The sequence below is a fragment of the Sulfitobacter sp. JL08 genome (assembly GCF_003352045.1).
Lineage (GTDB): Bacteria > Pseudomonadota > Alphaproteobacteria > Rhodobacterales > Rhodobacteraceae > JL08.
In genome coordinates this window covers 1811186-2733931 of sequence record NZ_CP025815.1, presented here as the reverse complement: position 1 = coordinate 2733931, position 922746 = coordinate 1811186, and the positions used below count along the sequence as shown (strand labels likewise).

The window sequence follows — 922746 nt, the reverse complement described above, 5'->3', positions numbered from 1 at the left end:
CGATACTCATATTGCGATTTCTCTTTGTAATCAGGGTGCGCCCGTTTTATCCGGTTGCGACAGACGCGCAAGGCCGCGCCGGTTCAAACTACATTGCGGCCTGCAACACATCGCGGCAGGAAAGCGCCGATAACAGGCAGGCAAGGGGCGAAACATGAAAACGGTCATTTTTGATCTGGACGGTACATTGGCCGACACAAGCGGCGATCTGATCGCGGCGGCGAATTGTTGTTTCGTCGATATGGGGGCAGGGGCGATGCTTGATCCTGTGGCTGATGCGGGCACGGCCCTGCGCGGTGGCCGCGCGATGCTGATGCTGGGCCTGTCCCGTCTTGGCCGCGTCCACGATACGGCCACGCTGGACCGGTATTATCCGCTGCTGTTATCTGCCTATGAGGGCGCGATTGATGTGCATACGGTGATGTACCCGGGTGCCATGGATGCGGTCGAACGGCTGAAATCCGACGGCTACGGTGTGGGCATCTGCACAAACAAGCCACAGGCGCTGGCCGAGATTCTGCTGCAAAAGCTGGGGGTGCGCGATGTGTTCCAGTCGATGATCGGGGCCGATACATTGCCGGTGCGCAAACCCGATCCCGAACCGCTGCGCGAAGCCGCGCGGCGCGCGGGCGGGCATCCGGATCATTGTGTTCTGATCGGCGACAGCGATACGGATCGCAATACGGCGCGCGCGGCGGGTGTGCCATCTGTTCTGGTCACATTCGGCCCGGCCGGCGGGGATATGGCTGCGCTGGAACCCGAAGCGTTGCTGGATGATTTTGCCGATCTGCCCGATGTGGTGCGGCGATTGATCGGCTGACACCGGTGAAAGCCGCCAGATGTTTCGCTGCCAAATCGAATGGCCGCCTTTGAGAAGTCGAAATATCCAAAGCGGCCATTGACGAAGCAGCGGACACGCAACACATTCGCGCCATGAGCGAGGTTTTCAAAGGCAGTTTCACCCAGCAGGAACCGATTTCCGAACAGGGGATCGAGGCGGCGCTGGCCGTATTGCGCCATGGGCGCCTGCATCGCTATAATGTATCGCCGGGCGAAATCAGCGAAACCGCGCAGCTTGAACAGGAATTCGCAGCGCTGACCGGTGCGAAATATGCGTTGGCGGTGGCCTCTGGTGGTTATGCCATGTCCACCGCTTTGCGGGCTTGTGGTGTCAAGGCAGGGGATCCTGTGCTGTCAAACGCGTTTACGCTGGCCCCTGTGCCGGGGGCAATCGCGTCGCTGGGCGCAGTTCCGGTCTTTGTCGGCGTGACAGAAAACCTGACGGTTGATCTGGATGATCTTGCGGCCAAGGCAGATCAGGCCGGCGTTTTGTTGTTATCCCACATGCGCGGCCACATCTGCGACATGGACCGGCTGATGGCCATTTGCAACGCGCACGATATCACCGTGATCGAAGATTGTGCCCACACAATGGGGGCGTCTTATGACGGGGTGCCTTCGGGGAGGCACGGGGTTATCGGGTGCTATTCGTGCCAGACCTATAAACATATCAATTCCGGCGAAGGCGGATTTCTGGTGACGGATGATCCGGTTCTGGCGGCCAAGGCGGTGATGTTGTCGGGGTCTTATATGCTGTATGAACGGCATCTGGCCGCCCCCGAACCCGAAGTGTTCGAAACGATAAAATACGAAACGCCCAATATTTCTGGCCGCATGGACAATCTGCGCGCCGCCATTCTGCGCCCGCAGCTTGGGGCGCTGGCGGGACAATGCCGGAAATGGAATGCGCGTTACGATCGGATCGAAGAAGGTTTGCGCGGCACGCCCGGGTTGCGGATCATCGAACGTGATCCACGGGCCCGCCCTGTCGGGTCTTCGATCCAGTTTCTGCTGCTGGACTGGGCGGCGGATGCGATTGGCGATGTGCTGCGCCGATGTGCGGCGCGCGGGGTTGAAATGAAATGGTTCGGCGCGCCGGAACCCGTTGCCTTTACATCGCGTTATGACAGTTGGCGCTATGCCCCCAGTGCCAAGATGCCCGACAGCGACAGGATTTTGGCAGGAATAATCGACATGCGCGTGCCGCTGACCTTTTCGCTGGAAGATTGCGATCTGATCGCGCGCATCATCCGCGCCGAAGTGGGTGCGGTGTTTCAGGCCGAAAACCCATAGGCGCAACGCCGGGCACATTTGTCCGTTTTCTGTGTTCCGTTCGCTCTTTCCAGTTTTTCGTTTCAACGGCGCGTGCGCGCCGACGCTTTGGCAATCACAGGATTGTCTTGACCGAATGATGCCGTCGCTCTACTATTTGAACAAGTGTTCAATAAAATCAGAGAAGGCCGGAACATGTTCAACGCGGTTTTGCAATTCGATCTGGGTGAAGACGTCAATGCGCTGCGCGATATGGTGCATCGCTGGGCGCAGGAACGGATCAAACCGATGGCGGCGCAGATTGACCGCGACAATGTCTTTCCGGCCGAACTTTGGCAGGAAATGGGTGAGTTGGGCCTGCTGGGCATCACTGTGGATGAAGAATTTGGTGGCGCGGGTCTTTCCTATCTGGCGCATGTGATCGCGGTCGAGGAAATCGCGCGGGCCAGTGCATCTGTATCGCTGTCTTACGGGGCGCATTCAAACCTGTGTGTGAACCAGATCAAACTGAACGGCACAGAGGCACAAAAACGCAAATACCTGCCGGGCCTGATTTCCGGCACCCATGTCGGGGCGCTGGCCATGTCCGAGGCTGGTGCAGGATCAGACGTGGTTTCGATGAAGCTGCGGGCGGAAAAACGCAATGATCATTACCGTTTGAGTGGCAACAAATACTGGATCACCAACGGGCCGGACGCGGATACTCTGGTTGTCTACGCCAAAACCGATCCCGATGCAGGTGCCAAGGGAATGACGGCGTTTCTGATCGAAAAGTCGATGACCGGGTTTTCCACCAGCCCGCATTTCGACAAGCTGGGCATGCGGGGATCAAACACTGCCGAACTGATCTTTGACGAGGTCGAAGTGCCGTTTGAAAACGTATTGGGCGAAGAAGGGCGCGGCGTGGCCGTTCTGATGTCCGGGCTTGATTACGAACGCGTGGTGCTGGCGGGGATCGGCACCGGCATCATGGCCGCCTGTCTGGACGAGGTGATGCCCTATATTTCCACCCGCAAGCAATTCGGCAAACCGATCGGGGATTTCCAGCTGATGCAGGGCAAGATTGCCGATATGTACACCGCGATGAATTCCGCACGCGCCTATGTGTACGAGGTGGCCAAAGCCTGCGACCGCGGCACAGTGACCCGACAGGATGCCGCCGCGTGTTGCCTTTATGCCAGCGAAGAGGCGATGAAACAGGCGCATCAGGCCGTGCAGGCGCTGGGCGGGGCCGGATTTTTGAACGATGCGCCAGTGGGCCGGATATTCCGCGATGCCAAGCTGATGGAAATCGGTGCAGGAACATCCGAAATCCGCCGCATGCTGATCGGTCGCGAACTGATGGGAGCGATGAAATGAAACGGCCTGATGCCTCTTCAGGCATCAAGCCTTATGGTCGTGTGTCCGGCTTAGAAGCTGAACACGTAGGAAATGCCCAGAACAACAGGGTCGATTTCGGCTTTGCCGATCTTGGCGCCGTTCAGATACACATCGGATTCGATGTTGATATAGCGCGCATCAAGACGGACCGCGGAATTGTCGTTGATCTGGAAATCAACACCGGCATGCAGCGCAAGCCCCCAGCTGTTTTTCAGTGTCAGGTTGCCGCCCGCAATCGCACCGGTCGTTTCTTCGTCAAAGAAGTTGGTATAGTTGACACCGGCACCGATAAACGGCGTGAATTTGCTGTTGGTCGGGAAATGGTATTGCAGCGACAGGGTGGGCGGCAGGTGATTGGTCGAACCCACAGTGCCAAGCCCCGCAATGCTGATCGTATGTTCAAACGGAGTGGCCGCCAGCAATTCGATGCCCAGATTGTCGCGGATGAAATACTCGGCCGTCAGGCTGAGTTGGGTGTCGTCGTCAATCGACAGTTCGCCGCCCGCAGCCGTGCCGTTACCGGATTTGGGGTTCACATTGGCCAAGCCAATGCCAAACGACCAATCCCCCTGAGATTGCGCAGCCACCATACTGCCCGAGCAGGCGATCAGGGCCGCCAAAGCGACTGGAACAATTGTATTTTTCATGATTCTTTCCTTCGTCTGTGTTATGCGCAAAAATATGCTGCACCTGCACAATCGCGATATGATCTGAGTCAAAAAGCGGGCTGCTCTGCGTCTGCTGCAGCAATGTTGCACGCCGTTTGTTGTAAAGAAGTCACGCTATGACGGGGCAAAACAACTGGACAGACGCAACCCGCAACAAGACCTTTCCGGCGCAGTTGAATATGGCGGCGCAATGTCTGGCCCATCCCGATGACCAGATTGCCCTGATCGACCTTACCGGTGCTGATCGGCGCGATATCAGCTATGGTGACCTTGCGCATATGGTGGATACGCTGGCAGCGGTGCTGGCCAGACAGGTCAGGGTCGGTGACAGGGTCGGTGTGTTGCGCAGCCAGGATCCGTGGACCGCTGCGGCGCATCTGGCGATCTGGAAAATCGGTGCGATTTCGGTGCCGTTGTTCAAGTTGTTTCAAGCCGATGCCTTGCGCGTCCGGATCGTGGATGCGCAGCCGGTGATGATCGTGACCGATCAGGCCGGTGCCGAAATGGTGGATGGTCTGGGGGTTAACACCCTGATCCCCGAAACACTGGCGCGGCACGAAACGGCGGTGCCTTATCATATGACAGCGGCAGAAGACCCCGCCGTTCTGATCTACACCAGCGGTACAACAGGATTGCCCAAGGGCGCCCTGCATGCACACCGTGTGCTGACCGGACATTTGCCCGGTGTGGCGGTCAGCCACGACCTGTTGGGTGAACCGGGCGATTGCCTGTGGACCCCTGCCGACTGGGCATGGATCGGGGGCCTGTTTGATGTGTTGATGCCGGGTCTTGCGCTTGGTGTTCCGGTTGTGGCGGCGCGGCTGGACAAATTCAGCGTGGCGGGGTGTCAGGACATTATCGCGCGTGGCAACGTGCGCAATGTGTTCTTTCCGCCGACCGCCTTGCGGATGCTGAAGGCTGACGGCGCCAGTGTTTCCGGCTTGCGCAGTGTGGCGTCAGGGGGTGAACCTTTGGGGGCAGAAATGCTGGCCTGGGGGCGGGCGGCCTTCGAGCTTGAGATCAACGAATTCTACGGCCAGACAGAATGCAACATGATCGTTTCAAGTTGTGGCAGCGCCTTTCCGGCGCGCCCGGGATGTATCGGCAAACCGGTCGCAGGGCACGAGGTTGCCGTGCTGGACGAAACCGGCACCCCGACGCAGGCGGAAGGTGATATTGCGGTGCGGCGCGGTTCGCCGTCGATGATGCTGGAATACTGGCGCCGTCCCGAAGACACCGCCGCGAAATTTCGTGGTGACTGGATGCTGACTGGTGACAGGGGCATGTGGGAAGGCGATTATCTGCGGTTTATCGGACGCGAGGATGATGTGATCACCTCGTCCGGGTATCGCATCGGCCCATCGGAAATCGAGGATTGCCTGTTGCGTCATCCTGCGGTCGCTACCGTGGGCGTTGTGGGCAAACCAGATCCGCTGCGCACCGAAATCGTGAAGGCCTATGTCGTCCTGAAAGATGCCAGCACGGCAAGTGATGCCTTGGCGCGCGCCTTGCAGGATCATGTCAAACAGCATCTGGCCAGCTATTCCTACCCACGGGAAATCGGGTTTCTTGATGCGCTGCCAATGACCGTAACAGGCAAGGTGATCCGCAAGGAACTCAAGGCGCGGGCGGCGCGCGAGGGATGATCGGTATGGGAACCAGACTGGCCAATTTCCGGTGTCCGAATTGCCAGACGCTTTTGCCGCTGTTTGTGATGGTCACGACATTGCGCAACCGGTTGAGCATGTCGCTGAAAACCGGAGCCAAGGGCGTGAATTGCCCGCAATGCGGGCGCGGGGTGCGGCTGGTCTACAATGTGTCCTACGGGGCGGGGGCCACACTGCACCTGTTGCTGGGGATCGTGACGCTGGGCCTTGCTCTGGCTTTGCTTTTCGCCATTGGCGCGATGGTGCTGGCCATCCTGCCCGGGGCATGGGGCATTGCGATCACCGGAGTGATCTGGGTGATACTGGGCCAAATCGGATCAATGGCCCTGAACGGATATGTAATGGCGCGGCTGTGCCATGTGGAGGACAGTGAATGAAACTGACATCAAACGCGTTGCCATCCTCGGAGGGCTTTCAGGCCAATGTGCGCCAGCACCTTGAGGCGCTGGATGTGGTGCGACAGGCGGCAGAGCATGCCGCGGCCGGCGGCGGTGGAAAATCACGCGACCGCCATGTGTCGCGCGGCAAGATGCTGCCCCGGGACCGGGTGGCCAACCTGCTGGATGCAGGCAGCCCGTTTCTGGAGATCGGCGCCACGGCGGCACATGGGCTTTATGATGGTGCGGCCCCCTGCGCCGGGGTGATCGCGGGCATCGGGCAGGTCCACGGGCAGAATGTTATGGTGGTGTGCAATGACGCCACTGTCAAAGGCGGCACCTATTACCCGATGACGGTCAAGAAGCACCTGCGCGCACAGGAGATTGCGCAGGAAAACCATCTTCCCTGTGTCTATCTGGTGGATTCGGGCGGGGCCAACCTGCCCAATCAGGACGAGGTGTTCCCCGACCGCGACCATTTCGGGCGGATTTTCTACAATCAGGCCCAGATGTCGGCCCTGGGTATCCCGCAGATTGCGGTTGTGATGGGCTCTTGTACTGCAGGCGGGGCCTATGTTCCGGCCATGTCGGATGTCACGATCATCGTCAAGGATCAGGGCACGATCTTTCTGGCCGGCCCGCCACTGGTCAAGGCGGCCACGGGCGAAGTGGTCACTGCCGAAGATCTGGGCGGCGGCGACGTGCACACCCGCCTGTCGGGCGTGGCCGATTATCTCGCCGAAGACGATGCGCACGCGCTGGCCCTGGCCCGGCGGGCTGTGGCGGGGCTGAACCGCGGCCTTCCCGACACGGTCCAGTGGCAACCCGCCGAAGACCCGGCCTATGATCCGGCGGAAATTCTGGGGGTTGTGCCATGTGATCTGCGCACGCCTTATGACATCCGCGAGGTGATTGCCCGCACGGTCGACGGGTCGCGCTTTGATGAATTCAAACCGCGCTTTGGCGAAACGCTGGTGACAGGGTTTGCCCATGTCAAAGGCTGCCCGGTGGGGATCATCGCCAATAATGGTGTGCTGTTTTCCGAAGCGGCGCAAAAGGGCGCGCATTTTGTCGAACTGTGCAGCCAGCGCAAGATTCCACTGGTATTCCTGCAAAACATCACCGGTTTCATGGTGGGGCGGAAATACGAAAACGAAGGCATCGCACGCCACGGGGCCAAGATGGTAACGGCTGTGGCCACCACCAGCGTGCCGAAAATCACCATGGTTGTGGGCGGCAGTTTCGGGGCCGGAAACTATGGCATGGCAGGACGGGCCTATCAGCCGCGGTTCATGTGGTCCTGGCCGAATTCGCGGATTTCCGTGATGGGCGGGCCGCAGGCGGCGGGGGTGTTGGCCACGGTCAAACGCGATGCCATCGAACGCGGTGGCGGCACTTGGTCCGAGGACGAGGAAGCGGCGTTCAAACAGCCGACCATCGATATGTTCGAGGAACAATCCCACCCGCTTTATGCCAGTGCGCGGCTTTGGGATGACGGCATCGTTGATCCGCGCAAATCGCGCGATGTGCTGGCACTTTCCCTGCGCGCGTCGCTGAACGCCCCGATCAGGGAGACACGTTTCGGCGTGTTCCGGATGTAGGAATGGGGTGTGACATGAGACATTTGGGACAACGCTGAAATGCTTGGGAAGAGACAAAATGTTTAACACAATCCTGATCGCCAACAGGGGCGAGATTGCATGCCGCGTGATGGAAACGGCGCAGGCGATGGGCGTGCGCTGTGTGGCGGTCTATTCCGATGCGGACGCTGCGGCCAAGCATGTGCAGATGGCGGATGTTGCCGTGCATATCGGTGGCGCGGCCCCCAAGGACAGTTATTTGCGTGGCGATGCGATCATCAAGGCGGCTCTGGACACCGGCGCTGAGGCGATCCATCCCGGTTACGGGTTCCTGTCCGAAAATCCGGATTTCGTCGAACAGGTGCAAAAGGCGGGGCTGGTCTTTATCGGGCCGGATGCGGATGCGATCCGCGCGATGGGGTTAAAGGATGCCGCCAAGGCGTTGATGGAAAAGGCCAATGTACCTGTGGTGCCCGGCTATCATGGGGCTGATCAAGGCAATCTGGCGGCGCGGGCGGACGACGTTGGATATCCGGTATTGATCAAGGCGGTCGCCGGTGGTGGTGGCAAAGGCATGCGCCTCGTCGAAGACCCGGCCGAATTCGACGCCGCCCTGGCCAGCGCACAGGGCGAAGCGCTGACCGCCTTTGGCAACGATGCGGTTCTGATCGAAAAATATGTCAGCAAACCCCGCCATATCGAAGTGCAGGTCTTTGGCGACGGCACCGATGCCGTGCATCTGTTCGAACGGGATTGTTCGTTGCAACGGCGCCATCAAAAGGTCATCGAGGAAGCGCCGGCACCGGGTATGACGCCGGAAATGCGCGCCGAAATGGGCGCGGCGGCAGTGCGCGCTGCCGAGGCGATCGGGTACAAGGGGGCAGGCACCGTTGAATTCATCGTTGATGCCAGCGAAGGGCTGCGCAGCGACCGGTTCTATTTCATGGAGATGAACACACGCCTGCAGGTGGAACATCCCGTGACCGAAGCGATCACCGGCATTGATCTGGTGGAATGGCAATTGCGGGTTGCAGCCGGTGCGGCATTGCCGTTGCAACAGGGCCAGATCACGCTGACGGGCCACGCGTTTGAATCGCGTTTGTATGCCGAGGATGTGCCAGCGGGGTTCCTGCCCGCGACCGGCACATTGCAACATCTGAAATTTCCCGAAGGTGTGCGCGCAGACAGCGGTGTGCGCACCGGTGACACGATCAGCCCGTTTTACGATCCGATGATCGCCAAAGTGGTCACTTACGGACCGACCCGTGCGGTGGCACTGGCGCGGATGCGGGCGGCACTGGCCCATACCCAGGTGGCGGGGACGGTGACAAACCTTGCCTTTCTGGGCGCATTGGCAGGGCACGCCGGTTTTGCCGCCGGCGACGTTGATACCGGGCTGATCGCGCGCGACATCGATGCACTGACCCGCGCGCCCGATGCGCAGCCGCGCCATGCGGTGCGCGCGGCGATGGCGGCACTGAACGTGGAAACGGGCGGACCAGAGGCCGGATTTGCCCTTTGGCAGCCGCTGGCCAGAACAGTGACATTGCAAACCGATGACGTGGAATTTGATGCGGTGATGCGTGCACAGGGACCGGACCGGCAAATCTGGACAGTTCAGGGGGCCGAAGTGATCGCCGAGCGGGTCGGCGGGCGCTGGATGATTGACGGGCAGATCGCGCCCGAAGTGGCGCAGGCCGGTAACCGGATCACGGTATTTGCGGATTACGGCCTGCCCTTTACCGTGATCGATCCGTTAGAGCGCGCTACAGCCGCACACGGTGACGGCAACCTGATCGAGGCGCCGATGCCGGGACTGGTCAAGGCGGTATTCGCCACCGCCGGTCAGGCCGTGGCCAAAGGCGACCGGCTGGCCATTCTGGAAGCGATGAAGATGGAACACGCGCTGCTGGCGGCGCGTGACGGGATCGTGGCCGAAGTGCTTGCCATTGCGGGTGTTCAGGTAGAAGCTGGTGCCGCACTGGTCCAGCTTGAGCCCGAGGAATAGACAATGATCCGCCTGCACCACGTTCCGTTTTCCCGATCCTTCCGGGTGTTGTGGCTGCTTCAGGAAATGGGGCTGGATTTTGATGTGGCCGAGTACCGTATCCGCGACGGATCGTTGCGATCTGCCGCGTTTACCAAGGTGTCGCCCACGGGCCGCGTGCCGGGGATCGAGATCGACGGTATTTCGATGTTCGAAAGCGGGGCCATCGTGCAATATCTGTGCGAAACGCGGCCTGAACACGGGCTTGCCCCGACACCGGGCGCGCCGGAACGCCCGCGTTTCCTTGAACTGATCGGATTTGCCGAAACCATGGCTGCCCTGGTGGAACAGCTGAACCTGAACCACGTGTTTCTGCGCGATCCGGCCCAGGCATCGCCGGTGGTGATCAAGCTGAACACCGCGCGTCTGACCGCAACGGTCAGGGTGATGGAGCAGATGCTGGGCGATCAGGACTATTTGCTGCCATCCGGTTTTTCTGCGGCAGATGCGATGATGGGGTTCAACGTGTTTTCGTTGCCCTATTACGTGCATCTGGACCCGTTCCCGCGCTTGCTGGCCTATAAACAGCGGCTTGAAGAACGCCCCGCCTATCGCGCGGCCCGCGCCCGTGACGGCGAACAGGATTTTTACGACAAACCGTTTTATCCCGTCCCCGAAGCCTAGGCAAAACAGCCAATGATCCGTCTGCATCATTGTCCCCAGACACGTTCCATGCGGACGTTGTGGCTGCTGATCGAACTGGGGGTCACTTTCGAAGTTGTCGAACACGCCTTTGGAAAGAACCTGAGATCTGCGGACTATTTGCAGATCGCGCCATCCGGCCGGGTGCCCGCGCTGGAAATCGATGGCGACCGGATGATCGAAAGCGGTGCGATCACAGAATATCTGTGCGAATTGTTTCCCAAGGCGGGTCTGGGTCGTCTGCCGGGCGAGCGTGAGCGGCGGGAATGGCTTTCGTGGATACATTTTGCCGAAACGATCACGCAACACTCTGCCGCGCTGACACAGCAGCATGTGGCGCTGTATGATCCTGCAATGCGCAGCCCCATCGTCACCAAACTTGAAGCGGCGCGGCTGGGCAAATGTTTTGGCGCATTGGAAGCGGCACTTTCGGACGGGCGTGACTATTTGCTGACAGGCGGGTTTTCGGCGGCCGATATTTCCGTAGGGCAGGCGGTTTACATGGCGCGCTATTTCGCCAGACTGGACGGGTTCGATCAACTGGCGGCCTGGTATGCCCGCATAGCGGCGCGCCCTGCCTTCAAAGAGTCTCTGCCCGAACGCGGCACGGAATTGTACAAGCAGGAATTTTACGAAGTCTGGGAGGGCTGAACCATGCACAAGCAGGTCGAGATTTTCGAGGTCGGTCCAAGGGACGGGCTTCAGAACGAAAAGCGCGATATTCCGGTGGCTGAAAAAATTGCACTGATTGATCTTCTTGGTCGGGCAGGGTTTTCCCGCATTGAGGTGGCCAGTTTTGTCAGCCCCAAATGGGTGCCGCAAATGGCAGGCAGCGCCGAGGTTCTGGCGGGCATCGAGCGCGTCAAGGGCGTGTCCTATACGGCGCTGACGCCCAACATGCGCGGTTTCGAGGATGCGGTGGACGCCAAGGCGGACGAAATCGCGATTTTCGGATCGGCGTCCGAGGGGTTTTCCAAGGCCAACATCAATGCAAGCATCGCGGAATCGATGGAGCGTTTCAAACCCGTGGTGGCTGCCGCGCGGCATATCGACATGCCGGTGCGGGCATATGTGTCATGTGTGACCGACTGCCCCTATGACGGCAAGGTTGCACCGGCACAGGTGGCCGAAGTGGCCAGCGCGCTGTTTTCGATGGGCTGTTACGAGGTGTCACTGGGGGACACGATCGGCGCGGGCACACCGGATTCCATCGCCAAGATGTTGCTGGCCGTGCGCGAGGTGGTCCCGATGCACCGTCTGGCGGGGCATTACCACAACACCGGCGGGCGGGCGCTGGCCAATATAGATGCGTCCCTGTCCCTGGGATTGCGGACTTTTGATGCGGCGGTCGGCGGTCTGGGCGGTTGTCCCTATGCGCCGGGCGCGGCGGGGAATGTCGCGACCGAAGCGGTGGTGAAACACCTGCATGCGCTGGGCTATGAAACCGGGCTTGATCTGGATGTGCTGAACCAGGCGGCGGATATGGCGCGGTCCATGCGCGGATAAGACGGAACAATGATGAACCGGTGGGTGATATGTTTGAAACGATAACAATTGAAACCGACAGCCGCGGGGTTGCAACGCTGACGCTGAACCGCCCGGACAAGCACAACGCGATGTCTGCCCAGATGCTTGCGGAATTGACCGAGGCTGCGGCCCGGTTCGCGCAAAACAGCGATGTGCGCGTTGTGGTGCTGACGGGGGCCGGAAAAAGCTTTTGCGCGGGCGGGGATCTGGGCTGGATGCAGGCACAGATGCAGATGGACGAGGCCACCCGCGCCAAGGAAGCGGCAAAGCTGGCCATCATGTTGCAGGCGTTGAACACCTTGCCGCAACCGGTAATCGGGGCGGTACAGGGCAATGCGTTTGGCGGCGGCGTCGGCATGGCAAGCGTGTGCGATGTGGCGATTGGCGCCGATCACATAAAAATGGGCCTGACCGAAACCCGGCTGGGTCTGATCCCGGCCACCATCGGCCCCTATGTGGTGGCCCGAATGGGCGAAGGGCGCGCACGGCGCGTGTTCATGTCCGCGCGTCTGTTTGATGCGCACGAAGCGGTTGATCTGGGTCTGCTGGCACGCGCTGTGCCCGCAGACGATCTGGCTGCGGCGGTCGAGGCAGAGGTGGCACCCTATCTGTCCTGTGCGCCGGGTGCGGTGGCTGCGGCCAAGGCGTTGGTACGTGATCTGGGGCCGAAGATTGATCAGGCGGTAATTGATCATACCGTCAACGCGCTGTCCGAGCGTTGGGACAGCCCAGAGGCGGGCGAGGGGATCGCCGCCTTTTTTGAGAAACGCAAGGCCAAGTGGATGCCATGACGGAAACCCTGTCGGCATTTCGCGCTTTGCACAGCCAACCCGCAGCCTTTGTCATTCCCAACCCCTGGGATACTGGCAGCGCGCGCATTCTGGCCGCGCTCGGGTTTCCCGCGCTGGCGACCACCAGCGCCGGCATGGCGTTTTCCATGGGCCTGCGTGAAGGGATGGCATCGCGCGATGCGGTTCTGGCCCATTGCCGCGAAATCGTAACCGCGACAAATCTGCCAGTCTCCGCCGATCTGGAACACGGGTTTGGCCATAGCCCTGAAAGTGCCGCAAAAACCATCGTGGCAGCCGCTGAAACCGGATTGGCGGGGGCATCGCTTGAGGATCATACCGGCGACCCTGATGCGCCAATCTACGATTTTTCTCTTGCCGTCGAACGGATCACGGCCGCAGTCGAAGCGTGCCGTGCCCTGCAGGATGATTTTGTATTCACCGCGCGATGCGAGAACCTGCTGTGGGGGCGGGACGATCTGGACGACACGATCAAGCGCCTGCAAGCGTTCGAGGCCGCAGGCGCGGATGTGCTTTATGCGCCCGGCCTGACCGATCTTGCATCGATCCGGCTGGTCTGTGACAGCCTGTCCAAACCGGTCAACGTGGTGATGGGCATGCCGGGGCGCACGTTTTCGGTAGCTGATTTAAGCGCGGCGGGCGTGAAGCGGATCAGTGTCGGGTCCGCTCTGGCGCGTCTGGCCTATGGCACTCTGGTGCGCGCCGCGCGCGACATGGCCCAGAACGGGACGTTTGATTTTGCCGATGACGCGATGGGGTTCAAGGAGCTTGAACAGCATTTTCCGGAAACCGCGACTGACGCTGATCTTCCCTGAACATCTTACCAGACTTCGCCATAGAGCGCGATAATATCGTCCGCATCCGGCACTTTGGGATTGTTCTGGGGCGATCCTGACGCCAGTGCCTGCTGCGCCATCAGGGCAAACATGTCCGTGTCGCCACTGTGCCCCAGCGCCGACGGCGTGGGCACTTTCAGATCGTCATTAAGACGGCGCAATCCATCGACCAGTTTGCCACAGGCGACCGCATCGCTGTCACCTGTCGTCGCCCAGTCCATGACGCGGGCACAGGTGGCGTAACGTTCGGGCGCGGCGGGTGTCGAATAGGCCGTGACCGCGGGCAGCAAAATCGCATTGGACAATCCGTGCGCGACGTGGAAATGCGCCCCGATCGGGCGGCTCATCCCGTGGACCAGCGCGACATACGCATTCGAAAACGCCATACCCGCCTGCGCGGCCGCCAGCATCAGCGCCGCGCGGGCAGGGCCGTTTTCCGGGTCGGCGCAGGCGGTGCGCACATTATGGGCGATCAGCGGCATTGCCGACAGGGCAAAGGCATCCGTATAGGCAAACGCCTTGCGGCTCACATAAGCCTCAATCGCGTGGGTCAGGCTGTCAACGGCGGTGTCTGCGGTGATCCGCCACGGTTTCGTGGTGGTCAGCGTCCAGTCGATCAGCGCGGCGGTCGCCACACAGGCCAGACCGGACAAGTTGTATTTTTCCGGCGCGGCGGTGTCGGTGATCACGCACCAGCGGGTCAGTTCCGATCCGGTGCCGCCGGTGGTGGGAATCAGGATAACCGGCAAACCGCAGCGGTTGATCTGGCGGGGTGCCTTGTAATCGCGCACATGCCCGTCATTCACCGCCATGAACGATACCGCCTTGGCCGTGTCCATCGGGCTGCCGCCGCCAAATCCGATGATGCAGTCGAAATCACCCGCCCTGAGTGCGGCAAGCCCCTGATCCACGCAGGTATCAGTGGGGTCTTCGACAACTTCGTCAAACACCTGATGCACCACGCCCGCCGCATCCAGCGCTTGCGTCAGCGTGGCGACATGACCCAAGGCAACCAGATTGCGATCGGTCACGATCAGCGGGCGGGACAGGCCAAGCTGGTGCAGAACGTCACCGGTTTCAGCCACAACACCGCCACCGATCCGGATGATGCGGGGCGATTGCACCCGCCCGATAGCTTCTGTTTGCATCCCTTTGCCCTTTCTGTGGGTGCGGCATTTCCAACCAAACAAACCGCGCAACCCATGTTGACCCTGTCAGAGCCCAAAGGTACACCCTTTGTCAGCCAACTTCGCAAACTGATCTGCGCCCGAGGCGCAAGAATAGGAGCAGCCACCGTGGACGAGATGTTGAGGGAATACCTTCCCATCCTGGTGTTTTTGGCCGTTGCCATAGGGCTTGGTCTGGTTTTGATCCTGGCTGCCGTGGTGATCGCCGTGCGCAATCCCGACCCTGAAAAAGTGTCGGCTTACGAATGCGGCTTTAATGCGTTCGATGATGCGCGGATGAAATTCGATGTCCGGTTCTATCTGGTGTCGATTCTGTTCATTATTTTCGATCTCGAAATTGCCTTTCTGTTTCCGTGGGCCGTGGCCTTTCAGGACATCAGCATGGCAGGCTTCTGGTCGATGATGGTGTTCCTGGCTGTGCTGACGATCGGCTTTGCCTATGAATGGAAAAAGGGAGCGCTGGAATGGCAGTAGCAACCGGAGTGAACACCGCCGGCGTCGACATGGATGCGTCGGCCAAGGCGATGAACGCAGAGCTTCAGGACAAGGGGTTCCTGCTGACCTCGACCGCGGATATCGTCAACTGGGCCCGCACCGGATCGCTGCACTGGATGACATTCGGTCTGGCCTGCTGCGCGGTGGAAATGATGCACACCTCGATGCCGCGCTATGATCTTGAACGCTTTGGCACAGCGCCCCGCGCCAGCCCGCGCCAGTCCGACCTGATGATCGTGGCCGGCACCCTGACTAACAAGATGGCTCCCGCGCTGCGCAAAGTCTATGACCAGATGCCCGAACCGCGCTACGTGATCTCGATGGGATCCTGCGCGAACGGGGGCGGGTATTACCATTATTCCTATTCGGTGGTGCGCGGCTGTGACCGGATCGTGCCTGTTGATGTCTATGTCCCGGGCTGCCCGCCGACAGCCGAGGCATTGCTGTACGGCATCCTGCAACTGCAACGTAAAATTCGCCGCACGGGCACGATTGTCCGCTAGTCGGATGTCCCGGACGCACGGAAAGGCCAAAGATGAGTGACGCGCTTAAAGAACTAGGCACCCATATCGAATTGAAACGCCCCGATTGCGTGCTGGCATGGGATGTGACCGAGGGCGAGTTGAACATGGATGTGGCGCCGTCCAACATCGCCGGGTTTGTCGAATTCCTGAAATCCGATAACACGTGCAAGTTTTCGTCGCTTGTGGACATCACAGGTGTTGATTACCCGCAACGCCCGAAACGCTTTGACGTGGTCTATCATCTGCTGTCGATGTACCAGAACCACCGTATCCGTCTGCGTGTCAGCATCCGCGAAGAAGATATGGTGCCCTCGATCATCGACGTGCACCCCAGCGCCAACTGGTTCGAACGCGAAGTGTTCGATATGTTCGGCATCCTGTTTTCCGGCCACCCCGATCTGCGCCGCATCCTGACTGATTACGGGTTTCGCGGCTATCCGCTGCGCAAGGATTTCCCGACAACTGGCTATACCGAAGTGCGCTATGACGATGTGCAGAAACGCGTGATCTACGAACCGGTTTCGCTGGTTCAGGAATACCGCCAGTTCGATTTCATGTCGCCCTGGGAAGGGGCTGAATACATCCTGCCCGGCGACGAAAAGAAAGAGGAGGCCAAGTGATGGAATTTATCGTCTGGCTGATCGTTGCGGCATTGACAGTTATCCCGATGTTCAAGCTGCTGCCGCATTTCGGCGTGAACAAGAACTGGGCCTTTGCGGGTATCATCCCGCTGGGAGCGCTGGTGCTGCTGTGGGTGATGGCGATGAAACTGCAAGAGCTGGAGCAACGCTGATGGACGGTGATATTCGCGTAAACACCTATGACGACGGATCGACCGACGCCCAGACCGGCGAACAGAAGATCCGCAACTTCAACATCAACTTTGGCCCGCAACACCCTGCGGCCCACGGTGTTCTGCGTCTGGTGCTTGAACTGGACGGCGAGATTGTAGAACGCTGCGATCCCCATATCGGCCTGCTGCACCGTGGCACTGAAAAACTGATGGAAAGCCGCACCTACCTGCAAAACCTGCCCTATTTCGACCGGCTGGATTACGTCGCGCCGATGAACCAGGAACATGCCTGGTGTCTGGCCATCGAAAAACTGACAGGGGTCGAGGTGCCGCGCCGCGCCAGCCTGATCCGGGTGCTGTATTCCGAAATCGGCCGCGTTCTGAACCATCTGCTGAACGTCACCACGCAGGCCATGGATGTGGGCGCGCTGACACCGCCGCTCTGGGGCTTTGAAGAGCGTGAAAAGCTGATGATCTTTTACGAACGGGCGTGCGGTGCGCGCCTGCACGCGGCCTATTTCCGTCCCGGCGGTGTTCATCAGGACCTGCCCGATGCGCTGCTGGATGACATCGAAACATGGGCGCACGAGTTTCCGGCCGTGATGGACGACATCGACGGATTGCTGACCGAAAACCGGATTTTCAAGCAGCGCAATGTCGATATCGGGATCATTTCCCGGCAGGACGCGCTGGACTGGGGCTTTTCCGGCGTCATGGTGCGCGGCTCTGGCATGGCATGGGATCTGCGGCGCGCCCAGCCCTATGAATGCTACGACGAGTTCGAATTTCAGGTACCGGTAGGCAAGAACGGCGATTGTTATGACCGCTATCTTGTCCGCATGGAAGAAATGCGCCAGTCGGTCAGCATCATCAAACAGGCGATCGCCAAACTGCGCGATGAACCGGGTGATATTCTGGCGCGGGGCAAGATCACACCACCATCGCGCAGCGACATGAAAACCTCGATGGAAAGCCTGATCCACCACTTCAAGCTTTATACCGAAGGCTTTCACGTCCCCGCGGGCGAAGTCTATTGCGCGGTCGAGGCACCCAAGGGCGAATTCGGCGTCTACCTTGTGGCCGATGGCACAAACAAACCCTACCGCGCCAAACTGCGCGCGCCGGGCTTTTTGCACCTGCAGGCGATGGATTACATGGCGACCGGCCACCAGCTGGCCGACGTTGCCGCCATCATCGGATCCATGGACGTGGTGTTCGGGGAGATTGACCGGTGAGAGATGCCATGACCGCCATTCATCTTTTCCAAAATACTTCCGCCGGAGGCTCCGACGCTTCCCAAGCGCACAGAAAGACGACCTGATGCTACGCCGCCTTCACCCCACCCAACCTGACAGTTTTGCCTTCACCCCAGCCAATCAGGCATGGGCCGAGGCGCAGATCACCAAATATCCCGAAGGCCGTCAGGCATCGGCGATCATTCCGCTGTTGTGGCGTGCGCAGGAACAGGAGGGCTGGCTGACCCGCCCGGCCATCGAACATGTCAGCGATATGCTGGGGCTGGCATATATTCGCGGACTCGAAGTGGCGTCGTTCTACTTTATGTTCCAGTTGCAACCTGTTGGGTCTGTTGCCCATATTCAGGTGTGCGGCACAACGTCCTGCATGATCTGCGGTGCCGAAGATCTGGTGGCGGTTTGCAAGGACAAGATTGCGCCCAAGGCGCATCAGCTCAGCGATGATGGCAAGTTCAGCTGGGAAGAGGTGGAATGCCTCGGATCCTGTTCGAATGCGCCGATGGCGCAGATCGGCAAGGATTACTACGAGGATCTGACCGCCAAGCGGATGGGCGAAATCATTGATGAACTGGCTGCGGGCAAAGTGCCGGTGCCGGGGCCGCAGAACGGACGCTATGCGGCTGAACCGCTGGGCGGACTGACCAGCCTGACCGAATATGACAGCGGCAAGACCCAGTATAACGCCAGCGCGCAGCTTGCGATGGATATCGGCGACACCGTCAAACGTATCGATGGCACCGAGGTGCCGCTGATCACGCCGTGGCAGGGCAAGCCGGCCAAGGCAGATAAATCGGCGGGCAAATCCACGCCCAAGGATAAGGCGCGTACCGTTGCCCCCGCCGATGAAACCGGGATTGCGAAACAGCAGGCCCGGGCCAAATCCAAGGCGAAACCACCCGTCAAACCCGCGGACGGCAAGAAACCCCGTGTCATGAAAGCGCCGCGCAAATCCGGCGCCGACGATCTGAAAATGATCAAGGGTGTCGGGCCGAAGCTTGAAAAACTGCTGCATTCCATGGGCTTTTACCATTACGATCAGATCGCCAAGTGGAGTGCCGAAGAAATCGCGTGGGTCGATGAGAACCTTGTGGGGTTCAAGGGCCGCGTAAGCCGCGACGGTTGGGTGGCGCAAGCTGCCAAACTGGCATCGGGTGACGAAACAGAATTCTCGAAACGTGCCAAAAAAGACGGCGTCTATGACTGACACCGATAATCAACAGGGGAACAGAGAATAATGAACCAGCTCGATCAGAAATCTGAATGTGTGCAAAAATGGTGGAAACTGTCTGCAATCGGCGGACTTGTACTGGCGTTGGTGTTGTGGCTGCTGGCCGGGTGGGGGTTCTTCGGTGCTCTTGTCGCGGGTATTCTGGTGGCTGTGATCGCCGGGTTTGTCCTGAGCAAGGTGCAATGCCCTGACCAAGAGGTGCAGCCACCTGCGTCCGCAGCCAAACCGGCAGATCCTGCGCCTGCGCCAACACCTGCGCCGACGCCGACGCCCGCAGCGGCATCTGTCGCGCCGGCTGCCGTCGCCTCAAGCGTGCCAACATCCGAACCGGCTGCGAAAAAACTCGCAGCGAAAAAGGCCCCTGCGAAAAAGGCAGCCCCCAAGGCAAGTGCGGTCAAACCGGCCACGGCCAAGGCCCCTGCGCGCAAACCGGTCGCGGCAGATGGCAAGCCCGAAATGCTGACAGCGGCGCGCGGTGGCGTTGCCGATGATCTGAAACTGCTGAAAGGTGTTGGGCCCAAGCTGGAACAGACGCTGAATGCGCTGGGTGTGTACCATTTCGATCAGATCGCGAGCTGGCGCAAAAAGGAAATCGACTGGGTCGATGACAAGCTGAAGTTCAAGGGCCGGATCGAACGCGACGACTGGATCAAACAGGCCAAGCTTCTGGCCAAAGGCGGCGAGACCGAGTTTTCCAAACGCAGCAAGAAGACCTGATAGGAGCAATACAGCGTGAGGTCCGATCAAGACATGGCCACGGATGCAGCAATCGCTCGGCGCGGGCGAATTGTTGCGTTGGTGATAGCTGCGGGTGGCATTGCCGCACTGCTCGCGCCATGGCTGGTGCAGGCATTGGGTTTGCCCATCCGCTACGAGATGCTGTTCTATTTCGGATCGCTCGCCGCCTTTGTCTGGGCGATGTTCAATATTTACCAAATGCGCCGCGCGCGCCGTGACAACCAAGGGTAGTCCACATGTTAAAAGACCAGGACCGCATCTTTACCAACCTTTACGGGATGCATGACCGCACGCTGAAAGGCGCGCAGGCACGGGGCCATTGGGATGGCACGGCGAACCTGATCAAACAGGGGCGCGAGTGGATTATCCAGACGATGAAAGACAGCGGCCTGCGCGGGCGTGGCGGTGCGGGGTTTCCCACCGGTCTGAAATGGTCGTTCATGCCTAAGGAAAGCGATGGTCGCCCCAGTTATCTGGTGGTGAATGCGGATGAATCCGAACCCGGAACCTGCAAGGACCGCGAGATCATGCGCCATGATCCGCACACCCTGATCGAAGGCTGTCTGATCGCGTCTTTCGCGATGCAGGCGCATGCGTGCTACATCTACATCCGCGGCGAATACATCCGCGAGAAAGAGGCGCTTCAGGCCGCGATTGACGAAGCCTATGATGCCGGACTGGTGGGCAAGAACGCCTGCAAATCAGGTTTTGATTTCGATATCTACCTGCATCACGGGGCAGGGGCCTATATCTGCGGCGAAGAAACCGCGCTGCTGGAAAGCCTTGAGGGCAAAAAAGGCATGCCACGGATGAAACCGCCGTTCCCGGCGGGCGCGGGGCTTTATGGCTGTCCGACCACCGTGAACAATGTGGAAAGCATTGCAGTGGTGCCCACGATCCTGCGCCGCGGTGCCGATTGGTTTTCGTCGTTCGGGCGGCCCAACAATGCGGGTACCAAGCTTTTTGCCATTTCCGGCCATGTGAAAAACCCCTGTGTCGTCGAAGAGGCGATGTCGATCGGGTTTGAAGAACTGATCGACCGCCACTGCGGCGGCATTCGTGGCGGTTGGAAAAACCTCAAGGCGGTTATTCCGGGTGGATCGTCCGTGCCGCTGCTGCCGCGTGACGTGATGAAAGACGCCATCATGGATTTCGACTGGCTGCGCGAGCAACGCTCGGGTCTGGGGACCGCGGCGGTGATCGTGATGGATCAGGATACCGATGTGATCAAGGCGATCTGGCGGCTTAGCAAGTTTTACAAGCATGAAAGCTGTGGCCAGTGCACGCCGTGCCGCGAAGGCACCGGCTGGATGATGCGGGTCATGGACCGCCTGGTGACAGGCGATGCGGAACCCGAAGAGATCGATATGCTGCTGGACGTGACCAAGCAGGTCGAAGGCCACACGATCTGTGCGCTGGGGGATGCGGCGGCGTGGCCCATTCAGGGCCTGATCCGGCATTTCCGCGACGAAATCGAAGACCGTATCAAACACAAACGCACCGGACGCGTGTCTGCGGTGGCGGCAGAGTGATCCGCACGGCGATCATATGTGTCACGCTTGGCTCGGCCGTGCAGGTGCAGGCGGCTGACCGTCCGGCCCCCGATTATTTTATCGACGCCGTCATGGCGACGACAACGGCCAAACAACTGGCGCTGGCCTGTGCCGATATCAGCATCAACCTGCCCGTGGTCAGTGCTGATTCCGGTGCGGTCATGGACCGGCTGAAAGCGGACGGGTTTGATACCGCGACCGATACGTTGGGCATGACAGACCCTTCCGCGCAGATCGCCGCGATGCAGGTGGCGTTTCTGGACAAGCACAATTTGCAGGAAGGTGCAGCGCAAAGGGATGTTTGTTCCGCTGCACGCGTTGAAATGGCCGAAGGCAGCCAGATCGGCACCTATCTTATGGAGGTAGCGCAATGACAGCGATGACCGTTCGGCTGATCGGGGCCGTGGCTTTGTGCGCGGGGCTTGCGGGATGTGATGCATCACCCAAACCGGCGCGGGCCTTTTCAGATCCGGCCGTGCAAAAACTGTATATGCTGCCGGTGCCCGATTATGTCGGGACCACACGACTGGCCCGACAGGTGGCGCAGGCCTGCCCGCGCTACAGCTATGATCAGGCGCAGGATTTTCAGGTGAACGAAAAGCGCAACGCCGAAGGGCGCGGATCTGTCGCGGCCCTGTCGCAAAGCGGTGGGCTGGAAGTAATGACCGATGTGATCCGGCGCGAGTTTCAGGCAAGACATGATGTGACGGTCGGGCAGGATAATCTGTGCGAAGCCGCAGATCAGGAAAGCGCCGCAAATACCGCGCTTGCATCGCTTCTGGTGCCGGTAAACTGATGGCGACTGAACAGACATATCATCTGGCCGAACTGAATGTGGGCCGTCTGCTGGCGCCGGTTGATGATCCGCGTGTGGCAGAATTCATGGCCAACCTTGACCGCATCAACGGCTTGGGCAAACGGATGCCCGGTTTTGTCTGGATGATGGAAGGTTCGGGCGTACCGGGTACGGGCAACACCGAACATGCCATTGGTAACGATCCGCAATATGTCAGCAATCTGACGGTTTGGGAAAGCGTTGAAAACCTTGAAACATTTGTCTGGGGTACGGTGCACAAGCAGTTCTACGAACGGCGCGCCGAATGGTTCGAGGTGCTGGGAAAGATGCATTTCGTGATGTGGTGGGTGCCCGCCGGGCACTGCCCGACGCTGGAAGAAGCCTTGGAAAAACTGGATCATTTGCGCACGCATGGCGATAGCGATGCGGCGTTCGGATGGTCCTATCTGGAACAGGCCACGGCATGGCGCACCCACGGGTGCAGCCCTGTTGCGGCGGAGTAGTCGAATGCGTGCAGGATTATTACTGGTACTGGCTGCGGCCCTGATCGCGGGATGCGAAAAACGCTCGGAACGGGTGGCGTTCGATGGACAGTTCTACAATTCCAAAGCCAAAAAGGTCGATGGCGATCTGTCACAGTTTCAGGTGTCGGTGTCGCCGGTATCGCAATCCCTGACCGGCGCGAAAGAGGCGGGACGGTACGAGGCCACCAAATATTGCATCAAGAATTACGGCACGTCCGATATCATCTGGGCCGTCGGGCCCGATGCCGAAGATGCGACACTGCCAATTGAAAAGAATTCGCTGTATCTGCGCGGGGAATGTGACGGATGATGCTGCCGCCCCGGCATAACCACGCGCAACGATCCGCCCAAAAGGCGCGGTTTGGCGCGTGTTATTGCATATCACGCGGGGCAATCCCCATTTGCGGTTGGACAGGCGGCGCAGTGCGCGCCGGCGTTCACGCAAAAGGAGAGATGTTATGCGTATGATACTGGGTGTTTTAGCGGCAGGTGTTCTGGCAACCGGCGTTGCGGCGGCCAAGCCGCCCTTGCGCGATGTTGCGGTGGTGGATGACGGTATTCTGGCCTTGGTTCTGGCCAATGAAATTCAGGAAACATGCCCTGACATCAAGCCGCGTTTGCTCAAGGCTTACAATTTTCTGATGTCGCTGAATTCGCATGCGGAATCTCTGGGCTACACCTATGAGGAAATCAGGGAATACCGAAAGTCGGATGCGGAAAAAGAACGGATGCGCGCGCGGGGTGAAGCCTATGCACGCTCCAACGGTGCCGATCCGGCCAAACCCGAAACGCTATGCCCGCTAGGCCTTGCCGAAATCGAGAAAGGCAGCCCCATCGGCGTGCTGTTGCGATCCAGGTGAGTGCTTTGGCTTTCATATCCCTGCCGGGCTTTGCCCGCCGAAACGGTGCGATCCGTTGCGCCAAAACATCTGGCCTGACGGCCGGTCCGAAATACACCGCGTGCCGGGGGGCTTGGACAGTGCCCGCCATCCGGCAGTTCACAGGAAGCTGTAAATGAACGATCTGAAGAAAATCATCATCGACGGAACCGAGGTTGAAGTAGACGGGGCGATGACCCTGATCCAGGCCTGTGAACAGGCGGGTGTCGAAATCCCGCGCTTCTGTTATCACGAGCGACTGTCGATTGCCGGCAATTGCCGGATGTGTCTGGTTGAAGTTGTCGGCGGACCGCCCAAACCTGCAGCCAGCTGTGCCATGCAGGTGCGCGATCTGCGCCCCGGCCCCGAAGGCCAGCCCCCGGTGGTGAAAACCAATTCACCGATGGTGAAAAAGGCGCGCGAAGGCGTGATGGAATTCCTGCTGATCAACCACCCGCTGGATTGTCCGATCTGCGATCAGGGCGGAGAATGTGACTTGCAGGATCAGGCAATGGCCTATGGCGTGGATTTTTCCCGCTTCCGCGAGCCCAAACGCGCCACCGAAGATCTTGATCTGGGTCCGCTGGTAGAAACCCACATGACCCGCTGCATTTCCTGCACCCGCTGCGTGCGCTTTACCACGGAAGTGGCCGGTATCACCCAGATGGGGCAGACCGGTCGCGGCGAAGATGCCGAAATCACATCCTATCTGGGCGAAACACTCGATTCCAACCTGCAGGGCAACATTATCGATCTGTGTCCGGTCGGCGCGCTGGTGTCCAAGCCTTACGCGTTCACCGCACGCCCGTGGGAACTGACCAAGACGGAAAGCATCGATGTGATGGATGCGCTCGGCTCTAACATCCGTGTGGATACCAAGGGCCGCGAAGTCATGCGTTTTCTGCCGCGCAACCATGACGGTGTGAACGAGGAATGGATTTCAGACAAATCCCGCTTTGTCTGGGACGGATTGCGCCGCCAGCGGCTGGACCGCCCCTATGTGCGCAAAAACGGCAAGCTTCAGGCGGTCACCTGGCCCGAGGCGCTTTCGGCTGCTGCGGCGGCGATGAAAGGCAAGAAACTGGCCGGTGTGGTGGGTGATCTGGCCCCGGTCGAAGCTGCCTTTGCGCTGAAACAATTGATCGAAGGGCAGGGCGGCGTTGTCGAATGCCGCACCGATGGCGCAAAACTGCCTGCGGCAAACCGCAGCGGATATGTCGGCACGGCGGCGATAGAAGACATCGACAGCGCCGAAATGATCATGCTGATTGGCACCAATCCACGGATCGAAGCCCCTGTTCTGAACGCACGAGTGCGCAAGGCATGGTCGCGCGGTGCCAATATCGGCCTGATCGGCGAAGCCGTTGATCTTACATATGAATATTCCCACATGGGCACCGATCGCGCCGCGCTGGACAAGCTGTCACAGCAACCTATCGATGCGGCCAAGGACAAGAACAGCCTTGTCATTGTGGGCATGGGCGCATTGCAGGAGGCTGACGGCGCCGCAGTGCTGGCCGCAGTGATGCAGCTTTGTGAAAACTCGCAATCCAAACTTCTGGTGCTGCACACCGCGGCGGGGCGCGTTGGCGCGCTGGACGCCGGATGCACCAATAACGGCGGAATGGACGCCGTTGCGCAGGCCGAGGTGATTTACAATCTTGGTGCGGACGAGGTTGATATCGCCGCCGGCCCCGTTGTGATCTATCAGGGCAGCCACGGGGATCGCGGGGCACATCGTGCCGATATCATTCTGCCGGGCGCGGCATATACCGAAGAACAGGGCCTGTTCGTGAACACCGAAGGACGCCCGCAACTGGCGCTGCGTGCCGGATTTGCACCGGGCGAAGCCAAGGAAAACTGGGCCATCCTGCGTGCACTCAGCGCGGAAATGGGGGCGCAGCTTCCCTATGATTCACTGGCGCAGCTGCGCAGTGCACTGGTGGGCGATGCGCCGCATCTGGCACTAATCGACGAGGTGCCGGAAAACACATGGCAGGCCGAACCCAAGGGCAAACTGGGCAAGGCGACGTTCCGCAACGCACTTGGCGATTTCTATCTGACAAACCCGATCGCCCGCGCCTCGGAACTGATGGCGGAACTGTCCGCCGGTGCCAAAGCACGCAACAGTGGAAAGATCGCGGCCGAATAATGCGGAACGGGTGGATCATATGCCCTTTGCTGATGCTGATCGCAGGCGCGGTATCCGGTTGCGAGCCGCAACGCGTGGTGGATGAAACCGCAGTGTTCGCCCCCGACTATCAGGGCGTGACGACGCAATTGTTGCAGGATGATCTGGTTAATTTTCAGGTTGCCATGACAGGGGCACGCACTGCCGAAGATGTGGCAGAATACGCGGAATGCGCTGCCGCGCAGTATACGCTGATCCGGGGATACGGATTTGCGCGTCATTTGCGCACAAATGTGCAAGAGGAGGGTGGCGTGTGGGTCGCAGATGCTGTTTACACAATCTCGCCATCACTGCCCGACGGAAGCCGGACACTCGACGCCGAAGTTGTGACGGCCCATTGTGCAGAAAACGGAATACCCACGGTGTGAGGACATATGGCTGATTTCTTTACCACGACCTATACCGGCATTGGACTGCTGATCGTTGGGCAAATCTTTCTTCTGGTGATTCCGCTGCTTCTGGCACTGGCCTTCTTGATGTATGCCGACCGCAAGATCTGGGCTGCCGTTCAAATGCGGCGCGGGCCCAACGTGGTTGGTGTGTTCGGCCTGCTGCAAAGCTTTGCCGATTTCCTGAAATACATCGTGAAAGAGGTCGTGTTCCCCGCAGGGTCCGACAAGGCCGTGTTCCTGCTGGCCCCGATGGTGTCACTGGTTATGGCGCTGATCGCGTGGGCGGTGATCCCGTTCAACGATGGCTGGGTCCTGTCGGACATCAATGTCGCCATTCTTTACGTTTTCGCGGTGTCCTCGCTTGAGGTTTACGGCGTGATCATGGGCGGGTGGGCGTCAAACTCGAAATATCCGTTCCTCGGGTCGCTTCGTTCAGCGGCGCAGATGATTTCATACGAGGTCAGCATCGGTCTGATTATCATCGGTGTGATCATTTCGACCGGCAGCATGAATTTCGGTGATATCGTGGCAGCGCAGGATGGCGGTTACGGCTTTCTCAGCTGGTATTGGCTGCCACATTTCCCGATGCTGATCCTGTTCTTCATCTCGGCGCTGGCTGAAACCAACCGCCCGCCTTTCGACCTGCCCGAGGCGGAAAGCGAACTGGTGGCCGGGTATCAGGTTGAATATTCGTCCACGCCGTTCCTGTTGTTCATGATCGGTGAACTGGTGGCCGTGGTTCTGATGTGCGCGCTGGTGTCGCTGCTGTTCCTTGGCGGTTGGCTGTCGCCGATCCCGGGACTGCAGGACGGCATTTTCTGGATGATCCTGAAAATGGGCGTCGTGTTCTTCTTCTTCTCGATGGTCAAGGCGATCACGCCACGCTACCGCTATGACCAGTTGATGCGCCTGGGCTGGAAAGTGTTCCTGCCGTTCTCGCTGTTCTGGGTTGTGTTTGTGGCGTTTGCCGCGAAATTCGAATGGTTTGGCGGCGTGTTTGCGCGTTATGCGGTCGGGGGCTAGGAATGCAGCTTGCGGACCATATCAAATCGGCGGACGCAGAAGAATTGAGTGCGCTGGCGGAATTCCTGCTGGTGCAGTTCGATGTCTTTGAGAAATCGGCTTCGCAGGATGGGTTGACGCCTGCGGCGCTGATGAATGTGCAAAAAGCCATAGGGGCATGGGCCTATATGCAAACCAATTCTGCCGACCAAGGAGATTGATGTGACACAGATCGATTATACACGTGCCGCGAAATACTTCCTGCTTCAGGATTTCTTTGTCGGGTTCAAACTGGGTTTGAAATACTTTTTCCGCCCCAAGGCGACACTGAACTATCCGCATGAAAAAGGGCCATTGTCGGCCCGTTTCCGCGGCGAACACGCGCTGCGCCGGTATCCCAACGGAGAAGAGCGCTGTATTGCGTGCAAGCTGTGCGAAGCGATCTGCCCCGCGCAGGCCATCACAATCGATGCCGAACCGCGCGAAGACGGCAGCCGGCGCACCACGCGCTATGATATCGACATGACCAAATGCATCTATTGCGGTTTTTGCCAGGAGGCCTGCCCGGTCGATGCCATTGTGGAAGGTCCGAATTTCGAGTTTGCCACCGAGACCCGTGAAGAGCTGTTCTATGACAAGGACAAGTTGCTGGAAAACGGCGACCGCTGGGAGGCAGAGATTGCCCGCAATCTGGAAATGGATGCGCCCTACCGATGACTGATGCAACAAACCCGTTCGAAGCGATGATGAAGCAGGCGCAGGAGATGGCGAAAGCGCTGAACCCTGCGCTGGAATCGTTTTCGCCCAAAGGTTTCGAAAGCCTGTGGCCGACGATGCCCAAGGAAATGATGGAAATGATGTTCGGCAACGCGGTGAACGAAGACGGGCTGGATGCGAAAACCCGCCTGCTGCTGACGCTGGCGGGCCTGACCATGCAGGGCGCACAGGCCGATGTTGCCGTGCGCCAGACTGTGCGCCACGCGCTTGAGGCGGGGGCCAAGAAACAGGAAATCGTGGAAACCATCGGCCAGATGTCGATGTTCGCGGGCTTGCCTGCGATGAACCGCGCACTGGAACTGGCGCAGGACGTGATGAAAGAGGACGACAAGAAATGACCGTGTTTGCCTTTTACCTGTTTGCGATCTGCGTGATCGCGGGCGGATTGTTCACTGTCATCAGCCGCAATCCGGTGCATTCGGTGCTGTGGCTGATCCTTGCGTTTCTGTCATCGGCCGGATTGTTCGTGCTGCTGGGGGCCGAATTTGTCGCGATGCTGCTGATCATTGTCTATGTCGGCGCGGTTGCGGTGCTGTTCCTGTTTGTCGTGATGATGCTGGATATCGATTTTGCCGAGTTGAAGGCCGAAATGGCGCGCTATATGCCGCTGGCCCTGCTGATCGGTGTGATCCTGTTGATGCAGTTCGGCATCGCTTTTGGTGTCTGGGAAACCAGCGCAGCGGCAGACAGCATGCGCGCGCAGGTGGCCCCGGTGGACCGGCACAATACCGAAGCGCTGGGGATGATCCTTTATGACCAGTATTTTCTGCTGTTCCAGCTGGCAGGGCTGATCCTGCTGGTGGCGATGATCGGGGCGATCGTGCTGACGCTGCGCCACCGTGTGGATGTGAAACGGCAGGATGTGATTGCGCAGATGATGCGTGATCCGGCCAAGGCAATGGAACTGAAAGACGTAAAGCCGGGCCAGGGACTATAAGCGTTTTCTGCACGCAGGAAACGAAACGGGGTTCATCAAGAACCTCGGCAACAAAAAAGAACGTGGGACGAAACGATGATCGGACTTGAACATTACCTGATTGTGGCGGCGACGCTGTTTGTGATCGGCATTTTCGGGCTTTTCCTGAACCGCAAGAACGTGATCATCCTGCTGATGAGCATCGAACTGATGCTGCTGGCCGTGAATATCAATCTGGTCGCATTCTCGAGCTTTCTGGGTGATCTGGTCGGGCAGGTGTTTACCCTGTTTGTCCTGACGGTCGCCGCAGCAGAAGCAGCGATCGGTCTGGCCATTCTGGTCTGTTTCTTCCGCAACCGTGGGACAATCGCGGTTGAAGATGTCAACGTGATGAAGGGCTAAGAGACCAATGGAAACCATCATCCTCTTTGCCCCGCTGGTGGGCAGCCTGATCTGCGGGTTCGGCTGGAAGTTCATCGGTGAAACGGCTGCCCTTTGGGTCTCGACCGGATTGCTGTTCCTGTCCGCGCTGCTCAGCTGGATTGTGTTCCTCGGCTTTGACGGCGTGACCGAACAGATCCAGATCCTGCGCTGGATCGAAAGTGGAACACTTAGCACCGACTGGGCGATCCGGATGGACCGGCTGACCGCGATCATGCTGATCGTGATCACCACAGTGTCCGCACTGGTGCACCTTTATTCCTTTGGCTACATGGACAATGATCCGCAATGGCGCGAAGGCGAAACCTATAAACCGCGTTTCTTTGCCTATCTGTCGTTCTTTACCTTTGCGATGCTGATGCTGGTCACAGCCGACAACCTCGTGCAGATGTTCTTTGGCTGGGAAGGTGTGGGCGTTGCTTCGTACCTGCTGATCGGGTTCTACTATCGCAAACCCAGCGCCAATGCCGCCGCGATCAAGGCGTTTGTCGTCAACCGGGTCGGCGATTTCGGTTTTGCATTGGGCATATTCGCGCTGTTTTACCTGACAGACAGCATCCGGTTCGACGATGTATTTGCCGCTGTGCCGGAACTTGCAGAAACGCAACTGGCGTTTTTGTGGGGGGAATGGAATGCAGCCAACCTGATTGCTGTTCTTCTGTTCATCGGGGCAATGGGTAAATCTGCACAGCTGTTTTTGCACACTTGGTTGCCGGACGCGATGGAAGGCCCGACACCGGTGTCGGCGCTGATCCACGCGGCAACCATGGTGACGGCGGGGGTTTTCCTTGTGTGCCGGATGTCGCCGCTGATGGAGTTTGCACCAGCCGCCATGGCGTTTGTTACCGTAATCGGTGCCACCACAGCGTTTTTCGCGGCGACAGTGGGTCTGGTCCAGACCGATATCAAGCGCGTCATCGCCTATTCGACCTGTTCGCAACTGGGCTATATGTTCGTGGCCGCCGGTGTTGGCATGTATTCGGCTGCGATGTTCCACCTGCTGACGCACGCGTTTTTCAAGGCGCTGCTGTTCCTTGGGGCCGGTTCGGTGATCCACGCGATGCACCACGAACAGGACATGACCAATTATGGCGGGTTGCGTAAGAAGATACCCTACACCTACTGGGCGATGATGATCGGCACGCTGGCGATTACCGGCGTCGGCATCCCGCTGACCTATATCGGCTTTGCCGGGTTTCTGTCCAAGGACGCGATCATCGAAAGCGCCTATGCGGGCGGGTCCGGCTATGGGTTCTGGCTGCTGGTCGTGGCTGCTGCCATGACAAGTTTTTACAGCTGGCGCCTGATGTTCCTGACGTTTTTCGGCACCCCGCGCGGCGACAAGCACACGCACGAGCATGCCCATGAATCGCCCAAGGTCATGCTGATCCCGCTGGGTGTTCTGAGTGTTGGTGCGGTGCTGGCCGGCATGGTCTGGCATTCAAGCTTTTTTGGCCACACCGACGAAGTGGCAAAGTTCTACGGCATCCCCTACGAGGAAGCGGGCGTGCATGGCGATGATGCCGCCCATGGCGAAGCTGCGAGCGATACGGACACCGACCATAGCGGGGCTGCGGCGACGGCAGAAGGTGCAGACCACGGCGACGCCAAAGAACATCACTATGCTTTTGCCGGCAATCCGGGCGATGGCGCACTTTACTTTGGCAAGGACAACACCGTGCTGGATGATGCCCATAATGTGCCAAAATGGGTCAAGGTAAGCCCGTTTGTCGCGATGCTGGGCGGTTTGATCATGGCGTTGTGGTTTTACATCTGGAACCCAAGCCTGCCCGCGCGTCTGGCCGAAAACCAGCGCCCGCTCTACCTGTTCTTCAAGAACAAATGGTATTTTGACGAACTTTATGACGTGATCTTTGTCGGTCCGGCCAAAGCCATTGGGCGGTTCCTGTGGAAACGCGGCGACGGCAATGTGATTGACGGCAGCCTGAATGGCGTGGCGATGGGAATTGTTCCGTTCTTCACCCGCCTCGCGGGCCGGTTTCAGTCGGGTTACATCTTTACCTACGCATTCGCGATGGTGATCGGAATTGTTCTTCTGGTCACTTGGATGTCTCTGGGCGGGGGAGCAAACTAATGGACAACCTGCTGACGATTGTAACGTTCATTCCGGCCATTGCGGCGCTTATCCTGCTGGTCTTTTTGCGCGGCGATGACGAGGCCGCCAACCGCAATGCCAAATGGCTTGCGCTGATTGCGACATCGGCCACCTTTATCGTGTCCCTGTTCATTCTGGCAGAGTTTGATCCGAACGACACCGGGTTCCAGTTTGTCGAACAGGGCGAATGGCTGCTGGGCCTGCAATACAAGATGGGTGTTGATGGCATTTCGGTTCTGTTTGTGATGCTGACCACATTCATGATGCCGCTGACAATCGCGGCCTCCTGGAATGTGGAAACCCGCGTCAAGGAATACATGATCGCGTTCCTGTTGCTGGAAACACTGATGCTGGGCGTTTTCATGGCGCTGGATCTGGTGCTGTTCTACTTGTTCTTCGAGGCCGGATTGATCCCGATGTTCCTGATCATCGGCATATGGGGCGGCAAGGAGCGGATTTACGCCAGCTTCAAATTCTTTCTATATACCTTCCTTGGATCGGTTCTGATGTTGGTGGCAATGGTTGGCATGTTTGCTGATGCAGGCACCACTGACATTGAAAAACTGCTGGTTCACCAGTTTGCCTTTGGCGATATCGATGTGCTGGGTGTGCATGTTGTCGGCGGAATGCAAACGCTGCTGTTCCTGGCCTTCTTTGCCAGCTTTGCGGTGAAAATGCCTATGTGGCCGGTGCATACATGGTTGCCCGATGCGCACGTTCAGGCCCCGACTGCGGGGTCTGTGGTTCTGGCCGCGATCCTGTTGAAAATGGGCGGGTACGGGTTCTTGCGCTTCAGCCTGCCGATGTTCCCTGTCGGCTCTGAAGTGCTGACGCCTCTGGTTCTGTGGATGAGCGCGATTGCGATTGTCTATACGTCGCTGGTGGCACTGGTGCAGGACGATATGAAAAAGCTGATCGCCTATTCATCCGTGGCGCATATGGGCTTTGTCACCATGGGGATTTTCGCCGCCAACCAGCAGGGCGTGGACGGTGCAATTTTCCAGATGATCAGCCACGGCTTCATTTCGGGCGCGTTGTTCCTGTGCGTCGGCGTGATCTATGACCGCATGCACACCCGCGAGATCGAGGCCTATGGCGGTCTGGTGAACCGGATGCCGGCCTATGCGCTGATCTTCATGCTGTTCACCATGGCCAATGTCGGCCTTCCGGGTACGTCCGGTTTCGTCGGTGAATTCCTGACGCTGATGGGGATATTCCAGGTCAACACGTGGGTGGCGGCTGTTGCCACATCCGGTGTGATCTTTTCGGCGGCCTATGCGCTGTGGCTTTATCGCCGTGTGGTGTTTGGAGATCTGATCAAGGAAAGCCTGAAGTCGATCACGGATATGACCCGCCGCGAAAAGGCGATATTCGCGCCGCTTGTGGTGATGACGATCCTGCTGGGGGTCTATCCCGCGCTGGTGCTTGATATCATCGGCCCCTCGGTCGAGGCGCTGGTTTCCAATTATGACACGGCCCTGGCCGCGGCGGATGCCGCCAGCCAGATCGCGTCGAACTAGAAAAAGAAAAGGCCCGGGCCATGCTTGTTGCTGATCTGAACGTTATCCTGCCGGAAATGATGCTGGCCGTGTACGCGATGCTGGCGTTGTTGGGGGCCGTTTATACCTCCAAGGACGGTGCCGCCCCGCTTCTGGTCTGGGCGACAGCGGCCCTGATGGTTGGTCTGGCCTTGTGGATCGGCATGACGGGCGAGGGCACGCAAGTGGCCTTTAACGGCATGTTCATCGAAGACAGCTTCGCGCGGTTTGCCAAGGTGACGATCCTGCTATCCGCCGCCGCCGTTCTGGTGATGAGCGAGGAATACATGCAGCGCCGCGGCCTGCTGCGGTTTGAATATCCGCTGCTGGTGGCGCTGAGTGCCGTGGGCATGATGATGATGGTCAGCGCGGGCGATCTGATGGCGCTGTACATGGGATTGGAACTGCAATCTCTGGCGCTTTACGTGGTCGCGTCTTTGCGCCGCGACTCGGTCAAATCAACCGAGGCGGGATTGAAATATTTTGTTCTGGGCGCGTTGTCTTCGGGGCTGCTGCTTTATGGTGCATCGCTGGTTTACGGTTATGCAGGCACAACCCTGTTCAGCGGTATCATCCAGACGGCAGTTCATGGCGAAGTGTCGCTGGGCCTGTTGTTCGGGCTGGTCTTCCTGATTTCCGGCATGGCGTTCAAGGTGTCGGCGGTGCCGTTTCACATGTGGACACCTGATGTCTACGAAGGATCGCCCACGCCGGTGACCGCATTTTTTGCCACCGCGCCCAAGGTGGCGGCGATGGGCCTGTTCGCGCGCGTGATGCATGATGCCTTTGGCGGCGCAGTTTCGGACTGGAGCCAGATCATCGCGCTGCTGTCCGTCCTGTCGATGTTTCTGGGCGCCTTTGCCGCGATCGGGCAGACCAACATCAAACGGCTGATGGCTTATTCTTCGATCGCGCATATGGGCTATGCCCTGATGGGTCTTGCTGCGGGTACGGCTTTTGGGGTGCAGGCGCTGCTGATCTACATGGCGATCTATGTAACGATGAATGTCGGCACATTCGCGTTTATCCTGATGATGCAGAAAGACGGCGCGCCGGTCACGGATATTTCCGCGCTCAACATGTACTCCAAACGTGAACCGGGCAAGGCGCTGGCCTTGCTGATTCTGCTGTTCAGCCTTGCGGGTGTGCCACCGATGCTGGGCTTTTTCGGCAAGCTTTATGTGTTGCGCGCCGCGGTCGAGGCGGATCTGGTCTGGCTGGCGATTGCCGGTGTGGTCGCATCGGTCATCGGTGCATTCTATTATCTGCGCATCGTCTTCTACATGTATTTCGGAGAGGACCGTGCCGACGAGCTGGACAGCGGATCCACCCCCGTTTTGTGGGGTTTCCTGATCGCGTCAGCCGCAATCATGCTGCTGGGCATCGTCAATATGTTCGGCGTCGAAGGTGCGGCGGCGGCAGCGGCGGCATCGCTTGTCAACTAAACAACCTGTCTGGCCTGTGGGTTACGGGTTACACCGGCTGGCCGAGATCGACAGCACGCTGGACGAGGCGGCCCGCATTGCACCGGGCCTGACAGGCCCTACATGGATTTTGGCCGATCGCCAGACGGCGGCGCGGGGGCGGCGGGGGCGCGCATGGGTCAACCCAAAGGGAAACCTGGCCGCGACACTGGTCATGCGCCCCAAAGGCCCTGTGGATCAGATTGCCTTGCGCTCGTTCGTGGCGGCGCTGGCGCTGTTTGATGCGGTTGCAACCTCGACCGGGCGCGCGCAGGGGCTGGCGCTGAAATGGCCCAATGATGTTCTGCTGAACGGTGGCAAGCTGGCCGGTATCCTGTTGGAAAGCGCAGGGCAGGGTGGGCAGGCCGCCTATCTGGCCATCGGTATCGGGGTCAACCTGATCGCAGCCCCTGATGGCGATGCGGTCGAACCCCACGCTGTGCGCCCCGTGTCGCTGCTTTCTGAAACCGGGGTCGCAATCGAGGCCGAAGATTTTCTGACCATTTTGGCATCGTCCTATGCAGCCTATGAAACACAGTTTGACACCTACGGGTTCGAACCGATCCGCGCCGCATGGCTGAACCGTGCCGCGCGTCTGGGCGAGGTGATCACCGCGCGCACGGCGTCCAGTGAAACCACGGGCACCTTTGAAACGGTGGACGGGCGGGGTAACCTTGTTCTGCGTACGGCAACGGGGCCGGTATCCATCCCCGCTGCCGATATCTATTTCTGAAAGGGGGGCGCTGCGATGCTTCTGGCGATTGACTGCGGCAACACCAACACGGTTTTTTCCATTTGGGACGGGCAGGCGTTTATCGGCACATGGCGCGCCTCGACCGAATGGCAGCGCACGGCGGATCAGTATTATGTCTGGCTTAGCACGTTGATGAAATTGCAAAACATTGACGTGCCGATCACCGACATGATCATTTCGTCGACGGTGCCGCGGGTTGTGTTCAACCTGCGGGTTCTGGCCGATCGCTATTTCAATACGCGCCCGCTGGTGGTGGGCAAGCCCGAATGCCTGCTGCCTGTCGATGTGCGGGTCGACGAAGGCACACAGGTCGGCCCCGACCGTCTGGTCAATACGGTAGCGGGGTTTGATCTTTATGGCGGCGATCTGATCATGGTGGATTTCGGCACCGCGACAACCTTTGATGTGGTTGATACAGATGGCGCCTATGTGGGCGGAGTTATTGCGCCGGGCGTGAACCTGAGCCTTGAGGCTTTGCATCTGGCGGCGGCCGCCTTGCCGCATGTAGACATCACAAAGCCGCAAAACGTGGTGGGCACCAATACTGTTGCCTGTATGCAATCCGGGGTTTTTTGGGGTTACGTCGGACTGGTTCGTGAGATATGTGCCCGCATTAAGGCGGAACGTGCCCGCGAAATGCGCGTGATCTCAACAGGCGGTCTGGCCCCGCTGTTTCAGCAGACAGAAGCGTTGTTCGACGACTTTCAGGATGATCTGACCATGCACGGCCTGACCGTTATACATAAGTATAACAAGGATAATTCTTAAAATATGAGCAATGAACGTTTGATTTACCTTCCCCTTGGCGGGGCGGGTGAAATTGGTATGAACGCCTATGTGTACGGCTATGGAAAACCTGGCAAGGAACGCCTGATTCTGGTCGATCTGGGTGTTACATTCCCCGATATGGATGGCACGCCGGGGGTTGATCTGATCCTGCCCGACATGACCTGGCTGAAACAGAATGCCGACCGGCTTGATGCGATATTCATCACCCATGCCCACGAGGACCATGTTGGCGCGGTGCCGCATTTCTATGCCGATCTGAAAGCGCCGATATATGCGCGCCCGTTCACGGCCAATATCGCACGCGCCAAACTGGAAGATAACGGCCATCCTGCCGAAGCTGTTAGTGTTGTTTCCCAATGGCCTCAGCAAACCGTGGCGGGGCCTTTTTCTGTCGGCTTTCTGCCAATCTCGCATTCGATCCCCGAATCTTCAGCTCTTGTGATCGACAGCCCGGACGGGCGGGTGATTCACACCGGTGATTTCAAGCTGGATAAAACACCTATTGTCGGCGAACCGTTTGATCCCGAGCTATGGGCCGAGGTGGCCAAACCGGGTGTCAAAGCGTTAGTCTGCGACAGTACAAACGTATTTTCGCGCCATGCTGGCCGGTCCGAAGTGTCGGTTGGCCCCGAGATCGAAGCGCTGGTCAGTGCGGCCAATGGCATGGTGGTCGCCACGACATTTGCATCCAACGTGGCCCGTGTCAAAACGCTGGCCGAGGCGGGCGACCGTGCCGGGCGTTCGATCGTGCTGCTGGGGCGGGCGATGAAACGTATGGTGGAAGCGGCCATTGAAACCGGTGTGCTGACAGGGTTTCCCCGTGTCGTCAGCCCCGAAGATGCCAAAGGCATTCCGCGTGAAAACCTGATGCTGCTGGTAACAGGCAGCCAGGGCGAACGGCGCGCCGCCAGCGCCCAGCTTGCGCGCGGAACCTATCAGGGGTTCGAGATGAAAGACGGTGATCTGTTCCTGTTTTCATCCAAAACCATTCCCGGCAACGAACGCGGCGTCATTCGGATTGTGAACGCGTATTCCGAAATTGGTGTGGATGTGGTGGATGAAAGCTCGGGCGGGCATTACCACGTGTCCGGTCACGCAAATCGCCCCGATCTCGAAACGATGCACGATCTGGTCAAGCCGCAGATGCTGATCCCGATGCACGGGGAACACCGCCATTTGCGCGAACATGTCAAACTGGCCGCCAGCAAGGGGCTGCAGGGGGTCGTGGCCGTGAACGGTATGATGATCGACCTGAGTGGCAATGCCCCGACGGTGGCGGAATACATCGAAACAGGACGTACCTATCTGGATGGGACGGTTCAGATCGGCGCGCTGGACGGGGTTGTGCGCAACCGGATCCGGATGGCGCTGAACGGCCATGTGATCGTGACGGTGATCATCGATGATGAAAACGAACCATTGGGCGATGCATGGTGTGAAACCATGGGGTTGGCAGAGGTTGGGCACAGCCGTGCGCCGCTGGTCGACGTGCTGGAAGAAGACCTGAGCCAGTTTCTGAATCGCGCGAATGAAAAAACGCTGTCGGATGACGCCAAACTGGAAGAGGCGTTACGTCGTATAGTGCGTCAAAGCACGCAGAACGAAATCGGCAAAAAGCCGGAAGTGACCGTGGTGGTCAGCAGGCTTAGTTAAGCGAAACAGGGTTTTCCATTGGAAAACCCTGTTATTGTCCGGTTCGGAATTTTGTCTGTTCGCGCCTGTTGATCAGGACGTTTCGCTTTCGGTGCGCTCTTCAAAGCTCATCGCGATAAAGCCGGGCATATGATCGCCCAGTCCGACGGGGCTGTTGCCGCTGTCACGATTGCCGGAACTGCGGCTGCGCCCGCCTCTGGTATTGCGGTTTTGCTTGTCCTGATCGCCTGATTGATCCTGCTTTTGCGGGGCTGTTTCAGCCTTGTCCGGTGCCGGCTTTTGATCGGGCGTTGTATCGGTCTTGGCCGGTTTGCGCGACCGGGTGCGTTTCTTGGGCCCTGTCGACTCGCCTTCGCCTTTTGGCTCGGCCGTATCCGCCTGTGGGGCAGGAGCATTGGTGCCGCGCGGATCAGCCAGACGCGGTATTTCCTTTTGCACAAGCCGTTCAATATCCGCGAGGTTCTTTTCGTCCCGCGGGATGCAGATCATCACAGCCTTGCCATCGCGACCGGCACGGCCAGTTCGGCCGATCCGGTGCACGTAATCTTCGGCATGGCTGGGCACGTCGAAATTGAAAACGTGACTGACGGCTGGCACGTCAAGGCCGCGTGCGGCCACATCGGATGCAACCAGAAACCGCAATGTACCCGCGCGAAACCCATCCAAAGTGCGGGTCCGCTGCGACTGATCCAGATCACCGTGGATCGGGGCCGCGTCATAGCCGTGTTTTGCCAGCGATTTTGATACGATATCCACATCGGTTTTGCGATTGCAGAAGATGATCGCGTTTGTGCATTTGTCGCCTTCGGCATCAATCAGCGCACGCAGGGCATCGCGCTTCTCGCTCGGCTCGCGATCCTTGCGGCTGCCTTTGAACATCAGAACCCCCTGTTTGATGTTTTCGCCGGTTGTCGCCTGACGCGCCACTTCTACGCGGGCAGGGGCCGACAGGAAGGTGTTTGTGATCCGTTCGATCTCGGGCGCCATGGTGGCGCTGAAAAACAGGGTTTGGCGGGTAAACGGCGTCAGGCTGAAAATACGTTCGATATCGGGGATGAACCCCATGTCCAGCATTCTGTCGGCTTCGTCCACAACCATGATCTGAACGCCGGTCAGCAACAGCTTGCCCCGTTCGAAATGATCCAGCAGGCGGCCCGGTGTGGCAATCAGAACGTCGACGCCCCGATCAATCAGCATATCCTGTTCCTTGAAGGACACGCCGCCGATCAGCAGCGCCTTGGTCAACTTCAAGTGTTTTGTGTAAGTGTCGAAGTTTTCGGCAACTTGTGCCGCCAACTCTCGGGTCGGGCACAGCACCAAAGATCTTGGCATACGCGCCCGTGCACGGCCCCGTGCCAGAAGGGTAATCATCGGCAGCACAAAGCTTGCCGTCTTGCCGGTGCCGGTCTGGGCGATGCCCAATACATCCCGGCCTTCCAGCGCTGCGGGAATTGCGCCCGCCTGAATCGGTGTCGGGGTTTCATACCCGGCTTCGTCAATGGCTTTTAAAACCTTGGGATTCAGGTTTAGATCAGAAAATTTTGTCATATGTATCCGCAAGTTGCGGACACAACCTGGCCCGCGCATCTGGTTCGAACCGGACCCGTATGGCCCTGTGGCTATTCACATTTCTGGTTCTTGCTGCAGCGCTTAGCAAATACCCGGGGCCGGGTCAAACAGATGCGGTGATTTCGCGTGATTATGCCGATAATCGAAACGATGGATCAGGTTCCAGGAAACAATGCGCGGCGTTTGCGGTCCAGATTCAGATCATGGCTGCGCAAGACACCCTGCGCCTGCAAACGCTGCCGCAGATCGGGTGTGTCCTGCGCCACCTCTGCAAAGAACCTGCGCAAGGCATCTGTTCCGCCCTTGCGGTCCAGTTGCAGCAAAAAGTGATGCAGGTTTACGCCGTTTTCGCCTGCCGCCGCGGCCAATTCGGCGCGATACGCGCCTTTTTCAAGGCGATATTGATAGGATTCGATCCAATGTTGCCATGTCCGGGCGTGAAAATGGCACAGATCGACCTGCGGCAATTCGGTTTGCCCCGGATTCATCACGTCGCCTTGAAACATGTTGTGGATTTTGTAGGTCACGTTGTCCAACCCGGTGCGCACAAAAAGCTTGCCCGCCACATGGCTCAGAAAACCACCCTTCAGGTAGGTGCCGTAGGTCGGATAGATTTCATCGACGATGCGGGCGCGGTGCGGGCCGCTGGGAATGAACCCTTTGAATGCAGTGCCATCTCCGTCTGCCAGCACTTCGACCGGGCGGATGCGGGCGCACAGGATGTCGGGGGGCAATGCGGCCAGTATCTGCGCAATATCGCCGGATGGGCTAAGGAACTCGTCAACATCGATATGGGTCAGCCAGTCCACCTCGGGTTTTCTTGCATAAGCATGGGTGGCGTTCCGGCTTTGGCGCACCTGATGCTTGATCGGGCGTTTGCCACCCTGTCTTGCCCAGAACGCTGCATCGCAGGTGGCGACACGAACTTTCGGATGTGATTTCAAAAGGGTAAACGCCTCTTCTGATGCTTCATCCAGATAAATGTACAGCCGGTGGGCCCCCTGATCCAGATGATAGGCGGCAAAGTTCAGAACATCCCTGACCGGTGCTTTGATGGTTGCGACAAGGCCCCAATGTGTCATGTGCTTTCCCCGGTCTGCATCGGGCGCCCGGCCCGTAGACTTCACCGCAGCCTAGCACAAGTGGCCTGATCCGAAAGCCGATGCGTGCGGGACTGACCTTGCTTGTGACGTGGTCGACTCAGGCCATCATTGTCTTTGTCGCGGTCAGTTGCACATCGGGAAAATCCCGTTCCACGCGATCAATATCCCATTGCAGCCGTGTCAGATACACAATGTCACCATCGTGATCGTGTGCGATGTGCTGCTTGTTGGATTGAACAAATTTATCAACGGCTTGCCGCGTTCCGCTGACCCAGCGGGCGCTGGTGAACTGGCTTTGATCAAAGCGCACAGGCAGGCCGTATTCCAGTTCGATCCGGCTGGCCAGAACTTCGAACTGCAATTGCCCGACGACCCCGACAATAAAGCCGGAGCCAAAGCTGGGCTTGAAAACCTTGGCGGCGCCTTCTTCGGCAAATTGCATCAGCGCCTTTTCAAGATGTTTGGCCTTCATCGGGTCGCCTGCGCGACAGGATTGAAGCAGTTCGGGTGCGAATGACGGGATGCCGCTGACCCGCAGCGCCTCGCCCTCGGTCAACGTGTCGCCGATACGCAACTGGCCGTGGTTGGGAATGCCGATGATATCACCTGCCCACGCTTCATCCGCAAGCTCCCGATCCGAGGCGAGAAACAGAACCGGGTTGGTGATCGCCATCGGTTTCTTTGTTCTGACATGGGTCAGTTTCATACCGCGTTTGAAATGCCCCGAGGCCATGCGGACAAAGGCCACGCGATCACGGTGCTTGGGATCCATGTTCGCCTGAACTTTGAAGACAAAGCCGGAAACCTTTGTTTCTTCTGGTAAAATACTGCGCGGTTCGGCCGATTGTATCTGGGGCTGCGGGCCGTATTTCCCGATCCCTTCCATCAGTTCACGCACGCCAAACGAATTGATCGCAGAGCCGAACCAGATCGGGGTCAATGTGCCTTCCTGAAAGGCCTTGGGATCCAAAGGCGGCATCAACTCGCGCACCATTTCAAGATCTTCAAGCAGCTTGGCCAGCAGCGCGGGGGGGACATGCTGGGCCAGTTTCGGATCATACAGCCCGTTTATTTCGACGGTTTCCGCCACCTTGTTGCGGTCCGCGCGGTCCATCAGTTCAAGCCGGTCACGCAGCAGGTCGTAGCATCCGATAAAATCGCGGCCCAGGCCGATAGGCCAGCTGGCCGGTGTCACGTCAATTGCCAGATTTTCCTGGATCTCGTCGATGATATCAAAGACATCGCGGCTTTCGCGGTCCATCTTGTTACAGAATGTCAGGATCGGCAGATCGCGCAGGCGGCAAACCTCGAACAGTTTCTGGGTCTGGCTTTCCACGCCCTTGGCGCCATCAATCACCATCACGGCGGCATCGACCGCCGTCAGCGTGCGATAGGTATCTTCGGAAAAGTCAGAGTGGCCGGGCGTATCAACAAGATTAAAGCGGAACTCTTTGAAATCAAAAGACATTGCAGATGCGGAAACGGAAATGCCGCGATCCTTTTCCATCTGCATGAAGTCGGATCGGGTGCGCCGTGCTTCGCCTTTGGCACGGACCTGTCCGGCCATCTGGATCGCGCCGCCAAACAGCAGAAACTTTTCAGTCAACGTGGTTTTCCCCGCGTCGGGATGCGAGATTATCGCAAAGGTCCGGCGGCGGGCAATTTCGGCAGGCAATTCAGGGCGGTTTGAAAGGGTGTCCAACATAACCGCGCATATAGGCAGACCGCGCAGCAAGCGCAAGAAAATCAGTGTTGTGATGGCATTTGACTTCGCCCGGTCCTGCGCGGGTCAGCTGGACGAGGAGCGGCGCAGGATTTCTGCGGCGTTGCGGCCTTCCAGCAAGGCGCGTGCCACGTCAAGCCCGCGATGCGGGCGGTCTGTGTGGCCGGGAATGGTTTGGCCCAGCTTTTCGCTCAGATCCTTGGGCAATGCCGGACGGGTCAGGGAATCGATCAACATGGATTCTGCGGCAATGCCTTCGGCATAGATGATCTGGTGGCGGTCGAATAACAGCTGGAAATAGTCGACGAAGCCGCCGTTCTGAACCTGGATTGTTGTTCCGTTGACCAGATGTCGCGCTTTCACCAGAACCTCGGGCCGGCCTGTTCCCAGTGCATCGGTCCGTTGATACACAAACAGGCGGTGATCAGGGCTGACGATCAAATCTCGTTCGTTATTAAGGGTTTGCGCCATGATCTTGATAGGTGCAAAAGCCCCGACCGCGCGCACCGTGTTCTGCCCGATCCAGCGAATTTTCTGCGCGCCATCATCGCGGGTCAGTACGCGATCACCCGGCCTGAGATTCTGGACCGGCACCTGTTCACCCGATGCCATGGTAATATGCGTTCCACGCGTAAAGGACACACAAGCGACCTGCGCGAATTTCGTGCGGGCCAGATTGATATCGATCCCGACAACAGCATAAAGGGTGGTCGGTTCCATCGGGGCCAGCGGCAGCAGGTACACCTCGTTCAACTTGCCCTTTTTGTTGGCTTCGACCAGAACAATTGCCTCTGTCGTTGTCCCGTCAGGCGACATCAGCGTCAGTGCGCAATCCAGATGCAGGGGATGCCCCGGTTTGCCGGCCTCTGATCCGGGGCCGACACTGTATCTGCCGTTATCGACCGACTGGATGGTCAAGCGGGTCAGTGTGGCGTCCGGTTCCAGCGCGTAGCAATCATCCAGCATGATTTCTTCGGCAATCGCCAGCCCATCGCCCAGATTGGCACCGTTCCGCACGCAAAACTGGTCACCGCGATAGACGCGCAGCGCATGTTCCGGACTGTCAAAATCCAAGGGTGGCATGTTTGGTGTTGCCTTGTCAGCATTTGGTGAAAACCGTCTGAACACAAGAATGTGTCAGCATGTGGCCGATGTATCGGTGTTTTGCTGGCAATGGGGCATGACGTGGTGTTACCCAAGGGGAAATTTCACCAAGGGAGATCACTTATGGATTTGGGTATAGCAGGCAAGCGCGCCATCATCTGCGCGTCTAGCAAGGGATTGGGTCTGGGCTGTGCCGAGGCGTTGGCCGCGGCTGGTGTGCATCTGGTGATGAATGCGCGCGGGGCGGACGCCTTGGAACTTTCAGCAGCGGCGATACGCGCCGAACACGACGTCGAAGTCACTTCCGTTGCGGCGGATATCACGACAGAGCAGGGGCGTGCCGCGGTTCTGGAGGCAGCCGGTGATGTCGACATTCTGGTGACAAATGCGGGCGGTCCACCGCCGGGCATGTGGCATGACTGGGATCGTGATGATTTCATCAAGGCGCTCGACGCCAACATGCTGGCCCCGATTGCGATGATGACCGCACTGTTGCCGCCCATGATGGATCGCGGGTGGGGCCGTGTGGTTAACATCACGTCGCAGTCGGTGAAGGCTCCGATCGGGGTTCTGGGCCTGTCCAACGCGGCGCGCACGGGTCTGACGGGCTATGTGGCGGGCACATCGCGCCAGGTGGCCGGCAAGGGCGTCAACATCAACAACCTGTTGCCGGGCATCCACGCCACAGACAGGGCGGACGCGCTGGATGGTGGTGTGGTCAAGGCGCGCGGTATCACGCTGGATCAGGCGCGCAGTGAACGGGCGGCAAGCATTCCGGCAGGTCGCTATGGCACGCGGCAGGAATTTGGCGCGGCCTGCGCGTTTCTGTGTTCGCAGCATGCGGGGTTCATTGTCGGGCAAAACATCCTGCTGGACGGCGGGGCTACGAACGCAACGATCTGATGGCACAGTTTTCGCTGAAAGATCATCTGTTTAACGCCGAGTCTTTACGCGACTTTGCGAATGAAATGTCGACCGGAATTCCCGGATTCGACGCGGATGCCTATCATCGTGACACACTGGCCGGATTTGGGGATCGTGCGTTGCTGGAGCGGCTGGACTGGATGGCCGATTGTCTGGAGCCGTACCTGCCCAAGGATTTCAACGAAATGGCATCGCAGTTGGAAGCCGCGATGCCTCCACCGCTGGATCCGCAGCGCACGGATGATGATTTCGGGCGCTTCATTCATGCGGTTCCGGGCATCCTTGCCGTGCGCCACGGGCTGGAACATCATCGCGACCGGGCGCTTGATCTGCTTCATGCCGCAACACAGCGGTTTTCGATGGAGTTCTATATTCGCCCGTTCCTGAATGTGTGGCCAGAAGAAACCCTGCGCCGTTTGGCGGTTTGGGCGCGCGATGATAATTATCATGTCCGCCGGCTGGTATCAGAGGGCACGCGGCCCAAACTTCCCTGGGCCAAGGCGGTTTCGATCGAACCTGATAAAGTTCTCCCACTGCTGGACATCCTGCATGCTGACAACACAAGATACGTGACAAGATCGGTTTCCAACCATCTGAATGATATAGCTAAAACTGATTCAGATCTGGTGATGGACAGGCTGGAAAAATGGGCCGGCGACAGGCGGCAAGACCAGACGGAACTGGCTTGGATGACGCGGCACGCCTTGCGGGTTCTGATCAAACAGGGAAATGCCCGCGCCCTGGGCGTGATGGGTTTTGACCCGCAGGCACAGGTTGATGTCGTGCTGCATCTGGAAGACGCGTGTGTCCATGTGGGTGATAATTTGACATTTGATGTGACAATTGCCGCCCGAAACGAGGCGCCGGTTCTGATAGATTACGTCATCCGGTTCCTGAAAAGTTCGGGGCAGCACGCGCCGAAAGTGTTCAAGCTGAAGCAGGCCGTTGTGCAGCCCGGACAGCCGCTGACTTTTCGCAAGAACCACAGGTTCAAAGGCGATGCGACAACGTTCCGGCTGTATCCCGGGACGCATTATATCGGCGTGCAGGTTAACGGTATCCTGACACAGGAAGCGGCGTTCACGCTGTTGCCGCCCGCGTGACGGTAAGCTGTGGCGATCAATTGCACCTTGGGGCGCAGCACAGGCTTGCGGGCCGGAAATCGGGCTGATAGGGACATATTCCAAATCCGATGGTTTTGATCGGATATCCAAGAGGCCGCTTTGACCCCCCCGCATCCCCGCCTTGAAATACGCAACATTGTCCGCCGGTTTGATGGCCGTTCGGTCGTGGATGACGTGTCTTTAAAGATCATGCCGGGGCAGGTGACCTGCCTTCTCGGGCCGTCGGGTTGCGGGAAATCCACAACCCTGCGGATCATTGCAGGCGTTGAAATGCAGGACAGCGGCGAAATTTACGTCGATGGCAACCTGATTTGTGACACGGTGTATCGCGTTCCGCCCGAACGGCGCGAAATCGGGCTGATGTTTCAGGACTTTGCGCTGTTCCCGCATCTGAGTGTGGCAGGCAATGTCGGGTTTGGCCTGTCCGGTACGAAAGAGGAAAAGCGCGCCCGTGTGGCGGAACTGCTGGATAAGGTCGATCTGCTGCGGTTCATTGACGGGTTTCCGCACCAGTTGTCGGGCGGGGAACAGCAGCGGGTTGCACTGGCGCGGGCGCTGGCGCCACGGCCGCGGGTGATGCTGATGGATGAACCGTTTTCCGGCCTGGACAACCGACTGCGGGATGGCATTCGCGATGAAACGCTAAGCCTGTTGAAAAATGAAGATACCGCCGTTCTTCTGGTCACGCACGAGCCGGAAGAGGCGATGCGCATGGCGGATGAGATTGCTTTGATGCGCGATGGCAAGGTGGTGCAACAGGGCGCGCCCTATAACGTCTATACCCGTCCGGTAGATCGCCAATCTGTTTCTTTTTTCAGCGATGCCAATGTGTTGCGCGCCACGGTTAATGGAGCGTTGGCGCAGACGGTGTTCGGACGGTTTCTGGCACCGGGCGTGCCGGACGGAACCGAGGTTGATATTGTTTTCCGCCCACAGCACCTGAGCATTGATTTTGACCGTGCGGGCAAAGGCCCGTTGCCAACCCCGACGCAAGGTGTCGCCGCACGCGCAACCGTCGAACGGGCAAGGTTTCTGGGGCATGAATCGCTGGTCGAGTTTCGTCTGGAACATGACGATACGCTTTTGCGTGCCACTGTGCCGAACGTTTTCCTGCCTGCCGAGGGAACGGTTTTGTGGCTGACCATCCGGCGCGACAAATGTTTCGTGTTTCCGGTGCGGTAGGTTGCGGGTGCGTCAGACGCGCTGGTAATCCTCCAGCCGTTTGCCCGGTTCATCAACGAACAGGGCCGGAAGAGGTGTTGATTCTGATATAAGATCAACGCGAAATTCTTTGAATTTATTATGTAATTCGCACCATGCCGTAAGCGTCCAGACGCGCCCCCAATATTCAACATGCAACGGGCGTAAAACGTGGCGAGACAAGTTGCCGTCATCGCCGAGATAGTGAATTTCCAGTTTCTGTCGCGCGGCAATTGCGGCCCGAATGACCGGAATATGCGCAAAGCTGCGCGTTGCATCGGCAAAGGGAGAGGTGACAAACTTCCATGCCTGCGCGGGGGGCACTGTTTCTGTTGGCAGACCTGCATCGACCTTGCCGGCGAGAGCATCAGCAGCGGCCCGCAGATCAGGATCGGGTGATTGGGCAACGATCACAATGCCCAGGTTAAGCGCCTCAAGCTCTTGTGTGGTCAGGTTCAGCGGAGGCAGGGTAATGCTGGCGTGGATCCGGTATCCTTCGCCCCGTTCGCCCTGAACCGGCAGGCCGGTCGCCATCAGCATTTCCATATCGCGATAGATCGTGCGCTGCGACACATTCAATGTGGCGGCGATGTCTTCGGCGCGGTGCAGTTGGCCATCGTGCAAAAGCCGGATGATTTCATAAAGGCGATCAGAGCGGGACATGTTACCGAGGGTGCTGATTGACGAGGAAACCGTGTTATGGGATCAACTGACAAAAACCTGTCAGTTGCGATAATGCAAGCCGAATCGACGGGGTTTTTGTGAATGAATCCTGCGCGTCGCACTCTATTGCGGCTTTTCCCCCGCTGCGTCAGACCGTAAGACAGGTTCGAAATCGTGCGCGCGTATCCTGACGTGCGGACATGACAAGGAGATACGACATGCTGAATAACATAGGTTTGCCCGGAATACTGCTGATTGCGGTTGTGGTGCTGGTTCTGTTCGGACGCGGCAAGATCAGCTCGCTGATGGGCGAAGTGGGCAAGGGCATCACATCGTTCAAAAAAGGCATCAGCGAAGGCAACAAGGAGCTGGAAGAAGACGCCGCCGAAGTGGCCAAGGACGTCACGCCCGAGTCTGATAAAGACAAGGTCTAACCCATATGTTCGATCTGGGCTGGACCGAGCTTTTGGTGATTGGCATCGTGGCGCTGATTGTCGTTGGCCCCAAGGATTTGCCCGTACTGTTCCGGAATGTCGGGCGGTTCGTGGGCAAAGCCAAAGGCATGGCGCGCGAATTCAGTTCGGCGATGAACCAGGCGGCGGATGAGGCCGGTGTAAAAGATGTGGCCAAGGGGCTGAAATCGGCGACAAATCCGCTGAACTCTGCGATGGACGGTGTGAAAGATGCCGCAAAATCGTTCACCTTTGATCCTGACAGCGAAACCGGAAAGCTTGCGCAAGAGCGTAAAGACAAGGCGCAAAAGCTGAAGGAAGAAGCGGATGCGCGCCGCGAGGCCGCAAAAGCTGCCAATGCGGCGGCCGAAAAAATACCCGACTTTGCCGTTGAAAAAGCGCTGGCTGCGGCCAAGCCTGCTGCCGCAAAGAAAGCGGCACCCAAGGCGAAAGCGCCCGCTGCGAAAAAGCCCGCGGCCGCCAAAGCCGCTGCCGCAAAACCGGCAGCCAAAAAGCCAGCCGCGAAGAAGCCCGCTGCCCAGAAGCCGGCAGCCAAGAAACCCGCGCCCAAGGATAAGGCATGAGCAACACCGACGAGATCGAGGATTCCAGTGCGCCGCTGATCGAGCATCTGGCAGAACTGCGCACGCGGCTGATCCATTCGGTCATCGCGTTTATCATCGGTATGGTGATCTGTTTCACAATCTGGAACCCGCTGTTCAATTTTCTGACCCATCCGCTGTGCGCCGCGATGGCCGAGCGGGGACAGATGGATTGTGGCCTGATCCTGATCAAGTTGCAGGAAGGTTTCTTTGTTGCAATCTCGATTTCGCTTTTGGGCGGGTTCGTGTTGTCCTTTCCGTATATCAGCTACCAGTTGTGGCGTTTTGTGGCGCCGGGTCTTTATAAACAGGAAAAGAACGCGTTCCTGCCATTTCTGATCTCGTCTCCGGTGATGTTCTTTCTGGGGGCGAGTTTCGCGTTTTTTGTGGTAACTCCGCTGGCCTTCAACTTTTTCCTTGGTTTCCAGCAACCCGGAACCGTGGTGGATGGCGACGGGCTGGGCGAGGGGGGCATTGCCGCCATTGCCTTTCAGGGATCGGCGCAGGAATACCTGAGCCTTACCATCAAATTCATCGTGGCCTTTGGTCTGTGTTTTCAGTTGCCGGTTTTGCTGACGCTGATGGGCAAGGCCGGTCTGGTCAGTGCCGAAGGGCTGGGCAATGTGCGCAAATACGCGGTTGTCGGTATTCTTGTTCTGGCCGCACTGGTCACACCGCCCGACGTGATTACACAGGTGATCCTGTTTGTCGTGGTTTACGGTCTGTACGAGATTTCGATTTTTCTGGTGCGCCGCGTGGAAACCAAACGCGAAGAAAAGCTGCGCGCCGAAGGATATTATGACGACGAAGAAGACGATCTGGGTGATCTGGACGCGGATGATGCAAAATGAGTGATCCGCTGGAGCGGATTGCCGCCGCATTGGAACGCATGGCGCCCGCGCCGCTGGATGCCCCGGATCTGGATGCAGCCAAGGCGTTTGTCTGGCATGTTGATCCTGACCGGCTGGTACCGGTGGCCGACGTGTCGAAAGTGGATCTGTCGCTGTTGATCGGTGTTGACCGGTCGCGCGACACATTGCGCGCCAATACCGAACAGTTTGCCCGCGGCCTTCCGGCCAACAACGCCCTTTTGTGGGGCGCGCGCGGCATGGGAAAATCAAGCCTTGTCAAAGCTGTACATGCCGCAGTTCAGGCCGGCTACACGGACCTGAAGATCGTCGAATTGCAGCGCGAGGATTTGCCGACGGTGGGGCGCCTGCTGGCGCTTTTGCGGCAATCAACCCACCGGTTCATCCTGTTCTGCGATGATCTGTCCTTTAGCCATGATGACCAGCATTACAAATCGCTTAAAGCGGTTCTGGATGGCGGGATCGAAGGGCGTCCGGACAATGTGGTGTTCTACGCGACATCGAACCGGCGGCATCTGATGCCACGTGACATGATCGAAAACGAGCGTGGATCGGCAATCAACCCGTCAGAAGCGGTGGAAGAAAAGGTATCGCTGTCGGATCGTTTCGGGCTGTGGCTTGGGTTTCATGCGTGCACGCAAGATGAGTATCTGCAAATGATCGCAGGGTATTGCACCGCTTACGGGATCAGCATCGACGCGGACACGCTTCGCGCCGAAGCGATCGAATGGCAGGCCACGCGCGGTGCGCGGTCAGGCCGTGTTGCATGGCAGTATTTTACCGATCTTGCAGGCCGCAGGGGCGTGAAAATTACCTAAGCAGCAAATGCTTTATTGCAGGTATGGGATCGGATCGACGCTGTCAAAACCCTTGCGCACTTCAAAGTGGACATAGGCATCTTTGCCGGCGCGCAGCTTTGCCATGGATTGACCGCGCGTGACGCTGTCGCCCTTCTTGACGGCAATATCGGTAATGTTGGCATAGACCGTCAGCAGATTGTCAGGGTGGCGCACCACGATGATCGGTACCTGATTTGCATCGGATGTGATCGCGGCCACAGTTCCGTTGGCCGCGGCTTTGACGGGGCCGCCGGCGGTGCCTGAAATGTCGATCCCGTCATTCTTGCCCTTGGCGTATTCGCGAATGATGCTGCCCTGAACCGGAAAGGCCATAGCCGCTTTTGCCGTGGCGCTGGTGGGTTCGCCAACATCGACTTTGGGGGCCGCTGCTGGTGCTGCTGCGGCGGCGGGCGCGGGGCTTTCGGCGGGCAGCGGTTTCGTGGAACTGGGCGGCGTCGGTGTCGGCGATCCGGCACCGGGCGGCGGAACCGCCGCAGCGGTCTGTCTGGGCGGGGCCTGACGCGCGACGGGGATCAGCAAATACTGTCCTTCCCGCACGGCAAAATCGCTGTCCAGCCCGTTCCATTCGCCGAGGCTTTGAACCGGTACATCGTAAAGGCGCGCAATCGTATAGGCGGTTTCACCGCGCTGTACCTTGTGGCGCACAGGTTCCTTGTCGGTGGTGGCCGCAGCCTGCGGCGCGGCAGTGTTTGCAGGGGCCAGCGTCTGGGTTTGCACACTGGAGGGTTGCGCATTGTCGATGGCCCCACCTGCGATCGCGGAAATATCGACAGCGCCCGTTGCGGCGGTTGGTTCCGCCACCCGCGTGGGCAGCGCGATGATTTCACCGGCGCGCAACGGCACACCCGGATCAATGCCGTTGTATTTTCCCAGCTGGGTGGCATCGACACCGATACGCGTGGCCAGCGTGGTCAGCGTATCGCCGTTCTTGGCAACCGCCACCTGATAATTGGGATAAGAGATAATGCCGCGATCATCCGGGGCGGGGCGCATTGCGGTCGCGTTCTGGGCAGCAGTTGCGGTGGTAAATCCGCCCCCGGCGCCGCGCAGATCAAAATCGAGCGGTTGGCTGCAAGCCGTCAGCAACGCCAGTGCGCTGCATCCCATGATCATCCGAAATCCGTGCGCGCGCTGTGGCGCAGCAGACCGTGCATACGGTAGCAGGTGTGTCATCTCGATATCCTCATCCGGCCTTTTGTTGGGTCAAGGCTTGGGTTTGCGAACTTATTACAAGGACACCTTATCCGTCTTTGCCGAGTCCCTCAAGCAAAGGAACAAAGCGCACCGGGCGCAATTCGTCATATTCATAGCCTGTTTCGGTCCGGCGCACCCTGATCAGGCTTTGCACGGTGTCCGATTGCCCCACCGGAACAACCATGATGCCGCCGATTTTAAGCTGGGCCAGCAACGGGCCGGGCGGGTCTTCGGCGGCAGCCGTTACAATAATCCGGTCAAACGGTGCCTGATCGGGCAGGCCATACGACCCGTCGGCGGTAAAGGCGGTGATATTGGTCAGGTTGAGTGCATCGAAAATTTCGCGCGCCTCGCGGACCAGCCGGCTGTGGCGATCGACGGTATACACCCGCCGCGCCAGTTTGCTGAGAATGGCGGCCTGATAGCCCGATCCTGTTCCCACCTCGAGTACCTTGTCGCGCGCACTGACCTGCAAAGCCTGTGACATAAGCCCGACGACAGAGGGTTGGCTGATCGTCTGACCACACGCGATGGGCAGGGGCATGTCTTCGTATGCGCGTTCCGAAAAAATACCGCGAATGAACGGGCCGCGGTCGATCTCTTCCATCGCGCCCAGAACCCGCGCATCTGTGACACCTTTGGATCGCAGCGCAAAAAGAAACTGCATCTTGCGTGTGGCTGGATCGTCTGCGTCAGTCATTGATGTCTTTCAGGGCGTCCAGCGCGTCATGTGCCGTCAGGTCTGCCCGCATCGGGGTGACAGAAATGTATCCTTCCAGGTTCACGGCGGCATCTGTTCCGGGCAGGGTCGGGATATGCTGGTTGCCGCCCTTTATCCAGAGGAACCGTTTGCCGGACGGTGAACTGTGGGGTTCGGTCGAAAAGCTTGTGCCGCGGCGGTAGCCCTGGGCGGCGATGCGTGTGCCCAAAACCTCGGCCGCCGGCACGGGCGGGAAATTGACGTTGTAAAACAGGCGATAGTCACTGCCGGTTTCAGGGCAGGCGGCCAGAATACGCCGCACGAGGCCAGCCCCGTGAACGGCGGCCGCTTCGAACGGGTTGCTTGTCGTGTTGTTGCGCGGGCCGTAATACTGCGACAGCGCGATGGCCGGAATACCTTGCAATGCTGCCTCGAGCGCGCCGCCGATCGTACCGGAGTACAATGTGTTTTCGGCAGAATTGTTGCCGCGGTTCACGCCGGACAACACAAGATCAGGGGGGGTGCCGTTCATCACGTCGTGTAAACCGGCCAGCACACAATCTGCCGGCGATCCTTCGGCGGCGAAGCGGCGCGGGCCCATTTCCGCGATCAGCATGGGATGGGTATAGGAAATACAATGCGCGACACCCGATTGTTCAAACGCGGGCGCGACAGTCCAGACCTCACCCGAAGAGCCGGCCAGATCGGTTGCAATATCGTGCAGAACCTTCAAGCCCGGCGCGTTGATGCCGTCATCGTTGGTGATCAGAATGCGCATGATACCGCCCGTTTGATAGTCGCGTGTTGTCTCAATAGGCCAGCGGCGTTGGGGCGGCAAGCAATGACGGCGTGATTGCGGTCTGCGGACGCAATGTTGGTGGATCAGGTTGCGCGAACCCCACAATTGTCAGCATTTGCCACGGCGCGTCGTCGTCCGTATTTTTGGCAAAAAGAACGTTCAGTGCAGTTTCTTGACCAAAGCGGCGGCTTCGATGTCTGCCGGACTAAGGGCACTGCGATCTTCGCCGGGGAAAAACCGCGCCCGCAAGGCCGTGGGCATGGGCGCAGGCGTTTCGATCAGAACACGTGGCCCGGTTTTGGCCGTTTCCGCCTGCCAGCTGCGCGCCAATGCGATTTGCGCGGCTTTGCTTGCCCCGTAAGCGCCAAAGAATTTTCTTCCCGCTGTTGTCGGATCATCCAGAAACAGGGCTGTGCCAGTGTCCCCCAATAGCGGTGCAATAAACGGGATCAGCGTGCCGGTTGCCGTGACATTGCTGGCCACCGATTTTGCCCAGTCCTTGGCATCCAGATGTGATGCGGGGGTCAAAGGGGCGGTGTGGACAGCCGTGTGAACCCACAGATCAAGATGGCCCCAGCGATCATAGATTCCACGACACAGCGTTGCCATTGCATCGGTGTTGGTGATGTCCATCGGGGCCAGGGTCGCCTGACCGCCTTTGACCTGAATGCGATCATCAAGTTCTTCCAGCGCGCCGGTCGTGCGCGCCACGGCGACGATATGGTAGCTGTCGCACAGCGCTTCGGCCAAAGCCGCACCAAGACCGCGCGAAGCGCCAGTGATCAGGGCCAGTCGGGTCATGGTCTCAGGCCTGAACGCGCACCGGGCGCAGGCTGCCGAAAGACACCAGTTTGCGCTGATCTTCGTCCCAAAGGTGCAGTTTGGCGCATGCCAGACTCTCGCGGATGGTCAGGCGCTGCGCTTCGACCAGTTCGGCGTGATCGCGCAACACTTCGGTCAGGCGGTAAAACGGGATGCGGCTGTAAAGATGGTGCACGTGGTGAACCCCGATATTGCCACTGAACCATTGCAGCACCTTTGGCAGCACATAATGCGAACTGCCGTGAAGGGCTGCATCGTGCAACTGCCAGTCTGTATCATGATCCCAGTGGGTTTCTTCAAACTGGTGCTGGACATAGAACAGCCAGATGCCCGCCGATGCCGCAACCAGAACGGTGGGCACAAAGATGACGGCCAGCGGCAGCAACCCGCCAAAATAGACGATCAGGCCCAGAACGGCGGCAATCGCGATGTTCGAGCCCATGGCGCTGACCCAATAGGTCCATTTGTCCATCAGGCCATAGGGTATACGGTTCTGGATAATGAACAGATAGGCGGGGCCCAGACCGAACAGCACCAAGGGGTTGCGATAGAGGCGATAGCCAAGCCGCCCGATCCAGCTGCTGGCGCGGTATTCCGCGACGGTCATTGTGTTGACATCGCCAAATCCGCGCTGCGACAGATTTCCCGCCGAGGCGTGATGCAGCGAATGGGTCCTACGCCACACGTCGTAAGGTGTCAGGGTCAGAACGCCCAGAACGCGGCCTGTCCAGTCACTAAGGTGGCGGTTGCGGAAAAAGCCGCCATGGCCACAATCATGCTGGATGATGAAGATGCGCACCAGAAACGCGCCGTTCAGCATCGCAATCACCAACGCGGCCAGAACGCTGTATTGCAGGATCCACCAGGCGAATGCCCAAAGGGCCAGAAACGGCAGCAGGCTGACGCAAAGTTCGAACACAGAGCGCGCCGGGTTCGGATCGCGGTACTGGGCCAGAATTTTCACCCATTCGCGCGCTGTTTTCGGGGCAGGGGTCCGAACGCCGTCCTGCGCAACTGTGTCTGTGGTGTTTGTCATGCCTGTGTCGGTCTTTTTATGGTTGGTGTCGTATAACACGTTTTGGGTTATTTTGCTCTGTTATTCTGCGGCGGGTTTCAATTCAAACCCCTTGTTGATCATGTCGGCGGGTTTAACAGGGTATTCACCGGAAAAACAGGCATCGCAGTATTGCGGCTGTTTGGGATCGCGCCCTGTGGCTTCGCCAACCGCGCGATAAAGCCCGTCCAGTGAAATGAACTTGAGGCTGTCGACCGCCAGATGGTCACGCATTTCATCTTCGGTCATGGTTGCGGCTAGCAGTTTTTCGCGTTGCGGTGTGTCCACGCCATAAAAACAGGGCCATGCGGTGGGGGGCGACGCAATGCGGAAATGAACCTCTTTCGCGCCTGCATCCAGAATCATTTCCTTGATCTTGCGGCTTGTCGTGCCGCGCACGACGCTGTCATCCACCAGAATAACCCGTTTGCCTTTGATCAGGGCACGGTTCACGTTCAGTTTCAGACGCACACCCATATTTCGGATCTGTTCCGTCGGTTCGATAAAGGTGCGGCCCATATACTGGTTGCGAATGATCCCCATCGCATAAGGTATTCCGCTTTCCAGACTAAATCCGATAGCGGCGGGGGTGCCGCTGTCGGGCACCGGGCATACCAGATCGGCCTCAACCGGGTTTTCCTTGGCCAGTTCACGGCCGATCGCCTCGCGGGTTTCATAGACGGAACGACCGCCCAGAATGGAATCTGGGCGGCTGAAGTAAACGTGTTCAAAGATGCAAAAGCGCGATTTCTGTCGGCGGAACGGAAAATGGCTTTCCACCGGGTTGCCTTCGGTCGCGACCACCATTTCACCCGGTTCAATCTCGCGGATGAATTCGGCGCCGATGATGTCCAGTGCGCAGGTTTCCGAACTAAGAACCCAGCCGTCCCCCAGTTTGCCCAGCACCAGCGGGCGCACACCCAGCGGATCGCGCACACCAATCAGCTTGGTGCGGGTCATCGCGACGACGGAAAACGCGCCTTCGACGCGGCGCAATGCATCTTCCATGCGTTCGGGAATGTTGCGTTGCAGACTGCGCGCCATCAGGTGAATGATGCATTCGCTGTCTGACGAGCTTTGAAAAATCGAGCCGCGTTCGATCAGTTCACGGCGCAGCAGATCGGCGTTGGTGATATTGCCGTTATGGGCAATCGCAGCCCCGCCCATCGCGAATTCCCCGAAAAAGGGCTGCACGTCGCGAATGGCTGTCTGGCCTTTCGATCCGGCGGTGGAATAGCGCACGTGGCCGATCCCGATAGGTCCGGGGAGGGTTTTCATCAGCGTTTCGGATGTGAAATTGTCGCGCACATAACCGAAGCGGCGCGCCGAATTGAAACCCTGTTCCGCGTCGTGCACGACAATGCCGCCCGCTTCCTGTCCGCGATGCTGCAATGCGTGCAGTCCAAGAGCGACGAAATTGGCGGCGTCGGTGACCCCGACAACGCCGAAAATTCCGCATTCTTCGCGCAATTTGTCATCATCAAGGGGATGGGGATCAAATGGATGAAATGGCAGTTGGGCGTCAGACAAGAGTGGCAGCTCCGAATCCATCATAGGGGCATGTCTGTCTTACTGTTTTGCGCGGGGCATGTCACGAAAGGATCACAATAAGTGCCCCAAGGTGACATTCACCTTTGCGTGCGCCTGCATGTTGGGCAAGGACGCACGCAATGGTGGCAATCGGCCGGCTTGGTCATGCCGCAAGATCGGGTGCATAGTGGTTGCCTGACATCAGTGTCAGCAATGCGCGGGCCTCGCCGTAGCTCAAAGTGCGAAAGAACCCATCGCTTTTGCCACTGGCTGCGGGACAGTGCAGCAATGTACCGCTTTGGGCAAAGATCACCTCTTCCTGTTCAAAGGCCAGTTCGACCAGATGTGTGGCGGCAAGCCCCGCGCCCGATGTGATGCCGCGAAATCCGGCCATGGCGCGCGCCTGTACCAGGACATCAGGCGTGCCAAACAGCGCGTAGCACATGCTGTGCGATATCAACAGGGATTGGGCGGAAGTGATGCGCACGGCATCGCAATTATTCAATGCGCCTTGTGGGATAAACCAAAGATCGCAGGCGTAGCGTGGCATTTGACGGCTGCGTGCGGTGAGCACGGGAACAAGACCGCCATCAAGTGTATGCACCAGATCACCGGCGCACAATTGCCCCGCGCTGCGCCATCCTTTTGCTATTTCGATGCGCGTACCGGCATCCATGGCGGCGATAGGTTCGACCCGTTCCAAAAGGGGGGGGGACAAGGGGCTTGGCACCCGTTGTGGCTGCGGTGAAATTTGCGAAGTCAGAAGTGTGATTGAGTAACATGGGAAGTGTCCTTTGGCTTTGGGTTTGCAGGTTGTCTGCCCCCAATTGGCCTGCCCAAATCTGCCGATTCTTCGACCTTATTGCGGCTTAATCACAGAGCTTTTTCGTCAGACCGATCAATCGGTAACGCCAGCGCTGATTTGGATGGATAAGAGAACGCGCAGTCATAATCTGTTAACCACGAGGCAGCTATCACACCCCTGAAGGCGCGTTTACAGGATGGCGATTCTATCGGTGTGACCTAAGCGCAGGTTCTGTGACGGGCGGGTCTTCCGGCGCTCAAAATTATTGCGATGCGCCGCAGTTGCCGACCAGCTGTTCGTATTGCTGGGTGATCCAGCCAAGCGCCTGTTCGGGATTACGCTCTTCGATCTGGCCGCTGACCGTGCTGAACACCTGCGCCGAACGGCTGTCATCGACCATGGCAAAATCCTGGCCGGTCACGACCGTGCCATAGACGAAAAACGCAATTGCAACCAGCAGGACGCCACGTGCCACACCGAACAGGAACCCAAGCCCCTGATCAACGCCGCCAAGCGCAGAGCGCTGGACTGCGGATGAAAACAGGGGCGTGAACAGGGATACAACGATCAGCGCCACGGCAAACACGGCGGCAAAGGCCGCGATGATTGAAAGTTCGCAACTGCCGGCGATGAAATCCCCCAGAACCGGTATTTCACGAACAAGCGGTTCTACTTGCGGTGCGAAGATAAACGCCAGAAAGGCCGCGCCGACCCATCCCGCAATCGCCAGAAGCTCTCGGACCAGACCACGCCCGTAGGCCAGCAGTGCCGAAAGCACGATAATCACCGCAACGGCGCCATCGATGAGCGTGAAACCTTCCATGCCTGTCCCTTTTTCGTCCCGTGACGCTATCCTGCGCCGAAAATGTCACCGACAAAGCCGGTCAGATCACTTATCTTTTGTACGTTAAGGCCCGCTGTGCCGCCAGCCTTTCCACCACTCGCCGTGATGGCTGATGTGAAACCAAGTTTTTGTGCTTCTTTCAACCTGTTTTCGGTCTGCGGGGCCGGACGCAGGGCGCCAGACAGGCTTATTTCACCAAAAACAACGGTTTCGGCAGGCAAAGCGGCGTCTTCCCGCGCGCTGAGCAAGGCGGCAGCCACCGCCAGATCGGCCGCCGGTTCGGAAATTTTCATTCCACCGGCCACGTTCAAGTACACATCAAGCCCGGTGAACGGAATGCCGCAGCGCGCTTCGAGCACCGCCAGGATCATGGCAAGTCGCCCGGAATCCCAGCCCACAACAGTGCGCCGCGCCTGTGAATGGGGCGAGGGCGCAACAAGTGCCTGCAATTCGACCAGCATCGGGCGGGTGCCTTCGATCCCCGCAAACACGACCGATCCGGGCGACGGATCGCCACGTTCCGACAGAAACAGCGCCGACGGGTTCGCGACCTCGGCCAGCCCCAGACCCGTCATTTCAAAAACACCGATTTCGTCGGCCGGGCCAAAGCGGTTTTTGACGGCGCGCAGGATACGGAACTGGTGGCCCCGTTCGCCTTCGAAATAAAGAACCGTATCAACCATGTGTTCCACAACACGCGGGCCCGCAATCTGCCCGTCCTTGGTGACGTGACCCACAAGAATGACAGACACGCCCTTGCGCTTGGCGAAATTCGTCAGTTCATGCGCGGCGGCGCGTACCTGACTGACCGACCCCGGCGCGCTTTCGACATTGTCGGCCCACATGGTCTGGATTGAATCGATGATGGCCAGTTGCGGGCGTTCGGCTTCCAGTGTGGTCAGGATATCGCGCAGGTTGGTTTCGGTGGCCAGTTTGACGGGGGCCGTTTCCAGACCCAGACGCTGTGCGCGCATGCGAACCTGTGCGCTGGCCTCTTCGCCGGACACATAAATGGTTTTCAATCCGGCCTGCGCAAATTTTGCCGCGGCCTGCAACAACAGGGTGGATTTACCGATACCCGGATCACCACCGACAAGAATGGCCGAGGATGGGACAAGCCCGCCGCCCAACACCCGGTCCAGTTCATCCATTCCGCTGGTGGTGCGCGGTGGTGGTGTTTCCTGACTGGCGAGGTCTGTCAGCTTCATCGCCGAGCCGCGGCGCGCGCCCAGCGATTTGCTGGCAGGGCCGGCGGAAAGTGGCGTGTCTTCGACGATGGTGTTCCAGTCGCCACACCCGTCACAGCGCCCCGACCATTTGTTGGATACCGCGCCACAGGCCGTGCAGGAAAAGGTTTTGGTTTTTGCCATGACGTTCTAGTGCACGAGCGCTGTCAGGACGTCAAATGCGTATTGTTGTGACGGTTGTGCAGGATGCGAAATCCGGCGACTGCACAACGCACCTTCTTTGTCCGATTTCGTTGAAAAAGTCGTTCGGTTTTGTGCGTTGTGGATGGGCACGATACATATTTCGTTGAGCAGTCTGAGACGGCACCGCCTTTTTACCCTGCGGCAGGCACCATCGGCTTGAGCTTGGCCAATTTCCGAAGGTTCTGGGCGATCGCTGCGAGAGTAAATTCATCTTGGACGCCGCATGGGCCTCGTAATCGTAGCCGTCCCAGCCCAAGGATGCGTTTGAGATGGGCGAACAGCATCTCGACCTTCTTGCGCCGCTTCTGCGCTGTCGGGTTAAACTCTGACGCCGTGCATTGATGGGCAAATTCCCTGACTTCCTCAAACTGCTCACGAGTCACAGAACGCGCGTCCACTTTGGGACAACACTTCTCCTTGGCAGGGCAAACGCTGCAGACCATCTTGCTGGCTCGGTATTTGCGGCGTCCCGTTCGAGGCTGTTTGTTGCGCGGGTCTTTATGATATTGCCGCGTGCGTTTCAGCTCTGCACCTTCAGGGCAAAGATACCTGTCATTGTCTGCATCCCAAGTGAAATCGGATCGCGAGAAGGTGCCGTCACGGCGCGCAGATTTATCAAACACAGGGATGAAGGGGAGGATCTTTCGCTTGAGCGCAAGCCAAACCAAATTGTCTGCTGATCCATATGCGGTGTCCGCAGCGATCCAATCGGGCTTCACGCCAAAGCACTCTTGTGTACGGTCGATCATCTTACGCATTGCCCCGACCTCTGCGGTTTTGTTCGAGCGACTTGCGTCCACGTCCATGATAATCCCGTGATCGGTATCAATCAGGTAACTGTCTGAGTAAGCAAAGAAAGCTGGGCCTTTCCTTGCAGCAGTCCACTGGCTTTCGGGATCAGCATGGGCCGTGAACTTGGGCTTGGCCGTCGTGGCAGCGCCAAAAGCCTCGTCATCCAGGGTGTCGAGATACTCGCGAACTGCACGCGGTGCATCATAGGGATCAATGTCTCGAGCCGCCCAATCATCGGGATTGCTGGAGTTCTGTTTCTGTACGTCAGCGCTGATCAAGCTGGCATCCACTGCAAAGCCCTGACCGCCGACAAGCCCTTCTTCCATGCAACGTGCCACGGTTGTCTCGAAGACATGGCGCAGCAGATCGCTCTCGCGAAAGCGGCCATGGCGGTTCTTGGAAAAAGTAGAGTGATCAGGGATACGGTCCGTTAGATCGAGACGGCAAAACCACCTGTACGCCAGGTTCAAATGAACCTCTTCGCACAGCCGGCGCTCCGAGCGGATGCCAAAACAATATCCCACCAACAGCATTCGGATAAGCAGCTCAGGGTCAATGGATGGGCGACCAGTATGGCTGTAGAAGTCCGCAAGGTAAGCCCGGATGCTGCCCAGATCGACGAACCGATCAATCGACCGCAGCAGATGATCTTGCGGGACATGATCTTCCAACGAGAACTCGTAGAACAGCGCTGCCTGTGCTTCCTGCTTCGGTCCCAACATCGCAAACCCTCCCACTCACTAACAGAATTGAATCAGCGATGCGCCTCGCAATCAAGGAAGAGTTTTTCAACGAAATCTCCCAAAGACTTTAGAGTCGTGCGTCGCGTTTTTATGCGAGGACTTGTCTGCCGGGGTCAGGTTGCGCGGGATCCTGTTGCGTTCAGATTGCAATAAGCCCGCAGCAATAACCAGATGGGCAAGGTTGATCCGGCACATGCCAGCGCAACAAGGCCAGGCAAATGGCCTGCCAGCATCGGCAGCATGACCCAGATTGCGGATATGATCGACAGGCCCGCCATGGCTGCGTAAAACGGACGGTTCGCACTGCGCGAGCGCAGGAACCGCCGCAATGCGGTATAAGCAACAGTTGCCGGCAGCAAAACAAACCCAACTAATATCAAAACGTGCACTGCAAGGGCCAGATCCATGACGGTCCTTTGACTGGTGAAGGTGTGGTTATAGTGTCGGTTACCCCCGCGCAGGCGTCAATCACGGACAGTGTCGCACTGCGCGCCTTCGGCGTCGAACTGCCGATGGCGTGGCGGATGCTGCACTGCCGGGGTGGAATGAACCAAAAAAGCCTAACGAACCGCTTCGATCGGACCTTCGGCGCGGCCGTTGATAAACTGGTCAAGGTAGGGATCACCTGAATTGTCCATGTCGGCAACCGGGCCGGTCCACTGGATTATCCCGTCATGCAGCATCGCCACCTTGTCGGCGATCGCCCGAACCGAGGACATGTCATGGGTGATCGTCATGGCCGTCGCCCCCATTTCAACGACGATCTCGCGGATCAGATCGTTGATTACTCCGGACATGATCGGGTCAAGCCCGGTTGTCGGTTCGTCAAAAAAGATAATCTCGGGTTCGGCTGCAATGGCGCGGGCAAGGCCGACGCGTTTTTGCATCCCGCCCGACAGTTCGGACGGGAACAGATCGGCCACATCCGGCGTCAGGCCGACGCGGCGCAGTTTTTCTATGGCAATGGCGCGCGCTTCGTCCTGCGGCCGTTTGAGCGATCCGCGCAGCAAACGAAACCCCACATTTTGCCAGACGGGCAGGGAATCAAACAACGCGCCACCCTGAAACAACATGCCGAACCGCGCCAGAAATGCATCACGGTCGCCGCTGGCGGCATCGGTGCCGTCCACCGTAATTTTACCGCCGTCCGGTTTTATGAGTCCCAGAATGCATTTCAGTGCCACAGACTTGCCGGTACCGGACCCGCCGATGATCACCATGCTTTCGCCGCGCGGCACCGACAGGTCAAAATCGCGCAATACGACCTTGCTTCCGAATGATTTTGTGACGTGTTCCATCTTGATCATACCGAAAAGAAGACCCCCGTCAGTGCAAAATTGCTGGCCAGTATCAGCACGGCCGCAGCTTCAACCGATCCTTTGGTCGCGCGGCCAACACCTTGGGCGCCGCGCCCGGAATTCATACCGTAATAGCATCCCAGCAAAGCGGCGATGAAACCAAAGACTGCCCCTTTGGTCAGCGAAGAAATGATATCCAGCGGTTCCAGAAAATCAGCTGTGTTCTTGAGGTAGGTCGCGGGATTGAACCCCAATGTGCCGGTGGATACCGCATAGCCGCCGAAGATGCCGATAATATCCCCGATGCCGACCAGCAGTGGCACCGTGATCAGCGCCGCCAGCACGCGCGGCGCGGTCAGGTATTTCATCGGGTGGGTCGAAAGCGTGACAAGCGCGTCAATCTGTTCGGTCACTTTCATCGTCGCGATTTCCGCGGCGATTGATGATGTCACCCGTGCTGCAATCATCAGGCCAACCATCACAGGCCCCAGTTCGCGCACCATCCCGATGGCCACGATCTGCGGCACCACCGCTTCGGCGTTGAAGCGTGCCCCGCCTGCATAAATCTGCAACGCCAGTGCTCCACCGGTGAACAATGCGGTCAGGCCGACCACCGGCAATGACAGCCACCCGATATGCAACATGGCATGGGCGAATTCACGGGGATAAAACGGCGGTCGCAGGATATGGCTGACCGTATCAAAGGCAAAGATCGCCACCCGCCCGATCGCCCCCAAAAGGGCCAGAACTGTCCGGCCCAGGGCCGCAAGGGGGGCTGTTACGATCATTCGGAATAATCCCTTGTATACCGCGCCCCAAGTGCCGTCAGGATTTCATAGCCGATAGTGCCCGCTGCCGTGGCCAGAGTATCAATCGACTGATGCGGGCCAAGGATTTCCAGATTTTCGGGATCAGCCTTCAAATCCGTCACGTCCACAGTGATCAGATCCATCGATATGCGGCCCACAATCGGGCAGGCGGTCTGTTCGGCGAACATGTGCGCGCCTGGCCCAAGGCTGCGCAGCAGACCGTCTGCATATCCGGCGGCGACCGTGGCAATGCGCGATGGACGGTTTGCCGTCCACGTGTTTGAGTAGCCTACGGTTTCGCCCACGTTCACGTCGCGGACCTGAATTACCGGCAGATCAAGGCGCACCACAGGCGTGGCTTCGATGAAGGGCAGTCCGCCATAAAGCCCGATACCGGGGCGCGTCATATCCATGTGATAGTCTTCGCCCAGAAGCAGGCCGCCGGTTGCCGCCAGCGACAACGGAATCTCAAGGCCCTGCGTCATCTGGCGGAACGTGGCCAGTTGTTGCCCGTTCATCGGGTGGTCGGGCGTATCGGCACAGGCCAGATGCGAGGTGACAAGCTTTGGCCCCAGGGGCAATGCCACCTCTTTCAGTGCGGCCCATTCCGCCGCTTCCAGACCCAGCCGGTTCATACCGGTATCAAGCTGGATGCCGAAAGGCGCATCAGCAAGGGATTCAACATGGCGCACCATCTGGTCAATGGAATTGATCATCGGCGTCAGCGCGTGATTGCGAAGCCGCGCTGTGTCACCCTGCATATGTCCGCTCAGAACATAGATGGTCGGTCCGCGACCGATAGCCTTGCGAACAATGGCACCTTCGTTTGCATAGGCCACAAAGTATGTCCGCGCCCCGGCGCCTGCCAAAGCGGTTGCAACTTCGGCAATGCCCAGCCCGTAGCCGTCTGCCTTGACCACTGCGGCAGTTTCACAGGTGCTTAATGCATCCAGCGCGCGCCAGTTTGCCACGATGGCTTTCAGATCAATGCTCAGGTTACCGGTTGTCATGCGCTGTTCATGACATCCGCGCGGGCAGGGTCAAGAGGCAAAGGCGACCTGTCTTCCCGGTGGCGGATAAAGCAGCGCCCTTTATCGGTTCAAAAACTGTAGGAAATGCCAAGTGCACCACTGAAAAGTTGGTCATCCTCGATAATCGGGCTGCCGGAGATATCGGAATTCAGGAAATCAACGCGCACCGTGCCCAGAAGGCTCCAGTTACCGGAAAGCGGAAGTCTGGCGCGCAGGCTGACATAGGGCACGATGACATCGCCAGGCGCATAAGCCGGACGCCCGATCGCCGTTTCGGACGGCGAGACGCCCCAGATATAACGGCTTAAATCATCGTTCTGCCAGAACGCACCCGCGCCCAGATCCAGCCCGAGGCGTCCGACCCTGGTGCGTGTGCCGACGCCGAACCGCAATTCCTGACCGTCATGTTCACCGGTGAATTCCTGACGCAGGTCGAAGCTGGCGTAATAAACGCCGATGTCATAGCGCGCCTCAAGCGCAAGATCACCGGTGACCTGCCTGTCAATGCCATCCAACAGCGCGCCATCGGTTGAAATCAGGCCGGAAAACCGCGGACGGGCCGCAACTGTCACGTCCCAGGGGCCGGTTTGGATAAATCGATATCCCAATCCGTTGGTTCCGATCGATAACGGGCCAGAACGGTATGAAATCAGCGGTATAGGCACCACATCCGCGCTTTGTCCGATATAAGGGTTGCTGTCGGTCGCAATGATCACGCCGATGTTCCAGCCATCGGGCGCACGCCCCTGGGCAGTAAGCGTAGCAGGAACGATCAGGAAAAAGATCAGGGCAACGAAAGGCTTCATCGGGTGCTCGCAGGTTAAAAACTGGTTTACGGATCAAACCCTCGGTCAGATCAGAATGAATGACCGACGTGCTGGTCTTGCGCAGGCCCTAGAATTCGGTGCTGCCCGCATTGCCCTGTTGCCAAGGTTTCACCAGATTGCCAAAGCGGGTGATCCGGCCTTCGAATGACAATTCGACCGTGCCGATGGGGCCGTGGCGCTGTTTGCCGATAATGACTTCGGCCTTGCCGTGCAGGCGTTCCATCTCGTCCTGCCACGCGGCCATCTTTTCCAGTTCGTGATCGCCGGGTTTTTCGCGCTCTTTGTAATATTCTTCGCGGAACACGAACATGACCACATCCGCATCCTGTTCGATCGATCCGGATTCGCGCAGGTCGCTCAGCTGCGGACGTTTGTCTTCGCGGCTTTCCACCTGCCGAGAGAGCTGGGACAGGGCAATCACCGGAATATCCAGCTCTTTTGCGATGGCCTTCAGCCCTTGCGTGATTTCCGACACTTCGTTCACGCGGCTGTCCTTGGCAGAGGCCGGGCGCACAAGCTGCAAATAATCCACAATCAGAACGTCCAGACCGTGCGTTCGCTTCAGGCGTCTGGCACGGGCGGCCAGCTGGCTGATTGGCAGGGCGGGCGTGTCGTCAATATAAAGCGGGCACGCCTCAAGCGATTTGGCGGCATCGACAAAGCGGCGGAATTCGGCCTCTGTCATATCGCCGCGCCGGATCTGTTCGCTGGACACTTCCGATGCCTCTGACAGAATCCGCGCGGCGAGCTGCTCGGCGCTCATTTCAAGAGAATAAAACCCGACAACGCCACCATCCACGGCCCCTTCGGTGCCATCAGGGGTCAAGCCGCGTTTATAGGCTTTGGCGATGTTGAAGGCGATGTTGGTGGCCAGTGATGTTTTGCCCATCGACGGACGACCGGCCAGAATAAGAAGATCCGAGCGGTGTAAACCGCCCAGTTTCTTGTCCATATCAATCAGACCGGTCGAAACGCCGGCCAGCCCGCCTTCGCGCTGGTAGGCGGCGTTCGCCACGTTCACGGCGTCTGTGACAGCCCGCAAGAACGATTGGAAACCGGAATCCGACTGGCCCTGTTCGGCCAGCTTGTAAAGATGCTGTTCCGCCTCGACGATCTGTTCCTTGGGTTCCGAGGCCACATCGACCCGCGCCGCCTTGGCCGAAATATCGCGCCCCAGCGAAATCAGATCACGCCGGATCGCCAGATCATAGATCATCTGAGCGTAATCGCGCACCGCAAATGCACTGATCGCCGCCCCGGCCAGACGCGCCAGATAGGGCGGGCCGCCCAGTTCGCGCAGGCCCTCGTCATCCTCCATGAATGCCTTGAGCGTGACAGGCGAGGCCAGATTGTTTTTCGCGATACGCGCGGCGGCAATTTCGTAAATACGCGCATGTACGGGGTCATAAAAATGTTGCGGACCGATGATAGATGCTATGCGGTCAAACACGTCGTTATTGGTCAGGATCGCGCCCAGAAGCTGTTGTTCCGCCTCGATCGAATGGGGCATCGTGTCAGCAGATTGCGCGCCGCTTTCGGCGGTGTTGATGCTCGAAATCTCGTTCATTTTTTTGTTCTGTCCCCTTGAAGGGTGATCTTATCCAAGTCGGGCGGCGCGGTGCAAATTGTATGTTTCTGTGGATAGTCTGTGGATACCGGCGTACCGCTTTATATAGCCCTGTTCAGGTGCCTTGCGTCAACATCTTGCGGTTTCTCTCTGCGCTTAAGCGCAATATTTCGCCGTCAGGTCTTTTGCCGTGCCTCTTGCCAGGCACGCGGAGCGGTCAGAAACGTTTCAACCTCGACCAGGGTAGAATCGTCAAACGCACCGGATGCCTTGGCTTCGGCCAGAACATCCCACCAGGTACACAGATGGTGCAACTGCACGCCGTGGCCGGCCAGGGATTCTTCGGTTCCCGGGAAAATGCCATAATAGAAAATGACAGCCGTATGCGCACAGGTTGCGCCGGTTTCGCGGATGGCATCGACAAATGACAGCTTTGATCCGCCATCCGTTGTCAGATCTTCTACCAGCAGCACACGCTGGCCCGGTGTCATTTCGCCTTCGATCCGCGCGTTGCGCCCGTAGCCTTTTGGCTTCTTGCGCACATAACTCATCGGCAGAGCCATCCGTTCAGCGACAAGCGCGCCAAACGGGATACCGGCCGTTTCGCCCCCGGCGATGTTGTCGAACGCTTCAAAGCCTGCATTGCGCATGACGGTAACGGTCAGGAAATCCATCAGGGTCGAGCGGATGCGCGGATATGAAATCAGCTTGCGACAATCAATATAGGTCGGGCTGGGCAGGCCCGAGGCCAGTGTAAACGGCTCGTCCGCATTCAAATGCACCGCCCCGATCTCAAGCAGCATGCGGGCCGTCAGACGCGCCATTTCAGAGGCATCGGGATAACTGGTCGGGATCATAACGGCTCCTTCAAAAGGTCAGGCTTCTTCTGTTGTGAAATATCCCCGCCGGAGGCATCCACAGATGCGGCAGGGACAGGATTTTTGCTGTATCGCGCCCTTGTCACGCCACGTGCCAGTGCAGGTCGAAACCGGGGTCAAACACGGTCACATCGCCGTCACCCGTGGCAATCTTCTTCAGGTAGGACACCGGATGCCCCTTGGTCAGGGTAATGCTGTCGGCATTCACAGGCAGCCGGTAAAACGCCGGGCCGTTCAGCGATGTGAACGCCTCCAGCCTGTCAAGCGCATCGGCGCGTTCAAAGACTTCGGCAAGGATCGACACTGTATTCGTCGCGGTAAAGCAGCCCGCACATCCGCAGGGCAGCAACTTGTTGGCGTCTGTATGTGGTGCGCTGTCCGTGCCAAGGAAAAAACGGCTGTCGCCGGATGTGGCAGCAGCGACGAGGGCCAGTCGATGGGTTTCGCGTTTCGCCACAGGAAGGCAGTAATAATGCGGTTTGATCCCGCCGGCCAGAATATGGTTCCGGTTGATCACCAGATGATGCGTTGTGATTGTGGCGCCAAGGTTTTCGGATGCGCTGCGCACATAATCAGCAGCGACCGAGGTGGTGATGTGTTCCATCACCACGCGCAATCCCGGCGTATTCTGGCGGATCGGGTCCAGCACCCGGTCTATAAACACGGCCTCGCGGTCAAAGATATCAATGTCCGCATCCGTGACTTCACCGTGCACGCAGAGCGGCAGCCCTATGTCGGCCATCCGTTCCAGCACGCCGCGAACCTTGTCAAAATTCGCAACACCGCTTGCCGAATTGGTTGTTGCGCCGGCCGGATACAGTTTCACCGCCTTCACAAGTCCGCTGGCATGTGCGGCGGCAACGTCATCGGCATCGGTGTCTTCCGTAAGGTATAGCGTCATCAACGGTTCGAACGCCATGCCTTCTGGTAGGGCCGCCATGATCCGGTCGCGATAGGCCGCCGCATCGGCGCCCCGAACCACCGGTGGTACCAGGTTCGGCATGATGATCGCGCGGGCGAAATGGCGGGCGGTTTCGGGCAGGACAGCCGCCAGCATTGCGCCGTCGCGCAGGTGCAGGTGCCAGTCGTCGGGGCGGCGCAATGTCAGAGTTTCGCTCATGCCCGCGTGGCTAGCACAGGGTTCTGACTGTCGCCAGTGCCGATAGGGCAAACAGGTGGAAAATTGCGGGCGGCATGCGTTCCGGGCGGCTACGTCTAGCTGTCAAAGATCGCTTCTTGTGGTTGGTTGGCGCGGTGCTTGATGCGCAGGTCTTTCAGGCGCTGGCGAAACAGCGGCGCGTTCATTCTGTTCGAGACGTTGCTGCACAGCATGATGGCAAGCTGGGTGCGGTCTTCGCGTTCCAGCACCCCGAGCAGAAATCGCAGGTATGGGCGGTATTCCCGCCGCGCGCGAAACAGCTGCGCGAATGACGGAACATCCAGCTGGCCGTTGCCCGCGTCCGTCAGCATCTGCCAGAACACTTCCATTGCGATCAGACTGCCCTGCAGCGCGGCGCCCATATGCGGCATGCGCAGATGCGTTACATTACGGCCGTTGAACAGGGCGGCGTGCATCGCATCCAGCCGCTGATAGGGATCAAAAACGATAAAGGCGTGTTGGGCCGCCTCGATCATGTCGGGGGCAAATCCGTAGCGATCGGTGAATGTCATGCGGCGGTTTTCAATGAACCTGTCATCCCACCCCGCGACGGCAGGGGTCAGGGTAGCTTGCGGTTGCACGGCCAGAACCGTGGCGCCCGGCGCACTGACCGAAAATGCAGCAGCGGCATACCCGCACGGGCCCGCGCCGTAAAAGATCACCTTGCTGTAATTGTCGAAAAAACAATCATCCACAAGAAGATCGAAAAATTCGTAAACATCCCCGTCGCGAAACCAGGTGTCGCCATCGCTGATCAGGCATAAATGCGACCAGCCGTTTTCGCGCACCATGTCCCAGCCCAGCGGCTGGCCGTTTTCGGACAGCGACTGGATGCCTTGCAGGTTTTCAAAGGTCACCAGAAGCGTGTCAGACTTTTCGATAAAGCTGGCGTAGTGGCGGGTGCCCAGAGGTTCGAAAAACCCCATTTCGTCCGATGCCGTGGCAAGTGCCTCCAGCCAGTCGCCTTTGGACAGCCCGACCATCGGTGTTTCCAGACTTTCGTGGGCCTTTTGCATACCATGCGTTCCTGACACAAACCGAGTTGAAAGATAGTATCGGTTTTTTTGTGCGGTCAATATGCCAAAATTGACGACAGAGTGTTGATCGTCGCAATTTAAACGACTTATCCACAGGCTCTGCGCGCACTGGGTGAACCGCGTCGGGTCAATGCACCCATTGGGCGAATGCCGGGCGGGCGTTCGCGCGCAGATGTACCTCGCGATTCGAAAAGCTATTCGGTCCGGCTGATCTGGTCCCAGGTATGTGGGGGTCGGTGCTTTTCTTGACGGCACCGGCGCAAGGTGTACCTATCGGGGCAACAGGAAAGGGCCGACATGGCAAAGATTGATAGTATCGAAGACGTTCAGGCGTTGCTGGCAGGACAGGGTTACATTTGCAGCCGCGCACTGGGCGTTCTGGTGTTTCTGGCGCTTCGCCTTGGGCGACCGTTGTTTCTTGAGGGCGAGGCGGGCACCGGCAAAACCGAGATTGCCAAGGCGCTGGCTGCCGGTTTGAACCGCCGTTTGATCCGGTTGCAATGTTACGAAGGTCTGGATGCGTCCAGCGCCGTCTACGAATGGAATTTCCCCGCGCAGATGGTGGCGATCCGCACGGCAGAAGCGGCAGGCGGCGCAGATCGTGCTGCCTTGCAAGAGGAACTGTTCAGTCGCGAATATCTGATTGAACGGCCACTGCTGGAAGCGATGCGCCCTGACGAAAACGGCGCACCGGTGCTGCTGATTGACGAACTGGATCGTACGGATGAACCGTTCGAGGCCTTCCTGCTTGAGGCGCTGAGCGATTTTCAGGTCACGATCCCGGAACTGGGCACGATCAAGGCTCCCAAACCGCCGATTGTGGTGCTGACATCAAACCGCACCCGAGAGGTGCATGATGCGTTGAAACGCCGGTGCCTGTATCACTGGGTGGATTATCCCGACTTTGACCGGGAAATTGAAATCCTGCATGCCCGCGCGCCCGAAGCCGCCGACGCGCTAAGCCGCGAAGTCGTTGCCTTTGTGCAGGCGCTGCGCACCGAAGACCTGTTCAAGAAACCCGGCGTGGCTGAAACCATCGACTGGGCGAAATGCCTTCTGGCGCTGGATGTGATCAACCTTAGCCCCGAAGTGATCGCAGACACGCTGGGCGCGGTTCTGAAATATCAGGACGATATTCAGAAACTGCAAGGTTCCGAGGCCAAGCGCATTCTGGATCAGGCCAAGGCGGCACTGGCGCCTGCATGACCCGCAAACGCCCGCCCCATCTCCGGATATTGCAGCCGCATGCTGGCGTGTTTGCCTATTATGACGGGCGGGTGGCGGGTTACCGGTTTCTGGACGGGCCGAACTGGGTCGATGATGGGGCGATTGCGCTGGGCATTGCGACCTATGCGATCGTGTCGGGTTCGCAGGCGCTGGTTTATGACACGCATGTATCGCTGGACCACGGTGCGGCGATCCGCGCGCATTTGCACGATCTGGGCGTGCGCGACATCACGATTGTCTACAGCCACTGGCATCTGGATCATATTGCGGGCACCGGCGCATTTTCCGATTGCCCTGTCATTGCCAACAGCCGAACCGCGCAGCATCTGACGCAGCGCCATGCCGGGATCGAGGCCGGCACGGAAAGCGGCCTGCCCGCGATTGCACCGCTGGTTCTGCCGACCCGCACCTTTGACGGGCAGATGGAATTGCAACTGGGCGCACGCAAGGTGGTGCTGATCGAGGCGAATATTCACAGTGACGATGCCACCGTGTTGTGGCTGCCGGATGCCGACATTCTGCTGGCTGGCGACACGGTCGAGGATTGCGTGACCTATGTGGCCGAGCCATCCGATTTCGCCACTCATCTGGCTGATCTGGATCGGCTTGCCGTCTTGGGTGCGCGCCATGTTCTGCCTGATCACGGATCGGAAACGATCATCGCGAGGGGCGGATATTCGAACGAAATCATTCCGGCCACGCAACGCTATATCCGCTGGCTGATGGATCTGCGCGACAGCCCCGAACGGGCAGACACCCCTGTGTTCGATATACTAAGGGACGATCTGGACAGCGGGGTGCTGCACTGGTTCGCGCCTTATCAGCGTATTCACGACCAGAACGTTGCCCGCACGTTGGAATGGTATGGCCATGCCTGAATATCCCGCGCTGGAACTGCCTGACGATCCCAAGCTGGCGCAGAACATCACCCATTTTGCGCGCGCGTTGCGCCGCGCCGGCCTGCCGATCGGAACGGGGCGTATTCTGGATGCAATCACGGCTGTACAGGCCGCAGGCTTCAGCGAAAAACGCGATTTTTACTGGACGCTGCAGGCCTGTTTCGTGTCGCGCCCCGAACACCGCACTGTGTTTGCCCAGATTTTCCGGCTGTACTGGCGTGACCCGCGCTATCTGGAACATATGATGTCGATGCTGTTGCCGGCGGTGCGCGGCGTTCAGGAAGACCGCAAGGGGCAGGCGGCAGAAAAGCGGGCGGCCGAGGCACTGCTGGACGGGCAGGAACGCGATCTGCCTGAAATGGACGAAACGCAACCGGAAGACGGCACCGAAATCGAAGTTGATGCCAGCCTGACCATTTCGCAGGAAGAACGGTTGCGCACGCTGGATTTCGAGCAGATGAGCACGGCGGAAATGGCGCAGGCCAAGCGGATGCTGGCGCAGATGACACTACCGGTTAAACCGATCGCGTCCCGCCGGAGCATGGCTGATATCAACGGTGCACGGATTGACCGGCGAGCAACTTTGCGCGCGGCAATGCGGCGCGGCGGAGAATTGCACCGGATCGCGCATGTGTCGCCGCGCCCGCGCTGGCCCAATCTGGTGGTCTTGTGCGACATTTCCGGCTCGATGAGCCAGTATTCCCGCGTGGTTCTGCATTTCTTGCATGCAGTATCCAATGCCAAGGGGGCAGGCTGGGCCAAGGTGCACGGCTTTACCTTTGGTACTCGCTTAACCAACATCACCCGCCATCTGGCGCAGCGCGATGTGGATGCGGCGCTGGCTGCCGCCGGTGCGCAGGCGCAGGATTGGGAAGGCGGCACGCGCATCGGCAGTTGTATTGCCCAGTTCAATCGCGACTGGTCACGCCGCGTGATGGGGCAGGGCGCTGTAGTGCTGCTGATCACGGACGGCCTGGATCGCGAAGATCCCGAGGTTTTGAGCGCCGCGATGGAGCGCCTGCATCTTTCGGCGCGGCGACTGATCTGGTTGAACCCGCTGCTGCGCTGGGACGAGTTTGCCCCGAAGGCCCAAGGAATTCGCGCCATGCTGCCCCATGTCGACAGTTTTCGCGCAGGCCATTCGATAGATTCCCTCGCGGCGCTGGCCCATGCGATTTCGCGCCCCGATGATGTGGGCGAAAAGGCCAGATTGATGGCCCAGATCACTTCGGACCCGATTTGATCTAAATCATTCCATTTACAGAATGTGTCATATACATTCCTTCCAATGAATGTGTTTTGGGAGAAATGAAATGCCATTGAACTGGAAAATCGGCGGGCTTCTTCTGGGCCTTGTCTTCTTTATGGCGGTGCTGCTGGTCAAACCGATCGGGGTCAGCACCCAATTCGTGATTTTGAATGGTATCATCGGTGATCTGGTGAACCCCGATCTGGTAACGCAAACCAGTGACGGCTTTGCCTCAAGCAATGCGTATCTTGACAAATCGGGCGGCAAATATGCCGAGGCCGCGGCCAACCCGATGAACTACAGCTTTGTTTTCGTGCTGGCCATGATGGCCGGCGCGTTCCTGTCCACATGGGCGCGCGGCGGCCTGGAAAAGGCAGAGCGCACGATGCCCGCCTTGTGGCGGGCCAATTACGGTGACAACGCAGCGCAGCGCTATGCCGTTGCCTTTCTGGGTGGTTTTGTCGTGTTGTACGGCGCGCGTCTGGCGGGCGGTTGTACATCGGGGCACATGATGTCGGGCATGATGCAAACCGCGCTGTCGGGTTACATCTTTGCCGCTGGCGCCTTTGCCGCCGCCATCCCCGTGTCCATTCTGATGTTCAAAAAGGAGGCCTGAGCCATGTCTTCGCTTATACTTGCAATCGTAATCGGTGCTGCATTCGGCGCCGTTCTGGACCGGATCGGGGCCACCAACCCGACCTATATCGACAAGATGCTGAACCTGATGAACCTGAACCTCATGAAAGCCATATTGCTGGCGATCGGCACCGGGTCTGTCCTGATGTTTGGTGGCCAGATGATCGGGCTGGTTGACGTGGGGCATATGTCGGTCAAAGCCGCGTATGCCGGTGTGTTCATTGGCGGGTTGATGCTGGGGGCCGGATGGGCTGCCAGCGGGTATTGTCCTGGCACAGGTGTCTGCGCGGCCGCATCGGGACGCAAGGATGCGGTGTTTTTCATTGCGGGCGGTTTGCTGGGGGCGGCGGCCTATATGATGACCTATCCGATGTGGAAAGCATCCGGCCTGCTGAACGATGTGGCTGGGGGCAAGGTGACTTTGGGCACCGTCCCGAATTCGGGCTATGACGGTCTGACATCGTTTTCCGGTGATCTGGTCGGGATCGTTCTGGGGTTGGCGTTTATTGGTGTGGCCTTTGCGCTGCCCGAACGGTTGCGTCCTCAGCCTGCAAGGACGGTTGCGGCGGAATAAGTTTGCCGCAAACTTGATCCAATCAACTTGAAATGCGTCCCTTGGGGCGCATTTCTTTCGTCCGGCAGGGTGTCAAACCCTGTGCCGGCGCGCAAATGGGGCAGACATCCCCTGCTGCCTGCGCCATAATTTGCGCCAAAGGAGTTCTGAAATGGATCGGTTTGACGATTGCCCTGAAACGGCGCTGCACTGGCACAGGAACGGGCGCGGTGCTGTGCTGGCCACGGTTGTCGAAACATGGGGCAGCGCGCCACGGCGCGTGGGCGCGCAACTGGCGATCAGCGGGGATGGCCATATGCGCGGGTCTGTTTCGGGCGGCTGTGTCGAAGGGGCCGTTATTCTTGAGGCGCAGGATGCGCTGGAAAAGGGCGAAATGCGCCTGCTGGAATATGGTGTCAGTGACGATGACGCGTTTGCGGTCGGGCTGGCCTGCGGGGGAACGATCCGCGTTTTGGTAGAACCGGTCGGCGCTGTCCTGCCCGAAAATGTGTTGGATCAGATCGTTGCGGCGCGGGCCGCGCGGCAGGCTGTGGCCTACGAGGTGAACACAGAAAGCGGCGCGCGCCGTGTTGTTTCAACCGGACATGCGGACCGCTTTCGGCTGGACCGCTCAGGCTTTGAAGAGGATGGCCATACGTTTGTGGCCATCCACAATCCGCCCCTGCGCCTGATCGTGGTCGGGGCGGTGCATATCGCGCAGGCGCTGGTGCCGATGGCGCGAATCGCGGGGTTTGATCCGGTGGTCGTGGAGCCACGCGCCGCCTTTGGGTCTGAAGCCCGGTTTCCGCGTGAAACCATTGTCGAGGACTGGCCTGACGAGGCGCTGGATAAGCTGGGCCTTGATGCGCGCACAGCGTTGGTTTTGCTGACCCATGATCCCAAACTGGATGATCCGGCGCTGCATCGCGCGCTGGTGTCAGATGCGTTTTACATTGGCGCGCTGGGGTCCAAGCGGACCCATGCAAAGCGTGTGGACAGGTTGACTGCTGACGGGTTTTCGCCGCAGCAGATCGCACGGATCAAGGCCCCGGTCGGGCTGGATATCGGGGCCAGTGGCCCTGCGGAAATTGCTGTTTCGGTTCTGGCCCAGATGATCGCGCAATTGCGGGGCGGGGCATGAAATTTGGTACGGTGCCGGTACAGGAGGCGCTGGGCGCGGTTCTGGCCCATTCTGTCGATCTGGGGCAGGGACGGTTGCGCAAGGGTGTGGTGCTGACGAAAGACCACATTGCCAGATTGGAGGCGGCCGGTGTGCACGACGTGGTTGTTGCCGCGCTCGATGCCGATGATGTACCCGAAAACGCGGCGGCGCAGCAACTGGCGCAGGCGCTTGTGCCCGATCCGGCGGCAGCCTGTCTGCGGGTGACGGATGCGTTTACCGGCCGCGTCAATCTGCTGGCCGACGGCCCCGGTGTTGCCGTTCTGGATGTGCCCGCGCTTGAGGCGTTGAACCGCGTGCATCCCATGATCACGCTGGCAACGGTGCCGCCCTTTGCGCAGATGCGCGCCAAAGGCATGGTGGGCACGATCAAGATCATATCATACGCCGTGCCGCGCGCCGCGCTGGAACAGGCCTGCGATATTGCGCGCGCTTCGGTGCGGCTTGCGCGGCCCGTCCATGCAACGGCGGGTTTGATCATCACGGAAATTCCCGGCGGCGCTGGTGAAAAAGGGCGCGCCGCGATCGAGGCGCGGGTGACGGCGCTGGGCATGGACATGGCCGAGGTTCGGGTGATCGCGCACAGACAGGATGCGCTGGCGGTGGCCATCGCCGGTATCAGGGGCGATGTGATTCTGATCCTGACCGGATCGGCCACATCGGATGACAATGATGTGGGCCCGGCGGCATTGCGTCTGGCGGGCGGACAGGTGGAACGGTTTGGCATGCCGGTCGATCCCGGTAATCTGCTGTTTCTGGGGCATATGGCGGACAAGCCTGTCATCGGCCTGCCGGGATGCGCCCGTGCGCCCGCGCTGAACGGGGCGGACTGGGTGCTGTCGCGCGTGGCGTGCGGCATTCATGTCAGTGCCGATGATATTGCCGGAATGGGAATTGGCGGCCTGCTCAAGGAAATTCCCACACGCCCGCAACCCAGAAACCCCAGTCCGCGCACAAAGAAAGTCTAGCGACGCGTCGGTTTTTGCGCCCAAAATGTCGTGATCGCAAAGTTGTTGTTTTCAAGTGGTATTTTGCGTGGTTAACTCGGGCCAAACGAAAAGACCAAAAGGGAGGATGTTATGACACAGGTCAAGATGACCGTGAACGGCAAAGCCGCGTCTGGAGATGTGGAAGGGCGGACATTGCTGTCCACGTTCCTGCGCGAGGATTTGAACCTGACGGGAACCCATATCGGCTGTGACACCAGCCAGTGCGGCGCATGCGTTGTGCATGTGAACGGCGTGGCGGTGAAGGCCTGTACAATGTTGGCGGCCGAAGCCGATGGCGCGGTGGTGGACACGATCGAAGGCCAGGCCGAAGCCGACGGAACGCTGAACGTGATCCAGCAGGCCTTTCAGGATCACCACGGGTTGCAATGTGGGTTCTGCACACCGGGTATGGTGATGTCGGCGGCTGCTTTGCTCAAGGAAAACCCCAAGCCGACAGAACACGAAGTGCGCGCCTATCTGGAAGGCAATATCTGCCGCTGCACCGGATACCACAACATCGTCAAGGCGATCCTTGCCGCGTCCGGTCAGGACGTCAGCGCAATCGCTGCGGAATAAAGCAACAAGGGACGCAGCGGCGGTCTGAAACCCGCCCGTCTGCCTGTCCCTTCCAGACGGACACGATCCGTCGAACCTTTAGGGAGGAGATCAACATGCCAAAGGATTCAGGCATCGGAGCCAGTTCTAAACGGCGCGAGGACGTGCGGTTTTTGACCGGCGCGGGAAATTACACGGATGACATCAACGTACTGCGCCAGGCGCACGCGTATTTCTTGCGATCAGATGTCGCACACGGTTACATCAACGGCATTAACGCCGACAAAGCCAAGGCAATGCCGGGTGTTTTGACGGTCATGACAGGGGCGGATTTCGCGGATGTCGGCGGCAACCCTGCAGGCTGGCACATTCCCAGCCGCGACGGCTCGGCCATGCGCGAGCCCAAGCGACCCGTTTTGGCGCACGGCAAAGTCCGCCACGTCGGCGATGCCTATGCAGTAGTTGTCGCAGAGACCCGCGCGCAGGCGCGCGATGCGGCTATGGCCATCGAGGCAGATATCACGGAGCTCCCTGCGATTGTGGATATGGCAGCAGCCGTTGCCGATCCGTCGCACAGGGTACACGACGAAATTGACGGCAACGTCTGCTTCGACTGGGGCTGGATTGAAGACAATCGTGCGGCTGTCGACGCCGCGTTCAAAGCGGCGCCACACGTAACGACCCTCCAGTTGATCAACAACCGACTGGTACCCAACGCATTGGAGCCGCGCGCATCCATTGGCTGTTATGAAGCGGGCACAGGCGATTACAAGTTATACACCACCAGCCAGAACCCTCACCTGACGCGCTTGCTGATCTGCGCGTTTGTCATGGGCATTGCCGAGAATAAACTGACGGTGATTTCGCCTGACGTGGGTGGTGGGTTTGGCTCAAAGATTTACCATTATGGCGAAGAGGCGGCTGTACTGGCAGCCGCCAAGGCAATCGGTCGCCCTGTTAAATGGGTGGCAGACCGCTCAGAGAGCTTTTTGTCGGATGCGCATGGTCGCGATCACGTTACAAAGATCGAGCTGGCTTGCGAAAAAGACGGCACCTTCATAGGCATTCGCACAGACACTATGGCCAACGTCGGCGCGTATCTGTCGAATTTTTCCACTGTAACGCCAACATTCCTGCATGGCACGTTGATGTCGGGCCCCTACAAGACGCCAAACGTCTATGTGAACTTAAAGGCCGTGTTCACCAACACTGCACCAGTGGATGCCTATCGCGGTGCCGGACGCCCTGAGGCGACCTACGGTCTGGAGCGCATCATCGACAAGATGTGCGACGAGCTGGACCTTGATCCGATTGAGGTGCGACGCAAGAACCTGCTGACACCGGATCAGTTCCCCTATGCCTCTCCGGTCGGGCTGGTCTATGACACAGGCAACTACCAGGCGACACTGGACAAGGTGATCGAGAAAGGCGACCTCGCGGGCTTTGAGGCGCGACGCGCCGAAAGTGCCAAGCGCGGCAAGTTGCGTGGACTGGGCATGTCCACCTGGATCGAGGCCTGCGGCATCGCGCCGTCCAACCTCGTGGGAATTCTTGGTGCGCGTGTCGGATTGTTTGATGCCGCCACCGTACGTGTCAATGCGACAGGTACCATCAGCGTGATGACCGGTGCGCACAGCCATGGGCAGGGACATGAGACCGTGTTTGCGCAGGTTGTTGCAGAGCGTTTGGGCATACCTGAAAGCAGCGTTGAGATCGTGCATGGCGACACGTCCAAGATACCCTTCGGGATGGGCAGCTATGGCTCGCGCAGTCTGGCTGTGGCAGGCTCGGCAATGGTTAAAGCCGTGGACAAGATTATTGACAAAGGCAAGAAGATCGCAGCCCATATGCTTGAGGCCGCGGAAGACGACATAGTGTTTGAGGATGGCAAGTTCGCTGTTGCGGGCACCGACAAGGCGAAGGGCTTTGGCGAGATCGCCTTTTCCGCCTATGTTCCGCACAACTACCCTTTGGAATCGCTTGAACCCGGGCTGGAGGAGTCGGCATTTTATGATCCGGAGAATTTTACCTATCCTGCCGGAGCCTATGCCTGCGAGGTTGAGGTCGATCCGGATACAGGCAAGGTCGATGTTGTCGGTTTCACTTGCGCCGATGATTTCGGTAACGTCATGAACCCAATGATCGTGGATGGACAGGTGCACGGCGGTGTTGCACAGGGTATCGGGCAGGCGTTGTTGGAAGGATGTTCGTATGACGAGACTGGGCAGCTTTTGTCGGGGTCGTACATGGATTACACCATGCCGCGCGCCGATGATCTGCCGTTTTATTCCGTTGATCACAGCTGCATCACGCCTTGTACGCACAATCCGCTTGGCGTGAAGGGGTGTGGCGAAGCTGGAGCAATCGGATCGCCGCCTGCCGTCGTGAATGCAGTCGTGGATGCATTGCGCGCCGCAGGCAGCACCGTGACCCATATCGATATGCCGCTGAGCCCGTCGCGGGTATGGGCGGCGATGAACGGATGACCTTTTCCGGCGAGGGCGTGTGTGCGCAACCGCCGGAATTCGAGTATTTTTGGACAAATGAAAACGGGAGCGACGAGGATGCTGTCCCCCGCTTGCAGGAGAAACAGAGATGTATGATTTCGAACTATTGAAACCGACCAGCCTTGCCGATGCGGTGGCTGCGATGTCCGGTGAGGACGCGCAGGCGCTGGGCGGCGGGCAGACCCTGATCCCAACGCTGAAACAGCGGCTGGCCAGCCCTGCGACACTGGTGTCGCTGACGGGGATCGCAGAAATGCAGGGCGTGTGTACGCTTGATGACGGGCAACTGAGTATCGGTGGGGCTACCACACATGCAACAGTGGCCGCGCAGGCGGGTGCCTATCCGGCGCTGGCAGCGCTGGCCAGCCATATCGGTGATCCGGCGGTGCGCAACCGTGGCACGATCGGCGGATCACTTGCCAACAATGATCCGTCTGCCTGCTATCCGGCGGCGGCGCTGGGCAGTGGTGCGACGATCGTGACCAACATGCGCGAGATCGCTGCGGATGATTATTTTCAGGGCATGTTCGAAACCGCACTAGAAGAGGGCGAGATTATCACCGAAGTCCGCTTTCCGGTGCCGCAGGCGGCGCATTACGAAAAGTTTCTGCAACCTGCCTCGCGCTTTGCGCTGGTGGGCGTGTTTGTTGCGAAATTTGCGGATGGTGTGCGTGTGGCGGTGACAGGCGCCTCGGAGGACGGTGTGTTCCGCTGGGCCGAGGCCGAAGCCGCGTTAGCCAAAGAGTTTCGCGCAGATGCGCTGATGGACCTGAAGATCAATCCGATGAACATGATCGGGGATCTGCACGGTACCAAGGAATATCGCGCCCATCTGGTATCGGTGATCACCAGACGCGCGGTGGCTGCTGCCGCCTGAATACGGGCCCCCGCCGCACAGAAAAACGCCCCCTGTGATAAAGAGGGCGTTTTTTTTGTGAATTCCGGTTACTTGTTCGGAAGCGGGCCGATCAGCATGATCATCTGGCGGCCTTCCATCTTGGGCATGTTTTCCACACGTCCCACATCCTTGGTGTCTTCTGCCACCCGCTCCAGCAACTCGCGCCCCAGATTCTGGTGCGCCATTTCGCGACCGCGAAAGCGCAGGGTGATCTTGACCTTGTCGCCATTGTCCAGAAACTTGAACACGTTGCGCATTTTCACATCGTAATCATTGGTGTCCGTATTGGGACGGAACTTGACCTCTTTGATTTCGATGATCTTCTGCTTTTTGCGGGCCTCTGCCTCGCGCTTTTGGGTTTCGTATTTGAATTTGCCGAAATCCATGATCTTGCACACGGGCGGGTTGGCGTTGGGCGATATTTCAACCAGATCCAGCCCGACTTCGTCGGCCATGACCATGGCGCGGGCGGGCGTGACAACGCCGACATTTTCACCATCGGCCCCGATCAGCCGGATTTCATCCGACCTGATGTTTTCGTTCACTCGGGGTCCGGTATCGCGCTGCGGGGGCGCGTTATGAGGTCTGCGGGCTATGAGTTTATTCCTTTGATCATTGCTGAATTTTGAGGCCTTAACCTAGACGCGGGCCTGCAACACTTCAAGCCGCAAAATAAGCTGAACCCTGCCGATTTGTGGGATTTTTTTCGATTGTACCTTCTGCTTTGATGCCGCATTTGGCACAGGATAGCGGACCTTCTGCAACAGGCAGACGGCGCAGTGTTTAAAGGATGCGAAGATGAGAAATTTATTGGTGCTGGCGGGCGTGGCCGTTGTGGTTGTGCTCGGCTATGTTTTGTTCACGGGCGACACCGCAGAAGAAGTGGCAACCCAGGCGGAAACAACGACAGAACAGGCGACAGAGGCTGTTTCGGACGCGGTTGAAGGAGCTTCAGAGGCGGCCAGCGATGCGGCGCAAGCGGTAACCGATGCTGTTAACGAGACTGCTGAACAGGCGGGTGAGGCTGCCGAGGCTGCGGTGGAACAGGCCAGCGAAGCAGCGCAAGCAGCAGGCGAAGCTGCCGAAAACGCGGTTGAGGCGGTTGAGCGTGTCGCAGAAGGCGCAAGCGATGCGGTAGACGCGGCAAGTGATGCCGTGAGCGATGCCAGCGACGCCGCGACCAGTGCGGCAAGCGAAGCGGCCGATGCCGCGGCCGATGTTGTAAACGAAGCGACAGAGGCGGCAGGCGAGGCGGCAAGTGAAGCCGTCGAGGCGGCGCAAGAAGCTGCTGAAAGCGTTGCGGGCGCGTTGCAGGAGGCGACGACGCTGCCTGCAATCGATCCGTCCGTGATGACGGTAGAGGGGTTCAACCTTGATGCGGCAAAGGAAATGATCGACAGCTCGAACCTGAACGATTTGCAGAAATTGACCCTGAAAAGCACGCTGGAAGCATCACAGGACAGCCCCGTCATGCTGAAAGTGGCGCTGGACGAGGCAAGGAACCTTCTGGGTCTGTAAAAAACAGACTTCTCAGAAGTACTGAAAAACTGCCGCGCATCTTTGGGTGCGCGGTTTTTTCTTGGGAAAGGGGCAATCCTCTGGCAGCGTGGGTTTCACCAGTCAGGAAAGGAACAGCCAATGTCTGATCTGAGCGTCACGAGATTGACCGGCGCGGTCGGCGCCGAAATCTCGGGCGTTGATCTGAACCGGATCAGTGACAGCCAGTTTGAAACGTTGTGCGATACCCTGTTCAGGCGCGGTGTCGTTGTCCTGCGGGATCAGGATTTTTCGCCCGAGGCGCATATCGCACTGGCCGAACGCTTTGGCGAAATTGACGTGAACCGGTTTTTTACGCCGGTTGCCGCGCACCCAATGATTGCCGAAGTGCGTACAAGAGCCGAGCAGAACACCGTGATCGGTGGTACATGGCACAGCGATCATTCCTATGATCCTGAACCGGCAATGGCATCAATACTGGTGGCGCGCGAATTGCCACCCTATGGCGGGGACACTTTGTTTGCGTCGATGACAGCCGCTTGCGCCGGTCTTTCGGAAGGGTTGCGCGATACGCTGTCGGGGCTGTCTGCGTGGCACACCGATGGCAGTTTCGCCCGGTCCGAATTTGATATGGGCAAGGATGCGGCCGCATTTCGCCCGCCCAGCCTGCATCCGGTGCTGATCCGCCATCCCGAAACGGGCGAAAGGGCAGTTTACGTGAACGGGGATTTCACCACCCGTTTTGACGGCTGGAGCGAGGAAGAATCGCGCCCGCTGCTGGAATACCTTTATCGGGCCGTGACCCAGCCGCAGTATTGTTGCCGCGTGCGCTGGACGCCGGGAAGCGTCGGGATATGGGACAACCGAACGGTGCAGCATTTTGCAACGGCTGATTATCAGGGACACGCGCGTCTGATGCACCGGATCACGGTGAAAGGGCAGGCGTTGGAGCGTTAGGTTTCAGTTGCTTTGCCCACGAAACTGTCACTCCGGTTTTGTCGGCTTTACCCAATCCATGTCGGGATGTTCGCGTAGAATTGCCCAATCAATCACGCCGATCTTTTCGGTCCAGTTGTCAAACTCCCTGATCAGCATCTGGGATTTGGGCGTGTTTCTGAAACGGAGATCGTGTAGTTCGGTACGATCATCGCGCATATTATAAAGTTCCCAGTCCTTGCCGAATTCGCGTACCAGTTTCCAGTCACCAATCCGTGCGGCGCAATTGCCTTCGTGTTCCCAGAAAATCGGTGCTTCGCGTTCTACCGTATTGTTGCAGAACAGCGGCATCAGGCTTTCGCCATCCAGATCCTGAATGCCGTGCCCGTCGAAGTCCTTGGGGTAGGTCGCCCCGGAGACATCCAGAAGCGTAGGCATGATATCAACCACATGGCGCGCCTGATGGATCACGCCTTTGGCTTCAACGCCATTGGGCCAATGGACAATGAGCGGGGTCGAAATGCCGCCCTCGTGGACCCAGCTTTTGTGCATACGGAAGGGTGCGTTGGACACGTTCGACCATGCCACATCATAGCTTTGAAACGTGGTGCCCGGACCGGGGGCAAGATCGGGGATGTTGCCCGAAACCACCTCTTCGCCGTTAAATCCGGTTGCAGGGTAGCTGTCGGTCCACCCGTCTTCGGCCAGAAATTCGGCGCAACCGCCATTGTCGGACAGAAATAGCACCAGCGTGTCCTGCTCCACACCCAACGCGCGCAGTTTGGCCATAACGCGGCCAATGCCCTGATCCATGCAATCCACCATGGCGGCATAGGTCGCCATTCGCGCGTCTTCCCAATCGGTGTTCTTTTCATCAGTCCATGCGTGGGCATCCGGATCGCGGGGCGAAATATCCCAGTTACCCTGCAACAGGCCACGGCCCAGCATTTCCTCGTGTCGCGCCGTGCGCAGATGATCCCAACCTTTACGGTATTTTCCCTGATACCTGGCGATGTCTTCCGCGTGGGCCTGTAAAGGTCAATGCGGGGCGGTATAGGCCAGATACAGAAAGAACGGTTTATCCTCGCCACTGGCCTTGCCGATCATCTCGACTGCTTTGTCCGTGACGGCATCGGTCATATAAAAAGCACTGTCAGAGACTTCGATTTCACAATCGTCTTCCCCGATGTAATGCGGGAAAAAGAAACTTCCGGCGCCGTCTAACGTACCAAAAAACCGGTCAAACCCCCGCTGTCGCGGCGTGGGCTGGCCTACTTCGCCCGGTGTCCAAGTATCCGCGTCGCGCGGATCATAGGGGCCGCCGACATGCCATTTTCCACTCATCAACGTGCGGTATCCGGCAAGGCGCAGCACTTCGGCAATCGTGACGGCATCGTTGCGCAAATATCCCTGATAGGCGGGGGTTCCGTAATTGGCCGTCATGTGCCCGATCCCGGCCTTGTGCGGGTATAAGCCGGTCAGAAGGGATGCGCGCGTGGGGCAGCAACGGGCGCAATTGTACATCGCCGTATAAGTCTGGCCGCCTTTTGCAAGACGATCAATGTTGGGGGTCCGGATTTCGGACCCCATACACCCAAGGTCTGAAAACCCCATGTCATCGGCAAGGATCAGGATGATGTTGGGCTGTTTGGCATTGCGCATGCCAGAATGGTGGCACAGGCCGCTTGGCCTGTCATCAGTGTTCTAAACGTTAACCCACGAACGCCTTTTCGACCACATAGTGTTTGGGATCCGAATTGGCACCTTCTTCCAGTCCGAAGCCTTCCAGTATCTCTTTGAGATCGGTGTTCAGGCCTAGTGATCCGCATACCATGGCGCGATCTGTTTCTGCGCTAATGCCTTTGATGCCCAGATCGCTGAACAGGGTGCCATCGTTCAGCAGCGTCGTTATACGGCCCATTTTCGGGCTCTCTTCGCGCGTGGTGGTCGGATAATAGGTCAGTTTCTTCAGGTTTTCGGTGCCGATCAACTCGTTCAGCAATTCGTCGGAACGGATGCTTTCGATCAGCTGGCGGCTGTATTCCAGTTCCGCCACATCGCGACAAGTGTGTGTGACGATGACCTGATCGTAATCCTCGTAGGTTTGCGGATCGCGCAACAGCGAGGCAAAAGGCGCAAAGCCGGTGCCGGTGGCAAAAAACCAGCAGCGTTTTCCGGGCAACAGCGCATCGTGCACCAATGTGCCCACCGGCTTGGGACGCAGGATGATCTGATCCCCGGGTTCGATATGTTGCAGGCGGCTGGTCAGCGGCCCGTCCTGCACCTTGATCGAGTAGAATTCCAGCTCGTCATCCCAGGACGGCGACGCGATCGAATAGGCGCGCAGCAGCGGGCGGCCATCTTCTTTCAGCAGGCCGATCATCACAAACTCGCCCGAGCGGAAACGCAGTGATGCAGGGCGCGTGACCCGGAACGAAAACAAACGGTCTGTCCAGTGGGTTACAGATGTCACCGTCTGGGCATCGGGCAGGGTGGGCACTTTTACTGCTGTGGCTTCGCTCAAGGGTCTGATCTCGGTCATGGTTTAAATCATGCGGGCTCAGGGCTCGCATGCCTTCTTTAAGATGTGAGAGGGGCAGGGGAAAGGGACAATCAGCCGCGCAGGCGAGCCTGATAGTCGTGGTCTTGCCAGTTGGCACGAAACACCCATTCCTTTTCGGGTTGGCGAGCGGCCAGATCATCGCTGATTTCGACCTCGTCAAATCCGGCGCGCCGCGCCATGGCGTATTGATCCGACAGCACATGGCCGCGCGCGCGCAACCGGCCGGTGTACCCGCGCAGTCGCAACTGGCGCGCGATGGTAAAGCCGCGCCCATCGGCACTTGAGGGGAAATCAACGCGGATCATCTGCAGGCCCGGCGTCAGGTGAACCTGTTGCGGATCGGTATCCGATGGAAGATCAAGGGCGCAGATGTCGTTGGCGGCCACGTCGGGCCCGCAAAAACCGTGCGTCCATGTATCGGGGGTAAACCCTGCATCCGTTACAATGACCGTCATGTCGTTTCTCCTGTTCGCATCATTTTGCCATTCACAAAGTGGATGCCGCATTCATCTTTGGTTTGATCGCGCCAGCGTCCGGCGCGCGGGTTTTCATCTGGCGCGGCTGGCGACGTGCAGGGCGCGCATCCGATCGAAGGATAGCCTTGGGCCACCAGCGGGTGACGCGGCAGGCGGTTTTCGATCATGTAGGTTTGCACATCCTGTGACGTCCAGTGGGCCAGCGGGTTCACCTTGATCCTGCCGGTGTCAGGCTCGGCCTCGAAAAACTCCAGTGTAGCGCGCCGGCCCGACTGGAACCGTTTGCGCCCCGTGATCCAGCCATCATATTCGGCAAGCACCTGATCAAGCGGCGCAGTCTTGCGCAGCGCGCAGCAGGCATCGGGATCGGTTTTGTGCAGGGTGCCATCAGGGTCTGCGGTGCCTGCATTCGCGGCACGGATGATGCGCACATTGCGCAGGCCAAGCTTTTCCGCAACTTCCTGCTGATAGACCAACGTTTGTGTGAACAGCATTTCGGTGTCGATGAACACCACCGGTGCGGTGCGGTCCTGCATCGAAACAAGATGCAGCAACGCAACCGATTCCGCGCCGAAACTGGAGACCAGCGCAATATGCCCCAGATCGCGCAACGCGGCGCGGATCACGTCTGTGGCGCTGTGATGGCGGTATGCCTTGTTCAGAGCGGCGACATGAGGGACCAAATTCGCGTGCGGTGCCGCGCCGGACGCAGGGGAGCCTCCGGCGGGGATATTTTGCAACAGAAGAAGCCGGGGGTCAGGCTGCATCGGCCCGTGCCTCGGGGTAAAGGGCCGCCTTGAACGGGGCAAGGCCCAGACGGCGGTAGGTGTTGATGAACCGTTCGCCCGCATCACTGCGCAGGTCGAGATAGGCCTCGACCAGACGTTCGATGGCGGGAATGATCTCGTCCGCGGAAAAGCCGGGTCCGGCGCGTTCGCCGACAGCGGCGGTTTCGGTGTGATCCCCGCCCAGCGTGATCTGGTAGTTTTCCACGCCGGCGCGATCCAGCCCCAGAATGCCGATATGGGCCACGTGGTGGTGCCCGCAGGCATTGATGCAACCGGAAATCTTGATTTTCAGATCCCCGATATCGTGTTCCAGTTTCAGATCGTCGAACCGGGTCGCGATTTCCTGGGCGATAGGGATGGACCGGGCCGTGGCCAGCGCGCAGTAATCCATGCCGGGGCAGGCGATGATATCCGAAATCAGGCCGATATTGGCAGTGGCAAGGCCGTGGGCGCGCAATTTTGCATGCAGGGCAGGCAGATCAGAGCGGTGCACATGGGGCAGGATCACGTTCTGTTCGTGGCTGATGCGCAATTCGTCATGTCCATAAGCGCGCGCCAGATCGGCCATAACGCGCATCTGGTCCGATGTGGCATCGCCCGGTGTGGCGCCATGCGCCTTGAGGCTGATCGAAACGATGGCATAGCCGCTTGTGCGATGTTCGGCCAGATTGGTGTCGGCCCAGCTGCGAAAGACCGAATCGTTGCTATAGGCCGTATCGAAGGCCGCGGTATCGCCGGCTTTGAAGGCGGGCGGGGCAAATTGCGCCTCGATCGCGGGCAGAAGGGTTTGATCGACGCCGGAAAATGTGGGGCGGATCTGGGCAAACCGGTGTTCAACGCGGGCGCGGATATCGTCGATACCGTTTTCATGCACGGTGATCTTGATGCGGGCCTTGTATTTGTTGTCGCGCCGTCCCAGCAGGTTATAGACACTGACGATAGATTCCAGATAGGGCAGCAGATCAGCGCGCGGCAGGAAATCGCGGATCACCTTGCCGATCATGGGGCTACGGCCCAGACCGCCGCCGACAATCACCTCGAACCCCGGTGCGCCGTTGCGGGTGATCATCCGAAGGCCGATGTCATGCGCTTTGGTCACGGCCCGGTCGTTGGGCGATCCGGTCACGGCCACCTTGAATTTGCGCGGCAGAAACTGGAATTCGGGGTGGTCGGTAGACCATTGCCGGATCAGTTCGGCCACAGGGCGCGGATCGGCGATTTCATCGGCGGCGGCACCGGCAAAATGGTCTGCCGTCACGTTCCGGATGGTGTTGCCGCTGGTCTGGATCGCATGCATGTCGACCTCGGCCAGGGCATCCAGCATATCGGGCACATCGTTCAGCTTGGGCCAGTTGAACTGCACGTTCTGGCGGGTGGTGAAATGGCCATACCCCTTGTCCCACCGGTCGGCGATATCGGCCAGTTTGTGCATCTGGCGACTGTTCAGCGTTCCATAAGGGATGGCAACACGCAGCATGTAGGCGTGCAGTTGCAGATACAGCCCGTTCATCAGGCGCAGCGGTTTGAATTCATCCTCGGTCAGCGCGCCGGAAATGCGCCGTTCGACCTGCGCGCGAAACTGCGCGTTGCGCTCTGCCAGAAACGCGGCGTCAAAATCTGTGTAGTTATACATTTGCCTGCTCCGCCTGTTTGCCGTGGGCATAATTGGATGGGCCCGTCGCCCGGAATTCTTCGCGGAAATGGGTGGGGGCGGCGCCCGATTTGGTGGGCACCACATCCGCGAGATAAGCGCCGACGATGGCGCTGCTTTGCATTTCGGCGTGCAACAGGCGCAGTTGGGCGTGGGCCTCGTCGGTGATGATTTCGGCCTGTGACAGGTCGCGGGTCCATTGGTCATCGGCGCTCAGATAGATCACGTCACCTTCGATCAGGGCATTGGCGGTTACGACTTTGGGGGTGTATGGCTTGGACATCAGGCACGTTCCTTTCGGGGCAGATCTTGTGTGGCCTGCACAGCGGCGCGCGGGGCAAGGCCGTAAAAGGTCAGGGCGGGGCCGGACATTTCGGCACGAGCCAGATCAGCGGGCAATGCCGCCAATGTGGTTTCCAGCACCCTCTGATCGGGGCGCGAGGCGTTTTCGATCACAGTGACAGGCGTGGCGCGGTCCGCGCCGTGCATGATCAGGCGGCCCTGAATGAAGCGGGCCGATTTCTTGCCCATATAGATCGCCGCAACCTCGCCCGCGCGCGCCAGTGCCGCCCAGTCGTGATAGGCAAATCCTTTCATGTCGTGCCCGGTCAGAAACCGCACAGAAGAATTGCGTGTGCGTTTTGTCAGGCTTTGCCCGATCGCGGCCACCGCCGCACTGGCCGAAGTGATGCCGGGCACGATATGCCAGCCGATCCGGGCCGCATCGACCGCATCGATTTCTTCGTCCAGTCGTCCGAACACGGTTGCATCACCCGATTTCAGCCGCGTGACCCGCGCCCCGCCTGACGCGTGAAGGACGATCAGCGCGTTGATGTCGTCCTGCGACATCGAGGGGCCAAAGCCTTCCTTGCCCGCGTCGATCAACAGAACCCTGTGCGGGACCAGCGCCAGAATGTCCGCGCTGATCAGGCGATCGTGGATCACCACATCAGCCTGTTCAAGCGCGCGCAGCGCCTTGATCGTCAGCAGATCGGGATCGCCGGGGCCGGCGCCGACAAAGGTGACGTGACCGACAGGGTCGGTTCCGGCCTTGGGAGGAGTGATTTTCTGATCCATGACGCGCGGACTTCCTTGTTTGACTTGAGATGCAATATAGGAAATATTCCCGCCAATACGCCATATGTGTCGATAGATAAGAATATATGTTTTATATAATGCTGTAATCATAGAATATAGTCCCGATATGCAAGGATAACAGGAATGGCAGCGCAGATAGATGAACTGGATCGGAAAATTCTGGCCGAGCTGCAGGAGGATGCGAGCCAGTCGCTGGATGATATTGCCGGAAAAGTCGGCAGTTCCAAGACGCCGGTGTGGAACCGGATTCGCAAATTGCGCAAGGCGGGGGTGATCGGGCGGCAAACCGTTTTGCTGGATCCCGAAGCATTGGGGTTTGAGGCGTGTTTCTTTGTACTTATCCGCACGTCAGAGCATGAGGCCGAGTGGCAGGCCGCATTCCTGAAGGCATTGAAAGAACGCCCCGAGGTGCAAGAGGCGCACCGGCTGGCGGGGGACATCGACTATATTCTGAAAGTGCGGGTGAAAAACGCCCGTGCCTATGATGCTTTCTATCAGGCGCTGATTTCGGAAGTGCGGGTGTTCAACGTCACGGCCCTGTTGTCGATGGAAGAGATCAAATCGACCACAATGCTGCCGGTCGGGCAATAGTGGCTATTTGTCTGCGATCAAGCGGGTCAGGCCGTGGAAATGGTAGGTGTCGCCGTAGACCGGCGGCACGGTCATCTGCAAGCGGGGCAGGCGTTCAAACAGGATTGGCAGAGCTGTGGCCAGTTCGAACCGGGCCAGCGGCGCACCGACGCAAAAGTGCACGCCCCCGCCAAAGGCCAGATGGCTGTGCTGCGCCCGGTCGGGCAAAAACCTGTCTGGTTGCGCCCATCTGTGCGGATCGCGCCCGGTTGCGCCCAGCACCAGCGCGATCTGGTCGCCGCGGGCAAAAGGTTGGTCAAACAGCGTGACGTGTTCGTAAACATAGCGCGTGAACATGTGCAGTGGCGGATCATACCGTAGGATTTCCTCGACGGTGTCGGCGATCTGGTCGCGCGCAAGAAATGCGCGTGGCACTGCGTTTTCCAGCACCGCCTTGATGCCATTGCCAAAGCTATGCACGGTAGCCTCGTGTCCGGCGTTCAGCAGCAGGATGCAGGTTGTAATCAGCTCGTCCGTTGACAGTTTTTCGCCATCTTCCTCTGCGGCAATCAGATGGGTGATCAGATCATCGGCAGGGCGGGTGCGGCGTTCGCTGACATAGCCGCGCATGAACGCGGCAAAATCGCGGGCGGCGCTGGCGGCATCGTCTTCGATCGCGCGGGTGCGGTTTGCCTGATACATCGCGACAATCCGGTTGGACCAGCGAAGCAGATCGGGGGCCATGCTGTCGGGCACGCCCAGAAGCCGTGCAATTACGATCACTGGCAAGGGCGTGCAAAACGCCGGCAATAGATCGGTCTCGCCCTGGGGCATCGCGTCAATCAGATCGTGGGCCAGCGCGGCAATCTCGCCCTCCATCGCTCTGATCCGGCGCGAGGTAAAGGCGCGCAAAACAAGGCCGCGCAGGCGGGTATGGCGGGGCGGTTCCAGTTCCAGCATCGAATGGGCCTCGACCGCGTAGAAGGGGGCCAGATGGTCTGGTGGGTCCACTTGATTTTCCGGTGGCATTGCGCGGCCCAACCTTTTGTCGCGCAACAATGCATGAACGGCGTCATGCGAAAACGCCGCGCACATTCCGTAATCCTGCCAGAAATGCAACGGCCCCTTTTCCAGCGCATCGGCATAGAAAAGATAGGGGTTCTGGACAAAGGCGGGATCTGTCGGGGATTGCACAAGTGTTGCCATAACGGCATCAAAGCGGTGCGATCTGGTCAATGCAAGTCCGGGTTTGCTAGGGTCTTGCAAGATGACGCGATTATGGAACCAGCGCGCCCTGATTGTTGTGGGGTTTTTGATCACCGTTGCGGCGGTGTCGGCGGCCGTATGGCGCTATGGGTATTTGCAGGCGCTGGATCAGTTGGCGCAGCGCGGGCAGGCCGATCTGGATCTGGCCAGCGACCGGTTAACCGGACAGTTGCAGGGATTTCAGGAGATTGCCGTTCTACTGGCGGATCATCCGGTGTTGCAGGCGCTTGCAATCGGGCGCGAAACAGCTGCGGCCAAGGCGATGTTGCTGGCAGCGGCAGACAAGACGGCGGCACTGGATATTCTGTTCGTATCACCCGCCGGACAGGTTGTCGCCTCAGCGCATGACGCAACATTGCAGGACGTCTCGCAGAACGCCGCATTCGCGCGCGCCATGCACGGGGCGATGGGCATTGATCACGGGGTCAAGCCCCCCTTTGACCAGCGGACATTTGTGTTCGGAGCGCCGTCTTTTGCCGTGGGCGGCGGGGTGATTGGCGTGCTGATGGTGGCGGTGGATGTGGACCGTCTAGAAGATGACTGGCGCGGCTCCAACCCGGCTGTATTCTTCACGGATCGCAGCGGCGAGGTGTTTATTTCCAACCGGTCCGAACTGCTGTTCTGGACACGTCCCAAGGGCGAAGCGGGACTGGTGCCTGCCGCTGGTCGTTCGCCGCCGTTTTCTTCCAGCTTCACCGGGCCGCACGAGGTGTGGCAATTGGGGTGGGGGCCTTATCTGCCGGCGCGGGCGCTGCATCTGGTGAAACAGTTGCCGGTGATCGGCATGACGGGTGAGGTGTTGGTTGATGTGGCCCCCGCGCGCCGTCTGGCAGGTTTGCAGGCTTCGGCGGTGGCGGCGCTGTGTCTGGCTTTTGGAGCGATGCTGTTTCTGGCAACCGAACGGCGCCGTACCCTCGCGCAGGCCAATGCGGTGCTGGAAAGCCGGGTGGCCAAACGCACGGCGGCCTTGCAGGATGCCAACGTCAGCCTGCGGCGCGAAGTCTCCGAACGGCGGCAGGCCGAAGCAGCCCTGCAACGGGCACAGGCCGATCTGGTGCAGGCGGGCAAACTGTCGGCCCTGGGGCAGATGTCGGCGGGGTTAAGCCACGAACTGAACCAGCCGCTGATGGCGATCCGGTCATTTGCCGAAAACGGCGCGCAGTTTCTGGCGCGCGGCGAAACGCAGGTCGCGGCGGCCAATATGGGCCGTATTTCCGATCTGGCGGAACGCATGGCGCGCATCATCAAGAACCTGCGCGCTTTTGCGCGGCAGGAAACCCGCGAACTGACGCGGGTGGATATCGTTGCCGTGATTGACACTGCGCTGGAATTGACTGCGGTGCGGCTGCGTGATGACGCGGTGCAGGTGCAATGGGTGCCCCCATCCGGACCTGTCTGGGTGCATGCAGGCGAAGTGCGTCTGGCGCAGGTGATGGTGAACCTGATCACCAACGCGGCAGACGCAATGGAGGCGACGCAGGATCGCGCCCTGACGATCACCCTGAACACCGGCGACCGGATCAGCGTGGATGTGGCCGATACCGGCCCCGGCATCAGCGCGCCGGAAAAGATTTTCGATCCGTTCTATTCCACAAAAGAGGTGGGCGCCGCCGAAGGCATGGGGCTGGGCCTGTCGATCTCTTATGGTTTGGTGCAAAGCTTTGACGGTAACATTCGCGGCGCCAACCGGCCAGAGGGCGGCGCGGTTTTTACCGTTGAACTGGATCGCTGGGAAGGCGAAAAAGCCGCATGAGCGCAACCCCTGTTCTGATTGTCGAAGATGACGCTGCCGTACGCGAGGCACTGGCGCAATCGCTGGCCCTGGCCGGATTGGAGCCGCGCGCTGTTGGATCGTTTATTGCGGCCAAGGATCATATATCGACGACATTTGAAGGGGTCATCCTGTCCGATATCCGGATGCCGGGACGCGACGGTTTTTATCTGTTGGATTATGCGCTGCAACAGGACCCCGATCTGCCGGTTGTTCTGCTGACCGGCGAAGGCGACATTCCGATGGCCGTCAAGGCCATGGCGCAGGGCGCGTTCGATTTTCTGGAAAAGCCGTGTGCGCCTGCCGATCTGGTGGCCGTGCTGGAACGGGCGATCAAAACCCGCCATCTTGTGCTGGAAAACCGCCGTTTGCGTGCGCAGCTGGAACGCGGGGATGCTGCTGCGCGGATGTTGTTTGGAACATCGCAAAAGGCCGAAACCTTGCGCGAAAATGTCCGCCAGGTGGCCCGCGCGCACACCGAAGTGCTGGTGCTGGGCGATCCGGGCACCGGCATTTCCAAGGTGGCCGAAGTGATCCACCTGTGTTCACCCGTGTCCAAGGGGCCGTTCGTGAAACGGGCAGGGGCCGGGCTTGAACCGCATGCGTTGATTGCCGCGCTTGAGATGGCGCAGGCCGGCAGCCTGTTCATCGATGAGATTGCGGCAATGCCCGCTGACAGCCAGTTTGCCCTGATCGAAGCACTGGAGACGGGCGCGGACGCGCGCCTGATCTGTGGCAGCACTGCCGATCTTGGTCATGCGACCGAAAAAGGTGCGCTGAACTCCGACCTTTACTATCGCCTTCAGGTCATGCCGGTGCGCATTCCGTCTTTGGCCGAACGCCCCGAGGATATTCCCGTGCTGTTTCGCCACTATGTTGCACTGGCAAGCGAGCAGGCCGGTCTGAGCGCGCCGGAAATCACCCCCAATGTTCTGGCCGGGCTGATGGCGCAGGACTGGCCGGGAAATGCCCGTGCGCTGATGTCGGTTGCGATGCGATTTGCGCTGGGGCTGGAGGCAGGCGGTGTGACGCAGCCGGATGCGTCACTGGGGCTGAACGATCAACTGGCGCAGGTCGAAAGATCATTGCTGGCGGCTGCATTGCAACGCGCCAAGGGGCAGGCCAGCGCGGCCGCAAAAGACCTGCACCTGCCGCGCAAAACCTTTTACGACAAACTGGCCCGCTACGGGATTCGGGCCGAGGATTTCAGGCTCTGATCTGTGCGAAAAACCGCACAGCTGAAACCGAACCTTGTGCGGAATTTCGCACAGATGGCGACTGGCTTAAGGAAGCGTGCTTGAGCAATATTGCTTAAGGCGCTGTTATAAATGTAATAAGTCAAGTTGTAGTTCCGGTGGTCACAAAAGCTTGAGCGAAAGGGCGACTTGCGGTTTGGTTGTGACAGCCAACCCGTTCTTTGACGGGTAAAGCTGATTATGCCGTCTGGCGCTGCCAGACACACAACCGGGGAGGAGACCCACCATGAAATTTGTAACCGCCGCCGCAACGGCGCTGGCTCTGACAGTGACTGCAAATGCGGCTTCCGCTGCCTGTGACGAAGGCGAGATCGTTATCAAGTTCAGCCACGTCACCAATACAGACAAACACCCCAAAGGCATCGCCGCCTCTTTGCTGCAACAGCGCGTCAATGACGAAATGAACGGCAAAGCCTGTATGGAAGTGTTCCCGAACTCGACACTTTACAACGATGATCAGGTGCTTGAGGCCCTGTTGCAGGGCGACGTACAGATGGCCGCCCCGTCGCTGTCCAAGTTCGAACAGTTCACCAAGGTTTTCCGCATCTTCGATCTGCCGTTCATGTTCAAGAACATCGCGGCGGTGGATGATTTCCAGAATTCCGATACCGGACAGGCGATGAAGGAAAGCATGACCCGCCGTGGTCTGCTGGGCCTTGCGTTCTGGCACAACGGCATGAAGCAGATGTCGGCCAACGTGCCGCTGAACAGCCCGACCGATGCCAATGGCCTGAAATTCCGTGTGCAGAATTCGGATGTTCTGAAGGCGCAAATGGCGGCTTTGGGTGGATCGCCCCAGCCGATGGCGTTTTCCGAAGTCTATGGCGCGCTGCAAACCGGCGTTGTCGACGGACAGGAAAACACATGGTCCAACATTTACGGCCAGAAGTTCTTTGAAGTGCAGGATGGCATCACCGAAACCAACCACGGTATCATCGACTATATGCTGGTGACATCGACCGACTGGTGGGATTCACTGGATGGCGATGTGCGCGATCAACTGGCGACAATCGTGACCGAAGTGACCGCCGCGCGTAACGCTGAATCCACGGCCGTCAACGAAGCGGCCAAGCAGGCCATCATCGATGCCGGCGGTGTGGTGCGTACGTTGGATGGTGCGGCCCGCGAAGAATGGGTTGCCGCCATGAAACCCGTCTGGGAAGAGTTCAAAGGCGATGTCGGCCAGGAAAACATCGACGCGGCCCAAAAAATCAATATGACCCACTAGGGCAGTCAAGACCAATCCCCGGCCGGAGTGTCCCGGCCGGGGAAATCATGCGCCGGGGACACGCACATGTCACATTCCTATCATGCGAAAACCGGCCTTGGCCGGATCGTGAACGAGATCGAAGAAACTGTTATCGCGGTTCTGCTCGGTCTGATGACGATACTTACCTTTATCAACGTTGTGCTGCGTTACGGGTTCAACACCGGGCTGATCTGGGGGCTGGAAGCGGTCACATTTCTGTTCGCGTGGCTGGTTCTGTTCGGCGCAAGCTATGCGGTCAAGGTGACGGCCCATCTGGGCGTTGATGCCCTGATCAATCTGTTTTCGCCGCCCGTGCGCCGCGTTCTGGCCCTGACCGCTGCGGTGGTCTGCCTGAGCTATGCGTTTCTGGTGTTCAAGGGGGCGTGGGATTACTGGGCGCCGTTCGCCGGTCTGGATGCCACATCGGGGCGCTGGTTCCCGACAGGGTTTGAAAACAGCCGCGATCAGGCATGGTACGAGGTTGTCGATATTCCGATGCCGGACTGGCTGCGCTGGATCGAACCGATCATGAACGAAGGCGAAGCCTACGAAAAAATTCCACGCTTCATTCCCTATGCAATCCTGCCCTTCGGCATGGGCCTGCTGCTGTTTCGCTTTGTACAGGCCACGTTGCGCCTGTGGCGCGGCGACGCGGGCAGCCTGATCGTCAGCCACGAGGCCGAAGACGCCGTTGAAGACGTCAAACATATGAACGCAGGGGATTGATCACATGGAAGTCGTAATACTTTTTGCCATGGTGATCGGCCTGATGCTGATCGGTGTGCCCATCGCCGTTTCGCTGGGAACATCTTCGATCATCTTCCTGCTGGTTCTCAGCGATACCTCGCTTGGATCGATTGCGCAGACGTTGTTTCAGGCGATGGCGGGGCACTACACCCTGCTGGCGATCCCGTTTTTCATTCTGGCCTCGACGTTCATGTCGACGGGCGGTGTGGCCAAAAGGATCATCCGGTTTTCCATCGCGCTGGTCGGGCACTTGCCCGGCGGGCTGGCCATCGCGGGCGTCTTTGCCTGTATGCTGTTTGCCGCGCTCAGCGGATCGTCACCGGCCACGGTTGTGGCCATCGGATCGATCGTGATCGCGGGGATGCGGCAGGTTGGCTATACCAAGGATTTTGCCGCAGGTGTCATCGCCAATGCCGGTACGCTGGGCATTCTGATCCCGCCGTCTATCGTGATGGTGGTCTATGCCTCGGCCACGGATGTGTCTGTCGGGCGGATGTTTCTGGCGGGGGTCATTCCGGGCCTGATGGCCGGTACGATGCTGATGGTCACGATCTATGCAATTGCCAAGATCCGCGATTTGCCCAAGGGCGAATGGCATGGCTGGGGCGAAGTGTTTGCCAGCGGCCGTGACGCGGGATGGGGCCTGTTCCTGATCGTGATCATTCTGGGGGGCATTTATGGCGGGATTTTCACCCCGACCGAAGCTGCCGCCGTGGCTGCCGTTTACGCGTTCTTTATCGCCAGCTTTGTCTATCGCGATATGGGGCCGTTGCATGTGGCAGGCGATGATGCGCAGAACATCCCGTTCCTGAAAAAGCCGCTGTCGCTGATCACGGTGTTTTTCCATCGCGACACACGGGACACCCTGTTCGAGGCGGGCAAACTGACCGTGACCCTGATGTTCATCATCGCCAATGCGCTGATCCTGAAACACGTGCTGACGGATGAACAGATCCCGCAACAGATCGCCGGGGCCATGCTTGAGGCCGGGTTCGGTCCGATCGTGTTTCTGATCATCGTGAACGTGATCCTGCTGATCGGCGGGCAGTTCATGGAACCGTCCGGCCTGCTGGTGATCGTGGCGCCACTCGTGTTCCCGATTGCCATCGAACTGGGCATTGATCCGATCCATCTGGGCATCATCATGGTGGTGAACATGGAGATTGGGATGATTACGCCACCTGTGGGTCTGAACCTGTTCGTGACGTCAGGTGTGGCCAACATGCCGATGATGGCGGTGGTGCGCGCGGCGCTTCCGTTTACGGCGGTGCTGTTCGTGTTCCTGATCATGGTGACCTATATCCCGATCCTGAGCACATGGTTGCCGACACTGATGATGGGGCCAGAGATCATAACGAAATAGCGCGGTGCCCAACGGGTTCCGTGCAACAGGAAAGGCGGCGTACCCATACGGGTGCGACGCCTTTTTGCCAGCATGGTTTTCAAGTATTTTTGAAAAGATGAAGGTCAGGCGGCGCTGTTTTCCAGCGCGGAGATGACAGGCGAGAAATCGGCTGCCTTCAGGCTGGCCCCGCCCACAAGGGCACCGTCCACATCGGGCAGCGTGAATATCTTGGCCGCGTTGGTGGCATTGACCGAACCGCCATAGAGCAGGCGCATGCCGTTTGCGATATCGGCTCCAAAACGGTGTTTGACCCGCGCGCGGATGAAGGCGTGTACTTCTTCGATCTGGTCCAGCGTTGGAACCAGACCGGTGCCGATGGCCCAGATCGGTTCGTAAGCGATGACAAGGTTTGAGGGTGTGCTGCCGTCTGGTACGGAGCCGGACAGTTGCGCGGCAATGATATCCAGCGTGTTGTCCGCTTTGCGCTGTGCGGCACTTTCCCCGATGCACAGGATAGCCGTGAGACCGGCGCGCCAGACAGCGCGGGTTTTGGCGCACACGATATCATCGGTTTCATGGTGATTCTGCCGGCGTTCGGAATGGCCGGTGATGACATGGGTTGCGCCCACATCTGCCAGAATGGCGGCGGATACATCGCCGGTATGGGCCCCCGCCGGTTCGGCGTGGCAATCCTGCGCCCCGATCTGCAAGGCAGACCCGTTCAGGCGCGTGATGGCCGGCGCGATAAGGGGGGCAGGGGGGCAGACCAGAATGTCGATGCCGCTGTGCGCATGCTGCTGTGCGATCTGGTCAAGTTCGTCCAGTTGCCGAAGCGACCCGTTCATCTTCCAGTTGCCTGCTGCCAGAGCGCGCCGCATATGAATTCCCCGCAGTTGATCCTGCCTTTACCTAGCAGTCGCAACCTTGCAGGACAATCCGCTTACATGTCGTTGAATTTGATCGATTCACCGCATCCGCATGCTTCGGATACATTGGGGTTGTTGAACTTGAAACCGGATTCCAAGAGGCTTGTTTCGTAGTCGATTTCGGTTCCGAACAGGAACATCTGCGCCATCGGGGCGATCATCACGCGCGCGCCGTCTGTCTCGACGACTTCGTCGTTGGGATCAATATCGGTGGCGTAATCCATGGTGTATTCCATGCCCGCACAGCCGCCTTTCTTGACGCCGATGCGCAGACCGGAATGGCCGTCCTTTTCCATCAGGCGCGCGATCTGGGCCGCGGCCTTTGGTGTGATGGTGACAGCCTGTTTGCCTGGGATACCGAACATGAAACTTGTCTCCTTTGCGCTCTAGATAGGGCGCGCATTTCTGTTGCTCAAGTAGGGGCTACATAAAGCCCAGTTCCAGACGTGCCTCGTCCGACATCATTTCCATGCCCCAGGGCGGTTCCCACACCAGTTCCACATCGACAGTTTTGACACCTGCAAGCGGTTCAATCGCTTCGGCGACCCAGCCGGGCATTTCACCGGCAACGGGGCAGCCCGGTGCGGTCAGGGACATCTTGATGCGCACTTCGTTTTCATCGTTGATATCGATCGTGTAAATCAGGCCAAGTTCATAAATATTAACTGGAATTTCAGGGTCATAGACGGTGCGACAGGCCTCAACTACGGCTTCATACAAGTCATGATCTGTTGAAGATGGCGCGATCAGTGGCGCACCTTCCAGCGGTTTCTGGGCTTGGTTCATGTCGACCTCAATCTGTTCCTGACTGATTATATAGGGATTAGCGGGCAGGGCGTCCAGTGCAAGCGCGGTGTTTGACGGTACCGCTTGTGTCGGGAAGGTTTCCACCATCCTCAGAGAACGGGGCTGCGCACCTCGGGCCTTTAGCCGTAGCGCCATGTGCCGGGCTGCAAACCTGCCAGCGTCCAGTCGCCGATGCTGTAGCGGATCAGCCGCAATGTGGGATGACCGATTGCGGCGGTCATGCGCCTGACCTGCCGGTTGCGTCCTTCGGTCAGGATGATTTCGATCCAGCAATCGGGTACGGTTTTGCGAAACCTGACAGGCGGGTTGCGTGGCCAGATGTAATCGGGGGGCGCGATCAGACGGGCCTTGGCCGGTTTGGTCGGCCCGTCTTTCAGGGCCAGACCACCGCGCAACCGATCCAGCGCCGGTTGATCTGGCACGCCTTCGACCTGAACGTGATAGGTTTTGGGCAATTTGTGCCTGGGGTCGGCAATACGCGCCTGAAGCCGGCCATCATTGGTCAGAACAACCAGACCTTCGCTGTCCTTGTCCAGCCGTCCGGCAGGGTAGTAGCCGGGGGCATCAATGAACTCGGCCAGTGTCTGGCGCTGCCCGCCGCTGTCGGTGAACTGGCACAGCACGTCAAAGGGTTTGTTGAACAGGATCAGGTCGGGCATGTCACGTGGTGCAACGGCGCGGACAGAAGGATTTATCCGTCGTTGATATCGTCCTTGAAGGTTTTCACGCTGCTGCGGCGTCCGGAAAACACCAGCCGCATCACGTACCAGCCGACAAGGGCCAGACCGGCAAACAGGGCGAATTTGGCCGGAAGGGAAATGGCCATGCCGAATGCCAGATGCAGTATCGCCATCAGAACGGCGGCAAAGGCGAAGCCGACGAAAATGAAGCCGGGCACAAGGATTTCCAGAATCCCGAGCGCCAGCGCCGCGGCCAGCCAGACCCACCAAAGCGAAAACAGCGATGACACATCCATCAGCCGCGCCCTTTCAGCATTTTGAACGCATCCGCGAATGCCTCAAGCGCGTTGGCGGGCACGACGATGGTCTGGCTGCCGGTGCCTGCGCCAAGAGTGTTCAGCGCCTCGACCTGTTTCAGTGCAATCTGGTATTGTGCGGCTTCCAGCCCGTTTTCATTGATGGCCTTTGCGACAACCTGTGTCGCGTAAGCTTCGGCATCGGCCAGAACGCGGCGCGCCTTGGCGGTTTGTTCGCTGGCGTATAACTCGGCATCAGCGGCAAGTTCGACCGATCGCTTGCTGCCTTCGGCTTCGGTAACTTGCGCTCGGCGTGCGCGCTCGGCGTTCAGCTGTTGCAGCATCGCGTCGCGGGTGGCCTGATCAAGGTTCACGTCCAGTATTTCGGCGCGGGTGACTTCGATGCCCCAGTTGTCGACAGCGTCTTCGACAGATTCCTTGATCGTGGCAATCAGCGCGGCGCGGTTTGATTGCACATCGTCCAGATCGCTTTTGCCGATTTCAGCCCGCACGATACCTGCAACGGTGGTGGCGATGGCGGCGTCAACGTCGCGGATACGGTAAACAGTCTTTTCCGGTTCGGTGATGCGATAGAATACCGATGTATCGACCTGAACCAACACGTTGTCCTTGGTAATGGCGTCCTGACTGGCGGTGGGCAACTGGCGCTCCAGTATCGAGATTTTATGCGCTACCTTGTCCAGAAACGGCACCGTCAGGTTGATCCCCGGCCCAAGCACGGAATGAAGCCGCCCGAACCGTTCCACCACATGTTTTTCGGATTGAGGAACGATTTGTACCGCCTTGTAAATAAAGACGATAAACAGGATGGCCAAAAGGAGGTATACAAGGTTCCCCTCGGCAGCATCCAGAATGAGAGTTTCAAAATCCATGTTCGGGTTCCCTGACTGGTTTTACACGCAGGACGGATCGGTCCGCCCTTGTGTCCTATTCAATTTCATTTGCGTTATACGCAACCCAACGCCCGATCGGGGCGATGTCTGGCCCGTGATTCACCTTGCCGCCCACGACAAGCCGCACACCAAGCGACAGGGTTTCAAACGTATCGCCAAAGCGATCACCACCAAATTTATAGCTGATTTGCGTCCATTCGTATCGGGCAAACCCGACGAAATTTCCGAAATCTTTTTCAAGACCCAGTTCGATATTCAGGGTGCGATTGTCGAGCTTGTTGACGTATTTTTCGCCGCCGGCGACCGAAAAGGCCGCCGTGGCAGAATAATCCAGACCGAATTCATAGACGCCGCCTATTCTTAGAAACGGCGCGTTCTGGGTACCTTCGGCGAATTCATCGGACGAATCAAAATATCCGACCTGTCCGAAAACGCTTCCAAAATCTGTCTGCCATTCTGCATCGGCGCCCATAAAAACATATGTCATGTCCTGATCGGAATCGCCGTAATCGTTTTGTTCACCTATGCCTGCAAAGGCACTGTAACGGACGGGGCCGGCGCCTTGCCAGAAGCCGCGCAAGGACGCATCCAGCGTCGATTGCGTGGCATCATCCGGGTCAAGATCTGAATCTGCCGACGACCAAGCGCCATAAGAAACGGCTGCGGCTGCCGCAAAGTTCGGCGTGAACTGACGCGCCAGGCTGAAATCAAGCTGTCCGATTGTGCGGGTGTCGGTGCCGTTCAGGCCGCCATTGTCAGTAATGCCGGCGCCGCCGTTCCGGTTTTCCCACAGACCATATGACCCTTCCAGCTCAAGGGACGTGTCTTGGGCCGCGCCCTGAGTTGCCAGAAAAATCAGGGCCAGAGTGCCAGCCGGTCGCATATTCGGGGCCATGAACGGGTCCAACATGGTTTGAGTTGCCACAATGTGTCGCAAAACCCTGCCAACCGGAAGCAAGAGACAGCGTTTGCGAGGGAAGCGGCGAAATTCCGGTTGCCGAATTGTCACAATCATGACCGGTCCGGTGGCTTGGCCTTTTGAACGGGCGCGATTATGAGGGCGGGACAAGCAAAGGGCAGGCGGATGGCGAAAAAGTTTGAATTCAACATTGCGGCGACGGACGGCAAGGCGCGCACCGGTATCATCTCGACGCCGCGCGGCGACATCCGCACACCGGCATTTATGCCGGTTGGAACGGCTGCGACCGTCAAGGCGATGATGCCCGAAAGCGTGGCCGCCACGGGTGCCGACATATTGCTGGGCAATACCTATCATCTGATGCTGCGCCCGACCGCAGAGCGGATCGACGCATTGGGGGGGCTGCACAGTTTCATGAACTGGCAAAAACCGATCCTGACGGATTCCGGCGGGTTTCAGGTGATGAGCCTTGCCGGATTACGCAAGCTGACTGAAAACGGTGTCACCTTCAAATCGCATATCGACGGCTCCAGACACGAGATAACGCCGGAACGCTCTATGGAAATCCAGAGGTTGCTGGGATCCGACATCGTGATGTGTTTTGATGAATGTACGCCGTTCCCCTGCACCGAACAGGAAAGCCTGAACAGCATGCAGCTGTCGATGCGATGGGCAAAGCGGTCGCGCGATGCCTTTGGTGACAGGCCGGGGCATGCGTTGTTCGGTATCCAGCAGGGATCGGTGTTTCGTGAACAACGTGCCGAAAGCGCCGAAAAACTAAGGGAAATCGGCTTTGACGGCTATGCGGTTGGCGGTCTTGCGGTGGGTGAAGGCCAGAAGATGATGTTTGATGTGCTGGATTTCGCGCCCGACATGCTGCCCGCAGAAAAACCACGCTATCTGATGGGAGTGGGCAAGCCGGATGATATCGTCGGCGCCGTGGCGCGCGGCATAGACATGATGGATTGCGTTCTGCCCAGCCGTTCGGGGCGCACGGGGCAGGTGTTTACACCGCGCGGCGCGGTAAACATCAAGAATGCACGCCATCAGGATGATCCGCGCCCGTTGGATGAAACCTGTTCCTGTCCTGCGTGCAGCAACTATTCGCGCGCATACCTGCATCATGTGTTCCGCAGTCAGGAGATTATTTCGTCCATGCTGCTGACATGGCACAACCTGCATTACTATCAGGATTTGATGGCGCAGATGCGGGCAGCGATCGCCGAGGGCGGTTTCGAGGCGTGGAACAAGAAGTTCCACGCCCAACGTGCTCTGGGGGACATAGAGCCGTTGTAACCGGATCAGAACGTTTTCTGACCAAAAGACCGGACGTCTTTTCTTCCTTTGGAGCGTTGGCAACGAAAGTCTCGTTTGTTGCCAACTTCGGATCGTTTGTTGCCTTATTGGAAACAGGTAGAAGGCAATTGTGACCAATTTAGGGCAAACACCGCAATGATTTCATAGATTTAGGCAAGTTCGCGCTGAAACAGAGGCCCATGCGGCAGCGAATTGCCCAAAAACCCATGATTTCATTCGGTTTTTGCCCGAAAACCTGTGCAAATCGCCCTATTCGTTGCCCTGTACGCGATTGAGATCCTTCGAATCAGCCCTAAGCAGGCCGATGACCTGTTGCGTGCTCAAAGCTGTACAAAACTCGCCGTTCAGGGATGCAATCGCCATGTCATGAACCAGTTCCGGTTCGTAGTCGGTGCCGTCCAGCCCGATCCGGTTGGTCGTGGCGCAGGCATCGTGGGCCAGGTAAACATCATATCCCATGTTTCCGGCCATGCGGGTTGTGGTTTCAACGCAGAAATTGGTGAAATAGCCCGCAATCACCAGCCGTTTGATCCCGGCGCGGCGCAGTTCGATTTCTAGATTGGTGCCGACAAAGCCGCTGTTCACATCCTTGGGAATGACGATATCGCCCTCGGCAACTTCAAGCCCCTCCAGTTGTTCGCCGGTCGGCAACGAAAACTTGAGAGGGCTGGCCGCCTCGCGGCTGTTGTGGCGGGTGAAAGCCACCTGGCGGTCTGCCGCGCGAAACGCATCGACCAGTGCGGCCAGATTATCCTGACAGTCCGGGTTGTTCATACGGCCCGTCGGGCCGCCCCAGTGGGTCAGGACGTGCACGCCCTTCTGGACGTCAATCAACAACAGGGCAGTATCGTCGGCAAACTGGTGGATCATAAGGCTTCTTTCTTGTCGGTTTTTTTCGGTTTCCGGATAGTCCCGCGTTGAAACTGAAACTGTTTACGGAAATGCGACGGGTGCATGACGTTTTTAGTCAGAATCACAAATATTAGCTGTGATCGCGTCTTGCAATCGGGGCAGCAGGCCGTCACGCTAGCGCGCATAAAAAAGATGAACATGGTTGAAATAGGTGCATTGCTGACCCACCTTATTCTTCCAAGAACAGGAGACGGGCGAGCGTTGCCGCACATCGGGACCAGACCCGTCTTGCCAAAGATAAGGATTGAGCATGCAAGAGCCCCTGAACGCCTCTTACCCCGTGTTGCCACTGCGCGACATTGTGGTGTTCCCCCATATGATCGTCCCGCTGTTTGTGGGCCGCGAGAAATCAGTGCGCGCACTGGAAGAGGTGATGTCGGACGACAAACAGATTCTGTTGTCCAGCCAGATCGACCCCGCAATTGATGACCCGGAAGACGAAGGTATCTACAAGGTCGGCGTGCTGGCCAATGTCCTGCAATTGCTGAAGCTGCCCGACGGCACCGTCAAGGTTCTGGTCGAAGGGCAGGCGCGTGTGCGCATCACCGAATATCTGGACAACGAAAACTTTTTCGAAGCGCGGGCCGAATACCTGAGCGAAATGCCGGGCGATGTTGCCATCACCGAGGCGCTTGTGCGCACCGTCGCGGACGAGTTCGAGCGTTATTCCAAGGTCAAGAAGAATGTCCCGGAAGAGGCGCTGGTGGCCGTTGGCGAAAGCTCGGAACCGGCCAAACTGGCCGATCTGGTCGCAGGCCATCTGGGCATCGAAGTGCATCAGAAACAGGAACTGCTGGAAACCCTGAGCATTTCGGAACGTCTGGAAAAGGTCTATGGCCTGATGCAGGGCGAGATGTCTGTCATGCAGGTCGAGAAGAAGATCAAGACCCGCGTGAAGTCACAGATGGAGCGCACCCAGCGCGAATATTACCTGAATGAGCAGATGAAGGCCATTCAGCAAGAGTTGGGCGATGGCGAAGACGGCAAGAACGAAGTGGCCGAGCTTGAGGCGAAAATTGCAGAAACAAAGTTCAGCAAGGAAGCCCGTGAAAAAGCCGAAGCCGAGCTGAAAAAACTGAAAAACATGTCGCCGATGTCGGCCGAAGCCACCGTGGTGCGCAACTATCTGGATTGGATGTTGTCGATCCCGTGGGGCAAGAAATCGCGTGTCAAAAAGGATCTGGGCAAGGCGCAGAAGGTGCTGGATGACGATCACTTCGGGCTTGAAAAGGTCAAGGAACGGATCGTTGAATATCTGGCCGTGCAGCAACGCAGCGCCAAGATGAAGGGCCCGATCATGTGTCTGGTCGGCCCTCCGGGTGTGGGTAAGACCAGCTTGGGCAAATCGGTTGCCAAGGCCACGGGGCGCGAATTCATCCGCATCTCGCTGGGCGGGGTGCGCGACGAGTCTGAAATTCGCGGCCACAGGCGGACCTATATCGGGTCAATGCCGGGCAAGATCATTCAGGCGCTGAAAAAGGCGAAAACCACCAATCCGCTGATCCTGCTGGACGAGATTGACAAGATGGGTCAGGATTTTCGCGGTGATCCCGCGTCTGCCATGCTTGAAGTGCTTGATCCCGAACAGAACAATACGTTCATGGATCACTATCTTGAGGTTGAATACGATCTGAGCAACGTGATGTTTCTGACTACGTCGAACAGCTACAACATGCCGGGTCCGCTACTGGACCGCATGGAGATCATTCCGCTGTCGGGTTACACCGAGGATGAAAAGCGCGAGATCGCGAAACAGCATCTGGTGCCCAAGCAGATCAAGAACCACGGCCTTAAGTCGAAAGAGTTCAGCATCGACGACAGTGCGCTGACCGAGATCATCCGCACCTACACACGCGAGGCAGGCGTGCGAAACCTTGAACGCGACATTGCCAAAATTGCCCGAAAGGCGCTGACCAGGATCGTCAAGAAAGAGGCAGAAACCGTGCATGTCACCGCTGCCAATATCGAGGACTTTCTGGGTGTCAAAAAGTTCCGCTACGGGTTGGCTGAACAGGAAGATCAGGTGGGTGTCGTCACCGGGCTGGCCTACACGTCGGTCGGTGGTGAACTGCTGTCGATCGAAGCGCTGCGCCTGCCAGGCAAGGGGCGGATGAAAACGACCGGCAAACTGGGCGATGTGATGAAGGAAAGCATCGATGCAGCCAGTTCCTATGTCCGCTCGATCAGCCCGCAGATCGGTGTGAAACCGCCGGTGTTCGACACGATCGACATCCACGTGCACGTGCCCGATGGCGCGACGCCCAAGGATGGCCCCTCTGCCGGATTGGCGATGGTCACGTCCATCGTGTCTGTGCTGAGCGGAATACCGGTCCGCAAGGACATCGCCATGACGGGCGAGGTTTCGTTGCGCGGAAATGCGATGCCGATTGGCGGTTTGAAGGAAAAACTGCTGGCGGCGCTGCGTGGCGGGATCAAGACAGTGCTGATCCCTGAAGAAAACGAAAAGGATCTGCCCGAGATCCCGGACAATGTGAAAGAAGGATTGAAGATCATCCCCGTTTCGCACGTGTCCGATGTCCTGAAACATGCTCTGGTGCGCGCACCCGAGCCTGTGGAGTGGGATCAGGCCGCCGAAGATGCAGCGGCGGCCGCAGCCCTTGCCGCGCGCAGTTCCAGCGGGGACAGCGCGACGGCGCATTAAGACACAGATCAAACGTTCAAAAGGCGCGTTCGGGTTCGGGCGCGCCTTTTTTCATACTGTTTCTGTTTTGGCCAATTTAAGACGTGCAAACGCACCCGGTCCGCGCCATACCCTGTTTATCTGATGCAATTCAGGTTAAGCTGTTTCCAATATAGAAACGAAAACAACAGGCACCCCCATGAGCAAAGCCCCGACAAAACCCGTCACGTCCAGCGAAAAAAAGGCCCGGCCATCCGCCAAGGGCGATACAAGATCGGCGAAATCATCCGCGCCCAGCAAATCGGCGTCGGTGGTGGCGTCGCCCAAAACGGACAGCCCGTTCAAGCCAACCATTGTCGAAACCGCCCAGCCTGTTCTTGCCGGGCCGATGATGCGCAAGAAAGAGCTGATCGAAGCCGTTGTGGCGCAATCGGGCGTCAAGAAACGCGATGCCAAGCCGGTGATCGAAGCGATGCTGTCGGTCTTGGGCAACGCAATTTCCAGCGGGCGAGAGCTGAACCTTGAACCGCTTGGCAAGCTCAAGATCAACCGCACCAAAACCGGACGCGGCGCCAAGGTCATGATCTGCAAACTGCGCCAAAGCACCGGCGTGCACGGCACTGGCGCAGAGGATCAGCCAGCATCCGATACGTCGCACAAAGAGCCGCTTGCAGACACGGATGACTGACGCTAAAACCGGTGCGCGCGGGTGATTAGCTCAGTGGTAGAGCGCTTCGTTCACATCGAAGATGTCAGGAGTTCAAATCTCTTATCACCCACCATTTCCATCTGGGACAGGCCGTTAGATGCGCCGGGATATGCCGAAAATCTGGTTCCTGCGTCATGGTGAAACCTTTTGGAACGCAGAGCGGCGCATACAAGGTCAGCTCAACTCCGAACTGACGCCGCAGGGTGTAAAGGATACCGTTCGTCAGGCGGATATCATGCGGCCGGTTCTGGCACAGAACGTGGCCTGACATTACATGCGCGGGTGTGTGATTTCCTGGCAGATCTGACCGGCCCCAGCGTCATCGTATCACATGGATTGCCGGGGCATGTGCTGCGTGGCGTGGTGACGGGGTTGGACCGTTCCGGGATGGGGTATTCCGGCAATCGGCAGGGCTGTGTTTATGTTCTTGAAAACGGTCAAGAGCATGTGCTTGACCATGCCGGTGCCGCGATCTGAAACTTTTGCTTGAAACACCCTTGCGCGGGCGGTCGCGAATGGGTACATCGCCCGAAGCGGGTGATTAGCTCAGTTGGTAGAGCGCTTCGTTTACACCGAAGATGTCGGGAGTTCGAGTCTCTCATCACCCACCATTCCCCATAAATCCAAAGTCATCGCTGTCAGGCGAAGTGCGTTCAAGGGCGCTAACGAACCCGCAGCTTTCAGCGCATCGGCGATTTGATCAGCTATACGGTTCGTTGTGGGCCGGAACGTGGTCTTTTGCCGGTGGACTTTCCGACCATTGATTCTACGGTTTACGTAACAAGATCGCGGCGCGGGGGATGCAGGAATGAAAGCTACAATTCTGGGGGGTGTGCTGTTTCTGATCCCGCTTGCGTTTATCGCAATCGGCCTGACCAAAGCCTTTGAAGTCTGCCGGCGCATCGCCGAACCGGTCAAGAACCTGATCCCGGTGGACCGGATCATCGGAGTGGCCGTTCTGGATATACTGGCGGTTTGCCTGATCATACTTGTGTGTTATCTCGCAGGCGTTCTGGCGCAAATAACCATGTTTTCCAAACGGTTGCACAATGTGGATGCGTTTCTGGTCAACGTGGTACCGGGCTATGCCGTCATCAAAAGCGTGGTGGGCGGCTTTGTTGGCGATCGGGGGGATGAAAAGCCGTTGCAGCCGGTTCTGGTGACTTTTGATGATTTCGATCAGTTTGCCTTTGAGGTCGAACGCCTCGACGACAAGGTGGTTGTGTTTTTGCCCAGTTCGCCATCGGCATGGTCCGGATCGACCATAATCGTTGCCCGGGATCGCGTCAGAACGCTTGATCTGCTACCGCATCAATTGGTCAGCCTTCTACGTGTCATGGGGCGGGGCACGTCCAAACTGAACATTATGAAACGCACCTAGGCTGCTGGTCTGTGCATTTTTCGAAAAAGGAAGATCATCTGACATTACTGTGTGCAAACGCGCACATTCCCGGTGTTATTACGGCAGTTTGTTCCTGTCCGGTTCGGGCCTATCTTCTGACCTGTCCGAAACAGGAGATATCGACATGAGCTGGAACCCGACGCTCGATCCCGATTGCCCGACTGGCGATGCGGTCGATGCGATAGACACGCTGATCATCCCGCGCGCCCGTGATCTGGGCGGTTTCGAAGTGCGTCGCGCCTTGCCCGCGCCAAAACGTCAGATGGTTGGCCCATTCATTTTCTTCGATCAGATGGGGCCAGCCGAATTCCTGCGCGGCAAGGGGCTGGACGTGCGCCCGCATCCCTATATCGGGCTGGCGACCATCAGTTATCTTTACCGGGGCCGGATGCATCACAGGGATTCGCTGGGCACGGATGCATGGATCGAACCGGGGGCGGTCAACTGGATGGTGGCGGGGCACGGCATTACACATTCCGAACGCACTGACGATGAAACCCAGACTGATCCGATGCCGTTTTTCGGTATCCAGACCTGGGTGGCCCTGCCAAAGGACGCCGAAGACCAGCCTGCCGCCTTTGAGCACGCCCCCAAAGAGGCGCTGCCGTTGCTGGAAGGCGAAGGCAAGGAAGTGCGGTTGATCCTTGAGGATGCCTGGGGCGAGACCGCGCCTGTCAAGACAGCGTCCGAGATGTTTTATGCCGATGCGGTTCTGGCACCGTCCGCGAAACTGCCCTTGCCCGACAACCACGAAGACCGCGGGATTTACGTTGTCGAAGGCAGTATCAACGTGGCGGGGCAATCATTCGAAGCGGGGCGTATGATGGTCTTTCGTCCCGGCGACAGGATCAGCGCCACGGCGGGTGACAGGGGCGCGCGGCTGATGCTGCTGGGGGGCGCGACGCTGGAGGGGTCGCGCCATATCTGGTGGAATTTCGTGGCGTCGGCCAAAGACCGGATCGATGCGGCGAAAGAAGCATGGCGCGCAGGCGATTGGGCGCATGGCCGGTTTCAGTTGCCGCCGGGGGACGACGCTGAATTCATCCCGTTGCCAGAGCGTTGAGAAGGTGGGGAAGCACGTCCTTTGATCCGCGGTTTTTGCCAAAATTTGCAAACCGCGCTTGACGGGGCATGGGTCGCACCATATGAGGTCCGAACGTTCCGCAAGGTTCGTGCAGCGGGCGGTTGTAGCTCAGTTGGTTAGAGTACCGGCCTGTCACGCCGGGGGTCGCGGGTTCGAGCCCCGTCAACCGCGCCACCGCTGCCTAGAAAAGGCCCCGTTACGGGGCCTTTTTTGTGCGCTTCCGGTGCGGCGGGGTGCCTAGTTCCCCCAATCGGCAAACACCTCGAACCCTTTGGCGATGGGCGCGCTTTTCAGGTGATCCTTGAATTCGTTCCACATGGCCAGCACGGCCTCTGCGTTGGCATCGGAAGTTTCCTTGCTTTCAACCAACGAAACGACGCAGCCACTGCCATCATCGTTCACAGAGTTAATGAATTTGATCATGCCCGGCATTGCCATGATCCTGGGTTTCAGCTTTTCCAGATCGGCTTTGGCCTGTTCAATGGATTCAGGTTTCAATTGGTAAGGAATCTCTGAAGAACTTCCCCATTTTGGCGTGATTTGGTATGGTTTCTGCGGATGAGAGAGGAGCCCGCCGATGCCCAAACAGCCTGCCATTCCCGGCCTTGGTGATGCGGTGAAGAAGAAGGTGACGCGCCGCGAGAAGTTCCTGTCGGAGATGGATGCGGTGGTGCCTTGGGGTCGTCTGTTGGCGCTGATCGAGCCGCACTATCCGAAGGTTGGGTCAAAGGGTGGTCGGCCACCGATGCCACTGGAGACGATGCTGCGAGTGTATTTCCTTCAGAGCTGGTACGCGCTGAGCGATCCGATGGCCGAAGAGAGCCTGTATGACAGCGAGGCCATGCGCCGGTTTGCCGGTATCGAGCTTGGCGATGACCGCATCCCCGACGAAACAACGATCCTGAACTTCCGGCACCTGCTGGAGAAGCATCAGCTGACCGAGAAGCTGTTTGCCGAGGTGAATGCCTATCTTGCCGACAAGGGCGTCACGCTGCGCTCTGGCACGTTGGTGGATGCGACGATCATCGATGCGCCGTCCTCGACCAAGAATGAAGCCAAGGCCCGCGATCCCGAGATGTCATCCACCAAGAAGGGTAATGACTGGTACTTCGGCATGAAGGCCCATGTTGGCGTCGATGCAGACAGCGGCATCGTCCACAGCCTGGAGACCACCACTGCCAAGACCCACGATAGCCAGGTCTGGGACGAACTGCTGCACGGCAACGAAACATCCGTCTGGGCGGACAAGGGCTACGTGCATTCCGAACGAGAGGCGGCCTTCACCAAGGATGCAGGCCGGTTCTGGGGCGTGATGCGCAAGGCACCCAAAGGTGGCGAACTGGATCCGCTCGACGTGCAGATCAACCGGATCATCGCAAAGGTCCGGGCCAAGGTTGAGCACCCGTTCCGGATCCTGAAGCGCCAGTTCGGCCACGTGAAGACGCGCTACCGTGGGCTGGCCAAGAACCGGGCGCATCTGTTCACGCTCTTCGCCCTCGGCAACCTGTTCATGACCCGGAGAAAGCTGGCAGCATGAGGCAGAGTCTGCCCAAAAACGCCGAAACCGCCACTCAGGCGGCCGAAACAGCGGGAAAATCGCTGGAAATGGGACGTCTGACGCCCCAAACTACCTTCAAGCCGGCACGGCGGCGAAGCCGAAGGCGTTGATCAGACTTTCCGTAATGCGTTACCCTTGCATACATAATCTGTCCTCCCGGTGATCGGGCCGTAATTGACCCGCAGTGCCATCCCTAGCATGAAAGGCCAAATCTCCCAAGACAGGCGGAATTACCGCGCAGGACCACACGCGGTCTTTCGCGTTGGTTGCGACAAATCCTATTGACGCCAAAACCCACTTCGCCTATCCCGCATCCCACGCGCGGTTGTAGCTCAGTTGGTTAGAGTACCGGCCTGTCACGCCGGGGGTCGCGGGTTCGAGCCCCGTCAACCGCGCCATTTTCCTTTATCGTGATCCGCTGCTGACTTCGGTCAGGAAGGCGCCCAATGCCCGTGCGGTTTCCTGTGGGTGCTGTTCTGCAAAAAAGTGACCGCCCGGTATCGCCGCGACCTGCATGGCAGAAAGGCGGTCTGCCCAGATCGCGGCCACATCATAGTTGCGCCCAACGACCCCATCCGCGCCAAACAAGACCAGGGCAGGGCAGGTCACGCACCGGTTCAGATCGGCAGCATCCAGCGCGAAATCAACATCAATCGCAGCGCGGTAATTGTCGCACATCGACGTAATCGTCGCGGGGGCGCGCCACGCCCTGCGATAGCTTTCGAGCGCGTCGGGGGCAAAATCGGACAGATCGGCGGCCCCCCATCCCAGCAGGCAGCTTTCGAAATAGCTGTCCGGATCATAGCCGATCAGCGTTTCGGGAAAGGGGGCCGGCTGGGACAGAAAGAACCAGTGGTAATAGGCGCGCGCGACGCGGTGATCCAGCCCGGCCAGAACGTGGTGCGTTGGCGCGATATCCATCAGGGTCAGCGATAGCACGGCATCGGGTGCATCCAGCGCCAGCCGGTGCGCTGTTCGTGCGCCCCGGTCATGGCCCACCAGATGAAACCGCTCATGGCCAAGATGGCGCATCAGGGCGATCTGGTCAGCTGTCAGCGGTCGAAAGCTGTTCTGTATCACGCCTTGCGGTTTCGAGGATTCCCCATATCCGCGCAAATCGGACGTGATCAGGGTAAACCTGTCCTGCAGATCAGGCAGCACGCGGCCCCACATGGCGCGCGTTTGCGGGAATCCGTGCAGCAAAAGAACAGGCGGCCCGGTTCCAGTGACCTCATAGGCGATGCGCTGACCGTTCACATCCGCGAACTGTGTCATGCACGCCCCCGGTTGCGCCACCCCGACAGGCGGACCATCAGGTCAGCGCATCCAGAATACGGGCCCAGCTGCGCATGCCTTTGTGAAAGCTTTCCATGTCATATTTTTCATTGGCGGAATGGATCTGGTCGTCATCCTTGCCGAACCCGATCAGCATGGCGTCCATATCCAGAATATTCTTGAAATATCCGGCAATCGGGATCGATCCACCGCATCCGATATAGGCTGCAGCGCGGGGCCATTCATCGCTCAGGGCGCCGCGCGCCTTTTCAAATGCGGGATGATCGATCGACATTTGTGAGGCCGGCGATCCTTTTTCGGTGCGGTATTCAACCGTGAATCCGTCAGGCAGCGCGTTTTCCAGATAGGTGCGGAACGCGGTGCGGATCGCTTCGGGATCCTGGGTGCCGACAAGACGGAAACTGATCTTGGCACTTGCCTGTGATGGCAACACGGTTTTGAAACCGTCGCCCGTGTATCCGCCCCAGATGCCGTTCACATCGCAGGTGGGGCGCGACCAGATCATTTCCAGCGGGGTGCGGTCGACCTCTCCTGCCGGCTCTTTCAGCCCGACATCGCCAAGATAGGCCGCATGATCAAAGTTCAGGCCCTGCCACTGGCTGCGGATATCGTCAGACAGTTCGGGCACGCCGTCATAAAAGCCGGGCAGGGTGATGCGCCCGTTTTCATCGTGCAGCCCTGCGATGATTTTTGACAGAACCCGGATCGGGTTCATCGCGATGCCGCCATACATGCCCGAATGCAGATCGCGCGACGGGCCGGTGATGGTGAAATCTTCGCCCAACAGCCCGCGCAGCATGGTGGTGATCGCGGGTACTGCGCTTTCGAACAGGCCGGTATCACAGATCAGGGCGATGTCGGCGCTCAGTTCGTCCTTGTTGTCCTGCATGAACGGCACAAGGCTGGGCGAACCGCTTTCTTCTTCGCCTTCAAAGAAAAACGTGATGCGGCAGGGCAGGGTGCCGTGCACCGCCTTCCATGCGCGGCAGGCTTCGACAAAGGTCATCAACTGGCCCTTGTCGTCAGACGATCCGCGACCCCGGATAACCTTGCCCTTCGGCGTGTCCTGCACTTCGGGATCAAACGGATCGCGATCCCACAGATCAAGCGGGTCGACGGGCTGTACATCGTAGTGCCCGTAAAACAGCAGATGGGGTGCGTCAGCCGCACCATCGACGTGACCAACAACCATCGGGTGGCCGGGTGTGGGGCGTTTGCTTGCCGTGATACCAAGGCTTTCCAGATCAGCGACCAGCCAGTCTGCGGCGGTGTCGCAATCGGCCTTGAACGCCGGATCGGTGGAAATGGACGGGATGCGCAGCAAATCAAGCAACCGCTCGGTGGCGGCCGGTAAATCCTGATCGATTTTCGCAAGAACGGCATCAATGGACATGGAAGACTCCTGAATTTGGTCGGGGTGACCGTAGCAGGCGGCCACCCCGAGTCCAGAGCCCCCTAATGAGATATCGTTACCCATTCAATCGTGACCAAGGCAGCACCGGATCACTTGCAAATCAGAAATGCCCCCCGGCCCGTTACGCCTGTTGAAATCCGCAAGGTGATTCCTTGGCATGGCACCCCCGCTTTGGACAGCTGGCCTGCATTTTCCAATAGCAGAACATCCGGTCCGGTCTTTTTCATGGTGTCACCCTCGGGTGCGAACAGGGGGTTTTGCCCTGATCGGCCCGTCGTTGCGTTCCGCGAAACAAACCACGTGGAAATGCGATAGACGTAACGTTGCGATAATCCGCAAGTCTCTGAGGAATCTCTGAAGAACTTCCCCATTTTGGCTTGATTTGGTATGGTTTCTGCGGATGAGAGAGGAGCCCGCCGATGCCCAAACAGCCTGCCATTCCCGGCCTTGGTGATGCGGTGAAGAAGAAGGTGACGCGCCGCGAGAAGTTCCTGTCGGAGATGGATGCGGTGGTGCCTTGGGGTCGTCTGTTGGCGCTGATCGAGCCGCACTATCCGAAGGTTGGGTCAAAGGGTGGTCGGCCACCGATGCCACTGGAGACGATGCTGCGAGTGTATTTCCTTCAGAGCTGGTACGCGCTGAGCGATCCGATGGCCGAAGAGAGCCTGTATGACAGCGAGGCCATGCGCCGGTTTGCCGGTATCGAGCTTGGCGATGACCGCATCCCCGACGAAACAACGATCCTGAACTTCCGGCACCTGCTGGAGAAGCATCAGCTGACCGAGAAGCTGTTTGCCGAGGTGAATGCCTATCTTGCCGACAAGGGCGTCACGCTGCGCTCTGGCACGTTGGTGGATGCGACGATCATCGATGCGCCGTCCTCGACCAAGAATGAAGCCAAGGCCCGCGATCCCGAGATGTCATCCACCAAGAAGGGTAATGACTGGTACTTCGGCATGAAGGCCCATGTTGGCGTCGATGCAGACAGCGGCATCGTCCACAGCCTGGAGACCACCACTGCCAAGACCCACGATAGCCAGGTCTGGGACGAACTGCTGCACGGCAACGAAACATCCGTCTGGGCGGACAAGGGCTACGTGCATTCCGAACGAGAGGCGGCCTTCACCAAGGATGCAGGCCGGTTCTGGGGCGTGATGCGCAAGGCACCCAAAGGTGGCGAACTGGATCCGCTCGACGTGCAGATCAACCGGATCATCGCAAAGGTCCGGGCCAAGGTTGAGCACCCGTTCCGGATCCTGAAGCGCCAGTTCGGCCACGTGAAGACGCGCTACCGTGGGCTGGCCAAGAACCGGGCGCATCTGTTCACGCTCTTCGCCCTCGGCAACCTGTTCATGACCCGGAGAAAGCTGGCAGCATGAGGCAGAGTCTGCCCAAAAACGCCGAAACCGCCACTCAGGCGGCCGAAACAGCGGGAAAATCGCTGGAAATGGGACGTCTGACGCCCCAAACTACCTTCAAGCCGGCACGGCGGCGAAGCCGAAGGCGTTGATCAGACGTTCCCTGATTATTATATTCTAAAAACAAAAAATCGTTACACTTACTATGAAAATCAGTGTGCGCCTGATTTTGAAACCCCGCCAGTCCGGAAAACCTTACCCTACGTCATCGCCGCCCTGTTTTGACTGGTCTTGATCTGGATCAAGGCTGCGACACCGCGCCCCCGCCTAACTGGTTGAACCAAGGGCGCGCGATCTATATCCATTCATAAAACCGAATGCGGTTGCGTGCCGCCGACAACTTGCCTTTGATGGCAGACCAGATGAACGGAGATGCCGGGTGGATTATACCGCAAAGCTTGATCAGGCGCTTGCCCGTCTACATGACGAAGGCCGTTACCGCACTTTTATCGATATCGAACGGCGCAACGGGGCATTCCCGCACGCGATCTGGCGCCGCCCCGACGGGACAGAACAGAACATTACTGTCTGGTGCGGCAACGATTATCTGGGCATGGGCCAGCACGAGGTCGTGCAATCGGCGATGCACGAGGCGATCAATGCCACGGGCGCAGGATCGGGCGGCACCCGCAACATTTCCGGCACCACCGTCTATCACAAACGGCTTGAGGCCGAACTGGCTGATCTGCACGGCAAGGAAAGCGCGCTGCTGTTCACCAGCGCCTATATCGCGAATGATGCAACTTTAAGCACTTTGCCGAAGCTGTTCCCGGGCCTGATTATTTATTCCGATGCGCTGAACCACGCCAGCATGATTGAAGGCGTGCGCCGCAATGGCGGGGCCAAGCGGATCTTCCGCCATAACGATCTGGATCACCTGCGCGAGCTGCTGGAAGCGGATGATCCCGACGCGCCCAAACTGATCGCGTTTGAATCGATCTATTCGATGGATGGCGATTTCGGCCCGATCGAGGCGATCTGCGATCTGGCGGACGAATTCGGCGCGCTGACATATATCGACGAGGTGCACGCCGTTGGCATGTACGGCCCGCGCGGGGCTGGTGTGGCTGAACGCGACCGGTTGATGCACCGTCTGGACATCATCAACGGTACATTGGCCAAAGCCTATGGTGTGATGGGCGGCTATATCGCGGCATCGCATAAAATGTGTGACGCCATAAGGTCTTACGCGCCGGGCTTCATCTTTACAACATCGCTGCCACCTGCTGTTGCGGCGGGTGCCGCCGCGTCGGTTGCCTATCTCAAACGCCATCCGGAATTGCGCGAACAGCACCAGACACAGGCCAAGATACTGAAGATGCGCCTGAAGGGGCTTGGTTTGCCGATCATCGATCATGGCAGCCACATCGTTCCGGTGATGGTGGGCGATCCGGTTCATACCAAGAAACTGAGCGATATGCTGTTGCAGGATCATGGTATTTACGCACAGCCGATCAACTTTCCGACGGTGCCCCGCGGCACCGAAAGACTGCGATTTACCCCGTCGCCGGTGCATGGCCCGAAAGAGATGGATGCACTGGTGCGCGCCATGGACAAACTATGGTCACATTGTGCGCTAAATCGCGCCAACATGGCTGGATAGCCTTTCCTGACAGTGCAAAGCATCTTGCTTTGTGTTAGCGTTCTGGAAACAAACACGCGTGTACGAATCGTTGGGACGATTTCGCGTGTTTTTAGGGGGCGGATAGTTAGGTATGATCGGGCGTAGGTTATCCCGTAAGGCCGCAGAGGTCGTTGTTGAACCCAAAGGGTTTGATGATTTCGATCTGCGTCTTGGCGATGTGATGCGCGGTGAGCGTGCCACGATGGGAAAATCACTTTTGGATGTGCAGCGTGAATTGCGCATCAAGGCCGCGTATATCGCGGCCATCGAAAACTGCGACCCGTCCGCCTTTGACACACCCGGTTTTATTGCAGGTTATGTGCGGTCCTATGCGCGCTATCTGGAAATGGACCCTGACAAGGCTTTCGCGTCTTTTTGCGAAGAAAGCGGGTTTTCCGTAGCACACGGTATGTCCGAAGCGGCATCTGTCGTCAAAAAACCCAGCCGGGAAGAGCGGCTTTCCGGTGCGAACCGTGATCCGTTCTCGTCTCCGTCGATGCCTTTCGTTCCCGCGGGTGATGCACTCTGGACGCGGATTGAACCCGGCGCTGTTGGATCAATGATTGTTCTGGTCGGCCTGATCAGTGCCATCGGATTTGGCGGCTGGTCGGTTCTGAAGGAAGTGCAGCGCGTGCAGTATGCGCCTGTGGATCAGACGCCGGTGGTGTTGTCTGATCTTGATCCGCTGAATACGACGATAGATCAGACCACGCCCGCAAATGTAGTGTCATCCACATCGGATGTGATCGTTCCGCCATCCCCCGAAGCATTTGACCGGCTTTACCGCCCGCAAGCATTGGATGTTCCGGTTCTGGTGGCACGCGATGCACCGATTTCCACGCTTGATCCGAATGCGTCGGGTGTTTTCACCTCACCGCAGGCGATTTCCGATCCTGTGGTGTTGACTGCGGATGCCGCCACCCCTGCTACGGCGGTGCCGCAAGTGGTTGAAACGCCGACACCGGGCCTGCGCGTCGTTGCGGTGCGTCCGTCCTGGGTGCGGGTACGGGCCGCTGACGGCACTGTGATCTTTGAATCGATCATGGAAAAAGGCGACACGTACGAGGTGGCAACCACCGAGGAACCGCCAACCCTGCGCGTGGGCGAATCCGGAGCGATCTATTTCGAAATGAACGGTGCCCATTATGGCCCGGCTGGCGAAAGCGGGTCTGTCACGGCCAATGTGTCCCTGTCGATCACGGCGCTAAGTGAAACCTATGCGATTGCCGATCTGGAACAGGACAGCGATCTGGCGCAGATGGTGGCCGAATTGCAAACGCCTGTACCAGTTCAGGACTAACCGGCGCGTTGCTGGCGCAAACCTTGCGCGCAACGGCCTGCTGCCCTACCTAATATTCAACTTACAGACGAAATCAAAAAGGGTTTGCGCCCATGTCGCTGAACCACATACGGCCCTGGAAAAACATTTACCGGCGGACATCGCGCCAGATCATGGTGGGCAATGTGCCGGTGGGCGGTGACGCGCCGATTGCCGTTCAGACCATGACCAACACGCTGACCACCGATGTGCCCGGAACCATCGCACAGGTGCAGGCCGCAGCAGATGCGGGCGCGGACATCGTGCGCGTTTCGGTGCCCGATCAGGACAGCGCCAAGGCGCTGAAAGAGATTGTGCGCGAAAGCCCCGTTCCAATCGTCGCTGACATCCATTTCCACTATAAACGTGGCATCGAAGCCGCCGAGGCGGGGGCCGCCTGTCTGCGCATCAATCCCGGAAACATCGGGGATCCGGCCCGCGTGAAAGAAGTGATCAGGGCGGCGCGCGATCACAACTGTTCCATCCGGATCGGGGTGAATGCGGGGTCGCTGGAAAAGCACCTGCTTGAAAAATATGGCGAACCCTGCCCGGATGCGATGGTGGAAAGCGGTCTGGATCACATCAAGATATTGCAAGACAACGATTTTCATGAATTCAAAATCAGCTGCAAGGCATCTGACGTGTTCATGTCTGCCGCCGCCTACCAAAAACTGGCCGATGCGACCGACGCGCCGATCCATCTGGGCATCACGGAAGCGGGTGGGTTGGTCAGCGGTACGATCAAGTCCGCCATCGGTCTGGGCAACCTGTTGTGGATGGGGATTGGCGACACGATCCGCGTGTCCCTGTCTGCCGATCCGGTGGAAGAGGTCAAAGTCGGGTTTGAAATCCTGAAGTCGCTGGGCCTGCGCCATCGCGGGGTCAACATCATTTCCTGTCCCAGTTGCGCGCGGCAGGGCTTTGACGTGATAAAGACGGTCGAAGCGTTGGAGCAGCGTCTGGAACATATCAAGACACCGATGAGCCTGAGTATCATCGGCTGCGTGGTGAACGGCCCGGGCGAGGCGCTGATGACCGATGTAGGTTTTACCGGCGGCGGGGCCGGCGCGGGCATGGTCTATCTTGCGGGCAAGCAAAGCCACAAGATGGACAATGATCGGATGATTGATCACATCGTCGAACAGGTCGAAAAACGCGCATCCGAAATCGAAACTGAAATGGCGGTCGCGGAACAGGCGGCAGAGTAACGCTGCCGCCGGTTGTTGTCGCTGTCAGCGCGCGCGCAGATCAGCCACCAGTGCCTGCATCTGGTCCAGCGGCAGATATCCCCGCAACAGTTGATCTTCCATCACAAAGGTCGGCGTGCCATTGATCTGCAACCGCTGTGCAAGCGCACGGGTGCGGGCAATTTCCTGTGTCACTGCATCAGAGTCCATCGCCGCGATAATCGCGTCTGAATCAAATCCCAACGTGTCTGACAGGCGGCGCAGGCTGGTTTCGCTGACGTCGCCGTTCATTGTCATCAGGGCATCGTTCAGGATCTTGTATTCAGCATCGCCCGCCACCTGTTTCGCGGCAATCGCAAAGCGTGAAGCCAGCAATGATTGTTCACCCAGGATTGGCAGTTCCTTGACGATCAGGCGGATATCGCCATCGCTTTCCAGCAACTGTGCCACTTCGCCATGGGCTCGGCGGCAGTACCCGCATCGGTAATCCAGAAATTCGACCAGTGTTATATCGCCATCCGGATTGCCACCCACCCAAGAATACCCGTCGTCGAAAATGTCGGCTGCATTGGCCTGCACCAGCGCGATATCGCTTTGCGCCTGCGCCTGGTTCTGCGCTTCTTCCAGCGCGGCAACGGCTTCCATGATCACTTCGGGGTTATCCAGCAGATAGGCGCGGATTTCGGCGCGAAACGCCGTGCGTTCGCTGTCTGACATGGCTTCCATGTCAAAAGCCAGGGCAGGGGCGGACAGCATCAGAAAAGCCATCAGTGCGGTCAGTGTTCGTTTCATGACGGGTCTCCGATCCGGTTTGTTCAGCTGCGTTCGGCAGCAATGATCACATCCTGCGCGCGTTGCCAAGGGCCAGACCCTGCAGGCAAAAGGCCGGATGCGCGTTTGGCGTGTATTTCGGCGTCTTTCAGGCGGCCCTGCAGGGCATAACGTTCTGCCGTGACCAGGGATGCCATCCCGTTCTGGCCCTGACGCGCATATGCAACTGACAAGTCACGCAAAAGACGCGTATCGCGGAAATCACGCGCGCGGGCGTTTTCCAGCATTTGCAGGGCAGCGCCATATTGTTCATTGGCCAACAGTGCCCGCCCATAGCTGCTTAGGATCAGGGCATCTTTTGGGGCCAGATCGACGGCTTTCTTGTACGCAGTCACAGCGGCACTGATCTGGCGGCTTTCCAGCAGAATCTGACCTTTGAGTTCATAGAAAAACGGGTCTGACGGACGCAGGGCAATGGCGGCGTCGATGGCCTTGACCGCTTGGGTTGCATTGGAATTGCGATGATGCGCGATCGCCTGCCGCATCAGGGTAATATCCTGTGTCGGGCCTTCCTTGGCGCGCCCGAATGTCCATTTGGGCGAGCGGGTGAATGCCGATATCTTGCCGCGTGCGCGGGCATACCAATAATTGCGATCCGCATCCGGCGTGCTGGTGTCGCCAAAGGCCGCGACAAAGGCTTCCATCGCGCGCACCCTGTCACGGCTCAGCGGATGCGAGCGTGCATAAGGGTCCTGCCGCCCGCCAATCAGCAGTTCCTGCCCTTCGAAAATTTGCAGGACTTTCAGCATGCCACTGGGGCTGATGCCGGCACGTTTCAGGAACCGCACGCCAGACTGGTCGGCCGATGCCTCTTCGCTGCGGGTGTGCGCCAGAAAGCTGCGCTGCGCTGAAGAACTGGTGCCCAGAGCCAGCCCTGTTGCGGCCTCGCCCTGACCACTGGCGGCTGCGACTGCTGCCAAGGCCATACCCAGCCCCGAAACCGTTCGGGCGTTGCGCAGATTTGCCATCCGGCGGGAAATATGGCCGTTGACGATATGCGCGGCTTCGTGGGCTATGACCCCTTGCAGCATCTCGGGTTCGTCCAGCTTCAGGATCAGCCCGTAATTGATGAAAATCGCATCGGAATCGATGATAAAGGCATTCAGCGCACTGTCATTCACAATCAGAATACGCACCCGGTTCGGGTTCAGGCCCGCCGCTTGCAACACCGGTTCGGCCAGTTTGCGCAGCGCGTGTTCGATATCTGGATCGCGCAAAAGCTGAACGGCATGTGCAGGCAGCGCGACCAACAGCGCCAGTGCAAAGGCGAAAAACAGGCGCAAGGCACCCTGCGCGCGCATTGACGCAGCGACAGTTTCGCGGTGAAAGGGGCGCCAGAAATCCATGATTGCATTTAGGAGTGTTCCGGTGAAAAACTCAACCCGATCTCAGGTTAATCCCTTTATTGTGATGGATGTCATGGAGGCCGCCCGCCGGGCCGAGGCCGCAGGCCGCCGGATCATCCATATGGAAGTGGGCCAGCCGGCCACCGGTGCGCCCAGCGGCGCAACGCAGGCGCTGGCCAAGGCGATGGAACACCAGTCTTTGGGCTATACGGTGTCACTGGGTCTGCCTGCTTTGCGGGCGCGGATCGCGCAGCTTTACCGGGATTGGTACAATGTCGATCTTGATCCGGAACGCGTGGTGATCACTTCCGGGTCGTCGGGGGCGTTTATCCTGTCTTTCACGGCCCTCTTCGATAGCGGGGATCGTGTCGGCATCGGCGCGCCGGGATATCCTTCGTACCGCCAGATCCTGCATGCGCTGGGGTTGCAGCCCGTCGATCTGCCCACGGCACCGGAAAACCGGCTGCAACCTGTACCATCCGATTTTGCTGGGCTGGATCTGGCCGGGCTGTTGGTGGCTTCGCCCGCCAACCCGACGGGCACCATGCTGGACCGTGCTGCAATGACAGATCTGATCACGGCCACACAGGCGCAATCAGCCGCATTCATATCCGACGAAATCTATCACGGGATCGAATATCAGGCCAAGGCGGTCAGCGCGCTGGAAATCACGGATCAATGTTATGTCATCAATTCGTTTTCCAAATATTTCAGCATGACAGGATGGCGCGTCGGCTGGATGGTGGTGCCGCCGGATCATGTGCGCACCATAGAACGGCTGGCGCAGAACCTGTTTATCTGCGCGCCCCATGCGGCCCAGATCGCGGCCCTCGCGGCACTGGACTGTGACGCGGAATTGCAAGCGAATATGGATGTTTACAAGGCGAACCGCACCCTGATGCTAAAGGGCTTGCCCAAGGCCGAATTTTCCCGCTTTGCACCGCCTGACGGCGCGTTTTACGTTTATGCCGATGTGTCGGATCTGACCAGCGACAGCCGCGCCTTTGCAGCGGAAATTCTGGAAAAAGCCGGTGTTGCCGTTACGCCGGGACTGGATTTCGATCCGGTGCGGGGGCATACGACGCTGCGGTTTTCCTATGCCGGATCCACCGAAGACATGCAGGAGGGTCTGGCGCGGCTTACCGTGTTCATGGCGCAGCGTGATGCCAGCAATTAATTAGCTTTGGACGATTCCATTCGCGGCCGTGCTCGGGTAGGATGCCGGCAAAACGCAAATGTGCGGCGGGCAGATGATCAGGCTTTTTCTTTTCCTATTGGCATTCGGCCTGTGGCCGCTCAGCGGTGTCGCGCAGAATCTGAGCGCGCTGGCGCGTGTCGATAGCGATCAAAGTGCCATCACGGACGGGTGGTGGGGCACCACCAATATCGATCTGCACCTTAGTCAGGCGGTGCCTTATCGGGTTTACAGCCTTGCTGATCCGCGCCGTCTGGTGATTGATTTTCAAGAGGTCGACTGGTCCGGAGTGTCGCAGGACGCACTGCTTGACAGCAAGCGCATCAGCGATGTGCGGTTCGGTCCGTTCCGGCCCGGATGGTCGCGCCTGATTGCCGATCTGACAGAGCCGATGGTTCTGGACAAGGCCGGGCTGGACACCGACATCACAACCGGAACCGCGCATCTGCGGATTACACTGCGAACAACTGACGCGGATACCTATGCCGCCCGGTCGGGGGCACCGTCCGATCTGCAATGGGCCTTGCCGGCGCCTGCCGATCTGCCCGCGCGCGCGCCGCGCACCGCCGATGATCCGCTGATCGTGGTGATCGATCCGGGTCACGGTGGCGTTGATCCCGGCGCCGAACGCGATGGTGATGTGGAAAAGGTTTTGATGCTTCAGTTCGCGCGCGAGTTGCGCGAGGTTCTGGTGCGTTCGGGCGGATTTGAAGTGGTGCTGACGCGGGATGCGGATGTTTTTGTGTCGCTGCAGGAACGCATCGCCATTGCCCATCGCGCGGGTGCGGATGTGTTCCTCTCGCTTCATGCGGATTCCCTATCGGAAGGGCAGGCGCACGGCGCGACGATCTACACGCTGTCGGACGAGGCATCGGACAAGGCAACGGAAGGTCTGGCTCAGCGTCACAACCGAGCGGATGTTCTGGCGGGTGTCGATCTGTCGGGGTCGGATGACGAGGTAACCGGCATTCTGCTGGAACTGGCGCGGCAGGAAACCAAGCCCAGAACCAAAGCGCTTGCGCGGGCGCTGGCGGACGCCATGGAAAAGGCGGGCGGACCGATGAACAACCGTGCCATCCGCCATGCCGGGTTTTCCGTGCTGAAAGCCGCCGATATCCCGTCTGTACTGATCGAGCTGGGATTTTTGTCAAGCAATCGCGATCTGGACAATCTGCGTGATCCGGAATGGCGCGCCCGTATGGCGCGCGGTATCCGGCAGGGATTGCAGGACTGGGCGGTGCTGGACGAGGCGGTACGAGACCTTGTGCGGCAATAACCCTGCTTTGTCCCGGATGCTACCGTCGGTTCCTTATTTTCGGCAAAAAGAAACGCGGCTTAATGACTTTGATATTATAGGTGGAGTGTGACGTGGCGGGAAATGGCCGCGCGCGCCACACTCGTGTTTTGACGCCCCGCATGTGGCACCCTATATAGAGGCAGTCCCCAAGGTAAGGCTGTGCGCGTGTTTCGATTCATCCTGTCATTTTTCGGTGCGATTTTCAGCGTTCTGACGCTAGGCATCGCCGCTGTTGCGCTGACCATCGGGGGCATCTTCTGGATGTATGGGCGCGATCTGCCCAGCCATGAATCCCTTGCACAGTATAAACCGCCCACGATCAGCCGGATTTATTCGGGCGAGGGCGAGATCATCGATGAATTTGCCCGTGAACGGCGTTTGTTCGTTCCGGCCGAGTCGATCCCAGATCTGGTGAAACAGGCGTTCATTTCTGCCGAAGACAAGAATTTCTATACCCATGCCGGTTATGACGCGCGCGGCATTGCGGCCGCCGGGTTCGAAGCGATCAAGACCCGCGGCAAGACCGTGCGCGGCGCATCGACGATCACGCAGCAGGTGATGAAGAACTTCCTTTTGTCGGGGGACCGTCAGGCAGAGCGCAAGATCAAGGAAATCATTCTGGCCGCGCGGCTGGAAGAAACCTTGGACAAAGAGCGCATTCTGGAACTTTATCTGAACGAGATTTTTCTGGGCCAGAATTCCTATGGCGTGGCGGCCGCTGCGCAGACCTATTTCAACAAGAGCCTGAGCGAGCTGGCACCGCATGAAGCGGCGTTTCTGGCCTCTTTGCCCAAGGCGCCATCGGACTATCATCCGGTGCGCGAAAAGGAGCGTTTGTTGGCGCGCCGTGATTTCGTGCTGAAAGAGATGTTCGAAAACGGCTATCTGGACAAGGAAACCTACGAGGCGGAACGCGCGGCGCCGTTGCGTTCGGTGCAGAATGGCGATTTCGAAAGCTTCCGCACTGCTTTGCCGCCGCGCGATTATTTTACCGACGAAATCCGCCGGCAGCTGAGCGAGGATTTCGGCGAGGGCGAGTTTTTCACCGGCGGGTTGACCGTGCGCGCGACCATCGATGCGCAGATGCAACCGATTGCGGCCAATGCCCTGCGGCGCGGTTTGGAAAAATATGACCGTGGAACCGGTATCTGGCGCGGCACCGGCAAGAAGATCGATCCGGCACTGTTGGCGAACGAGGAAAGCTGGCGCGCTGCATTGGCGAAGGTGAAAGTGGCGCGCGATGTTGACCTTGAGAGCCAGTGGTATCCGGCTGTGGTGCTTGAGGTGGGCAACAATGATGCGCGCATCGGCATCGAAGGTGTGGAAGACGACGCCGATGGCCATTTCATTCCGGCCAAGGATGTACAATGGGCGCGCAAGCGGCGTCCGGACGGATCGCTTTCCAGCAAGGCCAAGGTTGCAGGTGATCTGGTCGAGGTCGGCGATGTTGTTCTGGTGCGCCGGATGACGGATGACAGCGATGGCAGTTTTATCCGCTGGACCCTGCGTCAGGTGCCCGAAGTGCAGGGCGGCTTTGTCGCGATGGACGTCAATACAGGACGGGTGATTTCGATGCAGGGCGGGTTTTCCTACCAGCATTCCGTGTTCAACCGCGCCACCCAGGCACAGCGCCAGCCGGGATCTTCGTTCAAGCCGTTCGTTTATGCCGCAGCACTTGACAGCGGGTATTCCCCCGCGACGATCGTGATTGATGCCCCGATCGAGATCAACACACCCCAGGGGCTGTGGCGTCCGCGCAATGCGTCCAATCAGTATTACGGGCCAACGCCGCTGCGCACAGGTATTGAACGGTCGCGCAACCTGATGACTATCCGGCTGGCGCAAGAGGTCGGGATGGATGTTGTGGCGGCCTATGCCGAACGGTTCGGCGTGTACGACTATATGGGCCAGTTTCTGGCCAACGCGCTTGGGTCCGAAGAAACGACGCTTTACAAGATGGTGACGGCCTATGCGATGTTTGCCAATGGTGGCGAACGGCTGCAGCCCACGTTGGTTGACCGGGTACAGGACCGGTACGGCAAAACCATTTACCGCCATGACCAGCGCGTGTGTTCGGATTGTTCCGATCCCGACATTCGCAGCGGGCTGGGGCCGCGCATCGTGTCCAACCGCGACCAGATCATGAACGCGGTCACGGCCTATCAGCTGACATCGATGATGACCGGCGTTGTGGAACGCGGCACTGCCAGCGGATATGTCAAGCTGGGTGTGCCGGTTGCGGGCAAGACCGGAACCACCAACGATGCGCGCGATGTCTGGTTTATCGGGTTTACCAGCAACATCGTTGCCGGTTGCTACATCGGCTTTGACAGGCCGCGCCCGATGGGGCGCAGCGCGTTTGGCGGCGCAATGTGCGGTCCTGTGTTTCAGGAATTCATGACCGAGGCGACGGCCAAATATGGCGGCGGTCAGTTTGCCATCCCGCCTGGCGGGACATTCATCAAGATCGATCGTTTCACCGGTGCCCGCCTGCCGAATGAAGCGTCCGGCCCCAATGTTGTCGCAGAGTATTTCCGTGACGGGGAAGAACCGATATTCGGCCTGACATTTGATGGCGGATTTGCCATGGGATCGAACCTGCCGTTGTTCGAAGAAGTGATCGAAAGCGGACGACAGGTCACGACATCGTCCGGTGAAACGGCGGTGGTCGGACCCAAGGCGGATTTCGGCACGGTCAGTTCCGGTGGATTGTACTAGACCCATTTAAGCGACCGGCACCGCTTGCCCGCGCTGCGGGGCTGGTTTATCACCGCATTTCCATCACTCTAGGACAGGTTATTGCCGGATGCGCGCAGACGCCCAAAACACTGTGGATCAAATTCAGAAGTCGCTGGACCTGCTGGGGCAGCGGCTGGATGTCGAAACGGCACCGTTCCGGCTGGAAGAATTTGATGCCCGCGTTGAAGATCCGAACCTGTGGGACAACCCCGAAGCCGCGCAAAAGCTGATGCGGGACCGGCAGGCGCTTGTGGACGCGATGGAGACCTATTCCAGCATCAAGCAGGAGTTGAGTGACAATATCGAACTGATCGAACTGGGCGAGATGGAGGACGATCAGGACGTTGTTGCCGAAGCCGAGGTCGCACTGAAGGCGCTTGCGATCAAGGCCGCGCAGAAAGAGCTTGAGGCGCTGCTGGATGGCGAAGCCGATGCAAATGACACGTTTCTGGAAATCAACGCCGGTGCGGGTGGTACGGAAAGCTGTGACTGGGCCAACATTCTGGCACGCATGTATGTGCGTTGGGCCGAACGCAAGGGCTACAAGGTTGAACTTCAGTCCGAAAGTGCGGGCGAAGAGGCCGGGATCAAATCGGCGACTTACAAGATTTCCGGCCTGAACGCCTATGGCTGGCTAAAATCGGAAAGCGGCGTGCACCGGCTGGTGCGCATCAGCCCGTTTGACAGCGCCGCCAAGCGGCACACGTCATTCTGTTCGGTCTGGGTGTATCCCGTTGTCGATGACAATATCGAAATCGAGGTGAATCCGGCTGATATCCGGATCGATACCTATCGCAGTTCGGGCGCGGGCGGGCAGCATGTGAACACCACGGATTCGGCGGTGCGCATTACCCACCATCCGACCGGGATCGTAGTGACATCTTCGGAAAAATCGCAGCATCAGAACCGTGATATCGCGATGAAGGCCCTGAAGTCGCGCCTCTATCAGATGGAACTGGACAAACGCAACGCAGCCATCAACGAAGCCCATGAAAACAAGGGTGACGCAGGCTGGGGCAACCAGATCAGATCTTACGTGTTGCAGCCCTATCAGATGGTCAAGGATTTGCGCACCAACTACGAAACATCCGATACCAAGGGCGTGCTTGACGGCGATCTGGACGGGTTGATGGGGGCCACACTGGCGTTGAATGCCAGCGGCAAATCCCGTGCCGAGGCGCGCGGCGCGGACTGAACGCCACCACACAAGACCGATCAGCATTGAACATCTTTTCGGGATGTTGCGCTGCGTGGGCGCGGCTTCTATCGTTCGCTGAACTTTAGAAGGGGATGTGGTGTGGACGTGCTGAACACGACGGCGTGTGATCTTTCCGACCGGTTGGACCGCAAGGAGATCAGTGCAGAAGAACTGATGCGCGCCACGCTGGCGCAGATTGACCGGATCAATCCGGACATCAACGCCATTGTTGCTTTGCGCGACGCCGATGACCTGCTGGCCGAGGCGCGGGCAGCGGATGCAGAAATATCGACTGCGCCGCGAAAAAGCGTGCTGCACGGCCTGCCCATGGCTGTGAAAGACACGGTCGAGGTGCAAGGCATCCGGTCTACCACCGGATCGCCGTTGTTTGCCGATCATGTTCCACAGACGGACGAGGTGCTGGCAGCACGGATGCGGGCGGGGGGTGCGATATTCATTGGCAAAACCAATGTGCCGGAATTTGGCATGGGCTCTCATACGTTCAATCCGATCTATGGCGCGACGCGAAATCCCTATGCGCCGGACCGCAGCGTTGGCGGATCCTCGGGCGGGGCTGCTGCGGCGCTGGCGACGCGGATGCTGGCGCTGGCAGACGGGTCTGATGCGATGGGCAGCCTGCGCAATCCGGCGGCATGGGCCAATGTCTACGGGTTCCGCCCGACTTGGGGGCGGGTGCCCAACGAACCGGCAGGCGATATGTATCTGAACCAACTGGTGACGGATGGACCGATGGCGCGCTCGCCTGCGGATCTGACAGCACTGCTGGATGTCATCGCGGGGCCGGACCCGCGCCAGCCGCACGGGATGGCCCATACCGCGCTTGGCCCGCAACTGGAGGCACCAGTGCGCGGGCGGCGGATCGGATGGCTGGGGGATTGGGGCGGCGCCTTTCAGGTCGAACCGGGAATCCTTGATATCGGGCGTGCGGCCCTGAACGTCTTTGTCGCTCAGGGCTGTCAGGTCGAAGAGGTACCGGCACCGTTTTCCGCCAGCGCCCTGTGGGACAGCTGGTGCGCATTGCGGGGCTTTGCGCGCGCCGGGTCGATGCGGGCGCTTTATGAAGACCCGGCCAAACGGGCGCTTTTGAAAGATGAAACCCTATGGGAAATCGAAAGTGGCCAAAATCAAAGCACGGCCGATATTTATCGTGCCAGCGAAATCCGGTCAGACTGGTTTCGGGCGGCAGCGGCGCTGTTTGAAACCTATGATGCGCTGATCATGCCATCTGTGCAGGTCTGGCCGTTTCCGATCGACTGGCGGTATCCGCAGGGCATCAACGGGGTCAAGATGGATACCTATCACCGCTGGATGGAATGTGTCGTGCCGGTCAGTCTGATCGGGTTGCCCAGCCTGAATATTCCTGTTGGCTTTGGCGCGACCGGATTGCCCATGGGCATGCAGATGTTCGGGGCGTTCGGTGATGATCTGGGCGCGCTGCAACTGGGCCACGCCTATCACCGCGCCACGGATTGGCCGAATACTCAGCCGCCAAAGATGTAACGGGCATTTCAGCAGGGGCTTGATCTTGGGGCGCGAACCGTTTTTTCTGTCGGTAACTATGGCGGGTGCGCGCGAAAAGGCACTGATCGCGCGGGGAGGCGCAACATATGGCAGAGACACCTGAGCTTGGCGTTCCGCCACTGGCCCCTGTCAACGGCGCGATGCTGCGCGAAGCTTTGGCGCGTGGATGGCAGGATATCCGCCGCGCCCCGCTTTACGGGTTGGCGTTTGCGGGGTTTTATGTCCTGGCCGGCTGGGCGATTGCGTGGATCACTTATCAGACCGGGCACACGTTCTGGCTGGTTCTGGCGGTGATGGGCTTTCCGCTGATCGGCCCGTTTGCCGCTGTCGGCCTTTACGAGGTGTCGCGCCGTCTGGAGGCAGGAGAGCCGCTGGACTGGAGCGGTGTGTTCGGAGTGATCCTGCTGCAAAGCAAGCGGCAACTGCCCTCGATCTGCGCGATCATCATCGTGATTTTCATGTTCTGGTTCTTTCTGGGTCACATGATTTTTGCGCTGTTCCTTGGCCTGTCGACGATGACAAACGTGTTTTCATCCCCTGATGTTTTCTTAAGCGCGAACGGCATCATGATGCTGACATTCGGAACGATCGTGGGCGCGGTCTTTGCGCTGATCCTGTACATGATCACGGTGGTGGCCCTGCCTTTGCTGCTGGACCGCGAGGTTGATTTCGTCACGGCGATGATCACCAGTTTCAAGACCGTCGTGGCCAATCCGGTGCCGATGCTGGCATGGGCGGCGCTGATTGCCGGCATCACGTTTCTGGCGCTGATCCCGTGGTTTGTGGGCCTTCTGGTTGTCTTGCCGCTGTTGGGTCACGCCACATGGCATTTGTATCGCCAGATGGTCACAATGGCCGTCCCTGCGGAGTGACGGGCAGGGGCGGTAATCACCCCCGGTATTTCCGGCAAAAAAGGTACTTGCTGTTATTCTTCGCGGCCCTGCGCCACAAGCCGGGCATGAAGCGCGCGCGCATCTGCGTGGTTCTGTTCCAGGGCATAGACATAGGCATGGGTCAGGAAAAAACAGGCGGCATCCAGATCCGGTGCGGTATCGGCCGCCTGTGTGTAAAGCGGTACCAGCGCCAGACGGTCATCCGCGGCGTGGGCCTGTAGCAAGCGCTGGTCCAGAGCATTCATGGCGCGTTCCCTATTCTGCTGCCTGAGCCGGCGCGCTGATCGCATCGCGGTGCGCAATCACCTGTGTGGCGACCCAGTCATGAAAGTTGTGGGTTGGCCCGTCCATCGCGGGCGAGAATTTTCCGCCATCGAATCCGGAACCAAGCCGCCCGCGCTGCATGCCTTCAACAACAAAGACATCTTCCACAAACACGCCTTTCCACAGGGCGGCGTTGGACATGCGCATTTCGTCGCTTGTGTCGGGCTCTGCATAATAAAGATGCACGTGTTCGATGGTGCGGTCCTTGGCTTCGGGGACAAGGATGATCGCGAACGCATGATCGCGATGAACGCCAAGAAGTACGTTGGGATAGGCCGCGACATATTCGGCCGCTTCGTTCCATTTTGTGCCGACATCGGGGAAATCGGGGAACACGGCCCCGTTTTCGGCCTTGAGCTGTCGATAGACCAGCGTGCCCTGGCCTGAAAACTTGCCGGGTTCTTCGATGTTGTAGTGGTCTTCCAGCCGGGAGTAGCTGTTGAGGCCCGGATGGACCCACGGCAGGTGATAGCTCTCGCAGTAGTTTTCCACCGCAAGCTTCCAGTTGCAGTTCACCTCAAGCTGGAAACGGCTGTTGGGGCCGCCGTGATACATCGGCTTGTCAAAATCGGCCCAACGTTGGATCAGATCGGCAAAGGCCTCTTCAAAGGCCGGTGCGTCACCGCTGAGGTTGATCCAGACGACATCGCGCCAGACATGGCTGTGCACTTCAATCAGGCCCAGCAGGGCACGATCAATATCGGCGTGGGTGTTGTGCCCCGGTCCGCCGACATGGGGCGTGCTGACCAGCTTGCCTTCGGTGGAATAACACCAGCTGTGATAGGGGCAGCGGATCGCGCCTTCGATCTTGCGCGGTTCTTCGACCAGGATCATGCCGCGGTGGCGGCAGGTGTTCTGAAACACCTTGATTGCGCCCGATTTGGCGTGCACCAGCAGCAGCGGCATCCCCAGAAAGGTCATTGGCACCGCATCACCCGGTTCCGGCACATCGGCAGCGACGGCCAGTCCGGCCCATTGTTTGGCCAGCACAGCCTGGTTTTCTTCGGCAATCACCGCATCGTCGATGTAATGGGCGTTGGGCAGGCCACGGGCTTGCGCGATGGGGCGGCGCACCGCGCTCAGATCGGTAAAGGTGGGATTCATGAAAGGCGACTCCGAAGGCAGGCGCAGGCGCGCGTTGAACTATCGGAGGACTTTACGGAAAATGCCTGTATCGGCTTGTCCGAAGGCGACGCGGTTTTGCCACAGGCGACACGCGGAGATCTATTGAAACGGTTGATCCAGTTGCAGCAGGCGACGATGAAACGGCAACAGATCCTCGACACCGCAGAACCCTGTATCGCGCGCGCATTTCAGCGCCGCGGCCGTGCCTGTTCCGATATGTTCATAAACCATTCGGGCAATCCGGGTGCTGGTGACGGATTCGCGCACGGTACGCGTGGCGTATCCGACCCAGAAATTGTTTTCGTAGGACGGCACGCGGCTGAGATAATTGAACGAACATGTCATCGAATTGCGACGCGATACCAACGCTGCAACCCCATCTTCCTGATGCATGACAAAGCCACGGAATTCACGGTTCTTCAGATCAAAAGGCAGGCCTTGCTGGCGCATGGCTTCTTTGGGTTCGTAGCCACGGATGTAAGTGTTGCTGTCTTTTCTGAACACAAGCACCAAACCTGTCAGCATCAGTTCTTCGTTCACAAAGCTGCGGCGCGAAAAACGGTAGAATCCGTCCGGGAACATTTCTGTTGTCACATTTCGGACGCTGTCGCCCAGAAAGTCGCGCAATACCGGAGTGTTGAACAGTTCATGATTGCCGTTCAGTTGCGCCACCGGTTCCAGCAACACCCGTGCATCGACGTTGAAAAACGCGCAGATGCGGGCCAGAACATCCGGCCGGGGAAAGCTTTCGCCGGACAGGTAACGGTTGAACTGGGTTCTGTTGATGCCCAACTGGCGCGATAACTCCGAAATGGACGGGTAGGCGCTGGCAAGATGACGCAAATTAGCGCCAAACATATTGCGTAGCTCAGCGGGCGATCGTGCGGGTTTTGTCATCTTCAGTTCTTTTTAACGGGCGTAATATAGATCGGATAGTGCCGGTCGCGGGGTGTATTCCACAAAAAGCAATCAGTTCTTACAGTTTTGACGCTAATTAGCGTCGCACATGACGCCAGTTCGCGACACAACCCTAGCGGTGCGGACACAAAATGCAAGAGGGCGACACGGTATTAGTAATGTTGTTTCGGCAGGTGATCATGAAAACTGAAAGGGAATTTTAATCTGGGAATGAACATGATTGGCGTAGTACTTTGGAGCGACACGACAGATCGAAAAGCGGTCATCTGGTGCGAGGACCATGGCGACCTTGCGTTCTACACCAGATCGCAGGATTCATCCGCGCAGGATTTCCTGATGGACGCGGGTGATCTGGTTCAGTTTGATCTGACGGTGGACCGACATTTGCGTTACGCCCATAACCCAAGGCTGGTCGCGGACGGGCTGTACCCTGATCTGGCAGGAACGCTGACAGATGTTTCCGGCGCGCAGCCAGCCCGCACGGAATCCGCCGAAATCGTACCCTTCAAGCCGCGCGGGATCGAGTTTGCCGGACCTATGCTTGAACATCCGGCCGGGGACAGCGGATTGTTGCCGCCAGCCTCGGCCAATCAGTAGGTTCCGGATCTATTCGCCGCGGGGCAGGGCGGCGACACCGGTGCGCGCCACCTCGACCAGACCCAGGGGGCGCATCAGATCGGCAAAGGCGTCGATCTTTTCAGGCGCGCCGGTAATTTCAAAGATAAAACTGTTCAGCGTGCTGTCGACCACGCTGGCGCGGAAAATGTCGGCAAGGCGCAGCGCTTCGACACGCTTGTCACCCGCGCCGGCCACTTTGAACATCGCCAGTTCGCGTTCAACCGACGCACCTTCGACCGTCAGATCGTGAACTTCATGCACCGGTACGATCCGGCCCAGTTGCGCCTTGATCTGATTGATCACCTGCGGTGTGCCGGATGTGACGATGGTGATGCGCGACAGATGTCCTGTGTGATCCACTTCGGCGACGGTCAGGCTGTCGATGTTGTAACCGCGCCCTGAAAACAGGCCGATCACCCGCGCCAGAACACCTGCTTCGTTGTCCACCAGAACAGCCAGCGTGTGCTTTTCCTCGACATCCGAAAAGGTCGGGCGCAGGTTGTAGGCCGAATGGCTGGTTGCGCCTTTTTTGATTTTGAGAGCAGACATTTATGTGCCTTTCCTGAAGTTCTTTTGCCGGTCGATCCGGCTGTTCCCGTTGGGTTTCCGATCAGGAAACGCGTCTAAACCATCACCGATCCCTTGGCGTCGATGACGCCCTGGGTTTCGGCCTCACCCAGCAGCATTTCGTTATGCGCCTTGCCGGACGGGATCATCGGGAAACAGTTTTCATGCTTTTCAACCAGACAGTCGAAAATGACCGGCCCTTTATGGTCGATCATCTCCATGATCGCATCGTCCAGATCAGCCGGATCGCTGCACCGGATGCCCTTGGCCCCGAACGCTTCGGCCAGTTTGACGAAATCGGGCAATGCCTCTGACCAGCTTTCCGAATAGCGCTCGCCGTGCAGCAATTCCTGCCACTGGCGCACCATGCCCAGACGTTCATTGTTCAGAATGAACTGTTTCACGGGCAGGCGGTACTGAACGGCCGTGCCCATTTCCTGCATGTTCATCAGCCAGCTTGCTTCGCCTGCGACGTTGATCACCAAGGCATCAGGATGGCCCATCTGCACGCCGATGGAGGCGGGGAACCCATAGCCCATAGTGCCCAGACCGCCCGATGTCATCCAGCGGTTGGGATCTTCGAAATTCAGGTATTGCGCGGCCCACATCTGGTGCTGTCCCACCTCGGTACAGACATAGCGGTCGCGGTCCTTCGTCAATGCTTCCAGCCGCGCGAGGGCGTGTTGCGGACGGATCACCTTGCCTGTTTGCTTGAACGCAAGACAGTCCACCTTGCGCCATTCATCAATCTGGGCATGCCATTTGGCGATGCCTTCGGCATTGGTTTTGCGGCCGCGCGCCTTCCAGACTTTCAGAATATCTTCCAGCACATGGGCCACATCGCCCACGATTGGAATGTCGGTCTTGATCACCTTGTTGATCGAAGACGGATCGATATCGATGTGGGCCTTTTTCGACTTCGGGCTGAACGCATCCAGACGTCCGGTGATCCGGTCGTCAAACCGGGCGCCGATGTTGATCATCAGATCACAATCGTGCATCGCCAGATTGGCTTCGTACAGGCCGTGCATGCCCAGCATCCCCAGCCAGTTCTTGCCCGACGCCGGATAGGCGCCCAGACCCATCAGGGTTGAGGTGATGGGAATGCCGGTCGCATCCACCAGTTCGCGCAACAACTGGCTGGCCGCAGGGCCAGAGTTGATCACGCCGCCGCCGGTGTAGAACAGCGGTTTCTTGGCTTTTTCCAGCGCCGCCACCAGTTCGGTAATCTCTTCCATATCGCCCTTGACCTGCGGCTGGTAGCGGCTGGTCTTTTGTTTCGGGCCTGTATAGGTGCCGGTCGCAAACTGGACGTCCTTGGGGATATCCACAAGAACCGGGCCGGGGCGTCCGGCGGTGGCAACGTGAAACGCTTCGTGAATGACTTCGGACAGTTTGTCGGTCTCTTTCACCAGCCAGTTGTGTTTGGTGCAGGGGCGGGTGATGCCAACAGTATCGGCCTCCTGAAAGGCATCGGACCCGATCATGAAGGTTGGTACCTGTCCGGTCAGAACGATGATCGGGATACTGTCCATCAGGGCATCTGTCATACCGGTTACGGCATTGGTCGCGCCGGGGCCGGATGTCACCAGACACACACCCGGCTTTCCGGTGGCGCGGGCATAGCCTTCGGCGGCATGTGCCGCGCCCTGTTCGTGGCGCACCAGAATGTGGCGAATATCGTTTTGCTGAAAAATCTCGTCATAGATCGGCAGCACGGCACCGCCGGGATAGCCAAAGACTGTATCCACACCCTGATCCCTGAGGGCCTGGACAATCATTTTCGCTCCGGTCATTTGACGTGTCATCTGCGTTGCTCCGTTTAATCAGACGTGTCTTTCTTGTGCGCATAAAAAAGCCCCCGTTCGGGCGGGGGCGCATGGGAACCAATATGGTGTACCGTTACCGGCCCATGCGCTGTCTTCCTACGATGACGACTAGTTCTGTCATATTCAAAGGCTTCCTTACGTGTCGCGCGGACTTTAGGAGCGGGGTGCGGGGCCGTCAACAGGCAAATCGCACAAAAAATGTCGCAGGGACGCATTTTTCTTTCGGTTTATTGCGCAAAAATCGTCGTTTTTGGTTGATTTGGGAAAACGATGCGCGAATTTTGCGTGAATCTACACAAATCGGCAACGGCTTGGAGGTGCTTTCATTGCACACAAAAGCGCGTCTGGTCCGAAGATCCGCGTTTGCGCCTATTCCTTTTGGCAGGCGAAATGCCGGTACGGTTCCCTTCATCGGGAACGAACGGACAAGGGTGCAGGCTTGATCTGCCCCCTCGATAACGGCTATCGAAGCAAATCCGAAGACACATCAACATGTCTTGCGAAGCCAAAGGGGCAGTACGTGACCAAAACAACCGATATGCAAAAGACCGTTCTTTGGGGAAATGTGGTGCGGTGTCTTTTGATATGCAGCGTGCCTGCTGCCTTGTTTTATGTGATCACTGTCTGGATCATGTCGATGTCGGGCTTCAGCTATATCGAAATGACCAGAGATCCGGCACAGCAGACGGACACGTCCAGCTTTCTGGGGTTTCTGTCCAACATCGGCAGCTGGTTATGGGTGTCAGGCGCGGCCTTCTGTTTCTTCCGCATCGCGACTGATGATTTTCCGGTGGGCGATACGCACCGGACCTTGCTGATCCTGATTGGCGGGTTTTCGTTTTTTCTGGCTGTCGATGACTTTTTCCTGATCCATGACCGCTACATTGCGGAAGGCATCATAGTGCCGCTTTATGCGATTTTCATCGGGTACGTGCTGAAACGGTTTCGCGCCAAGATTTTCGAAATTGACGGGGCTGCGTTCCTGCTGGCGATGACGTCGCTGGCGATGTCTGTGCTTGTCGATGCTGTGCAGGAAATCCTGCCAATAGACTACGGGCTGGGGCAGGCGCTGGAAGAAGGGTTCAAGTTTGTCGGCATCGCAACGTGGACGTATTTCTGTTTTCAGGTTGCCGCCTTCAGGTCAGATGCATCTGCGGCACAAACCGGAACGTGAAAGCAACAGGTTTGGCCCGTTAACGGTTCTGCACCGCAGATTGATCCAAGGTCGTGACCGGGCGCGTGCGGATAGTGTTGCCGTTACAATCCTGCGCCGGTGCCCTGCAACACGCCGTGTTCCATCGCATAGCGGGTCAGCCCGGCGGTGCTGGAAATCCCCAGTTTGCGTTTGATGTTCTTGCGATGGGTTTCAACGGTGCGCACGGAAATATCCAGATCAAGCGCCACTTCCTTGTTGGATTTGCCCTGGGCCAGTTGCAAAAGGATGGTCTGTTCCCGCCCGGTCAGCGCCTCGCGCTCGGTGCCGGGTTTGGGTTCCAGCGATCCCTTGGCACCGGTGCACAAGTAGCGATTGCCCTGCATCACTGTATCAATCGCCTGCTTGATCTCGTCTGTCGGTACGTCTTTCAGCACATAGCCCATCGCCCCGTGCGACAGGGCGGATGCGATATATTCGGGGCTGTCATGCATCGACAGGATCAGAATGCGGGTGTCGGGGGCCTGCTCCAGCAGAATTTCCGTGGCCGACAATCCGCCAAGTTCGGGCATGTTCAGATCCATCAGGATCACATCCGGTTTCAGATGCGCCACCTGTTCCACCGCCTCGCGCCCGTTGGACAACGTGCCGACAACACGAATGTCATCATAGCTTTCCAGAATGGACTGGATGCCTTCGGCGACCATGGGATGATCATCGACGATCAGAACAGAGACAGGATCGGTCATGCGCTTGCCTTTTTCGGTGGTTCTTTGGGTGTTTCGGTGCTCGATTGCGGTGGCAAAAGATGGGTCAACGGCACCTGAGCCTCGATAATTGTGCCCTCGCCAGATTGCCCGCTGCGGGCTGAGAAGATGCGCAACGTGCCGTCAAGCTGTTCAATGCGTTCCTGCATGTTGCGCAAACCCAGCCCTGTTGCGCGGCGGTCTTCGCTGTCTGACAGGCCGCTGCCGTTGTCGGCGATGCGCAGGGTCGCGCCTTTTTTATGGCCACGGATGTCAACGCTGACGCGGGTCGCACCGGAATGGCGTTCGATATTGGTCAGCGCCTCTTGCGCGATACGATAAAGCGCGATTTTTGCGTCCGGACCCAGCCGGTTGCGAAACACCACCGTGTCAAACTCTGTCTCGATACCGGTGCGGGCGCTGAATTCGTCCACCAGCGTTTTCAGGGCGGGGCCAAGCCCAAGATCATCCAGCACGCCGGGGCGCAGATCGCGGCTGATACGGCGGACTTCGGTAATGGCCTCGGCCAGATTTTCGATGCCTTTGTCAAGCGGGGCGGCGGCCCCGGTATCCTGTGCGCCCAGCCTGCGGCGTGCAGTATCCAGCGCATAGCGCACCCCGACAAGGATCTGGCTGATGCCGTCATGCAATTCACGGGCCACGCGCCCGCGTTCTTCTTCCTGGGCATCAAAGACACGCTGGGTCAGTTTTTTCAGCTTTGCATCGGCCAGACGCCGTTCTCGGATATTGATCACCATGCCCGATACGAAAACCGCCAGCAGCGCCGCCAGTGTAATTGCCCCGATGTAAAAGAACGTGCGTTCCACGCGGGTTTCAACCTCGGCGCGGGCGGCGGCCACGGTGGCCAGCACATCGTCGATGAACACGCCGGTGCCCACAGCCCAACGCCAGCTTTGAAAGCCGGTGACATAGGCCACCATCTGCGCTTCTTCTCCGGTCGAGGGTTTGGGCCACAGGAAGGTGTGATATCCGGCACCGCTGCGGGCCAGATTGATGAATTCATCAACGATGGGGGTGCCTTCGCTGTCAGTCAGACCCGCCCAGTTCTGATTGATCCGGTCGGTCTGGCGCGGGCTGACCAGATTGGTGCCGTCGTAATCATAGACAAAGAAAAAACCCTCGGTGCCGTAAATCATCGCCGAAAGGATCTGTGCGACCTGATCCTTGGCCTGCTGGTCATCGGGCTGGGCGGACCCGTAGATGAAATAGAACCCGTTGCGCGCCTGCGTTACGTAATTGCGCAATTCGGCTTTCTTTGCCTCGATCAACTGGTTTTCAAGCGATTTGATTTCGCGTTCCGCCAGGGTACGCGACTGGACAGCCACCAAGGCCGCAATCGCAGCCACGGCCAAAATAAGTGGAACCGATGCCACCAAGGCCAGTTTTTGGGCATAGTTGGGCCGGAATCGTGCAAAAAGCGAACGCATAAGGGACCGTTACGGCGAATCGCGCGCAAATCAAAGGGCAAGCGCGGCGTCAGGCGCACATGAAGCGCGGCATGTACTCCGGTCTTGGTCAAAAAATGGCGTCGATCCAAAGAAAATTCCGAAAAAACGGCGCGCTCTACGCAGTACTAGGTATTCACAATCGTAACGGTCTACATATGGTGGCGACACTCGAAACGATCCGCCCGTGTGTCTGGCTTTGGCTGTGCGCAGGGCATCTTATATCTGGGAGGATTGCTTAATGGATCGTCGTTCCTTTTTGAAAACATCCGCATTGGGTGGCTCGGCCGCCGCGGCAACAACACTGGCGGCACCTGCATACGCGCAAGGCCAGCGGACCCTGACCATGGTCACATCATGGCCGCGCGGATTTGCGGTTCTTGACGATGCCGCCACCTATTTTGAAGAAATGGTTGGCGCCATGTCCGATGGTCAACTGACCATCGACAAGAAAGCACCGGGCGAACTGGTGGGTGCGTTCGAAGTGTTTGACGCAGTGTCGTCCGGTCAGGCCGATCTGTATCACTCGGCAGATTACTATTTCATCGGCCAGCATCCGGCATATGCCTATTTCACGGCCGTTCCGTTCGGCGGCACAGCGCAAGAACTGACCAACTGGTACCATCACGGTGGCGGTCAGGACCTGCACAACAAGCTGGGTGAAATCTTTAACCTGCGTTCGTTCCTTGCGGGCAACTCCGGTTCGCAGTCGGGCGGCTGGTTCCGTAACGAAATCACATCGGCCAACGACTTTAACGGTCTGAAGTTCCGCATGCCCGGTCTGGGCGGCAAGGTGCTGGGCAAACTGGGCGCATCGGTTCAGAACATTCCCGGCGGCGAGCTGTATCAGGCGCTGTCTTCGGGCGCTCTGGACGGTCTGGAATGGGTTGGTCCGTTTGCGGATGAACGCGCCGGTTTCCAGGAAGTGGCCAAAGTCTACTACACCGCCGGTTTCCACGAGCCGGGTTCGGGTCTGGCCGTTGGTATGAACCTTGACGTCTACAACGATCTGTCACCTGCGCATCAGGCCATCGTGGCCAACGCCGCCATGGCGACAACGCATACCCAGCTGGCCGAAACACTGGCCAACAACGGTGCCGCGCTGAAGCGTCTTCAGGCGCAGGGCGTAAAAACCATGCAGTTCCCTGACGATGTGTGGGACGCATTCGGTGCCGCATCCAAGGAAGTCATGGACGAAAACATGAGCGACGAACTGTTTGCCGAAATCCGTGCAAGCTTTGAAGCATCGCTTGCGGCCAGCTCGGACTGGATCCTGCAATCGGACGGCTACTACGTTGCTCAGCGTAACCGCGTTCTGGGAGGCTGATCTGCCATAGCGGATCAAAAGAATGGAAAGACAGCGCTGACTGGCGCTGTCTTTCGATACTTGAAGACGCCTGTTTTTTGCAGGTCAGAACATTATAGACGACCAGACACGCGCTTTTGCGCTGTTGGGAGGGGACACCGGGATGGAAGAAAACGCCGATGGCGCCAGCGTATTTGGCGCGCTTGCAGACGGAGTGATGTGGTTTTTCACCAATCTTGCCGAAGCGTTTTACAATTTCGGCTACGCGATCACCAATCCCGGCCTCTGGCTGGACTGGACCAATAAAGAAGCGGTCATGCGCTTTGTATATTATGGCGGTTCGGTCGAATTTTTCTTTGTCATTCTGGCCGCGTTCTTTGTGCTGACGGCACTGGGCATGTGGCGACACCAGATCATGTGGGGCTATGTCCGCGTTTTGGAAGGCTTTGCCAACACGGTGGGCCGCTTTTTCGCATGGGCGGGCCTGTTGATGGTACTGCAACAGATCGTCATCGTGTTCATGCAGCGTATTTTCACGCGCCCCGACATTTCCATCGGCTTTGGTATTCCGCTGCAATTCGATATCAGCTGGTTTGCCGAAGAGCTCAAGCTTTACAACGCGTTGGTGGTTTGTCTTTGTGCGGCCTACACCTTTGTGCAGGGCGGGCATGTGCGGGTCGATCTGTTCTATTCCGTCGTCAAATTCCGGACCAAAAAAATCATCGACATGTTCGGTTCTCTTTTCTTCATGATGCCGATGGCTGTCCTGACATGGATGTATGGCTGGTATTTCATGTGGCGCCACCTGATCGTGCCAAAGCCGTCCGCGTCCGACACGCTGGACCGTCTGCTGCTGAAATCGCGCGCGATGCGCTGGAACGTGGAAACCATCGGCTTCAGCCCGAACGGCTTTAACGGCTATTTCCTGTTCAAAGTGCTGTTGTGCGCCTTTGCGGCGATGATCTTTTTGCAAGCGGTTTCGATGTTCTACCGGTCCTACCTTGAATGGCGTGAAGGTCCGGAAAGCGAAAACAAATACCTCGACAGGGATACCCTGGGCGAAGGTGAAGAAGCCTATGAAGGCGCACATTAATCTACGGGACGGTTCTGATGTTTTTTGGTCTTGATGGCGTCGAAGTTGGCCTGATTATTGTATGTATCTGCCTGTTTGGCGGTATTCTGTCGGGGTTTCCGGTGGCTTTTGCCATTGCCGGCGCCGGTGTGATTTCTTTCGGCATCATCGCCGCGCTGGACAGCGCTGGTTTGCTGATACATGCCGCGATCGACACTGGCAGCCAGGCCTATCGGGATCTGGTGAATTCCGGGGTCAAGGCAGACAGTATATCGATTTTCCGATATCCGGATATGCCACGCATCGCCGAACCGGTATTCCCGCAAGGATGGGAAACCGCGCTGGATCGCAACGTGTCCTTTGTTGTCAACAGGATGAACGAACGCGTGCTGGCCGGTCAGTCCATCGAAACGCTGCTGGCGGTTCTGATGTTCGTTCTGATGGGGATCACGCTGGAACGCTCCAAGATCGCCAATGATCTGCTGACCACAATGGCGCGCGTGTTCGGCCCGTTGCCCGGTGGTCTGGCCGTGTCGATTGTGGTTGTGGGCGCGTTTCTGGCCGCCTCGACAGGGATTGTCGGCGCGACGGTTGTCACCATGGGTCTGCTCGCCCTGCCAACCATGCTGCGCAACAATTACTCCCCTGAAATCGCCACGGGTGTGATTGCCGCATCGGGCACATTGGGGCAGATCATCCCGCCTTCGATCGTGATCGTTCTGCTGGGCACATTGGCGGGCGATCTGTATTCCGCCGCGCAGGAACAACGCGCGGTTGCTGCCGGATGTACCGACGCGCTGACCTATCTGGGCGAACCGGCGGTTGTGTCGGTCGGCACGCTGTTTCAGGCCGCGCTGCTGCCGGGGATCATGCTGGCGCTGCTCTATGCGCTTTACGCCTTTGGATATGCGTTGATGAACCCCGAAAAGGCGCCTGCCGTCGAAATGGGATCCAGCAACAAGGAACCGATCACCCGCGGTGAAGGCCTGACATGGTTTCTGGCAGCACCGATTGCCCTGATCGGCGGGGCGATCCTGCTGGGCAGTGTCAACATGATCGGCAGCCAGAATCTGACTGTATCTACCTTTTCCGACATCGGCGAAGGCGCCAGCCTGCGCACGCGCGTCGGCGACGAATGCAAGGCGTCGATGATCGATCTGCACGGACAAGAGGCATGGGACATCGCCGTGGCCGAACAGCAGGCGATTGATGATGCGGGCGGCGTTGTTCAAAGCGAACGCCTGAGCGACGAAGAATACGCCGAGGCGCAGGCCGAAAAGCTGGCCGGTGTGGCGCCCATCGGAACCGGTATCGCGATCCTGCTGATCCTGATGTCGCTGGTTCTGACCACGGCGCGGGGGATTTCGCCTTCGTCCGATCCCAAGCCGTTGCTGATCGGCGGGATCGGTGTCGTGCTGGCGGTGATGGTGGACATATTGTTTGTCTCTGCCACAACCACACCCGGGATCACTCTGTTGATGCTGGCGATCCCTCTGGCAATGATCCTTTACGGGTGTCGTCAGGCAGTGGGGCGCCTGACCCAGAACGAACTGATCCGTGTCGTGTTTCCGCCGCTGGTTCTGATCGTGGCCGTGCTGGGTTCGATCCTTGGCGGGATCACCAACCCGACACCCGCGGCGGCTTTGGGCGCTGGCGGTGCGATCATGCTGGCCGCCTATCGCAAACTGAAGGATGAACAGAAAACGCCCAAGGTCATCATCTGGTCTACCTTTGCAATCATCATCTGTATTCTGGTCGGCGTGAATTTCGATCTGCGGATCAATCAGGATGTCGTGACGTTTGAAAACTGGATCGCGTTCTTTGTGGCTTACGGAACGTATCTTTATGCGATGTTCGGTTTGCTGTTCGCGTGCTGGACACTGTTCCGCAGCGGCATTCTGAGCCCGGTTGTCCGCGAAACGGCCAAGGTGACATCGATGGTGTTCACCATCCTGATCGGATCGCAATTGCTGAACCTTGTGGTGATCTCGTTCGGCGGAGAGCATTATATCCAGCAGTTCCTGAAAAGCTTTGATAACGAATTCAGGGTGTTCCTGCTGGTCATGGTGGTCTTGTTCGTTCTGGGTTTTGTGCTTGATTTTCTTGAGATCATTTACATCGTCATTCCGATTGTCGGGCCGGTGATCTACGGCGGATCGTTTGACCCGAAATGGGTCACGATCATGATTGCGGTGAACTTGCAAACCTCGTTCCTGACACCGCCCTTCGGCTTTGCCCTGTTCTACTTACGCGGGGTCGCGCCAAAAGAGGTGACGACAGGGCATATCTACCGGGGTGTCGCGCCCTTTGTGCTTATTCAGGTCGTCGGGCTGGCCATCCTGTGGTTCTTCCCCGCGATCGTGACCATCGTGCCCGCGCTGATGCCGAACTAGACAGTCGGCAAGCAGGCATTGTGACGAACGAAGGGGGCGAATGCGCCCCCTTCTTTATTGTGAATGTCTGGCAAGGGTGCGGGCGCTATTCGGTGAACCGGTCAACCACGGTAATGCCTGCGGTCTGGCCGTGGTCCATCATCTTGAGTGTCTTGCCAACGTCAGACAGGGCAATGCGGTCTGTTACAAGTTGCCCAAGGTTCAGCTTGCCCTTCAGGACCATGTCAAACAGCGTTGAAAAGCCAGCGGCACCCAGGCCGCGCATTCCAAAAATCGCCAGTTGTCTGGCATAGACCAGTTCCAGCAATGGCAATGATACGGTTTCGTGGGGGCCCACCGGCATGCCGATCTGCACATGACGACCCAGTTTGCGTAAAGAGCGCAGAGAGTTTTCAAAGGTTGCAGCAATGCCAAGCGCATCGACCGAGACATGCGCGCCCCCTTGCGTTGCGTCGCGGACAGCCTCGGCGACGTCCGCGACCTGAGCGGCGTTGATACACACCTCTGCGCCCAGGTTCCTGGCCTTTTTCAATGCGTCCTCCGACACATCCACCGCGACAATGCGGGCGGACAGTGCCGATGCCAGCATGATCGCCGACAGGCCCACACCGCCGCAGCCATGCACGGCAATCCATTCATCCGGTTGAAGATTTGCCCGTTCCCGCAACCCGCGCCACGCGGTCGTGACGCGGCACCCCATTCCGGCGGCTTCGGCATAATCCACGCTGTCAGGCAGTCTGACCAGATTGAAATCAGCGGTCTGCACCGCGACACGTTCGGCAAAGGCACCCCATTGGGTGAACCCGACCAGTCTTTGGCTTTCACAGATCGTCGGCTGGCCGCCAACGCAATCAGGACAGTGCCCGCAGCCCAGAATGAAGGGGGCCGTGACACGGTCGCCCTTTTGGAAGCTAGTACAATCTGCCCCGACCTCCTGAATGATGCCTGCGAATTCATGGCCCATGACATGGGGCAGGGACAGGTCTGCTTCTGCGCCGACCCAGGTGTGGTGATCCGAACGGCACACGCCGCAGGCCTTTACGCCCACGATCACCCCGTCCGGCGGGCATTCGGGGTCTTTCACCGTTTCCAGGGGAATATCGTCGTTGAACCGGTGGAGGACAGCAGCTTTCATCGGGAACACTTTGCATCAGGGTTTCCTGATGAATACCGGAAGGTGCCTTGCCCCGCCTGTGTCAATCTCGACAAATGCAGGCACAAACAAGACATCGAAAAGCAGTGTGATCGTGTTGAGCGTGCGCGCGCTCGTCAGCGCGTCGGATGCTTGTCCGGCAGAAAGATGTTGGCAACCTGTTCGGCAATCGGGTCCGTCGACAGCGGGTGGCGGTCGGAACTGTAGGCCGCAGGATCGCGCATTTTCTGCCATGCACCGCCAAAGTAGACTTCCAGCCCGGAAAACTTGGCCTTGTAGCCCATTTTCTGACTGCCGGGCACCCAGTAGCCCAGATAGACATAAGGCAGCCCCGCATCACGCGCGATTTCGATATGATCCAGGATCAGGTAGGTGCCCAGACTGTTGCGGGGCCGGTCGGGATCGAAAAACGAATACACCATGCTCAGCCCGTCGCTCAGAACGTCTGTCAGGCTGACACCGACAAGCTGACCAGTGCTTTGATCGGTATATTCCACCACGCGGCTTCGGATCGGGGTTTCCTCGATCATCGCGGCGAATTCGAACACATCCATATCGGCCATACCGCCGGTCGCATGGCGGCTGTCCAGATAGCTGCGAAACAGCGCATATTGATCTTCTGTGGCCCATGGCGCCGTGGCGCGGCGGGTGATACGCGCGTTGCGCCGCAATGTGCGTTTCTGGCTTTTGGATGGGCGAAACGCCGACACATCAATGCGCGCCGACAAACAGGCGGAACAATCCGCACAGGACGGACGGTACAGCACATTCTGTGACCGGCGGAATCCCTGCTGGGACAAGCTGTCATTCAGCTTTTCCGCGTTCTCGCCCTGCAACGCGGTAAATAGCTTGCGCTCCATCCGGTCGTCCAGATAGGGGCACGGTTGCGGGGCCGTCACATAGAATTGGGGCGCTATGGGAAGCGTGTGGCGCATTTCAGGTCCGACGTCAGAATGTCGGGATGATAACAATGGATTTGCGTCAGGCCAAGCGTTGATATTACAGGGTTCTTAAACCGGCCCACGCCGGTTCAGGGCAGTGGTTCCAAGCACCATGTCGGTCAGACCCTGACCGCGCTGTGATGTTGCCATAAGCACGACAGAAACCAATTGGATCAGCGGTAATCCTACAGAAAAGATGTAGCCCAGAGTGTGAAGAAACGCCGTGGCAAAGTCGAATTTCATGCCGTCATTTCGGCGGAATTCGATGTTCATAAGGCGCATGCCCCATGTCGCGGACCGGTTTGAAATCGTCAAAAGCCGATAAATGAAGCTGACTGTCAGAACCAATAGCGGAAAAACCCAGAACGCCAGCGTCACCGTCAGCAGGCCGATGATCACGCAGATCAGCAGGATCACAATGGTATCGAAACACCATGCCAGCAGACGTTTGGCTGGTACGCTGGAATAGAATTCCGACTGGTAAACGGGATCGGGCAAATGGGTCATTTCGGGCCTGTGATATGTTGAAACGGGTCGGCCCCCGCTTAAGGGGGCCGCACCGGTTATATCAGGGTCAGATGGTTTTGTCAGATGCGTCGTCTGCATTGGTGGCATCCGATTTCGCCTTGCGGGCGCGTTCGTCCATGAACTGGTCAAACTCGGATTTGTCCTTGGCTTCGCGCAGACGTTCCAGAAAGCTTTCGAAATTCATCTGCTCTTCTTCCAGGCGGCGCAATGTGTCGGCCTTGTAGGCGTCAAAGGCGCTGTTGCCGGTGGTGGACATTGCCGTTCTTGCGGTGCGCGACCATGCCTTTGCGTTTGTGCGGCGGCTACAGGAAGAATTGAACATGCGTTTGCTCCAGATCATGTAAAAGAGAAGGGCCAAACCAACGGGCCAGAAGAAGATGAACCCCAGCGCCATGGCCGCGATCCAGGCACCTTTGCCTTTGTCGTCCAGCCACGCCTCGGTTCTGGACAACCAGCCGAAACGCGGGCCGGTCATCTGGGTTGGGTGTGTAACAGTAGACATTTCGGGTTCTCCGTTGTTGGGTACGGCACTATCGCCGCAAGGAAGTCCAAGAATTGGAAGGAATGTAAATCCCCTTCACATCTAATAGATTGGAATTCCCTGTCGGCCTTGCAAGACCCTATGTGAATCTTTTTTACATTTTTTTGATTTCCGCCGTGAAATCAACAACCTGTGCATTCGTCGCGCGGATCAGATCGGCTGGTGCGACGGTAAAAACATGCCGCGGGGTGGCTGCTGCTGCCCAGATTTCGGTAAATTCGGTCAATCGCGGGTCCATGAAACAGCGGATCGGGGTCAGATGCCCCAACGGCGACACACCGCCAATGGCAAAACCGGTCTGGGCGCGCACCGCGTTGGCATCCGCCTTGCCCAGTTGTGCCCCTGCCACCTGTGCGGCGGCGTCCAGATCGACCTGATTGCCACCGGCTGTGAGGAACAGAATGGCTTGCCCATCGTCCTGACGGGCGAAAATGATCGATTTTGCAATCTGGTCCACATCGCACCCGATGGCCGCTGCGGCATCCTGCGCGGTGCGGGCATCGCTGGTTTCGCGGATCGTTTCACGCAGCTGCGCCGCGGCCAGTGCGGCGCGCACCCGGGTCAGACTTTTGCTCACAATGTCGCCTTTCGATCATGTCTTAATTGCTATTGACGGCATATAACCTGCGCCGCATTCCTTGAACCATGAGTTTTTCGAACCGTATCACGTCCATGCCCGTCGCCTACGATCCGGATCGCGGAGATGAGGCGCGCGCCGCCTTGCCTGAACTGTCGGGTGTTCTGGCCGATCTGGTGGGCGGTGCGGCAGGATGCAGCCCCTATCTATGCGGTCTGATCGAAAAGGAAGCCGCCTGGCTGCCCGAGGCACTGGACGCCCCGGAAGACGCTGTGACGGCGGAATTTGCGCGGAGTTCTGCCCTGTCGCCGGATGCGCTGAACACAGGGTTGCGACAGGCCAAGCGACGTATCGCCTTGCTGACGGCTCTGGCCGATCTGGGGGGCGTTTGGCCCCTTGAGCAGGTCACTGCCACGCTTAGCGATCTGGCAGATCTGGCCTGTGACCGGGCGTTGAAAACGGCCATTGCCGCCCAGATCAACCGCAAGAAACTTCCCGGAATGACAGAGGATGATATCGAAACCGCCGGCGGTATGGTCGTTCTGGCCATGGGCAAGATGGGCGCACGGGAACTGAACTATTCCTCGGATATTGATCTGATCTGTCTGTTTGACGAAAGCAGGTTTGACCGGGACGATTTTCACGATGCCCGCACCGCATTTATCCGCGCCACCCGACAGATGAGTGCCGCGTTGAATGACCTGACCGGTGATGGCTACGTATTCCGGACCGATCTGCGTCTGCGCCCCGATCCTGCCGTCACCCCGGTGTGCATCGCGATGGAAGCGGCGATGCGTTACTACGAAAGTCTGGGGCGCACATGGGAACGCGCCGCTTATATCAAAGCACGTCCGGCAGCGGGCGATCTGGCGGCTGGCAACAGGTTTCTGGGCGATCTCACCCCGTTCGTGTGGCGCCGTCATCTGGATTTCGCCGCGATTCAGGATGCCCACGACATGCGCCTGCGGATCCGCGAACACAAAGGTCTGGGCGGCCCGATGAGCCTGCCGGGGCATAACATGAAACTGGGGCGCGGCGGCATCCGCGAGATCGAATTCTTTACCCAGACACGCCAGATCATTGCCGGCGGGCGGGATACCGATCTGCGTGTGCGCGGCACGGTTGACGGATTGCGGGTGCTGGCTGCCAAGGGCTGGGTGCCCGAGGATGTGGCGACACGGCTGAGCGATCACTACCGCGCGCATCGTATGGTCGAACACCGGTTGCAGATGGTGCATGATGCGCAAACCCATGATCTGCCGAATTCCGAAGCCGGATTTGACAGGATCGCCGCAATGATGGGCACCAGCCGCGCGGCGCTTGAAAAGGATATTCTTGAACGTCTGACAGAAGTTCATGCGCTGACCGAAGGGTTTTTTGCGCCCGATGCCAGCGCTTCCCCGCCCCCCGAGCCCGAACCGGAATTCGAAACCGACGTTATGACGCGCTGGTACAGCTATCCGGCGTTCCGCTCTGATCGTGCCGTGCAGATTTTCAAACGCCTGCGCCCCGAAATCCTGTCAAGGTTGTCCCGCGCCGCCAAACCCGAAGAAGCCCTGAGCGCGCTTGACGGGTTTCTGGCCGGATTGCCGGCCGGCGTGCAGCTGTTTTCGCTGTTCGAGGCGAACCCCGTCCTGATCGATCTTCTGGTCGATATTGTCGGCACATCGCCGGCGCTGGCTACACATCTGGCGCGCAATGCCGGGGTGCTTGATGCCGTCATCGGTGGCGATTTCTTTGCAGACTGGCCGGGACTGGACGCGTTAAAGGCGGATCTGGACACTATTCTTGAACGTGAGCCCGATTACGAGGCGAAACTGGACACCACCCGCCGCTGGGCCAAGGAATGGCATTTCCGTATCGGTGTTCATCATCTGCGTGGACTGGTGGATGCCGTAACTGCCGGGCAGCATTATGCCGATCTGGCGCAGGCAGTTCTGGCCGGGCTGTGGCCGGTTGTGGTTGCCGAATTCTCGACCAAACACGGCACCCCGCCTGGGCGCGGTGCGTCGGTTCTGGCAATGGGCTCGCTTGGGGTAGGGCAGCTGTCCTCGTCCTCTGACCTGGATGTCATCGTGATCTATGATGCCGATGGAGTTGAAATGTCCGATGGCCGCCGCCCGTTGGCGGCGCGCCCCTATTATGCGCGTCTGACGCAGGCGTTCATCACGGCCCTGACGGCACGCATGTCTCAGGGGCGGTTGTACGAAGTTGATATGCGCCTGCGCCCGTCGGGCAATCAGGGGCCGGTGGCAACATCGTTGGCCAGTTTTCGCGACTATCAGGAAAATCAGGCATGGACATGGGAACATCTGGCGCTGACGCGTGCCCGTGTGGTGGCCGGTGATCCGGACCTTGGTGCCGAGATTGAACAGTTTCGCACCGATATCCTGTCCAGACTGCGCGACCCCGAAGACGTGCGCGCCGAAGTGGCCCGGATGCGGGCCAGAATTTCCGCTGCGAAAACGCCGAATGGCCCTTGGGATACCAAGATCGGACCGGGCCGGATGCAGGATATCGAACTTGTGGCGCAAGCAGGCGCCCTGGTACAGGGCGGACCGGCGCGTGATGTTGCATCGGGATTGGACGGGGCTGTCGCAATCGGCTGGCTGGATGACGCAGGCAAGGCAGCATTGCTGCATGCCTACCGGCTTAGCTGGACCACGCAATTGTCGATCCGCCTGCTGAGCGAGACGCTGCCGAACTCCGACCAGATCGGGCAGGGCGGCGCGGCCTTTCTGACGCGACAGACCGGCCATAGCGATCTGGATGCGCTGTCGGCCGATCTGGCGTCGGCTTGGCAGGCAGCAGCACAGGCGATAGACGCGCATTTTGCCGTGACGGAAATGGAAGACGAGTGATGAAAGGTGATGAACACGACCCCAAGGGCCTGATTTTCGAGGCCTACCGGATTGACGGGATAAGTGCCGGGGAATGCCGTTCTATCTTTCTGGACTGGGCGCTGAGTGTTCCGCTGGAAAATGATACGGCAGCGGCCCTGAGGGCATTGATCGGGCAATACGGCACCACCGCGCCCGAGCACCCGATGACGGGTGTGATGAAAGAAGGGTTGCACGCGATGCAGGCACCACGGCGCCGTGGCGGTTGGCGCTCGCGCCCGCGCAATTGACGGGCCCGCAAAAAAAACAGGTGAAAACGCGCGGTTTATCGCCTAATTGTCGCCTTTATGCTGCGAAATCATCGTAAATCGGCCAGATTTTGTAACTATGGACAACAATGCAAGTTTCCCGGAGTCCGGGCCAGAAAGGTAACTGTAAAGATGATATTTGTACGAGCAATCATAATCCTGGCTTTGGGGCTGTCGCTGTCCGCGTGCGCGTCTGCGCGCAAGAATTCAGCCGATGCCGATGCCATATCGCAAGCTGCCAATTCCGACATCGTGATCACCAATCCCGATGCGGACCTCAGTATTTCGAACGTCACCATTCGCGTGCCCGATACCTTGGTTGTGTCCGAGGAAAACAGATATTACCCGTCGGGTGACATCGTTTGGCGCGAAGACCCGCCCGGTGATCGCCGGGCGCAGGTTAAGGCGATATTCGAGGACGGTATCGGGCGCGGTGTGGCCACGCTGGACGGTCCGTCAACTTACGATCTCGACATTGAAGTATTACGCTTTCACGCCCTGACGCAAAAAGCGCGCTATTCGGTGGGCGGGGTGCATTCGATTACCTTCAAGGTGACGCTGCTTGATCCACAAACCGGGCAAGCCGTGGGCGAACCCCGTATCGTTCAGGCGGATCTTCCCGGATATGGCGGCGATGATGCGATTGCCGCGGATGCACAAGGGTTTACACAAAAATTTCGTATTACCAACCACTTGGCAAACGTAATTGTTGTGGAGTTGAGCGTTCCCGGCGGTTACAGCAATGCCCGTCTGGGGGTTCTTCAGACGATCAACAACACCTAGGGCTTTCACAAAGCGCACAGACAGACTAGGACAGCGCCATGACAGCGCTTTCCCCAGATCCCGCCCCCGAAAACCGGCCCGTCGTTCGGTTGTTGCCCAAAGCCAATGCCCGCGCGATCCGCCACGGCATGCCGTGGGTCTATGCCAACGAAGTTGTGCTGGACCGGCGCACCAAGGCGCTGGCCGCCGGTACACTTGCTGTTCTCGAGGATGGTGAGCGCCGGCCTATGGGGCTGGTTGCCGTTAATCCGTCGTCGAAAATCTTTTGCAGAATGCTGGATGCCGATACCACAGCCGTGATCGATAAAGTCTGGTTCGCGCAGCATCTGCGCCATGCGTTGTCGATGCGCACGCGGTTGTACGAACAGCCGTTTTACCGCCTGATCCATGCCGAAGCCGATGGGCTGCCCGGTGTTGTGATTGACCGTTTCGGCGATGTGGCCGTGGTGCAGCCCAACGCGGCATGGGCCGATCTGTGTCTGGGCGATCTTGCGCAGGCGCTTGTCGACGTGACGGGCGTGACGACGGTTCTGAAGAACGCTTCGGGCCGCACCCGCGCGCTGGAAGGGCTTGATGACGAAAACAAGGTCGTGATTGGGGCAGCCTCTGATGCACCGGTACCCGTGCCGATGAATGGTGCAATCTACATGGCGGATGTGACCGGCGGGCAAAAAACCGGGCTGTATTTCGATCAGCGCCCCAATCATGCGTTTGCAGCGGGACTGGCGCGCGATGGCGATGTGCTGGATGTTTTTTCGCATGTTGGTGGCTTTTCACTGGCGGCGTTGGCGGGCGGGGCCGCACGCGCTCAGGCGGTTGACGGGTCGGCGCCCGCCCTTGCACTGGCGCAGATGGGGGCCGAAAAAATGGGCATGGCCAATCGGTTCCAGACCACGCAGGGCGATGCATTCGAAGTGCTTGAAGCACTTGCACAACAGGGGACCAGCTTTGATCTGGTGGTGTGTGATCCGCCGGCATTTGCGCCGTCCAAACCGGCCTTGGCGGCGGGGCTGCGTGCCTATGAACGGGTGGCGCGGCTGGCCGCGGGGCTGGTCCGGCCCGGTGGGTATCTGGGCCTGTGTTCCTGCTCGCATGCGGCCGATCTGGCGGCGTTTCGCGGGGCATCCATTCGCGGGATAGGCCGTGCGGGGCGGCGCAGTGCGCTGATCCATACCGGATTTGCCGGTCCGGACCATCCGCAAATGCCCGCACTGGCGGAAAGCGGTTATCTGAAATCGTTGTTTTTCCGCCTGTGAAGGTTCTGATCGATACCTGCGTGTTGTATCCGACCGTGCTGCGGGAAATGGTGCTGGGCGTCGCGCGGGCGGGTCTGTTCACGCCGCTATGGTCCGCCCGCATTCTGGAAGAATGGGTGCGCGCCGCTGCCAAACTTGGCCCTGATGGCGTTGCACAGGCCCAAGGTGAAATTGCCCTGACGAAATCCGCTTGGCCCGATGCAGAGGTGGAATGGCGACCTTCGCTTGAAGCGCGGCTTTATTTGCCGGACAGCCATGATGTGCATGTTCTGGCGGCCGCAATATCAGGATCAGCAGACGCCATTATGACACTGAACAGAAAAGATTTTCCCCGTAACATATTGGCCGAGGAAGGGCTTGACCGGATCGAACCGGACGGGTTTCTTTATCAGCTGTGGTTGGAACATTCCGATGTATTGGGTCAGGTCGCGCATGATGTGCTGGCGCAGGCCAATGCGATGTCGGGACAGACCTGGACAATGCGGACGTTATTGAAAAAGGCCCGCCTGCCGCGTCTGGGCAAGGCATTGGAAACCTAGGGCCGCATCACGTGTTCGGGTGAGACGCCCATTTCTGTTCCAGCGCCTCAAGTGCGGCAATCCGTTCTTTGGTTTTCGGATGGCTTAGCAGCCACGCAGGGGTCACACCCGCCCGTGCACCCGACAGGGTTTCCAGTTTGCGAAACAGTTCTTTTTGCGGCCCGACACCGATACCGGCCTTGGTCAGCAAGGCTGCGGCATAGGCATCCGCTTCGTATTCGTCGGACCGTGACAGGCGCGCGGCGAGGGTAGAGGCCACGATATTGGCCACCCAGACGCCGACACCGGGCAGGAAGCGGCCCAGAACCATCGCCAAAGCTGTACGCAATGCGTTTTGCCCTGAAAAATCGATCATCCGGCGGCGTGAATGGCCCAAGGCAACGTGCCCCAGTTCATGCGCGATCACCGAGGCAAGCTCTTCTCCGGTCACCTCGCCCTGTTTGAATTTGCGGTAAAAGCCACGGGTGATGAAAATCCGCCCGTCCGGTGCGGCAAGGCCGTTGACCGGATCAATTTCGTAGATGAACACCTTGATCCGGTCCAGATCCAGCGCCGCCGCCATTTTATCGGTCAGCGGATTCAGGTGCGGATCGGCCAGGATAGTGGATTTGCTGTTCAGTTCGCCAGACGTCCGCCAGACCGAAAACCGGTACACGGCAAGGCCATACAAAACGGCCAGCAGAATGGGCATCACCTTGATCATGGGATAGATATGGGGCGTTGCGCGGCCTTCGGCAAGGTCATGCAGACCACGCGACCGGCACTGATACAGGGCCGCGAAAGGCCCACCCGTGATAGCGCACCGGCCCAGTCAGGTGCAGATCAGGCAGCGCGGCAAAGGCCATCGGCAGGGCCACCTGGCTGATCAGGGCGCGCGCGGCGGCAGCACCGGCGCAAAAATGCGGCCCCGCGCCAAAAGGGATCGATGCCTGGGTATCGCGGGTGATGTCGAAGAGGTGGGGGTTTTCAAAATGGCTTTCATCCCGACCGGCAGATGAAAACATAAAGAAAACAGTGCTGTCCTTGGTGAAGCTTATGTTATTGACAATGTCGTTACGGGCTACGCGGCGCGGCGACATGCCAATGGGTGACATCCAGCGTGCATATTCCAGAAACGCATCCTGATAGGTCGCCTTGCCTGTGGTGATCCGTTGTAGTTGGTCTGGATGGGCCAGAAGGGTGGCGATGGTTCCCGCAATGGCATCGCGCGGTTCGTTGTGCCCGCCGGAAATGATCAGCTTGATATTGGCGCGCAGGCTGTCCATCGGAAGGTGTGCAGCACGTTGCACCGCCAGCGCCGATCTGTCACCGGCAGGGTGGGCGCGCGCCAGAATCCTGTCAATATGCGTATCGATCAACGCGGTTGCGACATGGCAGGCCCGTTCTACATCCGGATCGCCGCCATAATTCGAACAGCCGTCGATCATGGCTTGGGATACTCCATCCATTTCGCTTGCGGTCATTTCTGTCAGACCGGTGATCGCTTTCAGCGCTTCGGCAGATACCGGCATCGCAAAGTCAGTGACCAGATCGCAATATCCCTTTGGTTTCAGAGTATTCAGGATCGAATTTGCAGCATTTTTGAACCGGGGCAGCCAATAGGTCTGCACTGTTTTCGGGCTTAGCGCGGGAAACAGGGCGCGCCGTTCCACCATGTGATCGCTGCCGTCCTTGCGCATCAGGTTGGTGCCCATCAGGCGGGTCATCAGGCCGTCGGGCTGATGGCTGGAAAACAGATCGATCCGTTTTTCCTGAACGTGGATATCATCGCGGCGTGTAAACAGGGTTGCGCGCAGTTCGGGCACGTAGGTGACGGGTGCATTGCGCCGCATTTCTGCCAGAACCGGGTAGGGATCAGCAGCAAAGGCCACGGGATCGATATGGGTTACAGGGGCATCCGTCATGGCATCACGCTAAGGCGCGCGCGCGTCTGCGACAAGCGTTTCGCGCGCCTAGCGTGTCAGGCTTTTCATGCCCGCTTCCAGACCTGACAATGTCATCGGAACCATGCGACCCGCGCCAAAGATATCCTGAATCATGCCGATGGAATGGGTGTAGCCCCAATATTTTTCCGGCACCGGATTGATCCAGAGATGCGATGCCCACTGATCGCGGGCACGCGCCAGCCAGACCTGTCCGGCCTCGGCGTTCCAGTGTTCGTTCGCCCCGCCGGGATAGGCGATTTCATAGGGCGACATGGAAGCGTCGCCGACAAAGATGCATTTGTAATCGGGGCCGTAGGTGCGCAGCACCTCGTCGGTGGAAATCTGCGCGTTCCAGCGGCGGCGGTTGTCGCGCCACACGCCTTCGTAAAGACAGTTGTGGAAATAGAAATTTTCCAGATGCTTGAATTCGGCGCGCGCGGCGGAAAACAGTTCCTGCACCACCTTGATATGAGGATCCATCGACCCGCCCACATCCAAAAACAGCAATACCTTGACCGCATTGCGCCGTTCGGGGCGTGTTTTCACATCCAGATAGCCGTGTTCGGCCGTGGCACGGATCGTGCCGTTCAGGTCAAGCTCTTCCGCCGCCCCGTCGCGCGCCCAGCGGCGCAGACGCTTCAGCGCGACCTTGATGTTGCGCGTACCCAGTTCAACTGTGTCGTCCAAGTTCTTAAATTCACGCTTGTCCCACACTTTGGTGGCGCGCTGGTGGCGCGATTCTTTCTGGCCTATCCGCACCCCTTCGGGATTGTAGCCATAGGCCCCGAAGGGCGATGTGCCCGCGGTGCCGATCCACTTGTTACCGCCCTGATGGCGGCCCTGTTGCTCTTTCAGACGCTCTTTCAGGGTTTCCATCAGCTTGTCAAAGCCGCCCAATGCCTCGATTTCGGCTTTTTCTGCGTCGCTCAGATGTTTTTCCGCCAGCTTTTCCAGCCAGTCACCGGGAATATCGACCGCCTCAAGAACCTGATCCAGCGAAATGCTTTCCAGCCCTTCGAACGCTGCGGCAAAGGCGCGGTCGAACTTGTCGATGTTGCGCTCGTCTTTGACCATTGAAATGCGGGCCAGATAATAGAACGCTTCGACATCATAGGTGGCCAACCCTGCCTTCATGCCTTCCAAAAAGCTCAGGAATTCGCGCAGGGAAACCGGAAGACCGTTTTTGCGCAAGCTTTCGAAAAACGGCAGAAACATGAGATCAAACGGCCGCGCGGTGGATGATGACTGTCGCGATCATACCGACAACGGCAAAGGCAATGGCAAAGGATGCCGCGTATTGGGCGATGTCAAGGCGCGACCCTTTACGCCGTGCGGCGGTGGTGCCGCCGATAATCGCCCCGGCCAGTGCTGCTACAATTACGATCATATCTATCCGTCATCCCTTTGAAGCGGGCTGATCTGCGCAATCTCGCGCATTTTGCCACGTACAGCCCAATCTGGGCCAAATCCGTATCGCGCCCACCCCAGACTGTCCAGCCTGACACGCTGCGCCTCGGACGCACGACCGGTCAGGTCCAGCGCTTCGGCGCGCATAAGCATCAGTGTAGCCAGCAATGCGGCGTTTTCGTATCGCGATGCCGTGCCGATAAACGGATCGACGATGCGCAGGGCAATCGCGCCTTCACCGTCGCTGATCGCATAGGCCGCAATCTGTGCGGCCACATAGGCGCGGTGCAATTCTGTGTCGGGCAGCCGGGCATAGGCGCGGTCGGCTTTGATGAACTGATCAAAGGCGGCCAGCGGGTTGGCGCTTTGGATCAGACGGCCGGATATATAATGGCTAAAGGCCAGGCGGTTGTCCTGCCAGCCCTGTGCCTGTGCGATTTTCAGGGCTTCTGCCGCGGACCGCCGTCTTGTGCCGGCGCTTGATCCGGGGCCAAGGGCGGATTGAATCGCACTGATCCACGCCCGCGATGGCGGGGCGGGCTGGCGGATTGCAGCGCGGTTGCCGGCCGGGTTGATGCGGGCCAGAACGGCAGGCAAGCGCGCGGCCACCTGTTCACGCGTCATGCCGCTGCGCAATTCGGGGGCATAGGTCGCGCGCAGGATCGTCATGTCAAACCCTGTCAGCACGGTATGGATGTTGTCATCGTTGAACACACTGTCGGACAGGCGATAAAGATCGTTCAGCGGCCCCAAAGCCTGTGCCAGTTCTTCGTGCATGCAGTCGCGGATTTCCTGCGGGCTTGCATCGTTGGGCAGGAAAATGGCCATTTTCGTGCGTGTCCGAAGCGTGGCCCAGTTGGTTTTTTGCGATCTGCGGTTCGAGCGGTACTCGGCAAGGCTGGATACGTTCGGAACCACGAAACAGGCCGCCTGCGGCAGGGCGCGGCGGATTTCGGCGCGTGTCACGGCCTCGATCGTGATGTTGGCGGTGGCTGTCTGGCTTAGCGAAATGTCGATCCCGGCCTCGTTGCGCAACCGTCGGATCAGACGCGACAGATCGGGGCCCAGACTGGCAGGAGGCGTGCCGGTGACACGGACGGTAACGGGCGTTTCAAAGCGGCTGAACACCGGCAGTTCCCGACCGCTTTCCAGTTGGAAAGACAGATCAAGGAAATCATAGGCGATGTTGCCGTTGGGGCGTGTCGAACGTACCGGGCTGGTGGCGCCGAAACTTTTCATCGGCGGCAGCGTGCTATCTGCGATCTGCGCCCGTGTCGGCGTGTCTTTGGGCGCAGTCGATCCGCACGCCGCCAGCGCCAGACAAAAGGGGATCAGCAGCAGGCGCATCACGGGCGCTGGTATTTTATGAACGGCGTGAGAACGCCGATCTTGTCATAAAGTTTGCGCGCGGTTGCGTTGAAATCCTGTGTCAGCCAGTAAACCGAAGGTGCCCCGGCCTTGTCCGCGGCGTCATAAACCGCATTGATCAATGCACCAGCCACGCCTTCGCCGCGTGCCTCTGGACGGGTGTACAGATCCTGAAGATAGCACACGTCTTCGACCTTCCAGCCGTGCCGGTGAAAGAGGAAATGCGTCAGCCCCAGCAGGCGGCCCTCTTTTTCGGCAACCAGCGCGTTAAAGTCGCGTGGATCATCCCCAAGCAGGCGGGCGAAGGTGCTGTCATATATTTCATCGGGCACTGAGGTTTCGTAATATTCAAGATATCCGGTCCACATCTCGGCCCATTCGGCGCGATCGGTTTCCTGCAAGGGGCGAATGATCAGCGAAGGCGCGTCGGCCATTGTAATACCTCTTTGTTAAAGCGGATGTGGCAATTCCTGCACGTCGCTCTGTTGGGTTTCGAATACCTCAGTTCGCGCAAGGCGACCAGATCATAGCATGGATATCGCGAAAAACCGGGCCCCTAGCGCTGTCCGCGCGCCATGAACGCCAGACGTTCGAACAGATGCACATCCTGCTCGTTCTTGAGCAGGGCACCGTGCAGTTTCGGCAGCGCATTGGCACCATCGCGCTTCAAATCTTCAGCGCTCAGGTCTTCGGCCAGAAGCAGTTTCAACCAGTCAAGCACTTCTGAGGTCGAAGGTTTCTTCTTGAGCCCTGCGGTTTCGCGTACTTCGTAGAACTGGGTCAGCGCCGTGGTCAGCAGGGCATCCTTGATTCCGGGGTGATGCACATCGACGATCTTGCGCATCGTCTGTTCGTCCGGAAAACGGATGTAATGGAAAAAACAGCGGCGCAAAAACGCATCGGGCAGTTCTTTTTCATTGTTCGATGTGATGATGACAACCGGGCGATGGCGGGCCGTAACGGTTTCGCCGGTTTCATAAACATGAAACTCCATCTGGTCGAGTTCCTGTAGCAGATCATTGGGAAACTCGATATCGGCCTTGTCGACTTCATCAATCAGCAGAACGACTTTTTCATCGGCCTCGAACGCCTGCCACAGCTTGCCTTTGCGGATGTAGTTGGACACATCGTGCACTTTTTCTTCGCCAAGCTGGCTGTCGCGCAAGCGACTGACGGCATCGTATTCATAAAGCCCCTGTTGCGCCCGCGTGGTGGATTTGATGTTCCATTCGATCATGCGCAGGCCCAGGGCAGACGCCACCTGGCGGGCCAGTTCTGTCTTGCCGGTTCCGGGTTCGCCTTTGACCAGCAATGGCCGTTCCAGTGTCACTGCCGCGTTCACCGCAATTGTCAGATCATCTGTGGCCACGTATTCGGCCGTACCTTGGAATTTCATGGGGTCTGGGTGCCTTTTTATGCCTGTTCTGCCGCATCTTAGCCTGCGCTGTTCATGGCTGCAATCGCAGGGCCAATTTGAAATGATTGTGTAGTGACAATTGCCGAACGGTGCGGTAAACGCCCCTCAAACACAGCCATCCGTCTGAGGATAGAGTATGACAGGTCTTCGCAAGACCGTGGGAGCAAAAATGAAACAGGATTTGATTCTGCCGGAAGAATATACGCCGGCCGAGGACGAGCCGTTCATGAATGAACGTCAGGTTGAATATTTCCGCCGCAAACTGCTGAACTGGCGCGCCGAATTGCTGGCGGGCAGCCGCGATACCATCGAAGGATTGCAGGACGGCACGCGCAACATTCCCGATGTGACAGATCGTGCATCCGAGGAAACAGATCGCGCGCTGGAACTGCGCACACGCGACCGTCAGCGCAAGCTGGTGTCGAAAATCGATGCCGCCCTGCGCCGGATCGAAGACGGCGAATTCGGCTATTGCTCGGTCACGGGCGAACCGATTTCGCTGAAACGTCTGGATGCACGCCCCATCGCCACGATGAGCCTTGAGGCACAGGAAAAACATGAGCGTCGCGAAAAAGTTCACCGCGACGATTGATCCGGCGTGATCGTAGATTTCCAGAACGCCGTGGCCACAGCCGCGGCGTTTTTTTATGGTCCATAGAAGTATGACAATGAATTCGATGAATGTTGCAGTGATCGGTGCCGGCATCGGCGGGGTGGCAGCCGCAATCGCCTTTGCCCAGAGGGGCGCCACTGTCACAGTATTCGAACAGGCCGCCTCCCTTAGCGAAGTCGGCGCCGGCTTGCAGATCAGCGCAAATGGCATGTGTGTGCTGCGCGCCTTGGGGGCCGTCCAAGACACGCCGGACGGGGCAGTGCAATCGTCGGGCACAGAACTGCGCGATTATCGCCGGCCCAACAGGATTTCGTTTGTGCCGCCGCCACAGGCAGGCCCGACATGGTATTTTCACCGTGCGGATCTGCTTGACCTGCTTGTTGCGCGGGCCGCAGACGCCGGTGTGACGTTTCAGTTGGGTCAGGCCATCACCGATGTCGATCTTCAGACCGGCCGCGTTGGGGAGATGGGGTGTTTTGATCTGGTTGTTGGCGCAAATGGGGGGCAAAGCAATTTGCGCGCGGCGCTGAACGGCAACGCCGCGCCACAATTTTCAAAGCAGGTTGCCTGGCGCGCCGTTGTGCCGTTTTCGCCCCAAGACGCACCGTCACACGCCGTTCTGACAATGGGGCCGGGACGGCATGTTGTGTCTTATGCGCTGCGCGGCGGCAGTTTGATGAACATCGTCGCTGTCGAAGAGCGCGCGGACTGGACAGAAGAAGGCTGGCGACTGTCCGGCGATCCTGATGATTTGCGCGCCCGGTTTGCCGATTTTACTGGCGCAACCGCCGACCTGTTGGCGGGGGTTCAGGAAACCCACCTGTGGGCGCTTTATCTGCATCCGGTGGCGCAGGTCTGGCACAAGGGCGGGCTGGCTTTGCTGGGCGATGCGGCGCATCCGACCCTGCCGTTCATGGCGCAAGGGGCCTGTCTTGCGCTGGAAGATGCGTGGGTGCTGGCAAGCTGCGTATCAGGCAGCACATCGGTTGATGCCGGTCTGGCGCGCTATCAGGCGGTGCGGCAACCCCGTGCCACACGGGTTGTTGCAGCAGCGTCCGGAAATGCGCGCACTTTTCATTACGCGCCGCCGGTCAGCTGGCTGGCGCAAACGGCTATGGCGGTGATGGGGCCGCGATTGTCTGCGCGTTTTGCCTGGATTTACGACCACGATGTGACGCGTCTTTGATTCCGCTGGGTTCAGGCGTCAAGTTCGACCCATATTGGCACGTGATCTGACGGCTTTTCCCGGCCGCGCACATCCTTGTCGATCTGGCAGTCCAGCAACAGATCGGCGCACTGGGGGGTCAGCAGGAAATGATCGATCCGGATGCCGTCATTCTTGTTCCATGCTCCGGCCTGATAGTCCCAAAAGCTGTAATGCCCGGGGCCTTGGGTGCGGGCGCGGAACGCATCGGTAAAGCCCAGATTCAGAATTCTTTGAAATGCCGCGCGGCTTTCGGGGCGAAACAGCGCATCCTCGCGCCACGCATCCGGGCGCGCGGCGTCTTCGGCCTGCGGGATCACGTTGTAATCACCGGCCATCAGGGCAGGCATTTCATCAGACAGCAATTGCGCCGCGCGATGTTGCAGCCGCGCCATCCATGCCAGTTTGTAATCGAATTTGGGGCCCGGTGCCGGATTGCCGTTGGGCAGGTACAACCCACAGACACGCACCGCGTGTTTGCCCACGACCGTGGCTTCGATCCAGCGGGCCTGTTCATCTTCGTCGTCCCCCGGCAGCCCGCGCGAAACGTCTTCCAGCGGCAGTTTTGACAGGATGGCCACGCCGTTGAACGATTTTTGGCCGTGCGTTTCGACGTTGTAACCACGGTCTTCAAACAGGTCGCGCTTGAACGCTTCGTCGACGCTTTTGATTTCCTGCAAGACGACAACATCGGGTTTGGCTTCGTCCAGCCAGTCGGGCAGGGCGGCAATGCGCGCTTTGATACCGTTGATGTTGAAGCTGGCAATTTTCATGATGACCCCGGTCTGGCAGATGCCCGCCTTGTATCGCCGATGCCGCCCGACGTCACAAGAGCAGGTTGCACGTCGCAGGTTCGGGGCTGGCGATAGAATCGGGCAGTCCGCTGTCTGCCGCCACCTGTGCACGATTCGTGGCCATCAAAGCTCTGATCAACGCAACCGCCCCGAAAAGCTGGCAAAAACAGGCTTGTGGATAAGTTTTTTTCGCGCGCGCACCAGAAAATTCTTTGATGACAAAGTCATAGGTTTGGCCAGCGATGCTGATGTGGATAACTCGACAGGTCATTACTCAGGGTTGAAAATGCTGTTTATAACTCGCTTTTTACGTGCAAGCGTGAAGAGGCTGTAAATTCACACTTGGGAGACGACCATATGCAAGCTCAACTGAAAACCTATGACACCTTTGCTGCCGCCACCATCGAAAGCGACGCTGCGCTTTTTGACGGGGCGGGAACCGAAATGTTCACGTCCGGTGCAGCCCCCTCTGCGTTCGCAACCGCCCTGATGGGCGACAGCGTGGAAATGTTCACATCCGGTGCGGCCCCGATGGGTGGTGCGACCGCACTGACCGGCGATGGCACACAGATGTTCACATCCGGCGCCGCACCTGCTGCATCCTCCGGCATTGCCACCGGCGAAGGCACCTATCTGTTCACGTCCGGTGCCGCGCCGTCTGTCTTGTCGGACATTGTCACCGGCGAAGGCACTCAGATGTTCACCTCGGGGGCTGCGCCAATCCTTTTGGCCACCGTTGTTGGCGGTGACGAGACAGGAATGTTCACATCCGGTGCCGCGCCAACAGCCACGTCCGATGCATCCACAGGCGAGGCGACACAGCTCTTCACCTCGGGGGCCGCACCGTGCGCCACAAGCGCTGCAATCACCGGCGAACGGACGGAGATGTTCACATCGGGTGCCTGATCCAGCGTGAATTGAAGACGTGAAAACTGGAAGCGGGGCGTTCAGAAGGCCCGAAACGACAAGGATGATTGAAATGTCGAACGTAATCCAACTGAACGCCCCCTCTGCGCGCCAAGGCCAGAAGGACTGTATAGCCGCCACATTGCGCTGCTTTGCACAGCACCGCCGGTTTGGGGATGATGTGTACTGGCTTAAGGAAAACGCCGAACTTCTGAACATTCTGGAATGTACCGGCATCCGCCCGGACACGTCGGCACTTGAGGCGCATGGCGGATTTTACGAGCAGGTGGAAAAACGGATGGGGTTTTTCCCGCAATATTACCGCTTTTTGTTGTCAATCTGTCTGGATCTCGAAGATCTGGGCGTGGCCGGCACCAAGGGCGAGGCGCTGGCGCATTGGGTGGCACGCCAAGGCATGGCAGAAGCCGAATTGTCTGATCTGCAACGCCTTGAAGCACGCCGCCTAATGATGCGCCGGGGTGTTGATCCTTTGCCGAATGACACAGGCCTGGAAACGCGGATGCGCCACTTTATCGCCCGCCATGCAACATTTGCCATGCCCAACAAAAAAGCCGCGTACGAGCTGACACACGCGGTATTCTACCTCAGCGAATATGGCCGGCGCGATCCTCTATTGGACACAGATGCGATAACCAGTCTCGAGTTTGCGGGATTGCTGGCCTATCTGGATCAGAATGCCGATTTGCTGGCTGAAATCTGTGTGGCGCTGCGCTATGCGGGGCAGACACCCTCGCAAATATGGGAAGGCTGGTTGGAACGGGAAACCCATCTCTTTTCGGTCGAGACCGGGCCACATGTCAGCGCGCAGGACGACTATCACGACTATTTTGTCTGCAACTGGTTGATGGCGGTCTCCGGACGCAAGAGGTTCGCAAAACCGGCCGAGCCTGCGCGTATGGCTTTTTTCCGCGCGCCCCCCTGCGCCGGGCCGTTGCGCGAAATGTCGGAATGCATGTTCCGTCTCGATGACCAGCGCAGCGCCGATTGGACAAGGATGCGCGAGGTCGTGCAGGCCGCCCTGAGCGACACCGGAACTGACATCCTGTGCGAAGCAGAGCAATCGACAGACAAGTTCGATGCGTTTTTTGAAGGCTTCGCCAGAACCGGACTGCAGGGAGTATCGGGATGAGTGCGCGCGCGCAGTCATGGCGGCCGCTTCTGGGGGCAACGGGATTGGGCACCGAGCTGGTGCTGATCTATACCGGATTGATTTCGGGGGCCGATGCGATCACGAAATTCATCGCGGGTGGCTATGCCGCGCCGCAGTTGTTTTGCCTTTCCGGTCTGGTCGTGGTGGTGCTGTCGGTTGCCCTGAACCAATTGCAAGGATCGCAGGCCGGGTTGCGCACGCGATGCCCGCGCGCAATGGCGGTGCGGGCGGGTGCAACGGTCATTGCCTGCACTGCGTTCTTTTATGCATTTCGCGCGCTGCCCTTTGCCGAAGTATTCCTGTTTATCGGGCTGATGCCGATCCTGTCAGGCATTCTGTCGGGCCTGATCTTGGGCGAACATGTGCGACCAATCGTATGGGGCGCGCTGGGCATGGGCTTTGTCGGGATGCTGTTCCTGTTTCCTGCCGGCCTGTCGGGGGTGTCGATCGGGCACGGTTTTGCGCTGCTGGCCAGTGTGGCGGGAACTGTGTCGATGATCATGGCCCGCTTTATCGGGCAGTATGAACACAATGCGCTGGCGCAGGTGTTTTATCCCAATCTTGCTGTATTCGCGATCATGGCAGTGGCCTTGCCGTTTGTCTGGGTGCCGATGCCACCCGCAGACCTGATTTGGGTTTTTGCCTATGCCACACTGCTGTTTGTGGCGCGCTGGGTTCTTGTTGTCGCGTTGCGTCTGCTGGCCGCCTATGCGGTGACACCTTTGCTGAACCTGCAATTCGTCTGGATGGTGCTGCTTGGTGCCGTTTTCTTTGGCGAAGTGCCTGCTGCGGGCACCTATCTGGGGGCCGGACTTGTCGTGCTAACCAGCCTGTTTCTGGTGTGGGAACAGCTTGCACCGGGGGCAGAGCGGATGCGCACTGCCCGCGCATAGGTAGGGGTTACATCGAAAACGATGTGCCGCAGCCGCAGGAACTGGTTGCGTTGGGATTGTTGATCACGAACCGGGCACCGATCAATTCTTCGCTGAAGTCGATAACGGCATTTTCCAGAAACGGTAGGGATACCGTATCAATCACCACCTTTTGCCCGGCACCTTCCAGTACCAGATCATCCTCGGCGGGCTGATCCAGTGCGATTTCGTACTGAAAACCAGAGCATCCGCCGCCTTCAACCGCGACGCGCAGCGCTTGACCCTGATCCGCGGCGCCGATTTCGGCGAGCCGGGCAAAAGCGCGTTCTGTTACTTTCGGAGGCAATTGCATTCTCTGGCCCTTGATACGGTTTCAACTTGGACGTGCCTGCAATATAGAAACCCAAGGGACAGGCCACAAGGACCGAGGTGATGATGAGTGCAGCTTTTGCCTCAGATCCGGCACGCAGCAGGGGACGGCGCGTACCGGAAGAGGAAAGTACCTTTCGTTCCTGCTTTCAGCGGGACCGGGACCGGATCATTCATGCATCGGCGTTCCGCCGTTTGAAACACAAGACCCAAGTGTTTGTTGAGCATGAGGGCGATTACTACCGCACACGTCTGACCCATTCGATCGAAGTGGCGCAGGTGGCGCGCACCATTGCCGGCGCGCTGGGCCTGAACGCAGAGCTGACCGAAGCGGTCGCACTGGCGCATGATCTGGGGCACACCCCGTTCGGACATACCGGCGAAGATGCGCTGCACGAAATGATGCGACCCTATGGCGGATTTGATCACAATGCGCAGGCGATCAAGATCGTCACGTCGCTGGAACGGCACTATGCGTCCTTTGACGGGCTGAACCTGACATGGGAAACGCTGGAAGGGATTGCCAAACATAACGGTCCGGTCACAGGCGCGCTGCCACATGCGCTGGCCGGCTATAACGCGGTGCATGATCTGGAGCTGGATACCCACGCCAGCGCCGAGGCGCAGGTGGCGGCGCTGTCGGATGATATCGCCTATAACAATCATGATCTGCACGACGGGCTGCGTGCCGGCTTGTTTTCCGAGGCCGAGATTGCGGAGCTGCCGATTATCGGTGCCGCCTATGCGCAGGTCGACCGGCTTTACCCCGACACAGACGCCTATCGCCGCCGGCATGAGGCATTGCGCCGGGTCTTTGGTGTGATGGTGTCGGATGTGATCGAAACATCCGGCAGGGCGCTGGCGCAATCGGGCGCGCAGGATGTGCGTGACATCCGGCATCTGGGGCGCCCGGTGATCCGGTTTTCGCCCGGTTTGTGGGCTGATTTGCAGCAGATCCGCACATTTCTGTTTGCCCGCATGTATCGGGCGCCGTCTGTCATGATCAAACGCGCCGAAGTCACCAAGGTGGTCGAAGACCTGTTCCCGATGTTTCTGGCGGATCCGGGGCTGTTGCCGAAACGCTGGCACAAGGACGTTGCGGCGGCTGCCGATGACAGGGTGGCGCTTGCCCGCATTGTGTCGGACTATATTGCCGGCATGACGGATCGTTTTGCACTTCAGGAACATGCGCGCCTGTGTGCAGACACGCCCTAAGCTGCGTTGACGCGGCCCGCAGGCCTGATAAACCCGACGCACGTCCGCAACAGGAACCTATCGACAATGAATATCTTTTCCGACCTGCGCCTTCTGGTCATCGACAGCCTTCAGTCAATGGTAGCGCAAGGTGCGCTGCCCGATGGGCTGGACATGTCCAATGTGACGGTTGAACCGCCGCGCGACAGCGCGCATGGCGACATGGCAACCAATGCCGCCATGGTTCTGGCGAAACCCGCAGGGCAGAATCCGCGTGTGATTGCGGATGCTCTGGCGGCCTTGCTGCTGGCCGACAGCCGGATCAGCACCGCCGAAGTGGCAGGCCCCGGGTTTTTGAACCTGCGCCTTGCGCCCAAGGTCTGGCAGGACGTGGTTCACGGTGTTTTCGATCTTGGCACCGGCTTTGGCCGTTCGGACATGGGGCAGGGCGCCCGGGTGAACGTGGAATATGTCAGCGCGAACCCGACAGGGCCTTTGCATGTCGGGCACACGCGCGGGGCGGTGTTTGGCGATGCGCTGGCATCGCTGCTGGATTTCGCCGGATTTGACGTGACGCGCGAATATTACATCAACGACGGCGGCGCACAGGTCGATGTCTTGGCGCGGTCGGTCTATCTGCGCTATCTTGAAGCGCACGGACAGGAAGTGGCCTTTGTCGATGGCACCTATCCCGGTGATTATCTTGTGCCGGTCGGGCAGGCGCTCAAGGACAAGGTTGGCGATGCCTGGGTGGATCAGCCCGAAGCGGTCTGGCTGCAGGACGTGCGTGATTTTGCAACTGACGCAATGATGGATCTGATCCGCGCCGATCTGGCGGCGCTGGGCGTCGAAATGGATGTTTTCTACAGCGAAAAATCGCTGTATGGCACTGGCCGGATCGAGGCGGCGATCGCCGATCTAGAGGGCAAGGGGCTGATTTACGAGGGCGTTCTGGAACCCCCGAAGGGCAAAATGCCGGAAGACTGGGAGCCACGCGAACAAACGCTGTTCCGCTCGACAGCGCATGGCGATGATGTGGACCGTCCTGTCAAGAAATCGGACGGCAGCTGGACCTATTTCGCGCCGGATATCGCCTATCATTATGATAAGGTTTCCAGGGGTTTCGATGCACTTATTGATGTGTTTGGCGCGGATCATGGCGGCTATGTCAAACGGATGAAGGCGGCGGTGTCGGCCTTGTCTGACGGGCGGGTGCCGCTGGATATCAAGCTGACCCAGCTGGTGCGGTTGTTCAAGAACGGTGAGCCGTTCAAGATGTCCAAGCGCGCGGGAACATTTGTCACCCTGCGTGATGTCGTTGATCAGGTGGGGGCGGATGTGACACGGTTTGTCATGCTGACCCGCAAAAACGATGCACCCCTGGATTTCGATTTTGACAAGGTGCTGGAACAAAGCCGGGAAAATCCGGTGTTTTATGTCCAATATGCCCATGCGCGCGTAATGAGCGTGCTGCGCAAAGCGTCCGAGGCCGGTATGGACGTCGAAGATGCGACGCTGGCCAAGGCGGATCTTGGCGGCCTGACGCACGAGGCGGAACAGGCCGTGGCCAAAAAGCTGGCGGAATGGCCCCGTCTGGTCGAAATTGCTGCGCGCACGCATGAACCGCATCGGGTGGCCTTTTACCTTTATGAACTTGCGGGTGAACTTCACGGCTTGTGGAACCGGGGCAATGACGAACCCGCGCTGCGCTTCATTCAGGAAGACGATGTGGCCACGTCACAGGCGAAAATCGCCCTTGCGCGCGCTGTTTCCGTTGTAATTGCGTCAGGTCTTGGTATTCTTGGCGTTAATCCGGCACATGAAATGCGATAGAAAAACGCACCGCGCCGGGACAGAGCAAGTAACCGGACCCGAACGGCAGAGCATCGTTTGGGCAGCGAGGCAAAAAATGGCGGCAGATTGGGCAAGCGCGCAAGGCGCTTACGATTCGGATTTACAAAACGCAGCATCCAGAAGTTTAACATCGGCGGCCAAGCCGCTGGGCCAGCTGACTAATTTTGTCGGCGCGGCGGTATCGGTGGCATTGATCGCGGGTATCGGAGTTTGGGGATACAAGCTGTTCATCAGGGACGTCAGTGGCATTCCTGTCGTGCGCGCGGTTGAAGGCGCAATGCGGATTGCTCCCAAGGATCCGGGTGGCGCGCAGGCAGATCATCAGGGGCTGGCCGTGAACTCGGTGGCGGCAGAAGGATCGGCAGAAGCGCCGGCAGATCGTCTGGTTCTGGCGCCGCGCCCGGTTGATCTTGCCGCGGAAGATACACCCGTTCTGGCATCAGGCGCGGTTGACGCCGTGCCAGACGTTGCTGAAGAACAACAGCCGGAAGCCATAGCGCGGTCCGATGCGGACGAAACGCAAGCCCCCGCGGCGCTGACCGAGCAGGAAGCGCAGGCGCGTTCCATCGAGGCACTGGTGGCAGAACTGACCAACGGGGTAGAGCCATTAAGCAACGTTCCCCCGACCGCAGGTTCGCCCGTTGTCACCTCGGTTGCCGAAGTTGCGGCCGAACCCGAAGCGGAAGCGGAAGAGATCACCTCGGCGGTTGCAGAAACGGTCGAGCCAGACGTTGACGATGCATCCGGTATACAAAATTCCCTGCGGCCCAAGCCGCGCCCGACGCAATCGCAATTGGAAAACGTTGTGCAGGTGGCAGCCGTGGCCACATCACTTGAGCCATTGGATGCGGACAGTATCGCCCCCGGCACACGCATGGTTCAGCTTGGCGCCTTCGAAAGCGAAGAGGTGGCAAAATCCGAATGGGGTCGCCTGACCGGAAATTTTTCGGACTATATGGAAGATAAACAAAGCGTTATCCAACGCGCCTCAAGTGGTGGGCGCATTTTTTACCGCCTGCGGGCTGTCGGCTTTGAAGACCTGAGCGATGCGCGCCGGTTCTGTTCCGCACTTGTGGCGGAGAAAGCGGATTGCATTCCGGTCATTGCGCGGTGACACGGTTCGGAGCGAGCATTCTGGATGCAGACGGGTTTCGGCTGAGCGCGGAAGAGATTGCCCTGTTCCGCGATGTTAACCCGTTCGGTTTTATCCTGTTTGCCCGCAATATCGATACGCCGGATCAGGTGCGCGCCCTGTGTGATGATTTTCGCGCGGCTGTGGGGCGCAATGCCCCGATCACCATCGATCAGGAAGGCGGGCGGGTGCAGCGCCTGCGCCGCCCGCACTGGCGCGACTGGATGCCGCCGCTGGATTTCGTACATCTTGCCAAAGACTACGCGCAAGAGGCGATGTATCTGCGCTATCGCCTGATCGCGCAGGAACTACACGCGCTGGGTATCGACAGCAATTGCGCCCCGATGGTGGATGTCGCCGCCGATTGCACCCACGCGTTTCTGCGCAACCGCTGTTACGGAACAGATCCCGACAGTGTTGCGTCACTGGGTAGGGCGGTTGCCCAGGGCCTGCTGGACGGGGGCGTTCTGCCGGTGTTAAAGCACATTCCGGGCCATGGCCGCGCGACGCAAGACAGCCATTTTGATCTGCCCCATGTCGATGATGATCTGCACGACCTAAAAGCGCGGGATTTTGCGCCGTTCAAGGCGCTGAACGATCTGCCCATGGGGATGACCGCGCATCTGGTTTACAGTGCCGTTGATGATGCACCCGCCACGATATCGCCCCGCATGATGAGCCTGATCCGCGAGGATATCGGATTTGACGGTCTGATCATGACCGATGATATTTCAATGAAAGCGCTTAAGGGCAATCTGGGCGATCTGTCCCGCGCGGCGATTGCGGCGGGGTGCGATGTGGTTCTGCATTGCAACGGAACGCTGGCGGAACGCGCCGAAGTTGCCCAAGCCGCCGGCGAGATGGGCGATGCCGCGCAAAGACGTGCCGAGGCGGCATTGGCCGCACGAAAGCCGCCCCAGCCGCTTGACATTGCGTCTTGTGAAGCCCAGCTTGAAGCGCTTTTGAACGGGCAGGTATATGGCTGAGGACAGTTTTCAGGAAGATACACTGTCGGTATCCGACAGGATGGCCGCAGAGGCGTTGATAGTCGACGTTGACGGGTTTGAAGGCCCGCTTGATCTGTTGCTGACACTGTCGCGCACGCAAAAAGTGGATTTGCGCAAGATTTCCGTGCTGCAACTGGCCCGTCAGTATCTTGAATTCGTGGAAAAAGCCAAAGTGCTGCGGATCGAACTGGCCGCGGATTATCTGGTGATGGCAGCGTGGCTGGCGTTTTTGAAATCGCGTCTATTGTTGCCCCCCGATCCCGCCGAAGAAGGCCCGTCAGGAGAAGAACTGGCGGCACATCTGGCGTTTCAGTTGGAACGGTTGCAGGCGATGCGGGATGCTGCTGCGCGGCTGATGGCGCGCGACCGTCTGGGGCGTGATTTTTTTGCGCGCGGCGTGCCGCAAACCGTCGAACGTACCCGCAAGGTCAGCTATAGCGCGACGCTGCTGGACCTGATGCAGGCCTATGCCCGTATCCGCACGCGCGACGAGTTCCGCCCCTATGTCATGGATCGCGATGCTGTATTCACCATGGAACAGGCGCTGGACCGGATGCGCGGCCTGATCGGCTATGGTGGCGAATGGACCGATCTGTCAAGTTACCTGCCGGATGGCTGGAGCAGTAATCCCCAACGCCGGCGCAGTGCGACCGCATCCACCTTTGCAGCGACCCTGGAACTGGTAAAAGAAGGCGCCCTGGAAATCAGGCAATCGGAATTGTTTGCTCCGATCCAGCTGCGCAAAAGGGATTAGAACAGTGTCGCAAGATTATGAAGAACAAGACAAAACCCTGTTCGAAGCTCCGCCGCTTGCGGAACAGGAACGCATGGTCGAGGCGGTTCTGTTCGCCAGTGTCGAACCGGTAAGTGTCAAGGAGCTGGAAAGCCGCATGCCCCATGGCTGCGATGCTGCCGAGGCATTGGTGCATCTGCGCAAACGCTATGAAGGGCGCGGCGTACATGTGGTCAAGATCGGCGATGCCTATGCGATGCGCACCGCCAACGATCTTGGGTTCCTGATGCAAAAGGAAACAGTCGAAACCCGCAAGCTGAGCAGGGCCGCGATCGAAACCCTTGCGATCATTTCCTATCACCAGCCCGTCACACGGGCCGAGATCGAAGAAATTCGCGGCGTCAGCGTGTCGCGCGGTACTGTGGACCAGTTGCTGGAGCTTGAATGGATCCGCTTCGGGCGGCGGAAAATGACACCGGGGCGACCGGTCACATTTGTCGTCACCCAGGAATTTCTGGACCATTTCGGATTGGAAAGCGCGCGGGATCTGCCCGGGCTCAAGGAATTGCGGGCAGCCGGCTTGCTGGAAAATCGCGCACCGCCCGGAACGGTGCCGTTAATGGGCGAAGGCGACGAAGAAGAAGAAACCAACGAAGGCCAGTCGGAACTTTTTGAAGATTGATCGGGCCGGTGCCCAGAAATCTTCATGATTACCGGCTATATAACAATAAAACGAGCTGTGGAGGCAGACATGAACATGAACCAGATCATCAACATGGTCATCCGCATTGTCATGCGGAAGGCGATCAACAAGGGTATCAACATGGGGATGGGTCAGGCGGCCAAAATAGGCCGCAAACCAAAGGCCCAGCAACCGCGTGACCTGATCGAATAGACCTGTCGCGCGCTATTTGAAGTGTTTGGACAGCTTCAGGCCCTGACCCTGATAGTTTGACGCAATGCCTGCGCCGTATAGCTGTGTGGGCACGTCCTGCATCCGTTCATAGACCAGACGCCCCACCACCTGACCATGTTCCAGAACAAAGGGCGCTTCGTGGCAGCGCACTTCCAGCACGCCGCGCGAACCGGCCCCGCCAGCGGCATCATGGCCGAAACCGGGGTCAAAAAACCCTGCATAATGCACCCGGAATTCGCCGACCATGGCCAGATAGGGGGCCATTTCGGCCGCATATTCCGGCGGAATGTGCACGGCTTCACGGCTGACAAGAATATAAAACGCGCCGGGATCCAGAATGATCTGGCCGTTTGTTGTGCGCACGTCTTCCCAGTATTCGGCCGGGTTGTAGTGGCCGATTCTGTCCAGATCGATCACGCCGGTATGGGGTTTGGCACGATAGCCGACCAGATCAGTGCCTGGCAGTTTCAGATCAACGGAAAAACCCAACCCGTCATCAATCACCGCCGTGCCGTCAACCAGTGGTGATTGTGCGTGCAAGGCGTTCAATGCAGCATCGTCCAGTACCGCATGGCCGACGCGAAACCGGATCTGGTTCAGCCGCATACCGGGCCGCACCAGTACCGAAAACGAGCGTGGACAGATTTCAGCATAAAGCGGTCCGTGATAGCCCGTAGCGATACGATCGAACTCCACGCCGCCATCAATGATGGTGCGGGTCAAAAGATCCAGCCGTCCGGTCGAACTTTTGGCGTTGGCCACCGCCTGCATCCCGTCCGGCAGGGCCAGTGATTCCATCAGGGGCACAACGTAAACACAGCCTTTTTCAAGAACCGCACCGTCTGTCAGATCAACACGGTGCATTTCAAATTCCTGCAACCGCTCAGCGACAGTTCGCCCTGCACCAGCCAGAAACGATGCCCGTACGCGGTAGGCGACACTGCCCAGACGCAAATCAAGGCTTGCCGGCTGGATTTGCGCATCCTCAATGGCGGGCTGGCCTGCAATCACGCCATCGGCGATCATTTTCGACAGGTGCTGGTTTGGAATTACGCCAGTCATTTCAATCCCTTCGCGATCAACGCACCCCGGACAGCCCGGCCACATCTGTGGCCATGGTGTCGGGGATATATCGTCGGATGAATTTGGTCGGGCTAGCAGGACTCGAACCTGCGACCTTCCGTCCCCCAGACGGACGCGCTACCAGGCTGCGCCATAGCCCGACGATGTGCCGTTCATAGTGGAAATGCGCGCAGGAGCAAGGGGGAATTGCCACTTGTGACTACTCTTTGCCCGTCCCGGTCAAACGCGCATGCAGAGATTCGAGCCGCGCATAGGATTGCCGGACGGCTGACAGGTCTGCCGCGCGCAATCTGTGCAGTTTCGCGGCCTTGGCCAGAATACCCGGAACGGCCTGGATATCCTGTTCGTCGGGGCCATCCAAAGCTTCGACAACACGCGGTTTCGGTTTCGTGGTGTCGGTCGCGGTTGGCCGCTGCATGAAAGAGGGTAACGGCTCGGGCGGTTTTGCCACCGGCGCCTGTTCCGCCACTTCGTCATCGGATCGAACGGGTTGTTCTTCCGGCTCTGGCGCAGGTACGTCGGCATCTGGCGCGTCGGGTGTTGCGCTTTGCTGATCGGTTTCCGGCTCGGGCGCTGCATCGGCCGTGACGGCATCGCTGTCTTCGGTTTGCGGCTCTGGCTTGGCTGTGTCCGCCGGGCTCTGGAAGGGCACCACCGTGCTGTTATCATCTTTGGCAGGGGCGGTTTTTTCCGGCGCGTCACGCGCTGGCGCTTCGTTATCCAATTGCGCCATTGTCAGATCATCAAGCGATGGCGATTGATCGGAAACGAACCCAACACCTTGTTCGCGAATGATTTTCTGCACACCTTTGATGGTTACGCCATCATCGTGCAGCAGTTTCTTAATGCCCCCCAGAAGCAACATGTCCGAGGGTCGGTAATACCGCCGCCCGCCCGCGCGTTTGACGGGTTTCACCTGACTGAATTTGCTTTCCCAGAACCGCAGGACATGGGCCTGAACACCCAGCCACTCTGCCACCTCTGAAATGGTGCGAAAGGCGTCGGGGGATTTGGCCATATCCGCGCGCGTTCCTTAGCGCTTGTTGCCGTCAGCGACGCGATCTTTCATCAGATGCGATGGCCGAAAGGTCAGAACCCGGCGCGGGTTGATCGGAACCTCTTGCCCGGTCTTTGGGTTGCGCCCGATGCGGGCTGACTTATCTCGTACACTGAAGGTGCCAAAAGATGAAATCTTGACCTGTTCGCCACGCACAAGCGCGTCCGACATATGCTCAAGAACACTTTCAACCAGCTGGGCGCTTTCATTGCGCGACAGGCCGACTTCGCTGAACACAGCTTCGCTCAGGTCCATCCGGGTCAACGTCTTATCCGCCATTTCCATCCCCTTTGTTTTGGCAACCATAGGGTCTTTGGAAATTCCGAGTCAATATCAATGGCTTGTGGGGACAAGATTAAGCGATGAAATGCAACCAATTACCAGCGCAGAACGACGGCACCCCAGGCCAAACCGCCGCCGATTGCCTCGGTCACGATCAGATCTCCCTGTTTGATCTGGCCGCGTGCCTTCCCGACCGACAGGGCCAGCGGAATGGATGCCGCCGACGTGTTGCCGTGGTCCTGTACGGTGACGACAACTTTTTCCATCGGCACACCCATTTTCTTGGCGGTGCCCTGAATAATGCGGATATTGGCCTGATGTGGCACGATCCAGTCAACCTCTTCGGTTTCAACGCCGGCTCGTTGCATCGCGGTTTCCGCGGTGCTGGCCAGTTTTTCAACGGCGTGGCGAAAGACCTGATTGCCCTGCATGCGCAGATAACCGGTTGAGTGGGTGCTGACCCCGCCATCAACGTATAACAGGTCGCGATAGCGGCCGTCGCTGTTCAGATCGGTCGACAGAATACCGCGATCCTGCGCGGTGCCGGTGCCGTCCTGACCTTCCAGAATCAGTGCGCCGGCGCCATCCCCAAACAAGACGCAGGTGCCGCGATCACTCCAGTCCATGATGCGGCTGAAGGTTTCCGCGCCGATCACCAGCACCCTGTTGGCCTGTTGTGATGCAATCAGGGCAGCAGCGTTTGACAGGGCAAAGACGAACCCTGCACACACGGCCTGCACATCAAAGGCAAAGCCCTTGGTCATGCCCAGTTCGGCCTGCACCATCGTGGCGGCTGACGGAAATGTCAGATCTGCCGTGGATGTGGCGAGTACGATGGCATCAATGTCGTCAGCTTCCAGCCCGGCATCCTGCAACGCAGCACGCGCCGCGTTTGTCGCCATTGCCGAAGTTGTTTCACCTTCGGCGGCGAAATGGCGGCGTTCGATCCCGGAACGGGACCTGATCCATTCATCTGAAGTATCCAGCGTTTTTTCGAATTCGCTGTTAGGAACGATCCGTTCGGGTAGATAGTGCCCGACGCCTTTGACCACGGCGCGTCTTGTCATTCTTTTTGTCCGTTCGTGTGTTCGGCTTGTTCTGCCGATGTGCCTGTATCGACATCTTGGTCAAGCAGACCGGTGGATGCAACCCGCGCCGCCAGTTTTTCCGTGAAACCCAGTTGTGCAAGCTGGAATGCCAGCTTGACCGCGGCTGACACGCCGGTCGCATCGGCGGACCCGTGGGATTTGACCACGGTGCCATTCAAGCCCAGGAACACACCGCCGTTCACGCGGCGGGGATCAATGCGTTTCTTCAGTCGGGTCAGGGATGTCAGCGCCAGCAATGACGCCAGACGCGACAGCGGAGAGTATTTGAAAGCTTCGCGCAAAAGGTCCCCGATCAGTTGCGCGGTGCCTTCGCCGGTCTTGATCGCGACATTGCCGGTAAACCCGTCGGTGACGATCACGTCGGCAATATCACCGGAAATATCGCCGCCCTCGACAAAGCCGACGAATTCATAGGCGGCAGTGTCGGCATATTGACCGATCAACTCGTGCGCCTCTTTCATTTCGGCGCGGCCTTTGTGTTCTTCGGTGCCGACATTCAGCAGGCCGATGCGCGGACGGCGCAGATCAAGACCATTGCGCGCGTAAGACGCTCCCATCATCGCATATTGCAGCAGATCGCGGGCGTCAGCGCGCACATCGGCGCCGACATCCAGCAGCACGTTGAACCGCTGCGGATTGCGCGAGGGGTAAAGAACAGCGATGGCGGGGCGGTTCACGCCGGGCAGCTTGCGCAGGCGGATCATTGCCAGTGCCATCAACGCACCGGTGTTTCCACAGGACACGGCAACAGTTGCTTCGCCCGCGCGCACCGATTCGATGGCTGACCACATGGACGTTGTCTTGCCGTTGCGCACAACGGATGACGGTTTGTCATCCATCGACACCACATCGGGCGCATCCCGGATCTCGCACCGGCCCTGCAACGGTTTGCGTTTGGCAACCAGTGCGTTCAGTTCGTCCGCATGGCCATGAAGAATGAACCCGATTTCGGGATTCAGACGCGCAGATTCGGCAATACCGGCGACAACTGTCGCCGGTCCCTGATCTCCACCCATTGCATCAACAGATAGGATAATGCGCCTGGCCTTCGCGTCTGTCTGATCGGGCTGTGCCGTCATGCGAATGCCTTTGTGCCTTTAGGTCAGGCCGCGTCTTCGTCCAGATCGACCTCGTCCACCATAGCGACAACTTCCTGGTCGTCATAGTGCCCGCAGGCCGCGCAAATATGATGCGGACGTTTCAGTTCGCCGCAGTTTGCACATTCGTTCGGGTTCGCAGCAACCAGGGCATCATGGCCGCGACGATTGTTGCGGCGTGACTTGGATACTTTGTTTTGTTGGACAGCCATGTCTCAACCTCAGATATTATGGGCCTGCCAAGATCGGCATCGGGCCGCGTTTCACGAGCGTGACGTGCGTTTAGGCCCAAGCCTGCGTCATGTCCAACTCTAAATACGATGAAGGCGCGAAAATACTGTTATTTGTTCCCGGCGCAAGCGATTTCTGGATCGCGTCACTCCAAACACACACAGGCGCTGTCAGGGATCTTTTTTCAGACTGTCACGCAAGCCTGCAAGGCCTGCAAAAGGTTTGGCTTCATCATCACTCATCGGGGTGGTTCCGGGTTCGGCAAAACGCGAATGCTCCAGATCGGCCCCTTCTTTTCTGGGGTAATCGGGCAGCGCCAGCGCCAGAGATTCGGTCATGACCAGCTCGGGATCGATAAATGTGCCCAGGGGTTCGATGGTATCGTCCTCGGGCATTTCCGCCTCTGGCGCGTCGGGTTTCACAAAATCCCTGATAAAGCGGCGCACCACCGGAACATCAATCCGCGTTGTCACTGGTTCCAATGTCACGACACAGGGTTGCACAACGGTTGCGCCCAAGGTTGCCTGCAATTCCCAATCGTGCTGGCCCAAAGCCGACACTGTGCCCTGAAACGACAATTTGCGCAGGGCCAGCAGGCCCAGATCACGTGCGATATCCTGCAGGGCCGCCGCATCGGGGCGCAGATCGAACGGCGTTGCCGCGTTGTGCGACAAATCCGCGACACGCAGCGCGCGTGTTGTGCTCTGGGGCAAACTCATCCTGATATGCACTTTCGTTTCTTGAACCGGAGGCGAACCTTCTGTAATCGGGATACCAAGGCACAAGATGCGAATGCAAGAGGGATGCCATGTCGAGGATAAGAGCCGGACTGAAATGGGCTGTGGTCGCCACCGCCCTGATGGCCCTTGGGGCCTGTGCGGCGTCATACCGGAATCATGGCTACGTCCCGACCGACGCAGAGCTTGCCGAGATCGTCGTCGGGGTCGACAACAAGGACAGCGTCCAGGAAACCATCGGTATTCCCTCGGCGGGCGGCGTTCTGAATGATGACGGATATTATTATGTCCGCAAGCAGGTGCGCACCTTTGCCTTTCGCCGGCCCGAAGTGATGGAACGACAGCTTGTCGCCATCAGCTTTAACAGCAGCGGCATCGTCACCAACATTGAACGGTACGGGTTGCAGGACGGTCGCCCGGTTGTCCTGAGCCGGCGTGTCACCAGCAGTTCGACCGAAGGCAAAACCTTTATCCGGCAACTGCTTGGAAATATCGGCCAGATCGGCACCGGCGGATTCGGCGGCTAGGGCGGGGACGTCGGGATGCCGCGTCAGCTGTGGTTGCGTGGTAAATACCTGATCCGTCAGGCCGCATGTCAGGCCGATCTGATTGCCGCCCAATCCCTGCGTGCGCAAGCGTTCCGGTCCGCAAATGATGACGGGCTGGATTGCGATATTTTTGATGAAAGATGCCTGCATTTTCTGGTGATCGAAGCGGCGACAGGAACACTTGTCTGTTGTTTCAGGCTGTTGCCGCTGCAAAACGGACGCGAGATATCAAGCAGCTATTCGGCTCAGTATTATGAACTTACGGCGCTGGAAGCCTACCCGCACCGCATGGCCGAACTGGGGCGCTTCTGTATCCGGCCGGGCTATGGTGATCCCGATATCATCCGCGTGGCGTGGGGGGCCATGACAACCTATGTCGACGAGAGCGGGATCGGACTGTTGTTTGGCTGTTCGTCCTTTGCCGGTACCGAAACCAAGGATTATCTGGATACATTTGCGATGTTGCAGGCCCGCCATCTGGCGCCGCCGCGCTGGTTGCCCCGGATCAAGGCGCCCGATGTCTTCCGGTTCGCGGCCCGTCTGCGGCGCAAACCGGATGTCAAAAAGGCAATGATGCGCATGCCGCCGCTGCTGCGCACCTATCTGCTGATGGGCGGCTGGGTCAGCGATCATGCGGTGGTCGATCGGAACATGAATACGCTGCATGTGTTCACCGGGCTTGAAATCACGGCGATCCCGCCGGCCCGCAAGAAACTGTTGCGGGCGGTGGCGGGGCAAGGTTCGGGTGCCTCCGGCGGAAGTATTTACGAAAAGATGATCGGGGGTCGTTGACGCTGTCACCAGGTGGGGTTAGCTGCGCGCTATGGCACGCGCACCGATCTTGCAACTTTCCGATATTTCGCTGACCTTTGGCGGCGATCCGGTATTTGACGGGCTGGATCTGGTGGTGCAGCAGGGCGACCGCGTGGCGCTTGTCGGGCGTAACGGGTCGGGAAAATCGACCCTGATGAAAGTGATGGCCGGACTGGTTGAGGCGGACAGCGGTACCGTTGTTGTGCCCCCCGGTATTTCCGTAGGCTATATGGAGCAGGACCCCGATATGACGGGCTTTGCCACCTTGGGTGATTTTGCCACCAGCGCGCTGGAAGAAAGCGATGTCTACCGGGTAGAGCGGGCCGGTGCCGGGTTGAAATTTGATCCGGCCAGACCGGTGGCCACCGCATCGGGCGGCGAAAGGCGGCGCGCGGCGCTGGCCAAGCTGATGGCCGAAGCACCGGATCTGATGTTGCTGGACGAGCCTACAAACCATCTGGATATCGAGGCGATCGGCTGGCTGGAGGCGGAACTGGCGCAAACCCGCGCCGCATTCGTACTGATCAGCCATGACCGCGCCTTTTTACGTGCATTGACGCGTGCAACCCTCTGGATTGACAGGGGAATGGTGCGGCGGCAGGAAAAAGGCTTTGACGCGTTCGAAGCCTGGCGTGATGCCACATGGGAAGAAGAAGACACCCAGCGCCACAAGCTGAAACGCAAGATCAAGGCCGAAGCGCGATGGGCCGTCGAAGGCATTTCGGCACGGCGCAAACGCAATCAGGGGCGGGTGCGGGCCTTGCAGGATCTGCGCGCGCAGGCTGCGTCCCAGATCCGGCGGCAAGGTGCAGCGGCAATGGTGCTGGATACGGGGCAGAAATCCGGCAAGAAAGTTATGGAAGCCGTCAATATATCAAAGTCTTATGGCGAAAAAACAATTGTCGAGGATTTTTCGCTCAAGGTGCAGCGCGGCGACCGGATCGCCTTTGTCGGACCCAACGGCGTGGGCAAAACCGCGTTGCTGAAGATGCTGACCGGTGAGGTGGCGCCTGACAGCGGCACGGTCACGCTGGGCACCAATCTGGTGCTGGCCGTGTTTGATCAGGCGCGCGCACAACTGGATCCGGACATGTCACTGTGGGACAGCCTGACCGGCGATCCTGACATGCGCGTGTCGGGCAAGGCCGATCAGATACTGGTGCGCGGGATGCCGCGCCATGTGGTCGGATACCTCAAGGATTTCCTGTTCGACGAGGCACAGGCGCGCGCGCCGGTGCGCTCGCTGTCGGGCGGGGAAAAGGCACGGTTGCTGCTGGCCAAGATCATGGCGCGCGAAAGCAATGTTCTGGTGCTGGATGAACCGACCAACGATCTGGATGTGGAAACGCTTGACCTGTTGCAGGATCTGCTGGGGGATTATGACGGCACGGTTCTGCTGGTCAGCCATGATCGGGATTTTCTGGATCGGGTGGCGGCCACCACAATTGCCATGGAAGGCAATGGCAAGGCCACTGTTTATGCCGGCGGATGGAGCGATTATCAGGCGCAGCGCGGATCTGTTGATTTCGATGAAAGTGTCGTGAAATCAAAGCGTAAAAAAGAAAAGGTAACGCAATCTCAGGCGCAAAAACCGGGTCTGAGTTTTACCGAGCAGCACCGGTTGGCGGCGCTGCCCGCCGAGATCGAGAGGCTTCAGGCCGAGATTGCCAAGCTGGAAATCCTGCTGTCGGATGCAGAGCTTTTCACGCGCGAACCGGTGAAGTTCCAGAAAGCGTCGGATGCGCTGGTCGAGCGGCACGAACGGGTGGCCGAAGCCGAAGATGAATGGTTGCGGCTTGAAGAGAAATCTGGGGCCTAGATCAGGCCGGTCGGATGATATCGCCGATGCGCAGCGTGCCGCCGCTGATAATCCGGCAATTCAGGCCCGAGCGGTGTTCCATCAGTTCACACACGGTTTTTTGGGTGATCATATCCAGATAGCGGCAGGGCGTGTTCAGCCGTCCGCCTTCCAGCAGCACATCACCCACATAAAACCGCCGCCCGACCAGATGGTTCAGCGGTACATCACGGGTTGTCAGGTTGCGCCGGTGTTCGTGCAGGGGCAGGGTGATCGCATGATCGCGCGCCAGCGCTTCGATGGTTTCGATCTCGATCAACGTAACCTCGCGGATGTCGGGGAATTCCGAATAGGTGCCGCTGTTCACATCCGTTGAATAACGGTCGTCCTTGATGCCGACGCCTGCAATCAATTGCGCTGTGGGTTGGGCCTGCATCGGCGCGCGCGCCGCAGGCGCGGTGTGGATTTCAAGCAGTTCCCCTTGCCACATGGCGGCCCCCATTGTTTGCCTAGCGCAGGCGCAGTGCGCCGTCGATGCGGATCACTTCACCGTTCAGATAGCCGGCGGTGACGATAAAGGCGGCCAGCTGCGCGTATTCTTCTGGATCGCCCAGCCGGGGCGGGCAGGTCACATCGGCGGCCAGCGATGCCATAATCTCTTCGCCCAGCCCGATCAGCATGGGGGTTCGGAAAATGCCGGGGGCGATGGTCATGACGCGGATGCCGGTGCTGGCCAGATCGCGCGCCATGGGCAGGGTCATGCCGACGATGCCGCCCTTTGATGCGGCATAGGCGGTTTGCCCCTTTTGCCCGTCAAAGGCAGCGATGGACGCGGTGTTGATGATCACACCGCGGTTGCCATCGGGGGCCGGATCATTGGTGGCCATCGCCTGTGCGGCCAGCCTTGCAACGTTGAAACTGCCCACAAGGTTGATGTCGATCGTGCGCTGGAACGCATCCAGCGGATGCGGACCATCGCGACCGATGGTCTTGATCCCAAGGGCGATGCCGGCGCAGTTGACGGCTGCGTTCAGCCCGCCCATATGGCCCACGGCGGCATCAATTGCCGCCTTGACCGATGTTTCGTCGGTGACGTCGGTCTGAACGAAATGCCCGCCGATGTCCTGTGCCACGGCCATACCCTTGTCTTCATCGCGGTCCAGCACCGTCACGGCCGCGCCCTGTTGCGCAAAGTAACGCGCCGTGGCTTCGCCAAGGCCCGAGGCGGCACCGGTGACAACGGCTTTGGTCTGATCAAGAGGCATTGCGTCTTCTTTCGTGCTGGGGTGTGAGGAGATTTGTTCACGACAGCGGCGGCAAAGTCCAGAGCGGGAAAGCGTGTTCTGCCCGATCAGGCTCTGGCGGTTTTTCGGATCGCGCGTTAAGAGCCGGACAGAACAAGGGGAGGTGGGCCATGCACAGGCTACTGACGGAATTCGGGATGGGCACATTGTTGCGGCGCGGCGATTACACCGAAGCGGCGCGCCGTGCGGTCAAGGACGCGCTATGGCACAATTCGATCAACATGGCGGAACTGTTCGGCTTTCCCAAGGACGCGATGATCCTGACGGTCGAGATCGGTGTGCAACATCCCGATGCGGTGGACATCGATGTGATCAGGGCGGTGTTCCCTTACGGGCGCCCTGATATCGTGGTGCGTCACGGCGGGCTGGACATTGCACGCCCCGATGGTGACGGGCACGCCCCGATCATTGCCAATGCCGCGCTGTCGGTCAGTTTTGATATGGAGCGGGCGGGATGAGTGATCAGCGGATGATTATCGAAATGGGCATGGGCAACGATCTTTACGGTATGGATTACACCAAGGCCGCCGCCCGCGCGATCGAAGACGCGATCCGCCATTCTTCGATCCCGATGTTCGAGGCATTGGGGATCAGCCACGATGCCATGCGGGTACAGGTTACGGTGGGGGTGCAAGACCCCGATGCGGTTGATGTCGCATCGCTGGCCCGCAATCTGCCGCGCGGGCGGGCGAAGGTGCAGGCCGTTCTGGGCGGGTTGAACGTGCACAACCCCGATACCGGCGGTACCATCGTGATCGCATCTGCCGCGGTCGAGGCATTTGTGCCTGCGCAGGACGGGTGGGTTTTGCGGGATTAAGCCGCTGCCGCGAACGCATTCATTTGCCCGATAAAGGCAACGCTAAAGGTTTATTGCCAAGGCTCAAGCTGGTTCAGCACCCATTTGTGAAATGCGTGAATGTCGAATTCCTGCGGCATCAGACGGCCCTGTTCAAAGCGCGATGATTTCAGCCCGCGCTGGTTCATTTCGCAGGCGGCGCCGTCTTCCAGCAAGACGGTTGTGGCAAAATCCGTGACATTGGCCAGATCGAAACCGGCTTGCGCCAGAGTTTCGGGCAGGAACAGCCATTCCGCCCTTAACTGCGTGATCTCGGGCGCCAGCGGAGTCATCGATACGATACGCACGTAATCTACATGCGCCACGATATAAGTGGATGGATAGATCGTGACAAAATTATGCGCGATGGCCCGTTCGCGTGGTGTCAGGTCCGGAAACTCAGGTCCGCAGGCTTGTCCGTTTACCGTCCAACTGCGTGCATCGTCCTTCAAAGCGGCGCTGTGTCCCTGATCCGCGGACCAGTCCGCATCTTCCTCGTCCGACATGATGCCCTTGCGATAGATCGGGACCATGTCGCTTAGCCCCTTGTGAATACCGGGGCAATGCAGGCATTCGTTGTAGTTTTCCCAGAACACCTTCCAATTGCAGGCCAGTTGCTTTTCCAGAATGTGACCGGTGACAAGACGGTCCATCGGCCAGTTGTCCAGCGCGGCAACGCCCATATCGGGTTCAAACGGTGGCGGCGTGTCCGCAAGGCACAGAAAGACACAGCCGTTCCATTGGTGCAGGGCCACCGGAAACAGGCCGTGTAGTGCCTTGTCAAAATCGTGGGTTGGTGTGGCATAGCCCGTGGATACCAGCGCGCCTTCGTTATCATAGGCCCATGCGTGATAGGGGCAACGGATCAAGCGCCCGTTATAGTCCTGTTGGTGCGCACTGCACAGTTCGGCCCCGCGGTGGCGGCAGGTATTGAAATAGGCCCGCAAGGCGTTGTTATCGTCACAGGCCACGATCACGTTGTCGCCGGCAATGTCGATCCTGCGGATGGTGCGGGGCCGGAACGCATCAATGCGGCCCGCATAGACCCAGTTTCGTGCCCATATTGCCATGCTTTCACGATCAAACCACGCGCCATCATAATAGGCTTTGGCAGGCAGGCTTGGCGGGCAGTGCCCCAAAAGAGGCGAGGATTCGGGGGATCGCACGTTCATTTGATCATGATCTTTCGTTTGCAGACCTGTGTCACCGGCCCCTGAACGTCTCCGCACGTACATAGCAAACAGGCTTTGCACGCCGCGCGGGGCGCGTTTAATTTGACCGATCACTCAAACTATGCGCGGAAAACCCGATGACGCAAGTGCGTTCACCGACGGATCGGCAACAGGATACACGGCAGGGACAGATACTAGCTGCCCGCCACCTGCACCAAAGCGTGCCGTTTCTTGCCCGCGCTCAGCTTGATGGGGCTGGACAGGGCGGCGGCGTTCAGCATCAGGCCCGCATCCGTCAATGGCACATCATCCAGACGGGCGCCGTTTTCCGCGATCAGGCGTTTGGCTTCCTTGCCTGATCCTGCAAGGCCCGATTTCACGATCAGTTGCACAATCGAAATGCCTTCACCCACGTCTGCCGCCGTCAGCGTCAGGGTCGGCAGATCATCGCCCACACCGCCCTTTTCGAACACTTCGCGTGCGGTCGCTTCTGCGGTTTCGGCCGCATGCGCACCGTGCAGCAGGGTTGTCACCTCGTTGGCAAGGCGCACCTTGGCTTCGTTGATTTCCGATCCCTGCAAGGCCCCCAGACGGTCGCATTCGTCAACCGGCAGTTCGGTATAAAGCTTGAGGAACCGGCCCACATCCGCGTCGGTGGTGTTGCGCCAGAATTGCCAGAATTCGTATGGGCTTAGCATTTCGGGGTTCAGCCAGATCGCGCCCGATTGCGATTTGCCCATCTTCTTGCCGTCCGACGTGGTCAGCAGCGGAGAGGTCAATCCATAGACTTCCGCGTCGATCACGCGCCGCGTCAGATCGATCCCGTTGACGATATTACCCCACTGGTCGGACCCGCCCATTTGCAGAATGCACCCGTATCGGCGGTAAAGCTCCATGAAATCATAGGCTTGCAGGATCATGTAGTTGAATTCAAGGAACGACAGCGATTGTTCTCGGTCCAGCCGCGATTTGACGCTTTCAAAACTCAGCATCCGGTTGATCGAAAAATGCCGTCCGATGTCGCGCAGGAAATCCAGATAGTTCAGATCATCCAGCCATTCGGCGTTGTTGATCATCATCGCGTCGCTCGGCCCGTCCCCATATGTCAGGTAGGCGCTGAACACGTCCTTGATGCCCGCGATATTGGCATCGATCGCTTCCGGTGTCAGCAGCGGGCGTTCATCGGCGCGAAAAGACGGATCGCCCACCTTAGTGGTGCCGCCGCCCATCAGGGTGATCGGTTTGTTGCCGGTCTTTTGCAGCCAGCGCAGCATCATGATTTGGATCAGTGATCCGACATGCAGAGATTTGGCTGTCGCATCAAACCCGATATAGCCGGGTTGGCCACCTTTCAGCAAAGCCTCGTCCAGCCCCTGATAATCGGTGCAATCCGCGAGAAATCCGCGTTGCATCATCACGGCGATGAAATCCGATTTTGGGTGATACGTCATGTCTTGCCTCTGGCTTGCGTTACGCGGCAGTGTATAGGCGGCAGTGAAGCAAAGGAAAAGGCCATGAATCGGGCCAGGACACAGGCAAATCCGGTGCGCGCCCTTGGCGCAATGTCGGGCACATCGCTGGACGGGGTCGATGCCGCCGTGGTGGACACCGATGGCCACACGGTATTCGGCTTTGGTCCGACAGCTTATCGCCCGTATTCGGATCAGGAACGCGCGGTGTTGCGCGCGGCGCTGGGGCAATGGACCGGCGATGCCGTGATTGCCGCCGCCCGCGTGGTGGATGCCGCCCATCAGGAGGTGCTGTCGGGTTTTGACGGGATCGATCTGGTGGGTTTTCATGGCCAGACACTGGCTCATGCGCCCCGCCTTCAGGGCACATTGCAGGTGGGTGACGGATCGGCGCTGGCGGAACATCTGAATGTGCCGGTGGTCTGGGATTTTCGCAGCACCGATGTTGAAATGGGCGGCGAGGGCGCGCCGCTGGCGCCGTTTTTCCATTTCGCCTGTGCCAGGTGGATTGGTGCAACCGAACCGGTGGCGTTTCTCAATCTGGGTGGCGTCGGAAACCTGACCTATGTCGATCCGTCCTTTGATACGCCACAACAGGACGGCGCCTTGCTGGCCTTTGATACCGGCCCCGCCAATGCGCCGGTCAACGATCTGATGCAGGCGCGCCAAGGCGTGCCCTATGATGCCGATGGCGCGACAGCCGCCCAGGGGCAGGTGGAGCAGGGCGCGCTGGAGCTGTTTCTTGCCGAGCCCTTTTTCGCAAGAATGCCGCCGAAGTCCCTGGACAGAAATGATTTTTCAGACATGATCGCGCTGGTGAACGAGCTGAGCGATGCCGATGCCGCCGCCACGCTGACCGCAATGTGTGCCGCCGGTGTGATGGAGGCCATGCAGCATTGCCCAAGCCCGCCCGCGCGCGTGCTGGTGACGGGCGGTGGGCGGCACAATCCGGTGCTGATGGAAATGCTGAACGTGTCGCTGGATTGCCCCGCCGTCCCGGTGGAAGAGGTCGGCCTGAACGGGGATATGCTGGAGGCGCAGGCCTTTGCCTATCTGGCGGTGCGTGTGGCGCGCGGATTGCCCACATCCTGTCCCGGCACCACGGGCGTGCGTGCGGCGGTGGGCGGTGGCACGATCAGCGCGCCAGATGGCGAAGATAATCTGCCGTAAATTCCCCGTACCCGGCGGATGTGGATTTCAGATGGGCCTGCACATCGGCATGAAATTCCGGCAGGCGATAGAACGGCACCGCCGGAAAGCTGTGGTGTTCCGCGTGATAAGGCATGTTCCATGCCAGAAACCGCACCACGCGCGTGGTGTAAGTGGTGCGTGAATTTTCCAGCATATCGGCCACCGGCGGGCAAAGCCCGTGTTCGGCCAGCAGATAGGCGCGCAGCACCGGTTGCCCGACCAGCACAGGCAGCAGCCAGATCCAGAACAGAAGTGGCGTAAGGAACAGACTGATCAGCGCGGCGGCATAGATCGCCAGAATGATCCGCGCCTCGCGCCGAAGGCGGGGCAGCAGGCGATCAGACAAATAGGGCGCATCCGGTGTGCCAAAGGCATTGACCCAAAGCATGGTCAATCCGTTTCTCCAATAGCCCCAGCCGCTAAGATAGATCAGATACCCGCGCCATCCGCTGGGGCGGCCGCCGCCTTCCAGTTCGGGATCGCGTTCGGGATCGTTAGTATATTTGTGATGTGCCAGATGGAAATAGCGGAACCAGACAAAGGGCAGGGCAACCGGCACCGCGCAAAGATGCCCCACGACTTCGTTGATCCATTTGCTTTTGAACGGAGTCTGATGTGTGCATTCATGGCTTAGGGTGAACAGAAAGCACAGCAGAACGCCCTGAACCGGAACAAGGAAACCCCAAAACGGCACCTGCATCACAATGGCCGCCGTACTGATCGCCAACGCCCCGACATACAGCGCAAGATGCGTCAGGCCGGCGCGATCGGATCGTTCCTGCAAATGCGCTTTTCGCGCGACGCTTAGCCGTTTCAGAATCTCGGTATGGGTCATGCGCGGATGGTGCGGCTGAAATGCTCCCTTTGGCAAGCGTGCACTGCGCCTTTCAGGCTGGCAGAATGTCAAATCCGGGCGCAACTGTGCAACGGATCGGCGTGTAACCTTCAGTGGTGCGGATTTTAACAGCCGGATCGGCCAATTTCAGCCGCTTGTCATCCGCGTTTCGGTACGTTGTCGCCGGATTTGCCGCGGGATTGATTTTGATCATCGGGAACCTTTTGCGGCGCGATAGGTTGTTCTGGCTGACATCGGGTGTTTTTGCATGCCTTTAAGCGCGCCCGATTTCAGATGGATCGTTTTGGGAAAGGATACCTTATGACCCGTTGGATTTCCGGATGTTTTCTGGCCAGCATTCTGGCCCTGTCGGCTTGTGAAAACATGACAGCCGAACAACGCACCGTTGCCGGTGTCGCAGGCGGCGCGGCGGGTGGCCTGATCGCCGCCGAAGCTTTTGATGCCGATGACGAATGGCGCCTGATTGCCGCCCTTGCGGGCGCCGCCGCGGGCACTGCCGTGGCGCAAAACACCCAGACTGGCAATTGCGCCTATGCGCGCGGTGACGGAACCTATTATTCGGCTCCTTGCCCCTAACCCTTTCAGGCAGACAGGCGCGGGCGGTGCGTTACCTTAAAATGGACCGCCCCGCGTAATCTGCGGTCTCTCCCAGCGCTTCCTCGATGCGGATCAACTGGTTGTATTTCGCCAGCCGGTCCGAGCGCGCCAGTGATCCGGTCTTGATCTGTCCGCAATTGGTGGCAACGGCCAGATCGGCGATTGTCGCGTCTTCGGTTTCGCCCGACCGATGCGACATCACATTGGTATAGCGCGCCCGATGCGCCATATCGACCGCTTCAAGAGTTTCCGTTAAGGTGCCGATCTGGTTGACTTTTACCAGCATCGAATTGGCGCAGCCGCGTGCGATTCCGTCTGACAGGCGCGTCGGATTGGTCACGAACAGATCATCGCCCACCAGTTGCACCTTGTCACCCAGCGCATCGGTCAGCGCCTTCCATCCGTCCCAGTCATCTTCCGACATACCGTCTTCGATCGAGATGATCGGATAATCGGCCACCAGCGCCGCCAGATAGGCAACGTTTTCATCCGAACTCAGTGTCTTGCCTTCGCCCGACAGCACATATTTTCCGTTCTTGTAATATTCCGTCGCCGCACAATCCAGCGCCAGATAGATATCCTCACCTGGTTTGTATCCGGCTTTTTCAACAGATTTCAAAATGAAATCAAGCGCATCGCGGGTCGAGCTGATGTTGGGTGCAAACCCACCCTCGTCACCGATGCCTGTGCTCAGACCTGCGGCAGACAGTTCTTTTTTCAGGGTGTGAAACACTTCCGATCCCATGCGCACCGCATCGCGGATGTTGGTGGCGCTGACCGGCATGATCATGAATTCCTGAATGTCGATCGGGTTGTCGGCATGTTCACCGCCGTTGATGATGTTCATCATCGGCACCGGCAACACCCGCGCCGATGTGCCGCCGACATAGCGGAACAACGGTTGCGAGGTGTAATCGGCGGCTGCCTTGGCCACCGCCAGACTGACCCCCAGAATGGCGTTCGCGCCAAGGCGCGATTTGTTTTCTGTGCCGTCCAGTTCGATCATCAATTCGTCAATGCCGACCTGTTCGGTGGCATCAAAACCCAGCAACTCTTCGGCAATTTCGCCGTTGACCGCCGCCACGGCATCCAGAACGCCTTTGCCCATGTACCGGCTCTTGTCACCGTCACGGCGTTCCACCGCCTCGTATGCGCCGGTGGACGCCCCGGAAGGCACCGCCGCGCGCCCCATGGTGCCGTCTTCCAGAACCACATCGACCTCGACAGTCGGATTGCCCCGGCTGTCCAGAATTTCGCGTGCGTGAATATCGATAATCGTGCTCATCAGCCGGGTTCCTTGATCATAGAAGGGTTGCGCGGGTCTTAGACCGTCCGCCAGCCAAGGAAAAGGTAGATTAAGCGGTTTTATACAGTTTGCGTTCGCGCCAGACGGTAAACAGGCCCGATCCGACGATAATGGCGGACCCGACCAACATCAGCGTATCGGGCTGTTCCCCGAACACCAGAACCCCGACACACATGGCAAAGATCAGCCGGGTATAGCGAAACGGTGTGACAAACCCCACATCGCCAACCCGCATGGCGGCAACAATTGCGTAATAGGACACCACGCCCAGCAAAACGGCACCCCCGACCAGCGCCCACAGCTTTGGATCGGGCGCGACAAGCGGCGCACCGTTGACCTGCAACAGGATGAAACCGGTTGGCACCAATGTCAGAAAAGCCAGAAAACTCAGCTGCATGGACGACGTTGTGCGTGGAACCTGCCGCGTTGCCAGATCCCTGATCGCCAGCCCGATTACCCCTTGCACCGCGAACAGAGAATTGGCGTCAAAACCGTCCAGCCCGGGCCGGATAATCAGCAAAACGCCGAAAAAACCGACGATAATGGCGCTCCAGCGCCGCCAGCCGACCTGTTCCTGCAAAAACAGCGCCGCGCCCAGCGTGACCGCCAATGGCGTTGCCTGCAGGATCGCCGATGCACTGGACAGCGGGGTCAGCACAATCGCGGTAACAAAGCCCAGCGTGCCCACCAGTTCGCCCAGATTGCGTAGCAAAATCATCCGCGTCAGAAACAGGCGGGAAAACAGCGGCGTACCCTGCCACAGGGTCAGCGCGGCAAACACTGTCGCGCCGCCGATCCCCAGCATCAGGATGATCTGGCCAACAGGCAGGGCGCCGGCCATCAGTTTGATAAACATGTCCTCGATCGCAAAGCCCAGCATTGCAAAGATCATCAGGGCGGCGCCGCGCAAATTGTCCATCTTGGGGTAAGCTTTCAAAGTGATGACTGGCCAATGGCGCGTTGCGCAGTCAAACACAAGCCCGATAGATCGCCCTGCCGGTGCCTGTTTTTCTTTTTGCCAGAAATACGGGACGGGAAACGCCCGTCAGGGCGCGCCGCAGACGCTGGTAACCGCGCCTGGGCGCATCATCGGATCACGGTTTGCGGATCGGCACACCATAAAGCTCAAGCCGGTGCCCGCGCAGTTCATAGCCCAGCTTGCGCGCGATCTTTTCCTGCAATGCCTCGATTTCCTCGTCGACGAATTCAATCACTTCGCCCGAGTTCATATCAATCAGGTGGTCGTGATGGTCGCGTTCCGCATCTTCATAGCGCGCGCGCCCGTCGCCGAATTCAAGCTTGTCCAGCAGTCCGGCCTCTTCGAACAGTTTGACCGTCCTATATACGGTTGCAATTGAAATGCCGCTGTCGATCGCGCTGGCGCGGGCATAAAGCTCTTCAACATCGGGGTGGTCATCGCTGTCCTGAAGGACGCGCGCGATCACGCGGCGCTGTTCGGTCATGCGCAGGCCCTTGGCGGCGCTGCGGTCGATTATCGTATCAGTCATGCCCAAGGTCCCAAACTTAGCCGTGATCCTTGGTGTACCGCGTCCGCCATTCGGTTTCCAGACGCTTTTCAACCCGCAGGCCGGATCGGCAAAAGGTTGACTTATGGTGCGCGATCCCCCATGTGACCCTCAGCGATGCCTTCTGCCGCGTGAGCAGTCAGAAGAATGAGCGGGAAAAGCCCGCCCCGAAACCAAAAGGTATCGCACCTGTTCCCAAAATCACGCGTGGGGCCAAAGCGCACGAACGACCCGGACAGCATTCGGCTGTCGCGGGGTTGAGCTTTTTGCGCACCCGACGCGCGGCCCTTATCGGTGCCGCAAAACAAGTGGTCCGTGCGCAACGCGCGGGCCGGAAGGATATATTTTGAACGATTTTTCAATCATGGGCTTGCCCAAATCCCTGATCACCCGCCTGACGGCAATGGGGATCACGGAACCAACGCCGATCCAGAATCAGGCCATCCCCCATGCGCTGAACGGGCGCGATGTGATGGGCCTGGCGCAGACCGGCACCGGCAAGACAGCCGCATTCGGTCTGCCGCTTGTGGCGCAGATGCTGGAACTGGGCGGACGCCCGGCGCCGAAAACCTTACGCGGTCTTGTTCTGGCGCCGACGCGCGAACTGGCGGGTCAGATTGCCGAAAACCTGCGCGCCTATGCACAAGGCACCCCGATCAAGGTTGCGATGGTTGTTGGCGGTCAGTCAATCAACAATCAGATCAAACGGTTGGAGCGCGGTGTTGATCTTCTGGTGGCGACGCCGGGGCGGTTGATCGACCTGATGGACCGCCGCGCCCTGCGGCTGGACGAAACCGTTTTTCTGGTGCTGGATGAAGCCGATCAGATGCTTGATCTGGGCTTTATCCATGCCCTGCGCAAGATCGCGGGCATGTTGCCAGCCGAACGCCAGACCATGCTGTTTTCGGCCACAATGCCCAAGCAGATGAACGAACTGGCCTCGAGCTATCTGAACAAACCGATCCGGGTCGAAGTGTCGCCCCCCGGCAAAGCCGCCGACAAGATCACACAAGAGGTGCATTTTATTGCCAAGGCGGAAAAGCCCAAGCTGCTGATTGAAATGCTGGACAAGCATCGCGACGAGCTGGCGCTGGTTTTCGGGCGCACGAAACACGGGTGTGAAAAGCTGATGAAGTCGCTGGTCAACGCCGGTTATGCGGCGGGATCGATCCATGGCAACAAAAGCCAGGGCCAGCGGGATCGCGCAATCGCGGCCTTCAAGGCAGGCGAGATCCGCGTTCTTGTGGCCACCGATGTGGCCGCGCGCGGTCTGGATATCCCTGATGTGCGCCATGTTTACAATTTCGATCTGCCCAATGTGCCGGAAAACTATGTGCACCGGATCGGGCGAACAGCACGTGCGGGTGCAGATGGCGCTGCGATTGCGTTTTGTGCGCCTGACGAGATGGGCGAATTGAAGGCAATTGAAAAGGCGATGAAAATGCCGGTGCCGGTCGCGTCCGGACGGCCCTGGGAAAGTTCGGAAATACCTGACAAGCCCAAAGGTCGCGGTGGTCGCCCCGGCGGCGGTGGCCAGAAACGCCGCTTTGGCGGCGGTGGTGGCGGCGGTGGCGCAAAATCCAGCGCCGGAAAACCCGGCGGTGGCCAGCGTCGTCGCAGAAGCGGCGGCAAGGGCGGCGGCAAACCCGGTGGCCAGCGCGCGGCCTGATCAGTAAAAAAAAGGGCACCGTCGGGTGCCCTTTTTCTTTCCGGAACAGGCAGATACAGGCTATTCGTAAAGTGAGGGCACGCCCATTTTTTCATGAATGCTGTTTACCGTGGCAGCGTTCATGCCATAGCCCTGTGCCAGCCGGTGCAGGTATTCCGCCTCGGACCGGCTGTCCAGATCAATTCCCAGAACCGACATCGCATAGGTCTGCGCTTCCATGCCACGCGGCGTCTGGCGCACCAGACCTTCGATATCGACAGGGGCCTGCAACTGGGCCTGCACAAAATCGGCCTCTTCGCGCGATACATCATCGCCCAGCCGGTCGATGATCTTGGTGCGTTCGGCATCGTCCAGCTTGCCATCCGATTTGGCCGCCTGGATCATCGCCGCCAGCATGATGCCGGCCGCGGCCTCCTGTGCGGCAGAGGGTTCGATTTCTTCCTGGGGCGTCTGGTCGAACTGTGAATTCAGAACCGATCCGAAATCCGCGTTGTTCGTTGCGGGCTTGCCCCCCAGCGCGGCCGCCAGACCTTCCAGCAGGCCGCCTGTGTTGCTGCCGCCCGCAGTTCCACCGGTGCCGCCGCCGATCATGTCCTGCAACCCGCCGGCCTGCGCGCCGCCCAGTTGATCCAGTAATCCGCCCAGACCGCCTTGCAGCCCGGCGCCGGCACCGGCTCCGGCACTGCCACCCAGCAGGCTGCCAAGCAGATCCTCGATCCCGCCACCCGCACTCGCGCTTTTGGCGCGGCCCGAGCCACCTGTTTTCGCACCGGTCAGTCCGCCCAGCAAATCTTCCAATCCGCCCGCGCCGCCCGACGCACTGCGTCCGCTTGCGCCTTTCATCATGCTGCTGGCGCCTTTGGCCACTGCCACGCCGATCGCCACCTTGGCGAGTGTTTTAACCAAACTCATTGTCCAAATCTCCCTGTTGAAAATGAAAAAAGAATGCCAGATTCGCAGATGAACTCCACGGGGAATTCCCCGCCGGCCTGATCAGCCACACAGAGCGCGGGCTAAAGCGGGCACGTAACGCACGCGGGCAATTGACATTTCCAGCCGGTCACGACCTTGTGGCGCGCATGGAACGTAAATCATCCATGGACTCTTTCGGGGCAACGGCGCTGATCCTTTTTGCGCTGTTGCTGGCGTTCAATCAGGTTGTCATCAAAGTGTCGGGCGGCGGCTTTGGCCCGGTGTTTCAGGCCGGGTTACGCTCTGCCGGGGCGGTGGTCGTGCTGCTGGTCTGGATGCGGCTCAAAGGCGTGGCGCTGGTGATGCCGCGCGGTGTCAGCCGCTGGGGGCTGTTGTCGGGCCTGGCGTTTACGTTTGAATTCATCTGCCTGTTCACCGCGCTTGATTTCACATCCGTTTCGCGGGCATCGGTGATTTTCTATTCGATGCCGGTGTGGCTGGCCATTGCCGCGCATCTGTTTCTGCCCGGAGAGCGTTTGACGCCGCTGCGGGTGGTCGGGCTGGCGCTGGCCATGGCTGGAGTGATCTGGGCGCTGTCCAACCGAGACGGCGCCGATGTCAGCTGGCAGGGCGATCTGGCGGCGCTGGGGGCGGCCCTTGGCTGGACCAGTATCGCGCTGATGGTGCGGGCGACAAAGCTGAACACGGTCAAGCCCGAGGTGCAGTTGCTGTGGCAGGTTGCCGTGTCCGCGCCGATCCTTTTGCTGCTGGCCTATGCCTCGGGCGATCTGGTGCGGGATCTGCAGATGATCCACCTGGCCGGACTGGCGTTCCAGATCGTTTGCGTGGCCAGTCTGGGGTTCCTGTTCTGGTTCTGGCTGCTGACGCTTTATCCGGCGGCGTCCGTGGCCTCGTTCAGCTTTCTGTCGCCGGTGTTTTCGGTCATTCTGGGCTGGGTCCTGTTGAACGAGGCTGTCGGTCTGGAAATCTGGGGCGCGCTGGTACTGGTGGCGGCGGGGATTTACCTGATCAACCGGCGTTGACCGTTGCGGTCGTTGCCCTTCAAGTATTTTTGAAAAGATGAAGATCAGGTGCCGCAGAACGTCGCCGGCACGATTTCCGTTTCCAGCGGCGGGCGGGCCAGATCGGCAACAGCGGGATTGTCGTCATAGGGTGTGGCCAGCGCAGACAGCAGACGGTGGAAGGGGGCCATATCGCCGGCAACGGCAGCTTCGATCATTTGCTCGATCCGGTGATTGCGCGGGATCAGCGCCGGGTTGGTGGCGCGCATCAGCGCTGGCGCATCTGGTTCCGAGGCAAGGCGCGCCTGCCAGTCGCTGTGCCATGCATCATATGAGGTTGGATCGGTGAACTGCGCGCGCGCAGTGCCATCGGCCAGTGCGCGGAACGTGTTGGTGAAATCGGCCTGTTCTTGGGCCATGCGGGTCAGCAGATCCGAAATCAGGGCCATGTCATCCTCTTGCGCCTGTGCCAGCCCGATCTTGCGGCCAAAAAGGCGCAGCCAGTGCCCGCGGATCAGCGCGGGAGTGGCATGTATGATTGCTGTTGCCTCCTCAACCGCGGCGTCGCGATCCGGCATGATCTGGATCAGCGCAGTGGCCAGTTGCGCCAGGTTCCAGACGATGATGTCGGGCTGATTGGCATAGGCATAGCGCCCCTGACGGTCGATTGAACTGAACACCGTGTCGGGGTGATAGGTATCCAGAAAGGCACAGGGGCCATAATCGATGGTTTCCCCTGATATGGCGCAATTGTCGGTGTTCATGACACCGTGGATAAACCCGACGGACATCCATTTGGCGACCAGTGCCGCCTGCGCATCGCGCACCGCAGTCAAGAGGCCCATCGGGCCGTCCGCGGCGGGGTAGTGGCGGGCAATGGCATAATCGGTCAGCTGTTGCAGGCTGCGCGTGTCGCTGCGCGCGGCGAACACCTGAAACGTGCCGACACGCAAATGGCTGGCCGCCACGCGGGTCAGCACGGCGCCGGGCAGCGCACCTTCACGATAGACCGGCTCTCCGGTGGCGACGGCGGCCAGCGCACGGGTGGTGGGGATACCAAGTGCGTGCATCGCTTCGGATACGACATATTCGCGCAGCACCGGCCCCAGCCATGCGCGCCCGTCACCCGAGCGCGAATAGGGCGTCGGGCCGGAGCCTTTGAGCTGGATATCGCGGCGCTGGCCATCGGTGCCGACGACTTCGCCCAGCAGAACCGCGCGCCCGTCGCCCAGTTGCGGGTTGTAATGGCCAAACTGGTGGCCGGAGTAAAGCTGGGCAATGGGGGCAGAGCCATCAGGCAGGTGATTACCGGAAAACACCTGCGCCAACTCGTCCTGACCGGCATCAGGCAGGCCCAGCAGCTCTGCCAGACCCTCGTTATAAGCCAGAAGCTGGGGCGCCCTGACCGGGGTCGGTTTCTGGGACGAAAAGAACACCGGCGGCAAGGCGGCATAGGTGTTATCAAAGGGAATGTGCATGCTCATGACCCGTAATCTAAGCGCAATCGCCCCGATTGCTAGAGCTTGCGCGTCATCAGGGCATACCGGTCGCGCAGCGCAAAGCCCGCGCGGGCATAGAGCCTGCGCGCCGACTGGTTTTGTGTATCGACCTCAAGATGGATGGCCTTCATGCCGACCTCGGCCAGCGATCGTGGCAGGGTCTGCAACACCTCGGCGGCAATGCCGCGGCCCCGCACGCCGGGGCGAACATAGATTTCATCAATGAAACCATCCATGCCGCCAAATTCCACAGACCAGCCGAATGTGACGATCACATAACCAATGGGTGCACGTGGCGGACCGATCAGATAAATCGCGCCGTGCGGGATACCATCCAGCAGAGGGGCGATAGCGGCGCGCCTTTTTTCGGCGTTCATCACAATGCCTTCCTCGGCATGGAAGGCGGCAACCAGCGCATCGACCTGTTCGATATGGCCCGGTTTTGCCAGATGCAGCGCCGCGCTCATAACCGGGCCAGACGGTCTGTCAGCAGATCAAAGAACCCGTCAGCATCGACATGTCCGATAAACAGCGCATTGGCGGGCCGGTCGGTGACGCCCCACCAGTCGGCCACAGTCATGCCCAGCGTCAGTTCGGACCCTGTTTCGACCTCGACATTGATGTGGCGGCCTGAAAACAGATCGGGACGGATCAGATAGGCGGTCACGCAGGGATCGTGCAGGGGCGCGCCCTCCGAACCGTATTTAGCTTTGTCGAACCGTTCGAAAAAATCGGTCATCTGCGCCACGGCGGTGCCGACGGGCGTGCCAAGGGCGCGAAACGCATCGTTGCGCGCGCGGGTGACAAGCGCCTGATGTGTCACATCCAACGGCATGACGGTTATCGGAACGCCGGATTTGAACACGATATCAGCCGCCTGCGGGTCGACGTAAATGTTGAACTCCGCCGCCGGTGTAATATTGCCGACTGCAAAGTAGGCACCGCCCATCAGGATGATCTCTTGCACGCGCGGGATGATATCGGGTGCTTTTTCAAAGGCGGTGGCAATATTGGTCAGCGGCCCAAGCGGACACAGGGTGATTGTTCCCGCCGGTTCGCGGCGCAGGGTGTCAATGATGTAATCAACGCCGTGCCTGTCCTGAAGCGGCATCGACGGATCGGGCAGGTCAGGCCCGTTCAGGCCGGTTTCGCCGTGCACATGTTCTGCGGTGACAAGGGCGCGGCCCATCGGGCGGTCGCGTCCGGCGAAGACGGGTACATCGGGGCGCGCTGCCAGTTCGCACACGATACGGGCGTTCTTGGCCGTCAGCGCCAGCGGCACGTTGCCTGCAACGGCGGTGATGCCCAACACCTCAATCTCGTCCGGGCTGGCCAGCGCCAGCAGGATCGCAACGGCGTCATCCTGTCCGGGGTCTGTGTCGATGATGATCTTGCGTGGGGGCATGTCGCGGCCTTCATTCCGGGTTTGGCGCGGACATTCGCAACTCGTCGTGCTGATGTCCATGCCCCGATTTTCAGTCGGCGGACATGCCCTTGCGCTCGTCCGCCTTGACCGCGTCCCAAAGCGCATCCATTTCGGACAGATCACTGTCTTGCGGGCGTTTGCCTTGCGCGGCCAGCCGCGCCTCGACCCCGGCAAAGCGGCGGATGAATTTGGCGTTGGCGCGGCGCAGGGCCGCTTCGGGGTCGATCTTCATGTGCCGTGCCAGATTGGCCATGACAAACAGCAGATCACCGAATTCCTCTTCGGTTTCATCCGTGCTGTGGGTTTCGTATGCCTCGGTCAGTTCACGGGCCTCTTCGATGATCTTGTCCAGCACCTGATCTGTCGATGGCCAGTCAAATCCGACGCGGGCGGCGCGTTTTTGCAGTTTATAGGCGCGCAACAACGCAGGCAGGCCCACCGCGACCCCGTCCAGCGCACCGCCCTGATCCTTGCCCGCGCGTTCTGCCGCCTTGATCTTTTCCCAGTCGGCGGTTTGCTGATCCGCGGATTTGTCGCGGGTTTCGTCGCCGAAAACATGCGGATGACGGGCCACCATCTTGTCGGCAATGGCGCGCACGACGCTGTCAAAACTGAAATGCCCCGCTTCCTGCCCCATCTGGGTGTGATAGACGGTTTGCAGCAGCAAATCGCCCAATTCGCCCTCAAGTTCGGCCCAGTCGGCCCGTTCGATCGCATCGGCCACCTCATAGGCTTCTTCGATCGTGTAGGGCGCGATGCTGGCGAAATCCTGTTCAATGTCCCAGGGGCATCCGGATTGAGGATCGCGCAGGCGGCGCATGATTTCCAGCAAACGCTCCATTCCGCCATCGGGATCGTGAATCAACGTGTCATCGGGCATTGCGGCTGTGTCCTTTTGGGTGTCAGATGGACTGTGAAATCAAACCGCCCAAGGAGTCCACCCCATGCCCGTTGTCAACCGTATCGCTGATTTCAGCGCAGATATGACCGCGTGGCGGCGTCACCTGCATACGATCCCGGAACTGGGGCTGGAATGTCACCAGACGGCGGCGTTTGTGGCCGACCGGTTGCGCGAATTCGGTGTCGACGAACTGCATGAAGGGATCGCGACAACCGGTATCGTGGCCATCATCAACGGGCAGGGTGCAGGCCCGACCATCGGCTTGCGCGCCGATATGGATGCGTTGCCGATCACCGAAGAAACCGGCGTTGACTATGCCAGCACCCATCCGGGGAAAATGCATGCCTGCGGCCACGACGGTCATACCGCGATGCTGCTGGGCGCGGCCAAATACCTGTCCGAAACCCGCAATTTCGCGGGGCGTGTCGCCTTGCTGTTTCAGCCGGCCGAAGAATTCGGCGGCGGTGGCGAAGTGATGGTGCAAGAAGGCGTGATGGACCGGTTCGACATCGGCGAGGTTTACGCCCTGCACAATGCGCCGGGCAAGGATTTCGGCAATTTCTTTACCACGCGCGGCGCGATCATGGCGGCGGCGGACACGTTTCACATCACCGTGACGGGCAGGGGCGGGCATGCCGCGCGCCCGCAAGATTGTGTTGATCCGGTGGTGGCGGCGGTGGCCATCGTGCAGGCGTTGCAAACCATCGTCAGCCGCAACCACAAGACCGCAAACGAATTGGTGATTTCGGTAACGCAGATCCACACCGGCACAACCGATAATGTGATCCCCGAAACCGCCTATATCAACGGCACGGTGCGCACCTTTGACAAAGAGGTTCAGGCGATGGTGGTCAAGCGCATGGAAGAGATCGTCGCCGGGCACGCCGCCAGTTTTGGCGTGACGGCGGAACTGGATTTCGAGTTCGGCTATCCGCCCACGATCAACGATGCGCGCAAGGCGGATTTCGCGGCCGAGATTGCCCGTGACGTGGCCGGAGACACCAATGTAGACGCCGCGTTTGAACCGGTCATGGGGGCCGAGGATTTTTCCTATATGCTCGAAGCGCGCCCCGGTGCGTATCTGATGCTGGGGCAGGGTGATGGCGCAGGCGTGCACCATCCCAAATACAACTTCAATGATGAGATTGCGCCGGTGGGCGCATCGTTTTTCGCGCGGCTTGTGGAACGCGCGCAACCAGTCAAGGGGGCATAAGACATGGCTTTGTACGAGGCAAAAGAACAGGTGGATCAGGCGTTTACCCGCGATGATCTGAAAGGCAACAGCTTTGAAAACGCGTTTGGCGGGGCCACATCGTTTCTGCGGCGCAAATATTCCAAGGATTTGCGCGGTGTTGATGTGGCGGTGACGGGCGTGCCGTTCGATCAGGCGGTGACAAACCGCACCGGCACCCGTTTCGGCCCTCGCGCCATCCGCGAGGCCAGCACGTTGCAACCGTATGATCCGCCCTATGGCTGGCCCTTTGATCCGATGCAGGACATGGCCATCGTGGATTATGGTGATCTGGCCTTTGATTATGCCCGCGTGTCCGAGTTTCCGGCCACGCTGACCGCACATATCAAAACCATTCTTCAGGCTGGCGCCGCATCGCTGACGCTGGGCGGGGACCACTATATCAGTTTCCCGATCCTCAAGGCCTATGCCGAAAAATACGGCCCGATCTCTTTGCTGCAGTTCGATGCCCATTCCGATACATGGCCCGATGACGATATGGACCGGATTGATCACGGCACGATGTTCTACAAGGCGGTCAAGATGGGTCTGGTCGATCCGGCGCGTTCGGTTCAGGTAGGCATTCGCACCACCAACCCCGACCCGTTGGGCGTGCACACGATCGATGCGCGCGAAGTGCATGAAAAAGGCCCCGTGGCCGCCGCAAAAAAGATCAGGGATATTCTGGGCGATCACCCGACCTATCTGACCTTTGATATTGACGGGCTTGATCCGGCCTTTGCGCCGGGTACGGGAACGCCGGTTTGGGGCGGGCTGTCATCAGGACAGGCCGCGATCATCCTGCGTGATATCGCCGGTATCAACATCGTTGGCGGTGATATCGTCGAAGTGTCGCCCGCCTATGACACAACAGGGGCCACCGCAGTGGCGGGCGCGCATGTGGCGACGGAAATCCTGTGCCTGCTGGGGTATAACACCCACGGCAAGGGTAAATAGGACGGCGCAAGGGGTTATGCGGATGGCAACGCTTGGATGGGTCATTCTGGCCCTAGCCGTGGCCGGACTGGCCTATATCCGGTTCGGCCCGACAGATACGGACCGCTGGCATCGCCCGATCGAGGCGCAAAGCAATCAGGATGTGCCCGGTGGGGCGGTCCGCATTGTTCAGGTCGGCCCGGATTCGCTGCCCCGCGTAGATCAGGAAATGCGTGCCTTGCCGCGCACAAAGGTGATTGCCGGATCGGTTGAAGAAGGGCGTATAACCTATGAAACACGCTCACTTATCTTCGGATTTCCAGATTATACGACGGTGGAACAGGCGGGGAACACGTTAAAAATGTATGCGCGGTTGCGGTTCGGTACGTCAGATATGGGCGTCAACCGCAACCGACTGGAGCGGGTTTTGCGGGCGCTCCAACTCTGACGACAGGCATCCCTGCTGCACTTCGCGCCACATCGGCACGTTCAGCGACATCTGGCATTGCGCCATGAACATCCGGCCATCGACCTGAAGGCAGATCGTCTGTCCCAATTCGATGCGGCTGCCGGATGTGTCGGTGCAATAACATTCCACGGTTTTGCCCCCCGGACCGGTGACATCGGCCATGGCAGGCGCCGCGATCAGGAAAATTAGGCTACACAGTCGGATCATGGCGGTATATTAGCACGCTCTGCCACTTGACCAAAGCCTTTTGATAATGGACACCGCGCCGATGGTTCCCGAAGAACGCCTTGAACAGATCACCCAGCGGTTTCAGTTTCTTGAGGCCAAGATGGCCGATGGCGCACATTCCGGTGATATTGCCGCGTTGGCCAAGGAATATTCCGATCTGCGCCCCGTCGTGGCCCAGATCGAGGCGTACCGCCGGATCCTGCGTGATATGGAGGATGCCCGCGCCATGCTGGCCGATCCCGATATGAAGGCGCTGGCCGAAGAGGAACTACCGGCGTTAAAGGCCAAACTGCCCGAGGCCGAGGCAGCCTTGCAACTGGCGCTGTTGCCCAAGGACGAGGCTGACGCACGCCCCGCCATGGTGGAAATCCGCCCCGGAACCGGCGGCGACGAAGCGGCGCTGTTTGCCGGTGATCTGCTGCGGATGTATCAGCGCTATGCCGAAGCGCGCGGCTGGAAATTCGAGATCATCGAGGAACAGCTGACCGAACTGGGCGGCGTCAAGGAAGTGGTCGCGCATGTGAAGGGTGAAAACGTCTTTGCCCGTCTGAAATACGAAAGCGGCGTGCACCGCGTGCAGCGGGTGCCTACCACCGAAAGCGGCGGGCGCATTCACACCTCAGCGGCAACGGTGGCCGTGCTGCCCGAAGCGGTGGATGTAGACATCACCGTTGATCCCAACGACCTTCGGATTGATACGATGCGCTCTTCCGGGGCGGGGGGACAGCACGTGAACACCACCGATTCCGCGGTGCGCATCACCCATCTGCCCAGCGGAATTGTCGTCACGTCTTCGGAAAAATCACAGCACCGCAACCGCGAGATCGCGATGCAGGTGCTGAAAACCCGGCTTTACGATCTGGAACGCCAGCGCGTCGACAGTGAGCGCAGCGCATCCCGCGCCGCGCAGGTGGGCAGTGGTGACCGCTCGGAACGGATCAGAACCTATAATTTTCCGCAGGGGCGGATGACAGATCACCGGATCAACCTGACGCTTTACAAGCTGGATGCGGTGATGGCCGGTGATCTGGACGAAGTGATCGATGCGCTGCAGGCCGACGATCAGGCCCGCCAGTTGGCCGAGTTGGGAACGTGACCGCCGCCGAGGCCCTGATGACTGCGACAGCGCGCCTGCGGGCCGCAGGAGTGGACGATCCGGCGCGGGATGCGCGGGTGTTGCTGGCCCATGCCGCGCGCATTGATGCGACCCGCGTAACCCTGATCGCACCAGAAGATCTGGCACCCGATATCGAAGACCGGTTTGAACATCTGGTGTCTTTGCGCGCAATCCGCGTACCAGTGTCGCATCTGGTGGGAGAGCGCGCATTTTACGGGCGCCGGTTCAAGATCAGCCGCGATGTACTGGACCCGCGCCCCGAAACCGAAACCCTGATCGAAGCGGCGCTGGCCGTGCCCTTTCGTTCCGTGCTTGATCTGGGCACCGGATCAGGCTGCATTCTGGTGACATTGCTGGCGGAACAACCCGATGCGCAGGGTGTCGGTGTCGATGTCAGTGCGGCGGCCTGTTTGCAGGCCAGCGCCAATGCGGTGCTGCATCAGAACAGCGATCGCACTGACATCCGCCAGTCGGACTGGTTTGAAAACGTAAAGGGGCGGTTTGATCTGATCGTGTCGAACCCGCCCTATCTGGCGGCGGACGAAATGCAGGACGTTGCGCCGGAACTGCGCGAACATGAACCCCGCCTTGCGCTGACGGACGAATCAGACGGGCTAAGCGCCTATCGCATCATCGCAGCGCAGGCGCAGGATCATCTGACGCCACGGGGCCGTGTTCTGGTTGAAATCGGCTGGCAGCAGGGTGCCGAGGTCAAAGCGATCTTTGAGTCCTGCGGCTGGACGGATGTCGCTGTTTTGTCCGATCTGGACGGGCGCGACCGGGTCATTTTGGCCCATTGGGCCTGATTTCGCCGGATTTGGCGCGGGATTACCGCCTATTCTGTGCTTTTTTCGCCAAATTCGATGCATTCGGGTCAGTTAGCCCTTGTCTGGACGTCCCGTACATGTTTACTCAAAGGTGTTGCTTCGGTGGATGCCTTTGGCGGTCCCGTGCAATACTAAGCCCAACATGTCGCAGGCCCGGAAATGACAAGAGCGCACGAGGCGCAAAACGGGTGCAAAGACAGCGAGAATAAGGCTCTTGCAGAGTTAATGAGATCTTCAAAATCCCGTTCGCGGTCGAAATCGAACCGTAACAGACCCCAAAATTCAGGCGGAAACGTTGTAAACCGTGTGTTCGACAGTTCCGGCCCCGAAGGTAAAGTGCGCGGTACGCCGCAGCAGATCATCGACAAATACAACCAGTTGGCACGTGATGCGCAGCTGGGCAACGATCGCGTGGCGACCGAAAATTTCCAGCAACACGCCGAACATTACCTGCGGATGCTGGGCGAAGCGATGCGTGAAATGGAACAGCGCCGCGAGGAGCAGGAACGCCAGAACCGTGAACGTCAGGCCGAACGCGACCGTGAACGCGCCGACCGTGATGCCCAGCAGGCGGCACAGCCCCAGCAGCAACAGGCGCCACGGCAGGATTCGTCTGACGAACCCGCCGCGCAGACTTCACCGACATCGCCGATGATGCCGCCAATGCCGGTTGATACGTCCGATGCAGATCGCTCCGACAATGGTGACAGCGGGCTGGTTGAAACACCGGAAAGCAAACCAGCCAAACCCCGCGCGCGGCGCAAGCCCAAGCCAAAGGCCCAGGGCGACGCACCGGAAGCGGCAGAGTAACGGCTAGGCCTGCTTTAACACGCGGGCCAGCGCACAAAACTGTTCAAGCGAGATTTGTTCCGCCCGATCCGTCGGTTTTATTCCGGCGGATACCAGTTTGCCCTCTATATCGGCCCCGTACCCTTTCAGCGCCGAGCGCAGCATTTTGCGGCGCTGGTTGAATGCTGCGGCCACAACCCGCGACAGCACGTCGGGATCGGCTGGATAGCGGGGCGCGGGCAGGGCGGTCAGGTGCACCACGGCGCTGGATACTTTTGGCGGTGGCGTAAACGCGCCGGGTGGCAGCGACATCACAATACGCGCGTCGCAGCGCCATTGCGCCAGCAACGCCAGACGCCCATAAGCCTTTGACCCGGGCGTGGCGACAATACGTTCTGCCACCTCACGCTGGAACATCAGCGTCAGGCTTTGCCAGAAGGGCGGCCAGTCATGTGGTGTCAGCCAGCGGATCAGCAATTCCGTGCCCACGTTATAGGGCAGGTTGGCAATGATCCGGATCGGCGGTGTCAGATGGTCCAGCGGATCAATATCCAGCGCGTCGCCCTGAAGAATGTGCAGTCGGCCCGGATAGGCGGCGGCGATCTGTTCCAGCGCGGGCAGGCAGCGGCTGTCTTTTTCGATGGCCAGAACGCGGCGCGCACCCGATGCCAGCAGGCCGCGGGTCAACCCACCCGGACCGGGCCCGATTTCCAGCACATCACAGCCCGACAGATCGCCCGCCTGGCGCGCGATCTTTGATGTCAGGTTCAGATCCAGCAGAAAATTCTGCCCCAGCGATTTGCGCGCCTTAAGATCATGGGCGGCAATCACGTCGCGCAGGGGGGGCAGAGCATCAATCATGCGCTGCCGGCCATCCGCGCGGCGCAGCGCAATGCCTCGATCAGGCTGGTTGGGTTGGCGATGCCCTGTCCCGCGATATCGAAGGCTGTGCCGTGATCGGGCGAAGTGCGGATAAACGGCAGGCCCAGCGTGACATTCACCCCGCGATCGAAATCCAGTGTCTTGATCGGGATCAGCGCCTGATCGTGATACATGCAGATTGCCACGTCATAGCGCGCGCGCGCCGCTGCGTGAAACAGGGTGTCGGCGGGATGCGGGCCGCTGATGGACAGGCCAGTCGCGGCCATTTCACGGATCAGAGGAGTGATCCAGTCCAGTTCCTCGCTCCCCATAGCGCCGCCTTCACCGGCGTGCGGGTTCAGCCCCGCAACGGCGATCCGCGGTGCCGGCAGGCCAAAATGCTGCGATAGTCCGGTTGCTGTGATGTCGATGGTTTCGCGCAGCAGGTCCGGCGTCAGGGATTTGGGCACGTCGGCCAGCGCGATGTGGATGGTCACGGGCACGACCCGCAGTTGATCACTGGCCAGCATCATGACCGCACGGTCTGTTCCGCCCAGTGCCGCCAGATATTCGGTATGTCCCGGATAGGCGAACTGCGCCCCATCCTGAAGCGCCTTTTTGTGGATCGGGGCGGTGCACAGGGCCGCCGCCTGTCCTGACCGCACAAGATCTACACCCCGCGCTATGACATCAATGACACTTTGGGCGTTTTCGGGCGCGGGTACGCCGGCTGGCGCAGGCGCGGCAAATCGGTGTTCAAGAACCGGCATCGTGGTCTGTTGCGACGCCATTACCTGATCTGGTGCGGATATCGCATGCCATTCTGCACCCGCGGGCAAATGCGCCGGATCACCGATCCAGAAAAACGGCACCTCATGCCCGATGGCCTGCCAGGCTTTCAGCGCGATTTCCGGGCCGATGCCGGACGGCTCCCCACAGCTGAGCGCAACAGGTGCGCGCAGGGCATGCGTCATTTTTCGATGATCCGCGCGTCAGACATCAACTGATCCAGATAGGCATCCGAAAACGCATTGATCCGCTGCGAACGTAACGACGCCGCAACATCTTCGCGGGTTTCATCTTCGCTGATTGCTGTCGTGCGCCCGCAGAGCATCAGAAAAACCAGTGTCTGGCCATTTGCGCGCGTCAGGGCGGTTGAAACTTCGCCGTCATCCAGTTTGGCCAGTTCCATAGCGATATCGCTGGGTATTTGTGCCGGTGGCAGGCTTTCACGGCTGAGGACCGTTTCGGGCTGGCCGAACGCCACACCATAAAGATCATCGCACACGTCGACTTGCGCCTTGATCTCTGCGGCCCGCGCCAGCGCGGGTTCAGTGCGCCCGCCCGGTATCAGATAGGTCGCATATTCAATCGCGGCAAAAGAGGCTGCCGGTGTCTGGGTTTCCTGAATGCCCCGCATCTGGAACAGGGCGATGGCATCGGGGATCGGAATGGGTGCTGTCACTTCGCCATTGCCCAGAGTCAGCAATTGCGGACGCAGCACCGGTGGCAGTGAATTCAAAGCCATCCAATCCAGTTTGCCGCCTTCATCGCGTGTGGCGGTCGCTGAATACAACCGCGCCGCGGCCGAAAATTCCTCGATTGAGGTGATTTTGGACAGGTTGTCGGCAAGTTCCTCAATCTCGGCCTCGCGGCCCGGGGGCACGGGCATGATCAGTTCCGAAATCAGCACGCGCACACCTGCCGTGCCGGTGGCCTCCAATGCGCGATCAATCTCGGCTTCGGACACTTCGACCTGTCCGCCATAGCGCAATCGCACCAGTTCGCGCCACGTGATGCCAACGGCCACAAAATCGCGGTAGGTTTCTTCCGAAACGCCCAGTTCCTTGAGCTGAGCAATAAATTCATCCTTGGTCAGATTGGCGCGACCGGCGAATTCTTCCATACCGGCGTCAATTCCGGCCTCTTCTGCGACCAGTCCGGCATCGCCGGTGGCCTGTGCTTTCAGGCGGTCTTCGATCAGGCCAAGCCGGGCTTGGGCCGCATTGTCGCCGGGGGCGTTCAGCGCGCGCAAAAACTGTTCTCTTTGTTCAAGTTCAAAGCGCGTAATGGTGTCTTCGTTCACCTTGATGACGGCTTCAAAGGGGTTTTGTGCGACGGCCGGTATCGTGCCTGACAGCATCAGCGATGTCCCGACAGCCAGCATTAACGTCAGCGAGTTTTTCATTTTGCCTGCTTCCCACATGATCGTGTGTAATTTTCTGTGCCCGTTGTTACATTAAACCCGCGCAAGGCGACGGTAAAACCGAAACTGGTCGAGGGCTCAACACTTCCCGAAGAGGTAAAGCGCCGCTGAACGGAAAGATCAACCTCAACACATTCATTTCGGTATGTCAGCGCCGCACCCGCCCGTGTCGGACCCGAGTCGACAACATCATAACGCCAGTTGGCGCTTGCCGTCCAATGGCGGCTGATCGGCACGCTGCCCGCCAGCGCCAGTTCCGAAACATCACGGTCGCGGTCCTCTTCGAAATCCTTGGCCAGCCAGACATAGCTGCCGATGAAATCAACCCTTTTCGTGCGCAGAAGCGATCGAATTTCCGCTTTCGAAAAATTCAGGTCGTCATCAAACAGGGTGCGGGCACTTAGCCTGAACCCGTTCTTGGCTTTCAGTTGCCCTGCCACCAGAAAATCCGAACGGGTTCCGGTCAGGCCCGAAGTGCGCGTAAAATCCAGATCGGCAGTCTCGCGGATGACCTGTCCGACACTCAGCCGCGCATCCCAGCCGTTTTCGTCGAACCGCGCCCAGTTTACCCCGTAGGCCCCCACCAGCCCGTTTTCGCGCCGGTCCTGCGCCGGAAAACGTGACAGGGCCAACAGGTTTCCTTCGTCAAAATCAACCCTTGTGCTTTCGTCATTCGGTACCGAATTCGATGAACTGCCGATCCACGCAACCTGAGCCAGCGGTTCCAGAAACTGCACCGCGCCACCGGGCATTGCACGGGTCATGGGATAGCGCAGCGCCAGTGCGCTTTGGGGCAGAACTTCGGTCTGGTATGATTTATAGGTGCTGTCCTGACGGATGTGGAACAGATCGACCGAAACCCCCAACCGCGCGTCCGCCCGTAGCCCGCTGGGCAGGTTCCACCCCTCAATCCAGGCCACATCGGTGCTGAGACGGGTAACATCGCGGCCATCGACCTCTAGATCGGCATCCGGCCCGTCAGTGGCCAGATCGGACGACCGGTAGTGCGAATGAAGGTTGCTTTCCACCCGAACCTCGCCGCCGATTGCGGTCGGAAAAAACCGGTAATCATAAAACACATCGCCCACCAGGGACGCTTGTGTTGAATTGCTTTCGTTTTCGCGCAGGGAATTGAAATGTGTCAGGTTCGCGGCAAAAAAGCGATCGCGCTTGGTGCGGCTGATTTCAATGAAAGACGTCAGGCGGTCGGTGTCCGAATAATCGTAATCCAGCAGATAGGCCTTGTCGCTGGTCGCCTCGATTTCAAAGGCCAGTTTGAAATCGTCCCGCAGATCGAACGCACCATCGGCAAACAGGTATCCGCGTGTTCCGCCCATTTCCAGATCATCGTTGCTTAGCGCGCCTTCTGCATAAAGATCGCCGTTGCGAAACGCCTGCCGGTAGCGAAACTGCAATGTACGGGTGCGCGACGAAACATAAGGCGTCAGCGTCAGATCCTTGTCATCCCCTATTGCGATGAAATAGGGCACTTTCACACCCGTCGAAAGCTGGGTGGTGCTTTTGACGGTCGGGATCAGAAAACCTGTCGTGCGGGTCAGTGTCGGGTCGGGCAGGCGCAGGCGCGGCACGTAAAGAACCGGAACATCCAGAATGCGAAACTGCGCCTCGTCAAAATAGAGCTGCCGTTCCGCACGGTCATGCACAACCTGCTTGGCACGGATTTGCCACAGCGGGGGCTGGCCATCGTCGCAGATCCGACACGACGTGACAGATGCCTTGTAAAGCTGGCTGTAGCGTCCGCCCGATTGCGCGATGCTGACTGCGGCAAGCTGCAATTGCTGGTTCAGCACCAGCCGTGCGCCGGTCACCAGACCATCCTGCAATGTATCATCCAGCGTCGCAGCATCTGCCAGAATGGTCTGGTTTTCACCCTGCTGGATGATGATCGGGCCGGTGATCTGCATCTTGCCCGTAGATTGATCATAGGTGATCTTGCGTGCCCGAAGCCGGATGTCGCCCTGCAGGGCCTCTACATTGCCTTCAGCAACCAGCGTGTTGTTGTTGCTGATGAAAACGCTGTCAGCGACCAGAATTGCCGGTGCGGGTTCCGCGGTTTCCTGTGCGTGAATACCCTGACCCAGACCAAACAGCAGAACAAGGATGGCAAGCAGTCTGTGCATCACCCGTCCTCCGCATGAAGCAACAGACCCAAAGCCAGAAGCGTGCCCGCAATAGGCGGCGCCCATGCTGCCAGCAGAACCGGCAATTCGCCGTTTTCGCCCAGAATAAGCGCGAAATTGCGAACAAAATACAATCCGAACCCGACCATCACAGCGGTCAGGACGGCGATGCCAGTGCCACCGAACCGTGTGTGCCGCATGGTAAAGGCCGAGGCGATCAGCACCATCGACACCAGAAACAACGGGCGCGCCAGTTCGGATTGATACCAGACCTGATGGCGGCGGCTAGAAAACCCGGCCCGTTCCAGTTGCGTGATGTAGCGGGGCAGATCCCATACCGAAATGCTGGCCCGTGTTCCCAAGGAATTGCGGATACGGTCCAGTGTCAGCGATGAGGACACGACCAGCGTGTCATGAAACTCGGCGTTCGCTTCGGGATTGGTGCCGGGAACCAGTTGCCAAAGCTTGGCCTTGCGCAGTTCCCAGTTGCCGGGTTTCAGCTGCGCACTGCTGGCTTCGACCCGGCGCACCGGATGGCCGGTTGCCGCGTTGAAGGTCAGAAACGTCACTTCATAAAGGATAAGAGCCTCGCCACTGGTGCGCGAGGCATGAATTACTGTCTGTTCCTGCGGGTCGCCCTGACGCAGCCACAGCCCCTCATCGCTGATCGAAAATGTGGCCGACCCGTCGCTTTTGTAAGCGTCTTCCAGCGAGCTGTAGTAATTCGTCGTCGCCGCGACGATCGGGTTCAGCAGGGTGACGGTCATGCCGCCGATGATCAGTGCCACGCCGACCGGCGCCATCAGCGCGCTTAAGGCAGACCGGCCCGCTGCGCGCGTCACCACCAGTTCGCTGCTGCGGGCCAGATTGATGAACAGCAATATCGTCGCAAGAATGACGATCAGCGGCAGGATTTCATTCATAGCCTGCGGGACGTTCAGCAATGTCAGTTGAACCAGTTCGGGCAGACCCACATCGGTTTGATCGCGGAATTTGCGGATTTGTTCAACGCTGTCGATCAGCACGATCAGGCAGAAAAAGATAAAGGCGAGTGCCAGAAAGCTTTTTGCGAAACGGCGCGCGAAATAGAAATGCAGGATCATGTGGCCCCCCGCAATCGCGATGGCCGCAACAGGGTTGGCCGTGCCGCAATGAACAGGAACAGCGCACTGATCAACAGACCCAGAAGGGCAGGAATGTAAAGCACCGGCCACAGATCGTCATTGCGTTCCAGCGGGCCGACAAGCGCACTGCGTACGGCCTCCAGACTGATCAGAATGGCAAGGGCAAAAGCCGCCTGACGCCACACGCCAAAGCGCGAAAACCCGCCCATCAGCAGGGTCGAAAACCCGACCAAAGCCGCCGCAATGCTGAACAGCGGCGCGGCAAACCGATCATGCATCTCGCGCGCGACCTGCGCCGGGCGCGCATTGGTTTCCGCGCTGATCTGGTCCCTCTTGCCAAACATTTCGAACGTGGTCACTTCGCGGAATGTCCGGCCGCGCGCGGTATCGCGTTGCGTCAGGGCGCTGATGTCATAGGAAAAATCGGAAAAGCTTGTTGTGGAAAGACGTTGCGTTGCGCTGACATATTGCTGTGCCATTCCATCGACCATGATCAGGTTGGTCGAGGTGCCGTTGCGCACAAGATAGGCCGCCGCCGATGTATAGGTGACTGTTTTCGATGGTTCCCTGCGATCGGACAGATAGACGTTGTTCAATCCTCCATCCGGATCGATCGACCCGATGTAAAAGGTGACGCCGCTGCTGGGGTGCAGAAACTCGCCCTCGCTCAGCAGTTTGGCGGTGACATTGCGGGTGATTTCGGCTTCGCGCAGGCCCAGTTGCTGCACCGATATGGGCACAAGCAGATGGGTCAGAAAGGACATCATGACCATGATGACCAGCCCGAAAGCGATCACCGGGCGCGCAAGGCGCCAGGGGCTGCTGCCGGTGGCCTGCATCACGGTCAGTTCGCTTTCATTGTTCAGGCGGTTGGTCACGTAAACGGTGGCTGCGAACGATGCGACAGGGATCATTTTCTCGATCAGGCTGGGCAGGGTCAGCGCCGAGAATTGCAGGAATACCATGGCTGATTGCCCGTCGCCGATCAGCTTGTCAAACAGCGATACCGCCTTGTTGATCCAGAATACGGCAACAAGAATTAGCGAAAAAAATCCGAACAATACCAGCAGTTGTGACAGGACATATCTGTCAAATTTCGACACTACGGCCCCTCCGGACGGGAACATGGAACTTGGCGGGACGTTAAAGCAAATTGATTCCGGGGAAAACTGCTATCTGGTCATATGGCCAGAGGCGCGTTACCTGTGTGTCAAAAGGATCAGGAGCAGAGCATGACCAAGGTTGTAAACATTGCCTTTGAAGAGACGGATATCGACCAGATTGCCACAGTAACCGGGCGTGTTGCGGTTGTTGTCGACCCCGCCAAACGGCTTGATATGGCGGCGCGGCGCGTCAACCGTCTGACCCGTGGCGCGCTGGCGCGTCTGGTTGAAGGCGATGCATTTTCCAAGGCCAAACCCGGTGATGTGCACAGTATGGCCTTTCCCGCCGGCATGGCCTGTGCGGCTGTCGACGTTCTGTACCTGCCGCGCCGCACGTCGATCGAGGATGCGCGCAAGGGCGGGGCGACACTGGCGCGTCAGAAAGGGTCGGCAGCACTGCTCGTGTTGGCCGGAACTGCATCAAAAGCGGCGGAAATCGCCTATGGTCTGGCGTTGCGGGCCTATGAGTTCAACGATCACAAGACCCCGAAAGACGATGACAAGCCCGCGGGTGATGTCCGCTTTATGGTGTCCAAACCGGATGAGGTAAGCGCTGCTGGCGCGCCGCTTCTGGCCGTGGCAGAAGGCGTGTTCATGACCCGCGATCTGGTGAACGAACCGGCCAATGTGCTGACCACCACGGAATTTGCCAAACGCCTTTCGGATATGTCCGATCTGGGGCTTGAGGTCGAAGTGCTGGACGAAGACCAGTTGGAACAGTTGGGCATGCGCACCTTGCTGAGTGTCGGGCAGGGGTCCGACAGCCCTTCCAAAGTTGTCGTGATGCAATGGAACGGCGGCAAGAAAGGCGACGCACCCCTTGCGCTGGTAGGCAAAGGCGTTGTGTTCGACACCGGCGGTATTTCGCTGAAACCGGCCGCAGGTATGGAAGACATGACCATGGATATGGGCGGGGCAGGTGTTGTGGCGGGCGTGATGCGCGCGCTGGCCCTGCGCAAGGCCAAGGCCAATGTCGTGGGGCTGGTCGGTCTGGTTGAAAACATGCCGTCCGGTTCGGCCACGCGCCCCGGAGATGTGATCAAATCGATGAAAGGCGACACGGTAGAAGTGATCAATACCGATGCCGAAGGCCGTCTGGTTCTGTGTGATGTCATGTGGTACGCTCAGGATCGTTTCAAACCGGCGGGCATGGTTGATCTGGCCACGCTGACAGGTGCGATCATCATCGGATTGGGCCATTTCAACGCCGGTGTGTTTTCCAATGACGATGCGTTCTGTAACGCGTTCCTCAAATCGGCTGGGGCGGAAAAAGAAGGCGCGTGGCGTATGCCGCTGGGGCAGGATTACGACGATCTGCTGAAATCGCGTATCGCCGATATGAAAAATCTGGGCGGTCGTGCTGCCGGGTCTGTCACGGCGGCGCAGTTTCTGGGCCGGTTCGTGAAGGACGGCACGCCGTGGATTCATCTGGATATTGCCGGTGTGGCGTCGGTGACGACCGAAACTGCCTATGCGCCCAAAGGCGCGACCGGTTGGGGGGTCATGGCGCTGAACCGTCTGGTGCAGGACCGGTTCGAGGCCAAGTAGCAAATGGGCGCGGTCTATTTCTATCATCTGACCCAGACCCCGCTGGAACGCACCTTGCCACAGTTGCTGGGCAAGGCGCGGCAGGCCGGTTGGCGCATCGCCGTGCGCGGCAGCGATCCTGCGCGCATGGCGTGGCTGGATCAACAGTTGTGGCTGGGAGCGGATGACAGTTTTCTGCCGCACGGGCTGGCCGGTGGCCCGCATGACGCCGAACAGCCGGTTTTGCTGGGCACCGATGCGGTTGGCGGCAACAACGCCGAATGCCTGATGGCCGTCGACGGTGCCGATGTCAACGCCGAAGATGTGCACAGGCTGGAACGGGTCTGTGTCCTGTTTGACGGCAATGATGCCACTGCGCTGAATCACGCCCGCGGACAGTGGAAGGCGCTGACAGATGCGGGATGTGCGGCGCAATACTGGTCCGAAGACGGCGGGCGCTGGGAAAAGAAAGCGGAAAAAGGCTGATCTTTCGGACGTTTTCGCGCCGGATATTCCCGGTTATTCGACCGGTGTATGATCAAAACCCGGCATGGCGCGAATGGCATCGCGCCCGCCCAGTTCCCTGATGCGCCGGGCCTGATCGGCAAAGGCCTGCGCGTTCACCTGATCGGGGTCGATGATCTTGTGCAAGGCGTTTGTCATGTCGGCCAGCACCGTTGCATGGCCCGGATCAGCCGCCAGATCAATCGTTTCGCCCGGATCGGTTTCCAGATCGAACAACTGGCTTTCATATCCGGGGTATAGCACCAGCTTCCACTGGTTCCGGCGCAGCATGAACATGCCGGTTTGCGCGCCGTAATCGTGGTATTCCGACAGGATCGCGCGGTCCGGGTCAGGCGCATCCAGCGCCGCCAGCAGGCTGCGCGCATATCGCGGGGCATCATCGGGGCGGGCGATACCGGCCAGATCAAGAACCGTCGGGTAAAGATCGATCAGGGAGACCGGCGCAGTGTGCACGCCCGGTTCTATACCCGGTCCGGTCATGATCAGGGGCACGGCCGTCGCCTCTTCGTACATCACCATCTTGGTCCAGAATCCGCGATCGCCCAGGCATTCGCCGTGATCGCTGGTGAAAATGACGGTTGTGCTCTGGTCAAGCCCGCCTTGTTCCAGCGCGGTCAGAATCTGGCCAACCATCTGATCAACAAACGAACACAGCCCGTAATACGACGCCACAGCGATCCTGCGGGTGTCATCCGTGAACGGCGCATCGAAATTGCAGGACTGTCGCAAGCCTTCCAGTATCGGGTGATCCGCACCGCTGCCCGCTGTGGCGGCACGGGGCATCGGTACCTGATCAGGGTCATAAAGATCATAGAATTCCTGCGGACAGGTCAGCGGGTAATGCGGGCGCAGAAACGACACGTAAAGCCCCCAAGGCGTGTCATGTGGTGTGGCGGCGCGCTGTCTGATCCAGTCAACCGTCTGTGCGCACACTGACCTGTCATATTGCGTATATGGGTCGTCACCGGGGCCGATATGGGTGGCAAAGCCCGAGGCATCGAACATATCCATGTCATCGCGCAACAAACCCTGAACCCAGCCAAGCCCGTTGCGCACATGCAGCGGGCGGATTTCCTCGCTAAAGCCGTTGTCATCATCGGGACTGCGAAAATGCAGCTTGCCGATTGATGATATCGTGCGGTCCGACTGGCGCAGCTTGTGATGCCAGCTGTCCGGTGCACCGTGATAGGGTTGGGCGTTGGACCAGCATCCGGTTTCATGCACGTATCGCCCTGTTGCAATGGACGCACGCGCGGGCACGCAGATGGGTGACGGGGTATAGGCGGCATCAAACCGCGCACCCCGCGCGGCAAGGCGATCCAGATGGGGCGTCTTGACCAGTGGATTGCCATAACATCCCAGAAAATCGCGGCGCAGTTCGTCTGTCATAATGACGATCACATTACCTATTGTCATCGGATGTCCTTTGGGATGGGCAGGCGGTGGAGGCATTGGATCAGCGTTGCATGGGGCCAGCCTGATAGGCAAGCTTTGGCTAAATCAAGATGGGCAGACCGGGATCAGTCGATCTGATCCAGCGGGTGCATGGGGCGGGGCACGTTGACATAGGGCATCTTGGCGTAATCCATCGTGCACAGCGCGCCACTGTCACACACGATGATCCGCCCGGCGATCGGGGCAAATGCGGCGCGAAAATGCTGCATCGATTTCAGCGCGACAACGCGGTAGTCCGCGGGCATGATGCCGAAGGTTTCGAACTGCCGCAGGTCCAGCATCTGGTGGGCGATGCTGACGATCAGGATATCGATGCCCTGAACATTCAGAACCGCCGTCGCGCCGAAACTGCGATGCAATCCGCCCAGAATGGGGCCGCTGCCTGTGACGTCTCCGTTGCCGCGCCATTTCAGCGTACCGGTCACATTCAGCGGGCCACCGCCAAACTCTGGTGCGGTCCTGCCGCCAATCGCCAGCGTCACGGTTGACCCGACAGTTTGTGATTGCAGGATCATGGCGGCCTGTGGATCGACCAGAGACCCGAAACATGCGTCACTGACATCTGCCTTCAGCAAGGCATTCAGCAGGGCGGTCGCGTCTCCGTATGCGCCGGCCCCCGGATTGTCCGCATAATCGGCGATGATCTACGGGCCGCTGCCGGTTTTCCAGACGCGCGCAACCTCGGCTGCTTCGGCCACGTCCAGATAGGTATTCAGTCGTTCATCGCGACGCTGCCAGATATCATCGGCAATCTCTTCTCCGATGTCTTGCGCTTGCGTCAGCCCGATTTCGGCAGTCACCAGAACGGTTGGGCCGACTTCGGCGATATCCGCATTGGGAAACGCGCCATTGATGCTGACGGCATAAACGCCCGCGCGCGCCTCGAAAGCGCGCGCCATGGCGTGGCGTTCAATCATCGGCCCGATATCGGTCCGCCCGCCATTCGCCTCTTCCAGCATGGGGCGGTGCACCCGCGGGGTTTGGGGCTGGATTTCGCCATGTATTGTCCGGTTCAGCACTTCCGCCGCCCGCCGGCCCGTGGCGCGAAAATCAACATGCGGATAGGTGGTGTAAGACACCAGAATCTGCGCCAGCGCGCACATTGCCGTGCTGACATTGGCATGCGGGTCCAGCGTGACGGCAACGGGCAAATCGGGGCCGGGGATGGCGCGCAGCCGCCGCAGGATTTCGCCATCGCCATCCTCGAAGGATGCGGTGACCATTGCGCCGTGCAGCATCAGCAGGATGCCATCCCATGCGCCTGTTTCGGCGGCTCGCATCAGGGGCGCGCAGATGTGATCGAATGCATCGTCCGTCACGCGCCCGCCGGGGCCGGCGGCGGCACTGATCACGTGCGTCACGTCCCAGCCGTAGCGGCGGCCGGTATCCAGCACTCCGGCCAGTTCTGTGTTCGCCGCGCCACGCGCCGCAACGGCAGACGCCCCGTCCAGCAGGAACCGGTTGCGAAAATCCTGAAGGTCCGTGGGCCGGATGTTGAACGTGTTCGTTTCGTGCGAAATTTCAGCCGTCAGGATGCGAAGCGTCACTGTCGCCCCCCTATGATGTGCGCAAGGCTGCAGGTGAGTTGACCAAAAGCAGGTGTCGCAATGCTTGCGCCCTTAACCCTAGCGCGTCAACACCAGTTCACCGCCGGAAATCTCGATCTTCTGAAAACGCTGCAGATAGCGCATGCCCAGCAGGGATTGCCCCATATCGCCGGAATTGACCGAGGCGCCGACATCGGTGTCCACGATTGATCCCAGCGCGACGCGATCCAGCCAGACAGGGGCAATCTCGACGATGCCGTTGGCGGTTTGTGCCTTTCCGACATAGGCAAGATTATCCAGCACCAGACCTGCGCGTTCGGCATCGTCATGGGTCAGCACCATGTCTGATGCGCCGGTATCCACGACAAAACGCACCGGCGCGCCGTTGATGTCCAGCGTCAGGTAATAATGCCCGTCGATGGCGCGTGGCACAGTGATCGTGCCATCACCTTCGAACCGTGCCATCGCCGGGTTCAGTGTGCTGCGGATATCGTTCCACAATCCGGCCACCGCAATCGCGCCGATAAAGATCAAGCCCCAGACCGCCGCATGTTGCAGTGTTTTGTTCAGGGAATTGCGGTTCTGCATGAAAAACCAGCCTGCAATGACCGCGCCAAGCAGCACCAGATAGATCAATCTGCCAAAATCATCGCCGTTCATTCCGAAACTCCGCGTTGCATACCCTGCCTATATAGGGTGGGCGTAGCCCGGGTTCACGCGGCAAAGCCGAAATCGCGCAGACCGTCCAGCACGAATTGCACAGACAGCGCGGCCAGCAACATGCCCAGCAATCGCGTGATGACGTTGATGCCAGTCTTGCCGAACAGTTTTTCCAGCGCACCGGCGCCAAGGAAAAACACAAATGTCACCAGGATTACCGACAGCATCACACCAATGACCAGCGTCAGACCCTGCGCACCGGGGTTTTGTGCGGCCAGCAGGATCACCGTCGCGATTGATCCCGGCCCGGCGATCAGCGGGATGGCCAGCGGAAACACAGACGGGTCGGGGCGGTCATCGGCGCGGTCTTCGCGCCGTTTGGTGCGCCGTTCAAACAGCATGTCCAGCGCTGTCAGAAACAGCAGAATACCGCCCGCAATGCGAAAGGCGGGCATGGAAATTCCCACGAAACCCAAAACGGCCTCGCCGAACAGGGTGAAGATGCACAGCAAGAACCCGGCCACAACGCAGGCGCGCAGGCCTATTATGCGCCGGTCCCGCGCCGACATGCCCTGGGTCAGCGCCGCGAACAGTGGCAGCAGGCCGATCGGATCGATGATCACGAACAGCGTGACAAAGGCGGTGATCAGGAACGCGCTGTCCATCACGCGGATTCACTGGCTTTTTCAAGCTTCTCAAGGGCCGCCATCCACAACGCCTCGGCGCGGTCCAGCGCCTCCATCACTTCGGCGTATTTCTTTTGCCAGACGGCCATTTCACCCAGCTTGTCCTGTTCATAAAGCGCCGGATCGGCCAGTTTCTTGGCCAGTTTGTCGCGCATGTCGTTCAGCTTGGTCACACGTTCCTCGGCCTTGCGCACATCCGATTTCAGCGCCAGCACCATATCGCGCGATACAAGGCGCGCCTTGGGTTGCGGTTTGGCTGCCTTGTCCTTGGCGGGTTTGTCGGCACTCAGCAGCATCTTGCGATAGGCCTGCAAATCCTCGTCATAGGGTTTCACGCGCCCGTCCTTGACCAGCCACAACCGGTCGGCGACCATCGACAGAAGGTGCATATCGTGGCTGACAAGGATCACCGCACCCGAATAGGCGGTCAGCGCCTCGACCAGCGCCTCGCGGCTTTCGATGTCAAGGTGGTTGGTCGGCTCGTCCAGGATCAGCAGATGCGGCGCGGGCAGGGTGGCCAGCAACAGGGACAGGCGCGCCTTTTGCCCGCCCGACAGGCGGCCCACCTCGGTGTCGGCCTGATCAGGGCCAAGGCCGAAACTGGCCAGTCGCGCGCGCAGCTTGGATTGACCTTCGGCGGCGCGTTCGCGCAGAAGGTGTTGCAGCGGCGTTTCGTCAACGCGCAATTCTTCGACCTGATGTTGCGCGAAGAACCCGATGCGCAGCTTGTTTGAGCTGATCATCTTGCCGCCCATCGGATCCAGCCGGTTGGACAGCAGTTTGGACAGGGTTGATTTGCCTTCGCCATTGCGCCCCAGCAGGGCGATCCGGTCGTCCTGATCAATGCGCAGGTTCAGATGGCCCAGCACGACGGTGCCGTCATAGCCCACCGAAACACCTTCGGTCGCGATGATCGGGGGCGACAGTTCTTCGGGTTCGGGAAATTTGAACACCGTGCGCGCCGCATCTTCGGGCGCGCGGATGGTTTCCATCTTTTCCAGCATTTTAACCCGGCTTTGTGCCTGTTTGGCCTTGGACGCCTTGGCCTTGAAGCGGTCGACGAAGGCCTGCAAATGCGCCCGCCGCAAATCCTGTTTCTTGGCGGCGGCGGTCTGTACCGCGCGTTGCGCCGCGCGCTGGCGGGCAAAACTGTCGTAATTGCCGGTGTAATAGGTCAGTTTCTTGTCTTCCAGATGCAGAATTGCCCCGACAGACCGGTTCAGCAATTCGCGATCATGGCTGATGATCATCACCGTATGCGGATATTTGACCAGATAGGCCTCAAGCCACAGCGCGCCTTCCAGATCAAGATAGTTGGTCGGTTCGTCCAGCAGCAGGTAATCGGGCTGCGCAAATAGAACGGCGGCCAGTGCCACCCGCATCCGCCATCCGCCGGAAAAGGCAGAGCAGGGCATTTGCTGTTCTGCATGTTCAAAGCCCAGCCCTTTGAGGATCGAGGCGGCACGCGCTTCGGCCGACCATGCATCGATATCGCTCAGCCGCGTCTGAATGTCGGAAATCCGCCCCGGATCGGTGGCGGTTTCGGCTTCGGCCAGCAATGCGGCCCGTTCGGTATCGGCGGCCAGAACCGTATCGATCAGCGACACCTCGTTTCCGGGCACTTCCTGTGCAACGCCGCCAATGCGGGCCCGCGAGGGTAAAGTGATGGTGCCGTTTTCAAGTGGCAGTTCGCCCCTGATCAGTTTGAACAGGGTTGTCTTGCCCGCACCATTGCGCCCGATCAGGCCCACCTTGTGGCCTGTGGGAATGGTGGCCGACGCCTCGACAAACAGCGGGCGGCCTTCGACCGAATAGGTGATATCTGTGATCCGTAACATCCGCGCGGTTTGGCGCAACCAGCGCGCCGCGTCAATCGCCGCTTTTCAACGCAGCGGTGCCATGCTACCTGACCCGCGATTCATCAAGACGGGTTTGTGCCATTTTCGGCATCCCGAACAACCGGAGTAGTCCCCATGGCCCTAGAGCGCACATTTTCGATCATCAAGCCCGATGCCACACGTCGCAACCTGACCGGTGCGATCAACAAGAAATTCGAAGACGCAGGTCTGCGTATCGTGGCGCAAAAGCGTATTCACCTGACGCTGGCACAAGCGGGCGAGTTTTACAAAGTCCACGCAGAACGTCCGTTTTATGGCGAATTGTGCGAATTCATGGCATCGGCCCCGATCGTTGCGCAGGTTCTGGAAGGCGAAGGCGCAATTGCAAAAAACCGTGAAGTCATGGGCGCAACCAACCCTGCTGATGCCGCAGCTGGCACCATCCGCGCCGAATTCGCAGAAAGCGTTGGCGAAAATTCCGTGCACGGTTCGGACGCACCGGAAACAGCCGCAGTCGAGATTGCGTATTTCTTTTCGGGTCTGGAACTGGTGGGCTGACCTGCCGGTCTACCGCTTGCGGTCGATCACACCGATTTTATCAAGGGCCGCTTCGAAATCGGAGCGGCCTTTGTCGTGGCTGGCGGCCTTGATCGCGTCAAAACGGACGCGCAAGGCGTCTTTTTCCTTGCCCTTGCAATCGTTCCACGGACGGCCCTGCAGACCCATGACCAGAACGTAATAGCCTATGAAATGGGGCTGTGTGCCGGTTTCCAGCAGCCGCGCATAGGCGGCGTCGGCGCCCAGGGCGTGCAGTTCCTGTGCGCTGTGAATGCCTGCGCGCGCGCAGCTTGCCTCAAACGCGGGGCCAAGGTTGCGGATGGAAGAAACCGGATCGGACATGGGCCAAGCCTATGCGCCGGTGGCAATGCTGTCATCCGTCTTTTGGCGGCGCGACGGCCGGCTTACAAACTGGCGTAATCCGTGATCGGCGGCGTTTTCGCCGTGTCCTTGGGATTGGCCGGGGCAGTGTTTGATGCCGGTGTGTCTTGCAATTCGGGTTTTCCTTTTTCCGGCGGTGTTGCCGGTGGTGTCGATTGTGCCATTACTAAAATCCTCGTTACAGGTTGTCCCCGCAAGTGCAAGAGGCACTGTACGGGTCAGCCATCACGATCCGCTGATATTGCGGCATGCATGGGGAGGTAACGCGTTTATTCTGCGAAATGGGTGCAGGGCAGACGCGCAAATATGGCAGAACGGGCACGGGCGCGCACCGGTTATTGCGCTTACCCGGTATCTGGCGCGGTATAAAGAACCCAGGCGGCCAGCATCCCGACATAGGTCATCTGGTGCAGAGCCTGATCGACACCCGCAGCGCGCCAGAATCCCGCATCCGCAGGGGTGTATCCGGCTTTGTCGGAATAACGCGCTTTGCCCCAATCGATGTGGAAATGCACAACCGCTTCGATCAGGACCGTGATCAGAATAAAGGCGGGCTGGGTCAGAACCATCGCAAAAACAATGGCCGATCCCAGTGCGTGGACCAGTGCGTGCTGCATCCGCCCCAAATGGAAATACTGATCCCGCCCCACGAGCATTCGTTCGGTCTGAAGAAAGTAATCAGCCAGCATGTGCTTGATTTGAAACAGAAACAATAAGATCAATACCACAAAAACAGTGTCTGACACTGCCAATTTCCTCCATCCCGTTTCGATCAATGCTACTGGTCTGCCGCGCGGCGCGCAATTCCACCCGCCACATTTTCGGGTAGAAGCGTTGCCAATATGTTCGCCGCAAAGTTTTGTTTGAACAAAGCGCCCTTTGACGGCTAGATTGTGACCCAGGGTCAGGGGCCTGTTTTCAGGCACTTTGTATTCGCACATTGCACCAAGATAATTTTAGGCCGAACCCATAGAACCAACGCTTTTCTCTTTTATCTGGAAGCATTCCAAGCGGGATCAGATCATTCTTCTGATCGTGACAGCCGCGCTGTTTCCGGTGCTTTATCTGACCCTGGAATTGCCCAAAAGAATTATCAACGATGCCATCGGCGCGGGCACAAGCCCGGTGGAAGTGTTCGGCTATGAACTGGATCAGGTGGTCTTTCTGGCCATCCTGTGTGGCGCATTCCTGATCTCGGTCCTTGTGCATGGGCTGATGAAAATGCGCATCAACACGATGAAGGGCGTTTTGTCAGAACGGCTGCTGCGCCGGTTCCGCTATGGCCTGATCGCGCGGATACTGCGCTTTCCGCAGCCCTATTTCGAACGCACCAGTCAGGGCGAACTGGTGTCGATGATCACGTCAGAATCCGAACCGATGGGCGGATTGATGGGCGATGCTGTCGCGCAACCCGTCTTGCAGGCGGGGCAGATGCTGACCATTCTGGGCTTTTTGTTCCTGCAAAGTGTCTGGTTCGGCCTTGCGGCATGTGCCCTGATCCCGGTGCAGGCGTGGATCATTCCAAGAATGCAGCGCCAGATCAATCTGCTGAACAAGAAGCGCATCGTCGAAATTCGTGCGCTGGCGGCCGAGATTGGCGAGAATGCGATGGGGGCCAGCGCGCTGCGTGTCAATGGCGGCTGGCGCTATCGTCTTGCGATGGTGACGGACAGGCTGGGCCATCTTTACCGGATCCGCCTGCAAATCTACCACAAGAAGTTCATGATGAAATTCGTGAACAACTTTCTGGGGCAGCTGACTCCGTTCTTTTTCTTTTCCATTGGCGGCTATCTTGTCATTCGCGGCAACGTGTCACTGGGCGCTCTGGTTGCGGCGCTGGCGGCCTACAAGGATCTTTCGTCGCCATGGAAAGAGCTTCTGACCTACTACAATCAGGTGCAGGATATGTCGCTGCGCTGGGATATCATAACCGAACGGTTTGCGCCCCAGGGCCTGATCGACGAGAAGCTGATGACAGGCGCACCCGAAACCCTGCCCCATCTCACCGGCGATATTGTTCTTGATCATGTGACGGTGCGCGATGAAGACGGCAATCCGGTGCTGGAAGAGCTTGACGCGGTTCTACCCGCCGGTGCTGTGATCGGCATCGCAGCCAGCAGCGAAGAAGACCGCCGTGCCTTCGCTGAATTGCTGACCCGTGAACTGATGCCCGCTTCAGGGCGTGTTGTCATCGCAGGCCATGATCTGGCGGGTTTGCATCAGGGCGTGATCGCCACGCGGATCGGGCATGCCTCATCCCGTCCGGTCATGTTTCAGGGCAGTTTCGGCGATAATGTCATGATGCCTTTGAAATTCGGGCCTACCGCGGCGGCAGAGGACACCCGTTCGCGCGAGGCAGTGCTTGCCGGAAACAGCGCCGATCTGTTGGGCGGCGACTGGATCAATCCCGCGATTGCCGGACTTGAGAGCGAGGCCGATCTGCGCGATTGGTGGGTGCGGCTGGTCGATGGGATGGGCAGCGGGTCAACCCTGTTCCGGCGCGGGCTGGACCAGAAGTTCGACGGCGACGCGCATCCCGAACTGGCGCAGGAACTGGTTGCGCTGCGTCCGGCGATCCATGATGCCCTGGTCAAGGCGGGGCTGAATCGCCACGTCTATTTCTTTGATCAGGACCTTTACAACCCGGCGCTTCCCGTGGTGGACAACCTTGTCTTTGCGTCACCGCGCCAACCGATCACGCGGGAATTGCTGGCGGACCAGACCGAATTTCTGGCGCAGATCCGCAAGCTGGATCTGGAACAGGGTCTTGTGCATCTGACGCAGGATATCGTCGATCTTTTGCGCCAGATTTTCGGAATTGACGGTACAGATCATCCGCTGTTTCGCAAGCTGGGGCTGGACCCTGATACGTTCGAGTCGGCTGTCGGGCTGGTGAACAAGGCGCGCGCCGATGAAACGGCCCGGTTCAGCGATACCGAAATGGCGCTGTTGCTGATCATTCCGTTCCGGATTTCCGCCGAACAGATCGGCGCGGCCTTTCCTGATGAAATGAAGACCCGCGTGCTTGATTTGCGGCACTCTCACGCGGCCGACTTTCAGACGCTGCTGGAACATCTTTATGCGCCCTTGCGCCCCGATCTGTTTGCGCCGGGGCTTAGCGTTCTGGAAAACGCACTGTTCGGCAAGATTTCGGATGCATCAGGCGGGCGTGCCGACGATGTGCGCACCGTTGTCAGCGACACGATCGCCAAGGCCGGGGCAAAACAGCTGGTTATCGAACTGATTTTCGATTTGCCGATTTCGCTGGGCGGCGCCAACCTTCCCGCACTTTACGCGGAACCGCTTGCTTTCAGCCGTGCCACGATCAAGCGGCCGGATATTCTTGTTCTGGATAACGCGCTGGCCAGTTACGATCTTGAAACCCAGGTGGCCGTCTACAAGAACCTGCGCAGCCTCTTGCCGGACACAACGCTGATCTATCTCAATGCTGAATTTCAGAACGATGACATCTTCGATGTGTTCTTTGAATTGCGGCAGGGCCGCATCGTCAGTGACACGGCCCGCGCCGAAGACGTCACCGACAGCGCCGCAAGCGCCGATCTGACCCGCAAGGTGCGGGCGCTGCAACAGACCGAACTGTTTTCCGGGCTGAACCGACGCGAACTGCGCCTGCTGGCCTTCGGGGCGCGCTGGTACGAGGCGTTGGCGGGTGAATATGTGTTCCGAAAGGATGATGATCCCACCGATGGCGCCTATATGATCCTTGAGGGCGAGGCCGGTCTGTACCTGCCCAAGGACAAGGCCGAGGATCAACTGATCTCCAAGGTCGGGCCGGGCCGTCTTGTGGGGGAACTGGGGCTGATCCGGAACGTGCCACGGGCACTGGACATGAAGGCCGAAACCGACCTGAAATGCCTGCGCATCGGCGCCGAGGAATTTCTGGCCGTTGTCGAAAACGACGCGGCGACATCGTTCAAACTGTTGCAGGTGGTGGCCAGCTACGTCTAGGCCGGATCATCCACCTGATGAACCTCGATCACGTTGCCGTCGGGATCATAAAAGAAAATCTGCGACCATCCGGCAACGGCGGTATTGCCCCAATCCGAAAACGGAATGCCCTTTTCTGTCAGATGCGCCTTGAACGCGTCGATATCATCGGTGCGATAGGCGATATGCCCGTGCGACACGGGGTTTACGGCATGACCGGTGCGAAACCCTGCCAGAACATCGCGCTGCGCCAGATGGGTCTGGATCGCACCATCGGTGACAAAGGCGACATCACCGGCATATCCCTTTTTCTTTTCCAGCGTCGGCAATCCACTGTCCGGTGCGCTAAGCCCCAGTACATCGCGGTAAAACCGGTTCATGCCTTCGACGTTTTCAGTGGCAAGGTTGATGTGATGCAGGGTCAGTTTCATGGGCATGCTCTTTGGTTCAGGTTGCATTTCGGGCCAAGGTTAGCGCGCGGGCCGTGCGGGCAAAAGGGGTCAGCCCATCCAGCGGCGCACCGGCGCGTTGGACTCTTCCAGCGCCTGACAGACAACATCCACCAGCGTCGGGCCGTCATGGGCGATCGCCTGTTTCAGAACGCTGTGAAGGTCGTCGGGGTTTTCCACCCGCCATGATGTCACACCGTAGGCTGCGGCCACCGCCGCCTGATCGGTGCGGTTGAAATCCACGTTGTAATAGCGCTTGTCCTTGTCCGCATACTGGCTGGCCTTGATCCATCCGAATGTGGCGTTGGAAAACACGATATAGGTGATCGGCGCGCCGACGCGGCAGACGGTTTCCAGTTCGCCGCAGGTAAAGCCGAACGATCCGTCGCCCATCATCGCAACAACCTTGCGTTCGGGCCGCCCGAACCACACCCCAAGTGCGGCAGACAGCGCATAGCCCAGGGCCCCGTGGGCGCGGTTGGTAATGAAATGGCGCCCCGGTTTGGGCAGTTGGTAATAGGCGGAAAAATACGGACAGCTGGTGCCGGGATCGGACACGATCGTCGCGTCTTCGGGCAGCGCCTGCATCAGCGTGTCGATCACCCGTTCCGGCCGGATCGGGCTTTCGCTGCTTTGGGCCAATGTGCGGAAGGTTTCGAACTTGCGGCGTTTCATCGCTGCCACCGCTGCGGCCCCGCCAAAGGTTTCGCTGCCCTGATCGCGTTGGTCCAGCACTGTGTTGACCTGATCCAGCGCAAGGCGCAGGTCGCCCACAACGCCCACTTCGGTGCGGTAATTCGCGCCGATCACCATCGGATCGACATCGAAATGCACGATCCGTGTGTCGGCATCCGGCGCCTCCCAGCGGGATGTGGTGGTGGATCCGGCCCGCGCGCCCATGAAGACGACCAGATCGGCGGCCTGCATCATCTCCCATGTGTCATCGGTGCCGCCATTCGATCCGACAACGCCGACGCAATTGGGGTGCGTTTCCGCCAGCGATCCCTGGCCGGAAATCGATGTGGCGACCGGAATGTCCAGCCGGGTTGCCAGCCGGTCAAGCGCGTCCATCGCCCCTGCGATCACCACGCCGCCACCGCACACGATCAGCGGATTGCGCGCCGACAGGATCGCATCAACCGCCGCCTCGGCGGCGCCGGGTTCGGGGGCCTGGGGATAGGCCGGGTAAAGCGCCAGTCTGGGATCGGCCCAGATATCGCCAACCTCGACCGGGTCGTACTGAATGTCATAGGGCAGGCCCAGATGCGCCGCACCGGGCCGCCCGGTTGTCATCGCGCGAAAGGCGCTGCGCACCATACGGGGGATATGATCGGCCCGCTTGATCACCGTGTTCCATTTGGTCAGGGGCCGCATCAGCGCCTCCTGATCGACCTCGGTCAGCGGGTATTTCCCGTAAGAGCCGACCGAAATATCCGTGGTGATCCCCAGCACGGCATAAGAGCTTTCGTTGGCTTCGATCAATCCGGGCAGGATATAGGTCGCGCCACCGCCCGACGGGCCTTCGCAGACGCCAACCCGCCCGGTGACCCGCGCATAGCCATCGGCCATATAGGCCGCGCAGCGCTCGTCGCGGGTCAGGATATGGGTGATCCCGTGATCAAGCTGGCGCATCGCATCGTAAAACGGCAGGGTGGTATCCCCGCACAGGCCAAAGATGTGACGCACCCCATGCGCCTCCAGCATCCGGACCATCGCCTCGGCCCCGTTCATGGTGTTTTTCATCCTGTCACCTGCCGAATGTCCCGCAGTTGCGCCCCTGCGCAGACCTTACCGCATGAAGGCCCAGCATCAAGGACGTTGGTGGTGGGGGGATCAATCCAATCTCCAAAATCAAGCAGGTTCGCGAATTTTGACCGCAAGATGGATTCTAAAACCTGCTCACTTTCAGGTTGTATCCGGTTTAGGCTGGCGATTACGTTTGTCCGGGCGCAGGCCCAAGCAACTTGGTCACGCCGCTTTTGTAAACCGATACCAAACGCCTGCTGAGAAGTTTGACGCATGTGTTGCAGCGACCAGTTGAAACCACACCGCTCAGCGATCGTTCATCGAATGTGAAGCGAACAACCGTTGTGAACCCAAACTACCAATTGCCATGCTGCGATCAAATGGCCGCTTTGGCGCCTTGCGTGTTTTTACCTGTCGAGCATCGAAAGAACGGCATCACGTTCGGACAGCACCAGCAGCAAGGCGACATCACCCGTCTCCAGCTTTTCTAGTATCATTGAAGCGGCTTGTGTGGGCGACGCTGCTCTGAGTATGTGTTCTGCTTCATACCCGAGTTCCAACGCTGTCCTTTCAATCAGATCAGAGACTTCTCCCAGTTCGCGACCTCTTAAATACCCTTCAAGTTCGGTTGCGACGACAACGTCGGGTTGGAATTTCAGCGCTGTCGCAGTTACATCTCGGATATCCTGATCCGATCTGTCCCCCGCATGGCTGAGCATTATGAAACGCCGTTTTGCCGGAAGGCTCGACAGCGCATCGCAAACGGCCGAAATCGAATGGGGGTTATGTGCAAAATCCACAAAGACCCGTGCTCCATTGTACAAAAACTCGTTGCAACGACCCGGGTTATCCTTGGCGTCGGGCTTGAACCCGGCCAAACCATCCCGAGCCGCCTGAACGGGCAGGCCCAGTGCCAGGGCAAGGCACAAGGCCGCCAGCGCATTCAGGATATTGTATTTAGCAGCGCCGCCCATGGTCAGGGGAACATCGGAAACGGCGATCACCACCTGTTCCGCCGTGCCGTCGAAAAAGACGATATCGCCTCGCCGCACATAGGCGCAGCAGGTGCCGGCATCACGCGCCTGACGGATCAGATCGTTCTGCGCATCCAGCGAAAACCACCAGAAATTCGCCGATGTATTCGCCGCCTCGGCGCGTACATAACCGTCATCGGCATTCAGGGCCAGCACGCCACCCTCGGCCAGCGTGCGATGTACGGCGAATTTGGCCTGAGCCAGTTCCGGTACAGTGTTGACCCCGTATTGCCCCAGATGATCGTTCGCCACATTGGTGACCGCCGCTGCTGTGGCCGCGCGGGTCGGCAGACCCCGACGCAGGATGCCGCCGCGTGCGACTTCAAGACAGGCAATCTCCAGCCGCTTGTCGCGCAGCAACATCCGCCCGCCACCGGGGCCCGAGTAATCGCCACGGTCCAGAATATCGTCACCCACGCGCACAAATTCGGTTGATGTCAGCCCGGCGACCCTGCCCGAAGCGCGCGCGATCGCCTCAAGCAACCGGGTTGTCGTGGTTTTGCCGTTGGTTCCGGTGATGAACGCGATCGGGATATTGTGCAAAGCAGGCCAGTCCACCTTGTCGGCGGCGGGCAGCGCATCGACCGGCCAGGTCTGACTGCCTTTGCCATGCCCGATTGACACTTCGTCATCATCGCAGAGGATATCCACACCATGCGCCTGTGCTGCCGCGATCAAGGCAATCAGCGCGGGATTGGCTTCGGTTTCCATAACGCCTTGGACGTCCGAAATCATCTGATCGAAATCTCCGGGCTCGGATGCCAACAGTTCAGCGGCACAGAAATGCCAGGCGGTTTGCGCCGCGAAGATCGCGGAATAGAGCTGATCCATGGGCGCCGAGATCGCAAGATTAACCCCACCCGTAAAGATGCGGTGGGTCAGGTGCTGTTCCTGCCAGCCAAGCGCGTCCAGTACCCGACGTGCATGTTTCTCCCACAGGGCGGTGACCCGGGTGGCATCGATATCGGTAAGAAAAACGTCCACCACTGCGCCGGGGCGGTTCCAAAGCAGGCCCGGCCCGGTCAGACGCCGCGCATCATCCACCTGAATATGGTCAGAGGTCGCGCTTTCAATGGTCAGCGCGGTCTCAAGCTCTTTGATCCGGTCCATTCCGGGGCCTCCGCTCAATCTGCGTCTTCGCTGACTTCACGGGCCAGACGCACGCCACGCTCATCCCGGATCAGGTTCTGGTCGCTTTCGAACATGTCCTCGAACGAGGTTTCGGCGGGGCTTGCCACCGGCGCGGCCTCGGGTGCTTCACCATCAGAATTGAAATAGATGATCTGTTTCCAGCAGCGCGTTGTGTCGTCACCAAAGATCACCAGCAGATCGCCCTGCGCAGCCTGTTCCAACGCGGCATTCACTGCTTTGACTTCATCGGGGATGATCGTTATGGCCGCAGCATCCACACCGTTGTCGATCAAGGCCTGACGCATCATCTGCGGTACCTCATCAAGCCCGCGACCGCGGCGTCGGTCATCTGCCTTGCAAACGAAATGATCGAAATGTCCGGCCAACGCGGCGGCCCCATCGACAATGTCTTGATCGCGCCGGTCGCCGGGCATCGCAACAACGCACAGCCTGCGGCCCTTGATTTCCAACTGATCGGCCAGCGCTGCCATCGCCTTCAGGGCGGCAGGGTTGTGGCCATAGTCAAGGATCACCTTGAAAGGATGTTCGTCATAGACATTCATCCGTCCGGGTGCCTGGAAATAGCTGGTGTCGAAGGTGCGCAGCCCGTGGCGGATATTGTCAAGATCCACTTCGAAACTATAGGCCATCGCGGCGGCGAACATCGCATTCTGGACGTTGAAAATCGCTTTGCCTTCCAAGGTCGCCGGGATCAGATGCGACCACAGAACCGGGATGTGAAGACCGTTGTCATAGATGGTCAGCATGTCACCATTCATGCCCTTTTCCAGCACAATGGCCTTGCCGCCTGCCTTGATATGTTCCTTGACCAGACTGTGCCCCGGATTGGTGGTGACATAGAATATCTGGTTCGCCCCGGCGTAGTCGGCCATTTTCAGGCAATTGATGTCATCGGCATTCAGCACCGCCGTATCCGTTGCGCTTTCAACCACCACGCGCTTGACCACGGCCAGTTCCTCGACCGTGTTTATGCCCCCTAGACCCAGATGATCTGCCGAGACATTCAGACACGCCGCCACGTTCGAGCGCTGATAACCCAGACCTGATCGCACAAGCCCGCCGCGTGCGGTTTCCATTACGGCAAAATCGACCGCCGGATCGCGCAGCACGATCTGCGCGGATTTGGGCCCCGTCATGTCGCCCTTGACGCTCAGTTTGCCGTCCACATAGACGCCGTCGGTCGAGGTCATACCAACGGTCTGGCCGCTGGTTTTCATGATATGCGCCAGCATTCGGGCTGTCGTAGTCTTGCCGTTGGTGCCCGTGATCGCCGCAATCGGGATGCGGGTTTCCTGAGTGGCAGGGAAAAGCATGTCAATCACTTTACCGGCCACGTCGCGCGGCTGACCTTCGGACGGCGCCACATGCATCCGAAAGCCGGGGGCTGCGTTCACTTCGACGATGGCGCCACCGATTTCCTTGTAGGATTTGGTTATGTCGTCGATCAGGAAATCCACGCCGCCCACATCCAGCCCAACCGCCATGATGGCGCGTTGAGCCATGTCGCGGTTGTCGGGATGCACCACATCCGTCAGGTCAATGGCTGTGCCTCCCGTTGACAGATTTGCCGTCGACCGGAGATAGAAAACCTCGCCATCCGGCAAAACGGTTTCTTCGTTCACGCCCGCAATTTCCATCAGGCGTTTGGCCTGATTGTCGAGTTCAAGCATGGTCAGCACTTTTTCGTGCCCGATGCCGCGACGCGGGTCCTGGTTCACGACGTCGACCAGTTCGGCAATCGTGTGCGTGCCGTCGCCAACGACATGTCCGGGGACGCGTTTAGCCACTGCAACCAGCTTGTTGTTCACAACCAGCATTCGATGATCGAAACCGGTGACGAAGCTTTCAACCAGAATGGCCCTGCTGCGAGAATGTTCCTTGGCCTCGGTAAAGCCCGCCTCAACCTCGGATTCCGAGTTCAGATTGATCGAAACACCGCGCCCATGATTGGCGTCGAGTGGTTTGACGACGACGGGAAAACCGATACGTCCCGCCGCTTTTGCCGCCTCGCGCGGCGAATAAACTATGCGCTGCTGCGGCACCGGCAGGCCCAGATCGTTTAGCAGATTGTGGGTATCTTCCTTGTCGCAGGAAATCTCGACCGAGATATGCTTGGTCTCGGAGGTGATGGTTGCCTGAATGCGTTTCTGGTATTTCCCATGCCCGAACTGCACCAGCGAGCCTGAGTTCAGCCTGATCCAGGGGATGTCCCGCTCTTGTGCCGCCTTGACCAGTGAACTGGTTGAGGGGCCAAATTCCTTGCGCTGAGCCCGCAGCACAAAGCTGCGCAATTCGTCATCCCAGTTGAAATCCGGATCAAAGTCGTAATCCACCTGCTCCTTGAGGGATGGTGGCAACAGATGCATCAACAGACCCATCGCCAGCTTGCCCGCATCCAGGCCGACATCGCGCTGGCGGTATTCAAAAACCATGTTGTACTGACCAGGTTCGCCAGTGCCGCGGGTTCGGCCAAAGGTTACATCTGAACCGGCCACGTTCTGCACTTCGATGGCACAATGTTCCAGCACATGACCCAGCCAGGTGCCTTCATCTTCGCGCAAGCGGCGGATGAACCCGCCGGGTTCGCGATAGGAACAGCCGTGTTCTGCCAGACCGGGAAGTGCCTCGATCAACGCGTCAACATACTCGGAACCAATTTTCCCCGAAGGCCATTCTTCAAGAATACCCAAGTCGATAACATGGCGAATGACCGGAAAACTTGCCCAAACATTCGGGCCGACAAAGACATTGGTCGAGATGATTTTCATGAAGTTCCCCGTTGGTTAGCTTTTATTTCCCATCGCTGGCGACTTCATCCCCGGACAGTTCAGGCAATGTGCAGAAGGCCATATGCTCATCCGGCGGAAAAGCCTGGCGAGCGGTAAGATCATAACGGCACCCTTCGCCCAGAACGTCAAGCCGAAGTCCCAGAAGGCTCAGCGCCTCGCCGCGGCGGGCGTCCCACATCGACGAATGCGTCAGATGGCTGGCATCCACCACAGTGACAGCTCCACTGCCGACAACCTCAAGGACGTTATCAGGCCCAATGAATGCCGCCGTGTCTTCATCAACGCCCAACCCTATCAGAAAAGGGTTGAAAGATGAGGCGGTTAACAGGCGCCCCATGCGGTTACGCTGGGTGAAATGCTGGTCAATGATGACCGCATTGGTCAGCCCCATACCCGGTGCCAGAGTGATATTGCCTTCGGCTGGCGCGGAATTGCTGCTCCCGCCTGCAACCATGTGTTCGGACATGACCGAAGCCCCGGCCGAGGTTCCCGCAACTGGTACACCCGCCGCGTTCCGCCGCCGGATTTTCTGAGCGACAAGTGTGCCACCCAGAATCGCCGACAACCGAAGCTGGTTGCCGCCGGTCATAAATATCCCGGTGGCGCGGTCCAGCATCTCGGCATATTCCGGATTGTCGCAATCGGCGCGGCGCGAGATGGGCAAAAACTCGACCTGACCGGCCCCGAGTTCAGAGAAAATGCGGTTATAATCCGGTCCGGTTTCTTCCAGCATCGAGGCTGTCGGAACCACGATGATATCGGCATCCGCACCGCCGGACAGTTCCACGAATTTGCGGTGAATCTGCATTTCCTTGACGCGGTCTTCACCACCGCCGATTGGAATGATGAACCCGCGCGGGGTCTCTGCATCAATGGGTGCAGGGCACATATCTTAACTACCTTCCGGTGCTAGAACGGGCAGCCACCGGGGGCCGCGCGGACGCTCAAACCTTTTCATACATGCCACGCCGGGCCATCTGGCCATCGCGGACATGCCATTCCCCCCGGGCCATCACATGCCGCACAGTCGTGTTTTCGTCAAGAACCACCAGATCGGCATCCATCCCTACGTTCAAACGACCTTTTCGGCGCAGCTTGAGCAGATCGGCGACATTTGACGTCAACGGAGCCAGCGCTTCGGGCAGGGGTATTCCCTTGTCGATAAGCTCGCGCAGCGTTTCGGGCAAAGTGTCCGACAATCCCACCCCAAACCGTGTCAGATTTCCTTCACGGTCAAAGGCCGGCAGGCAGCCACCGCCGTCAGAACTGATGGTGAACCGGTCCGCGCGACCGCCCAGATCGCGGAATTGGATGTAGGCATCGGCGGCCGATATACCCGGATCGATATGCCCGCAAGGGAATGCTGTCGCGTCGATGTAACATCCGTGTCGCGCCAGCGCGACGGCCTGTTCAAAGAGTGGTTTGTTGCGATTGACGTGGGTCGGGTTGAAGACGCGCGCGGGGATTTCGCAGGTCGCGATTGCCTGTTCCAACATCGACAGACCCCGCTCGCCGTCTCCCATATGGCAATGCACAATCCCCGCCTTGCCGGTCATCAGGCCCGCGACATGCGCCTCGCTTGCGATCCGCAGAAACTCGTCCAGTGTTGGTTGGCTTGACCGATGATCGCTGATCGCCAGTTCGCCGACACCGATAACGGGATCAAGGAACACGATATCGCCACGGGCTGAACCGGTGAGGGTGGTCAGAGGGACGTGATAGCCACCGGTATGACACCAGGCCGAAAGTCCCTCTTCGCGCAGCCCATAGGCCTGCTGAACCAGCGTCTGCGTGTTGCGCGTCAGATCGTCCGTGCCCAATACCCCAACGACCGAGGTGACACCGGCGCGGGTAAAGGAGGACAGGAACATCGGCGGCACCCGGCTGGCTGGCCCGGTTTCGCCGCCACCGCCGGTGATATGCGCATGTCCATCAATCAAACCCGGAACAACCGCTGCACCTTCGACATCCAAGATCTCGGCGTGAAGCTGATCCGGCAATTCGGGTTGCGTGCTACCGATGTATATGATGCGTTCACCCGCGGTAAGAATATGGCCCAAACCAACTGGCTCGGGTGAGTAGAGGCGCGCATTCTTGATGAGTTTCAACACGTTTCATATCCGTATCACGAGCGAAGACACCCTTTCTTGCACCAAAAGGCAGCAAAAGAACCATCCCCAATTTCGCAGAAAGCACAGATGTGGGTCTGTAGCCAGCAGCGGACACTTAGAAATAGCAAGCGGCTGGAAGGTTTGTTCCGCAGAGCAGCTTTCTTTTGAAGGCGCAGCTAAGGGGTGCTTTGAGCCCGAATGTATGTACCGGCTGCTGTTCGCAAGTGTTCAATTGCATGTCTTCTGGAAGTCGCTGATATGTATCCGGCCTTTGGATCGGCTTGTGTTGCTTGCCGTGGCCCTGTTGGGAGTACGCACGCGCCTTTGTCTCATTAGCGGACAGGTCGATTATGACCATTCGGGCTCTCAGACTTTGAGTGCGTTTTTATTCCGTTCCATGCATTTGAGGTTTACGAACGTCGTTTGCGGCTGTGATCAGATCGCAGTCGCCAATTCTTTTTCCATCCAATCGAAGTCCTTGCCTGAGTTAAGAACACTCCATGCGATCCGCGCTAGCTTATTGGCAAGCGCCACGCCGAGCTTGTTGTGCTGCATGCGCGTCGCGGCGGCTTCCAACCATGCGCCAAAACTAAACTTATGCCAGTTCTTCGGTCGCATCATGATGACCTGCGCGGCCTGCACAAACAGCATGCGGAGATACCGGCTGCCTCGTTTTGTGATACGACCCAGGATGGTGCGCCCGCCGGTCCTGTGTTGTCGCGGAACGAGCCCCAGCCAAGCCGCAAAATCTCGCCCCCGATCATAAGCCTCGCCGGTCCCGACAGCTGCAACCACAGCCGTTGAGATGATTGGCCCGATGCCCGGAATGGTCATCAGACGTTGGCAGCTTTCCTCGGTCTCGCTGACCTCTTTGATTTCAGATGTGGTCATATCGATCCGTTTATCCAGCCATATCCAATCCTGTTGGAGCCCCAGGATCAATCTCCGCATCCGCAAGGACATCTCGTCGCCGCGATTGCTAAGAATGGCTTCGAGCGAGGCGCGCAGAGCCGCGACACTACGTCGGACAGTGATCCCCTGTTCGATCAGAAAGGCCCGGATCTGATTCATTGCTGCTGTCCGACGTGACACAAGCCGTGACCGAACGCGATGCAGCGCCTGGAGATCAAGCTGCTCCTGCGTCTTCTCCGATACCGTCTTGAGATTGGGACGCAAAGCGGCTTCTGCAATAGCTTCAGCGTCATTGTAGTCGTTCTTCTGGCCCTTGTTGAAAGGCTTCACATAAACCGCGGGAATGATCCGGGGCTCGAACCCCATCTTGCTCAGCGTTCGGCTGACAAAGTGCGCGCTCAGGCAAGCTTCCATCCCGACAATACATTGCGGCAGCTCCTCAAACGTCGCAACCAACGCCATGCGTTTGATCTTCTTGCGCAAAACAAGCCGACCTTCTTTGTCAAAGCCAACCAAGTGAAATACGTCTTTGCCGATATCAACGCCAACTGACATCAGCTCATCAAAATCATTCTTCGCCATGCTACTTCTCCTTTTTGCAGTATAGGCCAAGCCTAACCTGCTGGGTGAAGCAGCCGGTACATCCCATTAACAGACCGTGACTCAAACCCGTGCTCGGATGAGCAACCAGAGACATAGGGCGCTCTCAGCGATCATCGGGATCAAGTAAGCAGGTTCGATGTTTACGACCCAGTCGGGCGCGATAAGGCGTGCCAGGCTTCCTGTCGCATATACGACGCCCGAAGCCGCGATGCCCGCAGCGATCATTTTCGGCACCTGCGAGCGCCAAAGCATGACAGACATGATCCCACTGTTGACCGCAAAAAGTATCAACCCGATGTCATAGCCAATTGCGTGCAATTCGGTCATGTGCACCGCGATGCGCGGCGCGTCCAAAAGCAAAGACGGTACACTTGCAAGGGCCATCAGGCTGGCGCCAATGAGCACGGCTTGCCCCAAGCGTAACACCATTGCGGCAAGCGCCAAAGGTTGGGAGATATGTCGCAGAAGACCGAAAAAAATCAGGGCAAGCGCAATATCCGCCAGCAACATCACCGTATCGGCAATGAGGCTCAGACGAAGCTGTCCAATATTAGCGCTAAGCGCTTGCGCGATTTGATCTGGCGTGCCCTGAAGCAAGGGGCCGCGCAAAAGTAATTCGGCGGAAAGGCCACATAGAATGATGGCCAAATAAAGCGCGCCGGCAAGACGTACGAGGCTGGGATCAGCATGAGACAGTTTCATGTCAGCACCCTTTCACTGGTTCGAAAGCCCAATATGGCACGTTTCTTCGCTCATTATTCCAGGTTCTTGCAAGTCATAGATGTCTTCTTGCAGGCGTTATTGTCCGGTACATATCTTGTTGGTTTGTGTGCATCGAAATGGCCTGTGCACTTTTACGCGATCAATCGTTGGTTACTTTTTGGCCACCATGCATCGCGATCGAGGTTACGGCAGCTTCGCCCCGTTCGTGGCTAACGCGCCCAACCCGACAGGTCGGTTCGGTGTCAGCGGCTGTTGCGTCCTTTCCAGCCCCTGATCATCCGGGTAACTCGCGCCGCTCGGAAGCTGGGTGTTTGAGCTTTTCAAAGGGCGCAGACTGGAGTTGTTGTTGAAGTTATGGCTCGTAAGAAGCGGGATATTGTCGGAAGGAACGTCGTTCACAAAAGCATTCGTTCGTTTTGCTCCCAAGTGCATTGTCCGCTTAACGGCCAACGAGAACCCAAAAGTGGTCAAGCATATACCGATTGGCAAAAAAGAACTTCAGAACCGACGATATAAAGCATCCACCAGTGATAGAAAATCAACTGCGCGAATTCAGGCGAATGGGCGCCCTAATTTATTGATCTCCCGATCACACTCACCGGCGCCAGTATCACAGCTGTCGCTTCCTGAGCGACCAGAACTGACCCCGGAAAAATTCCAGTGCGGCCGGTAGGATCGGTCTGAAGCGCTCTACGAACAGAGGTGGTCGCCTGTTCCAGGACCTTCAGTACTGAAGGCGAACTCAGGGCAGCGCTATGAGCTGACTCAGCGTCGCTTGCGTCGCTCAAGTCAATAATGGTGACTTCCAGGCCAGCAACATCTTCGATTTGTTGAGTATTCCCCAATCGGTTTGGTTGGCCTGTAAGGCGCGCTGAAAGTGCAAGAACCGGGTCTCGCTTGGATACAAAAATAATGAAAGGCTGTGGCAGTTTGCCGATTGCTTCAGCTTGACTTCTAAACAGAGCGACGTCCAGATCAGGCGACATCAACACAACTCCATTTATGTGCGACAGAACATCGTCGTTCCCGCGTATTGCCATCTGCCGCAGCGTCTCCATTGTTAGCTGTGACCCCATCGAATGGGCGACAACTACAATGCGTTGCGCGCCCGCCTTCCTCAATTCTACGAAAAGTTGTTCGAGACCGTCCCGAGCAATCAATACGCTGTCACGATCAGCCGCATAGCCAAGAGGATCGCCAATGGACGGCCACGAATAATGAACGACCACGCCTGTTATGCTGAGGTCGCGCATCATCTGAGCGGTGCGATAGACACCGTCGCCCATGGTATTGTTGAAACCGTGAACGGTCACGATTACCTCGCGTCCGGCCTGCCCAGGCTCTCGTAATCGTTGCCTTATCGCACTTCTAAATGAGGGCTTCCCGTCGAAATAAACAACCTGCCGGGTCAAGAAATCAGTGGACGGGGCCGTGGTTTTGCCAGGTAGTTTTATTTGCCCCGGCCGACGCACGGGCGGCACAGATACGTCAATACGAGCGAAGTTGAGAATGTCGCGTTTCGTTGGTGACCACAGTCCATCAGAATCGCGGGCACGGGTCGTTCCAATCAAAACCGGTATGTCTAATCCCAAGTTTTCAGGAACCGGCGTAGGCACGACTTGCGCGCGGGATGAGCACCCCGAGAGTAAGGCTGAAAACAGCAAAACGGAAATGACAAACACAAACCACGATTTCTCTGGTCCTGAGGTGCGAAATTGCATGTCGGTTACTTTGTTCTTCTTGTCTGGATAAGCTCAGAAATGAGAGCTGTACGCATCCGATCAGTTCTCTTTGCCACAAACTGTGTTGGCAACCGCCGCGGCATTCCCAGTTTAATCAGTTTTGGTTTGAGAAAAGGGTCAAAGATGCAGTCTTTTGCACCTTTGACCTGCCGCAAGGGCGCGACAACGCGACGATTTCAGAGGTCAGCTGCCCCCGTCTGTACCTTCAGGCAACGCGACGGCGAGGCGGGTAATCTCGTCAATTGCCGTCAGACCGTCCTCACCGGCTGTTTCGTATTCAATGAGCACACGATCACCCCGTCCTAGGTCGTCAGGAAGTGTAAGTTCGTCGGATATTCTCCAGACTGTCTTATCGGTAAGTACAACGATGCCCGCCTTGCGATCGTACGCAAGAACGTGCCCTTCGGTTTCGTCAGCCAGGCAGGCCATTCCCGATGTTGCGGTCAATGCCGCTGCTAATAATAAACGCATTTCTAATGTCCAGATGAGGATTGCACTCTCGGCGCGACCCCGCGCTCTGCAGTCGCCGGGCGGAGCCTCACGCCTGGATGGATGGGATATGGTGTTTTTACATACGCCTTCAAGAAGTGCAGAAAATAAATAAAACGATGGACGAAAAGAGGTTCAACGGGAGGCCCGCTCAAGGGGGAATGAAAGTTCGAAGTATTCAGGGCAGGGGACCGGCGTGAGCAATCAGATTTTTCCAAGGTCGTTTTTCGAGAGGGGTCTTCTGGCAAGGGAGCAGGTGCGAGTGTTACATGGACCGTCGACAGCTCTCGCCCGCCATCTGGAAAGCCCTTCAAAGTGGTTAACTGAAGGTCTCAATCAAATGTCGCCTTGAAGCCCAATTCGACTGATGCTGTGTCTTCGTCTAAGGTCCGCTTCTGACAGTATGACGCACGTGCGGCGCCCTTATGGTGTCATCCACATTTAAGTTGGTTCGAAAAGATGCAAAAAGTTCGATTGGGTTGGAAACCTCTAAGTTGCTGTGTCCGGCTTCAAACGTTCCGAATACTTTCAATTCTTCTTGCAAATGAGCGGATGTAAGAGGCAGGTTTGTTAGGTCTCAAGTGCAGAACCGGAGAAGAAAGTGACTAAACCAGCCGTCAAGCGCCGACTTGCTGCGATTATGTCCGCGGATGTCGCTGGGTTTTCACGAATGATGAACGCCGACGAAACCCGAACGCTTGCTGCCGTGAACCAGATCCGTAGAAAGATTTTTGCGCCCAGCGTCTCGGTTCATGGCGGTCGAGTAGTCAAGTTGATGGGCGACGGTGCTTTGGTTGAATTTGGCAGCGTTGTGGATGCAACGGCTTGCGCAATCGAGATTCAGACCGAGATGGCAGCGCGCGCAGACGACCCACAGGGACAGCCGCTGTTGCAACTTCGCATCGGCCTGAACCTTGGCGACATCATTATCGAGGATGGCGACATATTCGGCGACGGCGTTAATCTGGCCTCGCGGCTTCAAGAAATCGCATCTCCCGGCGGCATTTGCCTCAGTGCCAGCACATACGAACATTTGGTTGGCCGTATAGACGCTTCTTTTGTTGACGACGGTGCGCACGAATTGAAGAACATACCACGCCCAGTGCACGTGTTCCGCTGGTCTAGTATGGCCGAGAAGACAAAGCGCAAAGGCAGTGCGCGCCCGCCCCCACAGCGCCCCGATAAGCCGTCAATCGCAGTGCTACCTTTCGACAATATGTCCGGAGATCCCGAGCAGGAGTACTTTGCCGATGGCGTTGTTGAGGCGATTACCGCCACGCTCTCGCGCATACGCTCGTTCTTTGTCATCGCTCGCAATTCGGCCTTCGCGTACAAAGGCAGGCATATCAATGTTCGGGAAATCGGGCGTGAACTGGGTGTTAAATATGTGCTTGAAGGTTCCGTTCAGCGCTCCGGAAGCCGGGTGAGGATTACGGTGCAGCTGATCGAAACGGATGGCGGCGCGCATCTTTGGGCTGACAAATACGACGGCTCGCTTGACGATATATTCGATCTTCAAGACAAGATCACCGAGCAGGTCGCCGGTGCCATTCAGCCTTCAATCCAATTTGCCGAGATTGAACGCACTCGACGTAAGCCGCCACAAGACCTGGGGGCTTATGATTTTACAATGCGCGCTATGCCCAATGTCTGGATGTTGGAAGAACGCGCCGCAGCAACCGCGCTCGGCCTGCTCGACAAAGCTCTTGAGATCGATCCGGACTATCCCCTTGCGCTTGCGCTGGCTGCATGGTGCTGGGCGCAGCGTTCTGTTTACAATTGGGCCGACGATATCAGCCATGCCAGGGCAGAGGCGCTGTCTCGTGCAGAACGGGCGGCGCAGATGTCTTCGGACGATCCACTGATCCTGGCCGTACTGGGCACCGTTCACACATTTGCGCGAAATTATGGTGCTGCGCGGGTCCTTCTTGAAAGGGCGATACAACTTGATCCAAACGCGGCCTGGACGTTGAGCCGCCTTGGTTGGCTTGAGACATACGCGGACCACTCAGAGGAAGCCAAACAGTACTTCGAACGTGCGATGCGTCTCAGTCCGCTTGATCCGATGAATTTCAACAACCTAGTCGGTATGGGGAGCGCCCACCAAGTGGCAGGCGAAGATGATCGCGCTGCGGATTTGTTCCTGCGGGCATTGGAGGAGCGTCCCAACGCGCATTGGGTCCACCGGAACCTGTGCGCCGCATTGCTTGGCGCCGGACGCGAAGAAGAGGCCCGCGCGTCAGCCCGAACACTGATGAAGGTGCACCCCAACATGACCGTGGAGCGGTTCAAGGAAGCAATGGTATTCTCTCCGAGGGCGCTTGAGCGGATCGGCAAGCAGATGGCGATTGTCGGTGTTCCTTTGAGATGAAGTGTTGCGTGCAGCAGTAAGATTGCATGGCATTAGTCATCTTGTGCGCCAATGGGTAACTTGCTCTGCGATTGACCTTTGGCACAAATCATCAACTTTCATGTGAGCGGTTTTTGTGGCAGGCTCACAAGGCATTCAGCAGACTATGGAGGGTCAGGTGACAATTAGATCCACTACGGGGCAGGGCCGCCGCTACGATAGCGTACTCGACACGATCGGCAATACGCCTTGCATTCGCATTAACAACATCGCGCCTGACAACATTTCGGTTTACGTCAAATGTGAGGCCTTCAATCCCGGTGGATCGATAAAAGATCGCCTTGCTCTCAATATCATCGAGGCCGCTGAACGAGATGGACGGCTGAAAGCCGGACAAACCGTTGTGGAGGCAACATCGGGCAACACTGGCATCGGTCTGGCAATGGTTTGCGCAGCCAAAGGCTATCCTCTGGTTGTCACCATGGCAGACAGCTTTTCGATCGAGAGACGAAAGCTCATGCGATTTCTTGGTGCCAAAGTGGTTCTCACGCCACGGGCTCAGAAGGGGTTCGGCATGTACACAAAGGCTAAGGAATTGGCCGAACAGAATGATTGGTTTCTGGCCAGCCAATTTGAAACCAAAGACAATGCCGATATCCACGAAACCACGACCGCGCGCGAGATTCTGGGCGACTTCAAAGGAGAACGCCTAGACTATTGGATCACCGGCTATGGCACAGGTGGCACTGTGTCGGGTGTGGCTCGCGTTTTACGCAGCGAACGCCCCGAGACAAAGATCATCCTGACTGAACCAGCCAATGCGGCCATTGTAACTTCGGGTTATGTGAACAAACGCAACAAATCCAATCAGCCAACAGAGAGCCACCCGAATTTTGAACCACATCCTATTCAGGGCTGGACACCTGACTTCATCCCCTGGGTACTGCAGGAAGCGATCGATCACGCGTATTACGACGAGATGATCCCTATCCCGGGCAGCGAAGGCATTGAGTGGTCCAGAAAACTTGCCGCTCAGGAAGGCATATTTACTGGAATTTCTGGTGGCTCGACGTTCGCGGTTGCGATGCGTCTTGCTGAGAAAGCGCCGGACGGATCTGTGATGCTGGTAATGCTGCCAGATACGGGTGAGCGGTATCTCTCAACACCTTTGTTCGAAGGGATAGAGGATGACATGACGGAAGAAGAACGCAAGATGTCTCTTTCCACCCCGTCTGCGCAGATGTCCAGCGAATAGAAATGTGGTGTTGCAAAAGTCTTTTTGGGCAAGTGACAGCTGAAGTTGTTGTTAGAATGGAAAGTTTGTTTGTAACCGGGACATCTGAATAAGGCGCGGCGAGAATCTGGAATGGACTGTTACCTCTCCGTCTTTTGCGAACTGTCGCTTTGAAGGAGTTGCGCAGCAACGCGTTGACTTCTTCACCGACCTGACCTGACCTGACCTGACTTGGCCTGTAATTTCATGCAAAAACCGCCATAGCTGCATCGGTTCGCACCGTCCTACGTGGATGGCGCCTGATTTCTAAGAAAAAAGCGTTGATTGCTCGGCTGGTCAAAACAGTCCAGTGTCCGGCCTTTGATCGCGGTTTGCCGCAAGAACCTGCAACGCGCTGCACCCGAAATAATAAAAGAAACTATAAAGAAAAAGGATAAGGCTGAGAAAGAAGAGTCGGGCGTTTTGATATCTGGTTCCAAAATTGGGCGACCTGCATTGCAACCTGCACCACAAATAGAAAATCCTGGAGAGTTTGAGCGAAGAGTGGCCAAAGTCTTTGAGCGCGAGGGGTATGGGTATGTGGGTTTGATGATGCTTCCATCTGGCAAAATGGAACAGGTATTCGACGCATACCAAAACGGGGCAAAGACCTTTGGGCAATCAGTTGGAGAGTTGCTCGCTGCCTACAAAACCCAAAAGGATCGATCTGATCCGATCAAATAAATCGCTCTTGGCTCTGCTGAATTGGCTTTGAATGGCATGCCACGACGGCAAGAAGAAATCGGCTGATTACTACGCCAAGCGGGGGGGTGATAAAGTCCAAAAGACTTTGAGCCGGGGACCGGCTTGGGTAGACAGATTTTTCCCAGGTTACTTTTAGAGGGGGGGCCGGCAAGAAAAAAGATGCGAGTGCTAAATGACCGCGTAATGCTCTCGACTGCTATGGGCGACGAACACGCTTGTCATGTAATTTATGGCTGAATTAGAATACGACCCAGTACCTCTGTCTCGCCATTCAACAACCGTATGACGAGAATCTCGCCAGACCGTGTGCTTTGACCAGTCAGAGCGGAGATATTTACCTGATGGGTGACCAGCATCAATCGACCCTTTGTTGCGGCGATGAGGTCGCGTGTCGCCCGGGTCTGCTGGTCGCGTGTTGACCGGTCTTTAAAAAAGGAATTGAGCGAAGGGGCATCTGTGACGGGCGCCAGATCAAGAAGTTCCGCCGTCTCGCGCGTGCGGCACCATTGGCTGGTGAAAACGATATCAAAGTGGATACCGCGTGCGCGCATGACTTCGCCAATCGACCTTGCCTGCGCGCGTCCGCGGGCATCAAGATTGCGCTGCGTTGCGCAATCGCCGATTTGCATGTTGACCGGATCGCCAGTGCCGGGTGCCAGAGCATGACGCATGATCGCAACTGCAGCGGGTTGCGAGAGCGCCTCCCAGTCGTTTGCTTTCACGCTGCCCGCGCTCAAAAATAGAAAAATAACAATCCAGCGCATGGGGTGAAGATAAGGCGCGTCGCGCAGGCGTCGAGTCGACTCTTGAGTTTAAATCGCGATGAGCGAAAGAAACGTGACCCAGCCCCCTGGTTCGGGCCGTTCAGGAGCAGAATTCGTTCCAAGTTGTTTCTGTTGACTGGGTTGCGTTCAAGGCCAGCTGAAAGGAGCCCTTGCGGAGCTCAGCTCCGGGCTCGGGAATTTGAGGCGGGGCCCGTAGAACAGTTAGTCGATGACTTCGGTTGTTATGCGTGTTTCAGTTAGCTCTTCTTCGATTAGCGCATAGATCTGTTCGGGAGTTGTCTTGAGGGAGTAAATCATAAGGGAAGGGTTCACGCCCATTTCAGTTAGATATTCCATCGTTTCGCCTTGCCCTGACTGAATGCTCTCGACGGCAAGAAAGTCCGGCAAGTATTTCGGTTGATCTTAGTAGTGTTGATGTAGGCCTGTCTGACGTCAGCGCTGATGGGACAGTTTAGGGGGCTACGGCAGTGGAAGTTTCATTCAGTCCGCACCACTCCGCAATGAACAGCGCAAGAAGCACTGTCAGCTTACGGACGGATTCAAGTTCAACCCGTTCGTCGAACCCGTGAATGTTTTCGGCTCGCGGCCCGATGCAGAAGGCGGGCACACCATAGTAAAGCCCATAGAAGCGCGTGTCGGTCAGCGCGGTCATCTTGTTCTCTTTCATTTTCTGACCTGTCCCAAAGACCTTCTCGTAGGCTCCTTGCATAACTGCGAGCGGGGGGGCAACGGTGTCGTCCAACACATAACCTTCGGCCTGAAACCCGTTCCAGATCACTTCGGGCGGGTTGTTGGACAGAAAAGGGTGATCGCGGGATGCAGCCACGACACAGGCGGCGATCTCGGCTTTCGCTGCCTCCAGATCCTGACCAGGCAAAACCCCCATGCGGCAATCCACATCACACCAGGCAGGGACGCTTGATGCCCAGTCGCCGCCCCGGATCTTGCCAGCATTGAAGTTTAGTGGGTGCCGCACGTCATTATAGACAGGGTGTTCGGCGGCGCGCGCGTTCCATTCTGCCTCCAGCTCCTGAAGCGCTCGGATCACGTCATAGCTGGCCATGATCGCGTTCGAACCTTCTCCTGCAACAGCCACATGCACAGGCCGCCCACGCACCCGCAGACGGAACCAGAGTACGCCGATTTGGGCACGATTAATCTGAAAGTCCGACGGTTCCGGCAAAACCGCCACGTCCGCCCTGTATCCTCGTTGCAAAGTGGACAAAGCGCCGAGCCCGGTGCTCTCTTCCTCGATTACTGACTGGAAATGCAGGATCGCTGCCGGTTCAAAACCGGCCCGCGCCAGAGCGTCCAGCGCGAAAAGCGCGGCGACGGTTCCGGCCTTCATGTCGCCCGCACCACGGCCATACATCCAGCCATCGCGTATTACTGGCTCGAAGGGTGGGTCGGTCCACATGTCGGAAGGACCCGTGGGGACCACATCGAGATGGCCTTGCAGGATCAGTGAGCGACCCTTGGTTCTTCTGGGATGGTGGCTGCCCACCACGCTACGCGCGCGAGAGAAATCGCCATGTATCTGACCAAAGCCATCCAAATGCTCGAGATCAGACAGATCGATTGTCCAATCATCTACCTTGTAACCGCGTGCGCGCAGTGCCGCAGCGATATAATCCTGTGCTGGGCCTTCCTCGAAGCGCAGACTGGGGATGCGAACGAAATCCGCCAGAAATCGTATCTGGTCATCAAATCCAGCATCTACGGCTGCTTCTATCAGATCAACAGTTGCAGCGGTCAAGTTGGAGCTTGAAGCTTGGTTGGACGGGGACATGCTGTGGGCTCCTTCGGATTCCGAAAGGTGATATTGGAAGAGTAGGGTAGATGTCTGTGCGATCAAAGGCTATGTCGGCTCAACTTAAGATAATTAGACAAGGCTCACCAAGTGATTAGGTTCTGACCCCTAAAAAATTTCAGGAAATGATTGGCGGCAAAGCAGACCTCGGCGCGCTCCGCAGCGAATGACTGCCTTGAGCCCGGAGCGGCCGTCTTGTGATCGCGAATAATGCGATTCTAGAACTTTGCTAAAGCTGTAAGGTTCGCTGGGCTTTCGATTGAAAGGGAGAGCAATGGACCGCAAACTTGCCGCAATATTTATGGCAGACGCCGTATCCTCCACCGCTGCCATGGAGCAGGACGAGGAAAGGGCCGTCGTCGACATTGCGTCCCGATTACAGTCCATAAAGACCGCTGTGGAAAGCAACAATGGGCGGGTTTTCAACAAAGCGGGAGACAGCATTCTCGCAGAGTTTGCCAGCCCGCGAAATGCAATGTTGGCTGCGCTTGAGTGCCGGGCTCGTCTCGCCGCTATGGGAAACGCAAATGCCATGCGGTATGGTCTCCATCTGGCCGATGTTCTTGTGGATGGTGAGGATTTACTTGGAGATGGTGTCAATCTTACGGCTAGGATTCAATCTGACGCGGCACCTGGTGATATACTTGTTTCCGATGCGTTCTTCTCCCAAGTCCGCCGAGCTTCGCCCTGCAAATTTGATCCACCGGTTCAACGGCAATTCAAAGGCATTTCTGAACCTATAAGTGTGTACAGGGTTAAAGAGCGGATGGATGCCCATTTGTACCAAGCAGATGCATCGCGCACCGATGTTGCGGCTAAGCGTCGACCAAATTCTGTAGCGGTTGTGCCGTTTCGCACGTCTTCCTCCGCTGATGAGGATCAGACATTCCTGGCCGACGGTCTGGCAGAGGACTTGATACTTGAGCTGAGCCGCGTCCAAGGTCTCTTTGTCGTTTCTCGCACCGCAGCCAACGAATTGCGCGATCGCGACCCAGTAAAAATCGGTCGAAATGCTGGGGTCGGTTTTGTCCTAATTGGATCAGTGCGCAAGATGGGAAATCGTGTCCGGCTCAGCGTATCGCTGTACAATGGTGATACCGGTGCAGTTATTTGGAGCGACAGAATTCAGCGCGATTTTCAGGAGTTGTTGGATATTCTCGACGACGTCGTTGTCCGGGTGGCTTCAACCGTCTTCGGGCGAATCGAGCAGGCGGAAATCCAGGCTGCTAAGCTAAAACGCCCGGAGTCGATGACCGCATATGAGCATTATTTACGCGGGATGGAGCTACACCGGTTGGGCGGTGTAACGCTCGACAATTACCGCGAGGCTGTTGCATGGTTCGACCGCGCGATCGAAGAGGACAAGAACTTCAGCAGAGCTTACTCAATGAAGGTCTGTTCCGCATCGAATCTGGATGATTTTGACTTCGATGCCGCACAGCAAATGATCGAGAAGGCACTGCGCCTTGATCCGGAAGATGCCGATGCGCACCGCATTATGGGCAACATGCAACTGCGCATACACCGAGACTTCACCAAGGCATACATTCACTATGAGCGCGCCATGCAACTGTCACCCAACAACGCTCATATTGTCGGTTTGGTTGCAGCCTTTCACATCTTCAACGGCGATCCTGAAAAGGGCCTCGAATTGCTCGAACGCGCCGAAATCATGGACCCCTTTATTCCTGTTTGGATACTGGAAAACCGCATACGCGCCTATTTCGTAATGGGCAAATTCGACGAAATGCTGGCGTGCTCACGTAACCTTCCTTTCCAGACCCGATGCTCACGCATCTTCCGCGCAGTCGTCAGCATGAAAAATGGAGACCCGAAGCGTGCGCGCCAGTTGATTGCCGCGACGCTTGCGGACGATCCGACCCTGACTTCCGAATACGTCCGAGTACAGGAACTGTACCGTGACGAGAAGGTGGCAAATGAGATATTTCAATTAGCCGAGGCTGCGGGTCTTCCGAGGCCCAAAGGTACACCCGTGTGAAATTTTCTTCGGACAGACTGCCGGGTGCTTCAATTTATGGCGCGATCCAAGTGATATCATTTCAGCATTGTCGAAACGTGTTAACCAAAATTCAGTTTACTGGCGACTTCGTCCGCTCTGCCGACATTAGTGCGCTCCGCGGCGAATGACTGCCTTGAGCCCATTTTGACTGATGCTGCGATGATGCCGAAGGTCTGCTTCATTAGTTGGTCAAGTCAATGGCGCATGCTAGCGTGAATATGTTCAGTCGAGAGGATTAATGCGATGAAAACAGGACAGCACGAATGGATTGTCTTTCACCGAGTACGGTTTTCGGAACCGATTGATGGAAACAACAATCCTTTTCCGGGCCCGAAGCTTGCGGAATCTTGGAGGTTTTATCCCGCCTCGCCAGTCAACTCCGAAGGCATGCGAACAAACATATCAGAAGAATGGGGCGGGTTTGGTATCTACTCTTCTCATCGCGATGCAGAGGAGGTTTTTGAAAGTCCGGAAGATCATCTTTCGTTTCTTGGTGACACTGTCGAAGCCTACCATGCGTTGGTCGTGCCGTATTCACATCGGGGCAAGGTCAATTGGCGAGGCACGGTAAAGGAAGACTCCTCCTTCATTACAGCGCCTGCCGATCCCGGTGGTGTTTTGGCGGTCTTCACATCAGCCGGATATGACAACCCCGGGCCAGATGACCTCCCTCGCATTGCGAATTTCTTGCGCGAAGTCGACAATGTGCAGGAGTATTACGGAACGCTTCCCGACAATATCCGCAGAGCGGTATTCAGCGGAGCCGGTGTTGATGCTCATGACGGCATAACGGTTTCGATCTGGCGAAGCGATGCGGCAATGATGCAAGCAGCATATAAGCCCGGTCATCACCGTGACCAGATGGACTATCAACATGAAAAGGGGCATTTTGATCGGAGTTCGTTTACTCGTGCTCGGATCGTTTCCAGCAAAGGAGCCTGGGATGGTGGCGATCCTGTTCTGGAAATAGGTTAAGGCGGTCTGCTTAACTGTTAGCACCACTGAATCGTCTAATGTTTTAGGGATGGTGCCACGGCTTTCATCAGCCATCGGTGCTGATCAGGCAACGTAAGAATTGGAGCCAACACTTCTGGGCGGTCCGGCAACTTGTTAGCGCGCAAGATAGTTTCTTGCTGTGCGACTTCGTCACCTGTGGCGAAAAAGATTTCTGAAAGAAACAGATGATAGATTCTTGACGTTGGGTATTGTTCGATGGCCTGCTTAATCCAAGAAATTGCCGCGCAGTAATCCCCGTCAAAGAATTCAGCAGCGGCGCGCAGATAGCATACATATGGTTCATCCGGATCAGGTGAATGAAACTCAAAGAAACTGGAGGTTTCAGCCCGAACTTCGTTCCATTCCCCTTCAGCAAGCGCGATTTCGGCTCTGCATATTTTGAGAAGACCGTAGTTGGGATTAAGCTTGGCGACCCTTGCCGCTGCCTGCTTTGCTGTTTCCGTGTCGGCGAATAAATGCAGCTGGACTTCGCAACGAACTTTACACGCGAAGTCGCTTTGCGAGTTCAATGCTACAGCAGCATCGGCACAAGTAGAAATTTCCTCAACAAGCACTGGGTCAAATTCCCGATAGCGCATCCGCAGAAGCCACGTCTTTGCATAAGCCCACATAGCAAGGCTCATTGAATTATCCGGAGAAAGCCTTAGTGACCGATTGAGAAGTCTGACAGAATTTTTGTAGCCCTCTTCTGTAAATGCATAAAACTCGTGAGCTGCGCGTGCTCTAAGTTCGGACGCGCTCAGGGCATTCTCCGGCAGTTTCGCGATGCGTTCCCCATCTCGTGCATTGATAATACTTCTCAGTGAGCTGTTCGCACGGCTTGCAGCCGAATCTACCAAATCAAAAAGGTCGTCCGTCGGAGTCTGGTAGTTATCCGACCACAGAACTTTTCCAGTTTGGTTCAAAACAAGTGAAAGACTTATCTTTGCTGTTGTCTTGCTCAGTCGCAGGCGGCCGTGCAAAGTATAGGTCGGATCTTTACCTTCTTGTCTCCCTAGCGAAGTAACTCGTACTCCGGTTCTGCGGGAAAGGCCGTCAACAAGTTGATCGCGCAAATCCACGGCAGCGTCCTGAGTCTGCGAATTGCCTGCATTAAACGCTATATCGTTCACTATAATTGTCGGAATATCATACCCATCATCGGAACGATGAATGTTGGGACGCCACTGAAATGCGATTATCTCTCGCGAAATATTCTTGAGTTGGAAATTTCCTGACTGTGTGAACGTTTCCGCAAGAGATGTATCCAATTGCCGGTGCAAGTCTTCAGATATCATGACGCCGCCAGGTGGCGCTTCGGTCTGCAATCGTGCCGTGATGTTGATCCCGTTTCCGTAGAGGTCAGCATCATCTTCCACAATCTCTCCGAGATGTAACGCGATCCTTAATTTTATCAATTGGTGGGCGGAAAGAGTTAGTTGCACGGTTTGAGCAGCTTCAATGGCGTCAGTAATCGCCGGAAAAACGATTATCCAACCGTCTCCCAAACGCTTAAGCACTTCGCCATTTCGTCGAAGCACTTCTGGTTCCAACCACTTGTTACGAAGTTCGCGTATCAGTTCAATCGCCGCACCTTGATTTGTGTCCATGGCAACAGAATAGTCTACCATATCAGCCATCAAGATGACGGCGAGACGACGCTTCATGAGGTTACTCCTTACATTCAGCGACGACTACAATCGCACTATATCATTGCATTCTCAACCCAACCCAAAAATCGAGAAGTACTCTGGTCCTGATCGAGTGGCGGCTCCGTCCCGCAAGGCGGTCATTAATACAGAGTGCAGCGAACGTCTGGTGCCGGTATAAGCAGTCGTTCAGAACCAAAATTTTGAATTTCCAGTCGTGAACGGCCGCTTAATACGACTAACCGGTCATCAGAGAAAAACACTCGAATGACTGCATCGAGCCCAAAGTGCATAATGCTGCACAACTTTTGAATGCCGGCTGTGCCGTTTCCACAACCTTTGATGCCGTCATTCCGTTCTAGTTGGCGTGCCTCCAATCATGGGCTGGTGGAGAAAAGACGAAACCTAGACTGGACAGTGCCGGCAGATAGCAGATTGCTCAAAGCGCAAAATTGTCCAAACTATGAGGAGCGGGGTCTTAAGCCGCTTTTTATCTGTCACACATGCCTCCGGCACTACGGCTTTGTGTTCAACTCAAGCGAAAGGGCTGCACTTTGGCAAAGCTTTTTATAGGTGGCCTGCTAGGCATTCTTGTCGGAGCGTTGGGGACAACTTTATTCCTTGTTAGTCGCGTGAACGCCCTCGCGAAGGTCGATTTCTCAATCGTGACGCCATCTGTATCATCTGAAGTCTTATTGGCAGTTCGCCAGGCAGAAAGTGATTTCTATGCCCAACAACCTGCGCTCCGCCGTCTGATCGAAAATGGGCAAGATGTCGCTGCGTTCTTGGCCCCATCACTTGTCTACCGGTTTGATTTTTCAGTTGGGCCATTTCGCCTTAAGGGACATACTCTAGATGAGGTTATCCCTTGGGCGCTTCAAAATGGGTATCTCGAACTGCAAAGCAGTCCCCTTGCGGACTTTCACTGGCTCTACGTGTATCTTGCGGAGCAACCAGGTTTGGCGGATTGGGGCGCCGCTGTTCTTCTGGAGCGTTTGCGTCAGAAGCATCCCCAGCTATCAATGCTTTCGTGGCAAGAGATTTCCGCTGATCCAAATCTCATCGCAAAGGTCTATTCCGGCTATATGGGCGCCGGGGGTGATTGGGACGCTTGGAAGGCCGATTTGATACCCGGTAGGGTGGCGGCAGCGCGTATGAAATTGGACCAGCCAGGGAACCTGACAAGTGACTGAAAAAGAGAACTCGAGTAGCCTCTTGGACCGCCTAAGGCGCGCGCCTCTCTTGGTCGCTTTTGGTGTCATTTTTTGTACGTTCTCATCTTGGCAGCGCCTTCGCTCCTTGCCCCCGCAGCAATCTATGCGCACGATCAAGGTCGGCTCTGGGTCGAAAGCGCCAGATGCCTTGATCGACTCGAATGGCAGAAAAGTCCCGCTCAGCAGTCATTCACACTTGCCGCAGCGAAAGTCCGCTTTGACAGTGTCCGGGTCGGCTTCGTGCCAAGGAGACTATCAATGATCTAGACGATCCGGTGAGCCGCGAGACGTGCGGATCAGTGATGTACGGACTGGCTCCCAACTGCGAGGTTGCGCACTTTGAGCCAAGCCGACTATTTTAATTCGTTCTGAACACCCTTCAGATATGCAATCAGGTGAGCAAGGTTCTGCGTCACCATCATTGTCTGCCCGCTTGGTAGTTTGATAGCTACTGACTGGATGGTTTCCAGATACGGACCGAAAACCGGCATATCGCCGTGGCTGCCAATGTTCATGCGACCATCGATCTGCATGGCAACAGTTTCTGTCGGAAACTCTCCGCCGTTACGTTCGCTAAGTGTCGTAAGTCGCGGCGGTTCGACGGCCAGCATTTCTGCCATTGGGCCAATGCTTTCTGCATCCCTTCCATGACACTCGGCACAAAAGTACAGAAAAAGGTTTTCCCCATTCTGCATTTCGATGTTCTGTGCCGAGGCTGGGCCGGCCAGTATGATGGTCGCTAAGATAAGTCGAAGCCGCACAAGTATACTCCCTTAATAGCATTCACTCTGTGCCGATTTGATTTCAAAAGCAAACCCACACTACGAGCTAGGCGCACAAGAGGAAGGCGGCCTACCGGATGTTCGAGGATGGACTGTCTGTCGTATGAATGGTGCTGGCGGTGCGGTCTGTTGCCTCAATCCCCTAGAATTTTATAGATAGCCCCTCTTGAACACCCTATTTGCCCGGCAATGGCTGACACCTTCATTCCCTCTGATGCCATTTCCCTGATCTTCTTGTGATCCAGACGGACAGGACGACCTTTGTAGACACCCTTGGCTTTAGCTGCTTCAATCCCTGCTTTCTGCCGTTCCTTGAGGTGGTTGAGTTCCATCTCGCCAACCATTCCAAGAACCGTGAGTATCATTTTTCCCATTGGCCCACTGGTGTCTATCTCAGGTTCAAGGACACGTAGTGATGCACCTTTCTGCTCTAACTCATGTACGAGATTGAGCACGTCTCGTGTGCTTCTGCCTAGACGATCAAGCTTGCAGACAACCAACTGGTCACCTTCGGCAATGAAATCCATCAAGTTCGCCAGTTCGTCCCGTCCTTCTCTGGTTTTCCCTGACACCTTTTCAGTTCGAATTACAGAACACCCAGCACCTTTGAGCAACTGTTCTTGCACCTCAGTGCTTTGAGACAAAGACGACACTCTTGCGTAACCATAGACAGCCATAAGGAACACTCCATTTGTTCATTTAGGGTCTTAAACTGTTGAACCATTTATGTCAATAAATCAAATATAACCCTAAGTGACGCACTAAGTGTTCACTCCCGGTGCGTCACGCAAGGTTTACCCATAATGACATACGTTACGAACGGGGATGATCCCTTCGCAAAAGCTTCAATTACACATGATGGGTGCGTTCGCCGAATTTGAACTTGCCCTTATTCGCAAACGACAGGCTGACGGCATTGCAAAAGCTCGACAGAAGGGAGTCTACAAGGGCGGGAAGCGTCGAATTGATCGGGAGCGGGTGACTGCCCTGCGCGATGAAGGCCTTGGGCCAAGTGCGATTTCGGAGCGAATGGGCGTTAGTCGAATGTCCGTCCACCGAAGACTAAACGCACGAGCAAGTGACTAGATCAGGATAGGATTGTTCTAAACTGCAAAATACCCTGAGCCGAGGCCCCCCACCCTCGAGCTTTTGGGTAGGGCCGTGGAAGCGTGGCCTATCTGCGCTGGATTTTTTTTTCGATTTTCAGAATGCAGAACTGTTCTCATCATGCTTTGAATAGTTGGGTTTGACCTGCATCAACGCCTGATTACACGCTTATCTTTAATCATTTGGTACAAACAAATTTGTAGGCAATTTTTTGAACAAGATATTTAGAGTTTAGTATGTTTGGGATGTTTAAGGAGGTGCGCGCGCTGGCTGACCTGTCGACGCAGCAACTGGTGGATCGCATGATCGCCATCGGTGCTGAACTTGCGCAGAGGAGGAAATGACATGAGGGAAGCCATCGATATTTTGAGCGACGTGCAGTGCGTTATTACCGAGCGCGCGAAGACCCACGGCGACGCGCGCCGTACGCACGAGACGGCGAAGGAATGGCTGATTTTCTGGCCCGAGGTGTATTGGCAGACGTGACGGCCCCTCTACAGGGGGAGGGCAACGCTGACCGCATGGCGCGCGATCTGGGCGCGATGGCGGTGGAAGTGCCGTGGGTCGAGACGATGTCGATGCAAATCCCTGAACTGGCGCACGTCGTGAAAGGGGTTAAGAACGCAGGACGCGCCGTTAAAGATCGTTTGGCACAGCCGGGCCGGTCCCGGCAATGGGGGCTAATTTTGGTAATAAAGGAAAGACAGTTGGAAAACTTACTGACACACTCGGCGTCCCAGCCGTACGAGGGGCACCCGACGCCGTTCCTCCGAAACTTGCTGTGCGAGGTCCGTCTGGAGGTTCTTCGACGGCAGTGGGAGGCGAGCGTTATTCCCAAGGGTACGACACAGCGGGCGGCGGCGGGTCTCATAGAGTCTTACGGGCTTAGGTTCGAGGGGTATTTCAAGGATACACTGCGTCGGCGGCCAGATCGCAAGCACCCCTCACAATCTATCAGTCGGTGGCGGGTGCTGCCTTTGATACGGAATCGGAATGCATCTTTCTGATGCTCCATTCTATGCTATCGCGCATTGTGCTGCCCAGAGCATCATCAAAGGCCTCGGTGATGTCTGCGGCCGCATCGCTTTTAGCGGGAACAATTTTTTCAAAGGAACGCGAAGCGATGATCTGATCGAGATCGGCGTCAATCACCTTGATATTCAAACGCACCTGCACTTCCAAAAGGCTTTCAGGTGGCGCATTCGGCGGCACCCGAGCCTGAAACTCGCGTACATCCGTGACAATCAGATAGTCTGCGCGCAAACCAATGGCCGACCTGCCAACGGCATCGACTTTGCCGGTATTTTCATAGCTCTCGATCAGAAGCGCCTGAATGATCACCGGCGCCAGATCCACCCAGCGCGCGCCCGGCAGGTATTCGACCTGTAACGATGTGGGCATCACCGCAATCCGGTCGGTGCTGACAGCGGCAGTCGCTGTCGGTTCGCCCACGACGATCTGCTGCCTGAGCCGTGGCAGGGAGGCATCGAATGTGCTTTTGGGTGTCAAAAGATACAGGTCGGTGGGCGTTGTTGCTGTCGTCAGGGTGGCCAAACCGGCGCAACCCGTCAGCACACAGGCCACGCTGCAAAAGGCCAAAGCGCGAAAAGCAGATAGGGTCAACGTTTGAACTCCGATCCTTGGGTCCCTAGAATAAAGCGTGCGGGATCACGTTGGGCACGGTCGACAAACCGTTCCATGATGCTCACCAAAAGCCGCGCCTCTTCCATCAGACGCAGAAACTCCGGCAGGCCGACCCGCAAAAAATCAGAAACTTGGCGGCGGTTCTGCGCAAGGATGACTTCAAGCGTGTTGGCAAAACTGGAGGCGGACCGCGACGCTTTCAGCACCTCTTGTGAAATGAGGGTAATGTCACCCGTCGCGTCTTCTATGGTGGTCGTGAAGACTGTCACTGCTTTGCGCGTGTCCGTGAGGATGCCATCCAGGTCTTCACTAATAACCTTGTTGGCCGCAGCAAACGTCTGCTCCGCGCTGCCGAGCGCGGTCGTGGCCGTATCCAAAGTCGTGGTGAGTACCGGCTCCACCCTCGTCAGCACCTCCCCGACCTGTTCCGCTGTTGCAGTACCCTGACGGACGAGATCGCCAAGGTCGCCATCAACCAGTGTTCTGACAGAGATGAATGTCTCATCCATTGTGCCCAGTGTCGTTTTCGCCGACGCTATCATTGTGTCGGCATTCTCGAGCGAACTTTTGGCGGTCTGCAGCGTATCCGTCGCCGCCAACAAAGCGGTTTCAGTTGTTTCCGCCAGTTCGTCCAGTCGCCCGACAAAACCGGCAATTTCACGTGACGCCAGGCCCAAGTCGCCCGACAAGGTTTCGAAATTCTCCAGCGCGCGATCCATCCGTCCAGTGGCAGAGGCAAGGTTTTCAAGGATCTGGCTGGTCGCGGTTCGGTTTTTCTCGTTTACGACACTGTTAATGTCTTCAAGCAGCAGCACCGCTTTTTGCAAAAGCACCGGCGCGCCCTCCAGAACGGACTGCAAGGCGCTGGATTCCGAACGGATCACACTGCCCTGTTCTGCCCGCTCCGCCTCAGGTGATCCACCCGACAAGGACACAAAGCTAACGCCAGTCACGCCCTGCGATTGCAAGGTGGCGATAGTATCGGTTTTTACGGGCGTATCTGCGCCCACTTCCAGCCGCACGCGCACCCTTGACGGATCATCGGGATCAAGGTTTAGAGCAACCACCTGACCGACAGGCAACCCGTTGTAACGCACATCGCCCGCATCGCTGAGCCCGGAAACACTGTCGAAAAGCACATCATAATAGGCGTATTGCCGGTCAACTTCGACCTTGGCCAGCCACAGAAGAAAGCCGAAGCTCGCAAGGATGCCCGCAAGCGTAAAAGCACCGATCAGAACAAAACTGGCTTTGGTTTCCATAGATTGGCCGCGCCTCTCAGCGTTTGTCTTGCGCCGCGCGGGCGCGCGGACCGGTAAAATATTCCCTGATCCAGGGATGATCGACGGAACTCATCTCGCTAACCGGCCCCTCGACCAGCACGCGTTTTTCAGCGATCACCGCTACACGGTCGCAGATCGCATACAAACTGTCGAGGTCATGCGTCACCATGAATACGGTCAATCCCAGCGAAGCCTGCAAATCCTTGATCAACTCGTCATAAGCTGAGGCTCCGATCGGATCGAGCCCGGCCGTCGGTTCATCCAGAAAGACGATTTCAGGATCCAATGCCAATGCACGGGCTAGCGCAGCACGTTTACGCATACCCCCGGACAATTCGGACGGAAACTTGCCGCAACTGAGGGGCGGCAATCCAACGAGGCTTATCTTCAGCTCTCCAAGCGATTTCATCAGCCCGTGAGACAGGTTGAGGTGCTCGCGCATCGGCGCCATCACGTTTTGCAACACGGTGAGCGATGAAAATAGGGCACCGTCCTGAAACGCCACACCCCAACGTCGTTCCACCGCGCGGCGATCCTTTTCAGGACCATTGACGACATCCACCCCCAACACCCTGATGTCTCCGGCCGTTGGACGGTTAAGTCCCACTATCGTGCGCAGCAATACGGATTTTCCGGTACCGGACCCGCCGACGACTCCCAGCACCTCGCCCTTCCAGACATCAAGGTCGAGATCCTGATGCACGATCTGCGGGCCGAACTGGGTCCGTAAACCGCTCACGGTGATAACTGCTTCCCGCGCAGCGGGCTTTTCAATGATCGGCTGATTGGTCGCAATGTCCTTCATATGCCGATCTCCGGAAAAAATACGGAAAAACCCGCATCCACGACGATCACCAGAAAGATCGACTGAACGACGGATGCAGTGGTGCGTTGACCCACGCTTTCGGCGGAACCACCCACCTGCATCGCCTGCCAACAGCCAACAATGCTGATCACGAAGGCAAAAAACGGCGCTTTGATCAGACCCACAGCCAGATGCCAGACATCCGTGTTCTCGACAAAACGCGTTACGAACATGCCCGGACTGATTCCCAGTTCGATCCAGGCCATAAGAATGCCACCGAACAGAGCAAAAACATTAGCGATCAGCCCCAGTATGGGTAGCATCAAGATAAGCGCGATCACGCGCGGTAGAACCAGCACTTCGATCGGGTCAAGGCCCAGCGTGCGCATGGCATCGATTTCCTCGTGGACCTTCATTGAACCAATCGAGGCCGTGAATGCCGACCCAGACCGCCCCGCCACGATTATCGCTGTCAGCAATATGCCCAATTCTCGCAGCACCGAAACCGCGATCAGATCGACAACAAAAACCTCGGCGCCGAACTGGCGCAACTGCACTGCCCCCTGAAACGCCAGCACCACGCCAATCAGAAAACCCATCAGAGCAATGATCGGAACCGCATTCAAACCGACCTCTTGCATCTGGCTGACCAGCGCCGTGGCCCGCAGCCGCCAGGGCCGCAGGACAGTACCCATCAAGCGATGCAACACGAGACCTACGAAGTTCAAAAGGGAAAGCGCAGCCTTGCCAAACTGGGATGTGCTGTGTCCAAGCCGTTCCAACCATGGCAAAAACCCACGTGGGGGCGCTTCTTCGCCTTCTGTATCAGGCAAGGCCCGGGTCACCGTTTCGATCAATTCCCTGCGCGCTTCGGAACAGCCTGCAATCTCAATCGCGACGCCGTCGCGGGCCAAACGCGCCTGAAGTGTCGCGATCATCCATGCGCCGCCCGTGTCCAACGCTTCAAGATCAGACAAATCCACCGTGACCGGCCCAGAGGCCGCAGAAAACTCTGCGAATTGACGTTCGACTGAGGCCAGTGCCGCCGTCACAAGGCGACCCTGCAAATGCAGCACAGTGCCTGCATCGCTGTTCTGGGTGGTCAAAGTTGTTTGGGCCATGACACAGACAGTTGAACGCGAGTTGGCGCGAACCGCAACACTATTGTTTCTGCGATCCGGATTAGGCGGCCTTCAAATGCCTGTCTCTCACGATCTCTTGCAACCTCCGCTTCCCGAAGCAAGCCCAGATTCATTTACGGCGTGTGGTTCCTACGAGGAGCGCGGACTGACTAACCCAATCAAACTTTTTAACCTTTTCGAGCTAGACCTTTAGCGCGAGGACACGGCCATTTGATCCCTATATGCTGCGCTATAGAGGTTCCATGACCTCGGTCAAAGAATGGAGCTTGACTCGGGCGGAGCCATGCTGTGGCAAGCAGGTTGAAGCCCTACAATTACTGAAATCTGATTATGAGCGAGCAAAAAAGTTTCGCTGATTAGAGAAGCGGAAAGTCCGCGTAGACGAGGGCATGGTCGCTGGCGTGGCTATGATTTTTCAATTCGTCATGAACAGCCATAGAGCCGAGTTCATAGAAGTATCGGGTCATTCCTGTTCGTACGATCTGGGGAACAGTTTGCGGATACTCCCTTGCCAATCGTGTGGACAGAAAAATGCGGTCTGGTCGTGAGTGAATATACGTGTCCGGCACTTCGAAGGTCCAATCTGTGCCGAGTGGCAGACGATCCAGAATATCCTCTGAAAAGCCCTGCTTTAACGGTGTGAGCGCCGTCGTTTTATTTTCGTTGCCCATCGACGACTCATTAAAGTCTCCTACAATCATCCAGCGTTCGGTTTCAGGCTTTGGAAAGCGGTTCTCGACGATAGTTCTTACAGCGCGCGCCTCGGCCTCACGCACAATCTGCGCCTTACCTTCATCCGGATAGGGCGCTTTGAAATGGCAGACAAACAATGTGAAGGTATTAAAGTCCAATTCGAGGCAATCGCGGCGAAAAAGCGGATGATCCCGAAGCTCTTCAGGTAAATCTATTAGCCCTAGGTCCGCTCCAGTGAGGTCCGCGTGGCTTTTGACTCTTAGCGGTTCCATTTTCGAGAGCACCGCCACGTCGAGACCGCGCCCGTCATTTCCTGGTAGACAAATACGGGTGGGGTAGGCAGGCGACCCGGCCGGAAGCAGAAAGTGCGTGTAAAAGAACTCAAGGGTCTCTGCATCGAATACTTCCTGCAAAGCAACAATATCGGCCTTTGCTTCCGCAATGACCTTTGCAGTCATGTGCCGGTCAGCAATATCCTGTTCGACCAATCGAGGCTGGTCGTCAAAATCCTGATCCATCGCGCCATCAAGAACGAGGTTCCCCTGCCTCTGGCGCAGTCTTAGATTTTGTACGTTGAACGTAGCCAGTCGCATTTATGGAACCTTTGGTCATTCAGATTTGCCCAGATTAGCCGAATTTGCCGACACGACCACATGTGACGCAATATCGGGATATTCAATGCTATTTGACGCTTGGTAGGAGAAAATAGGAGACCTTCTAGCTCGTACGAGTAAGCTCACATTTCTTAAGCCTGCGATGAATTGTTGCCCCGAGGTCGACGATGCTATCAACACCAACAGCCTAGATAGCAGAACTTCGTGTCGTTCAGGCCAGCTGGCGCATTCGGCCCTCACCGGACATTGACCGATTTCGACGGCGCTACAGCACATTTCTAAAAGCGGACTTTGGCCAGTGTCCGTCGTCAGGTCAGATCTCCTCGGACCGATCTGTTGCTGGGGGTGGTGTTGGGGTGAGTGCGGTAAGCCGCGCGTAAGTTGCATCATCCATCTGATATTCGATTGCGTTGAGGGAAGGTTTTAGTTGGCTGGATTTGCTGGCGCTGAGAATTGGAGCCGTGATATTGGGATTGTGGGCGACCCAGGCAACGGCGAGAGTAATGGCGGAAATGCCCATTTCTTTGGCAACGTCAGAAAGAGCGCTTGCAGCAGCATGCATCCAGCTTTGGCCATAGCGCGCCTTGTACATTTGGTCATGCGTCAGTCGCCCCTCATCGCCGACACTGTATTTGCCAGTTAGAAGGCCGCCACCAAGCGGAGAATATGGCACAACGGCGATGCCTTCTGATGCGCACATAGGCAATATTTCAACTTCGGCCTGACGTTTGACCAAGCTGTACATGGGTTGCAGCATCTCAATCTTAAGGTCCAATGATGCCGCGACCCGAGCCGCTTTCATCACCTGCCAAGCCGCATAATTGGAAACACCGATGTGACCAACGCGCCCTGCATCCACCATTTTAGCCAACACCTCATATGTCGCTTCGAGCGGAACGTCATCTGACCAGCGATGCATATACAGCATGTCAACGCGGTCCATATTCAGACGGGTTAGGCTTTCTTCGACATCCTTCGTTATCGCTTCGGGACTGCAGTCGCCGGTCGACGCACATTTCGTGGCGATGAACAGGTTGTCTCGATCTGTGGCCGCAAATTCGCCAAGCAAGGTTTCGGACTTGCCGCCAGTATACCCATGGGCTGTATCAAAGAAATTGATGCCCGCCTCCCGTGACGCATCAAACATGGCGCGGCTATCAATGGCGTCAGCCTTACCGCCCCACTGCATTGTGCCAAAGCAAAATTTGGATATCGGGGTGCCGGCGGGGGTGCGAAGTTCAGGTTTCATGCAGCAACATTGGCATGATCTGTCTGAGAACAACAGGCATTCTGAGACGCTGGCAAGTGGCATGTCTGGTCGATATTGTTTGTGGCTATCGATTGAAGGACTTTAGCGAGGTTGGAGCAGAAGACAAAAACCGCTTGATCGCGGAATGTGAAGAGAAGATCGCCGACTATATTGAACGCCGGGGCAGCAACATCTGGCAGCATCGGTCTAACGCTAAGGGGTATGTCCCTGGGTCGATCCGCTACGAGGTTCTGAAACGTGCCAAATACCGTTGCGAACTATGTGGCGCATCTGCGGAAGAGGTAGCCCTGCATGTCGATCACATCATTCCGCGCAACAAGGGTGGTCAAGACGACCTCAGCAACTTTCAAGCGCTCTGCATCACGTGCAACATCAACAAGCGTGACCTTGACGATGCAGACTTTCGCGGAGTCGCGGAAGCTTATGGGTATCGCGAGGCAGAATGCGTCTTCTGTGAGGTTTCTGCGGATCGGATAATCGCCGAGAACGAGCTATGCGACGCGATCAGGGACGGGTTGCTTGCTCACTCTCCGTACCACCAGTCGAAGCAACTCTTTGTGTGACAGCGCCGTCCGTGCTTAGCAGCACATTGAGATTCATCAGCAGTCCCTTGCGACTTAAAGATTCTTGATCTGCCTACGACTTTTGCCCATGGCTGCGCAAATTAAGAGGTGGTGGCAGTGACGCTCACAAGATTCATGAACGGATGGACGGTGGGAGCCGCCAGTTCACTTACCCCTACCCAGAAGAACTTGTTGCTCAATACGTCACTACCACTATTGAGTGTAAGCGAAGGCTTTTGTCTCTTATAGGGGGAGCGGGTGCGACTTTTTCCCCATACTGCGTTCTCGATAGCACGCAGATGTGTCCCGCGACTGTCTGGACATTCTCTTTCTGCCGGATGGTGAGCGGCTACAGTTGCCCAATACAAGCGACGGCGATTATGACCTGACGTAAAATGACCTTTATGCTTCTAAGCATTTCGCTGTGACGTGGTCAGCCCATCGATCCATGACGGCGCGGCGCTGTTCAAGCAGGTCTGACCGATTGTAGGAGCGTTCCGTCTTGCTGCCGATCTTGTGCGCCAGCGCCGTCTCTGCGAGGTGCCAAGGTTCTTGCGTTTCTTCGGCCCAAGTGCGGAAACTGGACCGAAAGCCATGCGGGCGGGCCTCGTATCCTTCTCGCGCCAGATAGTGGGCCATGGCCGCGTCGCTGATGGGCTTGCCTTTATAGGCGCAGAACAGGAACCCCTCCCGCGCGAGGGGCCGCGCCAATTCAACAACCCGCATCGCTTCGTCAGACAGAGGCACGCGAAACTGGGTGCTGTTCTTCATGTTCGCCGCCGGGATGGTCCACACGTCGCCATCGAATTGATCGACATGCGCAAAACGCACCGGGGCCGAACGGGTCGCGGTTAGGATCAATAAACGCAGCGCCAGTTCAGTTGGGGTGTCGCCCAAGGTCGCGTACAGCGCAGGCACTTCGGCCCACGGCATCGACGGGATGTTCTGCACAACGTGGCGCTGATTGCCCAGCCGCGCCCGCACACGCGGAACTATGCGCACGTCAATCTCAGGCAGTTCTGTTTCAGCATAGCGCAGCACTTTGCCCAGCCGATCCAAGGCCTTCGCGCTGGCAGATGTCTTGGTGCGCCATATAGGGTCAAATGCCGCGTGTATGTCCTCAAAGGTCAGTTCACGAACGTCACGCCGCCCCAATGCGGGCAGCACATGGACCTTCACAGGCGACAGCCAGCGGCCAGCGCGCCCGCTGTCTTTCAGATCGTGGCGGTTCGCCTTGAGCCAACGACCAACCCAAGCGCGCATCGTGTGGGATCGCGCGCCCGACAGCTTGCCCGGTCCTGCATCACGACGCTTGCGGGCCTCTTCCAGACTAACGGCGGGATATACCCCCAGCGATTTCTCACGGCGACGACCGTCAGCATCGGTGAAACGCAACGACCAAGATTTGCTCTTTCCACGTACGAAAAAATACAGACCCTCGCCGTCTCCGTGCTTGCCATCACCTAACTTTTCGACCATTGTTTTGCTTAACTTGTGCTTCATTTGTCTACCAATATGTCTACCACTTAGTTGTTGCGCTGTGTTACATTCTGGTACATGAAAAGCTACTAGAATGATATAAACAAGGCGAATTGTGTCACGGTGATACGGTGCGTTACACCTCATAGGTGCTTCTCGACCGCACCAATCCTTGCAGGGGAAGCCGGATTTTATGAAGAAACCCTTGCAAGACCTGTCTGCACTCGAAATCGGTTTATACGTGCTTTTGGCCGGCGTTCTGGCTGCCGGGGTCGCGATCGCGGCCTATGATCCTGTGATGTATGTAAACTGGTATGTTCCCGAAGACGGCGTGATCGAATATGCAACGGCAGGGTTCCTGCTGGCCGTGGCGGGTATCAGCCTGTGGCGTTTGCTGGTGTGTCGGGGCGCAAAGACCGGCTGGTTCAGCGCGATGATGGTCTTTACCACCGTTCTGTTCATCTTTGGTGCGGGCGAAGAAGTGTCCTGGGGACAGCGCATCTTTGGCTTTGACTCAAACGCGTTTTTCCAGGAAAACAACGATCAGGCCGAAACAAATCTGCACAATCTGATGGTGGGCGAGGCGAAAATCAACAAGATCATATTCGGCCAGTTGCTGACGCTGTTTCTGGTGCTGTTTTTTCTGATCGGGCCGTTTTTCTATGCACGTTCCGAACGGCTGCGCGTTCTGGTGGACTGGTTCTATATTCCTGTCCCTGCATGGCATCATTCACTGGGCTTTGTTCTGGCGCTGATCGCAACCGTTCTGATCGCGGACGGAAAGCGCGCGGAGTTAAGCGAATTTGCCCTGTCGATCCTGTTGTTTCTGATTGTTCTGCGACCGCGCAATGCGGCCCTTTTTGCCCGCGCATGACGGGCAGGCTGGCGCTATTTGTTTTGTGTTGCGCCCTTGCGGGGCTGGGGCTGGTCTTGCGCCCGGCGCTTGAATGGCGCTTTGCGCTGCCTGATGTCACGCCTGATCCGCGCCCGCCCGCCTTTGAAATAGTTTTTGACTACACTTCACCCGTCGGTACCGCACACGCACCGGCGATAGACGTGACAGAAGACGGGTTTGATCTGATCTGGTTTGACGGATTGCGCGAATCTTCGAACGACACGCAGATTTTCCGCACGCGTCTGCGCGAAACAGCAGCCGGATGGCAGGCTGACACGCCGGCACCGGTGTTCAGCCGCCAATCGCTTACCTCGGTGATGATGCCGCCGCAAACGGTACTGACGCTGGGCAACAGCGTCGAGTTTCATGCCAGACCGGGCGATTTTCTGGCGACAATCGTGTCTGTGGGCGGCTGGGCCATGTCATCGGTCGCCGCGGTGGACATGGAAAACGGTGTGCCTGTTTCCACGCGCAAGCTGAACCTGTCGCCACTTCTGAACCGGTCCTATCTGGTCAAGTCGCCCATGGTGGAGTTCGCCGATGGTATCGACGGGTTGCCGGTTTATTTCGAATTGGGCAATGCCTATGGCGCGCTGGCGCGTGTAACCGCGTCGGGACGGGTGCGCGGCAAAAGCCGGATGGCCGGCGGTGTTGCCAGCATCCAGCCCATGATCGTATCGCAAGATGCCAAAAACGCCGTGGCCTTGCTGCGCAATTTCGATCGCGACAGCGACAGGTTGCTGGCCGCGTGGACAAGCGACGGCGGCCAAAGCTGGAGCAGGCCCGCGCCTTTGGCACTGCCCAATCCCAACTCTCCGGTGGCGGCGCTGGGCCTGCCTGACGGGCGTATCCTGATGGCCTTTAACGATCACGCGCAGCTGACGGATACGATGCGTCTGGCGCTGTCAGCGGATGGCGGGCGGACATGGACGAAAGGCAAAACACTGGAACAGGGGGCAGGGGCGGTACGCTACCCGATGATGCGCTACCTGCCGGACGGGCGAATTGTCCTGACCTATTCGGTGGATGGCAAGACCGGCATACGTGCGCATGTCTTCACCCAAAGCTGGGCCGTGGCGCAATGACGGCGGTCTATGAACTTTGCGCGGCGGCGGTGGTATTCGGCTGGTGCATCAGCCGCATTCTGGGGTTGGTGGTGTCGCCTGCGCGGGCGACCGCCTTGGGCTACGGGCTGTCTGCGGTTATTGTTCTGCTCAGCTATTCCAGCTTTCTGACGGGTATGTTTACCGCACTTCTGGCCCCTTACGGTGTTTTATTGCCGGCCCTGGCTCTGCAGAATTCGGCGCACGGTCTGGGGTTTCAAACGAAACCTTACAGCATCGCGGAAATGCTGGCGGCCTTTGGTCTTTACCTGTTTTTCCTGATGGCCTCGGCGGGCGTATTCGAATGGGATCCCTACAGGTACGGATACGGCGGACAGGGCGCGGCGATTGTGGCGGTGCTGCTGTCGGGCTGTGCGCTGTGGCGCGGCCATATCGTGTTGCTGGGCGTGGTCATAGTGGCGCAGGCGCTGTGGTTGCTGGATATCGCAAGTTCCAACCTGTTCGATCACCTGAGCCATGTCTTGCTGGTGTTCATACTGCCGATCACAATCCTAAGACGCGCCACCCAAAAGCCCCAGCCAGACCCAGACAGTGAAAATCGACGCGCCGGTTGAAATCAGAACCGACGAGGCAGCAACGCGCTTGGCGCGGCCGTACATATTGGCGAAGATATAGGCATTAAAGCCCGGTGCCATGGCCGCTGTCACAACACCCGATCGAAACGCGTCAGCAGGAAGCGACAGGGCGGTGCCAAACCCCCAGACCAGCGTGGGATGCAGCAGCAACGCGAAAACGCACACCATCGCAATTGTTTTCAGATCGCCTTCGGGCTTGTACTGAACCAGAACACCCCCCAGCGCAAACAGGGCCGCAGGCAGGGCCGCGCGGATCATCAGATCCATGCCATCGGTCAGGGGCACCGGCAGGGTAAAGCCCGAAAGGTTCACCACAAATCCAAGGGCAATTCCCGCGATCAGCGCATTGCGGAACATGGCCTTCAACGTGGCGCGCGCCATGGTCCAGCCGCTTTGCCCGCGGTTGCGGGTGATTTCCATGACGGTGATGCCCAGCCCGTAGCAAAACGGTGAATGCAGCGCGACGATGGCGTAATTGCCCTGCAATGCGCCAGCCCCATAGGCGCGTTCCATGATGGGCAGGCCCAACAGCACGGAATTGGAAAACAGACAACAGAACCCGATCACGATGCAGTCTTCCCACGGTCGGGCGAACAGCAACCGCGCACCCGCTATACCGGCAGCAAAACAGATGGCCGCGCCGGCATAGAAACTGATCAACAGACGCGGATCGAAAGACGCGCCCAGATCAAGCGTGGAAATGGCACGGAACAGCAAAAGCGGGATGGCGAAATTCTGGCTGAACCGCATTAGCCCGTTGACGTTTTCAAAGCTGAAAAAACCGGTGCGCGTGGCACCGTAGCCGGCGCCGATTACCAGAAAAACCGGCAGGATGACTTGGATCAGAGCATTCATGTCGGATAATCCGCTTCCGTCAGGTGCGGGGGGCGCGGTGTGCGTGCCATATCAATCGGCAAATGTCAGGGTCATGCCGTCATAGGCGGGGATGATGTGATCGGGGGTTTCGGCCGCAACCGTGTCATAGTCCAGATCGTTGTGCATATTGGTCAGGACCGCCCGTTTGGGGGCAACGCGCCTGATCCACTCCAGCGTTCTGTCCAGATGGGCGTGGGTCGGATGCGGCGCGCGGCGCAGGGCATCGACGATCCAGCACTCCAGATTTTCCAGAACCGGCCAGGATTCCTCGTGGATTTCGGCGGCATCCGGCAGATAGGCCACATCGCCCATGCGAAACCCCAGTGAATCGATCGCCCCGTGATTGACGGTGAACGGCGTAAAGGTCAGCGCGCCGCCCGCGCCCGTTACGGTCACATCGCCATCGATGGTGTTCATGTTCAGGATCGGCGGATAGGACGACCCTTTGGGCTGCACGAACGCATAGCTGAACCGGTCATAAAGTGCCTCTTGGGTCGGGCCATCGGCCCAGACGTTCAGGCGTTCGCGCATGTTGAACACGATCATGCGCAGATCATCTATGCCATGCACGTGATCGGCATGATTGTGGGTGTAAAGCACCCCGTCAAGCTGCCCCACATCCGCAGCTAGTAATTGGGCCCGCAAATCGGGCGAGGTGTCGATCAGAACGCGCGTTGTGCCGCTTGGCGTGATCCGCTCTACCAGCAGCGAACAGCGTTGTCTGCGGTTCTTGGGGTTGGTGGGATCGCAATCCCCCCAATGCCCGCCCAACCGTGGTACTCCGCCCGATGATCCGCATCCCAATATGGTCAGTTTCATCTCGGCCATCAGGCATCCGCCTTGTATCGGGCCGCTTTGGAGAACAGGCGGTCGAAATTGCGTTCGGTCTGTGCGGCGAATTCGGCGTAGTCCATTCCGAACACCGCAGCGCCCGCGCGCGCGGTGTGGGCAACATAGGCGGGTTCGTTGCGTTTGCCGCGATGGGGCGGCGGGGCAAGATAGGGCGCGTCGGTTTCCACCAGAATGCGGTCGACCGGGGCGGCGGCAAAGATCGCGCGCAGATCATGGCTTTTGGGAAAGGCGGCAATGCCCGACATCGACAGATAGAACCCCAGATCAAGCGCCGCGCGGGCCAGTTCCGCGCCCGATGAAAAACAGTGCATCACACAGGAAAAGGCACCGTTGCGGTATTCTTCGGTCAGGATGCGCGCCATATCATCATCTGCATCGCGTGCATGAATGATCAGCGGCAGGCCGGTGTCGCGCGCGGCCGCGATGTGAATGCGCAGCGAGGCGCGCTGAACGTCCGCACTGTCGGCCGTATAGTGGTAATCCAGCCCGGTTTCCCCGATGCCGACAAATTTCGGATGTGCCGACAGCGCGATCAATTCGTCTGCCGTTGCCAGCGGTTCTTGTGCGGCACTCATCGGGTGGGTGCCCGCGGCGTAAAACACCGGATCATGCGCTTCTGCGATGGCGCGCACACCGGGTTCCTGGCGCAATCGTGTGCAGATCGTCACCATACGCATAACGCCCGCGTCCAGCGCGTTCTGAATAAATGCGCCGCGATCTGCGTCAAAATCGGGAAAATCAAGGTGGCAGTGGCTGTCGGTAATCGACGGTGGTTGTGTCATCTTACCCCTGTGCGGGGACTAACCCGCGGCAATGTGCTGGATTTTGAAAAACGTATCTAGGACCAGCGCGGCGGGGTCAAGGTTAACCGCCCGCCCATGTTGCAGACGTGCGCCGATTTCCTGCGCGGCGCTGGCCCATGCGCGTCCCTTTTGCGCCGAGGGGGCCAGCCGCGACAGGATCGCGGCTTCGTTTGCAATCGCCTCGGGCGGCGGGTGGCCGGTGACGCCTGTGCGGGCCAATCGTGCCAGTGCCAGATCAAGCAGGGTGATCAGCAGGTCAAGCTTGTCATCCGCCCCGCGCGTGGCCGCAGCTTCGGCCAGTTTCAGGGCGCGGGGGCGATCCAGACGGGGCAGGGTATCCAGCAGGGCCATCAGTTCCGTATAAATCTGGACACCACCCAGATTAAGCAGGCGGATCGCCTCGCCAACAGAGCCACCGGACAGTTGGGCCAGCGCCTGTGGCGATGCATTCGCATCCGCACCGGCCTGCGCCAGTGCCACGGCCATGTCGGGTGCGCTGAGCGGGCCAAGCCGCACTTCGCGACAGCGCGAGCGGATCGTGGGCAACAGCCGCGTTGGCTGATGGCTGACCAGCAGTAATGTCGTGCGCGCGGGCGGTTCTTCCAGCAGTTTCAGCAATGCGTTGGCGGCGCTTGTGTTCAATTCATCTGCCGCATCCACAATCACAACGCGGCGGCCGCCATCGGTTGCGGACATCGAAAAAAACGATTTCAGGCGGCGTACTTCGTCCACGGTGATCTGCTGGCGCAGTTTTTTGGACTTTTCATCATAGGGACGGCGCAGCACTAACAGGCCCGGTTCGGATCCCGCAGCCATGCGCCGGGCCACCGGATGATCCGGGTCAATGCGCAATGATGTCGGCGCGGGCGGCGCGCCGAACATGTCATCCGCATCCGTCAGAGGGGTGGCCAGCAAGAACCGCGCCATCGCCCATGCCAGCGTCGCCTTGCCCACCCCGCGCGGACCGGTCAGAAGCCAGCCATGATGCAGCCTGTCGCTGCCAAAGGCAGTCAGAAATTCCGATTGCGCGCTGTCCTGACCAACCAGTTGCACGGTATCGCGCGGATGCGGCGCGCCATCGACGCGATCAGGTTCAGGATAGACATCATCCGTCATGCAAAGACGGTTTCTGTTGCGCGGGCGACCGCATCGGCCACGACATCAATGTCATGCGCGCCGTCAATCACGCGGAACCGTTGCGGAAATTCCTGTGCAAGTGCCAGAAAACCGGCGCGCATCCGGTCCTGCAAATCCTGCCCGAACTCCTCAAACCGTTCTTCTGCTGTTTCACGCGCAAGCGCACGGCCCAGTCCGGTGGCCGGATCCATGTCGATCAGCAATGTCAGGTCGGGCTCAACCCCGATCATCAGATCGTGCAGCGTGTCGACAATCGCGCGCAAATCGCCGCGAGACAGGCCCTGATACATGCGGGTGCTATCGGCGAAACGGTCACAGATCACCGTTGTTCCGGCCTTCAGCGCGGGCAGGATCGTGCGTTCCAGATGGTCGCGCCGCGCGGCGGTGAACAACAGAATTTCCGTTTCGGCCGACCACCTGTCGGGATCGCCCTGCAACACCAGTGCGCGAATTTCCTCGGCCCCGGGCGACCCGCCTGGTTCGCGGGTCAGGATCACATCGTGGCCGTCGGCGCGCAAGCGATCTGCCAAAAGGCGCGCTTGCGTGGATTTACCGGACCCGTCGATGCCTTCGAATGAAATAAACCGGCCTTTGGCGCTCACATTGCACCCTCGGGGCTTTCGATGATGCGGCCCAGCAAAATCTGGCCCGCCGTGCTGACCCGCGACAGAAACCCACCGTGAGGCACGGCCGTTTCGGCCACCAGCGGCACCCGTGTATCCGGCAGCCCCTCGCGCGCGATCACCAGTTCGGCAATCGGCTGGCCCTGCTGGATCGGGGCGGTGATCGGGCCGGTATAGACCACTTCACCAGATACTTCTTTACCGGTCAGAATGGGCATCAGCACCGATACATCCTCGGCCGCCACCAACCCAACATTTGGTTGTGCGCCCATCCAGACATCGGCCACCGCAAAACGCGTTCCTGCCGGTGCCAGCGTGCGTTCGGCAAACTGGCGGAATGACCAGTTTACGATCGCTTCGGATTCCTGTGCGCGCAGGGCAACCGACTCCAGCCCCGACAGAACAAAGATCACCCGCCGGTCACCTTGCACCGCCGATCCGACCAAACCGTACCCGGCTTCCTGGGTATGGCCTGTTTTAAGGCCGTCGGCGCCGATATTGAGGTTCAGCAACGGATTGCGGTTGCGTGAATTGCCCGGCGCACGCCCGTCAAACGCAAATTCGGTTTCCGCGAACAGCGGATAGAATTCCGGAAAATCGACGATCAGGCGGTCGGCTAGCAAGGCCAGATCGCGCACCGACATCAGATGCCCGACCTGCGGCCATCCGTTCGAGTTGGTGAAGGTCGAACTGGTCATACCCAGTTTTTGCGCACGCTGCGTCATCAGACGGGCAAATCCGGCTTCGGTGCCATCGGGGCTGATCGCTTCTGCAATCACCACGCAGGCATCATTGCCCGACAGCACCACGATGCCGCGCAAAAGATCCTCGACAGACACACGATCCGTCGTGTCCAGAAACATGGTTGATCCGCCATAGCTCATCGCGTGCTGCGACACGGGCAGTTTCTCGTCCAGCGTCAACCGCCCCTCGCGCAACGCCTCGAACGCCATGTAAAGCGTCATCAGTTTGGACATCGACGCCGGCGGCAACGGAATATCCGCGTTTTTGCTGAGCAGAACCGTATTGGTTTTCTGGTCAATCACAAACGCAGCACTCGCCCGCGTTTCAAAGGCCTGCGCGCCAGTGGCGCTGACACTCAGGAACAGTGCGGCAAGGATCGCGCCGGTTTTGATCCAGCGGCTAGTTCGTAACAGCGTAAGCATCGGAAAATCCTTCAGCTTTGATCTTTTTCAGCAGTTCGTTCAATTCACCCTTGGTCGAGGCCGGCCCCACCAGAACCCGCCAGAACGGTTTTCCGTTGGTTGACTGTTCCTTGACGGTCGGCACCATGCCTGCGCTGCGCATTTGGGTTGCGGTCCGGTCGGCATTCGCTTCGACGCTGAAAATACCGATCTGGATGAACGGTTTGGCCAGCGACGACTTGACCGGCGCTGGCGTCGGGGCAGGGGCTGTTGCCGCTGCGGGTGCGGCCGCTGCGGTTTCCACAGCCGCAGGATCAGACGCTTCTATGGCGGCGGCAGCCGCCGAGATCGGATCAAGTGATGTTTCCGAAATTGCGTCAGGCGCGTCAACTGTGGCCGTTTCATCGACGGCAACGGCGGGTTCTTCCGGCACGGTTTCACGGCGCAATGCCGTGACATTCAATTCAGACGGCGCGCCGGCCAGCATCCCAAGGGCCGCTGCCGCATCCGACGAGATTTGCAGCCGTGGCCCGGGAATATCGCGTTCCCGCCGGAACAGCGCCCCGACGACGAATTTGTCATTCGCCGAGTTGCGGATGATCACCCGTTCGGGATCAACCACATCAGGGTGCGCCACCCAGACCCCGCCCAGCGACGGTCGCCCGTCCCAAAGCCCGGCTTCGGTCACCTGAAACACATCGGGCGCTTCGACATCGCGTTCGGTGCCTGTGCCGCTCGCCTCGGTTGCGCTGGTGCTGCTGTTGTTTTCGGGGCTCAGCGCCCCCATCGAAAACTGACCGTTTTCGTCACATCCCGCCACGATCAAAACCAGCACACCAATAAATGCCGCCTGACTGGTCCGTTGGAGTATACCACTGCCCATTTCCACGCCCTTTGCCTGTTTTCGCGGGTCGCCAAGCCTTGACGTACCGCGATCTGCCGGTTGTCCGGTCCTGATAGAGCAGGCTTTTTCAGCCTGTTTGCGCCGACTCTAGCGCGCTCGCGGTCGCAAGAAAAGCCATCTGCGCCCATGTCGGCAAAAAAGCCCCGTCTTTTGCGGAAATTTTTATGGTTTCAGAATCAAACCCGCCCCGTTACGAGGGCATGTCAGGAGGGCTGGCAGAGTGGTCGAATGCACCGGTCTTGAAAACCGGCGTGCGTGAGAGCGTACCGTGGGTTCGAATCCCACGCCCTCCGCCACTGGTACAATGTAAATTATTGTAATGTATGGATTTTGTGACACGCGTCACAATTCAATCCCCCAACATATCCCCCACGTGGCTTTGGAATTAGTAGGAATTTGACGGAATACTGATCTTCGCTCAATCGTGTTGTGGATTGGTTTCTTCGGAATTGAATGGCTGCTTACCACAAAAGCGGACGCTGACGGAAAATCAGTCTACTTCCGCTTTGCGGACGAAGCCGACATTGGCGATTTAGTTTTGATGCTAAACCACAAGAAGCCAGTACGTGGTGTCTGACCTGAAGAAAATAGCCAAAGAATACGCGCTGCGGGTCATTTAGCATCATACAATTTTTGCGCCTGCCCATTATTGACCAGTGATTTTGAGAATTCTGTGGTTAAACTAGGTATATGTTTTGATACACAAGACACTGACCGGGAGTATCACATGAAAAACAGTAGCTTTTTCGCTGGCGCAGTTGCCAGCTTCGTATTTGCGTTCGCGCCCCACGCTAGCATGGCGCAAGACGATGAGGCGCCGCGTCAGGTTCTGTTCACAAATGTGAACATCTTTGACGGGGTCAGCGAGACACTGATCGAGAACGGGTCCGTTCTGGTCGAGGGCAACCTGATCAAGACCGTTTCAGCAGACGCCATTGAAGCGCCAGACGCGTTTACTGTCGATGGCGAGGGCCGCACACTGATGCCCGGCCTGATCGACATGCACTCTCACCTGTGTTTCCGGAACGGGATGCTCGAGTTTCGTGACAACTATGATCAGATGGCGGCCGGGGCTTACACCGCGATTGCCATGCAGGATTATCTAGATCAGGGCTTCACCACCGCGCGGGATGCTGGCTGCAACATCCTTGGTGTGGCCAAGGCGGTGAACAATGGTATCATTCCCGGGCCGCGCATTTTTCCATCAGGCGGGTTCCTGAGCCAGACTGGCGGCCACGCTGACACCGGCAGTTTTAATGATGTGCCCGGGGACCTGGACGATCTGGAAGCGCATATGGTTGGGTTCATTGCCGACGGGGTGCCCGAGGTCACCAAAGCGGCGCGCCACAACCTGCGTGCCGGGGCTACACAGATCAAGGTCATGGCGGGCGGCGGAGTTGCAAGCGAATTTGATCCACTGCACATGACACAATATTCTCTGGAAGAGATGAAAGCGATCGTCGGAGTAGCTGAAGACTACGGTACTTATGTGCATGTACATGGTTATCATGACCGCTCGGTGAACCGGGCCATTGACGCCGGTGCGCGCGTCATCGAACACAACTTCCTTGTGTCTGAAGAGACTGTTATCCGGATGAAAGAAGAAGGCGTTGCTCTCTCGGTTCAGGCAGTCATGTCCTTGGAGGCCTTTGGAGACCCTGAGAGTATCACGTTCTTCAGCGCGGATCAAAAAGCCAAGGCGGCACAGGTGAACAGTGGTGCCCAGCAAATGATGGAATGGGCGGTGAAGCACGACTTGCTGATGGTCACCGGCGGCGACATGTTCGGACCGGATCTAGTTCGTCAGGCGGACAACATCATCTGGTTCAACGACAAAATCGCCAAGAACCCCCATCTGTCCTTGAAGACTGCGACTAGCAATGCGGCTGAGGTACTGACCTGGTCCGGGGGTATGAACCCCTACAAGGACGGCACCTTGGGCACAATCGCCGAAGGCGGCTATGCCGACATCATCCTGATCGACGGTAACCCACTTGAGGATATCCACGACCTGAAGAGAGACAACGTCGATTTTGTGATGAAAGACGGGCTGGTGTACAAGAACTGGTTGCCGGACGACAATGCGCCAGCTTTCCAACCAGCAGGCCCGGAGCGCGACGCATACTTCGGACTTAACTGAACCAATAGGGGCGGGGCAGACGACGCCTCGCCCAATCCTCCGGGCGAACGAACAGAATTTTATCAAAGACAATTAGCGGCCAAATAGTCCGGCCGCGTCGGCCCGTGTTGTTTGGATACTGAGTGCTTCCGCTTTAGGCTCGACTCGGTCATCCGACTGTTTTTCTCAGATGACAGCTAAGCGCCCCTGAGCAGTCGTACGGTCACGCAAAACCGAACTTTCTGCTTCCAATGACAGCTTTGGGCGATAGCAGACGCTAGTCAAAAATCCGCCTATGACTGCAACGCGGACTTTCCCGACCTTCACTCAGATCAACCCAATTGGCGCATTCGGCCCTTAGAGGACCTTTGATCATCTTCCAGCGAAAGGCCGCTCTGAGTGAGAGGCGACGAAATCGGTGATCGGTGAGTGATACAGATGGTGAAATGCGGTCTGACGGGCCCTAACTTTGGATCAGCTTTTTTAAGTTCCCCACATCGTTTCTATAAATTGAACCTGAGACGCAGACCAAACACCAACGGGTCTTCATCATTGAAACCAGGGTTCTTGAGGTACTGGACATCGGCCGTCAGGGCGAGATTGTCCGATAGGTCCGCACGGTAGAACGCCTCTATGGTCGTTTGTGTTTCCAGTTTGCTATCGGAGGGATCGGCAACGGTTACTCCAAGTCCAAGCAAGTCATCATAGTAGCCCGGCCGCCACATCAAACCCGCATTAACTGCGCGGCGCGCGATGGGCGCTGCCCCGTCGGACCAACCAAGTCGGCCAAAGATCATGAGGTCATTGTCAAATGTATGATTGCCCGCCAGCATGGCACCCCAACTCTTCGGGACACCCGCATCTGTTCTTTCATCCACATGAAACATCCCAAGATGGAAATTGGTCAGAAAGCGTTTGGAGGGTTCGGGTGTCCAGCCGATCTCGCCATATTTGTATAACTCTGATCCACCGGGAAACCACTCAACGTCTGTCAAAGAGCCATTGGCGTCACTGACAACACCCAGCGCGTAGACTTGATCTGTCAGAAATCCGCCGCCGCCCAAGCCAAACCCCGGATCGGGGATCGGCAGAACCGGGCTAAACATAATGGAATAATTCTGAAACGTAGTACGTGGATTAACATAGCCAAGGATATCGCTGTAATCCCCAGGATCAATTCGACCTGCCACAAATCCAGCGCGACCATCGGCCAATGTTTGAGACCAGTAGGCGACCGAGAGCGTTGTGCCCGTGTCACTAAAGGTCACCGCAGTTGCTCCTGCATATCCAATCTCGCCTGCGAGACCTGATGGTGAGATATCCTGACCTAACAGGTGTCGGTCCTCGAGAACAAATACCAGACTTCCGGGATTTTCAGTATTTCGATTCAACAGGCTCCAGTTGCCTATCATCCGAAACTGGCCAGATGCGGATTGGTCAACATCGGTCAGACTATTAGAGGCTTGTTGATAGAGAGCTTGATAATCGAAAGACAGCGACAAACCCGTATTCTCTCGCAAATTGGCAAAACTTTTCTCTGCTGGATCAAGTGCTCGATCCAAGGAAGGCCAGCGAGAGTCTTCCAATCTGCGCAACCGGTCTTGTTCTTGTTGCGCTTGCGCTGAGGCCGGGCCCCCGATGGATGCGCCCGCTGCGGCTTCAAGTGCAAGTACTCCAGACTCTTGTTGAGCTTGCGTGGAAGTGGCCGTCATCAAGAGAACGGCCGCTAGCGCCACACACCATTCAAACTTGTTTTTTGAGATACGGGTCATTTAAGGTCATCTGCGGACTTCACCTCTTCTACACGCTCAAGCGCTAAAGCCATGTCTGAACTGCTCATCATCTCTATCATCTGGTAATCGTTCAGTAATCCGTCACCCATCCGACTGAGATAAAACGCCTGAATGAACGTGGGGTCGTCAGGTAGAGAAACGGTAATGTAATTCTTACCGTCGCCGAGCCCCCAATGATAACTCAGAAGCTCGCCGCCCAGTTTTTCAATCCCACCCCGCACGGATGCTTCACGATCCGCCGGTGAAGCGATCAGCATCTCCCAAGCGGCTCCATTTGGTGTTCCGACAAATAAAAACGTGCGGGCAGCCGAGTTGTCTTGTGCCGATGCAATCGACGCCGCGGCCGCAAGAACTGCGGGCAATAGAAATGTTCTCATGATCGTCTTCCTTTGAAAATGGTGCGCGAAATGCCGAGGTTGAAACATCCCGCGCGACGCTCAGTTGAGCGTATTCTTGTAGACCACGCCGTCTTTCATGATCACGCGCATGGTATCAATGCCTTCGCCGCGCGGTGCCGCTTCGATCCACTTTTCGTTCCCACCTATCACGGTGATATCCTCAAGCGGATTACCATCCACGATTAAGATGTCAGCATATGCTCCCACTTCAATCACGCCCAACTTACCCGGATAGGGATTACGTTTCCCGGTCAGTTGCATGAGCTCGCCTGCGGTCGATGTGGCAGAGGTCAACATCATATGATTGCCAAAGAGTTCGGCGAAATAGTACTTCTCGAAATCTCGGTGTGACCGCGCCGCAGATTTGCTAAGCAGGACAGAGTCAACGTTGTGAACGATCTTGGGCTTGTACTTTTTCACGTACGTTGCAAGGTTTTTGGACTCTTCCAGAAAGTACTCTAGCTTGTCGCGAACTGGACCGGACGAATAGTTCGGCACCTTAAACAGGTCCGGAGACAAACCAGCCGTATTGAGCGCCCAAAAGGTGCCGGTGTCTGCCATCCGTTTGACAGTTTCTTCTGTCGCCATCTGACCGTGTTCGATACTCTTGATTCCAGCATCAATGGCAGCGTTGATCGAGCGATCCGTGTAGGCGTGCGCCAGAATATAAGTGTCAAAGAATTCAGCCGCTTCAACGGCAGCTTCCATTTCTTCCTGCGTGTAGGCGTGTGACCACAGTGGATCGAGCGTAGAGGATACGCCACCGCCCGCGAAAAGTTTCACTTGTGTTGCCCCATTGGAAAAGTTTAGCCGTGTCGCCTCGCGGATATCTTCCGCTCTGTCTGCAACCGTGACAATACCCAGCTCTTCGACATTCGAACGACCGCCATCAGGCACACGTTGCCGCGCTGAACGCCAGTCACCATGTCCCGAGGTCGGTGAGATGCACGCGCCAGACGCATAGAAGCGCGGGCCGATGATGTCGCCCCGATCAATGGCGGCGCGAACCGCATCCGAACTGCCGCATGCATCGCGTACTGTCGTATAGCCATCCATCAAAAAATCACGCGCGTTTGCGGTGATCATCAAGCCGATCTCATCCCAACGTGCCATCTCGCCATCACCAAGCGTGACCATCGTGTTTACAAGGTTAAAGTGAACATGAGTCTCAATCATCCCCGGCATCAGCGTTCGACCACCGCCATCGATAATAACCGCATTTGCGGCCGCCAAAGGTTCGTCGGAAACGGCAGCAATAAGATTGCCTTCGACCAGAACATTGGCGTTCTCCATGAGCGTTTCGCTCAGGCCGTCAAAAACATTTACATTGGTGAACAATGTCTGAGCAGGTTGATCGTCCTGCGCTGAAACAGACGCGGCGGAAAACATGAAGAACGCGGTTATCGTCGTTATTTTCGTGAGTAGCATCAGCTGCACCTTTCAATTGGTAGGTTGTGGGGCGAGGACGTGACCTCGCCCGTTGGTTTCTTAGTCCAGCGTGTTCTTGTAGATCACGCCGTCTTTCATGATCAGATTGATGGTCTCGATGCCACGCATGCGGCGTTCTGCGTCAAACCATTTTGAATTTCCGCCAATAACGGCGATGTCCTCCAGCGGATTGCCGTCAACCAACAGGATGTCGGCGTATGCGCCTTCTTCGATCACGCCCAGCTTGCTTGGATATGGGTTGAGATCACCGGTAAGCATTGCCAGTTCACCACCCATTGACGTCAACGCCTTCAAGGCTTCGAAATTTCCGAAGCTGTCCGCAAAAATCCACTTCTCATGGTCGCGTTGATGCCTTGCAGCCATCCCATTGGCGCTGGGGATGTCGCTTGCGAAGACCAGGTTGGGTTTCACCCTTCTGATCACATCGACGAACCCGGCTGAGCCTTCCTTCATCATGATCGTGCGAGCAGCCTCGAATGTGCCGGGTTTGCCGTAAACCGGATGGGTGAGGATCGCATCGCTCTGCACAGACGCAAGAAAGGAGGCGATGAACGCGCCTTTTTCCTTCATAAGCATGGCTGTTTCTTCTGACAGGAACTGACCGTGCTCAATGCTCATGACGCCTAAATCCAGCGCGCGCTTGATGTGTTCGTCAAGATAGAGATGTGCCGCAACATAGGTTCCGCGGCTCGCGGCCTCATCCACTGCAGCAAGAATTTCCTCATCGGTGAACTGACCTGACGCAAACGGGCTTGCTTTGCTGGCAATGCCACCCGCCATCATGATCTTCATCTGGGTTGCGCCCATACCGAAATTCTTGCGCACGGCTTTACGCACTTCCTGCGGTCCATCTGCGATATGGGTCATACCGTTGCGCACAAGGCTGCTGTATTCCGGTTCGCTTTGACTCTCCAGACGCATGTCGCCATGCCCTGCCGTCTGGGAAATCGTGCCCCCAGAAAGATAGATGCGGGGACCTTCAATCAGGCCTTTGTCGATGACTTGCTGTAGCCCGTTCGCCATGCCGCCCATGTCACGCACAGTGGTAAAGCCATCGTGAAACCATTCGAGTGCGGATGCCGCACCGTAAGAGGTCATCGTGTCCCAACGGGAACTTTCCATGCCAACGCGACCCTGATCCATGGTGAGATAAAGGTGCACGTGGCTGTCGATCAGCCCCGGCATCAGAGTACGTCCGCCGCCGTCGATGACCTTGGGCGACAGTTCGACCGTTGTTTGGCCCCGTTCGCCGTCGACGATAAAGGTATAGCCCGAACCGCCACCATTGGCCGACGAATACACCGACGAATACAATGGTCCGGTCGGGCCAGCCTCGACTTCCCAGGTGCCCGCTTCGGGAATGTCTTCTGCAACGGCGTGGATCTTGTTGCCAACGACAAGAACGTCGCGGTCCAAAAGACCGTCAGTGGTTCCGTCGAATACCATGACATTTTTGAACAGGGTGACGGACGGCGGCTCTTGCTGCGCAAAAACAGCTGTTGCAGAGAGCAACATCGCCATCGTTGCCGTGGTTATGGTATTGTGAAACATCATATTATCGAACCTTTCTTGGAGTTGAGATTTGGATGCGCGGGGCGACCGAGGGAAACCGCCCCGCGCGACAATCAGTTGAGTGTGTTCTTGAAGATCACGCCGTCTTTCATGATGAGATGCATTGCCGGGATGTCTCCGGGTTTACGGTCTGGTGCGTCGAACAATTCTTTGCTGCCACCTATCAGTGTGATGTCTTCCAGCGGGTTGCCATCGATCAATAAGATGTCAGCATATGCGCCTTCCGCGATCACACCCAGGGAACCGTCAGGATATGGGTTCTGGCCGCCCGTGAGAGCGGCGAGATCGCCGCCGATGGAGGTCATAGATTTCAGCGTCTGCAAAGTGCCAAACTTGTCCGCCCAGAACCATATCTCGTGATCACGGTTGCGGATCGCGTTCGCTGGCGTAACCGTGACGGTATCCACGCCAAAGGTGGTCTTTTCCAAAAGCTTCGGAAACTTTAAGAGAATATCTGGGATACGTGCCATACCCTCGGCAACCCGCAATGACTTGGATTTGTTCACTGATGGCTCTGGTCCAAACGTGCGCTCGATTGCTTCGAGAGAAGAAACCGAGAGCTGCGGATTGTAGAAAACGTCTGCCTCGACCATCATTGCGGCTGTCTCCTCATCTAGAAACTGCCCATGCATGATCTCTCCCAGGCCGAGGCGCAAACCGCGTTGAATATCGGGTGGGTTGTTCACATGCGCCGTCGCGTAGGTGCCCCAGTCATTCGAAGCACGGACGACGGCTGTCACTTCCTCGTCAGTGCCCTGTATCGTATGCAAGCCGTCCTTTGAGGAGAAAACGCCACCGCTCATCATCATCTTGTTCAACACTGCCCCGTTCGCGAGGTTCTGTCGGGCGGCACTCAGCGACGCATCGTACCCATCAACGACATACGCCAGACCAAGTTGCGCGACTTTGCCAGTGTTTCGGCTTTCGAGAGTGTTTTGACCTTTCAGTCTCCAATCACCATGCCCGGAAGTCTGGCTGATCACGGCGCCAGCGTGGTAAATCCGGGGCCCAATTGCAAAACCGTTGTCAATTGCGCGGCGGATCCCAGTCTGCAAGGCACCGACGTCCCGTACGGTCGTGAAGCCATCCATCAGGATGCTTTGCGCCGTGAATGCCGCCATTGCCCCGATTTCCTGCCAGTCGCGGTCCTCAAATGTATCGTAGCCACCTACCATATGTTGCATATTCAGATGCACGTGACTTTCTATAAGCCCCGGCATCAATGTGCGGCCGCCACCGTCGATGACCTTGGCATCCGGTGCATCAATGGCATCCGTTGACACGGCCTTGATCAAGTTGCCTTCGACCAGAACGTTGGCGTTCTCCATTAGAGATTCGTTCACCCCATCAAAGACATTCACATTCGTGAACAACGTCTGCGCCGGCGTGTCCTGAGCGAACGCGAAGCTGGCAGAAAGGGTTATTGCCGCAGCTAGCGCCGCAACCCCAGTCGTATATTTTGACAGAAATTTCATTGGATTCCCCTAAGATGACCGAGAACAAAACTTGGATCTTTTCTCCAGACACAGTGCCCGATACTTAAACGAATTACCTGACAGTTCGTGGCGGTACATTACGATTGTAGTCGCAAAATGTCATGTTTTAGCGGGCAAGCCCTCCAAGTTTCGATCGAGCCGTATATACTCTTCCACACGTGACAAGAGGGGGTGCTCCGGTGGCAACAGATCATGGTCCTAAAGACGTGCCGATGGTACGGGCGACTGTATTGGGTCCTGTCGCTCAGGCATTGATCACCAGCGGCGAAGACATTGATGTCTTCTTAGCAGCGTTTGATCTTACGTACCCGCGTACCCAAGATCCGAAGTCCTACATCCGTAACGATGTTGTCTATAGCGCGTTCGCGGCGGCAGCTGAACTACGCAATGACCAGAGTTTTTGCGCGTCTGTTGGGCGGAATATTAATCTGCCAGACTTCTTGCCTTTTGGCGGCCCACTTGAAGAAGCAACTACAATAGGTGGGTTTTTCTCTCGCTTCACGCAAGCGGTGTCCAGCGAGACAACCTCCGTCTCGCAAAGCCTGTTTGTCGAAGATTCCACGGCCTATTTCAGCGCTAAACGTAGGTTTGTGCCAACTGAGTCTCCAGCTCACAGCGATGGATTTATGATAGGTATTTGGATCACATTCTTGCACGAGGCGCTCGATTTCCGCTGGGATCCGTCTTCGGTGTTGGTCAGGATGTGCGATCCGGCTGTTCTACCGCTAGAGTTTCACGGCATCCGGGCGATCAAGAGCAATGACCGGGGCTTTTCCATTCGGTTTCCTGCTGCTTGGCTCAGGATACCTCTGAATGGAGATTTATCGCCCGAAAACACGGATGAATTAGTCGGGCCGCAACTGGATATGCTCGCGCCGAAGGGATTTGTGGAGGCCATTCAGACAATACTAGCGAAACACATTGGTGAGAATGACTTGAGTGTGGAAAAAGCGGCTGAGTTGTGCGGGTTTTCAAAATCTGCACTGGCACGCAGATTGGCCAAATTTGATACGACCATTGTCGAGATTCTGACGGTTCTCAAGATGGAGTCCGCAAAGGGTTCTTTGGGCAACTCCAATGCCTCTATCCAGAGCATTGCGCTTAGCCTTGGCTACTCTGATGCGACCGCGTTTAGCAGGGCATTTCGAAAACGTGCCGGGTTATCCCCCCGTGCCTACAGGCAATCGGTCCAAACAAAGGACCAACAGCAATGATCGTGATCATTAGCATTCTACTTACCGCATTCTTCCTGTTCGCAAGTTCGATCAAAATATTCGGATGGCAGGACAAGATTTTCCAGATCCAGCTTGAAATGTTCAAGAGCTACGGTCTGAATAGAAGCATTATGCGACTGGTGGGCCTGGTTGAGTTGTTTGGCGCTGTCACAATTTGGTTCTCGGGTACACTCTTCATGTCACTTGGGGCCATGGCACTGCTAGGGACCTCCGTTGGGGCCATCGGGTGCCATTTGATCTTCGACACTTGGAAGCAGGGTGTGCCAGCTATGATAACTGGTACGTTGTCCGCATTCATTTTGTGGAACAGTAAAGAACTGATCTTGAGGCTGCTTTGACTGACCTTCCGATAATTCGAAAGCAGTCATTCGTCCAAATCGCAGCGAAAGTCCGCAATCCGCTCTTCGTGACTGATGCTGCGCAAGTTACGAATGCGTACAATGGGCGGATTGTGTTGAAAAACTCGAAAATTCGGCTCCCTCATTTTTCCGCCAATTTCCAATGCTTCATCAAAGTTGACTTTAATTGCCAAGAGCAGGCCATTACATGCCCTCACATCGCCGAACCGGTGTTTTGGCCGACCCCCTAGCCAAAAATCTCGACGGCTTCTCAATGGACAAAATTTTCACTGGTTTTCGGTAAAAATGGAGTTTTTCAACACAATCGGCTCTTAGCGGTCGTTCGCTGCAACTTGCTCGAACGTCCGAGTTGCGGGACAAAGCCGTCACTCCTTGCCCATGCGCAATCCTGTTCAAATCCTCCAAGCTTGCTCAGATGAATGCCAGAGAAAAGAACCCTGCTACATGGATACCGACAATTCGTGAACTCTGGTTGGCAAATCGAATCCCTTTAATTTCATTGTGGAAAAGAACGCCACGCGGTCGTTGAATTGGCCGGTGTTTATGGCGTCTTCACTAATCAAGGTTTGCCCATCCAGCGCCATGTCGCTCAGTCTGGAAGCAATGTTTGAAACAGAACCAATGGCTGCATAGTCATACCGACGCTCGTATCCGATGCACCCAAGTGTTGCGCCCCCGAATGCAATCCCAATCCCCAGCCCGACCCGCTCGCCGTCGGGTACAAATGGCGCGATAGCTTCTTGGAAACCCCGCTGCAGGTCTTTCGCCAAATCCAGCGCTTTTTCGACCGGACTGTCACAGGGTAGCGGTGCATTGAATAGCACCAGTATGCCATCCCCCAAAAACCGCTCCAGCGTGCCTTCATGATGCTCGATGAGCGGCCCGGAAAAGGAATGATAGGCATTCAGCAGAGAGATCACACAAGAGGGGTCCGCCTTCTCCGAAAAGGACGTGAAATTGCGCAAATCAGCAAATAAGACGGAGACATTTCCTCTCTGACTGGCGAGCAATCCCGCGTCGTCACCGGCCAATATCTTATCTGCAACCGAGCTTGGCAAAAATCTCCGTAGCCGGTTTGTACGTTCGATTTTTCGAACTTGTTCGTCAACTTTCGCTTCAAGTGCGCGGTTCCACTCAGCCAGTTCGCCCTTTTGATGCTCTACTCGGTCGTGAAGGGCCTTAATCCGCAACATGGAACGCACTCTGGCAATAAGTTCAGGGTGGCTAAACGGTTTCGTTAAATAGTCGCTGGCCCCTGCCTCGAGCCCTTTCACAATGTCTTGTTTGTCTGCGCGCGCCGTAACCAGGACAACCGGGATAAATGAAATTGTCTCATCCGCTATGATGCGTTGACACACTTCGAACCCATCCATGTAAGGCATCATCACGTCCAACAAAATGAGATCGGGCAATTTGGATCGTGCCATTGCTAAGGCTTCGATACCGTCCGCCGCTTGCGCCGTCTCGTAGCCTTCGGCGGATAGTCTGGCATCGAGTATCGAGCGATTGTCGGGTTGATCGTCGACAATGAGGATCAGCGGGACATCACGCATCGCTCTTCGCTTCGCCAATGAATTCGATAACTTTGCGAAGAATTTCACGCGGACTAAAGGGTTTCGAGACATAACCGTCACAGCCGGCACCGCGTGCCTTGGTTTCATCGTCGGACAATGCGTACGACGTCACTGCGATGATTGGAATGTCACCAGCAGCAGACGCCTTGATTTCGCGAGTGGCCTGATATCCGTCCATCTCGGGCATCTGTATGTCCATCAGGATCAAATCGGGCGGATCTGACACGGCCATTTCGACGCCAATCCGTCCATTTTCGGCTTCGGTTACAACAAAACCGGAATTGCCCAACAGATCCCTGAGTATTCGGCGATTGTCAGGTTGATCCTCGATCACAAGAATACGCTTTGTCATGACGTACTCTCCGTTTTTTGGGCAATGATCGGTAATAAAACAGTAAAGCAAGCACCGTTTCCAAGTTCGCTTTCCACTTCAATTGATCCGCCATGAAGCTCTGCTAACTTGCGGGATATCGAAAGGCCCAGCCCTGTTCCGCCCGCAGCCCGTGTGATGGAATTGTCCGCTTGCTGAAACTCTCCGAAAATCCGGGTGATGTCGTCCGTTGAAATACCAGGGCCTGTATCTTTGACCGCCAGACTGAAGCGGTCTTCATCGAAAGTTACATCCAGTTTCACGCTCCCCTCGTCGGTAAATTTAACGGCATTGCTGACCACATTCAGCAATATCTGATGGATGCGAGCCGGATCGCCCTGGCCGGACGGCAACGAAGGTGGAACCGATGCTTCAAATTTAAGTCCCTTGCTCGAAACAAGCGGATCGATAGTGGCCTTCACGGACTCCACCAGTTCAGAAAGCTCATAGTCTTCAATTTGCAGATCGAGGTGACCTGACTCGATTTTTGACACGTCCAGAATGTCGTTTATCAGCGTCAACAGCGCTTTTCCGTTGGCATCGATCCGCGCCAAGGGATCGGCAATTTTTTCTGGAACCTCACCATAGATCCCATCCTGAATAAGCTCGGTGTAGCCGAGTACCGAATTCATGGGCGTCCGAAATTCGTGACTCATGTTCGCGAGAAACTGCGACTTATGCTGATTTGCCGTTTCCAGTTCGCCGTAAAGCACACCCAAACGCTCAGCCGTGCGGTTTACCCGGTTTGCAAGATTGCCCATTTCATCCCGATTGGTGACTTTTACCCGTGTGTCGAAATCACCGTCAGCAATATCCAGAAGTGCACTTTGGATGCGTTCAATGGGCCGACTGAGCGAAGTCGAAATTGAATAACCGAGCAACAACGCCAATAAAACGGCGAGGCTGGACGCCCCCATCACCAAACGTTGCGATCGCTCGAATGCGGTGTCGTTAACCCTTGCCCGATTGGTCATTTTCAGTCGCACGTCAAATGCGAGCCGAGAAACGTCCGCCTCAAGAGCACCCAGCCCCACCATGAGGTTTGACCTGAGTAATTCACGGGCCTCCTTGACGTCTCCCGCCGAGTAAAGCTGAGTGATTTCCTTCCCAGTTGCTCGGAGTTGTTTGACCCTACCCAAAATCTCAACAGATGTTTCATAATCCGCGTATCTTGAAGATCTGGGGCCGCCAGAAGCGTTGCCTCCTGCTATTTGACGGGCTTGACTCAGACTTATGCTTAAGGATGTCGTTGATGCACCAAGCTGGTTGTTACTGCTCCTTGCGTAAAAAAAAATACAGGCTTGCGTCGCTTTTTGAATTACGTACCGTAAATTGGTTAATCCAGATATTTTTGTTTGATCAGTGATCAAGTCGGCAGTGCGTTGATTGGCCTTCTGTAGTTCGGACACGCCGGTCAAGGCGAGCACGATCATGAGCCCTGCGACGCTCACAAACGAAATCAAAAGTTTGGCCCGGATCGGAATGGCAATCCGGCCAACTCCTCTTCCAAGCCATCGGAGCGGCGTGAACCTGGCCTTGGGTGCTTCAAGAGTGCTTGTCGTCATACCGGACCTCTGCAATGCCACCGCGAAAAGAGTTGTGTGAACAGTATCGCCGGAAAGTCCGGATTCACCAAATCCAGCTCAACAACACGTTGCGTCAGGTCCTAAGGTTGCTCGATAACCGCTCCACGGCTTTTGGCTATATGCGAAATCGACTGAGCTACTGTCACCGGCGTCACTGGCGCAAATTCGAGTTCGAACGCTATTTTCATCGAATCTACGCCTGCAACCGTGGCGGCATCGGACAAACCGGTGACCGCTTTGGGCTCGGTCCCGCCATTCGCCGCGCAACGCACCAATGACCGCAGCGCAGAAAACCGGTCGTTCGCTGCGCACGCCTCGGATGTCTCAGTTGCGGACAATGTGTGAATTCGCTGCGCTCACACCGATTACCGCTTCGGCAATTTATCGGCCATAGAACAGATATTAGTGGCTAAGAATTTTTGAGAGAAACTCTTGCGCTCGCTCACTGCGGGGAGCCCCAAAGAAATCTTTTGAGGTCGCATCTTCCACGATTTCGCCAAAATCCATGAACACAACCCTGTCGGCCACTTTCTTGGCAAATCCCATTTCGTGGGTGACGACCATCATGGTCATACCTTCCTGTGCCAGTTCGACCATCACATCCAGCACTTCGTTGATCATTTCGGGATCAAGCGCAGACGTAGGTTCGTCAAAAAGCATAGCCATTGGCTCCATCGCCAATCCGCGGGCAATCGCCACGCGCTGTTGCTGCCCACCAGACAGTTGTGAGGGATATTTGTGGGCATGCTCGGACAAGCCTACGCGCTCTAGCAGCGCAAGTGCCTTATCCTCGGCTTCCTTGGCCCCCCGACCTAGCACCTTGATCTGACCCAGCTTGATGTTTTCGGTCACGTTCATATGCGGGAACAGTTCGAAATTCTGAAACACCATGCCAATTTTTGAACGCACTTGATCCAGATTCGTGCTCCGCGCGGTGATGTCTGTTCCCGCAACAGTAATCTGACCGCTGTTGATCGGCTCCAGCCCGTTCACAGTTTTGATCAGCGTGCTTTTGCCCGACCCAGATGGCCCGCAAACCACGATAACCTCGCCCTTTGCCACGCTGAGCGTGCAGTCCTTGAGAACCTGAAATTTACCGTACCATTTGCTGACGGATGACATTTCAATCATGTGGCAAGCCTTCTTTGAAGATATTTAACACCCATCGACGCAAGGAAACAGATGGTGAAATAGACCACCGCGACGAACAGGAACATCTCAACCAGTTTTTGATCGCGGTTTGCCACGATCTCGGCGCTGACCAGGAAGTCGCGCAGGCCGACAACGTAAACCAGCGACGTATCCTGAAAAAGAATGATCGCCTGGGTCAGCAGAATGGGCGTCATCGCGCGAAATGCCTGAGGCAGTACGATATAGCGCATGGATTGCCCATATGTTAGGCCAATGGCCCGCGCCGCTGCCAGTTGGCCGGGGCGCACCGAATTGATCCCGGCGCGGATTATCTCAGAGTAATAGGCGGCCTCGAACATGACAAAGGCCACCAGCACCGATGAAAACGCGCCCACCGGACGCCCCAATATCAACGGCACCAGAAAGAACAGCCAGAAGATCACCAAAATCAACGGAAGCGAGCGAAAGAAATTCACATAGCCAGCCGCAACATGCTGAAGCACCGGAACCTTGGCGATCCTCAAAAGCGCCAGAAACGTGCCCAGAACGATACCGCCACAGATGGCCAGCCCGGTCAGAAGGAAGGTCATTTTCATACCCTCCCACAACAATTCAGAATTTGCCGGGATGACCGAGAAATCAAGATCGAACATCATGCAGCCCCTTTTGAAAAGGTGCCGGGAAGCGCCGTGTGCCTATCAACCTGGCGCATGATAGCCATGACCGTGAATGTCACCAGCGAATAAACGATGGTGGCGGCGGTAAAGGCTTCAAACCCCTGGAATGTGTATTCCTCGATCTGGCGTGTCATGGCCGTCAGCTCGACCACGCCGATGGTCAGCGCCAGCGAGGATTGTTTGAAGATCGTCAAAAATTCACTGGTCAACGGCGGGATGATGATGCGGTAGGCATTGGGCAACAGGATATGGCGATAGACCTGTACCTCGGTCATGCCGATGGCCTTGCCGGCCTGTCGCTGACCCAGACCAACGGCATCAATGCCCGACCGGACCTGCTCACACACCCGCGACGCCGTATAAAGACCGATCGCAATGATAGCGGTGGTCATCGCCGGTGCCGGCATATCGCGCTTTACCCAGCGCGACCAATCATCAGGCAGCAGTTCGGGAAACACGAAATACCACAGGAACAGTTGCACCAGAAGGGGAATATTGCGGAAAATCTCAACATACAGCGTGCCGATGGCGCGCAGCACCGGGCTGGATGAGGTGCGGAAAATCCCCAGAACCGACCCCAGGCTAAAGGCAATGATCCAGGCAAAAAGCGAAATCCATAACGTCCAGCCAAGACCGGATATGATCCACCCCAAATAGGGCTCGCGGAACAAAATGCCCCAGTCCCAGTTATAGTTCATGTGATCCCCCGGCGCATGTCGTTACGGGGGCGGAACATCGCCCGCCCCCGGATGTATCAGCGTCTGGTCACTCGGGCAGCGCCTGCACTTCAAAGGCTGTGCGCAAGGTTTCCGACAAAGGCATATTGATACCTGTCGGTCCTGGCTCAAACCATTTGGCGTAAATCTCAGCCATCTCGCCCGAGCGCATCAACCCTGCCATGGTGGCCCGGCCCAGACGTTCAAAGGTGGAATCGTTGCGCTGCACCATCAGCGCATAGGGATCAAACGACAAATACCGCCCCGTGACCTGATAGGCCGATGGATCAGAGGATTTTGAGATCAAACCGTACAGCAGCACATCATCCGAGCCATAGGCATCAATCCGGTCGGTTTCCAGCGCCAGCCAGCCCTGACTATGGTCTTTCACCGGCACGATATCCACATTCAGGCCACCGGCCTCAATCGCGGCTTTGATCGCCTTTTCGTTGGTGGTGCCGGACGACAACCCAATGATTTTGCCTTCTAAGTCCTCCAGCTCGGTAATGCCTGAACCCGCCTTTGACGCTATCTTGGTGCCGGTGATAAAGGTCGTTGGCAAATATTCGACCTGCAACTGGCGCGTCAGATTGTTGGTCGTTGATCCGCATTCCATATCAATCGTGCCGTTTGCAATCAGCGGGATGCGGGTCTGTCCCGTGACGGGGATGTATTTCACGTCCAGTTCTTCAACGCCCAGCTCTGCTTTGATCGCGTCGACGATCTTCAGACACAGGTCAATGGAATAGCCAATCGGCTCGTTGTCGCTGCCAATGTAGGAAAACGGAATTGATGTCTCGCGGTGGCCGATATTCACGACCCCGCGTTCCTGAATGCGTTTCAGCGTTGGGCTGTCGCCCGCATCGGCAAATACCGGTGCCGCAAAGCCCGCAGCCACTATAGCCGTCACCGCAAGTGTTCTAAAGCCGTGTTTCATTGTTGTTTACTCCCTTTTTGTTGTTTTCACTCATGTTGCCCCAAAGAAGGCCAATAAGCGAACGAAAACAGCGGCTCACGTCTGCCGCACGATTTCTAACCTGAATTTGTATGCAGCTTGTGCGATTTAAAAGCGATATTATTGCATTTTATTATGCAATATGTGCATGCTATATCTGACGCATGGACAGAAATTCCATTCTTGATTTGCTGGCATTGATCCGCACCCAAAGCGTCACACTGGCGGCCCAAACCCGCAACGCATCGCAATCAGCCTATTCGCGACGCCTTCAGGCACTTGAATACAAACTTAAGGTGATGCTCGTCGACCGAAGCAAACGACCCTCCGGGCCAACCTTCCATTTACGGTCGCTTCAGCTTGAACTTGAAACCACGCTGGTCAGCCTTAATCAGCTGGAGGACGCGTTTGCCAATGAACCGACCCAGCTGATCAGGATTGCAGCGCTACACTCAATTTCGGCCAACATCTTGCCCCGCGCCCTCAAGGCACTGGGCGATGTGATGGCAGCGCATGACATTCGCCTTAGATCCGCCAACCTTGAAATCTGTTTTCAGATGCTGATGACCGAAGAGGTCGCCGCGATGATCTGCTATGAAACCGAAACCAAACGGCTGGACCCGCCCAAGGATCTGGTGCAGCGCACAAGCATTGGATTTGACAGCTTCATCCCTGTTTGTGCCGCGTATTGGCTGCCCGAACTGAAAGAGATGATCGCCAGTAATCGATCCATTCCGCTGGTCTGCTACCCGCCCGAGATTTTCATGGGTGATCTGATGCGCTCATCGCTTTTGCCGCAACTTCCTTACAAAGTGTCGATGAAACTGGTTTCAGGCCTGACACAATCCATTCTGGCAGGCATTCGCTGCGGGCTGGGTTGCGGTTGGCTTCCTGGCATCACCACATCAGACGACTTGGAAAATGGAACGTTGGTCAGAATTGATCATCTGGGATTTCCATCCTCGTCGCTGGAGATAACAATGCTAAGATTGAAAACAAAGGAATTTGAGAACCTCAAACCTACCGTCGAAGCGATTTGCCGTGAAATTTCCAACATTCTTCCGGCAAGATCGGAAGGGATATTGGGACTTGGCGCTTAAGAATTTAGTTATGTAAAAACCCTTTATATGTATGATATAATTCGAAAATTATGGCGTGAAAGGAAGGTAATTTGTTCTGAAAAGCAAATTGTGACGTAGCTTGGAGATTTCCTTCGATAACCATAGGTCACCCTTTTCAACAAAGCCGCTGCCTATCACAATACTTTGTAATTAAAACTCAGCTCATTCAGGCTTCTCCATTAGAGTTGTAAACTGCCTCAACTCGAACCTGTCTGGCCAAAGAATTTCGCCTGTTGGGAACTGGATAGTATTGTGACGATGCAACAGCGCATCGCACCAATGTGCTCACCAATACCAATGCCGGTTTTTCGCTCTCCACTGCTTTTCAGACATTATGCAGCATTAGTTGTTTTGGGCTCGACTCGGTCATCCGACTGTTTTTCTCAGATGACGGCTAAGCGCCGCTCAGCGGTCGTTCGTTCGCGAAAAACCAAATTTTCTGCTGTCAATGACCGGTTCGGGCGATAGCGGACGGTCGTCAAAAATTCGTCTATGACCGCAACGCGGGACGATGCAGACCTTCGCCAGTTGACCATTGTCAGCGGCCGCGACGCCGCTGAGTTCTCCGTTGCCGCCATCACTTCATCATCTTGGCAAAGACAAGCGGCGCGACCGACCCACGCGTCTTGACCGCATTTGCCACCGATGCGTGCGGTAAAACGGCCTGATCATCATAGTCTTTGAAACCATAGATCTCTGAAGCGTCGAAGAGGGTAAGGGCCGTGCCATTGCGATCGGACTCATCAGTGTCGGCAGCCAAATGTGCAACGGCGAGCCCTACGACTTCCGGCGAATTTGCTTGCGTCATGGGATTGAAATCAGGAGGCATCTGGAAACCAGCGGAATCTCCCGAGACGGCCATTATTACCCGCTCCGTTCGAATGAATGATGGCCACAGAGAATATGTCCTCACGCCGGTGCCGACCAGATCAGCAGCGAATGCCTGGGTCATCCGGTCAGCCGCTGCACGAGTGATGGAATAGGCCGCGCTGAAAAAGTCGAAACATGCGCCGGGCGACGATATGTTCACGATACAGCCGCCACCCTGCCGGATCATAGTGGGGACGGCTGCGTGAGCAGCGAGAAAATATGATCTGGCGCCAACCGACATCTGATCATCGAACGCTGTCGCTGGCATTTCCCAAAAGCGTCCGGTCAGGATGCTCTGCGGCTGGCCGTTGTTAACCAAGATGTCGATGCGCCCGAACTGGTTCAATGTCTCGCCAACCAGGTCTTTAACGGCCGAAGCCTCGCTCAGGTCGCAGGCGACCGCATGACCGCTTCCGCCCTCCGCAGCAATTTGATCAAGCGTTTCCTCGAGCGACCCGCTGACGATAGCGCCATCCCCGTCGATCCGTCTGGTGTCGGAGGCTGACTTCGTCCGCGCCGCAAGCACGACTCTCGCCCCCTCACGCGCCAACCCGATCGCGATCCCTCGCCCAACACCGCGGCTAGCGCCAGTCACAAGTGCAACTTTTCCATCCAGCATCGCCATCGTTCTCTCCTTCGATCCGCGGCCGCAATCTTCTGATCTCGCTCTGCCTAACCTACTCGCTGCAGGTGATCCGCACTTGAGGGATGGCTGAGGAAATTCCTGCCTTTTCCCTTGGATTTGGATGGATGCGGCGAACAAGTTCCGGTTAATGTGTCGGTCATGAAATATCGCTTCGCAGATTGTGTCCTAGACGACGCCAGCCATGCGCTGACGCGACAGGGAAAGACTGTTCCCGTGGAGCCCAAGGTTTTTGACCTTCTCCATCTGCTGGCTCGCCACGCCGGCGAAATGGTCACGCGAGACAGGATCATCGAGAAGATCTGGAATGGTCGAATCATATCTGACTCCGCAATCACCGCCTGCGTCGCCGCGGCCAGAAAAGCGGTGGGAGACGATGGACGGCGTCAAGCGGTGATACGCACGATTACGCGACGAGGTCTGATGATGGCTACAGAAGTCGCCGTCGATATCACCGACGTAGCTGCAAGCAGGCGGGCCGAGCAAGAGCCGATCCAGCGCATTCGATATGCGCGAAACAGCAACGGAAAACGACTTGCATACGCTGTCACGGGAACCGGTCCGCCAGTCCTCTATTATCGTTCCATGGGTGTCGCCGATCTGGGCGCGGAATGGCGTATTCCAGCAGGGCGCGCGTTTTTCGACTTTCTCCGTGATCAGTTCAGCGTTCTGCGCTTCGATCCCCTCGGATCTGGCCAGTCGGATCACTCGTCGCCCGAATTCGACCATTCCCGCCAGGCGGACGATATGATCGCCGTGGCGGATGCCGCCGGAATAGATCAATTCGCCGTCTATTCGACCTCGGGCGCTGTGCTGCCTGCGGTGCGCCTTGCCGTTCAATATCCTGAACGCATCTCCAAACTCGCCATCATTGGCGGATATGTCGACGGTCGCGTACGCCGTCGCGCGGCAACTATGCCATCGCCGGATAGCCTGAAAGCGATGATTGAAGAAGGGTGGTCGAAAAAGGAAAGCGCCTTCGCGCAGGCCTTTCTCACCTCCTATTTCCCGGAAGGTCCGGTCGATATTGTCCGGGATCTCATCCGAATGATGCAGTCTGCGACGCCTGTAGAAACCATGGCGGAGCATCGTGATGCGATAAACGATGATTCAATCGCGGATATTCTCGGAGACATCCGCTGTCCCACACTGATCATGCATGGTCGACGGGATGCAGTTCACCCCCTTTCTGAGGCGCAAAAGCTTGTCGAAGGCATTCCAAGGTCGGAACTGGTGATACTTGAGACAGCAAATCACTTACCATTGTTGGGCACGCAAGCTTTTGAAGTTTTCAAAACAGCGCTGGCCGACTTTTTGGCGGCCTAATGCCTCGCTGGCAAAGACTGAAGGCGAGTCCGCTTAGGGCTCAATGCAGTCTTTCGACTGTTTTTCTCTAACGACCGGTTCGTCGCGTTAAGCAGCCGCTCACAACCGGAAATTCGAAGTTTTGGTTCTAAACGACTGCTTTCACCGGCACCAGACGTTCGCTACACTCAGCATTAATGACCGCCTTGCGGGGCGGTTTCAACGGGTCGACGCAACACTTTAATCTTTGACCAAAGATGGAGTGAGCATAATGAAGTATCGTCGCCGGATATTTTTCACAGATAAACAGAAGTCAGAGATATGGGATCGATGGCAACGCGGCGAGTCGATGAGTTCGATCGGACGTTTGTTTGAACGCGAGTCATCGTCGATCTATCCGCTGCTTGCGCGCACTGGCGGCATTCGCCCGCCGGACCGTGTGAGGTCTCGGCTCGCTCTGACGCTTTCCGACCGCGAAGAGATATCCAGAGGCTTGCGAGCGCAGGTCTCGCTGCGTTCAATTGCTCAAACATTGAAGCGACCGGCATCCACAATCAGTCGCGAGGTCAGGCGCAATGGCGGCGCCAAACTTTATCGAGCAGCGGTGTCTGATGCAGCTGCTTGGGACCGCGCCCATCGCCCAAAGCTCTGCAAGTTGGCGGGCAATGACTATCTGTGCCGCGCAATATCGGCCAAGCTGACGCGCAAATGGTCTCCACAACAAATCGCAGGCTGGTTGATGCGTGAACATCCCGATGAAGACAACAAGCGGGTCTCCCATGAGACGATCTACCGAAGCCTTTTTATCCAGACAAGAGGCGTACTTAAGAAAGAATTATTGGCGCATCTGCGGGCGACACGATCCATACGCCGATCCCGCCATGCCACCTTGAAGCGCAGCGGCCTGGGTAAGTTCAACGACGCAATATCGATCCGTGACAGACCTGCGGACGTTGAGGATCGAGCAGTGCCGGGCCATTGGGAAGGAGACTTGATTGCAGGGTCTGGCAACAGCTTCATCGCGACATTGGTCGAACGTCACACCCGCTTTGTGATGCTGGCCAAGGTGAGCAACAAGGACAGCCACAGTGTCATTCAGGCATTGATCAAACAGTCTCGCAAGTTGCCAAAAGAGCTGTACCGCTCGCTGACCTGGGACCGCGGAACGGAGATGGCTGGACACAAGGCCTTCACCCTGGCCACGGATATTGACGTCTTTCTGTGCGAGCCACATTCGCCATGGCAACGCGGCACAAACGAAAATACCAACCGTCTGCTGCGACAGTACTTCCCAAAGGGCACAGATTTGTCGATACATAGTCAGGCGAAGCTCAGCGCCGTCGCCAGACAACTCAACGAACGACCTCGAAAGACGCTCAACTACGAAACACCAGCCGAGCGTTTCAATGCATGTGTTGCGTCGACCCGTTGAAACCGCCGGACAAAGCAGTCATTTCATGTATTCGAATAATGAACCAGAACCTGGAGCCAGTGCTTCACGTAGCCATAGGTGGCTGTCGGGCACGGTTGGTTCCTGAACAAAAAAGTTCTCCCCATCATCCAAGAGCGAAGCGGCTTGATCCTCCGTCTGCACTTAAGTTCACGCTGTTTGCGGGAAACGGAGACTGGTTCGAATCCGTCTAACAGCACCGCCACCCACCTAAGTACATGAAAAGAAACACTTTTATTGCGATTTTATCGCCTATTTTCCGGCGGTTTGCACGGAGTTTTTCTGTATGGAGACGGTTCCGGGAGACGGATGAGGCGCGAATGTGGCTTGCGTCTCTGTCGGGTGCAATTCGCGGTGCGCTTTTGAGGTGAGATTTCCCTGCCAGCAGGGAATTTGCAGGGAATTTTTTCAAATTTTGCCCAATCGGGCGCGTCCAGATCTTCAATACGCAAGTGTTTTCATGTGCTTATAAGGTAATTCCCTGGAACCCGAGCAGGGAATTTGCAGGGAATTTGCAGGGAATTTGATTGTCGTAAGCGGCGCTTCATTTCTGAAGCCATCAACCGGGCTGACTTACACCTCAAACATCCGCTCCTGCATCATCCAGTCAAGCGGGATGCGCTGGCGCAAAATATGGTCCGTTGTGATGTTCGGCGGTAGGGTTCCATCGCGAATGGCGACCTGGATCCTGGGCGACAGAAAGGCCAGCTGGCCGCGTTTGCGGATGAAGGCGCCTGTGCAGTTCGTCTCGGCGGCGATGCTCTTCAAAGGTGTCCCATTTTTTAGAGCCTGCGCCCAGTGATGCGCCTCCCTCAGCGCCTGCGTCAGGATGGCATCGGGCGTGGGCCGGCTTTCTCCGATCACCAGCCTGGCTTCGACCCCGCGGCGGCGCAGTTGAAGCGGTGCCTGAATATCGCAAAGATCTGTGGCAAGGTCACGCTCCGCGACCCCGAGACTGGTTGCCACAACTTTCTTGTCGAGGGTCAGGCGGATCTCTTGAGGGGCGACGGTTCCTGATGCGAGGATTGTGCGCAGCAGGTCCGGGTCCTGTTTGCGCAGTCGCTGCACCAGATATTTGGCCGCTTGTTGCACCTCGCCGTCACCGCGCAGATCGGGTAGTGCCAACAATCGGCGTGCGGTGGCGGCCCTATCGATGTGGTCGGCGATAAGACCCACGATGCTCTTCTCGAGCCCGCGCGCCGGCAGGCGCCAGCCGGTCGGATCTGTCCCGCCCGAGATCAGGCGGTTGGAAATGTAGTACCGATGGCGGCGCCCGGACTTGGTGCTGTGCGTCGGCGTCAGCCTGTCACCGGTGTCGTCGCAGAGTTTGCCCGTGAGCAGGGACTGTTGTACTCCGCCAAGGGCGCGGCCCCGGCTGCGTCGCGCCCCGAGTTGCAACTTCTGCTGAACCCGGTCCCAGAGATCTTCGTCAATGATGGCGGCGTGTTTGCCAGGCCAGAGTTTGTCTTTGTGGCGGGTCTTGCCGAGATAAACCGGGTTGAGCAGGATCTTGTGGATCTGCCCGCCGGACATCCGATTGCCGCCTTGCTCCCGGCCCGAGCGGAACCGGTGATGCTTCGATCTGAGCCCCAGATGATCTGCCTCCCGTTCGACGGTGGCCAGAGAGCCGTGCTGGTCATAAAGGTCAAAAAGGCTTTGCACCGTCGGGGCCTCGTCGGCGTTGATGACCAACTCGCGCGTATTGGGATCGGGGTGGGGATCGTATCCGAGGGGCGGGACGCCGCCCATCCAGAGCCCTTTCTTCTTGGAGGCCGCAATCTTGTCCCGAATGCGCTCGGCAGTAACTTCACGCTCGAACTGCGCAAAGGACAAAAGCACGTTCAGGGTCAGCCGCCCCATGGAGGAGGCGGTGTTGAAGGCCTGCGTCACCGAGACGAAGGAACACCCGGCCGCATCGAGGCGTTCCACAAGGCGGGCAAAATCCGCCAGCGACCGGGTCAGACGGTCGATTTTGTAGACCACCACCATGCCGATCCGCCTGGCATCGATCTCCGCCAGTAACCGTTGCAGGGCAGGGCGCTCCATAGTTCCGCCGGAGAGTCCGCCGTCATCAAAGCGACCTCGCGCGAGCACCCAGCCTTCCTGCTTCTGGCTGGTGACATAGGCCGCACAGGCCTCGAACTGCGCATCCAGAGAGTTGAAGTCCTGATCCAACCCCTCGTCAGAGGACTTGCGCGTGTATATGGCGCAGCGGATCTTCGGTGTCGCCGTCATCTGGCACCCTCCTGCAGGCCGAAGAACCGTGGCCCCGACCAGCGGGCCCCGGTGATGGCGCGGGCGACCGCCGAGAGCGACCGATAGCTCTGGCCGTTCCAGCGGAACCCACTATCGATTACCTCCACGGTGTGGGTCACACCGTTCCATTCGCGCAGCAACCGCCCGCCTGGTTTGAGCGCAGCGTCGGGCCTTGCAGCCTTCCCGTCAGCTTGTCTGTCCAGATCGGCAAGAAACCGTTTTGGCAAACCGCCGAACCGGCGCGCCTGGACCTCGAAAGCCAGAAAGCGCCGTAGGAAGGGCTGGCTCAGCCCCTTGGGAACCGGCGACTGGAACAGGTCCGACCAGGCTGCCATCAGCGCCGCCCGGTCCATGGCTTCGATGTCTGCCACCGTCAGCGTCATGCGCGCGCCGGTGCGCCGGTGATCCGATAAACGACAGCACCGTTATCGGTTTTTGGGGACACCTTGTCGATGATGTAGCCGGATTTGCGCAGGGTGCTGAGGGCTGCGCGCACCGAATGTGCCTGCCAGCCTGTCGCTTTCTGCAGGCTTGCCACCGTGGCGCCGGACTTGCGGGTCAGCAGGCGCTGGATCGCGGCTGACTTTGTCTCTTTCGGGGTATTCGGGGATGTTCTGGACATGTGGTTCTCCTGTGTTGTGCGGCGCTGAGGAAGGCTGCGCCGTCACCGAGGAGAGCCCGGAAGGAGAACCGGGCGTATCACCAATGACGCTCTGTTCGCGGACAATGTCCAGTCCATTTTTGTGATCCGGAAACTTGTCGCCCTGAAGCGCGTTTGTTAACCAGGGCAATGACTTAACGGACTTTTCTCTTGCTCAGAAGTCCGCAATGAAGTACAAAAGCGTTACTGTGTCGCAGAAGGATTCTCGCGACCACCGATCACGAAACCCTACGAGGGTTCGGAGAGTGTCGGCTGGTTTGTGCTTCTGCAATGCTCTCTTCCAGTCATCCTTTCCCACTCTCAGAAATTACTGAAGGAGGAGAGGCATTGAAGCACTCACCAGATCAAACACCAAAGAGCGTCTGCGCGAATAATGAAGAGCCAGATCGTTTAGAAACGCACTCATGCGGGACGTCTGAGTCAGTTAAGGCGCCCGAAAGCTACAATGCGGAACACGGTAAAAACGATCTCTTCCGGCACTTCGCTCTTGTTTGGGTCGCAGTTAACATCATAGACGCAGCACCGCGCCGCGTCCGGCGTGCGTTGAAGAACCAGGAAGAGGAAGTTCTTCGGGCCATCGAGCGGTTTGGGTTCCGGATTCCGATCCTTGTAAAAAGCAAGCCAGGTGGCGAGCGGTATGAAGTGATTGACGGGCATACGCGTCTGGCAGCTGCTCTTCGCCTTGATGCCGAGAAAGTTCCATGCATTGTGGTCGACGATCTGTCTGAGGTCGAAACCCGCCGCCTTGCCCTGTCGCTGAACAAGCTACAGGAGAAGGGGTCTTGGGATCCTGATGAGCTCCGCCTCGAGATCAACGACATCATCGAAATCAGCGGCGACATTCAGATACCAGGGTTCGAAATGCCGGAGATCGAGGCCATCAGGTTTGGGGGTGTTGAGCATGGAGAGGCAGATCCGGCCGATGAGATCGCGGACCATATCTCAAACAGCACACAACCGGTCACGCGCCTGGGGGACATCTGGTGTCTCGGCGATCACCTCATCTACTGCGCTTCGGCGAGAGACACCGTTTCTATCGCGGCTCTACTGGATGGGCATGTGGTAGACGCAGTGTTTACCGACCCACCTTATAACGTGAAGATCAACGGTCATGTCAGGGATGCCTCGGGCGGGTTTGCTGAGTTCGCAGAGGCTTCCGGTGAAATGTCACGGGAAGCGTTTATTGCATTTCTCATTGAGACCCTTGGCAATGTTGTCACACTGCTCAAGCCCGGTGGCGTAATCTTTGCGTGCATGGATTGGCGCCACGTCGACGAGATGGCGGACGCGCTCGCAGCGCTGAAGCTTAATCTGCTCAATATTTGCGTCTGGGTCAAAAGCGCCGCGGGTATGGGCAGCCTTTATCGCAGTCAGCATGAGTTCGTCTTTGTCGCCCGCCGGGAAGGTGCGGGCCATCAGAACAATGTGCAACTAGGCAAGTACGGCCGGAACCGCTCGAATGTCTGGCATTACGCAGGCGCGACCGGTGGCGCCAAAGATGGCGACGATGCTTTTGACGCGCATCCGACAGTTAAACCGATCCGCATGGTGATGGATGCGTTGCTTGATGTGACCGACCCGGGTGATCTCGTCCTCGACCCGTTTCTAGGATCGGGTACTACCCTGCTGGCCACGGAGCGTACAAGGCGGCGCTGCATCGGAGTCGAGATCGACCCGGTTTACGTGGATATGGCGATCCGGCGTTGGCAGGAAATGACCGGCGGGGCAGCAGAACTTGTCCAAAAAGGAGAGGCTTCCTCTGCACTAGTGCAAGGCGCTGGACATGCATCTTCCGAAACGGGTGCGCCAGACAATAGGGAGGACTTCTGATGTCAGAGGAGCAGAACTCCGAAGACACATATGACGTCGGTTACGGCAAACCCCCCAAGCACACACAATGGCAGAAGGGACAATCTGGGAACCCGTTCGGGAAGAAAATTAAAGAGCAATCCTTGTTCGATGAGCTGAAAAAGCTGTGCGACAAGGAAATTGTCGTTCAGCAAAACGGCGTATCGATGCCGATGACGCAAGGCAAAGCCATGCTTACTGCGGCGTTCAACAAAGCGATGAACGGAGATCTTGGCAGTATCAAGTTTATCTATCAGAACTTGGACATCGCCGAAGCTGGACTGTCAGAAGCAAAGGTTCCTGCGTTGACGGAAGATCTGCTCCATGTGTTGGAAACACACGCCGACTGGGTGGATGTGGTTGAGAGCGCGCGCGCGGAGTTGGCAGAAACCTCAGGAAATCAGGAAGAGGAAGGAGACGAAGATGCCGCCTTTTGACGTCATCCGTGCGTTATGCGCGACCAATCTATTTGCCTATGTCCAGGCTGCGTTTGGCGTTCTTCAGCCAGGGGCAACGTTCTATCCCGCAATGTATCTTCGGGCTCTGTGCCATCAGTTGGAACGGCTTGAGCGCGGCGAAATCCGCCGCCTTCTCATCATCCTGCCGCCTCGTCATCTGAAGTCGTTTTGTGCCAGCGTTGTGTTTCCAGTTTGGGTTCAGGGGCGCAATCCGTCGACTAAAATCATCACCGCAAGCTATGGTGCCAGTCTTGCTGAAGACTTCGGTTGGCAATCGCGCCGCCTGATGAAAAACGAACTGACGCGTTCCATTTTCCCGAAGTTGGAGATTGACTACAAGAAAGCCTCAGTCGCTGATTTGCGTACGACCATGGGAGGTCAGAGGATCGCGACGTCCGTGGGTGGCCCGATGACCGGAAAAGGCGGCAAGTTTTTTATCGTCGATGATCCAAGCAAGGCTGAAGATGTTGCGTCCGAAGCTCACCGCGAAAGAACCTGGGAATGGTTTAACGGTGGCGTGCTGATGCGCTTGGATGGACGCAAAGATGCGCGTGTCGCTATGGTGGCCCAAAGGCTTCATGAGGATGACCTGCCTGGGCGGCTTATACGCACTGGATTTTGGGAAGTACTGGAACTGCCGGCTATCGAGGTCCGGGAGCGGGAGATCGATCTGCCAGATGGCACGTCGTGGACCCGCACAAAGGGTGAAATCCTGCTGCCCGAACACATGGATTTGAAAGAGCTAAACGAGCTGCGCCTTGAAATCGGCCACGCGAAGTTTGAGACGCAATTCCAGCAGTCGCCTGTTCCGGCTGGTGGGAATATTGTCCGGCCAGAATGGTTCGGGACAATACCATCGGATCTTCGCGTCGGTGACTATGAAGCCATCATTCAAAGCTGGGACACGGCGTCGGTGCCTGGGGAATCCAATGACTACTCGGTCTGTACGACCTGGGGACTCATCGGAAACAATATCGATTTGCTGCACGTTCACCGGCAGCAGTACCTGCAGCCGGACCTGCTAGAGGCGGCCGAAAAGCTCCGAGCAGAATGGCATCCAAAATTGGTGATGGTCGAAACCGCAGGGGTGGGCAGGGGCGTCTATGATCATCTGCTCCGGCAAGACCGTTTCGGAATCCGATCGTATTACCCGACGACCGGCAAAGACCACAGAATGTCCATCCAGTCCCCCAAGATTGAGCAGGGGTTCGTCCGGTTGCCGGTCTCAGCTTCCTGGAAAGAGGCGTTTATAGCTGAAGCTGCTGCGTTCCCGAACGGAAAATACGACGACCAGGTCGACAGCATGTCACAAGCGCTGCATGCTCTTGATGGCACCTTTTACGAACTGCGTCACTGTTCTCGCTACAAAGGCAAATTGGGAAAAGTTCTATTCGGCTAAGACAGTCAGTTCGGCCTTGAAGGGGCACCAAGTCGATCCACCGCCCCAGCAGAAGATAGTGCCCGATCCCTGCCACTGGCTTTCAGGCTCGTTGCCGATTCAGAAGCCCATTGGAAGCACATTCCAAATATAATCCCCCATGCCCGAGATTGTGACATCAAGAATAAAGACCGTTGGTCCCAGAATCACAAATAACAACAGCAGGTCCAGTGATTAGCGATGGCACCCCACGCGAAACCATCCTGACCGCGCTGCACGCGCGGCTTTCGGCGCTACCCGCCACCGCCCTGCGCGGCGAGGTCTTGCCCGAGCGAGTCCCGGTTGATGGCCTGCTGATCCTGCGCGACGGCGAGCCAGGAGAGCCCGAGGTCACGCTGTCGCCGCTGTGCTACCACTATCAGCATCGCGCCGAGATCGAAGCGGTCGTGCAGGGCAGTGTCGCTGTCCTTGCAGAGACTGGTTCGCATTTGTCTGACAACACCATCAGCCTTACTGTCCTTGCAGAGACTGGTTCGAATTTGTCTGACACCACCTTTTATTCTTCTGAGAAAAACGGAATGCCATGCGCTTGCGGTTTGGTTTATTCGGTCGTTACGTCCTCCGGGTCCGAACTCTCGTCAAGCCCAAGCAGGCTGTTAAGCTCGGCGATGGCTTCTTCTGTCAGGTCATCGACATCATGTGGTGCATAAGCCTCTGACAGCGCCGCCGCCGCGACCTGGTTTTCTTTTGACTCGTCCAGATCGCCTTCAAGTTCGGCGATGTTTTCCGCCAGTTCTGCCTGCGCGTCCTGCGCTGCAACTGTGCTATCGATACTTTCTGAAACCTCGGCCAAAGCCTGCTCGTTTTCGGTAACGTTAGGGTCCAATCCACTCATTGCCGCCGCGATTGCATCGACATCAGATTGATAATCGTCTGCTGCCGGATCAAGTGCGTCTATTGCCTCGGTAATCTCTTCAGGCGAAACAAGGCTGTCTTCGGAAATGTTTTCCGCAACAAATTCCGCAGTCGTGGCCACTGTGTCATCGACCTGTTCGTTCAGTGCCGCAATCTGGTCCGTCAGCCCGATCTCACTGATCGTCGCCTCCTGATAGCCTGCGATTTTGCCGACGCGGCTGTTGGGGCTCGCATTCAATCGGGCCGTCTGACTGGCATGGGCCGCGTTCAGACCTTTCAGATTACTTGCGACTTTGCCGTGCTGGTTCTTGGAAACAGACGTACGGGCCTGCTTCGACTCTTTACTGCGTTTGCCTTTGTTGCCGGAAAAGACCGAGCTGATTGCGTCAGACAGTGACGAACCCGACAAGCCCGCCAAACCCAACCCCGTTCCCTTTGAACGCCCCTGGCTTTTGTCAGCACTTTTGCTCTTGCCCTTGTCGGCGCGCGATTTTGAATTGCCGCGCCCGCCAGTGGCGTTGCTTGCGGCACCTTCATTTCCATTCGATGCGCCATTGCCGCCACCGTTGCCGCCACCGTTGCCGCCACCATTGCCGCCACCGTTGCCGCCACCATTGCCGCCACCGTTGCCGCCACCATTGCCGCCACCGTTCCCACCGCCATTGCCACCGCCGTTGCCGCCGCCATTTCCGTTTTTTGCGTATGCTGAATCCGCTGTGACAGCCAGCGCGACCACACTGGTCAGAACAGGTGTTGAACTCATAGCCGCAACGATCAGCGCGCTAATGAGGGATTTGGAAAGTTGATTGGACATGGCAACCTCTTGGGCAAATTCTGAATTTCAAGGCCTCGATGGAACAAAGGCATCGGCAAACTTTTACCACAAAGGAGCCTTTAGAATATGACCGTAATACGGCCGATTAGGCGCTGACACCGCACAATCTACAGCGTTTAATCTTATTGTTGATGTAACCGAAACGCTGTTTGAGCCAGAGCGGAAAGCAGCTTTGTAAAAGAGGCCGAAAGGTTGGGAGAGATTGTTCTGATTCTATGTCTGAACGGTAGGTTTGTTCCGCATTAACAGGCCCTCAGCACAACCAGGACAGGTCTTGTCAGAAGGATTTGAGTTGAGGCGGGCAGGGCGGTTTCGTAGCCTCATCGGATGACCAAACCTGATCCATTTCGCTACTGCAAAACGAGCCGTGAGATTATCCGTCTGGCGGTTATGCTGTATGTTCGTTTCCCGCTGTCGCTGCGCAATGTGGAAGATTTGCTCCACGAACGCGGCGTCGACGTGAGCCACGAGGCCGTTCGATTTTGGTGGCATCGGTTCGGTCCGATGTTTGCTTCTGAGATCCGAAAACGGCGGATCGAGGGTTTGAAATCAAGCAACTGGCGTTGGCATCTGGACGAGATGTTTGTGAAGATCAACGGCGAGCGGCACTACCTTTGGCGGGCCGTTGATCACGAAGGTGAAGTGCTGGAATCCTACGTTACGAAGCGGCGAGATCGTAAAGCAGCGTTAAAGTTCTTAAGGAAATCTATGAAGAGGTATGGCCGACCAGAAGTAATTGTGACGGACAAACTTCGCTCTTATGGCGCTGCTATGAAAGTTATTGGCAACGCTGAAAGACAGGAAACGAGCCGGTGGATGAACAATAGGGCAGAGAATTCACATCTGCCTTTCCGACGACGAGAACGGGCGATGCTCCGCTTCCAGCGCATGCGAAGTTTGCAGAAATTCGCCTCCGTCCACGCATCCGTTTACAACCACTTGTGTGGTTGCCGCCCGTTGTGCAAGAAGTTTTTCGATTGGATGGGTGATCGAGTGCGCACTTGTGTCAGGCCTTTTGTTGCAGCGTGATGTGAGCTGCTGGCCGGTATGGTGATCTGCAGACCGGTTCCACATCTTCAACACGAACTTTTAAGTTCTAATGATTGTCCTGGTTTTTCCGGTCCAGATCTGATCGATCATTTTGCCCATTCAGGTCGTCGACTTCTCACCCCTCTTTACCGACTTCAGGCTGTGACGTTCCGTATCGTTTCACGTAACGGCAGCCCATGCCGGATTTCGGTAATCCTCCTTCTTTGTCAGCATGGCCCAGATTGCCCGCGCCATCTTGTTGGCCAGCGCAATGGCCACCAGCATCCGTGGTTTTCTTGCCATCATCCGATCTAGCCATGAACCTTCGGGAATCGATCTGCGCCCGTGCCAGGCCAGTCGCGACATCGCACCGATAATCAGGAGCCGTCGGATGTCGGCTTGCCCTGCCTTTGAAACACGCCCAAGCCGCTGCTTGCCACCCGATGAGTACTGGCGCGGCACCAAGCCCAGCCATGCTGCGAAGTACCGACCACGCTTGAAAGTCTTCATGTCTGGAGCAAAAGCTTCGATCGCTAACGCAGTGAGCGGGCCCACGCCTGGCATCGTCTGCAGCCGACGCGCAGTGTCGGCCTCGGCAGCAAGACCCTTGAGCCTTTCTGACTTTGTCTCGATCCGAGCCGTTTTCTCGGTGATCTGTTCAAGAAGATCACGACATTCTTCCCGCATCAAGTCGGGAAGATCACTGTTTGGCTCCTCAATGATCGCCTCGATGCGCTTGATCTGCCCTATTCCTTTGGGTGCGATGTGGCCATATTCGTAAAGGTTTGAACGCAGTGCGTTCACCAACGCTGTTCGCTGACGAATGAGCCGTTCGCGACCGCGAAACAGGATTGCATGGGCCTGCTGCTCTTCCGATTTAGGCTCGACAAACCGCATCTCCGGGCGCTGCGCAGCAATGACAATTGCTTCAGCGTCAGCAGCATCGTTCTTATGGCGCTTTACGAATGGTTTCACATATTGCGGCGCAATCAGTTTTGTCTCATGGCCTAGGCGGACCATCTCACGCGACCAATAATATGCGCTGCCGCATGCTTCCATTACAACGACTGCGGGTGGATGGTCTCCCATGAACCTCAAAAACTGCACGCGTGTCAGCTTCTTGCAGAACCTGACTTGCCCTGTCATCGATGCGCCGTGAGCCTGAAAAACGCTCTTCGCCAGATCGACGCCTATCATTGTATCCTTCGTCATGGTTGCCGTCCTTTCCTGCTTCAGTGGCTGTACTCCACCATCATGGCACATTGCGATGCCGTCGAGGGAGGGCGGCATGGCCAAACACGGTGACAGAGTTGGATCGCTTTGCGAGTTTGCCACCGCAGGGGGCGAGGATTTCCCCGAGGAACACTGGGGGAAGCGGATCGTGACGCTCGCCTGCGTGTACAACGGTGACGCCGCTGAAGGTGAGGCGCTTCTTCAGCCTCTTCGTGAGCTTGGCAAATTGTCGGCCGACTTTTCCGGGCGAATGAACTACTGCGACGTGCAGCAGCTGTTTGACACGCTCATGCCCGCCGGAGACTTTCGCTGTTACTGGAAAGCCCGCTACCTGACTGACCTGACAGATGAGATGATTGATCTGGCCATGGCCAACGCAATCGCCGCGCCGTCGGATAACACACTCTCGTCGCTGTGGAATTTCGGCGGGGCGACTGCGAATGTATCAGCGGAGGCGACCGCGTTCGGCGATCGGTCCATGGGGTGGATGTATTCACTGGATGGTGTCTGGTCCGATCCCGCCGATGATGAGGCCAACATCGCCTGGGCCCGTGAGGGCTGGTCCAATTCCGAACGCTTTGGACATCATGGGCGCGCATATCTGAATTTTGCAGGCCATGGTGAGGACAACGCCGCACTGACGCGGACCAGTTTCGGTCCAAACTATGAACGGCTTGTCGCGGTAAAAACCAAATACGATCCGCAAAACCGGTTTCGCTTCAACCAAAACATCGCCCCGGAGGCTTAAGATTGACGTCGCGCTCCGCCAAAGACACCTCTCGAAGAAGGCAAGTCCGTTGGTTGAAGTACGAAAGGCCTTTCCCAACAGAAATGTATTTGGCGGAGCTGCGGCACGGATTTACGTGCATGTTGAGAAAATTGGGCGAGCGCTGGTAGCTGACCGCAACAACGCCAACCAGCCCTGCTACTGGCTCGACCAGACCCGTGGTGGCGGCGACCATAAAGGCATAGGGAACAAGACCACCCACTGACGCGCCCAATCCGACCTTGGACTGCATGTATTCGAGGACTGCTGAGTCATATCAATGTGGCCGCACTATCCGATAATCATAGATAGCCTCACAGACCGAACGGGAAGGTATCCTTCGACCCAGGCAAGGGTTCCGCAGGTAACGGTACCACAGCTTGCGTGCGGTCAAACCAGACATAACCGTCGTATTGAGAGGAGAGGATCGTATGACTGTAGTGACTCCATCTTTCCGTCTCAGGCCGGTAAATGACGCCGATATATCGTTCAAGCCGCGGCTCTGACATTGCGGATCGGAGCGCCTCATTAACCCCGGGCCGCAGGTCGAGCAGAAAGCGCTCGCCCCCTGCGGAATGGCAGACCCCCTCATGGCTGTCAGGACGCGATGGACGCACTGCCTTGATCTCCATGGGGCCATCCCAGTCCGACGCGCATGCCACCGTGCCGGTATGGGTTCCAAATCCGATGAGGGCGGCGTCTTCGCCCCATTCTTCACGACAAAGCTGGCCAATGTTGAACTCGCCTCGGTTCACCCCCATGTCGGTAACACTTGCGTCGCCGATGTGAGAATTGTGCGCCCAGACCACGGCCCGCGCGTCCGGTCCAACATGGTCCATTGTCTGCTTTAAGGTTTGGAACATGTGCATGTCCCGCAAGTTCCAGCTTTCGGTCGAGCCGTAGTACATCATTCGATAGTATTGCTCGGCACCAGCAACAACCCGGGCGTTCTGCACTGCATTAAATAAGCTGTCGCCATTGCTTCGCGCCTGAGAGAGCTCTCTTGTAAGTAAGTCAACCAAGACCCGCGTCACCGGCTCCTCGCACATTGCGTAGCCACGGGACAAAGCTTCGCGGCCATAGGCTGCGGGCTCGTTTGACCAAGGCGCAAGACATTCGTACCGCCGCCGCGCGAGCGCTGCGGCTGATGGGTCGTGATTGTCTAGATAAGACAAAACTTCCGCGATCGAGTTGAACATACTGTAAATATCCAACCCTTGAAAACGAACGCGTTTCACATCTGGGAGCTTAGTGTTGTAATTGCAAAGCCAAGAGATGAAGTCATCCACATCACGATTGCGCCACATCCAGACAGGGAAACGCGAAAACGCAGATACGTTGCGGCTACGCTCTGGCAGCCCACGTACGCGGTGATCGAGTACCGCGGCATCAGGCCAGTCCGCTTCAACGGCGACAATGTTGAAGCCATGCTCCTCGATTAGTCTGCGCGTTATTGCTGCGCGGGCGCGGTAGAATTCCGATGTTCCGTGCGACGACTCTCCGAGCAAAACGACCCGCGCCTCGCCATATCGATCAAATGCTGTGCCAAAGGTCGGATCGTCCAAGTCAGGCAAGGCCTCGGCTGCGGCGCGGACGACTTCCTCGGGAGTGGCGGGCGCCCGTTCCTCGGTAGGGGGAGGCACAAGAGGCGCCTCCGACTTGACCAAATAGTGCTGGAACCAGGCGCCAGCTATTTCGGTAACTTCCTCCAACTCACCTGGCCCTTCGAACAGATGGCCAGCACCCGGTACGATCCGCAATTGTTTTTCAAAGCGCAGCTCTGCGAGGGCGCGGCGGTTGAGTTCCAGAACCTGAAGATCATTGCCTCCAACAACTAGGAGTGTCGGCGCCATGACCTCGGAAAGCCGTTCCCCGGCGAGATCAGGACGACCCCCACGGGACACTACAGCTGAGATACGCCCGCTAAGTTCGGCAGCGGCCAACAAAGCAGCGCCCGCTCCTGTACTCGCCCCAAACAGGCCAAGGGGCAGATCGCCCAGTTCCGGTTCCGATGCGATCCACAGATCTGCGTCAAGCAACCTCCTGGCCAAAAGAGGAATGTCAAAGACATTGCGTCGATCCTCGGCCTCTTGTGAAGTCAGTAAGTCCATTAGCAATGTCGCGAAACCGAGCTCGTTTAGCCGCTCTGCGACTTCCCGGTTGCGCGGGCTCAGTCGGCTTGACCCGCTACCATGGGCAAATAGGATGACGCCACGCGGATCTGGCGGGACGACCAGATCACCTAGCAACCGCAAGGGAGGGATTTCAACGGTGCGGCTCAGCACCGGACCGTCCACGCTTGCTTGCTCAACAGTCCACGCCCGGCGCAAATAGCCGACAGTCTCTTCATCGCTGAGTTGGTGAAAATCAGCGTACGCACCACCCACGCCGCGAAAATACGGGTCGACGACCAGGCAGATTACCTCATCCGCAATCTCTTGAAGTCGAGGTATTTCAGAGGCGGGCGCGACAGGTATGGCCACCACCACTCTTTCAGCGCCCCAGCGCTTCAGCGCGATCAGCGCAGCCTTCATTGTGGCTCCTGTTGCAAGGCCGTCATCAACGACGATCGCCGTCTTGCCTTCAACATCGGACCTGCCACGCCCGCCGAGGTACCTTTCACGACGGCGCTGCATTTCGGCTACTTGCTGTTCGGTGGCTCTCTCCAGATATGACTGATCGGCACCTGACTGACGCATCACCTCTTCGTTGATAACCCGCTCGGGTGGGTCCCCCTCAACAATGGCTGCAAGCGCGACCTCTGGATTGCGCGGTGCACCGATTTTCCTCACCAGGATCAGATCGAGGGGTGCACCAAGAGCTTCTGCGACCTCCGCAGCAACCGGCACGCCGCCGCGCGGCAATGCGAAGACGACTGGCGCATCGAAGCTCCGCTTAACCAGTTCTGCAGCAAGCCTGCGTCCAGCATCATCGCGGTTTGAGAAAATTAAGCGTCCCTCAACCATAGCATTCCTCCCACAGTTACTTCTTCGCGATGAAAGCGGACTCCTTGCAGCAGAAAGTCGTCAACGGCTTTCTGCTCGAACGCAAACAGGGCAAGTAGACGCGAAGGGTAGTGACTTGTTGGTACAACCTTGTCCTCGCGGCTTCATTCCAATCATCAGATGCATCGCGCGCCGAGGGCCCCGTGGCGGATCGCTATATGTGAACCGCCACGGGGCCCTTCTGTTTAGTTTTCGGGTAATTGCTTATCCCGAAGACTCGATTTTGATCTTCTTTGCTTTCGCCACCTGCTCGGGTGGTTTTGGAATTGTCACGGTCAGCACGCCGTCCTTCGCGTGGGCCTTCACGCTGTCGGGATCGATCTCAAACGGCATGGTCATGTCACGCCTGAAGGAGCCTGACGTCCGCTCGACTCGGCGAAACTGACGGCCTTCGTCCTCTTTCTTCTCTTCCTCTTCAGAAACTTTTTCACCACTGACGCAGATACGGTTCCCTTCAATCGAAACATCGACATCTTCCATGCTGATGCCTGGCAGCTCGGCAGTGATACAAACTTCTTTCTCAGTCTCGCTGACATTCGAACGAACAGAGAGCCCACCGGACTTCATGGGAAGGTTCTTGCCAAAGTCTTCGAACATTTCATCCATTTGTTTTCGAAGAGCGCCAAAAGGATCATTAGCGTCATCCTTTTCGCCATCAAAAAATGCGGGTAACCAGTTGCGCTTGGTCATCGAATTTTCTCCCATCCAATTTTGTCGGATAGGCAGTTTAGCAGGCGTCGGCAAACGCGGTATGATTTAAGTCAAACCGGCTAGATTAACGGAAGCTTTGGGCTCGATGCAGTCATTCGACTGTTTTTCTCTGATGACCGGTTCGTCGCGTTAAGCAGCCGTTCACAACCGGAAATTCGAAGTTTTGGTTTTAAACGACTGCTTTCACCAGGACCGGACGTTCGCTGCGGTTGCGACGTATGTCTCACATGCGGACTTTTCAGACACTCGCGGCAGTAACACGAATGACCGCTTCCCCGTCAGAGATACTATGTCGAACCTGCGCCACCCACGCGATTTTCTATAGGTTGCTTAGAAATACCGGACAAGCCGCTGAGGCCCAGCCAATCACGTGACCTTTTGACGATTGCTTCTCGACCGGTGATATCGATGGCACCCTCCCTCACCGCGTCATCGAGATCGCGCCAGCCCATCCAGACGCGGGTCATGGTGCGTAAATCTGTCTCGACGAAAACATCAATCTCACGCCCTGGATCGACATAGCACAGGTCGACATCATCGCTTTCAAAAACGAGCCAATGATCTGTCAATCCGTCCGGCGCGTCCGAAAAGATGAATTGCACGGTGAACGGGTCAGGTAGAAAGCTTGCGGGCTTTACGTTGCGCCGCATGTCCCACATCAAAAATCGAACGTCGATGTCCTTGAGGGACGGCTCTTCGTCGATCCATTCCTGGCCCCAGATCGCCATCGCACGAACCACGCTCGACAATGCTTTTCCGGCCTCTGTAAGCCGGTAGTCGCCTGACTTTCCCCGCGTTCCTGCACGGTGTTCGACAAGGCCGCATTCTTGCAGGTCACGCAGCCGTCGCGCCAGTAAAGATCGAGAGGCAAGCGGCAGGCCCCGTGCGATATCGTTGAAGCTGTTCGATCCGTCGAGAAGCTCGCGGATTACGAGCATCGTCCATTTGTTGCCGAGCATTTCGCTGGCCATCGCAAGCGGACAATACTGACCGTAGCCTTTTTCAGAGCTCATCTACGTTACCTCCGTCTATACTTACATACTCATGGCGCGTCTCACGAACCAGTCCAATCCGTGGACTGGTTTTTCGCGCCACCGACCTGCAACGTGATTATCGAATCCACGCAGAACCACGGAGGAAAAGATGGGCACAGAATTTCAAACCCTGAATGGGGAACGAATGAGCATTGGCGAAGAAGCGATCAACGATCTCGAAACGGCAATGAGGGGCCGACTCCTTCGCAAGGATCACCCTGACTACGACAATGCCCGGCGCATCTGGAACGGAATGATCGATAAGCAACCTGCCCTGATCGCCGAGTGCACTGGCACCGCAGATATTATCACCGCCGTCCAGTTTGCGGCTGAACATGGACTGCTGACTTCGGTGCGTGGCGGCGGACATAATATCGCCGGAAGCGCGGTTTGCGACAATGGACTCATGATCGACCTTTCGGGGTTGCGGGCCGTTCGCGTCGATCCTGAGGGGCGGCGGGCATTCGTTCAGCCCGGGGCATTGCTGGGTGATGTGGATCACGAAACCCAGGCCTTCGGTCTGGCCGTGCCGACCGGGATCAATTCTACGACCGGAATCGCCGGTCTGGCTCTGGGGGGTGGCTACGGGTGGCTGTCGCGCAAGTACGGGCACACCGTCGACAATATCGTCTCGGTGCGGATCGTGACCGCCGACGGCGGTTTGAAAAGGGCATCCGCAGATGAAAACGCAGACCTATTCTGGGCAATCCGGGGTGGCAGTGGCAATTTTGGCATCGTGACGGAATTCGAATTCGAACTTCATCCAGTCGAGACGTCGATGATGACGGGTCCGGTCGTTCATTCGCTTGAGGACGCAGCATCCGCCCTGAAAATGTATCGCGACATCGCGGCCAGATTGCCCGACGAAGCGACCTGCTGGTTCGTGCTTCGAAAGGCACCGCCACTCCCGTTTCTTGCGCCCGAGCATCATGGCAAGACTGTCCTGCTGATGCCCATGGCCTTTGCCGGTTTGCTTAGCGAGAGCGAGGAGGCACTGGCTCCGCTGCGGTCAATCGGTAACCCCATCGCCGATGGCGTTTCACTGCATCCCTACACCGGATGGCAATCGGCCTTCGATCCCCTGCTTACTGAGGGCGCCAGAAACTATTGGAAGTCGCACGACTTCACGGAACTAACTGACGATGTGGTCGACCTGATGGTCGAGGCGGCGAGTGATCTGCCGACCGACGAGTGCGAGATATTCGTCGCACAGTTGGGCGGGGCAGCAGGTCGTGTAGATGAGGACGCGATGGCTTACGCGCACCGGAAAACGCGCTATGCGATGAACATTCACGCCCGATGGACCAATGAAAATCAAGATGCGGTCTGCAAGACGTGGGCGCGCGCGTTGTTCGACAAGGCCACACCGCTCGCTGAAGGCAGTGTCTATATCAATTTCGTTCCTGAAGCCGGAGAAGAGCGGAGCAAAGGCGCGTTTGGCGCCAATCAGGCGCGGCTTGAGAGCATCAAGGCAAAGGTCGATCCAGCCAATCTGTTCCGCGCCAATGTCATGATCCAGCCTGATCCGTGAATTTTGCAGGCAGAAGGTATCGAAATTGAGGGGGGATGCGCCCGGCACATGGGCCGACGGCGCGCCCCATTTCTGTAATGAGAAGCAGTCATTCGCGCAAACCGCAGCATCGGTGACTCTGGGCTCGATGCAGTCATTCGACTGTTCTTCTCTGATGACCGGTTCGTCGCGTTAAGCAGCCGCTCACAACCGGAAATTCGAAGTTTTGGTTCTAAACGACTGCTTTCACCAGGACCGGACGTTCGCTGCGGTTGCGACGTATGTCTCACATGCGGGACAGAACGGACTTCTATTTAAACTATGCCGACTCTGTCGCATCGTGATATCGTATCGAAGCCAATTGGCACTAGAGCGCCCTAGCATTGGTAGCCCGAAGCGAACGGCTAGTTGATGGCGCCAATTATTTGCCCTTCGTGACCTCGCAGACAACGTGCATATAATGAAGGTGCCGCCTTGCCTGACGGGTCCAACAATTCAGGGAATATTGTCAAGAGTTCCAGCGCATCCGAATGCGTCACTGCGGACAACGCCATGTCACCCGGATACAGAGTTTCGGCGGGAAGTGAGTTGGCGAAGACGATCTGATGCTGTTCCGTTGCAAAGTGATAATACGTGACGGGTTTGTTTGATGGGCTTCGAATTATCGTTTGATCGTTTACCAAATGCACCGCAGGTACTAGTACACCATACTCGCCAAACAGCAACTCGGCACGCCAGCCGCAGATGAATATCCGGTGCTGGGGCGATACATATAAATCTCTCTTCGGCCGTCCTTGACCCAGGGCATCTCGCTTGATCAGCACTGGCCTGAGGTTTGGAAAGTTCCGCAGACTTTGCGAGTCCAGCCGTCGTGAGCCAACCCATCGGATCTTTTTGCTATTTCCGTCGTGGGTTAAAACACGGTCTCCAACTTGCAGTTCTTCCACAGGGCGCGAGCCAGTCTCAGTATCAATTAAGGTTCCTGCAACAAAACAAGGCACTGCATCCGCATCAATCTGCACAGACACAATGAGTGAGTCGTTGTTGCCGTTACCGTTGCCGGATGAGGCGCTCACTACCAAGGACATCGTCACACCCGTTGGTGGTATCGTTGCACCCGGAAGTAATGTCACTGTGACTAGGCCTAAAGCGGATACGGTGACGGTGTATTCGCCTGGGTCGAGCGCGCCGTCGTTTTGCACGGCCACGGACCACGTCGCCGGTGCTTTAGAAGCGGTATATTGTCCAGACGTAGACGTCTGACCTGCTAATATTGTTAGAACTGAGGGTCCAGTTACCTCTTGACTGGCCATTTTTTACTTCCTTCTCTGCCTACGAGCCTGATAGCGGCAAAACACAAACCCAATTTGACCAAACTGTGTTTGGAAAAAGGCACCGTCTTCACGCAGTTTCTCAAGCACGAAATGTAGGCTACTTTGGCTCGGAACGAACCTTCGCCGCAGGCTGCACCGATGTCGGCTGAGCGGGACGGAGTGAGCTTTCGCTGCGGGTGCCCAAATGTCCGCTTTCGAAAACGTTCTGCAACAATAGCTCTCCCGCCCTCATTTCAGTGACCGGATCAAGTGCTCACCTTCAAACCCATCAAGCTCGAAGAACCCGACTTCGACAAAATGGTAGTGAGAATTTTCGTTGACCTGTTCGGACGTCGCATCGGAAACCCAAGTTTCGTTTGGCGCAGCAATTGCCGTGATACGCGCGGCCTTGTTGACAACTGCGCCGAAGAAGTCATCGTCTTTCCTGACAACACTTCCAGAATGAATTCCGACGCGCACGGAGATAGAAGGGCCGCCTGACCGCTCGATGGTTTCATGAATACGCCGTGCTGCATCAAGCGCCAATTCGGGTTTAGGAAAGCTGGACAACGTTCCATCGCCCAACGACTTAACAAATTGCCCATTCGCTTCTTCTACGATGGCCCGAAGTTGTTTGAAGTGTTCAGAGACTACCGATGTCCATAAGCGGTCCCCCATGACGGATGCTAGTCCTGACGAATTGACGATGTCGGTGAACATGATCGACGCAAGACCATCCTGCTGGTCAATTGCGAAACCCTCTGCGGCCGCAGCGACCAAATCTGCAATCGCTGTTTGCTTCGAGCCGACGAACTCTTCATTTGGAAGAGGGACGGAGCCATGACGATGCACCATCCTCCAAAAACCGTCTTCTAAAGCAAATATCAGGGTGTTCCGAACAGGGAAAACTTTGTCCGGCTGATGGGCCAGAACAACGTTGTGCGTAAAGCAAGCCCATCCCACTCGGCCATTTTCATAAGCTTCGCCAAAGGTCTCCTCCTGCTTTATGATTGTAGGGATTGAGCCGAAAAAGTCTGCGATACCGGCTTTCACTGCCCTGCCTGACCAAAGTTCATCTTCCCCGGTTCCGATGAACAGCATGTGGTCTTTATCAGTTAAAATGTTCTGAACCTCATTTCCACGCATTCGTTGAACAGCGTCAAACCAACGACGGCAAACTGATAGGAGTTCTGGCGAGTTTCGTGTCATTTCCGAGCGTTCCATAAGACCCTCAGTCTAAAGTTCCAACGGCTGTCGCTTGCACAATCATTTCCAAGCATTCGCTTTTCTTTTACGCGCATCGAATAGCTCTTCAAGATTGCAGATTAGCAAAATGGCGCCTTGATGGGTATTAAGCCGACATTCGTGTGCTGTGCAGAATTTGTCAAAGAGGGCTCGATCCGGACCTTCGCCGCGCATCGCATCAAGGTCTGCAACGCGGGACGAGCCGCCCCGCGCGCTTTTCAACATAAACTGAATATCTGACTTTTATTTGGATGAAAGGTTCATCCACGTGAGCGTTGCGAGAAATCTAGCGCCGTCATAGTCTGCCCGTGCTAAAGGAGTTGTCCCAAGGAGGGACGCGCATGATGCCAAAAACGCAATATACCAAGAGCGACGATGTGCATATCGCATATCAGGTTTATGGACAGGGGCCGAAAAACCTTGTTTTGGTACCCGGCTTCATTTCACAGATCGAAACATATTGGGAGGAACCCAATTTTGCGAAGTGGCTGAAGCGCTTAGGTCAATTCGCTAAGGTGGCAATGTTCGACAAGCGAGGCACGGGCCTGTCTGACCGCGGTGTAGCTGTTCCCGACATGGACAAAAGAATGGACGACATCCGCGCGATCATGGACGCGGCTAGCATGGAAACAGCCTTTGTTATGGGCATCTCCGAAGGGGGCTCTCTCGCCTCGGTGTTCGCGGCATATCAAGCACAACGGTGCGAGGGTTTGATATTGTATGGCGCCTTTGCCCGCTTTGAATCTTGGTTCCCAAGCGATGAGGCGTTGAGCCAGTTGTTTGACTATGCAGAAGAACACTGGGGGAGCGGCGCAGCACTACCGCTCTTCTGTCCAGAGACTGGAAATGATCCCGCATTTCAGGAGTGGTGGGGAAAGTACGAAAGAACTGGAGCCTCGCCACGCGATCTGATCGAAATCATGAAAGTTAACAGTCAGATCGACATCACCGACATCCTTCCATCCATCAAGGCTCCAACGCTTGTGTTGCACAAGACTGAGGATGCGCTGATTGATATCGAAGGCGGAAGAACGCTGGCGCAGATGATCCCGGGTGCTCAGCTATGCGAGTTTTCTGGCAGGGATCATTTTGCATTCATGGGAAATGAGCGAGACGAGATTCTCGGAGAAATTGAGGCCTTCGTGACGGGTTCTAAACCCAAACCGGTCTTCAATCGCGTTTTGGCAGCAGTGGTATTCACAGATATCGTTGACTCAACCTCATTGGCCCAACAACTCGGCGATGACGCATGGCATTCAACACTCGAAAAACATAACAGTATTATTCGTGAGCAATTTCGTCAGTTTCGTGGGCAGGAAGTTAAATCATTGGGCGATGGTTTCCTCGCAACCTTTGACGGTCCAGGACGTGCAATCCACTGTGCGAAAGCAATAGGCGATGCTTTATCCAATTTGGATTTGAAAGTACGCATTGGTGTCCACACGGGTGAAGTTGAAATTTCGGCAAATGATGTGCGCGGAATCGCTGTAAACATAGCCGCGCGCATAGCTGAATTAGGTGGAGGCGGCGACATTGTCGTTTCTCGAACGGTGAAAGATTTAGTTGCTGGCTCAGGTCTTGATTTTGAAAGTCTTGGGTCGAGAGAACTAAAGGGCCTTCCAGAAGCATGGCATGTCTACAAAGCTATGTAATAGCGATTTTGGAAGGTTCCCCTTGGGCTCGATGCAGTCATTGGGCTGTTTTTCTGGGATGACCGGTTCGTCGCGTTAAGCAGCCGTTCATGACTGGAAATTTGAAGTTTTGGTTATGAACTTCTTTCATCAGCACCGGGCATTCAGCGAAAAATGGCGAGGGCCCAAGTCGTGGACAAACTTTGCTTTCTGAAACTCTGATAATACAGGTGATAAACAGCAGCCACGGGCCGTTTTCCAACAGGAAAAAAGCTGAAGCGCAGGTCTAGTCCCGAATGTCTTCAGCTGCGTGCCCAGCGTCTATAAGTGCCTGATTTATGTCTATCCCATCTAAATAGACAACGCCCAGCCAACGACCGAACGAGTCACTTCTGTCAGCGTCGTCGCGGCCCTTTTTTGTTTTGAGTATAATTGATTTACCATCGATAAGATCGCGCAGAAAAACAGTAGCTGCCTTGCCGGCTACACGGGACTCTCCCCTTTTTTCAGGAGCATCAATACCAACCAGCCTTATGCGCTGATTTTTGAGCATAATGTAAAATCCCAAATCGATATCCACGTCTATCGTATCACCATCCACCACATTTGTGACTTCTGCCGTGTATAGATACGCCGGCTCTGTAGGACCTTCTTGAGCGCTTGACGATGTGTAACCGAAAGCCAATAAAACTGCGCTTGATACTCCTAGCAACCGTTTATTCATTCTAGTCCCCTAGGCGGTTCGCAAGTTGACGATATCATATTACCGGATCGTCTCGACGTTGAAGGCGTGGCCCCTGTTTGGAAGACGCGTCTTACGAACAATGCCGAAAAAGCCGAGTGGCTGACTCAACGCATTCACGAAATTGATCGTATGGTTCAGAAGGCAACAACCATAGCAGTGCTCGTCAACGAAGAGGAGGAAGTGGAAGCGTTGGCGCTCGAGCTCAACGACCGATTGGAGGAAATTAGCTTGTCGGCGGTCGCCTGCAAGGATGGAAAGGTCGTCGGAAATGATCGCGACGTGCGCGTCTTCAATATTCGTCACATTAAGGGACTGGAGTTTGAAGCGGTCTTCTTTATGGACCTAGACCAAACAATCACGCAGCACCCGGAACTGTTTTCGAAATACCTTTATGTGGGCGCGACGCGAGCAGCGAGCTATCTTGGTGTGACATTCTGCGGCGATGTTCCGCCTCAGGTAGTGCCGCTTGGGCGGCACTTTGGGCAGGATTGGTCGATGTAATCGAGGGAGCTCCCACGGGAAGAGCAGTCGATTTCAGCATTCTTCGAATACCAACTCCGGAACGATGACTTCCCAAGCCTCCCGCTTGATTGTGTGATGATAAGCTTCATCGCTATCATCTTTTCGCCAGCACAGGATCGCTGCAATTTCGCCACGCACAAATCGCGCGTTTCCAGGAGGGGAGAAGCTCTTTGCCATGCGGCCAAGGCTCCGGCCGTTAGCATCCGTCAATTGCCAGCGATCATGATCGCAAACAAGAGCCAAAGCGTCGCCAACTCGAGCCTCTGATGTAGCCACATGAACAGGATGATTGTGGCGTTGACGCCCAGCGAAGGAGAGGTCGACCATGCGTGCTTCCGCGGACTGAAAATAGCGTCTCGGCCCCGGAAAAGAAGCTAAATCTGGCTTAACAGCCCGACTTAAAATCGCCGGAGACTGGGTTGGCAGATATTCGTGATTATCATTGCTCATCACGATCAGGTTTCTTCGTGCACGTGTCATAGCCACATAGAAAAGCCTACGAGGCGCGTCCTGATCTTCGTTCTTGCTGGGACGCTCCCAGCCGCCGTCTAGGATCACCACATCGTCAAATTCAAGCCCCTTGGCGCGGTGCGCGGTTAGAAGTTTCAAACCGCGCTGTTCGCCCCATGTCTCGCCTGCCCATTCAGCAAGCCATTCGATGATGTCTTGAGCAGGGAGACTTCGGCCATCGATTTCTCGCGCAAGAACACCGATGCCTTCGCCTATTCGGTTGGTCCATCGAGAACCTGGAATTGCGTTCAGCTTATCGGTTAAGTCAGTTACCGACAGCAGTTGTCCGCGATCCTCACGAAGTGCACTGACAAATTGCTGCATATCCCGCATTCGCCACAGCCCGGGGAGCTGTTCATTGGCGAGCTCGACTGGAATACCAAGAGCCTCGGCATAGTCTCGCACCGGCGCTAATTTGCGCCAGTCCCGCGAGATAATAGCGGCCTTAGACCAACTCCAGTCAGGGATGAGGCGCGACAAACGAAGAAGTTCGTCAAGGGCGGCCATGGCTTGAGCGTCATTGCCGGGCGGACATTCAAGTATTTGTACCCGTCCCTGAGCGACGGGATCCATTGACGCCATTTCTCCACCGGGTGGATTTTTGCGTCGGGCCTCATCGATAGTGATGTCATGGCCAACCTTCATCCTGTCTGCGGCGTGTTCAATGACGGCATTCGCGGCAGAAATGATGTTTCCAGCTGAGCGATAGTTGTTTGTGAGAAAGACAGGCTTCGCCGAGTAGTCCTGTTCGAATTGCCTGATGTGCCGGACCGAGGCACCGGCAAATGAGTAGATATTCTGATCGTCATCTCCGACTGCAAACAGGCTTATGCGAAGATCAGGATCATCGAGACTTCGACCAGCCACCGCCGAGATCAGAGCATACTCATCTGGACCCACATCCTGGTATTCATCGACCAATAGCCAGCGGTATCCCTGAATCAAGGTTTCCCGCATTGCTTCTGCCGCCGCTTTATCCAGCCCGTCGCCGCGCAAAAGTCGCACCGCGTCCATCAGCAGACCCTTGAAGTCCTGGCTTTCGCCCCCTGCGTGACCGGCAAAACTTGCGCCGATGAGCCGCATGGCGAGAGCGTGAATCGTGGAAACCGTTACAAAGCGTGCTTCGTCGCCAATCAGGCCGCGCAGTCTTTCGCGGATTTCAGCGGCTGCGTGGCGATTGTATGCAAGAACCAGTATCCCGTTCGGGTCTTCGCGCTTGATTTTCACAAGATACGCAATGCGATGCACCAACACCCGGGTCTTTCCGGAGCCAGGCCCTGCAAGTACAAGCACATTGGTTTGTTCGCGGTCGTCTTTGACGATTTGCTCCTGGGTCGTGTTGCCGAGCGCATCAACGATGTTCGTCCACGTTTGCCCGGTGGCCTGCCTGCGGAATTCAGATCCGCGGCCGGGCATCCATCGGCGCATAAATGCATCGCGATTAAGTTCGAAATAATCCTGAGCCAGCCTCTCGGCGTCATTAATGCGTTCAAGCCCTTTTTCTGCATAAGCGGCCATGACATGAGTCTGGATAGTCTGTTCCGTGTAGTGTTCTTCAAGTGGGATAAAATTCTGAACAGTGAAACTTCCACCTTTCGGATTGAGTTGGAGCGTCATCGCAGGTCGGAACACTGAGAGGCCTTTGCCAAGCGTCACAACCTGCTGTTCATGAAGCCACAGGAGCGCTCGATCCATGAGCTTGTTCGGATCGTTGACTGAACCACGAAGCATCGCGTCTCCATTGATCGCAGACAGCAAATCGCCGAGCGTCGTCTCAACTGCGATGTCCTTGCCCTTCACTCCTTTCGGAACTTTCCCAGTAAGATGAGAAAGAAGTCTTTCAGCGGCTTGCCTGCGGATCTCCGCGGTTTTCTCAACCACGGACCAGGAACGCTGCAATCGAACGAACAGGCTGCCGCGCGATGCTCGTCTCACGTGCAGATTACCTCGCCCGCCCTCCATATCACGCCCGTCCTGCGCCATTCCCCGCAGAAGACCTTCGACAATATCGGGTCGCACGGAGCCGTGGCCACGGTCGCGCAGGACCTGACAGGTGACCGCAAGGTTAAATGGAGAAGGTTCGCCATCGTCCGCATCGGGCGCTTCTTCACGCAATTGCGAAATCAGGTCAGCTTCCAGTCTAGAGGCTTCTTCAAGCCGAACGCGGGACCTGTCTTCAACACCCACATGTACAAAAATCGTTATATTGGTATCGTCATTGGCAATGCCGAGGGCTTCAAGATCGGTCAGGGCCTTGCGCAAGGCCGGGCCTGGCAGGCCACTGGCCCCGCTCAGCACGTCAGTTGAGATACCTTCTTCTTTGGGCGCATTGATAATGTGTCGGACGATGTCGAGCAGCTTGAGGCGCCGGGTCTCAGTGATCTCAGCCCGATCAAGAATTGTCTTCGCATGCTCAAGATCACGTACAAGAAGCGATGCAGGGAATATCTGAACCCGGTTTTCCTCGCGCCTGAGAAGCTTCGCTTCCTCCAGCCAGGCGATCGCGGTTTTAACACGTGTATCATCCGTATCCTTATCACGCTGGAATTCCTGCTCTTTTTCCTCTTTTACAATTTCACCCGGAGTAGCAACCACCTCGCCGCTCTTACGTGTTCGATTGTCCAGCCGATGCACTGCTTTCAAAATCGCACTGATTTCATGCCGCGCAAGACGTGAACGTGCGCTCAGGCTAAACTGGCGATCGACATCTTCTGTATTGAACAGCAGAACACATTGAGCCGGATCCCGATCGCGCCCGGCTCGACCAGCTTCCTGCAGGTAGTTTTCCAGCGACCCGGGCACATCTCCGTGTACGACAAGGCGAATGTCAGGCTTATCGATACCCATGCCAAATGCATTTGTTGCCGCGATCACCCGGAGATCACCAACCCTGAATGCTTCCTGAATTTCTCGCTTTTCGTCGACGCTGCGCGTCGAATGATAGTAATCAGCTGCAAGCCCCTGTTGCTTGAGAAACTCAGCCACACGTTCAGTAGCGCTGCGCGTTGCGCAATAAACGACCGCTCCTGAGGCACCTTCGTGGGGCAGGTTTGCCTCAATTGCATCAAGGATATCAGCCAGCTTCGTTGAGCGTTGTGTTGGCAGAACCGCAAAACTCAGGTTGGAGCGTGATGCGCCGCCATCGACCTGGGTCAGTTCGAGTCCGAGGCGTTCTTTGAAGTGCGAACAAATATCCTGGACAACATCAGGTTTTGCAGTAGCCGTGAGGCACAGGACGGGAGCGATTTCGTCACCTGAGGTCTCTTTGATGAACCGGCCGATATAGCGATAGTCAGGTCGAAAATCGTGGCCCCATTTCGAGACACAATGGGCTTCGTCAAGAACCCAGAGACCAACCTCCCGTTGCGCAAGCACGGACCGCACAGAAACGCTCCGGAGCTGTTCCGGCGAGATCAGCAAGATGGATGCGTCGCCCAGTCTCACTTTGTCCAAAGCGTCGTTCCGCTCCGGTAGGGATAGCATACCATTGACTGTGACTGCCGAGGCAATGCCAGAACGAGCCATTCCCTGAACCTGGTCTGCCATGAGTGCCACCAGAGGAGAGATCACGACAGTCAATGCGCCCGTCTTGTCGAACCGGGAAAGCGCCGGGATCTGGTAACAGATTGATTTACCAGTACCAGTGGGCAGGATGCCCAGAAGACTTTCGCCTTTCATGGCACCGGAAACGATCACCTCTTGAAGGGGACGTCCGAACTCATCCGCAGGTTCAGGCCGAAAATCTTCAAAGCCAAACCATCGGTCCAGAGCCTTTTTGGGGTCGTTATTGATACTGCAATAACGACAACCTTCATCGCCGCAGTTGTTGTCCCGAAGCTTTCTCACAATCCGTGCAGCGTCGCTGAATTGCGCGCGCACCCAGGGCGGCATTACCGAGTCCCCACCTGCCACAGAAATCCAGGACAGAGCGTACGCTAACGGCCATCCAAGGCTGGTGTCGTCGAGTTGGTCAAGAGTAGTCGACAGCATCGATGAGCATGCGGCGCCATCTAGCAATCTTTGGATTGCACCTCGTGCTTCTTCCATATTTGGCTTGGTTCTGCCTCGAACACTAGTAAATAACTGATCGAAACCACCGCTCTGCCGAGAGCGGCAGCATAGAAAGTGGTAAGCTGTAAGGGCGTCGGGCGATTTTCGATCGAGCTCAACAAATGCTTCGATCTGGTTTTCCAGAACCTCGAACACCAGCCGGGCGTCAAATTCAGGATCATTCACATGACCTGTCTGAAGTCGTCCATCCTGGTAGTGTTTCACCAGGTGGTGGTAAGGGTTTCTTGGAAACGCAAGAGGGTTCAGCCAGAGCGTATCTATCGGTGCTTCAGCCAAGGCCACGAACCTCGGCGACGCTGCGGCCAGATGGGGCAAGTCGTGACGTAGAATATTATGCCCGATGACGTGGTCAAAACCCTGGCAGAATGCGTCGAGTTCGGTCAAAGCCGCTTCAATGTTGTTTTTGGCGACCACCTTTGGCGCATCGGAATCCTGAGCAACTGCCGCAAGCGCAAAGATCTTCGCCTCTTTGGGATCGACTTCGAGGTCGATCGAAACAGATCGACTTAGAACGTCCAAACGACTGATGTTTGTTACCTTGTTCATTCCCGTATTGCCAACTGGCTTGCATCAAGTGCCTGACTATACTTCTTTTTTAGGTAAAACTATGGCGCACAATGTGGGTTGCAGTCCAGTGACCAACTACAACCAGCGCAGAACCCTAGGAATTGTCACCGCGGGCGCGCGAGTAGCATTCTCGTTGGCGGCAATGAATTCTATAGCGATGGGATCCTGGCGAGATCACTGGGTGGCTGCGACGAGTTGTTCTCCAGGCTTTTCGAAGGTTTACAATCTGGTCGGCTCGCCTGGCCGTTTTCAGCTCATCGACGATTCAAGAGAATGGCGCTTATGCGACAGAAGTAGCCTTCTGGTTGCCACAGAATTCTCGAGCAGGCGTGCCGCGCCCCGCGATCTCTCGGCACGCCTGCAAATGTCGCAACCACATGATCGGTTGCGCAGTCGGCGAAACCTCGTCCGACCTAGTGGGCTCCGCGCGGGTTCGCCGCCATCCCCACCACCGCGCTTGATCCGACCCACCGTCCGGCGTCTCCTGCGGTCCCCGCGCTTGTCGGGTCCGGGTCCCCATCAAATCTGATTGCCTCTGCTACTGCGCCTCGGGCGGCGGGGTGGAAGCCATCTCTGTAATAGCTTTGAATTCAGCCAAAAATTCCGGTTGATGCTGCATGAGGTAACGGACGATCCGGGCGTTCTCGAGCAATTTCCCAAGATAGCCCTTTATGACAGTCAGCTGCAGGTGGTCCTTGCCGTAGGAGTCCTGGATCGATGTAATCCCTTCCTGCAATCGTGCGAGTTCGCGCTCCATGCGGGCCATGGCCTCGGGTGTGATTCCTTTCATCTTCTTGGGTTTCTTCGTGTCTACCAGTTGCGCTTGAGGCGTTCCCGCAAGGATCGCAGAGATGTATGCTGGGGTGTAGTTGTTCGCGTTCATCATAAGTTCGGCCGCCTCAATCTGCCGCATGGCTTTCATTTTGCGCAGGATTTCGAACACGGTCGTCGCGCAGGGTTTGTCCTTCAGGATACTGACGGCCTCTTCGCAAATTCCGTCGAGGAGGCGAGCCTTTCGCACGATGCTGCGCGGGTTGAGGTCCAACGCCAGAGCGATCTTTTCCTCCGAAACTCCGCGCTCGATGGCCCTTCGGATCATCTTGTGCTCCTGAATGGGGGCAAGGCGACTGATCCGCTTGTTGTAGGTGAAGGCCTCGTCGTCCGTGGAGATCAGACATTCGACTCGTTCGATGCCTAGATCTTTCAGTACCTCGATCCGAATGTGCCCATCGAGCAGCATATAGGTGTCTTCCTCACCCGTGGGTCGCGTAATGACAGGCGGCTCGACCAGGCCGACTTCCTTGATGGACGCGGTAATCCGGCGGTATTTGCGGCTGGATTTGACTGATGCGCTGAGGGCGCGCACAGGCAGGACGGCCTCTACTGGGACGGTGACGCAATCGCTTTCGAAGCCGAGCGTCACCGCGCCCGGGTTTTCGCGCTTGTTGCCCCGGCTCATTCCACCATCCCCGCGTCCAGCGATTGTCCGAGATAGGTTGGCAGGGTGTCCAGCCCCTCTGCACGTAAGAGCGTCAGGAAATGATCATCGTTACGCAGCGCGCGAAACGCCTCAACGACAAACATCAAGCGTCCCTGCGTCAGTTCGGCCTTCTTAATCAGCACCTTCTGGCGCTCCGCTTCCTGTTGATAGGCACGTACAAGCGCGTCGCTGGTCAGGGGTCGCTTGGCGCCGTCACTTCTGCCATAGCGGTTTCTATGAAGGTGCGGCCCCCGTGCATCGCGCTGCTGGATGAGACGGCGCACGGCGGCCAGCTTCTTTCCGCGCAGCTTCTTCTGAGTGTAGGCGTCCATCAGAGCGCGCTGGCCGCCCTCGGCATCTGTCTTTGAAATGTCGATGGCGAGGTTCAGCGGCAGAAGTCCAGTTTCCACGGCCGAGACCAGCCGTTCTTCTCCACGTTCCAGAAGTCCCGCGATCATGCCGACGTAGTCTGAGGTGACCCCTATCTTGTTTGCGATCTGGCGGTCGTTGTAGCCGCGCTTCCGAAGATTGCCGATCTCGCGCATTAGGTCGATCGGGTTGTGCTGGCGGCGCGCGCAGTTCTCCACCAGGCTCATGACAAGGCAGTCGCGCTCATCGGCTTCGATGATAATGGCGGGAATGGCATCCTGCTGAAGCTCCATGAACGCCTCGAGCCGCCCCTGGCCACAGACGAGGTCATATTCCTGAGGCTCAGTTCCGGCGCGCTGCGCCACGGTGATAGGTCGTTTCAGACCAATCTTTGCTATGTTCTCGACCATTTCTTCGAAGGTGCGCCGGTTGCGTACACGGGGATTGAGAATGCGAATTCGGTCTGTAGGGATGAGAGTAACCTGTTTTTGGGGAGTATCTTTCTTTTCGTCTGGCATTAAGCGGCCTCCGTGATCCGGGCCCGGCTAGCGAGCGCGTAGAAATAATCGAGCGTGTCGAAGCGATAGGCGTCCAGCGACAACCCGTTTTGTTCAGCCAGCCTCAACCTGGCCATGGTCATGTCGATGCTTGGCAGCAGGTAATAGTCGCGTGGCGCTTCGTTCAATTCGTCCATCCGAACGGCAATCGTGATGTCAGACACTAGGCCAGTGTCGAGACGGATGCGCCATCGCAGGGAACCTCCCTGCGTCTCGAAACACCGCGCCAGCACCACCGAGGCTGTGAACTCGCCGTTGATGCGGATCAGGTCCGTATCCGGATCCTGCTCCGCCTGGCCGCCGCGCCCGGCGATACCGTCGAGGATCCGAGCCACGACTCCGGGGTGGGCTTGCCGTAACGCCCGGTTGATCTCGATGTAGCGATAGTCTCGCTCCGGCTCGTAGCCGATCAATTGGTAAGCTCGCAGCAGGCTGCCGAAGCGGCTCCGGAAGGTGCTGGATGACGGCAGGTTGTCCTGTTCGTCGATGATCAGTCCAGACAGCACGCCTTTCTGTTTCAGCACGGCGCGCAGGGCTTCGAGCAGTTCGGCGTCCGTGAAATGCTGACTGCGCGCGTCAACGATTTCGCGCGCGCGCAGAAATAGCGCCTCGTCCACAATGGCGGGGTAGGCGCCCTCTGCACGGATCCACATCTCGCGCGGGTTCACCACCCGGCGCTGCTTCAGCTTGAAGGACACCTTGTTGTAGACGTTGTTGCCGATGTATTTTTCGTTGGTCAGGATCTGATGAATGGACGCCCGAGACCATGGCCGCTCAAGATCCGTCAGATGCCCCTCAGCATTCAGGGTTTCCGCAATCTCACGCTCCGAGCGGCCATCCTCGACGAACATTCGGTACATCCTGCGCACTACATTCTGTTCCTGCTCAGGGCCCGGAATGAGAACGACACGGTCAGTCTGAAGGCTCTTCTGTTCGCCGCGGGACAGAGCGCCTTTTGGGTTGCCGTGTTCGTCGATCAACACCCGGCGCAGGCCGTATCCAGCCGCGCCACCTTGGCGGTAGCCAAGCTCAACCAGGCGGCACTGCCCCGCGAAGACCTTCACGGAAAGCTCACGGCTGTATTCGCCTGCCATAACCCGCTTGACCGTCTTCAGCAGGTTGGAGCCGATGCTGCCATCGTTTTCGAATTGCTCGCCGCAGTAGTGGACGCGGATCCCAGCGCGAGAGCATACATGCTCGTGGTAAGCCCCTTCATCAGCATCCTGAAACCGGCCCCAGCGGCTGACGTCATAGACCAGAATGGCCTTGAAATCCGCCTGGCCGGTTCGAACCTCGGCCATCAGGTTCTGCAGCGCCTCGCGGCCGTCCAACCGCAACCCGGACCGACCCGAGTCCTCGAAAACGCGCAGGATCTGTAGGCCCCGGGCGGTGGCGTAATTCCGAATGATATCGAGCTGGTTCTCGGTCGAGTACTTCTGGTGATCGGTCGACATCCGCACATAGGCGACGGCCGGTACATCCGTTTCAGGCGGCTCGTCGCTCTTGTCGGAATGGGCCGCCCATCGACCAGTCACATGCGTATCTCCTCATTATTCCATGCAAATCCATCGCTCCAGTTAGAATCAGCGGTTGAATTCTTCGCATTCATGTAAAGCGAAGGAGTGTGGAATGTCGTTTCCGAAAAAGGGCAAGTTCTTTCCAAAGAAAAACGGATATAATGGAAGTGGCGGTCATCAGACGAGTGACTGCTTTGCGGATGAAATTGCATCGGCACTGAAGCGATCTCTCGGCGACAGCCGGGCGGGTGTGAAAACCGTGGTGGCTTGGACAGGTGCCAATGAGAAGACGGTGAAAAACTGGTTCTCGGGCACCTACGGTCCGAGTGGGACGCACCTGACTGCGCTGGCGCGGCACTCCGACGAAGTGCTGGGTACCTTCCTGGCCATGGCGGGACGCGAGGATCTGATGGTGGCGATTAAGCTTGCTGGGGTAGAGGAGGCAATTTCTGATCTGCTGGATGCAGTTCGTCGGCTTGGTGAAGACGATCAAACTGACTAGGCTAGTTGACCTGCTGGGCAGGCCGGAAGCGTACTTACCGACCCGGGCGGTGACGGGTGTCTTTCACTGAGGTTTCCTCAAAGGTAATTCCCTGCTTCCACGAAAAAAGTACCCTGTTCACCATCAAAAAGTTCCCTGTTTTTTATTCTAGGGAAATTCTCTGTAAGTGATTGAAATAACGTCTAAACTGCGGGGAAAAACTGTCAAAAACGCCTAAAATTCAGAACATTCCCTGTTATTTTCCCTGTTTGCAGGGAAAATAACAGAGACTGGTTAGCTCCAGACTGGCTCCTCCGCCACCCACATAACCCATTGTAATTATGTGATAATTTATCAAAATTCTGTCCGATTTTCCCGCGATTTTGCGGGATTTGAGTCGTGCTGAGACGGGATTTCTGCTGATTTTCGCGGGCATTTGCGTGGTTGTCTCAGTTGGCTGGTTTGGACGGTGCCGGATATGGTGCAGATTAAATGGACGCCGCTCTAGCATTCAAACTGGACCACTCAAATGGGGCAGATCAACTTGAGATAATTAGACAAGGCTCACCAAGTGATTAGGTTCTGACCCCTAAAAAATTTCAGGAAATGATTGGCGGCAAAGCAGACCTCGGCGCGCTCCGCAGCGAATGACCGGTGAGAGCCCATAGCAGAGGTTGTTTGGCTTCTTGGCTTCCCTGTGGCGCACGAAGCAGGTCGGGCGCAAGCTCCTGCACTCAGTCCGTGTTCTCAACCGATCGCTTTGTTTGAACATTTAAATCAGAGTTAGATTGTTCCATATGAACGCTACGTTGCGGGAATGGAATCGAGATGCCTTCGGCATCAAAGCGTTCTTTTACCAACTGCTGCATATCCCAATAAAGCGTCCAGTAGTCCTCCGTTTTCGACCAAGGCCGACACAGTAGATTCACTGAAGAATCCGCCAACTCTCCGACGCAGATTGCCGGTTCGGGTGTCTCCAGAGCAAGAGGGTGGGCTGCAACCAACTCTGCAAGCAATTTGATCGCCTGTTCAATGCTGTCAGAATAGCTGATGCCAAAGACCATATCGACGCGTCGTGTCGCACTGGCAGTGACATTGGTTATTACACTGTTCCAGACCCTGTTGTTTGGAACCGCGATTATCTTGTTGTCGACTGTGGCAATGGTTGTTGAAATCAAATTGGTCTGTTGGACAGTACCAGTTGCAAAACCTTCAAGATCGACATAGTCGCCTTCATCGAACGGCTTATTTATCATTATCATAAACCCGCTGAAGAAATTGGCGATAGTTTCTTGCATCGCAAAGGCCAAAATAAAACTGATACCGCCGACTAGGGCGAACAGTGGTGCCACGTCCATGCCCAAAATCGACAGCACTATTATCAATCCAATTATCAAAGTCAGCCAATAAAACAGCCCGCCCAAAAATGTCGAAAGAAGTGAAGACAAACCACTTATCCGGCCCATCCAACGCCGCGTGACAGAGCGGATCATCCGCGCTACAAAAAGCAACCCGAGCAGCGACACCACAACAACGATACTGTCAATTGCAACTTTGATGCCCCCGTCACGCGCGGTGAGCCATTTCAGAACGCGCTGGTGCAATGTTTCGACATCCGCATTGCGGATCTCGTCAATAATTATGGCGCTGCGGTAGGCTCGGTATTTGGCGATTTCGTCAGCACTACCACCTTTTTTCTGCCAGTCATTCAAAACGAGAACAAAATTGTCGAACATGTGTCGTCGTTCGTCAGCGAGTTCTGCGACTCGCTCCCGAAAAACATCAGCTGTTTCTCCATCCAATTCATTGACCCGCAGCGTAGCGTCGACAACATCCTGTGTTTGTTCCTGAACAATACGCTGCCACGCCTCGGATGCTGCGGCGAGTTGCGTCTCAGTTAGCGGCAGTAACAAAAGCTCCAACCGCTCACTCTCGATCCGAGGATCCAGGATATGTGAGGGCAGGTTGAACTCCTTTGCCAGCGCGTCGATATCGATTTCGCCAGCGTTGGTAAGTGATGGCGTGGGATCTTCTGACGGGAGTTTTTCATCAGCAGGTGACCGAGTCTGGTCAGAACCGTCTGTCGATTGGGCAAACACGGGCGGACCGTTGAGGACCAGTAAGCCGATTAAAATAAGACTGAGGATACATAACGCTCGACGTAGCATTCGAGGCCTTTCCAGTAGTGTTTTTTGCAACATTAGGAGATTGACCGAGGGTGACAAGCTAAACCAAGTAGCTGCAATAGGTATCTTTTGTCTGACATTCGAGACTTTGGAACTGATTTGAGCAACTAGACAACAGAAAAATCCTTGTTGCGAACACGCCATCTGAAGGCAAATTTTGTGTCCTTTTTGCGTTTCCCTAAACTATCTGAGCATTATGCCAAAAACCACGGTTGGTTGAAGCCATGGACAACATGCTATCGAAAAGTTGAAATTTTCGCTATCAGAAGCATGTTTACGGCTACAACGTGGCTGCTGTCGGCTTAGGCCATGGTTTGGAGCCGACCCGGCTGTGCTTGAAACCCTCGCGCTGCCGGCTTGTGAAACTGTTTCACTCGCTCTTCCCGGTGCCACCACCGGTGTCTTGAAACCGGGTGAAATTATCGACGTGCAGATTGAGGCACCGGCCGAAACAGCGGTTTCATTCTATTTCGACGGGCCAGAAGGCGTGGAAATGACTATCTTTGAACAGCAAGGCAATCTGATCACCGCAGTATCATCTGACACCAAGCAAGACGCTATGCTGACGAGCGCAGGCGCATTGATTGCGCGCGTTGCGGACCTTAACGGACAAGGTGGCGCATGGAATTTGACAGTTCAAATTCAACAGCCGTAAGGGCTGACTGAACGGCTCAAGGTGCGTGTGGCGGCGCTGGTTGCGCGGTCTTTTGCGACGTGTCCAAGTGCACAAGTGCAGGTGTTGCAAGGTTCAGACTGCGTGCAAATGCTTCTTCGAACATAATCCTGACAATCGCGTTATCCGTAGCGCGCATGTGTTTACGTATTTTACTGGTAAGCTTCGTTTCGGGGAGGGGTGACAGATAATAATACAACCGGAATGAAAGCGCGTAGTCACCGGCGTCCACCGCTGCCCACTCGAAAGATAGTTTTTTATTCACCATAATATGGTCGTCTTCAAAAGCCCTTGCACAGCAGGCATCTACAGATTTTTCAATCTTTTCGAATAGGTTAGTTACCGGATCGCGCGCACCTGTCGGAGATGGATACCCCAGCTTGAATTCGAGCGTCCGGCGAAGACCGTCAACCGATGCGCGCTTTGTGTAATTTTCGATACCCCACTTCATAAGATCACAGTTTCGAACCAGAATGCGGTGGTTTTTATCCACATCCAGAAGCAGCGTATAGAACGGAGTAAGGCGGTTGATGATGCATAGACGATCACGGTCGCGCAAAATGACTGTGTCGCCTTCTTCGGCCATGGACGATCCCAGAAGGACGACGCCATGGAACAGATCCGGCAACCAGATCGCGCTGGTGAGCACGAAGAACGCTGCAATAATGCCGATGAAACCGGTTTTCTCCAAAAGGCTGTTCAGGCCCCAAATCTCAATCAAAACATAGATCAGGATAATCAACATTGCGCCGAGCAATACAACACTCGCCATGCGGCTGTGATAGCTGGGAACAGCGACCATTTTGCCGTCAATCTGCCGTGTTGCGCCAAACTTGGCGTCCAGCATACGTCCTGAGACATTGAAAAAAACAAAGCATATGGTAATCGCAAAAACCGTCAACGACATGTTGAGCAGCATCCGGTTGTAATAGATCCCGACGATGTTGTGCAAAACGATGTCGGATAATTGCAGCACGAGGAAAATCACCAGCACGACACGCAGGGTCATCACTTGCAGCGAGGCTCCTTCGCTATCTTTTTTGAGCCCAAGAATGCGCGGGGCCAGCATAAACGCAAACGCGCCGACGATCATCGCAGCAATCGGGACAGAATAGATCTGCAATTCTGGGGACATGTTACCTCTGATCGAAATTCGGCAGAGCCATTTAAGCACATTCACGCCCAAATGAAACGCCACTCATGGCGGGTGCTTAGCCGCAATTAAAAAGCGACGGCTTGGTGGAAGCACAAAAAAAAGGAATTGCTGTTTGCAGCTATTTTACTTTCCACCTAATGGATTTAAGCCACCGGCTTCCAGCCGGTTCGCTTCAGCGAATCTATTCTGATCTTCTCTCCTGAATTTTGAAACCCGCTGAGGCGGTATGGTTTCAAAATTCAGGAGAGAAGATCATGCGCTACTCGTCATCCGCGCACACGCGATTCTATCATAGATACCACGTCGTATGGGCCACGAAGTACCGGTACAAGGTTCTGCAGGGTGCCATGCGTGAGCGGATCCGTGAAATAATCATCCAGACCTGCGGAGAACTGGGTGTCCATATCGTGAAAGGCGTTTTGGCGCGCGATCATATCCATATGTTCCTGTCGATCCCGCCCAAGCTGTCCCTGTCCGATGTCATGCAACGCATCAAGGGTCGCTCATCCCGACGCATCCAGATGGAGTTCCCTGACCTGCGCAAGCGGTATTGGGGCAGACGCTTTTGGGCGCGTGTGTATTTCTCGACGACCTCCGGGAACGTGACTGACGATGTCATCAAGCAGTACCTGGAATTACATTCCACCAAATGATGCCTCCTGCGTCACCAGGAGGTCCTTCACTTTTTGCAGCCGAAGCAATCGAAAGCCTGCTTCGTCCCGCGTAGCGGTCTTTCGCTAATTTTTGATAAACGTCCGATGCCACCGAAAGCAGACGTTGACCAGCGAAACGATGAATGACGGGATCGCTGGGCTTTGCGCAGTTTCAACGACTCGCTCGTTTTTGGCTTTGAAAACGCAAAGCATTCCAAAACTGGGGAGAACTGAACCCGCGTATGTATTTGGGCAGACGGCCTGAGAAGTATAGCCTCAGTAAATTTACCTTATGCAGCCTGAGTGCAAAAATCCGGGTGGACCCCGCTTGATCTCCTGAATATCGTTTGGTTCCGAACTGAGTTTTGGGGACCGGTATGGCAAAGGGGAACGGTATCGATGGCCTCGTTGGCTTCATTCGACGCGATGACGTTTGGCACCAGCGGATGTTCGAGGTTCTGGCCGAGCACATTGGGCCAGCTCTTGATGAGTTTGACCTGGAATTCGGAGATTTGAGTGAGCTGCTCGGCGAGACTTGGCCGATGACGCTTTGGGGCTGCGCCTTTGAAGACTTGCTGGCTCGCTCGTTTGACCCCGGAGAAACCAATGTCGTCGAGCAGTATCTTAAGCAGCGCGGTTGGACTGAGAGTGCCGCAGATCGTGAATACCTCACCGGATTGAGGTCTGCCGCCCCAAGCCTTTTTGAGGTGAGTCAGATTGTGCCTGGCAAGTCGATGGTTGTTCGCGACCTTCTTAATGCCTCTGAACCCGTCACCGTGCGCGAGAAGAGCGCGACACGCAGCCTGAAGCCCTGGGATCGCATTGCGGTGCGCGTCGTGAAGCAGGGTGATGACTACGTGATATCTGGGGCCTTGCTGCAATTCTCATCAGAGGCAGCTGAGCTGCTGCTCGACGGCCTCCGTCATACACTGGAGCTCGGCCCGCGTCAGACACTCACTCTGACCAAAGATCAAAAGCGCGGTTGCGCACCACTCTTCGCGAATGCCTGGCTGTTCGCGGAATTGCCAAAGGTTCTTGCACACGAACTGCCGACACTGACCAACAGCAATGGGGACCCCTTGGAATTCCATGACCTGAGGTTTCCGTTCGCGGCCGGTGTTCTGCAGAAAGATGTGATATCTCGCCTTGCCCGACACCCGGAGCTTTTATCTTACGGACAGAAGGCATGGAGTTGGGTGACCACGGAACCGGCAACCTACGGCGGTGCTAAAGGTGCTTTAGCTATGCACACGTCGAAGGCCGGCCAGACGGTCCTCGGATATTTGGAATTGATGGGCAAGGCACTGATCCTATCGGTCAACTCGGCCGAACGGGCTGAAGCCGGGCGCGTGATGCTGATGAGCGCACTCGACGGATTGGTGAAGGCACCGTTGACGTCCATCACAACGGCCGAACAAGCGATGGCAGAGCAACGAGACGCTCCGTCCGACGAGGTCCCGCCGGATGTCGCCAGACAAATTATCCATGAAAATCTCGATCGGCACTATCGGGAAACTCTGGACAAACCAGTTCCAGCACTCGCGGAGAAAACGCCGCGGCAGGCCGCACGCAGTACCGCTGGTCGTAAGAAAGTCATCGCCTGGCTGAAACACATTGAGAACGCGAGTGCGCGCGAGCCCGGATCTCCTATGGCAGAGTACGATTTCCGCTGGATGTGGGAAGAACTTGGTCTTTTGGATGAGCGGGTATGAACGCTCTTTCGACTTGGCAGGAGACCGGACTTGCTATGCCGCACCTTCCGCCTCCTCCGGGGCCAACAGCTACCGCCCAGACTCAAAGGGATGGGATTCATCCTGTAACTAACTGATTTAAATTCTCTATTTCTGCAGCATCAAAAGATGTACTGGAAGTTCGAATCCTACCACCCCAGCTACCACCTTCTAAGTTATTGATATAATGCAGAAAATTAAATTTTCTGCGGGCGTTCCCGGCCCTTTCAGAGGTATAAATATACCCCAGGCCGACAGATCTGCGATATCCTGCCCATTTCCCTGAAAAGTCTGGAATCGCCATTTCCGCGGTAGCAGTTGCCTCCCAGCATCAGGCGGCCATCGTCGAAGTCGTATAAAGACAATCCGTCCTTTGCCAGGTGTCTCGCCATCATCTCTTGTTGATATGTACCATCCATATCAATGCCAGAAATAAAAAAATACCTGTCTCGCCCTGTTTCAGCAGATCTAATCCCCGATATATTCTTTCCATGCCACCCGTAAAAACGACAGTCGCATCCGGCAATTTTTCTTGATCGAGAGATGACTGATCCTCCCCCTTTGAAGTGGTCCGCCCCTATAGTTAGGAAACGGAGGATCAAAGATGGGAATCAAGCGACACAAGCCGGAAGAGATTGTCACGAAGCTACGGCAGGTTGAGGTGCTATGTGGCCACCCGGCACGTCCTCAGCCGGTCCGTCGACTGATGCATCCGCCATGAAGGACTGGATGCCTCGCTTTGCAAGGTCCATCTCAAAACTCGCTTGCTTGGATACTCCAGGTGAAAAGCAAGCCCTTATTTTAGACAGATCGTCGGGCACAAGGTAACCACCGTCACCGAAGTCTCCGACCCTAATTAGTTCATGGCCAACATCGAATCGTCGCAATAAACGCGCTAAAGCTCTTCGCCGTTCAACTGTTGTCATTTATAAATTCCGACCTCGTGTGTGCCAACTCACTTCAAGATGCACTGAATCTGTCCAACATGGAACTCGTGCAGTGTCGCTGTCCTTGCAGAGACTGGTTCGCATTTGTCTGACAACACCATCAGAACAGTACCGACGGTAACCATGTTGCCAAAAACGGAAGCATCCAGATCAAAATCACGCCAATCGCCTGAATCCCGATAAAAGGCACGACGCCCGCGTATATGTGGCCTGTCGTGACTTCTTTTGGAGCGGCCCCCCTTAGATAAAACAGTGAAAAGCCGAATGGTGGGGTGAGGAAACTGGTTTGCAGGTTGATGGCAATCAGCACGCCCAGCCAGATTGGATCATGACCGAGCAGTATGAGTATCGGTGTGACTAGCGGCAGAACAATGACCGAGATTTCAACAAAATCCAGAAAGAACCCCAGAAAGAAGATGAAGATCATGCAGAAAACTAACGCACCGGTGGCGCCGCCGGGCATATTGCTCAGGATGCCCACGACACGCTCTTCTCCACCCAAGCCGATGAAAACAAGGCTGAAGATGCCGGCCGCAAGAATTGTGGCGAAAATCATCGAGGTCATGGTCAGGGTCGAATTGATCGCCTCATGCACGATTTTTTCTTTGAGAGCCGAGCGCAGGGCGAGAATGACGGCAACCATGCCGACGACGGCCAGACCCGCGTAGAAGACGCCCAATGCAAAGGTTCCGTTGCTAAGGTCATCGCGTTGAAAGCGGACGGGGAAGGCCCCCGCAAGGATACCAAGCGAGATAAGGGCGGCCGTTCCAAACATAATTAGCTTGGGGTTTATGGCCATCTTGTGTCCAGTCATCAGAACCGCCCCCACAGCGCCGACCGAGGCAGCTTCGGTCGGGGTGGCGACACCACCCAGAATTGCACCCAAAACCGCAAAGATCAGCAGGATCGGTGGCACAACGGCGCGGATGACTTCGGCACGATCGGGTTTTGCCAGATCTGCCGGGGCCGGCGGCATGTCTTGTGGCCGGATCCAGCCCCGCAAGAGGATATAGATCAGATAAAGGCTGACCAGCAGCAGGCCGGGGACAACAGCGGCGGCAAAGAACTGGCCAACGGACAGCGCCTCGACCGAGAATTTACCCTGTTCGTACTGGGCCTGCTGGAACGAGTTTGACATGACGTCGGCAAGTATGATCAACAGCGTTGAAGGCGGGATAATCTGCCCCAGCGTGCCCGCTGTACATACGATGCCCGAGGCGACACGCGGGTCATATCCTGCACGTAACATGGCTGGCAGGGCGATCAGCCCCATGGCAACAACCGTCGCTCCGACGATACCGGTTGAGGCCGCCAGAAGCGCGCCCACAAGTACCACGGAAATCCCCAAACCACCGCGGAGCTGGCCAAAAAGGCGCCCCATAGTGTCAAGCAGTTCTTCCGCGATGCGGCTTTTCTCCAGAATGGCCCCCATGAGGACAAACAGCGGAATGGCGATCAGCACGTTGTTGGACAAAAGGCCAAAAACACGTTGGCCCATGGCGCCCAGCAGGGTGATGTCCATATGGTCCGTATACCAGCCGATATAGGCAAACATTACCGCAATACCTGCGATGGAAAAGGACACAGGAAAGCCCAGCAGGATCGCGCCCATCAAGGCTGCGAACATGAAAAGGTCCAGATATTCGGTCATTACGATGGCCTTTGCAGAATGAGCCGGATCAACAGCGATACGGACTGAAGCATGACAAGGATGCAGAAGGCCGGGATCAGGGATTTCATCAGGAACACGGCTTCAATGCCGCCGACGGAAAGAGGGCCTTCGAGGATTTTCCAGGAGTTGCGCACCGACGGCCAAGACCAGTAAAGCAGCGCGGCCATGGAGGGCAAAAGCAGGAAGAGGTGGCCAAAAATATCAATGCGTCTTTGGGTTAGCGGGCTGGCCTTGGCATAGAACACATCCACGCGGACGTGTTTGTCGACCAATAACGTGTAACCCGCACCCAGCATGAATAGGGTCGCATGCATATAAAGCACGCTTTCCTGAGCGGCGATATAGTTCACACCAAAAGCATAGCGCCCGACGACGATTGTGAATTGCACCAGCACCATGAACAGCGCAAGCCATCTAACCAAGTTGGCGAAGCCTGTGTTGAAGGCGTCGATCGAGTTTGCCAGTTTTTCCATCGGCCCCTCCCAAAGCGAAATGATGCCTGCGCGAAAGGTGCTTCGCGCAGGCAGGTCGTCTTAGTAGCCCATAACCGCAGCACGTGCGTTCATCTGGCCGTTGTCAGCATAGACCATATAGCTACCCACAGAGTCGCGGTAAGCAACAAAGCTTTCCGCAATCCGCTTAACCAACTCGTCCTCGTCCTGACGCAACTCGTCGATCACCTCGGCGGCGGCAGTGCCCATGGCGTTGATCACGTCCTCGGGGAACATTTTTACCTGTACGCCTTCATCAGCGACAAGTGTTCGTAGCGCCGCTGCGTGTTTGGTTGTGTATTCGGTCCAAACCGGGTTGTAGAGGCTTTCGCAGGCGAGGCTGACAACCTGCTTCAGATCATCGGGCAGTTCTGCAAAGGCTGCCGCGTTGATACCGCATTCCTCGGCAGAGGACGGCTCTCCGACACCGGGCCAATAGTAGTTCTTGGCGACCTGATGATAACCAAGCGCACTATCCGTCCAAGGCCCGATGAATTCACCCGCATCCAGCGCACCAGTTTGCAAGGCTTGGAACATCGCCGGGCCTGACATGGCTTCTGCGGCCATTCCCAGTTTTGATGCCATTTCCGAGGCCAGCCCGGTGGTACGGAACTTCATGCCTTTCAGGTCTTCGGCCGAATTGATCTCGTCGCGGAACCAACCACCCCATTGTGGGCCGGAGTTACCGCACAGGAACGGCTTGATACCGAAACGGCCATACATCTCGTCATAAAGCGCCTGACCACCGCCGTGATAAAGCCAGCCGAACTGCTCATCCGCGCGCAGGCCGAAAGGCTGCGACCCAAATAGCAGGATGCCCTTGGATTTAGACCCCCAATATGCGGGAACCGCATGGTAAAGTTCGGCCGTGCCTTCGCTGACAGCGTCAAATACGCCGCGCCCCGGAACCAGTTCGCCGGCGGGGAAAAGCTTCACTTCGATCCGCCCGCCAGACAATGTGGTGATACGATCCGCCAGTGTTTGCGCGGCCACTCCGGGCCCAGGCAGGTTCTTTGGCCAAGCAGTGACCATTTTCCATTGGCGTTTGTCCTGTGCAATGGCCGGCGAGGCCAGGGCGGCCGCCGCTGTGCCGATCCCCGCTGATGCTAGAAATTTACGTCTGTCCATAAGATGTCTCCTTGTCGGGTTTGGTTAAGGTTGGTTTTTCTTCGAGGTCGTCTTCTGCTGCCCCTGATGCGCTTGGAATGCGCATTTCGAACGTCTTGCTGATGCGGGCGTAATCGTAGTACCCCATGCGGGGGTACTGTCAAAGAAAACTAGCTTGAGGCGGGCAGGGCGGTTTTGTAGCCTCGTCGGATGACCAAACCTGATCCATTTCGCTATTTCAAAACGAGCCGTGAGATAATCCGCCTGGCGGTAATGCTGTACGTCCGTTTCCCGCTGTCGCTTCGGAATGTCGAAGATTTGCTGCACGAGCGCGGCATCGATGTCAGTCATGAGGCTGTGAGGTACTGGTGGCATCGGTTCGGTCCAATGTTCGCGGCGGAGATCCGAAAACGCCGAATTGCCGGTATGAAATCAAGCAAGTGGCGCTGGCATCTTGACGAGATGTTCGTGAAGATCAACGGGGAGCGACATTATCTTTGGCGGGCCGTCGATCATGAAGGCGAAGTTCTGGAAAGCTTCGTCACAAAGACGCGCGACAAGAAGGCCGCATTGAAATTCTGACAGAAAGCAATGCGTAAGCATGGTTGCCCGGAGGTGTTCGTCACGGACCTGCTGCGCTCATATGGTGCTGCGCTGAAAGAGATCGGCGCCGCAGACAGGCAGGAAACGGGCCGGTGGATGAACAACCGAGTGGAGAATTCACACCTGCCGTTTCGACGACGAGAGCGAGCCATGCTTCGGTTCAGACGGATGCGAAGTTTGCAGAAATTCGCCGCCGTCCACGCTTCCGTCTACAACCACTTTAATCAGGAACGCAGCCTCTTAAGTCGAACGAATTTCAAACTCAACCGTGCCGCCGCTCTGGCTGAGTGGCGCGGTCTCGGTGCGGAATAAAGGGCAGTCATATTGTCCTTGCAGAGACGAATTCGAATTAGTCTGACAGCACCAACAAAGAAGATGTCTACTTTGCAGAATTAGCAAAATTTTCCGGGAAACATATCAAAGACAAGATTGGGGCTCGTTTCGGCCATTTGCTGCTTGGTGCACCAAGGCGGACGCAGACCTCGCATGTGAAACTCCCGCGCATTTCATGGCCAGCTTCAAGCCGGGTAATTTCCAACTCAAGTAGTTCACATCGGGGGTTCCACCCCTCCCGAAGCATCATCATTTCGTAGTCAGCAAATGGCTTGGTTTTCTGTCCGGAGTGCATTGTCATTTCCTCTTTATGGTCTCTTGATTTGGTGGTCTCTGAAGAAAGAATGCTCCGGTCTGGGGGCCCATGACAAACGATGGTTTTTTGGTACATAGAAAAGAAAAATTTGTGTATGATGCGTTATGGTCTTCCGAATGCCTCCGCTCAAACAGTTACACGCCTTTGAAGCCGCCGCCCGGCATCAGAGCTTCAAGAAAGCGGCAGAAGAGTTACATGTGACACAGGCGGCGATAAGCCATCAGGTTCGTGCACTCGAAGATCATCTTGGGAAGAAACTCTTTCACCGAAAGACCCGCCAACTCGTGCTGACGGATGCAGCAAGAGAGTTTGCTGAAGGTCTATTTGGTGCTTTTGCGCAAATGCAGGCCTCTGTTGAGCGGATCAGCAGTCAGCAGATGGCTGGTAGTCTGAAGCTGTCAGTTGCTCCGTTCTACGCAAACCGAATGGTGTTGCCCCTGCTACGGAATTTTCACGAGGTTTATCCAGATATTCGCATTATGCCGGAGATGGACGCAGATGTCGTAATCCTCAAAGGCAGTGATATTGACGGTGCAGTGCGGTACGGAGACGGTTCGTGGTCAGGCCTCGCTTCGATCTTGCTCAGGCAAGATCAGGTCGGCCCAGTGGCCGCACCGGAACTGGTGCAAGAGTATGATTTGCCAATGTCTCCTGAAGAGATTGCCAAGTTGCCCCTTGCATATAACCTCGGTACTCAAGGCGATTGGCCGAGATGGTTTGCTCAGTGCAATGCCCTTCCTGACGCGCGCCAGCAACTGATTGAGTATTCTGACCGCGCCAAGGCCATTGATCTTGCTTTATCGGGCAATGGCGTTGCGCTCGCCGACACCCTGTTGACCGAAGCCGATGTACGCAATGGCCACCTCGTTCGACTGCATCCCGAAACAGTTCCTTCTGAGAAAAGCATGTATGTCGTTTATGCTGAGACCGCATACCCGGACCCGCGCCTGATTGCTTTTGCCGAATGGTACCAAAATGAACTTGAGCAGCTAAACCGTGCTTGATCTTTACCTTGTATGGAGCGCTGACGGCAGGTCTGCTTTGGGCTGATTGTGTTGAAAAACTCTGTTTTCTGTAAGAAAGCCGACGTTCGTGGATGAAACAGCGAACGACGGCGAGGAGCCATTTTCAACCAAATCGATTGCCCAACTATTGTCGGACACCATTTAATTGAAACCACTTGAGGTCGCCCGAAACTCTTGGTTCACCTCTGGCTGGGAAGGCTGCGATTGGCTGTCAAGTTTCACGAGGGCCGGCCATCATAGGATAGAGGTGCACACAATACTTTTAGCCAATCGAGAAGTGTACGCACCGGTTTAGCCTTGGTGCCCTTGCGACAAATCGCCTGATAAACAACCGTCTCATCAAGCGGTGTGTCGACCCAGACAAGCGTCCCGTCTTTCAGATGCTTTCGCACAATGACTTCGGTGGTTAGCATCAGTCCAAACCCCATCAGGGCTGCTTCCATTTCGTACCTTGCATCGCCAGGATCGACGATCCGCATCGTTTCTGGATTAAAACCCGCGCGCCGGGCGAATTCGTGCAACTCGGCTTCCTTGAAACCATGTTCGGCCACCCACGGCAATGTATACAGGTCCGGCTTTCCGCCGCTCAGCAAACTCGGGGCGGCGCAAATTATTGCCGGTGTCTCAAGCAGCGACTGCGCATCGTACCCTTCCCAGGTGGCTCCCTTACGAAAGCCACGAATGGCAATATCAAAATTATCGAGATCGATCGGACTTTGGTTGCCATCGGGAACAAATGAGACCTGTGTCTTGGGGTTCTGTGACCAGAAATCGCTGAGGTTCGGCAATATGACAGAATTTACAAAATAGTGAGTCGTGGAAACCCGGACTCCGTGATCTTCTTGCATTCGTTGGGCCTCAGCGACACCACTTGAAATCAAGGCAAATGCCTCGCGGAGTGACAGGCCAAGATGACGTCCCGCCTCGGTTAGCACCAATCCTCGCCCTTCGCGTTGAACCAGCGCAGCACCGACTTCGACCTCAAGCTTGCGGACCTGCTGCGCAATAGCCGCAGGTGTAACATTGAGTGTTCTGGCCGCAGCTGAATACCCCTTCATCCGTGCCGTTGCCTCAAAGGCACGAAGCGTAGTGAGGGCGGGAAGGTGGCGCCAGTCAATATCAGTCATATGATAGCCTTACTAAAAGAACAGGAAAAACTCCTGACTACGTGAAAGCCCGTATTCAGTTTAATACTAGGCAAATAGCGCTGTTGTTGACAGGAGTTTAACATACTCAACATGCAACTAGAGTTAATGCGACCAACGCGCCGGTTTGGCGCCTCACAAATCAAAGGAAATCAGGATGCCCAAGTTCATCGTTGAAAGAAATATTCCAGGTGCTGACCAGCTTACCGCCGACCAGCTTTGCGACATTTCGCAAAAATCCAATACAGTTGTGAATGAGCTCGGTGTCCCGTACGTCTGGCACCATACATATGCGGCAGGCGACAAGCTCTACTGCGTGCATGAGGCCGACAATGCAGAGGCCATCTATCGCCATGCGAAAGAAGGTGGCTTTCCTGCTGATCTTGTTGCCGAGATCAAGAACACTTTTGGGCCGGAAACTGCAAATCGCTCAACATAACTTAGACCAGGGTGGGAGCCGAAAAGTCGCGGTTCCCACTCAAATGAGCTCAAGATTGAAAGCTTTGCGGCTAAGGGTCCGCTTTCGCCGCTACTCCACCTTGGCCAGACTACTGCCGTGGGCTGGGAGCCGTGATCTGAGGGAAATCGTCGGATGACTGCTAGGTCGGCATTCCCGCCGCTGGTGCGGCCCGCAGCATCGGTCAAAGAGGGCTCACAGTGGACATTGGGCACTCTACACGCGCTTAAGACTCCGGGTTGACCACTCCGAGGACAGAACGGATTTGCGCTGCGCAGGTGCCAAAGTCTAATTTTTTAAGGCCCATCAGATGACTCCTTTCCGAGGGTAAGGCGAAGGCAACGGTACAGGCATCAAGACACCACCCCTTCCCGCTGGTCGATTTAGAAATCACCTACCAAAACGCCCCAAGTCATTTTGTTGCTTCACTAAGTGGGCTAGGGTTCTCTGCGGGTGCGACATCAAAAATGTTGAGCGTGTCGAAACCACCAAGGATGGCGTCGACGGCGATGGTGGCCAGAATGATGCCCATGACACGAGAAATCACTGACGCGCCGGTATCGCCGATTAGGCGATGAACAAAGTTTGCCGCCAGTAGCAAAATAAGCGTAAAAGTGAGCACGAAGACCAGCAGCACTGCCGTAGTTGCCTGCTCAGAAAAAGTGTTTGAACTGTTCTCGGTCAGTATCACAATTGCCAGCATCGCGCCGGGTGACGCGATGGAGGGCATTGCCAGTGGGAAAACAGCCCCTGACAGGTGATCGCGTTCAGCCTCAGCTATTTCGGTTTGGGGCTTTGAATCGCCAAAGATCATGGAAAGCGCGAACAGAAACAGAATGATCCCCCCGGCAATCTGGAACGAACCCAGACGCAGCCCCAGTGTTTCGAGAACCACTTGCCCACCGACAAGGAATGCGAGCAGCACCAGGGTTGCGATAGCGACTGCGCGCAGAGCGAAACGGCGATGCAAATGGGCAGGTACGCTGGCAACAGCAAAAAGATAGACTGGAATTGTTCCGACAGGGTCAATCACCACCAACAGTGTGATGAACTCGCGTAAGAGCGGCAACCAGTCGATAGAAAACAGTGTCATCGCAAACTTTCATGGTTTTGGGTTTTGCAGAGAAATCAGATCAAGCAGCCGCGCTGAACGCGTTCGATTTTAGTGGCGTTCTTGAACATCATATCGAAAGCCGACATTCCTCTGCAATGCATCATCCTTTAAGGGCTCGGTGCGGTTGTTTGCTGCGACTTGCACCTATGACAGCAAAGCGGGACTATTCAGACCTTCGCGACCCTCAAGCCGACACTTGCTTCCGGCCCGTTCCTGCCGTTCATGGGGCCTGATCACTGCTGCGCCGCGGCCCGTCAAACCTGCCGTTCGCTGCGAACGCCATACCCGTCACGGAGGCTGTAGGATAAGTCCGTCAGGGGAAAGGGGAACCTCGGCCATCACTCGATTTGTGCAACAGAGACGTTGCGCATCTATTGGTTCGCTACCGGAGCCAAGTAAAAGTAGTCGAACATCATGCGGGCGATCTCGGCAATTGCCCGATCCCTGTCCGCAACGGGTGTTTCGTTGCTGTTCGTGTACACGGCGATGGCAAACCGTCGACCGTCGGGGAGCGTGATATAACCAACGTCGTTGGCAATTCCGCCTGCGGTTCCGGTCTTGTGTGCGACGAGCGTTCCCTTCGGCATCAGCCCCTTGAGACGGCCGGGGCCGCTGCGCGTGCGCGACATGACTCCCAGCAGGAACTCGCGGCTTTCCGGGCTCATCGCCGTGCCACCGTCGATTGCAAGCAGGAGTTGCAGCATCGCAAGGGGCGTTGCGTGGTCGCGCGGATCCGCCTCGAAGTCCGGATTGGGATCAACCTGAGCCTGCACCAATGCCGGGTTGTTGCTGATGGCCTCAGCGACATCTTCTGGCGTGGCCCCCGGCAAGTCGTAGAAATCCATGAGAATCTCGCGGGTCGTCCGATCGACCCTGATATCGGTGATCCCGAGGTTGCGCAGATACTCGGTCACCGCCGCCGCTCCGCCGGCCAGTTCCATGGAGACGTCGGTCGTAGTGTTGTCGCTTTCCGTGATCATCACCTCGATCAGGTTCGCCACCGAGAGCTGGATCCCGGGATGGGGGAATGTCTCGGCAAGCGCAAATACGCCGGTGACGAACATGTCGGGCGGGACTTCGACCAGTTGGTCGAGACTGAGTTCCCCTCTGTCCACGCGATCCAGAACGGCAGCAGCGATCGCCACCTTGTACGTGCTGGCCATGGCGAAGGTCTCATCACCATTGAACGCGATGACCTCGTTGCCGCCGATTTCCTGCGCCGCGAAGCCTATGCGCCCGGCAAGTCCCGACGCGATCTGTTCGATCGCGGCACCAACGGACTGTCCTTCAGTTGTCTGGCCGTATGCCGGGCCGAAGCAAACCGCCGCGGAAACTGCTACGGCTGTGATAACGCTAAGAAAGTTCATATTTCGTACATCCTTCTGCGAAACGCGCATCGTGATTGTGCCGTTCAAAGTTAAACAAGGCCGGTCGCCCGGCTTCGCGGACAAAATTCAAGCTGAGTGATAACGGCCAAGCCATTACGCTTGCGGTCCCCGATCCTTGTTGCATTATCCGCTCTTTCTGCCCTGCAGGGTCCCCGACGAGTCAGAATGCTGCCGATCCCGTTGCTGCTATGCCGAAGCTCTTTGTCACTGGCAGCAGGGGATGACCCGGGGGTCGTAGGCCGGTTGCGAGGTCGGAATGCCACCGCCGAAATCCTGTGGGACGGCGTAGAAGGCCTGCATCCACGCCTCGACGTCCAGCGGCTCGAACAGGCTTTCCCGCGGCTCGTGGCGGATCGGCTGGCCCGGATTGACGTCGCGCAAGACCTCGCCGCCGTCGACGACCACCGTGCCGTTCACGATCACGAAGGGAATGCCCGAGGACGGCAGGTTGCCCTGAGCATAGGTTGCGTTGTCAGTGACCGTCTCGGGATCGAACACCGTGATGTCAGCGACCATCCCCTCCTGCATCCGGCCGCGCTCCTGCATCGCCTGCAGCCCCGTCAGGCCGAGCGGCCGCGCGGAGTTCCAGCTGAGCTGCGCGAGGCTCTGCATCAGAGGGATCCCGTTCTCGCGCCCCAGGCGCAGCGTCAGCGCGCAGGAGCCGGCCCCGCGCGGGTGAGTGTTGGGCAGGTCTTCGAACGGCGTGTCCCAAGTGATGCTGCCGTCGAGGATCGGCATTCCGTCCGACGCGATTGCCACGTCCGGCATTCGCAGCCAGTCGACGATGGCGCTCTCCGGCATCTTGTAGGCCAGTACGAGCCGTGCGGGCTCGCGGGCGATCATCTCGGCGCGGCTCTCGCGCGTGTACCACTCACCGGTGAGTGCGTCCTGGATGGTCGTCTCGTATTCGTAGCCGAGCTGGTCGACCCAGATCTCCGGCTCGAGGAACACGGCGTTGAGCGCCGTGGAGCCCGCAGCGTAAGGGTAGAGCTCGCCCCAGACGTTCATGCCCTGCCTCCGCATACCCAAGAGCAGTTCGTGCACGAGGTTGTAGCCCGGGTTGTTGAAGTGGCAGGCGATGGCCGGGGCGCCGACCGCGGCGGCGTTCGCCAGCATCTCCTGAATGCCGTTCGACTCGGTGGTGTCGGTGCCGGGCGTGTAGCGGAAATGGAACCCACAGGGCCGCCCGTAGCGCGCGGCGACGCGCTGGATCTCGTACACCTCGCGCGCCGAGGCGCCGTCGCGCATGTAGCCGAGCGTCGAGCCGATGCCGGCGGCCCCCGCGGCGAGGCCGGCGTCGAGCAAGCGCAGGATCTCGTTGCCCTGCTCGAGGTCCGGGCGGGTATGGGACCAACCGGTCTTGTCCGTGCCCCGGTGGTTCAACATCTCGGGCGCATCTTCCGTCGTGATTCCGTCGAGAACATACGTACGCGCCATTTCGTGCGCGGTGGCGCAGCCGTAGTTGATCTGGTTGGCACCGGCGCGTGCGGCGTACCAGCTGTCCACCAGCGGCCCGTGCGTGCCGATCTCGAGATCCATGACGGTTGTGCGCCCATCGAGCAGCGCGAGCTTGTTGCCCATGGGCCGGGGCCAGTGAAAATGCGTGTCGATGAAGCCGGGTGCTACGACATGGCCGCTCGCGTCGATCTGCCGGCCGCCCTCGAGGGGGTCGGTCGTGATGGCGACGATCCGGCCGTCCTTAATGCCGACATTGGCGATCTGATCGAACCCCGTCTCCGGGTCCATCACGCGGCCCCCGCGAAGCACGAGGTCGAACCTCTCCGTCACCTGCGCAACCGCGCTTCCTGCGGTGCTGAGCGCGACCGCCCCCGCCGCCGCCGCCGCATTGAACTCCCGGCGGGTCATATCACTGTTGCTCATGTCTTCGATCTCCCATGACTGCCCTGACCGATCGGGCAAGGCTTAATGATCGCATCAATCTCTGCGCTTGCTTTCGTCGTGAGCGCGATGCGCGCGCCGCCCGATTCTCTTCATTTCTGGTCAGAAAACTAACATGCTCAGGAGGTCAGCTGTTTGCATCTCATGCCAGTGGTGGCATAATCTGGGTCCACGGGGTTAACCTTGGCAGTTGAGAGATCAGAACGGATGAGCAAGGGATCTGCCCCGAAATTCACGCGAGCGATGATGGTTTTGTTTCCACTCGCCAAGGCTTTCACCTCGCGGGGCGGCGATATTGGAGCTGTCCTTGCCCGGAACAGGATTCCCCTCGGCGCGCTGACTGACCCCGCGATGCTGGTTGAAGCGCGCGCCTGTTATTCTGCCATGGAGGATATGGCGGAAACCCTCGGCGATCCATATTTTGGCGCAAAGGTGGCGATCGAAACAGCCATGAAAGGAACACCAGGGCTCTGGCAAGCGGCGAGCCATGCGCTCACCTTGGGAGGTTTCCTCTCCCGCGTGGTCGTGGAGGTCTCGAAGCAAGTTGATAATGTACGGTATTCTATATTCGTTTCACCCGACATTGCGAGCTTTGAGGTTCAGCGCACGATCAGCGTGTCGAAGCCATCAAATCAGCTGGATGCAGTGGGTGTCGCATTCTTTGTAACGGTGATAAAAAAGGGGATCGGCGAAAAGTTCGATCCAAAAGACATCCTCGTCACTGTACCGACCACTGCGGGTCTTCCGCCGGGCTTTCTGCCGAAACAGGCGCTTATTACGTCCGGGATCAACGGCTTGCGGATTTCATTTCCGCCGCAATGGCTTTGGGCGCCGTTCTCGCTGGATTGGAACCTGGTGGACTCGTCACGAGGGGAATTCGGCCCCGATAGCGACGGCAAAGCGACACTATCCTATCTTCGCAGGGTTCTGGTGGAAAACATAGGTCACGATGATTTGTCGCTTGAGCGCTTCGCCAACATATGCGGTCTGCATCCGCGCCGCGTACAGCGCATTCTCGAGGCACAGGGGACTTCCTACAGTCAGGTGAAGGACGACGTGCGCCGGAGCATCACCGAAGATCTCCTGTCGAACACGACCCTACCCATCGCGCAAATCGCCCCTCAGGTAGGGCTCTCCGGCCCGGCAGCCCTCGACCGGGCATTCAGGCGATGGACCGGCAAGACGCCGACGGGCTTTCGGGCCGAAGCCAAATCAGACTGCTCGGATTGCGGAAACGAAATGCCGATCAAGAACCGGCTGCTGACCGGAAAGGGGAGACCTTAGCGCGGTGACCACTCGGCTCGCGCATTTCAGGGCCCTTCATCGCCCAGGCTTCTCGCTCGGCCGAACTATCGAATCAAGTTAAGGAAATCTCTTCGGTCACAAGATCAGCGTTGAGGGGCAGCGCCCAGCCCGCGTTCGAGGTGTTCTGAATGTCAGCTTCATACCTCACAGCTTAGATGGCTCGCTTCTGCGGCGAAGGTCGGCTGTCCGCCCTTCGCAACGAATTCTGTACTCCGGTCCAATGTCGTGGAAGGGCTCAAGGCAGTCATTCGACTGTTCTTCTCTGATGACCGGTTCGTCGCGTTAAGCAGCCGTTCACAAACGGAATTTCGAAGTTTTGGTTCTAAACGACTGCTTTCACCAGGACCGGACGTTCGCGGCGGTGATCAGCCCCACTTGATTGGTCCAGTTTGAATGTTAGTGCATGATTGGCCTGGATGCCATCGGGACGATGGTTTCTGGGGCCGGTGGGCGGTAGCCCAATGCACTGTGGGGTCGTTTGGTGAAAACATCGCAACTAACATTATGCGGCGATCCATGTCCCGCGTCGAGGTCATGCAGGAGTTTTGAACGCACCAATGACAGGACTTTGGAAACTCGGCGTTTTCGCCCTGACGATAGCGGCGCTTTTTCCGGCGTCATATGCCAGTGCTGCAGGTGGCGACGGCCCGCGTGCCTATCAGCTTGTTCCGACCGGCACAAAATCAGGAAGATTCCTGTTTATGTCGCTGGACGGCAACCAAACCTTCAGCCCCGGGGCTGTGCTTCAAAACTCCGACATCAACGTGAATGTTGGCGGCTTCCAGTACACGCAAACCTTTGACGTAAACGGAAACTCGTTCGGGGCTTTCTTTGTTTTATCGGCAGGCTCGGTCGAGGGATCGTTTGATCTTGGTGGTGGCGCCCCCGCACGCCTGACCGGCGATCAAAGTGGCCTTTTTGATTTACAGATTGGCGCAGTCTACGGTTTTGTCGGCTCACCAGCCCTGAACAGTCCGGCCGAATTTGCGTCGCACGAACCGGGGCTACAGATCGGCCTGCTTGGCAAAGCGTTTCTTCCGGTTGGGGCCTATCATTCAGATCAGGTTCTGAACACCGGTGCGAACCGGTATGCGTTCCAGATTGGTCTGCCAACAACTTATGTCATGGGCCAGTCTTTGTTGGACTCCAACCGCTCTACGATCGAAGTGCTGCCTTCGGTTACGTTCTTTGGTGACAACAACACCCCTTTCGGAGGACCCGGCAGCACCGGACAAGACCCGATTTTTACGGTTGAGGCCCATTACACTCGCAATTTTGGCGCGTCGTTTTGGGCATCGCTTGATGCCGTTTACGAATACGGCGGAAAGACATCCACCAACGGCGTTTCCAACGACGACAGGCAGGAAGCTTTTTCAGTGGGTCTGTCAGTGAACCACGTCCTGCCAAGTGGTGTAAACCTGCAAGCGTCTTACGGTGAAGTAATCTGGAACAACAACAATGGCCCCGAGGGAAGCCTGTTGAGGCTTTCGGTCATCACCGTTTTTTAGAGCGTAGAAATACCACCATCAGATAAAGCAGGTTCGGCGGGTGGGGTGGTATTCCAGCGCTGCCGCCGTTCGCGTTGCTGTGTCTACGGTCAAGTCGGAGTACGCCGCATTGGTCACGCGTTGCTTTTCAAGGGCTTCACGTTTTCAGGATCGATACAGCTTCGTCCAGACGGGCGCGATCACCTGCCGCCACGATGTTGCCCACCATATCAAATGTCAGTGCATTTCCGTTCCAGTCAGACACGCATCCACCGGCACCTTCGATAACGGCGGCACAGGCGTAGACGTCAAAGGGGTCCAACCCGCCGTCAATCGCCAGATCGGTTTTGCCGGATGACAAGACCGCATAAGCATAACAGGAGCCGCCATATTGAACGTATTGTGCCCGTTTGCGGATATCTGCAAAGCGGGTCCGTTCGGCATCAGACATGAAATCGGAATTGCTGCACGTCACCAGTGCAGTTTCCATCGATGCGCAGGGACGCACCCGCACCGGGCTGCCGTTATGCTGGGCGAAACGATGTGAAACCCCGACCCAACGTTCTGCGGTTGCCGGATGGTCGATCACGCCAAGAAATGGTTTTCGGCGCCATGCCAATCCGATCAGCGTACCATAAACAGGGATGCCCGCGATAAACGGGGCAGTGCCATCAATCGGGTCGATGACCCAGACAAATTCTGCATCGAGATTTATGTTGTCGAATTCTTCACCCAGAATTCCGTGCGCCGGGTACGTCTTCAGGATCATCTCGCGCAAGGCGGTTTCAACTGCCTTGTCTGTTGCCGTCACAAAAGACGCGTCCGCCTTCAGCGCGACATCCGGCGCGGATTGGCGCGCGTTAAGCAACATGGACCGGCTTTGGTCTGCCAGTGTCTCGGCGAAGGCCATAAAATCGCTGTGCGGGGGCATTTCGGTGGACATTCAGGATACCTTTAATGCGATAAAATTTGGCTCAGGAACAATTTGGTGCGTGCGTTTTTGGGATTGCCAAAAAACTCTTGCGGTTCTGCTTCTTCCACAATCTCGCCGCCATCCATAAAGATCACGCGGTCTGCAACGGAACGGGCAAATCCCATTTCATGGGTGACGCAGATCATCGTCATTCCGTCCTTTGCCAGATCAACCATGACCTCAAGCACTTCGTTGATCATTTCCGGATCAAGCGCCGAGGTCGGTTCGTCAAACAGAATAACTTCGGGGTTCATGCACAGGGCGCGGGCAATGGCCACGCGCTGCTGTTGACCGCCGGAGAGCTGGATCGGGTATTTGTTCGCCTGTTCGGGAATTTTGACGCGTTCCAGATATTGCATTGCAATGTCGCGCGCGGTTTCTTTTTTCGTCTTGCGAACCAGACGTTGGGCCAGCATCAGGTTCTTCAGGATCGTCATGTGCGGAAACAGGTTAAAGCTCTGGAAAACCATGCCAACCTCGCGCCGCACCGCATTCAGATCCTTCAACTGATCGGTCAGTTCGATCCCGTCGATTATGATCGTGCCTTCGTCGTGTTTTTCCAGCCGGTTGATACAGCGGATCATCGTCGATTTGCCCGATCCCGATGGGCCGCATACAACGATACGTTCGCCTTTGGTGACGTTCAGGTTGATGTCGTTCAGCGCTTTGAAGCTGCCAAAATGCTTGCCTACATGCTGCATCTGGATAAGCGGTTGCGTAGATGTCATGTCAGCCTTCCCTTTCGGTGTAGCGGCCAAGGTATCGTTCGATCCGGGCAAGGAATTTCTGAATAAAGAACGTCAGGATCATGTAGACGATCGCCAACGAAACAAAGATTTCGTAGGGCGCAAAGGTTTGCGCGACAATCGTGCGGGCAATGCCTGTCATGTCGGCCAGAGTAATGGTGCTGGCCAGCGCGGTTGATTTCAGCAGGCTGATGATGTCGTTCCCATAGGCCGGCAGCGCCAGTCGCGTGGCAATCGGTGTGGTCAGATACACAAATCTTTGCGTTTTCGACAGGCCAAGCGCCTCACCTGCCTCGAGTATGCCGCGATCCACGCCCAAGACACCGCCGCGCAGAATTTCGGACACGTAGGCCCCTGTGTTCAGAGTCAGCGCCACGATGGCACAGCCGAACGGATCGCGGAATATCGGCCAAAGAATGCTTTCGCGAATAAAGTCCAGTTGCGGGAACCCGTAATATACGATGAAGATCTGAACCAGAATGGGCGTGCCGCGGAAAACGTAGATGTAAACCTGCGCAGGCCAGGACAGGTACCATTTTCCACTGATCCGCATCAGCATCAGCACGATGGCCAGCATCAGGCCCAGAACGGCAGACAGCACCAATAGTTGAAATGTTAGCCCGATGCCCATCAGCATCTTGGGCAAGGCATCCGCAATCAGGGACAGATCAAAGCTCATGAGCTTGCCCTCATGTGGCGCTGCCCATAGCGTTCAAGCGCCATGACGGTCAGTGTAATCAATGTGGAAAACCCCAGATAAATCAGACCGACGACGATATACATCGTAAACGGCTTGCCCGTTGTTCCGATCGCCTGTTTGGCCACGAACAGCGTTTCGTTCAGCCCGATGATCGAAATCAGCGCGGTGTCTTTGATCAGCGACAGCATGTGGTTGCCAAAAGCGGGCAGGGCAAGGCGCCACATTTCGGGCACGCGGACATAGAAGAACGTCTGGAAATTCGACATGCCCAAAGCGTGGGCCGCCTCGATACTGCCGGGTTTCACCCCCAGAAACGCGCCGCGAAAGGTTTCGGTGGCATAAGACCCGACAATCAGCGCAATCGCGATTGTGCCCGCCCAGAAGGGCGGTACATCCAGAAACTTGATCTCGGGGTTGAAGATTTGCGCAATCGCCGTCAGCGTGATGGCCGATCCGAAATACAACAGCAGGATCACCAGAATTTCGGGCGTGCCGCGAAACACAACCGTATATGCCCCTGCGATTTTCTGTGCGACGCGGTTGTCGGACAGTTTGGCCGCGGCCCCGATGAGTCCGAAAATGACCATCAGGACCAGCGAGGCCAGAAACACCTGCGCAACAACGACAGACCCCCAAAAGAAATCATCCCACCATCCTGACAAGACTTCCAATTTTTGCCCTTTCAGTTTCCGGTGGCGCGATATTGTGAAGAGGTAAGGCGGCGCATTGGATCATTGCGCCGCCTTGTGTCGTGGGTTCAGCTGTCGCCCCATTCTTCGTTATGGATCGGGAATGGGAAATACTTCAGCGCATATTCTGTAAGCTTCCCGTCATTAATCAATTGCTTGATCGCACCGTCCAACCGGGCCTTAAGTTCCGGTTGGCCTTGTCTTAGTCCGATGCCGACACCGGTGCCGAAAAACTCGACCTCGCTGATGGCCGGGCTGATGAACTCGAAGCCACTTCCTTCGTCGGTCGCCAAAAAGCGAAGATGCGCCTTCATCGGATTGGTCATGATGGCATCGACGCGCCCGTTGACCAGATCAAGATACAATGGCTCTGATCCGTCATACAGGACGATTTCGGCATCGGGCAGCTTCGCGTTGAACCAGCTTTCGTAGGTCGATGCGCGCTCCAGCCCGATCCGCAAACCGGCAAAATTTTCGGGGATCGGGTTGCCTGACGGATCAAAAAGATTCAGATCCTGATCTGACTTGCCAACGATGCGGCCCACGGAATCCCGGTAGGGGCTAGAAAAATCGATCTTTTCAAGACGGCTTTCGGTGATCGACATCGACGCCACGATCAGATCGAATTTGTTCGCCAAAAGCGCCGGGATCATACCATCCCATTGCTGGCAGACATATTCCAGTTCAGCTCCGATGATCTCGGCCACACCTTTTGCAACGTCGACATCATAGCCCGCAAGTTCGCCCGCATCGGTGCGGTAATTGAACGGGGCATAGGTACACTCCATTCCGACCCGCAATTTTTCAGCCGAGGCCGATGTTCCCAGGGCAATTACGGCAAAGGCCGCAGCTAGTAGTTTATTTACTGTCGTCATTTTCCTATCCTACTCCATGTCAGGGGATGTCCGCCGGTTTCTATCCGGCTTGTGTGACGGTTTTTGAAATCTCTTCCAGCGTACGCTCTACCTCGGATTCAGTATTGTAGTGGGCCAGCCCGACCCGCACGACGCCCTCGTCAATCGGAAGGTTCAGGGCGCGGGCAGGCTCGTATGCGTAATTGTGACCGTGCCAAACAAACATTCCCGCCTGTCCAAGGGCTAATGCAATACGGGCAGGTGGCACATTGGCATGTCTAAAGGACACCGTGGGCACACGTTCGCCAATGCGGTTTGGATTGACGATACCATAGATCGTGACGCCGGGAATGTCCTGTAATCCGGCGATCAGCGTATTGGTCAGCGGCTCTTCGTAGGCGCGGGCGGCTTCATAGGCATGGGCAATCAGGGTACGCCGCGCACCGCTGCCACCGGTCATCCGGCCCAATTCTTCGAAATAGGCGACGGTTGCGGACAGCCCCGCCAAAAGTTCGAACTGCGGCGTTCCCGTTTCAAACCGGTCGGGGCAGTCATCGGACACACAGCGGCCTTTATAGGGGTAAAGACCCTGCAGGATTTCCTTTTTGCCCCAGACAATGCCCATATGCGGGCCGAAAAATTTGTAAGACGAACAGGCCAGAAAGTCACACCCAAGGGATTGCACATCAACCAGATGGTGGGGCGCGAGTTGCACCGCATCGACATAAACCAAAGCGCCGACGTCGTGCGCCACTTTGACCAGCTCCGGCACGTTGTTGATCGCTCCTGTCATGTTGCTGGCAAAATTCAGTGCAACAAGGCAGGTGCGCGGCCCGATGTGTGCGGCAAGATCCTCGGGTTCGACCTGCCAGCTTTCACGATTGAAATCGACCCAGCGGATGTCCAGCCCTTTGTCCTTGGCGATTTCCAGCCATGGGCCGACATTGCCTTCGTGTTCCATGCGGCTGATCACAATCTGGTCGCCGGGTTTGAAATCGTGGCAGATACTGCGCGACATGTGAAACGTCAGCGTTGTCATGCTTTGGCCGATTATGATTTCAGAGGCCGATGCTGCCCCCAGAAAAACGGCCATGTCTTCATGGGCCTGCAACCAGACACGATCAGTTTCGATGCTGGTTCGGAAATTGCCACCGGCATTGCTGGAATGGTTCAGCAGATAGTGTCCAATCGCATCAACAACCGATGCGGGTACCTGCGTGCCGGCCGGGTTGTCCAGATACACCCTGTCCACGTCGCTATCCTGAACAGAAAGCGAAGGGAACAGCGCACGTACTTGCGAAATCGGGAAAGCCATACCCATTCTGGTCCTGCCGTTTTAATGCGATTTTTGCACCCGTTCAAAGTGTCTGCCAAAAACACCCAAAGCCCTATCATCCCAAAGGATGAGACATCGGGCGCGCGCCTGTTTGTGTCTTGCAGCTTGATCGAAAGCGGTTTGTCCCTGTTAATAGGGTGTGACTTTCAGGTTGGGCGTTTCACATCATGAAACACGACACACCGACAGCGGTTTATCCTGCGCTAAGGGATGCGTTGATCATTTCCCTGATCGACATTCTGGGGCGTGACAGTTTCACTCAGGATCTGGCGGACCTGCTGGAAACAAAGTTCGGATACCAACACTTTCATGTGTTCCTGTACCGGAAAAATCTGGCCCCGGCGGTCCTCGCGAATTGTCCCGAGCCTACAGGGTATGAACGGGGGCTGAGAAATTATGTGAACTACACATATGTGATCAATCCCGCCTACCGCGCGTTTCGGACGGGAAAGGAGGCAGGTGTTTATCTGATTTCCGACTTTATCCAGAACGACAGACAAAGCATGATCGATGAACATAACGTCGATGTGCATATCGAAGACACCGAACCCATCGGCTACCGCACGCCGGGATGGCCGAAAAACATGGCCGAGGTCATTGTGCTGATCAACCTGCCGAATGGAACATCTCTGGATTTCAGTTTCATGACACCGCTTGGCAGCCAGCAAACGTTCGAGTGCCAGTCGTCATTGAACAGGCTTTTCCCGATCTTAAACAGCATTTTGTTACGCCAGTTTGATCTGAACCCGTGTAGTTTTGATGCGGAAAATACCGAGTCCGATCAGGAAGACAGGTTTCACGATTTCGGAGGCGAAGCACTGACCGCGCGCGAACAGGAAATCGCACAGATGATCCTGATCGGTCATAGCAGCAGATCAATCTCGCTGAACTTGGGCATTTCGTTGCCCACCGTCAAAACCCACCGCCGCAATATCTACAGAAAGTTGCAGATATCTTCCCAAGCAGAGTTGTTCAGCCTGTTTTTACTGCACCTGAAGTGACCATGAAGCTTGTGTGTCGTATGAACTGGTCGAATGGCTGGAAAACGACCATGTCTTTCCAAATAAAACGGCCGATTTTGATCATCTGACCGGGATCGAAACGGTGCGGTTCAAGCGCGAAACGGAACGTTGAAGCCTCGGGTTTGAGCGGGCTCTTCATGTGTTTTCGCCGTGGACGGCCTCGCAAAACGCACGAACGAGGTGAGAGTGTTTTCGTTCCTCAAGAAATGCCAAGTAGTATTGAGTATTGATCACGGCATCATGGATCGGGATTGCCCGCAGGTTCGGGTGCGGCACGAATTCAAATTCTGCAACAAATCCGATGCCAAGCCCTTGCTCGACAGCCTTCCATATCCCCTCACGACTGCCAATATCCAGTACGACGTCGATCGAAACGTTGTGCTTGGCCAGTGCTTGTTCCATGGCTGTGCGCGTTGTCGATCCGACCTCGCGTTGAATAACCTTTTCGTCCTGCAGTTCGTGGATCGAAATGCTTTCGCGCTCGAAAAACGGATGCTGCACGTTCGCAAAGACGACCACATCATGCGTGCTGTAGGGCTGGGTGATAACGCGCGGATCTGCGTTGACTTCGGCGATCAAACCCACATCAGATTCGTAAGCCAAAAGGCGTTCAAAACTGCGGCGTGAATTGCCAAAGCTGACACTGATGTCGATTTTGGGGTGCCGCGCTTTGAAGGCAACGATCATGTCGGTGGCGTGAAACGGGCCGACAGCCGCAATGCGCAACGATCCTGCATGCAGGCCCTTGAAAGAATTCAGCAAATCCAGCGCTTCCGCCTCACTTTGGTGGAGACGTTTGGTGGCCTGAAACAGTTCCTTGCCCGCAGGTGTAAGTTGCACGTTGCGTCCGATCCGGCTGAACAATTCAACATCAAAGCGGTTTTCAAGCGCCTTCACCTGGGCAGAAAGCGTTGGCTGGCTGATGTTCAACGCGCGCGCCGCAGACGAAAACCCATCGTATGAAGCAACAGCATGAAAGGAGCGTAGGGCATTTGAAAGCATAGGTTCACTCTATAGACCTAATCACTACAATCAATTTGTTAAATATTATCCTCTCGCCCATCCTTTTCACAATTTGAGAGAGTCGTGCGTACTTGGGAAGAGGGCCGGCGATGTGGACGTACCATAATCCAGTCAAAATTACCTTTGGAAACAATGGCTTTTCATCGCTCCCTGGTTTGATTGATGGGCGATCGTATGCGCTGGTGACGTATCCCGATGCGCCCTTTGACGCTCTCGCGCAAAAATTGATCTCGGACACAGGACAGCCTGTGCTGATTATCAGGGACATCGCGCCCAATCCGGACTACAAATTGCTTGAAAAACAAACCGCCAAATTTGCGAAACTGTCTTCTCAGCCGGACGTGATTGTTGCCTTGGGCGGTGGATCGGTGATTGATTCCGCCAAGGCCTTTGCTGCAGCGGCGGGCGATTTTTCAAAAGTGAAACGCTTTCTGGAAACCCAAACGGGTGAAGAAGAGCTTTCTGAAATCCCTATTATCGCAGTACCGACGACGGCGGGTACGGGCAGCGAAGTGACGTGTTGGGCCACGATCTGGGACGAGGAGCGAGGGCGAAAATTCTCGCTTGCCCGCACCAATCTGTTTCCGGAAACCGCCCTTGTTGACCCTATGCTGATGCTGGGAAAACCACATGGCTTGACGATGGCAACAGGGCTTGATGCACTGTCGCATTCGATTGAAAGCATCTGGAATATCAATGCAAACCCTGTGTCGACCCGCTATGCTGTGGCGGCCGCTCGCACTATTCTGGCGGATTTGCCTGCGTTACTGAACGATCTGCAAAACCCCGATTTGCGCAGCCGCATCGCCGAAGCATCGCTGTTTGCCGGGCTGGCGTTTTCGAACACCAAAACCGCCATTGCCCATAACCTGTCTTACCCGATCACATTGGAATGGAAAGTGCAGCACGGCATCGCGTGCTCGTTCACCTTGCCAACGATACTGCGGTCTGTCGTTGGCATCGGCGGGTTTCGTGAGAAAGCACTGAAAGACATCTTTGGAGACGATCTGGTCAAGGGTGCCGACGATCTGACCGCGTTTCTGGCGTCCCTTGGGGTTGGCAGCCAGTTCACAGATCATGGCGTACCGCACAATTCCTGCGCGGCTATCATCGACGAAGCCTTTGCTGGAGAGCGGGGCAAGAATTTCATTGGTTCAAAAGAGAGCTTTCTGAAGGCAGCGCGTGAAACAGGCGTCTTACGCCTTTCACCTGTGTGACTATCAACTTTGTAGGCGCAATTCATTGCGCCCATTTTCAACCTGGGAGGACACTATGAAAAACTGGACTAAAGCAACCAAAACCGTCGCGGCAACCCTGTTGGCGTCAGTGGTATCAACCGGAGCCTTGGTGGCGCAGGAATGCAAAAACCCCGAAGTGATCCGCTTTTCGATGATCCCGACCGAAGAAACAACGCAAGAGTTGTCGCTTTACCAACCACTGGTGAACCGGATCAAGGAAGCGACCGGCAAAAATGTCGAGTTTTTCCTGCCTACCTCCTATGCTTCAGTGGTCGAGGCAATGCTGGGCGGGTTTGTGGATCTGGGTATGCACGGCCCATATTCTTATGTGATTGCTCAGGAAAAAGATCCTGAATTGCGGGTGATCGCCACCTACGCCAAGCACAAGGGCCAGTTTCAGGAAGAAGGTCCCGGATATAAGGCCGTCCTCGTGGCGCGCGCAGATTCCGGCTTTACTACGGTTGAGGATCTCAAGGGCACTGTGATTGGTCTGACCGATCCCGCCAGCACATCCGGCAATCTTTTGCCGCGCGTCTCTTTCACCAAGGTGATCGGGGCCGAACTGGAAGATTATTTTTCGCGCGTGGTTTACACAGGCGGTCATGATCTGTCGGGCGTGGCTGTGATCGAAGGTCAGGTTGATGCCGCATTTGTTGCCACTCACCGGCTGGATAACGTGCTGGACCGTGGCATCGCATCAATGGATGACTATGTCGTGATTTGGTCCTCTCCAGTTATTCCACAGGATCCTTTTGTGGTGAACGGCCGCCTTTGCCCCGAAATCATTGAACAGATCCAAACTGCGTTCCTGACGCTCAACGACAGCGAAGAGGGCCGCCAGTATCTGGAAAACGTCAACGCCTCCAAATTTGTGGCGATGACTGATGCGGATTACGACATCATCCGCGATCTCAAAGCTGCAAAAGACGCCAAGAACAACTAAAAGCGTCTATGCTTTGCCATGCCTCGGGCCCGGCCCGGGGCAAGCGCTAGGGGAGAGCGAAAAGATGTCAGTCCTGTCCGTCAAGAATCTCAGGGTCCGGTACTCTGCCAAGGGGCCAGAGGTATTGAAGGGGATCGATTTTGAAGTTCAAAGTGACGACTTCCTTGCCATGATCGGGCCCAGCGGCGCGGGCAAATCGACATTGATCCGTTGCGTCAATCGGCTGGTCGAGCCTTCAGACGGTCAGATCATTCTGCTGGGGCAGGACGTCCGATCATTGAAGCCGCGCGAATTGCGCGGTCTGCGGCGCAACGTTGGTATGATCTTTCAGGAATTCAATCTGATCAACCGCATGTCAGTTATGGACAATGTTTTGTCTGGGCGGTTAGGATATACCAGCAACCTGCGCAGCCTTTTCCGACACTTTCCCAAGAAAGACATTGATCAAGCACTGGATTATCTGGATCGCGTCGGGCTGAGCGATCACATCAACAAACGGGCCGATGAACTGTCGGGCGGTCAGCGTCAACGCGTCGGGATCGCCCGCGCCCTTATGCAGCAGCCTAAACTTTTGTTGCTGGACGAACCGACATCGGCGCTCGACCCTAAAATCTCGCGTGAAGTGATGGCCCTGATCATGGGGATCGCCAAGGAACTGGGCGTGCCTGCCTTGTGCAACATTCATGATGTTCAATTGGCCAAGGAGTTCTGCAACCGGATTATCGGGTTGCAAGACGGCTACAAGAAATTCGACGGCGATACCGCAACCCTGCGCGACAGTGATCTGGAAGATATCTACGCGATGGAGGTGTTGTAAGAGTGGCTGTTTCTGACACCCAAACCGCCAGCCTGTCCGCACAGATTGAGCTACGCAACAAGCGCCAGATGAAACTGGCATTGATCTGGGGCGGCTTTCTGCTCTTCGCCGGTTGGTGCATCTATGGCACCATCATTGAAGACACCGACTGGTCACGCATCGGCGGGCGCAGCGGTGTCTGGGCTTCGGTCGGGCGCTACATACAGATGGATTGGGGCCTGCTTCCCGAACTGGTTGTACCAACAATCGAGACGTTCATGATGGCTTCGGTGGGCACGGTGCTGGGCTGCGTGTTTTCGTTGCCTGTCGCATGGCTGGGCGCGGCAAATGTCACACCGAGCAAGCTGGTTCTTTACCCGATTGGGCGTTTTTTGATGGTACTGAGCCGCTCGGTTCATGAGATCGTCTGGGCGCTGATATTTGTCAGTGCGGTCGGCCTTGGCGCACTTCCGGGTGTTCTGGCCATCGCGATGCGTTCTGTAGGATTTATCTCCAAGATAACCGCCGAAGCGATTGAAAACATCGACGCAAAACCGGTCGAGGCCATCCGCGCGACCGGCGGAAACGAATTTCAGGTGATGTATTACGGTATTCTGCCGCAGATTTATCCGGTTGTTCTGGCAACTGTGATCTTCGAATGGGACATCAATATCCGTCGTTCGGCCGTGATGGGGCTTGTCGGGGCAGGGGGGCTGGGCCTTTTGTTTTTCCGCCAGATGAACAGTTTCAACTACGGCGGTGTCACGATGGTGATCTTTGCCATCCTGCTGCTTATCATTTTGGGCGAAGTGATTTCGCATTTCCTGCGCAAAGCAGTGATCTGAGGAGGTGGCCGTGAACATCGAAACCACCGCCATAACGTCCAAACAGAAACCGACCTGGTCGCGCTACAGTTATCCGGACTCGCTTTGGTGCTTTGGCACGCTGCTGGCCGTGCTCCTTTTCTTGGGCTATTCAATGCATTTCCTGAACATTGAGATTGCCGCGTTAATTGGGGGTTTGGGCCGTCTTATCGGGGTTGTGTCCGACAGGTTCTATCCGCCTGATCTCGCCTATATCACCAACAGGGGATATCTGGGCTCAATCCTTGATACGCTGCAGATGTCGTTTCTTGGTGGCATTCTAGGGGTTTTTATTGCCATTCCGTTGGCGTGGTTTTCCGCCTGGAATGTAACGCCCCACCGCAAAACGCTGTTTCCGATCGGGCGGTTGGGCGTCATTTCCTGTCGCGCCATCCATGAAACAATCTGGACAATCCTGTTCGTGTCGGTTCTGGGATTTGGCATGCTGGCCGGTGTCAGCGCCCTGACGATGTTCTGCATCGGATTTGCCGGCAAACTGTTCTCGGATGAGATCGAAGCGATTGACATGGGCCCTGTGGAGGCGATGCGCTCGGCTGGTGCCAATTCGTTCCAGACCTTCGTCTTCGCTGTGGTGCCGCAAGTGCGCGTCGCCTTTGTCGGCATCTCTATCTACACATGGGACGTGGCGTTCCGTGCGGCAACGGTGGTCGGTTTTTTCGGTGGCGGCGGCATGGGCTGGTATCTCAAACGCAACGTGCAGCAACTTGAAAACCTTCGGGTGGGTGCAATCATCCTGTCCATTATTGCAATGGTGCTGATTGCGGAATTCATTTCGGGCTATCTGCGCAGCGTTGTCAACAAAGCCAAATAGGCGCGGCGGCACTATCAGACAATTGCGGATAAGGTGTGAAGGATGGTTGTGTCGTTCCGGAGATTGGCGGCAATCTTCGACTTTTGCAGCAGAGTGCCGAGGATATTCGGAACCAAAACCGCTTTGAAATCAGCCACGAGACAGCCCGGTTCCGGTGAAATGTATTCGGACCGATGTTTGCAAACATATGCCGCGTATAAGTCTGCGGTGCACTCGCACTGCAATCAGGCGTACCAAGTATACACCAGATCAACCTAACAGTTTGATCGAACCGTCGAACTCTCCGATTTGCGTGGGCGTTCTTACGCGCTGGGTCTGGCGTTGGGCGAGAACGGCGACTGGTTCGAATTGGTCTGACGGCCCCGCCAAAATTCCCCTAATTATTTATAAAAAGCAATTGGTTGGGGGTTTTGAAGGGCAATCCATCCCCCATTTTGGCCACCCTTTTGCAATTGAATGAATGCATCCAGTTTCCCAAATCGCAAGCCAGCGCCCGCTCATTGTCCAGCCAATTGTTTCTGAGAAAATTCATACTGTTTCTAAAAATGCCACAATTTCTGCGATTTGTTGCCGCCTTCCCATGAGAAACAAAAGCTGTAAAACTCTAGCAAGGATATGGGCAATGACTGTAGTTGGTCAGTTTACTATGACACGTATCGAAATTCTTGCCGTGTCGCTTTCGGCAGCAAATTTTGCAGAAGACCCACATAGATCACCTGCTTTTCAACTTCGTCGACTTCTTGGTATCTAATTCTTCAAAGTTAAGCTCTGGACCAATAATACGGTCTAGGCATCAGGTTTGGATATCTCGAAAACGATTTAGTTTGAGCAACATAAAGACACATTTGGCGCTGCATTCTGGCACTTGAGACCTCTATCGGGGAGGCAATCGAAATATGCTGGAGAAAAACTTGAAAAGGCTTTGTCAGACAAAACTGACTTGAGGCGGGCAGGGTGGTTCCGTAGCCTTGCTGGATGATAAAACGCTCCCCATTTCGCTACTTCAAAACCAGCCCGGAGATCATTCGCTTGGCCGTGATGATGTACGTTCGATTCCCGCTTTCACTCCGCAATGTCGAAGACCTCCTGCATGAGCGCGGGATCGAGATCAGCCACGAAACAGTTCGGTTCTGGTGGAACAGATTTGGCCCGATGTTTGCATCCGAGATCCGGCGAAATCGAGCCAGCCGGATGCGCTCATACTCCAACTGGCAGTGGCATCTGGATGAGGTTTTCGTAAAGATCAACGGAGAGATGCATTACCTTTGGCGGGCCGTTGATCACGAAGGTGAAGTGCTGGAATCCTACGTTACGAAGCGGCGAGATCGTAAAGCAGCGTTGAAATTCTTAAGGAAATCTATGAAGAGGTATGGCCGACCAGGAGTAATTGTGACGGACAAACTTCGCTCTTATGGCGCTGCCATGAAAGTTATTGGCAACGCGCCAAGACAGGAAACGGGACGCTGGGTTAACAATCGTGCCGAGAATTCCCATCTTCCATTTCGACGACGAGAACGTGCGATGCAGCGCTTCCGACAGATGCGATGTTTGCAGAAATTCGCTGCCGTCCATTCTTCGGTGCACAACCACTTCAATCAGGAACGCCACCTTTATTCACGTGAGCATTTTAAACTGACCCGAAGCGCTGCTCTCGCCGAGTGGCGCCAGCTTTGTTCCGGATATGGAAGCGTCTCCAAAATGATCGTTCAGTTTCTCGGGCGACAACTCGCTGACGTCTTCGAGAAGAAACTTCGCATCGTTGTTGACTTCGAACGCATGTTTGCAGGCCTGGTCGACATCGACCCCGGCGACGACGTTCACGCCGACGTTCTGGAGCCCCCGGGTCAAGCCTCCAGCTCCACAAAAAAGATCTATGCAGGCAATGTCAGCCAATCGCTCGAAGCCTCTCCCCAAATTATTGACACTTCCCTCAACGCGGTAGAGCCGTTTCGGCGTCGCCAAACACCGAGAATCGATTTGGATATCCCCGCGATGAGGACCTTGATTACTCGTCAAATGTGGCTTCGACGCCATTTCTAGCAGGCCACGGACGTTTTTTGACACCACGACTCGCCGTCTTGCCGGGAGGGTTCGACGATCCGATTGGTCGCTTCGATACTTTGGATCTCGACTACTTCGGGGATAAGGCGCGAAAGTTCCTCAAAGAGGTCTTGGAAGTCGAAACGTTGACGCTCCAGGCCTACATCGAAGAGCATTTGGCAGACATTCTCGACGAAGACCTCTCGAATGAGCATTACGTCGCGTTGCTCGAAGTGCTCGTCTCAAAGAAGGACTTGCTCGAGAAAGAAGGCACGAGGGCGACTTTGGCTGCTCTGCCTCTGGTTAGAACCAAGGATGGTCTCCTGAGAGCTGCCATAGATTGCTACGCGAAGACCGACGCGCTCGCTGAAATACTAGGAGTGTTGAATGTCACTCAGAACTGACCCGGTGTTGTCACCGAGATTTGACCCGCTCAGTCGTTATGCTTTCTTCGTCATGATGTGGTCAATGCTGTTGTTTCCTTCCTTTTCTGTTTCGCAATTTCTGAGCTGGCTTTGAAGCGATAACTATCATTGCCGGTCTCGAGAATGTGGCAGCGGTGGGTGAGCCGATCGAGCAAGGCCGTGGTCATTTTGGCATCACCGAAGACCGTCGCCCATTCGCTGAAGCTGAGGTTGGTGGTGATGACAACGCTGGTGCGTTCGTAGAGTTTGCTCAAAAGGTGGAACAGCAGCGCGCCGCCTGATGTGCTGAACGGCAGGTATCCGAGCTCGTCAAGGATGACGAGGTCCGTTTTGACCAGTGCCTCAGCGATTTTCCCAGCCTTGCCGAGGGCCTTTTCTTGCTCCAGCGCGTTGACCAGTTCGACCGTTGAGAAGAAGCGCACACGTTTGCGATGATGCTCTATGGCCTGAATGCCGAGTGCAGTCGCAACGTGGCTTTTCCCCGTACCTGGCCCACCGATCAGCACGACATTCTCAGCGCCGTCTATGAACTCGCACCGGTGTAGTTGGCGGACCAAAGCTTCGTTGATCTCACTGGCGGAGAAGTTGAAGCCGGAAAGATCCTTGTAGGCCGGGAAGCGTGCGGCCTTCATGTGGTAGGCGATTGAGCGCACCTCGCGTTCGGCCATTTCAGCCTTGAGCAACTGCGAGAGCACCGGGACGGCTGCATCAAATGCAGGTGCCCCCTGTTCAAGCAGATCGCCGACAGCCTGCGCCATTCCGGGCATTTTCAAGCTGCGCAGCATGATGACGATAGCCGCACCGGCGGGGTCATGACGCATGACGCGTTCCTCCTTGCCGCAGCCCGTCGTAGCGGCTGACATTGGCCTCAGGTTCCTTATTCAGAGCTAGGGCTGAAGGCGGGGTCACATCGGGCTGGTCTGTCGGAGTGCCGTCCACCAGCCTGTGAAGCAGGTTCAGCACATGGGTCTTGGTTGGCACACCTGCCTCCAGCGCCATTTCTACCGCACAGAGCACGGCCTGTTCATCATGGTGCAGAACGAGTGACAAGATATCGACCATCTCTCGATCTCCTCCGGGCTTACGCAGTAATTGATCCTGCAATTGTCGGAAGGGATCGGGCATTTCCATGAATGGGGCACCATTGCGTAGCGCCCCCGGTTTGCGCTGGACCACCGCCAGGTAATGCCGCCAGTCATAGATGACGCGCCCAAGCTGGCGGTGGGATCTTTCAATGATGCGCTGGTGGGCGCAAATGACCTGCCCCTCGGTAACAACGACCAATTTCTCAGGGTAGATGTGCAGGCTGACACGGCGGTTTGCGAAGCTTGCGGGCACAGAGTAGCGGTTGCGATCAAAGGTGATCAGACAGGTTGGTGACACGCGCTTGCTCAGCTCAACAAAGCCGTCAAAGGCTGTTGGCAGCGGCATCAGCGCGGCTTTCTCGCCTTCCCAGGCATCGGCAATACTGCCGGGCAAACTGCCGTGCGCCGTCTCGGCCCACAACATCTTGCAGCGACCTTCGAGCCAATCATTCAGGGCTACAAGGTTTCGGAAGACAGGCGCGACCTGCCACAGACGATGGCGCGCATCGCGGACGTTCTTTTCAACCTGGCCTTTCTCCCAGCCCGCCGCTGGATTGCAGAACTCTGGCTCGAAGACGTAGTGGCTGGTCATCGCCAGAAAGCGCGCATTCACATCGCGCTGCTTGCCGCGACCGACACGGTCAACAGCCGTCTTCATATTGTCATAGATGCCACGGCCCGGAATCCCGCGGACACATCTCGTCACCTAGAGCGACTTCGGGAACATCCGTTTCTATTCACCCTCGCCGGGACACTCGCTTTCGTCGACGAAGTCGCGGTGCAGGATAGTGACTGGTTGGCAGAGCCGTTCGGAGGAGATCTGGACGCACGTTTGGTGCGTCCGTCACCTGAGACGGTAGAGCTCATTGATTGGTTCAGGATACAGCCACTGTCATCCGTGACTCGGTTGGAAACGGTGGCTTTGGGAGACGTGATCGACGACGAGGAAGCGACGCAGTTGGTACGAGACCGAAGCGATCTGCTTGGGTGCCGTTATCCTGAGTTCACCACGTGCGTCGAGTTACAGTGACAATGCCTCTAGGGCGCTGTGAGAACAAATTTATTGAGCGGGGCAGGGCGGTGGTCTATCAGTCCTGCACCCACCTAGAAAACACCTATTGCGTTTCGATTTTAAGATACAGTGACGACGTCATTCGGGCTTGGCGAGGGTGGCTCTTGCCGCTACCGCAAGACGACGGATGCCTTCAGCAAGTTTATCTGGGTCGTTCAGCGTGAAATTAATGCGAATGGAACGGCGGTTTTGGCCCTCAGGGTCGAAGACGCTGCTCGGGGTAACGCAGACACCCTGGAACAAGGCCTCACGCAGGAGATGGTCGGTGTTCATACTGGCATCCCGCGCTGTCGCCCAGACGAACATGCCGCCGGAGGGAATCTGCCAGTCGAACAGCTCGTCCAGATGCGCGTCCATAGCAGCACAGAGCGCATCGCGCCGTGCGCGATAAAGCGACAGGATATCAGGTAGAACACGGTCGGTCAGACCGCTGGCGAAGCTGTCGTGCGCAATTCGCTGGGACAGGCCCGAAGTTGACATATCCGACCCCTGCTTCGCCGTGACCAGCGTTGTGATCATATCTGGCGCGGCGACGACCCAGCCGATGCGGAAGCCAGGTGCGAGTTCCTTCGACAGCGTGCCCATGTAGATCACCGGCCCTTCATAGATGCACTCGTCTCTCTGTGCCGAAAGTGTAAGCATCCGCGGCAGCGGAGCACTGTCATAATAAAGTGTGCCGTAGGGGTCGTCCTCGACCAGCCATGTTCCCGTGACGTGAGCCGCCTCCACCAGCGCCTGCCGCTCCGCCAGACTGACCAACCGCCCCGAGGGGTTCGAAAAATTAGGGACTGTGTAGGCGAACTGCACGCCGGTAAGCGCTGTGACAGGATCGAAGTCATTCGCTTCCAGCCGCATCGGTCGATAAATTGGCTGGCGCGGGCGCCAGGCGTCCAATGCGCCAAGATAGGTGGGGCTCTGCGCTGCTATCAGGCCGCCCAGTTCGAGCAGAACCTTTCCGACCAGATCCAGCGCCTGCATTCCGCCAGTTGTAATCAGGACGTTTTCACGGGCCAGTCTCATACCGGGTACGGAGAAGCGTTGCGCGATCAGGTCACGCAGGACGGGAAGACCCTCGATCGGGGCGTAGGCCAGCGCCTCGTGAGGATGCTGAGCGACAGCTGCAGCCGCGAGAGCCGACAGGTCCGTGACAGGCCAAGTCGACGGGTCGGGCAGCCCACCCGCCATGTTGATCATACCTGAGATCTGACCCGCCGAAAGGAAAGTCTGCGTTATGTCATTCGTGTCTGAAAGCCAGTTGGCAAACGCGGGGCGCGGCATGATGCATCCTCCGATCGGGTAAACGTCGACACCGCCGACTGCGACGGTGTGATTCAGGCGGCGGGTCGTCCTCTCGAGAGGTGGAAAGCGACATAAGGGATGAGATCTTTAGACCGTTACCGACTACCGTAAACTGTCTCGGTTCAATCCATGGCTGTCAATCTGTTGGAATTTTCGGTTCCCAAGATCTTCCCGCAGCCTGTTGATCGGACAAGGTCGACCACATCCCATATTGCTCGGCGCTTTTTGCTCGCGCCCGATCACGCCTTGAATACGTCATCCACCTCAACCTGAAGCCCTGTTACCAGCCCGTTGGTCTGCATCGCCATGCCAATTACGGACAGCAACTCGCTTTGCATCTCGGGCGTCATACCCTTGGCCTTGGCCGCCGCCGAATGAGAATGAATGCAATAGCTGCACCCGTTCGCCGTGGACACCGCGATATAGAGCAATTCCTTCACCAGCGGGTCCAAAGCACCAGGCGCCATAACGTCTTTGAGCCGGTCCCAAGTAGCACGCAACGTGATCGGGTCATGGGCCAGTGCGCGCCAGAAATTGTTGATGTAGTCATTGCCGCGTGTGGCACGGATATCGTCGAAGACGGCCAGCGCCGACGCGCTGACCTCCTCATCCGACAAAAGCGGAACGGTGCCCACGCGTTAGACCATTGCAAAGATGCGCGCTGGACCACCTGAGCCGCCAGCGTGTTTCGGTGCCCCTATGATCAATGTTGCCCCGGCCGCCGGAACCGCATCGAGGCCTGCAAGGCATTCGATCCCGAACCGGCCTGACGGCAGCCACGCGTAATGAGTCGCAAAATCTGCGGACATGCCGTGATCCAGTGACAACGTATCCACAGCAATTGACCGCGCGCCGGTCTGCTCCATCAGCATCTCCACTGCTTCGACGTGAAAACCTGGATAATGTTGTGCCGTCCCGTCGAAATTGCGGAACCCGTCGCCGCCAACCTTGCTGGCCCAACCGGAATGCATCGCCACGCAGGCTCCATCAGGGATATCACCATTGGCCGCGATCCATGCGCTCAGATCGTCCGGCGTGACCTGTGCGTCGGCATCTTCCGCTGCGCGCGTTGCGATGTCGACGACACAGAGCGGCGCCACCAGGTCACTGATCGGAATCTCGTCGACAGAAGTGCCATCAGCGCTGAAGTGCAACGGCGCGTCGATATGGGTGCCGGTATGTTCATTGATGCTCAGGTTATAAAGGTTGAACCCGTTGTCCGCGAAGTTGAATACCTGTTCTGTGGAAAATCCCGGCTCGCCGAAATACGTCGGAAAAGTTCCCGACAACGTGTGGGTCATGTCGACCACACCGCCATGACCAGCCGCCAGCGCCGGCTTGGTTACAAAGCTGCCGGCAGCGGCTGCGCCCACTGCGGCCGCCGCTGTGCCCTTGAAGAAGTTTCGGCGTGAAAGCATCTTCTCTTTTACGCTGTTCATCACACAGATATCGCACATTGTTCTGATCCTCCGATACGCCGACATGCCCTAAGTGACCTGCCGTTTGACAGCAAGATCATCAGTTTCTTCCGCCTAATCAAACGACATTCCTCAGTAGAACGCCGTAACTCTCATTTTGACGCAAACCTGCACACCGATCAAGCATCATGCGCACGCAGGGCATTGTCAGAGGAAACCGGCTTGAAGCGGGCAGGGTGGTTCCGGAGCATGCGAAGTTCGTAGAAACTCGCCGCTATTCATGCGTCCGTCTACAACCAATTCAATCAGGAGCGCCACCTCTACTCCCGCGAAAACTTCAAGCTCAACCGCGACGACGCTCTCGCCGAGTGGCGAGGACTCGGCGCGGCATAAGGGACAGCCTCACTGTCCTTGTCGAGACGGGTTCGAATTGGTCTGACAGCACCGCCACTTTCTATAAGTCTCTGTTATAAAATGGAAATTCCGATGTGGTCAACCTGCTGCGTAGTGTACTTTACACCACGCGGGACGCCGTGAGGGCGTTTGCATGAAGGACCGGAAGGCCATGAGATACATTGACCAGCCCAGAGGTGCGGGCACTGCTTATCGTTTCAAGATGAAAACGCCGAAGGCATTGGCGGGCATGATCGACCCCCTGACCCAGAAAAAGTTCGGGAACTGGATTATCAGACCCTTTGGCGGTGAACGCCATTTGCCTACAGCCAAGAAGCTGCGTGATATCTGTGTCGCAGAAGTCAGGACCATGACAGCGGATGCGGCGTCGGGTGCGGGGTTGTCTGGAAGGTTCAACTTGGAGCGGGCTGAAGGCTGGGCAGAGGCTTTGCGTGTTCAGAAGGCCGAAGGTGGCCCAGATGATTATCAACCGGACGTGTATGACCTGATTGAAGATGAAGTACGGCGGGCACCTAAGGCCAGACGCAAGGCATTCCAGAAGGTTGCCCTATCAGGCACCTTGAGCATGTCTGATGCGGTCAACCGTTATCTCCACGACAGAAGACCGAACAACGGCTTCGGATATGCCACCCTTGCGCCCACCACACAGAAAGACATGCGGGTGGCTGTGAAATATCTTTGCGAGTTCATGGAGGAAACAGAGGAAACCCTGTTTCTGGAAGACGTGAACATTGACGCGATCACGCGCTTTCGCAATGACTTCCTGCCCCAGAAGACCTCCCCAAGGGCACCTGAAGGTCTGTCTTATGGGACCATTGAGAAGCTGTGTGGGTATTGCCGCAACCTCTGGAAGTGGGCGATTGAGCATCGGCACGTAGATGCCAGCTTAGGCAACCCGTTCGAGAACCCGAAAGGTGTCCGAAAGCAGAAACGCAACAAGGGACCAAAGGGAGATATCTACAAGGCTGACGAGGCCGAAGCGATCATGAAGGCCTTTCCCTTGGGCAATCGCCTTGGTGACATCTTTAGGTTGGCCTTGGTCAGTGGATGCCGTGCCACGGAGTTGGCGAAGGTTACCGTGGAGAATGTCTCGGAGGACGGGGCGTTCTATTACATCGCTGGGGGCAAGACCGACAATGCCACGCGAACCATTCCCGTTCCTGAGATTGCCCGTGCTATCGTGCTGAGGCGTCTTGCGGATGCCAAGGCTGTGGGAGAGGACAGGCTGTTCCACGACTACCCTATCCGGCCTTCGACAGACAAAGTGTCTTCCCTTTCACAAGAATACACACGGCAAAGGCGGGCTGGGTCTTGTCAGAAGGATTGGCGTTGAAGCGGGCAGGGCGTTTCCGTAGCCTATCCTCATGATGAAAACAGACCCATTCAAGGGCTTTCACAGCAGCCCCGAGATTATCCGCCTCGCAGTGATGCTGTATGTTCGCTTCCCTTTATCGCTGAGAAACGTCGAAGATCTTTTGCATGAGCGCGGCATCGATATTTGCCACGAAACGGTGCGGTACTGGTGGAATAGATTTGGCCCGATGTTTGCCGCCGAAATCCGCCGCAAACGAGTTCAGCAGATGCGCGCATACTCGAACTGGCAGTGGCATTTGGATGAGGTATTTGTGAAGATTAATGGCGAGACGCATTACCTTTGGCGTGCCGTGGATCACGAGGGCGAGGTGCTGGAAAGTTACGTCACCAAACGCCGCGATCGCAAAGCAGCATTTAAATTCCTCAGGAAAACTATGAAGCGTCACGGTCACCCTCATATCCTGGTGACCGACAAACTCCGTTCTTACGGGGCGGCAATGAAGGAAATCGGCAACGAGCAGAGGCAGGAGACTGGCCGCTGGAAAAATAACAAAGTTGAGAATTCACACCTGCCGTTTCGACGACGAGAACGGGCCATGCAGCGCTTCCGCAGCATGCGAAGTTTGCAGAAATTCGCCTCCGTTCATGCCTCCGTCTGCAATCACTTCAATCAGGAACGCGCCCTCTACAGCAGAGACAATTTCAAGCTCAACCGCGCCGCCGCTCTCGCAGAGTGGCGCGCCCTCGGCGCGGCATAAGGGGCAGCTTCATTGTCCTTGCAGAGACGGGCTCGAATCCGTCTGACACCACCCGGCGCATTGTTCATCAGCTCAACCAGGCGCATGGGGTTAGCGTCACTTTCCATCCTTACCCCTCACCTCTATGTGTGTCATTGCCCAAAATGGCCTTACCACCACCCTCGACATTCACATGCTGCACCGTGACGGTTTGCTTGCCACCGTTTCGATGCTTTTGCAGAGCTTCCATTTGCGCGGCAAACGTTCGGGCCAGCTTGTTTACGATCCGCTCATGCACTTCTAGCTGTTGGAAGGTATCGACGCCTGCCATCTGCCGCGCATGGTGGCAATGTGCACGGCAGTCATCTGCGTGGCCAGCATAGCCTCGATCCTATATTCCGGGGTAATCTCCGCCACAATGGCAACGGCAAATGATTTGTCCTTCAGATTGTGTATTGATTTTCCAGATACGTTTACCCAGTGCATAAGCAGCGCTTCGGCAAACTCGCTGGACGAGCCGCCGAACAACGTGCTGACTTGGCCGTCGGCTCTTTGAATAACATTAACACTGCCATCATCGTTCATCTCAAATTCTGGCAGCTTTTGCTTCCCCCGCCGCACCGGTTTGACAAGCGGTGCGCCCTGTTTAGCACCTGTTTTTTCAAGGTTGGATTTTCCGTTCGCCATGCTGCCAGGAATCATCGAGCTGTTGAGAGTACCTTGCATGAAGATGGGTAATATAACACCCCAAGCACTGGGTACTTTCTGGAGATGAAGTTGCGCTGGAACCAAAACGACGCACTCTCGTTCCTAACTGAACAGCGAGACAGCGGGCCAAAGATGATTGATTGGGCCACAAAGAATTGGCAGGATGCACCGGAAGGCATGCCACTTGGGGAATGTCGGTTCAAATATTTGCCCGGACACTTTCAATGAATATTTTCCCAATCCGAACCGTTCTGTTGTGCGCCCTGCTTGGTACGTTATCGGCCTGTGCTGCATCCAATCAATCCCGGGATATGCCGCTTGCAGAAGTTGGGACATATGGTCCGATAACGGATGGCGACATTACAATTCCAGCCGTCGATCCGGTGTATTTGGAAGAACCGAACCGGCGTGTTGAGGTGTCGTATTACGGCAATGAAGAGCCCGGCACAATCGTGGTCGATCCTTTTGCTAAGTTCCTTTATTTTATTGAAGAACCGGGTGTGGCGACACGGTATCCCGTTGCCGTGGGTCGCGAGGGGCGCGGTTTTCGGGGTCGGGCCACGATCCAACGCAGCGAGGCGTGGCCGGGCTGGACACCGACGGCAAACATGCTGCGCACCGAACCCGAAGTCTATGGCGCCTTTGCAAGAGGCATCCCCGGTGGCGTCGCCAGCCCGCTTGGTGCGCGCGCGCTGTATCTTTATCGCGGTGGGCGCGATACCAAATACCGCATTCACGGAACCAATGACCTGCAGTCAATCGGAAACGCAAGTTCTGGCGGGTGCATCCGATTGTTCAATCAGGATGTGATTCACCTTGCTGAACGAACACCTATCGGCACCAAAGTGGTGGTGCGAACCTATGATGAATCCGTCTTGGCCGAAGGAGAAGTGATGGCCAACCGGGGCGTCGAGCTGCCACCGACCATTGTGGACCCAGACGTGATCTATGCAGCGGTCGAGGCCGAAAAACTGCGCAGGGCGCAGCAAGTGGAATAGGCTTTCGAACGACGCATTGGCCTTTTGGGGATCGAGGTGGCGCGTGGCAGGTTCTGTTTCCCGTCAGCCAAGTTCGCAAAACGTCCGGTCAAACCCTTGAGCGACAACATTGACATCCTCCATCGACAGGTAAATCGGCGGGACCAATCCTACCAGCCCCCGGAAACACTTCGGGCATTCCGTCCAACAGGGCAAGAACTCTGAGGGTTTCACCGAAGCGGGCGTTCCCATTGGTCTAAAGGGCAGAAATCCAAACCGGCCATTCGCCGCGCCTGCGACAAATGGCTGACATGCGGACTTTGCCGCCATTCGTTCTTCGTACTTCGCGGACGCAGCATCGCTTCGCGCTTGCGGCATGTCTGTCGGCGCGTTGCAGCTCACGTCGCCAATGCGGTCATTCAATCTGGGCAAACCACGTCAAATCCAAACCGCGCTTTCGCCGCGCGGTGTCAGAACAATCAAGGCGCGGACAAAGCCGCCGTTCATCGTCCGCTCCCAGCCCCTAGACCACTTTGGGTAGCGAGCTTGTTCTCCGCACTGTTCTGTGGGTTAAAGGCGTCATTCAAACACTTTTGCAGTCGGTGCCCCCCCAACGGGTCCAAATTGAAACACGTTCAAATCAACCAACGCACCAATACTGGTACGATCAAGCTTGTCAGTAGTGCATTCAATGCCATCGCTATGCCGGCATAGGCTCCTGCCACAGGATTTACCTGAAATGCACGGGCCGTCCCAATTCCGTGAGCTGCGACACCGACTGCAAAACCGCGTGCGCGCCAATCAGAGACCCCGATCAGGTTCATGAGAGGCGTAACCGTCACAGCACCGATAATCCCAGTCAGGATAACCAATACTGCTGTCAGCGCTGGTAGCCCTCCTATAGCTTCTGAGATACCGAGAGCGACGGGCGCGGTTGTGGACTTAGGCGCCAGAGAAAGCAGCACTTCTATCGGGAGACCAAAGGCACGCGCCAGTAAAATGGCCGAGCCCGCCGCAACAACCGAGCCCGTCAGCAAAGCCAATACAATCGGCGCAACTGAGGTCCGAATTGTGTCTCGGTTATCCCAAAGCGGCAAAGCCAATGCGACCGTCGCGGGGCCAAGCAGAAAATGGATGAATTGTGCGCCCTCGAAATAGGTCGTGTAGTCGGTTCGTGTCAGCCAAAGGATTGGTGCAATGAGAAGGACTGACAGAAGTACCGGATTGGCCCAAGGCGGCTGACCAAGTCGCCGCGCTACGCCATCCGCGAGCAAATAGGCGAGGATGGTCGTTGTGAGCCATATAAGGGGCGTTGTCGACAGATAGCTCCACAGGTCCGCGACATCCGTCATGTCGTCCGGCTTTCGATTAAAAACCGAACGCCGATGAACGTTCCAACCGCAGCCAGCATGGAGAGCAGTGTCGAGACAGTCAGGATAAACAGTAAGGTAAGTCCGTTATCGGTAAAAACCTCTAAGTTGCCGATCACACCAACACCTGCAGGCACAAAAAGGAATGACAAGTTCGCCAGTACGACTGTCGTTGTTGGTCTGAGCTGCTCGGTCAGTGTGGGCCTGAAGCCGAGCAGCAGCACTAAGAATGCGAGCCCCAGCACTGGGCCCGGAATGGGGAAGCTAAGGCCGCGAGCAGTCATTTCTCCAAGCAACTGGCAGCCCAAGAGAAGTCCCAGTGTCTGAAGCATGGTGGTTCTCCCCTGAACTCGCTTTCCTTGTCATTCTGATACCAAATGCTTTGCGACACCAATGGAAACATTCTGTTTAGGGGAGCATATGTGGGGCAAAGCGGCTATCCCAAAACTGGCGCGGTTCAGATAATGGCCCCTCTGGGCTCTTGGCGGTCATTAGCCGCTGTCTGCACCTATGACTGCAATGCGGGACAAACCCGCCTGATGCTGATGCAGAGAAAATCCACTCTAAGTGACGGCCAAGTCGCCGAACATGTAGCGGCATTGCGGCACGCTTCCCCGAACCAGACATTCAAAATGGTCTAATGTGTCGCAATTCAAACCGGACTCTTGGTGCATGGGCACTGCTAGCCTCACTTGCGGGCTTAGTTGCTGTTGGTTTTCAACCAGTTCACTTCTTACGGCTCAGTTCAGTCATCGAGCAAGTGCTCGGACACCCAATCGCCCGCTTTGCTAACAGCAACTCTGGACTCAGGCGACTCCGGCAAAGCCGCCATGAAGACATGTGGCATACCTTCATAAAGGTCGAGCTTCACGGTCTGCCCGGCCTGATCCAATGCCTGATGGAGCCTGACAAAATTGCTGAGGAATATCTCTTTGGTGCCGCCCTGGATGAGCGTTGGCGGGAAGCCCTTTGCAAAGTCGCCGTAAACCGGAGAGACGTAGGGGTGCCGGTGGTCCGTTTCATCGGCATAAGCAAGCGCCGAGGGACCGAGGACGTCCTGGTATGTGAAGAACGGCTCGGCATCCCGGAGCGTCACATAGCTATCCCCAGTCTCAGAGATATCGGTCCAAGGCGACCAGAGGGTACTGTCAGAGCAAAATTGCTTGAGCCAGGCGGGGCGGTTTCGTAGCCTCACCGGATGACCAAACCTGATCCATTTCGCTATTTCAAAACGAGCCGTGAGGTTATCCGTCTGGCGGTGATGCTTTACGTCCGTTTTCCGCTGTCTCTTCGAAATGTCGAAGACTTGCTGCACGAACGCGGCATCGATGTCAGCCATGAAGCGGTGAGATACTGGTGGCACCGGTTCGGCCCGATGTTCGCTTCCGAGATACGAAAGCGACGGATTGAGGGCATGAAGTCCAGCCGATGGCGGTGGCACTTCGACGAGATGTTCGTGAAAATCAACGGCGAGCGGCACTACCTTTGGCGGGCCGTCGATCATGAAGGCGAAGTCCTGGAAAGCTTCGTAACAAGGACCCGTGACAAGAAAGCCGCGTTGAAATTCTTAAAGAAAATAATGCGCAAACACGGTCGACCTGAATTGGTCGTCACGGACGGGCTGGCATCATACGGCGCTGCGCTCAAAGAGATTGGCGTCGCAGACAAGCAGGAGACGGGTCGCTGGCTGAATAACAGAGCGGAGAATTCACATCTGCCGTTTCGACGACGAGAACGGGCCATGCTTCGCTTCCGGCGCATGCGAAGTCTGCAGAAATTCGCCTCCGTCCACGCCTCAGTCTACAATCACTTTAATCAGGAACGCAGCTTCTCGACTCGAACGAATTTCAAACTCAACCGCGCCGCCGCTCTGGTTGAGTGGCGCGGTCTCGGTGAGGCATAAAGGGCAGTCATATTGTCCTTGCAGAGACGAGTTCGAATTGGTCTGACAGCACCCTGGGGTTGACGGAAGTTCCGGCCATCCGGATCACCCATCTGAGTGCGCCTGAACAACGGGCTCTGATGCTGGCGGATAACAAGATTGCGCTGAATGCCGGCTGGGATATGGAGTTGCTGGCGTCGGAGTTGGCGGATCTTTCGGAACTGGATCTGGACTTTGATCTGGAAATCACCGGTTTTGATGTCCCTGAGATTGATCTGATCCTTGAAGGCGTCAAGGCGGCCGAGGCCCCGGCAGATACTGTCGAGGAGCCTGATGCTTCGGGGCTGGCCATTTGCCAATCCGGCGATCTGTGGCTGTTGGGCAAGCATCGGGTGCTGTGTGGGGATGCGCGCAACGGAGAGGATTATGCGCGTCTCATGAACGGGAACGCGGCCGATCTCGGGTTTACCGATCCGCCCCTTTGAAAAGAAAGAAGCTTCGGCGTTTAAGGAACGGCTGCTTTCGAGACGCGGTTTAAGCATAGATCCCTCAATCCCTTAACGGTGCGGGTCTTCAAAAGCGCTTTCCGTCAAACTCCCTTTTTCCAACACCGCCTTTTCCCAATACCACGGCTTCCGCCTTCAAGGTCCCGTCTTGCGGGTTCGTCTTGCTGGTTTGGCGGGCGGTAGACACAGTAGACAGATTGAGCGTTATGCTGTCAAATACGGCACACGCCCCGGATATTTCAGATTTTGCTAGAACTTAGAGACGTTTTGGCCTACTTTTCAGGGTCAGTTTCTTGAGCTGTTTTATTGCGGTTTGATTGACGTGACACCGGGTACTATTTAATGACCATGAACAAGCCGCCAATAGATCCTTCCCCTTTCTACCCGTCGCGACGGTTTAATATTGCGGATGTGGCGCAGGATGAGGACGACGACGCAATTGATCTGCGCGCTTTGTTTTTTACAATGTGGCGCGGCAAGTGGATCATTCTGATCTGCATGCTCTTCGGGGCATTTTTGGGGTATGTCGCCTCGTCTCAATACAAACCGGTGTACCGCGCCAGTGCGAAGGTCATGTTCGGTTTGGAAGATGCGAATGTGACCAACCTGCAGCAGGTCATTTCGGATCAGCAATATGACATCACGGAGCTTGAGGACCAGATGCAGGTGCTGCGCTCCACGGTGTTGCTCGAACGCGTCATCTCTAAATTGGTGCTCGATGAAGATCCGGAATTCAACCCCTTTCTGCGGGAGGTGGCGCCAACGCTTTTCGAGCGGGTGACGGCTTCTTTTACGTTGCCGCCCGAGGTCACCGACATGGCGCGCAATATGGGGCTGCTCAGTCCGCCGGCACCGGTGCGCCATGCGGCGGAGGTGCGCCGCGTCGAGCGGTTGGCGATCCTGAATAGTTTGTCCAATGCCCTGTCGCTGGCGCCCGTGGGACAAAGCCGTGTCATTCAAATCACGGTCCAGTCGGCCAATCCGCGCACGGCGGAGAGAGTGGCAAATTCGATTGCAGAGGAATATCTTGCGGACCAGCTGAGCAGCAAGGTCGAAGCGTTCCGATCTGCGAACCAATGGCTCAGCACGCGTGTGGACGAACTGCGCGGGCGGGTGCAAGAGGACGAGGAAGCGATTGAACGCGCACGCTCCGCGCTCTCTGAAGAGAGCGGTCAATCGCTTGAGATTACCCGTAGTCAACTGAACGCCCTGAACGCGGCGCAGTCGCAGTCCCGGGTCGCCATTTCGCGTGCTCAGGCGCTCTATGAGCGCCTGAGCGCAGCGCTTGACCAAAACCGCAATCTTGGGGCCATATCCGAGTTCCGTGCCTCTCCGCTGATCCAGAACTACCGGCAGCAAGAGGCCACGCTGCTGGATCAACGTGCAGAGCTCTTGTTTACCTTCAGCGAAGATAATCCTGCTTTGCAGCGTATTGACGAAAGACTGCAACGGGTGCGTGACAATATTGCTTTCGAGGCAAACCTGATTGTGCAGGCCGCGGAGCTTGAAATGCGCGCGACAATTTTGCAGGACGCATCTCTGATGAGGGAAGTCCGTAAACTTGAAAACAAGGCCTATGAGCTTTCCGCAAGCCAGTTGGAGCTGCGCCAGCTGGCGCGCGAGGCGGAGGCGAGCCGGGTGCTTTATGAAAATTTCCTCGGCCGGCTGCAGGAAACGAATGCACAACAGGATCTGCAGGAGGCCGATGCGCGCATCCTGTCCCCCGCCGAGCGGCCGCTTCGGCCAGAGCAGCAAAATGTGCGTCGCACGCAGATCATCGGAACGCTCCTCGGGGTGATGGCGGGGGTCGGGCTTGTCTTCCTGATCGAGCGGCTGAACAACTCGTTCCGCTGGCCCGGACAATTGGAGGAGGTAACAGGCGAAAGGTTGCTGGGCGTGCTCCCGGCGATCGGGCGGCGTATGCAACGGGTAGAAGTTATCCGCTACATGCGGGACAAACCGGCATCCGCGCTGGTCGAAGCCGTGCGCAATCTTCGGACCAGTGTGTTGTTTTCCGATATCGATAATCCGCCGCGTGTTGTCATGTTCACGTCCTCTGTGCCGCGAGAAGGTAAATCCACAACGTCTATGTTGGTCGCCATGACAAGCCAGCAGATGGGCAAGTCCGCCATTATCGTTGACTGCGATTTGAGACTGCCGCAGCTCGCGGCCCTGGTAAATGCTGACAATCGCAAGTTCGGGCTCTTGTCGCTGCTGGAGGGGGAGTCGGATATCGAGGAAACCGTGGTGAAAGACAACGACACCGGTCTGCACATTCTGACCACGGTGAACAGGGAGAAAAGCGGCATGATGAATGCGGCCGATGTGCTGTCCTCGCGCCGGTTTGAAGAACTGATCAAAAAGCTTTCAGAGGTTTATGACCTGGTGGTCTTGGATACGCCGCCGGCACTGGTCGTTGCGGATGCGCGTATCATCTCCCGCATAGTGGATGCCGTTGTGTATCTGGTCCGGTGGGATGATACGCCGCGGGGCGCTGTCATGGAAGGGCTCAAGGAATTACGCTCCGTTAACGCGCCGATTGCGGGGGTTGTGATGACGCAGGTGAACGAGGGGCGTGCCGCCCGCTATGCCTACCATGGGTACAATTACTACAAGGGTCAGTATCGCAGCTACTATCGGCAGTGAGGACTATGCGCTTCGGTGACGCTTTGATCCACTTGCCTTTCGGCCTTCTGCCTTAACCCCGCGTGACGGATCAAAAACCTGTTTTAAGTGCTTTTGAACGTGCGGCCCGTGAGACCGGAAAATGGCAGAGGAGTCTTTGCATGACGCCGGGTCGTTGAGGTGTAGTTTCCGAAAGGCACATGTGCCGGGGCGTGGTGGTCCCACCGGATGGACCTGATACTCTAACGTGTCTTCACTCTTGCTGCTCTGCGGTGTCCCCTGGCAGCCTTTGAGCCGGCCTCCGTTTAAACGCATATCTCCGGCATTGCCAGTCTGGCGTTAATGATCTGGCGTTGATGACATTGACCGATATGCGTCTGTTTGGAGCTGCCTTCTTCGCTCCTGGTGTTGCGGCCGTTCTTCAGGGGCGACGTACTGAGCCGTCTCACTCTTGGTGGTACATGAGATAACCCATGATCTGATCGGGCGTTCTGCACTTTTATTGTACATCGGCTCCGTGATTTGATGGCGCTGCAGCGCAGGGTCGACGTGGCAACACTGGTGCGCGATAGCGCATTTGAGGCCTGTATACCGCGGAAAATGTCGACTAAGCTAGGCTGGGGTAAATGGCCGTGGTATCAACCCTCACTGCTCACAAGAGGCTCATGCACATGCGATACCTTCAAGTTCTGTTTTTGCTTTGTGCTCTGGTTCTTGCGCATTCGACATCACCCCTCTTTGCTCAAAGTACCGCAGGCGATCAGACGCGTTACGCGATCTCGGGATCAATGACCGTCTCAGCGCAGTTGGACTTGCTGGAAAATGCAAACAAGGGGGGGCGTGAGCGGACCTATGATGCCGTAGCACCCCCTGAACACTGCTGTGGTGCTTTATGCAGCAATCGGTCGTCGCGAGGTGGAACGTCAGGCAACATCCGACTACGTTGCCTGCATGGCGATGGCGGGCGAAATCACAAAAGGTCCTGGTTGAGCCTATGATCGAAAAACCTCTCAAGATGGTCCAGGGCATCTTAGGCTTATTGGCTTTGGTCGCGGTTCTGGCGTCCGTGTTGCTTCAGGGGGGCAACACTCCGATTGCCTGGTCGCTGCTTGCTCTGGTGCTTCTGTCCGTGCTTTTTATTCAGATGTTTATCGGCCAGATGACGCCCGTCCCCTTGGCCGTCCAAAGGCTGGTTTTTCCGGGGCTGCTCTTTCTGGGCGCATTGGGGTGGGCCTGGGTGCAGGCCGGGACGGCGTTTGACCCGGATTACGCGCATCCGTTCTGGTCTTATGTGCCTGCGTCCCCTCCGTCCATATCCGCGGACCCGGGGCAGGGTAGGCACGCCCTCATGCGATTGCTCTGCTACGCCTCGATTTTTCTGGTGATGGTATGGACCTGTATCGACGCGCAGCGCGCCGCTCTGGCGCTCAAAGGAATAGCGATTTTCTCTATGGTGATTTCGGCCTACGGTCTCTTTGCATTCGCAACAGGATACAATTTCTTTCTAGAGGATTTTGCAACCGCGTCACTGGTCCAATCTACATTTGTGAATCGCAACAACTTTGCGACGTATGGCATTTTTGGCGTCTTCGCAAATCTTGCCGCTGTACTGCATGCTTCAACCCGTCAACCAAATACGCTCAAGGCGCAACTCGAAGGGTTTTTCTCGGGCACCTGGATCTACGCTCTGGGGTTCCTCGTGTGCGTTGGAGCGGTTTCCCTTACACAGTCGCGGGCGGGTGCCATTGCGGGGCTCTTCGGTCTTGCAGTCTTCCTGTGGGCCTGGCCGAAGGGTAAGGCGCGCATTTGGGATAAAGTCATGCTGGCCTTGTTGGTCGCCATTCTTTTCTTTTTGGCACTGACAAGTGCCACCGGGCTCACAGAGCGCCTAATTGCCACCAGCGCCGAAGAGGCGCGATTTGTCATTTATCCCATTGTGGTCGAGGCCATCGCCGATCGCCCCCTGCTGGGCCACGGGCTGGGCGCTTTTCACGATGCCTTCAGACCCTACGTCCCGATGGACGTTTCCGGCCGTGAATGGGTGTACGCGCACAATACCTATCTGGAATTGATTTTCGGCCTAGGACTGCCGGCGGCGACCGCTTTTTTTCTGGCACTGATCCTGATCTTCTGGCGCATTTACCAGGGCGCGCGCAAACGCCGGACTAACAGGGTTTTTTCCTGTTTTGCACTTGCTTGTGCTGCAACAGCCGCTTTTCATTCAGCCTTTGACTTTAGTCTGCAGATGCCGGCTGTGGCTGGCCTTTTTGCCGCCATCCTTGGCATGGGGTTCGCGCAAAGTTTTACGTTTTCGGAGAGAAAGCGCACCGACGCCAAAGAAAAAAGGGCGCGTAATTTCTGAGTGCAGCTCAGCATAGGATTATGGTCTTTGATCTTGGTTTTTCGGGTCCTCAAGACGATGCGTTGCCATGCCTCTTCTTGTAGCGCCTGATCTTTCCTTGCGCGCGCTTTGCAGCGGAGTTTCACAATTGCACTGCGTTGTCTTTCCTACAAAGCAGGGGGGATAGATCAAAGGGGGGAGGGCTGACGGCAAAACGGCACCGCGCAGATCCCCGTTCGTGTCAGTGCCGAAGGTCAGTTGCTGACTTTTCCCAAGGCTACTTGAAACATGCCAGGATATTGGCTTTTCAAATTTTCGAACCTGCGTGGTTCGAACTCTTCAAGAACGTCCGTATCCTGCAAAACCGCCATCCAATCCTGTTCAGTGAGTTCCACCGGGTTCGTGTCTGACGCCGTCATGATGCCAACAAGGTTCAACCGCCTGATGGCGAGTGTTCTATTGTTGGGCGCGACTTCCCATGAGACACGCAAGGCGCCGATACTGCCGGGAAAATCGTCAACGCTTGCGCGCGCCCAGGCCAGCGCAACCCAGGCCCGCGCGTTGCCGGGATCGAGACCAACGGCCGTTTCCAACGCATCCATGGCCTTGTAGGCGCGGTACTTGAGCGCCTCAGGGGACGCGCTCTCTTCGGTAGCACTGCGAAAACCCGGCGTCTTTTCTGTTGTGGTAAGATACCCAAAGCCGCGTTGGTACTCATATGCGCCACGGTCATACATGAAGTGGCTGTTGAAGAGCCGTCCTTCCCCAATGATGGTGTCGGAAACCAGTTGGGGGTTGAATGCTGGTGTTTGTGTAAGTGTTTTCCACACAATCGAGCCCGAGAAAACAAGAAGCACAAGCGTCATCATGCGTGCAAGCTTCATTGTTTATATCCCCCATATAGCGCGCACCACGGGATGCGTTCTGTGCCCTTCGCCCATGCGTTACATGAACGCCATTTCTTGGCAAGCCGTCAGGCAGGGTCTCGCAAGCGTCTCTAAATGCATTTGGATACCAGCAGATCTTGTGTCGCTGGCATTGCACGCTGAGCGTTTCGTTTGAAAATTGGGCATAACTCTAAAAAAATTGCGACTGGCGCCCGAAATATGTGCGATAAAGACGTGGTGGTACTGGCCGCGCTTTTCTGATAGCTTAATTACCATTCTTATTATGATTTTTTGCTTCTTGGGTGTATACAAAGGGTCATCATCTCGGGGTGGCTGTTAGATGCCTATGCCAATTGTTACAAAAAAACCTCTCTCAGGGTATTCCAGCTTGATTGGTGCGTGCCGGGGGACCGCTCTGGTGTCGATCCTTGTTGCGTCGCCTGCGCTGGCCGAAGTGGGCTTTGTATTGCAAGTCACAAATGGCCAGATTATCCGAAATGGAAGCCCTGTTGAAATTGATGAAGGGTCCTTGGTCGAAGAAGGAGATGTTCTGGCGACTGAGCCCGACGGCTTGATACAGGTCGAGTTGATAGATGGCACAAATTTTGTCGTTTATGCCGACAGCACAATCAATATCGATACGGCGTTGATCGGAAGCGATGAAAGCACATTCGAATCACTGGCCGTTGGCATTTCAGGCGGTATTTTTCGTCTAGTGTCTGGATCCAGCGACGCCGAAGCCTTCGAAATTACAACTCCGAACGCCACGATGGGGATCCGGGGTACGATTGTCGAATATAACTACACGGCGCCTTTCACCTACATCCTAGGGACCGATCAGGAAAGCACGATACGGCTGAACGATGCCAATGGAAGACCGATCGAGTCCAGCGGTGTTGTAAACCCAGGCGCATGCAACATGTTTCGCGTTGGACCTGCCGGTATTGAAGAAATCCCACAGCCAAATCTGCGAGAAACGATGCCCTCGGCCTGTCACCGTCAGGAAATCTTCCTGACTCGGCATCGCAGTGGCGGCAGCTGTGCCCCGGAATTGCTTTGCGATGATTTCGATCCGGCGTTTGATGAAAATATAGACGAACTCCTTGCGGAGGTTGAAGAGATTAACGAAGACTTGGAAGCGCAATCCGGGGAAGAAGAGCTTGAAGAGGATCCCGAAAACGAAAATGAGGCGGACGAAGACGGTGTAGAAGAAGACGACGCAGAAGAAGGCGAAGAAGAATCTGACGAAGAAGGCGAAGAAAACGATAGCGAATCTGAAGAGCAGCAAGAGGGACTGGAAGAGGGCTCTCTTAACCCTGAGAACTTCCTGGAGCCGCGCCTCCAAGCGCCGCCGCCGATCTTGGGTCCCATTCCTGCGACTGCGCCTGCGCTGATCCCCAACCAACGTTCCGGCCCGACTACGCAAACGGTCACGCAAAGTGGCGGCGGATCATTTGCAGGACGGGGTAGTTCCGGCGTATTGGGCAGCTTTGGAAGCTTTGGTACAACGACCGTTTTTTATCCCAGATCCAATAGAATCGGCCAGCCCGCGTCTTCGGAAGATTGCGTCGAGCCAAACAGTACCTCCAATATATGTAACTAAAATGCGGGCGGCCCTAACAACTAAACTGGATTCAGCTTTCCGGTTAAATGTACGTCAGTTGCAGTGTTCGATAGCGAGGAACAATCACGCTTATTGCAATGCTTGGTCCCCGTAGGAAACTTCATTTACCTTTATGTTGCCGCGTCGCTTTTGTCAGTACTGCGCTTTCCCGATCACATGGTGAGCGGCATTGTGCATATGATCGAGGCTTTACTGGAATTGCACGCGACAGCTGCTAAATTGATTGCAACAGGCGAAAACAGTATTTGCATAAAAAACTGATCGGAGCAGGTCTCTGCCGCGAAGAATAACATTTGTAAATTTGATCCTGGCACTTTTTGTGACAGGGGCAGCTGCCACTGCGTCAGAAACCTTACCGGTTCTTGACGCGGAAAAGCGCATAGCGTTACCGGCCGTCGGGTTGATCCGCGCCAAGGGAGTGGATTCGGTTGTGATCTGCACCGGCACGCTCGTTGCGCCGGACCTCGTTGTGACGTCAGCGCATTGTACCGATAAAACTGCGGGCCTGTTAAAAGACATCGAATTTGTCGCGGGTTTGAACGGAACACGGTTCCTTGCCAATAGTGGCGCGGCCGAGGTCCTCCGGCATCCGAAGTTGGATCATGCGACAGGTCGCGGAAAATTCCGCTATGATGTGGCTGTCATCCGGCTGGGGCGGCCCGTACCGGAAGAACGGGTGCAACCAATAAACCTCATGCACAGTGACGCGGTTTTGCCGGCGCAGGCCGCCTTGATCGGGTACAGGTCGACAGACCTAAAGCTGTTGCACGGACGTTTTGATTGTGCGCTCTCGCAGACCTTATGGAGTACGCTTGTTTCGTCAACTTGCCCGGCATCTCAGGGAAATTCAGGCGGCGCCATGCTTGCGAAGACGGGTCAAGAGTGGCGTCTTGCTGGCGTGATTGTTGCTGCGTCCCAGCATGATACAACGTCTTTTATCGTGTTATTGGATCAGTGGCTTCGCGACCAGGTCGACGCAGCCTTGCGTCGTCAGGCCAAGCGGTCGGCCAAAGTACAGTAGCATTTCGCGGGCAAGGTGCAAACCTTCCGCGCATGCGGGGGTTGAACGCCCGACTACCCGTAACACGGCTGCTTCATCGCACAAGCTTCTCAGCGCGTGAGCATGATATGCTTCCCTAGCGCCCCAAGTTCCTCCCCTGTGACCGGAAGGCGATCCACACCATTGTGTCGCAACTGAACGGTTATTCGTTACGGACCTGAATATTATTTACGTACCCAAAGACCGCTGCCTTCTTTTTCACCAATAACATTCGCAAAACGGACTTTATTGACGTAAGGTTACCTTATGCTTGGAATGGAACCGTTTTTGAGGTAAAAGTTTTTAAGCTTATATTTTGTATTAGCATCAAATATTTCAAGGCTGCCGCCGATGACCTTGCAATCAGATGAGAGCCATTTTTTGCATCTCCACTTTCTTGAGAGCGGAACGGCGCTTCCAGCGCCGCTCTCTGTCTGGTCGTTAAAGTTTTGCGTCTTCAAATGTGTCGTTGATAAATGCTCAGCCATCTGTGCGCTGCCTATTGTTCTTTCGGTTGCAATAATCCTTTTCATCCTAAACCCATTCTATAACCCGGGGCCTGTGTTCTTCGTTCAGGACCGTATGGGCATGGGCGGTAAGCGGTTCCGGATGTGGAAATTCCGCTCTATGACGGTCTCGGATAATCCGACACGTCATGTCGACGCGCCCCTCGAGGCGCATCGGGTGACGCCTTTTAGCCAGATGGTGAGAAATTACCATCTCGACGAACTGCCGAATTTCTTCAACGTGCTGAAGGGCGACATGAGTCTGGTGGGACCGCGCCCTGACGCTTGGGACCATTCGATGCATTACGTGTCATCTGTGCTTCACTACAGCGAGCGTTTTCGCGTGCGGCCCGGCATTACCGGTCTTGCACAGGTCTATGCCGGCTATGCCGATACGGCGCGGCTCGTGCGCCGCAAAGCCTACCTTGACCGTTTATATGTCCGCAAGTCGCGCATCAGGTTAGATCTGCTGATTTTGTGGCGTACCCTGATTGTCGTGCTCTCGGGTTTTGGGGCGCGTTGAGTTTACCCGTGTGGAGCGCCTACGAAGATGCGTCACGACAATAACAAGACCTTTGCAACAGATGCACAAGCCGTGTTCGATGCGCGTTACTGGTATCTTGCGCAATTGAAACCGGGCGGGTTCGACCGTGCGATTACCAATTTGCACCGGCAAGCTTTTTCCACGTTCATGCCGGCCCGCGACACGTCAATCCGCCGCAAGGGGAGGCTAGTGACGGTGCGCAATCCGTTGTTTCCCGGGTATCTCTTCACTCAGGTTTTGCCGGACCAGCAAGACTGGCGCGCGATCAACAACACCTACGGCGTGGCGCGTCTTGTGTCCCTGTCGGGAGGCAGGCCGACGCCTGTTCCAGCCGGTATTATTGAGACATTTCACGCGCGCATGGATGAAAACGGCATCCTCGGCGCCCCTGAAGATCTGCACCCCGGTGACAGAGTGCGGATCATCTCGGGTCCGTTTGCAGAGCGGTTGGCGGAAATCGACACTGTCAAGCCGGGGGATCGCGTCTTAATCCTGATGGACCTGATGGGCCGCACCGTGCGCATGCAAACCTCCGGCAGCCAGCTCGAGACGCTCTGAGCGTCCCAGTCAGCCTGCCCCTTTGTGCCAGCGGAATGGGACCATAGGGACGTACCCACATCTGCTTCATATAAAACTCAAGACTGGACCGGTCATCGCCCAGAGAGACTTCCTAAACCCTCCTGCGGTGCCAAGTTTGCCAGATGCATCGCCCACATGGGCAGGCTGCGTCGCTCACGATGAGTGGGGGAGCTGAAACCGGCCCCATGGCGGCAGTCTTTGGCCCGCAAAGACGGGCTTTCTTTTTCTGACGCTCATCCCTGAAAACAGGCGTCATACTGTGAACGCACTGCCGCCGCCAGATTGACGCAACCCGGAAATTGGGCTTAAGTCCGCGGATGTCACGCTCAGAAACGCTTCGCTTTCATCGAGGCGGATGGCTGTCAGACATCCGGAGTAGTACGCGCCAGTGTCGACGCATATACGGTTTGGCCGCGACACCGGCTTGGACGCCGCGAAATGCCCGTGGACCATGCGCATGCCTGGCATGCCCATAGCACGCCCTGATGGCGGGGTCCCCCAAAGCGTCGCCTCATCCGGTTGCGCGTCAAGCGAGCAGGCGGGGTCGAGGCTCGCGTGCACGAACACAACCTTTCCCGAGACAACCGTTCGGGGCAATCCCTCCAGAAAACCCATGTACGGCTCCAGTTTCTCTGCGAGTTGATCGCGCACGCGCTGAAAATCCCGCGCACCGGCGTTTGCAGTAGTGGGCGAGACGCCAAAGCTCGCAAGCGTCTGTAAACCGCCCCAGTCAAGCCACGCGGAAGACGTAATTGGGTTTTTCAGAAACTCCAGCAAAGCTACTTCGTGGTTTCCCACCAGAAAATCGATCTGCAAGTTGGTCTCGGATTTCAGGCGGTCCGCAATGTGAAATATACCCGACAGCGTTTGAAGGACCGCGCGGGAGTCATCCCCGCGATCAATGTAATCCCCGAGGAAAACCACGCGCGGTCTGCGGTCATCCGAGAACCGTGCAATATCGTCGCTAATCTTTGCCAGCATCGCTTCAAGCAGGTCCTGCCGTCCGTGGATATCCCCAATTGCATAAACACGCTCCTCTCGTGCGATATATGCTTGCGGGCATTTATCCGGAGTTGACTGGGTAAAGAGGTTTGGAAACACGGCAGTATTTTTATCCAGTTTGCAGAGGGGAATAGAACACGGGTTTGTCGGAGCATAGCGACCCCGCGAAAAATTAATAGACAGATCACGTCAAATGGTTGCCAGATCTCCGGGGGCGATGTGGCATCGCAGTATTCCAAGGCAGGCTTCGGAGGGCGCACTACTGGCCTGGCTGCGATTATTCATCTCGCAAGTAACGCTCGTCCGACTTTTGCGGCCCAAAGTCATTGTATCTGGTCCACGTCGCGACACGGCTCATTCTTATCACGAATATTCCCAAGAAATGACAGAAGAGGTGTTTAGACACCGGATTTCTTGATTTGGAAACCGGAGTCTGCGCTTGGCTGTAATTGTGTCTGTGGTTCAATCTCTATTGCTGCTGTTTATCTTTGGGACATCCAGCGCGATGTCTGGCTCTCTGCCCATGCTCCCCGCAGGCGACCGTGCATCCCTGTCGGCTGTGGGAGTGGTACGCTCTGCTGGACAGAATGGTTCCACGCTGTGCAGTGGAACACTGGTGGCACGCGATCTTGTGATTACTTCCGCGCATTGCATAAAACAAAACGCGGGTCTTTTGCATAATGTTGAGTTCATTGCGGGTGTGAATGGCGCACGGTTTGTCGCGAACAGCGGCTCGGTTGAAGTGCTTGAACATCCAGTTTGGCGCAACACATCCGGTATCGGAAAATATCGCTATGATGTCGCCATCATCCACCTGTCGCGCCCGATCGCGCAGGGCAAGGTGCAGCCGATAAGGCTTTTTTCAAGCGGTAAAGAACTTCCTGAGCGCGGAGCGCTGGTCGGATATCGTGGACCAAAGGCCGTCGCGTTGCACGGTCGTCTTGACTGCACGTTCTCGTCACTGTCAAATCGCGGGCTTTTTGCCTCGGATTGTCCTGCGTCCGGAGGGAATTCTGGAGGTGCGGTTTTGACAAGGGGAGATAATGGATGGGAACTTGCGGGCATAATTGTCGCCTCAAGACGGCTCACGGCAACGGCAGTGGTGATTGAGCTTGATGACTGGCTCCGCACTCAAGTGAGCGATGCTTTGCTACGGGAAGCGAAATGGGGGGCTGATCTTAAATAGTTTTTGATTGTCTGTTCAGCCTCTCGGGACGATATTGGCATGGGCTGCCGACTTACAAAACTCAATCGGTAAACGCATCGACACGAGTTTTTTCATAACCTAGAAGGTATACCTAAACCGATGACCCCCATTTAAAACTATCCGACCCGCATGTGCATTCTCCTAAGTGCTAGGATATGGTCGTTACAACACCCGCCCCTCAGAATAGCTGGATTTTCGCACCTGAATAGTCGCAGGTACGCTTTGCTGCGCGCAGCACCTTAGCCGAAAATCGTGCTTGCAACTGTAATTACCTCTTCGATTAGGGGCAGATGTTTTGGCAGTAAACTGCGATGGTATCACAAGGCTTGGCCACGCGCCGTGTGGTTGGATCAAGAGCTTCGTCTTCCTCATGAACTGCCCCCATTGCAGTTCCAGTATGTGTTGTTGGCGTGAATGACGCCCACTTTTGCTGCGGCCAGGATTACGGTGTCGGGTTGCTCAGACTGCATGAAGTCACGCACAGCCGCCTGGTCCGTCAGGTCAAGCTCCGCATTGGTGCGGGTGAGGGTGGAAGCGTCCTTCGCCTTCAGACGTCTGAGTATTGCCCTTCCGACCATGCCCCGGTGGCCTGCTACATAAATACTCATGGCGCGCTCCTCACCCTTCCAGCGAGACAGCCAGGTCCAGCCCGTGCTCTTTCAGCAGTGCATATCGTCTTGCAGACTTCAGATCTTCCTGAACCATCTCCGCACACATCTCGCGCGCAGTGATCTCGGGCTCCCAGCCGAGAACGGCTTTCGCTCTGGCACGATCTCCCAGCAGCCTTTCCACCTCCGCCGGGCGGAAATATCGCGGGTCAATCTGAACTACGACATCGCCGGGCTTTACGGCAGGGGTCCTGTCTCCTGTCACGGTTTCCACAATTGCCTTTTCTTCAACGCCGGCGCCCTCAAAGCGCAATGTGATGCCGAGATCCTCCGCAGCCCAGGTGATGAACACCCGCACAGAATACTGCTTGCCGGTGGCGATGACAAAGTCCTCCGCCGCCTGCTGTAGCATCATCCACTACATTCGCACGTAGTCTTTGGCATGCCCCAATCAAGCAGCGCGTCGATGTTACCCATATAGAGGCAGTCCTAAAGCCCCTGTGCAATATGCGCCAACCCGCGGGTGATTTTACGGGTCACAAAAGTCTCACCACGGCGGGAGCTTTTGTGGTTAAAGAGGATGCCGTTGCAGGCATACATGCCATAGGCCTCTCTGTAGTTCACGGTGATCCAGTAGGTATACATCTTGGCGACTGCATAGGGACTACGAGGGTGGAAGGGCGTGGTCTCGGTCTGCGGTGTTTCCTGCACCAATCCGTAGAGCTCCGAGGTGCAGGCCTGATAAAACCGCGTGGTCTTTGGTCTTCTCCAGCCCAAAAAGCGGATCGGCTTCCAGCAGCCGAAGCGTGCCAGTGGCGTCGACACCTGCGGTGTATTCAGGTGCTTCAAAACTCACGGCAACATGAGACTGCGCGCCGAGATTATACACCTCATCGGGTTTCACCTCCGAGAGGATGCGCGTCAGGTTTGAGCTGTCCGCAAGATCGCCGTAGTGCAGCTTCAGTTGCGGATTTTTTTTCATGCGGATCCTCGTAAATGTGGTCAATCCTTTGCGTGTTAAAGAGCGACGCCCGGCGCTTGATGCCGTGCACATTGTATCCTTTTTCCAGCAATAATTCTGCCAGATAGGATCCGTCCTGACCCGTGATTCCTGTGATAAGGGCTGTCTTGCTCATATATAGTCTCACTTATGTGGTCTGAATTGCTTGATCTTGCTGAAATTCTTCTGCGCTAGCGCGCCAATGCCGCCGACCTTGTTGCGCTTAAGAGCGCGATAGTCCTCGCGGCTTTTCTGGAGGATCCGCCCCAGCGAGCGGTTACTTTCACCTCCCACCCGCATCTTCACCATCACTTCGGGGATATAGGCAGGCCTGAGCTCATGCGTCCAGAGCCAGCGCAACATCGCATCATAATCCGCCGCGATCTGGAAGGAGGTGTCATAGGCGCCGTATTTTTCCAGCAGCGACCTGCGGATGTAGAACGTCGGATGCGGTGGCATCCACCCGCGCGGCAGCAGGTCACGTGAATAGCCGCCAGAGGTCCAGTGGCGAATGACACGGTCTGTGTCGTCTTGCGCCACGTACTGCAGATCGCCGTAGACGCAGTCGACGGCAGGATCTGAGAAAGCGTCTGCGACCTGCTCCAGCACCCGGTTGTGGGCGAAGATATCATCAGAGTGCATCAACCCGACAACATCGCCCGTCGCCCGCGCCTTGCCACGGTTGATGGCGTCGTAGATGCCGTCGTCTCTCTCGCTGAGCAGTGACATCCGCGGATCTGACTGACTCTGCAAAATGTCCAGCGTGCCATCGGTTGATCCGCCGTCCTGCAGCACATGTTCGGTGTTTTCCCAGCTTTGAGACTGAACGGAGTGTAGGGCCTCGCCGATGGTTGCGGCGCGGTTATAGACGGCTGTGATGACGGAAATTTTCATGAAGATTCTTTTGGGTGCGGCATAAAGCGCAGTCATATTGTCCTTGCAGAGACGAGTTCGAATTGGTCTGACAGCGCCCTGTGGTGGATTAAACGGGGTATCCTGACAGGATTATGGCGAAATTGTGTCTGCTGTGATATCCTTATCATGGATCTATCGTGATTCTTTGTCAGGATTTATTTGTGCGAAGCCTTTTAACCTTATTGGCTGCGATTTTGACCGTGGCATTTGCTGCGCCGACGACGGCGCAGGTTGCCACCGACTGCCCGAACCCTGATCTCTATAGCGGTGATTATTTTTTGACGTGTAATGAGTTCCAAGGGAGCGTTAAAGAGACCACGCAGGCAGAGAATGTCACGTACTTGGAGGGAACCGATACGATAACCGGGCTAGACAATTCGCAGCCGGGATTTACGATTTCCAACAGCTATTTTTTGTATGACCTGACAGAATTTGGCGGTAGTCTAATCGATGAGAATTTAAATATAGAGGTAACATTTTTCGCGACTGGTATGCTCGATTCCTCGACGGGAGGGCCTAGTGCATATGAAGACCTTGCCTTTTACGACGTCACTCAAGCCAGCATCGATTTTCTTCTCGGTGCCTCATCCACTACAACCCTCACACAGGTCTTTTCGGATTTAGAGACTATGGGAGCAGGTGGTAGCTCATTCGGCACGAAACGCATCAATGATTCTGACTTGCAAGGTGAAGCGATTCCAACATTTTCCATTGTGCTGTCTGACGCGGCTCTTACCGATCTGAACTTAGCCATCGGCAATCCTGAATTAGATTATTGGGGGCTCGGTGCTCACTTGACGTCGACGAACGGCCGCTCGGTACAGATCTCCAGCCTCTCAATAACGGACGCTCCGACCAGTGGCCTTCGGGCGGTTCCCGAAGTGAGTGCAACCGGCGCATTGGCGGCATTTGGCTCGCTTCTTGCCATGATGGCGTTTCTCTGGGAGCGTCGGCGCGTAACAGCTGCTGCGGTCTGATTGGCGCTACCACCCCTGTTCGACAGAAGGCGTTTGTTCAACTGTAACGAAAGCCTTGCTTCTCCCCAAGGTCCGAACGATCCGGCTTAATTCATGCGAAAATTGCACGGGGACGCAGTCAAGCAGATAGCGCTCAGGCACCCTTTGATTGGGCTTTGCCATCACATCACCCGTGTCACGGCACTTGACCCGTGCCTCTCACAACTCTGAAAACCGCTTGGGCGGGATTAGCCGCGAGAGAACGGATACATTCTATTGCACGTAGTCTAGGGCCGGACGCCCGTTCACTCTGCTGAGCTCGTGGCTATTGAACAAATTGTCGGCGGGGACCGTAGTTTCTACCATGCCATCGCCCGAAAACGCGCGTCGCCACTCCGTCAACGTACCGCTCGTATCTACAATGGCCGTGTCCGTCCAAGGCGCCGACCAGTGTAGGACAGGATCATAATATGTGTCTCGGCCCAAAGCATCGTAGTTGATGCTGTTCAAACGCAACCCGCCGGTATTGCTGCGACCATAGGTGCGTATTTGGTGCGCGGGAAAGGAGATTGAGAGAATGGCGGGCGCACTTTGCTCGCGTCCGCTGCTGGCGAACAGTCCGATGTCGACACGTGACGTTTGGATCTGCCGATGACCCTCTGTGGAGGTCACCTGAACATCAAAAGGGTCGTGCCAGGCAATCGATATGCGGGCTTGCTGCCCATTATCACCCACGGGGATGATACGGACCCTGTCCGGGTCCCCCTGTAACAGGCGCCACGTGTTGGTCACGGGCTTGCCCATCGGGTCGACCGTGTTCTCTGCCGATATAGTCAGTGTCTTGATGCCTTCAAAGCCTCGCCAGATCCGTGCAACGGCGGAGGGCGTGTCGTAGAGTTTTTCGCTCATCTGCGCGAGGCCTGCAGCGTCGCGAAAATCTTCCTCGATGACCGCAATCTGAGCCATAGGCGGGATGTCCTCCGGTCGAAGTGCTGCCGCGTGCCCAACCATGCGTTCGGGTCGGACCTCACTTCCGTTCAAGACCGGCCGGTGTGCTGACCCAGCGAGATAGTGCTCCAGCTGGTTGACGGGTCTGAGGTTGCGCCTCAGTATCATTTGAAGGGTCGGGGCGACGAGCCCGTGTTCCTTCATATAGTCCAGCGTGTCCGACGGGAAGGCGGCAAGCGTGGCGGCTATGGCGCGCATGAAGGGCCGGTCCGACCCCGAAGACCCCTGACTGACAATGTGATATGGCCAATGCGCTGGAAAGCGGTCGACCTCGTCGAAATCGCGATGCTCGGGGTAGATGTAAATGTGGTTGTTCCGGTAGAGCCGCGCACTCAATTCCCGCCCGAGCCGCGATGTCATCGCGAGCCTGGGCAGACTGCGCGCCTCCACGCCACCTGTGATCGCTGTGGAGGAGTTGCCAAACACGACCGCCGGGTACAGGATCATGCCCGCGAGCCCATAATCCGCGTCTTTCTGTTCCAGGGCGTCCCCGTATTTGAGATGGTGCAGCCGGGGGTACAGCTTGGGGTCCAAGCGCGAATGTCCCCGATCGCGGTTATCGTAGAGAATGCCTTCAAAACTGTTCGACAGCCCACGCGCATCATAGCTGCGGAGCAGCGTGGCGACTTGCGTGTCCGATGTCGCTGCAACTATTGGCAAGGAGACATCTGTTGGCGGGATCTCTAACCCGGTCGCAACCTGCATACCCGGCGCAACCTGCTCCAGGTCTTGTAGCCGAACCGTGACCTCGCCGGCCAAGACGCGCGCCGGCAGACACAAGAGCGACATCAGAAAAATGAAAGACCTAAAACGCATATGTGATGTGTACTGCTGCGCAACTCGAAAAAATAGCCCCTTGGCGGGGCGATGCATCTATCGGTCGATCTGCAGGTCTTGGGGGGCGTTTCACCATCCGCGAACCACTCCGTTCTTGGAGGCTCAATGAAGTACATATTGCTGGCGCGGCTGTGGACCACTTCAGTTATAGTCCGTCGGAAAGAATGCTTCTGTGCGGCCAAATACCCGGTACCGCAACAGGCCGATCCATTCCTTCACACCAAGGTTGACCATGCCGAGGTGCCCGACGAGGTCCCATCTTATATTGCTTAAAAAGTCCCCGCCCCTATCGTCGACGGGGTAGGGGATGAGGTTGCGCCATCCGGCTGCACAGAAGGTGCCAAATGCGCGTGGCATGTGAAAGGCGCTGGTGACCAGAACCCAGGTCCCATCAGTGTCGGCAACCCTTGCGCGGGTGCGCCGCGCATTCTCCGCCGTTGTGCGCGACTGCCCCTCGACGATCAGACGCGCCTCTGGCAGGCCAAGCCGGCGCAGGATGTCCGGCCCAATCTCATATGCGCCCTCCTCGACGGGGCTGAGCGCTACCTTCCCGCCTGAGAACAGGACCTTCGCGTCGGGGAACCGATTTGCGAGTTCTATCGTTGCGATCAGGCGCTGCGCGGCATCGTTTACCTGCGCAAAGCCGCCGACGCGTTCAGGTGCTACATGCTCCATGCCACCAAGAACGATGATGCCTTTCGGGGACGTGATGTCCGGGTGGACAGGGTAGGCGGCCTCCAGCGGGTTCAGAACCAGATTGCCAACGGGCGTGAGGCCGATCAGGACCACGAGGCTTAGGGCGAAGGCAAGAGCGCGCTTCGCAGCTGTGATGCGCGCACGCCAGAGCAGGACCAGCGGGAGGGCAAACAGAAGAACAAGGATGGTCTCCGGGCGCAGCAAAAAACAGGCGGTCTTGCTGGCGATGAGAAAGATTGTGTCCACTGTATAATGCGTCCCGGATCAATCTTTGCGGGCGTGGATGCGGATGCCGGGCGCATCGTCTGGCGTGCCGATGAATTCGATGCCGGCGGCTTCAAGGGTTGACCTGAGTAAAGCGGCGTTTGCTTTTGTGATATTCGGAATTCCATCAATTGCTTCAAAGTCACAGCAGTGATTATCGCGTTTCCCAACATAATGAGACCGAGGCTGACATAGTGCTCTCAATTGGTTATGATAGGCTCGGGAGCCAGAAAATGTGAGGTGAGAATGTTCAATCCGACCGCGGTCGTTGCCGCCAAATTTGGAGATCATCTCGCTGAAACCTACCTTCAGTATTTCTCCGGACGCAAAGCCGAATATGCCGCATACATAAGCGGTAGCGCCCGAATGTTGCTAGAACGTTTGGGCAATTCGGACGCTCTTTATCATAATGCCGAACATACGATGATGGTGACACTCGTTGGTCAGCAAATCATTCGAGGTCAGTTGGTCACTCGCGCTGTCCAACCGGAAGATTGGCTCCACTTCATCGTCGCACTTTTGGTTCATGATATCGGATATACTCGTGACATCTGTGAAGGTGACACGGACGCCGAGGTGATTGTAAACGCGGCCGGAGACAAGGTTTGTCCACCGCGCGGTGCTTCCGATGCTTTTCTTGCTCCCTATCACATAGACCGTGGAAAAATCTATGTCAGGCAACGATTTGCGGGTTCCAGTCTCATCGATGAAGAGAGGATAGCTGACGCTATCGAATACACTCGATTTCCTGTTCCGGACAATCAGGCTTATGCTGATACAACGAGCGAACCTGCTCTGGTGCGCGCTGCGGATCTAATCGGCCAGATCGCCGACCCTTTTTATCATAGGAAGATTGGTGGGCTGTATTGTGAGTTCGCCGAAACCGGTTTCGCGGAAACGCTCGGATATAAGACTCCGATGGATTTGATGGAACAGTTCCCGCAGTTCTTTTGGAAGCAGGTGCAGCCCTTGATTGGTCCCGCGCTCGTGCATCTGGAACACACTATGGAAGGCAAGCAATGGGTGGCACAACTTTATAATCATGTGTTTCAGGTGTCTCATAGGTCTAGTTGCCTTGGGCCATTTCCTGGTGCAGTGGATGCGGCAAAAACCGACTAATCCGTTTCCCGACCAACTCATACAAACAGTCTTAATATTGCGACAAATCTGTAGCCTTCTGTTTTTGGTAAGTCCGCACGCAGTGTGAAAACTCGGCAGATCTGGCGTCGCGGGGCTTCTCCTTTGTCAGCACTGAAGAAAGGGCATCGGTAAAAATTTTCGCCTATGACAATCTGGTGTATGGCGCGCTGGACGGCGAGGTGATCCGAAGCGGCTCTGATACCATCGTTTCCGACGAGGGGCTGAAGTTCTTTCTCGTCATCGTAATTAAGACAGGAGCTATCTTGACACAGAAGCTGATCCGCTGCCGATCACGCCGGGTATGATCGCCCCAGTTGGTATCCAAACCGGCGAATAATCAGTCCTGTCCTATCTGGCAAAACAGGTCCTGAGCGCGCAGTTAGAAGCCTTCCGCGAGCGTTGATCACTTTTGCGACGAGACATAAACGCCATCCCAGTCGGGACCCGGTGGAGTTGCGCGGAGCTCGGTGAGCCGGGTCCGGTACATCTGGATATATTCGTCCAACGGGAAATTGATCATATTCAGGTCATTGCGCAACGCATCGATCAACGTCTCCAGCGCATCCCAGTCTTGCGCCCGATAGGCCGCGAGCATCTTTGAGTTTGTTTCCACAGCAGTTTTGAATGCGGGATCTTCGAAAAGCGTTTCATCTCCCAAAAGAGCAAATATATTCTCGGGCACTGCCTTGCCGACCACACGGATCATATCAAGCTCAAGCAAAGCAAACTCGCCGATCACCTCGTATGCAGTGGTCTGACCTAAAATGATTGGCGCGCCATAATAGCGCGATTGGCCCTCAAGCCGTGAAGCAACGTTAACCGGATCACCTAATGCGGTGTAATCAAACCGCGTGTCACTGCCCATATTGCCGACAACACATTGCCCGGTATTGATGCCGATGCCGACGTTCAGACGGTGAATTGTCTGCACCATTCTTTCTGCCTTTTCCTTGTCACTCTGCCCGTTGTGGCTATTGGCGCTTGTCTGCATGCGGTCCATGTTGAAATCTTTGACATCCCGAATCATTCTGAGCGCTGCACGGCACGCAGACCGGACATGGTCGGGGTTGTCCAAAGGCGCGTTCCAGAAAGCCATGACAGCATCACCCATGAACTTGTCGATGGTGCCATTCTGATCCAGAATGGCTTTGGATAGGATGTTCAGAAACTGGTTCATTAACCTGGTCAGGCCTTCAGGGTCGTCTCGGAATGCTTCTGCAATCGCGGTAAACCCGCGCACATCACTGAACAAAAGCGTAAGCTCACGGGATTCTCCTCCAAGACTGAGTTGTTCCTGGTTTTCGGTCAGTTGGTTCACCAGATCAGGTGATACATATTGGCCAAAAGCATCACGTATCACACGCTTTTGCTTTTCTTCACGCAGATAATTCACCGTGGATATTAAAATGATGGTGAGTGCCGTTGAGAAGGTGGGAAAAGATGGGTCGAGCAATATTCGATGTTCGTAAAAGAGATAATAGGATATTGCGATATACGCGGTCAGCAGGAATGCCGACGAGATAATCAGCGCGCTGGCACCGAAGAATGGCGCAAAAATAATAACCAAGGTGCACAGGAGTAGGGTCACTGCAAGCTCGACCGTGATTGTGTAGTTGGGACGGATTAGAAGGGTCTTTGCCATCATGTTTTCGAGGACCTGAGCGTGAATTTCCACCCCGGCCATCGACGTGCCAAGAGGTGTTGCGCGGAAGTCTTCAAGACCGATGGCAGAGGTGCCAACGAGGACCAGATGGCCCGCGAGCCTGCCGCGCGGCATCGTGCCTTCCAGCAGATCACCCGCCGACACATATCTTGCCCTCAAATGTGGTGTCAGATACGGCCACACCGTGCCATCGCGCGCGGTGGGCACCAGTTGTTGCGCCAAAATAATCCCTTCAACACCTGCGGCATTCGTGCGTACTGCAAACGGCTGACCGCCCGTCGCGATCCTGAGCAATTCCGGCGTGAGCCCAAGCCGAACTTCTTCCTGAACGTTCATCACAAGTGGTACGCGCCGAAATACGCCATCCGCGTCCGGCCTGGCATTGAACAATCCACGGCCCGCAGCAGCGGCCTCAAGTTCTGGCAGATTTTGCAAGATATCAGGAAAACGCAACAGAAAAGGTTTAGGATCGGGGCCGATCAGCGCGAATTGGACGTCTGTCAAATCGCGTTTCTCTGCGCGATTTCCAGCAGAGGACCGCACAGAGGTCTGCCCGACGATTACGCGCGCACGGGTGAAAGCCTCGGCAAGGATCGCGTCATTATCGGGGAGTTTGAGCATCTGAGCGGCAAGGTCGGGAGGGAGTTCGGGGTTGTCCGCTGCGATCTGCGCTGGCGATAAACGGTCTGGTTCGGCAAAGATAATGTCGAATGCAATCGCAACCGCGCCATCCTGAGTGGCCTTGTCGACCATCTCTGCGATCCGAGTGCGCGGCCACGGCCACTGTCCTAACGCCTCAATACTGCGATCATCCACATCGAGGATGGCCACCGGAAGCGGGGTATATTCGCGTGGTTTGGTCTGGTGATAAAAATCAAACACCGCATTGCGGATGGCAGAGACAAGAAGTGGGTCACCGATCCGAACGACGATCCCGAAGGCCACACAGACAAAGGCGATGATACGGACCCATCCCACCCATTTGGAAAAACTCCGCTTCACGAGCAAGCACCGCCAATCGCTGCTCTCGGTTCTTCGGCCCTGCTATAAGCCGTGCTGCTTGTCTCAGCATTCGAACTGATCACGTGATTAGCGTACCTGCAAACAGAAAAAAACCATTCAACCACAAGGTTCAAAACGTCAAAATTCAAGAGTATTCTTCCGCATCGGCGGAAATACGGCATTTCTGGTGCCCTTATTTTCTGAAATCTGTCATGTCTCACAGACCCAAGGTCATTTCAAAGGTATGTTCACGTCAACCTATTTTTCTGTGGAATACACAAGTGTCCTGGAATTCCACCTTTTTTCTAGTCTGAACCATCAGTCGTTATCTGACTGCGGAACCTGACAGCAGCTATGTTGTTGCTGATAGGGCTGAGTTACATCAGGATACAATTGAGCGTTCTGGTCAGGATTTAATCATTTTCGGTCTGAGCGGTGATGCATTGTGCATCACTCATTAGTTCTTGATCGACCCGAGTGCAGATCTTTACGATACATACGCCGCTTTTTTCCGCGGTGGTAACGTCGCGCGGTCTACTTAAACAATCACGCCCGGTCACTATGCGTAGGCCGGAGCGTCCGTGCAACGTGTCGTTGGCACGGTTGAAAAGCTTCAAGTTGGAATGAAGGTCTTTCAGCAGGTTGTGCCGCAGATCGAAGACGGAGCCGCGCTTTCAGTCACTTTATTTTTGGACATCCCGGTCCAGGCGCTCAGTTGACTTGTTATCAGACGCCTGATGTCGATCGCGAAAGGATATCCGGGAGTGACGTTATCGGGCATTTGCCGCGGGGGTGGGGGGGACACCATATCAAAAATAAAAAACAACCCCATACACAGTAGAATAACCACGCCGAATGTCTGCTGAAACCGGCAAAACTATGCTAAACTGCGTCTAGGATATCGAGGAGTGCAGATCCGGCATGGCCAGGAAATCACCGGAAGTGACCGTGTCAAAGAGCGCTCTTGCAGCGCACGAACAGATTTCCTCTAAAAAGCTGCAGACAGCTCTCGAGGTCAGCGATGCAAATCTGCTCCAGCAAAAACTCAACGAAATATCAAAGCTGCTCTGGGTACATGAGGACGCAAGCGAGGACACCAAACACGAGCGCGTGGTGCGCGCCCTGGAACTTTATGAAAGCCTGGAGCCTGCAGATGGCGCTGAGGGCATGCTTGCGATGCAAATGGTCGGGACGCATGATGCCGCGCTGGAGTGTCTGAAGCGGGCAGCTTTGCCGAACCAGACCTTCGCAGGGCGCGATATGGCGCTGAAACACGCGCATAAGCTGATGACACTCTACACGCAGCAGCTGGCCACGCTGAACAAACACCGCGGCAAGGGGCAGCAGAAAGTGACGGTCGAGCATGTGAATGTGGAAGCCGGAGGGCAGGCCATTGTCGGGAATGTTTCGGCTGGCGCAACAGGGCGCCGGAAACAGGACAAGGGGCCTCCATCGCTTGAGCACAATGAGCAGCCGACACTTGATACCAGTACCGAGAAAGATACCAGTACCGAGAAAGTTCCATCAAAGGCCCGGAAGTCTTGAAGGTGCCATCCCCCCACAAGCGCAACACGGGCCCCATGACGCAAGCCGCACGCTGCGGCGCAAAGACCCGCAAGGGCACACCCTGTCAGGCGCCCGCCGTCGCAGGTAAGAAAAGGTGCCGGATGCACGGCGGTGCCGCAGGCTCCGGCGCGCCCAGAAGTAATAAAAATGCGCTGAAGCACGGTCTCTGTACTGCAGAGGAGAAGGCGTTCAACGCCCACGTGCGAGATCTTATCAGGCAAGGCAAAGAAATGATTGAAGAGATTTGATGTCAGCGCGTGACACGAGCGTCGTCTGCGCGCCGCAGAATTCTCGAGCGGTCTGACTGTCCCAAGCAGCAACACGCATGCAGCGACATAAGCTGGCCATTGCTCTGGCCAACAAGCGCGGCCCCGATTATCTTCTTAATCGCGCTTTATCCCACCAAATGCAGACAAAAGTCCGTCGGCAGCATTGTCCTGTGGTTTCAACTGGTCGCCGCAACACATGCGTCAAACTTCTCAGCAGGCGTTTGGTATTGCAAGGTCTTTCGAGGTCTCTCGTTAAGCTGGCGAGCGACGGCGCTGAGTTTCGCTTGGCTAAAGCCCGATATGTCAGTGCCTTTCGGGAAGTATTGGCGAAGTAATCGATTGGTATTTTCATTACTTCCTCGTTGCCAAGGTGACTGGGGGTCACAAAAATAGACGTCAATATTTGTCGCCATCGTGAACTTTGCATGCCCGGCCATCTCTGATCCACGGTCCCATGTCAGCGATTTGTACAGCTCCTTGGGAATCCGGACATTCGCTGCGCTCACGTTCTATGTCGCACATGCGGACAAACCAGCCTGATGCAACTGCAGCGCAGATCGTGGCGTCGACACACGATCCAGACACACAGGTTCAGCGGCAGCGCAGCACGAATTCCCCATACCGGCCGTTCAAAGCATCCCAAATCTCCAAATTCCAATCCGACCGTTCGCCGTGCCCATACGAGACAGCGGGCTTTGAGACAGGCGATGCGCCAGAATGTCCGCCTGTGGTGGAATACAGCCAGTAGTTCCAGGCACGGACGGCCAAGGAATTGGTGCTGCCGCCGGACGAACCGCCTATCCTTTTGATGATGGGCGCTTGTGCCGTCATGCGGGAGCAGGCAAGTGTGCAACGCTGCCCGCACCTCGCGTGTCTTTAGCTACAATCAATGGTACGGAGATCACTCAGTTAACTCGAAGTCGTTCAGTACCCATGTTTTTTCAATGTAGCCTTCAAGCGGGCCGTAGAAGCGGAAAACTGTGAAGAACCCCTTGGATGGGTCGGTCTTGATCCAGTTCGCCTCGAATCCCTCAGGTACCGATTGACCGAAATACAGATCCACCGATCCATCCGCGTTGACCACGGGGTCGGTCTGGCTGCCAACCGTGATTTGGCCGTCCGATGCCAACAGTCCACGGGTGGCTGGATCATAGGCCGTTACGGCCCAGAACCGTTTGACCGGCGTATTTGCGGGGACGTTCAGCCGGTAGGACTTGCTCCCATCAAGAAACCCGCCATTCGCATCCCTGAAGGACGTGAGATAGGCCGTCCCCACACCCGGGGTGGTCGACAGAAGGTTGGGCGAAACCACAATCGCCTGGTAGTGCCACAGCGTGCGGGCATCAATGTCATTGGCGCCGCTGTCCCGGGTGAACTCGGTATTGCGCACAAACATCTTTTCCCACTGCCGCTCCGGCCAATAGCGGATATCAGGCTCACGTGAAGCATAGACGATGGCCCGGGACATGGCCGTGCCCTGCTTGGCCCCCTGATCGAGGATTGCGGACATGCGGACATCCGGAGTGAAGGGTTTTCCCTTTTCGATGCCCAGAGTGGCCAGACGACCGAGCTGCTCGGGGTCAAACAGTTCGGACGGCTCGTGCTGAATGATCTCGTTGAGCATCTCGAAGACCGTTCCGTCCTCTGGAGGAAGCGGGTTCATGCCCACCTCGCTTGCGTTGACATAACGCGCCTCGCGCGGGCCGGTCTCCAGCGGGTAGACCTTGAAATTCTGCTCGAACCACTCCACCGCCTCATCGCCAGTTCCAACATCGACGAAAGCACGCATCATGGTCCAGACCCGGTAGCCCGGAGAGCGCATTACGAAGTACCCGTCGGGTATATCGCCCGTGTAACCGGGGGGGAGGAACAGGTATTTCCCGCCTTCGCCCTTATCCAGGCCGGTGGCGCCGAAATCGGTCAGGTAATTGAACACCGCGTCATTGGCGGTGCCAAACATGCCGGCCGGAATCTCGACGACCGTTGGGCCGTCGATCTTCAGATCAAGCGATGCCACCGCATAAATCGTGCTGTTGTTGCCGGTCAAATAGGGTTGGTTGGAGTTCATGTAGTCCGCCATCACGCCAATGTCCGACGAGGTTTCGAACTTGAGATCACGGGCCTGGGACTTCACGATCGCATAGAGCGATAGCGCCGGGTAGAAATCCATGTAAGCTTGCGTGGCGCGTTGCAGGTCCAGTTCATCATACAACGCCTGCGCAGACTCTTTGGTCGGGAATCCGCCGCCGTCGAACTCCAGCGCGCCAAAATTCGTGTCGAGGCTCATCGGAGCCGACCGGAAATCGCTGCTGGTCTGTGGCGTTCCCGGATTGGTGAACAAATCGCCAACAGGCTGGGCCTCCTGAGCCAAGGCGCTGGTGGCCAGGCAAGTCGAAACAAGAAGGGCGGCTGTCAAAGTTCTATGCATTGCTTTCTCCATTTATACTATTTGGCAAACTGAAAGTTGACGCCAGCAAATACGCCCCACTCCATTTGTCCATCTCCATCGGACGCCACTGAATATTGAGGCTCAATGAAGTAATTGATGGTGACATTTGGCTTCGTGACCACACGCCCTGCACCAAATCCGATCGGGATGTTGTAGTTGTCAGTCTCAAAGTCGTAGGTCCAGATCGCTGTTGATCTCAGGTACCAGCCGTTGCCCAACTGCTTGATCAGCAATGGTTGAAATGCGCCTGAATTAACATCAGCGCGGTCGCTGTCGCCCGCAAAACTGCCCTGCCACGTCAACAGGTACCCCCACTGAAATCCAGGTGTTGCCGTATTGAACAAAACGTTGGCCAGACCTGCCGACCATTTCCCAGACCCTGTCGCATCCTCGGTTGCGGTCGGAGCCGTGACTTGTGGCCCGATACCGAAACTAAGGTTGGGGTTACCGGTATCCATCAGATAAGCCGCAAAAACGTTAAAGTCTCCAAGGCCGTTGGTTTTTCCGCCATTGAAGGGATCGGGAAAATCGTTGATGGGCAAAGTAGCACGTACAAGCCAATCTCCTCCAAAGGCGGAAACAGGTAGAGCGCCTCGCAGAAAGAATGAATTGGCAGTTGAATCTGTTCCAGTCAAAGAGCCGTTGTACTGGTTTTGCAAATTGAACGTCTTGAACGCCGCGAGAGGATTGTTGGCCTGCGCTAGAGATGCAGCGTCTGTTCCCTGCGCCGCTCCGGGCAAAGCAGTTGAAGCAAGCAACAGGGCTGCCAGGTACGCGGCGGTGTATATTTTTCGTGTTTTCGGCATAGTCTGCGTCCTTTCTTGGTCGATCCGGCGCCATAACGGCCCAGACATCTGAGAATCATTCCAGCACAACGCGACATTGCCTTTTGGTTATCCCGCGCCAATCTGGGGTCGCTCGCCCCATACCGGGGCGCCGTCATGACGGGTTGCTCGTCAGAACTGAAAGCTCAACCCGGCCATGAGCCCCTTCTGTTCAACATCGTATGTGAAGTCGCCGCTCCTGCGGTCGACCATCAGCAAGCGGTATCCAAGTACTCCCGAGGTCATGGGTGTGAACTTGTATCCAACACCACCAAAGATATCCGCCATAATTTCGGAACCCACTCCGAAGCCACCTGCATAGGCCCAACCGGTCAGGTATTTCCTGTCGGCAATGTCCATCCGTCCGCGCAAACCAATGACCGGATCAACCCAGCTGTCATTTCCGTTGGCAGAGGCAGTGGGCAGATCGCCTGCGGCCAGGTCCAAAGAAGTGTCGACGCTCCAGTACCGGGCACCGGCGCTGGCCCACAGTTCTCCGGTCGGAGCCTCCACCATCTTGTATTCCCCCAGAACCGAGAAGATCTTGTTCTTCGCTCTGACGGTCGCGTTGTTGAAAAGCGGTTGCAGATCTGAGGTGGAGTTCTTCAGGCTAATGTACTGCAGGTCTGCTGTGACACCCCACCTTCCCTTCTGCGCATTGCCAACAATCATTCCCGCGAAAGACAGGTTATCGAGGATGTCGCTAAAACTGGCATCGACGTCGACAGGAGGCAGGCCAGGAATCGTCGCAGCGGTACCGGACAGGCTCGCCCCCCAGAGATATGGCGCCACCGTGAATTTCCAGCTATCCCGTTCTGGAGCGTCCTGCGCGATTGCCACCGCGGTAAATTGCCCCAAGGCGAAGACGGAAGCGCATAGTCTGAAGCAAATGCTGGTTTTCCCGAGTTCGATTTCAGTTGCTTTCATAACGCTCTCCTGATGTGTTTTCGCATTGGTTCGATCGACATGCTCACCTGATCACGAGACTGAAGGGAAATCCCCCGACAGCCGCCATTGAGGCTTGAAGAATTGTGTGAAGCCGGGGCGTGTCAGCGCCCCAGCAATAGGCAAAACCTTACCCGCCCTTCAGGCCTTCCGCATGGGCACGGGCTCCGACGGCTTCCATCGCAATGGCCTGCGCCTCTTCGGAAACAAGCTGGGCGTAGGCAATCGCAACAGCGGCATCCGCCTCTGCGTTCTCTGCGTTCCTCTCGGCCTTCGCCAGATCGCGTTCCGCTTTCCAGGCGTCCCATTTCGCTTTCTGCTCGGCCTTGTGGTTTTCATAGTTCGACTGGATGCCGGACCACCACGCATTCATGCTGCTGTCGACCTCGGCAACGGCGCTGTTCCAGTCCTGCTCGGCCTTTGCGTATTCCGCACTCCACTTTGCTTTGAGCGCGTCGCGTTTGGCCTGTTCCTCACGCGTATATTCATCAACGCGTGTTTCGACATTTTTCGCCTTCTCGGCGAGTGCGGCAAGTCCTTCAGAGAGTTTCATTTCTCTTCTCCTTTTTAGAAATTGAATGATGGTCGAATTATCCCAATCGCCGGGGGTTCGTTTTGGTCCGTTCACGACAAGTAGGCAGGATTTCAGCCTGCCGGGCTGAGCCGCCAACACAGCGCTGGCGGTCTCAACCACTGTGGCCCTATTCGCTGACCTCTTCGACTTCGCCGGGCTGCCATTCGCCATCATACCAAGCCTGTTCGGGGCCATAGATGCGCCACAGCATGTTCCAGCCTTTGCCGGGAATGGTCTGAATCCAGTTGTCCGCACCGTCCGGACGTTCCGGACCGAAATAGACATCCCAGGAGCCATCCGCATTCTGCACGACCGCCTTATCGATGCTGGTGACAGCGGGGTAAGGGCTGTCGACCTGAAGCATGGACCGGGTCATGTTGTCATAGACCGTGATGTCCCAAAACCGGCGGGCCGGAACATTTGGGGGCACGTGCACGCGATACGTTTTTGCGCCGTCAAGCGGATCGCCTTCAGCATCGCGCAGACCGATCACATATTGCGACCCGGCGCCGATCGGGGGTTTCACCATCGCCGGTGTGATACCCGTGGCATAGAAGTGGAACCGCACACGCGAGTTGATCAGGCGGATGCCGTCATTCAGGAATTCGTAACTGCCACCGGCAAAGCCTCTTTCCCAGCTTTTGCTGTCCTGCCAGATGATGCGGTTATCGTCACGATTGGCCCAAATGATCGAGCGCTGCGCGGCGGTGCCGACCGCTGCAGCTTCGGCAAGAATTTTCTGCATACGCTCATCGGGCGCAAAGGGTTTGCCTTTTTCGATGCCGATGGCCCGCAGCAGGCCGAGCATTTCCGCGCTCTGCGCCGCATTCGGCTCTTCCTGAACAATCTCGTTCACTTCTTCAAAGAAGGTCGCATCCTGTGCGTGCAGGGTGTTGAGTTCTTTCAGGGCCACATCAACCCAATTCACCTCTTTGGGATCCTCTCCCATGGGGTACAGACGGAAATGGGATTTCATGTTGTCGACAACCGGGTCGGCTTCGAAATCCGTCATGAACCCCCGGACCGCCAGCCAATGACCATAGGTCTCGGAACGGCGCACGATATAACCTTCGGGCAACTCACCCTCATATCCCGGGGGCACCAGCAGGTACTTGCCACCTTTTCCCTTGTCGGGTCCGGCATTGCCGAAGTCAGTCAGATAATGAAACCAGGCATTGTCGATGATGCCCAGAACGTCCGGCGGCGTTTCCATGATCATCGGCCCGTCTTTCAGGTCGATCCACATGAAGCCGTAAATCACCGTGGTGTTGCCGGTCAGCAAGAGGCCCTTGGAATCAAGTCGACCATGCCAGTACATCATGGTTTCATTGTCAGGGCCAAATTGGCGAAGGCCCTTACGGAACCCGGCCAGCGACGCGGCCGGTGTGGTCATGATCATCGCCTCGACCGCGCGGCTGAAGTCCAGATGATCCCACAGCGCTTGTGACGTGGCCGGGGTTGGAACACCGTCCACGAATTCCAGCGTCCCGATTCGCGTCTCCGTGCGATCGGGTGTGACGACGTTTGCGGGGATATCGGTTGTATTCTTGTATGTGGGGCTTTCAGCCAGCGCCGGGCTGAATGCGAAAGCAAGGGCACTTGCGCCGTACATAAGGGTCTTGATGGATTGTTGTCTCATGGTGATCTCCTCAGTTGTGAAAGCCGACACCCCTGCGATCAGGCAGGGATCGATTCTTTCTTCAGACTAGGCTTCCCTCCAAGCCGTTTTGGTCCGATCACGCCACCTGAACACTTGATCGTGCCTTTCAAAGCGGAAAGCTTATCGTGAACATCAAGCCGTCGCCTTCGACCCTGTTCTTGACATTGAATTCCTTGTAGCCCCGCAGGTTGGCAAAGACTTCTTTGCCGCCTGCTTCAAAGATCCAGCCGATTTGCGGGCCGATCCCAAAGGTGCGTCCCTTGAAATCACCAAGGATGGCAGGCTGTCCGCTATCAGCCGTCAGCTGCTGATAGGCAAATCCGACAAGTCCCACATACATCTGCTCGGTCACAAATTTGGATGCGCCCAGATCGATGTGGAAATCGATGCCGTTCTTGTAGTTTGTGTCAGAATTTTTAAAGTTGTATGTCAAACCAGCAGTGGCTGAAAACTCCCACCCCGTATCGGGGTTGAGAAAGGTATATGCACCACCAATATCGATCGCAGCGTGCCCCAGCCCAAGGTTTGATAGACGGTTGGGGTCATAACTGCCAACCGGAATGCTGCCGGCGACATAGGCCATATAGTTATGCACACCACGGTTCCAGAACAGTTGAGCGGTGGGATACAGATCGCTCATTCCCGTCACTTCATCTGACGCGGCCGCACTGCCCCCCCCAACTGAAATATCCGCTGACACCTTGCTGCGGGCAGGAATGAACGCCAGCGAAAAACTGGGACGCCCGCCAAGAATAGTCGTGTCTGGTGTATAAGCCGGAACTATAAACTGACCGAAATAGCTGGCGTCGACGCCAAGTTTCAGGTCGTTGCCAAATCCCAGAGGTTCACTGACACTCGCATTTGCAGAATACCAATAGGAAACCATCGCCAGAGACGCACCTGGCTCGGGCGCAACGGCGGCAAAACTGCCATATTGTCCCGGAAGCCAAAAACTCGTGCCGCCTTCATCGGCCCGAATGGATGATCCACTCAAGGCATTGAGCAGCAGTACACCTGCCACGATGATCCATCGCGGCCAGTGAAGGTCAGAGTTCAAATGAAACATCATTCTCTCCTGAAAGCCGGGCAGCGATTGCAGTTCGAAACCTTAAGTAGAACCCGCTGATGCGGATCACCTGGCGGGTGTCTGCTTGTCGGATCAGATCAATCGAGTGTGATCCGTCCAGTTTTGCAGATTGGGCGGTTCTGCCTAGTCCAATTTCAAACATGGCTTAATTCCCTTGTAATGTCCGGGGCTGGTCCAGTGACCAGCCCCGAAGCAATCCCTTATTCAACCAGTTCAATCTCGCCGGGTTGCCAGTTGCCATCCAGCCAGGGTTCAAGCGGGCCGTACATCCGCAGGGCGATGAACCACCCCTTGCCGGGCACCGATTGCAGCCAGTTGCTTTCCTTGCCTTCGGGTGGCGTCGGTCCGAAATAGACATCAATCGATCCGTCAGCGTTCTTCTGCATACCCTCGGTATAACTATCAAGCGTCGGGAACTGCTGGTCGGTCTGCAATTGCGAGCGGGTCTGGGTGTCGTACATCGTGACCGCCCAGAAATCCTTAACCGGCACATCTGCAGGCATCGTCAGCTTGTAAGTCTTGGCGCCATCCAGCGGGCGTTTTTCGCTGTCCAGCATTGCCATGGTATAGTCCGACCCCTTGCCGGCAGACCGGATCGCCATGGCGGGCGACACTACGATGTATCCGTAGTGGAAAGTCGTCCTCCCATCAAGGTTGCGGCCCGCGCCCCGCATAAAGGTCGTGTCGCGGTCAGGGAATGCCAGCACCCAGGCGCTGTCTTCCCCGAACACTTTCACGCCAGGGTCGCGCGGGAAATAGGTATAGTTGCGCGCAATGCCATCGCCAATTTTTGCCGCATCCTCCAGGATCGCCTGCATCCGGTCGTCGGGGGCAAAGTCTTTACCCTTTTCAATCCCGATTGCCGCGAGCTGGCCGGTTCGTTCAACACCCAGAAACCCTTCGGGTTCCTGTTGGATCACGTCGTTTAGCCCAGAGTAGAAACTGACATCGGTGGCAACAACCGTGCTTACCTCAGCGCCCGAGACATTCACGAACTCCATCGCAGGCGGTGTGTCGGCCTGCGACAGTGGATAGACCTTCAGGTTGTCGCGGATGTTTTTCGAGGCCGCTTCGACCCCGTCCGTCAAATACCCGCGCATGAAATTCCAGACACCGTAGGTCTTGGATTGGACAACGAAGTAGCCCTCTGGCACGTCGCCGTCATACCCCGGCGGGAGAACAAGGAAATTGCCGCCCTTGCCTTTGTCCGGGCCGGCCGCGCCAAGGTCGGTAATATACTGAAAAGCCATGTCGTCCAGCACGCCCAGCATGCCCGGTGGAAGCTCAATCACCGTCGGCCCGTCCCGTTCGAGGTCGAAAAAACCCATGGCGTACATCGTCGACGTGTTCCCCGTCAGAACCTGCGACTTGGAATCCATGAGTGTATCAAAAATGCAGATCTGGTGCGCAGCGTCGGCACAACCTGCCGCGCTCTGACCTTCGCGCAGGGCATAGGCCGACATGGTTGGCATGGCGTTCAGCATCACCTCGACTGCGCGGGACCGGTCGAGATAGTCATAAAGCGTATCGACGGTCGCGCCGTCGGGGACCCCGTCCCGATAGGTCAGCGTGCCGAGCGAACTGTCCACGCTGTCCGGTGTCGTGATCGAGTCGGGCAGGTCGGTGGTCATTTTCATTTGCGGTGCTTCGGCAAGTGCCGAAACGCTACTCAGCGCAAGCAAGCTTGCGCTCAATAATGCCGACACGTGTTTTCCTGGTTTCATTTCTCTCTCCTTTGCATCTGCAGACCTGGACAATTCAGAGCCGCAATTGATCCGCTCCAAGTTTAGCCGGTCCGCTTCGGGCGTTTTGGTCCGATCGCGCCACCAGACTGATCGTGCGTGATCATGAAGTGGCGCGGTTTCAGGCGATGGTCGCGGGTTGAAAATCGACGGTGGGCCGTGTTGCGAAAAGGATGCCGCACAAGAGAAAACGGGCCGGGAAGACCCCGGCCCGCTGATACTGATCTCGTGGTTAACTCTATTCGACCAACACCACGTCATTGGGCACCCAGATCTAATCGCTGAGGACCTTGAGGGGACCGTAGAAGCGCGGCGAAACCAACGTCATTCGACCTTCTTGATCGGCGTCATCGGGAAGGTCTGGTCGAAATATTCCTGTTCGGGGCCATAGAGCCGCAGATAGACAAAGAAGGACTGACCCTCATTGGTCTGTACCCAGTTGATTTCCTTACCGTCCGGCGCTTGGGGGCCGAAATACAGATCAACTGACCCATCGTCGTTCGTGATAAGCCCCTCTGAACGCGAAGACCGGTCCGACCGTTTCTGTTCGTTGCGGATAATCACACGGTTCTCGATGTCATAGACCGTGACCGACCAGAAATTGGCCGCCGGCGGATTCGGCCCGACTGTCAGCATGTAGTTCTCGCCACCCATCAGCGCGTTGCCGTCCGCATCGTAGTAGCCCCCCAGATAGGCCGAGCCCACGCCGGGTGTGCGTGACACCATGCCTGCCGACGTTGTCGTCGCCTCAAACCCGTAGGAGGCCCGCTCGTTGAACATCGAATAGGTCGGCAGGTCGATTTTAGGATCCATAGCGGCCATGGCGTCCTCGAACCCGGAGTTGTCACCGTACAGCGACGTCGGGAACATCTCGCGCGTCTTGTTGAACGAGATCGCCTGGGACATCGCCATGCCAACGTCGAGACCGGCCTGAAGGATCTCCTTCTGCGCATCCGTCGGGTTGAACGGTTTGCCTTTTTGGATGCCCAGGTCTTTCAGCCACGCATAAAAGAACCGATCACGCTCAGCCATCGGTTCACGCTGAACATAGGTATTCACCAACTCCCAGAACCGCATGTCGCGCGGTTGGGTATTGAGCGCGATCTCGTCGCCCGGTTTGGGGGCGTATTTGACGAACTTCGTTTCCGGCGGATTGTCGGCCTCCGACAATTTATAGGCCTTCACCGAGGTCCTGAGTGCCTTGGCTTCGTCGCCGGTTCCCAGAGCACGGTAGAAGTAGAACACCCGGAACGTGTCGGACTGAATAATGGTGCCGTCGAAGTCAACCTGAGCATCCTGCCCCGGCCCGACCAGCAACAGTTTTCCGGGCGTGCCGTCGATCTCGTGAATGGGCTGCATCCACGCGTTGTCCACCACGCCGAAGATGGCACCGGGGGGCAGATCGACCACAATTGGCCCGGTTTGCGACAAATCCGAGAACCCGATGGTGTAAGGTGTCGTGACGTTACCTGTCATGAACGGATAAACGCCGTCATATCCGTCATAGAGGCCAAAGAAGATATCCTCGTCCGAGATATCCATGCCTTGAGAGGTTTTCAGGTTTGCATGAAGCGCCGGGTAAAGCTGTTCGAAATTCATCATCGGCATCGCCCAGGTAACAAGCTGGGTGGCGCGCTGTTCCAGAATCCGGCGATGCAGGAAAGCGGCGGTATCTTTGGTGATCGACTGTCCTTGGAACTGGAGTTCGCCCGCGTAGGTCATAGCGGTGGACATGCCATCCTGCGCCAGCACCGGCTGGGTGCCTGCCAGAGACATCAGCGCGAATGCGCCTGCGATGGTTGTGTTGCGCAAAAGAGATTTTCTCATTGTCTTCTCCTTGAAGGTTGATGCAGGACGACGCGTGATCTCGTCGTATTCTGGAAACATGGTACGGCGATGCCGACGCGCGTTTTGGTCATATCGCGCCAAAAGAAAGGGCCGGAACATGTGCTCCGGCCGCGGTTCATTCGGTCACTCGACCAGTCCGATCTCGCCCGGCACCCAGGTCTTGTTCAGCCAAGGCTCAAGCGGGCCGTACATGCGCAGGATGATGAACCAGCTCTTTTCAGGAATGGTCTGGATCCAGTTGTTCTCCTGACCCTCGGGGGCCTCGGGAGCAAAGTAGATATCCCAGGATCCGTCAGCGTTCTGCTGCATGTTCTCGTTGTAGCTGTCGAGCGCCGGGAACGTCTGATCGGTTTGCAGCATGGACCGCGTCTGCGGATCATAGACTGTCACTGACCAGAAATCCTTGACCGGAACATTCGGCGGCAAGGTCAGTTTGTAGGTCTTGCCACCGTCGAGGATCTCTCCCCCTTTCGCCATTCCGGCGATGCCGTAGTCCGACCCCTTTCCGGGTGCGGTGACAGCCATCGCGGGTGTCACGACCACAGCGTTGTAGTGCATCCACAGCCGGGAATCGTACCGGCGTGCGCCATCGACCAGGAAAGTCGAGTCCTTGTTGGCAAAGGCCATGACCCATTCGCTGTCTGGCCCGTAGATCCGTTGGTCGCTGTCTTTCGGGACGACCGTATTGGCACGGGCATAAGCGTTGCCGATGGCCACCGCGTCGGTCAGGATCGCCTTCATGCGCGCGTCGGGTGCAAAGGGCTCGCCCTTGGCGATCCCAAGTGCCGCCAGCAGCCCACGGGTTTCGGGATCGTGGGCCCCGATGGGTTCTTCCTGAACAAGCTGGTTCAACATCTCCCAGTAACTGTAGTCGTTCGGCGGGACGGCGTTGTAGCCTTCGCGCCCCGACATGCCGATAAACTCCGGCTCCGGCGGGTTATCCGCCATCGACAGCGGATAGATTTTCAGATTGTCCCTCACGCCCTGGGCCGCCTTGTCGACACCGTCGCTGATATAGGCGCGCATGAAGATCCAGTTACCGAAGGTCGAGGGGCGGACCACGAAATAACCGTCCGGGACCTCGCCGTCATATCCCGGTGGAAGAATGAGGTACTTGCCCCCCTTGCCCTGATCGGGTCCGGCGATGCCAAGGTCGGTGACATAGCGGAACCACATGTCATCGACGACGCCCAGCATGCCCGGCGGCAGCTCGATCACGGTCGGCCCGTCATTGGCGAGATCGGTGTAGGTCCAGGTGTAAATCGTCGAGCTGTTGCCGGTCAGGAACAGCGACTTTGAGTCCGCCAGCTTGTCCCAGATCAGGATCTGATTGACCTTGGTCGCGCCGATATCGCGCTGGCCCTGTCGCATGGCGTACTGCGACACCCCGGGAACGGTCGAGACATAGGCCTGCACGGCCCGCGCGCGATCCATGTAGTCATAGACCGTGTCGATCGTTTCTTCGGTCGGCACGCCGTCGAAAAAGTTGAGAGTCCCGATCGAGGTGTCCACGACATTCGGTGTCGTGATCTCCGGCGGGATATCTGTCGTCATCTCGTAGGTTGGCGTCTGGGCGAAACCAACTGAACTGACGAGCGCCAGAATGCTGGCGCCGCAAAGCGCGTTTCGAAGGGGTAGAACTGTCATGTGTTTTCTCCTGAGCTATCCAAGGGACCCACGCGCGATGTTGTGCGCATGAGCCGATGTCTCGGATGATGTCGGAGAACGTGGGTTGATTTTGGTCCGGTCGCGCCAAATCAGGCGGCGCGTTCCCGACCAAACATCTCACGGCGATATTTGCCGGGGCTGATCCCGGCGATGCGTCGAAAACTACGTCCGAAATTGGACTGGTTTTCATAGCCAAGCGTCATCGCCACGTCGATCAACGGAGTGTCCGAAGCCGTCAGAATTTCGGCTGCCATTTCGAAACGTGTGGTTTCGATCAGCTCCGAAAAGCTGGTTCCCGCTTGCTGGAGTTTGCGTTGCAGCGACCTTGGACTCACGTCCAGAATCTCGGCGAACATGGTCATTTTTGGGGTCCCGCCACGAAGGTAAGGGCGGATCAGACGTTTCAGATTTTCTATCCCGTCCAACGTCTCGTGGATGTTCGGCTCCGGCACTTGTGCTGCCGCGCTGGTCAGTTTGCTGGCCGCAAGAACCGAGGAAGGCATGATAATCGACGTGTGGGCCGATTGCGTGAGGAAACGTGTATTCGGATTCGCGTTGCGCGCGTCATCGCAGACGCTGAAATCAGACTTGAATCTGATCTCGTCCGGAAACCAGTTTTCGCCGGTGATACTGCGAACAGCCTCAATCAAAACCGTGACCTGAGTCCATTCCGAGATTGGGTCGCTCGGTATTTCGGGCGACTTGCTGTCACAATAGACTTCGGCACTGCCATTGAAACCGATAAGGCCAACACGCGTATCAGAGTCTTCAAGGGCGATCAGGTTGGACAGGCAGTCGAGACGTGCCTTGACGGTCGGAAGGGGCTGAAGCGCCGCCAGCAGTTCGGCACTGAAGTCCGACGCCGAAAACCTCTTAACCCAATGCCAGCCCAGATCATCTATACCTTCACGGCGTGCGCTTCTGTCGAGGTACTCCATGGCAAGGAAAATGCTGATCAAATCGTCAGGCCTTTCCTCGACCATTGTCGGCAAGTGCGCCCGTTCCAACTCGCGGTCGACCGGGGCACCAATATCGCGCAGGACGTCAAGGAACGGAATCAGATACGCCGCTCTGCATGTTGAAACCTTGTCCATCTTTCCCCCCACTGGCCACTCCATTGCGGAGTGAGCCGGTCTGTTCCTCAGAAACCCTTAGCGACCGAACGAGGGCCATTTTGGTCATCTCGCGCCAAACTCAATTTTGCTCGATTTGGCGCGCTCAGACCAAAACACGCCCATAGCACGATCTATCTTGGAGTGGCAGTTTAACACCGTAGAAAGACTTCCGCTTTGATCCAGCACAATCCAGCCACAGTCGTCGAGATGGTCGAACAGGCCGTTCGACGTGTGCCGAAAAATGCGGATCCACGCATTGCAGAGGTTGCCTGTGCTCTTGGCTTGAGCGCTCGGTCTCTCCAGCGTCACCTTGCCCAACAGGGGACGTCGTTTTCCAAACTAATCGAACGTACCCGACGCCAGCATGCGCTGGAGCTGCTTGTCCAAGACGACCTGAACATTTCAGAAATCGCACAGGCCCTTGGATATACAGACCCAAGCAATTTCTGTCGCGCATTCCATAAATGGACAGGCCAATCGCCCAACCGGTGTCGCAGCAGGATGCTGCAGCACACCTTGCCCGAGAGACCCGAACGCTGACCCCGCTTTAGCAGAGCGATCGGCGTCTGGCCGCATAACGGTACACAATCCGCTGGTTTGCCAATTTCGAAGATTCCACTGAACGGAGTAGCGCGCTTAAAAGCTTTGCGCAAAACTCACAAATTTTGGCGCGACATGACCAAAACCAGAGAAGGAGTTCCTTCATATCTTAATCTGAGCGGTCGACTCCGCCGCTTGGGGGCTTGGACACCAATCACCTTCAAAGCGATCGATGAACCAAGCAATGAGCCAGATGGCCTGAGGGATAAGACATGGCATTTTCAAGATTTCTGCTGGTGGCTATGGTTTCACTGTTCTGCGCATCTCAGCTCATAGCACAGCAGGCAACCCAGGGACCTGTCGCCAGCGCGCTGGATTCGATGCTTGAGAAGATCGAAACCGCCGAGATCAACCCGATCCGGACGGAAAGCCCGCGCAGTACTTTGCAGACACTATACAACTTGCGCGACGACCTCGAAACCTCTCTGGGCGTATACTGGCAGGAACAGAACACCTCGAACGCGGCTCAGATTGCATTTGTGGTGGGGCAAATCAGAGCCCTGATTGATCTCTCTCAAGTGCCATCGGCCTCTCGTCGCGAGACCGGAACGCAAACGGCTTTGTACCTTCTGGATATCCTTGGGCGTGTCAAAGCCATTGACGCTGCGGCCCTTCCCGGGCCTGACGAGATTGATGATCAACCCGGCAACGGGTTTCGTCTGCCCGGCACACCCCTGCGCATCGTTGAAATAGTCGAAGGTGACCGCGCCGGCGAGTACCTGTTTTCTGCAGACACGGTCTACAGCGCGCCCCGGTTTTTTGCTGGCTTGAAAACGCTTCCGCTTCGGTCATCTCTGCCCATGACATCATGGGACGATACGAGCCGCCAGCTTTCTGGTCCATGGATCCCGATCGCCGGAATCGCGAAACTGCCAAATTTCATGAAGCGCTCTATTCTCGACACTCCGATCTGGAAGATCCTTTTAGTCATCTTGTTGTCTGTTGCGTCAGGCGTTGTCCTGCGCGTCTGGCATCAATTGCTGGTCGGGAGGCTGACAGACGACCCGGTCAAAATTACCCGCCTCAGAATCCTGAGCCCGATTGCCATCATGATCGCATTGCTCTGGCTTCAGTACGTGTTTTCGTTTCAGATCAACACCACAGGATGGTTCTTCGATCTGACTGAATCCTGCCTTGTCGTGGTGTTCTACATCGCTGCCACAGGGGCCTTCTGGACCATGTCCAGAGCCTTCTTCGAAACCGTCATAGTGGACCCGAGGCGCACCAATCGAAGTCTCGATGACAGTTTTATCCGGTTGGTGGGGCAGATCATCGGCTTTATCGGCGGCGTCCTGATCCTGGGGTACGGGGCCCATGAATTGGGCGTGCCTGTTCTCAGCATGATTGCAGGCTTCGGGATCGGCGGCATCGCCGTAGCTCTTGCGGTCAGGCCGACGCTGGAGAACCTGATCGGCGGGTTCATCCTGTTCATCGATAAACCGGTCCGGGTCGGCGACTACTGCACGTTCGGCGATCAGAGCGGAACCGTCGAAAATATTGGCGTGCGCTCGACCCAGCTCCGTTCGACCGACCGCACACAGATTTCCATTCCAAATGCGCAATTCGCCGACATGCAGATCGTCAACTGGGCCAAATGCGACACGATGTTGATCAACGAAATTCTAGGCCTGCGCTTCGAAACGGATGCAGAGCAAATGCGCTATGTTCTCGCAAAAATCCGCGAAATGCTGCACTCACATCCGCGGATCGAGCCGGAAACGATCCGAGTCCGATTCATCGGCTTCGGGGACTCGTCTAAAAATGTCGATCTGCGCATCTATGCCAAGACGCGGGAGTGGAATGATTTCTACTCTATCAGAGAAGACGTACTCCTGCGGATCGATGACATCGTGGACGCGTCCGGTACTGGCTTCGCATTCCCGTCTCAGACGCTTTACTGGAGCCGCGATCCCGGCCTGGATACCGAACGCACGGAACAGGCGCATCAGGAGGTGGCAACCTGGCGCAGGCGGAGGGAGCTTCCATTTCCACGCTTTTCCAGCACAGCGCTTGAAGGCCTTTCCGGCAAATTGAAATACCCGCCGCCGGGCTCTCCCGACTATTTCGCGACCGATGAGGAACTCGCCGAAGGGGGCGAAACGCTGTCAACGGATGAGCCACAAGACCCGGTTTCGGAAAGAAAGCCAGAAGAGAAATCCGGTGATTGAAACTGCGGATACGTCGGCCCCGGGAAACGCGCCGGTATTGTCAGGACATAGGGGTCATGAAACTCGCTGCGGTCGAAACCAATGACCGCTTTCTTGGCTGCGACGCAGAGTGCCTTTCTGCTGAACTGCGGCGAATTTTTTTGCTGCATGAGCGAATGCCACGATTTCAACCCGGCCGCTCTGGGCTCACTGCCGTCATTCGCGGCGCAAAGCACCAATGGCCGCAATGCGGAAAACCGGCCGTTCGCTGCGCTGGTGGCTAATGTCTCAGTTGCGGGACTTTCCAGACCTTCACTTGGATCAGCCCAACTGGTGCTTTCGGCCCACTGCGGACCTTCGTGCGTCCTGCGGCGGACGGCGGCTGAGAGCCCAAAGCAGCCGGTTTGAAAATGCTGTAAGAAAGGGAAGACTAGCTTGCTTCACAAATCTTCCTTAAGTCGGATGGCGTTCCAATGCGATCTCGCCATAACGCCGCACTTCGCATCAATGTCAGGTTTGGTCATCCGGCGGCTTCTGAACGTTTTATAGGTCCAGAGCTTAGACTTTTGCGGCAAGTCGCGGCGAACCAAAAGAATACCACGCAACGTGGGCATGTATTCGTTAACCACCCGCTAAAGGGCCGGTCCGCCGCAATGACAAAATCGCACATATAGTGCGAAACGTGAGATCACTTATTCGTCGGGATCTGGCCAACGACTCCCTGAACAATTTCCCCGATACTCAAGGTGGCCGAGGCTTGCAGTGGCGGGAACTCCTCGAAGGTTCCGAGGTGTGCTTTGATCCTCTCCAACGCGGCGTTGAACATATAAGTTTTGTGCTGGAACATATTGTGCTGGAGCATCGGATCCTGCCCGTAACTTTCGTAAGGATCCTGTCGGATGTTGAAGATATGAGGCAGTTCTAGTTTGGTAGTAGTGCCGTAGTATCCTGACCGAGTGTAAAAGTGCATCTTCCACTGGTTTACTCGGATCGCTTGGAGATTGGATTCGGCATAGTAGATATACTCGTTTCGTTCCGAAACCTCGCTCTCACCTGTCCAGTAAGCAAGATTGTTCTCGCCATCAATGTAGGCCTTATGGACCGTGTCGGTACCGAGATCGTCGCCTCGGGCTAACCGTTCCCTTATATTTGGAATACCGGCCGCTGCCGCCAGCGTGGTGAAGACGTCGAAGTGAGCTTGCATGCCATTCCGTTCACCTCCAGCCTCGATTTTTGCTGGCCAACGGGCGAGCATCGGAACACGCACGCCTCCTTCCCAGGTGGTCATCTTCTCGCCGCGAAACGGCGTCGTCGCGCCATGCGGATAAGTCACGTGTTCCGGGCCATTGTCCGAAGAATAGATGACGATCGTGTTGTCAGCGATGCCCATCTCGTCGATCTTGTCGAGCATTAAACCAACGTGTTCATCATGTTGGATCATTCCAGCGCCGTGTAGATCGTTATAACTAGTGTGTTCGCGCGCCATTTCCTGATACTTTTCGGGAACACGCGTGAAAGTGTGCATTCGGCTGGCGGCGATCCAAACGAAAAATGGTTTGCCCTCCGAAGTGGCGTTGTCCATGAACTCGAACGAAGCGTTGATAAACTCCTCGTCAACAGTTTCCATGCGTTTGCGGGTAAGCGCCCCGGTATCCTCGATAGTTTGTTTGCCGATTTTTCCGAAGCGCGGGTCTTCGGTCTCGTCGAACGTACCCGTCGCAAAGGTATGCAAAACGCCACGAGGACCGTGCTTTTCCTTAAACTCTGGATCGCGTGGGAAATCCTCGTCTTCGGGCTCTTCTTCGGTGTTCAAATGGTATAGATTGCCGAAAAACTCGTCAAACCCGTGGAGCGTTGGAAGATGCTCATTCCGGTCGCCAAGGTGGTTCTTACCAAACTGTCCAGTGACGTAACCTTGCGTCTTAAGAACTTCGGCAATTGAGGGAATGTCTTCCTTCATGCCGAGCGGGCTGCCGACTGTGCCAACTGTAGTCATGCCCGAGCGAATAGGATACATTCCTGTAACGAAGGCCGCTCGACCTGCTGTGCAGGAAGGTTCCCCATAGTGATCGGTGAACAAGATCCCCTCGTTCCCAATACGATCGATGTTGGGTGTCCGGTAGCCCATAACCCCACGACTGTAGATGCTAAGATTTGTGAAACCGATATCATCACCCCAAATGACCACTATGTTCGGCTTTTCAGAATCCTGTGCCAAGACAGGCAGAGCGACGGACAATCCGATACTCAATGAAACAAAAAACTTCCTAAGTGACATTCTGCTACTCCTTAAGGTCAGTTGGGGGTCGAGAAGGTTTGGCCAAAATCGATTCTTCCATTTGGTAGCAAAGGTTCTGCATGCAGACTGTCAGCAGCAGACATTTTGGGAGCGCAAATTGAAACTATCGCACACTTTTGAAATTCTGCGGTGCCAAGGTTGGCTTTCGCAGGTGCCTGAAGAATTCGCACGGGAACTTGTCTCGCGCGGCACGATGCATGAAGTGCAGCGTGGAACGCATGTCTACATTGCGGGAGAAAACCAAGACGGGTTGCGAGGGATTGTCTCAGGCGCGTTTGCAATCGAGATGTCGCCCTTTGAACGCGGACCGAATCTACTTCATGCTTTTCGGCCAGGCGATTGGTTTGGCGAGGCCGAGACTTTTCAGGACCTGCCCAAGGTGGTCAACGTTATCGCCACACGCAAAAGTCAGTTCATTTACATAAACTTAAGAGAACTCGAAGCGATGATCGCATCAGACCCTGGCATATGGCGTTGGATCGGCGCTCTGGCCAGCATGCACCTAATCACAGCATTGGGGATAATAGACGATATGACGATCCGTAATCCGGAAAGTCGCATAACGGCCCTGCTCCTACGTCTCGGCGGTGTCCGCACGTGCGACAACCCGCAGGATCCCAAGCCGGAAATCGACGCAACCCAGTCCGATCTGGCCCACTTGACAGCCGTATCTCGCGCAACGGTGTCCGAGCATCTCGGCCGCATGGAAAAGGTTGGGGTCATCTCAAAGACCTATGGACGGATACGGCTGATTAAAACAGACGGAATGCGCCAAAGCCTAATCAATCAAAATAATCTGCAAAGTTGATCCTGAAGCGCAGGGAGCCGCTGATCCATGTCGGGGATACTGAAAACTGAAACTTGCCTGAATAGCGTCCAGTTTCTGAGATGCGCGGACAGCTGACCCGCGCAGAAAGAAGTTGTCCCAGTTCTCGACCCAAGGGCTGACTATTTCGCGACCGGGACAATCTTGGGCAGACCAAAGAGTGGATGCTAAAGTGCCACGCAGGTGGATTTTATGAGCGGTAGTTTTGAAGCCGAGCGCAGTCCAAATGGTCTTAAATCGAACGGCAGCATGGTCCGCAGTGCAGTCACTCATTCAGGACGCAGCGAAGGTCCGGTGTCCGCCCTTAGCGACCAATGCCGCGCATGAACTTGATGTCAGGATTGGGCTCAAGGCGGTCATCTGAGTGTTTTAGTCGGATGTCCAGTGTTCCATGCTGAGCAGACATTGCTGTAGCCGATTCCAATATTTGCGGCTTCGTGATTCAACAGCGACAGGAGGACTGTCCATGTCGCATCTTTACTGGCTTCACGAAGCACATTTGAAACGCATTCAACATCTGTTCCCGAAGCCTCGTGGGGTTGCGCGTGTTGATGATCGCCGCGTTCTCAGCGGCATTATCCACGTCATTCGTAATGGCTTGCGCTGGCGGGATGCTCCATCCGATTATGGGCCACACAAAACACTCTACAACCGATGGGCACGATGGTCCCAGATGGGCGTCTTTGCTCGTATCCTGACCGAATTGGCCGCTCGAAGCGATGCAACAGGCACGCTAATGATTGATGCAACCCACCTGAAGAGCCATCGAACAGCGTCCAGCATGGGGCTTAAAAAAGGGGGCGTGGCCGCTTGATTGGGCGGACCAAGGGTGGGCTGAACTCGAAACTTCACGCTGTAACCGATGCGGTAGGGCGACCAATCCAACTATTCCTGACTGCGGGGAACGTTAGCGACTACATCGGCGCACGGGCACTCTTACCCTTATTACCTGCTGCGGAATGGATGTTGGCGGATCGCGGATATGATGCCGACTGGTTCCGTGAAGGCTTAAGAGAAAGAAGCATCGAACCCTGCATCCCATCCCGCCGGAACCGCAAAGACATCGTCCCACATGATGCCAAGATTTATCGAAGCCGTCACAAGATTGAGAACATGTTTGGACGGTTGAAAGATTGGCGTAGGGTCGCGACCCGTTATGACAGATGCCCCATCATCTTCATGTCTGCCATCGCCCTCGCGGCAACGGTGTTGTTTTGGTTATGAGTCCAGAGCTTAATAACCAGATGCAGGCAAAATTGATATGGGACACACGTCGGGACGCAGTTGTCGACGGGACACTTTAAGTGCGTCCCAATGTTCTCGTAAATCTTTGTTCTCGCTGGGAGAAATGGCTCCGGCGGTAGGGATCGAACCTACGACCAATTGATTAACAGAGAACAACCTTGAGTTGTGTTTAATCGGGTTTGACCGGGTAAGTATATATTAAATAAGGTAAAATGGGGTCTCCATCATCATCTCCGGTTGGGCGCTCTGGGGATAGGTCGTATTACATATGGACCGAATGTTGCAGAAACTGTTGCAGAGCCCTGATATGCCCAATTACGCCAATTTACGATCACGCCCAAAAATTCATTCAATCAAACCATCGACTTGTGACACGATCTTCTATCGTCATGATGGCGACGCCCTACAAGGTTTGCGTCTTGCTGTCGGTGCGCAGGCGAAGACATGGATCATGTCGAAACGCATCAATGGCAAGGTTCGGTCGATAACTCTTGGTCGCTGGCCCGAGATCGCGAACGGAGACGCCGCGATGGCGGTCGCACGCGAAAAAATCGTTGCTCTCGAGGCTGGAACAGATGCCGTCACGACGCAGGTCGTGACATTGATGGATGCCTTTGAATCTCACTTGGCACGGTCATCGGCAAAGCCGTCGACCAAGGACAACTACCGACTCCAAGTTCAGAACCACCTCTCAGACTTATTCGAGAGGCCAGTCGAGAACATCACGCTGCCGATGCTCGAGGACGCCATCAAGGGCAAAACCCCCTCAACCGCATTGCACCTTGCACAGATCATCCGAATGGCGTTTCGGCGGGCATCGACCCTTCGGCGATGTTTTGATGTGTCAGCTGATCTCAAAGTCATGGAGAGGCACAAACCCGCGAGCCATGTACTGTTCGATCCCAAAGAGACATGGCCCGCGCTTGATCTTATCTTGGAAAAGCGAAGCCTGATCCATCGCACGGCATGGCTTACGATGTTGTTCACGGGTTTTCGTTCGCTGAACACCCGCACACTGACTTGGGATCAGATCGACCTTACCCGCAAGACGATCACGCTTACCGAAATGAAGAACGGCCTGACCCGCACGTTCCCCGTCGCAGACGTGCTGATTGAGGCGCTGAAGGCGCTTCCGTACCGCGAGGGGAATGTATTCCCCGCTGAGTCACGCACGGGGCACGTTCACCAGCTGATAGCCTTCACAATGACTGTTGGGCAGGGGAGTAAGGCGCAAGAGGTCAACGTTCTTCGCCAGCACGATTGCCGCCGCCTGTTCACGACCGCTGCGCGTCGCGCTCGCTTGCCTGAGTACATCATTGACGAATTGCGCGGCGACACACCGAAAAGCGTCCAGGACATCTACGACCAAGGCTCAGCCAACCATGATGATGCCAACACGATCGCCGAACGCATCATCAAGGAATGCGGGCTAACACCTTCTTTCGTACTTGATCGGATCAAAAGCGGCGCATAATCATATACTTGTAATTTGCCCCATCTCGCACGCGACCTTCCGCGAAATGAGGCCGTGATGCAGAAGTCAGGATTAACGCCCGTGAAAGGGCCTTAAGCAAATGCGATCCTGAGCGCGAAGGCATGAGCACACGGTCAATGGCTTCATTCCGAAAGGATGAAACCCTTGACTACGATCGAACTCTCAGAAGAAGTGCGCGCCTTGCGCGAAACGGTTGGTTTTATGGCCGACCAACTGACCCGCATTGGTGTCGGCCCAAAACTAATGACCACGCCCGAGTGCGCTGAATTTCTTGGCGTCGGGAAAGACATCATGTTCGAGTGGCGAAGGAGCGGGGATGGTCCTCCATACCTGCATATCACCGCCCGCACCCTCAGGTACGACCGTGATGCCGTGCTTGAATGGGCTAAATCCCACGAAGTGAAATAAATCGGAGCGAGGGTTGAATCCCCGCTCCGGGTTAGGCGTGTCACGAAGTGTTTGGAATAACTGTTTTATAGCAGATTTTGCGACGTGCCAAAACCATGGATTGAGGTGATCACCCACGCTCTCTTGCGGAAGAGAGATACAATGGAAATCATCAATCAGATCGTTGCCTTGGGTGACAAGCGGCGACACACGCAATGGTACATAAACAAAGGCAAAACGGCATACCGACCGATTGACGCCGAGATCGACGACAGCAGCATCAAGAGGCATGTGTCAGCAAAGCAGCCGCTCGGAATGCTCTTGCATGTTGACGAAAAGCGAACCAAATCGCATTGCCTCGTTTTCGACTTCGATGATCACGACAAAAAAGGCATCGCCCTTGGGCCGACGCTGACAGTCGCGAGGCACCTGCAAGAGATCGGGATTCCTTTCCTCGTGTTTCGTTCAGGCGGTGGGCATGGTTACCATATTTGGGTGTTTTGGGAGGAGGCGCGCCGTGTTGATACTTTGCTGTCCGTTGCCAAAGAATGGCTCGGCGGCATTGACGAAGAAAAGACGAAATACGTCGTCGTCAAGAGCGGCAAGTTAAATCAAACCAAAACCAACTCCAAAGGCAAGAAGATCGGCGTTGAACACGGCATCGAAATTCTTCCCAAAGGGACAGGCGAGCAGAACGTCGCTATCCCATGCTCTCGTGCATCCGTGCCCATGCGATTGGTTAAGGAAGGATCGGTAGTCTCGCTCGAAGAATGCCGCCTCGACGATCTCGAATTGAAATTCGCGCCGTTACAGAAGTCGGGTCGCAAGGCGAGCGGTGCGTCGCCCCAAGTTGACCGCGACGCCGCCTTCGACGCGTTCATTCAGGCATACGATGCTGACGGCTACTCGCAATGGGGATCAGCTGGCATTTGCCTTCAAGCCGCATTCGGCAAGGAAGATGCGTGGGCGCAAGAGAAATGGGAGGAGTGGTCGCGGTCGTCGTCGAAGTATGAAGGCGGTGATGAATGTGAGTGGGATCAGTTGACCTCCGCGAAGAAATACTCGCCGTTGTCATTTTGGCGGACAGCAAAAAACCATGGATATGATGGCAAGTGGCCTCACACCGCCGCCGAGAAACGCAAACTCCTCGCAATCGACTTCCTGACCGATGTGAAAATCCTGCGTGATCAATCGGACAAGGCGTATGCTGAACTTCGCGACCGCGACTTTGTGCCTATCGACTCGAGTGAGTTCAAAGAAACAATCGCGCTCGCACTCTACCGCAAAGACCAAAACCTGCCTGATGAGCGCGCGGTAAAAGGCGCACAGATGATTGCGATGGCGATGGCACGTGACACCGATCCCGAAAACATCGCGCTTCGATATTCCCGCATTGGCGGAAAGCGATACGCTTTCTTGGCCGATAAGGAACGCAGCATTGTCGAAATCGACGTTGACGGATGGCGGTTCAACAACGATGCGCCCGTTCAATTTCGCAAAGGCGTTGGCTTGCCCATGACCGTGGAGGAAGGCGGGACAATCCGCGACCTCACTGATTTCCTGAATGTGGACGACGACTCGATGGTATTCCTGCTCGCTTGGATGGTGACGGCAATCATCCACCCAGGTGGTCAATGTCCGATTGCCGTGCTCGACGGAATTGCGGGATCGGGCAAATCATCGACGCTTTCGACCATCGTGCAGATCGTTGACCCGAAAGTTGGGGCGCAGGCGGGCGATCCTTCGAGTGAGGAGGATTTGCTTGTGTCTGCCTATCAATCGGCCGTCATGTCATTTGACAACGTGACCTCACTCGCCAAGCTGTCCGACCCGCTCTGCCGCCTCTCGACAGGCGGCGGGATGTCGAAGCGGAAGATGTATACTAATGAAGGTGTTTTCGCGCTCGATGCGATGCGACCTGTGATGGTCGCGGGTGTCGATCCCACGTTCTACAAGCAGGATTTGATCGAGCGGATCATCCGCGTGACGTTGACCAAACCGACGTCCTACATGGACGAGGAAGAATTCATGGCAAAGCGTCAGGAATTGCTGCCTCGACTTCGCGGTGCGCTGTATGATCTCGCAGCCAAAGTGTTGCGGGACGTTCATGGTATCGAGCAGAAGACGGCACGGTTTGGTGTCTACAGTCGCGTCGGCGAAAGCATCGCGCGTCAGATGGGTCGATCAAACGGGTGGTTTTTGAAGGCATACGCCGACATGCGCATGAGTATCGCCATGGAGTCGAGCGAAGCCGACAGCGTGTTTCAATTCCTTACGCACTACCTACTCGACTTCGACAAAGGCGTCGGGTCGAGGCGCGTCGAATACGCAGGCGCACTGCTGATGGAGATGAAGGACAAGTTGAAAGAAGCGCCTGTGCCGTTCGCAATGTCGGACATTCCTTCGCAACCGCGTGTCATGGGATCACGCATCGCACAGACGGTATCGCTGCTGCGGAAGTCGACGGGATGGTCGGTGACACGCGGGCATGATCGAGAATTCATCTTCGAGAAGGTCGAAGATGTCGAGGCGTCAGCGGAGGATGTGTTTGCGATGGCCGAGAAATACGCGCGGCAATCCGTTGGCCCGCGAGAGCGTGTGGTTGTGGCAGCAGACCGATTTCGCGGGGTAAGCTATCCTGATGTTGTCGAGCATCTTTTGGGCATCCTTCGGCAGCCGCAGTTTTTGGGGAAAACATCGCTTTGCATCGACGGCACAGCTATGGGTCGGGTTGTCTCGGACATCCTTCAAGATCAGGGAATTGAGCATCACGCAATCCAAATGACCGGGGGACAAGAGTGGTCACGGAAAGGGCGTTACGCCAATGTTTCAAAAACCTTGATGATCGAGACTCTGTCGGTCCAATTCGCATCGGGTGAGTTGACATTCGCCAGGGATTTGACGCTCCGCAAGGAGATCGAAGAAGACCTTGCATCCTTCACGCTAAAAACAACCGCCGCAGGTAATCAGGTCATCACACAGTCCAGAACGTCAGCTGGTCACGGAGATCTAGGAATCGCACTCGCTATCGCGGCTTTCGCGTCTCAGCACTTCGTACAAGGTTATATTGGGCAATCGACGCTTCGCGGCTATTGGTAGAGCGCCTCAGAGAGGCGATTTTAGGCGGGGCAAGTGCCTGTTCCGATACAAGGCACCCGCCATCACTACTCCGCCGGTGCTACGCCGAAGTATTGAACCATCAGATCACGGTCGTTCATCGCCTTCCCCACTTGGAGAAGACGGGATTGGTCAACGCACACCTGACGTTCACCACCTACGAGGAGGTAGCGTCGGTCTGGGTCTTTCAGTTTGATTTGCTTCTTTTTTGAACCGTGCGGCCCTGTGCTGGCAATGCTCAACAATACGTAGTCGAACGACCTTTGAATTGGGCCGGGGTAGGCTGGATCGTCACCGCCAAAAAGGCGATAAAAATCGCTCTCTTTCTCTATCATCCTGCACCTGGGTTAATTGGGCTGAGAGAAGCCAAATGGTGCCGTGGCACCCGACTGATCCGCTCAAAACTCGGAGCGAAGTATAAGGCCAATGCCTCAGCGATTTTTTTCGAGACTCTTTCTACGACTGCTTGTGTTTTGACTGCCTTTTGCTTGATGGTCACGTACAGGTATCCATCATCGACGCGCTTGTCCTCGACTTCCCAGCCTTGTTTTTCGAGTCCTTCGAACGTTTGGCTGTGCCGCTCAAATTCAGTCTGCGTGTCCGTTTTGCGTTGATCTGATTCCAAGTGCGTGCATTTAGGCGTGAGCAATTCGCGCTCGTCATCACTCAAGTTTTCTCCGGCCTGATACTTTTCGATAGCCTTGTGTTGCTCATTGCTGCGGGTGGCAACCGCTTGTAACTCATTCTCTAACTGAGCGATTTCTCTGCGTATCTCGCCCAAACGGACGTCGAGTCTTTCAGACCGTCGTTTCTTTGCCGCGTATTCATCTCGAGTTTCTTTGAGCGCGACTGAAAATATGTCGTCCAAGCGTGGATTTGTTGCGCCGGTGGCAATCCGACGCGCGATCGCCGATGGCTCAGAACCCTCCGGGTGAAAAAAGAATCCATCTGTGAACATTTCGGTTGAATCATATTCCTCACCTGGTGCGGTATTGATCATCAACCCCCTGCCGTTTGGAAAGGAAAAGGGTACGAGTGATGCGTCAGGGTCGTAGGTCTCAGCGATCTTCATTACGCTGGAAACAGTATCAATGTGCCAATGCCGAATTGTGCCATCGATGAGAACATCTATGTATTGTGCCCGTCGAAATTTCTTTTGTTCAACCGGCGGCAATTCTTCCTTCTGTGCTTTTTCTTTGGCGCGAAGCTTGGCAATTGCGTCCATCGTTGCAGATGCGTCCGACCGCGCGTCATGTCCCTCGTGCCAGAAACGATCAAGAAATACTTGGCATTTAGTGACGAAATCAATTTTGGCTGGTTCCGTCGGCAACAGGCACCACCGCTGCTTGGGCAGTGCAACGCAGTTTGCTCGGCGTCGATTTTGGCGTGAGTTGGCTCGTCGCCCATTGCTCGTATCGTTGCCAGGTCGACGGATGAGAACATTGCTGAGCCGAGGCTTTCATCATGCAAGTTTATCTCAATCAGACAACGGTTGTTGGATGCATAAATCTTGCCATCGGCAAGGTGCACAAACTGCAAACCCGGATACATTTTTGTGTGGCGTCCGACGAATGTCCGTGCAGTTATTAGAGCAGAAACAAGGGAACAGCCTAAGGGCTGTCCACGAAGCGGCTCGGCATGACTTTGAGCTTCCTGTCCCGGAGAAACTATAAAATTCATAGCGGCTCCAAAAATGGATGGGATAGAAACGATTCACGGTCTTCTTGGGTGGGGTACTTCGACGTTGTTAGGTCGGACAATGGCAGCCCTGGGTCAATCCAATTTCCGTTTCGCTTAATCCTCACTTTCGGAATTGGACGAGGCAGTCCCGCGCTTTCCGCAAATTTCCTTAGTTCTGCAAGGCAAATCAATTCGCGAACACGCTTGTCAAATTGTGCCATTATCATCGGAAAATGCTGTTCCACTCGTGAACGCACGCTCAATTGAATGTCTTTGGGTAAACTGGTGTAGTGGCGCGCGTTGTCAATTAATTCTTCGCCCGTTAATTCATCCAGGTCGTTGCGGTCACGCGCGATATGATAGGCCCTGTATCGCGGCCTGGTCGCATCATTGATTTCGAGGCTCAGCCATTCGCAGTCTTGACCGACTTCAATGTGACGCTCCAGCCACCGCTCATCTTCCACCAAGTCCACAATGCCGAAACCGCCGTGACGTTTCCATGCTGCCGAGTCTCCCGAATGTAGATAGGCTTCGCGTATCATTTCGTTACCAGTGGTCGCCAGGCCATGCGCCTGCACATCACAGCGTAATGTGTGAAGGGAATGGAGCATTCGAACCGCCCACAACCACCGTTCTTTCTCGGCGATTCCATTCGTTGGAGAAAAGCAAATGTAGCCGTTGCCTTGGTCAATAACGTCTAAAAGCCGTTGCTTACCATCACCCTGATGGAACACCGGCAGAACGCATTCACCAAACTCGCTTTTTAGAACTGCGAGGTTCTCGTCAGATTCCTCAGCGGCCCGTTTGCATTCGTCCTCTGTTGCAGCTCGTTTAGGTTTTCCCGGGATAACGTCGAGATTTACGAGCCAGATTTCATCAAAGAGCCCAACCGCGTTTTCGATGAATTCAGCGTAAACCTTTGTTATCTGCTCAAGTGTGGCGGTCTTACCTGCATTCCAGGCGGTATAGGCGCCCGAGTCGAGCATGATATGGCGCGGCCAATTGGCGTCATACCTAGCGCTCGCGGTGCGAAGAGCTTGTGAGTAGGGGATCCAATTCTCATCAATCCTTCGCTCACGCAGAAGATTTCGCATGTCGGTGTCCGCTGATTCCAGCTGACCAAGTGCGGATGGATTGAATTGGCAGTAGTCGTCAAAGGTCCGAATGCCCTGTCGGACCATATCAAGCCATTTCATGACAGCTTTGGCGTAATTGGCATGCATCGAAAACAGGCGATGAGAACACATCTGGTTCTCGACCACTTGGAAGTGGTCATTGCTTGGGGTGCCTGACATATACAATTGCATGTAGTGCGCATAACAGCGTTCTGTGGCAAGATTTTGGCAGTGAAGTCATGTGCTTGAGTGAGGCTCGTTAACGACAAGACCGATTGAGCGCAGAAAACGGCGTCAGCAGTCGAATTCAGCCAAACTCCAGTTGTCTCGATTTCGTCGCTCTTGCTATGTCCTTGGGCCAGTGAGCGGGCTTGGTTTGCCAACGGCAGCCGAGCATGTTCTTTAAACATCGACACTGACAGAAAATTGACATGCAACTTTCCAAATCAGACTACATGCTGTTTCTAAAGCATCCAGCGTGGTTCTGGATCAAGAAGCATGCCAGGCATCTTCTTCCGCCGATCGACCCCGCTCTTCAATCTCGTTTTGATGAAGGCCATGCGTTTGAGCCCTATGCTGAGGCGCTCTTCCCTGACCTTGTTCGCCTCGGATTTTCGGACTTTGCGGGATATCGATCTCTAACGTCTCTGACGTCTGAAACTTGGCAAGATGGGGCGAAAGCGGTCGGACAGGGCCGGTATGAGGATGGCCCAATCACATGTATCACCGATATTGTGTGCAGGGATGGCGAAGGCTACGTCCTGACCGAGATAAAGAGCAGCACTTCAACCAAACCAGAGCACGCCTTTGATCTAGCGTTTCAGCGTGTTGTCCTCGAGGGAGCTGGATTTCCAATCACCCGCTGCGAAGTGGCACATGTGAATCGCTACTATGTAAGGGTGGGCGAGATCGATCCACATGAGTTGGTCGCCATTACCGACATCACCGAAGCGGTCGATAATCAGATCGATAACACGCGCGTGCGGATAGCCCATGCATTAAAAGTGGCTGCTAGTGATACGATGCCAGATGCGGCCCCAGAACGGGCACGCTTGAAATCCTACGATGAATGGCTGGAAATCCGCGAGAAGCTTGATCCACCTCTAGCGCCAGACAGCATCCATCGACTTCCGTTCATCAACGCGAAACAAGCCTCAACTCTGACTGAGTCTGGGATCACGACGATCGATGCGATCGACGATCCGTCAGTTTTGGGCAAATCGACCCGGCGGTACTTGGCTGCGCGGGCCCAGGGGTCACGGACCGTTGACCGCGGCGCGCTGGATTGCTTTTTAGCCGAGATTGTTTATCCAGTTTATTATTTCGACTACGAAACATCACAGAGCTTGCTTCCTCCTTGGGATGGCGTGCGTCCTTATCAGCAGGTGCCGTTTCAGTATTCTCTGCATATACAGCGCGAGCCCGGCGGCGATATCGAGCACCGAGAATACTTGCACCGTGATGAGAGCAACCCGATGCCAGCGCTTCTTGAGCGACTTCAAGAAGATGTAGGCGACGTGGGCTCCGTGTTGGTGTGGTATGAGCCCTTCGAAAAAAGTCGCAATACTGAAATGGCTGCGGCTTTCCCGGAATATGCAGCATTTCTAGGCGATTTGAATGAGCGTGTGATTGACCTAATGAAGCCATTTTCTGACGAGACCATCACCGATCCTGCATTCAAGGGAAGCGCTTCGATCAAGAAGGTTCTTCCAGCTTTGGTCCCAGAACTTGCGTACGACGACCTCGATATTCAGGAAGGGGCAAGTGCATCCCGTCTATGGAAGGAAGTTACGCTGACCAATCCAGAAGCTACAGAACGTGACAAGGTTTATGCGGATTTAGTGGATTACTGCACTCGTGATACTTGGGCGATGGTTGCAATTCATAGGGTGTTGATCGGGATGTGAACGGCGCTGCGTTTCAGGCTCTGGACCTATAAACAGGTCAGGACTTCGACGGCAGGTTTTGCCAACACCGGACGTTCGCCGAAATCGAGGCAATGCCCGGGTTGCGGGACTTAGTGGGCGTTCGCTGCGCGTGCACCAATAGCGGCTTGTTGCGCTTTGCTGACATCAGGACAAGAGTGAAAATCGTATCATTTCTCACTTGGGTTGAGATACGTTCATAGGTGCCCCTTGGGTAATGGGCCTTTTTTCCGACCGCCCTGTTGGGTCTGCTCCCAGGCGCGTGCCAGGATGCCAACTGACCGAGACCGGCAGAACAGTCCACGCGCGAGTGGGGCATCGAAGCCGAGTTCGGCGTAGATTACGGCGGCCGCGCCATCAATGTTCATCGGGATCGGGGCGGGTCTTGATATCTGATGTATGCACCTTTATCCGCAGTGCGAGACTGGCTCAGGCCACACCCTCAGCCCCGTCATATTTTACCTGTGTTTTGAAATAGATGTCGCTGATCTGATCGCAACTGATAACTCCGGTTTTCAGAGGTTTCACCGGATTAGCTCTCCGATTTGACGCCAACGTATTCTGGCAGATAGCGCGGTGGCATTGGCCCTTTGTTCCGGCCGCCCTGCTGCATCTGTTCCCAGCCATGAGACAAGACGCCGACCGAGCGCGCGAGGCAGAACAGTCCACGAGAGAGCGGGGGTGGAAAACCCAGTTCGCAAAAGATAACAGCCGTGGCCCCATCGATATTCATCGCAATCTCAGTACCGCGCTTGCGTCCGATTTCCGCCTGAACCGCTTCACCGATGTCGGCAAACCGCCCATCTACTGTACCCGACTTTGCGGCCTCGCGTACCAACGCCATCAACCGCGGTGCGCGGGGATCGACGGGCTTGTGGAAACGGTGGCCAAAGCCCGAGACAATCTTGCCATATTCCTCACGCCAGGCGGCGATACCGTCGCTGACGGCAGCGTCCTGCTCAGCGCCGTCATCGATCCGTTTGGCAATGTCAAAATAAAGTTCGGCGCATTGTTCACCGGCGCCGCCATGCACGTCACCCAGCATGTTGACCCCGGTGGCTATGACATTGTTGAGCCCCAGCCCGCAGGTCGCGGCCATACGTGCGGCAGCAATCGAAGGCGCTTGTGGACCATGATCCACGCCCGCCACCAGCGCACATTCAAAAAGCGCCGCCTGTTCTGGCGTGGGCATATCGCCCCGCACCATGAGCCAGATCATCTGAGCAAAGCTAACGGAACCTATAAGGTCCTGGATTGGGTGGCCGCGAAAGGCGATCCGTCCTGGAGCCATGTCGATAATTGCGGTGCGCCACCAGTGGCGCATGTCATCGGCATCTTTGGGCTCTGAGGGGGCCGTCATATCGCGCCTTCCTTTTTTAGGCCCGAGATCTGGGCTTTGTCATAGCCAAGTTCGCTCAGGATATCGTTTGTATGTGCGCCCAATGCAGGGGGTGGAGAACCGACGCTAGGGGCCACGCCATCAAGCTTGGCACCGATCCCGACAAGTTGTAGATCCTGCTCGCCAATGCGGTGGGTTTGCAGGAGGCCCCGGTCGGCAAGTTGCGGATGCGCCAGCGCTTCGGGCACTGACCAGACCGGCCCTGTGGGAACGCCCTGCACCGTCAGTCTTTCAACCCACTCATGGGTGGGGGCCGTGGCAAAGGCCGCCTCCAGTTCGGCGGTCAGGGCGGATCGATTGGCCAGTCGGCTCTTTCGGTCGACAAAGCGTGGATCCTGCGCCAGGGCCGGGTTGCCGATGATCTCGCAAAGGGCCTCGAACTGTTCTTGTTTGTTGGCGGCGATGTTCATCACTCCATCAGCGGTTTTGAATGTGCCGGACGGGCTGGAGGTGAAATTATCATTGCCGTTCGGGGTAGGTGTCTTGCTGGCGATCAGATGGTTCGAGACCACCCAGCCCATTGTTGCAATCACGGCTTCCAGCATTGAGACGTCAATAAAAGTGCCGCGATCTTCGGCCTTATTGGCCAGGGCCGCTGCAACGGCAAAGGCAGCCGTCATACCTCCGATGGTGTCGGCCATCGGGTAGCCCACCCGGTAGGGGGCGGTGTTGGCATCGCCAGTGATCGACATCACGCCACTCATTCCCTGTACGATCTGGTCATAAGCGGGCAGTTTCGCCAGCGGGCCATCCTGACCGAACCCGGAGATAGCACAATAGACAAGACGGGGGTTTTCGCGGGCCAGCGTATCATAGTCAAGGTTCAAGCGTGCCATCACCCCGGGACGGAAATTCTCGACCAGGACATCGGCCTTTTGCACCAACTCCTTCAGGATACGTTTTCCGGATGCAGATTTCAGATTCAGGGTGATTGACCGTTTGCCAGGATTTTGCGCCAGAAAGGATACGCCCATCAGATCGGCGTTGCGCGCGGGATCAGCCCCAAGCTGGCGCGCAAGATCACCGGTGCCCGGTGTTTCGACCTTGATCACGTCGGCACCCATATGCGCCAGTTGATGGCAGCAGAACGGACCGGCCAGCACATTGGTCAGATCAAGAATGCGAATGCCCTTCAAAGGTGCCTGCGTCATTGTCCGCGCCCCTCGTGTACAACCTTGGCTGCAGTGAAAAACTCGCGGCAATAGCTGCCTTTTTCCGGAGCGCCATAGGATGATCCTTTTCGGCCGGTAAATGGCGCGTGGAAATCCATGCCTGCCGTGGGCAGGTTGACCTGTATCATGCCTGCCTCGGCGTTCTGCGAGAAATGGTCGATCTTGGCGGCATCCCGCGAGACGATGCCTGCTGACAAACCGAATTCGCAGTCGTTGGCGGTGGCAAGGGCGGCGTCATAATCCGGTACGCGCAACACGGCAGCGATTGGGCCAAAGATCTCGTCACGGGCCACTGCGGCCTGTGGGGACACATCCGTAAACAGGGCTGGAGCAAAGTAATGTCCGGGCGTTTTGGATTCGACTTCACCGCCACCTGCGGCAAGTGTCGCGCCGTCATCCACAGCTTGAGAAACGTATCGTTTGTCGATAGCCAGCTGCGCCTCACTGGCCACCGGGCCAATCTGGGTATCTGCTGCACGTGCATCACCGATCCTGAGGTCTTTCATTGCCGTACAAAGACGGTCGACAAATGCGTCGTGAATTCCCTCAGTCACGATCAGGCGGGAGGAGGCCGTGCATCGTTGGCCGGTTGAGAAAAAGCTGCCCTGTAATGCGCAGTGAACCGCCAGATCCAGATCCGCGTCATCCAGCACAATCAATGGGTTCTTGCCCCCCATTTCAAGCTGCATTTTGGCCCCGCGGGCGAACAGCGCTGCCCCCATATTGCGTCCAACAGGTGTGGAGCCGGTGAACGTGACCCCAGAAACCTTAGGGTGTGTAACGATCGCCTCCCCGACCTCGCGGCCTTTGCCCATCACAAGGTTGAACACACCGTCGGGCAGGCCTGCACGGGCAATGATGTCGGACAACATCCAAGCCGATCCGGGCACCAGTTCGGCAGGTTTGAACACGACCGTATTGCCATAGGCCAGAGCGGGCGCAATTTTCCATGCCGGGATAGCCAGCGGGAAATTCCATGGTGTGATCACGCCCACGACGCCAATTGGCTCGCGCAAAACCTTGAGTGACACACCTTCGCGCAGAGATTGGTAGATATCGCCGGTCGTGCGATAGGCCTCGGCTGCGAAGTATTTGAACAGATGTCCGGCGCGATGCGCTTCCGCCTTGGCCTCGGGCAGGGTTTTGCCTTCTTCGCGGGCCAGCATGTCGCCCAGCTCGTCCACACGGGCGAGGATTTCCGACCCGATGCGATCCAGGGCTTCGAATCGTATCAGGGGCGATGCCGCGCGCCATTTCGGAAAGGCGGCAGCCGCGGCTTCGATCGCTTGGGCGGTCTGGTCGGCACTAGCCTGAGCATAATCGCCAATCGTGTCGTTCAGGTCCGAGGGGTTGATATTGGTCGCGGCACCGCGGCCAGCGGCCCATGTTCCGGCGATATAATTGGGGAACCGATTGACAGTCATAGAACTTCCTCAAGAACGGGTCGCCATCCGATATCTTCATGCCGGTGGTCCACAGTATTGACGTAAAAATAGGTTGGGCCATGATAGCCTCGGCATGCCCGTCCGTCCGCGCGGTGGGCGACAGGTTCGACCGTCCAGCTGACTGCCCCGAACCAGTTCCACAATTTGTTGTGTGCGGAATTCAGATGATCCGGGCTAAGCGGCTTTGCACTGTTGGTCGGGTCCGGCTGAGGCGCGCTCAAGGCGCCGCCACCGCCCACCAACGCATCCCACTCATTGGGCCCGGTCGCACCAAGGTAAGGGTCATCATGGGGCGTATCACCACCGGTCAGCAACCGGCAGCGAAACGGCTTGCCATCAATCGACACCTCTGTGCCAAAGACATAGCCGGCATCATCCAGATCTTGCCAGCTGACGCGGCTCATAAGCATCCGGTCGGCCACCAGATACCGGGTACCTCCCTGCTGAAACACATGCCAGTTCAGGCGCTCTGAAGGGTCCTGGGGGCTGTCTGTGAGAGCCCAGTTGTTCCAGTCAGGATCACGCTCGAATTCCGGGAGGTTGCCGGGTTGCAGACCCTCGTATGGACAAAGCGCTGCTAGATCCGTGATCCAGGGGCGGGTTGCCGGAGCAAGGATCTGTCCTGCATGTGATAACCCACCCAGCTGCCAGGTTCCGATATATTCCATCATTGTTCTGTCACCGACCTCGTGCGGAAGCGCCGCAGAATCCGGAACAGCATTTCCGCCGCCAGGAATTCCGTGCGCTCTGAGGGATCAAGCGGTGGTGAGACCTCGACAATGTCCAAACCACCCAAGGGGGCCTCGGCCAAACCATCCAGCAAATCATAATACTGACGAGGTGTAACGCCGCTGTGCACGATAGACCCTGTGCCGGGCAGGTAACCGGCGTCCATCGCATCAATGTCAATGGTCAGATAAAGTTCGTCGCACCCCTGCATGGCGTGAGCAAGCGCCTGGCGCATGACCTCTGCCGCGCCCATTTCATGCACGTCACTGGACGAAAACACCCGACCACCCTGTTTTTCGATCAGGTCCAGATCGCCGCCATCAACCCAGCCCGCGATGCCGATCCAGACCATATTGGATACATCAACGTTGGGCAGTTCAGAAATCCGGCGGGCATTGGTCGCGTGATTGTGGCTGCCCCATGCGCCCAGCCGGTCGGAGAAATCCAGATGACCGTCGATCTGGATATACCCAAAGCGCGCGTCAGGCGCGCGTTTGGCCAGCCCGCGTGAATACCCCAGACAAGCCGGATAACTGTTATAATGATCACCGCCCAGTGCCAGTGGAATCGCGCCTGCGACAGTCAGCCCTTCGGTCATTGCGGCGATGGCTTCGGTCGTTGCATCAACATCTTGCGCTGTGATCTCGGCGTCTCCGCAGTCGACCAACCAATCGGTTGCAGGCACAGTACGGCGGCTTGTGTCAGGATCAATGCTGGGCCCCTGCGGGCGTATGGATTGCAGAAGAGTTGTCGCCCTGCGCAGTGCTTCGGGGCCGAACCTTGTGCCAAGACGGCTGGAATGTGTCCAGTCGCTCGGCATGCCCACCACGCCGATCTGGTCCGCGTGGGCGTCGGCCACGTCGCGCAAAGGCCCATCAAACAGCCGGTATCCCGGTTGAGCCAAGGGCGGGTGGAATGTCGTAATCGCTGCAGTCATGTCAGTACATTTTCCTCTGAAGTTTGGCTGCTCGGATGATCGATCCCAAATCCAAGACGCGCGTAGATGAATGCCAGAAGGGCCGTGACCATAAGGCGTTGGCCAACCTTCACCACGCCCATTCCGGGCCTGTTCGGGTTCAGGCCAGTCAACATAATGACGCTGACCTCGTGCTGTCCCAAAAGCTCAAGCCATTGCACCACTGTATCAAGATCGCAGCCCCCCAACCGGGGCTGATCACAAAGCGCGCTGAGCGATGTTTCAAACACGGACAGATCAAACCGCACAAACAGCGGCTTTGATACATCTCGCCACCTGGAAAACGCTGCGAGCTGTGCGGTAGTACCCAAAGAGCAGGTCGTGCCCTTCCCATTCGGCAAGGGCGCTACATGAAAATCGCGCGCATCATGTGGCGTACCGCCAAGCTGCGCAGTCTGACAATTGAGGAGCGCGCTCTGCACTGTCTCCGACAAGCGATCCGACCCGCCCAATATTACGGCACAGGCACCGTTGCGGCTGATCTGACGCGTTGCCGCCCTCAACGCCGCGTGGATCTCGTCCTCGGACCCCGGCGATACATCTCCGAGGTCACAGAGCCGCTCATGCAGACCGTCGGTCGATATGTCTTGTCGTGCATCAATATCAACCGGGTGGCTGAATTGTGGGTTTGCATGCCAGCCAAAATAGACCGAGGTTTCGCGCAAGGCGCGCGGCGCCAGGGATTGCCCGGCAAATGGTGCGCTGGTGTCTTCAAACGGGACGCCCAGCACCGCCAGATCGCCGGGTCTGACATCACTGATTGTTTTGGTCTGAGCGCGCATGAACGACAGATGCCCTGCCATGCGCGGCAATGGGGCTGAACGTAAAGGCATCAGCCTGCTCCTTTCTCAAGGCGGTCAGACACCTCCCGCAAGATCGCCAGTGCGGCGCGGACTTCCGTGCTGCCACGATTGTCCAGTGCCGGGGCAAGCCCGTAAATTGCTGCGGCGATTACGTTGCCTGGGGTGGCGACAATCTGCGCGGCCATCTGTGCGGGTGACAGCCCAGCCAGGCGGTGCGGGTGCGACACCCAATTGGCCGCCAGCTCTTGTAAATCCACAGACAGGATAACCGGTTGTACGTTGGGCAGATTGCCCGCAATGCCCCCGGTCACCTCAATGACAGGAACATCCGCCCCTGTGACCTGTCGTGCAGCGGTACCAAGCGCCTTTAGGCCGCTGGAATCGCCGCCAACCAGCACCAGTCGCGCACCGGTTTCCAGAACCGCCACACATTGCGAAACCACTGCGGAAAAATGCTTGTCCGGCTCAAGCGGAAATACATTCACATCCCCCAGGTCAATGGCATTTGCGGGGGCTTTTCCGTGCCCGGAGGCATATCGCAGCTGCCTTGCGAGATAGCGTTGCTCTGCTGCTGGTCGGCTGAGGTTGTCACAAAAATACCCTGCTATCGCGACCTGCCCAGGCACGAGGTCTTCTAGATCGCCAACAGGCACGCCCAGAAAACTGGGGATCGTGTCAAACTGAATTTGCGCCGCATCACCCATGACGCAATGCCGCGTTCAGGGTTTCGATGGCCGCCAATTCCGACATGCCCCGCGTGTCGAGGGCAGGCGCAAGGCCGGTTATCACAATGGCATGCCAACTGGAGGACATTGCGCCGATGACGGAAACCAACGTTTCGGGTTTCATCCCGCCGGGATTGAGGCCGACAGCACCGGCTGCATGCCCCAGATCAATGACCGATAAGTCGATCCAGAGAACGGCGCGCTCGGGTACATCAAGAGTGTTGGCCTGCACCTCATCCAACTGCCGGGCGGTACGCCAATCCATCATGCGCTGGCTGATCTGATCCCAAACGTCGGCAGGTTGCTCGCCGTTCAAACCCACCCAGGTCGTGTTTGACGGGCGTTCTATGAGATCACGTCGAGCCAGTGGCATGGCCGCGACGACGGGCCGGTCCGGAAAGGCCGCCAGTACAGCCGAGGCAACATCAGACGCGCCTCCCAGGACAACTGGCACAACGTCGCGATCCGCCATTTGTGTCACAAGCTGCATTAATACGCCCAACCAATCACCGGACAGGTCCAGATTTCCCAGATCCCGACCATTTACAGGCAGGCTAGTCCCAAGCTGCCCGGTCATCTTGCGCAGCGCATCCGGTGCCAGGGAGGCGCCGTAACGCGGCCCGCTATCGACTTCGCTTGGAACACCCAAAAGCCCGACAGATCCTGCATCGCATTGCGAAACCTTGCCAAATGGCAGGCCGGCATAACCGGTTGTTATCATTTGTTTCTGCGCACTAATCATTGCCAGATGCCTTCATTATTTGCGATTTCCAATTGCGTTCAAACCAGCTATAAAAAGTGACGAATTTGCGTCGAAAGGTCTGCCGATGACTGACAAGCCCCGAACCCCGGACACAACAGGTGGTGTCGAAGCGGTTGAACGCGCATTGCGTGTGCTGGACAGCTTTAAGCCCGGTGATGCGGGGCTGTCTTTGAAAGAGGTCGCGGATCGCAGTGGTGTCAACAAAGCGACAATCCTGCGTCTGAGTGTTTCGCTTGAAAAGTTTGGCCATATCACGCGGGACGCCGAAGGCTTGTTTCACCTCGGGCCGTCGTTGTGGCGTCTGGGGTCCGTGTTTCGTCAGAACCTGCGCATGGGGCCTATTGTGCGCCCGGTGCTGGCGAACATGGTGAATGCAACGGGGGAAAGCGCCTCGTTTTACGTGCAACGCGGCAACTCCGGCGTTTGCCTCTACCGTGTCAATTCGCACAGGCTTGCGCGGGATCATGTCGAAGAGGGCGATATCATTCCGCTGAGCATTGGCTCGTCGGGCCGGGTGCTGGATGCCTATACTATTCGGCAAGGCAAACAGGCCACCAACATCCGAAAGGCTGGGTATTACCTCAGCCTTGGTGAACGTGATCCGGACGTCGCTGGATTGTCTGCTCCGGTTCTTGGGCTTGAAGGCGAGTTGCTGGGGGCTGTGAGCCTGTCGGGATTGCGCGTTCGCTTCAGCGAAACCGTTGTCGAAGGCTATCGCACTGCAGTTCTTGATGCCGTCCGCCAGATCCGGGTTAAGTTTGGCGAAAGATAAGGAACGCATCATTTGTCAGCATTCTTGCTGCGGCCAATCAACTGAACGCCGATAAGCATCCCAACCGACACGACAATCAGGCAGGTAGAGATTGCTGCAATGGTCGGATCAAGCTGATCGCGCAGGGAGTTGAACATGCGGCGGGTAATTGTCGCATTTTCCCCGCCCGAGACCAGCATCGAAATCACCACCTCGTCTAGCGACGTGATGAAGGCCAGAAAGGCCCCTGTCTGGATCGAGAATTTGACTTGCGGAACGGTCACCGTCCACAACGCATATGCCCGCGATGCCCCAAGGCTACGCGCTGCCAATTCCTGATCGAAATCATAATTTTGCAAGCCCGACATCACGGTCACGATCACAAAGGGCAACGCCAGTGCGGTATGGGCGATCACAATTCCGGTAAGCGTGTAATTGAGCCCCAGCTTTGCATAAAGGCTGAACACGCCTACGGCGATCAGGATCACCGGTACGACAATGGGCATGATCACGAGGATTTGCGCGGTGCTCCTGATACGTGGGGTGGAACAATGCAGGCCATAGGCACAAAGTGAGCCTAAAGGCGTCGCAATCGCCGTGGTCAACACCGCCGCTATTAGGGACGTCTTCGTGGCGCTCATCCATTCCGGGGAAGTGAAATAGGTCTCGTACCAGCGAAACGAAAACGACGTAGGCGGGAACTCCAGAAATGAGGCACCCGAAAACGACATCGGGATAACAATAAGCGTGGGTAGGATCAGAAAGAACAGCACCGCAATGCCAACTACCATCAGCCACAGACCATCTATTTTTCGTTGTCCAACTTGTTCCATGTTCAGATCCTTAGCGCATGAAGAGTTTGTCGAGGCCGAAGACACGGTTCATCAGCCAGATCATCGCCAGTGCCAGCAGCAGCAGGACAACGCCCAAGGCGGATGCCGCACCCCAATTGGAATAGACTGTGATGGTACTTTCGATCCGCTGTGCAAGCATCTGCACCTTGCCGCCGCCCAGCAAAGCAGGTGTGACGAAAAACCCAAGAGACAGGATGAAGACCAGCACGATACCGGCAAAAAGGCCCGGTAGGGACATCGGGAAAAACACCCGCCAGAATGCCCCACGCGGACTGGACCCCAGCCCAACGGCCGCCCGGACGAGGTCGGTGTCAACGCCACGCATCGTGGCATAAAGTGGCAAAACCAGAAACGGCAGCATGATATGCACCATGCCAATGATTGATCCCGTGAGGTTGTGCGCCAGCTGCAGCGGTTCCTGGATTACGCCGAGCTTCATCAGCGACGAATTTATGACTCCATTACGCTGCAACAGCACCAGCCATGCGTATGTACGCACCAGAACCGACGTCCAGAATGGAACCAGCACGAAAACCATCAGAATGGCAGCTGTTCTGTCCGGTACCTTGGTCAGCCAGTAACACAGCGGATATCCGAGAAGGACACAGATCACCGTCACAGCAATGGTGATCTGAAAGGTGACAACAAAGGTCCGCCGATACAAAGCACTTTCAAAGATACGCGCATAGTTCTCCATGCTCAGCTCGCCCGCCGCATTGTAAAACGAGAGCGAAGACAGCCAGAAAATTGGCAGGAACACGACAATTAGAATCGCGAGAACCGCGGGCATCGAAAGCCCCAAAAACGTCAGGCTTTCACGGCGTTCTTCGGATTTGAGCGTACTTGCGTTCTGAAGCGTCTGAGCAGCCCCGTTGAGCTCAGCGACGCTCATGATACATGTTCCGGTACGATGATCGTGTCTTCGGGATGCAGGGCAAGGCCAATTTGCTCTCCCTTGGAAGGCAGCCCAGTCTGGCCAGCGCGATTGGCAGGGACGCGTACGTTAATCTCACCTGCGTTGTCGTTCTGAACGATAACCAGCACACTGTCGCCTTGATAAATGATGTCGTTGACCCGGCCGGATAAATCATTGGCAGTTTCAGGCACAGCACCTGAGGTGACCTCCAGCAACTCAGGCCGGATAACCAAGCGATGACCACCACTTCCCTGTGCAATGGGCAAATCAGATTTCAGCAAACTTTCGCCAAGGTGCGCCCGATCGTTGGCCACCTTCACTGGTGCCGACATGGATTCACCGACAAAATCCGCCACAAAGAAACTGTGAGGCTGGCGATACAGCCGCTCAGGTGTCTCTACCTGCTCGATCCGCCCATGATTGACCACTGCAATCCTGTCTGACATCGTCAGGGCTTCGCGTTGGTCGTGGGTTACATATACTACGGTCGCATCCAATTTTTGATGGAGCGCCTTCAATTCAATCTGCATATGTTCGCGCAGTTTTTTGTCGAGCGCGGACAGAGGCTCATCCATCAGGATGATCTGCGGCTCGAAAACCATGGCGCGGGCCAGAGCCACGCGCTGTCGTTGGCCGCCAGACATTTGGGTGATGCGCCGATCCCCATAGCCGCCAAGCTGTACGGTATCCAGCGCACGCTCGGCGCGGGTCTTTTGATCGCTTTTGGAAACGCCACGGATTTTCAGTGGGTAGGCGACGTTCTCAGCCACGGTCATGAATGGAAACAACGCATAGCTTTGAAAGACCATGCCAAGGCCGCGTTTATGCGGCGGTGTCGCGATCATTTCGCGATCGCCGAACCGGATCGACCCGCCATCAGGGCGTACAAATCCGGCCAGTGCCATCAGGAGTGTCGTTTTGCCCGAGCCCGATGGCCCAAGCAATGTCAGGAATTCGCCTGCAGCAATATTCAGCGACACATCATCAAGTGCTTTGACCGCTCCATAGGCCTTGCTGAGGCTGGATATATCGATGGGAAGGGATTGGTTGGCAGAGGACATGCTGGCTCCTAACTTGAAAATGGGCGCAGTGCACATTGCGCTGCGCCCAATTGGTTTACTGCTGGATCAGCGTGTCAAACTCTTCAGTCAACTCACCCAGCTGGCCGATGTAAAAGTTCGGGTCGACCAGAAGCTGCTTGTCGTAGTTGCTGGGATGCGTGTTGACCGACAAAGCCTGCTCTCCCGAGATAATGCCGGTGTCGAATGCACCCGTGTTCACCGGGCCCAGCGGCATCGTAACCGCCAACCGCGCCTGCGCTTCGGCACTGAGCAATTCATTGATCAGGCGCATCGCATTCTCGACGTTTGGCGCGCCTTTGGGCACCAGCAGGCAATCGACATCCATCGTGCCACCATCGAATGCATAGGCGACATCAATGCCGGACTCGATCACACTCTCCACGCGGTTATGGCCCATATGGATCACGTCCACCTCACCATCACGCAACAATTGTGCAGACTGAGAACCGCCACGATACCAAACGGTGACTTCGGGTGCGATTTCTCCCAGTTTGGCCCAGGCGCGCGCCATGCCCTCATCCGTGGCCAACACATCGTAGACTTCCGCCATAGGCACACCATCGGCCATTAAGGCAGCCTCAAGGTTGTAGTTCACCTTGCCGTGCATGCCGCGATTGCCGGGGAAGTTTTCCAGATCCCAGAACTCGGCCCAGTTGGATGGTCCGGCTCCGTCAAAGGCGTCGGTGCGATAAGCAATCACTTTGGTGAAGTTGATGAAGCCGATGTAGTTTTCATGGATCAGCTCTTCAGGGATACCCGTTGTGTCAACGATCGAATAATCAATCGGCTCAAGTTTGCCTTCTCGGCTGAGTGTTTCGCACGAGGGCAAGTCCTGCTCTGTTACATCCCAAGCGACAGCACCCGCTGTGATCTGTGCGCGCACGTCCTGAATGCCGTTTGTCGTGTCTTCCTTGACCGTGACGCCCAATGTGCTGGCGGCAGGTTCTAGCATTGCTGAGCGTAAAGCATCCTGAAATGATCCACCCCAGGACGCAAACACCACTTCGCCTTCTGCGTAGGCTGGCGCAGCAATGGCCAGACTACCGGCTACGAGGCCCATGGTGAGCGTCAATTTTACGTTATCTTTCATCGTGTCAGGCTCCTCCCTAACTGTTGGTTGGCTTGTGGGTCTGCGACATGAGCGACCAGTTCCCTTTATTCTTACGTTTCACTGAGCAAAACGTCATTTCGTTTCATCTAATGCCAATTCTGAAAATGGTCAAGGGTTCATTTGCATCTAAGGATCGACCTTCCCGCATTCGGCGTCGGAGAGCCGGGCAAAACGCCGTGTTTCGCCTTTATGCTCAATGTCCATCTCGCTTGGGTCTTGGGCATCTGGTATCGAAAGCGAACTTTCCCTGCCTCAAGTTCTTTGCCACCGAGCGAGGCTATTAAGGGGATTAGACGGAAGGCCATCTCTCATTCACATACCGTTGGTTGGCAAATTTGAATGGCAGCTTAGTAACTGTTTGCGCTAGTTGATCCCGACCGCAGCATTATGCACTTTGGGCTCTCTCCAGCCGTTCTCTGCACTTCGCACGAGTGGCTGGTCTCGAGGTTTCTTGCCATTCACTGCGTATCAAACGTGCAAGTGCTGGCCCTTGAGTAACCAGGACCGCTGTCGTCTAGCGGTTTGACGCGACGGGGCCCCGTATTGGCGAAAGCAAATATTGCCATGTTGCAGAGATGTTGCAGAAAACAAAAGCCGCCCCGGAGGGCGGCTTTGTAACTCTTTGATCTCTTTAAGAGATTTTGGCTCCGGCGGTAGGGATCGAACCTACGACCAATTGATTAACAGTCAACTATCTAACCTCACGCATCCCGCAAACAGGCGTGTCCCAACGTAACCTAGCGCAACTTCAAAATCACGTATAATATGGGCGCTAACCACTAAATGCCAATTGATTGCTCTCATCTGCGTAGGGCGGCGGAAGTTGGCGGGAGTTGGCGAGTGCGTCCAGGTTTGGGACGCACGTTGGGACACAGTTGCGGAGACGGTCATGATAACTCAGAAGAAGATACGGGACGCATTACCGGCGGAGGGGCGCGGGACGTGGAGAGACCCAGATCATCCCGGTCTAGAGATGATGGGCAACCAGCGCGGCGGCAGTTGGTATCTGCGCCGTCGCGTCGATGGCAAGCGAATTCGCGACACATTGGGCCGCTGGCCCGGTCTGACGGTGTCTGGCGCTCGAAAAGCTGCAGAGGCTCTGGTGGGCGCGACTGCGCTCAAGAGCGCCGCAGGGGGTGATCCCCTCGCAGATCGGGAGGCGAAGCGGCAGGAGAAGGCCAAGCGCCGCGAGGCGAAGACTGTCAAGGAGGCGCTGGATATGTACGCCAAGGCGCACCTCGCCACCCTGCGGTCGGGCGATCATGCGGAGAGTGTTCTGAGGCGGGTCTTCGCCAAAATTTTGCTGGTGAGCCTTGCCGACATGACCAAGCCCGACGTGATTGAGTGCGTGGATGCGCGGCGGGAGGCTGCGCCCAGCGCCGCGGATCAGGCCGTCCGGTATGCCAAACCGTTTTGGGGCTGGATCGCGGCGCGTGGGTATGGCGATGACCTGCTAGTGGGTGTGAAGGTCAGCCAGACCAACAAGAGAGACCGCACATTGTCGGTGATCGAAATGGGGAAAATACTGGTTGCGCTAGATGAAATGGGTCCTGACAGCCCGGCTTTGGTGATCCGCACACTGATTGCCACGGCAGGTCGATTGAACGAGGTGGCAGGGATGCAGGTGTCGGAGGTTGAGGGCGATCTCTGGACGCTGCCGCCGGATCGGAACAAGTCGAACCGCGTCCACCTGATCCCACTGAACGCAGAGGCTCTGGCAGCAATCTCGCAGGGGCAGGGCGCTGGCCTAGTTTTTCCCGGTCGCAACGGCCCCTACAATGGGTGGAGCCGCTTCAAGTCGCGTCTGGATAAGGCGTGCGGCGTGCGCGGGTGGGTCTTCCACGACTTCCGCCGATCCTTCGCCACGATCTGTAAGGATCGGGGCGTCGATGCGGTCGTCGCGGACCGTTGCCTGAACCACGCCGCGGCGGGGACACAGTCCACAGTCATGCGGATTTATCAGCGCAGCGAAATGCTCGACCAGCGCCGCGCGGCGCTCGACATCTGGTCTGACACCCTCGCCGAAGCGCGGGGCATCGCGGCGGGTGGAACAGTGGTGGCGCTAGCATGACACGAGAGATGAAGAGGCCGCATCGTCCCATGGTCAAAAACCCGCCAACACAGGAAGAAATCAACGCAATGAGTTGGGAGGAGTGGCAACGCTTCGTCCTCTTGCACATTGACGGCGGCGACTGGAAACATGCCGAGGTCAGCGGCATGCTGGCCGGATACGAGCAGGCGGGGAAAGAGACTGCCGAGCGTGCCGCCACCAACGCCAGAAAGCCCCGACCCTCGAGGCAGCACCCCCGCAAGGACGAGGCCATGAGGGCGGGGCTGAACCTGTATGGGCGTCGGCCCGATTTGTCGCTGACAGCCGTGGCGACACAGGTTGCCGCGAGGATGGACGGCGAGGGCATTCCGTCCGCTCTGACGATCCGCGACTGGCTCTCGAAGAAACTGAAGTCCTAGCGCCGCTAGAACGTCATCGGTCGGAAATATGTGGTTAGATTGCGTTTCCATCAACACTGATGGAGACGACCATGAAGACCACCGAGCGCGTCTACGGGCTGGACCCGGCCCCTGCCTACGCAACCCTCGCAGCCCACGCCGCGACCTTCTCGCAATATTGCTACGAGACCACCCCACGATCCCTTGAGAAACTACCGATCCCGATACCCGTCATCGCGGGTAAACGTCAGCCCATGCCGATCCATGTCTTCGCCGCGCTGCTGGCGAAGCTGGATGATGAGCAGCTGAGGGGTGTCTGCCTCGCCGACCTGCCGGTGCCGTTCGTACAAAGCGTGCAGGCACTCCTGCCCAAGGCAATCGAGGCACACCAAGAAACCAAAGCCGCCTGAGAACGAGAAACGCCGCCCACTAAAGGCGGCGCTGAAACTCGGATCGGCGAGTTTATGCGGTGCCGACGAGCATCCTGAAGATGGGCTTCTCATTAGCACAGCATCTCGCCGGTCCGTAAATTTGAAGGACCGAAGTAATGACCCTACCAGAAATCCGCCAACAGCTTGCGTCGCTCCTGCCCGAATTACGGGACGAGGCGCACCGCCGCCATGAAGCCGCATGTAACAGCTTCATTTCCAATGACCGGATTGAAATCCAGATCACTGCCAAGCTGGACGACGGTACGATCCTGACGGAGTTATCCGATGGCTAAGTGGCATCGGGAACTCCAGCGCCTAGCCCGGCGGTATGATCGTGAACTGGTGATCACTGGTCGCAACTTCCGCTTGGTCGGGGACACCCCGCCTGATGTGATCTGCGCGACCACGCCCAGACGACCGGGTTCCGCGCTCCGTGCGACAGAGAGGCTTCTCCGCCGTTATCTGGCCGATCAGCGATCCCCACAACGCACGGAAACACACGCCCCCCTCGCAACACCGAACTGGGAGAAAAGCCATGACCCGCAATAATCCGCCGCTCACCTACACCCGGATAGCGCTGGAAAACCCGCGCACCGGCGGCAAACATTATCGCCGCCGCTCCGGGGAATTGGTGAAGGAGACGGTCGGCTGGATCGGCGAGGGCCGCGCCTTCATCGATCAGGCCACCGATCTGGCGGACTTTGTCTCGGTCCTGAACACCGAACTCCGCGCCGGGCGTGATGTCCTGACCTACGGCGTCCCGCTGATCGATGCGGAGGAGGGCGTCGTGCTCACGACCAAGAACGATTTCCAGGGCGGCGAACAGGTCACCCGATCCGAGGATCATTTCAGGTGGCCTGACGGCGCTGGCATCTTCGCGATGGACTACGATCCTCGTGAAGGCCACGCCGTGCTGTCCCGAGACGCGTTCTGGGATCAGCTAAAGGCCGTCGTGCCGGGCATCGCCGACCATGACGTGGCCTGGGGCTGCTCATCGTCCAGTTACATCTACGACGCCGAGACTGGCGACATGCTGGTCGGCTTGAAGGGGCAGCGTATCTATCTGGCCGTCGAGGAGGCCGCCGACATCCCCCGCGCAGCCGATGTCCTGCTGAAACGGTTCTGGCTAGCAGATCACGGATACATCCTCGTCAGTGGGTCTGGCTCACAGCTTATGAGGGCGACGACCGACCCCTGCATGTATCAGGCCAGCCGCATCGACTACGCCGCAGGAGCGGTCTGTGGGCGGGGCCTGGTGCAGCGCAGGCCGGATGCCTTTCTGATCAGCGAGGGCCTATCACTCGTCGACACACGCGCCCTGTTGCCTGATCTGACTGCGGCGGACGAGGCCGAATATCTGGTGCTCGTGGAGCAGGCCAAAGCCGACACGCACGACGATGCCATGGCGACCCGATCCGTGTGGGCTGATGGTCGGATCGAGGTCGAAGCCACGCAGGCTCTGGGCGATGGTGCCACGCCGGATCGTGTGCGCCGCAAGGGCGCCGAACTGCGTGCGGCGGGGCGCAAGGCCGCCCTGATGCGGGTGGCGGATGCGGATCGGCCCGTCCTGCCCATAAGCTTTGTGATCCACCTGTCCAACGGGCAGGCGGTGAGCGTGGGCGAAATTCTCGCCCATCCGGGCCGATACCGCAACATGACCTGTCGCGACCCGCTGGAACCGGATTACCGGGGCGGCGCGGTCACGGGGATCATCTACCCGACAACCCGGCGGCTAGTGAGCCAAGCCCACGGGTCGGGGCGGGTCTTCGTCCTCGGCAAGGACGCCGAGTATCGCGATCTCTACACCGCGAAGGCGGCGGACTTTCGACACACACTAACAATTAAGCGACCGACACGGATGGAAGAGAGCCGTGAGGATCGGATCGCGCGAATGAAGGAGGCAAAAATATGAAGGCGAAAGAAATACAGGGACGTCTGGCAGAGATTGCCGAGATGTCGATCTTCGAGCAGGGGCGCGAGTTGGACGCACTAAAGAAGGAATGCACCGCGGCGGGAAACCCGGTGACCAAGAAGGTGCTTGAGACCGCGCTGCGCCGATTGATCAAGGTCCGTGACGCCGACGAGAAGGCAGACGAGAAGGCGGCGGTGTCGAGCGCCCTGTCGACCCTAGTGGCGGAACTGAACATGGAGTTCTTCGTCATCGAGGCTGGCAGCAAGGTTCGCATCGGACATTGGGTCAAAGAACCCACAGGCCGCAAGGATGAGGGCGGGGATGATGAGATGCGAGAGGTGTTGAACCTGCTGACCACGCATGACTTCTCAACGCTGGTCGCCAATGTCGTGGCGCAGGGGCCGGACGGCCCGATACCGGCGGGTGAGGCATGGCTGGTTCACCCCGAGCGCAGCTGGTACCGCGGCACGATCCTCGCGCCCAACGGCCCGGTGCCTGACGGATACCTGAACCTGTGGCGTGGTTACGGTGTCAAGCCGAAGGAGGGGCCATGCGACCTGATCCTGAACCACATCCGCGACGTGATCTGTGCCGGTGATGTGCAGACGTATGAGTATAACCTGGACTGGATCGCGCTAAAGGTACAGCAGCCCGAGCGCGTAATGGGAACCATGCCCATCCTGATCAGCGCTCAGGGCGCTGGGAAGGGCATTATCTTCGATGATCTGATGATGCGTATTTTCGGGCAGCATGGCGTTGTGATCGAAGACAGCAGCCAGTTGATCGGCAAGTTCAACAAGCACCTGATGGATGCCTGTTACGTTTTCGCGGATGAATGTTTCTTCGTCGGCGACCGTCGTGGCGCACAGAAGCTGAAACGCCGCGTCACGGGCAAGACAATCCTGCTCGAGGCAAAGGGCGTAGACACGATTACCGTGCTGTCAGCGCTGGGCATTGTCGCCGCCACGAACGAAGAACACGCACTGGATGTGGAGGTTAAAGAGCGCCGATACATCGTGCAGCGTTGTAACGACGACCGCCGGGGCGACCGCGCGTATTTTGAGGCACTTGCCGGTCACATCCAAGGCGACGGGGCGGCACACTTTCTCGACAAGATGCTGAAGCGCGATGTCAGCGCGTTCGACCCCGAACATGACCGCCCGTTGACCGATGATACCATCAAGCAGCGCGAACTCTCCCTGCACGGCATCCACCGTTTCTGGGCTGAAGTGGTTGAAGAGGGCCTGTTTCCCATACGCCCAGATACGCCCACAACGTTTGAGGGTTGGGCAAAGGTAGCAGAACACACGTGGGCTGATGGTGGTCTGCGGGTGTCACGCCGGTCCTTCAGAGACGCGTTCTTAGAATGGGCGCGAAAGACGCAAGGCGAAGGCTATAACGACACCCAACCCAAGCGGATGTGGAGCCGCCTGCGTGAGGTGGCCGTGTTTGAAGATGACGGAGGAAACGGACAGGATCGCAAGGTCTGGTTTGCCAGCCTGCCTGAGCAGGTTGAGAAGCTGGGGGGCTTTTTATGCGCTCGGTAATCGAACGGAAAATGCAGAAAATTAAGAAAATACTTGATATAGTATTCTACGCGAAGGGTAGACACATAACGTCTTCGTCTTCCAACGGCTACGACATAAGACGCTCTGCGCGTCACGTGTTATGGTACTTCACCCCCAAAACACCCTCATTTTCCGTATTTTCTGCATTTACACGGGCGTTTTGTCCTCGCATGAGGACAAATCAGCGGTTTGGGGGTGTGCAATGACCAGCCAAACCCAGCGTCGGCGTGACACCCGTGCCTTTCGCCAAAATTTTGCCCCTTTAAGCTAGTTCGCCCCTTCAGACGCCGCGCTATATTTCGCTAACTATATGTAATACATAAGAAAAAACTAGAAACGCGCCCCTCCGCCGCTTACATTGGCGGGGGCGGAACAATATAGACGCACAGACCACGCCCTCGCGCACGTAGGATTGCTAACAGGGTCGTAACAGGAGATCGTCATGCGGTTCAAGAAAGGCCAATCGGGCAACCCGCGAGGTCGCCCCGTCATGTCACCAGAGGTTCGGGAAGCCCTTCGGGCAGGTGGTGAAGTCGCCGTGCGACGCATGAGTGACCTGCTTGACGATGATGCCGCCTGGGGGCCTGCGGGATGGCTTTCGCCCATGGAACAGATCAAATTATTAGCGGTTGCACACGAACGTGCCTTCGGTCGGGCAGTAGCTGTGTCCCTAGATCAGCAAGTTGTGGTGGCAGTGCCAAGGGGAGATGGCAGAGGAGAAGGTTCGGACCAACTGCGCCAACTGGCAGCACTCGTTCCTAAGCACTAACAGGTTTGTAACGGCAGTGGGCTGGGTTGGCAGGGCTATAGACTTTCTCCTGTTGTTGCGGAATACATCATTCTCACATTGAGGGCGCACTGATGCTAGGTCACGACTTAAGTCCGCAGCAAACGCTGCGAGATGGACGATCTGACCAATGGAGATCGTTTTTATTTCAATATTCAATTGAACAGTAGCTAGATTTTTCGATCTCGAAATAACGTTCGCTCACGATCTCGAAATCAGAACCGGTCCAAAGAATATCCTGAGAAGCGCAGGTCTAGTCCCGAATGTCTTCAACTGCGTGCCCAGCGTCTATAAGTGCCTGATTTATGTCTATCCCATCTAAATAGACAACGCCCAGCCAACGACCGAACGAGTCACTTCTGTCAGCGTCGTCGCGACCCTTTTTTGTTTTGAGTATAATTGATTTACCATCGATAAGATCGCGCAGAAAAACAGTAGCTGCCTTGCCGGCTACACGAGACTCCCCCCTTTTTTCAGGAGCATCAATACCAACCAGCCTTATGCGCTGATTTTTGAGCATAATGTAAAATCCCAAATCGATATCCACGTCAATCGTATCACCATCCACAACATTTGTGACTTCTGCCGTGTATAGATACGCTGGCTCTGTGGGGCCTTCTTGAGCGCTTGACGATGTGTAACCGAAAGCCAATAAAACTGCGCTTGATACCGCTAGCAACCGGTTTTTCATTCCAGTCCCTTAACCATCTATGAAATTTGCATTCAGGCTCATTTTTCCCCCTAGACGTAAGGCCAAAACGCCCGATTAAGTTGGAATGACTACCGAACGAGCGGAGACAACGAGTAGCTTATCTCCACGGGGCCTGATAGTTTTCCTCCCAACTTTCAAGTGGGTGGTCAAAAAGAGCAAGACATCAAGCCTATTGTAACTTTTACCGCCATAATTCTCGATCAATCCTTGCGCTGTTCCGCGCCCTGCATTGCATTCCAAGCGCCGTCGTTCGATGGCTGATAGACAATGCGGAAATCCTTGGCACCCTTCACGCCACATCGGCTGCACCGGACACGGGCCACGACATCGGCAACAGTCTTTGGCGGTTTGTCTGAGAACAGTAATGCAGCCACACGAACCGATGCGGACCGTCCACAGGCACATTCCAACCAAATTGCGTGGGTGGGGATCGCTGTGAGTTTCGTTCCGCCGCGTTTGAGTTGAACCGTCATGATGCGGGTATATAGCATTGAACGTTTCCAACCCAGTCGTCATTCCGCTCGAAAGGCAGCGGGAAATTGCAGAGGCCAAAAGTCGGACAGAAGCCCACCAGCTAATTAGTTTCTTAGATTTTGCGTCCTTGATACTTCAAATGGATCAGATCCTGTTTGATAGGAGTACCTGTTCTATTCTGAATGACATGCCCAAATTTTCTCGGTAATTTTTCACTGGATGTAACGAATTGATTTACTTGAGAAATTGAGACCGACCTTTTGAGTTGATGTGGATCAATGCTGGCTAAAAATTACAATGTATGTGTGTCTGATCTGGGTGTATTATTTTGATGTGGGGGAATAATTTTATGATGAGTAGGATTTTGGCGGCAACAGCGGTCAGTATGTATGCGATAGCCGTCGCTCCACTACAAGCGTCAGTCGTGTTCAGTTTTCAGGAAGTATCGGGAGACGTGGTCGTAACTTCATCCGGTGTATTGGATTTAGCGGGTTTGACTTACTACTCCGATGGCGGACGGTTGGGGGCTGTAATAAACCCAAGCACGGGAGAAATTGGGACCGGACCTGTTGGAGGCGGAATCGCAAATGCTGACGTCTATTATGGTCTGACATCATCTCCTGAATTCTTCGGTCCAGGGGGAGCTAGAATAGCGGACTTCGGATCGGGTAGCGGCATTTTCTTAAGGTCCACAGGGTTGGCGGTTGGCGATGGTGACGCCTTGTACGTGCCGTTGGGATACTCAACTGGGGAGGAAATCTTTGGAACAGCCGTTTACGAGGGAACAAGTTTCGATGGTCTCGGACTTGTTAGAGGTCGCTATGAATACAGTTGGGCCTCGGACAGTGTAATATTGGATATTCTCGGCCCTCCTCCTCCCGGCTGCATACCTAGCAATTACACACCCCCGAAGTGTGAACCGTGGCGTCCCGATGGCCTGTCTGCAGTTCCTCTACCGGCTGCCGTGCCGATGCTTCTGGCTGGCATAGGCGGTCTTGGCTTTATGGCTCGCCGTAAAAGAAAGTCACAACAGAAAGCGTCCTGATACGTCAAGCTTACAACAGAGCTTGACTAGTTTGGGGCTAGCCTATTCTATTCAGAAACACATGCTCAAATTTTCTCGATATTTTTCTGAGATATTTGAAGCCGAGCTGTTGAGTTGATCAGGATCGATGACGCAGCCAGTGCCAGAGTTAAAAATACGGACCAACATTCTAAAAGAATAATTCCAAGTGGGGGTTAGAAATAATGCCTCAGTCGCTTATGAAGTAAAGGACAGGAAAACCATGAAATTCATCTTAGTGCTGTCTACACTCGCGATACTCGCCGCGTGTTCAACGCCATACCAAGAGACGGGGCTAGCTGGCGGTGTTGAGGCGACGATGATAGCGCCCGGGACAGCGCAGATTTCGGTGAAGACAAATGCCTACACCAACCGATCTACAGCCTATCAATTTGCGCTTCTTAAAGCGGCTGAAACAACTCTGCAGCAGGGTTACGGACATTTCCAAATAGTCAGCCAAGATCAATATGCGAAGGCGGGTTCAAACACGACATACAACTCGTATACTGGCAACTTTCAAACGAACAGTTTTTCGAAGCCGCGCGTCGACGCCATCATCCAAATGTTTAAAGGCAAGAAGCCATCGTCAGCACCTGCCAATGTTTTCGACGCTACTGAAATTGCGAATACACTTGGGCCGCAACTGCGAGGGTAATGAGCTTCACAAGGATTGGCTTATGACGAAATTTATTCAAATGGGCATTCGATCAGGGCAGCACGGTTTTGAATAACCATCCAAACAAGTCGCGCCAGTTTGGTTGGGTTCTTTGTGTTGCCGACCAACTGAGTTGATTTGATGGTTTTTCCCCAATGAAAACCATCAGGGATTTCAGTCCAAACCAGAAATTTTCGATTATTTTCGAACGCCACGACGTAGTAGCGACCTTCGAATACGAAGTGCGCAAATTCTTCCATGCTTACCTTTTGGGAATACTTGGACTAAGGGCTGTTGACGTTCACCTGATGTGAATGATTGTAGCGGCGATCGAGATGAATGCTTTGAAGCTGGGGTCTGTTTTGCACGAGCGCATAGCTATCCCTCTGTTTTCCTTCAGTTTGCCAAAGTAGTTTTCGATCAGGTGCCGCCATTTGTAGGTGTCTTTGTCGAACTCCGCCGGGAACTTCCGGTTGGACTTCGGCGGAATGACCGGAGTGATGTCGCGATCCAGCAGGTCATTGCGCAGCCAATCCGCATCAAAGGCCCTGTCCGCCAGCAGGTGCCCGGCAGACAGATTTCGGATCAGTGTATCGGTCTCGCGCAGATCATGGGCTTGTCCGGGCATCAGGCAAAAATCGACGAGGTTGCCGAGCGCGTCCGTCAGCGCCAGTATCTTCGTGGTTATCCCCCCGCGAGAGCGCCCGATGGCCTGGCAAAGAGTCCCCCTTTTGCGCCTTGGCCAGAGCGGTGAACCTTGACGATGGTGCCATCGATCATGGCGTATTCGAGGTCGGCGTCTGAGGCTAATACTTTGAACATATGATAGAAAATATCTGCCTTAACCCACCTGCGGAACCGCTTGAACACAGAGTTCCACTTGCCGAATTCGTCCGGCAACTCGCGCCATTGTGCCCCAGTGCGAACGATCCAAAGGACGGCTTCCACAAACAGGCGAGGATCGCGCCCAGTTTGTCCCGGGTCTGTGGGTTTTCCAAGACAATACGGTTCGATGATTGTCCAATGCGCATCGGTCAGGACTCTTCGGGTCAAGGCTGCTCTCCTCTGTTTGCAACCTTGAATCAGAAGTTAAGTAATTTGGGAATCCCGAACGTCAACAGCCCCTAATAGCATAGGCACTGAGCGGGTTTTACGCGCTCTGCCGTTGACACGGTATTGGGTGTCACTTCAGGGTACACCCTGATGTAGCAACTAAATGTTACAATATGAGAGCACCATCAGGGCCCATTGCGTATTGATGTTACATCGGATATGTCTACTCTAGACCTTAATGTTACATTGGAGTTCTGAGTTGGCACGAATTGGGTATCGCAGAGTTTCATCCTACGACCAGAAGCTTGATCGCCAGGACCTTGGTGAGGTCGATCAAGTCTTTGAGGAAAAGGAGAGCGGTTCCAAACGGGAACGCCCGGCGCTTCGCGAGATGCTTACTTACATAAGAACTGGCGATGAGGTTCTGGTTTGGTCAATTGATCGTCTGGCTCGTGACTTCAGAGACTTGCAAGACATTGTCACGCAGATCACCGGCAAAGGGGCAGGGATCAAGTTCCTATCCGAAGGTCTGACCTTTGGGCCGAACGGGGATGATCCCTTCGCAAAACTTCAATTACACATGATGGGTGCGTTCGCCGAATTTGAACTTGCCCTTATTCGCAAACGACAGGCTGACGGCATTGCAAAAGCTCGACAGAAGGGGGTCTACAAGGGCGGGAAGCGTCGAATTGATCGGGAGCGGGTGACTGCCCTGCGCGATGAAGGCCTTGGGCCAAGTGCGATTTCGGAGCGAATGGGTGTTAGTCGAATGTCCGTCCACCGAATACTAAACGCACGAGCAAGTGACTAGATCAGGACCGGATTGTTCTAAACCGCAAAAAAACCCTGAGCCGAGGCCCCCCACCCTCGAGCTTTTGGGTAGGGCCGTGGAAGCGTGGCCTATCTGCGCTGGAATTTTTTTTCGATTTTCAGAATGCAGAACTGTTCTCATCATGCTTTAATAGTTGGGTTTGACCTGCATCAACGCCTGATTACACGCTTATCTTTAATCATTTGGTGCAAACAAATTTGTAGGCATTTTTTTGAACAAGATATTTAGAGTTTAGCATGTTTGGGATGTTTAAGGAGGTGCGCGCGCTGGCTGACCTGTCGACGCAGCAACTGGTGGATCGCATGATCGCCATCGGTGCTGACCTTGCGCAGAGGAGGAAATGAGATGAAAATGACTGATGTAGAGTGCCGCAACATTTTGGACCATTGCGTGTCGGGTGCCGCCCGTGTGGTCAAACAGCGGGAGGGTTTGTGATGGATAGGAAAACAGCGTTATCCCGCCTCGACCGGCTGGTGTGCAGGCATGGTGAGATCACGATCAAGGTTGGTTCTGAGGAGTATTTGGCGCTCGTGTACGCGCGTCGGATGTTGCGCACATACACGGACGTGCTGAACACGGACAATATGTATGGCACTGTCTGACGTCAGCACCTGTGGGACAGATTTGAGGATTTGAACAACGGAGGGTTTCTGGTTCATCGTAGCCTTTAAGGAGCGAAGATGAACAAGAAGCCCGGAACATCGAAAGACGCAGCTGACAAGCTGGTCAAAAACATCCGCCGCAAGACCCGCCAGACCTACTCGGCGGAGGAGAAGATCCGCATTGTTTTGGCCGGATTACGCGGAGAGGAAAGCATCTCGGCGTTGTGTCGCCGTGAGGGCATCTCTGAGAGCCTGTATTACACTTGGTCAAAGGAGTTCCTTGAGGCTGGAAAACGTCGCCTGTCTGGCGACACGGCGCGTCAAGCGACATCGCCTGAGGTGAAGGAGTTGCGATCAGAGGCCATGGCTCTGAAAGAGTGCGTGGCCGACCTTACTCTGGAAAACCGTCTGCTCAAAAAAAGCATGACAGGGGCTGGGGGATACGAGGAATGAGATACCCCGCATCCGAGAAGCTGGAGATCATTCACACAGTTGAAGGGTCACATCTGCCAACCAAGAAGACCCTTGATATGCTGGGCATCCCGCGCACCACATTTTACCGGTGGTATGACCGATATGTCGAAGGTGGCTTTGATGCCCTGGCAGATCGTTCGCCGCGTCCAAAGTCGGTCTGGAACCGAATCCCCGATGCTCGCCGTGACGACCTGATTGAGTTTGCGCTGGAGCATGAGGCGCTGACCACGCGCGAGCTAGCGGTTAAATATACAGATGAGAATCGGTATTTTGTCTCTGAATCATCGACTTACCGCATTCTGAAAGCTGCAGATCTGATCACGGCACCAGACTATGTGGTGATCAAAGCGGCAGACCAGTTCAAAGATAAAACGACCGCCATCAACCAGATGTGGCAGACCGACTTCACCTACTTCAAGATCATTGGCTGGGGCTGGTATTACCTGTCCACCATCCTCGACGACTACAGCCGCTACATCATCGCTTGGAAGCTTTGCACAAATATGCGCGCTGAGGACGTAACAGACACGATCGAGTTGGCTCTGGCAGCATCAGGCTGCGACCAGGCCGTGGTCCGACACAAACCCCGTCTGCTCAGCGATAATGGCTCCTGTTACATCTCTGGCGATTTGGCCGAATGGCTGGAAGGTCAAAAAATGACGCATATCCGTGGGGCGCCATTCCACCCGCAAACCCAGGGCAAAATCGAACGCTGGCACCAGACAATGAAGAACCGTGTTCTGCTGGAGAATTACTACCTGCCCGGTGATCTCGAGCGACAGATCGGGGCCTTCGTCGACTACTACAATAACCAGCGCTACCACGAGAGCCTGAAAAACGTCACACCCGCCGACGTCTACTTTGGCCGGGACAAAGCCATTCTGAGAGACAGGGAGAAGATCAAGAAACTGACAATCCGACAGCGCCGCTTGCAACATCAAAAACAAGCAGCATAATCAATCACACAACCGAACCAGAGCCTCCAATGTTCAAGCCGCTCTGATGTCCCATTTTATATGACGACGGACACTGGGCAGCATCTATGCCAGCCAATCGGGGATGGGCGCAGTTTTCGGTAGTGAGATTGGCATGAGCGCAAACCAGATCGCGCTCTTTGTGGCGATGTTGTTCGGCGGCGCAATCCTGATGCAGCTGCCCATCGGCTGGCTGTCTGACAGGATCGATCGTCGCAAGGTCATATGCGGTACTGCATTCCTCGGCGCGGTGGCCTGCGGGCTGGGTTATATGGCGAACAATCCACCCGCATGGCTACCGGTCGATCCGCTGATCCCGATCATGGCCGCGGGCTTCTTTGCCGGCGGGATGACAACGCCGCTTTATGCGCTTCTGCTAGCTTACACCAACGACAACGTGCCGACAGAGGATATGCCTGCGATCTCGGGTGGTCTCGTCTTTACCTTCGGACTGGGCGCCATACTCGGACCGCTTGGCGCGGGCTTTGCCATGCAGACCATCGGTCCGTTCGCATTCTGGATTGTGCTTGGGTTTACCTTTTTGGCGATCACGCTTTATGCGCTGTACCGAATGTCCCAAAGCAAGGCGGTTCCAGTTTCCGAGACAGATGCTTATGTGAACGTGGTGCCCACGGCCTCGATTGTTGCGGTTGAGGATGCAACCAACTGGGCAGCGGAACATGCAGACGCTGAAGAACCGCTGACATGACACAAGATCATGTTTTTTCTCTGGGTATTGATACCCGATTACGGTGTGAGATCACGATATCTGAAAGAGTGTATCGAACGTAAACTGGACATTCATGGGTAATGCAGCACTGGTCTACATTGGGCTCACTGCCGTCATTCGCGGCGCAAAGCACCAATGGCCGCAATGCGGAAAACCGGCCGTTCGCTGCGCTGGTGGCTAATGTCTCAGTTGCGGGACACTTCTGCCTTTCGCTGCTGTAGCATCATTTAGCCGTTGGCCGGCGAAAAGTCCGTCTGTATGATGATACGGCGCGGTTATGGCAATTTCGAAACTATAGAGCCATGAATGTTGGCATACCCAACACGTTCTGAGAAAAAAGGCGATGACATCGTGAAGAAAATACTCCTGCTTCTCTTGCTCGTAACGAGTTCCGGTCACGCGCATGCTGAAGGCCTTATGGACAACCTGAAGAAAGGCGCGAGCAAGGTCGGTGAGGTTGCCAAGAAAGGAGTTGATGCAGCGGGCAACGCTATAGATTCAACCAGCGAACTGGTTAAAGATGAAGAAACACCGGCGGCGACCAGAGTAAAACTCGACCGTATGGCAGATGAGGTTCTCACCCGTCTAATTGCGGAAAATCCAGAGGCTGCCCGAGCCTTGGAAGTCAGTGCTGGATATGCCGCTTTCGATATGCGGCGGATCTCCATATTCCCTCTCTCGGCAGGATATGGTCGCGGTGTGGCCGTGTCTCTCCCTGAAGGTGCCCGTACATACATGCAAATGGGGACCGGAGGTGCCGGGGCCGCATTCGGAATTGGCGGCTTTGAATCTCAGTTCGTCATCATGTTCGAGACCTCGGTCGATTTCCAACGCTTTGTGGAAAATGGATATGATGCATCCGCAGATGCGGGTGCGATGCAGGGAGACGAACGCACGACGACTGAAGTCAAATTCACAGATGGGCGGTCGTTCTTTGTGCTTAGCAAAACGGGGTGGCGCGTTAACGCAAATGCTTCTGGCACGAAGTATTGGCAAGACACAGATCTGAATTGAGCGCCAGGGCGCAATCTCACACCATGCTTGCTGCATCTGCGAGTATCATAGCAGGAGCACTTCCGGAATGGGCTCGATGCAGTCATTCGACTGTTCTTCTCTGATGACCGGTTCGTCGCGTTAAGCAGCCGTTCACAACCGGAAATTCGAAGTTTTGGTTCTAAACGACTGCTTTCACCGGCACCAGACGTTCGCTGCACTCTGTATTAATGACCGCCTTGCAGACTCTGCTGCCATTGATTATGGGCCATATTTTGTTCCAAGTGCTCCGCAATTGGTGCAGTGTCAGGACACGCTTTGTTCTATGCCCGTCGAATTCTCTTGCGCCTGCCCATCTAAAAGCCAGCTTCTTTCTGAAGACTGGAATGGATGTTACTTGTAGCGGGTAATTTTCAAAGACTTCAATAGGGTCATTGACTATTTGGTCTTCCGGCATGTCAAAGATGGAGATTGCGATGGAAACTTGGTACCCGATAAAATTCGAGCCAGACGTCGAACGTGACTACGCCCTGCGACTGCTGCAAAGGTTTATGCCGCTTGGCAGGTTGGGGTCAGCCATCGGCCTCGTTGCTTTTACCGGCTATTTGTTTTGGGACCTGATGTTGGATCCCGGTGCATTAAGCAAGACTGGTCCGTTTCGCGCGGCGGCAGCCCTGCATTTTGCGATATGTATCGGTACATCATTCTTACCGATTATTCATACTACCCCAAGATTATGGACATATTTCATGACTTACACCTACCTTGGGGTGGCCATCTTGTTCCCTTTGATACTGGCGCAATTGCCTGGAGGGTTCATTGCAGGCGTGGGTGGCCTTTTGGTTGGAATGATATTCGTCCCGGCGATTACGAATGGTGTACGTCAGGCCTCTGTTGTTCTGGGCAGCTATCTTTTTACCGCTCTTCTAACAATAGCGTTGGCGGGCGGCACCTCTTTTGAGGTTGTGAATGCGATGGCCTGGACCAGCGGTGGTGTGGGATTCGCGATTGGTTTTGCCTATTTACTGGATGTCATCAACCGGCGGGCTTATCAGTTGGAGCGCCTGCTTGAGGATGAAAAACGCCGATCCGAAGCGTTACTCCTCAATATCCTGCCCGCTGAAATCGCGACCCGGCTGAAAGCTCAGGAGGAACCTCTGGCTGACAACCACGACAGCGTGTCTGTCCTGTTTGCCGATCTCGCGGGTTTTACCGACATATCGCGGAAAATGTCGGCGAATGAACTTGTTAACCTGCTGAACGATCTGTTTTTGCGGTTTGACGCGATTGCAGAAGAACACGGTGCGGAAAAGATCAAAACCATTGGTGATGCCTATATGGTCGCGACAGGTCTACAGGGCAGCGTCGCAGATCACGCGGAAAAAATCGCCGATCTTGCGCTGGGTATGCAGCAAGCGTTTAGCGAGTTCCGCAGAGATAACAGCGTCGATTTGAAACTACGTATCGGGATACATTCCGGAGCCGTGATTGCGGGAGTGATCGGCAAGCAGAAATTCTCGTACGATCTTTGGGGAGATACTGTAAATGTCGCCAGCCGGATGGAATCCGAAGGCGTTCCCGATCGAATCCAGATTTCGACGGAAACTCGAAAACTCTTATCTGATCGCTACCAGTCAACGCCGCGCGGTGAAATCGAAATTAAAGGGCACAGACCCAGAGCGACCTATTTACTTGAGGGGCGTACGTAAGGGTCGGTTGAAACTGTCTGTTCCGGGCTCAAAGCGGAAGTTCACAGGTTTTTGGCGGGTGTCTGCTGTGTCGCGTCAAGCCGCCGTTAGCGACTGGAAATTCGAAACTTTGGTTACGAATGTCCGCTTACCACAAGAGCGGACGCTACTAAAAAATATGCCTACTTCCGCTGTGCGGGACGAAGTTGCCGTTCACTGAACGTTAAATGGCCAAAAACTAATCTGGCCATTCGCTGCAGTTGCTGTCGATGTCTTAGCCGGTTATTCGAATGATATTCCGCCATTCAATCTCATGGGTCTCCAAAATTGCATTGTATTCTGCGCTGCCTCTCAGCGTGTCATATGTCTTTTCTACCGCGTCCATCGACGGGTAGCCCACGACTAGAAGCCTATGCCCCGCTGTGGGTCCTGTAAGAATAGTGCAGTACCGAAATATCATCGCTCCATTTTTCTCAAAGTGGGGTACGGCTGTGCGTAATCTGTCCAATTCGAGCCCTGCCGACTTTGCCCGCGTGGCAACTCCATAGGCTGGAACATCGCTGGATGGGTTTTTAAGCCCCACGTCTTCAATACGTAGGATGTTTCGAAGAGTGACCGAGATAGCCAGATCGTGAACAAGACCCTTATAGGCTTTGGACTTTTCATAGACGTCAAATGCCCGGTCAATGCCATTCATTTCTTCATACGTTTGAAAAAGAATGAGCTGCCCCGTATGCTCACCTGTCGCCACAATACCATGCCGGGTTGTCGCCGCCCCCGCCCTAGTCTTTAGGTCGTTGGCAAGACTTTCCAGGTGTTCGATCGCATGGCCAAATTTCTGTGGCGCACATTTTGCCACGGTTATCATCATGTATTTTGGTGAAGACATGACTTCTTCCTCCCTTGGATTACGCCGCCTGCTGACGTGTGATTTACCGCTGGGTTGACTTGTTTAAGTCTGCCTCAAGGGAAGTTTCTTTTTTGGAAAAAGATACAAAGCAATGAACTGATCGAAGGCTAGCATATTTTAATCGATCGGTCTTCTGATATATAACGGCAACTGCAAAAGAACGCTATTTGGTCCGACCGCTCCGGGCTCGACTCGGTCATCCGACTGTTTTTCTCAGATGACGGCTAAGCGCCGCTCAGCGGTCGTTCGTTCGCGAAAAACCAAATTTTCTGCTGTCAATGACCGGTTCGGGCGATAGCGGACGGTCGTCAAAAATTCGTCTATGACCGCAACGCGGACTAAGCCGCCCGATGCGAGTGCAGCATAATTCACCGAACTAACCGCATCGAAAACGCGACCGTTTCGCGGCGCTGCGGCAGAATTTCCCCAAAGCGGTCGTTGAACTCGGCCAAATTGGTGCAAATCGGAACCGGACGTTCGCTGCTCACGTCTCGGATGTCTCAGTTGCGGACAAAGCCGCCTAATGTGGCTGCAGCGTTGCATTTCGAAAGGCGCATTCCAACTGCACCGCGAAGAGGCTTTATAAAGACTCAGCTAGGGTCAAATCTTGGAGAGCACTCTTCACGCACTTCATTTATTGCTGGAATTTGTTTTGCAAAAGTTTTCGAGCTTTGACTCCCTGACAATAGATGCGGTAGCCTTTCGTCAGGCTGAACTGCGGCAAAAGCGATTATAGCTAAGGAGAGAGCGGTGGCGCTGCGGGAGTTTCGAAACTGGGTTAGGTCGGGACAAGGTGCATGACCCGGCGCCTCCTGACGATCTTAGCCGCCGACGTCGCTGATTATACGCACCATGTGGAGGCCAACGAGGAAACGGCTCTCACCCATCTTGCTGCTCTGCGCGGTCTTATGGATCCTATAATCGCAGCTCATCGTGGTCAAATTGCCAACACGGCTGGAGACTCTGTTCTCGCTTGGTTTGAAAGCCCGGTTGAGGCGTTGCGAGCAGCGATTGAGTTGCAACAAGCGCATAAGGTTTACAACGAACCTGTGCTGTCTACCACGCGACTGCTCTTCCGCGTGGGCATCAATATCGGTGATGTAACGGTTCAACCCGGTGGCGACATTCTGGGCCACGGTGTGAACGTGGCGGCTCGACTCGAAGCACTTGCGGAACCCGGCGGAATCTGCATTTCGCAAAACGTGATGGACCAAGTCGGGGGCAAGGTCGAATTGGCCTTCTCCAAAGTGGGCGAACATCGGGTCAAGAATGTAACCAAGCCGATATCAGTCTATTCCGTAGGCGATGCCGGCACACTAGCCCCTCGGCTGCGAAGGCGTATATCGCGGATCATGCGCAACCCCGCCGTACCACTGGGAATTTCTGTGGGAGTTGCAGTCATTACCGCAGCCACCCTTTACTACGCTTTGAAACTGGAGTCACGCGAAGGGGATAGACTGGAGATAGCCCGGCTTTTGGAAGGCGCTCCTAGTCCCGCAGAAATCCTGTCTGCCTTTGATTTGGTAACTACCGGCAACTTTGAGGGCCATACTTATCACATAGTTCGAACCTGGGGTGGAGAATGGGCCGAAATCAAAGATCTTGCTAGTGCGCTTGGCGGATATCCAGTTGCCATCGGATCGCAGGCCGAGAATGACTTCGTGTTCAATCTAACCTTGCACGATGAGGGGCACTGGGTCGTCTACGACACGGCCTACGAAGGTCCAATGATTGGATTCGTTCAGCAAGAGGGAGCGCCCGAACCCACAGGCGGTTGGGTTTGGCAAAACGGCGAACCGACAAACTATACTAACTGGGCGACTGGTGCCCCGGACAATTGGCGCGGCAATCAAAACCTAGCGAACTTTGCCAACCCGCGCAGAAACGCCCCGTCACCAGAATGGGGGGACTCCCCTGCCATCCATGCCTCGGTCGTGATCGAAGTGCCGGATTGAAAGCACGGTATATCAGAACCGCAGTGACCCATAATTCGCTTGTTACGGCATCTGTCCAAACTCACCATTGTCACGGTTTGATAGGACGCGCTTACCAGAAACCCTTTTACAAAAATTGAAAAGTCTCAATCGGTAGATAATTACTCGCGCGAGAGCGGGGACCACACCGAAACTATAATCTCTAATTGTCGCCGGAAGAGTTTGGCTATCCGCCAACTCGCACACGGGTGACTTTCATACCACGCGAAGTTAGCACGTAGTCGAAGATGTTTTGCGAATAGACGCCATGTTTGAAATAGTATTTTGCCGGCTGGAACGCTTCTGGTTCGTTCGATGGTTCATACCGACCCGAGATTTGCGCCACCCCGTCGAGCCAAACAGTCGTGTCGAAGGCGCCAGTCCCATCGAAGTCGACCAGAACCTGAAGATGCTGCTCTGCTCCGTCGCGTCTAATCTGCCCCTTTGTTCGGCTCTGGCTTAGCTTGCCACGAATACAACTTTCGCCCGGGCCTGTCTTAATGTCGCTGGTTAGTTCAATCTGCCCCGACCGGACAACCGTCAGCTTCAGCGGGGGCGAGCATCCCATGCGCCCATCATGAATCTGGAAAATGTCGAACTTCTCGGTGCTGCCAGTCGTCATTGCGACATAGCTGTCGAATAAATACGCGCCTTTGTGGGATGGGCGGATGTGTTTGGTCGCGATTTCAGCCCGTTGTTTAAATATGCCACCGGAGCAGTGGTTATAGCTTGTGCGGAATGTCCATGTCCTCGCCCGCTTGGTAATCGCCCCGCTATCGGCACCGCAAGAAACGCGCCATTCGTTCAGCGGCCCAGCAAGTACCGGGGCAGCGGAAAGGAAAATAGCCGAAAGCATCGCAAAATGCAGTGTTTTCAAATCAAATTCCTCCTTCTAAGTCACGGGAGACGTCTCGACCGACATTGTATTCATTATTTCATAACCAAAGAAGAACTCTAATGTCTTATTGTCCGAGTTTGCTCAAAGCGGTTAGTTTACTCACCGATTGCCGCCAATTTTGATGGCATGGCTTTTACTTTATTCGGCCAAAATAAAGGTTCTTGACCTTCATCTTAAGTCCATTTTGGGAGAATGGTCGAAACGGGGAGCTAAACCCATACTGCTTATAGACGGTTCCATAGCCGCCAAGTTTCGGACCAACTTGCCATTGGATTTCGCCGTCTACTTTTTGGTATTTTAACTCACACTGACGTTTTACTGTAGTTCCGCACCCCGGCGGAATCGCATTCTGGCCCACGAGTTGATACACAAGACGGTCACCGCAATAGACTTTTAGTACGCCGTCGTCTTTTGCTGACCACTTTACCAGCATCTTGAAGCTTACCCATTTCCCAAAGTCTTTGTTTGAAAAACAGGTCTTGTCTTCAAACATGGCACCACGTCTGGAATCCAGATGCAGTTCGTAAAGATGGCTCTTTATCGCATTGATCCTCTGCCATTCCAGAATAATCAAGGCGCTACGTTTGGTTCCTTTACCTCCATTGAACTCAAAAGAGGGATCAATCCAAATATCCAGGCTGTATTGAAGTGTTTGCCCAAGACGGGCATGTTTCTTGGCATTTATCCTTGAGCGAATACCGCCATTAGCACAGTCGCTCTCTCCTCTGCCATCACCATACTTCTTTGGGCTGCAATCGCCCGGAAGCAAAGAAAATATGACCACGCCCTTATCATAGGCAGGACTTCGACCCTGAAACGTTGCTTCCTTGAAGCCATTGGGTGCACGCGCGTGAAGCGGGGTTGAAAGCAAGATTATCAAAGTACTTAAAAACAGCGAACGGAGCATAGAAAGCAACCTCTCAGGGCAGTATTCCTAAAACTCTATCAAGATTCTGCGCTTTCACAAGAAACCGTGCTGAGCATGGGTTACTCGGCTTGCTGCACAAGCGAAGGACGCGATTTCAATCTGGCCGCTATGGGCTGATTGTGTTGAAAAACTCCATTTTTGCCGAAAACCAATGAAAAATTTGTCCATTGAGAAGCCGTCGAGATTTTTGGCTAGGGGGTTGGCCAAAACGCCGGTTCGGCGATGTGAGGGTCTGTCATGGCCCGCTCTTGGCAAGTAAAGTCAACTTTGATGAAGCAATGGAAATTGACGGAAAAATGAGGGAGCCGAATTTTCGAGTTTTTCAACGCAATGGGCTCTGACCGGTCATTCGCTGTGCATTGGATGAACGACCGCTGAGCGGGACGGAACCGCCGTTTGCTAACGGTGGTAAAAAACGCAGTGGCTGCCGGTGTCGTATTGCATGTCCTTACCCTCTTCGATTCACGCTAAAGCGATACCGACTGGAAGTCGGTGGGTTTACTCCAAAGAGTGGATACTAAATGGCGGCTTTCCAAGCAGAATTGATGATGAGTTTCCTATTAAGACAAAACGCGAGCGAAGAACTCTTTGATCTCCGCGGGCCCTGTGATCGGCGTTACCAAACTTACGTATTGATCCGGTCTTGTAACAACGACCGCGCCTTCAAACCGATTTATCCCACGCAATCTAAAAATATCGTGCTCTTGTTGCAATGAGCAGAAAACCTTTTCGTAGTCAGTAAGGCCCAGCGGTCCTTTTTGAGGCCTTAGTAGACTAGGCAGTTTCGAAAAATCCATATCGCGGTGAGAGCGCTGAAAGACGGCACGGACATCGATCAATGCATCTACATCGGCATCCGTCGACATCACACTCTGTAGTAGCTCCTTCAGGCTCGCGCACAATGTACCCACCGGACCGTTTTCGTCGCCCATATCCGATCGCGGCGCAAAGGCAATTATCCTCCACCTTCCGTCGGCCTTTAGGGTATGCCCCAATTGCATAGGTTTCGCATCCGCGAGCCTGATTACCGGGCCGGAATGGAAACGCTTACCTACGGGGTATCCTGTGGCTAATTTCTGGTGGCTCGTATCGCCTACAACCAATGAAGGAGCATAGTGCGTTTCCACGCCCGCCGTATAACGCCCATGTTTCTTGAAGTACGCTTGGAACCGGGCGGCATCGTCCTTGGTCTTTGGCTTTTCGCTAAATAAGCGCGCCATCTTGCGATCGAAATCAATCAGTTCCTGTGCCTTCGCGCGACGCTCTTTGGAGTATGTGTCGAGCAATTCAACACATGACTGACCATGTAGAACAGCGGCCAGTTTCCAACCCAAATTGAAGGCGTCGGCCATGGAGACATTCATTCCTTGTCCGGCTTTCGGGCTATGCGTGTGACAGGCGTCACCGGCAATAAAAACTCGCGGTGATTTTGTTCCTCGTTCCGTTTCCATGACATCATCAAAGGCATCACAAACGCGTTGCCCTATCTCGTAAGCCGACCACCAAGCAACTTGCGCAACTTCAAAATCAAAAGGTGACAGTATCTTGCGTGCCTTTTCGATCAGCTGGTCCGACGTGACGCCTCGGTCAGCTGCGCGTTCATCAGGTGCCAACTCAGCAAGTTCTATGTACAGACGGACCAGATATCCGCCTTCGCGGGGGATAATCAGAATACTGCCCTGATCCGCGGATTGGATTGCACATTTTAGTCTGATGTCAGGGAAAGTCGTATGGCATAAAACATCCATTACGCCCCATAGCTGTCGTGCCGATTTGCCCTTTAATTCAAGCCCTAGCTCAGACCGCACTTTGCTGCGCGCGCCATCGCAGCCAACGACGTATTTGGCCCGAATGGTTTCTGTTTCTCCGGGTCTATCCACATAGCCTACTGTCGCCGATATTGGAAAGTCGCTGCCATCTGTTAAAGTCAGAGAAATCAGTTCTTGATTGTAATCAGGCACGAGACGGCTTGGCGATTTGACCATAGACTCGAGATAGAAATCATGGACGCGCGCTTGGCTCAGAATGATATGCGGCATTTCGGACAGATCGTCTTCCACATCTTGGATACGGTCCGCGCGCACAAGTGGTGTACCGTCATCGTCCGGTCGCCAAAAGCTCACTTCGTTGACGTGATAACCTTCCTTGATGACACGATCTGCAAAACCAAACGCCTCGAACATTTCGACAGAGCGACAGGCGAGACCGTCCGCTTGACCAAATTCTAAAGGGCCAGGTTTGCGTTCGATAATACGCACCGAGATGTCGCCAAGAGCACTGAGCTGTGTCGCCAGCGTCAAACCGGCAGGACCGCACCCAACTATTAGCACGTCGACCGCATCTTTCGCCGTTTTTGCACTGGCAGAGGCAATTGAAGGGTCCCCGGCGCGAAAGCCGTCAAGATGATACTGCATACTTAAACCTATTCCGCCGAACGGCGCCATCAAAGTATTGACTCCTGATTTCAATAAAGCAAACCTGCATGTACGCACAATCAATGACCGCTTTCACCAGCAGCGGATGTTCGCTGCACTTTGGACGAATGTCTCAGTTGCGGACCTTCCCGCCGTTCAGCTTTAAATTGCGAATAGACGTTTTCTGCGCTTAGCGGTCGTGATGAGCGTTCCCACTGCTTAAGCTGGTTTAGGCTGGGAGCCGTACGGATATAGGGGTGGGCCCCGAATCGTAACGGGCCCTTCATTAAAACATGCGCCGGATTTATCAAATGCTCAGGATTTAGCGTTTTATCTAATCTGCAGCCATTTGCGCTGATGGCGTGGACATCGAGATATTACGCTCTTCTTCGGTCATGTCTTCCTCGATACCCTCGAACAGTGGTGTGGAAAGATACCGTTCGCCAGTGTCAGGTAGCATGACCAGCATCACCGACCCTTCTGGTGCATTTTCCGCCAGCCGCATCGCGACAGCGAAAGTCGAGCCACCAGAGATGCCGGTGAAGATGCCTTCCTGTTCGGCAAGGCGCCGGGACCAGTCGATACCTTCGCTGCCAGGAATAGGGATGAGTTCGTCGTAGTAAGACTTGTCGATCGCTTCCTGCAACACCCACGGGATAAAGTCCGGTGTCCAGCCCTGGATCGGATGCGGCTCGAAATCCGGGTGGCTTTCCGTTGGTTGATGCGCTTCGTTGCGGGTATTGACGTAGCCGGAGGAGACGATTGCTGCGTTGGATGGCTCGGTTAGAATAATCTTCGTCTCGGGCCGCTCCTTGCGCAGAACACGGGCCACGCCTGAGACTGTGCCTCCCGTGCCGTATCCGGTGATCCAGAAATCGAGCCGCTCACCCTTGAAGTCGGCGAGAATTTCGCTGGCCGTTGTGGCTTGATGGATATCTGCATTGTCTTCGCTCTCGAATTGGCTGGCGAGGAACCAACCGTTTTCTTCAGCAAGTTCCTTGGCCTTGGTGTACATGCCAAAGCCCTTCTGCGCGCGCGGTGTCAGGACAACCTTGGCTCCGAGAAATCGCATGAGTTTCCGCCGCTCAATGGAGAAACTGTCGGCCATGGTGACGACGAGAGGGTATCCCTTCGCGGCACACACCATGGCCAGCCCGATACCTGTGTTGCCTGATGTCGCTTCGACAATGGTCTGTCCGGGTTTCAGGCGTCCCTCACGCTCTGCTGCCTCAACAATGTTGACTGCCAGTCGATCCTTTATCGAGCCACCTGGATTAAAGGCTTCGGCCTTTACGTAAACCGACACATGACTTGGCGCTATCTGGTTAATTCGGATGCAGGGCGTGTCCCCGATGGTATCCAGCACGCTGCCATAGAGGCGCCCCCGTCCCGATGTTCTTCTGATATCCATGCGTCATTCTCCCAGTTGGTCTAAGGTTACTGTGCCACATCTGGACTACTTTTCATATGATGCAAAAAAGCACTCTGTAGATTTAGGGTTTGTTTCGAATCGGAGATCACCGGGACCCAGGAAGTCCGGATTGTGAAAACCTTGCGACCTACCCAATCCTGCACTAGGAAAGTTACATGAGTGCACCACCCGTTCAGCGTCGCCTTGCCGCGATCATGTCGGCGGACATTGCCGAGTTCTCGCGGAGTATGAACGCTGACGAGTCAGGGACGCTTTCCGCCGTCAACCGTATCCGAACGGAAATATTCGCTCCAAGTGTCGCGGCTCACAAGGGGCGGGTGGTTAAGTTGATGGGTGACGGCGCGTTGGTAGAATTCAGCAGTGTCGTGGATGCTGTGGCCTGTGCAATTGAAATCCAGACCGCCATGGCCGCGCGTGACCAAGACCCCGACAGTCCGCCGCTGCTGCGACTTCGCATCGGCGTCAATTTGGGCGACATTATTATTGAGGGCCGCGACATATTCGGTGAAGGGGTGAACATCGCTGCGCGACTTCAGGAAATCGCTGCGCCCGGTGGCATCGCGTTGAGCGCCAGCACACGTGAACATTTGGGCAACCGGATCGAAGCCAGATTTTCCGATGGTGGAGACCAAAAGCTGAAGAATATTCCTACACCTGTGCGCGTCATTCAGTGGTATCCTGAGATCGGCAGCAGCGAACAGAAAAGAACCACGCCCGCGCGTTTGCAGCGCCCCGAAAAACCCTCGATCGCTGTTTTGCCGTTTGACAACATGTCTGGGGATACGGACCAGGACTATTTTGCTGACGGTGTAGTGGAGGCGATCACAGCCACACTCTCACGTATCCGATCTTTCTTTGTTATCGCTCGCAACTCGTCCTTTGCCTACAAGGGGCGACACATGAACGTAAAGGACATCGGGCGCGAACTGGGGGTGAAATACGTGCTCGAAGGCTCGGTTCAGCGTTCCGGGAAGAGGGTACGGATTACTGTACAGCTCATCGAAACTGATGGCGGCGCACACCTGTGGGCAGACAAATATGATGGGTCGCTTGATGACATCTTCGATCTGCAAGACAAGATCACTGAGAAGGTCGCTGGCGCGCTGCAACCCTCAATCCAACTTGCTGAAATCGAACGCACGCGTCGCAAGCAACCGCAAGACCTGGGTGCTTACGACTATACGATGCGGGCGATGCCCGATGCCTGGATGCTGGAAGAAAAAGCTGCGGCAAATGCGCTGGAGCTTCTCGAAAAAGCGCTGGAGATTGATCCCGATTATCCCATGGCACTGGCGCTTGCCGCGTGGTGCTGGGCGCAGCACTCGGTCTACAATTGGGTCGCTGACATTGAAAAAGCGAAAACAGAAGCGCTGTCGCGCGCCGAAAGGGCTGCGCAGATGTCCTCTGACGATCCGTTGATCCTGTCAGTGCTCGGCACGGTCCATACGTTTGCGCGCAACTATGGCGCTGCCCGTGTCCTTCTCGAACGCGCAATCCAGCTTGATCCAAATTCCGCATGGGCCTTGAGCCGCCTTGGATGGCTGGAGACCTATGCAGACCAGCCGGAAAACGCCATGCAACATTTCGAACGCGCGATTCGTCTGAGCCCGCTCGACCCGATGAATTTCAACAATCTTGTGGGCATGGGCAGCGCGCATCAGGTTGCCGGAGATGACAACCGCGCGGCAGAGCTTTTCACCCGCGCCCTCGAAGAGCGTCCCAACGCGCATTGGGTCCATCGCAACCTCTGCGCGGCCTTGCTGGGCGCCGGTCGTGAAAAGGAAGCGCGCGTGTCTGCTCAGAAGCTGATGCAGGCTCACCCCGACATGACCATTGAGCGTTTCAAGGAGGCCATGGTGTTCTCTCCAAAGGTTCTTGACCGCGTCGGAAAACAGATGGCAGCCCTCGGCGTCCCCGAGGGATGAAGTGCTCCGATAAAGGCAAGCGGATGATCCGCTCCTATAGTTTCCGGTCGGAACCATCTCTTCCCGGGGAATGTCAGGTCACCGTACATTTCGCCAGTTCGAGCCTTCCGCAGAATAGGTCGAAGTGGGCTCGATGCAGTCATTCGACTGTTCTTCTCTGATGACCGGTTCGTCGCGTTAAGCAGCCGCTCACAACCGGAAATTCGAAGTTTTGGTTCTAAACGACTGCTTTCACCGGCAGCGGACGTTCGCTGCGGTTGCGACGTATGTCTCACATGCGGGACAAAGCCTCCTTCGACAAACCCTCGAATTCAGTTTCACATGGTCTTGTTGTCAAACGACCGGTATGCACAGGAAGGGAGGACATCTGTGGAGCGTCAACTCGCAGCAATTCTGGTCGCCGATATGGTCGGTTACACAAGTCGGATGGAACAGGACGAGTCTGGCACTCTTACTGCTTTTTCTGCTTGTATGGATCAAATAGTCACGCCTCTCGTAAACCGTCATCGTGGACGCATTATTAAGCTTATGGGTGATGGCCTTCTGGCCAGTTTCAATAGTGCCGCTGATGCGGTTTCTTGCGCCATCGAATGGCAACGGGCGACCTCGGAAGGGTCCGACCCGATCCGTTTCCGCATCGGTATCAACCTTGGTGACATCATCATGCAAGATGGTGATGTCTTCGGGTCGGGCGTCAACCTTGCAGCGCGTTTGGAGCAATTGGCGCCTCCCGGAGGCGTGCTTGTCTCTGACGCGGTATATCGTGTGGTCGGCAACCGCATTCCAGTTCCATGGGAGGATGCGGGCACGCACTCCATCAAGAATGTTTTCGAGCCGGTGCGCGCTTGGCGCGTTGCGGGAGATAACAAAGCGGACGCTGAACCGCCGAAACCGGCGGCTGTCAAAAAAGCTGCCATCGCGGTTCTGCCCCTACACAACATGAGCGACGACCCTGAGCAAGCATTTTTCAGCGACGGCATTGCGGAAGATATTATCATGGGCTTGTCGCGCTTTCGTACGCTTCAGGTTATTTCCCGAAACGCGTCTTTCAGATTCAGAGCACAAGACATCGATCCCGCGGAAATTGCTGCGGCGTTGGGCGCCGATTATCTTGTTGAGGGCAGTGTTCGAAAGGCTGGAAGTCGGGTCAGGATTTCTGTGCAGCTCGCCGATGCCGTAACTGGCACGCAGTTGTGGTCGGAACGCTATGACCGCGAATTGGAAGACATCCTATCCGTACAGGACGAAGTGACCCGCAGCATAGTGGCTGTACTACCAGGCCGTGTGCAGCATGATTTTGTCGACCGCTCAGCACAGAAACCGGCAGATGAAATGAAGGCCTATGAATTGATGCTGAGAAGCAAGGCTCTCCGTGACGGACTGAATGCCCGGGACACTGCCAAAGCGCGCGCATTGCTGGAACGGGCCGTCGCACTCGATCCGTCCATAGCCCGATCTTATATGTACCTCTCTGACACCTATGTTATCGACCTTTGGCTTGGACTGGCGGACCCAGACGCTCCTGATCACGCGTTGCACATCGCCCGTAAGGGCGCGGCTCTGGACAACCGAGACCCCTACATTCAAGATCAACTGGGATTTGCCTATTTGTGCGCAAGGCTCTGGGATGAAGCCGATGTACAGTTCGAAAAGACGATATCGCTGATCGAGAACGAGGCTGAATCTATGGCTTGGTGTGGCTACGGCTTTCTGTTGCTGGGACGTCATGACAAGGCGCGGGAAGTGGTCTTAGAGGCGATGCGGTTGGATCCATTACATCCTCCTGCGATCGACTGGATCATGGGGCAGGTCGAATTTTTTTGCGGAAACTTTGAGGCCGCGCTCGGATTGCTGATCGGAGAAGCGCGGCTAAATTCTTTGGCCGCGGCTTTCATGGCCGCTTCTTATGCGCATCTTGGCCGGCAAACTGAGGCGGCGGCAGCCTTGAAGGACTTTATTTCGGAACGTCGCGATGAGTTTGGCGGCCGAGGCATTGAGGTGACCGAAGAAAATTTTTCCATTCTTGCGCATGGTTTCAAAAGCATGTGGCGGCAATCAGACGATTTCGAACTACTGGCCGTTGGTTTGCGCAAGGCCGGACTGTCTAATTAGGGGCAAGTCATCAGTCGTCATCCGACAGCTTTGGGCTGATTGTATTGAAAAACTCGACGCAGCGAAATTTGGTCCAAAATATTGGAACATTCTCCCTGAAGACTGGGTCTCATGAAAAGATGTTTGCAAAAGCGGGCTATCGCGGGAAAAAATCTCTGAATTTGACCATTCCGGGTAGGACACCGAGTGTTTTCAACATGGCGTAATCAGAACCAGCGCGCATCGATGCCTGTTATTCTTGATGTTCATATCATTGAAAAGGAGACCGACCGATGGAATATTTTGCTGGTTTGGATGTGTCCATGGAAGAGACGCATATCTGCATTCTTGATCGAGACGGGGCGCTTATCCTGGAAGGAAAAGCATCCTCGACACCGAAGGCGATCACCGCGTTTCTGGCCGCCGGACCCACATGTACCAAAGTTGTTTTTGAGACTGGGCGGATGGCTCCAATGCTCCACCACGGCCTGACGGAGCTTGGTGTCTCGGTTGTTTGCATCGAAAGCCGCCAAGCCTATCAGGCACTGAAGTCCCTAGCTGGGCATAAAACCGACCGAAACGACGCGCGTGGATTGGCGCATTTGGCACGGACAGGGTTCTACAAACCGACCCATGTCAAATCGCTTTCCGCTCATGCGATCCGCTCGCTGATCGCGGCGCGCAAGAAGCTGGTCGGACAACGCGTGACCATCGATAATCAGATCCGTGGACTTGTTGTCGTGTTTGGTGTGCGATTGCCACGGGCTCTGTCGCCTGCATTCAAGGACGCTGCCCTCAAAGTCAGCGACGGCGTTCCCGGTTTGCATGCAGCGTTGCGAGGTCTGTTTGCGGCGCGCGAAGCGATATTGACGGCCGTGGCCGCCATCGACAGCGATATCAAAGTGATGACCCACAAATCAAAGATCTGCACCCGCCTGATGACAGTGCCGGGCGTTGGTCCGATCACGGCTCTGGCATTTGCCGCAGCTATTGATGACCCCAGGCGCTTTAAGCGTTCGCGAGATGTGGGGTCCTATCTTGGGCTGGTTCCCAAACGCCACCAGTCTGGCGAGGTCGATTATACTGGTAGTATCTCGAAACGTGGCGACGTGCGGGTCCGAACGCTGCTCTATGAAGCCGCGAACGTGATGCTCACGCGATATGCGGCACCGCTAAAGCTCAAGTCATGGGCTCTCGCAATTGGACAGCGCTCGACGATGCGAAAAGCGCGGGTGGCGTTGGCAAGGCGGCTTGCAATTATACTGCACGCCATGATGCGCGATCAGACCGAATTCCAGGCCACGTAACCAGCTACTGAACAACAGAGGATTCCTACATCACAGTTCCCATCCAGGAAGACGCCCGAGGGAGGGCGTGGAACACGGCGCCGATTTTGTAGCGACAGTGCAGACCACCGATCTGATCGCGGTTTCAACCTTGCCGATTCACACCCAGCCAACCCCATCATGAGCCCGTGAGCTCGAAGAGAACCAAGGCAACCTCAGACGTTAAACAGCCCGCAAAGGGAGAAAGCATATTGACAGATTAGAGAACACAATCGGCTCATTCCGAGCGTTCGCTGCGCTGTGCGGCAATGACAGCTGTGCGAACTTTGATATCTCAGGACATCAGACTAAAAAAGGGCCACAAAAACGGAAAACCCCCGCTGTCATCGGGCAACAGGGGTGCATTTGTTCAGCATCAAGGAATGAAATATATCATCCTTCGCGTTCCAATTTTTTGCGTGCCAGCTTACGGGCACGGCGGATTGCTTCAGCTTTCTGGCGTGCGTTTTTCTCGGACGGCTTCTCGAAATGTTGCTTGAGCTTCATTTCACGGAAAACGCCTTCCCTCTGTAGCTTTTTCTTCAGAACCCGGAGGGCCTGATCGACATTGTTGTCACGAACACTAACCTGCATGTGATTTACACCACCATTCTAGTTTGAAGTTGTAATATTTTTCAGCATTTGGCCGAGCAAATTTTTTGGCTTCATCCGCCAGTAACTTAGAAAGAGAAAGTTATCTCACCGGATTGCCCGCTGATGCTTTCTGCGTCGACAATTCCCGCCGCAATCATTTTTCCAAATGCGGCTTTGTTGATTTCGGTTGCAGCCTCCATCTTGGCTTGAGTGTCATATTTGGCGATAACAATGCCTTTGCCATCGCCCACTGAGATAACATCAATAGATTCCGCGCCAGCAGCTGCCACTTCTTCGCGTAAAGTTTCAGCGAACTCGACCATCTTGCTCATATCTCGTGATGTAAATTGGGTAAGTCTAAAAACTGGCATCTTTTTGAGCTCCTTGGCTTCTATTTGAATGGTGAAGGTTACCGGTTTTTCCAATCCGGGCAAACAAAATCTAAGAACCTGTGGGTTTGCTACGCTTAATCTGCTTTTTGCCAAGGTCGCCAAGTCCGCAGTGTGGACCTCCACGCATGGCGCAACGAACGTCCTGAATCCGCCCTTAGTAGCGGATACTGCACTTCGGATCGATGTCTGCAATGGGCTCAGTGCCGTCATTCCGTCGCTTTTCGTCCATCGACCGCTTCCAATCGCCAAATGGCCGGTCTGCCAGCCATCTGATTGAAAAGACTTAGGCTTCTGCAGTTTAAGAACGACTGCTTTCGGGAAGCGGTGTGAGCATGGCCCGCTCCGCCGCCGCAAGGCAGCTTCGAGCCCGATGTATGTACCGGCTGCTGTTCGCAAGTGTTCAATTGCATGTCTTCTGGAAGTCGCTGATATGTATCCGGCCTTTGGATCGGCTTGTGTTGCTTGCCGTGGCCCTGTTGGGAGTACGCACGCGCCTTTGTCTCATTAGCGGACAGGTCGATTATGACCATTCGGGCTCTCAGACTTTGAGTGCGTTTTTATTCCGTTCCATGCATTTGAGGTTTACGAACGTCGTTTGCGGCTGTGATCAGATCGCAGTCGCCAATTCTTTTTCCATCCAATCGAAGTCCTTGCCTGAGTTAAGAACACTCCATGCGATCCGCGCTAGCTTATTGGCAAGCGCCACGCCGAGCTTGTTGTGCTGCATGCGCGTCGCGGCGGCTTCCAACCATGCGCCAAAACTAAACTTATGCCAGTTCTTCGGTCGCATCATGATGACCTGCGCGGCCTGCACAAACAGCATGCGGAGATACCGGCTGCCTCGTTTTGTGATACGACCCAGGATGGTGCGCCCGCCGGTGCTGTGTTGTCGCGGAACGAGCCCCAGCCAAGCCGCAAAATCTCGCCCCCGATCATAAGCCTCGCCGGTCCCGACAGCTGCAACCACAGCCGTTGAGATGATTGGCCCGATGCCCGGAATGGTCATCAGACGTTGGCAGCTTTCCTCGGTCTCGCTGACCTCTTTGATTTCAGATGTGGTCATATCGATCCGTTTATCCAGCCATATCCAATCCTGTTGGAGCCCCAGGATCAATCTCCGCATCCGCAAGGACATCTCGTCGCCGCGATTGCTAAGAATGGCTTCGAGCGAGGCGCGCAGAGCCGCGACACTACGTCGGACAGTGATCCCCTGTTCGATCAGAAAGGCCCGGATCTGATTCATTGCTGCTGTCCGACGTGACACAAGCCGTGACCGAACGCGATGCAGCGCCTGGAGATCAAGCTGCTCCTGCGTCTTCTCCGATACCGTCTTGAGATTGGGACGCAAAGCGGCTTCTGCAATAGCTTCAGCGTCATTGTAGTCGTTCTTCTGGCCCTTGTTGAAAGGCTTCACATAAATCGCGGGAATGATCCGGGGCTCGAACCCCATCTTGCTCAGCGTTCGGCTGACAAAGTGCGCGCTCAGGCAAGCTTCCATCCCGACAATACATTGCGGCAGCTCCTCAAACGTCGCAACCAACGCCATGCGTTTGATCTTCTTGCGCAAAACAAGCCGACCTTCTTTGTCAAAGCCAACCAAGTGAAATACGTCTTTGCCGATATCAACGCCAACTGACATCAGCTCATCAAAATCATTCTTCGCCATGCTACTTCTCCTTTTTGCAGTATAGGCCAAGCCTAACCTGCTGGGTGAAGCAGCCGGTACATCCCATTAGCAGGCTTGCTATTCTTCATTTTTCACTTGCGTGGCTTATCTGACCGCCAATCAACCGAATGGTCTGCAAGCGGGGAAGATCAGTGCTGGTGTTCGGGCGGTGCGAAGAGAATTAACTCCACGCGATCATTGCCTTCGACATAAGCGTCGTGGCCAGGCGGGATTTCAAAAAAGTCGCCGGGCGCGATCTTCGTGCTGTTTCCGCTGTCGAGCATGCGGACCATCAATGTGCCAGAGATGCAGTATCCGGTATGATGCATCGGACAGGACTCCGGATTCCCAAGAAGAGGCTTTTCATCTTTTTCCCAGGTCCATCCTGGTTCGAACACCGCGTGCATGCCTGTGGTACCGGTACCCATCTTGATGATTGCGATACCGCCGCATTCTTTCATGTCGAGCTTGTCGTCGGGGTTTTCAAAGCGCCGGGTTTCAATTTCCATGCTCATGACATTGTTTCCTAAATGTTATTCTAATGTTAATGAGAGTGTCAGAAATAACTTGCTTCACCCTCACAGACCGACTGGTCTATTTCAACGTTTCGCGGTTCCAGTTTTGAGTCAAGTCATTCCCACTTCAGCGCCTCATGGGAAATTTAAGATTTGAACATTCTCAGACCGTGTTGGCACGTTTGATTTTGGCAGTCTATCAAAGACCACTTTTCGCAGCGCCATCAAGAATGCGCTGCTGCAGGTACGAAAGCCATTTCGGCTTGTCTACACTTGCGTTGGCTGCAATGTCATAAGTCTGATTTTCCGCGAAATAAACATTCATCAGTCTTTTGATTTCTTTTGTGCGGAGAACTTCGGCTTAGTTCGCAACTCGGACCTAAAGGTCATGAAATTCGCTGCGGATAAAGCGAACGGCGGCTTTTCCTGCTGCGATGCGGCTGACGGCTCCTGTCAACGGGGTTGCTGCATCTGCGAGCGTCGGGGCCGGACCATGTCTACTGTGGGCTCAAGGCGGTCATCTGAGTGTTTTAGTCGGATGTCCAGTGTTCCATGCTGAGCAGACATTGCTGTAGCCGATTCCAATATTTGCGGCTTCGTGATTCAACAGCGACAGGAGGACTGTCCATGTCGCATCTTTACTGGCTTCACGAAGCACATTTGAAACGCATTCAACATCTGTTCCCGAAGCCTCGTGGGGTTGCGCGTGTTGATGATCGCCGCGTTCTCAGCGGCATTATCCACGTCATTCGTAATGGCTTGCGCTGGCGGGATGCTCCATCCGATTATGGGCCACACAAAACACTCTACAACCGATGGGCACGATGGTCCCAGATGGGCGTCTTTGCTCGTATCCTGACCGAATTGGCCGCTCGAAGCGATGCAACAGGCACGCTAATGATTGATGCAACCCACCTGAAGAGCCATCGAACAGCGTCCAGCATGGGGCTTAAAAAAGGGGGCGTGGCCGCTTGATTGGGCGGACCAAGGGTGGGCTGAACTCGAAACTTCACGCTGTAACCGATGCGGTAGGGCGACCAATCCAACTATTCCTGACTGCGGGGAACGTTAGCGACTACATCGGCGCACGGGCACTCTTACCCTTATTACCTGCTGCGGAATGGATGTTGGCGGATCGCGGATATGATGCCGACTGGTTCCGTGAAGGCTTAAGAGAAAGAAGCATCGAACCCTGCATCCCATCCCGCCGGAACCGCAAAGACATCGTCCCACATGATGCCAAGATTTATCGAAGCCGTCACAAGATTGAGAACATGTTTGGACGGTTGAAAGATTGGCGTAGGGTCGCGACCCGTTATGACAGATGCCCCATCATCTTCATGTCTGCCATCGCCCTCGCGGCAACGGTGTTGTTTTGGTTATGAGTCCAGAGCTTAATAACCAGATGCAGGCAAAATTGATATGGGACACACGTCGGGACGCAGTTGTCGACGGGACACTTTAAGTGCGTCCCAATGTTCTCGTAAATCTTTGTTCTCGCTGGGAGAAATGGCTCCGGCGGTAGGGATCGAACCTACGACCAATTGATTAACAGTCAACTGCTCTACCGCTGAGCTACGCCGGAACGGTTTGGGCGATATAGCAATCAGACTTTGCGGCGTCCAGAGGGTTTTGGCGGAATCTTATGAATTCGCGGGAAGTTTGTTGTCACATCGTTCAAATCGCGCGTCAGCCGATAATGCGCCGCAGGGAGATACGATGGATTTCCCTGTCAGATCAACAAGATGCGCCAGAACGTTGCGGGTTGCGGCGGGGATCAGGGCGCGGGGCGTGTCGGTGTAGATCGCGGCGGCAAGCGTTGCGGCGTCGGCGGGGCCGTGCGTCAGCGCCTCAAGAATTGCGGCTTCGCGGGTGCGCCGGTGGGCAACCAGCCAGTCAAGCCGCGCGTTCGGCGCGTCGATGGGGGCGCCGTGGCCGGGATAGAACGCACGCCAGCTGCGCGCTTGCAGGCGGGCGCAGGACGCCATGAAATCGGTCAGGTCGCCATCGGGGGGTGACACCAGCGAACTGGCCCATCCCATCACGTGATCGGCGGTGAAGCAGGCATCCTTCCAGGCCAGACACAGATGGTTGCCGATATGTCCGGGCGTGTGCAGCGCCTCAAGCGTCCAGTCGGGCGTGTGCAGGGTGGCCCCGTCGTGCAGTGTTTCGTCGGGCGCAAAATCCGCATCGATGCCTTCGCCGCCCCCCGCCAACCCGCCTGCGGCCAGCTGCGCCATCACATCACTGCGCCCGGCAGAGGCAGGGCCAAACGCATAGACCGGCGCGCCGGTCTTTTGCGACAGGGGCCGGGCCAGCGGGCTGTGATCCAGATGGGCGTGCGATACGATAATGTGGGTCACGCGCTGACCTGTGCCGATCGCGGACAGAATGGCCGCGAGATGCGCGGCGCTGTCGGGGCCGGGATCAATCACGGCAAGATCGCGCGTGCCCAACAGGTAGGTGTTGGTGCCGCGATAGGTCATCGGCGACGGGTTCGGCGCTACGATGCGGCGCAAACCGGTTTCCAGCATCTCGGCGATGCCGGTGGGGGGAACGAAACTGTCGGGTGGGCTTGTCATTTGGCTTTCTAACGGGCGGGCGTCGGGATAGGTATAGCGCATGTCTTTTGGATGGCTCAAACACTATATGCCGCGCGGTCTTTACGGACGCGCCGCGCTGATCCTGATCCTGCCGGTCGTGTTTTTGCAACTGGTGGTGTCCGTGGTGTTCATCCAGCGCCATTTCGAAGACGTGACAAACCAGATGACCCTGACCGTCACGCGGGAATTACGGCTGGTCTATAACGGGATCGAAACCGCACCTGATCCGGCACAGGCGCTGAGTTCGCTGGACCAGATCACCAAGACCCTGAACATGAAGATCGCATTTGTCGCGGCCGATGTGGTGCCCGATCAGAACCGGCGGCGCTGGTACGATTTTTCGGGCATCGTCGTAATCGATGTTCTGAAATCCAATCTGCCGCGGATGCAACGCATTCTGCTGCCCGACAACCGCGAGGTCATCACTTTTGCGCATACCCGTCACGGCGTGGTTCAGGTCGGGTTCGACAGGCGGCGCGTGTCGGCGTCCAACCCGCACCAGCTGCTGGTGAACATGGTGTTTTTCGGCGGGTTGATGACAGTGATTGCCTATTTCTATCTGCGCAACCAGTTGCGCCCGATCAAACGGCTTGCGACGGCATCTGAGGCGTTCGGACGCGGGCGGCATGTGCCCTATACCCCGTCCGGTGCGCTTGAGGTTCGGGCAGCGGGCAGCGCGTTTGTCGACATGCGCGCAAGGATCGAACGCCAGATCGAACAGCGCACATTGATGTTGTCCGGCGTCAGCCATGATCTGCGCACCCCCCTGACACGGCTGAAACTGGGCCTGTCGATGCTGGACGAGGACGACGCCGCACCATTGCTTCAGGATGTGGACGAGATGCAGCGTATGCTGGACGAGTTTCTGAGCTTTGCCAAAGGCGCGTCCGAAGGTGAACCCGAAAAGGTGGATCCGCACCTTCTGGTGGCCGAGATCGTTGCCGATTACGATCGCAGCGGACAGAACGTGACCTGTGTGGACAGCACCGGCACGGGCGAGGTGCGCGTGCGCCCGATTGCGATCCGCCGAGCCCTTGAAAACTTGATCGGCAACGCGGTGCGCTATGGCACCCGCGCCGAGGTATCGGTGGCGCTGACCGACAAATCCCTGCGCTTTCGCGTGGAAGATGACGGCCCGGGCATCCCGCCCGACATGCGCGGCGAAGCGATCAAGCCGTTCATGCGTCTTGATCCGTCGCGCAATCAGGACAAGGGCAGCGGCGTGGGCCTTGGCCTTGCCATCGCCGCCGACATCGCCCGCGCCCATGGCGGCGTGCTGCGTCTGGGTGAAAGCGACCGACTGGGCGGCTTGCGCGCCGATATCGTGATTGCGCGCTAGGGTCGGATTGGTGCAGTCGTTCTCGTTTCACAGATAGCGAAATGCTGGTAGGCCCGGAGGGACTCGAACCCCCAACCAAAGCGTTATGAGCGCTCTGCTCTAACCAATTGAGCTACAGGCCCGACCTGTGCCTGTGGTTAGCAGACAGAACGTCTGCGTCAAGCCAAACCGTTGCGCGCGCCGTCACAATGCTCTAACCCCGCGCCAGAGCAATCCGCAGCAGCAAGGGTCGGGCAATGAGCGACGCAAAGAACGGTATCACATACGCACAGGCCGGAGTTGACATCGATGCGGGCAACGCGCTTGTCGATCGGATCAAACCGGCGGCGAAACGGACCAACCGCAGCGGCGTTATGGCCGGGCTGGGCGGATTCGGCGCGTTGTTCGATCTCAAGGATGCAGGATACAGCGATCCGGTTCTGGTGGCTGCCACCGACGGGGTGGGCACCAAGCTGCGTATCGCCATCGACACCGGCAATGTCGACGGGGTCGGCATCGATCTGGTGGCGATGTGTGTGAACGATCTGGTCTGCCAAGGGGCAGAGCCATTGTTTTTTCTTGATTATTTCGCAACTGGCAAACTGGAAACAGATGTGGCCGCGCGCATCATCGAAGGCATTGCCGAAGGCTGTGTACAGTCAAACTGTGCGCTTATCGGTGGGGAAACCGCGGAAATGCCGGGCATGTATCCGGCGGGTGATTTCGATCTGGCGGGATTCTCCGTCGGCGCGATGGAACGTGGCGCAGATCTGCCGCGCGGCGTGATAAAAGGCGATGTGCTGCTGGGGCTGGCCAGCAACGGGGTGCATTCCAACGGTTATTCGCTGGTACGCAGGATAGTCGAGATTTCGGGGCTGGGCTGGGACGATGCCGCGCCGTTTGCGGATGGCCCGCTGGGCACGGCGCTGCTGGCGCCGACGCGGCTATATGTGCAACCGGCACTGGAGGCGATCAGGGCAGGGGGTGTGCACGCGCTGGCCCATATCACCGGTGGCGGTTTGACAGAAAACTTGCCCCGCGTGCTGCCGGACAATCTGGGCGCGGACATCAATCTGGATGCCTGGGCGCTGCCGCCGGTCTTTGCGTGGATGGCGGGTGTGGGCAATATTGCTCCGCTTGAAATGCTCAAGACATTCAACTGCGGTGTCGGAATGGTGCTGGCGGTGGATGCCGATGCCGCCGACGACCTGCGCGCGCAACTGGGTGCAAGTGGCGAACAGGTGATTGATCTGGGCACCGTCACGGCGGGGGCAGGGGTGCGTTACACGGGCAGCCTGATTTGAAGAAACGAGTTGCCATCCTGATTTCGGGCGGCGGATCGAACATGATCCGGCTTGTCCAGTCGATGCAGCGCGACCCCGATCATCCCGCAACGCCCTGTCTTGTGCTGTCCAACAGGGCCGATGCGGGCGGTCTGGCCAAGGCGCGCGCGATGGGGGTGCCCACGGCGGTGGTAGATCACCGCCCGTTTGGCGCGGACCGTCAGGCTTTTGAAACCGAACTGATGATGCCGTTGATGGATGCCAAGCCCGATATCGTCTGTCTGGCGGGATTCATGCGGGTGCTGACCGGTGAATTCGTCGATTACTGGCGCGGCCAGATGCTCAATATCCATCCGTCTCTGCTGCCGAAATACAAGGGTCTGCACACCCATGCCCGCGCTCTGGCGGCAGGGGATCGCGAACACGGCTGCACCGTGCACAGGGTCACGGCCGCGCTGGATGACGGCCCGTTGCTGGGGCAGGCGCATGTGCCCGTACTTCAGGATGATACGCCCGAAACACTGGCCGCCCGCGTGCTTGAGGCCGAACACCAGCTTTATCCGGCTGTCCTGCGCCGGTTCGCGGCGGGCGACACCTCGTTTCTGGACATCTGACGTAACGGCAACACCGCTTTCCATCTGCGGGGCGTATCGCTATGACTGTGGAATTGGGTGTGACCCAACCGATTGAAAAAGAAGACGCTTGTTTATGAAAACCCTGACAACGACCCAAGAGCTTGCCGATTTCTGTGCGCAGGCGCGTACACATCCCTATGTCGCACTCGACACCGAATTTCTGCGCGAACGCACGTATTATTCCAAATTGTGCCTGATCCAGATGGCGATGCCGGGCACCGATGACAGCAATGCCGTTCTGGTCGATCCGCTGGCGGGCGATATGTCGCTTGAACCGCTTTATGATCTGTTTCGCGATACATCTGTGGTCAAGGTGTTTCACGCCGCGCGTCAGGATCTTGAGATTTTCTGGGTCGATGCGCAGGTGTTTCCCGAACCGTTGTTCGACACACAGGTCGCGGCCATGGTCTGCGGCTTTGGCGAACAGGTCGGGTACGAAACGCTGGTGCGCAAGATCGCCAACAAACCGGTTGATAAGACATCCCGTTTTACCGACTGGTCGCGCCGCCCGCTAAGTGATGCACAAAAAACCTATGCGCTGGCCGATGTGACCCATCTGCGCCAGATCTACGAATTTCTGGCTGCCAAACTGGAAGAAACCGGGCGTGCCCGCTGGGTCGCCGAAGAATTGCAGATCCTGACCAATCCCGACACTTATGATATCGCCCCCGTCGAAGCCTGGCGGCGGATCAGAACCCGCACAAACAGCCCGCGGTTTCTTGCGATTGTCCGTGAATTGGCGGCGTTTCGCGAATCCTACGCGCAAAGCCGCGATATCCCGCGGTCCCGCGTTTACAAAGACGATGCGCTTGTTGAACTGGCCTCGACCAAACCGAAAACGATGGAGGATCTGGGGCGTTCGCGTCTGTTGCTGCGCGAAGCGCGCAGAGGCGATATCGCCGATGGTATTCTGGCCGCTGTCGCTGCCGGGCTGGCCTGTCCGCAAGACGGGCTGCCCGAACCCGATCGCAGCCGCGAAAAGCTTCAGGTCAATCCGGCCTTGGCGGATCTGCTGCGCGTTTTGCTGAAGGCCAAGACCGAAAGCGCGGGCGTCGCCGCCAAGCTGATTGCACCCTCTGCCGATCTGGATGCAATCGCTGCAGGACTGCGCGATGTGCCCGCACTGACAGGATGGCGCAACGAGGTGTTCGGAGAAGATGCCTTGCGTCTGTGCGACGGCAAGATCGCCCTGACCGCCAAAGGCAGCGCCATCAAGATCGTACCGCTGTAAGCGACCCGCGCAAGATGCCTGCCTAGCGGCTGGACACTTGCGCGTTTTGCCGGCCTTCGACGCGGATTGAGCGGATACCGGCCAGATCCTGTTCCGTCACACGCCGCGCGACCGTGATTTCGCGGGTTCTTTCCGGTCCGCCCAGCCGCGCACCGGCAGGCAGATTGATGTCAAAGCGAAAGGTCAGAACCCCGCTTGACGTGGTTGCTTCGTCGATCATCGGAAACAGGAATGCATTATAGCCGCCCTGGTATTGCGACACGCCGGTCGCGCGGATGATGGCCCCGCCGGGAATGCGTTCGATCTTGAGTTCGGTGATCGTATCGATGGGTGTACCGGAATAGACATATTCGGCTTCGCGCCGGGTGCGCCTTGTGTCGGGGACCAGCGGGTTGCTCGTGCCGTCACTGGCCTCGACCGGTACAGACCGGCCGCCACCGAACCAGTTGAACGGGTTCCATCCGGAATCGGAAAATCCGCAACCGCCCAGCAAGGATGCGACGATCACAAGCGTTGTCATTGGTCTGCGCATGGGTACTGCCCCTTTCGTCTTTGTCCATCGGGTTATCGCATCTGCATCCACTTGAAAAGCGCGAAGGCAGGTCTGGACGTTTGCGCCCCCGCGCCTTACCTGTCACGCAGACGAAAGGGCAGGTTATGGCGACGCAGGCATTTGAAGATATTGTCGAAGATTTCGAATACCTTGAGGACTGGGAAGACCGGTACCGCTATGTGATCGAACAGGGCAAGGCGATGGATCCTTTGGCGGATGCGCTTAAGGTGCCGGCTACCAAGGTGGACGGGTGCGCCAGCCAGGTCTGGCTGCATCCCGTCGTGGAAAACGGTGTGTTCCGGTTTGATGGCGAAAGCGACGCGATGATCGTGCGCGGGCTGATTGCCGTATTGCGCGCGCTTTATAACGGATTGCCGGTGGCTGAAGTCGCGCAGGTTGACGCGCGCACTGAAATGGCGCGGCTGGGTCTGAATGATCATCTCTCAGCGCAGAGATCGAACGGTTTGCGCGCGATGATCGAACGTATTCAACAGGTTGCCGCTGCGTCCTAATCCTTTTCGGCCGCGACATCCGACAGGGTTGTCGCCAGATCGCCATAGCCGGTATAGCGCCGTTCGAATTCCAGACCCAACCGGTCGGCATAGGATTTGGCGCGCGCGGTCAGTGCTGGATCATCGGTTTGCGCCTGATAAACCAGCTTGGTGTAATGGCCGAAATACATGTCTACCAGTTCGGGGTGGCGATCCATGCCCAAAGGTTTCCAGATAAAGGCATCGAATTGCCGGGCCAGAAAATCCGTCAGGTAAAAGGCCGTTATCTCACTTTCGCTTTGTTTCGCAAACCGTTCATTTCCTTCGAAAAAACTGTAGCAGTGCGGGCCGGATACCATTTTCACGCCCATGTCATCGCAGGCGGCCTGAAGATGGCCGCCGGTGCCGCAATCCGCATAGACGACAAAGATATCGGAATAGGCGTTACGGTGCTTTTCCACCGCCTTGCGCACGGCATCGGTGATTTTTTCGGGATGGTTGTGCAGAATCGCCGGCAGACAGGTCAGGTCCAGATGATCCCATGCGTTTTGTGTCTTGAGATCAAGGATCTCGCGCGCCAGCGCGCCACAGGCGACCAGCAGGATGCGGCCCTTGGGCCGGGCCAGTGGCAGGCCCTTTTCGGTCAGGGTTTTGTCGCTCAGATCCACCTGTTCACCCTTTATTCAAACAAACGGCCCGCTCCGGTATGCCGGAACGGGCCGCAAAAAGCGTCTGTTTTTGCCCGTCAGGCTTTGGCCGAATTGTGTTTGCGGCCCATCCATTCCTTGGCGGTTTCCACGGCTACGGCCGCATCGCGGCAATAGGCGTCAGCGCCGATCGCCTTTGAAAACTCTTCGTTCAGGGGGGCGCCACCAACCAGAACAATATAGTCCTCGCGCTTGCCCTGTTCCACCAGCGTATCAATCACAACCTTCATATAGGGCATCGTGGTTGTCAGCAGGGCGGACATGCCCAGAATGTCGGGGCCTTCGTTTTCCAGCGCTTCCAGATAGTTTTCGACCGGATTGTTGATCCCCAGATCGACGACTTCGAAACCCGCGCCTTCCATCATCATGCCGACAAGGTTCTTGCCGATATCGTGGATGTCGCCCTTGACCGTGCCGATCACCATCTTGCCCACGCGGGGCGCGCCGGTTTCGGCAAGCAGCGGTTTCAGGATGGCCATGCCGCCCTTCATCGCGTTCGCAGCCAGCAGAACCTCGGGGACAAACAGGATGCCGTCGCGGAAATCCGCGCCCACGATGGTCATACCGCCGACCAGCGCCTTGGTCAGGATGTCATAGGGTTCCCACTTGCGCTCAAGCAGAATGTTCACACCTTCTTCGATTTCTTCGCGCAGACCGTCATACAGGTCGTCAAACATCTGCTGGACCAGTTCTTCGTCGTCCAGCTCTGACAGGATGATGTCGTCTTCGTCTGACATGGGGCATTCCCTTAATGTTCGCGCACGCAGCGCGGCGTTTAGTGTTCTGCCCGTTTTGGCATTTTGTCACAGTTCCACTTTGCGAATTGCGACATGGCTGGCGCTGCAACCGACCGAATGCCTGCCAAAACGTTCTTTTTTGGCAGGCATGTGGCCGGAAGCGCGCAGTTTTTCTGGCAAATGTTCCCGTAATGTTCTAAATGAGGGCATGACCACAGGTTCCAGTCGCTTTGACCCGAAACATCGCGCGAAAGGACGCGCCGCTGCCAGCAATGTCACTGGCCGATTCGAGCGTTTTCAGCACGTTGCCGAAGATGATGGCTGGGATCTGGCCGAAGAAATGCCGGTGTTGCGCACCCATGTCAGCATCGAAGACCCGCGACGGGTGATTACCTATAACCGGTCGCCCGATCTGCCGTTTGATCGGTCCGTCAACCCGTATCGCGGCTGCGAACATGGCTGCATCTACTGCTTTGCGCGCCCCAGCCACGCCTATCTGGGGATGTCACCGGGTCTGGATTTTGAAACGCGGCTTGTGGCAAAAAAGGATGCGGCGCAGCGGCTTGATGCCGAATTGCGTGCGCGCGGTTACCGCGTGGCCCCGATTGCCTTTGGCACCAACACTGATCCCTACCAGCCGATCGAGAAAAATCACGGTATCATGCGGGATTGTCTGATTGTGTTAAAGCGGTTCCGCCATCCGGTCGCGATTGTGACCAAAGGTACGCTGATCGAACGCGATATTGATATTCTGGCTGAACTGGCAGCGGACGGTCTGGTACGGGTGGGCATTTCTGTGACCACTCTGGATACGCGCCTGTCGCGCTTGATGGAACCGCGCGTGCCCGCCCCGGCGCGTCGTCTGAAGGTGATCGAACGCCTGTCGCGGGCCGGAGTACCTGTCCGGCTGATGGTGTCGCCTGTCGTTCCGGCCCTGACCGATCCCGAGCTTGAAGCGATCCTGAGTGCGGGGCGCAGTGCCGGTGCGACCAGCGCCAGCTGGATCATGCTGCGCCTTCCGCGCGAGGTGTCGCCGCTATGGCAGTATTGGCTGGCCGAGCATTATCCCGACCGCGCGGACCGTATCATGGCGCGGGTGCGCGAAATGCATGGCGGCGCCGATTACGACGCGCGCTGGGGCCACCGGATGCGCGGCGAGGGCGCCTATGCTGAGATGGTGGCGCAACGGTTCAAACTGGCCAGCCGCCGTTTGGGGCTGCATCACAAACAGCCCGAACTGCGCTGCGATCTGTTTCGGGTTCCGGCCAGAGCTGGGGATCAGTTAACGCTGCTTTGATCTGAAAAACACACCATTTACAGTCGGTTAAGGTGCATGATTCGGCTGAGCGATATCAAGGCATTGGCGTTTTTTGTTTCGCATGCGAAAGCGGCCCGTATCAGGCCCGTATCAGGCCCGTGCGCGGCCGCGGCGGGTGCGGCGCGGTGCGGGTTCATCATCACCGGTGCCATCGCTGGCCGATGAAAACGCGCCAAGCGCGGCGGTGATCTGATCCAGCGTCGGGCGTGCGTCGCGCGGGCGGGTGTCCAGCGCATCGCGCATGTGGCGCAAATGGTCGGGCATCGTGCCGCAACAGCCACCGATGATCTTGGCACCGCAATCACGCGCCATCACCGCATAATCGCCCATCAACTCCGGTGTGCCATCATAATGGATGTGTCCGTCAACATACTTCGGGATGCCGGCATTGCCCTTGGCGATGATCGGGCGTTCGGTGCCCTGGGCCGCAAAACCCAGCACCGTGCGCAACAGATCGGATGCGCCGGTGCCGCAATTGGCGCCAAATCCCAATGGCGGGTTGGGCAGTTTTTCGACCATCTTCACCATGTCGGCGGATGTCACGCCCATCATCGTGCGCCCTGCGGTGTCAAAGCTCATCGTGCCGCACCAGTCCATTCCGGCCAGCGCAAAGCCTTCGGCGGCGGCGCGGTATTCTTCGGGCGCGGAAATGGTTTCCAGCCACAACACATCGGCACCGCCTTCTTTCAGGCCGTCTGCCTGTTCGTGAAACATTTCAACGGCGTTTGCGTGGCTTAGCGTGCCGACGGGTTCCATGATGTCGCCGGTCGGTCCGACCGAACCCGCCACAATCACCCTGCGGCCGGATTTGTCGGCGACCTCGCGCCCGATTTCGGCGGCGATGCGTGACAGTTCATGGGCGCGCTTTTCGGCGCCATGCAGTTTCAGACGGGAAGCGTTGCCGCCAAAGGAATTGGTCAGAAACAGATCGCTGCCCGCATCCACAGCCCCCTGATAAAGCGCGGCAATGCGATCGGGGTGTTCATCGTTCCACATTTCGGGCGCATCACCAGACATCAGGCCCATGTTGAACAGATTGGTGCCGGTTGCCCCATCTGCCAGAATGACGTCATAGGTGGCCAACATGTCGCGAAAAGCAGAAGTCATTGGGATGTTCCGGTTTTGAGGGTTTCACAGCCCGGGTGCGCCGCGCTTTCGCGCGGTGTGCCATGTCTGCCCGCATGAGGCAAATTCATAATATTCATGATAATCATGAGGCGGGCGGCAGAACGCGTGGCGTTACAAGGTGATCCGGCCTGCGCGCGGATCACCCGTTTTGCAACGTTTTGCCGAACTGCGCGGCAGGGCGGGATCAGTCTTTGGAGACTTCCGTCATGATCTGGGCCTTGGCTTCGGCCATCAGCTTGGCCATCTGCGCGCGGATCGTCGCTTCGTCTGCCTTGTCCCCCAGATCACCAGAGACTTTGCGAAAGACATCCTCGTGTCCGGCCTCTTCGAAATCGGACTTCACGACCTCTTTGGCGTAATTGGCGGCGGCCTCGCCGGACAGACCCATCAATTCGGCGGCCCACAGACCCAGCAATTTGTTGCGCCGCGCATCGGCCTTGAACTGCATATCGGCGTCATGGGCGTATTTGGCTTCAAATGCGTTTTCGCGTTCGTCGAATGTGGTCATTTCTGGCTTCCTGAAACTGAAGATAAGTTCCTTATAGATATGCAGTCCCTTGGCCGTGTGCGCAAGAGGGCGCGGCCCGCTTGCGACACCGGGTCCCTTGGACTATGAGACTGACAAAGGCGCCGGGGAGTCGGCCCGCCCCATGAACAGGATATTCAATATGGCCCGCCGCAAGAAAATCTACGAAGGCAAAGCCAAGATTTTGTATGAAGGCCCGGAACCGGGCACGATCGTGCAATATTTCAAGGATGACGCCACCGCATTCAATGCGGAAAAGAAAGATGTGTTCGAAGGCAAGGGCGTGCTGAACAACCGCCTGTCAGAATTTTTCATGACCGGTCTGACCAATATCGGGGTGCCGACGCATTTCATCAAACGGCTGAACATGCGCGAACAACTGGTGCGCAGCTGCGAAATCATTCCGCTGGAAGTGATCGTGCGCAATTACGCCGCCGGCAGCCTGTCCAAACGGCTGGGCATCGAGGAAGGCACTGCACTGCCGCGCCCGATCGTCGAATATTGCTACAAGGATGACAGTCTGGGTGATCCTCTGGTGACCGAGGAACATATTGCCGCCTTTGGCTGGGCCAGCCAGCAGGACATGGACGATATCCTGAGCCTGGCGCTGCGGGTCAATGATTTCCTGTCCGGCGTGATGATGGCGGTCGGTATCCGCCTTGTGGATTTCAAGATCGAGATCGGGCGGGTTTACGACGGCGATTTCCAGCGTCTGGTGATTGCGGACGAGATCAGCCCAGACAGTTGCCGCCTGTGGGATCTGGAAACCGGCCAGAAGCTGGACAAGGATGTGTTCCGCCGCGATCTGGGCAATCTGACCGATGCCTATACCGAAGTGGCACGCCGGTTGGGGGTGATGCCGAAAACATCGACACCGATCACCAAACCGACGCTGATCAACTAGGCCGGCGTTCGGCATTCGAGTATTTTTGGACAAATGAAGCTGCAAAGGGTCCGGGGGAACAGATGAAGGCAAGAGTGCACGTGATGCTGAAGAACGGGGTTCTGGATCCGCAGGGCGAGGCGGTACGCCACGCGCTGGGGGCGATGGGATTTGCCGGTGTGAACAAGGTGCGTCAGGGCAAGGTGATCGAACTGGATCTGGCCGAGGGCACCGGCGAGGACGATATCAGGCAGATGTGCGAGCGTCTGCTGGCCAATACGGTGATCGAATCCTACCGGATCGAGGTGTTGTGATGCACGCGGCGGTTGTCGTTTTCCCCGGATCGAACTGTGACCGCGATCTGGCGGTGGCCTTTGAGAAGGCCGGTGCGAAGGTCAGCATGGTCTGGCACAAGGACACGGCCCTGCCGCAGGGGGTGGATATTGTCGGCATTCCGGGCGGGTTTTCCTATGGGGATTATCTGCGCTGTGGCGCGATTGCCGCGAACTCTCCGATTTGCCGGTCGGTGGCGGATCATGCGGGGCGGGGCGGCTATGTGATGGGCATCTGCAACGGATTTCAGGTACTGACCGAAACCGGTTTGCTGCCGGGCGCGCTGCTGCGCAATGCGGGTCTGAAATATATATGCAAAACCATAGGGTTGCGGGTTGCAACATCGCAATCCGCCTATACGCAAGGTTATAATGCAGGCGATGTGATCAACATCCCGATTGCGCATCATGACGGCAATTTTTTCGCTGATGCCGAAACCATTACCCGCTTGCAGGGCGAAGACCGGATCGCGTTTTCCTATACCGATAACCCCAACGGTTCGGTGGCCGATATCGCCGGCATCCTGTCGGAAAACCGGCGTGTACTGGGGATGATGCCGCATCCGGAACGGGCGGCGGATGCGGGCCATGGCGGCACTGACGGGGCGGCGCTCTTTCGCGCATTGGCGGGGGCGCTGGTGACAGCGTGACTTGAGCCTGTGGCACGGGGCGCGTAGTTTGGCCCTATGGCCAACCTTTTGAACATTGCGCCCAAGCGGCAGGCAGCCCCGATCAGCTGGCGGGTGCGCCTGGCTTTGGTGCTGTTGCTGGTGGTGGCGGTGGCGACGGTCTGGGTCACGAACCATCTGCTGACCGAACGCTTTACCGAAAGTACCAAGAACCGGGCCGAACTGCGGCTGGCGCTGTACAGCGGCAACCTGCTGAGCGAATTGCGCCGTAATTCGATTGTGCCACAGCTTCTGGCGCGCGATCCGACATTGATTGCGGCGCTGGAATCCGAAGATTTCAGCCTGTCAACGCAGCGGCTGATTTCCTTTGTCGAAGAAATTGGCGCGGAATCCCTGATGCTGCTGGATGGCAGCGGCCGCACCGTGGCAGCGACCGACCGCAACAGGCTGGGATCGCAACATCGCACAGAGCCTTATTACGTCGATGCGATCCGGTCCAATGCAACGGTGTTTTCCGTGATCCCGCGCGAAAGCGGCGGCTACCGGTTTACCTATTCGCGCCGCATTGAAAGCGGTGCGGCAGTTCTGGGCGTGATCGTGGTCGAGGTGGATCTGCAGAAATTCGAACGGGCCTGGGCGGGCATTTCGGACGCGGTGCTTGTGACGGACAGCGAAGGCACCATCATTCTGGCGACCGAACCGCGATGGCGTGGCCGGATCGAGGGCGAGGCTCTGGCGCAGCAGACGCCGCAGGGCGCGATCCAACGCGCGATACAGGCCACCGCCGACTGGACGGCGCTTCCTGCCGATACCTATCTGCAGGGTGAAGCGGTGATGCGGCTTGAAACACGTATTCCGTTTCGCGGCTGGCGCATGGCGTCGTTCACCACCTATGCATCGGTGCGCGAACGGGTGAACGGGGTTCTGGCGCTTGAAATCATGGGATTCGCAATCTTGCTGGCGCTGGCGTTTTATGCGCTCAGCCGCAAGAACGCCTTGCGCATGGCGCTGTTCCAGCGCGAGTCGGCGGAGCTTCGCGCACTGAATGCAAGACTGCAGCGGGAAATCGCCGAACGCGAGCGGGTGCAGGAATCGCTTTCGGTGGCGGAACAAACGCTGGCTCAAAGCTCTAAACTTGCTGCTTTGGGCGAGATGTCGGCGGCGGTCAGCCATGAATTGAACCAGCCGCTGGCGGCGATGAAAACATATCTGGCCGGGGCGCGGTTGCTGCTGCGGCGCAACCGCCCGGACGAGGCGATGTCGTCTTTTGGGCGGATCGATGATCTGATCGAGCGTATGGGGGGTATTACCCGCCAGCTGAAATCCTATGCGCGCAAGGGATCCGAGACATTTTCCCCTGTGGATATGGGGCTTGCGCTGAATTCGGCGCTGTCGATGATGGAGCCGCAGCTGAAATCACGCCAGGTCGAGATCAACCGGATTTTGCCTGATGCGCCTGTGCGGGTCATGGGTGATCAGATGCGGATTGAACAGGTGATGGTCAATCTGTTGCGCAATGCGCTGGACGCGACCAAATCGGTTCCGAACCCGCAGGTTGATATCATCCTGACGGCGGGCCGTGTCGCCAGCCTGACGGTGCGTGACAACGGCCCCGGAATCGAGGATCTGGACGCCCTGTTCGAGCCATTCTACACGACCAAGCAGGCGGGCGACGGCGTGGGGCTGGGGCTTGCCATTTCCTCGGGGATCGTAAACGACCTTGGCGGACGCCTGATGGCCCGCAACGGTCGGAAAGGGGGGGCGGTGTTTGAAATGCAACTGCCCCTGTTGGAAGAAGAAATTGAAGCAGCGGAGTGACCGGTGATGGCACAAGCGATGAAAATTGCGATTGTTGATGATGAACAGGATATGCGCCAGTCGATCAGCCAGTGGCTGGCCCTGTCGGGATATGACACTGAAACATTCGCCAGCGCCGAAGACGCGCTGAAGGTTCTGGGGCCGGATTATCCGGGCATCGTGATTTCCGATATCAAGATGCCGGGCATGGACGGAATGCAGTTTCTGAAGAAGCTGATGGGCAATGACAGCGCACTGCCGGTGATCATGATCACCGGGCACGGCGATGTGCCGATGGCGGTCGAGGCAATGCGCGTGGGCGCGTTCGATTTTCTGGAAAAACCATTCAACCCCGACCGTATGTCGGCGCTGGCGAAAAAAGCCACCGGCGCGCGTCGTCTGGTGATGGACAACCGCGCCCTGCGGCGCGAGTTGAGCGACGGCACCCAGCTGATGAAAAAGCTGATTGGTGCGGCACCGGTTATGGAACGTCTGAAAGAGGATATTCTGGATCTGGGGCAGGCGGATGGCCATGTTCTGATTGATGGCGAAACCGGCACCGGAAAAACGCTGGTGGCACATGCGCTGCATGCCGTGGGCAGCCGCGCAGGCAAGAAGTTTGTACTAGTCAGTTGCGCCGCGCTGGAGCCCGACGCGCTGGCCAAGCGCCTGTTTGGCCCGATGCAGCCCGAAGATGCGCAATTGCCCGCAATCGAGGAAGCGCGCGGCGGTACGCTGGTGCTGGAAGATATCGAGGCGCTGCCCGAAACACTGCAAGCCAAATTATTGAGTGTGATCAACGAGCAGGGCACACCGGCCGAAACCCGTATCGTTGCGATCAGCAACCTTCAGGAACAGAACCGGACCTGCGAGGATGTCTTGCGCCCCGATCTGTTTTACCGTCTGGCCGCGTTGCGCATCACCGTGCCGCCGCTGCGCCAGCGGGGCGAGGATATTCTGACGCTGTTCACCCGCCTGAGCGAACAGTTTGCCGAAGAATACGGTTGCGATACACCCAAGGTCAGCGCGCAAGAGGCGGCACAGTTGCTGCAGGCGCCATGGCCGGGCAATGTGCGCCAGCTGATCAATGTGGCGGAACGGTCTGTCCTGCAATCGCGCCGTGGCAGCGGAACAATTGCGTCGCTGCTGATGTCCGATCACGAGGATATGCAGCCGGTTATGACCACCGAAGGCAAGCCGCTGAAGGAATATGTCGAGGCATTCGAGCGGATGCTGATCGACAACACGATGCGGCGCCACAAGGGATCGATTGCTGCGGTGATGGACGAATTGTGCCTGCCGCGGCGTACGCTGAACGAAAAGATGGCCAAGTATGGCCTGCAGCGGTCTGACTATCTGTAAGACACGCACAGGCTGAGAAATCGCGAGATATCCCGCCAAACGGACAGGTTTGGCGGGTCTTGCACGAAATGTGGGGCCTCATTTCGCATTGCGGGCACATTGCCCATTGTCATTCTTCTTTTGCTGGCTTTATTGTAACAGAGACATGGCAACGCGATTTTGCGCGTGTGTCATGCGATGAGATTCGCTGTTTCGGGGCCTTGCTGGCGATATGCCGCCCAAGACCGACGCAGACCGATAGGGCCCGTAAGGGGCCGATGAAATGCCTGAACGTCTAACAGGATGAACAGGAAATAAACGGGTGCTGGCCCGAACAGGTCAAGCATCGGAGAAGAAACGCGATGAAGCGCGCGGACGTATTGAGACACAGAGCAGGGGCCCTTTCGGGCGCCGCCTGTCGCGCGCCTGTTTTCGCCCGAACAAGTCACCTTCCCCAGTGCAGTGATCCCCCGGGATCAGGGCCTGGGCCAAGGTGCAATTGGACAACATGGCTAAGAAAATGCTTATCGACGCCACCCACGCCGAGGAAACGCGCGTGGTTGTGGTGGATGGAAACAAGGTCGAGGAATTCGATTTTGAATCCGAAAACAAACGCCAGCTTGCTGGCAATATCTATCTAGCAAAAGTTACGCGGGTCGAACCGTCGCTTCAGGCGGCGTTTGTGGATTACGGCGGAAACCGGCACGGTTTTCTGGCGTTTTCGGAAATCCACCCCGATTACTATCAGATACCCGTCGCCGACCGCGAGGTGCTGATGGCCGAAGAACAGGCCTATGCGGACAGCCTTAAGGCGCGTGAAGACGAAGACGAAGACGAAAAACCGAAATCCCGCAGTCGCGGGCGCAGCCGCAGCCGATCCAAGGCCGAAGCGGTCAGTTCCAAGGACGCCGTTGAAACGCAGGACGTGGACGGCGAAATCTCGGGCATGGAAACCATTGATCTGGGCGATGACGATCTGGAAGGATCGTCGCCCATGGAAACGGTGGCCGAAACCCCGGTGGACACACCAAGTGCCGAAGAAGAGACGACAGACGAAACAGGCGATGACGCTGCAGATGTCGAACAGGCAGACGCCGGCCAGGCAGATGGCGGCGATGATGACGATGACAGCCCGGCAAAGGGGGCGAGTGCCGCCGCCAAGGATGACAGCATCGAATCCGTAGCGGACGAAGATGACATCGAAGATATCCGCCCGCCGCGCAAACCGCGCCCGCGCAGATACAAAATTCAGGAAGTGATCAAGGTACGCCAGATTTTGCTGGTGCAGGTCGTCAAGGAAGAGCGTGGCAACAAGGGCGCGGCGCTGACGACATATCTTTCGCTGGCTGGCCGGTATTGCGTGCTGATGCCCAACACGGCACGTGGTGGTGGCATTTCGCGCAAGATCACCAATGCAGCCGACCGCAAGAAACTGAAAGAGATCGCACAGGAAATCGAAGTGCCCAAGGGCGCGGGACTGATCGTGCGCACCGCCGGTGCCAAACGCACCAAGCCCGAAATCAAGCGCGATTACGAATATCTGCAACGGTTGTGGGAACAGATCCGCGAACTGACGCTGAAATCGATCGCGCCCGCCAAGATCTATGAGGAAGGCGACCTGATCAAACGGTCGATCCGTGATCTTTACAACCGTGACATCGATGAAATTCTGGTGGAAGGCGAACGCGGTTACCGCATCGCCAAGGATTTCATGAAAATGATCATGCCATCGCACGCGGTGAACGTGAAACAGTATCGCGAAAGCCTGCCGCTGTTTGCCCGTTTCCAGGTCGAAACCTATCTGGCCGGCATGTTCAACCCGACGGTGCAGTTGAAATCGGGCGGTTACATCGTGATCGGAGTGACCGAAGCGCTGGTGGCGATCGACGTCAACTCGGGGCGGGCCACCAAGGAAGGTTCGATCGAAGAGACCGCGACCAAGACCAACCTTGAGGCCGCCGATGAAGTGGCGCGCCAGTTGCGCCTGCGCGACCTTGCCGGACTGATCGTGATCGATTTCATCGACATGGACGAACGCAAGAACAATGCCGCTGTTGAAAAGCGTATGAAGGACCGGTTGAAAACCGACCGTGCGCGTATTCAGGTGGGCCGTATTTCCGGTTTCGGCCTGATGGAAATGTCGCGCCAGCGCCTGCGCCCCGGCATGATCGAGGCAACGACACAGCCCTGTGCCGCCTGTCATGGCACCGGTCTGATCCGGTCGGACGACAACCTTGCGCTGTCGATCCTGCGCCAGATCGAAGAAGAAGGCACCCGCCGCCGCTCGCGCGAGGTGCTGGTCAAGGCACCGGTCGGCATTGCCAATTTCCTGATGAACCAGAAACGCGAACACATTGCCCAGATCGAGGCCCGCTATGGCCTGTCTGTGCGGGTTGAGGGCGATCCGCATCTGGTCAGCCCTGATTTCGCGTTGGAAAAATTCAAGACGGCCACCCGTGTTGTGCCCGCTGCATCTGCTCATGTGGTGTCGGTGGATACATCGATCATGGATCAGATCGACGAAGACGAAGCGCAAAGCGAGGCCGCCGCAAAGGCACAGGATGACGTGCAAACGCAGGATGGCAATGGCGAAGGCGATGGCAAACCCAAGCGCAAACGTCGGCGCAGATCGCGGCGGCGTGGCGGCAGCAAGAACAATGGCGAGGGATACACCAACGGTGCGTCCGCAGATGGCGACAGCGATGTGACCGAAGAGGGCGACGCTACGCCGGCACAAGCGGAAACCGTGACGGCCAAGGACGCATCCGCTGATGCAGACGCGCCGGCGCCCGAAGAAGATGACAAGGCCGAGGACGCCCCTGCTCCGAAGAAGAAAACAACGCGCACACGGTCGACGACAAGCAAGGCCAAGGGCAAATCTGCAGCCGCCAAAAAGGCCGAGGCCGAAGCCGAAGCTGCACCGGCTGCTGCCGAACAGGCCGATGCGACCGAGGTGAAGGCAGAAGACGCCGAAGCCGCCCCGGCCAAGCCGAAACGCACCCGCAAACCTGCGGCACCGCGGGCCAAAAAGCCGAAAGCCGATGCAGAACCGGACGCGTCGGTCAATGACGCGGCCAAGGCGCAACCGGTTGATGCCGCTCCTGCGCCCGAATCCAAGGCCGCACAGGCCCCGACACCGGCCCCCGCAGCAAAACCCGCACCCGAACCGGTGCCGGAACCTGTCGGACCGGTCGCGTCAAGTGAACCGGCCAAGCCAAAGCGCAAAGGCTGGTGGTCACTGGGCAAGTGATCCGGAATTGACGATGATACAGAATTTGGGCAGGCCGCTGGTCTGCCCTTTTTCGTAGCTGGGGCGCAAAAGCCTAGCTGCCGGATTTCCGGATCAGATAGGTCTGGACCCCATCGGCATCGGTGGTGTCGAGCAGGGTATGGCCCGATTCCAGGCAATAATGCGGCACATCGACCACGGCGGCGGGATCATCGGCCCGCAATGCCAGAACTGCGCCCGCAGGCAGGGATTTCAGCCGTTTGCGGGCCTTGAGTACGGGCAGGGGGCACAGCAATCCGGTGGCGTCTAGATGATCGGTGATCTGGGTCATGGTCCCCAGATAAGCGGGATGTTACATCCTGTCCACACAGATGTGACCGCATGCGATGCGACAGGGGCGTGACGCCGTGCGCGGTGTCGCGTAAGGGACGGAATATGTTTGGAATTGACATCATAGACGCCGGGCTTTTGCCGGGAATGATCGTGGCGCTGACAGCCGGGATCATCAGCTTTCTGTCGCCCTGCGTGCTGCCCATCGTGCCGCCCTATCTGGCCTATATGAGCGGGGTCAGCCTGAACGAGATCGAAGGGTCGCAAGCCGCACGGCGCAAGGCGGTTTTGGCGGCGTTGTGTTTTGTTCTGGGCCTGTCGACGGTGTTTTTGTTCCTGGGCTTTACCGCGTCGGCGTTCGGGGCGTTTTTCCTGCAAAACCAACAGCTTTTCGCGCAGATTTCAGGCGTGGTTGTGATTATCTTCGGGGCGCATTTTCTGGGTATTTTCCGCATTCCCTTTCTGGACCGCGAGGCGCGGATTGAAGCCGGTGATCACGGCGGCACATCGTTCGGCGCCTATATTCTGGGGCTGGCCTTTGCCTTTGGCTGGACACCGTGCATCGGGCCGCAGCTTGGCGCGATCCTGTCGCTTGCCGCATCCGAGGCTTCGGTGGCGCGCGGCACCATGTTGCTGGGCATCTATGCGCTGGGTCTGGGCCTGCCGTTCTTGCTGGCGGCAATGTTCCTGACCCGCGCGATGGGCGTGATGAACCGGCTAAAGCCGCATATGAAGCTGATCGAACGGATGATGGGTGTGTTGCTGATCCTTGTCGGTCTGGCGCTGGTCACCGGGGCATTCAGTTCGTTTTCCTATTGGTTGCTGGAACGCTTCCCTGCCTTGGCGACGCTTGGATAGAGCCTTACTCTTGCCGGAAAATCGCGCTAGCCTTGCGCCAGAGCGAGGAGCAGGATGGACAGGACCCCACCCAATCAGGTGCGCAAAAGGCGGGTTTTCTATATTCCCGGTTATGATCCCTTTCACCCGCGCCGCTATCGTGAACTGTATCGGCGCGAAGGCGCGGATCAGGCGAAGATATCCGGATACAGCCTTGATCTGAAACCGAAAACAGTAGGTGATACCTTTGGCTGGCACGTTGCGGGCGATATGGACGGCGCGCAGGTGTCGGCGGAATTCGATGTACTTCTGTGGTCCGATATCGTGCGCGCCAGCATGGCTGGCACCATTCCGGGAACCTATGCGCAACTGGTGCGCACCGCGTGGACCTATTTCAGCACCGGTGCGTTGTGGCGGCTGATGCGGTTGCGCAAAGGGCCGGTGATCGCGGCGCTTTATCCGGTGGGCATGTTGCTGGGGCAACTGGCGCTGGCGGTCGCGCTGGCCGCGCTGGTGCGGGCCGGTCTGGCGCGTGGGATTGATGCGGTAATGCCGTCGGCCGGAGTGGCCGGTAACGCACTGGCGCTGGTGGCGGGGCTGGGTGCAGCCGTGGCGGCGCTGCGCTGGTTCAAGGCCAAAGACAACAAGCTGTTCGCCTATTACCTGATGCATGATTACGCCTATTCAGCGCAATCGCGCGGTGCCTATCCTCCCGAACTGGAACAGCGCATGGCGCAATTCGGCGATGCGATTGCCGCCGCTTTGGATACCGATGTGGACGAGGTTCTGGTCGTGGGTCATTCTTCGGGGGCGCATCTGGCCGTGTCGATCCTGTCGGATCTGATCCGCGCAGGGCGGGTGCCGCCAAAGGGGCCGCATCTGGCGTTTCTGTCGCTGGGGCAGGTGGTGCCGATGGTGTCGTTCTTGCCCCGGGCGCACCGGTTGCGCGCCGATTTACAGTTTCTGTCAACGCGGAATGAACTGGTGTGGGTCGATGTTTCGGCGCCGGGGGACGGGTGCGCCTTTGCGCTGTGCGATCCGGTGGCGGTGTCGGGGGTCGCGACGAAAGGCAAACGCTGGCCTCTGGTATTTTCAGCGGCCTTTACCCAAAGCCTGAGTGCCGCGCGCTGGAAAGAGTTGCGCTGGCGGTTTTTCCGGCTGCATTTCCAGTATCTGTGCGCGTTCGATCGGCCAAGGGACTATGATTACTTCCGGATCACCGCAGGGCCGGTGACGTTGAAAGACCGCTATGCGGGGCGGCCCGCATCCCGTTCGCGGATCGAAACGCCGGTGTCCAAATACGCATCGGTCGCCGCATGACGACACCGCCCAAACCGCCCGCGCGCGCCGACAAGGTATCGCTGTGGCGCTATGCGCGCCTGTTTCGTGCCGATATACTGTCGGCCCAGCCGGCGCGGCTTTACCGCGCCAAGATGGCCGAATTCCGCACGCCGTTTTTCCGCAGTTTCCTGCTGAACCAGCCGGATCTGATCCAGACGGTGTTGAAAGAGCGCCCCGATGACTTCCCCAAATCGGACCGGATCGGCGAAGGCTTGCGCCCGCTTTTGGGCCAATCGGTGTTCCTGACAAACGGCGAGGTCTGGAAACGCCAGCGCCGTATCATTGATCCTGCCTTTGAAGGCGGGCGCCTGAAAGACACGTTTCCCGCGATCTGGGAGGCCGCGCAGGCGGCGGTGGGGCGGCTTGCGGCGCAGGGTGATGGCATCGTGGAGGTTGAGGCCGAAACCAGCCACGCGGCGGCGGATGTGATTTTTCGCACGCTGTTTTCCATTCCCATCGAACACCGGATCGCGGCGCAGGTTTTTGACCAGTTCAAAACCTATCAGCGCAGCCAGCCGATCCTTAATCTGGCGGCTTTTGTGCCGGTGCCGCGCTGGATGCCGCGCTTCTTCCGGCGGCGCACCAAACGCACCGCCGCCGCCATCCGCAGCCTGATCACCCAGTTGACGCAAGAGCGGATGCGCGCGATCCGCGATGGCAGCGCCCCTGATGATCTGGCCACCAAGATCATGACAACACCCGATCCGGAAACCGGCGCGTGCTTTGAAACGCAGGAGATGGTGGACCAGGTCGCGATCTTTTTTCTGGCCGGGCATGAAACCAGCGCGTCGGCCCTGTCCTGGGCGCTTTATCTGCTGGCGCTTTACCCCGACTGGCAGGATCGTGTCGCCGCCGAGGCTGAGGTGCTGGAAAAGTGCGATTTTGCACTGCTGTCCGGGTTGCGGATCAGCCGCGATGTGTTTCGCGAAACCTTGCGGCTTTACCCGCCGGTGCCGATGATGGTGCGCGAGGCCACACAGCAAGAGCGGTTTCGCGACCGTGATGTGCCAAAAGGCGCGCAACTGGTGATCAGCCCGTGGCATCTGCACCGCCACACAGAATTATGGGACGCGCCGGACGAATTTGACCCGTCGCGCTGGCAGACCGAAAATGGCAAATCCTGCCAGCGTACGGCCTATATCCCGTTTTCCGCCGGGCCGCGCGTGTGTACTGGGGCGGGTTTTGCCATGGTCGAAGGGGTGGTTTTGCTGTCCACCCTTGTGCGGCATTTCCGGTTCGAAGTGGTAAACGGGCGCGATCCGGTGCCGGTGGCGCATCTGACGGTACGGTCCATGGACGGGATATGGCTGCGGATCAGCCGGCGTTAGGGGCGCAGGTCTGGTAGGGTCCGCCAGAGTGCCACCCATCAGCTAGCGGTTGGTTAGTGCCTTTAACACGAACACACGGATTGCCGAAGCAAGGCCGATTTCGGTGCCGCGTTCTTCATCAATGCTGGCGGCCAGCGCGTTGATCGGCATGTTTCGTTCCTGCGCGATCTGCACAAAGGCAGTCCAGAACTCATCTTCCAGCGACACGCTGGTGCGGTGCCCGCGCAAGGTGAGAGAGCGTTTTTTTGGCCGCGCGCTCATGTCTCGCGCTTGTGGGCGTCAAGTTGGCTGACCGCGCGATCTGCCTTCGCGCGGTTCAGGTCACGCTGGGTTTTGGTCAACCCGTGCTTTGCGGCGTTTTCATCCGCCGCCTGTTTGCGCGCCGTCTTGGCGCGGGCCTTGCGGGCCTTGTTCAGGTTGACCGGCGTGGTCATTTCGGCCCGATCATGTTTTCGGGGCGCACCACGCGTTCGAATGTTTCGGCATCGACAAAGCCCAGTGCAATCGCTTCTTCCTTGAGGGTGGTGCCGTTCTTGTGCGCCGTCTTGGCCACCTTGGTGGCGTTGTCATAGCCGATTTCCGGGGCCAGCGCCGTGACCAGCATCAGGGATTCGCGCATCAGTTTTTCGATGCGCACCGGATCGGCCTGCAAGCCGACCACCAGATTGTCGGTGAACGCGCTGGCCGCGTCGCCGATCAGCTGCATGGATTGCAACACGTTATAGGCCATCATCGGCTTATAGACGTTCAGTTCGAAATGCCCCTGCGATCCGGCAAAGCCGACGGCGGCATCGTTGCCCATGACATGGGCACAGACCTGTGTCAGGGCCTCGCACTGGGTGGGGTTCACCTTGCCCGGCATGATTGAGCTGCCGGGTTCGTTTTCGGGCAGGATCAGTTCGCCCAGACCGCAGCGCGGGCCAGACCCCAGCAGGCGGATATCATTGGCGATCTTGAACAGCGACGCGGCCACGGTTTTCAGCGCGCCCGAAATTTCCACCATTGCATCATGGGCCGCCAGTGCCTCGAATTTGTTGGGGGCAGTGATAAAGGGAAGCCCGGTGATGTCGGCCATGTTCGCGGCGACGGTGGTATCCCAGCCTTTGGCGGTGTTCAGACCGGTGCCCACGGCGGTGCCGCCCTGCGCCAGTTCGTAAATCCGCCCCAGCGCATCCTTGATCCGCTGGATGCCCATCGCGACCTGATGGGTATAGCCGGAAAATTCCTGGCTGAGGGTCAGCGGGGTGGCATCCTGTGTATGGGTACGCCCGATTTTGATGATGCCGTCAAATTCGCGCACCTTGGCCTGAAGCGCGGCATGCAGTTTTTCCAGACCGGGCAGGGTGACATCGCGGGCCGTCATGGCGGTTGAAATGTGCATTGCGGTTGGGAACGTATCGTTCGAGGATTGCCCCATGTTGCAGTGATCATTGGGGTGAACCGGGTCTTTCGATCCGATCACGCCACCCAGAAGCTCGATGGCACGGTTGGCGATCACTTCGTTGGCGTTCATGTTGGATTGGGTGCCCGACCCGGTTTGCCAGACGACCAGCGGGAAATTATCGTCAAATTTGCCCTCTACCACCTCGCCAGCGGCCTGAATGATCGCGTTGCCCAGCGTCGCGTCCAGCTTGCCCGAGGCGACATTGGCCTGCGCACAGGCCTTTTTGATCACCCCAAGGGCGCGCACGATGGCGATGGGCTGTTTTTCCCAGCCGATCGGGAAATTGATGATCGAACGCTGCGTCTGCGCCCCCCAATATTTGTCAGCGGGGACTTCCAGTGGGCCAAAGCTGTCGGTTTCTGTGCGGGTCTGGGCCATCATATTCTCCAATTCCAGTGTTGGGTGCGGTTTACCCATACGGATGGATCAAGGCAATCGCGCAGATATGGGCCAATTGGCGCAGGGCGGGCACAGCACCCTTGCCTTGATGGTGATCTGGCCCCACATATAGAGGTGTAAGCTGTAAATGCGTATCCCGCGTGTAAATGTCGCCACGAAAAGGAAGACCATGATGATTTCCGTTTTTGGATCAGAACGTTTCCGGTTGATTGGCATTTTGGGGCTGGTCATGGCGTTGGCGTTGGCGATGGCCGCCCAGATGGCGTTTGCCAATCAGATTGACCGGTTTGCCGGCACCTATACCGGTTCGGTTTCGTTCGAGTCGGGTGGCAAGACGATCCAGCGGGATCTGAATGTAAAGATCGCGCCGACAAAGGCGGGGTTTACCGTCGACTGGACGACCGGCACCTATCGCGCTGACGGGACGCTTAAGGCGAAATCCTATTCGGTCGAGTTTCAGCCAAGCGAACGGGACGGCGTCTATGGCGCGGCGATGAAAAACAATGTGTTTGGCAAGGCCGTGCCTTTGGACCCGATGAAGGGAGAACCCTATGTCTGGGGCCGGATCGAGGATGATACGCTGACCGTGTTTTCCCTCTATGTCTATGACGATGGAGAATACGAGATCCAGCAATTCGACCGCACCCTTGTCGAAGGCGGGCTGGAACTGAAATTCAAAAGCATGCGGGATGGCCACGTTCACCGGGAACTGGGCGCCTATCTGGAACGCGTCGAAGGCTAGATGACCGGGTGACTGTAAGTCTCGCGACCCTGTCAGGGTTTGCGAAAACTGTCGAGTGACACCACGTCCGCGTCCTTGTCCTTGACGGGTTTGTCGCCTTTCTCGGATTGCGCCAGTTCCAGCGTCGCAGGCGCCAGAACATCGCTGTTGGCGCTGTCGTCGTCGTGGTTTTCAAAGCGCAGGCCGAATTCCACCGACGGATCGACAAATGTCTTGATCGCGTCATAGGGAATATAAAGCGGTTCCGGTGCGTCACCGAAATTCAGGGTGATCGAAAACCCTTCGTCCGTCACCTCAAGGTTGTCATACCAGTGCTGCATGACAACGGTCATTTCGCCGGGATACCGGTCGGCCAGCCAATCGGCCAGTTCGACATCAGGGTGGCCGGTGTCAAAGGTGATAAAGAAATGGTGTTCGCCCGGCAGCCCGTTCTCGGCCACGTCCTGCAATACATTCTGGATAAGCCCGCGCATGGCGCGGTGCATCAGGTTTCCGTAATCAATAGAACGGGTCATGGCTTACCCTCTGAATGGTGTTGAAACCAGCATAGGGGATTCGATCCGAAACAAAAGACCACTTGATCAATTGCGCCGGTCAGATCACCGAAATGAAGCCGGCGCAGGCAGCCGTGATTGCCAGCGTCACAGGCAGGCCCCGATCAAGGCGCAAGAGCAGCAGTGCAGCCAGCCCCATCAGAGCCAGTGCCACAGGCTGGAGCGTGGCAAGATCGGGCACCGGCAGTGACAGCGGGCCTATTGCGGTCTGATTTACGTCGGCAAATGCAACATGCAGGGCAAACCACAGCGACAGATTAAGGATCACACCCACCACCGCCGCGGTGATGGCCGTCAGGGCAGCGCCCAGACGCGGGCGTGTCGCGATCTGATCCAGCAGAGGGCCGGCCAGAAAAATCCATAGAAAACAGGGTATGAACGTCACCCAAAGCGCCAGTGCGCCCGCTGCAAACGCCATCCCCCATCCGCCCTGATAAAAACCGGCCAGAAGGGCCACGAACTCGGTCACCAGAATAAGCGGTCCGGGGGTGGTTTCGGCCAGCCCCAGCGCGTCGATCATCTGGGCTGTGGTGATCCAGCCGTAATCGGCCACCACGGTTTGTGTCATATAGGCCAGAACGGCATAGGCCCCGCCAAATGTCACCACGGCAAGTTTTGCAAAGAACAGGCCAAGCTGCGTCAGAAAGCTGTGACCGGTCAGCGCAAGAACGGCCAGAGGTGACAGCCACAAACTGCCCCAGATCGCGATTGTGCGCACCAGGCCCTGTCGCGTCGTGGCCGCAGGCAAAGGCGGAGCCTGCACAGGTGTTGCACGGGCCGTGGCGTATCCCCAAAGTGCGGCACAGGCAATGATCAGCGGGAACGGCAGACCAAAGGCAAAGATCGCGATAAAGGAAAGCGCCGCGATCATCCACGCCGCCCGCGAGGTCAGCGCCTTGCGCGCCACCTTGAGCAGCGCCTGCAAGACGATTATGATCACCGTTGCCTTGATGCCGATGAACAGCGCCTGCACCAGCGGCAATTGCCCATAGGTTGCATACCCCAGTGCCAGCGCCGCAATGATCAGCGCACCGGGCAGTACGAACAATCCACCCGCAATCAACCCGCCGCGCACACCATGCAGCCGCCAGCCGGCATAGGTGGCCAGTTGCATCGCCTCGGGGCCGGGCAGCAACATGCACAGGGACAGCGCCCGCAGGAATGTCGGTTCATCCAGCCAGTTGCGATCTTCCACCAGTTCCTTGTGCATCAGGGCGATCTGGGCGGCGGGGCCGCCAAAAGACAACAGCCCGATCCGGGCGGCAACGCGGGTGAGTTCGGACAGATCGGGGGCGTTCATGAATTGCGATCCGCGGGCCAGTCATGGCCTTCGTCCGCGCCATCGCGCGCCCAGCGATAGAGCGCATCATAAAGCGGCATTCCTGCCTCAAACTGGGTCGTATCATCGCGGTATTGCCGTGACAGGCCGACCGAAAACGCCAGCAACCCCGCGGCTTCGGGGGCCAGATCGTGGGCGTTGGTATCCGCGCCGCGTATCACGGTTGAGAGACGATCCAGCGCGGGCGTGCGCAGACCGAATTCGTCCAGCATTGTATCAAAGGTGCATAGCGGGCCACGATGGGACCAGAAAACATCTTCGACATCAAAGGGCGTTGCGCCATAGCGCTCGGCCACACCGTCGACTTCGGACGGGGCCACGAACAGGAACCGCGCGGTTCTGTCGACGAAACGGCGGATCAGCCACGGGCAGGCGATCCGGTCGATCTTGGGGCGGTGGCGGGTCACCCACAGCGTGGATTGGTCTGCTGAAACAGTAATGGCGGCAACCGGAATACGCGGCGCGTTCTTCAGGTCGCGCCAGCCGAAATTGCCGCCTTGCAGGTATTCGGCGGCCACGCCCGCGCTGCGCAGCCATGCGACCATACCCTGACTAAGCTTGTGGCCCTTCTGGCAGACAATCACGCAGGCGCGCCCGTTCAGGCGGGCGATCAGGCCGGGAATGTCGGTATGGGGATGGCGGATGGCACCTGGGATCAGAAACGGGTCGGCGGCAAAATCGGGATCGATCGAAACATCGACGATCACGGGCGCATCGGGTGTTCCGATCAGGCGCAGAAGTTGGGGCGGGGTGATTTCATTGGGGGCAGCCATGGCATGCATCCTTTTTGTGCGGAAACATGCGAACCTGCGGCTTGCGCCTCACGGGGCGTTCGCAGTTGAACCCCATGCGCCATGATGGCCGGATCAAAGGGCGCAGGTCAAGGGGCAGGTCAGCCTTTGTTTTTCATCACCCAGCAGGCTGCACCGTGATCATAGCGGATCAGGCGCGGTGCGTTTTTCCTTGGTTGCCTGTACTTGGTGCGCAACCGGTGGACCAGCGCACCTGCGCGTTCAATAAACGTCGGGCGGCGGCGCAGGGTGCGCAATTCCTTGCGATAGGCGCCGCGAACCTGCTGCGACAACTGACCCTGTTCGATTGAAAACGCCCCGAGATGGCTGTTGACCACGTAGAGATCGTGATTTTCGGCAAAGGTTTTCCAGATAAAGTAATCGCCCGCCAGCTTCAGTGGGCGCAAGGCATCCAGATCTATTTCCTGCGTCAGGGAGGCCCGCCAGAACGTGCTTTCCTGTTGCAGGGCGGGCAGGCGGGTGCCGTACATGCCGCAGGCGATGTAGCGCCGTTGAAACGGATGCGGCAGGAAGGAATCGGTGATCACGCCGTCTGCATTGCGCGTGACGGACCGCCCTGTCAGCCAGTTGATATCGGGAAACCGGCCCAGCACGTCGGACACGACTGCAAAAGCGTTTTCATCAAAGACTTCACCCGCCGGCAAATAGCTGGTCACGTCGCCCTTTGTGCGCGCCAGACCCTTGGCCAGCGCATCTTACATGCCCTTGTCGGGTTCCGAGATCACGGTGATCCGGTCGTCCTGAAAGCCAGCCACATGATCCAGCGTGTCATCGCTCGAGGCGCCATCGACGACGATGCAATCGAAACTGTCGCGCCCATCCAGAACCGAGGTTTGCGCCAGAAGCCCTGACAGGGTTTTTCCGATTTTCGATCCGGCGTTGAAAACCGGAATGACAATTGAAAAATGCATGGCGCTGCCCGGAATTTTGTTTGTATGCGCATGGTTTACAGATGAAATCTGCGGAACGGAACGGACAAATGCAGGCTCGGCAAGGCTTTGCCCGCCGCCGCTGTGGCCCTTTGGATCGTTTTCGGAAACAGAATGTTCCTGATCCTTGGCTTGTCAGGTTGATGCAGGTTCCTTTTTTCTGCCACAATTGGTTTATTAGCGAGTGTGTATCATGACTTTTCTTAAAACGGTTTCGGCCGCTACGATTGTGCTGGTCAGCACTGCAAGCGCCCAAGCTTCTTCCATTACAGTTTCGATCTTTGATGCTGCGTCTTACAACGCAGGCTTCGGTCTGGCCTCCAATGTGGGCGAGGATTTCGAGCAATTGGGCAGTACGCTGGGTGAAGGTGAAGTGGCCAACGGATTTGGCACTGCCGTCGGGACGTTCTCGACACTGGGTGGCACTGGTGGCGGTGGTACCGTGACAGGGTTGCCGGGCAACACAGGGAAAACTTTGGCCCTGCGCGATAGCAACGTTTTCGGGCGTGAAAACACCGTTCCGACAGGTGGTTCGTGGTTTCTGGATTCAAACGACACCTGGGGCATGTCCTGGGATGTGTCCATCGGATCCAGATTCGATGCGATATCCTTTATCCTGAACGATGCCAGCGATGTGGGCGCGTTTTTGCGGATCAGTGCAGGCGGCATGGTGGAAGAGTTGCGCACAGGCAGTAAACTGCCGGACGGGAACGCCAAGCTGGTTGTTATCGATTTCGGACAGCAGATGTCGTCGGCCAATATCGTTCTGGGCAATTTTTCATCCCTTGGCGGAAACCAGTACAGCCTGAATGACGGGTTTTCCGTTGACGGTATTCAAGTATCGGCCGTGCCACTGCCGGCTTCGGTTCTGATGCTGGGTGCCGCGATCGGTGGTCTGGGATTTGCCGGCCGGCGCAAGGCCCGAAAAGGGGCCGCTGCGGCATAATTCGACCTATTTGCTTATGTATTCACGTGAAAAGCGCCCCGGACCTCGGGGCGCTTTTCTTTCGTGTGGGTCTCTTGTGACGGTCAGGTTCAGCGACCGCCACATCCCTGTTCGGGCGGCGAGGACGCAGCAGTCGCCGCGACCGGAGCCGAGAGAATGAGGGTGAGAGTGACTATGAAATGTTTCATTGAATAGAGTTTAGGCTCACTTTGAAACGGGACAAGCAAGCCAATTTCACGTTTCTGTGAGTGTTCGGGGCCGCCGGCGAAAAAATATGTTGAAAGTGCAGGCTTCTGTTGCCAGGTGCCTGCGAACCCCGCCTTACGCTGCTAGGCGCAAGGGCTTAAGTTTCGGTTTGGTTACTGCTTACGCAGCAACGGCTACCGGAGCACGATTGTCATTTGCAATTGTACTTTTCGGGCCGATACGGTGGCACCCCGCCGAAACAAAGCTAACCCCTTTAGACGTTCGTCGATCCTATTTCGACCCCATGACCGCCAAATGAACGGGTTTTTGGTGGAGTCGCCGGGTACCGCCCCCGGGTCCGATCCGCGTATTACGAGCGCGTTTATGTTCATAGTCCCGAAGGACAGTTTTTATATAAGACAACCCGTGTTGCGTTTCAATTGCTTGTGCAGCGCGACAAGTATTTTTGAAAAGATGAAGATGCGGTGTCAGAGATTGGCCGCGATGAGCCACAGCGCCAGTGCGGCTTCGATCCCGCCGAACAGCAGGGTCTTGCGCAGCGGCGGGCTGTCCAGCAGCAGGGACAGGCCGCGCCCGAGCGCCGCGCCGGCAAAACAAAACCCCACCATGGCATAGGCCAGCGGCGTTGCGATCCACAGGGCGGCCGCACCCGCCACGACGAAAAGCCCGCCGACCGAAGCACGCATTTCCGACAGCCCCATGGTGGATGTGGTGGGCGCCAGATCTAGCGCAGCGGCAGTAAAGCGCGGCGCAAGAAAGCCGAAAAGCCCAAAGCCGATGGTCAGAAGCGCGGCCACGATGTTGAGAGTATCTGTCATGAGATGCAGGTAGCGCTGCGTGCTGCGCGCGGCAAGGGCCTAGCTTTCGCGTGCGCCCGCGCTTTTACGTGCGGCAAAGACGCTTTGGGCCAGGGCCTGGGTCTCGGCCTCGAGCGCGGACAGCGCGGCGCTGGTTTCATCGCCGTCCTGTGTTTCCAGCGCATCGGCGATGCGGGTGTGCAGCGCCACGATGCGCGCGCGGTCGCGGGCGGTAAAGGTGATCATGTTCATCAGGGGCTGCATCGCTTCGACAGCGCCCGCCAGTTGATAGCTGAGCACGGGATTGCCTGCGCCATCGACCAGCGCGCGGTGAAACGCCACATCAGAGGCGCAGAACGCCTCGTCCGTCAGGCCAGGCTGGGACTGGCGGTGGATTTCGGCGCGCATCGTGGCCAGATGATCGGCGCTGCGGCGCGTGGCCGAAAGCGGGGCGCAGGCGCGTTCCAGTGCGTAACGCGCTTCGCACGCGGTTTCAAAGCTGACCGCGTTCATGCTGAGCAGCAATGTGGATGTGGTGATTTGCTGGTTGTAGGCGTCTTCAAAGCTGATCCGGTTGACAAAGGCGCCGCCGGAGGCACCGCGCTGGGTGCGGATCAGGGATTGGGCCGCCAGACGTTTCAGGGCCTCGCGCACGGTGGGGCGCGACACCTGGAACTGTTCGACCAGTTCGGCCTCGGACGGGAGGCGGGCATCAACGATCAGCGCGCCGGACATAATCGCGTCGCGAATGGCGGTGGCGATCTGGGCCGACAGGTCTGCGGGGTTGTCTGGATCAATTTTCATTTGTCAGACAATTAAATGTCTGACATTAAAAAGGCAAGTCCTTGAGTCGGCGAACATGCGGGAGAATTCGGTGAGCCTGACACCTGTACGCAATATTTTGTGGATCGGATTTTTTGCGGCCATTCTGGCGGCATGGTGGGTCATGTATTCCATGAGCGCCGATATGGATCTGGATCTGCTGGGGCGCCCGGGACCGATGGGGCAGGCGATGCAGGGCATGGATCCGCGTATGGACATGTACATGCCGATGGCCACTTTCGGCCCGCTGTTCTGGATGTGGGCGATCATGATGGCGGCGATGATGCTGCCGACGCTGGTGCCGACCCTGCGCAGCTACGAGGATCTGATGACCAGCGCCACAGGCACCCGGGCCGGATGGCTGGGCGTGTTGCTGGGCTATTTCGTGGTCTGGGTCGGGTTTGCGGCGCTGATTGCGCTGGTGCAACTGGCGCTGCTGTTTTCCGGCGCGATCGACATGCTGGGCATCGCCACATCGCACTGGTTTGCCGGTGGATTGCTGATCGCGGTCGGGGCGTTCCAGTTCACCCGCGCCAAAGAGGTATGCCACGGCGTTTGCCACAGCCCGATGATGTATTTTCTGGGCCACTGGCGGACCGGATTTGGCGGCGGCATGCGTATGGGGCTGGGATTGGGCGCGTTCTGCGTGGGCTGTTGCTGGGGCTTCATGGTGCTTGGCTTTGTCGGCGGGGTGATGAGCCTGTTGTGGATGGGGTTGGCGACGCTGTTCATGGTGATCGAAAAACTGCCCCAGATCGGGCATTATGTGACGAAACCGATGGGATTTGCGTTGATCGCGGGCGGATGCGCCGTGATGGCGGCCCCGTACACGACACTGATTTAAAGGGAGAGAGACATGGCGACCAAAAGACCTGATGCGGATCGTTTGCCAATATCGCAACGGATCGACCAGCGGATGCCCAACCCCAAACGGCGGCAGACAAATGCAACCGAATGGGCAATCAAGGGAGAGCTGTTCCTGAACTGCTCGTGTACCGTATTCTGCCCCTGTGTTGTTTCACTGGGTGCACACCCGCCGACCGAAGGCCATTGCCACGCGTGGATGGCGATTGCCATTGATGAGGGCCATTACGAAGGCGAGGATCTGGGTGGTCTGAATGTCGGGCTGCTGGTGGATATTCCCGGTCGCATGGGCGAGGGCAACTGGAAGGTCGCCGCTTATGTCGACGAACGTGCCAGCCAGAAAGCCTATAATGGCATCCTGCAAATCTTTTCCGGAGCCGCGGGCGGCACGACGGGCCTGTTCACGATGCTGGTGTCCGAAATCATCGGCGCGGAAAAGGCGCCGGTCGAGATCGTGCGCGAAGGCAATCGCCGGTCGATCAATATCGGCCGCAAGATACAGGGCGAGATCGAGATGATCGCGGGGCTGAGCCCGGAACATCCGGTGATGGTCAGCAATTCCAAATACTGGATGGGGCCGGACATAATTGCCGCCAAGGGGCTGAAAAGCCGCGTGCGCGATTACGGGCGGGTGTGGGATTTTGCCGGCATGTCGGCCGAAATCTGCCCGATCGACTGGAAAGGCCCCAAGTGATGATCGACCGCGGGTATTGCGTCACGATGGCGCGCTACAATGCGTGGCAGAACACACAGATGACCGACACTCTCAAGGCGCTGGATGAAAAGGCTTTGCATCAGGACCGGGGCGCGTTTTTCGGATCGATCATGGCGACGCTCAATCATCTGGTCTGGGGCGATCATCTGTGGATTTCGCGCTTTGACGGGGGCGATCGGCCTGCGGTGGGCCCCAAGGAAGGACTGGTACAGCACCCCACTTTTGCCAGTTGGAGCGCCGCGCGGTTCAAAACCGATGGACGGATTCTGCAATGGGCGCAAATGCTGAACAATATCGACCTGAAAGGCGATCTGACATGGTTTTCCGGCGCCGTTGGAAAAGAACTGACAAAGCCCAAGGAGATCTGTGTGATGCAGCTTTTCAATCATCAGACCCACCATCGCGGGCAAATCCACGCGATGATGACCGCCGCAGGACTGAAAACGTCCGATACCGATCTTCCCTTTATGCCGGAACCTGAATAATGGCCCTGATCTCTCCCTCCCGCCGTTTGCGGCGCACCCCTTTTTCCGACGGCGTCGAGGCCGCTGGCGTGAAAGCGTACACGGTTTACAACCGGATGTTGCTGCCCACTATGTTCGAGACGGTTCAGGCCGATTACCGGCATCTGAAGGATCACGTGCAGGTGTGGGATGTGGCCTGCGAGCGGCAGGTGGAATTGCGCGGCCCGGATGCGGCGCGTCTGATGCAAATGCTGACGCCGCGCGATCTGCGCGGCATGCTGCCGGGGCAGTGTTACTATGTGCCCATCGTCGATGAAACTGGCGGGATGCTGAACGATCCGGTTGCGGTCAAATTGACGGAAGACCGCTGGTGGATTTCGATTGCCGACAGTGACCTGTTGTTGTGGGTCAAGGGCGTGGCCAACGGTTATCGGCTGGACGTGTTGGTGGATGAACCCGATATTTCGCCACTGGCGGTGCAGGGGCCCAAGGCCGACGATCTGATGGAACGGGTGTTCGGAGAGTCGGTGCGCAGCATCCGCTTTTTCCGCTACGGGCTTTACCAGTTCGAGGGGCGCGATCTGGTCGTGGCACGATCAGGCTATTCCAAGCAGGGCGGGTTCGAGATCTATGTCGAGGGCAGTGATATCGGCATGCCCTTGTGGAACGCGCTGTTCGAGGCCGGAGAAAATCTGAACGTGCGGGCCGGGTGCCCCAACGGGATCGAGCGGGTCGAGGCGGGTTTGCTGTCTTACGGCAATGACATGACGGATGACAACACGCCGCATGAATGCGGGCTGGGGCGGTTTTGCGACACCCAGACGGCAATCGGCTGTATCGGGCGGGATGCATTGCTGCGGGTGGCCAAGGAAGGGCCGGTGCAGCAGGTGCGCCCGATTGCGATTGACGGCGATGCCGTGCCCGGATGTGACCGCGCGTGGCCGGTCTTTGCCAAGGGCAAACGTGTGGGGCAGGTGACATCGGCGGCCTGGTCGCCCGATTTCAAAACCAACGTGGCCATCGGCATGGTGCGCATGACCCATTGGGACGCGGGCACCAGGCTTGAGGTCGAAACCCCCGATGGCATGCGCGGTGCAACCGTGCAGGAGGCATTCTGGTTGTAGTCCCGCCAACCCCCGCCGGAGCCTCCGGCGGGAGTATTTGCGGACAAATGAAGAGGAAGGCGGTGCGCAAGGTGCCGCCGCGTGGAACAGGAGAATAAGATGTTTAACGCATTGGTCGTGAACAAGAATGAAGACGGAAAAACCAGCGCAGCGGTGTCGCAGATCAGTCTGGATGATCTGCCCCATGCCGAGGTGACTGTCGCGGTTGAATATTCCACGGTGAATTACAAGGACGGGCTGTGCATCGGTCCGGGGGGCGGTTTGGTGCGCAATTATCCGCATGTGCCCGGGATCGATTTTGCCGGCACTGTCGAAAGTTCAGAGGACGCGCGCTATAAACTCGGCGACAAGGTGGTGCTGACAGGCTGGCGCGTGGGCGAGGCGCATTGGGGCGGATATTCGCAGAAGGCACGGGTCAAGGCCGACTGGCTGGTGCCCTTGCCCGAAGGGCTGGACACGCGCGCTGCGATGGCGGTAGGAACGGCCGGTTTCACCGCGATGCTGGCGGTGATGGCGTTGGAGGATCACGGGCTGAAGCCGGGGCACGGGCCGGTACTGGTGACCGGCGCTGCCGGTGGGGTTGGATCGGTTGCCACGGCCATTCTGGCGCATCTGGGACACGAAGTGGCCGGTGTAACCGGACGCCCCGAAACTGCCGATTATCTGAAATCGCTGGGCGCAACACAGATTGTCGCGCGCGAAGACATCAACGAAACCGTCAAGCGTCCGCTTGAGGGCGAAACCTGGGCGGGCTGTGTCGATGCCGTGGGGGGGGCAATGCTGGCGCGGGTGCTTGGACAGATGAAATACGGGGCTTCCGTGGCTGCTGTTGGCCTTGCCGGCGGGGCGGATTTGCCTGCGACGGTCATTCCGTTCCTGTTGCGCGGTGTGAACCTTTTGGGGATCGACAGCGTGATGCAGCCCTATGACAACCGAGTGCGGGCCTGGGCGCGGATTGCCAAGGATCTGCCGATGGACAAGCTGGATGCGATGGTGCAACCGGCGACGCTGGGCGATCTGCCGCAACTGGGGAAAGACATTCTGAAAGGCCAGGTCAAGGGCCGGGTTGTGGTGGATGTGAACGCGTAAGTGGCAAGGGATTAAAAGATCAAAGGCAGCGCAAGCTGCCTTTTTTTGTTGACATAGTGCCGCTTATGATGAGCCTGAGATGTATGTATTGCTGCAATATCAGGCACAATAAAAACGCAATACGCAAAAATGACCGTCTTTCTTTCGGGCGGCAGTGGAGGGAAAAATGCCAATAAAACCAGCTCTAACGGAGCTGCCGATCAAGACGGCAGCGTCCGGATTTTATCGAGGGTTCACCAAGGATGTGACCATTACGGCCAAGTTACTGGTCGGTGCGCTGATCCTGTGGGCCATCGCGTTCCCCGATCAGGCGGCCAGCGTTCTGGGGGCACTGAACAGTATCATTCTTGCATCGTTCAGTTACTGGTACGTCTATGTGATGGCGTTTTTCGTGATCCTGTGTTTCGCGCTGGCGCTGTGGCCGACGGCGGGCAAGCTCAAGCTTGGGCTTGAGTCTGACAAACCGGAATTTTCGAACTTTTCGTGGTTTTCCATGATGTTCGGCGCCGGTATCGGTATCGGGATGCTGACCTTTGCAACGGCAGAGCCGATGTATCATTTCGGATCGAACCCCGCGACGATCATGGGTGACACCGAAGGCAGCACTGCCGGAAACGTGCGGGATGCCTATATCTGGTCGTTCACCCACTGGGGGCTTGCGGCATGGGCGTCTTATGCGATTGTCGGGCTGGCGCTTGGCTATTTCTCGTATCGGCGCGGGCTGCCGTTGACCATCCGGTCGGCACTGGTGCCGATTTTTGGCACAAAGCTGTCTGGTCCGGTAGGACATGCTGTGGACGTGGTGGCGGTTGTTGCCACGGTTCTGGGTGTGGCGCAGACGCTGGGCTTTGGCGTGGAGCAGTTTATTGCGGGCCTTTCGCGGATCGGCTTCGGCGACTGGCTGTACACGACGGCGGCGGATGGTTCGCAATCATCCTCGACCAGCGCGATCATCTTTGCACTGCTGATCATCATGGGTGCATCGACGCTGTCGGCGCTTTCCGGTGTGGGCAAGGGGATCAAGTGGCTGTCCAACATCAACATGGGCCTCAGCTTTTTCGTTCTGACCTTCTTTGTCATCTTCGGATCGACCTTCTTTGGGCTGTCGGCGTTGTTTGTCGGTATCTGGGATTATCTCCTGTCCATTCCGGGGAACATCTTTACCGTCTGGTCGGCAACACCCATGGATGCGTTTGTGGCAAATGTGCCGGCAAGCGTTCAGGCGTTGCCCGCCGAGACGCTGTCGGCCGTGTATGACGGCGCGACAAGCCCGTGGGGCACTTTGGCGTCCTTTACCGAAGGATTGCCGGAAGGTGCCGCATCTTTGCCGGCAGGTGATATTGCAGCGGCCTATGCTGCGGCCACCGAAAGCAGACTGTCGGGCTGGCAGGGTGCCTGGACCATCTTCTACTGGGCCTGGTGGATTGCGTTCGCGCCGTTCGTCGGCGTGTTTCTGGCACGGATCTCGAAAGGTCGTACGGTGCGGGAATATGTTCTGGGTGCGATGGTGATCCCGGCGCTGATGTGTTTCGTCTGGTTCGCGATCGTGGGCGGTACAGCCATCGATCTGGAACTGACCGGCGAAGCAAACGGTGCCATTGTCGGCGCTGGTCAGGCAGACCAGTTGTTCGCGATGCTGGGTGTGATCCTGAGCGAAACACTGGCCTGGCTGATGTCGATCCTGATTGTTGTGCTGTTGCTGACCTATCTGGTCACGTCGGCGGACAGCGCGGTGCTGATCATCAACACGATCAACGCGGCGGGTGATGAAGGACCAAAGGCGCGCCCGCATATCCTGTTCTGGGGCGCTGCCCTGGCATTGGTTGTGGGCGGTCTGATTATTGCCGGCGGTCTGGGCGCGATCCAGACGGCGATGGTGATCGGGGCCTTGCCGTTCAGCTTTGTGATGGTGTTGATGGGCGTTTCGCTGATCAAGGCGATCTGGCGTGACGGGCAGCGTATCAAGCATGGTTTGCCCACCACATCGGTTGTCGCGGCCGAACCCGCGGAATAGCAACCGCGTTACAATTTACTCTGCAAGATCAGGCCGCCTTTCGGGGCGGCCTTTTTTTGTGGTCTTGACGCATGATGCGGGACGCGCCACCAATCTGCCATGACACTTGATATCGATTTTGTCCGGGCGCAATTCCCGGCGTTCAGCGAACCGAGCCTGCGCGGTCAGGCCTTTTTTGGAAACGCGGGCGGGTCTTATACCTGCAAGCCGGTGATCGACCGGTTGTTCCGCTTTTATACGCAGCGCAAGGTGCAGCCCTATGCGCCCTATGCCGCGTCACAACTGGCGGGCTGCGAAATGGACGAGGCGCGCGCCCGGCTTTCGGCCATGCTTGGGGTGGCGGGCGACGAGTTGAGCTTTGGCCCGTCAACGACACAGAACACCTATGTTCTGGCCCGTGCGTTCGGGGACTGGATGCAAAAGGGCGAGGCGATAATCGTGACCAATCAGGATCACGAGGCAAATTCCGGGCCGTGGCGGCGTCTGGCCGATCAGGGGATCGAGGTGCGCGAGTGGAAGATCGACCCCGTTAGCGGTATGCTGAACACCGATGATCTGGATGAGTTGCTGGACGAAAAGGTACGGTTGGTGTGCTTTCCGCATTGCTCCAACGTGATCGGCGCGATCAATCCGGTGGTTGAAATCACTGCAATGGCCCATGCGGCGGGCGCGTTCGTGTGTGTTGACGGGGTCAGTTATGCGCCACACGGGTTCCCCGATGTCGGGATGCTGGGGGCCGATATCTATCTGTTATCAGCCTATAAGACATACGGGCCGCATCAGGGATTGATGGTGATCCGGCGGGCCTTGGGGGAATTGCTGCCCAATCAGGGGCATTATTTCAATGCGGACAGCTTGTATAAACGCTTTACCCCGGCGGGTCCGGACCATGCCCAGATAGCCGCCTGCGCCGGAATGGCGGATTACATCGACGCGCTCCATGCACATCACGGTGGTGGCGGCGATATGGCGCCAGCCAGGAAATCCGCCTTTGTGCACGACCTGATGCGCGCCCATGAAACCAGACTGTTGCAGCCGCTTCTGGACTGGGCAAACATCCGTAATTCCGTCAGGCTGATCGGGCCGGACAAGGCGAGCGGACGGGCGCCGACCGTGGCGCTGGATCTGGGGCGCGCGGCCTTTCCGCTGGCGAAAAAGCTGGCGGATCGCGGGATCATGGCCGAGGGCAGTGATTTTTATGCGGTGCGCGCGCTGGAAGCGTTGGGTATCTCGCCCGAGGACGGTGTGCTGCGGCTGAGTTTCACCCATTACACCGCACAATCCGAAATGGACCAACTTTTGAACGCTTTGGACGATATCGTTTAATCCGGACGGACGTGGCGCGCGTATAAAGCTAAAAGACGATAATAAAAGGCACCTTGTGCAGTCAAATACCCCCATCATAATGTGGTTCCGGCGCGATCTGCGCCTGTCCGATCACCCGGCACTTTGTGCGGCGGCTGAGTCCGGCCGCCCTGTCATACCCGTATTCATCTGCGATGACGCGGTGCGCGGGTTGGGCACCGCGCCACAATGGCGTCTGGGTCTTGGGGTCGGCCATTTGCAGGACCGCCTGCGCGAAAAGGGCAGCGATCTGATCCTGCGGCAGGGGCGCGCGCTGGATATGTTGCAAGACCTTATCCGGGATACGGGTGCGACGGCGGTTTACTGGAGCAGGCTCTATGATCCGGATACGGTGGAACGCGATACGGAAATCAAGGCAACGCTGAAGGATCAGGGCATCGACGCGCGATCCTTTGGCGGGCATCTGATGTTTGAACCGTGGAGCGTGGAAACAAAAACCGGCGGGTATTACAAGGTATTCACGCCGTTCTGGCGGTCGGTGCAGGGGCGCGATGTGGCCTATCCGCTGGCTGAACCCGCAACCCTGCCGGCCCCCGATGACTGGCCAAAATCAGAGCCGCTGGCAGATTGGGCGCTGGGGCGTGGCATGTATCGCGGCGCAGAGATCGTGCGCCCCCATATCCAACTGGGCGAGGCAGCGGCGCAGGACAGGCTGGATTATTTTATCGATGAACTGGTGGGGGACTACGTTGCCAACCGGGACCGTCCGGGCGTGGATGGCACATCAAACCTGTCCGAAAACCTGGCTTTGGGCGAAATCAGCCCGCATCAGTGCTGGCATGCGGGCGCGCGCGCGCAGGATCAGGGCAAACAGGGCGCGGAAACGTTTCTCAAGGAACTGGTGTGGCGCGAGTTTGCTTATCACCTGATGCATCACACACCGCGTATTCTGACCGGTAACTGGAAACCGGACTGGGATGAATTCCCTTGGCAGACTGACGGTGATCATCCCGATGTGCTGGCGTGGAAACAGGGGCGCACCGGATTGCCCTTTGTCGATGCCGCCATGCGCGAGATGTATGTGACAGGCCGGATGCACAACCGCGGGCGGATGATCGTGGCCAGTTACCTGACCAAACATCTGCTGACCCACTGGAAAATCGGGTTGGACTGGTTTGCCGATTGCCTGACCGATTGGGATCCGGCCAGCAACGCGATGGGCTGGCAGTGGTCGGCCGGATCGGGGCCGGATGCGACACCCTATTTCCGGGTGTTCAATCCTGCCAGCCAACTGGACAAGTTCGACCCCAAGGGCGTCTATGCCGATAAATGGATCGCCGAAGGCCGCGCGCGGCCAAGTGCCACCGCGTTAAGCTATTTTGATGCCGTTCCAAAGCGCTGGGGCCTGTCCCCGGATGATGCGTATCCCGACCCGATTGTAACGCCGGCGGACGGACGCAAAAGGGCACTGGGCGCCTATGAAGATCGTGGATTCTGATGAAACATATGACTGAAACCTTGAAGGGCCACGCCGCAGCGCCTAGCCTTTTTCTGCAAGAGAACGAAGAAGGAGCGGGGATGATCCTGACGACAACAGACGGCCAGAAAGGGCTGCCCCGTTATTTTTCGAATGTTTTTGCGATGTCGCAAGGCATGAACAACGGACGGGTCGATTTTGTTTTGCCCGATGGCCGCCGGTTTCGCGCCCACGGCAAGAATCCCGGTCCCGTGGCCGAAATTGACATACACAACGACGATTTGTTCGCCCGCCTGATCCGCGAAGGCGATCTGGGGTTCTGTGACGGCTATCTTGAAGGATGGTGGTCGACCCCCGACTTGCAGGCGTTCATGGATCTGGTGCATGCCGACAACGAAGACATATATGACGGGTTTCCCGGAATGGGCATTGTACGTCTGTTTGAACGGGTGCGGTTCTGGCTGCAGCGCAACCACAAGAACCAGGCGCGCAAGAACATTTCCTATCACTACGATCTGGGCAACGATTTCTATAAATTGTGGCTGGACGACACGATGACCTATTCCAGCGCCATCTTTCAGACGGGGCAGGAAAGCCACGAGGCCGCCCAGATTGCCAAATATGCCAGTATGGTGGATCAGATGGGCGCACAGCCCGGCGATCATATTCTGGAAATCGGCTGTGGTTGGGGCGGTTTTGCCGAATACGCCGCCAAAGAGCGCGGCCTGAAGGTGACAGGGCTTACCATCAGCGAAGAGCAAATCAACTATGCACGAAAGCGCATTGAAAAGGCTGGGCTTTCCGGAATGGTGGATTTCAAGCTTCAGGATTATCGCGACGAAAAGGGCGTCTATGACGGCATTGCCAGTATCGAGATGTTCGAAGCGGTTGGCGAACAATACTGGCCGATCTATTTCGAAACGGTGCGTGAACGGCTGAAGCCGGGCAAGAACGCGACCTTGCAAATCATCACCGTTGCCGACCGGCGTTGGGACGTTTACAAGCGTGGGCCCGATTTCATCCAGAAATACATCTTTCCGGGCGGCATGCTGCCCAGCCCGTCTGTGCTGCGCGCGCAGATCGAAAAATCCGGTCTTGGCATCGTCCGGTCGCTGGAATTCGGCAAAAGCTACAGCCTGTCATTGCGGCGCTGGCATGAAACATTCAACGAAAAGTGGGATCAGATCGCAGCCCTTGGCTTTGATCAGAGGTTTCGAAGAATGTGGAATTTTTATCTCACCTCTTGCGCTGCGACGTTTGAAAGTGCCAACTGTGACGTAACCCAGATCACAATATCACGGCCCACATGATTCAAATGAAGATACATGCCTAACGCCGCCCGCCTTGTCGCCGCTGTCGGGCTGGCTGTGCTGGCCTTTATCGCCTCCGGTATGATTATGCCGTTGATGCCCGAAAGCACGGATTTCGGGTATTTCACAATCGTGAACATCGTTCTGGGCGTGCTGTGCGGCTGGGTTGTGATGGGCAAGCGGGCAGGGCGGGGCACCACGGCCGCGATCAACAACGGGTTTACCGGTATGGTCAGTCTGGTGTTCTGGGGTCTGTTCGTGCAGGGCTGCAACGAAATGGTACGCCTTGCGATGCGTAACCGCTATGACAACGCGTTCGAAGCGGTGATCGCGATTTTCGAACTGATGGCCCAGTTTGGTATGGTGTTGCTGAACGGCCCGCTGATCATGGTTCTGGTGATCGGCGGCGTGATTGTCGGCCTGCTTACGGAACATGCGTCGCGGAAATGGCGCTGACGGCATGACTTCATTCTTTTGTTATGGCACGTTGCGGCATCTGCCGCTTCTCGGGATCGTGTTGGGGCGCGCACCTTCAAGTCTGGACATGGCGCAGGCGGTGTTGCCCGATCATGCTGTGTACTGGGCCAAGGATCAGACCTTTCCGATGATTGTCGCGCAGGCTGGCGCGCAGGCGCAGGGCCTGCTGATCCGCGGGTTAAGCGATGAAGACGTGGCGCGGCTGGATTTCTACGAATCCGGGTTCGATTATGATCTAAGCCCGGTCCATGTGGTGACGGAGGACGGCAATGCCGAACCGGCACAGGTTTTTTTCCCCGATGTATTGCTGTGGCAGCCCGGTGCGCCGTGGTCCCTGACCGAATGGGAAAAGGATTGCGGGCCACTGGCCTCGACGGCCGCGATAGAAGTGATGGATTATTTCGGGGTCAAATCCGACGATCAGATCGGGCGCATGTTCCCGATGATACAGGCCCGCGCCGCCGCCCGTCTGAACGCAGCGGCGGGCGTGCCGGTCAGCCCAAGCGGCCTGAGCCGCGCGGATGTCCGGATTTCACAGCACCGGCGCGCCTATGCCGATTTCTTTGCGCTGGATGAATATGATCTGTCGTTTCGCCGGTTCGACGGGCAGGAAACCGATATTGTCAAACGTGCGGTTTTCATGGGCGGGGATGCTGCAATTGTGCTGCCCTACGATCCGGTGCGCGATGTGGTTCTGCTGGTGGAACAGATGCGCATGGGGCCGCTGGGGCGTGGTGATCCGGATGTCTGGCAGCTTGAACCGGTTGCGGGGCGACTGGATGCCGGGGAAACGCCGCAACAAACCGCCTATCGCGAAACGCTGGAAGAGGCGGGGGTTGAACTTTATACGCTTGAAAACGTTGCGGATTGTTATCCGTCCCCCGGCGCATCCAGCGAATTTTTCTATGTCTATGTCGGCCTTGCGAATTTGCCGGATAAGACCAATGGCACCGGCGGGCTGGACAGCGAGAACGAGGATATTCGCGTGCATCTGATCGGATTTGATGCGCTGATGGCGATGCTGGATCGGGGCCATATCCGGAATGCGCCGCTGGTGCTGGCCACGCTGTGGCTGGCGCGGCACCGCGACAGGTTGCGAAATACCGCCTGACCCCGTCAATGGCTTGAGGTCGCGGCGGCGCGCGGGTACATCTGACCAAGGCGTCAACGCCACTGAATAATCGAGGACGTATCATGCACATTGCATCAGATCTGGCCGGGGCGGTCGGCAACACTCCGTTGATCCGGTTGAAACAGGCCAGTGAGGCAACCGGATGCGAGATTCTGGGCAAGGCCGAATTCATGAACCCGGGCCAGTCGGTCAAGGACCGTGCGGCGTTGTTCATCATCCGTGATGCGATTGCGCGCGGTGATCTGAAACCAGGTGGCACGATTGTCGAAGGCACGGCGGGCAACACCGGCATCGGTCTGGCGCTGGTCGGCGCCTCGATGGGGTTCAAGACCGTTATCGTGATGCCGGAAACCCAAAGCCAGGAAAAAAAGGATATGTTGCGCCTGATCGGAGCAGAGCTGGTTCTGGTGCCGGCGGTGCCCTATCGCAATCCGAATAACTTTGTGCGCTATTCAGAGCGACTGGCGCGCGAAATGGCCAAGACCGAACCCAACGGCGCGATCTGGGCGAACCAGTTTGACAACGTGGCCAACCGACAGGCCCATGTCGAAGGCACCGGACCGGAAATTTGGCAGCAGACCGACGGCAAGGTTGACGGGTTTATCTGTGCGGTCGGATCAGGCGGAACGCTGGCCGGTGTGGCGCAGGCCTTGCAACCCAAGGGGGTCAAGATCGGATTGGCGGATCCGGATGGCGCATCGCTTTACAATTTTTACACCAGTGGTGAACTGGTGATGTCCGAAGGTGGGTCGATCAATGAAGGGATCGGGCAGATCCGGATCACCAAGAATCTGGAAGGTCTGACACCGGATTTCAATTACAACATTCACGATGCCGAGGCACTGCCCTATGTGTTTGATCTGCTGGAACACGAAGGTCTGTGTCTGGGCGGTTCATCCGGCATTAACATCGCGGGAGCGGTGCGGATGGCCAGAGATATGGGACCGGGCCATACGATCGTAACCATATTGTGCGATTACGGCACGCGGTACCAATCCAAGCTGTTCAATCCTGATTTCCTGCGCGAAAAGAACCTGCCGCAGCCGCGCTGGCTGACACAGGCGCCGGCCAGCATCCCCGGCGTGTTCGAAGACGTATGAAAACGTTACGCACCCTTATCGCGGCCTTTTGCCTTGTGCTGTGCGCCGGGCTGGCCGTTGCCCAAGGCAAGGCGCCGGATTACGACGCGTGGGACTCGACTGCTGCGCGCGCCGAGGCGGCCATTGAGGCCAATCGTGCGTCGGTCATCACGATGGAAAACCTGCGCAAGGAAATCGTGGCGTTCCGCAAACAGTTTCAGGACGCGCAAAGCATCAATGACACTCGCATAAGTACGCTGAATGCGCAGCTTGAAGCGCTGGGTCCTGTTCCCGAGTCAGGCGATCCGGAACCGGTAGCCGTGCGTCGTGAAAACCTGAAGAACCAACTGGCTCAGGCGCGCGAGCCTGTGGTCGCGGCACAGGAAGCCTATAGTCTTGCTGATGCTCTTGTGTCGGAAATCGACAAGCTGATCCGCGAACGGATGCGCGACGATTTTCTGGAACGGTCCCCGTCGCCTCTTAACCTGTCGGAATGGCCCGTCGCGTTTGAACATGTTTTGCGATCCTTGCGTGCCATCGGAGCCGAGTCAAAGGCGATGCGCAACGCGCCCACCCGCACCGTAACGACACGCGATAATCTGCCAGTGATTATTGCACTGGCCGCGATTGGCCTCGTCCTGATCGCGCGCGGCGGGCGCTGGTCCAAACGTCTTGGCGCGCGTTTCGCTCTTTTGGGTGGGGGCGGCGCGCGGATCTGGCAGTTGATCGTCTCGCTTGGGCGCATCATTCTGCCGTTGATTGGTCTGGTGGCTATTGCACAGGCCTTTGTTCTGACCGGAAATCTTGGGTTGCGCGGTAGCACGCTTATCTTCGCCATTCCCGCGTGGGGGGCGATTATCCTGTTGTTCCGCTGGTTGTGCGAACAGGTTTTCGCAAAAAACGAAGATGACCCGCTTTTGAATTTGCCGCTTCAGCGCCGCGCCGAGGCACGGTTCTACGGCACATTCCTCGCGGTTCTGATCGTGTTGCGCAGCTTTTTCGAAATGCTTTCGAATTTCGAACGGTTTTCCCCTCAGGTCGAAGCGATCCTGTTTTTCCCGCAAGTCCTGTTGGCCGGATTGGTGTTTTCGAGGTTGGGCCAGATCTTGCGCAACATCCCGAAACCGGAGGACGACGAGGACGCAACGCAGAAAAGCAATGCGGAATGGCTGGCGCGCAATATCGGCACGGCCATGGCGGCGATCGGCATTGCGACACCAATACTTGCCGCGTTCGGATACACCGCCGCCAGCAAGGGCATCATTTTCCCGATGATCGCAACCACCTGGGCGCTGGCCCTGGTGTTGGTGCTGAACCGGCTTGCAACCGACATTTATGTCTGGGTCACAAAAAAGGGTGAGGCAGGGCGCGATGCGCTGGTACCGGTCCTGTTGGGGTTTGGGCTTACTCTGGCATCACTGCCGTTTCTGGCCTTGTTCTGGGGTGCCCGGATTGCTGATCTGTATGAATGGTGGCTGAACTTTCTGGGCGGATTTTCCATCGGCGGCGTCCAGATTTCTCCTTCGGCGTTTCTGACATTTGCTGTCGTTTTTGCCATCGGCTATTCGATCACCCGCTTGTTGCAAGGGACCATGCGCAACACGGTTCTGCCAAAAACGCAGATTGATCCCGGCGGCAAGACAGCGATTGTTGCGGGGCTGGGATATGTCGGGATTTTCATTGCATCCGTGGTGGCGATCACTGCGGCGGGCATCAATCTGTCATCAATTGCGATTGTGGCTGGTGCGCTGTCCGTCGGGATCGGTTTCGGTCTTCAGACCATCGTGCAGAACTTTGTCAGCGGGATCATCCTGCTGATCGAACGTCCGATTTCCGAAGGCGACTGGATCGAAGTGAATGGCCAGATGGGATATGTGCGCGATATTTCGGTGCGCGCGACACGGATCGAAACCTTTGACCGCACCGATGTGATCATACCCAACGCCGATTTTGTCAGCGGTACGGTCACGAATTATACGCGCGGCAATACCGTGGGTCGTGTGATCGTCAGCGTCGGTGTGGCTTACGGCACCGATACCAAACGCGTGGAAGAGATTTTGCGCGAGATTGCGAACGCGCACCCCATGGTTCTGGCCAATCCGGCACCGAACATCGTGTTCCAAAGCTTTGGTGCGGACTCGCTGGATTTTGAAATCCGGGCGATCCTGCGCGATGTGAACTGGGTATTGTCCGTGAAATCCGACATGAACCACGAAATCGCGAAACGGTTCGAAGAAGAAGGTATCGAAATTCCGTTTGCCCAGCGTGACATCTGGTTGCGCAATCCCGAAGTGCTGAACCGCGGCGAAGGCTGAAGGCGGGGTTTATCGCCTTACTTGCCGTTTGTCGCGGACCGGTGCGGCGCGGCCGGATCGATATCGACATAGGGTTCCGGATCGGGCAGGCCTTCGCGGGACAACAGGATCGCCACCGGGCGCAGCACCTCAAACTGGCCGCAGATGATCATGCCTGCCACCATGATCGGAACCGACAGGAACATGCCCGGAATGCCCCAGACCGCCCCCCAGAAGGCCAGCGACAGGATGATCCCGAACGAGGAAACGCGCAATGTTCGCCCGGTCAGAAGCGGATCGATCACGTTGCCGATGACGAACTGCAAGATCGCCACGATCAGGAAAATCGCAAATGTTGCCCCGGCATCGCCCAGTTCGACATAGGCGACCAGTGTCACCAGCAGCGTCGCCACGATAGAGCCGACTGACGGAATATAGTTCAACACAAAGGTCAGAACCCCCAGCGCCACGGCCAGTTCCAGCCCAAAGCCGACGCAGACCATACCGACCAGAGTTCCGGTAACGGCCCCGACCGATGTTTTGACCAGCAGATAATAGTTCACGTTGTGCATGATCGACGCGATCACTCGGCGCACCTGTTGCGCCCGTGACGGATCGCGCAACATATTGTCCAGCTTGGCCCCGAACCAGATCCGTTCGACGAACAGGAACCCGACAAACAGGATGACGATGACAGTGGCCGACATCAGGTTGCCTGCCTGTCCCGCGATGGTGCGCAGATACCCCGAAACCTTGATAGAGCCGAGGGATTGCAGGATCGACGCCTCGACCTCTTCACCCATCCAGGCGAACAGCGATGCGATCGCGGCGGGGGCGCTTTCGGATATGCGCAATGTGGTCATCAGAACCGGGTTCACCTGACTGAGAAGGATCGACGTCAGGATCAGCAACGAGGCCGAGATGATGGCAAGACCGCCCAGACTGGCCAGCCAGTTGGGGATGTGCAGCGGGCCGATACGCTGACGGGCGATGAAATTGATCACATCGCTGGTCAGGCTGAAAATGATGATTGCAACCACCAGATTGATCAGCAGAAACCGGGATTGTACCAGAACCTCTCCCGCGACGGCACAGGCGATGATCACCAGAGCAATGGCCTGCACGGTACCGGTGTCAACGCGACGGCGCGAAGTCGGTTCGGTGCGGGAAGGCGAAGTGGCCGGGTCAAGATCGTTCATAACGTGCCGGATGTCCTGTGGTCTGGTTTTACCGGCATGAGGCTACTGGAAAGCACCGCATGAAACAATCGTACGATTGTTATGCGCTTGGCCCTTGCAATTGCATTGCGGGCTGGTCTAATCAGCGTCCCACGGACAGGTGGCCGAGTGGTCGAAGGCGCACGCCTGGAAAGTGTGTAGGCGGGAGACCGTCTCCAGGGTTCGAATCCCTGTCTGTCCGCCACCACCACATTTTCTACATTGCATAGAGTTAAGTTAAGCGGCTTTCATACCTGCTTTATATGGCTCTACGCGTCTCTTGACGTTTCATTGGCTTTTACCCGATTTTACCCGTATGCTTTCATTGCGTGGTATGATTGGTGGTATTTCTCGTGGCAGCATTGAGTGGTAAGCTGACTAAGAAGCTGGTTGAGAACTTGGGACCTGGCCGTCATGGCGACGGCGCGGGGCTTTATCTGGTTGTCGATCCGTCCGGCGCGCGGCGCTGGATTGTGCGTGTGACCGTCAAAGGCCAGAAAAACCGCAAGGGCGCGCCGTTGCGTACGGACTTTGGGTTGGGCGGTGCAGATATAGTCACGCTCAATCAAGCAAGAGAACGCGCGCTTGAATATCGCAGGATGGCCAAGACGGGATTGAATCCCCGTTTCAACGCGCAGCGTGAAATCCCGACCTTTGAGGAAATCAGCCGTCAGGTGCATATTGACCGCATGCCGACATGGAAAAACGCAAAACACGGTCAGCAATGGATGAACACACTGCGCGACTATGCGTTTCCCAAAATCGGACGCATGCCGATTGATAGCATTGGCCAACCCGAAGTCCTGATGTGCCTGTCGCCGATCTGGACGGACAAGCACGAAACGGCCAAGCGACTGGCGCAGCGTATCAAGACAGTGCTGGATGTGGCCAAGTCCAAAGGGTTCCGGTCGGGTGAGAACCCCGTGACGGCGGTGCGTGATGCTCGCGTGTTGCCGAGCGTCAAAGCCAAGCCGCAGCACCATGACGCGATGCCGTGGCGCGATGTGCCAGCCTTCTATGCAGAGTTGGACGGACGCAGTGCGATGGCGGCGAAGGCGCTGCAGTTTACGATCTTGACCGCTGCGCGCACGTCCGAAGTGCTGGACATGACGTGGCCGGAGATTGATGTTGAGGCGCGCCTGTGGACTGTGCCAGCGGCACGCATGAAAGGCGGCAAGGCACATCGCGTGCCGCTGACGGACGAAATGTTGGCAATACTGGAACCGCTCAAGGCGATGGCGTCGACTTATGTCTTCGAGGGTCAGAAACGCCACCAGCCGCTCTCCAACATGTCGATGCTGATGTTATTGCGCCGCATGGGCCGGAAAGATGTTACGGTACACGGGTTTCGCAGTTCGTTTAGGGACTGGGCGGCGGAGGAAGCGGGCGCGTCACGCGAACTGGCAGAAGCGGTTTTGGCGCATCAGGTGGGATCGGATGTGGAGCGGGCTTATGCGCGGTCGGACTTGTTGGAGAGACGGCGGCAGTTGATGGTACGCTGGTGTACTTTTGTTGTCAGCATCGACAAAAATTCTTAGAGGTCTTCATGGTCGAGCGATTTACATCAGACGAAATTGAGCGATTAAACAAGCTACTAACAGTTGAAATTAACCCATATTTGTATGGCGAGGGTGATCCGGTTTGTTTACCACTGGGTGGAAAAACCGAGAAATGGCTTTTCGAAACGCGAGTGAACTTGCCGGCCGATGTGCAAGCGGAACTTGAAAGGATCGGTTTTGACGAATTACCAAAAGCCTTCAGGGTTCAATTATTAAACGATATACTTGAAAATAGGCAAACCAGTTCGGCTCCAAAATGGTGGGAGATGAATTTTTTCGAGGCGGGTTTCGATGACCTTTGGGACTTCTTTGCCGAGCAATGCCGGCAGTATTACGATGACACGAAATACCGGCAGGAAGTCTTTGATAGCTACGTGAGTTCTCTAAAAGAGTTGGAGCAAGCGCAGCACGTACTTAGGGTTAGCAAGGTAAACAAAAACTTTTTTTCTGAAGAGCAGCAGAAACAAGCTCTAGATATATACGACAGTTCCTACCCAATTGACTTTATAGATTACGAGGAAGCGCCACGAAAAATTCGCAGTCCTTTGGACGGTATAAGGTCATTCATTGCGCCCGAATTAAGCGACTTGAATTCCATTTTCACGAAGAGGTGGTTTGAGTTCAAAATATTGGATGAATTGGCTGGTTTCACCTCTTTCCGCCATGACGGCGCAAGAGACAGCGATTTATCCAAGAGAATTGCCAGACAGGTGAGAGGGTACATGTACGGACAAGTTCTTTCTTTGGGGCGCATGGTAGAACATTACCGCTGGAAGTTCAGTTATGAGGAAGATGCGCTGAGGGGCATCCAGTCCACAGTTACAAGCAAAGTAAGAGGTGAAAAGGGTGGCGCAGCATCTCGCAAACGACGCTTGGCCAACCTTGAAATTTTGATCCAGGAAATCGAGAAGTTGTCGCAATCTGTTGGCACGTTCAGTGAAGAGCGGATCGTCGAACAGGCATTTGAAGCAGCAAGAGATCGCGAAGCTAAAATGCCATCTTCTAAAAGAACGTTAGACGAGTATGGCACTGCGCTGCGCTCCGAAGAACCGTTCAAGTCTCGATATGAAGCGGTGTTTCGCAAAAACGCTTAAGCGATTTCCATTTTCTGGAAGACGCTTAAGGCCCCGATATCACTTGATGACAGGCGGGTAAATCTGCCCATACTGCAAAGCCATCGCAACCAACCCGAGAGGTTCCAACGATGGCAAATATCTTCGACGCAGACCGTATGTACTTTCCTGAAGACCCCGAGATGCGGGTGTTCGGATCAATCGAAAAACTCGCGCAGTGGCGGCACCGCAATGTGGGGCCTGCCTTTATTCGAATCGGGCGCAGGATCGGGTATTACGGTACCGATCTGAACGCTTATCTCTCCAACCAACGCACCGACCCCAGTACGGAGGTCGCGTGATGCACGATCCGCTCCTCCAAATCTCTCCTTTTGAAAGTGATTGCGGCCAACTGATTGGCCATGATCCACGCAGTGTACCACCGGAAGGCTGGAGAAACCGGCCTTTCATTTCGGGTCTCAAAGCAATCCGGGCCAAATGTCTCGACTGCGCTTTTGATCCGAAAGAGGTTCGCAAATGTGTCCAGACAGACTGTCCGCTCTGGCCGCTGCGCATGGGGTGCGTGCCCAAAGGCTACAGAACTGGCGCCATCAGGCCGAAAACGTCCGGTGACGGGCTCGTGCCACCCTTTGCCCCCGCGGACTGCCCAACCAATCAAAATCCAAGTGATGAGAAGGATTTCTGATGAAAAACCCCAACACCGCAAGCGGCGCCGGGGCTTCTCAAGTGACATCAACTGCCACCCTCACAAGTTCAGTAGATGCCACATCAGACCCCATTCCTGCAACGAAAAATGAAAGGAGGTTCCGGTGGTGCAAACACAGCAATTCGGTGCAACCTCTAAAGCTCCTCAACGGGAGCATCGATTATGGCAGCTAAGGCGTACAAGGTGAAAAAACGGGGGGCTGGGCGTCATGTCCAGCTCCCCGAGTGGCTGCAAAGGACGGAGGCCTGGACAACGATGAAGCCGGGACCCCGTGCACTCTACGTTGAACTGAAACGCCGGTTTAACGGGCACAACAATGGTCGCATCTATCTCAGCCACAGGGATGCGGCAATTGCGTTGAACCTACATCGCAACACCGTCGGGCCATACTTTGCGGAACTGGAAGAGCGGGGCTTTGTCGTCATGACAGCGGGTCCGCATCTCGGGCCAAGCGGCTCTGGCATTTCGGCTCAATGGGCGCTGACTGAACTTCCCATGGCGGGCGCAAGTAAGGCGCGAACCGACTTCAAGAAATGGAAAAACCCCGCACAAAAACCGTGCATCACTGTCATAAATTCAGTGCGTCCGAGAAAGGCAGGATAGGCGTACGCACAAAAAATGTGACGGATCGGCGTGTTTTGGTATCCGAAAGCGTCACAAAAAACGGGACATATATACATCTAGCCATAGGCAAGGCTTTAGATCGAATGGGCACGGTCCGAGAAAGGCTCCATCAGATTGTTAATCCTAATGGACGCCTTCCAAACCGGACGTTCATGCAAGACGCGGCGAACGGCTGCATCGAGCCCTTAGTGACCGCTAGAATTATTGCCTAACTTGTCCGTAAACATGCTATTTGGCTTTGTATCCCAATTACTGGCTAAGAGTTTAAGGTATTTAAAATCTTTGGTGGCAAATCAAACAAAAAAACCAACACCCAAAAAATGGGATCATAACGTGGTCATTGACTGGCTGGTCGATGAGGGAAGATTTTTGCCTGATATGGATGAACTGGTTCACCAGCTGGGTAACCATATGGTCAAGTTGGGCGTTCCTCTTTGGCGACTACGTATGGGTATCAAAACAGTGCATCCCCTTATCGCCGCGTATTCGACAGTCTGGGAAAGAGATACGGGGCAGAGCCAGCACATCGCAAACCCCCACGGCCTCGAAAATCGCAACGTCTATATTGGCAGCCCGTTGGCCCATATCTCGGAAACTGGAAATTCTTTCAGAAAGCGGCTTTTTCAAGATTTATCGTTGGATGTTCACGAATCCCTGCATGAATTGAAAGCTCGCGGGGCGACCGATTATTTCGGTCTGCCCATGAAGTATACGGATCAGGCCATTGGTGTGCTTATTTTTGTTACGGATTCGACCGATGGATTCGCACAAATAGACATAGCGCACTTCAAAAAAATTGCTGCCATCCTCGCGCCGATTACAGAAAGCTATCGGTCGCGGCAAATTGCAACTGCTGTTGCCGAAACTTATCTGGGACCAAGCACCGGCCGGAAAGTGTTGGATGGGCAAATAACCAGAGGCCATATTCAGAGCATCAATGCCGCCATACTCATGAGCGATATTCGTGATTGGACAGGTCTAAATGATCGCCTTCCAGCAGATTCGGCCATTGCTCTGGCCAATGGATTTTTTGAAGTGATTGCCGAAGCAGTCGAGACGAACAGTGGAGAAGTACTAAAATTCATCGGCGATGCTGTTCTAGCAATCTTTCCTGCAGATGATGAAAACTGTTCCCCCCAACAGGCCTGTCAAAATGCCTATTCAGCCGCCACAAAGGCCCTACAATGTGCCGCACATTCGAAACCATCACTGGGAATAGACTTCGGTATCGGCTTGCACTTTGGAGAGGTGCTATACGGCAATGTCGGGTCAAAATCCCGCATGGATTTCACGGTCTCCGGGAGGGCTGTGAATACGACAGCACGAATTGAAAGCATGTGTTCCAAGTTGGACAGGCCACTGCTTGTGTCAAATGAAGTTGCAGTTCATTTGGATAAAGAAATGCAACTGATTTCCAATGAAAAATTAAGGGGGTGTGAAAATAAAATTAATATCTTTGCCCCTGCAACTTCATGAATATATTCTAGCTGACATGTCCGTCATCAGAACGTTTGAGCAGTGGCGGCTTTGTCCGCGTGGCAGTCATTCATACCAATAAACTAGATGTCTGCTTTCCGGCGCGCCATCACGTGGTCCATAGTTAGACTAAGTACCTCTATGCCGTCTTGGTTGTATGCCCGGTATAGGAACCGAACCGTTCCCCGATCTGGCTTCGAACGTGATGGCGTGAGCACCTCGACCGATACGCGCGCGCGGAGCGTGTCGCCGGGGAACACTGGAGCGAGCCACCGCACCTCATCCATGCCATGGCCACCAAGGTTGGTCCCGGTAAGAACGCCTGTGTCACGGAATAGCCGGAAAGTGAGCGCTATAGTTTGGAAGCCGCTGGCGATGAGACCACCGAAAATCGACTCCGTTGCCGCCACCTTGTCTACGTGGAAAGGTTGTGGATCGTGCACCAGGGCGAAATCAACGATCCCACCCTCTGTGAGCGTGATCCCACCAGTCTCGAATGTGTCTCCGACCGATAAATCGTCGAAGTACTTGCCGCTAATCATGACGAAAACCTAAGTGAACGGGGTGCGGCTCGTCAACAAACTCACGTTCCCCGGCAATTCCCGCGGGAATCTTTACCTCAGAGCCCGCCGATACCGGTCTTTACTTGGTGGTCTGCTTCGGCCGCTGTTGCAGGCGGATCTTCTGGTTATTCCGCTGCAGCTTGTGACGCTACAGGCTCAGATGCGGAGTTCCCGTCCAACTGCATAACTTTATCAGGGTCTTCGACTTTGCGATTGTATAGCCAACGGTCCATGGTCCGCGACAGGATCGCATCCCCGCTAAGGAACAGCCGGCCTTCTTCGATTTCCCGTGCAATGGTTGTGCGGCTGATGATGATCGAAGACAGCGACAAGCAATTTGTTTCGACAAAAAGATCGATATCAAAGCCATGTGTTTCGGAACAGATTTCTACTGGATGTCCAGGACGGGCGATGACCCAGTACGTGTCATATTCTAATCTAGGGTCACTGAACCGAAACTGCATGACCACCTGCCGGTTGGGAAGCTTATCGGGGTAAATATAGCCGCGCATTTTCCACATCAGCGTGGACACATCCATGTCTTCCAATGCCACCCTGGCCTCGATGTTGCACTGTGCCCAACTGGCCAATGCCTCAAGCGCGGGTTCAAGTTCTATGGCGCGCTTAGTTCTGATGTAATCAACTTGACCGGTCGCCGGGTCTTCAATCCTTTCGATCATCCCTTGAGCGGTGAGTTCTTTGAGACGGCGCGACAGTAGCGCTGTTGAGATATTTCCAACACCACGTCGAATGTCGTTGAAGCGGGTCGCTCCTGCCCACATTTCGGACAGGATCGGTATTGTCCAGCGCGGTTCCAGAGCATTGGCTGCATGAATGATCGGGCAAATCAGTCCGTAAGGTTTGGTTCCCATAGATAACCCTCCTCACGAAGAAGCATACAGAAAATGGGCTTTTGTCGCCAGTTCACTTTGTGAAGCGGGCGCGCTTCACCATCTGAACTATGCCGGAACGGGCCTGATGGCGAACATAGGTCACCCAGCATTCAAGGAGGTTGAAATGCCCAAATTCATCGTTGAAAGAAACATTCCCGGTGCCGACAAGCTGACTGCAGCAGACCTGTGCGACATATCGGCCAAGTCAAATGCCGTGGTCGACGGTCTTGGAGTACCCTATGTCTGGCACCACACCTATGCCGCCGGCGACAAGCTCTATTGCGTGCATGAGGCGGACAGTGCGGATGATATCTACCGTCACGCCAAAGAGGGCGGGTTCCCCGCAGATCTTGTTTCGGAGATCAAGAACACTTTTGGCCCGGAAACCGCCGACCAAACCGCATAAGTGACTTCACCTGGGAACGCGGGAAACCACAGTTCCCAGGCTAAACACCAACGGCGGTTTCGTCCGCAAGGCGGTCATTAATACAGAGTGCAGCGAACGTCTGGTGCCGGTAAAAGCAGCCATTCGGAACAAAAGTTTCGAATTTTCAGTCGCTAACGGCGGCTTAACGCGACGAACCGGTCATCAGAGAAGAACAGTCGAATGACTGCATCGAGCCCACAGGCGACGTTGATCCGGTTCATTAAATGGAAGGCAAATGCCAATGTTCCGATTTACGCCGCCGCAGAAAAGCTCGGCCGTGGTAGTATGAACAAAACGCGTCTTGTGCCGACGCCTTTGCGTGTCGATGGTTGTTAGAGACGCGCACATCGCCAAAGCTCTGATTTGGTCGAGCCCCCAGCCAGAATCTTCAACCGGCGCTCTATGGCGAAGTTTTTCACCATTTCTTACAGAAAACAGAGTTTTTCAACACAATCAGCCCAAAGCAGACCTGCCGTCAGCGCTCCATACAAGGTAAAGATCAAGCACGGTTTAGCTGCTCAAGTTCATTTTGGTACCATTCGGCAAAAGCAATCAGGCGCGGGTCCGGGTATGCGGTCTCAGCATAAACGACATACATGCTTTTCTCAGAAGGAACTGTTTCGGGATGCAGTCGAACGAGGTGGCCATTGCGTACATCGGCTTCGGTCAACAGGGTGTCGGCGAGCGCAACGCCATTGCCCGATAAAGCAAGATCAATGGCCTTGGCGCGGTCAGAATACTCAATCAGTTGCTGGCGCGCGTCAGGAAAGGCATTGCACTGAGCAAACCATCTCGGCCAATCGCCTTGAGTACCGAGGTTATATGCAAGGGGCAACTTGGCAATCTCTTCAGGAGACATTGGCAAATCATACTCTTGCACCAGTTCCGGTGCGGCCACTGGGCCGACCTGATCTTGCCTGAGCAAGATCGAAGCGAGGCCTGACCACGAACCGTCTCCGTACCGCACTGCACCGTCAATATCACTGCCTTTGAGGATTACGACATCTGCGTCCATCTCCGGCATAATGCGAATATCTGGATAAACCTCGTGAAAATTCCGTAGCAGGGGCAACAGCATTCGGTTTGCGTAGAACGGAGCAACTGACAGCTTCAGACTACCAGCCATCTGCTGACTGCTGATCCGCTCAACAGAGGCCTGCATTTGCGCAAAAGCACCAAAAAGACCTTCAGCAAACTCTCTTGCTGCATCCGTCAGCACGAGTTGGCGGGTCTTTCGGTGAAAGAGTTTCTTCCCAAGATGATCTTCGAGTGCACGAACCTGATGGCTTATCGCCGCCTGTGTCACATTTAACTCTTCTGCCGCTTTCTTGAAGCTCTGATGCCGGGCGGCGGCTTCAAAGGCGTGTAACTGTTTGAGCGGAGGCATTCGGAAGACCATAACGCATCATACACAAATTTTTCTTTTCTATGTACCAAAAAACCATCGTTTGTCATGGGCCCCCAGACCGGAGCATTCTTTCTTCAGAGACCACCAAATCAAGAGACCATAAAGAGGAAATGACAATGCACTCCGGACAGAAAACCAAGCCATTTGCTGACTACGAAATGATGATGCTTCGGGAGGGGTGGAACCCCCGATGTGAACTACTTGAGTTGGAAATTACCCGGCTTGAAGCTGGCCATGAAATGCGCGGGAGTTTCACATGCGAGGTCTGCGTCCGCCTTGCGGCAATACTTCACAAGGCCGCTCGACGTCTTGAGGAATTTGCTGCGACCAGCGAGCCAGTTTGACCGAAAAACACTGCGGACAGAGCGACCGTTCTGTCCGCAACTCGGCCGCTCGCCATTTTTTGTCGAATGTCCGGTGCTGGTGAAAGCGGTCATTCAGAACCAGAACTTTGAATTTTCGGTCGTGAATGGCAGCTTAACGCGTCAAAGCTGCCGTTTGAGAAAAACGGCCGAATGACTGCCTTGAGCCCCAAGCTGCCTAAATGGACCCGCGTATCTGAGTCATCTAAGCTGTGTTAACATAGTAGCTGCAGCAGGGGGGTGGGCAGATGACAGACGCAAAGACCATTTCAGATCATTGGGGTAAAGGAGACGTATTCTCCCGAATTATAGACACGATGGAACTGGCGGGCGTAGACCCCAGTTCTGTCACGGTAGAACAGCTCGCACCTGTGGATCATTTCCATGCGAGAGGTTTTCCGGCAACCGTTGAACTCGCTGACGCTTTGCCGATCAAAGAAGGTGACAGTCTCGTCGATATAGGCTGTGGGCTCGGCGGTCCCGCCAGGTATCTAGCAAAACGTTTCAACTGCCACGTTGACGGCATCGACATTACGGCTCCGTTCGTAGACGCCGCCAACAAGCTAAGCGTACTCGTCGGGATGGAAGAGGCAGTGGAGTGCCAGCACGGCGATGGGCAGAAACTCCCTTATGATGGCGAAGCCTTCGATGGTGGGTATACGCAGCACGTCACAATGAACGTGCCGGATAGGGACGTGTTTTTCGACGAAGCCTTCCGGGTACTGAAGCCTGGTGCATTTTTTGCGCTTACAGAACACGGACTGGGCGAAGTCGGGGAGCCGCACCATCCCGTGCCGTGGTCAGAGGACGGAAGCGGCGCATACCTTATGCGACCTGCGGATACCGTTACCGCGCTGAAGAACGCAGGTTTTACAGACATCAAGGTCACTGACACAGGTGAAAAATATTTCGAAGGCTACAACCGCGCCATCGAACTTGCCGAAAAGGGTCAAGCGCCGGTATTTGGCGCTCATATTCTGTTGGGCAAATTGGCTCCGCAGATCGTGCGCAATGCCGCGCGGAACATCGAAGAGCGAAGAACTCACCCAATTCAGATAATCTGTTCCAAGCCCAGTTAGCATGGGTGCCGAACAGTGAGTTCCAGGTTCACATCGTCCGCTGAATAGACATTGGTGTATGCTGCAGCAAAGCTGCAGTTCGAAGCGTGCCTACCCACACAGCCTAATACGCAGTATGCTGAGTTATGAAGGGAGCCGGTTGCGAATGATATTTCTATTGCGTCACGGGGAAACCGAATTGAATGTGCAGGGCCGCTTGCAAGGTAGGAGTCAGGCCAATCTTACCGAAGCTGGACGGTCTTTTGCCCAAGACACCGCCCGCGTGATATCTTGTGAGGTTGGAGATGGCGATTGTGTGATTTTCTCAAGCCCTTTGACAAGAGCCTTGGAAACAACCGAAATCATCGCCGCGGCACTTGCCGGTCTGAGGAAGAGGGTGACGGATGACCGGATTGCTGAGCTCGATTTTGGGAAATGGGATGGGCTTACCGACGATGAAATCGATGCGGGATGGCCCGGTAACCGTGATGTAGGCGCGCCCGGCGAATGGTATTTCAATTCACCCGGAGGTGAAGGTTTTGATGTCTTTCGGTTGCGTCTTGCGCGTTTTCTGGATGACTTGACCAACGACCCACACGAACACAAGATCATTGTTTCGCATGGATTGGCAGGTCGGGTGCTGCGAGGAATTCACGCTGATTTATCCACACCAGACACAATGTCCCTGCCAGTGCCTTCGCAAGCCTTCTTTATTTTGCAGACACACGGCGGCATCAAGGAAGTGGCGGTAGAATGATTATCGAAACGGATCGGCTCATTCTGCAACCGGTGACCAAGCAGGACACCCACGGCATAGCGCAGGTGGTGTTTTCAGACCCAAATGTCGTCGGAATGCTGGCGCATGACATCAGAACGCCAGAAAGCGCCCTCGCTGAGGCCGAGCGCTGGACCTCGATCATGGGCAGTGACGGCGATGGCGGCATTTGGGATGATGGCGGCATGGGCCTTTTTTCGGTCGTGCCCAAATCCGATCAAGCTTTGGCGGGCGTCACAGGCTTCTACATGGAACGCAACGAACACCAATGCTGGAATGGCGAATATTTCTACGCCTTGGGAACGCAATGGCATGGGCGCGGGCTTATGAGCGAAGCTGCTGATGCACTGGGTGAGAGGCTTCGTTCCCTCGACGACCTAGGTGTCATCTATGCCGGCTACTGGGACATGATAAACGAAGCCTCCGGACGCCTTCTTCGTCGCACTGGATTGAAGCCAAAAGGGCGAAAGTCAGTGATCGAAGAATACGGCGGAGATCGGTGTCGGATGATTTTTGAGTTCGATCTTTGGCGGCTTTCCAAGGCTGCTCCAGGCGACGACCGAAACGCCATCCTGTCACAGGTTGCCCGTCGCGCGGGCGCTTTCGTAGCCGAAGACATCATCCCCAGGGATGACGCCCTAGCATCGCTGAAGGACAGCTATGGATCGCCGTCACTGACCCGCGATGCCATAACGATACTGGACGAGTCCATAAAACGGCCCGGCATGGCGTACCTAGAAATCCGCGGCACGGGCGAAACGGCAGCACCACAAAACCGCTTGAAGTGATTAAGTGATCGCCCCTCTTAACCGCCAAGCAACCTGAAACCAGACCACGGCCAAAACCGGACCCTCATGACTTCCGCAGCTAATGGCAGCCCAGAGCTGTCGTGAAGAATAACTGCGAAAAGATTGCTGAACGTTACTGGCAATCAGGGCTTCAAGTTCTTCAACCGCTCAACGCTTTCCGCTTTCACTTCGTCGGTCACAACTGTGTTTTCATCGAACACAACAGGCGTGGAAGCGACACCCTCCGATTGCCAGTAATGGGCGTCATATATCTCGAATCCGGCCGGTAGTACCGTTCCTTTGGGGGCCGTGCTGAGAAAGAAATGCAGGGCGTTTTCGGGGGTTCGTTCAAACCAGTCTTTTTCGTCGAAGGTGCCGGAGAAGACACCGACCGAAGCTGGAAACCGGTCGAATGTCATATGGGTTTTGGTCCCACATGTGCCGCAGAAATGAATATGGATCACCTTGCCGCTACCTTCGCTGACGTGGTCATACACTTGAGGTGCCCCACGCAGCAGGTGAAAATTCTTTCTGTCGAACATCGTTTCGACCAAATAGGCAGAACCGGTTGCCCTTTGGCAAAAATTGCAGTGACAGTTAAGGACGTCGTTTGGATGGCCCTCAACACCGAATTCAATTTCGCCACAAAGGCAGTGTCCGATTTCCATGCGTCCTCCATCTTATCCCTTTATTTATATCGTGGAACGGCGGGTTTGTCCGCAACTGAGACATTCGTTGTGATTGCAGCGAACGTCCGCTGCCGGTGAAAGCAGTCTTTCAAAAGCAAAAATTCGAATTTGCAGCCATGAAGGACTGCTTTGCGCTGCACAGCAGACAGTCACCAAATTTCGGTGAATGACTGCATCGAGCCCAAAGCACCCGAATTGAAATCGCGTCCTTCGCTAACGCAGCAAACCGTTCGTCCTAACCAGTCTGATAATCTCGCCGCACGGTAGCTAAGAAAGCGGGCGTTTGCCATCGGCATAGCGAGGTCAGGGAGGCATATGAACGAGTGGCGGACTTTTCCGCCTTATGCGTGTATCGAGAAGTTCGCCAGCAAGGATCAATTGGGTCAGTGGCCCAGGTGACGCATAGTTCCAGTTCGAACTGGCCCTTCCCTTGTTCGTAGCCGGCGATAGTTGCTCACCATATTGCAGCTCCAAAAGCTTGGGCACTTGGCTTTCGCTCACAAAGCCGCTTTTCAACACAAGCGGCCTCCTGGCAGATACGGAAGCTGTACTTGAAAAATGACAATGTGTCAGATAAAACAAACATTGTATCAGAAAATGAGTCGCAATGTCCGAAGCCAATCAAAAACCTGATCCGCCGATCGTGAGCCCGCAAGCGACGCTTCGCGCTAGCAAGTCAGATCGCACACGTGCCGCTATCTTGAATGCTGCGCTGGAGTTCGTCTGGATCCACCCGTTTCGTGATCTTACGGTCAACAAACTGATGGCTTCTACGGGTCTTAGCCGCTCGGCCTTCTACCAGTACTTCCAAGACCTGCATGACCTTATGGAAAGCTTGTTGGATATGCTAAAAGGCGAGGTTTACGCTGTTACGGACCCGTGGTTCGAAGGTGTAGGAGATCCGGTCGCGCGACTGAACGAATCCCTCGCCGGGCTGGTCGACGTCTGCTACCGGCTAGGTCCGATCTTGCGAGCGGCCAGTGACGCATCGACCACTGATGCGACATTCGAAGAAGCCTGGATTCAATTCATTGAACAGTTCGACGATGCAATTACAGCCCGCATCGAGGCCGACCAAGCACAAGGTCTGATACCTGAATTAGACGCCCGCTTCATGGCAATTACGCTGAACCGGCTAGATGTCTACACGCTTCTCAAGGCGTTTGGGCAGGGACCCAAGAGTAAGCCAGAAACGGTTCACGAAACCTTGGCGCGGGTCTGGATATCCACTCTTTACGGCAACGAGTGGCTCGAGAGCGGTTCCTCTAATCTGGTTCGAATATGAGACATCAGAGACCTCGCGCGCACGTATTTACGAACAACCAAACGAGCATTTGGAGGATGCGAACATGAAACAGAAAACGAAGTCGGTGATATTTTCCAGTGTATTTGCTCTGAGTGCCTGCGTAGCAGCATTCAGCTATGCGGCGGAGTCGGTTACGGTCGACAACTTTGTGAGGGCCGAGACCGACAGAACAATGGCGGCTTATGTGGAGCAGGGCGGGTTCGGCCAGTTCTTTCACATTCGTCAGCCGACGCCGATCGACAAGCAGGACGTGATCCGGATGCAGCGCGATACACTGTACTCAATTGGGGTGTTCGATTTGACAAACCCAATTACGATAACGCTTCCGGAAAGCGATGGAAGGTACTTGTCGGCTCTGATTATCAATCAGGACCATTCCATGCTGCCGATGGAGTATGCACCGGGCGCGTTTACGCTGAACCAAGATCTCATGGGAACCCGCTATGCAGTTGTCATTCTGAGAACGTTCGTCAACGCGAACGATCCCGCGGACGTTGCTGTCGGAGTTGACCTGCAAGATACGGTGACCATTGCACAGGACGATCCCGGCGCATTCGAGGTGCCGGATTGGGATCTTGAACAGGTTGAGACTTTGCGCAAAGCGATCAACGTACTGGCCGCGACGAAAGAGGATACATCCGGGTATTTCGGTGACAAGAATGAACTCAATCCGATCGATCACTTGCTCGGGACGGCTTTCGGCTGGGGCGGCAACCCGAAGGATGCGACGATCTATCTTAACGCGGTGCCGGAAACCAACGACGGTCAGATACCGCACCGCATGGAGATCTCCAACGAGATCCCAATCAAAGAAGGCGGATTTGTCTCGATCACGATGTACAACGCGGAAGGATACATGCAGGAAAACGACCTTGGGATGTATTCGGTCAATAACGTGACCGCCAAGCGCGACGAGGACGGATTGGTCACGATCCATGCTGGCGGCTGCGAGGATGGCCGGGTGAATTGCCTTCCGATCACCGAAGGCTGGAACTACATCGTGCGGATGTACAAGCCGGGACCGGAAATTATATCAGGTGAATACCAGTTCCCTGTGTTCGAATCCGTGAACTGAGCCAGTTCCAGAGCAATTCCGAGGTGACGTCCCAACCACTGTGGTTCGGACATGACCTCGGAACATTTAAGGAGTGTATTCGCCATGAAGCAACGCAATCGTCTACTCTTGCTCACTGTAAGTGTCGCCGCCGTCGCGCAAATCGCTACAGTATCCCTTGCTCAAGATGCTGAGCCCCCGTGGGCGCATGCGCCGGATACAATCTCGTCTGAATGGAGCGCAGCGCTTTCCGCACTCGGCCAAGGGCGGGACGCGGCGGTGCCTTCCCCGGATAATGTGCAAGCGTGGAAAGCACTGCAGGACACCGATATTACCGCAAAGATCAAAGCTGCAGCACCGTTCGTTGAGGCGTTCAACGGCACGCTTCGGGATATCACGCTTGGCGGCGTCCCGACGGTCGAAGTCACACCTGACAAACTGGCACGCAACGACAAGATCGCAGTTTACCTACATGGTGGTGCCTATGTCTTCAACTCCGCCAGAGGTGCGATCACCTCGGCGATCCTACTTGCCGATGAAACGGGTCTGACAGTAATGGCCGTCGACTACACTCTGGCGCCACATTCCAAGTGGCAAGAAACAACCGATCAGGTCCTATCCGTCTTCGCCGCTCTTGGTGAGAAAGACTTTGCGGCTTCGGATATCGTGCTCTACGGCGACTCGGCGGGCGGCGGCCTCTCGGCCGGCAGTGTGTTGAAGATGCGTGATCAGGGCATGGAAATGCCGGCAGCATTAATTCTCTGGTCGCCTTGGACCGATATCTCTGAGACTGGGGATAGCTACGTGACGCTCCGGGATGCCGAACCGTTCTTCACATATCAGGACGTCCTCGGTCCCTCGGCGCTGGCTTATGCACATGCGACGGACCACCGGCATCCCTACGTCTCCCCGGTCTACGGGGACTTTAAAATGGGCTTTCCGCCTACCCTCATCCAGGGCGGCACCAAAGAGATATTCCTCAGCAACTTTGTAAGGCTCTATCAAGCATTGGATCAGGCCGGGCAGACCGTGAAGCTCGACCTTTATGAGGGTATGCCGCATGTGTTCATGGCGGCTTTGCCGGAATCGCCCGAGTCAAGAGTTGCTGTGAGCAAAGCGGGCGATTGGGTGTCCGAGCACTTGCTCGATGATTGAATTGAGCCCTAAGAAGCCAACTGTATCCAGACCTTGTCGGGGGGGAAGGCTGGTTCATTGGGCTGCGTCTTTATGGGCCGTTGGACACTTGGTTTGACCAGTGGCGAACCGGCGAAAAAGAACTGATGTATTAGGAGCACAGGGATCATGAAGAAACTTTCGCGAACTCTACAGGCCGTTCTGGTATCAGGATTTCCAATCTGGACCGTCGCACTGGCTTTTGCAGAGGGTCCCAATGAGGGCTCTGGCGACTTGACTAGACATCCGTACTTTGCCGAATCCGTCGAGCCAAAAGGCAAGATGCAAATGAAACAATCGGCATTTCTGTTGGAAGGAAAACATTGACCAGGGTATCGAAATCCTTCCTTGCAAAATGGATATGCATATTGGTCGCGTCTTTCTCACTGGAAGCCTGCTCCGTGCCACCGGAACTGATTGGCGTTGATAATCCCAAAGTCCCCGTGGCGTCAGTTGAAACGGCGGTCAAACAAAAAGTATTCCTGATGACAACCCGGCAACCAACGGAAACCGTCGGTGCGTTTTTTTCTGATCGACGGGCTCCGGAACTGGGCCTAGCGTCTGTTCAGGTTTCTATTCCACCTACGCATGTTACAGGCGAATTGGAACGCCCCAAAAGGTTACCGCCAGACCCAAGATCTGAGTTTGCGGTCGTCGAGCCGACCATCTACGCGACTGACACAGCGTTCATCGCATCGATCAATCGTGAATTGCGCAAAATCCCAAGAGGGCAAAGGGACATTCTCTTCTTTGTGCACGGCTACAACAACACGACCAGTGATGCTGTTCTAAGGCTGGCCCAATTCGTCGAAGATAGTGGGTTTCAAGGTGTCCCCGTACTTTTTGATTGGGCGTCCGCTGCCAGCCTCACACGCTACGTTTATGATTTAAACAGCGCGTTGATTGCTCGGCCAAGGCTTCCCGAAATCAGCGCGATCCTGGCCCGCACCAATGCAGAAGGATACGACATATTTGCACATTCCATGGGCGCTTTCCTGACGATGGAAGCGATGAAAGACGCGGCACAGACAGGCCGATTCAATGCCGCAGGACGACTTCAGACTATCATATTGGCTTCGCCTGACATCGATATGGATCTATTCCGGGCGCAACTGGAGCAGATAGACACCAAATTCGACCGATTTTTCGTCTTGCTATCTGAAGACGACAGCGCCTTGAACATTTCCCGCCGAATTGCAGGCGGTGTTCCGCGCGTCGGCGCATCCAATATCGATGAGCTCGCAGCTCTAGGAGTTATCGCAATCGACTTGTCAAAAATAGACAATTCCAGTTCCGGTAGTCACTCGAAGTTCGCGGGCTCGCCAGAAGTCGTGCAGTTGATTGGCAATGGTCTAAACGACAACAGCCGATTTGACCGGAGTCAACGGGCCACTCAACTCAATGAGATTATTGGCGGAATTCCAGTTAGCATAGCTTTTCAATGATGCGCAATCGGCTCCTTCCATCTACATGCCGTTTGTGCTGCCACTGGAGACAAAATGGTCCATAACCTTTCCTTGATATTGATACGAGCCTCAGGCCACCTGGTCCGCAACTGAGACAACAGGCGCTGGCGCTGCGAAAGATTGGTTTGGGGGAATTGCGCTGCGATGCCGCAAAGCATCTGTATGCGGGGCTTGCGTCGACGCGATGAAATTCGCTGCATCAGCATTAGGCAGGTTTGCCAGCGTTGATCCCGACAGTGCCTATCAGCACAACTGGCATATCGATGCGATTGCACATCAATTGGAACGGATTGAACGGGGCGAGATCACGCGCCTGATCATCACCATGCCGCCGCGGTCATTGAAGTCGATTGCGGCCTCGGTGGCGTTCCCGGCCTGGCTTTTGGGCCGCAATCCGCGCAAGCGGGTTCTGGCAGTGTCTTATGCCGAGGGATTGTCCGAGAAACTGGCGATGGATTGTCTGAAGGTATTGGACGCGCCCTGGTACAAGGAGTGCTTTCCGGCCACGCGGATCGAACGGGGGCGTGCCGCGCGCAATGATTTTGAAACTTCAAAGGGTGGTGGACGTTTCTCGACCTCAGTGGGCGGCTCGGTTACGGGGCGCGGGGGTGACATCATCCTGATCGATGATCCGCACAAGCCTGAAGACATGACTTCCGAGGTCAAGCGCAACGCGGTGCTGGACTGGTATCGTTCAACTTTGCTCAGCCGTCTCAATGATCCCGGCAATGATCCAATCGTGCTGATCCAGCAGCGTGTGCACGAAGCGGATCTGGCCGGGGTCCTGTTGGAGCAAGGCGGGTGGGAACATCTCGACTTGCAGGCCATTGCAGAAGAACCCGTCGAGATTGCGCTCAATCGGGGGCGGATCGTTCGGCGCAATGAAGGCGACCTTCTGCATGCGGCGCGCCTTCCGCGGGACCTTTTGGACCGGCGTCGAGACGAACTGGGTTCTTATGTCTTTGCGGCGCAATACCAGCAACGGCCTGCGCCGCTCAGCGGCGGGCTTGTGAAATGGGATTGGTTCCAAAGCTATGACAAGGCGCCAGACAGGTTGCCGGGGGACCAGATCGTGCAAAGCTGGGACACGGCCAGCAAGGCTGAAGAGGCCAATGATTACTCGGTTTGCACCACCTGGTTGGTGCGGGACAGCTACGCCTGGCTGATCGATTTGCACAGAGCCAAACTGGAGTTCCCGGAATTGCGCCGTCGGGTTGAAGTCGAGGCAAACAGAGTAAAGGTCAGCCTGATCCTGATTGAAGAAGCCGGGTCAGGCATTCAGATGATCCAGGACTTGAAACAAAACACCCGCCTGAATGTGAATGGTATTATCCCGAAAAACGACAAGCCCACGCGCCTGCAATCGGTCTCGCCAATGATCGAAGGGGGGCGCATATCAATTCCCAAAGACGCTCCCTGGCTTGCCGTGTTCCGCCATGAGCTTATGTTGTTTCCAAACGGTAAATATGACGACCAGGTCGACAGTCTCTCACAGTTCCTAATCTGGATGGGCAGGCCGAAGCCCAGCTCCGGTATGGTCAGGTTCCCGCTGTGAGGTTCAAAAAAGATGCAACGTTTGGTTAGCACATGAAGGGTTTAGCTACTTCATAGAAGTCAAACCTACCGCTTCAGACTCCACTGATTGCACTCTCGGGTGATCAGAGGTGCCTCTTGCCCGCGAACTTGTCGGAAGACGGGGGAGGTCCAACCAAGCAGGTAAGATTTATCGACGAATTATCTATGCATAAACTCCTGTGCTCTGAGTGAGGGACTGACCGCTTATTCCAACACTGGACGTTCGCCGCGCTCCGCATCTATGACCGCCTTGCGGACTTTTCTGCCGGATGCCAACGCAGTAAAATCGACCTTCGCACGACGGCCTAATTTCTGAACCTGTTGTTGCGAAGCAGCACGATTTCCCAAAAGCGGCCGTTGAAAACAGTCAAAATAACCGAAATCTGCACCAGACGTTCACTGTGCCAGCGCTGGATGTCTCACATGCGGACAAAGTTTCTGAAAGATCGTTTAGCCCCGGATATTGCCGCCGGCTGGGTTTTACTCTTCGAACATCAATGCGGTTGCTGCAGCGCTGCCTATAGAAGCGGCCTTTCGCTGCGGATGCTGAATTATGAAAATGCCGGAGATAAACAGGCCGGAATTTGCTGCTCGATACCGGCGGTTCAGAACCTTAAAATCCCTACGCCTATCGCTGCATTAGAGATCCAGGCAGGACTTTCGGAACTTGGACGGCGTCATGCCAGTAGCACGCGAGAACGCGCGAGCGAAATGTGCCTGGTTCGAATATCCAAGGCTTTTTGAGATCTCGTAAACGGACAAATTGGACGTCCCCAGCAAGTCTGTGGAAGTACGAATGCGTTCACGGGAGAGGATGTTTGAAAAGGTTTCTCCCTCTTTTTGAAGATCGCGCTGCAATTGCCTTTCGCTCACTCCGAAAATGCGAGCGGCTAAAGTAAGCGATAGACGAGGATCGAAAAGATAGGTCTGGATCAGCGCTGCTACGGCATGCGTGGTTTGCGGCGAATCCGAGTAGACAAGGGTATTGGAAACGGTAACAGAGCCAAAAGCGATTTCGTTGCGCTTGATCAGAATTTCAGTTTCCGGCCGGCCAAAACGGATCTTGCAGTCTGGCGAGTTGGCCAGCATTTCGAGGTCGGGATGATGGTCGGATTGCAGGTTCAGGGTTTTGGGTGACCACGACTCCCCCAGAGCGCTTTTAATGGTCTGTAGCATGAGTTGTAGCACGTACAACTCTACCTGGCGCACTTGCTCTCGGTTCCCCACGATTGATTTACGGCCGAACAGCAAACCGTTCCAAGCTGGACGAACAAAAAAATCAGCCCTGCTGTATTCCAGTTTTGCCAGTTCGCAGAACGTGACCATTCGCTCATACAGGGTTTTCTGATTGAAAAGACTCTCCAGCGCGCCATGATCCTGCACGCTTGAAACGGATCCCGCGTCAAATCCAATATCAAATTTTCCGGTTGCCGTTGCCGCTTCGCCGGCCAGCGTCCAGAGTTGGTGTTCCGAAATCAGGTGTTCAGGATTTTCGAGTAACCGCTCGTCTATGTTAACCTTGCGCAACAGGTTCAGTGGGTCGTATCCAACCGCTTCACACGCACGTGCAAAATTTATCGCGTATCTGAGCTTTACAACGGCGGTCAAAAGTAAGCTCCGGCCCTGATTGGTCCCTTATCTGTCAAAGCTTAACACAGTTTACCATTTTGCGACAGCGAATTAACCATTTCAACCTGGCGACAAAGGTTGGCGTTGGTTTTGTGGTACAGGTTGGTTAACTGAAACAAGAAGAACAGGAGTATCACATGAAAAACAGCAGTTTTATGGCTGGCGTCGTTGCCAGCTTCGTTCTGGCGTTCGCGCCCCAAGTTGGCGTGGCACAAGATGATGAGGCGCCGCCACCCATCCTGTTCACCAATGTTAATGTGTTCGACGGGTTTAATCCCGATCTGATCATGAACGCCAATGTTCTGGTCGAGGGCAATGTGATCACGCAAGTGTCAACTGATCCGATTGAGATTGACGGTGCGTTTGAAGTCGACGGTACTGGTAAAACAATGACACCCGGCTTGATCGACATGCACCAGCACGTGATGCTGAATGCACCAGAGGGCACTGCCGCCTATCAAACGCGGTGGGACGAGGCATCGGGCGGCGCGATCGCACAGCATCACCTGGTCAACAACATCCTGATGAAGGGCATTACGTCGGTTAGAGATATTGCCGGTGATCCTCTGGACATTGCAAAAGCCATCGACATGGGCCTGTTACCTGGTCCGCGTATTACCTCCTCTGGTGGCGCGATTTCCCAAACCGGCGGTCATGGTGACTTTGCCGGGCGAAACATCCCGCCTTCGGATCTTGCCGACCACGCTGACGTCGCGCAGGCCAGTCAGAACACCTGGGTCGTCGATGGCCCGGATGAGGTCACGAAAGCCGTGCGCCTGAACCTGCGGCGCGGCGCGGGGTTCATCAAGGTCATGGGAGGCGGCGGAGTCGCCAGCGAGTTCGATCCGCTCGATATCCTGGGTCTGTCCGAAGAAGAGGTCGCCAAGGCTGTCGAGATCGCGGCCGACAACGGCACTTACGTTGCGGTCCACGCCTATCACGACGAAAGCTATGATCGGCACCTGCGCCTTGGCACGCGCTCCTTCGAGCATGGTTTCCTCATCTCCGAAGATATGGTCAAACGTATGGTGGCCAAATACGAAGAGACCGAGGACATCGTCTGGAGCTTCCAGTGCTACATGAGCGTCAAATCGTTCGGCAGCTACGAATCCATGCCCGCATTCTTCACCCACGAACAGAAACTCAAGGGCGTCAGGGTCGGTGAAGGCGTTCGTGCGATGTCCAAGTGGATGAACGAATACGGGATGTTTATCGTTGGCGGCTCAGACATGTTCAGCCCGGGTCTTGTCGAAAAGATCAAGGAAGACATCACCTGCAATGTCGAAGCTGGCTTCACGCCTGCGCAGGCACTTAAGCACTGGACCGGAAATGCCGGTATCGTGATGGGGTGGTCTGGTCCGAAGAATCCTTATCCGACTTACCACCTTGGCCGGATCGCGCCCGATAGCTATGCGGACATCCTGCTGTGGGACGGTAACCCGCTGGAGGACATCAACCTGATCCTAGACGAAAGCAAGCTGCAGTTGGTGATGAAGGACGGGCGGGCCTACAAGAACACGTTGGTCGATAGTGACAGCATCATGTACCGGCCTGCGGTTTCAGAACCAAAGGTCTACCCCTGATCGCATAATCTGGGAAACGTCGATTCGACCTGATAGTGCGGGGCGGTTTTTTACCTCGGCCGGCCCGCAAAAAAACCTCTGGATAGGGCAAAACAACAATGACTGTGCTTTCATATTTTGGCTGTGCGGCGGCTTTCACTCTGGTCATGGCGGCGGCTGTGCATGCAGGTGAAAGCAAGCCGATCGCTTGGGCCGATCTTGTAGACGAAACTACGCAGACATATGAGGACCCTTTTCGGGATTTGAACTATCAACAGATAGATGCCTTGCAGACAATTGTCCGAAACAGGGAATTGCTCAATGACCCCACACTCAGCGAAGCGCAGATGGCCGACAGTGCCGCAAAAATCAATGCGGCGCTTGAAGAACTGGCCGAAGACGGGATCGATGCGGACTGGCTGATCGAACAGCGTTGGGTCGTGGCCGACCGGCGCGAGAAGGCAGCAACAGCGGGCAATCCAGCACTGGATGGGCAAATTGTAACGCTAGCCGGGTTTGCCGTTCCGGCACCACCGAATGAGGATGGAACGACAGTTGTCTATCTCGTTCCTGAGCGGGGCATGTGCAGTCACACGCCACCGCCTAATGCAAATCAGATGATCCGCGCGCGTCAAAGGCGACTGGAGCCCCAGCGCCATGCATGAACCTGTGCGGTTGACGGGTAAACTGTCGATTGAGGAAACAAATCACAGTTTTCGTATCGTAGACGGTGAGGTGCCAATGCGCGCTAGCTATATCTTGGACGCAACAGAAGTTGAAACGGCCCCCAGTTTTGGCTCGCCGCCTCAGGCCACAAATGAATGGGCAGCATCCATTGCGGAGCGCCTGCGTGCATCGGGGCAACTGCAAGACAACGGGACAACCAATGAAGAGTCGCCGTAGTTTCCTGGCGGCCACAATGGCTGCCAGCGTCTTCAGTCCCGCTCGCGGTTACACAGTCACGCTGGATGGAGAGACGCCGCTGTCTCGCTTCGCCTTCGGCTCTTGCGTAAGGCAATGACAACCGCAGCCCGAAAGACGCAGCATGATAAATCGAACCTTCCTCAACTCTAGGAGTAGAAAATGAACCTCAGAGCACCCGCCTTAACTATTTTTGCAAGTTTGCTTTTAACAATGACGGCTGCCGCCGATGTGTCAGACGCGTCAAAACTCGGCGCAAACGCAGGCGCGATGGAATATTGCCGCGACAACTTTATGACCGATGATGACAATGGTCGGTATGCTTTGTTGATCGCAGCCACAACCAAAGACTTCGGCAACGTTGCTGAAGGTGAAGATAAGGCCAAAGCCCTGCTCATGAAGAAAGCAGCGGAAGATGGCGAATACCTCGGCGACCCGTTGGATGCAGGGCGTTGTGACAGCGTCCGTAAAATTTTGCTGACACAATACGCCATCAATTGATCTGAGTAGCGAGTAATGTGGCTGGCCCATGGTGCTAACCTCGGCCTGCGCCAGCCACGCGATTTTTAGCCAAAACCAACCACCATCAGGTGCTGAACAAATCTGGGAACGGACATATCATGAATAAAACAAGATCTTTGGGCCTTTGCGGGCTCGCAACACTCCTGATTGGCGCGTCGAGCGTTGCTTTTGCTGAAACAGACGTTCCTGTGGATAAAGTCGAAGGCTGGGATATTTACCAAGGGTCCGAAAATCTGGGCTGCGTGATGGAACGCACCATGGATGACGGGTATCTCGTGCGTCTGGGCAAGGAAAAAGCAGGCGCGCCCTTCGGCTACATCGGCGTCTACACCCAAAACCCTGACGTGAACATTTACGGTGGCGTTACAGGTGACGTTGTTCTCGACATCGACGGACAACGCTTTACTGGTACCGCCGTTGGAGATCTTGATTTCCGCGAAGGGTATCGTGGCGGCTATCTGAAGGCGAACAATCCTCAGTTTGGAGAAGCGTTGGCGCGAAAGTATGTGTTGACGCTAAATCCTGACGATAACCCGATAAAGATCAGCCTTGACGGAACGCTGAAAGCCATGGCGGCAACAGAGCTTTGCGATAGCTATGGCGTCGCAGTGGAGGACATGGGGGACGCTGCAACACTGAGCGCGCTTGAAGCTAACGCATTAGCAAGCTGGAATTCCCTGCTGGAAGGGAACAGGCGCGCCGCGCGCTACGCAGATGAGGCCGTCGCCGTGATGGTGTTTCCTGAAATAAAGAAAGCCGGACTGGTTGTTGGTGGAGAAGCCGGGAATGGCGTGTTGTTTAAAGACGGTCAGGTTCTGGGACACTACCGCACTTCGTCGCTTTCGGTCGGCGCACAAGCAGGTGCGCAGTCTTACGGATACGCGGTAATGTTTCTTGACGAACAAGCCTATGAGCGGTTTTTCTCCAGAAAGCGCCTCGAACTTGGTGTCGATGCTTCGGTAGCAGTGTTCCGCGCAGGAATCACAGCTGAAGTTGATACAACCAAAACCAAAGTCGATACGGTTGCATTCGTGTATGACGAAGAAGGCTTGATGGCGAATTGGACGCTTGAGGCCTCGCGAATCAGAGAACTGGAACAGTAGTACCTTGGACCAAGCGTGTACGCCGTCTCATTGAGGGACGGCGTACCGCTATACGTAGAAACGGTGCGCCCTTTTATGGCATGAGCGCGTTTGCAAGAGGAACATTGAGTGAATCATATGTGTTTCAAATCACTAGCCGCCTTTATCGTGGTGACCCTGTTGTCTCTCCCTGTCTATGCCCAAGTCGGCCCCAATATCGACGAATTGGCCAAAGAACTTGCGAACCCCGGCGCGGCGAATGCGACTTTGAATTTCAAACTGGAGTATCGCAGTTTCGACGGCGACCTGCCCGGTGCAGACGATCAAGATAGTCTGACAGCCATATTTCAACCTGCGCTTCCATTCGTATTGGAGAACGGAAATAACCTGATCTTCCGCCCTGCTTTTTCTTATGTCTTCGATCAGCCCATTGCTTCGGCGTCAGGTTTTTCGGACGTTAGTCAGTTCGGCGACATATCCTATGACTTGCTGTATTCCTGGAGCAGCAGTGGCTGGACGTTCGGCGCGGGTGTCGTTGGTGCGATACCGACAGGCAGCGGCATTTCGTCTGACAACTGGCTGCTGGGCCCAAGCTTTCTGGCTGTCAAGCCCACTGACTGGGGTATCTGGGGGTTCTTCCCGTTCCACAATGAAAAGGTTGGCGGCAGCGGTGATGATACGTCGATCACATCATTGCAGTACTTCCTGTTTTTCAGTCTGAATGACGGCTGGCAAATCGGGACCGGACCCACGATCACCTATGACTGGAACGCGGACAGCGAAAATGACTGGACCGTACCATTCGGTGTACAAGTCTCGAAGACAACGGCGATCGGGAACCAGATTGTCAAACTGAATGCGGGCATCGAAAAGAATGTAGTCGCGCCTGATGATTTTGCATCGGACTGGAAGTTCACCCTGCAATTCAGCCCGGTCATCGGCAATCCGTTCCAGCCAAACCCGCCGTCTCCACCGGTCGACGCGGCAACGCGCGCCGCTGTCCTTGCACCCATCCGTTAGGTCTCACATGGTTAGAAAAATACTCTCTCTAGCGTCAGTTCTGGTCTGCCTGTCAAGCGCAGCCATCGCACAAGGGTTGGGCGGGCCATCTTCTGTACAGGCCGATTTGCAGCCCGGCGATGGGCTCACTGACCCACAGTTCCGGTCAGATTTTCCAGTGAACATTGCACCCGGCTACTTCCGATGGAAAGAAGGATTGGCTGAGAATGGCTTCAGCTTCAATTTTGACTACCTGTCACTGGGGCAGTGGTCGGACTCCGATCTGGGAGAGGGTAACGCATCAGGTGGCATCTTCAGGTTCTACGGGAACTGGAAGGCAACAGAGAATGGCTCCCTGACGTTCAAATTGGAAGACCGCCATGCCTACGGCGACGTTGCGCCACAAAACTTTGGGTTTGACGGCGGCGCGCTGTCCATCACCGGCACAGCCTTTAACGACAATGGCACGCTGCTGACAAACCTGTTCTGGACGCAACGGGCAGACGATGGCGCGTGGACCTTCCAGATCGGCCAAATCGATGTGACGGACTTCCTAGATGTTTACGGGCTTGTCAGCCCATATACCGCCTTCCAAAATCTGGCGTTCAATACGAACCCTACGATCAACGCCCCCAACCCCGGGCTCGCGATCGCGGGCGGCGCAAAACTTGGCTCGAATTTCTATGTGACTGGCGCTGTCGCTGACGCGAATGCGGACCCGTCAAGCCCCGATCTTGATGTCTTCTCCGATGGTGAGCTCTTCAAAAGTGTAGAAATCGGCTACACGAGCGGCTTTGATCGCATCTACTTTGACAATATCCATTTCACGTTCTGGCATGCCGATGAAGCGGATGACGGAAGCCGCCGCGAAGACTACGGCGCGACGTTCTCCGCCGCGTGGTTTCTTAAGAACAAGTGGATGCCCTTCTTTCGCGCGGGTACGTCCAAAGGACGGGCAGCCCTGTATGAGAAGTCCGTCTCAGCGGGTCTTGGTTACTTTGCACGCAACACGGACTTGGCGGGCATCGGTCTCAACTGGGCCGAAGCAGACGGTATCTCAGGCGACCAGAAAACTATTGAAGCGTTTTACCGCTTCTCTATTTCGCCCAACCTGCAGATCACGCCTTCGGTCCAGTTTATCAAGGACCCGCTGCTGACTTCGGATGAATCAAGCATAACGCTTTTTGGGTTGCGAGCGCGGATTGTCTTTTAGCTCTAGACTGCCCTCGTTTGAGGCACTCAATGATGCACACATGACAGGATCAGTCGCGTGACCTTAAAATGGATATAACTGATGAAAAACTTCACTTTAATCACTGCTTGCCTGGCCGTTGTGGCAGTTCTCGCTTCGGCAGACGCGGCGGTTGCAAAAGACAAGAGCGACAAAGGCAAGGGCAAGAAAGACAAAGCCGTTCAGATTGATAACAAACCCGGTAAGGGACCAAAAGCAGTCCCGCCGGGGCAGATCAAAAGGTATACGCGGGGCGCCAAGCTGCCCAAAGATCTTGATTTTGACGATATTGATGATTTGTCGAAATGGAATTTGAAAGCACCTGGAAAAGGTAATCGCTACATTCGCGTAGATGATGAAATCCTTGAAGTGAGCCAAGACTTGACCACCGTGGTCGATGCCGTAGGGATCGTTGGGGATCTGCTTAAGTAAGCGCGAAACAAGCTGCAATACTGACAAAAGGACGGGAGTTTTTATCATGAAGAAAATCGGTTTAATTGCCGTAGTGACAGTGGTGGTAGCTGCTGCGATATACACGTTTACGCGACCCGAACCGACGCCAGCAGAACGTTTGTCCGAAGCGGCACAAGAAGCGGGTGATGCCCTGTCTGACGCCGCCGACGATCTGACATCCGCGACGGGTGAAGCGGCCGAAGCGCTCCAAGTCGAAGCTGAAGCTAAAATGGAAGAACTTGAAGCTAGTGCCGCCATCTTGAGTGACACGATTTCCAGGCAAATGACGGAAACGTCCGGCGAAGTGAGAAAAGAAATCGAGAGTTTGATCGCTGACTGGCGAGAAACTGGAATCGTTACAGACAACGGTATCGATTTAGATGCTGCTATTAGCGCAGTGGATAAGTCCGAAATTCCAATTGAAACGAAGACGCAAGTAATCGCCTTTATGGAGTTGCTACGGGACACTCCAGGTGATGCAAAGGTTAAATTGGAAGAGCTTGAAAAATCTTTGGCTCGATAGGACGCCCGTTTTTTACTTAAGGAATCTCTGAAGAACTTCCCCATTTTGGCTTGATTTGGTATGGTTTCTGCGGATGAGAGAGGAGCCCGCCGATGCCCAAACAGCCTGCCATTCCCGGCCTTGGTGATGCGGTGAAGAAGAAGGTGACGCGCCGCGAGAAGTTCCTGTCGGAGATGGATGCGGTGGTGCCTTGGGGTCGTCTGTTGGCGCTGATCGAGCCGCACTATCCGAAGGTTGGGTCAAAGGGTGGTCGGCCACCGATGCCACTGGAGACGATGCTGCGAGTGTATTTCCTTCAGAGCTGGTACGCGCTGAGCGATCCGATGGCCGAAGAGAGCCTGTATGACAGCGAGGCCATGCGCCGGTTTGCCGGTATCGAGCTTGGCGATGACCGCATCCCCGACGAAACAACGATCCTGAACTTCCGGCACCTGCTGGAGAAGCATCAGCTGACCGAGAAGCTGTTTGCCGAGGTGAATGCCTATCTTGCCGACAAGGGCGTCACGCTGCGCTCTGGCACGTTGGTGGATGCGACGATCATCGATGCGCCGTCCTCGACCAAGAATGAAGCCAAGGCCCGCGATCCCGAGATGTCATCCACCAAGAAGGGTAATGACTGGTACTTCGGCATGAAGGCCCATGTTGGCGTCGATGCAGACAGCGGCATCGTCCACAGCCTGGAGACCACCACTGCCAAGACCCACGATAGCCAGGTCTGGGACGAACTGCTGCACGGCAACGAAACATCCGTCTGGGCGGACAAGGGCTACGTGCATTCCGAACGAGAGGCGGCCTTCACCAAGGATGCAGGCCGGTTCTGGGGCGTGATGCGCAAGGCACCCAAAGGTGGCGAACTGGATCCGCTCGACGTGCAGATCAACCGGATCATCGCAAAGGTCCGGGCCAAGGTTGAGCACCCGTTCCGGATCCTGAAGCGCCAGTTCGGCCACGTGAAGACGCGCTACCGTGGGCTGGCCAAGAACCGGGCGCATCTGTTCACGCTCTTCGCCCTCGGCAACCTGTTCATGACCCGGAGAAAGCTGGCAGCATGAGGCAGAGTCTGCCCAAAAACGCCGAAACCGCCACTCAGGCGGCCGAAACAGCGGGAAAATCGCTGGAAATGGGACGTCTGACGCCCCAAACTACCTTCAAGCCGGCACGGCGGCGAAGCCGAAGGCGTTGATCAGACGTTCCTTAAGCTCAAATTGCAGAGATAAATAAGCTTCAAACCAATAAGTAAGCAAGAATAGCTTAGTGCTAGCGGACAAGTGAGACACCATGTGAAGAATTTGAAGTGCTTTTCGAAACACGTGGGCGTCCTAATTGGAACAGCAATATTTGCGAGCTGTATATCTAGTGACTTGCTGGCAAACCCCAATCTTGTTGACAACGGTTTGTCACCTGTACGCGCACCTCAGGAAAACTCGGACTACGGCATCAGGAACGGCTCTGCATTGGTCGTCCCCATTCCATTTTCAAATCCTGCCATCGGTGCCGGCTTATCCTTGGGCGCAGGCTACCTCTTTCAATTATCACCGGAAGCAGACACGTCTTTTGTAGGTCTCGGCGCCATGGGGTCTGACAATGGCAGCCAAGCCTATGGGATTGCGGCCAATCTGTCATTTGGGACCGGTTGGGGGTTCAACCTTGCCTTGGCGGAAGCGGATATACGCTATGATTTGTTCTTTGGCAGTTTGAAGCTTCCGATCAAGCAAGATGGCGAGCTGTTTAACGGCGGACTTACATTCGCTGTAACAGAGACCAACACTTTTGGCCTAAACCTGCGTTACCTAAACACAAGTATCGGATTAAACACTGGCGGAACCAGCATTCCAGATGACCTTTTGCCCGATTTGGAGCTTGAGCTTGGAAGCCTGGGAGTGAGCTACGAGTGGGACCTCCGAGATGACAGCGACTATCCAACAAACGGGTCCCGTTTGAGTGCTAACGTAAACCGCGGTTTCTCTTTGTCTGAAGGTTCACGAGCTTATAACTACGCCTCACTCAATTTTGATGCTTACCGTACGGTCGGCGCTGAAAAAGTTGTCGCTGGTAGACTATCGGCATGTGCTGCCTCATCTGATGCGCCATTTTTTGACAAATGCTCAATCGGCTTTACCGATGGGCTTCGGGGCTTCAATCCGACCCAATTTTACGACACCCGGCTGGTATCGGCGCAAGTGGAATACCGTCAACGTCTGGGCAATCGATTTGGCTTTGTCGCTTTCGCCGGAATTGGCTGGACCGGTTCAGAATTCGGATCGCTCACAGACAACGGCGACCGCATCGCTGGCGGCATTGGAGTTCGCTATCGCGTGTCACAAAAGTTCCCAGTGGATTTCTCCGTCGACGTCTCTACAAACAACGACTCCGAAGAGTTTCTTTATATATTCGTGGGACAGCGTTTCTAAATCTGAAAACAGAAGGTTATTCCTTGGCCTGGAAAAAGTGAAAACTCAATGACCCATCACCGTCTTTTGTCACTCCTTTCGATCTGCTGTCTCACATTATCTGTGGGGCTCGGCTCTGATGCCGTCGCACAAGATCAGGCTGTTCCAATATTTTCTGCGCCGGAGCCGACTGCCGTAACCACGACCGCAAGTGAGCTTGAAATTCTCACCGTTCCGATGACGGCGGATGAACTATCAGACCTTGCCACAACATGGCAGGAGCACATCAAGGGCGTTTTGCAAGAAATCGCCTTGCTCAATCTGGAACTCGAGGTAGAAAACGAAGCGCGCGACGCTGTTTTGCGCGGTCAACTGGCTGCTGCATTGGAAAGACAGCGCGAGGTTCAAGACAGCTACTCTGCTGTCATTGAAGCCTGGCGCACAAAGGGCGCTGCTGCAGAAGAGACGCAGGTACATGATACATATATTAACGCACTCGGGCTCGAAGCCGTGCGGACAACAGACCCGAGAACGCTTTGGCAGCTTTCCGTCAACTGGCTGACCTCCGCAGAAGGGGGATTGGGGTTCCTGCTCAAGATCGCCGGATTCTTCGTTGCATTATGGGTTATGTACTATGTTGCGCGCCTTTTGCGGCGCGCTACAACTCGTGGTCTTGCGAGAGTGCCAAATCTGTCTCGCCTGCTTCAGCGCTTCATTATCAGTGCAGTGTATTGGGCCACCTTTATCTTGGGCATTCTGGTTGTGCTGGGTTTCTTCGGCGTCAACGTGACCCCTCTGTTTGCCGTCTTCGGCGGTTTGTCCTTCATCCTTGGTTTTGCCATGCAAGATACGCTCGGCAATCTGGCAAGCGGGCTGATGATTATGATCCTCAAACCGTTTGATACCGGAGATTACATCGAAGTCAGCGGGGCTTCCGGCTTTGTCAACGAGATGTCGGTTGTATCCACTCAAATCCGAACATTTGATAATCAGATCATTGTTGTGCCAAATTCCAAGATCTGGGGCGACGTTATTACCAACGTTAGCGTATCCCCTGAACGCCGTGTCGATCTGGTTTTTGGTATCGGATATTCCGATAGTGCAGCACAGGCCATCGAGGTTCTCAAAGAACTGGTGGCAGCGCACCCCAAATGCCTGAACGATCCTGCCCCAGAGGTATTTGTCGGTGAACTGGGCGACAGCTCCGTCAATATTTTCTGTCGACCTTGGTCAAAGTCCGATGATTATTGGACAGTTTATTGGGATTTGACAGGCCAGGCGAAAGAAAGTTTCGATGCGGAAGGAATATCAATACCGTTTCCACAACGGGACGTTCACGTCATTCACAATGGGCAGCTAGTCCAAGACGGCGCTTCAACATGACGTTAGGAGCTCGCAAGTTGTGCAGTCAGCATAGGAAAAAAACTAATGATTATGGCTACTGTTTGCAGTGCATTGGAAAAATTTTGCGGACGGCCTTGATTGCTCTCTCGCTTGTACTCTTCACGCTGCTTTCAACAGTGGTGCAGGCTCAGGAGAGCGCTCCAGAGGCCGCTGAAACCCAAACACAGGCAGACGACGCTTTTGCTGCTCCAGTTGTCATTGACGGTGAGACATTGTTTCTCGTGCGCGGTTTCAGCGCACTGCCTGCGCCCGAACGGGCTGCAAGGATCGAACAACGGATTCTGGAGATTGCTGAGTTACCGGAATTTGTGGAGCTTGATTATGAGATCCGTGAAGATGGTCTCGGGCTTGCGATTTTGGCAAACGGACGCCTTTTGACGGTTGCGACCCAGGCCGATGCGGACTTTGAGCAAATAAGCCTTATAGTGCTGGCCGAGCTTCATGCAGAGGCAATCAAAAAATCTATCGCCAATTATCGTTCTGGTCGGTCAGAAGAGGCGCTGGTCGACAGCGCGCTGGTTGCTGTCGGGTTGACCGTCGGATTTGCCTTGTTGACCTTCCTGTTTTTGAAAGGGCGCTCAAAGCTTATTCGATGGATACAGCAGGTCACTATAAAGCGGTTTACGCAATTCGAAGAGGCCACCAATGCAGTTGTAAAAGGAAAAGCTGTAGCGCAATTGATCGGTTTTGGAACCAATATGGTGCTGTGGATTGGATATATTTTTATCCTTTACTACTACCTCACGTTCGTTCTCTTGTCCTTTGTTCAAACCCGCCCATTCGCGCAGTTTCTGCTCACCTATGTCTCGCAACCTCTGATGGATGTGATATTCGGTTTTTTCAGCTATCTGCCCAATCTGATTACGCTGATCATAATCTTCTTGGTTACCCGCTATCTGATCAAGGGCTTGCGTCTTTTCATGGACAACATCGAAGCCGGCGCAATCGAATGGAAGGACTTTGAACAAAGCTGGATCAAGCCGACATTTAACATTGCGCGGGTCATTATCATCGCGATCGCTATCGTTTTTGCTTATCCACATATACCCGGATCAGGCAGTCGCGCATTTCAGGGACTGACTATTCTTGCTGGCCTCATGGTTTCTTTTGGCTCCAACACAGTGGTGAGCAACATGATGGCGGGGTTGTTTGTCATTTACCGTCGCAGCACTAACATCGGTGACCGAATTAAAGTAGGCGATCAGGTTGGGGACGTTGTCGAAATCAAGATGATGGAAACACTTATCAAATCCGTCAAAAACGAAATGGTGAGCATTCCTAATGCCCAGCTTCTAAATTCCGAGGTCGTGAATTACTCGCGAAAGATCGACGGGCGTGGTCTGCTCGTTCATACGACTGTGGGCATCGGCTACGAAGAGCCGCAAGACAAAGTGGAGGCCATGCTGATTGAAGCCGCTAATCGAACGCGTGACCTCAAAAAATCACCTGCGCCGTTCGTTCTCTGGGCGCAACTGGCCGACTATGCGATCAACTATCAAATCAACGCCTTTACCACTCGTGGCTCAAGCTTGCCTCGCATCTTGTCCGATTTGCACCGCAACATTGTGGATGTGTTCCACGAAAACGGCGTTCAGATCATGACGCCATCATACGTAGCAGATCCGGATCAACCAAAGGTTCCAGTAGAAGTATGGAATGGGAAACTTGCAGCGCGAAAATCACCGTAAGACCTGACCGAACCTTTAGATAAAAGAGAAAAGGAAAAATCTTGGCCTTAAGTATAACAGAACTCTTGTCTGACGAAGAAGGTCAGCCGTATCTGGACAAATCGGAGGTAAGGCTGCGTGTATCCAACAACGATCTGATGGGCGATATGGCCAAAATTTCTGAGGCAACCAAGTGCAAGCTCGTGGTATTTGTTGAATTTCCAGCCGGTTTCAAGAGCGGGAAGCGGGTACCCGATCAAGATCAGTTAGCCGTGGTTCTGAGCGGCTCATTGCGTATATCGGCGCCAGAAAACGAAGAGACACTTCTTGGACCTGGAGGAATTTTCCGCCTTCCGCAGGCTGCAAGCTCCACCCACACATTGGAAGCCATCGGGCCGGAAGCTGTGCGTCTTATGGTCCTGCAAGCGTGAAACTTGGGGCCTCTGCTTTCACAATACCTTTCGCAAGAGCCGGGCTATCCCGGATATGCCGGTGGCACCCCCTCAATATTGGCAAAGCCAAGCGACACAGAGGCATTCATGCATACCCAAACCGTTTGGCGGGGAGCGGCGCAATAAGATATCTCTGTGGCCGGCGTCTCATTTTAGCTGTTTTTGCGTTTTGCTTTGCGCATTTGAATGCTTGCACATACGTACCTTTCGAAACAAACCGCCCGACACAAAATGCTTTGCCGCCTGCACAGTCCACCGTCAGTCGTTTGGAAAATGTATCAGGAACCAAGTTGAGCGGTAATCAGGTTGTGCTGGCACCGCTAGGCAATGGCAATGATGCCTTGGGCGCACGATTGAGAATGATCGAACAGGCAGAGGCATCGATCGACCTCAAAACATTTCTCATCAAGCCAGACACTGCTGGTGCGTTGATCTGGCTGGCGCTCTATGACGCAGCCGAAAGAGGCGTCAAAATCCGCCTCCTATACGACGACGTGTTTACAAGTGCACGCGATGAAGAGATCGCAACCCTCGACGCGCATCCGAATGTCGAAATCCGCGCATTTAACCCCCTGTCAAGAAACAGCACGCTGGCAGTTAACTTCCTGCTTGATTTTAGGCGTGTAAATCGACGCATGCACAACAAAGCCTTCATCGTCGATGGCGCATTGGCCATTGTAGGCGGTCGCAATATCGCGGACGAATATTACCAAATAGAAACAGAAAGCGAATTTGCTGATTTTGATTTATTCGTTGCCGGTCCGCCGGTTGAACAGATATCAGATGCTTTCGACCTCTTCTGGAATGATGAATGGGCGGTACCAGTCGAAAGCTTTACGCGCGGCGACTCGACATTGTTGAGTGAGGCGGTCACCGTCCTACGTGCCGTCCCCGACGCGCCGGCTTCCAAAGTTTACAGAGGCGCTGTTAACTCTCAATATCTTCGAGATCTTAGAGAGGGAATGAAGCCGTCGTATCGAGGGGCGGCGTATGTGGTCACGGACGATCCCGAGAAGCTGCGTAGACCACCAGGCCAAGGTCCGTTTAAAGTTGGCAATGCCTTCTACAATACGCTTCTGTCAGCCAAACGTGAGGTTCTGATAGTTACACCCTATTTCGTGCCTGAGGACTACGGTGCTGATATCTTCGAAAGGCTCGTCTCGCGCGGTTTGCGGGTGCGCATCATCACAAACTCTCTGGCATCTACGAACCACGCTTATGTGCATGGAAGTTACGCAAAATACCGGAACCGCCTCCTGGAATCAGGGATAGAGTTTATCGAGGTTCGCGCAGATGCGCCGTTGATCGCCGAAGGCAGTCGGACCCCGTTGGTGCTTCATTCGAAACTGGCAATCATCGATGCAGAAAGATTGTTTGTAAGTTCGACAAACATCGATCCTCGGTCCATTCGGCAAAATACTGAAATAGGGATGATCATAGAAAGCCCACAACTGGCGTCGGATATGTTGAACCAGTGGAATGCCGAGGTTGGAGACTACGTCTTCGACGTAGTTGCTGGACCCGGCGGCGAACCAATTTGGCGATATGAAGGCGCTGGCATAAGCGAAATCTACTACGACGAGCCCAACGCAGGATTCGTGCGTAAGTTGATAGCGAGACTGACAGGGTGGCTGCCCATAGAACAACAATTGTAGGTTGTTGGTTTCATATCGTTGTTTGGTGGGCGGAGAAGCTAAAACTTTGGTAAAAACAGCCTTGGGGACAACAGCATCGAATGCATGCTTCGTCTGCAACTCGATTGTAGGCATTTGGATCTTCACTGCGTTAATGTCGAACGTCGGCTTCTGTGACTACTTTGCAGCGTAGCTCTCGGATCGATCAGGGAACTCAGCTTGCTGCACCGGCGAAGCACACGATTTCAATCCGGCGGCTTCGGGCTCGTTGCAGTCATTCACCGAAATTTGGTGACTGTCTGCTGTGCAGCGCAAAGCAGTCCTTCATGGCTGCAAATTCGAATTTTGGCTCTCAATGACTGCTTTCAAAAGCACCGGACGTTCGCTGCAGTCACAACGAAGGTCTCAGTTGCGGACTAAGGGTGAGTTCGCTGCGGTACGTGCAGATGTCCGCTTTCGCTGTCGCGCCCAATGATCGCCTTCGATTATTGTGGTTCAAAAGTTCGATCCACGCGAGCTTCGCCAGTTGAAATGGAGCGACAACTGCCATCGGAATACTTGATCGGATTGCTGATTGTGACCGGCGCATCCCCCAGATGCAGTAAGACATTTCGGGGTTCTCGAAATGATCTGCTCAAATATCCAGCGTATGTAATTCCCGGCGCATGATCTTACCTGTGCTGGTCTTAGGAACGTCGCTGACGAACTGGACTTTGCGCGGGCATTTATAGGCAGCCAGAGATTTTCGGCAAAACGAGATTATCTCATCTTCAGAACAGGTCGTATCCGTTTTCAGGACAATATAAGCCTTTGCAATCTCGCCTTTGATGTCGTCAGGCAGCTTGCCAACCGCGGCAAGTGCAACGGCAGGATGTGTCGCCAAAACCCGTTCTATTTCAGCGGGGTAGACATTAAATCCCCCAGTTAAGATCATGTCTTTCTTACGGTCCACAATATAGACGCAACCATCCGTGTCCATTGTCCCTAAATCACCGGTGTGCAGCCAGCCATCCGGTTCAAGCGCCTCGCGAGTTTTTTCTTCATCATTAAAATATCCCATCATCACGATTGGGCCGCGGACCATCAATTCGCCGACCTCGCCGCGTGGCATTGTGTTGGCGGCATCCTCCGCATCGGCAATCCGAAGTTCGCAATAAGGCAGAGCGCAACCAATTGAGCCGTGTTTGTTGGTGCCGTAAAGCGGGTGCGTTGACCCGAGACCGGCAATTTCAGTCATGCCCCAAAGTTCGATCAATGGTATTTTGAACGCGGCCTCAACCGCTTCCATGGTGGCTACCGGCATGGTCTGACCGCCAACATAGCAGCGCGTCAGGCTCGTCAGATCGGCTTCTTTGAGAGTGGGGCTGTTCAGCATGAACATGTACATGGCGGGAACGCCGTCGAAAATGGTTGCTTTGTGCGCTGCGATATCGGCAAAGGCCAAATCCACATCGAATGTACGATGCAACACCAATTTGCTGCCGAACATCATCATGCTCATCATGATAACATTTGCATACACATGCGGGCATGGCAGGGCACTGACCACACAATCCTGTGCGCCGCGCATCTGCATTTGGCTGGTCATCGCCCCATTGGTGATCACTGCCCGGTGCGATTGCATCGCGCCCTTGGGGTGCCCTGTTGTGCCCGACGTATAGCCGATTGTTGACAAAGCAGCGGGGTCAACATCTATCGGTGCAGGAGCAGGGATATTCGCTGCGATCAGCGCATCAAACGACACGGCCCCTTCGGCAGGTTCGCTGCCAAAAGAAATGATGGCGCTGACATCTGATACGGCTTTGACGCCCATGATCCCGGCCACTTTTTCAGGCGAGGCCATAATCGCTTTGGCACCACAATCCTTTACGACATATTCGATCTCTTTGGGGGTCAACATCGTATTGGCCGGATTGATGACCGCGCCAAGCCGAGCAATAGCGTAATAGCTGACAATCCATTCCCACGAATTCGCAGCATAGAGCGTGACCGTATCACCTGGCGAGATACCCAAATCACTCAACCCACCTGCCGCGCGTTCCACCAGATCGTTGATCTCATTGAACGAAAATGTCCGCCCTTCAAATACAAGCGCATCTTTGTCAGAGAATTTTAGTGCGGCTGCGGCTGGAATCTGACCAATGTGATCAAGCATTTTGCCTCCTACGACGACATGTTTTCAGTTCAATTTAGCGGCGTGGCCGTCTCTGCAAAACGTCACATTTTCTAACCTGCTCAATCAAAAGCGCGCAGTCAATCGACTTGCGGCAGCTATCACAAATTGTCCGTTTGTGGATTCTGTGGAGGCAAGCATTGGCCGGACAATTATGAACGGCCGCGAAAGCTGTCATTCGCATTTCTTTGACAAACAGAGAGTCTGGGCTCGATGCAGTCATTCACCGAAATTTGGTGACTGTCTGCTGTGCGGCGCAAAGCAGTCCTTCATGATTACAAATTCGAATTTTTGCTTTTGAACGACTGCTTTCACCGGCAGCGGACGTTCGCTGCGGTTGCGACGTATGTCTCACATGCGGGACGAAGTTGCCGTTCGCCGCCGCGCAGCATCAGAATGCTAATTAGACGTCTGCTGCACGGCCGGAGTTCGGAATAGCCCGATGCTGCTGGTCAAAGTTTGCGTACTGGTCTTAAGACTACGACCACACCACTTAAACCATACGAGCCGCGATAATGGACCGCCTCAAATGAGCACGCGTCGTCCTGTTGATGGCCTGGAACGATTACAGGCGCAGGTGGTAGTACCTCTGGTTTATCGAGCGTGGTCAGTGCTTGATAAATTGCCGCACCGATCTTGGCGTGTGTTCTGCCGCAGTGCGTTTGAATGTGTCCACTAACCGAGATTTTAAGCTGTGAGTTCTTAGAAAGAAACTCGTCGGCTTTTGTGTTCATCTCAACTACGCGTCCCTGGTTATCCAAAACGATGATGGGAAGCGCCATGCAGCCAACTGCCATGGAAAAAACCTTGGTCGCTCCTTCGTCAATATTTAAACGCTTTAAGATTGAAACTGAGCGTTTCAGATGAGGTAAGACGATATCTATGACTACTTTTTCTTTATCGGAAAAATGATTACTGCCAGTGCAACGGGATAAACCGATCCAACCGTTGCAATCCCTTTGGCTCTCCAGAACTGCGCCGATCGAGTGCTCTAGTCCTTGTGGCTTTACCCACTCATTGAAATAAGCACTTTTTTCCAGTTTCTCGGAGAATATTTCGTCTGTATGAGATTTGTTCGGAGTTAGCTTTTCTATTTCTTCAAACCACGGGTTTTTTCCAAGATATTCTGTGTCGTAGTTTTCCAGAAAAGTTGGATCGAAGCCCAAAGATCCCAATGTTTGGCATGAACCATCGGCGGTATTTTCTAGCACAATGTCTGCGGCATCAGCACAAATCTTTTGAGAAAGTGTTTCAATAAAGACTTGGTATCCCTCGACCTCATTTATTGACGTGTAACATAACTCAACAAGGTCGCTATTGTCGTTCTTCGTCATTTTCCGTCCCCGTGCATCGAGGATTTTATCAAGGGATCGTCAGTTCACCAGTTTTTTTTTGGTGACTTCAATGAATGAGAGAGCAATCGTTTCGGATTGAAACCAAAGCAGCATAGAAAGGCGGACGGCCACATAAAAGCGCTTTGCTCGACATCGAGGATTACGGTACGATACCGCATGGTTTGTTTTCCGCATCTCGAAAGCTTGCTTCCAGAGCTTCACGCTTATGCGCGCGCGATCTGTCAACGTCAGGAAAACGCAGAAGACTTAGTGCAAGACGCGATTGAACGAGCCGTGAGATCGGAAAACCGCCCCACAATACGGAGTGAACTGCGCCCGTGGATGTTCCGGGTCATTCGAAACCTTAGGTACGACGAACTTCGAAAGCGACGTGTGCGCAGGGAATATCTTGCCGCTGAGAAACGTCTATTAGATGTGACTGACGGCCAGTCTGATACCGCCAGAAATGTTCTGGTCAGATTGGCCTACGAAAAGCTGAAACCGGAGGCTCGTGAAGTGTTATTTCTTGTGGACATTTTGGGGCTGAAGTATGCGGAGGCGGCAACGGTTATGGACGTTCCGGCAGGCACGATCATGAGCAGGATTAGTCGGGCTCGCAGGGCACTTTTAGCAATTGTGGACGATACGGCTTTTCCGGCAAAACGGGCAGTTCGAAAGAGATGACACATTTAAGCGACGAAGACTGGGAATACCTTAGCGCGTATCATGACGGTGAAATGTCGCCGGGTGATGCTCGTAAGTTCAAGGCGCGTCTGGCAAGTGAAGCCGACCTTGCATCAACGCTTTTGCGTGTACGCGAGGCAAGTAACAGCCTTTCCACTTTGCGCCCTGTGCCTATTGATGATGCTCGAGACCGATCCCCAGTTACTTCTATTGGATCGCGCTTAGCTTGGCTGGCTGGAGGTGCCCTTGCCGCCTCCGTGGTTTTTGCGGTAGCGATAAGTACTGTGAGCAGCGACCGGAATACGTTGCTAGATATTCACAAAGCGTACCTTAAAGAAAACTTTACTGTGATCGGCAGCGATCTGCGCGCTGTTTCGACAACCGCGGCATCCGGAATGCCTGATCTAACTGGTGGAAATCTACGGGCAGTTGCACTGTCATCATTCCAAGCGGGCACAGTAGCTCATTATTCTGGGCGGAATGGCTGTCGGTTATCCTATTTCAGGGGTCTTGAACCGCTGGACTTGCCGACCGCCGCCGGATCTCAGACATACGGTTGGAGCACCGACGACGGCTTGCATCATGCGATATTGGCAACCGGAATGGATGCGCAAAAGTTCAGTGCTATCTCCGCATATCTGCAAAAAGAGACCCGGCAACAGTCACTGGACAGGGTCTACGCAACAATGCAGAATGCGACAGAGACTGCCACACCCTGTACGGGCTGACACTCACCGATAGGCCCCGCACACAGAAGATCAGTTATTTATGGCCGCGGAAAATTAGGCCGATCTTCATTATAGTGGGTTGCAAGGTAATCAATGATTTCCGTACGGTCGGGCTCAGGTATTTCCGACATACCCTGTTCTTCGACCATCCATTCCAGCAACTCGTCCCAATGCGCGCGGGACAGTCCCTGTTGTGCGATGATCATTTCCGAGTGACAGGCTGTGCATGCATAATAGGTCGTTTCAACACCAGAAGCATCGAACAAACTGCCGAATTCATACACTTCTTCCTGTGGCTCTTCCTTCGCGGACGTCTCTGTTGTTTTGAATTCCTGGGGATCGTCTGAGTTGCTGTTCAGGAACGCAATGACATCGGCGCGGTCCTCCTCCGACTTCAGACCCGGAAAGCTCATTCGTGTCCCCTTCACAGCTTTCCGTGGGTTCTTAAGGTATGCACTTAGCCGGTCGGGGGACCATTCGCCGCCAAAACCTTGAATGGCATCGGAATAACGAAAACCCTCAACCGACGCTACAGGTTGTCCAACGATCCCATAGAGATTGGGCCCAACACGGTTTTTACCACCTTTTTCAACGGTATGGCAGCTTGTGCATTTTTTGAAGACACGCTCTCCGGCGCTCGCGTCGGCTGTACCCAGTGCTGCCGTTATATCTGCCGTGACAGGCCCGGCAAGAAATGCCGCGGCGCACGCGGTTACGACGCTTCGCAAGTGTGCGAATGACATGAAACGCTCCTGTAATTAGAAATTTATAGGGCGACCTGCGTCAGGCCGCCCTAAAGTAAAATCAGCTGACGCGGACGCCGACCCTGTGCATTGTATTGTTCAGATACCCTTTGGCATTCCAGTCGATTGCGAAGGGTTGCATAATGCCATCACTGTCAGTCGCCCGGGCCCAGACCTCATAGTAGCCCGCCTGTGGAAAAGTGACGGTGGCCCGCCAATTCTGCCAGGCACCGTCGTTGACAGGCGCGTCAAGGTCTGCATCCATCCAGGTCTTGCCAAAGTCCTTGGAAATCTCGACCTTATCTATCGAGCGGTCACCTGCCCATGCATGACCACGCACCTCGGTTTCTGAACCGCTCAGGTCAGTTCCGTTCGCGGGGAAAGTCACGAGCGATTTGACAGGCATTCGCTGGATGATCTCCCAGTCCTCCTTGGGGATCTCTTGCCCCGGTTCGACGGGATAGGCCGGAACCTTGTAGGATGTGCCGGTCATTTTGGCTCCATCGTGAACCTGATCGCGCAGTTCTATCCGGCTGAGCCACTTCTGCGAGCACGACCCTGGCCAGCCGGGAACAACAAGACGCAGAGGAGCGCCATTCATCGGATGCAGAGCTTCGCCATTCATCTCAAATGCGATGAGGATATTGTCAGTTAGTGCCTTTTCAATCGGCAGCCCGCGTGAAAGCGGCCGCTTTTCTGGGTCGCCAGAAAGGTGAACGTCAGCGCCGTAGTGCGCGGTATAGATAACGTTGGACTGAACACCTGCCTTCTCAAGCACGTCTTTCAGCCTTACACCAGTCCATTCAGAACAAGCAATCGCACCGTAGGTCCATTGATTTCCCTTTGCGGGCGGGTTGAAGAAGGCCCGGCCATTGCCGCCGCACTCAAGGGCGAGAGCCATGGTCACTACCTCAAACTGATCGCTCAAATCAGCAATAGACAGTTCAAGCGGTGCATCCACAAATCCGTCAACGGTCAGCGTCCAGGTCGCCGCGTCCATGCTGTCTGGCAATAATCCGTTGTTGCGAATAAAATGCCGGTCCGTTGGTGTAATCGCATCATCGAGAAGTTCCGGCGGCGTTTCCGCATTCACGGGACGGTCGTTCAAGAGGGTCAACCCATCCTTGCCTACAAGGACGTTGTCCTGAGCTGACGCTGCAGGTACGAAACCAAAAGGCAAGTTTTGGTGGAATGGGATTGATGTACCTACAATTGCAGCAATAGACGCAACGCTGGTCCTGGTTAAAAAACTACGGCGGTTCGGATCAATTTCTTCGTGCTGATCCACATTCCCATCCATATTCCCTTTTTTGTCAGTATCTAATGCCATCAATTCCTCCCTAGGCTGCTGCTTCCGGGCTCAATTCTAATAAACCCAGTACATAAAGGACGTTTTCAGGGGCCAATTTATTCCAGAGCCAGTTGCGTCTTCTCTAAGAAAATAGTCCTTTCTTTAAGGCATGCTGGAATTTGCCTATTAATGATCGCTTGATACCAATATTAATCGTGGATACGCCGCTGTGACGCGACGGTGGCCGCGTTAAAGCGAACAATATTATTTAAAGCGTCATTGGCCCTGAATACGTCGAGAGCCCCATTACCGAATGTCCGCGCCAGTGCCGGGCTCTGGGATGGCAGCAGTGCGCTGACATTTTTCCTATTGTTTTGGTTGACCGAACTGGTTCAGTTGCTATCCTCCGAAGCACTTGAGTGAAAAGGAGAACCGCAATGACGATCAAGGCCTTGGCCGCAGCGGTGGCCCTGAGCATCCTGCCCGCAATGGGAATTGCTTCTGAATGCAACGGGGGTAAGCAAAAGCAAGCTTCCATGACATGTGCCGAAGGTAGTGTTTACGACCCAGTAACCGATGGCTGCGTTCCGACAACAGGGTAACCCGTTTGTTTAACAAAAATTTCAAAGGTGCTTCTGATGGGGCGCCTTTTTTTTTGGAGTGCCTCACTATTTCGCATGGTAGAGGAACAGGGAAGACAGTTAGCAGGAATTTTCCAAAGGACGGCTTCGGGCTCAAGGCAGTCATTCGCCGCGGAGCGCACCAAGGTCCGCTTTGCCGAATTCATCAATTTTCGGTCTTGTAAATCCAGAGCCTAGTATGCGGGTGCTGGCGTTACGCATGGCGCAGGAAACTAATGCCGGTGTCGGGTTGTTTGGGCGCATGATTCCGAAGCGAGAGTATCCGCAAGCCCGATTTCTTTGACGCAGGTGGCGACTCACCCAATCTCTAAGTTTTGTTGCAGTTTTTGGATATGGGAAAAGGTCGCACCAATTCCACCTTGCATATCAAAAGGCCACTACTACTTTAAATTGTGGTAGCGGCGTTTGGCGCGCACGAGTTTCCTGGGTTGGGGGCAGTGCACTGGAATACCCCACCGTATGTCCGGCCACTGAATTTGGCGAACGTTGCTACCACCCCATGAACCCCACTCAAAGGCTACTCGACGCGCCCAGGTGCGGCGCCAAGGCCAAGTACACTCGCTAGCGTTGCCGTTGCCCTGCCGCTACTGCCATTTGGCATAGGCGGTCTTGGCTTCATTGGTCGTCGTAAAAGTAAGTCACAAAAGAATGCCGCCTCATAGAGGTGATCCCTTTTGGCTTTGGCTTTGGCTGTGAAATGGGATAGGTGCTGGATATCGGCTGGCTGCAAAGCGTGGGTGCGACTGGCGTGCCTGAACCGACTATTCTCAACTTCAGCGTGGTATTTTATGTGGTATTAATCGATATGCAATAAGTTTTTATTATATTTATCAAGTACTTAAGGCATAATCATTGCGGACACGCCCTCCGCCACCCACATAACCCATTGTAATTATGTGATAATTTATCAAAATTCTGTCCGATTTTCCCGCGATTTTGCGGGATTTGAGTCGTGCTGAGACGGGATTTCTGCTGATTTTCGCGGGCATTTGCGTGGTTGTCTCAGTTGGCTGGTTTGGACGGTGGGGTTTGGCGGGGAATTCCCTGTTAACAGGGAATTTACAGGGAATTTTTTCGATTTCGGCCTGTTTGAGTGGTTTTGGCGTGAATAAAGCGCTGGCATTACAATAGGTTAGAAGGAGAATTCCCTAAGATATGGAACAGGGAATTTTCTGACCCTTAACAGGGACTTTTCGCGGGCGAACAGGGATTTTCAGGGACGGAACAGGGAACGGGGTTGCAGGGGCGTTCGGGGTCAGGATTTTGCGTCAAACCCGAACAGGACCTCCTGAGCGTTCCAGTCCCGTGGCATGCGCGATCTGATCAGGGTTTCCAGGGTCAGAGATACCGGCTGGGTGCCGTCGATGATGGCTTTCTGGATCCGGGGAGCGAGGAAGGCCAGGAGCATGATGCGCGAGACATAGCTGTCGGACTTGTTGGCCTGCATCATGACCTCCCGGATCGAGGCACCTGCCTTCATGTGTCTCACCCAGGCATGCGCATTGCGCAGGGCGCGGATCATGGTTTTGTCGGGTACGGGCTGGAAGCTGCCCGCGATAATCTTCATCTCCGCCCCGCGTCGCCGGCAATGGAACGGGGCCTTGATGCGCAAAAGGGCGGGTGCGGGTTCACCCTCCTGCAGCTCCAGCGCATTCGAAAGCGCCGCCGCACACAGCGTGATGCCGAGCCTGTCTTTACGGATCGTGCCGCTGTCGATCAGAGGTGCCGCCTGGCGTATGCCTTCGTGTTCAATGCGTGCCGCCAGACTGTGTGCCCGCGCCGAGGCGTCCTGCAGCACCACGACATCCTTCGCAACGATGACCTCGTGTCTCTCGGCTGCGCGTGTCAGGCTGTCCTGAATGGCGCAGGCCACGGCGGCTTCAAATGCCTTGGCCGGCAATCGCCAGCCTGCAGGGTCCGGCTTTCCCGAGACCAGTCGGTTTGAGACATAGTAGCGATGACGACGATTGCCTTTCTTCGTGTGCGACGGTGTCAGGATGTCGCCGGTCTCGTCGCGGAGCTTGCCGAGCAGCGGCGCTTCGGCATTCAAGGCATGGGGGTGGGGGCCATTCGCTGTTTTGCTCCCGCGCTTGCGCATCGCCGTGGCTTCCAGCTTTGCCTGCACCCGGTCCCAAAGGGCCTGGTCGATGGTGGCGGCATGCAGGCCGGGGAACGATCTGTCCTTGTGCCGTATGCGCCCAAGATAGGTCGGATTGCGCAGAACGTGATAGATCTGGCCGCGACTGAAGGGGCGGTTGCCCTGTTCCCGACTGGTTTTGAAGACGTGGTGTTTGGAGCGCAGGCCTTCAACGTCCGCCTGTCGCGTCACCGCGTTGAGGCAACCCAGTTCCTGATAGAGGGCAAACAGCCGTCGCACCGTGACCGCCTCGCCTTCATTCAGGACCAGTTCCCGGCGGGTCCTGTCGGGATGCGGGTCATAGCCCAGCGGTGGCACACCCCCCATCCAGAGACCTTTCTTCTTGGAGGCGGCAATCTTGTCTCGAATACGTTCCGCGGTCACTTCCCGTTCGAACTGGGCAAAGGACAACAGCACATTCAAGGTGAGCCTCCCCATGGAGGATGAGGTGTTGAAGGCCTGGGTGACGGAGACAAAGGAACACCCGGCGGCGTCCAGCTGGTCCACCAGTTTTGCAAAATCGGCCAGGGATCGTGTGAGGCGATCGATCTTGTAGACCACCACCATGTCGATGCGGCCCGTCCCGATATCACCCAGCAACTGCTGCAGGGCCGGGCGCTCCAGGGTGCCGCCGGACTTGCCGCCATCGTCATACCGGGTGTTGAGCAGCTTCCAGGGTACTGTCAGAGCAAATTAGATTGAGACGGGCAGGGCGGTTTCGTAGCCTCACCGGATGACCAATCCTGACCCATTTCGCTATTTTAAAACGAGCCGTGAGATTATCCGCCTGGCGGTAATGTTGTACGTCCGGTTCCCGCTGTCGCTTCGGAATGTCGAAGATTTGCTGCACGAGCGCGGCATCGATGTCAGTCATGAGGCTGTGAGGTACTGGTGGCATCGGTTCGGTCCAATGTTCGCGGCGGAGATCCGAAAACGCCGAATTGCCGGTATGAAATCAAGCAAGTGGCGCTGGCATCTTGACGAGATGTTCGTCAAGATCAACGGTGAGCGGCACTACCTTTGGCGGGCCGTCGATCACGAGGGCGAGGTGCTCGAAAGCTACGTCACGAAGACCCGTGATAAGAAGGCGGCGTTGAAATTCTTAAAGAAAGCAATGCGTAAGCATGGTTGCCCGGAGGTGTTCGTCACGGACCTGCTGCGCTCATATGGTGCTGCGCTGAAAGAGATCGGCGCCGCAGACAGGCAGGAAACGGGCCGGTGGATGAACAACCGAGTGGAGAATTCACACCTGCCGTTTCGACGACGAGAGCGAGCCATGCTTCGGTTCAGACGGATGCGAAGTTTGCAGAAATTCGCCTCCGTCCACGCTTCCGTCTACAACCATTTTAATCAGGAACGCAGCCTCTCAAGTCGAACGAATTTCAAACTCAACCGCGCCGCCGCTCTGGCTGAGTGGCGCGGTCTCGGTGCGGAATAAAGGGCAGTCATATTGTCCTTGCAGAGACGAATTCGAATTGGTCTGACAGCGCCCAAATATCGGCGCGACGCATCCATTGCGCAAACATGAACAGCGGCCAAGGCATCGCAAATGCACCAGGAACCAGCGGTATGCCGTGGCCAACAGCTTAGATCGAACGCGTTGGACGAAGTAACGCCCCGTCCGATAATGGTTCATGATTTTGATGGCTCACTTGCGCTTGCAGCCGCAACCGCAGCACGTTGTTCCGAATTGGATTGGCCGGTGGCGCTTTCAACATCTGGCATGGCAACTCGAACCTCTTTGCGTGCGAAGTTTATACCAGCCTCATCAAAAGCAGCCTTCACGCGTGCTTGCAGTTCTGCGCGAATGGTGAATTGCTCACCTGGCTTGGTCATAAACTTGCCCCTGACAACCATACCCACATCATCGAAGTCAAACACACCCTGGCTCTTAAAAGGCTCAATGAAACTTTCGGCAAAGGCCGGGTCGGCCATCATGTCTTCGCCGATTTCTTTGAATTTCCCTTTAATCAACTTGGGATCGGTTTCGTAGGGCACCGTAAAACTGAGCTGAACGATAACCCAATCACGGCTGAAATTCGTGACCTGGGCAATTTGCCCATAAGGGATGGTATGAACGGCCCCAAGGTGATGGCGCAGTTGCATCGAACGGATCGAGATTTTCTCGACATTGCCCATCGCATCGCCGACTTTGACGTATTCGCCTTTGCGGAAGGCGTCATCCATCAGGAAGAAAACGCCAGACAGGATATCCCGCACTAAAGCCTGTGCACCGAGCCCGATAGCAATGCCGCCCACGCCAAGACCGGTGACGACGGAGTATGCAGGGAAACCAAACCTTTGTGCTGCGGCCACAATCAGAGCGAAAAGAAACAGTCCCACGACGATCCAGCTAACAACCGTCAATAAGAGCACGCCTGCCGAGTTCTGTTCCAATCCCCGTACCCAACTCACCAAATCGACACACAAGTTTCCGGCAACAATCACGATCCAGCCCAGCAACACAAAGCGCAGTAAGGCCAGGGCATAAGCAACAGTGATTTGAGTATCGCCAGTGAGATTGACGATTTCGTCCACGAACCAGGCCGCAGCTATTGTGAGTACCAGTGCACCAAGCAATGTCATAAACTGTCGACGGCGTCTCGCTCGTTCCTGGTTTTCGGTTTCTGCGCCGGCGACTGAACGCGATACACGCAGGATTGGCACAAACTGCAACACAATAAGCAATGCGATTACGAACAGCGCGGTCCACTGCCAATAGGTCTGGTCAAACGCGGTTCTCTTACTCCATTCTGGCAGGCGTTCGCTCCAGCGCAGCGCAATTCCGGGACCGGGCGTTGTGAGATATGCTGTATAGAGACCTGGCGTAGTGGCGTTTGAGTAAGGAAGATCGCGCACCGATTCATAGTACTCGCGTATGTTTTGAGCGGTTTGGCTTGTGAATAGGTATTCGCCCGAACGCGGTCCCTCATCAATGAGCGATATTGTAATCGGCGTATTGGGTATACGCCATTTTTCCGGCAACTCTGAGGCCGCTGAGGGTACCGTCGAAAGGTCGGGAAGCCCGATGCGGTCTAACACCTCGTCCAACATCAGGGCCATTTCGATGGATTGACTCCGCCGAATTTCGGCCGGGAAAGCGGACATGTCTATCGTAGCTGCGGCGCGGCGCAGCGGCAAAACTGTGTCACTGCCGCGTGCGCCATCTCCCGTTGCAATCACGTATACTTCGTCCATTGCATTTACGAAGGATTGCAGTGTCGCTTGCGGGCTGCCGGTCTGCGGAGGTCGCAGCGGGTGATCAACCGTCTGAGCTGCGAGAGGCAACGACGCCATATTGGCGAGGCAAAGAAAAAATATGAAAACCGAGCGATATAGGTGCGTCATTACGTTATGTCAGTCGCCTTCTTTCCATCTGAGTGAGTTTCACTTCATTGACAACGATTTCGGCGGCTTAGGCAACTAAAACTGGCTATTCGATGTTCAGGGAACCCCGTGATCTGATAAGCAAAACAAGTCGGATTCTCAATTAAACATTCAGTTTCTTTTCGAGCGGCAGGTTTGCCTAGCGGTTTCAACGGGTCGACGCAACACTTTAATCTTTTTGGTAAGATGGAGTGTTAAGCATGAAGTATGGCGACCAAGATCGACGTCTATTTTTGTGATCCACAGTCTCCGTGGCAGCATGGTAGTAACGAAAACACCAACCGCCTTCTCAGGCAATACTTTCCGAAAAGGCATTGACATCTCAGGCTTCAGTCAGGCCGAACTCAGTGCCGTTGCACGCCAGCTCAACGAGCGGCCCAGAAAGACCTTGCAATATCATACACCGGCAGAGACGTTTGAGGCCTGTGTTGCAGCGACCCGTTGAAACCACAGCCCAAAGCTGACGATTTGATTGCCTACGAATGCCGCTCATCATAAAGTGGCTTCGCCTTCGATGGGACCAAACGCGTCTTGCCAACGGCAACGGCTCAAGCACTTTAGAGTGACGAGCCTAGCCCTATCGCTGAATGCGAAAGAGCCCGTCAAAGCCCGTCAGCTGTATCATATTCTAAACGCTCTCTGTTTTCGGTATCGCGATGGCCATTTCCTGAGTGTACTCGGAAACGATTTCAGACTCACCTGCGGAGACCGCAGCTTCATATTGCGCGGCGTTTACTATAAAATAACAAAAGGCCTTTTCAGTCTTGCCTTCCACCTCAACGGCAATTGTCTTGCGCACATAGGTGTTGTTTTCGTGGTTGTTGGGGTCGTAACCTTCGAGCCTATCGAGCTCTTTCAGGCCCCGTGCGGTCACGCGGTAGACTTCACCGCTGATATGTTTACCCGACCCTTTTTTGTCAACCAGCGTAGCCATTCGGTGTAAAAAACCGCAATTAGGATTGTTGCAGCCCGGTGTTTTCTGCACGATAAGAGGTAAGGCCTGCGTGGTCGTAGCCACCCCGACAAAATCGCTCAGCAACTTCGCGTTTTTCTCAAAGTTCGGGAAGCCACGCTTTAGTGAACCATACGTAAAGTAGAGATACGTCGTGTCGTTGTCGTCGTCCAGTGACTCGTCCTCGTCGTTAACTTCAAGCTCGAGAGTGTCGTGACTCATGTTCTTGGCCCAACCGTTGAGCAATTCTAGGGTCTCGTCTGACAGTTCAACCTTCGAATCCGCCAACATCCGCATGCAACTCAGGATCTTGAACTCACCGGTGTTGAGGATCAGTTTGATGATATCTTCGGCACCGTTCTTGATGGCAACATGCATCGCGGAGTAACCGGCGACATTAACGCTGTTCACGTCGATACCGAACTTCAGCAACTCTTCTACAGCTGCAACATGTTCAATGCCATGGGTCGTTCCTGTGCCCAATATTTCGCCGGGACCACCACATGCAAAATGAAGCAATGTATCTTTCGTTTCGTGATCGAGAACGTGCACGCCGACCACGTCTTCTCGTATCATTCTGAAGATGCGCTCCCAAAGGAGAGGGTCACGCGACATTGCCGCTTCTTTTGCCCACTTGATAACCCGGTCCGGTTGATGGTCCAGATCGTCAAACGCAATGTTAAGTGCCGTAACGATTTCGTCAGGTGTTGCCATGGCACCAATGCCGAGCGTGCCATTCGACAGTGTGGACCGGCGCGGCCCCGCGAATGTTCCACCCAGACGCTTGAGGATAGCTATATTGTTCTGCGTCGTGATGTTGTTCCACATATTTGTGTTGCAGGCAGGGCAGAATATCACGGGCTTGGTTTGATACTGCCAGGCGACAAAAACTGACGTCAGCAGAGTGTCTCCGATACCATGCGCAATTTTGCCCATGGTGTTGCATGTGATCGGCGCGACAACCACACAATCCGCCCAATCGCACAAGGCGAGGTGAGATGCGCGTACTGCCATGTCGAACTGAGTGTAACGGAAATTCCATTCATCGCTGTCCCGATAAACATCCTTGGGGGTGATATGGTCGTAGATGTCGTACGGACGCTCTTCTCGCTTTTTGACATCTTTAAAAAAATGCTCAGCGTGCGGCGAAGGTATCAGTTTCACGTTGTGGCCAAGGTCGGTGAGCTTTTGCACAAGCTCCGGCACTTTATCCGCCGCAGAGGACCCGCAGGCGCATAGCAACACGTTGCGTTTCCCGTCACGCGGGTCCGTCAAACCACCTTTGGGATATCCGTAGTCGTTGTGCTCAAGGCTCGGTGTCTCGGTTTTCAACAAGACGCGCAAACCTGCCTTCTTGATGTCTTCCTGAAGCCGTCCGGCTATGTAGGAATCCATGATGTCTTTTCTTTTCCCGAGGTACTGCCTTTCCAAGAACAGGTACGGCACCGTCAGTTTGCCGGTCATCGTTTCAAGCTGCCGCCGCATGCGTGTCGCAAGCGTGCCGTCGCCGGACACATCAATCTCGACCAGATCCTCGGCGCCGATGTTGTTGAGCACACTGTGCAGCATGTAGGACCACGGATCGTCGTCGGAATAAAACAGGATCAGTTTGTTCTCGTCGATCAACCGCTGAACGTCACCGGGATCACGCGGCTTTTCACGTTCCTGCAGCACGACCATTTCGAGGTCTTTGTTGTCGCGCAGCCCATGAAAGAGGGTGGTACGGGGTATCTGCCAAACTTGTGAAGTCGCAGGGCTCATGTCCACGAGGGTGACGTAATCGGTTGTTTCATCGTATGCGATGCAAAGGCACCAGAACTCTTGCAAGAGGGTTGTTTCAGTGAATTCGCTACTGGGCAGAGCCACCGCGTTGTGCCCGAGCACTTGGTTCAAGTCGATGTTGATCTGCAAGTGACGTTTTTTTTTCTCCTTCTGGTTCTGGGGCCGCTTGAGGGTCTGTAATTGCGCCTCGAACCAGGCCTCCGGCGTGTCGGGGCTGTCTTTAGTTCTGGTATTGAACGATCGAAATTCGGCTTCTACATGCAGGTCTTCCATTTTCGCAAGATACAGCCGCGCGATTTTGGTGAGCTCTGCAGCCGACCGGACCTTGCTGAGGGACTCCGTATATGAAAGTTCTGCGACCTGCATCAGCTTGTCTTCGCTGGCGCCGTTATCTCCAAAAATCTCGAAACTCTCTGCAAGAACGCTCAAACCGTTGAGGTTGGGAGTGGAGCGTCTGAACATCTCATGTCGTTTGTCATTCGAGATGTTGAGATGAATCGTGCTATCCACGTAACGGATCTCACGTTTGATAGCCTTGAGCTCGGTTGCGACCGCACCTCGGGCCGAGAACCGAAGTATGCCCCGCGCGCGATGCGAGCTTCCATCGCGATCGGACATAGCAGCATAAAGCCGACCCACAGTCGTCACCCACAATTTGCCATATTTCTCCGGGTGAACGTCCATCATGTGAAGCAAACCGGTGCTCGGGTTGCACTTGGCGATCACGGCAAAATGCCCGCCGGGCATCGGACGGCCATGGGCAATGCCTACCTGAAAATTGGCAACAATGATGTCGTCTTTACCTGCCACACGCTCGGATTCGAGAATGGCTTCCATCAACGTTTCCGCGCTCGTTGTTTCAGGGTCCATAAAGAACGGCGTCACCTTGACCCGATCCCGAAGACCAACAGTGTGGATGTAATTGCATGCGATATCGAAAAGCTCACCCAGCGCTATTCCCGTGTTGACGACATAGGAACTCGGCAAGTTGACCTTCCGGAAGATGTCGTTGACCTCGCAAGAGAAGCCAAGCGCCGTCATACTCAGTGCCGCGGCGGTGACGCTGCAGCAATTGATGGATTGCTGGAAGTCCTGCATGTAGACGTTCACGAGGTCGCCGAAAAGCGTTGAGACAAACACTTCGCGCGTCTCGTCTTTCAGATCGGTCCACTTGTTGCGCGATAAGCAGGCCAGCGTCGTGGTTTGCTGTGCCTGCGCTGTCAAACCAACGGGCAGTTCCGAATATGCGAGGTGCGCCTCGTAAAAGTAATCACCCGCGCCAGCCTGCGCTAGTTTCTCGTCATTCTGCAAAAGGGCGACGCTGCCTTCAAGGACAACAAACATCCCGGTTGGCGGCAGGATATCACCTTCAGAAACGTTCAAGACATTGAACGATGCTCTCAATTCCGGTGGTTCGCTTAAAGTCACCGCATCCGGCAAAGCCTCAAGAACAACCGCCCATTGATCGTCATTTACAACCTGCGTCGATTCCGTCTCCAAAGCTTGTGTGTCGGCCATGGGGTGTTTCCTCTCCTGCGCGTACGATCGGTTTCAGGTAACCGCCGTCTGATACTGTTTTTTGCGTATGACCGGCATGGCGTTAAAAAGGCATGCCGCTTCGGCCGTCGTTCGAAGTTTTGTCAATGCATCGTTGTCTGGGTTGCCGCGCGCTTTATTTGCGAGCGCTCTGGTCCGTTGAATGTGATACTGCGACCATGGCGTCGGTTCTGCTGAAGTGTAGGTTTCGAGGGCCGTGGACAAACGCTCCGCTTCATCGAACGCCTCTGCGTTCAGGCAAGCTTGCATGGCATTCCGGTAAAACCGAAAGTAGTTATGACCCACGCAACCTTTGGCGAGCAAAGCCTCCCCTTCTTCCAGAATTTCAACGCGTCGCGCAGGGTTTAATGTTGTCAGTGCAACAGTGGACATGACCCAAGGGCCAATGAATGTATCGAGGCCCATATCACGGACTTTCCTGAGCGCTGCCTCGGCGAGTTGCTCTGCTTCAATTTCATTGCCCTGTTCAAACTCTATGCGAGCAAGTGTCTCTTCCAAAAAGGGTACAAAGCGTTTGGCACCGAGGCGCCCCGCCAATTTGCTTCCCCGGTTGATCTCGGAGCGTGCTTCGGCATAACGCGCCATCGACGTGAGGATCCAGCCTGCTGTCAGTCGTGACACGATTTCCGGACGGTGGGTTCCAAGTTTTTGCGCCAATTCGCCCGACTGCAAGGCACAGGCAAGTGCTTGTTCGGTTTGATTCATGTAGATTTTTGTAGTGGCCAACATGAACAGATTAGCACTCTGCACGGCACCTAAACCATGCTGCTCGCAAAGCTGCAGGCAGTTTTCTATGACCTTGTGAGCTGTGAACATTCTGCCGCGCGCATAAGCGGCGTCCCCCAACCCGCTCAGCGCCAAGGCTTGTCGTTCCGGCAAATCTGCTCTTTGCGCATACTCAAGGGATTTAGAATGTTCTTTGTGGCAATCGTCCAAAGCACCTCGTGGAAAATGCAGGCTCCCACGCAGATAGTGAATATTGCTCAACTCAGACAAAAGCTCGCCACCTTCGGCGATGGTCTGGGCTTCGTCAAGAACCGTGTATGCTTCATCAATCCGGTCCAGGATACGCATAGCCGCAGCAATGCCGATCATCGAGCGGCATTTGTCTAACGCATGCGCTGCACATTTCTGCGCCTCGCGGAAACACGCTATGGATTTCTCGCTGTCACCCGTTTCCCGCAGCACATCGCCTTTAACCCGCAAAAGAGCACCGCGCGTTTCTGCCTCGGGATCGCAGCTCAACCCGTTTTGCGCAAATTCTAGAGCATCCTCGGCTTTGAACCCATCCCTTGCGTCACGCGCCGCCGCGAGAAACGCGTTGGCGGCTCTCGGGTCTTCAGCGAACGAAAGATGCTGCGCGTAGAGCACGACATCGCGCTTCTCAAACCAATTAGCGGCTGCCAAATGCAATGCACGCAAGTCCTTCCGCAGAATGGTTCTGAGAATGGCATCACGTATCAGAGCATGGGCAAAAAGATATCCGTCATCGATGGGTTTTATCAAAGCCGCGTCCAGCAAGGGACGTTCGTCATATACGCTCAGGTCTGCAATTTGAGTGACAGCGCTCATCTTAAAACGTTGTCCCAGCACCGCTGCCGCATGCAGTATTTTTTTGTCTTGCGGTGCAAGGCGGTCAAAGCGGGCTTGAATTAAGCTCTGGATCGAACTCGGAACGAGACCATCCACGTCGTTGGCATGAGCCAGCATTTGAACGAGAAAAAGAGGGTTTCCCTGTGCCTTCTCAATGCACTCATCCACCATCTGGTTCGTCACGCGGATGGTCATCTGCGCAAGCTCCATCGCATCAGTCGCTTTCAACGCGCCCAGAGTCATCGCCCTTACACGCGCGGAGCTGTCTATTGGCGCAATGTCCATATCCATCACGTGGCCTTCCATACGTGATGTAATCAAAAGAAAGATCGGATTTGCCTGAGTCTCTTCGACGATAATATTTATAATGGGCAGCATTTTGAGCTCCGCCCAATGGATATCCTCCAAAACGATCATCTGTGGCGTTTGTGCCGAGAAGTAGCGCACGACGCGCCGGATCGTTTCATGCAGGCCTTCCATGCGTGCGGTGTCACTCATCGCGCCCAAAATCACGGACATGTCATGATCCGGTTTGACGCCGAGGATCTGAACCATAAAGAGCGTGGAGATTTCATTGAGAACGTTCGCTTCAGTCAATCGCTTGATCGTCGACATTACGGCCGAATGTTGAGCGTGCTCGCCAAGACCGCACATACTGCTAATGATCTTGTTGACGGGCGACGCTGAGTCTCCCAGACCGAAGTCAAGAAACAGCGCGAAGTGTTCTTGAAAACCTTTCGCCCTGGCCGCCTGAAGCGTTTCCTGGACCAGCCTTGTCTTGCCAATACCGGCGTCTCCTCGCAGGTATATTGTTTCTCCCGTCCGGCGGGAGACGGTCCCATCAAGTGCTTTACCCAGCAAATCGACTTCTCTGTCGCGTCCGACGATTTTGCTTTGCGCGACAGCTCTCCCAAAACCGACGAAACGGTGTGCAAGAAACGGAGTATCGTAACCCTTGACTTCCAGCGACACGGGCGCACCGCACTCGATGCGCTGGCTGAGAGACAGAAAAATCTTGTCGTCGATCAGTGTTTCCCTAGGCGCCGCCTGATCGGCAAGGCGGGATGCCAAGTTCACAGTATCGCCTGTTAACGTGAAGTCTTGATCTTTTCGGTGACCATAACCTCTTTTGGAGAATAGAACATTTCCCGCTGCAGCGCCGATGTGCACGGTCAGTTCACGCCCAAATCTTCGAGATATTTCTTCCATGGCGCGGTGCATCTCGATGGTCGTGCGCAAAGCCCGTTCACTATCGTTGCCAAAAGAGACCGGAGCGCCAAACACTGCCATGACGCAATCGCCGATATGACGGTCGACCGTGCCGCCCATACGCACCACAATCTCATTGAAGCGTTCGTACAAACTAGAGAGCACATCGTGCAGGTCTTCTTTGTCCAATTCGCGCGACAACGCGGTGTAGCCGCTGAGATCGGCAAAAATTGTGGTGACGTCTCTTCGCTCTGCATCAGTAGACCCTTCAAGGTCTGTCGACGAGGGCGCAGTGTTCGATGGCTCGTAGGTCTCCGCCGCCTTCTTGAGGCCCGCCAAGATTTTCTTCCGATGGCCCAGCGAGTCAATCCCGATTTCCTTTAATTCATCGAGGGTAAGATCGTCAATAAGCGACATATCAATGTCATTTTGCACAAAAGCATCAAGGTATTGAGAAAAACCTATGCTGCTCAGTACTTTTTCAAGTTCATCCACAAAACCGACCCTCACGATCACGTGCGCAGCCTACTACTTTCGATTGTACGAAAGCAATTGTTAACCATTAAAATTAACGGATGAAAAAGGCCAAATGCTATCGCTTGAGCAGCCCCACTTGATTGGTCCAGATTGAAAGTTAGTGCATGGTTTGGCTTTGTCAGAAGAAACTGACTTGAGCCGGGCAGGACGGTTTCGTAACGTCTGAAGATGACAAAATCTGACCCATTTCGCTATTTCAAAACAAGTCGTGAGATAATCCGCCTGGCGGTAATGCTGTACGTCCGTTTCCCGCTGTCGCTGCGCAATGTGGAAGATTTGCTCCACGAACGCGGCATCGACGTGGGTTCTGTCAGAGCAAAATCACTTGAGGCGGGCAGGGCGGTTTTGTAGCTTTGCCGGATGACCAAATCTGACCCATTTCGCTATTTCAAAACGAGCCGTGAGATCATCCGCCTGGCGGTAATGCTTTATGTCCGTTTCCCGCTGTCGCTACGCAATGTGGAAGATTTGCTCCACGAACGCGGCATCGATGTTAGTCATGAATCGGTGAGATATTGGTGGCATCGGTTTGGCCCGTTGTTCGCTGCCGAGATAAGAAAGCGCCGGATTGAGGCTATGAAATCCAGTCGCTGGCGCTGGCTTTTGGATGAGATGTTCGTAAAAATCAACGGTGAGCAGCATTATCTATGGCGGGCTGTCGATCATGAAGGCGAAGTTCTGGAAAGCTACGTCACAAAGACGCGCGACAAGAAGGCCGCGTTGAAATTCCTAAAGAAAGCAATGCGCAAGTACGGCAATCCTGAAGTGATTGTGACGGACGGGCTGGCATCGTACGGCGCTGCGCTGAAAGAAATCGGTGCGGAACACCGCCAAAACACCGGCCGCTGGCTGAACAACCGAGTGGAAAATTCACATCTGCCGTTTCGACGACGAGAACGGGCCATGCTTCGCTTCCGGCGTATGCGAAGTTTGCAGAAATTCGCCGCCGTTCACGCTTCCGTCTACAATCACTTTAATCAGGAACGCAGCCTTTCAACTCGAACGAATTTCAAACTCAACCGTGCCGCCGCTCTGGCTGAGTGGCGCGGTCTCGGTGCGAATTAACGGGCAGTGTCGCTGTCCTTGTAGAGACGGGTTCGAATTGGTCTGACAGCACCGCCACCTTCCCTGTCAAGTTTGTTACACCGCCCTGACGGGTACAGGTGCTCTGTTTTCTTCAAATGTCATGCAGTTCGGGTTTCTGTTCGGTTGGGGTCGTGAAAATGGCGGCGCGGACCGGACCAGAGGTTGGCATCGAATTGATTAACCGAAGTCAATGCGCGTGCGGTCCGGTCTGCCTAAAAAGGGGCTGTGCGGATGGCAGGCTGTGGGTCGGGCGGCGCAGATGGTCTGACCATCGGCGAAATGGAATGGTGTGTTGTGCGTAAATGGCTTTTTGTATTCCGGATGTTGGCACTGACCTGTTGGGTTGGCATGGCGCATGCACAGGAGATCGACCCCCATAGCGTGTACGAGAAAAACTGTTCCGGATGTCACGCGCCCCATGCGGGCGAGTTTGTTTCCCAGAGCACGAAGATGACCAGTGGCACCCTTGTCGGGAAAGAAAGCGGCAAACCGGTTTCGGACTATCTGGCGGCGGGTCACGGTGGCCTGTCGGTTGTGGAAGCCGAGGTTCTGATGGAGCATATGTTCGGCATCTGGAAATCCGGGCGGGTTTTTCAGCAAAAATGCAAAATCTGCCATACCAACGCGAAAGAATTGGCACGCTCTACCCTGATCCTGCGCGATGACATGCTGCTTGGCCGATATTCAGACAGAAATATCGCGCAATTTCTGACAAACCATGGCCGCCTTGATCCAGATGAGGTTCAAAGGATGGTTGATGTGCTGAAGCGCCAGCTTGAGACCATGGCGCCGCCCGGAACCGAGTAAGGCAAAGGATTGGAACGCGCTACCGCCCGGTCTTGCTGCGTCCGAACACCTGCGCCAGCACCATCATCACGGATGTTACCACAATCATCAGGGTCGAAATGGACGCGATTGTCGGATCGATCTGATCGCGCAGCGCGTTGAACATGTTGCGTGTCAGGGTGGCGTTGTCGCCCCCGGAAATGAACATGGCAATCACCACTTCGTCAAACGAGGTCAGAAAGGACAGCAGCGCCGAGGTGACCACGGCAAATCGGATCTGGGGCAGGGTGACAGTCAGAAACGCCTTCCACCTTGGCGCGCCCAGACTGCGCGATGCCAGTTCCTGATTCATGTCATAGCTTTTCAGCGCCGATCCCGTGACGATCAGCACAAGGGGCAGGGCCAGAATGGTGTGCGCCAGCACAAGGCCGGTGACAGTATAAAGCAGGTTCAGTTTCACATAGGCATAAAACGCCCCGATGGCGATCAGGACCACGGGCACCATCATCGGCGTTATCAGCAGAACAAAGGCAACGCGGATAAAGCGGATGTTGCTGGCATGCAGGCCATAGGCGGCGACTACACCGATCGGTGTGGCCACAAGCATCGTCAGAAACGCCACTTTCAGCGATGTGTAGGTGGCCTGCATCCACGCATCGGATGCGAAATAGTGGCGATACCAGCGGGTCGACCATGTTTCCGGTGGAAATTCCAGATACTGCGAATCCGAAAACGACATCGGGATCACGATCAGCGTGGGCGTGACCAGCAACAGCATCGTGATAATGGCGAAAATATAAAGCCAAAGCCGCTGCCCGTGGGTGACCTGTGTATCCGACGCGGGTTTTTTCAGCCAGTTCAGCATCAGTGACCGCCCCCCGTCATCTTTTCAAGGTTCAGGAAGCGGGACGCGATCCAGAGCACGCCGCCGGTCAGAACAAGAAGCACAGCGCCCAAGGCACTGGCCGCGCCCCAGTTCACGAACAGTTCGATGTTGGAGACGATCTTCATCGACACCATGATCACCTTGCCACCGCCCAGAACCGCAGGGGTCACGAAAAAGCCAAGACACAGAACAAACACCATCAGCGCCCCGGCAAACAGGCCCGGCGTAGAGAGCGGAAAGAATACGCTCCAGAACGCGCGGCGCGGACTGGCACCAAGGTTCGATGCGGCCTTGAGCAGGTCGGTGTCGATGGCGCGCATGGCGCTGTAGACCGGAAGGATCAGAAACGGCAGCATGATGTGTACCATCCCGATCAGCGTACCGGTCATGTTGTGGACGATCTTGATCGGTTCGTCCCACAGGCCAAGACTGATGGCCCAATCGTTGACCAGACCCCTTTTCTGCAACAACACCAGCCACGCATAGGTGCGCACCAGCAGCGATGTCCAGAACGGCAAAAGCACCGTTATCAGGCACAGGTTTGCGATGCGGGTGGGCAGCTGTGACATGAAATAGGCCAGCGGATAGCCGATCAGAACGCACAGGCCCGTCGTCAGCAGGCTGATCTGGAACGTGGTTATGAAAATGCGCGCGTAGGATTTGCGGTCGATCATGCGTTGGTAGTTTTCCAGTGAAAACTGCCCGTTTGCGCCGATGAAGGACACATAGAACAGCCAGCCGACCGGAATGACCAGAATGACCATCACCAAGAGCAGCGCGGGCGAACTGAGACCGAACAGTTTCAGCCGTTCCAGTTTTTCGTCGCGGCGCAATCCGTGTGCGTTGATATCGGTTGCGCTCATGTCATACATCCGCGCCGTCGATGATGACGGTATCGCCCGGATCAAGCGCCAGAGTGACGGGATCGCCAATGGCGGGCAACCCATCCACAGTGCCATCGCGGATCGCGCCGCGCAGGCTGATTTCGGTACCGTCCGCCAGATTTGCATACATCAGATAGCTGTCGCCCTGATAGACCACCTCGGACACGGATGCCTTGAACAGGTTCACATCCCCGCCTGTCTGTGCCGCCAGCCGGACCCGCTCGGGGCGCAGCATGAGTGATAATGTCGGTGTTTCGGGAACCGGGCGGGTTGTTTTCAGAACGGTATCACCTTGGGTGACAGTGCTGCCGTTTCGAGTGACCGGCAAAAAGGTTGAATCGCCGATAAAATCCGCCACAAACCGGTTGGCCGGCTGATCGTACAGATCCTGCGGGGTGGCCAGTTGCATTATGCGTCCGTGATTGACCACGGCAATCCGGTCGGACATGGTCAGCGCCTCGCGCTGGTCGTGGGTGACATAGACGGTGGTCATTCCCAGTTTTTCGTGCAGGTGGCGTAGTTCGATCTGCATCCGGTCGCGCAGTTTCTTGTCAAGCGCGGACAGCGGTTCGTCCATCAGCAGAATGCGCGGTTCAAATACAATCGAACGGGCCAGCGCGACGCGCTGTTTCTGGCCACCGGAAAGCTGATCGATGTTACGGGTGCCAAAGCCGCCCAACTGCACGGTTTCCAGCGCCTTTTCGACCCGTTGATCCAGTTCGGCCTTTGGCGTTTTGCGCAGGCGCAGCGGATAGCCGACATTGCCGGCGACAGTCATATGGGGAAACAGGGCATAGTTCTGGAACACCATGCCCACATCACGCAGATGCGGTGCCAGACGGATGACTTCGGTGTCGCCGAATTTCAAGCTGCCACGGTCGGGGCGGGTAAAGCCCGCCAGCACCATCAGCAGCGTGGTCTTGCCCGATCCGGACGGGCCCAGCAGGGTCAGAAACTCTCCGCTTTTGACATCCAGAGACACATCATCCAGCGCATGGACCTTGCCGTAGGTCTTGGTGACATGACGCACGGTGATGGGAAGGGCGGCGTTTGGTGTTTGGGCCAATATCTCGTCCTTTTGGTCAGGGGGCCACGGGCCGCACGGGCGGCCCATGGCAAAAGGTGTCAAGGGATGCGGATTATTCTGTCAGCATTTCCTGATACATTTCATCCGCGATGGTTTCCCATTTCGCGTACCAATCCAGCGAGACCGGCAGTTGAAGCGCCGCGTTGTCAGGCGATGAAGGCAGCATGGCGACCATTTCGGCATCGATCTTGCCCAGATCATAGGCCGCTTTGTTTGTGGGGCCGTAGGTTATGTAAAGCGGCAGGTTGGCCTGATATTCGGGCTTGGAAATTTCGGCCAGAAACATCATCGCGGTGTCCTTGTTCGGTGCGCCCAGCGGGATCGCGAAACAGTCGTAATCAAGCAAGGCCTGATTGTAGCTGTATTTCACCTGCGCGCCGTCCTTGGCGGCGTTGTCAAAGCGACCGTTCCAGCCGGTTGTCATGTCGACTTCGCCGTCTTTCATCAACTGCGCGTGCTGCGCGCCCGACGTCCAGAACACATCGATATTGGGTTTCAGTTCGCGGATCTTGTTCAGCGCGCGTTCGATGCCTTCTTCTGAATCCAGCACGGAATAGACGTCTTCCATGGCGACACCATCAGCCATCAATGCCGGTTCAAGTGCGCCGGCAACCTTGGCACGGTAGGCGCGCTTGCCCGGGAACTTTTCAACATCGAAAAAATCGGCCCAGCTTTGCGGGCCGGCATCACCGTAAGTGTCGGTGTTCCAGGCATAAACGGTGGAAAACACATCACCGCCGACGCAGTGCTTGGAATAGAGCGTCGGATAGAAATCCGAAACGTCGATGATCGAATAATCCAGCTCTTCCAGCAATCCTTCGGCCCCGGCGCGCGCGGCAGACCCCGATCCGCTGGCCACAATATCAAGAGTGACAGCACCGGATGTCACCTGCAGGCGGACATCGGACATCCCGCCATAGGTTTCTTCCTTGACCACAATGCCGGTGGCTTCGGATGCGGGGCCGAACAGCGCCTTGCTTTGTGCTTCCTGATAGGAACCGCCCCAGGATGCGATGGTGACGGTTTTGTCTTGGGCAAGGGCCGGAACGGCGATTAAGGACGCCGCCAGCGTCAGACCAGTTGAAAGCTTCATAATTATCCTCCTTGTTGATATCCGCCATATTCTTTGGCGTTTGGGTGTTGCCAGGTTGCGTGCCCGACGGCTTTGGCAAAGGCCGCCGGGGTGTCATTTCTGATTGGATGCCGCCGCTTTCTGATACTCGGCGCGGTCCTTGCGACGGTACCATGCCACAGTCGCGGGCAGAAACCACGGATTGCCGCGATAGAACGGTCGGGTGGGATTGGGCAGGTTGTCGATTGCGGTGCGCCCTTCGGGCAGGCCCAGTATCTTTTGCCCCAGACGCATGCCCAGATAGCTCGCCATCGACACCCCCGATCCGCAATAGCCCATCGCGTAGTGAACCCCGTCATGCACGCCGGTGTGGGCCAGTTCGTCAAAGGTATACGCGACCTTGCCCGACCATGAATGGGTGACGCGGTAGGCGGCCAGTTCGGGAAAGATGCGACACATATCGGCGTAAAGTTTCGGGCCGCTGACCGCGTTGTTGGTTTCGGTGGCCGACACCCGCCCGCCAAACAGGATGCGTGTGCGATCCGGCGAGGGGCGATAATAATAGATCACCTTGCAGGTGTCGCTGGCGATGCGGTCGGTCGGGAAAAGACGGTCCATCAGATCGCCGGGCAGGGGTTCGGTTGCGATGATGTAGCTGCCAATCGGGATGATGCGGCGTTGCAGCCACGGCATCAGGCTGGTGGTGTAGCCGTTGGTGGCAATGATCACGTCGCGCGCCTTGATGGTGCCTTTGGACGTGGTCAGTACAAATCCGCCTGTGTCCTTTGCAATGTCGCTCACGGCGCAGTGGCCGGTGACATGCGCGCCGGCACGGACGGCAATATCCAGCAAACCCCTGTGATAACGCGCGGGATCAAGCGCTGCGTGCCGTTCAAAGACAACGCCGCCGAAATAGACATCCGATCCCAGTTCGCTGCGCTGGTCCTGTCGCGGCACCACGTGGGTTTCAATGCCTTCATGTTTGCGCAGGTCTTCTGCGTTGCGGGCGATTTCTTCGAAATGGGCCGGGGTGTGGGCCGCGTGATAGCGCCCGCAGCGGCGAAAATGGCAATCGATGTTTTCGCTGCCGATGAAATCGCCGATCCATTCCAGCGCGTTTTCGCCTTCCTTGCGGATGGCGCGGGCGCGGTCAGGCCCATAGCGCTTTGTCAGTTTTTCCAGCGACGGCTTGATACTAGTGCTGATCTGGCCGCCATTGCGGGTACTGCAGCCCCAACCGGGGTCTTGGGCATCCAGCACCAATGTGCTGCGCCCGGCGCGCGCGGTCTGGATCGCGGCATTCAGACCCGTGTAACCGGACCCGACGATCACAACATCGGCGCTGGCCAGCGGAACATCGGGCAGCGATGGCGCAGGGGGCAGACCGTCCAGCCAGTAGGACGTGTCCTTGAAATTCTTCAACAAAGGCGTTTCCGACGTGGTCATCTTTGACGGCATCCCCAAGCAGTCGCACCCGCAGATGGTCAGGCCGTTGCAAAACAGCAAAGATCAATCCGGTCGCGCGGTCTCTTGACGCTAGGAAACGCCCTTGATTAAATCAATTTAATATCTGTTATCTTTAGTTTCGATTTACTTATACAAATGAATGAATCAGCCATGGGCAGGGTGCTTTGTGCAACTTAAACTGAGACATCTGGAAGTCTTTGATGCCCTGCTGGAAGCAGGATCGGTATCGCGCGCGGCTGAGCGGCTTAATCTGACACAGCCTGCCGTCAGTATCGCGCTGTCCAATCTTGAGGCGGATCTGGGCTTTCGCCTGTTTCATCGCGAGCGGGGATATTTTGCGCCCACAGGCGAGGCAATGTTGCTGCACAGCGAAGTGGCGCAAGGGTTGCGGGCGATTTCGCGTGTGACACAACGGGCCGAAGAAATCCGTTCGGGCACCACGGGCACGGTCAGCATCGCAACGAACGGGGCGCTGGCGATCAATTTCCTGCCTGCGCTGGTTGCGGATTATCAAAAACACAACCCCGGCGTCGGGATCGAAGTGCGGGTCCACAGTTCGCGTCAGATCGCATCATGGGTCGGGGTGCGCCAGATCGATATCGGGCTGATTGACCTGCCTGTTCCGGTCGCGGGGCTGAACGCGGATGTGTACCTCTTGGAATGCGTGTGCGTCATGTCGGGGAACGACCCGCTGAGTGCAGTTGATGTTGTTTCACCGCGCGCGCTTCAGGGGCGATCTGTCGTCGGGGTAACAGGGGATCATACGGTTGACCGGCAGTTGGAACGCATGTTGTCCGATACCGGCACGACCGTGACGCGCACGGTGTCCGGATATTTCTTTGCCATTGCGCGCAATATCGTGGCTGCGGGCAATGATGTTGCGATCATTGATCCGATCAATGGCAAGGCGAAGTTGAACGACGGGGTCACATGGCGCCCCTTTGCCCCGCGTATTGATCACGAACTGGCTGTGATCACGGCCAAGGACAAACCGATCGGGCAGGCGGCGGCCGCCTTGCATGCCCAGATATGCCGCGCGCTGGACGCCTATAAATAGACCTATCGTTCGCCGTATTTCGAACGTTCTTCGATCTGTTGGTAATAGGGCACGCTGTTGTCCTGTGTCGTGGCATCAAGACAGGCAGGCAGGGCAGCAAGGCACGTGCCAAGCAGCGCAAAGCGGAACAATCGGATCATCGGGATATCCTTTGCTACATCGGGGCGCTGCACAGGCGGCGCGGGTACACGCCAAACGTGGCATTTCGCGCGCCGAAGTCCAGACTTGTTCCGCCTTTTTTGTCCCTGTTTATCCCCGCCGCCGTTTGCGCCGCCCGCCTGTCGCCCCGTCATCCGCTCCGCCGCCGCCCGTGTTGAAGGTGGCATTGGGCAAGGTGACAATCGAATTCAGGATCGGAAACGGTTCCACCGAATTCGGAATGGCGCTGGCGTTCACGAAATGCTCTTGAAAGCGGGGTTCGATCGCGGTTTCGATCTTGTGAATATTGCGCACGGTTTCTTCGATTTCGGCGCGGGCACCAGTGTTCAGAAGCGCGATCCGCGCGCCTGTTCCGGCGGCGTTGCCGGCCGATGTGACCTTGTCCAGGGGCGCATCGGGGATCATGCCCAGCACCATCGCGTGTTTGGGGCTGATATGGGCGCCGAACGCGCCCGCCAGAACCACGCGATCCACCTTGTCGACACCGAATTTGTCCATCAACAGGCGCGCGCCGGAATACAGCGCCGCCTTGGCCATCTGGATTTCGCGGATATCGCGGTTTGTTACGGTGATCTTCGGCCCGCCCTTGGCTGTGGCGTCATAGACCAGATAGGAATAGGTGCGCCCGTCCAGAAAGCAGCGCGATGTGCCAGTTTGTTCCGGCGATCCGATCAGGCCGGGGGCATCGACAACACCTGCCATCCGCATTTCGGCGACCAGTTCGATAATGCCCGATCCGCAGATGCCGGTGACGCCGGTCGTTGCGATTGCTTCTTCGAAACCGTCTTCGTCGGACCAGATATCAGAACCGATCACGCGAAAGCGGGGTTCCTTGGTCACGGGGTCAATCTCGACCCGCTCGATCGCACCGGGGGCGGCGCGCTGGCCGGAACTGATCTGCGCGCCCTCAAAGGCGGGGCCGGTGGGCGAGGAACAGGCCAGAACCTTTTCGGTGTTGCCCAGCAGGATTTCGGCGTTGGTGCCCACATCGACAACCAACAGCAGTTCCTTGGATTTGTCGGGCGCTTCGGATAGCGCAACAGCCGCCGCATCGGCGCCCACATGGCCCGCGATACACGGCAGCAGGTAGACCCGCGCGGAAGGATGGATGTTCAGATCCAGATCGTCGGCGCGCAGCCGCAATGAATTGGATGTTGCCAGCGCGAAAGGCGCCTGACCCAGTTCGAACGGATCAATCCCCAGAAACAGATGGTGCATGACGGGGTTGCAGACAAACACCGCATCCACGATCAGCGCCTTGTCAATTTCCGCCTCAGCGGCAACCTGTGTGAACAGGGCATTCATGCCCTCGCGCACCGCTGTTGTCATCTCCTGCGCGCCCTTGGGGTTCATCATCGAATAAGACACGCGGCTCATCAAATCTTCGCCAAAGCGGATCTGCGGGTTCATGATGCCGGAAGAGGCGACAACCTCGCCCGATTGCAGATCGCACAGATGCGCGGCGATGGTTGTCGATCCCAGATCAACGGCAAGGCCGTAAACCGACCCTTCGTAATACCCGGGCCAGATGTGCATGATGCGCGGCGCGTTCTCATGATCGCCCAGATGCACGGCACAGGTGACGTTCCATTGCCCCTTGCGCAGGATCGGTTGCATCACCTGCAGGATATGCAGATCGGCATGTACGTTTTCCAGACCCCACTGGGATTTCAGCGCGTCGGTCAGGCGTTCCATATCGCCCGACGGATCGTGCATGTCCGGTTCGGCCACTTCGACATAATAAAGCTTTGTTGACGGGTTCATCGTGATCTGGCGCGCTTCGGCACGTTTGCGCACGACCTGTTTGTGCACCTGGCTTTCCGGTGGCACATCGATCACGACGTCACCCTGCACCGTGGCCTGACAGCCAAGGCGGCGCCCTTCGATCAGGCCGCGTTTGGATTTATAGCGTTCCTCGACGCTGTTCCATTCCGAAAGCGCGTTGTTCTTGACGGTGACGCCATGTTTGGAAAATTCGCCATAGCTGGGCGTGATCTGACATTTGGAACAGATGCCACGCCCGCCACAAACGGAGTCCAGATCGACGCCCAACTGCCGCGCCGCCGTCAGAATGGGCGTACCCACGGGAAACTTGCCACGTTTGCCCGAAGGCGTAAAAATTACCAGAGGATCGCTCATGCGCGGGGTCGTCCTTTTGCCAGTGTTGGCCAGACAATAGGCGACCTTGCGCCAAGAGAAAGGCGGCTTGCGGCAAAATCAGGTTTGGTCGCGGCATTTTTTGAAAATTCGCCTGAAATGGCGATCCCTTGGGGCACGGATGTGGATCATCCCCAAGATATATACATGGCCTCTTTTACGCAGGTGCGATCCGTGTCATAGGGTGGCCGCCAAACGAGCTATCCATGGAGAGTTGTGATGGAGATTCGCGAGGCCCTTACCTTTGATGATGTTCTGCTGGTGCCGGGGGCGTCTTCGGTCCTGCCTGCAGGGGCCAATACCAGCACGCGGGTGACGCAGGCGATTGCCTTGAACATTCCGTTGCTGAGCAGCGCGATGGACACCGTCACAGAAGGCCGCATGGCCATTGCCATGGCACAGGCGGGCGGCATGGGCGTGGTGCATCGCAACCTGGATATCGAAGCGCAGGCCCGTGAAATCCGGCGCGTGAAACGGTTTGAATCCGGCATTGTCTACAATCCGATCACCCTGCGGGCTGATCAGACGCTGGCCGATGCAAAAGCGCTGCAAGAGCGCTATAGCGTGACGGGGTTTCCCGTAGTGGACGATGCCGGGCGCGTGGTCGGCATCGTGACCAACCGGGACATGCGCTTTGCCAGCGATGATGCCACGCCCGTCAGCGTGATGATGACCACCGACAATCTGGCGGTTCTGAACGAACCCGCCGACCGCGAAGAGGCGATCAGCCTGATGAAGGCGCGCCGGATCGAAAAACTGCTGATCACGAACGGCAAGGGCGTTCTCACGGGGCTGCTGACCCTGAAAGACACAGAACAGGCGGTGTTGAACCCGACAGCGTGCAAGGACGAACTGGGCCGCTTGCGGGTGGCTGCGGCCAGCACGGTTGGGGATGCGGGCTTTGAACGGTCTCAGGCGCTGGTTGATGCCGGTGTGGATATGATCGTGATCGACACCGCGCATGGCCATTCCGAAGGCGTTGCACGCGCGGTGGAGCGGGCCAAGATGCTGTCGAACGAAGTGCAGGTTGTCGCCGGAAATGTCGCCACGGGCGAGGCGACCCGCGCGCTGATCGGTGCCGGGGCGGATGCGATCAAGGTGGGCATCGGGCCGGGATCAATCTGTACGACGCGGATGGTGGCCGGTGTCGGCGTGCCGCAACTGACGGCGATCATGGATTGCGCCGCGGCTGCAGGTGATATTCCGGTGATTGCCGATGGCGGCATCAAGTTTTCCGGTGATTTTGCCAAGGCGATCGCGGCGGGTGCGTCCTGTGCAATGGTCGGATCGATGATTGCGGGCACCGATGAAAGCCCCGGAGAAGTCATTCTATATCAAGGGCGTAGCTTTAAAAGTTATCGTGGAATGGGGTCGCTTGGCGCGATGGCGCGCGGATCGGCGGACCGGTATTTTCAAAAGGATGCCGCCAGTGACAAACTGGTGCCCGAAGGGATCGAGGGGCAGGTTCCCTATAAAGGCAGCGCCAATGCAGTGATCCATCAACTGGTTGGCGGCTTGCGGGCGGCGATGGGATATACCGGTTGCGCCACCATCGAAGAAATGCGCAGCAACTGCACCTTTGTGCGGATCACCGGTGCGGGCCTCAAGGAAAGCCATGTACATGATGTGCAGATCACCCGCGAAAGCCCGAATTACCGCATAGGATAAGTGTTTATGAACAATATGTTGTGCGCCAAATATAATGTGAAAACCGGGCAATGACACCCTCTGCGCGCGTCGCCGCGGCCGTCACCATTCTGGATGAGATTCTGAACGGAGTTCCTGCCGAACAGGCTTTGACGTCCTGGGCCAGACGCAGCCGGTTTGCCGGATCAAAGGATCGTGCCGCTATCCGTGATCATGTTTTTGATGCGATCCGGCGCAAGCTGTCATTTGCCGCCCTGGGCGGCGGGATGAGCGGGCGTGGCCTTATGATCGGGCAGGTCCGCGCGTCCGGTGCAGACCCCGAAACCGTGTTTACCGGCGATGGGTATGGTGCGCCCGCCCTTGATGATGCGGAACGCGCCGCTGGCCAGGAACCGCAATCAGACTCCGAGCGCTGGAACCTGCCGGACTGGCTGGTCCGGTCGTTCAAAGAGTCTCTGGGCGACGCCGCCGAAGACACGGCGATGCATCTGGCAGAACGCGCGCCGGTCATGCTGCGGGTGAATCTGGCGATGGGATCGGTGGCCGAGGCGATAGACCGGCTTGCCGAAGAGGGCATAAGCGTTCAGCCGCACGGGCTGGCCGAGACTGTGCTGGTCGTGTGCGACGGGGCGCGTAAAATCCGGAATTCGGCGGCCTATACCAGCGGCTGCGTTGAATTGCAGGACGCGGCCAGTCAGGCGGTTGTTGCTGCGTTGCCCCTGCGCGATGATCAGACCGTTCTGGATTACTGTGCCGGTGGCGGCGGCAAGACACTGGCGATGGCGGCGCGGGTGAATGCCCGGTTTTTTGCCTATGATATCGATCCGGGCCGGATGAAAGACCTGCCGCTGCGCGCCGTGCGGGCCGGAGCAGGCGTGCGTATGCTGACAGTCGATGAGCTGGCACAGAACGGCCCCTATGATCTTGTGCTCTGCGACGCGCCTTGTTCGGGCAGTGGTGCGTGGCGCCGTTCGCCGGATGGAAAGTGGACCCTCACGCCGGAAAAACTGAACGATCTGAATGGTGTGCAGGACGATGTTCTTTCAAATGCCGCGGCGCTTGTGGCGCCGAACGGAACGCTGGCTTATGCCACCTGTTCCGTCCTTCGGTCTGAAAACCAGGACCGTGTTCAGGCGTTCCTGTCGCGTAATCCGGAATGGAAGTGCACCTTTGAGCAGGTATTTCTGCCGTCCCAGGGCGGAGATGGATTTTACAGCGCACACTTGACGCGCGGGTAATTTGAAATCTAAACAACTTAAGGTAGTAAATTGAGATCGCGAAGCAGCGGTTAAGCGCGGATTAACCGTTGATGACGGTAATGCCCTGACACGATTCGAACTGGCAGGAGTGACGCAGCGTGCTGACACAGACGGATGAACAACATGCCCGGCCCGTTACGGATGGTGTGTTTGCGCGTTTGCAACGTGTTGCGGATCAGGCAGTGCGCCAATGCAGTATCCTGTTCGCCACGGCGCTGGTGATCATGGCAGGCGGTGTTCTTCTGGCACCCAGGCCGGTCTTGTTGCCGCTGGTCGGGGCCGGGGGCACTCTGGCGGCGATCACGGCGCTGCTGCTTGGTTTGGCGCTGTATCACAGAAACGCGCAGGCAACCGCCTATCGCATCCTGACCGATTTCATTGCCAAAGATGCTGCGCCCAGTTTCGTGACAGACACGGATGGTGTGATCCGGTCGCGCAACGCGGCGGCGCGCGAAAGAATGGACAGCCTAGGGTCGCAAACGCTTGCCAGCGTGTTGCGCACGGTTTTTGCAAACCCCAGCGCGGTTTTGTTCCGCCTGCAATCCAAGGCGGAAACTGTCGGGTCGGCCAAAGAAGATCTGGTAACGCGTCAGGGACATTACCGGCTGGCTGTGCACGGTGTGGGGCAGGGCATGTTTCTGTGGCGGATCGAGGATATACTTGAACGTCCGAATACGGGGCGCGGGGCGGACAGCCTGTCCATCCCATTGATCACAGTCGGACGTACCGACGCCGTTTTGTTCATGAACGAAGCCGCGCGTCACCTGATCGGCAGCCGCGTCAAATCGCTGGACCGATTGTTTGTGTCGCTGCCCTATACATCCGGCCAGCCCAGCAGGATCACGACCGCAGAAGGCCCCAGGGATGTGCTGGTGTCAGAAGTGCCGGCCAGCGCCGGCCGGCGCGAAGTGTATCTGATGCCGATGCAGGTTCAGCACGATCCGCAGGACTGGACCATGTTTCAGGATCTGTCGGTGCCCCTGCTCAAAGTGGCGGCCGGTGGCGAGATTCTGATGGCGAACACCACGGCAACGGCCCTTCTGGGTGGCAAGATCGGTGAAAACACCGTGCTGTCGGATGTGATGGAAGGGTTGGGGCGGGCGATCCCGGACTGGCTTGCCGAAGCTGCGCAGGCGCATTCCACCCCCCGATCCGAGTTCTTGCGCCTTACGCGGCGCGACAGGGAGGTGTTCGTTCAGGTCACGCTGAACCGGTGCGTCGAGGCGACAGGCACCGCCCTGATCGCAGTTCTAAGCGATGCAACCGAGCTTAAAACGCTGGAAGCGCAGTTTGTGCAAAGCCAGAAAATGCAGGCCATCGGGCAACTGGCGGGCGGTGTGGCGCATGATTTCAACAACCTTTTAAAAGCGATTTCAGGGCATTGCGATCTGTTGTTGCTGCGGCATGATCAGGGGGATCCGGAATATAGCGATCTGGTGCAGATCAACCAGAATGCCAATCGGGCCGCTGCCCTTGTCGGGCAGTTGCTGGCGTTTTCGCGCAAGCAGACCTTGCGGCCCGAAGTGCTGGATATGCGCGATACCCTGTCTGACCTGACCCATCTTCTGAACCGGCTGGTCGGTGAAAAAATAACTCTGACGCTGTCGCATGATCCGGTTCTGCAATCCATCCGCGCCGACAAGCGCCAGCTTGAACAGGTGCTGATGAACCTTGTGGTAAACGCACGGGATGCGATGCCGTCGGGCGGTGAAATCCGTATCGAAACCGAAGGGGTGCACTTTCCAGACATGGTGGAACGCGAGCGCGCCCATATTCCTGTCGGTTCTTACGTATCGGTCAAGGTTTCGGACGAAGGAACGGGGATCGCCGCGGACAAGTTGCAAAAAATATTCGAACCGTTCTTTACCACCAAGCGCACGGGCGAGGGCACCGGGCTTGGCCTGTCAACCGCCTACGGGATCGTAAAGCAGACAGGCGGGTTCATCTTTGTGGACAGTGTGGTCGGGTCGGGAACCGCCTTTACCCTGTTGTTCCCGGTCTACGAAGTGGAAGCGATGGCACCTGCGCCAGCGCCCGTTGTCGCGGTGGCGACACAGCCCAAGCATGGCGAAGGCGTGATTCTGCTGGTCGAAGACGAAGCGCCGGTACGTGCCTTTGCCAGCCGCGCCCTGCGTTTGCGCGGCTATACCGTGCTTGAGGCCGATTGCGCCGAGGCGGCTTTGAAAACCCTGGAAGATCCCGGAGTGGCCGTGGATGTTTTTGTGACCGATGTGCTGATGCCCGGCATGGACGGGCCCAGCTGGGTGCGGCAGGCCTTGCAGGACCGGCCCGATGTCAGGGTGGTGTTTGTTTTGGGATATGCCGAGGATTCATTCGGCGAAAACCAGACCCGCATCCCGAACTCGGTCTTTCTGCCGAAACCGTTTTCTTTGAACGATCTGACCGAAACGGTACATCGTCAGTTGCACTAGATGTCCGGTGTATGGGCCGCGCGGTGCCGGTTCATATGTCGTCGGGGTCGCCGCGCACCGGGATGCTGTTGTAAAGATCGAACTCCTGACTGCATTTGCGCAGCAGGGCCGCGCGGGTGTCTGGCGACAAATCCAGCGGCAATTTGGGCGATACGTTTTCCGCCCCCAGACTGATCGAAAGATCAAGACGGTCTTCCAGAAAGGCGCGCAGGCCGGATTGATCTTCGTAACGGAACAAATGGGTGACGTGGCAGCCACTGGGATGCGGTTCCAGAAATTTCGCCTGACTGCCGACATCGGCGTATGCGGGTTTGCGCCCTTTGATATAGCCTTGGACAAAGTCGTCAAAACTCAGATCGAAGGTTGCATTGGGGTTGCCTTTCATGAACGGGCGCTGGCGGTAGCGGTACCAGCTGCCCAGCCAGCTGACCGGTTCGCGCATCACCGCCAGCAATTCCATCTCGACGTTGCAGGCTTTTTCGAACATGGGGCGAAAAAAACGGTTGTAGCGATAGACCGGCGCATGTTTCAGAATCGGTGGATCGGACACCACAATGTCGGCATGCGGGGCCAGCGCCGTCTGATATGCGGTGGTTCCGGTTTTCGGCACCGACAAAAACACCAGACGTTCCTTATAAAAAACAAGCATTTAGGTTTATCCCTTGGATTGCCCACAGATGTGCTGCCATTTGTAAACCACTCTTTAACTCTTGGTGCAAACAGTAGGCGCAGGAAAAATTTGATTGAAATGTTCTCTTTTTGGTCCCATAAAGAACAAGAGGCGAACATCGACAGCATTGCCGCCCGCGCGCGGGTGTGACAGTAAGGGAATGAACAATTATGGCAACGGCAGATCTTTTGACAATGGACAGCAAGAAAAACGCGGACAAGCAGAAAGCGCTGGACAGCGCACTGGCGCAGATCGAACGGCAGTTCGGCAAGGGCTCGATCATGAAACTGGGCGCGGAAGGCGCGATACAGGACATCAAGGCCAGTTCGACCGGCTCTCTGGGTTTGGACATTGCGCTGGGAATCGGTGGATTGCCGATGGGCCGTATCATCGAGATTTACGGGCCCGAAAGCTCTGGCAAGACGACGCTGACACTGCATTGCGTGGCAGAACAGCAAAAAAAGGGCGGTGTTTGCGCCTTTGTCGATGCGGAACATGCGCTTGATCCGCAATATGCCAAGAAACTGGGCGTGGATATCGACGAGTTGCTGATCTCGCAGCCTGACACCGGCGAGCAGGCGCTTGAAATCACAGACACGCTGGTGCGGTCGGGCGCGGTGAACATGGTGGTCGTGGATTCGGTTGCGGCGCTGACGCCGAAATCGGAACTGGAAGGCGACATGGGCGACAGCAGCGTTGGCGTGCAGGCCCGTCTGATGAGCCAGGCCATGCGCAAACTGACCGGATCGATCAGCCGCAGCAACTGCATGGTGATTTTCATCAACCAGATCCGGATGAAAATCGGCGTGATGTTCGGCAGCCCCGAAACCACATCGGGGGGCAACGCGCTCAAATTCTATTCCTCGGTCCGTCTGGATATCCGCCGCATTGGCGCGGTCAAGGACCGGGACGAGGTTGTGGGCAACGCCACGCGCGTCAAAGTCGTGAAAAACAAGGTTGCCGCCCCGTTCAAACAGGTCGAATTCGACATCATGTATGGCGAAGGCATTTCCAAGAACGGCGAATTGCTGGATCTTGGCGCGGCGGCCGGTGTGGTTGATAAATCGGGTTCGTGGTTCAGCTATGGCGATGAACGGATCGGACAGGGGCGCGAGAACGCAAAACAGTTCCTGCGCGACAACCCCAAGATCGCGTTCGCGATCGAAGACAAGATACGGGCGTCGCACGGGCTTGATTTCGACATGCCCGAAGGGGCGGACGCGGCGGACGAGGATATACTGGAAGCCTGAAGATCGAACGCGTTGCGGCGCATATTCGCGCCCGCACAGAAAACACATCAAAACAGGGCGCGCGGACAGTGTGCCCTGTTTTTGCGTCTTGGGTCAGTGACCTGTGGACAGCACGCAGGTGGGCGGTTATTTGACGGAAACCGAAATTCTTCGCCCAAAAGGGGTGCCGTCCATGCAAACCGTCAACGATATCAGATCGACATTTCTGTCTTATTTCCAAAGACAGGGGCACAAGGTGGTCGACAGCAGCCCGCTGGTGCCGCGCAATGATCCGACGCTGATGTTCGCAAATTCCGGCATGGTGCAGTTCAAGAACCTGTTCACCGGGCTGGAACACCGCGATTACACCCGCGCGACGACAGCACAGAAATGTGTGCGCGCCGGCGGTAAACACAACGATCTGGACAATGTCGGCTATACGGCGCGCCATCACACGTTCTTTGAAATGCTGGGAAATTTCAGCTTTGGCGATTATTTCAAATCCGAAGCGATCCCCTATGCGTGGGAGATGGTGACAAAGGAACTGGGCATCCCCAAGGACAAGCTGACCGTTACCGTCTATCACACGGATGACGAGGCGGCAGACCTGTGGAAAAAGGTTGGCGGATTGAGCGATGACAAGATCATCCGTATCGCCACGGATGACAATTTCTGGATGATGGGCCCGACCGGTCCCTGCGGCCCGTGTTCGGAAATCTTTTATGATCACGGGGATCACATCTGGGGCGGCCCGCCGGGCAGCCCGGAAGAAGACGGCGACCGGTTTGTCGAGATCTGGAACCTTGTCTTCATGCAATATGAACAGTTTGCCGACGGATCGCGCACCGATCTGCCCAACCAGTCGATAGATACCGGCATGGGCATCGAACGGGTTGCGGCGCTGTTGCAGGGCACAAACGACAATTATGCCACCGATCTTATGCGCAGCCTGATCGAGGCCAGTGCAGATGCGTCCAGCACCGATCCTGACGGGCCCGGGCGTACGCATCACCGCGTGATTGCGGATCATCTTCGCTCAACCTCGTTTCTGATTGCGGACGGGGTGATGCCGTCCAATGACGGGCGTGGCTACGTGTTGCGCCGGATCATGCGGCGCGCCATGCGCCATGCGCATCTGCTGGGTGCGAAAGACCCGATCATGTATCAGCTGGTACCCGCGCTGGTGCGCAAGATGGGGGCGGCCTATCCCGAACTGGGGCAGGCGCAGGCGCTGATCACCGAAACGCTGAAGCTGGAAGAAACCCGGTTCAAGACGACGCTGGATCGCGGGCTGAAGCTGCTGGATGAGGAACTGGCCGATCTGCCCGAAGGACAGAACCTGCCCGGCGCGGCGGCGTTCAAGCTCTATGACACTTACGGGTTTCCGCTGGACCTGACGCAGGATGCGCTGCGTGAAAAGGGGCGCGCGGTGGACAAGGACGGATTTGATGCTGCCATGGCCGAACAAAAGGCCAAGGCGCGGGCCGCATGGTCCGGCTCGGGCGAGGCGGCGGATGCGACGATCTGGTTCGAGGTGGCCGACGAACATGGCACGACCGATTTTCTGGGCTACGATACCGAAACTGCCGAAGGCCAGATTGTGGCGCTGGTGGTTGACGGGGCCATTGCGAAAAAGGTTGGCAAAGGGGGGGCGGTGCAGATTGCGCTGAACCAGACGCCGTTTTATGCCGAAAGCGGCGGGCAGGTCGGGGATACCGGCCTGATCCGGACCGATACCGGCGTGGCCGAAGTGACCGACACGCGCAAGACGGCCGGGGTTTTTGTACATTTCGGCAAGGTGATCGAAGGCGAAATGGCACAGGGAAAGGCGGCGATGCTGATTGTCGATCATGCCCGCCGCACCGCCATCCGCGCGAACCATTCGGCCACCCACCTTCTGCACGAGGCGCTGCGCGAAACGCTGGGCGATCACGTATCACAGCGCGGATCGCTGAACGCGGCGGATCGTTTGCGGTTTGATTTCAGCCACAATGCAGCCCTGACAGCCGAAGAACTGGCCAAGGTTGAAGAGGACGTGAATGCCTATATCCGTCAGAACGCGCCCGTGGAAACGCGGATCATGACCCCGGATGACGCGCGCGGACTGGGGGCGCAGGCATTGTTTGGTGAAAAATACGGCGACGAAGTACGGGTTGTTTCGATGGGCCGGCACGACGGGTCGGGCAAGGGCAGCGACGGGCAGACCTATTCGCTGGAATTGTGCGGCGGCACCCATGTGCGCCAGACGGGCGACATCGGGGTCTTTGCCTTGCTGGGCGACAGTGCATCAAGTGCGGGCGTGCGCCGGATCGAAGCCCTGACCGGCGCGGATGCGTTGCGCCATCTGAGCGCGCAAGACCGCCGGGTCAACGCGCTTGCGCAGGAATTGAAAGCGCAGGCCGAAGATGTGCCCGCGCGGGTACGGGCCTTGATGGACGAACGCAAGGCACTGGCCAACGAAGTGGCGCAATTGCGCCGCGAGCTGGCAATGGCTGGCGGTGGAGCTGTAGATGGCACAGAACCAAATAAAGTCAATGGGATAGAGTTCATTTCTCAGGTGCTTTCGGGCGTCACGGGCAAGGATCTTCCGGCGCTGATTGATGAACACAAATCCCGGCTGGGCAGCGGTGCGGTCCTGCTGATCGCCGATGCGGGGGGCAAGGCGGCTGTCGCTGCCGGAGTGACCGATGATCTGGTGTCGCGCATTTCCGCCGTTGATCTGGTTAAGGCTGCCGTGGCAGAGTTGGGCGGGAAAGGTGGCGGCGGGCGCGCTGACATGGCGCAGGGCGGTGGGCCCGATGCGGCCAACGCCAAGGCGGCCATTGCGGCTGCAATTGCTGTATTGGAGGGATAAGATGCCAGCACTCTGGATCGCACATGTGACGGTGACCGATGAAGAGGCGTATAGCAAATACGCCGCTTTGGCGACCGAGGCGATTGCCCAACATGGCGGCAAATTCATTGCGCGTGGCGGGCGGTTCGTTCAGTTGGAAGGGCAGGCGCGTCCGCGCAATGTTGTGGCGCGGTTTCCGTCTGTCGAGGCAGCGGAAGAATGTTATAATTCAGTGACGTACCAGCGAGCGTTAAGCCATGCGCTTGGCGCGTCTGAACGCGAATTGATGATCGTGGAAACCAACGAATAAGGGCGCGACCAAAGCCGCGCCCCAGATAGATCAGCCCGCTTTGGACATCCGCTTGCGTTCATGCGGATCCAGAAAGCGTTTACGCAGACGGATCGCGTTCGGCGTGACTTCGACCAGTTCATCGTCGTCGATATAGGCAATCGCCTGTTCCAGCGACATGGTGATCGGGGTGGTCAGGCGCACGGCCTCGTCCGTGCCCGATGCCCGCACGTTGGTCAGTTTCTTGCCTTTCAGCGGGTTCACTTCCAGATCGTTTTCACGGCTGTGTTCCCCGATGATCATGCCTTCGTAGATGTCGGCCTGCGCGCCGATGAACATGCGCCCGCGATCTTCAAGGTTCCACAGGGCATAGGCCACCGACTGACCGCTTTCCATGGAAATCAGCACACCGGCCCGGCGGCCCGGTATTGGCCCCTTGTGTGGCGCCCAGCCGTGAAAGACGCGGTTCAGCACGCCGGTGCCGCGCGTATCTGTCAGGAATTCGCCGTGATACCCGATCAGCCCGCGAGACGGCACCATGGCGATGATGCGGGTTTTGCCCGCACCGGCCGGTTTCATTTCGGTCAGTTCGCCCTTGCGGGTACCGGTGATCTTTTCGATCACCGCACCGGAATATTCGTCATCCACGTCAATCGTGACTTCTTCGATGGGTTCAAGACGTTCGCCGCTTTCGCTGGTCTGAAACAGAACCTGCGGGCGCGAAATCGACAGTTCGAACCCTTCACGGCGCATGTTTTCGATCAGAACGCCCATTTGCAATTCGCCGCGTCCGGCGACTTCAAAGGCTTCGCCGCCCGGTGTGTCGCTGATCTTGATGGCAACGTTGGATTCTGCTTCTTTCATCAGGCGGTCGCGGATCACGCGGCTTTGTACTTTTTTGCCGTCACGGCCCGCGAGCGGCGAATCGTTGATACCAAAGGTCACCGTGATGGTAGGCGGATCAATCGGTTGCGCGGGCAGGGCGGTGGTGACCGAAGGCGCGACAATGCTGTCGGCCACGGTGGCCTTGGACATGCCCGCGATGGACACGATATCGCCTGCTTCGGCGCGATCAATTGCCTGCTGGCCCAGACCGCGGAAGGCAAGAATTTTTGTCGCGCGGAAGTTTTCGATCAACATGCCGTCGCGTGACAGCGCCTTGACGGTTTCACCCGCCTTGAGCGTGCCGGATTCCACGCGGCCCGTCAGGATACGGCCGATAAACGGGTCCGATCCAAGGGTTGTCGCCAGCATGGTGAACGGTTCATCCATTCGTTCGATCTGTTTGGGCGCGGGGACGTGTTTCACGATCAGATCAAACAGCGCATCCAGATTCTTGCGGGGACCGTCCAGTTCCATATCTGCCCAGCCTGAGCGGCCCGAGGCATACATGGACGGGAAATCAAGCTGATCGTCATCGGCACCCAGATTGGCGAACAGGTCAAAACATTCGTCCAGCGCGCGATCGGGTTCGGCATCGGGTTTGTCGACCTTGTTCAGAACCACAATCGGGCGCAGGCCCAGTGCCAGCGCCTTGGAGGTCACGAATTTGGTTTGCGGCATCGGACCTTCGGCGGCATCCACCAGCAACACAACGCCATCCACCATCGACAGGATGCGTTCGACCTCGCCGCCGAAATCGGCATGGCCGGGCGTGTCGACGATATTGATGCGCATGCCTTTCCATTCCAAAGACGTGGCTTTGGCCAGAATGGTGATACCGCGTTCGCGTTCCAGATCGTTGCTGTCCATGGCGCGTTCGGCCACCGACTGGTTTTCGCGGAACGCACCGGATTGTTTGAGCAATTCATCCACCAGCGTGGTCTTGCCATGGTCAACGTGCGCGATGATTGCGATATTTCGCAGGTCCATTGTCTCTACCTTTTTTCGGAGTTGTCGCGCGCATACATCGCTGCGGTGCAGAATGCTAGGGGAAAAAGCGGAATGGCCCTGTGACGTGGCGCGCCAGCGCTAGTGCGTGGTGGTGCCCGAAAACACATGGATCACGACAATCCCGCCGATAATCATCGACAGGCCCAGTATGGCAGGCAGGTCAAGCCGCTGGCCAAAGACGATAAAGGCAATCAGCGCAATGGACACGATGCCCAGACCCGACCAGATCGCATAGACGATGCCCACAGGCATGTATTTCAGCGTCACTGCCATCAGATAGAAGGACAGCGCATAGGCGATCACCACAATGACCGACGGCCAGAACCGCGAAAACTGGGCGCTGGCCTGCAACGCGGTTGTCCCGATTGTTTCGGCAATCACCGCGATGAACAGATAAAGATAGTGAACGGGCATGATGCCTCCCTAAAGCGGTAATTCGGTGGTGTCCTTGATCTGTTCCATTACGAAACTGGCCGACACATCCGACAGGGGGACGCGCCGGATCAGGTTCTGGTACAGCCGGTCATACCCCGCCATATCCGCAACCCGCGCGCGGATCAAATAATCTAGATCGCCGGTCATGCGGTAGACGCCCAGAATTTCGGGCATGGACTGGGTCGCTGCCGAAAACGTGCGCAGCCAGTTCGGTTCGTGTGAATTGGTGCGGATTTGCAGGAACACCATAAGCCCCAGCCCCAGTTTTTCCGGTGACAGCAAGGCGACGCGCTTTTCAATGACGCCTGCATCCTCCAGCGCCTTGATCCGGCGCCAGCAGGCGTTGCGCGACAGGTGCACCCGTTCGCCCAGCGTATCAAGCGATTGTGTGGTGTCGCGTTGCAGTTCTTGCAGTATGCGGCGATCTATTTCATCAAATGTCATCATAAATTGCCTTATCGCGGGAAAATATCACAAGATAAAGCGGAATAAACCGATATTTGGGACATATGTTCAAGCTGTTTTTTCTAATTTGTCGGCACCACTCACGGATCGGAGCGCGACATGTTTGACCGGATATTTTTGGATCACCCGCAAAGCGTAGATGAATCATTTTTTCAGCATATGCTGTTTGCGCTGAAATTTTCCGGCGCATTGTTTGCAGCGGCCGGCGCCGCGCTGGTGCACGCGTTTGTCCCTTGCGCGTTTGAAAAGACGGCAAGCGGCATCATCGAGAAGCTGCACCACCGGATGCATAACCGAACCCATTAATTGAAAAAGCCGCCCCCGGGGTGTGGGACGGCTTTTCCAGTTGATACCTGAGCGGGGCCATTGCTGGCCCCGCTTTTTTTATCCGGATTTATCCGGCCAGGGCCTTGTTCAGGTTTTCATCTACCTTTTCAAGGAACCCCATTGTGGTCAGCCATTTCTGATCGGGTCCGACCAGCAGCGCCAGATCCTTGGTCATGTCGCCGCTTTCTACGGTGTCGACAACGACCTTTTCCAGCGTGGTGGCAAAGTTCATCAATGTGTCGTTGCCATCCAGTTTGGCGCGGTGCTTCAATCCGCCGGTCCAGGCATAGATCGACGCGATCGAGTTGGTCGATGTTTCCTCGCCTTTCTGGTGCTGGCGGTAATGGCGCGTCACGGTGCCGTGGGCGGCTTCGGCCTCGACGGTTTTGCCATCGGGTGTCATCAGCACCGAGGTCATCAGGCCCAGCGAACCAAAGCCCTGGGCCACGGTGTCGGACTGGACGTCGCCATCGTAGTTTTTGCAGGCCCAGACATAACCGCCGTTCCATTTCATCGCGCAGGCGACCATGTCGTCGATCAGGCGGTGTTCATAGGTGATGCCCGCCTTTTTGAACTTGTCTTCGAATTCTTCCTCATAGACCTTCTGGAACAGCTCCAGGAACCGGCCATCATATTGCTTGAGGATGGTGTTCTTGGTCGACAGGTACACCGGCCAGCCCAGCGACAGGCCATAGTTCATGGACGCGCGGGCGAAATCGATGATTGATTTGTCCAGATTGTACATCGCCATGACAACACCGGAATCGGGCGCATCGAACACTTCGCGTTCAATTTCGCTGCCATCATCGCCGACGAATTTGATCGTCAGCTTGCCCTTGCCGGGAAATTTGAAATCGGTGGCGCGGTACTGATCGCCAAAGGCATGACGGCCGACAACAATCGGTTTGGTCCAGCCGGGCACAAGGCGGGGCACGTTCTGGCAGATGATCGGCTGGCGGAAAATCACGCCGCCCAGAATGTTGCGGATTGTGCCGTTGGGGCTGCGCCACATCTGTTTCAGGCCGAATTCTTCTACCCGCGCCTCGTCCGGCGTGATGGTCGCACATTTGACGCCAACGCCGTATTTCTGGATGGCATGGGCGGAATCAACGGTGATCTGGTCATCGGTTTCATCGCGTGCCTGAATGCCCAGATCGTAGTATTTCAGATCGATATCGAGATAAGGCAGGATCAGTTTCTTCTTGATGAAATCCCAGATGATGCGGGTCATTTCGTCGCCGTCGAGTTCGACGACGGGATTGTCCACCTTGATCTTGGTCATGGGTGCGGTCCCTTTGCTGTAGGTTGAATCACTTGCGCGCGGTCTAACGCACTTCTTGCGGGCTGGAAAGACTGTATACCAATGTATACCGGTGACGAGATGTCGCGGTGTCAGTGCGGCGAGGGTTCAAAGAAGCCTGCCAGTCGCGGTTGCAGCCACGCCCAAAGCCGCGGCGCGCCGCGCTGAACCTTGGCCCCGACACGGGTTTGCAGCTGATCGGCCGTCACGTTGTAATCGCGCCATGTGCCGCCGCTGCTTTGCAGGTTGCTGTTGACGGGCTGAACGCGATCAATGCTTTTGGCGAAAATGGCATCATCGCTTTCGGCCGCTTCAAATTCTTCCCACAAGGCCCGAAAGCTGTCGCGCTGATCAGGCGGAAGAAGCCCGAATATACGTTCGGCGGCCTGTTGTTCGATCACTTCCATTTCCAGCGGATCATGATCACCGTGAATGGGGTTGTCGCCCGCATCGATTTCCACAATGTCATGCACCAGCAACATTTTGATAACGCGGTCGACGTTGACGGGGCGATCGGAATGTTCGGCCAGAACCAAGGCGTAAAGGGCAATGTGCCAGCTGTGTTCGCCCGAATTTTCCGGGCGCGACCCGTCATTCAGGGTGGTGCCACGCAGAACCGATTTCAGTTTGTCAGCTTCGTTCAGAAACGCGAACTGTCGGTCCAGCCGGTCAGTCATCTGACGGCAGGCCCGCTTCTTTCCGGCGTTTGGACAGGATCATACGGGCGCGTTCTTCGGCGCGGCGCACGCGGATGGCCGTCATGTACGCCTCTTCCAGAGTCTGGGAAAAGCCGCCAAGCGCCGCGGACAGTTCGGCGATCACATCATCCTTGCCGGTGGCGTGCAGAATTTCCATCGTCTGCAACGCCAGCTCGTCGGCAATATCATTGGTCAGGGACATATCAGCGCGATGTCTCTGTCAGGCGGCGTTTCACGTAATCGGTTGTGTTGGAAATCAAAGTATCCATGTGCGGCGGTTCAAAGAAATGGCCGGCCCCTTCGATTTCCTGATGGGTGATCGTGATGCCCTTTTGTTCATGCAGCTTGTTGACCAGAGACACGGTATCGGCGGGCGGGGCGACGCGATCCGCACTGCCGTTGATGATCAGGCCCGAAGACGGGCAGGGCGCCAGAAAGGAAAAGTCATACATGTTGGCCGGGGGCGACACGCTGATGAAACCGGTGATTTCAGGACGGCGCATCAAAAGCTGCATTCCGATCCACGCCCCAAAGCTGAAGCCTGCGACCCAGCAGTGTTTGGAATTGTTGTTCATCGACTGCAGGTAATCGAGCGCCGAGGCCGCATCGCTCAACTCTCCGATGCCCTGATCATATTCGCCCTGGCTGCGACCGACACCGCGGAAATTGAACCGCAATACGGTAAAGCCCATGTTGTAAAACGCGTAGTGCAGGTTGTAGACAACCTTGTGATTCATCGTGCCGCCGAATTGCGGGTGCGGATGCAGGATGATCGCGATGGGCGCGTCTTTTTCTTTTTGCGGGTGATAGCGGCCTTCGAGGCGGCCTTCGGGTCCGGGAAAAATAACCTCGGGCATGTGCGTCCTTGTTCATGACACCAAGGCGCGCTGAATTCTTGACGAAATCGCTAAGGCACCTTAGAACTGTTCTAATCTATTCGACCGCAGCGATGCGGTAGCTTGCGGGACTTAAGCGCTACGGCGCGGAAGGTCAAGAATTCAGACGGCTTTTGCAGGCCAGAGGGCGTTAAACATGAAACTATCGACCAAAGGGCGTTATGCAATGGTGGCGCTGGCCGATCTGGCGCTGACATCGGGCGACAAGCTGGTGACTTTGGGCGAGATCTCGGAACGACAGGACATTTCGCTGCCCTATCTTGAGCAGTTGTTCGTAAAGTTGCGGCGCGCCGGGCTGGTGGCATCGGTGCGCGGGCCCGGCGGGGGCTATCGGCTGGCGAGACTTCCATCGGAAATACGCGTTGTGGACGTGCTTTCGGCCGTGGATGAAACGGTTGACGCGATGCACAAGGGGGCAGGGGTATCAGGCGCGCTGTCGGGCAGCCGCGCACAGTCGCTGACCAACAGGTTGTGGGAAGGATTGAGCGCGCAGGTCTATGTGTTTTTGCACCAGACCCGGCTGTCGGACGTGATTGAAAACGAACTGGCGCCCTGTCCGGCGGTGCCGAACCTGTTTGCGGTTGTGGATGATTAGGGCGACGGGGTTTTGAGTATTTCTGGACAAATGAAGCGATGAAGCGCACCTATCTGGATCACAATGCGACAACGCCGCTGCGCGCCGAGGCGCGGGCGGCGATGTGTGCGGCGATGGATGTGGTGGGCAATCCGTCTTCGGTCCATGCCGAGGGGCGGGCGGCGAAAGCCCTGATCGAAAACGCGCGCGGACAGATTGCCCAAGCCCTGGGGGCGGGGGATGCGGATATCGTGTTCACGTCGAGCGCGACCGAGGCGGCGGCGCTGGCCTGTGCCGGGCGCGGACTGCATGGCGGCGAAATTGAGCACGAGGCGGTGCTTGCGTGGGTTAAGCCGGATCTGCCGGTTGACGCAAAGGGAAAAGCGGATGTTGCGGATGCGGCGCAGACCGCGCTGCAACTGGCCAACTCGGAGACCGGCATTCTTCAGGACATACCGGCAGGACTGGCCGTATGCGATCTGACGCAGGCGCTTGGCAAGGTGCCGCTGCGGTTTGACGAACTGGGCGTCGATATGGCGATTGTCTCGGCGCATAAACTGGGCGGACCCAAAGGCGTCGGCGCGCTGGTGTTGCGGCGCGGGCTGGATATTGCAGCCCAGATCAAGGGCGGCGGGCAGGAAATGGGCCGCCGGTCCGGGACGGAAAACACCATCGGCATTGCCGGATTTGGCGCGGCGGCAACGGCTGCGGTTGCGGATGTAGCGGCGGGGCGGTGGGAAAAAATCGGCCAGTTTAGAAATATTCTAGAAAAGGCTCTTGAGGCTGGCGTAAATAAGACTATTTTTGTCGGGAAAGGCGTGGGACGTTTGCCCAACACCTCTTGCTTCGCGGCCCCCGGCTGGAAAGGCGAGACGCAGGTGATGCAGATGGACCTGTCCGGATTTGCCGTTTCGGCAGGCTCTGCCTGTTCCAGCGGCAAGGTGCGGGCCAGCCGAGTGTTGCGGGCGATGGGGTACGGCGACGAGGTTGCGGGCAGTGCGATCCGGGTGTCGCTGGGGCTTGAGACGCAGGAAGACGATGTTGTCAGGTTTGCAGAAACCTGGCTGGACAAAAGACACAAACATGCGCGCCGGGCGGCGTGACCGAAGCGGGAGTATCGATTATGGCAGCACTGGACAACACAACCGTCAAGGAAGGTGTGGATCAGGACACCGTCGATGCGGTGCGCGAGGTTGGCGGCAAGTACAAATACGGCTGGTCGACCGATGTCGAAATGGAATACGCGCCCAAAGGTCTGACGCCCGATATCGTGCGGCTGATTTCAGAAAAGAACGGCGAACCGCAGTGGATGACCGATTGGCGGCTTGAAGCCTATGAACGCTGGCTGACCAAGGAAGAGCCCGATTGGGCGATGGTCGATTATCCTGAAATCGACTTTCAGGACCAGTATTATTACGCGCGCCCCAAAAGTTTCGAGGTTAAACCCAAGTCTCTGGACGAGGTCGATCCGAAATTGCTTGCGACCTATGAAAAGCTGGGCATTCCGCTGAAAGAGCAGATGATCCTTGCCGGTGTCGAGGGCGCCGAGGACATGCCCGCCGAGGGCCGCAAGGTGGCGGTTGACGCGGTGTTTGATTCCGTATCGCTGGGCACGACCTTTCAGGATGAGCTGAAAAAAGCGGGTGTGATTTTCTGTTCGATTTCCGAAGCGATCAAGGACCATCCCGAACTGGTGCGCAAATATCTGGGATCGGTGGTGCCGGTGTCGGACAATTTTTACGCAACGCTGAACAGCGCCGTGTTTTCGGACGGATCGTTTGTCTATGTGCCGCCGGGCGTGCGCTGCCCGATGGAGCTGAGCACCTATTTCCGGATCAATGCGGAAAACACCGGCCAGTTCGAACGCACGCTGATCATCGCCGACAAAGGCAGCTATGTGTCTTATCTGGAAGGATGTACCGCACCGCAGCGCGATATTTCGCAACTGCACGCCGCCGTGGTGGAAATCATCATCGAGGAAGACGCCGAGGTGAAATATTCCACGGTGCAGAACTGGTATCCCGGCGACGAGAACGGCAAGGGCGGGATCTATAACTTCGTGACCAAACGCGCCGATTGCCGTGGCGACCGCGCCAAGGTGATGTGGACGCAGGTGGAAACCGGGTCTGCGGTGACGTGGAAATATCCGTCCTGCATCCTGCGGGGCGATGACAGCCAGGGCGAGTTCTATTCGATTGCCATTGCCAACAATTACCAGCAGGCCGACACCGGCACCAAGATGATCCATCTGGGCAAGAACACCAAAAGCCGGATCGTGTCCAAGGGGATCAGCGCGGGCCACGCGCAGAACACCTATCGAGGGCTGGTGTCGATGCACCCCAAAGCCAAGAACAGCCGCAATTATACGCAGTGCGACAGCCTGCTGATCGGCGGAAATTGTGGCGCGCACACGGTGCCCTATATCGAGGTGAAGAACAATTCGTCCCGCGTGGAGCACGAGGCGACCACATCCAAGGTGGATGATGATCAGCTGTTTTACTGCCGCAGCCGTGGCATGGACGAGGAAGAGGCCGTGGCGCTGGTGGTGAACGGGTTTTGCAAGGACGTGTTGCAGGCACTGCCGATGGAATTTGCTATGGAAGCGCAGCAGCTGGTTGCGATTTCGCTGGAAGGCAGCGTTGGGTAATCCGTACCTGACTGTGCTTGTGACGTGACTGGCCAAGGAACCTAAAGCTGATGGGTCTTTCTGACGAACCGATGCCGACATCTCCGAATGGCGGTGCAGAGGTTAACGCGAGATACGCGCGTGCAATGGGACAAAGCTATTTGTCGCGGGGCCTATTTTCGATGGCTATGCTTAGTTTTGTTGTGGGTGGATTTTTCTTTCAGGCCGTCTGGAATTTGATTTTCGGATTTACGACCATTGCACCTACGCTGATAGGGGCCATTGGGACACCGATTTTTTTTCTGTTTTGGTCTGTCGGTGCATCACGACGTGCCGTTCATGATGAGGCCGAGCAGAAACGATTTGAAGAAGCGGAACGATCAACTCAGAGACTGCGCGATATAGAAGTCGCGCGCGCGCGGGGCGACTTTGACCGCTGGGAAAAAGACAAATGATCGTCACAACCACACCTTCCGTCGAAGGCCACAGCATCACAGCCTACAAGGGCATCGTTGTGGGCGAGGCGATTATGGGTGCCAACGTGGTGCGCGATATTTTTGCGTCGATCACTGATATCGTCGGTGGTCGGTCTGGTGCCTATGAAAGCAAGCTGCAGGATGCGCGCGACACCGCCTTGCGCGAATTGCAGGATCGGGCGCGTGAACTGGGCTCGAACGCGGTGGTTGGCGTTGATCTGGATTACGAGGTTGTCGGGCAATCCATGCTGATGGTCAGCGCGTCGGGCACCGCCGTTGTGCTTAAGGACGGCTGACATGGGATTCGAGGTGATCAACCAATCCGGTCCTGACTTTTCCGGATGCTGCGCCGGAGCGGGCAAGCGCGTGCCGCACCCCGCCAATTCATCACGCAGGGATATGACAGATATCCTTGCGTTTTACACGAAACCCTTCTGAGGCCGCTGTGGCTGTGAATGAACTTAGACGAGGCAAGACATGTTAGAAATCAAAGACCTGCACGTGCAACTTGAAGAAGAAGACAAGCAAATCCTGAAAGGTGTGAACCTGACGGTGGATGCGGGCAAGGTGCATGCCATCATGGGGCCGAACGGGTCGGGTAAATCCACCCTATCTTATGTTCTTTCGGGCAAGGACGGCTACGAGGTGACAGCCGGGTCGGCCACGTTGGACGGGGCCGATATCCTGGATATGGAACCGGAAGAGCGCGCGGCGGCGGGGCTGTTTCTGGCGTTCCAGTACCCTGTTGAAATTCCCGGTGTGGGCAACATGACGTTCCTGCGTACGGCCGTGAATGCCCAGCGCAAGGTGCGCGGGCAGGACGAGATGAGCGCGGCAGAATTCCTCAAGGTGATCCGTGCCAAGGCCAAGGAACTTCAGATTGATGCGGATATGCTGAAACGTCCGGTTAATGTCGGCTTTTCCGGCGGGGAAAAGAAACGCAATGAAATCCTGCAGATGGCAATGCTGGAACCGAAAATGTGCATTCTTGACGAAACGGATTCCGGTCTGGACGTCGATGCGATGAAACTGGTGGCATCCGGTGTCAACGCGCTGCGCGATGCGGGGCGCGGATTTCTGGTGATCACCCATTACCAGCGTTTGCTGGATCACATCAAACCCGATGTCGTTCATATCATGGCCGATGGCCGCATCGTGAAAACCGGTGGACCTGAACTGGCGCTTGAAGTCGAAAACAACGGCTACACGGATATTCTGGCAGAGGTGGCGTAATGGGCCTGCCGGAATTGAAACAGACCACGACCGAAGCGCGAGTGAACGCGCTTGCGATGCCCCAGGGCGGATGGAGCATGACAGCGCGCACGGCAGCATTGTCGCGCGTTCAAACCATGGGGTTGCCATCGCGGCGCGATGAATACTGGAAATTCACCCGCCCAGATACGCTGACAGCGGTGGACGCGCCGGATGCCGCGGCACTCGATCCCGAAGAAAAGCCAGTGTTTGGCGATATCGACCGGTTGAAGATCGTGTTTGTGGACGGCGTTTTTGATGCCGACGCATCGGATGATCTGACGCTGGAAGGGGTCAGTATCGAACGCCTTGCCGCCGTTGCGGACAAGGATATCCACTGGGCCAAAGATTTGTACGGTGTATTGGAAACCAACGGCCAGACACCGGTGCACCGCCCGCTGGCGGCGCTGAATACGGCCTTTGCGACAGATGGTGTTCTGATCCATGTAACGGGGCGTGTTTCGCGCCCGATCAGCCTGATCTATCATCATGTGTCGACCACGTCGGATGCCATTCTGCACCATGTGATCAAGCTGGAAAAAGGCGCCGATGTCACGGTGCTTGAAAACGGGCCAGCCGCGGCGCGGTTCAACAAGGTGATGGAAATCGACATTGCCGATGGCGCCGGCTTTCACCATGTGCGCGCGCAGGGGCGCGATCATGACCGGCGTGCGGCGACGCATATGTTCGCGCGTCTGGGCGAAAACAGCACGTTCAAATCCTTTACGCTGACGGCAAACGGCGTTCTGACACGCAATGAATGCGTGATCGAACTGACCGGTGATGATGCGGTGGCCCATGTGGCCGGTGCCTGCGTTGGCGATGGTGATTTCCATCACGATGATACGGTGTTCATCACCCATGACGCAGTGAATTGCGAAAGCCGTCAGGTGTTCAAAAAGGTGCTGCGCAACGGCGCGACAGGTGTGTTTCAGGGCAAGATTCTGGTGAAACAGCATGCCCAGAAAACCGACGGCTACCAGATCAGCCAATCCTTGCTGCTGGATGGCGACAGCCAGTTTCTGGCCAAACCCGAGCTTGAGATCTATGCCGATGATGTTGTGTGTTCGCATGGCAGTACATCGGGCGCAATTGACGAGGATGCGTTGTTTTATCTGCGCTCGCGCGGGGTGGACGAAAAGCAGGCTACCGATCTGCTGACGCTGGCCTTTCTGGCAGAAGCGGTCGAAGAGATCGAAAACGAGGCATTGGCCGAAGATATTCTGGCGCGCCTTGAAGCGTGGCTGGCCCGCCGAAGCTGATGCCTGTCACGCGCGATATCGCAGCGACGTATCGCGGCCCGCGCAAGGTGATGCAGCGCCTGCTGGACATGGGACAGCGCGAAGATCGCGCGCTGATCTTTGTCATGGCGGCCTGTGTTATCACCTTTATCGCGCAGTGGCCGTATCTGGCACGCAGGGCGCATTTGGAAGATGTGGAACTGAACGGGTTGCTGGCCGGTTCGTTGATGGCATGGATTATTGTGGCACCCTTGCTGCTTTATGTTCTGGCATGGTTCAGTCATGTGCTGGCTAGACTGGTGGGCGGCAAAGGCAGCTATTACAGTGCCCGTATCGCATTGTTCTGGGCCTTTCTTGCGACCAGTCCCCTGATGCTGTTGCACGGTTTGATGCGCGGTTTTATCGGAACGGGGACACAGGAACAGATCATCGGTCTGGTCTGGCTGGGCTGTTTCCTGTGGTTCTGGCTGGCCGGATTGTGGCAGGCAGAGCGGGCATGACACTGACAGTTCCATACTGGCGCGATCTGGCGATAGAAACATTGCGCGCCCCTGCGCAGGCCGCAGAGCGGGTGATGGCCTTTCAATTGCCGCGCGATATGTTGTGGCTGTCCCTGTTGCTGGTCGCGGTGCTGAACACGATTGTCTACATGGTGACAAATATTCTGGTGCCGACGCCATCGCCCTTGCCCGGTGCGTTTCAAAGCCCGGTTGTGTTCCTGTTCATCGTTGCCGGTGGTCTGGTTCTGACGGTGCACGCGCTTTACTGGACGGGGCGTGCCTTGGGCGGAACCGGCGAACTGGGTGATATTCTAGTTCTGATGATCTGGTTGCAGGCGCTGCGTGTCGCCTTGCAGGTGATCACGCTGGTCCTGCTGATCCTTGCCCCGGTTCTGGCTGCCTTTGTGGTGATGGCCGCCGCGCTGTGGGGCATCTGGATACTCGTGAATTTCATCAACACGGCGCATCATCTCAACTCTTTGCCGCGCGCGGCAGGGGTGCTGGTGGCCGCAATGCTGGGCCTTGCGCTTGGCCTGTCTTTCTTCTTGTCCCTGATCGGGGCCACACTATTGGGATCTGTCGCCTATGTATGATGTAGAAAAAATCCGCTCCGATTTTCCGATCCTGTCACGCACTGTGAACGACAAACCGCTGGTCTATCTGGACAATGGTGCGTCAGCGCAGAAACCGCAGGTGGTGATTGATGCGGTAACACGCGCCTATTCGCATGAATATTCCAATGTTCACCGTGGCTTGCATTATCTTTCGAACCTTGCGACCGACCATTATGAACGGGTCCGTGGCATTGTTGCGACCTTTCTGAACGCCAGATCGGAAGACGAGATCGTGTTCAATTCCGGCACCACCGAAGGCATCAATCTGGTGGCTTATGGCTGGGCCATGCCGCGGATGCAGGCGGGCGATGAGATTATTCTGAGCGTGATGGAACACCATGCGAATATCGTGCCATGGCATTTCCTGCGCGAGCGTCAGGGTGTGGTAATCAAATGGGTCGATACCGATATCAACGGCGATCTGGACCCGCAGGCAGTGATCGATGCCATCACACCGCGCACCAAACTGATTGCAATCACGCAGCTTTCCAATGTGCTGGGCACCAAGGTTGATGTGAAAACCATAACGGCGGCGGCCCATGCAAAGGGCGTTCCGGTTCTGGTGGACGGGTCACAGGCGGCGGTGCACATGCCGGTGGATGTGCAGGATCTGGATTGCGATTTCTACGCGATTACCGGGCATAAACTTTACGGCCCGTCCGGGTCGGGCGCGATTTTCATCAAATCGGAACGGATGGCGGAAATGCGCCCCTTTATCGGCGGCGGCGACATGATCCGCGAGGTCAGCAAGGAAGAGGTGACCTATAACGATCCCCCGATGAAGTTCGAGGCGGGCACACCCGGTATCGTGCAGACCATCGGCTTTGGCGTGGCGCTGGAATACATGATGGGGCTGGGGATGGACAATATTCTGGCCCATGAAAACGCCCTGCGTGATTATGCGCGCACCCGTCTGGATGGCCTGAACTGGTTGCAGGTTCAGGGGCAATCTGTTGATAAGGCTGCGATTTTCAGCTTTACATTGGACGGGGCCGCACATGCACACGATATTTCAACCGTGCTGGACAAAAGGGGCGTTGCTGTGCGGGCGGGCCATCACTGTGCCGGTCCGTTGATGGATCATCTGGGTGTCACCGCCACATGCCGCGCGTCTTTCGGGCTTTATAACACCACAGCCGAAGTCGATGTTCTGGTGGATGCGCTGGAACTGGCGCATGATCTTTTTGCCTAGGCGTGATAGGCGGGGTGGAAAAGGAACACTTTCAATGCCACGTCTGATCTTTGCCGCAACTTTCATCCTGCTTGCTCCCCTGACTGTCCAGGCTGATATCCAGCCGCAAAGCGGCACATGGGCCAACGCTGTCGAGTTTGTGGACCAGACCGGATGCCCGCCGCAAATGGTTACTCAGTTGCAGGCCAACATGGCTGGCGGCCATGTCGGGCCGATCATCTTTCCCGAACCGTTTGATCCGGTCGCGCTGCAAGGCGCAGACATTCAGTTTACCTGGACAAAGCTGGACGAAAACGTCTGGCAGGGGGTTTTCAGCGATATATCCGACAGCGGCATGGGCGATATTATTGCCGTGTCGAAATCCGTGGTGACGGTCGTCGATCCGACGCATATCGAACAGGATGCGGAAATGAACGTGACTCTGCCCGAAGCGATGGCCAAAATGGCAGGAATGGCATCATCCACCTGCGTGGTGCGCAGCAAGGTCTTTCACGCGCGACAGCCCCGACAGGTTTTTAAGATTGCAGGCTGTGCGGGGCAACGCTATACCCCGCGACATGGACCCATAGCTCAGCTGGATAGAGCGCTGCCCTCCGAAGGCAGAGGCCAGAGGTTCGAATCCTCTTGGGTCCGCCAGTCAATCATAATTTATAATTTAAATACAATATTTTAGTATTGGTTAATGCTTAAACGTCCCCCATTTGGCCCGCCATTTCGAATTTGCATCAAGCTTTTAAGCCACGGTGTTTTCCAATGGTGGCAAGCTGGTGCAGAAGCAGACGACAACAAAAGCTTTCTATTTTATGATGGGGGGCAGGACGTTCACCAAATTCGGTGGCCTCACGCCATACGAATGCATCTGAAAAATCTCGACTTCGTAGCCAGAGCGATTCATCCTGAACCCGACCCATCAGATGCCGGGACTAAACACCTAAGCCAAGGAAGATTTTCAATTAATGTGCAGCGCCGCCAAAATTTGTTCCAAAACCAAATGGCCCATAGTTGGATTTGAATGAATTATGTCACGCGCAGGTTGCTTCATATCAGTATGAATCCGCACAGCATTCCGAGTAAAAGCTCTTCCTGTCAAACATCCATATTCTATAGTTTGCTCAGGTTGGTACAAAATACTAACCCCAGTAAATTTAGAAAATGTATTCGCGTGCGCATTGCGCAAAATTTCAGATAAATATTCTCCTCCTCGTTCTTCGATTACACGCTTGAGTGCGCGATTTTTTTTTCCTTCGATTTTCAGCAACTGCGCTCCAGGATAAGGTTGCGGAATAATACAAATGGGTATGTCGGTGACCACGCGTATTTGAGAAACTAATTCGTAGGTAACACCACTTTCTATTATGCGCGACAATGCCGCTAGATAGGCCGACTGTGACAACATCTGACGTCTGAAAGGAACGCCACCAGTGCGTTCAATTTTTCGAAGCATTGGCTCAGCAGAGGGCCAACCAGAAACACTGTGTCTTTGTAGTAACTGCCCAGCGTTAAAGACGGACGCTGTATCTCCTACAAATACGAGCGCGTCGAATGAATTTAAATCAACTCGTTCTGGCATCCCGTGCTGATTTAAAGCCTCAATAAGTTGAGGGTCTTTGAAAAATAATTCTGTTCCTTCTAATTCCGCACCCTTAAGGCCGGTGCCTGCTTTGGCAACCCAAGTAATAGACTGGTTTGCCAAGGGAGATTCTAGTTGTGCTCCTCGCAACATTCCAACATGAGAATTCCCCAGAATACATAGCCTCATGCTTTAGTAAAACTTTCTAACAACGCCTCTTCACAAACAAGTTCGTCGTCAAGTTCTGAGCTACCTTGGTGCAGTGTTTCTTCCGGCTCTGGGCTTGGTATGGAGGATAAGCCGATATGCGCACCGAAAAAAACTGCCATTACATTCTGCACCCCTTTTTGTGTCACTGTTCTCAAATTTTCACCAAAGAATTTTCCGGAGAATGGCGTTCCCGTGATCAATTCATACGAAGGAAAATAATCAATGCGGTCATCCATTCCAACAATCTCCCCCGCAACTGTTCGCAGTACCGATTTTGAATAGGTAGTGGCTTGCAGAACATGATACCCACTGGCAGTTGCTGTAAGTGGAACTGGTGACACTGTGAGAAGTATTTTCAATTGGGGATTTAGTTTGTGCATTAGATGGATTGCGCTAGCCAAGTCTTCATATGTGTCGTCAAATCCAAAATTTACAAATTCATGCTGCTTTGCATCAAAATTTCCAGCGAATAATCCTGGCACCGTTGGAAAAACTATACCCGTTTCGCGGTCTTGCCATGTTTCAGTCAGACCCAAAGTAAAAACGAACACTTCAGCCTCGTCAAAAATCCGCCGAACACGCCTCAGATGATCTAGTCGATGGGCGCACAGTTCTCGGCTTGATTCAAAACCTTGTGGTTCAACGTTTGGGCGGATTGCGTCAAAGTATCGTCCGTTTCGCTCCCAAATTGCCTCTTTGTGGAGTGTCTCCCCGACCATGTCTTGCAATAGTTGGAGAAGCTGCCTGACAGTGTAGATGTTGCCATATCGAGCTGAGAACAGCCCGTACCCGAAGCGCGACGCAACATCTATTGGCATCGCTTTAGGTGCTGGCTCAACGTTAACCCACTCTAACTCAGACGCTCGCACATATTTGGCTATATTTTGTGCAAAACAACTGCCTGCCGTAGCAATCCGAGCACCTGGGAGAAGCTGAAATTTGGGTTGGTAAATTTCCGAAACTAAGAACTGATTGTCTTCTCGGCAACGTTTCCAAAAAGCTTTGTCTGAAAAATCAGTGTAAGGCATACCGGTGATAGACAACTTTTTTGACAGGAGATTGGATAGACTTCCGAGAATTCAATGTAACGTTTGCAGTTACGACGTCTATACTCAAAAGTTGGTAAATTTGCAGTATTACATTCACCAACTTGCCATAGATATTGCCGAAACCAACCGTCGAATATCTTCCATCTGCTTGGTCCGAAGACCGTGTTTGTAATTCGGATGCGCCTTGCCACGGGGCGCACCACCGCCAGCGCCGTGGACCCGACACACTGTCCAACCCGTCACAGCAGGGCAACGGCACCGCTGGCGGGTGGACTTGGCCTTAGCGCTGCATCTGGGCGTGTCGCGGAGCCTTTGTGTGGGGTTCATGGGGTAACCGTCACTTTTTATCATCAACCCTCCCCCCGTGGCTCACGTCGCCCACAATCGCCTGTCCGCCTTCGTTAACTGTGACCCGCTCGACCCTGACGGTTTGCTGGGCCTTGGCGCGGTATTTCTTGAGGGCATCCATCTGGGCCATATAGGTGCGGCTTAGCCGCGTCATTGAGCGTTCAAAAGCTTCGCGAACTTGATACATGGATGTGTCCATCACTTTCTGGGACAGGGATGTCATCGCAATATGGGTCGTGGTCATTTGGGTTATCAGCATCGCTTCGATTGCATCGCGCGGTTTTAATTCCGCCTGCATAGCTGCCGCCATGTCACGGTAGGGTTCGCCTGTTTTGCCCAGCGCATTGAGCGCGCAAGTCATCAGGCCGGACGCAGCCTCAATTGTTTCGACGTTGAACAAATTTATCAACGTGTCTGGTTTATCTACTTTGATTTGAACAACGCCATCTTCATTCGTGTTGAACGTCGGGCGCGACTGGTGATGTTCAATCGCTGATGCCGGTAGTCTTATCTTGTCTGCCATCTGTGTATTCCTTTGCAGTGGTATAAGCCATGTTTCTGCATGATGCGTCGCGCGGCTTACGAAGGCGGCTGTGGCCGTATTTTGTCGCTCTTCATGCTGCCCCCCAATCACGTCCGGCAAATCCGCCAACAATGACAGTGCAGAGGGTTCAACCTCACATTCTAGCAAGGTGCACACGCGGATTAGGGCGTTTCGGGTGGTGTTGTAGCCCAAGGCGCGCCAAGGCCGTTCTGCGCCACCTGATTTGCGCCGCTGGGTTATCCATTGGATACCGTCCTTGCAGACAATAACGCGGTGTGTGTCATCAAGTCTGCCGCCTCCGGATGCTGTGTTCCCAAAACCTTCTGCAAAGCGGCGTCCTGGTTCAGGGTGATGTGCTGCCCCAGTTCAGGAGTGCCCGTCAGTTTGACGCCCAATTTGCTGTCAGACTTGGTTTGTAGCTTGCCCATATTGTGACCTGTCCTTGCGCTTTATTTTTTTGATGGATCGGCAGGCCGAAAAGCGACCCCGAATTCTGCTGATTTACCTGGTCTTGTGAATGTTCCGATTGATGCTTGTTCATGTTTTGTACCATACCATACTCATGCCATGGCCGTCCACAATACCGCATGATTTACGTGTCCTATTGCAAGCACTGGGCCAGCATCGCGACGCGGCAACCGACGCCGATAGGTGGGGCGCAATCAAGGAATGGCTGGAGAGCCATGCGGTGCCTGCACCCAAGGGGTTGCCGACGGCGCCGGAAATCAAACGCAAAGACTAAGTTCTGGGACTGAAAACGGGCAATGTCCGCTTTAATCCGCTTTTCCGACCTCTTTCGAAAGCTGCTAAAGGTCCGAGTTGCGGGACAGAGCGGCCTTTGAAGATTGGCTACTGGCTGGCGTCAGTAACTGAGCGTGGCTAATATCTTTGAAGCAGTGTTTTCGAAGTCTTCGCTCAGGCTGTCGCCGTGCGCTCGAAAAACATTCTCAATAATGGATGCTGTCGTCGACCACATCATATCATCGCTTAAGAATATGCATTCGACGGTGACGCCATACGCTGTGTATACAACCTCTTCCGGCTGATCATTAGGGTTGGAATATTGAGCTTTCCAGCTGAATCCTTCGCAAAGATTGCTCGGCAAATCTCCTACGTACGGTTTAGTTTCGTGAGCGACAACCTGCATGCTCCCCTTTGGTTCCCCAATATAGTCCTTGATGTTCTGAATATCCGCGCTCAGGACACCGGCAACTGCTGGAGCAATGACTCTTTCTCCATGCTTTTTAACGAGTTGGGTCATTTTTTTGAAAAGTTGTTCGCTGAACCGGTGACGGTCTGCGGAAAAAATCACTTGGTGTCCAAACCTGTTGATATCCTTCACGAAGAATTCATGGTCGGGTGGCTCATTAGATGTGTCCGGCACAAATCCTGAAGGAAGAACAACCGAAGGTTCGGCGGCTTGAGCTTCATTCTGAAAAGCAAACATGAATGACAAGCACAGTAGCATACTGACAAGACGTGACTGGTGATTTCTCTTGTGCCTGGCTCTCATGGAAACTTACTCCAAGTTACATTGTCGGATATCTTATGCGCATTTCCTGCGGGTCGAAATGACATGCATCAAGCGATAGAGAGGTGCTGCCGTTGCCTTCAGCCTTGGATACTGGCTCCGTGATTGACCGCTCTGGGCTCACTGCCGTCATTCGACTGTTTATCTCTGATGACCGGTTCGTCGCGTTAAGCGGCCGTTCAAGACTGCAAATTCAGAGTTTTGATTCTGAACGACTGCTTTCACCGGCACCATACGTTCGCTGCGGCTGCGACGTATGTCTCACATGCGGACGAAGCCGCCTGATGCGGATGCGGCGAAAATCACCTTAATCGCTCGACGGTGTCGTTGGATTGCTCGCGGCAGCGCAGCAGGATTTACTGAAAGCAGACGTACAAATCACGCAAATCGGCCGAAACCCAATCCGGACATTCGCTGCGCTCACGTTCTATGTCGCACATGCGGACTTTCCCGTCATTCGGTTTTGTTACATCGCGGACGCAGCACCGCTTCGCGTTTTGCGGCATGCCTGTCGCCGCGTTGCAGCTCACGTCGCCATTGCGGCCGTTTAACTTGGCTATTTGACATTAAATCCAAACCCCACTTTCGCTGCGCAGTGTCAGAACCATCGAGACGCGAATAATGCGGCAATTAGTCAGACGCTATTGAGCCTTGGGAGGCGAGGTATGCGTCTAGCTCACTGACGAAACGGTCTGATCTGTCTGTGATCCATTCGACGAATAGTGCCCGCAAATCAGATTTCGCCCTGGATCGCGCCCATCGGAGACGATAGGCGTACTTTGTCTGGCATATCATTGAAGGGCCGAATGGCAGAATGAGCGACCCAGCTTTCAACGCGTGAAATGCCTCTACGACACCGCAGAGAACCAGACCTTGGCCCGCAATCGCCGCCTGAAGCCCTGAGCCCGTCTTCGAAATGCGCACACCATGGCTTAAATGGTCACGGTCAAATCCGAAGGCTTCGCCCCACCCCTCGAAATCAACCCATCCGGGGTCCTTGGTCCGATTGGTAACGTGGATGAGCGGTACACCCTTTAGCGATTTCACATCCGGACCCAACCCTTGCTGGTCTGCAAAAGAGGGCGAGCATACTGGGGCAACGAAATCACCGAACAGCACGCGTTCTTCCAATACAGTGTCACGGGTTGGACCGTATCTGATCGCAAGATCATAGTCTTCTCTCACCAAATCGATATCGCGATTGGATGGGTCCAAGTGTAAGTCCGCGTCCGGGTATTGCAGGTGGAATTCCACAAGCATTGGTGACAGCCAGTTTTCCGAAAAGGATTCCGGCAGGGTAATGCGTAGACGGCCAGCCGCGTCGTTCGGCTTCAGTTGCTCAAACGCCTGGGCAAGCCTTGCAAAGCCGCCTTCTAATAACTCCTGAACCCGCAACGCATCCTCAGTTGGCTTGATGCCCGAGCTGGAGCGAATGAACAGGCTTTTGCCGAGGTAAAGTTCTAGAGACCGAACCCTTTGCCCAACAGCAGCCGGAGTAATTCCAAGTTCGTTGGCGGCCAGTGAAAAGCTCCCATGCCGCAATGTAGCCTCCAGAGCGCGCAGAGCGTTCAAATGAGAAAGATGCATGCCAGAAACCTAAAGGTTTCCTTTAGCGCCGCCAAATGAAATCACGCGTGCAAAGCATTCGAACCCACCCATACTGAACATTGGGGGACAGGATGCCGCCACGAAAACGGAACTATTGGGAAGATGGAACATGTTCACGCTTTATTGGGAGTACCTGGCAGGATCGATTGTGGTACAGGCAGTCCTTGAAGAAATTGGTGCCGAATATAGGCTGCACTATGTCGACATGGGCTCTGACGCTCATCGCGCCGCAGATTTCCTGAGGCTCAACCCAACCGGTCGCATACCGGCTCTCGGCTACGCAAACGGTAGTACGATTGGAGAGACTGCCGCGATTATCACACTACTGGGCGAGATGCATCCTGAGAGCGGGGTCGCTCCTGCGCCCGGCGATGACAACCGTGGAAAGTTTCTGTTTTGGCTGAATGTTATGACGACCTCAGGCTACATGACTGCGGCACGGCTCGGGCACCCCGAGCGCTATGCGAACAGCAGCAAAGCGATTGAGGAAGTCGGCGCAAAAGCGGCTGTCGATTACGACGCCTTTTTCGATGTCATGGAAGAGGGTATTGCGGGCGATCCTTACTTTATCGCGAGCGGTGTGACCGCGCTGGATTTCTACGTCACAATGCTGACCGAGTGGCACGCCAACAAACAGTCTCTCTTTAGTTCACGACCCAAGCTCAGCTCGCTGTGTCAAACTGTGAATGAAAGCCGTTCCTACAAGGCCGCAATGGATACACATGCACTGCCGCCTACCTAAATAGCTCAGTTCCTTGCTGCACTCCGCACGAATGGCGGGTTTTCCCGCTGCGCGGCAGCACCAATTTTAAGCTAACGCAGCATTATCAACGCTGCGAGCGCACGCATCGGGAAAATCGGACTCACACAATGGGCTCAGAGCCGCCGTACCGGGCCCTGTAGTCCAACGACCGCTCCGAGCAGCCGAATGTCCGAGCATCGGGCTGCACCGCTGAACGCGTTGAATTTTATGTGTTTCGGGAATGGCTGCTTCCGGAGCGCGGTCCAGGCTTATCCCGCTGCACCGCCGCAAGTCCGCACTGAGCCCGGATGTATGTACCGGCTGCTGTTCGCAAGTGTTCAATTGCATGTCTTCTGGAAGTCGCTGATATGTATCCGGCCTTTGGATCGGCTTGTGTTGCTTGCCGTGGCCCTGTTGGGAGTACGCACGCGCCTTTGTCTCATTAGCGGACAGGTCGATTATGACCATTCGGGCTCTCAGACTTTGAGTGCGTTTTTATTCCGTTCCATGCATTTGAGGTTTACGAACGTCGTTTGCGGCTGTGATCAGATCGCAGTCGCCAATTCTTTTTCCATCCAATCGAAGTCCTTGCCTGAGTTAAGAACACTCCATGCGATCCGCGCTAGCTTATTGGCAAGCGCCACGCCGAGCTTGTTGTGCTGCATGCGCGTCGCGGCGGCTTCCAACCATGCGCCAAAACTAAACTTATGCCAGTTCTTCGGTCGCATCATGATGACCTGCGCGGCCTGCACAAACAGCATGCGGAGATACCGGCTGCCTCGTTTTGTGATACGACCCAGGATGGTGCGCCCGCCGGTGCTGTGTTGTCGCGGAACGAGCCCCAGCCAAGCCGCAAAATCTCGCCCCCGATCATAAGCCTCGCCGGTCCCGACAGCTGCAACCACAGCCGTTGAGATGATTGGCCCGATGCCCGGAATGGTCATCAGACGTTGGCAGCTTTCCTCGGTCTCGCTGACCTCTTTGATTTCAGATGTGGTCATATCGATCCGTTTATCCAGCCATATCCAATCCTGTTGGAGCCCCAGGATCAATCTCCGCATCCGCAAGGACATCTCGTCGCCGCGATTGCTAAGAATGGCTTCGAGCGAGGCGCGCAGAGCCGCGACACTACGTCGGACAGTGATCCCCTGTTCGATCAGAAAGGCCCGGATCTGATTCATTGCTGCTGTCCGACGTGACACAAGCCGTGACCGAACGCGATGCAGCGCCTGGAGATCAAGCTGCTCCTGCGTCTTCTCCGATACCGTCTTGAGATTGGGACGCAAAGCGGCTTCTGCAATAGCTTCAGCGTCATTGTAGTCGTTCTTCTGGCCCTTGTTGAAAGGCTTCACATAAATCGCGGGAATGATCCGGGGCTCGAACCCCATCTTGCTCAGCGTTCGGCTGACAAAGTGCGCGCTCAGGCAAGCTTCCATCCCGACAATACATTGCGGCAGCTCCTCAAACGTCGCAACCAACGCCATGCGTTTGATCTTCTTGCGCAAAACAAGCCGACCTTCTTTGTCAAAGCCAACCAAGTGAAATACGTCTTTGCCGATATCAACGCCAACTGACATCAGCTCATCAAAATCATTCTTCGCCATGCTACTTCTCCTTTTTGCAGTATAGGCCAAGCCTAACCTGCTGGGTGAAGCAGCCGGTACATCCCATTAGCGGACACGTCTGTATACGCCACTTTGCTAAAAACAGATCAGAATCCAATCATTCCGGCAGACCGGCCGAACGTAAGGAGACACAGTCTCTTTCTAGCCGGGCACGATCTGAGAATAGTTGAGTTTTCGCCCACTCAGAGACAGAAAACTGTGGCCGGTACTTAATAACGTTTTGTGCCTCCTCGCGTGCTGCCTCAAGATTACTCGTCTCCGCGTGGACAATAGCGAGGTCCACATGACCAAAGCCCTCAACCTTTTGACCATATTCAGTAAATGACGATATTGCCTCATCGTAGTTACCGTCGAGCCTGAGCGCGAAACCCAGAACGCCCGCATACCAGCCCGGATAGTGGGGGTTTAGTGTAATCGCTTGGCGGGCAACACGGATTGCCTCCTTGACTTGGCCGTCGAAGGATAAAGTAAGTGACAGTCTCGCTGCCACATCGGCGTGGTTTGGGTTCAGCGTCAGAGCTTTGTTAAACTTGTGGATAGCCGAAGCGAGCTGGCCGTCTATCGCATCCGCAAAACCATCAATTGCATGAGCTTCTGGGTTATAACTGTCAATTTTCAAGGCACGACGAGCACACTCTCTTGCTTCTTCCAATGCTGTAGCCTTGTTCGCCGCAAAGCCGTGACGTGCTTCGACAGTGCAGACAAAACCAAGTGTACAGTGCGGGGCTGAATATCCTGGGTCGATTGAAATTGCCTTCTGCGCCAGCCGCCGGGCATCAGCTTGTGCTTGTTTGGTAATGTTGCGTGATGCTTCAACGGCCTGAAGTTGAGCTGTCCATGCGTCTAGGTTATTCGTACCCGATCCTCTAAACCGAGCCATTTCGCCGGCCATCAATTCAACTTGAAGCTCAGTTGCTATCCTCAGGGCGATTTCATCCTGAACTTCAAACACATCTTCCATATGCCGATCAAAACGATCAGCCCAAACGTGCATGCCTGACTTGGTATCAATTAACTGTGCTGTAATTCGCACACGGCTACCGCTTTGGCGCACACTACCCTCAAGAACAAGATCGACACCCTGTTCAAGGCCGACTTGTTTTACATCCACGGAGCGTCCTTTGTACACAAAGGTGGAGTTGCGAGCGACGACAAGCAAATTGGGCAGTTTTGATAGCGTAGTTATGATCTCTTCTGTGATGCCATCCGCAAAGAACTCCTGATCCGGATCGGAAGACAAGTTGTCCAGTGGTAGGACGCCGATCAACAGAGACTGGGTGTGATTTGGCGGAGCAACGCGAGGTGGAGCAGAGCCGGGGGGTGACCATTGGAAAACTTCAATTGAAGCCGGGGCATTCTTGAATACCCGTTCACCAGCACGCTTAAAAAGCTCTGATAGGCGTTGATCAATGCTGCGATGTACGACATCAGAAATCAGTACCGTTCCCTCTTCAGCGGCCTCTTGCAACCGCGTAGCGATATTCAGGCCATCCCCAAATATATCCTCTTCATCGAAGACGATGTCACCCATATGCACGCCGGTTCGCAGCTTGAGTGAACAGTGTGCGGGTACCTTGCTTTGGAGATCAAGCGCGCAGCGCACCGCGTCGGAGACCGATTTGAACTCTACCAGCCATCCATCACCCATGCGCTTGACGATGCTGCCCCGGTGATCGCCTACCAGCGGGTCAAACACCTCTCTGCGAAGCTTGCGCAGTTGCTCAAGCGTCTGATTTTCGTCTGCCTTCATCTGCCCCGAGTAGTTCACGACGTCAGCTGCGAGTACGGCAGACAGTCTGCGGTTTGCTGTCATTGGTTCTAAGTAATGCAAAACTTCTGCTGAGGGAAACCTGAATAGTACTGAGCGTATCAAAAAGTCAATCCAGCTTTTCCGCTATGTCCGCACAGCGGAAATAGACTTCCAAAATCTCGCTGCGCCGTGAATGAACGACCGCTTTTCTCTCTGCGGCGCGGCTGACAATTTTGGCGTTCAAATTGCCGCAATTGCGAGCGTCAGCGCAGGATCATGTCTCCTGTGGGCTCGCAGCTGCCGTTCGCCGCATTTGTCACGAAGGTCCGGTTTGCATCGCCAACGTGAGTTTTGATTGAACACCTGACGGAGCCTTTCCCGCACCGTTTCCTTTCAATCAAATGTCCTGCCTATGGCTAGATGTATATATGTCCTGTTTTTTGTGACGCGCATTTCCGGTTTTCCCGCGTTCACGTCACAATTTTTAGGACGGTTGCAGCCGATTTGGCCTGTTCGGATTGCTGACTGTCCTGTTTTTTAGGACGGGGTGTCCTGTTTTTTGTGCGGGGCTTTTGTTTTTGCGTCCAACTGTCGAACCGCTTGAGCGCGGGTTTCATGTCCGCCGTGGGCAGTTCATCCAGCGCCCAGATTGATGCTTTGCCAATACCGGACGGGCCGAGGTGCGGGGCTTGTGTCATGTGAATGAACCCACGGTTCTGCAGTTCTTTGAACCATGGCCCAACCGTATTGCGATTCACGTTCAGCGCCGTTGCAGCGTCCCTGTGGCTTAGAATAATATTGCCGTTGTTCGATCCATTGTACCGGCGTTTCAACTCAACGTAGAGCGCCCGCGGACCGGGGCTTAGAGTGGCCCACGCTTTTGAGGATTGCAGCCATTCGGGAAGCTGGACGTGACGCCCAGCCCCTCGTTTATGTTTCTTGTAGGGCTTAGTGGCCATCCAATGACGCCTCCCCATAGGCCAGGAGCGCATAGGAACGGGCGCTGGGTTCGGGCAGGCCATGTTTGCGCATAATGCGCCGTACGGCTTGTGAGGGTGGCCGGGGCTGTTTTCCATCGCCTTTCATGCTGTCCGGCCTATCGTGTCCGGCAGTTCCGCCAACAATGACATAACAGCAGGTTCAATCTCACATTCTAGCAAGGCGCACGCGCGGATTAAGGCCTTTCGGTTGGTGTAGTAGCCCAAGCCCCGCCAAGGCCGGTCTGCGCCACCTGATTTGCGCCGCTGTGTTATCCATTGGATGCCATCCTTGCAGACAATCACGCGGTGTTTATGGTCCAATACGGCGACTATTGCCCCGTAGGTGTCGGAAGTTTCGTGACAGGCTTTGCGCTTGATGCGCGGGTCGATCTGTGAGGACGTGCTGTTCATGCTGCGCTCCTTTCCTGCAAAACGGACAAGGACACATCACACGCAAGCGTGTAGCGGGCGTGGTGGCCGGAGTATGCGCCGCCGTGGGCAACCATCTCTGTGTTGATAGGGATGCCCATGCGGCGTAGCTCGTGGACATAGGCTGACCAACGCGGCGCGGGGCGTTCGATCGGCGTGATGCCTCGCGCGCCAGCTTGGGCAAGTTGTGCCATTGCCCAGCCTAAACGGCCCTTGAGTTCAAACGTGCGGAGTCGTTCGCTCAAACTGAGCGTTACGTGAATTTTCATCACTGAATCCTTTATCTTTGGATTGCAGCGCGGTGTCTGGATGGTGTCTAGACTGCCCAGCGCCCGCGCCAGTTTTTGTTACTGCGTGGGCGTTGCTTTATTCGGCAGCACCTTTTGAAACAGGACGGCTTGCCAACCAAGCCTCAATGGCGGTTGAAGGCCACGCGACCGCACGCTTGCCAATGCGGATGGGGCGGGGGAACTCTCCCGCGTCCATCATAGCATAGATACTGCTGCGGCTTAGACCTGTTGCCGTTTCAACGGCACGGCGGCGTAAGTATTCTGAAGACATAAATATCCCTCGTCTCAATGGCCCTTGCGCGATTCTTGTTGCGAACCGAACCAAATTTTGCGATGGATGAACGGGAATAGGGACTGACTTTCTATCCTGTTCCGGTTGCTTTGACCGTTGGCGCGGTCAGGGCAACCCATCGGGGTATCGCTTTGATCCCGACAAGTGCACTTTATGCTAGATGATTCCTTAGTAGCAACAGCCATTGAATATGTGCAGTGTATTTTGGCTCTGTTTGCAGCTTGGATCTATAAATTGTGTATTTGAGTCTGAAGCTTATCCAAATATTTTTTTTGACGAGTTTTGCAACCGTTACAGATTTAAGGTAACGATGTTCGCGCTACTCTCGTGCACATAGGCATCCCACCCGTTCATCAGCTTTCTCCGCTTGTCAAAAAAGTCAGACCGCGCATAGGCCGCCTCGGCCTTGTTCTGCACCACATGCGCCAACGCTGCTTCGGACACATCGCGGGGTGTGTTGGTGCGTTCCTGCGCCCATGTCTTGAATGATGTACGGAACCCATGCACGTCCACGTCGTAGCCCAACGATTTGGTCAGTTTGGACAGCGTCATGTCGGACAACGGTTTGCCATGCACAGTGCCCGGAAAAACCAGACCCTCACCCGTCCCCAACTTGCACGCCTCTGACAGCAATTCTAACGCGCGGTCGGAGAGGGGGACGCGGTGTTCCTTCTTGGATTTCATGCGCTGTGCTGGACGTGTCCAGATACCTTGCTCAAGGTCAAATTCCGACCAATCCGCCAAGCGCACTTCGCCGGACCGTGATGCGGTCAGAATTAACAGCTCCAGCGCCAGCTTGGTCGCGTCCAACGCATCTGACCCTTTGAGCGTTTCTAGAAATTCCGGCACCTTGTCGTAAGGCAGCGCCTTGCGGTGTGCTGGCGTTCTATCCTGTTTAGGTAAAGCGCTGGCAACAGAAACAGAGGGGTCGTCTTGCCGCCAGCCATTTGCAATGGCCCATTTCATAACCGTCCCGATGCGCTGCTTTACACGACGTGCGGTTTCAGGCTTTTCCAGCCATATCGGTTGCAGGACCGCCAGCACGTCCGCTGTGGTGACTTCTGACACCTTCAAATTACCAATGCGGGGAAAGGTGTAGGTTTCCAGCGTCGATATGAATTGGGCCGCGTGTTTTTTGTTGCGCCACGTCGGTTCGTGGATCTTGTGAACTTTGCGGGATGCCTCCTCAAAGGTCAGCAATGCTTCTGAAGCGCGTTTGGCTTGCAGGGGGTCGCCGCCCGCCCGCGCCAGTTTGCGGTTCTGCAATGCCGTTTCCCGCGCCTCTGCCAAAGTGACCAGTGACGCGCTCCCCATCCCAATCTCGGTCCGCTTGCCACGAATGACGATGCGTTGCACCCAACGTTTTGCGCCGGATTTATCGACCTTGAGTAGCAGGCCGTGACCATCGAAGTATTTACCTGGGGTGGTGACAGTGCGCACAAAAGCGGCTGACAATGCCTTTTCCGACCGCTTATTAGGCGCATTGTGTTCGATTGCTTTTTTTGCGTCCGCCATTTCGTCCCCCATCCATAGCGGGAATATGGGGGGCGGTACTGGAACAATCAAGACCAATAACTGCCACAACCAACTGATTTAAAGTATTTTAAGGAAATGCTTGGAACTAGATATGGCGGATCTTGGGTCCGCCATTTCACAACAATTTTCACGGGTTAACCCCTTTTGTCGGCTGAATGGGCCTGCGTCTGCTTGCCTCTTTTGATGCAACTGCATAGCGTGCGCGCGACACTTCAGAAAAGGGTTTAGTATGGTCAAACGGAACGTAGTGCACGGGTTGCAGGTTGCACAGGAACTGGAAACATTCATCAACGATCACGCCTTGCCGGGTACCGGGATTGAAGCGGATGCGTTCTGGTCGGCGTTTTCCGCATTGCTTCATGATCTTGGTCCGGAAAACAGCGCGTTTCTGGCGCGGCGCGAAGAATTGCAATCCCAGATCGATGCATGGCACATCAAACGCCGCAACCAGCCCCATGATCACGATGCCTACTGTGCCTTTTTAGGCGAGATCGGCTATCTTCTTCCGGAAGGCGATGATTTCGAAATCGATACCAGCAATGTGGATTCTGAAATTGCCAACGTGCCGGGGCCGCAACTGGTGGTGCCGATCACCAATGCCCGCTATGCGTTGAACGCGGCCAATGCCCGCTGGGGCAGCCTTTATGACGGGTTTTACGGCACCGATGCGATGGGCAGTGCGCCGCCCAAGGGCGGGTATGACAAGGGGCGCGGTGCGCGCGTTGTGGCCCGCGCCCGTGTGTTTCTGGACGAAGCGTTTCCGATTGACGGGGGCAGCCATGCGGATGCGCGCCGCTATCATATCAGTGACGGGGCGTTGCTGGTGGATGATCAGCCCTTGGTCGACCCTGCAAAATTTGTCGGCTATCGCGGCCATCCCAAGGCGCCCGATGCCGTGCTGCTGGTCAATCATGGCCTGCATGCGGAACTGGTGTTTGACCGCACCCACCCGATTGGCAGCCGTGATCAGGCCGGACTGGCCGATGTGGTACTGGAAAGCGCTGTGTCCGCGATCATGGATTGCGAGGATTCGGTGGCCTGTGTGGATGCCGAAGACAAGGTGCTGGCCTATGGGAACTGGCTGGGCCTGATGAAGGGCGATCTGAGCGCGGACGTTGAAAAAGGCGGACGCACCATTGAACGCAGGCTGAACCCCGACCGTACCTATACCGCGCCGGACGGATCGGACGTGACGGTCAAGGGCAGGGCGCTGATGCTGGTGCGCAATGTCGGCCACCTGATGACCAACCCCGCCATTCTGGACAAGGATGGCAACGAAGTGTTCGAAGGGCTGATGGATGCCATGATCACCACCCTGATTGCCATGCATGATTTGCAGCGCGACGGGGGCAATTCGTTGCGCGGATCTGTTTACGTGGTGAAACCCAAGATGCACGGCCCGGACGAGGTTGCCTTTGCCGACCGTACGTTTTCACGGGTCGAAGATGCGTTGGGCCTGCCGCGCCACACCGTGAAACTGGGCATCATGGACGAAGAACGGCGCACTTCGGTCAACCTCAAGGAATGTATTCGGGCAGCCAAATCGCGGGTGGCGTTTATCAACACCGGCTTTCTGGACCGCACCGGCGATGAAATCCACACCTCGATGGAGGCGGGGCCATTCAGCCGCAAGGATTTCATCAAGCGCAAGGCGTGGATCACGGCCTATGAAAACCAGAACGTGGATATCGGGCTGGCCTGTGGTTTGCAGGGGCGCGCGCAGATCGGCAAGGGTATGTGGGCCATGCCCGACATGATGGCAGCGATGCTGGAACAGAAGATCGAACACCCCAAGGCGGGTGCGAATTGCGCCTGGGTGCCCAGCCCGACAGCCGCCACATTGCACGCGCTGCATTATCACAAGGTCGATGTGTTTGCGGTGCAGGATAAAATCCGTGCGGGCGGGCGTCGCGCTTATGTCGATACGGTTCTGGACATTCCGCTGGCGGCCTATCGCAAGTGGAGCGATGACCAGCGCATCCGCGAAGTTGAAAACAATGCACAGGGTATTCTGGGCTATGTGGTCCGCTGGATCGATCAGGGCGTTGGTTGTTCCAAGGTGCCGGACATGAACAATGTCGGCCTGATGGAAGACCGCGCCACCTGCCGTATTTCAGCTCAGCATATCGCGAACTGGCTGCATCACGAGGTGGTCAGCCAGGAAGAGGTGATGGGCGCGATGCAAAAGATGGCGGCTGTGGTCGATGAACAGAACGCAGGCGATCCCGGCTATCGCCCGATGGCACCGGATTTTGACGGAATCGCGTTTCAGGCGGCCTGTGATCTGGTGTTCAAGGGACGCGTGCAACCGTCTGGTTACACCGAACCGGTGCTGCATGCGCGCCGCCTTCAATTCAAAGCACTTTCATAAAGGGATGAACCGGATATGGCCGAGATCAGTTTGAGAAAAGCACGCACCATCGTGCGCAAGACACTGGAAAAAAGCCGCGAAATGGGCCTCAAGCCGATGAGCGTTGTGGTGCTGGACGCAGGCGGGCACGTCAAGGCGTTTGAACGCGAAGACGGCGCCAGCCCCGGCCGGTTTGACATCGCGCAGGGCAAGGCCTACGGCACTGTGATGCTGGGTATGGCCGGCACGGCACAAATGGCCCGCGCCGAAAGCCAGCATTATTTCATGACGGCGGCCAACGGCGTTTATGGCGGCAAGGTTATTCCTGTTCCTGGCGGGGTGCTGGTACGCAATGCCAAGGGCGACGTGCTGGGCGCGGTCGGCGTGACCGGCGACACCAGCGACAAAGACGCCGAAGCGGCCATGGCCGGTATCGAAGCGGCAGGACTGGTTGCCGAAATCTGACGGGCGTACCCGTTGACCAAAAAAGGGCCGGTGCTGATCAATGTGCAGCACCGGCCCATTCTTCAAGTGGCGCCGATCAGCGCTCGTCGATGCAGGTTTTGACCATTTCGATGGCTTTGAGTGTGCCGGTCAGATCGACGACAAAGGCGAATTCCTTTTCCGGAAAAACCACCATTTCATACTGGCGAGCGATGTCTTCGATGAATTGCGGGTCATCGGCCAGAACGTAGCCGCCCGAATAGCCTTTGGTGATGTTGCCGCGCATCCCGGTGGCTTCGCCAAGATACACGTTATCCCCGATTGCAATGGCAACGGCTTCCTTTTCATCCTTTTTGACAGTGGTTTCACCTTTGGTGAACACACCGACATAGGCGGCCGATTTATCTGCGGTCAGGCCCATCTGGACCACGTTTTCCAGATCGTCGATTTTTTCGATCAGGCAGGAATTCATTTCAACGTCCACGAAAACCTTCCAGCCTTCGACTTCGCCGTATTTTTCGAATGTTTCAGCAGATGCGGTTGTTGCGGCAAAGGCCAGTGCCGCGCCACAGGAAATAAGGGTCAGGGATCGCATTGTTTGTTCCTTTCTTGAAATAGAACTTGATGCCATGGGATGACAGCAATGAACATAAATCTACCATAGGGATTTCAAGAGCAAAGGGCATATGGCCCGATTTACAAAACTTTCACGAAAAAAAAGACGCCCGAAGGCGTCTGAATTCTTTGAGGTTTGTCCTTGGGTTATCCGCCCCAGGTTCTGACGGGTCCGCAATCCATATGGACAAAGTTGGACCCTGAATATCGTCCTACACCCCCGGCGCGGCAGGCCGCTGCGGCCTTGGCCATCTGTCCGGTCGAGCGCGAGTTGAGGCGCAAATCTGCGGCCTGGCCCTTCATGTGAAGGGAGTTCTTGGCAACACCGCGGGACCGCGAACGCAACATCGCATTGGTTTGCGGGCTGCGATAGCCCGAAAGCAGCATATAGGGTTCGTTGATGTCCATCATGTTATGGGCGGCGGCCATGATATCAATGGTGCGCAGGTCCATTGTCTTTACGCCGTCTGTACGCCAGTCGCGCATGAAGTAGTTCACTTCGTTCACAGCGTCCTTGATGTACTTGCCTTCGACCCAATAGATCATGTCGATGCGTTCACCGGTGCGGCCCGAATACATCCGGATGCGGCGGATATCGCCTGATCCGCGCAAGAAACCTGCTGCGTTCGAAAATGTGGGTGCTGCCGTGACGGCACTCGCCGCGAACGCACCCAGAAGGGCACGCCGGGTAAGACCCGTCGATATAGAATCTGTCATGTTACTGCTGTGTCCCGCACATGTTTTTCTTCCTGCCCGCCCGTGATGTTACACGGGCATCCATCTATCCCCAGATGCATCGACGTTATTGCATACGAAGATTCGTGAACCAAGCACGGATTGTTTCGATTTGACGTAATTGCGGCATTTCGGCGGGTTCTTGCGCAAATCTGATTGGTCGTTCAGATCCCTCTCGCGAATACGATGCAAGGTTGCACCAGCGTCAACTTGCTTTTTGACCCCGCGCAAATGTGAATGGACATGCCTGCCCGCCTTGCGTGACATGAAGGGACATCGCGTTTGAAACAAGAGGATAGCAATGCATCTGGTACACCGACTGGTCCGAGTTTCCCTGTTTTCGTTTTGCATTGTGTCCCTTGTGGCCTTGATGGGTATGGCCCGCCCGGTGGCGGCGCAGGTTACAGCATTCAAACAGGCTGTCGCCGAGGCCGCATCGCGCGACAAGGACATTGCAGCGTTTTACCAGTCCAACGGTTATGCACCGATCTGGACAGGCAACAGCGAACAGGATCGCGCACGGCGCGGGGAACTGATGCAGGCGCTGGCCCATGCCGCCGAACATGGATTGCCCGACGCACGCTATGACATCGAAGGATTGATGGCGCAGACCAAATCCGCCCGCAGCGCCCGTGACATGGGGCTCTTGGAAGTGGAATTCAGCAAACGGTTTCTGGCCTATGCCCGTGACATTCAGACCGGGGTGGTCGTGCCGTCTTCAATTGATCCGGGCCTGGTGCGCACAGTTCCCTATCAGGACCGCGCAACATTCCTGCCGGAATTTGCAACCGCCGATCCGCGTGACTATCTGCGCGACCTGCCGCCAAGAACGCCCGAATACCTTGCTTTGATGAAGGAAAAGCTGAGGCTTGAACGGGAACTGGCGCGTGGTGGCTGGGGCCCCACGGTGCCGGGTAAAAAGCTGGAATTCGGGCAAACCGGCGATGCCGTCGTGGCCCTGCGCAACCGTCTGATCGCCAAGGGCTATCTGGAGCGGACAACAACGCGCAGCTTTGATCTTGAAATTCAGACTGCCGTGCTGGCCTTTCAGACGGCCCATGGACTGACGCCTGATGGGGTGGCCGGCGGTGATACACTTGCCGAAATCAACCGATCCATGCAGGACCGGCTTCAGTCCGTGATTGTCGCAATGGAGCGGGAACGCTGGTTGCCGCGGGATCGCGGCGAACGTCACATAGCGGTCAACCTCACGGATTTTTCCGCCAAGATCTACGACAGCGGCAAGCTGACATTCGAAACCCGTTCCGTGATTGGGAAAAATGCCAGTGACCGCCGCAGCCCCGAGTTTTCCGATGTGATGGAATTTATGGTGATCAACCCCAGCTGGTATGTGCCCCGTTCGATCGTGACCAAGGAATACCTGCCGCAACTGCAGCAGAACCCGAATGCGGTGGGGCATATCGAAATCACCGACAGCCGGGGCCGCAGGATCAACCGCGAGGCGACGGACTTTTCCCAGTTCACCGCGCGCAGCTTTCCGTTTGCGATGCGCCAGCCGCCCAGCCAAAGCAATGCGCTGGGGCTGGTCAAGTTCATGTTCCCCAACCCCTACAACATCTATCTGCACGACACCCCCGCGAAAAACCTGTTCGGTCGCGAGGTTCGGGCCTATTCGCATGGCTGTATCCGGCTGGCCGACCCGTTTGATTTTGCCTACACGTTGCTGGCCAAGCAGACGGATGACCCCGAGGGCTTTTTCAAGAGACAATTGAGCACCGGCAAGGAAACACAGGTTGATCTGGTTCAGCCCGTGCCCGTGCACATTATCTATCGCACCGCATTTTCCGACGCCAAGGGCGCCATCCAGTACCGCCGCGACATCTATGGCCGTGATGCGAAAATCTGGGATGCGCTGCAATCAGCAGGGGTGGCGCTGCGGGGCGTTCAGGGGTAATCACTGGCCCAAATGTGAGGGCCAAAAGATGCAGTACACTGTTCAGGAAATTGCGGATGCCTTGGGCGCGCAGGCCTTTGGCGCAACGGATTTGCGCATTACCGGGGCTGCGGAACCGGCCGATGCCGGACCGGATGAACTGGCGCTGGCGACCAACGAAAAATACGCGTCCGGATTGGCAAAGGGTCAGGCCCGGGCAGCAATGCTTTGGGACGGGGCCGATTGGCAGGCGCTTGGGCTGAAGGCGGCGATTGTCGCGCCTAGACCGCGCTTTGCCATGTCGGGCCTGACACGCATGCTGGACCGCGGGCAGGGGTTCGGGCAGGGGATACATCCGACAGCGTTTGTTGATCCGGCGGCGCACGTGGCCGACGATCTGTGCCTTGGCGCGTTCAGTGTGATCGGGCCGGGTGCAAAAGTGGGCACGGGTGCTGTGATCGGGCCGCACTGCTATATCGGGGCCGATGCGGTGTTGGGCAATGACGCGTTTCTGCGCGAATCCGTAAGCATCGCAGCGCGCGTTGTGATCGGGGACCGGTTTGTTGCCCAACCCGGTGCACGTATCGGCGGCGACGGCTTTTCCTTTGTCACGCCTGAACGCTCGGACGTTGAGGTGGCGCGCGAAAAACTGGGCGCGGATGCAGAGCGCAAACCCCAAAGCTGGGCACGCATCCATTCTCTGGGGTCGGTCCGGATCGGTGATGACGTTGAAATCGGATCCAATACCTGCATTGATCGCGGCACCATCCGAGACACCACCATCGGCGACCGCACCAAGATCGATAATCTGGTGCAGATCGGCCATAATGACGAGATCGGGCGCGATTGCCTGATCTGCGGACAGGTCGGGCTTGCCGGGTCCGCGCGCATTGGAAACAACGTGGTTCTGGCCGGACAAAGCGGTGTGTCCGACAATATTTTTGTCGGGGATAACGTGATCACGGGCGGGGGCACCAAACTGATGTCAAACGTGCCTGCGGGCCGGGTGATGCTGGGCTATCCGGCGATCAAGATGGAAAACCACATGGAATCCTACAAGGGTTTCCGCCGGTTGCCGCGGCTGTTTTCTGACGTTGCGGCGCTTAAGAAAGCGGTTTTCAAGTCCGGTTCCAGTGACTAAGTCACAAGGGGCACCCATACAAAGGACCTGTGTATGAGTATTTCGGAGAAAGTCATCGCCATCATCGCCGAACAGGCCGTGCTGGAGCCGTCCGATGTGACGCCCGACAGCACGCTGGAAGAGTTGGGGATCGATTCACTGGGACTGGTCGAAAGTATCTTTGCTCTGGAAGAAGCGTTCGACATCAACGTTCCGTTCAACGCCAACGAACCCAAAGCCAGCGATTTTGACATTTCGACAGTGGCGGCGATTATCCGCGGTGTCGAAAAACTGGTGGCAGAGCAATCGTGACCAAGCCAGGCTTGAAAGCGGCGACATGAAACGTGTCGTGATCACCGGTGCAGGCACAATCAATGCGCTTGGTCACTCTGTGCCGGAAACCTTGGCTGCCATGCGCGACGGCCAGTGCGGGATTGGCCCGCTAAAGATGCGTGATGTCGACCGTCTTTCGATCCAGATCGGCGGGCAGGTGCGCGGCTTTGAAACCGAAGGGCTGTTCAACCGGCAACAGATGTCGCTTTATGACCGGTTCACGCAATTCACCCTATGCGCCGCGAAAGAGGCGGTGGCGCAATCGGGGCTGGTGTTCACCGGTGAGTTGGCCGCCAAATCGGGTGTGGTTCTGGGCACCGCAGGCGGCGGTGTCAGCACGTGGGACGACAATTACCGAAGCGTTTACGAAGATGGTAAGAACCGCGTGCATCCGTTTGTTGTGCCCAAACTGATGAACAATGCCGCCGCTAGCCACGTGTCGATGGAATATAACCTCAAGGGGCCGTCCTTTACGGTTTCCACGGCCTGCGCGTCGTCCAACCACGCGATGGCGCAGGCCTTTCAGATGGTGCGATATGGCATGTCACCGGTTATGGTCACGGGCGGATCTGAATCGATGTTGTGCTTTGGCGGGGTCAAGGCATGGGAAGGGCTGCGCGTCATGTCGAAAGATGCCTGCCGCCCGTTTTCAGCCAATCGAAATGGCATGGTGCAGGGCGAAGGCGCCGGGGTTTTCGTGTTCGAGGAATATGAACATGCCAAGGCGCGCGGCGCAGAGATTCTGTGCGAGGTTGCCGGTTTTGCCATGTCATCGGACGCTGCCGATATCGTGATGCCATCCAAACAGGGTGCGGCGCGCGCCATATCAGGCGCTTTGCAGGATGCAGGGATCAACCGCGACGAGGTGGGGTATATCAATGCCCACGGCACCGGCACGGCGGCCAATGACAAAACCGAATGTGCGGCTGTGGCGGATGTGTTCGGGCCTTATGCCGACAATCTGATGATCAGTTCGACGAAATCGATGCACGGTCATCTGATCGGCGGCACCGGCGCGGTGGAACTGCTGGCCTGCATCATGGCGCTACGCGACGGGATCGTGGCCCCGACCATCGGCTATGAAGAGCCGGACCCAGAATGCGCGCTGGATGTGGTGCCCAACACCGCGCGCGAAGCCAAAGTGGATGTGGCACTGTCAAATGCGTTTGCGTTCGGCGGTATGAATGCGGTTCTGGCCTTGCGCCGGGTCTGAACGCAAAACCGCCGCCCCAAGCGCTTTGGGACGGCGGCAAAAGCAAAAACTTACCTGTATCCGTTCAAGGATTGATGACCGATACCTCGTCATAGCTGGCGGTGAAACCTTGCAGCGACAGGGTCACAATGACGGGCTGATCGGGCGCAAGGGCCGGAATGATCGTCAATTTGGCCTCGCTTCCACGTTTGAACGCATCGATATCTTCCTGCGTCAGGCCGATGCGGGAATAGCAGCCAACAGCGTTGCAGAACGCATAAGGATAGCGTTTGCCCTTGGCCCCATCGACAGAAATTGTCAGCTGCTGGGCCAGAGCGGTTTCCAGAGGCACGATGACAGTTGCTCCGGCCAGCGCCTGACCGCCTTCGGGCAGGCGGAACATCGAAAATTCTGCAACCGGCGATCCCTGACCGTCATCCAGCAACTGATACATCTGGCATGGGTCTGTTTCGTCTTCGGTCTTGATGCAGCGCATTTCCCACGCGCCGATTGTCTTGGCTGTATAAGGCTGGCCCAATGTCGGGGTGCCATCGACATTTTCGCCCATCGAAAGCGCATTTTCCACGTTGTCTTGCGCGGTTCCTTCGGCGTTTTCGGCAGGGGCTGTTTCGGCTTCGGCCGCAGGTTCCGCTGTCGTGGTGTCCTGGGCGAACGCGGGTGCGCTCAGCGCCAGAATGAAAGCGACCGGAAGGGTTTTTAGATATGTGTGCATCTGCTCAACATCCTTGTCTTGACTGATTTGATGCGGCTTAGCATGGCCCCGACCGGTTGTCAGTGCCTTATCAAAGGCGGCAGGGGGGTCAGGGGCGATTTGTCGCCAACATTTTTGTGAAGCGGCGGTGGCATTGACTGCTGCGGACAGACCCTTTGGCTTTGTGTACTTGCGCGCCCGATATGGTAAGAGGTGCCGGCAATCAGGCAAGACAAGGACTTGAGCAATGCGGCGCTGGATTTCCGAAGCGATCACCAAGATTGAGGCCGATTTTCAACGATCGGCAGACACACATCTGTTCAAACTGCCGATCCCGGGCCTGCGCGACATCGATATCTATCTGAAGGACGAAAGCACGCATCCAACCGGCAGCCTTAAACACCGTCTGGCGCGGTCCTTGTTTCTGTATGCGCTTTGCAATGGCAAGCTGACGCAACACACACCGGTGATCGAGGCATCATCCGGCAGCACCGCCGTATCCGAAGCCTATTTTGCACAGATTCTGGGGCTGCCGTTCTTTGCCGTCATGCCGCGCAGCACAGCCCAAAGCAAGATCGACAAGATCACATTCTATGGCGGGAAATGCCATTTCGTCGACTCTGCGCCGCAAATGCACGCGGCTGCCGTGGCACTGGCATCGGAAACCGACGGCTATTTCTTTGACCAGTTCACCTTTGCCGAACGCGCGACGGACTGGCGGGGCAACAACAATATTGCAGACAGCATCTTTGCCCAGATGCAACATGAACCCCATCCGATCCCGCACACCGTTGTGATGAGCGCGGGAACAGGCGGAACATCGGCAACGCTGGGGCGCTATATCCGCTACAAAAGGTTTGAAACGCAATTGCTGGTCGTTGATCCTGAAAATTCGGTTTTTTACGAAAGCTTTGTTAAAAATGACCCCGATCTGACACAGAACTGGTCAAGCCGGATCGAAGGGATCGGGCGGCCGAAGGTTGAAAAATCGTTTCAGCGTGATGTGATCGACGACATGATGAAAGTGCCGGACGCGGCCAGCGTGGCGACAATGCTATGGCTGGACAAACTGATTGGCCGCAAACCGGGCGCATCGACGGGAACGAACCTGTGGGGCGCATTGTCGGTTGCAAAATCGATGATGGAAAAGGGCCAGACAGGGTCCATCGTGTCATTGATGTGCGACAGCGGAGATCGCTATCTGGATACCTATTACAATCCGGATTGGGTGCAGAAAACATTCGGTGACATCGGGGATTACAGCGATGCGCTGAACTTATGGCTGACCGAAAGCGCCTGATCCAATGCCCGCGACCGCCCCGATGACAGTCTGGCGGGCCGCGCTTTTATCCAAGAGTTGCAGACAAGAAAAGAGGGCTGAAACCAGCCCTCTTTTCAATTAGTGCTCCCCGTCGAACTGGCCGACTTATTATTGATCGTACGTTATGAAAGCCTTTGGCATCGGTCAACAGTAAACCCGAGCTTTTCCCCCGAACTGACCGGATTCCGGACGGAAATCGATGAAAAAAGGCCGTACCCGAAGGCACGGCCAGTCCAACAGGGAGGAATTTGCCCCCGAACACCGGGAGGACACCGGGCCGGAAGCAAAAATGACTATGGCCCTCAAAGGTTAAGTTTGTATGGTCGGGGCGCGATGACAGGATACCAAGGGGGTTTTGACGGGTGGATACAGGCATTTTTATCGGTGGCGGCGGGCCGGATTACGGCGAACGACAGAACCTTAATCTGGGATATGCCAACCGGCACGGCATGATCGCGGGGGCCACGGGCACCGGCAAAACGATCACACTGCAAATTCTGGCCGAAGGGTTTTCGGCTGCCGGCGTTCCGGTGTTCCTGTCGGATGTCAAAGGCGATCTATCCGGCCTTGCCAGACCCGGATCGGCCACCGGCAAACTGCACACGCCCTTTAGCGAACGCGCCGCCAAGATCGGGTTTGACGATTTTGCCTACACTGGCTTTCCCGTCACATTCTGGGACTTGCTGGGTGAGCAGGGGCATCCGGTGCGCACCACCGTCGCGGAAATGGGCCCGCTGCTGCTGGCACGCCTGCTGGACCTGACCGAAGCGCAGGAAGGTATTCTGAACATCGCCTTCCGCCTGTCTGACGAACAGGGGTTGCCGCTGCTGGACCTGAAGGATTTGCAGGCCTTGCTGGTGTGGGTTGGCGAGCAGAAAAACGACCTTTCGCTGCGCTATGGCAATATCTCGGTGGCCTCGGTCGGGGCCATCCAGCGCCAGTTGCTGGTTCTGGAAAACCAGGGCGGCGCGCAACTGTTCGGGGAACCGGCGCTGGATCTGGCCGATATGATGCGCACCGACGCAGACGGACGTGGCATGATCAACATTCTGGCGGCGGACAAACTGATGGCGTCGCCGGGGCTTTATGCCACGTTCCTGTTATGGCTGATGTCGGAACTGTTCGAGGAACTGCCCGAAGTCGGCGATCCGGACAAACCCAAGCTGGTGTTTTTCTTCGACGAGGCACATCTCTTGTTTGACGGCGCGCCCAAGGCGCTGGTCGACAAGGTGGAACAGGTTGCGCGGCTGATCCGGTCCAAAGGCGTTGGTCTGTATTTCATCTCGCAAAACCCGGCTGATGTGCCCGAGGATATTCTGGGCCAGTTGGGCAACCGTGTGCAGCATGCCTTGCGCGCCTTTACCGCCAAGGATCGCAAGAACCTTGCGCTGGCGGCGCAAACCTATCGCGACAATCCGGCGTTTTCCACCGAAGAGGCCATTCGCGAGGTTGGTGTCGGCGAGGCGGTGACATCAATGCTGATGAAAAAGGGGGTACCCGGCATCGTGCAGCGCACCCTGATCCGCCCGCCTTCGTCGCAGGTCGGACCGCTGGAGAGCGCCGAGCGGCAGGCGATGATTGCCGCGTCCGATCTGGACGCAAAATACCGGACCGTAGAGGACCGCGAGTCCGCCTATGAAATGCTGGCCAAGCGCGCCGAAGCGGCCGCCGCAGAAGCGGAGCAGGCCGAAGCCGAGGCCGAGCAGCAAGAGCCGAAACTGCGCGAATTCAATACCGCGCGCCGCTATGAGGGAAAACGCGTGCCCCGGTCCACGTCACGGCGCACACAAGGCGATGACAGCCTGACCAGCGCGATGACCCAGGCGGTGATCAAGGAGTTGAAGGGCACAACGGGCCGGCGCATCGTGCGCGGCATTCTGGGTGGTCTCTTCAAGGGGCGATAGGGCGGGCTTCGAGTATTTGGGGACAAATGAAGCGGCAGTTGCGCGCCATTTTTCCCCGCCGTTTGCCCTATTTTTCCGGGATCAGGCCGCGCGGGCTGAACCGCAGGACCAGCAACAGGATGACACCCATGGTCAGCAGGCGCATATGGGCGGCACTTTCCATCAGGTGGGCCTTGATCGGGCTGGTATCGCTAAGGCCGGACGTGACGGTTTCGATGAACCAGATGCCCATCGGTTCAACCTGAACCCACAGGAACCAGATCAGGAAGCCGCCCAGCACAGCCCCGAAATTGTTGCCCGAGCCACCAACGATGACCATCACCCAGATCAGAAAGGTAAAGCGCAGGGGCTGATAGGTGCCCGGTGTCAGTTGGCCATCAAGTGTGGTCATCATTGCTCCGGCGATGCCGCAGATGGCGCTGCCCAGAATGAAGATCTGCAGATGGCGGGCGGTGACGTCCTTGCCCATGGCTTCGGCGGCGACCTCGTTGTCGCGGATGGCGCGCATCATGCGGCCCCAGGGCGAATGCAGTGCCCGCTGGGCCATCCACAACAGAATGATCAGAACCAGCGCGAAGAGGCCCGCATAGGCCAGTTTGACATAAAGTGTCGAGGCGGTGACAGGATCAAGGCCCATGCCCGCGGCCCGTTCAACAAAGCCCGCGTTGTTCTGCAGATCGATTTCGAAGGGCACGGGGCGGGGCAGGCCCACCACGTTTTTGACGCCGCGCGACAGCCAGTCTTCGTTTTTCAGGACTGCCAGAATGATCTCGGCAATGCCGAGGGTTGCGATGGCCAGATAATCCGAGCGCAAGCCCAGTGCCGTCTTTCCGATCACCCAGGCGACACCGGCTGCCAGTACCCCGCCGACGGGCCAGGCCAGAATGACTGGCAGGCCAAGACCACCCAGATAGCCGGTGGCGGCGGGGGTCACGGCCTCGACCGCTTCTACAGAAGGATCAAGCAGGGCGCGGTAGATGAAAAACCCGATGATGATGATTGCCAGCACGGCAAGGGTGCGGTTGCGCCCGGGGGCCATGCGGTTCATTGCAATGGCGGCGGCGACAACGGTACCGGCCCCCATTGCAAGGGCGACCAGAATGCCGAGCCCGCCCGCAGCCCAGGCATCGGTGGTGGGCGGCATCGCCACCAGCACCGCCGCCAGACCGCCCAGCGCGACAAAGCCCATGATCCCGATGTTGAAGAGGCCGGCAAAGCCCCATTGCAGGTTCACGCCCAGCGCCATGATGGCCGAAATCAGACCCATGTTCAGGATCAGCAGCGCCGCATTCCAGCTTTGGGTGAAGCCGGTGATGGCGATCAGACCCGCGACAATGACAAACAGGCCGGTGTTTTTGACGGTCTCGTTCATAGCGCTTTTCCTTTGAACAGGCCGGTGGGGCGGAACAGCAGCACGATCAGCAAGATCACGAAGGACACCGCAAATTTGTAATCGGTCGACAGAAGCTGCACGAGGCCGCTGGGTTCAAGGCCTTCGGGCATCATGTAGCCCAGCACCTTTTTCCACGCATAGGTGATGGTGATTTCGGAAAACGCGATCACGAAACCGCCGGCGATGGCCCCTATCGGATTGCCCAGACCGCCGACAATGGCGCTGGCAAAGATCGGCAGCAGCAACTGGAAATAGGTGAAGGGCTTGAACGATTTATCCAGCCCGTACAGCACACCCGCAACCGTGGCCAGCGCGGCGACGATCAGCCATGTGTACATCACCACCCGTTCGGGGTTGATGCCCGACAACAGGGCAAGATCTTCGTTGTCGGAATAGGCGCGCATCGACTTGCCGGTGCGGGTGCGGTTGAGGAACCAGAACAGCAGCGCCACCACGATCACAGCCGTGATGACGGTGATGCCTTGCGAGGTGCGGATGGCCAGACCCTCTTCCAGACCGGACCATTCCTTGAATGTCCGTGCCGAAACAATGAAACGTTCGCCATCGGCAAAGCGCTGATCATCCGGCCCGATGACAAAGCGCACGATGCCGTTCATGATGAACATCACACCCATCGACACGATCACAAGGATCACGGGTTTTGCCTTTTGATCGCGATAAAACCGGTAGACGGCGCGATCGGTGATCAGCAGCAGCGCCATACAGCCCAGAATGCCAAAGGGCAGGGCAAGAAGGGCGGTTGGCAACGGCCCCAGGCTGATCCCCATCGACTGGAACCACCAGGTGAACAGGATGGTGATCATCGCGCCGAACGCCATCGTGTCGCCATGCGCAAAATTGGAAAACCGCAGGATCGAATAGATCAGCGTGACGCCCAGCGCGCCCAGTGCAAGCTGGCTGCCATAGGCAATTGCGGGGACGAGGACGAAATTCGAGAGAGCGATGAACGCGTTGAGAAAATCCATGGCTCAGCCCCCCAGAAACGATTTGCGGACTTCGGGATCAGCCAGAAGTTCCTTGCCGGTGCCGGAATAGCCGTTGCGCCCCTGCACCAGAACATAGCCGCGATCAGCGATTTCAAGTGCTTGCCGCGCGTTCTGTTCGACCATCAGGATCGGAATGCCGGTGCGGGCCACATCAATGATACGGTCAAACAATTCGTCCATCACGATGGGCGACACGCCCGCTGTCGGTTCATCCAGCATCAGCACCTTGGGTTTGGTCATCAGCGCGCGGCCCACCGCGACCTGCTGGCGTTGCCCGCCCGACAATTCGCCCGCGGCCTGATTGCGTTTGTCCTTCAGGATCGGGAACAGATCGTAAATCTGGTGCAGGGTTTCGCGGAAATCGTCCTTGCGGATGAACGCGCCCATTTCCAGATTTTCCTCGACCGTGAGAGAGGTGAAGATGTTCGAGGTTTGCGGCACAAAGCCCATGCCCTTGATCACCCGGTCCTGCGGGGAAAGGGCGGTGATGTCTTCGCCGTCCAGCCGGACATGACCGCTGCGTACATTCAGCATGCCGAACACGGCCTTCATCGCGGTGGACTTGCCCGCACCGTTGGGGCCGACGATCACCGCGATTTCACCGGGATTCACCGCTATAGTGCAATCATGCAGGATATCGGGGCCCTTGCCGTAACCGCCTGTCATGTTTTCACCGATCAGGAACGGGCCGCCAGGGGCAGGCGTGGCCTTGCCCTTTTTGCGCGTGTTTTCGGCTGTGCCCTGACCTTTCGGGTTGGTGATCGAGGCATCCTTGTTGCCGCGATCTTCCTGATAGGGGTTCCCGCTCATGCGCCCACCTTGTCCTTGTTTTTCAGGCCCGTGCCCAGATAGGCCTCGATCACCTGTTCATTGGCCTTGATCTGGTCCAGCGTGCCTTCGGCCAGCACCTTACCTTCGGCCATGCAGATCACCGGATCACACAGACGGCCGATGAAATCCATGTCATGTTCGATCACCACAAAAGTATAACCGCGTTCCTTGTTCAGGCGCAGAATGGCATCGCCGATGGTGTTCAACAGGGTGCGGTTCACGCCTGCTCCGACTTCGTCCAGAAACACGATGCGGGCATCCACCATCATGGTGCGGCCCAGTTCCAGCAGCTTTTTCTGCCCGCCCGACAGGTTGCCGGCGCGTTCGTCTTTCAGATGGTCGATGGTCAGGAATTCCAGCACTTCGTCGGCCTTGGCCAGCAGGGTGCTTTCCTCCTGCGCGATCCGCGCCGCGCCGAACCATGTGTTCCACAGCGTTTCACCCGATTGCCCGCCCGGCACCATCATCAGGTTCTCGCGCACGGTCATTGAACTGAATTCATGGGCGATCTGGAAGGTGCGCAGCAATCCCTTGTGAAACAGATCATGCGGTGGCAGGCCGGTGATATCTTCGCCAGCCATGAACACGCGCCCAGACGTCGGTTTAAGAACGCCCGCGATCACATTGAAAAGGGTTGTTTTCCCTGCACCGTTCGGCCCGATCAATCCGGTAATCGATCCCTCAGCAATGGACAGCGTTGCGCCATCCACCGCGTGAAAGCCGCCAAAGTGCTTGTGCACGTCTTCTACGACAATCATGTCACCCCCACGCCGCTTTCATGCGGCTGTCTTCTATTGAAACAGCCCGGAAGACGATGCTCCGGGCTGTCTGTTTTTGCAATCTCTGACAGATTAACGGAACGCGACGGTTTCGTTTTTGCCATCCTTGACTTCGATTTCGCGATAGGAACCGGCGCTTTCGCCCGGGCCAATCAGCTCAACCGCCGAGGCGCCGACATAATCGACTTCGCCGCCTTCGCGCAGGATATCCAGCGCCTTGCCCAGTTCACCGGGATAGATTTTTTCACCCGGTGCGTTGGCGACGTCCAGAATTTTGGCGCCGTAAACCGCAGGGTCTGTCGAATCTGCGGCTTGCATGGCCAGCATGAACAACGCGGCTGCGTCATAGGATTCCGGCGTGTAGGGTGATGTGGCGTCGAATGCGTCACCGGCCATCGCCGTCAGCTTTTCGATACCGTCGCCGCCCGATCCGGCAATCTGGCCGAACGATCCGTTCAGGGCAGGGCCGACATTGTTGGGCAGCGATTCACCGATCATGCCGCCGGGCAAACCAAATGTATCATAGGCACCGGAATCAAGCGCTGCGTTGATGATGCCCAGACCACCCTGATCCAGATATCCAGCAACCACCAGAATGTCGCCACCGGCCGAGGCCAGCGCGCCGACTTCGGCAGAATAGTCCGCCTTGCCGTCTTCGTGTGCGGCGGAAATGGTCACTTCACCACCGACCGCTTCGAACGAGGTGACGATCGCATCGGCCAGACCCTTGCCATAGTCGTTGTTGGTATAGGTCAGCGCGATGGATTTGATACCACGGTCGGTCAGCACGTCGGCCATCACCTGACCTTCACGCGCATCCGACGGGGCGGTGCGAAAGAACAGATCGTTGTCTTCAACTGTGGACAGACCCGGCGATGTGGCGGACGGTGAAATCATCACCATGCCATTCGGAATCGCAACGTTTTGCAGGATCGCGCCGGTGACACCGGAACAATCGCCGCCGATCAGACCGTGGATACCATCGGCGATCAGACGTTCGGCGTTCGATGTGGACAGGCCGTTATCGATACAGCCGGTATCTGCGCGCATCGGCGTAACAACAGCCGAATCCAGCAGCTTGCCGCTGTCTGTCACTTCCTTCATGGCCATTTCAGCGCCAGCGGCCATCGGGCCGGTCAGCGATTCAATCGGGCCGGTAAAGCCGATCAGAATGCCCAGTTTCACTTCTTTGCCGTGGCCGCCCGCAAAGGCGGTGCCAGCCATCAATGCAGTAGCCGCAGAGGCCATAAGCAGTTTTTTCATATGATTTCTCCCATGTTGGAACTTTACGTTCATCGGGCAAGTTATGCGCAGCCTTTGAAAAAGAAAAGTACAAAGCGTGGCCGACGATATGATTGTTGCTGCCGCCGACGTGATTGGGCGTCAGGTTGAATTAGGTTATTCTTCGCAACATCTGAAAACCCGGAGGCTTTGGAATGCGTTTCGTTCTGACTTGTGCGATCCTGCTGTTTGGCACCGCGTTTGCATCAGCGCAAACGTTTGAAACCAGTGCCGGTGCGGTCAGGGTGACGCCGATGCTGACCGGATTGGACGAACCGTGGGCAATTGCGCATCTGCCGCAACAGGGCAGCACTGCATTTCTGGTGACAGAGCGCGACGGCGCGCTTTTGTATGTAGACAACGGAACTGCCACAAAGGTGTCGGGGGTGCCGGATGTGGCTGCATCGGGACAAGGCGGATTGCTGGATGTCATGATACCGCGTGATTTCGCGCAGACCCGCGCGGTGTTCCTCAGCTATTCGAAAAGTCTGAAAGGCGGGGCCGGCACGGCGCTGGCGGTTGGTACGTTAAGCGCGGATGGAACCGCCCTGAGCGATTTGCGCGATCTGTTTGTGATGTCAGAAGGATCAGGCGGCGGGCGCCATTTCGGCAGCCGGATCACGGAAGCCTTGGATGGCACCCTGTTTCTGACCATCGGAGACCGGGGCGACCGCCCGAGCGCGCAGGACCTTTCGGTGCACAATGGCAGCGTGATCCGGATCAATCGCGACGGGTCGGTGCCGGCGGACAATCCGTTTGTCGGACAGGCGGATGTCAGACCCGAGATCTATTCCTTTGGCCACCGCAATCCGCAAGGGGCCGCACTGGATCTGGGCGGAACATTGTGGGTCGCCGAACATGGTGCGCAAGGTGGGGATGAGGTGAACAGGATCCGGAAGGGCGCCAATTTCGGCTGGCCCGTCATTTCCTATGGCCGGCATTATTCAGGTGCCAAGATCGGCGAGGGCACGGCCCGCGAGGGGATGGAACAACCGGCCTTTTACTGGGATCCGTCCATGGCGCCTTCGGGCATGGCGATCTATTCCGGTGCCTTGTGGCCGCAATGGCGTGGCGACATGCTGATCGGCAGCCTGAAATTCGATTACATCGCGCGACTGGACGGGGAAAATGTGCAAGAGGTCGAACAGATCAGTGGCCCCGAGACCGAACGTGTGCGCGATGTGGTGGAAGCTCCGGACGGATCGATCTGGTTTATTTCGGTCGGGCAGGGGGCGGTGTACCGGATGACGCCGCAATAGGGCGCAAACCGAAGCCGCGTGGCTGATCCGACCGCAGGAGTCCCGTATTTCTGGCAATAAGAACGGAAGTTGCGCGTCAGATCGACAGGCGCGCGGCGTGGCTGCCACGTTCGCGGTAAGGCGTTGTATCATAGTGGGCGCGGTAGCATTTCGAAAAATGCGAGGGCGAGGCAAAGCCGCATGCCAGTGCCACGTTGATCACGCTCATATCGGTCTGCATCAGCAGGTTGCGCGCCTTTTGCAGGCGCAGTTCCATATAATATCGTTTGGGTGATCGGTTCAGATAGCGCCGGAACAGCCGTTCAAGCTGCCGCGTCGACATGCCGACCTCTTTCGCCAGGATAGAGGGGCTGATCGGTTCTTCGATATTGGACTCCATCATCTGGATGACCTGGCTGAGTTTGGGGTGGCGCACGCCGATGCGTGTGGGCACGGACAGGCGCTGGGTGTCCTGATCGGTGCGGATCGAGGAATAGATCATCTGGTCTGCGGCCGCATTGGCCAGTTCTTCGCCATGATCATCCGCGATCAGTTTCAGCATCAGATCGATCGACGATGTGCCGCCAGCCGTTGTCAGGCGGTTGCCATCGACCACAAAGACCGATTTCGTCAGGTTCACGTCTTCGAATTCTTCGGAAAAACTGTCCTGGTTTTCCCAGTGGATCGTGGCGCGTTTTCCGTCCAGCAGACCGGCGCGGGCCAGCGAATAGGCCGCCGTACAGACGCCGCCGATAACGATGCCCTTGCGGGCTTCGCGCCGCACCCAGTTCAGCAGCTTTTTTGTGGTGGCATGCTGAACATCCACGCCGCCGCACAGAATAACCGTATCTTCGCGGGCCATGTCCGCCAGATCGTCATCGACCTTGAATTCGGTTCCGGCCGAACACCGCACGGTGTTGCCGCCTTCGGCGACCAGTTTCCATTCATAAAGCGTACGCCCGGCCATGCGATTTGCGATCCGCAGGCTGTCTACGGCACAGCTGAACGACAAGAGCGAAAAATTCTCGAGCAGGACGAATACAAAGCGCCGCGGTTTGATCTGGGTCGGCTCTTTTGAAGAAACCTGACGAGGGTCTTTCATTCCGCAGGTCCTTTGTCACGGTCTGAATTGGCGGTTTACGACACATATTGCCGCTGCCGAAGACCTTGCCCAGAGTGCAAAGCCGACGTCAAGAGGCCGCATTTGTGATATGGTCAGTTGGCTTGGGGTTTTGTATAGAAACCCTTCAACACACGAAAGACCGGAGAAATGCAATGGGTGAATGGCAGAAATCGGACTGGCGCAACAAGCCACGGATCCAGATGCCGGACTATCTGGACAGCGCGGCGCTGAATGCAGTCGAGGCGCAATTGTCGAAATATCCGCCCCTTGTGTTTGCCGGAGAGGCGCGGCGCCTGAAATCGCATCTGGCGGCTGCATCGCGGGGCGATGCATTTCTGCTTCAGGGCGGGGATTGCGCCGAAAGCTTTGACCAGTTCAGCGCGAACGGCATCCGCGATACGTTCAAGGTAATGCTGCAAATGGCGATGGTTCTGACCTATGGCGCCAAGGTGCCGGTGATCAAGGTGGGCCGCATCGCGGGCCAGTTCGCCAAACCGCGCAGCGCCCCGACAGAAGTGATGGAAGGCGTGGAACTGCCCAGTTACCGTGGCGATATCATCAACGAACTGGCCTTTACCGAAACCGCGCGTGTCCCTGATCCGTCCAAAATGTTGCAGGCCTACACACAGGCTGCGGCAACGCTGAACCTGTTGCGCGCCTTTTCAACGGGGGGTTATGCGGATGTGCATCAGGTACATGCGTGGACGCTGGGCTTTACCGAAGGCGAAAAGGCGGCGCGCTACCGTGAACTGGCCAACCGGATCAGCGATACGCTGGATTTCATGGCGGCTGCGGGGGTAACGCAGGAATCGGCCCACACGTTGCAGTCGGTTGAATTCTACACCAGCCACGAAGGCTTGCTGCTGGAATACGAGGAGGCGCTGACGCGGCTTGATTCGACATCCGGCAAATGGCTGGCCGGGTCGGGCCACCTGATCTGGATCGGTGATCGTACCCGCCAACCCGATGGCGCACATGTGGAGTTCTGTCGCGGTGTGATGAACCCGATCGGGCTGAAATGTGGGCCTTCGATGACATCCGAAGATCTCAAGGCGCTGATGGCCAAGCTGAACCCCGCCAACGAAGCAGGCCGGTTGACCCTGATCGCGCGCTTTGGGGCGGGCAATGTCGGGGATCATCTGCCACGTCTGATCAAGACAGTTCAGGAAGAAGGCGCCAACGTGCTTTGGACCTGCGATCCGATGCATGGCAACACGATCAAATCGTCGACCGGGTACAAGACACGTCCGTTTGAATCCGTGCTGCGCGAAGTGCGCGAGTTCTTTGATGTGCACGGTGCCGAAGGCACGATCCCCGGTGGGGTGCATTTTGAAATGACAGGGCAGGATGTGACCGAATGCACCGGTGGCGTGCGTGCTGTCAGCGAAGAAGACCTGTCAGATCGCTATCACACCGCCTGTGATCCCCGCCTGAATGCCAGCCAGTCTCTGGAACTTGCGTTTCTGGTCGCCGAGGCGCTTTCGGCGTTCCGGACGAAACGTCAGTCGCGCGAAGCCATCTGAACCGTCCGCGCGGCCTTTAGTCGTCGCGCGAGACAACGCGCAGATAGGGCACCTTTGTCGGTTTCGCGCCGGCAAGGGGCGCGCTGGCTTCGGCAAAACCGGGGATGGAATGCGCCGGGTCTTTTCGGGTCTGGCCGTAATTGAACGCGGGCGTGGCAAAAGTGGGCTGCCCCAGACTCCGTTTCTGTGTCGCGCGCACGTCAAAGCGGCGGGTTTTGCGGCCAATGTCGCCCTTGGCGACAAGACAGCCGAAAATACGGCTGACTTCGCCCAGATCGCTTTCCATCGGCAGTAGCACCATACGGGCGTCGAGCGGTGGACGCCCGATGCCGCGTTCGCCCGTCAGCGCCAGATCGACAATGGCGGGATCGTCAAAAACGGATTCTATTGTCCGTTCCAGCGCCGTGCGCCCGGCAGGGGTGAAAAACGCCGTGATCGGCATGCCGCGCACCTCCATTCCCATCAGGTCGGACAGGTGTGATCCGGCCACCCGCATCCGTGCAAGGCCGGGTGCGATCCTTTCCAGAACAAAGGCATATTCCAGAATATTTTCGATGCCGCGCGGATCGATATCCGAACGTTTCGGCAACCCGTTGTCGCTGCGCAGCGCCTCCCAATAGGCGATGGCCTGCTGGATGGCGGAAAAGCGGTTGTCGGATTGAAACCGGTCCATCACGACAAGATTGCCTTTGCGCAGCTTTTGCGGGCCTTGTGGTCGGGTGAAAGTGACATGGTTTTGCTGGTCCATGGGTTTGCCCTTTCTGCCGCTTTGTCTGCGACATATTTTTCGGGCTTTGGTGTCGCCTGTGCCGGGGGACAGGCGCTGGTTCAATTAACCCTATCTACACAAAGATTACTGAAGTCTTAATATCGGCAAAGCTTCCCGTGGTGGGGCAAAAAATCACTTACTGGTTAATTATCCACGGCGAGTGAAAGACAATTGGTGGGCAACAACCCTTGCCCAGACCATGCAGATTGCCGTAGGTGCAAGGCAGAGATTTCAGACGGGGAACCGCAACGTGATTACTTCGATGACGGGCTTTGCATCGGCGCAGGGGGAACTGGCCCCTTACAGATGGGTTTGGGATTTGCGCAGCGTCAATGCCAAGGGGCTGGATCTGCGCCTGCGGGTGCCGGACTGGATCGAAGGGCTGGAGACAGCATTGCGCGCACAGCTTGCCAAATCGGTTATCCGTGGCAATGTCAGCCTGTCCTTGCGGGTGCAGCGGGACGACGCGAATGCGGCAGCATCGCTGAATACGGACCAGCTGAACGCGGTTCTTATCGCCATGGCCGAAGTCGAAGCACAGGCGATGGAGCGGGGTCTGTCCCTTGCGCCGTCCAAGGCATCCGATATCGTGGCGCTGCGCGGCGTGATGGACGCGGCCGCAACGCCGGATGATACCTCTGCCCTGTCCACGCAGTTGCAGAAAGATTTTGCGGCACTGGTGTCCGCCTTTGTGGATATGCGCCGCGCGGAGGGCCAGGCGCTGGAACAGGTCTTGCAAGAGCAGCTGAGCCAGATCGAAACCCTGACCGCTGCGGCGGCAGAGCGCGCGGAAGTGCGCAAGGGCGACGTGGCGCAAACCCTGCGTGCCAATCTGGCGCGGGTTCTGGACAATTCCGAAGGCGCCGATGCGGACCGCGTGGCACAGGAACTGGCGATCCTTGCCGTCAAAAGCGACGTGACCGAGGAAATCGACCGGCTGTTTGCCCATGTCGGCGCGGCGCGTGATCTGCTTGGGGCCGGCGGGTCGGTCGGGCGCAAGCTGGATTTCCTGATGCAGGAATTCAACCGCGAGGCCAATACATTGTGTTCCAAGGCGCAATCAAGCGATCTGACAAAGATCGGACTGGACCTGAAGGCGGTGATTGACCAGATGCGAGAGCAAGTACAGAACGTGGAATAGATATGAATGTTGAACCGAAAATGCCCCGCCGCGGGCTGCTGATCATTTTGTCGTCGCCGTCGGGCGCGGGCAAATCAACGTTAGCGCGCCGGTTACGCGACTGGGATCCCAGTATCTGTTTTTCGGTGTCCGCCACTACCCGTCAGGCGCGTCCGGGGGAAGAGGACGGGACAGATTATCATTTCGTGTCGGAAAACATGTTCAAAAGCGCAGTGGCCGACGGCAAGATGCTGGAACATGCGCATGTGTTCGGCAACTTTTATGGCTCTCTGCTTGCGCCGGTGGAAAAGGCCATCGGGGCTGGTCAGGATGTTCTGTTCGATATTGACTGGCAGGGTGCGCAGCAAATCCGCAATTCCGCGCTGGGTCAGAACACCCTTTCGATCTTTCTGCTGCCCCCTTCGATCACCGAACTGCGCCGCCGGCTGGAAGCGCGCGGGCAGGATGATGCCGACACCATCGCGCGGCGTATGCAGAAAAGCTGGGATGAGATCAGCCATTGGGATGGCTATGATTTTGTACTGATCAACGATGATCTGGATGCAACGGAAGAACGTTTGAAATCCATCGTGACCGCCACGCGGCTGCGCCGCAGTCAACAACCCGGGCTGACGGATCACGTCCGCGCCCTTCAAGCCCAATTCGAGGACCTATCATGACACTATATCAACTGGACGGTCACGTGCCGAACCTGCACGAAGATACATGGGTGGCGCCGGATGCCAACCTGATCGGACGGGTTGTATTGCACGCCGGTGCCTCTGTCTGGTTTGGCAGCACGCTGCGCGGCGACAATGAACAGATCACCGTGGGGCAGGGCAGCAATGTGCAGGAAAACTGTGTGTTTCATACCGATATGGGCTTTCCGTTGATGATCGGTACCAATTGCACGATTGGCCACAAGGTGATGCTGCACGGGTGTACCATTGGCGACAACACATTGATCGGAATGGGTGCGATCATCCTGAACGGTGCCACGATCGGGAACAATTGCCTGATCGGGGCGGGCGCGCTGATCACCGAAGGCAAGGACATTCCCGACGGATCGCTGGTAATGGGATCGCCCGGCAAGGTGATGCGCCAGCTGGATCAGACCGCGATTGCCGGCCTGACGGACAGTGCCGTGCATTATCAGGACAACATGCGCCGGTATCGCGCCGGCCTGACGCAGGCAGACTGAACAACATGAGAAACCAAAAAGGATCGCTGATCCGCCCCGTCCCGTTGCCCGCCAGCGCCAGCCGCCCTGTGGTCACGCCGCTTTCGCCTTCGGTGGTTTACGCCAGCGAAACGCCGGATCAGCTGGATGCCCAATATGAAGGGCACCTGCACGGCTATACATATTCGCGCGAAGGCCACCCGAACGCCGATGTCGTCGCGGCGCGGCTGGATGCGATGGAAGGGCAAAGCGGCGGTACCGTCACAGGGTCCGGTATGGCGGCGGTGACAGCCGCGCTGATGGGGCTGCTGAGCGCGGGGGATCATGTGATTGGCGGCAACCAGCTTTACGGGCGCTCCTTGCGCCTGATGAAAGAAGATCTGCCGCGTCTGGGAATAACCACATCGCTGGCTGATCCCGGTGACGTGGCCGCGATCAAGGCGGCAATCACACCGCAAACGAAAATGATCCTGATCGAAGTCGTCTCCAACCCGACCTTGCGGGTGGCAGACGTGAAAGGCATCGCGGATCTGGCCAAGGCGCACGGCATTCTGCTGGCGGTCGACAATACGTTCACCACCCCGCGCAGTTTCCGACCCTATGACTACGGGGCCGATATCGTCATTCATTCGCTGACCAAGCTGCTGGCGGGCCATTCCGATGTGATGCTGGGTTATGTGTCGGCCCGTGATCCGGACCTTTCGCAGAAAATGCGGGTCTTTGCCGTGACAACCGGCCTGTCGGCCAGCCCGTTTGATTGCTGGCTGTGCGAACGCGGCATGCTGAGCTTTGATCTGCGCTATGACCGCGCGCAGGATACGGCGATCCGGCTGGCGGATCATCTGGCCACCCTGAAGGGGGTGAAACGGGTGATCTATCCGGGGCGTGCGGATCATCCCGATGCCGCGCGGGCGCGTGAATTGCTGGGCGCGCAAACCTGCAACATGGTCAGCTTTGAACTGGACGGCGGGCGGGCCGCGGCCAATGCGTTTACCCGCGCCGCCGACGGTTTGAGCTTCGCGCCGACTCTGGGCGATGTGGGAACAACGCTGTCGCATCCGGCATCGTCTTCGCACCGCGCCCTAAGCGTTGACGAGCGTGCGGCGCTTGGCCTGTCCGAAGGGTTCTTTCGTGTGTCTGTCGGATTGGAAGACCCCGACGCGCTGATGGCTGTGTTCACCGACGCCGTGGCCGCCACGCGCGATCTGGCCTGACCGGTCAGGGGGGCGGGCAGGATGTACCTTGGTGATCTGCGCGCCTTGCTCGATTCCATGCCGCTGCCGGCCCTGATGGTGGATCGGGACGAACGGATCGCGGCGTCAAACGCGCTGGCGCGCACGCTGTTGGGTCAGCAGATTGACGGGCGCAACTATGTGACCATGCTGCGCCAGCCCGCCACGCTGGATGCGATTGAAAGCACTTTGCGTGATCGCCAGCCCCGTAGCGCGCGATATCTGACCAACGATGGCGCGCAGGATATTACTTACAGGGTCACATGCCGTTTCGTGGATGCGCAGATTGATCCGGACACCGCAGGCGTGTTGGTCAGTTTCGAAGATATCAGCCATCTGGAAAGCGCCAGCCAGATGCGGCGCGATTTTGTTGCCAATGTCAGCCATGAACTGCGCACACCGCTGACCGCGTTAATGGGGTTCATCGAAACCCTGCTGGGATCGGCGCGCGATGATCCTGCCGCGCGCGAACGGTTCCTGAAGATCATGGCCGGAGAAGCAGGGCGGATGAACCGTCTGGTCGGGGATTTGCTGTCGCTTAGCCGGGTCGAGGGCGACGAACGTGTGCGTCCCAAGGGGCAGGTGAATATCGGTGATCTGATCGGGTCTGTGATCCGGTCGCTGAAGCCGCTTGCGGACGAGGGCAAGGTTGAGATCACGCTTGAGGCGCCGGACGATCCGGTCGTCATCACCGGCGATTCGGACCAGTTGAACCAGGTGTTCACCAATCTGATCGAAAACGCATTGAAATACGGTGGCAGCGGTGGCGTTGTGACGGTTCGAATGGTCCAGTCGGAACGTGACCCGACATTACGCGCGCCCGGAGTGCGTATTCAGGTGATCGACAAGGGGCCGGGCATCGATCCGGTGCATCTGCCGCGCCTGACAGAGCGATTCTATCGCGCAGACAGTCACAGAAGCCGCCAGCTAGGTGGCACGGGGTTGGGTCTGGCCATCGTAAAACACATCATAAACCGTCATCGCGGGCGTTTGCGCGTTGAAAGCGATCTGGGGCAAGGGTCTGTTTTCACGGTGATATTGCCGATTTCGCAGGAAATTACCCCGACGTCAGCGCAATAATTCCTGCCGAATCCGGCAAGTGTCACACAGACGTTACAAAACTATCACAAAACCTCCGTGCAAGCCCGATAGACGGGCCGCAAGATCATCATGGGGGTGATCATTCCAATACAGGAGACTGAAATGTCTTACTTCAAACTGACGGCGTCCGCGTTGACCATCGCCGCCGTATCCGCAACCACTGCTGCTGCACGCGATCAGGTACAGGTTGCCGGTTCTTCGACTGTTCTGCCTTACGCGTCGATCGTGGCCGAAGCATTCGGTGAAAACTTTGATTTTCCGACACCGGTCGTTGAATCGGGTGGATCATCGGCAGGCCTGAAACGGTTTTGCGAAGGTGTTGGCGAAAACACCATCGACATTGCAAACGCATCGCGCCAGATCAAATCGTCCGAACTGGAAGTGTGCGCCGCAAATGGTGTGACCGACATTATCGAAGTGCGCATTGGCTATGACGGCATCGTGTTCGCCTCGGATATCGACGGCAACTCCTTTGAATTCACGCCGGTCGACTGGTATCGCGCAATCTCGGAAAATGTTGTCGTTGACGGACAGATCGTTGCCAACCCGTACACAATGTGGAACGAGGTTAACCCCGATTTCCCCGCGCAGCCCATTCAGGCTTATGTTCCGGGCACCAAGCACGGCACGCGCGAAGTGTTCGAGGAAAAAGTGATTTTGGCCGGCTGTGAAGAGACCGGCGATTTCGAGGCGTTCCTTGCCGTTGCCGAAGGCGACAGCGACAAAGCCAAGAAAAAGGCTGCCGAGAAAGCCTGTATCGGTCTGCGCACCGATGGCCGTTCGGTCGATATCGATGGTGATTACACCGAAACTCTGGCCCGCATCGAAAGCAACAAAGACGGTATCGGCGTGTTCGGTCTGGCGTTTTATGAAAACAACACAGACAAGCTGCAAGTGGCAACCATGTCGGGCATCGTACCTTCGGTCGACTCGATCGCGACAGGTGAATATCCAGTGTCCCGCCCGCTGTTCTTCTACGTCAAGAAAGCGCATATCGGTGTCATTCCCGGCCTGAAAGAATTCGCGGAATTCTTCGTCGCGGATGAGATCGCCGGCCCTGACGGCCCGCTGGCTGAATACGGTCTGGTTGCCGACCCCGAATTGGGCAAGACACAGACCAACGTGGCTGACGAAGCGGTTATCGGCACCAACAGCTGATCGCCTGAAACAACTGGGGGCCACCTACCGGGTGGCCCCGCAAGTGTTGAATACTTTTCCCGACCAAAACGGAGCGCGTCATGAACGACACCGGTTTTCTTGTTCTTGTTGTGCTTGCGTTGACGGCAATCGGGTATGTTCTGGGGCGCAGTCGCGCACTGTCATCCGCGGGTGGCGATGCACGCAGGCTGCACTCCCTTCCATCCTATTACGGTTCAAACGTTGCACTGTTCACCGCCATTCCCGCGTTGCTGATCCTAGCGGTGTGGATGCTGGCACAGCCCATGCTGATTGACAGTCGCGTTTCCCAGATGATCCCCGACAGCGCGATATCCGAAGGGTCCTCTCTTGGTCTGGTGATGTCGGATGTGCAACGCGTGGCGGACGGCATTGATTTTGCCGTTGCGCAGGGCGCAATGACCGAAGACGCCGCAAGCGATCTGAATGTAGATGCAACAGACATCCGCGCACGACTGGCCGAAGTGGGCGTGGCGCTGGGATCGGATGTGGAAGCGCCGGTTCTGAAAGCGGCGCAAGCCTATCGCAAAATGTCCACGACCGGACAGACGTGGCGGATGATTGTGGTTCTGGGCCTGGCGATTGGCGGGCTGGTTCTGTCACTTCGGCCGACAAACAAGGATTTTCGCGCGCGCAACGTGGTGGAACGCGCTGTTTTGTGGCTGCTGATGCTGGCGGCTTCGCTGGCGATCCTGACAACCGTTGGCATCGTTTTGTCGATGCTGTTTGAAACGATGAACTTTTTCGGGCTGCATTCGTGGCGTGATTTCTTTTTTGGCGGCACTTGGGCACCCAATTTCAGGGGCGACAGCGATCTGTCGATCCTGCCGCTGTTGTGGGGAACGCTGTATATTTCGATCATCGCGCTGGCGGTTGCGGTGCCGATCGGGCTGTTTTCGGCGGTGTACCTGTCTGAATATGCCGGGCCCAAGACGCGCGCCTTTGCCAAGCCGCTGCTGGAAATTCTGGCCGGCATCCCGACAATCGTTTACGGCCTGTTCGCCTTGCTGACCGTTGGCCCGATGCTGGTGCGGTTTTTTGGCCGCGGCGAAGATGGTGTTCTGGGCGTCGAATGGATGACCGGCGCAACATCGGTGCTGACGGCGGGGCTGGTGATGGGCATCATGCTGATCCCGTTTGTATCATCGCTGTCTGATGACATTATCAACGCGGTGCCCCAATCCATGCGCGACGGGTCGCTGGGGCTGGGCGCAACGCGGTCGGAAACGATCCGGCAGGTGGTTCTGCCTGCTGCTTTGCCGGGGATTGTGGGTGCGATACTTCTGGCGGCCAGCCGTGCCATCGGGGAAACCATGATCGTGGTTCTGGGGGCGGGGGCGATTGCCAAATTTTCGATCAACCCGCTGGAATCCATGACCACCATTACAACACGCATCGTCAGCCAGCTGACGGGCGATGGCGATTTTGCCAGCCCTGAAACCCTGGTGGCCTTTGCCCTGGGTCTGACCCTGTTCGTTCTGACGCTGGGGTTGAATGTTCTGGCGCTTTATATCGTGCGCAAATACCGGGAGCAGTACGAATGACCGATATCACGCCCATGGGCGCCGCCGCGCCTTACAAACACGGATCACTGCTGCAACTGGATGAACGCACCCGCAAGCGCAATGCGGCCGAGGCGCGGTTTCGCGCTTACGGTCTGGCGGCGATCGGGTTCGGGTTGCTGATGCTGATCATTCTGGTTGTGACCATCGCGTCGCGCGGCACCGGCGCGTTCCAGCAAACCTTTGTTGAACTGGATGTCGAACTGCTGGAAGACAAACTGGACAAGAACGGTAACCGCGATCTGGAAGAGATCGCCAAAGTGTCGACATTTGGCTATGCCCCGCTGATTCAGGCGGCGTTTGAGGCAAAAATTGACAACCTTGGCATTGAAACGCCCCTGAAGAAAAAGGAAATGGCCGGACTTTTGTCAAAAGGGGCTGCCGCGCAGTTGCGGGATTACGTTCTGGCGAACCCCGACAACATCGGCCAGACCATTTCGTTCGAATTTCTGGCCTCAAGCCGCGTTGACGGATACATGAAACACCGCGTCAGCCGCGACAGCATCGCCAATGACAAGAACATATCGCCGGAACAGCTTGATTTTGTGGATCAATTGGTTGCCGCCGGTTCGTTGAACAAACGGTTCAATCTGGCCTTCATCACCGGAGCGGATGCGTCCGACCAGCGCCCCGAGGCCGCAGGCATGGGGGTTTCGATGATCGGGTCGTTCTTCATGATGCTGGTGGTTCTTGCGCTGGCTCTGCCCATCGGGGTGGCCGCGTCGATCTATCTCGAGGAATTTGCGCCCAAGAACCTGCTGACCGACATAATCGAAGTCAACATTTCGAACCTGGCGGCGGTGCCGTCGATCGTGTTCGGGATTCTGGGTCTGGCGGTGTTCATCAACTATATGCACCTGCCGCAATCGGCCCCGCTGGTGGGCGGGCTTGTCCTGACATTGATGACATTGCCGACGATCATCATTTCCACGCGCGCGTCGCTGAAATCCGTGCCCCCGTCCATACGGGATGCCGCACTTGGCGTCGGGGCGTCAAAAATGCAATCGGTGTTCCACCATGTGTTGCCACTGGCCGCACCGGGCATTCTGACCGGCACCATCATCGGGTTGGCGCAGGCACTGGGCGAAACGGCACCTTTGCTGTTGATCGGGATGATCGGGTTTATCGCATCCAACGCACCGGATACGATTGCGGAAGGGTTGATGTCGCCGAATTCGGCGATGCCGGCGCAGATTTACGAATGGGCCAAACGTGCGGACCCCGCGTTTTACGAACGGGCGTGGGGGGGTATCATCATTCTGCTGCTGTTCCTTGTCACCATGAACACAGTCGCGGTTATTCTGCGCCGTCGTTTTGAGCGACGCTGGTAGAGAGGATCTGATACAATGAATGATATGAGAATTGCGGAGAGAACCTTGGACACACATAACGTCAAAATTCAGGCCAAGGACGTGAATGTCTATTACGGTGATACCCACGCCATCAAGGATGTGAGCGTTGATATTGAAGATAAAACCGTCACAGCGTTCATCGGGCCGTCAGGGTGTGGGAAATCAACTTTTCTGCGTTGTATCAATCGGATGAACGACACAATTGATATCTGCCGCGTGACCGGCGATATTCTGATCGAAGGCGAGGATATTTACGACAGGAAAGTCGATCCGGTGCAGTTGCGCGCGATGGTCGGCATGGTGTTTCAGAAACCCAACCCGTTTCCGAAATCGATTTATGACAATGTCGCATATGGCCCGCGCATTCACGGGTTGGCGCGGTCGAAATCCGATCTCGACGAGATTGTGGAAAAATCCCTGCGCCGCGGCGCGATCTGGGACGAGGTCAAAGACCGCCTGCATGCGCCCGGCACCGGCCTTTCGGGCGGGCAGCAGCAGCGGTTGTGCATCGCGCGTGCGGTGGCCACCGAACCGCAGGTTTTGCTGATGGACGAACCGTGTTCGGCGCTGGATCCGATTGCCACGGCGCAGGTCGAGGAACTGATCGACGAATTGCGCCAGAATTTCTCGGTCGTCATCGTGACCCATTCGATGCAGCAAGCCGCGCGGGTCAGTCAGAAAACGGCCTTTTTCCATCTGGGCAATCTGGTGGAATACGGCGAAACAGGGCAGATTTTCACCAATCCCGAAGATCCGCGCACAGAATCCTACATCACCGGCCGGATCGGCTAAGGGAGCATGACCATGCAGGAACAACATATCGCATCGGCCTTTGACCGCGATCTGGAGGCCATTCAGGCGCAGATCATGAAAATGGGCGGTCTGGTCGAATCCGCCATTCTGGACGGCGCGAATTCGCTTGAAAACCGCGACGAGGAACTGGCCGAACAGGTCCGCGCCGCGGACAAGGCGATTGACGCACTGGAGGAACTGATCAACGAGGAAGCGGCCCGCGTCATCGCGCTGCGCGCCCCCACGGCGGTGGATTTGCGCCTGATCCTGTCCGTGATCAAGATCAGCGCCAACCTGGAACGCATTGGCGATTATGCAAAAAACATGGCCAAGCGCACTGGTGTTCTGGCCCAGATGGCACCGGTTGACGACAGTGCCGGTGCGTTGCGTCGCATGGCCAAAGAGGTCGGTGTGATGCTAAAGGACGCGCTCGATGCGTATATTCACCGGGATGCGGAACTGGCGCTTGATGTTATCGGGCGTGATCGTGACGTGGACCAGATGTACAATGCCCTGTTTCGCGAATTCCTGACGTTCATGATGGAAGATCCGCGCAACATCACCGCCTGCATGCATCTGCATTTCATCGCCAAGAACATCGAACGGATGGGCGATCATGTAACTTCAATTGCGGAACAGGTTGTCTATCTGGTCACCGGTGAAAAACCCGAAGACGACCGCCAGAAGGCAGACAGAACATCGATTGAACTGGAAGGATAAGGATCGGGACCATGGCCGTTGATCAGCCCTGTATTCTACTTGTTGAAGACGAACACGCGCAGCGTGAAGTGCTGGCCTACAACCTTGAGGCTGAAGGTTTTCGGGTGGTCAGCGCCGAAAACGGCGAAGAAGCACTGCTTCTAGTGGACGAAAACCTTCCCGATATCATCGTGCTGGATTGGATGATGCCCAGCCTTTCGGGGATCGAGGTGTGCCGCCGGCTGAAAATGCGCCCCGAAACCCGCAGCATCCCGATCATCATGCTGTCGGCCCGTTCCGAAGAGGTGGACAAGGTGCGCGGGCTTGAAACCGGCGCGGATGATTACGTGGTCAAACCCTACTCGGTGGTTGAATTGATGGCCCGCGTGCGCACGCAATTGCGACGCGTGCGCCCGTCGACCGTTGGCCAGCGTCTGGAATTCGAAGATATCGTACTTGATGCGGAAAGCCACAAGGTCAGCCGTGGCGGCGACCAGATCAAGCTGGGCCCGACCGAATTTCGCCTGCTCAGCACGTTCATGGAAAAGCCCGGCCGCGTCTGGAGCCGTGAACAACTGCTGGACCGGGTCTGGGGACGTGACATCTATGTTGATACCCGCACCGTCGATGTTCACATCGGGCGCTTGCGCAAGGTGCTGACCCAGCATGGCGGGCAGGATCCGGTGCGTACGGTGCGCGGTGCAGGGTACGCGCTGGGGTAGGAATCAGCGCGGCAGGGTGTCTTCATCCTCGGCCTGGCCTTCCAGCCAATCACGAAACGCCCGCAACGCGGGATCGCGATCCTTGTTGATTGGCCAGACCAGATAATATGCCCCCAGCGATCTCAGGGGCCCGCCATGGGCCACAACCAGACGGCCCGCCGCAATGTCCTGCTCCACAAGGTAATCCGGCAGCAGCGCCACGCCCAGCCCGTGCAGGGCGGCCTGTGTGATGGTCGAAAACTGGTCATACATCGTACCGCCCAGACTGTGCGCATCCGTCACTCCGTGGCTTTCCAGCCATTGCGCCCAGGCCCGCGGGCGCGTTTCGATGTGCAGCAGGGGCAGCGATGCGATATCGCGGGCATGATGCAGCGGCCCGGTTTTCAGAACGGATGGCGCACAGACCGGTATCACCTGTTCGGTCTTAAGCCGCAGACCGTGCGTTCCGGGCCAGCCGGAATCGCCGAAATGTATCGCTGCATCAAGGGATTGTTCGGCAAAGTTGAACGGAACCAGCCGCGTCGACATGTTCAGGGTAATGTCGGGGTGACGCTGGGCAAAATCGGGCAGGCGGGGCACCAGCCAGCGCATTCCGAACGTCGGCAGAATGCCAAGCGTCAATTGCCCGCCGGTGGCGCGCGTCTGCACCTGTAGCGACGCCTGTGCGATCTGTCCCAGTGCCTGACGCAGATCGGCGGCGTATTTCTGCGCTTCGCCGGTCAGCATCATCCGTTTCTTTTCGCGAATGATCAGCGTCGTGCCCAGCTGCTTTTCCAGGGTCTGCAATTGCCGGCTGACCGCGCTTTGGGTCAGCGCCAGTTCGTCGGCCACAGCCGATGCGCTGCCCAGCCTGTCCAGCGCTTCCAGCGCGCGCAGGGACGCGATCGAGGGCAAAAAACGGCGCGGGCCTATCATGTATTCCATTTCCTCATGTTATCAGGCGGAATTGTAACTGTATTTTGCCTGCTCTTTGCCGTATGACGGCGCAAATGGCAAATCTTTACGCATAAAACTCATAACGTTCCGCTTGCAAAGGACACATCATGAACATCGCGCCAAAGCTCAAAGCAACCGATGCCCCCGATCTTGGATCGTTTGACTGGGCCGATCCGTTTTACCTGAACGATCAATTGTCAGAAGAAGAACGGATGATCGCGGACAGCGCGCACGCCTATGCGCAGGAAAAACTGCAACCGCGCGTGACGAAGGCCTATGCGGAGGAAAGCACAGACCCGGCGATTTTCGCTGAAATGGGTGAAATGGGCCTGCTGGGCACCACCATTCCCGAAGCCTATGGCGGGTTGGGTGCCGGATATGTCAGCTATGGGCTTGTCGCGCGCGAGGTCGAGCGTGTGGACAGCGGGTACCGGTCGATGATGTCGGTGCAATCCAGTCTGGTGATGTACCCGATTTACGCCTACGGATCCGAAGAACAGCGTCTGAAATACCTGCCCAAACTGGCCAGCGGCGAATGGATCGGCTGTTTCGGTCTGACAGAACCGGATGCGGGCAGCGATCCGGCGGGAATGAAAACCCGCGCGATCAAGACTGATGGCGGGTATCGCCTGACCGGATCGAAAATGTGGATTTCCAACAGTCCGATTGCCGATGTGTTCGTGATCTGGGCCAAATCCGAAGCGCATGACGGAAAGATCCGCGGCTTTGTGCTGGAAAAAGGTATGAAAGGGCTGAGCGCGCCGAAAATCCAGGGCAAGATGAGCTTGCGCGCCTCGATCACCGGCGAGATTGTTCTGGACAATGTCGAAGTTGGCGAGGACGCGTTATTGCCGCATGTTCAGGGGCTTAAGGGGCCTTTTGGATGTTTGAACCGGGCGCGCTATGGTATTGCCTGGGGTGTCATGGGCGCTGCAGAAACCTGCTGGCACGGGGCGCGTCAATACGGGCTGGACCGGCACCAGTTTGGACGCCCGCTGGCGCAGACACAGCTGTTTCAAAAGAAACTGGCCGATATGCAGACGGAAATCGCATTGGGCTTGCAGGCCGCGCTGCGCGTTGGCCGCCTGATGGACGAGGCCCGCGCCGCGCCCGAGATGATTTCGATCATCAAGCGTAACAATTGCGGCAAAGCGCTTGAAATCGCGCGACATTCCCGCGATATGCATGGTGGCAACGGGATCAGTCTGGACTTCCATGTGATCCGTCACATGATGAACCTGGAAACCGTGAACACCTATGAGGGCGCGCATGACGTGCATGCGCTGATCCTTGGGCGGGCACAAACCGGCCTTCAGGCGTTTTTCTAGGCCGAAAAGCGGGAATATCACCATGGATCGTGCCGAGATCGTGCATGAGGCGTTTCTGGCGCGTCTGGCGTCGGGGGATGTGCCAACGCCCGCCGGAGGCATCGGCGATCTTGGTGCGGATGATCTGCTGGCGATTTTCACCGCTCAGGTGACATCGCGCCATCTGGATCGGGTGTCGCGCAAATTACAGGCCAGGGGGCAAGGGTTTTACACCATCGGATCGTCCGGCCACGAAGGCAACGCGGCGGTGGCCCATGCCTTGCGCCCGACCGATCCGGCGTTTCTGCACTATCGTGATGGTGCGTTCCAGATCGCGCGGGCGGGGCAGGTGCCGGGGCAGACGCCGATCATGGACATGCTGCTAAGCTTTACCGCGTCCTCGGATGATCCGATCAGCGGCGGGCGGCACAAGGTGCTGGGATCCAAGGCGCTGTCGATCCCGCCGCAAACCTCGACCATCGCCAGCCACCTGCCCAAGGCCGTGGGTGCGGCCTATAGCATCGGCCTGATGCGGCGCTGTGCCCCGATAGATGCGGAATATCCCAATGATGCCATAGTGTTGTGCAGCTTTGGTGATGCTTCCCTTAATCATTCCACGGCACAGGGGGCGCTGAACACTGCCGGCTGGACGGCTTATCAGAACGTCCCGTTGCCGCTGCTGTTTCTGTGCGAAGATAACGGCATCGGCATTTCGACGAAAACGCCGGGAGGATGGGTCGAGGCAAGCCTGAAACACCGCCCCGGACTGCGTTACATGGCGTGTAACGGGCTGGATGTGGTCGAAACCTATGCCACAACGCGCGCTGCGGCAGATTGGGCGCGGCGCAACCGCAAACCTGTTATGCTGCATATGTCCTGTGTGCGGCTTTACGGCCATGCGGGGCCGGACGTGGAATCAGCATACCGCCCGATGGCCGAAATCGAACAGGCTGAACGCAACGATCCCTTAATCCATACCGCAGCGCGCCTGATGCAGGACGCGGGGCACTCAAAAGATGATATAATCAATCTGTATCAATCTCTTGCGGATCGTGTTGAACGTGAAGCGGAACAGGCCGTAACGCGCCCCAAGCTGAAAACAGCGGGGGATGTGATGGCATCGATCCTGCCACCCAAGCGCAAGCTGCCAAAACACAACGGCCCGTCCGCAGAACAGCGCGCCAAGACCTTTGGCGCGGCGGACATGCGCGCGTTGGATGCCAAGCACCCGATGAACAAGCTGATCAACCTGGCGCTGGCCGATTTGATGCTGGAGCACCCCGATATCGTCATGGTCGGCGAAGATATTGGCAAAAAGGGCGGCGTTTATGGCGTAACCAAGGGCCTGCAAGGCAAATTCGGCCCCGCGCGCATGATCGACAGCCTTCTGGATGAACAAAGCATATTGGGCCTGAGCATCGGCATGGCGCAGAACGGGTACACCCCGATGCCGGAAATCCAGTTTCTGGCCTATCTGCACAACGCCGAAGACCAGCTGCGCGGCGAAGCGGCAACCTTGCCGTTTTTCTCCAACGGGCAGTTCACCAACCCGATGGTGCTGCGGATTGCGGGGCTGGGCTATCAAAAGGGGTTCGGCGGGCATTTCCACAATGACAATTCGCTGGCCGTTTTGCGCGACATTCCCGGTATCGTGATCGGCGTGCCCAGCAACGGGGCCGATGCGGTGCGGATGTACCGCGAAGCGGTGCGGCTTGCGCGCGAGGAACGGCGCGTGGTTGTCATGATTGATCCGATCGCGCTTTACCCGATGCGCGATCTGCATGCGGACGGCGATGGCAAGTGGATGTTTGATTATCCGGAACGGGGCGAGGGCGCGCCCCTGGGCGAGGTGGCGGTGAGCGGGCAGGGCACGGATGTTGCCATCGTGACCTACGGTAACGGATGTTACCTGAGCCATCAGGCGCAAGCCGTTCTGGAAAAACAGAAAATAAAGACGCGTATCGTTGATCTGCGCTGGCTGGCCCCGATGCCGCAAGAGGCGATTTTGAACGCGGTAAAAGGCTGCAAGCATGTGCTGGTGGTGGATGAATGCCGACGTACAGGATCGCAAAGCGAAGGCATCTGTGCCTTTCTGGCCGAGGCAGGCGTGCCGTCATTCGCGCGTCTGACGGCCGAAGACAGCTTTATCGCAACCGGCCCGGCCTATGGTGCCACGCTGCCGTCGCGCGACGGCATTGTGCAGGCGGTGCGCAACCTGATCGCCTAAACGTCGAAAAATACTGTTTCATCAGGAACTTGCAGGTGGATATTGAATTTATATTCACCGGGGTTTTCCTGTGTGGCGATCAGCGTTTTGACGCGTGACGAGGGATCAATCCGGCCAAGCACAGGATCGTTCGTGTTGTCCTCGTCCGCGAAATACATGCGGGTGTGCAGCCCCATATTGATGCCGCGGGCGACAATCCAGAAGGTGATGTGCGGCGCTTGCACGCGCCCGTCGCCGAAAGGCACGGAACCGGGTTTCACTGTGTCGAACCGGAACAGGCCCGTATCCTGATCACATGCCGTGCGCCCGAAGCCCGTAAAATGCGGATCGGCGTCGGGGGCGGGGGCAAACCTGCCATTGGCATCCGCCTGCCAGATTTCGACCACCGCATCCCGCAAGGGCGCGCCCATGCCGTCGAATACCGTGCCGGTCACGCTGATACGCTGGCCCTGCGCCTTGCCCGTGATCATATCCTGCCCGAGGTCCACGCCGTAAACGCCTGTGATGCCTGCAAAATTCGGCATACACCCGATATGCACATAGGGGCCTGCGGTTTGCGATGGTGTTTGCGGTTTTGTCATTCTACATCCCCTCGGGCTGGTTTTCGAACAGGGTTTGGCGCGCGCCGCGCAACACGATGTCGAACCGGTAAGACAACGCATCCATCGGGGCGGTGGCCGCCATGTCCAGCGGCGCAATCAGGCGATCAACCGCGTCGGGCGATGGCAGGCTGTTCACGATCGGGCACAGCGGAATAAGTGGATCGCCCTGAAAATACATCTGGGTGATCAGTCGCTGGGCAAATCCGTGGCCGAACACGGAAAAATGGATATGGGCGGGGCGCCAACTGTTGGGGCCGTTGGGCCAGGGGTAAGGGGCGGGTTGCACCGTACGGAACGCGTAATGCCCCTGATCGTCGGTGATCATGCGCCCGCAGCCGCCGAAATTGGGATCAAGCGGGGCCTGATATCCCTCGTTCTTGTGGCGATATCGCCCGCCGGCATTGGCTTGCCACACCTCGATCAGTGCGCCGCGCACCGGGCGGTCGTATTCGTCGCTCAGGCGGCCATGAACGATGATACGCGGGCCGATTGCAGAGGCCCCCGCAGCCGCATAATTGTGAATCAGATCGTTGTCCTGCGGCCCCAGCAGGTTGTGGCCGAACACCGGACCGCTGATTTCCGACGGCGAGGCCGGAAAAGACAGCGGCGCTAGGGACGGTGCGCGCGCAACGCTGCTTTTGTAGGGGGGATAAAGCGCGGGGGGATGCGCGGCAGGGTCGCGCGGCAGATATCCAGTGGGAAGGTATGTCATCTTATCCTCTTTCAATAGGGCAGCCCGACATAGTTTTGCGCCATGACAGCCTGCGCCATGTCATCGTCGCGCAGAAATGCCAGTTCGGCCTGCTGCATCTTGAGATCAAAGGGCGTCTGATTGGGGTCGCGGTGCATCAGAGTGCTGAACCACCAGCTGAACCTTTCAGCCTTCCACACACGGGAAAGCGCCTTTTCCGAATAGGTATCAATGCCATGGCTGCTGTTGTTCAGGTAATGATCGCACAATGCAGAATAAAGGTAATGCACATCGGACGCGGCCGTGTTCAATCCCTTGGCGCCCGTTGGAGGTACAATGTGGGCCGCATCACCGCACAAGAACAATCGCCCCCAAGACATTGGTTCTGTTACAAAAGACCGCAATGACGCGATTGATTTCTCGATCGATGGGCCGGTCACAAGCGTGTCGGCAATGGGAGCGGGCAAGCGGCGTTTCAGTTCGGTCCAGAACGCCGTGTCTGACCAATCCCCGACCGCGTCAGTGATCGGACACTGGATGTAATATCGGCTCAGGTTTGCATTGCGCATCGAACACAGCGCGAACCCGCGCCGGGAATTGGAATAGATCAGTTCGGGGTGTACCGGTGGCGTTTGCGAGAGGACACCCAGCCATCCGAACGGATAGACTTTCTCGAACTCGTTCCGGACGTTCTGGGGGATCGTGCGACGGCTGACGCCGTGAAAACCGTCACAACCGGCAATGAAATCACAGGCGATACGGTGCGCATTGCCTTTGGTCTGATATGTAACTGAAGGCGTATCGCCGTCCGCATCATGAATTTCAACGTTTTCAACATTATAGATGATATCAGCGCCGGCTTTTTCTCGGGCGTCGTACAGATCGCGTGTCAGTTCGGTCTGGCCATAAACAACGACCGGTTTGCCGGTGTGTCTGGTGAAATCGACGCGAAAGGTCTGATCCTCAAAAGCAATTACCGTACCGTCATGAAAATCACCTTCGGCCATCAGGCGGTCTGAGACGCCGGCGCGCTGCATCAGATCCACCAAGCCTTGTTCCAGCACCCCGGCGCGGATCCGGCCCAGAACATAGTCTTTGGTCTTGCGTTCCAGAATGACGCTGTGAATGCCGTTTACATGCAGCAATTGTGACAGCAGAAGACCGGAAGGGCCGCCACCGATGATCACAACCTGGGTTTTCATCCGGTGATCCTTGTGCGTGCGTCGAATGTTGAGACAGGGCTGTTTGTCATGAGACTGTGTACCGTGATACCGATTTCGGGTCAGGGTCGGAAAAAACGCGCCGCTGGTCAATGGGGCGGTGCATGTGGCTGCTGTTGATCTGCCCAAGGAATGCCGGTTTGGTGTGGCCGTATCTCAGTATTCAAAAGACCTATAATCAGTATTATGTAAATAAAGTTTGTATCAGATTTGGCACTCTGACGTTCCTGCATCTATTACAATGGCTTACCGGATGTTGTGCAATACACTCACCCTTGTGTCCAACGGCAGGTTGAAACGCGCAGTGCTGGACAGGATTGCCCCCGCACGGCTAAGTATCACACAAAAGGAATTCTTGTTATGCCATCGCTTCTTGTTTTGAACGGACCGAATTTGAACATGCTGGGTCTGCGCCAGCCCGAAGTCTACGGTGCCACAACGCTGGCCGATATCGAAGCGATGTGCGAAGCGCATGTGAACGGAACCAAGACGCAGCTGGATTTTACCCAATCCAATCACGAAGGCATTCTGGTCGACACGATCCAGAATGCGCGTGGCACACATGACGGGATCATTCTGAATGCGGGCGCGTTCACGCATACATCGGTGGCGTTGATGGATGCGATCAGTTCCGCCGCCCTGCCCGTCGTCGAAATCCATCTGTCCAACATTCATGCCCGCGAACCCTTCCGCCACACATCCTATATTGCGCCTGTCGCCGTGGGCCAGATCTGCGGGTTTGGTGCGTTCGGCTATATCATGGCCATTGATGCGATGCTGAACCATCTGGGGGCCGCCTCATGATGCGGGAATACCTGTATTATCTGAGCAATACAAAAAGCCTGGAAGAGTTGTGGACAGCCCATACCGAAAAAATGGCGGAATACGGGTTTGACCGGCTGATTTACGGATTTACGCGTTATCGCACCAACACGTCTTTGGGCGACCCCGAAGATTTCGTGATCCTCACGAACCATTCTGCGGCCTATACGGATGTGTTTCTGGGTCAGGGGCTGTATTTCCATGCACCGATGGTGCGGTGGGCGCTGGATCATGAAGGGGTTGGCAGCTGGAAAATGCTGGCCGATATGATCGATACAAAAACAATGACCGATGCGGAACGCAAGGTGTTTCAGTTCAACCATTCGATGGATGTGACGGCGGGATATACCATCAGTTTCAAGGCGGTTTCTGCCCGATCCAAAGGGGCAATCGCGTTAACGGCGCGCAAGGGCCTAAGCCAGCAGGATGTGGACGACGTGTGGGCCGAACATGGCCGTGATATTCACCTGATGAACAATATCGCGCATCTGAAAATCCTGACCCTGCCCTATACCGCGCCCAACCGCGCGCTGACCAAACGGCAACGCGAGGCGCTGGAATGGGTGGGTGACGGAAAAACGACTCAGGATATTGCGATGCTGATGGGGCTGACAACCGCCACGGTGGAAAAGCATCTGCGACTCGCCCGCGAGTCACTTTCGGTCGAAACCACGGCTCAGGCTGTTCTCAAGGCGGCATTCCATAATCAAATGTTCGTCCTAGAGGGTTGATTTACATAACTTTTACAAAAAGGTAAGGAAACCCTTACTTTCCTGACGTGGCGTAAAGGCACATTCTGAACATGTTCCGTGAGTGGTGGCTTTTTATGCCTCTGGGACATCGGCCAGGACCCTTGCGATACCAAGGCTCTTCTGACCGGCCGGTTTACCGGAACCCCGGCCTGGGTTTGTATTTTTCCATTCTCAGGCCGGATTTTGATACGCCTATTCCGTCCATCCCCAAAGGCGGGCGATCAAAATGAAAAGCGGAGCCTCTCTTGCGAGGGCTCCGCTTTTTTGTCGATGATCTAGGTCTGATGTCTCAGCTTTGGCCGACTTTTGCAACTTCGGCGGCAAAGTCTTCTTTTTCGACTTCGATACCTTCGCCCACTTCCAGACGGACAAAGCCCGTGATGGTTGCGCCGGCTTCTTTGGCGGCCGCTTCGACTGTCAGGTCGGGATTGATCACAAAGGCCTGACCCAGCAGGGTGACTTCGGCCAGAAACTTGGCCATCCGGCCAACGATCATTTTTTCAATCACGGCTTCGGGCTTGCCGCTTTCGCGGGCAATATCCATCTGCACGGATTTTTCTTTTTCAACGACAGCCGGGTCCAGATCCGCTTGGGACAGGGACGCGGGGTTGGCGGCGGCGATGTGCATCGCAACCTGTTTGCCAAAGGCTTCGTCGCCGCCGGTCATTGCGACCAGAACACCGATTTTGCCCATGCCTGCGGTCGCGGCGTTGTGAACATAAGACACAACCGTGTCGCCCTTTACGGACGCCATGCGGCGCAGGGCCATGTTTTCACCGATCGTTGCGATCTTGTCTGTGATCGTTGCCTCGACCGATTTGCCACCCAGATCGGCCGCCTTCAACGCGTCCAGATCTTCCGCGTCCAGCGCCGCAGTAGCGATGGATCCGACCATTTTCTGGAAATCGGCGTTCTTCGCAACAAAATCGGTTTCCGAGTTTATTTCGACGGCAACGCCGCGCCCGTCTTTCACCATGACGGCCACAAGACCTTCGGCGGCGGTACGGCCGGATTTCTTGGCGGCTTTCGCCAGACCTTTGGTGCGCAGCCAGTCAACGGCGGCTTCCATGTCGCCATCGGTTTCTGTCAGTGCCTTTTTTGCGTCCATCATGCCTGCGCCAGTGCTGTCGCGCAGTTCCTTGACCATAGATGCTGTGATTGCCATTCCGGCTCTCCTCAAATCAAAATCGGTTCGGGGGCAGGTATCCCTGCCCCACATGTCATTTCGGTGACGGTTCCGGCGCGCTTAGCTTGCGGCGGGTGTGTCTTCGGCTTCGGCAGCTGCCTCTTGCTCGGCAGGTGCTGCATCGCCGGCAATTGCTTCTTCCACGGTTTCTTCCATGGCGCCCAGATCAACGCCTGCCGCGCCCAGTTGGGCCGACATGCCGTCAAGGGCAGCGCGCGATGCCAGGTCGCAATAAAGCGCGATGGCGCGGGCCGCATCGTCATTGCCCGGAATGATGTAATCGACACCATCGGGCGAACAGTTGGTATCCACCACGGCCACAACGGGAATGCCCAGTTTGTTGGCTTCGGCGATGGCCAGCGCTTCTTTTTTCACGTCGATGACGAACAACAGGTCCGGGGTGCCGCCCATTTCGCGGATGCCGCCCAGTGACGCCTGCAATTTGCCCTGATCGCGCTCCATGCCCAGACGCTCTTTCTTGGTCAGGCCCTCAACGCCGCCTTCCATTGCCTCGTCGATGTGCTTCAGGCGCTGGATCGATTTGGAAACAGTCTGCCAGTTGGTCAGCGTGCCGCCCAGCCAGCGGTGGTTCATGTAGTATTGCGCGCATTTTTCAGCAGCTTCGGCGATCGGCGTGGCCGCCTGACGTTTGGTGCCGACAAACAGGATGCGTCCGCCCTTGGCAACCGTGTCACGGATTGCGGTCAGTGCCTGATCCAGCATCGGAACAGTTTGCGTCAGGTCCATGATGTGGATGCCGTTGCGGTCGCCATAGATGAACGGTCCCATACGGGGGTTCCAGCGCTGCGTTTGGTGGCCAAAATGTACGCCTGCTTCAAGCAATTGGCGCATGGTGAACTCAGGAAGAGCCATGTTCGTTTACCTTTCCGGTTTTATCCTCAGCGGGGGTTCAAAGCGTTTGCTTCAACCGGCGGACGTTCGGGGATGTCTCCCCCGAAGGCCCAAACCCCGCCTGCGGGTTTGAATGGCGCGCGTATAAGACAGGTTTACCCTGTGCGCAAGGGCAAAAGGCGTACACGGGACCCAGTTGGCTGCGCGCATGTCAAAGGCGCCTGTGCCCTGCCCGCACCCGCCGTTCCAGCTCCGCGGCCAACGCCTTGCGGTTGGCATGGGCGTTCACTCGCACCGGATCATGATAGATCAGTTCGACACTGCCTTGCGGGTATGCGGCAAGCGTTTTCAGCATATGGCTGCCAAAGTCCATATCGCCCCACCAGCCATAAAAATTGGCCGCCTGCCCCTGCGGTGCGGTATAGTGCAGCGTAACGGGCTGGATATGCAGTTTGTCGCGCAATTCGGGCGTCATGAACGCCTCAAACAGCGTTGTCTTGAACGCCAGCACCTGCTGCCCGTCGGTCGAGGTGCCTTCGGGGAAAAACAGCAGCTTGTGTCCGGCAAGCAAGCGGTCCTGAAATTGCTGTGTCTGTCCCTTGGCGCGTTTTGGGTCGCGGTCGATGAACACGGTGCCTGTCGCGCGGGCCAGCCAGCCGATGCCAGGCCAGCGTGCGACTTCTGATTTGGACACGAAATAGAACCGTTTGACCGAATTCAGGGCAAAGATATCCAGCCATGAGACATGATTGGCCACGACGGCGCCGCGTTCGCGCATCGGCGTGCCAAAAACGTGCCGCTTCATGCCAAGGATCACAAAAGTCATGCGGCACACGGTTTGGGTGATGTGGGGCGTCACCGGCCGCCCAAGGCCACAGATCGGACGTTCGATCATCCGCACCAGCAGCAGGATCAGCAGGCCACCGAACACCACACACCCCAGACACAGGCCGCGCAGGCACACCCGCACCCAGCCCGCAACGGTGATCCTGTACGCATCTGCCGGCGTGTCGCTGTGCCAGGTCGGGCCTGCCATCCGCTAACCCTGCAGCCCGCGTTTATAGCGCGCCCCGTGTTTGGAATTCATCCGCGCGGTATCCATGACCAGACACACATCGGTTGTATTAAAGGAATGATCGACAAACGCGCCCTCGCCCACATAGCCGCCCAGACGCAGATAGGCCTTGATCAGGGCGGGGGTTTCGATCATCGCGCGCCGCCGGTCGATCAGATGTTTCGGGATCAGGTCCATCGTCTGAAAATGCGGTGCGCGCGCCCTGACCCGCAGATCGGGCGGCGCAAGGTGTGTCTGGTAGAGCGCGGAAAATGGCAGGGCCAGCGCGCTGACATCGGTGCCGTGAAAGCTGGCTACCCCGAACAGGATTTCGATGCCGTGATCGGCAACATAATCGGCCAGACCGTTCCAAAGATGCATCAGCGCCATGCCGCCGCGATAGTCCTTGTGAACGCAGGACCGCCCCAGTTCCAGCAGTTTGCGCTTGCTGTCTTTCAGAACCTGCAGGTCGTATTCGTCCTCGGAATAGAACTGCCCTGCCCGTGCGGCCTGATCGTCGCGCAACAGGCGATAGACCCCGACGATGCGTCCGGCACTGTCATCGCGCAGGATCAGGTGATCAAAGTAGGGATCGAACCTGTCGCGTTCCAGCCGCGCCTGATGATCCACCAGCGCACCGCCAGCACCCAGTTCCTGCACGAAAACCTCGTATCGCAGGCGTTGCGCTGCTTCGACCTCGGCCTGATCCGTGGCAAGTTTGACCGTAAACCGGGGGGCGGCGGGACGGATCATAACGGACACATATTCCTTCCGGTCTGTCGCAGTGCGTGGCCGTGCATACAAAAGCCATCGGCATGAGGCAACCGGAACCCGCAATGCCGTTTGTAAGTAGATTTCAACTTAAGGTTGTGTTAAGGATTGATTGGGATATTAACCGGGATCAAACACGGGCATCAGGCCAATGCGGGCACTATCGATAACAACCTTTCCCTGTTCACGAAAGTTGACGGTGATCTTGCCGCCGATATTGGACTGGACCTGTCCTGTGCCCCAATCCGGCCGGTCGGGATGTTGAACCAGCATTCCGGGAGCCAGTGCGGCATTCAAATCAGACATTCAGCAATCCACAGGGCATTTCATGTTATCAGTACATCCTAATCGCGATCTGTCGTCTTTGGTAGGGTCACGCATCTGCCACGATCTGATCAGCCCGATCGGCGCGATCGGCAACGGCATCGAACTGTTGCAGATGGCCCCGCGCGACAGCGCCGCAGAACTGAACCTGATCACGGACAGCGTCGGCAACGCCGCCGCCCGCATCCGTTTTTTTCGCGTGGCATTCGGGGCCGCCGGTGATCAGATGATGGGCCGCGCCGAAGTCATGTCGATCCTGTCCGATCTGTCGGCGGCAAGCCGGTTTGACTGTGAATGGCGTCTAGAAACCCCGCAACCGCGCGTTCTGGTGCGCCTGGCGTTTCTGGCCTTTCAGTGTCTTGAGACCGCAATGCCCCATGGCGGGACTATTTCGTTCAAAAGCCTCGATACAACATGGCGTGTTACGGGGTGCACGCAAAGCCTCAAATATGATGCGACCCTATGGGCCAGCCTGACCGATTATGATATTCGCCCGGCCCTGTCGCCTGCGCAGGTGCAATTCGGGCTGCTGCCGGTTCTGGCGCAAGAGGCGGGGCGCGTTCTGTCTTCGGCGCGCGATGATACGGATCTGCACATCGCCTTTTGACGTGATCAGGGGCGCACTGTTCCGTCACCGGTCACAAGATATTTGAAACTGGTCAACTGTTCGGCGCCCACCGGCCCGCGCGCATGCATCTTGCCGGTTGCGATCCCGATTTCGGCCCCCATGCCGAATTCGCCACCGTCTGCGAACTGGGTCGAGGCATTGTGGATCAGGATCGCACTGTCCAGACGCTCGAAAAAACGGTCGCGGGTTCTTGTATCCTCGGTCAGGATGCAATCGGTGTGATCGGACCCGAACCGGCGAATATGCGCAATCGCATCATCGACATCCTGAACGGGTTTCGCCGCGATGATCATGTCCAGATATTCGTGGCCCCAATCGGCCTCTGTCGCGGGCACGGTGCCTTTGATCCGGGCCAGATCACCGGCGGCGCGCACCTCGACCCCGTTGTCGATCAGGGCGCGGATCACCCCCTGCCCGATGGTGTCGATCACGGCCTGATGGATCAAAAGACATTCGGCCGCGCCGCAAATGCCCGTCCGGCGTGTTTTCGCGTTCAGCACGACATCCAGCGCCTTTTGCGGATCGGCATGTTCATCGATGTAAATATGAACGATGCCTTCAAGATGGGCAAAGACCGGCACGCGCGCCTCGCGCTGGACCAGACCGACCAGCCCCTTGCCGCCGCGGGGCACGATCACATCAACCGTGTCGGTCATGGTCAGCAACTCCGACACCGCCGCACGGTCGCGGGTGGGCACCAGCTGAATAGCCGCTTCGGGCAGGTTTGCATCGCGCAGCCCCTGCACCAGACAGGCATGGATCGCGCCCGAAGAGTGAAAACTTTCCGACCCGCCGCGCAGGATCACCGCATTGCCCGATTTAAGACACAGCGCACCGGCATCCGCCGTCACGTTCGGGCGGCTTTCATAGATCACGCCGATCACCCCCAATGGCGTGCGCACACGCTGGATATGCAGCCCGTTGGGGCGATCCCATTCGTCGATCACCGCCCCCACCGGATCCGCCTGTTCGGCCACGGCGCGCAACCCATCGACGATGGCCCGAATACGATCCTTGTTCAGTTGCAAACGATCCAGCATCGCGGGCGACAGGCCCTTGTCACGCCCGAACGCCATATCTTTTTCGTTGGCCACCAGAATGTCGGCGCGGCGTGCCCAGACATGTTCGGCCGCGGAAATCAGCGCGGCGTGTTTGCGTTCGGCACTGGCAAAGGCAAGTTCGGCCGCGGCGGCCTTGGCGCGCTGGCCAATTTCGGCCATCAGGGCGGGAATGTTTTCAATATCTTTCATGTCGTGTCCTGTTGGCTGGCGGGGGAACGAGTATTTCCGGACAAATGAAGCGGTCAGATTGCCATATCGTCGCGATGGATCAAAGCGGCGCGGCCCGGATAGCCTAAAATCGCCTCGATCCCGCTGGTCTGGCAGCCTTTTATGGCTTTGGCTTCGGTTGAGGTATATCGACTAAGCCCCTGAGAAAGTCTGTGATTGTCCGCATCCAGAATGGCAACCGGATCGCCGCGCCCGAATGTGCCGTTGACCTGTGCAACCCCGGCGGGCAACAGGCTTTTGCCGCTTTTCAGTGCCCGGGCCGCGCCCGCATCGACGATGATCTCGCCTTTGGGTTTCATGGCACCGATCCAGCGTTTGCGCGCATCCTGCGGGTTCAGTTTGGCGGTAAACCAGGTCGCGGGGGCACCGTTTTCAAGGGCGCGCAGCGGATTGAGCGGGCCGCCATGGGTGATCGCCATGGTGCAGCCCCCTGCCGTGGCCATCTTGGCGGCCATCAGTTTGGTTTTCATTCCGCCCTTTGAAAGGCCCGACCCCGCATCGCCCGCCATCGCTTCGATGTCGTGGGTTATGTCGTCTATGGTGTCATAGCGGTGCGCGCTGCTGTCTTGCGCGGGGTTCGCGCTGTAGAATCCGTCGACATCCGAAAGCAGGATCAACTGATCCGCGCCCACGGTCACGGCCACCTGTGCCGCCAGCCGGTCATTGTCGCCATAGCGGATTTCGTCGGTTGCGATAGTATCGTTTTCGTTGACGATGGCGACCACGCCAAGCGCGATCAGCTGTTCCAGCGTGGCGCGGCTGTTGAGGTAGCGGCGCCGGTTTGTGCTGTCTTCCAGCGTGACCAGCACCTGACCGGTGGTGATATCATGGGGGGCCAGTGCCTCTTCGTAGGCGCGGGCCAGCCGGATTTGCCCGACAGCGGCAGCGGCCTGAGATTGTTCCAGCGTCAGATCAGTGCCCGGAAGACCCAGCACCCCCCGCCCCAAAGCGATCGAGCCGGACGAGACAAGGATCACATCGATCCCGAGAGATTTCAGCCAGACAACATCCTGTGCCAGTGCCTGCAACCAGTCGTGGCGCAAATTGCCGCTGGTCCGGTCCACCAAAAGCGCGGACCCGATTTTGACAACAACCCGTCTGGCCTGCGTCAGGGTTGCCATGTCTCTTCCTGCTGTGCGGGCGCGCGGTGGCGCAACCTGTCTTCGTCGATCTTGGTGCGCAGGGCGCGCAGCACCTCGGTAAGGCCTTCGCGCGCAACGCCCGACATCAGCATGACAGGGCCGCCGCTTGCCTTTTCCAATTCCTGACAGGCAGTTGCGCGTTCTTCTTCATCCAGCGCGTCGATCTTGTTCAGGACGGTGATCCGCGGTTTGTCGGCCAGATGCCCGCCATAGGCTTCCAGTTCGTCGATGATGATCTGGTAATCCTGCGCGATGCTGTCTGATGTGCCGTCAACCAGATGCAGCAGCACGGCACAGCGTTCGACATGGCCCAGAAACCGGTCGCCGATGCCGCGCCCTTCGTGCGCGCCTGCGATCAGTCCGGGGATGTCGGCCACCACAAATTCCACATTGTCCACGCCGACCACGCCCAGATTGGGGTGCAGCGTGGTAAACGGATAATCGGCAATCTTGGGGCGCGCGTTGGATGTGGCGGCCAGAAAGGTTGATTTTCCGGCATTTGGCAGCCCCAGCAATCCGACATCGGCAATCAGTTTGAGGCGCAGCCACAAGGTGCGTTCCACGCCCTCCTGCCCCGGATTTGCACGGCGTGGAGCCTGATTGGTCGAGGATTTGAAATGCAGGTTGCCAAAGCCGCCATTGCCGCCGCGCGCCAGTTGGACGCGCTGGCCCACTTCGGTCAGGTCGGCAACCACGGTTTCCTGATCTTCGTCCAGAATTTCGGTGCCGACCGGCACGCGCAGAACAATGTCATCGCCGCTTTTGCCGGTGCGCTGGCGGCCCATGCCGGGCTGGCCTGATTTGGCAAAGAAATGCTGCTGATAGCGGAAATCGATCAGGGTGTTCAGCCCGTCGACCGCTTCGGCCCAGACCGAACCGCCATTGCCGCCGTCGCCGCCATCGGGGCCGCCATATTCGATGAATTTTTCGCTGCGAAAGCTGACACAGCCGCCGCCCCCGCCGCCAGAGCGGATATAGACCTTTGCGAGATCAAGAAACTTCATAATGTTCTCCTAGTGCAAAGGGCAGACGCAGCCAATCACAGTTTTCGACTATAGGTCCATGTGGGCATGGTTGTATCACGGGCTACGCAAAAGGTTTCCGCGTCGCCCAGATATTCGAACCCGCAGTGGATCAGCACGCGCGCCGAGGCAGGATTGTCCTGAAACACGGATGCGAACATGGTTTTGTTGTCCATCGGATTGGCATCGACCAGCGCCTGTACGGCATCCGAGGCCAGACCGGTGTTCCAGAATGCCGGTGCCACCCAGTATCCGACCTCGGACTGGTCGCGATCAAGACGTTCCAGACCGATCACACCCATTAGATCGGGGCCGTCCGATTTTGTGCCGTCCATGGCCCACACATCTTCTGTCCGGGTTGTGGACAGGGCCCGCGCCACAAACGCTTCGGTCGCGCCCGGTGGCAGCGGATGCGGGATCGACGTGGTCATGCGCGCCACGCGGTCATCGCTGGCGTAAAGCTCGATCAGGCCCATATCGGATTTGCGCAGCGGGCGCAGATCAAACCGGTCGGTTTCGACCAAAGGCTGGTTCAGGATCGGATCCAGTTTCATGCGTTTGCTCCTCCTGCGAACAACACAAAGAGGACAGAGGCGGCGGTTAGCGCCGCCAGTGTCCACATCAGGTAGGTTTCCGCCGCCGTCCCCGCAACGGTGGCGGCGATGCGATCACCGGCAAAGGCCCAGATCGGGTGCAGCACCATCTGGCAGGCCAGCAAAATGGCCGCGATGGTGGCCGTGGCCTGCAAGGGCGGTGTGCCGATGGCGACAAATCCGGTAAAGCCCGCGATGATCATGCCCCATGCCTTGGGGTTCAATGGATGAACGATCAGCCCTGCCAGAAATCCCGGTGCGGTGCTGCGCGTGCCCTGCGGCCCAAGGCGCAGGTTGGCCACTTTCCATGCCAGCCAAAGGATATAGGCGGCGGAAACCCATTTCAGCGTTTCAAACACCCATGGTGCGCGGGCAGACAGTTCCATCAGCCCAAAACCGACGGGCCAGATTACCAGTTGTTTGCCGAGCGCGACACCGGCCACGAAAGGCAGTGCGGCGCGAAACCCATAGCGCGCGCCTGTTGCCAGCAGGGCCATATTGGCCGGACCCGGCGTGCCGACCTGACTGGCGGCAAAAACAAGGAAACTGGCGGCGGCAACGCCCATGAAATCAATTCCGTCAAATAAGAAAGGGGACCGGCGGTTTCGCCGATCCCCTGAAATGTCAAACCACTTCGGTACGGCTTATTCAGCGGCCTCTGCCACCGGCATGACCGAAATGAATGTGCGGTTTTTAAGGCCCTTGTGAAAGGTCACTGCGCCGTCAACAGTTGCAAAGATCGTATGATCCTTGCCCATGCCAACGCCCTCGCCCGGCCAGAATTTGGTGCCGCGCTGACGCACGATGATGTTGCCGGAAATAGCCGACTGGCCACCGTACAGCTTTACACCAAGACGACGACCCGCAGAGTCGCGACCGTTACGGGATGAACCGCCTGCTTTTTTATGTGCCATTTGGTTTCTCCTTAGCCTTTAGCCAGTTCTTTGGCCTGTTCGATCCAGCCTTCACGCTCGATCCGGCCTTTGAACGACAGTTGCTCGTCCATAGCAGCGACATCCGCCTCTGTCCACGCTGCCACCTGGGCAAATGTGGTCACGCCTGCGGAATGCAGCTTTTTCTCGAGCGCGGGGCCAACACCGGACAGTTGCTTGAGATCGTCAGCAGCGGCGGATTTTGCAGCGGCTTTCGGGGCCGCAGCCTTTTTGGATGCCTCGGCCTTTGTCTCGGCTTTCGCCTTTGTGTCGGCCTTTTTCGCAGATTTCTTCGGGGCAGCGGCAGCGACCGCAACAGCGGATACCGAACCTGCGCCGATCGCGGCTTTCACGCCGGATTTGTCTGCACCTTTGGCCAGAATTTCGGTCACGCGGATCAGGGTCAGCTTTTGGCGATGGCCCTTGGTGCGCTGCGAACCGTGCTTGCGGCGGCGCTTGACGAAATGGATCAGCTTGTCGCCCTTGATCTGGTCGACCACTTCGGCCTGTACGCCGGCATCTGCCACCAATGGCGCGCCAACGACCGGCTTGTCACCGCCCAGCATCAGAATTTCGTTGAATTGTACTGTTTCGCCAGCGTCTGCAGCCAGTTTTTCAACACGAAGCGTATCGCCCGATTGAACTTTGTACTGCTTGCCGCCGGTCTTGAGGACCGCAAACATGCATCTTTCCTTCGCTTTTGCCGCGTTCTGTGGTCCCCTTGCGGGTGTTTTCGGCCGTTTGGCCACCTCGAACAGCGCGCCCTTGGGGCGTCATTGAAAAATAAACCCGGATCGGGACCTTTCCCGCCGAGATGCGGGCTTATGAGGGGAAGACGGGACCAAGTCAAGAGGAAGAATGCCACCGCGCTGATCCTGCCACGTCGCCTGCCCTGATCCCGGATTTCGCGGGACTTTGGCAATATCGCGCCGGTTTCGGTCTTTCCATTTGAAATGCCATCAAACCGCCGCAAATCGCAGATAGGCAAACTGTTTCGTGAGTGCGAGGTACCAATGGCTCTTTTTACGCTGCAATATGTCTATCAACTGTCCGATTTCCTGACCACAGGTGCCAATATCACGCCGCCGGATGAACAAGGCGCGCGCGCTCAGGGATCGCCGCCCTTCACGATGACACTTGATCCGTCAGCCACGCCGTTGCAAATCGTGATCGACGATGACGATGCGCTGCTTCACGAAACAACCGGTTCGGACCCGTCGCAACCGCTGGCCAGCGACATTACGATTGACGGTGTTCTGTATCCCGCAGGCAGCCATGTCGTGGTTAATTATGTGCTGACCGACAACAACGGGTTCGAAGGGTTTTCCATAACCATTGGCGACCAGAATTCCGGCAACAACACAACCACAGCCTTTATCACCACACAGCCCATGGTGCCCGGGCAGCAATATGTCTTTACGCAAGAGGACAATATCGGTGGCAACGGGGCGCGCAGCTACAGTGAATTTGCCTGCTTCACCAGCGCAACCCTGATTGATACGCCAACAGGGGTGCGCAGGGTTGGCGTTCTGGTCGCGGGCGATCTTGTCGATACCCTGCATCACGGGGCGCAACCGGTGCGCTGGGTCGGGCGCCGCAGCGTTCCGGGCATGGGGGCCATGGCACCTGTTCGGATCTGCAAGGGCACGTTGGGGGCATCGCGCGATCTGCTGATTTCGCCCAACCATCGCATGCTGATCACAGGCGCGCATGCGCAACTTTACATGGGATGCGATACCGTACTTGTCGCGGCCAAACACCTTGTGAACGGGTGCAGTGTCAAACGCAGCCCAATGGGGTTTGTCACTTACGTGCACATCATGTTTGACGATCATGAGATTGTGCGCACCCAGGGTTGCGACAGTGAAAGCTATTATGTCGGCGACACGGCGCGCAGCGATGCCGCCTTGGAACAGGCCGCCGAAGTGCTTGCGCTGTTTCCCGATCTGGCACCGCGCCTGCCCCGCAAGCTGGCCCGCCCCGAAGCCCGCGCCCACGAGGCGAGCCTTCTGGCACAGATGTTGTAATTATAATTCGCTGGCGGCCAGTTCCAGCGCGACAGCCCGTCCGAGCGCATAGGAAATATCGGTGTACATGGCGTTGAAACCGTCAAACAGCCCGCGGTTCAGCGCTTGTCCTGCATCGGTGCGCGAAAACGCGATATAGGCTTCCAATTCCTCATCGCTCAGCGGTTGATAGGCCATCAAAAGATATCCCATCAGCCACTCTTCCGTGTCGGCACGTATCTCTTCCTCTTGCGCCCAGACTTCGGCAATCATTTCGTCTTCGCTCATGTCAAAGGCGTTGCCGTCGCTCAAACCGCGGAAAAACTGGTAGTTTGAAGTCAGGGCGCCGCTGACATTCCGCTCCAGCAGATCGTTTGCAGTGACAAAGGCGCGGATCAGATCCAGTCGGTTGCCGCCGTCTTGCGCCAGGTCGCGATAATTCTGGCGCGCGATTTCTTCGATGTCATCATCCCCCATCGCGCCGCGCGCGGCGTTTTCAAGGGCCACGATGCGTTCACCGGCAGGTGTCTGGAAAAATGCCAGCGTTGCATCCAGATCGCTGCCCTGCAGCGCGTTCGCCAGCCCGGCGCGGGTGGTTTCGCTCATGCGGTGGATATCGTAAATCCTGTCGACCTGGCTGGCCCAGAACCCGCTGCCCTGCCCGTCCAGCATGTCGGCATTCAGATCGCGCGCGTAATCAAGCCCCTCGGTGCGCACGATCTGCATCATCTCTGCCATCTTCAATGCGTCCATCAACAACGTGACGCGCGCGGTGCCCTGTGCCATCAGGCAGGAGGCAGAGATCAACAGGACCGCGCTCGCGGCACAAATACGGGACCAGATCACGTTCACAATTCGGTTCCCGGATGCAGATCGGCCATACGTGCGGCCAGTTTTTCGAACCGGTTCGCCATAATCTCGTACTGCACGGCGTTCATCAATTCATAGACCAGTTTCATATCGGGATGTTCCAACGCCTTGGCATAGGCAAGAACTTCGGCATCGGAAAAATCGCGGTAGGTATAGGCCGCCCCCGACAGGCCGGATTTTTGCATGGCACGGCGCAGTTCACCCTCCTGCTCGCGCATCATGCCGCGCAGGTCTTCTATGTCGATGCGCAGTTCGATCACGCCCGCCGCCGCTGCCGCCATCAGAAACCGCAACTGGATTTCCTGCAACGCCCGCACCCCGTGGCCCGCCGTATCAATGGCCGCATTCATCCGGTTCAGGCTGTTAAGCCGGTCAGACCCGTCCGCAACCAGCTGCGCCACGATCGCCTCGCCCTGCGCGGATTTGGCGGTATCGTCCTCCATCATGTGCGATGCGTTTTCCGCCACCACCAGCCGCTGCCCCAGATCCGAGGCATAAAATTCGGCCGCATGGGCCAGTAAATCGTCGCTGAGCGTCTGTTCCAGAATGTCCAGCGCCATGTCATGCAGGGTTTCCGTTTCAAAGATATCGTCGGCAAGGCGGGTCCAGTCATCACCGAACGCGTCCGTATCCAGCCCCAGCATTTCAGGCGCCGATGCCGCCGAAAGCTTGATGCTTTCCAGCGCGACATCAAATCCTGTCACGGTCAAAAACGCCTCAAGCCGGGCACGATCGGCGGCCTGCGCCGGCCAGAACGACCCCAGAGACAGAACCAGCCCCAGAACCAGGGCTTTGGAAAGGATAAGAAGAGGGCGGGGCATGAAAACGTCCTGTTGAGCTGTGCGACGGTGCCAAGCCTAAGCCATTTCATCCCGCAGGCAATGAAAATCCCCGTGACAGCGGATGAGGCGAATTCTGATCTTGCCACGCTGCGCGGTCCAAGTTACACGCCCCTGCAAGACCCCCGCGGAGAGGTGCCGGAGTGGTCGAACGGGACGGTTTCGAAAACCGTTGAGCTCGTAAGGGTTCCCAGGGTTCGAATCCCTGTCTCTCCGCCAACTACCCTTATTGCCCTTATTCCCTTATTACATTACACAAAAGAGAATATTTGGGAGTATAAAGGGAGTATAAATCGTGTCGCATTACCCAACATCGACCCTGACTAAGAACAAGGGAAAGTGGTACGTCTTCATGACAATACCCAAGGAGCTACGGCCTTATTTTAAAGATCGAACCCAGTTGAAGCGAAGCACCAAGACCTCTGATTTGACCCATGCAAAAGCTGTACAGCACGACATAACCACAGCGATGAGGGCAGAGCTGGACGCTGCCAGACCTGATCCGTTGCAAAAGGTGGCTGACCTGATGTCGTGGTCCTTGGATGAGCTGAAAGCCATGATGCGCGATGATCCAGAAAGATTAGAACGAATGATAATAGGTCAAACTGTTCAGCCATTCATTGGCGAACCAGAGGAAGACCGTGCTATTATATCTGAGCAGATCAGGGCAGAAGAAGCTTACAAGCTTTTCAAAGCGACCACTGAAGAAAAAGAAACCACCACGAAGGCACCTAAGCTGTCAGAAGTGGCAGAAGAATTCTTTGCCAGCAAGCCATACGACAAATTGAAAACAGAAATGGATGCCAAGCTGTCGGTCGGTCAGTTTATCGAATTCGCTGGTGATCTGCCTGTTGACCAAATTGAGACCCGGACAGGCAACAGGTGGCACGACAGCATGTCCGGTCTGGCCTATAAAACCATCAAGAAAAAGAGTTCGTACATCAGTCGATTGCTGGATTGGTCTGTACGAAAAGACAAGATTGAAAGAAATCCGTTCAGAGACATAACGATTGATTACAAACTCGGGACACCAACGAAACATTTCATCCCATTTGAACAGTCAGAATTGCATGAACTATTTGCTCTATCTATGCCAGATCATTTGAAAACCTTGTTGACTACGCTCATGGTGACAGGGTGTCGCTTGGATGAAATCACCTTGCTTGAATGGGACGAGGTGAAGGTGAAAGACGGGATCAAGTATTTCGATCTGACCAAATCAATTGTTAAGACAACTGGATCAAAGAGGCTTGTCCCCTGCCCTACAGTGATCGAACATTTGTATCCCGTTGTAGCTGGTAAAACTGGTCAGGTGTTCCCCCAATTTAAACGTGACGCAGACGGGAAGGCTCAAAGTCCAGCCAGTAAGGCTCTGATGAAATATGTTCGTAAGGTCACACCGGACAGGCAGAAGGTTGTTCATTCACTACGGGGTAACTTGAAAGACCTCTTACGTGATGCTGGCGTACCAGAGGACGTTAACAACTTCATAACGGGTCATTCGAGTGGGGATGTTGCCGGGTCTTATGGCTCTGGTCCCAGCTTGAAAGTCAGAGCAGACGCATTGAACTCGGTGGAACACCCTTGGCTAAGAACAAGGTGAACCTGCCTCGTACGCGCGTAAGAACTTAAGGTATACTTTCTATAGGTAAATATAAAGTTATTGCTTTTAAAACAAACACTTACGTGTATATGAGGCATCCAGAGTGAATTACATCATTTGATAGTATCTATATGTTGTGTCTCCACTCAGAATAAATCAATATATAGAATATCCACGTACAGCCACGGAGAGGCGCCTTACAGCCATTCTAAGCCTCTAGTCTAGGGTGCCCTTCCAAACAGGTCTAGAGGCTCTGTAGCACCCCTCTCAGGCGCTCTCAGGCATTATCCAAGACCCTATCTACCACCCCCCTGACAGTTGACGGATACCATTGCCCCCCTCTGGCAGTCTTCAAGCCAATACGATTCATCTCATCTGCTGTCTGCTGGAGTGTCAATCCACTGTCGCGATAGGCTTTGATCGTTGGATAGACGTGTTGCGCTCTCTTCAAGGCTTCAACCTGCAACGCCTTGTGTCGTTTCTTTGTGCCTTCCCGGTAGCCACCCAGTTTAACACCCCTTGCCTTGGCTTCTTTCAGCGCAGCTTTGGTTCGAGTTGATATGAACTCACGCTCTTGTTCTGCCAGTGCTGCATATATGTGAAGCTGGAACTTGTCTGCGTTAGGCATGACAGCCACACGAAGCATAAGCTTTGGATCATCCATCAGGGTGGCGATAAAGGAGACCTTTCTGCTAAGTCGGTCCAGCTTGGCAATCAAAAGGATAGCGTTGTTTTCCTTTGCCATCTTGATAGCCTTGTTTAACTGGGGTCTGTCACTGCTGGCACCTGATAGAACATCAGTAAAGGTGTCTATTACCTTGTGTTCCTTGGGGGCGTAGTTCTCAAGATACAGCCCAATGTCACGCTGTTGAGCTTCCAAGCCAAGACCTGATTCACCCTGCCCTTTAGTACTTACTCGTTTGTAAACTACGTACTGTTCCAACATCTCATCTCTCTCGTTCATCAGTCGCTAACGTAATATGAGTCGTGAAAGATGGAATGTCAACGTAGGTTGCACCCAGTAAATGCCATAAACGTTGAAAAAATCTAAATGTCTGTGTGGTGCAGCAAGAGGGGACAGGGGGGTGTCGGGGTACCTCTTCTATTCAGAATGACATGCCCAAATTATCTCGGTAATTTTTCACTGGATGTAACGAAATGATTTACTTGAGAATTTGAAGCTGACCTTTTGAGTTGATCTGGATCAGTGCTGGCTAAAAATTACAATGTATGTATGACTTTCTGATCTGGGTATTATTCGGGTGTGGGGAATTATTTTATGATGAAGAGAATTTTGATGGCGGCTGTAGCTGCGATGGTTGTGGCTCCGGTCTCTCTAAGTGCATCAACGTTGAGTTTTTCTATAACTGGATCTAACAGTGAAATGTACACATCAGGAAGTTTTATTGGAACTGACGTCGATGGGGATGGCTATATTAGTCACGATTCAACGTCATCTTCCAATATCGACACAATCTACCTTAGAGTATTCGGTAGCGTCGATACTGGATACGACGCACTCGGAGATGGCACTACTGAAATTGTAGGTTATGGGTATGGTATCGATACTTCGAGTACGAGACCACCATCATTTTATGACGATATTGCTTTTTTTAGGGTTGCGATATCCAACCCTTATTCACCGTCTATTTCATTCCTCGAAGCCCCGTTTGGTGACGCTGGGGGTTACGATTTTAATGGATCCGTAGCTAGTGCAGCATACATATTCTCCCGATACGAACTACGTGATTATGCCAGTACCCCAGCTTCAGTAACTTCGGTTGTTCTTTCACTAGGCCCTCCACCTCCCGGCTGCATACCAAGCAACTACACGCCACCGAAATGTGAACCGTGGCGTCCCGATGGTTTGTCGCCAGTACCCCTCCCTGCTGCCCTGCCGATGCTTCTGGCTGGCGTGGGCGGTCTTGGCTTCATTGCTCGCCGCAGGAGAAAGTCACAACAGAAAGCTGCCTAATTTCTTAATCTAAAAGTCACAGACTTCAACATTGGAGATTAAGTTGAACAAGAAGATCGTATTGTTATGCCTCGCACTAGTTACCGCTGGTTGCGACATCACCCAACCCGTTGCGGTCATAAGCCCAGAAGGCAGAGTATTAAAAGGAACAACTACGGCTTCAACAACCCAAAGCGGTTCCTTCCAAGTTTCGGATGGAAAACTGACATGTGCAGGTACATACGATGCGTATTCTATGAGTGAATCGCTTAGTTTCCCTGTGACCTGCAACAATGGCATGAAGGGGTTAGGAACAGTTGTTCGTGAAGCTTCTGGAATGGCCGGGTCAGGATCAGTTCGTATGACTGACGGTACCGATTGGACATTCGTCTTTGGGTCTGCAGTAAAAGCATTTTGATAAACATAGAGGGCGAGACAACACAGGATTCAATTCCTGTTGATTTGGCCAAGAACAAGCAATTACTTCAGTGGCTAGTACACATCGGCTCCTTATGGAGTACTTTAAGTTGTACCCTTACCCACCCGAGGTATAGCACCCCAAAATTTCCTTCTCACCACCAAGTCCTTGAATTTTAAGGGCTGGTCGTATCCCACAATCTTCCTCAAAAACATTCTGTAGCACTTCAGCAGCGACATCTGAATCAGATGCTTTGCATATCAGTGCGTCATGCATTGGGTAGGAAGGAATGCCCTTGGCCATTAATACCTCAATTGTGGATAGGACAATTTCTGACTCTCTGAAGGCCAAGGCATTTGAATCCAAAACACCCGGCTTCAGGTTCTTCAACGCTGGGAAGGTTTCAGTTAGCTTATCCCTGACTGGAACGAACTGACCCTTTCCAAAAGTGTCGTTGTATTCTTTTGATCCCCGCCTCTTATTGGCATTACCTGATCCCAAGACTTCCAAAACTACTCGCTTCACTTTGTCTCTGTCAGCGGCAACAAAGGCATACGGGTCACCAAAGGGCGTATCAGGCATTGCATCGCCAGTCATTCCTGTCAGCAAGGTCAAGTTGGCGGCTCGGAGGTCGATCTCAGCCACAGGATGACCATCAATCGTACCAGTTAGTCGGGTAGCTTCGGGAAGCGTTACCCAGCCACCATAAAGCCTACCACCTCGGTCCAAGCGGCCATCGTTAAAGACACGTGTTGCTGACACGTACTTATTCCCATCAATAACAAGTGGGTGTTCATGCCAGAATTCCTTTAATCTTTGGACACGAGACCTTGCACTATCAAGCTTGGATCCAAACTTCTTTCTTGCTTTGGCAGGTGTAATTTTACCGCCACCAACGGAATCCCCAGTGATGTAAATGGTTGCCTTCTCTGACTTCACGGTGACAGTCGGCTTCTCGGACTGCATCCAATTGCCTTTGTTTATGAATACATCCTCAGAAATTTCGTAGACGGTCATTGTTTTCTTGAACTTAGCTTCAGAGAACAATGTAAGCAGACCCTTGTCGATCAGTGCCTCACGAACCTCTCGTACCACCCGCTTGCCTACGGCTGGGAACTCCACCCAGTGCTTGTCATCGTTACTCCAGCCAATGAGGTTATCGGTGGCTCCGTCCCTTCGCATCCTTTCACAAGCCCAGAGCAGGCTAGACAGGATCACGATCACCTTTTCCTTTTTAGCTGATGTCAGCGACAGGCCGAGATCATGGGCAAAAGACAGCACCAGTTCTCGAGTAGCGTCATCCGCAGGCGTGAATGTCGGTTCAAAAAAGGTGCTGACCGTGGTTTCACTCATGTGAAGTACTGTGCTCCTCGCGGATACGGTTATACTCACAATAGAAAGGTTTCCAAATTGCCAATACTAATGGAGGGCGATGTGAGACTTGTTTCGTAGAAAGGATAGCTATGTTCGGACTCAGAATTTGGATACTTGGAATCTCTCTGGTTTTTTCAGCAGTAGCAGCTCATGCCTCGCAGTTCGAGATCGTTGACTGGCGTGGCGGGCAAGCGCTTAAGATGACTGGCAAGATTGACTTAGGCACGGCTGCGCGTTTCAACTCAATTGCGGATCGAGTAAAACCGGCAGAGCATGGCTTGCCCATCCTTCTACTGGACAGTCCGGGTGGGAACGTATTCGAAGCCCTCTTGCTTTCCGCAGCTATGAAGAACCGGCCTTTTCACACAGTGATAGCGGACGATGCGAGTTGTGCGTCCGCTTGTGCTTCTATAGTTTTCATTGCCGGAAAGTATCGTACCATGGAACATTTTGGACGTTTCGGCCAACACTCATGTTCGGTGTCGGGTGCACCGGACTCCGAATGCAATGAACTGATCAGCCAACACGCAATTTCCAATGGAGTATCACATGGCTCTGTTGCGGCCTTTGTAACTTATACTGCTCCAACCGAGATGCTCTGGTTCAGTCGCGAGGACATCGATGGTTGGGGGATTTCACACTATCCAGGCTCCGAAGAGTCCGGTTTCGAAAAGAGTGAACCTCGCGTCTTCCGGGCAATTACTGGAAAGCTCCCTGCCGCACAATCTGCTTGGCGTTTGGATTTCTGGAAAAATGGGTGGAGAGCTTTCAACCGACCTAGCTCTGATGCAGAAAGAGAACTTCAGCTCAATCAGTTTTGCGTTGAGCATATTCCTGGCGTGCTATTTTTGGCGATCGAAATCCATGGACCATCCGAAGTAGTTGAAGAAGTAACTCAAAGAGTTGTCTTGCTCACTGATGTATTCAGCCTAGAAACGAGTGAGCCGATGATATGGCAAGAAGATCGCTTGGTTACAATGGTAGCAATCCCAATCCCGACTGAGAAGGTATTGGCATGGCTTACAGAAGTTTCTCAGTATGAATTTCGAATTGATACCAAACAGCCTTATGAACCGATTGGCGCAATCGGATACCTTTCTGGAAGCCGAAAGAATTTGATATTCGCGGCGAACAATTGTGACTATCGTGCTAATAATTGACAACTCTATCCGCGCTCCTAACGGGCGTGCAACTGTAGTAATCAAAGGTCTTTGGAGTTTGTTCAGCTCTGATCTAACAGGTTTTGATAGAGGCCAAGCCCTCAAGGCCATTGAGAACGTCGAAGCTGAGTTTATGAGAATGGTCAACGTTAGGTTTGTAGGGATCCATTAATCTTAACGCCCAAAGCCCGATTGCAACGCCCTGCAAACCATGACGGCACAGCTTTCGGCAGCATCGCCCCGGAAGAACCGCATCAGGTGACGGTCCGCATATCGCGCAATGAAGGGCTTCAAAACCTCTTCCCATCCCTCTGCGCTGTGAACTTTGCCGGGGCGCAACGGCGCGCTGCAGGTCGTCAGAGGATACAGTAGCGGTCTAAGCTCTGGACCTGTAAAGCCGGATCTAACGTCCTTGGCTTTTTTACCCCCACATGCAACCATTCCAAAGCATTGGAGGCCTAGAGGCGGCTGGACACACACCCGTTAAAGTCGTTTGGCAGTCCTTACTCAGCGGGTTGATCTAGAAGTCTTAAGAAGCTGATCAGGTCATTTATTTCGGAATCTTCTAGGTAGCTAATGCTTAGAAGATTCTCTCCTGAGGCGGCAATTGCCTTGTAAAACTCGTGACGCTCCAGTTTCGCCATTTGCGAAGGAGCAACTAATCTCAGCGGATCAAAGTGAGCTACAATTGCTTCTTCTAAAGTGGCAACGCTGCCAGAATGACCGTATGGTGCAGTGTTTCCTACGTCCCACAATGGTGGAGTTCGAAATTTGTACAAGTCAGCCGGGTCGTGCGTTACGTTGAACTGTCCGTAATCGATACCGAAGCCGTTGCGGCCTTGGCCAAGTTGCGGAAAAGGTATTGCGTGAAGATTTAAGTCGGAGAAATGTGGGCCGTTATGACACGAAACGCACCTACCTTTGCCGTAGAAGATCAAACCTCCATTAATTTCTGGCTCCGATAGCTCCCCCCCTTGAAAGACAAACCTGTGAAGGTCCGTTTCGTGAATATTGAACTCCTCTTCAATGAAGGCAGAGATACTTTGTGCAACATCTACAAACTCAACCGCGTCCACCGACTTTGAAGATATTGTAGCTAGTTCGGCGATAAGGTTTGGCTCTTTCACCCTAAGGTTCTCAACAATCGCAGCATACAAGCCGGATGCTAAGTCTGCGTCTTCCTGAAGGTATCTTTGTACTACTTCGTCGAAGTCTAGCATTTCGACGGTCTCTACAGGAGGTAAGTGGACGGCCACAATCAGTGGGTCATCCGAAGGAGGGGAGCCACCAAACTGACTTACCACCGAACCGGAACTTGCATCTACTCGACCATCCCAGAAGAAAGTATTGAAGTCTTCAGCGCCACGTCCCCAAAGGGCTAGAGAATTTCTAGGTAGAAACCGATAAGCGCTTTCTACGCGTTCGCGTCCTTTGCCTTGACTGGATAATCCTGCAGACACCGGGATACCGTCACCGCTACCGAATTCGCGCAAGTGACACTGTTGGCAGGATATTTCACCATTGAGACTAAGCGCCTCGGCTTGAAAGAACTCTTTGCCTAATTCTCCTAATTCGGAGAGTGGCTTGTCCACCGTTGGCTGCAATCCATTATTGACCAGCGCATTTCGGAGTACCTCGTGCCGCACATCGGATAAGGCTTGGCCAGCAAGAAGTACCAACCCAATCGTAGTGCTAATAGCGAATTTCATGTATTTCGACAAACCGTCTTACGTCCTTTGCATTAGCCTCGAGAGCCTCAAGACCAAGGAGCCCCAAATGTGACTCCGACACGCCCATCGCACTTAGTTTTTTTCGTAGTTTGTCGTATTCTTGGCAAGATAGAAGCCCTATCTCTGCTGCCTCTAAATTCGTGATAGTAATATCGCTAGGATCAAATTCGACTGCTTTTTTGGCAATGAAGTGTTCTCGCATCACGTGATCGCACTGGAACATCGCTTCCTGATATTCCTGTCTGTAGATTTGGGCAGCTAAAGGAGGCACCAAGTACTCGATAATCCCGTAGGTCAACGTCAGAGCAAATATACCAACAAGCAAAACCCGGTTCATTGAAGGCGTTCTTCTGATCAACATCTAGTTGGCAACTATGCCAAGAAGATTGAGTGTATCTGCCTCAAGCTTTCCCGAAGGCACCAGACCTGAATTACGTTGGAATTTATAAACCGCTGCAATCGTCCGTGAATGTAACTCACCGTTAGGCGTACCCACTTCGTAGCCTTCGGCAAGTAATGCTATCTGTACTTTAGAGACTATCTCGCCGAATTTTTTGGTATTCCCTGTAAGAATTTTTGGCTTTCTAGCCGTACTGGGACTCCTTGGGAGCACTGCAGAACGAGGTGTGCTGCTTTCGTTTCTGCCAGAAATTTGCAATGCATCGCCGTTCTCGCTTGAAGGAGCGTAAGTTATTCCATCGCTGGGAGCTTCTGGCCGATGATAGGAACGGTGGCTCGAGTGTGAACCGTGAGACTGGTGGCTTTGATGCGAGCTATGTGCAGAAAGATCGTACTCATTGAGCTCAGTAATTGAAACAGCGTGATGGACAATATCGTCTATTAGACTCTTGGTAGCAGAAATTGGTCCGGTGTCCGCATGTACTACTGATGATGCAGGTACTAGACCGGCTGAGAGCATTGTGGGAACGATAAATTTTCTGGAACTCATAGAGATTCTCCTTTGGCCGAGAGCGGGTTGATCTCTTCAAACCGCCAAGACTCATTGTACCACTCAAAGAAACCAGAACAAGAGTCCCGTTTCTCACATGGAGCACATTCCGGCAGGTATTTCTTTTTCCAATCTGAGATAGTATCCGCGCAGTACTTTCGATACTGGGGCGGCACTGTGCAGAGCGGAATGTTGTACAGAGTGGTCGGGATACGCCTTAACTTTGCGATGTCTAACGCGTGTTCTAGCGGCTCAAAAAAGACTGAATGATCGACAAACAAGTCTTCTCTAAAGGCCTTAGCAAACCCCGTTGGCTCTAAGCCCATGATCGCCCAGACTTTTAGGAAGAAAAGGTTCTTCGATATAAAGTTTGCCAAGCTAGGCAGCTGGGGATAGTTCATTCCGGTCAGGACCGTCCTAAGTTCAATTTTCGCCTTCGCAGAAGCCAACCTAAATAAATTGGGCATTAGTACTTCGAAGGCACCGTCCTTGAACACAATTCGGTCATGACTTTCAGCTTCAGGCGCGTAGAGAGGAACACCCCAAAGAATATCACACTCTTCATTGAGGCGTCTCAGCGTTGGTACATCCTCGTCCCGAAAATGCTGGCCATTTGTCAGAATATGCAACTTGATGTCTGGTCGAGAAGATACGATGTCTTCGAGCAAATCGAAAAAAAGATCTCTTTGCAGAGTAGGCTCGCCACCCGATATTCCAATTGGAATTCCTTCATCAGCAAGGCGAACCGCTTCCTTGTAGAATGGAAGTCTCCACTGGTCGTTTATACGCTTCGGCGGTTGGCTGCACATTACGCATAGCTGATCGCACTGTTCGGTAAACAAGAGCGTGTTGTGGTGGCTATTGCACCGTATCAACCGAGAAGCCGTTTGATGTCCGGGAACAACCAGAAGAACATCTCCGTAGAGTTCCTCGGCCTTAACTCCTGGGAAGAAAATCTTCAAACCCTCGAAGTTGCCAACGGAGCCATCCTTTCCATCTGTCTCTAGCGCCAAGCCCTTTTCACCAAATCGGTTCTCGGATGGCATTTCGACGCGGCAAACAAAAGGCCCTGAGTTTTGCAGGCTGCACTCGATCGGTAGTTGGAGGTTAATCATACAACGCCTCAAACGGCGCATGTGCGCCATTTTTTCGGAAGGCCCAAGTCATAAGCGGATCAAGCCATTCCCTGTCCTGCTCTGCAATCTTCTCGAAAATCAGATCGAATAGTCCCATGTGTCTTTTACAGAATGCGGTAGAAGTCTTAGGCGTGTCAATTCGACCATACCGAGAAAGATCGTCCACTAGATCCACACCACAGAATGGTCCGTAAGCACAGTGTACACAATCAGAATGAACCTCATTGATCGAGTTCATATTCAGGGTCGAGAGCTTGTCTTCGTCAATCTTACCGCCAATTTCGCCAATCTTTAGATCAACTTGCTTAGTTCGCGATAACATACGGGCTTCATCGGTTGGATATATCGAGCCATCGTAATCAATCACGCAATAGTCTTCAAAATATCTGTTTGGAGAACGGCAATCGACGTAGTTTATTCCTGACGCTCCTAAGATTTTTTGGAAAATCATTGACGCATAAAACTCTTCAAAGAACTCCGTTTTGTTTATTTCCATGATCTTCTGAAGAGCTCGAAAATAAGCCTGGTTCCAGTTTTCCGTTCCTTCAAGTGAAGTCGCATGTTTTTTTCTTGCAAAGCCCATGTAATTGACTGGCCTCAAGAAAATGGAACTAAGTCCAAGCTCTCTGTAGAAATCTATGATTTCTTCAATTTGGTCATATGCTTGCGTGGGAATCGTAGGCAGTGCCGAAACCTTGTCGGAACCGTATTTCCTCATGATGTATGTTAGGTTTTCAAAAAACTTTTGAGCACTTTCCGTTGTTCCTGTTCTGTTAAGCGCCATTAAGTTTGTCGGCCCATCTATTGAGGTGCTGATGTGCATCTTGGGGTTCGACAGTAGTTCCTCGACCTCAGGAGTAAGGTTCATCAAGTTTGTACAAATAGCGAATTCGACTTGATCAAAATGCTTCTCGGCTCTGGTAATAATCTCATTCAAAAGATCAGGCCTAAGAGTCGGTTCACCGCCTTGGAACTCGATCTTTACGCTATTGCTGGCGTGCTGGCTCCAGAAAGTCTCTAACAGTTCAATCTGTTGTTCTTCTAAGTCAAAGCCTACGGCATTCTCGGAAGCTCGGGATACCTGGCAATAGGAACAGGCCAAGTCACAACGTAGCGTAGGAACGATTAACATGTACGAAAGACGATCGGCTCTCTTTCCAATATTCTGTCTTGCTCGACTTGCAAGAGCCGTGAATCGCCAGTCGTCCTCGCCTGAGAGCAGAATTTTAAGATCACTAAGTTTTTTTGCTTGTTCGTCAGATAAATGACCGCTCAAAATTTTTCGAACGACATCTGACTCAAAAAAATCAAAATCACCGACTTCATTCACCAAAAGGGTCTTATTTTCGCTGATTTCACGAAAACGAAATGGGCTGAAAACGTTATCCATTGTAAATGCGCTTTCTTATTTCGAGCGTCTCTTGAAAAACTTTCTCTTGATAGAGTGTATTCAAGACCGACTTCTTGAGTTGACTAGCTCGATCCTCAACTTCATCACCGCTTACGATCAACTTATCACCTTCTATTTCGAAACTAAGGTCTGGATGACTCACCTCCAGCCTAGCTCTAGCGGCCCCTGCAATCTCCGAAAAACAAGCATCAACCGGAACTATAAGTCTCGACACATCTTCACCTTGGCTTTCACATGTAGCGACGCTGAATTCGTCGCATTTTCATAAAGAAATCAATGAGGAAGACGCTAACAGCCAGCATTTATTGGCACAAGGGTTTACTCGTGTATTCGGAATTTATAATTAGCGCTGGGGTTGTTCTGCCAAGTTTAGCCTTTGTATTGTAACCTATAGCTCGAGAAGGTAGCCAAATTTTGTGACACAGGAGCACTACTAGGATCATGAAATCACTTTGGCCACTTAGCTACCGCAGCAGCTCGGCAGTCTTCGCCGTATTGGCGCTCGCGGCAACTGCAACTCTTTCTATCCTTTTGCTAACTTACTTTCTGATTTTGCGACCTATGATCGCTCTGCAAAACGAAAGACAAAGCTTTGTGCAAGCTTCCATGATCTGCGCTCAGGCCAAACAGAATATTAGCACTTCTGAAGAGCTTCGAGGCAAGGTGCCAGATCACTATTGGGGTATGCTTTCGCGGTCGTTAGAGGTGACCGAGTTGCCCTGTAGAAATTACCAGATCTTGAGAGAACGACTTCTGTCCAAAGGTGTTTCTGAGCACAAACTAAATGAGCTGAATTTGCTTGCTTCATCCGAGAACAAATTTTCAAACATCGACTACAATGTGGGCCTTCCTCTCAACGCTGAGGACCAGCTAAGAAAGGCTATTCGGATTTTCGGACTGACTGCGCTTCCAATTAAAAAGTTCGAAGAAAATCCCAAGTACCGCCTTGGACAAGCGCTTTTTTATGACCCGATTATTAGCGGCAGGATCGACCGATCATGCGCAACCTGCCATCAAGACACCCACGCAACCGCTGACGGACTAAGTGTAGAGAACAGAGCTTCAGTTTCGGATCAAGAGTTCGCCGAAGAGATTCCAGAGCGCAATGTTCCAGATCTATGGAACCGGGACCACAACTCTTTCGCCAATATGCTCTGGGATGGGCGATTGGAAATGATTGACCCAGCCACTCGTGAGTTTCGAGTTCCGGAAGACATCTCTACAGACGGTTATGAAAATCTAATGGCCGTTCAATCAGTGCTCCCACTGGTGAAGCCAGTTGAAATGCTTGGCGACCCAAAAATAGCAATACGGAATTCGAAGAAAGGACTTCCAGATAGTCTAACCGCAAACTTAGATTTGGAAGAAGGACTAAAGCCGCAGGAGATTTTAGACAGCATAATTTCCAGGCTCGTCGGAGATACTGGAGACAATCTTTATGAATGGCAGAAAGATTACCGCAATTTATTCAAAGCAGCGTATGGCCTGTCAGATACTGGCGAGCTCAATGCATCTCATATTGGCAATGCGCTTGCACATTTTATCGAGTTGACGTTTCAGAGCAGAGAGACTCCGTGGGATAGCTATTTGAAAGGTAATAGCTTGGAGATTTCTAAGGAAGCTAAACAAGGCGCCGTTCTATTCTACGGACTTGGACGCTGTGCTGTTTGTCATTCGGGTGACCTTTTCAGTGATTTTTCGTTCCATGCAATCGGAGTGCCGCAGCCAAACCAAGAAAAGGATTTGGGGCGCTTCTATGCATCGGGAGACCCAAAGGACCGATACAAGTTTAGGACCCCCCCGCTAAGAAACGTGACTTTAACCGCACCGTTTTTTCATAACGGTTATTCCGAAAGTCTGACTGATGCGATTGTTCAGCACCTATCACCTTATCGCCAGGCAAAAGCGTACACTAAAACGGGCTCTCATTTGATGCATAAAGGAGAAATTGAAGCAATATCGCCGCTGGTCGGTACGCCTAACTATGTAACAGAAACCCAAGTCAAACTCATCGTAGAATTTCTTTTCACGCTCGAAGACAAGACAGCAGGTTCACTGTCTTCAGAGCCGGATAGCGTTCCAAGCGGGTTCTTTGTAAATTCGGGCGATGAATAACTGTGTAATCAGCTTCCCCTATCGGTGTCTTTCGCAATGCCGTGCTTGTAAGCAACCGCCTCTTTGAACTTCTTCGGTGAAACAACGAGTAATTCTGTTATGCTCGGCGTCCTTGAGGCGTGTCCAACCATTGCCATGACGTGATCGTAAGGATTTGAGACTGATCTTATCGCGTTCAGCAGTGACCGAGACACAACGGGAGTATAAATTGCGCCTATTTGGGAGTATATGTGGCTGGTCAGGAGTTACTGCTAATACCTCCTAACCTACTGTAAATAAACAGACAAACAGGACAACCTTAGACGGCCAAAGGCTTGGACGTTCTAATCCCTGTCTCTCCGCCACCATACCTTTTGCCTTTATTCTTATATAAATATAGGGTTCTGACCATAGGTTGGAACATATTTTGGAACATATGGCATGGTGGAATTACCTCATACGACCCTCGTAAAGATCAAAGACAAATATTAAACAAACGCAATGAACGGCGGCTAATTCCGCAACTCTGCCGTTCACCGACAGCGCTACGAATACCTGCTATGTGGTTTTCGACACTTTGAGGTTTAATAGGTCCAGAGCCTAAGTAGTGAATGGTCTGAAAAGGCAATTGAACATCTCAAGTACTCCAGTTGACCAATCCCATTGGCACCCAATCAGTATGTATCGAAACCTAGATACAGGGATGTGCGGCGAACCCTCCATACAGAGCTAGAGGCGCTGTAGCACCCTTTACAGCCGCCCTACGGTGCCATTCTCTGCTCTACGTTACGAACGGTTGAAGCATACCAGTTCCCACAGCATGGATTTCAGCTACGTCTTTATCTGTCGTAGATAGGGACCAGCGATACTGGGTTCGGGGAATGTAAGGACGCAGCCTGCTTGGTGTCGTAATCTGCAATAGCCAAGTGTCCCCGGTCTGCTTGGATTTAACTAAGCTACCCTAAGCCTACCCACCCTACCTGAACGACCCCAGAGCCGCTATGTGGGAGTCACCCCCTCACGCTTCCTCAAGAATGCGGTACACAGAAGACTTCCCAATCCCAAGCTGCTTGGCAATCTCCATCGGCTTCACCCCTTGGGCTGACAGCGCCTTAATCTCTTTCGTCTTGGCCCGCGCTGTGGGCTTGCGTCCGAGATACTTCCCAGCCGCCTTGGCCTTGGCTATGCCTTCCCGCTGCCGTTCCAGCATAATCTCGCGTTCGAACTGTGCGATGCCTCCGATCATGGTAAGCATGAGGCGCCCTGTTGGGGTTGCCGTATCAATGGCCAGATCAAGGATGCGAAGGGACACCCCAGCGTTCTCCATGTCTTCGATAATCTGCAACAGGTGCGCCACCGAACGGGCCAAGCGGTCCAACTTCGTGACCACCACAACATCCCCTTCACGAGCAAACTCAAGGGCTGCCTTAAGCTGCACCCTTGCCACAACATCGACAGACGACACCTCCTCCGTGAATACCTTCTCACAGCCAGCCGCCTTCAAGTCCCTGAGTTGTGCTTCAAGCCCTGCCTTCTGGTCTGTGGTAGAGGTCCGTGCGTAACCGATGATCATGGTTCAATCCTTCCAATAAGAGTCTAAGGCTTTGTGGAATATTATTCCCAGAACGTCAACACCATTTATATGGGACAGATATTGGGGCGTGTTGGAGTTCCCACAAGACCTTGCCCAGTGGGACACAGGCCTTTGGCTTGTCACAGTGTTTTGTCTATCGAACCGGCATTCTAGGCCAAGAGCTTCAAACATTCCGTGATGCAAAAGCGCATCAGATACCACTTAAGCGTGAATCTTTTTTGATCTGCATTTTGGACATATTTGCCAGCTGATAACTTTTCATCATTGCGATACTTCACAACTAATAAAGTAGGAAAAAATGACGAGCACATACACTAACGCGGAATTGGATATTCCTCACGACGATCTAAAAATGTTGGTTTCTGAAGGAAAGGCTGTGCTTGGCATCGACAACGATGTTGCAATGAAGCTCCAAGCCGCAGGACATGGGCCGAAAAAGGGAACTGCGGACTATGCCACATACCTTTTTACTTGGCTGGCTTTTGGTGTATTCGCTGCGTCTATCTATTACAGTTTCGTTGATCGTTGGTGGTGGTTCATTGTGGGTTTTTTCGCAATGAACATCATCTGGAGAAGCGTTAAGTCGTCTACTCCAAAAAATTACCTAGACGCGGCGCTTTGGTATGAAGAGTTCTATGAGCGCGTCCGACCCGCAAATGTGTGGATATACCAGATGTCAGAAAACGATGCTGCTCCATACTTAAGGCAGGAACAGTAAGAGATTGGCCAAGGGTTATTGGAGGTGTTGATGTAAATGGGCCAGCACCGCCAAACGCCATTGAAAGCGATGCTTGATGAATGTGTCAAACTGGCACTATCTCACGCTGGACGAAGAACTCAAAGCGACCAAGGCGGATAGATTTGAAATGCATTATAGGGGTTCACACTGGGTTACAGTGAGTGAAAATTGGGCGTGCATAGAGATTAATGCAAGTCACTGAAATATAAGCTCTAAAGGGAAGTTCACGTTAGTGGAGATAGTTTGCTGGCAGCGGTACGGGGGGGGCTGCGCGTTCCCTCCTATATATCTCTGGAACTCACATTTTTGCGGTGAAATCATTTCAGCTTTTTGGGGGAGAGAAAGATTATGAAAGCTGCGAAAGCGTAGCTGACTGTTGAAATTGTAGGGGCTGGCCTTCATCAACATCTGATGAATCTCTGTCTATAAGGGTGTATCCGCGCCTCCAAAAAGCACAGCCAACGCCCTAAAACCGCCCTACATTCTTGTTCCCTTCAATCCGACTGAAAGCAAAGGCTTAATACAGGAACGAAAATGAAACTTTGGCTACCACTTATACTGATCGCTTCGCCAATGACGCAAACGGTTGCTCAAGAATTTAATAGTTGTCATGACGTCGCGGACGATACCTTGCGGCTTGATTGCTATGACGCGGCAACCAACTACGAACCTCCGGCGGAAGTCGAAAAGAATACTGATGGTATAGGCAACTGGAAAGTTATTGTTGATAGCTCACCAATGGATGACAGCAAATCCGTTTTTGTCCAGTTAGATTCAACAAATATGCCCGCCGACCGGTATGGTCAGTCAAAAAATGGCTGGATTGGTATCCGCTGCAAAGAGAATACAACCTCAATGTTCGTATCATTTGCCGACCATTTTATGTCTGACCACAATGGGAAAGGGAACGTAGAGTATCGGCTAGACGACCTCAGTATGTCCTCCGTTCGCATGAACGAAAGCAACGACAATAGCGTCCTTGGACTATGGTCGGGTAGCAAATCCATCCCAATGATTAAGAAGATGATTGGTCGCAAAAAGATGGTCATGCGGGCTATGCCGTTTAGTGACAGCACTGTCACGTTGGAGTTTGATATTGTTGGCCTCGAAAACGCGATAGTTGAATTGCGCAACGCCTGTAGTTGGTAACACGGCTTCACGTTTATCCGACCATTTTTTTGTTGCGCTTCTTTAGAGGTAGAATCAACACATGGCACTTACTAAGATTTCCGCAATTTCCTCCATCATACTTTTGGTGTCGGCGGGTCAGATGCATGCTACTGACTGTGAACAATGGCCTCAGTTCTCAAGCACAGAAGATTACTTGGAGCCACTGTCTGTGAAAGCTGATGAAATCGGCGAACACATGAACAGGTGGCAGTGGTCCGACGGAGTTCAGTTCTCGACAGAGATGCGTGGCGACGAACTCTGGTTGGATATTCTGGCTTTTCCGGGCGATAGCACGGCGGCAGCAGCCGGACGTGCGATTATGCAAACCGGCCGCTTGGCGAGTGAAGACTTTGATAGGTTGGTGCTAGCCGACAAAGGCGTTGGGATATTTTCTATAGAAGAGCCTAAACTCAGAGCAATTGGTTGTCAGTTCATTTGGGGACGCGAAGGGGGCCAGAATCCAATAGCTCTCATTCGCGATATGTACAAATCTATGGTGCACTATCCTTCCGGCGAGCCACTCAGCACAGCTTTTAACGGCTCTCTATTTGGCGATACGAATCTTGCAATAAGTCTAAACAACGAAATGCTTATTCCTAATTGGGTTTTAAGTGCCGTGAACTGAATATCCGGATACTACATGAAATAGCAGCAACGTATGGGAGGATACTATCTGAGGACAGACGTTCCCGCCTTGAGGCGTTAGGTTTTGAATGGGGCCTGAGAGCGCCGCCTTGGGAAAAGCTGTTCGCCGAGCTGGTCCGCTACAAAGATGTGCATGGGGACTGCAATGTGCCGTATGGGTGGCCTGAGAATGAGAAACTTGCGTCATGGGTGACCACCCAGCGGACGAATGCCGTGAAAGGCAATCTGACAGACGAACGACGCCAACGGCTTAAGGCGATTGGTTTCAGGTTCTGAGGCGGGGTGAGAGAAGGCGACAAATATCAAAAACGAGTCACGAGGTGGAGACGAACAATGCGCGTCGATTCCCCAGTTATTGCTGTATTAGCCGCCAAAAATTCATCCTCAAATGTAAAATGCCCATAGACGCAAATTAGTTCTGACAAGATCCTTTAATAATGTCTTTGGAGTAAAGTTGCTGCATTTTGTTTCCATAGAACTCGATACGTACGTTGATCTCATTGACCATGTCTGAAATTCCTTTGTTTTGGTCGCACGTTTCGAAACTAAAAGCTTTTCTATTCATATATTCAGACATAAGGGCGTCTTCTTCATCGGTCGATTTCAATAATTGCCATCGATAAACGAATATATCATTTGGAGGGATGTATGTGGTCGAAACCAACGTAACGTTCGTACTTATGCGAACTGGAACGTTTTCGTTCATCATTTCTGAGATCTTTAAATAGTCTTCATCCAGCTTAGATAGCACAAGCTTTTCTTCTGCATATTTTTGTAAACCGGCGTCTGCATTTCTGTTTGAAAGATGTTTTTTCAGTCCTTGCGAGAATATGACACCAATTATGACTGCAATCGCGAGTAACGCCCAATACCCAATTCTACGAGCGAAATAACCAAAGCTGGAGTTTGCGCTAGTTCCGTTTTTTTTCTCAACAACCTGTTTTATATTCGTCGGAGTGCTCAAAATCTTCGTCTGTTGTTTTTTTGATTTCGAAACAACAAACTGAAGGAAGCCAAAAACAAAGTACCCGATAGTTGTGGTCCCTAGGGAAACTCCCAACACGTAGCCTAACGCGACGTTCCATTCGCCGCCCTCAGCATATTCGATGATTTTACTTACTGTTTTGCTGCCACGAAGTTCCCCAAATCTAAGTAAGGCCATGAGAAGAAATGCACACCATCCCAGAAAAAAACTCCAAATAAGGGTGGCGGTACTTGAGGTTTTCAAAGTTCAAAGTCCTTTCGATTGGGGGAAGTTTGGGCCTGAAAGGCCGGTATATGGTTTGCTGCAATTACCTGCAATCATTTGCTTATGCCTCAGACTTTAGTTTGACGTCCGGCCATACGATGTTCTTCTTCTGAGAATGCTTACAGCTTAAGCTACGGCGTTGGGCCCATATTTGATTTGGTTTGAATGCCGAATGAGGTGCGACAGTTTGTAGGGCGCTATAAGATTTGTATAGAGTGGTTCAAACTTCCGTATGATCTTGCGCTGCTGTATTCTCGTAGTGTACCTTCAACCACACGAAAATACACCACGCAGAATGCTCCATACGTAAGTAATATCAATGGCTTAGGTGCGATTTAGGGGCGGAGATAAAGTTTCCCTGTCTCTCCGCCACAAGACCTTTTGCAATCGGATTTTCCGGCTACCGGCCCGCTTACGCTGCCGCCAGCCGTGCCAGTTCCTCAGCGACGTGACGGGCAAAGCTCAGATCGTCCAGAATGGCGCGGTGCAGCACGGGTTTGGCGCCTTTCGCTTTCCGGATCACGCCGCTCTGGTATTTTCCGGGGCCGATCTGGAACACCAGGGGGCGCCACGCGCCGCCCTCGTCTTCCTTGATGCCGCCCGAATGCACCAGAAGCGCGCCGTCGGGTTTGTACTCATACTCAATCGTCAGGTCCATTTTAAACCCTTTCGTTGTCATCGTTACACCTCAACAAGGGCGCGGCCAGACCGGCCACGACCGGGTACTCATCTTACCCGGGTTCTTTCACCGCACAATCAAGGTGTGGATATGACCGGTTTGGCGCATGCTGTGGCGGGTTTAAGACAGGGTTGTGGCCGGCCTGAGTTCAGCAGAACGGAAATTGATGCCGTAGGGGAGACAATTTGGCGGATGCCGGGCGGTATCTTGGGATTTCTCGGCATAAATTGCTGGCATTGTTTCTTGTCGCGATACAAAAGCGTGGTTTCGGCATGGTTTTGATTTCTGGCGGATGTGCCCAGATTTGATTGCTGCGATATGCGAAACACTCTGTTTCCGTTTTTGAATTTGGCCGCGTCAGGCGGATTGCGGCAATTCCCAGAACTGGCTGCCTGGCACCGGATCGGGTGGAAAACAGCCCGGTTTTAGGCAGTTTCCGCCCCTGCCCCTTGAAAACACCGCAAGTCCGTCCCGTTCTTGCCGCATTTCACCGCATGATGAAGCTGTCGATATCTGTGAGGACCGTGGGCATGAGTGACCAGTCAACCAAAATCCGCCACGCACGCCTGTTCGAAATGCTGCGTCAGCAGAATCAGGCCTCGCGCACCGTGGCCCGCGTCAAAGGGTTCGAGGTGCGCAAGATCAGCGCCGAAGAAGCGGATGAGATCAAGGCGATGGCAAAACGCTCGTTCGAGATGCGCGCCTGATCAGTCCTCCGGGTCTCCGCGATAGCCTGTGGCAACAACAAACTTTTCCGAACTGTCCGCGCGCGATGCGGGCGGTTTGACGTTTGCAACCTTGTCGAACCGTTGCTTCAGAACCTTCTGCAAATCGCCTTCCGCGCCGCCGGCCAGAACCTTGGCCACAAAGGTGCCGCCCTCTTCCAGCACGTCAAAGGCGAAATAGGCCGCCGCCTCGCACAGCGAGATAATGCGCAAATGATCGGTTTGCTTGTGCCCGGATGAACTGGCCGCCATATCCGACATCACCACATCGGCGCGCCCGCCCAGCCATTGCTTGACCTTTTCATCGGCATCGTCTTCCAGAAAATCCAGCTGATATAGGTCGGTCCCCGCGATCGGTTCCATTTCCTGAAGATCCACGCCCAGCACGCGCCCCACCGCCTTGCCGGATCGTTCGCCCAATGCATTGACGCGCTTGACTGCCACCTGGCACCACCCGCCCGGCGCACAGCCCAGATCAACGACCCGCGCCCCCGGCACCAGAAAGCGGAACTTTTCATCCAGCTCCAGTATCTTGTACGCGGCGCGCCCTCGATAGCCTTCGGCCTGCGCGCGGCGCACATAGGGGTCGTTCAGCTGCCGTTGCAACCAGCGCGTCGAACTCAGCTTGCGGCCGCGCGCGCTTTTGACCTTGACCTTCAGGTCGCGCTCGCCGCGTCCGGATGTGTTCTTGCCTGTGGGTGTCTTTGCCATGATCCGATGTGGGCCCCTGCCCGCTTCATTTGTCCAGAAATACTCGAAATCCGCCGAAATGTCCCGGCGAACACGCGTCTTTATGTCAGAACGGCCCGTCTTCCAAGACTCCATCGGCACTCATCTGCGCATAAAGCAGTCCTTCGCGCAGGCCGCGGTCAGCCACTGACAGGCGGTCGGTCGGCCACACCCGCATCAGCGCCTGCAAAATCGCCGATCCCGACATGATCAGCGCCTGCCGGTCCTGTCCGATGCGCGGATCGTTGCGCCGCCCTTCAGGGCCCTGATCCAGATAGCCGCGGATCACCTTGTCGATCTGGTCGGTTGTCATGCGCAGCCCGTCCACCTTGGTGCGGTCATAGCGTTTCAGCCCCAGATGGGTCGCCGCCACGGTGGTGACAGTGCCGGATGTGCCGACAATCTGAAAGCGTTCGCGCTCCTGCACGTCCTTGTAGGGTGCGAAATCCATCATATTCTCTTCAAAATGCCAGCTCATCAGCGCAAAGCGTGCGGCATCGTCTTCGACATCGTTGAACTGGTCACGCAGGGTGGCCACGCCCAAAGGCACCGATATCCAGTCAATCACCTTGGCGGCGGGAAACGGGCTTTCGGGCGGATGAAACCCCGCATGCAGGCGCATGATTGCGCGCGGGCGGTCGCGCTTGGGTACAGAGCTGATGTCGATCCAGACCAGTTCGGTCGATCCGCCGCCAATATCCACCACCAGCAATTGTTCGGTTTTGGTGCTGACCAGCGGGGCGCAGGAAATTACCGCCAGCCGTGCCTCTTCCTCGGGCTGGATGATTTCCAGTTGCATGCCGGTTTCGCGCCGTACCTGCCGGATGAAATCCTGCGCATTGCGCGCGCGCCGGCACGCTTCGGTCGCGATCAGGCGCATGTTCTGGACGTTGTTGCGTTTCAGCTTTTGCTGGCAGATGCGCAGCGCCTGTACCGTGCGCGCCATCGAATTGCGCGATAGGCGACCGGTGCGTTCCAGCCCCGCGCCAAGCTGGACGGATTTGGAAAAGCTGTCGACAACATGAAACCCACTGCCCTTGGGCTGGGCAATGAGCATACGGCAACTGTTCGTGCCCAAATCCAGCGCTGCATAAAGCGCGGCGGGATCAGGCGGTTTCGGCGCGGGGCTGTCAACCGGCTTTGGGAACGCGCCCGCACCAGTGGGACGCTTGGGCGCCATGTGACACGCCCTCCATTTTCGAGTTGGGTTCACGCTAACGCCTTGCGTTTAAACGCGCAAGCGTCACGCGATAGCGCGGCTCATAAAGAAGGTGCATATCTTTCATGCCGGCGCGTCTGGTTGTGGTGCCGTGATCGTGCAAGGTTCACAACGTCGCGGACAGGGCGCGTTCTGTCGAAAAACGGCAGTGCCGGAGGGGATGTCTGCACTAGATAGATGTAAATTCGGCGCGGCTAGGGAATCACACATGCCAGAGGTCACAATTGTTTATTGGCGCGATATTCCGGCGCAGGTTATCGTGGGCAAGGGCCGCCGTGGTTCCAAACGCCAGTTGGAAGAACGCTTTGAGCAGGCAATTGACCGCGCCGCCATGAAGATCGGCGCGGAAGATACCGATGCCTATCTTGCCGAATGGCGCAAAGCCGCCCCCTACGAGGTCGAAGGCGACCCCGCCCAGATCGCCGAGGCCGAGGCCGTGCGTCTGGAAACCGAATTTGATCGCGACCGGATCAAGGCGCTGATCGCCAATGATGGCTGGGCCCAGGGCTGAGCCGACACCGTTCCATATGGGAGGCCGCAATGGCTTTGTTCAATTTCAAGAAACGTGAAGACGTTGGCGTGAAACCGGTCGATCCAAAGGTCGAGGCGTTTTTGCAGGACTATTCGATCGAGGTGATGCCCCGCACCGCCGAGAAGGTCGAGAATTTCCGCGATCTGCTGCCTGCAGGCACCCGTGTCTACATCGCCCATATCGAAGGCACACCGATAGACGATATGGTCGCCACGGCCCGGCGCCTGTCGCTGGACGGATTTCCGGTCATGCCGCATTTCCCGGCCCGCATCATCAAGGACAGCGCCACGCTGGCCGACTGGATTGCGCGCTATCAGGGTGAAGCGGGTGTCGATCAGGCACTGGTGCTGGCCGGTGGCGTGGAAAAACCGCATGGCGATTTTCACAGCTCCATGCAGCTGCTTGAGGATGGCGCGTTTGATCGCGCCGGATTCAAACGGTTGCACGTGGCTGGCCACCCCGAAGGCAACCGCGACATCGACCCCAAGGGTGGCAGCAAGAATGTGGATGATGCCCTGCGCTGGAAGCAGGCGTTTTCGGAAAAGACCGATGCCAAGATGGCGCTTGCCACCCAGTTCGCATTCGAGGCCGGCCCGATCATCGCATGGGCCGACAGCCTGAAGGCCGCGGGTATCGAACTGCCGATCCATATCGGCATTGCCGGACCCGCCAAATTGCAGACGCTGATCAAGTTCGCGATTGCCTGTGGTGTCGGTCCGTCGCTTAAAGTGCTGCAAAAACGGGCCAAGGATGTCAGCAAACTGCTGCTGCCCTTCGAACCGAATGACGTGGTCGCGGAACTGGCGGCGCACAAGGCAGCCAATCCCGATTTCAACATCACCAATGTTCACTTCTTTCCCCTGGGCGGCATCAAGACCAATGCCAACTGGGCCATCGAAAATGGCGGCGCTTCGGCCCGTCCTGCAAATCAAGCCTAAAAGGACGCGCGCATGACCCGTACGATTGTCGAAAGTAAAACCAAAACCGCCATTATCGGATTTGATCAACCGTTCTGTGTGATCGGTGAACGGATCAACCCGACCGGACGCAAGAAACTGGCCGCCGAACTGGAAGCGGGTGATTTTTCGACCGTTGAGAAAGATGCGCTGGCGCAGGTTGCGGCGGGTGCGACCGTGTTGGATGTGAATGCGGGCGTGGTGTATAATTCCAACCCGAACCCCAACGAAACCGAACCTCCCCTGATGCGCAAGATCCTGGAACTGGTACAGGGGCTGGTGGATGTGCCCTTGTGCATCGACAGCTCGGTGCCGGGTGCGCTGGAAGAAGGCTTGAAAGTCTGCGAAGGCCGGCCGCTGCTGAACTCGGTCACCGGCGAAGAAGACCGTCTGGAACTGATCCTGCCTCTGGTCAAGAAATACAATGTGCCGGTGGTGGCGATTTCAAACGACGACACCGGCATTTCCGAAGATCCCGATGTGCGGTTCGAAGTGGCAAAAAAGATCGTGCAGCGCGCGGCCGATTTCGGCATCCCCGCGCATGATATCGTGGTTGATCCGCTGGTGATGCCAGTGGGCGCGATGGGCACGGCGGGCTTGCAGGTGTTTGCCCTTGTGCGTCGTTTGCGCGAAGAACTGGGTGTGAACACAACCTGCGGCGCATCCAACATTTCGTTCGGTCTGCCCAACCGTCACGGCATCAACAATGCGTTTCTGCCGATGGCAATGGCGGCGGGAATGACATCTGCGATCATGAACCCTGTCGCCCTGCCTGTCGGGCCGATCAAGCTGCAGGAAAAACGCGATGAACTGGCCGCCGCCGGCATTATCGTGCCTGATGATATCGACCCCGAAGTGCTGGCCAATCTGACCGGTCTGGGATCAACCAAACCGCGCGCGGGCAAGGAAATGGAAGCAATTCGCGCCGCCAATTTCCTGACCAACAATGATCCGCATGGCGGGGAATGGATCAAGTTCAACAAACAGCCGCCCAAAGCCGGCGAAGAAGGCCGTGGCCGCGGTGGTCGCGCTGCAGGCGGGCGCCGCCGGCGCGCCTGATCCCTTCCGCCTGACCCCATTGAAACCTGGCCGATGCGCTGCACGGGCAGGTTTTTTTGTGCCCGCCCCCTGCTGCAAAAGGCCGGGCTGCGGCTTGTGGAAAAAAGAAAACGTGACAGCCCTGCCCTGTCATTGCATTCTCTTTCAAATCAACAAGCGGCCAAAGTCGCGATCATCAACGGGAGAGAGACATGACATCTTTGAAATGGACACGGCGCATGATGATGGCGGCCACGGCTTCCAGTTTGTCGTTCGTGGCCCCGGTCTTTGCGGGCGGACATCAGGTTGTGGACAGCATTCATTTTCTGATCCCCGGCGGTGCCGGTGGCGGATGGGACGGTACGGCGCGCGGCACTGGCGAAGCGCTGACCAAGGCCGGCCTCGTGGGCACTGCGAGCTATGAAAACATGTCGGGCGGCGGCGGCGGAAAGGCGATCGGCTACCTGATCGAAAACGCCGAAAGCCAGCACGGCACGCTGATGGTGAACTCGACCCCGATCATCATCCGGTCCCTGACCGGCGTGTTTCCGCAAAACTTTCGCGATCTGACGTTGGTGGCGGGCACAATCGGCGATTACGCGGCAATTGTGGTCAGCAAGGACAGTCCGATCAATTCGATGGCGGATCTGGTCGCCGCCTATCAGGCGGATGTCAGTGGCACGGCGATCGGCGGCGGATCGGTTCCCGGCGGAATGGATCATCTTGTGGCCGCGATGGTCATGAAGGCGGCTGGCGAAGATCCTACTGCGGTCAAATACATTCCCTATGATGCGGGCGGCAAGGCCATGGCGGCGCTGTTGTCGGGCGAGATTGCAGCGCTCAGCACCGGGTTTTCCGAAGCGGTTGATCTGGCAAACGCCGGCGAGGTCAAAATCATCGGCGTAACGGCAGATGACCGTGTCGCGGCTTACGGTGATGCGCCGACAATGCAGGAACAGGGTATTGATGCCACGTTCGTGAACTGGCGCGGTTTCTTTGGCGCACCCGGTCTGCCCGCAGAAAAGGTTGCGGCCTATCAGGATGCCCTGACCAAGATGTATGAAACCCCCGAATGGGAAGCCGTGCGCGCCCAGAACGGATGGGTGAACATCCACAATTCAGGCGCTGATTTCGAAGCCTTCCTTGAAAAACAGGAACAGGTGATCGGCGATCTGATGAAAGAGCTTGGGTTCTTGTAACCCGGCCCCGCCCTTGCGCCCGCCTGTTGACGCGGGCGTAAGGCTGGCCGGTTCTGCATAATCCCCGCAGCAGCAAAAGGAATAAGCCCATGGCGTTGGACCGCTGGATCGCGCTGATTATCCTTTTGATCTGTCTGGTCTATGGCTACGCCGCATTCTTTACGATGGATCAGGGCATGGCCCCGTTCATGCAGCGCAATCCGATCTGGCCATCAACCTTTCCCAAAGTGCTGTCCGTCATGGCGGTTTGCTGCACATTGATCATCCTGCTGGGACTGGAAAAAGGGTCAGGCGGCCCCAAGGACGGCGAAATTGATTATACCCGTCTGGGGGATTACAAGATCGGGCAAGCTGCGATCCTGTTGGCCTTGATGGTGGCTTATGCGCTGTTGCTGCGCCCGGCCGGCTTTCTGGCATCTACGGTCGGGTTTCTGGTGCTGGGCGCGGTTGTTCTGGGCGAACGGCGGTTCCATATCCTGATCCCGGTGGCTGCGGTTGCGGCAGGATCCATCTGGTATCTGGTGCAGGAAGTTCTGGGGATTTTCCTGCGTCCCTGGCCGTTTTTCATGGGGATATAGATCATGCTTGAAGGTATTCTGATCGGGCTCGGAACCGCTTTTTCCCTGACCAACATCCTGATGGTGATCGGCGGATGCCTGATCGGCACCTTCATCGGAATGTTGCCGGGATTGGGGCCGATGTCGATCATTGCCATCATGATTCCGGTTGCCATTTCAATCGGCGATCCCTCGACCGCACTGATCCTGTTGGCCGGTGTCTATTACGGCGCGATTTTCGGGGGATCCACTTCTTCAATCCTGATAAACGCCCCCGGCGTCGCGTCTACCGTGGCGACCAGCTTTGACGGCTATCCGCTGACCCGGCAAGGCAAGGCTGGCAAGGCGCTGACCGTTGCGGCGATTGCATCCTTTTGCGGCGGCACAATCGGGGCCGTTTTGCTGATGATCTTCGCGCCCGCGCTGGCATCGGTCGCGCTGCTGTTCCATTCGGCGGAATACTTTGCCCTCATGGTGGTCGGGTTGTCGGCGATCGCGGCTTTTGCGGGTACGGGACAGGTGGCCAAGGCTGTATTGATGACGGTGCTTGGCCTGATCATGGCCACGGTGGGCGAAGGTGCCCTGTTCAACCTGCCCCGATTTACCATGGGTGTGATGGATCTGCAGTCGGGCTTTGGCTTTATCACACTGGCCATGGCCATGTTCGCCCTGCCCGAGGCGATTTATCTGGTGCTGGATCCCAACCGGTCAAGGACCGAAGGTGGCACCAACGAAATCAAGGATTTGCGAATTACCGCTGATGAAGCGCGCAGCATCGCCCCTGTGATCGGCCGCCAGTCGGTTCAGGGATTTCTGATCGGGGTATTGCCCGGGGCCGGTGCAACAATCGCGTCGTTTCTGGGCTATGCAGTAGAACGCAATATCGCATCCAAGGCGGATCAGGAACAGTTCGGCAAAGGCAGCCTGAAAGGGCTGGCCGCGCCCGAAAGCGCCAATAACGCCGCCTGCACCGGATCGTTTGTACCGCTGCTGACACTGGGCATACCCGGATCGGGGACTACGGCCATTCTGTTGGGGGCATTGATCGCGTTGAATGTATCACCGGGGCCGCGCCTGATGGTGGACCAGCCCGAAATTTTCTGGGCGGTGATCATTTCGATGTATCTGGGCAATGTAATCCTGCTGATCCTGAACCTGCCTTTGATACCTTATATCGCCAAGGTTCTGGCCGTGCCGCGCACCTTCCTGATCCCGTTCATTCTGTTTTTCACGCTGATGGGGGCTTATATCGGCCAGAACAATGCAACCGAATTGTTGATCCTTGTTGGCCTTGGCGTGTGCGCGACGGTGTTGCGCTTTGCAGATTATCCGCTGGCCCCGTTGCTGATCGGGTTCATTCTGGGCGCGATGCTGGAAAACAATTTCGCGCGTTCGATGCAACTCTACGATGGAATTGGCTTCATTCTTGAACGCCCGATGACGATGGGCCTGCTGGGCGTCGCTGTTTTGCTGGTCATCCTGCCCAGTTACCGCGCACGGCGCGCCCGACTGCGGGCGCAGGGGGTTGCAGACGGCGACTAGGACGTCGGCGACGTTCAGGTCAGGACAACCATCGCAACTGTAAAGATCGCGCAGAACACCGCGACGAATTCCAGAAACACCAGTGCGGTCAGCGCCGGTTTTGAACCGGGTGGGGTTTCGATGATTTCAAGGTGCAGATCATTCTGCGTTTTGGGGCGCATATTTGCCATACGAACATACTTTCAAAATCGGGACTGGTTACGTGACTGTCACTACCCTGCGCTGCACCGGTGGTTTCTTTAAGGCGAATTCCGGAAAAGTTGGCGGCATCTTCACGACGTCACGTTTCCCGGCACCGGCTGTGAACTGCACTTGCAACACCCCTTGGACACGGTTAGCCCTGCCGCCATGAATTTGCCCTATCACACCCCGCTTACACCCGATCAACAACGCGCCGCCGGTTTGCAGGAACCGCAGCCAATGGCCATTGCAGATCGCGTTCGGTTTGCCGAACTGGACGTGCTGAACCACGTCAACAACAAGGCGTATATGACGTGGTTTGAAACTTTGCGGGTCGAGTATTTCAACCGTTTGGCGCGCCCTTATTACGATGACGACCAGCCACGCCCCCGGATTGTTCTGGGACAGGGCACGGTGCGCTACATCAAGGAAATGCTGATGGGCGAGGATTACGTGACCACCTGCCGGGTCAAGGCGTTTCGCAACACCTCCTGCACCATGGAACAGCAGTTGTGGTCAGGTGATCTGCGGGCCGTATTTACCTGTGTCAGCGTCCTGCTGATGCCCGATGGTTCGGGCAGGATGCCGCTGCCGGACGCGCTGAAACAGCGGTTTCTGGACGTGGATGGCGCGATCGCCGAATAAGGCCTAATCGCGCCAGCGGTGGACAAAACCGACAAGGGCGCGGGTTGATCCGTCTTTGCCCTCGGCGGATGCGTGGCCTTCGATTATCGGGCCCAGCGAGGTGGCCAGTTCCTTGCCCAGTTCGACGCCCCATTGATCAAATGAATTGATGTCCAGTATCGCGCCTTCAACGAACACGCGGTGTTCATATAGTGCGATGAGCTGGCCCAGCACAAAGGGTGTCAGTTGCGGATAGGCCAGCGTGACCGACGGGCGGTTGCCGGGAAAGACGCGGTGTCGGGCCTGCCGGTCCAGTTCGGCACCGGTATAGCCTTTGGCTTGCATAAGCGCGCGCGCTTCCTGCAGGGATCGGCCCTGCATCAGGGCCTCGGACTGGGCCAGACAATTGGCCACCAGCAGATCGTGATGATGGCGCAATTCGGGTTCGTGCCCCTCGGCCGCGATCATGAATTCGCAGGGGATCACGCGCGTGCCCTGATGGATCAACTGGTAAAACGCGTGCTGTCCGTTGGTTCCGGGCGCGCCCCACACCACCGGCCCCGACGGTACCGTCAGATCGCTGCCATCCATCGCCACACGCTTGCCGTTGCTTTCCATTTCAAGCTGTTGAAGATAGGCGGGCAACTGCCCCAACCGCTGGTCATAGGGCAAAACGGCACGGGTGGCATAGCCGCAGACCTGATTGTGCCACAGCCCAACCAGCGCCAGCAGAACCGGCATGTTTTCATGCCAGTCGGCGGCCTGAAAATGTATGTCCATCGCCTGTGCGCCGCGCAGGAATGCCCCAAACGCATCCTTGCCGATGGCGATCATCAAGGACAGGCCGATCGGCCCCCACAGGGAATAACGCCCGCCCACCCAATCCTGAAACCCGAACACGCGTTCACGCGGTATGCCAAAGGCACCGGTCTTGTCCAGATTGCTGGACAGCGCCACAAACTGCGCCTTCGGATCGCCGCCATGATCCTGCATCCACGCCCGCGCCGTGCGCGCGTTGGTCATGGTTTCGATAGTGCCAAAGGTTTTCGAGGCCACGATGATCAGCGTGGTTTTTGCATCCAGTCCGCGCAGAGTGTCGGCGATATGCGCACCATCCACGTTTGATACAAAATGGCAGCGTGGTCCGTCGTGATAGGGCGACAGCGCCTGCACGGCCATGGAGGGCCCCAGATCGGACCCGCCGATGCCGATGTTGACCACATCGGTCACGGGACCGGAGCGGACCTGATCGGAATATTCTGCCATCCGCGCCAGCGTGTCCCTGACCTCGGGCATCACATCCTGCCCGTCGATCAGAACCGCTCCGCCATCCAGATTGCGCAAGGCTGTGTGCAAGACCGCGCGCGCTTCGGTGTCGTTGATCGGGGCGCCGGCAAACATTGCGCCGCGTTTTTCAGCAACGCGGGCGGTGACTGCCAGATCGATCAGGGCGGCGCGGGTGTTTTCATCAATGTTGGTCTTTGAATAGTCGAACAGCATGTCACCCGCTGTCACGCTGAAGTCTTGCGCGCGCCCGTCTTTCTGAAACAGATCAAGGATCGGGCGGTCCCTGACGCGCGTGTATTCCGATTTCAGGTCTTGCCACACGGTCCCTACTCCGCCCAGTGCACGGTCATGTCATCCATGATCGCATTGATCGGCGCGTCTTCTGGGGGAAGGGATCGCGCGCGTTCAAGTGCGGCGCGTTTTTCTGCGCCAAAGATCACCAGATGTTTAGATAATGCGCCGTCCAGCACGCGCGCGCTCAGGCTGACGCGGGTTTCGGGCTGGCCATCAATGCGCATGGGAACAAGGATCGGCGCTTGCGGGTCCAGCGCGGCAGCCAATTGGTCCGCGCCCGGAAACAGGGATGCGGTGTGCATATCCGCGCCCATCCCGAACAGCGCAATCGAGATTGGTAATTCCGGCACCAGTTCGGATTCCAGTTCGGGCAGAACGTCTTCGGGTGTGTCGGCCTTGACGTAAAGCGGCAGGTACCGCGCGGCTGCCGCCCGTTCCACAAGCAGGCGTTCGCGCACCAGTTTGGTGTTCGATCTGTCGTGATCCTCGGGAACCCAGCGTTCGTCGGTCAGGAAGATATGCACGCGTGACCAATCCAGATCGGCGGCGCACAACACGTCGAAAATCGGCCCCGGCGTTGTTCCGCCGGGCACGACAAAAGATGCGTGGTCATGGTTGAACAGGCAGTTTTCCAGCTCTCCTGCCAGTTTGTTGGCAACATCGATGGCCAACATATCACGGTCAGGATACTCGATCATGGTCATGGGCTCACTCCTCGCCATTTGCGTCCGTCGCGCTGCATCAAAAGATCTGCATCCGTTGGCCCAGAACTGCCGCTTTCATACGGTTTGGGAAATTCCTTGCGCGCTTCCCAACCTGCGATGATCGGGTCCGTCCAAGCCCATGCGGCCTCGACCTCGTCGCCGCGCATGAACAGGGTCTGGTTGCCACGGATAACATCCATGATCAGCCGTTCATAGGCGTCGGGCGGATCTTCGCCATCCGGCCCCAGCGCTTCGGCAAAGGACATATCCAAGGGAACATCCACCAGACGCATGCCGCCCGGTCCCGGTTCCTTGATGGTCACACCCAATGTGATGCCTTCGTTGGGTTGCAGGCGGATCGACAGGACATTGCGGTGGCGCCCCGCATCGGCGCCGAAAATATTGTGGGGCGTATCCTTGAACACGACGGTGATTTCCGAAGACCGCGCTGCAAGCCGTTTGCCGGTGCGCAGATAGAACGGTGCGCCGGCCCACCGCCAGTTGCTGATATGGGCCTTCAACGCGACAAAGCTTTCGGTGCTGCTGCGCGGGTTTTCAACGGCGTCACGATAGCTTGGGTGGGCATCTTCCTGTCCGGCATGCGCATCATACTGGCCACGCACGATATGGTGGGGTTCCACCGGATCAAGCGCGCGGATCACCTTGAGCTTTTCATCGCGTACCGCGTCCGGATCGAATTTGGCCGGCGGTTCCATCGCGATCAGGCACAGCAGTTGCATCAGGTGGTTCTGGACCATATCGCGCATGGCGCCTGATTTGTCGTAATATTCTCCACGGCCGCCCACACCCACGGTTTCGGCCACGGTGATCTGGATGTGATCGACATATTGCGAATTCCACAGCGGTTCGAACAGCATGTTGCCAAAACGAACCGCCATCAGGTTCTGCACGGTTTCCTTGCCCAGATAATGATCGATCCGGTAGATCTGGCTTTCGTTGAAATGCGCCGCCAGCGTCGCGTTCAGCGTGCGGGCTGATGCCAGATCGCGGCCAAAGGGTTTTTCGACGACTATGCGACAGTCCGCATCGGCCATGCCATAGCTGTGCAACCGTTCGGCCAGATCGCCGAAGAGACCGGGCCCGACAGAGAAATAGAATGCCTTGATCCGCCCGTCATTCGATATCCGGCTGGCCAGTTCGTCCCAGCCTTGGGTGCCGCGTGCATCGGTTGTGACGTAAGACAGGTTTTCAAGAAATGCCTCCAAGGTGCCGTCTTCGCAGGCGCGCCCGCCGCCGAATTCGCGGATCGCATCCGCCGCAAACTGGCGGTATTCGGTGTCGTCATGTTCGCTGCGGGCGGCGCCGATGATCCGCGCACCGGGCAAGACCTGACCATCACAATAGCGACGGAACAGGCCGGGCAGGATCTTGCGCCGCGCCAGATCACCGGTGCCGCCGAAAATGACAAGATCGAACGGTTCGACCGGTATGATACGAGAAACCATGTGCGCCCTCATTGCGGAATGATGTGCGCCGACCCTAGCATCTGCTGCCTGCATCACAATGGTGTCAAACCGCGAGGTAGCACTTTCCCTTGGTTTTTTCAGTCCTTAGGAACGGGGAACAGGCAAATTCAATCAAGGTGCGCAATGAAAGATGTTTCTACATCGGGCAATGACGGCAAGTTCGAACACCCGTTGGTTACGGCAACGGGTGCGCCGCGTGCCAGCGTGACACTGCGCGACCCGCAAACGCTGTGGTTCAACACCGGTACGCTGTGCAACATCACCTGCGCCAATTGCTATATCGAAAGCAGCCCGGAAAACGACAGTCTGGTTTACATCACCGCACAAGAGGTGACGGCGTTTCTGGACCAGATCACAGAACGGCGCTGGCCGGTCAGGGAAATCGCCTTTACCGGCGGTGAACCGTTCATGAATCCACAGATGATCGACATGGCGCGCGTGTCGCTGGAACGGGGCTACAAGGTGCTGATCCTGACCAATGCGATGCAACCGATGATGCGCCGCCGTGTTCATGACGGTCTGATTGATCTGAATACCCGTTTCGGTGATATGTTGACGCTGCGGATTTCCGTAGATCACCATTCCGCCGCCTTTCACGACAAGGAACGCGGCGCGGGCAGTTTTTCCAGAACCGTGGCCGGAATGAAATGGCTGCGGGATCAGGGGATCAGGATGGCCGTTGCCGGGCGCACCGTCTGGGGGGATGATGATGCGAGTTCACGGCAGGGCTACGGCGCGTTTTATGCGCGCCACGTGTTTGATATTGACGCCGAAAACCCGGCCGAGACGGTCTTGTTTCCGGAAATGGACGCAACCGTGCCGGTGCCCGAAATCACCACCGCCTGCTGGGATATTCTGGGCAAGTCGCCTTGTGACGTGATGTGTTCCAGTTCGCGCATGGTGGTGAAACGCAAGGGTGCGGAAAAACCGGCCGTTCTGGCCTGTACCCTGCTGCCCTATGCGCCCGAATTCGAACTGGGCGATACGCTGGAAGCAGCGGAACGCAATGTGTATCTGAACCATCCCCATTGCGCAAAGTTCTGTGTTCTTGGCGGCGCCAGCTGTTCGGCGTGAACCGGATTGCCGCAATTTCGTACCGGACAGGCTGCCGATTGAAATAAGCGAAACTTGCTTTTAGGGTTACGTTTTATTTGACCCGAGTATTTCATGGATTTTTCATACTTTTCCGGCGCTGGCGTCTTCGTACAGCTCGCACTGCTGTTTTATATTCTGGGGTTGCTGACACGGAATGAGCTGCGCCTGCGGCTTTTTCTGCTGGTCGGCTCGGGATTTTACATCATCTACTACTACAACGCATCCGACGCGCCTTTGTGGGATGCAATCTGGGCCAGCTCCGCGATCGCAGCGTCCAATTTGCTGATGATCGTTGTTATTTTGCGCGAACGCTCAACCTTGGGCATGTCGCCCGAGATGCTGACCTTGTACCAGTCCTTTCCTACGCTGAACCCCGGTCAGTTTCGCCGGATCATGCGCCTTGGGGACTGGATCGTGGCAGAGCAAGACACCGAAATCTGCACTCAGGGGGTCAAGCCGACGCATCTTTATCTTTTGTCATCGGGCACCATCAAGCTGGGCCGTGACGGCAAAAGCGTTAATATCGGTGCGGGCAATTTTCTCGGTGAAATATCGTTTCTGATCGACGGTCCGGCAACGGCCACCGTAATCGCGCCGGCTGGGGCGCATTATGTGCAGTGGGAACGCAATCAACTGACCGCCCTGATGGAAAAATCGTCGCGTCTGTCAAACGCGCTGAGTGCGCTGTTCAACAAGGATATTGCCCGCAAACTGGCTGTCAGCTGGCCCGAGCGGCCCGCCAGCGCGCCCCGGAACGTCTCGCCCTGTGCCTAATGCAGGGTAAACTCTCCGACGACATTGCGCCACTCGCCCGAGCGAAGCAATTTGCGGTGTGAAAACCGCACGGAATGCAGCGGTCCTTCGATTTCCGACTGCCAGAATTCGACAAACTCGAACAGTTTCGGGTGATCCGGTGCGATATCATAGTCCTGCCAGACAAAGCTGTTCAGCACATGGGTGTAATCGGGCATGCGATAGAAAAACTCTGCCGTGGTCAGCCCGTATCCCCGCAACATCAATTCGGTTTCCTGACGATCCATCTTTGGTCCTTTCCGACCCCCCTGAAACCTACAATGCCTGATCCGAATTACTTTTCAATAAAAACAGTATGTTATCACTTGATTGATGTGGCTGCCAAAGCAATCGGACGTCACCCATTGCACCCTACATCCTGCCTCTGATATAGTCTGAAACACAAAATATAGCGCGCAGTGACAGACGGACAAAATTACGTGAACGACACGCCAGAAACACCTGAAAACGAAGACGAAATGCCACCGGAACGCCCGGTTTATGATGGCCCTACGGTTTCGATAGAAGACGAAATGAAGACGTCCTATCTGGACTATGCGATGTCGGTGATCGTCAGTCGCGCCATTCCCGATCTGCGCGACGGCCTGAAGCCGGTGCACCGGCGCATTCTTTACGCGATGCACGAAACCGGCAACACGCACGACAAATCATACCGGAAATCCGCTCGTCCCGTCGGCGATGTGATGGGGAAATACCACCCCCATGGCGACAGTGCGATCTATGATGCGCTGGTGCGGATGGCGCAGGATTTTTCGATGTCTCTGCCGCTGCTGGACGGACAGGGCAATTTCGGGTCGATGGATGGCGATAACGCAGCGGCGATGCGCTATACCGAAGTGCGCATGGACAAGCCGGCAGCCTTTTTGCTTGCTGATATCGACAAGGAAACGGTCGATTTTCAGGACAATTACGACGGGAAAGACCGTGAGCCCACGGTGTTGCCGGCGCGGTTTCCCAATATGCTGGTCAATGGTGCGGGCGGTATTGCCGTCGGTATGGCCACGAATATCCCGCCGCACAATCTGGGCGAGGTGATCAATGCGACCCTGGCGCTGATCGACAATCCCGACCTCACCAGCGAAGAACTGATCGAATATGTCCCCGGCCCCGATTTCCCGACCGGCGGCATGATGCTGGGCCGGTCCGGCGCGCGCAAAGCCTATCTTGAAGGGCGCGGATCGGTGATCATCCGGTCCAAGACCCGCGTGGAAGAGATCAGGAAAGACCGCTATGCCATTATTATCGATGAGATTCCCTATCAGGTGAACAAGGCGTCGATGATCGAAAAGATCGCCGAACAGGTGCGCGAAAAGAAGATCGAAGGCGTCAGCCACGTGCAGGACGAATCGGATCGCAACGGCGTGCGCGTGGTGGTGGAACTGAAACGCGATGCCACAGCCGAAGTGGTGCTGAACCAGCTGTTCCGCTTTACCCCGATGCAAACCTATTTCGGCTGCAACATGCTGGCGCTGAATGGCGGACGGCCCGAACAGCTGACACTGCGCCGGTTCCTGACGTCATTCATCGATTTCCGCGAAGATGTCGTTGCGCGACGCACGGCCTTTGAATTGCGCAAAGCGCGCGAACGCAGCCATATCCTGTGCGGTCTGGCCGTTGCCGTCACCAATATCGACGAAGTCGTTGCGACGATCCGCCAGTCCGCCGATGCGGCCGAAGCGCGCGAAAAACTGATGACGCGCCGCTGGCCTGCGCGTGACATTCTGGAATATATCGCGCTGATCGATGATCCGACCCATACGGCCAATGATGATGGCACCTATAACCTCAGCGAAACACAGGCCCGCGCCATTCTGGAACTGCGCCTGCAACGCCTGACCCAGATCGGTGTCAAAGAGGTGACGGACGAACTTCAGGAGTTGGCAGGCAAGATACGGGAATATCTGGAAATTCTTGGATCTCGCGAACGGATCATGGGCATCATTTCGGACGAGTTGCGCGAAGTGCGCGACCAGTTCGCCGTGCCGCGGCGGACCGAAATTGTCGACTGGTCCGGCGATATGGACGATGAAGACCTGATCGAACGTGAAGACATGGTCGTGACGGTGACATCGGGTGGCTATATCAAACGCACGCCTCTGGCCGATTTCCGCAGCCAGCGCCGCGGTGGCAAGGGCCTGTCGGGGATGCAGACCAAGGAGGAGGATGTTGTGACCACCCTGTTCGTGGCCAACACCCATACCCAGTTGCTGTTCTTCACCACCGATGGAATGGTTTACAAACTGAAAACGTGGCGTCTGCCGCAGGGCGGGCGCACGTCCAAGGGCAAGGCTGTGGTCAATATCCTGCCCATTCCGGTCGGAACCTCGATCGCGGCGATCATGCCGGTGGATGTGCCCGAAGAAAACTGGGCCGATCTGCAAATCGTGTTTGCCACCAGCGCTGGGGATGTGCGGCGCAACGCGCTCAGCGATTTCACCAATGTGAAATCCAACGGCAAGATTGCGATGAAGCTGCCCGAAACCGTGGAAATGGTAAATGCGCGCATCTGTTCTGAAGACGAAGATGTGATGCTGGTCACCGATTCCGGCCGTGCCATCCGCTTTCGCAGCACGGATGTTCGGGTGTTCAAGGGGCGCGACAGCACCGGTGTGCGAGGAATTCGCCTGACGGGGGATGACCGCGTTGTCTCTATGTCGGTGATCCGCCATTTCGAAGCGACCGCGGACGAACGCGTGGCCTATCTTAAAATGCGTCGCGCCATGGCCGGACTGGCCGATGATGGCGAAACCGATGATGAAGACGGCGTGGCCGATCCCAATTTCTCGACCGAACGCTATGCGCAGATGTCGGCGGCTGAAAACCTGATCCTGACAATCACTGCCAAAGGGTCGGGCAAATTGTCCAGCAGCCACGATTATCCGCTGCGCGGACGCGGCGGCATGGGCGTGGCCGCGATGGACAAGGCCATGCGCGGCGGCGCGCTGGTGGCATCCTTCCCCGTGGATATGGATGACCAGATCATGCTGGCGACATCCAAGGGCCAGTCGATCCGCGTGCCTGTCGAGGGGATCTCATTCCGTTCGCGCAGCGCGGGTGGCGTCAAGGTGTTTGACACCGGCAAGAACGAAGTGGTCGTAAGCGTTGCGCGTATCGCCGATCAGGGCGATGAGGATGTCGTGGGCGACATCGCAGACGGCGGGACAGAGTAAACGTTGGTAAAAAGAAGGCACCGGAGTTTTACGCAAACTCCGGTGCTGTTCGTTCAAAGCTCGTAAAGCGCGCCGAACTTTCCATCCAGATAATCCAGTAACGGCCCTTCGCTAGGTGCAATACCGCTGGCCTGTTCGATCACCTCGCGGGGCAGATGCCGCCCGCCATGGCATTGCACGTTCTGCGCCAGCCAGCCGGTTGCGGGACCAAGATCGCCCTGGGCCAGTTGCGTTTCCAGATCGGGCACGGCGGCGCGCAGCGCCTGATAAAGGCATCCGGCATAGACATTGCCAAGGCTGTAGGTCGGGAAATAGCCAAACAGACCGACAGACCAGTGCACATCCTGCAAACACCCGTTCGAGGCGCGATCAACCTCGTATCCGAAATCGGCCTTGAAGCGATCGTTCCACGCCGCCTCCAGATCGCCGGCGCCCAGATCGCCGGAAATCAGCGCGCGCTCCAGATCAAAGCGCAGCATGATATGCAGGTTGTACTGCACTTCGTCCGCTTCGGTACGGATATAGCCGTTCGATACGCGATTGACGGCCCCGTAAAGCGCATCGGCATCCGCAACGCCGAAATCGCCGAATTGCGCCTGCATCTGTTCGAACAGGAAGCCGCAAAAGGCGCGGCTGCGGCCCAACTGGTTTTCGTAAATCCGGCTTTGGCTTTCGTGCACACCCATCGACACGCCCCGCCCCAGCGGAGTCAGCAGGAAATCGGGGGCGATATTCTGTTCATAACAGGCATGCCCGACCTCGTGGATGGTGGAATAGAAACAGTTGAACGGATCGGTTTCAGAGGTGCGTGTGGTGATGCGGACATCCTGCCCGCTGCCCGAACTGAACGGATGCACCGCCTTGTCCACGCGTCCTGTCGCCATGTCATAGCCAAATGCCTTGGCCAGTTTACGGGTCAGCTGCATCTGTTTGGGTTCGTCAAAGGTGCCGGTCAGACCGGCGGGCGCGGGCCGGTCCAGTACGGCAGCGCGCAGGGCCACCAGACGTGGACGCATTGCGGCGAACATCGTTTCCAGATCATCGGCGGTGATACCCGGTTCGTAATCGTCCAGCATCGCGTCATAGACATTGCCGCCAGCCGCCAGCGCCTGCCCTTCTTCGCGTTTCAGGCGCAGCACGTCTTTCAGAACCGGCACAAAGGCTGCAACATCATCATTGCTGCGCGCCTCGGCCCACTGGCCCTGGGCACGGGATGTGACGCGGGCAATTTCGGCGGCCAATGCGGCGGGCACCTTGACCGTGCGGGCATAGCTGCGCCGGATTTCGCGCATTTGCGCCTGTTCCACCGGCCCCAGTGCGGCATCATCGATCTTGGCCAGCCAGTCGGCCATGCGCGGATCAATGCGCCGCGCATGCAACACGCCTTCCATCGCGGCCATTTCCTCGCTGCGCTGTGCGGCTGCACCGCGTGGCATCATGGTTTCCTGATCCCAGCCCAACCGGCCCGCGACCTGCCCCAACGCTTCGGTGTCGCGCTGGAACGCCATCAATTCATCATAGGCTGTCATTTATTGTGTCCTGAGAGAGGTTGCGACGGGATAGGCCGACAGGTAGCGCGCGCGATGGATCAGAACCCACAGGGCCACCGCCAGCAACTGGTGCAGAATGGCGACTTGCCAGGGCGCGCCGTAAAGAACGGTCACGATGCCCAGCACCATCTGAAGCGACAGGGCCGCCATCACCGCGTTAAAGGCAAAGCGTGTGGTTGCATGGGCCGATTTGCGCCCGCGCAGCCAGACGATGACGGCGAACACAAGCAACAGATACCCGGCAATCCGGTGGATGAACTGTACCAGACCCGGACTCTCAAAAAAGTTGCGCCACCAAGGCTCCAGCACCAGCGCGCTGGCCGGAAACACCTGCCCGCCCATCAGCGGCCAATCGGTATAGGATCGCCCCGCATCAATACCCGCCACCAGCGCGCCGATGAGGATTTGCAGGAACGCGAAATGCATCAGGCCGGTGGACAGTGAAAACAGCTTTGCCTCTTTGCCGCGGCGGGCCTGCATCAGGTCGCGTTCGCTGCGCCCCAGCAGGAACACATACCACGCGATCATGCCCAGAATGGCAAAGGCCAGGCCCAGATGGATCGCCAGCCGGTAACTGGCCACATCCGTCATCGACCCGCTTAGCCCCGATGACACCATCCACCATCCGATCGCCCCCTGAAGCCCGCCAAGACCGCCAAGAAGCAGCAAACGGCCGGTCCATCCGGTTGGAATCTGGCGCCGCAGGAAAAACCACAAGAACCCGATCCCCCAGACAAGACCGATCACACGGCCCAGTTGGCGGTGGCCCCATTCCCACCAGTAGATGACTTTGAAATCATCCAGTTGCATCCACTGGTTCTGGATCTGGAATTCCGGTATCGCCTGATATTTTGCAAATTCCGATAGCCACGCCGCTTCGTTCATCGGGGGCAGCGCGCCGGTCAGCGGGCGCCATTCGGTGATGGAAAGGCCACTGTCTGTCAGGCGGGTCAGACCGCCCACGGCAATCATCACCACGACAAGCGCGAACAGGATCAACAGCCAGATGCGGATGCCCCCGCGCGCGCCGCCCCGGCCCTGATCGATCACGCCTGTCTGCGCTGCTGGGCGAGTTGCGTCAGACGTGCCTACTTCTTCAAAAATATTTCGTTTACCGCTCATGACGACCTCTTGTGTTGGGGCTAAGACTAGGGCGCTGTCAGGGCCGCTTCAAGCGGTTACGACCCGCGTTCTTTCCAGCGGACCATCTGGCGCAGGATGCCGTGCAACATCTGCACATCCGCACGGGTCAGCGCCATGCGGGCCCAGAGATTGCGCAGGTTGATTTTCATGCTGGCGGCCTTGTCCTGCGGAAAAAAGAAACCGGCCTCTTCCAGTCGGTTCTCGTAATGCTCGGCCAGTTTTTCAATCTCGATCACCGGTGCCCAGTCAGTGCCGGCCAGTTCCACGCTTTGCGGCGTAACGTCCACGGCATGGCGGCGCCATTCATAGCCCGTCAGCAAAACGCATTGCGCAAGGTTCAGCGACGGAAATTCAGGGTTCACCGGAACCGAGATCAGCGCATCGGCCCGGGCGATATCTTCGTTTTCCAGACCTGCGCGTTCCGGCCCGAACAGCACCGCCACTTTTTGCCCGCCTGCGATCCTGTCGCGGGCGATCTGCATCGCGTGTTCGGGCGACATGACCGTTTTCGTCAGGTCGCGCTGGCGCGCGGTGGTGGCGAACACATAGGTACAATCGCCCGCGGCATCGGCCACGCTGTCAAAAACACCGGCCTCGTCCAGCAGGCGGCCTGCGCCGCTGGCCATCACGACCGCCTTTTGATTAGGCCAGCCGTCACGCGGCGCAACGATCCGCATCCGGTCCAGCCCGAAATTCCACATCGCGCGCGCGGCCGCGCCGATGTTTTCGCCCATTTGCGGGCGCACCAGAATAAAGACAGGTTGTGGCGTGTCGGTCGGCATCGCGAAATCCCCAGAAATGCGCCCCTGCTCTACGCGGCCCGTCGGTATCATGCAATCCGAACCCTCAATGACAGCCGCAATATTCACCTGCCCGTTTGCATTTGCGCCCAGACAGGGTAAATGCGGTTTTCAAAGACCAAAGGGACGTTTCACCATGGCCGAACAAGAGCAGCCACAAACCTATCTGATCACCCCTGCCCATTTCGAATTGTCGGCCTTTCCGCCCCTGCTGGCGCAGGTGCTGGACCAGTGCCCTGTCGCTTGCGTGCGCCTGGCGATGGCTGGTCAGTCCGAAGATACGATTGCCCGCGCCGCTGACACGCTGCGCGAGATCACCCATGCCCGCGATGTTGCACTGGTGCTGTCGGAACATCTGGTTCTGGTGGAACGTCTGGGGCTGGACGGTGTGCATTTGCTGGATGCGTCGAAATCCGTGCGTTATGCGCGCAAGCAACTGGGTGAAGATGCGATCATCGGCAGCTTTTGCGGCACGTCGCGTCATGACGGGCTGATTGCGGGCGAAGCGGGCGCGGATTACATCAGTTTCGGCCCTGTCGGGGAAACCGCGCTCGGCGATGGATCACGCGCCGAACAGGAAATCTTTGAATGGTGGTCCGACGTGGTCGAGGTACCCTGCGTTGCCGAGGGCGCGCTTGATCTTGATCTGGTGCGCGGCCTTGCGCCTTTCACCGATTTTTTCGGCATCGGCGATGAAATCTGGTCCACGGATGATCCGGTCGCGATGTTGAAGACCATGCAGGCGGCGATGGGTTAAAGAAACACACGCTCCACGAACCAGTAACCGCCGACCAGCGCAATCAGAACCGATGCGGGGATCGCGATGCGCGCACGGTACCACGGTTTGTCACGAAACCAGTATCCCAGCAGGGCAAAGGCAATGGCGATCACCGTCAGCTGCCCCAGTTCCACCCCTATGTTGAACCCGATCAGGGCTGGAAAAAACTGATTGTCGGGCAATCCGTATTCGCCCAGCACCGATGCAAAGCCCAGACCGTGCAGCAGCCCGAACCCGAAGATCACCAAGGGACGCCACCGGCTAAGCCCGTCTGTCAGGATGTTTTCCACAGCGACATAGACGATTGAGGCCGCAATCAGCGGTTCGACAATGCTGGCCGGAATTGCGACCCATCCCAGCGCCCCAAGGGCCAGCGTGACCGTGTGGGCCAGCGTAAACGCGCTGACCTGCCAGATCAGCGGACGCAAGCGGGTGGACAGGAAAAACAGCCCCAGCACAAACAGGATATGATCCAGCCCCTTGGGCAGGATGTGATCGAAACCAATTGGAATATAGGTGCCAAACGTGGCCCAGGACCCCTGCCCGCCGCCGCCGCGCAGGTCGATATCGGGGCTGGTGGAGCCGGCCTCGATATAATCCGTAAACGGCTGTTCCACGCCTTGCTGGCGCAATACCAGCGCGCCAGCGCCCCTGGGCCAGCCAAAGGTCAGGGACTTTGCATTTTCTGCAATCGGGCCACGCAAGGTTAACTGGGTGATGCGCGGCAATTCGATATCGCCCACCTCTCCGGCCTCGGCACTGGCAAGTGTCAGGGGCACTGTCTGCCCGTCTGCCGTTATTTCGATCGTTTCGGCCCAGCCGGGCACAAAAGCGGCCAATCGCGCCTCAAGCTCTGCGGGTGTCAGGGCGCGCAGGGCATCGTAATCATTGGATTGCGGGGTATCATTGGTATTTTCGACGCCGTCCAGATCAATACCGGACAGATACGCCTCGGCATTCAGGCGCAAAACCAGCGTGACTTCGCCGCCTTCCACGCTCAGATCAGCGATGGTCGGTGTCACTTCATGCGCGCTTAACGCAGTCGACAGCAGTGCCAAGAGGGTTGACAACATCAGGATCAGGCGCAGCTTATGGAACATCCGAAAGAAGGTTAGATTCTGCATGTTCCGCCTTGCCCTGTCCGTTCTGGCGCTGATGTTTTCCATCAGCGCTGTGTCTGCTCATGAATTCTGGATTGAACCACAAAACTTTCAAGTTGAAAACGGCACAATCCTGCAGGCCGACCTGAAAAACGGACAGAATTTCAAAGGAATAGACCTTGCGTTTTTCGAAAACCGGTTCGCCCGATTTGATATGATCCTGAACGGCGTGGTTGCCCCTGTTGCGGCTCGCATGGGCGATTCTCCGGCATTGCAACAGCCGGTGGAAGGTGAAGGTTTGCTGGTCATCGTGCATGAAACCACTGCCAGCCGGCTGACCTATACGGAATGGGACAAATTCCAGGAATTTGCCAATCACAAGGGTTTTGGCGACATGCGCGCGCGGCATGAGGCGCTGGGATTTCCCACCGACACGTTCAAGGAAACCTATTTCCGCTATGCCAAGGCGCTTGTCGCGGTCGGGGACGGTGCCGGCGAGGATGCACCGACAGGTATGGAAACCGAATTTGTCGCGCTGACCAACCCTTACAATGATGTTCTGGATGGGGGCATGCGTGTGCAGGCCCTGTATCAGGGGCTGCCGCGCGAAGATGCGCAGGTCGAAATCTTTGACCGGTCGCCGGATGGCAGCGTTACGGTCAGTATCACGCAAACGGACGCGTCCGGCATTGCCACGGTGCCGGTGACAAACGGGCACAGCTATCTGCTGGATGCGGTGGTATTGCGCGAAGCGCCCAAGGACAGTGGAACGGTTTGGGAAACATTGTGGGCGGCGCTGACATTTGCCGTGCCAGAGTGACTTGCGCCCTGCCCTGATCCCCGCCACAAACGCGCCATGACAGTTTCGCCTGACATCCTGTGCATCGGGTCCGTTCTTTGGGACGTGATCGGGCGTTCGCCCAGTGCGATGCGTCAGGGATCGGATGTGCCCGGCCGTATCACCCGCCTGCCCGGTGGCGTGGCAATGAACATCGCGATGACGCTGGCGCGCTTTGGCATGACCCCAGCGCTGCTGACAGCGATCGGGCGCGATGCCGAAGGCGATGAAATGATCGCCGCCTGCACGTCGCGCGGTATGATCACGGATCATGTCTACCGGTCCGATGATCTGCCCACAGACCGCTATATGGCAGTAGAAGGGGCGAACGGCCTGATTGCCGCCATTGCCGATGCCCATTCGCTTGAGGCCGCGGGCGACAAGATCCTGCGCCCGCTGATCGTGGGGCCGCTGGGCACGGCCGCCACACCCTATCGCGGCCCCGTGGCGCTGGACGGGAACCTGACCGTCGAATTACTGGCCCATATCGCGGCGTCTGGTCTGTTTGGCGCCGCTGACTTGCGGGTGGCGCCCGCGTCTCCGGGCAAGGCCGAGCGGTTGGCGCCGTTCATCGCGCAGCGGCGCGGTGTTTTATATGTCAATCTGGAAGAAGCCGGATTGCTGTGCCACACGGAATTTTCCAGTTCGAACGAGGCCGCCCTTGCGCTGGTCGCGCGCGGAGCGATGCGCGCGCTGGTTACAAATGGCGGTCAGGACGCGTCTGACGGCAGCGTGGAAGGCGTGATCACGCAGGCCCCGCCAGAGGTTCTGGTAACGCGGGTGACAGGTGCGGGCGATACGTTTATGGCCGCTCACATTGCCGCCGAATATGCCGGATCGGATCGCGCCGATGCGCTGTCGCGCGCGCTGCGGGCGGCTGCTGTCTATGTTTCAGGGGATACACCGTCATGATTGATCTGCACTTTTCAACCGAAGTTGCCGCGGCGCGGGCCAGTGGCGCGCCCGTTGTGGCGCTAGAAAGCACGATCATCACCCACGGCATGCCCTATCCGCAAAATCTGGACGTGGCGCGCAAGGTTGAAGATACCGTGCGCCAGAATGGCGCCGTTCCGGCGACAATCGCCGTTATGTCGGGCCAGCTTCACATCGGGTTGGATGACGACCGGCTTGAAACGCTTGCACGTGCCAGATCCGTCGCCAAACTGTCACGCGCCGATCTGGCGGTGTGCCTTGCATCCGGTAAAACCGGCGCGACCACTGTGGCGGCCACGATGATTGCGGCGCATCTGGCGGGGATCAGGGTGTTTGCCACCGGCGGCATTGGCGGCGTGCATCGCGGGGCCGAAGCGGATTTCGACATTTCGGCCGACCTGCATGAACTGGCGCAAACTCCGGTGACGGTGGTTGCCGCAGGGGCCAAGGCCATTCTGGATGTCCCCAAAACGCTTGAGGTGCTGGAAACGCTGGGTGTGCCGGTGATTGCCTATGGTCAGGATATGTTTCCAGCATTCTGGTTGGCCGGGTCCGATCTGGCCGCGCCGTTGCGGCTGGACAGCGCTGCCGATATCGCGCGCGCTCATGATTTGCGCGCGGCCCTGGGCCTGCCGGGCGGGCAGCTGGTGGCCAACCCGATACCCGAACAGGACGAAATACCGGCAGAGATTCTGGCCCCGCTGATCGCGACCGCATTACAGGATGCGACACGTCACAACATCACCGGCAAGGCGGTGACGCCCTATCTTCTGCAACGGATTTTCGAACTGACCGACGGGCGTTCGCTTGATGCCAATATCGCACTGGTGCTGAACAATGCACGCCTTGGCGCAGAGATTGCCAAAGCTTTCAGCGCCAAAACAGACTGATCAGCCATATGCAATCTCGCCCATTGTAGCGTGAAACCAAACACCCTAAGTATCACCCGCAAACCAAGTGAACGGGTCAAAGATGAACACCCCTTTCGATGATGAAGAAAAGCCGCGCAAAGCCGGGCGCTTTGCGGGTCTGAGGGCGTCTTTCCTGACGGGCATCGTGGTGATCGCGCCGATCTGGCTGACCATCTGGCTGATCCTGTCCGTCGTGGGCTGGATTGATGGTTTCGTGCTGCCGCTGGTGCCCGCCAACCTGCGACCGGAACAATATATCGGGATCAACCTGCGCGGCCTTGGCGTATTCATTTTTCTGGTGTTCACCGTCATTGTCGGCTGGGTTGCCAAGGGGCTGATCGGGCGGTCGCTGATCCGCTTTGGCGAAGGTGTGGTCGACCGGATGCCTGTCGTCAGGTCGATCTATTCTGGCATCAAACAGATTTCGGAAACCGTGTTCGCGCAATCCGAAAGGTCGTTCGAAAAAGCCTGTCTGATCCAGTACCCGCGCAAGGGTATCTGGGCCATCGGCTTTGTTTCGACCACCGCCAAGGGCGAAGTGGCGCGGCGGGCGGAAACAAGTGGCGCGCTGATGTCGATCTTTGTGCCGACAACGCCAAACCCGACATCGGGTTTTTTGCTGTTCTTTCCCAAAGAGGACGTGATCGAACTGGACATGACCGTGGAAGATGCCGCCAAACTGGTGATTTCCGCAGGGCTGGTTTATCCCAACGGAAAAGATCCGACAGTGCCGCCTGTGGATAAACGTTAGCCATCAGGCGGCGGTATTAAATGGCAATTTTGGGTCAAAGCGGAAAGAGGTAAGCGCGTTAGGCACGCTGCCCCATGAATTGAAGATCAGTGTTGCGCCACGAATTCTGTGATCAACTCGGATAACTCCTGATCATGGCCCAGCCAAATGTGCCCTCCCGAAGGAAAAACAACCAGTCTCGCGTCAGGTGTTCGTTCGGAAATGGTGCGGGCCGTTTGCGCAGTCCCGAACAAATCATCCTGGGCTGACACGACAAGAGTGGGAACTTTCAGTTGCGTGAAATCAATTTCGGTCGGATGACCCGAAAATCTGGCATCATTGACCATCCCGATCGAACGCCGGCTGATTGGCATCAAATCCCCAAGTATCAGGTGCGCCCGGTTGCGCTCGGATAGCTCCACCTTATCCAGCAGGGCCGGATCTGTGGCCAGCAACGTGCGGATCAACTGGTTTGGCGCCAGCTTCAAAGCCGTCCAGAACCAGCGATCTGACGTCAATAGTTTTCCGACAAAGTACCGTTGCAGCCGGGTGAACTCGACCGGATCCCGGTTGCTCAGGTTCATGGCGGGAACAAGCAAGATCAGATGTGAACATCGGTCAGGATGACGCAGGGTGAACTGCGACGCGGTCAATGCGCCTGCGGACCCACCGGCAACGGGAATCCTGTCAATGCGGAGCGCATCAAGCAATTCGGCAAAAGCGTCCGCTTGGCTTTCTGGCGTCGGTTCGGATGGAATATGGCTTCGCAGATATCCGAAACGCGAAGGCGCGATCACTTGGAAACCCGATGAAATTAATCGACCTGCAAACCGTAAGCCCTGATCGAACCCGCCGCCTGTTCCATGAATCATGAGAAAAGGTGCGCCACAGCCTTCGACAGCATATTCAAGATCGCCGAAACGGGTGGAAATCAGCCTGCTTTTCTGGCCGACCCGAGCATGCGCGGCTGGAACGGCTTCGCCATAAGAACCGCAGACATAGCCGCCGCCAAACAGCAGGGCACCACAAGATGCGGCTGCGCCATAGATAAAGGTACGACGAGAAAAGGGCATTGCCGTTATCCAGAGTAAACATGCGGTCTGTCGATCACCTTAAGACTGGAAAAAAAGATGACATTGATGCAACTCAGGACTTTACGGTGTAAATTCCGTCTGATCGGGATTTTTACGTCCGGCGCTCTTGCCCGCTTGTCAGCCGAACATGTCCTTCATATCCACCGAACTGCGTTTGTTCAGCGCTGACTTGTGGCTGGCGATGAATGTCTCTGCCGCCTGCTGCCCCGCCGTTTTCAGGGTTTTCAGCACATAGGGTGTCGGCACCAGTTTCGTGGCCACTGACAGATCGTTCATCAATGCGTCGTCGGCGATCATATGGATCAGCACGCGCTTCATCTCGCTTTGTTCCAGCGTGCCCCGTTCCAGCAGGCGCTGGACAAAAGAAATCGCGCGCAATTCGCGCAAAAGCGATGAATTGAAACTGATCTCGTTGATGCGGTTCTGGATCTGCTGCGGGGTGCGCGGTACGCCGCTGCGTTCCAGCGGATTGATGTTGATGATCACGATGTCGCTGGGCAGGTCATCGGCAAACAAAGGAAACAGCGCCGGATTTCCGGTATATCCACCGTCCCAGAAATCCTCGTTCTGATCGGTTTCGCTGTCGTACAATTCAACCGCCTTGAACAGCGTCGGCAGGCAGGCCGAAGCCATGATCGCTTCGGTTGTGATGTCGTCGCCGTCAAAGACGCGGATTTTCCCGTTGCGCACGCGTGTTGCACAGATGAACAGGGCCGGACCTTCGTGGGCGCACACAGAGGCGAAATCGAACGTTTCGACAATCGGGCGCAATGGATTGGAATAGAACGGGCCGTAACTGTAGGGCGACACCATGCGCGACCATGTGTCGGCCATCATGAACGGCAGGGAATTTTCGATCATGCGCGAATAGGCTTGCGGGCCCGACGAATACATCCAGCCGGTCAGCGCATTATCCTGAACGGCACCCACCTTGCCCCACAGCCAGTCCAGATTGTCGCGCGCGCCCTGTTTGCCGCCCTTGAGCATTCCGGCTTTGAGCGCGGCGCCGTTCAGCGCCCCTGCCGACGTGCCGGAAATGCCCGCAATTTCGATATCATCATCCTGCAACAGGCGATCCAGCACGCCCCAGGTAAACGCACCATGCGCGCCGCCGCCCTGAAGCGCCAGATTGATGCGCAATTTGGTCATCTGCCGCGATACGCGGTGAATAGGTCAGTGACCGGGTTGGCGGTGAGGAGAAGGTGCATTCTACAAGGCGGTCCAGCCGCCATCGACGCTGATGGTGGTGCCGGTAATCTGTGCGGCGGCGTCGGAACACAGAAACACCGTCGTGCCGCCCATTTGTTCGACGGTCGCGAATTCCTTGGACGGTTGACGTTTGAGCATAACGTTCTTGATCACGTCTTCACGGCTCATGTCGTATTCCTTCATCGTGTCGGGAATTTGCGCCTCGACCAGCGGGGTCAGAACGTAACCGGGGCAGATCGCATTGGCCGTGATCGGTTCTTCTGCGGTTTCCAGTGCGGTGGTTTTGGTCAGGCCGACAACGCCGTGTTTGGCGGCGATATAGGCCGATTTGTAAGGGCTGGCCGTCAGTCCGTGTGCCGATGCGATGTTGACCACCCTGCCCCAACCGGCCTTGCGCATCACCGGCAGGGCCGCGGCGGTTGTGTGAAACGCCGAACTGAGGTTGATGGCAATGATGGCATCCCATTTGTCGACCGGAAAGCTGTCAATCGGGCAGACATGCTGGATGCCGGCGTTGTTGACCAGAATATCGCAGGCCCCCGCCTGTTCGATCAGGGCGCGGCACTGATCTCCCTTGGACATATCGGCCTGTATGTAACGCGCCTTTACGCCGTGATCCTGCGCGATGCCGTCGGCGATGGCGTGATCTTCGGGGCGGTCGGTAAAGGAATTCAGCACCACATCGGCCCCGGCCTTTGCCAGTTCGATGGCAATGCCCAGCCCGATGCCTGAATTTGATCCGGTGATCACAGCGGTTTTTCCTGACAGGGTCATTCGAACTCTCCTTTGGATGGGGCCGGTGGCGTTTGCCGCAATCTGTCATGCTGCAGATGCGAAATAAACCCAAAAGACCGTGACAGAACCACAGCGCGGGCCGCGGTTCTGATTTCTGCGCCTCACAGGGTCGCAAAAAGAATCGGTATTGTGCGCCCCTGCAGGTCCGATTTCTGTGGTGTGTCGTGCCGGTATGTGTAGAACCGCCCCTTGAATGATGGGCCAGTAAACAAAAGGTCCGGGCGAAAAAAAACGCCCGCACGAAGCGGGCGTTAAGTTATTGAGGCAGGTTTCATACAGGCAAGAAACCTATCGAGCAGTGCCTTCCTTATAAGCAATTCCGAGCCTGCATCCAAGCTAAAAGTTTGAAAAGACATGAAACTGCCGTTACCGTCTGCGCAAACAAAACAAGGGCAGAGCAGGATTGTTGCCAAAGTGCGATCAGTTTATTTCCAACCCGTCGGCGGTTTTCTGCGTCTTTATGCGCTGATTCTTGCCGCTATGTTATTCGCCAACATCGGGCATGGTGCGCCGCAACATGCCATAGCTATGTATGGCACCCCCGACCTACCACCTGATTTTGTGTCGCTGCCCTATGCCAATCCAGATGCACCCAAAGGCGGGCGTATCGTTCTGGGCAACACCGGCGGCTTTGACTCACTCAATCCGTTCGTGCGCAAAGGCACGCCGCCCTGGCAACTTCGGTTTTTTGCGTACGAGTCTCTGATGGGGCGCAGTTGGGACGAACCGTTCACGCTTTACGGTCTTTTGGCCGAATCGATTGAGGTCGGAGCGAATCGCGAATGGGTGGAATACACCCTGCGCCCCGAGGCGCGGTTTTCGGATGGCAGCCCCGTCACAGTCGAGGATGTGATCTGGTCCTACGAGGTGTTGGGCACCCAGGGCCACCCGCGCTATCACGGTTTGCGATCCCAGATCGAAACCATCGAACAGACCGGCCCCCGGTCGCTGCGCCTGACCTTTAACACCGCGGACCGCGAACTGGCGCTGATCGCCGGACTTCGCCCCATTCTGAAAAAAGCGCAATGGGATGGCATTGATTTTGCCGAAGCGGCGCTGGACACCATTCCCATCGGCAGCGCGCCCTATTCCGTCAGCCGGTACGAGGCGGGGCGCTATGTCATCTTGACCCGCAACCCTGATTATTGGGGCAAGGATCTGCCGTTGCGGCGCGGCACCCATAATCTGGACGAAATCCGGATCGACTTTTTCGGCGACAATTCCGTTCTGTTCGAGGCGTTCAAGGCCGGCAACCTGACTGTCTTGCGCGAGTTCAATGCCGAAAAGTGGGACAGCCAGTATGATTTTCCGGCGGTGCAGCGCGGTGATGTGGTGAAATCCGAAATTCCCCATTCCAAACCATCGGGGATGACGGGATTTGTCTTGAACACGCGGCGTGCGCCATTTGACAATCTGGATGTGCGCGATGCCTTAATCCACGCGTTCAATTTCGAATTCATCAACGACACGTTTACCGGTGGCGCGCAGCCGCGCATCACCTCGTATTTCTCGAATTCCGAACTGGCGATGCAATCGGGCGCGGCAACTGGCCGTGTGGCCGAATTGCTGGCGCCGTTTACAGGCACTCTGCCGCCTGACGCGCTGGATGGATATGCCCTGCCCCAGGGTGATGGATCAGCCCGTAACCGTGTCAACCTGCGCAAGGCGACCGATTTGTTCGAACGCGCGGGATGGACCGTGCAGAACGGTGTGCTGCGCAATGCGCAAGGGGCCGCGTTCTCATTCACCATTCTTCTGAAACAGGGGGATACGGAAAGCCAGTCGATTGCCGAACTTTATGTTTCGGCCTTGGCACGTCTGGGTATTCAGGCCGATATCGAAACCGTGGACAATGCCCAGTTCACCGGGCGCACCACCGAATTTGATTTCGACATGACATCGTTCCGGCGCGAACTGTCCCTGTCACCGGGAAATGAACAAAGGTTTTACTGGGGCTCTGCCAATGCGGACGCGCCCGGATCGCGCAATCTGATGGGGATGAAATCGCCCGCGGCGGACGCGATGATTGATGTGTTGCTGACATCGGAAAGCCGCGATGATTTTGTCGCAGCGGCGCGCGCGCTGGATCGGGTGCTGACGACGGGACGATATGTCATTCCGTTCTGGCAATTCACGGTCGGGCGCATCGCGCATGTCAGGGAATTGCGTTTTCCCGATCGCCTGCCTGTCTATGGCGACGGGCCGAATTTCATGCCCGAAGTTTGGTGGTACGATCCAAGCTAGGGCGCACGCGCACAACGCGGGGCCACCTGCGCCATCAGGACAGCGATGTCACCCATAAAATCGAAGCGTCCTCGTCGCTGAGCGAAACAACATTATGCCCCATCGCCGCATCATAATAGGCGCTGTCGCCACGGCGCATTTCGACGGGTTCGTAAAATTCGGTGTAAAGGCGGATCACGCCTGTCAGCACATACAGAAACTCTTCGCCATCGTGGCGCACCCAGCCGTCGAATTCATCCATGCTGCGGGCGCGCACCCGGGCGCGGTAGGGCAGCATTTGTTTCTTGGTCAGCGTGTCGCCCAAAAGCTCGTGCTCGTATGTGGTGGTGGCACGCACTGCGCCGCTGCCTGATTTGGTCACGGCCATGCGCCCGTTGACGCGGCTTTTCTGCGGGGCGGTGAACAATTGCGGCACCGATATCTCCAGACCAGTCGCCAGTTTCTTCAACGCCTCGTAGGTCGGGGACATCTGGCCGTTTTCGATCTTGCTGAGTGTCGAACGGGCAAGCCCGGCCTGACGGGCAGCCTGTTCCAGCGTCCAGTCGCGGGCTTTGCGCAACTGACGCACGCGCGCGCCCAGATCCAAAGGTTCGGCGGTCTCGTCCTGGCCGTTTTCACGGGCAATCCGGATCAGGTTTTTGGGGTCATCTGCGTTCATGCGTGCGTCTATAGAACTGCATCGGGGTACTTGCAACGGGCGCGCCTGCGGGCTAGCGGTTGGGCATGTTGTCTGTCTTTGATCACGGGCCGCCGCCGCCCTGCCCCGCCCCGTTCAACCTTGCTGCCTATGTTCTGGGCGCGGCCCGCGATGTCCCGGACAAAACCGCCCTGTCGATCCTGTCGCTGTCGGGATCGCAGGACTGGACCTATGCGCAACTGGAACAGGCCGTTCTGGGTGTTGCACAGGGGTTGCGCGATCAAGGTCTTGCACCGGGTGCACGCGTGCTGATGCGGTTGGGCAATTCGGTTGATTTCCCGATTGTCTATCTGGGTGCGATCGCCGCCGGTCTGGTTCCGGTGCCAACCTCAAGCCAGCTGACCGAACCCGAGGTTGCGGCGATCCTGTCCGATCTGGAACCGCAGGCGGTGCTGCGTGATCCTGCAATTGCCTGCCCGGATCATTCCGGCACAGTGCTTCTGGAGAAGGTAAAGACTTTTTTTGACAATCCGGTCGAGGCCGGGACATTCGCCTTTGACATGGCTGATCCTGACCGGATCGCATATATCATCTACACTTCCGGTACGTCGGGCAAGCCGCGTGCGGTGGCACATGCGCATCGGGCGATCTGGGCGCGGCGCATGATGATGCGTGACTGGTATGCTCTGAAACCGGATGACCGGATGCTGCACGCGGGCGCATTTAACTGGACCTATACGCTGGGCACTGGCCTGATGGATCCCTGGACCCTTGGCGCCACAGCCCTGATCCCCGGTTCCGACGTGGCCCTGCACGACCTGTCCGATTTGATCGCTGTTCATCGCGCGACCATTTTCGCGGCCGCGCCCGGGGTCTACCGGAAAATCCTGTCGGAAACGCCGGTGATCGTGGCACCCGATCTGCGCCACGGGCTGAGCGCGGGGGAAAAGCTGCCGCAACGGGTGCGCGAGGCGTGGCATGTGGCCACCGGCACGCAGGTCTACGAGGCATACGGCATGTCGGAATGTTCCACTTTTATATCATCGGGTCCGGCGCGTCCGGCGCGCGGAGATGCGTTGGGCACGCCGCAGGTCGGGCGCTGCGTTGCGATAATGGGCGATGACGGCCCGGCGCCACAGGGACAGGAAGGCACCATTGCCATTCGCCGCGATGATCCGGGGCTGATGCTGGAATATGTGAACGCCCCCGAGGATACGGCGGCGCGGTTTCACGGCGACTGGTTCATGACCGGTGATCAGGGCGCGATGGCGGTTGACGGTCAGATCACCTATCTGGGGCGCGCCGATGATATGATGAACGCGGGCGGTTATCGTGTGTCCCCGCTTGAGGTCGAGGCAGCGCTGTCTGACATGCCGGGCATCGACGCGATCGGCGTCATCGATGTCGAGGTGAAACAGGACGTGCGACTGATCGCGGCATTTTACACCGGGCCAAAGCGACTGGACGATGCGGCGCTGGACAGGTATGCCCGGTCCAAACTCGCCCGCTACAAACAACCGCGCGCTTTTGTGCACCTGCCGCAGCTGCCGACAGGGGCCAACGGAAAATTGCTGCGCCGCGCCTTGCGCGCCTATTATGAGGTTTCAGATGATCAAGCTTGATATCATGTCCGACCCGATTTGCCCGTGGTGCTATATTGGCAAGACCTATCTGGATCAGGCACTGGCGCAACACCCTGACCATCCGTTCACCATCGAATGGCACCCCTTTCAGCTGAACCCCGACATGCCGCGCGAGGGTATGGACCGGCGCGCCTATCTTGAGGGCAAGTTTGGCGGCAAGGAACGCGCCGCTGCAGCCTATGCACCGGTGGTTGAACATGCGCAAAAAGCCGGTCTTGTGATCAATCTGGACAAGATGGAGCGCACGCCCAACACGCTGGATGCGCACCGCCTGATCCATTGGGCCGGTATAGAAGGCCGCCAGACTGCGGCGGTTTCGCAATTGTTTCAGGCCTATTTTGTCGATGGCGCGGATATTGGCGACACCGAAGTTCTGGCCGATATCGCTGATGGCATCGGCATGGACGCGTCTGTTGTTATGCGCCTGCTGCAATCGGATGCAGATATCGAAGACATCCGCGCGCGCGATGCCCATTCGCGCGAGATGGGGATTTCGTCGGTCCCGACCTTCATCGTGGATGGCAAACACGCGGTGCCGGGCGCACAACCACCGGAACTCTGGGCGCGGGTGATCGCAGAGGTGCAGGAGAACACCGCGTCATGACATGGGCCCGTCCTGTCACGCTGATTTCCGCCCTGATCACGGTGATCGTTTCGGGGACGGTATTTTTCCATCTTGTTGAAGGCTGGAGCCTGCTGGATTCCTATTTTTTCACGGTCGTGACCCTGTCCACGGTCGGGTACGGATCAATTGTACCCGTCACCGCACTGGGCAAGATCGGCACGACGGTCCTTATTTTTACCGGACTGGGTATTTTCGCCGTGGCCATTCAGCAATTCGGCGAATTCACGCTGCGCCGCCGGATGCGCAAACGTGCCAAACGGATCGAGGAAAGCGAAGAAGCGTATATCAAGGCCGAGACAGGCAAGGACACTGACGCGTGAGCGATGCGCGCACCAACACGATGGGGCGGGTCGAGTTCATCACGCTGTGTGCGATGATGTTCGCCACCATCGCGTTTTCGATTGATGCGATGTTGCCCGCCCTGCCCAGCATCGGGGCCGAACTAAGCCCGGATGCCCTGAACCGGGCCCAGTTGATCGTCACCTCGTTTGTTCTGGGCATGGGCATTGGCACCGCGTTTACTGGCCCGCTGTCGGATGCGTTCGGGCGCAAGCCGGTTATTCTGGCCGGCGGGGCCTTGTATATCATTGGGGCGGCGGTCGCTTGGGCCAGTTCATCGCTTGAATGGGTTCTTGCCGCGCGTATTGCGCAGGGGTTGGGGGCTGCGGGGCCGCGCATTGCGACGATGGCGGTGATCCGCGATTTCTATTCCGGCCGGGAAATGGCCAAGCTTGTTTCATTCGTGATGATCATCTTTACCCTTGTGCCGGCCTTTGCGCCGCTTTTGGGGGCGGGCATCATTGCGCTGTTTGGCTGGCGCAGTATCTTTGTTGCATTCATCCTGTTCTCGCTGGTCAGCATGGTGTGGATGTCGGTCCGGCTGGGTGAATCCCTGCCGGTGGAAAACCGGCGGCCTTTTCGGGCGGGTTTGTTGTGGGTCGCCATCAAGGAACTGTTCGCCCATCCGGCGGTGCGCATGTCGATGCTGGTGCAAACGCTGATCTTCGGCATGTTGTTTTCCATGCTCAGTTCGGTGCAGCAGATTTTTGATATTTCGTTTCAGCGCGGCGCAGAGTTTCCGTTCTGGTTTGGCGGCATTGCCCTGCTGTCGGGCACGGCAGGATTTTTGAATGCGGCGCTGGTGATGCATATCGGAATGCGGCGTCTGGTGACGGTATCGCTGTCCGTGCAAGTCGCCCTTTCGAGCCTGATGCTGGTCTTGTGGCTGATGCAACCGCCCCAAAGCATACAGTTCGGGGCCTTCATGGTCTGGCAGTTCTCGGTGTTTTTCATGATGGGAATGACCATCGGCAACCTGAATGCCATTGCGATGGAACCGATGGGGCATATCGCGGGCATGGCGGCGTCGGTGATGGGGGCGGTATCAACCGTGCTGGCGGCGGTGATCGCGGCCCCTGTCGGTCTGGCCTTTGACGGCACGCCCCTGCCTCTGATCATCGGTGTTCTGGTTATGGCAATCGTGGCGGCCGGTCTGATGCTGTCACTCCAACGTACCGAGGAACAACCGGTCTAACCCTGTTTGGCCTTGGCCTTTTTCTGTTCTGCAATCGCCTTTTCGGCCAGGTCGCGTGCAATCGCGAACGCGCCCTTGATCTTGTCGCTGTCTTTTTTCCAGTCGCGCCGGACCACGATCTTGTTGTCCTTGACCTTGGCCAGCCCGCGCTGATCGGTGATGAAATCAACCAACCCCTGGGGCGAGGCATATTTGTCATTGTGGAACTGGATCGTCGCGCCCTTGGGGCCGCCATCCAGCTTGGCAATACCGGCGCGTTTGCACATCGCCTTGATCCGCACGACCAGCAGCAGAGTATTCACCTCTTTGGGCAGCGGGCCAAACCGGTCGATCAATTCGGCGGCGAAACCTTCCAGTTCGACCTTGGTGCTAAGCTCGGACAGGCGGCGATAAAGGCCCAGTCGCACATCCAGATCGGGCACATAGGGTTCCGGTATCAGGACGGGCACGCCGAGGTTGATCTGGGGCGCCCATTGATCGTCTGCCGCGCTCAGCCCCTCCAATTCGCCCGCCTTGATCTTGGCAATCGCCTCTTCCAGCATGGATTGATAGAGTTCGAAGCCGACATCACGCATCTGGCCGGATTGTTCTTCGCCCAACAGGTTTCCTGCGCCGCGAATGTCCAGATCCTGACTGGCAAGGGTAAAGCCTGCCCCCAATGTATCGAGCGATCCCAGAACCCGCAGCCGTTTTTCCGCAGCCGGGGTCAGTTTGGCGCGCGGTTTCGTGGTCAGATACGCATAGGCGCGGGTTTTCGAACGGCCCACCCGCCCCCTGATCTGGTAAAGCTGTGACAGGCCGAACATATCGGCGCGGTGGATGATCATGGTGTTGGCCGACGGAATATCCAAACCGGATTCGACAATCGTTGTGGCCAGCAACACATCGTACTTGCCGTCGTAAAACGCGTTCATGCGGTCATCCAGTTCACCCGCTGCCATCTGGCCATGGGCGATAACCACGCTGACTTCGGGCACCTGTTCGGCCAGAAAAGTTTCGATCTCGGGCAGATCGGCAATACGGGGCACCACGAAAAACGACTGTCCGCCGCGATAATGTTCGCGCAACAGCGCCTCGCGCAGGGTCACGGCATCAAATTCGCTGACATAGGTGCGGATTGCCAGCCGGTCGATCGGGGGCGTGCCGATAATGCTAAGGTCGCGCACGCCCGACAGGGACAATTGCAAGGTGCGCGGGATCGGTGTCGCGGTCAGCGTCAGCACGTGGATATCGGTGCGCAACTGTTTCAGCCGTTCCTTGTGGCTGACGCCAAAATGCTGTTCTTCGTCGATCACCAGCAGGCCCAGGTTTTTGAACCGGATGGATTTCGCCAGCAGCGCGTGGGTGCCGATGACAATATCCACCGTGCCCCGGCTGATGCCGTCCCGCGTGGCCTGCGCGTCCTTGGCACTCACGAAGCGTGACAGGGGCCGCACCTCGATCGGGAAGCCGCGAAACCGTTCGGCAAAGGATTTGTAATGCTGGCGCGCCAGCAGCGTTGTCGGGGCGATGATTGCGACCTGCACGCCGGACATGGCCGCCACAAAGGCCGCGCGCATCGCCACCTCGGTCTTGCCAAAGCCGACATCGCCGCAAATCAGCCGGTCCATCGGCGATCCGCTGTGCATGTCGTCCAGCACTTCGCCGATCGCGCGCATCTGGTCATCGGTTTCGGTATAGGGAAAGCGGGCGCTGAACGCATCCCACATGCCCGGCGGCGGATCCATGATCGGTGCGCGGCGCAGGGCGCGTTCTGCGGCGACGCGGATCAGACGGTCGGCCATTTCGCGAATACGTTCTTTCAGTTTGGCCTTTTTGGCCTGCCATGCGCCCCCGCCCAACCGATCCAGCAGGCCTTCTTCGTGGCCGTATCGCGACAGCAGTTCGATGTTTTCCACCGGCAGGTACAGACGTGCCTGTTCGGCATATTCCAGCAACAGGCATTCATGCGCTGCACCTGCGGCGGTGATCACTTCCATGCCGTGATAGCGCCCGATGCCGTGATCGACATGCACCACCAGATCGCCGGGTGACAAGCTTTGGGTTTCGGTCAGAAAGTTTTCGGCACGCCGTTTCTTGCGCGGTGCGCGGATCAGCCTGTCGCCCAGAACGTCCTGTTCCGAAATCACGGTCAGCCCGGGGGCCTCAAAGCCATGTTCCAGCGCCCATACCGCCAGATGCAGCCCCCGTTTGCCGATGCGCGTGGCATCGGTGATCGGGATTGTTTCGGCCAGCCCTTCGTCTTCGATCAAGCCGCTTAGCCGTTCCCGCGCGCCTTGTGAATAACTGGCGACAACCACGGGGCCTGTGTCCAGTTTCTTCCTGATGTGATCCGCCAGCGCGCCGAACAGGCTGATGTTTTCCAATTGCCGCTCGGGCGAGAAATTGCGCCCGATGCGCCCGCCCGCGTCCAGCACGTTCGGGCCGGTTGCCTGTGGCAGCGGATTAAGCTGGATCACCCGCCGGTCCGCAACCGCGGTGGTCCATGTCGCATCATCCAGATACAGGCTGGCCGGTGGCGCCGGCTTGTACACCGTGTTCAGGTGCGATTTTTCCGACATTGCGATTTTGCGGGTTTCATACTGGTCCACGATCGCATCCCAGCGCGACAGCCGCGTCGGGGTGATCTGGTCATCCAGCGTGATGCTGGCCTTGGGCAGGTAATCGAACAGGGTTTCCAGCTTTTCGTGAAAGAACGGCAACCAGTGTTCCGCGCCCTGATGTTTGCGCCCCGCACTGACCGCCTCGTACAGGGGATCATCAGTGCCCGCCGCGCCGAATTCGATACGATAGTTCTGGCGAAACCGCGTGATCGCGGCCTCGTCCAGTATCACCTCGGACACCGGCGCAAGTTCGATCATGTCCAGCTTTTCGGTCGTGCGCTGTGTTGCCGGATCGAACCGGCGCGCGCCGTCCAGCACATCGCCGAACAGATCCAGCCGCACCGGCCCCAGATCGCCCGGTGGATAGATGTCGATGATCCCGCCGCGCACCGCGTAATCGCCCGGTTCCAGAACGGTCGGGCTTTGGCTGAACCCCATGCGGGCCAGAAATGCGCGCAACGCGGCTTCGTCAATACGCGCACCGACCTGCGCCTTGAACGCGGCCTCGCGCAGGATGGTGCGCGCGGGCACGTACTGGCTGGCGGCGTTCAGGGTTGTCAGCAGCACATATTGCGGTGGCATCCCATGGACCAGACCGGCCAGCGCGGCCATCCGCGTTGCTGAAATATCGGCGTTGGGCGATACGCGGTCATAAGGCAGGCAATCCCAGCCGGGAAAGGTGACAACGGGCATATCGGGGGCAAAAAACGCCAGCGCCGCGCGCATTGCGACCATACGTTTGTCATCGCGCGCGATATGCAGAACCGGCGCACCCGCGTCCGCCAGTTCCTTCAGGATCAGCTTTGCGTCATAGCCTTCCGGTGCGCCGCCAAGCGTTATATGAAAGCCGTTGTTTGACATTGTCAGCCGAACGGACCCAGCGACAGGTTCTGGAACATGCCCCACATGGCGGTCAGAAAGATCGAAATCATGCCGATAAACTGGGTGAAGAACCGGTGCCGCCCCAACCGCCGGTGCAGCGCTTCGCCAACCAGATGTTCGGTTTCGATCAGCCGCGCCGTTGACAGTGACAAAAGCCCGACAATCGACATCGGGAACAGCAGCAAAAACACGGCCTGGGCAAATTCGACGTCGTACATGAACCCGGTGATAGCCAGCGCGGTCAGGAAAAAGCAGCCAAACCCCAAAAGCCACAGCCCCGAAACGCGCGCGACATAAAGCAGTCGGTTCACATTGATACGCACCAGATCTTCCAGATCGGTTTCGGCCTGTCCGCCCTGCCGGCGGGCACGCAGCACAAGATCATAGGGAACGCCGATGACCCAGTGGCTGGCGGTTGACCACATCACAGCCAATGCGATCCAGAACCACAGGTTCGAAAACGAACGCATGTCGATCAGTTCAAATACAGTTTGGTGCCAGTCCAAGGGGAGCCTGCTTTGCAATCTTTTGCCTCTCTTAGCGGGGCGGCGCGGCAATTCCTACCCTTGTGAAGCCTGTTTTTCCGTGTCAGGCCTAAACAAGTTCAAGAACAGAGTGATCCAGATGAAACCGACCGTTGCCCCCTTTCCCGCCGCACGCCTGCGCCGCACCCGTCAAAGCGCCCCGATGCGCGCGCTTGTGCGGCAAAATACGCTCAGCGCCGATGATTTCATCTGGCCGCTTTTCGTGCGCAGTGGCGAGGGTGTGGAAGAGCCGGTGACCTCCATGCCTGGTGTGATGCGGCGCAGTGTGGACCGGATTGTCGAGGCTGCTAAACAGGCCGCTGATCTGGGGATTCCGGCGATTTGCCTGTTTCCTTACACCGAACAAAAAGACCGCACCGAAGAATGCGCCGAAGCGTGGAACCCCGACAACCTGTCCAACCGTGCCACACGCGCGATCAAGGCCGCCGTGCCAGATATTGCCGTCATGACGGATGTGGCGCTGGACCCCTACAACATCAACGGCCATGACGGTTATGTCGTGAATGGCGAGATTCTGAATGATGAAACGGTTGCGGCGCTGGTGAAAATGGCGCTGGCACAGGCCGAAGCCGGGGCCGATATTATCGGGCCGTCCGATATGATGGATGGCCGGATCGGTGCGATCCGCAATGCGCTTGAAACCGGCGGGCACCACAACGTCATGGTGATGTCTTATGCCGCCAAATACGCCAGTGCGTTTTACGGGCCGTTCCGGGATGCGGTCGGCGCGTCGGGCGCGCTGAGCGGGGACAAGAAAACCTATCAGATGGACCCGGCCAATTCGGACGAGGCGCTGCGCCTGATCGAACGCGACCTGATGGAAGGTGCCGATATGGTCATGGTCAAACCCGGCATGCCCTATCTGGATATCTGCCGCCGCGTCAAAGACAGCTTTGGCGCACCGACATTCGCCTATCAGGTGTCGGGCGAATACGCGATGATCAAGGCCGGAGCACAGAATGGCTGGATCGACGGTAAAAAGGTGATGATGGAAAGCCTGATGGCGTTCAAACGGGCCGGATGTGATGGCATCCTGACCTATTTCGCCCCGGATGCCGCGCGTCTTTTGAACGGGACCAAGGGGTAGGCACGCGCCCTGCCCGCGAATTGAAAGGGTCACGACATGCGCACAATCGGTGCTTTGATATTTCCCGGTTTCGAACTGCTGGACCTGTTTGGACCGATGGAAATGTTCGGCCATCTGGCGGATGATTTCGATCTGACACTTGTGGCGCAGGATCGCGGCGCGGTGCGCAGCGCGAAGAAACTCGCCGCCATCGCCGAAGCCGGCACCGGGGACGGGACACAATATGACATCCTGTTTGTACCCGGCGGCCCGGGCGTGCGGCCGGGTCTGAACGATACTGATCTGCTGGACTGGATCGCGCGCACGGCGCAACAGGCCGAATATGTGCTGAGCGTGTGCACAGGTTCTGCCCTGCTGGCCAAGGCGGGTGTGCTGGACGGGCGGCGCGCAACCTCGAACAAGGCGGCGTTTGACTGGGTCGTGTCGCAGGGTCCGGACGTGGATTGGCAGCGGCAGGCCCGGTGGGTGCAGGATGGCCGGTTTTTCACCTCGTCCGGTGTGTCGGCGGGCATGGACATGACGCTGGCCGTGATCGAACATCTGCACGGTACGGAACAGGCCGAAGACGTGGCGCTGATCTGTGAATATGAATGGCACCGCGATGCCGCGCGCGATCCGTTTACTCTGGCGCACGGTCTGGTCTGACCGGATCTTCGGCGTCCAAAGGGCAGCATGCCGCCCATTGCCATTCTTTGGCGTGACACATCGGCGTTATCGGCGTATAAACGCCGACAAGACCGGATAAACCGGCTGAACAGGCAACAATTACAGGCAAAACATATGAAAAATCACGATTCCTCCCGTCTGACCCGGCGCGGGTTTACTCTTGCGGCATTCTCTGGCGTTGCGTTGACTGCGGCATGTGGCAACGGCGTGGGCAGTTCCGGCCCCGGCACGATCGACGCGCGCGTTGATGCAACCCTTGACCAGATGTACCGCCAATACCCCAACACGGTTGACCTTTCCCAGAAGGCCAACGGGATGCTGGTGATGCCGCTGGTGACCGAAGCCGGGTTTATCTACGGCGGCGCCTATGGGCGCGGTGCGCTGCGGGTTGGCGGCACGACAGTGGATTATTATTCCACCACCAAGGCCAGCGCCGGTTTGCAGATCGGCGCCCAGCAATACGCGCATGTGCTGTTCTTCATGACAGACGACGCGCTGATGGATTTTCGCCGTTCGCCCGGATGGGCCGTGGGCGCGGGTGTGGAATACGTGATTTCCGATCAGGGCGACGGATTGGCCGCCGAAACCACCACCGCGCTAGCACCGGTTCTGGCGGCGGTGTTCGGCCGCGCCGGATTGCTGGTCGGCGCGACGCTGGAAGGCACAAAATACACGCGGATCATTCCGTAAGACTTTGATTTTAGGTTTGAAAAGGCGGGCATCTAGCCCGCCTTTTTTGCTGCCTGATCCGGTCCGAACCCGAAGGCCCGTTTACCCCATCGCGCGCAGGCGTCTGATCAGGCTGGATGTATCCCAGCGCCCGCCACCCAGTTTCTGCACGTCCTTGTAGAACTGATCGACCAGCGCCGTGACCGGCAGGCTGGCGCCGGTGTCATTGGCGGTGTCCAGACAGATGCCCAGATCCTTGCGCATCCAGTCCACCGCGAACCCGTGATCGAACTTGTCGTCCAGCATGGTTTCATAGCGGTTCGACATCTGCCAGCTGCCCGCGGCACCCTGGCTGATCACCTCGACAACGGCGCGCCCGTCCAGACCGGCCTTTTCCGCGAAATGCAGCGCCTCTGACAGGCCCTGCACCAGACCGGCAATGGCGATCTGGTTGCACATCTTGGTCATCTGGCCGGCGCCGCTGGTGCCGATCCGGCGGCAGGTTTTGGAATAGGCCGCCATCACCGGTTCCGCGCGGGCATATTCGGCCTCATCGCCACCGCACATGATCGACAGCACACCGTTTTCCGCGCCGGCCTGCCCGCCGGACACCGGCGCGTCGACAAAGGCGATATCGGCGGATTTGGCGGTTGCGTATAGTTCATGGGTGACAGCCGCCGAAACAGTGGTGTGATCGACAAAAACGCTGCCCGCATCCATCCCGGTAAACGCGCCGTCATCGCCCAGACAGACCGAGCGCAGATCATCATCATTGCCCACGCACGCCATCACGAATTCAGCGCCCTTTGCCGCCTCGCGCGGGGTCGCGGCATGCTGGCCGCCATGGGACTTGGCCCAGGCCTGCGCCTTGGACGCGGTCCGATTATAAACCGTGACGTTGTGGCCTTTTGCCTGTAGATGGGCCGCCATCGGACCACCCATAACCCCCAGACCCAGAAACGCGACGTTTGCCATGTGCTTTCCCCTTGAATTCTTTTTGGTTACGCATTGTGTCTGGCTAAACTTGCATCCATGACGGGTAAAGAAAAGGGGGCTTGATGCCAACGCTGTTCCAATGGCTGCTTCGCATTGCATCGGGTCTGATCGGCCTGATCGTGCTGGGGGCTGTCGTGGTGTATTATCTCGCGTCCCGTTCCCTACCCGATTACGACAAGACGCTGCGGGTTGCCGATATCAGCGCCCCTGTCGAGGTGGTGCGTGACAACGCCAATGTGCCCCATATCTTTGCTGCGCCGGATGCGCCGGACAAGGATGTGTATTTCGGGCTTGGCTATGCCCACGCGCAGGACCGGCTGTGGCAGATGACAATGCTGCGCCGCACGGTGCAGGGCCGGTTGTCAGAGCTGTTCGGTGAACGCACCGTATCCATCGACAGTCTGGTGCGGCGGCTGGACCTTTACGCGCTGTCTGTCAAATCGGTCGAGGTGCAAACCCCCGAAACGCGCGCTGCCCTGTCGGCCTATGCGGCTGGCGTGAATTCGCGGCTGGCGGAAATCAACATTGATGCGCTGGGGCGCGGCGCGCCGGAAATGTTCGTGTTCAATGCCCCGATTGCCCCGTGGCAGCCGGCAGATTCGATTGCGATCATCAAGTTGATGGCGCTGCAACTGTCCTCGCATCTGGAGGAAGAGGTATTGCGCGCGCGCACGTCGCTGATCCTGCCGGATGAAAACAGGTTGCGTGATATCCTGCCTGATGTTCCGGGATCAGGTGTTGCCGCCCTGCCCCGTTACTCTGCCCTTGTACCGGGCCCGGTGCCGCGCTTCGCACAGGCCAGCCCGATGCCGCAAACACAAACGTCGCCGTTCAAACGCCGTGGCCTTGCCGGCGCGTCGAACGCCTGGGCCGCCGCCCCGTCGCGCAGCGCATCGGGGGGCACATTGCTGGCCAATGATCCCCATCTTGGCCTGACAGCGCCTTCGATCTGGTATCTGGCGCGGCTGGAACTGGCGTCTGGCGGTGTGATCGGGGCCACCATTCCCGGCGTGCCGGTGGTGATGACAGGGCGCAGTGCGACACTGGGTTGGGGCATTACGTCGTCCTATCTGGACGATCAGGATCTGTTCATCGAAAAAATCAATCCGGACAATCCGGAAGAATACCAGACGCCCGCCGGGTTTCGCCCCTTCGTGACCCGCAAATCCATTGTCGAGATCAAGGACAGCACGCCGATCACGCTGACATTGCGCTGGACGGAAAACGGCCCGGTTCTGCCCGGTTCGCATTACGGATTGTCCACCATCACACCCCCCGGTCACGTTGTTTCGCTGGCATGGACCGCGCTAAGCCCCAAAGACACTACAATGAGTGCGGCAATCGCCCTGATGGGGGCGCAAACCGTGCGCGACGGGCTGGAACTGAGCGAAGACTATATCGCCCCCTCGCAGAACCTGACGCTGGCCGACCAGTCCGATATCGCGATGAAAACGATCGGCGCGATGCCGCGCCGCAACGCCGAGCATCAAAGCCAGGGGCGGTTGCCTTCGCCGGGGTGGCGCCACGAAAACCGCTGGCAGGGTCGGTTGCCCTTCAGCGACAACCCGCATTTCATCGCCCCTGTTGGCGGTATCCTTGGCAATACCAACAACAAGACGATTGATCGCCCGTTTCCCAAACATGTGTCTTATGTCTGGGGTGACAGTCAGCGTATCCAGCGCTGGCAGCGCCTGATGCAGTCGCGTCAGGTTCACACCCGCGACAGTTTTATCGAGGCCCAGCTTGATCCGGTCAGTGCGACGGCACGAACGTTGTTGCCGCTGATCGGGGCCGAATTATGGTTCACCGGCGAAGCGGCCCCCGATGGTACCGCCGAGCGCCAGCGCCAGCGCGCGTTAACATTGCTGGCCAGCTGGAATGGTGAAATGAACGAACATTTGCCCGAGCCGCTGATCTATGCGGCGTGGTTGCGCGCGCTGCAAACCCGCCTGATACAGGATGAGCTGGGACCGCTGGCGGTTGAATTCGACCATGTGGAACCGCTGTTTATCGAACGCGCATTTCGGGACGTGGATGGCGCATCCGTATGGTGCGATGTTCTGCAAAGCGCACCAGTGGAAACCTGCCCCGACATGGCGCGGCTGGCGCTGGATGATGCGCTGGTCTGGATCGGTGAAAAATACGGCCCCGCACTGGAAAGCCTGCGCTGGGGCGATGCGCATCAGGCCACCCATGATCACCCGGTTCTGGGCGAGGTGCCGGTGCTGCGCTATTTCGTGAACATCCGCCAGTCCACCAGCGGCGGCGACAATACGCTGCAACGCGGGCGCACCAGCGGGCAGGATCCGGACCCGTTCCAGAATGTGCACAGCGCCGCCTATCGCGGGGTCTATGATTTTGCCGATCCCGACAGTTCGGTTTTCGTCACCTCGACCGGTCAATCGGGGCATTTCCTGTCGCGCCACTATGACGATCTGGCGCAGCTGTGGCGGCGCGGTGAATACATCCCGATGTCACTGGATGAAAACCTGGCCCGCGCCGCATCCGTCGGCGTGACCCGCCTTATCCCGGCCGAGTGAACATCGGCATAGACAGGGCTGCAGGCACAGCCCGGCCCTTTGCCATTGAAGCAAGGAGAGAACCAACGCCAGATCGACGGGGCCTGACACGGCCCGAACCGTGGTTGGTGAAGGTGAAGCTTTCGGACTGTTTGGGCGATTTTGCGCCGATGCGCAGGCAAAAACGTTCAAAATCGCTATAATACCCGCCCGAGGGGCTGTTTCTTTTGAAAAAGGAGACGTCCATGGGATGTCCTTCACCAACCACGGAATACAAATTCGAATTTCTGTCTGCCAGTGGCGTCGGCGGGTCCGAAGGCACGATCAGCGCGGGATGCCCTGCCTATGATCAGGCTCTGGCGGATCAGGCGTTTCTGAAGGCCAAAGAGGCTTTTGCGCGTTATCTTGAGCGCAAACATACCGATCCGTGCGGGCCAGATTGCCGTATTCACACCACGACAGATTGGATACCGGTGCCCAATCTGCCCAATCAAACCAAGGTCAAGCGGATCTTCTTTTCCATCGAATGCCCCGAAGGCGATGGCGGCATGAAAACCTGCCTTTATTCCTTTGAAATGATATTTTCCTACAGGGTTTTGCAACGCACTGTTACGTGCATCCCGTTTCTGGGCGGACCGAACGATTTTTTCCTGGAACCCATTTCACTGGAAGGCGATTGCCATTGATCGCGCCGTGACGGGGGTGTCTGGGCGTAAACCCGACAGCATCAAAGCCGTTCGAAATCCTGCTTTTGCCGTGCGCTCCAGCGGACGGTGATGTCAAACCCGTCTTCGCCCTGCGCCTCGTCCTGCACGATATCCTGCGCGAACAGCCAGGCGCGTTTCTTGCCTTGGGAAAACGGCAGTGTCAGGGTCTCGGTGGTTTTGACGCCGACCAGAATATCGGCAATGGCGGCAAGCAGGTCATCTATCCCCTCGCCCGTGACGGCAGAGATCGCAAAGCGCGTTTCGTCGCGCGCGGCGCGGGCGCGCATGGCTTCTTGCGCCTCAGGGGTCAGCAGATCGATTTTGTTCCATATTTCGATCAGGGGCCGGTCTTCATCAATGCCAAGCGATGTCAGGATATCCATCACGTCACGGGCCTGCGCCTCGCTTTCGCCATGGGATATGTCGCGCACGTGGCAGATCAGGTCGGCGCCCAGGACTTCTTCCAGCGTGGCGCGGAAGGCTGCGACCAGTTCGGTGGGCAGATCGCTGATGAAACCCACCGTGTCCGACAGGATGATTTCCGGCCCATCGGGCAGCACAACCGACCGCATCGTCGGATCCAGTGTGGCAAACAGCATATCCTTGGCCATGACATCGGCCCCTGTCAGACGGTTAAACAGGGTGGATTTGCCGGCGTTGGTATACCCCACAAGCGCAACAATCGGGTAAGGCACCTTGGCGCGCGCGGCGCGGTGCAGTGTGCGGGTTTTGACCACCTTGTCCAACTGGCGGCGCAGGCGCACCAACTGGTCGTCAATGGCGCGCCGGTCCGCTTCGATCTGGGTTTCACCGGGACCACCAACAAATCCCAGCCCGCCACGCTGGCGTTCCAGGTGGGTCCAGGCCCGCACCAGCCGTGTGCGCTGATAGGACAGCGCGGCCATTTCGACCTGCAACACACCTTCCTTGGTGCGGGCGCGATCACTGAAAATCTCAAGGATCAGACCGGTCCGGTCCAGCAGCTTTACGCCCCAGGCCTTTTCAAGATTGCGTTGCTGCACCGGGCTGACCGGCCCGTCGATCAGAACCAGTTCAACCTCGTCGGCTTCGAATTTCTGGCGCAGTTCCTCGATCTTGCCCTTGCCAAACAGCATGCCTGCATGGGCCTTGGGCAGGCGTACCACATCGGCGCCGACAACCTGAAGTTCGGCCAGCGCATCGGCAAGCGCAATCGCTTCGGCCAATGCCGGTTCGGCGGGCCGGCGGGAATGGTCTGATTTCAGGTCAGGATGCAACACCCATGCGCGGGTGACGGCACGCTCGTGTTCCATCAAGAGGCGTCTTCGCCCTCATACAGGCTGATCGGCTGGGATGGCATGATCGTCGAAATCGCATGCTTGTAAACAAGCTGGGATTGGCCGTCACGACGCAGAAGAACGCAGAAATTATCGAACCACGTAATCACGCCTTGCAGCTTTACGCCATTGATCAGGAAGATAGTCACGGGCACTTTGGTTTTGCGCACGTGGTTCAGGAACGCGTCCTGAAGGTTCTGTCTGTCCGAAGCCATTATTGCTCGCCTTTGTTCTTTTTCACGCTGCGGATCAGCGTATTCCCTCGCACACACCAGTATGTAGCGGCAAATGGGGAGTTTCCAGCCCAAAAAACAATCCGTTACGCTCCGAACGCAATTGTCGCATCTTGGGCACAACTTATTGCGGCTAACTGCGCCACAAATCCGGGGTCAGAAGGGCAATAATGGCAAGGGTTTCCAGACGCCCCAGAACCATGGCAGCGCACAGTACGCCCTTGGCCCACGGGCCAAGCTGAACAAGGCTGACGGGGGCCTCGGACGCTGACTGGATCAGGGGACCGGTTGTCGACAATGTCGCGATGCTCAGGACCACGGCATTTTCGAAATCAACGCCCAAAGCCGTCAGAACCACCGTCACCAGCGCCAGAGACAGGGCAAACAGCATGAAAAAGATCCATGCGATATAGGCGCCGTCGCGCTGGATGCGGCGGGTGCGCTGGCCGCCGCCGCTGACCGATGAAGGATGCACAAGCCGTTCCATTTCGCGCAACCCGTGCAGATAAAGCGCATAGACCCGCAGCAGTTTCACGCCACCCGCCGTTGTCGCCACACCGCCCCCGGTCAGCGCCAGACCCATCAGGATCAGGCCCGGCGTGCTGAGGCCCGACCAGTTTTGCGATGTGCCCCAGTCGGCGCTTTCAAATCCGGTGGTGGTCAGGAATGACAGGACCGTGAACATCGACCCCCAGAACGCCTGTGCGGCCTTCAACAGGCTGTCGCCCTCGCGCACCTCAAGCGATCCCATCCAGTGGCGCAGTAGCAGCAGAACCGGCACTCCAATGACCAGCATCATGCCGATGCGGAATTCGGGATCGGACAGAATGCCGGTTCCGCCGGTGGTGACGGTATCGGTGGAAAATGTCAGACGTGACAAGGCAAACAGCATGAACAGGAACATGACCGCCTCGCCGGTGAAACCCGACGCGCCGTTCTGCACCCCGCCAATGGGGGAAATGCCGCTGGTCGCCATTACCGACATGGCATGGCACAGCGACACCAGCGACGTATCCCCGCCCAGCAACAACAACACCCACAACACCAACGTCAGACCGGCGTAAATCGGAAACAACACTATTGTGATGCGCAGCAACCGGGTGCGCGGGTCAGACCGCCCCACACGGTCGCCGCGTGCTTCGGACATCCGGCCGGGCTGGGCGCGCGCGGTCACTTCGAACCCGCCAAGGTTCAGCGGGGCCAGAATGGCCGATGCGGCGATCCACATGACCAGCCCGCCCATCCAGCCGACCTGCGCCCGCCACAGGTGCAACCCGCCCGAAAGGCGCGTCGGATCTTCGAACATGGTGGCGCCGGTGGTGGTGATGGCGCTGACCATTTCGAAATAGGCATTCAGAAAACTGGTGGTTTGCAGCGCGTCATAGAACGGGATCGCCAACAGCACGGGCAGAAAGGCGAACATCGAAAACAGCGACATCAGCTGGCCAAGCGTGCCGTGCCGGCTGCGCCGGCCGCTCATCGCGATGGCAATCATGGCAGTGGTGATCAGGCCCAGCGTGCCGGCATAGAAAAAGGTGCGCGAATCCGTGTGATTGGTCAGGATCAGCGAATAGGCAGCAGGCACGTACATCGAGGCAGAGCCACATCCGACCAGCAACAGAAACAGCGGCAGGTTCAGCAAAATGTCCAGAAAACGGGATGGGCTGGCTGAACGGGGCATGGATCAGAAGAAATCGATCGACACCTGAAGCAGGCGTTCGACTTCGGGGACATCCTTGGCCATCGCAAACAGGGCAATGACATCGCCTTCTTCCACTCTGGTATCGCCTGTGGGTCGGATCACTTCGTGGCTTTTCATGACAGCCCCGACCAGAACGCCTTCGGGAAAGTCGATATCACTGATTTTCTGGCCTGCTATGGGTGATGTTGACAGAACTTCGGCTTCGATCACCTCGGCTTCGGCATCGCCGATGGAATAGACACCGCGCACCCGTCCGTGGCGGATATGGCGCAGGATCGAACTGACGGTGGTGGCGCGCGGGTTGATGTAGGCATCAATGCCCAGCGGCCCCATCAGGGGAACCAGCGTCGGATCGTTGATCAGCGCAATGGCATAGGCGCAGCCTTCGGATTTGGCACGTACGGCAGCCAGCATGTTGGTCTTGTCGTCATCCGTGACGGCCAGCATCGCATCGGCGCGGCTGATCCCGGCCTCGTTCAGCAGGGCGGCATCCAGACCATCGCCGTTCAGCACAATCGTGCGTTCCAGAGCCTCGGCGGCCATTTCTGCGCATTTCCGGTTTTTTTCGATCACCTTGACCCGCACGCGGGTTTTCAGCTGTTCCAGTTGCAATGCCACGGTCAGGCCGACATTGCCGCCCCCGACCATCACGATACGGTCCTGTTTCTTGTGGGTCTTGCCGAATATTTCCATCGTGCGGCGCACGTCTTCGACATGGCTGAACACGTAGCAATCATCACCGACAAACAACTGGTCGTTGGCTTCGGGGGCGAACAGCGTGCCATCGCGGCGGACACCGACGACAATGGCGCGCAGGGTGGAAAACAGATCGGTCAACTGGCGCAGCGGTGTGTTCACCACGGGGCATTCTTCTTCGATCGTGATCCCCAGCAACTGGGCCTGCCCTTCCATGAAAATTTCAGTGTCAAAGGCATCCGGGGCCGACAGGCGCTGCATGGCTGCCGCCGCAACCTCGCGTTCGGGGCTGATCACCACATCGATCGGCATGTGATCGCGCCGGTAAAGATCGGAATAGATCGCATCCAGATAGGATTGACTGCGGATGCGGGCAATCTTGCGGTTCACGCCAAAGACGGAATGGGCGACCTGACAGGTGACCATGTTCACTTCGTCGGAATGGGTGGCCGCGATGACCATATCCGCGTCCCGCGCGCCTGCCCGGTCCAGAATGTTGGGATAGCTTGCATATCCCGCAATGCCCTGCACATCCAGCGTGTCGGTGGCGCGGCGCACCAGATCGGGGTTGCTGTCGACGACGACGACATCGTTGCGTTCGCCTGACAGATGGCGCGCGATCTGCCAGCCAACCTGACCTGCCCCGCAAATGATGACCTTCATACCATATGCCCTTTGGTGTGCGAAAAACCCACCGTGAACAGCGTGTTTTTCTGAACTTGTTGAATGACAGAAGGGTTAGAAAGGGTCAAATTGTTTGTCATTTGTCGCCCGCTGCGGCACCATGGAGCGGCTTCATCCCGATAAGGACAAGACCCATGCGATCCCTGCTGTTTGCCCTGTTTTTTCTGGCCCTGGGGGCCTGCGCCACACCGCTGGAACTGTACTACAAACCCGGCGCCGACGTGACACGCATGCAGACCGAAGAGACCAAGTGCGAGGTTGCCGCCCTGCGCGATGCGCCTGTGGCCAGTCAGGTGCGCCAGGATCCCGGATTGTATGTTCCCGGATACCGGTCGTGCAACGGGGCGGGCAACTGCACCTATTATCCGGGGTTCTGGCGTCCGGGCCGGGTGTATTCGGTGGATGTGAACGCGCCGTTGCGGCTGCGCCTGATGGATCAGTGCATGGCTGCCAAAGGCTATCAGCGCACGCAAATTCCACAGTGTTCGCAATCAGTTGCCGGCAGTGTTTCACCTGCCGCAACCCGCACGATGCCTGCCCTTGCCGCAAATTCCTGCGTCATCCGCAACGAAGGTGGCAGTTGGCAGATCGTTAACGTGGAATAAGGGCCTGCTGTCCTCAGTTCGCAGGCTCTTGCATATCTTCCAGTTCGCTTTCATCCACATGGGCCACCCGCGCACCGGATTTGCTGGATGTGACCACGTTCAGCGACTTTAGCTTGCGATGCAGCGCGCTGCGTTCCATGCCGACAAAATTCGCCGTGCGGCTGATATTGCCGCCAAAGCGGTTGATCTGGGTCAGCAGATATTCGCGTTCGAACGCTTCGCGGGCTTCGCGCAGCGGCAGTGTGGCCAGTGCGCCCGACAGGACAACACGGCCCTCTTCTGCCGGTTTGTCGTCTTCTGCCGGCAGTTCCTTTGCCTCGATCGGGCCGGAGCCTTCTCCCAGGATCAACACCCGTTCGATCAGGTTTTTCAACTGGCGCACATTTCCCGGCCACAACATCGTCTGCATCAGGGCTGCGGCTTCATCCGTCATTTCGCGCAGCGGCAAGCCCTGGGATGTGTTGCAAGCCGCAATGAAATGCTCTGCCAGAACCGGAATATCCTCGCGACGTTCGGCCAGCGACGGAACCGCAATCGGCACCACATTCAGGCGGTGATACAGCTCCTGCCGAAACCGCTCTGCTTCAATTTCGGCTTCCAGGTCCTTGTTTGTACTTGAAATAACACGCAGATCGACACGTACCTTGTCGTTGCCGCCAACGCGCTGGAACTGTTGATCCACCAGAACCCGCAAGATTTTTGATTGCGTGCCAATGGGCATGTCGGCCACTTCGTCAAAATAGACAACACCGCCATGCGCCTGTTCCAGCAGGCCCGGTTCCACCCCGCGTTCGGGGCTTTCGCGGCCAAAAAGAACCTCTTCCATCCGGTCCGCGGCCACGCCTGCGCAATTGACCGTGACGAACGGGGCGCCCGACCGGTTGGAATGGGCGTGAATATAACGTGCTGCCACTTCCTTGCCCGATCCCGCAGGGCCGGTCAGCATGACGCGGCCGTTGGATTTCGTCACCTTGTCCAGTTGCGATACCAGCGTGCGGAACGCAGCGCTTGATCCGATCATTTCGGCACTGGTGACATCCTTGCGCCGCAGGGATTGGTTTTCGCGGCGCAGGCGGGATGTTTCCATCGCGCGCCGGATCACAACCAGCAACTGATCGATATTGAACGGTTTTTCGATGAAATCATAGGCGCCCTGCTTGATCGCAGCGACCGCAATTTCAATGTTGCCGTGGCCCGATATGATCACCACGGGCACATCCGGATTGTCGCGTTTGACCGTCTTTAGGATATCGATCCCGTCCATCCGGCTGTCTTTCAGCCAGATATCAAGGATCAAAAGCGCCGGCGGTTCTGTATTGATCGCAGACATACAATCATCCGAATTGCCCGCCAGCCGTGTGGCGAATCCTTCGTCTTCCAGAATGTCCGAAATCAGTTCACGGATATCTTTTTCATCGTCGACAATCAGAATATCACTCATGGGTCTCCTGCTCCGCTTTTTTACGCATATTTTGGTTTAAATCGGGTTCGGTGCCGATGGGCAGCCTGATCACCGCCATCGCTCCGAAGTGGGTTTGCCCGTCAAAGACAGGCGCGTCTTGTAGCACCAAAGTGCCGCCGTGCTCTTCTATGATTTTCTTTACAATCGGCAAGCCCAGCCCTGTGCCTTCGTTGCGTGTTGTCACATAAGGTTCGAACAGGCGCGCGCGATCTTCGGGCAGACCGATGCCGTTGTCGGCAATCGTGATGCAGGCCTGAATACCGTCCAGCGTCATGCCGACGCGAATTTCCGGTTGAAGACCATCAGACGCACCTTTTTCCTGCAAAGTTTCAATGGCTTCTCCGGCGTTCTTGATCAGGTTTGTCAGCGCCTGAGAGATCATAGTTGCATCCAGTTCCGCCTCGACCGGGTGATCGGGCAATGTGGCGGTGATCGTGACATCGGGCTGCCCCGATTGCTGAAGCGAAACTGCATCGCTGACCAGATGGGTCAGGTCTTCGACCCGCCGGTCCGGTTCGGGCATCCGGGCGAATTTGGAAAATTCATCAACAATGCGGCGCAAGTCATTGGTTTGGCGAACAATAACGTCTGTCATCTGTTCCAGTTTGTCGCCGTCTTCACCCACCTGCGGGGCGAATTTGCGTTTGATGCGTTCCGCGCTTAGCTGGATCGGGGTCAGCGGGTTCTTAATTTCATGCGCGATGCGGCGGGCCACATCGCCCCAAGCCGCCATCCGCTGGGCGCTGACCAGATCAGTTACGTCGTCAAAAGCCACCACATAGCCTTCCAGACCGCCGGACTCATTGCGCCGCGTGGCCATGCGCACCAGAAGGTTTTCAAGCCGTCCGTCGCGCGATACCTTGACTTCATCCTGCGTCACCTCGGCCTGGGTGGAGCGCAAGGTAGTAAACAGCGGCCCGAATTCGGGCACTGCGACCGCCAGATCAACTGACTGGCGGTCTTCGGACCAGCCCAGCAACCGTTCCGCTGACCGGTTCACAAACGCAACCCGGCCTTCGGCATCCAGCCCGACAACGCCGGACGTGACCGAACTCAGCACGGAATCAAACAGGCGGCGGCGCCGTTCGATCTGGCGGGTGTTGTCCAGCAGGGTTTCGCGCTGGCCTTTCAACTGCTTGGTCATCTGGTTGAAATAGCGGCCTAGCATCGAAATCTCGTCATCGCCGTCTTCTTCGGGCACCTGCACATCCAGATCGCCCGCCCCGACCCGCTGCGCCGCGCCTGCCAGCCGGCCCACAGGCCGCGAAAGACGTTCCGCAAACCAGAGGCCGGCCCAGATGGCTGCCAGAATCAGAATCACGGCAAAACCGATGTACAAAAGGCCGAATTCAAACAGAACGCGGCCACGATCTGCCTCAAGCTGGTGGTAAAGGCGGACAGTTTCCTGCGTTTCGTCCAGCAGACTGAGAATTTCACCATCCACGTCACGGCTTACAAACAGGTAGCGATCAACAAAGGCGTCCATGCGCACCAGCGCCCGGAATTCGCTGTTTTCCCAATCCTCTATGATCACCATGCCTTCGGCATTGGCCTGTTCGATCTGGGATTGCGTTGGCCGATCATAATCGAACAGGTATGATCGTTCGCCCCGCACGCGAATTTCGCCTGTTCCGTCAATAACATATGCCTCGCGCAGGCCGCGCTGTATCTGGTTCTGGCCCTGGGTCAGCATCTGGCGCAGTTCGGCCTCGTCCAGAAACACAAGACGGGTGCGTTCGCGATCCAGAAACCGTGCCAGAACCTGTGCATCCTGGCGCAAATCCTCGCGCTGTTCGCCTTCATAGGCTTCGGCGGCGGCCAGCGAATTGCCGACAACCTCGCGCACCCGGTCCGAAAACCAGCCTTCCAGACCGATATTCACGGTCAACACGGCAAACACCGCGACGGTCACAGTGGGGATCAGCGCCAGCAGCGCAAAGGCACCGGTCAGCCGCAAATGCAGGCGAGAACCCGCCGATTTTGCCCGTCGCGCCGAAACAAGCCGGGCCACCTGCCCCAGAACCAGCGTGGCGACAACCAGAACATACACCAGATCGGCCAGCAGAATCAGACGCAGCGAAGGCGAGCCGGACCCCTGATCAAACGGCCCCAGAATAAGGAATGTCGCAAGCGCCAAAGCCGGACCCAGAATGACCAGACCCAGCGTCGCCGCGTTCTGCACGCGGCGCATCCGCCGCAAACGGGCGAATTTTATCCAATGGCTATCGCGTGACCGGGTTGCCACCCGCGCTATCCTTATTGATGTGCCGCCTGCGCAGCTTACCGCTATATTATGTGGTCCTGATCTGGCGGTGACGCCGGATGGCCACGGTTATGTGGCCGTTTTACATCAATTTGCGGCGTCTTGTCACCTCAATATCCAGTTCGGTGATTTTCTTGCGCAAAGTATTGCGGTTGATGCCCAGCAAATCGGCGCATTTCGCCTGATTGCCGCCGGTTGCCTCAAGCGCGATTTCGATCAGCGGGCCTTCGACTTCGCGCAGGATCCGCCCGTAAAGGCCGGGCGGCGGCAACAAGGTGCCGTGAAGATCGAAATACCGGCGCAAATGGCGCCCGACCGAGGCCGACAGTTTTTCGCTGTCACCGCCCCCCAGAACCGGTTCCATTTCGGGCTGGCTGCCCAGCACCGCTTCGATTTCGGCGCGCGATATGTCTTCTGCAGGGCTGGTCAGCACCAGGCGACGGATCGCGTTTTCCAGCTGGCGCACATTGCCGGGCCAGCTATAGGCGCGAAACAGCTCTGACGCTTCGGGCGACAAGGTACGGCACGGCGCCCCGGTCTGTTCCGCGCGGGCCAGAAAATGTTCTGCCAACAGCGGGATATCATCAACGCGTTCGCGCAGGGACGGCACGTTCAGCGTTGCACCGCTTAGGCGGTAAAACAGATCCTGGCGCATTTGCCCCGCTTCCATGGCGCGGGTCAGATTGCTTTGGCTGGTGGCCATGAAACGGGGCATGTGATCGCCCGCGGCATCCATCATGCGCACGATGCGCGCCTGCAATTCGGCGCTGATATCGGCGATTTCATCAATCAGCAAAGTCCCCCCACGCACCCGAGCGAGCACTTTGGCAGGGCCTTCCAGATCTTGCAGTTCATTCGCCGTGACGGTCACAAAGGGCAATGTGCGGCGGTCCGAAAAATCGTGGATAGCGCGGGCGATCAGGGATTTTCCGGTTCCGGATTCGCCACAGATCAACACCGGCAAATCGGTGTTGGTGACGCGCGCCACTAGCCGGTACAGCGCCTGCATCACCGGTGTGCGGCCGACAAGCGGCAATTCATCCGGGCGTTCCTGCCCCTCGGGCAGACGTGCGGGCGTGCGTTTCTTGCTTTCCAGCGCGCGCGCTGTTCGTTTCATCAGGTCCGGCAGATCAAAGGGTTTTGGCAGATAGTCATAGGCGTCGGCTTCGGCGGCCTGTATCGCTGTCATGATCGTGTTCTGGGCCGAAATTACGATGACCGGCATACCGGGACGGTCAATCGCGATTTTCGGCAGCATCTCTAGCCCGTTGCCATCGGGCATGACGACATCGGTGATCACCACGTCGCCTTTGCCCTCGGCCACCCAGCGCATCAGTGTGGTCAGCGACGACGTCGCATGCACCTTGCACCCGGCCCGCGTCAGCGCCTGCGTCAGAACCGTGCGGATCGTGCGATCGTCATCCGCGACCAGAACCGTACCATCCATTATCCGTTCTCCTTGTTTTCCTTGGGGGCCCGCGGCAGCGACAGGCGAAAAACCGTCCGGCCCGGCACCGAGGTGACGGAAATCCAGCCGTTGTGATCCGATATGATCTTGCTCACCAGCGCGAGGCCAAGGCCGGTGCCGTTTTCGCGCCCTGAAACGAAGGGATCGAAAATATCGGCCTTGATCTTGTCTGGAAGACCGGGGCCGTCATCAATGATTTCGATTTGCAGCGGCAGCGAATGGCCGGTGCCATCGCTGCGCCGCAGCCGGAACGAATGTTCGTAATAGCTGTGCAGGCGGATGGTGCCGCCCTGTGGCCCAGCGGCTTCGGATGCATTTTTCAACAGGTTCAACACAACCTGCAACAACTGATCGGGGTCGCCATGGGCCAGCGGCAGTGACGGATCGTAATCTTCGATAATTTTCATATCCGCGCCGAACCCCAACAGGGCAGACCGGCGCGCGCGATCCATCACGTCATGCAGGTTCACCGGTTGCAGGTCTGGCGCGCTCAGGTTGCCGAACTGTTCCACCTGCTCAAGCAGTTTCACGATCCGGCGGCTTTCCTCGACGATCAGATCTGTCAGTTCCAGATCATCCGCGCTTAAATTCATCGACAGCAGTTGCGCCGCACCGGTGATCCCCGCCAGCGGGTTCTTGATTTCATGCGCCATCATTTCCGCCATGCCGATCGCCGATTTGGCTGCGGATTTCACAGAATGGCTTTGGGTCATGCGTCCGGCCAGTTCGCGCGGGGTGATCATCAGGATCATTTTGCCCGGATGCCCGACGAGCGGCGCGATCTGTAATCCGCATTGCAGCGGCGGGCGGGCGCCCGAACCGACATCGACATCATTGACAAACAGCGGTGTGCCTTGCGCGCGGGCGCGATCAAACGCCTCTTCCAGCGGGTCATCGACCGCGACCATATCCCAGACCGGTTCACCGGTGACGGATTTTGCCGAGGCATTCAAAAACCCTTCGGCGGCGGAATTCACATCGACGATACGATCATCTTCGTCGATCAGCAGGGTCGGCACCGGGATCGAGGCCCATATGGACTGGTTCGAAATCATGCCGCCGCCCGCCCTTTTGGACAAAGCGCATCGGGCAAAAGGCGCATAACGACATCGGGTGCCTGCGATGTCAGCACCGCGCGGCGCAGGGCCGGATCGGTGCCGGCGTCATCCATGTACCATCCCAGATGCTTGCGCGCGACGCGGCCACCCAGTTCGTTGCCGTAAAATGACAGCATCGCGTCATAATGGGTGCGCACCATGTCAATCAGCGCCGTGCCTTCGGGGCGCGCGGGCTGTGGTGCGCCGAACAGATCATGCGCTACCTGCGCCAGCGCCCAGGGGCGCCCCTGCGCTCCGCGCCCGATCATCACGCCCGCGGCGCCAGAGCGGTCCAGCGCCTGACGGGCGGTAATGGTGTCGGTAATGTCACCATTTGCGATCACCGGAATGGAAACGGCATCGCGCACTGCACGAATGGCGGCCCAGTCGGCGTGGCCTTTGTAAAACTGGTTTCGGGTGCGGCCGTGGATCGTGACCATGCGTATGCCCGCATTCTGGGCGCGCCGCGCGATGTCGGGCGCGTTCAGACAGGTTTCATCCCAGCCCAACCGGGTTTTCAGGGTGACGGGAACCGATACCGCGTTCACCACCGCCTCGATCAGGGACAAGGCCAGATCGGGCGTTTTCAGCAGGGCCGATCCCGAATAGCCGGTTGTCACCTTTTTGGCAGGGCATCCCATGTTGATATCGATCATCGCCGCGCCGTTGTCTTCGACCAGGCGCGCGGCCTCGGCCATCCAGTAGGGATCGCGCCCGGCCAGTTGCACGGCGGTATGCGCCTGCCCCATGCCCAGTTCCGCGCGTTCGCGTGTGCCGGGGCGGGCCTGCACCATTTCCTGACTGGCGACCATTTCACTGACCACCAGACCGGCCCCGAAGGATGACACCAGATCACGGAACGGCAGATCGGTGATTCCGGCCAGCGGGGCCAGAAAAACAGGGGGTGTCAGGGTTCTTTCGTCCAATGCGACCGGCAAGTGCCTATTCCTTGTGCATGTGGCATTGTGCTATCGATATATTTGGCAAACCACAATATTCGAGGCCTATTACGGCGCGTCTTAAATGGCGATTGCCTAATTTTTAGGCGCAATTCCGGATGATTGCGTTGCGCTGGCTGGCCCCCTAGATACATAGGGCGTAACCAGACCCGAGGGATCATGACCACAGCTGCCATCATTGTTGCCGCCGGGCGCGGACTGCGCGCCGGGGGCGGTGTACCCAAGCAATGGCGCCCCCTTGGCGGGCGTCTTGTGGTGGAACACACGCTGGCCCGCTTTGCCGCACATCCCGAAATTGATCGCACCCTTCTGGTGGTGGGGCCGCAGGACATTGGCAAATATCCCCTGCCCGCCTTGTCAAAGTTCGATCTTGTAACTGGCGGGCCGACGCGCCGTGCATCCGTTCTTGCCGGGCTTGAGGTGCTGGAAGGAAGCTATGATCACGTTCTGATCCACGATGGTGCGCGCCCCTGTGTGGCGCGCGACATCATCTCGCGGGTGCTGGATGCGTTGAAAACCCACAAGGCAGCGGCACCGGCATTGCCCGTGGTGGATGCCCTTTGGTCGGGTCAGGACGGTGTTGTGAACGGTCCGGTGGACCGCAGCGGCCTGTATCGGGCGCAAACACCGCAGGGGTTCAACCTGACAGCGATCACCACGGCGCATCGCACCTATATCGGCGACGCGGCGGATGATGTTGAAATTGCGCGCGCGGCGGGGCTTGAGGTTGCCATTGTGGACGGGTCGGAAGACAATCTGAAAATCACGACGGCGGATGATTTTAAACGCGCAGAGCGTATTTTGAGGCATCAGATGGACATACGGACAGGCAACGGCTTTGACGTGCACCGGTTTTGCGACGGATCGAAGTTGGTTCTGTGCGGTGTGGCTGTGCCCCACACGCGCGGCCTGCAGGGTCATTCCGATGCGGATGTGGGGATGCATGCGGTGACAGACGCGATTTACGGCGCGCTGGCGCAAGGCGATATCGGCCGCCATTTTCCGCCCAGTGATCCGCAGTGGAAAGGGGCGGCCAGCGATATTTTCCTGCGCCATGCCGTCGATCTGGCGCAGCAGATGCAGTATCGGATCGGCAATGTCGATTGCACGCTGATCTGCGAATTTCCCAAGATCGGCCCCCATGCAGAGGCCATGCAGGCGCGCATGGCCAAGATCATGGGGCTGCGCGCGGATCAGGTTTCGATCAAGGCGACAACATCGGAACAACTTGGCTTTACCGGACGGGGCGAAGGCATCGCTGCCCAGGCCAGTGCAACTCTGGTTCCGGCATGAACCGGGTTGCACAGATGACAGGCACGGTTGGCGGCGTAGGATATCTGCGCCCCGCCCCGGGCACATGGGGGTCGCTGGCCGCATTGCCTTTGGCGGCGGTCATCCAGATAATCGGTGGCTTTCCCCTGATGCTGGCGGCCTGTGCCGTCACGTTTCTGGCCGGATGGTGGGCTACGCGGGAAATTACCAAGGGGCAGGAAAATCACGACCCCTCTGAAATCGTGATGGACGAGGTCGCAGGCCAGCTGATCGCGCTTTTGCCGCTGTCCTTTGGCGCATGGCATGCTGGTGTCGCAATGACCGCGATGTGGCCGGGGTGGATCGCGGCCTTTGTGCTGTTTCGCCTGTTCGACATCACCAAACCCGGCCCCATTGGCTGGGCCGACCGGCGCAATGATGCGCTGGGGGTGATGCTTGACGATGTGATTGCCGGTGTGTTCGCGGCACTTGGCGTTGCCGTGCTGGCGTGGCTGGCGCACTGGGTCTTGGGGGTGTGACTGTCGCGGCCATCCTGAACGCGGCCAGTGCCCAGGGCATCATGATCGCCACCGCCGAAAGCTGCACAGGTGGCATGGTTGCCGCCGCGCTGACCGATGTGGCCGGATCTTCGGAAGTGTTCGAACGCGGCTTTGTGACCTATACCAATCAGGCCAAACAGGACATGCTGGGCGTGTCGGTGGAAACACTGGATACCTACGGTGCCGTGTCGGAAGAAGTGGCGCGCGCCATGGCGGATGGCGCATTGCGCAATGCCCCTGTGCAGTTAAGCGTGGCCATTACCGGCATCGCCGGTCCGGGCGGTTCCGATTTCAAACCCGAAGGGCGCGTGTGTTTCGCGCTGGCCGCCACGGGGCGCGCAACAGTTTGCGAAACCGTGGAATTCGGGGCCTTGGGACGGGACAAGGTGCGCGCTGCCGCAAGGGATCACGCGCTGTTTCTGCTACAAACCGCGCTGGCCCCTGCAGGGGCGTGATCAGGGGACCATCGTCGCCGTCAGGTCGGCCATGGTGGCGTCGGCTGCGTGCACGACCTGCCAGACGGCATCTGCCTTGTCCGCCCCCAGCAACGCCGCCGATTTCGATCTGATCCGCTGCGCGCGTTCCGGCCCTGTCAGCGGCGTGTTCAGATCAAACGTTGCGGTGCGCTGTCCCTGATCGGTGTCAAGCACAAGCCCGGTGGCGGTTTCCGCAATACTGTCATCCGCAACCACATCCACGCGCGCGCGTAAAGCGGCAAGCTGCGGATCGGCGCACAGCGTATCATTGTAGCTGTCCAGCGCCGCCGTGCTGTGCCCCGCCAATGACAGGGCCAGCACTGCGCGATAGCTGAACTTTGCCTCAAGCCCCGTGGTCACTGAGGATTTGTTGCACACGCTCATCCAGCGTGGATTTGTGTGCACCCGCAGGGTGCGCACAGTGTCCGGTGCAACCGGTTTCAGAGTTTCCAGCGCCTCAAGCGCGGCGTGCAGACCATGGCAGCAGGCGTGGAACTTGTGCTGGACCTGCGGCATCAGAAACCCGTCTGGCTGCGCGTCCGTTGCTTCGCAGTGATGTGTATCGGTGAACCCCAAGGCACCGGTAATGGCATCCGGGTTGGATATGAACCCGCACTGTGCCAGCAGCGCCGCCTCGACCCCGTTTGATGCGGCAATACCGGCGTTGAACGGTTTGCCCATGGTGCCGAACTGCGATTTCAGCCCAGATGCGCGCGTGCTGACTAGACCAAGGGCGTGCGCCATCACTGCGCGCTCATCCGAAAGCAATAAAACCGCAGCGACAGTCGCGCCGAACGCCCCCGCCGTGGCCGTCTGGTGAAATCCCGTCTGGTAGTGGCTGCGCCCGAACAACAGGCCGAAGCGCACCGATGCCTCGCATCCGGCCAGGGCGGCGCGCACCATCTGTTCGGGCGTGGCATTGCACATCTCGGCCACGGCCAGCGCCGCGGGGATCACCGCAACCGAAGGGTGCCCGATGTGGGCAAAATGTGTGTCGTCATAATCCAGCGCATGCGAACAGGCCCCATTGCACAGCGCCGCCGCCCGCGCCGGTGCCTTTTGCCCGCCAAAAAGCGTGGCCTGCGCATGGCCGCCTTCGGCCAGCACCATGTCGCGGGTCAGCGTTGAAACCGGTTCTTCCCGCCCCGCCAGACCGACCGAAAGCCAATCCACCAGCGACAGACGCATCACTTCCAGCGCATCCGGTGGCGGCGGCGCAGTCGCCGCAGAGACAATCTGTTCGACAGGATCAGCCATAAAGCTCTGCCGCCCGCCGTTCAAAGGCCCGCACGATCCGCTGCATCGCCTCGTTGAACACCACGCCGATGATGCCCTGCAAAACCGCGTTCTTGAATTCAAAATCCACGAAAAACGTCACCTCGCATCCCCCCGGCGCATCGGCAAAAGCCCAGTTCGATTTCATGTAGCGGAACGGGCCATCCAGATATTCCGTGTCAATCTTGTACTGCGCGGGCCACAACGTCACGCGGCTGCCAAAGCGTTCGCGAAAGACCTTGAAGGAAATCACCAGATCGGCCTCCATCACGACGCCGCCATCGGGGATATCGCGTGTCGATCTGATCCGCGCTGCCGCGCACCAGGGCAGAAATTCGGGATATCGCGCCACATCTGCCACCAGATCGTACATTTGCTGCGCAGAATACGGCAAATGGCGCGTTTCCGAATGGGTGGGCATCTTGAATTCTTGCCTTTGACCGTGACAGTGCCGCCCGATGTCGTATTGTTTGGCGGGAAAATCAAGGGGAAGGCAGAATGACGCGTCCATATGTCATTGATGAAATGATCTCGGCCAAATCGATTGCAGCGCGAATCGAGGAACTGTGTCGCGAGATTCACGAAGAATTCAAGGATACCGACAAACTGGTTGTTGTCGGCCTGCTGCGCGGCAGTTTTGTGTTCATTGCCGATCTGGTGCGCGAACTTGATCTTCCGATCGAAGTCGATTTTCTGGAAGCGTCTTCATACGGGGATGGCATGGAAAGCACGCGGGAAGTGCGTATTCTCAAGGATTTACGCGGCGCAATTGAAGGGCGCGATGTTCTGGTCGTCGAAGATATCGTCGATACCGGCCACACGCTGAACCACGTCACGCACCTGTTGGAAAGCCGCCACCCCGCGCGTTTGAAATCCATCGCCCTGCTGGACAAACCCAGCCGCCGCGAGGTTGATTTCAAGGCCGACTGGACCGGATTTGAAATTCCCGACGAATTCGTCGTCGGCTATGGCATCGACTTTGCACAACGCAATCGCAACCTGCCCTTTATCGGCAAGGTGCGATTCACCGAATGAACATCCGGCATCTGTTGCGGTTGCGCCGCTGGGCAGACAGGCCGCCTTCGGTTGCGCGCATGAAGCTGCTTGCGGCGGTCGTGGCGATCAGCGCGGCGATCTATGCGCTGGATCATTTCGGCGTGTGGCCGGATTGGGCCAGCACCGAAAACACCAGAATCAAGCGTTATTCCGATTAGGCAAAAAACGTGCTGTGCCCGCAGTTTTTTGCGTTGTTCTCAAATAGTTTATTTGACACAGGGGCAGATCGCTTCACGATGGCGCCACAACAGAAAAACCGGAGGGCCCAATGAAGATTATTTCGATAACAGCAGTCGCAGCGGTCGCGCTGACCGCAACAACGGCTTTTGCACAGGATTTCAACGCCGAAAAGAAAGCCCGTCAGGGCCAGTTCCGGATCATGGCGTTCAACCTTGGCTTGCTGGGTGACATGCTAAAGGGCGAACGAGAATTTGATGCCGGGATGGCACAGGAAGCCGCCGATAATCTGGTGACCGTGTCAAATCTCCACGAAGACGCGATGTGGCCCGCCGGTTCGGACAACATGTCGATCGATGGTACCCGAGCGCAGCCCAATATATGGGAAAAGCCCGATGAATTCGCGGCCAAATGGGCCGATTTCGGCAAGGCGGCAGTGGCGATGCAGGCCGCTGTGGCGGGCGGACCGGATGCCATTGGCCCTGCAATGGGCCCGATGGGGGGAAGCTGCAAGGCCTGCCACGAAACCTTTCGCGCACCTGAAGGGTGATACCCCATGCGACTGGTGCGCTGGGGCATTTTTCTTGCACTGCTCGGGGCGGCTTTCGGTTGGTGGCTGTCCCGCCCTGTCGGGGTAGATGATGCCCTGTTGGCGGGGCTGACGCCCGATCCCGAACAGGGCGCGCTTGTGTTCTGGGCGGGCGGTTGCGCATCCTGCCATGCAGCGGATGATGCCAAAGGCGATGATCTTCTGGTGCTGGCGGGCGGCCAATCCCTTGCCAGCGATTTCGGGGCGTTCACCGTGCCCAATATCTCGCCCCACCCCGAAGCGGGCATTGGCGGGTGGAGCGCGCTTGACCTCGCCAATGCTATGATGGCCGGTGTATCGCCTGACGGTCGGCATTATTACCCGTCTTTTCCTTACACATCCTACACCAAGATGACGGCACAGGATGTCGTCGACCTGCATGCCTATCTGGTCACCCTGCCCGCGTCAGATCAGGTCAACCCGCCCCATGATCTGGGGTTTCCCTTTACGGTGCGGCGCGGCATCGGGCTGTGGAAGCAGCTTAACCTGAAAGACGATTGGGTGCTGGCCGGCGATGTGGATGCACAGATCGCGCGCGGTCGCTATCTTGTCGAAGGGCCGGGCCATTGTTCGGAATGTCATACGCCGCGCGATTTTGCTGGCGGACTTGACCTGTCGAACTGGATGACGGGCGCGCCCAACCCGTCCGGCAAAGGGCGCATTCCGGGGATCGATCCGGCCAGCCTGACCTGGAGCGCGGCCGACATCGCCTACTATCTGGAAAGCGGGTTCACACCGGAGTATGACAGCGCCGGTGGTCACATGGCGAAAGTGGTTGGCAACATGGCCCGCCTGCCCGCCAGTGACCGCGCTGCAATCGCGGCCTACCTCAAGGCGTTGCCGTAACTGCGCCTACTGGCCCGACAATTTCCTGATCCGCGCCTCGCGCAGACGCGCGAAATCGTCACCGGCATGATAGCTTGATCGCGTCAGCGGCGTGGCCGAAACCATCAGGAACCCTTTGCCATAGGCAGCTTTTTCATAGGCGGCAAATTCATCAGGGTGGACAAAACGGTCCACCTTGTGGTGTTTCGGCGTGGGTTGCAGATACTGGCCGATGGTCAGAAAATCGATATCGGCGGCACGCATGTCTTCCATCACCTGCATCACGGCCTGACGGTCTTCGCCAAGACCCACCATGATACCGGATTTGGTAAACATCGACGGGTCCATTTCCTTGACCCGCTGCAACAGACGCAGGGAATGGAAATAGCGGGCACCGGGTCGCACCTGCGGATAAAGGCCGGGAACGGTTTCAAGATTGTGGTTGAACACGTCGGGGCGCGCTTCGACAACCTGTTCCAGAACCGATGGATCGCAGCGGATGAAATCCGGCGTCAGGATTTCGATCGTGGTATCGGGTGATTGTTTGCGGATAGCGCGGATCGTCTGGGCAAAATGCGCTGCCCCGCCGTCTTCGATGTCGTCACGATCCACGGATGTGATCACAACGTGGTTCAGACCCAGTTTTTTTACCGCATCCGCAACCCGTCCCGGTTCGAACACGTCCAGATCTTCGGGCGGTTTGCCGGTGGCGATGTTGCAGAACGTGCAGGCCCGCGTGCAGACCTCGCCCATGATCATCATGGTGGCGTGGCCCTGGCTCCAGCATTCGCCGACATTGGGGCAACCGGCTTCTTCGCAGACGGTGACCAGCTTGTTGTCGCGCATGATCTTGGCGGTATCGGCATAGCCCTTGCCGCCCGGCGCCTTGACCCTGATCCATGCCGGTTTCTTTGGCTGGGGATTATCGGGGCGGCGGGCTTTTTCAGGGTGACGATGTTCGGGTATTTTCAAATCACGCATCGGGCGGGCCTTTTGGTTTAGCCGTTAAACTATCGCTCATATACCCTGACATAAGCGAAAAAACCAGCGACGCAATGTCGCCTCTGTTTTATCGTCGGCTGTTCTCCTTTTCCGCTTCATCTTTTCATAAATACTTTCGCCGAAGGCGACCCTTTTCCTGGGCCGCTCTAGTGCCACCAATGCGCGCCTTGGTGCCGCCGCAGCCAGCCGCCGACGCTGAAATGGTCACGATGGATCAATAGCAACAAAGCGGCAAACGCCGCCAGCACAGCCAGATCGATCACCTGATTGCGGTGAACGGGAAAGCCCTTGTCGTTCAGGGCAAACGGATCAAGAAACCCCTCCCACCGGCGCGAGATGGTATAAAGGTGCATCAGGGCCAGACTGCCGTAACTGAAAAGGCGCAACGCCCCCAGCAGGGCCAGCAGACACAGAAAGATCTGTACGCCACCGGCAATGTAGATCTGGGTCAGCGACACCTCGACCCCGTCGAAATGCCGGGCCAGTTGCTGATATTGCGCCGGGGTGATCAGCTTGTGCGCAGCCCACAGAAACATGAACCAGACCAGACCCAGCCGCAAAATGAACAGGGCCAATGCGTCCTTGCGATCAAAATATGTCATGCTCAGTCCCTGCCACCGGTTTCAGCATTCAGGCTAATCAGCCGGCGCGCACTTCTCAATCACCGTTGCAGGGCCACACGCAAAGGTGAAACTTCAGCCGATCATCGATCCTGCCCCGCCTTTTGTTTCGCTGTAGTGCCGTTTCAGACGCTGCAGGGCGATGCGCAGCGCAATCTTGCCTGACCGTGCCGACCATCCCATGCGTTTTTCCGCCATTTCCAGCCCTTCCAGAAAGCAACAGCATCGCAAGGCAACATCAGACAGGCCCGGCCCAAGGTCACTTAAGGCCTGTGCCACCCGTTCGCGTGCACGCATCGGGCCTGCGGCCCCTTCATTATGCCCGGCTCCCCCCGAACGGATGCCCCCTGTCAGAAACTGGTCCCAGTTCTGGGTCATGCGCGGCCCCATCTGGGACAGTTCGAAATCTTCGCGCAACCGTTCGCCGGCCCGCACAAGATCATCCCCCAGAAAGGGGGAGCCGTCGCGGTCCTTGCGGCGCGCCAGCGCAATAAAAGGGCTTTCCGCCAGATTATATCGCAACCGACGGGATTTTGCGCTGTCTGCACCCTGCTCCAAGGGGCCCGCGCGTTGTGTGTCGAACCCGCTTTGATCCTCGGCAAAGCCGGATTCGCGTGCAATCCGGCATCTGTTTTCCTGTTCCGCCAGCATCCGGCTCAGCGCCGTGCGACCGGCCGGTGTGATTTTATAGCGCGACAGCCGCCCCGGTGTTTTGCAGGCAATCCAGTCGTTCAGCGCCATCGCCTGCGCCACGGTCGTGTCCACAACCGCAGTGCGGGTGCTGGCCCCGTCCGGCCCGTCGCGCACGACAACGGATTTTTCCATATCTGTGGCCACGGCCAGAACCGCGCCCGTTTCGCACAGGCGCCGCAGGATCCGCGCCGCTTCACCGGACAGGGATGCCCCGTCCGGATTGGATGATGTGTCATAACCGGTGCTGACAGACATCGGTATACCCTCCTTGGTTGATGAAACAGTGAAGCGCCCCTTAATCACGGGCCGGAAATGGGCCTGTCCCAACCGGCGCAAGGCAGTGTCGATCAACGGATCGTCGCGCCTTGCCTCCAGTTTGCGGATCTGGCGCAAGATGGTTGATGCATGTGTGCCTTTGCTGCGGGCCAGCGCGCGAATTGAAAGACCGGATTCAGTGTGGGCAAGATAATCCGCGACATTTCCGGGCACCCAGGTCGGCAGGGAAAACGGGAACCCGGTGCAAGACGGCATGTATGTCATCACTCACTCCGTGGGTTGGTGCGACTGAACAGGTCGACGAACCGGGTTCCGTGAAACGGATTGTTCATTTTCATTACCAAGATGTTGAAAACTACCTAGGGTTGTATTGATTACTGTTTGATTAAAATCATCGGAAATTCCAATTATTGTTTCCATTTGATAAACACGCGTGAATCCGCCGTGCGCGCAGGGTATGCCCTCCGCAACAGGGCACGAACCTGTGCCATCCTGATGTCCGACGCTTTGATTTGACTGGACAAAAAAGGAAAGCACCGTGCAAGACATTCTGACCATGCTGACAGTTCTGAAGCGCCCGCGCCTGTTAATGCGGGCGGCGCGCATCGGGGCCGAAGAATACCGCCGTGACCGGCACCTGCAGCGGATACTGGGCTATGGCAGCGCGCCGCGGCCCGCCCCTGCACTACTGAAACTGATGGAAATGGAAGCGGCGATAAACAGCCAGCGTATCAGTGACGATGCGTCTTATTCGCTGGTGCGTCATGTCGATATCCTGATCGCCATGATGGGCGAGGCGCGATTGTTGCGCGCCTCGCAAAGTGTTTAGACAAAAGCGTCGGCCATAGATGCTTTTTTCTCGGCAACATAAGCTTGCAACGCCTCTTCAACCGCCGGATCAAGGGGCGGCTTTTCATAGGCGTTCAACAGGCGCTCCACCCGCAGAGAGGCCAGGGCCTGCGTATCGCGCGCGCCTTCTTCGTCCCAGGTTTCGAACGGTTTGTAATCGAACACCTCGGTGCGCCAGAACGCATCTTTGAAATTGGCCTGCGTGTGCGCACATCCCAGATAATGCCCACCCGGGCCAACTTCGCGAATCGCATCCATCGCCTGACCGTTCTCATCCCACTGAACGCCGCGCGCCATGTTGTGCAAGATGCCCAGTTGGTCCGCGTCCATCACGAATTTCTCGAAAGACGACACCAGACCGCCCTCGAGCCAGCCGCAGGAATGCAGCATGAAGTTCACACCGCCCAACAGGGCCGCGTTGTGGGTGTGCGCGGTTTCATAAGCCGCCTGCGCATCGGGCAGCTTGCTACCGCACAATCCACCACCCGACCGGAACGGCAGACCCATGCGACGGGCCAACTGCCCTGCCCCGTAAAGGATTTGCGACGCTTCGGGTGTGCCAAAGGTCGGCGCGCCGGAATTCATGTCGATTGATGTCACAAATGCCCCGAAAATCACCGGCGCACCCGGACGCACCAACTGGCTATAGGCGATGCCTGCCAGACATTCCGCCATCACCTGCGTCAGCGTGCCGATCACCGAAACCGGCGCCATTGCGCCGCCCACGATGAACGGGGAAATGATGCAGGCCTGATTGTTTGCGGCATAGACCTCAAGCGCACCCATCATCACGTCGTCAAAGGTCATGGGCGAGTTGATGTTGATCAGCGATGTCATGACGGTGTTGTTCTGAACGAACTCCTTGCCGAACAGGATCTCGCACATGTCCACACTGTCCTGCGCGCGGCTTGGTTCCGTGACCGAACCCATGAACGGCTTGTCGCTCAGCGTCATATGGGCCAGCAACATGTCGAGATGCCGCTTGTTCACCGGCACGTCCGTCGGCTCACACACGGTGCCGCCCGAATGATGCAGCCATTTGGACATGTATCCCAGTTTCACGAATTTCTGGAAATCATCCATTGTTGCATAGCGGCGCCCGCCTGCGGCATCACGCACGAAGGGCGGGCCGTAAACCGGTGCGCAAACCAGTGTATTGCCTCCGATTTCGACGTTCTTGGCGGGATTGCGTGCATGTTGCACGATCCGCGACGGGGCGGTCTTGCACAATTCGCGCGCCAGACCCTTCGGGATGCGCACGCGTTCGCCGTCAATCTCGGCCCCAGCGGCGCGCCAGCGCTCAAGTGCAGCCGGATTGTTAACAAAATTTACCCCGACCTCTTCCAGAATAATGTCCGCATTGCGCTCGATGATCTCAAGCGCCTCGTCGTTCAGCATCTCGTATAGCGGGATATTCCGCTCGATGAACTTTGCGGTTTCGATATTCAGGGTAGACCGCTCGGCGCGGCGTGCTGCGCCGCCACCACCACGTGCCCGTCTTGAAGGTGCAACGTCTGACATTGTATTTCCTTGCGTCAAAATTCCGAGATTGGATCAGACATTAGCCCAGCCCGATCCTGCGCCGCGCGTAAATTGCGGCCATTGCGGGGGAAAAGCGACATGGCTATGCGCTGCGTCCCGGTTTCTTTTTGCCAAAAATACCGGCAGGGTCTGGGGCTGGCCCCAGTTCTGCCCTTGCAACAGGCCTCGTGCGGTCCTAATCACTCGGGCATGACGCAAATTTCCCATGACCGCCTTCTTATCATCGACTTCGGCAGCCAGGTAACGCAGCTGATCGCGCGCCGCCTGCGCGAACTGAATGTCTATTGCGAAATTCATCCCTACCAGAACGTGACGGATGCCTTTCTGGCCGACTTCGCACCCAAGGCGGTGATCTTCTCGGGTGGGCCGGCCTCAGTGTTTGCCGAAGGCGCGCCGATGCCGCCTGCAACGGTGTTCGCCTTGGGCGTGCCGATCCTCGGGATCTGCTATGGCCAGCAGGTGATGATGCATGTTCTGGGTGGCAAGGTTGAACGGGGCCATGGAACGGCGGAATTTGGTCGCGCCTATGTGACACCGGCGGCAAAGAAACTGGCCCTGTTGCAGGGATGGTTCGAAGCGGATCGCGAACAGGTCTGGATGAGCCATGGTGATCATGTCAGCCAGATCGCGCCGGGTTTCGAAGTTTTCGGCACATCGCCCAATGCGCCGTTCGCCATCACCGGCGATACGCAGCGCGATTTTTATGCGGTCCAGTTCCACCCCGAGGTGCACCACACCCCCAACGGCGCAAAGCTGTACGAGAATTTTGTGAAACTCGCAGGCTTCAAGGGCGACTGGACAATGGGAGCCTACCGCGAAGAGGCCATTGAAAAGATACGCGCGCAAGTGGGCGACGGCAAAGTGATTTGCGCCCTGTCCGGTGGCGTTGACAGTTCTGTCGCGGCGGTGCTGATCCACGAAGCGATCGGTGATCAACTGACATGTGTCTATGTCGATCACGGCCTGATGCGCAAAGGCGAAAGCGAACAGGTCGTGGGCATGTTCCGCGAGCATTACAACCTGCCGCTTATTCACGCCGACGAATCCGATCTGTTTCTGGGCAAGCTTGAAGGCGTCAGCGATCCTGAAACCAAACGCAAGATCATCGGCGGCCTGTTCATCGAAGTTTTCGAAAGATATGCCCGGGAAACCGGCGGTGCCGATTTTCTGGCACAGGGCACGCTTTATCCCGACGTTATCGAAAGCGTTTCGTTCAGCGGCGGGCCATCCGTGACGATCAAGTCGCACCACAATGTGGGCGGCCTGCCGGAACGGATGAACATGCAACTGGTTGAACCGCTGCGAGAGCTTTTTAAGGACGAAGTGCGCGCATTGGGGCGCGAACTTGGCCTGCCCGACAGCTTTATCGGGCGCCATCCCTTCCCCGGCCCCGGTCTGGCTATTCGCTGTCCGGGCGAAATTACCCGCGAGAAACTGGATATCCTGCGCGAAGCGGACGCGGTCTACATCGACCAGATCAGGCGGCACGGGCTTTATGATGATATCTGGCAGGCATTTGTGGCGATCCTGCCGGTGAAAACTGTCGGGGTGATGGGCGACGGGCGCACCTATGATTACGCCTGCGCCCTGCGTGCCGTCACGTCTGTGGATGGCATGACAGCCGATTATTACCCGTTCGAACATGATTTTCTGGGCGAAACGGCCACCCGCATCATCAACGAGGTGCCCGGGATCAACCGCGTGACCTATGATATCACGTCCAAACCTCCGGGCACGATCGAATGGGAATGACCGGTTTGCGCACTGGGTGAAATGAAACGGTGAACCAGCCCCGCACGCGATCAGTTTTCGTGTGCCAGGCCTATCCCGGAAGGAAAACAGAATGGGCATCACATCTATAGCCAGACCTTATTTTTTGCACCGTGGATACATGATGCAAAAAATGTGCGAGCCCGATCTGGTTCTTTCCTTTATCGAACGGTTCAAATCCAAACTGGTTCCGGTTGATCTGATCCGGATCGGAGGCGATGCAGATGGCGGCTATCTGGTGCCTGATGACATGCAGGGCATAGCGTCCTGTTTTTCTCCGGGGGTTGATTATACGGCCACGTTCGAGAACGCGATTGCTTCGGACTACGGTATCAAATGTTTTATGGCCGATGCTAGCGTTGAAAAGCCGCCGCTCGACAACGCGCTGTTCGAATTTGATGCAAAGTTTCTGGGCGCGCGCGACGGCGGGATCAACACCACGCTTTCATCCTGGATTGCGCAAAAGAATCCTGAAAACGCGGACGATATGCTGTTGCAAATGGATATCGAAGGGTTCGAGTACGACGTTCTTGTTGAAACGCCCTCGTCTGTTCTAAGGCAGTTCCGGACAATGATTATTGAATTCCACGCGTTCGATAAACTGTTCGACAGGGAATTTCTGCGTTTGGCAAATTCGGTTTTCGAAAAGATTTACAAGGACTTTTCGATTGCCCATGTCCATCCGAACAATTGTTGCGGGATTGCCCGCCATCGCGGGGCCGAAATACCCCGCGTTTTCGAAGTGACATTCATCAGGAATGACCGGGTTTCAGGTTGTTCGGCCAGCGGCCCTGTTGTCTTGCCCCATGCCTTGGATCGCAAGAACCTGGCAAGTGAGCCGGACATCGTAATGCCGGATATGTGGTGGAAGTAGGTCCAAACCTTTCCGTGCGACCGGCCAGAAGCGCGTCTCTTGTGGCCGCGTTCTGGATGATCGGGTCCATCGCGTCGTTTTCGGCGATGGCCATCGCAGGGCGCGAGGTCAGTTCCGATTTCGATACGTTTGAAATCATGATGTATCGCAGTGCGATCGGCATTATCATCGTCAGCGGCCTGATTACACTGAACGGGGCCTGGGCGCAGGTCAGAACACAACAGGCCGGCAACCATGTGATCCGCAATGTCGCGCATTTCACCGGCCAGAACCTGTGGTTCTATGCGGTGACAGTGATCCCCCTGGCGCAGGTTTTTGCGTTAGAGTTCACATCGCCCTTGTGGGTGGTTGTCTTGTCGCCGCTTATTCTGGGCGAACGTTTGACCCGTGTGCGTGCCCTGGCGGCGTTGCTGGGGTTCGTCGGCATTCTGATTGTAGCGCGCCCAGATGCGTCTACCCTGAACGCCGGTATCGGCGCTGCGGCCGCGTGTGCGGTGTTCTTTGCCGTTACAATCATGTTCACCAAACGTCTGACCCGTACGGAAACCATCAGTTGCATCTTGTTTTACCTCACCGCCATCCAACTGGTGCTGGGTTTGATCGCGGCGGGTCATGATGGTGATATCGCGTTGCCAACGGCGCAAACCCTGCCCTATCTGGTTCTGATCGGATGTGCCGGATTGCTGGCGCATTATTGCCTGACCAACGCGCTTGCCATTGCACCGGCCACCGTGGTCATCCCGATGGATTTCGTCCGCTTGCCGGTGATCGCCGTTCTGGGCATGGTTTTGTATCAGGAAGGTCTGGATATCTGGGTTTTCGTCGGTGCGTTAATCATTTTCGCGGGGAATTACATGAACATCTGGGTAGAATCGCGCGTAGCACGTGCGCGATAAAGCGCCACATGACCCATTCAGACTTACGTATGGTCATATATTTGTTACGTTCCGTCACAGATTGACGTAAAGGTCAGCGATTTTATACGACCATTCCATAATATCCATAATAAAGTTTTATCTTGTTTCCGTGGGAGGACAGCGATGAAGGTCGCACTAACAGCAGCATCTGCACTGATGCTAAGCACATATGCAGCACATGCAGGCGCTTTGGACCGTACAGGCCAGTCCGTTGCTGTGCTTTTCGAAAAAGGCAGATATGCCGAATTCAGTTTTGGCTCTGTTTCGCCTTCTGTTTCGGGCGTCGGAACGGCCGGTGTTGGCGGCGGATCGTCGGGCAACATGTCCGAAGACTATCTGCAATTCGGCGCGGCATACAAAGCTGATATCAACGATACATGGTCCTATGCGCTGATCTTTGACAAACCGTTCGGTGCGAATGTCGATTATCCGACAGGCACAGGGTATTTTGCCGCCGGGTCCACTGCCGAATTCGATTCGAACGCGATCACGGGTATCTTGCAGTACAATCTGCCAACGAACCTCAGCTTTTATGGCGGTATCCGGTTGCAGACCATCGCAGCCGAGGCGGTGATTCCATTTGTCAGCGGATATTCAGCAGATGGCGACCGCGACTTTGGTGTCGGATATCTGGCCGGTGTTGCGTATGAAATGTCTGACATCGCTCTTCGCGTGTCGCTGACCTACAATTCCAAGATCGAACATGAACTGGATACGGTTGAAACCTCGATCGCACTGGGTGGCCCGAACGCCAGCACAACACCGGTTGATACGCCTCAGTCTTTGAACCTCGAATTCCAGTCGGGCATTGCCAAGGACACATTGTTGTTCGGCTCTGTTCGCTGGACCGATTGGTCCGAATTCGAAATCACGCCAACCAACTACCAGACGCTGACAGGCGGCGGTTCGCTGGTCAGCTATAACGGCGATATCGTGACCTACACGCTGGGTCTGGGCCGCCGGATCAACGATACGTGGGCCGTTGCCGCAACTGTCGGTTATGAAGAGCCGATTGGTGGGTTCACCACAAACCTTGGCCCGACAGACGGTCAAACCAGCCTTGGTCTGGCAGCGACCTACACAAAGGGTAACATGAAAATCAGCGGTGGTGTCCGGTATGTCATGATCGACACCACTGAAACGCGCGCTGGTGCCGTTGCCCCTGCGGGCATTTTCCGAGACAACGACGCTTTGGGCTTTGGTATCCGGATCGGTTATTACTTCTGATCCTGCGATACAAATCCTTGATTGAACCGGCCCGCTGCGCAATCAGCGGGCCGTTTTCGTTTAGGCGCAAGATTCGGGTCGCGCTGTGCGGGCGTGCCGCCTAAACAGATGCAATGACACCACAAAATCCCTATCGACCCGCGCATGGGCGGAACTGGTCCTTCTGGCGCTGATCTGGGGCGGATCGTTCCTGTCGGTCCATATCGCGCTTGAAGAAGTACCGGTTCTGACCTCGGTGGCGCACCGCACCGGATGGGCGATGCTGGTGCTTTGGGGCGTAGTGCTGGTGATGCGCCTGACGATCCCGCGCGACCCGCGGGTCTGGGGCGCGTTTCTGGTGATGGGATTGCTGAACAATGTGATCCCGTTTGCCCTGATGGCGTGGGGCCAGTTGCATATCGAAGTCGGGCTGACCTCGATCCTGAATGCAACGACGGCAGTGTTCGGCGTGATCGTTGCTGCCATAGTGTTCGCGGACGAACGGTTAAGCGCGCGCAAACTGGTGGGTGTCACCTTGGGTTTTCTGGGGGTGGCCACGGCCATTGGTCTGAACCAGTTTGCCAATCTTGATCTGCGCTGCATTGCACAGCTGGCGGTTTTGCTTGGCACGCTTAGCTATGCGTTTGCGTCCGCATGGGCGCGACTGACCCTGTCGGGCCTTGCGCCACAGGTTGCCGCCGCGGGTATGTTGACGGGTTCAACCCTGATTATCCTGCCCGCCGCCCTTTTGATCGACGGGCCGATCCAGTTTGATCTGATGGCGCAGACATGGGGCGCGATCCTGTATTATGCGGTGATTGCCACGGCGGGAGCCTATCTGCTCTATTACCGTGTGCTGGGTATGGCGGGCAGCGGCAACCTGATGCTGGTTACCTTTTTGATCCCGCCGGTATCGATCGTGCTGGGATGGGCCGTTCTGGGCGAGGCGCTTTCACCGCGTGCCTATATCGGGTTTGCCCTGCTGGCACTGGGAATGGTGGTTCTGGACGGGCGGGTCTGGGCGTGGTTCAGATCAGCCAAGTGATTGACGGTTTTGCCCTGCGCGACTAGGACGGGGCAAAGGGGACTTACCATGCTCTATCAATCTGCGCAGGACTGGCGGAAAACCGAACATAAACGGGTGCTTGTGTTTGGCATGTCCGGTCTGGGCAAGACCCATCTTTCCAATTTGCTGCGCGCCAGCGGCCAATGGTTCCACTATTCGATCGATTACCGTATCGGCACACGCTATATGGGCGAATACATCACCGACAACGCCAAGGCGCACGCGATGAAAGTGCCGTTCCTGCGCGACCTTCTGATGACGGATTCGATCTATATCGGCTCCAACATCTCGTTCAACAACCTGACACCGGTGGCCACCTATCTGGGCAAACCCGGCGATCCGGCGCGCGGCGGAACATCAATGGCCGATTACATCGAACGGCAGGAACAGTTCCGGCAGGCCGAAATCTCGGCACTGATGGATACCGAACGGTTCATCAAACGGGCACAGGCGCTTTACGGGTATCCGCATTTCATTTGCGACAGCGGTGGATCGATCTGTGAATGGGTTGATCCCGACAATCCCGATGATCCGTTGCTGCGCGCGCTTGCCGATCAAACACTGCTGGTCTGGATCAAGGGAAGTGATGCGCACACCCAGGATCTGATCGCCCGATTTGACAAAGCGCCCAAACCTATGGCCTACCAGCCCGAATTTCTGTCCCGGGTATGGGCCGAATATCTGAGCAAAAACAATCTTCAGGAAGATGATGTTGATCCTGACTCCTTTATCCGCTGGACCTATGCCAAGGCGCTGGAACATCGCCAGCCGCGTTACGAGGCAATGGCCGATTGGGGCGTGACCGTGACAGCGGATGAAGTTGCTTCGGTAAAAACGACCACCGATTTCGATGATGTGATCGCCGCCGCACTTGAGCGGCGTGCCTGAACGCGCTACCTGAACAGCCTGACCATAGGACGTGTCTGATGCCGATCAAAATTCCTGCCGACCTGCCTGCCTTTGACGTGCTGACGCGCGAAGGTGTGATGGTCATGGACGAAGGACAGGCGGCGCGCCAAGACATCCGGCCCCTGCGCATCGGGTTGCTGAACCTGATGCCCAAGAAAATCCAGACCGAAAACCAGTTTGCCCGCCTGATCGGGGCAACTCCGCTTCAGATTGAACTGAGTCTGATCCGGATGACCGAACATCAGGCACGCAACACGGCCGCCGACCACATGGAAAGCTTTTACCGCACCTTCCAAGAGGTGCGCGGCGAAAAATTCGACGGATTGATCATCACCGGTGCCCCGATCGAACATCTGGAATTTTCCGATGTGACCTATTGGGACGAGTTGCAGCAGGTCATGGACTGGACCCAGACCAACGTGCATTCCACGTTTGGTGTGTGCTGGGGCGGGATGGCGATGATCAACCATTTCCACGGTGTGAAAAAACACATGCTGGGCGCCAAGGCGTTTGGCTGTTTCCGGCATCGCAATCTTGATCCGGCCTCGCCCTATTTGCGCGGGTTTTCAGATGATTGCGTGATCCCTGTGTCGCGCTGGACAGAAATGCGACAGGCCGAAATTGATGCCGCCACCGGGCTGCAAACCCTGTTGGGCAGTGATCTGGTCGGCCCCTGTCTGGTGCAGGATCCGGCGCATCGTGCGCTCTATATCTTCAACCATTTCGAATATGACCGCGACACGCTGAAACAGGAATATGACCGTGATATCGCCGATGGCACACCGATCAACGTGCCGTTGAATTATTACCCCGAAGATGATCCGACCCGCCCGCCGCAAAACCGCTGGCGCAGTCATGCCCACCTGCTTTACGGCAACTGGATCAACGAAATCTATCAGACAACCCCGTTTGATATGCAAAAAATTGGCCAGTAAGCTGCTGATCTCATTCGCCCTTGTTGTTGTGGCTGTTGTTGCCGTAGTGCAGGTGCGCGCCGGCCACCGCGAGGAGCAGGCCGAAGCCGCGTTTCCGCCCGAAGGCCAGATTATCGACGTGAATGGGATCGACGTACACGCCGTTGTCATGGGGCAAGGCCCCGATCTGGTGCTGATCCACGGGGCCAGCGGCAACACCCGCGACATGACGTTTTCGCTGGCACCGCGCCTTGCCGAAACCTACCGCGTGATCGTGTTTGACCGCCCCGGACTGGGCTATACCGAACGGGTCGATAAGGACGGATCGACATTGAAACAACAGGCCGCCCTGCTGATGCAGGCCGCGCGGCAACTGGGCGCTGAAAAACCCATCGTGATGGGGCAAAGCTATGGCGGGGGCGTGGCCCTGGCCTGGGCGTCCAACTATTCCGATCAGGTGGCCGCGCTGATCCCGGTCGCGTCGGTATCCAACCCGTGGACCACACCGCTTGATCCGTTCTATCGCGTGACGTCGTCGTGGTGGGGCCAGGCGCTTGTGGTGCCCCTGATCACAGCCTTTGTACCGCAATCACGGATCGAAGCCGCCATTGTCAGTGTCTTTCCGCCGCAGTCCGCCCCGGAAGGCTATGCAGATCATGTGGGGGCGCCTCTGACGTTGCGCCGTATATCGATGCGCGCCAACGCAGATCAACGCGCCAACCTGTTGTCGGAAATCCTGATGCAGGTCACTGACTACCACCGCATTACCGCCCCGACCGAAATTGTTCATGGTACGGCCGATACAACTGTCGGACTGTCAATACATTCGGAAAAACTGGTGGATCAGATACCGGGTGCGGTGCTGACCCGCCTGCCCGGCATCGGACATATGCCGCATCTTGTTGCGCAGGATGACGTGATTGCCGCAATTGACCGTGCGGCGGCACGTGCGGGTTTGCGTTAAAGGGATTAACATCCCATATTAAGATCACCACGAATTTTAAGGGATCCCCCATGACCTTGCCCTTTGATGGCGCGATCAGCGCATATTACGAAAACGAAGCCCCCCAGGACGTGCGCGACGCGATCAGATCTGCGGACAAGGATGCCATCATCTCTCCGAGCTATCCGCATGAGGATGAGATGGGCAAGAAAGCCTACGAGAAAGAACTGGAAAAGCTTCAGATTGAACTGGTCAAGCTGCAGGCTTGGGCCAAAACCAGCGGAACCCGTATTGCGCTTGTGTTTGAAGGCCGTGATGCCGCCGGAAAAGGTGGCGTTATCAAACGGTTTCGCGAAAACCTTAATCCGCGTGGTGCGCGTGTTGTGGCGCTGTCAAAACCAACGGACAAGGAAGCCACCGAATGGTATTTCCAGCGTTATATTTCGCATTTACCATCAGCGGGCGAGATCGTCTTTTTTGACCGTAGCTGGTACAATCGTGGTGTGGTGGAAAAGGTGTTCGGGTTCTGCACAGATGCCGAGCGCGAAGTGTTTTTCAAGCAGGTGTTGCCCTTTGAAAAGATGCTGATCGATGACGGAATTCACCTGTTCAAATTCTGGCTGAATGTCGGGCGCGCGGAACAGCTCAGCCGGTTTCTTGCGCGTGAACAAGATCCCTTAAAGCAATGGAAACTAAGCCAGATTGATGTTCAGGGATTGTCGAAATGGGATGCCTACACCGATGCGATCGGTGAAACCCTGCACCGCAGCCATGCAGAGGCGACACCTTGGACCGTTGTCCGCTCGGACGACAAGAAACGTGCCCGCCTGTCGGTGTTGCGCACCGTGATGCATGCCTTTGATTTCGACCGCAAGGACAAGGACGCGATCGGCAAGATCGATCAGAAAATCTGCGGCGGTCCGGACATCTGGGATGCCTAAGCGCGGCTATCATCACGGCAATCTGCGACAGGCATTGATCGATGCGGCGCTGGAACTGATCACGGTGAAAGGCCCGACCGGGTTCACCCTGTCCGAAGCGGCGAAACAGGCCGGCGTTACACCCGCTGCCGTATACCGCCATTTCGAAGGGCGCGAAGATCTGATCGCCGAAGCGGCCCGTCAGGGATACGAGATTTTTGGCGATGTCATGCAATATGCCTATGACAAGGGCCAGCCATCCGCACTGGCCGCGTTCGAGGCAACAGGGCGCGCCTATCTGGCCTTTGCGCGCAAATACCCCGGCCACTATATCGCGATGTTCGAAAGCGGAATTTCGGTCAACCGCACTCCGGAACTGGCTGCCGTGTCACAGCGGGCGCGCGCCGTTCTGGAACAGGCGGCCGCCGATCTGTCCAAACATATCCCGCCGGAAAAACGCCCGCCCGCACCGATGTTCAGCGCGCATATCTGGGCGCTGAGCCATGGCGTTGTGGAATTGTTCGCCCGCAATTCTCCGGGCACGCAAAGCCCCTTTCCCCCCGAAGACCTGCTGGAAAGCGGCATCGGCATTTATTTGCGCGGTCTGGGTCTGATCCGGCCCGACGAATAGACTTTTGCAGCACGGGCGCACATCGCGTGGCCGGGTGCGCGATTGACGCGATTGACCAGACGATCCGTCCGTGGAACAAGGCACCCACGCTCAAGACGGAAGACACGCCCCCGATGTTCAGTTATCAACTGGTCCGCAAATCAAAGCTTGCCGCGCTGCAACAGCAGGCGCCTGCCTATTTCGAACTTGAGCTGTTAAAGGCGGTGCCACCGCAGTTTCAGGCACAGTGTCTGGCGCTGCTCCCATCCTCAAGATCGCAACTGCGTCAGGATGTTTTCGTACTGGGCATGTCAGGGTTCAAGCGTCAGGGTTTTTTCGTGGAATTCGGGGCGACAAACGGTCTGGATCTGAGCAATACGGCCCTTCTGGAGCAAAACTTCGGCTGGACCGGCATTCTGGCAGAACCGGCGCGGCAATGGCACACTGATCTGCATGCCAACCGAAGTGCCGTGATCGACACGCGCTGCGTCTGGCGCGAATCCGGTGCCCATCTGGATTTCACCGAAGCGCCGCGCGGCGAAAACTCTGGTTTGACGCAGTTCATGAAAAAGCGGCGCCAGATCAGGGGCAATACCTATTCCGTTGAAACCATCACGCTGACCGAATTGCTTCAGTCGCACGGCGCCCCGCAGGTGATCGATTATCTTTCGATCGATACCGAAGGCAGTGAGTTTGACATCCTGAATGCGTTCGACTTTGACAGTTACCGGTTTCGTGTGATCACGGTTGAACACAACTTCGCGCCGCAACGTTCTGATATATATCGGATTTTGACTGAACATGGATACAAGCGCGTTGCTGAAACGGCATCGCGCTTTGACGACTGGTACGTGCACCCGGATGCGTGAAACTGTGCGCGTTGATATCAGACTGACAGCGACCCGCCCGTGAAGTACCGGCGCGACATAGACGGCCTGCGCGCTGTTGCGGTTGTTCCGGTTATCCTGTTTCACGGCGGGTTTTCCCTGTTTTCCGGCGGGTTTGTCGGTGTTGATGTTTTCTTTGTGATCTCTGGCTATCTGATCACGACCATCCTGTTGAGCGACATGGAAGCGGGCACTTATTCGCTGGTCCGGTTCTATGAACGTCGCGCGCGGCGCATTCTGCCGGCCTTGTTTCTTGTCATGGCGGCTTGCATTCCGTTTGCTTGGGCGTGGATGCTGCAAACCCAGCTCAAGGATTTTTTCGAAAGCCTGACCGTCACATCGTTGTTCAGCAGCAATTTCCTGTTTTACAGCGAAAGCGATTATTTCGCGGCTGTGGCCGAAGAAAAGCCGCTTTTGCACACCTGGTCGCTTGCCGTCGAAGAACAGTATTATCTGCTGTTTCCCCCGCTTCTGGCGGTGGCAATGCGGTGGGGGCGCCGTGTTGCGCTGTGGTTCATTCTGGTCTGCGCAATCGCCAGTATAGCCTATGCCACGTTTGGCAATCTGGAACCCGAGGGTCGGTTTTTCCTGACCCATACGCGCATCTGGGAACTGCTGGTCGGATCACTGTGCGCCTATGTGATGCTGTATCATCCCCCCAAGGGAAATGCGCTATGGGCGGCGATCGGCCTTGGGCTGATCGTTTTCGCAATCTTTGCATTCAGCCATGACACGCCCTACCCCGTCTTTGCCATTCCACCTGTCGCGGGAACAGCGTTGATTATCCTGTTCGCCACACCCGACAGCATGACCGCGCGGATTTTATCGATGCGTGCCTTTGTGGGCATCGGTTTGATCAGCTTTTCCGCCTATCTGTGGCACCAGCCGCTTTTCGCGTTCGCGCGCATCAAATCCGTGGTGTTTCCCGATCCGTGGCTTATGGCGCTTCTGGCAGTTTTGTCACTGGTACTGGCCGCGGTCAGCTGGCGCTATGTCGAACAACCCTTTCGCGGTGCGCCGGCGCGGCTGTTGCCATCACGGCGTGGTATTTTCGGCGCGTCGCTGGCCGGCATTCTGGCGTTTGTCCTTGTCGGGTATTACGGGCATGAAAAAGACGGGTTTCCCGATCGCGAAATCATCCGCAATCTTAGCCAGCCAATGATCGATGCGCGATACGAACGGTTTCGCACCTGGGATGTTCTGACCGGCGAGGTACCCGCGCGGTTTGACCTGGCGGATTTCGGGGAAGACACCGGAAAAGCCAATGTATTGCTGGTGGGGGACAGCCATTCAAAAGGGTTGTTCAACGCGATCTATCAGAATCCGGATCTGTTTCCGAATGTGAACATCCGGCAGATCTCGATGAATTTCGGCTGCTACGAACACGCAAACGACAAAGCTGAACTGGAAGCATGTCTTGAAGAGTTTCTGAGTATCAGCGCGACATTGCTGGCCAAAACAACCCATGTCGTGTTTGCGGCCCGCTGGCACCGGCCCGGACGCCTGAACATCATGGCAAACGTGCCTGCAATGCTGCAAGACCGCGGCATAAAGATGTACCTGGCCGGACAGAACGTCGAATATGACACCGAGGCGCCGGTGATGATCCATGAAATTGCCCGCGACATCCGGTTTGATGGCAAGATGGCGTTTCCCCGTCAGCGCACCAACAAGAAATTCTATTCCGAACGCAGCGAACTGGCCCTGAACATGGCCCCCGAGCTGCAACAGATCGCGCAAGCGCACAACATGACCTATCTGGATCGCTACGCGCTGGTGTGTGACGATACCGTTCAGGAATGCAGCGGCATCACGCCCGACGGCAAGGCCGTATCTTATGATTACGGGCACTGGACACTGGCCGGATCGAAGTATTTCGGCCAGATCATGGCGGAACGGAATTGGTTGCCTGTTCCCTAGCCTCCGCCATCCAAAATCCGGGCTGCGATGAAAAAAGGGCGGCCAACTGACCGCCCCTTTTGATTGTCTGGTGTCCTGCCCGCTTAACGCTTGGAGAACTGGAAGCTCTTGCGGGCTTTCGCCTTGCCGTATTTCTTGCGTTCCACAACGCGGCTGTCGCGTGTCAGGAAGCCGGCGGCTTTCAATGCGCCGCGCAGCGACGGATCATAAAGCTGCAATGCTTTGGAAATACCGTGCTTGACCGCACCGGCCTGACCGGACAGACCGCCGCCCTTGACGGTGGCGGTAACGTCGAACTGGTCTTCGGTGCCGGAAATGGTGAACGGCTGGCGCAGGATCATTTGCAGCACGGGGCGTGCAAAATATGTTTTGATCTCTTTGCCATTGACGGTGACCTTGCCGGAACCGGGTTTGATCCAGACCCGGGCGATCGCATCTTTGCGTTTGCCGGTGGCGTAGGAGCGGCCCAGTTCGTCACGGACAGGTTCGCGCGGCTCGGCCAGATCGACCGGTGCCGGGTTCAGACCTGCAACTTCGTTCAGGTCTTCGAGTGTGTTGATCTCATCAGCCATGTCTATCAGCTCCGGGTGTTTTTGTTGTTCATGGATTTGACATCCAGAACTTCGGGACTTTGCGCCTCGTGGGGGTGCTCTGTGCCGGCGTAGACGCGCAGATTGGTCATCTGCGTACGCGACAGGCGGTTGCCGGGCAGCATGCGTTTGACAGCTTGCGTCACGACGCGCTCGGGGTATTTGCCTTCCAGGATTTCGCCTGTTGTGCGCGATTTGATCCCGCCGGGGTGGCCCGTGTGCCAGTAATTCGGCTTTTCACGTTTCTTGCCGGTCAACTGCACCTTTTCGGCGTTGATGATGATCACGTTGTCGCCCATGTCCATGTGCGGCGTGAACGATGGCTTGTGTTTGCCCCGAAGGCGCATGGCAACGATCGACGCCAAACGGCCCAGAACCACGCCCTCGGCGTCGATCAGGATCCATTTCTTGTCAATATCTGCCGGTGTTGCAGAAAAGGTTTTCATGTCAGGTTCGTCCTGTTTGATGGAAAAGACCGCCCCAAACAGGCGGTCCGAATTCGATTGGGGCGTTATATACCCACAATTGGCCCCGTCAAGCGTGTATGCAAGGCATTAATTGAGCGAAAACAGGTGCTTACAAATAAGGTAACATGATACCCCACTTTTCAGTCTTTTGGCGGGATCGAATATGTCATTGACGCGCGCGCCACAGGGTCTGTCATGCCTTCGGAAAACAACAACACTTCGCCTACGGCCAGAACGCGCCCCAGTTTCAGCAGACGACACTGTGCCACCAGATCAACACCCGCAACGGGTTTGCGCATGAAATCGATCGATGCATTTGTGGTTACGGCCAGCGCCTTGGGGCCGATCATCGCCATGATCGCCATGTAAACGCAGACATCCGCAAGGCCGAACATGGCAGGCCCAGAAACCGTTCCGCCGGGACGCAGATGTTTTTCATTGGCAAACAGGCGCATGGTGATCTGGTTTTCGCCGATGTGATCAACTCCGAAATCACCGGCCACCTGCGGAAACACGTCGTTCAAAAACTGTTCCATATCTTCTTTTGTCATGACGACGGGCATGCTTTCCCTCCTGTTGCGTTGCGGCTAACGTTGGCGGCGAACCGGTAGGAGGGCAAGATGGCAATTCTGGAACGTCACGACACAAATGCGATTGCGCATCTGAAAATGAACGCACCCGACAGGCTGAACGCCCTGTCGGACGAAATGCTGGCTGCCTTGCAGCACACATTGGATGATCTGCGCGATGACACATCGGTGCGCGCGGTGATCCTGTCGGGCGCGGGCAAGGCGTTTTGCGCGGGCCATGATCTGAAGCAGATGACCAACGGGCGGCAGGCCGAAGATGGCGGTAAGGCCTATTTCAAGGATCTTTTCGACCGGTGTGCCGCGATGATGATGTCGGTGCGGGCTGTTCCCCAGCCGGTGATTGCGCAGGTGCACGGCATCGCCACGGCGGCCGGGTGCCAGTTGGTGGCGTCCTGCGATCTGGCCGTGGCCGCCGAGGGCACGCGATTTGGCGTGAACGGAGTGAATATCGGGCTGTTCTGCTCGACTCCGATGGTGGCGCTGTCGCGCAATATCCCAACGAAACACGCGTTCGAAATGCTGACCACCGGCGAGTTCATAGATGCCGATCGCGCGATGGCGCTGGGGTTGGTCAACCGCGTGGTGCCGGAAACAGAGCTGGCGGCGCAAACGCAGGCACTGGCGGAAACGATTGCCGCGAAACTGGCCACAGCCGTGAAAATCGGCAAAGCGGCCTATTACCGGCAAATGGAAATGCCGCTGGCGCAGGCCTATGCCTATACCGGGGGAGTCATGGTTGAAAACATGATGGACAAGGACACCGAAGAAGGAATTGAGGCATTTCTGGGGAAGCGACCGCCGAATTGGAAACAGTGAATTTCCTTGTTTTTGTCCTGCCCCCGTTAACTTTCCGTTCATTAGCAATGATTTAACGACTGTTGTGCAATAAGAACCAATCGGTTTCCACTTTTTCCCTTTCGAAAGCGGCACAAATGGGGCAAGAGTGATTCCAAGACATAGCGTCTGATACGCTTTTGGGTCGCCGCCGGCGGAAGGTCCCTCCAGATCAGTCTCTCTAACTGATCATGACATTCCCGCAGCGGCGACCCCAAAACATCCCCGCAAAACCAACCCGCAGACCCCACAGGGCCGTTGCGCTTGGCCATGCCCTGCCCTACATCCCACTGCATGACCGAAACACTTCATATCGTTGGCGGCGGCATGGCCGGGGCCGAAGCCGCATGGCAGGCGGCCCAGTCGGGCGTGCCCGTGCTTATCCACGAAATGCGCCCCAAGGTGGAAACCTTTGCCCACAAGACAGGCCATCTTGCGGAAATGGTCTGTTCCAACTCGTTCCGCTCGGATGATGATACACAGAATGCTGTGGGGTTGCTGCACTGGGAAATGCGCGCGGCCAACGGGATCATCATGGCAATGGCCGACAAACACAAACTGCCCGCGGGCGGCGCATTGGCGGTTGATCGCGATCCGTTTGCCGCATCGGTGACAGCGGCCTTGCTGGCGCATCCCAACATTTCGGTCGCCTATGGCGAAATCACCGAATTGCCAAAGGACGGATATTGGATCATTGCCACCGGCCCGCTTACGTCGGGCGCCCTGGGGCAGGCCATTCAGGCCGAAACCGGGGCCGAGGCGTTGGCGTTTTTTGATGCCATCGCGCCGATCCTGTATCACGATTCGATCGATATGACGCGCGCCTGGATGCAATCGCGTTATGACAAGGGCGACACCGAAGAAGAGCGCACCGCCTACCTGAATTGTCCGATGGACAAGGATCAGTACGAGGCATTTATCGATGCGCTGCTGGCCGCAGACAAAACCGAATTTCACGAGGGCGAAACCGCCGGATATTTTGACGGCTGCCTGCCGATCGAGGTGATGGCCGAACGCGGGCGCGAAACGTTGCGCTTTGGCCCGATGAAACCGGTGGGTCTGACCAATCCGCATGCCCCGGATGTCAAACCCTATGCCGTGGTGCAGCTGCGCCGCGATAATGCATTGGGAACGCTTTATAACATCGTCGGATTTCAGACAAAAATGAAATACGGCGCCCAGACCGAGGTGTTGCGCATGATCCCCGGTCTGGAACAGGCCAGCTTTGCCCGTTTGGGTGGCATCCATCGCAATACGTTTCTGAATTCGCCGACCCTGCTGGATCAGCAGATGCGGCTGCGCAGCCAGCCCCATATCCGCTTTGCCGGCCAGATCACCGGTGTCGAAGGCTATGTGGAAAGCGCTGCCATGGGCCTTTTGGCCGGGCGTCTGGCTGCGGGCGACATTCTGGGCAAACCGCTGGCACCGCCGCCGCCCACAACGGCCATCGGGGCGCTGATCACCCACATCACGGGCGGCGCAGAGGCAAAGACCTTTCAGCCGATGAATGTGAATTTCGGCCTTTTCCCTCCTGTGGACGGCCTCAAATCAGGGCGGCGCGGCCGCAAGGACCGGTATCAGGCCTATACAGATCGCGCAAAAGGCGATTTTCAGGCTTGGCTGCAAAGTGCCGTACTGGACGCCGCCTAGTCTTTTGCCCTAGCATCAGAACATGACAGACGGTTTCTTAAGCAAGGCCTACAGCACCCGCGAAGCAGACGGTGTGCGCCGTCTATATGATGACTGGGCCGCAACTTACGAGGCTGAAATCAGCGAAAACGGCTATGCCACGCCGGGGCGTTGCGCTGCGGCACTGGCGCAATACGTCACCGACAAGGCGGCCCCTGTTCTGGATTTCGGGTGCGGAACCGGCCTGTCAGGGCTTGCGCTGAAACTGGCCGGGTTCGAAACGATTGATGGCGTCGATGTGTCCCCGGACATGCTGGACAGGGCGCGGGAAAAAAACATCTACCGCACGCTGACCGCCATAGACGCCGATGATGATCTGCCCGCTGCCCCTGGACAATACAATGCCATTGCAGCCATCGGGGTCATTGGCGCAAGCGCGGCCCCTGCCTCGTCGATTGATGATCTCATGCACGCCCTGGACCCGGGCGGCTTTTTCGTGCTGTCCCTGAACGATCACGCCCTTGCCGATCGGATATACGAAGCCAAGCTGTGCGAATGGATCGATTGCGGCGCCGCGCATCTTCTGTTCAGGGAAAACGGCCCGCATTTGCCCGGGATCAACATGAACGCAAACGTATACGTGATTGAAAAAGCGTGAGTTTCACCACAAGATTTGCGCCCAGTCCAACCGGGCCGCTGCATCTGGGGCATGCCTATTCCGCGTGTCTGGCCTATGACATGGCGCAGGTCCATCAGGGGCGGTTTCTGTTGCGGATCGAAGATACAGATACAGCGCGCGCCCGCCCCGAATGGGAGGCGCTGATTTACGACGATCTGGCCTGGCTTGGCCTTGACTGGGAAATGCCGGTGTTGCGCCAGTCTGACAATCTGCCCCGCTATGATGCAGCGCTGGAGGTGCTGGAGTCACGCGGATTACTTTATCCGTGCTCTTGTTCGCGCGCCGATATCCGCGCCGCGCTGTCTGCTCCGCAAGAGGGCGATCCCGCACCGGTGGCCTACCCCGGCACTTGTCGGGCCCGCCCCATGTCCTCGCGCAGGGCAAGCGACGCGCTGCGCCTTGATGTGGCCCGCGCGCTCGAGGTGATCAAGGGCGCGCCCCTTGTCTTTCGGGAAACCGGTGCAAAACATGCTGGTCTGCATAATGTGAACACTGTTCACCTGACGGCGCAGACCGGCGATATCGTGATCGGGCGCAAGGATATCGGAACCGTATCTTATGTGTTTTCGGCGGTTGTGGATGATGCAGATCAGGGCATCACCCACGTGATCCGGGGCGAGGACCTTTTTGAGACCACGTTTGTGCAGGTCTTGCTTCAAGCCTTGCTGGGCTTGCCCACACCTGTCTATCACCATCACCGTCTGATCCGCGATACAGACGGAAAGCGCCTGGCCAAACGGGACGATGCGCGCGCCATTTCGAAATACCGCGCCGAAGGCATTCGCCCGCAGGATATTCGCGCCCGGGTCGGGCTGTGACTGCCCTGCCCTTCATCTTTTCAAAAATACTTAATCCGGCCCCTGCCCCATGGGTGCCATCAGTTCGGTTTCACCTTCTGTGCCGACAGATGTGTAAAAACAACTGCGCCTGTTGGTGTGACAGGCGGCACCGGTCTGGCGTATGATCAGCAGCAGGCAATCGCGGTCGCAATCCACGCGCATGTCTACCAGATCCTGAACATGCCCGCTGGTTTCGCCCTTGATCCAGAAAGCGCTGCGCGAGCGTGACCAGTAAGTGACGCGGCCGGTGTCCAGTGTGCGCTGCACGGCCTCTGCGTTCATCCATGCCATCATCAGCACCTCGCCGGTGGTTTCCTCTTGCGCAATCGCGGGTATCAGACCGGCAGCATTATAGCTCAGCGTGGCGGGGTCGAATGTCATGATGGGAAAACCTTTTGCATCTGCGCCTGTGAAGATTATGTATGCAATAGGACCAAAAAGGGAAAGACATGAGCGGCAATACCGATCTGATCAAGCTGTATTCCGGGCGCATTCTGGCGCTTGCGGCAGATATTCCGCATCTGGATCGTCTGGACGCCCCTGACGCGACCGTTAAGCGGCGCGCGCCCCTGTGCGGATCAACCGTTACGGTCGATGTGCGGGTGCAGGACGGGCGCGTGGCTGATTTCGGACAGGATGTAAAGGCGTGCGCGCTGGGTCAGGCGGCGGCGTCTGTGGTGGGTGGTGCGATTGTCGGCTGTACCCGCGCCCAGATTGAAACGGCACGGGATCAGCTGAGCGCGATGCTGAAATCCGGTGGCCCGGTGCCAGATGCTCCGTTTGACGGGCTTGCGGTTCTGGAACCTGCACGGGATTACAAGAACCGCCACGCCTCCATCCTTTTGGCGCTTGAAGCAAGCGTCGAGGCAGTGAGCAAGGCAGAACAGGCCCACTGCGCCTGATTGACATCACAAGGAACCAAAAAAAACCGCCGCGCGTTCTTTGAACGGCGGCGACAGGTTTGTGGGTTTCGCGTGGGACCCGGACGTTTCCAGATCAGGACTTGGGACAGGCAGTGTCAGTCAATCAGCATCTAAGTTGGGACAGGATGCAGGAAGGCCGGCGCGAAACGCACGAGGCAGAAAAAATCAGGCAAATACAGGCATATGTAGGCCGACAACCAGCATCACAGCCAAAGCCGCAACACCCACTGCATCCTGAACCAGCGTGTCCTGAGAGCGGAGAAGTACGGTTTTAATCTGGATGAACATGATATCAGCCCTTCATATCTGCTTTTGTTCCCTAAGTGTTCTCATCTAATTCACGATTTGTAAAGAACTTTTATAGAACATTTGTGAACTTAATGATATTTCATGGGGGATTAATCGCCTAACCGACTGATATCAAACGAATAGCCTGATCCTGTTCCATCAACCACAGCAGCGTGCGGGTGGCGCGTCCGCGATCCGATCCAAGGGCCGGATCCGCAACCAGCAGCGCGCGCGCGTCTGTTTGCGCCACCGCCATCAGCGCGGTTTGAGTTTCCAGATCGGCGATCCGGAACTTTGGCATGCCGCTTTGCGCGGTTCCGATCAGATCCCCCGCGCCGCGCATTTGCAGATCGGTTTCTGCGATCCGGAACCCGTCTTCGGTTTCGCGCAACACCTCAAGCCGCCTGCGTCCGCTGTCCGTCATCGGGGCCTGATACAACAGCAGACAGGTCGATGCGGCATCGCCCCGTCCGACCCGTCCGCGCAACTGGTGCAACTGCGCCAGCCCAAAGGTTTCGGCCCGTTCAATGACCATGATTGTGGCATTGGGCACGTTCACCCCCACTTCGATCACGGTTGTCGCCACCAGAACCCTGGTCTGGCCCACCTGAAATCGCGCCATTGCGGCATCTTTGTCGGCACTAGGCATTTGCCCGTGCACCAGCCCGACATGCGCATCCCCCAGAATAGCGCGCAGGCGCTTGAAGCGGTCTTCGGCCGCTGTGAGATCAACAGATTCGCTTTCGTCGACCAAGGGACAGACCCAATAACACTGGCGTCCTTCGGCAATCGCGGCCTGCAAACGGGCAATCACTTCGTCCATGCGTTCGGTGCTGACCAGCGCGGTTTTTATCGGCTGGCGCCCGGGCGGTTTTTCATCCAGCACGGACACGTCCATATCGCCATATTGCGCCAGCGACAGGCTGCGCGGGATCGGTGTGGCTGTCATCACAAGCACATCGGCCAGCAGGCCCTTGCGCCCCAGTTCCAGGCGTTGCCTTACCCCGAACCTGTGTTGTTCATCCACAATGGCCAACCGCAGATCATCAAATTCGACATCCTTCTGGAACACCGCATGGGTTCCGACCAATATCTGGATCTTGCCCTGTTTCAGTGCGGCCAGTTTGGCGCCGCGTTCCTTTCCTTTGTCGCGTGCGGTCAGAATTTCCAGCACGACGCCGGCGCTTTCGGCCAGCGGGCGCAACCCGTCCAGATGCTGGCGCGCCAGAATTTCCGTGGGGGCCATCATAACGCCCTGCCCGCCGGATTCGACCGCGATCAGCAGCGCCAGAAATGCCACCAGCGTTTTGCCCGACCCGACATCGCCCTGCAGCAACCGGTTCATCCGCAGCGGGGTTGCCATGTCTTCGGCAATGTCGCGCACCGCGCGGGTTTGTGCGCCCGTCGGTTCATAGGGCAATGCCGCCAGCACAGAAGATTGCAGCGTGCCGGTGCCCACACTGACGCGCCCCTTTGTCTTGCGTTCGCGCGCGCGCGCCAGCGCCAGCGTGACCTGATGCGCAAAGAATTCGTCATAGGCCAATCGCGCCCGCGCGGGATCGGACGGGCTATGCTCGTCCATGCGTTCGGGGCTGTGTGCCTTGGTGATGGCGGCCTGCCAGTCGGGCCAGTTTTCGCGCGCTTTCAACGCCGGATCGATCCATTCGGCCAGATCGGGGGCGCGGGCCAGCGTGGCGCGGGTGGCCTTGAACAGGGTTTTTTGCGTCACACCGGAGGTCAACGGATAAACCGGTTCCTGCGCCGGGATCTCGTCCGCGTCGGCCTCGTCCACGATGTGATCGGGGTGCACCATCTGCGCGATGCCATCAAACAGCTCGACCTTGCCCGACACCAGACGGCGCGCGCCGGTGGGCAACAGCTTTTGCAGGTAATCCCCGCGCGCGTGGAAATAGACCAGTTGAAATGATGTTTGCGCATCTTCCACCTGTATGCGGTAGGCGCCCGACCGGTTCGCCGGTTTGCGATGCGGACCGATGGTAACGGCAACCGTCAGGGTTTTGGGCAGATCGACGCCCTTGATCGTATCGCGGCGGCGCCGGTCAATCACGGCATAGGGCAAGGTGAACAACAGATCACGGGGCCGTGTCACGCCCATATGTTCCAAGTTCTGGGCGGTTTTCGGGCCAATGCCTTCCAGTGTTTCCAAACCGGAAAACAGCGGAAACAGGATTTCCGGCCGCCCGCTCATGCGCCGTTGATCAGGGCAATCCACCCGTCTTCGTCAATGGTTTCGATGCCCAGATCAGCAGCCTTTTGCGCTTTTGATCCGGCGCCGGGCCCTGCGACCACCAGATCGGTCTTGACGCTGACTGATCCGGATACTTTGGCCCCCATCGCTTCGGCGCGGGCCTTGGCCTCGGCGCGGGTCATTTTTTCCAGCGTGCCGGTGAACACCACGGTTTTACCGGCCACAGGGCTGCCATCTGTGTCCGGTCTGGCGGCGTCCGTGATATCAAGGTGCTGCACCAGTCGGTCGATGGATTGGCGTTCGCGGTCTTGGGCAAAGGCGGTGACCAGCGATGTCGCCATGACCGTGCCGATACCGTCGATCGCGATCAGATCGTCCCAGGCCGGGCCTTGGCAGTCACGCGCGCTGTCCAGTGCCGTAACCAGCGCATCCCATGATCCGTAATGGCGCGCCAGTGTATTTGATGCCGCTTCGCCCATGTGCCGGATACCCAGCGCAAACAGCAACCGGCCCAGCGGAATCTTTCGTTTTTCGTCGATCGCGTCGAACAGGTTCTCTGCCGATTTTTCGCCCCAGCCTTCGCGGTTCTTCAACTGCTGCATGCCGCTGCCAAACCGGTTTTTCAGCGTGAAAATATCCGCCGGTTCGCTGATCCAGCCATCGCGGTAAAACTGTTCTACCTGTTTGGCGCCCAAGCCTTCGATGTCAAAAGCGCCGCGCGATACAAAATGTTTGAGCTTTTCAACAGCCTGTGCCGGGCAGATCAGACCGCCGGTGCACCGGCGCACGGCGTCGCCTTCCTCTCGGATCGCGGCGCTGTCGCATTCGGGGCATGTGGTGGGAAAGGTGTAAGGCTGCGCAGTTTCGGGGCGCTTTTCCAGATCGACATCGGCGATCTTGGGAATGACATCGCCCGCGCGGTAGACCTGCACCCAGTCGCCGATGCGGATATCCTTGCCGTCACGGATCGGCGCGCCCTTTGCATCCCGTCCGGCGATGTAATCTTCGTTATGCAGGGTCGCGTTTGACACAACGACCCCGCCCACTGTCACCGGGGCCAGCCGCGCGACCGGGCTAAGCGCGCCGGTGCGTCCGACCTGAATGTCGATCGCCTCCAGACGTGTCCAGGCCAGTTCGGCCGGAAATTTATGCGCAATGGCCCAGCGTGGCGTGGTGGAGCGAAAGCCAAGGCGCGCCTGCAATGCCAGATCGTTGACCTTGTAAACCACTCCATCGATATCATAACCCAGCGTCGCGCGCTGGCGTTCGATGGTGCGGTAATGGTCCATCATCGCGTCCGGCCCGTCGCACAACTGGGTCAGGGGATTGGTGGCAAAGCCAAGGCTGGCCAGCTTTTCCAGCGCCTGCATCTGGGTTTGCCCCAACGGATCAGACACCTGCCCCCAGGCATAGGCAAAAAACTGCAGCGGACGGGCACGGGTGATGCGCGCATCCAGCTGGCGCAGCGATCCGGCGGCGGCGTTGCGCGGATTTGCAAACTGTTTGCCGCCGGTTTGTGCCTGCCGCGTATTCAGCGCGCTGAAATCGGCGTGGGACATGTAAACTTCGCCGCGCACCTCGAGGATGTCCGGGGCATTTTCCAGCGTTTCGGGAATGTCAGAAATGGTGCGGGCGTTTTCGGTGACGTTTTCGCCCACCGCGCCATCGCCGCGCGTGGCGGCCTGAACCAGTTTTCCCTGTTCATAGCGCAGGGACAGGGACAGACCATCGATCTTGGGTTCTGCCGTCATCGGCAGCGGTGCGGTTTCCCCAAGGCCCAGATATTTGCGGACGCGGGCATCGAAATCGACGATGTCATCGTCTTCGAACGCATTGGCCAATGACAGCATGCGTACCGTATGCGCGACCTTGGCAAAGCCTTCTGATGGCGCAGCGCCAATATGGTCGGACGGGCTGTCTGGTCTTTTCAGATCAGGAAACGCAGCCTCAAGCGCGGCGTTGCGCTGTTTGAGCGCGTCATATTCCGCGTCGGATATTTCGGGGTCGTCCGCGCCGTGATAGGCCTGATTGGCCGCAGCCAGCAGGGTGGACAGGCGCGCCAGTTCTGCGCGGACCTCGGCCTCTGTCAGGTCTGAAATATCTGCGTCTTGCGTCACCGCCCGCCTCCGGTTGCTGGCCCTGCCCAGTGATAGGCGGCACAGCGGTCGGGGTCCAGTATCTGTGTGTGGCTTCAGGGGTAAACAAAAGGTGCCATGCAGAACGGTATGAGGCGTTTAACAGGTTTTGTTCGCCTGTTGGTCCGGGCCTGTTGTCGTGAGTGGTGGGTGGCCCGGACCTGCCAGAAATGCTGCTTGAAGGCGTTTGGTATAGGGAGGTGCGGCGCGCTTACGCGCCGATCGCGATGCGGCGGTCTTGCATCTGTCCGGGTTCAGGATCGCGCAGCACGTATCCCCGCCCCCATACCGTTTCGATATAGTTGTCGCCCTCTGTCGCAACACTCAGCTTTTTGCGCAGTTTGCAGATGAAAACGTCGATGATCTTCAGTTCCGGTTCGTCCATGCCGCCATAAAGATGGTTCAGAAACATTTCCTTGGTCAGGGTCGTGCCCTTACGCAGGCTGAGCAGTTCCAGAATCTGGTATTCCTTGCCGGTCAGATGCACCGGTTTGTCATCGGCGCTGACTGTCTTGGCATCAAGATTGGCGGCGATGCGGCCGGTATTGATGATCGATTGGGAATGCCCCTTGGAGCGGCGGATAATCGCATGGATGCGGGCCACCAGTTCTTCGCGGTGAAACGGTTTGGTCAGGTAATCATCCGCGCCAAACCCGAACCCCTTTATCTTGTTTTCGGTATCATCGGCGCCCGACAGGATCAGGATCGGGGTTTCGATGCGTGACAGGCGGATCTGGCGCAACACTTCGTGACCGTTCATATCCGGCAGGTTCAGGTCCAGCAGGATCAGATCGTAATCATAAAGTTTTGCCAGATCGATGCCTTCTTCGCCCAGATCGGTGGCATAGACATTTAGATTGGCATGGGTCAGCATCAGTTCGATACTTTTCGAGGTTGTGGGATCATCTTCAACCAACAGCACACGCATAATAAGTCTCCGGAACACGGGCGACCGGCCCGATTGCTTGAACCCGGTGATCGGGCCTTATGAATGCGGTTAACCGTGCCCAAGAAAGGTTAACTACAAGTTACCATTGTGAAGAAACTACGGCATGCAATCTAGGGTAGTCTATACTTTTGCAAGGCAGTTGTTTTCAAAGCCGCTTCTCCGTGATCGCTGACGGCGTCAAGCCAGGCCTGAAACTCCTCACCCGAGATATCGTAAAGTTTCAATGCATCGTCGCGTGTAATCAGGCCGTAAACCACACCGCGCACCACCGCGGCCTTGCGCGAGGCGACCCAGCGGCGGGTCGTGGGTTCGGGCAGGTCGGCACGGGTCATGACCCGACCGTCCGGCAACGTGACCGCACGCGGGCCGTCTACTTTTTTGAGATACATGGTACACCTGCTTGCAATCCTGCGCGCAAGGTTGCACAGCGCAGGCTTAAGAAGCTGTGAAGCCCCTCTTTAAGAATAGCTTGGATTTACCTATATTTTCGTGCATTCGCCGCCTATAGAGGCCGCGACACCGACAGGAGACGCCGATGGCGCTGGATGAACATACGCAACTGAATTCGCTGGGATTTGCCAAGCCGCCTGCGGACACGCGGGTTGTGGTTGCCATGTCGGGGGGCGTGGACAGTTCGGTTGTGGCCGCTCAACTGGCCAGCGAAGGCTATGATGTGGTTGGCGTGACGCTGCAATTATACGATCACGGCGCGGCGCTGGCCAAGAAAGGCGCGTGTTGCGCGGGTCTGGATATTCACGACGCGCGGCGTGTGGCCGAAGACATGGGGTTTCCCCATTATGTGCTGGATTACGAAAACATCTTTAAGGATGCAGTGATTGATGAATTCGCCGACAGTTATCTGGCCGGCGCAACCCCTGTGCCCTGTATCCGCTGCAACGAACGGGTGAAATTCAAGGATCTGCTGGAAACGGCCAAGGATCTTGAGGCCGACTGCATGGCAACGGGCCACTACATCCAGCGCAAGATGGGTGTGCACGGGCCGGAACTGCATTCCGCCGAAGACGCCAACCGCGATCAAAGCTATTTCCTGTTTTCGACAACGCCTGATCAGTTGGAATACTTGCGCTTTCCGCTGGGCCATCTGCCGTCCAAGGACGCGACGCGCGCGCTGGCCTCGAAATTCGGGCTGGTCGTGGCTGACAAACCGGACAGTCAGGATATCTGTTTCGTGCCGAACGGGGATTACGCCTCGGTGATCGAAAAACTGCGCCCCGAAGCTGCCGATCCCGGTGACATCGTGGATACGAACGGCACGGTTCTGGGACGTCACACCGGCGTAGTGCATTACACCATCGGCCAGCGACGCGGCCTGGGGATCGGCGGTCTGGAAGATCCGCTATACGTGGTGAAACTGGATGTCGAAAAGAAACACGTGATCGTCGGCCCTAAGGAAATGCTGGCCACCAGGACAATACCGGTGCGCGAGATCAACTGGCTGGGTGATGCCCCGCTGGACAGTCAGGTGGAATGGCACGTTTCGGTCAAGGTGCGTTCGACCCGCCCGCCCAGCGAAGCGATCATACGGCCGCTGTCAGCGACGACCGCGCAAGTGGAACTGCTGACGCCGGAACAGGGCGTGTCGCCGGGGCAGGCCTGTGTGTTCTATGAAACCGGCGGCAGCCGGATTTTCGGCGGCGGCTGGATCTGGCGCGGGGCCTAGCGTTTTGCGGCATCCGCTGCGCAATGGATATTTGAAAACAGAAGAAGATGGGCGCGCGGTCTGACAGATCGCAAGTGACGCGGGCCAAAGCCTAGGCCAGAAAATCCAGCACCGATTGTGCAGCGCGCAGGCCCGGATCAAGATCGTCGCGCCCAAGGCGCTGCATCGTGACCTCCATCTCCTGCTGTTGCGCATCGGGATGATCCAGGACCTGCAGTACCGCAGCTGAAATCAGATCGGGTTTGCAGCGTGGCCCCAGAAATTCGGGCACGACGCGTGTGTCCGAGACCAGATTGACCAGCGTGACCGTATCGACCTTGAGCATGCGGGCAATGATCTGGCGCGAGAACCAGTTCATATCGTAGGCAATCACCATCGGGGTTGCGACAGCGGCCAGTTCCAGAGATACGGTGCCCGATGCGGCCAGCGCAACGTCTGCGGCTGCAAAAGCGGCGCGTTTTTGCGACAGGGCCGTTTCTGGGGGTGCTGCGCGCGGATCAAGAAGGATGGGATCGCCGGGCCAGTGTGGAACGATATCCTGCAACAGGCCCGCCACCGGGGCCGCGGCGGGGACGACGATGCGCAGATCGGGTCGTTCCTTGATCATCTGCTGCACGGCGGAACGAAAGATCGGCGCCAGCCGCGTAACTTCGCCCCGGCGCGAGCCGGGCAGAACCAGAACAAAGGGCGCGCGCCCGATGCCGCTGCGGGTGCGAAAGGCGGCTGCCTCTTCCGCTGTGGCGACCGGTTCGGCGACGACCGGATGGCCGACAAAATCACAGTCCATGCCTGCCGCCTGCATCAGTGGCGGTTCGAACGGGAACAGGGCCAGCACATGATCGATCATTTCTGCCATTTTGGCTGCCCGTCCCGGTCGCCATGCCCAGACAGTGGGCGCGACATAGTGGACGGTCCGGATGCCGGGTGCGCCTGCCCGCACCCGGCGCGCGACGCGCAGGCAGAAATCGGGGCTGTCGATGGTGATCAGAACATCGGGCGCCGTGTGGATCACGGCGGCGGCTGTTTCGTTGATCCGGCGCATCAGGGCGCGGTATCTTGGCAGAACCTCGGCGATCCCCATGACGCTGAGTTCGGACATATCGAACCGGCTGACAAGGCCGCAGTCCTGCATCAGTGGCCCGCCAATGCCTTCAAACTGTACATCCCCGGCCAGCGTTTGCAGCCCTGTCATCAGGGCCGCGCCCAGTTTGTCGCCCGATGGTTCGCCGGCAACAATAAAGACACGCATCATGCACGAACCCAAAGGAACAGGCCGGCGGCATCGCAGGCCTTGATCACCGCGTCACGCTCAAGGATCATGACGCCGCCGGCCTCGACCACGATGCCACGTAATCCGGCATCCTGCACCGCGCGCACCGTGGATGGGCCGATAGTCGGCAGATCGGCGCGTCTGTCCTGTTCCGGTTTTGGAGCTTTGAACAAAAGACCGCCCTTCGGGTGCGCGGGGCGCTGAGCGAGCGATGCCAGCATCCAGTCTGTGCCAAACAGGGCTTCCACTGCAAGCGCCTGTCCTTGCGCAACAACACAGGCCTGCCCGATATCGACCTGTGCCATGGCTGACACGATTGCGGCGCCGCGGGCGGCATCGGTTTCATCCTGTGCACCGGGCTGCACCTGCCCCAGTATTCCCGCATCCGGCAACAGGGACGGTACGATCTCGTGCGCGGCGCGAATGCTAAAGCCGTGGTTTTCGAATATCCCCATCACCGCGCGCAGGGCACTGTCGTCGCCGCTTTGAATCGCGGCGTGCAAAACAGGCACCAGCGGCAGCGTTGCGGCATCAATCGCCGCCGGATCAATGACAGGGCGCGTTATGGCACCGGCAAAGCAGACTTCGTTAATGCCCTTGTCAGACATCGACGCCAGAAAGCTGCCCAGTGTTTCGATCCGGAACACCATATCCGGTGTCAGACCGTCAGGTTCAATCCCTTCAAGGGCGCAAATCAACGGCGGTTGATCCATGTGCGCCGCCAGAATGCCCGGCAGCATGCCCTGCCCCGCGATCAGTGCCAGCATGGGATCAGCGTGGTGTCAGGAAAGACCGGTCACTGTCGCCAAGGACAAAATCCAGCAGTTCCTGAACATAGGTGTTTTGATTGGTTTCCGCCAGTTCAGCGGCGCGGGCCTGAAACGTGCCCTGACCCTGTGCAAGGGTGTGGAATGCCGAGCGCAGGGCGGTGATGTCCGCCCGTGCGACACCGCGCCGCTTTAACCCGACAAGGTTCAACCCATCGAGTTCACCGCGCGCGGCCTGAACCAAACCATAGGGAATAACATCATGCGTCACCATCGTGACCGCGCCGATGATCGCGCCCTGCCCGATGCGCACCCATTGATGGATACCGGACAAACCGCCGATGATCACATCATCGCCGATCACGCAATGGCCGGCCACTGCCGCAGAATTGACCACAATCACCCGATCACCCACCTGGGCATCATGCGCGATATGGCATCCGGCCATGAACAGACCGTCATCGCCAATTCTGGTCACGCCGCCGCCGCCATCGGTGCCGGCATTCATCGTCACGTGTTCGCGGATGCGGTTACGGTCACCGATTTCAAGGCGGCTGGATTCGCCGCGGAATTTCAGATCTTGCGGGATTTCACCGATCACGGAAAACGGAAACACCACCGTATCATGGCCGATGCTTGTATGGCCGGTGACCACAACGTGGCTTTTGAGTTCGACACCGCTGCCCAGAACGACATGCGCTCCGACCACACAAAAGGGCCCGATGATACAGCCCTTGCCGATCACCGCGCCATCTTCGATGATCGCGCTGGGATGTATCTGTGCCATGCGGGTTCTCCTAACCCATGTCCATCATGGCGGTAAAATCGGCCTCGGCGGCCATTTCATCACCCACAGATGCAACGCCGTTGAATTTCCAGACCTTGCCGCCGGGCTTGCCCCGTTTGGTGGTCAGTTTCATGCTAAGCACATCGCCGGGCACAACCTTGCGGCGGAATTTGCATGAATCAATGGCCAGAAAATAAACTTTCATTTCCTTGTCTGCCATATCCAGCGCCACCCCGACCATGATCGCCGCCGTCTGGGCCATTGCCTCGACAATGGTCACGCCGGGCATGATCGGCAGACCGGGAAAATGGCCCTGAAAATGGGGTTCGTTCATGGTGACATTCTTGATGCCTGTCGCCGATGATGTTCCGTCAATGTCGATGACCTTGTCAATCAGCAGAAACGGATAGCGATGCGGCAGGATCCGCTGGATCAACTGGATATCTGCGCTAAGAAGCTGTGAAGTCATTTCGGGGTCCTACCTTCGGATCATCGCTGTCAGATGTGACTAACAAGCGGGCCACAAATGGGCAAGAGTCGCCGTGCCGGCCTACTCTTTCGGAAGCTGGCTGCCGTCGCCAAAAGCGGCATCCATACGCTGTATCGCCTCGTCGGTGACATCAATGGCGTTCGCGCTCAGGAATACGCTGCGCCGTTCAAGAATGACAGCCGCGCCGGCATCGCGCATCAGAACCTCAAGCACCGGACCGGCGGTGTTGACGAAAGTCGTGCGTTCCGCCTCGTTTCGCAGGTTAAGGGCGCGCGCCTTGGCGTCCTGTGTCCGTCTTATGGTCTGGACCTTTTCATCGAAGGCATCGGCCAATGCGCGGAACGCCTGCGGGTCCATCTCGGCGCGCTGGTCGGCCAGTGCTTTTTCTTCTGCTGTCAGGTCGGCTTCGATCCTGCGGTTTTCGGCAGACAGAATGGCACCTTCGGCTTCGATTTCCGAAGCAACCCGTTTGCCAAAGGCCGATTGCGCATAGAAGCGATCGGATTCGATGGTCAGTATCGGGCTGACCACCGTTCCAAGGGATTGTGCCAGAGCCGGCACAGAACCCAACACGCCCTGACAGATCAGGAACGTGCCGAACGCAAAGGCACGCAAGGCCCGCATGACCGGATCAGAACCTTGCTGAAATGGTCAGGTCGAACTGCTGTTCGTCGTCAAAGCTTTCTTTGACAAGTGCGTTGGAAAAGTTGAACCGCAACGGCCCAAGCGGCGTTTCCCAGAAAAGCGACACGCCGACAACATGGCGGAACGATCCGCTTTCGCCAATGATATTGCCGCCCGTCAGGTTTACATCCGACAGATCCCACAGATTGCCGACGTCATAGAACACGCCGCCCATGATCCCCAGTTCTTCGGGCAGGCCCAGCGGGAATTCCGCCTCGAACCGTGCCACGACGAACAGGTTGCCGCCCAGACCGTCGGACGCGCCCAGAGTTTGATCGCGTGGGCCGATACCGCCGGTTTCAAACCCGCGCATCGTGCTTGGGTCCAGCAGGAAACGGTCGGTGACGCGGCTGGTGCCGCTCAACCAGTTCAACATGCCGCCCTCAAGTGTGGCCCGCAACGTGACTTCCTCGTTCAGCACCTTGGTCTGGGCAATCGCGGTGGCCTGGGTTCTGACATATTCGTTGTCGCCCCCGATCCCCGCAAAATCCTGACCGAATTCAAACAGGTACCCGGCATTGGGGTTCAGACCGACCCGGCGTGAATCATAGGAATACACATAGCCGATCGAGCTGGTCCATTGTTCGCCGACATTGATTTCGTTGCCGATCACGACACCGTCTTCGCGCGGTGTGCGGCGGTTCATATCGGTCCGTTCGGCCTTGTAATTGAAAGACACTCGGCCGTTGTCACTGACCGGGAATGACAGTTCAGGACGGAAGATCAGCTTTTCAACGTCGTAGCTGGCATAGGAGTTTTCGTTTTCGAAGAAATCGATGGCCACCCCAAGGCTGAGGTCACGGCCCAGCAATGCGGGCTCTGTAAAGCTGAAGCCGTAACGCTGCGCCTCTTGCGCGGTGGACAGATCAATTCCAAATCGCTGACCACGGCCCAGAAAGTTGTCTTCGCGGAAGCTGATCAGAATACCAAAACCATCAGAGGTTGAAAATGAACCACCAAAGTTCAGCGCGCCTGTGGGAAGCTCTTCCACGTCCACATCCACAATCACCTGATCGGGGCTGCTGCCTTCGCGGGCTTCCACATCAGCGCTGGAAAAATACCCCAAAGCGCGGATGCGTTCGGCGCTTTCGCGGATTTCGCGCGGATTGAACGGATCGCCTTCAACGATGCGGAACTGGCGCCGCACAACCTGATCCAGTGTGGTCGTGTTGCCTTCAATGTCGATCCGTTCGACAAAAATCCGCGGGCCTTTGACCAGCGCGAATTCGACATCAAGTGTCAGATCTCGGTCGTTGCGGGTAATGCGCGGATCAATCCGCATGAAATCAACGCCGTTCGCGATCCCCAAACGTTCCATCCGGGCAATCGAGTTTTCGACCAGCGTTGGCGAATAGACGACACCGGGCTTCACTTTCAGATTGTCCTGGTATTCCTGCGCGTCCACGCCCGGCATTTCACTGACGGTTGTAATCTGACCGAACCGGAACTGCTGGCCTTCCTGAATGTTGAACACTAGAAAGTACCCGTCGCGTTCGCGCGACAGTTCGGCGTTTACGCTGTTGATCCGGAAATCGACGTACCCGCGTGACTGGTAGAAATCCGTCAGCAACTGCTTGTCGAATTCGATCCGGTCTTCGATCAAGGTGTCGGACCGGATAAGCGCCCGCAAAAGGCCTGCCTGTTTCGTGCCCAGCACCTGACGCAGGCGCCGGTCAGTATAGGCGCGGTTGCCCACAAAGGTCAGGCGTTCGATCTCGATCGTGTCGCCTTCCAGAATTTCAAAGACAAGATCAACGCGGTTGTCGCTCAGGCGGATGATCTTTGGTGTGACCTTGGCGGCCAGCCGTCCTTCCTGGGCGTAGACGTCTGCGATGGCTGCGGCGTCCCGTTCCGCCTGTTCGGGAATGAATACGCGGCGCTGGGTCGACCCGACGATGGCGCGCAATTCATTGTCGCGCACCCGGCTGTTGCCTTCAAAGTTGATCTGATTGACCGTGGGGCGTTCCGTGACTGTAATAACAAGCGTATTCCCGCGCGGATCAAGCTCGACTGTTTCAAAAACGCCACTATCCTCGATCCGTCGGTACACATCGTTCAGTTCACCGGCAGTGATTGTCTGGCCCCGCGTGATTCCCGCATAGGTCAGGATAGCGATGTCTTCGATCCGCTTGTTGCCCTGAATATCTATGTTTGAGAAGGTGTAGTTCTGCGCCTGCGCGCCGCGCGGAGACACTGCAAAAGTCATTGCAATTGCACAAAAAACTGCGATCAGTCGGAAATACCACATATAGCCTGCTCTGCCCCGTATTACGCAGGATGTACCCGCCGCGTTCCTCAATCTCATGATCTAGAACCTGTTTTTTTTCGACATCCAATACCAGAGTGGTTACCTTTATTGCCTCCACTTGTCAAAACCGCAGATGCAAAAACGCCGGGCAAAAAGCCCGGCGTTGTTTTACCTTAACCCGATAGTGTTGTTGCGTGCCCTTACAGGCTGCCCACATAGGCACCGATCATCAGCGCACCAACAAGGGTTGCCAGATACAAGATCCGGTCCCAGTTCAAGTCTACAAGCAGGCTTAGCCCGCGATAACCGCTTTGGAGGGTTTGCATAGCGTTCCCTTTCTTTGCTTCTACGTACGCAAAATGTAGCGTCCGATTGTGGCAACAGATTGACGTATTGTGTCAGGATTGGGGCGCATGGCCTGTCAGGGGCAAAAAATGTCGTTCCAAAGGGCAAAAGCCATCAATGTAAGAACCAGAGAAATGCCGACCGCCATCAGAATACGCAGCGCGCCGTCACTGGGTGGTTTGCCCACAACAGCCTCGTAGGCGTAAAATACCAGATGCCCGCCATCCAGTGCGGGGATCGGAAACAGGTTCAGCAATCCGACGGCCGCAGACAGTACGGCAATAAACCAGATAAAGTTCTGTGCGCCCTGCGAAGCCATTTCGCCCGACACCTGGGCGATGCCGATCGGGCCGGACATGTTGCAGGTGCTGATTGCTCCTGTGATCATGTGCCACAGCCCTGAAATGGACCCTGACAGGATCATTTCGGTCTGGGTGATCCCGCTCCAGATTGCGGTGCCAAAGCCGGGGGTGGTTGTTGCCGGTTCAAATATCATGCCGCCGGCAATGCCGATGCGCCAGTTTGTGGCAAACCCGCCATCGGCCTGCGGTTCGTCGGTGCGTTTGGGCTTTAACGCGAAATCGATATTCTGTCCGTCGCGCCAGACGTTCAACAGCAGAACCCGCCCGTCAGACCCTTCCACAGCGTCTTTCAACTGTTCAAACGCATAGATCGGCGCACCATCAATCGCGGTGATCACATCGCCGGTCTTGATCTCGATATCCATCGCGGCGCTTTGCGGAGAAACCCCAACCACCAGTGGCGGCATCAGATACGGCCCCTGCACAATGATGTCTTCGCCGTCACGCTGCACTTTGTAATCCAGCACAGATGCGCGCGGCAGTTTGGTCTCGAATGCATCGAATGCCTCGGCGTCGGTGAAATCGGGTACGGGCAAGCCGCCGATTTCAATGATCTGATCCCCGGGTTGCAGATCCTGCACCTGTTCGGGTGGCATGTCGCGCAACTCGCCCACGGCCAAAGGCACGGCTGTTACCCCGTTTGTCAGGGCAAATCCGGTAAATACCAGAATGGACAGCGCAAAGTTGAATGCAGGGCCGGCAGCCACGGTCAGCGTCCGCGCCCAAAGCGGCGCGCCATGCATCGTTTTGCGCAATTCTTCGGGGGGCGTGGCCTCCATCGCTTCGACGTCTTTGCCGGACGCGGCGTTGGCGTCGCCCTTGAATTTCACATAGCCGCCGAACGGCAGCAGGGCGAATTGCCATTTGGTGCCGTGTTTATCGACGCGGCTGAACAGAACCGGCCCGAACCCAAGGCTGAACACATCGGCTTCGATCCCTGTCCAGCGGCCCACGATGTAGTGGCCGTATTCATGAATCGCGACAATCACGGACAGCGCCACAACAAAGGCAATCAATGTCCAGATCACGCCGCCGAATTGCGGTATCAGCCCCAAAATATCCAAGTCGTTTTCCTGCTCGTTGCGGTGGACGGTTCTACCGGTCCAGGTTTTTCATTACGATATCGGCATGTTCTCTGGCCAGATGGTCCGTCTGGGCCACGATATCAAGGGTCATCGTGGCATCAATAAGGCCCGAACGCGCACTCAACGCGTCCAGAACACGCTCTACCACTTCGGCCATTTGCAAAAATCCGATGCGTCCGGCGATAAATGCATCCAGCGCCCGTTCCTTGGCACCATTGAACACTGCGCCGCTCAATCCGCGGGATTCCATCACCCGTCCGGCCAGCCGCAGGGCCGGATAGCGGGCCGTGTCGGGGGTTTTGAACGACAGCGATCCGATCTGCGCTAGGTCCAGCCGCTCAACCGGCAGATCGCGCCGGTCGGGCCAGTGCAGCGCATAACCGATGGCGTGGCGCATGTCCGGTGCGCCCAGATGCGCCATCAGGCCACCATCCCTGAACGCGACTATGGCGTGAATGATCTGTTCGGGCTGGATCAGCACCTTGATCTGGTCTGGCTCAAGGTCAAAAAGTTCACGCGCTTCAATGACTTCCATGGATTTGTTAAACATCGTCGCACTGTCGATCGTGATGCGCTGGCCCATCGCGAAATTCGGGTGGGTCGAGGCCTGGGCAACCGTTGCCTGTGCCAGATCATCAATCGGCCAGTCCCGGAACGCCCCGCCCGATGATGTGATCGTGACGGTTTCAACAGCGCCGATATCCTCGCCGACAAGGGCCTGGAACACGGCAGAATGTTCGCTGTCGACAGGGATCAGATGCGCGCCGTTCCGGTGTGCCGTGTCCAGCATCAGCGCGCCCGCACAGACCAGCGATTCCTTGTTGGCCAGCGCCAGTGTGCACCCCTGTTTTAGTGCGGCGAGGCCCGGAGCAAGGCCCGCAGCACCGACGATAGCCGACATGATCCAATCGGCGGGGCGCGCAGCAGCTTCGGTCAGGGCGGTAAGGCCGGCGGCGGCCTCAACTTCGCTGCCTGCAAGGGCTGCGCGCAAATCATCCAGACGATCTGGGTCGGCTGTAACGGCCACTTGCGCGCGCAGGTCTTTGGCATCCTGTGCCAGTTGCGCGATGTTCTGATCACCCGTCAGCGCAACCACATCATAGTCTTCGCGTGACCGCCGGATCAGATCGATCGTGTTCTGCCCGACAGATCCCGTGGCCCCCAGCACTGAAACCTGACGCATCAGACCAGCCCCGGCGGAAAGCCGATAAATTGCATCAGAACCAGCAAAAACACAGATGCGCCCAGCATCCCGTCAAAGCGGTCCAGCAGGCCGCCATGTCCGGGGATCAGGCTGCTGCTGTCCTTGACGCCCATTTTCCGCTTGATAAAGCTTTCCGCGATGTCTCCCAGTTGCGAGGCAAAGGCCACGATCATCGAAATGGCGACAAGTTCCAGACCGGTATCGGTAGAAAGCGCAAAGATCAGTCCGATGATCCCTGCCCCGATCCAGCCCGCGCTGGTGCCGGACCATGTTTTTTTCGGGCTGATGGATGGCCAGAACTTTGGCCCGCCGATCATGCGGCCTGCAAAATATCCCGCGATATCAGTGATGACGACCACCAGAACCAGCCATAACATCCAGATGAACCCCAGATCGTCGCGCACCGACATCATGCCATATCCGGCCAGCAAAACCAGCGCCGTAAAGACAAGATAAATCATTCTGTTCTGTTTCAACTGGCCAAAGCCGACAAGCGCCGGGGCAATCAGAACCGGAAGCGCGAAGATCGCCGGAAGATAGATCGCCAGCAACACGGCAGCCCCTGCCAACGCCCCCAGTTGCAGCGCAATCTGGCGTGTTGCGGGGCTTAGCATCAGCACCAGTTCCCACACCATTGCACCGCAGACCAGCGCTACGAAGACATGGAACACATCCTGCCCCATCCAGACGGCCCACAGACCGACAACAACCATCACGGCACCGGACAGAACACGCGTGGACAGATCAGACCAGCGTCCGCTATCGGAAGGGGGAGGCGTGGTCATGCAGAAACAGTGCCAAACCGGCGGTCGCGACGCCCATAGGACAGGCACAGTTCGCGAAACAGTTCGGCCGTGAAATCTGGCCACAGCGTTTCGATGAATTCGTATTCGGCATAGGCGGATTGCCAGAGCAAGAAATTGGAAATGCGGGCCTCTCCGCTGGTGCGGATCACCAGATCGGGATCTGGCAGAACATAGGTGTCCAGATATTTGGGCAGGGTTTCTTCGTTCACATCCGCAGGCTTCAACCGCCCGTCCGCCACATCCTGCGCCAGCCGTTTGGTGGCGCGGGCCACTTCGTCGCGGCTGCCGTAATTGATCGCGATGGTCAGATGAACCAGATCGTTGTCTGCCGTCAGCAGTTCCAGTTCGTCCATCAGCGCCACCAGCTTTTCGTCCAGCCGCACCCGATCTCCGATAAACCGGACCCGGACGTTTTCTTTTTGCAGGGCGCGCGCCTCTTTCGCGATATAGCGGCGAAACAGGTTCATCAGGCCGGATACCTCGACCTGGGTGCGTTTCCAGTTTTCTGTAGAAAACGCGAATATGGTGACATATTTCACGCCAAGGTCCGGGCAGGCGTTGACCACCTCGCGCACGCGCTTGGCGCCGGCATGGTGGCCAAACAGGCGCGGCCGTCCGCGTGCCTGTGCCCAGCGACCGTTGCCATCCATGATAATCGCCACGTGCTTTGGCCCGTTGGGACAAGGCGCCTTGGCTTTATTATGTGGATCCTTGGGCATACCCGCGGGTCAGACCTGCATGATTTCGGCTTGTTTCGTGTCCAGTGACGTATCAATGGCGGCGATAAACCGGTCTGTCAGACTTTGTACTTCGCCTTCCCAGATTTTCTGATCGTCTTCCGACATGCCCGCGGCCTTGGCCTTTTTGATCTGGTCCATGCCATCGCGGCGCACATTGCGCACGGCGATCCGCGCACTTTCGGCGTATTGCGCTGCCACTTTGGACAATTGCGCGCGCCGTTCCTCGTTCAGTTCCGGAATGGGCAGCATGATAATGGTGCCGTTCAGCTGCGGATTGATCCCCAAACCGCTTTCACGAATGGCTTTTTCGACCTTGCCCACCATCGCCTTGTCCCAGACGTTGATCGTGACCATGCGTGGTTCTGGTACGTTGACCGTGCCGACCTGATTGATCGGTGTCTTCTGGCCGTATGCTTCTACCATCACCGGTTCCAGCATCGACGCGCTTGCGCGTCCTGTACGCAATGATGCGAATTCGGTGCGCAGCGCCGCCATCGCACCGTCCATGCGCCGTTCAAGATCGTCTGTATCAATGTCGATATCGTCTGACATGTCCCTGCTTTCCTTCTTGGCTCTTTGGGCCGCTTGATCGCTCTATAACGCTATCCCTGCACTTTTGTATAGGTGCCTCGGCCGGCCAGAATGCCACGAAAGCCACCCGGTTCGTCCAGCGAAAACACGATGATGGGCAAATTGTTGTCTCGTGCCAGCGCGATTGCGCTGGCATCCATTACGCCCAGACGTTTGGCCAGCACGTCATCATAGCTGACAACATCATAGCGCACGGCATCATCGAACTTGTTGGGATCCTTGTCATAGACGCCGTCAACCTTGGTGCCTTTAAAGATCGCCTGACAGGCCATTTCGTTGGCGCGCAAAGTCGCTGCTGTATCTGTGGTGAAATAGGGGTTGCCTGTTCCGGCGGCGAAAATGCAGACCCGTTTCTTTTCCAGATGGCGGACCGCGCGGCGGCGGATATAGGGTTCTGCGACCTCGTTCATTGTGATTGCGCTGATCACGCGGGTATGTACGCCCAGTTCTTCCAGTGCGGATTGCATTGCCAGTGCGTTCATCACCGTGGCCAGCATGCCCATGTAATCGGCTGTCGTGCGTTCCATGCCCTGCGCACTGCCCTGCAGACCTCGAAAGATGTTACCGCCCCCGATCACCATACAAATCTCGACCCCCAGATCATGGACCGATTTCACTTCCTGTGCGATGCGTTGAACGGTTGGCGGGTGCAGCCCGAACCCCTGATCGCCCATCAGCGCCTCGCCCGAGATTTTGAGCATGACCCGTTGATAGGTGGTGTCTTTGGTGTCTGGGGACTGGTCGGTCATATTGCGCTCCGCTGCGGCAAGGGGCTAGGTTGCGCGCAAAATGTCGGAAAACCAAGGCAGGTTCAATGCGTCAACCGAAGGACAAGGCAAAACTGTTCAAATCCGGCGCGCATTTTCCGGTGCCGGGCGTCGTTTTTTGAGCGTGCTTCCCCATATTCCCGAAAAAACACCGGTTTTGATTGCCGGCGCCACGGCATCGGGCAAATCGGGGCTGGCCCTGCACATCGCGCGCGAATACGGCGGAATTATCGTGAATGCCGATGCCAGTCAGGTGTTTTCCTGCTGGCGGGTGGTGACGGCGCGCCCGTCGCAGGATGAAGAATCACAGGCGCCGCATCGCCTTTACGGCCATGTTCCGTTTGATACGCCCTATTCGGCAGGGCACTGGCTGCGGGATGTTGCGCCGCTTTTGCAGGGACCGGACCGGCTGATCATCGTTGGCGGCACAGGGTTGAATTTTCTGGCGCTGACCGAAGGGCTGGCTGATATCCCCGCAACCTCGCCCGAGGTGCGGGCGCGGGGCAATACGATGTCATTGTCCGACCTGCTGGCACAGACCGATCCGGACACGTTGCGCCGTCTTGATCTGGCCAACCGCGCCCGTGTGCAGCGCGCCTGGGAGGTTCAGACAGCAACCGGCCGTCCGCTGCATATTTGGCAGGACGATACCGGACCACCGCTGTTGCCACTGTCGCAAACAGTCCCGATCGTGGTGGACCGTACCAAACCGGAACTGGACGCGCGCATTGCAGAACGATTTGATCAGATGATCGCCGGCGGCGCGCTGGAGGAAGTGCGCGCGATGCTGCCGTTTTATGATCCCGCCCTGCCCGCGTTCAAGGCCATCGGTGTCCCCGAACTGGTGGCGCATCTGACACAGGATGTGACGCTGGAAAATGCCCGTGATAGGGCCGTCATTGCCACCCGGCGCTTTGCCAAACGTCAGCGCACATGGATGCGGTCGCGGATGCAGGCGTGGACATGGATCAAACCTGCGGACTTGTGAAAATCAAACCTGATTGGTGATTTACGAATAGAATTTTCCGCCAGTTTTGATATATCCGCAAATATGGCTGGTTTATCCAAAGATCCGTTTGCAGCGCCCGATCGCGTGGAATTGCGCACATTGGCGCAACTTGCGCAGCGTGGTGACTGGCAGCTTGATCTGTTGCATGACCGTTCACACCATCTGATCATCTGGATCACCCGCGGTCAGGGGCTTGCCCTGCTGGATGGCGTGCGGCGCGGTATGGGAACGCACAATGTCCTGTTTGTGCCCGCTGGAACTACCCTGGCGCTGGAACTGGGGCGCCCCGGGTTCGGACAGGCGCTGGTTATTCCGGATGCCACCGAATTGCGCCTGCCCGGACAGGCCCACCATTTGCGGATCAGGGATGTGACAGCGCAATCGGAACTGACGGCCCTGTTCGAGGCGCTGCACCGCGAACAAACCAATGCCCGCCCGCTGTTGTCCGAAGCGATGGAGGCACAGACGGCCCTCGTGTCGGTCTGGTTGCGCCGCCAGCTTGCGCTGGACGAACATACGCCCAAACCCCTGAAGGCTGCCAACCGTCTGTCGAGGGCGATGTGCCGCCGTATCGCGCAAGAGTTCCGCAGCGGTGCGCCCATGGCGGATTATGCCAGCGCTCTGGGTGTCACGCCAACGCATCTGACACGGGCCTGCAAGGCAAGTACGGGCAAGACGGCCGCCGATCTTCTGACGGACCGCACCCTCTACGAAGCCCGCCATCTGCTGACGTTTTCCGATGTTCAGGTGCAGGATATCGCGCGCTATCTGGGGTTTGGATCAGCCGCGTATTTCACCCGGTTCATGCAGCATCACACCAGACACAGCCCGACCGAATTGCGCAAACTGAAACCCGCCAAGGGCGCTGCGCCAAGTGCCGGAACACTGCGTGGGTAGCCGGGTTTTCCGGCCAAAAGGTTGACCTAAGGCCAAATGTGGGCATCACTGTTGAGTTCAAGTGCGGTTGGCATTCCGAAGAGTGACCCACGCACAAAAAAGATAAAACAAAAACCGAACAGGGAGTTTGCCACGACATGACACTGGAAAAAACACTGACGTGCAAAGACGTGCATCCCGCTGCAAAGATGTATGCGGACGAATTCAAACAAGGAAAGCTGAGCCGGCGCGAATTTCTGACACGCGCAACTTCAATGGGTGTGACTGCCACAGCCGCTTATGGGCTGATTGGCATTGCGCAACCTGTTCAGGCCGCCGCACATAAACAGGCGGGTGGGACACTGCGCGTGCAGATCAGCGTGCGCGCGCTGAAACAGCCCCGTGTCTATGACTGGTCCGAACATGGTAACCAGACGCGCGGTACGCTGGAATATCTGGTCGAATACAACAATGACGGCACATTCCGCGGCATGTTGCTGGAAAGCTGGGAAGTGAATGAAGATGCGACCGTCTATACGCTGAACATCCGCCCCGGCGTCAAATGGAGCAACGGTGATCCGCTGACCGCCGCGGATGTGGCGCGCAATGTTGAAGGCTGGTGTGACAAATCGGTCGAAGGCAACTCTATGGCGGGCCGGATGGCCACACTGGTGGATGACGCCACAGGTCAGATTGCCGATGGCGTGATCGAGATTGTTGACGATACCACGCTGAAACTGAACCTGCCGAAGCCGGATATTTCCCTGATCGCCAGTTTTTCCGATTACCCTTCGGCGATCACGCATTCGTCGTTTCAGGACAATGACTATACACAGAACATCGGCACTGGCCCCTACCGGATCACCGAACTGGAAGTGGGTGTGAAATGCACGCTTGAACGCATTGCAGATCACACATGGTGGGGCACCGAGGTTTATGGCGGCCCTTATCTGGACCGCATCGAATACATCGATTTCGGAACCGACCCTGCCGCCTGGATCAGCGCGATCGAGGCCGAAGAGGTCGATATGCTGCACGAAACTGTCGGGGAGTTCATCGAAGTGCTGGATGGCATGGGCATGGTCAAATCCGAAGTGGTGACAGCCGGCACAATCGTGATCCGGCCCAACCAGAAGGCCGAAGTCAACGGAATGAAGCCCTATGCCGACAAACGTGTCCGTAAGGCAATTCAGATGGCGGTGAACAACGATATCTGTCTGGAGCTTGGCTATTCCGGATTGGGTACAACGGCAGAAAACCACCATGTTGCGCCGGTGCATCCCGAATACGCGGAACTGCCGCCGCTGGTGCATGATCCAGAAGGTGCGCGCGCGCTGATGGAAGAGGCCGGCATGATGGATTTCGAACATGAAATCCTGTCAATCGATGACGACTGGCGCAAGAACACGACCGACGCGGTTGCCGCCCAGTTGCGCGATGCCGGGTTCAACGTCAAACGCACCATTCTGCCGGGTTCGACATTCTGGAATGACTGGGTCAATTATCCATTCAGTTCAACCAACTGGAACCACCGCCCCCTTGGCGTCCAGATTCATGCGCTGGCCTATAAATCGGGCGAGGCATGGAATGAATTCGGTTGGGAAAACGTTGAATTTGACGGGTTGCTGACGCAGGCACTGGCCATTGCCGATGCCGACAAGCGGCGCGAGGTTATGGCCAAGATGGAAGCGCTGATCCAGGACGAAGGCGTTACGGTCCAGCCATTCTGGCGTTCGGTTTTCCGGCATTACCGTGAAGGTGTTGTGGATGCGGACATGCATATTGCGTTCGAACACCACCACTATAAATGGGGCCTGGCGGCCTGATTTGACCACGACCCCAAGGTGCGCGCCAAAACGGTGCGCGCCTGTTGCGGCGCGTGAAAGGCGAAATTCGACGGCAACCGGACCTTTGAAAAAGGTGAACGCGCGTTTCCAAAAAACCGAATTGCCTGTTTTCGACGAAAGATGTGTCGTTTTTGTGACATCAAATGGTGAAACCAAACATTGACGCCGCGCCTGTTCTGGTGCCGAATGCGCGCCGAAGGGGTGTTTGTAGAGTGGCAGGTAAAACTGTCCTCGATACAATAAAAACAGATTTCACTTCTTTTAAATGTGATGTGTCTCAGGGAGAAAAAGATGACGCAACCTATCCAAGAAAATAGAATCCATCCGGCGGCAGAAATGTACGCGCGTGAGGAAAAGGCCGGTCTGATGGACCGCCGCGAATTCCTGACCCGTGCAACTGCTCTGGGTGTCAGCACCGCAACGGCCTATGGCATGTTGGGTCTGCAGGCGCCGGCAAAGGCCGCCGCCCATATCCAGCGCGGCGGTACCGTGCGCATGTTGATGGAAGTCCGTGCGCAAAAAGACCCGCGCACATTCGACTGGAACCAGATTGCCTATGTCGTAAACGGCACGATCGAATACCTTGTCGAATACAACAATGACGGTTCGTTCCGCGGCATGCTGCTGGAAGGCTGGGAGGTCAACGACGACGCGACCGTTTATACACTGAACGTGCGCAAGGGCGTGAAATGGAACAACGGCGATGATTTCACCGCAGAAGATGTTGCTTTCAACATCGAGCGCTGGTGCGATTCGGCGGCGGAAGGCAACTCGATGGCGGCCCGTATGGCGGCCCTTGTTGACAGTGAAACCGGCAAAGCGTCCGCTGGCGCGATTGAGGTCAAGGACAGCCACACTGTTGTTCTGAACCTGAACTCCTCGGACATTACGCTGATCCCGGGCATGGCGGATTATCCGGCACCTATCGTGCACCCGTCTTATGATCCTGCGGCCGATGTGACCGAACTGGTCGGTACCGGCCCGATGAAAGTGGTCGAAAACGAAGTGGGCGTGAAAGCCGTTATCGAAAAATCCGGCCATCCATGGTGGGGCGATGAAGCCTTTGAAGAAGGTGGTTTTTATATCGATCGCATGGAATTCATCGACTACGGCACCGATCCTGCAGCCTGGGTTGCAGCGGTTGAATCCGACGAAGTTGACGTGATTTATGAAACCACGGGCGATTTCGTGGATATCATGGCCGGTCTTGGCATGGTCCAAAGCGAAGTTGTGTCGGGATCGACCATCGTGATCCGCCCCAATCAGCTGGCCGAAGTTGACGGTGTAAAACCCTATGCCGACAAACGGGTACGTCAGGCCATTCAGATGGCTGTCGACAACAACGTCTGTCTGGAGCTGGGTGTGTCCGGTCTGGGCATTCCTGCGGACAACCAGCATGTTGGGCCGATCCATCCTGAATGGCATCCCGATGTGAAACGCGGACCGCTTGATCCGACAGCCGCCAAGGCCTTGCTGGACGAAGCCGGATTTGGCGATTTCGAAATGGAAATCCATTCGATTGATGACGACTGGCGCAAAAACACGACTGACGCGGTTGCCGCCCAGTTGCGCGATGCCGGTTTCAACGTTAAACGCACGGTTCTGCCCGGATCGACCTTCTGGAACGACTGGGTCAAGTATCCGTTCAGCTCGACCAACTGGAACCACCGTCCGCTGGGCACCCAGATCCTGGGTCTGGCCTATCGTTCGGGCGAAGCGTGGAACGAAAGCGGATTTTCCAACGCCGAATTCGACGACCTGCTGGCCCAGGCCAACGCGATTGCGGATGCTGACAAGCGCCGCGTGCTGATGGGCAAGCTGCAGGCCATCATGGTCGAAGAAGGCGTAACGATCCAGCCTTACTGGCGTTCGATCTATCGTCACCACAAGGAAAGCATTGTGGGTGCCGAACAGCACATTGCGTATCTGTCGCAGTACTACAAATGGCACATTGCCAGCTAAAACGACCCGGCCGTGCCCCACACAGGGGCACGGCCATTCGCAACGGCGCCCGGATAAGGGCGCTGAAAAACGGACGGGCACGAAAAGGCCCGCCTCAGCCTACCAACAGGGGCTCTCATGGGACTGTTCATCTTACGGCGTTTAGGCGTGATGATAATCACGGCGCTCTGCCTGACTTTCATCGTCTTCTTTCTGACCAATCTGTATCCGAACCTTGAAAAACTGGCCAAGACCCAAGGCAACTTCCGCATGTCGGACGAAGCCGTGGCAAGCTGGCTGGGCAATCGTGGGTATCTGGATTCCGCACCAAGCAAATTCGGCCAATGGCTGGGTGTCGTGCCCGGCTGGACGAACACAACAGAGGACGGTGTCGAAACCGGCCGCTGCTTTGGCAGCGATGTTCCGGTTGACGACAGGGCGACCTTTTGCGGTATCCTGCAAGGGGACTGGGGTTATTCCACAGTGTTCAAGGACGATGTCTCGACAATCATTGCAACGCGGCTGGGGCTGACCGGCAAGCTGATGTTCTGGGTCATGGTCCTGATGGTGCCATCTGCCCTGTTACTTGGCGTGCTGGCCGGGATGCGCGAGGGATCAAAAACCGACAGGACCCTGTCGACCTTTGCGATCACAACTACCGCGACCCCGGAATATGTATCAGGCGTTATCTTTATCGCGGTCTTTGCCTCTTCTGCTGTTGGATTGAAGTGGTTCAAGGGCACCGCGACATCGGCGATGGAAAGCGCGAATTTCGAAAACTTCTTTCTGCCGGTGCTGACCATTTCGCTTTACGGAATGGGATATATCGCACGGATGACCCGCGCATCGATGACCGAAGTGATGACAGCGCAATACATCCGCACGGCGCGGCTGAAAGGCGTCTCGTTCCCCAACATCGTGATGAAACACGCCTTGCGCAACGCGCTGATCGCACCGTTCACGGTGATCATGTTGCAGTTTCCGTGGTTGCTGAACGGCGTGGTCATCGTTGAAACCCTGTTCAACTACAAGGGTTTCGGCTGGGTGCTGGTGCAAGCTGCCGGTAACAACGATATCGAACTGCTTCTTGCGGTCTCGGTGGTCTCGGTCGTGGTGGTTCTGGTGACGCAGCTGATATCGGATATCGGCTATGTCTATCTGAACCCACGCATCCGAATTTCTTAAGGGGGGCCGAGATTATGGATCCACTATCCTGGGGCGAGATTATCATCCGCATCCTCTATCAGTTCACACCGGTCTGGATTTCGCTGGCGGTTCTGTATTCACTGTCGATGGCCTACAAGCGCAAGCTGGGGCTTTATGGCAAACTTTATGACAGCCCGATCGGCATGATCGGCTTTGGACTGGTGATGTTCTGGGTGTTCACCGGCATTTACGGGTCGCTTGACCTGATCATCACCCATGATCCGCTGAACCAGGTGTCCGGCATGAAGAACAAGGTGCCCGGCACACCGCTGGCCGGCGCAAGCGAGGGCGAATATGCCTATTATCTGCTGGGTGGTGACAATCTGGCGCGCGATGTGTTCAGCCGGATGGTCAAAGGCGCATGGGTTGTGGTGCAGATCGCACCGCTGGCCACAATGTTTGCCTTTATGGTCGGTATCACACTGGGTCTGCCGGCGGGGTATTATGGCGGGCGTCTGGACACGGTCCTGTCGTTCCTTGCCAACCTGATCCTCGCCTTTCCGGTTATCCTGCTGTTCTATCTTCTGGTCACACCCGAGATCGTGGACACCGGCATCCCGAACTTCATGGCGGTTTTCCTGTTTATCTTCCCGCTGGTCTTTGTCGGTATCCTGCTGAATTCGCGCTATTACACGCAGCCGAATTTCCGCACACCGCTGTTGATCGGGGTTCTGGGGGCGATGGCGTGGGTTTACCTATCGCTGATTTCCGAGGTCGGATCGATCATCTATGTCCTGCCCGGATTTCTGGACCTGTTTGACGTGCCCGGCGGCATCCTTGTGGTGTTCGTATCGGTGGTGTTCGTGAACTCGCCCACCGTGTTCCGGATCGTGCGCGGTCTGGCGATGGATATCAAAACCCGCGATTATGTGGCTGCGGCCCAGACCCGTGGCGAAGGTCCGTGGTACATCATGCTGTGGGAAATCCTGCCCAACGCCCGCGGGCCGCTGATCGTCGATTTCTGTCTGCGCATCGGCTATACCACGATCCTTTTGGGCACATTGGGCTTTTTCGGCCTTGGCCTGCCACCGGAAAGCCCGGACTGGGGCAGCACGATCAACGAAGGGCGCAAGCTGTTGTCGATCTATCTGCACCCTGCCCTGCCGCCGGCGCTTGCGCTGCTGAGCATGGTGCTGGGCCTGAACCTGCTGGCGGACGGCCTGCGGGAAGAAAGCCTGAAGGACTAGATATAAAGCGCGGGACCGGGGGCCAGCCCCCGGACCCCCGGGATATTTTTGAACAAAAGAAGATCAGGGCGCTGACCGCATGATCTCAACTCTCCAACAGGAGGACTGCCAGATGGCAAAAACACAATATGACGGGCCCATTCTGGAGATCGACAAGCTGTCGATTTCATTCTTTACCCGCTTGCGCGAAATTCCCGCCGTGATGGATTTTTCCGTCAATGTGCGCCCTGGCGAGGCGGTGGGGCTTGTCGGGGAATCGGGCTGTGGCAAATCCACCGTTGCGCTTGGGGTGATGCAGGATCTGGGCAAGAACGGCCGGGTCGTCGGCGGATCGATCAAGTTCAAGGGGCGCGATCTGGGCGCGATGAGCGACGAGGAATTGCGCGATATCCGCGGATCTGAGATTGCGATGATCTATCAGGAGCCGATGGCGTCGCTGAACCCGGCGATGAAAATCAGTAAACAGCTGATGGAAGTGCCGATGATCCATCAGGGCATGAACGAAAAAGACGCCTATGACCGGGCGCTGCAGGTGGTCACGGATGTGAAACTGCCTGATCCCGCGCGGATCCTGAATTCGTTTCCGCACCAGCTGTCTGGTGGTCAGCAGCAGCGTATCGTGATCGCGATGGCGCTGATGTCGGAACCGTCCTTGCTGATCCTGGATGAACCGACCACCGCGCTTGACGTGACGGTCGAGGCGGCGGTTGTCGAACTGGTCAAGGATCTGGGCAAGAAGTACGGCACTTCGATGCTGTTCATCAGCCATAACCTGGGGCTGGTTCTGGAAACCTGTGACCGGATTTGCGTGATGTATTCGGGCGAAGCCGTGGAACGGGGCAGCATCGAAGATGTGTTCGACAAGATGCAGCATCCTTATACTCAGGCGCTGTTCCGTTCGATCCCGCTGCCGGGGGCCGACAAGAACAGCCGTCCGCTTGTGGCCATTCCGGGCAACTTTCCCCTGCCCCATGAACGGCCACAGGGCTGCAACTTTGGCCCGCGCTGCGATTATTTCGAGGCCGGGCGCTGTGATCAGGGGCAGATCATGATGGAGGATGTGCCGGGCAACGAGCGGCACGCCTCGCGCTGTGTGAAGTTCAAGGAGATCGACTGGAACGCGCCGATGGAGCTGGCCGAGAAGAAGGAAAAAGGCGAAATCGGTCAGGTCGTTCTGAAGATGGACAACCTCAAGAAGTATTATGAGGTGGCGGCAAGCGCCCTGTTTGGCGGTGGCGAGAAGAAAGTGGTCAAGGCGAACGAAACGCTGAGTTTCGAAGCGCGCGAATCCGAAACGCTGGCAATCGTGGGGGAATCCGGGTGCGGAAAGTCGACCTTTGCCAAGGTTCTGATGGGATTGGAAACGGCCACCGAAGGCCAGATTCTGCTGGATAACCGCAACATCGAACAAACCCCGATCGAACAGCGCGATACCAAAACCGTTGCCGACATCCAGATGGTGTTTCAAAACCCGTTTGACACATTGAACCCGTCAATGACGGTGGGACGCCAGATTATCCGGGCGCTGGAAATTTTTGGCTACGGAAACAGCGAGGCCGAGCGCAAGCAACGCATGCTGGAACTTCTGGATCTGGTGAAACTGCCCCGCGCTTTTGCCGAACGGATGCCGCGCCAGTTGTCAGGCGGCCAGAAACAGCGTGTCGGGATTGCGCGCGCCTTTTCGGGCGGTGCGCGGATCGTGGTGGCGGACGAACCGGTTTCGGCGCTTGATGTGTCGGTTCAGGCAGCGGTGACCGATCTGTTGATGGAAATCCAGCGGGAAGAAAAAACCACTCTGCTGTTCATCAGCCATGACCTGTCGATTGTGCGTTATCTCAGCGACCGGGTCATGGTGATGTATCTGGGGCACGTAGTGGAACTGGGCACCACCGATCAGGTTTTCAGCCCGCCCTATCATCCCTACACAGAAGCGTTGCTGTCGGCGGTGCCGATTGCCGACACCAAGGTCAAGAAAAAGCATATCGTGCTTGAGGGTGATATTCCTTCGGCGATGAACCCGCCGACAGGTTGCCCGTTCCAGACGCGCTGTCGTTGGAAATCGCAGGTGCCGGGGAACCTGTGCGAAAAGGAAGTGCCGCCGGTCCGAGTTCTGGCGGGCAACCATCAGGTCAAATGCCACTTGAGCGACGAAAAATTCGCCGAAATGGAACCGGTTATCGAGATTGCCGCAGAATAACCCGTGGCCTGGTTTTGAAACCAAAAGGGCGGCCCCCTGTGGGACCGCCCTTCTTGCTGAATGTCTGAACGTGTCCCGACGGATCAGACAAACAGCGAAGCGATGACGGTGATGCAGTAGGTCATCGAAAAGAAGAAAAAGCCCGGTTTTGTTTGGCGCATGACCAGCGAAACCAGCAACATCGGCAGGGTCAGAACCACACCGGTGGATCCGATAAGGCCAAAGGACGCGGCCAGTGCCGTGCCTGGCCCCCAGGGTGATCCGGCCTGAACTGCACCCAGATTAAGAATGGCGACCAGCAGACCGATGGCAAGGCCCACACCGCTGGGCACAAAGTACTGTCCGCTGGCGGCGCCATCCTTGGCACGCAGCTTGGCAGCACGCGGGTTTTTCGCGTAGGCAGTGATTGCATGGCTTTTGCCGCGCATGGGCGTGCGTTGCGCCTTCATGCGTACTGCATTGGCCTGATTGATCCGGTTGATCCGATCATGAAATTCTGTCGAGGCCATCGTGGTTGCTCCGCTTGGTGTTGATGTCTTGAATACAGGTTTGGCGGATAAAAATGGCTGCAATGGGGCCGGGATTTGGAATGGTTAAGGTATCGGCAGACGCGCCTGCCGCAATCTGAACACAGCCAGAGCGTGCAATCATTGTTCAAGACACTGTTTTGCGGAAAGGTTGGAAACAATCCGGGACTGGCGCTAGCTGCCCCAGATGATTTTCACGTAATCGCGGGTTTCTTTATAGGGTGGAACACCGCCGTGCTTTTTGACGGCCTCCGGACCTGCATTATAGGCTGCAAGGGCCAGACGCCACGATCCGAATTCGCGATATTGTTCAAAAAGATAACGCGCACCGCCATCGAGGTTTTCGTAGGGGTCTGACGGATCAACGCGCAACATGCGCGCGGTTTGGGGCATCAACTGGGCCAGTCCGAACGCACCTTTGTGCGATTTCGCGCGCGGATTCCAGTTGCTTTCCTGCTGAACCAGTCGCACGAAAAGGTCTTCGGGCACATTGTTGCGCCGCGCCGCATCGCGCGCCATTGTCAGGTATTTGCCCTTGTACTTTCCGTCATAGCCCAGCGTGCCCCATTTGGTCGGGGTGTTGACCGTAGGGGGCTGAAGACGGACCGAATTGTTGTATTGCTTGGACGCACGCGAATCGAGGATTCTAGTTTGCGAACTGAACAGGGCTGCGCGGTTCTTGGACGAAAAAACATCCGCCCCTGCCGCGGTTCCACCCACCATGGCCATGATCAAACAGGCCGATACTTGTCTGCGCATACGGTTTTTCCCAGCACCAATCCCTGCGCGCACTATAGCGGTTTTATCGGCTTTCGCCAGTCCGGGCGCGCATGTCGGCATATTGTCGTCGTTAACCGTGTTTAAACCAAGTTGCAGGAAGTGTAACGTCGCCAGAGAAACGGCGTGACAGATTCGAAACGTCATGCGCAACAAGACCTAGCGGGGGCAAAACGACATGGCCGGATCGGTTAACAAAGTCATTCTTATCGGCAATCTGGGGCGTGATCCCGAAGTGCGCACATTCCAGAACGGCGGCAAGGTGTGCAACCTGCGCATCGCTACATCCGAGACCTGGAAAGACAAGAATACCGGAGAGCGCAAAGAACGGACCGAATGGCATTCGGTGGCGATTTTTAACGAAGGTCTGGTGCGTATTGCCGAACAATACCTGAAAAAAGGGTCCAAGGTTTATATCGAAGGCCAGTTGCAGACCCGCAAGTGGCAGGACCAGTCCGGTCAGGACAAATATTCAACCGAAGTTGTGTTGCAAGGCTTTGGCGGTACGTTGACGATGCTGGATGGCCGCGACGGCGGCGGTGGTGGCGGATCGTCTTATGGCGGTGGCCAGGGCGGCGGATACGACAGTGGTTCGCAAGACAGCGGCTATGGCGGCGGGTCACAGGGTGGATCACAAGGCGGTGGATCATCCTCGCGCGATCTGGACGACGAAATCCCGTTTTAAGAGGTGGAACAATGGCGCGGTGCGGGGTGACGTGCCGCTGCCGTCAAGACATCTGGGCGCGCAGGGCCAGCGCGTCGGTCAATACATCCAGAACTGTTGATGCCGGCACATCGCCGGTGACAAAAGCCTGACCGATGCCGCGCGCCAGAACAAACCGTAACTGGCCATCCACCACTTTCTTGTCCTGCCCCATCAATTCCAGCAAGGTGGCGGCATCCGGCAGGTCGCCCGCGATGTCGGCCAGATCGGTTTTCATGCCCATGCTGCGCAAATGGGCGCGCACGCGGCTTGGGTCTTCTTGCGAACACAGCCCCAGACGGGCAGACAATTCAAAGGCCAGCGCGCAGCCGATAGCAACGCCTTCACCATGCAGCAGGCGGTTGCCGTATCCGGTTGCGGCCTCAAGCGCGTGACAGAATGTGTGCCCAAGGTTCAGCAAGGCGCGATCGCCCTGTTCGGTTTCATCGCGAACGACAATATCCGCCTTCATCTGTACGGAATGGCGCACGGCCTCGATGCGGGTGGCCTGATCACCGGCGCTTAAGGCCGCACCGTTCCGTTCCAGCCATTCAAAAAATGCCGCATCGCCCAGTAATCCGTATTTGACCACCTCGCCATAACCCGCCAGAAAATCGCGGGCGTGCAGCGTACCCAGAATATCAATGTCAGCCAGAACCATGCTGGGCTGATGAAATACGCCGATCAGGTTCTTGCCCTGGGTCGCGTTGATACCGGTTTTGCCACCGACCGAACTGTCAACCTGGGCCAGAAGCGATGTCGGCATCTGCACAAACCGCACGCCGCGGCGCAAGATCGCGGCGGCAAACCCGGCCAGATCACCTATCACCCCGCCGCCAAACGCCACCACAACATCGGATCTTTCCACCTTTTGATCCAGCAGCCAGTCAACGCTTTGGGTTAGATGCGCCCAGCTTTTGGTGCTTTCGCCGGCGGGCAGTGTCAGCGCGACCATGTCGATCCCTTCGGCAGAAAGACCGGCGCGCAACCGTTCCAGATGCAGGGCCGCCACGTTTTCATCGGTCAGAACCGCGACGCGCGGGCGGCGCAATAACGGGGCCACATATGTGCCTGCACGATCCACAAGTCCGGGGCCGATCACCACGTCATAGGCCCGCCCGGGCAAGGGAACAGATACGGTAACTGTCATTTCGAACGCTCCAGTACGTCGGATCGGTGCAACAACGCGTCGATCACGCGATCCACCATATCATCGATGGAAAACTTCTTGTCGGCCTGCACCATCAGGTCGGCCTGCCGGTAAATCGGCACACGCGCTTCATACAATTCGGTCAGTTTTCCCAGCGGATCAGGCGTGCGCAGCAACGGGCGCGTGTCCTTGTGGCGCACCCGCGACCAAAGCAGATCAAGGTTCGCGTTCAACCACACGGAAACGCCCTGTTGTGAAATCTGCTGGCGGTTCTGTGGTGCCAGAAACGCGCCGCCCCCGGTCGACAGGATTCCCGGTGTTTCCGTCAGCAGGCGCGCGATAACCTGGCTTTCCTTGGCGCGAAAAAAACCTTCGCCGTCGCGTTCGAAAATTTCCGGTATCGTGCGCGCGGCGGCAAGTTCTATTTCGTGATCGCTGTCCAGAAACGGCACATCAAGCCGTGCGGCCAATGCGCGCCCCACGGCCGTTTTTCCGGCCCCCATCATGCCAACCAGAACAACGGTCTTGTGCAGGTGATAATTGGTGTCCGGTTGGCTTTTATCCGACATATTTTGCTTAATTCCGCTCATTATGTTGTGAATGACGTGATCTTGGCAAAAAGGCCATATATAAGTTTAACAGGCAGGCAAAGACCGCGGTCAAACCGCAGAATCGAGGGTGACATGGTACGTTTTTTGAAATTTCTGGTGTACCTGTGTTTTTTCGGATTTCTTGGAATTGTCGGATATGCATATATCGGGCCGTTTTTTGGGGCCGATTTCTCAGCGCCGCAAACCGAGATGCGGGAACCGGTGATTCTGAATGCGGATTAAAGGCCGGTGCGCCGGAATTGTTCTTGGATTTACCCTGATCGGCGCGCAAGCAGGCGCGCAACAGCCACTGTCAGCCATTGAATGGTTGAACAAAAACCCGCCTTCAACGGCGGCGGCGTTGCCGGCTGAACCACCGATTGCACAAAGCGCGGCACAGCCGGAAATTTCCGTGGCCCCGCTGGAAGGGTCAGCCAACCGCGCCATTGGTCTGGTGCCCGCATCGGTGACGGGATTGCCGCCCACATTGTGGAACAACAGCGAGACGCGGGTTCTGATACGGCTGATTTCCGATCTTCCGGTCGAGGAATTGCCAGCCATGCAGTCGCTTTTGTACAAACTGTTGCTGGCCGAGGCGGATCAGGATCCCGATGCGCCCGCCACGCAAACCCTGCTGCTGGCGCGGATTGACAAGCTGGTCGAACTGGGTGCGCTGGATGCGGCACAGGCGCTGATCGAACAGGTCGGGCCGGAACGGTCCAAGGCGCTGTTCGGGCGCTGGTTTGATGTCACCCTGCTGACCGGGGACGAAGATCGTGCCTGTGCCGTGATGAACCGCGCGCCGCATCTGGCGCCGGGTTACGGGGCGCGGGTGTTTTGCGCTGTGCGTGCAGGCGATTGGCAGAACGCGGCGCTTATGCTGGACACTGCGCATGCCCTGTCGCTGATCGATCCGCATTCCGAGGCGCTGCTGGAACGGTTCGTAGAACTCGAAGCGTTTGAGGATGCGCCACCTTTAACCTTAAGCGGCCCGGTCACGCCTTTGGTCTTTCGGCTTCATGAAGCAATCGGAGAACCGCTGAACGCGGCATCCCTGCCCCGCACCTTTGCCAGCGCCGATCTGCGCGAGGTCGCGGGATGGAAGGCGCAACTGGAAGCCGCCGAACGGCTAAGCCGAAGCGGCGCGCTGCCCGCCAACCGGTTGCTGGGCATCTACACCGCCCGTCTACCTGCCGCGTCGGGCGGGATCTGGGACCGGGTTGAGGCGCTGCAACGGTTCGATACAGCGTTGAACAGCAAAAGCCCGACAGCCGTGGCCAAAACACTACCGCCCGCATGGCAGGCCATGCAATCGGCGGGTCTGGATGTGTCCTTTGCCCAGCTGTTTGCCACCGATCTGGCAGAGATACCCCTGACCGGACAAGCCAGAGAACTGGCCTATGAAATTGCATTGCTGTCACCCGATTATGAACGCGCAGCGCAATTGTATAGTCCGCGCAGCGACCGGATGTCGTTTCTGACCGGTCTGGCCAAGGGCGATCTGACAGGGTTTCGCCCACCCAATCCGACTGCGGCGGCGATCGCGGATGCGTTCGGCCCTGATCCTGCCCCGCAAAACCTTGTTGATCTGGCGGCAGCGGGCCAGCTGGGCGAAGCGATCCTGCGCGCCATGCGGTTGTTTGATGACGGATCGCGCGGTGATCTTAACAGTCTGACGCAATCCCTTGCGGCCTTGCGCGCCTTTGGGCTGGAAGACGCCGCACGTCGCGCCAGCCTGCAACTTTTGCTGCGCTCGCCCGAGGCCTGAAATGCGCCCGACGGACGATTATCACTGGATATCGACATTTTTGGAAGCGCAGGCCGCCGAGTTGGGGGCCGCCATGAATACATTACTGGCCTACGGGCGCGATCTGAAGGATTGCGCGGCATGGCTTGATCAGCACGGCAGCGATTTTGGCAAGGCGTCCCGGGAGGATATCGAAGCCTATCTGATCGCATGTGATGCGCAGGGCCTGTCCCGGGCAACCCGCGCACGGCGGCTGTCTGCGATCAAACAGATTTACCGCTTTGCCTTTGAAGAAAGCTGGCGAACAGACAATCCGGCGATCCAGATCAAGGGGCCGGGCCGTGCGCAGCGCCTGCCCAAAACGCTGGATATCCCCGAGGTTGACGGCCTGCTGGCCGCGGCCCGCACCGTTGGCCGCAGCCCTGCTGACAGGTTGCGCAACACCTGCCTGATGGAACTGCTTTATGCGACTGGCATGCGCGTGAGTGAGCTTGTCGCGCTGCCGGTCAGCGCAGCGCGGGGAGATCCGCGCATGTTGCTGGTTTTAGGTAAGGGCGGCAAGGAACGCATGGTTCCCTTGTCCCCGCCGGCCCGTGACGCGCTGGCGGCATGGCTGGCCGAATGGGATCGCCAGCGAGAAACCGAAAGGGCCAGGGGCATCCCGCCGCCGCGCCATCTGTTTCCGTCGCGCGGCAAATCAGGCCACCTGACGCGACACAGGTTCTATCTGCTGATCAAGGAACTGGCTGTTGCCGGTGGGGTCGCGCCCGACAAGGTAACACCCCATACTTTGCGCCATGCCTTTGCCACCCATCTTCTGGCCAACGGTGCGGATTTGCGGGTGATCCAGACATTGCTGGGGCATGCGGATGTGGCGACAACGGAAATTTACACGCACGTTCTGGATGAACGCCTGAGCGAACTGGTTCTGGAGCATCATCCGCTGACCAAGACTGGTGCCCGCAAACCGACCGAAGACACCTGAACGATATGCGTTGTGCGCTGCCGCAGACATGATCATGCGCGCGCCCTGTGCCCGAAACACCGGTATTGGCGATCTATGGCAAACGCTCTCTTGATTGAACCGCACGCTGTGCCCATAACCCTCTTTCAGAAAGAAGGATGAATTTCGAAATGGACACTCCTGCATCGGCTTTGGATAGTGCGTTCTGGATCACAACGGGGGTGATCCTGTTTCTGCTTGTCCTGTCCGGATTTTTTTCGGGGTCGGAAACGGCTTTGACGGCAGCGTCGCGCGGGAAATTGCGCGCTCAGGCCGACAAGGGCAACAAGGGGGCGCGTCGCGCGCTGGATATCACCGAAGACAACGAACGCCTGATCGGGTCGGTGTTGCTGGGCAACAATCTGGTGAACATTCTTGCAGCGTCACTGGCCACTGTTATTTTCACACGCGCCTTTGGCGAAAGCGGTGTGGCCCTGGCGACGCTGGTGATGACCCTGCTGGTTCTGATCTTTGCGGAAGTGTTGCCCAAGACCTATGCGATCACAAATGCGGAACGCGCCGCGGCATTGGTATCGCCGCTTATTCAGGTGGTGATCTGGGTTTTTTCGCCGATTGTCGCGGTGGTGCGCCTGTTCGTGCGCGGTGTGCTGCGCCTGTTTGGCGTCCAGATCGATCCTGATCGCAACATTCTGGCCGTGCGCGAGGAAATCGCCGGTGCGCTTCAACTGGGCCATTCCGAAGGGGTTGTCGAAAAAGAAGACCGGGATCGCATTCTGGGGGCGCTGGATCTTGCCGAACGCATGGTGGAAGAGATCATGTTGCACCGCTCGGGCATCGAAATGATTGATGCCACCCATGCGCCCGAACAGATCCTGAACCAGTGTCTGGAAAGCAACCACACCCGCCTGCCGGTGTTTCAGGGCGATCAGGAAAACATCATCGGCGTCGTGCACGCCAAGGATCTGCTGCGCGCGATGCACAAACTGGTGCGGGGCAAACCGGGCGCAGACGGTCTGAAGGATTTCAAAATTCAGGACGTGGCAATGCCGCCCTATTTTGTGCCCGAAACCACAACGCTGGACGACCAGATGCGCCAGTTTCTGCGCATGCGCACCCATTTCGCGCTGGTGGTGGATGAATACGGCTCGCTGCAGGGCCTGATCACGCTGGAAGATATTCTGGAAGAAATCGTGGGTGAAATCACCGACGAATTCGACCCCGATGCCGAACATCCGATCCGCAAGATGGACAATGGTACCTTTACCGTGGACGGGGCCATGACGATTCGCGATCTGAACCGCGCCACCGACTGGACCCTGCCCGATGACGAGGCCAACACGGTGGCCGGGCTTGTCATTCACGAAGCCCAGATGATCCCCAGCGTCGGACAGGTATTTTCGTTCCATGGCTTCCGGTTCGAAGTGACCGCGCGCGATGGCAATCGCATATCCAAACTTAAGATACGTGCGCTCTGATCACGCGCCTCTCGGCGCGTGCGGCGGAGTGCTGGGTTTCAAGTATTTTTGAAAAGATGAAGGCGGGTGCTGTGCTTCATCTTTTCTTCAATACTTATTCCACCCTCGCCTGCCCGCGCCTAAGCGCGCAGTTTTTCGCCTTTGGGGTCAAAGGGCGGCTCGTGCAGGATTGTCGCCTTGTGCGGTTTTCCCAGAACCATCACCTCGACACTGTCGCCAGCTTGCGCCCCGTTGACATAGCCAAGCGCCAGCGATTGCCCGACCGTATAGCCATAGGTGCCCGATGTTACGCGCCCGATCCCCTTGCCGTTCTTGAAAATGGGCTCCCCACCCGTGGCATCGGCGTTGGAGGCATCGGTTTCGCCGCTATCCAGAGCCAGCAGAACCAGATGTTCGCGCGCCTCTTTTTGCAGGTTGGCGGCCACCGCGTCCTTGTTGAGAAAATCCTTGTCCAGCTTGCATAACCGGTCCAGGCCAACTTCCTGTGGCCAGTACTCGGGTGAATATTCACGCGACCAGCTGCCATAGCCTTTTTCGACCCGCAAGCTCATCAGTGCGCGCCCGCCCACGGGGCCTGCGCCGACGGCTTTGCCAGCCTCGATCAGGGCAGTGTAAAGCCGTTCCTGATCCTGCGCCGCGCAGTGCAACTCCCATCCCAGATCGCCGGTAAAAGATACGCGCAGGGCCAGCACTTCAACCCCGGCAAGTTCGATCCGCTTTGAGCGCATGAACGGAAAATCCTGGGTCGCGAGCGAGGCATTGGTCAGCCGCTGCAACATTGCGCGGCTTTGCGGGCCGGCCACGTTGAATCCGCACATCGCTTCTGTCCGGCTTTCGAATGTGGTGCCTTCGGGCAAGGGGACTTCCTTGAAGAAGCGCGAATGGTAGCGTTCGGCGATGCCTGAGCCGATGACCCAGAATTCGTCTTCGGCAAGGCGCGTCACGGTGAAATCACCTGCAATGCCGCCCCGTTTGCCAATCAGCGGCGTCAGGCACGACCGCCCGACAGCTTTGGGCATGTTATTGGCAAAGACCGCGTTCAGCCAGCTTTCGGCGTCCGGACCCTTGCAGATATATTTGGCAAAGTTCGAAATATCGATGATGCCTGCGCGGTCACGCAGCATTTTGCATTCCGCACCCACCGGTTCCCACCAGTTCTGGCGGGTAAAACCGTTGGTGTCTTTCACACCTGGTGCATCGGCAAACCACAGCGGGTGTTCCCAACCATAGTTCAGCCCGAACACCGCGCCCATGTCCTTTTGCATCTGGTAGATCGGGCGGGTGCGGCACGGGCGGCCTGCGCTGCGTTCTTCGTTGGGGAAATGGATGGCAAAGCGGTTGGCGTATTGATCGCCCACCTTGGCCTTGGTGAATTCCTTGCCTGCCCAAAGACCAAAACGCGCCATGTCCCAGGCGAACATATCGTATTTCATTTCGCCTTCGATGATCCATTGCGCAACCATCAGGCCCATGCCGCCCGACTGGCTGAAGCCCGGAATGATGCCGTTGCAGCAGAAATAGCCTTGCAGTTCGGGCACCGGCCCAAGGATCACGTTGCTGTCGGGCGACCAGATCATCGGACCGTTGATCACCCGCTTGACGCCGGCGCTGCCCACAGCGGGCACACGATCGATCGCGCGCATCATGTTGTCTTCGATCCGTTCCAGATCGTCGGGAAACAGATCATGGGCGAAATCCAGCGGGGTGCCGTTTTCGGCCCAGAATTTCAGGTTCTTTTCATAGGCGCCGACCAGCAGCCCCTTGCCTTCCTGACGCAGGTAATATTCGCCGTCGCGGTCGGCCACTGATGGCAGACGGCGGTCCAGCGCGGCGATTTCATCGATAGTTTCGGTCACGAAATACTGGTGTTCCGTAGGTTGCAGGGGCAATTCGATCCCGGCAAGCGCCGCCACTTCGCGCCCCCACAGGCCCGCCGCGTTGATCACCCATTCGGTGCGAATATTTCCTTTGGGCGTTTCCACGATCCATGTGCCATCTGGCTGCGGCGTGGTGGCCGTGACCGGCGTGAACCGCATGATTTCCGCGCCATTCTGGCGCGCGCCGGCTGCATAGGCGTTGGTCACGCCGCTGGGGTCCACATTGCCGCCATCGGGTTCCCACATGATACAGCGGATGCCGTCAAAGTTTACCAGCGGGTGCAGGCGTTCGGCCTCGTCACGGGTCACTTCGTGAAAATTCATGCCATAAAGCTTGGCCTTGGCCGCCTGCAGGCGCAATTGATGTTCGCGGGCTTCGGTCTGGGCCAGATACAGGCTTCCGGGTTGGAACACGCCGCAGCTTTGGCCGGTTTCTTCCTCAAGCGCGTTGTATAGGTTCATCGTGTAGTGCTGGATGCGGCTGATATTGGTGCTGTCGTGCAATCCGTGAATGTTTGCCGCTGCGTGCCATGTGCTGCCGCTGGTCAACTCGTCGCGTTCCAGCAGAACAACATCCGACCAGCCCAGTTTGGTCAGGTGGTACAGGATCGAGCAGCCGATCACGCCGCCTCCGATCACTACGGCTTGGGCATGGGTGCGCATCTGGCGTTGTCCTTTGTTGATGACGTGCTGACGGGCAACCTGACGCCCATTACGGCGTTCCGGTTGCCCTTTCCCGACATATCGGGTCGCAGTGATACAAACTGTGGGGGAAATTACACGCGCTCAGGCGTGCCAGGATGGATTGTCGTCACAAACGCGACCTGTACTAATGAATCATCGGCCTGTCCACCAGCGCCGCGCCGACTAATGCAGCCAGCGCGGCCGAGGATGCGGCCAACCCCTCACCCTTTACCACACTAACGCCGCATCCTCTTGATTTGAGTGTAGCATCAATCAGCGATTGCCTACATTGATCAAGATTAATGCTGCGACGACATATTCGCCGGTCAAGCCATTTCGGGGCGGTATCAGCCAGCCTGATCCAGAACTGTCCGGCACGTGCTGGATGTCAGGCGTGTCCGGTCATCTTCGAAGGCCAGGGTCTCTTGCGCGCGGCGATAGGCCAGAGCGGCCATGTCGGCGGCGGCGGTGCGAATGCCCGGTTCCGCATGTTCGATCAAACCGGTCAGCGTGTGTTGCAACCTTTGCTGCACTTCAATGTTGTTTGCCCCGTCGCGCGCAAGTGCGCCAAACGCGTCTTCCAGCAGATCTGCCGGATCCATCGGTCTGGACCAAAGAAACGGGTGACGGATGGTTTCGTCACTGTCATATGCGCTTTTGCAAACCATCAGGATACGCCCCAGACGCGTGATGATATCGATCGCGGTGCCGGGATCGTTCACACCGGGCGACAGCGCCTTTGAGGCAATCTCACCCATCGCCAGCAGACCGAACCGCGGGTCCTGATCATAGGATCGCTGGTCGCCGATCGTAATGTGATCCAGCAGGGTCTTGTCGAAATCGGTGGTGTCGCTGTCTGTTTCGCTTGTCCCGCTGACATGGGCCAGAATATCGCCGCGAAACACAAAGCTGCCCACGGCGCGCACCAGATAGACGTTCATGCCCGTCTTTTCCGCCGCTTCGTTCAGCGCTTCGGGATAGATATGACGGATATACCCGGTTTCCGTGGCCAGAACATCGCGTGCAGCTTCCGAGATCACGGTATTCCTGGTCAGCGGGTTGGCGCCGAGACAGGGCATTTCTCGTCGGTCTTCCAGCAGGGCGCGGGTCTGGCTTTCAAGATCGCGGCTGGTATCCAACAGGCTGCCAAGGGTCTGCAAATGCAGGGTCCAGCGGATCAGATAAATCACGATCAGCAGCAACACCAGAACGGTCACACCAAACAGAACAACGCCGTGTTCGTCGGAATACACGCCCAGTTCCTGCATGATGATGGCCGTTAGCGCATAGACATAGGCGCCGATGAAGACGGCCAGCGTGTTTTGCGTTGTCGTGTCTTCCATGATCAGGCTGTGCACCCGCGGTGTCCATTGCGAGGCGGACGAGCGATAGACAGACACCATCACGGTCAGCGCAAATGTTGTGACCGCCAGCATTGCGTTTGCAATGATATCAAGCAGGCGGTCTGCCGATATCTCGTGCAGATAAACAGAAAACCGCGCGGGAATGACAGGATTGAACAACTGGGTTAGACCCAGTGATGCAATCGCCAACAGGCCCATCAGCACCACGCGCACCCACAGTTTGCGGGTGAATTGGCGCAGTTTTCGCAGGGCGGTTGCGGGCAGGCTTGTGATCAATCCGGTCAGAACAGAACGCTTTCTTCAGGGCCAGGCCCGTGATTAAAAAATGCACGACAGGCGGTGTCGCATTCGGACGTTCCGCCGGGGTTTTCACATGGCTATATTGCGCCGAAACCTAAAGGAATTCCAATATGAAAACCACCTCTCGTGTTGTTGTCATTGGCGGCGGAGTCGTCGGTGCGTCTGTTCTTTATCATCTCACAAAGCTCGGGTGGTCCGATGTGATGCTGCTGGAACGTTCCGAACTGACATCGGGGTCCACTTGGCATGCGGCGGGCGGGTTTCACACGCTGAACGGTGATACGAACATGGCGGCCCTGCAGGGGTATACGATCCGTCTTTACAAGGAACTGGAAGAAATCACCGGCATGTCCTGCGGGTTGCACCATGTGGGCGGCATCACACTGGCCGAAGATCAGGACCGGTTCGATATGCTGGTCGCAGAGCGGGCCAAGCACCGTTTCATGGGGCTGGAAACCGAAATCGTCACCCCGGAAGAGATCAAGAAGATCGCGCCCGTCACCAATATCGACGGCATTGTCGGCGGATTATTCGATCCGCTGGACGGGCATCTTGATCCGTCGGGCACCACCCACGCCTATGCCAAGGCCGCGCGCATGGGTGGCGCAACGATTGAAACCCATTGCATGGTGCGCGAAACCAACCAGCGCGCTGACGGCACATGGGATGTTGTGACCGACAAGGGCACGATCCACACCGAACATCTGGTCAACGCCGGTGGCCTCTGGGCGCGTGAAGTGGGCGCGATGGCGGGTCTTTATTTTCCGCTGCACCCGATGGAACATCAATATCTGGTGACAGAAGATGTTCCCATGATCGTCGAGATGATGAAGGACGGGGTGGAACATCCCCACGTCATGGACCCTGCCGGTGAAAGCTATCTGCGCCAAGAGGGCAAGGGGCTGTGCATCGGGTTTTACGAACAGAAATGTCGCCCATGGGCGGTTGAGGGAACGCCTTGGAGTTTCGGGCAGGACCTTCTGCAAGACGATTTTGACAAGATTGAAGACAGCATCGCCTTTGCCTACAAGCGCTTTCCCGATCTGGAACGCGCGGGCGTCAAGACTGTCATCCACGGTCCCTTCACCTTTGCGCCGGATGGAAACCCGCTGGTCGGCCCGGTGCCCGGCGTACGCAATTACTGGGCGGCCTGCGGCGTTATGGCGGGCTTTTCCCAGGGCGGCGGTGTCGGACTGATGCTGGCGCAATGGATGGTCGAGGGCGAAACAGAACGCGATACGTTCGCAATGGACGTTGCCCGGTTCGGAGACTGGATTTCTCCGGGCTATACGCTGCCCAAGGTCATCGAAAACTATCAGAAACGGTTCAGTGTCGCCTACCCGAACGAAGAACTGCCCGCCGCACGGCCCAACCGCACAACGCCGATGTATGACATATTCACCGAAATGGGCGCAGTCTGGGGCCAGCAATACGGGCTGGAAGTTGCGAACTATTTCGCGCAGGGCGATGAACCGGTTTATGAAACACCATCCTTCCGCCGCTCGGATGCGTTTGAGGCCACGGCGCGCGAGGTGAACGCGGTGCGCAGCGGTGTGGGTATCAACGAGCTGCACAATTTTGGCAAATATCTGGTCAAAGGCGCCGGAGCGCGTGCATGGCTTGACCGGATCATGGCGGGCCGTGTGCCGCAACCGGGCCGCCTGTCGCTGACCCCGATGCTGTCGCCCAAGGGCAAGCTGATCGGCGATTTCACCATGTCCTGTCTGGCCGAGGATGAATTCCAACTGACCGCGTCTTACGGATCACAGGCGTTCCACTATCGCTGGTTCCTGCAAAACCTTGATGAAGGTGTCAGCGTCGAAAACATCAGCGACAGGCGCAACGGTTTCCAGATCGCGGGGCCGAACGCGGCCAAGGTTCTGGCCGCCTGCACCCGCAGCGATATTTCGGATATGAAATTCCTGGATGTGCGCAAAATGACCGTCGGCATGACTGACTGCATCGTGCAGCGGGTCAGCTATACCGGTGATCTGGGGTTTGAGATTTACTGCGACCCGATGGGCCAGCGCGCGCTCTGGAATGTGCTGTGGGCTGCGGGGCAGGATCACGCCATGGTGCCATTCGGGATGCGTGCGATGATGTCGTTGCGACTGGACAAGTTCTTTGGCAGCTGGCTGTCCGAATTTTCGCCCGATTACACTGCCGCCGAAACCGGGCTGGACCGGTTCATCAGTTTCAAGAAAAACACTGATTTCATCGGCCGCGCCGCCGCCGAGGCGGAAAAAGCCAGCGGCCCCGCCCGCCAGCTTTGCGCCTTTGAGGTGGATGCCGACGATGCCGATGTGAATGCCTATGAACCGATCTGGCTGGACGGGTCGGTTCAGGGGTTCTGCACCTCGGGCGGATATTCGCATTATGCAGGCAAATCCATTGCGCTGGGCTTTGTCCCGACAGACCGTGTGGCCGAAGGCTTGGCTGTCGAGATCGAGATACTGGGCCAGATGCGCCCTGCCCGTCTGATCACCGAACCGCTGTTTGATGCTGACGGCGCGCGCATGCGCGGCTAGAACATTGTCAGGGCTGGCGCAACGGCCCGACGCCACCAAAGGCAGGACATGACAGTTCGGGTATTACTGCTGGCCGCTGGGCAGTCTTCGCGCATGAGCGGGGCTGACAAATTGCTGATGGATGTGGATGGGCAACCCTGTCTGCGGACACTCGCACTGCGGGCATACGCGGCGGGCCTGCCTGTCACTGTCACCGTTCCCGCGCCCGATCATCCGCGCGCCAGGGTGCTGGTCGATCTGGATGTTGATGTACTCGCGGTTCCCGAAGCGAATCTTGGGATGGGCCATTCGATTGGCGCAGGTGTCGCATCCCTGCCCCACGGCAGTTCTGCGGTGATGGTTGTGCCTGCGGATATGCCCGAATTATGCAGCGAAGATTTCACGGCACTGGCAGAGGCCCACGAACGGAACCCCATGGCGATCCTGCGCGCGCGTGACGCAAACGGGCGGCACGGCCATCCGGTGGTGTTTCCGTCCGATCTGTTGGGCGATCTGCAACGCCTGTCGGGCGATCGTGGGGCCGCCGGCATCGTTCAGGCCCATCAGGGGCGGTGCATCTTTATCGATCTGCCCGGCCAGCGCGCCACAACCGATCTGGATACGCCAAGTGACTGGGCAGACTGGCGGAAATCGAAAAAAACCTGACCGCCAAAAACAAAGAAACGGAACAGTAGACTGCTCCGTTTCCTGCGCCTGTCAGGCTCTCCCGACAGGCTGGCTGCATAAGCCGTTGACGGTTTTAACCGCCTATTTCGTGAGGATACGGGCCTCGTGCTTTTTCAGAGACCGGCGCGCGGACACATAGCCGTCAAGCCCCTTACGGGTTTTCAGTTCAGGGAAAAGTTCCATTATTTCATTGCGTTGCGCGTTTCCGATGCCCTGCAGTGAATAATCACCGGGCTGAAAGCTTTCCGTCCATGATCCGTTGGACAGGATCACTTCGTGTTGGGCAAACATCATGTGGATATAGCTGGTCTGCGTCACGTTCACCACATCGACCCCCTTCAATCCGGTCAGGTGCTTGGCCGCAACCAGCACTTCGCGTTCTTCGAAATACAGCGCTGTCTTGTCACTGGCCACCAGAACGCGGTGGTTTGGGCTGACCATTGTATCATGTTCGGGCAACCCGTTGCCAAGGGCGCCGGCCTTGATCATGACCGGTTTCAGGTGCGGCTTGCGCAGCAGTTCGGTGCCCAGAACGCCCCTTTGGCCCAACCACTGAATTTCCTGAATTCCGTTGTCGCGAGTGATTACGCGGTCGCCCGCCTTAAGTGTTTCGACAAGCCGTTCGCCCTTGGGCGTTGCGATCAGCGTTCCGGGCGTAAAACAGATTACATCTTCGATCACGTTTTCGATGTTGGTAAATTGCAGCGATCCGGTTTCGTTGCCATTGGCATCCAGAAACCGGACGATGCCGTTTTCAGGGTTGGTGTCGTATTCCACCACGGCGCGCCCGCCGGGGTTGTTCGCCTCGCCCGCGCCGGTCAAATCCAGTGTATCGAAATCATCCAGCACATTGCCCGATGATGTGCTTTCCCCGCCATCGATAATGTCACCTGCGGTCGCCCCGAGAAACGTGTCGCGGTCCGCGCCGCCAGCCATTGCGTCCGCTCCGGCGCCACCATTGATCGTGTCGTTGCCAATATCGCCGGAAATGATATCGGTGCCGTCGCCGCCGTTCAGCGTGTCATCGCCCGACCCGCCCGAAATGGTATCGTCTCCGTCACCCCCAAAGACCGTGTCGTTTCCGGTGCCGGCGAATATCGTATCATCGCCCTGTTCGCCGCGCACGATATCGTTGCCGGCGCCGGCCACGATGATATCGTCGTTTGGCCCTTGCCCCGGCAGGATCGCGTCATTGGCATCGACACGGTCGCCTTCGGGGTCGCCGGTGTAGGCCAGATCGATGACATCATCGCCATCAGTGCCCGACACTATGCCGTTGCCCTGAGGCGGGGTTGTGCCGGAATTGATTGTGTCAATGTTGTAGACGGCAACAAAATCGATCGATCCGTCAAAGAACTGATTGTACTGGCCGTCGTCGGATTCACGGGCGCCGAATGTAAACACTTCGTCATCATTATCGCCAATGTCCAGCGTCAAGCCGGTGGTCGCCGCTTCGATCGTCTGTGTCGTGCCTTTGGTCAGGTTTTCGACCTGCAGAACAACACCCTTGGTGTCATCCCACGCATAAGTTGCCTTGACCGTATCGCCTTCGTCAAAGAAACCCGCGTCGGTCTTGAGCAGCACATCTTCGCCATCGGCGCAGTGCATCACCTCGACACGGCCGTCGCGCGTGACACGCATCTGGAAATAACCTTCGGTGGCGCGATCGGCATATTCGCCGCGGTTGACCAGCGTATCGGGCGAGGATCCGATATGGCAATCCTGCGTGAATTGCAGCGCAATCGTGCCCTTGGCCAGATCGAACGGTGTGTCGTTCCCTGCCGAAACGGTTTCGCCGTCGACATCAAAATAGTCGCCGTAGCCATCGGTTTTCAACTGCCCGCCGGATGCCCGTGCGCCGCCTTCGAATTTGCCATTTTGCGCGATGCCATCGGCAAGACCGGTGTCTTTGCCTGCGTCCGGTTTCAGAAAGTCCCAAAAGCCGATCAGATGGGCCGCATTGGGATCCTCGTTACTCACCACCATCGTTACCTCCTACCCGTACCCCAAGGTACGCACCCGCCACATGGCGGGAACCAAAACGCGCCACCGTTTCGTTCGGCAATCATGCCAAACGCAACGTGTTTGCACGTTGTCCGCATCTTGAGGAGAGATGTCGTGGTCGCAGGCTGACGCCCTTGCCATGACACACCAACAGCAACATGCTGTCAGGCGCACTCGTTAATCACTTGTTACAAACGCAACACAGCGACCACGCACCTCCCGCACCTAAAAGATGCGTTCTCGTGCGGCCGCCCCCGTGGCCTACAAACATTACCCCCCAGTTGGGCACGTTCAGTCTTATCTGTCTGCCTCGGTGCGACAAAGGAAAAAATGGCAAAACGGCAGCAAAATTATGATTTGCGCGACACGTTAAGCGAGTATTTCGAAAAATCACTTTGTCTCAAATTGTTTATTGTTTCCCGATATGCAGCGTGCGATCCACAAGCTTTGTTTGGAAACGGTTAAAACGGGCCATTCCTTGAAGTCGCGCAGAAATCGGTTTCAAAGATTGTTTCGATATCCGTGATAGTTCGATCGTGGCGGAAATATGGCAGCTTCAAGATGCAATCGCGTCTGGTTTGTTCTGAATGTCGCCCAACATGCACCAATGGGGCGGATTTTCGCCGACTGGTTCTTGATGTCATAATTCAAATTCGAATCGGCGTTGGTTTTGCGCGGGGCGCAACGCGCCATAGGCGGCTAGCCGGTGGCGGCCCTGCTTTCGATGCGTTCGATCTGGTTCCCGAACCGCTTGTAAGTCGGGCACAGATCCTGCGCCTTGAGTAATGTTTGATGCGCCGCATCCAACTGGCCGTTGCGCATCAGGATACGCCCGGCTTCACCTTGAATTGCCGCCGTACCATGATCCAGCTCTGCCGCACGCAGGATGAGATCCTGCCCCTGTTCCGCCGCGTTGTGACGCTCCAGAAACCGACCGAGTGTATACAGCAGATAAGGGTTGTCGGTCTGCTGGGCCAGTGCCTCGGTCAGCGCCATACGCGCGCCGGCGATGTCATGGCTGGCCTCAAGCATATCGGCCTGCCGTTTGAAATACAGCGGATGATCCGGCGTTTTGGCCAGCGCCGCATCGTTGCGCGCCATGCAATCGGCAACCGGTGCGCCCATCCAGAAATCGATCAATGCCAACACGCTTTGCCGTTCGGGCGCATCCGCTTCAAACGAAGACGCAGCTTCTACCGAGCGTTTCAATGTCTCAAGCCGGGGGCGGCTGCCCTGCAACTGGCGGCCCTTCTGATCCAACACAAAATCGGCCCAGTCCAGCAGGACCATATCAAAATTGCACGGACGGCGGCGGATGATCTTCCACTGCACAAGATACAGGTTGTTGAACGGGATAAACCACGGCTGGCGCGAAAACTTCAGCAAGTCCCAATCAATCGGCGGGAACAGGCGTTTGGGCAATTGCTTGCGATAGACCATGCGCGATCCAAGCACCACAACATCGGGGCGCATCGGTTTGGCCCAGAACGCGCGTGAAAAATGCTGACCTGCCGCCCAGCGTTGTTTGCGTGCGCCATGTGTGGCCCCCAGCAATGCCGACAGAACCGCGAAATCCTCGGGCCACAGATGCGGGTTTTGCAGACCAGCGCGCGCCACCTGCATCGCATCGGGCCACTTGCCCAGATAAAAATGGTTCAACGCCAGATAGATCGGCAGAAACGCATTGTCCGCCCCCGCATCGACCAGCGATTGCACCAGATCACAGGCCTCTTGCGAGCGGTCGTTGGCATTCAGATATTGTTCAAGCTTTGAATAAAGATGCGCCGCTTCGGACAGGTTCAGAAACGCAGCTGCCCCCCGGTTGGCGCGGGCCAGCAGGTTTTCATTGGCCTGTGTAATGTCGTCTTCGTCCAGAACATCGCGGAACACCAGCCGCTGACGCCCAGACAGGCGCGCCGCAGCCGAGGAAAAGGCAGAAATGATCGGGGCGACAATCTGGTCCGCGCGTGACATGGCGAACAGTTCCAGAAAATCCCTTTGTGACCGTGTCAGGCCAGACAGATCGGCAATGTCTGACATCTGTTTCAGCCACGGATATCTTTTGCAGAACGATGCGATGATTTCCGGCTGGTCGGAAAACATGATGGCCGGCTGGCCCGCGTGTTTTTCCAGATGACGTTCATATAATTCTTCGGGTTCGATCTTGGCGGGCCATGTCGAATGTTTCCACGGCAACCCGTTCAGAATATCTCCGCGCCGTATGTGATAGGCTGATGATCCCTTGCCCACCAATGCGGCCTCGATCTGGCGCATATGCTGTTCGATAACCGGGATAAAGGCGATCTTGTCGATGAAACCGCTGTATCGGGTGCGGATTTCTTCGGGGTTTTCCCAGGGAAAGGCGAAGACTTCGAACCCTTCTTCGACAATCACTGCGCGCCCTGCCCCAAGATGTGCGTTCAGACGCGTCGCATCGGCATCGTCCGCAAAGGCCGCCAGTGGCAATGCATTCTGTTCGGTTTCATCAAACGCATCTGCCGACAAAAAATGAGTTTCCATCCATGCCGGATCAAACAATTCTGACGGACTATCCAGTTCCGGCGCGTCGACCCCTTTCGGGAACCAGTTCACGCGGTATTCGGTCTTGAAGTCTTCGGACAGGCGGATGCAGGTCAGCATCATCAGTAATCGCGCGCCCAGCCGATCCTTGCGCTGGCCGATGAACACTCCGCGTTGGCGGGCCGGTGTCACGGTTGCGCGCTTTCGGCAACATCGGCCGGTTCTTCTGCCTGTTGCTCTTTTTCTGCCCGGCGTAGTTTGCGGAACCGTGCGCGCGCCGGCCCAAGTAACGCCTCGTGCCCTTTGGCCTCGGCCCGTTCACCAAGCCCGCGCATGTACCAGGGCAAAGACCGGCGCGCACGAAACATCCTGTAAAACGTCTGTTCGTCCAGCGTTCCGTCAATTCCGCCCAGCATGACGGGTTTCAGCAAATCGATCTTGCGCAGCATCGGGGCGGCAAAATGGTTGGAAAACCAGCTTTTCAAAAGGATCACGTTCGGCCCTGTCAGACGGTGCGCATGGGTTCTGTCGGGATCAAAAAAATGATCATAGATTACGTAGGCCTTGCCAATATCCGAAACCGATTGCGCGGCGTCACCGTAAGGCAGATCCCAATCCTGCACCTGCCCGAACTTGTAGCGTTCTTCCCATGGCACCAGACGCGCATCCAGCGTGGATTGCGGGTTGAACGCGATCACGTTGGCGTTGGGTGCAAGGGGGGCGAACACCAGCGCCCCGAATGCGCCCATTGACGAGCCGGTGAACACGACCTTGTCGAATTTGCTGAAAAACCCTTCGGCGGCGCGGGCTTCCATATAATCTATGATTTCGCGGTCGCGGTACCATGCCTTGGTGCGGGCAAAGATACCCATATGGGAATAGCCCTGATCGCGGAAAAATTTCCACCCCCACGGCTCGCGCGCGAACGACCGGTCATTCACATTGGCTATGTTATCGAAACTGACCATCAGAACCTGCGGGCCACGATCATGAAATGTAACCGCATGGCGCGCCATCTTGTGCATGAATCCGATGCCGTCCCCGCCGGGATAAAGATCGACAAACCATGGCGGCGGCGGATCGTTAAGTATGCGTTCGTATCCGGTTTTGCGATCCGGATGATCTGGCTTCTGTTCGGCTTTGGAAAGAAATTCGGCCATGGCTAAACGACGTTTTCATAAAGCCAGGTGCGAAATTCCGTCCAGTCGGGGCGGGCCTTCAGTTCTGCAACCTTGTCGCGGTGCCAGTCGCACGCCGTGCTGTGCAGCGTACCAAGCATTTTGTCCTGCAACAATTCCTGTCGCGCGGGCTCTGCCCGTTCGCTTTGCGGCAGGATCGAAACATCGGCGGCCTTGTTGACGTTCATGTCGCGCCAGTAGCTTTCGGCCTGATCGACGTTCACATGATTGGTGCGGCCACGATCACGTTTGATCAGGAAACTGTCGAGTGCGCGCACCGAATAATGGTGCAACCGGCCAAAGCTATGATCAAAGCTTTTCCACGCGCGCCACCCGACCGAAGCGGCCGGAAAAAGGTTTCCACCGGCATCTGACCACGCGACCTGATCTTCCTTGCCTTCTTCCATCCCTTTTGGTCTGTGCGGGCCAAAACGGGTAAATTTGCCGTTGTTGCGAAACAGGGTCTTCAACCCCGAGGCACGGCCGGAATGATACGGGAAATCAATATCGGCCAGGGTAAAGCGCTGTGTCACCAGCAAATCTTCGAATGTCAGATTGCCGGACGACCCGAACAGTTTCCACGCAAATGAAATCGCATCGACAGGCTGGCCCGCTTTAGCCTCGACCGCGTCGACCAGTTCGGGAAAGGTGCCGTTTCCGATCCGGATGTTCCAGAATTCATCGACATCCAGACACATCAGCCAGTCGGCCTCTTTTACCTTTGGATGGCGTCGGGCGCGGCGCAGCATCTGATGCTGCGGGTTGCCGCCTTCCTTGACGGCGTTGGGCACGTGGCTGGCTATTCCCAATTCTTCAAGCCGCGCCGCGATGGCATCGGTTCCGTCTTCGCAATCATTGGTGAAAATCACAAAGTGACCCGCGCCCAGTGCCCGGTGAAAGGCAACCCACTCAAGAATATAGGGGCCTTCGTTCTTCATCGTGGTAAAAATGACGATCTTGTCGTCCATCGCTCGTGCCCGCTTTCTTTTTTCCAGCACGCTAACAGCCACGAGCGATCTTGGGAAGCCGGTTGCGCTGCATTTATGCCGCATGTTCCGTTCCATTTGTTCCATATGCCACACCACCCTCGACAGGGTTGGCACAGGGCCGTACATCATAATAAAAATAGCAGTTTCAGTGTGTTGCCGCTAAACGAGCAGTACGGAAAGGCAGGCAAATGGAAAAGACTCGTGTTGTGTTCGTGCACAAACAGGGGCACGTGCATTTCGGCGCCAAGGTGATGCGCTGCGATCAGATGGCGCAAATATCATCGCGGTATCTGGGCGACAAATACACCTTTGAAATTGCATCGCCTCCGAAAAAGAAATTTGCCGTGCGCCAGCGTCGTTTTGCCAAAGGGTGCAGCGATGCCATTGTTATCCTGCTGAAAAACGCCGCCCAGTCATTCACGCCCGAAGCGCTGGATATTTTGCGGCGCAGCGCGCGCGGTGTCTGTATCGATCATGTCGATGCCCCGATAAATTCCGAAACGCTTGGCCTGCCCGATGTCCACATAGCGGCATCGCGTAAAAGCGAAATGCTTTTGAAAAAGAGACTGGAAGACAATAAAGCCATCCGGTCCGGGATCACTGTGGCACATCTGTGCCACCATGCCGACCTGCGCCTTGTCGCGGCATCCGACACCCCGGACAAACTGGAAATCGGGTATTTCGGCAATATCGGCAACACGCTTTTGCCTGCCCAGTACGAAAACGACGTTCACGTTTACCCGTTTACCAAGACTGACGAATTCTCATCTGTCCTTCGTCATTTTCAGGAGTCCCGACTGCATTATGGTGTTCGCGGCGCGTCTGCGCGCCCTGCTATCGAACGCCGTATGGCGAAACCGTTTACCAAAGGGTTCAATGCCGCAGCAGTTGGCGCAAACATACTGGTCAATCGACAAGTGGATGACGCGATCCATTATCTGGGCGATGATTACCCCTATCTTGTCGACGATCTGACCGAACAGTCCATCGGAGAACGGATTGACTTTGCGCGCAGCAGTTATGGCGGACCTGACTGGCAGCGAGGCCTGAACGTTATGGCGGATGTGCGCGAGAAGTCTTCTCCTGCAGCCGTGGCGCGCGAAATGGAACAGATACTTGCTGTTTTCAACTGATCCGGCGAGAACCAGCAATACACCGATTGGAACGCGAGGCATGAAATGATCTATCTTCATATCGGGATGCCGAAAACAGGCACCACGGCTTTGCAGAACTTTCTGCGTGCCCATTCGGATGCGTTGTCCGAAACCGGTGTTCACTACATGCAAGCGGGCCGTCGCCGTGCCGATGGCAAAGGCAACATGCCGATCAGCCATAACCCGATCGTGTTCGATATCGCGCAGGGCGGTCCCAATCAAAGCGCAACACAGGCCGATTTTACCGCCGAATACGCGGCAAACGCGGACAAGGTGTGTCTTGTGTCCTCGGAAATGCTTTATACTGCAAAACCAGCGGATTACGCGCCGTTGTTGTCGGGTATCCCGGCCGAGGATATCTGCATCACCTTCTTTTGCCGCCGCTATGACGGCTTTTTCGAAGCCGATTACAAGCAGCGCGCAAAGAACGGCAAGATCACCCAGGGTACAACGGCATTTGTTCAACAGCGTCTGGCTGATATTCACGCCAATCCGATGGCTTACAATTTTTCCGGTGTGGTTGCGAATTTGCGCGCGGCCTTCCCAAAGGCGCGGATCATCCCGCGGCTTTATGATCGTTCAACGCTGGTAAACGGCAATGTCATCGATGATTTCTTTGATCTTCTGGGCGCCGAAGTCCCCATTGATGTGGACACGCAAGGCCAATCCAACCCGTCGCTGTCCCGCGCGGGCAGCGATGCGTTCGGTGTTCTGACCCGCTTGATCGGCAAAAAGAGCGTGCGCCGCCTGCGCCGTGACATGCCCGCGCACCCGGTGATGCAGCGCAAGAACGACGTACTGGAACCGCAGGAACGGGAAGCCCTTGTGCAGGTTCTGGCTGACTCGGACGCGGATTTTAGAGAAGAGTTTTTTGGCGATCGTGCCGCGCTCTTTGATGCGGCGCCATTGTCGGAAACCGACATCAACTATCGCCGCGACAGCGCCGAAGAAAACTTGGCGCTGCAACAGGCGTGCGAACTGGTATTTTCCGCCGCTCTTGATACGCCCGGTATGCTGGACGAGCGCACACCACCGCAAGACCCCATCGGCAAAGCAAAAATGGCCAAAGTGGCGTTGCGCGAAAAACGTCGCAGGAAACGCGCGGCACGCGAGGCACAAACACCCCTTGCCGGTTAGAGCCGCGGTTCAGACCGCGAACAAGTTGCGTCTTACGAACAGGGCATCTCCCCAGCCCAGATGCTTTACGTCGCACCATGCAATTTCAAAACCCAGCGTTTTCATGAAGATCGACAGTTCCGGCAACGGCGTATCGCCTTTATACATGCCACCAATATTGACTTCGAGAAATACAAAATCCATCTTCGCCAATGTCGCCATGGCCCCGCGCAGCACGTGCACTTCGGCCCCTTGGGTATCGACAAACAACAGATCGTAATCGGATGCATCTAGCCCGTGTTCCGGCAGCAGAACATCCAGCGTGCGCAGTGTCATCCTACGCGTGGTTTCAAACGCGATCTTGGGTTTGACGGTTGTGTGGCTTCCTGGTTCTAGAATGCTTGAACTTTCGCCGGAATTGGATGCGATCCGAAAATCGACCTCCTGCCCATCTACATCGCCCACAAGCGCCTGAATGGCACGATACCCGCTGTGCTGATCCACGCGTTTCTGCAACATCGGGAAAGTTTCATCCAGCGGATCAATGAAAACCCCGCGTTCAACACCGGAACGGGCCAGATGGCGCACTTCCCGACCGTTATGCGCACCCACCTGGATCATGCCGCGCGGCACCCGTTTGAAGCGCAGCTTGATCTGCTCGGCGGCGCGTAACCCGTTTTCCACGGGCGCCAATGCGTCTTTGCCCATCTGCTCGACCTTGTGTTGTTTTTCCAAGATGTACGCGCGCGCCGTTTTGGATTGCAATGAATTCTTTTGTGCACTTTTCGGCGCAGTGCCACGCGAACATGGCCCGAACCGTTGCATTGGCGTTGCCAAATCGTGCAATCCGTCTGATATTGGACTTTATAAACACGATGACGGGCATGGCGCTTAGCGCGCCATAGACCCGCGCACAGGCAGCAGACAGCGCAAACCGTTCATGCGTTGGGAAGACAGGAAAACACTTTGGCCCCGCATACGCCGCGCTTTGTAATTGTCACGCCGATGAAAGACGAAGGCCCCTATATTCTGGAATGGGTGGCGCATAATCAGGCAATCGGGGCCGACAGGATTGTCGTCTTTTCCAACGACTGCTCTGACGGATCTGATGCACTTCTGGACCGTCTGGACCAGATCGGCGCGATTACCCATGTCGACAACACAAGTACACGCCCCGTAAGCCCGCAGAAACGTGCCTATAAGCGGTTTTTGAAAATGAACATCGCCACCGATGAAGACTGGGTTATCCCCATCGATGCCGATGAACATATCAATGTGAAAACCGGGGATCACAGTCTTCAGGCGCTGGTGGATGCCGTGCCTGATGCGCGCATGATCTCGATGACATGGCGTTTGTTTGGAAATGCTGGGGTCGAAACCTATCGCGACAGCTTTATTACCGATCAGTTCCGCCGCGCCGCGCCGGAATGGATGCCGCGCCCGCCGCAGGCGTGGGGTTTCAAGACCATGTTCAAACGCGGCCTGTGGGATTTCATCGGGGTGCACAGACCCAAACGCCCACGCATTTCCGGTATGGAGGACGCGCATTGGGTGAACGGATCAGGGCAGCCGATGCCCGAACGTTATTTTACCGGTCAATGGCGCTCGATGCGCGATTCAGTCGGATATGATCTGGTGCAGATCAACCATTACGCACTGAAGTCCTGCGAAAGCTATCTGGTGAAGAAAATGCGCGGACGCGCGCATCATACCGGTGACACTCTGGGGTTGGATTACTGGACGATGATGAACCACAACGCCGAAGAAGACAGTTCTCTGGATGCCGTTCAACCGCGCAAGGCAAAGAAGTTCGCGGCGCTGATGGCCGACCCCGAGGTGGCCCGCCTGCATGCCGCATGCTGTGAACTGCACACACAGCGTATTGCAGAATTGCGTAAGGAACCGGAAACGGCACAACTGCTGACCAGTCTTACGACAGCTCACAAGGAATAGGATCTCATATGGCCCAGGTTTTCATCGTTTCCTTTACAGAACCGGGCGTCATCGCAAAGGGCAAGGGATCTGCGAACATCATCAAGCGGTTTTCTCAATCACTTACGAATATGGGCATTCAAGCCGAGGTGCTGACGTTTGAGGAACTCCTGCATCGCGGAAAAACCACTGACCCTCAGGCTTTTGTTCTGTTACATTACAACGAGCTGTTTTTCATCCGTGATCGAAAGGTAAGCTGGTTGCGATCCCGCGAGTCGGAGATCAAGGCTTTGGGGTACAAGATTCTGCACTCCGCGGACACAGGTCGCATTGTCGGACATAAATCAAGGCAAAACAAAACTCTCAAATCCGCTGAAGTTCCGATGCCGAGGGAACTGAAAGATCAGGATCAGTTCGAGGTCGCGTTTTCCAATGCGGTCAACGATGCACATGTTCCAACGCAATTGATCGACGGTGGCGGCGCACTGGATGAGAGCCGCTATAACACGGATTACGTAGATTGCCGGTATGAATTTCAGGGCGAGATGTGGAACGTATGTCTTCGGGCGCAAGTGGTTGGTGCGCAAGTGTTGTTTGCCTGGGTACGCGCAGGAAAAGACGCAAGCGTCCACACCCGCGACACCCCGGTCGATGCGGATCTGATCCGGCATTTTCACGACCTGCTGATCCGGCCCAACATGGATCAGATCAAGACTATTTCACAGCGGGTAAAAGATGCGCTGGGGGTTGGTTTTTTCGCCCATGACATACTTCCCTGCAAGAAAACCGGCCGCCTTTTGTTATGCGAGACGAACTTCAAATTCTATGACGGGAATTACCGCTTCCTGATGAAGCCGATTGCCGACAAGCACCCCAACCCGGCCTTTTTTGACGGGCGTAAAGTAGGGCGCCGCATGGCCCGTTTGCTGATATCGGAACTGGAACTGGAAACACAAAAGGCACCTGCTTGAAGCAACAGCCTGATACAAAGATTTTTCCAGAAAGTGGTACCCGAGGCCGGACTTGAACCGGCACGCCGTAAAGCAACGGATTTTGAATCCGTCGTGTCTACCATTCCACCACTCGGGCAACGGTGTTTTCCTAACTCTTGGAACCCGCCACGTCCAGAGGCAAAATATCGCCCCGCGTTTCATCTTTTCAAAAATACTTGCCGCGCAACGCCCCTGCGTACGCGCCGTCAGATGACCGGACCATGCATGCCCCAAGCGTCAGAACATCACCTTTACCAGCCACAGAGTAATCGGGGGAAACGCCACAAGGATCACCACCCGCACCAGATCGGACATCACAAACGGCGCCACTCCGCGATAGGTGTGCGAGATTGGAATATCGCGCGCCACCCCGTTGATAATAAACAGGTTCATACCCACAGGTGGCGTGATCAGCCCGACCTCGACGACGATCAGGGCCAGAATGCCGAACCAGATCGCGGTTTCTTCCGCGCTCATGCCGAAATCCAGCACTTCGATCACCGGCAGGAAAATCGGAATGGTCAGTAATATCATCGACAGGCTGTCCATGACACAGCCGAAAATCAGGTAACAGATCAACATGATGCTCAGCACCATGATCGGGCTGTATCCGGCGCTCAGTACCCAGTCGGCCAGCATATCGGGTGCGCGGGTCAATGCCAGAAAACCTTTCAAAACCTCGGCCCCAAGCAGAATCAGGAAAATCATCGCCGTTGCCTTGGCGGTTTCCAGAAACGCCCCCAGCAGGCCAGCGCAGTCCAGACGCCCCATAACGATGCCGTAAAACCCTGTCGCCACCGCGCCAAAGGCCGCTGCCTCGTTCGGGGTGAACAGGGCCTGCGGTCCGGGTCGCGCCCAGTTCCAGTCGCCGACAATGCCGCCCATGGTCAGCCCGAAAATCACGATCACCGGCCATGTCGCGCCCAGTGTTCGCAGGCGTTCGCGGTAGGGCACGCGTTCGGCCACGCTGGCGCTGTCCGGTTTGATGCGCACATAGATCGCGACGGTGATCATGTACCCCAGAGCCGCCAGAATACCGGGGATCAGGGCTGCCATGAACATCTTGACGATGTTCTGTTCGGCCATGATGGCATAGATCACCAGAATGATCGACGGCGGGATCAAGATGCCCAGGGTGCCCCCGGCGGCCAGCACACCGGTGCTCAGCGCGTCGGAATAACCGCGGCGGCGCATTTCGGGCAGGGCCACCTGCCCCATCGTGCTGGCGGTGGCCAGCGATGATCCGCAGATCGCGCCAAACCCCGCACAGGCCCCGACCGATGCCATGGCGATGCCACCTTTGCGGTGGCCAAGGAAATCCGAAGCCGCGCGAAACAGCGCCGCGCTCATTCCGGTGCGGGTGGCAAACTGCCCCATCAGCAGGAAAAGGGGCACGATCGACAGCCCCTGATTGGAAAATGTTTCGTAGGACAGCGTTTTCAGCTGTGCCATCGGCGCATTGGCGGTGCCCAGCACGTACCAGCTTCCGAAAAATCCGGTCAGGGCCATCGCCAGAGCAATCGGCACCCGCAAAAAGATGCCCAGCAACATAAAGCCGAACGCCGTCAGCGCCAGCGGTAGACCAGACAGTTCCATCATACCGCGCCCTCGCGTCCGGCGCTGACCCAGTTCAGGCTGCGCCACACCGTGTAAAGCGACACGATCACGAACAGGCCGGCCCCGATCAGCGCCAGACCATAGGGAATCCACACCGAAATTTCGAGTTCATAGGTCGTTTCGGCAAAGAACGGTTTGTACCCCATTCCCAAAGTGTCGCGCAGAGCATCGCTGCCATAGGGGAATTTTTCGCCGAAACCGAACCACAACTGGCGCATCATGATGATTGCGGCCAGCGTGATCAGCAGATCGCCGATCAGGCCGAATATGGCCTGCGCGCGTGGCGGAAACATTGAGGTGACGATATCCACCGTCACATGGCCCCGTTTCAACTGGCAGTATGGCAGAAAACAGAAAACGGCCAGCGCGCAGCCATTGGCCACCAGTTCGTAGTCGCCCCGTACAGGTGACAATCCGAACGACAAAAGCGCCCGCCCGACAATCGAAACGACCGTGACCAGCGCCATCGCCACCAGAATAAAGCCGCCGATATAGGCAAACAGGCGTGCGATCATGTCGATCACGCGGCCCGCGCGCCGTTCAGCGTTGATTGCTAGCGCCATGGTTTGCCCCTGCCCAAGGATCTGCCTGTACCGGATAAAGAAAAAGCCCCGGCGCGCACCCGCGCCGGAGCCTTATTGCATTCTGCGCCGCTCAGTTCGAGTATTTTTCGACCATCGCTGCCGCATCATCGACCATTGCCTGTCCGTCCAGACCTTTTTCGGTGGCCTCCACAATCCAAGCCGCAGTTTGCGCATCACCGATAACACGCAGTTCGGCCACGACATCCTCGCCCAGATAGTTGATCGTGTTGCCGCGTTCCCCGATCAGTTTCTCGGCAATCTCGTCGCCCTTATCCATCGCAGCGCCGGCCAGACCGGATGTTTCCAGCCCCGAATTCGCATCAATAACGGCCTTCAAGTCATCGGGAAGGCTGTCATATTTGGCTTTGTTCATGCCCCAGATGAAAAACGTGTTGTAAAGCGCGCGATCACCGGAAATGCCGGTGTGGCTGTCTGTCAGCTCGTGCACCTTCAGGCCCGGCACCACTTCGAACGGGATCACGCCGCCATCCACAACGCCCTTGCTCAGCGCCTCGGGAAAGGCGGGCACCGGCATCCCCACGGGGGTTGCGCCCAGCGTTTCCAGCAGCGCATTGGCCTGACGTGACGGGCCGCGCAGTTTCAATCCGTTCAGATCAGCCGTCGATTCGATAGGGCCGCCCTTTTTGTGAATAATGCCCGGTCCATGCACGTGCACCGCAATCACATGAATGTCGCCGAACCGCTCGCCCATATATTTTTCAGTGAATTCCCAGGCTGCTTTCGAAGACGCCTCGGCGCTCATCGAGGTCATGAACGGCAGTTCGAACACTTCACTTTCGGGAAACCGGCCCGGCGTGTAGGCGGGCAGTGCCCAGCCGCAATCGATCACGCCGTCGCGGATCTGATCATACAAAGCCGGTGGTTTGCCGCCCAGTTGCATGCCTGGGTAGAGTTCCACCTTGATCCGTCCGCCGCTGTCGGCTTCGATCTTTTCGGCCCAGGGGGCCATGAAAAAGGCGGGCACAGACCCTTTTGCCGGCAGAAAATGCTGGCAGCGCAGCGTCACTTCCTGAGCCATTGCGCCCCCGGCACCCAACCCGATGGCCAAAGCGCCCGCAAATGCGGTTTTCAAAGCGAATTTCATAAGTTCCTCCCTTATGGCCGTTCAGGCGGCCTTTTCTCCATGGCGTACCAATCCACAGGTCATTGTAACCATCAACCCCCCTTGATTGAAATTCCCGACAAAACACCGGTTTTTCGCAGAGTCCAGTACCGCAGGCATCGCTGCTGCCGCGTTTTTGGCCTTGCACCGCCCGTCAACTTGGCTAGGCAGTTGATCTTACACAATCACAGGGCAGACCGGATGATCAAAGGCTTGTACGACTGGACGATGGGCATGGCCGATCATCCCCGCGCGTTGTGGGTGCTGGCGGTGGTCGCGTTCATCGAAAGCTCGGTCTTTCCGATCCCGCCCGATGTCATCATGATCCCGATGATCCTTGCCCAGCCGTCGCGCGCATGGCTGATTGCCGCTGTGGCGCTGGTGGCGTCGGTACTGGGCGGATTGCTGGGCTACGCAATCGGGGCGCTGGCCTTTGAAACCATCGGCCAGCCGATCCTTGCCTCGCTGGGCAAGGCTGACGCGATGGCCGAATTCAACACGCGGTTCAACGATCTGGGCTTTTGGGCGGTTCTGACCGCCGGGGTCACCCCGTTTCCTTACAAGGTCATTACGATCATGTCCGGCTGGACCGGCATGTCACTGACAACCTTTATCGCCACATCCATTCTGGCGCGGGGCTTGCGTTTTTTCATTCTGGCCGGATTGCTGTGGAAATATGGCGCACCGATGCGGGACTTTATCGAGAAACGACTTGGGCTTATGTTCACCCTGTTTGTCATCATGCTGATCGGCGGATTTGCCTTGCTTAGATATCTATGACCAGACACACGATGATCATATTGGCCGCACTTGGGTCGCTGGCGGTTCTGATGGGCGCTTACGGGTTTCAGTATCTGGGCGAAATGGCCCCCTGCAAACTGTGCTACTGGCAGCGCTATCCACATATGGCGGCCGTTTTCATCGGGCTGTTTGCCCTGATGGTGCCGGGGCGCGCCCTGCCCCGTCTGGGCGCGCTGGCAGCGTTTACCAGTGCCGCAATCGGATTCTACCACACCGGCGTGGAAAAGACATGGTGGGAAGGCCCCGATACGTGCACATCCGGCCCTGTCGGCGGGCTTAGCGCGTCAGAATTGCTGGATCAGATCATGGCCGCCCCGCTGGTGCGCTGTGACGAGGTGGCGTGGCAGATGTTCGGTCTCAGCATGGCCAGTTGGAATGTGGTCGTGTCGCTTCTGCTTGCTGCCTTGTGGCTGATGGCCGCCCGCCGTCGCAGCTAGGCCGATTTGCGTGTCGCCAGCAACAGGCTGGTTTCGCTGGTCGCCACGCCGTCCAACCGCCGGATTTTCGACAGCACCGCATCAAAGGATTCCAGTGTGCGCGTGCCAATTTCGGCGATCACATCCCAGCGCCCATTGGTGGAATGCACCGCGCGCACTTCGCTGAACCCCTGTAACTGGCGAATGATACGGTCGGTGCCGCGCCCTTCGATCCCGATCATCATCAGGCCACGCACCGGATCGCGCAGCGCGTCTTCTTTCAGGACGACGGAAAACCCAAGGATATCGCCGCGCTGGCGCAACCGTTCGATCCGTCCGCGAATGGTTGTGCGTGACACACCCAGCAGCAACGCCAGATCAGACAGGGAGGCGCGGGCATCATGGCGCAGGGCGGCAATCAGTTTCTGGTCCGTTTCGTCCATAACAGGCTCCGTTTTGAACATCTAATCCCCATTATGGACAGAATGCACGCTTTCACTCAACCCGAAACGGCACCTATTTAGGGGCAGATAACGACACGAGGTTGGATATGTCACGCAAGACCTGCATTTTGATCGGCGCGCCGGTCGACAGTGGAAAACGCCGCAAGGGCTGCCTGATGGGCCCCGATGCCTACCGCACAGCCGGTCTGGCGGGGGCCTTGCGCGATCTTGGCCACAAGATCGAGGATCAGGGCAATCTGAGCCCGGCCAGCTACAACCCCGATGCCGAAGACGACAGGATTTATGCCTTGCAGGAAACCATCGGCTGGACCAACCGTCTGATCCGGGCGGCGGAGAACGCCATGTCGCGCGGTTTGCCGATCTTTCTGGGCGGCGATCACAGCCTGTCTCTGGGCAGTGTCGCCGGCGTGGCTAACCATGCCGCCAGTCAGAACCGCCCGCAATTCGTGTTGTGGCTGGATGCGCACAGCGATTTTCACACGCCGCAATCCACCGCATCGGGCAATCTGCACGGTACGCCGCTGGGCTATGTCACGGGGCGCGAAGGCTTTGGCGGTTTTCCAAAGATCACAAATCCGATCCCGCAGGAAAATATCTGCATCATTGGCCTGCGGTCGGTCGATCTGCCCGAACGTGATGCGTTGCAGCAAACCGCGATCCATCGCCACGACATGCGCGAAATCGATGAAATCGGTGTTGGCAAACCGCTGGCCGCGTTTCTGGACCGGGTCGCAGAGGCCAACGGGTTCCTGCACGTTTCGCTGGATGTGGATTTCCTTGATCCCTCGATTGCCCCTGCGGTCGGCACCACGGTTCCGGGTGGCGCAACCATCCGCGAAGGCCATCTGGTGATGGAAATGCTGCATGACAGCGGCTTGATGACATCGCTGGATCTGGTCGAACTGAACCCGTTTCTGGATGAACGTGGCCGCACCGCACAAGTCATGGTCGATCTGGCCGCGTCCGCCCTCGGGCGCCGCGTGTTCGATCGCCCCACCCGCGCCTACAGCTGATTTAGGATATTCCCGATGCTTCCTTCTGACAAAGCCCTTGTTCCGTTCGTTTCTGTCGATCACATGATGCAGTTGATCCACCATATCGGTATCGAACCGATGTTGCGCGATCTGGCTGATTACATCGAACAGGATTTCATCCGCTGGGAGTTGTTTGACAAAACGCCCCGCGTCGCCAGTCATTCTGCCGAAGGCGTGATTGAACTGATGCCGACCTCGGATGGCGAGGTTTATGGCTTCAAATATGTGAACGGCCACCCCAAGAACATGAAGGAAGGCCTGCAAACCGTTACAGCCTTTGGTCTTTTGGCTGATGTCAGCAACGGCTACCCCGTCCTGTTGTCGGAAATGACGATCCTGACAGCGCTGCGCACGGCGGCCACATCTGCCATGGTGGCCAAACATCTGGCGCCCAAGGGCAGCACCACGATGGCCATGATCGGCAACGGCGCGCAATCCGAATTCCAGAGCCTTGCGATGAAGGCGATCTGTGGCATCGATACCGTGCGTCTTTATGACATTGATCCGGCGGCCACGGCAAAATGCGCCGCCAATCTGGCGGGCCACGGATTAAAAGTGGTGCCCTGCGACAGTGCCGAGGCGTCAATGGAAGGCGCGCAGATCATCACAACCTGCACGGCGGACAAACAGAACGCCACCATCCTGACCGACAACATGGTCGGCGCGGGCGTGCACATCAACGCCATTGGCGGCGACTGCCCCGGCAAAACCGAACTGCACGCCGATATTCTGCGCCGCTCCGACATCTTTGTCGAATTCCCGCCCCAGACCCGGATCGAAGGCGAAATCCAGCAGCTTGACCCCGATCATCCGGTCACTGAATTGTGGCAGGTGATTTCCGGCACCGCCAAGGGCCGCACATCCGATCGCCAGATCACCTTGTTTGACAGCGTCGGTTTCGCGATCGAGGATTTCAGCGCCCTGCGTTATGTCCGCAACAAGATCGTCGGCACAGATTATTACCATGATCTTGATCTGCTGGCCGATCCCGATGATCCGCGCGATCTGTTTGGCATGGTGCAACGCGCCCAGCCCTGAAGCAGCAAGAAGCAGGTCGTATATCAAAATACGGCCCGTCTTCATCTTTTCAAAAATACTTGAATCCTGTCTTTGGCACACGAGCGGGTGTTGAAGGGATTTACAGCGAATAGTTTCTTGGATTTCGGAACGGGCGTTTTACAGTGAACCTAATTCCATAATCATCTCGTGCCATTGCATCCCTCCATGATCGGATGCCGAAGGCTGTATATACCGATAGCCAAATTTTTCATAAAGTGGCACGTGGTCCTCTTTGCACATCAAATGGATTGAGGTTTTTTCCTTGTGAACCATACGTTTTGCGAATTCACTCATTAAAGCGGTGGATAGACCTTGTCCTTGGTATTCAGGATCAACCACGACCGACATGATAACGACGTTCGGCGCAGCCTGATCATGCCCAATCAATTCTTTGAAATCTTCGTCAGACATTTCAACAGAATAAGCGCATCCGCTGTTGACGAAGCCAACAACTTCATTGTTGACCTCAACGACCAGAAATCCTTGGGGGTAAATGGCGATGCGCTTTGAAATTTTTTCAAGCGTTGCAGCTTCATCTCCCTCATAAGCAGCGGTTTCGATATCAAAACAACGGATAGCATCTGAAGGTGCCGCATTGCGAAAAGTGTATTTGTTCATTAATCAAGTCGATCAAGATGGAACGGATGCAAGAACGGTAGTTGTCTAGTTATTATACCAGATTTGGCTCATGGGCGTTGGAAACAACGAACAGCAACTTTGTCCCGCCCCCAAGTCCCACAAAACAAACGCACCTAATGGCCGCTTAACCCCTGTCAGGGTCCAGACCCTAGGCTTCCAGTTCGGCATCCCAGTAGAGGAAATCCATCCAGCTTTCGTGCAGGTGGCCCGGCGGAAATTTGCGGCCCATGTTGCGCAGTTCTTCGGATGCGGGCTGGCGTGGTGGTTTGCGCAGGTTCATGCCGGTGCGGTGCAGCGGCTTTGATCCCTTGCGCAGGTTGCACGGGCTGCATGCGGCCACCACATTCTGCCAGCTTGTCACACCGCCACTGGCGCGCGGTACAACATGATCAAAGGTCAGATCGCCCTTGGCGCCACAGTACTGGCAGCGGAATTCGTCCCTCAGAAATAAATTAAAGCGCGTGAAGGCCACGCGCTTTTGAGGTTTGACATAATCTTTGAGGACAACAACCGATGGTATCCTGATCTCGGTACTGGGGCTTCTGACCACGGTGTCATATTCCGCCACGATATCGACCCTGTCGAGCCAGGCCGCCTTGACCGCCTCCTGCCAGGGCCACAGCGACAGCGGATAATAGGACAATGGCCGGTAATCCGCATTCAACACCAATGCCGGATGCTGTTTCAACGCCCCCGGTGCCCGCACAAACTCAGTTCTAAAATCGCCGTCCATCTCAGACTCATACCTCGCCGGGTCTGCCTTTAAACATCCACCGGGGCAAAGACTCTGTCCCCGGTCTTGTGACTGACTATATATCGTGGTTCGAAGCTGGCAAGCCCCCGTTTATCCACAACATGTCGCAGATTGGATAGTATGATTCCGTAACGCCGCGATGACACTTATCCACAGGCGGGGCCGCGCGCGGTGTCGGGCCCACATACGGTGGGCGCGAAACCCGCTAAAGCCCCAGCTTGTCTCGCATGAACGCAAGCGCCACGCTCAGACCGTCGGGTGCGATACCGTGGCCGGTGCCTTTCATGACATGGGCGTAAACCTCTTTGAAACCGGCCGCTTGCAGGGCTTCGGCAGCCTGCGGCAGAGATTGCGGCGGCACCACATCATCCGCGTCACCATGAACCAGCAGAACCGGCGGGCGCACGACCACTTCGTCCTCAAGTGTTTCGGGTGATACCAAACGGCCCGAAAAGGCCACCACACCCGCCACTTCATCTTCGCGGCGCGGCGCCACGTGCAGCGCCATCATCGTGCCCTGGGAAAACCCGAACAGGACGACCTGTTCGGGCATAACATCTTCGTCCACCATCAGCGCGTCCAGAAACGCATTCAGATCATCCACCGCCGCGCGCATGCCACGTTCGGCCTCTTCTTCGGACGATCCGTCAATCCACGGGATCGGAAACCACTGAAAACCCATCGGCGCACCGGCACAGTCTTCGGGGGCGTCGGGCGCCACGAACAACGTATCGGGCAGATGTTCGGCCAGCGGATCGGCCAGCCCAAGCAGATCAGCGCCGTTGGCGCCGTAGCCATGCAGAAACACCACAACTGATCGCACATCCCCTGACAGGGACGCGCGACGCCCCGCTTTTAAAACCCGTGTCATGCGTGCCTTACCCTCTGTTTGCTCCCGACTGTGGATGTGTCTGACACTTGCCATCGCCGGAAACAAGCCCGCAGAGCAACAGCGGCCGCGCCTCAGGCAGCACACAATATCTTGGCGGGCAGGCGTTAAACCGGTTGCACTTTGGATACCAATCAATAACCTTTTGATAATCAAACATCATCGGGGAGCCTTGTTTCGTGCCACAGTCTGTCAAAGCCTTATGGATTGCCCTGTTGCTGGCTGGCGCGCCGGCGGCCTATGCGCAATCCACAGATACGGCATCGGAGGATGCCGCCCAAACCGACACCGAAAGCGACGACGCGGACCTGTTGACTCAGGCCGAACTTGAAAACCTTGTCGCGCCGGTTGCGCTTTATCCTGATACGTTGCTGATCCAGATTCTGGTGGCCTCTACCTATCCGCTGGAAGTGATCAAGGGCGATCGTCTGCTGGCCATGAATGATGGCGCGGATCCCGAAACGATGAATGCCCTGATCGAGGCCGAAGAATGGGATCCCAGCGTCGAGGTTCTGGCCACAGCCTTTCCTGACGTGTTGTCCGACATGGCGTCACATGTGGAATGGACCGAAACAATGGGCAACGCGATGCTTGCGCAAAGCGATGACGTCATGGCGGCTGTGCAAACCATGCGGGCGCAAGCCGTTAATTCCGGTGCGCTGATCAGCGGCGAAGAACAAACCGTCGAAGTCACCCAGGACGAGGTGACGCAGGCGGAAACAGTGGTGATCCAGCCCACCAATCCCGAAGTGGTCTATGTGCCGCAATATGACCCGCAGGTGGTCTACAATAATGACAACGTGGTCGGTGATGCGCTTGTCACCGGCGCGGTGGCCTTTGGCACATTTGCCCTGATCGATGCCATATTCGACGATGATGACGACTGGAACGATTACTGGGGCTGTCGCAATTGCGGTGGCTGGGGCGGTGGCCCGATCTATCCACGTCCGGACGTGGATATTGATGTCGACGGAAATGTGAACATCGGCAACAACGTTAATGTCGGCAATAACCGTCCGGAACGCCCCGATCGCAACCCGGATGGCAGTTGGAAACCCGATCCGGACCGTCAGAAGGATGCCAAGGACAAGATCGCGGCCAAGCGCGACCCGAACGGTAAAACCAAGCTGCCGGTCAACAAGAAAGAGACCCGCGGGGACAGTTTGCGCACGCAATTGTCAAACAAATCCGGTGCCGCCGATATCAGCCGGCCCGGCGTTGACAACAAACGCCCGCAAGTGAACCGCCCGTCCAGAACACCGGATGGCGCCAAGCGGAATGCAATCAACAAAACCGCGAAGAAACCACAAGTAAACCGCCCGAAAGCGGCGAAACCTGCCGCCCAAAGACCTGCGGCGAAAAAACCGGCGGCCAAACCTGCGGTCAAGAAACCCGCTGCCAAGCGGCCGCCTGTGAAACAGGCGAAGCCACATAAGAAACCTAAGGCGACGGCCAAGCGCGCCTCTGCCCCCAAGGCCCGTAAGGCCTCCAGCCGCGGCAAGGCCAGCGGACGCAAAGCCAAAGGTCGGAGATAAGATCATGAAAACCAAATTTCTCAAACCATTGGCCCTGATGCTGTTTCTTGCGTCCCCGCTTGCGGCCGACCCTGCCACTTATGCGTCGCCACAGGATGCACTGGACGCGATGATGTCGGCCTTGAAGACAGGCGATCGCGATGCGGTCCTGACGGTTTTCGGCGCAGAGGCCGAAGATTATCTGTCTGATGGCGATCCTGATGAAGACGCGGCAAACCGATTTGTTCTGCTGGCGCTTTACAACGAAGGCTACCGGATGGTCCCGCAAGAAGACGGATCGGTTGTTATTGCACTGGGCGCCGAAGGCTGGCCGTTTCCCGTACCTCTGGCCAAAACCGGCGACGGTTGGGCGTTTGACAATGAAACAGGCCGCGAAGAAGTGGCACTGCGCGAGGTCGGCCTGAACGAGCTGGAGATCCTGGAACTGATGGACGCCTATGTCGATATTCAGGCGACGTTCCGGCTGAACGATCATGATGGCGATGGCGTGATGGAATTTGCCAGCCAGATCATTTCAACGTCCGAAACCGAACGGGACGGCCTGTTCTGGGCCGATCCCGACAGCCCGCTGGGCGAACTGTTCGCCCGTGCATCGGCCACCGGCTTTAGCGATGGTGAGCAGGATTATGACCCCGAACCCTATTCCGGGTATTATTTCCGCATTCTGACCGAACAATCCGCCGCCGCGCCGGGCGGCGAAATGAGCTATCTTGTCAATGACAACATGGTTGGTGGGCACGCCCTGCTGGCGGTGCCCGCCGTGTTCGGCGAAACCGGCATCCACAGCTTTATGGTGTCCGAAAACGGTGTGGTGCTTGAAGCGATTCTGGGCGAAGACACGCTGGAAATAGCTGCGGGCATGACGGCCTATGACCCGACAGAGGATTGGACGCCGGTCGAGTAATCCAATCACCTGCTTACGATCAGAGTGCAACCACAACGGGGCCTGTCAGTCTGACAGGCCCTTGTTCTTTGTCGCCACGCGGTAATAGGCCCACAGCGCGCGGGCCGCGACTGACCGCCAGGGGGCCCAATCCCGCGCCATATCACGCAAGGCACGATCTTTGGGGCGCGCGGGCAGATCAAACAATATCCGCGCGGATTCCTGCAGGGCCAGATCACCGGGGGCAAAAATGTCGGCGCGCCCAAGGCTGAACATGGTGTAGATTTCTGCCGTCCATACCCCGATGCCCGGAACAGTAACCAGCGTCTTGATCACCTGTTCTGATGGCACTTCGCGCAACGCGGCGTAATCGATATCCGCCTCTGCCAGCGCGCGGGCATAGCGCGCTTTCTGGCGGCTCATCCCAACGGCGCGCAACGTTTCATCATCGACGCCCAGAATGGCTGCGGCGTCCGTCAGACCCGCATTTTCCAGCCGCGCCCAGATCGCATTGGCCGACGCCACGCTGACCTGCTGGCTGACAATCGCGTTCAGCAACGGGCCAAACCCGTCAGGTTTCAGACGCAGCGGCAACGGACCCGTTTGTGCCAGCGCGTGCGCAAACCGGGCATCGCGTTGGGCCAGCCACGCCGCCCCTTCGGCAACACAGGCATCGCAATGGATCACGCGCCCGATTTCTGGCTGCGTCTTTGGTCCGACACTCATAACGTTGCCACCCACTCCAGCGCGTCTGTAACGGTTTGCAGTTCCGATGCACCGGATTGCGAGGGCCGCCGGATCATCGCCACGTCGATCCCCAAAGCGCGCGCCGCCTCGATCTTGGTGTAATTGATCACGCCGCCCGCATTGCGCGCCACCAGCCAGGTGATGTTCAGCTTTTGAAACAGGGCGATTTCGTCGGTAACAGAGAACGGACCGACGCCGCGCACATAAGTCATTCTGTCCACAGGTCTGGGTTGGGCCCCGTCGCGCAGCTGGCGCACGAACAGGTGTTGCGCGCGCAGCCCTGCGAATTTTTCAATTGTGGCACGGCCCGTGGTGGTGAACACGCGTGCCTCTGGCGGAATGATCTGCGCCGCTTCTGTTTCGTCGCCAACATCGTGCCAGATATCACCTTTAACCGCTTGCCATTCGGGGCGCAGAACCTGCGCATAGGGCAGGTTCAGGTCCCTGCATATCCGGCGGCTGCGCTGTGTGATCTCTGCCGCGAACGGGTGCGTGGCATCAAGAACGGCGGTGATCCGGTTTTCGGCCAGAAACGCGGCAAACCTGTTACCGCCACCAAAGCCGCCGATGCGGGTGGGCACCGCAAGCGGCCCTGCAGTGCGTTCCGCAAAATGCAGCGATGCTGTCACGCGCATTTGGTCGCAGGACCGCAGCGCATCCGCAATACCGCGCGCTTCGCTTGCACCGGCCAATAACAGAAGATGGTGGGGCGTGTTCATTCCGCGCACCTTAGAACCTGCCGGGGATGTTGCAAGCCGCTTGAACCCCCCCGAATTCCTATATACGCCATCGCCATGACACCTTCCAATGACTCGCTGGCGAAACGCAACGTGGCCGTTCTGGTGGCGGCGCAGGCGTTTCTAGGCAGTCAGATCACGATGATTTTCGTCATCGGCGGTCTGGCCGGGCAACAGCTTGCCCCCAATGCGTGTCTGGCCACCCTGCCCATATCGCTGATCGTGTTCGGATCGATGACCACCGCGCCGTGGCTTAGCCCGCTGATGCAGCGCTTTGGCCGCAAAAGCGGTTTCTATGTTGGCGCATTGGGCGGGTTGATCGGGGCCGCAGTGTCTGCCTATGCGCTGACCTTGTCGAATTTCTGGATTTTCCTTGCCGGCAGTTACCTGACGGGCATCTACATGTCATCGCAGGGTTTTTTCCGCTTTGCCGCAGCCGATACCGCATCGGATGCGTTCAAACCCAAGGCGATTTCCTATGTCATGGCGGGCGGTCTGATTTCGGCCGTGATCGGCCCGCAACTGGTAGGCTATCTGAGCAGTCATACCGCCGACGCCACCGTAATGCGGTTCTTTCCTGTCTATATGGCGGCCATCGGTATGAACCTGTTGGGCATGGTGTTTTTCCTGTTCTTGCGCATTCCCAAGCCCCCTGCCCCCACGCTGGACAGCCCGCGGGGCCGCACGCGTTGGGAATTGCTGACAACACCGCGTATCGCCGTCGCGGTGATCTGCGCCATGGTGTCCTATGCGCTGATGAACCTTGTCATGACGTCGACGCCGCTGGCGGTTGTCGGCTGCGGGTTCGGCGTGGCGGATGCGTCTGACGTGGTGACGGGGCATGTGCTGGCGATGTTTGCGCCGTCGTTTTTCACCGGTCATCTGATTGCGCGCTTTGGCGTGGAAAAGATCATGGGGCTGGGCCTGCTGATCCTTGGGGTTGCGGGGGGCGTGGCGCTGAGCGGTGTGGAACTGGGGCATTTCTTCATCGCGCTGATCCTGCTGGGGATCGGGTGGAATTTCGGTTTCATCGGCGCGACAACGATGCTGACCACCTCACACGAGCCGCATGAACGCGGCCGGATGCAGGGCCTGAACGATTTGCTGGTCTTTGGCGGTGTCACCTTCGCGTCACTTGCATCGGGTGGATTGATGAACTGTTCGGGTGGCGATGCGGTTCAGGGCTGGTATGCCGTCAATATCGCGATGATCCCGTTTCTGGCGCTGGCGGGTGGCGCGCTGATCTGGTTGATGCTGCGCCCGCGCGAACAAACCGCCTGACGCGCCGCGCGCTTTACCAGCGCCCTGTTGCCGCGCCCCACATCAGGGTAAACCGCTTTTTCGCCTCGCTTTGGCCCAAGGTGCCGTTTGCCACGGCCTGCGGGTCTGCCACCGCCTGTTTCAGGATCGCGCCGCTTTGCCATCCGGACAGCAAGGCAGGCGCTGCCGCGCGCGAGATGGCCCGCCGATTGCTGCGCGCCCTCTGCAATCTGTCCAGCGCACCCCGGGCCAGCGCGCGCACCCCGTCTGCTGTACCATCCAGAAGCGGCACACGCTTGCGCGCCTCAAGATCGGGAATGGCGCGCAGCCACGCGGCCACACCGCCGGCATAGCCAACGTCACGCACTACGGCTTCGTCGGCGGCGCCCAGAATACGGGCTGCAACCCACATCAGCGTGCCGGCACTTTGATCAATATAGCGGTCGAAATGCGCGGCATCTTCGAACGGATCTTTGTATATATCCCAACGCCTTACCGCGATCATCTCATCCATTCCGGCGGCCATGTCGGGTGTCAGGATGTCCGCCAGCGGGGTCACCACCTCGTGGCGGCGCACGGTGCCACCCTTGGCAATCTCCTCGATCGCGTCTCGCCACCATTGCAGGCGCATTTCCGCGATCATGGTTTCTTCTGTCACCCAGGGCGCGCGCGAAACTTCGACGTTGAAAGCGTAAAGTGGAAACAGAACGCGGCGCGCGGCCACCGGGGCGGCCATCGCCACCATGAACCTGTCGGGATCGCCGCGCTCGACGATGGCGGCGCAGGCGGTGATGTCCTCACTTAAGGTCACGGATCAGCTTCCAGCGGATCGCATCAATCAGCGCCTGAAACGAGGCGTCGACTATGTTGGCGGACACACCCACCGTTGACCAGCGCCGCCCGGTGCGGTCTTCGCTGTCGATGATCACGCGGGTCACCGCCTCGGTTCCGCCCTGGGTGATGCGCACCTTGAAATCGACCAGCCGCATATCATCAATCATGTCCTGATAGCGGCCCAGATCCTTGGCCAGCGCCTTGGACAGCGCGTTGACCGGGCCGCGATCACTGCCGGTTTCGTCCATACTTTCCGAGACGGACAGCTTTTTCTCGCCATCCACTTTCACCACGACCACGGCTTCGGACAGGCTGACCATGCGGTCATACTTGTTCTTGCGCCGCTCGATCGTGACCTTGTAGCGTTTGACCTCGAAAAACTCGGGCAGTTGCCCCAGTTCCTCGCGGGCAAGCAATTCGAACGAGGCTTGCGCGGTGTCATAGGAATAACCTTCGGCCTCCCGTTCCTTGACCCTTTCCAGAATGCGGGCCAGTGCGGGGTCTTTGGCGGGCACGTTCAATCCGGCCTCTTCCAAACGTTTGCGCAGATTGGATTGCCCCGCCTGATTTGACATCGGAATGATGCGCGCGTTGCCGACGCTGGCGGGATCGATATGTTCGTATGTGGCGGGGTCTTTGGCGATGGCGCTGGCGTGCAATCCGGCCTTGTGGGCAAAGGCGGACGATCCGACATAAGCCGCCTGTTTCATCGGCACGCGGTTCAGGATTTCATCCAGTTTGCGGCTGGCGCGGGTCAGGCCGCGCAATGCGTCCAGCGTGACGCCGGTTTCAAACCGGCTGGCATAAGGTTCCTTGAGCAGAAGCGTCGGGATCAGCGTCGTCAGGTTGGCATTGCCACAGCGTTCGCCCAGCCCGTTCAGCGTGCCCTGTATCTGGCGCGCGCCCGCATCCACGGCGGCAAGCGTGCCCGCCACGGCGTTTTCGGTATCGTTGTGGGTATGGATGCCAATATGCGATCCGGGGATGCCCGAGGCGATCACATCGGCGGTGATGCGGGCGATATCGGCAGGCAAGGTGCCGCCATTGGTGTCACACAGCACCACCCAGCGCGCGCCCGCATCATAGGCCGCGCGCGCCGCTTCCAGCGCATAGGCCGGGTTGGCGGCGTATCCGTCAAAGAAATGTTCCGCGTCAAACAGCGCCTCGCGCCCCTGCGCGGTGATGTAGGCGATGGATTGCGCAATGTTTTCGGTGTTTTCCGCGCGACTGATCCCAAGGGCCGCCTTGACGTGGTAGACGTGCGATTTACCCACCAGACACACCGCGCTGGTGCCGGCGTTCATCACCGCTGCCAGCACATCGTCATTCTGGGCCGACCGCCCTGCCCGTTTGGTCATGCCAAAGGCAGCCAGGGTGGCGCGGGTGTGCGGCGCGTCATCAAAAAACGCCGAATCCGTCGGGTTGGCACCGGGCCAGCCGCCTTCGATGTAATCCACACCCAGATCATCCAGCATCCGGGCGATCTGTTGCTTTTCAGCGGTGGAAAACTGCACGCCCTGGGTTTGCTGCCCATCGCGCAGGGTGGTGTCATAGAGGGAAAGACGTTCTTTCATATCATGCTCCCGTTCGGGCCTTTTGCCCGAACAGCGCCCGACCCGCCACCAAGGGCGGGCGCTTTGCCCCCACACTCGTGTCGGGCGCTGGAATTGTTGCAAGGGAGGTTTGTCATTTCAGAGCCTCCAGTTTGGACGGGTCGAAGTCTTTTGAAAACTCCAGCGTTACGCCATCTTGGTTCATGCGGATTTCAACACCCGCCGCCACCAACATCGCTTTCAATTCATCGACCTTGGAAAAATCCTTGGATTTCTTTGCCGTCTTCCATTCATTGAACAAGACTGTTTCGTAGTCTTCTAAATTGACAGGCTGGCCAAGAGTTTTTTCTAAGGAATATCCATAGGATACAGACCAGTCCTTATCGTGCTCAAAACCCAAAAAGTGAAGTGCCTCTGCAAGTTCTACGCATTTGGCACCACCAGACGCTTTGGCTTGCTTTGCCAATTGTCCTGTTCTGGTCAGGGCCAAAGATGTGTTTAAGTCGTCAGCTAAAGCTTCGACAATCTCTTTCGGTGGCGTGTTTGCCGTGAACTCTCTGGTGACTAAATCGCGTTCTTGGTCCACGATGTGCTTCCATGTCAAAAGCGTCTTCTCAGCCTCATCCGCCTTCTTCTGCGTCCAGTCTATCGGCTTGCCGTAATGGGTGCTCAGGAACACAAAGCGGATCACCTCGCCCGGCACGCCCTGATCCAGCAGGTCGCGCACGGTAAAGAAATTGCCCAGCGACTTGGACATTTTCTTGCCCTCGACCAGCAGCATTTCGTTGTGCATCCAGATGCGGGCGAAATCGCCTTTGGGGTGCGCGCAGCAGCTTTGCGCCACTTCGTTTTCGTGATGCGGAAACATCAGATCGTTGCCACCACCATGAATGTCAAAGCTTTCGCCCAGCAACGCATAAGACATCGCTGAACATTCGATATGCCAGCCGGGCCGCCCCCGACCCCACGGGCTGTCCCAGCCGGGCAGATCGTCCCCTGACGGTTTCCACAGGACAAAATCCATCGGGTCGCGTTTATAAGGCGCCACCTCGACCCGCGCGCCGGCGATCATGTCGTCGACCGACCGGCCCGACAGTTTGCCATACTCTTCATAAGACCGCACATCGAACAGCACATGGCCTTCGGCGGCATAGGCGTGGCCCTTGGCGATCAGATCCTCGATCATTGCGATCATTTCGGGAATGTACTGTGTCGCGCGCGGCATGTGGGTCGGTTCCAGATTGCCCAGTGCCGCCATATCCTCAAGATACCAGCCAATGGTTTCTTCGGTGATGTCTGAAATCGACCGTCCGGTTTCAGCCGCGCGCGCGTTGATCTTGTCATCCACGTCGGTGAAGTTGCGCACATAGGTCACGTGATCTTGGCCATAGACATGGCGCAGCAGACGGAACAGCACGTCAAACATGATGACATTGCGCGCATTTCCCAGATGGGCGCGGTCATAAACCGTGGGGCCGCACAGATACATCCGCACATCGTTTTCATCGATAGGCGTGAAATCTTCTGTTTTGCGCGTCATCGAATTGCGCAGCCTGATCACGGGTTTGGTCGTCATAACAAAGGTCCTTGTCGCGCGGGTCACGCGGACCTAGCACCTCTTGTCTGTTGTGAAAACGAAAGAAACCGGCCCGCTGAGATATCTCAGATGGTAATGCAGCAGCAAATGGGCGTCAGATCGGTCATGACGTTGTGATAGCGGGCGTTCCGCTGATTGACAAGCTTGCTGATTCTGTGCCCCCTCCGCCGCATTGAAATCTGCGCGCGAAGGAGCCTGTCATGAAGCTGTCCCAAAGGATCACCAAACTGAACGGCGAAGGTGATGACGGCTGGAGCGTGTTTTACCGTGCCCGCGCTTTAAAGGCGGCAGGCGCGCCGATTGTGGAACTGACCATCGGTGAACATGATATTCGCACGCATGGCGATATTCTGGCGGCGATGAACGCGTCTGCCATCGGCGGTCACACCGGCTATGCGATGGTTCCTGGCGTAAAATCGTTGCGTGAAACCGTTGCAAATCGCATTCAGGAGCGGACAGGCGTGCCCACCGGTCCGGAAAACGTGATGATCACACCGGGCGGGCAATCCGCGCTTTTTTCATCGCATTACGCGGTGTGCAATCCCGGCGATGCCGCACTGTATCTTGATCCCTATTACGCCACCTACCCTGGCACGCTGCGCGCGGCCGGGGCGATCCCGCGCGTGGTGCATACCCGTGCCGAGGATGCTTTCCAGCCCCGCGGCGAAGATATCGCGGCGCAGGCGCAGGGCGCGGTATCCCTGCTGATCAATTCGCCCAACAATCCGACAGGCACCGTCTATTCACGCGCCACGCTGGGCGGCATTGCGGATGTGTGCAAGGCGCATGATCTCTGGCTGATCTCGGACGAGGTGTATGACACCCAGGTCTGGGATGGCAGCCACATATCACCGCGCAGCCTGCCCGATATGGCCGAGCGGACGCTTGTGGTGGGGTCCATGTCGAAATCCCACGCCATGACCGGATCGCGCTGCGGCTGGATTGTCGGGCCAGAAGAGGTGATCGACCGCCTGATCGATCTGGCCACAAACACCACTTACGGCGTGCCCGGTTTCATTCAGGACGCTGCCAATTTCGCCCTGCATCAGGGGCCGGCCTTTGAAGACGCGGTGGCCGAACCGTTCCGCCGCCGCCGCGCACTGGCAGCCGAAATCATCGCGGCGCAGAACACTGTCACGCTGATCCCGGCGCAAGGGGCGATGTATATGATGCTGGATGTGCGCGCGACCGGCCTGAGCGGTGAGGCGTTTGCGAACGGGTTGCTGGATGAATGCCAGATTGCGGTGATGCCGGGCGAAAGTTTCGGCACATCGGCCGCGGGCCATATCCGCGTCGCAATGACCATCGAAGACGGGGCATTTGCCAAAGCCCTGAAAGACCTGTGCGGATTTGCCGAAAAACACGCAGGCTGAAACGAAAAAACGTGCCAAGGCAAAGCCCTGACACGTTTCTGATTGTTTGATCGTCCGGATCAGAAGCGGAACGATGCCCGCAATGTCGCCGTTGTCGCGTCGGCATCTGTCACGCCGCCGATGCTGTCGAATTTGTGGCCCAGAATTTCACCACCGACGGTGAAATTGTCCGACACTCTGTATGCAACACCGATACCGCCGAAATATCCGTCGCCGTCACCGATCGAAGTGTCAACTTCGGCATAGCCGCCTGTTGCGTAGATCAGCGTGTTGCCCAGATCGTAACCGGCACGCAGTTTGGCACGCCACACATCGTCGATTGACGCGGTGCCGCCTGCGATGTCGATATCGCCGGCATCGTAATCAAGTTCGGCGCCCAGTACGAACAGACCAAAGTCATAGTCGTAACCGGCATGCAAACCGTAAATGAAATCATCTCCGCCCGGTACCAGATCGGGGTTGGCATCCAGCCATCCCAATTGCGCACCCGCGTAAAATCCTGTCCAGTCACCGCCTGTGTTGACCACGGCAACCGGGGCAACCGCAACCGGTTCGGGCACCGGATCGGCCAAAGAGCCGGCGAATACCGGTGACGCCATGACAGTGATCAGGCCTGCTGCTATTGTTTTTTTCATCTCGATTACTCCTATTTCTAAACTCTGTCTCGTGTTGTGCCAGAGATGGGTCCTCCACCTGACATGGCACATATTGTGCGGCCCCAAACCTTCAAGCCCGCCTTTTACACATCGGCGTGATTGACGGCTGCGGCCCGTTTCCCACTGAATTAACACGCCATTTTCCGCTTGGTTCCCAAATCTCTGGGCAAAAAATGACCCATCCGCACGTTTTGTCCGGACAGACTGTCGCGCCCCTCTTGAACAAATTTCCGGGGTGAAGGGCCAAAAACGACATTGGTCGCAAACAAGACAGAGAGGTCGGCGCAGTCGCTTCATAAAGGGCTGGCAACGCGAGGACACGAATGCAGGCGGACACGTGCAAAATCAGTTTGGTGATCCGCACGATCGGTGCGGAACGCGGCCGCGCTGCACGCGGACGACCTCACCTGCGCTGATCCCGCACACCGTTTTCAATGCATTTTGTCCAAGGCCATGCACATGACCGATACAGTTGACACTTCTGTCCCCCCTTCCACTTCCGCACGCAGCGGCGGGCGCGCTGCGCGCCGTGCCGCGCGTGCAGCACCTCTTGCCGATCACCTGCGCCCGATCCGCGCCGGAATGTCGGGGGGCACCTACAAACCGCTGACCCAAGCCGGAATGGAACGCATCCACCGCGCCGCCCTTGATGCGCTGGAGCAGATCGGGCTGGCCGATGCGCCCCCGTCGGGCATCGCATATCTGACAGGCGCGGGCGCCATTCTGGGCGATGACGGACGCATCCGTTTCCCCCGGGCCCTGGTCGAAGACACGATCGCAAAAGCCAACCGGTCGATCACCCTGTTCGCCCGTGATCCGGCCCATGATCTGGAACTGAGCGGAACACGGGTCCATTACGGCACCGCAGGTGCGGCGGTGCATCTGGTCGATGTCGAAGGTCGCAATTACCGCGAATGCACGGTGCAGGATCTGCACGATGCGGCCCGCATCACCGATGTGCTGGACAATATCCACTTTCTGCAACGCCCGATGGTGTGCCGCGATATCACCGACAATCGGGAAATGGACCTGAACACCGTCTATGCCTGCGCGGCGGGAACACGCAAACATATCGGCACATCCTTTACCGAACCGTCCTTTGTGCCGGACGCGCTCAAGATGCTGCACATGATCGCGGGGGGCGAAGACAAGTGGCGCGAACGCCCCTTCATGTCCAATTCCAACTGTTTTGTCGTACCGCCAATGAAATTCGCGACCGAAGCCTGTCAGGTGATGGAAGAATGCATCAAGGGCGGCATGCCGGTCCTGTTGCTGTCGGCTGGCATGGCGGGCGCAACCGCCCCGTCGACCGTGGCGGGCGCAATCGTTCAGGCGGTGGCCGAATGTCTGGCCGGTCTGGTCTATGTCAACGCGGTCAAACCGGGCCATGCGGCAATCTTCGGCACCTGGCCCTTCGGGCTTGATCTGCGCACCGGCGCGATGACCGGCGGATCGGGCGAACAGGCCCTGCTAAGCGCGGGATGCGCGCAGATGCACCAGTTTTACGGCGTTCCCGGCGGGGCTGCGGCGGGCATCGCGGATGCGAAACTGCCTGATATGCAGGCCGGATGGGAACAGATGTGTTCCAATGTGATGGCCGGTCTGTCCGGTCTGAACATGGTTTATGAGGCTGCGGGCATGCACGCGTCCCTGCTGGGGTTTTGCCATGAATCGCTGATCCTTGGCGATGACCTGATCGGTCACGCCATGCGCTGCGTGCGCGGCATCGAAGTGACCGATGAAACCGTTGCGGTCGATCAGATTGCCGAGGTCTGTCTGGGTGGTTCGGGGCATTATCTGGGAACCGATCAGACATTGGGGCGGATGCAGTCTGATTATGTCTACCCCAGGCTTGGCGATCGTACTTCGCCCAAGGAATGGGCCGAGATTGGCAAGCCCGATTTGATTGCAAAGGCGATCGCACGCAAGGACGAAATCCTTGGAAAACGATCAGAAGCGCGGTTTGATCCCATCGTCGATGCGCAGATCCGCGCGGCGTTCAAGATCCACCTGCCAGCCTGATGCATTGAAAAAGGTGCAGCATCCGGTGTTTGGGGCACCGGATGCTGCTTGTGCCTTTACCCTTCGCTGGGTGCGGGCATCATGCCAGCGGCCTGCGCGGCAACAACTTCGTCGCTGTCCAGCGCGCCGTCAGCATTCACATCCATCGCTGAAAAGGTTTCCGCCGTGATGTCGGGATAGGCGGCCTGTACCTCGTCAATGGTCAGCACGCCATCGGCATTGGCATCTACATCTGTCGCAGCCCAAAGCGGCGCGGCCAGTGTTGCAGCGCTCAGCAGGGTGATCAGTGTCGTTTTCATTGGGACTCTCCGTTTATGATGTGTTGCGAGGCGCCGTTTTGTTGGCCCTCACCCCTCTAGACGCGTCAGATCGGTTTTGCGTTCCTTGCGGGGCGCAGGCGGGCGGAAATCTGCAAAACGCTGCCGATCCGGTCCGCTGGGATGCGCGCCGTGTCGCCGAAAAAGGCCCATCGGGACCAATCGGCGGAAAACGCCCGTCTTTTCAAACCTTCAGGCGATGTCACAGTGGTTGTCTCGACCCCGTCCTCAAGGAGACTTGCGATGTCCTTCCAGAAGACACCACCCCCGAATGATGACCTGACGACGCATCTTGCAGCCATGACCCGTCTGGCGCGCCGCCTCACGCGCAACCGCGATCTGGCGGATGATCTGGCACAGGACGCGGCCCTGCGCATCTGGGCCAGACTGGCCAGGGGCGCCGAAATTGATGACCTGCGCGCCTATTCCATGACAACCTTACGCAATCTGGCCCGCAGCAAGGCCCGTTCCGTGCGCGATGACGTCGAATTCAGCGATGATATGGCCGCGGTCGGGCCCGATGCCCTGCGCCAGCTTGCCTTTCGTGACACCTGCGCCGCGATCAACCGCCTGCCGGCCGATCAGGCGCGGCTGTTGACCCTTGTTCTGGCCGGTCAGGCCAGCCCCACCGATCTGGCCAACACCACAGGCTGCCCTGTTGGCACGGTCATGTCACGTCTGGCCCGCGCCCGAGCAACCCTGCGCCGGGATATGGACCTGGATGCCGACATGTCGGTGGCGGATCTTTACTGACCTGAATGAGTATTTCGGGACAAATGAAGGTGCGTGACGTGCCCCATGTCTTCTTCTGTTTGCAAATATCCCCGCCGGAGGCATCCATGGTTTGGACAAAGGCGGTCACAAAGAAAAAGGGGACCCGAAGGTCCCCTGAGAGTTTCGCCGTTCAAGCTCTGTTTGTTAACCGCTCGGTATTTTTTTGCCTGCGGCCTGAACGTCGTTACGGGCGAGCGCACCCGCCCGGTGTAAAGGTGGGGGGACGTATAGTTCCGCCCCACCCTATTCTTGTTGCTGAAAAGCTAGTGCTTCTCCTTTAATGCTATTCGAATGGCTTTTTCAGAAAGCCCGAAAGCGCGTGAAATCTTTTTCACATCGCCTTGAAACCAACTGTTTATGGCCGCCAGTGCTCCGTCACCAAAAAAAGCCGCGGCTACGAATTCGTTTGCTTGTTTTTCTTCAACCAACTCGTCCGAGCGATAGAAATGAAAACCTGGCGACGCCCGATAACTGTTCTCTGCGAAAAAATCCTCATGATTTCTATGTAAAAAAAAGTGAGCAATTTCGTGCATCAAGGTCCAGCGTCGTCTCTCTACAGAATGATGTTTGTTAACCTGTATTTCGTAGCCATTTGAGGCGAACGGGTCAGCAACCAACCTTCCGTCAATTCCTAGCGGAAACGATTTTTCAGTCACATCGAAACCGAGAGATAATGCGAGATCTCTTACAGATTGAGCTCGCCCCGTCGAACGTTGCGCCAAATTGAATTGGCGCAACAGATGCCGGCTGGTCGCGTCAGGTATCTCCTCTAGAAGTTGCCTAAAAGTTATCATTTGATCGCTCCGTGTGGCTCTCCCATCAGCTACACCCGCTTGTCGCGCCGCAGGTGTTGCATTTCATGCAGGTGCCGTTGCGCACCAGTGTGTAGTTGCCGCAATCGCCACAGGCTTCGCCCTCATAGCCCTGCATTTTGGCTTTGGTGCGGGCATCCAGCGTGACGGAAGCGGTGGTGATCGACGTGCTGGACAGGGACGCGGCGCTGCTGCCACCTGCGGCCACGGCAACTTCGGGCACCAGCGTTTGCAAGGCGTTCATCGCATCCGCCTCGACAAAGGCGCGGCTGTCCATCTGGCCGCCCTGAAGCACGACCAGTTCCTGTGGCAGACGTTTGCGCAGATACCCGGTCGAGCTGATCTGTTTCAGCACTTCCAGCGAGCGCGACGCTGCCGTGTCGGACATTTCCGAGATGTTGGACACGCCTTCCTCTTCGCCGCGGCCCAGATCGTCGAAGGATGCGCCCGACGGTTTCACATGCGCCAGATCGGTTCTGTCCAGATAGCTGACCGCCAGTTCGCGGAAGATGTAATCCAGGATCGACGTGGCGTTCTTGATGCTGTCATTGCCCTGCACCATGCCTGCCGGCTCGAATTTGGTGAAGGTGAACGCATCCACGAATTCCTCGAGCGGGACGCCGTATTGCAGGCCAACACTGACAGCGATGGCAAAATTGTTCATCATCGCGCGGAAGCCGGCACCTTCCTTGTGCATGTCGATGAAAATCTCGCCCAACTGGCCGTCTTCGTATTCACCGGTGCGCAGATAAACCTTGTGACCGCCGACAACCGCCTTTTGGGTATAGCCCTTGCGCCGTTCAGGCATCTTTTCGCGGTGCGATTTGATGATTTCCTTGACGATGATCTTTTCAACGATCTTTTCGGCCAGAACAGTCGCCTTTTCATGGGCGTTGCCGCTTTCCAGCGTTTCCAGCGCCTCGTCATCATCTTCGACCAGCGACGCCGCCAGCGGCTGGCTGAGTTTGGACCCGTCGCGGTAAAGCGCGTTGGCCTTGACGCCCAGTGACCAGCTCAGTTCATAGGCGCTTTGACAATCTTCGATCGTGGCATCGTTGGGCATGTTGATCGTCTTGCTGATCGCGCCCGAGATGAAGGATTGCGCAGCCGCCATCATGTGAATGTGGCTGTTGACCGACAGGTAGCGTTTGCCTTTCTTGCCGCAGGGATTGGCACAGTCAAAGATATGATAGTGTTCCGGCTTGAGGAATGGCGCGCCTTCCAGTGTCATGGTACCACAGATATGATCGTTTGCCGCTTCGATGTCCTTGCGGCTGTAGCCAAGGTGGCGCAGCAGATCAAAGGACGGATCGTTCAGCTTTTCAGCAGGAATGCCCAGCTTTTCCATGCAGAATTCGGTGCCAAGGGTCCACTGGTTGAACACAAAGCGGATGTCGAACGCGCTTTCCAGTGCGCCGTCGATCTTGTCGAGTTCGGAAGGGCCGAAGCCATGCGCTGTCAGCGCCGAATGGTTGATGCCCGGCGCGTTGCCCATCGATCCGTGGCCGACCGCATAGCTTACGATCTCTTCTATCTCGGCACTGCCGTATCCGAGGTTTTCCAGTGCTGCAGGAACCGAGCGGTTGATGATCTTGAAATAACCGCCGCCGGCCAGTTTCTTGAATTTCACCAGCGCGAAATCGGGTTCAATGCCGGTGGTGTCGCAATCCATCACCAGACCGATGGTGCCGGTGGGTGCCACGACCGAGGTCTGTGCGTTGCGATAGCCGTGCTGTTCGCCCAGTTTCAACGCCTCGTCCCAGCTGGACATGGCGATATCGATCAGGCGGGAATCGGGGCAGTTGGCGTGATCCAGCGGCACCGGTTTAACGGCAAGGTTCTCGTACCCGTCTGTCGCGCCATAGGCCGCGTTTCGGTGGTTGCGCATGACGCGCAGCATGTGTTTGCTGTTGCGCTTGTACCCGCTGAACGGGCCAAGCTCGCCCGCAATTTCAGCGGACGTGGCATAGGCAACGCCGGTCATGATCGCGCTGAGTGCGCCGCACATTGCGCGGCCTTCGTCGCTGTCATAGCCGTGGCCCATGTTCATCAGCAGGCCGCCGATATTGGCATAACCCAGACCCAATGTGCGGAAATCATAGGACAATTGCGCAATTTCCTTGGACGGAAACTGGGCCATCATCACGCTGATCTCAAGCGTCAGGGTCCACAGCCGTGTGGCGTGCATATAGTCTTCGACCTGAAATTCGCCGTCCTTGTAGAAGGTCAGCAGGTTCATCGACGCAAGGTTGCAGGCGGTGTCATCAAGGAACATGTATTCCGAACAGGGGTTCGATCCCCGGATCGCGCCATCTTCGGGGCATGTGTGCCATGCATTGACGGTGTCGTGGTACTGGATGCCCGGATCGGCGCAGGCCCATGCGGCATGGCCCACCTGTTCCCACAGATCGCGCGCCTTGATGGTTTTGGAAACGGTGCCGTCCTTGCGGTTGATCAATTCCCAGTCGCCATCGGTTTCGACAGCCTTGAGAAACGCATCGGTGACACGGATCGAGTTGTTGGAGTTCTGGCCGGACACGCTGGAATAGGCTTCGGAATCCCAATCGGTGTCATAGGTCGGAAATTCGATGCTGGTGTGGCCCTGTTTGGCGTAATCCAGCACCCGTTTGATATAGGTTTCCGGAATGCAGACTTTTTTGGCATCCTTTACCGCGGCTTTCAGCGCGTCGTTCACCTTGGGGTCGTAGGCGTCTGCTTCGGCGCCATCCCATGTGCGGATCGCATCAAACAGCGCATTCAGCTTTTGTTCGTGCATTTTTGATCCGGCAACGATGCTGGCCACTTTCTGCTCTTCGATGACCTTCCAGTTGATGAAATCCTCGATATCGGGGTGGTCGGCATCGACGATCACCATCTTGGCCGCGCGCCGTGTGGTGCCGCCCGATTTGATCGCGCCTGCGGCACGGTCACCGATTTTCAGAAAGCCCATCAAGCCCGAGGATTTTCCGCCGCCTGACAGCTTCTCGCCCTCGCCGCGCAGCATCGAAAAGTTCGATCCGGTTCCCGACCCGTATTTGAAGAGGCGTGCTTCCCGCACCCACAGGTCCATGATGCCGCCTTCGTTCACCAGATCGTCCTGCACGCCCTGAATGAAACAGGCATGCGGCTGGGGGTGTTCATAGCTGCTGGTGGATTTGGTCAGTTCGCCGGTGGCATAATCGACATAGTGGTGGCCCTGTGCCGGACCGTCGATGCCATAGGCCCAGTGCAGGCCGGTGTTGAACCACTGTGGGCTGTTGGGCGCGGCGCGCTGGGTGGCCAGCATGTAGCGCATTTCATCGAAATAGGCGCGCGCATCTTCTTCGTCGGTGAAATAGCCGCCCTTCCAGCCCCAATAGGCCCAGGCGCCCGCCAGACGGTCGAACACCTGTTTCGAGGACGTTTCTCCGCCCATTTCGACATCGTCGCCATCAGGGACGCAACGCCACAGGAATTCGGGAATGCCCTTTTCCTTGACGCGTTTCATTTTCGAGGGAACACCGGCTTTGCGGAAATATTTCTGGGCGATCACGTCGCTGGCAACTTGGCTCCATTTGGCCGGCACTTCGACGTTGTCCAGACGGAACACGATTGTTCCATCAGGGTTGCGGATTTCGGACACAGTGCTGATGAAATCCAGCGCCGCGTATGCGTCCTGACCTGCCTTTGTAAATTTCCGTTCAATTTTCATGTTACCGCTGCCTCATTCCCAGCATTTCGTTTTGCACCAGATGCTGTCGCATCACCGTCATTGCGGCCGGCACACCCTGTGCCAAAAAAGAAGCAGGCAAAGACATCCATCCGGCCGCCCTGTACGAAAAAAGGCTGCCCCGGATCACCGATTGATCCATGTGTTGTGGTTTACTGTCCGTCCCTGCCAGCGCCGCCCGCTAGATAGAAACACTAGATGTTGTGGCTGCTTCGTTGGCCTGCACAACCTGACGTATGAACCCCCTCAGCGTCAACGCATTTTTAAAAGTTTTTTGACATCTTTTGACTTGACCATTGCCGTCCCGTCAGGTGCGGCAATGGCCCATGTGATTCATTACCGGACACGTGGCCAACCCGACCCGCCTGCCCTGACCGGCAAAACCCAAATAAAGCGGGTCACTTACGCCACAAACCTAAGAGTTTTGTTTACCCAAGGGCACCCGCTGTGCGGAACCGGATCATGTATTTTGGGCCCCATTGTCGCGCTGCCTGTTTCATGTTCATCTGGGCCCAAGGGAACAGACGGGATGACGATATGCACCGAATCTTTGTGATCATCATGCTGGCTGTTGCAGGATGCACACCCATAAATGGGGGGGCAGATCCGGCGGACGGGCGCACCGCAGCCCGATTCAGCGAGCGCCCCGACGATCTGTTTGCCGCGCTAGAGACAACCTGTTCTGATCCCAGCGACACCTTCGTGCGCGAAAGTGCGGATCGGGTGCAATGCCGGTCGTTTCTGCCGCCCGAACCGACTGCAGCGCTGATCCTGAATTACGATGGAACGCTGGATGATCTGCCCAAACTGGTGGTTCAGTTTTCGGGACAGCGAGATGTAGACGGATATGTGCTGGAAAACAGCTATTACGTAAGCGTTCCGCAAAAACGCGGGCCCGCGCTTCAGGTGCGGCAGGGTGATTGGCTGGTCGAACGCAGAATGCGCGCCCTGATGCGCGCTGCGGGCGGATCGCCGGTCTGAACCGACGATCCTGATGGAAGCGCTCTGTGCCAACGCCTTGGGGGGACAGCGGCACAGAGCGAACAACGAGCCCCTGTTATTATCCAGCAGCCCCCACTTTGCGCTTACGGCGCGCCACTAGTAAAAGACCCAGACCGCCAGCCAGCAAAGGCGCGGTTGTGGGCAACAGCACCGCAGATACGGCATGGGCCGTGGTGCGGAGTGTGAAGCTTGATGCGTCTATATCACCAAGCGATATCGCGTAGTTGAGGTTCAGGTTGGCCAGATCCTCAATCGCGCCGGTTGCGAAAATGTCTTCCCACGGATCACTGGCATCTGTCAGAATGGCGATGATCTCGTCCAATGTACCGGTTTCAAAGACGTCCAGTGTCTGACCAGGGGTACAGTTCGTTGGATTTCCCACTTCGCAGGTTTCCCCGACGGTGCGGCGCAGTTCCCATTCGTCCGCGCCGGTCTGCCATGCCATCAGCAGGTTGTCGGTGTCTGCATCATCATCGAAATCCCAGAACAGGCCATCAACCACATCCTCTTGCGAATTCCACGCACCGAACATGTTGAAGTATTCGCCGTAATAGCCTGCGGTCGAAATCATCGTATCGGTCTGGACCAGATCAAACCCTGTGCGGTCGCTGGCAAAGAAGCCGTCAATCAGGAAATTCGGGCTGTCATCGGCCGCGCCGAACAGACCAAAGGGAAATTGCGACGTGGATGACAGGCCGCTGTCGTTAGGCTGTGCCGAAAACTCGGTGGAAAAGGTCAGCTGATCTCCGGTTGCGGCAGTGAAACCGTTACCCACCCCAAAGCCAAGTTCAACCGTCACACCGTCAATCTGCTGCCCGCTGACGTTAATCAGCCGTCCAACTGGATTCTCGGGGGCGGACCGGTGTCTTCGTAGCTTAGGTTTTCTACTTTCAGGCCCGGGCTGATGGCTTCGGGTGGATCAAACACGATTTGTCCACTGCTGGTCGCAGACCCGACACCGCCGGTTACATCCGCATTATAGATCACGCTTACTCCGGGAAGCTGGTTTTCGGCGGGAGTGTCTTCCACCGGAATCGGCGCTGGCGTCGACACCACGTTGTCAGTGTTCCAGCCGGTAATAGACGCCGCAGACACCATCTGGGTTGATCCCAGCAATAGCGCCATGCCCATCATGGCGATCGGTGCCCTGTTGCTTTTACTTAACTTCATTCTTTGTAACTCCTTCACTTTACCAGACCCACCAGTTCGGCGGCCCCACCGTCGTCACCGCGTTGTTGTTCAAACACACAAAAGGGATTCGTGAACGCGGACCCGAATGCCTTATCCTGAAGCGAATAATAAATTCGCAATTTGATATATATCAAAAGAACGATGTAACTTGAGGATTTTTTCTGGGATCGGCCAAAACAGACTGTTTCGATTTAGCAATCAAACAGCGTCAACAGCACTTTTGATACGCGAAAACAGCGCATTATAGTCAAAAGAAAGATGCAAGAACCACGCCTGAAAGAACGCGCTCACCCGAACGGACGGCACTGGTTTTCAATAAGCCGCTGCGGGTTATTGTGCAGTCAGAACGGCCGAAACCGGCGCCAGTGCAATGCGCCCTGCCCGATCCTGCAGGCCCCACAAAAGCAGTGCGGAAATCGTATCGGGGCGAAGGCGGCCAACCATGATCACGCCACCTTCCTGACCGGCCTTGAACGCGGCCTGATCCAGAAAACGGCGGATCACAACGGCATCCTGCCCTGCCCCGTCAAAATCGCGGAATAAGGTGGCGGCAGGCACGCCGTCGCGCAAGGCCAGTTTCTGCACCGTGTTCAGACCTTTGGGTTGCGTGACCAGCCCCATACCAGCGTCGGCAAGGATCGCCGTCACCTGATCCGACATTTCGCGATTGCCCTGAATGCCCGTACCCGGACCTTCCAGAACGGCCACGGCTTCAGGCAGTGCGGCCAGAGCCACGCTCATCGACACTTCGGTATCGGTTGCGGAACTGACTTCGGGAAGATTAACCAGCGCCATCACTTCGAACCCGTCAGCACGATAACGCGCCATCTTTTCGGCCGCATTCGGCAGGCTTGTGTCAACCGCGAACGTCACAGGATAGGGAAAGGATGACAGCGCGTCAGCCCCTGCGGCGCCACCGGAAATGCCGGTTCCGTCATCCATCAGAACGATGGCCATCAAAGGCTTTTCATCGGGGTTTTCAAACGGGGCGGCAAAGCGCTGGATCGGCGGCAGGTCGGAGTTGAAATCCAGCGTTCCGGTAACCGTTTCGGCAACCGGTTCCTCTTGCGGTGTGTCGCCCAGGGTCGGCAACCGATTTGTCGCCACATTGGGGGCCAGTTTCGAAAGATCGCTGGCTGGCGCGCCTATTCCTGTCGGGCTTTGGGCTTGTTCGCTTTGTGTTTGCGCCTGTGAAATGTCCGGCGTCTGTTCCGGCTCTGGCGCGGTTGCGTCCGGTGTTTCGGGTTCCGGTTGAACCGGCTCTACGGGGGCTTCTGCCGCGGCTGTATCCACCTCGGGTTCTGCATCCGGGGTTGGTGCGGGCACCGGGGCCGCTTCCTCAACCACAGTTGCAGGCGCTGCCGGTTCGGGCAGCGGGGCGGTTACTGTTTCCGTTTCGGGCGCGTCAAGCGACTGTTCGGGTTGCGATACCTGCGAAGTAGCGGGCTGCGCCGGTTCGGTTGAAACCGATGCTGTCGCATCGCTGCTGGGGGCTTGAGGCACTGTGCCCTGTTCCAGAACCGGGGCGGGCGTTTCTGCCCCGACGTCAACCGCGCCAGTCTTGGCCGATTGGGCGGGTTCGGACAGTTCGGCGCTTTCCGCCGTCACATCGGGCGCGGGTGTGGGTGCTGTATCCGGAACCAGGGCGGCGGGTTCGGATTGTGCGTCCGGCATGGTTTCCGGCGCTGTTGCAACGGGCCCGGCATCCTGTTCTGTCGCAACGGACGGCGTTGTTTCCGGCGTTTGTGCATCGGTGCTGACGGCATCGGGCGCGGTTGCCGACACATCGGGTTTGGCTGGTCCGTCACTGAGCACCGAAACCGTTCCGGCCACACCCAATGACAGCAAACTGCCCCACATCACCCCGCTCAAGAATCCGCGTGCCACTGCTTTGTCCTCTGCCTTTGTGTCGTTCTCTGCCTCTGACTTGCGGCGCGCCAACCCTTGACGCTGCCCCGCAAGACTGAACATGTATGTCCGAACTCTTTATACAGCCATGCAGGCGTCAGCCTCCAGCCCCAGTTTCGCAAAGTTTCGCCTATGCTCTTGCTTATCGATAACTATGACAGCTTTACCTACAACCTTGTCCACTATCTTGGGGAACTTGGTGCCGATGTGGTGATTAAGCGCAACGATGCGATTGATGTGCAACAGGCCATGGCGCTGAACCCTGCGGGCATTTTATTGTCGCCGGGGCCGTGCGATCCCGATCAGGCCGGTATCTGCCTGGTGCTGACAAAAGCTGCGGCAGAAACCTGCACACCGCTGATGGGGGTTTGTCTGGGGCATCAGACCATCGGGCAGGCGTTTGGCGGCAAGGTTGTACGCTGCCACGAGATTGTACATGGCAAAATGGGCCGGATGCACCACACCGGCAGCGGCCTGTTTGCCGGATTGCCCACCCCGTTCGAGGCGACGCGCTATCATTCGCTGGTTGTCGATCGCGCCACCCTGCCCGACTGCCTGACTGTCACGGCAGAGCTTGAGGACGGAACCATCATGGGCCTGCAACACAGTGAATTGCCGATCCACGGTGTGCAGTTTCACCCCGAATCCATAGCATCCGAGCATGGGCACGCCCTGCTCAAGAATTTCCTGAAAGAACTGAAAGTCCCGGCATGAGTGACGCGCTTAAACCCCTGATCGACGCGGCGGCACATGGCCCGCTGACCCGTGCACAGGCTGAAACCGCCTTTGGTATCCTGTTTGAAGGCGAAGCGACCCCGTCACAGATTGGCGGATTGCTGATGGCATTGCGCACGCGCGGCGAAACCGTTGATGAATACGCCGCTGCCGCCGCCGTGATGCGGGCCAAGTGCCACAAGGTCAAAGCGCCCGAAGGTGCGATGGATATTGTCGGTACGGGGGGCGACGGCAAAGGCACGCTGAACATTTCCACGGCGACGGCGTTCGTTGTTGCCGGCGCCGGTGTGCCGGTGGCCAAACATGGCAATCGCAACCTCAGTTCGAAATCCGGAGCTGCTGATGCGCTGACCCAGATGGGGTTCAACGTGATGGTCGGCCCCAAAGTGGTGGAGCGCGCCATTGCCGAGGCAGGGATCGGGTTCATGATGGCCCCGATGCACCATCCGGCCACCGCCCATGTGATGCCGACGCGGGCGGAATTGGGGACGCGTACAATCTTTAACATTCTGGGTCCGCTGACCAATCCTGCGGGTGTGAAACGGCAGTTGACCGGTGCCTTTTCGCGCGATCTGATCCGTCCGATGGCCGAAACGCTGGGCCAGCTTGGATCGGAACGCGCCTGGCTGGCACACGGATCGGACGGCACCGATGAATTGACGATCACCGGCGTCAGCTGGGTATCGTCACTGGACACCGACGGGTCGGTAAGCGACATTGAGGTTCATCCCGAAGACGCCGGATTGCCGGTGCATCCTTTCGAAGCTATTCTTGGCGGCACACCGGAAGAAAATGCGCGCGATTTCAAGGCGCTGTTGTCCGGCGTTCATTCGGCTTACCGCGATGCGGTCCTGCTGAATGCAGCCGCTGCACTGATGGTGGCAGATGCCGTGCCTGATCTCAAATCAGGCGCGGAAATGGCTGTGCACAGTATTGACAGCGGTGCAGCGCAAGACAGACTGACGGCCGCCGCCCGCATTACACAGGACGCCACATGACCAAGACTATTCTGGACAAGATCAAAGCCTATAAACTGGAAGAGGTTGCCGCTGACAAGGCGGCCAAACCGCTGGAAGCCGTCGAAGAGGCGGCCCGCACCGCACCTGAAATCCGGCCGTTCACAGATGCTTTGTTCGCCGCGATGCGCAGCGGATACGGCCTGATTGCGGAAATCAAGAAGGCCAGCCCCTCCAAAGGACTGATCCGCGCCGATTTTGATCCGGCGGCCCTTGCCGCGGCCTATGCAGAAGGTGGTGCAACCTGTCTTTCGGTGTTGACCGATACGCCGTCTTTTCAGGGGGCCAAGGATTATCTGGTCGAAGCGCGCGCCGCCTGCGCGTTGCCGGTGCTGCGCAAGGATTTCATGTATGACCCCTATCAGGTGGTCGAGGCCCGCGCATTGGGCGCAGATTGCATTCTGATTATCATGGCGTCGGTTTCGGATGCACAGGCGCAGGAGCTGGAAGCAACGGCCACGGAATGGGGTATGGACGCTCTGATCGAAGTGCATGATCAGGCCGAGCTTGAACGTGCTGGCGCGCTGACATCGCACCTGATCGGCATCAACAACCGCAATCTCAAAACCTTTGAGACCACGCTCGACACCACGCGCACCCTGTCCAAACTTGTGCCTGCAGATCGTACCATTGTCTGCGAAAGCGGGTTGTCCACCCCTGCAGATCTGGCGGATATCGCGCGTTATGGTGCCCGCTGTTTCCTGATCGGCGAAAGCCTGATGCGGCAGGATGATGTGGCGGAGGCAACCCGCGCGTTGCTGGCCAATCCGCTGTTGCCGGGGGGCATGTGATGCCCCTGACGCATTTCGATAAGAAGGGCGAGGCGCATATGGTCGATGTGTCGGAAAAACCTGTGACAGATCGCATCGCTGTGGCCGAAGGTCACATCAGCATGGCGGCGCAAACCTTTGAAATCATTTCTGAAGGTAGCGCCAAAAAGGGCGATGTTCTGGGTGTTGCGCGGCTTGCGGGGATCATGGGCGCCAAAAAAACCGCCGATCTGATCCCGCTGTGTCATCCGTTGCCAATTACCAAAGTGTCCGTTGAACTGACCCTTGATCCCGATCTGCCCGGCGTGCGCATCACCGCAACCGTCAAGACCGGCGGCCAGACAGGCGTGGAAATGGAAGCGCTGAGTGCCGTCAGCATCGCCGCGCTGACCGTCTATGACATGACCAAGGCTGTGGACAAGGCGATGGAAATCGGCGGCATTCGTGTTGTTTTGAAAGATGGCGGTAAATCAGGTCGTTATGAGGCGAAATGAAAGTGATCAACACGGTGTTTGACGCGATCACGCGATGTTGCCTGCACAGGGGTTGCGCATGATCACCGTTTCCGAGGCGCTGGACCAGCTTTTCGCATTGGTACGCACGACCGGTGTAGAATACGTTCCCCTGATCGAGGCGGCAGGCCGCTCTTTGGCGCTGGATGTCAGCGCAGGTCGTGATCAGCCGCCGTTTGCCGCGTCATCAATGGACGGCTATGCCATTCGCGCGGATGAGGCGCAACCGGCGGCGATGTTCAAGGTTGTGGGCGAAGCGGCGGCGGGCCATCGCTGGCAAGGCAGTGTTGCTGCCGGACAGGCGGTGCGCATCTTTACCGGTGCGCCGGTGCCCGATGGTGCCGGATTTATCGCCATTCAGGAAGACGTGACGCGCAAGGGCGATCTGATCACGCTTAACCCCGATCTGGGCAGCAAGAACAACATCCGTCCTGCCGGTGCCGATTTCACCTCAGGAACAACAATGACCGCACCGCGCCTGCTTAGCCCGCAGGACGTGGCATTGCTGGCATCGATGAACGTGGCAACAGTCCCGGTACATCGCAAACCCGTGGTGGCCATCATCGCCACAGGTGACGAACTGGTGATGCCGGGCGAAAGCCCCTCGCCCGACCAGATCATTGCATCCAACAGTTTCGGATTGCATGCGATGCTGCGCAATCTGGGCGCCGATCCGCGTTTGCTGCCGATTGCGAGGGATACGGAACGATCCCATGAAACGGCATTTGATCTGGCCGCCGGCGCCGATCTGATCCTGACGATCGGGGGCGCGTCTGTTGGCGATCACGATCTGGTGGCCGGCGTTGCGGCCCGGTTGGGGATGGAACAGAGTTTTTACAAAGTGCGCATGCGCCCGGGCAAACCGCTGATGGCGGGCACATTGAAAGGATCCGCGATGGTTGGCCTGCCGGGCAATCCGGTGTCGGCCATGGTGTGTGGGCAGATTTTTGTAGCGCCGATGATCCGTGTGATGCTGGGCCAACCGCCGGCGCCCACTCCGCGCCAAAACGCACAACTGGCCGCGCCGCTTGGCGCAAACGGGCCGCGCGAACATTACATGCGCGCCCGCGTCGAGGCTGGCAAGATCACCGCGCATGACCGTCAGGACAGTTCGTTGCTGACGGTGCTGGCCTCGGCCAATGCGCTGCTGGTGCGCGCACCTGATGATCCGGCGCAGCCGGTCGGAACTTTGGTCAGCTATATCCCGATCTGATCGCGCTTGCCGTTACGGCAGCAACAGGTTGACACAAAACGGGAACATGCGTAGAACAAAAAGAAACGCATCAGCCGGAGGCGCGCAGCATGTTAACCAAGAAGCAACTGGATTTGCTGGAATTTATCCAGAAACGCGTACAACGTGACGGGGTCCCGCCCAGTTTCGACGAAATGAAGGAAGCGCTGGATCTGCGATCAAAATCCGGCATCCACCGCCTGATCACCGCGCTGGAAGAACGCGGCTTTATCCGGCGTCTGGCGCACCGCGCCCGAGCAATTGAGATTGTGAAACTGCCCGAAAGTCTGGGCGGCGCGCCGACATCGGGCTTTCAGCCCCGCGTTATTCAGGGTGACAAACCCGATGTTCCCCCGCCTGCGGCAGCACAGGCTGTATCGGGCACATTGTCCGTCGAACTGCCCCTGATGGGCCGGATCGCCGCCGGTGTCCCGATCGAAGCGATCAGCGATTTCACCAGAAACGTGGCCGTTCCGGGCCATATGCTTTCGGGCAAGGGTGATCATTATACACTTGAAGTCAAAGGTGATTCCATGATCGACGCCGGTATCAACGACGGCGATGTGGTCGTGATCCGCGAAACCAGCGTGGCGGATAACGGCGATATTGTTGTTGCCCTTGTCGAAGACCACGAGGCGACGCTGAAGCGGTTCATGCGCAAGGGCAACGCAATCGCGCTTGAAGCGGCGAACCCGGCCTATGAAACCCGTGTGTTCCCCGAAGACAAGGTGAAGGTTCAAGGCCGTCTGGTCGGGTTGATCCGCACCTATTGATCACGCCGCACGAAATCCAATATGCCGCCCCGCGTATCCGTCGCGGGGCGGCTTTTATTTTGGGTATCTGCGCCCGCTGTCGTTCGAGTTCCAAAGCCGCGCGCCCGTGATATCCTTGGCGGTGACGAAACGCACCTGCCCCTTGTCCGCATAAAGCGCTACGCTGCCGGTTTCACGCAGCCGCACCGGATCAAAGACGTCGCAGGCCAGCGCCGTTTCGGTGGGCACAGAAAACACCAGTATACCGCCTTTGATGCATTCGGCCTGCGCGGCGGCTTTTTTCCCGATGACGTGGGTCAGTGGTACGCCGCCCACATATGTCTGGCGAATACGGTCAGGCGGCCCATCCCAGCGGCTGGCGGCCTTTTCCTGATCGGCCCCGTCGCCATCGTTTTCCAACCAGTTCAACGCGATAAACCCGGCACCGCGCGGCTTGCTCAGCGCGCGGCCCTGATCTGTCATCACCCCGACCAAAGCGCCGGTATCAGCAATCAGAACCTGCGGTCGGTCAACCTGCGCCCACAGGGCCACGGCCAGCACCATCGGCACAAGACCACCCCAGCGCACCCGCCCCTGCCACAGGATCAGGAACAGTGCGCCGATTGCGATCAGGGGTAAAACCGCCGGTCCCGGCCCCGGCACGTAACCTTGCGCATTGTCCAGCCCCGCAACCCAGTGCGCGACACCCAGGATCCAGCGCAGGCCCAGCCCCATGGCCCAGAGGCCCAGTGCCTCGGCCCCGAAAGGCGCAAGACACGCGGCCAGAACAGCCGCCGGTATAACCAGAATGCCCATCAGAGGCACCGACAACAGGTTCGCGATCAAGCCGAAATGCGACACCGTGTTGAAATGCGCCGCCCCGATGGGCGCGGTTGCGACCCCCGCCACGGCAGAAGAGATGACAACCGCCAGAACCGGGCGCAGCCAGACCGGCCCCAACGTGATCTTGCGGTCACGCAATGTGCCAAATACGGCGACAAGAGCCGTTGTCGCGGCAAAGGACATCTGGAAACCCGGGCCAAGCAAGGCTTCGGGGCGCAACAGCAAGACCAGAATGGCGGCCACCGCCACGGCGCGCAGGGATATGGCCCGTCTGTCGACCATGACGGCACACAGCGCTACGGCAACCATTATGAATGCCCGTTCGGTGGCTACATTGCCGCCCGACAGCCCCAGATAGATGGCGGCTGCACACAGGGCAAACCCCGCGGCCAGCTTTTTTGAGGGCACGCGCAACGCCACAAATGGTAGCAATGCAACCGCAACCCGCACCGCCGAAAACACGAACCCCGCCAGCAGCCCTATATGCAGGCCGGAAATCGCCAGCAGATGCGCCAGGTTGCTGGCGCGCAGCGCGTCCAGCGCGGATTGCGACATCGCGCTGCGATCCCCGGTGGTCACGGCGGCCGCAAACCCGCCAATGTCACCCTCCAACACCTGCTGCACCCGCGCAGAAGCCGCCATACGAACCGAAAAACGCCCAATCCGCCACGCCATCCTTGCGGGGCATTCAGCGCGACAATGGGCACGCGGGTATAACCGACTGCGCCCAACCGCTGAAACCAGGCGTGGCGCTGAAAATCAAAACCGCCGGGTTCCACCGGGCCTGAGGGCGGTGACAGGTGGCCCGTTGTCATGATCCGCAAACCCGGCAAGGGGGCCGCGCCTGTTGCATCCCCGTGCAGGGAAATGCGCACACGTGTGGGGGTGCGCGGCGCTGAAATCCGCCCCAGAACCACCTGATCCAGCGTCAGACGCACCGCATCCGAAGCCGAGCGGTCGATGCCGATGATCCGCCCTTCCACAGAGCCGTAATAGCGCCAGCCCAGCACCGGCTCGCCCACCTGATGGGCGCGCGTTCCCGCGATCACGAAACCGGCGCCGACCAAAGCGAGCGCCCACACCAGCGGACCGATGATCCCACCGCAGCGCTTTGCGGCAAGTGCGGCACACCCCGAAAGGATCGTGCAGGCACATAGACCCAGACCGGCGGTTCAAAGCGCAAAGCGAAGTAGACAGCAATACCCGCGGCCAGACAGACCGGCACCCATGGAAACAGAAAGCCGCGCTGGTTCAGAACAATTGCCCCGATGTGATCGCGCAAAGCGGTGCTGCGCATGCTTGCCCCCGTTTGCGGCTATGGGTAGACAGTTTGGACCACGCTATGCCCGGCATGGTTACGGAAAGGTAAAGGCCCGCAATGTCCCAGAATGTCGTCACCCGTTTTGCCCCGTCGCCCACGGGGTTCCTGCATATCGGCGGGGCGCGTACGGCGTTGTTCAACTGGCTTTATGCACGCGGACGCGGCGGCAAGTTTCTGTTGCGGATCGAAGATACCGATCGCGCACGTTCTACCCCCGAAGCGACGGCCGCCATTTTGCAGGGCCTGGACTGGCTGGGACTGGACCATGACGGCGAGGTGATCAGCCAGTTCGAAGGTGCTGTGCGCCATGCCGAAGTGGCCCATGAATTGCTGGACGCCGGAAAAGCCTATAAATGTTTCGCCACGCAGAACGAGATTGAGGCGTTTCGCGAAACAGCGCGTGCCAGCGGCCAATCCACCCTGTTTCGCAGCCCGTGGCGTGATGCCGATCCTGCCACGCATCCCGATACGGCCTATGTGATCCGTATCAAGGCCCCGACCCAAGGCGTGACCGTGATCCGCGACCGTGTTCAGGGCGATGTCAGCATCGGAAATGACCAGTTAGACGATATGGTTTTGCTGCGCAGTGATGGCACACCTGTCTACATGCTGGCCGTGGTGGTGGACGATCATGACATGGGTGTCACCCATGTGATCCGGGGTGACGATCATCTGAACAACGCGGCGCGCCAGATGATGATCTATGACGCGATGGGATGGGATGTGCCTGTCTGGGCGCATATCCCCCTGATCCATGGACCTGACGGCAAAAAGCTAAGCAAACGCCACGGCGCACTGGGCGCGCAGGAATACCAGATCATGGGCTATTCTGCGGCAGGTATGCGCAATTACCTTGCCCGGCTGGGATGGAGCCACGGCAACGATGAATTCTTTACCGATGAACAGGCGCTTGACTGGTTCGATCTGGACGGCATTGGCAAAAGCCCGGCCCGTTTTGACACCAAGAAACTCGAGAATCTGAGCGGGCAGCACATCGCGGCTTCGGATGATGCTGCATTGCAGCAAGAAATCGCGGAATTTCTGGCCGTCAGCGGTGCCGACCCGCTGACACCGGAACAAAATGATGGTCTGGGACGTGCGATGTATTGCCTCAAGGAACGGGCGCGCACTTTCCCTGAATTGCTTGATAAGGCTGTGTTTATTCTGTCTTCCCGTCCAATCTTGCCGGACGAGAAGGCCGCTGTCCAGCTTGATACGGTATCCCGTGGTATACTGAAAGAATTGACGCCGCACTTGCAAAATGCTAGCTGGACGCGAGACGATCTGGAGGAGGTCATGTCCCGCTTTGCCGAGGCCAAGGGGACCAAGTTCGGAAAACTGGCAGGCCCACTGCGCGCGGCGCTTGCCGGACGGACAATGACACCTTCGGTATTTGATATGATGCTGGTGCTGGGGCAGGATGAAACCGTGGCCCGACTGGCCGATGCATCGCAGGTATAAAGACGGTCACACGCTGTTGAGCTTTGCGTGCCAAGATCGCTGATATTCAACCGGTCCCGCCGCCAAAGGACGGGACGCGCCGCGGCGGCATGATCCGCATGAAGCCCGGCCGATATAAAAGGGACGACCATGACAGAAAAAGCAAAATCCGCGACCCTGACCATTGATGGCACGCAATATGATCTGCCGATCTTTTCCCCCACGGCTGGACCGGACGTTGTCGACATCCGCAAACTTTATGCCCAGGCGGGCGTGTTCACCTATGATCCCGGCTTCACCTCGACCGCGAGCTGTGACAGCACGATCACCTTTATCGACGGTGGCAAGGGCGAATTGTTGCACCGTGGTTATCCAATCGACCAGCTGGCCGAAAAATCGCACTATCTGGAAGTGTGTTATCTGCTGATGAACGGCGAATTGCCGAATGCCGCCGAACTGGAAGATTTCGAAGGCCGCATCACCCGCCACACGATGGTGCATGAACAGATGCACAATTTCTTTCGCGGGTTCCGCCGCGATGCGCACCCGATGGCGACGATGGTGGGTGTTGTGGGCGCGATGTCGGCGTTTTATCATGACAGCACCGACGTCAATGATGAATGGCAGCGCGAAGTTGCCGCGATGCGCCTGATTGCCAAGGTGCCAACGATTGCTGCAATGGCCTACAAATACTCGATCGGGCAGCCGTTCGTGTATCCGCGCAACGATCTGGATTACGCAGCCAATTTCCTGCACATGTGTTTTTCGGTCCCGGCCGAGGAGTATGTGGTGAACCCGATCATCGCCCGCGCGATGGACCGGATTTTCACCCTGCATGCGGATCACGAACAGAACGCATCCACATCCACTGTGCGGCTGGCCTCGTCCTCTGGGGCGAACCCGTTCGCCTGTATCGCCGCCGGCATTGCCTGCCTTTGGGGTCCGGCCCATGGCGGCGCCAATCAGGCCTGTCTGGAAATGCTGCAAGAGATTGGCACACCAGACCGCATCCCCGAATACATCGCCCGCGCCAAGGACAAAGACGATCCGTTCCGCCTGATGGGCTTTGGCCACCGTGTTTACAAAAATACAGACCCGCGCGCCAAGGTTCTGAAACAGTCCGCGGACGAGGTTCTGGAACTGCTGGGTGTTGAAAACAACCCGACGCTGCAAGTGGCCAAGGAACTGGAAGCGGCGGCTTTGGCCGATCCCTATTTCGTTGAGAAAAAGCTGTTCCCGAATGTCGATTTCTACTCCGGCATCATTCTGGAAGCGATCGGATTCCCGACATCAATGTTCACGCCGATCTTTGCGTTGTCGCGCACGGTGGGCTGGGTATCGCAGTGGAAGGAAATGATCGCCGATCCGCAAAACAAGATCGGCCGCCCGCGCCAGCTTTATCTGGGCGAAACCCTGCGCGATTACGTGGATATCGAAGACCGCTAACTGCTTGCGGACGATTCTGCGACAGCACTAAAAAGCGCCTTTGTTCAGTGAAACAAGGGCGCTTTTTCCGTTAATCCGGTGCGACATGACCCTATTGGCGACAGAAACGAAACAGTGGCGTGATTTTCTTGACAGGCAGCCCACCCAGAACCTAACAAAGTATTAACGCGAGTGCGCGGAGTAAGGGGTATCACGCTGGTCCGGTTGTTTTGGACCCAGCCATAGCAGGGCAATTCCTGCGGCATAGGCACCTGGGGTGCACTGACACATCTTTATTCCATCCACTTGTGTGCGCTGCGTGCAGCGTCGTGCATATTCCGTGGGGGATAGAACTATGTTAACGACCATCTTTTTCATCAGTGCGATACTGTGGGGGTGGGCCGCTGTCGAAATTGCCGATGCCATCGACGATGATGACGAAAACGACGGCGACGACGACAGCTTTGGCACCGAAGCTGATGACGAACTGCGGACCGGCGCGGGCAACGATCTAATTCAGGCCGCGGCGGGCGATGATCTGCTGGATGGCGGCACCGGTGCCGACACCCTGCGCGCCGGCGATGGCAGTGATGTGGCCCTTGGCGGCAACGGGCCGGATACCTTGCGCGGCGGTGACGGTGACGATCTGCTGTCGGGTGGCAATGGCAACGATATCATTTTTGGTGAAAAGGGCGATGATCTGGTTGCCGGAGATGATGGCGATGATCAGGTTGCTGGCGGGGCTGGTGACGATATTGTCATCGGCGGCGAAGGGGCCGATATCCTGACCGGCAACAATGACGACGACATTCTTGTCGGCGGTCGGATCGGCGTCGATGATCTGGACGAAGACCAGCTGACCCAACTGCGCGCGGGCGAAGACCTTGAAACCGTGCTGGGCCTTGCGCCGGGCGATGCTATCACGCCCGTTGATGATGGCGATCCGGACACTCTGGACGGCGGGTTTGGCCAGGACACACTGATATTGGGTGTTGGCGATACCGGAACCGGTGGTGGCGCGGCAGATAACTTCATGCTGTTGCTGGAACAGGCGGCCGAAGGCGGCGCGACAATCACGGATTACAACGGTTCGTCCGATCAGATCCTGATCCTGCCCGATGATCCCAATGCCGATCCGGTGATCAGCATTCAGGACGATGGCGACGATGCACTGGTGCTGGCCGATGGCGAGATACTGGCCATTGTGCTGGGTGCTGCAGGCAGCCTGACACCTGCAGATGTGATCATTGCATCGCCACTTGTCGCGGCATAGGGCGGCTTTGCACACCCTGCCCTTTTAGTCAGCCCCAGAAAGATCAGCGGCCTTCGTATTGCGCGGGCCGTTTTTCCATGAAAGCCACAACACCTTCCTTGAAATCGCGGGTCTTGCCACATGCGCCCTGAACACGGGCCTCAAGCAGCAACTGATCATCCAATGTGTTATCAAAACTGCCGCGGATCGTATCCTTGACGCCTTTGTAAGCGGCGGTCGGACCCTTGGCGAGGTGCGCCGCACGGGCGCGCCAGTGATCGGCAAAACCGTCATCCGCCACCGATTCCCAGATCATGCCCCAGTCATCGGCCTGCTGGGCGGTGATCTTGTCGGCAAAAAGTGCTGCCCCCATCGCCTTGGCCATGCCCATCTGACGGGGCAGGAAATAGGTACCGCCAGCATCGGGGATCAGGCCGATCCGGGTGAATGCCTGAAGGAAATATGCGCTTTGCGATGCAATCACCACGTCTGCGGCCAGCGCAAGGTTGGCCCCAGCACCCGCGGCGGGGCCGTTTACGGCGGTGATCGTTGGCACGGGGCAGTCGTAGATCGCCCGCAGCATCGGCACGTATTCGTCGCGCAGCGTGCGTTCCAGATCCAGATTGGCGGCGCTGGCCCGGTCGCCCAGATCCTGACCGGAACAGAACGCGCGCCCTGCCCCTGTCAGCACCACGACCCGCGCCTCTGCGCCGGCGGTTTGAACGGCATGGGTGATCTCGGCGCGCATCTGCGTGTTCAGCGCGTTCATCACGTCCGGACGGTTCAGCGTGACAACCGCCGCGTCATTCTCAATCTCCAGGGTGATCGTCTGATATTCCATCTCGTGCCTCGCCATGTTGCAGTTTGCGGCACGGTATCGGCGGGCGCTAAGCGTGAAAAGCGAAACCGGACGTCATTGTTCCAAAATTTTCTTCAGACGGGCCTTTTCCGCGTCGTTCAGCGCGGTTTCATGTTGCTGCGGGGCACTGGCACGGCCGCGCAGGTAAACCACCCCGATGCCCCCCGCCAGGATCAGCATCAGCGGCCCTGCGGCCCATAACAGCCAGTTTGATCCGCCAACTGTCGGCTGCAACAGAACGTATTCGCCGTAACGGTCGACAACAAAGTCAATCACCTCGTCATCGCTGTCCCCTGCGACCAGCCGTTCGCGCACCAGAAGCCGCAGATCGCGCGCAAGATCGGCATTGCTTTCATCAATGCTTTCGTTGCGGCAGACCAGACAGCGCAGGCCCTTGGACAGATCGCGCGCACGCTCTTCCAGCACCGGATCAGCCAGAATTTCATCAGGCTGCACCGCGCCGGCCGGCGCGGTCCACGCCATCATCGCCAGCGCCAAAACCCAGATTACGTGTTTCCAAAAGGTCATTCCGCTGGCACACCTTGTGGCGTTTTTTTGGCGGCACCGGCGGCCACACGGAACCGTCTGTCCGACAGGCTAAGCGCGCCGCCAAGGGACATCAAAAAGCAGCCCATCCAGATCCAGTTGGTCAGCGGTTTGATGTAGGTCCGGATGGTCCAGCCACCGCTGGATTGCTGATCGCCAATAACCACATAGACATCGCGCAGAATTCGGTAATCGATCGCCGCCTCGGTCGTGGGCATTTGTGCCACGGGATAAATCCGCTTTTCAGGGCGCAGCACGGCGATTTCCTGTCCGTTTCTGGACAGCGAGATAACGCCGGTGGTGGACAGGAAATTCGGCCCCTCGACCTCCTTGACCTCTTGCAGGGTCATGGAATAGGCGCCGACCTCGAACGGGGTGCCAACCTGCACGACGCGGATGTCATCCTGTTCCCACGCCATCAGTCCAGCAATGCCGAACATCGTGACACCCAGACCGGCATGGGCAAACGCCTTGCCCCAATCCGCGCGGGGCAGACGTGTCAGGCGGGCCAAACGGCCACTGCCCCTGCCCGTACGCGACCAGATATCAACCGCCGCGCCAAAGACCAGCCACGCGCCCAGAAACAGGCCGATCGGGCCCATTCCGCTGCGTCCTGTCTGCATCGCAAAGGCCAGCACGGCCAGAGCCAGCGCCAGCGCAAACGCATAGCGCAGTTTCCAGAATGTCTGGCCCAGCCTGCCACGTTTCCATGGCAGCATCGCCCCAACCGGAAGGATCGCACCCAGAGCAACCATGAACGGCGTAAAGGCCATGTTGAAAAACGGCGGGCCGACGCTCAGCTTGCGATCAAAGAACATTTCCGCCACCAAAGGCCACATCGTGCCGACGAACACAACGAAACAAGCCACGGCCAGCAAGACGTTGTTCGCGATTAGCGCGCTTTCGCGGCTGACGGTTCCGAATATCCCCTTCGCCTCCATCACGCGGGCCCGCGCGGCAAACAACACCAGCGCCCCGCCCATGAAAAAAGCCATGATCATCAGGATGAAAACGCCGCGTTCGGGATCGTTGGCAAAGGCGTGGACCGATGTCAGAAGCCCCGAGCGCACGATGAACGTTCCGATCAGGGAAAAACCGAAGGCCAGAATGGCCAGCAGAATCGTCCAGCTTTTCAGGCTTTCGCGTTTTTCGACCACAATGGCGGAATGCAGCAATGCAGCGGCCAGAAGCCAGGGCATGAAACTTGCGTTTTCGACCGGATCCCAGAACCAGAACCCGCCCCAGCCCAGTTCATAATAGGCCCACCAGGACCCAAGCGCGATGCCGATCGTCAGGAAAATCCACGCCGCCAGCGTCCACGGACGCACCCAGCGGCCCCATGCGGCGTCCACGCGCCCTTCGATCAGGGCGGCAACGGCAAAGGAAAACGTCATGCTGAGGCCGACATATCCCAGATACAGAAACGGCGGATGGAAGGCGAGGCCCGGATCCTGCAGCAGAGGGTTCAGATCCTGCCCGTCAAAAGGCGGGACAGCCAGCCGCAGAAACGGGTTCGACGTGAACAGGATAAAGGCAAAGAATGCCACCGCAATCGCAGCCTGCACCGCCAGCACCCGCGCCTTGAGCGTGGGCGGAAGATTAGAACCAAACCATGCCGCCATCGCGCCGAACAGCGTCACGATCAACACCCACAGCAGCATTGATCCTTCATGGTTGCCCCAGACACCGCTGATTTTATACAACATCGGCTTGGCCGAATGGCTGTTCAGCACCACAAGTCGCAGTGAAAAATCAGATGTGACAAAGGCCCATGTCAGCGCCGCGAACGCAAAGCCCGTCAGCCAGAACTGCACTGTCGCGGCCGGTTCTGCCGCCGCCATCCATCCCGGCCAACGTTTATAGGCCCCGACCATGGGCACAATTGTCTGAAAAATGGCCACCATAAAGGCCAGGATGAGGGCGAAATGTCCGAGTTCTGTAATCATGACGCTGTTTATAATCGCCCGGACAGGCGCGGCCAATCACAATCGGACAGGAATGCGGTTCACATTGTCGCGGGGCGTCTGGTTTGCGCGCTTTTGCGCCATGCGCTTAGGGCTGCATTTTCTTCATCGCCATCCGGCACTTCCAGGGCAGCGGCCTCTTTCGGTCGGGTTTCCATGGTTTGCAGCTCGCGAAGGTTATTCAGAACCTCTGGGACACGCCCCATAGTGCCGACAATCTCGCGCTGGAACTGCTGCGATTTCACCTGATGGCGCGCCCCGAAATAGAACGACACCACGACGCCCAGCAACCACCACAGCGGTTCGGGCACCAGAACAATGCCCTGCATTCGCGCGGCGAACCACACCGGATCCACCATCGCCGCCACGAACAGGCCCAGCGTACCAAAGGCCATCGCCGGTCGCGGCAGACGGTTCAGCCCATCCATCAGCCTGTCGAAAGTGCCCTTGCGCGGAACGGCGAATTCGGCGGCATGCTGTTGCATCGCCTGTATTTGTATCGCCTCGCTGCGTTGTGCACCCGCTTCGGCGTTTTCGCGAAACACTTCGGCGGTATCACGGATGACGTTGCGCCCGTCGCCAAAGATCAGCCCGATGATCTGCCCGATCAGTCCCATGATTTTGTCCTTTCTTGAAATTGCGACACCGTCAGGTGGTAATGCGGTGCCATGAAGGTTTCGGCCCGCGTGATCCAGCCGCCCTTGCCGCCCTTTCGGGTGCGGGCATATTTACGGCTGGCGGGGCGGCGATCGGCCAGATCGAAGTAATATCTGCGCCGTTCAATCGCGTAGGCATCGGCCAGATGGGCGGGCCCGCGTTCATAGGCATCCGCCGCTGCCTTTTGCGTCTGTGGCCCGATCATACCGTCCGCGGTGATACCATACCCCATCTTAAGCAGCAGATTTTGAAGGATTTTCACAGCATTGGTACCGGCATTGACATACATATCGAACACGCTGCCATGTAGCGCGGCTGGCAAGCTGGCGATGTTCGGTCGTTTGAAGTAGTGGATCAGAAAGATATCGGTTGCCTGTTCGCGGCTAAGCGCCTGAACATCGCGGTGATCCGTTATCCCGTTGGCGTCCAGATCAATGCCAAGTCGGCGCAAGGTGCCAAGGGTCACGCCAAATTTGGTCGCGCCGCCCGGATCATCGGGATCGTTCACATAGCCGCCTTCGCGGGCGACAATTTCTTTCGCAATCTGTTGGATGTCGGGCATCGCACAGCCTCTGTTGGCATGTTCTATGCGACAGGAAACTGCGTATCAGACGTTAATTATTGTTGGAGACAGCGCGCGGTGTTTGCGGTTTATACCTAGTTTGTCGCCGCTTCGGACACCTGGTCGGGATCCTGATAGACGCCCTGCTCCTTCAGCGCGTCAATCACTTCGGCGGGCATGTAGGTTTCATCGTGTTTCGCAAGGATTTCCGTAGCTTCGAACACACCGTTCACGTAACTTCCGGTGCCGACCATGCCTTCGTTTTCGGAAAACAGATCGGGCAGAACGCCCGCATATGTCACCGGAACAGATGCGCCACCATCGGTCACACTAAAGCGGATGGTTTCACCCTCTCCACGTACGATACTGCCTTCTTCAACCAACCCGCCAATGCGGAACACTTCGGTCGGTTGCGGCGGTTCCGCCAGAATCTGCGAGGGCGCGCGGAAAAAGTTGATACCGTCGCGCATCGCGTATCCGATCAACACCACCGAAACAATCAGTGCCAGAAACGTAAGCAAAACCACTTGAATACGGCGGGTTTTCTTAAGGTTTTTCATCGCATCCTCTTACGGAAAAAGGGGTGCCAGCATTAACCCCTCGGTCTCATCCTCACCTAACATCAAATTCGCGTTTTGCAACGCCTGCCCGCTGCTACCTTTTGTCAGGTTATCCAGCGTGGCCACGACAATGGCGCGGTTTTCGATGCGGTCGGCAGTCACCCCGATATGGCAGAAGTTCGACCCGCGCACGTCATGGGTGCTGGGCGTTGCGCCAAAGGGCAACATGTGAATGAACACCTCGTCCGCGTAGGCGGTGCACAATGTATCATAAACGATTTGCGCATCGCCTTTGACATAACAGGTGGCCAGAATGCCGCGATTGGCGGGGATCAGGTGCGGTGTAAACTGCACTTTGACAGGGCGTCGGGCCAACCGGCTGAATTCCTGATCAAATTCACCCAGATGGCGGTGCGTGCCACCCACCGCATAGGCGTTGGTGCCTTCTGACAGTTCCGCGTGCAGCAGATTTTCCTTGAGGCTGCGCCCCGCACCGGAAACGGCGCATTTCAGATCAAGAATAATGTCATCTAGATCGATCACGGCGTTGGCAATGAGCGGACGCAGCGCAAACTGCCCGGTGGCCGCATTGCACCCGGTGCCTGCGACCAGCCGTGCAGCGGTAATTTCATCACGATAGAATTCGGTCAGGCCATAGACCGCCTCGTCCTGCTGGGCCAATGCGCTGTGCGCATTGCCGTACCATTTTTCATAGGCTGCCGGATCACGCAGCCGGAAATCCGCGCTGAGATCAACGATCTTCAGGGGCGCAGGCAGCGCGGCAATCACCTGTTGCGAGGTTTTGTGCGGCAGCGCGCAGAAACACAGATCAACCGTGGAAAAATCGATTTCATCGATGGTGCACAGCGTTGGCAGGTCCAGATGGCGCAGATGCGGGAACACATCGGCCATCACCATGCCCGCCTTGCGGTCTGCCGACAAGGCGGCGATTTTCATATTCGGATGGGTGGCGATCAGCCGGACCAGTTCGGCACCGGTATAGCCGCTGGCGCCCAGAATTGCGATGTTGTGGGTCATATCGGACCTCTTTCAATGTCGGTTGCACCGGTTCAAGGTGCGCGTGTAAGATTTTGTAAAGTCTTAAACAACAGCGATTATGCTGCCTGAAATGTGATCTGTCGTCGCAAAACTTGCGTTGCGCGGTCGCTGACCCGCTTGGGATCGCCTGTGGTCAGAAAGGCAGTGTGCCCCGCGCCTGTCATATCGGGATGCCGGGTCAGGTAATCGGCCAGCGATTCCGCCACCAGCCCCGCCTGCGAAAAGACACTGACCTCGGGACCAAGCGCCTGCTGGAACGTGTCCTGCATCAGCGGATAATGGGTACACCCCAACACCGCTGCCTGCGGATGGGGCATTTTGCGTTTCAGCGCATCCACATGGCTGCGCACCAGCGCCTCGGCCAGAATCATATCGCCTTCTTCGATGGCATCGACAACGCCACCACAGGCCTGTGCCTCTACATCGACACCGATGGCACGAAACGCCAGTTCACGCTGAAACGCACGGCTGGCAACGGTGGCGGGTGTGGCAAACAGCGCCACATGCTTGACCCCAACCTCGCGCGGAGGAGAATTGTCGCCCCAGTTGCGTTCGGTCAGCGCCTCGATCAGGGGGACAAAAACACCCAGAACACGCTTGTCAGCAGGCAGCCAGCTTTCCTGCATCCGGCGCAAGGCGGCCGCACTGGCTGTGTTGCAGGCAAGGATAACCAGATCACAGCCTTCGGCCCAAAGACGTTCGACCGCCGCACAGGTCAGATTATAGATATCGTCTGCCGTGCGCACACCGTAAGGTGCGTGGGCACTGTCGGCGAAATAGACGAATTCCACATCCGGCAGCCGCTTTGACACGGCGTCCAGAACCGTCAGCCCGCCCAGACCTGAATCAAAAATTCCAACTGCCATGTCGTCCTTCAGGCGCGATGCCGTTCCTCGAATTCAAAGCCGTAATCATAAGAGTTGAGCGGCGTTGGAGACAGCTCATACGTGGCTTTGCGAAGGAAATCCATCATTGCTTTGGCATCTTTTGACATCGGGTCCAGAACGTCACGCCCGATCGGATCGCCGACGACAATATCGACAGGTGTATCGACCCGTTTGTTGAATTCCTGGATCAGCAATCCCAGGCGCAGGGTATAATGCAGGTGGCTGGCAATCTGAAACAACCGCGAGGTGTGCCCGTCAAAGAACAGCGGCACCACCGTCGCCTCCGATTTGGCCACCATCCGGGCGGTGAAACTGCGCCAGCCCGGATCCATGGGCCGCGAAAACGGTTTGGCGGCTGTACTGACCGTGCCACCGGGGAACACGCCAATCGCGCCGCCCTGCCCCAGATAATCCAGTGCGGTGGCGCGGGTTTTGAGGTTCAGCTTCAGCGCGTCCTTGGTATCATCAAAACTGATCGGCAGCAGGACACGGTTCAGATCCTCGGCCCGTCTGAACACTGAATTGGCCAGTATCCTGAAATCGCCGCGCACGGTGGACAGGATATGGCCCATGATCAGCCCGTCCAGAATGCCATAGGGGTGATTTGCGATCAGGATCAGCGGCCCGTCCTTTGGAATGTGGCGCAGCGATCCGGCAATGACGTTCAGTGTCAGCCCATAGCGTTCGACCATGACCTGCCAGAAATCGCGCCCGGCCGCGATCTCTTGCTCGTATCCATCTGCCCGCTTGATCAGGCGCAGGCGACCTGTCGAATTTTCAAGCAACCGGACAATGGCCCGCCCGCCGCGCGATGCAGCGGAATGGGAATAGGTGATATCACGTGTGATTTCGCGCCTTGAAGACATGGCCTGTGCATCCTTCTGCGCCCGACACGGTGTCGGACGGTTCGCGGCCAGCCTATGACATATCTGTAACCGAATGACGACACATCGTCATTCGGCTGCGGTGGCTTTCGGCTTTGGGTCTGCGGCAAAGGCGGCCAGCAGTTCTTCGCGCCGTTTGGCGGCCTTGGCCTCGTTCGCGGCCTTGACGGGTCCAAACCCGCGAATATCCAGCGGCAGGACTGCAAGCGCGCATGCGATGTCCATCTTGTCTGCGCTGGGGTTCGGAAGGATCGCTTTCATGTCTTTTTCATACTGTTTGATCAGGGCGCGCTCCATCCGGCGTTCTGCGGTGTATCCGAACAGATCAAACGGCGTGCCGCGCAGCGCCTTCAACCTTGCCATGATTTTCAATGGCCCCTGCATCCATGCGCCGAATTCACGTTTGAGCGGGCGACCATCAGGGCCGGTTTTCGACAGGATCGGCGGTGCAAGGTGAAACGTCATCTTGAAATCGCCGTCAAATTCAGCCGCTGCCTTTTCCTGACTGGTCAGCAAAAGGCGGGCGACTTCATATTCGTCCTTGTAGGCCAGCAGTTTGTGATAGCCTTTGGCCACCGCCTCTTTCAGCGCCGGATCGGAAATGCCGTCGACCAGTTTGCGATAGCGTTTTGCCAGCCGCGCGGATTGATAGCGTGTCAGATGATCGGCACGGTAGTCGATCTTTTCGCCCAGTGATTTGGGCAAGAACACAACTGTCGGGGCCAGCAGTTTTGCAGCGTCCTGCGGATAAAGCACTGCCCAGCGTCCGATATCGAATGCGCGCAGGTTGCGTTCAACCGCGGCCCCGTTCATTTCAACCGCTTGCCTGATCGCATCAAATGTCAGCGGGACAAGCCCACGCTGCCACGCTGCCCCAAACACCATCATGTTGGAAAAGATCGAATCCCCCAAAGTCGCCCTGGCCAGCTCAGAGGCATCAAACAGATCGACCCGGTCTTTCAGCCGCGCCTGCAAGGCAACGCTTAGCCGGTCGGTCGGCAGCGAGAATTCGGTGTTCCGGGTGAAATCGCCGGTGATGATTTCATGGCTGTTGACCACAGCACCGGTTTGTCCCGCGCGGGTCAGGCCCAGTGTCTTGGCCCCCGCCGACACGACCAGATCACCACCGATCAGGGCGTGCGCCTCGCCCGTGGCGACGCGGATTGCGCTGATGTCTTCGGGCTTTTCGGCCAGCCGGCAATGGATGTGCACCGCACCGCCCTTTTGGGCCAGTCCGGCCATTTCCATCATGCCTGCGCCCTTGCCATCCAGCTGGGCCGCTTGTGCAATCACCGCCCCGATGGTCACAACGCCGGTACCGCCGACGCCAGTGATCACGATGTTATGGGTGCCGTTGATCGCCGGCAGATCGGGCATCGCAAGATCGGGCAGATGCAATTCTGCCGTTGGTTCCTTGCGGATCTTCGCGCCTTCCAGCGTTACGAAAGACGGGCAAAACCCTTTGACGCAGGAATAATCCTTGTTGCAAGAAGATTGATCGATGGCGCGTTTGCGCCCCAGTTCGGTTTCAACCGGCACGATCGACACGCAGTTCGATTGCACGCCGCAATCGCCGCAGCCTTCGCAAATGTCCGTGTTGATGAACACCCGTTTGTCCGGGTCCGGGAACAGGCCGCGCTTGCGACGGCGGCGTTTTTCGGCGGCACAGGTCTGGATGTAGACAATCGCAGACACGCCGGGATGTTTTGAATACGCGTCCTGCACCTGCATCAGGGATTTGCGTTCATGTGTTTCAACGCCTTTGGGAAAGGCATTAAGGTCCACATCTTCTTTTTCGTCATAGACAACGGCGATGTGTTTCATCCCCATCGCTTTCAGTTCGGCGACGATACGGGGCGCGTCCAGCCCGCCTTCGTTGCCCTGCCCGCCGGTCATGGCGACGGCATCGTTGTAAAGGATCTTGTAAGTGATGTTGGTGCCAGCGGCCATCGCTGCGCGGATCGCCTGAATGCCCGAATGGTTATATGTGCCATCGCCCAGGTTCTGGAACACATGGCCGCGTTTGGAAAACGGCGCTTCGCCGATCCAGTTGGCGCCTTCGCCGCCCATATGGGTAAAGCCGGTGGTTTCACGATCCATCCACTGCACCATGTAATGGCACCCGATACCGGCATAGGCGCGGCTGCCTTCGGGCAGTTTGGTGGATGAATTGTGCGGACAACCCGAACAGAAATACGGCAGGCGGGCGGCAATATCTTCGGCATTGTCGGCGCGCCGCGCTTCGCCAAGCGATGCTAGGCCAGCCTTGATCGCATCGGTTTCGCGCCCCTCTTCGATCAGGATGCCGCCGATTTTTTCGGCAATCATGATCGGGTCAAGCGCGCCGCGCGTCGGAAACAGTTCTTCGCCGTGCATCGAACCGGCACCGCCACCCTTGTGCCAGCCATAAACCCGCCGCCCCTGACGGTCGTTGAATATGGCCTCTTTGATCTGCACTTCGATCAGTTTGCGTTTTTCCTCGACGACGACGATCAGATCCAGATCTTCGGCCCAGTCATGAAATCCGCGCATATCCAGCGGAAAGGTCTGCCCGATCTTGTAGGTGGTGATGCCCAGACGCTCTGCGTCGGCTTCGGTCAGGTTCAGCAGGCTAAGCGCGTGCACCAGATCAAGCCAGTTCTTTCCGGCAGCAACAAAGCCGATCTTGGCGCCGGGTTTCCCCCAGACGCGCTTGTCCATCTTGTTGGCATGGGAAAACAGTTCTGCCGCGTAGCGCTTGTAGTCGATCATCCGCGCCTCTTGCGCGTGCGGCGTGTCGATCAGACGGATATTCAGCCCGCCTTCAGGCATCTCCATTTTGGGTGCAACCAGCTTCATCCGGTTGGGATCGCCGTTGACGACTGATGTAACCTCGACCGTGTCCTTCATGGTTTTCAGACCGACCCACAGCCCCGAAAAGCGCGAAAGGGCAAAGCCGTAAATTCCGTAATCCAGAATTTCCTGCACACCTGCGGGACTGACCACTGGCATGTAGGCATCCACCATCGCCCATTCGGACTGATGCAGAACCGTGCTGGATTCGCCGGTGTGATCGTCGCCCATGGCCATCAGCACACCGCCATTTGCCGACGTGCCGGCCATGTTCGCGTGACGCATCACATCGCCGGTACGGTCCACACCCGGCCCTTTTCCGTACCAGAGGCCGAACACGCCGTCATATTTGCCTTCACCGCGCAGTTCTGCCTGCTGGCTGCCCCACAGGGCGGTGGCGGCCAGATCTTCGTTCAATCCGGGTTGAAAGGTGATGTCGCTTTGCGCCAGCGGCTTGGCTGCGCGCATCATTTGCAGATCGACCGCCCCCAGAGGCGAGCCGCGATATCCGGTTACCAACCCCGCAGTATTCAGCCCTGCGGCTGCATCGCGGGCCTTTTGCATCAGCATCAGCCGCACCAAAGCCTGTGTGCCATTCAGCAGCACCGGAGACTTGGTCAGATCAAACCGGTCATTCAGGGAAATCTTCTGGTTCGACATCGGCCCCTCCCAAGGCTGGGTTAACAATTACTTGCCTAATAATAGGTCATAATTTCTGACCTGCATAGCGAATTTTTTGGATATTTTGCGTTTCCCGCCCTGCGCAAGGTTCCTTTTTTCATGATTTCATATAGGTCACATACATCTATATGAAAGTTGCGGCGATGGACTGGGACAAGCTTCGAATATTTCATGCGGTTGCCGATGCCGGCAGCCTGACCCATGCGGGTGACAAGTTGAACCTGTCACAATCTGCGGTCAGCCGCCAGATTCGCGGGCTTGAGGAAAGCCTGCACGCAACCCTGTTTCACCGCCATGCCCGCGGGCTGATTCTGACCGAACAGGGTGAATTGCTGTTTGATGCAACCAGCGCGATGGTCAAACGTCTGGACACGGCCAGCGCCCGTATCCGCGACAGCGAAGAAGAAGTGTTCGGCGAACTCAAGGTGACGACCACAATGGCGTTCGGCTCGCTTTGGCTGGTGCCGCGCCTGAACAAATTGTACGAAAAATATCCCGACCTTAAAATCGATCTGATGCTGGAAGAACGCGTTCTGGATTTACCAATGCGCGAGGCGGATGTGGCGATCAGGATGAAGGAACCTTCGCAGGCCGATCTGATCCGCAAGAAACTGATGACAGTACAAATGCGCCTGTTTGCGTCGCCCGATTATCTGGCGGAAAACGGTACGCCCAAGCGGTTGTCAGATATCTCCAGACACCGTCTGGTGTTCCAGAATGTGAAATCGGCCCAGGTTGTCGCGGGAATATCGCTGGTGCAGCATCTGATGACATACGATATCCGGTCACTTCTGACGGTGAACAATTATTTCGGTGTGCTGCAAGGGGTTATCAGCAATATCGGCATTGGCATCCTGCCCGATTATGTCACGCAGGACTTTCCCGATCTGGTCTCTGTCCTGCCCGAGGTGACTTCGGCGGATGTGCCCGTTTTCCTGGCCTACCCCGAGGAACTGCGCCAATCCAAACGCATCTCTGCGTTTCGCGACTTTGTGCAGGACGAAATCATTACCTACCGCCGGCAATTGCGCGATCAGGCGAAACCCTGATCAAAGCTATGCATCCAGTGCATATCGGGATTGCCGAATAATGGCCCGATAACTCTTGATCGATTCAATTCTGCTGCCTATTTGATCATTCGAAGGCGATGATGGCTTAAACGCGCATCATCTTCATACCTCCCTGTTGGACTTCGGCCGAGCTTATTAGCTCGGCCTTTTTTTTGGCCCTGCTACACAGTCAATTGCGTGCGCAAATCCGGGGTGCAGAGATTTCTTGCATAGTAGAGGGTTTTCGCCGATTTTGAGCCAAACAAACAAGTAACCAAATACCGACAAGGGACAGAACACTTGCTGACAAGAATTCTATCAAGCGCGCTTGCGCTCTTTTTGTGTGTCGCATTCTCGGGCGCAGTACAGGCACAAAGCGCAACCGACACCGCGTCAGTGACATTGCCGGAAACGCTGTCCCCCGAAAACGTGCGCGATCTGGTGGCGGGGTTGTCTGACGAACAGGTCAGAGGCTTGTTGCTGGAGCGCCTTGATGCGGTCGCACAGGCGCAAGCCGCAGAAAGTGCGGACGACTCCAGCGGTCTGGGTGAAATGTTTTATCATGCGACAACGGGGGCTGTTGGCCAGATACTGATCGCGATCAAGGCCATCCCCAACCTGTTTAGCTTGCAGGCGCAGTCTGTCTCAAACTTCTTTTCCCAGTTTGGTGTCTCGGGCGTGCTGCTGTTCTTGGGGCTGTGCTTTACAGTGATCGCAGCGGGCTTTGCGGCAGAATGGGTTGTGAATCGGCTGACCCGTGGCTGGCATACGCTGAACGAAGATGACGAACGCCCCGAAACACTGCGCGCGACCGTTGCGGCCCTGTTCCGGCGGTTGTGTCGCGATCTGCTGGGGGTGTTTGTCTTTTTTGCGGTCGGTCGCACCGTTGCCTTTTCGATCATCCCGCTGGAGATGCTTCCATTTGCACAGATCATCCTGTTCAACCTTGTGGCTTTGCCGCGGATCGTGATTGCCTTTTCGCGCTTTCTGCTGGCGCCGCAACGCGAAAATTATCGTATGGTAAATGCCGACAATCAGACGGCACAATTCCTGAACCGGCACATTGTCGGCTTTTCGTTCCTGTTCGGGTTTACCATTGCGATCCTTGGCTTCAACGAACTTAATCAGGTTCCGGTGGCGGATATGCGTCTGGGGTTCTGGCTGAACCTTTCGCTGCATTTGTACATCGTCTGGATCGCGTGGACCGCGCGTGATGGTCTGATACAGATGATGCGCGGACCCGATAAAGGCGTCAGCGAAATTGAGGCCAAAGTTTCAAGTGCCTATCCCTATTTCGCGATTGCGGTGTCTCTGGCAACGTGGTGGCTTGTCCTGACGCTGTCCAGCTATGGCCAGATCGATCTGCTGCGCACCGCGCCTCACTTTAAAACAATGGCTGTTTTGTTGCTGGCCCCCGCCCTTGATACGATGGTGCGCGGGATCGTGCGCAATATCATGCCGCCAATGCTGGGCGAAGGTGTGATTGCCAGACGGGCGCATCACGCCACCGAATTGTCTTATGTGCGCATCGGACGCGTTATTGTATTTGGCCTTGTGGTTCTTGTGATCGCGAATTTCTGGGGTGTGACTCTGGCAAGCCTGGCTGCCGGTGCCGTCGGGGCCAGACTGGCCGGCAACGTGGTTGCGTTCCTGATCACAATTGCAATCGGCTATCTGCTTTGGGAGGTGGTGTCCGTTGTGATCAACCGCCAGCTGGCTAAGGAAATGACGGCCTCCGGAGAGGCGCCTTCGGAAGAACAGGAACTGGGCGACGGCGGCGGTGCGGGCAGTTCGCGCCTGTCGACTGTGCTGCCGCTTATCCTGTTGGTGTCTCGAATAACGATTGTTGTTCTGTTCACCCTTCTTGCCCTAAGCGGCCTTGGGGTTGATACAACACCGCTGCTGGCGGGGGCGGGTATTGCCGGTCTGGCCATCGGTTTCGGGGCACAGAAGCTGGTCACCGATGTGGTTTCTGGTGTTTTCTTTCTGGTCGATGATGCCTTTCGCGTTGGCGAATATGTCGATGTTGGCGATGTCAAAGGCACGATCGAAAAAATCTCGGTCCGCTCGATGCAGTTGCGCCATCATCTGGGCCTTGTTCACACGGTGCCTTACGGTGATATCGCCAAAGTCACGAACTTTAGCCGCGACTGGGTGATCACGAAGCTAAAGTTCACGGTACCTTTTGATACCGACCCCGAAAAAGTGCGCAAGATGTTCAAGAAAATCGGCCAGGAAGTACAGGCCATGGACGAATTCAAGGATGATATGTTGCAACCGTTCAAATCGCAGGGCGTCTACAATTTCGACGATGTCGGTATGGTCGTGCGCGGCAAATTCATGGCCAAACCCGGATCGCAGTTCATGATGCGTAAAGAGATCTATAATCGCGTCAAGGCCGCGTTCGACGAAGCCGGCATTGATTTTGCCCGCCGCGAAGTGCGTGTGAACATCCCCAATCTGGAAGATCACGACGAGCTGACAGACGAGGACAAGGCGAGGATTACCGCCGCAGCCGCAGCCGAAGCGGAAACCCGCGATGCGGGCGCGGCCGGAAAAAAATAGGCGGAATGACCATCGTGGCGCGCGGGGGTCTTTCCCCTCGCGCGCCCTTGGATTAAAGACAGCCCATCTGACTGCCATTTGGGGAATCCAACAGGATGCAAGAGCCGGCCATCACGCCCGACCTGATCAAGAGCCACGGGCTGAGCCCCGATGAATACCAGCTTATCCTGACCATCATCGGACGCGAGCCGACATTTACCGAACTGGGCATCTTTTCGGCCATGTGGAACGAACACTGTTCCTACAAGTCATCGAAAAAATGGTTGCGCACCCTGCCCACAACAGGCCCGCAGGTGATCTGCGGCCCCGGCGAAAACGCCGGTATCGTCGACATTGGCGATGGTCAGTGCGTGGTGTTCAAAATGGAAAGCCACAACCACCCCAGCTATATCGAACCCTATCAGGGTGCGGCGACAGGGGTGGGCGGTATCTTGCGTGACGTGTTCACCATGGGCGCGCGCCCGGTGGCGGCGATGAATTCACTGTCGTTCGGTGAAACCAGCCACCCCAAGACACGGCAGCTGGTCAATGGTGTGGTCGCCGGTGTGGGTGGCTATGGCAATTGTTTCGGCGTGCCGACTGTTGGCGGCGAAGTGCGCTTTGACCCCGCCTATAACGGCAATTGTCTGGTCAACGCCTTTGCTGCTGGCCTTGCCGATACCGATGCGATTTTCTATTCGGCCGCGTCGGGTGTGGGGATGCCCGTGGTCTATCTTGGTGCCAAAACCGGTCGTGACGGTGTGGGCGGGGCCACGATGGCCTCGGCCGAATTCGATGACACGATCGAAGAAAAACGCCCCACCGTACAGGTCGGCGATCCGTTCACCGAAAAGCGCCTGATGGAAGCGACGCTGGAACTGATGCAGACTGGCGCCGTCATTTCCATTCAGGACATGGGCGCGGCGGGCCTGACCTGTTCCGCGGTTGAAATGGGCGACAAGGGCAATCTGGGCGTGCGTCTTGATCTGGAAAATGTGCCGGTGCGCGAAGAACACATGACCGCCTATGAAATGATGCTGTCGGAAAGCCAGGAACGCATGCTGATGGTGCTGCGTCCCGAAAAAGAAGCCGACGCGCGCGCGGTCTTTGAAAAATGGGATCTGGATTTCGCAATTGTCGGCGAAACAATCGCCGAAGATCGTTTCCTGATCATGTACAATGGCGACGTGAAGGCCGATCTGCCGCTTAAGGCGCTTTCGGGCAATGCGCCCGAATATGATCGCCCGTGGGTCGCCACACCCGCCGCCGCACCGCTGACCGACGTGCCATCGATCGATCCGATTGCCGGATTGCGCGCCTTGCTGGCTTCGCCCAATTACGCCGCCAAAAACTGGGTCTTTGAACAATATGACACGATGGTCATGGCCGACAGTGCCCGTACACCCGGACTGGGCGCGGGCATCATCCGGGTGCATGGCACGGACAAGGCGCTGGCCTTCACATCGGACGTGACGCCCCGCTATGTCAAAGCAAACCCTGTCGAAGGCGGCAAACAGGCCGTGGCCGAAGCTTATCGCAATCTGTGCGCCGTGGGTGCCCTGCCCCTTGCGACAACCGACAACCTGAATTTCGGAAATCCCGAAAAGCCCGAGATCATGGGCCAGTTTGTTGGCGCGATTCAGGGCATCGGCGCGGCGGTGGCTGCGCTTGATATGCCGATCGTGTCGGGCAATGTGTCACTTTACAATGAAACCGATGGTTCTGCGATCCTGCCAACCCCGACAATCGGCGCCGTTGGTCTTTTGCGCTCAACCGCCGACATCATCGGTGATCAGGCGATGGGCGGCGATGTGGTGATTGTGCTGGGCGAAAGCCACGGGCATCTGGGCCAGTCCGCCCTGCTGGCCGAGGCGTTTGGACGTCAGGACGGCGATGCGCCCTATGTCGATCTGGACGCCGAAAGGCGCCATGGCAGCTTTGTGCGCGACAACCGCGCCCTGATCCGTGCCTGCAGTGACCTGTCTGATGGCGGGCTGGCGCTGGCCGTGTTTGAACTGGCTGAAAAATCGGGCGTGGGCGTGCAACTGAACAGTGCCGATACCGGTGCCCTGTTTGGCGAAGATCAGGCGCGCTATGTTCTGGCCTGTGCGCCGGACAAGGCTGATGCTTTGATGGAGGCCGTCCGAAAGGCCGGTGTGCCCGCAGAAAAGATCGGACAGTTTGGCGGTAATACCATCGCCTTTGACGGCCACAGCGCTGAAATGGCGGAGCTTTCGGGGCTGTTCCGTTCGGCCTTTGAAGCTGCGATTGCCTGATCGGGTCCCTTGCACGCGGCACGTCCACCGCCTACATCTATCATCATCAATGACCGGAGTGCCGCTATGCCGATAACCGCCCACGAAATTGAAACGATGATCCGCGAGGCGTTTCCCAAGGCCCGTATCAACGTACAGGGCGATGATGGGGCGCATTTCGCAGCCGAAGTGATCGACGAAAGCTTTCGCGGGCAGAACCGTGTGCAGCAGCAGCGCGCAGTCTATGCCGCGCTGAAGGGCAAGATGGATGGATCGCAGGGCGAATTGCACGCGCTGGCGCTGACCACCAAGGCCCCTGACTAGGCCCATGGATTGGGGGTTCATCATACCTTTGATCGTGCTGGTCGGCATCGTGTCCGTGTTGTGCGGGGCGTTCGCCCTTCACCGCACCAAAGGCACCGAACGCGGCAGCCTGCCCGGCAAGGGCGATCATGTGATTGAACTCGATTATAATTCGGGCGGCGGTGGCGGCAGCCAGATCGCGCGCTACACTGTGCCCAAAGACCCGCAAGACTATGCAAAACGATTTGTGCCGCAAGGCAAAAGGACGGAGACCCAAGATGACTGATACCGCCAGCCAAATTCAGGAAACCATCAGCGCCAACGATGTGGTTCTGTACATGAAAGGCACCAAGGAAATGCCGCAATGCGGGTTTTCATCGCGCGTTGCAGGTGTTCTGAACTATATGGGCGTGAATTTCGCCGACGTTAACGTGCTGGCCGATGAAAACCTGCGGCAGGGCATCAAGGATTTTTCCGACTGGCCGACGGTGCCGCAACTTTATGTCAAAGGTGAATTTGTCGGCGGCTGCGATATCATCACCGAAATGACGCTGTCGGGCGAACTGGATACGTTGTTCGAACAGAACGGCGTGGCCTACGACAAGGACGCCGCCGACAAGATCCGCGAAGCCAACGGCTAAACCCCTGTGTCAACTGAATTTGCGCGCATCTGGTATCGCCCCGGTGCGCGCACTGTGTCTTTGGACCTGCTGCAAAAGCGGTTGCAAGACCATCTGGGATGCCTGTGCGACCGCGATCCTGGCCCGCCTGACCGGTTGCGGATTACAGCGCCGGTGGCGTTTTCCCTTTTCATCGACAATTCTGACGCGGTAGCGGAACAGGCCGGCCTTTTTGCCGACAGGCTTGAGGCGCATACGGGCCCCACTGGGGCAACCAGCATGTTGCGCACCTGTACCCGCCGCCTGATCCTTGAAGCGGGGGGCGCGCCCGACAATCCTGCCGCGCAGCGCATACTGGTCGGGTTGACCAGCGGTCTGAACGGGGTATGCGAAGATCTGGCGCACAACCGCGTTGTCATGGCCCCGCGAAAAAACCTGTTAAACAGGCTGCTGCGCCGCTAGCCCGCCTTTTCTTCGATCGCGGCGGCAAGGGATTCTGCGCGGGCGGCGATTTCAGCCAATGTTTCGGTGACAGCCGTCGGCACAATCGGCACTTCGATCCGTTCGGGTTCCGGTGCGGGGGCGTTGCGCAGTTTTTCCAGTTCCTGATCCCGTTCGGCCAGACGCGCCTCGATCACGGAAATCCGGTCTTCGACGCTTGCCGTCTTGTCGGCCAGCATCAGCCCTGCCATCAACAGCATTCGGGCTTCGGGCATCCGTCCGGCCTGATCGGCCAGCACCTGCGCCTCGTCATCCAGCATCTTGGCGGCGGTGTGCAGATATTGCTCTTCGCCTTCCTGGCAGGCCACTTCGAAAGTCCGTCCGCCGATTCTGATTTGCACCTCGGGCATCAGACGCTCTCCTCTTGGTCCTGGGCTGCGGCTTCGATCAGCGGGGCCAGCGTGCCCATGATGGCCTGCGCTTCGGCGGCATCAGCCGCGCGCGCGGCGCGCAGCGCCTGCAATTCGGCCAGCATTGCCTTATTGATCAGATGCGGTTCGCCCACGCCCGCCTCGTTGGCTTCGCGCAGGGCGGCATTGGAATTGCGCAATTGTTCGTTGGCTTTGCGCAGCCGTGTCAGTTCGGCATCCAGGGCGGCACTGCGTGTGCCCTGTTCCTGAAAATGCCGCGCGGCGTTGGTTTCGGTGTTGTCCAGTTGCTTGCGCAGGGCGGCAACACGTTCTTTCAACTGGGCGTTTGCCAGTTTTTCTTCGTCCAGCGCCTGCTGAAGCGCGGCAGAGCCATCGCTACCGGCATCCGTGTCTGCACCTGCTGTTGCGCCAGACAATCCGTCCAGCCCCTGCCCGATCCGGTCCATCGCGGCGGTGATCCTTCGGTGCAACTCTTCAATCTCGCTCATGCCCAATCCTTTGTTCTGCCATGCGCTGTGCCGCCGGGGCCGGTCCGTGCGAATCGCCCCATGCTAGGATATGACCCAAGTTTACCCAAAGCCCAACCAAATTGCGCCCCTTTGCTTTCAATCACTTGAAGCACGGCCTTCATGTGCCGATACCACGGGTGCTTGATCTTTGCGGACCGGCTGTTATTCAGCGGGCAAGACCTTTGGCCTTGCGGCCTTTTCTGCCAACCGATCTGCCCAATCAAAAGGACATCTGACCCGTGAATGCACCTGTGGACATTGCCGCCCTTTCTGCCGCCCATCCGGATCACTGGTCCAAAGCGACGGCGATCCGGACACTGACACTTGACGCGGTCAAGGCCGCAAATTCGGGCCATTCCGGTATGCCGATGGGAATGGCCGACGTGGCGACGGTGTTGTTTGAAAAGCACCTGAAATTCGATGCTTCTGCCCCCAACTGGCCGGACCGCGACCGGTTCATCCTGTCGGCCGGTCACGGTTCCATGTTGCTTTATTCGCTGCTCTATCTCACGGGCTACAAGGATATGTCACTGGAAGAAATCAAGAATTTCCGCCAGTGGGGATCGCGCACGGCGGGCCATCCAGAATATGGCCATGCGGCAGGGATCGAAACCACGACCGGCCCGCTGGGACAGGGCATATCAAACGCGGTCGGCTTTGCCATGGCCGAAGAAATGCAGCGCGCGCATTACGGGCGCAAGGCGGTCGATCATTTCACCTATGTCATCGCCGGTGACGGATGTCTGATGGAAGGCGTCAGCCAGGAAGCGATCGGGCTGGCCGGACGGCACGAGCTGAGCAAGCTGATCGTGCTGTGGGACAATAACAACATCACCATCGACGGAACCGTCGATATTGCCGACCGCACCGATCAGGTCGCGCGGTTCAAGGCATCCGGCTGGAATGTTCTGGAAATTGACGGGCACGATCCGGTGGCGATTGACGCGGCCCTGACGCAGGCAAAAAAGGGCAACAAACCCACGATGGTGGCATGCAAGACGCATATCGCTCTGGGTCACGCGGCGCAGGACACATCCAAAGGCCACGGCGCCCTGACCGATGAAGACCAGCTGGCTGCGGCCAAGGCGGCCTATGGCTGGAAGACGGGCCCGTTTGAAATTCCCGCCGATGTCAAATCGGCATGGGAAGCGATTGGCGCGCGCGGCGCAACAACACGCGCGGAATGGGAGGCACGCTTTGCCACCCTGCCCGGCAACAAGCAGCGCGAGTTCAACCGCGCCTATGCTTTGGATGCCCCGAAAAAGCTAAGCGCGACAATCAAGGCGTTCAAAAAACAGATGACCGAAAGTGCGCCGAAACTGGCAACGCGCGCTTCATCGGAAAAAGTGTTGGAAGTGATCAATCCGATCATGCACGAAACCGTCGGCGGCAGCGCCGATCTGACCGGATCGAACAACACGAAAACCGCCGATCTGGGCGTGTTCCTGCCGGAAAACCGCAAAGGGCGCTACATTCATTACGGCATCCGCGAACACGGCATGGCCGCCGCAATGAACGGCATGGTGCTGCATGGCGGTATGCGCCCCTATGGTGGCACGTTCATGTGTTTCACCGATTACGCGCGCCCCGCCATACGTCTGGCCGCGCTGATGCGCATCCCGACCGTGTTCGTGATGACGCATGACAGCATCGGGCTGGGCGAAGACGGCCCGACCCACCAGCCGGTGGAACATCTGGCAATTTCACGTGCCACACCGAACACCTAT

The 922746-nt window shown here is 57.1% G+C and carries 862 protein-coding genes, 12 tRNA genes, 1 other RNA gene and 15 pseudogenes (2 of these 890 only partly in view); 446 read left to right on the top strand and 444 right to left on the bottom strand.

Translation table 11 applies throughout. From position 1 onward, the window contains the following. On the bottom strand, positions 1-10 hold the start of the coding sequence (gene glmU, locus C1J05_RS13445) for a bifunctional UDP-N-acetylglucosamine diphosphorylase/glucosamine-1-phosphate N-acetyltransferase GlmU (protein ID WP_114870700.1). 1346 nt of this gene lie to the left of the window's left edge; 10 of the gene's 1356 nt are visible here — the first part of the coding sequence; the start codon lies at positions 8-10; the stop codon falls past the left edge of the window. Between the two features lie 144 nt (positions 11-154). Here glmU and C1J05_RS13440 point away from each other — a divergent pair, with 144 nt between their 5' ends. From C1J05_RS13440 to C1J05_RS13430, 3 genes are all read left to right on the top strand, one after another. Beyond that, entirely contained in the window at positions 155-820 is a 666-nt protein-coding gene (locus tag C1J05_RS13440; protein ID WP_114870699.1) for an HAD-IA family hydrolase, read from the top strand. Positions 821-933: 113 nt separating this feature from the next. Further along, on the top strand, positions 934-2133 hold the full coding sequence (locus tag C1J05_RS13435; RefSeq protein WP_114870698.1) for a DegT/DnrJ/EryC1/StrS family aminotransferase: 1200 nt from the start codon (positions 934-936) through the stop codon (positions 2131-2133). A 174-nt stretch (positions 2134-2307) separates the two neighbouring features. Further along, a complete protein-coding gene (locus C1J05_RS13430) occupies positions 2308-3471 on the top strand; it encodes an isovaleryl-CoA dehydrogenase (RefSeq protein WP_114870697.1) in 1164 nt (387 codons plus the stop codon). 50 nt (positions 3472-3521) lie between these two features. Here C1J05_RS13430 and C1J05_RS13425 read toward each other — a convergent pair whose 3' ends face one another. Then, the gene (locus tag C1J05_RS13425; protein ID WP_114870696.1) at positions 3522-4139 is read right to left on the bottom strand and encodes an OmpW/AlkL family protein; all 618 of its coding nucleotides are present in this window, start codon (positions 4137-4139) and stop codon (positions 3522-3524) included. Between the two features lie 137 nt (positions 4140-4276). Here C1J05_RS13425 and C1J05_RS13420 point away from each other — a divergent pair, with 137 nt between their 5' ends. Genes C1J05_RS13420 through C1J05_RS13380 form a run of 9 tightly spaced genes read left to right on the top strand, consistent with a single transcriptional unit; the run spans position 4277 to position 13624 of the window. Further along, entirely contained in the window at positions 4277-5806 is a 1530-nt protein-coding gene (locus C1J05_RS13420) for an AMP-binding protein (protein WP_114870695.1), read from the top strand. A 5-nt stretch (positions 5807-5811) separates the two neighbouring features. After that, a complete protein-coding gene (locus tag C1J05_RS13415; protein WP_162798070.1) occupies positions 5812-6204 on the top strand; it encodes a hypothetical protein in 393 nt (130 codons plus the stop codon). Further along, positions 6201-7805, top strand: coding sequence for a carboxyl transferase domain-containing protein (locus C1J05_RS13410; protein WP_114870693.1), 1605 nt, complete (start codon positions 6201-6203; stop codon positions 7803-7805). The genes C1J05_RS13415 and C1J05_RS13410 overlap by 4 nt, the downstream gene beginning before the upstream one ends. Positions 7806-7863: 58 nt before the next feature. Beyond that, positions 7864-9792, top strand: a complete 1929-nt coding sequence (locus tag C1J05_RS13405) for an acetyl/propionyl/methylcrotonyl-CoA carboxylase subunit alpha (protein WP_114870692.1) — start codon at positions 7864-7866, stop codon at positions 9790-9792. A gap of 3 nt (positions 9793-9795) precedes the next feature. Beyond that, positions 9796-10455 carry a glutathione S-transferase family protein gene (locus C1J05_RS13400; protein ID WP_114870691.1) on the top strand — a complete coding sequence of 220 codons (660 nt, stop codon included), beginning with the start codon at positions 9796-9798 and terminating at the stop codon, positions 10453-10455. A gap of 12 nt (positions 10456-10467) precedes the next feature. Further along, positions 10468-11124 carry a glutathione S-transferase family protein gene (locus C1J05_RS13395; protein WP_114870690.1) on the top strand — a complete coding sequence of 219 codons (657 nt, stop codon included), beginning with the start codon at positions 10468-10470 and terminating at the stop codon, positions 11122-11124. 3 nt (positions 11125-11127) lie between these two features. Continuing rightward, entirely contained in the window at positions 11128-11979 is an 852-nt protein-coding gene (locus C1J05_RS13390) for a hydroxymethylglutaryl-CoA lyase (RefSeq protein WP_114870689.1), read from the top strand. 29 nt (positions 11980-12008) lie between these two features. Next, positions 12009-12791, top strand: a complete 783-nt coding sequence (locus tag C1J05_RS13385) for a crotonase/enoyl-CoA hydratase family protein (RefSeq protein WP_114870688.1) — start codon at positions 12009-12011, stop codon at positions 12789-12791. Beyond that, positions 12788-13624 (top strand): isocitrate lyase/PEP mutase family protein, encoded by an 837-nt coding sequence (locus C1J05_RS13380; RefSeq protein ID WP_114870687.1) that lies wholly within the window; start codon positions 12788-12790, stop codon positions 13622-13624. The genes C1J05_RS13385 and C1J05_RS13380 overlap by 4 nt, the downstream gene beginning before the upstream one ends. Before the next feature lie 5 nt (positions 13625-13629). Here C1J05_RS13380 and C1J05_RS13375 read toward each other — a convergent pair whose 3' ends face one another. Continuing rightward, a complete protein-coding gene (locus C1J05_RS13375) occupies positions 13630-14793 on the bottom strand; it encodes an iron-containing alcohol dehydrogenase (protein ID WP_114870686.1) in 1164 nt (387 codons plus the stop codon). A gap of 147 nt (positions 14794-14940) precedes the next feature. Here C1J05_RS13375 and C1J05_RS13370 point away from each other — a divergent pair, with 147 nt between their 5' ends. The 28 genes from C1J05_RS13370 to C1J05_RS13240 all read left to right on the top strand — a co-directional run bounded on the left by C1J05_RS13370 (position 14941) and on the right by C1J05_RS13240 (position 37649). Continuing rightward, positions 14941-15306: an NADH-quinone oxidoreductase subunit A gene (locus C1J05_RS13370; RefSeq protein ID WP_114872314.1), complete on the top strand. Its 366-nt coding sequence runs from the start codon at positions 14941-14943 to the stop codon at positions 15304-15306. After that, entirely contained in the window at positions 15297-15830 is a 534-nt protein-coding gene (locus C1J05_RS13365) for a NuoB/complex I 20 kDa subunit family protein (protein WP_114870685.1), read from the top strand. Before C1J05_RS13370 ends, C1J05_RS13365 begins: the two co-directional genes overlap by 10 nt. A gap of 32 nt (positions 15831-15862) precedes the next feature. Beyond that, positions 15863-16471, top strand: a complete 609-nt coding sequence (locus tag C1J05_RS13360) for an NADH-quinone oxidoreductase subunit C (protein ID WP_114870684.1) — start codon at positions 15863-15865, stop codon at positions 16469-16471. Beyond that, positions 16471-16644: a hypothetical protein gene (locus C1J05_RS21725; RefSeq protein ID WP_205388947.1), complete on the top strand. Its 174-nt coding sequence runs from the start codon at positions 16471-16473 to the stop codon at positions 16642-16644. Before C1J05_RS13360 ends, C1J05_RS21725 begins: the two co-directional genes overlap by 1 nt. After that, positions 16644-17879 carry an NADH-quinone oxidoreductase subunit D gene (locus tag C1J05_RS13355; protein ID WP_114870683.1) on the top strand — a complete coding sequence of 412 codons (1236 nt, stop codon included), beginning with the start codon at positions 16644-16646 and terminating at the stop codon, positions 17877-17879. The genes C1J05_RS21725 and C1J05_RS13355 overlap by 1 nt, the downstream gene beginning before the upstream one ends. An 85-nt stretch (positions 17880-17964) precedes the next feature. Then, positions 17965-19104, top strand: coding sequence for an NADH-quinone oxidoreductase subunit NuoE (gene nuoE / locus C1J05_RS13350; RefSeq protein WP_114870682.1), 1140 nt, complete (start codon positions 17965-17967; stop codon positions 19102-19104). 30 nt (positions 19105-19134) lie between these two features. Continuing rightward, positions 19135-19845 carry an NADH:quinone oxidoreductase gene (locus tag C1J05_RS13345; RefSeq protein ID WP_114870681.1) on the top strand — a complete coding sequence of 237 codons (711 nt, stop codon included), beginning with the start codon at positions 19135-19137 and terminating at the stop codon, positions 19843-19845. A 15-nt stretch (positions 19846-19860) separates the two neighbouring features. Beyond that, the gene (locus C1J05_RS13340; RefSeq protein ID WP_254684600.1) at positions 19861-20097 is read left to right on the top strand and encodes a DUF5337 domain-containing protein; all 237 of its coding nucleotides are present in this window, start codon (positions 19861-19863) and stop codon (positions 20095-20097) included. A 5-nt stretch (positions 20098-20102) separates the two neighbouring features. Continuing rightward, positions 20103-21398: an NADH-quinone oxidoreductase subunit NuoF gene (gene nuoF / locus C1J05_RS13335; protein WP_114870679.1), complete on the top strand. Its 1296-nt coding sequence runs from the start codon at positions 20103-20105 to the stop codon at positions 21396-21398. Then, positions 21395-21793 carry a DUF5333 family protein gene (locus tag C1J05_RS13330; RefSeq protein ID WP_114870678.1) on the top strand — a complete coding sequence of 133 codons (399 nt, stop codon included), beginning with the start codon at positions 21395-21397 and terminating at the stop codon, positions 21791-21793. Before nuoF ends, C1J05_RS13330 begins: the two co-directional genes overlap by 4 nt. After that, a complete protein-coding gene (locus C1J05_RS13325) occupies positions 21790-22215 on the top strand; it encodes a hypothetical protein (RefSeq protein WP_114870677.1) in 426 nt (141 codons plus the stop codon). Before C1J05_RS13330 ends, C1J05_RS13325 begins: the two co-directional genes overlap by 4 nt. After that, positions 22215-22718 carry a DUF3291 domain-containing protein gene (locus C1J05_RS13320; protein WP_114870676.1) on the top strand — a complete coding sequence of 168 codons (504 nt, stop codon included), beginning with the start codon at positions 22215-22217 and terminating at the stop codon, positions 22716-22718. The genes C1J05_RS13325 and C1J05_RS13320 overlap by 1 nt, the downstream gene beginning before the upstream one ends. 4 nt (positions 22719-22722) lie before the next feature. Next, positions 22723-23049 (top strand): hypothetical protein, encoded by a 327-nt coding sequence (locus C1J05_RS13315; RefSeq protein ID WP_114870675.1) that lies wholly within the window; start codon positions 22723-22725, stop codon positions 23047-23049. Positions 23050-23197: 148 nt separating this feature from the next. Continuing rightward, positions 23198-23599, top strand: coding sequence for a DUF5333 domain-containing protein (locus C1J05_RS13310; RefSeq protein ID WP_114870674.1), 402 nt, complete (start codon positions 23198-23200; stop codon positions 23597-23599). 154 nt (positions 23600-23753) lie between these two features. Then, the gene (gene nuoG, locus C1J05_RS13305; protein ID WP_114870673.1) at positions 23754-25769 is read left to right on the top strand and encodes an NADH-quinone oxidoreductase subunit NuoG; all 2016 of its coding nucleotides are present in this window, start codon (positions 23754-23756) and stop codon (positions 25767-25769) included. A 32-nt stretch (positions 25770-25801) separates the two neighbouring features. Next, positions 25802-26176: a hypothetical protein gene (locus tag C1J05_RS13300; RefSeq protein ID WP_114870672.1), complete on the top strand. Its 375-nt coding sequence runs from the start codon at positions 25802-25804 to the stop codon at positions 26174-26176. 6 nt (positions 26177-26182) lie between these two features. After that, positions 26183-27223, top strand: coding sequence for an NADH-quinone oxidoreductase subunit NuoH (nuoH, locus tag C1J05_RS13295; RefSeq protein WP_114870671.1), 1041 nt, complete (start codon positions 26183-26185; stop codon positions 27221-27223). Between the two features lie 2 nt (positions 27224-27225). Further along, the gene (locus tag C1J05_RS13290; protein WP_114870670.1) at positions 27226-27423 is read left to right on the top strand and encodes a hypothetical protein; all 198 of its coding nucleotides are present in this window, start codon (positions 27226-27228) and stop codon (positions 27421-27423) included. Position 27424: 1 nt separating this feature from the next. Next, positions 27425-27919, top strand: a complete 495-nt coding sequence (gene nuoI, locus C1J05_RS13285; protein ID WP_114870669.1) for an NADH-quinone oxidoreductase subunit NuoI — start codon at positions 27425-27427, stop codon at positions 27917-27919. After that, positions 27916-28317 (top strand): carboxymuconolactone decarboxylase family protein, encoded by a 402-nt coding sequence (locus C1J05_RS13280; RefSeq protein ID WP_114870668.1) that lies wholly within the window; start codon positions 27916-27918, stop codon positions 28315-28317. The genes nuoI and C1J05_RS13280 overlap by 4 nt, the downstream gene beginning before the upstream one ends. Continuing rightward, complete coding sequence (locus C1J05_RS13275) at positions 28314-28916, top strand: NADH-quinone oxidoreductase subunit J (RefSeq protein ID WP_114870667.1); 603 nt, start codon at positions 28314-28316, stop codon at positions 28914-28916. The genes C1J05_RS13280 and C1J05_RS13275 overlap by 4 nt, the downstream gene beginning before the upstream one ends. Positions 28917-28991: 75 nt before the next feature. Next, positions 28992-29297 carry an NADH-quinone oxidoreductase subunit NuoK gene (gene nuoK / locus C1J05_RS13270; protein ID WP_114870666.1) on the top strand — a complete coding sequence of 102 codons (306 nt, stop codon included), beginning with the start codon at positions 28992-28994 and terminating at the stop codon, positions 29295-29297. A gap of 7 nt (positions 29298-29304) precedes the next feature. After that, complete coding sequence (gene nuoL / locus C1J05_RS13265; protein WP_114870665.1) at positions 29305-31431, top strand: NADH-quinone oxidoreductase subunit L; 2127 nt, start codon at positions 29305-29307, stop codon at positions 31429-31431. Next, complete coding sequence (locus C1J05_RS13260) at positions 31431-32972, top strand: NADH-quinone oxidoreductase subunit M (RefSeq protein WP_114870664.1); 1542 nt, start codon at positions 31431-31433, stop codon at positions 32970-32972. Before nuoL ends, C1J05_RS13260 begins: the two co-directional genes overlap by 1 nt. 20 nt (positions 32973-32992) lie before the next feature. Further along, positions 32993-34435, top strand: a complete 1443-nt coding sequence (gene nuoN, locus C1J05_RS13255) for an NADH-quinone oxidoreductase subunit NuoN (protein ID WP_114870663.1) — start codon at positions 32993-32995, stop codon at positions 34433-34435. Continuing rightward, positions 34425-35186 (top strand): biotin--[acetyl-CoA-carboxylase] ligase, encoded by a 762-nt coding sequence (locus C1J05_RS13250; protein ID WP_114870662.1) that lies wholly within the window; start codon positions 34425-34427, stop codon positions 35184-35186. The genes nuoN and C1J05_RS13250 overlap by 11 nt, the downstream gene beginning before the upstream one ends. Positions 35187-35201: 15 nt before the next feature. Continuing rightward, positions 35202-35975, top strand: coding sequence for a type III pantothenate kinase (locus C1J05_RS13245; protein WP_114870661.1), 774 nt, complete (start codon positions 35202-35204; stop codon positions 35973-35975). 3 nt (positions 35976-35978) lie between these two features. Beyond that, the gene (locus C1J05_RS13240; protein WP_114870660.1) at positions 35979-37649 is read left to right on the top strand and encodes a ribonuclease J; all 1671 of its coding nucleotides are present in this window, start codon (positions 35979-35981) and stop codon (positions 37647-37649) included. Between the two features lie 72 nt (positions 37650-37721). Here C1J05_RS13240 and C1J05_RS13235 read toward each other — a convergent pair whose 3' ends face one another. The 4 genes from C1J05_RS13235 to C1J05_RS13220 all read right to left on the bottom strand — a co-directional run bounded on the left by C1J05_RS13235 (position 37722) and on the right by C1J05_RS13220 (position 43127). Next, a complete protein-coding gene (locus tag C1J05_RS13235; protein WP_114870659.1) occupies positions 37722-39197 on the bottom strand; it encodes a DEAD/DEAH box helicase in 1476 nt (491 codons plus the stop codon). 176 nt (positions 39198-39373) lie between these two features. Beyond that, complete coding sequence (locus C1J05_RS13230) at positions 39374-40300, bottom strand: glycosyltransferase family 2 protein (protein ID WP_114870658.1); 927 nt, start codon at positions 40298-40300, stop codon at positions 39374-39376. A 118-nt stretch (positions 40301-40418) separates the two neighbouring features. Continuing rightward, positions 40419-42026 carry a peptide chain release factor 3 gene (locus C1J05_RS13225; protein WP_114870657.1) on the bottom strand — a complete coding sequence of 536 codons (1608 nt, stop codon included), beginning with the start codon at positions 42024-42026 and terminating at the stop codon, positions 40419-40421. An 84-nt stretch (positions 42027-42110) separates the two neighbouring features. Next, a complete protein-coding gene (locus C1J05_RS13220) occupies positions 42111-43127 on the bottom strand; it encodes a Hint domain-containing protein (protein ID WP_114870656.1) in 1017 nt (338 codons plus the stop codon). A gap of 144 nt (positions 43128-43271) precedes the next feature. On the opposite strand from C1J05_RS13220, the gene C1J05_RS13215 reads away from it, so the two are divergent. The 3 genes from C1J05_RS13215 (at position 43272) to C1J05_RS13205 (ending at position 46378) form a co-directional block, all read left to right on the top strand. Further along, positions 43272-44051 carry an SDR family oxidoreductase gene (locus tag C1J05_RS13215; protein WP_114870655.1) on the top strand — a complete coding sequence of 260 codons (780 nt, stop codon included), beginning with the start codon at positions 43272-43274 and terminating at the stop codon, positions 44049-44051. Continuing rightward, a complete protein-coding gene (locus tag C1J05_RS13210; protein WP_114870654.1) occupies positions 44051-45175 on the top strand; it encodes a DNA alkylation repair protein in 1125 nt (374 codons plus the stop codon). The genes C1J05_RS13215 and C1J05_RS13210 overlap by 1 nt, the downstream gene beginning before the upstream one ends. Positions 45176-45295: 120 nt before the next feature. After that, a complete protein-coding gene (locus tag C1J05_RS13205) occupies positions 45296-46378 on the top strand; it encodes an ABC transporter ATP-binding protein (RefSeq protein WP_114870653.1) in 1083 nt (360 codons plus the stop codon). Positions 46379-46390: 12 nt separating this feature from the next. On the opposite strand, the gene C1J05_RS13200 is transcribed toward C1J05_RS13205, so the two are convergent. Beyond that, positions 46391-47059, bottom strand: coding sequence for a helix-turn-helix transcriptional regulator (locus tag C1J05_RS13200; protein WP_114870652.1), 669 nt, complete (start codon positions 47057-47059; stop codon positions 46391-46393). A gap of 218 nt (positions 47060-47277) precedes the next feature. Here C1J05_RS13200 and C1J05_RS13195 point away from each other — a divergent pair, with 218 nt between their 5' ends. Genes C1J05_RS13195 through C1J05_RS13180 form a run of 4 tightly spaced genes read left to right on the top strand, consistent with a single transcriptional unit; the run spans position 47278 to position 49800 of the window. Continuing rightward, on the top strand, positions 47278-47493 hold the full coding sequence (locus C1J05_RS13195; protein ID WP_114870651.1) for a twin-arginine translocase TatA/TatE family subunit: 216 nt from the start codon (positions 47278-47280) through the stop codon (positions 47491-47493). Positions 47494-47498: 5 nt separating this feature from the next. Beyond that, positions 47499-48095 carry a Sec-independent protein translocase protein TatB gene (gene tatB / locus C1J05_RS13190; RefSeq protein WP_114870650.1) on the top strand — a complete coding sequence of 199 codons (597 nt, stop codon included), beginning with the start codon at positions 47499-47501 and terminating at the stop codon, positions 48093-48095. After that, positions 48092-48964 (top strand): twin-arginine translocase subunit TatC, encoded by an 873-nt coding sequence (gene tatC / locus C1J05_RS13185; protein WP_114870649.1) that lies wholly within the window; start codon positions 48092-48094, stop codon positions 48962-48964. The genes tatB and tatC overlap by 4 nt, the downstream gene beginning before the upstream one ends. Next, complete coding sequence (locus C1J05_RS13180; RefSeq protein WP_114870648.1) at positions 48961-49800, top strand: ATP-binding protein; 840 nt, start codon at positions 48961-48963, stop codon at positions 49798-49800. The genes tatC and C1J05_RS13180 overlap by 4 nt, the downstream gene beginning before the upstream one ends. Before the next feature lie 12 nt (positions 49801-49812). Here the strand turns inward: C1J05_RS13180 and C1J05_RS13175 are convergent, their stop codons facing one another. The 19 genes from C1J05_RS13175 to C1J05_RS13085 form a co-directional block, all read right to left on the bottom strand. Then, on the bottom strand, positions 49813-51015 hold the full coding sequence (locus tag C1J05_RS13175; protein ID WP_114870647.1) for a LysM peptidoglycan-binding domain-containing protein: 1203 nt from the start codon (positions 51013-51015) through the stop codon (positions 49813-49815). A 67-nt stretch (positions 51016-51082) separates the two neighbouring features. Next, positions 51083-51736 carry a protein-L-isoaspartate(D-aspartate) O-methyltransferase gene (locus C1J05_RS13170; protein WP_114870646.1) on the bottom strand — a complete coding sequence of 218 codons (654 nt, stop codon included), beginning with the start codon at positions 51734-51736 and terminating at the stop codon, positions 51083-51085. After that, positions 51729-52514 (bottom strand): 5'/3'-nucleotidase SurE, encoded by a 786-nt coding sequence (gene surE / locus C1J05_RS13165; RefSeq protein ID WP_114870645.1) that lies wholly within the window; start codon positions 52512-52514, stop codon positions 51729-51731. Before surE ends, C1J05_RS13170 begins: the two co-directional genes overlap by 8 nt. A gap of 180 nt (positions 52515-52694) precedes the next feature. Beyond that, the gene (locus tag C1J05_RS13160) at positions 52695-53336 is read right to left on the bottom strand and encodes an SDR family NAD(P)-dependent oxidoreductase (protein WP_114870644.1); all 642 of its coding nucleotides are present in this window, start codon (positions 53334-53336) and stop codon (positions 52695-52697) included. A 4-nt stretch (positions 53337-53340) separates the two neighbouring features. Next, on the bottom strand, positions 53341-54393 hold the full coding sequence (locus C1J05_RS13155) for a fatty acid desaturase (RefSeq protein ID WP_114870643.1): 1053 nt from the start codon (positions 54391-54393) through the stop codon (positions 53341-53343). 60 nt (positions 54394-54453) lie between these two features. After that, a complete protein-coding gene (purF, locus tag C1J05_RS13150) occupies positions 54454-55962 on the bottom strand; it encodes an amidophosphoribosyltransferase (RefSeq protein ID WP_254684799.1) in 1509 nt (502 codons plus the stop codon). A gap of 142 nt (positions 55963-56104) precedes the next feature. Then, entirely contained in the window at positions 56105-56659 is a 555-nt protein-coding gene (locus tag C1J05_RS13145; protein ID WP_162798069.1) for a Hint domain-containing protein, read from the bottom strand. Between the two features lie 349 nt (positions 56660-57008). Beyond that, positions 57009-57569 carry a CvpA family protein gene (locus C1J05_RS13140; RefSeq protein WP_114870641.1) on the bottom strand — a complete coding sequence of 187 codons (561 nt, stop codon included), beginning with the start codon at positions 57567-57569 and terminating at the stop codon, positions 57009-57011. Positions 57570-57595: 26 nt separating this feature from the next. Then, complete coding sequence (gene radA, locus C1J05_RS13135) at positions 57596-58960, bottom strand: DNA repair protein RadA (protein ID WP_114870640.1); 1365 nt, start codon at positions 58958-58960, stop codon at positions 57596-57598. Between the two features lie 191 nt (positions 58961-59151). Further along, positions 59152-60534, bottom strand: coding sequence for an IS1182 family transposase (locus C1J05_RS13130; RefSeq protein WP_114870639.1), 1383 nt, complete (start codon positions 60532-60534; stop codon positions 59152-59154). 134 nt (positions 60535-60668) lie between these two features. Continuing rightward, positions 60669-60962 carry a hypothetical protein gene (locus tag C1J05_RS13125; protein ID WP_114870638.1) on the bottom strand — a complete coding sequence of 98 codons (294 nt, stop codon included), beginning with the start codon at positions 60960-60962 and terminating at the stop codon, positions 60669-60671. A 153-nt stretch (positions 60963-61115) separates the two neighbouring features. Beyond that, positions 61116-61862 carry an ABC transporter ATP-binding protein gene (locus tag C1J05_RS13120; RefSeq protein WP_114870637.1) on the bottom strand — a complete coding sequence of 249 codons (747 nt, stop codon included), beginning with the start codon at positions 61860-61862 and terminating at the stop codon, positions 61116-61118. After that, positions 61859-62641, bottom strand: a complete 783-nt coding sequence (locus C1J05_RS13115) for an MlaE family ABC transporter permease (protein WP_114870636.1) — start codon at positions 62639-62641, stop codon at positions 61859-61861. The genes C1J05_RS13120 and C1J05_RS13115 overlap by 4 nt, the downstream gene beginning before the upstream one ends. Then, entirely contained in the window at positions 62638-63672 is a 1035-nt protein-coding gene (alr, locus tag C1J05_RS13110) for an alanine racemase (protein WP_114870635.1), read from the bottom strand. Before alr ends, C1J05_RS13115 begins: the two co-directional genes overlap by 4 nt. Before the next feature lie 89 nt (positions 63673-63761). After that, positions 63762-64499, bottom strand: a complete 738-nt coding sequence (locus C1J05_RS13105; RefSeq protein WP_114870634.1) for a MipA/OmpV family protein — start codon at positions 64497-64499, stop codon at positions 63762-63764. Positions 64500-64587: 88 nt separating this feature from the next. Next, on the bottom strand, positions 64588-66087 hold the full coding sequence (locus C1J05_RS13100; RefSeq protein WP_114870633.1) for a replicative DNA helicase: 1500 nt from the start codon (positions 66085-66087) through the stop codon (positions 64588-64590). A gap of 176 nt (positions 66088-66263) precedes the next feature. Beyond that, positions 66264-66944 carry an orotate phosphoribosyltransferase gene (locus C1J05_RS13095; RefSeq protein WP_114870632.1) on the bottom strand — a complete coding sequence of 227 codons (681 nt, stop codon included), beginning with the start codon at positions 66942-66944 and terminating at the stop codon, positions 66264-66266. 103 nt (positions 66945-67047) lie between these two features. Next, on the bottom strand, positions 67048-68085 hold the full coding sequence (pyrC, locus tag C1J05_RS13090) for a dihydroorotase (protein ID WP_114870631.1): 1038 nt from the start codon (positions 68083-68085) through the stop codon (positions 67048-67050). A gap of 95 nt (positions 68086-68180) precedes the next feature. Further along, entirely contained in the window at positions 68181-69140 is a 960-nt protein-coding gene (locus C1J05_RS13085) for a phosphoadenosine phosphosulfate reductase (RefSeq protein ID WP_114870630.1), read from the bottom strand. Between the two features lie 318 nt (positions 69141-69458). Here C1J05_RS13085 and C1J05_RS13080 point away from each other — a divergent pair, with 318 nt between their 5' ends. The 10 genes from C1J05_RS13080 (at position 69459) to C1J05_RS13035 (ending at position 79833) form a co-directional block, all read left to right on the top strand. Beyond that, entirely contained in the window at positions 69459-70367 is a 909-nt protein-coding gene (locus tag C1J05_RS13080) for an AAA family ATPase (protein WP_114870629.1), read from the top strand. Further along, on the top strand, positions 70364-71266 hold the full coding sequence (locus tag C1J05_RS13075) for an MBL fold metallo-hydrolase (protein ID WP_114870628.1): 903 nt from the start codon (positions 70364-70366) through the stop codon (positions 71264-71266). The genes C1J05_RS13080 and C1J05_RS13075 overlap by 4 nt, the downstream gene beginning before the upstream one ends. After that, positions 71259-72530 carry a vWA domain-containing protein gene (locus C1J05_RS13070; protein ID WP_114872312.1) on the top strand — a complete coding sequence of 424 codons (1272 nt, stop codon included), beginning with the start codon at positions 71259-71261 and terminating at the stop codon, positions 72528-72530. Before C1J05_RS13075 ends, C1J05_RS13070 begins: the two co-directional genes overlap by 8 nt. Positions 72531-72600: 70 nt before the next feature. After that, positions 72601-73152, top strand: coding sequence for a YeeE/YedE thiosulfate transporter family protein (locus tag C1J05_RS13065; RefSeq protein ID WP_114870627.1), 552 nt, complete (start codon positions 72601-72603; stop codon positions 73150-73152). Between the two features lie 3 nt (positions 73153-73155). Continuing rightward, positions 73156-73746, top strand: coding sequence for a YeeE/YedE thiosulfate transporter family protein (locus tag C1J05_RS13060; protein ID WP_114870626.1), 591 nt, complete (start codon positions 73156-73158; stop codon positions 73744-73746). Positions 73747-73897: 151 nt separating this feature from the next. Then, complete coding sequence (locus C1J05_RS13055) at positions 73898-74866, top strand: XdhC family protein (RefSeq protein WP_114870625.1); 969 nt, start codon at positions 73898-73900, stop codon at positions 74864-74866. Further along, positions 74863-75873, top strand: a complete 1011-nt coding sequence (locus C1J05_RS13050; protein WP_114870624.1) for a molybdopterin-binding protein — start codon at positions 74863-74865, stop codon at positions 75871-75873. The genes C1J05_RS13055 and C1J05_RS13050 overlap by 4 nt, the downstream gene beginning before the upstream one ends. A 111-nt stretch (positions 75874-75984) precedes the next feature. Then, positions 75985-76470 carry a (2Fe-2S)-binding protein gene (locus tag C1J05_RS13045; RefSeq protein ID WP_114870623.1) on the top strand — a complete coding sequence of 162 codons (486 nt, stop codon included), beginning with the start codon at positions 75985-75987 and terminating at the stop codon, positions 76468-76470. A 95-nt stretch (positions 76471-76565) separates the two neighbouring features. Continuing rightward, complete coding sequence (locus tag C1J05_RS13040; RefSeq protein WP_114870622.1) at positions 76566-78935, top strand: xanthine dehydrogenase family protein molybdopterin-binding subunit; 2370 nt, start codon at positions 76566-76568, stop codon at positions 78933-78935. Between the two features lie 109 nt (positions 78936-79044). Then, positions 79045-79833: an FAD binding domain-containing protein gene (locus C1J05_RS13035; RefSeq protein WP_114870621.1), complete on the top strand. Its 789-nt coding sequence runs from the start codon at positions 79045-79047 to the stop codon at positions 79831-79833. Between the two features lie 68 nt (positions 79834-79901). Here the strand turns inward: C1J05_RS13035 and infC are convergent, their stop codons facing one another. After that, complete coding sequence (infC, locus tag C1J05_RS13030) at positions 79902-80399, bottom strand: translation initiation factor IF-3 (protein ID WP_254684599.1); 498 nt, start codon at positions 80397-80399, stop codon at positions 79902-79904. Positions 80400-80652: 253 nt separating this feature from the next. Here infC and C1J05_RS13025 point away from each other — a divergent pair, with 253 nt between their 5' ends. Then, positions 80653-81372 carry a translation initiation factor 3 gene (locus tag C1J05_RS13025; protein ID WP_162798067.1) on the top strand — a complete coding sequence of 240 codons (720 nt, stop codon included), beginning with the start codon at positions 80653-80655 and terminating at the stop codon, positions 81370-81372. A 120-nt stretch (positions 81373-81492) separates the two neighbouring features. Continuing rightward, positions 81493-82308, top strand: coding sequence for a TauD/TfdA dioxygenase family protein (locus C1J05_RS13020; RefSeq protein WP_114870618.1), 816 nt, complete (start codon positions 81493-81495; stop codon positions 82306-82308). A 27-nt stretch (positions 82309-82335) separates the two neighbouring features. Here C1J05_RS13020 and C1J05_RS13015 read toward each other — a convergent pair. The 7 genes and pseudogenes from C1J05_RS13015 to cobA all read right to left on the bottom strand — a co-directional run. Beyond that, a pseudogene (locus C1J05_RS13015) lies at positions 82336-83877 on the bottom strand (arylsulfatase). A gap of 121 nt (positions 83878-83998) precedes the next feature. Continuing rightward, entirely contained in the window at positions 83999-84829 is an 831-nt protein-coding gene (locus C1J05_RS13010; RefSeq protein WP_114870617.1) for a ferredoxin--NADP reductase, read from the bottom strand. A gap of 71 nt (positions 84830-84900) precedes the next feature. Further along, entirely contained in the window at positions 84901-85305 is a 405-nt protein-coding gene (locus C1J05_RS13005) for a DUF934 domain-containing protein (protein ID WP_114870616.1), read from the bottom strand. Next, positions 85302-86093: a phosphoadenylyl-sulfate reductase gene (locus tag C1J05_RS13000; RefSeq protein ID WP_114870615.1), complete on the bottom strand. Its 792-nt coding sequence runs from the start codon at positions 86091-86093 to the stop codon at positions 85302-85304. The genes C1J05_RS13005 and C1J05_RS13000 overlap by 4 nt, the downstream gene beginning before the upstream one ends. Continuing rightward, entirely contained in the window at positions 86083-87747 is a 1665-nt protein-coding gene (locus tag C1J05_RS12995) for a nitrite/sulfite reductase (RefSeq protein WP_114870614.1), read from the bottom strand. The genes C1J05_RS13000 and C1J05_RS12995 overlap by 11 nt, the downstream gene beginning before the upstream one ends. Continuing rightward, positions 87740-88048 (bottom strand): DUF2849 domain-containing protein, encoded by a 309-nt coding sequence (locus C1J05_RS12990; protein WP_114870613.1) that lies wholly within the window; start codon positions 88046-88048, stop codon positions 87740-87742. The genes C1J05_RS12995 and C1J05_RS12990 overlap by 8 nt, the downstream gene beginning before the upstream one ends. Continuing rightward, a pseudogene (gene cobA, locus C1J05_RS12985) lies at positions 88048-88797 on the bottom strand (uroporphyrinogen-III C-methyltransferase); the annotation flags it as partial. The pseudogene cobA and the gene C1J05_RS12990, both read right to left, overlap by 1 nt. Positions 88798-88986: 189 nt before the next feature. Here cobA and C1J05_RS12980 point away from each other — a divergent pair. Next, positions 88987-89454 carry an Lrp/AsnC family transcriptional regulator gene (locus C1J05_RS12980; RefSeq protein WP_114870611.1) on the top strand — a complete coding sequence of 156 codons (468 nt, stop codon included), beginning with the start codon at positions 88987-88989 and terminating at the stop codon, positions 89452-89454. Positions 89455-89457: 3 nt separating this feature from the next. On the opposite strand, the gene C1J05_RS12975 is transcribed toward C1J05_RS12980, so the two are convergent. Beyond that, positions 89458-90639, bottom strand: a complete 1182-nt coding sequence (locus C1J05_RS12975) for a cytochrome P450 (protein ID WP_114870610.1) — start codon at positions 90637-90639, stop codon at positions 89458-89460. A 61-nt stretch (positions 90640-90700) separates the two neighbouring features. On the opposite strand from C1J05_RS12975, the gene C1J05_RS12970 reads away from it, so the two are divergent. The 5 genes from C1J05_RS12970 to C1J05_RS12950 all read left to right on the top strand — a co-directional run bounded on the left by C1J05_RS12970 (position 90701) and on the right by C1J05_RS12950 (position 97085). After that, a complete protein-coding gene (locus tag C1J05_RS12970) occupies positions 90701-92452 on the top strand; it encodes a sensor histidine kinase (RefSeq protein WP_114870609.1) in 1752 nt (583 codons plus the stop codon). Further along, positions 92449-93687: a sigma-54-dependent transcriptional regulator gene (locus tag C1J05_RS12965; RefSeq protein ID WP_114870608.1), complete on the top strand. Its 1239-nt coding sequence runs from the start codon at positions 92449-92451 to the stop codon at positions 93685-93687. The genes C1J05_RS12970 and C1J05_RS12965 overlap by 4 nt, the downstream gene beginning before the upstream one ends. 265 nt (positions 93688-93952) lie before the next feature. Next, entirely contained in the window at positions 93953-94954 is a 1002-nt protein-coding gene (locus C1J05_RS12960) for a DctP family TRAP transporter solute-binding subunit (protein ID WP_114870607.1), read from the top strand. A 66-nt stretch (positions 94955-95020) separates the two neighbouring features. Further along, positions 95021-95701 carry a TRAP transporter small permease gene (locus C1J05_RS12955; protein ID WP_114870606.1) on the top strand — a complete coding sequence of 227 codons (681 nt, stop codon included), beginning with the start codon at positions 95021-95023 and terminating at the stop codon, positions 95699-95701. Between the two features lie 4 nt (positions 95702-95705). Further along, positions 95706-97085 (top strand): TRAP transporter large permease, encoded by a 1380-nt coding sequence (locus C1J05_RS12950; RefSeq protein ID WP_114870605.1) that lies wholly within the window; start codon positions 95706-95708, stop codon positions 97083-97085. A gap of 104 nt (positions 97086-97189) precedes the next feature. On the opposite strand, the gene tpiA is transcribed toward C1J05_RS12950, so the two are convergent. The 7 genes from tpiA to C1J05_RS12915 all read right to left on the bottom strand — a co-directional run bounded on the left by tpiA (position 97190) and on the right by C1J05_RS12915 (position 101585). Continuing rightward, positions 97190-97945 (bottom strand): triose-phosphate isomerase, encoded by a 756-nt coding sequence (gene tpiA / locus C1J05_RS12945; protein WP_114870604.1) that lies wholly within the window; start codon positions 97943-97945, stop codon positions 97190-97192. Between the two features lie 62 nt (positions 97946-98007). After that, positions 98008-98358, bottom strand: coding sequence for a HesB/IscA family protein (locus tag C1J05_RS12940; protein ID WP_114870603.1), 351 nt, complete (start codon positions 98356-98358; stop codon positions 98008-98010). Between the two features lie 58 nt (positions 98359-98416). Then, on the bottom strand, positions 98417-98779 hold the full coding sequence (locus tag C1J05_RS12935; protein WP_114872311.1) for an SUF system Fe-S cluster assembly protein: 363 nt from the start codon (positions 98777-98779) through the stop codon (positions 98417-98419). Positions 98780-98919: 140 nt separating this feature from the next. After that, the gene (locus tag C1J05_RS12930) at positions 98920-99459 is read right to left on the bottom strand and encodes a pseudouridine synthase (RefSeq protein WP_114870602.1); all 540 of its coding nucleotides are present in this window, start codon (positions 99457-99459) and stop codon (positions 98920-98922) included. Positions 99460-99491: 32 nt separating this feature from the next. Further along, positions 99492-99776, bottom strand: a complete 285-nt coding sequence (locus tag C1J05_RS12925) for an NfeD family protein (protein WP_114870601.1) — start codon at positions 99774-99776, stop codon at positions 99492-99494. Continuing rightward, a complete protein-coding gene (locus C1J05_RS12920) occupies positions 99776-100669 on the bottom strand; it encodes an SPFH domain-containing protein (RefSeq protein WP_114870600.1) in 894 nt (297 codons plus the stop codon). The genes C1J05_RS12925 and C1J05_RS12920 overlap by 1 nt, the downstream gene beginning before the upstream one ends. A gap of 55 nt (positions 100670-100724) precedes the next feature. Further along, positions 100725-101585, bottom strand: coding sequence for a hypothetical protein (locus C1J05_RS12915; protein ID WP_162798066.1), 861 nt, complete (start codon positions 101583-101585; stop codon positions 100725-100727). 189 nt (positions 101586-101774) lie between these two features. On the opposite strand from C1J05_RS12915, the gene tgt reads away from it, so the two are divergent. After that, complete coding sequence (tgt, locus tag C1J05_RS12910; protein WP_114870598.1) at positions 101775-102905, top strand: tRNA guanosine(34) transglycosylase Tgt; 1131 nt, start codon at positions 101775-101777, stop codon at positions 102903-102905. A 270-nt stretch (positions 102906-103175) separates the two neighbouring features. Here tgt and C1J05_RS12905 read toward each other — a convergent pair whose 3' ends face one another. Next, entirely contained in the window at positions 103176-103796 is a 621-nt protein-coding gene (locus C1J05_RS12905; protein WP_114870597.1) for an isochorismatase family protein, read from the bottom strand. Positions 103797-104088: 292 nt separating this feature from the next. Here C1J05_RS12905 and lon point away from each other — a divergent pair, with 292 nt between their 5' ends. The 9 genes from lon to C1J05_RS12860 all read left to right on the top strand — a co-directional run bounded on the left by lon (position 104089) and on the right by C1J05_RS12860 (position 109848). Further along, positions 104089-106500, top strand: a complete 2412-nt coding sequence (lon, locus tag C1J05_RS12895; protein WP_114870595.1) for an endopeptidase La — start codon at positions 104089-104091, stop codon at positions 106498-106500. Between the two features lie 178 nt (positions 106501-106678). Continuing rightward, positions 106679-107167: an HU family DNA-binding protein gene (locus tag C1J05_RS21895; protein WP_254684598.1), complete on the top strand. Its 489-nt coding sequence runs from the start codon at positions 106679-106681 to the stop codon at positions 107165-107167. A 19-nt stretch (positions 107168-107186) separates the two neighbouring features. Further along, a tRNA-Val gene (locus tag C1J05_RS12885) sits at positions 107187-107261 on the top strand. A 24-nt stretch (positions 107262-107285) separates the two neighbouring features. Beyond that, complete coding sequence (locus tag C1J05_RS22175) at positions 107286-107456, top strand: histidine phosphatase family protein (protein WP_368073709.1); 171 nt, start codon at positions 107286-107288, stop codon at positions 107454-107456. Between the two features lie 14 nt (positions 107457-107470). Further along, positions 107471-107665 (top strand): hypothetical protein, encoded by a 195-nt coding sequence (locus C1J05_RS22170; RefSeq protein WP_368073708.1) that lies wholly within the window; start codon positions 107471-107473, stop codon positions 107663-107665. Between the two features lie 58 nt (positions 107666-107723). Continuing rightward, positions 107724-107799, top strand: a tRNA-Val gene (locus C1J05_RS12875). Between the two features lie 197 nt (positions 107800-107996). Beyond that, the gene (locus tag C1J05_RS12870; protein ID WP_114870594.1) at positions 107997-108569 is read left to right on the top strand and encodes a DUF502 domain-containing protein; all 573 of its coding nucleotides are present in this window, start codon (positions 107997-107999) and stop codon (positions 108567-108569) included. Positions 108570-108714: 145 nt separating this feature from the next. Beyond that, the gene (locus C1J05_RS12865) at positions 108715-109653 is read left to right on the top strand and encodes a pirin family protein (protein ID WP_114872309.1); all 939 of its coding nucleotides are present in this window, start codon (positions 108715-108717) and stop codon (positions 109651-109653) included. A 118-nt stretch (positions 109654-109771) separates the two neighbouring features. Further along, positions 109772-109848 (top strand) — tRNA-Asp (locus C1J05_RS12860). A 63-nt stretch (positions 109849-109911) separates the two neighbouring features. Here C1J05_RS12860 and C1J05_RS12855 read toward each other — a convergent pair. Then, positions 109912-110172 (bottom strand): hypothetical protein, encoded by a 261-nt coding sequence (locus C1J05_RS12855; protein ID WP_254684597.1) that lies wholly within the window; start codon positions 110170-110172, stop codon positions 109912-109914. 79 nt (positions 110173-110251) lie between these two features. On the opposite strand from C1J05_RS12855, the gene C1J05_RS12850 reads away from it, so the two are divergent. After that, complete coding sequence (locus tag C1J05_RS12850; RefSeq protein WP_114868636.1) at positions 110252-111211, top strand: IS5 family transposase; 960 nt, start codon at positions 110252-110254, stop codon at positions 111209-111211. 342 nt (positions 111212-111553) lie between these two features. Then, positions 111554-111630, top strand: a tRNA-Asp gene (locus tag C1J05_RS12845). A gap of 7 nt (positions 111631-111637) precedes the next feature. On the opposite strand, the gene C1J05_RS12840 is transcribed toward C1J05_RS12845, so the two are convergent. Then, positions 111638-112507, bottom strand: coding sequence for an alpha/beta fold hydrolase (locus tag C1J05_RS12840; protein WP_114870593.1), 870 nt, complete (start codon positions 112505-112507; stop codon positions 111638-111640). A gap of 37 nt (positions 112508-112544) precedes the next feature. Further along, entirely contained in the window at positions 112545-113921 is a 1377-nt protein-coding gene (locus C1J05_RS12835) for a M20/M25/M40 family metallo-hydrolase (RefSeq protein ID WP_114870592.1), read from the bottom strand. Positions 113922-114361: 440 nt separating this feature from the next. Between C1J05_RS12835 and C1J05_RS12830 the strand changes: the two genes are divergently transcribed. The 4 genes from C1J05_RS12830 (at position 114362) to ispG (ending at position 119510) form a co-directional block, all read left to right on the top strand. Further along, positions 114362-115321 (top strand): IS5 family transposase, encoded by a 960-nt coding sequence (locus tag C1J05_RS12830; RefSeq protein WP_114868636.1) that lies wholly within the window; start codon positions 114362-114364, stop codon positions 115319-115321. Positions 115322-115739: 418 nt separating this feature from the next. Continuing rightward, positions 115740-116963 (top strand): 5-aminolevulinate synthase, encoded by a 1224-nt coding sequence (hemA, locus tag C1J05_RS12825; RefSeq protein WP_114870591.1) that lies wholly within the window; start codon positions 115740-115742, stop codon positions 116961-116963. 112 nt (positions 116964-117075) lie between these two features. Continuing rightward, positions 117076-118284 carry a helix-turn-helix domain-containing protein gene (locus tag C1J05_RS12820; protein ID WP_114870590.1) on the top strand — a complete coding sequence of 403 codons (1209 nt, stop codon included), beginning with the start codon at positions 117076-117078 and terminating at the stop codon, positions 118282-118284. 92 nt (positions 118285-118376) lie between these two features. Continuing rightward, positions 118377-119510: a flavodoxin-dependent (E)-4-hydroxy-3-methylbut-2-enyl-diphosphate synthase gene (ispG, locus tag C1J05_RS12815; RefSeq protein WP_114870589.1), complete on the top strand. Its 1134-nt coding sequence runs from the start codon at positions 118377-118379 to the stop codon at positions 119508-119510. Positions 119511-119534: 24 nt separating this feature from the next. On the opposite strand, the gene C1J05_RS12810 is transcribed toward ispG, so the two are convergent. Further along, positions 119535-120281, bottom strand: coding sequence for a DsbA family protein (locus C1J05_RS12810; protein ID WP_114870588.1), 747 nt, complete (start codon positions 120279-120281; stop codon positions 119535-119537). 23 nt (positions 120282-120304) lie between these two features. Continuing rightward, on the bottom strand, positions 120305-121621 hold the full coding sequence (locus C1J05_RS12805) for a M48 family metalloprotease (protein WP_114872307.1): 1317 nt from the start codon (positions 121619-121621) through the stop codon (positions 120305-120307). 67 nt (positions 121622-121688) lie between these two features. Here C1J05_RS12805 and C1J05_RS12800 point away from each other — a divergent pair, with 67 nt between their 5' ends. The 6 genes from C1J05_RS12800 to C1J05_RS12775 all read left to right on the top strand — a co-directional run bounded on the left by C1J05_RS12800 (position 121689) and on the right by C1J05_RS12775 (position 130509). After that, positions 121689-122843, top strand: a complete 1155-nt coding sequence (locus C1J05_RS12800; RefSeq protein ID WP_114872306.1) for a pyridoxal phosphate-dependent aminotransferase — start codon at positions 121689-121691, stop codon at positions 122841-122843. 73 nt (positions 122844-122916) lie between these two features. Continuing rightward, positions 122917-124137 (top strand): N-acetylmuramoyl-L-alanine amidase, encoded by a 1221-nt coding sequence (locus C1J05_RS12795; RefSeq protein WP_114872305.1) that lies wholly within the window; start codon positions 122917-122919, stop codon positions 124135-124137. 186 nt (positions 124138-124323) lie between these two features. Then, the gene (locus tag C1J05_RS12790) at positions 124324-126876 is read left to right on the top strand and encodes a penicillin-binding protein 1A (RefSeq protein WP_114872304.1); all 2553 of its coding nucleotides are present in this window, start codon (positions 124324-124326) and stop codon (positions 126874-126876) included. An 88-nt stretch (positions 126877-126964) separates the two neighbouring features. Further along, the gene (gene prfB / locus C1J05_RS12785; protein ID WP_114870587.1) at positions 126965-128092 is read left to right on the top strand and encodes a peptide chain release factor 2; all 1128 of its coding nucleotides are present in this window, start codon (positions 126965-126967) and stop codon (positions 128090-128092) included. Between the two features lie 102 nt (positions 128093-128194). After that, positions 128195-129616, top strand: a complete 1422-nt coding sequence (locus C1J05_RS12780) for an amidase (RefSeq protein ID WP_114870586.1) — start codon at positions 128195-128197, stop codon at positions 129614-129616. 107 nt (positions 129617-129723) lie between these two features. After that, positions 129724-130509, top strand: coding sequence for a DUF2189 domain-containing protein (locus tag C1J05_RS12775; protein ID WP_114870585.1), 786 nt, complete (start codon positions 129724-129726; stop codon positions 130507-130509). A 53-nt stretch (positions 130510-130562) separates the two neighbouring features. On the opposite strand, the gene C1J05_RS12770 is transcribed toward C1J05_RS12775, so the two are convergent. The 3 genes from C1J05_RS12770 to C1J05_RS12760 all read right to left on the bottom strand — a co-directional run bounded on the left by C1J05_RS12770 (position 130563) and on the right by C1J05_RS12760 (position 132876). Beyond that, positions 130563-130775 carry a hypothetical protein gene (locus C1J05_RS12770; RefSeq protein WP_114870584.1) on the bottom strand — a complete coding sequence of 71 codons (213 nt, stop codon included), beginning with the start codon at positions 130773-130775 and terminating at the stop codon, positions 130563-130565. A 10-nt stretch (positions 130776-130785) separates the two neighbouring features. Next, a complete protein-coding gene (locus tag C1J05_RS12765) occupies positions 130786-131958 on the bottom strand; it encodes an aromatic ring-hydroxylating oxygenase subunit alpha (protein ID WP_114870583.1) in 1173 nt (390 codons plus the stop codon). Between the two features lie 120 nt (positions 131959-132078). Beyond that, a complete protein-coding gene (locus C1J05_RS12760) occupies positions 132079-132876 on the bottom strand; it encodes a helix-turn-helix domain-containing protein (protein WP_114870582.1) in 798 nt (265 codons plus the stop codon). 237 nt (positions 132877-133113) lie between these two features. On the opposite strand from C1J05_RS12760, the gene C1J05_RS12755 reads away from it, so the two are divergent. Then, positions 133114-133494, top strand: a complete 381-nt coding sequence (locus tag C1J05_RS12755) for a hypothetical protein (protein WP_162798065.1) — start codon at positions 133114-133116, stop codon at positions 133492-133494. A 9-nt stretch (positions 133495-133503) separates the two neighbouring features. On the opposite strand, the gene ilvN is transcribed toward C1J05_RS12755, so the two are convergent. Together ilvN and C1J05_RS12745 are read right to left on the bottom strand one after the other, a co-directional pair. Beyond that, on the bottom strand, positions 133504-134064 hold the full coding sequence (ilvN, locus tag C1J05_RS12750) for an acetolactate synthase small subunit (RefSeq protein ID WP_114870580.1): 561 nt from the start codon (positions 134062-134064) through the stop codon (positions 133504-133506). Positions 134065-134138: 74 nt separating this feature from the next. Then, positions 134139-135890 (bottom strand): acetolactate synthase 3 large subunit, encoded by a 1752-nt coding sequence (locus C1J05_RS12745; RefSeq protein ID WP_114870579.1) that lies wholly within the window; start codon positions 135888-135890, stop codon positions 134139-134141. A gap of 541 nt (positions 135891-136431) precedes the next feature. Here C1J05_RS12745 and C1J05_RS12735 point away from each other — a divergent pair. Beyond that, a complete protein-coding gene (locus tag C1J05_RS12735; protein ID WP_114870577.1) occupies positions 136432-137085 on the top strand; it encodes a hypothetical protein in 654 nt (217 codons plus the stop codon). A gap of 83 nt (positions 137086-137168) precedes the next feature. On the opposite strand, the gene C1J05_RS12730 is transcribed toward C1J05_RS12735, so the two are convergent. Both C1J05_RS12730 and C1J05_RS12725 read right to left on the bottom strand, forming a co-directional pair. Next, positions 137169-137813 (bottom strand): response regulator transcription factor, encoded by a 645-nt coding sequence (locus C1J05_RS12730; protein WP_114870576.1) that lies wholly within the window; start codon positions 137811-137813, stop codon positions 137169-137171. Next, complete coding sequence (locus C1J05_RS12725) at positions 137810-139258, bottom strand: cache domain-containing protein (protein ID WP_114870575.1); 1449 nt, start codon at positions 139256-139258, stop codon at positions 137810-137812. The genes C1J05_RS12730 and C1J05_RS12725 overlap by 4 nt, the downstream gene beginning before the upstream one ends. Before the next feature lie 259 nt (positions 139259-139517). Between C1J05_RS12725 and C1J05_RS12720 the strand changes: the two genes are divergently transcribed. From C1J05_RS12720 to C1J05_RS12710, 3 genes are all read left to right on the top strand, one after another. Further along, a complete protein-coding gene (locus tag C1J05_RS12720) occupies positions 139518-140603 on the top strand; it encodes a TRAP transporter substrate-binding protein (RefSeq protein WP_114870574.1) in 1086 nt (361 codons plus the stop codon). 142 nt (positions 140604-140745) lie between these two features. Next, positions 140746-141675, top strand: coding sequence for a TRAP transporter small permease subunit (locus tag C1J05_RS12715; protein ID WP_114870573.1), 930 nt, complete (start codon positions 140746-140748; stop codon positions 141673-141675). Positions 141676-141692: 17 nt separating this feature from the next. Then, a complete protein-coding gene (locus C1J05_RS12710) occupies positions 141693-144047 on the top strand; it encodes a TRAP transporter large permease (protein WP_114870572.1) in 2355 nt (784 codons plus the stop codon). Positions 144048-144132: 85 nt separating this feature from the next. On the opposite strand, the gene C1J05_RS12705 is transcribed toward C1J05_RS12710, so the two are convergent. The 5 genes from C1J05_RS12705 to C1J05_RS12685 form a co-directional block, all read right to left on the bottom strand. Beyond that, positions 144133-145182 carry an alcohol dehydrogenase catalytic domain-containing protein gene (locus tag C1J05_RS12705; protein ID WP_114870571.1) on the bottom strand — a complete coding sequence of 350 codons (1050 nt, stop codon included), beginning with the start codon at positions 145180-145182 and terminating at the stop codon, positions 144133-144135. 134 nt (positions 145183-145316) lie between these two features. Next, positions 145317-146135 (bottom strand): arginyltransferase, encoded by an 819-nt coding sequence (locus C1J05_RS12700; protein WP_114870570.1) that lies wholly within the window; start codon positions 146133-146135, stop codon positions 145317-145319. Positions 146136-146210: 75 nt separating this feature from the next. Beyond that, a complete protein-coding gene (locus C1J05_RS12695) occupies positions 146211-146648 on the bottom strand; it encodes an RDD family protein (RefSeq protein WP_114870569.1) in 438 nt (145 codons plus the stop codon). A gap of 67 nt (positions 146649-146715) precedes the next feature. After that, positions 146716-147171: a DUF2852 domain-containing protein gene (locus tag C1J05_RS12690; protein ID WP_205388946.1), complete on the bottom strand. Its 456-nt coding sequence runs from the start codon at positions 147169-147171 to the stop codon at positions 146716-146718. 133 nt (positions 147172-147304) lie between these two features. Continuing rightward, positions 147305-147787, bottom strand: a complete 483-nt coding sequence (locus tag C1J05_RS12685) for a YbaK/EbsC family protein (protein ID WP_114870567.1) — start codon at positions 147785-147787, stop codon at positions 147305-147307. Positions 147788-147855: 68 nt separating this feature from the next. On the opposite strand from C1J05_RS12685, the gene C1J05_RS12680 reads away from it, so the two are divergent. From C1J05_RS12680 to C1J05_RS12660, 5 genes are all read left to right on the top strand, one after another. Continuing rightward, entirely contained in the window at positions 147856-150648 is a 2793-nt protein-coding gene (locus C1J05_RS12680) for a glutamine-synthetase adenylyltransferase (protein ID WP_114870566.1), read from the top strand. Next, positions 150648-150917 (top strand): hypothetical protein, encoded by a 270-nt coding sequence (locus C1J05_RS12675; protein ID WP_205388945.1) that lies wholly within the window; start codon positions 150648-150650, stop codon positions 150915-150917. The genes C1J05_RS12680 and C1J05_RS12675 overlap by 1 nt, the downstream gene beginning before the upstream one ends. A 150-nt stretch (positions 150918-151067) precedes the next feature. Beyond that, positions 151068-151718: a DUF6778 family protein gene (locus C1J05_RS12670; protein ID WP_114870564.1), complete on the top strand. Its 651-nt coding sequence runs from the start codon at positions 151068-151070 to the stop codon at positions 151716-151718. Between the two features lie 38 nt (positions 151719-151756). Then, a complete protein-coding gene (locus C1J05_RS12665) occupies positions 151757-152974 on the top strand; it encodes an RSP_2647 family RNA methyltransferase (RefSeq protein ID WP_114870563.1) in 1218 nt (405 codons plus the stop codon). Continuing rightward, positions 152971-153513 carry an RSP_2648 family PIN domain-containing protein gene (locus C1J05_RS12660; protein WP_114870562.1) on the top strand — a complete coding sequence of 181 codons (543 nt, stop codon included), beginning with the start codon at positions 152971-152973 and terminating at the stop codon, positions 153511-153513. Before C1J05_RS12665 ends, C1J05_RS12660 begins: the two co-directional genes overlap by 4 nt. Positions 153514-153520: 7 nt before the next feature. Here the strand turns inward: C1J05_RS12660 and C1J05_RS12655 are convergent, their stop codons facing one another. The 7 genes from C1J05_RS12655 to C1J05_RS12625 form a co-directional block, all read right to left on the bottom strand. Beyond that, on the bottom strand, positions 153521-154216 hold the full coding sequence (locus tag C1J05_RS12655; RefSeq protein WP_114870561.1) for a M48 family metalloprotease: 696 nt from the start codon (positions 154214-154216) through the stop codon (positions 153521-153523). Between the two features lie 37 nt (positions 154217-154253). Then, complete coding sequence (locus C1J05_RS12650; protein WP_114870560.1) at positions 154254-155417, bottom strand: cytochrome P450; 1164 nt, start codon at positions 155415-155417, stop codon at positions 154254-154256. A 48-nt stretch (positions 155418-155465) separates the two neighbouring features. Beyond that, positions 155466-156653: a vWA domain-containing protein gene (locus C1J05_RS12645; RefSeq protein WP_114870559.1), complete on the bottom strand. Its 1188-nt coding sequence runs from the start codon at positions 156651-156653 to the stop codon at positions 155466-155468. A gap of 4 nt (positions 156654-156657) precedes the next feature. Then, the gene (locus C1J05_RS12640; RefSeq protein ID WP_114870558.1) at positions 156658-156825 is read right to left on the bottom strand and encodes an apolipoprotein acyltransferase; all 168 of its coding nucleotides are present in this window, start codon (positions 156823-156825) and stop codon (positions 156658-156660) included. 2 nt (positions 156826-156827) lie between these two features. Then, a complete protein-coding gene (locus C1J05_RS12635) occupies positions 156828-158192 on the bottom strand; it encodes a DUF2927 domain-containing protein (RefSeq protein ID WP_114870557.1) in 1365 nt (454 codons plus the stop codon). Beyond that, positions 158192-158647, bottom strand: coding sequence for a GNAT family N-acetyltransferase (locus C1J05_RS12630; protein ID WP_114870556.1), 456 nt, complete (start codon positions 158645-158647; stop codon positions 158192-158194). Before C1J05_RS12630 ends, C1J05_RS12635 begins: the two co-directional genes overlap by 1 nt. 122 nt (positions 158648-158769) lie before the next feature. Then, on the bottom strand, positions 158770-159609 hold the full coding sequence (locus tag C1J05_RS12625) for an AAA family ATPase (protein ID WP_114870555.1): 840 nt from the start codon (positions 159607-159609) through the stop codon (positions 158770-158772). 190 nt (positions 159610-159799) lie between these two features. Here C1J05_RS12625 and dksA point away from each other — a divergent pair, with 190 nt between their 5' ends. Together dksA and C1J05_RS12615 are read left to right on the top strand one after the other, a co-directional pair. Then, positions 159800-160222, top strand: coding sequence for an RNA polymerase-binding protein DksA (gene dksA / locus C1J05_RS12620; RefSeq protein ID WP_114872303.1), 423 nt, complete (start codon positions 159800-159802; stop codon positions 160220-160222). Between the two features lie 76 nt (positions 160223-160298). Beyond that, positions 160299-161429, top strand: coding sequence for an FAD-dependent monooxygenase (locus tag C1J05_RS12615; RefSeq protein WP_368073707.1), 1131 nt, complete (start codon positions 160299-160301; stop codon positions 161427-161429). A gap of 11 nt (positions 161430-161440) precedes the next feature. Here the strand turns inward: C1J05_RS12615 and xth are convergent, their stop codons facing one another. Next, positions 161441-162220 carry an exodeoxyribonuclease III gene (xth, locus tag C1J05_RS12610; RefSeq protein ID WP_114870553.1) on the bottom strand — a complete coding sequence of 260 codons (780 nt, stop codon included), beginning with the start codon at positions 162218-162220 and terminating at the stop codon, positions 161441-161443. On the opposite strand from xth, the gene C1J05_RS21505 reads away from it, so the two are divergent. The 4 genes from C1J05_RS21505 to C1J05_RS12590 all read left to right on the top strand — a co-directional run bounded on the left by C1J05_RS21505 (position 162219) and on the right by C1J05_RS12590 (position 165211). Further along, positions 162219-162575 carry a hypothetical protein gene (locus C1J05_RS21505; RefSeq protein ID WP_205388944.1) on the top strand — a complete coding sequence of 119 codons (357 nt, stop codon included), beginning with the start codon at positions 162219-162221 and terminating at the stop codon, positions 162573-162575. The two genes, xth and C1J05_RS21505, sit on opposite strands and share 2 nt — an antisense overlap. A gap of 23 nt (positions 162576-162598) precedes the next feature. Then, positions 162599-163147 carry a DUF6749 family protein gene (locus C1J05_RS12600; RefSeq protein WP_114870551.1) on the top strand — a complete coding sequence of 183 codons (549 nt, stop codon included), beginning with the start codon at positions 162599-162601 and terminating at the stop codon, positions 163145-163147. A 73-nt stretch (positions 163148-163220) separates the two neighbouring features. Next, complete coding sequence (locus tag C1J05_RS12595; protein WP_114872302.1) at positions 163221-164297, top strand: DUF6902 family protein; 1077 nt, start codon at positions 163221-163223, stop codon at positions 164295-164297. Continuing rightward, positions 164294-165211: a DMT family transporter gene (locus C1J05_RS12590; protein ID WP_114870550.1), complete on the top strand. Its 918-nt coding sequence runs from the start codon at positions 164294-164296 to the stop codon at positions 165209-165211. Before C1J05_RS12595 ends, C1J05_RS12590 begins: the two co-directional genes overlap by 4 nt. Before the next feature lie 7 nt (positions 165212-165218). On the opposite strand, the gene C1J05_RS12585 is transcribed toward C1J05_RS12590, so the two are convergent. Continuing rightward, on the bottom strand, positions 165219-165542 hold the full coding sequence (locus C1J05_RS12585; RefSeq protein WP_114870549.1) for a HesB/IscA family protein: 324 nt from the start codon (positions 165540-165542) through the stop codon (positions 165219-165221). A gap of 80 nt (positions 165543-165622) precedes the next feature. Here C1J05_RS12585 and C1J05_RS12580 point away from each other — a divergent pair, with 80 nt between their 5' ends. The 7 genes from C1J05_RS12580 to C1J05_RS12550 all read left to right on the top strand — a co-directional run bounded on the left by C1J05_RS12580 (position 165623) and on the right by C1J05_RS12550 (position 172374). Then, positions 165623-166774 (top strand): deoxyguanosinetriphosphate triphosphohydrolase, encoded by a 1152-nt coding sequence (locus tag C1J05_RS12580; RefSeq protein WP_114870548.1) that lies wholly within the window; start codon positions 165623-165625, stop codon positions 166772-166774. A gap of 66 nt (positions 166775-166840) precedes the next feature. After that, positions 166841-168586 carry an arginine--tRNA ligase gene (argS, locus tag C1J05_RS12575; RefSeq protein WP_114870547.1) on the top strand — a complete coding sequence of 582 codons (1746 nt, stop codon included), beginning with the start codon at positions 166841-166843 and terminating at the stop codon, positions 168584-168586. Positions 168587-168662: 76 nt separating this feature from the next. Further along, positions 168663-169721, top strand: coding sequence for an SPOR domain-containing protein (locus C1J05_RS12570; protein WP_114870546.1), 1059 nt, complete (start codon positions 168663-168665; stop codon positions 169719-169721). Next, positions 169718-170725 carry a beta-N-acetylhexosaminidase gene (gene nagZ / locus C1J05_RS12565; RefSeq protein WP_114870545.1) on the top strand — a complete coding sequence of 336 codons (1008 nt, stop codon included), beginning with the start codon at positions 169718-169720 and terminating at the stop codon, positions 170723-170725. Before C1J05_RS12570 ends, nagZ begins: the two co-directional genes overlap by 4 nt. Beyond that, entirely contained in the window at positions 170718-171500 is a 783-nt protein-coding gene (locus C1J05_RS12560; protein ID WP_114870544.1) for a segregation and condensation protein A, read from the top strand. Before nagZ ends, C1J05_RS12560 begins: the two co-directional genes overlap by 8 nt. Before the next feature lie 4 nt (positions 171501-171504). After that, positions 171505-172161, top strand: a complete 657-nt coding sequence (gene scpB / locus C1J05_RS12555) for an SMC-Scp complex subunit ScpB (protein WP_114870543.1) — start codon at positions 171505-171507, stop codon at positions 172159-172161. Between the two features lie 69 nt (positions 172162-172230). Further along, a complete protein-coding gene (locus C1J05_RS12550; RefSeq protein WP_162798063.1) occupies positions 172231-172374 on the top strand; it encodes a hypothetical protein in 144 nt (47 codons plus the stop codon). A 12-nt stretch (positions 172375-172386) separates the two neighbouring features. On the opposite strand, the gene C1J05_RS12545 is transcribed toward C1J05_RS12550, so the two are convergent. The 8 genes from C1J05_RS12545 to C1J05_RS12510 form a co-directional block, all read right to left on the bottom strand. After that, positions 172387-173457, bottom strand: coding sequence for a 2'-deoxycytidine 5'-triphosphate deaminase (locus C1J05_RS12545; RefSeq protein ID WP_114872301.1), 1071 nt, complete (start codon positions 173455-173457; stop codon positions 172387-172389). Between the two features lie 84 nt (positions 173458-173541). After that, a tRNA-Pro gene (locus C1J05_RS12540) sits at positions 173542-173618 on the bottom strand. 59 nt (positions 173619-173677) lie between these two features. Beyond that, positions 173678-174496 carry a MerR family transcriptional regulator gene (locus C1J05_RS21890; RefSeq protein WP_254684595.1) on the bottom strand — a complete coding sequence of 273 codons (819 nt, stop codon included), beginning with the start codon at positions 174494-174496 and terminating at the stop codon, positions 173678-173680. Between the two features lie 15 nt (positions 174497-174511). Beyond that, complete coding sequence (gene ihfA, locus C1J05_RS12530; RefSeq protein ID WP_114872300.1) at positions 174512-174814, bottom strand: integration host factor subunit alpha; 303 nt, start codon at positions 174812-174814, stop codon at positions 174512-174514. A 98-nt stretch (positions 174815-174912) separates the two neighbouring features. After that, positions 174913-175884: a beta-ketoacyl-ACP synthase III gene (locus C1J05_RS12525; protein ID WP_114870541.1), complete on the bottom strand. Its 972-nt coding sequence runs from the start codon at positions 175882-175884 to the stop codon at positions 174913-174915. Then, a complete protein-coding gene (gene plsX / locus C1J05_RS12520; RefSeq protein ID WP_114870540.1) occupies positions 175881-177005 on the bottom strand; it encodes a phosphate acyltransferase PlsX in 1125 nt (374 codons plus the stop codon). Before plsX ends, C1J05_RS12525 begins: the two co-directional genes overlap by 4 nt. 23 nt (positions 177006-177028) lie before the next feature. Beyond that, positions 177029-177235: a 50S ribosomal protein L32 gene (gene rpmF, locus C1J05_RS12515; RefSeq protein WP_114870539.1), complete on the bottom strand. Its 207-nt coding sequence runs from the start codon at positions 177233-177235 to the stop codon at positions 177029-177031. A gap of 189 nt (positions 177236-177424) precedes the next feature. Then, the gene (locus C1J05_RS12510) at positions 177425-177973 is read right to left on the bottom strand and encodes a YceD family protein (RefSeq protein WP_114870538.1); all 549 of its coding nucleotides are present in this window, start codon (positions 177971-177973) and stop codon (positions 177425-177427) included. 89 nt (positions 177974-178062) lie between these two features. On the opposite strand from C1J05_RS12510, the gene C1J05_RS12505 reads away from it, so the two are divergent. The 3 genes from C1J05_RS12505 to C1J05_RS12495 are packed head-to-tail and all read left to right on the top strand — an operon-like array spanning position 178063 to position 181171. Further along, positions 178063-178518, top strand: a complete 456-nt coding sequence (locus tag C1J05_RS12505) for an outer membrane protein assembly factor BamE (protein ID WP_114870537.1) — start codon at positions 178063-178065, stop codon at positions 178516-178518. A 15-nt stretch (positions 178519-178533) separates the two neighbouring features. Next, positions 178534-179331: a GNAT family N-acetyltransferase gene (locus C1J05_RS12500; protein ID WP_114870536.1), complete on the top strand. Its 798-nt coding sequence runs from the start codon at positions 178534-178536 to the stop codon at positions 179329-179331. Between the two features lie 31 nt (positions 179332-179362). Further along, a complete protein-coding gene (locus C1J05_RS12495; protein WP_114870535.1) occupies positions 179363-181171 on the top strand; it encodes an ABC-F family ATP-binding cassette domain-containing protein in 1809 nt (602 codons plus the stop codon). A gap of 1 nt (position 181172) precedes the next feature. On the opposite strand, the gene C1J05_RS12490 is transcribed toward C1J05_RS12495, so the two are convergent. Then, positions 181173-181640 carry an MOSC domain-containing protein gene (locus tag C1J05_RS12490; protein WP_114872299.1) on the bottom strand — a complete coding sequence of 156 codons (468 nt, stop codon included), beginning with the start codon at positions 181638-181640 and terminating at the stop codon, positions 181173-181175. A 19-nt stretch (positions 181641-181659) separates the two neighbouring features. After that, the gene (locus C1J05_RS12485; RefSeq protein WP_114870534.1) at positions 181660-182415 is read right to left on the bottom strand and encodes an SDR family NAD(P)-dependent oxidoreductase; all 756 of its coding nucleotides are present in this window, start codon (positions 182413-182415) and stop codon (positions 181660-181662) included. Between the two features lie 149 nt (positions 182416-182564). Between C1J05_RS12485 and C1J05_RS12480 the strand changes: the two genes are divergently transcribed. Together C1J05_RS12480 and C1J05_RS12475 are read left to right on the top strand one after the other, a co-directional pair. Further along, positions 182565-182912 carry a Lin0512 family protein gene (locus tag C1J05_RS12480; protein WP_114870533.1) on the top strand — a complete coding sequence of 116 codons (348 nt, stop codon included), beginning with the start codon at positions 182565-182567 and terminating at the stop codon, positions 182910-182912. After that, a complete protein-coding gene (locus tag C1J05_RS12475) occupies positions 182909-183271 on the top strand; it encodes a Lin0512 family protein (protein WP_114870532.1) in 363 nt (120 codons plus the stop codon). Before C1J05_RS12480 ends, C1J05_RS12475 begins: the two co-directional genes overlap by 4 nt. A 50-nt stretch (positions 183272-183321) precedes the next feature. Here C1J05_RS12475 and C1J05_RS12470 read toward each other — a convergent pair whose 3' ends face one another. Both C1J05_RS12470 and tyrS read right to left on the bottom strand, forming a co-directional pair. Further along, on the bottom strand, positions 183322-184461 hold the full coding sequence (locus C1J05_RS12470) for an aromatic ring-hydroxylating oxygenase subunit alpha (protein ID WP_162798062.1): 1140 nt from the start codon (positions 184459-184461) through the stop codon (positions 183322-183324). Between the two features lie 194 nt (positions 184462-184655). Next, on the bottom strand, positions 184656-185912 hold the full coding sequence (tyrS, locus tag C1J05_RS12465; RefSeq protein ID WP_114870530.1) for a tyrosine--tRNA ligase: 1257 nt from the start codon (positions 185910-185912) through the stop codon (positions 184656-184658). A 63-nt stretch (positions 185913-185975) separates the two neighbouring features. Here tyrS and C1J05_RS12460 point away from each other — a divergent pair, with 63 nt between their 5' ends. Next, positions 185976-187100: an anhydro-N-acetylmuramic acid kinase gene (locus C1J05_RS12460; RefSeq protein WP_114870529.1), complete on the top strand. Its 1125-nt coding sequence runs from the start codon at positions 185976-185978 to the stop codon at positions 187098-187100. On the opposite strand, the gene C1J05_RS12455 is transcribed toward C1J05_RS12460, so the two are convergent. Together C1J05_RS12455 and C1J05_RS21500 are read right to left on the bottom strand one after the other, a co-directional pair. Continuing rightward, positions 187066-187992 carry a fatty acid desaturase gene (locus C1J05_RS12455; RefSeq protein WP_254684594.1) on the bottom strand — a complete coding sequence of 309 codons (927 nt, stop codon included), beginning with the start codon at positions 187990-187992 and terminating at the stop codon, positions 187066-187068. The two genes, C1J05_RS12460 and C1J05_RS12455, sit on opposite strands and share 35 nt — an antisense overlap. A 16-nt stretch (positions 187993-188008) precedes the next feature. Then, on the bottom strand, positions 188009-188170 hold the full coding sequence (locus C1J05_RS21500) for a hypothetical protein (RefSeq protein WP_162798061.1): 162 nt from the start codon (positions 188168-188170) through the stop codon (positions 188009-188011). 107 nt (positions 188171-188277) lie between these two features. Between C1J05_RS21500 and C1J05_RS12450 the strand changes: the two genes are divergently transcribed. Next, the gene (locus tag C1J05_RS12450) at positions 188278-188553 is read left to right on the top strand and encodes a glucose-6-phosphate isomerase (RefSeq protein WP_205388943.1); all 276 of its coding nucleotides are present in this window, start codon (positions 188278-188280) and stop codon (positions 188551-188553) included. A gap of 31 nt (positions 188554-188584) precedes the next feature. On the opposite strand, the gene eno is transcribed toward C1J05_RS12450, so the two are convergent. From eno to C1J05_RS12435, 3 genes are all read right to left on the bottom strand, one after another. Then, positions 188585-189859 (bottom strand): phosphopyruvate hydratase, encoded by a 1275-nt coding sequence (gene eno, locus C1J05_RS12445; protein WP_114870527.1) that lies wholly within the window; start codon positions 189857-189859, stop codon positions 188585-188587. Positions 189860-189929: 70 nt separating this feature from the next. Continuing rightward, entirely contained in the window at positions 189930-190799 is an 870-nt protein-coding gene (locus C1J05_RS12440; RefSeq protein WP_114870526.1) for a DMT family transporter, read from the bottom strand. 175 nt (positions 190800-190974) lie between these two features. Next, entirely contained in the window at positions 190975-191388 is a 414-nt protein-coding gene (locus C1J05_RS12435) for a Fur family transcriptional regulator (RefSeq protein ID WP_114870525.1), read from the bottom strand. Positions 191389-191752: 364 nt separating this feature from the next. Between C1J05_RS12435 and C1J05_RS12425 the strand changes: the two genes are divergently transcribed. Further along, positions 191753-193075, top strand: coding sequence for a DEAD/DEAH box helicase (locus C1J05_RS12425; protein ID WP_114870523.1), 1323 nt, complete (start codon positions 191753-191755; stop codon positions 193073-193075). Between the two features lie 60 nt (positions 193076-193135). On the opposite strand, the gene C1J05_RS12420 is transcribed toward C1J05_RS12425, so the two are convergent. Continuing rightward, entirely contained in the window at positions 193136-193987 is an 852-nt protein-coding gene (locus tag C1J05_RS12420; protein WP_114870522.1) for a DUF533 domain-containing protein, read from the bottom strand. Positions 193988-194154: 167 nt separating this feature from the next. Here C1J05_RS12420 and C1J05_RS12415 point away from each other — a divergent pair, with 167 nt between their 5' ends. Beyond that, positions 194155-195030, top strand: a complete 876-nt coding sequence (locus C1J05_RS12415) for a DMT family transporter (RefSeq protein ID WP_114870521.1) — start codon at positions 194155-194157, stop codon at positions 195028-195030. Positions 195031-195074: 44 nt separating this feature from the next. Here the strand turns inward: C1J05_RS12415 and C1J05_RS12410 are convergent, their stop codons facing one another. From C1J05_RS12410 to mazG, 4 genes are all read right to left on the bottom strand, one after another. Beyond that, on the bottom strand, positions 195075-196493 hold the full coding sequence (locus tag C1J05_RS12410; RefSeq protein WP_114870520.1) for a protein adenylyltransferase SelO: 1419 nt from the start codon (positions 196491-196493) through the stop codon (positions 195075-195077). A 32-nt stretch (positions 196494-196525) separates the two neighbouring features. Then, positions 196526-196975 (bottom strand): GNAT family N-acetyltransferase, encoded by a 450-nt coding sequence (locus C1J05_RS12405; RefSeq protein WP_114870519.1) that lies wholly within the window; start codon positions 196973-196975, stop codon positions 196526-196528. Continuing rightward, on the bottom strand, positions 196972-197913 hold the full coding sequence (locus C1J05_RS12400) for a nucleoside hydrolase (protein ID WP_114872297.1): 942 nt from the start codon (positions 197911-197913) through the stop codon (positions 196972-196974). Before C1J05_RS12400 ends, C1J05_RS12405 begins: the two co-directional genes overlap by 4 nt. Positions 197914-197983: 70 nt before the next feature. Continuing rightward, a complete protein-coding gene (gene mazG, locus C1J05_RS12395) occupies positions 197984-198814 on the bottom strand; it encodes a nucleoside triphosphate pyrophosphohydrolase (protein WP_114870518.1) in 831 nt (276 codons plus the stop codon). Between the two features lie 64 nt (positions 198815-198878). On the opposite strand from mazG, the gene C1J05_RS12390 reads away from it, so the two are divergent. From C1J05_RS12390 to C1J05_RS12380, 3 genes are read left to right on the top strand one after another with little or no spacing between them, the layout of a single operon-like run. Beyond that, the gene (locus C1J05_RS12390; RefSeq protein WP_114870517.1) at positions 198879-200048 is read left to right on the top strand and encodes a M20 aminoacylase family protein; all 1170 of its coding nucleotides are present in this window, start codon (positions 198879-198881) and stop codon (positions 200046-200048) included. A gap of 3 nt (positions 200049-200051) precedes the next feature. Continuing rightward, entirely contained in the window at positions 200052-201023 is a 972-nt protein-coding gene (speB, locus tag C1J05_RS12385; RefSeq protein ID WP_114870516.1) for an agmatinase, read from the top strand. Positions 201024-201045: 22 nt separating this feature from the next. After that, a complete protein-coding gene (locus C1J05_RS12380) occupies positions 201046-201450 on the top strand; it encodes a DUF1499 domain-containing protein (RefSeq protein ID WP_368073706.1) in 405 nt (134 codons plus the stop codon). Here the strand turns inward: C1J05_RS12380 and C1J05_RS12375 are convergent. Further along, positions 201391-201678 (bottom strand): hypothetical protein, encoded by a 288-nt coding sequence (locus C1J05_RS12375; protein ID WP_114870514.1) that lies wholly within the window; start codon positions 201676-201678, stop codon positions 201391-201393. The genes C1J05_RS12380 and C1J05_RS12375 overlap by 60 nt on opposite strands. Positions 201679-201739: 61 nt before the next feature. Between C1J05_RS12375 and prfA the strand changes: the two genes are divergently transcribed. From prfA to C1J05_RS12360, 3 genes are all read left to right on the top strand, one after another. Then, a complete protein-coding gene (gene prfA, locus C1J05_RS12370) occupies positions 201740-202795 on the top strand; it encodes a peptide chain release factor 1 (protein ID WP_114872296.1) in 1056 nt (351 codons plus the stop codon). A gap of 17 nt (positions 202796-202812) precedes the next feature. Next, positions 202813-203622 (top strand): peptide chain release factor N(5)-glutamine methyltransferase, encoded by an 810-nt coding sequence (prmC, locus tag C1J05_RS12365; protein ID WP_114872295.1) that lies wholly within the window; start codon positions 202813-202815, stop codon positions 203620-203622. Positions 203623-203868: 246 nt separating this feature from the next. Then, positions 203869-204453, top strand: a complete 585-nt coding sequence (locus C1J05_RS12360) for a DUF4167 domain-containing protein (RefSeq protein WP_114870513.1) — start codon at positions 203869-203871, stop codon at positions 204451-204453. 3 nt (positions 204454-204456) lie between these two features. Here the strand turns inward: C1J05_RS12360 and rsmA are convergent, their stop codons facing one another. The 6 genes from rsmA to lptF are packed head-to-tail and all read right to left on the bottom strand — an operon-like array spanning position 204457 to position 211867. Further along, a complete protein-coding gene (gene rsmA / locus C1J05_RS12355; RefSeq protein ID WP_114870512.1) occupies positions 204457-205293 on the bottom strand; it encodes a 16S rRNA (adenine(1518)-N(6)/adenine(1519)-N(6))-dimethyltransferase RsmA in 837 nt (278 codons plus the stop codon). Continuing rightward, a complete protein-coding gene (gene pdxA, locus C1J05_RS12350; protein WP_114870511.1) occupies positions 205290-206267 on the bottom strand; it encodes a 4-hydroxythreonine-4-phosphate dehydrogenase PdxA in 978 nt (325 codons plus the stop codon). Before pdxA ends, rsmA begins: the two co-directional genes overlap by 4 nt. Then, positions 206264-207481 (bottom strand): peptidylprolyl isomerase, encoded by a 1218-nt coding sequence (locus tag C1J05_RS12345; protein ID WP_254684593.1) that lies wholly within the window; start codon positions 207479-207481, stop codon positions 206264-206266. Before C1J05_RS12345 ends, pdxA begins: the two co-directional genes overlap by 4 nt. Continuing rightward, entirely contained in the window at positions 207478-209640 is a 2163-nt protein-coding gene (locus tag C1J05_RS12340) for an LPS-assembly protein LptD (protein ID WP_114870509.1), read from the bottom strand. The genes C1J05_RS12345 and C1J05_RS12340 overlap by 4 nt, the downstream gene beginning before the upstream one ends. Continuing rightward, the gene (gene lptG / locus C1J05_RS12335; RefSeq protein WP_114870508.1) at positions 209640-210743 is read right to left on the bottom strand and encodes an LPS export ABC transporter permease LptG; all 1104 of its coding nucleotides are present in this window, start codon (positions 210741-210743) and stop codon (positions 209640-209642) included. Before lptG ends, C1J05_RS12340 begins: the two co-directional genes overlap by 1 nt. Next, positions 210740-211867 carry an LPS export ABC transporter permease LptF gene (gene lptF, locus C1J05_RS12330; RefSeq protein WP_114872294.1) on the bottom strand — a complete coding sequence of 376 codons (1128 nt, stop codon included), beginning with the start codon at positions 211865-211867 and terminating at the stop codon, positions 210740-210742. The genes lptG and lptF overlap by 4 nt, the downstream gene beginning before the upstream one ends. A gap of 129 nt (positions 211868-211996) precedes the next feature. On the opposite strand from lptF, the gene C1J05_RS12325 reads away from it, so the two are divergent. Further along, positions 211997-213475 carry a leucyl aminopeptidase gene (locus C1J05_RS12325; protein WP_114870507.1) on the top strand — a complete coding sequence of 493 codons (1479 nt, stop codon included), beginning with the start codon at positions 211997-211999 and terminating at the stop codon, positions 213473-213475. 3 nt (positions 213476-213478) lie between these two features. Beyond that, a complete protein-coding gene (locus C1J05_RS12320; protein ID WP_114870506.1) occupies positions 213479-213940 on the top strand; it encodes a DNA polymerase III subunit chi in 462 nt (153 codons plus the stop codon). 33 nt (positions 213941-213973) lie between these two features. On the opposite strand, the gene C1J05_RS12315 is transcribed toward C1J05_RS12320, so the two are convergent. The 6 genes from C1J05_RS12315 to C1J05_RS12295 all read right to left on the bottom strand — a co-directional run bounded on the left by C1J05_RS12315 (position 213974) and on the right by C1J05_RS12295 (position 220165). Then, a complete protein-coding gene (locus tag C1J05_RS12315; protein ID WP_114870505.1) occupies positions 213974-215395 on the bottom strand; it encodes a sulfatase-like hydrolase/transferase in 1422 nt (473 codons plus the stop codon). 104 nt (positions 215396-215499) lie between these two features. Then, the gene (locus tag C1J05_RS21885; RefSeq protein ID WP_254684798.1) at positions 215500-216018 is read right to left on the bottom strand and encodes an MlrC C-terminal domain-containing protein; all 519 of its coding nucleotides are present in this window, start codon (positions 216016-216018) and stop codon (positions 215500-215502) included. Positions 216019-216078: 60 nt separating this feature from the next. Beyond that, positions 216079-216981: a M81 family metallopeptidase gene (locus C1J05_RS21880; protein ID WP_254684592.1), complete on the bottom strand. Its 903-nt coding sequence runs from the start codon at positions 216979-216981 to the stop codon at positions 216079-216081. Between the two features lie 78 nt (positions 216982-217059). Next, entirely contained in the window at positions 217060-217641 is a 582-nt protein-coding gene (locus C1J05_RS12305) for a retropepsin-like aspartic protease family protein (protein ID WP_114870504.1), read from the bottom strand. A gap of 53 nt (positions 217642-217694) precedes the next feature. Continuing rightward, on the bottom strand, positions 217695-218306 hold the full coding sequence (locus C1J05_RS12300) for a MarC family protein (RefSeq protein WP_205388942.1): 612 nt from the start codon (positions 218304-218306) through the stop codon (positions 217695-217697). Further along, positions 218306-220165: an ABC-F family ATP-binding cassette domain-containing protein gene (locus C1J05_RS12295; protein ID WP_114870502.1), complete on the bottom strand. Its 1860-nt coding sequence runs from the start codon at positions 220163-220165 to the stop codon at positions 218306-218308. Before C1J05_RS12295 ends, C1J05_RS12300 begins: the two co-directional genes overlap by 1 nt. Positions 220166-220300: 135 nt before the next feature. Here C1J05_RS12295 and ndk point away from each other — a divergent pair, with 135 nt between their 5' ends. After that, a complete protein-coding gene (ndk, locus tag C1J05_RS12290) occupies positions 220301-220723 on the top strand; it encodes a nucleoside-diphosphate kinase (protein ID WP_114870501.1) in 423 nt (140 codons plus the stop codon). Positions 220724-220732: 9 nt separating this feature from the next. On the opposite strand, the gene C1J05_RS12285 is transcribed toward ndk, so the two are convergent. The 3 genes from C1J05_RS12285 to C1J05_RS12280 form a co-directional block, all read right to left on the bottom strand. After that, positions 220733-221065 carry a TfoX/Sxy family DNA transformation protein gene (locus tag C1J05_RS12285; protein WP_114870500.1) on the bottom strand — a complete coding sequence of 111 codons (333 nt, stop codon included), beginning with the start codon at positions 221063-221065 and terminating at the stop codon, positions 220733-220735. A gap of 62 nt (positions 221066-221127) precedes the next feature. Continuing rightward, positions 221128-221268 (bottom strand): hypothetical protein, encoded by a 141-nt coding sequence (locus C1J05_RS21495; protein WP_162798060.1) that lies wholly within the window; start codon positions 221266-221268, stop codon positions 221128-221130. A gap of 180 nt (positions 221269-221448) precedes the next feature. Continuing rightward, positions 221449-221850 (bottom strand): DUF3307 domain-containing protein, encoded by a 402-nt coding sequence (locus C1J05_RS12280; RefSeq protein WP_302622773.1) that lies wholly within the window; start codon positions 221848-221850, stop codon positions 221449-221451. Between the two features lie 274 nt (positions 221851-222124). Here C1J05_RS12280 and C1J05_RS12275 point away from each other — a divergent pair, with 274 nt between their 5' ends. Then, positions 222125-225073 carry an ABC transporter transmembrane domain-containing protein gene (locus C1J05_RS12275; RefSeq protein ID WP_114870498.1) on the top strand — a complete coding sequence of 983 codons (2949 nt, stop codon included), beginning with the start codon at positions 222125-222127 and terminating at the stop codon, positions 225071-225073. On the opposite strand, the gene C1J05_RS12270 is transcribed toward C1J05_RS12275, so the two are convergent. From C1J05_RS12270 to C1J05_RS12215, 10 genes are all read right to left on the bottom strand, one after another. After that, a complete protein-coding gene (locus tag C1J05_RS12270) occupies positions 225070-225483 on the bottom strand; it encodes a VOC family protein (RefSeq protein WP_114872293.1) in 414 nt (137 codons plus the stop codon). The genes C1J05_RS12275 and C1J05_RS12270 overlap by 4 nt on opposite strands. A gap of 69 nt (positions 225484-225552) precedes the next feature. Beyond that, positions 225553-227244 (bottom strand): thiamine pyrophosphate-binding protein, encoded by a 1692-nt coding sequence (locus C1J05_RS12265; RefSeq protein ID WP_114870497.1) that lies wholly within the window; start codon positions 227242-227244, stop codon positions 225553-225555. A gap of 410 nt (positions 227245-227654) precedes the next feature. Beyond that, positions 227655-229391: a Mur ligase family protein gene (locus tag C1J05_RS12255; protein WP_114870495.1), complete on the bottom strand. Its 1737-nt coding sequence runs from the start codon at positions 229389-229391 to the stop codon at positions 227655-227657. Positions 229392-229405: 14 nt separating this feature from the next. After that, positions 229406-232201, bottom strand: a complete 2796-nt coding sequence (gene cphA / locus C1J05_RS12250; protein ID WP_114870494.1) for a cyanophycin synthetase — start codon at positions 232199-232201, stop codon at positions 229406-229408. Positions 232202-232223: 22 nt separating this feature from the next. After that, positions 232224-233111 (bottom strand): cyanophycinase, encoded by an 888-nt coding sequence (locus C1J05_RS12245; protein ID WP_114870493.1) that lies wholly within the window; start codon positions 233109-233111, stop codon positions 232224-232226. Between the two features lie 55 nt (positions 233112-233166). Beyond that, complete coding sequence (iadA, locus tag C1J05_RS12240) at positions 233167-234333, bottom strand: beta-aspartyl-peptidase (RefSeq protein WP_114870492.1); 1167 nt, start codon at positions 234331-234333, stop codon at positions 233167-233169. A gap of 435 nt (positions 234334-234768) precedes the next feature. After that, positions 234769-235827: an IS110 family transposase gene (locus tag C1J05_RS12235; RefSeq protein ID WP_114870491.1), complete on the bottom strand. Its 1059-nt coding sequence runs from the start codon at positions 235825-235827 to the stop codon at positions 234769-234771. 81 nt (positions 235828-235908) lie between these two features. Continuing rightward, positions 235909-236550, bottom strand: coding sequence for a DUF4386 domain-containing protein (locus tag C1J05_RS12230; RefSeq protein WP_114870490.1), 642 nt, complete (start codon positions 236548-236550; stop codon positions 235909-235911). 590 nt (positions 236551-237140) lie between these two features. Then, positions 237141-238292, bottom strand: a complete 1152-nt coding sequence (locus C1J05_RS12220; RefSeq protein ID WP_114870488.1) for an alpha/beta hydrolase — start codon at positions 238290-238292, stop codon at positions 237141-237143. A gap of 204 nt (positions 238293-238496) precedes the next feature. Beyond that, positions 238497-238784: a hypothetical protein gene (locus C1J05_RS12215; RefSeq protein ID WP_162798059.1), complete on the bottom strand. Its 288-nt coding sequence runs from the start codon at positions 238782-238784 to the stop codon at positions 238497-238499. A gap of 688 nt (positions 238785-239472) precedes the next feature. On the opposite strand from C1J05_RS12215, the gene C1J05_RS12210 reads away from it, so the two are divergent. From C1J05_RS12210 to C1J05_RS12200, 3 genes are all read left to right on the top strand, one after another. Beyond that, positions 239473-241173, top strand: a complete 1701-nt coding sequence (locus C1J05_RS12210) for an adenylate/guanylate cyclase domain-containing protein (protein WP_162798058.1) — start codon at positions 239473-239475, stop codon at positions 241171-241173. 145 nt (positions 241174-241318) lie between these two features. Continuing rightward, positions 241319-242407 (top strand): PLP-dependent cysteine synthase family protein, encoded by a 1089-nt coding sequence (locus C1J05_RS12205; RefSeq protein WP_114870485.1) that lies wholly within the window; start codon positions 241319-241321, stop codon positions 242405-242407. Between the two features lie 303 nt (positions 242408-242710). After that, a complete protein-coding gene (locus tag C1J05_RS12200) occupies positions 242711-243109 on the top strand; it encodes a hypothetical protein (protein ID WP_114870484.1) in 399 nt (132 codons plus the stop codon). A 248-nt stretch (positions 243110-243357) separates the two neighbouring features. On the opposite strand, the gene C1J05_RS12195 is transcribed toward C1J05_RS12200, so the two are convergent. Continuing rightward, positions 243358-243894 (bottom strand): histidine phosphatase family protein, encoded by a 537-nt coding sequence (locus tag C1J05_RS12195; RefSeq protein ID WP_114870483.1) that lies wholly within the window; start codon positions 243892-243894, stop codon positions 243358-243360. A 472-nt stretch (positions 243895-244366) separates the two neighbouring features. Then, positions 244367-245770, bottom strand: coding sequence for an ArgE/DapE family deacylase (locus C1J05_RS12185; RefSeq protein ID WP_254684590.1), 1404 nt, complete (start codon positions 245768-245770; stop codon positions 244367-244369). Positions 245771-245999: 229 nt separating this feature from the next. Here C1J05_RS12185 and C1J05_RS12180 point away from each other — a divergent pair, with 229 nt between their 5' ends. After that, the gene (locus C1J05_RS12180) at positions 246000-247724 is read left to right on the top strand and encodes an adenylate/guanylate cyclase domain-containing protein (protein WP_114870480.1); all 1725 of its coding nucleotides are present in this window, start codon (positions 246000-246002) and stop codon (positions 247722-247724) included. A gap of 264 nt (positions 247725-247988) precedes the next feature. Further along, the gene (locus tag C1J05_RS12175; RefSeq protein WP_114870479.1) at positions 247989-248720 is read left to right on the top strand and encodes a hypothetical protein; all 732 of its coding nucleotides are present in this window, start codon (positions 247989-247991) and stop codon (positions 248718-248720) included. Positions 248721-248755: 35 nt separating this feature from the next. Here the strand turns inward: C1J05_RS12175 and C1J05_RS12170 are convergent, their stop codons facing one another. Next, positions 248756-250408, bottom strand: a complete 1653-nt coding sequence (locus tag C1J05_RS12170) for an adenylate/guanylate cyclase domain-containing protein (protein ID WP_114870478.1) — start codon at positions 250406-250408, stop codon at positions 248756-248758. A 536-nt stretch (positions 250409-250944) separates the two neighbouring features. Between C1J05_RS12170 and C1J05_RS12165 the strand changes: the two genes are divergently transcribed. Beyond that, positions 250945-251583: a hypothetical protein gene (locus C1J05_RS12165; RefSeq protein ID WP_162798057.1), complete on the top strand. Its 639-nt coding sequence runs from the start codon at positions 250945-250947 to the stop codon at positions 251581-251583. Positions 251584-251957: 374 nt separating this feature from the next. On the opposite strand, the gene C1J05_RS12160 is transcribed toward C1J05_RS12165, so the two are convergent. Beyond that, positions 251958-252299 (bottom strand): c-type cytochrome, encoded by a 342-nt coding sequence (locus tag C1J05_RS12160; RefSeq protein WP_205389266.1) that lies wholly within the window; start codon positions 252297-252299, stop codon positions 251958-251960. 221 nt (positions 252300-252520) lie between these two features. Next, positions 252521-253063, bottom strand: coding sequence for a recombinase family protein (locus C1J05_RS12155; RefSeq protein WP_114870475.1), 543 nt, complete (start codon positions 253061-253063; stop codon positions 252521-252523). A gap of 148 nt (positions 253064-253211) precedes the next feature. Here C1J05_RS12155 and C1J05_RS22165 point away from each other — a divergent pair, with 148 nt between their 5' ends. After that, positions 253212-253472, top strand: coding sequence for a recombinase family protein (locus C1J05_RS22165; RefSeq protein ID WP_368073705.1), 261 nt, complete (start codon positions 253212-253214; stop codon positions 253470-253472). Between the two features lie 366 nt (positions 253473-253838). Further along, positions 253839-253979, top strand: a complete 141-nt coding sequence (locus C1J05_RS21490; RefSeq protein ID WP_162798056.1) for a hypothetical protein — start codon at positions 253839-253841, stop codon at positions 253977-253979. A 468-nt stretch (positions 253980-254447) separates the two neighbouring features. Here C1J05_RS21490 and C1J05_RS12140 read toward each other — a convergent pair whose 3' ends face one another. The 6 genes from C1J05_RS12140 to C1J05_RS12115 form a co-directional block, all read right to left on the bottom strand. Further along, a complete protein-coding gene (locus C1J05_RS12140; protein WP_254684589.1) occupies positions 254448-255116 on the bottom strand; it encodes an ABC-type transport auxiliary lipoprotein family protein in 669 nt (222 codons plus the stop codon). Beyond that, positions 255113-256399 (bottom strand): MlaD family protein, encoded by a 1287-nt coding sequence (locus C1J05_RS12135; protein WP_114870473.1) that lies wholly within the window; start codon positions 256397-256399, stop codon positions 255113-255115. The genes C1J05_RS12140 and C1J05_RS12135 overlap by 4 nt, the downstream gene beginning before the upstream one ends. Before the next feature lie 16 nt (positions 256400-256415). Then, positions 256416-257225, bottom strand: coding sequence for an ABC transporter ATP-binding protein (locus C1J05_RS12130; RefSeq protein ID WP_114870472.1), 810 nt, complete (start codon positions 257223-257225; stop codon positions 256416-256418). Further along, on the bottom strand, positions 257222-258346 hold the full coding sequence (locus tag C1J05_RS12125; protein ID WP_114870471.1) for an ABC transporter permease: 1125 nt from the start codon (positions 258344-258346) through the stop codon (positions 257222-257224). Before C1J05_RS12125 ends, C1J05_RS12130 begins: the two co-directional genes overlap by 4 nt. Positions 258347-258723: 377 nt before the next feature. Continuing rightward, positions 258724-259653, bottom strand: a complete 930-nt coding sequence (locus tag C1J05_RS12120) for an endonuclease/exonuclease/phosphatase family protein (protein WP_114870470.1) — start codon at positions 259651-259653, stop codon at positions 258724-258726. A gap of 334 nt (positions 259654-259987) precedes the next feature. Further along, entirely contained in the window at positions 259988-260923 is a 936-nt protein-coding gene (locus C1J05_RS12115) for an aldo/keto reductase (protein WP_114870469.1), read from the bottom strand. A 14-nt stretch (positions 260924-260937) separates the two neighbouring features. Here C1J05_RS12115 and C1J05_RS12110 point away from each other — a divergent pair, with 14 nt between their 5' ends. Next, a complete protein-coding gene (locus tag C1J05_RS12110; RefSeq protein ID WP_114870468.1) occupies positions 260938-261507 on the top strand; it encodes an HNH endonuclease in 570 nt (189 codons plus the stop codon). Between the two features lie 402 nt (positions 261508-261909). Here the strand turns inward: C1J05_RS12110 and C1J05_RS12105 are convergent, their stop codons facing one another. Continuing rightward, a complete protein-coding gene (locus C1J05_RS12105; protein ID WP_162798055.1) occupies positions 261910-262986 on the bottom strand; it encodes a tyrosine-type recombinase/integrase in 1077 nt (358 codons plus the stop codon). 193 nt (positions 262987-263179) lie between these two features. On the opposite strand from C1J05_RS12105, the gene C1J05_RS21485 reads away from it, so the two are divergent. The 3 genes from C1J05_RS21485 to C1J05_RS12095 are packed head-to-tail and all read left to right on the top strand — an operon-like array spanning position 263180 to position 265559. Further along, positions 263180-263860, top strand: a complete 681-nt coding sequence (locus C1J05_RS21485; protein WP_162798054.1) for a hypothetical protein — start codon at positions 263180-263182, stop codon at positions 263858-263860. After that, positions 263857-264966, top strand: coding sequence for an exo-alpha-sialidase (locus C1J05_RS12100; RefSeq protein ID WP_162798053.1), 1110 nt, complete (start codon positions 263857-263859; stop codon positions 264964-264966). Before C1J05_RS21485 ends, C1J05_RS12100 begins: the two co-directional genes overlap by 4 nt. Further along, the gene (locus C1J05_RS12095; RefSeq protein ID WP_114870465.1) at positions 264963-265559 is read left to right on the top strand and encodes a hypothetical protein; all 597 of its coding nucleotides are present in this window, start codon (positions 264963-264965) and stop codon (positions 265557-265559) included. Before C1J05_RS12100 ends, C1J05_RS12095 begins: the two co-directional genes overlap by 4 nt. Here C1J05_RS12095 and C1J05_RS12090 read toward each other — a convergent pair. Genes C1J05_RS12090 through C1J05_RS12060 form a run of 7 tightly spaced genes read right to left on the bottom strand, consistent with a single transcriptional unit; the run spans position 265497 to position 271899 of the window. Continuing rightward, on the bottom strand, positions 265497-266435 hold the full coding sequence (locus tag C1J05_RS12090) for an AEC family transporter (RefSeq protein WP_114870464.1): 939 nt from the start codon (positions 266433-266435) through the stop codon (positions 265497-265499). The genes C1J05_RS12095 and C1J05_RS12090 overlap by 63 nt on opposite strands. Positions 266436-266486: 51 nt before the next feature. Further along, positions 266487-267284, bottom strand: coding sequence for an MBL fold metallo-hydrolase (locus C1J05_RS12085; RefSeq protein ID WP_114870463.1), 798 nt, complete (start codon positions 267282-267284; stop codon positions 266487-266489). Then, entirely contained in the window at positions 267284-268090 is an 807-nt protein-coding gene (locus C1J05_RS12080; RefSeq protein WP_114870462.1) for a TatD family hydrolase, read from the bottom strand. Before C1J05_RS12080 ends, C1J05_RS12085 begins: the two co-directional genes overlap by 1 nt. Before the next feature lie 18 nt (positions 268091-268108). Continuing rightward, positions 268109-269227 (bottom strand): DNA polymerase III subunit delta', encoded by a 1119-nt coding sequence (locus tag C1J05_RS12075; protein WP_114870461.1) that lies wholly within the window; start codon positions 269225-269227, stop codon positions 268109-268111. Next, entirely contained in the window at positions 269224-269850 is a 627-nt protein-coding gene (gene tmk, locus C1J05_RS12070; protein ID WP_114870460.1) for a dTMP kinase, read from the bottom strand. Before tmk ends, C1J05_RS12075 begins: the two co-directional genes overlap by 4 nt. Next, the gene (locus C1J05_RS12065; RefSeq protein WP_114870459.1) at positions 269847-271037 is read right to left on the bottom strand and encodes a D-alanyl-D-alanine carboxypeptidase family protein; all 1191 of its coding nucleotides are present in this window, start codon (positions 271035-271037) and stop codon (positions 269847-269849) included. Before C1J05_RS12065 ends, tmk begins: the two co-directional genes overlap by 4 nt. Continuing rightward, the gene (locus C1J05_RS12060; protein WP_114870458.1) at positions 271015-271899 is read right to left on the bottom strand and encodes an SPOR domain-containing protein; all 885 of its coding nucleotides are present in this window, start codon (positions 271897-271899) and stop codon (positions 271015-271017) included. The genes C1J05_RS12065 and C1J05_RS12060 overlap by 23 nt, the downstream gene beginning before the upstream one ends. Before the next feature lie 227 nt (positions 271900-272126). On the opposite strand from C1J05_RS12060, the gene C1J05_RS12055 reads away from it, so the two are divergent. Both C1J05_RS12055 and C1J05_RS12050 read left to right on the top strand, forming a co-directional pair. Next, positions 272127-272216, top strand: a tRNA-Ser gene (locus C1J05_RS12055). A 431-nt stretch (positions 272217-272647) separates the two neighbouring features. Beyond that, positions 272648-274060, top strand: coding sequence for a metal-dependent hydrolase family protein (locus tag C1J05_RS12050; protein WP_205388941.1), 1413 nt, complete (start codon positions 272648-272650; stop codon positions 274058-274060). A gap of 482 nt (positions 274061-274542) precedes the next feature. Here the strand turns inward: C1J05_RS12050 and C1J05_RS12045 are convergent, their stop codons facing one another. From C1J05_RS12045 to C1J05_RS12025, 5 genes are all read right to left on the bottom strand, one after another. Continuing rightward, on the bottom strand, positions 274543-275811 hold the full coding sequence (locus tag C1J05_RS12045; RefSeq protein WP_114870456.1) for a carbohydrate porin: 1269 nt from the start codon (positions 275809-275811) through the stop codon (positions 274543-274545). Then, the gene (locus C1J05_RS12040; RefSeq protein ID WP_114870455.1) at positions 275808-276209 is read right to left on the bottom strand and encodes a hypothetical protein; all 402 of its coding nucleotides are present in this window, start codon (positions 276207-276209) and stop codon (positions 275808-275810) included. Before C1J05_RS12040 ends, C1J05_RS12045 begins: the two co-directional genes overlap by 4 nt. Positions 276210-276269: 60 nt before the next feature. Continuing rightward, on the bottom strand, positions 276270-277658 hold the full coding sequence (locus tag C1J05_RS12035) for an amidohydrolase family protein (protein ID WP_114870454.1): 1389 nt from the start codon (positions 277656-277658) through the stop codon (positions 276270-276272). A 60-nt stretch (positions 277659-277718) separates the two neighbouring features. Beyond that, entirely contained in the window at positions 277719-279233 is a 1515-nt protein-coding gene (locus C1J05_RS12030; protein WP_114870453.1) for a metal-dependent hydrolase family protein, read from the bottom strand. A 71-nt stretch (positions 279234-279304) separates the two neighbouring features. Continuing rightward, the gene (locus C1J05_RS12025; protein ID WP_114870452.1) at positions 279305-280726 is read right to left on the bottom strand and encodes an amidohydrolase family protein; all 1422 of its coding nucleotides are present in this window, start codon (positions 280724-280726) and stop codon (positions 279305-279307) included. A 200-nt stretch (positions 280727-280926) separates the two neighbouring features. On the opposite strand from C1J05_RS12025, the gene C1J05_RS12020 reads away from it, so the two are divergent. Together C1J05_RS12020 and C1J05_RS12015 are read left to right on the top strand one after the other, a co-directional pair. After that, positions 280927-281961 carry an AraC family transcriptional regulator gene (locus tag C1J05_RS12020; protein WP_162798052.1) on the top strand — a complete coding sequence of 345 codons (1035 nt, stop codon included), beginning with the start codon at positions 280927-280929 and terminating at the stop codon, positions 281959-281961. Beyond that, complete coding sequence (locus C1J05_RS12015; RefSeq protein WP_114870450.1) at positions 281958-282320, top strand: DoxX family protein; 363 nt, start codon at positions 281958-281960, stop codon at positions 282318-282320. Before C1J05_RS12020 ends, C1J05_RS12015 begins: the two co-directional genes overlap by 4 nt. Positions 282321-282781: 461 nt before the next feature. Here the strand turns inward: C1J05_RS12015 and C1J05_RS12005 are convergent, their stop codons facing one another. From C1J05_RS12005 to C1J05_RS11995, 3 genes are read right to left on the bottom strand one after another with little or no spacing between them, the layout of a single operon-like run. Further along, the gene (locus tag C1J05_RS12005) at positions 282782-283894 is read right to left on the bottom strand and encodes a response regulator (RefSeq protein WP_162798051.1); all 1113 of its coding nucleotides are present in this window, start codon (positions 283892-283894) and stop codon (positions 282782-282784) included. After that, a complete protein-coding gene (locus C1J05_RS12000; RefSeq protein WP_114870447.1) occupies positions 283887-284267 on the bottom strand; it encodes a response regulator in 381 nt (126 codons plus the stop codon). The genes C1J05_RS12005 and C1J05_RS12000 overlap by 8 nt, the downstream gene beginning before the upstream one ends. After that, entirely contained in the window at positions 284264-285850 is a 1587-nt protein-coding gene (locus C1J05_RS11995) for a sensor histidine kinase (RefSeq protein WP_114870446.1), read from the bottom strand. The genes C1J05_RS12000 and C1J05_RS11995 overlap by 4 nt, the downstream gene beginning before the upstream one ends. 14 nt (positions 285851-285864) lie before the next feature. Here C1J05_RS11995 and C1J05_RS21480 point away from each other — a divergent pair, with 14 nt between their 5' ends. Beyond that, positions 285865-286149 carry a hypothetical protein gene (locus tag C1J05_RS21480; RefSeq protein WP_162798050.1) on the top strand — a complete coding sequence of 95 codons (285 nt, stop codon included), beginning with the start codon at positions 285865-285867 and terminating at the stop codon, positions 286147-286149. 124 nt (positions 286150-286273) lie between these two features. Here the strand turns inward: C1J05_RS21480 and C1J05_RS11990 are convergent, their stop codons facing one another. The 4 genes from C1J05_RS11990 to C1J05_RS11975 all read right to left on the bottom strand — a co-directional run bounded on the left by C1J05_RS11990 (position 286274) and on the right by C1J05_RS11975 (position 289332). Continuing rightward, positions 286274-287002 carry an amino acid ABC transporter ATP-binding protein gene (locus C1J05_RS11990; RefSeq protein ID WP_114870445.1) on the bottom strand — a complete coding sequence of 243 codons (729 nt, stop codon included), beginning with the start codon at positions 287000-287002 and terminating at the stop codon, positions 286274-286276. Then, a complete protein-coding gene (locus C1J05_RS11985) occupies positions 286999-287658 on the bottom strand; it encodes an amino acid ABC transporter permease (RefSeq protein WP_114870444.1) in 660 nt (219 codons plus the stop codon). The genes C1J05_RS11990 and C1J05_RS11985 overlap by 4 nt, the downstream gene beginning before the upstream one ends. Continuing rightward, complete coding sequence (locus C1J05_RS11980) at positions 287655-288377, bottom strand: amino acid ABC transporter permease (RefSeq protein ID WP_114870443.1); 723 nt, start codon at positions 288375-288377, stop codon at positions 287655-287657. The genes C1J05_RS11985 and C1J05_RS11980 overlap by 4 nt, the downstream gene beginning before the upstream one ends. A gap of 67 nt (positions 288378-288444) precedes the next feature. Then, positions 288445-289332 (bottom strand): amino acid ABC transporter substrate-binding protein, encoded by an 888-nt coding sequence (locus tag C1J05_RS11975; RefSeq protein WP_114870442.1) that lies wholly within the window; start codon positions 289330-289332, stop codon positions 288445-288447. A 182-nt stretch (positions 289333-289514) separates the two neighbouring features. Between C1J05_RS11975 and C1J05_RS11970 the strand changes: the two genes are divergently transcribed. After that, positions 289515-290450: a LysR family transcriptional regulator gene (locus C1J05_RS11970; RefSeq protein WP_114870441.1), complete on the top strand. Its 936-nt coding sequence runs from the start codon at positions 289515-289517 to the stop codon at positions 290448-290450. A gap of 598 nt (positions 290451-291048) precedes the next feature. Here the strand turns inward: C1J05_RS11970 and C1J05_RS11960 are convergent. Further along, positions 291049-291966, bottom strand: coding sequence for an SDR family NAD(P)-dependent oxidoreductase (locus C1J05_RS11960; protein ID WP_114870439.1), 918 nt, complete (start codon positions 291964-291966; stop codon positions 291049-291051). A gap of 159 nt (positions 291967-292125) precedes the next feature. On the opposite strand from C1J05_RS11960, the gene C1J05_RS11955 reads away from it, so the two are divergent. Both C1J05_RS11955 and C1J05_RS11950 read left to right on the top strand, forming a co-directional pair. Continuing rightward, a complete protein-coding gene (locus C1J05_RS11955) occupies positions 292126-293310 on the top strand; it encodes an alpha/beta fold hydrolase (protein ID WP_205388940.1) in 1185 nt (394 codons plus the stop codon). 250 nt (positions 293311-293560) lie between these two features. After that, on the top strand, positions 293561-294721 hold the full coding sequence (locus tag C1J05_RS11950) for an IS30 family transposase (RefSeq protein WP_114869640.1): 1161 nt from the start codon (positions 293561-293563) through the stop codon (positions 294719-294721). Positions 294722-295312: 591 nt separating this feature from the next. Here C1J05_RS11950 and C1J05_RS11945 read toward each other — a convergent pair. Genes C1J05_RS11945 through C1J05_RS11935 form a run of 3 tightly spaced genes read right to left on the bottom strand, consistent with a single transcriptional unit; the run spans position 295313 to position 297617 of the window. Next, positions 295313-296974: a recombinase family protein gene (locus C1J05_RS11945; protein ID WP_114870437.1), complete on the bottom strand. Its 1662-nt coding sequence runs from the start codon at positions 296972-296974 to the stop codon at positions 295313-295315. Further along, entirely contained in the window at positions 296971-297378 is a 408-nt protein-coding gene (locus C1J05_RS11940) for a DUF2924 domain-containing protein (protein ID WP_114870436.1), read from the bottom strand. The genes C1J05_RS11945 and C1J05_RS11940 overlap by 4 nt, the downstream gene beginning before the upstream one ends. Then, positions 297375-297617 (bottom strand): DUF3489 domain-containing protein, encoded by a 243-nt coding sequence (locus C1J05_RS11935; protein WP_114870435.1) that lies wholly within the window; start codon positions 297615-297617, stop codon positions 297375-297377. The genes C1J05_RS11940 and C1J05_RS11935 overlap by 4 nt, the downstream gene beginning before the upstream one ends. A gap of 366 nt (positions 297618-297983) precedes the next feature. Here C1J05_RS11935 and C1J05_RS11930 point away from each other — a divergent pair, with 366 nt between their 5' ends. The 4 genes and pseudogenes from C1J05_RS11930 to C1J05_RS21875 all read left to right on the top strand — a co-directional run. Next, a complete protein-coding gene (locus tag C1J05_RS11930) occupies positions 297984-299486 on the top strand; it encodes a DNA modification methylase (protein WP_162798049.1) in 1503 nt (500 codons plus the stop codon). Next, positions 299486-299941: a DUF5681 domain-containing protein gene (locus C1J05_RS11925; RefSeq protein WP_114870433.1), complete on the top strand. Its 456-nt coding sequence runs from the start codon at positions 299486-299488 to the stop codon at positions 299939-299941. The genes C1J05_RS11930 and C1J05_RS11925 overlap by 1 nt, the downstream gene beginning before the upstream one ends. Then, entirely contained in the window at positions 299928-301361 is a 1434-nt protein-coding gene (gene terL / locus C1J05_RS11920; protein WP_162798048.1) for a phage terminase large subunit, read from the top strand. Before C1J05_RS11925 ends, terL (C1J05_RS11920) begins: the two co-directional genes overlap by 14 nt. 212 nt (positions 301362-301573) lie before the next feature. Continuing rightward, positions 301574-301798 (top strand): annotated as a pseudogene (locus C1J05_RS21875) (acyl-CoA transferase); the annotation flags it as partial. Between the two features lie 143 nt (positions 301799-301941). Here the strand turns inward: C1J05_RS21875 and C1J05_RS11905 are convergent. After that, entirely contained in the window at positions 301942-303069 is a 1128-nt protein-coding gene (locus tag C1J05_RS11905; RefSeq protein ID WP_162798046.1) for a hypothetical protein, read from the bottom strand. Between the two features lie 348 nt (positions 303070-303417). Here C1J05_RS11905 and C1J05_RS11895 point away from each other — a divergent pair, with 348 nt between their 5' ends. Then, positions 303418-304119 (top strand): IS6 family transposase, encoded by a 702-nt coding sequence (locus C1J05_RS11895; protein ID WP_254684588.1) that lies wholly within the window; start codon positions 303418-303420, stop codon positions 304117-304119. A gap of 180 nt (positions 304120-304299) precedes the next feature. Here the strand turns inward: C1J05_RS11895 and C1J05_RS11890 are convergent, their stop codons facing one another. Then, positions 304300-305331, bottom strand: a complete 1032-nt coding sequence (locus C1J05_RS11890; protein ID WP_114870428.1) for an IS110 family transposase — start codon at positions 305329-305331, stop codon at positions 304300-304302. A gap of 76 nt (positions 305332-305407) precedes the next feature. Between C1J05_RS11890 and C1J05_RS11885 the strand changes: the two genes are divergently transcribed. Then, complete coding sequence (locus tag C1J05_RS11885; protein ID WP_162798045.1) at positions 305408-306100, top strand: BBE domain-containing protein; 693 nt, start codon at positions 305408-305410, stop codon at positions 306098-306100. A 332-nt stretch (positions 306101-306432) separates the two neighbouring features. Here the strand turns inward: C1J05_RS11885 and C1J05_RS11880 are convergent, their stop codons facing one another. The 3 genes from C1J05_RS11880 to C1J05_RS11870 all read right to left on the bottom strand — a co-directional run bounded on the left by C1J05_RS11880 (position 306433) and on the right by C1J05_RS11870 (position 310847). Further along, positions 306433-309084: an erythromycin esterase family protein gene (locus C1J05_RS11880; protein ID WP_114870426.1), complete on the bottom strand. Its 2652-nt coding sequence runs from the start codon at positions 309082-309084 to the stop codon at positions 306433-306435. A gap of 243 nt (positions 309085-309327) precedes the next feature. Further along, positions 309328-309813, bottom strand: coding sequence for an Hsp20/alpha crystallin family protein (locus tag C1J05_RS11875; protein ID WP_114872291.1), 486 nt, complete (start codon positions 309811-309813; stop codon positions 309328-309330). Between the two features lie 308 nt (positions 309814-310121). Beyond that, complete coding sequence (locus tag C1J05_RS11870) at positions 310122-310847, bottom strand: winged helix-turn-helix transcriptional regulator (RefSeq protein WP_114870425.1); 726 nt, start codon at positions 310845-310847, stop codon at positions 310122-310124. Positions 310848-310977: 130 nt separating this feature from the next. On the opposite strand from C1J05_RS11870, the gene C1J05_RS11865 reads away from it, so the two are divergent. Beyond that, positions 310978-312399, top strand: coding sequence for an FAD-binding oxidoreductase (locus tag C1J05_RS11865; RefSeq protein ID WP_114870424.1), 1422 nt, complete (start codon positions 310978-310980; stop codon positions 312397-312399). A gap of 383 nt (positions 312400-312782) precedes the next feature. Here the strand turns inward: C1J05_RS11865 and C1J05_RS11860 are convergent, their stop codons facing one another. Next, on the bottom strand, positions 312783-313691 hold the full coding sequence (locus C1J05_RS11860; protein ID WP_114870423.1) for a Hint domain-containing protein: 909 nt from the start codon (positions 313689-313691) through the stop codon (positions 312783-312785). A gap of 249 nt (positions 313692-313940) precedes the next feature. Continuing rightward, a complete protein-coding gene (locus tag C1J05_RS11855; protein WP_114870422.1) occupies positions 313941-314915 on the bottom strand; it encodes an adenylate/guanylate cyclase domain-containing protein in 975 nt (324 codons plus the stop codon). Between the two features lie 362 nt (positions 314916-315277). Between C1J05_RS11855 and C1J05_RS11850 the strand changes: the two genes are divergently transcribed. Then, positions 315278-316588 (top strand): adenylate/guanylate cyclase domain-containing protein, encoded by a 1311-nt coding sequence (locus C1J05_RS11850; protein ID WP_114870421.1) that lies wholly within the window; start codon positions 315278-315280, stop codon positions 316586-316588. A 265-nt stretch (positions 316589-316853) separates the two neighbouring features. Here the strand turns inward: C1J05_RS11850 and C1J05_RS11845 are convergent, their stop codons facing one another. Further along, a complete protein-coding gene (locus C1J05_RS11845) occupies positions 316854-317291 on the bottom strand; it encodes a thermonuclease family protein (RefSeq protein ID WP_114870420.1) in 438 nt (145 codons plus the stop codon). A 66-nt stretch (positions 317292-317357) separates the two neighbouring features. Between C1J05_RS11845 and C1J05_RS11840 the strand changes: the two genes are divergently transcribed. Continuing rightward, complete coding sequence (locus C1J05_RS11840; protein WP_205388939.1) at positions 317358-317813, top strand: ATP-binding domain-containing protein; 456 nt, start codon at positions 317358-317360, stop codon at positions 317811-317813. Between the two features lie 33 nt (positions 317814-317846). On the opposite strand, the gene C1J05_RS11835 is transcribed toward C1J05_RS11840, so the two are convergent. From C1J05_RS11835 to C1J05_RS11820, 4 genes are all read right to left on the bottom strand, one after another. After that, positions 317847-322961, bottom strand: a complete 5115-nt coding sequence (locus tag C1J05_RS11835; protein WP_114870418.1) for a RecQ family ATP-dependent DNA helicase — start codon at positions 322959-322961, stop codon at positions 317847-317849. A 559-nt stretch (positions 322962-323520) separates the two neighbouring features. Further along, positions 323521-324441: a plasmid partitioning protein RepB C-terminal domain-containing protein gene (locus tag C1J05_RS11830; RefSeq protein ID WP_114870417.1), complete on the bottom strand. Its 921-nt coding sequence runs from the start codon at positions 324439-324441 to the stop codon at positions 323521-323523. Beyond that, complete coding sequence (locus C1J05_RS11825; RefSeq protein ID WP_114870416.1) at positions 324438-325349, bottom strand: plasmid partitioning protein RepB C-terminal domain-containing protein; 912 nt, start codon at positions 325347-325349, stop codon at positions 324438-324440. Before C1J05_RS11825 ends, C1J05_RS11830 begins: the two co-directional genes overlap by 4 nt. Then, positions 325349-326923, bottom strand: a complete 1575-nt coding sequence (locus C1J05_RS11820) for a recombinase family protein (protein WP_114870415.1) — start codon at positions 326921-326923, stop codon at positions 325349-325351. Before C1J05_RS11820 ends, C1J05_RS11825 begins: the two co-directional genes overlap by 1 nt. A 94-nt stretch (positions 326924-327017) precedes the next feature. On the opposite strand from C1J05_RS11820, the gene C1J05_RS11815 reads away from it, so the two are divergent. Continuing rightward, positions 327018-327407, top strand: a complete 390-nt coding sequence (locus C1J05_RS11815) for a hypothetical protein (RefSeq protein WP_114870414.1) — start codon at positions 327018-327020, stop codon at positions 327405-327407. A 713-nt stretch (positions 327408-328120) separates the two neighbouring features. Here C1J05_RS11815 and C1J05_RS11810 read toward each other — a convergent pair. Beyond that, entirely contained in the window at positions 328121-329485 is a 1365-nt protein-coding gene (locus C1J05_RS11810; protein ID WP_205388938.1) for a mechanosensitive ion channel family protein, read from the bottom strand. A gap of 418 nt (positions 329486-329903) precedes the next feature. Here C1J05_RS11810 and C1J05_RS11805 point away from each other — a divergent pair, with 418 nt between their 5' ends. Further along, positions 329904-330227, top strand: a complete 324-nt coding sequence (locus C1J05_RS11805; protein ID WP_114870412.1) for a hypothetical protein — start codon at positions 329904-329906, stop codon at positions 330225-330227. 16 nt (positions 330228-330243) lie between these two features. Here C1J05_RS11805 and C1J05_RS11800 read toward each other — a convergent pair whose 3' ends face one another. Continuing rightward, on the bottom strand, positions 330244-331380 hold the full coding sequence (locus tag C1J05_RS11800) for a hypothetical protein (protein WP_114870411.1): 1137 nt from the start codon (positions 331378-331380) through the stop codon (positions 330244-330246). 275 nt (positions 331381-331655) lie between these two features. On the opposite strand from C1J05_RS11800, the gene tnpA reads away from it, so the two are divergent. Together tnpA and C1J05_RS11790 are read left to right on the top strand one after the other, a co-directional pair. Beyond that, a complete protein-coding gene (gene tnpA / locus C1J05_RS11795; protein WP_114870410.1) occupies positions 331656-332054 on the top strand; it encodes an IS200/IS605 family transposase in 399 nt (132 codons plus the stop codon). 377 nt (positions 332055-332431) lie between these two features. Then, positions 332432-333766 (top strand): hypothetical protein, encoded by a 1335-nt coding sequence (locus C1J05_RS11790; protein ID WP_114870409.1) that lies wholly within the window; start codon positions 332432-332434, stop codon positions 333764-333766. Between the two features lie 1065 nt (positions 333767-334831). Here C1J05_RS11790 and C1J05_RS11780 read toward each other — a convergent pair. Genes C1J05_RS11780 through C1J05_RS11770 form a run of 3 tightly spaced genes read right to left on the bottom strand, consistent with a single transcriptional unit; the run spans position 334832 to position 338022 of the window. Next, a complete protein-coding gene (locus C1J05_RS11780; protein WP_114870407.1) occupies positions 334832-336382 on the bottom strand; it encodes a TRAP transporter large permease in 1551 nt (516 codons plus the stop codon). After that, entirely contained in the window at positions 336382-336876 is a 495-nt protein-coding gene (locus C1J05_RS11775) for a TRAP transporter small permease subunit (protein WP_114870406.1), read from the bottom strand. The genes C1J05_RS11780 and C1J05_RS11775 overlap by 1 nt, the downstream gene beginning before the upstream one ends. Positions 336877-336936: 60 nt before the next feature. Next, positions 336937-338022: a TRAP transporter substrate-binding protein gene (locus C1J05_RS11770; protein ID WP_114870405.1), complete on the bottom strand. Its 1086-nt coding sequence runs from the start codon at positions 338020-338022 to the stop codon at positions 336937-336939. A 189-nt stretch (positions 338023-338211) separates the two neighbouring features. On the opposite strand from C1J05_RS11770, the pseudogene C1J05_RS11765 reads away from it, so the two are divergent. Both C1J05_RS11765 and C1J05_RS11760 read left to right on the top strand, forming a co-directional pair. Continuing rightward, positions 338212-338916: pseudogene (locus tag C1J05_RS11765) on the top strand (IS6 family transposase). 453 nt (positions 338917-339369) lie between these two features. After that, complete coding sequence (locus tag C1J05_RS11760; protein WP_162798040.1) at positions 339370-340257, top strand: LysR substrate-binding domain-containing protein; 888 nt, start codon at positions 339370-339372, stop codon at positions 340255-340257. Positions 340258-340496: 239 nt separating this feature from the next. On the opposite strand, the gene C1J05_RS11755 is transcribed toward C1J05_RS11760, so the two are convergent. Next, positions 340497-341405, bottom strand: a complete 909-nt coding sequence (locus tag C1J05_RS11755; protein ID WP_114870403.1) for a LysR family transcriptional regulator — start codon at positions 341403-341405, stop codon at positions 340497-340499. Positions 341406-341580: 175 nt separating this feature from the next. Between C1J05_RS11755 and C1J05_RS11750 the strand changes: the two genes are divergently transcribed. Then, on the top strand, positions 341581-341862 hold the full coding sequence (locus tag C1J05_RS11750) for a DUF4242 domain-containing protein (protein ID WP_114870402.1): 282 nt from the start codon (positions 341581-341583) through the stop codon (positions 341860-341862). Between the two features lie 430 nt (positions 341863-342292). On the opposite strand, the gene C1J05_RS11745 is transcribed toward C1J05_RS11750, so the two are convergent. The 3 genes from C1J05_RS11745 to C1J05_RS11735 all read right to left on the bottom strand — a co-directional run bounded on the left by C1J05_RS11745 (position 342293) and on the right by C1J05_RS11735 (position 346263). Beyond that, complete coding sequence (locus C1J05_RS11745; RefSeq protein WP_114870401.1) at positions 342293-342973, bottom strand: MarC family protein; 681 nt, start codon at positions 342971-342973, stop codon at positions 342293-342295. Positions 342974-343365: 392 nt separating this feature from the next. After that, a complete protein-coding gene (bla, locus tag C1J05_RS11740) occupies positions 343366-344361 on the bottom strand; it encodes a class A beta-lactamase (protein ID WP_114872290.1) in 996 nt (331 codons plus the stop codon). 225 nt (positions 344362-344586) lie between these two features. Next, on the bottom strand, positions 344587-346263 hold the full coding sequence (locus C1J05_RS11735; RefSeq protein WP_205388935.1) for an amidohydrolase family protein: 1677 nt from the start codon (positions 346261-346263) through the stop codon (positions 344587-344589). A 225-nt stretch (positions 346264-346488) separates the two neighbouring features. Between C1J05_RS11735 and C1J05_RS11730 the strand changes: the two genes are divergently transcribed. After that, the gene (locus tag C1J05_RS11730; RefSeq protein ID WP_114870400.1) at positions 346489-347565 is read left to right on the top strand and encodes an AraC family transcriptional regulator; all 1077 of its coding nucleotides are present in this window, start codon (positions 346489-346491) and stop codon (positions 347563-347565) included. A gap of 578 nt (positions 347566-348143) precedes the next feature. Further along, positions 348144-349094 (top strand): transporter, encoded by a 951-nt coding sequence (locus C1J05_RS11725; protein ID WP_114870399.1) that lies wholly within the window; start codon positions 348144-348146, stop codon positions 349092-349094. Between the two features lie 136 nt (positions 349095-349230). On the opposite strand, the gene C1J05_RS11720 is transcribed toward C1J05_RS11725, so the two are convergent. The 6 genes from C1J05_RS11720 to C1J05_RS11695 form a co-directional block, all read right to left on the bottom strand. Further along, positions 349231-350016 (bottom strand): inositol monophosphatase family protein, encoded by a 786-nt coding sequence (locus tag C1J05_RS11720; protein ID WP_254684587.1) that lies wholly within the window; start codon positions 350014-350016, stop codon positions 349231-349233. Between the two features lie 11 nt (positions 350017-350027). Continuing rightward, the gene (locus tag C1J05_RS11715) at positions 350028-350774 is read right to left on the bottom strand and encodes an amino acid ABC transporter ATP-binding protein (RefSeq protein ID WP_114870398.1); all 747 of its coding nucleotides are present in this window, start codon (positions 350772-350774) and stop codon (positions 350028-350030) included. 1 nt (position 350775) lies between these two features. Then, positions 350776-351471: an ABC transporter permease gene (locus C1J05_RS11710; RefSeq protein ID WP_114870397.1), complete on the bottom strand. Its 696-nt coding sequence runs from the start codon at positions 351469-351471 to the stop codon at positions 350776-350778. Beyond that, complete coding sequence (locus tag C1J05_RS11705; protein ID WP_114870396.1) at positions 351468-352163, bottom strand: ABC transporter permease; 696 nt, start codon at positions 352161-352163, stop codon at positions 351468-351470. Before C1J05_RS11705 ends, C1J05_RS11710 begins: the two co-directional genes overlap by 4 nt. 86 nt (positions 352164-352249) lie before the next feature. Beyond that, a complete protein-coding gene (locus C1J05_RS11700; RefSeq protein ID WP_114870395.1) occupies positions 352250-353056 on the bottom strand; it encodes a transporter substrate-binding domain-containing protein in 807 nt (268 codons plus the stop codon). A gap of 40 nt (positions 353057-353096) precedes the next feature. Beyond that, the gene (locus tag C1J05_RS11695; protein ID WP_114872287.1) at positions 353097-354350 is read right to left on the bottom strand and encodes a cysteine desulfurase-like protein; all 1254 of its coding nucleotides are present in this window, start codon (positions 354348-354350) and stop codon (positions 353097-353099) included. A 188-nt stretch (positions 354351-354538) separates the two neighbouring features. On the opposite strand from C1J05_RS11695, the gene C1J05_RS11690 reads away from it, so the two are divergent. Next, a complete protein-coding gene (locus C1J05_RS11690) occupies positions 354539-355372 on the top strand; it encodes a helix-turn-helix domain-containing protein (protein ID WP_114870394.1) in 834 nt (277 codons plus the stop codon). 156 nt (positions 355373-355528) lie between these two features. On the opposite strand, the gene C1J05_RS11685 is transcribed toward C1J05_RS11690, so the two are convergent. After that, entirely contained in the window at positions 355529-356395 is an 867-nt protein-coding gene (locus C1J05_RS11685) for a LysR substrate-binding domain-containing protein (protein WP_114870393.1), read from the bottom strand. 110 nt (positions 356396-356505) lie between these two features. On the opposite strand from C1J05_RS11685, the gene psrA reads away from it, so the two are divergent. The 6 genes and pseudogenes from psrA to C1J05_RS11655 all read left to right on the top strand — a co-directional run. Continuing rightward, positions 356506-357633 (top strand): iron-containing alcohol dehydrogenase PsrA, encoded by a 1128-nt coding sequence (gene psrA / locus C1J05_RS11680; RefSeq protein ID WP_114870392.1) that lies wholly within the window; start codon positions 356506-356508, stop codon positions 357631-357633. A 55-nt stretch (positions 357634-357688) separates the two neighbouring features. Further along, the gene (locus C1J05_RS11675) at positions 357689-358597 is read left to right on the top strand and encodes a phosphate/phosphite/phosphonate ABC transporter substrate-binding protein (RefSeq protein WP_114870391.1); all 909 of its coding nucleotides are present in this window, start codon (positions 357689-357691) and stop codon (positions 358595-358597) included. Positions 358598-358661: 64 nt separating this feature from the next. Continuing rightward, positions 358662-359414, top strand: a complete 753-nt coding sequence (gene phnC / locus C1J05_RS11670; protein ID WP_114870390.1) for a phosphonate ABC transporter ATP-binding protein — start codon at positions 358662-358664, stop codon at positions 359412-359414. A gap of 2 nt (positions 359415-359416) precedes the next feature. Next, entirely contained in the window at positions 359417-360238 is an 822-nt protein-coding gene (phnE, locus tag C1J05_RS11665) for a phosphonate ABC transporter, permease protein PhnE (protein ID WP_205388934.1), read from the top strand. Between the two features lie 10 nt (positions 360239-360248). Then, positions 360249-361088 (top strand): phosphonate ABC transporter, permease protein PhnE, encoded by an 840-nt coding sequence (gene phnE / locus C1J05_RS11660; protein WP_205388933.1) that lies wholly within the window; start codon positions 360249-360251, stop codon positions 361086-361088. A 975-nt stretch (positions 361089-362063) separates the two neighbouring features. After that, positions 362064-362753: pseudogene (locus C1J05_RS11655) on the top strand (IS6 family transposase); the annotation flags it as partial. Here C1J05_RS11655 and C1J05_RS21870 read toward each other — a convergent pair. Then, positions 362703-363122, bottom strand: a complete 420-nt coding sequence (locus tag C1J05_RS21870; protein ID WP_254684796.1) for a DNA cytosine methyltransferase — start codon at positions 363120-363122, stop codon at positions 362703-362705. The pseudogene C1J05_RS11655 and the gene C1J05_RS21870 sit on opposite strands and share 51 nt — an antisense overlap. 23 nt (positions 363123-363145) lie before the next feature. Here C1J05_RS21870 and C1J05_RS11645 point away from each other — a divergent pair, with 23 nt between their 5' ends. Beyond that, positions 363146-363532, top strand: coding sequence for a hypothetical protein (locus tag C1J05_RS11645; protein ID WP_162798038.1), 387 nt, complete (start codon positions 363146-363148; stop codon positions 363530-363532). Positions 363533-363582: 50 nt separating this feature from the next. Here the strand turns inward: C1J05_RS11645 and istB are convergent, their stop codons facing one another. The 5 genes and pseudogenes from istB to C1J05_RS11615 form a co-directional block, all read right to left on the bottom strand. Next, positions 363583-364374 (bottom strand): IS21-like element helper ATPase IstB, encoded by a 792-nt coding sequence (gene istB / locus C1J05_RS11640; RefSeq protein WP_114870387.1) that lies wholly within the window; start codon positions 364372-364374, stop codon positions 363583-363585. Beyond that, a pseudogene (locus tag C1J05_RS11635) lies at positions 364364-365338 on the bottom strand (IS21/IS408/IS1162 family transposase); the annotation flags it as partial. The pseudogene C1J05_RS11635 and the gene istB, both read right to left, overlap by 11 nt. Before the next feature lie 450 nt (positions 365339-365788). Beyond that, positions 365789-366988: an aminotransferase-like domain-containing protein gene (locus C1J05_RS11625; RefSeq protein WP_114870385.1), complete on the bottom strand. Its 1200-nt coding sequence runs from the start codon at positions 366986-366988 to the stop codon at positions 365789-365791. A 260-nt stretch (positions 366989-367248) separates the two neighbouring features. After that, the gene (locus C1J05_RS11620) at positions 367249-367644 is read right to left on the bottom strand and encodes a carboxymuconolactone decarboxylase family protein (protein WP_114870384.1); all 396 of its coding nucleotides are present in this window, start codon (positions 367642-367644) and stop codon (positions 367249-367251) included. Between the two features lie 3 nt (positions 367645-367647). Then, positions 367648-368466 (bottom strand): cyclase family protein, encoded by an 819-nt coding sequence (locus C1J05_RS11615; protein ID WP_114870383.1) that lies wholly within the window; start codon positions 368464-368466, stop codon positions 367648-367650. Positions 368467-368691: 225 nt separating this feature from the next. On the opposite strand from C1J05_RS11615, the pseudogene C1J05_RS22265 reads away from it, so the two are divergent. From C1J05_RS22265 to C1J05_RS11605, 3 genes and pseudogenes are all read left to right on the top strand, one after another. Further along, a pseudogene (locus C1J05_RS22265) lies at positions 368692-368820 on the top strand (IS6 family transposase); the annotation flags it as partial. 172 nt (positions 368821-368992) lie between these two features. Continuing rightward, a complete protein-coding gene (locus C1J05_RS11610; RefSeq protein WP_162798037.1) occupies positions 368993-370174 on the top strand; it encodes a tyrosine-type recombinase/integrase in 1182 nt (393 codons plus the stop codon). Positions 370175-370205: 31 nt separating this feature from the next. Further along, a complete protein-coding gene (locus C1J05_RS11605) occupies positions 370206-370913 on the top strand; it encodes an IS6 family transposase (RefSeq protein WP_114870381.1) in 708 nt (235 codons plus the stop codon). Positions 370914-371022: 109 nt separating this feature from the next. On the opposite strand, the gene C1J05_RS21450 is transcribed toward C1J05_RS11605, so the two are convergent. Together C1J05_RS21450 and C1J05_RS11600 are read right to left on the bottom strand one after the other, a co-directional pair. Further along, on the bottom strand, positions 371023-371223 hold the full coding sequence (locus C1J05_RS21450) for a hypothetical protein (protein ID WP_162798036.1): 201 nt from the start codon (positions 371221-371223) through the stop codon (positions 371023-371025). Beyond that, positions 371193-371579 (bottom strand): hypothetical protein, encoded by a 387-nt coding sequence (locus C1J05_RS11600; RefSeq protein WP_162798035.1) that lies wholly within the window; start codon positions 371577-371579, stop codon positions 371193-371195. The genes C1J05_RS21450 and C1J05_RS11600 overlap by 31 nt, the downstream gene beginning before the upstream one ends. A gap of 245 nt (positions 371580-371824) precedes the next feature. Here C1J05_RS11600 and C1J05_RS11595 point away from each other — a divergent pair, with 245 nt between their 5' ends. After that, positions 371825-372598 (top strand): L,D-transpeptidase, encoded by a 774-nt coding sequence (locus C1J05_RS11595; protein WP_254684586.1) that lies wholly within the window; start codon positions 371825-371827, stop codon positions 372596-372598. A 614-nt stretch (positions 372599-373212) separates the two neighbouring features. Here the strand turns inward: C1J05_RS11595 and C1J05_RS11590 are convergent. The 3 genes from C1J05_RS11590 to C1J05_RS21445 form a co-directional block, all read right to left on the bottom strand. Further along, a complete protein-coding gene (locus C1J05_RS11590) occupies positions 373213-373929 on the bottom strand; it encodes an LrgB family protein (RefSeq protein ID WP_114870379.1) in 717 nt (238 codons plus the stop codon). After that, complete coding sequence (locus C1J05_RS11585; protein ID WP_114870378.1) at positions 373926-374279, bottom strand: CidA/LrgA family protein; 354 nt, start codon at positions 374277-374279, stop codon at positions 373926-373928. The genes C1J05_RS11590 and C1J05_RS11585 overlap by 4 nt, the downstream gene beginning before the upstream one ends. Before the next feature lie 413 nt (positions 374280-374692). Next, entirely contained in the window at positions 374693-375142 is a 450-nt protein-coding gene (locus C1J05_RS21445) for an alpha/beta hydrolase fold domain-containing protein (protein ID WP_162798034.1), read from the bottom strand. A 3-nt stretch (positions 375143-375145) separates the two neighbouring features. On the opposite strand from C1J05_RS21445, the gene C1J05_RS11570 reads away from it, so the two are divergent. From C1J05_RS11570 to C1J05_RS11555, 4 genes are all read left to right on the top strand, one after another. After that, positions 375146-375850 carry an IS6 family transposase gene (locus C1J05_RS11570; RefSeq protein WP_114870375.1) on the top strand — a complete coding sequence of 235 codons (705 nt, stop codon included), beginning with the start codon at positions 375146-375148 and terminating at the stop codon, positions 375848-375850. A gap of 59 nt (positions 375851-375909) precedes the next feature. Then, positions 375910-376314, top strand: a complete 405-nt coding sequence (locus C1J05_RS11565) for a hypothetical protein (RefSeq protein WP_114870374.1) — start codon at positions 375910-375912, stop codon at positions 376312-376314. A gap of 363 nt (positions 376315-376677) precedes the next feature. Continuing rightward, a complete protein-coding gene (locus C1J05_RS11560) occupies positions 376678-378981 on the top strand; it encodes a GumC family protein (protein ID WP_114870373.1) in 2304 nt (767 codons plus the stop codon). A 973-nt stretch (positions 378982-379954) separates the two neighbouring features. Further along, on the top strand, positions 379955-381322 hold the full coding sequence (locus C1J05_RS11555; RefSeq protein ID WP_162798032.1) for an O-antigen ligase family protein: 1368 nt from the start codon (positions 379955-379957) through the stop codon (positions 381320-381322). 233 nt (positions 381323-381555) lie between these two features. Here the strand turns inward: C1J05_RS11555 and C1J05_RS11550 are convergent, their stop codons facing one another. After that, entirely contained in the window at positions 381556-382185 is a 630-nt protein-coding gene (locus tag C1J05_RS11550) for a tetratricopeptide repeat protein (protein ID WP_114870371.1), read from the bottom strand. A 421-nt stretch (positions 382186-382606) separates the two neighbouring features. Here C1J05_RS11550 and C1J05_RS11545 point away from each other — a divergent pair, with 421 nt between their 5' ends. Next, positions 382607-383791: a FecR domain-containing protein gene (locus tag C1J05_RS11545; RefSeq protein WP_162798031.1), complete on the top strand. Its 1185-nt coding sequence runs from the start codon at positions 382607-382609 to the stop codon at positions 383789-383791. A 421-nt stretch (positions 383792-384212) separates the two neighbouring features. Further along, positions 384213-384833 (top strand): trypsin-like serine peptidase, encoded by a 621-nt coding sequence (locus C1J05_RS11540; protein WP_162798030.1) that lies wholly within the window; start codon positions 384213-384215, stop codon positions 384831-384833. Between the two features lie 278 nt (positions 384834-385111). Here the strand turns inward: C1J05_RS11540 and C1J05_RS21865 are convergent, their stop codons facing one another. Then, positions 385112-385384, bottom strand: a complete 273-nt coding sequence (locus C1J05_RS21865; protein ID WP_254684821.1) for a hypothetical protein — start codon at positions 385382-385384, stop codon at positions 385112-385114. Here C1J05_RS21865 and C1J05_RS11535 point away from each other — a divergent pair. Both C1J05_RS11535 and nusG read left to right on the top strand, forming a co-directional pair. Next, positions 385338-385880, top strand: a complete 543-nt coding sequence (locus C1J05_RS11535) for a sugar transferase (RefSeq protein ID WP_254684795.1) — start codon at positions 385338-385340, stop codon at positions 385878-385880. The two genes, C1J05_RS21865 and C1J05_RS11535, sit on opposite strands and share 47 nt — an antisense overlap. Before the next feature lie 27 nt (positions 385881-385907). After that, the gene (gene nusG, locus C1J05_RS11530; protein WP_114870367.1) at positions 385908-386459 is read left to right on the top strand and encodes a transcription termination/antitermination protein NusG; all 552 of its coding nucleotides are present in this window, start codon (positions 385908-385910) and stop codon (positions 386457-386459) included. A gap of 273 nt (positions 386460-386732) precedes the next feature. Here the strand turns inward: nusG and C1J05_RS11525 are convergent, their stop codons facing one another. Next, the gene (locus C1J05_RS11525; RefSeq protein WP_254684584.1) at positions 386733-387461 is read right to left on the bottom strand and encodes a serine/threonine protein phosphatase; all 729 of its coding nucleotides are present in this window, start codon (positions 387459-387461) and stop codon (positions 386733-386735) included. A gap of 637 nt (positions 387462-388098) precedes the next feature. Between C1J05_RS11525 and C1J05_RS11520 the strand changes: the two genes are divergently transcribed. Then, complete coding sequence (locus tag C1J05_RS11520; RefSeq protein ID WP_162798028.1) at positions 388099-388668, top strand: trypsin-like peptidase domain-containing protein; 570 nt, start codon at positions 388099-388101, stop codon at positions 388666-388668. 416 nt (positions 388669-389084) lie between these two features. Here the strand turns inward: C1J05_RS11520 and C1J05_RS11515 are convergent. The 3 genes and pseudogenes from C1J05_RS11515 to C1J05_RS11505 all read right to left on the bottom strand — a co-directional run. Beyond that, positions 389085-389297 (bottom strand): annotated as a pseudogene (locus tag C1J05_RS11515) (NAD-dependent epimerase/dehydratase family protein); the annotation flags it as partial. Between the two features lie 10 nt (positions 389298-389307). Next, a pseudogene (gene gmd, locus C1J05_RS11510) lies at positions 389308-390433 on the bottom strand (GDP-mannose 4,6-dehydratase). A gap of 8 nt (positions 390434-390441) precedes the next feature. Continuing rightward, complete coding sequence (locus C1J05_RS11505) at positions 390442-391191, bottom strand: glycosyltransferase family 2 protein (RefSeq protein WP_114872284.1); 750 nt, start codon at positions 391189-391191, stop codon at positions 390442-390444. A gap of 158 nt (positions 391192-391349) precedes the next feature. Between C1J05_RS11505 and C1J05_RS11500 the strand changes: the two genes are divergently transcribed. Continuing rightward, the gene (locus C1J05_RS11500; protein ID WP_162798027.1) at positions 391350-392189 is read left to right on the top strand and encodes a hypothetical protein; all 840 of its coding nucleotides are present in this window, start codon (positions 391350-391352) and stop codon (positions 392187-392189) included. A 252-nt stretch (positions 392190-392441) separates the two neighbouring features. On the opposite strand, the gene C1J05_RS11495 is transcribed toward C1J05_RS11500, so the two are convergent. After that, the gene (locus C1J05_RS11495; protein WP_162798026.1) at positions 392442-394049 is read right to left on the bottom strand and encodes a hypothetical protein; all 1608 of its coding nucleotides are present in this window, start codon (positions 394047-394049) and stop codon (positions 392442-392444) included. A gap of 105 nt (positions 394050-394154) precedes the next feature. Next, on the bottom strand, positions 394155-394955 hold the full coding sequence (locus tag C1J05_RS11490; protein ID WP_114870362.1) for a YdcF family protein: 801 nt from the start codon (positions 394953-394955) through the stop codon (positions 394155-394157). Positions 394956-395219: 264 nt separating this feature from the next. On the opposite strand from C1J05_RS11490, the gene C1J05_RS11485 reads away from it, so the two are divergent. After that, positions 395220-396092, top strand: a complete 873-nt coding sequence (locus C1J05_RS11485) for a metal-dependent phosphohydrolase (protein ID WP_114872283.1) — start codon at positions 395220-395222, stop codon at positions 396090-396092. A 424-nt stretch (positions 396093-396516) separates the two neighbouring features. Here the strand turns inward: C1J05_RS11485 and C1J05_RS11480 are convergent, their stop codons facing one another. Continuing rightward, on the bottom strand, positions 396517-398778 hold the full coding sequence (locus C1J05_RS11480) for a CHASE2 domain-containing protein (protein WP_162798025.1): 2262 nt from the start codon (positions 398776-398778) through the stop codon (positions 396517-396519). 581 nt (positions 398779-399359) lie between these two features. On the opposite strand from C1J05_RS11480, the gene C1J05_RS21440 reads away from it, so the two are divergent. The 4 genes and pseudogenes from C1J05_RS21440 to C1J05_RS22255 all read left to right on the top strand — a co-directional run bounded on the left by C1J05_RS21440 (position 399360) and on the right by C1J05_RS22255 (position 400592). Then, complete coding sequence (locus C1J05_RS21440; protein ID WP_162798024.1) at positions 399360-399497, top strand: hypothetical protein; 138 nt, start codon at positions 399360-399362, stop codon at positions 399495-399497. A 202-nt stretch (positions 399498-399699) separates the two neighbouring features. Continuing rightward, the gene (locus C1J05_RS11470; RefSeq protein ID WP_114870359.1) at positions 399700-400323 is read left to right on the top strand and encodes a hypothetical protein; all 624 of its coding nucleotides are present in this window, start codon (positions 399700-399702) and stop codon (positions 400321-400323) included. Positions 400324-400358: 35 nt separating this feature from the next. Continuing rightward, a pseudogene (locus tag C1J05_RS22260) lies at positions 400359-400427 on the top strand (hypothetical protein); the annotation flags it as partial. Between the two features lie 18 nt (positions 400428-400445). Continuing rightward, positions 400446-400592, top strand: a complete 147-nt coding sequence (locus C1J05_RS22255) for a hypothetical protein (RefSeq protein WP_205389322.1) — start codon at positions 400446-400448, stop codon at positions 400590-400592. A gap of 197 nt (positions 400593-400789) precedes the next feature. Here C1J05_RS22255 and C1J05_RS11460 read toward each other — a convergent pair. The 12 genes and pseudogenes from C1J05_RS11460 to C1J05_RS11405 all read right to left on the bottom strand — a co-directional run. Beyond that, positions 400790-401101: pseudogene (locus tag C1J05_RS11460) on the bottom strand (IS30 family transposase); the annotation flags it as partial. A 413-nt stretch (positions 401102-401514) separates the two neighbouring features. Next, on the bottom strand, positions 401515-403041 hold the full coding sequence (locus tag C1J05_RS11450; RefSeq protein ID WP_205388932.1) for a DUF1254 domain-containing protein: 1527 nt from the start codon (positions 403039-403041) through the stop codon (positions 401515-401517). A 17-nt stretch (positions 403042-403058) separates the two neighbouring features. Next, a complete protein-coding gene (locus C1J05_RS11445; protein WP_114870355.1) occupies positions 403059-403868 on the bottom strand; it encodes a hypothetical protein in 810 nt (269 codons plus the stop codon). 150 nt (positions 403869-404018) lie between these two features. Next, positions 404019-404813 carry a hypothetical protein gene (locus C1J05_RS11440; RefSeq protein WP_114870354.1) on the bottom strand — a complete coding sequence of 265 codons (795 nt, stop codon included), beginning with the start codon at positions 404811-404813 and terminating at the stop codon, positions 404019-404021. 148 nt (positions 404814-404961) lie between these two features. Beyond that, positions 404962-405384: a hypothetical protein gene (locus C1J05_RS11435; protein ID WP_114870353.1), complete on the bottom strand. Its 423-nt coding sequence runs from the start codon at positions 405382-405384 to the stop codon at positions 404962-404964. Between the two features lie 148 nt (positions 405385-405532). After that, a complete protein-coding gene (locus tag C1J05_RS11430) occupies positions 405533-407044 on the bottom strand; it encodes a DUF1254 domain-containing protein (protein ID WP_114870352.1) in 1512 nt (503 codons plus the stop codon). Positions 407045-407171: 127 nt separating this feature from the next. Beyond that, the gene (locus C1J05_RS11425) at positions 407172-408086 is read right to left on the bottom strand and encodes a SphA family protein (RefSeq protein WP_205388931.1); all 915 of its coding nucleotides are present in this window, start codon (positions 408084-408086) and stop codon (positions 407172-407174) included. A 25-nt stretch (positions 408087-408111) separates the two neighbouring features. Then, complete coding sequence (locus C1J05_RS21435; protein ID WP_162798023.1) at positions 408112-408294, bottom strand: hypothetical protein; 183 nt, start codon at positions 408292-408294, stop codon at positions 408112-408114. A gap of 58 nt (positions 408295-408352) precedes the next feature. After that, the gene (locus C1J05_RS11420) at positions 408353-409876 is read right to left on the bottom strand and encodes a DUF1254 domain-containing protein (RefSeq protein ID WP_114870351.1); all 1524 of its coding nucleotides are present in this window, start codon (positions 409874-409876) and stop codon (positions 408353-408355) included. A gap of 342 nt (positions 409877-410218) precedes the next feature. Next, entirely contained in the window at positions 410219-411721 is a 1503-nt protein-coding gene (locus C1J05_RS11415) for a DUF1214 domain-containing protein (RefSeq protein WP_162798022.1), read from the bottom strand. Positions 411722-411865: 144 nt separating this feature from the next. Next, positions 411866-413389: a DUF1254 domain-containing protein gene (locus tag C1J05_RS11410; RefSeq protein ID WP_114870349.1), complete on the bottom strand. Its 1524-nt coding sequence runs from the start codon at positions 413387-413389 to the stop codon at positions 411866-411868. A gap of 110 nt (positions 413390-413499) precedes the next feature. Further along, entirely contained in the window at positions 413500-414504 is a 1005-nt protein-coding gene (locus C1J05_RS11405; RefSeq protein ID WP_162798021.1) for an AraC family transcriptional regulator, read from the bottom strand. 228 nt (positions 414505-414732) lie between these two features. Between C1J05_RS11405 and C1J05_RS22155 the strand changes: the two genes are divergently transcribed. Both C1J05_RS22155 and C1J05_RS11395 read left to right on the top strand, forming a co-directional pair. Continuing rightward, the gene (locus C1J05_RS22155; RefSeq protein ID WP_114870347.1) at positions 414733-415065 is read left to right on the top strand and encodes a helix-turn-helix transcriptional regulator; all 333 of its coding nucleotides are present in this window, start codon (positions 414733-414735) and stop codon (positions 415063-415065) included. A 272-nt stretch (positions 415066-415337) separates the two neighbouring features. Further along, positions 415338-417293, top strand: coding sequence for a mechanosensitive ion channel family protein (locus C1J05_RS11395; protein WP_114870346.1), 1956 nt, complete (start codon positions 415338-415340; stop codon positions 417291-417293). 667 nt (positions 417294-417960) lie between these two features. On the opposite strand, the gene C1J05_RS11390 is transcribed toward C1J05_RS11395, so the two are convergent. After that, positions 417961-419550 carry an arylsulfatase gene (locus C1J05_RS11390; RefSeq protein ID WP_205388929.1) on the bottom strand — a complete coding sequence of 530 codons (1590 nt, stop codon included), beginning with the start codon at positions 419548-419550 and terminating at the stop codon, positions 417961-417963. Positions 419551-419668: 118 nt separating this feature from the next. Between C1J05_RS11390 and C1J05_RS11385 the strand changes: the two genes are divergently transcribed. The 5 genes from C1J05_RS11385 to C1J05_RS11365 all read left to right on the top strand — a co-directional run bounded on the left by C1J05_RS11385 (position 419669) and on the right by C1J05_RS11365 (position 426623). Then, a complete protein-coding gene (locus C1J05_RS11385) occupies positions 419669-420379 on the top strand; it encodes a Crp/Fnr family transcriptional regulator (RefSeq protein ID WP_205388927.1) in 711 nt (236 codons plus the stop codon). 484 nt (positions 420380-420863) lie between these two features. Next, a protein-coding gene (locus tag C1J05_RS11380) for an IS5 family transposase (RefSeq protein ID WP_114870306.1) occupies positions 420864-421621 on the top strand; the annotation gives its coding sequence in 2 pieces (ribosomal slippage) (positions 420864-421200 and positions 421200-421621; 759 coding nt in all). A 328-nt stretch (positions 421622-421949) separates the two neighbouring features. Beyond that, positions 421950-423116: a tyrosine-type recombinase/integrase gene (locus tag C1J05_RS11375; RefSeq protein ID WP_205388925.1), complete on the top strand. Its 1167-nt coding sequence runs from the start codon at positions 421950-421952 to the stop codon at positions 423114-423116. A gap of 165 nt (positions 423117-423281) precedes the next feature. After that, positions 423282-423545: a helix-turn-helix transcriptional regulator gene (locus C1J05_RS11370; protein ID WP_162798017.1), complete on the top strand. Its 264-nt coding sequence runs from the start codon at positions 423282-423284 to the stop codon at positions 423543-423545. 141 nt (positions 423546-423686) lie between these two features. Further along, complete coding sequence (locus tag C1J05_RS11365) at positions 423687-426623, top strand: TOTE conflict system archaeo-eukaryotic primase domain-containing protein (RefSeq protein ID WP_162798016.1); 2937 nt, start codon at positions 423687-423689, stop codon at positions 426621-426623. Positions 426624-426688: 65 nt separating this feature from the next. Here C1J05_RS11365 and C1J05_RS11360 read toward each other — a convergent pair whose 3' ends face one another. The 3 genes from C1J05_RS11360 to C1J05_RS11350 all read right to left on the bottom strand — a co-directional run bounded on the left by C1J05_RS11360 (position 426689) and on the right by C1J05_RS11350 (position 429616). Next, positions 426689-426976 carry a hypothetical protein gene (locus C1J05_RS11360; protein ID WP_114870340.1) on the bottom strand — a complete coding sequence of 96 codons (288 nt, stop codon included), beginning with the start codon at positions 426974-426976 and terminating at the stop codon, positions 426689-426691. Next, positions 426973-427971, bottom strand: coding sequence for a hypothetical protein (locus C1J05_RS11355; RefSeq protein ID WP_205388911.1), 999 nt, complete (start codon positions 427969-427971; stop codon positions 426973-426975). The genes C1J05_RS11360 and C1J05_RS11355 overlap by 4 nt, the downstream gene beginning before the upstream one ends. Positions 427972-428317: 346 nt before the next feature. Further along, positions 428318-429616, bottom strand: coding sequence for a hypothetical protein (locus C1J05_RS11350; RefSeq protein ID WP_205388909.1), 1299 nt, complete (start codon positions 429614-429616; stop codon positions 428318-428320). A gap of 251 nt (positions 429617-429867) precedes the next feature. Here C1J05_RS11350 and C1J05_RS11345 point away from each other — a divergent pair, with 251 nt between their 5' ends. After that, a complete protein-coding gene (locus C1J05_RS11345; protein ID WP_114870337.1) occupies positions 429868-431343 on the top strand; it encodes a DUF2779 domain-containing protein in 1476 nt (491 codons plus the stop codon). A 215-nt stretch (positions 431344-431558) separates the two neighbouring features. Here C1J05_RS11345 and C1J05_RS11340 read toward each other — a convergent pair. From C1J05_RS11340 to C1J05_RS11300, 9 genes and pseudogenes are all read right to left on the bottom strand, one after another. Continuing rightward, positions 431559-431738, bottom strand: a pseudogene (locus C1J05_RS11340) (citryl-CoA lyase); the annotation flags it as partial. A 155-nt stretch (positions 431739-431893) separates the two neighbouring features. Then, positions 431894-432721 (bottom strand): citryl-CoA lyase, encoded by an 828-nt coding sequence (locus C1J05_RS11335; RefSeq protein WP_097803172.1) that lies wholly within the window; start codon positions 432719-432721, stop codon positions 431894-431896. Next, complete coding sequence (locus tag C1J05_RS11330; RefSeq protein WP_114870336.1) at positions 432718-433911, bottom strand: CaiB/BaiF CoA transferase family protein; 1194 nt, start codon at positions 433909-433911, stop codon at positions 432718-432720. The genes C1J05_RS11335 and C1J05_RS11330 overlap by 4 nt, the downstream gene beginning before the upstream one ends. After that, positions 433908-435356 carry an aldehyde dehydrogenase family protein gene (locus tag C1J05_RS11325; RefSeq protein WP_114870335.1) on the bottom strand — a complete coding sequence of 483 codons (1449 nt, stop codon included), beginning with the start codon at positions 435354-435356 and terminating at the stop codon, positions 433908-433910. The genes C1J05_RS11330 and C1J05_RS11325 overlap by 4 nt, the downstream gene beginning before the upstream one ends. After that, a complete protein-coding gene (locus C1J05_RS11320; protein WP_097803169.1) occupies positions 435353-436048 on the bottom strand; it encodes a hypothetical protein in 696 nt (231 codons plus the stop codon). Before C1J05_RS11320 ends, C1J05_RS11325 begins: the two co-directional genes overlap by 4 nt. Beyond that, a complete protein-coding gene (locus C1J05_RS11315) occupies positions 436045-437043 on the bottom strand; it encodes an agmatinase family protein (RefSeq protein ID WP_114870334.1) in 999 nt (332 codons plus the stop codon). Before C1J05_RS11315 ends, C1J05_RS11320 begins: the two co-directional genes overlap by 4 nt. Further along, positions 437040-437915, bottom strand: coding sequence for an arginase family protein (locus tag C1J05_RS11310; RefSeq protein WP_097803167.1), 876 nt, complete (start codon positions 437913-437915; stop codon positions 437040-437042). Before C1J05_RS11310 ends, C1J05_RS11315 begins: the two co-directional genes overlap by 4 nt. Next, complete coding sequence (locus C1J05_RS11305) at positions 437915-438589, bottom strand: hypothetical protein (RefSeq protein ID WP_097803166.1); 675 nt, start codon at positions 438587-438589, stop codon at positions 437915-437917. The genes C1J05_RS11310 and C1J05_RS11305 overlap by 1 nt, the downstream gene beginning before the upstream one ends. Next, entirely contained in the window at positions 438582-439331 is a 750-nt protein-coding gene (locus C1J05_RS11300) for an arginase family protein (protein WP_205388908.1), read from the bottom strand. Before C1J05_RS11300 ends, C1J05_RS11305 begins: the two co-directional genes overlap by 8 nt. Before the next feature lie 106 nt (positions 439332-439437). Here C1J05_RS11300 and C1J05_RS11295 point away from each other — a divergent pair, with 106 nt between their 5' ends. Continuing rightward, entirely contained in the window at positions 439438-440145 is a 708-nt protein-coding gene (locus tag C1J05_RS11295) for an IclR family transcriptional regulator (RefSeq protein WP_114870332.1), read from the top strand. Between the two features lie 8 nt (positions 440146-440153). On the opposite strand, the gene C1J05_RS11290 is transcribed toward C1J05_RS11295, so the two are convergent. The 4 genes from C1J05_RS11290 to C1J05_RS11275 are packed head-to-tail and all read right to left on the bottom strand — an operon-like array spanning position 440154 to position 444066. Then, the gene (locus C1J05_RS11290; RefSeq protein ID WP_097803163.1) at positions 440154-440957 is read right to left on the bottom strand and encodes an ABC transporter permease; all 804 of its coding nucleotides are present in this window, start codon (positions 440955-440957) and stop codon (positions 440154-440156) included. A gap of 10 nt (positions 440958-440967) precedes the next feature. Beyond that, positions 440968-441870, bottom strand: a complete 903-nt coding sequence (locus C1J05_RS11285; protein ID WP_097803162.1) for an ABC transporter permease — start codon at positions 441868-441870, stop codon at positions 440968-440970. After that, on the bottom strand, positions 441867-442955 hold the full coding sequence (locus C1J05_RS11280; RefSeq protein WP_114870331.1) for an ABC transporter ATP-binding protein: 1089 nt from the start codon (positions 442953-442955) through the stop codon (positions 441867-441869). Before C1J05_RS11280 ends, C1J05_RS11285 begins: the two co-directional genes overlap by 4 nt. A gap of 55 nt (positions 442956-443010) precedes the next feature. Further along, positions 443011-444066 (bottom strand): ABC transporter substrate-binding protein, encoded by a 1056-nt coding sequence (locus C1J05_RS11275; RefSeq protein ID WP_097803160.1) that lies wholly within the window; start codon positions 444064-444066, stop codon positions 443011-443013. Positions 444067-444976: 910 nt separating this feature from the next. Between C1J05_RS11275 and C1J05_RS11270 the strand changes: the two genes are divergently transcribed. The 7 genes from C1J05_RS11270 to C1J05_RS22150 all read left to right on the top strand — a co-directional run bounded on the left by C1J05_RS11270 (position 444977) and on the right by C1J05_RS22150 (position 451215). After that, positions 444977-446158 carry a tyrosine-type recombinase/integrase gene (locus C1J05_RS11270; RefSeq protein WP_368073704.1) on the top strand — a complete coding sequence of 394 codons (1182 nt, stop codon included), beginning with the start codon at positions 444977-444979 and terminating at the stop codon, positions 446156-446158. Positions 446159-446187: 29 nt separating this feature from the next. Next, positions 446188-446556, top strand: a complete 369-nt coding sequence (locus tag C1J05_RS11265) for a hypothetical protein (protein WP_162798014.1) — start codon at positions 446188-446190, stop codon at positions 446554-446556. Positions 446557-446627: 71 nt separating this feature from the next. Then, positions 446628-446945: a hypothetical protein gene (locus C1J05_RS11260; protein ID WP_162798013.1), complete on the top strand. Its 318-nt coding sequence runs from the start codon at positions 446628-446630 to the stop codon at positions 446943-446945. 137 nt (positions 446946-447082) lie between these two features. Continuing rightward, complete coding sequence (locus tag C1J05_RS21430; protein ID WP_162798012.1) at positions 447083-447259, top strand: hypothetical protein; 177 nt, start codon at positions 447083-447085, stop codon at positions 447257-447259. Positions 447260-447501: 242 nt separating this feature from the next. Beyond that, positions 447502-448878: a hypothetical protein gene (locus C1J05_RS11255; protein ID WP_114870327.1), complete on the top strand. Its 1377-nt coding sequence runs from the start codon at positions 447502-447504 to the stop codon at positions 448876-448878. Beyond that, entirely contained in the window at positions 448875-450425 is a 1551-nt protein-coding gene (locus tag C1J05_RS11250) for a DUF5906 domain-containing protein (protein ID WP_114870326.1), read from the top strand. Before C1J05_RS11255 ends, C1J05_RS11250 begins: the two co-directional genes overlap by 4 nt. 463 nt (positions 450426-450888) lie before the next feature. Continuing rightward, positions 450889-451215 carry a DUF5681 domain-containing protein gene (locus tag C1J05_RS22150; RefSeq protein ID WP_114870325.1) on the top strand — a complete coding sequence of 109 codons (327 nt, stop codon included), beginning with the start codon at positions 450889-450891 and terminating at the stop codon, positions 451213-451215. Between the two features lie 271 nt (positions 451216-451486). On the opposite strand, the gene C1J05_RS11240 is transcribed toward C1J05_RS22150, so the two are convergent. Further along, a complete protein-coding gene (locus C1J05_RS11240) occupies positions 451487-451924 on the bottom strand; it encodes a thermonuclease family protein (RefSeq protein ID WP_114870324.1) in 438 nt (145 codons plus the stop codon). Positions 451925-452145: 221 nt separating this feature from the next. Beyond that, positions 452146-452436 (bottom strand): hypothetical protein, encoded by a 291-nt coding sequence (locus C1J05_RS11235; RefSeq protein WP_114870323.1) that lies wholly within the window; start codon positions 452434-452436, stop codon positions 452146-452148. A 314-nt stretch (positions 452437-452750) separates the two neighbouring features. Here C1J05_RS11235 and C1J05_RS22145 point away from each other — a divergent pair, with 314 nt between their 5' ends. Then, a complete protein-coding gene (locus tag C1J05_RS22145; RefSeq protein ID WP_114870321.1) occupies positions 452751-453464 on the top strand; it encodes a VPLPA-CTERM sorting domain-containing protein in 714 nt (237 codons plus the stop codon). Between the two features lie 241 nt (positions 453465-453705). Beyond that, positions 453706-454137, top strand: coding sequence for a CC0125/CC1285 family lipoprotein (locus C1J05_RS11220; protein ID WP_162798009.1), 432 nt, complete (start codon positions 453706-453708; stop codon positions 454135-454137). 32 nt (positions 454138-454169) lie between these two features. Here C1J05_RS11220 and C1J05_RS11215 read toward each other — a convergent pair whose 3' ends face one another. Both C1J05_RS11215 and C1J05_RS11210 read right to left on the bottom strand, forming a co-directional pair. After that, complete coding sequence (locus tag C1J05_RS11215; RefSeq protein WP_114870319.1) at positions 454170-454397, bottom strand: hypothetical protein; 228 nt, start codon at positions 454395-454397, stop codon at positions 454170-454172. 41 nt (positions 454398-454438) lie between these two features. Then, positions 454439-455190, bottom strand: a protein-coding gene (locus tag C1J05_RS11210) for an IS5 family transposase (RefSeq protein ID WP_205388907.1) whose coding sequence is annotated in 2 segments (ribosomal slippage) — positions 454439-454857 and positions 454857-455190 — 753 coding nt in all. Because the reading frame shifts where the segments join, the coding sequence is not laid out codon by codon here. Between the two features lie 259 nt (positions 455191-455449). Between C1J05_RS11210 and C1J05_RS11205 the strand changes: the two genes are divergently transcribed. From C1J05_RS11205 to C1J05_RS11180, 5 genes and pseudogenes are all read left to right on the top strand, one after another. Then, complete coding sequence (locus C1J05_RS11205) at positions 455450-456001, top strand: recombinase family protein (protein ID WP_114872281.1); 552 nt, start codon at positions 455450-455452, stop codon at positions 455999-456001. A gap of 701 nt (positions 456002-456702) precedes the next feature. Continuing rightward, positions 456703-458054 (top strand): IS3 family transposase gene (locus C1J05_RS11200; RefSeq protein ID WP_441351665.1). Its coding sequence is split into 2 segments (ribosomal slippage): positions 456703-457038 and positions 457041-458054, totalling 1350 coding nucleotides; the frame shifts between segments, so codons are not numbered across the junction. A gap of 73 nt (positions 458055-458127) precedes the next feature. Continuing rightward, positions 458128-458781 (top strand): annotated as a pseudogene (locus C1J05_RS11195) (MFS transporter); the annotation flags it as partial. A gap of 327 nt (positions 458782-459108) precedes the next feature. Then, positions 459109-459816, top strand: coding sequence for a hypothetical protein (locus C1J05_RS11190; protein WP_205388906.1), 708 nt, complete (start codon positions 459109-459111; stop codon positions 459814-459816). Positions 459817-460271: 455 nt separating this feature from the next. Further along, positions 460272-461504 carry an adenylate/guanylate cyclase domain-containing protein gene (locus C1J05_RS11180; RefSeq protein WP_205388905.1) on the top strand — a complete coding sequence of 411 codons (1233 nt, stop codon included), beginning with the start codon at positions 460272-460274 and terminating at the stop codon, positions 461502-461504. 253 nt (positions 461505-461757) lie between these two features. Here the strand turns inward: C1J05_RS11180 and C1J05_RS11175 are convergent, their stop codons facing one another. Continuing rightward, positions 461758-462372 (bottom strand): DUF6854 domain-containing protein, encoded by a 615-nt coding sequence (locus tag C1J05_RS11175; protein ID WP_162798008.1) that lies wholly within the window; start codon positions 462370-462372, stop codon positions 461758-461760. Between the two features lie 818 nt (positions 462373-463190). Between C1J05_RS11175 and C1J05_RS11170 the strand changes: the two genes are divergently transcribed. Beyond that, positions 463191-464348 (top strand): adenylate/guanylate cyclase domain-containing protein, encoded by a 1158-nt coding sequence (locus C1J05_RS11170; protein WP_114870314.1) that lies wholly within the window; start codon positions 463191-463193, stop codon positions 464346-464348. 205 nt (positions 464349-464553) lie between these two features. Here the strand turns inward: C1J05_RS11170 and C1J05_RS11165 are convergent, their stop codons facing one another. The 4 genes from C1J05_RS11165 to C1J05_RS11150 all read right to left on the bottom strand — a co-directional run bounded on the left by C1J05_RS11165 (position 464554) and on the right by C1J05_RS11150 (position 470017). Continuing rightward, positions 464554-465243, bottom strand: a complete 690-nt coding sequence (locus C1J05_RS11165; protein ID WP_162798007.1) for a hypothetical protein — start codon at positions 465241-465243, stop codon at positions 464554-464556. Between the two features lie 154 nt (positions 465244-465397). Then, positions 465398-466171, bottom strand: coding sequence for a hypothetical protein (locus tag C1J05_RS11160; RefSeq protein WP_114870312.1), 774 nt, complete (start codon positions 466169-466171; stop codon positions 465398-465400). 581 nt (positions 466172-466752) lie between these two features. Next, positions 466753-468660 carry an FAD-dependent monooxygenase gene (locus C1J05_RS11155; protein WP_368073703.1) on the bottom strand — a complete coding sequence of 636 codons (1908 nt, stop codon included), beginning with the start codon at positions 468658-468660 and terminating at the stop codon, positions 466753-466755. Positions 468661-468940: 280 nt separating this feature from the next. Further along, positions 468941-470017, bottom strand: a complete 1077-nt coding sequence (locus C1J05_RS11150) for a PLP-dependent cysteine synthase family protein (RefSeq protein WP_114870311.1) — start codon at positions 470015-470017, stop codon at positions 468941-468943. Between the two features lie 176 nt (positions 470018-470193). Here C1J05_RS11150 and C1J05_RS11145 point away from each other — a divergent pair, with 176 nt between their 5' ends. The 3 genes from C1J05_RS11145 to C1J05_RS11135 all read left to right on the top strand — a co-directional run bounded on the left by C1J05_RS11145 (position 470194) and on the right by C1J05_RS11135 (position 475361). Further along, complete coding sequence (locus tag C1J05_RS11145; protein ID WP_114870310.1) at positions 470194-471963, top strand: adenylate/guanylate cyclase domain-containing protein; 1770 nt, start codon at positions 470194-470196, stop codon at positions 471961-471963. Between the two features lie 369 nt (positions 471964-472332). After that, positions 472333-474075 carry an adenylate/guanylate cyclase domain-containing protein gene (locus C1J05_RS11140; RefSeq protein WP_114872278.1) on the top strand — a complete coding sequence of 581 codons (1743 nt, stop codon included), beginning with the start codon at positions 472333-472335 and terminating at the stop codon, positions 474073-474075. Positions 474076-474347: 272 nt separating this feature from the next. Further along, entirely contained in the window at positions 474348-475361 is a 1014-nt protein-coding gene (locus tag C1J05_RS11135) for an IS110 family transposase (protein ID WP_114870309.1), read from the top strand. Between the two features lie 411 nt (positions 475362-475772). On the opposite strand, the gene rpsU is transcribed toward C1J05_RS11135, so the two are convergent. The 4 genes from rpsU to C1J05_RS11115 form a co-directional block, all read right to left on the bottom strand. Continuing rightward, entirely contained in the window at positions 475773-475973 is a 201-nt protein-coding gene (rpsU, locus tag C1J05_RS11130; RefSeq protein ID WP_114869331.1) for a 30S ribosomal protein S21, read from the bottom strand. An 86-nt stretch (positions 475974-476059) separates the two neighbouring features. Then, positions 476060-476458 (bottom strand): hypothetical protein, encoded by a 399-nt coding sequence (locus C1J05_RS21425; RefSeq protein WP_205388904.1) that lies wholly within the window; start codon positions 476456-476458, stop codon positions 476060-476062. A 514-nt stretch (positions 476459-476972) separates the two neighbouring features. Then, positions 476973-478031: an IS110 family transposase gene (locus C1J05_RS11120; protein WP_114868711.1), complete on the bottom strand. Its 1059-nt coding sequence runs from the start codon at positions 478029-478031 to the stop codon at positions 476973-476975. A 149-nt stretch (positions 478032-478180) separates the two neighbouring features. Next, positions 478181-478546 carry a cupin domain-containing protein gene (locus tag C1J05_RS11115; protein WP_114870307.1) on the bottom strand — a complete coding sequence of 122 codons (366 nt, stop codon included), beginning with the start codon at positions 478544-478546 and terminating at the stop codon, positions 478181-478183. A gap of 627 nt (positions 478547-479173) precedes the next feature. Between C1J05_RS11115 and C1J05_RS11110 the strand changes: the two genes are divergently transcribed. Further along, positions 479174-479931, top strand: a protein-coding gene (locus C1J05_RS11110) for an IS5 family transposase (RefSeq protein WP_114870306.1) whose coding sequence is annotated in 2 segments (ribosomal slippage) — positions 479174-479510 and positions 479510-479931 — 759 coding nt in all. Because the reading frame shifts where the segments join, the coding sequence is not laid out codon by codon here. 125 nt (positions 479932-480056) lie between these two features. Here the strand turns inward: C1J05_RS11110 and C1J05_RS11105 are convergent. After that, positions 480057-480131 (bottom strand) — tRNA-Asn (locus C1J05_RS11105). Positions 480132-480189: 58 nt separating this feature from the next. Then, on the bottom strand, positions 480190-481128 hold the full coding sequence (locus C1J05_RS11100) for an MBL fold metallo-hydrolase (RefSeq protein ID WP_114872277.1): 939 nt from the start codon (positions 481126-481128) through the stop codon (positions 480190-480192). 40 nt (positions 481129-481168) lie between these two features. Between C1J05_RS11100 and C1J05_RS11095 the strand changes: the two genes are divergently transcribed. Continuing rightward, positions 481169-482488 (top strand): ATP-binding protein, encoded by a 1320-nt coding sequence (locus C1J05_RS11095; protein WP_114870305.1) that lies wholly within the window; start codon positions 481169-481171, stop codon positions 482486-482488. Between the two features lie 45 nt (positions 482489-482533). Here the strand turns inward: C1J05_RS11095 and C1J05_RS11090 are convergent. Next, a tRNA-Ile gene (locus C1J05_RS11090) sits at positions 482534-482610 on the bottom strand. A 114-nt stretch (positions 482611-482724) separates the two neighbouring features. Between C1J05_RS11090 and purM the strand changes: the two genes are divergently transcribed. The 3 genes from purM to rnd all read left to right on the top strand — a co-directional run bounded on the left by purM (position 482725) and on the right by rnd (position 485616). After that, positions 482725-483771 (top strand): phosphoribosylformylglycinamidine cyclo-ligase, encoded by a 1047-nt coding sequence (gene purM / locus C1J05_RS11085; protein ID WP_114870304.1) that lies wholly within the window; start codon positions 482725-482727, stop codon positions 483769-483771. A 41-nt stretch (positions 483772-483812) separates the two neighbouring features. Beyond that, positions 483813-484364 carry a phosphoribosylglycinamide formyltransferase gene (gene purN / locus C1J05_RS11080; RefSeq protein WP_254684794.1) on the top strand — a complete coding sequence of 184 codons (552 nt, stop codon included), beginning with the start codon at positions 483813-483815 and terminating at the stop codon, positions 484362-484364. Positions 484365-484458: 94 nt separating this feature from the next. Next, entirely contained in the window at positions 484459-485616 is a 1158-nt protein-coding gene (rnd, locus tag C1J05_RS11075; RefSeq protein WP_114870302.1) for a ribonuclease D, read from the top strand. 22 nt (positions 485617-485638) lie between these two features. Here rnd and C1J05_RS11070 read toward each other — a convergent pair whose 3' ends face one another. After that, on the bottom strand, positions 485639-486148 hold the full coding sequence (locus tag C1J05_RS11070) for a hypothetical protein (protein ID WP_162798005.1): 510 nt from the start codon (positions 486146-486148) through the stop codon (positions 485639-485641). Between the two features lie 125 nt (positions 486149-486273). On the opposite strand from C1J05_RS11070, the gene C1J05_RS11065 reads away from it, so the two are divergent. After that, entirely contained in the window at positions 486274-486681 is a 408-nt protein-coding gene (locus C1J05_RS11065) for a SufE family protein (RefSeq protein WP_114872276.1), read from the top strand. On the opposite strand, the gene C1J05_RS11060 is transcribed toward C1J05_RS11065, so the two are convergent. Both C1J05_RS11060 and C1J05_RS11055 read right to left on the bottom strand, forming a co-directional pair. Further along, on the bottom strand, positions 486678-487328 hold the full coding sequence (locus tag C1J05_RS11060; protein ID WP_114870300.1) for a DUF1638 domain-containing protein: 651 nt from the start codon (positions 487326-487328) through the stop codon (positions 486678-486680). The two genes, C1J05_RS11065 and C1J05_RS11060, sit on opposite strands and share 4 nt — an antisense overlap. 77 nt (positions 487329-487405) lie before the next feature. Next, entirely contained in the window at positions 487406-488104 is a 699-nt protein-coding gene (locus C1J05_RS11055) for a corrinoid protein (RefSeq protein WP_114870299.1), read from the bottom strand. Between the two features lie 208 nt (positions 488105-488312). Here C1J05_RS11055 and C1J05_RS11050 point away from each other — a divergent pair, with 208 nt between their 5' ends. Continuing rightward, entirely contained in the window at positions 488313-489401 is a 1089-nt protein-coding gene (locus C1J05_RS11050; RefSeq protein WP_114872275.1) for a PA0069 family radical SAM protein, read from the top strand. 111 nt (positions 489402-489512) lie between these two features. Here the strand turns inward: C1J05_RS11050 and bmt are convergent, their stop codons facing one another. Both bmt and C1J05_RS11040 read right to left on the bottom strand, forming a co-directional pair. Then, positions 489513-490529, bottom strand: a complete 1017-nt coding sequence (gene bmt / locus C1J05_RS11045; RefSeq protein WP_114870298.1) for a betaine--homocysteine S-methyltransferase — start codon at positions 490527-490529, stop codon at positions 489513-489515. Positions 490530-490734: 205 nt separating this feature from the next. Then, positions 490735-491058: a DUF1476 domain-containing protein gene (locus C1J05_RS11040; RefSeq protein WP_114870297.1), complete on the bottom strand. Its 324-nt coding sequence runs from the start codon at positions 491056-491058 to the stop codon at positions 490735-490737. 160 nt (positions 491059-491218) lie between these two features. Here C1J05_RS11040 and purC point away from each other — a divergent pair, with 160 nt between their 5' ends. The 6 genes from purC to C1J05_RS11010 all read left to right on the top strand — a co-directional run bounded on the left by purC (position 491219) and on the right by C1J05_RS11010 (position 499308). Next, complete coding sequence (gene purC, locus C1J05_RS11035) at positions 491219-491980, top strand: phosphoribosylaminoimidazolesuccinocarboxamide synthase (protein WP_114870296.1); 762 nt, start codon at positions 491219-491221, stop codon at positions 491978-491980. Between the two features lie 62 nt (positions 491981-492042). Continuing rightward, positions 492043-492273 carry a phosphoribosylformylglycinamidine synthase subunit PurS gene (purS, locus tag C1J05_RS11030; protein WP_114870295.1) on the top strand — a complete coding sequence of 77 codons (231 nt, stop codon included), beginning with the start codon at positions 492043-492045 and terminating at the stop codon, positions 492271-492273. Continuing rightward, a complete protein-coding gene (purQ, locus tag C1J05_RS11025) occupies positions 492273-492941 on the top strand; it encodes a phosphoribosylformylglycinamidine synthase subunit PurQ (protein WP_114870294.1) in 669 nt (222 codons plus the stop codon). The genes purS and purQ overlap by 1 nt, the downstream gene beginning before the upstream one ends. Before the next feature lie 36 nt (positions 492942-492977). Continuing rightward, positions 492978-494738 carry a sensor histidine kinase gene (locus C1J05_RS11020; RefSeq protein WP_114870293.1) on the top strand — a complete coding sequence of 587 codons (1761 nt, stop codon included), beginning with the start codon at positions 492978-492980 and terminating at the stop codon, positions 494736-494738. Positions 494739-494744: 6 nt separating this feature from the next. Then, complete coding sequence (locus C1J05_RS11015; RefSeq protein WP_114870292.1) at positions 494745-496079, top strand: sigma-54-dependent transcriptional regulator; 1335 nt, start codon at positions 494745-494747, stop codon at positions 496077-496079. A 487-nt stretch (positions 496080-496566) separates the two neighbouring features. Beyond that, entirely contained in the window at positions 496567-499308 is a 2742-nt protein-coding gene (locus C1J05_RS11010) for an Rne/Rng family ribonuclease (RefSeq protein ID WP_114870291.1), read from the top strand. 73 nt (positions 499309-499381) lie between these two features. Here C1J05_RS11010 and C1J05_RS11005 read toward each other — a convergent pair whose 3' ends face one another. After that, complete coding sequence (locus tag C1J05_RS11005; protein ID WP_114870290.1) at positions 499382-499618, bottom strand: sulfurtransferase TusA family protein; 237 nt, start codon at positions 499616-499618, stop codon at positions 499382-499384. A 104-nt stretch (positions 499619-499722) separates the two neighbouring features. On the opposite strand from C1J05_RS11005, the gene C1J05_RS11000 reads away from it, so the two are divergent. From C1J05_RS11000 to C1J05_RS10990, 3 genes are read left to right on the top strand one after another with little or no spacing between them, the layout of a single operon-like run. After that, positions 499723-500475, top strand: a complete 753-nt coding sequence (locus tag C1J05_RS11000) for a cytochrome c biogenesis CcdA family protein (RefSeq protein ID WP_114870289.1) — start codon at positions 499723-499725, stop codon at positions 500473-500475. A gap of 54 nt (positions 500476-500529) precedes the next feature. Further along, positions 500530-501774 (top strand): hypothetical protein, encoded by a 1245-nt coding sequence (locus C1J05_RS10995; RefSeq protein ID WP_114870288.1) that lies wholly within the window; start codon positions 500530-500532, stop codon positions 501772-501774. After that, entirely contained in the window at positions 501771-503123 is a 1353-nt protein-coding gene (locus tag C1J05_RS10990) for a cytochrome P450 (RefSeq protein WP_114870287.1), read from the top strand. Before C1J05_RS10995 ends, C1J05_RS10990 begins: the two co-directional genes overlap by 4 nt. A gap of 42 nt (positions 503124-503165) precedes the next feature. Here the strand turns inward: C1J05_RS10990 and C1J05_RS10985 are convergent, their stop codons facing one another. Genes C1J05_RS10985 through fumC form a run of 3 tightly spaced genes read right to left on the bottom strand, consistent with a single transcriptional unit; the run spans position 503166 to position 504945 of the window. Then, positions 503166-503384, bottom strand: coding sequence for a ribbon-helix-helix domain-containing protein (locus tag C1J05_RS10985; RefSeq protein ID WP_114870286.1), 219 nt, complete (start codon positions 503382-503384; stop codon positions 503166-503168). After that, entirely contained in the window at positions 503381-503557 is a 177-nt protein-coding gene (locus C1J05_RS10980; protein ID WP_114870285.1) for a DUF4169 family protein, read from the bottom strand. The genes C1J05_RS10985 and C1J05_RS10980 overlap by 4 nt, the downstream gene beginning before the upstream one ends. Then, on the bottom strand, positions 503554-504945 hold the full coding sequence (gene fumC / locus C1J05_RS10975; protein WP_114872274.1) for a class II fumarate hydratase: 1392 nt from the start codon (positions 504943-504945) through the stop codon (positions 503554-503556). Before fumC ends, C1J05_RS10980 begins: the two co-directional genes overlap by 4 nt. Positions 504946-505135: 190 nt before the next feature. On the opposite strand from fumC, the gene C1J05_RS10970 reads away from it, so the two are divergent. Then, complete coding sequence (locus C1J05_RS10970) at positions 505136-505708, top strand: hypothetical protein (RefSeq protein WP_254684583.1); 573 nt, start codon at positions 505136-505138, stop codon at positions 505706-505708. A 32-nt stretch (positions 505709-505740) separates the two neighbouring features. Here the strand turns inward: C1J05_RS10970 and C1J05_RS10965 are convergent, their stop codons facing one another. From C1J05_RS10965 to C1J05_RS10945, 5 genes are all read right to left on the bottom strand, one after another. Beyond that, positions 505741-506223 carry an SspB family protein gene (locus C1J05_RS10965; protein ID WP_114870284.1) on the bottom strand — a complete coding sequence of 161 codons (483 nt, stop codon included), beginning with the start codon at positions 506221-506223 and terminating at the stop codon, positions 505741-505743. Positions 506224-506302: 79 nt separating this feature from the next. Then, positions 506303-507562, bottom strand: coding sequence for a chromate efflux transporter (chrA, locus tag C1J05_RS10960; protein WP_114870283.1), 1260 nt, complete (start codon positions 507560-507562; stop codon positions 506303-506305). Beyond that, entirely contained in the window at positions 507559-508374 is an 816-nt protein-coding gene (locus C1J05_RS10955) for a chromate resistance protein ChrB domain-containing protein (protein ID WP_114872272.1), read from the bottom strand. Before C1J05_RS10955 ends, chrA begins: the two co-directional genes overlap by 4 nt. Positions 508375-508493: 119 nt before the next feature. Further along, positions 508494-509069: a hypothetical protein gene (locus tag C1J05_RS10950; RefSeq protein ID WP_114870282.1), complete on the bottom strand. Its 576-nt coding sequence runs from the start codon at positions 509067-509069 to the stop codon at positions 508494-508496. 39 nt (positions 509070-509108) lie between these two features. Next, positions 509109-509324, bottom strand: coding sequence for a glycosyltransferase (locus tag C1J05_RS10945; RefSeq protein WP_114870281.1), 216 nt, complete (start codon positions 509322-509324; stop codon positions 509109-509111). Between the two features lie 211 nt (positions 509325-509535). Here C1J05_RS10945 and C1J05_RS10940 point away from each other — a divergent pair, with 211 nt between their 5' ends. Continuing rightward, positions 509536-510288: a VPLPA-CTERM sorting domain-containing protein gene (locus tag C1J05_RS10940; protein ID WP_114870280.1), complete on the top strand. Its 753-nt coding sequence runs from the start codon at positions 509536-509538 to the stop codon at positions 510286-510288. Between the two features lie 282 nt (positions 510289-510570). On the opposite strand, the gene ssrA is transcribed toward C1J05_RS10940, so the two are convergent. The 3 genes from ssrA to C1J05_RS10925 form a co-directional block, all read right to left on the bottom strand. Beyond that, positions 510571-510918: a transfer-messenger RNA gene (ssrA, locus tag C1J05_RS10935) on the bottom strand. 44 nt (positions 510919-510962) lie between these two features. Beyond that, on the bottom strand, positions 510963-511313 hold the full coding sequence (locus C1J05_RS10930; protein ID WP_114870279.1) for a DUF4345 family protein: 351 nt from the start codon (positions 511311-511313) through the stop codon (positions 510963-510965). A 39-nt stretch (positions 511314-511352) separates the two neighbouring features. Beyond that, on the bottom strand, positions 511353-512096 hold the full coding sequence (locus C1J05_RS10925; protein ID WP_114870278.1) for a FadR/GntR family transcriptional regulator: 744 nt from the start codon (positions 512094-512096) through the stop codon (positions 511353-511355). A gap of 142 nt (positions 512097-512238) precedes the next feature. Between C1J05_RS10925 and C1J05_RS10920 the strand changes: the two genes are divergently transcribed. From C1J05_RS10920 to C1J05_RS10860, 13 genes are all read left to right on the top strand, one after another. Further along, positions 512239-512958, top strand: coding sequence for a DUF2182 domain-containing protein (locus C1J05_RS10920; RefSeq protein WP_433990468.1), 720 nt, complete (start codon positions 512239-512241; stop codon positions 512956-512958). A 12-nt stretch (positions 512959-512970) separates the two neighbouring features. Beyond that, a complete protein-coding gene (locus C1J05_RS10915) occupies positions 512971-513672 on the top strand; it encodes a DUF1326 domain-containing protein (RefSeq protein WP_114870276.1) in 702 nt (233 codons plus the stop codon). Further along, a complete protein-coding gene (locus tag C1J05_RS10910) occupies positions 513672-514178 on the top strand; it encodes a DinB family protein (RefSeq protein WP_114870275.1) in 507 nt (168 codons plus the stop codon). Before C1J05_RS10915 ends, C1J05_RS10910 begins: the two co-directional genes overlap by 1 nt. Further along, a complete protein-coding gene (locus C1J05_RS10905) occupies positions 514178-515281 on the top strand; it encodes a dimethylsulfoniopropionate demethylase (protein WP_114870274.1) in 1104 nt (367 codons plus the stop codon). The genes C1J05_RS10910 and C1J05_RS10905 overlap by 1 nt, the downstream gene beginning before the upstream one ends. A 99-nt stretch (positions 515282-515380) precedes the next feature. Then, entirely contained in the window at positions 515381-516370 is a 990-nt protein-coding gene (gene acuI / locus C1J05_RS10900; RefSeq protein ID WP_114872271.1) for an acryloyl-CoA reductase, read from the top strand. Positions 516371-516536: 166 nt separating this feature from the next. Next, positions 516537-518384: a BCCT family transporter gene (locus tag C1J05_RS10895; protein ID WP_114870273.1), complete on the top strand. Its 1848-nt coding sequence runs from the start codon at positions 516537-516539 to the stop codon at positions 518382-518384. Between the two features lie 99 nt (positions 518385-518483). Then, positions 518484-519710 carry an aminotransferase class V-fold PLP-dependent enzyme gene (locus C1J05_RS10890; RefSeq protein ID WP_114870272.1) on the top strand — a complete coding sequence of 409 codons (1227 nt, stop codon included), beginning with the start codon at positions 518484-518486 and terminating at the stop codon, positions 519708-519710. Positions 519711-519765: 55 nt separating this feature from the next. Then, a complete protein-coding gene (locus C1J05_RS10885; RefSeq protein WP_217621154.1) occupies positions 519766-521187 on the top strand; it encodes a cryptochrome/photolyase family protein in 1422 nt (473 codons plus the stop codon). Positions 521188-521267: 80 nt separating this feature from the next. Further along, positions 521268-522476: an SAM-dependent methyltransferase gene (locus C1J05_RS10880; RefSeq protein WP_114872270.1), complete on the top strand. Its 1209-nt coding sequence runs from the start codon at positions 521268-521270 to the stop codon at positions 522474-522476. A 15-nt stretch (positions 522477-522491) separates the two neighbouring features. Next, positions 522492-522932 carry a TrgA family protein gene (locus C1J05_RS10875; RefSeq protein ID WP_114870270.1) on the top strand — a complete coding sequence of 147 codons (441 nt, stop codon included), beginning with the start codon at positions 522492-522494 and terminating at the stop codon, positions 522930-522932. 4 nt (positions 522933-522936) lie between these two features. Next, positions 522937-524064, top strand: a complete 1128-nt coding sequence (locus C1J05_RS10870) for an NUDIX domain-containing protein (RefSeq protein ID WP_114872269.1) — start codon at positions 522937-522939, stop codon at positions 524062-524064. Positions 524065-524147: 83 nt separating this feature from the next. Then, positions 524148-525185, top strand: a complete 1038-nt coding sequence (locus C1J05_RS10865; protein WP_114870269.1) for a cysteine synthase A — start codon at positions 524148-524150, stop codon at positions 525183-525185. Then, a complete protein-coding gene (locus C1J05_RS10860) occupies positions 525182-527479 on the top strand; it encodes a DUF3772 domain-containing protein (RefSeq protein WP_114870268.1) in 2298 nt (765 codons plus the stop codon). Before C1J05_RS10865 ends, C1J05_RS10860 begins: the two co-directional genes overlap by 4 nt. A 17-nt stretch (positions 527480-527496) precedes the next feature. Here the strand turns inward: C1J05_RS10860 and C1J05_RS10855 are convergent, their stop codons facing one another. Beyond that, positions 527497-528657 (bottom strand): AI-2E family transporter, encoded by a 1161-nt coding sequence (locus tag C1J05_RS10855; RefSeq protein ID WP_114870267.1) that lies wholly within the window; start codon positions 528655-528657, stop codon positions 527497-527499. 133 nt (positions 528658-528790) lie between these two features. Here C1J05_RS10855 and C1J05_RS10850 point away from each other — a divergent pair. The 5 genes from C1J05_RS10850 (at position 528791) to C1J05_RS10825 (ending at position 534113) form a co-directional block, all read left to right on the top strand. After that, positions 528791-528880, top strand: a tRNA-Ser gene (locus C1J05_RS10850). A gap of 193 nt (positions 528881-529073) precedes the next feature. Next, positions 529074-530213 carry a site-specific integrase gene (locus C1J05_RS10845; RefSeq protein ID WP_254684581.1) on the top strand — a complete coding sequence of 380 codons (1140 nt, stop codon included), beginning with the start codon at positions 529074-529076 and terminating at the stop codon, positions 530211-530213. 8 nt (positions 530214-530221) lie between these two features. Then, a complete protein-coding gene (locus C1J05_RS10840; protein WP_114870266.1) occupies positions 530222-531328 on the top strand; it encodes a hypothetical protein in 1107 nt (368 codons plus the stop codon). A 110-nt stretch (positions 531329-531438) separates the two neighbouring features. After that, positions 531439-531648 (top strand): MerR family transcriptional regulator, encoded by a 210-nt coding sequence (locus C1J05_RS10835; protein ID WP_114870265.1) that lies wholly within the window; start codon positions 531439-531441, stop codon positions 531646-531648. A 1274-nt stretch (positions 531649-532922) separates the two neighbouring features. Further along, complete coding sequence (locus C1J05_RS10825; protein ID WP_205388903.1) at positions 532923-534113, top strand: adenylate/guanylate cyclase domain-containing protein; 1191 nt, start codon at positions 532923-532925, stop codon at positions 534111-534113. Between the two features lie 83 nt (positions 534114-534196). On the opposite strand, the gene C1J05_RS10820 is transcribed toward C1J05_RS10825, so the two are convergent. Further along, positions 534197-534655: a MaoC family dehydratase gene (locus tag C1J05_RS10820; RefSeq protein WP_205388902.1), complete on the bottom strand. Its 459-nt coding sequence runs from the start codon at positions 534653-534655 to the stop codon at positions 534197-534199. A 146-nt stretch (positions 534656-534801) separates the two neighbouring features. Then, positions 534802-535548, bottom strand: a complete 747-nt coding sequence (locus C1J05_RS10815; RefSeq protein WP_114870262.1) for a winged helix-turn-helix transcriptional regulator — start codon at positions 535546-535548, stop codon at positions 534802-534804. Positions 535549-535693: 145 nt separating this feature from the next. Between C1J05_RS10815 and C1J05_RS10810 the strand changes: the two genes are divergently transcribed. Beyond that, positions 535694-535975: a DUF4242 domain-containing protein gene (locus C1J05_RS10810; RefSeq protein WP_114872266.1), complete on the top strand. Its 282-nt coding sequence runs from the start codon at positions 535694-535696 to the stop codon at positions 535973-535975. Between the two features lie 520 nt (positions 535976-536495). Here the strand turns inward: C1J05_RS10810 and C1J05_RS10805 are convergent. Beyond that, on the bottom strand, positions 536496-537383 hold the full coding sequence (locus C1J05_RS10805) for a LysR substrate-binding domain-containing protein (RefSeq protein ID WP_162798004.1): 888 nt from the start codon (positions 537381-537383) through the stop codon (positions 536496-536498). Between the two features lie 631 nt (positions 537384-538014). Here C1J05_RS10805 and C1J05_RS10795 point away from each other — a divergent pair. From C1J05_RS10795 to C1J05_RS10785, 3 genes are all read left to right on the top strand, one after another. Continuing rightward, positions 538015-538845, top strand: coding sequence for a class I SAM-dependent methyltransferase (locus C1J05_RS10795; RefSeq protein ID WP_114870259.1), 831 nt, complete (start codon positions 538015-538017; stop codon positions 538843-538845). A 145-nt stretch (positions 538846-538990) separates the two neighbouring features. Then, positions 538991-539581, top strand: a complete 591-nt coding sequence (locus C1J05_RS10790) for a histidine phosphatase family protein (RefSeq protein WP_162798003.1) — start codon at positions 538991-538993, stop codon at positions 539579-539581. Next, on the top strand, positions 539578-540387 hold the full coding sequence (locus tag C1J05_RS10785) for a GNAT family N-acetyltransferase (protein WP_114870257.1): 810 nt from the start codon (positions 539578-539580) through the stop codon (positions 540385-540387). Before C1J05_RS10790 ends, C1J05_RS10785 begins: the two co-directional genes overlap by 4 nt. A gap of 143 nt (positions 540388-540530) precedes the next feature. Here the strand turns inward: C1J05_RS10785 and C1J05_RS10780 are convergent, their stop codons facing one another. After that, entirely contained in the window at positions 540531-541055 is a 525-nt protein-coding gene (locus C1J05_RS10780) for a GFA family protein (RefSeq protein WP_114870256.1), read from the bottom strand. A gap of 628 nt (positions 541056-541683) precedes the next feature. Between C1J05_RS10780 and C1J05_RS10775 the strand changes: the two genes are divergently transcribed. The 6 genes from C1J05_RS10775 to terL (C1J05_RS10755) all read left to right on the top strand — a co-directional run bounded on the left by C1J05_RS10775 (position 541684) and on the right by terL (C1J05_RS10755) (position 547630). Further along, a complete protein-coding gene (locus tag C1J05_RS10775; RefSeq protein WP_114870255.1) occupies positions 541684-542361 on the top strand; it encodes a TetR/AcrR family transcriptional regulator in 678 nt (225 codons plus the stop codon). A 64-nt stretch (positions 542362-542425) separates the two neighbouring features. Then, positions 542426-543457, top strand: a complete 1032-nt coding sequence (locus C1J05_RS10770; RefSeq protein WP_114870254.1) for a DUF1214 domain-containing protein — start codon at positions 542426-542428, stop codon at positions 543455-543457. 84 nt (positions 543458-543541) lie between these two features. After that, complete coding sequence (locus C1J05_RS10765; RefSeq protein WP_162798002.1) at positions 543542-544591, top strand: alpha/beta hydrolase; 1050 nt, start codon at positions 543542-543544, stop codon at positions 544589-544591. A gap of 147 nt (positions 544592-544738) precedes the next feature. Further along, complete coding sequence (locus tag C1J05_RS21420; RefSeq protein ID WP_162798001.1) at positions 544739-544936, top strand: hypothetical protein; 198 nt, start codon at positions 544739-544741, stop codon at positions 544934-544936. Continuing rightward, complete coding sequence (locus C1J05_RS10760) at positions 544933-546054, top strand: alpha/beta hydrolase (RefSeq protein WP_254684580.1); 1122 nt, start codon at positions 544933-544935, stop codon at positions 546052-546054. The genes C1J05_RS21420 and C1J05_RS10760 overlap by 4 nt, the downstream gene beginning before the upstream one ends. A 205-nt stretch (positions 546055-546259) precedes the next feature. Beyond that, on the top strand, positions 546260-547630 hold the full coding sequence (gene terL / locus C1J05_RS10755; protein WP_114870252.1) for a phage terminase large subunit: 1371 nt from the start codon (positions 546260-546262) through the stop codon (positions 547628-547630). 659 nt (positions 547631-548289) lie between these two features. On the opposite strand, the gene C1J05_RS10750 is transcribed toward terL (C1J05_RS10755), so the two are convergent. Next, positions 548290-549258 carry an AraC family transcriptional regulator gene (locus tag C1J05_RS10750; protein ID WP_114870251.1) on the bottom strand — a complete coding sequence of 323 codons (969 nt, stop codon included), beginning with the start codon at positions 549256-549258 and terminating at the stop codon, positions 548290-548292. A gap of 158 nt (positions 549259-549416) precedes the next feature. Between C1J05_RS10750 and C1J05_RS10745 the strand changes: the two genes are divergently transcribed. The 14 genes from C1J05_RS10745 to C1J05_RS10675 all read left to right on the top strand — a co-directional run bounded on the left by C1J05_RS10745 (position 549417) and on the right by C1J05_RS10675 (position 564140). Beyond that, positions 549417-550862 carry a metal-dependent hydrolase family protein gene (locus tag C1J05_RS10745; protein WP_114870250.1) on the top strand — a complete coding sequence of 482 codons (1446 nt, stop codon included), beginning with the start codon at positions 549417-549419 and terminating at the stop codon, positions 550860-550862. A 98-nt stretch (positions 550863-550960) separates the two neighbouring features. Continuing rightward, positions 550961-551506: a DUF3299 domain-containing protein gene (locus C1J05_RS10740; protein WP_114870249.1), complete on the top strand. Its 546-nt coding sequence runs from the start codon at positions 550961-550963 to the stop codon at positions 551504-551506. Positions 551507-551924: 418 nt separating this feature from the next. Beyond that, entirely contained in the window at positions 551925-552263 is a 339-nt protein-coding gene (locus C1J05_RS10730) for a hypothetical protein (protein WP_114870247.1), read from the top strand. Between the two features lie 119 nt (positions 552264-552382). Then, positions 552383-553387, top strand: coding sequence for a YSC84-related protein (locus tag C1J05_RS10725; protein WP_162798000.1), 1005 nt, complete (start codon positions 552383-552385; stop codon positions 553385-553387). A gap of 108 nt (positions 553388-553495) precedes the next feature. Next, positions 553496-554386 (top strand): hypothetical protein, encoded by an 891-nt coding sequence (locus C1J05_RS10720; protein ID WP_162797999.1) that lies wholly within the window; start codon positions 553496-553498, stop codon positions 554384-554386. A 157-nt stretch (positions 554387-554543) separates the two neighbouring features. Further along, the gene (locus tag C1J05_RS10715; protein WP_254684579.1) at positions 554544-555578 is read left to right on the top strand and encodes a carbohydrate porin; all 1035 of its coding nucleotides are present in this window, start codon (positions 554544-554546) and stop codon (positions 555576-555578) included. 81 nt (positions 555579-555659) lie between these two features. Continuing rightward, positions 555660-556028 carry a hypothetical protein gene (locus tag C1J05_RS10710; RefSeq protein WP_114870243.1) on the top strand — a complete coding sequence of 123 codons (369 nt, stop codon included), beginning with the start codon at positions 555660-555662 and terminating at the stop codon, positions 556026-556028. A gap of 46 nt (positions 556029-556074) precedes the next feature. Continuing rightward, positions 556075-556572 carry a hypothetical protein gene (locus C1J05_RS10705; protein WP_114870242.1) on the top strand — a complete coding sequence of 166 codons (498 nt, stop codon included), beginning with the start codon at positions 556075-556077 and terminating at the stop codon, positions 556570-556572. Positions 556573-556664: 92 nt separating this feature from the next. Beyond that, positions 556665-557624 (top strand): IS5 family transposase, encoded by a 960-nt coding sequence (locus C1J05_RS10700; protein WP_114868636.1) that lies wholly within the window; start codon positions 556665-556667, stop codon positions 557622-557624. Positions 557625-557852: 228 nt separating this feature from the next. Beyond that, positions 557853-558983, top strand: a complete 1131-nt coding sequence (locus tag C1J05_RS10695) for a BamA/TamA family outer membrane protein (protein ID WP_205388900.1) — start codon at positions 557853-557855, stop codon at positions 558981-558983. A 48-nt stretch (positions 558984-559031) separates the two neighbouring features. Next, a complete protein-coding gene (locus C1J05_RS10690) occupies positions 559032-560345 on the top strand; it encodes a mechanosensitive ion channel family protein (RefSeq protein ID WP_114870241.1) in 1314 nt (437 codons plus the stop codon). After that, a complete protein-coding gene (locus tag C1J05_RS10685) occupies positions 560342-562054 on the top strand; it encodes a mechanosensitive ion channel family protein (protein WP_254684578.1) in 1713 nt (570 codons plus the stop codon). Before C1J05_RS10690 ends, C1J05_RS10685 begins: the two co-directional genes overlap by 4 nt. Before the next feature lie 41 nt (positions 562055-562095). After that, on the top strand, positions 562096-562464 hold the full coding sequence (locus C1J05_RS10680; protein ID WP_162797998.1) for a cupin domain-containing protein: 369 nt from the start codon (positions 562096-562098) through the stop codon (positions 562462-562464). A 311-nt stretch (positions 562465-562775) separates the two neighbouring features. Continuing rightward, positions 562776-564140 carry a phospholipase D family protein gene (locus tag C1J05_RS10675; RefSeq protein ID WP_162797997.1) on the top strand — a complete coding sequence of 455 codons (1365 nt, stop codon included), beginning with the start codon at positions 562776-562778 and terminating at the stop codon, positions 564138-564140. A gap of 613 nt (positions 564141-564753) precedes the next feature. On the opposite strand, the gene C1J05_RS10670 is transcribed toward C1J05_RS10675, so the two are convergent. Both C1J05_RS10670 and C1J05_RS10665 read right to left on the bottom strand, forming a co-directional pair. Next, a complete protein-coding gene (locus C1J05_RS10670) occupies positions 564754-566274 on the bottom strand; it encodes a class I adenylate-forming enzyme family protein (protein WP_114870238.1) in 1521 nt (506 codons plus the stop codon). 470 nt (positions 566275-566744) lie between these two features. Then, positions 566745-567626: a hypothetical protein gene (locus C1J05_RS10665; RefSeq protein ID WP_114870237.1), complete on the bottom strand. Its 882-nt coding sequence runs from the start codon at positions 567624-567626 to the stop codon at positions 566745-566747. 177 nt (positions 567627-567803) lie between these two features. On the opposite strand from C1J05_RS10665, the gene C1J05_RS10660 reads away from it, so the two are divergent. Both C1J05_RS10660 and C1J05_RS10655 read left to right on the top strand, forming a co-directional pair. Beyond that, on the top strand, positions 567804-568310 hold the full coding sequence (locus C1J05_RS10660) for an RNA polymerase sigma factor (RefSeq protein ID WP_114870236.1): 507 nt from the start codon (positions 567804-567806) through the stop codon (positions 568308-568310). Then, positions 568307-569038 carry an anti-sigma factor family protein gene (locus C1J05_RS10655; protein WP_114870235.1) on the top strand — a complete coding sequence of 244 codons (732 nt, stop codon included), beginning with the start codon at positions 568307-568309 and terminating at the stop codon, positions 569036-569038. Before C1J05_RS10660 ends, C1J05_RS10655 begins: the two co-directional genes overlap by 4 nt. A 38-nt stretch (positions 569039-569076) precedes the next feature. Here the strand turns inward: C1J05_RS10655 and C1J05_RS10650 are convergent, their stop codons facing one another. Both C1J05_RS10650 and C1J05_RS10645 read right to left on the bottom strand, forming a co-directional pair. Then, entirely contained in the window at positions 569077-569781 is a 705-nt protein-coding gene (locus C1J05_RS10650) for a c-type cytochrome (RefSeq protein ID WP_114870234.1), read from the bottom strand. 61 nt (positions 569782-569842) lie between these two features. Beyond that, positions 569843-571111, bottom strand: coding sequence for a sulfite oxidase (locus C1J05_RS10645; protein WP_114870233.1), 1269 nt, complete (start codon positions 571109-571111; stop codon positions 569843-569845). Positions 571112-571509: 398 nt separating this feature from the next. Here C1J05_RS10645 and C1J05_RS21415 point away from each other — a divergent pair, with 398 nt between their 5' ends. After that, positions 571510-571674 carry a hypothetical protein gene (locus tag C1J05_RS21415; protein WP_162797996.1) on the top strand — a complete coding sequence of 55 codons (165 nt, stop codon included), beginning with the start codon at positions 571510-571512 and terminating at the stop codon, positions 571672-571674. Positions 571675-572968: 1294 nt separating this feature from the next. Here the strand turns inward: C1J05_RS21415 and C1J05_RS10640 are convergent. After that, the gene (locus C1J05_RS10640) at positions 572969-574519 is read right to left on the bottom strand and encodes a recombinase family protein (RefSeq protein WP_302622796.1); all 1551 of its coding nucleotides are present in this window, start codon (positions 574517-574519) and stop codon (positions 572969-572971) included. 64 nt (positions 574520-574583) lie between these two features. Between C1J05_RS10640 and C1J05_RS10635 the strand changes: the two genes are divergently transcribed. Next, positions 574584-575288 carry an IS6 family transposase gene (locus C1J05_RS10635; RefSeq protein WP_114870231.1) on the top strand — a complete coding sequence of 235 codons (705 nt, stop codon included), beginning with the start codon at positions 574584-574586 and terminating at the stop codon, positions 575286-575288. Positions 575289-575482: 194 nt separating this feature from the next. On the opposite strand, the gene C1J05_RS10630 is transcribed toward C1J05_RS10635, so the two are convergent. Continuing rightward, a complete protein-coding gene (locus C1J05_RS10630) occupies positions 575483-577198 on the bottom strand; it encodes a mechanosensitive ion channel family protein (protein WP_114870230.1) in 1716 nt (571 codons plus the stop codon). A 243-nt stretch (positions 577199-577441) separates the two neighbouring features. On the opposite strand from C1J05_RS10630, the pseudogene C1J05_RS10625 reads away from it, so the two are divergent. Then, positions 577442-577682, top strand: a pseudogene (locus tag C1J05_RS10625) (IS30 family transposase); the annotation flags it as partial. Between the two features lie 183 nt (positions 577683-577865). On the opposite strand, the gene C1J05_RS10620 reads toward C1J05_RS10625, so the two are convergent. Together C1J05_RS10620 and C1J05_RS10615 are read right to left on the bottom strand one after the other, a co-directional pair. Beyond that, positions 577866-581489, bottom strand: coding sequence for a flavoprotein (locus C1J05_RS10620; RefSeq protein WP_114870229.1), 3624 nt, complete (start codon positions 581487-581489; stop codon positions 577866-577868). 33 nt (positions 581490-581522) lie between these two features. Next, positions 581523-584825 (bottom strand): adenylate/guanylate cyclase domain-containing protein, encoded by a 3303-nt coding sequence (locus C1J05_RS10615; RefSeq protein WP_162797995.1) that lies wholly within the window; start codon positions 584823-584825, stop codon positions 581523-581525. A gap of 210 nt (positions 584826-585035) precedes the next feature. On the opposite strand from C1J05_RS10615, the pseudogene C1J05_RS10610 reads away from it, so the two are divergent. The 3 genes and pseudogenes from C1J05_RS10610 to C1J05_RS10600 form a co-directional block, all read left to right on the top strand. After that, positions 585036-585170, top strand: a pseudogene (locus tag C1J05_RS10610) (IS6 family transposase); the annotation flags it as partial. Positions 585171-585227: 57 nt separating this feature from the next. Then, entirely contained in the window at positions 585228-585932 is a 705-nt protein-coding gene (locus tag C1J05_RS10605) for an IS6 family transposase (protein ID WP_114870227.1), read from the top strand. Between the two features lie 252 nt (positions 585933-586184). Then, positions 586185-586760 carry a hypothetical protein gene (locus C1J05_RS10600; RefSeq protein ID WP_114870226.1) on the top strand — a complete coding sequence of 192 codons (576 nt, stop codon included), beginning with the start codon at positions 586185-586187 and terminating at the stop codon, positions 586758-586760. Positions 586761-586779: 19 nt separating this feature from the next. Here the strand turns inward: C1J05_RS10600 and C1J05_RS10595 are convergent, their stop codons facing one another. The 5 genes from C1J05_RS10595 to C1J05_RS10575 form a co-directional block, all read right to left on the bottom strand. Further along, positions 586780-587604: an ABC transporter permease gene (locus tag C1J05_RS10595; protein ID WP_114870225.1), complete on the bottom strand. Its 825-nt coding sequence runs from the start codon at positions 587602-587604 to the stop codon at positions 586780-586782. Further along, on the bottom strand, positions 587604-588488 hold the full coding sequence (locus C1J05_RS10590; RefSeq protein ID WP_114872262.1) for an ABC transporter permease: 885 nt from the start codon (positions 588486-588488) through the stop codon (positions 587604-587606). Before C1J05_RS10590 ends, C1J05_RS10595 begins: the two co-directional genes overlap by 1 nt. A gap of 1 nt (position 588489) precedes the next feature. Continuing rightward, a complete protein-coding gene (locus C1J05_RS10585; protein ID WP_254684769.1) occupies positions 588490-589575 on the bottom strand; it encodes an ABC transporter ATP-binding protein in 1086 nt (361 codons plus the stop codon). A gap of 73 nt (positions 589576-589648) precedes the next feature. Beyond that, the gene (locus C1J05_RS10580; RefSeq protein WP_114870223.1) at positions 589649-590689 is read right to left on the bottom strand and encodes an ABC transporter substrate-binding protein; all 1041 of its coding nucleotides are present in this window, start codon (positions 590687-590689) and stop codon (positions 589649-589651) included. A 93-nt stretch (positions 590690-590782) separates the two neighbouring features. Continuing rightward, entirely contained in the window at positions 590783-592114 is a 1332-nt protein-coding gene (locus C1J05_RS10575; protein ID WP_162797994.1) for an NAD(P)/FAD-dependent oxidoreductase, read from the bottom strand. A 187-nt stretch (positions 592115-592301) separates the two neighbouring features. Between C1J05_RS10575 and C1J05_RS10570 the strand changes: the two genes are divergently transcribed. Beyond that, positions 592302-593192, top strand: coding sequence for a LysR family transcriptional regulator (locus tag C1J05_RS10570; protein ID WP_254684768.1), 891 nt, complete (start codon positions 592302-592304; stop codon positions 593190-593192). A 2-nt stretch (positions 593193-593194) separates the two neighbouring features. On the opposite strand, the gene C1J05_RS21410 is transcribed toward C1J05_RS10570, so the two are convergent. Both C1J05_RS21410 and C1J05_RS10565 read right to left on the bottom strand, forming a co-directional pair. Further along, entirely contained in the window at positions 593195-593332 is a 138-nt protein-coding gene (locus tag C1J05_RS21410; protein ID WP_162797993.1) for a hypothetical protein, read from the bottom strand. A gap of 109 nt (positions 593333-593441) precedes the next feature. Continuing rightward, the gene (locus C1J05_RS10565; RefSeq protein WP_114870221.1) at positions 593442-595490 is read right to left on the bottom strand and encodes an ASKHA domain-containing protein; all 2049 of its coding nucleotides are present in this window, start codon (positions 595488-595490) and stop codon (positions 593442-593444) included. A gap of 237 nt (positions 595491-595727) precedes the next feature. Here C1J05_RS10565 and guaB point away from each other — a divergent pair, with 237 nt between their 5' ends. From guaB to C1J05_RS10550, 3 genes are all read left to right on the top strand, one after another. Then, on the top strand, positions 595728-597176 hold the full coding sequence (guaB, locus tag C1J05_RS10560; protein WP_114870220.1) for an IMP dehydrogenase: 1449 nt from the start codon (positions 595728-595730) through the stop codon (positions 597174-597176). Positions 597177-597226: 50 nt separating this feature from the next. Beyond that, positions 597227-598393: an RsmB/NOP family class I SAM-dependent RNA methyltransferase gene (locus C1J05_RS10555; RefSeq protein ID WP_114870219.1), complete on the top strand. Its 1167-nt coding sequence runs from the start codon at positions 597227-597229 to the stop codon at positions 598391-598393. Between the two features lie 245 nt (positions 598394-598638). Further along, entirely contained in the window at positions 598639-600846 is a 2208-nt protein-coding gene (locus C1J05_RS10550) for an ATP-binding protein (RefSeq protein WP_114872260.1), read from the top strand. A gap of 31 nt (positions 600847-600877) precedes the next feature. Here the strand turns inward: C1J05_RS10550 and C1J05_RS10545 are convergent, their stop codons facing one another. Then, positions 600878-601495, bottom strand: coding sequence for a gamma-glutamyl kinase (locus tag C1J05_RS10545; protein WP_114870218.1), 618 nt, complete (start codon positions 601493-601495; stop codon positions 600878-600880). 191 nt (positions 601496-601686) lie between these two features. Between C1J05_RS10545 and recA the strand changes: the two genes are divergently transcribed. The 3 genes from recA (at position 601687) to C1J05_RS10530 (ending at position 605888) form a co-directional block, all read left to right on the top strand. Further along, the gene (gene recA, locus C1J05_RS10540; protein ID WP_114870217.1) at positions 601687-602766 is read left to right on the top strand and encodes a recombinase RecA; all 1080 of its coding nucleotides are present in this window, start codon (positions 601687-601689) and stop codon (positions 602764-602766) included. 172 nt (positions 602767-602938) lie between these two features. Continuing rightward, positions 602939-605599: an alanine--tRNA ligase gene (gene alaS, locus C1J05_RS10535; protein ID WP_114872259.1), complete on the top strand. Its 2661-nt coding sequence runs from the start codon at positions 602939-602941 to the stop codon at positions 605597-605599. A gap of 1 nt (position 605600) precedes the next feature. Continuing rightward, positions 605601-605888, top strand: a complete 288-nt coding sequence (locus tag C1J05_RS10530) for a DUF1330 domain-containing protein (protein ID WP_114870216.1) — start codon at positions 605601-605603, stop codon at positions 605886-605888. Between the two features lie 30 nt (positions 605889-605918). Here C1J05_RS10530 and typA read toward each other — a convergent pair whose 3' ends face one another. From typA to C1J05_RS10515, 3 genes are all read right to left on the bottom strand, one after another. Beyond that, positions 605919-607739: a translational GTPase TypA gene (gene typA / locus C1J05_RS10525; RefSeq protein ID WP_114870215.1), complete on the bottom strand. Its 1821-nt coding sequence runs from the start codon at positions 607737-607739 to the stop codon at positions 605919-605921. Between the two features lie 99 nt (positions 607740-607838). Then, positions 607839-608174 carry a DMT family transporter gene (locus C1J05_RS10520; protein WP_114870214.1) on the bottom strand — a complete coding sequence of 112 codons (336 nt, stop codon included), beginning with the start codon at positions 608172-608174 and terminating at the stop codon, positions 607839-607841. A 9-nt stretch (positions 608175-608183) separates the two neighbouring features. Then, positions 608184-608639, bottom strand: coding sequence for an Lrp/AsnC family transcriptional regulator (locus C1J05_RS10515; protein ID WP_433989063.1), 456 nt, complete (start codon positions 608637-608639; stop codon positions 608184-608186). A gap of 138 nt (positions 608640-608777) precedes the next feature. On the opposite strand from C1J05_RS10515, the gene C1J05_RS10510 reads away from it, so the two are divergent. Beyond that, positions 608778-608966 carry a DUF6356 family protein gene (locus tag C1J05_RS10510; RefSeq protein ID WP_368073739.1) on the top strand — a complete coding sequence of 63 codons (189 nt, stop codon included), beginning with the start codon at positions 608778-608780 and terminating at the stop codon, positions 608964-608966. Positions 608967-609054: 88 nt separating this feature from the next. Here the strand turns inward: C1J05_RS10510 and C1J05_RS10505 are convergent, their stop codons facing one another. The 4 genes from C1J05_RS10505 to C1J05_RS10490 form a co-directional block, all read right to left on the bottom strand. Then, positions 609055-610269, bottom strand: coding sequence for an NADP-dependent isocitrate dehydrogenase (locus C1J05_RS10505; RefSeq protein ID WP_114870211.1), 1215 nt, complete (start codon positions 610267-610269; stop codon positions 609055-609057). Positions 610270-610379: 110 nt separating this feature from the next. Continuing rightward, positions 610380-610964 (bottom strand): HD domain-containing protein, encoded by a 585-nt coding sequence (locus C1J05_RS10500; protein ID WP_114870210.1) that lies wholly within the window; start codon positions 610962-610964, stop codon positions 610380-610382. Then, positions 610957-611187 (bottom strand): hypothetical protein, encoded by a 231-nt coding sequence (locus C1J05_RS10495; RefSeq protein ID WP_114870209.1) that lies wholly within the window; start codon positions 611185-611187, stop codon positions 610957-610959. Before C1J05_RS10495 ends, C1J05_RS10500 begins: the two co-directional genes overlap by 8 nt. Before the next feature lies 1 nt (position 611188). Next, a complete protein-coding gene (locus tag C1J05_RS10490) occupies positions 611189-611842 on the bottom strand; it encodes an alpha/beta hydrolase (protein ID WP_114870208.1) in 654 nt (217 codons plus the stop codon). 175 nt (positions 611843-612017) lie between these two features. On the opposite strand from C1J05_RS10490, the gene C1J05_RS10485 reads away from it, so the two are divergent. From C1J05_RS10485 to C1J05_RS10440, 10 genes are all read left to right on the top strand, one after another. Further along, positions 612018-612476 (top strand): Rrf2 family transcriptional regulator, encoded by a 459-nt coding sequence (locus tag C1J05_RS10485; RefSeq protein ID WP_114870207.1) that lies wholly within the window; start codon positions 612018-612020, stop codon positions 612474-612476. A 38-nt stretch (positions 612477-612514) separates the two neighbouring features. After that, entirely contained in the window at positions 612515-613558 is a 1044-nt protein-coding gene (locus tag C1J05_RS10480) for a cysteine desulfurase family protein (protein WP_114870206.1), read from the top strand. Between the two features lie 20 nt (positions 613559-613578). After that, positions 613579-615102 (top strand): Fe-S cluster assembly protein SufB, encoded by a 1524-nt coding sequence (gene sufB, locus C1J05_RS10475; protein WP_114870205.1) that lies wholly within the window; start codon positions 613579-613581, stop codon positions 615100-615102. A gap of 50 nt (positions 615103-615152) precedes the next feature. Continuing rightward, positions 615153-615536, top strand: a complete 384-nt coding sequence (locus C1J05_RS10470) for a hypothetical protein (RefSeq protein ID WP_162797992.1) — start codon at positions 615153-615155, stop codon at positions 615534-615536. Continuing rightward, positions 615533-615853: a heavy metal-binding domain-containing protein gene (locus C1J05_RS10465; protein WP_114870203.1), complete on the top strand. Its 321-nt coding sequence runs from the start codon at positions 615533-615535 to the stop codon at positions 615851-615853. The genes C1J05_RS10470 and C1J05_RS10465 overlap by 4 nt, the downstream gene beginning before the upstream one ends. Positions 615854-616034: 181 nt before the next feature. Then, entirely contained in the window at positions 616035-616790 is a 756-nt protein-coding gene (sufC, locus tag C1J05_RS10460) for a Fe-S cluster assembly ATPase SufC (RefSeq protein ID WP_114870202.1), read from the top strand. Beyond that, a complete protein-coding gene (gene sufD, locus C1J05_RS10455; RefSeq protein ID WP_114870201.1) occupies positions 616790-618070 on the top strand; it encodes a Fe-S cluster assembly protein SufD in 1281 nt (426 codons plus the stop codon). Before sufC ends, sufD begins: the two co-directional genes overlap by 1 nt. After that, positions 618070-618549 carry a YIP1 family protein gene (locus tag C1J05_RS10450; protein WP_114872258.1) on the top strand — a complete coding sequence of 160 codons (480 nt, stop codon included), beginning with the start codon at positions 618070-618072 and terminating at the stop codon, positions 618547-618549. Before sufD ends, C1J05_RS10450 begins: the two co-directional genes overlap by 1 nt. Next, complete coding sequence (locus C1J05_RS10445; RefSeq protein WP_114870200.1) at positions 618546-619142, top strand: Yip1 family protein; 597 nt, start codon at positions 618546-618548, stop codon at positions 619140-619142. The genes C1J05_RS10450 and C1J05_RS10445 overlap by 4 nt, the downstream gene beginning before the upstream one ends. Further along, complete coding sequence (locus tag C1J05_RS10440) at positions 619135-620355, top strand: cysteine desulfurase (protein ID WP_114870199.1); 1221 nt, start codon at positions 619135-619137, stop codon at positions 620353-620355. The genes C1J05_RS10445 and C1J05_RS10440 overlap by 8 nt, the downstream gene beginning before the upstream one ends. A 31-nt stretch (positions 620356-620386) precedes the next feature. Here C1J05_RS10440 and C1J05_RS10435 read toward each other — a convergent pair whose 3' ends face one another. Beyond that, positions 620387-620746: a hypothetical protein gene (locus tag C1J05_RS10435; RefSeq protein WP_114870198.1), complete on the bottom strand. Its 360-nt coding sequence runs from the start codon at positions 620744-620746 to the stop codon at positions 620387-620389. Between the two features lie 168 nt (positions 620747-620914). Between C1J05_RS10435 and C1J05_RS10430 the strand changes: the two genes are divergently transcribed. Next, positions 620915-620991 (top strand) — tRNA-Arg (locus C1J05_RS10430). Positions 620992-621304: 313 nt separating this feature from the next. On the opposite strand, the gene C1J05_RS21400 is transcribed toward C1J05_RS10430, so the two are convergent. The 4 genes from C1J05_RS21400 to C1J05_RS21395 form a co-directional block, all read right to left on the bottom strand. After that, positions 621305-622048, bottom strand: a complete 744-nt coding sequence (locus tag C1J05_RS21400; RefSeq protein ID WP_162797990.1) for a hypothetical protein — start codon at positions 622046-622048, stop codon at positions 621305-621307. A gap of 62 nt (positions 622049-622110) precedes the next feature. Further along, on the bottom strand, positions 622111-623163 hold the full coding sequence (locus tag C1J05_RS10420) for a GSCFA domain-containing protein (RefSeq protein WP_114870197.1): 1053 nt from the start codon (positions 623161-623163) through the stop codon (positions 622111-622113). Between the two features lie 358 nt (positions 623164-623521). Next, on the bottom strand, positions 623522-624268 hold the full coding sequence (locus C1J05_RS10415; protein ID WP_162797988.1) for a hypothetical protein: 747 nt from the start codon (positions 624266-624268) through the stop codon (positions 623522-623524). A 44-nt stretch (positions 624269-624312) separates the two neighbouring features. Next, complete coding sequence (locus C1J05_RS21395; protein WP_162797987.1) at positions 624313-624504, bottom strand: hypothetical protein; 192 nt, start codon at positions 624502-624504, stop codon at positions 624313-624315. Between the two features lie 89 nt (positions 624505-624593). On the opposite strand from C1J05_RS21395, the gene C1J05_RS21390 reads away from it, so the two are divergent. Further along, a complete protein-coding gene (locus tag C1J05_RS21390; protein WP_205389230.1) occupies positions 624594-624818 on the top strand; it encodes a hypothetical protein in 225 nt (74 codons plus the stop codon). Between the two features lie 120 nt (positions 624819-624938). Here C1J05_RS21390 and C1J05_RS10410 read toward each other — a convergent pair whose 3' ends face one another. Continuing rightward, positions 624939-625523 (bottom strand): hypothetical protein, encoded by a 585-nt coding sequence (locus C1J05_RS10410; protein ID WP_162797985.1) that lies wholly within the window; start codon positions 625521-625523, stop codon positions 624939-624941. Positions 625524-626237: 714 nt separating this feature from the next. Beyond that, the gene (locus C1J05_RS10405) at positions 626238-627194 is read right to left on the bottom strand and encodes a LysR substrate-binding domain-containing protein (RefSeq protein ID WP_114870194.1); all 957 of its coding nucleotides are present in this window, start codon (positions 627192-627194) and stop codon (positions 626238-626240) included. A 130-nt stretch (positions 627195-627324) separates the two neighbouring features. On the opposite strand from C1J05_RS10405, the gene C1J05_RS10400 reads away from it, so the two are divergent. Beyond that, complete coding sequence (locus C1J05_RS10400) at positions 627325-627957, top strand: glutathione S-transferase family protein (protein WP_114870193.1); 633 nt, start codon at positions 627325-627327, stop codon at positions 627955-627957. 545 nt (positions 627958-628502) lie between these two features. On the opposite strand, the gene C1J05_RS10395 is transcribed toward C1J05_RS10400, so the two are convergent. From C1J05_RS10395 to C1J05_RS10365, 6 genes are all read right to left on the bottom strand, one after another. Further along, positions 628503-629561 carry an IS110 family transposase gene (locus C1J05_RS10395; protein ID WP_114868711.1) on the bottom strand — a complete coding sequence of 353 codons (1059 nt, stop codon included), beginning with the start codon at positions 629559-629561 and terminating at the stop codon, positions 628503-628505. Between the two features lie 118 nt (positions 629562-629679). Then, on the bottom strand, positions 629680-631332 hold the full coding sequence (locus C1J05_RS10390; RefSeq protein WP_254684767.1) for an adenylate/guanylate cyclase domain-containing protein: 1653 nt from the start codon (positions 631330-631332) through the stop codon (positions 629680-629682). Positions 631333-631802: 470 nt separating this feature from the next. Next, the gene (locus C1J05_RS10385; protein ID WP_114870191.1) at positions 631803-632291 is read right to left on the bottom strand and encodes a hypothetical protein; all 489 of its coding nucleotides are present in this window, start codon (positions 632289-632291) and stop codon (positions 631803-631805) included. Between the two features lie 428 nt (positions 632292-632719). Then, entirely contained in the window at positions 632720-633010 is a 291-nt protein-coding gene (locus tag C1J05_RS10375) for a winged helix domain-containing protein (protein ID WP_114870189.1), read from the bottom strand. A gap of 97 nt (positions 633011-633107) precedes the next feature. Then, complete coding sequence (locus tag C1J05_RS22250) at positions 633108-633230, bottom strand: helix-turn-helix transcriptional regulator (protein ID WP_441351691.1); 123 nt, start codon at positions 633228-633230, stop codon at positions 633108-633110. A 384-nt stretch (positions 633231-633614) separates the two neighbouring features. Next, a complete protein-coding gene (locus tag C1J05_RS10365) occupies positions 633615-634838 on the bottom strand; it encodes a tyrosine-type recombinase/integrase (RefSeq protein ID WP_114872257.1) in 1224 nt (407 codons plus the stop codon). Positions 634839-635088: 250 nt separating this feature from the next. On the opposite strand from C1J05_RS10365, the gene C1J05_RS10360 reads away from it, so the two are divergent. Then, a complete protein-coding gene (locus tag C1J05_RS10360) occupies positions 635089-637230 on the top strand; it encodes a malate synthase G (protein WP_114870187.1) in 2142 nt (713 codons plus the stop codon). Positions 637231-637245: 15 nt separating this feature from the next. Further along, entirely contained in the window at positions 637246-637674 is a 429-nt protein-coding gene (locus C1J05_RS10355; RefSeq protein WP_114870186.1) for a GlcG/HbpS family heme-binding protein, read from the top strand. A 76-nt stretch (positions 637675-637750) separates the two neighbouring features. Here C1J05_RS10355 and C1J05_RS10350 read toward each other — a convergent pair whose 3' ends face one another. After that, entirely contained in the window at positions 637751-638248 is a 498-nt protein-coding gene (locus tag C1J05_RS10350; protein WP_114870185.1) for a hypothetical protein, read from the bottom strand. 167 nt (positions 638249-638415) lie between these two features. Continuing rightward, positions 638416-638985 (bottom strand): YcbK family protein, encoded by a 570-nt coding sequence (locus C1J05_RS10345; protein WP_114870184.1) that lies wholly within the window; start codon positions 638983-638985, stop codon positions 638416-638418. A 319-nt stretch (positions 638986-639304) separates the two neighbouring features. On the opposite strand from C1J05_RS10345, the gene C1J05_RS10340 reads away from it, so the two are divergent. The 4 genes from C1J05_RS10340 to C1J05_RS10325 are packed head-to-tail and all read left to right on the top strand — an operon-like array spanning position 639305 to position 643563. Beyond that, positions 639305-640918, top strand: a complete 1614-nt coding sequence (locus C1J05_RS10340) for a L,D-transpeptidase family protein (protein WP_114870183.1) — start codon at positions 639305-639307, stop codon at positions 640916-640918. Positions 640919-640946: 28 nt separating this feature from the next. Beyond that, positions 640947-642038 carry a UDP-3-O-(3-hydroxymyristoyl)glucosamine N-acyltransferase gene (gene lpxD / locus C1J05_RS10335; protein WP_114870182.1) on the top strand — a complete coding sequence of 364 codons (1092 nt, stop codon included), beginning with the start codon at positions 640947-640949 and terminating at the stop codon, positions 642036-642038. A gap of 33 nt (positions 642039-642071) precedes the next feature. Continuing rightward, positions 642072-642329: an acyl carrier protein gene (locus tag C1J05_RS10330; RefSeq protein ID WP_114870181.1), complete on the top strand. Its 258-nt coding sequence runs from the start codon at positions 642072-642074 to the stop codon at positions 642327-642329. A gap of 25 nt (positions 642330-642354) precedes the next feature. After that, a complete protein-coding gene (locus tag C1J05_RS10325; RefSeq protein ID WP_114870180.1) occupies positions 642355-643563 on the top strand; it encodes a beta-ketoacyl-[acyl-carrier-protein] synthase family protein in 1209 nt (402 codons plus the stop codon). Between the two features lie 64 nt (positions 643564-643627). On the opposite strand, the gene C1J05_RS10320 is transcribed toward C1J05_RS10325, so the two are convergent. After that, a complete protein-coding gene (locus C1J05_RS10320; RefSeq protein ID WP_114870179.1) occupies positions 643628-644275 on the bottom strand; it encodes an invasion associated locus B family protein in 648 nt (215 codons plus the stop codon). 226 nt (positions 644276-644501) lie between these two features. On the opposite strand from C1J05_RS10320, the gene C1J05_RS10315 reads away from it, so the two are divergent. Together C1J05_RS10315 and C1J05_RS10310 are read left to right on the top strand one after the other, a co-directional pair. Further along, positions 644502-645554, top strand: coding sequence for a PLP-dependent cysteine synthase family protein (locus tag C1J05_RS10315; RefSeq protein WP_114870178.1), 1053 nt, complete (start codon positions 644502-644504; stop codon positions 645552-645554). 383 nt (positions 645555-645937) lie between these two features. Beyond that, positions 645938-647479 carry a helicase HerA-like domain-containing protein gene (locus C1J05_RS10310; RefSeq protein WP_114870177.1) on the top strand — a complete coding sequence of 514 codons (1542 nt, stop codon included), beginning with the start codon at positions 645938-645940 and terminating at the stop codon, positions 647477-647479. A gap of 67 nt (positions 647480-647546) precedes the next feature. Here C1J05_RS10310 and C1J05_RS10305 read toward each other — a convergent pair whose 3' ends face one another. From C1J05_RS10305 to C1J05_RS10285, 5 genes are all read right to left on the bottom strand, one after another. Continuing rightward, on the bottom strand, positions 647547-648851 hold the full coding sequence (locus tag C1J05_RS10305) for a branched-chain amino acid ABC transporter permease (RefSeq protein ID WP_114870176.1): 1305 nt from the start codon (positions 648849-648851) through the stop codon (positions 647547-647549). Beyond that, the gene (locus C1J05_RS10300) at positions 648848-649858 is read right to left on the bottom strand and encodes a branched-chain amino acid ABC transporter permease (protein ID WP_114870175.1); all 1011 of its coding nucleotides are present in this window, start codon (positions 649856-649858) and stop codon (positions 648848-648850) included. Before C1J05_RS10300 ends, C1J05_RS10305 begins: the two co-directional genes overlap by 4 nt. A 3-nt stretch (positions 649859-649861) precedes the next feature. After that, positions 649862-650689: an ABC transporter ATP-binding protein gene (locus C1J05_RS10295; protein WP_114870174.1), complete on the bottom strand. Its 828-nt coding sequence runs from the start codon at positions 650687-650689 to the stop codon at positions 649862-649864. After that, positions 650686-651468 (bottom strand): ABC transporter ATP-binding protein, encoded by a 783-nt coding sequence (locus tag C1J05_RS10290; RefSeq protein ID WP_114870173.1) that lies wholly within the window; start codon positions 651466-651468, stop codon positions 650686-650688. The genes C1J05_RS10295 and C1J05_RS10290 overlap by 4 nt, the downstream gene beginning before the upstream one ends. Before the next feature lie 93 nt (positions 651469-651561). Continuing rightward, complete coding sequence (locus C1J05_RS10285; RefSeq protein ID WP_114870172.1) at positions 651562-652752, bottom strand: ABC transporter substrate-binding protein; 1191 nt, start codon at positions 652750-652752, stop codon at positions 651562-651564. Positions 652753-652925: 173 nt separating this feature from the next. On the opposite strand from C1J05_RS10285, the gene C1J05_RS10280 reads away from it, so the two are divergent. Beyond that, a complete protein-coding gene (locus tag C1J05_RS10280) occupies positions 652926-654029 on the top strand; it encodes a PQQ-dependent sugar dehydrogenase (RefSeq protein ID WP_114870171.1) in 1104 nt (367 codons plus the stop codon). A gap of 76 nt (positions 654030-654105) precedes the next feature. Here C1J05_RS10280 and C1J05_RS10275 read toward each other — a convergent pair whose 3' ends face one another. Then, positions 654106-655110, bottom strand: a complete 1005-nt coding sequence (locus tag C1J05_RS10275) for a GlxA family transcriptional regulator (protein WP_114870170.1) — start codon at positions 655108-655110, stop codon at positions 654106-654108. Positions 655111-655283: 173 nt separating this feature from the next. On the opposite strand from C1J05_RS10275, the gene C1J05_RS10270 reads away from it, so the two are divergent. Beyond that, positions 655284-656654: a class II 3-deoxy-7-phosphoheptulonate synthase gene (locus tag C1J05_RS10270; RefSeq protein ID WP_114870169.1), complete on the top strand. Its 1371-nt coding sequence runs from the start codon at positions 655284-655286 to the stop codon at positions 656652-656654. Positions 656655-656670: 16 nt separating this feature from the next. On the opposite strand, the gene C1J05_RS10265 is transcribed toward C1J05_RS10270, so the two are convergent. Further along, a complete protein-coding gene (locus tag C1J05_RS10265) occupies positions 656671-657402 on the bottom strand; it encodes a PAS domain-containing protein (protein WP_254684766.1) in 732 nt (243 codons plus the stop codon). A gap of 271 nt (positions 657403-657673) precedes the next feature. Between C1J05_RS10265 and C1J05_RS10260 the strand changes: the two genes are divergently transcribed. From C1J05_RS10260 to phoB, 11 genes are all read left to right on the top strand, one after another. Next, positions 657674-658564 (top strand): YicC/YloC family endoribonuclease, encoded by an 891-nt coding sequence (locus C1J05_RS10260; protein WP_114872255.1) that lies wholly within the window; start codon positions 657674-657676, stop codon positions 658562-658564. Between the two features lie 2 nt (positions 658565-658566). Continuing rightward, positions 658567-659223 carry a guanylate kinase gene (gene gmk / locus C1J05_RS10255; protein ID WP_254684765.1) on the top strand — a complete coding sequence of 219 codons (657 nt, stop codon included), beginning with the start codon at positions 658567-658569 and terminating at the stop codon, positions 659221-659223. Beyond that, positions 659220-659744, top strand: coding sequence for a gamma carbonic anhydrase family protein (locus tag C1J05_RS10250; protein ID WP_114870168.1), 525 nt, complete (start codon positions 659220-659222; stop codon positions 659742-659744). The genes gmk and C1J05_RS10250 overlap by 4 nt, the downstream gene beginning before the upstream one ends. Positions 659745-659749: 5 nt before the next feature. Further along, positions 659750-660937 (top strand): trans-sulfuration enzyme family protein, encoded by a 1188-nt coding sequence (locus C1J05_RS10245; RefSeq protein WP_114870167.1) that lies wholly within the window; start codon positions 659750-659752, stop codon positions 660935-660937. A gap of 21 nt (positions 660938-660958) precedes the next feature. Further along, complete coding sequence (locus tag C1J05_RS10240; protein ID WP_114870166.1) at positions 660959-662035, top strand: ATP-binding protein; 1077 nt, start codon at positions 660959-660961, stop codon at positions 662033-662035. Between the two features lie 123 nt (positions 662036-662158). Next, positions 662159-663214 (top strand): substrate-binding domain-containing protein, encoded by a 1056-nt coding sequence (locus C1J05_RS10235; RefSeq protein WP_114872253.1) that lies wholly within the window; start codon positions 662159-662161, stop codon positions 663212-663214. Positions 663215-663294: 80 nt separating this feature from the next. After that, positions 663295-664776 (top strand): phosphate ABC transporter permease subunit PstC, encoded by a 1482-nt coding sequence (gene pstC / locus C1J05_RS10230; protein ID WP_114870165.1) that lies wholly within the window; start codon positions 663295-663297, stop codon positions 664774-664776. Then, the gene (pstA, locus tag C1J05_RS10225) at positions 664773-666125 is read left to right on the top strand and encodes a phosphate ABC transporter permease PstA (protein WP_114870164.1); all 1353 of its coding nucleotides are present in this window, start codon (positions 664773-664775) and stop codon (positions 666123-666125) included. Before pstC ends, pstA begins: the two co-directional genes overlap by 4 nt. A gap of 15 nt (positions 666126-666140) precedes the next feature. Beyond that, complete coding sequence (gene pstB, locus C1J05_RS10220) at positions 666141-666938, top strand: phosphate ABC transporter ATP-binding protein PstB (protein ID WP_114870163.1); 798 nt, start codon at positions 666141-666143, stop codon at positions 666936-666938. A 12-nt stretch (positions 666939-666950) separates the two neighbouring features. Next, entirely contained in the window at positions 666951-667658 is a 708-nt protein-coding gene (gene phoU, locus C1J05_RS10215) for a phosphate signaling complex protein PhoU (protein WP_114872252.1), read from the top strand. An 11-nt stretch (positions 667659-667669) separates the two neighbouring features. Next, positions 667670-668359, top strand: coding sequence for a phosphate regulon transcriptional regulator PhoB (gene phoB, locus C1J05_RS10210; protein WP_114870162.1), 690 nt, complete (start codon positions 667670-667672; stop codon positions 668357-668359). Positions 668360-668362: 3 nt separating this feature from the next. Here phoB and C1J05_RS10205 read toward each other — a convergent pair whose 3' ends face one another. After that, on the bottom strand, positions 668363-669274 hold the full coding sequence (locus C1J05_RS10205) for a LysR substrate-binding domain-containing protein (protein WP_114872251.1): 912 nt from the start codon (positions 669272-669274) through the stop codon (positions 668363-668365). Positions 669275-669402: 128 nt separating this feature from the next. Between C1J05_RS10205 and C1J05_RS10200 the strand changes: the two genes are divergently transcribed. Both C1J05_RS10200 and C1J05_RS10195 read left to right on the top strand, forming a co-directional pair. Next, a complete protein-coding gene (locus C1J05_RS10200; protein WP_114870161.1) occupies positions 669403-670623 on the top strand; it encodes an acyl-CoA dehydrogenase in 1221 nt (406 codons plus the stop codon). A gap of 22 nt (positions 670624-670645) precedes the next feature. Beyond that, positions 670646-672829, top strand: coding sequence for a dehydrogenase E1 component subunit alpha/beta (locus tag C1J05_RS10195; protein WP_114870160.1), 2184 nt, complete (start codon positions 670646-670648; stop codon positions 672827-672829). Here C1J05_RS10195 and pcaG read toward each other — a convergent pair. From pcaG to pobA, 3 genes are read right to left on the bottom strand one after another with little or no spacing between them, the layout of a single operon-like run. Continuing rightward, on the bottom strand, positions 672826-673410 hold the full coding sequence (pcaG, locus tag C1J05_RS10190; protein ID WP_114870159.1) for a protocatechuate 3,4-dioxygenase subunit alpha: 585 nt from the start codon (positions 673408-673410) through the stop codon (positions 672826-672828). The genes C1J05_RS10195 and pcaG overlap by 4 nt on opposite strands. Position 673411: 1 nt before the next feature. Next, complete coding sequence (pcaH, locus tag C1J05_RS10185; RefSeq protein WP_114870158.1) at positions 673412-674143, bottom strand: protocatechuate 3,4-dioxygenase subunit beta; 732 nt, start codon at positions 674141-674143, stop codon at positions 673412-673414. Between the two features lie 11 nt (positions 674144-674154). Continuing rightward, on the bottom strand, positions 674155-675324 hold the full coding sequence (gene pobA / locus C1J05_RS10180) for a 4-hydroxybenzoate 3-monooxygenase (protein WP_114870157.1): 1170 nt from the start codon (positions 675322-675324) through the stop codon (positions 674155-674157). 378 nt (positions 675325-675702) lie between these two features. Between pobA and aroQ the strand changes: the two genes are divergently transcribed. After that, positions 675703-676146 (top strand): type II 3-dehydroquinate dehydratase, encoded by a 444-nt coding sequence (gene aroQ, locus C1J05_RS10175; protein WP_114870156.1) that lies wholly within the window; start codon positions 675703-675705, stop codon positions 676144-676146. Further along, positions 676146-676895, top strand: coding sequence for a LuxR family transcriptional regulator (locus C1J05_RS10170; RefSeq protein ID WP_114872250.1), 750 nt, complete (start codon positions 676146-676148; stop codon positions 676893-676895). Before aroQ ends, C1J05_RS10170 begins: the two co-directional genes overlap by 1 nt. 310 nt (positions 676896-677205) lie before the next feature. Here the strand turns inward: C1J05_RS10170 and tsf are convergent, their stop codons facing one another. From tsf to C1J05_RS10145, 5 genes are all read right to left on the bottom strand, one after another. Next, positions 677206-678081 (bottom strand): translation elongation factor Ts, encoded by an 876-nt coding sequence (gene tsf / locus C1J05_RS10165; RefSeq protein ID WP_114870155.1) that lies wholly within the window; start codon positions 678079-678081, stop codon positions 677206-677208. A gap of 81 nt (positions 678082-678162) precedes the next feature. Continuing rightward, positions 678163-678975: a 30S ribosomal protein S2 gene (gene rpsB, locus C1J05_RS10160; RefSeq protein ID WP_114870154.1), complete on the bottom strand. Its 813-nt coding sequence runs from the start codon at positions 678973-678975 to the stop codon at positions 678163-678165. 190 nt (positions 678976-679165) lie between these two features. Next, entirely contained in the window at positions 679166-679990 is an 825-nt protein-coding gene (locus C1J05_RS10155) for a lysophospholipid acyltransferase family protein (protein ID WP_114870153.1), read from the bottom strand. 3 nt (positions 679991-679993) lie between these two features. After that, positions 679994-680761 (bottom strand): GNAT family N-acetyltransferase, encoded by a 768-nt coding sequence (locus tag C1J05_RS10150; RefSeq protein ID WP_205389228.1) that lies wholly within the window; start codon positions 680759-680761, stop codon positions 679994-679996. Between the two features lie 138 nt (positions 680762-680899). Further along, positions 680900-681085 (bottom strand): DUF3553 domain-containing protein, encoded by a 186-nt coding sequence (locus tag C1J05_RS10145; RefSeq protein WP_114870152.1) that lies wholly within the window; start codon positions 681083-681085, stop codon positions 680900-680902. Between the two features lie 22 nt (positions 681086-681107). On the opposite strand from C1J05_RS10145, the gene C1J05_RS10140 reads away from it, so the two are divergent. Then, complete coding sequence (locus C1J05_RS10140) at positions 681108-681710, top strand: histidine phosphotransferase family protein (RefSeq protein WP_114870151.1); 603 nt, start codon at positions 681108-681110, stop codon at positions 681708-681710. Between the two features lie 5 nt (positions 681711-681715). On the opposite strand, the gene C1J05_RS10135 is transcribed toward C1J05_RS10140, so the two are convergent. The 7 genes from C1J05_RS10135 to C1J05_RS10105 all read right to left on the bottom strand — a co-directional run bounded on the left by C1J05_RS10135 (position 681716) and on the right by C1J05_RS10105 (position 687392). Next, positions 681716-682981 carry a glutamate-5-semialdehyde dehydrogenase gene (locus C1J05_RS10135; RefSeq protein ID WP_114870150.1) on the bottom strand — a complete coding sequence of 422 codons (1266 nt, stop codon included), beginning with the start codon at positions 682979-682981 and terminating at the stop codon, positions 681716-681718. 53 nt (positions 682982-683034) lie between these two features. Next, positions 683035-684141, bottom strand: a complete 1107-nt coding sequence (proB, locus tag C1J05_RS10130; RefSeq protein ID WP_114870149.1) for a glutamate 5-kinase — start codon at positions 684139-684141, stop codon at positions 683035-683037. After that, positions 684129-685166, bottom strand: a complete 1038-nt coding sequence (gene obgE / locus C1J05_RS10125; protein WP_114870148.1) for a GTPase ObgE — start codon at positions 685164-685166, stop codon at positions 684129-684131. The genes proB and obgE overlap by 13 nt, the downstream gene beginning before the upstream one ends. A 35-nt stretch (positions 685167-685201) precedes the next feature. Continuing rightward, on the bottom strand, positions 685202-685738 hold the full coding sequence (locus C1J05_RS10120; RefSeq protein ID WP_114870147.1) for a GNAT family N-acetyltransferase: 537 nt from the start codon (positions 685736-685738) through the stop codon (positions 685202-685204). Then, positions 685735-686343, bottom strand: coding sequence for a LysE family translocator (locus C1J05_RS10115; protein ID WP_114870146.1), 609 nt, complete (start codon positions 686341-686343; stop codon positions 685735-685737). The genes C1J05_RS10120 and C1J05_RS10115 overlap by 4 nt, the downstream gene beginning before the upstream one ends. Before the next feature lie 78 nt (positions 686344-686421). Then, on the bottom strand, positions 686422-686691 hold the full coding sequence (gene rpmA, locus C1J05_RS10110) for a 50S ribosomal protein L27 (protein WP_114870145.1): 270 nt from the start codon (positions 686689-686691) through the stop codon (positions 686422-686424). 11 nt (positions 686692-686702) lie between these two features. Continuing rightward, positions 686703-687392, bottom strand: a complete 690-nt coding sequence (locus C1J05_RS10105; protein ID WP_114872248.1) for a 50S ribosomal protein L21 — start codon at positions 687390-687392, stop codon at positions 686703-686705. Between the two features lie 330 nt (positions 687393-687722). On the opposite strand from C1J05_RS10105, the gene C1J05_RS10100 reads away from it, so the two are divergent. After that, positions 687723-688736 (top strand): Hint domain-containing protein, encoded by a 1014-nt coding sequence (locus C1J05_RS10100; RefSeq protein ID WP_162797984.1) that lies wholly within the window; start codon positions 687723-687725, stop codon positions 688734-688736. On the opposite strand, the gene C1J05_RS10095 is transcribed toward C1J05_RS10100, so the two are convergent. Continuing rightward, positions 688737-689567 carry a DUF2059 domain-containing protein gene (locus C1J05_RS10095; RefSeq protein WP_254684764.1) on the bottom strand — a complete coding sequence of 277 codons (831 nt, stop codon included), beginning with the start codon at positions 689565-689567 and terminating at the stop codon, positions 688737-688739. Then, a complete protein-coding gene (locus C1J05_RS10090) occupies positions 689564-690406 on the bottom strand; it encodes a DUF2059 domain-containing protein (RefSeq protein ID WP_114870143.1) in 843 nt (280 codons plus the stop codon). The genes C1J05_RS10095 and C1J05_RS10090 overlap by 4 nt, the downstream gene beginning before the upstream one ends. Before the next feature lie 147 nt (positions 690407-690553). On the opposite strand from C1J05_RS10090, the gene C1J05_RS10085 reads away from it, so the two are divergent. Beyond that, positions 690554-690643 (top strand) — tRNA-Ser (locus tag C1J05_RS10085). Between the two features lie 76 nt (positions 690644-690719). After that, positions 690720-692027 (top strand): DUF6538 domain-containing protein, encoded by a 1308-nt coding sequence (locus tag C1J05_RS10080; RefSeq protein WP_114870142.1) that lies wholly within the window; start codon positions 690720-690722, stop codon positions 692025-692027. A 277-nt stretch (positions 692028-692304) separates the two neighbouring features. On the opposite strand, the gene C1J05_RS10075 is transcribed toward C1J05_RS10080, so the two are convergent. Next, positions 692305-692991, bottom strand: a complete 687-nt coding sequence (locus C1J05_RS10075; protein WP_254684763.1) for a recombinase family protein — start codon at positions 692989-692991, stop codon at positions 692305-692307. A 315-nt stretch (positions 692992-693306) separates the two neighbouring features. Here C1J05_RS10075 and C1J05_RS10070 point away from each other — a divergent pair, with 315 nt between their 5' ends. Further along, the gene (locus tag C1J05_RS10070; protein WP_114870141.1) at positions 693307-694002 is read left to right on the top strand and encodes a VPLPA-CTERM sorting domain-containing protein; all 696 of its coding nucleotides are present in this window, start codon (positions 693307-693309) and stop codon (positions 694000-694002) included. Between the two features lie 43 nt (positions 694003-694045). Further along, positions 694046-694399, top strand: coding sequence for a hypothetical protein (locus C1J05_RS21385; RefSeq protein WP_162797983.1), 354 nt, complete (start codon positions 694046-694048; stop codon positions 694397-694399). Between the two features lie 117 nt (positions 694400-694516). Here the strand turns inward: C1J05_RS21385 and C1J05_RS10065 are convergent, their stop codons facing one another. Next, positions 694517-695752 (bottom strand): hypothetical protein, encoded by a 1236-nt coding sequence (locus tag C1J05_RS10065; RefSeq protein ID WP_114870140.1) that lies wholly within the window; start codon positions 695750-695752, stop codon positions 694517-694519. Between the two features lie 110 nt (positions 695753-695862). On the opposite strand from C1J05_RS10065, the gene C1J05_RS21715 reads away from it, so the two are divergent. Then, entirely contained in the window at positions 695863-696933 is a 1071-nt protein-coding gene (locus C1J05_RS21715; protein WP_205389227.1) for a hypothetical protein, read from the top strand. 503 nt (positions 696934-697436) lie between these two features. Here the strand turns inward: C1J05_RS21715 and C1J05_RS10045 are convergent. Genes C1J05_RS10045 through hxsB form a run of 5 tightly spaced genes read right to left on the bottom strand, consistent with a single transcriptional unit; the run spans position 697437 to position 702138 of the window. Then, positions 697437-698654, bottom strand: a complete 1218-nt coding sequence (locus C1J05_RS10045; RefSeq protein ID WP_205389226.1) for a His-Xaa-Ser system-associated MauG-like protein — start codon at positions 698652-698654, stop codon at positions 697437-697439. Beyond that, complete coding sequence (locus C1J05_RS10040; RefSeq protein WP_114870136.1) at positions 698626-699000, bottom strand: TIGR03982 family His-Xaa-Ser system protein; 375 nt, start codon at positions 698998-699000, stop codon at positions 698626-698628. Before C1J05_RS10040 ends, C1J05_RS10045 begins: the two co-directional genes overlap by 29 nt. Positions 699001-699024: 24 nt before the next feature. Continuing rightward, positions 699025-699612, bottom strand: coding sequence for a peptidoglycan-binding protein (locus C1J05_RS10035; RefSeq protein WP_114870135.1), 588 nt, complete (start codon positions 699610-699612; stop codon positions 699025-699027). Further along, positions 699609-700727 (bottom strand): His-Xaa-Ser system radical SAM maturase HxsC, encoded by a 1119-nt coding sequence (gene hxsC / locus C1J05_RS10030; protein WP_205389225.1) that lies wholly within the window; start codon positions 700725-700727, stop codon positions 699609-699611. The genes C1J05_RS10035 and hxsC overlap by 4 nt, the downstream gene beginning before the upstream one ends. Further along, positions 700720-702138, bottom strand: a complete 1419-nt coding sequence (gene hxsB, locus C1J05_RS10025) for a His-Xaa-Ser system radical SAM maturase HxsB (RefSeq protein WP_114870133.1) — start codon at positions 702136-702138, stop codon at positions 700720-700722. Before hxsB ends, hxsC begins: the two co-directional genes overlap by 8 nt. 462 nt (positions 702139-702600) lie before the next feature. Between hxsB and C1J05_RS10015 the strand changes: the two genes are divergently transcribed. Then, positions 702601-704274 (top strand): cytochrome-c peroxidase, encoded by a 1674-nt coding sequence (locus C1J05_RS10015; protein ID WP_114870131.1) that lies wholly within the window; start codon positions 702601-702603, stop codon positions 704272-704274. A gap of 997 nt (positions 704275-705271) precedes the next feature. On the opposite strand, the gene C1J05_RS10010 is transcribed toward C1J05_RS10015, so the two are convergent. Beyond that, on the bottom strand, positions 705272-705826 hold the full coding sequence (locus C1J05_RS10010; RefSeq protein WP_114870130.1) for a recombinase family protein: 555 nt from the start codon (positions 705824-705826) through the stop codon (positions 705272-705274). 319 nt (positions 705827-706145) lie between these two features. On the opposite strand from C1J05_RS10010, the gene C1J05_RS10005 reads away from it, so the two are divergent. The 4 genes from C1J05_RS10005 to C1J05_RS22245 all read left to right on the top strand — a co-directional run bounded on the left by C1J05_RS10005 (position 706146) and on the right by C1J05_RS22245 (position 708677). Next, the gene (locus C1J05_RS10005) at positions 706146-706565 is read left to right on the top strand and encodes a hypothetical protein (RefSeq protein ID WP_114870129.1); all 420 of its coding nucleotides are present in this window, start codon (positions 706146-706148) and stop codon (positions 706563-706565) included. Positions 706566-707120: 555 nt separating this feature from the next. After that, a complete protein-coding gene (locus tag C1J05_RS10000) occupies positions 707121-707735 on the top strand; it encodes a type VI secretion system-associated protein TagO (protein WP_114870128.1) in 615 nt (204 codons plus the stop codon). 61 nt (positions 707736-707796) lie between these two features. Then, positions 707797-708381 carry a hypothetical protein gene (locus C1J05_RS09995; RefSeq protein ID WP_114870127.1) on the top strand — a complete coding sequence of 195 codons (585 nt, stop codon included), beginning with the start codon at positions 707797-707799 and terminating at the stop codon, positions 708379-708381. Between the two features lie 149 nt (positions 708382-708530). Then, the gene (locus C1J05_RS22245; protein WP_441351690.1) at positions 708531-708677 is read left to right on the top strand and encodes a helicase associated domain-containing protein; all 147 of its coding nucleotides are present in this window, start codon (positions 708531-708533) and stop codon (positions 708675-708677) included. Between the two features lie 136 nt (positions 708678-708813). Here C1J05_RS22245 and C1J05_RS09985 read toward each other — a convergent pair whose 3' ends face one another. Both C1J05_RS09985 and C1J05_RS09980 read right to left on the bottom strand, forming a co-directional pair. Beyond that, complete coding sequence (locus C1J05_RS09985; protein ID WP_162797980.1) at positions 708814-709629, bottom strand: hypothetical protein; 816 nt, start codon at positions 709627-709629, stop codon at positions 708814-708816. A gap of 433 nt (positions 709630-710062) precedes the next feature. Then, positions 710063-710308, bottom strand: coding sequence for a hypothetical protein (locus C1J05_RS09980; RefSeq protein WP_114870124.1), 246 nt, complete (start codon positions 710306-710308; stop codon positions 710063-710065). Positions 710309-710859: 551 nt separating this feature from the next. On the opposite strand from C1J05_RS09980, the gene C1J05_RS21380 reads away from it, so the two are divergent. Further along, positions 710860-711036, top strand: coding sequence for a hypothetical protein (locus C1J05_RS21380; protein WP_162797979.1), 177 nt, complete (start codon positions 710860-710862; stop codon positions 711034-711036). Here C1J05_RS21380 and C1J05_RS09970 read toward each other — a convergent pair whose 3' ends face one another. Then, complete coding sequence (locus tag C1J05_RS09970; RefSeq protein ID WP_114870122.1) at positions 711037-711765, bottom strand: RlmE family RNA methyltransferase; 729 nt, start codon at positions 711763-711765, stop codon at positions 711037-711039. 85 nt (positions 711766-711850) lie between these two features. Continuing rightward, positions 711851-712963: a Ppx/GppA phosphatase family protein gene (locus tag C1J05_RS09965; protein ID WP_114870121.1), complete on the bottom strand. Its 1113-nt coding sequence runs from the start codon at positions 712961-712963 to the stop codon at positions 711851-711853. A 247-nt stretch (positions 712964-713210) separates the two neighbouring features. On the opposite strand from C1J05_RS09965, the gene C1J05_RS09960 reads away from it, so the two are divergent. The 6 genes from C1J05_RS09960 to C1J05_RS09935 all read left to right on the top strand — a co-directional run bounded on the left by C1J05_RS09960 (position 713211) and on the right by C1J05_RS09935 (position 718826). Then, positions 713211-713513 (top strand): virulence factor, encoded by a 303-nt coding sequence (locus tag C1J05_RS09960; RefSeq protein ID WP_114870120.1) that lies wholly within the window; start codon positions 713211-713213, stop codon positions 713511-713513. Positions 713514-713542: 29 nt separating this feature from the next. Then, complete coding sequence (locus C1J05_RS09955; protein WP_114870119.1) at positions 713543-714472, top strand: methylenetetrahydrofolate reductase; 930 nt, start codon at positions 713543-713545, stop codon at positions 714470-714472. Positions 714473-714484: 12 nt separating this feature from the next. Next, positions 714485-715549 (top strand): methyltetrahydrofolate cobalamin methyltransferase, encoded by a 1065-nt coding sequence (locus tag C1J05_RS09950; protein ID WP_114870118.1) that lies wholly within the window; start codon positions 714485-714487, stop codon positions 715547-715549. 191 nt (positions 715550-715740) lie between these two features. After that, the gene (locus C1J05_RS09945) at positions 715741-716727 is read left to right on the top strand and encodes a Bug family tripartite tricarboxylate transporter substrate binding protein (protein ID WP_114870117.1); all 987 of its coding nucleotides are present in this window, start codon (positions 715741-715743) and stop codon (positions 716725-716727) included. An 89-nt stretch (positions 716728-716816) separates the two neighbouring features. Further along, positions 716817-717305, top strand: a complete 489-nt coding sequence (locus C1J05_RS09940; RefSeq protein ID WP_114870116.1) for a tripartite tricarboxylate transporter TctB family protein — start codon at positions 716817-716819, stop codon at positions 717303-717305. A gap of 3 nt (positions 717306-717308) precedes the next feature. Then, positions 717309-718826, top strand: a complete 1518-nt coding sequence (locus C1J05_RS09935; protein ID WP_114870115.1) for a tripartite tricarboxylate transporter permease — start codon at positions 717309-717311, stop codon at positions 718824-718826. Between the two features lie 14 nt (positions 718827-718840). Here the strand turns inward: C1J05_RS09935 and C1J05_RS21375 are convergent, their stop codons facing one another. Next, the gene (locus tag C1J05_RS21375) at positions 718841-718996 is read right to left on the bottom strand and encodes a hypothetical protein (protein WP_205389224.1); all 156 of its coding nucleotides are present in this window, start codon (positions 718994-718996) and stop codon (positions 718841-718843) included. Positions 718997-719246: 250 nt separating this feature from the next. Here C1J05_RS21375 and C1J05_RS09930 point away from each other — a divergent pair, with 250 nt between their 5' ends. Then, positions 719247-719651: an acyl-CoA thioesterase gene (locus C1J05_RS09930; RefSeq protein WP_368073738.1), complete on the top strand. Its 405-nt coding sequence runs from the start codon at positions 719247-719249 to the stop codon at positions 719649-719651. A gap of 3 nt (positions 719652-719654) precedes the next feature. On the opposite strand, the gene pgi is transcribed toward C1J05_RS09930, so the two are convergent. The 3 genes from pgi to zwf are packed head-to-tail and all read right to left on the bottom strand — an operon-like array spanning position 719655 to position 723381. Beyond that, positions 719655-721238 carry a glucose-6-phosphate isomerase gene (gene pgi / locus C1J05_RS09925; RefSeq protein WP_114870113.1) on the bottom strand — a complete coding sequence of 528 codons (1584 nt, stop codon included), beginning with the start codon at positions 721236-721238 and terminating at the stop codon, positions 719655-719657. Between the two features lie 5 nt (positions 721239-721243). Continuing rightward, positions 721244-721915: a 6-phosphogluconolactonase gene (gene pgl, locus C1J05_RS09920; RefSeq protein ID WP_114870112.1), complete on the bottom strand. Its 672-nt coding sequence runs from the start codon at positions 721913-721915 to the stop codon at positions 721244-721246. Beyond that, positions 721912-723381, bottom strand: coding sequence for a glucose-6-phosphate dehydrogenase (zwf, locus tag C1J05_RS09915; protein WP_114870111.1), 1470 nt, complete (start codon positions 723379-723381; stop codon positions 721912-721914). The genes pgl and zwf overlap by 4 nt, the downstream gene beginning before the upstream one ends. 144 nt (positions 723382-723525) lie before the next feature. Here zwf and C1J05_RS09910 point away from each other — a divergent pair, with 144 nt between their 5' ends. Both C1J05_RS09910 and C1J05_RS09905 read left to right on the top strand, forming a co-directional pair. Further along, positions 723526-724476, top strand: a complete 951-nt coding sequence (locus C1J05_RS09910; protein WP_114870110.1) for a radical SAM protein — start codon at positions 723526-723528, stop codon at positions 724474-724476. Between the two features lie 93 nt (positions 724477-724569). After that, complete coding sequence (locus tag C1J05_RS09905; protein ID WP_114870109.1) at positions 724570-725271, top strand: Crp/Fnr family transcriptional regulator; 702 nt, start codon at positions 724570-724572, stop codon at positions 725269-725271. Here the strand turns inward: C1J05_RS09905 and C1J05_RS09900 are convergent. Continuing rightward, positions 725268-725537, bottom strand: a complete 270-nt coding sequence (locus C1J05_RS09900; protein WP_114870108.1) for an usg protein — start codon at positions 725535-725537, stop codon at positions 725268-725270. The genes C1J05_RS09905 and C1J05_RS09900 overlap by 4 nt on opposite strands. Before the next feature lie 192 nt (positions 725538-725729). Here C1J05_RS09900 and gyrA point away from each other — a divergent pair, with 192 nt between their 5' ends. Beyond that, the gene (gene gyrA / locus C1J05_RS09895; RefSeq protein ID WP_205389223.1) at positions 725730-728480 is read left to right on the top strand and encodes a DNA gyrase subunit A; all 2751 of its coding nucleotides are present in this window, start codon (positions 725730-725732) and stop codon (positions 728478-728480) included. 53 nt (positions 728481-728533) lie between these two features. Here gyrA and C1J05_RS09890 read toward each other — a convergent pair whose 3' ends face one another. The 3 genes from C1J05_RS09890 to C1J05_RS09880 are packed head-to-tail and all read right to left on the bottom strand — an operon-like array spanning position 728534 to position 731955. Then, the gene (locus C1J05_RS09890; RefSeq protein WP_114870107.1) at positions 728534-730009 is read right to left on the bottom strand and encodes a carboxypeptidase M32; all 1476 of its coding nucleotides are present in this window, start codon (positions 730007-730009) and stop codon (positions 728534-728536) included. Next, complete coding sequence (ctaA, locus tag C1J05_RS09885) at positions 730010-731152, bottom strand: heme A synthase (protein WP_114870106.1); 1143 nt, start codon at positions 731150-731152, stop codon at positions 730010-730012. Between the two features lie 56 nt (positions 731153-731208). After that, positions 731209-731955 carry an RNA methyltransferase gene (locus C1J05_RS09880; RefSeq protein WP_114872244.1) on the bottom strand — a complete coding sequence of 249 codons (747 nt, stop codon included), beginning with the start codon at positions 731953-731955 and terminating at the stop codon, positions 731209-731211. Between the two features lie 154 nt (positions 731956-732109). On the opposite strand from C1J05_RS09880, the gene C1J05_RS09875 reads away from it, so the two are divergent. After that, complete coding sequence (locus C1J05_RS09875) at positions 732110-732730, top strand: thiamine phosphate synthase (RefSeq protein WP_114870105.1); 621 nt, start codon at positions 732110-732112, stop codon at positions 732728-732730. On the opposite strand, the gene C1J05_RS09870 is transcribed toward C1J05_RS09875, so the two are convergent. After that, positions 732727-733875 (bottom strand): HupE/UreJ family protein, encoded by a 1149-nt coding sequence (locus C1J05_RS09870; RefSeq protein ID WP_254684762.1) that lies wholly within the window; start codon positions 733873-733875, stop codon positions 732727-732729. The two genes, C1J05_RS09875 and C1J05_RS09870, sit on opposite strands and share 4 nt — an antisense overlap. Between C1J05_RS09870 and C1J05_RS09865 the strand changes: the two genes are divergently transcribed. From C1J05_RS09865 to C1J05_RS09850, 4 genes are all read left to right on the top strand, one after another. Further along, positions 733874-734671 carry a DUF4198 domain-containing protein gene (locus C1J05_RS09865; protein WP_114870104.1) on the top strand — a complete coding sequence of 266 codons (798 nt, stop codon included), beginning with the start codon at positions 733874-733876 and terminating at the stop codon, positions 734669-734671. The two genes, C1J05_RS09870 and C1J05_RS09865, sit on opposite strands and share 2 nt — an antisense overlap. Positions 734672-734707: 36 nt before the next feature. Next, positions 734708-735601, top strand: a complete 894-nt coding sequence (locus C1J05_RS09860; RefSeq protein WP_114870103.1) for a PfkB family carbohydrate kinase — start codon at positions 734708-734710, stop codon at positions 735599-735601. Then, complete coding sequence (locus tag C1J05_RS09855) at positions 735598-736512, top strand: pseudouridine-5'-phosphate glycosidase (RefSeq protein ID WP_114870102.1); 915 nt, start codon at positions 735598-735600, stop codon at positions 736510-736512. The genes C1J05_RS09860 and C1J05_RS09855 overlap by 4 nt, the downstream gene beginning before the upstream one ends. Before the next feature lie 82 nt (positions 736513-736594). Further along, a complete protein-coding gene (locus tag C1J05_RS09850; protein ID WP_114870101.1) occupies positions 736595-737284 on the top strand; it encodes a DUF502 domain-containing protein in 690 nt (229 codons plus the stop codon). An 86-nt stretch (positions 737285-737370) separates the two neighbouring features. Here the strand turns inward: C1J05_RS09850 and C1J05_RS09845 are convergent, their stop codons facing one another. The 3 genes from C1J05_RS09845 to C1J05_RS09835 all read right to left on the bottom strand — a co-directional run bounded on the left by C1J05_RS09845 (position 737371) and on the right by C1J05_RS09835 (position 740340). Next, positions 737371-738336 (bottom strand): alpha/beta fold hydrolase, encoded by a 966-nt coding sequence (locus C1J05_RS09845; protein WP_114870100.1) that lies wholly within the window; start codon positions 738334-738336, stop codon positions 737371-737373. 138 nt (positions 738337-738474) lie between these two features. Next, the gene (locus tag C1J05_RS09840; RefSeq protein WP_114870099.1) at positions 738475-739506 is read right to left on the bottom strand and encodes a patatin-like phospholipase family protein; all 1032 of its coding nucleotides are present in this window, start codon (positions 739504-739506) and stop codon (positions 738475-738477) included. A gap of 60 nt (positions 739507-739566) precedes the next feature. After that, on the bottom strand, positions 739567-740340 hold the full coding sequence (locus C1J05_RS09835; RefSeq protein ID WP_114870098.1) for a 3-hydroxybutyrate dehydrogenase: 774 nt from the start codon (positions 740338-740340) through the stop codon (positions 739567-739569). A gap of 549 nt (positions 740341-740889) precedes the next feature. Here C1J05_RS09835 and C1J05_RS09830 point away from each other — a divergent pair. Then, complete coding sequence (locus tag C1J05_RS09830; protein WP_114872242.1) at positions 740890-742605, top strand: extracellular solute-binding protein; 1716 nt, start codon at positions 740890-740892, stop codon at positions 742603-742605. A 34-nt stretch (positions 742606-742639) separates the two neighbouring features. Here the strand turns inward: C1J05_RS09830 and C1J05_RS09825 are convergent, their stop codons facing one another. Continuing rightward, positions 742640-743263, bottom strand: coding sequence for a helix-turn-helix domain-containing protein (locus tag C1J05_RS09825; protein ID WP_114870097.1), 624 nt, complete (start codon positions 743261-743263; stop codon positions 742640-742642). Positions 743264-743328: 65 nt separating this feature from the next. Between C1J05_RS09825 and C1J05_RS09820 the strand changes: the two genes are divergently transcribed. From C1J05_RS09820 to C1J05_RS09805, 4 genes are read left to right on the top strand one after another with little or no spacing between them, the layout of a single operon-like run. Further along, positions 743329-744864, top strand: a complete 1536-nt coding sequence (locus tag C1J05_RS09820) for a class I adenylate-forming enzyme family protein (RefSeq protein WP_114870096.1) — start codon at positions 743329-743331, stop codon at positions 744862-744864. Next, the gene (locus C1J05_RS09815) at positions 744851-745489 is read left to right on the top strand and encodes a DsbA family oxidoreductase (RefSeq protein WP_205389222.1); all 639 of its coding nucleotides are present in this window, start codon (positions 744851-744853) and stop codon (positions 745487-745489) included. The genes C1J05_RS09820 and C1J05_RS09815 overlap by 14 nt, the downstream gene beginning before the upstream one ends. Continuing rightward, a complete protein-coding gene (locus C1J05_RS09810) occupies positions 745486-745830 on the top strand; it encodes a potassium channel family protein (protein ID WP_114870094.1) in 345 nt (114 codons plus the stop codon). Before C1J05_RS09815 ends, C1J05_RS09810 begins: the two co-directional genes overlap by 4 nt. 20 nt (positions 745831-745850) lie before the next feature. Next, positions 745851-747044 (top strand): multidrug effflux MFS transporter, encoded by a 1194-nt coding sequence (locus C1J05_RS09805; protein ID WP_114872241.1) that lies wholly within the window; start codon positions 745851-745853, stop codon positions 747042-747044. Here the strand turns inward: C1J05_RS09805 and mfd are convergent. Both mfd and C1J05_RS09795 read right to left on the bottom strand, forming a co-directional pair. Continuing rightward, positions 747041-750508, bottom strand: coding sequence for a transcription-repair coupling factor (gene mfd, locus C1J05_RS09800; RefSeq protein ID WP_114870093.1), 3468 nt, complete (start codon positions 750506-750508; stop codon positions 747041-747043). The two genes, C1J05_RS09805 and mfd, sit on opposite strands and share 4 nt — an antisense overlap. Before the next feature lie 2 nt (positions 750509-750510). Then, entirely contained in the window at positions 750511-751035 is a 525-nt protein-coding gene (locus tag C1J05_RS09795; RefSeq protein WP_114870092.1) for a component of SufBCD complex, read from the bottom strand. A 118-nt stretch (positions 751036-751153) separates the two neighbouring features. Here C1J05_RS09795 and hemB point away from each other — a divergent pair, with 118 nt between their 5' ends. From hemB to C1J05_RS09780, 3 genes are all read left to right on the top strand, one after another. Continuing rightward, complete coding sequence (gene hemB / locus C1J05_RS09790) at positions 751154-752161, top strand: porphobilinogen synthase (RefSeq protein ID WP_114872240.1); 1008 nt, start codon at positions 751154-751156, stop codon at positions 752159-752161. A 36-nt stretch (positions 752162-752197) separates the two neighbouring features. Continuing rightward, a complete protein-coding gene (locus tag C1J05_RS09785; protein WP_114870091.1) occupies positions 752198-752806 on the top strand; it encodes a DJ-1/PfpI family protein in 609 nt (202 codons plus the stop codon). A gap of 135 nt (positions 752807-752941) precedes the next feature. Then, the gene (locus tag C1J05_RS09780) at positions 752942-753517 is read left to right on the top strand and encodes a YSC84-related protein (protein ID WP_114872239.1); all 576 of its coding nucleotides are present in this window, start codon (positions 752942-752944) and stop codon (positions 753515-753517) included. 81 nt (positions 753518-753598) lie between these two features. Here the strand turns inward: C1J05_RS09780 and C1J05_RS09775 are convergent, their stop codons facing one another. Next, on the bottom strand, positions 753599-754471 hold the full coding sequence (locus C1J05_RS09775) for an NAD(P)-dependent oxidoreductase (RefSeq protein ID WP_114870090.1): 873 nt from the start codon (positions 754469-754471) through the stop codon (positions 753599-753601). A gap of 83 nt (positions 754472-754554) precedes the next feature. On the opposite strand from C1J05_RS09775, the gene C1J05_RS09770 reads away from it, so the two are divergent. Together C1J05_RS09770 and C1J05_RS09765 are read left to right on the top strand one after the other, a co-directional pair. Next, positions 754555-757032 carry a penicillin acylase family protein gene (locus tag C1J05_RS09770; RefSeq protein WP_114870089.1) on the top strand — a complete coding sequence of 826 codons (2478 nt, stop codon included), beginning with the start codon at positions 754555-754557 and terminating at the stop codon, positions 757030-757032. Between the two features lie 224 nt (positions 757033-757256). After that, positions 757257-757697 carry a hypothetical protein gene (locus C1J05_RS09765; protein WP_114870088.1) on the top strand — a complete coding sequence of 147 codons (441 nt, stop codon included), beginning with the start codon at positions 757257-757259 and terminating at the stop codon, positions 757695-757697. 41 nt (positions 757698-757738) lie between these two features. Here C1J05_RS09765 and hflX read toward each other — a convergent pair whose 3' ends face one another. The 4 genes from hflX to trkA all read right to left on the bottom strand — a co-directional run bounded on the left by hflX (position 757739) and on the right by trkA (position 762328). Beyond that, positions 757739-759010, bottom strand: a complete 1272-nt coding sequence (hflX, locus tag C1J05_RS09760; protein WP_114870087.1) for a GTPase HflX — start codon at positions 759008-759010, stop codon at positions 757739-757741. Continuing rightward, positions 759010-759249, bottom strand: coding sequence for an RNA chaperone Hfq (gene hfq, locus C1J05_RS09755; protein WP_007119530.1), 240 nt, complete (start codon positions 759247-759249; stop codon positions 759010-759012). The genes hflX and hfq overlap by 1 nt, the downstream gene beginning before the upstream one ends. 151 nt (positions 759250-759400) lie before the next feature. Further along, positions 759401-760948, bottom strand: a complete 1548-nt coding sequence (locus C1J05_RS09750; RefSeq protein ID WP_114870086.1) for a TrkH family potassium uptake protein — start codon at positions 760946-760948, stop codon at positions 759401-759403. Positions 760949-760951: 3 nt separating this feature from the next. Next, positions 760952-762328, bottom strand: a complete 1377-nt coding sequence (trkA, locus tag C1J05_RS09745) for a Trk system potassium transporter TrkA (RefSeq protein ID WP_114870085.1) — start codon at positions 762326-762328, stop codon at positions 760952-760954. A gap of 155 nt (positions 762329-762483) precedes the next feature. On the opposite strand from trkA, the gene C1J05_RS09740 reads away from it, so the two are divergent. Beyond that, entirely contained in the window at positions 762484-762954 is a 471-nt protein-coding gene (locus C1J05_RS09740; RefSeq protein WP_114870084.1) for a hypothetical protein, read from the top strand. A gap of 13 nt (positions 762955-762967) precedes the next feature. Here C1J05_RS09740 and ntrX read toward each other — a convergent pair whose 3' ends face one another. From ntrX to dusB, 5 genes are all read right to left on the bottom strand, one after another. Next, positions 762968-764395, bottom strand: a complete 1428-nt coding sequence (gene ntrX / locus C1J05_RS09735; RefSeq protein ID WP_114870083.1) for a nitrogen assimilation response regulator NtrX — start codon at positions 764393-764395, stop codon at positions 762968-762970. Next, positions 764388-766607 (bottom strand): sensor histidine kinase NtrY-like, encoded by a 2220-nt coding sequence (locus C1J05_RS09730; protein WP_114870082.1) that lies wholly within the window; start codon positions 766605-766607, stop codon positions 764388-764390. The genes ntrX and C1J05_RS09730 overlap by 8 nt, the downstream gene beginning before the upstream one ends. Before the next feature lie 154 nt (positions 766608-766761). Beyond that, positions 766762-768126: a response regulator gene (locus tag C1J05_RS09725; protein WP_114870081.1), complete on the bottom strand. Its 1365-nt coding sequence runs from the start codon at positions 768124-768126 to the stop codon at positions 766762-766764. After that, the gene (locus C1J05_RS09720; protein WP_114870080.1) at positions 768126-769202 is read right to left on the bottom strand and encodes a two-component system sensor histidine kinase NtrB; all 1077 of its coding nucleotides are present in this window, start codon (positions 769200-769202) and stop codon (positions 768126-768128) included. Before C1J05_RS09720 ends, C1J05_RS09725 begins: the two co-directional genes overlap by 1 nt. Further along, positions 769199-770182, bottom strand: a complete 984-nt coding sequence (dusB, locus tag C1J05_RS09715) for a tRNA dihydrouridine synthase DusB (RefSeq protein ID WP_254684761.1) — start codon at positions 770180-770182, stop codon at positions 769199-769201. Before dusB ends, C1J05_RS09720 begins: the two co-directional genes overlap by 4 nt. A 180-nt stretch (positions 770183-770362) precedes the next feature. On the opposite strand from dusB, the gene C1J05_RS09710 reads away from it, so the two are divergent. Genes C1J05_RS09710 through C1J05_RS09700 form a run of 3 tightly spaced genes read left to right on the top strand, consistent with a single transcriptional unit; the run spans position 770363 to position 772469 of the window. Then, positions 770363-771496 (top strand): bifunctional 2-C-methyl-D-erythritol 4-phosphate cytidylyltransferase/2-C-methyl-D-erythritol 2,4-cyclodiphosphate synthase, encoded by a 1134-nt coding sequence (locus tag C1J05_RS09710; protein WP_114870079.1) that lies wholly within the window; start codon positions 770363-770365, stop codon positions 771494-771496. Then, positions 771493-771993, top strand: a complete 501-nt coding sequence (locus C1J05_RS09705; RefSeq protein ID WP_114870078.1) for a phosphatidylglycerophosphatase A family protein — start codon at positions 771493-771495, stop codon at positions 771991-771993. Before C1J05_RS09710 ends, C1J05_RS09705 begins: the two co-directional genes overlap by 4 nt. Next, complete coding sequence (locus C1J05_RS09700) at positions 771990-772469, top strand: CinA family protein (protein WP_114872237.1); 480 nt, start codon at positions 771990-771992, stop codon at positions 772467-772469. The genes C1J05_RS09705 and C1J05_RS09700 overlap by 4 nt, the downstream gene beginning before the upstream one ends. On the opposite strand, the gene C1J05_RS09695 is transcribed toward C1J05_RS09700, so the two are convergent. Both C1J05_RS09695 and C1J05_RS09690 read right to left on the bottom strand, forming a co-directional pair. Beyond that, positions 772470-773747, bottom strand: a complete 1278-nt coding sequence (locus C1J05_RS09695; RefSeq protein WP_114870077.1) for an MmgE/PrpD family protein — start codon at positions 773745-773747, stop codon at positions 772470-772472. Further along, a complete protein-coding gene (locus C1J05_RS09690; protein WP_114870076.1) occupies positions 773740-774186 on the bottom strand; it encodes a type II toxin-antitoxin system RatA family toxin in 447 nt (148 codons plus the stop codon). Before C1J05_RS09690 ends, C1J05_RS09695 begins: the two co-directional genes overlap by 8 nt. A 77-nt stretch (positions 774187-774263) precedes the next feature. On the opposite strand from C1J05_RS09690, the gene hpt reads away from it, so the two are divergent. The 4 genes from hpt to C1J05_RS09670 all read left to right on the top strand — a co-directional run bounded on the left by hpt (position 774264) and on the right by C1J05_RS09670 (position 776433). Beyond that, positions 774264-774800, top strand: coding sequence for a hypoxanthine phosphoribosyltransferase (hpt, locus tag C1J05_RS09685; protein WP_114870075.1), 537 nt, complete (start codon positions 774264-774266; stop codon positions 774798-774800). Further along, positions 774797-774979, top strand: coding sequence for a hypothetical protein (locus C1J05_RS09680; RefSeq protein ID WP_114870074.1), 183 nt, complete (start codon positions 774797-774799; stop codon positions 774977-774979). Before hpt ends, C1J05_RS09680 begins: the two co-directional genes overlap by 4 nt. Before the next feature lie 110 nt (positions 774980-775089). After that, entirely contained in the window at positions 775090-775548 is a 459-nt protein-coding gene (locus tag C1J05_RS09675; RefSeq protein ID WP_114870073.1) for a c-type cytochrome, read from the top strand. A 6-nt stretch (positions 775549-775554) separates the two neighbouring features. Then, entirely contained in the window at positions 775555-776433 is an 879-nt protein-coding gene (locus tag C1J05_RS09670; RefSeq protein ID WP_114870072.1) for a cytochrome c, read from the top strand. Positions 776434-776439: 6 nt separating this feature from the next. Here the strand turns inward: C1J05_RS09670 and lipA are convergent, their stop codons facing one another. From lipA to C1J05_RS09655, 3 genes are all read right to left on the bottom strand, one after another. Next, on the bottom strand, positions 776440-777393 hold the full coding sequence (lipA, locus tag C1J05_RS09665) for a lipoyl synthase (RefSeq protein ID WP_114870071.1): 954 nt from the start codon (positions 777391-777393) through the stop codon (positions 776440-776442). 167 nt (positions 777394-777560) lie between these two features. Beyond that, entirely contained in the window at positions 777561-778016 is a 456-nt protein-coding gene (locus C1J05_RS09660) for a hypothetical protein (RefSeq protein WP_114870070.1), read from the bottom strand. A gap of 93 nt (positions 778017-778109) precedes the next feature. Then, positions 778110-779267, bottom strand: a complete 1158-nt coding sequence (locus tag C1J05_RS09655) for a DUF6456 domain-containing protein (RefSeq protein WP_254684760.1) — start codon at positions 779265-779267, stop codon at positions 778110-778112. 274 nt (positions 779268-779541) lie between these two features. On the opposite strand from C1J05_RS09655, the gene C1J05_RS09650 reads away from it, so the two are divergent. Then, positions 779542-779832: a DUF6477 family protein gene (locus C1J05_RS09650; RefSeq protein WP_114870069.1), complete on the top strand. Its 291-nt coding sequence runs from the start codon at positions 779542-779544 to the stop codon at positions 779830-779832. Here the strand turns inward: C1J05_RS09650 and C1J05_RS09645 are convergent. Continuing rightward, the gene (locus tag C1J05_RS09645; protein WP_114870068.1) at positions 779829-781373 is read right to left on the bottom strand and encodes a trimethylamine methyltransferase family protein; all 1545 of its coding nucleotides are present in this window, start codon (positions 781371-781373) and stop codon (positions 779829-779831) included. The genes C1J05_RS09650 and C1J05_RS09645 overlap by 4 nt on opposite strands. 210 nt (positions 781374-781583) lie before the next feature. Here C1J05_RS09645 and guaA point away from each other — a divergent pair, with 210 nt between their 5' ends. The 12 genes from guaA (at position 781584) to C1J05_RS09585 (ending at position 794330) form a co-directional block, all read left to right on the top strand. Beyond that, the gene (gene guaA, locus C1J05_RS09640) at positions 781584-783146 is read left to right on the top strand and encodes a glutamine-hydrolyzing GMP synthase (protein WP_114870067.1); all 1563 of its coding nucleotides are present in this window, start codon (positions 781584-781586) and stop codon (positions 783144-783146) included. A gap of 91 nt (positions 783147-783237) precedes the next feature. Further along, on the top strand, positions 783238-784038 hold the full coding sequence (locus tag C1J05_RS09635) for an FkbM family methyltransferase (RefSeq protein ID WP_114870066.1): 801 nt from the start codon (positions 783238-783240) through the stop codon (positions 784036-784038). Positions 784039-784094: 56 nt separating this feature from the next. Next, positions 784095-784934 carry a DMT family transporter gene (locus C1J05_RS09630; RefSeq protein ID WP_114872235.1) on the top strand — a complete coding sequence of 280 codons (840 nt, stop codon included), beginning with the start codon at positions 784095-784097 and terminating at the stop codon, positions 784932-784934. A gap of 144 nt (positions 784935-785078) precedes the next feature. Beyond that, positions 785079-786182 (top strand): OmpP1/FadL family transporter, encoded by a 1104-nt coding sequence (locus C1J05_RS09625; protein WP_114870065.1) that lies wholly within the window; start codon positions 785079-785081, stop codon positions 786180-786182. 85 nt (positions 786183-786267) lie between these two features. Next, complete coding sequence (locus C1J05_RS09620; RefSeq protein WP_254684759.1) at positions 786268-787206, top strand: DMT family transporter; 939 nt, start codon at positions 786268-786270, stop codon at positions 787204-787206. A gap of 48 nt (positions 787207-787254) precedes the next feature. Further along, entirely contained in the window at positions 787255-788115 is an 861-nt protein-coding gene (locus tag C1J05_RS09615; protein WP_114870064.1) for an ATPase, read from the top strand. A 38-nt stretch (positions 788116-788153) separates the two neighbouring features. After that, positions 788154-789071, top strand: coding sequence for a homoserine O-acetyltransferase MetA (gene metA / locus C1J05_RS09610; protein ID WP_114870063.1), 918 nt, complete (start codon positions 788154-788156; stop codon positions 789069-789071). Continuing rightward, on the top strand, positions 789061-790014 hold the full coding sequence (locus C1J05_RS09605) for an alpha/beta fold hydrolase (RefSeq protein WP_254684758.1): 954 nt from the start codon (positions 789061-789063) through the stop codon (positions 790012-790014). Before metA ends, C1J05_RS09605 begins: the two co-directional genes overlap by 11 nt. A 50-nt stretch (positions 790015-790064) precedes the next feature. Next, the gene (gene ppk2, locus C1J05_RS09600; RefSeq protein WP_114870062.1) at positions 790065-790934 is read left to right on the top strand and encodes a polyphosphate kinase 2; all 870 of its coding nucleotides are present in this window, start codon (positions 790065-790067) and stop codon (positions 790932-790934) included. Beyond that, complete coding sequence (locus C1J05_RS09595) at positions 790927-791544, top strand: TetR/AcrR family transcriptional regulator (protein ID WP_114870061.1); 618 nt, start codon at positions 790927-790929, stop codon at positions 791542-791544. Before ppk2 ends, C1J05_RS09595 begins: the two co-directional genes overlap by 8 nt. A gap of 26 nt (positions 791545-791570) precedes the next feature. Continuing rightward, complete coding sequence (locus tag C1J05_RS09590) at positions 791571-792392, top strand: FkbM family methyltransferase (protein ID WP_254684757.1); 822 nt, start codon at positions 791571-791573, stop codon at positions 792390-792392. A gap of 39 nt (positions 792393-792431) precedes the next feature. Next, entirely contained in the window at positions 792432-794330 is a 1899-nt protein-coding gene (locus C1J05_RS09585; protein ID WP_114870060.1) for an acyltransferase family protein, read from the top strand. Positions 794331-794413: 83 nt separating this feature from the next. On the opposite strand, the gene rpsI is transcribed toward C1J05_RS09585, so the two are convergent. From rpsI to C1J05_RS09570, 3 genes are all read right to left on the bottom strand, one after another. Further along, positions 794414-794902 (bottom strand): 30S ribosomal protein S9, encoded by a 489-nt coding sequence (rpsI, locus tag C1J05_RS09580; protein ID WP_114870059.1) that lies wholly within the window; start codon positions 794900-794902, stop codon positions 794414-794416. 5 nt (positions 794903-794907) lie between these two features. Then, positions 794908-795366, bottom strand: a complete 459-nt coding sequence (gene rplM / locus C1J05_RS09575; RefSeq protein ID WP_114870058.1) for a 50S ribosomal protein L13 — start codon at positions 795364-795366, stop codon at positions 794908-794910. A 161-nt stretch (positions 795367-795527) separates the two neighbouring features. After that, complete coding sequence (locus tag C1J05_RS09570) at positions 795528-795950, bottom strand: PaaI family thioesterase (RefSeq protein WP_114870057.1); 423 nt, start codon at positions 795948-795950, stop codon at positions 795528-795530. Between the two features lie 57 nt (positions 795951-796007). On the opposite strand from C1J05_RS09570, the gene C1J05_RS09565 reads away from it, so the two are divergent. From C1J05_RS09565 to gluQRS, 4 genes are all read left to right on the top strand, one after another. Beyond that, positions 796008-796793: an enoyl-CoA hydratase gene (locus tag C1J05_RS09565; protein WP_114870056.1), complete on the top strand. Its 786-nt coding sequence runs from the start codon at positions 796008-796010 to the stop codon at positions 796791-796793. 312 nt (positions 796794-797105) lie between these two features. Next, entirely contained in the window at positions 797106-798461 is a 1356-nt protein-coding gene (trmFO, locus tag C1J05_RS09560; RefSeq protein ID WP_114870055.1) for a methylenetetrahydrofolate--tRNA-(uracil(54)-C(5))-methyltransferase (FADH(2)-oxidizing) TrmFO, read from the top strand. Between the two features lie 22 nt (positions 798462-798483). Further along, a complete protein-coding gene (locus C1J05_RS09555; protein WP_114870054.1) occupies positions 798484-799098 on the top strand; it encodes a class I SAM-dependent DNA methyltransferase in 615 nt (204 codons plus the stop codon). Then, positions 799095-799937: a tRNA glutamyl-Q(34) synthetase GluQRS gene (gene gluQRS, locus C1J05_RS09550; RefSeq protein WP_114870053.1), complete on the top strand. Its 843-nt coding sequence runs from the start codon at positions 799095-799097 to the stop codon at positions 799935-799937. The genes C1J05_RS09555 and gluQRS overlap by 4 nt, the downstream gene beginning before the upstream one ends. Before the next feature lie 30 nt (positions 799938-799967). On the opposite strand, the gene hisI is transcribed toward gluQRS, so the two are convergent. Continuing rightward, positions 799968-800339: a phosphoribosyl-AMP cyclohydrolase gene (gene hisI, locus C1J05_RS09545; protein ID WP_114870052.1), complete on the bottom strand. Its 372-nt coding sequence runs from the start codon at positions 800337-800339 to the stop codon at positions 799968-799970. A 68-nt stretch (positions 800340-800407) separates the two neighbouring features. Between hisI and C1J05_RS09540 the strand changes: the two genes are divergently transcribed. After that, positions 800408-800860 (top strand): iron-sulfur cluster assembly scaffold protein, encoded by a 453-nt coding sequence (locus tag C1J05_RS09540; RefSeq protein WP_114870051.1) that lies wholly within the window; start codon positions 800408-800410, stop codon positions 800858-800860. Positions 800861-801046: 186 nt separating this feature from the next. Here the strand turns inward: C1J05_RS09540 and C1J05_RS21990 are convergent, their stop codons facing one another. From C1J05_RS21990 to sciP, 5 genes are all read right to left on the bottom strand, one after another. After that, positions 801047-801169 carry a hypothetical protein gene (locus C1J05_RS21990; protein WP_302622792.1) on the bottom strand — a complete coding sequence of 41 codons (123 nt, stop codon included), beginning with the start codon at positions 801167-801169 and terminating at the stop codon, positions 801047-801049. Between the two features lie 118 nt (positions 801170-801287). Then, positions 801288-803378 carry an ATP-dependent DNA helicase RecG gene (recG, locus tag C1J05_RS09535; protein WP_114870050.1) on the bottom strand — a complete coding sequence of 697 codons (2091 nt, stop codon included), beginning with the start codon at positions 803376-803378 and terminating at the stop codon, positions 801288-801290. Further along, on the bottom strand, positions 803375-805495 hold the full coding sequence (ligA, locus tag C1J05_RS09530) for an NAD-dependent DNA ligase LigA (protein WP_114870049.1): 2121 nt from the start codon (positions 805493-805495) through the stop codon (positions 803375-803377). Before ligA ends, recG begins: the two co-directional genes overlap by 4 nt. 229 nt (positions 805496-805724) lie before the next feature. After that, positions 805725-806441: a response regulator transcription factor CtrA gene (ctrA, locus tag C1J05_RS09525; RefSeq protein WP_114870048.1), complete on the bottom strand. Its 717-nt coding sequence runs from the start codon at positions 806439-806441 to the stop codon at positions 805725-805727. Positions 806442-806572: 131 nt separating this feature from the next. Continuing rightward, on the bottom strand, positions 806573-806851 hold the full coding sequence (gene sciP, locus C1J05_RS09520; protein WP_114870047.1) for a CtrA inhibitor SciP: 279 nt from the start codon (positions 806849-806851) through the stop codon (positions 806573-806575). 146 nt (positions 806852-806997) lie between these two features. Here sciP and mnmA point away from each other — a divergent pair, with 146 nt between their 5' ends. Beyond that, positions 806998-808143: a tRNA 2-thiouridine(34) synthase MnmA gene (gene mnmA / locus C1J05_RS09515; RefSeq protein ID WP_114870046.1), complete on the top strand. Its 1146-nt coding sequence runs from the start codon at positions 806998-807000 to the stop codon at positions 808141-808143. Positions 808144-808234: 91 nt separating this feature from the next. Here mnmA and lpxB read toward each other — a convergent pair whose 3' ends face one another. The 13 genes from lpxB to pyrH form a co-directional block, all read right to left on the bottom strand. Then, on the bottom strand, positions 808235-809392 hold the full coding sequence (gene lpxB, locus C1J05_RS09510) for a lipid-A-disaccharide synthase (RefSeq protein ID WP_114872231.1): 1158 nt from the start codon (positions 809390-809392) through the stop codon (positions 808235-808237). Then, on the bottom strand, positions 809392-810180 hold the full coding sequence (locus tag C1J05_RS09505) for an LpxI family protein (protein ID WP_114870045.1): 789 nt from the start codon (positions 810178-810180) through the stop codon (positions 809392-809394). Before C1J05_RS09505 ends, lpxB begins: the two co-directional genes overlap by 1 nt. Positions 810181-810184: 4 nt before the next feature. Next, on the bottom strand, positions 810185-810967 hold the full coding sequence (gene lpxA, locus C1J05_RS09500; RefSeq protein WP_114870044.1) for an acyl-ACP--UDP-N-acetylglucosamine O-acyltransferase: 783 nt from the start codon (positions 810965-810967) through the stop codon (positions 810185-810187). 10 nt (positions 810968-810977) lie between these two features. Then, positions 810978-811436 carry a 3-hydroxyacyl-ACP dehydratase FabZ gene (gene fabZ, locus C1J05_RS09495; RefSeq protein ID WP_114870043.1) on the bottom strand — a complete coding sequence of 153 codons (459 nt, stop codon included), beginning with the start codon at positions 811434-811436 and terminating at the stop codon, positions 810978-810980. Between the two features lie 81 nt (positions 811437-811517). After that, positions 811518-812081: an OmpH family outer membrane protein gene (locus tag C1J05_RS09490; protein WP_114870042.1), complete on the bottom strand. Its 564-nt coding sequence runs from the start codon at positions 812079-812081 to the stop codon at positions 811518-811520. Positions 812082-812088: 7 nt separating this feature from the next. Next, on the bottom strand, positions 812089-814347 hold the full coding sequence (gene bamA / locus C1J05_RS09485; protein ID WP_254684756.1) for an outer membrane protein assembly factor BamA: 2259 nt from the start codon (positions 814345-814347) through the stop codon (positions 812089-812091). A gap of 242 nt (positions 814348-814589) precedes the next feature. Then, positions 814590-814715, bottom strand: a complete 126-nt coding sequence (locus C1J05_RS21985; protein ID WP_302622791.1) for a hypothetical protein — start codon at positions 814713-814715, stop codon at positions 814590-814592. Between the two features lie 95 nt (positions 814716-814810). Then, on the bottom strand, positions 814811-816160 hold the full coding sequence (gene rseP / locus C1J05_RS09480; RefSeq protein ID WP_114870040.1) for an RIP metalloprotease RseP: 1350 nt from the start codon (positions 816158-816160) through the stop codon (positions 814811-814813). Between the two features lie 31 nt (positions 816161-816191). Then, positions 816192-817364: a 1-deoxy-D-xylulose-5-phosphate reductoisomerase gene (gene dxr / locus C1J05_RS09475; RefSeq protein ID WP_114870039.1), complete on the bottom strand. Its 1173-nt coding sequence runs from the start codon at positions 817362-817364 to the stop codon at positions 816192-816194. Then, on the bottom strand, positions 817364-818170 hold the full coding sequence (locus C1J05_RS09470) for a phosphatidate cytidylyltransferase (RefSeq protein ID WP_114870038.1): 807 nt from the start codon (positions 818168-818170) through the stop codon (positions 817364-817366). Before C1J05_RS09470 ends, dxr begins: the two co-directional genes overlap by 1 nt. After that, positions 818167-818910 (bottom strand): polyprenyl diphosphate synthase, encoded by a 744-nt coding sequence (gene uppS, locus C1J05_RS09465; protein WP_114870037.1) that lies wholly within the window; start codon positions 818908-818910, stop codon positions 818167-818169. The genes C1J05_RS09470 and uppS overlap by 4 nt, the downstream gene beginning before the upstream one ends. Positions 818911-818919: 9 nt before the next feature. Further along, positions 818920-819483, bottom strand: coding sequence for a ribosome recycling factor (gene frr / locus C1J05_RS09460; RefSeq protein ID WP_114870036.1), 564 nt, complete (start codon positions 819481-819483; stop codon positions 818920-818922). A gap of 50 nt (positions 819484-819533) precedes the next feature. Continuing rightward, a complete protein-coding gene (pyrH, locus tag C1J05_RS09455) occupies positions 819534-820271 on the bottom strand; it encodes a UMP kinase (RefSeq protein WP_114870035.1) in 738 nt (245 codons plus the stop codon). 40 nt (positions 820272-820311) lie between these two features. On the opposite strand from pyrH, the gene miaA reads away from it, so the two are divergent. From miaA to C1J05_RS09420, 7 genes are all read left to right on the top strand, one after another. Further along, positions 820312-821277: a tRNA (adenosine(37)-N6)-dimethylallyltransferase MiaA gene (miaA, locus tag C1J05_RS09450; protein ID WP_114870034.1), complete on the top strand. Its 966-nt coding sequence runs from the start codon at positions 820312-820314 to the stop codon at positions 821275-821277. 63 nt (positions 821278-821340) lie between these two features. Beyond that, the gene (locus tag C1J05_RS09445; RefSeq protein ID WP_114870033.1) at positions 821341-822195 is read left to right on the top strand and encodes a helix-turn-helix domain-containing protein; all 855 of its coding nucleotides are present in this window, start codon (positions 821341-821343) and stop codon (positions 822193-822195) included. Between the two features lie 137 nt (positions 822196-822332). Further along, positions 822333-824000 carry an ABC transporter substrate-binding protein gene (locus C1J05_RS09440; RefSeq protein ID WP_114870032.1) on the top strand — a complete coding sequence of 556 codons (1668 nt, stop codon included), beginning with the start codon at positions 822333-822335 and terminating at the stop codon, positions 823998-824000. Positions 824001-824312: 312 nt separating this feature from the next. Beyond that, positions 824313-825983 (top strand): ABC transporter substrate-binding protein, encoded by a 1671-nt coding sequence (locus C1J05_RS09435; protein ID WP_114870031.1) that lies wholly within the window; start codon positions 824313-824315, stop codon positions 825981-825983. Between the two features lie 117 nt (positions 825984-826100). After that, a complete protein-coding gene (locus C1J05_RS09430; protein ID WP_114870030.1) occupies positions 826101-827147 on the top strand; it encodes an ABC transporter permease in 1047 nt (348 codons plus the stop codon). Between the two features lie 14 nt (positions 827148-827161). Next, on the top strand, positions 827162-828355 hold the full coding sequence (locus C1J05_RS09425) for an ABC transporter permease (RefSeq protein WP_114870029.1): 1194 nt from the start codon (positions 827162-827164) through the stop codon (positions 828353-828355). Positions 828356-828467: 112 nt separating this feature from the next. Next, entirely contained in the window at positions 828468-830552 is a 2085-nt protein-coding gene (locus C1J05_RS09420) for a dipeptide ABC transporter ATP-binding protein (RefSeq protein ID WP_114870028.1), read from the top strand. Between the two features lie 83 nt (positions 830553-830635). On the opposite strand, the gene C1J05_RS09415 is transcribed toward C1J05_RS09420, so the two are convergent. Further along, a complete protein-coding gene (locus C1J05_RS09415) occupies positions 830636-831061 on the bottom strand; it encodes a hypothetical protein (protein WP_114870027.1) in 426 nt (141 codons plus the stop codon). A gap of 192 nt (positions 831062-831253) precedes the next feature. Continuing rightward, positions 831254-831838, bottom strand: a complete 585-nt coding sequence (locus C1J05_RS09410) for a lytic transglycosylase domain-containing protein (RefSeq protein ID WP_114872230.1) — start codon at positions 831836-831838, stop codon at positions 831254-831256. A 196-nt stretch (positions 831839-832034) separates the two neighbouring features. On the opposite strand from C1J05_RS09410, the gene C1J05_RS09405 reads away from it, so the two are divergent. Beyond that, complete coding sequence (locus C1J05_RS09405) at positions 832035-832541, top strand: single-stranded DNA-binding protein (protein WP_114870026.1); 507 nt, start codon at positions 832035-832037, stop codon at positions 832539-832541. 43 nt (positions 832542-832584) lie between these two features. Here the strand turns inward: C1J05_RS09405 and aroB are convergent, their stop codons facing one another. Both aroB and C1J05_RS09395 read right to left on the bottom strand, forming a co-directional pair. Then, positions 832585-833709 carry a 3-dehydroquinate synthase gene (gene aroB / locus C1J05_RS09400; RefSeq protein WP_114870025.1) on the bottom strand — a complete coding sequence of 375 codons (1125 nt, stop codon included), beginning with the start codon at positions 833707-833709 and terminating at the stop codon, positions 832585-832587. After that, a complete protein-coding gene (locus tag C1J05_RS09395) occupies positions 833706-834299 on the bottom strand; it encodes a shikimate kinase (RefSeq protein ID WP_114870024.1) in 594 nt (197 codons plus the stop codon). Before C1J05_RS09395 ends, aroB begins: the two co-directional genes overlap by 4 nt. Before the next feature lie 93 nt (positions 834300-834392). Here C1J05_RS09395 and C1J05_RS21710 point away from each other — a divergent pair, with 93 nt between their 5' ends. The 4 genes from C1J05_RS21710 (at position 834393) to C1J05_RS09380 (ending at position 838485) form a co-directional block, all read left to right on the top strand. Then, on the top strand, positions 834393-834542 hold the full coding sequence (locus C1J05_RS21710; protein WP_205389219.1) for a hypothetical protein: 150 nt from the start codon (positions 834393-834395) through the stop codon (positions 834540-834542). Continuing rightward, positions 834532-836067: a hypothetical protein gene (locus C1J05_RS09390; protein ID WP_114870023.1), complete on the top strand. Its 1536-nt coding sequence runs from the start codon at positions 834532-834534 to the stop codon at positions 836065-836067. Before C1J05_RS21710 ends, C1J05_RS09390 begins: the two co-directional genes overlap by 11 nt. A 1-nt stretch (position 836068) precedes the next feature. Further along, positions 836069-837031: a site-specific tyrosine recombinase XerD gene (locus C1J05_RS09385; RefSeq protein ID WP_114870022.1), complete on the top strand. Its 963-nt coding sequence runs from the start codon at positions 836069-836071 to the stop codon at positions 837029-837031. 149 nt (positions 837032-837180) lie between these two features. Next, positions 837181-838485, top strand: coding sequence for an HlyC/CorC family transporter (locus C1J05_RS09380; RefSeq protein WP_114872229.1), 1305 nt, complete (start codon positions 837181-837183; stop codon positions 838483-838485). A 119-nt stretch (positions 838486-838604) separates the two neighbouring features. On the opposite strand, the gene C1J05_RS09375 is transcribed toward C1J05_RS09380, so the two are convergent. Both C1J05_RS09375 and C1J05_RS09370 read right to left on the bottom strand, forming a co-directional pair. Continuing rightward, positions 838605-841025, bottom strand: coding sequence for a GcvT family protein (locus C1J05_RS09375; protein ID WP_114870021.1), 2421 nt, complete (start codon positions 841023-841025; stop codon positions 838605-838607). Between the two features lie 368 nt (positions 841026-841393). Continuing rightward, positions 841394-842686 (bottom strand): DUF2254 domain-containing protein, encoded by a 1293-nt coding sequence (locus C1J05_RS09370; protein ID WP_254684753.1) that lies wholly within the window; start codon positions 842684-842686, stop codon positions 841394-841396. 134 nt (positions 842687-842820) lie between these two features. Between C1J05_RS09370 and C1J05_RS09365 the strand changes: the two genes are divergently transcribed. Further along, positions 842821-845238, top strand: coding sequence for a GcvT family protein (locus C1J05_RS09365; protein WP_114870020.1), 2418 nt, complete (start codon positions 842821-842823; stop codon positions 845236-845238). Between the two features lie 48 nt (positions 845239-845286). Beyond that, entirely contained in the window at positions 845287-845883 is a 597-nt protein-coding gene (locus tag C1J05_RS09360) for a nucleotidyltransferase family protein (RefSeq protein ID WP_114870019.1), read from the top strand. 102 nt (positions 845884-845985) lie between these two features. Here C1J05_RS09360 and C1J05_RS09355 read toward each other — a convergent pair whose 3' ends face one another. The 4 genes from C1J05_RS09355 to C1J05_RS09335 form a co-directional block, all read right to left on the bottom strand. After that, positions 845986-847890, bottom strand: coding sequence for a Hint domain-containing protein (locus C1J05_RS09355; RefSeq protein WP_114870018.1), 1905 nt, complete (start codon positions 847888-847890; stop codon positions 845986-845988). Positions 847891-848607: 717 nt separating this feature from the next. Beyond that, positions 848608-850620, bottom strand: coding sequence for a hypothetical protein (locus C1J05_RS09345; protein WP_114870016.1), 2013 nt, complete (start codon positions 850618-850620; stop codon positions 848608-848610). After that, positions 850617-851588 carry a hypothetical protein gene (locus tag C1J05_RS09340; RefSeq protein WP_114870015.1) on the bottom strand — a complete coding sequence of 324 codons (972 nt, stop codon included), beginning with the start codon at positions 851586-851588 and terminating at the stop codon, positions 850617-850619. The genes C1J05_RS09345 and C1J05_RS09340 overlap by 4 nt, the downstream gene beginning before the upstream one ends. A gap of 2 nt (positions 851589-851590) precedes the next feature. Next, entirely contained in the window at positions 851591-852574 is a 984-nt protein-coding gene (locus C1J05_RS09335) for a glycosyltransferase family 2 protein (RefSeq protein ID WP_114870014.1), read from the bottom strand. A 209-nt stretch (positions 852575-852783) separates the two neighbouring features. Here C1J05_RS09335 and C1J05_RS09330 point away from each other — a divergent pair, with 209 nt between their 5' ends. Both C1J05_RS09330 and C1J05_RS09325 read left to right on the top strand, forming a co-directional pair. After that, positions 852784-853728 carry a hypothetical protein gene (locus tag C1J05_RS09330; protein WP_114870013.1) on the top strand — a complete coding sequence of 315 codons (945 nt, stop codon included), beginning with the start codon at positions 852784-852786 and terminating at the stop codon, positions 853726-853728. 45 nt (positions 853729-853773) lie between these two features. Further along, on the top strand, positions 853774-854886 hold the full coding sequence (locus C1J05_RS09325; protein WP_114870012.1) for a hypothetical protein: 1113 nt from the start codon (positions 853774-853776) through the stop codon (positions 854884-854886). Positions 854887-854895: 9 nt separating this feature from the next. Here the strand turns inward: C1J05_RS09325 and C1J05_RS09320 are convergent, their stop codons facing one another. Continuing rightward, positions 854896-855600 (bottom strand): FkbM family methyltransferase, encoded by a 705-nt coding sequence (locus C1J05_RS09320; RefSeq protein WP_162797976.1) that lies wholly within the window; start codon positions 855598-855600, stop codon positions 854896-854898. Between the two features lie 231 nt (positions 855601-855831). Between C1J05_RS09320 and C1J05_RS09315 the strand changes: the two genes are divergently transcribed. Together C1J05_RS09315 and C1J05_RS09310 are read left to right on the top strand one after the other, a co-directional pair. Further along, the gene (locus tag C1J05_RS09315) at positions 855832-856818 is read left to right on the top strand and encodes a glycosyltransferase family 2 protein (protein ID WP_254684752.1); all 987 of its coding nucleotides are present in this window, start codon (positions 855832-855834) and stop codon (positions 856816-856818) included. An 8-nt stretch (positions 856819-856826) separates the two neighbouring features. Beyond that, positions 856827-857768 carry a hypothetical protein gene (locus C1J05_RS09310; RefSeq protein WP_114870009.1) on the top strand — a complete coding sequence of 314 codons (942 nt, stop codon included), beginning with the start codon at positions 856827-856829 and terminating at the stop codon, positions 857766-857768. Between the two features lie 34 nt (positions 857769-857802). Here the strand turns inward: C1J05_RS09310 and C1J05_RS09305 are convergent. The 4 genes from C1J05_RS09305 to C1J05_RS09290 all read right to left on the bottom strand — a co-directional run bounded on the left by C1J05_RS09305 (position 857803) and on the right by C1J05_RS09290 (position 861095). After that, positions 857803-857886, bottom strand: a tRNA-Leu gene (locus tag C1J05_RS09305). A 140-nt stretch (positions 857887-858026) separates the two neighbouring features. After that, positions 858027-859379 carry a TRAP transporter large permease gene (locus tag C1J05_RS09300; protein ID WP_114872227.1) on the bottom strand — a complete coding sequence of 451 codons (1353 nt, stop codon included), beginning with the start codon at positions 859377-859379 and terminating at the stop codon, positions 858027-858029. Between the two features lie 5 nt (positions 859380-859384). Next, entirely contained in the window at positions 859385-859969 is a 585-nt protein-coding gene (locus C1J05_RS09295) for a TRAP transporter small permease (protein WP_114870008.1), read from the bottom strand. Positions 859970-860060: 91 nt separating this feature from the next. After that, the gene (locus C1J05_RS09290; protein ID WP_114870007.1) at positions 860061-861095 is read right to left on the bottom strand and encodes a TRAP transporter substrate-binding protein; all 1035 of its coding nucleotides are present in this window, start codon (positions 861093-861095) and stop codon (positions 860061-860063) included. 219 nt (positions 861096-861314) lie between these two features. Here C1J05_RS09290 and C1J05_RS09285 point away from each other — a divergent pair, with 219 nt between their 5' ends. Continuing rightward, positions 861315-861893 carry a YqaA family protein gene (locus C1J05_RS09285; RefSeq protein WP_114870006.1) on the top strand — a complete coding sequence of 193 codons (579 nt, stop codon included), beginning with the start codon at positions 861315-861317 and terminating at the stop codon, positions 861891-861893. After that, positions 861890-862351: a disulfide bond formation protein B gene (locus C1J05_RS09280; RefSeq protein ID WP_114870005.1), complete on the top strand. Its 462-nt coding sequence runs from the start codon at positions 861890-861892 to the stop codon at positions 862349-862351. The genes C1J05_RS09285 and C1J05_RS09280 overlap by 4 nt, the downstream gene beginning before the upstream one ends. Here the strand turns inward: C1J05_RS09280 and C1J05_RS09275 are convergent. Continuing rightward, on the bottom strand, positions 862348-862773 hold the full coding sequence (locus C1J05_RS09275) for an Lrp/AsnC family transcriptional regulator (RefSeq protein ID WP_114872226.1): 426 nt from the start codon (positions 862771-862773) through the stop codon (positions 862348-862350). The two genes, C1J05_RS09280 and C1J05_RS09275, sit on opposite strands and share 4 nt — an antisense overlap. Positions 862774-862880: 107 nt before the next feature. On the opposite strand from C1J05_RS09275, the gene rocF reads away from it, so the two are divergent. Further along, a complete protein-coding gene (gene rocF / locus C1J05_RS09270; RefSeq protein ID WP_114870004.1) occupies positions 862881-863807 on the top strand; it encodes an arginase in 927 nt (308 codons plus the stop codon). A 15-nt stretch (positions 863808-863822) separates the two neighbouring features. Continuing rightward, on the top strand, positions 863823-864866 hold the full coding sequence (locus tag C1J05_RS09265; protein WP_114870003.1) for an ornithine cyclodeaminase: 1044 nt from the start codon (positions 863823-863825) through the stop codon (positions 864864-864866). A gap of 138 nt (positions 864867-865004) precedes the next feature. Here C1J05_RS09265 and C1J05_RS09260 read toward each other — a convergent pair whose 3' ends face one another. The 3 genes from C1J05_RS09260 to C1J05_RS09250 form a co-directional block, all read right to left on the bottom strand. Further along, complete coding sequence (locus C1J05_RS09260; protein WP_114870002.1) at positions 865005-865505, bottom strand: GNAT family N-acetyltransferase; 501 nt, start codon at positions 865503-865505, stop codon at positions 865005-865007. A gap of 169 nt (positions 865506-865674) precedes the next feature. Further along, positions 865675-866259, bottom strand: coding sequence for an HNH endonuclease (locus C1J05_RS09255; RefSeq protein ID WP_114870001.1), 585 nt, complete (start codon positions 866257-866259; stop codon positions 865675-865677). A 226-nt stretch (positions 866260-866485) separates the two neighbouring features. Next, positions 866486-867151: an alpha/beta hydrolase gene (locus tag C1J05_RS09250; protein WP_114870000.1), complete on the bottom strand. Its 666-nt coding sequence runs from the start codon at positions 867149-867151 to the stop codon at positions 866486-866488. A 197-nt stretch (positions 867152-867348) separates the two neighbouring features. On the opposite strand from C1J05_RS09250, the gene C1J05_RS09245 reads away from it, so the two are divergent. Both C1J05_RS09245 and C1J05_RS09240 read left to right on the top strand, forming a co-directional pair. Next, complete coding sequence (locus C1J05_RS09245; RefSeq protein ID WP_114869999.1) at positions 867349-868704, top strand: DUF3300 domain-containing protein; 1356 nt, start codon at positions 867349-867351, stop codon at positions 868702-868704. Between the two features lie 4 nt (positions 868705-868708). Continuing rightward, complete coding sequence (locus C1J05_RS09240; protein WP_114869998.1) at positions 868709-869608, top strand: DUF2950 family protein; 900 nt, start codon at positions 868709-868711, stop codon at positions 869606-869608. 45 nt (positions 869609-869653) lie between these two features. Here the strand turns inward: C1J05_RS09240 and C1J05_RS09235 are convergent, their stop codons facing one another. Both C1J05_RS09235 and C1J05_RS09230 read right to left on the bottom strand, forming a co-directional pair. Continuing rightward, complete coding sequence (locus C1J05_RS09235) at positions 869654-870313, bottom strand: DNA-3-methyladenine glycosylase family protein (protein ID WP_114869997.1); 660 nt, start codon at positions 870311-870313, stop codon at positions 869654-869656. After that, positions 870310-871053: a precorrin-6A/cobalt-precorrin-6A reductase gene (locus tag C1J05_RS09230; protein WP_114869996.1), complete on the bottom strand. Its 744-nt coding sequence runs from the start codon at positions 871051-871053 to the stop codon at positions 870310-870312. Before C1J05_RS09230 ends, C1J05_RS09235 begins: the two co-directional genes overlap by 4 nt. Before the next feature lie 75 nt (positions 871054-871128). Between C1J05_RS09230 and C1J05_RS09225 the strand changes: the two genes are divergently transcribed. Then, positions 871129-872352 carry an MFS transporter gene (locus tag C1J05_RS09225; RefSeq protein WP_114869995.1) on the top strand — a complete coding sequence of 408 codons (1224 nt, stop codon included), beginning with the start codon at positions 871129-871131 and terminating at the stop codon, positions 872350-872352. Between the two features lie 13 nt (positions 872353-872365). Here the strand turns inward: C1J05_RS09225 and C1J05_RS09220 are convergent, their stop codons facing one another. From C1J05_RS09220 to cysS, 3 genes are all read right to left on the bottom strand, one after another. Then, complete coding sequence (locus C1J05_RS09220) at positions 872366-873142, bottom strand: squalene/phytoene synthase family protein (protein WP_114869994.1); 777 nt, start codon at positions 873140-873142, stop codon at positions 872366-872368. Then, positions 873129-874739 carry a citramalate synthase gene (cimA, locus tag C1J05_RS09215; RefSeq protein WP_114869993.1) on the bottom strand — a complete coding sequence of 537 codons (1611 nt, stop codon included), beginning with the start codon at positions 874737-874739 and terminating at the stop codon, positions 873129-873131. The genes C1J05_RS09220 and cimA overlap by 14 nt, the downstream gene beginning before the upstream one ends. A 112-nt stretch (positions 874740-874851) precedes the next feature. Beyond that, a complete protein-coding gene (gene cysS, locus C1J05_RS09210) occupies positions 874852-876294 on the bottom strand; it encodes a cysteine--tRNA ligase (RefSeq protein WP_114869992.1) in 1443 nt (480 codons plus the stop codon). Between the two features lie 221 nt (positions 876295-876515). Here cysS and C1J05_RS09205 point away from each other — a divergent pair, with 221 nt between their 5' ends. After that, positions 876516-877688: a pyridoxal phosphate-dependent aminotransferase gene (locus C1J05_RS09205; RefSeq protein WP_114869991.1), complete on the top strand. Its 1173-nt coding sequence runs from the start codon at positions 876516-876518 to the stop codon at positions 877686-877688. A gap of 59 nt (positions 877689-877747) precedes the next feature. Here the strand turns inward: C1J05_RS09205 and C1J05_RS09200 are convergent, their stop codons facing one another. Beyond that, complete coding sequence (locus C1J05_RS09200; RefSeq protein WP_114869990.1) at positions 877748-878323, bottom strand: outer membrane protein; 576 nt, start codon at positions 878321-878323, stop codon at positions 877748-877750. Between the two features lie 480 nt (positions 878324-878803). On the opposite strand from C1J05_RS09200, the gene C1J05_RS09195 reads away from it, so the two are divergent. After that, entirely contained in the window at positions 878804-880366 is a 1563-nt protein-coding gene (locus C1J05_RS09195; RefSeq protein WP_114872225.1) for a trimethylamine methyltransferase family protein, read from the top strand. 56 nt (positions 880367-880422) lie between these two features. Here C1J05_RS09195 and C1J05_RS09190 read toward each other — a convergent pair whose 3' ends face one another. Continuing rightward, on the bottom strand, positions 880423-880665 hold the full coding sequence (locus C1J05_RS09190; RefSeq protein WP_114869989.1) for a hypothetical protein: 243 nt from the start codon (positions 880663-880665) through the stop codon (positions 880423-880425). A 261-nt stretch (positions 880666-880926) separates the two neighbouring features. On the opposite strand from C1J05_RS09190, the gene C1J05_RS09185 reads away from it, so the two are divergent. Next, on the top strand, positions 880927-881436 hold the full coding sequence (locus C1J05_RS09185; RefSeq protein WP_162797975.1) for a sigma-70 family RNA polymerase sigma factor: 510 nt from the start codon (positions 880927-880929) through the stop codon (positions 881434-881436). 284 nt (positions 881437-881720) lie between these two features. Here C1J05_RS09185 and C1J05_RS09180 read toward each other — a convergent pair whose 3' ends face one another. Together C1J05_RS09180 and C1J05_RS09175 are read right to left on the bottom strand one after the other, a co-directional pair. Then, positions 881721-882251, bottom strand: a complete 531-nt coding sequence (locus C1J05_RS09180) for an ImmA/IrrE family metallo-endopeptidase (protein ID WP_114869987.1) — start codon at positions 882249-882251, stop codon at positions 881721-881723. Between the two features lie 25 nt (positions 882252-882276). Beyond that, complete coding sequence (locus C1J05_RS09175; protein WP_114869986.1) at positions 882277-885960, bottom strand: vitamin B12-dependent ribonucleotide reductase; 3684 nt, start codon at positions 885958-885960, stop codon at positions 882277-882279. Between the two features lie 555 nt (positions 885961-886515). Here C1J05_RS09175 and C1J05_RS09170 point away from each other — a divergent pair. Beyond that, positions 886516-886959, top strand: a complete 444-nt coding sequence (locus C1J05_RS09170) for a hypothetical protein (RefSeq protein WP_162797974.1) — start codon at positions 886516-886518, stop codon at positions 886957-886959. A 79-nt stretch (positions 886960-887038) separates the two neighbouring features. Here C1J05_RS09170 and C1J05_RS09165 read toward each other — a convergent pair whose 3' ends face one another. From C1J05_RS09165 to C1J05_RS09155, 3 genes are all read right to left on the bottom strand, one after another. Further along, positions 887039-887779 carry a choice-of-anchor F family protein gene (locus C1J05_RS09165; RefSeq protein ID WP_114869984.1) on the bottom strand — a complete coding sequence of 247 codons (741 nt, stop codon included), beginning with the start codon at positions 887777-887779 and terminating at the stop codon, positions 887039-887041. 29 nt (positions 887780-887808) lie between these two features. Continuing rightward, positions 887809-888150, bottom strand: a complete 342-nt coding sequence (locus tag C1J05_RS09160; protein WP_162797973.1) for a hypothetical protein — start codon at positions 888148-888150, stop codon at positions 887809-887811. A 351-nt stretch (positions 888151-888501) separates the two neighbouring features. Beyond that, positions 888502-890142 (bottom strand): divergent polysaccharide deacetylase family protein, encoded by a 1641-nt coding sequence (locus C1J05_RS09155; RefSeq protein WP_254684750.1) that lies wholly within the window; start codon positions 890140-890142, stop codon positions 888502-888504. Between the two features lie 69 nt (positions 890143-890211). Between C1J05_RS09155 and C1J05_RS09150 the strand changes: the two genes are divergently transcribed. The 6 genes from C1J05_RS09150 to lexA all read left to right on the top strand — a co-directional run bounded on the left by C1J05_RS09150 (position 890212) and on the right by lexA (position 895116). After that, the gene (locus tag C1J05_RS09150) at positions 890212-890793 is read left to right on the top strand and encodes an aminodeoxychorismate/anthranilate synthase component II (RefSeq protein ID WP_114869982.1); all 582 of its coding nucleotides are present in this window, start codon (positions 890212-890214) and stop codon (positions 890791-890793) included. Further along, positions 890790-891812: an anthranilate phosphoribosyltransferase gene (trpD, locus tag C1J05_RS09145; RefSeq protein WP_114869981.1), complete on the top strand. Its 1023-nt coding sequence runs from the start codon at positions 890790-890792 to the stop codon at positions 891810-891812. The genes C1J05_RS09150 and trpD overlap by 4 nt, the downstream gene beginning before the upstream one ends. Further along, the gene (trpC, locus tag C1J05_RS09140) at positions 891809-892621 is read left to right on the top strand and encodes an indole-3-glycerol phosphate synthase TrpC (RefSeq protein ID WP_114869980.1); all 813 of its coding nucleotides are present in this window, start codon (positions 891809-891811) and stop codon (positions 892619-892621) included. The genes trpD and trpC overlap by 4 nt, the downstream gene beginning before the upstream one ends. Continuing rightward, positions 892621-893094 (top strand): cyclic pyranopterin monophosphate synthase MoaC, encoded by a 474-nt coding sequence (gene moaC, locus C1J05_RS09135; protein ID WP_114869979.1) that lies wholly within the window; start codon positions 892621-892623, stop codon positions 893092-893094. The genes trpC and moaC overlap by 1 nt, the downstream gene beginning before the upstream one ends. A gap of 58 nt (positions 893095-893152) precedes the next feature. Next, positions 893153-894325, top strand: a complete 1173-nt coding sequence (locus tag C1J05_RS09130) for a molybdopterin molybdotransferase MoeA (protein WP_114872223.1) — start codon at positions 893153-893155, stop codon at positions 894323-894325. A gap of 89 nt (positions 894326-894414) precedes the next feature. Beyond that, positions 894415-895116: a transcriptional repressor LexA gene (gene lexA / locus C1J05_RS09125; RefSeq protein WP_114869978.1), complete on the top strand. Its 702-nt coding sequence runs from the start codon at positions 894415-894417 to the stop codon at positions 895114-895116. 54 nt (positions 895117-895170) lie between these two features. On the opposite strand, the gene C1J05_RS09120 is transcribed toward lexA, so the two are convergent. From C1J05_RS09120 to C1J05_RS22130, 3 genes are read right to left on the bottom strand one after another with little or no spacing between them, the layout of a single operon-like run. After that, a complete protein-coding gene (locus C1J05_RS09120) occupies positions 895171-896553 on the bottom strand; it encodes a ComEC/Rec2 family competence protein (RefSeq protein ID WP_368073737.1) in 1383 nt (460 codons plus the stop codon). Continuing rightward, a complete protein-coding gene (locus tag C1J05_RS22135) occupies positions 896514-897035 on the bottom strand; it encodes a DUF4131 domain-containing protein (protein WP_368073746.1) in 522 nt (173 codons plus the stop codon). Before C1J05_RS22135 ends, C1J05_RS09120 begins: the two co-directional genes overlap by 40 nt. Further along, positions 896984-897235, bottom strand: coding sequence for a hypothetical protein (locus C1J05_RS22130; protein WP_368073736.1), 252 nt, complete (start codon positions 897233-897235; stop codon positions 896984-896986). Before C1J05_RS22130 ends, C1J05_RS22135 begins: the two co-directional genes overlap by 52 nt. An 81-nt stretch (positions 897236-897316) precedes the next feature. Here C1J05_RS22130 and gltX point away from each other — a divergent pair, with 81 nt between their 5' ends. The 3 genes from gltX to C1J05_RS09105 all read left to right on the top strand — a co-directional run bounded on the left by gltX (position 897317) and on the right by C1J05_RS09105 (position 901397). After that, complete coding sequence (gltX, locus tag C1J05_RS09115) at positions 897317-898720, top strand: glutamate--tRNA ligase (protein ID WP_114869977.1); 1404 nt, start codon at positions 897317-897319, stop codon at positions 898718-898720. A gap of 129 nt (positions 898721-898849) precedes the next feature. Beyond that, positions 898850-900145: a citrate synthase gene (locus C1J05_RS09110; protein ID WP_114869976.1), complete on the top strand. Its 1296-nt coding sequence runs from the start codon at positions 898850-898852 to the stop codon at positions 900143-900145. Between the two features lie 334 nt (positions 900146-900479). Then, on the top strand, positions 900480-901397 hold the full coding sequence (locus C1J05_RS09105; protein ID WP_114869975.1) for a calcium-binding protein: 918 nt from the start codon (positions 900480-900482) through the stop codon (positions 901395-901397). A 43-nt stretch (positions 901398-901440) separates the two neighbouring features. Here C1J05_RS09105 and C1J05_RS09100 read toward each other — a convergent pair whose 3' ends face one another. The 10 genes from C1J05_RS09100 to C1J05_RS09055 all read right to left on the bottom strand — a co-directional run bounded on the left by C1J05_RS09100 (position 901441) and on the right by C1J05_RS09055 (position 912846). Beyond that, a complete protein-coding gene (locus C1J05_RS09100; RefSeq protein ID WP_114869974.1) occupies positions 901441-902217 on the bottom strand; it encodes an enoyl-CoA hydratase-related protein in 777 nt (258 codons plus the stop codon). A 72-nt stretch (positions 902218-902289) separates the two neighbouring features. Continuing rightward, positions 902290-902763 carry a cytochrome c-type biogenesis protein gene (locus C1J05_RS09095; protein ID WP_205389216.1) on the bottom strand — a complete coding sequence of 158 codons (474 nt, stop codon included), beginning with the start codon at positions 902761-902763 and terminating at the stop codon, positions 902290-902292. After that, a complete protein-coding gene (locus tag C1J05_RS09090) occupies positions 902760-904727 on the bottom strand; it encodes a heme lyase CcmF/NrfE family subunit (protein WP_114869973.1) in 1968 nt (655 codons plus the stop codon). The genes C1J05_RS09095 and C1J05_RS09090 overlap by 4 nt, the downstream gene beginning before the upstream one ends. A 59-nt stretch (positions 904728-904786) precedes the next feature. Beyond that, positions 904787-905362: a holin family protein gene (locus C1J05_RS09085; protein WP_114869972.1), complete on the bottom strand. Its 576-nt coding sequence runs from the start codon at positions 905360-905362 to the stop codon at positions 904787-904789. Further along, entirely contained in the window at positions 905353-905964 is a 612-nt protein-coding gene (locus tag C1J05_RS09080; protein ID WP_114869971.1) for a holin-associated N-acetylmuramidase, read from the bottom strand. Before C1J05_RS09080 ends, C1J05_RS09085 begins: the two co-directional genes overlap by 10 nt. 95 nt (positions 905965-906059) lie before the next feature. Next, positions 906060-906524: a cytochrome c maturation protein CcmE gene (ccmE, locus tag C1J05_RS09075; RefSeq protein ID WP_114869970.1), complete on the bottom strand. Its 465-nt coding sequence runs from the start codon at positions 906522-906524 to the stop codon at positions 906060-906062. 9 nt (positions 906525-906533) lie between these two features. Beyond that, on the bottom strand, positions 906534-907562 hold the full coding sequence (argC, locus tag C1J05_RS09070; RefSeq protein ID WP_114869969.1) for an N-acetyl-gamma-glutamyl-phosphate reductase: 1029 nt from the start codon (positions 907560-907562) through the stop codon (positions 906534-906536). Between the two features lie 77 nt (positions 907563-907639). Further along, positions 907640-908449, bottom strand: a complete 810-nt coding sequence (locus C1J05_RS09065; protein ID WP_114869968.1) for a glutamate racemase — start codon at positions 908447-908449, stop codon at positions 907640-907642. A gap of 8 nt (positions 908450-908457) precedes the next feature. Beyond that, positions 908458-909336: a lysophospholipid acyltransferase family protein gene (locus tag C1J05_RS09060; protein WP_114869967.1), complete on the bottom strand. Its 879-nt coding sequence runs from the start codon at positions 909334-909336 to the stop codon at positions 908458-908460. An 87-nt stretch (positions 909337-909423) separates the two neighbouring features. After that, positions 909424-912846 carry an indolepyruvate ferredoxin oxidoreductase family protein gene (locus tag C1J05_RS09055; protein WP_114869966.1) on the bottom strand — a complete coding sequence of 1141 codons (3423 nt, stop codon included), beginning with the start codon at positions 912844-912846 and terminating at the stop codon, positions 909424-909426. 164 nt (positions 912847-913010) lie between these two features. Here C1J05_RS09055 and C1J05_RS09050 point away from each other — a divergent pair, with 164 nt between their 5' ends. The 7 genes from C1J05_RS09050 to C1J05_RS09020 all read left to right on the top strand — a co-directional run bounded on the left by C1J05_RS09050 (position 913011) and on the right by C1J05_RS09020 (position 920100). Beyond that, a complete protein-coding gene (locus C1J05_RS09050; RefSeq protein ID WP_114872221.1) occupies positions 913011-913916 on the top strand; it encodes a LysR family transcriptional regulator in 906 nt (301 codons plus the stop codon). Positions 913917-914216: 300 nt separating this feature from the next. Beyond that, a complete protein-coding gene (locus C1J05_RS09045; protein ID WP_254684749.1) occupies positions 914217-916481 on the top strand; it encodes a mechanosensitive ion channel family protein in 2265 nt (754 codons plus the stop codon). 95 nt (positions 916482-916576) lie between these two features. Next, positions 916577-918736 (top strand): phosphoribosylformylglycinamidine synthase subunit PurL, encoded by a 2160-nt coding sequence (purL, locus tag C1J05_RS09040; RefSeq protein ID WP_114869965.1) that lies wholly within the window; start codon positions 916577-916579, stop codon positions 918734-918736. 66 nt (positions 918737-918802) lie between these two features. Next, a complete protein-coding gene (locus C1J05_RS09035; protein ID WP_114869964.1) occupies positions 918803-919039 on the top strand; it encodes a BolA/IbaG family iron-sulfur metabolism protein in 237 nt (78 codons plus the stop codon). 4 nt (positions 919040-919043) lie between these two features. Next, the gene (locus C1J05_RS09030) at positions 919044-919304 is read left to right on the top strand and encodes a hypothetical protein (protein ID WP_114869963.1); all 261 of its coding nucleotides are present in this window, start codon (positions 919044-919046) and stop codon (positions 919302-919304) included. After that, positions 919297-919659 (top strand): Grx4 family monothiol glutaredoxin, encoded by a 363-nt coding sequence (gene grxD / locus C1J05_RS09025; protein ID WP_114869962.1) that lies wholly within the window; start codon positions 919297-919299, stop codon positions 919657-919659. The genes C1J05_RS09030 and grxD overlap by 8 nt, the downstream gene beginning before the upstream one ends. 6 nt (positions 919660-919665) lie before the next feature. Beyond that, entirely contained in the window at positions 919666-920100 is a 435-nt protein-coding gene (locus C1J05_RS09020; protein ID WP_114869961.1) for a hypothetical protein, read from the top strand. Here C1J05_RS09020 and C1J05_RS09015 read toward each other — a convergent pair. Both C1J05_RS09015 and C1J05_RS09010 read right to left on the bottom strand, forming a co-directional pair. Next, positions 920097-920489: a cell division protein ZapA gene (locus C1J05_RS09015; RefSeq protein WP_114869960.1), complete on the bottom strand. Its 393-nt coding sequence runs from the start codon at positions 920487-920489 to the stop codon at positions 920097-920099. The two genes, C1J05_RS09020 and C1J05_RS09015, sit on opposite strands and share 4 nt — an antisense overlap. Then, positions 920489-920998, bottom strand: a complete 510-nt coding sequence (locus tag C1J05_RS09010; RefSeq protein WP_114869959.1) for a hypothetical protein — start codon at positions 920996-920998, stop codon at positions 920489-920491. Before C1J05_RS09010 ends, C1J05_RS09015 begins: the two co-directional genes overlap by 1 nt. 272 nt (positions 920999-921270) lie before the next feature. On the opposite strand from C1J05_RS09010, the gene tkt reads away from it, so the two are divergent. After that, positions 921271-922746, top strand: partial view of a transketolase gene (tkt, locus tag C1J05_RS09000; protein WP_114869957.1) — the 5' portion only. Its footprint extends 546 nt past the window's final position; only the first 1476 of its 2022 coding nucleotides appear in the window; it begins with the start codon at positions 921271-921273; the stop codon falls past the right edge of the window.

Coding starts and splice junctions, on each gene's coding strand:
- C1J05_RS13440 (WP_114870699.1), top strand. CDS start 155: ATGAAAACGGTCATTTTTGATCTGGACGGTACATTGGCCGACACAAGC.
- C1J05_RS13435 (WP_114870698.1), top strand. CDS start 934: ATGAGCGAGGTTTTCAAAGGCAGTTTCACCCAGCAGGAACCGATTTCC.
- C1J05_RS13430 (WP_114870697.1), top strand. CDS start 2,308: ATGTTCAACGCGGTTTTGCAATTCGATCTGGGTGAAGACGTCAATGCG.
- C1J05_RS13425 (WP_114870696.1), bottom strand. CDS start 4,139: ATGAAAAATACAATTGTTCCAGTCGCTTTGGCGGCCCTGATCGCCTGC.
- C1J05_RS13420 (WP_114870695.1), top strand. CDS start 4,277: ATGACGGGGCAAAACAACTGGACAGACGCAACCCGCAACAAGACCTTT.
- C1J05_RS13415 (WP_162798070.1), top strand. CDS start 5,812: ATGGGAACCAGACTGGCCAATTTCCGGTGTCCGAATTGCCAGACGCTT.
- C1J05_RS13410 (WP_114870693.1), top strand. CDS start 6,201: ATGAAACTGACATCAAACGCGTTGCCATCCTCGGAGGGCTTTCAGGCC.
- C1J05_RS13405 (WP_114870692.1), top strand. CDS start 7,864: ATGTTTAACACAATCCTGATCGCCAACAGGGGCGAGATTGCATGCCGC.
- C1J05_RS13400 (WP_114870691.1), top strand. CDS start 9,796: ATGATCCGCCTGCACCACGTTCCGTTTTCCCGATCCTTCCGGGTGTTG.
- C1J05_RS13395 (WP_114870690.1), top strand. CDS start 10,468: ATGATCCGTCTGCATCATTGTCCCCAGACACGTTCCATGCGGACGTTG.
- C1J05_RS13390 (WP_114870689.1), top strand. CDS start 11,128: ATGCACAAGCAGGTCGAGATTTTCGAGGTCGGTCCAAGGGACGGGCTT.
- C1J05_RS13385 (WP_114870688.1), top strand. CDS start 12,009: ATGTTTGAAACGATAACAATTGAAACCGACAGCCGCGGGGTTGCAACG.
- C1J05_RS13380 (WP_114870687.1), top strand. CDS start 12,788: ATGACGGAAACCCTGTCGGCATTTCGCGCTTTGCACAGCCAACCCGCA.
- C1J05_RS13375 (WP_114870686.1), bottom strand. CDS start 14,793: ATGCAAACAGAAGCTATCGGGCGGGTGCAATCGCCCCGCATCATCCGG.
- C1J05_RS13365 (WP_114870685.1), top strand. CDS start 15,297: ATGGCAGTAGCAACCGGAGTGAACACCGCCGGCGTCGACATGGATGCG.
- C1J05_RS13360 (WP_114870684.1), top strand. CDS start 15,863: ATGAGTGACGCGCTTAAAGAACTAGGCACCCATATCGAATTGAAACGC.
- C1J05_RS21725 (WP_205388947.1), top strand. CDS start 16,471: ATGGAATTTATCGTCTGGCTGATCGTTGCGGCATTGACAGTTATCCCG.
- C1J05_RS13355 (WP_114870683.1), top strand. CDS start 16,644: ATGGACGGTGATATTCGCGTAAACACCTATGACGACGGATCGACCGAC.
- nuoE (WP_114870682.1), top strand. CDS start 17,965: ATGCTACGCCGCCTTCACCCCACCCAACCTGACAGTTTTGCCTTCACC.
- C1J05_RS13345 (WP_114870681.1), top strand. CDS start 19,135: ATGAACCAGCTCGATCAGAAATCTGAATGTGTGCAAAAATGGTGGAAA.
- nuoF (WP_114870679.1), top strand. CDS start 20,103: ATGTTAAAAGACCAGGACCGCATCTTTACCAACCTTTACGGGATGCAT.
- C1J05_RS13325 (WP_114870677.1), top strand. CDS start 21,790: ATGACAGCGATGACCGTTCGGCTGATCGGGGCCGTGGCTTTGTGCGCG.
- C1J05_RS13320 (WP_114870676.1), top strand. CDS start 22,215: ATGGCGACTGAACAGACATATCATCTGGCCGAACTGAATGTGGGCCGT.
- C1J05_RS13315 (WP_114870675.1), top strand. CDS start 22,723: ATGCGTGCAGGATTATTACTGGTACTGGCTGCGGCCCTGATCGCGGGA.
- C1J05_RS13310 (WP_114870674.1), top strand. CDS start 23,198: ATGCGTATGATACTGGGTGTTTTAGCGGCAGGTGTTCTGGCAACCGGC.
- nuoG (WP_114870673.1), top strand. CDS start 23,754: ATGAACGATCTGAAGAAAATCATCATCGACGGAACCGAGGTTGAAGTA.
- C1J05_RS13300 (WP_114870672.1), top strand. CDS start 25,802: ATGCTGATCGCAGGCGCGGTATCCGGTTGCGAGCCGCAACGCGTGGTG.
- nuoH (WP_114870671.1), top strand. CDS start 26,183: ATGGCTGATTTCTTTACCACGACCTATACCGGCATTGGACTGCTGATC.
- C1J05_RS13290 (WP_114870670.1), top strand. CDS start 27,226: ATGCAGCTTGCGGACCATATCAAATCGGCGGACGCAGAAGAATTGAGT.
- C1J05_RS13280 (WP_114870668.1), top strand. CDS start 27,916: ATGACTGATGCAACAAACCCGTTCGAAGCGATGATGAAGCAGGCGCAG.
- C1J05_RS13275 (WP_114870667.1), top strand. CDS start 28,314: ATGACCGTGTTTGCCTTTTACCTGTTTGCGATCTGCGTGATCGCGGGC.
- nuoK (WP_114870666.1), top strand. CDS start 28,992: ATGATCGGACTTGAACATTACCTGATTGTGGCGGCGACGCTGTTTGTG.
- nuoL (WP_114870665.1), top strand. CDS start 29,305: ATGGAAACCATCATCCTCTTTGCCCCGCTGGTGGGCAGCCTGATCTGC.
- C1J05_RS13260 (WP_114870664.1), top strand. CDS start 31,431: ATGGACAACCTGCTGACGATTGTAACGTTCATTCCGGCCATTGCGGCG.
- nuoN (WP_114870663.1), top strand. CDS start 32,993: ATGCTTGTTGCTGATCTGAACGTTATCCTGCCGGAAATGATGCTGGCC.
- C1J05_RS13245 (WP_114870661.1), top strand. CDS start 35,202: ATGCTTCTGGCGATTGACTGCGGCAACACCAACACGGTTTTTTCCATT.
- C1J05_RS13240 (WP_114870660.1), top strand. CDS start 35,979: ATGAGCAATGAACGTTTGATTTACCTTCCCCTTGGCGGGGCGGGTGAA.
- C1J05_RS13235 (WP_114870659.1), bottom strand. CDS start 39,197: ATGACAAAATTTTCTGATCTAAACCTGAATCCCAAGGTTTTAAAAGCC.
- C1J05_RS13230 (WP_114870658.1), bottom strand. CDS start 40,300: ATGACACATTGGGGCCTTGTCGCAACCATCAAAGCACCGGTCAGGGAT.
- C1J05_RS13225 (WP_114870657.1), bottom strand. CDS start 42,026: ATGTTGGACACCCTTTCAAACCGCCCTGAATTGCCTGCCGAAATTGCC.
- C1J05_RS13220 (WP_114870656.1), bottom strand. CDS start 43,127: ATGCCACCCTTGGATTTTGACAGTCCGGAACATGCGCTGCGCGTCTAT.
- C1J05_RS13215 (WP_114870655.1), top strand. CDS start 43,272: ATGGATTTGGGTATAGCAGGCAAGCGCGCCATCATCTGCGCGTCTAGC.
- C1J05_RS13210 (WP_114870654.1), top strand. CDS start 44,051: ATGGCACAGTTTTCGCTGAAAGATCATCTGTTTAACGCCGAGTCTTTA.
- C1J05_RS13200 (WP_114870652.1), bottom strand. CDS start 47,059: ATGTCCCGCTCTGATCGCCTTTATGAAATCATCCGGCTTTTGCACGAT.
- C1J05_RS13195 (WP_114870651.1), top strand. CDS start 47,278: ATGCTGAATAACATAGGTTTGCCCGGAATACTGCTGATTGCGGTTGTG.
- tatB (WP_114870650.1), top strand. CDS start 47,499: ATGTTCGATCTGGGCTGGACCGAGCTTTTGGTGATTGGCATCGTGGCG.
- tatC (WP_114870649.1), top strand. CDS start 48,092: ATGAGCAACACCGACGAGATCGAGGATTCCAGTGCGCCGCTGATCGAG.
- C1J05_RS13180 (WP_114870648.1), top strand. CDS start 48,961: ATGAGTGATCCGCTGGAGCGGATTGCCGCCGCATTGGAACGCATGGCG.
- C1J05_RS13175 (WP_114870647.1), bottom strand. CDS start 51,015: ATGACACACCTGCTACCGTATGCACGGTCTGCTGCGCCACAGCGCGCG.
- C1J05_RS13170 (WP_114870646.1), bottom strand. CDS start 51,736: ATGACTGACGCAGACGATCCAGCCACACGCAAGATGCAGTTTCTTTTT.
- surE (WP_114870645.1), bottom strand. CDS start 52,514: ATGCGCATTCTGATCACCAACGATGACGGCATCAACGCGCCGGGCTTG.
- C1J05_RS13160 (WP_114870644.1), bottom strand. CDS start 53,336: ATGACCCGACTGGCCCTGATCACTGGCGCTTCGCGCGGTCTTGGTGCG.
- C1J05_RS13155 (WP_114870643.1), bottom strand. CDS start 54,393: ATGACAAACACCACAGACACAGTTGCGCAGGACGGCGTTCGGACCCCT.
- purF (WP_254684799.1), bottom strand. CDS start 55,962: ATGGATTCGGAGCTGCCACTCTTGTCTGACGCCCAACTGCCATTTCAT.
- C1J05_RS13140 (WP_114870641.1), bottom strand. CDS start 57,569: ATGGAAGGTTTCACGCTCATCGATGGCGCCGTTGCGGTGATTATCGTG.
- radA (WP_114870640.1), bottom strand. CDS start 58,960: ATGGCAAAAACCAAAACCTTTTCCTGCACGGCCTGTGGCGCGGTATCC.
- C1J05_RS13130 (WP_114870639.1), bottom strand. CDS start 60,534: ATGTTGGGACCGAAGCAGGAAGCACAGGCAGCGCTGTTCTACGAGTTC.
- C1J05_RS13125 (WP_114870638.1), bottom strand. CDS start 60,962: ATGGATCTGGCCCTTGCAGTGCACGTTTTGATATTAGTTGGGTTTGTT.
- C1J05_RS13120 (WP_114870637.1), bottom strand. CDS start 61,862: ATGATCAAGATGGAACACGTCACAAAATCATTCGGAAGCAAGGTCGTA.
- C1J05_RS13115 (WP_114870636.1), bottom strand. CDS start 62,641: ATGATCGTAACAGCCCCCCTTGCGGCCCTGGGCCGGACAGTTCTGGCC.
- alr (WP_114870635.1), bottom strand. CDS start 63,672: ATGACAACCGGTAACCTGAGCATTGATCTGAAAGCCATCGTGGCAAAC.
- C1J05_RS13105 (WP_114870634.1), bottom strand. CDS start 64,499: ATGAAGCCTTTCGTTGCCCTGATCTTTTTCCTGATCGTTCCTGCTACG.
- C1J05_RS13100 (WP_114870633.1), bottom strand. CDS start 66,087: ATGAACGAGATTTCGAGCATCAACACCGCCGAAAGCGGCGCGCAATCT.
- C1J05_RS13095 (WP_114870632.1), bottom strand. CDS start 66,944: ATGATCCCGACCAGTTATCCCGATGCCTCTGAAATGGCGCGTCTGACG.
- pyrC (WP_114870631.1), bottom strand. CDS start 68,085: ATGAGCGAAACTCTGACATTGCGCCGCCCCGACGACTGGCACCTGCAC.
- C1J05_RS13085 (WP_114870630.1), bottom strand. CDS start 69,140: ATGCAAAAGGCCCACGAAAGTCTGGAAACACCGATGGTCGGGCTGTCC.
- C1J05_RS13080 (WP_114870629.1), top strand. CDS start 69,459: ATGGCAAAGATTGATAGTATCGAAGACGTTCAGGCGTTGCTGGCAGGA.
- C1J05_RS13075 (WP_114870628.1), top strand. CDS start 70,364: ATGACCCGCAAACGCCCGCCCCATCTCCGGATATTGCAGCCGCATGCT.
- C1J05_RS13070 (WP_114872312.1), top strand. CDS start 71,259: ATGCCTGAATATCCCGCGCTGGAACTGCCTGACGATCCCAAGCTGGCG.
- C1J05_RS13065 (WP_114870627.1), top strand. CDS start 72,601: ATGCCATTGAACTGGAAAATCGGCGGGCTTCTTCTGGGCCTTGTCTTC.
- C1J05_RS13060 (WP_114870626.1), top strand. CDS start 73,156: ATGTCTTCGCTTATACTTGCAATCGTAATCGGTGCTGCATTCGGCGCC.
- C1J05_RS13055 (WP_114870625.1), top strand. CDS start 73,898: ATGGATCGGTTTGACGATTGCCCTGAAACGGCGCTGCACTGGCACAGG.
- C1J05_RS13050 (WP_114870624.1), top strand. CDS start 74,863: ATGAAATTTGGTACGGTGCCGGTACAGGAGGCGCTGGGCGCGGTTCTG.
- C1J05_RS13045 (WP_114870623.1), top strand. CDS start 75,985: ATGACACAGGTCAAGATGACCGTGAACGGCAAAGCCGCGTCTGGAGAT.
- C1J05_RS13040 (WP_114870622.1), top strand. CDS start 76,566: ATGCCAAAGGATTCAGGCATCGGAGCCAGTTCTAAACGGCGCGAGGAC.
- C1J05_RS13035 (WP_114870621.1), top strand. CDS start 79,045: ATGTATGATTTCGAACTATTGAAACCGACCAGCCTTGCCGATGCGGTG.
- C1J05_RS13025 (WP_162798067.1), top strand. CDS start 80,653: ATGAGAAATTTATTGGTGCTGGCGGGCGTGGCCGTTGTGGTTGTGCTC.
- C1J05_RS13020 (WP_114870618.1), top strand. CDS start 81,493: ATGTCTGATCTGAGCGTCACGAGATTGACCGGCGCGGTCGGCGCCGAA.
- C1J05_RS13010 (WP_114870617.1), bottom strand. CDS start 84,829: ATGACCGAGATCAGACCCTTGAGCGAAGCCACAGCAGTAAAAGTGCCC.
- C1J05_RS13005 (WP_114870616.1), bottom strand. CDS start 85,305: ATGACGGTCATTGTAACGGATGCAGGGTTTACCCCCGATACATGGACG.
- C1J05_RS13000 (WP_114870615.1), bottom strand. CDS start 86,093: ATGCAGCCTGACCCCCGGCTTCTTCTGTTGCAAAATATCCCCGCCGGA.
- C1J05_RS12995 (WP_114870614.1), bottom strand. CDS start 87,747: ATGTATAACTACACAGATTTTGACGCCGCGTTTCTGGCAGAGCGCAAC.
- C1J05_RS12990 (WP_114870613.1), bottom strand. CDS start 88,048: ATGTCCAAGCCATACACCCCCAAAGTCGTAACCGCCAATGCCCTGATC.
- C1J05_RS12980 (WP_114870611.1), top strand. CDS start 88,987: ATGGCAGCGCAGATAGATGAACTGGATCGGAAAATTCTGGCCGAGCTG.
- C1J05_RS12975 (WP_114870610.1), bottom strand. CDS start 90,639: ATGGCAACACTTGTGCAATCCCCGACAGATCCCGCCTTTGTCCAGAAC.
- C1J05_RS12970 (WP_114870609.1), top strand. CDS start 90,701: ATGACGCGATTATGGAACCAGCGCGCCCTGATTGTTGTGGGGTTTTTG.
- C1J05_RS12965 (WP_114870608.1), top strand. CDS start 92,449: ATGAGCGCAACCCCTGTTCTGATTGTCGAAGATGACGCTGCCGTACGC.
- C1J05_RS12960 (WP_114870607.1), top strand. CDS start 93,953: ATGAAATTTGTAACCGCCGCCGCAACGGCGCTGGCTCTGACAGTGACT.
- C1J05_RS12955 (WP_114870606.1), top strand. CDS start 95,021: ATGTCACATTCCTATCATGCGAAAACCGGCCTTGGCCGGATCGTGAAC.
- C1J05_RS12950 (WP_114870605.1), top strand. CDS start 95,706: ATGGAAGTCGTAATACTTTTTGCCATGGTGATCGGCCTGATGCTGATC.
- tpiA (WP_114870604.1), bottom strand. CDS start 97,945: ATGCGGCGCGCTCTGGCAGCAGGCAACTGGAAGATGAACGGGTCGCTT.
- C1J05_RS12940 (WP_114870603.1), bottom strand. CDS start 98,358: ATGTTCGGTATCCCAGGCAAACAGGCTGTCACCATCACACCAAAGGCC.
- C1J05_RS12935 (WP_114872311.1), bottom strand. CDS start 98,779: ATGAACCAAGCCCAGAAACCGCTGGAAGGTGCGCCACTGATCGCGCCA.
- C1J05_RS12930 (WP_114870602.1), bottom strand. CDS start 99,459: ATGCCCGACCTGATCCTGTTCAACAAACCCTTTGACGTGCTGTGCCAG.
- C1J05_RS12925 (WP_114870601.1), bottom strand. CDS start 99,776: ATGGATGTGTCATCGCTGTTTTCGCTTTGGTGGGTCTGGCTGGCCGCG.
- C1J05_RS12920 (WP_114870600.1), bottom strand. CDS start 100,669: ATGGATTTTGAAACTCTCATTCTGGATGCTGCCGAGGGGAACCTTGTA.
- C1J05_RS12915 (WP_162798066.1), bottom strand. CDS start 101,585: ATGGCCCCGAATATGCGACCGGCTGGCACTCTGGCCCTGATTTTTCTG.
- tgt (WP_114870598.1), top strand. CDS start 101,775: ATGGCGAAAAAGTTTGAATTCAACATTGCGGCGACGGACGGCAAGGCG.
- C1J05_RS12905 (WP_114870597.1), bottom strand. CDS start 103,796: ATGATCCACCAGTTTGCCGACGATACTGCCCTGTTGTTGATTGACGTC.
- lon (WP_114870595.1), top strand. CDS start 104,089: ATGCAAGAGCCCCTGAACGCCTCTTACCCCGTGTTGCCACTGCGCGAC.
- C1J05_RS21895 (WP_254684598.1), top strand. CDS start 106,679: ATGAGCAAAGCCCCGACAAAACCCGTCACGTCCAGCGAAAAAAAGGCC.
- C1J05_RS22175 (WP_368073709.1), top strand. CDS start 107,286: ATGCGCCGGGATATGCCGAAAATCTGGTTCCTGCGTCATGGTGAAACC.
- C1J05_RS12870 (WP_114870594.1), top strand. CDS start 107,997: ATGAAAGCTACAATTCTGGGGGGTGTGCTGTTTCTGATCCCGCTTGCG.
- C1J05_RS12865 (WP_114872309.1), top strand. CDS start 108,715: ATGAGCTGGAACCCGACGCTCGATCCCGATTGCCCGACTGGCGATGCG.
- C1J05_RS12850 (WP_114868636.1), top strand. CDS start 110,252: ATGCCCAAACAGCCTGCCATTCCCGGCCTTGGTGATGCGGTGAAGAAG.
- C1J05_RS12840 (WP_114870593.1), bottom strand. CDS start 112,507: ATGACACAGTTCGCGGATGTGAACGGTCAGCGCATCGCCTATGAGGTC.
- C1J05_RS12835 (WP_114870592.1), bottom strand. CDS start 113,921: ATGTCCATTGATGCCGTTCTTGCGAAAATCGATCAGGATTTACCGGCC.
- C1J05_RS12830 (WP_114868636.1), top strand. CDS start 114,362: ATGCCCAAACAGCCTGCCATTCCCGGCCTTGGTGATGCGGTGAAGAAG.
- C1J05_RS12820 (WP_114870590.1), top strand. CDS start 117,076: ATGATCGGGCGTAGGTTATCCCGTAAGGCCGCAGAGGTCGTTGTTGAA.
- ispG (WP_114870589.1), top strand. CDS start 118,377: ATGTCGCTGAACCACATACGGCCCTGGAAAAACATTTACCGGCGGACA.
- C1J05_RS12810 (WP_114870588.1), bottom strand. CDS start 120,281: ATGAAACGAACACTGACCGCACTGATGGCTTTTCTGATGCTGTCCGCC.
- C1J05_RS12805 (WP_114872307.1), bottom strand. CDS start 121,621: ATGCGCGCGCAGGGTGCCTTGCGCCTGTTTTTCGCCTTTGCACTGGCG.
- C1J05_RS12795 (WP_114872305.1), top strand. CDS start 122,917: ATGATCAGGCTTTTTCTTTTCCTATTGGCATTCGGCCTGTGGCCGCTC.
- prfB (WP_114870587.1), top strand. CDS start 126,965: ATGCGCGCAGACGCCCAAAACACTGTGGATCAAATTCAGAAGTCGCTG.
- C1J05_RS12775 (WP_114870585.1), top strand. CDS start 129,724: ATGGCAGAGACACCTGAGCTTGGCGTTCCGCCACTGGCCCCTGTCAAC.
- C1J05_RS12770 (WP_114870584.1), bottom strand. CDS start 130,775: ATGAATGCTCTGGACCAGCGCTTGCTACAGGCCCACGCCGCGGATGAC.
- C1J05_RS12765 (WP_114870583.1), bottom strand. CDS start 131,958: ATGAATCCCACCTTTACCGATCTGAGCGCGGTGCGCCGCCCCATCGCG.
- C1J05_RS12760 (WP_114870582.1), bottom strand. CDS start 132,876: ATGACAAAACCCGCACGATCGCCCGCTGAGCTACGCAATATGTTTGGC.
- C1J05_RS12755 (WP_162798065.1), top strand. CDS start 133,114: ATGATTGGCGTAGTACTTTGGAGCGACACGACAGATCGAAAAGCGGTC.
- ilvN (WP_114870580.1), bottom strand. CDS start 134,064: ATGTCTGCTCTCAAAATCAAAAAAGGCGCAACCAGCCATTCGGCCTAC.
- C1J05_RS12745 (WP_114870579.1), bottom strand. CDS start 135,890: ATGACACGTCAAATGACCGGAGCGAAAATGATTGTCCAGGCCCTCAGG.
- C1J05_RS12730 (WP_114870576.1), bottom strand. CDS start 137,813: ATGACCGATCCTGTCTCTGTTCTGATCGTCGATGATCATCCCATGGTC.
- C1J05_RS12725 (WP_114870575.1), bottom strand. CDS start 139,258: ATGCGTTCGCTTTTTGCACGATTCCGGCCCAACTATGCCCAAAAACTG.
- C1J05_RS12720 (WP_114870574.1), top strand. CDS start 139,518: ATGGATCGTCGTTCCTTTTTGAAAACATCCGCATTGGGTGGCTCGGCC.
- C1J05_RS12715 (WP_114870573.1), top strand. CDS start 140,746: ATGGAAGAAAACGCCGATGGCGCCAGCGTATTTGGCGCGCTTGCAGAC.
- C1J05_RS12710 (WP_114870572.1), top strand. CDS start 141,693: ATGTTTTTTGGTCTTGATGGCGTCGAAGTTGGCCTGATTATTGTATGT.
- C1J05_RS12705 (WP_114870571.1), bottom strand. CDS start 145,182: ATGAAAGCTGCTGTCCTCCACCGGTTCAACGACGATATTCCCCTGGAA.
- C1J05_RS12700 (WP_114870570.1), bottom strand. CDS start 146,135: ATGCGCCACACGCTTCCCATAGCGCCCCAATTCTATGTGACGGCCCCG.
- C1J05_RS12695 (WP_114870569.1), bottom strand. CDS start 146,648: ATGACCCATTTGCCCGATCCCGTTTACCAGTCGGAATTCTATTCCAGC.
- C1J05_RS12690 (WP_205388946.1), bottom strand. CDS start 147,171: ATGTCTACTGTTACACACCCAACCCAGATGACCGGCCCGCGTTTCGGC.
- C1J05_RS12680 (WP_114870566.1), top strand. CDS start 147,856: ATGAGTTTTTCGAACCGTATCACGTCCATGCCCGTCGCCTACGATCCG.
- C1J05_RS12675 (WP_205388945.1), top strand. CDS start 150,648: ATGAAAGGTGATGAACACGACCCCAAGGGCCTGATTTTCGAGGCCTAC.
- C1J05_RS12670 (WP_114870564.1), top strand. CDS start 151,068: ATGATATTTGTACGAGCAATCATAATCCTGGCTTTGGGGCTGTCGCTG.
- C1J05_RS12665 (WP_114870563.1), top strand. CDS start 151,757: ATGACAGCGCTTTCCCCAGATCCCGCCCCCGAAAACCGGCCCGTCGTT.
- C1J05_RS12655 (WP_114870561.1), bottom strand. CDS start 154,216: ATGATCAAGGTGATGCCCATTCTGCTGGCCGTTTTGTATGGCCTTGCC.
- C1J05_RS12650 (WP_114870560.1), bottom strand. CDS start 155,417: ATGACGGATGCCCCTGTAACCCATATCGATCCCGTGGCCTTTGCTGCT.
- C1J05_RS12645 (WP_114870559.1), bottom strand. CDS start 156,653: ATGTTTCTGCCGTTTTTCGAAAGCTTGCGCAAAAACGGTCTTCCGGTT.
- C1J05_RS12640 (WP_114870558.1), bottom strand. CDS start 156,825: ATGATCGTAATTGTAGCAGCACTGGCCGGGGCGATTATCGGCGGCACC.
- C1J05_RS12635 (WP_114870557.1), bottom strand. CDS start 158,192: ATGCGCCTGCTGCTGATCCCCTTTTGTCTGGCGCTGGCGGCGTGCGGA.
- C1J05_RS12630 (WP_114870556.1), bottom strand. CDS start 158,647: ATGGCCGACGCGCCTTCGCTGATCATTCGCCCCTTGCAGGAAACCGAT.
- C1J05_RS12625 (WP_114870555.1), bottom strand. CDS start 159,609: ATGAAATTCCAAGGTACGGCCGAATACGTGGCCACAGATGATCTGACA.
- dksA (WP_114872303.1), top strand. CDS start 159,800: ATGAAACAGGATTTGATTCTGCCGGAAGAATATACGCCGGCCGAGGAC.
- C1J05_RS12615 (WP_368073707.1), top strand. CDS start 160,299: ATGAATTCGATGAATGTTGCAGTGATCGGTGCCGGCATCGGCGGGGTG.
- C1J05_RS21505 (WP_205388944.1), top strand. CDS start 162,219: ATGATGACCCCGGTCTGGCAGATGCCCGCCTTGTATCGCCGATGCCGC.
- xth (WP_114870553.1), bottom strand. CDS start 162,220: ATGAAAATTGCCAGCTTCAACATCAACGGTATCAAAGCGCGCATTGCC.
- C1J05_RS12600 (WP_114870551.1), top strand. CDS start 162,599: ATGCAAGCTCAACTGAAAACCTATGACACCTTTGCTGCCGCCACCATC.
- C1J05_RS12595 (WP_114872302.1), top strand. CDS start 163,221: ATGTCGAACGTAATCCAACTGAACGCCCCCTCTGCGCGCCAAGGCCAG.
- C1J05_RS12590 (WP_114870550.1), top strand. CDS start 164,294: ATGAGTGCGCGCGCGCAGTCATGGCGGCCGCTTCTGGGGGCAACGGGA.
- C1J05_RS12585 (WP_114870549.1), bottom strand. CDS start 165,542: ATGCAATTGCCTCCGAAAGTAACAGAACGCGCTTTTGCCCGGCTCGCC.
- C1J05_RS12580 (WP_114870548.1), top strand. CDS start 165,623: ATGATGAGTGCAGCTTTTGCCTCAGATCCGGCACGCAGCAGGGGACGG.
- argS (WP_114870547.1), top strand. CDS start 166,841: ATGAATATCTTTTCCGACCTGCGCCTTCTGGTCATCGACAGCCTTCAG.
- C1J05_RS12570 (WP_114870546.1), top strand. CDS start 168,663: ATGGCGGCAGATTGGGCAAGCGCGCAAGGCGCTTACGATTCGGATTTA.
- C1J05_RS12560 (WP_114870544.1), top strand. CDS start 170,718: ATGGCTGAGGACAGTTTTCAGGAAGATACACTGTCGGTATCCGACAGG.
- C1J05_RS12550 (WP_162798063.1), top strand. CDS start 172,231: ATGAACATGAACCAGATCATCAACATGGTCATCCGCATTGTCATGCGG.
- C1J05_RS12545 (WP_114872301.1), bottom strand. CDS start 173,457: ATGACTGGCGTAATTCCAAACCAGCACCTGTCGAAAATGATCGCCGAT.
- C1J05_RS21890 (WP_254684595.1), bottom strand. CDS start 174,496: ATGGCCAAATCCCCCGACGCCTTTCGCACCATTTCAGAGGTGGCAGAG.
- ihfA (WP_114872300.1), bottom strand. CDS start 174,814: ATGGCGGATAAGACGTTGACCCGGATGGACCTGAGCGAAGCTGTGTTC.
- C1J05_RS12525 (WP_114870541.1), bottom strand. CDS start 175,884: ATGACAAGACGCGCCGTGGTCAAAGGCGTCGGGCACTATCTACCCGAA.
- plsX (WP_114870540.1), bottom strand. CDS start 177,005: ATGACGGCACAGCCCGATCAGACAGACGCGAAGGCCAGGCGCATTATC.
- rpmF (WP_114870539.1), bottom strand. CDS start 177,235: ATGGCTGTCCAACAAAACAAAGTATCCAAGTCACGCCGCAACAATCGT.
- C1J05_RS12510 (WP_114870538.1), bottom strand. CDS start 177,973: ATGAGTTTGCCCCAGAGCACAACACGCGCGCTGCGTGTCGCGGATTTG.
- C1J05_RS12505 (WP_114870537.1), top strand. CDS start 178,063: ATGTCGAGGATAAGAGCCGGACTGAAATGGGCTGTGGTCGCCACCGCC.
- C1J05_RS12500 (WP_114870536.1), top strand. CDS start 178,534: ATGCCGCGTCAGCTGTGGTTGCGTGGTAAATACCTGATCCGTCAGGCC.
- C1J05_RS12495 (WP_114870535.1), top strand. CDS start 179,363: ATGGCACGCGCACCGATCTTGCAACTTTCCGATATTTCGCTGACCTTT.
- C1J05_RS12490 (WP_114872299.1), bottom strand. CDS start 181,640: ATGTGGCAAGGGGAACTGCTTGAAATCCACACCGCGCCTGCGGCGCGC.
- C1J05_RS12485 (WP_114870534.1), bottom strand. CDS start 182,415: ATGCCTCTTGATCAGACCAAAGCCGTTGTCACCGGTGCCGCCTCGGGC.
- C1J05_RS12480 (WP_114870533.1), top strand. CDS start 182,565: ATGCACAGGCTACTGACGGAATTCGGGATGGGCACATTGTTGCGGCGC.
- C1J05_RS12475 (WP_114870532.1), top strand. CDS start 182,909: ATGAGTGATCAGCGGATGATTATCGAAATGGGCATGGGCAACGATCTT.
- C1J05_RS12470 (WP_162798062.1), bottom strand. CDS start 184,461: ATGAACGTGCGATCCCCCGAATCCTCGCCTCTTTTGGGGCACTGCCCG.
- tyrS (WP_114870530.1), bottom strand. CDS start 185,912: ATGACGTATCACCCAAAATCGGATTTCATCGCCGTGATGATGCAACGC.
- C1J05_RS12460 (WP_114870529.1), top strand. CDS start 185,976: ATGAATCGGGCCAGGACACAGGCAAATCCGGTGCGCGCCCTTGGCGCA.
- C1J05_RS21500 (WP_162798061.1), bottom strand. CDS start 188,170: ATGATCAAAATCAATCCCGCGGCAAATCCGGCGACAACGTACCGAAAC.
- C1J05_RS12450 (WP_205388943.1), top strand. CDS start 188,278: ATGACCCGTTGGATTTCCGGATGTTTTCTGGCCAGCATTCTGGCCCTG.
- eno (WP_114870527.1), bottom strand. CDS start 189,859: ATGAGCACGATTATCGATATTCACGCACGCGAAATTCTGGACAGCCGG.
- C1J05_RS12440 (WP_114870526.1), bottom strand. CDS start 190,799: ATGGACAATTTGCGCGGCGCCGCCCTGATGATCTTTGCAATGCTGGGC.
- C1J05_RS12435 (WP_114870525.1), bottom strand. CDS start 191,388: ATGACTGATACGATAATCGACCGCAGCGCCGCCAAGGGCCTGCGCATG.
- C1J05_RS12420 (WP_114870522.1), bottom strand. CDS start 193,987: ATGAGTTTGGTTAAAACACTCGCCAAGGTGGCGATCGGCGTGGCAGTG.
- C1J05_RS12415 (WP_114870521.1), top strand. CDS start 194,155: ATGGAACGTAAATCATCCATGGACTCTTTCGGGGCAACGGCGCTGATC.
- C1J05_RS12410 (WP_114870520.1), bottom strand. CDS start 196,493: ATGAGCATGCACATTCCCTTTGATAACACCTATGCCGCCTTGCCGCCG.
- C1J05_RS12405 (WP_114870519.1), bottom strand. CDS start 196,975: ATGAGCGCGGCGCTGCATCTGGCAAAACCGGGCCATATCGAACAGGTC.
- C1J05_RS12400 (WP_114872297.1), bottom strand. CDS start 197,913: ATGCCCCCACGCAAGATCATCATCGACACAGACCCCGGACAGGATGAC.
- mazG (WP_114870518.1), bottom strand. CDS start 198,814: ATGCCCGATGACACGTTGATTCACGATCCCGATGGCGGAATGGAGCGT.
- C1J05_RS12390 (WP_114870517.1), top strand. CDS start 198,879: ATGCCCGTTGTCAACCGTATCGCTGATTTCAGCGCAGATATGACCGCG.
- speB (WP_114870516.1), top strand. CDS start 200,052: ATGGCTTTGTACGAGGCAAAAGAACAGGTGGATCAGGCGTTTACCCGC.
- C1J05_RS12380 (WP_368073706.1), top strand. CDS start 201,046: ATGGCAACGCTTGGATGGGTCATTCTGGCCCTAGCCGTGGCCGGACTG.
- C1J05_RS12375 (WP_114870514.1), bottom strand. CDS start 201,678: ATGATCCGACTGTGTAGCCTAATTTTCCTGATCGCGGCGCCTGCCATG.
- prfA (WP_114872296.1), top strand. CDS start 201,740: ATGGTTCCCGAAGAACGCCTTGAACAGATCACCCAGCGGTTTCAGTTT.
- prmC (WP_114872295.1), top strand. CDS start 202,813: ATGACTGCGACAGCGCGCCTGCGGGCCGCAGGAGTGGACGATCCGGCG.
- C1J05_RS12360 (WP_114870513.1), top strand. CDS start 203,869: ATGAGATCTTCAAAATCCCGTTCGCGGTCGAAATCGAACCGTAACAGA.
- rsmA (WP_114870512.1), bottom strand. CDS start 205,293: ATGATTGATGCTCTGCCCCCCCTGCGCGACGTGATTGCCGCCCATGAT.
- pdxA (WP_114870511.1), bottom strand. CDS start 206,267: ATGACGCATGCCCTGCGCGCACCTGTTGCGCTCAGCTGTGGGGAGCCG.
- C1J05_RS12345 (WP_254684593.1), bottom strand. CDS start 207,481: ATGAAAAACTCGCTGACGTTAATGCTGGCTGTCGGGACATCGCTGATG.
- C1J05_RS12340 (WP_114870509.1), bottom strand. CDS start 209,640: ATGCACAGACTGCTTGCCATCCTTGTTCTGCTGTTTGGTCTGGGTCAG.
- lptG (WP_114870508.1), bottom strand. CDS start 210,743: ATGATCCTGCATTTCTATTTCGCGCGCCGTTTCGCAAAAAGCTTTCTG.
- C1J05_RS12325 (WP_114870507.1), top strand. CDS start 211,997: ATGACCAAGGTTGTAAACATTGCCTTTGAAGAGACGGATATCGACCAG.
- C1J05_RS12320 (WP_114870506.1), top strand. CDS start 213,479: ATGGGCGCGGTCTATTTCTATCATCTGACCCAGACCCCGCTGGAACGC.
- C1J05_RS12315 (WP_114870505.1), bottom strand. CDS start 215,395: ATGACAATAGGTAATGTGATCGTCATTATGACAGACGAACTGCGCCGC.
- C1J05_RS12305 (WP_114870504.1), bottom strand. CDS start 217,641: ATGAACGGCGATGATTTTGGCAGATTGATCTATCTGGTGCTGCTTGGC.
- C1J05_RS12300 (WP_205388942.1), bottom strand. CDS start 218,306: ATGGACAGCGCGTTCCTGATCACCGCCTTTGTCACGCTGTTCGTGATC.
- C1J05_RS12295 (WP_114870502.1), bottom strand. CDS start 220,165: ATGTTACGGATCACAGATATCACCTATTCGGTCGAAGGCCGCCCGCTG.
- ndk (WP_114870501.1), top strand. CDS start 220,301: ATGGCCCTAGAGCGCACATTTTCGATCATCAAGCCCGATGCCACACGT.
- C1J05_RS12285 (WP_114870500.1), bottom strand. CDS start 221,065: ATGTCCGATCCGGTTTCTTCCATCCGCAACCTTGGCCCCGCGTTTGAG.
- C1J05_RS21495 (WP_162798060.1), bottom strand. CDS start 221,268: ATGGCACAATCGACACCACCGGCAACACCGCCGGAAAAAGGAAAACCC.
- C1J05_RS12270 (WP_114872293.1), bottom strand. CDS start 225,483: ATGAAACTGACCCTGCATCACATCAACCTTGCCACTGAAAACGTCGAA.
- C1J05_RS12265 (WP_114870497.1), bottom strand. CDS start 227,244: ATGAAAAACACCATGAACGGGGCCGAGGCGATGGTCCGGATGCTGGAG.
- C1J05_RS12255 (WP_114870495.1), bottom strand. CDS start 229,391: ATGGACCGGATCAAAGAGCTTGAGACCGCGCTGACCATTGAAAGCGCG.
- cphA (WP_114870494.1), bottom strand. CDS start 232,201: ATGAAAATCATCTCGACCAATGTCTTTGTCGGCCCGAATGTTTGGGCA.
- C1J05_RS12245 (WP_114870493.1), bottom strand. CDS start 233,111: ATGTGCCCTGCACCCATTGATGCAGAGACCCCGCGCGGGTTCATCATT.
- C1J05_RS12235 (WP_114870491.1), bottom strand. CDS start 235,827: ATGGCGAAGAATGATTTTGATGAGCTGATGTCAGTTGGCGTTGATATC.
- C1J05_RS12230 (WP_114870490.1), bottom strand. CDS start 236,550: ATGAAACTGTCTCATGCTGATCCCAGCCTCGTACGTCTTGCCGGCGCG.
- C1J05_RS12220 (WP_114870488.1), bottom strand. CDS start 238,292: ATGCAATTTCGCACCTCAGGACCAGAGAAATCGTGGTTTGTGTTTGTC.
- C1J05_RS12215 (WP_162798059.1), bottom strand. CDS start 238,784: ATGCGTTTATTATTAGCAGCGGCATTGACCGCAACATCGGGAATGGCC.
- C1J05_RS12210 (WP_162798058.1), top strand. CDS start 239,473: ATGATGAACGCCGACGAAACCCGAACGCTTGCTGCCGTGAACCAGATC.
- C1J05_RS12205 (WP_114870485.1), top strand. CDS start 241,319: ATGGAGGGTCAGGTGACAATTAGATCCACTACGGGGCAGGGCCGCCGC.
- C1J05_RS12195 (WP_114870483.1), bottom strand. CDS start 243,894: ATGCGCTGGATTGTTATTTTTCTATTTTTGAGCGCGGGCAGCGTGAAA.
- C1J05_RS12180 (WP_114870480.1), top strand. CDS start 246,000: ATGGACCGCAAACTTGCCGCAATATTTATGGCAGACGCCGTATCCTCC.
- C1J05_RS12175 (WP_114870479.1), top strand. CDS start 247,989: ATGAAAACAGGACAGCACGAATGGATTGTCTTTCACCGAGTACGGTTT.
- C1J05_RS12170 (WP_114870478.1), bottom strand. CDS start 250,408: ATGAAGCGTCGTCTCGCCGTCATCTTGATGGCTGATATGGTAGACTAT.
- C1J05_RS12160 (WP_205389266.1), bottom strand. CDS start 252,299: ATGCAGAATGGGGAAAACCTTTTTCTGTACTTTTGTGCCGAGTGTCAT.
- C1J05_RS12155 (WP_114870475.1), bottom strand. CDS start 253,063: ATGGCTGTCTATGGTTACGCAAGAGTGTCGTCTTTGTCTCAAAGCACT.
- C1J05_RS22165 (WP_368073705.1), top strand. CDS start 253,212: ATGATCCCTTCGCAAAAGCTTCAATTACACATGATGGGTGCGTTCGCC.
- C1J05_RS21490 (WP_162798056.1), top strand. CDS start 253,839: ATGAGGGAAGCCATCGATATTTTGAGCGACGTGCAGTGCGTTATTACC.
- C1J05_RS12135 (WP_114870473.1), bottom strand. CDS start 256,399: ATGGAAACCAAAGCCAGTTTTGTTCTGATCGGTGCTTTTACGCTTGCG.
- C1J05_RS12130 (WP_114870472.1), bottom strand. CDS start 257,225: ATGAAGGACATTGCGACCAATCAGCCGATCATTGAAAAGCCCGCTGCG.
- C1J05_RS12125 (WP_114870471.1), bottom strand. CDS start 258,346: ATGGCCCAAACAACTTTGACCACCCAGAACAGCGATGCAGGCACTGTG.
- C1J05_RS12120 (WP_114870470.1), bottom strand. CDS start 259,653: ATGCGACTGGCTACGTTCAACGTACAAAATCTAAGACTGCGCCAGAGG.
- C1J05_RS12115 (WP_114870469.1), bottom strand. CDS start 260,923: ATGAAACCTGAACTTCGCACCCCCGCCGGCACCCCGATATCCAAATTT.
- C1J05_RS12110 (WP_114870468.1), top strand. CDS start 260,938: ATGATCTGTCTGAGAACAACAGGCATTCTGAGACGCTGGCAAGTGGCA.
- C1J05_RS12105 (WP_162798055.1), bottom strand. CDS start 262,986: ATGGTCGAAAAGTTAGGTGATGGCAAGCACGGAGACGGCGAGGGTCTG.
- C1J05_RS21485 (WP_162798054.1), top strand. CDS start 263,180: ATGAAGAAACCCTTGCAAGACCTGTCTGCACTCGAAATCGGTTTATAC.
- C1J05_RS12100 (WP_162798053.1), top strand. CDS start 263,857: ATGACGGGCAGGCTGGCGCTATTTGTTTTGTGTTGCGCCCTTGCGGGG.
- C1J05_RS12095 (WP_114870465.1), top strand. CDS start 264,963: ATGACGGCGGTCTATGAACTTTGCGCGGCGGCGGTGGTATTCGGCTGG.
- C1J05_RS12090 (WP_114870464.1), bottom strand. CDS start 266,435: ATGAATGCTCTGATCCAAGTCATCCTGCCGGTTTTTCTGGTAATCGGC.
- C1J05_RS12085 (WP_114870463.1), bottom strand. CDS start 267,284: ATGGCCGAGATGAAACTGACCATATTGGGATGCGGATCATCGGGCGGA.
- C1J05_RS12080 (WP_114870462.1), bottom strand. CDS start 268,090: ATGACACAACCACCGTCGATTACCGACAGCCACTGCCACCTTGATTTT.
- C1J05_RS12075 (WP_114870461.1), bottom strand. CDS start 269,227: ATGACGGATGATGTCTATCCTGAACCTGATCGCGTCGATGGCGCGCCG.
- C1J05_RS12065 (WP_114870459.1), bottom strand. CDS start 271,037: ATGCTTACGCTGTTACGAACTAGCCGCTGGATCAAAACCGGCGCGATC.
- C1J05_RS12060 (WP_114870458.1), bottom strand. CDS start 271,899: ATGGGCAGTGGTATACTCCAACGGACCAGTCAGGCGGCATTTATTGGT.
- C1J05_RS12050 (WP_205388941.1), top strand. CDS start 272,648: ATGAAAAACAGTAGCTTTTTCGCTGGCGCAGTTGCCAGCTTCGTATTT.
- C1J05_RS12045 (WP_114870456.1), bottom strand. CDS start 275,811: ATGACCCGTATCTCAAAAAACAAGTTTGAATGGTGTGTGGCGCTAGCG.
- C1J05_RS12040 (WP_114870455.1), bottom strand. CDS start 276,209: ATGAGAACATTTCTATTGCCCGCAGTTCTTGCGGCCGCGGCGTCGATT.
- C1J05_RS12035 (WP_114870454.1), bottom strand. CDS start 277,658: ATGCTACTCACGAAAATAACGACGATAACCGCGTTCTTCATGTTTTCC.
- C1J05_RS12030 (WP_114870453.1), bottom strand. CDS start 279,233: ATGATGTTTCACAATACCATAACCACGGCAACGATGGCGATGTTGCTC.
- C1J05_RS12025 (WP_114870452.1), bottom strand. CDS start 280,726: ATGAAATTTCTGTCAAAATATACGACTGGGGTTGCGGCGCTAGCTGCG.
- C1J05_RS12015 (WP_114870450.1), top strand. CDS start 281,958: ATGATCGTGATCATTAGCATTCTACTTACCGCATTCTTCCTGTTCGCA.
- C1J05_RS12005 (WP_162798051.1), bottom strand. CDS start 283,894: ATGCGTGATGTCCCGCTGATCCTCATTGTCGACGATCAACCCGACAAT.
- C1J05_RS12000 (WP_114870447.1), bottom strand. CDS start 284,267: ATGACAAAGCGTATTCTTGTGATCGAGGATCAACCTGACAATCGCCGA.
- C1J05_RS11995 (WP_114870446.1), bottom strand. CDS start 285,850: ATGACGACAAGCACTCTTGAAGCACCCAAGGCCAGGTTCACGCCGCTC.
- C1J05_RS21480 (WP_162798050.1), top strand. CDS start 285,865: ATGCCACCGCGAAAAGAGTTGTGTGAACAGTATCGCCGGAAAGTCCGG.
- C1J05_RS11990 (WP_114870445.1), bottom strand. CDS start 287,002: ATGATTGAAATGTCATCCGTCAGCAAATGGTACGGTAAATTTCAGGTT.
- C1J05_RS11985 (WP_114870444.1), bottom strand. CDS start 287,658: ATGATGTTCGATCTTGATTTCTCGGTCATCCCGGCAAATTCTGAATTG.
- C1J05_RS11980 (WP_114870443.1), bottom strand. CDS start 288,377: ATGAACTATAACTGGGACTGGGGCATTTTGTTCCGCGAGCCCTATTTG.
- C1J05_RS11975 (WP_114870442.1), bottom strand. CDS start 289,332: ATGAAACACGGCTTTAGAACACTTGCGGTGACGGCTATAGTGGCTGCG.
- C1J05_RS11970 (WP_114870441.1), top strand. CDS start 289,515: ATGGACAGAAATTCCATTCTTGATTTGCTGGCATTGATCCGCACCCAA.
- C1J05_RS11960 (WP_114870439.1), bottom strand. CDS start 291,966: ATGGCGATGCTGGATGGAAAAGTTGCACTTGTGACTGGCGCTAGCCGC.
- C1J05_RS11955 (WP_205388940.1), top strand. CDS start 292,126: ATGAAATATCGCTTCGCAGATTGTGTCCTAGACGACGCCAGCCATGCG.
- C1J05_RS11950 (WP_114869640.1), top strand. CDS start 293,561: ATGAAGTATCGTCGCCGGATATTTTTCACAGATAAACAGAAGTCAGAG.
- C1J05_RS11945 (WP_114870437.1), bottom strand. CDS start 296,974: ATGACGGCGACACCGAAGATCCGCTGCGCCATATACACGCGCAAGTCC.
- C1J05_RS11940 (WP_114870436.1), bottom strand. CDS start 297,378: ATGACGCTGACGGTGGCAGACATCGAAGCCATGGACCGGGCGGCGCTG.
- C1J05_RS11935 (WP_114870435.1), bottom strand. CDS start 297,617: ATGTCCAGAACATCCCCGAATACCCCGAAAGAGACAAAGTCAGCCGCG.
- C1J05_RS11925 (WP_114870433.1), top strand. CDS start 299,486: ATGTCAGAGGAGCAGAACTCCGAAGACACATATGACGTCGGTTACGGC.
- terL (WP_162798048.1), top strand. CDS start 299,928: ATGCCGCCTTTTGACGTCATCCGTGCGTTATGCGCGACCAATCTATTT.
- C1J05_RS11905 (WP_162798046.1), bottom strand. CDS start 303,069: ATGTCCAATCAACTTTCCAAATCCCTCATTAGCGCGCTGATCGTTGCG.
- C1J05_RS11895 (WP_254684588.1), top strand. CDS start 303,418: ATGACCAAACCTGATCCATTTCGCTACTGCAAAACGAGCCGTGAGATT.
- C1J05_RS11890 (WP_114870428.1), bottom strand. CDS start 305,331: ATGACGAAGGATACAATGATAGGCGTCGATCTGGCGAAGAGCGTTTTT.
- C1J05_RS11885 (WP_162798045.1), top strand. CDS start 305,408: ATGGCCAAACACGGTGACAGAGTTGGATCGCTTTGCGAGTTTGCCACC.
- C1J05_RS11880 (WP_114870426.1), bottom strand. CDS start 309,084: ATGGTTGAGGGACGCTTAATTTTCTCAAACCGCGATGATGCTGGACGC.
- C1J05_RS11875 (WP_114872291.1), bottom strand. CDS start 309,813: ATGACCAAGCGCAACTGGTTACCCGCATTTTTTGATGGCGAAAAGGAT.
- C1J05_RS11870 (WP_114870425.1), bottom strand. CDS start 310,847: ATGAGCTCTGAAAAAGGCTACGGTCAGTATTGTCCGCTTGCGATGGCC.
- C1J05_RS11865 (WP_114870424.1), top strand. CDS start 310,978: ATGGGCACAGAATTTCAAACCCTGAATGGGGAACGAATGAGCATTGGC.
- C1J05_RS11860 (WP_114870423.1), bottom strand. CDS start 313,691: ATGGCCAGTCAAGAGGTAACTGGACCCTCAGTTCTAACAATATTAGCA.
- C1J05_RS11855 (WP_114870422.1), bottom strand. CDS start 314,915: ATGGAACGCTCGGAAATGACACGAAACTCGCCAGAACTCCTATCAGTT.
- C1J05_RS11850 (WP_114870421.1), top strand. CDS start 315,278: ATGATGCCAAAAACGCAATATACCAAGAGCGACGATGTGCATATCGCA.
- C1J05_RS11845 (WP_114870420.1), bottom strand. CDS start 317,291: ATGAATAAACGGTTGCTAGGAGTATCAAGCGCAGTTTTATTGGCTTTC.
- C1J05_RS11835 (WP_114870418.1), bottom strand. CDS start 322,961: ATGAACAAGGTAACAAACATCAGTCGTTTGGACGTTCTAAGTCGATCT.
- C1J05_RS11830 (WP_114870417.1), bottom strand. CDS start 324,441: ATGAGCCGGGGCAACAAGCGCGAAAACCCGGGCGCGGTGACGCTCGGC.
- C1J05_RS11825 (WP_114870416.1), bottom strand. CDS start 325,349: ATGCCAGACGAAAAGAAAGATACTCCCCAAAAACAGGTTACTCTCATC.
- C1J05_RS11815 (WP_114870414.1), top strand. CDS start 327,018: ATGTCGTTTCCGAAAAAGGGCAAGTTCTTTCCAAAGAAAAACGGATAT.
- C1J05_RS11800 (WP_114870411.1), bottom strand. CDS start 331,380: ATGTCCCCAGAATTGCAGATCTATTCTGTCCCGATTGCTGCGATGATC.
- tnpA (WP_114870410.1), top strand. CDS start 331,656: ATGCGCTACTCGTCATCCGCGCACACGCGATTCTATCATAGATACCAC.
- C1J05_RS11790 (WP_114870409.1), top strand. CDS start 332,432: ATGGCAAAGGGGAACGGTATCGATGGCCTCGTTGGCTTCATTCGACGC.
- C1J05_RS11780 (WP_114870407.1), bottom strand. CDS start 336,382: ATGACCGAATATCTGGACCTTTTCATGTTCGCAGCCTTGATGGGCGCG.
- C1J05_RS11775 (WP_114870406.1), bottom strand. CDS start 336,876: ATGGAAAAACTGGCAAACTCGATCGACGCCTTCAACACAGGCTTCGCC.
- C1J05_RS11770 (WP_114870405.1), bottom strand. CDS start 338,022: ATGGACAGACGTAAATTTCTAGCATCAGCGGGGATCGGCACAGCGGCG.
- C1J05_RS11760 (WP_162798040.1), top strand. CDS start 339,370: ATGCCTCCGCTCAAACAGTTACACGCCTTTGAAGCCGCCGCCCGGCAT.
- C1J05_RS11755 (WP_114870403.1), bottom strand. CDS start 341,405: ATGACTGATATTGACTGGCGCCACCTTCCCGCCCTCACTACGCTTCGT.
- C1J05_RS11750 (WP_114870402.1), top strand. CDS start 341,581: ATGCCCAAGTTCATCGTTGAAAGAAATATTCCAGGTGCTGACCAGCTT.
- C1J05_RS11745 (WP_114870401.1), bottom strand. CDS start 342,973: ATGACACTGTTTTCTATCGACTGGTTGCCGCTCTTACGCGAGTTCATC.
- bla (WP_114872290.1), bottom strand. CDS start 344,361: ATGAACTTTCTTAGCGTTATCACAGCCGTAGCAGTTTCCGCGGCGGTT.
- C1J05_RS11735 (WP_205388935.1), bottom strand. CDS start 346,263: ATGAGCAACAGTGATATGACCCGCCGGGAGTTCAATGCGGCGGCGGCG.
- C1J05_RS11730 (WP_114870400.1), top strand. CDS start 346,489: ATGAGCAAGGGATCTGCCCCGAAATTCACGCGAGCGATGATGGTTTTG.
- C1J05_RS11725 (WP_114870399.1), top strand. CDS start 348,144: ATGACAGGACTTTGGAAACTCGGCGTTTTCGCCCTGACGATAGCGGCG.
- C1J05_RS11720 (WP_254684587.1), bottom strand. CDS start 350,016: ATGTCCACCGAAATGCCCCCGCACAGCGATTTTATGGCCTTCGCCGAG.
- C1J05_RS11715 (WP_114870398.1), bottom strand. CDS start 350,774: ATGACATCTACGCAACCGCTTATCCAGATGCAGCATGTAGGCAAGCAT.
- C1J05_RS11710 (WP_114870397.1), bottom strand. CDS start 351,471: ATGAGCTTTGATCTGTCCCTGATTGCGGATGCCTTGCCCAAGATGCTG.
- C1J05_RS11700 (WP_114870395.1), bottom strand. CDS start 353,056: ATGACGACAGTAAATAAACTACTAGCTGCGGCCTTTGCCGTAATTGCC.
- C1J05_RS11695 (WP_114872287.1), bottom strand. CDS start 354,350: ATGGCTTTCCCGATTTCGCAAGTACGTGCGCTGTTCCCTTCGCTTTCT.
- C1J05_RS11690 (WP_114870394.1), top strand. CDS start 354,539: ATGAAACACGACACACCGACAGCGGTTTATCCTGCGCTAAGGGATGCG.
- C1J05_RS11685 (WP_114870393.1), bottom strand. CDS start 356,395: ATGCTTTCAAATGCCCTACGCTCCTTTCATGCTGTTGCTTCATACGAT.
- psrA (WP_114870392.1), top strand. CDS start 356,506: ATGTGGACGTACCATAATCCAGTCAAAATTACCTTTGGAAACAATGGC.
- C1J05_RS11675 (WP_114870391.1), top strand. CDS start 357,689: ATGAAAAACTGGACTAAAGCAACCAAAACCGTCGCGGCAACCCTGTTG.
- phnC (WP_114870390.1), top strand. CDS start 358,662: ATGTCAGTCCTGTCCGTCAAGAATCTCAGGGTCCGGTACTCTGCCAAG.
- C1J05_RS21870 (WP_254684796.1), bottom strand. CDS start 363,122: ATGGCGTCGAAGCCACATTTGACGAGTAATCAAGGTCCTCATCGCGGG.
- istB (WP_114870387.1), bottom strand. CDS start 364,374: ATGCGTCATGACCCCGCCGGTGCGGCTATCGTCATCATGCTGCGCAGC.
- C1J05_RS11625 (WP_114870385.1), bottom strand. CDS start 366,988: ATGCCGCGCCCCGCGTTTGCCAACTGGCTTTCAGACACGAATGACATA.
- C1J05_RS11615 (WP_114870383.1), bottom strand. CDS start 368,466: ATGTGCGATATCTGTGTGATGAACAGCGTAAAAGAGAAGATGCTTTCA.
- C1J05_RS11610 (WP_162798037.1), top strand. CDS start 368,993: ATGAGATACATTGACCAGCCCAGAGGTGCGGGCACTGCTTATCGTTTC.
- C1J05_RS11605 (WP_114870381.1), top strand. CDS start 370,206: ATGATGAAAACAGACCCATTCAAGGGCTTTCACAGCAGCCCCGAGATT.
- C1J05_RS21450 (WP_162798036.1), bottom strand. CDS start 371,223: ATGGCAGGCGTCGATACCTTCCAACAGCTAGAAGTGCATGAGCGGATC.
- C1J05_RS11600 (WP_162798035.1), bottom strand. CDS start 371,579: ATGGCGAACGGAAAATCCAACCTTGAAAAAACAGGTGCTAAACAGGGC.
- C1J05_RS11595 (WP_254684586.1), top strand. CDS start 371,825: ATGAATATTTTCCCAATCCGAACCGTTCTGTTGTGCGCCCTGCTTGGT.
- C1J05_RS11590 (WP_114870379.1), bottom strand. CDS start 373,929: ATGACGGATGTCGCGGACCTGTGGAGCTATCTGTCGACAACGCCCCTT.
- C1J05_RS11585 (WP_114870378.1), bottom strand. CDS start 374,279: ATGCTTCAGACACTGGGACTTCTCTTGGGCTGCCAGTTGCTTGGAGAA.
- C1J05_RS11570 (WP_114870375.1), top strand. CDS start 375,146: ATGACCAAACCTGATCCATTTCGCTATTTCAAAACGAGCCGTGAGGTT.
- C1J05_RS11560 (WP_114870373.1), top strand. CDS start 376,678: ATGACCATGAACAAGCCGCCAATAGATCCTTCCCCTTTCTACCCGTCG.
- C1J05_RS11555 (WP_162798032.1), top strand. CDS start 379,955: ATGATCGAAAAACCTCTCAAGATGGTCCAGGGCATCTTAGGCTTATTG.
- C1J05_RS11550 (WP_114870371.1), bottom strand. CDS start 382,185: ATGAAGCTTGCACGCATGATGACGCTTGTGCTTCTTGTTTTCTCGGGC.
- C1J05_RS21865 (WP_254684821.1), bottom strand. CDS start 385,384: ATGAAAAGGATTATTGCAACCGAAAGAACAATAGGCAGCGCACAGATG.
- nusG (WP_114870367.1), top strand. CDS start 385,908: ATGCGTCACGACAATAACAAGACCTTTGCAACAGATGCACAAGCCGTG.
- C1J05_RS11525 (WP_254684584.1), bottom strand. CDS start 387,461: ATGCTGGCAAAGATTAGCGACGATATTGCACGGTTCTCGGATGACCGC.
- C1J05_RS11505 (WP_114872284.1), bottom strand. CDS start 391,191: ATGAAAATTTCCGTCATCACAGCCGTCTATAACCGCGCCGCAACCATC.
- C1J05_RS11495 (WP_162798026.1), bottom strand. CDS start 394,049: ATGCATCGCCCCGCCAAGGGGCTATTTTTTCGAGTTGCGCAGCAGTAC.
- C1J05_RS11485 (WP_114872283.1), top strand. CDS start 395,220: ATGTTCAATCCGACCGCGGTCGTTGCCGCCAAATTTGGAGATCATCTC.
- C1J05_RS11470 (WP_114870359.1), top strand. CDS start 399,700: ATGGCCAGGAAATCACCGGAAGTGACCGTGTCAAAGAGCGCTCTTGCA.
- C1J05_RS22255 (WP_205389322.1), top strand. CDS start 400,446: ATGCACGGCGGTGCCGCAGGCTCCGGCGCGCCCAGAAGTAATAAAAAT.
- C1J05_RS11450 (WP_205388932.1), bottom strand. CDS start 403,041: ATGCATAGAACTTTGACAGCCGCCCTTCTTGTTTCGACTTGCCTGGCC.
- C1J05_RS11445 (WP_114870355.1), bottom strand. CDS start 403,868: ATGCCGAAAACACGAAAAATATACACCGCCGCGTACCTGGCAGCCCTG.
- C1J05_RS11440 (WP_114870354.1), bottom strand. CDS start 404,813: ATGAAAGCAACTGAAATCGAACTCGGGAAAACCAGCATTTGCTTCAGA.
- C1J05_RS11435 (WP_114870353.1), bottom strand. CDS start 405,384: ATGAAACTCTCTGAAGGACTTGCCGCACTCGCCGAGAAGGCGAAAAAT.
- C1J05_RS11430 (WP_114870352.1), bottom strand. CDS start 407,044: ATGAGACAACAATCCATCAAGACCCTTATGTACGGCGCAAGTGCCCTT.
- C1J05_RS21435 (WP_162798023.1), bottom strand. CDS start 408,294: ATGTTTGAAATTGGACTAGGCAGAACCGCCCAATCTGCAAAACTGGAC.
- C1J05_RS11420 (WP_114870351.1), bottom strand. CDS start 409,876: ATGAAACCAGGAAAACACGTGTCGGCATTATTGAGCGCAAGCTTGCTT.
- C1J05_RS11415 (WP_162798022.1), bottom strand. CDS start 411,721: ATGAGAAAATCTCTTTTGCGCAACACAACCATCGCAGGCGCATTCGCG.
- C1J05_RS11410 (WP_114870349.1), bottom strand. CDS start 413,389: ATGACAGTTCTACCCCTTCGAAACGCGCTTTGCGGCGCCAGCATTCTG.
- C1J05_RS11405 (WP_162798021.1), bottom strand. CDS start 414,504: ATGGACAAGGTTTCAACATGCAGAGCGGCGTATCTGATTCCGTTCCTT.
- C1J05_RS22155 (WP_114870347.1), top strand. CDS start 414,733: ATGGTCGAACAGGCCGTTCGACGTGTGCCGAAAAATGCGGATCCACGC.
- C1J05_RS11395 (WP_114870346.1), top strand. CDS start 415,338: ATGGCATTTTCAAGATTTCTGCTGGTGGCTATGGTTTCACTGTTCTGC.
- C1J05_RS11390 (WP_205388929.1), bottom strand. CDS start 419,550: ATGTCACTTAGGAAGTTTTTTGTTTCATTGAGTATCGGATTGTCCGTC.
- C1J05_RS11375 (WP_205388925.1), top strand. CDS start 421,950: ATGCCCAATTACGCCAATTTACGATCACGCCCAAAAATTCATTCAATC.
- C1J05_RS11365 (WP_162798016.1), top strand. CDS start 423,687: ATGGAAATCATCAATCAGATCGTTGCCTTGGGTGACAAGCGGCGACAC.
- C1J05_RS11360 (WP_114870340.1), bottom strand. CDS start 426,976: ATGATAGAGAAAGAGAGCGATTTTTATCGCCTTTTTGGCGGTGACGAT.
- C1J05_RS11350 (WP_205388909.1), bottom strand. CDS start 429,616: ATGTCAGGCACCCCAAGCAATGACCACTTCCAAGTGGTCGAGAACCAG.
- C1J05_RS11345 (WP_114870337.1), top strand. CDS start 429,868: ATGCAACTTTCCAAATCAGACTACATGCTGTTTCTAAAGCATCCAGCG.
- C1J05_RS11335 (WP_097803172.1), bottom strand. CDS start 432,721: ATGACGGCCCCCTCAGAGCCCAAAGATGCCGATGACATGCGCCACTGG.
- C1J05_RS11330 (WP_114870336.1), bottom strand. CDS start 433,911: ATGACGCAGGCACCTTTGAAGGGCATTCGCATTCTTGATCTGACCAAT.
- C1J05_RS11325 (WP_114870335.1), bottom strand. CDS start 435,356: ATGACTGTCAATCGGTTCCCCAATTATATCGCCGGAACATGGGCCGCT.
- C1J05_RS11320 (WP_097803169.1), bottom strand. CDS start 436,048: ATGATGGAATATATCGGAACCTGGCAGCTGGGTGGGTTATCACATGCA.
- C1J05_RS11315 (WP_114870334.1), bottom strand. CDS start 437,043: ATGACTGCAGCGATTACGACATTCCACCCGCCCTTGGCTCAACCGGGA.
- C1J05_RS11310 (WP_097803167.1), bottom strand. CDS start 437,915: ATGCCTTTACGTTCAGCCCCATTGCCGCGCATGGCAGGGCATCTGTCG.
- C1J05_RS11305 (WP_097803166.1), bottom strand. CDS start 438,589: ATGGGTGATGCGGCGCAAATTCAGTTTGACACGATCCCCAGTTTTCTG.
- C1J05_RS11300 (WP_205388908.1), bottom strand. CDS start 439,331: ATGATAACAACCGGTTATGCCGGCCTGCCATTTGGCAAGGTTTCGCAA.
- C1J05_RS11295 (WP_114870332.1), top strand. CDS start 439,438: ATGACTGACAAGCCCCGAACCCCGGACACAACAGGTGGTGTCGAAGCG.
- C1J05_RS11290 (WP_097803163.1), bottom strand. CDS start 440,957: ATGGAACAAGTTGGACAACGAAAAATAGATGGTCTGTGGCTGATGGTA.
- C1J05_RS11285 (WP_097803162.1), bottom strand. CDS start 441,870: ATGAGCGTCGCTGAGCTCAACGGGGCTGCTCAGACGCTTCAGAACGCA.
- C1J05_RS11280 (WP_114870331.1), bottom strand. CDS start 442,955: ATGTCCTCTGCCAACCAATCCCTTCCCATCGATATATCCAGCCTCAGC.
- C1J05_RS11275 (WP_097803160.1), bottom strand. CDS start 444,066: ATGAAAGATAACGTAAAATTGACGCTCACCATGGGCCTCGTAGCCGGT.
- C1J05_RS11270 (WP_368073704.1), top strand. CDS start 444,977: ATGATAACTCAGAAGAAGATACGGGACGCATTACCGGCGGAGGGGCGC.
- C1J05_RS11265 (WP_162798014.1), top strand. CDS start 446,188: ATGGTCAAAAACCCGCCAACACAGGAAGAAATCAACGCAATGAGTTGG.
- C1J05_RS11260 (WP_162798013.1), top strand. CDS start 446,628: ATGAAGACCACCGAGCGCGTCTACGGGCTGGACCCGGCCCCTGCCTAC.
- C1J05_RS21430 (WP_162798012.1), top strand. CDS start 447,083: ATGACCCTACCAGAAATCCGCCAACAGCTTGCGTCGCTCCTGCCCGAA.
- C1J05_RS11255 (WP_114870327.1), top strand. CDS start 447,502: ATGACCCGCAATAATCCGCCGCTCACCTACACCCGGATAGCGCTGGAA.
- C1J05_RS11250 (WP_114870326.1), top strand. CDS start 448,875: ATGAAGGCGAAAGAAATACAGGGACGTCTGGCAGAGATTGCCGAGATG.
- C1J05_RS22150 (WP_114870325.1), top strand. CDS start 450,889: ATGCGGTTCAAGAAAGGCCAATCGGGCAACCCGCGAGGTCGCCCCGTC.
- C1J05_RS11240 (WP_114870324.1), bottom strand. CDS start 451,924: ATGAAAAACCGGTTGCTAGCGGTATCAAGCGCAGTTTTATTGGCTTTC.
- C1J05_RS11235 (WP_114870323.1), bottom strand. CDS start 452,436: ATGCTATATACCCGCATCATGACGGTTCAACTCAAACGCGGCGGAACG.
- C1J05_RS22145 (WP_114870321.1), top strand. CDS start 452,751: ATGTGGGGGAATAATTTTATGATGAGTAGGATTTTGGCGGCAACAGCG.
- C1J05_RS11220 (WP_162798009.1), top strand. CDS start 453,706: ATGAAATTCATCTTAGTGCTGTCTACACTCGCGATACTCGCCGCGTGT.
- C1J05_RS11215 (WP_114870319.1), bottom strand. CDS start 454,397: ATGGAAGAATTTGCGCACTTCGTATTCGAAGGTCGCTACTACGTCGTG.
- C1J05_RS11190 (WP_205388906.1), top strand. CDS start 459,109: ATGTTGGCATACCCAACACGTTCTGAGAAAAAAGGCGATGACATCGTG.
- C1J05_RS11180 (WP_205388905.1), top strand. CDS start 460,272: ATGGAAACTTGGTACCCGATAAAATTCGAGCCAGACGTCGAACGTGAC.
- C1J05_RS11175 (WP_162798008.1), bottom strand. CDS start 462,372: ATGTCTTCACCAAAATACATGATGATAACCGTGGCAAAATGTGCGCCA.
- C1J05_RS11170 (WP_114870314.1), top strand. CDS start 463,191: ATGACCCGGCGCCTCCTGACGATCTTAGCCGCCGACGTCGCTGATTAT.
- C1J05_RS11160 (WP_114870312.1), bottom strand. CDS start 466,171: ATGCTCCGTTCGCTGTTTTTAAGTACTTTGATAATCTTGCTTTCAACC.
- C1J05_RS11150 (WP_114870311.1), bottom strand. CDS start 470,017: ATGGATATCAGAAGAACATCGGGACGGGGGCGCCTCTATGGCAGCGTG.
- C1J05_RS11145 (WP_114870310.1), top strand. CDS start 470,194: ATGAGTGCACCACCCGTTCAGCGTCGCCTTGCCGCGATCATGTCGGCG.
- C1J05_RS11135 (WP_114870309.1), top strand. CDS start 474,348: ATGGAATATTTTGCTGGTTTGGATGTGTCCATGGAAGAGACGCATATC.
- rpsU (WP_114869331.1), bottom strand. CDS start 475,973: ATGCAGGTTAGTGTTCGTGACAACAATGTCGATCAGGCCCTCCGGGTT.
- C1J05_RS11120 (WP_114868711.1), bottom strand. CDS start 478,031: ATGGCGAAGAATGATTTTGATGAGCTGATGTCAGTTGGCGTTGATATC.
- C1J05_RS11115 (WP_114870307.1), bottom strand. CDS start 478,546: ATGAGCATGGAAATTGAAACCCGGCGCTTTGAAAACCCCGACGACAAG.
- C1J05_RS11100 (WP_114872277.1), bottom strand. CDS start 481,128: ATGACAAGCCCACCCGACAGTTTCGTTCCCCCCACCGGCATCGCCGAG.
- C1J05_RS11095 (WP_114870305.1), top strand. CDS start 481,169: ATGTCTTTTGGATGGCTCAAACACTATATGCCGCGCGGTCTTTACGGA.
- purM (WP_114870304.1), top strand. CDS start 482,725: ATGAGCGACGCAAAGAACGGTATCACATACGCACAGGCCGGAGTTGAC.
- purN (WP_254684794.1), top strand. CDS start 483,813: ATGATCCGGCTTGTCCAGTCGATGCAGCGCGACCCCGATCATCCCGCA.
- rnd (WP_114870302.1), top strand. CDS start 484,459: ATGAAAACCCTGACAACGACCCAAGAGCTTGCCGATTTCTGTGCGCAG.
- C1J05_RS11070 (WP_162798005.1), bottom strand. CDS start 486,148: ATGCGCAGACCAATGACAACGCTTGTGATCGTCGCATCCTTGCTGGGC.
- C1J05_RS11065 (WP_114872276.1), top strand. CDS start 486,274: ATGGCGACGCAGGCATTTGAAGATATTGTCGAAGATTTCGAATACCTT.
- C1J05_RS11055 (WP_114870299.1), bottom strand. CDS start 488,104: ATGTCAGACGAAGACGACATCATCCTGTCAGAGCTGGACGACGAAGAA.
- C1J05_RS11050 (WP_114872275.1), top strand. CDS start 488,313: ATGACCACAGGTTCCAGTCGCTTTGACCCGAAACATCGCGCGAAAGGA.
- bmt (WP_114870298.1), bottom strand. CDS start 490,529: ATGACTTCTGCTTTTCGCGACATGTTGGCCACCTATGACGTCATTCTG.
- C1J05_RS11040 (WP_114870297.1), bottom strand. CDS start 491,058: ATGACCACATTCGACGAACGCGAAAACGCATTTGAAGCCAAATACGCC.
- purC (WP_114870296.1), top strand. CDS start 491,219: ATGGCCCGCCGCAAGAAAATCTACGAAGGCAAAGCCAAGATTTTGTAT.
- purS (WP_114870295.1), top strand. CDS start 492,043: ATGAAGGCAAGAGTGCACGTGATGCTGAAGAACGGGGTTCTGGATCCG.
- purQ (WP_114870294.1), top strand. CDS start 492,273: ATGCACGCGGCGGTTGTCGTTTTCCCCGGATCGAACTGTGACCGCGAT.
- C1J05_RS11020 (WP_114870293.1), top strand. CDS start 492,978: ATGGCCAACCTTTTGAACATTGCGCCCAAGCGGCAGGCAGCCCCGATC.
- C1J05_RS11015 (WP_114870292.1), top strand. CDS start 494,745: ATGGCACAAGCGATGAAAATTGCGATTGTTGATGATGAACAGGATATG.
- C1J05_RS11010 (WP_114870291.1), top strand. CDS start 496,567: ATGGCTAAGAAAATGCTTATCGACGCCACCCACGCCGAGGAAACGCGC.
- C1J05_RS11005 (WP_114870290.1), bottom strand. CDS start 499,618: ATGACCCAGATCACCGATCATCTAGACGCCACCGGATTGCTGTGCCCC.
- C1J05_RS11000 (WP_114870289.1), top strand. CDS start 499,723: ATGTTTGGAATTGACATCATAGACGCCGGGCTTTTGCCGGGAATGATC.
- C1J05_RS10995 (WP_114870288.1), top strand. CDS start 500,530: ATGGACAGGACCCCACCCAATCAGGTGCGCAAAAGGCGGGTTTTCTAT.
- C1J05_RS10990 (WP_114870287.1), top strand. CDS start 501,771: ATGACGACACCGCCCAAACCGCCCGCGCGCGCCGACAAGGTATCGCTG.
- C1J05_RS10985 (WP_114870286.1), bottom strand. CDS start 503,384: ATGAGCGCGCGGCCAAAAAAACGCTCTCTCACCTTGCGCGGGCACCGC.
- C1J05_RS10980 (WP_114870285.1), bottom strand. CDS start 503,557: ATGACCACGCCGGTCAACCTGAACAAGGCCCGCAAGGCCCGCGCCAAG.
- fumC (WP_114872274.1), bottom strand. CDS start 504,945: ATGGCCCAGACCCGCACAGAAACCGACAGCTTTGGCCCACTGGAAGTC.
- C1J05_RS10970 (WP_254684583.1), top strand. CDS start 505,136: ATGATGATTTCCGTTTTTGGATCAGAACGTTTCCGGTTGATTGGCATT.
- C1J05_RS10965 (WP_114870284.1), bottom strand. CDS start 506,223: ATGACCCGTTCTATTGATTACGGAAACCTGATGCACCGCGCCATGCGC.
- chrA (WP_114870283.1), bottom strand. CDS start 507,562: ATGAACGCCCCCGATCTGTCCGAACTCACCCGCGTTGCCGCCCGGATC.
- C1J05_RS10955 (WP_114872272.1), bottom strand. CDS start 508,374: ATGGCTGCCCCCAATGAAATCACCCCGCCCCAACTTCTGCGCCTGATC.
- C1J05_RS10945 (WP_114870281.1), bottom strand. CDS start 509,324: ATGCATTTTTCAATTGTCATTCCGGTTTTCAACGCCGGATCGAAAATC.
- C1J05_RS10940 (WP_114870280.1), top strand. CDS start 509,536: ATGACTTTTCTTAAAACGGTTTCGGCCGCTACGATTGTGCTGGTCAGC.
- C1J05_RS10930 (WP_114870279.1), bottom strand. CDS start 511,313: ATGACAGATACTCTCAACATCGTGGCCGCGCTTCTGACCATCGGCTTT.
- C1J05_RS10925 (WP_114870278.1), bottom strand. CDS start 512,096: ATGAAAATTGATCCAGACAACCCCGCAGACCTGTCGGCCCAGATCGCC.
- C1J05_RS10920 (WP_433990468.1), top strand. CDS start 512,239: ATGTATTCCATGAGCGCCGATATGGATCTGGATCTGCTGGGGCGCCCG.
- C1J05_RS10915 (WP_114870276.1), top strand. CDS start 512,971: ATGGCGACCAAAAGACCTGATGCGGATCGTTTGCCAATATCGCAACGG.
- C1J05_RS10910 (WP_114870275.1), top strand. CDS start 513,672: ATGATCGACCGCGGGTATTGCGTCACGATGGCGCGCTACAATGCGTGG.
- C1J05_RS10905 (WP_114870274.1), top strand. CDS start 514,178: ATGGCCCTGATCTCTCCCTCCCGCCGTTTGCGGCGCACCCCTTTTTCC.
- acuI (WP_114872271.1), top strand. CDS start 515,381: ATGTTTAACGCATTGGTCGTGAACAAGAATGAAGACGGAAAAACCAGC.
- C1J05_RS10895 (WP_114870273.1), top strand. CDS start 516,537: ATGCCAATAAAACCAGCTCTAACGGAGCTGCCGATCAAGACGGCAGCG.
- C1J05_RS10890 (WP_114870272.1), top strand. CDS start 518,484: ATGACACTTGATATCGATTTTGTCCGGGCGCAATTCCCGGCGTTCAGC.
- C1J05_RS10880 (WP_114872270.1), top strand. CDS start 521,268: ATGATCCTGACGACAACAGACGGCCAGAAAGGGCTGCCCCGTTATTTT.
- C1J05_RS10875 (WP_114870270.1), top strand. CDS start 522,492: ATGCCTAACGCCGCCCGCCTTGTCGCCGCTGTCGGGCTGGCTGTGCTG.
- C1J05_RS10870 (WP_114872269.1), top strand. CDS start 522,937: ATGACTTCATTCTTTTGTTATGGCACGTTGCGGCATCTGCCGCTTCTC.
- C1J05_RS10865 (WP_114870269.1), top strand. CDS start 524,148: ATGCACATTGCATCAGATCTGGCCGGGGCGGTCGGCAACACTCCGTTG.
- C1J05_RS10860 (WP_114870268.1), top strand. CDS start 525,182: ATGAAAACGTTACGCACCCTTATCGCGGCCTTTTGCCTTGTGCTGTGC.
- C1J05_RS10855 (WP_114870267.1), bottom strand. CDS start 528,657: ATGAACGATCTTGACCCGGCCACTTCGCCTTCCCGCACCGAACCGACT.
- C1J05_RS10840 (WP_114870266.1), top strand. CDS start 530,222: ATGGTCGAGCGATTTACATCAGACGAAATTGAGCGATTAAACAAGCTA.
- C1J05_RS10835 (WP_114870265.1), top strand. CDS start 531,439: ATGGCAAATATCTTCGACGCAGACCGTATGTACTTTCCTGAAGACCCC.
- C1J05_RS10820 (WP_205388902.1), bottom strand. CDS start 534,655: ATGATTAGCGGCAAGTACTTCGACGATTTATCGGTCGGAGACACATTC.
- C1J05_RS10815 (WP_114870262.1), bottom strand. CDS start 535,548: ATGGGAACCAAACCTTACGGACTGATTTGCCCGATCATTCATGCAGCC.
- C1J05_RS10810 (WP_114872266.1), top strand. CDS start 535,694: ATGCCCAAATTCATCGTTGAAAGAAACATTCCCGGTGCCGACAAGCTG.
- C1J05_RS10805 (WP_162798004.1), bottom strand. CDS start 537,383: ATGCCTCCGCTCAAACAGTTACACGCCTTTGAAGCCGCCGCCCGGCAT.
- C1J05_RS10795 (WP_114870259.1), top strand. CDS start 538,015: ATGACAGACGCAAAGACCATTTCAGATCATTGGGGTAAAGGAGACGTA.
- C1J05_RS10790 (WP_162798003.1), top strand. CDS start 538,991: ATGATATTTCTATTGCGTCACGGGGAAACCGAATTGAATGTGCAGGGC.
- C1J05_RS10785 (WP_114870257.1), top strand. CDS start 539,578: ATGATTATCGAAACGGATCGGCTCATTCTGCAACCGGTGACCAAGCAG.
- C1J05_RS10780 (WP_114870256.1), bottom strand. CDS start 541,055: ATGGAAATCGGACACTGCCTTTGTGGCGAAATTGAATTCGGTGTTGAG.
- C1J05_RS10775 (WP_114870255.1), top strand. CDS start 541,684: ATGTCCGAAGCCAATCAAAAACCTGATCCGCCGATCGTGAGCCCGCAA.
- C1J05_RS10770 (WP_114870254.1), top strand. CDS start 542,426: ATGAAACAGAAAACGAAGTCGGTGATATTTTCCAGTGTATTTGCTCTG.
- C1J05_RS10765 (WP_162798002.1), top strand. CDS start 543,542: ATGAAGCAACGCAATCGTCTACTCTTGCTCACTGTAAGTGTCGCCGCC.
- C1J05_RS21420 (WP_162798001.1), top strand. CDS start 544,739: ATGAAGAAACTTTCGCGAACTCTACAGGCCGTTCTGGTATCAGGATTT.
- terL (WP_114870252.1), top strand. CDS start 546,260: ATGAAATTCGCTGCATCAGCATTAGGCAGGTTTGCCAGCGTTGATCCC.
- C1J05_RS10745 (WP_114870250.1), top strand. CDS start 549,417: ATGAAAAACAGCAGTTTTATGGCTGGCGTCGTTGCCAGCTTCGTTCTG.
- C1J05_RS10740 (WP_114870249.1), top strand. CDS start 550,961: ATGACTGTGCTTTCATATTTTGGCTGTGCGGCGGCTTTCACTCTGGTC.
- C1J05_RS10730 (WP_114870247.1), top strand. CDS start 551,925: ATGAACCTCAGAGCACCCGCCTTAACTATTTTTGCAAGTTTGCTTTTA.
- C1J05_RS10725 (WP_162798000.1), top strand. CDS start 552,383: ATGAATAAAACAAGATCTTTGGGCCTTTGCGGGCTCGCAACACTCCTG.
- C1J05_RS10710 (WP_114870243.1), top strand. CDS start 555,660: ATGAAAAACTTCACTTTAATCACTGCTTGCCTGGCCGTTGTGGCAGTT.
- C1J05_RS10705 (WP_114870242.1), top strand. CDS start 556,075: ATGAAGAAAATCGGTTTAATTGCCGTAGTGACAGTGGTGGTAGCTGCT.
- C1J05_RS10700 (WP_114868636.1), top strand. CDS start 556,665: ATGCCCAAACAGCCTGCCATTCCCGGCCTTGGTGATGCGGTGAAGAAG.
- C1J05_RS10690 (WP_114870241.1), top strand. CDS start 559,032: ATGACCCATCACCGTCTTTTGTCACTCCTTTCGATCTGCTGTCTCACA.
- C1J05_RS10685 (WP_254684578.1), top strand. CDS start 560,342: ATGACGTTAGGAGCTCGCAAGTTGTGCAGTCAGCATAGGAAAAAAACT.
- C1J05_RS10670 (WP_114870238.1), bottom strand. CDS start 566,274: ATGCTTGATCACATTGGTCAGATTCCAGCCGCAGCCGCACTAAAATTC.
- C1J05_RS10665 (WP_114870237.1), bottom strand. CDS start 567,626: ATGACGAAGAACGACAATAGCGACCTTGTTGAGTTATGTTACACGTCA.
- C1J05_RS10660 (WP_114870236.1), top strand. CDS start 567,804: ATGGTTTGTTTTCCGCATCTCGAAAGCTTGCTTCCAGAGCTTCACGCT.
- C1J05_RS10655 (WP_114870235.1), top strand. CDS start 568,307: ATGACACATTTAAGCGACGAAGACTGGGAATACCTTAGCGCGTATCAT.
- C1J05_RS10650 (WP_114870234.1), bottom strand. CDS start 569,781: ATGTCATTCGCACACTTGCGAAGCGTCGTAACCGCGTGCGCCGCGGCA.
- C1J05_RS10645 (WP_114870233.1), bottom strand. CDS start 571,111: ATGGCATTAGATACTGACAAAAAAGGGAATATGGATGGGAATGTGGAT.
- C1J05_RS21415 (WP_162797996.1), top strand. CDS start 571,510: ATGACGATCAAGGCCTTGGCCGCAGCGGTGGCCCTGAGCATCCTGCCC.
- C1J05_RS10635 (WP_114870231.1), top strand. CDS start 574,584: ATGACCAATCCTGACCCATTTCGCTATTTTAAAACGAGCCGTGAGATT.
- C1J05_RS10630 (WP_114870230.1), bottom strand. CDS start 577,198: ATGACGCACCTATATCGCTCGGTTTTCATATTTTTTCTTTGCCTCGCC.
- C1J05_RS10620 (WP_114870229.1), bottom strand. CDS start 581,489: ATGGCCGACACACAAGCTTTGGAGACGGAATCGACGCAGGTTGTAAAT.
- C1J05_RS10605 (WP_114870227.1), top strand. CDS start 585,228: ATGACCAAATCTGACCCATTTCGCTATTTCAAAACGAGCCGTGAGATC.
- C1J05_RS10600 (WP_114870226.1), top strand. CDS start 586,185: ATGGCAGGCTGTGGGTCGGGCGGCGCAGATGGTCTGACCATCGGCGAA.
- C1J05_RS10595 (WP_114870225.1), bottom strand. CDS start 587,604: ATGCTGAACTGGCTGAAAAAACCCGCGTCGGATACACAGGTCACCCAC.
- C1J05_RS10590 (WP_114872262.1), bottom strand. CDS start 588,488: ATGAGCGCAACCGATATCAACGCACACGGATTGCGCCGCGACGAAAAA.
- C1J05_RS10580 (WP_114870223.1), bottom strand. CDS start 590,689: ATGAAGCTTTCAACTGGTCTGACGCTGGCGGCGTCCTTAATCGCCGTT.
- C1J05_RS10575 (WP_162797994.1), bottom strand. CDS start 592,114: ATGACCACGTCGGAAACGCCTTTGTTGAAGAATTTCAAGGACACGTCC.
- C1J05_RS21410 (WP_162797993.1), bottom strand. CDS start 593,332: ATGATCCGATTGTTCCGCTTTGCGCTGCTTGGCACGTGCCTTGCTGCC.
- C1J05_RS10565 (WP_114870221.1), bottom strand. CDS start 595,490: ATGAGCGATCCTCTGGTAATTTTTACGCCTTCGGGCAAACGTGGCAAG.
- guaB (WP_114870220.1), top strand. CDS start 595,728: ATGGAGATTCGCGAGGCCCTTACCTTTGATGATGTTCTGCTGGTGCCG.
- C1J05_RS10555 (WP_114870219.1), top strand. CDS start 597,227: ATGACACCCTCTGCGCGCGTCGCCGCGGCCGTCACCATTCTGGATGAG.
- C1J05_RS10550 (WP_114872260.1), top strand. CDS start 598,639: ATGGCAGGCGGTGTTCTTCTGGCACCCAGGCCGGTCTTGTTGCCGCTG.
- C1J05_RS10545 (WP_114870218.1), bottom strand. CDS start 601,495: ATGCTTGTTTTTTATAAGGAACGTCTGGTGTTTTTGTCGGTGCCGAAA.
- recA (WP_114870217.1), top strand. CDS start 601,687: ATGGCAACGGCAGATCTTTTGACAATGGACAGCAAGAAAAACGCGGAC.
- alaS (WP_114872259.1), top strand. CDS start 602,939: ATGCAAACCGTCAACGATATCAGATCGACATTTCTGTCTTATTTCCAA.
- C1J05_RS10530 (WP_114870216.1), top strand. CDS start 605,601: ATGCCAGCACTCTGGATCGCACATGTGACGGTGACCGATGAAGAGGCG.
- typA (WP_114870215.1), bottom strand. CDS start 607,739: ATGGACCTGCGAAATATCGCAATCATCGCGCACGTTGACCATGGCAAG.
- C1J05_RS10520 (WP_114870214.1), bottom strand. CDS start 608,174: ATGCCCGTTCACTATCTTTATCTGTTCATCGCGGTGATTGCCGAAACA.
- C1J05_RS10515 (WP_433989063.1), bottom strand. CDS start 608,639: ATGACATTTGATGAAATAGATCGCCGCATACTGCAAGAACTGCAACGC.
- C1J05_RS10505 (WP_114870211.1), bottom strand. CDS start 610,269: ATGACCAAGATCAAGGTGGACAATCCCGTCGTCGAACTCGACGGCGAC.
- C1J05_RS10500 (WP_114870210.1), bottom strand. CDS start 610,964: ATGACTGACCGGCTGGACCGACAGTTCGCGTTTCTGAACGAAGCTGAC.
- C1J05_RS10495 (WP_114870209.1), bottom strand. CDS start 611,187: ATGTCCCTGACCAATGATATTGCCGACGAGCTGGCGTTGCAGACGATG.
- C1J05_RS10490 (WP_114870208.1), bottom strand. CDS start 611,842: ATGCCCGAGGTTATTTTTCCCGGACCCGAAGGCCGCCTCGAAGGCCGC.
- C1J05_RS10485 (WP_114870207.1), top strand. CDS start 612,018: ATGAAACTATCGACCAAAGGGCGTTATGCAATGGTGGCGCTGGCCGAT.
- C1J05_RS10480 (WP_114870206.1), top strand. CDS start 612,515: ATGAAGCGCACCTATCTGGATCACAATGCGACAACGCCGCTGCGCGCC.
- sufB (WP_114870205.1), top strand. CDS start 613,579: ATGGCAGCACTGGACAACACAACCGTCAAGGAAGGTGTGGATCAGGAC.
- C1J05_RS10470 (WP_162797992.1), top strand. CDS start 615,153: ATGGGTCTTTCTGACGAACCGATGCCGACATCTCCGAATGGCGGTGCA.
- C1J05_RS10465 (WP_114870203.1), top strand. CDS start 615,533: ATGATCGTCACAACCACACCTTCCGTCGAAGGCCACAGCATCACAGCC.
- sufC (WP_114870202.1), top strand. CDS start 616,035: ATGTTAGAAATCAAAGACCTGCACGTGCAACTTGAAGAAGAAGACAAG.
- sufD (WP_114870201.1), top strand. CDS start 616,790: ATGGGCCTGCCGGAATTGAAACAGACCACGACCGAAGCGCGAGTGAAC.
- C1J05_RS10450 (WP_114872258.1), top strand. CDS start 618,070: ATGCCTGTCACGCGCGATATCGCAGCGACGTATCGCGGCCCGCGCAAG.
- C1J05_RS10445 (WP_114870200.1), top strand. CDS start 618,546: ATGACACTGACAGTTCCATACTGGCGCGATCTGGCGATAGAAACATTG.
- C1J05_RS10440 (WP_114870199.1), top strand. CDS start 619,135: ATGTATGATGTAGAAAAAATCCGCTCCGATTTTCCGATCCTGTCACGC.
- C1J05_RS10435 (WP_114870198.1), bottom strand. CDS start 620,746: ATGCGTCGGATCGACGACCGTCACCACGGATTTCGACACGGCAATAAT.
- C1J05_RS10420 (WP_114870197.1), bottom strand. CDS start 623,163: ATGCCTTACACTGATTTTTCAGACAAAGCTTTTTGGAAACGTTGCCGA.
- C1J05_RS21395 (WP_162797987.1), bottom strand. CDS start 624,504: ATGGGCAAGCTACAAACCAAGTCTGACAGCAAATTGGGCGTCAAACTG.
- C1J05_RS21390 (WP_205389230.1), top strand. CDS start 624,594: ATGTTCCGATTGATGCTTGTTCATGTTTTGTACCATACCATACTCATG.
- C1J05_RS10410 (WP_162797985.1), bottom strand. CDS start 625,523: ATGTTTGCTTTTCAGAATGAAGCTCAAGCCGCCGAACCTTCGGTTGTT.
- C1J05_RS10405 (WP_114870194.1), bottom strand. CDS start 627,194: ATGCATCTTTCTCATTTGAACGCTCTGCGCGCTCTGGAGGCTACATTG.
- C1J05_RS10400 (WP_114870193.1), top strand. CDS start 627,325: ATGTTCACGCTTTATTGGGAGTACCTGGCAGGATCGATTGTGGTACAG.
- C1J05_RS10395 (WP_114868711.1), bottom strand. CDS start 629,561: ATGGCGAAGAATGATTTTGATGAGCTGATGTCAGTTGGCGTTGATATC.
- C1J05_RS10390 (WP_254684767.1), bottom strand. CDS start 631,332: ATGAAGGCAGACGAAAATCAGACGCTTGAGCAACTGCGCAAGCTTCGC.
- C1J05_RS10385 (WP_114870191.1), bottom strand. CDS start 632,291: ATGGCCACTAAGCCCTACAAGAAACATAAACGAGGGGCTGGGCGTCAC.
- C1J05_RS10375 (WP_114870189.1), bottom strand. CDS start 633,010: ATGAAAATTCACGTAACGCTCAGTTTGAGCGAACGACTCCGCACGTTT.
- C1J05_RS22250 (WP_441351691.1), bottom strand. CDS start 633,230: ATGATGGACGCGGGAGAGTTCCCCCGCCCCATCCGCATTGGCAAGCGT.
- C1J05_RS10365 (WP_114872257.1), bottom strand. CDS start 634,838: ATGGCGGACGCAAAAAAAGCAATCGAACACAATGCGCCTAATAAGCGG.
- C1J05_RS10360 (WP_114870187.1), top strand. CDS start 635,089: ATGGTCAAACGGAACGTAGTGCACGGGTTGCAGGTTGCACAGGAACTG.
- C1J05_RS10355 (WP_114870186.1), top strand. CDS start 637,246: ATGGCCGAGATCAGTTTGAGAAAAGCACGCACCATCGTGCGCAAGACA.
- C1J05_RS10350 (WP_114870185.1), bottom strand. CDS start 638,248: ATGCGATCCCTGACCCTTATTTCCTGTGGCGCGGCACTGGCCTTTGCC.
- C1J05_RS10345 (WP_114870184.1), bottom strand. CDS start 638,985: ATGACAGATTCTATATCGACGGGTCTTACCCGGCGTGCCCTTCTGGGT.
- C1J05_RS10340 (WP_114870183.1), top strand. CDS start 639,305: ATGCATCTGGTACACCGACTGGTCCGAGTTTCCCTGTTTTCGTTTTGC.
- lpxD (WP_114870182.1), top strand. CDS start 640,947: ATGCAGTACACTGTTCAGGAAATTGCGGATGCCTTGGGCGCGCAGGCC.
- C1J05_RS10330 (WP_114870181.1), top strand. CDS start 642,072: ATGAGTATTTCGGAGAAAGTCATCGCCATCATCGCCGAACAGGCCGTG.
- C1J05_RS10325 (WP_114870180.1), top strand. CDS start 642,355: ATGAAACGTGTCGTGATCACCGGTGCAGGCACAATCAATGCGCTTGGT.
- C1J05_RS10320 (WP_114870179.1), bottom strand. CDS start 644,275: ATGCACACATATCTAAAAACCCTTCCGGTCGCTTTCATTCTGGCGCTG.
- C1J05_RS10315 (WP_114870178.1), top strand. CDS start 644,502: ATGCGGCGCTGGATTTCCGAAGCGATCACCAAGATTGAGGCCGATTTT.
- C1J05_RS10305 (WP_114870176.1), bottom strand. CDS start 648,851: ATGAACGAGACCGTCAAAAACACCGGCCTGTTTGTCATTGTCGCGGGT.
- C1J05_RS10300 (WP_114870175.1), bottom strand. CDS start 649,858: ATGGATTTTCTCAACGCGTTCATCGCTCTCTCGAATTTCGTCCTCGTC.
- C1J05_RS10295 (WP_114870174.1), bottom strand. CDS start 650,689: ATGAGCGGGAACCCCTATCAGGAAGATCGCGGCAACAAGGATGCCTCG.
- C1J05_RS10290 (WP_114870173.1), bottom strand. CDS start 651,468: ATGATTGTCGTAGAAGACGTGCACAAGCACTTTGGCGGCTTTCACGCG.
- C1J05_RS10285 (WP_114870172.1), bottom strand. CDS start 652,752: ATGAAAAAACTGCTTATGGCCTCTGCGGCTACTGCATTGATGGCTGGC.
- C1J05_RS10280 (WP_114870171.1), top strand. CDS start 652,926: ATGCGTTTCGTTCTGACTTGTGCGATCCTGCTGTTTGGCACCGCGTTT.
- C1J05_RS10275 (WP_114870170.1), bottom strand. CDS start 655,110: ATGAAAGACCCTCGTCAGGTTTCTTCAAAAGAGCCGACCCAGATCAAA.
- C1J05_RS10270 (WP_114870169.1), top strand. CDS start 655,284: ATGGGTGAATGGCAGAAATCGGACTGGCGCAACAAGCCACGGATCCAG.
- C1J05_RS10265 (WP_254684766.1), bottom strand. CDS start 657,402: ATGGACCAGCAAAACCATGTCACTTTCACCCGACCACAAGGCCCGCAA.
- gmk (WP_254684765.1), top strand. CDS start 658,567: ATGAATGTTGAACCGAAAATGCCCCGCCGCGGGCTGCTGATCATTTTG.
- C1J05_RS10250 (WP_114870168.1), top strand. CDS start 659,220: ATGACACTATATCAACTGGACGGTCACGTGCCGAACCTGCACGAAGAT.
- C1J05_RS10245 (WP_114870167.1), top strand. CDS start 659,750: ATGAGAAACCAAAAAGGATCGCTGATCCGCCCCGTCCCGTTGCCCGCC.
- C1J05_RS10240 (WP_114870166.1), top strand. CDS start 660,959: ATGTACCTTGGTGATCTGCGCGCCTTGCTCGATTCCATGCCGCTGCCG.
- C1J05_RS10235 (WP_114872253.1), top strand. CDS start 662,159: ATGTCTTACTTCAAACTGACGGCGTCCGCGTTGACCATCGCCGCCGTA.
- pstC (WP_114870165.1), top strand. CDS start 663,295: ATGAACGACACCGGTTTTCTTGTTCTTGTTGTGCTTGCGTTGACGGCA.
- pstA (WP_114870164.1), top strand. CDS start 664,773: ATGACCGATATCACGCCCATGGGCGCCGCCGCGCCTTACAAACACGGA.
- pstB (WP_114870163.1), top strand. CDS start 666,141: ATGAATGATATGAGAATTGCGGAGAGAACCTTGGACACACATAACGTC.
- phoU (WP_114872252.1), top strand. CDS start 666,951: ATGCAGGAACAACATATCGCATCGGCCTTTGACCGCGATCTGGAGGCC.
- phoB (WP_114870162.1), top strand. CDS start 667,670: ATGGCCGTTGATCAGCCCTGTATTCTACTTGTTGAAGACGAACACGCG.
- C1J05_RS10205 (WP_114872251.1), bottom strand. CDS start 669,274: ATGATAGGCCCGCGCCGTTTTTTGCCCTCGATCGCGTCCCTGCGCGCG.
- C1J05_RS10200 (WP_114870161.1), top strand. CDS start 669,403: ATGAACATCGCGCCAAAGCTCAAAGCAACCGATGCCCCCGATCTTGGA.
- C1J05_RS10195 (WP_114870160.1), top strand. CDS start 670,646: ATGGATCGTGCCGAGATCGTGCATGAGGCGTTTCTGGCGCGTCTGGCG.
- pcaG (WP_114870159.1), bottom strand. CDS start 673,410: ATGACAAAACCGCAAACACCATCGCAAACCGCAGGCCCCTATGTGCAT.
- pcaH (WP_114870158.1), bottom strand. CDS start 674,143: ATGACATACCTTCCCACTGGATATCTGCCGCGCGACCCTGCCGCGCAT.
- pobA (WP_114870157.1), bottom strand. CDS start 675,324: ATGAAAACCCAGGTTGTGATCATCGGTGGCGGCCCTTCCGGTCTTCTG.
- aroQ (WP_114870156.1), top strand. CDS start 675,703: ATGCCATCGCTTCTTGTTTTGAACGGACCGAATTTGAACATGCTGGGT.
- C1J05_RS10170 (WP_114872250.1), top strand. CDS start 676,146: ATGCGGGAATACCTGTATTATCTGAGCAATACAAAAAGCCTGGAAGAG.
- tsf (WP_114870155.1), bottom strand. CDS start 678,081: ATGGCAATCACAGCATCTATGGTCAAGGAACTGCGCGACAGCACTGGC.
- rpsB (WP_114870154.1), bottom strand. CDS start 678,975: ATGGCTCTTCCTGAGTTCACCATGCGCCAATTGCTTGAAGCAGGCGTA.
- C1J05_RS10155 (WP_114870153.1), bottom strand. CDS start 679,990: ATGGCAGGCCCGACCTGGCACAGCGACACGCCGGCAGATGCGTACAGG.
- C1J05_RS10150 (WP_205389228.1), bottom strand. CDS start 680,761: ATGATCCGTCCCGCCGCCCCCCGGTTTACGGTCAAACTTGCCACGGAT.
- C1J05_RS10145 (WP_114870152.1), bottom strand. CDS start 681,085: ATGTCTGATTTGAATGCCGCACTGGCTCCCGGAATGCTGGTTCAACAT.
- C1J05_RS10140 (WP_114870151.1), top strand. CDS start 681,108: ATGTTATCAGTACATCCTAATCGCGATCTGTCGTCTTTGGTAGGGTCA.
- C1J05_RS10135 (WP_114870150.1), bottom strand. CDS start 682,981: ATGAAAGATATTGAAAACATTCCCGCCCTGATGGCCGAAATTGGCCAG.
- proB (WP_114870149.1), bottom strand. CDS start 684,141: ATGGCAACCCTGACGCAGGCCAGACGGGTTGTTGTCAAAATCGGGTCC.
- obgE (WP_114870148.1), bottom strand. CDS start 685,166: ATGAAGTTTCTTGATCTCGCAAAGGTCTATATCCGCTCTGGCGGCGGG.
- C1J05_RS10120 (WP_114870147.1), bottom strand. CDS start 685,738: ATGAAACTGGATCCGATCCTGAACCAGCCTTTGGTCGAAACCGACCGG.
- C1J05_RS10115 (WP_114870146.1), bottom strand. CDS start 686,343: ATGGGCGTTGCCGCCGCCAGTTTCCTTGTTTTTGCCGCCAGTCAGGTC.
- rpmA (WP_114870145.1), bottom strand. CDS start 686,691: ATGGCACATAAAAAAGCAGGCGGTTCATCCCGTAACGGTCGCGACTCT.
- C1J05_RS10105 (WP_114872248.1), bottom strand. CDS start 687,392: ATGTTTGCGGTCCTCAAGACCGGCGGCAAGCAGTACAAAGTTCAATCG.
- C1J05_RS10100 (WP_162797984.1), top strand. CDS start 687,723: ATGGCTCTTTTTACGCTGCAATATGTCTATCAACTGTCCGATTTCCTG.
- C1J05_RS10090 (WP_114870143.1), bottom strand. CDS start 690,406: ATGCCCCGCCCTCTTCTTATCCTTTCCAAAGCCCTGGTTCTGGGGCTG.
- C1J05_RS10075 (WP_254684763.1), bottom strand. CDS start 692,991: ATGAACGAGAGAGATGAGATGTTGGAACAGTACGTAGTTTACAAACGA.
- C1J05_RS10070 (WP_114870141.1), top strand. CDS start 693,307: ATGATGAAGAGAATTTTGATGGCGGCTGTAGCTGCGATGGTTGTGGCT.
- C1J05_RS10065 (WP_114870140.1), bottom strand. CDS start 695,752: ATGAGTGAAACCACGGTCAGCACCTTTTTTGAACCGACATTCACGCCT.
- C1J05_RS21715 (WP_205389227.1), top strand. CDS start 695,863: ATGTTCGGACTCAGAATTTGGATACTTGGAATCTCTCTGGTTTTTTCA.
- C1J05_RS10040 (WP_114870136.1), bottom strand. CDS start 699,000: ATGAACCGGGTTTTGCTTGTTGGTATATTTGCTCTGACGTTGACCTAC.
- C1J05_RS10035 (WP_114870135.1), bottom strand. CDS start 699,612: ATGAGTTCCAGAAAATTTATCGTTCCCACAATGCTCTCAGCCGGTCTA.
- hxsC (WP_205389225.1), bottom strand. CDS start 700,727: ATGATTAACCTCCAACTACCGATCGAGTGCAGCCTGCAAAACTCAGGG.
- hxsB (WP_114870133.1), bottom strand. CDS start 702,138: ATGGATAACGTTTTCAGCCCATTTCGTTTTCGTGAAATCAGCGAAAAT.
- C1J05_RS10015 (WP_114870131.1), top strand. CDS start 702,601: ATGAAATCACTTTGGCCACTTAGCTACCGCAGCAGCTCGGCAGTCTTC.
- C1J05_RS10010 (WP_114870130.1), bottom strand. CDS start 705,826: ATGATCATCGGTTACGCACGGACCTCTACCACAGACCAGAAGGCAGGG.
- C1J05_RS10005 (WP_114870129.1), top strand. CDS start 706,146: ATGACGAGCACATACACTAACGCGGAATTGGATATTCCTCACGACGAT.
- C1J05_RS10000 (WP_114870128.1), top strand. CDS start 707,121: ATGAAACTTTGGCTACCACTTATACTGATCGCTTCGCCAATGACGCAA.
- C1J05_RS09995 (WP_114870127.1), top strand. CDS start 707,797: ATGGCACTTACTAAGATTTCCGCAATTTCCTCCATCATACTTTTGGTG.
- C1J05_RS09980 (WP_114870124.1), bottom strand. CDS start 710,308: ATGGACCTGACGATTGAGTATGAGTACAAACCCGACGGCGCGCTTCTG.
- C1J05_RS21380 (WP_162797979.1), top strand. CDS start 710,860: ATGAGTGACCAGTCAACCAAAATCCGCCACGCACGCCTGTTCGAAATG.
- C1J05_RS09970 (WP_114870122.1), bottom strand. CDS start 711,765: ATGGCAAAGACACCCACAGGCAAGAACACATCCGGACGCGGCGAGCGC.
- C1J05_RS09965 (WP_114870121.1), bottom strand. CDS start 712,963: ATGGCGCCCAAGCGTCCCACTGGTGCGGGCGCGTTCCCAAAGCCGGTT.
- C1J05_RS09960 (WP_114870120.1), top strand. CDS start 713,211: ATGCCAGAGGTCACAATTGTTTATTGGCGCGATATTCCGGCGCAGGTT.
- C1J05_RS09955 (WP_114870119.1), top strand. CDS start 713,543: ATGGCTTTGTTCAATTTCAAGAAACGTGAAGACGTTGGCGTGAAACCG.
- C1J05_RS09950 (WP_114870118.1), top strand. CDS start 714,485: ATGACCCGTACGATTGTCGAAAGTAAAACCAAAACCGCCATTATCGGA.
- C1J05_RS09945 (WP_114870117.1), top strand. CDS start 715,741: ATGACATCTTTGAAATGGACACGGCGCATGATGATGGCGGCCACGGCT.
- C1J05_RS09940 (WP_114870116.1), top strand. CDS start 716,817: ATGGCGTTGGACCGCTGGATCGCGCTGATTATCCTTTTGATCTGTCTG.
- C1J05_RS09935 (WP_114870115.1), top strand. CDS start 717,309: ATGCTTGAAGGTATTCTGATCGGGCTCGGAACCGCTTTTTCCCTGACC.
- C1J05_RS21375 (WP_205389224.1), bottom strand. CDS start 718,996: ATGGCAAATATGCGCCCCAAAACGCAGAATGATCTGCACCTTGAAATC.
- C1J05_RS09930 (WP_368073738.1), top strand. CDS start 719,247: ATGGCCATTGCAGATCGCGTTCGGTTTGCCGAACTGGACGTGCTGAAC.
- pgl (WP_114870112.1), bottom strand. CDS start 721,915: ATGACCATGATCGAGTATCCTGACCGTGATATGTTGGCCATCGATGTT.
- zwf (WP_114870111.1), bottom strand. CDS start 723,381: ATGGTTTCTCGTATCATACCGGTCGAACCGTTCGATCTTGTCATTTTC.
- C1J05_RS09910 (WP_114870110.1), top strand. CDS start 723,526: ATGAAAGATGTTTCTACATCGGGCAATGACGGCAAGTTCGAACACCCG.
- C1J05_RS09905 (WP_114870109.1), top strand. CDS start 724,570: ATGGATTTTTCATACTTTTCCGGCGCTGGCGTCTTCGTACAGCTCGCA.
- C1J05_RS09900 (WP_114870108.1), bottom strand. CDS start 725,537: ATGGATCGTCAGGAAACCGAATTGATGTTGCGGGGATACGGGCTGACC.
- C1J05_RS09890 (WP_114870107.1), bottom strand. CDS start 730,009: ATGACAGCCTATGATGAATTGATGGCGTTCCAGCGCGACACCGAAGCG.
- ctaA (WP_114870106.1), bottom strand. CDS start 731,152: ATGAGCGGTAAACGAAATATTTTTGAAGAAGTAGGCACGTCTGACGCA.
- C1J05_RS09880 (WP_114872244.1), bottom strand. CDS start 731,955: ATGCCGACCGACACGCCACAACCTGTCTTTATTCTGGTGCGCCCGCAA.
- C1J05_RS09875 (WP_114870105.1), top strand. CDS start 732,110: ATGGCCGAACAAGAGCAGCCACAAACCTATCTGATCACCCCTGCCCAT.
- C1J05_RS09865 (WP_114870104.1), top strand. CDS start 733,874: ATGTTCCGCCTTGCCCTGTCCGTTCTGGCGCTGATGTTTTCCATCAGC.
- C1J05_RS09870 (WP_254684762.1), bottom strand. CDS start 733,875: ATGCAGAATCTAACCTTCTTTCGGATGTTCCATAAGCTGCGCCTGATC.
- C1J05_RS09860 (WP_114870103.1), top strand. CDS start 734,708: ATGACAGTTTCGCCTGACATCCTGTGCATCGGGTCCGTTCTTTGGGAC.
- C1J05_RS09855 (WP_114870102.1), top strand. CDS start 735,598: ATGATTGATCTGCACTTTTCAACCGAAGTTGCCGCGGCGCGGGCCAGT.
- C1J05_RS09850 (WP_114870101.1), top strand. CDS start 736,595: ATGAACACCCCTTTCGATGATGAAGAAAAGCCGCGCAAAGCCGGGCGC.
- C1J05_RS09845 (WP_114870100.1), bottom strand. CDS start 738,336: ATGCCCTTTTCTCGTCGTACCTTTATCTATGGCGCAGCCGCATCTTGT.
- C1J05_RS09840 (WP_114870099.1), bottom strand. CDS start 739,506: ATGACCAAATTGCGCATCAATCTGGCGCTTCAGGGCGGCGGCGCGCAT.
- C1J05_RS09835 (WP_114870098.1), bottom strand. CDS start 740,340: ATGACCCTGTCAGGAAAAACCGCTGTGATCACCGGATCAAATTCAGGC.
- C1J05_RS09830 (WP_114872242.1), top strand. CDS start 740,890: ATGTATGGCACCCCCGACCTACCACCTGATTTTGTGTCGCTGCCCTAT.
- C1J05_RS09825 (WP_114870097.1), bottom strand. CDS start 743,263: ATGAACGCAGATGACCCCAAAAACCTGATCCGGATTGCCCGTGAAAAC.
- C1J05_RS09820 (WP_114870096.1), top strand. CDS start 743,329: ATGTTGTCTGTCTTTGATCACGGGCCGCCGCCGCCCTGCCCCGCCCCG.
- C1J05_RS09815 (WP_205389222.1), top strand. CDS start 744,851: ATGATCAAGCTTGATATCATGTCCGACCCGATTTGCCCGTGGTGCTAT.
- C1J05_RS09810 (WP_114870094.1), top strand. CDS start 745,486: ATGACATGGGCCCGTCCTGTCACGCTGATTTCCGCCCTGATCACGGTG.
- C1J05_RS09805 (WP_114872241.1), top strand. CDS start 745,851: ATGGGGCGGGTCGAGTTCATCACGCTGTGTGCGATGATGTTCGCCACC.
- mfd (WP_114870093.1), bottom strand. CDS start 750,508: ATGTCAAACAACGGCTTTCATATAACGCTTGGCGGCGCACCGGAAGGC.
- hemB (WP_114872240.1), top strand. CDS start 751,154: ATGAAACCGACCGTTGCCCCCTTTCCCGCCGCACGCCTGCGCCGCACC.
- C1J05_RS09785 (WP_114870091.1), top strand. CDS start 752,198: ATGCGCACAATCGGTGCTTTGATATTTCCCGGTTTCGAACTGCTGGAC.
- C1J05_RS09780 (WP_114872239.1), top strand. CDS start 752,942: ATGAAAAATCACGATTCCTCCCGTCTGACCCGGCGCGGGTTTACTCTT.
- C1J05_RS09775 (WP_114870090.1), bottom strand. CDS start 754,471: ATGGCAAACGTCGCGTTTCTGGGTCTGGGGGTTATGGGTGGTCCGATG.
- C1J05_RS09770 (WP_114870089.1), top strand. CDS start 754,555: ATGCCAACGCTGTTCCAATGGCTGCTTCGCATTGCATCGGGTCTGATC.
- C1J05_RS09765 (WP_114870088.1), top strand. CDS start 757,257: ATGGGATGTCCTTCACCAACCACGGAATACAAATTCGAATTTCTGTCT.
- hflX (WP_114870087.1), bottom strand. CDS start 759,010: ATGGAACACGAGCGTGCCGTCACCCGCGCATGGGTGTTGCATCCTGAC.
- hfq (WP_007119530.1), bottom strand. CDS start 759,249: ATGGCTTCGGACAGACAGAACCTTCAGGACGCGTTCCTGAACCACGTG.
- C1J05_RS09750 (WP_114870086.1), bottom strand. CDS start 760,948: ATGCCCCGTTCAGCCAGCCCATCCCGTTTTCTGGACATTTTGCTGAAC.
- trkA (WP_114870085.1), bottom strand. CDS start 762,328: ATGAAGGTCATCATTTGCGGGGCAGGTCAGGTTGGCTGGCAGATCGCG.
- C1J05_RS09740 (WP_114870084.1), top strand. CDS start 762,484: ATGCGATCCCTGCTGTTTGCCCTGTTTTTTCTGGCCCTGGGGGCCTGC.
- ntrX (WP_114870083.1), bottom strand. CDS start 764,395: ATGAGTGATATTCTGATTGTCGACGATGAAAAAGATATCCGTGAACTG.
- C1J05_RS09730 (WP_114870082.1), bottom strand. CDS start 766,607: ATGCGCCGCGTGCAGAACGCGGCGACGCTGGGTCTGGTCATTCTGGGT.
- C1J05_RS09725 (WP_114870081.1), bottom strand. CDS start 768,126: ATGGATGGTACGGTTCTGGTCGCGGATGACGATCGCACGATCCGCACG.
- C1J05_RS09720 (WP_114870080.1), bottom strand. CDS start 769,202: ATGATTTCGAACCAGTCCATATGGGCCTCGATCCCGGTGCCGACCCTG.
- C1J05_RS09710 (WP_114870079.1), top strand. CDS start 770,363: ATGACCACAGCTGCCATCATTGTTGCCGCCGGGCGCGGACTGCGCGCC.
- C1J05_RS09705 (WP_114870078.1), top strand. CDS start 771,493: ATGAACCGGGTTGCACAGATGACAGGCACGGTTGGCGGCGTAGGATAT.
- C1J05_RS09695 (WP_114870077.1), bottom strand. CDS start 773,747: ATGGCTGATCCTGTCGAACAGATTGTCTCTGCGGCGACTGCGCCGCCG.
- C1J05_RS09690 (WP_114870076.1), bottom strand. CDS start 774,186: ATGCCCACCCATTCGGAAACGCGCCATTTGCCGTATTCTGCGCAGCAA.
- hpt (WP_114870075.1), top strand. CDS start 774,264: ATGACGCGTCCATATGTCATTGATGAAATGATCTCGGCCAAATCGATT.
- C1J05_RS09680 (WP_114870074.1), top strand. CDS start 774,797: ATGAACATCCGGCATCTGTTGCGGTTGCGCCGCTGGGCAGACAGGCCG.
- C1J05_RS09675 (WP_114870073.1), top strand. CDS start 775,090: ATGAAGATTATTTCGATAACAGCAGTCGCAGCGGTCGCGCTGACCGCA.
- C1J05_RS09670 (WP_114870072.1), top strand. CDS start 775,555: ATGCGACTGGTGCGCTGGGGCATTTTTCTTGCACTGCTCGGGGCGGCT.
- lipA (WP_114870071.1), bottom strand. CDS start 777,393: ATGCGTGATTTGAAAATACCCGAACATCGTCACCCTGAAAAAGCCCGC.
- C1J05_RS09660 (WP_114870070.1), bottom strand. CDS start 778,016: ATGACATATTTTGATCGCAAGGACGCATTGGCCCTGTTCATTTTGCGG.
- C1J05_RS09655 (WP_254684760.1), bottom strand. CDS start 779,267: ATGACATACATGCCGTCTTGCACCGGGTTCCCGTTTTCCCTGCCGACC.
- C1J05_RS09645 (WP_114870068.1), bottom strand. CDS start 781,373: ATGTCAGACGTTGCACCTTCAAGACGGGCACGTGGTGGTGGCGGCGCA.
- guaA (WP_114870067.1), top strand. CDS start 781,584: ATGACGCAAATTTCCCATGACCGCCTTCTTATCATCGACTTCGGCAGC.
- C1J05_RS09635 (WP_114870066.1), top strand. CDS start 783,238: ATGGGCATCACATCTATAGCCAGACCTTATTTTTTGCACCGTGGATAC.
- C1J05_RS09630 (WP_114872235.1), top strand. CDS start 784,095: ATGATCGGGTCCATCGCGTCGTTTTCGGCGATGGCCATCGCAGGGCGC.
- C1J05_RS09625 (WP_114870065.1), top strand. CDS start 785,079: ATGAAGGTCGCACTAACAGCAGCATCTGCACTGATGCTAAGCACATAT.
- C1J05_RS09615 (WP_114870064.1), top strand. CDS start 787,255: ATGCTCTATCAATCTGCGCAGGACTGGCGGAAAACCGAACATAAACGG.
- metA (WP_114870063.1), top strand. CDS start 788,154: ATGCCGATCAAAATTCCTGCCGACCTGCCTGCCTTTGACGTGCTGACG.
- ppk2 (WP_114870062.1), top strand. CDS start 790,065: ATGACCTTGCCCTTTGATGGCGCGATCAGCGCATATTACGAAAACGAA.
- C1J05_RS09595 (WP_114870061.1), top strand. CDS start 790,927: ATGCCTAAGCGCGGCTATCATCACGGCAATCTGCGACAGGCATTGATC.
- rpsI (WP_114870059.1), bottom strand. CDS start 794,902: ATGGCTGATGAGATCAACACACTCGAAGACCTGAACGAAGTTGCAGGT.
- rplM (WP_114870058.1), bottom strand. CDS start 795,366: ATGAAAACCTTTTCTGCAACACCGGCAGATATTGACAAGAAATGGATC.
- C1J05_RS09570 (WP_114870057.1), bottom strand. CDS start 795,950: ATGCCCGTCGTCATGACAAAAGAAGATATGGAACAGTTTTTGAACGAC.
- C1J05_RS09565 (WP_114870056.1), top strand. CDS start 796,008: ATGGCAATTCTGGAACGTCACGACACAAATGCGATTGCGCATCTGAAA.
- trmFO (WP_114870055.1), top strand. CDS start 797,106: ATGACCGAAACACTTCATATCGTTGGCGGCGGCATGGCCGGGGCCGAA.
- C1J05_RS09555 (WP_114870054.1), top strand. CDS start 798,484: ATGACAGACGGTTTCTTAAGCAAGGCCTACAGCACCCGCGAAGCAGAC.
- hisI (WP_114870052.1), bottom strand. CDS start 800,339: ATGACATTCGACCCCGCCACGCTGAGCTATAATGCTGCCGGTCTGATA.
- C1J05_RS09540 (WP_114870051.1), top strand. CDS start 800,408: ATGAGCGGCAATACCGATCTGATCAAGCTGTATTCCGGGCGCATTCTG.
- C1J05_RS21990 (WP_302622792.1), bottom strand. CDS start 801,169: ATGTTCATCCAGATTAAAACCGTACTTCTCCGCTCTCAGGACACGCTG.
- recG (WP_114870050.1), bottom strand. CDS start 803,378: ATGAGCGGGCGGCCGGAAATCCTGTTTCCGCTGTTTTCCGGTTTGGAA.
- ctrA (WP_114870048.1), bottom strand. CDS start 806,441: ATGCGTGTGCTGTTGGTTGAAGATGATCCCACAACCTCGAAAAGTATC.
- sciP (WP_114870047.1), bottom strand. CDS start 806,851: ATGTATCTCAAAAAAGTAGACGGCCCGCGTGCGGTCACGTTGCCGGAC.
- mnmA (WP_114870046.1), top strand. CDS start 806,998: ATGGCGCTGGATGAACATACGCAACTGAATTCGCTGGGATTTGCCAAG.
- lpxB (WP_114872231.1), bottom strand. CDS start 809,392: ATGCGTGTCTTTATTGTTGCCGGCGAACCATCGGGCGACAAACTGGGC.
- C1J05_RS09505 (WP_114870045.1), bottom strand. CDS start 810,180: ATGCTGGCACTGATCGCGGGGCAGGGCATGCTGCCGGGCATTCTGGCG.
- lpxA (WP_114870044.1), bottom strand. CDS start 810,967: ATGGCACAGATACATCCCAGCGCGATCATCGAAGATGGCGCGGTGATC.
- fabZ (WP_114870043.1), bottom strand. CDS start 811,436: ATGACTTCACAGCTTCTTAGCGCAGATATCCAGTTGATCCAGCGGATC.
- C1J05_RS09490 (WP_114870042.1), bottom strand. CDS start 812,081: ATGCGGGCCTTGCGTGCCTTTGCGTTCGGCACGTTCCTGATCTGTCAG.
- bamA (WP_254684756.1), bottom strand. CDS start 814,347: ATGACTTTTGCAGTGTCTCCGCGCGGCGCGCAGGCGCAGAACTACACC.
- C1J05_RS21985 (WP_302622791.1), bottom strand. CDS start 814,715: ATGCAAACCCTCCAAAGCGGTTATCGCGGGCTAAGCCTGCTTGTAGAC.
- dxr (WP_114870039.1), bottom strand. CDS start 817,364: ATGCGTCAGGTTTCAGTGCTGGGGGCCACGGGATCTGTCGGGCAGAAC.
- C1J05_RS09470 (WP_114870038.1), bottom strand. CDS start 818,170: ATGACCACGCCTCCCCCTTCCGATAGCGGACGCTGGTCTGATCTGTCC.
- uppS (WP_114870037.1), bottom strand. CDS start 818,910: ATGCCCAAGGATCCACATAATAAAGCCAAGGCGCCTTGTCCCAACGGG.
- frr (WP_114870036.1), bottom strand. CDS start 819,483: ATGTCAGACGATATCGACATTGATACAGACGATCTTGAACGGCGCATG.
- pyrH (WP_114870035.1), bottom strand. CDS start 820,271: ATGACCGACCAGTCCCCAGACACCAAAGACACCACCTATCAACGGGTC.
- miaA (WP_114870034.1), top strand. CDS start 820,312: ATGTCGGAAAACCAAGGCAGGTTCAATGCGTCAACCGAAGGACAAGGC.
- C1J05_RS09445 (WP_114870033.1), top strand. CDS start 821,341: ATGGCTGGTTTATCCAAAGATCCGTTTGCAGCGCCCGATCGCGTGGAA.
- C1J05_RS09440 (WP_114870032.1), top strand. CDS start 822,333: ATGACACTGGAAAAAACACTGACGTGCAAAGACGTGCATCCCGCTGCA.
- C1J05_RS09435 (WP_114870031.1), top strand. CDS start 824,313: ATGACGCAACCTATCCAAGAAAATAGAATCCATCCGGCGGCAGAAATG.
- C1J05_RS09430 (WP_114870030.1), top strand. CDS start 826,101: ATGGGACTGTTCATCTTACGGCGTTTAGGCGTGATGATAATCACGGCG.
- C1J05_RS09425 (WP_114870029.1), top strand. CDS start 827,162: ATGGATCCACTATCCTGGGGCGAGATTATCATCCGCATCCTCTATCAG.
- C1J05_RS09420 (WP_114870028.1), top strand. CDS start 828,468: ATGGCAAAAACACAATATGACGGGCCCATTCTGGAGATCGACAAGCTG.
- C1J05_RS09415 (WP_114870027.1), bottom strand. CDS start 831,061: ATGGCCTCGACAGAATTTCATGATCGGATCAACCGGATCAATCAGGCC.
- C1J05_RS09410 (WP_114872230.1), bottom strand. CDS start 831,838: ATGCGCAGACAAGTATCGGCCTGTTTGATCATGGCCATGGTGGGTGGA.
- C1J05_RS09405 (WP_114870026.1), top strand. CDS start 832,035: ATGGCCGGATCGGTTAACAAAGTCATTCTTATCGGCAATCTGGGGCGT.
- aroB (WP_114870025.1), bottom strand. CDS start 833,709: ATGACAGTTACCGTATCTGTTCCCTTGCCCGGGCGGGCCTATGACGTG.
- C1J05_RS09395 (WP_114870024.1), bottom strand. CDS start 834,299: ATGAGCGGAATTAAGCAAAATATGTCGGATAAAAGCCAACCGGACACC.
- C1J05_RS21710 (WP_205389219.1), top strand. CDS start 834,393: ATGGTACGTTTTTTGAAATTTCTGGTGTACCTGTGTTTTTTCGGATTT.
- C1J05_RS09390 (WP_114870023.1), top strand. CDS start 834,532: ATGCGGATTAAAGGCCGGTGCGCCGGAATTGTTCTTGGATTTACCCTG.
- C1J05_RS09385 (WP_114870022.1), top strand. CDS start 836,069: ATGCGCCCGACGGACGATTATCACTGGATATCGACATTTTTGGAAGCG.
- C1J05_RS09380 (WP_114872229.1), top strand. CDS start 837,181: ATGGACACTCCTGCATCGGCTTTGGATAGTGCGTTCTGGATCACAACG.
- C1J05_RS09375 (WP_114870021.1), bottom strand. CDS start 841,025: ATGCGCACCCATGCCCAAGCCGTAGTGATCGGAGGCGGCGTGATCGGC.
- C1J05_RS09365 (WP_114870020.1), top strand. CDS start 842,821: ATGAAAACCACCTCTCGTGTTGTTGTCATTGGCGGCGGAGTCGTCGGT.
- C1J05_RS09360 (WP_114870019.1), top strand. CDS start 845,287: ATGACAGTTCGGGTATTACTGCTGGCCGCTGGGCAGTCTTCGCGCATG.
- C1J05_RS09355 (WP_114870018.1), bottom strand. CDS start 847,890: ATGGTGGTGAGTAACGAGGATCCCAATGCGGCCCATCTGATCGGCTTT.
- C1J05_RS09340 (WP_114870015.1), bottom strand. CDS start 851,588: ATGGCCGAATTTCTTTCCAAAGCCGAACAGAAGCCAGATCATCCGGAT.
- C1J05_RS09335 (WP_114870014.1), bottom strand. CDS start 852,574: ATGGACGACAAGATCGTCATTTTTACCACGATGAAGAACGAAGGCCCC.
- C1J05_RS09330 (WP_114870013.1), top strand. CDS start 852,784: ATGGAAAAGACTCGTGTTGTGTTCGTGCACAAACAGGGGCACGTGCAT.
- C1J05_RS09325 (WP_114870012.1), top strand. CDS start 853,774: ATGATCTATCTTCATATCGGGATGCCGAAAACAGGCACCACGGCTTTG.
- C1J05_RS09310 (WP_114870009.1), top strand. CDS start 856,827: ATGGCCCAGGTTTTCATCGTTTCCTTTACAGAACCGGGCGTCATCGCA.
- C1J05_RS09295 (WP_114870008.1), bottom strand. CDS start 859,969: ATGGCGCTAGCAATCAACGCTGAACGGCGCGCGGGCCGCGTGATCGAC.
- C1J05_RS09290 (WP_114870007.1), bottom strand. CDS start 861,095: ATGAAATTCGCTTTGAAAACCGCATTTGCGGGCGCTTTGGCCATCGGG.
- C1J05_RS09285 (WP_114870006.1), top strand. CDS start 861,315: ATGATCAAAGGCTTGTACGACTGGACGATGGGCATGGCCGATCATCCC.
- C1J05_RS09280 (WP_114870005.1), top strand. CDS start 861,890: ATGACCAGACACACGATGATCATATTGGCCGCACTTGGGTCGCTGGCG.
- C1J05_RS09275 (WP_114872226.1), bottom strand. CDS start 862,773: ATGGACGAAACGGACCAGAAACTGATTGCCGCCCTGCGCCATGATGCC.
- rocF (WP_114870004.1), top strand. CDS start 862,881: ATGTCACGCAAGACCTGCATTTTGATCGGCGCGCCGGTCGACAGTGGA.
- C1J05_RS09265 (WP_114870003.1), top strand. CDS start 863,823: ATGCTTCCTTCTGACAAAGCCCTTGTTCCGTTCGTTTCTGTCGATCAC.
- C1J05_RS09260 (WP_114870002.1), bottom strand. CDS start 865,505: ATGAACAAATACACTTTTCGCAATGCGGCACCTTCAGATGCTATCCGT.
- C1J05_RS09255 (WP_114870001.1), bottom strand. CDS start 866,259: ATGGACGGCGATTTTAGAACTGAGTTTGTGCGGGCACCGGGGGCGTTG.
- C1J05_RS09250 (WP_114870000.1), bottom strand. CDS start 867,151: ATGACACGGGTTTTAAAAGCGGGGCGTCGCGCGTCCCTGTCAGGGGAT.
- C1J05_RS09240 (WP_114869998.1), top strand. CDS start 868,709: ATGAAAACCAAATTTCTCAAACCATTGGCCCTGATGCTGTTTCTTGCG.
- C1J05_RS09235 (WP_114869997.1), bottom strand. CDS start 870,313: ATGAGTGTCGGACCAAAGACGCAGCCAGAAATCGGGCGCGTGATCCAT.
- C1J05_RS09230 (WP_114869996.1), bottom strand. CDS start 871,053: ATGAACACGCCCCACCATCTTCTGTTATTGGCCGGTGCAAGCGAAGCG.
- C1J05_RS09225 (WP_114869995.1), top strand. CDS start 871,129: ATGACACCTTCCAATGACTCGCTGGCGAAACGCAACGTGGCCGTTCTG.
- cimA (WP_114869993.1), bottom strand. CDS start 874,739: ATGAAAGAACGTCTTTCCCTCTATGACACCACCCTGCGCGATGGGCAG.
- cysS (WP_114869992.1), bottom strand. CDS start 876,294: ATGACGACCAAACCCGTGATCAGGCTGCGCAATTCGATGACGCGCAAA.
- C1J05_RS09205 (WP_114869991.1), top strand. CDS start 876,516: ATGAAGCTGTCCCAAAGGATCACCAAACTGAACGGCGAAGGTGATGAC.
- C1J05_RS09200 (WP_114869990.1), bottom strand. CDS start 878,323: ATGAAAAAAACAATAGCAGCAGGCCTGATCACTGTCATGGCGTCACCG.
- C1J05_RS09195 (WP_114872225.1), top strand. CDS start 878,804: ATGACCGATACAGTTGACACTTCTGTCCCCCCTTCCACTTCCGCACGC.
- C1J05_RS09190 (WP_114869989.1), bottom strand. CDS start 880,665: ATGAAAACGACACTGATCACCCTGCTGAGCGCTGCAACACTGGCCGCG.
- C1J05_RS09185 (WP_162797975.1), top strand. CDS start 880,927: ATGTCCTTCCAGAAGACACCACCCCCGAATGATGACCTGACGACGCAT.
- C1J05_RS09180 (WP_114869987.1), bottom strand. CDS start 882,251: ATGATAACTTTTAGGCAACTTCTAGAGGAGATACCTGACGCGACCAGC.
- C1J05_RS09175 (WP_114869986.1), bottom strand. CDS start 885,960: ATGAAAATTGAACGGAAATTTACAAAGGCAGGTCAGGACGCATACGCG.
- C1J05_RS09170 (WP_162797974.1), top strand. CDS start 886,516: ATGCACCGAATCTTTGTGATCATCATGCTGGCTGTTGCAGGATGCACA.
- C1J05_RS09160 (WP_162797973.1), bottom strand. CDS start 888,150: ATGAAGTTAAGTAAAAGCAACAGGGCACCGATCGCCATGATGGGCATG.
- C1J05_RS09155 (WP_254684750.1), bottom strand. CDS start 890,142: ATGTTCAGTCTTGCGGGGCAGCGTCAAGGGTTGGCGCGCCGCAAGTCA.
- C1J05_RS09150 (WP_114869982.1), top strand. CDS start 890,212: ATGCTCTTGCTTATCGATAACTATGACAGCTTTACCTACAACCTTGTC.
- trpD (WP_114869981.1), top strand. CDS start 890,790: ATGAGTGACGCGCTTAAACCCCTGATCGACGCGGCGGCACATGGCCCG.
- trpC (WP_114869980.1), top strand. CDS start 891,809: ATGACCAAGACTATTCTGGACAAGATCAAAGCCTATAAACTGGAAGAG.
- moaC (WP_114869979.1), top strand. CDS start 892,621: ATGCCCCTGACGCATTTCGATAAGAAGGGCGAGGCGCATATGGTCGAT.
- C1J05_RS09130 (WP_114872223.1), top strand. CDS start 893,153: ATGATCACCGTTTCCGAGGCGCTGGACCAGCTTTTCGCATTGGTACGC.
- lexA (WP_114869978.1), top strand. CDS start 894,415: ATGTTAACCAAGAAGCAACTGGATTTGCTGGAATTTATCCAGAAACGC.
- C1J05_RS22130 (WP_368073736.1), bottom strand. CDS start 897,235: ATGCGCAGCACCGCTTTGCGCGATCACATCGGGGCAATTGTTCTGAAC.
- gltX (WP_114869977.1), top strand. CDS start 897,317: ATGTCCCAGAATGTCGTCACCCGTTTTGCCCCGTCGCCCACGGGGTTC.
- C1J05_RS09110 (WP_114869976.1), top strand. CDS start 898,850: ATGACAGAAAAAGCAAAATCCGCGACCCTGACCATTGATGGCACGCAA.
- C1J05_RS09105 (WP_114869975.1), top strand. CDS start 900,480: ATGTTAACGACCATCTTTTTCATCAGTGCGATACTGTGGGGGTGGGCC.
- C1J05_RS09100 (WP_114869974.1), bottom strand. CDS start 902,217: ATGGAATATCAGACGATCACCCTGGAGATTGAGAATGACGCGGCGGTT.
- C1J05_RS09095 (WP_205389216.1), bottom strand. CDS start 902,763: ATGACCTTTTGGAAACACGTAATCTGGGTTTTGGCGCTGGCGATGATG.
- C1J05_RS09090 (WP_114869973.1), bottom strand. CDS start 904,727: ATGATTACAGAACTCGGACATTTCGCCCTCATCCTGGCCTTTATGGTG.
- C1J05_RS09085 (WP_114869972.1), bottom strand. CDS start 905,362: ATGGGACTGATCGGGCAGATCATCGGGCTGATCTTTGGCGACGGGCGC.
- C1J05_RS09080 (WP_114869971.1), bottom strand. CDS start 905,964: ATGCCCGACATCCAACAGATTGCGAAAGAAATTGTCGCCCGCGAAGGC.
- ccmE (WP_114869970.1), bottom strand. CDS start 906,524: ATGAAAAACCTTAAGAAAACCCGCCGTATTCAAGTGGTTTTGCTTACG.
- argC (WP_114869969.1), bottom strand. CDS start 907,562: ATGACCCACAACATCGCAATTCTGGGCGCCAGCGGCTATACCGGTGCC.
- C1J05_RS09065 (WP_114869968.1), bottom strand. CDS start 908,449: ATGGCAGTTGGAATTTTTGATTCAGGTCTGGGCGGGCTGACGGTTCTG.
- C1J05_RS09060 (WP_114869967.1), bottom strand. CDS start 909,336: ATGTCTTCAAGGCGCGAAATCACACGTGATATCACCTATTCCCATTCC.
- C1J05_RS09055 (WP_114869966.1), bottom strand. CDS start 912,846: ATGTCGAACCAGAAGATTTCCCTGAATGACCGGTTTGATCTGACCAAG.
- C1J05_RS09050 (WP_114872221.1), top strand. CDS start 913,011: ATGGACTGGGACAAGCTTCGAATATTTCATGCGGTTGCCGATGCCGGC.
- purL (WP_114869965.1), top strand. CDS start 916,577: ATGCAAGAGCCGGCCATCACGCCCGACCTGATCAAGAGCCACGGGCTG.
- C1J05_RS09035 (WP_114869964.1), top strand. CDS start 918,803: ATGCCGATAACCGCCCACGAAATTGAAACGATGATCCGCGAGGCGTTT.
- C1J05_RS09030 (WP_114869963.1), top strand. CDS start 919,044: ATGGATTGGGGGTTCATCATACCTTTGATCGTGCTGGTCGGCATCGTG.
- grxD (WP_114869962.1), top strand. CDS start 919,297: ATGACTGATACCGCCAGCCAAATTCAGGAAACCATCAGCGCCAACGAT.
- C1J05_RS09015 (WP_114869960.1), bottom strand. CDS start 920,489: ATGCCCGAGGTGCAAATCAGAATCGGCGGACGGACTTTCGAAGTGGCC.
- C1J05_RS09010 (WP_114869959.1), bottom strand. CDS start 920,998: ATGAGCGAGATTGAAGAGTTGCACCGAAGGATCACCGCCGCGATGGAC.